824 protein-coding genes, 11 tRNA genes, 3 rRNA genes, 1 other RNA gene, 12 pseudogenes and 3 riboswitches (1 of these 854 only partly in view) are annotated in these 919,747 nt (G+C 69.8%); of the genes and pseudogenes, 466 read left to right on the top strand and 385 right to left on the bottom strand.

Annotated elements, in window-relative coordinates:
- A protein-coding gene (locus OG741_RS19095; protein WP_405599465.1) for an NlpC/P60 family protein crosses the window boundary here: on the top strand, positions 1-651 show its 3' portion. It extends 348 nt beyond the left edge of the window; 651 of the gene's 999 nt are visible here — the last part of the coding sequence; its start codon lies beyond the left edge, outside the window; its stop codon occupies positions 649-651.
- 246 nt (positions 652-897) lie between these two features.
- Positions 898-1,644: a phosphatase PAP2 family protein gene (locus OG741_RS19090; RefSeq protein WP_405599463.1), complete on the top strand. Its 747-nt coding sequence runs from the start codon at positions 898-900 to the stop codon at positions 1,642-1,644.
- Between the two features lie 54 nt (positions 1,645-1,698).
- Here the strand turns inward: OG741_RS19090 and OG741_RS19085 are convergent, their stop codons facing one another.
- Both OG741_RS19085 and OG741_RS19080 read right to left on the bottom strand, forming a co-directional pair.
- Positions 1,699-3,276, bottom strand: a complete 1,578-nt coding sequence (locus OG741_RS19085; protein ID WP_405599461.1) for an FAD-binding oxidoreductase — start codon at positions 3,274-3,276, stop codon at positions 1,699-1,701.
- A gap of 76 nt (positions 3,277-3,352) precedes the next feature.
- A complete protein-coding gene (locus OG741_RS19080; RefSeq protein WP_405599459.1) occupies positions 3,353-3,544 on the bottom strand; it encodes a hypothetical protein in 192 nt (63 codons plus the stop codon).
- A gap of 124 nt (positions 3,545-3,668) precedes the next feature.
- On the opposite strand from OG741_RS19080, the gene OG741_RS19075 reads away from it, so the two are divergent.
- Together OG741_RS19075 and OG741_RS19070 are read left to right on the top strand one after the other, a co-directional pair.
- Positions 3,669-4,499 carry a hypothetical protein gene (locus OG741_RS19075; protein WP_405599457.1) on the top strand — a complete coding sequence of 277 codons (831 nt, stop codon included), beginning with the start codon at positions 3,669-3,671 and terminating at the stop codon, positions 4,497-4,499.
- Between the two features lie 98 nt (positions 4,500-4,597).
- On the top strand, positions 4,598-4,780 hold the full coding sequence (locus OG741_RS19070; protein ID WP_405599455.1) for a hypothetical protein: 183 nt from the start codon (positions 4,598-4,600) through the stop codon (positions 4,778-4,780).
- Between the two features lie 92 nt (positions 4,781-4,872).
- On the opposite strand, the gene OG741_RS19065 is transcribed toward OG741_RS19070, so the two are convergent.
- A complete protein-coding gene (locus tag OG741_RS19065; RefSeq protein ID WP_328675439.1) occupies positions 4,873-5,205 on the bottom strand; it encodes a metal-sensitive transcriptional regulator in 333 nt (110 codons plus the stop codon).
- Positions 5,206-5,417: 212 nt separating this feature from the next.
- On the opposite strand from OG741_RS19065, the gene OG741_RS19060 reads away from it, so the two are divergent.
- Positions 5,418-6,038: a DUF47 domain-containing protein gene (locus OG741_RS19060; RefSeq protein WP_266481017.1), complete on the top strand. Its 621-nt coding sequence runs from the start codon at positions 5,418-5,420 to the stop codon at positions 6,036-6,038.
- Between the two features lie 5 nt (positions 6,039-6,043).
- Positions 6,044-7,042 carry an anion permease gene (locus tag OG741_RS19055; protein WP_405599452.1) on the top strand — a complete coding sequence of 333 codons (999 nt, stop codon included), beginning with the start codon at positions 6,044-6,046 and terminating at the stop codon, positions 7,040-7,042.
- 273 nt (positions 7,043-7,315) lie between these two features.
- On the opposite strand, the gene pstB is transcribed toward OG741_RS19055, so the two are convergent.
- The 8 genes from pstB to mshD all read right to left on the bottom strand — a co-directional run bounded on the left by pstB (position 7,316) and on the right by mshD (position 17,009).
- A complete protein-coding gene (gene pstB / locus OG741_RS19050) occupies positions 7,316-8,092 on the bottom strand; it encodes a phosphate ABC transporter ATP-binding protein PstB (RefSeq protein WP_405599451.1) in 777 nt (258 codons plus the stop codon).
- 30 nt (positions 8,093-8,122) lie between these two features.
- The gene (gene pstA, locus OG741_RS19045) at positions 8,123-9,199 is read right to left on the bottom strand and encodes a phosphate ABC transporter permease PstA (RefSeq protein ID WP_405599448.1); all 1,077 of its coding nucleotides are present in this window, start codon (positions 9,197-9,199) and stop codon (positions 8,123-8,125) included.
- On the bottom strand, positions 9,196-10,188 hold the full coding sequence (pstC, locus tag OG741_RS19040) for a phosphate ABC transporter permease subunit PstC (protein WP_405599446.1): 993 nt from the start codon (positions 10,186-10,188) through the stop codon (positions 9,196-9,198). Before pstC ends, pstA begins: the two co-directional genes overlap by 4 nt.
- A gap of 102 nt (positions 10,189-10,290) precedes the next feature.
- Positions 10,291-11,424, bottom strand: a complete 1,134-nt coding sequence (pstS, locus tag OG741_RS19035) for a phosphate ABC transporter substrate-binding protein PstS (protein WP_405599444.1) — start codon at positions 11,422-11,424, stop codon at positions 10,291-10,293.
- Positions 11,425-11,815: 391 nt separating this feature from the next.
- A complete protein-coding gene (locus OG741_RS19030) occupies positions 11,816-12,244 on the bottom strand; it encodes an NUDIX hydrolase (protein WP_405599442.1) in 429 nt (142 codons plus the stop codon).
- Positions 12,245-12,308: 64 nt separating this feature from the next.
- Entirely contained in the window at positions 12,309-13,406 is a 1,098-nt protein-coding gene (locus tag OG741_RS19025; protein ID WP_405599440.1) for a CHAD domain-containing protein, read from the bottom strand.
- Positions 13,393-15,621, bottom strand: a complete 2,229-nt coding sequence (locus tag OG741_RS19020; RefSeq protein ID WP_405599437.1) for an RNA degradosome polyphosphate kinase — start codon at positions 15,619-15,621, stop codon at positions 13,393-13,395. Before OG741_RS19020 ends, OG741_RS19025 begins: the two co-directional genes overlap by 14 nt.
- 464 nt (positions 15,622-16,085) lie before the next feature.
- Positions 16,086-17,009: a mycothiol synthase gene (mshD, locus tag OG741_RS19015; protein ID WP_405599435.1), complete on the bottom strand. Its 924-nt coding sequence runs from the start codon at positions 17,007-17,009 to the stop codon at positions 16,086-16,088.
- Between the two features lie 196 nt (positions 17,010-17,205).
- On the opposite strand from mshD, the gene OG741_RS19010 reads away from it, so the two are divergent.
- Positions 17,206-19,011 (top strand): bifunctional metallophosphatase/5'-nucleotidase, encoded by a 1,806-nt coding sequence (locus OG741_RS19010; RefSeq protein WP_405599432.1) that lies wholly within the window; start codon positions 17,206-17,208, stop codon positions 19,009-19,011.
- 196 nt (positions 19,012-19,207) lie between these two features.
- Positions 19,208-20,077 carry a phosphatidylinositol-specific phospholipase C gene (locus tag OG741_RS19005; RefSeq protein ID WP_405599430.1) on the top strand — a complete coding sequence of 290 codons (870 nt, stop codon included), beginning with the start codon at positions 19,208-19,210 and terminating at the stop codon, positions 20,075-20,077.
- 208 nt (positions 20,078-20,285) lie between these two features.
- Here OG741_RS19005 and OG741_RS19000 read toward each other — a convergent pair whose 3' ends face one another.
- The 6 genes from OG741_RS19000 to OG741_RS18975 all read right to left on the bottom strand — a co-directional run bounded on the left by OG741_RS19000 (position 20,286) and on the right by OG741_RS18975 (position 26,898).
- Positions 20,286-21,239 (bottom strand): IS481 family transposase, encoded by a 954-nt coding sequence (locus tag OG741_RS19000; protein WP_405598898.1) that lies wholly within the window; start codon positions 21,237-21,239, stop codon positions 20,286-20,288.
- Positions 21,240-21,355: 116 nt separating this feature from the next.
- Entirely contained in the window at positions 21,356-22,786 is a 1,431-nt protein-coding gene (locus OG741_RS18995; RefSeq protein ID WP_405599428.1) for a sensor histidine kinase, read from the bottom strand.
- Positions 22,783-23,505: a response regulator transcription factor gene (locus tag OG741_RS18990; RefSeq protein ID WP_266481033.1), complete on the bottom strand. Its 723-nt coding sequence runs from the start codon at positions 23,503-23,505 to the stop codon at positions 22,783-22,785. Before OG741_RS18990 ends, OG741_RS18995 begins: the two co-directional genes overlap by 4 nt.
- Positions 23,506-23,525: 20 nt before the next feature.
- Positions 23,526-24,509, bottom strand: a complete 984-nt coding sequence (locus tag OG741_RS18985) for a S1C family serine protease (RefSeq protein ID WP_405599426.1) — start codon at positions 24,507-24,509, stop codon at positions 23,526-23,528.
- A gap of 538 nt (positions 24,510-25,047) precedes the next feature.
- Complete coding sequence (locus tag OG741_RS18980) at positions 25,048-26,070, bottom strand: LacI family DNA-binding transcriptional regulator (RefSeq protein ID WP_266481037.1); 1,023 nt, start codon at positions 26,068-26,070, stop codon at positions 25,048-25,050.
- Between the two features lie 24 nt (positions 26,071-26,094).
- Complete coding sequence (locus OG741_RS18975) at positions 26,095-26,898, bottom strand: response regulator transcription factor (protein WP_266481039.1); 804 nt, start codon at positions 26,896-26,898, stop codon at positions 26,095-26,097.
- Between the two features lie 219 nt (positions 26,899-27,117).
- Here OG741_RS18975 and OG741_RS18970 point away from each other — a divergent pair, with 219 nt between their 5' ends.
- The 8 genes from OG741_RS18970 (at position 27,118) to OG741_RS18935 (ending at position 32,340) form a co-directional block, all read left to right on the top strand.
- The gene (locus OG741_RS18970) at positions 27,118-27,924 is read left to right on the top strand and encodes an alpha/beta hydrolase family protein (RefSeq protein ID WP_405599422.1); all 807 of its coding nucleotides are present in this window, start codon (positions 27,118-27,120) and stop codon (positions 27,922-27,924) included.
- Between the two features lie 33 nt (positions 27,925-27,957).
- Positions 27,958-28,212, top strand: a complete 255-nt coding sequence (locus OG741_RS18965) for a MoaD/ThiS family protein (RefSeq protein ID WP_266481044.1) — start codon at positions 27,958-27,960, stop codon at positions 28,210-28,212.
- A complete protein-coding gene (locus OG741_RS18960; protein ID WP_405599420.1) occupies positions 28,148-29,323 on the top strand; it encodes a hypothetical protein in 1,176 nt (391 codons plus the stop codon). The genes OG741_RS18965 and OG741_RS18960 overlap by 65 nt, the downstream gene beginning before the upstream one ends.
- A gap of 154 nt (positions 29,324-29,477) precedes the next feature.
- Entirely contained in the window at positions 29,478-30,227 is a 750-nt protein-coding gene (locus tag OG741_RS18955; protein ID WP_266481048.1) for a DUF2993 domain-containing protein, read from the top strand.
- Between the two features lie 243 nt (positions 30,228-30,470).
- On the top strand, positions 30,471-30,551 hold the full coding sequence (locus tag OG741_RS18950; RefSeq protein WP_350310325.1) for a putative leader peptide: 81 nt from the start codon (positions 30,471-30,473) through the stop codon (positions 30,549-30,551).
- Between the two features lie 142 nt (positions 30,552-30,693).
- A complete protein-coding gene (locus OG741_RS18945; protein WP_405599416.1) occupies positions 30,694-31,539 on the top strand; it encodes a sulfurtransferase in 846 nt (281 codons plus the stop codon).
- A 42-nt stretch (positions 31,540-31,581) separates the two neighbouring features.
- Positions 31,582-31,869: a DUF1416 domain-containing protein gene (locus tag OG741_RS18940; RefSeq protein WP_142217934.1), complete on the top strand. Its 288-nt coding sequence runs from the start codon at positions 31,582-31,584 to the stop codon at positions 31,867-31,869.
- A 213-nt stretch (positions 31,870-32,082) separates the two neighbouring features.
- On the top strand, positions 32,083-32,340 hold the full coding sequence (locus OG741_RS18935; RefSeq protein WP_405599413.1) for a DUF3099 domain-containing protein: 258 nt from the start codon (positions 32,083-32,085) through the stop codon (positions 32,338-32,340).
- A gap of 38 nt (positions 32,341-32,378) precedes the next feature.
- Here the strand turns inward: OG741_RS18935 and OG741_RS18930 are convergent, their stop codons facing one another.
- A complete protein-coding gene (locus OG741_RS18930; RefSeq protein WP_355824836.1) occupies positions 32,379-32,741 on the bottom strand; it encodes a DsrE family protein in 363 nt (120 codons plus the stop codon).
- A 103-nt stretch (positions 32,742-32,844) separates the two neighbouring features.
- Here OG741_RS18930 and OG741_RS18925 point away from each other — a divergent pair, with 103 nt between their 5' ends.
- From OG741_RS18925 to OG741_RS18900, 6 genes are all read left to right on the top strand, one after another.
- Positions 32,845-33,618 carry a hypothetical protein gene (locus OG741_RS18925; protein ID WP_405599410.1) on the top strand — a complete coding sequence of 258 codons (774 nt, stop codon included), beginning with the start codon at positions 32,845-32,847 and terminating at the stop codon, positions 33,616-33,618.
- Positions 33,615-34,418 (top strand): hypothetical protein, encoded by an 804-nt coding sequence (locus OG741_RS18920; protein WP_405599408.1) that lies wholly within the window; start codon positions 33,615-33,617, stop codon positions 34,416-34,418. Before OG741_RS18925 ends, OG741_RS18920 begins: the two co-directional genes overlap by 4 nt.
- Positions 34,415-35,410 (top strand): hypothetical protein, encoded by a 996-nt coding sequence (locus tag OG741_RS18915; RefSeq protein ID WP_405599406.1) that lies wholly within the window; start codon positions 34,415-34,417, stop codon positions 35,408-35,410. Before OG741_RS18920 ends, OG741_RS18915 begins: the two co-directional genes overlap by 4 nt.
- Before the next feature lie 273 nt (positions 35,411-35,683).
- Positions 35,684-36,256, top strand: coding sequence for an FABP family protein (locus OG741_RS18910; RefSeq protein WP_361907144.1), 573 nt, complete (start codon positions 35,684-35,686; stop codon positions 36,254-36,256).
- A gap of 92 nt (positions 36,257-36,348) precedes the next feature.
- Entirely contained in the window at positions 36,349-36,786 is a 438-nt protein-coding gene (locus tag OG741_RS18905) for a transcriptional repressor (protein WP_361907146.1), read from the top strand.
- A 9-nt stretch (positions 36,787-36,795) separates the two neighbouring features.
- Positions 36,796-37,761, top strand: coding sequence for a YgfZ/GcvT domain-containing protein (locus OG741_RS18900; protein ID WP_405599403.1), 966 nt, complete (start codon positions 36,796-36,798; stop codon positions 37,759-37,761).
- A 56-nt stretch (positions 37,762-37,817) separates the two neighbouring features.
- Here the strand turns inward: OG741_RS18900 and dtd are convergent, their stop codons facing one another.
- Positions 37,818-38,243 (bottom strand): D-aminoacyl-tRNA deacylase, encoded by a 426-nt coding sequence (dtd, locus tag OG741_RS18895; protein ID WP_324989056.1) that lies wholly within the window; start codon positions 38,241-38,243, stop codon positions 37,818-37,820.
- Between the two features lie 148 nt (positions 38,244-38,391).
- Here dtd and OG741_RS18890 point away from each other — a divergent pair, with 148 nt between their 5' ends.
- Both OG741_RS18890 and OG741_RS18885 read left to right on the top strand, forming a co-directional pair.
- Positions 38,392-39,012 carry an AmfC protein gene (locus tag OG741_RS18890; protein ID WP_405599400.1) on the top strand — a complete coding sequence of 207 codons (621 nt, stop codon included), beginning with the start codon at positions 38,392-38,394 and terminating at the stop codon, positions 39,010-39,012.
- 171 nt (positions 39,013-39,183) lie between these two features.
- The gene (locus OG741_RS18885; RefSeq protein WP_405599397.1) at positions 39,184-40,428 is read left to right on the top strand and encodes a GNAT family N-acetyltransferase; all 1,245 of its coding nucleotides are present in this window, start codon (positions 39,184-39,186) and stop codon (positions 40,426-40,428) included.
- 25 nt (positions 40,429-40,453) lie between these two features.
- Here OG741_RS18885 and OG741_RS18880 read toward each other — a convergent pair whose 3' ends face one another.
- A complete protein-coding gene (locus tag OG741_RS18880; RefSeq protein ID WP_405599395.1) occupies positions 40,454-40,621 on the bottom strand; it encodes a hypothetical protein in 168 nt (55 codons plus the stop codon).
- A 253-nt stretch (positions 40,622-40,874) separates the two neighbouring features.
- Between OG741_RS18880 and OG741_RS18875 the strand changes: the two genes are divergently transcribed.
- The 3 genes from OG741_RS18875 (at position 40,875) to OG741_RS18865 (ending at position 44,078) form a co-directional block, all read left to right on the top strand.
- Positions 40,875-41,786 carry a GntR family transcriptional regulator gene (locus OG741_RS18875; protein WP_405599392.1) on the top strand — a complete coding sequence of 304 codons (912 nt, stop codon included), beginning with the start codon at positions 40,875-40,877 and terminating at the stop codon, positions 41,784-41,786.
- A 127-nt stretch (positions 41,787-41,913) separates the two neighbouring features.
- Positions 41,914-42,675 (top strand): HAD family hydrolase, encoded by a 762-nt coding sequence (locus OG741_RS18870; protein ID WP_405599391.1) that lies wholly within the window; start codon positions 41,914-41,916, stop codon positions 42,673-42,675.
- A 284-nt stretch (positions 42,676-42,959) separates the two neighbouring features.
- Positions 42,960-44,078 (top strand): phosphotransferase, encoded by a 1,119-nt coding sequence (locus OG741_RS18865; protein WP_405599389.1) that lies wholly within the window; start codon positions 42,960-42,962, stop codon positions 44,076-44,078.
- A gap of 111 nt (positions 44,079-44,189) precedes the next feature.
- On the opposite strand, the gene OG741_RS18860 is transcribed toward OG741_RS18865, so the two are convergent.
- Together OG741_RS18860 and OG741_RS18855 are read right to left on the bottom strand one after the other, a co-directional pair.
- Positions 44,190-45,161, bottom strand: coding sequence for a zinc-binding dehydrogenase (locus OG741_RS18860; RefSeq protein ID WP_405599387.1), 972 nt, complete (start codon positions 45,159-45,161; stop codon positions 44,190-44,192).
- A 350-nt stretch (positions 45,162-45,511) separates the two neighbouring features.
- On the bottom strand, positions 45,512-46,063 hold the full coding sequence (locus OG741_RS18855) for a DinB family protein (RefSeq protein ID WP_405599385.1): 552 nt from the start codon (positions 46,061-46,063) through the stop codon (positions 45,512-45,514).
- Positions 46,064-46,125: 62 nt separating this feature from the next.
- Here OG741_RS18855 and OG741_RS18850 point away from each other — a divergent pair, with 62 nt between their 5' ends.
- Positions 46,126-47,061 carry an NAD-dependent epimerase/dehydratase family protein gene (locus tag OG741_RS18850; RefSeq protein WP_405605651.1) on the top strand — a complete coding sequence of 312 codons (936 nt, stop codon included), beginning with the start codon at positions 46,126-46,128 and terminating at the stop codon, positions 47,059-47,061.
- A 43-nt stretch (positions 47,062-47,104) separates the two neighbouring features.
- Here the strand turns inward: OG741_RS18850 and OG741_RS18845 are convergent, their stop codons facing one another.
- Positions 47,105-48,121, bottom strand: a complete 1,017-nt coding sequence (locus OG741_RS18845; RefSeq protein WP_405599383.1) for a helix-turn-helix transcriptional regulator — start codon at positions 48,119-48,121, stop codon at positions 47,105-47,107.
- A gap of 100 nt (positions 48,122-48,221) precedes the next feature.
- Between OG741_RS18845 and OG741_RS18840 the strand changes: the two genes are divergently transcribed.
- On the top strand, positions 48,222-48,800 hold the full coding sequence (locus OG741_RS18840) for a DinB family protein (RefSeq protein ID WP_405605649.1): 579 nt from the start codon (positions 48,222-48,224) through the stop codon (positions 48,798-48,800).
- Positions 48,801-48,841: 41 nt separating this feature from the next.
- Here the strand turns inward: OG741_RS18840 and OG741_RS18835 are convergent, their stop codons facing one another.
- Together OG741_RS18835 and OG741_RS18830 are read right to left on the bottom strand one after the other, a co-directional pair.
- On the bottom strand, positions 48,842-51,232 hold the full coding sequence (locus OG741_RS18835) for an ATP-binding cassette domain-containing protein (RefSeq protein WP_405599381.1): 2,391 nt from the start codon (positions 51,230-51,232) through the stop codon (positions 48,842-48,844).
- 149 nt (positions 51,233-51,381) lie between these two features.
- On the bottom strand, positions 51,382-51,738 hold the full coding sequence (locus tag OG741_RS18830) for a VOC family protein (protein WP_324989029.1): 357 nt from the start codon (positions 51,736-51,738) through the stop codon (positions 51,382-51,384).
- Between the two features lie 214 nt (positions 51,739-51,952).
- On the opposite strand from OG741_RS18830, the gene OG741_RS18825 reads away from it, so the two are divergent.
- From OG741_RS18825 to OG741_RS18815, 3 genes are all read left to right on the top strand, one after another.
- Complete coding sequence (locus OG741_RS18825) at positions 51,953-52,360, top strand: helix-turn-helix domain-containing protein (RefSeq protein ID WP_405599378.1); 408 nt, start codon at positions 51,953-51,955, stop codon at positions 52,358-52,360.
- Between the two features lie 32 nt (positions 52,361-52,392).
- The gene (locus OG741_RS18820) at positions 52,393-52,971 is read left to right on the top strand and encodes a hypothetical protein (protein ID WP_405599376.1); all 579 of its coding nucleotides are present in this window, start codon (positions 52,393-52,395) and stop codon (positions 52,969-52,971) included.
- A 113-nt stretch (positions 52,972-53,084) separates the two neighbouring features.
- The gene (locus OG741_RS18815) at positions 53,085-53,426 is read left to right on the top strand and encodes a DUF2516 family protein (RefSeq protein ID WP_324989023.1); all 342 of its coding nucleotides are present in this window, start codon (positions 53,085-53,087) and stop codon (positions 53,424-53,426) included.
- A gap of 205 nt (positions 53,427-53,631) precedes the next feature.
- On the opposite strand, the gene OG741_RS18810 is transcribed toward OG741_RS18815, so the two are convergent.
- The 3 genes from OG741_RS18810 to OG741_RS18800 form a co-directional block, all read right to left on the bottom strand.
- Entirely contained in the window at positions 53,632-54,897 is a 1,266-nt protein-coding gene (locus tag OG741_RS18810) for a PP2C family protein-serine/threonine phosphatase (RefSeq protein ID WP_405599373.1), read from the bottom strand.
- Between the two features lie 212 nt (positions 54,898-55,109).
- Entirely contained in the window at positions 55,110-56,171 is a 1,062-nt protein-coding gene (locus OG741_RS18805) for an NlpC/P60 family protein (protein WP_405599371.1), read from the bottom strand.
- A gap of 222 nt (positions 56,172-56,393) precedes the next feature.
- Entirely contained in the window at positions 56,394-57,176 is a 783-nt protein-coding gene (locus OG741_RS18800; protein WP_405599370.1) for a class I SAM-dependent methyltransferase, read from the bottom strand.
- A gap of 161 nt (positions 57,177-57,337) precedes the next feature.
- On the opposite strand from OG741_RS18800, the gene mshA reads away from it, so the two are divergent.
- The 3 genes from mshA to OG741_RS18785 all read left to right on the top strand — a co-directional run bounded on the left by mshA (position 57,338) and on the right by OG741_RS18785 (position 61,245).
- Positions 57,338-58,678, top strand: coding sequence for a D-inositol-3-phosphate glycosyltransferase (gene mshA, locus OG741_RS18795; RefSeq protein WP_266481115.1), 1,341 nt, complete (start codon positions 57,338-57,340; stop codon positions 58,676-58,678).
- On the top strand, positions 58,671-59,162 hold the full coding sequence (locus tag OG741_RS18790) for a YbjN domain-containing protein (protein ID WP_405599368.1): 492 nt from the start codon (positions 58,671-58,673) through the stop codon (positions 59,160-59,162). The genes mshA and OG741_RS18790 overlap by 8 nt, the downstream gene beginning before the upstream one ends.
- Before the next feature lie 406 nt (positions 59,163-59,568).
- A complete protein-coding gene (locus OG741_RS18785; RefSeq protein WP_405599365.1) occupies positions 59,569-61,245 on the top strand; it encodes a glycosyl hydrolase family 28-related protein in 1,677 nt (558 codons plus the stop codon).
- Here OG741_RS18785 and OG741_RS18780 read toward each other — a convergent pair.
- On the bottom strand, positions 61,235-62,503 hold the full coding sequence (locus OG741_RS18780) for an MDR family MFS transporter (protein WP_405599363.1): 1,269 nt from the start codon (positions 62,501-62,503) through the stop codon (positions 61,235-61,237). The two genes, OG741_RS18785 and OG741_RS18780, sit on opposite strands and share 11 nt — an antisense overlap.
- A gap of 141 nt (positions 62,504-62,644) precedes the next feature.
- Between OG741_RS18780 and OG741_RS18775 the strand changes: the two genes are divergently transcribed.
- On the top strand, positions 62,645-63,403 hold the full coding sequence (locus OG741_RS18775) for a phosphoglyceromutase (RefSeq protein ID WP_266481131.1): 759 nt from the start codon (positions 62,645-62,647) through the stop codon (positions 63,401-63,403).
- A gap of 523 nt (positions 63,404-63,926) precedes the next feature.
- Here the strand turns inward: OG741_RS18775 and OG741_RS18770 are convergent.
- Together OG741_RS18770 and phoU are read right to left on the bottom strand one after the other, a co-directional pair.
- The gene (locus OG741_RS18770; protein WP_405599361.1) at positions 63,927-64,076 is read right to left on the bottom strand and encodes a hypothetical protein; all 150 of its coding nucleotides are present in this window, start codon (positions 64,074-64,076) and stop codon (positions 63,927-63,929) included.
- Positions 64,077-64,181: 105 nt separating this feature from the next.
- Positions 64,182-64,859, bottom strand: a complete 678-nt coding sequence (phoU, locus tag OG741_RS18765; protein ID WP_405599359.1) for a phosphate signaling complex protein PhoU — start codon at positions 64,857-64,859, stop codon at positions 64,182-64,184.
- A gap of 210 nt (positions 64,860-65,069) precedes the next feature.
- On the opposite strand from phoU, the gene OG741_RS18760 reads away from it, so the two are divergent.
- The gene (locus OG741_RS18760; protein WP_266481135.1) at positions 65,070-66,356 is read left to right on the top strand and encodes a cell wall metabolism sensor histidine kinase WalK; all 1,287 of its coding nucleotides are present in this window, start codon (positions 65,070-65,072) and stop codon (positions 66,354-66,356) included.
- Positions 66,353-67,033: a response regulator transcription factor gene (locus OG741_RS18755; RefSeq protein ID WP_142217884.1), complete on the top strand. Its 681-nt coding sequence runs from the start codon at positions 66,353-66,355 to the stop codon at positions 67,031-67,033. Before OG741_RS18760 ends, OG741_RS18755 begins: the two co-directional genes overlap by 4 nt.
- Positions 67,034-67,157: 124 nt before the next feature.
- Here OG741_RS18755 and OG741_RS18750 read toward each other — a convergent pair whose 3' ends face one another.
- A complete protein-coding gene (locus OG741_RS18750) occupies positions 67,158-67,850 on the bottom strand; it encodes a DUF461 domain-containing protein (RefSeq protein WP_405599358.1) in 693 nt (230 codons plus the stop codon).
- A gap of 613 nt (positions 67,851-68,463) precedes the next feature.
- Here OG741_RS18750 and OG741_RS18745 point away from each other — a divergent pair.
- The 5 genes from OG741_RS18745 (at position 68,464) to rlmB (ending at position 73,069) form a co-directional block, all read left to right on the top strand.
- Positions 68,464-68,946 carry a CarD family transcriptional regulator gene (locus tag OG741_RS18745; protein ID WP_003953493.1) on the top strand — a complete coding sequence of 161 codons (483 nt, stop codon included), beginning with the start codon at positions 68,464-68,466 and terminating at the stop codon, positions 68,944-68,946.
- A gap of 319 nt (positions 68,947-69,265) precedes the next feature.
- Complete coding sequence (gene ispD / locus OG741_RS18740; protein WP_405599356.1) at positions 69,266-70,003, top strand: 2-C-methyl-D-erythritol 4-phosphate cytidylyltransferase; 738 nt, start codon at positions 69,266-69,268, stop codon at positions 70,001-70,003.
- Positions 69,993-70,481: a 2-C-methyl-D-erythritol 2,4-cyclodiphosphate synthase gene (gene ispF, locus OG741_RS18735; RefSeq protein ID WP_405599354.1), complete on the top strand. Its 489-nt coding sequence runs from the start codon at positions 69,993-69,995 to the stop codon at positions 70,479-70,481. Before ispD ends, ispF begins: the two co-directional genes overlap by 11 nt.
- A gap of 148 nt (positions 70,482-70,629) precedes the next feature.
- Positions 70,630-72,030, top strand: a complete 1,401-nt coding sequence (gene cysS, locus OG741_RS18730; protein WP_405599352.1) for a cysteine--tRNA ligase — start codon at positions 70,630-70,632, stop codon at positions 72,028-72,030.
- Between the two features lie 85 nt (positions 72,031-72,115).
- Positions 72,116-73,069 carry a 23S rRNA (guanosine(2251)-2'-O)-methyltransferase RlmB gene (rlmB, locus tag OG741_RS18725; RefSeq protein ID WP_266481151.1) on the top strand — a complete coding sequence of 318 codons (954 nt, stop codon included), beginning with the start codon at positions 72,116-72,118 and terminating at the stop codon, positions 73,067-73,069.
- Between the two features lie 43 nt (positions 73,070-73,112).
- On the opposite strand, the gene OG741_RS18720 is transcribed toward rlmB, so the two are convergent.
- Both OG741_RS18720 and OG741_RS18715 read right to left on the bottom strand, forming a co-directional pair.
- The gene (locus OG741_RS18720) at positions 73,113-73,730 is read right to left on the bottom strand and encodes an NUDIX hydrolase (protein ID WP_405599349.1); all 618 of its coding nucleotides are present in this window, start codon (positions 73,728-73,730) and stop codon (positions 73,113-73,115) included.
- Between the two features lie 10 nt (positions 73,731-73,740).
- Entirely contained in the window at positions 73,741-75,243 is a 1,503-nt protein-coding gene (locus OG741_RS18715; RefSeq protein WP_405599347.1) for a hypothetical protein, read from the bottom strand.
- Between the two features lie 187 nt (positions 75,244-75,430).
- Between OG741_RS18715 and OG741_RS18710 the strand changes: the two genes are divergently transcribed.
- Complete coding sequence (locus OG741_RS18710) at positions 75,431-77,113, top strand: DoxX family membrane protein (protein ID WP_405599345.1); 1,683 nt, start codon at positions 75,431-75,433, stop codon at positions 77,111-77,113.
- A gap of 90 nt (positions 77,114-77,203) precedes the next feature.
- Here OG741_RS18710 and OG741_RS18705 read toward each other — a convergent pair whose 3' ends face one another.
- The 3 genes from OG741_RS18705 to OG741_RS18695 form a co-directional block, all read right to left on the bottom strand.
- Positions 77,204-77,926 carry an NDP-sugar synthase gene (locus tag OG741_RS18705; protein WP_405599342.1) on the bottom strand — a complete coding sequence of 241 codons (723 nt, stop codon included), beginning with the start codon at positions 77,924-77,926 and terminating at the stop codon, positions 77,204-77,206.
- A 55-nt stretch (positions 77,927-77,981) separates the two neighbouring features.
- Positions 77,982-78,404 (bottom strand): hypothetical protein, encoded by a 423-nt coding sequence (locus OG741_RS18700; protein WP_266481162.1) that lies wholly within the window; start codon positions 78,402-78,404, stop codon positions 77,982-77,984.
- A gap of 246 nt (positions 78,405-78,650) precedes the next feature.
- On the bottom strand, positions 78,651-79,787 hold the full coding sequence (locus OG741_RS18695; protein WP_266481761.1) for an ABC transporter ATP-binding protein: 1,137 nt from the start codon (positions 79,785-79,787) through the stop codon (positions 78,651-78,653).
- A 179-nt stretch (positions 79,788-79,966) separates the two neighbouring features.
- On the opposite strand from OG741_RS18695, the gene OG741_RS18690 reads away from it, so the two are divergent.
- Positions 79,967-80,040: transfer RNA gene (locus OG741_RS18690), tRNA-Thr, on the top strand.
- Between the two features lie 48 nt (positions 80,041-80,088).
- Here OG741_RS18690 and OG741_RS18685 read toward each other — a convergent pair.
- The 13 genes from OG741_RS18685 to OG741_RS18625 form a co-directional block, all read right to left on the bottom strand.
- Complete coding sequence (locus OG741_RS18685) at positions 80,089-81,486, bottom strand: tyrosine-type recombinase/integrase (protein WP_405599339.1); 1,398 nt, start codon at positions 81,484-81,486, stop codon at positions 80,089-80,091.
- Between the two features lie 61 nt (positions 81,487-81,547).
- Positions 81,548-81,751, bottom strand: a complete 204-nt coding sequence (locus tag OG741_RS18680; RefSeq protein WP_405599337.1) for a helix-turn-helix domain-containing protein — start codon at positions 81,749-81,751, stop codon at positions 81,548-81,550.
- Between the two features lie 472 nt (positions 81,752-82,223).
- Complete coding sequence (locus OG741_RS18675) at positions 82,224-83,699, bottom strand: ATP-binding protein (RefSeq protein WP_405599334.1); 1,476 nt, start codon at positions 83,697-83,699, stop codon at positions 82,224-82,226.
- A gap of 2 nt (positions 83,700-83,701) precedes the next feature.
- Entirely contained in the window at positions 83,702-84,619 is a 918-nt protein-coding gene (locus OG741_RS18670) for a bifunctional DNA primase/polymerase (protein ID WP_405599332.1), read from the bottom strand.
- An 88-nt stretch (positions 84,620-84,707) separates the two neighbouring features.
- A complete protein-coding gene (locus tag OG741_RS18665; protein ID WP_405599330.1) occupies positions 84,708-85,166 on the bottom strand; it encodes a hypothetical protein in 459 nt (152 codons plus the stop codon).
- Between the two features lie 50 nt (positions 85,167-85,216).
- Positions 85,217-85,534 (bottom strand): hypothetical protein, encoded by a 318-nt coding sequence (locus tag OG741_RS18660; protein ID WP_405599327.1) that lies wholly within the window; start codon positions 85,532-85,534, stop codon positions 85,217-85,219.
- A 253-nt stretch (positions 85,535-85,787) separates the two neighbouring features.
- Positions 85,788-87,884 (bottom strand): hypothetical protein, encoded by a 2,097-nt coding sequence (locus OG741_RS18655; RefSeq protein WP_405599324.1) that lies wholly within the window; start codon positions 87,882-87,884, stop codon positions 85,788-85,790.
- 2 nt (positions 87,885-87,886) lie between these two features.
- Positions 87,887-89,458, bottom strand: coding sequence for a hypothetical protein (locus OG741_RS18650; protein WP_405599321.1), 1,572 nt, complete (start codon positions 89,456-89,458; stop codon positions 87,887-87,889).
- Positions 89,459-89,552: 94 nt separating this feature from the next.
- A complete protein-coding gene (locus tag OG741_RS18645; RefSeq protein WP_405599318.1) occupies positions 89,553-89,795 on the bottom strand; it encodes a hypothetical protein in 243 nt (80 codons plus the stop codon).
- Positions 89,792-90,151: an RRQRL motif-containing zinc-binding protein gene (locus OG741_RS18640; protein WP_405599316.1), complete on the bottom strand. Its 360-nt coding sequence runs from the start codon at positions 90,149-90,151 to the stop codon at positions 89,792-89,794. Before OG741_RS18640 ends, OG741_RS18645 begins: the two co-directional genes overlap by 4 nt.
- Positions 90,148-91,152 carry a DUF2637 domain-containing protein gene (locus OG741_RS18635; RefSeq protein ID WP_405599314.1) on the bottom strand — a complete coding sequence of 335 codons (1,005 nt, stop codon included), beginning with the start codon at positions 91,150-91,152 and terminating at the stop codon, positions 90,148-90,150. Before OG741_RS18635 ends, OG741_RS18640 begins: the two co-directional genes overlap by 4 nt.
- Positions 91,149-91,424, bottom strand: coding sequence for a DUF6303 family protein (locus OG741_RS18630; protein WP_405599311.1), 276 nt, complete (start codon positions 91,422-91,424; stop codon positions 91,149-91,151). The genes OG741_RS18635 and OG741_RS18630 overlap by 4 nt, the downstream gene beginning before the upstream one ends.
- Positions 91,424-91,687, bottom strand: coding sequence for a DUF6284 family protein (locus OG741_RS18625; protein WP_405599309.1), 264 nt, complete (start codon positions 91,685-91,687; stop codon positions 91,424-91,426). Before OG741_RS18625 ends, OG741_RS18630 begins: the two co-directional genes overlap by 1 nt.
- Positions 91,688-92,132: 445 nt before the next feature.
- Here OG741_RS18625 and OG741_RS18620 point away from each other — a divergent pair, with 445 nt between their 5' ends.
- The 5 genes from OG741_RS18620 (at position 92,133) to OG741_RS18600 (ending at position 99,008) form a co-directional block, all read left to right on the top strand.
- A complete protein-coding gene (locus OG741_RS18620) occupies positions 92,133-92,516 on the top strand; it encodes a GntR family transcriptional regulator (protein ID WP_405599307.1) in 384 nt (127 codons plus the stop codon).
- A gap of 153 nt (positions 92,517-92,669) precedes the next feature.
- Positions 92,670-93,455, top strand: a complete 786-nt coding sequence (locus OG741_RS18615) for an aminotransferase class IV family protein (protein ID WP_405599305.1) — start codon at positions 92,670-92,672, stop codon at positions 93,453-93,455.
- A 110-nt stretch (positions 93,456-93,565) separates the two neighbouring features.
- Entirely contained in the window at positions 93,566-94,444 is an 879-nt protein-coding gene (locus OG741_RS18610) for an SUMF1/EgtB/PvdO family nonheme iron enzyme (RefSeq protein WP_405599304.1), read from the top strand.
- 581 nt (positions 94,445-95,025) lie between these two features.
- Positions 95,026-97,302 carry a hypothetical protein gene (locus tag OG741_RS18605; protein ID WP_405599302.1) on the top strand — a complete coding sequence of 759 codons (2,277 nt, stop codon included), beginning with the start codon at positions 95,026-95,028 and terminating at the stop codon, positions 97,300-97,302.
- Positions 97,303-97,736: 434 nt separating this feature from the next.
- Complete coding sequence (locus tag OG741_RS18600; protein ID WP_405599300.1) at positions 97,737-99,008, top strand: serine hydrolase domain-containing protein; 1,272 nt, start codon at positions 97,737-97,739, stop codon at positions 99,006-99,008.
- Here OG741_RS18600 and OG741_RS18595 read toward each other — a convergent pair.
- Positions 99,005-100,411 carry an NAD(P)/FAD-dependent oxidoreductase gene (locus OG741_RS18595; RefSeq protein ID WP_405599299.1) on the bottom strand — a complete coding sequence of 469 codons (1,407 nt, stop codon included), beginning with the start codon at positions 100,409-100,411 and terminating at the stop codon, positions 99,005-99,007. The genes OG741_RS18600 and OG741_RS18595 overlap by 4 nt on opposite strands.
- Before the next feature lie 154 nt (positions 100,412-100,565).
- Between OG741_RS18595 and OG741_RS18590 the strand changes: the two genes are divergently transcribed.
- Positions 100,566-101,036 (top strand): GNAT family N-acetyltransferase, encoded by a 471-nt coding sequence (locus OG741_RS18590; protein WP_405599297.1) that lies wholly within the window; start codon positions 100,566-100,568, stop codon positions 101,034-101,036.
- Between the two features lie 17 nt (positions 101,037-101,053).
- On the opposite strand, the gene OG741_RS18585 is transcribed toward OG741_RS18590, so the two are convergent.
- The 4 genes from OG741_RS18585 to OG741_RS18570 all read right to left on the bottom strand — a co-directional run bounded on the left by OG741_RS18585 (position 101,054) and on the right by OG741_RS18570 (position 105,375).
- Positions 101,054-101,551 carry a hypothetical protein gene (locus tag OG741_RS18585; RefSeq protein WP_405599294.1) on the bottom strand — a complete coding sequence of 166 codons (498 nt, stop codon included), beginning with the start codon at positions 101,549-101,551 and terminating at the stop codon, positions 101,054-101,056.
- 57 nt (positions 101,552-101,608) lie between these two features.
- Positions 101,609-103,231, bottom strand: a complete 1,623-nt coding sequence (locus tag OG741_RS18580; protein ID WP_405605647.1) for a M4 family metallopeptidase — start codon at positions 103,229-103,231, stop codon at positions 101,609-101,611.
- 309 nt (positions 103,232-103,540) lie between these two features.
- Entirely contained in the window at positions 103,541-104,164 is a 624-nt protein-coding gene (locus OG741_RS18575; RefSeq protein ID WP_405599292.1) for a response regulator, read from the bottom strand.
- Complete coding sequence (locus tag OG741_RS18570; protein WP_405599291.1) at positions 104,161-105,375, bottom strand: sensor histidine kinase; 1,215 nt, start codon at positions 105,373-105,375, stop codon at positions 104,161-104,163. Before OG741_RS18570 ends, OG741_RS18575 begins: the two co-directional genes overlap by 4 nt.
- A gap of 242 nt (positions 105,376-105,617) precedes the next feature.
- Here OG741_RS18570 and OG741_RS18565 point away from each other — a divergent pair, with 242 nt between their 5' ends.
- Complete coding sequence (locus tag OG741_RS18565; protein ID WP_405605645.1) at positions 105,618-106,175, top strand: heme-binding protein; 558 nt, start codon at positions 105,618-105,620, stop codon at positions 106,173-106,175.
- A 79-nt stretch (positions 106,176-106,254) separates the two neighbouring features.
- The gene (locus OG741_RS18560) at positions 106,255-107,643 is read left to right on the top strand and encodes a M1 family metallopeptidase (protein WP_405605643.1); all 1,389 of its coding nucleotides are present in this window, start codon (positions 106,255-106,257) and stop codon (positions 107,641-107,643) included.
- 27 nt (positions 107,644-107,670) lie between these two features.
- Here OG741_RS18560 and OG741_RS18555 read toward each other — a convergent pair whose 3' ends face one another.
- Positions 107,671-108,945, bottom strand: a complete 1,275-nt coding sequence (locus tag OG741_RS18555) for an RICIN domain-containing protein (protein WP_405599289.1) — start codon at positions 108,943-108,945, stop codon at positions 107,671-107,673.
- Between the two features lie 472 nt (positions 108,946-109,417).
- Positions 109,418-109,993, bottom strand: a complete 576-nt coding sequence (locus tag OG741_RS18550) for a TerD family protein (RefSeq protein ID WP_215094963.1) — start codon at positions 109,991-109,993, stop codon at positions 109,418-109,420.
- Positions 109,994-110,186: 193 nt separating this feature from the next.
- Between OG741_RS18550 and arfB the strand changes: the two genes are divergently transcribed.
- Positions 110,187-110,612, top strand: a complete 426-nt coding sequence (gene arfB / locus OG741_RS18545) for an alternative ribosome rescue aminoacyl-tRNA hydrolase ArfB (RefSeq protein ID WP_405599285.1) — start codon at positions 110,187-110,189, stop codon at positions 110,610-110,612.
- A gap of 28 nt (positions 110,613-110,640) precedes the next feature.
- Here the strand turns inward: arfB and OG741_RS18540 are convergent, their stop codons facing one another.
- The gene (locus OG741_RS18540; protein WP_405599284.1) at positions 110,641-111,195 is read right to left on the bottom strand and encodes a flavin reductase family protein; all 555 of its coding nucleotides are present in this window, start codon (positions 111,193-111,195) and stop codon (positions 110,641-110,643) included.
- Positions 111,196-111,535: 340 nt separating this feature from the next.
- On the opposite strand from OG741_RS18540, the gene cdgB reads away from it, so the two are divergent.
- Positions 111,536-113,176 (top strand): diguanylate cyclase CdgB, encoded by a 1,641-nt coding sequence (gene cdgB / locus OG741_RS18535; RefSeq protein WP_405599281.1) that lies wholly within the window; start codon positions 111,536-111,538, stop codon positions 113,174-113,176.
- 88 nt (positions 113,177-113,264) lie between these two features.
- Entirely contained in the window at positions 113,265-114,218 is a 954-nt protein-coding gene (locus OG741_RS18530; RefSeq protein WP_405599278.1) for a CBM35 domain-containing protein, read from the top strand.
- Here the strand turns inward: OG741_RS18530 and OG741_RS18525 are convergent, their stop codons facing one another.
- The 5 genes from OG741_RS18525 to OG741_RS18505 form a co-directional block, all read right to left on the bottom strand.
- Positions 114,219-115,073 carry a ketose-bisphosphate aldolase gene (locus tag OG741_RS18525; RefSeq protein ID WP_405599275.1) on the bottom strand — a complete coding sequence of 285 codons (855 nt, stop codon included), beginning with the start codon at positions 115,071-115,073 and terminating at the stop codon, positions 114,219-114,221. It abuts the gene before it with no gap.
- A 54-nt stretch (positions 115,074-115,127) separates the two neighbouring features.
- Positions 115,128-116,054, bottom strand: a complete 927-nt coding sequence (locus OG741_RS18520; RefSeq protein WP_405599273.1) for a 1-phosphofructokinase family hexose kinase — start codon at positions 116,052-116,054, stop codon at positions 115,128-115,130.
- A gap of 116 nt (positions 116,055-116,170) precedes the next feature.
- Complete coding sequence (gene nagA / locus OG741_RS18515) at positions 116,171-117,316, bottom strand: N-acetylglucosamine-6-phosphate deacetylase (RefSeq protein ID WP_405599271.1); 1,146 nt, start codon at positions 117,314-117,316, stop codon at positions 116,171-116,173.
- Entirely contained in the window at positions 117,316-118,251 is a 936-nt protein-coding gene (locus OG741_RS18510; protein WP_405599269.1) for an ROK family protein, read from the bottom strand. Before OG741_RS18510 ends, nagA begins: the two co-directional genes overlap by 1 nt.
- A gap of 883 nt (positions 118,252-119,134) precedes the next feature.
- The gene (locus OG741_RS18505; RefSeq protein WP_405599267.1) at positions 119,135-120,028 is read right to left on the bottom strand and encodes an SIS domain-containing protein; all 894 of its coding nucleotides are present in this window, start codon (positions 120,026-120,028) and stop codon (positions 119,135-119,137) included.
- Between the two features lie 256 nt (positions 120,029-120,284).
- Between OG741_RS18505 and OG741_RS18500 the strand changes: the two genes are divergently transcribed.
- The 3 genes from OG741_RS18500 to otsB are packed head-to-tail and all read left to right on the top strand — an operon-like array spanning position 120,285 to position 122,705.
- Positions 120,285-121,556, top strand: a complete 1,272-nt coding sequence (locus OG741_RS18500; RefSeq protein ID WP_405599264.1) for an ABC transporter substrate-binding protein — start codon at positions 120,285-120,287, stop codon at positions 121,554-121,556.
- A 53-nt stretch (positions 121,557-121,609) separates the two neighbouring features.
- Complete coding sequence (locus tag OG741_RS18495) at positions 121,610-121,846, top strand: DUF3263 domain-containing protein (protein WP_405599262.1); 237 nt, start codon at positions 121,610-121,612, stop codon at positions 121,844-121,846.
- A 10-nt stretch (positions 121,847-121,856) separates the two neighbouring features.
- Complete coding sequence (gene otsB, locus OG741_RS18490; protein WP_405599259.1) at positions 121,857-122,705, top strand: trehalose-phosphatase; 849 nt, start codon at positions 121,857-121,859, stop codon at positions 122,703-122,705.
- Here otsB and OG741_RS18485 read toward each other — a convergent pair.
- Both OG741_RS18485 and OG741_RS18480 read right to left on the bottom strand, forming a co-directional pair.
- A complete protein-coding gene (locus OG741_RS18485) occupies positions 122,679-124,079 on the bottom strand; it encodes a trehalose-6-phosphate synthase (protein ID WP_405599257.1) in 1,401 nt (466 codons plus the stop codon). The two genes, otsB and OG741_RS18485, sit on opposite strands and share 27 nt — an antisense overlap.
- 81 nt (positions 124,080-124,160) lie before the next feature.
- Entirely contained in the window at positions 124,161-125,099 is a 939-nt protein-coding gene (locus OG741_RS18480) for a glucosyl-3-phosphoglycerate synthase (RefSeq protein ID WP_405605641.1), read from the bottom strand.
- 144 nt (positions 125,100-125,243) lie between these two features.
- Positions 125,244-125,371, top strand: a riboswitch (SAM riboswitch).
- 17 nt (positions 125,372-125,388) lie between these two features.
- On the opposite strand from OG741_RS18480, the gene thrC reads away from it, so the two are divergent.
- From thrC to OG741_RS18455, 5 genes are all read left to right on the top strand, one after another.
- On the top strand, positions 125,389-126,672 hold the full coding sequence (gene thrC / locus OG741_RS18475) for a threonine synthase (protein ID WP_266481214.1): 1,284 nt from the start codon (positions 125,389-125,391) through the stop codon (positions 126,670-126,672).
- A 24-nt stretch (positions 126,673-126,696) separates the two neighbouring features.
- The gene (locus OG741_RS18470; protein ID WP_142217854.1) at positions 126,697-126,972 is read left to right on the top strand and encodes a MoaD/ThiS family protein; all 276 of its coding nucleotides are present in this window, start codon (positions 126,697-126,699) and stop codon (positions 126,970-126,972) included.
- A 438-nt stretch (positions 126,973-127,410) separates the two neighbouring features.
- Complete coding sequence (locus OG741_RS18465) at positions 127,411-127,614, top strand: cold-shock protein (protein ID WP_005315736.1); 204 nt, start codon at positions 127,411-127,413, stop codon at positions 127,612-127,614.
- A gap of 386 nt (positions 127,615-128,000) precedes the next feature.
- Positions 128,001-129,623, top strand: coding sequence for a chaperonin GroEL (gene groL, locus OG741_RS18460; RefSeq protein WP_266481227.1), 1,623 nt, complete (start codon positions 128,001-128,003; stop codon positions 129,621-129,623).
- 191 nt (positions 129,624-129,814) lie between these two features.
- Complete coding sequence (locus OG741_RS18455; RefSeq protein WP_405599253.1) at positions 129,815-131,293, top strand: sigma-70 family RNA polymerase sigma factor; 1,479 nt, start codon at positions 129,815-129,817, stop codon at positions 131,291-131,293.
- Positions 131,294-131,327: 34 nt separating this feature from the next.
- Here OG741_RS18455 and OG741_RS18450 read toward each other — a convergent pair whose 3' ends face one another.
- Positions 131,328-132,206: a CAP domain-containing protein gene (locus tag OG741_RS18450; RefSeq protein WP_405599250.1), complete on the bottom strand. Its 879-nt coding sequence runs from the start codon at positions 132,204-132,206 to the stop codon at positions 131,328-131,330.
- Positions 132,207-132,420: 214 nt separating this feature from the next.
- Here OG741_RS18450 and OG741_RS18445 point away from each other — a divergent pair, with 214 nt between their 5' ends.
- A complete protein-coding gene (locus OG741_RS18445; protein ID WP_405599248.1) occupies positions 132,421-133,062 on the top strand; it encodes a DUF4232 domain-containing protein in 642 nt (213 codons plus the stop codon).
- A 75-nt stretch (positions 133,063-133,137) separates the two neighbouring features.
- Here the strand turns inward: OG741_RS18445 and OG741_RS18440 are convergent, their stop codons facing one another.
- The 4 genes from OG741_RS18440 to OG741_RS18425 form a co-directional block, all read right to left on the bottom strand.
- Positions 133,138-133,308: a hypothetical protein gene (locus OG741_RS18440; RefSeq protein WP_405599245.1), complete on the bottom strand. Its 171-nt coding sequence runs from the start codon at positions 133,306-133,308 to the stop codon at positions 133,138-133,140.
- A 97-nt stretch (positions 133,309-133,405) separates the two neighbouring features.
- Positions 133,406-134,893 carry a PTS transporter subunit EIIC gene (locus tag OG741_RS18435; RefSeq protein ID WP_405599242.1) on the bottom strand — a complete coding sequence of 496 codons (1,488 nt, stop codon included), beginning with the start codon at positions 134,891-134,893 and terminating at the stop codon, positions 133,406-133,408.
- Positions 134,894-134,950: 57 nt separating this feature from the next.
- Positions 134,951-135,934, bottom strand: coding sequence for an N-acetylmuramic acid 6-phosphate etherase (gene murQ / locus OG741_RS18430; RefSeq protein ID WP_405599240.1), 984 nt, complete (start codon positions 135,932-135,934; stop codon positions 134,951-134,953).
- Positions 135,935-135,979: 45 nt separating this feature from the next.
- Positions 135,980-136,906, bottom strand: a complete 927-nt coding sequence (locus OG741_RS18425; protein WP_405599237.1) for a MurR/RpiR family transcriptional regulator — start codon at positions 136,904-136,906, stop codon at positions 135,980-135,982.
- Positions 136,907-136,983: 77 nt separating this feature from the next.
- Between OG741_RS18425 and OG741_RS18420 the strand changes: the two genes are divergently transcribed.
- Together OG741_RS18420 and OG741_RS18415 are read left to right on the top strand one after the other, a co-directional pair.
- Complete coding sequence (locus OG741_RS18420; RefSeq protein WP_361912278.1) at positions 136,984-137,340, top strand: hypothetical protein; 357 nt, start codon at positions 136,984-136,986, stop codon at positions 137,338-137,340.
- Positions 137,337-137,606: a DUF4031 domain-containing protein gene (locus OG741_RS18415; RefSeq protein ID WP_405599234.1), complete on the top strand. Its 270-nt coding sequence runs from the start codon at positions 137,337-137,339 to the stop codon at positions 137,604-137,606. Before OG741_RS18420 ends, OG741_RS18415 begins: the two co-directional genes overlap by 4 nt.
- Before the next feature lie 19 nt (positions 137,607-137,625).
- Here the strand turns inward: OG741_RS18415 and OG741_RS18410 are convergent, their stop codons facing one another.
- Both OG741_RS18410 and OG741_RS18405 read right to left on the bottom strand, forming a co-directional pair.
- A complete protein-coding gene (locus OG741_RS18410) occupies positions 137,626-138,234 on the bottom strand; it encodes a Uma2 family endonuclease (RefSeq protein ID WP_405599231.1) in 609 nt (202 codons plus the stop codon).
- A gap of 107 nt (positions 138,235-138,341) precedes the next feature.
- Positions 138,342-138,986: a hypothetical protein gene (locus tag OG741_RS18405; protein WP_405599228.1), complete on the bottom strand. Its 645-nt coding sequence runs from the start codon at positions 138,984-138,986 to the stop codon at positions 138,342-138,344.
- Between the two features lie 66 nt (positions 138,987-139,052).
- Between OG741_RS18405 and OG741_RS18400 the strand changes: the two genes are divergently transcribed.
- Together OG741_RS18400 and OG741_RS18395 are read left to right on the top strand one after the other, a co-directional pair.
- On the top strand, positions 139,053-139,706 hold the full coding sequence (locus OG741_RS18400; RefSeq protein ID WP_405599226.1) for a maleylpyruvate isomerase family mycothiol-dependent enzyme: 654 nt from the start codon (positions 139,053-139,055) through the stop codon (positions 139,704-139,706).
- A gap of 72 nt (positions 139,707-139,778) precedes the next feature.
- Positions 139,779-140,156 carry a DUF6479 family protein gene (locus tag OG741_RS18395; protein WP_405599224.1) on the top strand — a complete coding sequence of 126 codons (378 nt, stop codon included), beginning with the start codon at positions 139,779-139,781 and terminating at the stop codon, positions 140,154-140,156.
- Between the two features lie 26 nt (positions 140,157-140,182).
- On the opposite strand, the gene OG741_RS18390 is transcribed toward OG741_RS18395, so the two are convergent.
- The gene (locus OG741_RS18390) at positions 140,183-142,408 is read right to left on the bottom strand and encodes a heavy metal translocating P-type ATPase (protein WP_405599222.1); all 2,226 of its coding nucleotides are present in this window, start codon (positions 142,406-142,408) and stop codon (positions 140,183-140,185) included.
- Positions 142,409-142,581: 173 nt separating this feature from the next.
- Here OG741_RS18390 and OG741_RS18385 point away from each other — a divergent pair, with 173 nt between their 5' ends.
- Positions 142,582-143,271: a copper homeostasis protein CutC gene (locus OG741_RS18385; protein WP_405599220.1), complete on the top strand. Its 690-nt coding sequence runs from the start codon at positions 142,582-142,584 to the stop codon at positions 143,269-143,271.
- A gap of 297 nt (positions 143,272-143,568) precedes the next feature.
- Here OG741_RS18385 and OG741_RS18380 read toward each other — a convergent pair whose 3' ends face one another.
- On the bottom strand, positions 143,569-145,623 hold the full coding sequence (locus tag OG741_RS18380) for a HelD family protein (protein ID WP_405599218.1): 2,055 nt from the start codon (positions 145,621-145,623) through the stop codon (positions 143,569-143,571).
- A 330-nt stretch (positions 145,624-145,953) separates the two neighbouring features.
- Here OG741_RS18380 and OG741_RS18375 point away from each other — a divergent pair, with 330 nt between their 5' ends.
- Positions 145,954-146,148: a hypothetical protein gene (locus OG741_RS18375; RefSeq protein WP_405599216.1), complete on the top strand. Its 195-nt coding sequence runs from the start codon at positions 145,954-145,956 to the stop codon at positions 146,146-146,148.
- A gap of 446 nt (positions 146,149-146,594) precedes the next feature.
- On the opposite strand, the gene OG741_RS18370 is transcribed toward OG741_RS18375, so the two are convergent.
- Both OG741_RS18370 and OG741_RS18365 read right to left on the bottom strand, forming a co-directional pair.
- Positions 146,595-148,232 (bottom strand): DNA repair helicase XPB, encoded by a 1,638-nt coding sequence (locus tag OG741_RS18370; RefSeq protein ID WP_266481288.1) that lies wholly within the window; start codon positions 148,230-148,232, stop codon positions 146,595-146,597.
- A gap of 133 nt (positions 148,233-148,365) precedes the next feature.
- Complete coding sequence (locus OG741_RS18365) at positions 148,366-150,921, bottom strand: helicase-associated domain-containing protein (protein WP_405599214.1); 2,556 nt, start codon at positions 150,919-150,921, stop codon at positions 148,366-148,368.
- 93 nt (positions 150,922-151,014) lie between these two features.
- On the opposite strand from OG741_RS18365, the gene OG741_RS18360 reads away from it, so the two are divergent.
- Together OG741_RS18360 and OG741_RS18355 are read left to right on the top strand one after the other, a co-directional pair.
- Positions 151,015-152,028, top strand: coding sequence for a hypothetical protein (locus OG741_RS18360; RefSeq protein ID WP_405599212.1), 1,014 nt, complete (start codon positions 151,015-151,017; stop codon positions 152,026-152,028).
- Between the two features lie 60 nt (positions 152,029-152,088).
- Positions 152,089-152,739 (top strand): HAD family hydrolase, encoded by a 651-nt coding sequence (locus OG741_RS18355; protein WP_405599210.1) that lies wholly within the window; start codon positions 152,089-152,091, stop codon positions 152,737-152,739.
- Here OG741_RS18355 and OG741_RS18350 read toward each other — a convergent pair.
- The gene (locus OG741_RS18350; RefSeq protein ID WP_266481301.1) at positions 152,736-152,972 is read right to left on the bottom strand and encodes a hypothetical protein; all 237 of its coding nucleotides are present in this window, start codon (positions 152,970-152,972) and stop codon (positions 152,736-152,738) included. The two genes, OG741_RS18355 and OG741_RS18350, sit on opposite strands and share 4 nt — an antisense overlap.
- Positions 152,973-153,163: 191 nt before the next feature.
- Here OG741_RS18350 and OG741_RS18345 point away from each other — a divergent pair, with 191 nt between their 5' ends.
- Complete coding sequence (locus tag OG741_RS18345; protein ID WP_323136066.1) at positions 153,164-153,547, top strand: cold-shock protein; 384 nt, start codon at positions 153,164-153,166, stop codon at positions 153,545-153,547.
- 181 nt (positions 153,548-153,728) lie between these two features.
- Here the strand turns inward: OG741_RS18345 and OG741_RS18340 are convergent, their stop codons facing one another.
- From OG741_RS18340 to OG741_RS18325, 4 genes are all read right to left on the bottom strand, one after another.
- Entirely contained in the window at positions 153,729-154,568 is an 840-nt protein-coding gene (locus OG741_RS18340) for a 1,4-dihydroxy-6-naphthoate synthase (RefSeq protein WP_405599207.1), read from the bottom strand.
- Positions 154,565-155,209 (bottom strand): futalosine hydrolase, encoded by a 645-nt coding sequence (locus tag OG741_RS18335; RefSeq protein WP_405599204.1) that lies wholly within the window; start codon positions 155,207-155,209, stop codon positions 154,565-154,567. Before OG741_RS18335 ends, OG741_RS18340 begins: the two co-directional genes overlap by 4 nt.
- Positions 155,210-155,236: 27 nt before the next feature.
- On the bottom strand, positions 155,237-155,716 hold the full coding sequence (locus OG741_RS18330; protein ID WP_266481308.1) for a DUF2771 domain-containing protein: 480 nt from the start codon (positions 155,714-155,716) through the stop codon (positions 155,237-155,239).
- Positions 155,717-155,950: 234 nt separating this feature from the next.
- Positions 155,951-157,297, bottom strand: coding sequence for an MFS transporter (locus tag OG741_RS18325; protein WP_405599200.1), 1,347 nt, complete (start codon positions 157,295-157,297; stop codon positions 155,951-155,953).
- Between the two features lie 303 nt (positions 157,298-157,600).
- Here OG741_RS18325 and OG741_RS18320 point away from each other — a divergent pair, with 303 nt between their 5' ends.
- From OG741_RS18320 to OG741_RS18310, 3 genes are all read left to right on the top strand, one after another.
- Positions 157,601-158,524, top strand: a complete 924-nt coding sequence (locus OG741_RS18320) for a DUF3027 domain-containing protein (protein ID WP_405599197.1) — start codon at positions 157,601-157,603, stop codon at positions 158,522-158,524.
- Between the two features lie 326 nt (positions 158,525-158,850).
- A complete protein-coding gene (locus tag OG741_RS18315) occupies positions 158,851-161,985 on the top strand; it encodes a sacsin N-terminal ATP-binding-like domain-containing protein (RefSeq protein ID WP_405599195.1) in 3,135 nt (1,044 codons plus the stop codon).
- Between the two features lie 85 nt (positions 161,986-162,070).
- Positions 162,071-162,823 (top strand): calcium-binding protein, encoded by a 753-nt coding sequence (locus tag OG741_RS18310; RefSeq protein WP_405599192.1) that lies wholly within the window; start codon positions 162,071-162,073, stop codon positions 162,821-162,823.
- Positions 162,824-162,885: 62 nt separating this feature from the next.
- Here the strand turns inward: OG741_RS18310 and OG741_RS18305 are convergent, their stop codons facing one another.
- The 4 genes from OG741_RS18305 to OG741_RS18290 all read right to left on the bottom strand — a co-directional run bounded on the left by OG741_RS18305 (position 162,886) and on the right by OG741_RS18290 (position 165,793).
- On the bottom strand, positions 162,886-163,467 hold the full coding sequence (locus OG741_RS18305) for a hypothetical protein (protein ID WP_405599189.1): 582 nt from the start codon (positions 163,465-163,467) through the stop codon (positions 162,886-162,888).
- Positions 163,468-163,604: 137 nt separating this feature from the next.
- Positions 163,605-164,513, bottom strand: a complete 909-nt coding sequence (locus OG741_RS18300; RefSeq protein WP_405599187.1) for a hypothetical protein — start codon at positions 164,511-164,513, stop codon at positions 163,605-163,607.
- 274 nt (positions 164,514-164,787) lie between these two features.
- Positions 164,788-164,916, bottom strand: coding sequence for a DUF397 domain-containing protein (locus OG741_RS18295; protein ID WP_405599185.1), 129 nt, complete (start codon positions 164,914-164,916; stop codon positions 164,788-164,790).
- Positions 164,879-165,793, bottom strand: coding sequence for a Scr1 family TA system antitoxin-like transcriptional regulator (locus OG741_RS18290; protein ID WP_405605639.1), 915 nt, complete (start codon positions 165,791-165,793; stop codon positions 164,879-164,881). Before OG741_RS18290 ends, OG741_RS18295 begins: the two co-directional genes overlap by 38 nt.
- A gap of 187 nt (positions 165,794-165,980) precedes the next feature.
- Between OG741_RS18290 and OG741_RS18285 the strand changes: the two genes are divergently transcribed.
- A complete protein-coding gene (locus OG741_RS18285) occupies positions 165,981-166,484 on the top strand; it encodes an ATP-binding protein (protein ID WP_405599182.1) in 504 nt (167 codons plus the stop codon).
- Between the two features lie 27 nt (positions 166,485-166,511).
- Here the strand turns inward: OG741_RS18285 and OG741_RS18280 are convergent, their stop codons facing one another.
- Positions 166,512-167,747, bottom strand: a complete 1,236-nt coding sequence (locus OG741_RS18280; protein WP_405599181.1) for a hypothetical protein — start codon at positions 167,745-167,747, stop codon at positions 166,512-166,514.
- Between the two features lie 34 nt (positions 167,748-167,781).
- Between OG741_RS18280 and OG741_RS18275 the strand changes: the two are divergent.
- The 4 genes and pseudogenes from OG741_RS18275 to OG741_RS18260 form a co-directional block, all read left to right on the top strand.
- Positions 167,782-168,324, top strand: a pseudogene (locus tag OG741_RS18275) (polymorphic toxin-type HINT domain-containing protein); the annotation flags it as partial.
- A gap of 17 nt (positions 168,325-168,341) precedes the next feature.
- Positions 168,342-168,632, top strand: a complete 291-nt coding sequence (locus OG741_RS18270) for a hypothetical protein (protein ID WP_405599179.1) — start codon at positions 168,342-168,344, stop codon at positions 168,630-168,632.
- Positions 168,633-168,896: 264 nt separating this feature from the next.
- Entirely contained in the window at positions 168,897-169,136 is a 240-nt protein-coding gene (locus OG741_RS18265) for a hypothetical protein (protein ID WP_405599176.1), read from the top strand.
- Between the two features lie 193 nt (positions 169,137-169,329).
- Complete coding sequence (locus OG741_RS18260; protein WP_405599174.1) at positions 169,330-169,485, top strand: hypothetical protein; 156 nt, start codon at positions 169,330-169,332, stop codon at positions 169,483-169,485.
- A gap of 242 nt (positions 169,486-169,727) precedes the next feature.
- Here OG741_RS18260 and OG741_RS18255 read toward each other — a convergent pair whose 3' ends face one another.
- The 4 genes from OG741_RS18255 to OG741_RS18240 form a co-directional block, all read right to left on the bottom strand.
- Positions 169,728-170,558, bottom strand: coding sequence for a hypothetical protein (locus OG741_RS18255; protein ID WP_405599173.1), 831 nt, complete (start codon positions 170,556-170,558; stop codon positions 169,728-169,730).
- Between the two features lie 467 nt (positions 170,559-171,025).
- Entirely contained in the window at positions 171,026-171,694 is a 669-nt protein-coding gene (locus tag OG741_RS18250; protein ID WP_405599171.1) for a class I SAM-dependent methyltransferase, read from the bottom strand.
- Between the two features lie 306 nt (positions 171,695-172,000).
- Positions 172,001-174,460 carry an HAD-IC family P-type ATPase gene (locus OG741_RS18245; RefSeq protein WP_405599170.1) on the bottom strand — a complete coding sequence of 820 codons (2,460 nt, stop codon included), beginning with the start codon at positions 174,458-174,460 and terminating at the stop codon, positions 172,001-172,003.
- Between the two features lie 106 nt (positions 174,461-174,566).
- Complete coding sequence (locus OG741_RS18240) at positions 174,567-174,872, bottom strand: DUF2530 domain-containing protein (protein ID WP_405599167.1); 306 nt, start codon at positions 174,870-174,872, stop codon at positions 174,567-174,569.
- A 181-nt stretch (positions 174,873-175,053) separates the two neighbouring features.
- On the opposite strand from OG741_RS18240, the gene OG741_RS18235 reads away from it, so the two are divergent.
- Entirely contained in the window at positions 175,054-176,514 is a 1,461-nt protein-coding gene (locus OG741_RS18235) for an NCS2 family permease (RefSeq protein WP_405599165.1), read from the top strand.
- 28 nt (positions 176,515-176,542) lie between these two features.
- Here OG741_RS18235 and OG741_RS18230 read toward each other — a convergent pair whose 3' ends face one another.
- Positions 176,543-176,725, bottom strand: a complete 183-nt coding sequence (locus tag OG741_RS18230; protein ID WP_405599163.1) for a ribbon-helix-helix protein, CopG family — start codon at positions 176,723-176,725, stop codon at positions 176,543-176,545.
- Positions 176,726-176,859: 134 nt separating this feature from the next.
- On the opposite strand from OG741_RS18230, the gene OG741_RS18225 reads away from it, so the two are divergent.
- From OG741_RS18225 to thpR, 3 genes are all read left to right on the top strand, one after another.
- The gene (locus OG741_RS18225) at positions 176,860-177,303 is read left to right on the top strand and encodes a MarR family transcriptional regulator (protein ID WP_328676417.1); all 444 of its coding nucleotides are present in this window, start codon (positions 176,860-176,862) and stop codon (positions 177,301-177,303) included.
- A 27-nt stretch (positions 177,304-177,330) separates the two neighbouring features.
- On the top strand, positions 177,331-178,644 hold the full coding sequence (locus OG741_RS18220; RefSeq protein WP_405599160.1) for an MFS transporter: 1,314 nt from the start codon (positions 177,331-177,333) through the stop codon (positions 178,642-178,644).
- Positions 178,645-178,907: 263 nt separating this feature from the next.
- Complete coding sequence (gene thpR, locus OG741_RS18215) at positions 178,908-179,477, top strand: RNA 2',3'-cyclic phosphodiesterase (RefSeq protein ID WP_405599158.1); 570 nt, start codon at positions 178,908-178,910, stop codon at positions 179,475-179,477.
- A 146-nt stretch (positions 179,478-179,623) separates the two neighbouring features.
- On the opposite strand, the gene OG741_RS18210 is transcribed toward thpR, so the two are convergent.
- The 3 genes from OG741_RS18210 to OG741_RS18200 form a co-directional block, all read right to left on the bottom strand.
- Positions 179,624-180,613 carry an aldo/keto reductase gene (locus tag OG741_RS18210; protein ID WP_405599155.1) on the bottom strand — a complete coding sequence of 330 codons (990 nt, stop codon included), beginning with the start codon at positions 180,611-180,613 and terminating at the stop codon, positions 179,624-179,626.
- Positions 180,614-180,661: 48 nt separating this feature from the next.
- The gene (locus OG741_RS18205; RefSeq protein WP_405599153.1) at positions 180,662-181,240 is read right to left on the bottom strand and encodes a Uma2 family endonuclease; all 579 of its coding nucleotides are present in this window, start codon (positions 181,238-181,240) and stop codon (positions 180,662-180,664) included.
- A gap of 92 nt (positions 181,241-181,332) precedes the next feature.
- Entirely contained in the window at positions 181,333-181,848 is a 516-nt protein-coding gene (locus OG741_RS18200) for a MarR family winged helix-turn-helix transcriptional regulator (RefSeq protein ID WP_405599152.1), read from the bottom strand.
- 25 nt (positions 181,849-181,873) lie between these two features.
- Here OG741_RS18200 and OG741_RS18195 point away from each other — a divergent pair, with 25 nt between their 5' ends.
- Positions 181,874-182,377, top strand: a complete 504-nt coding sequence (locus OG741_RS18195) for a carboxymuconolactone decarboxylase family protein (protein ID WP_405599151.1) — start codon at positions 181,874-181,876, stop codon at positions 182,375-182,377.
- 264 nt (positions 182,378-182,641) lie between these two features.
- Positions 182,642-183,106, top strand: a complete 465-nt coding sequence (locus OG741_RS18190; protein ID WP_405599149.1) for a hypothetical protein — start codon at positions 182,642-182,644, stop codon at positions 183,104-183,106.
- A gap of 112 nt (positions 183,107-183,218) precedes the next feature.
- On the opposite strand, the gene OG741_RS18185 is transcribed toward OG741_RS18190, so the two are convergent.
- Positions 183,219-183,947, bottom strand: coding sequence for a GDSL-type esterase/lipase family protein (locus OG741_RS18185; RefSeq protein WP_405599148.1), 729 nt, complete (start codon positions 183,945-183,947; stop codon positions 183,219-183,221).
- Between the two features lie 99 nt (positions 183,948-184,046).
- Between OG741_RS18185 and OG741_RS18180 the strand changes: the two genes are divergently transcribed.
- The gene (locus OG741_RS18180) at positions 184,047-185,036 is read left to right on the top strand and encodes a WD40 repeat domain-containing protein (protein WP_405599146.1); all 990 of its coding nucleotides are present in this window, start codon (positions 184,047-184,049) and stop codon (positions 185,034-185,036) included.
- 52 nt (positions 185,037-185,088) lie between these two features.
- Here OG741_RS18180 and OG741_RS18175 read toward each other — a convergent pair whose 3' ends face one another.
- The gene (locus OG741_RS18175) at positions 185,089-186,843 is read right to left on the bottom strand and encodes a protein kinase domain-containing protein (protein WP_405599144.1); all 1,755 of its coding nucleotides are present in this window, start codon (positions 186,841-186,843) and stop codon (positions 185,089-185,091) included.
- A 419-nt stretch (positions 186,844-187,262) separates the two neighbouring features.
- Between OG741_RS18175 and OG741_RS18170 the strand changes: the two genes are divergently transcribed.
- A complete protein-coding gene (locus OG741_RS18170; RefSeq protein ID WP_405599142.1) occupies positions 187,263-189,197 on the top strand; it encodes an FHA domain-containing protein in 1,935 nt (644 codons plus the stop codon).
- Between the two features lie 58 nt (positions 189,198-189,255).
- Here OG741_RS18170 and OG741_RS18165 read toward each other — a convergent pair whose 3' ends face one another.
- From OG741_RS18165 to OG741_RS18150, 4 genes are all read right to left on the bottom strand, one after another.
- Positions 189,256-189,645: a PPOX class F420-dependent oxidoreductase gene (locus OG741_RS18165; protein ID WP_405599139.1), complete on the bottom strand. Its 390-nt coding sequence runs from the start codon at positions 189,643-189,645 to the stop codon at positions 189,256-189,258.
- 183 nt (positions 189,646-189,828) lie between these two features.
- Positions 189,829-191,091: a serine hydrolase domain-containing protein gene (locus OG741_RS18160; protein ID WP_405599138.1), complete on the bottom strand. Its 1,263-nt coding sequence runs from the start codon at positions 191,089-191,091 to the stop codon at positions 189,829-189,831.
- Positions 191,092-191,207: 116 nt separating this feature from the next.
- On the bottom strand, positions 191,208-192,326 hold the full coding sequence (serC, locus tag OG741_RS18155; protein ID WP_405599136.1) for a phosphoserine transaminase: 1,119 nt from the start codon (positions 192,324-192,326) through the stop codon (positions 191,208-191,210).
- Between the two features lie 99 nt (positions 192,327-192,425).
- The gene (locus OG741_RS18150; RefSeq protein WP_405599133.1) at positions 192,426-193,103 is read right to left on the bottom strand and encodes a GTP-binding protein; all 678 of its coding nucleotides are present in this window, start codon (positions 193,101-193,103) and stop codon (positions 192,426-192,428) included.
- 220 nt (positions 193,104-193,323) lie between these two features.
- Here OG741_RS18150 and OG741_RS18145 point away from each other — a divergent pair, with 220 nt between their 5' ends.
- Both OG741_RS18145 and OG741_RS18140 read left to right on the top strand, forming a co-directional pair.
- Positions 193,324-196,212, top strand: a complete 2,889-nt coding sequence (locus OG741_RS18145) for an FAD-binding and (Fe-S)-binding domain-containing protein (RefSeq protein WP_405599131.1) — start codon at positions 193,324-193,326, stop codon at positions 196,210-196,212.
- A gap of 473 nt (positions 196,213-196,685) precedes the next feature.
- A complete protein-coding gene (locus tag OG741_RS18140) occupies positions 196,686-196,928 on the top strand; it encodes a hypothetical protein (protein ID WP_405599128.1) in 243 nt (80 codons plus the stop codon).
- Positions 196,929-197,161: 233 nt separating this feature from the next.
- Here OG741_RS18140 and OG741_RS18135 read toward each other — a convergent pair whose 3' ends face one another.
- Positions 197,162-197,581, bottom strand: coding sequence for a pyridoxamine 5'-phosphate oxidase family protein (locus OG741_RS18135; protein ID WP_405599126.1), 420 nt, complete (start codon positions 197,579-197,581; stop codon positions 197,162-197,164).
- Positions 197,582-197,920: 339 nt separating this feature from the next.
- Complete coding sequence (locus OG741_RS18130; RefSeq protein ID WP_405599124.1) at positions 197,921-198,685, bottom strand: hypothetical protein; 765 nt, start codon at positions 198,683-198,685, stop codon at positions 197,921-197,923.
- 153 nt (positions 198,686-198,838) lie between these two features.
- On the opposite strand from OG741_RS18130, the gene OG741_RS18125 reads away from it, so the two are divergent.
- Positions 198,839-198,988, top strand: a complete 150-nt coding sequence (locus OG741_RS18125; protein WP_405599122.1) for a hypothetical protein — start codon at positions 198,839-198,841, stop codon at positions 198,986-198,988.
- A gap of 122 nt (positions 198,989-199,110) precedes the next feature.
- On the opposite strand, the gene OG741_RS18120 is transcribed toward OG741_RS18125, so the two are convergent.
- The 8 genes and pseudogenes from OG741_RS18120 to OG741_RS18085 form a co-directional block, all read right to left on the bottom strand.
- Positions 199,111-199,644 (bottom strand): DUF6879 family protein, encoded by a 534-nt coding sequence (locus OG741_RS18120; RefSeq protein ID WP_405599120.1) that lies wholly within the window; start codon positions 199,642-199,644, stop codon positions 199,111-199,113.
- 18 nt (positions 199,645-199,662) lie between these two features.
- Complete coding sequence (locus OG741_RS18115; RefSeq protein WP_405599119.1) at positions 199,663-200,130, bottom strand: hypothetical protein; 468 nt, start codon at positions 200,128-200,130, stop codon at positions 199,663-199,665.
- A gap of 66 nt (positions 200,131-200,196) precedes the next feature.
- Positions 200,197-200,430 carry a DUF397 domain-containing protein gene (locus tag OG741_RS18110; RefSeq protein WP_405599118.1) on the bottom strand — a complete coding sequence of 78 codons (234 nt, stop codon included), beginning with the start codon at positions 200,428-200,430 and terminating at the stop codon, positions 200,197-200,199.
- Between the two features lie 94 nt (positions 200,431-200,524).
- The gene (locus OG741_RS18105) at positions 200,525-200,830 is read right to left on the bottom strand and encodes a hypothetical protein (protein WP_405599117.1); all 306 of its coding nucleotides are present in this window, start codon (positions 200,828-200,830) and stop codon (positions 200,525-200,527) included.
- A 32-nt stretch (positions 200,831-200,862) separates the two neighbouring features.
- Positions 200,863-201,693, bottom strand: a pseudogene (locus OG741_RS18100) (helix-turn-helix domain-containing protein).
- The gene (locus OG741_RS18095; RefSeq protein ID WP_405599115.1) at positions 201,690-202,214 is read right to left on the bottom strand and encodes a DUF6879 family protein; all 525 of its coding nucleotides are present in this window, start codon (positions 202,212-202,214) and stop codon (positions 201,690-201,692) included. The pseudogene OG741_RS18100 and the gene OG741_RS18095 overlap by 4 nt, the downstream one beginning before the upstream one ends.
- Complete coding sequence (locus OG741_RS18090; protein WP_266481453.1) at positions 202,198-202,389, bottom strand: hypothetical protein; 192 nt, start codon at positions 202,387-202,389, stop codon at positions 202,198-202,200. The genes OG741_RS18095 and OG741_RS18090 overlap by 17 nt, the downstream gene beginning before the upstream one ends.
- A gap of 135 nt (positions 202,390-202,524) precedes the next feature.
- Positions 202,525-203,382 carry a LysR family transcriptional regulator gene (locus tag OG741_RS18085; RefSeq protein ID WP_405599112.1) on the bottom strand — a complete coding sequence of 286 codons (858 nt, stop codon included), beginning with the start codon at positions 203,380-203,382 and terminating at the stop codon, positions 202,525-202,527.
- Positions 203,383-203,479: 97 nt separating this feature from the next.
- Between OG741_RS18085 and OG741_RS18080 the strand changes: the two genes are divergently transcribed.
- The 10 genes from OG741_RS18080 to OG741_RS18035 all read left to right on the top strand — a co-directional run bounded on the left by OG741_RS18080 (position 203,480) and on the right by OG741_RS18035 (position 215,806).
- Entirely contained in the window at positions 203,480-204,424 is a 945-nt protein-coding gene (locus OG741_RS18080; protein WP_405599110.1) for an EamA family transporter, read from the top strand.
- Between the two features lie 77 nt (positions 204,425-204,501).
- Positions 204,502-205,290: a TIGR03084 family metal-binding protein gene (locus OG741_RS18075; protein WP_405599108.1), complete on the top strand. Its 789-nt coding sequence runs from the start codon at positions 204,502-204,504 to the stop codon at positions 205,288-205,290.
- Between the two features lie 63 nt (positions 205,291-205,353).
- On the top strand, positions 205,354-206,967 hold the full coding sequence (locus OG741_RS18070; RefSeq protein ID WP_405605637.1) for an acyclic terpene utilization AtuA family protein: 1,614 nt from the start codon (positions 205,354-205,356) through the stop codon (positions 206,965-206,967).
- Complete coding sequence (locus OG741_RS18065; protein ID WP_405599106.1) at positions 206,964-208,562, top strand: acyl-CoA carboxylase subunit beta; 1,599 nt, start codon at positions 206,964-206,966, stop codon at positions 208,560-208,562. The genes OG741_RS18070 and OG741_RS18065 overlap by 4 nt, the downstream gene beginning before the upstream one ends.
- Before the next feature lie 7 nt (positions 208,563-208,569).
- Positions 208,570-210,468: an acetyl/propionyl/methylcrotonyl-CoA carboxylase subunit alpha gene (locus OG741_RS18060; protein ID WP_405599104.1), complete on the top strand. Its 1,899-nt coding sequence runs from the start codon at positions 208,570-208,572 to the stop codon at positions 210,466-210,468.
- Positions 210,465-211,592: an acyl-CoA dehydrogenase family protein gene (locus tag OG741_RS18055; protein ID WP_405599103.1), complete on the top strand. Its 1,128-nt coding sequence runs from the start codon at positions 210,465-210,467 to the stop codon at positions 211,590-211,592. Before OG741_RS18060 ends, OG741_RS18055 begins: the two co-directional genes overlap by 4 nt.
- A gap of 48 nt (positions 211,593-211,640) precedes the next feature.
- On the top strand, positions 211,641-213,218 hold the full coding sequence (locus OG741_RS18050) for a 4-coumarate--CoA ligase family protein (protein ID WP_405599101.1): 1,578 nt from the start codon (positions 211,641-211,643) through the stop codon (positions 213,216-213,218).
- A gap of 20 nt (positions 213,219-213,238) precedes the next feature.
- The gene (locus OG741_RS18045) at positions 213,239-213,985 is read left to right on the top strand and encodes an enoyl-CoA hydratase family protein (RefSeq protein ID WP_405605635.1); all 747 of its coding nucleotides are present in this window, start codon (positions 213,239-213,241) and stop codon (positions 213,983-213,985) included.
- Entirely contained in the window at positions 213,973-214,551 is a 579-nt protein-coding gene (locus OG741_RS18040; RefSeq protein WP_405599099.1) for a TetR/AcrR family transcriptional regulator, read from the top strand. Before OG741_RS18045 ends, OG741_RS18040 begins: the two co-directional genes overlap by 13 nt.
- Before the next feature lie 229 nt (positions 214,552-214,780).
- The gene (locus OG741_RS18035) at positions 214,781-215,806 is read left to right on the top strand and encodes an isopenicillin N synthase family dioxygenase (protein WP_405599097.1); all 1,026 of its coding nucleotides are present in this window, start codon (positions 214,781-214,783) and stop codon (positions 215,804-215,806) included.
- Here the strand turns inward: OG741_RS18035 and OG741_RS18030 are convergent.
- Positions 215,785-216,885: a citrate synthase 2 gene (locus OG741_RS18030; protein WP_405599094.1), complete on the bottom strand. Its 1,101-nt coding sequence runs from the start codon at positions 216,883-216,885 to the stop codon at positions 215,785-215,787. The genes OG741_RS18035 and OG741_RS18030 overlap by 22 nt on opposite strands.
- Before the next feature lie 346 nt (positions 216,886-217,231).
- On the opposite strand from OG741_RS18030, the gene pdxH reads away from it, so the two are divergent.
- Positions 217,232-217,873 carry a pyridoxamine 5'-phosphate oxidase gene (pdxH, locus tag OG741_RS18025; RefSeq protein ID WP_405605633.1) on the top strand — a complete coding sequence of 214 codons (642 nt, stop codon included), beginning with the start codon at positions 217,232-217,234 and terminating at the stop codon, positions 217,871-217,873.
- A gap of 366 nt (positions 217,874-218,239) precedes the next feature.
- Positions 218,240-219,619, top strand: a complete 1,380-nt coding sequence (locus OG741_RS18020; protein WP_405599092.1) for a PAS domain-containing protein — start codon at positions 218,240-218,242, stop codon at positions 219,617-219,619.
- Between the two features lie 31 nt (positions 219,620-219,650).
- Here OG741_RS18020 and OG741_RS18015 read toward each other — a convergent pair whose 3' ends face one another.
- Positions 219,651-220,406 carry an SIS domain-containing protein gene (locus OG741_RS18015; protein WP_405599090.1) on the bottom strand — a complete coding sequence of 252 codons (756 nt, stop codon included), beginning with the start codon at positions 220,404-220,406 and terminating at the stop codon, positions 219,651-219,653.
- 234 nt (positions 220,407-220,640) lie between these two features.
- Here OG741_RS18015 and OG741_RS18010 point away from each other — a divergent pair, with 234 nt between their 5' ends.
- Together OG741_RS18010 and OG741_RS18005 are read left to right on the top strand one after the other, a co-directional pair.
- Positions 220,641-221,333, top strand: a complete 693-nt coding sequence (locus OG741_RS18010) for a metal-dependent transcriptional regulator (RefSeq protein WP_266481488.1) — start codon at positions 220,641-220,643, stop codon at positions 221,331-221,333.
- A gap of 563 nt (positions 221,334-221,896) precedes the next feature.
- Positions 221,897-222,760 carry an alpha/beta fold hydrolase gene (locus OG741_RS18005; protein WP_405605631.1) on the top strand — a complete coding sequence of 288 codons (864 nt, stop codon included), beginning with the start codon at positions 221,897-221,899 and terminating at the stop codon, positions 222,758-222,760.
- A gap of 174 nt (positions 222,761-222,934) precedes the next feature.
- Here OG741_RS18005 and OG741_RS18000 read toward each other — a convergent pair whose 3' ends face one another.
- Positions 222,935-223,414: a subtilase-type protease inhibitor gene (locus OG741_RS18000; RefSeq protein WP_405599088.1), complete on the bottom strand. Its 480-nt coding sequence runs from the start codon at positions 223,412-223,414 to the stop codon at positions 222,935-222,937.
- A 445-nt stretch (positions 223,415-223,859) separates the two neighbouring features.
- Between OG741_RS18000 and OG741_RS17995 the strand changes: the two genes are divergently transcribed.
- The gene (locus OG741_RS17995; protein WP_405599086.1) at positions 223,860-225,965 is read left to right on the top strand and encodes a hypothetical protein; all 2,106 of its coding nucleotides are present in this window, start codon (positions 223,860-223,862) and stop codon (positions 225,963-225,965) included.
- 37 nt (positions 225,966-226,002) lie between these two features.
- Here OG741_RS17995 and OG741_RS17990 read toward each other — a convergent pair whose 3' ends face one another.
- The 4 genes from OG741_RS17990 to OG741_RS17975 all read right to left on the bottom strand — a co-directional run bounded on the left by OG741_RS17990 (position 226,003) and on the right by OG741_RS17975 (position 230,083).
- On the bottom strand, positions 226,003-226,842 hold the full coding sequence (locus OG741_RS17990) for a hypothetical protein (RefSeq protein WP_405599083.1): 840 nt from the start codon (positions 226,840-226,842) through the stop codon (positions 226,003-226,005).
- A 61-nt stretch (positions 226,843-226,903) separates the two neighbouring features.
- A complete protein-coding gene (locus OG741_RS17985) occupies positions 226,904-228,499 on the bottom strand; it encodes a transporter (RefSeq protein WP_405599081.1) in 1,596 nt (531 codons plus the stop codon).
- Positions 228,496-229,317 (bottom strand): ABC transporter ATP-binding protein, encoded by an 822-nt coding sequence (locus OG741_RS17980; RefSeq protein WP_405599078.1) that lies wholly within the window; start codon positions 229,315-229,317, stop codon positions 228,496-228,498. The genes OG741_RS17985 and OG741_RS17980 overlap by 4 nt, the downstream gene beginning before the upstream one ends.
- Positions 229,318-229,384: 67 nt before the next feature.
- Positions 229,385-230,083: a bifunctional DNA primase/polymerase gene (locus tag OG741_RS17975; RefSeq protein WP_405599077.1), complete on the bottom strand. Its 699-nt coding sequence runs from the start codon at positions 230,081-230,083 to the stop codon at positions 229,385-229,387.
- A 245-nt stretch (positions 230,084-230,328) separates the two neighbouring features.
- Here OG741_RS17975 and OG741_RS17970 point away from each other — a divergent pair, with 245 nt between their 5' ends.
- Positions 230,329-231,711: a transcriptional regulator gene (locus OG741_RS17970; protein WP_405599074.1), complete on the top strand. Its 1,383-nt coding sequence runs from the start codon at positions 230,329-230,331 to the stop codon at positions 231,709-231,711.
- A 140-nt stretch (positions 231,712-231,851) separates the two neighbouring features.
- A complete protein-coding gene (locus tag OG741_RS17965) occupies positions 231,852-233,549 on the top strand; it encodes a hypothetical protein (RefSeq protein ID WP_405599072.1) in 1,698 nt (565 codons plus the stop codon).
- Between the two features lie 53 nt (positions 233,550-233,602).
- Here OG741_RS17965 and OG741_RS17960 read toward each other — a convergent pair whose 3' ends face one another.
- Positions 233,603-234,919 (bottom strand): ABC transporter substrate-binding protein, encoded by a 1,317-nt coding sequence (locus OG741_RS17960; RefSeq protein ID WP_405599070.1) that lies wholly within the window; start codon positions 234,917-234,919, stop codon positions 233,603-233,605.
- 173 nt (positions 234,920-235,092) lie between these two features.
- On the opposite strand from OG741_RS17960, the gene OG741_RS17955 reads away from it, so the two are divergent.
- Both OG741_RS17955 and purU read left to right on the top strand, forming a co-directional pair.
- Complete coding sequence (locus OG741_RS17955; RefSeq protein ID WP_405605629.1) at positions 235,093-235,539, top strand: hypothetical protein; 447 nt, start codon at positions 235,093-235,095, stop codon at positions 235,537-235,539.
- A gap of 46 nt (positions 235,540-235,585) precedes the next feature.
- Positions 235,586-236,437, top strand: coding sequence for a formyltetrahydrofolate deformylase (gene purU / locus OG741_RS17950; RefSeq protein WP_405599068.1), 852 nt, complete (start codon positions 235,586-235,588; stop codon positions 236,435-236,437).
- Between the two features lie 11 nt (positions 236,438-236,448).
- On the opposite strand, the gene OG741_RS17945 is transcribed toward purU, so the two are convergent.
- Genes OG741_RS17945 through OG741_RS17935 form a run of 3 tightly spaced genes read right to left on the bottom strand, consistent with a single transcriptional unit; the run spans position 236,449 to position 242,596 of the window.
- Positions 236,449-237,738: a hypothetical protein gene (locus OG741_RS17945; protein ID WP_405599066.1), complete on the bottom strand. Its 1,290-nt coding sequence runs from the start codon at positions 237,736-237,738 to the stop codon at positions 236,449-236,451.
- Positions 237,735-238,871, bottom strand: coding sequence for a hypothetical protein (locus OG741_RS17940; protein ID WP_405599065.1), 1,137 nt, complete (start codon positions 238,869-238,871; stop codon positions 237,735-237,737). The genes OG741_RS17945 and OG741_RS17940 overlap by 4 nt, the downstream gene beginning before the upstream one ends.
- On the bottom strand, positions 238,868-242,596 hold the full coding sequence (locus OG741_RS17935; protein WP_405599063.1) for a tetratricopeptide repeat protein: 3,729 nt from the start codon (positions 242,594-242,596) through the stop codon (positions 238,868-238,870). The genes OG741_RS17940 and OG741_RS17935 overlap by 4 nt, the downstream gene beginning before the upstream one ends.
- Before the next feature lie 36 nt (positions 242,597-242,632).
- Between OG741_RS17935 and OG741_RS17930 the strand changes: the two genes are divergently transcribed.
- Positions 242,633-242,938 (top strand): trypco2 family protein, encoded by a 306-nt coding sequence (locus OG741_RS17930; protein WP_405599062.1) that lies wholly within the window; start codon positions 242,633-242,635, stop codon positions 242,936-242,938.
- A 325-nt stretch (positions 242,939-243,263) separates the two neighbouring features.
- Here OG741_RS17930 and OG741_RS17925 read toward each other — a convergent pair whose 3' ends face one another.
- Entirely contained in the window at positions 243,264-244,655 is a 1,392-nt protein-coding gene (locus tag OG741_RS17925; protein WP_405599061.1) for a sporulation protein, read from the bottom strand.
- Between the two features lie 60 nt (positions 244,656-244,715).
- Here OG741_RS17925 and OG741_RS17920 point away from each other — a divergent pair.
- Positions 244,716-244,955, top strand: a pseudogene (locus OG741_RS17920) (UDP binding domain-containing protein); the annotation flags it as partial.
- A 237-nt stretch (positions 244,956-245,192) separates the two neighbouring features.
- Here the strand turns inward: OG741_RS17920 and OG741_RS17915 are convergent.
- On the bottom strand, positions 245,193-245,705 hold the full coding sequence (locus OG741_RS17915) for an EF-hand domain-containing protein (RefSeq protein ID WP_405599059.1): 513 nt from the start codon (positions 245,703-245,705) through the stop codon (positions 245,193-245,195).
- Between the two features lie 137 nt (positions 245,706-245,842).
- On the bottom strand, positions 245,843-246,217 hold the full coding sequence (locus OG741_RS17910) for an STAS domain-containing protein (protein ID WP_405599057.1): 375 nt from the start codon (positions 246,215-246,217) through the stop codon (positions 245,843-245,845).
- A gap of 262 nt (positions 246,218-246,479) precedes the next feature.
- On the opposite strand from OG741_RS17910, the gene OG741_RS17905 reads away from it, so the two are divergent.
- The 3 genes from OG741_RS17905 to OG741_RS17895 all read left to right on the top strand — a co-directional run bounded on the left by OG741_RS17905 (position 246,480) and on the right by OG741_RS17895 (position 249,262).
- Entirely contained in the window at positions 246,480-247,061 is a 582-nt protein-coding gene (locus OG741_RS17905) for a sigma-70 family RNA polymerase sigma factor (protein WP_405599056.1), read from the top strand.
- Complete coding sequence (locus tag OG741_RS17900; protein ID WP_405599054.1) at positions 247,058-248,374, top strand: zf-HC2 domain-containing protein; 1,317 nt, start codon at positions 247,058-247,060, stop codon at positions 248,372-248,374. Before OG741_RS17905 ends, OG741_RS17900 begins: the two co-directional genes overlap by 4 nt.
- Positions 248,375-248,677: 303 nt before the next feature.
- On the top strand, positions 248,678-249,262 hold the full coding sequence (locus tag OG741_RS17895; protein WP_405599053.1) for an RICIN domain-containing protein: 585 nt from the start codon (positions 248,678-248,680) through the stop codon (positions 249,260-249,262).
- Between the two features lie 76 nt (positions 249,263-249,338).
- On the opposite strand, the gene OG741_RS17890 is transcribed toward OG741_RS17895, so the two are convergent.
- Positions 249,339-250,850 (bottom strand): class I adenylate-forming enzyme family protein, encoded by a 1,512-nt coding sequence (locus tag OG741_RS17890; RefSeq protein WP_405599051.1) that lies wholly within the window; start codon positions 250,848-250,850, stop codon positions 249,339-249,341.
- A gap of 159 nt (positions 250,851-251,009) precedes the next feature.
- Between OG741_RS17890 and OG741_RS17885 the strand changes: the two genes are divergently transcribed.
- The 4 genes from OG741_RS17885 to OG741_RS17870 all read left to right on the top strand — a co-directional run bounded on the left by OG741_RS17885 (position 251,010) and on the right by OG741_RS17870 (position 255,119).
- Complete coding sequence (locus tag OG741_RS17885; RefSeq protein WP_405599049.1) at positions 251,010-252,203, top strand: amidohydrolase family protein; 1,194 nt, start codon at positions 251,010-251,012, stop codon at positions 252,201-252,203.
- Positions 252,203-253,336: an acyl-CoA dehydrogenase gene (locus OG741_RS17880; RefSeq protein WP_405599048.1), complete on the top strand. Its 1,134-nt coding sequence runs from the start codon at positions 252,203-252,205 to the stop codon at positions 253,334-253,336. Before OG741_RS17885 ends, OG741_RS17880 begins: the two co-directional genes overlap by 1 nt.
- Entirely contained in the window at positions 253,336-254,262 is a 927-nt protein-coding gene (locus OG741_RS17875) for an acyl-CoA dehydrogenase family protein (protein ID WP_405599046.1), read from the top strand. Before OG741_RS17880 ends, OG741_RS17875 begins: the two co-directional genes overlap by 1 nt.
- Before the next feature lie 389 nt (positions 254,263-254,651).
- Positions 254,652-255,119: an ATP-binding protein gene (locus OG741_RS17870; protein WP_405599043.1), complete on the top strand. Its 468-nt coding sequence runs from the start codon at positions 254,652-254,654 to the stop codon at positions 255,117-255,119.
- A gap of 3 nt (positions 255,120-255,122) precedes the next feature.
- On the opposite strand, the gene OG741_RS17865 is transcribed toward OG741_RS17870, so the two are convergent.
- Complete coding sequence (locus OG741_RS17865) at positions 255,123-256,049, bottom strand: cyclase family protein (RefSeq protein WP_405599042.1); 927 nt, start codon at positions 256,047-256,049, stop codon at positions 255,123-255,125.
- A gap of 86 nt (positions 256,050-256,135) precedes the next feature.
- Between OG741_RS17865 and OG741_RS17860 the strand changes: the two genes are divergently transcribed.
- The 3 genes from OG741_RS17860 to OG741_RS17850 all read left to right on the top strand — a co-directional run bounded on the left by OG741_RS17860 (position 256,136) and on the right by OG741_RS17850 (position 259,585).
- On the top strand, positions 256,136-257,047 hold the full coding sequence (locus OG741_RS17860) for an SDR family oxidoreductase (protein WP_405599040.1): 912 nt from the start codon (positions 256,136-256,138) through the stop codon (positions 257,045-257,047).
- 334 nt (positions 257,048-257,381) lie between these two features.
- Positions 257,382-258,539, top strand: a complete 1,158-nt coding sequence (locus OG741_RS17855; protein WP_405599038.1) for an acyl-CoA dehydrogenase family protein — start codon at positions 257,382-257,384, stop codon at positions 258,537-258,539.
- Complete coding sequence (locus tag OG741_RS17850) at positions 258,536-259,585, top strand: Zn-dependent alcohol dehydrogenase (protein WP_405599036.1); 1,050 nt, start codon at positions 258,536-258,538, stop codon at positions 259,583-259,585. Before OG741_RS17855 ends, OG741_RS17850 begins: the two co-directional genes overlap by 4 nt.
- 6 nt (positions 259,586-259,591) lie before the next feature.
- On the opposite strand, the gene OG741_RS17845 is transcribed toward OG741_RS17850, so the two are convergent.
- A complete protein-coding gene (locus OG741_RS17845) occupies positions 259,592-260,575 on the bottom strand; it encodes a GlxA family transcriptional regulator (RefSeq protein ID WP_405599035.1) in 984 nt (327 codons plus the stop codon).
- Positions 260,576-260,634: 59 nt separating this feature from the next.
- Here OG741_RS17845 and OG741_RS17840 point away from each other — a divergent pair, with 59 nt between their 5' ends.
- Entirely contained in the window at positions 260,635-261,987 is a 1,353-nt protein-coding gene (locus tag OG741_RS17840) for an MFS transporter (protein WP_405599033.1), read from the top strand.
- A gap of 123 nt (positions 261,988-262,110) precedes the next feature.
- Here OG741_RS17840 and OG741_RS17835 read toward each other — a convergent pair.
- The 5 genes and pseudogenes from OG741_RS17835 to OG741_RS17815 all read right to left on the bottom strand — a co-directional run.
- Positions 262,111-262,317, bottom strand: a pseudogene (locus OG741_RS17835) (helix-turn-helix domain-containing protein); the annotation flags it as partial.
- 128 nt (positions 262,318-262,445) lie between these two features.
- On the bottom strand, positions 262,446-263,036 hold the full coding sequence (locus OG741_RS17830) for a flavin reductase family protein (protein ID WP_405599031.1): 591 nt from the start codon (positions 263,034-263,036) through the stop codon (positions 262,446-262,448).
- Between the two features lie 132 nt (positions 263,037-263,168).
- Positions 263,169-263,966: an enoyl-CoA hydratase/isomerase family protein gene (locus OG741_RS17825; RefSeq protein ID WP_405599029.1), complete on the bottom strand. Its 798-nt coding sequence runs from the start codon at positions 263,964-263,966 to the stop codon at positions 263,169-263,171.
- Positions 263,957-266,188, bottom strand: a complete 2,232-nt coding sequence (locus tag OG741_RS17820) for an acetate--CoA ligase family protein (RefSeq protein WP_405599027.1) — start codon at positions 266,186-266,188, stop codon at positions 263,957-263,959. Before OG741_RS17820 ends, OG741_RS17825 begins: the two co-directional genes overlap by 10 nt.
- 332 nt (positions 266,189-266,520) lie before the next feature.
- The gene (locus OG741_RS17815) at positions 266,521-267,672 is read right to left on the bottom strand and encodes a flavin-containing monooxygenase (protein ID WP_405599025.1); all 1,152 of its coding nucleotides are present in this window, start codon (positions 267,670-267,672) and stop codon (positions 266,521-266,523) included.
- Positions 267,673-267,824: 152 nt separating this feature from the next.
- Between OG741_RS17815 and OG741_RS17810 the strand changes: the two genes are divergently transcribed.
- Positions 267,825-268,274, top strand: coding sequence for a DoxX family membrane protein (locus OG741_RS17810; RefSeq protein ID WP_266489765.1), 450 nt, complete (start codon positions 267,825-267,827; stop codon positions 268,272-268,274).
- Positions 268,274-268,741: a Zn-ribbon domain-containing OB-fold protein gene (locus OG741_RS17805; protein WP_405599023.1), complete on the top strand. Its 468-nt coding sequence runs from the start codon at positions 268,274-268,276 to the stop codon at positions 268,739-268,741. The genes OG741_RS17810 and OG741_RS17805 overlap by 1 nt, the downstream gene beginning before the upstream one ends.
- Here OG741_RS17805 and OG741_RS17800 read toward each other — a convergent pair.
- Positions 268,693-269,385 (bottom strand): pyridoxal 5'-phosphate synthase, encoded by a 693-nt coding sequence (locus tag OG741_RS17800; RefSeq protein ID WP_405599021.1) that lies wholly within the window; start codon positions 269,383-269,385, stop codon positions 268,693-268,695. The two genes, OG741_RS17805 and OG741_RS17800, sit on opposite strands and share 49 nt — an antisense overlap.
- A 55-nt stretch (positions 269,386-269,440) precedes the next feature.
- Between OG741_RS17800 and OG741_RS17795 the strand changes: the two genes are divergently transcribed.
- The gene (locus OG741_RS17795) at positions 269,441-270,019 is read left to right on the top strand and encodes a TetR/AcrR family transcriptional regulator (RefSeq protein ID WP_266489769.1); all 579 of its coding nucleotides are present in this window, start codon (positions 269,441-269,443) and stop codon (positions 270,017-270,019) included.
- A 19-nt stretch (positions 270,020-270,038) separates the two neighbouring features.
- On the opposite strand, the gene OG741_RS17790 is transcribed toward OG741_RS17795, so the two are convergent.
- Complete coding sequence (locus OG741_RS17790; RefSeq protein ID WP_405599018.1) at positions 270,039-271,217, bottom strand: thiolase C-terminal domain-containing protein; 1,179 nt, start codon at positions 271,215-271,217, stop codon at positions 270,039-270,041.
- A 42-nt stretch (positions 271,218-271,259) separates the two neighbouring features.
- Between OG741_RS17790 and OG741_RS17785 the strand changes: the two genes are divergently transcribed.
- Together OG741_RS17785 and OG741_RS17780 are read left to right on the top strand one after the other, a co-directional pair.
- On the top strand, positions 271,260-271,631 hold the full coding sequence (locus OG741_RS17785; RefSeq protein ID WP_405599015.1) for an iron chaperone: 372 nt from the start codon (positions 271,260-271,262) through the stop codon (positions 271,629-271,631).
- 91 nt (positions 271,632-271,722) lie between these two features.
- On the top strand, positions 271,723-272,892 hold the full coding sequence (locus OG741_RS17780; protein ID WP_405599013.1) for an acyl-CoA dehydrogenase family protein: 1,170 nt from the start codon (positions 271,723-271,725) through the stop codon (positions 272,890-272,892).
- A gap of 343 nt (positions 272,893-273,235) precedes the next feature.
- Here the strand turns inward: OG741_RS17780 and OG741_RS17775 are convergent, their stop codons facing one another.
- Complete coding sequence (locus OG741_RS17775) at positions 273,236-273,883, bottom strand: TetR family transcriptional regulator (RefSeq protein WP_266489780.1); 648 nt, start codon at positions 273,881-273,883, stop codon at positions 273,236-273,238.
- 286 nt (positions 273,884-274,169) lie between these two features.
- On the opposite strand from OG741_RS17775, the gene OG741_RS17770 reads away from it, so the two are divergent.
- From OG741_RS17770 to OG741_RS17750, 5 genes are all read left to right on the top strand, one after another.
- The gene (locus OG741_RS17770; RefSeq protein ID WP_405599011.1) at positions 274,170-274,943 is read left to right on the top strand and encodes a VOC family protein; all 774 of its coding nucleotides are present in this window, start codon (positions 274,170-274,172) and stop codon (positions 274,941-274,943) included.
- A 144-nt stretch (positions 274,944-275,087) separates the two neighbouring features.
- Complete coding sequence (locus OG741_RS17765; protein WP_405599008.1) at positions 275,088-275,402, top strand: hypothetical protein; 315 nt, start codon at positions 275,088-275,090, stop codon at positions 275,400-275,402.
- A gap of 194 nt (positions 275,403-275,596) precedes the next feature.
- Positions 275,597-278,029, top strand: a complete 2,433-nt coding sequence (locus OG741_RS17760) for a PQQ-binding-like beta-propeller repeat protein (protein WP_405599006.1) — start codon at positions 275,597-275,599, stop codon at positions 278,027-278,029.
- Positions 278,030-278,102: 73 nt separating this feature from the next.
- A complete protein-coding gene (locus OG741_RS17755; RefSeq protein WP_405599005.1) occupies positions 278,103-278,558 on the top strand; it encodes a hypothetical protein in 456 nt (151 codons plus the stop codon).
- A 71-nt stretch (positions 278,559-278,629) separates the two neighbouring features.
- Entirely contained in the window at positions 278,630-279,196 is a 567-nt protein-coding gene (locus OG741_RS17750; RefSeq protein WP_405605627.1) for a hypothetical protein, read from the top strand.
- A 54-nt stretch (positions 279,197-279,250) separates the two neighbouring features.
- Here OG741_RS17750 and OG741_RS17745 read toward each other — a convergent pair whose 3' ends face one another.
- From OG741_RS17745 to OG741_RS17735, 3 genes are read right to left on the bottom strand one after another with little or no spacing between them, the layout of a single operon-like run.
- The gene (locus OG741_RS17745) at positions 279,251-280,027 is read right to left on the bottom strand and encodes an enoyl-CoA hydratase/isomerase family protein (RefSeq protein WP_405599003.1); all 777 of its coding nucleotides are present in this window, start codon (positions 280,025-280,027) and stop codon (positions 279,251-279,253) included.
- Complete coding sequence (locus tag OG741_RS17740) at positions 280,024-280,449, bottom strand: Zn-ribbon domain-containing OB-fold protein (protein WP_405599002.1); 426 nt, start codon at positions 280,447-280,449, stop codon at positions 280,024-280,026. Before OG741_RS17740 ends, OG741_RS17745 begins: the two co-directional genes overlap by 4 nt.
- A gap of 1 nt (position 280,450) precedes the next feature.
- Positions 280,451-281,599 carry a lipid-transfer protein gene (locus tag OG741_RS17735; RefSeq protein WP_405598999.1) on the bottom strand — a complete coding sequence of 383 codons (1,149 nt, stop codon included), beginning with the start codon at positions 281,597-281,599 and terminating at the stop codon, positions 280,451-280,453.
- A gap of 80 nt (positions 281,600-281,679) precedes the next feature.
- Here OG741_RS17735 and OG741_RS17730 point away from each other — a divergent pair, with 80 nt between their 5' ends.
- Entirely contained in the window at positions 281,680-283,233 is a 1,554-nt protein-coding gene (locus OG741_RS17730; RefSeq protein WP_405598997.1) for a FadD3 family acyl-CoA ligase, read from the top strand.
- Between the two features lie 87 nt (positions 283,234-283,320).
- Here the strand turns inward: OG741_RS17730 and OG741_RS17725 are convergent, their stop codons facing one another.
- The 4 genes from OG741_RS17725 to OG741_RS17710 form a co-directional block, all read right to left on the bottom strand.
- The gene (locus OG741_RS17725) at positions 283,321-284,082 is read right to left on the bottom strand and encodes a metallophosphoesterase family protein (RefSeq protein WP_405598996.1); all 762 of its coding nucleotides are present in this window, start codon (positions 284,080-284,082) and stop codon (positions 283,321-283,323) included.
- A gap of 293 nt (positions 284,083-284,375) precedes the next feature.
- Complete coding sequence (locus OG741_RS17720) at positions 284,376-284,726, bottom strand: hypothetical protein (RefSeq protein WP_405598993.1); 351 nt, start codon at positions 284,724-284,726, stop codon at positions 284,376-284,378.
- The gene (locus OG741_RS17715) at positions 284,723-286,060 is read right to left on the bottom strand and encodes a hypothetical protein (RefSeq protein ID WP_405598990.1); all 1,338 of its coding nucleotides are present in this window, start codon (positions 286,058-286,060) and stop codon (positions 284,723-284,725) included. Before OG741_RS17715 ends, OG741_RS17720 begins: the two co-directional genes overlap by 4 nt.
- 6 nt (positions 286,061-286,066) lie before the next feature.
- Positions 286,067-286,525: a hypothetical protein gene (locus OG741_RS17710; protein ID WP_405598987.1), complete on the bottom strand. Its 459-nt coding sequence runs from the start codon at positions 286,523-286,525 to the stop codon at positions 286,067-286,069.
- 579 nt (positions 286,526-287,104) lie between these two features.
- Here OG741_RS17710 and OG741_RS17705 point away from each other — a divergent pair.
- On the top strand, positions 287,105-287,734 hold the full coding sequence (locus OG741_RS17705) for a proteophosphoglycan 5 (RefSeq protein ID WP_405598985.1): 630 nt from the start codon (positions 287,105-287,107) through the stop codon (positions 287,732-287,734).
- 55 nt (positions 287,735-287,789) lie between these two features.
- Here OG741_RS17705 and OG741_RS17700 read toward each other — a convergent pair whose 3' ends face one another.
- Positions 287,790-288,263 (bottom strand): hypothetical protein, encoded by a 474-nt coding sequence (locus tag OG741_RS17700; protein ID WP_405598982.1) that lies wholly within the window; start codon positions 288,261-288,263, stop codon positions 287,790-287,792.
- Positions 288,264-288,429: 166 nt separating this feature from the next.
- Here OG741_RS17700 and OG741_RS17695 point away from each other — a divergent pair.
- Positions 288,430-288,576: pseudogene (locus tag OG741_RS17695) on the top strand (protein kinase); the annotation flags it as partial.
- Positions 288,577-288,786: 210 nt separating this feature from the next.
- On the opposite strand, the gene OG741_RS17690 reads toward OG741_RS17695, so the two are convergent.
- The 8 genes from OG741_RS17690 to OG741_RS17655 all read right to left on the bottom strand — a co-directional run bounded on the left by OG741_RS17690 (position 288,787) and on the right by OG741_RS17655 (position 297,885).
- Entirely contained in the window at positions 288,787-290,019 is a 1,233-nt protein-coding gene (locus OG741_RS17690; RefSeq protein WP_405598980.1) for a cytochrome P450, read from the bottom strand.
- Entirely contained in the window at positions 290,016-291,254 is a 1,239-nt protein-coding gene (locus OG741_RS17685) for a cytochrome P450 (RefSeq protein WP_405598978.1), read from the bottom strand. Before OG741_RS17685 ends, OG741_RS17690 begins: the two co-directional genes overlap by 4 nt.
- Entirely contained in the window at positions 291,251-291,883 is a 633-nt protein-coding gene (locus OG741_RS17680; RefSeq protein WP_405598976.1) for a GTP-binding protein, read from the bottom strand. The genes OG741_RS17685 and OG741_RS17680 overlap by 4 nt, the downstream gene beginning before the upstream one ends.
- Positions 291,855-292,214 carry a DUF742 domain-containing protein gene (locus OG741_RS17675; RefSeq protein WP_405598974.1) on the bottom strand — a complete coding sequence of 120 codons (360 nt, stop codon included), beginning with the start codon at positions 292,212-292,214 and terminating at the stop codon, positions 291,855-291,857. Before OG741_RS17675 ends, OG741_RS17680 begins: the two co-directional genes overlap by 29 nt.
- Complete coding sequence (locus OG741_RS17670; RefSeq protein WP_266489587.1) at positions 292,211-292,633, bottom strand: roadblock/LC7 domain-containing protein; 423 nt, start codon at positions 292,631-292,633, stop codon at positions 292,211-292,213. Before OG741_RS17670 ends, OG741_RS17675 begins: the two co-directional genes overlap by 4 nt.
- Complete coding sequence (locus OG741_RS17665; RefSeq protein ID WP_405598972.1) at positions 292,630-294,051, bottom strand: sensor histidine kinase; 1,422 nt, start codon at positions 294,049-294,051, stop codon at positions 292,630-292,632. The genes OG741_RS17670 and OG741_RS17665 overlap by 4 nt, the downstream gene beginning before the upstream one ends.
- Before the next feature lie 288 nt (positions 294,052-294,339).
- A complete protein-coding gene (locus OG741_RS17660) occupies positions 294,340-294,630 on the bottom strand; it encodes a hypothetical protein (RefSeq protein WP_266489589.1) in 291 nt (96 codons plus the stop codon).
- A gap of 306 nt (positions 294,631-294,936) precedes the next feature.
- A complete protein-coding gene (locus OG741_RS17655; protein ID WP_405598970.1) occupies positions 294,937-297,885 on the bottom strand; it encodes an AfsR/SARP family transcriptional regulator in 2,949 nt (982 codons plus the stop codon).
- A 234-nt stretch (positions 297,886-298,119) separates the two neighbouring features.
- Between OG741_RS17655 and OG741_RS17650 the strand changes: the two genes are divergently transcribed.
- Positions 298,120-299,346, top strand: a complete 1,227-nt coding sequence (locus OG741_RS17650; protein WP_405598968.1) for an amidohydrolase family protein — start codon at positions 298,120-298,122, stop codon at positions 299,344-299,346.
- Between the two features lie 74 nt (positions 299,347-299,420).
- On the opposite strand, the gene OG741_RS17645 is transcribed toward OG741_RS17650, so the two are convergent.
- Complete coding sequence (locus OG741_RS17645) at positions 299,421-300,299, bottom strand: hypothetical protein (protein ID WP_405598966.1); 879 nt, start codon at positions 300,297-300,299, stop codon at positions 299,421-299,423.
- Positions 300,300-300,519: 220 nt separating this feature from the next.
- On the opposite strand from OG741_RS17645, the gene OG741_RS17640 reads away from it, so the two are divergent.
- The 7 genes from OG741_RS17640 (at position 300,520) to OG741_RS17610 (ending at position 308,318) form a co-directional block, all read left to right on the top strand.
- A complete protein-coding gene (locus tag OG741_RS17640) occupies positions 300,520-300,933 on the top strand; it encodes a PaaI family thioesterase (RefSeq protein WP_405598964.1) in 414 nt (137 codons plus the stop codon).
- A gap of 37 nt (positions 300,934-300,970) precedes the next feature.
- Positions 300,971-301,606, top strand: coding sequence for a pentapeptide repeat-containing protein (locus tag OG741_RS17635; protein ID WP_405598961.1), 636 nt, complete (start codon positions 300,971-300,973; stop codon positions 301,604-301,606).
- 149 nt (positions 301,607-301,755) lie between these two features.
- A complete protein-coding gene (locus OG741_RS17630) occupies positions 301,756-302,661 on the top strand; it encodes a TIGR03619 family F420-dependent LLM class oxidoreductase (RefSeq protein WP_405605625.1) in 906 nt (301 codons plus the stop codon).
- A 38-nt stretch (positions 302,662-302,699) separates the two neighbouring features.
- Positions 302,700-303,461: an SDR family NAD(P)-dependent oxidoreductase gene (locus OG741_RS17625; protein ID WP_405598959.1), complete on the top strand. Its 762-nt coding sequence runs from the start codon at positions 302,700-302,702 to the stop codon at positions 303,459-303,461.
- A 121-nt stretch (positions 303,462-303,582) separates the two neighbouring features.
- Positions 303,583-304,704: an LLM class flavin-dependent oxidoreductase gene (locus tag OG741_RS17620; protein WP_405598957.1), complete on the top strand. Its 1,122-nt coding sequence runs from the start codon at positions 303,583-303,585 to the stop codon at positions 304,702-304,704.
- A gap of 426 nt (positions 304,705-305,130) precedes the next feature.
- Positions 305,131-306,870, top strand: coding sequence for an amidohydrolase family protein (locus OG741_RS17615; protein ID WP_405598954.1), 1,740 nt, complete (start codon positions 305,131-305,133; stop codon positions 306,868-306,870).
- Positions 306,867-308,318, top strand: coding sequence for an aldehyde dehydrogenase family protein (locus OG741_RS17610; protein ID WP_405598952.1), 1,452 nt, complete (start codon positions 306,867-306,869; stop codon positions 308,316-308,318). The genes OG741_RS17615 and OG741_RS17610 overlap by 4 nt, the downstream gene beginning before the upstream one ends.
- A 99-nt stretch (positions 308,319-308,417) precedes the next feature.
- Here the strand turns inward: OG741_RS17610 and OG741_RS17605 are convergent, their stop codons facing one another.
- From OG741_RS17605 to OG741_RS17585, 5 genes are all read right to left on the bottom strand, one after another.
- Entirely contained in the window at positions 308,418-309,953 is a 1,536-nt protein-coding gene (locus OG741_RS17605) for a CehA/McbA family metallohydrolase (protein ID WP_405598950.1), read from the bottom strand.
- 154 nt (positions 309,954-310,107) lie between these two features.
- Positions 310,108-311,712 (bottom strand): cation acetate symporter, encoded by a 1,605-nt coding sequence (locus OG741_RS17600; RefSeq protein ID WP_405598947.1) that lies wholly within the window; start codon positions 311,710-311,712, stop codon positions 310,108-310,110.
- Positions 311,709-311,978, bottom strand: coding sequence for a hypothetical protein (locus OG741_RS17595; RefSeq protein WP_405598944.1), 270 nt, complete (start codon positions 311,976-311,978; stop codon positions 311,709-311,711). The genes OG741_RS17600 and OG741_RS17595 overlap by 4 nt, the downstream gene beginning before the upstream one ends.
- 155 nt (positions 311,979-312,133) lie before the next feature.
- Positions 312,134-313,387 (bottom strand): PucR family transcriptional regulator, encoded by a 1,254-nt coding sequence (locus OG741_RS17590; RefSeq protein ID WP_405598942.1) that lies wholly within the window; start codon positions 313,385-313,387, stop codon positions 312,134-312,136.
- Between the two features lie 194 nt (positions 313,388-313,581).
- Positions 313,582-313,908: a hypothetical protein gene (locus tag OG741_RS17585; RefSeq protein WP_405598940.1), complete on the bottom strand. Its 327-nt coding sequence runs from the start codon at positions 313,906-313,908 to the stop codon at positions 313,582-313,584.
- 95 nt (positions 313,909-314,003) lie between these two features.
- Between OG741_RS17585 and OG741_RS17580 the strand changes: the two genes are divergently transcribed.
- Genes OG741_RS17580 through OG741_RS17570 form a run of 3 tightly spaced genes read left to right on the top strand, consistent with a single transcriptional unit; the run spans position 314,004 to position 315,680 of the window.
- Positions 314,004-314,828, top strand: coding sequence for an LLM class F420-dependent oxidoreductase (locus tag OG741_RS17580; RefSeq protein WP_405598937.1), 825 nt, complete (start codon positions 314,004-314,006; stop codon positions 314,826-314,828).
- A gap of 40 nt (positions 314,829-314,868) precedes the next feature.
- Positions 314,869-315,330, top strand: a complete 462-nt coding sequence (locus OG741_RS17575) for a prevent-host-death family protein (protein WP_405598935.1) — start codon at positions 314,869-314,871, stop codon at positions 315,328-315,330.
- Positions 315,327-315,680: a hypothetical protein gene (locus OG741_RS17570; protein WP_405598933.1), complete on the top strand. Its 354-nt coding sequence runs from the start codon at positions 315,327-315,329 to the stop codon at positions 315,678-315,680. The genes OG741_RS17575 and OG741_RS17570 overlap by 4 nt, the downstream gene beginning before the upstream one ends.
- A 90-nt stretch (positions 315,681-315,770) precedes the next feature.
- Here OG741_RS17570 and OG741_RS17565 read toward each other — a convergent pair whose 3' ends face one another.
- From OG741_RS17565 to OG741_RS17555, 3 genes are all read right to left on the bottom strand, one after another.
- On the bottom strand, positions 315,771-316,601 hold the full coding sequence (locus OG741_RS17565; RefSeq protein ID WP_405598931.1) for a hypothetical protein: 831 nt from the start codon (positions 316,599-316,601) through the stop codon (positions 315,771-315,773).
- 287 nt (positions 316,602-316,888) lie between these two features.
- Positions 316,889-317,083: a DUF397 domain-containing protein gene (locus OG741_RS17560; RefSeq protein ID WP_405598928.1), complete on the bottom strand. Its 195-nt coding sequence runs from the start codon at positions 317,081-317,083 to the stop codon at positions 316,889-316,891.
- The gene (locus OG741_RS17555) at positions 317,080-317,934 is read right to left on the bottom strand and encodes a Scr1 family TA system antitoxin-like transcriptional regulator (protein WP_405598926.1); all 855 of its coding nucleotides are present in this window, start codon (positions 317,932-317,934) and stop codon (positions 317,080-317,082) included. Before OG741_RS17555 ends, OG741_RS17560 begins: the two co-directional genes overlap by 4 nt.
- Positions 317,935-318,058: 124 nt before the next feature.
- Between OG741_RS17555 and OG741_RS17550 the strand changes: the two genes are divergently transcribed.
- Positions 318,059-318,475 (top strand): ATP-binding protein, encoded by a 417-nt coding sequence (locus OG741_RS17550; protein WP_405598924.1) that lies wholly within the window; start codon positions 318,059-318,061, stop codon positions 318,473-318,475.
- A gap of 6 nt (positions 318,476-318,481) precedes the next feature.
- On the opposite strand, the gene OG741_RS17545 is transcribed toward OG741_RS17550, so the two are convergent.
- The 7 genes from OG741_RS17545 to OG741_RS17515 all read right to left on the bottom strand — a co-directional run bounded on the left by OG741_RS17545 (position 318,482) and on the right by OG741_RS17515 (position 326,876).
- The gene (locus tag OG741_RS17545; RefSeq protein WP_405598921.1) at positions 318,482-318,988 is read right to left on the bottom strand and encodes a hypothetical protein; all 507 of its coding nucleotides are present in this window, start codon (positions 318,986-318,988) and stop codon (positions 318,482-318,484) included.
- Positions 318,989-319,314: 326 nt separating this feature from the next.
- Entirely contained in the window at positions 319,315-319,803 is a 489-nt protein-coding gene (locus OG741_RS17540; protein ID WP_405598918.1) for a hypothetical protein, read from the bottom strand.
- 193 nt (positions 319,804-319,996) lie between these two features.
- The gene (locus tag OG741_RS17535) at positions 319,997-320,377 is read right to left on the bottom strand and encodes a hypothetical protein (RefSeq protein WP_405598915.1); all 381 of its coding nucleotides are present in this window, start codon (positions 320,375-320,377) and stop codon (positions 319,997-319,999) included.
- A gap of 4 nt (positions 320,378-320,381) precedes the next feature.
- Positions 320,382-324,977 carry a putative T7SS-secreted protein gene (locus OG741_RS17530; RefSeq protein WP_405598913.1) on the bottom strand — a complete coding sequence of 1,532 codons (4,596 nt, stop codon included), beginning with the start codon at positions 324,975-324,977 and terminating at the stop codon, positions 320,382-320,384.
- The gene (locus OG741_RS17525) at positions 324,977-325,624 is read right to left on the bottom strand and encodes a hypothetical protein (protein WP_405598911.1); all 648 of its coding nucleotides are present in this window, start codon (positions 325,622-325,624) and stop codon (positions 324,977-324,979) included. The genes OG741_RS17530 and OG741_RS17525 overlap by 1 nt, the downstream gene beginning before the upstream one ends.
- A complete protein-coding gene (locus tag OG741_RS17520; RefSeq protein ID WP_405605623.1) occupies positions 325,621-326,130 on the bottom strand; it encodes an SseB family protein in 510 nt (169 codons plus the stop codon). The genes OG741_RS17525 and OG741_RS17520 overlap by 4 nt, the downstream gene beginning before the upstream one ends.
- Positions 326,131-326,204: 74 nt before the next feature.
- The gene (locus OG741_RS17515; protein ID WP_405598909.1) at positions 326,205-326,876 is read right to left on the bottom strand and encodes a hypothetical protein; all 672 of its coding nucleotides are present in this window, start codon (positions 326,874-326,876) and stop codon (positions 326,205-326,207) included.
- A gap of 151 nt (positions 326,877-327,027) precedes the next feature.
- On the opposite strand from OG741_RS17515, the gene OG741_RS17510 reads away from it, so the two are divergent.
- The 4 genes from OG741_RS17510 (at position 327,028) to OG741_RS17495 (ending at position 335,312) form a co-directional block, all read left to right on the top strand.
- Positions 327,028-329,619, top strand: coding sequence for a bifunctional FO biosynthesis protein CofGH (locus OG741_RS17510; protein ID WP_405598906.1), 2,592 nt, complete (start codon positions 327,028-327,030; stop codon positions 329,617-329,619).
- A 4-nt stretch (positions 329,620-329,623) separates the two neighbouring features.
- Positions 329,624-332,764, top strand: coding sequence for a tetratricopeptide repeat protein (locus OG741_RS17505; RefSeq protein ID WP_405598904.1), 3,141 nt, complete (start codon positions 329,624-329,626; stop codon positions 332,762-332,764).
- A gap of 133 nt (positions 332,765-332,897) precedes the next feature.
- On the top strand, positions 332,898-334,013 hold the full coding sequence (locus OG741_RS17500; protein WP_405598902.1) for an ADP-ribosylglycohydrolase family protein: 1,116 nt from the start codon (positions 332,898-332,900) through the stop codon (positions 334,011-334,013).
- Between the two features lie 159 nt (positions 334,014-334,172).
- A complete protein-coding gene (locus OG741_RS17495) occupies positions 334,173-335,312 on the top strand; it encodes an IS4 family transposase (protein WP_405598900.1) in 1,140 nt (379 codons plus the stop codon).
- A gap of 224 nt (positions 335,313-335,536) precedes the next feature.
- Here OG741_RS17495 and OG741_RS17490 read toward each other — a convergent pair whose 3' ends face one another.
- The 3 genes from OG741_RS17490 to OG741_RS17480 form a co-directional block, all read right to left on the bottom strand.
- Positions 335,537-336,490, bottom strand: coding sequence for an IS481 family transposase (locus tag OG741_RS17490; RefSeq protein WP_405598898.1), 954 nt, complete (start codon positions 336,488-336,490; stop codon positions 335,537-335,539).
- 335 nt (positions 336,491-336,825) lie between these two features.
- Entirely contained in the window at positions 336,826-338,418 is a 1,593-nt protein-coding gene (locus tag OG741_RS17485) for a sodium:solute symporter family protein (RefSeq protein WP_405598896.1), read from the bottom strand.
- A gap of 156 nt (positions 338,419-338,574) precedes the next feature.
- Positions 338,575-339,357, bottom strand: a complete 783-nt coding sequence (locus OG741_RS17480; protein WP_405598895.1) for an SDR family oxidoreductase — start codon at positions 339,355-339,357, stop codon at positions 338,575-338,577.
- Between the two features lie 81 nt (positions 339,358-339,438).
- On the opposite strand from OG741_RS17480, the gene OG741_RS17475 reads away from it, so the two are divergent.
- Positions 339,439-340,278, top strand: coding sequence for a hypothetical protein (locus tag OG741_RS17475; protein WP_405598892.1), 840 nt, complete (start codon positions 339,439-339,441; stop codon positions 340,276-340,278).
- Positions 340,279-340,393: 115 nt separating this feature from the next.
- Here the strand turns inward: OG741_RS17475 and OG741_RS17470 are convergent, their stop codons facing one another.
- The 3 genes from OG741_RS17470 to OG741_RS17460 all read right to left on the bottom strand — a co-directional run bounded on the left by OG741_RS17470 (position 340,394) and on the right by OG741_RS17460 (position 342,617).
- Positions 340,394-340,603: a DUF397 domain-containing protein gene (locus OG741_RS17470; RefSeq protein ID WP_266489668.1), complete on the bottom strand. Its 210-nt coding sequence runs from the start codon at positions 340,601-340,603 to the stop codon at positions 340,394-340,396.
- Positions 340,604-340,797: 194 nt separating this feature from the next.
- Positions 340,798-341,655, bottom strand: a complete 858-nt coding sequence (locus OG741_RS17465; RefSeq protein ID WP_405598890.1) for a helix-turn-helix domain-containing protein — start codon at positions 341,653-341,655, stop codon at positions 340,798-340,800.
- Positions 341,656-341,885: 230 nt separating this feature from the next.
- Entirely contained in the window at positions 341,886-342,617 is a 732-nt protein-coding gene (locus OG741_RS17460; RefSeq protein ID WP_328676674.1) for a GPP34 family phosphoprotein, read from the bottom strand.
- Positions 342,618-342,857: 240 nt separating this feature from the next.
- On the opposite strand from OG741_RS17460, the gene OG741_RS17455 reads away from it, so the two are divergent.
- From OG741_RS17455 to OG741_RS17445, 3 genes are all read left to right on the top strand, one after another.
- The gene (locus tag OG741_RS17455; protein WP_405598886.1) at positions 342,858-345,296 is read left to right on the top strand and encodes a serine hydrolase; all 2,439 of its coding nucleotides are present in this window, start codon (positions 342,858-342,860) and stop codon (positions 345,294-345,296) included.
- A 344-nt stretch (positions 345,297-345,640) separates the two neighbouring features.
- On the top strand, positions 345,641-347,461 hold the full coding sequence (locus OG741_RS17450; RefSeq protein ID WP_405598883.1) for an MFS transporter: 1,821 nt from the start codon (positions 345,641-345,643) through the stop codon (positions 347,459-347,461).
- A gap of 193 nt (positions 347,462-347,654) precedes the next feature.
- Positions 347,655-348,491 carry an adhesin gene (locus tag OG741_RS17445; RefSeq protein WP_405598881.1) on the top strand — a complete coding sequence of 279 codons (837 nt, stop codon included), beginning with the start codon at positions 347,655-347,657 and terminating at the stop codon, positions 348,489-348,491.
- A 5-nt stretch (positions 348,492-348,496) separates the two neighbouring features.
- Here OG741_RS17445 and OG741_RS17440 read toward each other — a convergent pair whose 3' ends face one another.
- Positions 348,497-348,805, bottom strand: coding sequence for a hypothetical protein (locus OG741_RS17440; RefSeq protein WP_405598878.1), 309 nt, complete (start codon positions 348,803-348,805; stop codon positions 348,497-348,499).
- Between the two features lie 64 nt (positions 348,806-348,869).
- Positions 348,870-349,400: an NUDIX hydrolase gene (locus OG741_RS17435; protein WP_405605621.1), complete on the bottom strand. Its 531-nt coding sequence runs from the start codon at positions 349,398-349,400 to the stop codon at positions 348,870-348,872.
- Between the two features lie 201 nt (positions 349,401-349,601).
- Between OG741_RS17435 and OG741_RS17430 the strand changes: the two genes are divergently transcribed.
- The gene (locus OG741_RS17430) at positions 349,602-350,906 is read left to right on the top strand and encodes a hypothetical protein (protein WP_405598875.1); all 1,305 of its coding nucleotides are present in this window, start codon (positions 349,602-349,604) and stop codon (positions 350,904-350,906) included.
- Between the two features lie 113 nt (positions 350,907-351,019).
- On the opposite strand, the gene OG741_RS17425 is transcribed toward OG741_RS17430, so the two are convergent.
- Complete coding sequence (locus tag OG741_RS17425; RefSeq protein ID WP_266489683.1) at positions 351,020-351,316, bottom strand: DUF3303 family protein; 297 nt, start codon at positions 351,314-351,316, stop codon at positions 351,020-351,022.
- Positions 351,317-351,609: 293 nt separating this feature from the next.
- Between OG741_RS17425 and OG741_RS17420 the strand changes: the two genes are divergently transcribed.
- The gene (locus OG741_RS17420; protein ID WP_405598872.1) at positions 351,610-352,101 is read left to right on the top strand and encodes an allene oxide cyclase barrel-like domain-containing protein; all 492 of its coding nucleotides are present in this window, start codon (positions 351,610-351,612) and stop codon (positions 352,099-352,101) included.
- An 80-nt stretch (positions 352,102-352,181) separates the two neighbouring features.
- Here the strand turns inward: OG741_RS17420 and OG741_RS17415 are convergent, their stop codons facing one another.
- Together OG741_RS17415 and OG741_RS17410 are read right to left on the bottom strand one after the other, a co-directional pair.
- The gene (locus OG741_RS17415) at positions 352,182-352,577 is read right to left on the bottom strand and encodes a hypothetical protein (protein WP_405598870.1); all 396 of its coding nucleotides are present in this window, start codon (positions 352,575-352,577) and stop codon (positions 352,182-352,184) included.
- Positions 352,578-352,587: 10 nt separating this feature from the next.
- Positions 352,588-353,331, bottom strand: coding sequence for a hypothetical protein (locus tag OG741_RS17410; RefSeq protein ID WP_405598868.1), 744 nt, complete (start codon positions 353,329-353,331; stop codon positions 352,588-352,590).
- 506 nt (positions 353,332-353,837) lie between these two features.
- Here OG741_RS17410 and OG741_RS17405 point away from each other — a divergent pair.
- The 7 genes from OG741_RS17405 to OG741_RS17375 all read left to right on the top strand — a co-directional run bounded on the left by OG741_RS17405 (position 353,838) and on the right by OG741_RS17375 (position 359,988).
- Positions 353,838-353,999: a hypothetical protein gene (locus tag OG741_RS17405; RefSeq protein ID WP_405598866.1), complete on the top strand. Its 162-nt coding sequence runs from the start codon at positions 353,838-353,840 to the stop codon at positions 353,997-353,999.
- Positions 354,000-354,069: 70 nt separating this feature from the next.
- Positions 354,070-354,588, top strand: a complete 519-nt coding sequence (locus OG741_RS17400) for a hypothetical protein (RefSeq protein WP_405598863.1) — start codon at positions 354,070-354,072, stop codon at positions 354,586-354,588.
- Between the two features lie 58 nt (positions 354,589-354,646).
- On the top strand, positions 354,647-356,290 hold the full coding sequence (locus OG741_RS17395; protein WP_405598862.1) for a hypothetical protein: 1,644 nt from the start codon (positions 354,647-354,649) through the stop codon (positions 356,288-356,290).
- Positions 356,287-356,928, top strand: coding sequence for an ATP-binding cassette domain-containing protein (locus tag OG741_RS17390; protein ID WP_405598861.1), 642 nt, complete (start codon positions 356,287-356,289; stop codon positions 356,926-356,928). Before OG741_RS17395 ends, OG741_RS17390 begins: the two co-directional genes overlap by 4 nt.
- Positions 356,925-357,155, top strand: coding sequence for an ATP-binding cassette domain-containing protein (locus OG741_RS17385; RefSeq protein ID WP_405598859.1), 231 nt, complete (start codon positions 356,925-356,927; stop codon positions 357,153-357,155). Before OG741_RS17390 ends, OG741_RS17385 begins: the two co-directional genes overlap by 4 nt.
- Before the next feature lie 86 nt (positions 357,156-357,241).
- Entirely contained in the window at positions 357,242-359,290 is a 2,049-nt protein-coding gene (locus OG741_RS17380) for a pre-toxin TG domain-containing protein (RefSeq protein WP_405598857.1), read from the top strand.
- 14 nt (positions 359,291-359,304) lie between these two features.
- Positions 359,305-359,988 (top strand): hypothetical protein, encoded by a 684-nt coding sequence (locus tag OG741_RS17375; RefSeq protein ID WP_405598855.1) that lies wholly within the window; start codon positions 359,305-359,307, stop codon positions 359,986-359,988.
- 451 nt (positions 359,989-360,439) lie between these two features.
- Here the strand turns inward: OG741_RS17375 and OG741_RS17370 are convergent.
- A tRNA-Arg gene (locus OG741_RS17370) sits at positions 360,440-360,515 on the bottom strand.
- Positions 360,516-360,647: 132 nt separating this feature from the next.
- Between OG741_RS17370 and OG741_RS17365 the strand changes: the two genes are divergently transcribed.
- From OG741_RS17365 to OG741_RS17350, 4 genes are all read left to right on the top strand, one after another.
- Positions 360,648-361,214 carry a TetR/AcrR family transcriptional regulator gene (locus OG741_RS17365; protein ID WP_405598853.1) on the top strand — a complete coding sequence of 189 codons (567 nt, stop codon included), beginning with the start codon at positions 360,648-360,650 and terminating at the stop codon, positions 361,212-361,214.
- An 81-nt stretch (positions 361,215-361,295) separates the two neighbouring features.
- Positions 361,296-362,618 (top strand): MFS transporter, encoded by a 1,323-nt coding sequence (locus tag OG741_RS17360; protein WP_405598851.1) that lies wholly within the window; start codon positions 361,296-361,298, stop codon positions 362,616-362,618.
- Positions 362,615-363,997: a carotenoid oxygenase family protein gene (locus OG741_RS17355; protein WP_405598849.1), complete on the top strand. Its 1,383-nt coding sequence runs from the start codon at positions 362,615-362,617 to the stop codon at positions 363,995-363,997. Before OG741_RS17360 ends, OG741_RS17355 begins: the two co-directional genes overlap by 4 nt.
- Positions 363,994-364,413 carry an SRPBCC family protein gene (locus OG741_RS17350; protein WP_405598847.1) on the top strand — a complete coding sequence of 140 codons (420 nt, stop codon included), beginning with the start codon at positions 363,994-363,996 and terminating at the stop codon, positions 364,411-364,413. Before OG741_RS17355 ends, OG741_RS17350 begins: the two co-directional genes overlap by 4 nt.
- A 52-nt stretch (positions 364,414-364,465) precedes the next feature.
- Here OG741_RS17350 and OG741_RS17345 read toward each other — a convergent pair whose 3' ends face one another.
- Entirely contained in the window at positions 364,466-365,326 is an 861-nt protein-coding gene (locus OG741_RS17345) for an alpha/beta fold hydrolase (RefSeq protein ID WP_405598844.1), read from the bottom strand.
- Positions 365,327-365,367: 41 nt separating this feature from the next.
- Positions 365,368-366,336 (bottom strand): alpha/beta hydrolase, encoded by a 969-nt coding sequence (locus OG741_RS17340; RefSeq protein ID WP_405598842.1) that lies wholly within the window; start codon positions 366,334-366,336, stop codon positions 365,368-365,370.
- Between the two features lie 177 nt (positions 366,337-366,513).
- Here OG741_RS17340 and OG741_RS17335 point away from each other — a divergent pair, with 177 nt between their 5' ends.
- Both OG741_RS17335 and OG741_RS17330 read left to right on the top strand, forming a co-directional pair.
- Positions 366,514-367,008, top strand: coding sequence for a MarR family winged helix-turn-helix transcriptional regulator (locus OG741_RS17335; protein WP_405598839.1), 495 nt, complete (start codon positions 366,514-366,516; stop codon positions 367,006-367,008).
- 86 nt (positions 367,009-367,094) lie between these two features.
- Positions 367,095-368,768 carry a class I adenylate-forming enzyme family protein gene (locus OG741_RS17330; RefSeq protein WP_405598837.1) on the top strand — a complete coding sequence of 558 codons (1,674 nt, stop codon included), beginning with the start codon at positions 367,095-367,097 and terminating at the stop codon, positions 368,766-368,768.
- Here the strand turns inward: OG741_RS17330 and OG741_RS17325 are convergent.
- Positions 368,755-370,098 (bottom strand): M6 family metalloprotease domain-containing protein, encoded by a 1,344-nt coding sequence (locus OG741_RS17325; protein ID WP_405598834.1) that lies wholly within the window; start codon positions 370,096-370,098, stop codon positions 368,755-368,757. The genes OG741_RS17330 and OG741_RS17325 overlap by 14 nt on opposite strands.
- A 259-nt stretch (positions 370,099-370,357) precedes the next feature.
- Here OG741_RS17325 and OG741_RS17320 point away from each other — a divergent pair, with 259 nt between their 5' ends.
- Entirely contained in the window at positions 370,358-371,005 is a 648-nt protein-coding gene (locus OG741_RS17320; RefSeq protein WP_405598831.1) for a TetR/AcrR family transcriptional regulator, read from the top strand.
- Positions 371,006-371,110: 105 nt separating this feature from the next.
- Positions 371,111-372,637, top strand: coding sequence for an MFS transporter (locus OG741_RS17315; RefSeq protein ID WP_266475600.1), 1,527 nt, complete (start codon positions 371,111-371,113; stop codon positions 372,635-372,637).
- Positions 372,638-372,749: 112 nt separating this feature from the next.
- On the opposite strand, the gene OG741_RS17310 is transcribed toward OG741_RS17315, so the two are convergent.
- The gene (locus OG741_RS17310; protein ID WP_405598828.1) at positions 372,750-373,265 is read right to left on the bottom strand and encodes a MarR family winged helix-turn-helix transcriptional regulator; all 516 of its coding nucleotides are present in this window, start codon (positions 373,263-373,265) and stop codon (positions 372,750-372,752) included.
- A 114-nt stretch (positions 373,266-373,379) separates the two neighbouring features.
- Here OG741_RS17310 and OG741_RS17305 point away from each other — a divergent pair, with 114 nt between their 5' ends.
- Positions 373,380-374,162: a dioxygenase gene (locus OG741_RS17305; RefSeq protein ID WP_405598825.1), complete on the top strand. Its 783-nt coding sequence runs from the start codon at positions 373,380-373,382 to the stop codon at positions 374,160-374,162.
- 385 nt (positions 374,163-374,547) lie between these two features.
- Positions 374,548-375,546: an RNA polymerase sigma factor RpoD/SigA gene (locus OG741_RS17300; protein ID WP_266475604.1), complete on the top strand. Its 999-nt coding sequence runs from the start codon at positions 374,548-374,550 to the stop codon at positions 375,544-375,546.
- A gap of 104 nt (positions 375,547-375,650) precedes the next feature.
- Here OG741_RS17300 and OG741_RS17295 read toward each other — a convergent pair whose 3' ends face one another.
- Positions 375,651-376,613, bottom strand: a complete 963-nt coding sequence (locus OG741_RS17295; RefSeq protein WP_405598823.1) for a helix-turn-helix transcriptional regulator — start codon at positions 376,611-376,613, stop codon at positions 375,651-375,653.
- 62 nt (positions 376,614-376,675) lie between these two features.
- Here OG741_RS17295 and OG741_RS17290 point away from each other — a divergent pair, with 62 nt between their 5' ends.
- Complete coding sequence (locus OG741_RS17290; protein WP_405598821.1) at positions 376,676-378,187, top strand: MFS transporter; 1,512 nt, start codon at positions 376,676-376,678, stop codon at positions 378,185-378,187.
- A gap of 252 nt (positions 378,188-378,439) precedes the next feature.
- Here OG741_RS17290 and OG741_RS17285 read toward each other — a convergent pair whose 3' ends face one another.
- The 3 genes from OG741_RS17285 to OG741_RS17275 form a co-directional block, all read right to left on the bottom strand.
- Positions 378,440-379,210, bottom strand: coding sequence for a DUF6227 family protein (locus OG741_RS17285; RefSeq protein ID WP_405598819.1), 771 nt, complete (start codon positions 379,208-379,210; stop codon positions 378,440-378,442).
- A 144-nt stretch (positions 379,211-379,354) separates the two neighbouring features.
- Positions 379,355-380,434, bottom strand: coding sequence for a P1 family peptidase (locus OG741_RS17280; protein ID WP_405598817.1), 1,080 nt, complete (start codon positions 380,432-380,434; stop codon positions 379,355-379,357).
- Between the two features lie 68 nt (positions 380,435-380,502).
- Positions 380,503-381,708 carry a low temperature requirement protein A gene (locus OG741_RS17275; protein WP_405598815.1) on the bottom strand — a complete coding sequence of 402 codons (1,206 nt, stop codon included), beginning with the start codon at positions 381,706-381,708 and terminating at the stop codon, positions 380,503-380,505.
- Between the two features lie 27 nt (positions 381,709-381,735).
- On the opposite strand from OG741_RS17275, the gene OG741_RS17270 reads away from it, so the two are divergent.
- Positions 381,736-381,873 carry a hypothetical protein gene (locus tag OG741_RS17270; RefSeq protein ID WP_405598813.1) on the top strand — a complete coding sequence of 46 codons (138 nt, stop codon included), beginning with the start codon at positions 381,736-381,738 and terminating at the stop codon, positions 381,871-381,873.
- The gene (locus OG741_RS17265; RefSeq protein ID WP_361903074.1) at positions 381,870-382,076 is read left to right on the top strand and encodes a hypothetical protein; all 207 of its coding nucleotides are present in this window, start codon (positions 381,870-381,872) and stop codon (positions 382,074-382,076) included. The genes OG741_RS17270 and OG741_RS17265 overlap by 4 nt, the downstream gene beginning before the upstream one ends.
- A 7-nt stretch (positions 382,077-382,083) precedes the next feature.
- Here OG741_RS17265 and OG741_RS17260 read toward each other — a convergent pair whose 3' ends face one another.
- The 6 genes from OG741_RS17260 to OG741_RS17235 form a co-directional block, all read right to left on the bottom strand.
- On the bottom strand, positions 382,084-382,551 hold the full coding sequence (locus OG741_RS17260) for an MscL family protein (protein ID WP_405598811.1): 468 nt from the start codon (positions 382,549-382,551) through the stop codon (positions 382,084-382,086).
- Between the two features lie 84 nt (positions 382,552-382,635).
- Positions 382,636-383,133 carry a hypothetical protein gene (locus OG741_RS17255; RefSeq protein WP_405598808.1) on the bottom strand — a complete coding sequence of 166 codons (498 nt, stop codon included), beginning with the start codon at positions 383,131-383,133 and terminating at the stop codon, positions 382,636-382,638.
- Positions 383,134-383,363: 230 nt separating this feature from the next.
- On the bottom strand, positions 383,364-384,227 hold the full coding sequence (locus tag OG741_RS17250) for an S-methyl-5'-thioadenosine phosphorylase (protein ID WP_389371788.1): 864 nt from the start codon (positions 384,225-384,227) through the stop codon (positions 383,364-383,366).
- Between the two features lie 110 nt (positions 384,228-384,337).
- Positions 384,338-384,679: an FmdB family zinc ribbon protein gene (locus OG741_RS17245; protein WP_328676878.1), complete on the bottom strand. Its 342-nt coding sequence runs from the start codon at positions 384,677-384,679 to the stop codon at positions 384,338-384,340.
- Positions 384,680-384,748: 69 nt separating this feature from the next.
- Complete coding sequence (locus OG741_RS17240; protein WP_405598805.1) at positions 384,749-386,014, bottom strand: MFS transporter; 1,266 nt, start codon at positions 386,012-386,014, stop codon at positions 384,749-384,751.
- Between the two features lie 262 nt (positions 386,015-386,276).
- The gene (locus tag OG741_RS17235) at positions 386,277-387,788 is read right to left on the bottom strand and encodes a potassium/proton antiporter (protein WP_405605619.1); all 1,512 of its coding nucleotides are present in this window, start codon (positions 387,786-387,788) and stop codon (positions 386,277-386,279) included.
- Positions 387,789-388,002: 214 nt separating this feature from the next.
- Between OG741_RS17235 and OG741_RS17230 the strand changes: the two genes are divergently transcribed.
- Positions 388,003-390,750 (top strand): penicillin acylase family protein, encoded by a 2,748-nt coding sequence (locus OG741_RS17230; protein WP_405598803.1) that lies wholly within the window; start codon positions 388,003-388,005, stop codon positions 390,748-390,750.
- 3 nt (positions 390,751-390,753) lie between these two features.
- On the opposite strand, the gene OG741_RS17225 is transcribed toward OG741_RS17230, so the two are convergent.
- A complete protein-coding gene (locus tag OG741_RS17225; protein WP_405598801.1) occupies positions 390,754-391,371 on the bottom strand; it encodes a 5-formyltetrahydrofolate cyclo-ligase in 618 nt (205 codons plus the stop codon).
- Positions 391,372-391,465: 94 nt separating this feature from the next.
- On the opposite strand from OG741_RS17225, the gene galU reads away from it, so the two are divergent.
- The 8 genes from galU to OG741_RS17185 all read left to right on the top strand — a co-directional run bounded on the left by galU (position 391,466) and on the right by OG741_RS17185 (position 399,223).
- Positions 391,466-392,368: a UTP--glucose-1-phosphate uridylyltransferase GalU gene (gene galU, locus OG741_RS17220; RefSeq protein ID WP_405598799.1), complete on the top strand. Its 903-nt coding sequence runs from the start codon at positions 391,466-391,468 to the stop codon at positions 392,366-392,368.
- 4 nt (positions 392,369-392,372) lie between these two features.
- On the top strand, positions 392,373-393,674 hold the full coding sequence (gene glp, locus OG741_RS17215; RefSeq protein WP_405598797.1) for a gephyrin-like molybdotransferase Glp: 1,302 nt from the start codon (positions 392,373-392,375) through the stop codon (positions 393,672-393,674).
- Positions 393,675-393,747: 73 nt separating this feature from the next.
- Entirely contained in the window at positions 393,748-394,227 is a 480-nt protein-coding gene (gene moaC / locus OG741_RS17210) for a cyclic pyranopterin monophosphate synthase MoaC (protein ID WP_266475631.1), read from the top strand.
- A complete protein-coding gene (locus tag OG741_RS17205) occupies positions 394,224-394,787 on the top strand; it encodes a molybdenum cofactor biosynthesis protein B (protein WP_405598794.1) in 564 nt (187 codons plus the stop codon). The genes moaC and OG741_RS17205 overlap by 4 nt, the downstream gene beginning before the upstream one ends.
- Before the next feature lie 17 nt (positions 394,788-394,804).
- Positions 394,805-395,416 (top strand): GNAT family N-acetyltransferase, encoded by a 612-nt coding sequence (locus OG741_RS17200; protein ID WP_405598792.1) that lies wholly within the window; start codon positions 394,805-394,807, stop codon positions 395,414-395,416.
- Positions 395,417-395,552: 136 nt separating this feature from the next.
- Positions 395,553-396,647 (top strand): gephyrin-like molybdotransferase receptor GlpR, encoded by a 1,095-nt coding sequence (glpR, locus tag OG741_RS17195; protein ID WP_405598790.1) that lies wholly within the window; start codon positions 395,553-395,555, stop codon positions 396,645-396,647.
- 80 nt (positions 396,648-396,727) lie between these two features.
- Positions 396,728-396,801, top strand: a tRNA-Ala gene (locus OG741_RS17190).
- Between the two features lie 127 nt (positions 396,802-396,928).
- Positions 396,929-399,223 carry an MMPL family transporter gene (locus OG741_RS17185; protein WP_405598787.1) on the top strand — a complete coding sequence of 765 codons (2,295 nt, stop codon included), beginning with the start codon at positions 396,929-396,931 and terminating at the stop codon, positions 399,221-399,223.
- Positions 399,224-399,244: 21 nt separating this feature from the next.
- Here the strand turns inward: OG741_RS17185 and OG741_RS17180 are convergent, their stop codons facing one another.
- Together OG741_RS17180 and OG741_RS17175 are read right to left on the bottom strand one after the other, a co-directional pair.
- A complete protein-coding gene (locus tag OG741_RS17180) occupies positions 399,245-400,213 on the bottom strand; it encodes a trypsin-like serine peptidase (protein ID WP_405598785.1) in 969 nt (322 codons plus the stop codon).
- A gap of 116 nt (positions 400,214-400,329) precedes the next feature.
- Positions 400,330-400,815 carry a GNAT family N-acetyltransferase gene (locus tag OG741_RS17175; RefSeq protein ID WP_405598783.1) on the bottom strand — a complete coding sequence of 162 codons (486 nt, stop codon included), beginning with the start codon at positions 400,813-400,815 and terminating at the stop codon, positions 400,330-400,332.
- Positions 400,816-400,878: 63 nt separating this feature from the next.
- Between OG741_RS17175 and OG741_RS17170 the strand changes: the two genes are divergently transcribed.
- Positions 400,879-401,673, top strand: coding sequence for an exodeoxyribonuclease III (locus OG741_RS17170; protein WP_405598781.1), 795 nt, complete (start codon positions 400,879-400,881; stop codon positions 401,671-401,673).
- A 69-nt stretch (positions 401,674-401,742) separates the two neighbouring features.
- On the opposite strand, the gene OG741_RS17165 is transcribed toward OG741_RS17170, so the two are convergent.
- The 4 genes from OG741_RS17165 to OG741_RS17150 form a co-directional block, all read right to left on the bottom strand.
- Complete coding sequence (locus OG741_RS17165; RefSeq protein ID WP_405598779.1) at positions 401,743-401,946, bottom strand: hypothetical protein; 204 nt, start codon at positions 401,944-401,946, stop codon at positions 401,743-401,745.
- Positions 401,947-402,022: 76 nt separating this feature from the next.
- Positions 402,023-402,904 carry an SDR family oxidoreductase gene (locus tag OG741_RS17160; protein ID WP_405598777.1) on the bottom strand — a complete coding sequence of 294 codons (882 nt, stop codon included), beginning with the start codon at positions 402,902-402,904 and terminating at the stop codon, positions 402,023-402,025.
- Positions 402,901-403,770, bottom strand: a complete 870-nt coding sequence (locus tag OG741_RS17155) for an alpha/beta fold hydrolase (protein WP_405598774.1) — start codon at positions 403,768-403,770, stop codon at positions 402,901-402,903. The genes OG741_RS17160 and OG741_RS17155 overlap by 4 nt, the downstream gene beginning before the upstream one ends.
- 11 nt (positions 403,771-403,781) lie before the next feature.
- Positions 403,782-405,296: a flavin-containing monooxygenase gene (locus tag OG741_RS17150; RefSeq protein ID WP_405598772.1), complete on the bottom strand. Its 1,515-nt coding sequence runs from the start codon at positions 405,294-405,296 to the stop codon at positions 403,782-403,784.
- A 156-nt stretch (positions 405,297-405,452) separates the two neighbouring features.
- Here OG741_RS17150 and OG741_RS17145 point away from each other — a divergent pair, with 156 nt between their 5' ends.
- Positions 405,453-406,067 carry a MerR family transcriptional regulator gene (locus OG741_RS17145; RefSeq protein WP_405605617.1) on the top strand — a complete coding sequence of 205 codons (615 nt, stop codon included), beginning with the start codon at positions 405,453-405,455 and terminating at the stop codon, positions 406,065-406,067.
- 29 nt (positions 406,068-406,096) lie between these two features.
- On the opposite strand, the gene OG741_RS17140 is transcribed toward OG741_RS17145, so the two are convergent.
- Positions 406,097-409,390, bottom strand: coding sequence for a S41 family peptidase (locus OG741_RS17140; protein ID WP_405598770.1), 3,294 nt, complete (start codon positions 409,388-409,390; stop codon positions 406,097-406,099).
- A gap of 203 nt (positions 409,391-409,593) precedes the next feature.
- On the opposite strand from OG741_RS17140, the gene OG741_RS17135 reads away from it, so the two are divergent.
- Entirely contained in the window at positions 409,594-410,169 is a 576-nt protein-coding gene (locus OG741_RS17135) for a TetR/AcrR family transcriptional regulator (RefSeq protein ID WP_266475652.1), read from the top strand.
- A 115-nt stretch (positions 410,170-410,284) separates the two neighbouring features.
- A complete protein-coding gene (locus tag OG741_RS17130; RefSeq protein ID WP_405598768.1) occupies positions 410,285-412,450 on the top strand; it encodes an MMPL family transporter in 2,166 nt (721 codons plus the stop codon).
- A gap of 145 nt (positions 412,451-412,595) precedes the next feature.
- Here OG741_RS17130 and OG741_RS17125 read toward each other — a convergent pair whose 3' ends face one another.
- A complete protein-coding gene (locus OG741_RS17125) occupies positions 412,596-412,943 on the bottom strand; it encodes an SsgA family sporulation/cell division regulator (protein WP_405598765.1) in 348 nt (115 codons plus the stop codon).
- A 156-nt stretch (positions 412,944-413,099) separates the two neighbouring features.
- On the opposite strand from OG741_RS17125, the gene OG741_RS17120 reads away from it, so the two are divergent.
- The 5 genes from OG741_RS17120 (at position 413,100) to OG741_RS17100 (ending at position 417,747) form a co-directional block, all read left to right on the top strand.
- Complete coding sequence (locus OG741_RS17120; RefSeq protein WP_405598763.1) at positions 413,100-414,182, top strand: energy-coupling factor ABC transporter permease; 1,083 nt, start codon at positions 413,100-413,102, stop codon at positions 414,180-414,182.
- Position 414,183: 1 nt separating this feature from the next.
- Positions 414,184-414,945: a cobalt ECF transporter T component CbiQ gene (gene cbiQ, locus OG741_RS17115; RefSeq protein ID WP_266475659.1), complete on the top strand. Its 762-nt coding sequence runs from the start codon at positions 414,184-414,186 to the stop codon at positions 414,943-414,945.
- Positions 414,942-415,688 carry an ABC transporter ATP-binding protein gene (locus tag OG741_RS17110; protein ID WP_328676914.1) on the top strand — a complete coding sequence of 249 codons (747 nt, stop codon included), beginning with the start codon at positions 414,942-414,944 and terminating at the stop codon, positions 415,686-415,688. The genes cbiQ and OG741_RS17110 overlap by 4 nt, the downstream gene beginning before the upstream one ends.
- A gap of 116 nt (positions 415,689-415,804) precedes the next feature.
- A complete protein-coding gene (locus tag OG741_RS17105; protein WP_405605615.1) occupies positions 415,805-416,971 on the top strand; it encodes a serine hydrolase domain-containing protein in 1,167 nt (388 codons plus the stop codon).
- Positions 416,968-417,747 carry an SDR family NAD(P)-dependent oxidoreductase gene (locus OG741_RS17100; RefSeq protein ID WP_405598759.1) on the top strand — a complete coding sequence of 260 codons (780 nt, stop codon included), beginning with the start codon at positions 416,968-416,970 and terminating at the stop codon, positions 417,745-417,747. Before OG741_RS17105 ends, OG741_RS17100 begins: the two co-directional genes overlap by 4 nt.
- A 13-nt stretch (positions 417,748-417,760) precedes the next feature.
- Here the strand turns inward: OG741_RS17100 and OG741_RS17095 are convergent, their stop codons facing one another.
- The 6 genes from OG741_RS17095 to OG741_RS17070 form a co-directional block, all read right to left on the bottom strand.
- Positions 417,761-418,195: a VOC family protein gene (locus tag OG741_RS17095; RefSeq protein ID WP_405598758.1), complete on the bottom strand. Its 435-nt coding sequence runs from the start codon at positions 418,193-418,195 to the stop codon at positions 417,761-417,763.
- A gap of 48 nt (positions 418,196-418,243) precedes the next feature.
- The gene (locus tag OG741_RS17090; RefSeq protein ID WP_405598756.1) at positions 418,244-419,020 is read right to left on the bottom strand and encodes a DUF817 domain-containing protein; all 777 of its coding nucleotides are present in this window, start codon (positions 419,018-419,020) and stop codon (positions 418,244-418,246) included.
- A 43-nt stretch (positions 419,021-419,063) separates the two neighbouring features.
- On the bottom strand, positions 419,064-419,915 hold the full coding sequence (locus tag OG741_RS17085) for an EamA family transporter (RefSeq protein ID WP_405598754.1): 852 nt from the start codon (positions 419,913-419,915) through the stop codon (positions 419,064-419,066).
- Complete coding sequence (locus OG741_RS17080) at positions 419,912-420,400, bottom strand: YbaK/EbsC family protein (RefSeq protein ID WP_405598753.1); 489 nt, start codon at positions 420,398-420,400, stop codon at positions 419,912-419,914. The genes OG741_RS17085 and OG741_RS17080 overlap by 4 nt, the downstream gene beginning before the upstream one ends.
- An 80-nt stretch (positions 420,401-420,480) precedes the next feature.
- On the bottom strand, positions 420,481-422,127 hold the full coding sequence (locus OG741_RS17075) for a penicillin-binding transpeptidase domain-containing protein (protein ID WP_405598751.1): 1,647 nt from the start codon (positions 422,125-422,127) through the stop codon (positions 420,481-420,483).
- A gap of 82 nt (positions 422,128-422,209) precedes the next feature.
- Positions 422,210-423,172: a GlxA family transcriptional regulator gene (locus tag OG741_RS17070; RefSeq protein WP_405598749.1), complete on the bottom strand. Its 963-nt coding sequence runs from the start codon at positions 423,170-423,172 to the stop codon at positions 422,210-422,212.
- A 206-nt stretch (positions 423,173-423,378) separates the two neighbouring features.
- Here OG741_RS17070 and OG741_RS17065 point away from each other — a divergent pair, with 206 nt between their 5' ends.
- Entirely contained in the window at positions 423,379-423,702 is a 324-nt protein-coding gene (locus OG741_RS17065; RefSeq protein WP_405598747.1) for a hypothetical protein, read from the top strand.
- On the opposite strand, the gene OG741_RS17060 is transcribed toward OG741_RS17065, so the two are convergent.
- A complete protein-coding gene (locus OG741_RS17060) occupies positions 423,666-423,923 on the bottom strand; it encodes a hypothetical protein (RefSeq protein WP_405598745.1) in 258 nt (85 codons plus the stop codon). The genes OG741_RS17065 and OG741_RS17060 overlap by 37 nt on opposite strands.
- 124 nt (positions 423,924-424,047) lie before the next feature.
- Positions 424,048-424,428 carry a winged helix-turn-helix transcriptional regulator gene (locus tag OG741_RS17055; protein WP_405598743.1) on the bottom strand — a complete coding sequence of 127 codons (381 nt, stop codon included), beginning with the start codon at positions 424,426-424,428 and terminating at the stop codon, positions 424,048-424,050.
- Between the two features lie 109 nt (positions 424,429-424,537).
- On the opposite strand from OG741_RS17055, the gene OG741_RS17050 reads away from it, so the two are divergent.
- The 8 genes from OG741_RS17050 (at position 424,538) to OG741_RS17015 (ending at position 430,828) form a co-directional block, all read left to right on the top strand.
- A complete protein-coding gene (locus tag OG741_RS17050; protein WP_405598740.1) occupies positions 424,538-424,945 on the top strand; it encodes a RidA family protein in 408 nt (135 codons plus the stop codon).
- 133 nt (positions 424,946-425,078) lie between these two features.
- A complete protein-coding gene (locus tag OG741_RS17045; protein ID WP_405598738.1) occupies positions 425,079-425,576 on the top strand; it encodes a hypothetical protein in 498 nt (165 codons plus the stop codon).
- 195 nt (positions 425,577-425,771) lie between these two features.
- On the top strand, positions 425,772-426,224 hold the full coding sequence (locus OG741_RS17040; RefSeq protein ID WP_405598736.1) for an iron chaperone: 453 nt from the start codon (positions 425,772-425,774) through the stop codon (positions 426,222-426,224).
- A gap of 113 nt (positions 426,225-426,337) precedes the next feature.
- Positions 426,338-427,276 carry a Ku protein gene (locus OG741_RS17035; RefSeq protein ID WP_405598733.1) on the top strand — a complete coding sequence of 313 codons (939 nt, stop codon included), beginning with the start codon at positions 426,338-426,340 and terminating at the stop codon, positions 427,274-427,276.
- A gap of 230 nt (positions 427,277-427,506) precedes the next feature.
- Complete coding sequence (locus OG741_RS17030; protein ID WP_405598730.1) at positions 427,507-428,037, top strand: hypothetical protein; 531 nt, start codon at positions 427,507-427,509, stop codon at positions 428,035-428,037.
- 80 nt (positions 428,038-428,117) lie between these two features.
- Positions 428,118-428,963: a DUF4097 family beta strand repeat-containing protein gene (locus tag OG741_RS17025; protein ID WP_405598728.1), complete on the top strand. Its 846-nt coding sequence runs from the start codon at positions 428,118-428,120 to the stop codon at positions 428,961-428,963.
- 93 nt (positions 428,964-429,056) lie between these two features.
- Positions 429,057-430,049, top strand: coding sequence for an ATP-binding cassette domain-containing protein (locus OG741_RS17020; protein ID WP_405598725.1), 993 nt, complete (start codon positions 429,057-429,059; stop codon positions 430,047-430,049).
- Complete coding sequence (locus tag OG741_RS17015; RefSeq protein ID WP_405598722.1) at positions 430,046-430,828, top strand: ABC transporter permease; 783 nt, start codon at positions 430,046-430,048, stop codon at positions 430,826-430,828. Before OG741_RS17020 ends, OG741_RS17015 begins: the two co-directional genes overlap by 4 nt.
- A gap of 103 nt (positions 430,829-430,931) precedes the next feature.
- Here OG741_RS17015 and OG741_RS17010 read toward each other — a convergent pair whose 3' ends face one another.
- Positions 430,932-431,771: an SDR family oxidoreductase gene (locus OG741_RS17010; protein ID WP_405605613.1), complete on the bottom strand. Its 840-nt coding sequence runs from the start codon at positions 431,769-431,771 to the stop codon at positions 430,932-430,934.
- A gap of 91 nt (positions 431,772-431,862) precedes the next feature.
- Here OG741_RS17010 and OG741_RS17005 point away from each other — a divergent pair, with 91 nt between their 5' ends.
- Positions 431,863-432,219: a winged helix-turn-helix transcriptional regulator gene (locus OG741_RS17005; protein ID WP_405598720.1), complete on the top strand. Its 357-nt coding sequence runs from the start codon at positions 431,863-431,865 to the stop codon at positions 432,217-432,219.
- Between the two features lie 12 nt (positions 432,220-432,231).
- On the opposite strand, the gene OG741_RS17000 is transcribed toward OG741_RS17005, so the two are convergent.
- Positions 432,232-433,953 carry a dolichyl-phosphate-mannose--protein mannosyltransferase gene (locus OG741_RS17000; RefSeq protein ID WP_405598718.1) on the bottom strand — a complete coding sequence of 574 codons (1,722 nt, stop codon included), beginning with the start codon at positions 433,951-433,953 and terminating at the stop codon, positions 432,232-432,234.
- Between the two features lie 53 nt (positions 433,954-434,006).
- On the opposite strand from OG741_RS17000, the gene rsmI reads away from it, so the two are divergent.
- From rsmI to OG741_RS16970, 6 genes are all read left to right on the top strand, one after another.
- A complete protein-coding gene (gene rsmI / locus OG741_RS16995) occupies positions 434,007-434,894 on the top strand; it encodes a 16S rRNA (cytidine(1402)-2'-O)-methyltransferase (protein WP_405598716.1) in 888 nt (295 codons plus the stop codon).
- Positions 434,895-435,024: 130 nt separating this feature from the next.
- Positions 435,025-435,483, top strand: a complete 459-nt coding sequence (locus OG741_RS16990; protein ID WP_405598714.1) for a hypothetical protein — start codon at positions 435,025-435,027, stop codon at positions 435,481-435,483.
- Between the two features lie 33 nt (positions 435,484-435,516).
- The gene (locus OG741_RS16985; RefSeq protein ID WP_405598712.1) at positions 435,517-436,386 is read left to right on the top strand and encodes a TatD family hydrolase; all 870 of its coding nucleotides are present in this window, start codon (positions 435,517-435,519) and stop codon (positions 436,384-436,386) included.
- Positions 436,387-436,514: 128 nt separating this feature from the next.
- A complete protein-coding gene (locus OG741_RS16980; RefSeq protein WP_405598711.1) occupies positions 436,515-437,837 on the top strand; it encodes a ubiquitin-like domain-containing protein in 1,323 nt (440 codons plus the stop codon).
- Complete coding sequence (gene rsmA, locus OG741_RS16975; RefSeq protein ID WP_405598708.1) at positions 437,834-438,694, top strand: 16S rRNA (adenine(1518)-N(6)/adenine(1519)-N(6))-dimethyltransferase RsmA; 861 nt, start codon at positions 437,834-437,836, stop codon at positions 438,692-438,694. The genes OG741_RS16980 and rsmA overlap by 4 nt, the downstream gene beginning before the upstream one ends.
- A complete protein-coding gene (locus OG741_RS16970; protein ID WP_405598706.1) occupies positions 438,691-439,584 on the top strand; it encodes a 4-(cytidine 5'-diphospho)-2-C-methyl-D-erythritol kinase in 894 nt (297 codons plus the stop codon). The genes rsmA and OG741_RS16970 overlap by 4 nt, the downstream gene beginning before the upstream one ends.
- A gap of 6 nt (positions 439,585-439,590) precedes the next feature.
- Here the strand turns inward: OG741_RS16970 and OG741_RS16965 are convergent, their stop codons facing one another.
- Positions 439,591-441,054, bottom strand: a complete 1,464-nt coding sequence (locus OG741_RS16965) for a recombinase family protein (RefSeq protein WP_405598704.1) — start codon at positions 441,052-441,054, stop codon at positions 439,591-439,593.
- Between the two features lie 181 nt (positions 441,055-441,235).
- Here OG741_RS16965 and OG741_RS16960 point away from each other — a divergent pair, with 181 nt between their 5' ends.
- The 9 genes from OG741_RS16960 to OG741_RS16920 all read left to right on the top strand — a co-directional run bounded on the left by OG741_RS16960 (position 441,236) and on the right by OG741_RS16920 (position 454,062).
- On the top strand, positions 441,236-443,041 hold the full coding sequence (locus OG741_RS16960) for an ABC-F family ATP-binding cassette domain-containing protein (RefSeq protein WP_405598702.1): 1,806 nt from the start codon (positions 441,236-441,238) through the stop codon (positions 443,039-443,041).
- Between the two features lie 265 nt (positions 443,042-443,306).
- Positions 443,307-444,974: a PQQ-binding-like beta-propeller repeat protein gene (locus OG741_RS16955; RefSeq protein ID WP_405598700.1), complete on the top strand. Its 1,668-nt coding sequence runs from the start codon at positions 443,307-443,309 to the stop codon at positions 444,972-444,974.
- Positions 444,975-445,042: 68 nt separating this feature from the next.
- On the top strand, positions 445,043-446,806 hold the full coding sequence (locus tag OG741_RS16950; protein ID WP_405598698.1) for a PQQ-binding-like beta-propeller repeat protein: 1,764 nt from the start codon (positions 445,043-445,045) through the stop codon (positions 446,804-446,806).
- Between the two features lie 61 nt (positions 446,807-446,867).
- On the top strand, positions 446,868-448,661 hold the full coding sequence (locus OG741_RS16945; RefSeq protein WP_405598696.1) for a PQQ-binding-like beta-propeller repeat protein: 1,794 nt from the start codon (positions 446,868-446,870) through the stop codon (positions 448,659-448,661).
- A gap of 206 nt (positions 448,662-448,867) precedes the next feature.
- Positions 448,868-449,572, top strand: a complete 705-nt coding sequence (locus tag OG741_RS16940) for a LuxR C-terminal-related transcriptional regulator (RefSeq protein ID WP_328676950.1) — start codon at positions 448,868-448,870, stop codon at positions 449,570-449,572.
- 200 nt (positions 449,573-449,772) lie between these two features.
- A complete protein-coding gene (gene galT / locus OG741_RS16935) occupies positions 449,773-450,816 on the top strand; it encodes a galactose-1-phosphate uridylyltransferase (RefSeq protein ID WP_405598694.1) in 1,044 nt (347 codons plus the stop codon).
- Positions 450,813-451,817 (top strand): UDP-glucose 4-epimerase GalE, encoded by a 1,005-nt coding sequence (gene galE, locus OG741_RS16930; RefSeq protein WP_405598693.1) that lies wholly within the window; start codon positions 450,813-450,815, stop codon positions 451,815-451,817. Before galT ends, galE begins: the two co-directional genes overlap by 4 nt.
- Positions 451,814-452,920 (top strand): galactokinase, encoded by a 1,107-nt coding sequence (gene galK, locus OG741_RS16925; protein WP_405598691.1) that lies wholly within the window; start codon positions 451,814-451,816, stop codon positions 452,918-452,920. Before galE ends, galK begins: the two co-directional genes overlap by 4 nt.
- Positions 452,921-453,285: 365 nt before the next feature.
- Entirely contained in the window at positions 453,286-454,062 is a 777-nt protein-coding gene (locus OG741_RS16920; protein ID WP_266478692.1) for a response regulator transcription factor, read from the top strand.
- On the opposite strand, the gene tamR is transcribed toward OG741_RS16920, so the two are convergent.
- On the bottom strand, positions 454,021-454,518 hold the full coding sequence (tamR, locus tag OG741_RS16915) for a MarR family transcriptional regulator TamR (protein WP_266475704.1): 498 nt from the start codon (positions 454,516-454,518) through the stop codon (positions 454,021-454,023). The two genes, OG741_RS16920 and tamR, sit on opposite strands and share 42 nt — an antisense overlap.
- A 132-nt stretch (positions 454,519-454,650) precedes the next feature.
- Between tamR and OG741_RS16910 the strand changes: the two genes are divergently transcribed.
- Together OG741_RS16910 and OG741_RS16905 are read left to right on the top strand one after the other, a co-directional pair.
- Positions 454,651-455,475 (top strand): trans-aconitate 2-methyltransferase, encoded by an 825-nt coding sequence (locus tag OG741_RS16910; protein WP_405598689.1) that lies wholly within the window; start codon positions 454,651-454,653, stop codon positions 455,473-455,475.
- Entirely contained in the window at positions 455,475-455,879 is a 405-nt protein-coding gene (locus tag OG741_RS16905; protein WP_405598687.1) for a VOC family protein, read from the top strand. The genes OG741_RS16910 and OG741_RS16905 overlap by 1 nt, the downstream gene beginning before the upstream one ends.
- 91 nt (positions 455,880-455,970) lie before the next feature.
- On the opposite strand, the gene OG741_RS16900 is transcribed toward OG741_RS16905, so the two are convergent.
- The gene (locus OG741_RS16900; protein ID WP_405598685.1) at positions 455,971-456,660 is read right to left on the bottom strand and encodes a TetR/AcrR family transcriptional regulator; all 690 of its coding nucleotides are present in this window, start codon (positions 456,658-456,660) and stop codon (positions 455,971-455,973) included.
- Complete coding sequence (locus OG741_RS16895) at positions 456,657-457,637, bottom strand: acyl-CoA desaturase (protein WP_405598684.1); 981 nt, start codon at positions 457,635-457,637, stop codon at positions 456,657-456,659. Before OG741_RS16895 ends, OG741_RS16900 begins: the two co-directional genes overlap by 4 nt.
- 222 nt (positions 457,638-457,859) lie before the next feature.
- On the opposite strand from OG741_RS16895, the gene ppc reads away from it, so the two are divergent.
- On the top strand, positions 457,860-460,589 hold the full coding sequence (gene ppc / locus OG741_RS16890) for a phosphoenolpyruvate carboxylase (RefSeq protein ID WP_405598682.1): 2,730 nt from the start codon (positions 457,860-457,862) through the stop codon (positions 460,587-460,589).
- 81 nt (positions 460,590-460,670) lie between these two features.
- Here ppc and OG741_RS16885 read toward each other — a convergent pair whose 3' ends face one another.
- From OG741_RS16885 to OG741_RS16850, 8 genes are all read right to left on the bottom strand, one after another.
- Positions 460,671-461,336 carry a PT domain-containing protein gene (locus OG741_RS16885; protein ID WP_405598680.1) on the bottom strand — a complete coding sequence of 222 codons (666 nt, stop codon included), beginning with the start codon at positions 461,334-461,336 and terminating at the stop codon, positions 460,671-460,673.
- Positions 461,337-461,535: 199 nt separating this feature from the next.
- Entirely contained in the window at positions 461,536-462,003 is a 468-nt protein-coding gene (locus tag OG741_RS16880; RefSeq protein WP_405598678.1) for a hypothetical protein, read from the bottom strand.
- 55 nt (positions 462,004-462,058) lie between these two features.
- The gene (pth, locus tag OG741_RS16875) at positions 462,059-462,652 is read right to left on the bottom strand and encodes an aminoacyl-tRNA hydrolase (protein ID WP_405598677.1); all 594 of its coding nucleotides are present in this window, start codon (positions 462,650-462,652) and stop codon (positions 462,059-462,061) included.
- Positions 462,653-462,759: 107 nt separating this feature from the next.
- The gene (locus OG741_RS16870; protein ID WP_361906503.1) at positions 462,760-463,353 is read right to left on the bottom strand and encodes a 50S ribosomal protein L25/general stress protein Ctc; all 594 of its coding nucleotides are present in this window, start codon (positions 463,351-463,353) and stop codon (positions 462,760-462,762) included.
- Positions 463,354-463,574: 221 nt separating this feature from the next.
- Positions 463,575-464,552, bottom strand: coding sequence for a ribose-phosphate diphosphokinase (locus OG741_RS16865; protein WP_266475724.1), 978 nt, complete (start codon positions 464,550-464,552; stop codon positions 463,575-463,577).
- Between the two features lie 109 nt (positions 464,553-464,661).
- Complete coding sequence (glmU, locus tag OG741_RS16860) at positions 464,662-466,110, bottom strand: bifunctional UDP-N-acetylglucosamine diphosphorylase/glucosamine-1-phosphate N-acetyltransferase GlmU (RefSeq protein WP_405598674.1); 1,449 nt, start codon at positions 466,108-466,110, stop codon at positions 464,662-464,664.
- A gap of 109 nt (positions 466,111-466,219) precedes the next feature.
- Positions 466,220-466,290, bottom strand: a tRNA-Gln gene (locus OG741_RS16855).
- 11 nt (positions 466,291-466,301) lie between these two features.
- On the bottom strand, positions 466,302-467,174 hold the full coding sequence (locus OG741_RS16850) for a hypothetical protein (protein WP_405598673.1): 873 nt from the start codon (positions 467,172-467,174) through the stop codon (positions 466,302-466,304).
- A 154-nt stretch (positions 467,175-467,328) separates the two neighbouring features.
- Between OG741_RS16850 and OG741_RS16845 the strand changes: the two genes are divergently transcribed.
- Positions 467,329-468,654 (top strand): sensor histidine kinase, encoded by a 1,326-nt coding sequence (locus OG741_RS16845; protein ID WP_405598671.1) that lies wholly within the window; start codon positions 467,329-467,331, stop codon positions 468,652-468,654.
- 6 nt (positions 468,655-468,660) lie between these two features.
- On the opposite strand, the gene OG741_RS16840 is transcribed toward OG741_RS16845, so the two are convergent.
- On the bottom strand, positions 468,661-469,152 hold the full coding sequence (locus tag OG741_RS16840) for an SUKH-3 domain-containing protein (protein ID WP_405598669.1): 492 nt from the start codon (positions 469,150-469,152) through the stop codon (positions 468,661-468,663).
- Between the two features lie 10 nt (positions 469,153-469,162).
- Positions 469,163-469,669 carry a YwqJ-related putative deaminase gene (locus tag OG741_RS16835; RefSeq protein ID WP_266475733.1) on the bottom strand — a complete coding sequence of 169 codons (507 nt, stop codon included), beginning with the start codon at positions 469,667-469,669 and terminating at the stop codon, positions 469,163-469,165.
- A gap of 217 nt (positions 469,670-469,886) precedes the next feature.
- Here OG741_RS16835 and OG741_RS16830 point away from each other — a divergent pair, with 217 nt between their 5' ends.
- The 3 genes from OG741_RS16830 (at position 469,887) to OG741_RS16820 (ending at position 474,536) form a co-directional block, all read left to right on the top strand.
- Positions 469,887-470,870: an SMI1/KNR4 family protein gene (locus OG741_RS16830; RefSeq protein ID WP_405598666.1), complete on the top strand. Its 984-nt coding sequence runs from the start codon at positions 469,887-469,889 to the stop codon at positions 470,868-470,870.
- A gap of 7 nt (positions 470,871-470,877) precedes the next feature.
- A complete protein-coding gene (locus OG741_RS16825; RefSeq protein WP_405598663.1) occupies positions 470,878-473,475 on the top strand; it encodes an SUKH-4 family immunity protein in 2,598 nt (865 codons plus the stop codon).
- 170 nt (positions 473,476-473,645) lie between these two features.
- On the top strand, positions 473,646-474,536 hold the full coding sequence (locus OG741_RS16820; RefSeq protein WP_405598660.1) for a cellulose-binding protein: 891 nt from the start codon (positions 473,646-473,648) through the stop codon (positions 474,534-474,536).
- A 21-nt stretch (positions 474,537-474,557) separates the two neighbouring features.
- Here OG741_RS16820 and OG741_RS16815 read toward each other — a convergent pair whose 3' ends face one another.
- The gene (locus tag OG741_RS16815; protein WP_405605611.1) at positions 474,558-476,111 is read right to left on the bottom strand and encodes an MFS transporter; all 1,554 of its coding nucleotides are present in this window, start codon (positions 476,109-476,111) and stop codon (positions 474,558-474,560) included.
- 381 nt (positions 476,112-476,492) lie between these two features.
- Between OG741_RS16815 and OG741_RS16810 the strand changes: the two genes are divergently transcribed.
- The 6 genes from OG741_RS16810 (at position 476,493) to OG741_RS16785 (ending at position 489,711) form a co-directional block, all read left to right on the top strand.
- Positions 476,493-477,281 carry an ABC transporter ATP-binding protein gene (locus OG741_RS16810; RefSeq protein ID WP_405598658.1) on the top strand — a complete coding sequence of 263 codons (789 nt, stop codon included), beginning with the start codon at positions 476,493-476,495 and terminating at the stop codon, positions 477,279-477,281.
- Positions 477,278-479,848, top strand: coding sequence for an ABC transporter permease (locus tag OG741_RS16805; RefSeq protein WP_405598656.1), 2,571 nt, complete (start codon positions 477,278-477,280; stop codon positions 479,846-479,848). Before OG741_RS16810 ends, OG741_RS16805 begins: the two co-directional genes overlap by 4 nt.
- A 266-nt stretch (positions 479,849-480,114) precedes the next feature.
- Positions 480,115-483,645 (top strand): transcription-repair coupling factor, encoded by a 3,531-nt coding sequence (gene mfd, locus OG741_RS16800; protein WP_405598653.1) that lies wholly within the window; start codon positions 480,115-480,117, stop codon positions 483,643-483,645.
- A gap of 602 nt (positions 483,646-484,247) precedes the next feature.
- Positions 484,248-487,031, top strand: coding sequence for a response regulator (locus OG741_RS16795; RefSeq protein WP_405598650.1), 2,784 nt, complete (start codon positions 484,248-484,250; stop codon positions 487,029-487,031).
- Between the two features lie 59 nt (positions 487,032-487,090).
- The gene (locus OG741_RS16790; RefSeq protein WP_405598648.1) at positions 487,091-488,644 is read left to right on the top strand and encodes a diguanylate cyclase domain-containing protein; all 1,554 of its coding nucleotides are present in this window, start codon (positions 487,091-487,093) and stop codon (positions 488,642-488,644) included.
- A gap of 293 nt (positions 488,645-488,937) precedes the next feature.
- On the top strand, positions 488,938-489,711 hold the full coding sequence (locus tag OG741_RS16785) for an HNH endonuclease family protein (protein ID WP_405598646.1): 774 nt from the start codon (positions 488,938-488,940) through the stop codon (positions 489,709-489,711).
- 57 nt (positions 489,712-489,768) lie between these two features.
- Here the strand turns inward: OG741_RS16785 and OG741_RS16780 are convergent, their stop codons facing one another.
- Positions 489,769-490,569 (bottom strand): hypothetical protein, encoded by an 801-nt coding sequence (locus OG741_RS16780; protein ID WP_405598644.1) that lies wholly within the window; start codon positions 490,567-490,569, stop codon positions 489,769-489,771.
- 95 nt (positions 490,570-490,664) lie between these two features.
- Positions 490,665-491,504, bottom strand: coding sequence for a DUF4352 domain-containing protein (locus tag OG741_RS16775; RefSeq protein WP_405598641.1), 840 nt, complete (start codon positions 491,502-491,504; stop codon positions 490,665-490,667).
- 196 nt (positions 491,505-491,700) lie between these two features.
- Here OG741_RS16775 and OG741_RS16770 point away from each other — a divergent pair, with 196 nt between their 5' ends.
- The 3 genes from OG741_RS16770 to OG741_RS16760 all read left to right on the top strand — a co-directional run bounded on the left by OG741_RS16770 (position 491,701) and on the right by OG741_RS16760 (position 496,028).
- Positions 491,701-493,800 carry an N-6 DNA methylase gene (locus tag OG741_RS16770; protein ID WP_405598640.1) on the top strand — a complete coding sequence of 700 codons (2,100 nt, stop codon included), beginning with the start codon at positions 491,701-491,703 and terminating at the stop codon, positions 493,798-493,800.
- 102 nt (positions 493,801-493,902) lie between these two features.
- Complete coding sequence (locus OG741_RS16765; protein ID WP_405598638.1) at positions 493,903-494,511, top strand: hypothetical protein; 609 nt, start codon at positions 493,903-493,905, stop codon at positions 494,509-494,511.
- On the top strand, positions 494,508-496,028 hold the full coding sequence (locus tag OG741_RS16760) for a serine/threonine-protein kinase (protein ID WP_405598636.1): 1,521 nt from the start codon (positions 494,508-494,510) through the stop codon (positions 496,026-496,028). Before OG741_RS16765 ends, OG741_RS16760 begins: the two co-directional genes overlap by 4 nt.
- Before the next feature lie 17 nt (positions 496,029-496,045).
- Here OG741_RS16760 and OG741_RS16755 read toward each other — a convergent pair whose 3' ends face one another.
- The gene (locus tag OG741_RS16755) at positions 496,046-496,975 is read right to left on the bottom strand and encodes a class I SAM-dependent methyltransferase (RefSeq protein WP_405598635.1); all 930 of its coding nucleotides are present in this window, start codon (positions 496,973-496,975) and stop codon (positions 496,046-496,048) included.
- A gap of 184 nt (positions 496,976-497,159) precedes the next feature.
- Positions 497,160-499,622, bottom strand: a complete 2,463-nt coding sequence (locus OG741_RS16750) for a YfhO family protein (RefSeq protein ID WP_405598634.1) — start codon at positions 499,620-499,622, stop codon at positions 497,160-497,162.
- Between the two features lie 124 nt (positions 499,623-499,746).
- Here OG741_RS16750 and OG741_RS16745 point away from each other — a divergent pair, with 124 nt between their 5' ends.
- The 13 genes from OG741_RS16745 to OG741_RS16685 all read left to right on the top strand — a co-directional run bounded on the left by OG741_RS16745 (position 499,747) and on the right by OG741_RS16685 (position 513,961).
- A complete protein-coding gene (locus tag OG741_RS16745; protein ID WP_266475762.1) occupies positions 499,747-500,724 on the top strand; it encodes a glycosyltransferase family 2 protein in 978 nt (325 codons plus the stop codon).
- The gene (locus OG741_RS16740) at positions 500,721-501,143 is read left to right on the top strand and encodes a GtrA family protein (protein ID WP_266475764.1); all 423 of its coding nucleotides are present in this window, start codon (positions 500,721-500,723) and stop codon (positions 501,141-501,143) included. Before OG741_RS16745 ends, OG741_RS16740 begins: the two co-directional genes overlap by 4 nt.
- Before the next feature lie 130 nt (positions 501,144-501,273).
- On the top strand, positions 501,274-501,924 hold the full coding sequence (locus OG741_RS16735) for a SurA N-terminal domain-containing protein (RefSeq protein WP_405598631.1): 651 nt from the start codon (positions 501,274-501,276) through the stop codon (positions 501,922-501,924).
- Between the two features lie 21 nt (positions 501,925-501,945).
- Entirely contained in the window at positions 501,946-502,917 is a 972-nt protein-coding gene (locus OG741_RS16730) for a nucleoside triphosphate pyrophosphohydrolase (protein WP_405598629.1), read from the top strand.
- Positions 502,914-504,320, top strand: coding sequence for a cytochrome P450 (locus OG741_RS16725; protein WP_405598628.1), 1,407 nt, complete (start codon positions 502,914-502,916; stop codon positions 504,318-504,320). Before OG741_RS16730 ends, OG741_RS16725 begins: the two co-directional genes overlap by 4 nt.
- Positions 504,321-504,432: 112 nt before the next feature.
- Complete coding sequence (locus tag OG741_RS16720; RefSeq protein ID WP_405598626.1) at positions 504,433-505,311, top strand: transglycosylase family protein; 879 nt, start codon at positions 504,433-504,435, stop codon at positions 505,309-505,311.
- Positions 505,312-505,570: 259 nt separating this feature from the next.
- Positions 505,571-505,745, top strand: a riboswitch (cyclic di-AMP (ydaO/yuaA leader).
- A gap of 3 nt (positions 505,746-505,748) precedes the next feature.
- Positions 505,749-506,405 carry a transglycosylase family protein gene (locus tag OG741_RS16715; protein ID WP_405598624.1) on the top strand — a complete coding sequence of 219 codons (657 nt, stop codon included), beginning with the start codon at positions 505,749-505,751 and terminating at the stop codon, positions 506,403-506,405.
- A gap of 286 nt (positions 506,406-506,691) precedes the next feature.
- On the top strand, positions 506,692-507,978 hold the full coding sequence (eno, locus tag OG741_RS16710; RefSeq protein ID WP_405598622.1) for a phosphopyruvate hydratase: 1,287 nt from the start codon (positions 506,692-506,694) through the stop codon (positions 507,976-507,978).
- A 79-nt stretch (positions 507,979-508,057) separates the two neighbouring features.
- The gene (locus OG741_RS16705; RefSeq protein WP_405598620.1) at positions 508,058-508,531 is read left to right on the top strand and encodes a septum formation initiator family protein; all 474 of its coding nucleotides are present in this window, start codon (positions 508,058-508,060) and stop codon (positions 508,529-508,531) included.
- Positions 508,532-508,561: 30 nt separating this feature from the next.
- Positions 508,562-509,095, top strand: coding sequence for a DUF501 domain-containing protein (locus OG741_RS16700; protein ID WP_328677041.1), 534 nt, complete (start codon positions 508,562-508,564; stop codon positions 509,093-509,095).
- Entirely contained in the window at positions 509,092-510,021 is a 930-nt protein-coding gene (locus OG741_RS16695) for an exopolyphosphatase (protein ID WP_405598618.1), read from the top strand. The genes OG741_RS16700 and OG741_RS16695 overlap by 4 nt, the downstream gene beginning before the upstream one ends.
- Before the next feature lie 320 nt (positions 510,022-510,341).
- Positions 510,342-511,727, top strand: a complete 1,386-nt coding sequence (locus tag OG741_RS16690) for an NAD(P)/FAD-dependent oxidoreductase (protein WP_405598616.1) — start codon at positions 510,342-510,344, stop codon at positions 511,725-511,727.
- Positions 511,728-512,671: 944 nt separating this feature from the next.
- Positions 512,672-513,961 (top strand): class I SAM-dependent methyltransferase, encoded by a 1,290-nt coding sequence (locus OG741_RS16685; protein ID WP_405598614.1) that lies wholly within the window; start codon positions 512,672-512,674, stop codon positions 513,959-513,961.
- 70 nt (positions 513,962-514,031) lie between these two features.
- On the opposite strand, the gene OG741_RS16680 is transcribed toward OG741_RS16685, so the two are convergent.
- Together OG741_RS16680 and OG741_RS16675 are read right to left on the bottom strand one after the other, a co-directional pair.
- Positions 514,032-516,569 carry an ABC transporter permease gene (locus OG741_RS16680; RefSeq protein ID WP_405598612.1) on the bottom strand — a complete coding sequence of 846 codons (2,538 nt, stop codon included), beginning with the start codon at positions 516,567-516,569 and terminating at the stop codon, positions 514,032-514,034.
- Positions 516,570-516,635: 66 nt separating this feature from the next.
- Positions 516,636-517,406 (bottom strand): ABC transporter ATP-binding protein, encoded by a 771-nt coding sequence (locus OG741_RS16675; RefSeq protein WP_405598610.1) that lies wholly within the window; start codon positions 517,404-517,406, stop codon positions 516,636-516,638.
- A gap of 362 nt (positions 517,407-517,768) precedes the next feature.
- On the opposite strand from OG741_RS16675, the gene OG741_RS16670 reads away from it, so the two are divergent.
- From OG741_RS16670 to OG741_RS16655, 4 genes are all read left to right on the top strand, one after another.
- Positions 517,769-517,851 (top strand) — tRNA-Leu (locus tag OG741_RS16670).
- A 25-nt stretch (positions 517,852-517,876) separates the two neighbouring features.
- A complete protein-coding gene (locus tag OG741_RS16665; protein ID WP_405598608.1) occupies positions 517,877-518,203 on the top strand; it encodes a hypothetical protein in 327 nt (108 codons plus the stop codon).
- Positions 518,173-518,751, top strand: a complete 579-nt coding sequence (locus OG741_RS16660) for a lytic polysaccharide monooxygenase auxiliary activity family 9 protein (RefSeq protein WP_405598606.1) — start codon at positions 518,173-518,175, stop codon at positions 518,749-518,751. Before OG741_RS16665 ends, OG741_RS16660 begins: the two co-directional genes overlap by 31 nt.
- A 270-nt stretch (positions 518,752-519,021) precedes the next feature.
- Positions 519,022-519,894, top strand: a complete 873-nt coding sequence (locus OG741_RS16655) for a Bax inhibitor-1/YccA family protein (protein WP_405598604.1) — start codon at positions 519,022-519,024, stop codon at positions 519,892-519,894.
- Between the two features lie 109 nt (positions 519,895-520,003).
- Here the strand turns inward: OG741_RS16655 and OG741_RS16650 are convergent, their stop codons facing one another.
- The gene (locus OG741_RS16650) at positions 520,004-520,234 is read right to left on the bottom strand and encodes a DUF4287 domain-containing protein (RefSeq protein WP_328677057.1); all 231 of its coding nucleotides are present in this window, start codon (positions 520,232-520,234) and stop codon (positions 520,004-520,006) included.
- A gap of 99 nt (positions 520,235-520,333) precedes the next feature.
- Here OG741_RS16650 and OG741_RS16645 point away from each other — a divergent pair, with 99 nt between their 5' ends.
- Positions 520,334-520,660, top strand: coding sequence for a hypothetical protein (locus tag OG741_RS16645; protein WP_405598601.1), 327 nt, complete (start codon positions 520,334-520,336; stop codon positions 520,658-520,660).
- A gap of 62 nt (positions 520,661-520,722) precedes the next feature.
- Here OG741_RS16645 and OG741_RS16640 read toward each other — a convergent pair whose 3' ends face one another.
- Together OG741_RS16640 and OG741_RS16635 are read right to left on the bottom strand one after the other, a co-directional pair.
- Positions 520,723-521,538, bottom strand: coding sequence for a hypothetical protein (locus OG741_RS16640; RefSeq protein ID WP_405605609.1), 816 nt, complete (start codon positions 521,536-521,538; stop codon positions 520,723-520,725).
- Positions 521,539-521,883: 345 nt separating this feature from the next.
- A complete protein-coding gene (locus tag OG741_RS16635) occupies positions 521,884-523,104 on the bottom strand; it encodes an acetyl-CoA C-acetyltransferase (RefSeq protein ID WP_405598599.1) in 1,221 nt (406 codons plus the stop codon).
- Positions 523,105-523,647: 543 nt separating this feature from the next.
- On the opposite strand from OG741_RS16635, the gene OG741_RS16630 reads away from it, so the two are divergent.
- Positions 523,648-523,896: a hypothetical protein gene (locus tag OG741_RS16630; RefSeq protein ID WP_405598597.1), complete on the top strand. Its 249-nt coding sequence runs from the start codon at positions 523,648-523,650 to the stop codon at positions 523,894-523,896.
- Here the strand turns inward: OG741_RS16630 and OG741_RS16625 are convergent.
- Complete coding sequence (locus OG741_RS16625; protein WP_405605607.1) at positions 523,893-524,888, bottom strand: SGNH/GDSL hydrolase family protein; 996 nt, start codon at positions 524,886-524,888, stop codon at positions 523,893-523,895. The two genes, OG741_RS16630 and OG741_RS16625, sit on opposite strands and share 4 nt — an antisense overlap.
- Before the next feature lie 140 nt (positions 524,889-525,028).
- Here OG741_RS16625 and OG741_RS16620 point away from each other — a divergent pair, with 140 nt between their 5' ends.
- Entirely contained in the window at positions 525,029-526,417 is a 1,389-nt protein-coding gene (locus OG741_RS16620; RefSeq protein WP_405598595.1) for a cystathionine beta-synthase, read from the top strand.
- Positions 526,418-526,756: 339 nt separating this feature from the next.
- On the opposite strand, the gene OG741_RS16615 is transcribed toward OG741_RS16620, so the two are convergent.
- The gene (locus tag OG741_RS16615) at positions 526,757-527,173 is read right to left on the bottom strand and encodes a hypothetical protein (RefSeq protein ID WP_266475795.1); all 417 of its coding nucleotides are present in this window, start codon (positions 527,171-527,173) and stop codon (positions 526,757-526,759) included.
- A 162-nt stretch (positions 527,174-527,335) separates the two neighbouring features.
- On the opposite strand from OG741_RS16615, the gene OG741_RS16610 reads away from it, so the two are divergent.
- Entirely contained in the window at positions 527,336-528,172 is an 837-nt protein-coding gene (locus OG741_RS16610; RefSeq protein ID WP_405598593.1) for a MurR/RpiR family transcriptional regulator, read from the top strand.
- A gap of 48 nt (positions 528,173-528,220) precedes the next feature.
- Here the strand turns inward: OG741_RS16610 and OG741_RS16605 are convergent, their stop codons facing one another.
- The 5 genes from OG741_RS16605 to OG741_RS16585 all read right to left on the bottom strand — a co-directional run bounded on the left by OG741_RS16605 (position 528,221) and on the right by OG741_RS16585 (position 531,760).
- Positions 528,221-528,595, bottom strand: a complete 375-nt coding sequence (locus tag OG741_RS16605) for a hypothetical protein (RefSeq protein WP_266475798.1) — start codon at positions 528,593-528,595, stop codon at positions 528,221-528,223.
- 57 nt (positions 528,596-528,652) lie between these two features.
- On the bottom strand, positions 528,653-529,081 hold the full coding sequence (locus tag OG741_RS16600; RefSeq protein WP_266475800.1) for a roadblock/LC7 domain-containing protein: 429 nt from the start codon (positions 529,079-529,081) through the stop codon (positions 528,653-528,655).
- A 37-nt stretch (positions 529,082-529,118) separates the two neighbouring features.
- The gene (locus OG741_RS16595) at positions 529,119-529,892 is read right to left on the bottom strand and encodes a transcriptional regulator (RefSeq protein WP_405598589.1); all 774 of its coding nucleotides are present in this window, start codon (positions 529,890-529,892) and stop codon (positions 529,119-529,121) included.
- Positions 529,889-530,257 carry a hypothetical protein gene (locus OG741_RS16590; RefSeq protein WP_405598586.1) on the bottom strand — a complete coding sequence of 123 codons (369 nt, stop codon included), beginning with the start codon at positions 530,255-530,257 and terminating at the stop codon, positions 529,889-529,891. Before OG741_RS16590 ends, OG741_RS16595 begins: the two co-directional genes overlap by 4 nt.
- Positions 530,258-530,434: 177 nt before the next feature.
- The gene (locus OG741_RS16585; protein WP_405598584.1) at positions 530,435-531,760 is read right to left on the bottom strand and encodes a diaminopimelate decarboxylase; all 1,326 of its coding nucleotides are present in this window, start codon (positions 531,758-531,760) and stop codon (positions 530,435-530,437) included.
- A gap of 118 nt (positions 531,761-531,878) precedes the next feature.
- On the opposite strand from OG741_RS16585, the gene hutU reads away from it, so the two are divergent.
- The 6 genes from hutU (at position 531,879) to OG741_RS16555 (ending at position 539,654) form a co-directional block, all read left to right on the top strand.
- Positions 531,879-533,543 (top strand): urocanate hydratase, encoded by a 1,665-nt coding sequence (gene hutU / locus OG741_RS16580; RefSeq protein ID WP_266475806.1) that lies wholly within the window; start codon positions 531,879-531,881, stop codon positions 533,541-533,543.
- Between the two features lie 323 nt (positions 533,544-533,866).
- Positions 533,867-535,108, top strand: a complete 1,242-nt coding sequence (locus OG741_RS16575) for an allantoate amidohydrolase (RefSeq protein ID WP_405598581.1) — start codon at positions 533,867-533,869, stop codon at positions 535,106-535,108.
- Entirely contained in the window at positions 535,099-536,457 is a 1,359-nt protein-coding gene (locus OG741_RS16570; protein WP_405598580.1) for a formimidoylglutamate deiminase, read from the top strand. The genes OG741_RS16575 and OG741_RS16570 overlap by 10 nt, the downstream gene beginning before the upstream one ends.
- A 337-nt stretch (positions 536,458-536,794) precedes the next feature.
- Positions 536,795-537,400 (top strand): hypothetical protein, encoded by a 606-nt coding sequence (locus tag OG741_RS16565; protein WP_405598579.1) that lies wholly within the window; start codon positions 536,795-536,797, stop codon positions 537,398-537,400.
- Positions 537,397-538,065: a DUF5987 family protein gene (locus OG741_RS16560; RefSeq protein ID WP_405598576.1), complete on the top strand. Its 669-nt coding sequence runs from the start codon at positions 537,397-537,399 to the stop codon at positions 538,063-538,065. Before OG741_RS16565 ends, OG741_RS16560 begins: the two co-directional genes overlap by 4 nt.
- On the top strand, positions 538,062-539,654 hold the full coding sequence (locus OG741_RS16555; protein WP_405598574.1) for an FAD-dependent oxidoreductase: 1,593 nt from the start codon (positions 538,062-538,064) through the stop codon (positions 539,652-539,654). Before OG741_RS16560 ends, OG741_RS16555 begins: the two co-directional genes overlap by 4 nt.
- Here the strand turns inward: OG741_RS16555 and OG741_RS16550 are convergent.
- Positions 539,651-540,964, bottom strand: coding sequence for a hypothetical protein (locus OG741_RS16550; RefSeq protein WP_405598571.1), 1,314 nt, complete (start codon positions 540,962-540,964; stop codon positions 539,651-539,653). The genes OG741_RS16555 and OG741_RS16550 overlap by 4 nt on opposite strands.
- Positions 540,965-541,090: 126 nt before the next feature.
- On the opposite strand from OG741_RS16550, the gene hutI reads away from it, so the two are divergent.
- Complete coding sequence (gene hutI, locus OG741_RS16545; protein ID WP_405598569.1) at positions 541,091-542,260, top strand: imidazolonepropionase; 1,170 nt, start codon at positions 541,091-541,093, stop codon at positions 542,258-542,260.
- On the opposite strand, the gene OG741_RS16540 is transcribed toward hutI, so the two are convergent.
- The 3 genes from OG741_RS16540 to OG741_RS16530 all read right to left on the bottom strand — a co-directional run bounded on the left by OG741_RS16540 (position 542,239) and on the right by OG741_RS16530 (position 544,441).
- Positions 542,239-543,105: an NmrA family NAD(P)-binding protein gene (locus OG741_RS16540; protein ID WP_405598568.1), complete on the bottom strand. Its 867-nt coding sequence runs from the start codon at positions 543,103-543,105 to the stop codon at positions 542,239-542,241. The genes hutI and OG741_RS16540 overlap by 22 nt on opposite strands.
- A gap of 114 nt (positions 543,106-543,219) precedes the next feature.
- Positions 543,220-543,654: a DUF6196 family protein gene (locus OG741_RS16535; protein WP_405598566.1), complete on the bottom strand. Its 435-nt coding sequence runs from the start codon at positions 543,652-543,654 to the stop codon at positions 543,220-543,222.
- A gap of 55 nt (positions 543,655-543,709) precedes the next feature.
- Complete coding sequence (locus tag OG741_RS16530; RefSeq protein WP_405598565.1) at positions 543,710-544,441, bottom strand: hypothetical protein; 732 nt, start codon at positions 544,439-544,441, stop codon at positions 543,710-543,712.
- A gap of 78 nt (positions 544,442-544,519) precedes the next feature.
- On the opposite strand from OG741_RS16530, the gene OG741_RS16525 reads away from it, so the two are divergent.
- Complete coding sequence (locus OG741_RS16525; RefSeq protein WP_405598563.1) at positions 544,520-545,215, top strand: aspartate/glutamate racemase family protein; 696 nt, start codon at positions 544,520-544,522, stop codon at positions 545,213-545,215.
- Between the two features lie 21 nt (positions 545,216-545,236).
- Here OG741_RS16525 and OG741_RS16520 read toward each other — a convergent pair whose 3' ends face one another.
- Genes OG741_RS16520 through OG741_RS16495 form a run of 6 tightly spaced genes read right to left on the bottom strand, consistent with a single transcriptional unit; the run spans position 545,237 to position 550,540 of the window.
- Positions 545,237-546,442, bottom strand: a complete 1,206-nt coding sequence (locus OG741_RS16520) for a cytochrome P450 (protein WP_405605605.1) — start codon at positions 546,440-546,442, stop codon at positions 545,237-545,239.
- A 26-nt stretch (positions 546,443-546,468) separates the two neighbouring features.
- Positions 546,469-547,788 carry a cytochrome P450 gene (locus OG741_RS16515; protein ID WP_405598561.1) on the bottom strand — a complete coding sequence of 440 codons (1,320 nt, stop codon included), beginning with the start codon at positions 547,786-547,788 and terminating at the stop codon, positions 546,469-546,471.
- The gene (locus OG741_RS16510; RefSeq protein WP_405598559.1) at positions 547,785-548,417 is read right to left on the bottom strand and encodes a GTP-binding protein; all 633 of its coding nucleotides are present in this window, start codon (positions 548,415-548,417) and stop codon (positions 547,785-547,787) included. The genes OG741_RS16515 and OG741_RS16510 overlap by 4 nt, the downstream gene beginning before the upstream one ends.
- On the bottom strand, positions 548,395-548,754 hold the full coding sequence (locus OG741_RS16505) for a DUF742 domain-containing protein (protein WP_405598558.1): 360 nt from the start codon (positions 548,752-548,754) through the stop codon (positions 548,395-548,397). The genes OG741_RS16510 and OG741_RS16505 overlap by 23 nt, the downstream gene beginning before the upstream one ends.
- Positions 548,751-549,197 (bottom strand): roadblock/LC7 domain-containing protein, encoded by a 447-nt coding sequence (locus tag OG741_RS16500; protein WP_266475819.1) that lies wholly within the window; start codon positions 549,195-549,197, stop codon positions 548,751-548,753. The genes OG741_RS16505 and OG741_RS16500 overlap by 4 nt, the downstream gene beginning before the upstream one ends.
- Positions 549,194-550,540 carry an ATP-binding protein gene (locus OG741_RS16495; protein WP_405598555.1) on the bottom strand — a complete coding sequence of 449 codons (1,347 nt, stop codon included), beginning with the start codon at positions 550,538-550,540 and terminating at the stop codon, positions 549,194-549,196. The genes OG741_RS16500 and OG741_RS16495 overlap by 4 nt, the downstream gene beginning before the upstream one ends.
- Before the next feature lie 277 nt (positions 550,541-550,817).
- Between OG741_RS16495 and OG741_RS16490 the strand changes: the two genes are divergently transcribed.
- From OG741_RS16490 to OG741_RS16480, 3 genes are read left to right on the top strand one after another with little or no spacing between them, the layout of a single operon-like run.
- Positions 550,818-551,927, top strand: a complete 1,110-nt coding sequence (locus OG741_RS16490) for a GNAT family N-acetyltransferase (protein ID WP_405598553.1) — start codon at positions 550,818-550,820, stop codon at positions 551,925-551,927.
- 12 nt (positions 551,928-551,939) lie between these two features.
- On the top strand, positions 551,940-553,250 hold the full coding sequence (locus OG741_RS16485) for a glycosyltransferase family 2 protein (protein WP_405598551.1): 1,311 nt from the start codon (positions 551,940-551,942) through the stop codon (positions 553,248-553,250).
- Positions 553,247-554,044 (top strand): polysaccharide deacetylase family protein, encoded by a 798-nt coding sequence (locus OG741_RS16480; RefSeq protein WP_405598550.1) that lies wholly within the window; start codon positions 553,247-553,249, stop codon positions 554,042-554,044. Before OG741_RS16485 ends, OG741_RS16480 begins: the two co-directional genes overlap by 4 nt.
- Positions 554,045-554,053: 9 nt before the next feature.
- Here the strand turns inward: OG741_RS16480 and OG741_RS16475 are convergent, their stop codons facing one another.
- From OG741_RS16475 to OG741_RS16450, 6 genes are all read right to left on the bottom strand, one after another.
- The gene (locus tag OG741_RS16475) at positions 554,054-555,061 is read right to left on the bottom strand and encodes a glycoside hydrolase family 26 protein (protein ID WP_405598548.1); all 1,008 of its coding nucleotides are present in this window, start codon (positions 555,059-555,061) and stop codon (positions 554,054-554,056) included.
- 14 nt (positions 555,062-555,075) lie between these two features.
- Positions 555,076-555,519, bottom strand: coding sequence for a hypothetical protein (locus tag OG741_RS16470; protein WP_405598546.1), 444 nt, complete (start codon positions 555,517-555,519; stop codon positions 555,076-555,078).
- Entirely contained in the window at positions 555,516-557,360 is a 1,845-nt protein-coding gene (locus OG741_RS16465) for a glycosyltransferase (protein WP_405598544.1), read from the bottom strand. Before OG741_RS16465 ends, OG741_RS16470 begins: the two co-directional genes overlap by 4 nt.
- A gap of 51 nt (positions 557,361-557,411) precedes the next feature.
- Entirely contained in the window at positions 557,412-559,673 is a 2,262-nt protein-coding gene (locus OG741_RS16460) for a lipopolysaccharide biosynthesis protein (protein WP_405598542.1), read from the bottom strand.
- A complete protein-coding gene (locus OG741_RS16455) occupies positions 559,630-560,898 on the bottom strand; it encodes a DegT/DnrJ/EryC1/StrS family aminotransferase (RefSeq protein ID WP_405598540.1) in 1,269 nt (422 codons plus the stop codon). The genes OG741_RS16460 and OG741_RS16455 overlap by 44 nt, the downstream gene beginning before the upstream one ends.
- Positions 560,899-561,031: 133 nt before the next feature.
- A complete protein-coding gene (locus OG741_RS16450) occupies positions 561,032-561,934 on the bottom strand; it encodes an RNA polymerase sigma factor SigF (protein WP_405605603.1) in 903 nt (300 codons plus the stop codon).
- A gap of 328 nt (positions 561,935-562,262) precedes the next feature.
- Here OG741_RS16450 and OG741_RS16445 point away from each other — a divergent pair, with 328 nt between their 5' ends.
- The 7 genes from OG741_RS16445 (at position 562,263) to OG741_RS16415 (ending at position 567,978) form a co-directional block, all read left to right on the top strand.
- A complete protein-coding gene (locus OG741_RS16445) occupies positions 562,263-562,631 on the top strand; it encodes an STAS domain-containing protein (RefSeq protein ID WP_405598537.1) in 369 nt (122 codons plus the stop codon).
- 159 nt (positions 562,632-562,790) lie between these two features.
- Positions 562,791-563,285, top strand: a complete 495-nt coding sequence (locus OG741_RS16440) for an ATP-binding protein (protein ID WP_405598535.1) — start codon at positions 562,791-562,793, stop codon at positions 563,283-563,285.
- A 173-nt stretch (positions 563,286-563,458) separates the two neighbouring features.
- A complete protein-coding gene (locus OG741_RS16435; protein WP_405598533.1) occupies positions 563,459-564,124 on the top strand; it encodes a peptidase in 666 nt (221 codons plus the stop codon).
- Between the two features lie 3 nt (positions 564,125-564,127).
- Positions 564,128-565,030 carry a hypothetical protein gene (locus tag OG741_RS16430; RefSeq protein WP_405598531.1) on the top strand — a complete coding sequence of 301 codons (903 nt, stop codon included), beginning with the start codon at positions 564,128-564,130 and terminating at the stop codon, positions 565,028-565,030.
- Positions 565,027-566,085, top strand: a complete 1,059-nt coding sequence (locus OG741_RS16425; protein WP_405598529.1) for a hypothetical protein — start codon at positions 565,027-565,029, stop codon at positions 566,083-566,085. The genes OG741_RS16430 and OG741_RS16425 overlap by 4 nt, the downstream gene beginning before the upstream one ends.
- Before the next feature lie 14 nt (positions 566,086-566,099).
- Positions 566,100-567,395: a hypothetical protein gene (locus OG741_RS16420; RefSeq protein ID WP_405605601.1), complete on the top strand. Its 1,296-nt coding sequence runs from the start codon at positions 566,100-566,102 to the stop codon at positions 567,393-567,395.
- Positions 567,396-567,618: 223 nt separating this feature from the next.
- Positions 567,619-567,978 (top strand): hypothetical protein, encoded by a 360-nt coding sequence (locus tag OG741_RS16415; RefSeq protein ID WP_405598528.1) that lies wholly within the window; start codon positions 567,619-567,621, stop codon positions 567,976-567,978.
- Positions 567,979-568,057: 79 nt separating this feature from the next.
- Here the strand turns inward: OG741_RS16415 and OG741_RS16410 are convergent, their stop codons facing one another.
- Positions 568,058-569,563, bottom strand: coding sequence for a peptide MFS transporter (locus tag OG741_RS16410; RefSeq protein WP_405598526.1), 1,506 nt, complete (start codon positions 569,561-569,563; stop codon positions 568,058-568,060).
- 462 nt (positions 569,564-570,025) lie between these two features.
- Here OG741_RS16410 and OG741_RS16405 point away from each other — a divergent pair, with 462 nt between their 5' ends.
- Entirely contained in the window at positions 570,026-570,703 is a 678-nt protein-coding gene (locus OG741_RS16405; protein ID WP_405598524.1) for a response regulator transcription factor, read from the top strand.
- 172 nt (positions 570,704-570,875) lie between these two features.
- On the top strand, positions 570,876-572,141 hold the full coding sequence (locus OG741_RS16400; protein ID WP_405598522.1) for an ATP-binding protein: 1,266 nt from the start codon (positions 570,876-570,878) through the stop codon (positions 572,139-572,141).
- 42 nt (positions 572,142-572,183) lie between these two features.
- On the opposite strand, the gene OG741_RS16395 is transcribed toward OG741_RS16400, so the two are convergent.
- Positions 572,184-572,693 carry a GtrA family protein gene (locus OG741_RS16395; RefSeq protein ID WP_266475845.1) on the bottom strand — a complete coding sequence of 170 codons (510 nt, stop codon included), beginning with the start codon at positions 572,691-572,693 and terminating at the stop codon, positions 572,184-572,186.
- Between the two features lie 192 nt (positions 572,694-572,885).
- Here OG741_RS16395 and OG741_RS16390 point away from each other — a divergent pair, with 192 nt between their 5' ends.
- The 4 genes from OG741_RS16390 to OG741_RS16375 all read left to right on the top strand — a co-directional run bounded on the left by OG741_RS16390 (position 572,886) and on the right by OG741_RS16375 (position 576,962).
- Positions 572,886-574,004, top strand: coding sequence for a 5-(carboxyamino)imidazole ribonucleotide synthase (locus OG741_RS16390; protein WP_405605599.1), 1,119 nt, complete (start codon positions 572,886-572,888; stop codon positions 574,002-574,004).
- Positions 574,001-574,522, top strand: coding sequence for a 5-(carboxyamino)imidazole ribonucleotide mutase (gene purE / locus OG741_RS16385; protein WP_266475849.1), 522 nt, complete (start codon positions 574,001-574,003; stop codon positions 574,520-574,522). The genes OG741_RS16390 and purE overlap by 4 nt, the downstream gene beginning before the upstream one ends.
- Positions 574,523-574,528: 6 nt before the next feature.
- The gene (locus OG741_RS16380; RefSeq protein WP_405598517.1) at positions 574,529-575,725 is read left to right on the top strand and encodes a dipeptidase; all 1,197 of its coding nucleotides are present in this window, start codon (positions 574,529-574,531) and stop codon (positions 575,723-575,725) included.
- A gap of 142 nt (positions 575,726-575,867) precedes the next feature.
- Positions 575,868-576,962 carry a dipeptidase gene (locus OG741_RS16375; protein ID WP_405598515.1) on the top strand — a complete coding sequence of 365 codons (1,095 nt, stop codon included), beginning with the start codon at positions 575,868-575,870 and terminating at the stop codon, positions 576,960-576,962.
- Between the two features lie 22 nt (positions 576,963-576,984).
- On the opposite strand, the gene OG741_RS16370 is transcribed toward OG741_RS16375, so the two are convergent.
- Positions 576,985-577,347, bottom strand: coding sequence for a VOC family protein (locus OG741_RS16370; protein WP_405598512.1), 363 nt, complete (start codon positions 577,345-577,347; stop codon positions 576,985-576,987).
- 87 nt (positions 577,348-577,434) lie between these two features.
- Between OG741_RS16370 and OG741_RS16365 the strand changes: the two genes are divergently transcribed.
- Positions 577,435-577,953, top strand: coding sequence for a CGNR zinc finger domain-containing protein (locus tag OG741_RS16365; RefSeq protein ID WP_405598509.1), 519 nt, complete (start codon positions 577,435-577,437; stop codon positions 577,951-577,953).
- A 115-nt stretch (positions 577,954-578,068) separates the two neighbouring features.
- On the opposite strand, the gene OG741_RS16360 is transcribed toward OG741_RS16365, so the two are convergent.
- Positions 578,069-579,412, bottom strand: a complete 1,344-nt coding sequence (locus tag OG741_RS16360) for a UDP-glucose dehydrogenase family protein (protein ID WP_405598506.1) — start codon at positions 579,410-579,412, stop codon at positions 578,069-578,071.
- A 188-nt stretch (positions 579,413-579,600) separates the two neighbouring features.
- On the opposite strand from OG741_RS16360, the gene OG741_RS16355 reads away from it, so the two are divergent.
- Positions 579,601-580,758 carry an acyl-CoA dehydrogenase gene (locus tag OG741_RS16355; RefSeq protein WP_405598504.1) on the top strand — a complete coding sequence of 386 codons (1,158 nt, stop codon included), beginning with the start codon at positions 579,601-579,603 and terminating at the stop codon, positions 580,756-580,758.
- Positions 580,759-581,063: 305 nt separating this feature from the next.
- Here OG741_RS16355 and OG741_RS16350 read toward each other — a convergent pair whose 3' ends face one another.
- The 3 genes and pseudogenes from OG741_RS16350 to OG741_RS16340 all read right to left on the bottom strand — a co-directional run bounded on the left by OG741_RS16350 (position 581,064) and on the right by OG741_RS16340 (position 583,373).
- Positions 581,064-581,651, bottom strand: a complete 588-nt coding sequence (locus OG741_RS16350) for a Uma2 family endonuclease (RefSeq protein ID WP_405598501.1) — start codon at positions 581,649-581,651, stop codon at positions 581,064-581,066.
- 52 nt (positions 581,652-581,703) lie between these two features.
- Complete coding sequence (locus OG741_RS16345) at positions 581,704-582,651, bottom strand: helix-turn-helix domain-containing protein (protein ID WP_405598498.1); 948 nt, start codon at positions 582,649-582,651, stop codon at positions 581,704-581,706.
- 282 nt (positions 582,652-582,933) lie between these two features.
- A pseudogene (locus OG741_RS16340) lies at positions 582,934-583,373 on the bottom strand (ATP-binding protein).
- A gap of 127 nt (positions 583,374-583,500) precedes the next feature.
- Here OG741_RS16340 and OG741_RS16335 point away from each other — a divergent pair.
- Positions 583,501-584,352: a helix-turn-helix domain-containing protein gene (locus OG741_RS16335; protein WP_405598497.1), complete on the top strand. Its 852-nt coding sequence runs from the start codon at positions 583,501-583,503 to the stop codon at positions 584,350-584,352.
- The gene (locus tag OG741_RS16330) at positions 584,349-584,555 is read left to right on the top strand and encodes a DUF397 domain-containing protein (protein WP_405598494.1); all 207 of its coding nucleotides are present in this window, start codon (positions 584,349-584,351) and stop codon (positions 584,553-584,555) included. The genes OG741_RS16335 and OG741_RS16330 overlap by 4 nt, the downstream gene beginning before the upstream one ends.
- A gap of 52 nt (positions 584,556-584,607) precedes the next feature.
- On the opposite strand, the gene OG741_RS16325 is transcribed toward OG741_RS16330, so the two are convergent.
- Together OG741_RS16325 and OG741_RS16320 are read right to left on the bottom strand one after the other, a co-directional pair.
- On the bottom strand, positions 584,608-584,916 hold the full coding sequence (locus OG741_RS16325) for an antibiotic biosynthesis monooxygenase family protein (protein WP_405598492.1): 309 nt from the start codon (positions 584,914-584,916) through the stop codon (positions 584,608-584,610).
- 155 nt (positions 584,917-585,071) lie between these two features.
- Complete coding sequence (locus tag OG741_RS16320; RefSeq protein ID WP_405598491.1) at positions 585,072-586,295, bottom strand: LCP family protein; 1,224 nt, start codon at positions 586,293-586,295, stop codon at positions 585,072-585,074.
- A gap of 106 nt (positions 586,296-586,401) precedes the next feature.
- Here OG741_RS16320 and OG741_RS16315 point away from each other — a divergent pair, with 106 nt between their 5' ends.
- Positions 586,402-586,950, top strand: coding sequence for an acyl-CoA thioesterase (locus OG741_RS16315; RefSeq protein ID WP_405598490.1), 549 nt, complete (start codon positions 586,402-586,404; stop codon positions 586,948-586,950).
- Positions 586,951-587,146: 196 nt separating this feature from the next.
- Here the strand turns inward: OG741_RS16315 and OG741_RS16310 are convergent, their stop codons facing one another.
- A complete protein-coding gene (locus OG741_RS16310) occupies positions 587,147-588,508 on the bottom strand; it encodes an LCP family protein (RefSeq protein ID WP_405605597.1) in 1,362 nt (453 codons plus the stop codon).
- Between the two features lie 210 nt (positions 588,509-588,718).
- Between OG741_RS16310 and OG741_RS16305 the strand changes: the two genes are divergently transcribed.
- The gene (locus OG741_RS16305; protein WP_405598487.1) at positions 588,719-589,747 is read left to right on the top strand and encodes a glycosyltransferase family 2 protein; all 1,029 of its coding nucleotides are present in this window, start codon (positions 588,719-588,721) and stop codon (positions 589,745-589,747) included.
- Between the two features lie 67 nt (positions 589,748-589,814).
- Here the strand turns inward: OG741_RS16305 and OG741_RS16300 are convergent, their stop codons facing one another.
- The 4 genes from OG741_RS16300 to OG741_RS16285 form a co-directional block, all read right to left on the bottom strand.
- Positions 589,815-591,563, bottom strand: coding sequence for an LCP family protein (locus OG741_RS16300; RefSeq protein WP_405598486.1), 1,749 nt, complete (start codon positions 591,561-591,563; stop codon positions 589,815-589,817).
- A 51-nt stretch (positions 591,564-591,614) separates the two neighbouring features.
- Positions 591,615-593,354 (bottom strand): LCP family protein, encoded by a 1,740-nt coding sequence (locus OG741_RS16295; RefSeq protein ID WP_405598485.1) that lies wholly within the window; start codon positions 593,352-593,354, stop codon positions 591,615-591,617.
- Between the two features lie 220 nt (positions 593,355-593,574).
- A complete protein-coding gene (locus tag OG741_RS16290; RefSeq protein ID WP_405598483.1) occupies positions 593,575-594,993 on the bottom strand; it encodes an LCP family protein in 1,419 nt (472 codons plus the stop codon).
- 171 nt (positions 594,994-595,164) lie between these two features.
- Entirely contained in the window at positions 595,165-595,917 is a 753-nt protein-coding gene (locus tag OG741_RS16285; protein WP_405598481.1) for a TIGR03089 family protein, read from the bottom strand.
- Between the two features lie 127 nt (positions 595,918-596,044).
- Between OG741_RS16285 and OG741_RS16280 the strand changes: the two genes are divergently transcribed.
- Genes OG741_RS16280 through OG741_RS16270 form a run of 3 tightly spaced genes read left to right on the top strand, consistent with a single transcriptional unit; the run spans position 596,045 to position 599,606 of the window.
- Positions 596,045-597,394, top strand: a complete 1,350-nt coding sequence (locus tag OG741_RS16280; RefSeq protein WP_405598479.1) for a peptidoglycan recognition protein — start codon at positions 596,045-596,047, stop codon at positions 597,392-597,394.
- 51 nt (positions 597,395-597,445) lie between these two features.
- Complete coding sequence (locus OG741_RS16275; RefSeq protein ID WP_405598477.1) at positions 597,446-598,561, top strand: sugar phosphate nucleotidyltransferase; 1,116 nt, start codon at positions 597,446-597,448, stop codon at positions 598,559-598,561.
- Between the two features lie 40 nt (positions 598,562-598,601).
- Positions 598,602-599,606: a DNA-3-methyladenine glycosylase family protein gene (locus OG741_RS16270; protein WP_405598474.1), complete on the top strand. Its 1,005-nt coding sequence runs from the start codon at positions 598,602-598,604 to the stop codon at positions 599,604-599,606.
- Positions 599,607-599,642: 36 nt separating this feature from the next.
- Here the strand turns inward: OG741_RS16270 and OG741_RS16265 are convergent, their stop codons facing one another.
- From OG741_RS16265 to OG741_RS16255, 3 genes are read right to left on the bottom strand one after another with little or no spacing between them, the layout of a single operon-like run.
- On the bottom strand, positions 599,643-600,938 hold the full coding sequence (locus OG741_RS16265; protein WP_405598472.1) for a coenzyme F420-0:L-glutamate ligase: 1,296 nt from the start codon (positions 600,936-600,938) through the stop codon (positions 599,643-599,645).
- Positions 600,935-601,891, bottom strand: coding sequence for a 2-phospho-L-lactate transferase (cofD, locus tag OG741_RS16260; protein ID WP_405598469.1), 957 nt, complete (start codon positions 601,889-601,891; stop codon positions 600,935-600,937). Before cofD ends, OG741_RS16265 begins: the two co-directional genes overlap by 4 nt.
- 13 nt (positions 601,892-601,904) lie before the next feature.
- Positions 601,905-602,405 (bottom strand): cysteine dioxygenase, encoded by a 501-nt coding sequence (locus tag OG741_RS16255; protein WP_405598468.1) that lies wholly within the window; start codon positions 602,403-602,405, stop codon positions 601,905-601,907.
- A gap of 637 nt (positions 602,406-603,042) precedes the next feature.
- On the opposite strand from OG741_RS16255, the gene OG741_RS16250 reads away from it, so the two are divergent.
- From OG741_RS16250 to OG741_RS16240, 3 genes are all read left to right on the top strand, one after another.
- Positions 603,043-603,306: a WhiB family transcriptional regulator gene (locus OG741_RS16250; protein WP_023541320.1), complete on the top strand. Its 264-nt coding sequence runs from the start codon at positions 603,043-603,045 to the stop codon at positions 603,304-603,306.
- Positions 603,307-603,574: 268 nt separating this feature from the next.
- Entirely contained in the window at positions 603,575-607,324 is a 3,750-nt protein-coding gene (locus OG741_RS16245; RefSeq protein ID WP_405598464.1) for a glycosyltransferase, read from the top strand.
- Complete coding sequence (locus OG741_RS16240) at positions 607,321-608,913, top strand: DUF5719 family protein (protein ID WP_405598463.1); 1,593 nt, start codon at positions 607,321-607,323, stop codon at positions 608,911-608,913. Before OG741_RS16245 ends, OG741_RS16240 begins: the two co-directional genes overlap by 4 nt.
- 26 nt (positions 608,914-608,939) lie before the next feature.
- Here OG741_RS16240 and OG741_RS16235 read toward each other — a convergent pair whose 3' ends face one another.
- Positions 608,940-609,368 carry a metallopeptidase family protein gene (locus tag OG741_RS16235; RefSeq protein ID WP_405598461.1) on the bottom strand — a complete coding sequence of 143 codons (429 nt, stop codon included), beginning with the start codon at positions 609,366-609,368 and terminating at the stop codon, positions 608,940-608,942.
- Positions 609,369-609,642: 274 nt separating this feature from the next.
- Between OG741_RS16235 and OG741_RS16230 the strand changes: the two genes are divergently transcribed.
- The 8 genes from OG741_RS16230 (at position 609,643) to OG741_RS16195 (ending at position 619,116) form a co-directional block, all read left to right on the top strand.
- A complete protein-coding gene (locus OG741_RS16230) occupies positions 609,643-610,071 on the top strand; it encodes a DUF3499 domain-containing protein (protein ID WP_266475888.1) in 429 nt (142 codons plus the stop codon).
- 128 nt (positions 610,072-610,199) lie between these two features.
- Positions 610,200-611,564 (top strand): phosphomannomutase/phosphoglucomutase, encoded by a 1,365-nt coding sequence (locus OG741_RS16225; RefSeq protein WP_405598459.1) that lies wholly within the window; start codon positions 610,200-610,202, stop codon positions 611,562-611,564.
- Between the two features lie 1,254 nt (positions 611,565-612,818).
- A complete protein-coding gene (locus OG741_RS16220) occupies positions 612,819-613,001 on the top strand; it encodes a Trm112 family protein (RefSeq protein WP_266475891.1) in 183 nt (60 codons plus the stop codon).
- Positions 613,002-613,035: 34 nt separating this feature from the next.
- Positions 613,036-614,181, top strand: a complete 1,146-nt coding sequence (locus OG741_RS16215; protein WP_405598457.1) for an SIS domain-containing protein — start codon at positions 613,036-613,038, stop codon at positions 614,179-614,181.
- 118 nt (positions 614,182-614,299) lie between these two features.
- On the top strand, positions 614,300-615,463 hold the full coding sequence (gene manA / locus OG741_RS16210; RefSeq protein ID WP_405598455.1) for a mannose-6-phosphate isomerase, class I: 1,164 nt from the start codon (positions 614,300-614,302) through the stop codon (positions 615,461-615,463).
- 117 nt (positions 615,464-615,580) lie between these two features.
- Positions 615,581-616,558, top strand: coding sequence for a cation diffusion facilitator family transporter (locus tag OG741_RS16205; RefSeq protein ID WP_405598453.1), 978 nt, complete (start codon positions 615,581-615,583; stop codon positions 616,556-616,558).
- 282 nt (positions 616,559-616,840) lie between these two features.
- On the top strand, positions 616,841-618,298 hold the full coding sequence (gene ahcY, locus OG741_RS16200) for an adenosylhomocysteinase (RefSeq protein WP_405598452.1): 1,458 nt from the start codon (positions 616,841-616,843) through the stop codon (positions 618,296-618,298).
- Between the two features lie 203 nt (positions 618,299-618,501).
- A complete protein-coding gene (locus OG741_RS16195; protein ID WP_405598450.1) occupies positions 618,502-619,116 on the top strand; it encodes a hypothetical protein in 615 nt (204 codons plus the stop codon).
- Positions 619,117-619,146: 30 nt separating this feature from the next.
- Here the strand turns inward: OG741_RS16195 and OG741_RS16190 are convergent, their stop codons facing one another.
- Positions 619,147-620,145 carry an RDD family protein gene (locus OG741_RS16190; protein ID WP_405598448.1) on the bottom strand — a complete coding sequence of 333 codons (999 nt, stop codon included), beginning with the start codon at positions 620,143-620,145 and terminating at the stop codon, positions 619,147-619,149.
- 122 nt (positions 620,146-620,267) lie between these two features.
- Here OG741_RS16190 and OG741_RS16185 point away from each other — a divergent pair, with 122 nt between their 5' ends.
- The 4 genes from OG741_RS16185 to rrf all read left to right on the top strand — a co-directional run bounded on the left by OG741_RS16185 (position 620,268) and on the right by rrf (position 627,028).
- Positions 620,268-621,275 (top strand): stage II sporulation protein M, encoded by a 1,008-nt coding sequence (locus OG741_RS16185; protein ID WP_405598447.1) that lies wholly within the window; start codon positions 620,268-620,270, stop codon positions 621,273-621,275.
- Between the two features lie 587 nt (positions 621,276-621,862).
- Positions 621,863-623,387, top strand: a 16S ribosomal RNA gene (locus OG741_RS16180).
- Positions 623,388-623,691: 304 nt separating this feature from the next.
- Positions 623,692-626,815: ribosomal RNA gene (locus OG741_RS16175) — 23S ribosomal RNA — on the top strand.
- Between the two features lie 96 nt (positions 626,816-626,911).
- Positions 626,912-627,028, top strand: a 5S ribosomal RNA gene (gene rrf / locus OG741_RS16170).
- The 16S, 23S and 5S rRNA genes sit together here, the layout of an rRNA operon.
- Positions 627,029-627,108: 80 nt before the next feature.
- Here rrf and OG741_RS16165 read toward each other — a convergent pair.
- From OG741_RS16165 to OG741_RS16145, 5 genes are read right to left on the bottom strand one after another with little or no spacing between them, the layout of a single operon-like run.
- Positions 627,109-628,419 carry a DUF58 domain-containing protein gene (locus OG741_RS16165; protein WP_405598445.1) on the bottom strand — a complete coding sequence of 437 codons (1,311 nt, stop codon included), beginning with the start codon at positions 628,417-628,419 and terminating at the stop codon, positions 627,109-627,111.
- A gap of 12 nt (positions 628,420-628,431) precedes the next feature.
- Positions 628,432-629,415: an AAA family ATPase gene (locus OG741_RS16160; protein ID WP_405598443.1), complete on the bottom strand. Its 984-nt coding sequence runs from the start codon at positions 629,413-629,415 to the stop codon at positions 628,432-628,434.
- Complete coding sequence (locus OG741_RS16155; RefSeq protein ID WP_405598442.1) at positions 629,412-630,611, bottom strand: DUF4350 domain-containing protein; 1,200 nt, start codon at positions 630,609-630,611, stop codon at positions 629,412-629,414. Before OG741_RS16155 ends, OG741_RS16160 begins: the two co-directional genes overlap by 4 nt.
- On the bottom strand, positions 630,608-631,297 hold the full coding sequence (locus OG741_RS16150; protein WP_405598440.1) for a DUF4129 domain-containing protein: 690 nt from the start codon (positions 631,295-631,297) through the stop codon (positions 630,608-630,610). Before OG741_RS16150 ends, OG741_RS16155 begins: the two co-directional genes overlap by 4 nt.
- A gap of 4 nt (positions 631,298-631,301) precedes the next feature.
- Positions 631,302-632,528 carry a hypothetical protein gene (locus tag OG741_RS16145; protein ID WP_405598439.1) on the bottom strand — a complete coding sequence of 409 codons (1,227 nt, stop codon included), beginning with the start codon at positions 632,526-632,528 and terminating at the stop codon, positions 631,302-631,304.
- 182 nt (positions 632,529-632,710) lie between these two features.
- On the opposite strand from OG741_RS16145, the gene mtnA reads away from it, so the two are divergent.
- From mtnA to OG741_RS16110, 7 genes are all read left to right on the top strand, one after another.
- Entirely contained in the window at positions 632,711-633,856 is a 1,146-nt protein-coding gene (mtnA, locus tag OG741_RS16140) for an S-methyl-5-thioribose-1-phosphate isomerase (protein ID WP_405598437.1), read from the top strand.
- A gap of 4 nt (positions 633,857-633,860) precedes the next feature.
- Positions 633,861-634,550: a two-component system response regulator MtrA gene (mtrA, locus tag OG741_RS16135; RefSeq protein ID WP_007448372.1), complete on the top strand. Its 690-nt coding sequence runs from the start codon at positions 633,861-633,863 to the stop codon at positions 634,548-634,550.
- A gap of 1 nt (position 634,551) precedes the next feature.
- Positions 634,552-636,567 (top strand): MtrAB system histidine kinase MtrB, encoded by a 2,016-nt coding sequence (gene mtrB, locus OG741_RS16130; protein WP_266475918.1) that lies wholly within the window; start codon positions 634,552-634,554, stop codon positions 636,565-636,567.
- The gene (locus OG741_RS16125; protein ID WP_405598434.1) at positions 636,557-638,410 is read left to right on the top strand and encodes an LpqB family beta-propeller domain-containing protein; all 1,854 of its coding nucleotides are present in this window, start codon (positions 636,557-636,559) and stop codon (positions 638,408-638,410) included. Before mtrB ends, OG741_RS16125 begins: the two co-directional genes overlap by 11 nt.
- Before the next feature lie 152 nt (positions 638,411-638,562).
- On the top strand, positions 638,563-639,288 hold the full coding sequence (locus tag OG741_RS16120; RefSeq protein ID WP_405598432.1) for a ComF family protein: 726 nt from the start codon (positions 638,563-638,565) through the stop codon (positions 639,286-639,288).
- A gap of 339 nt (positions 639,289-639,627) precedes the next feature.
- Positions 639,628-640,317: a ribosome hibernation-promoting factor, HPF/YfiA family gene (gene hpf / locus OG741_RS16115; protein ID WP_266475919.1), complete on the top strand. Its 690-nt coding sequence runs from the start codon at positions 639,628-639,630 to the stop codon at positions 640,315-640,317.
- 192 nt (positions 640,318-640,509) lie between these two features.
- Complete coding sequence (locus OG741_RS16110; protein WP_328677277.1) at positions 640,510-641,271, top strand: response regulator transcription factor; 762 nt, start codon at positions 640,510-640,512, stop codon at positions 641,269-641,271.
- Positions 641,272-641,329: 58 nt separating this feature from the next.
- Here the strand turns inward: OG741_RS16110 and OG741_RS16105 are convergent, their stop codons facing one another.
- Positions 641,330-642,490, bottom strand: a complete 1,161-nt coding sequence (locus tag OG741_RS16105) for a winged helix-turn-helix domain-containing protein (RefSeq protein ID WP_405598430.1) — start codon at positions 642,488-642,490, stop codon at positions 641,330-641,332.
- Positions 642,491-642,608: 118 nt separating this feature from the next.
- Positions 642,609-643,184 (bottom strand): GNAT family N-acetyltransferase, encoded by a 576-nt coding sequence (locus OG741_RS16100; protein WP_405598428.1) that lies wholly within the window; start codon positions 643,182-643,184, stop codon positions 642,609-642,611.
- A 240-nt stretch (positions 643,185-643,424) separates the two neighbouring features.
- Between OG741_RS16100 and secA the strand changes: the two genes are divergently transcribed.
- Positions 643,425-646,238, top strand: coding sequence for a preprotein translocase subunit SecA (secA, locus tag OG741_RS16095; RefSeq protein ID WP_405598425.1), 2,814 nt, complete (start codon positions 643,425-643,427; stop codon positions 646,236-646,238).
- 232 nt (positions 646,239-646,470) lie between these two features.
- On the opposite strand, the gene OG741_RS16090 is transcribed toward secA, so the two are convergent.
- A complete protein-coding gene (locus OG741_RS16090) occupies positions 646,471-646,905 on the bottom strand; it encodes an Rv3235 family protein (protein ID WP_405598424.1) in 435 nt (144 codons plus the stop codon).
- Between the two features lie 289 nt (positions 646,906-647,194).
- Between OG741_RS16090 and OG741_RS16085 the strand changes: the two genes are divergently transcribed.
- Positions 647,195-647,701, top strand: a complete 507-nt coding sequence (locus OG741_RS16085; RefSeq protein ID WP_405598422.1) for a DUF6912 family protein — start codon at positions 647,195-647,197, stop codon at positions 647,699-647,701.
- Positions 647,702-647,757: 56 nt separating this feature from the next.
- Positions 647,758-648,423, top strand: coding sequence for an HAD family hydrolase (locus tag OG741_RS16080; protein WP_405598420.1), 666 nt, complete (start codon positions 647,758-647,760; stop codon positions 648,421-648,423).
- A gap of 124 nt (positions 648,424-648,547) precedes the next feature.
- On the opposite strand, the gene OG741_RS16075 is transcribed toward OG741_RS16080, so the two are convergent.
- Complete coding sequence (locus tag OG741_RS16075; RefSeq protein WP_266475931.1) at positions 648,548-649,114, bottom strand: DJ-1/PfpI family protein; 567 nt, start codon at positions 649,112-649,114, stop codon at positions 648,548-648,550.
- A gap of 449 nt (positions 649,115-649,563) precedes the next feature.
- Here OG741_RS16075 and OG741_RS16070 point away from each other — a divergent pair, with 449 nt between their 5' ends.
- Positions 649,564-654,501 (top strand): NAD-glutamate dehydrogenase, encoded by a 4,938-nt coding sequence (locus OG741_RS16070; RefSeq protein WP_405598417.1) that lies wholly within the window; start codon positions 649,564-649,566, stop codon positions 654,499-654,501.
- A 78-nt stretch (positions 654,502-654,579) separates the two neighbouring features.
- Here OG741_RS16070 and OG741_RS16065 read toward each other — a convergent pair whose 3' ends face one another.
- Genes OG741_RS16065 through OG741_RS16055 form a run of 3 tightly spaced genes read right to left on the bottom strand, consistent with a single transcriptional unit; the run spans position 654,580 to position 657,568 of the window.
- A complete protein-coding gene (locus tag OG741_RS16065) occupies positions 654,580-655,824 on the bottom strand; it encodes a glycosyltransferase 87 family protein (RefSeq protein WP_405598414.1) in 1,245 nt (414 codons plus the stop codon).
- A 36-nt stretch (positions 655,825-655,860) separates the two neighbouring features.
- Positions 655,861-656,673 (bottom strand): ABC transporter ATP-binding protein, encoded by an 813-nt coding sequence (locus OG741_RS16060; RefSeq protein WP_405598412.1) that lies wholly within the window; start codon positions 656,671-656,673, stop codon positions 655,861-655,863.
- The gene (locus OG741_RS16055) at positions 656,666-657,568 is read right to left on the bottom strand and encodes an ABC transporter permease (protein ID WP_405598409.1); all 903 of its coding nucleotides are present in this window, start codon (positions 657,566-657,568) and stop codon (positions 656,666-656,668) included. Before OG741_RS16055 ends, OG741_RS16060 begins: the two co-directional genes overlap by 8 nt.
- Before the next feature lie 129 nt (positions 657,569-657,697).
- On the opposite strand from OG741_RS16055, the gene OG741_RS16050 reads away from it, so the two are divergent.
- Complete coding sequence (locus tag OG741_RS16050; RefSeq protein ID WP_405598406.1) at positions 657,698-658,303, top strand: TetR/AcrR family transcriptional regulator; 606 nt, start codon at positions 657,698-657,700, stop codon at positions 658,301-658,303.
- A 73-nt stretch (positions 658,304-658,376) separates the two neighbouring features.
- Here the strand turns inward: OG741_RS16050 and OG741_RS16045 are convergent, their stop codons facing one another.
- From OG741_RS16045 to OG741_RS16030, 4 genes are all read right to left on the bottom strand, one after another.
- On the bottom strand, positions 658,377-659,264 hold the full coding sequence (locus OG741_RS16045) for a carbohydrate ABC transporter permease (RefSeq protein WP_405598403.1): 888 nt from the start codon (positions 659,262-659,264) through the stop codon (positions 658,377-658,379).
- The gene (locus OG741_RS16040; RefSeq protein WP_405598400.1) at positions 659,261-660,610 is read right to left on the bottom strand and encodes a carbohydrate ABC transporter permease; all 1,350 of its coding nucleotides are present in this window, start codon (positions 660,608-660,610) and stop codon (positions 659,261-659,263) included. Before OG741_RS16040 ends, OG741_RS16045 begins: the two co-directional genes overlap by 4 nt.
- 3 nt (positions 660,611-660,613) lie before the next feature.
- On the bottom strand, positions 660,614-661,975 hold the full coding sequence (locus OG741_RS16035) for an ABC transporter substrate-binding protein (protein ID WP_405598397.1): 1,362 nt from the start codon (positions 661,973-661,975) through the stop codon (positions 660,614-660,616).
- 229 nt (positions 661,976-662,204) lie between these two features.
- Complete coding sequence (locus OG741_RS16030) at positions 662,205-665,576, bottom strand: FHA domain-containing protein (RefSeq protein WP_405598394.1); 3,372 nt, start codon at positions 665,574-665,576, stop codon at positions 662,205-662,207.
- Between the two features lie 457 nt (positions 665,577-666,033).
- Between OG741_RS16030 and OG741_RS16025 the strand changes: the two genes are divergently transcribed.
- From OG741_RS16025 to OG741_RS15980, 10 genes are all read left to right on the top strand, one after another.
- Positions 666,034-667,671, top strand: coding sequence for a serine/threonine-protein kinase (locus tag OG741_RS16025; protein ID WP_405605595.1), 1,638 nt, complete (start codon positions 666,034-666,036; stop codon positions 667,669-667,671).
- A 134-nt stretch (positions 667,672-667,805) separates the two neighbouring features.
- Entirely contained in the window at positions 667,806-669,044 is a 1,239-nt protein-coding gene (locus OG741_RS16020; RefSeq protein ID WP_405598391.1) for a serine/threonine-protein kinase, read from the top strand.
- 211 nt (positions 669,045-669,255) lie between these two features.
- Positions 669,256-670,365: a peptide chain release factor 2 gene (prfB, locus tag OG741_RS16015; protein WP_405598388.1), complete on the top strand. Its 1,110-nt coding sequence runs from the start codon at positions 669,256-669,258 to the stop codon at positions 670,363-670,365.
- Between the two features lie 349 nt (positions 670,366-670,714).
- Complete coding sequence (locus OG741_RS16010; RefSeq protein ID WP_405598386.1) at positions 670,715-674,308, top strand: LamG domain-containing protein; 3,594 nt, start codon at positions 670,715-670,717, stop codon at positions 674,306-674,308.
- 210 nt (positions 674,309-674,518) lie between these two features.
- Positions 674,519-681,397, top strand: coding sequence for a polymorphic toxin-type HINT domain-containing protein (locus tag OG741_RS16005; protein ID WP_405605593.1), 6,879 nt, complete (start codon positions 674,519-674,521; stop codon positions 681,395-681,397).
- A 6-nt stretch (positions 681,398-681,403) separates the two neighbouring features.
- On the top strand, positions 681,404-681,661 hold the full coding sequence (locus OG741_RS16000) for a DUF6959 family protein (protein WP_405598383.1): 258 nt from the start codon (positions 681,404-681,406) through the stop codon (positions 681,659-681,661).
- 287 nt (positions 681,662-681,948) lie between these two features.
- Positions 681,949-683,199: a helix-turn-helix domain-containing protein gene (locus OG741_RS15995; RefSeq protein ID WP_405598380.1), complete on the top strand. Its 1,251-nt coding sequence runs from the start codon at positions 681,949-681,951 to the stop codon at positions 683,197-683,199.
- A 132-nt stretch (positions 683,200-683,331) separates the two neighbouring features.
- Positions 683,332-683,619, top strand: coding sequence for a hypothetical protein (locus tag OG741_RS15990; protein ID WP_405598377.1), 288 nt, complete (start codon positions 683,332-683,334; stop codon positions 683,617-683,619).
- Positions 683,619-683,963, top strand: coding sequence for a hypothetical protein (locus tag OG741_RS15985; RefSeq protein WP_405598374.1), 345 nt, complete (start codon positions 683,619-683,621; stop codon positions 683,961-683,963). The genes OG741_RS15990 and OG741_RS15985 overlap by 1 nt, the downstream gene beginning before the upstream one ends.
- Positions 683,964-684,796: 833 nt before the next feature.
- A complete protein-coding gene (locus OG741_RS15980) occupies positions 684,797-685,441 on the top strand; it encodes a hypothetical protein (RefSeq protein ID WP_405598371.1) in 645 nt (214 codons plus the stop codon).
- 99 nt (positions 685,442-685,540) lie between these two features.
- On the opposite strand, the gene OG741_RS15975 is transcribed toward OG741_RS15980, so the two are convergent.
- Complete coding sequence (locus OG741_RS15975) at positions 685,541-685,735, bottom strand: hypothetical protein (protein WP_324974771.1); 195 nt, start codon at positions 685,733-685,735, stop codon at positions 685,541-685,543.
- Positions 685,736-685,984: 249 nt separating this feature from the next.
- Between OG741_RS15975 and ftsE the strand changes: the two genes are divergently transcribed.
- From ftsE to ssrA, 5 genes are all read left to right on the top strand, one after another.
- On the top strand, positions 685,985-686,674 hold the full coding sequence (gene ftsE, locus OG741_RS15970) for a cell division ATP-binding protein FtsE (protein WP_405598367.1): 690 nt from the start codon (positions 685,985-685,987) through the stop codon (positions 686,672-686,674).
- Positions 686,675-686,683: 9 nt separating this feature from the next.
- Positions 686,684-687,601, top strand: coding sequence for a permease-like cell division protein FtsX (gene ftsX / locus OG741_RS15965; protein ID WP_405598364.1), 918 nt, complete (start codon positions 686,684-686,686; stop codon positions 687,599-687,601).
- A 67-nt stretch (positions 687,602-687,668) separates the two neighbouring features.
- Positions 687,669-688,817: a S41 family peptidase gene (locus OG741_RS15960; protein ID WP_405598361.1), complete on the top strand. Its 1,149-nt coding sequence runs from the start codon at positions 687,669-687,671 to the stop codon at positions 688,815-688,817.
- Between the two features lie 18 nt (positions 688,818-688,835).
- Entirely contained in the window at positions 688,836-689,315 is a 480-nt protein-coding gene (smpB, locus tag OG741_RS15955; RefSeq protein ID WP_405598358.1) for an SsrA-binding protein SmpB, read from the top strand.
- 158 nt (positions 689,316-689,473) lie between these two features.
- Positions 689,474-689,844: a transfer-messenger RNA gene (ssrA, locus tag OG741_RS15950) on the top strand.
- Between the two features lie 63 nt (positions 689,845-689,907).
- Here ssrA and OG741_RS15945 read toward each other — a convergent pair.
- Both OG741_RS15945 and OG741_RS15940 read right to left on the bottom strand, forming a co-directional pair.
- Complete coding sequence (locus tag OG741_RS15945; RefSeq protein WP_405598355.1) at positions 689,908-690,333, bottom strand: hypothetical protein; 426 nt, start codon at positions 690,331-690,333, stop codon at positions 689,908-689,910.
- An 87-nt stretch (positions 690,334-690,420) separates the two neighbouring features.
- Complete coding sequence (locus OG741_RS15940; protein ID WP_405598352.1) at positions 690,421-691,677, bottom strand: MFS transporter; 1,257 nt, start codon at positions 691,675-691,677, stop codon at positions 690,421-690,423.
- A gap of 84 nt (positions 691,678-691,761) precedes the next feature.
- Between OG741_RS15940 and OG741_RS15935 the strand changes: the two genes are divergently transcribed.
- The 13 genes and pseudogenes from OG741_RS15935 to OG741_RS15875 all read left to right on the top strand — a co-directional run bounded on the left by OG741_RS15935 (position 691,762) and on the right by OG741_RS15875 (position 708,210).
- Positions 691,762-692,727: a LysR family transcriptional regulator gene (locus tag OG741_RS15935; protein ID WP_405598349.1), complete on the top strand. Its 966-nt coding sequence runs from the start codon at positions 691,762-691,764 to the stop codon at positions 692,725-692,727.
- A gap of 153 nt (positions 692,728-692,880) precedes the next feature.
- Positions 692,881-693,576 carry a hypothetical protein gene (locus OG741_RS15930; RefSeq protein WP_405598347.1) on the top strand — a complete coding sequence of 232 codons (696 nt, stop codon included), beginning with the start codon at positions 692,881-692,883 and terminating at the stop codon, positions 693,574-693,576.
- Complete coding sequence (locus OG741_RS15925) at positions 693,577-695,766, top strand: glycosyltransferase (RefSeq protein ID WP_405598345.1); 2,190 nt, start codon at positions 693,577-693,579, stop codon at positions 695,764-695,766. It abuts the gene before it with no gap.
- Complete coding sequence (locus OG741_RS15920) at positions 695,763-696,965, top strand: acyltransferase (RefSeq protein WP_405598342.1); 1,203 nt, start codon at positions 695,763-695,765, stop codon at positions 696,963-696,965. Before OG741_RS15925 ends, OG741_RS15920 begins: the two co-directional genes overlap by 4 nt.
- Before the next feature lie 106 nt (positions 696,966-697,071).
- Positions 697,072-698,412 (top strand): nitrate/nitrite transporter, encoded by a 1,341-nt coding sequence (locus OG741_RS15915; protein WP_405598339.1) that lies wholly within the window; start codon positions 697,072-697,074, stop codon positions 698,410-698,412.
- Between the two features lie 97 nt (positions 698,413-698,509).
- Positions 698,510-699,649, top strand: a complete 1,140-nt coding sequence (locus OG741_RS15910) for a uroporphyrinogen-III synthase (protein ID WP_405598336.1) — start codon at positions 698,510-698,512, stop codon at positions 699,647-699,649.
- Between the two features lie 141 nt (positions 699,650-699,790).
- Positions 699,791-701,026: pseudogene (locus OG741_RS15905) on the top strand (serine hydrolase domain-containing protein).
- Positions 701,027-701,132: 106 nt separating this feature from the next.
- Positions 701,133-701,735, top strand: coding sequence for a CGNR zinc finger domain-containing protein (locus OG741_RS15900; RefSeq protein WP_405598333.1), 603 nt, complete (start codon positions 701,133-701,135; stop codon positions 701,733-701,735).
- A gap of 109 nt (positions 701,736-701,844) precedes the next feature.
- Positions 701,845-702,432: a sigma-70 family RNA polymerase sigma factor gene (locus OG741_RS15895; RefSeq protein ID WP_142217417.1), complete on the top strand. Its 588-nt coding sequence runs from the start codon at positions 701,845-701,847 to the stop codon at positions 702,430-702,432.
- Positions 702,429-703,262: an anti-sigma factor family protein gene (locus tag OG741_RS15890; protein ID WP_405598329.1), complete on the top strand. Its 834-nt coding sequence runs from the start codon at positions 702,429-702,431 to the stop codon at positions 703,260-703,262. Before OG741_RS15895 ends, OG741_RS15890 begins: the two co-directional genes overlap by 4 nt.
- Before the next feature lie 105 nt (positions 703,263-703,367).
- Entirely contained in the window at positions 703,368-705,770 is a 2,403-nt protein-coding gene (locus OG741_RS15885; RefSeq protein WP_405605592.1) for a HelD family protein, read from the top strand.
- Positions 705,771-706,182: 412 nt separating this feature from the next.
- Positions 706,183-707,616: an NAD-dependent malic enzyme gene (locus OG741_RS15880; protein ID WP_405598326.1), complete on the top strand. Its 1,434-nt coding sequence runs from the start codon at positions 706,183-706,185 to the stop codon at positions 707,614-707,616.
- A gap of 312 nt (positions 707,617-707,928) precedes the next feature.
- Positions 707,929-708,210: an HU family DNA-binding protein gene (locus OG741_RS15875; RefSeq protein ID WP_004571953.1), complete on the top strand. Its 282-nt coding sequence runs from the start codon at positions 707,929-707,931 to the stop codon at positions 708,208-708,210.
- 290 nt (positions 708,211-708,500) lie between these two features.
- Here OG741_RS15875 and murA read toward each other — a convergent pair whose 3' ends face one another.
- The gene (gene murA / locus OG741_RS15870) at positions 708,501-709,841 is read right to left on the bottom strand and encodes a UDP-N-acetylglucosamine 1-carboxyvinyltransferase (RefSeq protein ID WP_324974028.1); all 1,341 of its coding nucleotides are present in this window, start codon (positions 709,839-709,841) and stop codon (positions 708,501-708,503) included.
- Positions 709,842-710,094: 253 nt separating this feature from the next.
- On the opposite strand from murA, the gene OG741_RS15865 reads away from it, so the two are divergent.
- The 9 genes from OG741_RS15865 (at position 710,095) to OG741_RS15825 (ending at position 721,544) form a co-directional block, all read left to right on the top strand.
- The gene (locus OG741_RS15865) at positions 710,095-710,655 is read left to right on the top strand and encodes a YqgE/AlgH family protein (protein WP_266475975.1); all 561 of its coding nucleotides are present in this window, start codon (positions 710,095-710,097) and stop codon (positions 710,653-710,655) included.
- Positions 710,656-710,685: 30 nt separating this feature from the next.
- Complete coding sequence (locus OG741_RS15860) at positions 710,686-710,979, top strand: DUF3039 domain-containing protein (protein WP_405598321.1); 294 nt, start codon at positions 710,686-710,688, stop codon at positions 710,977-710,979.
- A gap of 246 nt (positions 710,980-711,225) precedes the next feature.
- A complete protein-coding gene (locus OG741_RS15855) occupies positions 711,226-712,536 on the top strand; it encodes an extracellular solute-binding protein (RefSeq protein WP_405598318.1) in 1,311 nt (436 codons plus the stop codon).
- Between the two features lie 695 nt (positions 712,537-713,231).
- Positions 713,232-714,185: a carbohydrate ABC transporter permease gene (locus OG741_RS15850; RefSeq protein ID WP_405605590.1), complete on the top strand. Its 954-nt coding sequence runs from the start codon at positions 713,232-713,234 to the stop codon at positions 714,183-714,185.
- A gap of 32 nt (positions 714,186-714,217) precedes the next feature.
- Positions 714,218-715,057 carry a carbohydrate ABC transporter permease gene (locus OG741_RS15845; protein WP_405605588.1) on the top strand — a complete coding sequence of 280 codons (840 nt, stop codon included), beginning with the start codon at positions 714,218-714,220 and terminating at the stop codon, positions 715,055-715,057.
- 3 nt (positions 715,058-715,060) lie between these two features.
- A complete protein-coding gene (locus OG741_RS15840) occupies positions 715,061-716,695 on the top strand; it encodes a beta-N-acetylhexosaminidase (RefSeq protein WP_405598315.1) in 1,635 nt (544 codons plus the stop codon).
- A gap of 288 nt (positions 716,696-716,983) precedes the next feature.
- Positions 716,984-717,880, top strand: coding sequence for an FAD binding domain-containing protein (locus OG741_RS15835; protein WP_328677403.1), 897 nt, complete (start codon positions 716,984-716,986; stop codon positions 717,878-717,880).
- Positions 717,877-719,232, top strand: coding sequence for a 2Fe-2S iron-sulfur cluster-binding protein (locus OG741_RS15830; RefSeq protein ID WP_405598312.1), 1,356 nt, complete (start codon positions 717,877-717,879; stop codon positions 719,230-719,232). The genes OG741_RS15835 and OG741_RS15830 overlap by 4 nt, the downstream gene beginning before the upstream one ends.
- Positions 719,229-721,544, top strand: coding sequence for a xanthine dehydrogenase family protein molybdopterin-binding subunit (locus OG741_RS15825; RefSeq protein WP_405598309.1), 2,316 nt, complete (start codon positions 719,229-719,231; stop codon positions 721,542-721,544). Before OG741_RS15830 ends, OG741_RS15825 begins: the two co-directional genes overlap by 4 nt.
- A gap of 270 nt (positions 721,545-721,814) precedes the next feature.
- On the opposite strand, the gene OG741_RS15820 is transcribed toward OG741_RS15825, so the two are convergent.
- Positions 721,815-721,886: transfer RNA gene (locus tag OG741_RS15820), tRNA-Cys, on the bottom strand.
- Between the two features lie 177 nt (positions 721,887-722,063).
- Between OG741_RS15820 and OG741_RS15815 the strand changes: the two genes are divergently transcribed.
- The 6 genes from OG741_RS15815 to OG741_RS15790 all read left to right on the top strand — a co-directional run bounded on the left by OG741_RS15815 (position 722,064) and on the right by OG741_RS15790 (position 727,833).
- A complete protein-coding gene (locus OG741_RS15815) occupies positions 722,064-723,524 on the top strand; it encodes an MFS transporter (protein ID WP_405598306.1) in 1,461 nt (486 codons plus the stop codon).
- Between the two features lie 32 nt (positions 723,525-723,556).
- Positions 723,557-723,754, top strand: a complete 198-nt coding sequence (locus OG741_RS15810) for an Arc family DNA-binding protein (protein WP_187740698.1) — start codon at positions 723,557-723,559, stop codon at positions 723,752-723,754.
- Positions 723,754-724,122, top strand: a complete 369-nt coding sequence (locus OG741_RS15805) for a type II toxin-antitoxin system death-on-curing family toxin (protein ID WP_405598303.1) — start codon at positions 723,754-723,756, stop codon at positions 724,120-724,122. The genes OG741_RS15810 and OG741_RS15805 overlap by 1 nt, the downstream gene beginning before the upstream one ends.
- 121 nt (positions 724,123-724,243) lie before the next feature.
- The gene (locus tag OG741_RS15800) at positions 724,244-726,034 is read left to right on the top strand and encodes a DEAD/DEAH box helicase (RefSeq protein ID WP_405598300.1); all 1,791 of its coding nucleotides are present in this window, start codon (positions 724,244-724,246) and stop codon (positions 726,032-726,034) included.
- A 218-nt stretch (positions 726,035-726,252) separates the two neighbouring features.
- A complete protein-coding gene (locus OG741_RS15795) occupies positions 726,253-726,894 on the top strand; it encodes an IclR family transcriptional regulator (protein WP_266475993.1) in 642 nt (213 codons plus the stop codon).
- A 150-nt stretch (positions 726,895-727,044) separates the two neighbouring features.
- Positions 727,045-727,833, top strand: coding sequence for a S16 family serine protease (locus tag OG741_RS15790; RefSeq protein ID WP_405598297.1), 789 nt, complete (start codon positions 727,045-727,047; stop codon positions 727,831-727,833).
- Here OG741_RS15790 and OG741_RS15785 read toward each other — a convergent pair.
- From OG741_RS15785 to OG741_RS15770, 4 genes are all read right to left on the bottom strand, one after another.
- The gene (locus tag OG741_RS15785; RefSeq protein ID WP_405598294.1) at positions 727,772-729,076 is read right to left on the bottom strand and encodes an MFS transporter; all 1,305 of its coding nucleotides are present in this window, start codon (positions 729,074-729,076) and stop codon (positions 727,772-727,774) included. The genes OG741_RS15790 and OG741_RS15785 overlap by 62 nt on opposite strands.
- The gene (locus OG741_RS15780; RefSeq protein WP_405598291.1) at positions 729,073-729,255 is read right to left on the bottom strand and encodes a hypothetical protein; all 183 of its coding nucleotides are present in this window, start codon (positions 729,253-729,255) and stop codon (positions 729,073-729,075) included. The genes OG741_RS15785 and OG741_RS15780 overlap by 4 nt, the downstream gene beginning before the upstream one ends.
- Before the next feature lie 74 nt (positions 729,256-729,329).
- Complete coding sequence (locus OG741_RS15775; protein WP_405598288.1) at positions 729,330-729,914, bottom strand: ArsR/SmtB family transcription factor; 585 nt, start codon at positions 729,912-729,914, stop codon at positions 729,330-729,332.
- A gap of 83 nt (positions 729,915-729,997) precedes the next feature.
- On the bottom strand, positions 729,998-730,474 hold the full coding sequence (locus OG741_RS15770; protein ID WP_405598285.1) for an Lrp/AsnC family transcriptional regulator: 477 nt from the start codon (positions 730,472-730,474) through the stop codon (positions 729,998-730,000).
- Between the two features lie 121 nt (positions 730,475-730,595).
- Here OG741_RS15770 and hppD point away from each other — a divergent pair, with 121 nt between their 5' ends.
- The 4 genes from hppD (at position 730,596) to nthA (ending at position 733,056) form a co-directional block, all read left to right on the top strand.
- Positions 730,596-731,741 carry a 4-hydroxyphenylpyruvate dioxygenase gene (gene hppD, locus OG741_RS15765; RefSeq protein WP_405598282.1) on the top strand — a complete coding sequence of 382 codons (1,146 nt, stop codon included), beginning with the start codon at positions 730,596-730,598 and terminating at the stop codon, positions 731,739-731,741.
- A gap of 166 nt (positions 731,742-731,907) precedes the next feature.
- Positions 731,908-732,189 (top strand): hypothetical protein, encoded by a 282-nt coding sequence (locus tag OG741_RS15760; protein ID WP_405598279.1) that lies wholly within the window; start codon positions 731,908-731,910, stop codon positions 732,187-732,189.
- Positions 732,182-732,472, top strand: a complete 291-nt coding sequence (locus tag OG741_RS15755; RefSeq protein WP_405598276.1) for an SH3-like domain-containing protein — start codon at positions 732,182-732,184, stop codon at positions 732,470-732,472. Before OG741_RS15760 ends, OG741_RS15755 begins: the two co-directional genes overlap by 8 nt.
- Positions 732,469-733,056, top strand: a complete 588-nt coding sequence (nthA, locus tag OG741_RS15750) for a nitrile hydratase subunit alpha (RefSeq protein WP_405598274.1) — start codon at positions 732,469-732,471, stop codon at positions 733,054-733,056. The genes OG741_RS15755 and nthA overlap by 4 nt, the downstream gene beginning before the upstream one ends.
- Before the next feature lie 25 nt (positions 733,057-733,081).
- Here the strand turns inward: nthA and OG741_RS15745 are convergent, their stop codons facing one another.
- The gene (locus tag OG741_RS15745; RefSeq protein WP_405598271.1) at positions 733,082-734,647 is read right to left on the bottom strand and encodes a tetratricopeptide repeat protein; all 1,566 of its coding nucleotides are present in this window, start codon (positions 734,645-734,647) and stop codon (positions 733,082-733,084) included.
- A gap of 108 nt (positions 734,648-734,755) precedes the next feature.
- Between OG741_RS15745 and OG741_RS15740 the strand changes: the two genes are divergently transcribed.
- Together OG741_RS15740 and OG741_RS15735 are read left to right on the top strand one after the other, a co-directional pair.
- Positions 734,756-736,123 (top strand): FAD-binding oxidoreductase, encoded by a 1,368-nt coding sequence (locus OG741_RS15740; protein ID WP_405598269.1) that lies wholly within the window; start codon positions 734,756-734,758, stop codon positions 736,121-736,123.
- 108 nt (positions 736,124-736,231) lie between these two features.
- Entirely contained in the window at positions 736,232-736,612 is a 381-nt protein-coding gene (locus tag OG741_RS15735) for a VOC family protein (RefSeq protein ID WP_405598266.1), read from the top strand.
- On the opposite strand, the gene OG741_RS15730 is transcribed toward OG741_RS15735, so the two are convergent.
- Positions 736,609-737,085, bottom strand: a complete 477-nt coding sequence (locus OG741_RS15730) for an SsgA family sporulation/cell division regulator (protein WP_266476007.1) — start codon at positions 737,083-737,085, stop codon at positions 736,609-736,611. The two genes, OG741_RS15735 and OG741_RS15730, sit on opposite strands and share 4 nt — an antisense overlap.
- 220 nt (positions 737,086-737,305) lie before the next feature.
- Here OG741_RS15730 and OG741_RS15725 point away from each other — a divergent pair, with 220 nt between their 5' ends.
- Both OG741_RS15725 and OG741_RS15720 read left to right on the top strand, forming a co-directional pair.
- Complete coding sequence (locus OG741_RS15725) at positions 737,306-738,835, top strand: RDD family protein (RefSeq protein ID WP_405598265.1); 1,530 nt, start codon at positions 737,306-737,308, stop codon at positions 738,833-738,835.
- Positions 738,836-738,910: 75 nt separating this feature from the next.
- A complete protein-coding gene (locus OG741_RS15720) occupies positions 738,911-739,612 on the top strand; it encodes an RDD family protein (protein ID WP_405598263.1) in 702 nt (233 codons plus the stop codon).
- Here OG741_RS15720 and OG741_RS15715 read toward each other — a convergent pair.
- Positions 739,598-739,936: a hypothetical protein gene (locus OG741_RS15715; RefSeq protein ID WP_405598260.1), complete on the bottom strand. Its 339-nt coding sequence runs from the start codon at positions 739,934-739,936 to the stop codon at positions 739,598-739,600. The genes OG741_RS15720 and OG741_RS15715 overlap by 15 nt on opposite strands.
- A 381-nt stretch (positions 739,937-740,317) precedes the next feature.
- Here OG741_RS15715 and OG741_RS15710 point away from each other — a divergent pair, with 381 nt between their 5' ends.
- Both OG741_RS15710 and OG741_RS15705 read left to right on the top strand, forming a co-directional pair.
- Positions 740,318-742,735: an immune inhibitor A domain-containing protein gene (locus OG741_RS15710; RefSeq protein ID WP_405598258.1), complete on the top strand. Its 2,418-nt coding sequence runs from the start codon at positions 740,318-740,320 to the stop codon at positions 742,733-742,735.
- Between the two features lie 124 nt (positions 742,736-742,859).
- A pseudogene (locus OG741_RS15705) lies at positions 742,860-743,156 on the top strand (hypothetical protein); the annotation flags it as partial.
- Positions 743,157-743,578: 422 nt separating this feature from the next.
- On the opposite strand, the gene OG741_RS15700 reads toward OG741_RS15705, so the two are convergent.
- Positions 743,579-744,163, bottom strand: coding sequence for an isochorismatase family protein (locus tag OG741_RS15700; RefSeq protein WP_405598256.1), 585 nt, complete (start codon positions 744,161-744,163; stop codon positions 743,579-743,581).
- 96 nt (positions 744,164-744,259) lie between these two features.
- Positions 744,260-745,588, bottom strand: a complete 1,329-nt coding sequence (locus OG741_RS15695) for a nicotinate phosphoribosyltransferase (protein WP_405598254.1) — start codon at positions 745,586-745,588, stop codon at positions 744,260-744,262.
- 80 nt (positions 745,589-745,668) lie between these two features.
- On the opposite strand from OG741_RS15695, the gene clpS reads away from it, so the two are divergent.
- The 7 genes from clpS (at position 745,669) to OG741_RS15660 (ending at position 750,428) form a co-directional block, all read left to right on the top strand.
- Positions 745,669-745,983 (top strand): ATP-dependent Clp protease adapter ClpS, encoded by a 315-nt coding sequence (gene clpS / locus OG741_RS15690; protein WP_405598251.1) that lies wholly within the window; start codon positions 745,669-745,671, stop codon positions 745,981-745,983.
- A complete protein-coding gene (locus OG741_RS15685; RefSeq protein WP_405598249.1) occupies positions 745,983-746,576 on the top strand; it encodes a DUF2017 domain-containing protein in 594 nt (197 codons plus the stop codon). The genes clpS and OG741_RS15685 overlap by 1 nt, the downstream gene beginning before the upstream one ends.
- A 322-nt stretch (positions 746,577-746,898) precedes the next feature.
- Positions 746,899-748,329: an amino acid permease gene (locus OG741_RS15680; protein ID WP_324989625.1), complete on the top strand. Its 1,431-nt coding sequence runs from the start codon at positions 746,899-746,901 to the stop codon at positions 748,327-748,329.
- A gap of 90 nt (positions 748,330-748,419) precedes the next feature.
- On the top strand, positions 748,420-748,842 hold the full coding sequence (locus OG741_RS15675; RefSeq protein WP_405598246.1) for a Mov34/MPN/PAD-1 family protein: 423 nt from the start codon (positions 748,420-748,422) through the stop codon (positions 748,840-748,842).
- A 99-nt stretch (positions 748,843-748,941) separates the two neighbouring features.
- Positions 748,942-749,058, top strand: a complete 117-nt coding sequence (locus OG741_RS15670) for a putative leader peptide (RefSeq protein ID WP_323136021.1) — start codon at positions 748,942-748,944, stop codon at positions 749,056-749,058.
- Between the two features lie 87 nt (positions 749,059-749,145).
- On the top strand, positions 749,146-749,478 hold the full coding sequence (locus OG741_RS15665) for a MoaD/ThiS family protein (protein ID WP_405598242.1): 333 nt from the start codon (positions 749,146-749,148) through the stop codon (positions 749,476-749,478).
- Complete coding sequence (locus OG741_RS15660) at positions 749,478-750,428, top strand: PLP-dependent cysteine synthase family protein (RefSeq protein ID WP_405598239.1); 951 nt, start codon at positions 749,478-749,480, stop codon at positions 750,426-750,428. Before OG741_RS15665 ends, OG741_RS15660 begins: the two co-directional genes overlap by 1 nt.
- 1,060 nt (positions 750,429-751,488) lie before the next feature.
- Here OG741_RS15660 and OG741_RS15655 read toward each other — a convergent pair.
- Positions 751,489-751,953: a type II toxin-antitoxin system PemK/MazF family toxin gene (locus OG741_RS15655; RefSeq protein WP_405598236.1), complete on the bottom strand. Its 465-nt coding sequence runs from the start codon at positions 751,951-751,953 to the stop codon at positions 751,489-751,491.
- Positions 751,954-752,206: 253 nt separating this feature from the next.
- Here OG741_RS15655 and OG741_RS15650 point away from each other — a divergent pair, with 253 nt between their 5' ends.
- Positions 752,207-752,956, top strand: a complete 750-nt coding sequence (locus tag OG741_RS15650) for an MBL fold metallo-hydrolase (RefSeq protein ID WP_405598233.1) — start codon at positions 752,207-752,209, stop codon at positions 752,954-752,956.
- Between the two features lie 88 nt (positions 752,957-753,044).
- Here the strand turns inward: OG741_RS15650 and OG741_RS15645 are convergent, their stop codons facing one another.
- Positions 753,045-754,313 carry a PTS transporter subunit EIIC gene (locus tag OG741_RS15645; protein WP_405598230.1) on the bottom strand — a complete coding sequence of 423 codons (1,269 nt, stop codon included), beginning with the start codon at positions 754,311-754,313 and terminating at the stop codon, positions 753,045-753,047.
- A gap of 242 nt (positions 754,314-754,555) precedes the next feature.
- Complete coding sequence (locus tag OG741_RS15640; RefSeq protein ID WP_405598228.1) at positions 754,556-755,851, bottom strand: PTS transporter subunit EIIC; 1,296 nt, start codon at positions 755,849-755,851, stop codon at positions 754,556-754,558.
- Between the two features lie 243 nt (positions 755,852-756,094).
- Here OG741_RS15640 and OG741_RS15635 point away from each other — a divergent pair, with 243 nt between their 5' ends.
- The 4 genes from OG741_RS15635 (at position 756,095) to rdgB (ending at position 758,276) form a co-directional block, all read left to right on the top strand.
- Complete coding sequence (locus OG741_RS15635; protein ID WP_142217368.1) at positions 756,095-756,328, top strand: glucose PTS transporter subunit EIIB; 234 nt, start codon at positions 756,095-756,097, stop codon at positions 756,326-756,328.
- A gap of 99 nt (positions 756,329-756,427) precedes the next feature.
- Positions 756,428-757,165 carry a ribonuclease PH gene (rph, locus tag OG741_RS15630; protein WP_405598225.1) on the top strand — a complete coding sequence of 246 codons (738 nt, stop codon included), beginning with the start codon at positions 756,428-756,430 and terminating at the stop codon, positions 757,163-757,165.
- Positions 757,166-757,257: 92 nt separating this feature from the next.
- Positions 757,258-757,641 (top strand): hypothetical protein, encoded by a 384-nt coding sequence (locus OG741_RS15625; RefSeq protein WP_405598223.1) that lies wholly within the window; start codon positions 757,258-757,260, stop codon positions 757,639-757,641.
- Positions 757,642-757,673: 32 nt separating this feature from the next.
- The gene (gene rdgB / locus OG741_RS15620; RefSeq protein ID WP_405598220.1) at positions 757,674-758,276 is read left to right on the top strand and encodes an RdgB/HAM1 family non-canonical purine NTP pyrophosphatase; all 603 of its coding nucleotides are present in this window, start codon (positions 757,674-757,676) and stop codon (positions 758,274-758,276) included.
- A gap of 65 nt (positions 758,277-758,341) precedes the next feature.
- Here the strand turns inward: rdgB and OG741_RS15615 are convergent.
- From OG741_RS15615 to bcp, 3 genes are all read right to left on the bottom strand, one after another.
- Positions 758,342-758,425 (bottom strand) — tRNA-Leu (locus OG741_RS15615).
- Positions 758,426-758,446: 21 nt separating this feature from the next.
- The gene (locus OG741_RS15610) at positions 758,447-759,472 is read right to left on the bottom strand and encodes an HNH endonuclease (protein WP_405598218.1); all 1,026 of its coding nucleotides are present in this window, start codon (positions 759,470-759,472) and stop codon (positions 758,447-758,449) included.
- 147 nt (positions 759,473-759,619) lie between these two features.
- Positions 759,620-760,087, bottom strand: coding sequence for a thioredoxin-dependent thiol peroxidase (bcp, locus tag OG741_RS15605; RefSeq protein WP_405598215.1), 468 nt, complete (start codon positions 760,085-760,087; stop codon positions 759,620-759,622).
- Between the two features lie 140 nt (positions 760,088-760,227).
- Between bcp and OG741_RS15600 the strand changes: the two genes are divergently transcribed.
- The 3 genes from OG741_RS15600 (at position 760,228) to OG741_RS15590 (ending at position 761,421) form a co-directional block, all read left to right on the top strand.
- Entirely contained in the window at positions 760,228-760,548 is a 321-nt protein-coding gene (locus tag OG741_RS15600) for a DUF3618 domain-containing protein (RefSeq protein WP_405598212.1), read from the top strand.
- Between the two features lie 43 nt (positions 760,549-760,591).
- A complete protein-coding gene (locus tag OG741_RS15595; protein ID WP_266476044.1) occupies positions 760,592-760,948 on the top strand; it encodes a co-chaperone GroES in 357 nt (118 codons plus the stop codon).
- A 55-nt stretch (positions 760,949-761,003) separates the two neighbouring features.
- Positions 761,004-761,069, top strand: a riboswitch (guanidine-III (ykkC-III) riboswitch).
- Between the two features lie 31 nt (positions 761,070-761,100).
- Complete coding sequence (locus tag OG741_RS15590; RefSeq protein WP_405598208.1) at positions 761,101-761,421, top strand: DMT family transporter; 321 nt, start codon at positions 761,101-761,103, stop codon at positions 761,419-761,421.
- Here OG741_RS15590 and OG741_RS15585 read toward each other — a convergent pair.
- Positions 761,415-763,841 (bottom strand): transglycosylase domain-containing protein, encoded by a 2,427-nt coding sequence (locus OG741_RS15585; RefSeq protein WP_405598206.1) that lies wholly within the window; start codon positions 763,839-763,841, stop codon positions 761,415-761,417. The genes OG741_RS15590 and OG741_RS15585 overlap by 7 nt on opposite strands.
- A 128-nt stretch (positions 763,842-763,969) precedes the next feature.
- Here OG741_RS15585 and OG741_RS15580 point away from each other — a divergent pair, with 128 nt between their 5' ends.
- The 4 genes from OG741_RS15580 to OG741_RS15565 all read left to right on the top strand — a co-directional run bounded on the left by OG741_RS15580 (position 763,970) and on the right by OG741_RS15565 (position 767,262).
- Complete coding sequence (locus tag OG741_RS15580; protein WP_405598203.1) at positions 763,970-764,770, top strand: ABC transporter permease; 801 nt, start codon at positions 763,970-763,972, stop codon at positions 764,768-764,770.
- A gap of 19 nt (positions 764,771-764,789) precedes the next feature.
- On the top strand, positions 764,790-765,566 hold the full coding sequence (locus OG741_RS15575; protein ID WP_405605586.1) for an ABC transporter permease: 777 nt from the start codon (positions 764,790-764,792) through the stop codon (positions 765,564-765,566).
- 6 nt (positions 765,567-765,572) lie between these two features.
- Positions 765,573-766,532: an ATP-binding cassette domain-containing protein gene (locus OG741_RS15570; RefSeq protein WP_405598200.1), complete on the top strand. Its 960-nt coding sequence runs from the start codon at positions 765,573-765,575 to the stop codon at positions 766,530-766,532.
- Positions 766,533-766,593: 61 nt separating this feature from the next.
- Entirely contained in the window at positions 766,594-767,262 is a 669-nt protein-coding gene (locus tag OG741_RS15565; protein ID WP_405605584.1) for a DUF1707 domain-containing protein, read from the top strand.
- Between the two features lie 188 nt (positions 767,263-767,450).
- Here the strand turns inward: OG741_RS15565 and OG741_RS15560 are convergent, their stop codons facing one another.
- The gene (locus OG741_RS15560; RefSeq protein WP_405598198.1) at positions 767,451-768,692 is read right to left on the bottom strand and encodes an SGNH/GDSL hydrolase family protein; all 1,242 of its coding nucleotides are present in this window, start codon (positions 768,690-768,692) and stop codon (positions 767,451-767,453) included.
- Between the two features lie 99 nt (positions 768,693-768,791).
- Here OG741_RS15560 and OG741_RS15555 point away from each other — a divergent pair, with 99 nt between their 5' ends.
- Positions 768,792-770,177 carry a DUF445 domain-containing protein gene (locus OG741_RS15555; RefSeq protein WP_405598195.1) on the top strand — a complete coding sequence of 462 codons (1,386 nt, stop codon included), beginning with the start codon at positions 768,792-768,794 and terminating at the stop codon, positions 770,175-770,177.
- A gap of 158 nt (positions 770,178-770,335) precedes the next feature.
- On the opposite strand, the gene OG741_RS15550 is transcribed toward OG741_RS15555, so the two are convergent.
- The gene (locus OG741_RS15550) at positions 770,336-771,100 is read right to left on the bottom strand and encodes an excalibur calcium-binding domain-containing protein (RefSeq protein WP_405598192.1); all 765 of its coding nucleotides are present in this window, start codon (positions 771,098-771,100) and stop codon (positions 770,336-770,338) included.
- Between the two features lie 334 nt (positions 771,101-771,434).
- Here OG741_RS15550 and OG741_RS15545 point away from each other — a divergent pair, with 334 nt between their 5' ends.
- Positions 771,435-771,773, top strand: a complete 339-nt coding sequence (locus OG741_RS15545) for a hypothetical protein (RefSeq protein ID WP_405598189.1) — start codon at positions 771,435-771,437, stop codon at positions 771,771-771,773.
- 15 nt (positions 771,774-771,788) lie between these two features.
- Here the strand turns inward: OG741_RS15545 and OG741_RS15540 are convergent, their stop codons facing one another.
- Both OG741_RS15540 and OG741_RS15535 read right to left on the bottom strand, forming a co-directional pair.
- The gene (locus OG741_RS15540; protein WP_405598186.1) at positions 771,789-772,646 is read right to left on the bottom strand and encodes an SDR family NAD(P)-dependent oxidoreductase; all 858 of its coding nucleotides are present in this window, start codon (positions 772,644-772,646) and stop codon (positions 771,789-771,791) included.
- Between the two features lie 135 nt (positions 772,647-772,781).
- On the bottom strand, positions 772,782-774,086 hold the full coding sequence (locus OG741_RS15535) for an NADH:flavin oxidoreductase/NADH oxidase family protein (protein WP_405598183.1): 1,305 nt from the start codon (positions 774,084-774,086) through the stop codon (positions 772,782-772,784).
- A 136-nt stretch (positions 774,087-774,222) separates the two neighbouring features.
- Between OG741_RS15535 and OG741_RS15530 the strand changes: the two genes are divergently transcribed.
- Positions 774,223-774,915 (top strand): TetR/AcrR family transcriptional regulator, encoded by a 693-nt coding sequence (locus OG741_RS15530; protein ID WP_405598181.1) that lies wholly within the window; start codon positions 774,223-774,225, stop codon positions 774,913-774,915.
- A gap of 23 nt (positions 774,916-774,938) precedes the next feature.
- Here the strand turns inward: OG741_RS15530 and OG741_RS15525 are convergent, their stop codons facing one another.
- Positions 774,939-775,286 carry a hypothetical protein gene (locus tag OG741_RS15525; protein ID WP_405598178.1) on the bottom strand — a complete coding sequence of 116 codons (348 nt, stop codon included), beginning with the start codon at positions 775,284-775,286 and terminating at the stop codon, positions 774,939-774,941.
- Between OG741_RS15525 and OG741_RS15520 the strand changes: the two are divergent.
- The 7 genes and pseudogenes from OG741_RS15520 to OG741_RS15490 all read left to right on the top strand — a co-directional run.
- A pseudogene (locus OG741_RS15520) lies at positions 775,282-775,389 on the top strand (NUDIX hydrolase); the annotation flags it as partial. The gene OG741_RS15525 and the pseudogene OG741_RS15520 overlap by 5 nt on opposite strands.
- 551 nt (positions 775,390-775,940) lie before the next feature.
- Positions 775,941-776,288, top strand: a complete 348-nt coding sequence (locus tag OG741_RS15515; RefSeq protein WP_405598175.1) for a response regulator transcription factor — start codon at positions 775,941-775,943, stop codon at positions 776,286-776,288.
- A gap of 71 nt (positions 776,289-776,359) precedes the next feature.
- Positions 776,360-776,689, top strand: coding sequence for a hypothetical protein (locus OG741_RS15510; protein WP_405598172.1), 330 nt, complete (start codon positions 776,360-776,362; stop codon positions 776,687-776,689).
- Between the two features lie 106 nt (positions 776,690-776,795).
- Complete coding sequence (locus OG741_RS15505; RefSeq protein ID WP_405598169.1) at positions 776,796-777,512, top strand: ATP-binding cassette domain-containing protein; 717 nt, start codon at positions 776,796-776,798, stop codon at positions 777,510-777,512.
- A 113-nt stretch (positions 777,513-777,625) separates the two neighbouring features.
- Complete coding sequence (locus OG741_RS15500) at positions 777,626-779,041, top strand: hypothetical protein (RefSeq protein WP_405598166.1); 1,416 nt, start codon at positions 777,626-777,628, stop codon at positions 779,039-779,041.
- The gene (locus tag OG741_RS15495; protein ID WP_405598163.1) at positions 778,998-779,258 is read left to right on the top strand and encodes a hypothetical protein; all 261 of its coding nucleotides are present in this window, start codon (positions 778,998-779,000) and stop codon (positions 779,256-779,258) included. The genes OG741_RS15500 and OG741_RS15495 overlap by 44 nt, the downstream gene beginning before the upstream one ends.
- Positions 779,224-779,757: a hypothetical protein gene (locus tag OG741_RS15490; protein ID WP_405598161.1), complete on the top strand. Its 534-nt coding sequence runs from the start codon at positions 779,224-779,226 to the stop codon at positions 779,755-779,757. Before OG741_RS15495 ends, OG741_RS15490 begins: the two co-directional genes overlap by 35 nt.
- Positions 779,758-779,800: 43 nt before the next feature.
- On the opposite strand, the gene OG741_RS15485 is transcribed toward OG741_RS15490, so the two are convergent.
- Positions 779,801-780,355: a DUF6262 family protein gene (locus OG741_RS15485; RefSeq protein WP_405605582.1), complete on the bottom strand. Its 555-nt coding sequence runs from the start codon at positions 780,353-780,355 to the stop codon at positions 779,801-779,803.
- Positions 780,356-780,397: 42 nt separating this feature from the next.
- On the opposite strand from OG741_RS15485, the pseudogene OG741_RS15480 reads away from it, so the two are divergent.
- Positions 780,398-780,733: pseudogene (locus OG741_RS15480) on the top strand (NUDIX domain-containing protein); the annotation flags it as partial.
- A gap of 194 nt (positions 780,734-780,927) precedes the next feature.
- Positions 780,928-781,908 (top strand): GNAT family N-acetyltransferase, encoded by a 981-nt coding sequence (locus tag OG741_RS15475; RefSeq protein ID WP_405598159.1) that lies wholly within the window; start codon positions 780,928-780,930, stop codon positions 781,906-781,908.
- 446 nt (positions 781,909-782,354) lie between these two features.
- On the opposite strand, the gene OG741_RS15470 is transcribed toward OG741_RS15475, so the two are convergent.
- Together OG741_RS15470 and OG741_RS15465 are read right to left on the bottom strand one after the other, a co-directional pair.
- A complete protein-coding gene (locus tag OG741_RS15470; protein WP_405598156.1) occupies positions 782,355-783,164 on the bottom strand; it encodes a hypothetical protein in 810 nt (269 codons plus the stop codon).
- Positions 783,165-783,510: 346 nt separating this feature from the next.
- Positions 783,511-784,014, bottom strand: coding sequence for a hypothetical protein (locus tag OG741_RS15465; RefSeq protein WP_405598154.1), 504 nt, complete (start codon positions 784,012-784,014; stop codon positions 783,511-783,513).
- Between the two features lie 223 nt (positions 784,015-784,237).
- Here OG741_RS15465 and OG741_RS15460 point away from each other — a divergent pair, with 223 nt between their 5' ends.
- The 3 genes from OG741_RS15460 to OG741_RS15450 are packed head-to-tail and all read left to right on the top strand — an operon-like array spanning position 784,238 to position 792,877.
- Complete coding sequence (locus tag OG741_RS15460) at positions 784,238-786,358, top strand: hypothetical protein (protein ID WP_405598151.1); 2,121 nt, start codon at positions 784,238-784,240, stop codon at positions 786,356-786,358.
- Complete coding sequence (locus OG741_RS15455) at positions 786,355-787,323, top strand: hypothetical protein (protein WP_405598148.1); 969 nt, start codon at positions 786,355-786,357, stop codon at positions 787,321-787,323. Before OG741_RS15460 ends, OG741_RS15455 begins: the two co-directional genes overlap by 4 nt.
- A 13-nt stretch (positions 787,324-787,336) precedes the next feature.
- Positions 787,337-792,877 (top strand): DEAD/DEAH box helicase, encoded by a 5,541-nt coding sequence (locus tag OG741_RS15450; protein WP_405598145.1) that lies wholly within the window; start codon positions 787,337-787,339, stop codon positions 792,875-792,877.
- Between the two features lie 58 nt (positions 792,878-792,935).
- Here OG741_RS15450 and OG741_RS15445 read toward each other — a convergent pair whose 3' ends face one another.
- Entirely contained in the window at positions 792,936-793,145 is a 210-nt protein-coding gene (locus OG741_RS15445; RefSeq protein ID WP_405598142.1) for a DUF397 domain-containing protein, read from the bottom strand.
- Entirely contained in the window at positions 793,126-793,992 is an 867-nt protein-coding gene (locus tag OG741_RS15440; RefSeq protein WP_405598139.1) for a helix-turn-helix domain-containing protein, read from the bottom strand. Before OG741_RS15440 ends, OG741_RS15445 begins: the two co-directional genes overlap by 20 nt.
- A gap of 366 nt (positions 793,993-794,358) precedes the next feature.
- Between OG741_RS15440 and OG741_RS15435 the strand changes: the two genes are divergently transcribed.
- Together OG741_RS15435 and OG741_RS15430 are read left to right on the top strand one after the other, a co-directional pair.
- Entirely contained in the window at positions 794,359-794,844 is a 486-nt protein-coding gene (locus OG741_RS15435) for an ATP-binding protein (RefSeq protein ID WP_405598137.1), read from the top strand.
- A gap of 468 nt (positions 794,845-795,312) precedes the next feature.
- The gene (locus tag OG741_RS15430; protein ID WP_405598134.1) at positions 795,313-796,524 is read left to right on the top strand and encodes a DNA cytosine methyltransferase; all 1,212 of its coding nucleotides are present in this window, start codon (positions 795,313-795,315) and stop codon (positions 796,522-796,524) included.
- Here the strand turns inward: OG741_RS15430 and OG741_RS15425 are convergent.
- From OG741_RS15425 to OG741_RS15405, 5 genes are all read right to left on the bottom strand, one after another.
- On the bottom strand, positions 796,459-796,920 hold the full coding sequence (locus OG741_RS15425; protein WP_405598131.1) for a very short patch repair endonuclease: 462 nt from the start codon (positions 796,918-796,920) through the stop codon (positions 796,459-796,461). The genes OG741_RS15430 and OG741_RS15425 overlap by 66 nt on opposite strands.
- Positions 796,913-797,530: a hypothetical protein gene (locus OG741_RS15420; RefSeq protein ID WP_405598128.1), complete on the bottom strand. Its 618-nt coding sequence runs from the start codon at positions 797,528-797,530 to the stop codon at positions 796,913-796,915. The genes OG741_RS15425 and OG741_RS15420 overlap by 8 nt, the downstream gene beginning before the upstream one ends.
- 43 nt (positions 797,531-797,573) lie before the next feature.
- Complete coding sequence (locus OG741_RS15415; RefSeq protein ID WP_405598125.1) at positions 797,574-798,980, bottom strand: PIN-like domain-containing protein; 1,407 nt, start codon at positions 798,978-798,980, stop codon at positions 797,574-797,576.
- Between the two features lie 201 nt (positions 798,981-799,181).
- On the bottom strand, positions 799,182-800,153 hold the full coding sequence (locus OG741_RS15410; RefSeq protein ID WP_405598122.1) for a NaeI family type II restriction endonuclease: 972 nt from the start codon (positions 800,151-800,153) through the stop codon (positions 799,182-799,184).
- Between the two features lie 201 nt (positions 800,154-800,354).
- Positions 800,355-801,365, bottom strand: coding sequence for an SEC-C metal-binding domain-containing protein (locus OG741_RS15405; RefSeq protein WP_405598119.1), 1,011 nt, complete (start codon positions 801,363-801,365; stop codon positions 800,355-800,357).
- A gap of 127 nt (positions 801,366-801,492) precedes the next feature.
- On the opposite strand from OG741_RS15405, the gene OG741_RS15400 reads away from it, so the two are divergent.
- The 4 genes from OG741_RS15400 to OG741_RS15385 all read left to right on the top strand — a co-directional run bounded on the left by OG741_RS15400 (position 801,493) and on the right by OG741_RS15385 (position 804,480).
- Positions 801,493-802,269, top strand: a complete 777-nt coding sequence (locus OG741_RS15400; RefSeq protein ID WP_405605580.1) for a class E sortase — start codon at positions 801,493-801,495, stop codon at positions 802,267-802,269.
- A 67-nt stretch (positions 802,270-802,336) separates the two neighbouring features.
- Positions 802,337-802,657 (top strand): DUF6412 domain-containing protein, encoded by a 321-nt coding sequence (locus OG741_RS15395; RefSeq protein ID WP_405598116.1) that lies wholly within the window; start codon positions 802,337-802,339, stop codon positions 802,655-802,657.
- A gap of 87 nt (positions 802,658-802,744) precedes the next feature.
- Positions 802,745-803,494: a YidC/Oxa1 family membrane protein insertase gene (locus OG741_RS15390; protein WP_405598113.1), complete on the top strand. Its 750-nt coding sequence runs from the start codon at positions 802,745-802,747 to the stop codon at positions 803,492-803,494.
- 125 nt (positions 803,495-803,619) lie between these two features.
- Entirely contained in the window at positions 803,620-804,480 is an 861-nt protein-coding gene (locus tag OG741_RS15385; RefSeq protein WP_405598111.1) for a fumarylacetoacetate hydrolase family protein, read from the top strand.
- Between the two features lie 57 nt (positions 804,481-804,537).
- On the opposite strand, the gene OG741_RS15380 is transcribed toward OG741_RS15385, so the two are convergent.
- Positions 804,538-805,032, bottom strand: a complete 495-nt coding sequence (locus OG741_RS15380; protein WP_405598109.1) for a heme-degrading domain-containing protein — start codon at positions 805,030-805,032, stop codon at positions 804,538-804,540.
- The gene (locus OG741_RS15375; RefSeq protein ID WP_405605578.1) at positions 805,029-806,108 is read right to left on the bottom strand and encodes a Gfo/Idh/MocA family oxidoreductase; all 1,080 of its coding nucleotides are present in this window, start codon (positions 806,106-806,108) and stop codon (positions 805,029-805,031) included. Before OG741_RS15375 ends, OG741_RS15380 begins: the two co-directional genes overlap by 4 nt.
- A gap of 66 nt (positions 806,109-806,174) precedes the next feature.
- Between OG741_RS15375 and OG741_RS15370 the strand changes: the two genes are divergently transcribed.
- The 10 genes from OG741_RS15370 to OG741_RS15325 all read left to right on the top strand — a co-directional run bounded on the left by OG741_RS15370 (position 806,175) and on the right by OG741_RS15325 (position 816,373).
- Entirely contained in the window at positions 806,175-807,251 is a 1,077-nt protein-coding gene (locus OG741_RS15370; protein WP_405598106.1) for an ROK family protein, read from the top strand.
- Positions 807,252-807,387: 136 nt separating this feature from the next.
- Complete coding sequence (locus OG741_RS15365) at positions 807,388-808,176, top strand: hypothetical protein (RefSeq protein WP_405598103.1); 789 nt, start codon at positions 807,388-807,390, stop codon at positions 808,174-808,176.
- Between the two features lie 30 nt (positions 808,177-808,206).
- Positions 808,207-808,971, top strand: coding sequence for a GntR family transcriptional regulator (locus OG741_RS15360; protein ID WP_405598100.1), 765 nt, complete (start codon positions 808,207-808,209; stop codon positions 808,969-808,971).
- Positions 808,972-809,115: 144 nt separating this feature from the next.
- Positions 809,116-810,237 (top strand): TIGR03364 family FAD-dependent oxidoreductase, encoded by a 1,122-nt coding sequence (locus OG741_RS15355; protein ID WP_389371891.1) that lies wholly within the window; start codon positions 809,116-809,118, stop codon positions 810,235-810,237.
- Between the two features lie 14 nt (positions 810,238-810,251).
- Positions 810,252-810,917 (top strand): phosphonatase-like hydrolase, encoded by a 666-nt coding sequence (locus OG741_RS15350; protein WP_405605576.1) that lies wholly within the window; start codon positions 810,252-810,254, stop codon positions 810,915-810,917.
- Entirely contained in the window at positions 810,914-811,966 is a 1,053-nt protein-coding gene (locus OG741_RS15345; RefSeq protein ID WP_405598097.1) for an ABC transporter ATP-binding protein, read from the top strand. The genes OG741_RS15350 and OG741_RS15345 overlap by 4 nt, the downstream gene beginning before the upstream one ends.
- A gap of 31 nt (positions 811,967-811,997) precedes the next feature.
- Positions 811,998-812,849: a 2-aminoethylphosphonate ABC transporter permease subunit gene (locus tag OG741_RS15340; protein WP_405605574.1), complete on the top strand. Its 852-nt coding sequence runs from the start codon at positions 811,998-812,000 to the stop codon at positions 812,847-812,849.
- Entirely contained in the window at positions 812,836-813,633 is a 798-nt protein-coding gene (locus OG741_RS15335; RefSeq protein ID WP_266476103.1) for an ABC transporter permease, read from the top strand. Before OG741_RS15340 ends, OG741_RS15335 begins: the two co-directional genes overlap by 14 nt.
- A 14-nt stretch (positions 813,634-813,647) precedes the next feature.
- A complete protein-coding gene (locus OG741_RS15330; protein ID WP_405598093.1) occupies positions 813,648-814,703 on the top strand; it encodes a 2-aminoethylphosphonate ABC transporter substrate-binding protein in 1,056 nt (351 codons plus the stop codon).
- 131 nt (positions 814,704-814,834) lie between these two features.
- Positions 814,835-816,373: an alkaline phosphatase family protein gene (locus OG741_RS15325; RefSeq protein WP_405598090.1), complete on the top strand. Its 1,539-nt coding sequence runs from the start codon at positions 814,835-814,837 to the stop codon at positions 816,371-816,373.
- A 66-nt stretch (positions 816,374-816,439) separates the two neighbouring features.
- On the opposite strand, the gene OG741_RS15320 is transcribed toward OG741_RS15325, so the two are convergent.
- Complete coding sequence (locus OG741_RS15320) at positions 816,440-817,219, bottom strand: HAD-IIA family hydrolase (protein ID WP_405598087.1); 780 nt, start codon at positions 817,217-817,219, stop codon at positions 816,440-816,442.
- A gap of 281 nt (positions 817,220-817,500) precedes the next feature.
- On the opposite strand from OG741_RS15320, the gene OG741_RS15315 reads away from it, so the two are divergent.
- The 4 genes from OG741_RS15315 (at position 817,501) to OG741_RS15300 (ending at position 821,100) form a co-directional block, all read left to right on the top strand.
- A complete protein-coding gene (locus OG741_RS15315; protein ID WP_405598084.1) occupies positions 817,501-818,256 on the top strand; it encodes a hypothetical protein in 756 nt (251 codons plus the stop codon).
- A 210-nt stretch (positions 818,257-818,466) separates the two neighbouring features.
- The gene (locus tag OG741_RS15310) at positions 818,467-819,018 is read left to right on the top strand and encodes a hypothetical protein (RefSeq protein ID WP_405598082.1); all 552 of its coding nucleotides are present in this window, start codon (positions 818,467-818,469) and stop codon (positions 819,016-819,018) included.
- A gap of 1 nt (position 819,019) precedes the next feature.
- Positions 819,020-819,688, top strand: a complete 669-nt coding sequence (locus OG741_RS15305) for a class F sortase (protein ID WP_405598079.1) — start codon at positions 819,020-819,022, stop codon at positions 819,686-819,688.
- 404 nt (positions 819,689-820,092) lie between these two features.
- Entirely contained in the window at positions 820,093-821,100 is a 1,008-nt protein-coding gene (locus OG741_RS15300; protein WP_405598076.1) for a glycoside hydrolase family 6 protein, read from the top strand.
- Between the two features lie 248 nt (positions 821,101-821,348).
- Here the strand turns inward: OG741_RS15300 and OG741_RS15295 are convergent, their stop codons facing one another.
- The 3 genes from OG741_RS15295 to OG741_RS15285 all read right to left on the bottom strand — a co-directional run bounded on the left by OG741_RS15295 (position 821,349) and on the right by OG741_RS15285 (position 825,740).
- On the bottom strand, positions 821,349-823,301 hold the full coding sequence (locus OG741_RS15295; RefSeq protein WP_405598073.1) for a galactose oxidase-like domain-containing protein: 1,953 nt from the start codon (positions 823,299-823,301) through the stop codon (positions 821,349-821,351).
- Positions 823,298-825,220 (bottom strand): glycosyltransferase family 2 protein, encoded by a 1,923-nt coding sequence (locus tag OG741_RS15290; RefSeq protein WP_405598070.1) that lies wholly within the window; start codon positions 825,218-825,220, stop codon positions 823,298-823,300. Before OG741_RS15290 ends, OG741_RS15295 begins: the two co-directional genes overlap by 4 nt.
- Before the next feature lie 446 nt (positions 825,221-825,666).
- A tRNA-Lys gene (locus tag OG741_RS15285) sits at positions 825,667-825,740 on the bottom strand.
- 146 nt (positions 825,741-825,886) lie between these two features.
- Here OG741_RS15285 and OG741_RS15280 point away from each other — a divergent pair.
- The 6 genes and pseudogenes from OG741_RS15280 to OG741_RS15255 all read left to right on the top strand — a co-directional run bounded on the left by OG741_RS15280 (position 825,887) and on the right by OG741_RS15255 (position 833,365).
- The gene (locus OG741_RS15280; RefSeq protein ID WP_405598067.1) at positions 825,887-827,212 is read left to right on the top strand and encodes a peptidoglycan-binding protein; all 1,326 of its coding nucleotides are present in this window, start codon (positions 825,887-825,889) and stop codon (positions 827,210-827,212) included.
- A gap of 11 nt (positions 827,213-827,223) precedes the next feature.
- A pseudogene (locus OG741_RS15275) lies at positions 827,224-828,399 on the top strand (SPFH domain-containing protein); the annotation flags it as partial.
- 120 nt (positions 828,400-828,519) lie between these two features.
- A complete protein-coding gene (locus tag OG741_RS15270; RefSeq protein ID WP_266476114.1) occupies positions 828,520-829,107 on the top strand; it encodes a lytic polysaccharide monooxygenase in 588 nt (195 codons plus the stop codon).
- A gap of 26 nt (positions 829,108-829,133) precedes the next feature.
- Positions 829,134-830,849: an AMP-binding protein gene (locus tag OG741_RS15265; RefSeq protein WP_405598063.1), complete on the top strand. Its 1,716-nt coding sequence runs from the start codon at positions 829,134-829,136 to the stop codon at positions 830,847-830,849.
- Between the two features lie 246 nt (positions 830,850-831,095).
- Positions 831,096-832,802 (top strand): PHP domain-containing protein, encoded by a 1,707-nt coding sequence (locus tag OG741_RS15260; protein ID WP_405598060.1) that lies wholly within the window; start codon positions 831,096-831,098, stop codon positions 832,800-832,802.
- On the top strand, positions 832,799-833,365 hold the full coding sequence (locus OG741_RS15255) for a hypothetical protein (RefSeq protein ID WP_405598057.1): 567 nt from the start codon (positions 832,799-832,801) through the stop codon (positions 833,363-833,365). The genes OG741_RS15260 and OG741_RS15255 overlap by 4 nt, the downstream gene beginning before the upstream one ends.
- Positions 833,366-833,403: 38 nt before the next feature.
- On the opposite strand, the gene OG741_RS15250 is transcribed toward OG741_RS15255, so the two are convergent.
- The 6 genes from OG741_RS15250 to ehuB form a co-directional block, all read right to left on the bottom strand.
- Positions 833,404-833,477: transfer RNA gene (locus OG741_RS15250), tRNA-Lys, on the bottom strand.
- A 291-nt stretch (positions 833,478-833,768) separates the two neighbouring features.
- On the bottom strand, positions 833,769-834,527 hold the full coding sequence (locus tag OG741_RS15245; RefSeq protein ID WP_266476118.1) for an IclR family transcriptional regulator: 759 nt from the start codon (positions 834,525-834,527) through the stop codon (positions 833,769-833,771).
- Positions 834,528-834,694: 167 nt separating this feature from the next.
- A complete protein-coding gene (locus tag OG741_RS15240) occupies positions 834,695-835,462 on the bottom strand; it encodes an amino acid ABC transporter ATP-binding protein (RefSeq protein WP_405598054.1) in 768 nt (255 codons plus the stop codon).
- Positions 835,452-836,102 carry an ectoine/hydroxyectoine ABC transporter permease subunit EhuD gene (gene ehuD / locus OG741_RS15235; protein WP_266476120.1) on the bottom strand — a complete coding sequence of 217 codons (651 nt, stop codon included), beginning with the start codon at positions 836,100-836,102 and terminating at the stop codon, positions 835,452-835,454. The genes OG741_RS15240 and ehuD overlap by 11 nt, the downstream gene beginning before the upstream one ends.
- A complete protein-coding gene (gene ehuC / locus OG741_RS15230; RefSeq protein WP_405598051.1) occupies positions 836,099-836,773 on the bottom strand; it encodes an ectoine/hydroxyectoine ABC transporter permease subunit EhuC in 675 nt (224 codons plus the stop codon). Before ehuC ends, ehuD begins: the two co-directional genes overlap by 4 nt.
- Entirely contained in the window at positions 836,770-837,651 is an 882-nt protein-coding gene (gene ehuB, locus OG741_RS15225) for an ectoine/hydroxyectoine ABC transporter substrate-binding protein EhuB (protein ID WP_405598049.1), read from the bottom strand. Before ehuB ends, ehuC begins: the two co-directional genes overlap by 4 nt.
- Positions 837,652-837,693: 42 nt before the next feature.
- Between ehuB and OG741_RS15220 the strand changes: the two genes are divergently transcribed.
- Positions 837,694-838,185 carry a DUF3830 family protein gene (locus OG741_RS15220; RefSeq protein WP_324980290.1) on the top strand — a complete coding sequence of 164 codons (492 nt, stop codon included), beginning with the start codon at positions 837,694-837,696 and terminating at the stop codon, positions 838,183-838,185.
- Here the strand turns inward: OG741_RS15220 and OG741_RS15215 are convergent.
- Complete coding sequence (locus OG741_RS15215; protein WP_405605572.1) at positions 838,166-839,572, bottom strand: amidase; 1,407 nt, start codon at positions 839,570-839,572, stop codon at positions 838,166-838,168. The two genes, OG741_RS15220 and OG741_RS15215, sit on opposite strands and share 20 nt — an antisense overlap.
- Positions 839,556-840,518: a D-2-hydroxyacid dehydrogenase gene (locus OG741_RS15210; RefSeq protein WP_405598046.1), complete on the bottom strand. Its 963-nt coding sequence runs from the start codon at positions 840,516-840,518 to the stop codon at positions 839,556-839,558. Before OG741_RS15210 ends, OG741_RS15215 begins: the two co-directional genes overlap by 17 nt.
- Positions 840,519-840,621: 103 nt before the next feature.
- Here OG741_RS15210 and OG741_RS15205 point away from each other — a divergent pair, with 103 nt between their 5' ends.
- The 3 genes from OG741_RS15205 (at position 840,622) to OG741_RS15195 (ending at position 843,342) form a co-directional block, all read left to right on the top strand.
- Positions 840,622-841,455 carry a decarboxylase gene (locus OG741_RS15205; RefSeq protein ID WP_405598043.1) on the top strand — a complete coding sequence of 278 codons (834 nt, stop codon included), beginning with the start codon at positions 840,622-840,624 and terminating at the stop codon, positions 841,453-841,455.
- The gene (locus tag OG741_RS15200; protein WP_405598041.1) at positions 841,452-842,207 is read left to right on the top strand and encodes a decarboxylase; all 756 of its coding nucleotides are present in this window, start codon (positions 841,452-841,454) and stop codon (positions 842,205-842,207) included. The genes OG741_RS15205 and OG741_RS15200 overlap by 4 nt, the downstream gene beginning before the upstream one ends.
- A 61-nt stretch (positions 842,208-842,268) precedes the next feature.
- Positions 842,269-843,342 carry an LLM class flavin-dependent oxidoreductase gene (locus tag OG741_RS15195; protein ID WP_405598040.1) on the top strand — a complete coding sequence of 358 codons (1,074 nt, stop codon included), beginning with the start codon at positions 842,269-842,271 and terminating at the stop codon, positions 843,340-843,342.
- A gap of 254 nt (positions 843,343-843,596) precedes the next feature.
- On the opposite strand, the gene OG741_RS15190 is transcribed toward OG741_RS15195, so the two are convergent.
- On the bottom strand, positions 843,597-845,405 hold the full coding sequence (locus OG741_RS15190; protein WP_405598038.1) for a putative bifunctional diguanylate cyclase/phosphodiesterase: 1,809 nt from the start codon (positions 845,403-845,405) through the stop codon (positions 843,597-843,599).
- Between the two features lie 353 nt (positions 845,406-845,758).
- On the opposite strand from OG741_RS15190, the gene OG741_RS15185 reads away from it, so the two are divergent.
- A complete protein-coding gene (locus OG741_RS15185) occupies positions 845,759-847,015 on the top strand; it encodes a M6 family metalloprotease domain-containing protein (protein ID WP_405598035.1) in 1,257 nt (418 codons plus the stop codon).
- Positions 847,016-847,315: 300 nt separating this feature from the next.
- Here the strand turns inward: OG741_RS15185 and OG741_RS15180 are convergent.
- From OG741_RS15180 to OG741_RS15150, 7 genes are all read right to left on the bottom strand, one after another.
- A tRNA-Lys gene (locus OG741_RS15180) sits at positions 847,316-847,389 on the bottom strand.
- The gene (locus OG741_RS15175) at positions 847,380-848,036 is read right to left on the bottom strand and encodes a bifunctional DNA primase/polymerase (RefSeq protein ID WP_405598032.1); all 657 of its coding nucleotides are present in this window, start codon (positions 848,034-848,036) and stop codon (positions 847,380-847,382) included. Before OG741_RS15175 ends, OG741_RS15180 begins: the two co-directional genes overlap by 10 nt.
- Positions 848,037-848,161: 125 nt before the next feature.
- Entirely contained in the window at positions 848,162-848,503 is a 342-nt protein-coding gene (locus OG741_RS15170) for a hypothetical protein (RefSeq protein ID WP_405598030.1), read from the bottom strand.
- Between the two features lie 282 nt (positions 848,504-848,785).
- The gene (locus tag OG741_RS15165) at positions 848,786-850,123 is read right to left on the bottom strand and encodes an AAA domain-containing protein (protein ID WP_405598028.1); all 1,338 of its coding nucleotides are present in this window, start codon (positions 850,121-850,123) and stop codon (positions 848,786-848,788) included.
- Positions 850,120-851,706 carry a hypothetical protein gene (locus OG741_RS15160; protein WP_405598025.1) on the bottom strand — a complete coding sequence of 529 codons (1,587 nt, stop codon included), beginning with the start codon at positions 851,704-851,706 and terminating at the stop codon, positions 850,120-850,122. Before OG741_RS15160 ends, OG741_RS15165 begins: the two co-directional genes overlap by 4 nt.
- The gene (locus OG741_RS15155) at positions 851,697-852,818 is read right to left on the bottom strand and encodes a hypothetical protein (RefSeq protein WP_405598023.1); all 1,122 of its coding nucleotides are present in this window, start codon (positions 852,816-852,818) and stop codon (positions 851,697-851,699) included. Before OG741_RS15155 ends, OG741_RS15160 begins: the two co-directional genes overlap by 10 nt.
- Complete coding sequence (locus OG741_RS15150; protein ID WP_405598020.1) at positions 852,748-853,626, bottom strand: phosphatase PAP2 family protein; 879 nt, start codon at positions 853,624-853,626, stop codon at positions 852,748-852,750. The genes OG741_RS15155 and OG741_RS15150 overlap by 71 nt, the downstream gene beginning before the upstream one ends.
- A 197-nt stretch (positions 853,627-853,823) precedes the next feature.
- Here OG741_RS15150 and OG741_RS15145 point away from each other — a divergent pair, with 197 nt between their 5' ends.
- A complete protein-coding gene (locus OG741_RS15145; RefSeq protein WP_405598018.1) occupies positions 853,824-854,444 on the top strand; it encodes a histidine phosphatase family protein in 621 nt (206 codons plus the stop codon).
- A gap of 228 nt (positions 854,445-854,672) precedes the next feature.
- On the opposite strand, the gene OG741_RS15140 is transcribed toward OG741_RS15145, so the two are convergent.
- The gene (locus tag OG741_RS15140; protein ID WP_405598016.1) at positions 854,673-856,073 is read right to left on the bottom strand and encodes a tetratricopeptide repeat protein; all 1,401 of its coding nucleotides are present in this window, start codon (positions 856,071-856,073) and stop codon (positions 854,673-854,675) included.
- A 224-nt stretch (positions 856,074-856,297) separates the two neighbouring features.
- Between OG741_RS15140 and OG741_RS15135 the strand changes: the two genes are divergently transcribed.
- A complete protein-coding gene (locus tag OG741_RS15135) occupies positions 856,298-856,798 on the top strand; it encodes a hypothetical protein (protein ID WP_405598014.1) in 501 nt (166 codons plus the stop codon).
- 228 nt (positions 856,799-857,026) lie between these two features.
- Positions 857,027-857,902 carry a spermidine synthase gene (locus OG741_RS15130; RefSeq protein ID WP_405598012.1) on the top strand — a complete coding sequence of 292 codons (876 nt, stop codon included), beginning with the start codon at positions 857,027-857,029 and terminating at the stop codon, positions 857,900-857,902.
- A 2-nt stretch (positions 857,903-857,904) separates the two neighbouring features.
- Here OG741_RS15130 and OG741_RS15125 read toward each other — a convergent pair whose 3' ends face one another.
- On the bottom strand, positions 857,905-858,444 hold the full coding sequence (locus OG741_RS15125; RefSeq protein ID WP_405598011.1) for a hypothetical protein: 540 nt from the start codon (positions 858,442-858,444) through the stop codon (positions 857,905-857,907).
- A gap of 113 nt (positions 858,445-858,557) precedes the next feature.
- On the opposite strand from OG741_RS15125, the gene OG741_RS15120 reads away from it, so the two are divergent.
- From OG741_RS15120 to OG741_RS15100, 5 genes are all read left to right on the top strand, one after another.
- Positions 858,558-859,274 (top strand): response regulator transcription factor, encoded by a 717-nt coding sequence (locus tag OG741_RS15120; RefSeq protein ID WP_405598009.1) that lies wholly within the window; start codon positions 858,558-858,560, stop codon positions 859,272-859,274.
- A complete protein-coding gene (locus OG741_RS15115) occupies positions 859,271-860,680 on the top strand; it encodes a sensor histidine kinase (protein ID WP_405598007.1) in 1,410 nt (469 codons plus the stop codon). Before OG741_RS15120 ends, OG741_RS15115 begins: the two co-directional genes overlap by 4 nt.
- Positions 860,681-860,812: 132 nt before the next feature.
- Positions 860,813-862,297 (top strand): cellulose binding domain-containing protein, encoded by a 1,485-nt coding sequence (locus tag OG741_RS15110; RefSeq protein ID WP_405598005.1) that lies wholly within the window; start codon positions 860,813-860,815, stop codon positions 862,295-862,297.
- Positions 862,298-862,464: 167 nt separating this feature from the next.
- Complete coding sequence (locus tag OG741_RS15105; protein WP_266476145.1) at positions 862,465-862,872, top strand: ATP-binding protein; 408 nt, start codon at positions 862,465-862,467, stop codon at positions 862,870-862,872.
- A 150-nt stretch (positions 862,873-863,022) separates the two neighbouring features.
- Complete coding sequence (locus tag OG741_RS15100) at positions 863,023-863,841, top strand: trypsin-like serine peptidase (RefSeq protein WP_405598001.1); 819 nt, start codon at positions 863,023-863,025, stop codon at positions 863,839-863,841.
- A gap of 54 nt (positions 863,842-863,895) precedes the next feature.
- On the opposite strand, the gene OG741_RS15095 is transcribed toward OG741_RS15100, so the two are convergent.
- Genes OG741_RS15095 through OG741_RS15080 form a run of 4 tightly spaced genes read right to left on the bottom strand, consistent with a single transcriptional unit; the run spans position 863,896 to position 868,679 of the window.
- Positions 863,896-865,311 carry a GH1 family beta-glucosidase gene (locus OG741_RS15095; RefSeq protein ID WP_405597999.1) on the bottom strand — a complete coding sequence of 472 codons (1,416 nt, stop codon included), beginning with the start codon at positions 865,309-865,311 and terminating at the stop codon, positions 863,896-863,898.
- A gap of 46 nt (positions 865,312-865,357) precedes the next feature.
- On the bottom strand, positions 865,358-866,287 hold the full coding sequence (locus OG741_RS15090) for a carbohydrate ABC transporter permease (protein ID WP_405597997.1): 930 nt from the start codon (positions 866,285-866,287) through the stop codon (positions 865,358-865,360).
- Positions 866,288-866,298: 11 nt separating this feature from the next.
- Complete coding sequence (locus OG741_RS15085; protein ID WP_405597994.1) at positions 866,299-867,357, bottom strand: carbohydrate ABC transporter permease; 1,059 nt, start codon at positions 867,355-867,357, stop codon at positions 866,299-866,301.
- Positions 867,358-867,362: 5 nt separating this feature from the next.
- The gene (locus OG741_RS15080) at positions 867,363-868,679 is read right to left on the bottom strand and encodes an ABC transporter substrate-binding protein (protein ID WP_405597992.1); all 1,317 of its coding nucleotides are present in this window, start codon (positions 868,677-868,679) and stop codon (positions 867,363-867,365) included.
- 225 nt (positions 868,680-868,904) lie between these two features.
- On the opposite strand from OG741_RS15080, the gene OG741_RS15075 reads away from it, so the two are divergent.
- On the top strand, positions 868,905-869,954 hold the full coding sequence (locus OG741_RS15075) for a LacI family DNA-binding transcriptional regulator (protein ID WP_405597990.1): 1,050 nt from the start codon (positions 868,905-868,907) through the stop codon (positions 869,952-869,954).
- 141 nt (positions 869,955-870,095) lie between these two features.
- Here OG741_RS15075 and OG741_RS15070 read toward each other — a convergent pair whose 3' ends face one another.
- From OG741_RS15070 to OG741_RS15050, 5 genes and pseudogenes are all read right to left on the bottom strand, one after another.
- Complete coding sequence (locus tag OG741_RS15070; protein ID WP_405597988.1) at positions 870,096-870,470, bottom strand: hypothetical protein; 375 nt, start codon at positions 870,468-870,470, stop codon at positions 870,096-870,098.
- Positions 870,471-870,538: 68 nt separating this feature from the next.
- Entirely contained in the window at positions 870,539-870,967 is a 429-nt protein-coding gene (locus OG741_RS15065) for a hypothetical protein (RefSeq protein ID WP_405597985.1), read from the bottom strand.
- Positions 870,968-871,846: 879 nt separating this feature from the next.
- The gene (locus OG741_RS15060) at positions 871,847-872,698 is read right to left on the bottom strand and encodes a helix-turn-helix domain-containing protein (RefSeq protein WP_405597983.1); all 852 of its coding nucleotides are present in this window, start codon (positions 872,696-872,698) and stop codon (positions 871,847-871,849) included.
- Positions 872,695-873,435 (bottom strand): DUF6879 family protein, encoded by a 741-nt coding sequence (locus OG741_RS15055; protein ID WP_405605570.1) that lies wholly within the window; start codon positions 873,433-873,435, stop codon positions 872,695-872,697. Before OG741_RS15055 ends, OG741_RS15060 begins: the two co-directional genes overlap by 4 nt.
- 150 nt (positions 873,436-873,585) lie before the next feature.
- A pseudogene (locus OG741_RS15050) lies at positions 873,586-873,769 on the bottom strand (IS982 family transposase); the annotation flags it as partial.
- 77 nt (positions 873,770-873,846) lie between these two features.
- Here OG741_RS15050 and OG741_RS15045 point away from each other — a divergent pair.
- On the top strand, positions 873,847-874,389 hold the full coding sequence (locus OG741_RS15045) for a DapH/DapD/GlmU-related protein (RefSeq protein WP_405597981.1): 543 nt from the start codon (positions 873,847-873,849) through the stop codon (positions 874,387-874,389).
- Positions 874,390-874,712: 323 nt separating this feature from the next.
- Here OG741_RS15045 and OG741_RS15040 read toward each other — a convergent pair.
- From OG741_RS15040 to OG741_RS15025, 4 genes are all read right to left on the bottom strand, one after another.
- A tRNA-His gene (locus OG741_RS15040) sits at positions 874,713-874,785 on the bottom strand.
- 112 nt (positions 874,786-874,897) lie between these two features.
- Positions 874,898-875,500, bottom strand: a complete 603-nt coding sequence (orn, locus tag OG741_RS15035; RefSeq protein ID WP_266476179.1) for an oligoribonuclease — start codon at positions 875,498-875,500, stop codon at positions 874,898-874,900.
- A gap of 216 nt (positions 875,501-875,716) precedes the next feature.
- A complete protein-coding gene (locus tag OG741_RS15030) occupies positions 875,717-876,934 on the bottom strand; it encodes a GlxA family transcriptional regulator (RefSeq protein WP_405597978.1) in 1,218 nt (405 codons plus the stop codon).
- A gap of 386 nt (positions 876,935-877,320) precedes the next feature.
- Positions 877,321-877,728 (bottom strand): hypothetical protein, encoded by a 408-nt coding sequence (locus OG741_RS15025; protein ID WP_405597975.1) that lies wholly within the window; start codon positions 877,726-877,728, stop codon positions 877,321-877,323.
- Between the two features lie 308 nt (positions 877,729-878,036).
- Between OG741_RS15025 and OG741_RS15020 the strand changes: the two genes are divergently transcribed.
- Positions 878,037-878,558: a universal stress protein gene (locus OG741_RS15020; protein ID WP_266476182.1), complete on the top strand. Its 522-nt coding sequence runs from the start codon at positions 878,037-878,039 to the stop codon at positions 878,556-878,558.
- Between the two features lie 172 nt (positions 878,559-878,730).
- Complete coding sequence (locus OG741_RS15015; protein ID WP_405597972.1) at positions 878,731-879,300, top strand: acetate uptake transporter; 570 nt, start codon at positions 878,731-878,733, stop codon at positions 879,298-879,300.
- Positions 879,301-879,407: 107 nt separating this feature from the next.
- Here the strand turns inward: OG741_RS15015 and glmS are convergent, their stop codons facing one another.
- The 3 genes from glmS to OG741_RS15000 all read right to left on the bottom strand — a co-directional run bounded on the left by glmS (position 879,408) and on the right by OG741_RS15000 (position 882,466).
- On the bottom strand, positions 879,408-881,225 hold the full coding sequence (gene glmS / locus OG741_RS15010) for a glutamine--fructose-6-phosphate transaminase (isomerizing) (protein WP_266476185.1): 1,818 nt from the start codon (positions 881,223-881,225) through the stop codon (positions 879,408-879,410).
- A gap of 41 nt (positions 881,226-881,266) precedes the next feature.
- Entirely contained in the window at positions 881,267-881,545 is a 279-nt protein-coding gene (locus tag OG741_RS15005) for a hypothetical protein (RefSeq protein WP_405605568.1), read from the bottom strand.
- A 66-nt stretch (positions 881,546-881,611) separates the two neighbouring features.
- Positions 881,612-882,466 carry a DUF4429 domain-containing protein gene (locus OG741_RS15000; RefSeq protein ID WP_405597969.1) on the bottom strand — a complete coding sequence of 285 codons (855 nt, stop codon included), beginning with the start codon at positions 882,464-882,466 and terminating at the stop codon, positions 881,612-881,614.
- 167 nt (positions 882,467-882,633) lie between these two features.
- On the opposite strand from OG741_RS15000, the gene OG741_RS14995 reads away from it, so the two are divergent.
- The gene (locus tag OG741_RS14995; protein ID WP_405597966.1) at positions 882,634-884,256 is read left to right on the top strand and encodes a beta-N-acetylhexosaminidase; all 1,623 of its coding nucleotides are present in this window, start codon (positions 882,634-882,636) and stop codon (positions 884,254-884,256) included.
- Positions 884,257-884,315: 59 nt separating this feature from the next.
- Here OG741_RS14995 and OG741_RS14990 read toward each other — a convergent pair whose 3' ends face one another.
- The 10 genes from OG741_RS14990 to OG741_RS14945 form a co-directional block, all read right to left on the bottom strand.
- Positions 884,316-886,097 (bottom strand): IucA/IucC family protein, encoded by a 1,782-nt coding sequence (locus tag OG741_RS14990; protein WP_405597964.1) that lies wholly within the window; start codon positions 886,095-886,097, stop codon positions 884,316-884,318.
- The gene (locus tag OG741_RS14985) at positions 886,094-886,624 is read right to left on the bottom strand and encodes a GNAT family N-acetyltransferase (protein WP_405597961.1); all 531 of its coding nucleotides are present in this window, start codon (positions 886,622-886,624) and stop codon (positions 886,094-886,096) included. The genes OG741_RS14990 and OG741_RS14985 overlap by 4 nt, the downstream gene beginning before the upstream one ends.
- Positions 886,621-887,886, bottom strand: a complete 1,266-nt coding sequence (locus OG741_RS14980) for a lysine N(6)-hydroxylase/L-ornithine N(5)-oxygenase family protein (protein WP_405597958.1) — start codon at positions 887,884-887,886, stop codon at positions 886,621-886,623. The genes OG741_RS14985 and OG741_RS14980 overlap by 4 nt, the downstream gene beginning before the upstream one ends.
- Positions 887,870-889,345, bottom strand: coding sequence for a pyridoxal phosphate-dependent decarboxylase family protein (locus OG741_RS14975; protein ID WP_405597955.1), 1,476 nt, complete (start codon positions 889,343-889,345; stop codon positions 887,870-887,872). Before OG741_RS14975 ends, OG741_RS14980 begins: the two co-directional genes overlap by 17 nt.
- Positions 889,346-889,453: 108 nt before the next feature.
- Positions 889,454-890,329, bottom strand: coding sequence for a siderophore-interacting protein (locus OG741_RS14970; protein ID WP_405597952.1), 876 nt, complete (start codon positions 890,327-890,329; stop codon positions 889,454-889,456).
- Between the two features lie 2 nt (positions 890,330-890,331).
- The gene (locus OG741_RS14965) at positions 890,332-891,357 is read right to left on the bottom strand and encodes an ABC transporter substrate-binding protein (protein ID WP_405597950.1); all 1,026 of its coding nucleotides are present in this window, start codon (positions 891,355-891,357) and stop codon (positions 890,332-890,334) included.
- Between the two features lie 120 nt (positions 891,358-891,477).
- Positions 891,478-892,638, bottom strand: coding sequence for an acyl-CoA dehydrogenase family protein (locus OG741_RS14960; protein ID WP_405597947.1), 1,161 nt, complete (start codon positions 892,636-892,638; stop codon positions 891,478-891,480).
- Positions 892,639-892,645: 7 nt separating this feature from the next.
- Complete coding sequence (locus tag OG741_RS14955) at positions 892,646-893,584, bottom strand: hydroxymethylglutaryl-CoA lyase (RefSeq protein WP_405597944.1); 939 nt, start codon at positions 893,582-893,584, stop codon at positions 892,646-892,648.
- Positions 893,581-895,611 (bottom strand): biotin carboxylase N-terminal domain-containing protein, encoded by a 2,031-nt coding sequence (locus tag OG741_RS14950; protein WP_405597941.1) that lies wholly within the window; start codon positions 895,609-895,611, stop codon positions 893,581-893,583. Before OG741_RS14950 ends, OG741_RS14955 begins: the two co-directional genes overlap by 4 nt.
- 14 nt (positions 895,612-895,625) lie before the next feature.
- On the bottom strand, positions 895,626-897,242 hold the full coding sequence (locus tag OG741_RS14945; protein ID WP_405597939.1) for a carboxyl transferase domain-containing protein: 1,617 nt from the start codon (positions 897,240-897,242) through the stop codon (positions 895,626-895,628).
- 88 nt (positions 897,243-897,330) lie between these two features.
- Here OG741_RS14945 and OG741_RS14940 point away from each other — a divergent pair, with 88 nt between their 5' ends.
- The 4 genes from OG741_RS14940 (at position 897,331) to OG741_RS14925 (ending at position 899,700) form a co-directional block, all read left to right on the top strand.
- Complete coding sequence (locus OG741_RS14940; RefSeq protein WP_405597936.1) at positions 897,331-897,927, top strand: TetR/AcrR family transcriptional regulator; 597 nt, start codon at positions 897,331-897,333, stop codon at positions 897,925-897,927.
- 97 nt (positions 897,928-898,024) lie between these two features.
- Positions 898,025-898,303, top strand: coding sequence for a hypothetical protein (locus OG741_RS14935; protein WP_266476199.1), 279 nt, complete (start codon positions 898,025-898,027; stop codon positions 898,301-898,303).
- A 125-nt stretch (positions 898,304-898,428) separates the two neighbouring features.
- Complete coding sequence (locus OG741_RS14930) at positions 898,429-899,217, top strand: phosphatase (protein WP_405597934.1); 789 nt, start codon at positions 898,429-898,431, stop codon at positions 899,215-899,217.
- A gap of 141 nt (positions 899,218-899,358) precedes the next feature.
- Positions 899,359-899,700: a helix-turn-helix domain-containing protein gene (locus tag OG741_RS14925; RefSeq protein WP_405597932.1), complete on the top strand. Its 342-nt coding sequence runs from the start codon at positions 899,359-899,361 to the stop codon at positions 899,698-899,700.
- Positions 899,701-899,706: 6 nt separating this feature from the next.
- Here the strand turns inward: OG741_RS14925 and tesB are convergent, their stop codons facing one another.
- The 4 genes from tesB to OG741_RS14905 form a co-directional block, all read right to left on the bottom strand.
- On the bottom strand, positions 899,707-900,582 hold the full coding sequence (gene tesB / locus OG741_RS14920; protein ID WP_405597930.1) for an acyl-CoA thioesterase II: 876 nt from the start codon (positions 900,580-900,582) through the stop codon (positions 899,707-899,709).
- 30 nt (positions 900,583-900,612) lie between these two features.
- On the bottom strand, positions 900,613-901,770 hold the full coding sequence (locus tag OG741_RS14915; protein WP_405597927.1) for an acyl-CoA dehydrogenase family protein: 1,158 nt from the start codon (positions 901,768-901,770) through the stop codon (positions 900,613-900,615).
- Positions 901,771-901,899: 129 nt separating this feature from the next.
- A complete protein-coding gene (locus OG741_RS14910) occupies positions 901,900-902,370 on the bottom strand; it encodes a hypothetical protein (protein ID WP_405597925.1) in 471 nt (156 codons plus the stop codon).
- 113 nt (positions 902,371-902,483) lie between these two features.
- Positions 902,484-903,980, bottom strand: coding sequence for a PucR family transcriptional regulator (locus tag OG741_RS14905; protein ID WP_405597924.1), 1,497 nt, complete (start codon positions 903,978-903,980; stop codon positions 902,484-902,486).
- A 123-nt stretch (positions 903,981-904,103) separates the two neighbouring features.
- Here OG741_RS14905 and OG741_RS14900 point away from each other — a divergent pair, with 123 nt between their 5' ends.
- The 11 genes from OG741_RS14900 to OG741_RS14850 all read left to right on the top strand — a co-directional run bounded on the left by OG741_RS14900 (position 904,104) and on the right by OG741_RS14850 (position 919,041).
- Positions 904,104-905,573, top strand: a complete 1,470-nt coding sequence (locus tag OG741_RS14900; RefSeq protein WP_405597922.1) for a sodium:solute symporter — start codon at positions 904,104-904,106, stop codon at positions 905,571-905,573.
- A gap of 43 nt (positions 905,574-905,616) precedes the next feature.
- Positions 905,617-906,588 (top strand): agmatinase, encoded by a 972-nt coding sequence (gene speB, locus OG741_RS14895; RefSeq protein ID WP_328677722.1) that lies wholly within the window; start codon positions 905,617-905,619, stop codon positions 906,586-906,588.
- Positions 906,585-908,267, top strand: coding sequence for a thiamine pyrophosphate-binding protein (locus tag OG741_RS14890; protein WP_405597918.1), 1,683 nt, complete (start codon positions 906,585-906,587; stop codon positions 908,265-908,267). The genes speB and OG741_RS14890 overlap by 4 nt, the downstream gene beginning before the upstream one ends.
- Positions 908,268-908,421: 154 nt before the next feature.
- Positions 908,422-908,631 carry a type II toxin-antitoxin system VapB family antitoxin gene (locus tag OG741_RS14885; RefSeq protein WP_405597915.1) on the top strand — a complete coding sequence of 70 codons (210 nt, stop codon included), beginning with the start codon at positions 908,422-908,424 and terminating at the stop codon, positions 908,629-908,631.
- Entirely contained in the window at positions 908,628-909,050 is a 423-nt protein-coding gene (locus tag OG741_RS14880) for a PIN domain nuclease (protein WP_405597912.1), read from the top strand. The genes OG741_RS14885 and OG741_RS14880 overlap by 4 nt, the downstream gene beginning before the upstream one ends.
- 451 nt (positions 909,051-909,501) lie before the next feature.
- On the top strand, positions 909,502-910,989 hold the full coding sequence (locus tag OG741_RS14875) for a UDP-N-acetylmuramoyl-L-alanyl-D-glutamate--2,6-diaminopimelate ligase (protein WP_405597909.1): 1,488 nt from the start codon (positions 909,502-909,504) through the stop codon (positions 910,987-910,989).
- 69 nt (positions 910,990-911,058) lie between these two features.
- Complete coding sequence (locus OG741_RS14870) at positions 911,059-912,096, top strand: esterase-like activity of phytase family protein (protein ID WP_405597906.1); 1,038 nt, start codon at positions 911,059-911,061, stop codon at positions 912,094-912,096.
- A 112-nt stretch (positions 912,097-912,208) separates the two neighbouring features.
- A complete protein-coding gene (locus OG741_RS14865) occupies positions 912,209-913,165 on the top strand; it encodes a serine hydrolase (protein WP_405597903.1) in 957 nt (318 codons plus the stop codon).
- A gap of 108 nt (positions 913,166-913,273) precedes the next feature.
- The gene (locus tag OG741_RS14860) at positions 913,274-916,981 is read left to right on the top strand and encodes an ABC transporter ATP-binding protein (protein ID WP_405597901.1); all 3,708 of its coding nucleotides are present in this window, start codon (positions 913,274-913,276) and stop codon (positions 916,979-916,981) included.
- Positions 916,982-917,060: 79 nt separating this feature from the next.
- Positions 917,061-917,489 (top strand): hypothetical protein, encoded by a 429-nt coding sequence (locus OG741_RS14855; RefSeq protein WP_405597899.1) that lies wholly within the window; start codon positions 917,061-917,063, stop codon positions 917,487-917,489.
- Between the two features lie 118 nt (positions 917,490-917,607).
- On the top strand, positions 917,608-919,041 hold the full coding sequence (locus OG741_RS14850) for a S28 family serine protease (RefSeq protein ID WP_405597897.1): 1,434 nt from the start codon (positions 917,608-917,610) through the stop codon (positions 919,039-919,041).
- A 34-nt stretch (positions 919,042-919,075) separates the two neighbouring features.
- Here the strand turns inward: OG741_RS14850 and OG741_RS14845 are convergent, their stop codons facing one another.
- Positions 919,076-919,711: a hypothetical protein gene (locus OG741_RS14845; RefSeq protein ID WP_405597895.1), complete on the bottom strand. Its 636-nt coding sequence runs from the start codon at positions 919,709-919,711 to the stop codon at positions 919,076-919,078.
- Positions 919,712-919,747: the final 36 nt, after the last annotated feature.

The following is a 919,747-nucleotide window of genomic DNA, read 5'->3' as shown; positions in this document are numbered from 1 at the left end:
CCGGCCGACGCGATTCCGTCTGCTGCCTCGTACGACTGCGAACTGGCCGGATATGTCAAAAAGGCGCCCGGTGACCAGACCGACAACATGCTGGCCGCGTACAACGCGGGCGCGTATGCCGTCATCAAGTACGGCGGTGTCCCGCCCTACCGCGAGACGCAGAACTATGTGAAGGTCATCCGCACCCTGGAGAAGAGCTTCGCCCGGCCCGTCGGACGTGTCGAGCCGTCGCGGCAGGCTGCCGGGGCGATCTACTTCGCTCAGCAGAAGCTCGGCACGAAGTATCTGTGGGGCGGCAACGGCACACCTGAGCAGGGCGGACGTTTCGACTGCTCAGGGCTGACGCAGGCCGCGTACCGGACCGTGGACATCGAGCTGCCGCGCGTCGCGAACGATCAGTACAACGCGGGACCGCATCCGTCGCGCGACGAGCTGCTGCCCGGCGATCTCGTCTTCTTCTCCGACGACCTCACCAACTCGCGGGCGATCCGGCACGTCGGGCTCTATGTGGGTGGCGGGTACATGATCAACGCTCCGTACACCGGAGCCGTGATCCGCTTCGACAAGATCGACACCCCGGACTACTTCGGTGCGACGAGGGTCACCAAGGATGGCGCGAAAGCGCTGCCGACGGCCCTCCCGGAAGGCTGACGAGGCATCGGACGTGGCCGGAACTCTCTGCTACGCCAAAGCCCTGAACTGCGACGACGTGTCACTCTTCGATAACGTCATGGTGATCGTTCGGTGGAGAGTGGAACGTACCTGAGGAGCGGGCCGTTCCCTGGACGGAGACAGCCGCACTGACCATGCAGCAGACACCGCACTGATCACGGGGGTTGGTAGAGGCGGCGCACGGAAGGTGCGTCACACCAGGCACAAGGCAAGGGGCCGCAGCAGATGGCTGGACTCGCATTGGGGCTCCCCCTGACGCAGTCAAGGGGCGGGTCTGACCCCGACCTCAGCCTGCTCTACGACATCAACGGCCTGTCCAAGGACGCCCCGTCGTGGCTCGAGCGCACCATGGTGTTCGTCGGCGAGTACGGAATCATGCTCGCGCTGGTCCTTCTCGTCCTGTGGTGCTGGTGGAGCGTGCGCCGGCGCGGCACCACGGAGGACTCGGTCGGCGGGGTCGCCGCGCTGATCTGGGCGCCGCTCGCCGCCGGTATCGCGCTGCTGATCAACATCCCCATCCGCGGGTTCGTCGAGAGACCGCGGCCCTTCCGCGACCACCAGGGCATCGAGGTCCTGGTGTCCGGGAAGAGCGACTACTCCTTCGTCAGCGACCACGCCACGTTGGCGATGGCGATCGCGGCCGGGCTGTTCGTCGCGCACCGCAGGTTCGGTCTTGCCGCGATCGGTCTCGCGCTCGCCGAGGGCTTCTGCCGGGTCTACCTCGGCGTGCACTATCCGACCGACGTCGTCGGCGGATTCGCGCTCGGCACGGCGGTGGCGCTGCTGCTCGCGCCGCTCGCGCTCGCGCTGCTGACGCCGGTGGTGTCGGCGGTCGCCACGTCGGAGCGGATCGGCCGACTCGTACGGTCGAAGCGCATGATGGCGTCCCGGGCCGGGCGGCCCGAGACGCTCGGCATCCCGGAGCCCAGGACCGGGGGTCCGGACGTCGGCGAGAACGGCCTCGCGGCCTGAGCCCGCCTGAGCCGCCCGACCTGCTGACCTGCCTCGCCTGCGTCGCCGCCTGAACTACAGGGCCTGCGGGAAGGTGAAGACCCGGTCCGGGTCGTACTGCTTCTTCAGCCGCGTGAGCCGGTCGGCCGCGGGACCGTAGTAGGCCCGGCGCCAGTCGGTCAGCGTCGGGTCGATGTAGTTCTGGTAGGCGGCCCCCGACGCGTAACGGCGCATCGAGGCATGAGCGCTTTTCAGCCAGGCCTGCTGGGCGGAGCCCGCCGTGCCGGCACGCCAGGCGCCGATGTACTGGGCCAGCACCCTGGAGCGCCGGTGGACGAACGACGTCGCCAGCGGGTCCACCCGGTTGACCGCTCCACCGAGCGCGGTCAGCGCGATCGAGCCGCCGCCCCCGCCCTGGGAGGGCGAGATCCGGGTGAACGCCTCGGTCGCCGAGATCAGCGCGCGCAGCCCGGCCGGGGAGAGTTCGCGGTCGAAGAAGTCGGAGGCGGCGGCGTACGTCTCGCGCTGCAACGCCCCCTGCTTGCTGCGGCCCGGAGTGGTGCCGGGCAGATGGCACTGCTCACGGCTCAGCGTCGAGCAGTTCGCATAGCCGAGCATCGCGTCGAGATAGCCGCGGCGGCGCACCGAGACATGGCGCGCGGGCGATCCCGCCCGGTCGGCGAGGCGGTCGAGCGCGTTGCGCAGATCGCTCTCGCTGCCGAGGGAGAAGGCGGCGACCGAGAGCGTGGGCGTGCCGCCGGGACCGGCGGCCAGATGCGCGGACGACCAGATCTCGTCGGGCTGCGCCGGACCCCACTTCTGCCACGCGGCCAGCACCGCCGCGGCCTTGGACCAGGGCCAGGTCAGATAGGCGGTGACGGTCGGGGGCGTGGGATGCGTACGGAAACGGAGTCGGGTGACGACCCCGAAGTTGCCGTTGCCCGCGCCCCGGAGCGCCCAGAAGAGGTCCTTGTTCTGGGTGGCACTCGCGGTCAGCACCTTGCCGTCGGCCGTGACGATGGTGGCGGAGGTGAGGCTGTCGCAGGTCAGACCGTACGCACGCGAGGTGACGCCGTGCCCGCCGCCGAGGGTGAGCCCGGAAACCCCGACGGTGGGGCAGGAGCCCGCGGGGATCGTGCGGCCGCTCTTGCCCAGGGCGCTGTACACGTCGATCAGCTTGGCGCCGGCGCCTATGGTGCCGTCCGAGGCGACCCGGTTCAGCGAGGACACGTCGATGACGAGCCGGCCGTTGCCCGAGGACCAACCGGCATAGGAGTGGCCGCCGTTGCGTATGGAGACGGGAGTGCGGTGCGCCTTGGCGTAGGCGAGGCACTCCTTGACATCGTCCTCGCCCGCGACATACGCGACGGCCGCGGGCTTCAGCGAGTCGAAGCGGGTGTTGTAGAGCTGCCGCGCGCTCGCGTACGCGGCGTCCCCGGGGCGTATGAGCTTCCCGTCGAGCCCGCGCGCGAGCGCGTTCCAGTCGGGTGCGGCGGCAGCCGACGTGGGCGTCGCCGCTCCGCTCCGCGAGGGGCTTTTGGGGCTTTTGGTCGATGTGGTGGTGGTTGCCGCGTTCGCTCCGTTGCCGTCCTTGCCTGTGCAGGCGGCAGCGGTGAGAACTACAGCGGTGGTGAGCAGCGCGCGCCGGTCCATGGAACCTCCTGGAGGACCAGACGGCTGTGCGGTGTGAGGGGTTCCGGGGCTGGTGATTTTCCTGCCCCGGCAGGCGCTACTGCTCGGTCCCGGCCGGCGAGGTCCGGAACTCGGCATGCAGTGCGGCATCAGTACGCGCCCGTTCTCTCGAACGACGGGCGGGGCCGGTCCAGCCGCAGGTGCAGCGGGCGAGTGCGAAGGAGCCGCGTTCACCGGTGCTGATGTGGTGGTGGGCCGAGGGGTCTTCGATGGCGTCCTGCTGGTGCACCTCTTCACGGTACGTGGCTGGCGCCCGCCGCGGGCGCCCGCGTGACGAGGGGCCCAGGCCGTCGTTATGCGGGGCGGGCGGGGTCTCGTAGAAGCAGCGGTCCGGTATTGGGGGTTGGCAGGCGATGGTGGTGCAGCAGCACAGGCGCAGGGGCGGGACTTTCGCTGCCCTGGCCGCCGTACTGGGGGTCGTGGCGACCAGCGGCTGCTCCGGCGGCGGGGGCGCCGTCGCCGATGACGGGCGCGGCGGCGGGCACAGCGACGAGGTGCTCAGGGCCGCGGATGTGCTCGTCGGTGCCGGCAGCTCCAAGGCCCGTACGTCCATGGAGATGGCCACCGGCGGGACCCGGGTGACCATCCGCGGCGAAGGGGGCTATGACTTCCAGCGGCGGATGGGGCAGCTCACGGTCGTCCTGCCCAAGGACCCTGCGGGCGCGGAGCAACACCGTCCGATCACCGAACTGCTGACGCCGGGCGCTCTGTATATGAAGAACCGGGGGGCGGGCGTGCCCGCCGACAAGTGGGTACGGGTCGACACGACCACCCTGGAGGACGGGAACCTGGTCACGGGCGGGGCCACCGATCCGCTCGCCGCAGCCGAACTGCTGCGCAGTGCGCGGGGTGTGACGTACGTCGGCGAGGAGAAGCTCGCTGGCCGGACGGTCCGCCACTACCGCGGCATCACCGATATCGCCCGGGCCGCGCAGGTCGCCGAACCGCATGCGCGGGCCTCGCTGGCCGCGGCGGCCAAAGGGTTCGCCACGGACACAGTGCCCTTCGACGCGTATCTCGACGACGAGGGCCGGCTGCGCAAGGTGCGCCACCGCTTCACCTTCACCAACGGGGGCGGCACGGTCGCCGTCACCTCGACCACGCTGCTGTACGACTTCGGGACGCCGGTGTCCGTGCGTCTGCCGGACGAACGGGACATTTACGCCGGGAGGATCAGGGCTTAGGGCCCTCCAAATGGTCCGGCTAAATGGTCCGGACGTGCCATGCGCGGTCCGTGCATCACTCCCTACGCTAGGAAGTCGACACCGGCAGGAAGAGGTGAATGCGCGTGGCTCCGCCCAGTACTGCGACCGTCCAGGACCACGTGGCCCTCGCCGAGATCGAGCTGTGTGGCGAGTTGATCATCGCGGCGTCCGCCGCGGACGAGGACAGGCTCAGCCCGGACCGTATCGACGAGGTGCTGAAGGTGGCGGCCGAGCGATCCGCTCCGACCGGGCAGCAATGAGGCATTGACCAGGGGCGCGGCCGGGACGCCGTCGCCGCGCCCTGCCTCCGGTGCATTTCGGCCACGATGCGTGTCGGTCGCTCGCCGGCCGGTCAGGTACGGAGCAGGCGGGCGATGGCCTTCGTCGCCTCCTCGACCTTCGCGTCGATCTCGTCGCCGCCCTTCACCGCGGCGTCCGCGACGCAGTGGCGCAGATGCTCCTCGAGCAGTTGGAGCGCGAAGGACTGCAAGGCCTTGGTGGACGCCGAGACCTGGGTGAGTATGTCGATGCAGTAGACATCCTCGTCGACCATCCGCTGCAGTCCCCGGATCTGGCCCTCGATCCGGCGCAGGCGCTTGAGGTGTTCGTCCTTCTGCTTGTGGTAGCCGTGCACTCCGTGGTCGTGGTCCGTGACCGGGGGGCCGTCCGCCTCGGTGGTCGTCATCGCGTCCTCCCGTTGTCCCGCTGTACTTGTCCGAAAAACATGGGCTGCATACCCCTCGCGGGTATATGGTAACGAATCGCGCCGGATGGGGGGCGGGGGCCCGTGCTGATCCCGCTGGTCGATGGGCGACACTGAGGAACGCCGGTTAGCCGTGGCCGGATGATGCGCCTAGCATCAGCCTGACCGAATCCAGAGCATCCCGAGGACCCCACGTGCGATTTCGTCTGACCCCCAGGGAGACGAGCTTCTATGACATGTTTGCCGCATCCGCGGACAACATCGTCACGGGCTCCAAGCTCCTGATGGAACTGCTCGGAGCGGATGCTTCCGCCCGGGCCGAGATCGCGGAACGCATGCGGGCGGCGGAGCATGCTGGTGACGACGCCACCCACGCCATCTTCCACCAGCTGAACTCCTCGTTCATCACGCCGTTCGACCGCGAGGACATCTACAAACTCGCTTCGTCGCTCGACGACATCATGGACTTCATGGAGGAAGCCGTCGACCTGGTCGTGCTCTACCAGGTCGAGGAGCTCCCCAAGGGTGTCGAGCAGCAGATCGAGGTGCTGGCACGGGCGGCCGACCTGACCGCGGAGGCCATGCCGCACCTGCGGACCATGGACAACCTCACCGAGTACTGGATCGAGGTCAACCGCCTGGAGAACCAGGCCGACCAGATCCACCGCAAGCTCCTTGCGACGCTCTTCAACGGTAAGTACGACGCCATCGAGGTGCTCAAGCTCAAGCAGATCGTCGATGTGCTCGAAGAAGCAGCCGACGCCTTCGAGCATGTCGCGAACACCGTGGAGACCATCGCGGTCAAGGAGTCCTGAACCACGTGGACACCTTTGCGCTGATCGTGACCATTGGTGTCGCGCTCGGATTCACCTACACCAACGGCTTCCACGACTCGGCGAACGCGATCGCGACCTCGGTCTCCACGCGCGCGCTGACACCGCGCGCTGCTCTGGTGATGGCCGCGGTCATGAATCTCGCCGGTGCCTTCCTCGGTCAGGGCGTCGCCAACACCGTCAGCGAAGGGATCATCGAGACGCCGACGGGCTCGCAGGGGATGGGCATCCTCTTCGCGGCGCTGGTCGGCGCGATCGTTTGGAACCTCGTCACCTGGTACTTCGGTCTGCCGTCGTCCTCCTCCCACGCGCTGTTCGGCGGCATGGTGGGCGCGGCGCTCGCGGGCGGGACCGGGGTGATCTGGTCGGGCGTGCTCGACAAGATCGTCATCCCGATGTTCGTCTCGCCGGTCGTCGGTCTGCTCGTCGGCTATCTGGTGATGGTCGCGATCATGTGGATGTTCCGTAAGTCCAACCCGTCCAAGGCCAAGCGCGGTTTCCGGATAGCCCAGACCGTCTCGGCGGCGGGCATGGCGCTCGGTCACGGTCTGCAGGACGCGCAGAAGACGATGGGCATCGTGGTGATGGCGCTGGTCATCGCCGATGTGGAGGACCAGGGCGACTCGATTCCCCTCTGGGTCAAGATCGCCTGCGCGATGATGCTCTCGCTCGGTACGTACGCGGGCGGCTGGCGCATCATGCGGACGCTCGGCCGCAAGATCATCGAGCTGGATCCGCCGCAGGGTTTCGCGGCGGAGACGACGGGGGCGTCGATCATGTTCGGCTCGGCGTTTCTGTTCCAGGCGCCGATCTCGACGACTCATGTGATCACCTCGGCGATCATGGGTGCCGGGGCGACGAAGCGCGTGAACGCGGTGCGGTGGGGCGTCGCGAAGAACATCGTCATGGGGTGGTTCATCACGATGCCGGCTGCGGCGTGTGTCGCTGCGCTGAGCTATGGCCTGGTCTACCTGATCTTCGGCTAGACCCGCGGATATGGCGGACACAAAAGTGGGCCCGCCCCTCTGGGAGAGAGGGGCGGGCCCTTCGCCTTGCGGTGGCACCGCCATGCAGCACCGCGAGACGGTCTAGGGGGCCGTGGGGTGTGGGGCGCTTCGCCCGTGAAACCCACCGGCGCCTGGCTATCGCCCGCGAAACCCACCACCCGGAGCAACCGCCAACGTCCCCTGGCCCACGGCATCCACGAACCGGGTGACTTCCGTCAACGCCCGCCCACGGCCACCACGGACCGGGGGTGACTATCCGAAGCGGCCCGAGATGTAGTCCTCGGTGGCCTGGACCGACGGGTTGGCGAAGATCCGCTCGGTCTCGTCTATCTCGATCAGCTTTCCAGGCTGCCCGACCGCCGACAGGTTGAAGAACGCCGTACGGTCCGAGACACGCGCCGCCTGCTGCATGTTGTGCGTCACGATGACGATCGTGAAGCGCTCCTTCAGCTCGCCGATCAGGTCCTCGATCGCCAGCGTCGAGATCGGGTCCAGCGCCGAGCACGGCTCGTCCATCAGCAGCACGTCCGGCTCGACCGCGATCGCGCGGGCGATGCACAGACGCTGCTGCTGACCGCCGGAGAGGCTGGAACCGGGCTTGTTCAGCCGGTCCTTGACCTCGTTCCAGAGGTTCGCGCCCTTGAGGGACTTCTCGACGACGTCCGCCAGCTGGGTCTTCTTGTACGAGCGGTTCAGCCTCAGCCCCGCCGCGACATTGTCGAAGATCGACATCGTCGGAAACGGGTTCGGGCGCTGGAAGACCATGCCGACCGTGCGGCGCACGGCGACCGGGTCGACGTTCGAGGCGTACAGGTTCTCGTCGTCCAGCAGCACCTTGCCCTCGACGCGGCCGCCGGGGGTGACCTCGTGCATCCGGTTCAGGGTGCGCAGGAAGGTGGACTTGCCGCAGCCGGACGGGCCGATGAAGGCCGTCACGGAGCGGGGCTCCACGGTCATCGAGATGTCCTCGATCGCCTTGTGGGAGCCGTAGAAGGCGCTGAGGCCGCTGACGTCGATTCGCTTGGCCATCTGAATCACTGCTTCTTTCGTAAGCCGCGGTCAGCGGCCGGTCTTCGGGGCCTTCCAGCGGGCGATGCCGCGGGCCACCAGGTTGAGGATCATGACGAAGGCGATCAGGACCAGGGCTCCGGCCCATGCGCGGTCGTAGGACGCCGCGCTGCCGACCCGGTACTGCTCCCAGATGTAGAAGGGGAGCGAGGACTGGGCGCCTTCGAACGGGTTGGAGTTGATCAGCTGGCTGCCGAAGACAAGCAGCATGATCGGCGCGGTCTCACCGGCGATACGCGCGATCGCGAGCATCACACCGGTGGTGATACCGCCGAGCGCGGTCGGGACAACCACCTTCAGGATCGTTCGGTACTTCGGCACACCAAGGGCGAGCGAAGCCTCGCGCAGCTCGTTCGGGACGAGCTTGAGCATCTCCTCGGTGGAGCGGACCACGACCGGGATCATCAGAATCGACAGCGCGAGAGAGCCCATGAAGCCGGACGGCTGGAGCTCGAGAATCAGCATGATCGACAGGATGAACAGACCCGCGACGATCGACGGGATGCCCGTCATGACGTCGACGAAGAAGGTGACGGCCTTGGCGAGCGCCCCCTTGCCGTACTCCACCAGGTAGATCGCGGTCAGCAGGCCGATCGGTACGGAGATGATGGTGGCGAGGCCGACCTGCTCCAGGGTGCCGATGATGGCGTGATAGACGCCGCCGCCCTCTTCGAAGCCGGGGACACCGGCCATCGAGTGGCTGAGGAAGTAACCGTTGAGCGCCTTCACACCGCGGCTGACGGTCACCCAGATCAGCGAGAACAGCGGGATCACGGCGAGGATGAAGCACACCCAGACGATGCTGGTGGCCAGGCGGTCCTTGGCCTGGCGCTTGTTCTCGACGATCGTGCTCGCGACGTACGAGATGACCAGGAAGAAGAGGGCCGAGATGAGGCCCCACTGAACGCGGCTCTCCCAGCCGGCCGCGAGGCTGAGGCCGACGCCGAGGCCGATGGAGACGATCGCGAATCCGATCGGGGCCCAGCGGGGGAGGGAGCGGCCGCTGAGGCCGCCCTTGCGGGGAGCGGGCGACGGGGTCGGCCTGTCCTGTATGGCTGTCTGGCTCATGCGTTGGCCCCCGAGTACTCCTTGCGGCGAGCAATGATCAGACGGGCCGCGCCGTTGACCAGCAGGGTGAGGATGAAGAGGACGAGACCGGAGGCGATCAGGGCGTCGCGCCCGAGCTCATTGGCCTCGTCGAACTTGGCGGCGATGTTCTGGGCAAACGTTCCGCCGCCCGGGTTGAGCAGATGCCAGGAGATCAGGAAGTTCGGGGAGAGGACCGTGGCGACGGCCATCGTCTCGCCGAGCGCGCGGCCGAGGCCCAGCATCGAGGCGGAGATCACGCCGGAGCGGCCGAAGGGCAGGACCGACATGCGGATGACCTCCCAGCGGGTGGCGCCCAGGGCGAGCGCGGCTTCTTCGTTCATCTTCGGGACCTGGAGGAAGACTTCGCGGCTGACGCTGGTCACGATCGGAAGGATCATGATCGCCAGCAGCACGCCCACGGTGAACAGTGAGCGGGCGACGCCGACCTCGGTCTTCTCGAAGATGTACGTCCAGCCGAAGAACTCGTCCAGCCAGAGGTTGAGGCCTTCCATGTACGGGACAAGGAAGAGCGCGCCCCAGATGCCGTAGATGATCGACGGCACGGCGGCCAGCAGATCGACGACGTAGGCGATGGGGGCGGCAAGCCTGCGCGGCGCGTAGTGCGAGATGAACAGCGCGATGCCGACGGCGATCGGGACGGCGATCACCATCGCGATGATCGAGCTGATCACGGTGCCGAAGAGGAGGACCGCGATGCCGAACATCGGCGGGTCGCCTGCCGGGTTCCAGTCGAAGTAGGTGAGGAAGTTGGCCTCGTCCTTCGAAATGGCAAGCGCGGCGCGGTAGGTCAGGAACACGGCGATCGACGCCATGATCACCAGAAGCAGGATGCCCGACCCGCGGGACAGGCCCAGAAAGACCCTGTCGCCTGCGCGGCCGGTGGACGTGCTCTTCCTGGTGATCGGCGGAGCCGGGGGAGGGGAGTCTATGGGTGTTGTGGAAGCCATGATCTTTCCGGTCTGTGGTGGGGGAGCGGCAGACTCCCCTGGCGGCGGTGCACCGGATGAGGTGGCCGGCGGGGGCGCACGCGCCCCCGCCGGCCTATTTCGTTACTTCAGGCCCGTGACGGTCTCGCGGACCTTCGCGTTGATCTCGGCCGGGATCGGGGCGTAACCGGCGGCGGAGAGAACCTTCTGGCCCTCGTCGCTCGCGGTGTAGGTCAGGAAGGACTTGACCGTGCCCAGGGTGTCGGCCTTGTTGCCGTTGTCGCAGACGATCTCGTAGGTCACCAGGACGATCGGGTAGGCACCGTCGGCCTTGGTGGTGTAGTCGAGACCGAGCGCCAGGTCCTTGCCGGTGCCCTTGATCTTGGCGGCGGCGATGGCCTTGGAGGCGTTCTCCGGGGTGGCCTCGACCGGGGCGGCAGCACCGGTGGCGATGTTCACGGTCGGGATCTGCTGCGAGGTCGCGTAGGAGAGCTCGAAGTAACCGATCGCGCCCTCGGCCTGCTTGACCTGCGCGGCGACACCGGCGGAGCCGGACGCGGCCTGGCCACCCGGGGCCGGCCACTTCTTCTCGGGCTCGTAGGGCCAGTCGGCCTTGGCGGTGGCGCTCAGGTACTTGCCGAGGTTCTGCGTGGTGCCGGAGTCCTCGGAACGGTGGAAGGCCTGGATCGACTTTGCGGGGAGCTTGACGCCCGGGTTCAGCGCGGCGATCGCCGGGTCGTTCCAGTTCTTGATCTTGTTGTTGAAGATCTTGGCCACCGTCGCGGCGTCCAGGTTCAGCTTGTCCACGCCCGGCACGTTGTAGCCGAGGGCGATCGGGCCGCCGACCATGGGCAGGTTGATGCCCTGGCCGCCCTTGCAGATCTTCTTGGAGTCGGTGACCTCTTCGGGCTTGAGCGCCGAGTCGGAACCGGCGAAGCCGACGGTGCCCTGGTTGAAGGCGACGATGCCCTCACCGGAGGAGGAGGACTTGTAGTTGACCTCGACGCCCGTGCACGCGGCCATGTAGTTCTTGACCCACACGTCCATGGCGTTCTTCTGCGCGCTGGAGCCGGAGGCAAGGAGCTTGCCCTTCGAGCCGTCGCACTTGATGTTCGATGCGGCGCTGGTCTTCTCGCCACTGCCGCCGGTGCTGCCGGCGTTGTCGTCCGAACCACACGCCGTGAGGACCAGGGCGCCGGTCACGGCGAGGGCACCGAGCGCGGTGGCGCGAAGGCCGTTCTTGCGCTGAAGCTTCACTTCGGGTGTTCCTTCCAAGAGCCGCCGGACGCTGACTGGTGTCTGACACGTTTTATGGCGGCGTGTGTCGGGGTGGGGGGACCGACGCTGCGCCGGTCACCGTGTAGGGCCGAAATTAGGCAGAAGAGGTGAAGCCGCCGACGGGGGAGGGTGAACGGAAGGTGAACCGTGTCGGGCAGCTGAGTGCCGGGAGTTAAAGGGGGCCGGCAGGCTTCCGCCGAGTGAAGTGCGTCAAGGGGAGCGTCCATGTCTGGGCGATCTTTCGCAATGTGACGCGCGGAGGGCGGCCGGGCAACGAGAAGCGCGCTGACCGCCTGCGCTGGAACCTGCCTTTGGGATATGACGAATATCGTGACATGCCTGGACACGGTGCGCCCGGCGTACTGGTCGGTCAGATCCCGTCCTTGGTCACATGAAGGGTGTCGAGGAGCGCGGAGACGAGCTGCCTGTCCCGGTCCTGTGTCAGGCGGGCGCGTGCCCCGGCGGGTGGCAGCCACACCATGCGATCCACTTCCCGGTTCGGCACGAACGATCCGCCGGTCGCCTCGGCCGCCCAGTAGCGGACCTCCTTGGGGCGGCCCTCGACCTGGTACCAGACGGTGGGCAGCTCGGGTCCCAGCTCGCACGTCATGCCGGTTTCCTCCAGCACTTCGCGCACCGCTCCCCCACGGGCGTCCTCGCCGCGCTTCAGCTTGCCCTTCGGGTGGGACCAGTCATCCCATTTCGGTCGATGGACGAGGGCGATCTCGATCCCGTCGCCGAAGGACGAGCGACGCCACAGAACGCAGCCGGCCGCAAGAATCACCGAGTCGTTGTTCATGCGGCTGCTCCTCGTAGAAGCCGTCCCTGACGGGCGGCCTTACTGATCGGTTGCCGTGTGTCTCTCACGGGGCCGTCACGGGTGTCGGCTCCGTCGCCCGCTGCCACACCTGCTGGAAGGCGAACCGGGCGGCCTCCACCTCGTGCCGCTGGTCGGCGTGCAGCACACCCAGGGCGTACGCGGTGGCCGGGGCGATGCGAGGCGTACGGGCCGCTGCGGCGGCGGCCGCGGCGGCCTCGGCTGCGTCGCGGTGGCGGTCCAGGACCAGGCCCGCGTGGCAGAGCACCGGGTCCGCCTGCGGGTACAGCACCTCCTGGGCGTAGCGGTGCAGCCGCAGCAGCAGCCGCACCTGGTGCCAGGGGGAGTCCTGGGCCTCTTCGGCCGATGCGGTGGCCAGGCCGTGGACCAGGGCCTCGGCGTTGTACGGGTGCGAGGCCCGGCCCAGCGGCAGGGCGGCCACGGCTTCGAGGAGCCGCCGCTCGGCTTTCTCGGCGGGCGGCGCCAGGGCCTCGGCGGCCGGGGCGGTGGCCATCGGGCCGAGCGGCAGCTCGGAGGCGAGCACGGCGACGGAGTCGGCGACCGCGTGGAAGCGGGAGGAGCCGAGCGCCTGGAGCGCGGCGGAGTGGGCGCGGGTGCGGGCCAGTGTCAGCTGCCGCTCCAGCAGGGCGCCCGCCCGGGCGGCGCCCACGGTCAGGCTGCCCGTGGGGCGGCCGGCGGCCGCGGTTTCCGGGGCGGCGGTGGCGGCATTGGCGCCGGGCGGGCGCAGTTCCCCCCTGGCCGGTGGCAGCGGGCTCGCCCCCGACAGCCGCGACAGCGCATCCAGCAGCCGCGCGAGCCTGGAGGTGCAGGCGTGCTCCTGGGCCAACGTCGCCGACAGCCAGGCCAGTTCGGTGCGCAGATCGTCCGCCCAGGAGGGGTCGAGCAGCGGCCGGAAGGTGTGCAGCGTCCCGCTGATCCGGCGGGACGCCTGGCGCAGCGCGGCCGCGGCCTGTGCCACGCCCGCGGTGTCCGCGCCGCTCTCGGTGTGCATCCGCAGACTGCGCAGGAAGTCGCCCGCCTGCGTATGGAGGTACCCGGCCAGCGCGTCGCCCGCCGTGACGGGGGCGGGGGCGGCGGCCGGGACGACTTCCACGTCGTGCCGGGAGATATCAGGGCTGTGCACGCCGGCGCCTCCGGGCGTCTATGAGCATCTCCTGTACGTTCCGCAGCGGCTGGCCTTCCCCGTCCGTCGCATGCCGGGTCCAGGTGCCGTCCGGGCCGAGGTACCAGGAGGACGTGGTGTCGGACATGCCGGTCTCGAGGAGACGGGTGAGGGCCGCGCGGTGGGCCGGGTCGGTGACCCGGACCAGTGCCTCGATACGGCGGTCGAGGTTACGGTGCATCATGTCGGCGCTGCCGAACCACACTTCGGGCTCGCCGCCGTTGCCGAAGGCGAAGATCCGGGAGTGCTCGAGGAAGCGCCCGAGGATCGAGCGCACCCGGATGTTCTCCGAGAGGCCCGCGACTCCGGGGCGTATCGCGCAGATGCCGCGGACCCAGATGTCGACCGGCACACCCGCCATGGATGCCCGGTAGCACGCGTCGATGATCGCCTCGTCCACCATCGAGTTGACCTTGAAGCGTACGTAGGCGGGGCGCCCGGCGCGGTGGTGCGCCACTTCCTTGTTGATCCGGGCGATGAGGCCGTCGCGCAGGGACTTGGGGGCGACGAGCAGCCGGCGGTAGGTCTCGCGGCGGGAGTAGCCCGACAGCCGGTTGAACAGGTCGGAGAGGTCCGCGCCGACCTGCGGGTCCGCGGTCAGCAGCCCCAGGTCCTCGTACAGCCTCGCGGTCTTGGGGTGGTAGTTGCCGGTGCCGACGTGCGAGTAGCGGCGCAGCGTCTCGCCCTCCTGGCGGACCACGAGCGAGAGCTTGCAGTGGGTCTTCAGCCCGACGAGCCCGTAGACGACGTGGCAGCCCGCCTCTTCCAGCTTGCGTGCCCACTTGATGTTGGCCTGCTCGTCGAAGCGGGCCTTGATCTCGACGAGCACCAGGACCTGCTTGCCGGAGTCGGCGGCGTCGATGAGGGCGTCGACGATCGGGGACTCGCCGGAGGTGCGGTACAGCGTCTGCTTGATGGTCAGCACGTCGGGGTCGGCCGCGGCCTGCTCCAGGAAGGCCTGGACGGAGGTCGAGAACGAGTCGTACGGGTGGTGCAGCAGCACGTCGCGCTCGCGCAGCGCCATGAAGATGTCGGGCGCGGACGCGGACTCGACCTCGGCGAGGTCCCGGTGGGTGCCCGCGATGAACTTCGGGTACTTCAGCTCGGGCCGGTCGAGGGACGCGATGCCGAAGAGGCTGGTCAGATCGAGCGGTCCGGGCAGCGGGTAGACCTCGGAGTCGGAGATCTTCAGCTCACGGACCAGCAGGTCCAGGACGTACGGGTCGATGGACTCCTCGACCTCGAGGCGTACCGGCGGGCCGAAGCGGCGCCGCATGAGCTCCTTCTCCAGGGCCTGGAGCAGATTCTCGGCGTCGTCCTCCTCGACCTCCAGGTCCTCGTTCCTGGTCACCCGGAACATGTGGTGGTCGAGCACCTCCATGCCGGGGAACAGCTCCTCCAGGTGCGCGGCGATGACGTCCTCCAGGGGGACGTACCGCTGCGGGGAGGCCTCCAGGAAGCGCGACAGCAGGGGCGGGACCTTGACCCGGGCGAAGTGGCGGTGACCGCTCACGGGGTTGCGTACGACGACCGCGAGGTTCAGCGAGAGACCCGAGATGTACGGGAAGGGGTGCGCGGGGTCGACGGCCAGTGGGGTGAGCACCGGGAAGATCTGCTGCCGGAACAGCGTGAACAGGCGCGCCTGCTCCTTCTCGGTGAGATCGGGCCAGCGGATGAGGTGGATCGACTCGTCGGCGAGCGCCGGGGCGATGTCCTGCTGGTAGCAGGCGGCGTGCCGGGCCATGAGCTCGCGGGAGCGGGTCCAGATCAGGTCGAGGACCTCGCGGGGCTGCAGGCCGGACGCGGAGCGGGTGGCGACACCCGTCGCGATGCGGCGTTTCAGGCCCGCCACCCGGACCATGAAGAACTCGTCCAGGTTGGAGGCGAAGATCGCGAGGAAGTTGGCCCGCTCCAGCAGGGGCGTCGCGGGGTCCTCGGCGAGTTCGAGGACGCGCTCGTTGAAGGCGAGCCAGCTGCGCTCGCGGTCGAGGAAACGCCCCTGGGGCAGTTCGGCGCCCTCGCCGTCGTGATCTTCCTCGTACGCATCGAGGTCGGCGTCGATGTCGGGTTCGAGCTCGGACACCGTGGCCGCGACGGTGTGCGGGCGGTGTGCGGCTATGGAACCGACGGACGGCTGGGGGTGCTGGGCCGGTACCTCGGCGGGCTGCTGACTCATGGACCCATTCTTCCGCGTGGATGACAGGAAGGGCGCGTCGGAGAGGGCCGGAGTGGGGGGAATTTTCCCATTTGGGGATGCGGGCACAGCGGGCTGCATTGAGTGAGGGTCGCAAGGTCGTCTGAATGGCCGGTAACGACGACATGACGTGAGGGGAAGCGTGGCGGGTCTCGCGGGGGCGATTCCCCGTGCCCGGCGGACCCCTGTTACGGGGAGTGGCGGCCGTGGCGCCTGCGCAGCAGCCAGGATGCTGGCGCCGGGCGGCCGTGGCAAGCCCGTCCGCCGATTGCGGACGAGGCACAGCGGGCCGTCCCGCGGCCGGGGACACGGCACGGCGTGCCGCGTCCAGCCTGTCCGGCGACCGGGCCTGGGCAGGACCGAAGCCCTTTCGGCGACCCGGCCCGGGCAGGACCGAAGCCCGTCCGCCGACCGGGTCCCGCCGCGCCGCTGGTTGGTGCCCGTCCTCAGGACTCCGTGCGGTACATGAGATCCACTTCGTGCGTCGTGAAGCCGAGGCGCTCGTACACGCTCAGCGCCGCCGCGTTGTCCGCGTCGACGTAGAGCATCGCGGTCGGCAGCCCATGCGCGGCGAGATGCCGCAGCCCGATCGCGGTGAGGGCCTTGCCGAGGCCGCCGCCCTGGGCGTCGGGCCGGATGCCGACGACGTACACCTCGCCGAGCTGCTCCTCGGCGTGCACCTTCGTCCAGTGGAAGCCGATGAGCTGCCCCTCACGCTCGGCGAGGAAGAAGCCCTTCGGGTCGAACCAGGGCTCGGCCTTGCGGTCGTCGAGGTCCCGCTGGGTGAGCGAGCCCTGCTCGGGGTGGTGGGCGAAGGCCGCGGCGTTGAGGGCCAGCCAGGCGGCGTCGTCCTGTCCGGGCACGAAGGTGCGTACGGTCACGCCGGCCGGGAACACCGGCTCGGGAATGTCCAGCAGGTTCAACGGCCGCCGCAGCTGGCGCAGTTCGCGGAAGAGGGTCAGCCCGAGCACCTGCGCGAGATGCCGCGCGGCGGACTTCCCGCCGTGCGCCCACACCCGCAGCCGCTTGCCGGAGGCGCCCAGCAACGCGCTGCCCAGCGCCCGCCCGTGGCCGCGTCCCCGGTGTCCGGGGTGCACGACCAGTTCGGCCGCCGGGGCCTCGACGGGGTCGGTGTCCTCCAGCTGCGCGTATCCGACCAGCTCGCCCCCGACGGTGAGCAGCAGATGCCGCACGCCCTCCCGCCTGCCGCCGCGCAGCTGCAGCCGGCCCTGCTCGGAGACGGCCTGCATCCCATCGGCGCGGGCGGCTTCGGCGAGCATGCCGAGCACGGCTTCGGCCTGCTCGGGGCTGAGCTCGTCCACGGTCTGGATCTGCCGACCGGGCTCCGGAAACACTGCGTCAGTGGTCATGTGTCGAGCGTACGGCGGGAGGTGGCGGGCGCGGGATCTGCGGGGTTCGGCATTTTGACCCGTGGTGCGAAGATCCGCCCAATCTGGCGCGAAAGCAATCTGGTCGTAACCCGGATACCCCTGTCGCGCTACGCGCGTTGACTCTAGGCTTCCGCTCGCATTCCCTTACGCCACGCTGAAACTGACAAGGGGACAGATGTCAGCGACACCGCACAAGACCCGCCGCCGCATACTCGCCGCACTCGCCGGGCTGACCACCGTCGGCGCGCTGGTCGCCGCGATGCCCGCAGGCGCCCAGGAGAGCGGCCACGGCCACGGACACGGCCATGGATATGGCCGCACCGTGGACGTACAGCTGCTGTCCTTCAACGACTTGCACGGAAACCTGGAGCCGCCCGCCGGCTCGGCCGGGCGGGTCACCCACACCAACCCGGACGGCACGACCAAGACCATCGACGCGGGCGGTGTCGAGTACCTCGCCACGCACCTGCGCGAGGCCCGCAAGGACAACAGGTACTCGATCACCGCCGCCGCCGGCGACATGATCGGCGCCTCGCCGCTGCTCTCCGGGCTCTTCCACGACGAGCCGACCATCGAGGCGCTGAACAAGCTGAACCTGGACGTCTCCTCCGTCGGCAACCACGAGTTCGACGAGGGCGCCCGCGAGCTCGCCCGGATGCAGAACGGCGGCTGTCACAAGACCGACGGCTGCTACGAGTCGGGCACGACGTTCGAGGGCGCGGACTTCCCGTATCTCGCCGCCAACGTGACGAAGGAGAAGACCGGCAGGCCGCTGCTCGACCCCTACTTCATCTGGAAGAAGAACGGGGTCAAGATCGGCTTCATCGGGGTGACCCTGGAGGGCACGCCGAACATCGTCAGCGCCGAGGGCGTCAAGGGCCTGAAGTTCGGCGACGAGGTCGAGACGATCAACAAGTACACCAAGGTGCTCGAGCGCAAGGGCGTCAAGTCGATCGTCGCCCTGATCCACGAGGGCGGCCTGCCCGCCTCCACCTCGTACAACTACAACTGCGACAGCCCCGGCCCCGGCGACGGCGTCTCGGGTCCGATCGTCGACATCGCCAAGAAGATCAGCCCGCAGGTCGACGCCCTGGTGACGGGCCACACCCACCAGGCGTACGCGTGCACCATCCCGGACCCGTCCGGCAAGCCGCGCACGGTCACCTCGGCCGCCTCCTTCGGCAAGCTCTACACCGACACGACGCTCACCTACGACCGGCGTACCAACGACATCGTCCGTACGTCCGTGGCCTCCGCGAACCATGTCGTCACCCGTGACGTGGCCAAGGCCGAGGACATGACGGCGCTGATCCAGCGGTGGAACAAGCTGGCCGCGCCGATCGCGAGCCGCCCCGTCGGCTACATCTCCGCCGACATCGAGAACCCCTTCGAGGCGGTCGAGAAGCCGCTGGGCAACCTGATCACGGACGCGCAGCAGGAGGGTCTCGCCCCGGCTGACAAGGGCGGCGCGCAGATCGCCTTCATGAACCCGGGCGGCATCCGGGCGGGCCTGGTCCACAAGGCGTCCGGCAGTGAGGGCGACGGAGTGGTGACGTACGGCGAGGCATTCACCGTGCAGCCGTTCACCAACATGATGAATGTCGTCGACCTGACCGGCGCGCAGCTGGTCACCGCGCTCAAGCAGCAGGTGAGTGGCGCGAATCAGGCGGCCCCGAAGATCCTCCAGGTGTCGAAGGGCTTCACGTACACCCTGGACATGACGAAGACCGGCGCCGACCGGATCGTCGACTCCTCGGTCAAGCTGAACGGCGAGGCGATCGACCCGGCGAAGACCTACCGGGTCGCGATGAACGAGTTCCTGGCGGGCGGCGGTGACGGCTTCCCGGTGTTCAAGGAGCACAAGAACAAGCTCGTCGGCGCCTCCGACCTGGAGATCCTCAATGCCTACCTGGCCGCGCACTCCAGCGCGAGCGCGCCGCTGGCGCCGCCGGCGACGGGCCGGATCACCGTGGTGAAGTAGCGGTTCCCGGCAGGACGGTGGGGCGGCGGGCCACGGGGCTGCCGCCCCACCGGCATGCGGGGACACGGCATGGTGACGAGGCCCGGATTACGGATGGCGAGGCCGGATTACGGATGACGAGGCCGGATTCAGCCGTTGGTTACTGGCCAGTCCAGAGCCTGTGCTTCTTGACGTGACCCCGCCATAATCCCGGACCATGGACCGACGGAGCTTTCTCGCGGGCGCGGCAGCTGTCTCCGCCACCGCACTCATCGGCGCACCCCCCGCCTTCGCCGCACCCCGCCGCACCCTGTCCGCGCAGGAGTGGATGTCGGGCAGCGCGGACAGCACCGCCCTCGCGCGGCTGACGATCCCCGGCACCCACGACTCGGGCGCCCGCTTCGGCGGGCTCTGGGCCGAGTGCCAGAACACCACCATCGCCGACCAGTTGAACAGCGGCATCCGCTTTCTGGACGTACGGTGCCGGGTCACCGGTGACTCGTTCGCCATCCACCACGGCGCGGCCTACCAGAACCTGATGTTCGGCGATGTGCTCATCGCCTGCCGGGACTTCCTGGGCACCCATCCCTCCGAGACTGTCCTCATGCGCGTCAAGCAGGAGTACTCGCAGGAGAGCGACGCGACCTTCCGCCGCGTCTTCGACACCTACCTCGACACCAAGGGCTGGCGCCCGCTGTTCCGCATCGGCGACGGACTGCCGTCGCTGGGCGAGGCGCGCGGCAAAGTCGTCCTCATCGCCGACAACGGCGGACTGCCCGGTGTCAAATGGTGGGACAGCGCGGTCTTCGACATCCAGGACGACTGGAACGCCGCGCCGAACGCCAAGTACCCGAAGATCGAGGCGCACTTCCGCAAGGCGGCCCAGCAGCCCGGAAAGCTGTTCATCAACTTCGTCAGCACCTCCGCGTATCTGCCGCCGCGCTGGAACTCCGACAACCTCAACCCGAGGGTCCACTCCTTCGTCAACGGCTCGGAGGCAGGTGGCTGGAAGGGGCTCGGCATCGTGCCGCTGGACTTCCCCAACACCCGTTCGGGCCTGGTCGATTCACTCATCCGGCACAACTAGTTCCTAGGCCGTGTCTGACAAATAGCGCCGTCCGCCCGCAGGGCGGGGTGCGCGGCGTCCGGGGCGTGCAATCGCAAGGCGGTGGGGGCACCCCCGGACGAAGTCTGGGGGAGATCATCCTCGTACTGGACGTACTTGGATGACTCTGACAACGCAGCGAGTGTGCGTGCCGGGCGTCGCGCGCCAGGCGAGATTTGTCAGACACGGCCTAGGTGTATTGCCCTGTGAGGTTGGGGACGCGGCTGGCGGGTGGTTTGCCTGCGAGCGCGGTGTGTCCGCGGTGGTGATTGTAGGTATGCAGCCATTGCGGGAAGACGTCGCGTCGTTCCTGCTCTGAACGGTAGGGGCGGGCGTAGGCCCATTCGTCGAGCAGGGTGCGGTTGAGGCGTTCGACCTTGCCGTTCGTCTGTGGCCGGTAGGGCCGGGTTCGCTTGTGGGTGATCCCGGCCTCCGCGAGAGTTTCGCGCCAGAGGCGGGACTTGTAGCAGGAGCCGTTGTCCGTCAGGACTCGTTCGACTGCGATCCCGCACGTGGTGAAGAACGCGTGGGCCCGGGTCCAGAAGGCGGTGGCGGTCTCCTTCTTTTCGTCGCCGAGGATCTCGCTGTAGGCGAGGCGGGAGTGGTCGTCGACGGCGGTGTGGATGTAGCTGTAGCCGGCGCCGGAACGCTTCTTGCGGCCGGCCTGGCGGCCCAGGGCCTTGTGACCGCCGCCGTCGGGGATGTTGCCGAGCTTCTTGATGTCCACGTGCACCAGCTCGCCTGGCCGTTCGCGTTCGTAGCGGCGTATGGCCTGGCCGGTTGCGCGATCCAGGTGGGCCAGACGTGCCAGGCCGAAGCGGGTCAGCACGCGGTGCACGGTCGAGGGCACCAATCGCAGCAGATGCGCGATGCGGGCCGGGCCCCACCGGCGCAGGATCCGGACCTTGATGATCCGCCGCTCGGTCCGGGTCGGGGTTCGGCGCGGGCTGGTATGCGGACGGCTTGAACGGTCCGCCATCCCTGCCGCGCCGTAGAGCCGGAAACGGTCCGCCCACCGCTGGGCTGTCGTCGGCGAGACCTGGAAGCGTTCGGCCGCCCGGCGCAGGGTGTAGCCGTCGTCCACAACGCAGCGGGCAAGTCGCAGTCGACCGGTCTCCGTCAGGGGTGCATTACGGTGGGGCACGAGGGCCTTTCTGTTGCCGGTGCAGATGTCGCAATCCACACCAAGCCAGAAGGCCCTCACCCATTTCAAGATCACACAACCGTGAACCCCGTCACGAACCTCCGTGGACAGAACACCTAGGCCGGGGGTGGCGTCGCCGCCCCCGGCAGCCGGATCACCGCGCGCGTACCGCCGCCCGCCGCCGGGCCCAGCGAGATCTCACCGCCCGACTGCTGCACCGTGCGGGCCACGATCGAGAGCCCGAGCCCCGAGCCGGGCAGCGCGCGGGCCGACGGCGAGCGCCAGAACCGCTCGAAGACATGCGGGAGTTCATCGGGCCCGATGCCCGGACCGTGATCCCGCACGGTCAGCTCGCCCTGGCGCAGGCCCACCTCGACCGTCCCGCCCGGCGGCGAGAACTTCACCGCGTTGTCCAGCACATTGACCAGCGCCCGCTCCAGCGCGGCCGGCTCCGCCCGTACGTACCAGGGCGCCAGCTCGGCCTCGAAGCTCAGCTCCGGACCCCGCAGCCGCGCCCGCTCCAGCGCGGCCTGAGCGATCTCGTGCAGGGCGACCACCTTCAGCGGCCCCCGGTCCACGGCATCGGGACGCGAGAGCTCCTGCAAGTCGCCGATGAGCGCGGCCAGTTCCGTCATCTGCGCCTTGACCGAGGCCATCAGCGCGGCCCGGTCCGCGGGCGGGATCGCCCGGCCCGTCGCGTCGCTGCGCGCCAGCAGTTCGATATTCGTACGCAAGGAGGTCAGCGGCGTACGCAACTCGTGCCCGGCGTCCGCGATCAGCTGCGCCTGCCGGTCGCGGGAACTCGCGAGCGCGGCGGTCATCGAGTTGAAGGACCGGGACAGCCGGGCGATCTCGTCCTCGCCCTCGACGGGGATGCGCACGGTCAGATCCTCGGTACGGGCGACATGCTCGACGGCGCCGGTGAGCCGGTCGACGGGCTTGAGCCCGGTACGGGCGACCCAGAGACCGGCGAGGCCCGCGCCCACGACGCCGACGCCGGAGACGATGAGGAGCAGGAGGGCGAGGTCGTTGAGGGTGCCTTCGGTTTCCTTGAGGGGGTACCCGATCATCAAGGCCGTGTTCGGGACGACGCCATTGGCCGGACCCTGCACGACGGCTACGACAGTGAGCACACGGACATCGCTGCCGCGGGTGTCCGTGCCGTTGCGGAAGGTCCAGACGGTCGGGTCGGCGTTCTCGGCCACGTCCTGGTCAGTGCTTTCGACCTTGATGGTGCCCGCCGCATCGGGGGAGACGCACGGTTTGTCGCTGCCGCCCCGAACGAGCTGGAGATACCCGACCGGCTTGGGCCCGTAGCCGGTCCGGGCCGCCGGCGTCTGTGAGCACTCCTGCAGCGCGACGGCGATCTGGTCGGCCCGCAGGGGAGCGTTCTCGGCCTTCAGCCTGGAGTCGATCTCGTCGTACAGCTTGCCGCGTACGACGAACCAGCACGCAGTGCCGACGGCCGCGACCGCCACCGCCACCGCGACGGCGACGAGCAGCGCCAGCCGCGACCGCAGCGGCAGCCGACGGAACCTACCGATCACTCCGGGCCGCCCGACCGCAACGCGTACCCCACGCCGCGCACCGTGTGGACCAGGCGCGGTTCCCCGGCCGCCTCCGTCTTGCGCCGCAGATACATCACATACACATCCAGCGAATTCGAACTGGGCTCGAAGTCGAAGCCCCACACAGCCTTGAGAATCTGCTCACGGGTCAGCACCTGACGCGGATGCGCCAGGAACATCTCGAGCAGCGTGAATTCGGTACGCGTCAGCTCCACCCGGCGTGTGCCGCGGTGGACCTCGCGGGTCGCCAGGTCCATCCGCAGATCGGCGAAGGCCAGTACGTCGTCGTCGGTCGCCGCGCCCGCCGTCGTCGCGTACGAGCTGCGCCGCAGCAGCGCACGGATCCGGGCGAACAGCTCGTCCAGCTCGAACGGCTTGACCAGATAGTCGTCGGCGCCCGCGTCGAGCCCCGTCACCCGGTCGCCTACGGTGTCCCGCGCGGTCAGCATCAGGATCGGCGTCTTCGACCCGGCGGCGCGCAGCCGGCGGGCGGCGGTCAGGCCGTCCATCCGGGGCATCTGGATGTCGAGGACGATCAGGTCGGGTGCGTACGCCTCCGCCCGCGTGAGGGCGTCGACGCCGTCGACGGCGACCTCGGTCCCGTACCCCTCGAAGGCGAGCGAGCGCTGGAGCGCCTCACGGACGGCGGGCTCGTCGTCGACGATGAGGATGCGTTCGCCTTCGCGGGGGGTCGTCATGGATTCAGCCTCGCACGCGCTCAGCTGTTGCCGCCGGAGCGCAGGTCGTCCAGGTCGGCCTTGACGGTGTTGACCGGGATGGCGAAGCCGAGCCCGACGCTGCCCGCGGTGGAACCGGTGGCCGAACTGGGCGAGTACATGGCGGAGTTGATGCCGATGATCTCGCCGTTCATATTGATCAGGGCGCCGCCGGAATTGCCGGGGTTGAGGGAGGCGTCGGTCTGGATCGCCTTGTACGTCGTCTTCGACGAGCCCGTTTCGCCGTTGAACTGCTGCCCGCCGAACTCGAAGGGCCAGCCCTGGCGGGGGTCCTGCTGCTGACCCGGGTCCTGCTCCTTCGCGACGGTCACGTCGCGGTTCAGGGCGGAGACGATTCCGCTGGTGACGGTGCCGGTCAGGCCCTCGGGCGAACCGATCGCCACGACCTCGTCGCCGACCGCGACCCTGCTGGAGTCGCCGAGTGCGGCGGCCTTGAGGCCGCTGGCGCCCTCCAGCTTGATCAGGGCGAGATCCTTGCCGGGGTCGGTGCCGACGACCTTGGCGGTGTACGTCTTGCCGCTGCTGAGCCGGACCTTCACGGAGTCGGCCCCGGCGATGACGTGGTTGTTGGTGATGATCTCGCCGTCGGCGGTGATGATCACGCCGGATCCGGTGGACTGCCCGGCGCCGGAGGTCGCGCTGATCTCCACGATGCTCGGCGAGACGGCCTGGGCGACTGAGGCGACGGTGCCCTTGCTGCTCTGGGCGACGGTGGTGCCGGGGACGGCGGAGCCGCTGCTGCCGGTGTTGCTGCCGGTGAGCTGCTGCACGAGCGCGGAGGCGCCGCCGCCGACGACCGCGGCGGCGATGGCGACGGCGGCGATGAGCGCGACGGGCCGCTTGGCCTTGGCCCGCGGGGGCGCGGGCACGGGCTGATGGAACGGGGGCGGGGGGTAGACGCCCGCGTCGTACGGCTGGTGCTGCGGCGGCTGGGGCTGCTGCGGGTAGCTGTAGTTGTCCGTCATGGCGCTTACTGTCGGTCCTGTAGATGAGAGCGGCCTGAGGGTGCGCTGAGAAGCCCGACAGAAGTGTTTCCCCCACCCCGCCCCTTCCCTGAACTGGGGGCTGCGCCCCCAGACCCCTGCCGGGGGAGCTCTATGTGGGGGCTGACGCCCCCACGCCCGCCACTCCGACGGCTCCGCCGCGGAGCCCGGGAAACGCGGGCCGGCGCCCGGCACCTTGCCCGAAGCTCCGCGCCGCCCGGCCGGTCGCGCCGGTCCGGCGTTGGTGGTCGGTCCGGTGGGTGCCCTCACGGGCGAACGCATGCGGACCACCTGCGGACAGCCGTTCCGGCGCCCGCAGTTCGCGGAGCAGCCGGTTGCTGTTCGGTGGGTGGGTTCGCGGGCGAACCGTCCCGCGGCGCGGAGCTGCCGCATCGGGGGTGTGGGGGCGTCAGCCCCCACATAGACCTCCCCCCGGCGGGGCTGGGGGCGCAGCCCCCAGTTCAGGGAAGGGGCGGGGTGGGGGACAAAACCGCCCGCACCCCGAACCCCCGCGCGAGCCCTACACGCACCCGCACGACCGCCGGATCACCAACCCCGACGGGAACTGCTTCACCCTCTCCCGGCGGGACCCCACCACCCGTAGGCCGTCGTCCAGCACCAGGTCCACCGCCGCCCGCGCCATCGCCGGGCGGTCCGAGGAGACCGTCGTCAGCGGCGGGTCCGTCAGCGCCGCCTCCTTGACGTCGTCGAAGCCCGCGACCGCCAGCTCGCCCGGGACGTCTATCCGCAGCTCCCGCGCCGCCCGCAGTACACCGATCGCCTGATCGTCCGTCGAGCAGAAGATCGCCGGCGGCCTGTCGGGCCCGGCGAGCAGCTTGAGGGCGACGAGATACGCGTCGTAGCGGTTGTAGGGGGCCTGAAACAACCGGCCCTCGACCGGCCGGCCGGACTCCAGCATCGCCCGTCGCCAGCCCTCGACGTGGTCCGCGACCGGGTCGCCGACCGCCGGGGTGTTCTCGATGCCGCCGAGGCAGGCGACGTACTCGTGCCCGTGCTCCAGCAGATGCCGGGTCGCGAGCTGCGCGCCGCCGATGTCGTCCGTCACGACGGCGACGTCGTCGATCGCCTCGGGCCGCTCGTGCAGCAGCACGACCCGCGCGTCCCACGCCTCGATCTCGGCCGCCGCCCGCTCGCTGGGGCCCTGGCTGACCAGGATCAGCCCGGAGACCCGCATCCCGAGGAAGGCACGCAGATAGTGGACCTCGCGCTCGTCGCGGTAGTCGGAGTTCCCGACGAGGACCATTTTTCCGCGCTCGGCCGCGGCCTGCTCCACCGCATGCGCCATCTCGGCGAAGAACGGCTGCCGCGCGTCCGGAACGATCATGCCTATGAGGTCGGTCCGCCGCGATGCCATCGCCTGGGCGACCCGGTCGGGCCGGTAGCCCAGCTCTTTGATCGCGGCGAGTACCCGCTCGCGCGTGGCCGGGGCGACCGGCCGGGGTCCGTTGTTGATGACGTAGCTGACGACCGCGGTCGAAGTCCCCGCCAGTCGCGCCACATCGTCCCGCGTCACCTTGGCCACGCGCGGCAGTCTACGCGGGGTGACCTACCTCTGGGCAGGGCGTACGGCTGCTTCATGCTCCTCTGCCGGTTCCTCCGTACGGACTACGGGTTCCGCCGCCGTACGGGCGAGCGCGGCCGCGGCTTTCGCCTTGGCCTCCTCCGACGCGCGCTCGACCTTCTCCGGCGTGACGAAGCGATAGCCCACGTTCCGGACGGTCCCGATCAGCGACTCGTGCTCAGGGCCGAGCTTCGCGCGCAGCCGACGTACATGCACGTCCACCGTGCGCGTACCGCCGAAGTAGTCGTAGCCCCAGACCTCCTGGAGGAGCTGCGCGCGGGTGAAGACGCGCCCCGGGTGCTGCGCGAGGTACTTCAGGAGCTCGAACTCCTTGAAGGTCAGATCCAGGACCCGGCCCTTCAGCTTCGCGCTGTAGGTCGCCTCGTCCACCGACAGATCGCCGTTGCGGATCTCCATGGGGGAGTCGTCCGAAGTGATCTGCTGGCGGCCCATCGCCAGCCGCAGTCGCGCCTCGACCTCGGCGGGACCCGCTGTGTCGAGAAGCACATCGTCGATGCCCCAGTCCGCGGTGACGGCCGCGAGACCGCCCTCGGTCACGACAAGGATCAGCGGACAGCCGGGTCCGGTGGACCGCAGCAGCTGGCACAGCGACCGCACCTGCGGCAGATCGCGGCGGCCGTCGACCAGGATCACATCGGCACCAGGGGTGTCGACGAGAGCCGGTCCCTCGGCCGGGGCCACCCGGACGTTGTGCAAGAGCAGTCCGAGGGCGGGAAGCACCTCCGTCGACGGCTGGAGGGCATTGGTCAGGAGCAGCAGAGAGCTCATCGCGCCCCACCTGCCCGGGTCGTCCTGCGGTTGTGCACGGTTCGCTCGCCCATAACGTCGGTTCCTCCTCGGTCCCTGCGAGGACGTTGCGGCACTGCTTCGTACGCTGGCTCCCGCGCCCTGAGAGCCTTTGTTCACCTGCCTGTAACAACGGCCGGGAAACACAAAAGGACCCGGGGGCTTCGTTGCCCGGATCCTCTGCCCAGCAGAATAACCCACATGAGTTCCCTGTCAGAGGGTCCATTTCACACTTCGGACGCTTCCTCGACCACTGACGGTCCTCGGCGCGCAATTCTGAGGACCGCTGACGGCGTCCGTATCGAGGCTGTTTACGAGCCGTGCAGCGCGGGTGTCAGCGCGACCGCGATCGTCATCGCACACGGTTTCACGGGGTCCGTGGACCGGCCGTCCGTACGCCGTGCCGCGCGCGTGTTCGCCCAGCGTGCCGCCGTGGTCACCTTCTCCTTCCGGGGCCACGGAGGCTCCGGCGGACGCTCCACGGTCGGCGACCGCGAGGTGCTCGATCTCGCGGCCGCGGTCGAGTGGGCGCGTGGACTCGGTCACACCCGGGTGGTGACGGCCGGTTTCTCGATGGGCGGCTCCGTAGTGCTGCGGCACGCGGCGATGCACGAGGGGCGCAAAGAGGCGCGCACGGACGCGGTCGCCGCCGTCAGTGCTCCCGCTCGTTGGTATTACCGCGGTACGGCCCCTATGCGGCGGCTGCACTGGGTGGTTACGCGTCCGCTCGGCCGGCTCGTCGGCCGCTACGGCCTGGCCACTCGTATCCATCCCGAGGTCTGGGACCCGGTCCCGCTCTCCCCGGTGGAGTCCGTGCCGCTCATCGCGCCGACGCCGCTGCTGATCGTCCACGGCGACCGGGACCCGTACTTCCCGGTCGACCACCCCCGGATGCTGGCCGCGGCGGGTGACGCCGAACTGTGGCTGGAGCCGGGCATGGGACATGCCGAGAACGCGGCCGGCGAGGAGCTGCTGGCCCGCCTCGCCGACTGGCTGATCCGCGCGTAGCCCATCATGGAAGCCGACGAAAGGAGTGCCGTCATGGCAGCGGGAACAATCCGCTACTGGGCCGCGGCCAAGTCAGCGGCCGGAGTCGCGGAGGAGCCGTACGCGGCCCGAACGCTCGCCGAGGCGCTCGATGCCGTGCGCGAACGACACCCCGGAGAACTGACGCGCGTACTGCAGCGGTGTTCCTTCCTCATCGACGGTGACCCCGTCGGAACCCGCGGCCATGAGACCGTACGGCTTGCCGAGGGCGGCACGGTCGAGGTGCTCCCGCCGTTCGCAGGAGGGTGAAGCGCGCAACATGAGCAGCGATCAGCAGTATCCGTACGGGCAGCAACAGCCGTATCCGGAGCAGCAGCCGTACCCGGAACAGCAGCAATATCAGCAGTACCAGGACCCCTACCAGCAGCCGGTTTACGACTCGGGCGCCACGCAGACCTGGGATGCCGAGACCTGGGACACGCAGTACCAGCCGGTCGTGCACCCCGCGCAGCCTGTCGCCCCGGAGGCCGCGTATCTGCCGCCGCAGGCCGCCTACCCGCTGCCGCCGGAGGCCCCGGCCCCGGCGCCCGAACCCGTGGCCGCGTACGCTCCGCCCGCCGCCGCCGACGGATACAGCGCCCCCACCACCCTCGGCAACGCCCGGATCACCGACGCCCAGCGCGCCCGCGCCGAGGGACGCTCACCGATTATCCCGCCGGGTATGCAGCCGGCAGGACTGACCGCCGCCCTGGGAATGCTGTTCGCGGTGTGCGCGGCCATCGGCCCGTACGCCCTGCTCGTGCCGCTCGTCCTGCTCCAGGCACTCACCGCCGCCGGCTGGTTCCGGCTGAACGGCATGTGGCCCGCCCGGCAGGGCATCGCGCTCGCCTTCGCGGGCGGCCTCGCTGCCGACGCCGTACTGCTGTCCGTCGGCCGCGAGCACGCGCCCGCCGCGATCATCGGCACGCTCGGTGTCTGGGTGCTGCTCACGCTCGTACTGCAGCTGCGCAGCCACGCGGGCGCCGACGAGCGGATGTACGGCCTGATGGCGACCGTCGCATCGGCCGCACTCGCCATCCTCGCCACCGGCCATCTCGCCGCCGCGGAGGACGCCGTGGTCATCGGCGGGATCGCGGTCGCCGTGACCGTCCTGGCCCGCGCGCTGCCCCTGCCGGGTGCCGCATCCGTCGTGCTCACGCTGCTGGCCTCGGCAGGCGCCGGAATCGCGGGCGGCGGTCTGACCGGCATCGGCGCCGAGGGCGCGCTGCTCGGCCTTGTCGCGGGTGTCTGCGCGCTGGTCGGACTGCGGGTCGCGAGCTACGACTACCCCTCCCGCTTCGTTCACCTGACGGCGGGTGTGGCCCTGCCCCTGACCGCCGCGGCCCCCGCCGTGTACCTGATCGGCCGCGCGCTGGTGTGAGCCGCGCCCGGGTGTGACCTGTGCGGTGCACCCCAGCCAGGAACCAATGCCCCTGCGCCAAACGTCGATCATTCGACAGAAGGCGTCGTCCGCACTGGTCTAGGCTCGCGGCGTCACGGGGGGCCGGACGGACAGGGTGGGGGAATACCGAGCAATGCGCGCACTGCGAATACTGCTGATCGTCGTCGTGATCCTCGGCGGCATCTTCGTCGCCGCGGACCGGATCGCGGTGAACATGGCTGAGTCCGAGGCGGCCGACAAGATCAAGAGCAGTCAGGGGCTGAGCTCGACTCCCGAGATCTCGATCAAGGGTTTCCCCTTCCTCACGCAGGTCGTGGGCAAGGAACTCGACGAGGTCGACGTCAGCCTCGCCGGCATCACCGCCAGCGCGGGCGGCCGCTCGGTCAATGTCACCGAGGTCACGGCCGAGCTGCGCAGCGTGAAGATCGACAGCAGCTTCTCCTCGGCCGTCGCGGACCGGGCCGACGGTTCCGCCCGGATCTCCTACGCCGATCTGACGAAGGCCGCGCCCCAGGGCGCCACCGTCGGCTACGCGGGACCCGAGCGGGCCGCGAAGGGCCAGGTCAAGGTCACCGGGCCGCTCACCGACCTGCTGGAGGGCGCGGGCATCAAGGTGCCAGGCGCGTTCAAGGGCCTGCTCAAGGGCCGCACGGTCACCGCGTACAGCACCGTCGGGCTCACGGGCGGCAGTACGGTCCAGCTGAAGGCCGAGTCGCTGCCGAGGCTGCCGCTGCCGGGCTTCGACGAGAAGCTGCGGCAGGTCATCGACTACGACCTGAAGATCGCCGGGATGCCGTCCAGCATCAAGCTGGACAAGGTCGAGGCGACGGACGCGGGCCTGCGCTTCTCGGGCAGGGGCACCAACGTCTCCCTGGCGGGCTGATTTCAGCCCTGTCCGGCGTTGTGAGGACACGGGCGGAGGCCGGGAAAACCGGCGGATCGCCTGCACCCCGGCCGCATGGTGAGACGCCCCCGTCCGCTGAGTAGAAAGAATGCGGACGGATTCCGCCGCCGGGGCGGGCCGGAGCCGTCCGGGGCGTGGTCTCGTTCCGCATAGTGGACGATCGCGTCTCAGCATCCGACACGCCGGTGACATGGCGGCCGAACCGTCCCTACGATCGGACGCATGAAGCGACAGGCGGATCTCACGAAGCGGCGGGCAGTAGACCTGTGCCGCGTCGCCGCCATGCTCTGTCGCACCTTCTGAGCGGGAGCGGGACTCCCGTATCCCCCGAGCCCTTCGACATGTTGTCAGGGCCACCCCTCGTGCCGGTAAGCCGCGCGCTGCGCCTACCCGCACACCCTCTCTTCGCACCACCCGCCGCACACTGCCCCGGAGGAGATAGAGCATGAGCCGCAGCGACGTCCTGGTAGACGCCGACTGGGTCGAGGCCCACATCGAGGACCCGAAGGTCGTCATCGTCGAGGTCGACGAGGACACCTCCGCGTACGACAAGAACCACATCAAGAACGCCGTCCGGATCGACTGGAAGAGCGACCTCCAGGACCCGGTCCGCCGTGACTTCGTCGACCAGGAGGGCTTCGAGAAGCTCCTCTCGGCGAAGGGCATCGCCAACGACGACACCGTCGTCCTCTACGGCGGCAACAACAACTGGTTCGCCTCGTACGCCTACTGGTACTTCAAGCTCTACGGCCACGACAGCGTCAAGCTCCTCGACGGTGGCCGCAAGAAGTGGGAGCTCGACTCCCGCGACCTGGTCGACGGCTCCGAGGTTCCCAGCCGTCCGGCCACCGAGTACAAGGCCAAGGCCCAGGACACCTCCATCCGCGCCTTCCGCGACGACGCCGTCGCCGCGATCGGCAATCTGAACCTGGTCGACGTGCGCTCGCCCGACGAGTTCAGCGGCAAGCTGCTCGCCCCGGCGCACCTCCCGCAGGAGCAGTCGCAGCGTCCGGGCCACATCCCGTCCGCGCGCAACATCCCGTGGTCCAAGAACGCCAACGACGACGGCACCTTCAAGTCGGACGACGAGCTCAAGGCGCTCTACGCCGAGGAGCAGGTCGACCTGGCGAAGGACACCATCGCGTACTGCCGCATCGGTGAGCGCTCCGCGCTGACCTGGTTCGTCCTGCACGAGCTGCTCGGCGTCCAGAACGTCAAGAACTACGACGGCTCCTGGACCGAGTACGGCTCCCTCGTCGGCGTGCCGATCGAGCTCGGCGCCAACAAGTAATCCCCCTCTCCCCTCCCTCCCCGCTCACGAAGGACAGCCTCTATGTGTGGAGCAAAGGCCGGCGGCCCCGACGCTTCGACGATCAAGCCCGGCGAGACGACCATCCAGGGCAGCGTGACCCGCGACGGCGAGCCCGTCACCGGCTACGTGCGCCTGCTGGACTCGACCGGTGAGTTCACCGCCGAGGTCCCGACCTCGGCGACCGGACAGTTCCGCTTCTACGCGGCCGAGGGCACGTGGACGGTGCGCGCGCTCGTCCCGGGCGCCACGGCGGACCGTACGGTCGTCGCGCAGACCGGTGGCCTGGCTGAGGTGGCCATCGCCGTCTGATTTCTCGACGCGCCTCTCGCACCGCTCGGCGCGGGGGCGCCTCACGGGCTTCGAGCCGCTGCGCCGGACTCCGTCCGTCGGATTCGTCCGTCGGATTCCGGTAGCTCGTAGCTCCGCTTACTGGCCGAAGGGCCGCACCCCAGGGGGTTGGACGCTTACCTGGAAACGGGTGCGGCCCTTCGGTCGTCCCGTTTCCAGCCGTACGCTGAAGGTATGTACGCGCGGCGCCGTCACGCCTACTTCCTGCTGATGGGCGGATGCCTGGTCCTGTTCGTGTCCGCCTGGGCCTTCGTGCGGCTGTGGTCGGTCCCCGCCGCCGTCGGCATGTGCGTCGTCGCCATGGTCATCCCGCCGGTCGCCGCGATGGTCGCCAATGCGCGCGGGCCCGAGGACCGCTGGTGGGACGATCCGTCCGGGGATCCGAAGTCCGACGAGTGGTGGGACGAGCTCGACGGCAAGAAGCGCCACTAGAAGCTCTCCGGCGCCCTTTCGGCAGCCGTCAGCAGCCCTCAGTAGACGAGCGCCTGGACGCCGTCCGGCATGATCTCGCTGACGAAGACCTGCGCGCCCGCGATCCGTACGCCGTCGAGCACATCCTTCTCCGTGATCTCCCGCCGTGCCGCGCACTGGGTGCAGAGCGTGATCTGCCCCGCCGCCAGGATCGACTCGATCAGATCGGGCAGTGGCGCCGCATGCGGCAGCTCGAACTCCGCAGCCCTGCCCGGCAGCGCGAACCACGAGGACTCGCCGGTCAGCCAGAGCGACACCTCCACGCCGCTGGCGACGGCGACGGCCGCCACCGTGAAGGCCTGCGAGCAGCGTTCGGGCGCGTCGGCGCCGGCGGTCACCTTGATCACGAGCTTTTTCGACATGCCCGAACTGTAATCCCGGGGCGCACAACCCCGTCCGTACCTCGGTGGTCTGTGCTGTGCACAGGTAACGGAATCTGTGTCTCATGTCCCGTGGGGGGACCTTTTGGAAACGCCAGAAATTCGTCCTGAGCGGCAGAAACCACCGCGCCCGCCGCGCAGGCGGGGCCGTACGACCCTGCTGATCGCGGGCGCGGCGGTGCTCGGTGTGGTCACAGGTGTGGTCACCGGTTACGCCGTCCAGTTCGACCGCGAACCGACCCCGCTGCCGCCGCTGTCGCAGCCGGACCTGCGTGATGCGAAGACCGTTCCGGCGGGCCCTGGCACCACCGCGCAGTCGGTCAATGTGAACCGGCGGGTCAAGACCGACGGTGATCTGCGCAAGCTGCTGCTGAAGAAGCCGAAGGGCGCCAAGGCCGTCAAGTCGTCGCTGTCCGAGGGCTGGACGAGCCTCGTCCAGTACGCGGACGGCTACGACAAGCCCGACCGCATGTTCAAGGAGATGGTGAACGACGATTCCCGCCGGATCGCCATGACCTCCTGGGAGGAGCGTTTCGAGGTCTTCGTCACCGTCAACCTGATCCAGTTCCGCGATGACGACGTCCTCGCCGCCCGCGAGTGGGGCATGGACCAGCAGGGCTACATGGGGATGGAGGAGCACGCCGGCAACCGCGGCGAGCCGATCCCCGGCAGCGGCAACGGGCGGGTCTACGTCTACGACAAGCCGATCCGCCACGCCGGTTACGAGCCGCTCTACCAGGCCAGGGTCATCGCCCAGCGCGGTGATGTCGTCATGGAGATCTGGTACGTGAACAACACCCGCAAGGTCTCCGCGAAGGCCGTGATGTCCCTCGCCAAGCAGCAGCTGGAGCGTCTGTGACCGAGCAGCCGGCCACCCCTGGGACTTTGGACTCCGAGGAATCCGCCCCGGAAATACTCGCCACCGCCAAGGAGCCCCGCCGCGTCAACCGCAGGCTGGTCGTCGGCGGTTGTGCCGTGCTCGCCCTCGCGGTCGTCGCGGGCGGCAGCGTCTGGGCACTGGACAGGCTCGGCGAAGCCGACCGCACCGCTCCCACCGTTGTCTGGGCGGAACCGAAGGGCCGGTCCGCGGGTGACGACAAGGCCACGCCGCCCAAGGGACTCGCCGCCAGGTTGCTGCCGGTGCCGCACGGCTACGAACTGGGCCCGGACATCGCCGAGTTCGGGAATGACACCGTCCTCAACAAGAGGCAGGCCATCGCCGTGTTCAAGGAGGGCGGGCGGGACCTGCCTTCCGCTCAGCGCAATCAGAGCAACAAGGCGGTCGACAAGCTGAAGCTTCAGGGTGTCGCGATGCGCAGCTACCGGACCAGCAAGGGCGGGCTCGTCATCGAGACCCGGCTCGCGCAGATCCAGAACGCCGGGAAGGGCCGCGAACTGGCCAACTTCCAGAGCGAGTTCGCGGACGTACTCGGCATCTTCCGCAAGGGGCCCGCGATCAAGGGCTACAAGAACGCCCGGTGCTTCCTGATGCCCAAGGAGTCCGAGGCAAAGCTCGACGCCATGTTCTGCAGCGCCTACCAGGGCGATGTGCTGGTGAGCGCGAAAGCGTACGGCGTCAAGCCGTTCGACACCAAAGAGGCAGCGACGATGCTCTCCAAGCAGCTCGACCTTCTGAAGTCTCCCGGGGAGTACGTGTGACCGGCCAGACGCCCCAGACGCCGCCGATGCCCCCGCTGCCGGAGGCACCGGCGCCCGAGCCTGCGCCCGAGCCTGCGCCCGAGCCTGCGGCCGAGGCGGCACAAGCGCCCGAGCCTGCGCCGGAGGCGGCGCCCGCGCCCGAGCCTGCGCCGGAGCCCGCGCTCGACGAGGTGCCCGCCGCCGCGCTCGACGAGGTGCCCGAGCCTGCGCCGGAGCCCGCGCCCAAGCCCGAGCGCCGGAAGCTGCGTGCCGCGCTCCGCTGGACCGCCGCCGTGCTCGTCTTCGGCTCCCTCGGTGCCGGTGTCGCGTACGGCATCAGCGAGCAGACCCGTACCGACGTCCCCGGCCTCAGCACCAAGGACGACGGCCGCTGGGTCTATCCGAAGCTGACGATGCCGGTGCTTCCGGCCGGTGCCGAGCTGCCGTTCGACAAGGGCAACCCCGGCCAGATCCACTACGCGAGCCTGAGCGCGCTCCTGCTTCCGGCGCCCGAGGGCGCCAAGGTCGCCCCGGCGGCGGGCGGCGGCACGAACCTGGTGTCGGCGGACCGTTTCCTCGCGGAGTACTCCGCGGACGAACGGGCCGGCATGAAGGAGGACCTCACCGACGGTGGTCTGCTGGACATCGCGGCCCGCAGCTGGACCATGCCGGACGGCACCTCGACCCGGATCTACCTGGTCCGCTTCCGGTCGGGCGCCTTCGCCCGCGCGTTCAATGTCAATCACCTCGGAGGGGATCTGAACGCCAATCTGCTGGTCAACGGTGTCGAGGACACCGCGCCGCTGGACGAGTCGTACCCCTCCGGCGCGCTCGTCCCCTCGACGGAACGCAACGTGTACGACGAGGCGGCACCCCGTGGCCCCCTTCACGTCCGGCACGCGTACATCACGGCGGGCGACACGATCGCGCTGATCGTCCAGTCGAAGAAGGGCACGGCGGCCGCCGTCCCCTTCCACCAGACCGTCGTCCTGCAGAACCAGCTCCTCGGTTAGAGCGGCAGCGCGCCGGCGCACCGGAGTGCCGGCCCGCCGGACCGCTGGCCGCACCTCAGGCAGAGGGCCGGGCGCCCACCCATTAGGCTGGGCCCCGGCCCTTTACTGCCCACCCGCTCATCCGAGGAGCACCCCGTGCTTGAGGCATTCTTCGAAGCCCTGCTGGTCCTGGTCTGCGTCGGCGTCCTCGCCTTCACCGGTCTGGCCGTGAAGAAGCTTTACCAGGGTCAGCGCTAGTCACACCCGTATCTCTACAGATCGCCAGAGCTGCTCATGATCGAGATTCCGTCCGACCTGAACCCGGACCTCGTCCCCCTCGCCTTCCTCCTCGGTACCTGGGAGGGTGTGGGCGTTTCCGATTTCCCGGGGGCCGAGAAGTGCAACTTCGGCCAGTCCGTCACCTTCAGCCACGACGGCCGGGACTTCGTCGAGTACGTCTCCCACTCCTGGGTCCTCGACGCCGAGGGCAACAAGGTCAAGCCCCTGGAGTCGGAGTCCGGCTTCTGGCGTATCGACTCCGACCGCAAGGTCGAGATCGTCATGGTCCGTGACCAGGGCGTCGTCGAGGTCTGGTACGGCGAGCTCGCCGACCAGAAGCCGCAGATCGACCTGGTGACGGACGCGGTGGCGCGCACCAGGGCGTCCGGCCCGTACAGCGGTGGCAAGCGGCTCTACGGCTATGTGAAGGGCGACCTGATGTGGGTGGGCGAGAAGTCCACGCCGGAGGTCCCGCTGCGGCCGTACATGTCGGCGCATCTGAAGAAGGTCGTCTCCCCGGAGCAGGTCGCGGCGTGGGCCAAGGACCTCGGCGACCTCCCCGACGACGGCATCGCCTTCTTCAAGTAACCCGAAGGTCTTCCCGGTGGCCCTGGCCCGCGGCCGGGGCTGCCTCTGTGGACGCAGCCCGTCCGCGGTGGTGCCCCGCCTACACTGGACCCGTGGTGAGCACCGACTGGAAGAGCGACCTGCGGCAGCGCGGCTACCGGCTGACCCCCCAGCGCCAGCTTGTCCTCGAAGCCGTCGACAAGCTTGAGCACGCGACGCCCGACGACATCCTCTCCGAGGTGCGCAGGACCGCGTCCGGCGTGAACATCTCCACCGTCTACCGCACCCTGGAGCTCCTCGAAGAGCTCGACCTGGTCTCCCACGCCCACCTCGGCCACGGCGCTCCCACCTACCACCTCGCCGACCGCCACCACCACATCCACCTGGTCTGCCGGGACTGTACGAATGTGATCGAGGCGGATGTCGAGGTCGCGGCGGACTTCACCGCGAAGCTGCGTGACACCTTCGGCTTCGAGACGGACATGAAGCACTTCGCGATCTTCGGCCGCTGTGAGACGTGCACCGCCGAGGCGCCGGCTACCGAGTCGTAGGCTTACCGCATGAAAAGCCCTCTGCTGTCCCTGCCGGGTGCCGTCGCCGCCGAAGGACATGACGAAGGAGTCGCCGCGCACTACGGCGATCTGTTCCGCGAACAGCGTGCCCTCGCGGACGGCACCGGCCTCGTCGATCTCTCGCACCGCGGTGTCGTCACCGTCACCGGCGACGACCGCCTGAACTGGCTGCATCTGCTGCTCACCCAGCATGTGAGCGAGCTCCCGCCGGGGCAGGCCACCGAGGCGCTGATCCTCTCCGCGCACGGCCACATCGAGCACGCGCTGTATCTCGTCGACGACGGTGAGACGGTCTGGGCCCACGTGGAGCCCGGCACGCAGGAGGCGCTGATCGGCTATCTGGAGTCGATGAAGTTCTTCTACCGGGTCGAAGTGGCTGACCGCACCGAAGAGTTCGCCGTGGTGCATCTGCCCGCCGGCTCCATCGCCAAGGCGCCCGAGGGTGTGGTCGTACGGGAGACCGCGCACGGCCGCGATCTTTTTCTGCCGCGCGCCGGCCTGGAGTCGTACGCGGCGGAGAACGGCCCGGCCGCCGGGATCCTGGCGTACGAGGCACTGCGCATCGAGACCCACCGCCCCCGCCTCGGCTTCGAGACCGACCACCGCACCATCCCGCACGAGCTGGGCTGGATCGGCAGCGCCGTCCACCTCCAGAAGGGCTGCTACCGCGGCCAGGAGACCGTCGCGCGTGTCCACAACCTGGGGAAGCCGCCGCGTCGCCTGGTCTTTCTCCACCTCGACGGCAGCGAAGTGCACCTGCCGCCCCACGGCACCCCGCTCCGGCTCGCGTCGGAGGGCGCGGAGGGCCGCCAGCTGGGCTTTGTGACCACGTCCGCCCGCCACCACGAGCTCGGCCCGATCGCGCTGGCTCTGGTCAAGCGCAATGTGCCGATGGACGCGGAGCTGCTGGCCGGAGACACGGCGGCGGCGCAGGAACCCGTCGTCGAGCCGTAGCCCCGGCCGCCGACCCGGGAGGCCCGGCGAGGCACGAGGACACCGGAAGACGCTCCCTAGACCTCGATGATCACCGTGAACGGGCCGTGGTTCGTGAGCGAGACGCGCATGTCCGCCCCGAACCTGCCCGTCCGCACGGTCGCGCCCAGCGCCCGCAGCTGCGCCACCACCTCGTCGACCAGAGGCTCGGCCACATCACCGGGCGCGGCCGCGTTCCAGGTGGGGCGTCGGCCCTTCCGGGCGTCCCCGTAGAGAGTGAACTGCGAAATCACCAGCAAGGGCGCGTTCACGTCCGAGCAGGACTTCTCGCCCTCCAGGATCCGCACCGACCAGAGCTTGCGGGCCAGCTGCGCCGCCTTCTCCCCGGTGTCCTCGTGGGTGACTCCCACCAGCACACACAGTCCTTCGCCGACGATCTCGCCGACCGTCTCGCCCGCCACGACGACGCTCGCGCCGTCCACCCTCTGCACCACCGCACGCATACAGACCAACCTATCTGGGGCTGAACGGGTGCAGAGCACCTGCGTCAGATGCGCAGGGAGTGGCACGATGCATCAAGGCGGTGCTTCCCCCAGGCCCTCCGGGCCCGGGGAGACCACATGCACCGGTCGAGGGGACGGACACACGCATATGAGCACATCTGGCGCCGGGCAGCCGCTGCCCGGTCCCGTATCCACACCTGCATCTCCCGTCGGAACGACGTGTGCGGTACGGCCGCCCATGCAGCGCCTCTCCGGCGCCCTGCCGGAGCCCCCGGAGTACGACCTCCCCGCCCTTCGGCTGCCCGAGCTGCGCACCCTGCGCCGTGACTCGCATCGCGACGAGGCGGATCTGAGCTACGTACGACGGCTGCTGCAGGGACGGATCGACATCCTGCGTGCCGAGCTGGCCCGGCGCAGAGACCCGGTGACCCCGGTCGTCCCGGAGTCCCCGGTCGTCGACCGGCTGTCGGAGATCCTGGCCGACGCGCCGTCGCGGCACCGCTCCTCCGCGCGCCATGTCACGCTCTCGACGCCGCACAACGAGGAGTATCGGCGGCTGGCCGCCGACATGCTCGCCGATGTCGAGCTCTCGGACCTCGACGCCCGCACGGACGAGGAGTTGCACGCGGCGATGGGACGGCTGATCCGCTACGAGCAGCAGGTCTCCCGCCGGCGTCAGCTGCTTCAGCGGACCGCGGACGACTGCAGCGCGGAGATCGCCCGCAGGTACCGTGAGGGCGAAGCGCAAGTGGACGACCTGCTCACCTGAAGCGATTGATCGCACCGAGTCTTCCGGGAGCGGGCCCACGCCCCGGAAGGCCCGCGATGAGCTCCACTCCGAGTACGTGGCGGTCGGCGCGCTCCGCGCGGTCTTTTTGTCATACCGGGGCTGTGGAAACTCGGATGCGGGCCGGTCGGCGTTCGGCCTAGCGTGGTTCGCATGAGCGTCGAAACCCGCGTCATCACCGAGTCCGAGTACCCCGACTGGCTGCGGGCACTGAACACCGGCTTCCTGCGGCCGCCGGTGATCTCGGACGAGGAGGTCGCGTCGCGCCGGCCGCACACCGACCTCGCGCGGGTGCGCGGCGCGTTCGACGAAGGCCGCTGTGTGGCGACGTTCCGCTCCTTCGACCAGCAACTCACGACCGTGGGCGGCGCCGCGCTCCCCGCGAGCGCCGTCTCGAACGTCACGGTCTCGCCCACCCACCGCCGCCGTGGCCTGCTCAGCCGCATGATGGCCGCGGACCTCGCCGAGGCGAAGGAACGCGGCGACGTCGTGTCCACGCTGATCGCCGCGGAGTACCCGATATACGGGCGCTACGGCTTCGGCCCCGCCGCCTGGACGACCGAATGGGCGGTCGACGTCCCGCGCACGGGCCTCGACCCCCGCTGGTCCGGCCCGTCCGACGGCGGCCGTATCGACCTGGTGGACGCGGCTGACGTACGCAAACTCGGCCCGGAACTGCATGCGCGGCTGGCGGCCGTGCAGCCGGGCGTGGTGAGCCGCAACGAGCGCTGGTGGCAGCTGAACACGGGCCAGGTGCAGCTGCCCGGCCAGCCCTGGACGGAGCCGTACTACGCGGTCTACCGCTCCGCGTCCGGGGAGATCGAGGGCCTGCTGGCCTACGAGGCGGACGACAAGTGGGGCGACGCCAAGCAGCCGCTGAACACCGCGACGGTGCGCGAGCTGCTGGCGCTGACGCCTGCGGCGGAGCGTGCGCTGTGGCACTACGTCTGCTCGGTCGACTGGATAGCCACGGTCAAGTCGGGCTTTCGCGCGCCGGACGACCTGCTCCCGCTGCTGCTCCCGGACCCGCGCGCGGCGCGGATCCTGACGCACGCGGACTTCCTGTGGGTGCGGATCCTGGACGTCGTGCGGGCCCTGGAGGCGCGCACGTACGCGGCCGCCGCGACCCTGGTCCTGGACGTCCAGGACTCCGCGGGCCTCGCGGGCGGCACCTTCCGGCTGGACGCCTCACCCGAGGGGGCGGTGTGCGCCCCGTCGGTCGAGTCGCCCGATCTGACGCTGGATGTACGGGAGTTGGGTGCGCTGTACCTGGGTGACGAGTCGGCGGTCAGGCTGTCGGCACTGGGCCTGGCGGCCGAGGCGACGCCGGGGGCGGCGGCAGTGGCGGACGCGTTGTTCCGTACGTCGCGACGGCCCTGGTGCCCGGACGTGTTCTGAGCCTGAGCTTCTGAGGGCGGGCCTGTCAGGTACCCGCGGTCACGGCGGGCGCTGTCACCAGGAGACCGCCGATACCGGCGCAGGTGGGGTTCTCGGCCTTGACGCCGATAACCAGCAGCGCGAGTCCCAGCGCGGCCACGAAGCCGAACCGCCACTGCACGTACTGCTCTACTACGAGGGTGAAGAGGGGCATTGGTGGTCACTCCTTCAGGGGGAAGGGCGCCGGTGCCCGCACACCGTTGTGCGGCTGGGACAAGTTGCAGCGTCGTTCAGAGGTCCAACTACCGTACAAATTCATCCGGTTGACCTGATAGGTAGATGCCCGCATGAGGTGACCCCGCAAACTTGTCTGGTCGAGTGGGTGTGTTGTTCGGTGCAAGAATCTCGCTTGATCAGCTGTGCAGGGCATCTCACCGTGGTCGCTTGTGAGTTGTATGGTTTGTGGGGTGACAAGCAATGGTTCCGCGTCGAGGGATGCCACGTTCAGGTACCAGCGGGTCGCGGACAAGCTCCGCAAGGAGATAGGCGACGGCACCCACCGGCCAGGCGAGCGCCTCCCGACGCAGGAGGAACTGGCCGACCGGTACCAGGTCTCCCGCGCCACGGTGATCCAGGCGCTGGACCTGCTCCGGGACAGGGGCCTGATCGTCACCCGCCAGGGCAGCGGAACCTTCGTCGCGAGCGAGCCGGACGTCTTGCCGACGCTCACGACGGACGGCGAGGATGTCTTGGCCGCCGACGAACCGCAGCAGACGGCCGCCGGGCTCGGGCCCCGCCTCATCGAGGCGTTCGAGGAACCTCACGTCCGTATCGACGCGGTCTCGCTGACCGCGGAGTCCCTCAACATGGCACTCGCCGAGCCGCTCCAGCTCATCCGCTCGGGCCGGATCACGCCCGAGACCGTGAAGGTCCGGGTGATGGTGCCCTCGCGCGACCTGGACCTCGCCTTTCCCCGCCCGGCGGAGGAGGAGTCCGGCGACGGCCAACTGGTCCACGATCACTGGCTGTCGCTGCGCAACAACCACGGCGCCGTCCTGCGCCACAGCCTGCGCTCCCTGCGCAGCACCCGTGGCATCGACGTCGAGGTGACGCTCAGGGCCCTGCCGTTCACCCCGCCCGTGAAGCTGTATCTGCTCAACGGCTCCGAGGCGCTGTTCGCGTTCTACATCGTCACGAAGCGGGAGGAGCAGATCGACGACACACCCCAGGAGATCTTCGACGTGCTCGGCAGCAACTCGATGCTCTTCCCGTTCGGTCTGGGCGGAGGGGCACGGGACGAGGCCTTCGTGACGCAGGCGCAGGAGTGGTTCGACGGGCTGTGGGGCACGCTCGCCAAGGGAATCACCCTGGGCAGCTGATCGGCGCCACTCCAGTGGGCCTTCCGCTCGCTCCCCGCCAACTGCCCGACCGCCGAGGGTGGTTGCGGGCAGTATGGGGGAGTGGTGGCACCGGCACGCCGCCCTCTGCCGCGACGGACGGAGCGACGTGAGTGAATCGGACGTGACCGACCTGACCGACGTGCCCGACCTGACCGGGGACCTGGTCGGCCTCTTCGGCGCCGCCAAGTGCGTTCTCTTCGACTTCGACGGGCCGGTCTGCCATCTCTTCGACGGGCATCCGGCATCCGGGATCGCTGCCGAGCTCCGGATCTGGGCGGCGCGGAACGTCCCGGGTGACGTGGTGGTGGAAGCGGGTTCCGTCGATGATCCCCTCGCCCTGCTGAGAGCCGCCGCACTCATGTACCCGGACAGCGACCTCGTGAAGGAAATGGAGCAACAGCTGACCTCGCAGGAGTTGCGGGCGACCCTGACGGCGGAGCCGACGGAAGACGCCGACCTGCTGATACGCCGGCTCGGCGCGGCCGGATTCCGGCTCGCCGTCACGACGAACAACTCCGAGCGGGCGGTGCGGAGCTATCTCGAGCGCACCGGCCTTTCGGATCTCTTCGGCGAGCACATCCACGGCCGCAAGCCGGATCCGAAACTCATGAAACCGGACCCGGACTGCCTCAGGAGGGCGCTGGACACGACCGGTTCGACCGCTGCCGAGTCCCTGATGATCGGGGATTCGGCAGCGGACTGTCGGGCCGCGTCCACACTCGGCGTCCCCTTCCTCGGATACGCGCGCGACGAGTCGAAGCGTGGGCCGCTTCGCAGGGCGGGGGCACAGGACAAGGCGATCGTGGCCACCATGTCGGAGCTGCTGCCGGTCCTCGACGCCCTGGAGTCGGCTCACCGGAGGGACTGACTGCCAAGGGCCGCGAGTCCATCCAAAGTTGGCCAATGCTGCCGACCAACTGACGGGAGTTGGACGGCTGCAGTAGTTTCACTATGGGGGCGGCGCGGCCTCTTCTGTGCCCGTTCAAGGCGTCTTCGAGCAGTCCTGGCTACTTTTCGAAACGTGCCGGTCACCCAGGGCGGATCAGGCGGTTGGGGGCGAGTGACAACGCCGTTAACCTCCCCCAGAAACACCGGCAGGAAGGGTACCTTCCTCGAATCACTTCCTGATCCGGAACACCAAGGGCATCAGCCATGGCAGGCCATACGGCGTCAGAGGTTCACCGGCAAGCCGCCGAGCTGAGCGGTGGCGCCCGGGGAATCGTGGGGCCGCTCAAGGGCTATCACCACGAGACGTATGCCTTGCCGCTGCCCGAGGAGAACCTCCTGAGCGCCCGCTACGCACGCGGCAAGCTCCGTGCGCCTCGTCCCGGGGTCCTCTGGTTCGACCGGCGGTGTTTCACCTCCGAGGACCGTCTGCTGATGGCGCTCCAGGGCAGGATCGACCGGATTCCGGAGACGGTGGAGGTCGCGGAAAACGTCTTTCTGCAGGGCTTCATCGAGGGCAGGACCCTCGCCCGCTGGCAGTTGCCGGGCCGTTCTCTCGCCGCCGGCCACGTCCTTCAACTGCGCCGGCTCTTCCGGGAACTGGTCACCATCAAGGTCGACGAGCTCAAGGACGTGCCGCGTACCTGCGAGACCCACGGGCAGCGGCCGGCGTGCGACGACGACTCGACTGCGTTCCTGAGCCGGCTGATCGACTTCACCGGGCAAAGGGTCTACGACGACAACGCAGAGCAGTACGGCACGCTCTTCGAGGAACTCGGCGTACGCAGAGAGGCGCTGGCGGGCCTCGGAGATTCGGCCACGCTGCTCACGAGCCGCCCCTTCACCCTGATTCACGGAGATCTGCACCGCCACAACTTCATCGTCGACACGGCCGGCGCCCTGTGGACCATCGACTGGGAGCTCGCCATGATCGGCGATCCGCTCTACGAACTGGCCACCCATCTCCATCTCATGCGCTACTCGCCGCGCGAGGAGGCTCGTATCGCCGAGCTGTGGGCGCAGGAGGTGGAGGCCGCGCGCCCGGGGAGCTCGGCATCGTGGCAGCAGGACCTGCCACGCCTGCTCGCCTACAAGCGGACCCAGTCCGTCTTCACCGACGTCATCCGCACGGCCGAAGCCTTGGGTCCGCGCACGGATCCGAACTGGCGGGCCCTGCCGCGCGCGGCGTGGAAGATCCGCCGGGCTCTGGCGGCGGCGAGGGACCCGCTGGAGCTGAAGAGCGTGCCGACGCTCCGCCAGGTGGTGTCCGCGTATACGCGCTGGTTCCGGTTGCCGGGGGATCAGTCAGCGCCTCCACGAGCTTAGAAATCCGCCGACGCGAACGGCTGCGGGTAGGCAAGTTGGCCGCAAATCGTTCACGCCGTACGGACTCCGAAGGTCACTAGCGATCGCGTGAGCGCCGCCGGCACGGCCCCCTCACGTCGTCAGCAGCACCTTCCCCCGCAGCCCCCGCCCCTCGATCGCCTCATGCGCTCCGGCCGCCCGCGTCAGCGGGAACGTGCCGCCGATCACCGGCCGCAAGCGGCCCGATGCCGCCTCCCCGAGCGCCTTCGCCGCCAGGCGTACGTACGCCTCGTCCGTCAGCTGTACGTCGCCGATGCCGAGCAGCTTGATGCCTCGGCGCTCCGCCTCCGCCGCGTCCACCGGGGCGAAGCCGCCCGTCGGCGCCCCGTGCGCCGAGAAGCGGCCGCCGTCCGCCGTCAGCGGGAAGGCCGCCAGGCCCAGGGCGCCGCCGACGCCGTCGAGGACTATGTCCGCGCCCGCCGGACCCAGCGCCGTGCGGGCCAGTGCGAGCCACTCGGGGTCCGTCGCGTCGACGACCGCGTCCGCGCCCAACTCCCGTACCAGGGACGTCTTCCGCTCTCCCCGGGCCACGCCGACGACCATTGCCCCGGCGGCCTTCGCCAGCTGGACCAGCAGCGTGCCCATGCCGCCCGACGCTCCCAGGATCAGCACCCGTTCGCCCGCGCCGAGGCCGGTGGACTCCATGAGCGCGGCCGCGGTCACGCCGTCATGAACCAGGGCGGCCGCCTCCTGCAGCCCGAGGCCGTCGGGAACGGCGACGAGCTTGGCCGCGGAGGCCGCCGCTTGCTCGGCATAACCGCCGCTGAAGCCGAGCGAAGTGATCACCCGGCGGCCGAGCCACCCACCGTCCACCCCGTCGCCGACCGCGCGCACCGTTCCGGCGATGCCGCCGCCGGGTATGTACGGCGGCTGTACCGGGAATTGCTCGCCGAAGCTGCCGGACCGGACCTGTGTCTCCACGAAGATCGTGTCCACGGCGGAAACCGCCACGACCACCTCGCCCGGCCCCGCCACCGGATCGGGTACCTCAGTGGTGACCAGTACCTCCGGGCCGCCGAATTCCTTCACCAGTGCCACGCGCATGACCTTCGCTCCCCAAGTCGACAACTGCTGGAAGTCTGAAACCTCATGCGCGGTTGAGGTCAACCCCGAGTCCGGTGGCGGCTGAGTACGCTCGGGCGGTGTCGCGGCTCGACGTCCCGCACAGCCGCCCGCTGCCGGCCGAACTGGGACGGTAGGGCCTGTCGTTCGGATCTTGCCGGGTTCGCGTGCCCTGGCACGCACGCTCGCCGCGTTGTCGTCAGTCGCCGACGCTCCGCGTCGGCTCTCCCCCTGCCTTCGGCGGGGGGACCCCCATCCTCCGGCCTGCGATCGCACGCACCAGACCCCGCTCACTGATCCGGCCTGACCCAAACGACAGGCCCTAGCGGCGATCAGGCCCGGACGGTCCCGTCGATGCCTTCGCGCAGGAAGTCGGCGTGGCCGTTGTGGCGGGCGTATTCGTGGATCAGATGCAGCGTCACCAGCCGCAGCGACACGTTTTCGCCCCATCTGGCCTGGTAGCCGGTCACCTCCAGCGACTCAGCCCGCGCCTCGATCCGGCGCGCGTGCTCGACCTCCGACTGCCAGGCGTCGAACGCCTCCGAGCGGGTGGACGCGCTCGCGTCGTACGCCACTTGGTAGTCGTCGTCGTCCGACCAGACGAGCGGTATGTCCTCACCGTTGATCACCCGGCGGAACCAGGCGCGCTCCACCTCGGCCATGTGCCGCACCAGCCCGAGCAGCGAGAGCGTCGACGGCGGCATCGACTGCTTGCGCAGCTCCTCGTCGGTCAGGCCCTCGCACTTCATGGCGAGTGTCGCGCGGTGGAAGTCCAGAAAGGCCCGGAGCGTCTCGCGCTCGCCTCCGGTGAGGGGCGGGCCGATTCGTTCGACGGTCACTGCGGATTCCCTTCGAAGGCGCGGGGGTGCTTCGTTGCCTCGCATGTCACAGACGGCCGGGCTGTCTCGTCCCAGTGTCAGAGACATTCTCCGGAATCAGGAAGGTGATGGTCATGCGGGTGTTCGTGGCAGGCGGGACCGGGGTCATGGGGCGGCGGCTGGTCCCTCAGCTCATCGCCCGGGGCTACCAGGTGACGGCTACGACGACGAGCGCGGCCAAGCTGGGCTTGCTGGAGCAGATGGGCGCGGATGGCGTCGTGATGGACGGGCTGGATGCGGTGTCGGTCGCTGAGGCCGTGGCGGCTGCCCGGCCCGACACGATCGTGAACCAGATGACAGCCATTTCCCCGGCCCACGCCGGCAAGCCTGATATGAGGCACTTCGACCGGTTCTTCGCCACCACCAATCGGCTGCGCTCCGAGGGGACGGACCACCTGCTGGCCGCGGCCGAGGCGACCGGCGTCCCCCATGTCGTCGCGCAGAGCGCCGGTATCTGGAACGGCCTCCGCGAGGGTGGATGGGTGAAGACCGAGGAGGACCCGCTGCCCGAGGAGACGGGGAAGTTCCGCACGGCGGCGGAAGCGATCGTCCACCTCGAGGACGCGGTCGTCAGGGCCGGTGGCGCGGTCCTGCGCTACGGCGGGTTCTACGGGCCGGGCGCCACCGACGACATGGTCACGTTCGTGCGCAAGCGGCAGTTCCCGCTCGTCGGGGGCGGCACCGGCTACACGTCATGGGTGCATCTCGACGACGCGGCGAGCGCCACCGTCCTGGCCGTGGAGCAGAAGGCGAAGGGTGTGTTCTGCATTGCCGACGACGAACCGGCCCCGGCCGGCGAGTGGCTGCCTTATCTGGCCGAGTGCGCGGGGGCGAAGCGGCCGATGCGGGTCCCCAAGTGGCTGGCCCGGCTGCTGGCCGGGGATTTGGTGGTGACGATGATGACCGAGGGGCGCGGCTTCTCCAACGCCAAGGCCAAGCGGGAGCTCGGCTGGGAGCTGCGCTATCCGTCGTGGCGGCAGGGCTTCCGCGAGAGCCTCGGGTGACCCGGCCCGAGGAGCTAGGAGCTGCTGTTCCGGATCGCGAGGTTCATGGGATCTGGGTCGGCGTGGCGGGTGCGTCCCTTGCCGCGTCGGCGTAGCGGCGGGCCAGGTGCGCGAAGGCGTCCCTGAGTTCGGCCGGGCCGACGACCTCGATGGCGGCGTCGAACCTGCCGATGGTGGCGGCCAGGCCGGGCCATGACCACGAGCCCAGTACGAGCCGGCAGCGGTCCGGGCCGAGTTCCTCGACCACTCCGTCCTGGGCGTATCGGGACACGACGGCGGCGGGCAGGTCGAGGATCACCTCGCCGCGGCAGGGCCAGTCGGCCGAGCCGTCGGAGCCCCGGAACCGGCTGGCGACGAACGCCGCCACCTCGCCTCCGGGCAGCTCGCGCGGGGTGAAGCGAGGGCCCGTAGGCGTACGCGGGGTGATCCGGTCCGCGCGGAAGGTGCGCCAGTCCTCGCGGTCGAGGTCCCAGGCGACGAGGTACCAGCGCCCGCCCCAGGTGACGAGGTGGTGGGGCTGGACCCGGCGCGGAGGGGATCCGGCTCGGTCGTTGAAGCCTTCCGGTGGGGCTGCGGGGGCGTAGTCGAAGCGCAGCACCTCGCAGGCGTGGACGGCGGCGCTGAGCGTCATGAGCACGCTGCTGTCGACCTGTGGGTTCGGCCGGATCGCGGGCCGCTCGACGGCGGTGACCTGGAGGGTGTCGATGCGGCGGCGCAGCCGGGCGGGCATGACCTGCCGGACGGTGTTCAGTGCGCGTGCCGCGGCTTCCTCGATGCCGGCGCCGGTGGTGGTGGCGATCTGGAGTGCGACGGCGAGGGCGACGGCCTGCTCGTCGTCGAACAGCAACGGGGGCAGTTCCGTGCCGGCGTCGAGCCGGTACCCGCCGTCGGGCCCCTTGAACGCCACGATGGGATAGCCGAGTTCGCGCAAGCGGTCGACATCGCGGCGCACGGTGCGCGGACTGATGTCCAGCCGCTCGGCCAGTAGCGCGCCCGGCCAGTCCCGGCGTGCCTGGAGCAGCGAGAGCATCGAGAGCAGTCGCGCTGAGGTCTTCTGCATGACTTCATGGTGCCCCGAGAAGCGGCCAGAACCTGGCCGCTTCCCCTGCGACTGTCGTCTCGTGCCAGACAACGAGAACGACCGGAAGGGCCCGATCACCATGACCGCCACGACCACGCCACCCACAACCGTCGACGCCGAACGGGCCGACCTGCTCGCCCAGCTCGCGACCGCTCGAACCGCCCTGACCACCACCGTCCGCGGGCTCGGCGACGAGCAGGCCGGTGAGCATCCGACGGTCAGCGCGCTGTGCCTGGGCGGGCTGATCAAGCATGTCGCGTCCATGGAGGAGGGATGGATGCGCTTCGTGGTCGATGGTCCGTCGGCCATGCGTTACGACCTGCCCGACGGCGTCACCTGGGCCGACCTCACAGCCGGTACCGCACGCGAGTTCCCGCAGTGGGCGATCGACCACCAGAACGACTTCCGGATCCTGCCCGGTGAGACCCTGGCCGGGATCGTCGCGCGCTACGAGCAGGTCGCCGCCCAGACCGAGGAGATCATCGCCTCCGTGCCCGACCTGTCGGCGACGCACCCGCTGCCGGAGGCGCCCTGGAACGAGCCGGGAGCGGTACGCAGCGCGCGCCGGGTGCTGATGCATGTCATCGCTGAGACCGCCCAGCACGCCGGCCACGCGGACATCCTGCGCGAGACGATCGACGGCCAGAAGTCGACCTGAGCGGTGCCGGGGCCGTCTCACGCTGCCCCTGAGGGCCTCGGTCAGGTGCCGACGTAGGACGCGAGGTGCTCGCCGGTGAGGGTGGAGCGGGCGGCGACGAGATCGGCGGGTGTGCCCTCGAAGACGATCCGGCCGCCGTCGTGGCCCGCGCCGGGGCCGAGGTCGATGATCCAGTCGGCGTGCGCCATGACCGCCTGGTGGTGCTCGATGACGACGACCGACTTGCCGGAGTCGACGAGCCGGTCGAGCAGGCCGAGCAACTGCTCGACGTCGGCGAGATGCAGGCCGGCGGTCGGCTCGTCAAGGACGTAGACGCCGCCCTTCTCGGCCATGTGGGTGGCCAGTTTGAGCCGCTGCCGCTCGCCGCCGGACAGGGTGGTGAGCGGCTGGCCGATGTTGAGGTAGCCGAGCCCGACGTCGGCGAGCCGGCCGAGGATGCGGTGCGCGGCCGGCGTGCGCGCCTCGCCGGCGCCGAAGAACTCCTCGGCCTCGGTCACGGACATCGCGAGCACCTCGCTGATGTCGCGGCCGCCGAGGTGGTAGTCGAGCACCGCTGCCTGGAACCGCTTCCCTTCGCACTCCTCGCAGGTGGTGGCGACGCCGGCCATCATCGCCAGGTCGGTGTAGATGACGCCGGCGCCGTTGCAGGTGGGGCAGGCGCCCTCGGAGTTGGCGCTGAACAGCGCCGGCTTCACGCCGTTGGCCTTGGCGAACGCCTTGCGGATCGGGTCGAGCAGTCCGGTGTACGTCGCCGGATTGCTCCGCCGCGAGCCGCGGATGGGTACCTGGTCGACCGACACCACGCCCGCCGAGGCGGGGACGGAGCCATGGATCAGTGAGCTCTTGCCGGAGCCGGCGACGCCGGTGACGACGCACAGCACCCCGAGCGGGATGTCGACGTTCACGTCCTGGAGGTTGTGGGAGGTCGCGCCGCGGATCTCCAGCGTGCCGGTGGGCTTTCGCACCGCCTCCTTGAGGGCGGCGCGGTCGTCGAAATGGCGGCCGGTGATGGTGCCGCTGGCCCGCAGTCCCTCAACGGTCCCCTCGAAGCAGACGGTGCCGCCCGCCGAACCGGCGCCGGGGCCCAGGTCGACGATGTGGTCGGCGATCGCGATGGCCTCGGGCTTGTGCTCGACGACCAGCACCGTGTTGCCCTTGTCCCGCAGTCGCAGCAGCAGGCCGTTCATCCGCTGGATGTCGTGCGGGTGCAGCCCGATGGTCGGCTCGTCGAAGACGTAGGTGACGTCGGTGAGCGAGGAGCCGAGGTGGCGGATCATCTTGACGCGCTGCGCCTCGCCGCCCGACAGCGTGCCCGACGACCGGTCGAGCGAGAGGTAGCCGAGACCGATCTCCACGAACGAGTCGAGCGTCTGCTGGAGCGCCGCCAGCAGCGGCGCCACCGACGGCTCGTCCAGGCCCCGCACCCACTCGGCGAGGTCGCTGATCTGCATCGCGCAGGCGTCGGCGATGCTGATCCCGTCGATCTTCGACGATCGAGCGCCCTCGCTGAGCCGGGTGCCGCCGCACTCGGGGCAGGCGGAGAACGTCATCGCCCGCTCCACGAACGCCCGGATGTGGGGCTGCAGCGCGTCGATGTCCTTGGACAGCATCGACTTCTGGATCTTCGGGATCAGACCCTCGTACGTCAGATTGATGTTGTCGACCTTGATCTTGGTCGGCTCCTTGTAGAGGAGGTCGTGCAGCTCCCTCTTGGTGAACTTGCGGATCGGCTTGTCCGGGTCGAAGAAACCGCAGCCGCTGAAGATGCGGCCGTACCAGCCGTCGATGCTGTAGCCGGGGATCGTGAGCGCACCCTCGTTGAGCGACTTGCTGTCGTCGTACAGCTGGGACAGGTCGAAGTCGGTCACCGATCCCCGGCCCTCGCAGCGCGGGCACATGCCGCCGGTGATGCTGAAGGCGCGACGCTCCTTCACGGTCCGTCCGGCCCGCTCCAGGGTGACTGCACCCGCTCCACTGATCGAGGCGACGTTGAAGGAGAAGGCCTTGGGCGAGCCGATGTGCGGCTTCCCGAGCCGGCTGAAGAGAATGCGCAGCATCGCGTTGGCGTCGGTGGCGGTGCCGACCGTGGAGCGGGCGTCGGCACCCATCCGCTGCTGGTCGACGATGATCGCGGTCGTCAGCCCTTCGAGCACGTCGACCTCGGGCCGCGCCAGCGTCGGCATGAAACCCTGCACGAAGGTGCTGTAGGTCTCGTTGATCATCCGCTGCGATTCCGCGGCTATCGTGGCGAACACCAGCGAGCTCTTGCCCGAGCCGGAGACGCCGGTGCACACCGTCAGCCGGCGCTTCGGGATCTCGATGCTGATGTCCTTGAGGTTGTTCACGCGCGCGCCGTGCACGCGGATCAGATCGTGGCTGTCCGCAGCGTGCGGTGCAGGCGACCGCGTGTCCGTCCTCGTGGCCATGCTCATCGTGTCTCCATCTGTGGTGTGCGGAGCCGGGTTCGCGGTCTCCGTCGGGGTCGCCCGGCTCGATCTGACCGGCTTCGAGCGTACGTCTGGTCGCCAGACCAACTGCTCGGTGTCGCGGGGACGCTGAGCGCGGGAGCGGAAGGCGGTACTCAGCGGTCCTGAAGCAGCCCGAGGACGTTGCCGTCGGGGTCGGTGACGGTGGCCACCAGGCGGCCGCCACCCACGTCGTGCGCGGGCTCCTTCACGGTGGCACCCGCGGCGGTCACCTCGGCCAGCTTCGCCTCGATGTCCGGCACGTGCCAGTAGGCCACCGGTGCGGTCATGCCCTGCTGTCCACCGCCCGGTACCAGCCCGATGTGCTGGCCCCCGGCTTCGAAGCCGACGTAGTAGGACTCGTCGGTCTGCGGCGGTACGCCGAGCAGGGCGGCGTACACCTCCTTGGCCGTCGCCAGGTCGGACACGGGATGCAGCACGGTCTTGATTCCCTGGGTGGAAGAGCCGGTCATGGTCGCTCCTGACGTCGTGTGGACGGCGAGTTCACCGCCCGCCGTTCGTCCTGGCGGTCACGCTAGCCGCGGCCCGGGGCGGGCGCTTCTCGATTCCTGATCAGTCTGGTCCGGTCACCTGCCGGACAGCCTGTGAGGCGCTGAGACGTGTTGCTTGGAACACTTTTGCAAGCAGGTGCTTGCAATAGTTAGCAAGGGCGGGCACCATCGAGGTATGGCATCACTCAACGTCGGCAATCTCGGCGAGTATCTGCGCGAGCAGCGGCGCACTGCGCAGCTCTCCCTGCGGCAGCTCGCCGACGCCGCCGGGGTGTCCAATCCGTATCTGAGTCAGATCGAGCGCGGTCTGCGTAAGCCGAGCGCTGAAGTCCTGCAGCAGGTCGCCAAGGCCCTGCGGATCTCCGCGGAGACGCTCTACGTCCGGGCCGGGATTCTCGACGAGCGGGAGCGGGACGAGCTGGAGACGCGTGCCGTCATCCTTGCCGACCCCTCGATAAACGAGCGGCAGAAGCAAGTGCTGCTGCAGATCTACGAGTCCTTCCGCAAGGAAAACGGAGAGGACACCGCCGCTGACGGCCCCCGCACGGCCGACGGTAGTGATGCCGGAAACCCCTCAGTCTGAACACCGAACTGCGCTCCGGGAGGACCACAGTCATGGCCATCACCGATGACCTGCGTAAGACCCTCACCGACCCGACCCCCCTCTACTTCGCGGCCGGCACGGCCGACCTCGCCGTTCAGCAGGCGAAGAAGGTTCCCGCGCTGATCGAGCAGCTCAAGGCCGAGGCCCCGAGCCGTATCGAGGCCGTGCGCAACACCGACCCCAAGACCGTCCAGGAGAAGGTGACCACCCAGGCCAAGGAGGCCCAGGCCACCGTCCAGGCCAAGGTCACCGAGGTGATCGGGAACCTCGACACCGACCTGAAGAAGCTGGGCGAGAGTGCTCAGGACCTGGCGCTGCGCAGCGTCGGCGTGGCCGCCGAGTACGCCGTCAAGGCCCGTGAGACGTACGAGAAGGTCGCCGAGCACGGCGAGCAGACCGTGAAGGCCTGGCGCGGCGAGGCCGCCGAGGAGATCGCCGAGATCGCCGTGGCCGTCGAGCCCGAGCCGGAGACGGCGCAGCCCGCGGCCGAGAGCGAGCCGAAGGCCGAGGCGAAGAAGCCCGCTCCGGCGGCCCGCAAGGCCTCGGCGCGCAAGCCCGTGGCGAAGAAGACCACCCCGTCGGCCAAGTAAGGCCCGGGACGGGGTACGAGCAGAACGGCCGGGCACCTTTGGGGTGCCCGGCGCGTTCTCCCGGTACCTTGGCCGCGGAGGCGCTACCAACCACTCACTAGGCGGTGCTCAGCATGTTGCGCGCGGGATTCGACTTCACTCTCTGGCTGGTGCTGGATCTGGTCTTCCTGGTCACCGCAGTAACTGCGCTGGTCATGGCCGCGTTCGCCCGCGACGACGCCTACCGCGCGGCCGACAAGCAGACCAAGTCCTTCTGGCTGATCATCCTGGGCATCACGGTCGCGGTGAACATGTTCGTCTCCGTGCTGTTCCTGTCGATCGCCGGGCTCATCGCCACCATCGTCTTCTTCGTGGACGTGCGGCCCGCCCTCAAGCAGGTCTCGGGCGGCGGCGGCCGCCGCGGCAAGGGCTCCAGCAGCGACGGTCCCTACGGGCCGTACAACGGCGGCCGGTAACCACAAGGGATCTAGGTCCTGTCCGGTCGATCAGGCCGGATCAGTGAGCGGGGTCTGGTGCGTGCGATCGCAAGGCGGAGGATGGAGCCGACGCGGAGCGTCGGCGACTGACGCAACGCGGCGTGGGGGTACCTCCCGTGCCCGAAGGGCTACGGGGGAGTGCGTGCCAGGGCACGCGAACCCGGCAAGATCCGAACGACAGGCCCTAGCGGCAAGAGCCGTTTCTGCTGAGCAGCAGCACGGCCACATCGTCCGTCAGCTCCCCGCCGTTCAGCGCGCGCACTTCCGCGACCGCCGATTCGAGCAGCGCCTCGCCCTCGAGCCCCGCAGCCAGCTGCCGGTTGATCATGTCCAGCATTCCGTCCTGGCCCAGCCGCTGCTTCTCGCCCGGACCCTGGCGTCCCTCGATCAGCCCGTCGGTGTACATCATCAGGCTCCACGCGGCCCCCAGCTCCACCTGGCGGCGCGGCCAGCGTGCGCGCGGCAGCAGACCCAGCGCCGGGCCGCCGTCGTCGTACGGGAGCAGCTGTGCCGCCCGGCCGTTCCGGGTGACCAGCGGCGTCGGGTGGCCCGCCAGGCACAGTCCCGCCCGCCGGCCGTCCGGTGCGATGTCGACCGTGCAGAGCGTCGCGAAGATCTCCTCGCTCTCCCGCTCGTGCTCCAGAACCTGCTGGAGCGTGGAGAGCAGCTCGTCCCCGCACAGGCCCGCGAAGGTCAGGGCACGCCAGGCGATGCGCAGCTCCACGCCGAGCGCCGCCTCGTCGGGGCCGTGTCCGCAGACGTCGCCGATCATCGCGTGGACCGTGCCGTCCGGGGTGCGGACCGTGTCGTAGAAGTCGCCGCCGAGCAGTGCGCGCGAGCGGCCGGGCCGGTAGCGCGCGGCGAAGCGCAGGTCCGAGCCCTCGAGCAGGGGAGTGGGCAGCAGGCCGCGCTCGAGACGGGCGTTCTCCTGGGCGCGCAGCCGGGACTCGGCGAGTTTCACCTGGACCGTGTCGGCGCGTTTTCGCTCCACCGCGTAGCGGATGGCGCGGCTCAGCAGCCGCCCGTCGAGCTCGTCGCGGAAGAGATGGTCCTGTGCCCCCACCCGTACCGCCTCGGCGGCGCGCTCGGCGTCGCCCGATGTCGTCAGGGCGAGGACCGCGTGGCGCGGGGCGAGGCGCAGTACGTGGTTGAGCGGGCCGAGCTCGTCGTCGCCGGAGCCGGGCAGCGCGAGGTCGACGAGGATGCAGTGGACGTCGTCCGTGAGCAGCCGCTCCGCCTCGGTGAGGTTGCGGGCGCTGCGGATACGGACCCGGGTCCCGGCCGCGTCGAGCAGCTCGGGGACGGAGAGGGTGCCCGCCGGGTCGTCCTCGATCACCAGTAGCGTGAGGTCGCCGCTGGAGCCCGCGCCAGAGCTCATGCTCGGGCCGGAGCTCCCCTGGGCGGTTTCCGCGGCAGGGACAGCTCTCTGTCGCGGTACGGGTACGGGCATCGGTTCCGGTTTCCTTCCCTCCCCCCGAGGGCGGCAGGGCGACGATCGACGCCCCGCCAGACCGGGACCATAGCGGTACCTGGCGCCGTAGCGGAATGCTCTGGAGCACACGGCCGATGGCATATGCCGCGCATGGGGAGGTACTTGCTCAGTACGCGCTCAGCAAGCCATGACGAACGTCACGTACCCGCTACCTCTGTGTCGCCGATGCGTCACTTGTCGGGACGTACGACTCCGAGAATCGCCATCGAGCCCGCACCCGCGATCGTCACATTCCGCCCGGGCCGCGGCGCGTGCACGATCGCACCGTCGCCGATGTACATGCCCACATGGCTGGCGTCCGCGTGATAGATGATCAAGTCGCCAGGGCGCATGTCCCTGATGTCGATCCTGGGCAGCAGCCGCCACTGCTCCTGCGAGGTGCGCGGGATGCCCCGTCCTGCCGCCGCCCACGCCTGGGACGTCAGCCCCGAGCAGTCGTACGAACCCGGGCCCTCGGCGCCCCACACATACGGCTTGCCGATCTGGGCCGTGGCGAAGTGGACCGCCTTCTTGCCCTGTTCGCTCGACCTGCCGTTGATCTCCTTGAGCACGCCCGAACTCAGCCAGGCCGTCTGCGCCTTGTACTGCGCCTGCTGCTCCAGCTGGAGAAGCCGTGCCCGCTCCTCCTTCTCCAGTTTGTCCTCTATCGACTTGGCCGCGGCGATCTGGGTGTTGATCTCCTTCTTCGCCCTGGCCTGCTTGAGGCGGTTGGCCTCAAGCTTCTGCCACTGGGTGCTCGCGTCCTTGCTGTAGGACGCCAAGTCGGCCTGTGTCCTGGTCAGTTCGCCGATGAGGTCCTTGGTGGCCTTCTGGCCCTGCGCGATCCGGCCCGCGCTGTCCAGGAAGAGCTGCGGGTCGTCGGTGAGCATCAGTTGCGCCTCGGTCGGCAGGCCGCCGCCGCGGTACTGGGCGCGGGCGGCGGCGCCCGCGCGGTTCCTCAGCTCCTGGATCCGGGCCTGGCCCTTCACGATCTCCTGGGCCAGCCTGACGATCTCGGCAGACTGCCTTTCGGTCTGCTCCTCGGCGAGGTTGTACGCGTCGGTCGCGGACGCGGCCTTGCGGTAGAGGGCGTCGAGTTCCAGGCGCACGTCTTCCAGCGACTTCTTGTGCACGCGCGTGCCCGGCGTGGCAGGCGGCGGCTCGGGGGCCGCGAAGGCCTGGCCCGGCGACGCCAGCACGGTCAGAGCGCAGACCAGAGTGATCGCGGCAGTGGCACAGCGGCGTCGGTTCACGACTCCCCCTCCGGGCTCCGGGTGGACGCCGGAACACCTAACATGTGATTTACCGTCAGTAACTTACGAGTGACGTCGCGATGGTGCCACGACACCCACGAAACCGACAGGGCCAACCGGCCGTGTTCTGCCGACTGGTGGATCAACCCCACCCGTCAGGGACGAACAACGCGCCCCGGCCGTTCCCGTGTTCGAGAATGTTCATCCGGAGAGGGCCACGAGTCATCTGGAATTGGGTGCGAGGGCGGCCCAGTTCACCGTGACTTCACCTTGCCGCCAGCGCCCCCGCGCGTCCGTGAGCGGCCAGTCGGCCGCCAGATCCCGTACGGCCCTGATCCAGCGCTGCCGGGCGCCCAGCGAGGCGTACGGAGCGGCCGCCGCCCACGCCCGGTCGAAGTCCCGCAGGAACGCGTGCACCGGCTCGCCCGGCACATTGCGGTGGATCAGCGCCTTCGGCAGGCGCTCGGCCAGGTCGGAGGGGCGTTCCAGGGAGCCGAGGCGGGTCGCGAAGGTGACCGTGCGCGGACCCTCCGGGCCCAGCGCCACCCACACGTGCCGCCGCCCAATCTCGTCGCAGGTTCCCTCGACGAGCAGCCCGCCCGGGGCCAGGCGGGCGCAGAGCCGGGCCCAGACGGCGGCGACCTCGCCCTCGTCGTACTGGCGCAGCACATTGGCCGCCCGGATCAGCGCCGGCCGCGTCGTGAGGGGTACCTCGAAGCCGCCGTGGAGAAAGCTGAGCCCCTCGCGCTCGTACGGCTTCGCCGCCGCGACCCGCGCCGGGTCGATCTCGATGCCGACGACCTCGCAGCGGGGGTCGGCGGTGCGCAGCCGCTGGAGCAGTTCCAGGGCGGTCCAGGGGGCCGCGCCGTAACCGAGGTCGACGGCCACGGGCGCGTCGCCGCGGCGCAGCGCCGGGCCGTGGGTGGCCGCGATCCAGCGGTCCATGCGGCGCAGCCGGTTGGGGTTGGTCGTCCCGCGGGTCGCGGCTCCGACGGGGCGGGTCATAGGAGCGAGGGTATGCGCTCGCGACACGGCCTCCGGACGGTAATGATTTGGCAAAAGAGGGCGGCGATGGAAATGGAAGACGGACCTCCGCTGTTGAAGAGGCTCCGAAGGGCTGCTGATGCCCGCAGTTCGCCGTGCCCGGAGCGAGGAGGACCTTCGACGTGAGCCAGTACGTCTCGCGCTTCGGCAGTGGTCTGGTGGCTCCACGCATCAGGTTCCCCGGCGGCCATCGCAAGCCGCGCCGGATCGCCATGCTCAGCGTCCACACCTCCCCGCTGCACCAGCCGGGAACCGGCGACGCGGGCGGCATGAACGTCTACATCGTCGAGCTCGCCAAGCGGCTCGCGGCGATCAACATCGAGGTCGAGATCTTCACGCGGGCGACTGCGGGCGAGCTGGCTCCGGTCGTCGAACTCGCCCCCGGCGTGCTCGTACGCCATGTCGACGCCGGACCGTACGAGGGTCTGGCCAAGGAAGACCTCCCGGCGCAGCTCTGCGCCTTCACGCACGGTGTGATGCAAACCTGGGCCGGACACCGCCCCGGCCACTACGACCTGGTCCACTCCCACTACTGGCTCTCCGGCCATGTCGGCTGGCTCGCCGCCGAACGGTGGGGCGTCCCGCTCGTCCACGCCATGCACACCATGGCCAAGGTCAAGAACGCCGCGCTCGCCGAGTCCGACACGCCCGAGCCCTCCTCCCGCGTCATCGGCGAGACCCAGGTCGTCGCCGCCGCGGACCGGCTCATCGCCAACACCGCGGAGGAGGCCGACGAACTCGTCCGCTTCTACGACGCCGACCCCGCGAAGGTCGCCGTCGTCCATCCCGGCGTGAACCTGGACCGCTTCCGTCCCGCCGACGGCCGCGCCGCCGCCAGGGCCCGCCTCGGGGTGCCCCAGGACGCCTTCGTCCCGCTCTTCGCGGGCCGTATCCAGCCCCTGAAGGCCCCCGACATCCTGCTCCGCGCGGTCGCGCTCCTCCTGGAACGGGACCCCTCGCTGCGCTCCCGGCTCTTCGTGCCGATCGTCGGCGGCCCGAGCGGCACCGGCCTGGCAAAGCCCGAGAGCCTGCAGAAACTCGCCGCCCGCCTCGGCATCGCGGACCTCGTCCACTTCCAGCCGCCGGTCGGCCAGGACCTGCTCGCGGACTGGTTCCGGGCCGCCTCCACGCTCGTGATGCCCTCGTACAGCGAATCCTTCGGCCTGGTGGCGATCGAGGCCCAGGCGGCCGGCACCCCGGTGGTGGCGGCGGCCGTCGGAGGCCTACCGGTGGCGGTACGCGACGAGCGGACCGGCTTCCTCGTCCAGGGCCACAACCCGGCCCACTACTCCGACGCGCTGCACCGCTTCATCGCCGACCCGTCCCTGATCACCCGCATGGGCACGGCGGCCGCCCGGCACGCCGAGTCCTTCGGCTGGGACACGGCGGCATCGGCGACGGCGGACGTCTACACGGCGGCGATGTACGAACACCGCCGCCGGGTACGCTCGCACCATGGCTGACGTACAGCAGACGGCGCAGGTCATCGAGCAGACGCTGAAGGACGCAGAACTCGAGTGGGAGAGCCCGGAACCCGGCTCGTACGTGGTCAAACTCCCCGGCACCCGCAAGCTGTCGACGACCTGCTCCCTGCGCGTCGGCAAGCACTCCCTGTCGGTCAACGCCTTCGTCATCCGCCACCCCGACGAGAACGACGCGGCGGTGCACCGCTGGCTCCTGGAGCGCAATCTGCGTCTGTATGGGGTGAGTTACGCGATCGACCGCCTCGGCGACATCTACCTGGCGGGCCGCCTCCCGCTCTGCGTGGTCACCCCGGAGGAGCTGGACCGCGTCCTGGGCACGGTGCTGGAGGCGGCGGACGGGGCGTTCAACAGGCTGCTGGAGATGGGTTTCGCGAGCGCGATCCGCAAGGAGTATGCGTGGCGGGTGTCGCGGGGGGAGTCGACGCGGAACCTGGATGCGTTCACGCATCTGACTCAGGGTTGAGGGGGTTGTTTCCCCACCCCGCCCCTTCCCGTAACTGGGGGCAAGCCCCCAGACCCCTGCGCCCGCTTCGCGGCGCGAACTGGCGGCTCCGCCCCCGGGCCCCCGTATGCGACCTTCGGCCGCATGTCCTCAATCGCCGGACGGGCTGAATGTGCGGCTCGGCCGCACACTCAGCCCGCCAGCGTTTGAGGCGCGTGGTTCGGGGGCGGAGCCCCCGCACGGGGTCCGGGGCGGAGCCCCGGTTACGGGAAGGGGCGGGGTGGGGGACAAGCCCGCCGCAGGCCCCCCGCCTCGCCGAACCACGAACCCCCGCGCAAACACTTCCCGAGCCCCGCAACCCATGGCATGCTCACCGCCAACGCACACGCACACCTGAACATCGTTCACATCCATGAAAGGTGGGCTCATGGAGACCAGCCAACGCGCCATCAGCAGACGCACCCTGCTCGGCAGCGCCACAGCCGTCGCGGCAACCGGCATCGTCGGCCCAGGCACCAGCACCGCCATCGCCGGCGGCGCCGCCGAAACCTCCCCCCTCTGGGCCGAGTTCCGCCGCACCCCGTACACCCACCCCCAAATCCCCTACGTCGCACGAGCAGGCAGCCGCCGCGGTGCCGAACACTTCCCTCGGTACCCAATGCGGGCCAACGTCCTTGACTTCGGGGCTGAGCGGGACGGCTCCGCCGACGCCGCTCCCGCCATCAATCGTGCCCTCGCCGCTGTGGGCGAACGCGGTGGCGGCACGGTTCACCTCCCCGCCGGGACCTACCGCATCGACGACCTCATCCGCATCGGGCACAGCAATGTCGTCCTGCGCGGCGCCGGCAGCGGCCGCACCACGCTGTTCGCGACGAAGAACCTCACCGAGCTCGTCGGCCCCTACGGCAGCCGCTACGGCGGTGACAAGTCCTCCTGGTCCTGGGCCGGCGGGCTCATCTGGCTCTGCCCGAAGGACCGTTGGGACAGCCTCACCACCGCTATCAGGGCCAGGGCCTGGCCCTTCGAGGGCTGGACCGGCAACAGGCGCGACGAGTGGCGCACTCTCGCCACCGTCCGGCCCGCCCGGCGCGGCGACTGGTCCGTCACCGTGGACGACACCACGGCGCTGCGCCGCGGACAGCTCGTCCTGCTCCGTCTCGCCGACGACGCGGGCAACACGCTGCTGGAGCACATGGCGGGCGGCGGCCCGGGCCCCGAGGCGTATGTCTGGGACGACAAGACCAAGTTGACCAGTTACGTCCCCTACGAATGGCCCGTGCGCATCACGGCGGTCAAGCGGAACAGGGTCACCTTCGAGCGCCCCCTGCCGCTCGACATACGCCCCGAATGGGACCCCCGCATCGTCACCCTCGTCACTCCTCTCACCGGCTCCGGTGTCGAGGGCCTGACCCTGGAGGCGACCGAGACCCCGCAGTCCCAGCACCTCCTCGACAAGGGCTACAACGGCGTCACCTTCCAGTGCGCGTACGACTGCTGGGCCGACGACATCACCGTCCGCCACGTCGACAACGGCTTCGGCCTCGTCGCAGTCTCCGCATGCACCCTGCGCCGCACCCGCGTCGAGGGCCGCGGCTCCCACCATCCGTACTTCTGCCGCGAGGGCTCGCACGACAACCTCGTCGAGGACTTCACCATCGCCCGGCGCACCGTCCCGGCTCCGGCGGGCACCCAGCTCCACGGCATCAACGTGGAGGGCCTGTCCAGCCACAACGTCTGGTCGCGCGGGCGGATGGAGATGGGCACCTTCGACACCCACCGCGGCATGCCGTTCGCGAACGTCCGTACCGACATCACGGTCGACAACAACGGCCGCCACGGCGGGGACGCATCCGCGGGACCCCTCTACGGCGCCCGGTTCACGCACTGGAACGTCACCGTCACCAACGAACGCGCGGGCCTGGTCAAGATCGACGAGATCGCCCCGTACAGCGCGACCGTGGCCATCAGCACGGTCCGCGAGTTCGACCAGACCGACGTACCGGACTTCGGCGGCGCGCTGAACTCCCGCCTGGAGGCGTACGGCAGCCCCGGGGCCGTGCATCCACGCAATCTGTACGAGGCTCAGCGGGCCCTCAGGCGCTGACCGCCGCCGCCTTCTCGGTGTCCTCGGAGGACGCGGCCTCCCCGGGGGCGTCCTCCTCCGGCAGGCCGCGCATCAGCAGCCAGTACCCGAGCCCCGCCACCGTGCCGAGGACCGCGCACATGCCCCACAGCCACTCCGCTCCGAACCGGTCGATGACGAAACCGGCGAGCAGCGGGGCGACCAGCGCGGCCACCGACCAGGACAGGGTGTACATGCCCTGGTAGCGACCGCGGCCGTGCAGGGGCGAGAGCCGCACCACGAGCCCTGTCTGGGTGGGCGCGTTGACGATCTCGGCCAGTGTCCAGACGCACACGGTCAGCGCGTAGACGGCGATCGATCCGGCGAAGACGGTGAGCCCGAAGCCGTACCCCGCGAGCAGCGAGGAGATGATCAGCAGCCGGCGCGGGTCGCGGTGTTCGATGTAGCGGGTGACCGGGATCTGAAGGGCCACGATCAGCACACCGTTGACCGCGATCGCCATACCGAAGTCCGAGCTGGCGAAACCGTCCGCCGCCATCGCCAGCGGCAGCCCGACGTGCCCCTGCATGAAGATCAGTGCGATCAGGAACGACAGTCCGACGACGCTCATGAACCGCCCGTCGCGCAGGACGGTCCGCAAGCTGATCTGCGGCTCCGCCGGCGCGCCCTTCGTCTCCACCTGCTCGGGCCGTGACTCGGGCAGCTTGACGAAGATGACGATCGCGCAGATCAGTGTCATCGCCGCCTCGCCCAGGAAACCGGCGAGATAGCTGTGTTCGGCGACGAATCCGGCGGCCGCCGCGGAGATGGCGAAGCCCAGGTTGATCGCCCAGTAGTTGAGCGAGAAGGCCCGGACCCGGTCCTCGGACCGGACGATGTCGGAAATCATCGCCTGCACGGCGGGCCGGGAGGCGTTGGAGGCCATGCCCACGACAAAGGCGACCGCCGCGATCGCCACCGGATGCTGGACAAAGCCGAGCACCGCGACGGAGACGGCCGTGGAGGTCTGCGCGATCAGCAGGGTGGGCCGCCGCCCGAGCCGGTCGGTCATCACACCGCCGCCGAGCGAGGAGACGACACCGCCGAGTCCGTGCAGCGCGGCGACGAGTCCGGCGTACGAGGCCGAGTAGCCCTGGTCGACGGTCAGATACAGCGCCATGAACGTCGCGACGAAAGCTCCGAGCCGGTTGACGAGCGTGCTCGTCCACAGCCACCAGAACTCACGCGGCAGCCCCGAGACGCTCTCTCTCGCGGCACGCCGCAGACCGGCTATGGACATGTGGATTTCCCCCGGGGAGCAGACGCTGTAAGTGGCTTGGCAGGCATCCGCAAGTTACATACGCCGGGGTCCGGGCCGCCAGTCAATTGACGGGGGACGTCAACCGACACGCCGACATCGGCGTCCATTAGGCTCGTCCGCATGGCCGACGCACCGTACAAGCTGATCCTCCTCCGCCACGGCGAGAGCGACTGGAACGCGAAGAACCTGTTCACCGGCTGGGTGGACGTCAACCTGACGGAGAAGGGCGAGAAGGAGGCAGTCCGCGGCGGTGAGCTGCTCAAAGACGCCGGCCTGCTCCCCGATGTGCTGCACACCTCGCTCCAGAAGCGCGCCATCCGCACGGCGCAGCTGGCGCTGGAGTCCGCGGACCGCCACTGGATCCCGGTCCACCGCTCCTGGCGGTTGAACGAGCGTCACTACGGTGCGCTGCAGGGCAAGGACAAGGCGCAGACCCTGGCCGAGTTCGGCGAGGAGCAGTTCATGCTCTGGCGCCGTTCGTACGACACTCCGCCGCCGGTCCTCGAGGACGGCACGGAGTTCTCGCAGAGCGACGACCCGCGCTACGCCTCGATCCCGAGCGAGCTGCGTCCGCGCACCGAGTGCCTCAAGGATGTCGTCGAGCGCATGCTGCCGTACTGGTACGACGGCATCGTCCCGGACCTCCTGGCGGGCCGCACCGTCCTGGTCGCCGCGCACGGCAACTCCCTGCGCGGCCTGGTCAAGCACCTCGACGGCATCTCCGACGCGGACATCACGGGCCTGAACATCCCGACCGGCATCCCGCTCTACTACGAGCTGGACGCCGACTTCCAGCCGCTCACCAAGGGCGGAAAGTACCTGGACCCGGACGCGGCCGCGGCGGCGATCGAGGCGGTCAAGAATCAGGGCAAAAAGTAGCCCCTAGGTACATGTGAGCCCCCTGCCGGCGAGTTCCGCGGGCAGGGGGCTTGTCTGTGCTGTCCCCTTACTAGTTGTGCCCACCGGGGGCGTGGCCCGCCGGGTTCTGGTTCTCACTGTCCTGCGTCAGGCCGCCACCGGTGCAGCTGGGCTGCTGACCGCCTGGCTGCTGGCCACCGCCGTTGGTGCAGGAAACGTCGGCTGGTGCGATCTTGGCTTGGGCGACGTTGGCTCCGCCGACCCCGAGTGCGAATGCTGCGGCCGTGGCGGCTACCGCCGCTCCGACCCTCTTCATCGTCGCTGTGCGGCAGAGCAATCCGGACTGACGCATGTATCAAGATCAAGCCTTCGCGGGGTGGTTACGCATTGTCGAGCAATTCGGGCAATTGTGACAAAAGTTGGCGAACTGCCCAGTTGAGTCGCAGGTGAAAGGGCCCCGTCCGCAAGGGAATTCGGAGCCCTTTCAACTACACGCGCACGTAAGTAACTCCACGCGCACGTAAGAAATCGCCCCGGAAAGGGCCTAGCCGCAGCAGCCACCGCACTGGCACGGTCCGCCCGACTGGCAGCCGCAACCGCAGCCCGAGCCGCAGCCGCAGGCGCCGAGCACGGGCAGGAACACCACCTCGACAGGGGTTTCCTGCTGAGGGTCGCTCGTGGGGGATGGGGTCATGGTCCCTCCTCATAGGCGTACGAGATGTGCCGCCACTGCCCATTGCATGCCCGCTCGCGCGGGCGCATCAACAGCGCGTGGAGGCACATCGCACCCCGCGGGGAACTACGCGCCCTCGACCTGCGTCGGGGGCTGGAGCTCGTCCGCGTGCTCGCCTGTCACCAGATAGACGACCCGCTTGGCGACCGACACCGCGTGGTCCGCGAAGCGCTCGTAGTAGCGGCCGAGCAGCGTCACGTCCACGGCGGTCTCGATGCCGTGCTTCCAGCGGTCGTCCATCAGGTGCTGGAAGAGCGTGCGGTGCAGCAGGTCCATCTCGTCGTCGTCCGTCTCCAGCTGGAGCGCCAGGTCGACGTCCTTGGTGATGATGACCTCCGCCGCCTTCGCCATCAGCCGCTGCGCCAGCTGCCCCATCTCCAGAAGGGTCGCGTGCAGGTCGTGCGGCACCGCGGAGTCGGGGAAGCGCAGCCGGGCCAGCTTGGCCACGTGCTGGGCCAGGTCGCCCGAGCGCTCCAGGTCCGCGCTCATCCGCAGCGAGGTCACCACGATCCGCAGATCCGTCGCGACCGGCTGCTGCCGCGCCAGCAGGGCGATCGCCCGTGCCTCCAGGTCGTGCTGCAGATCGTCGACCTTCTGATCGGCGGCGATCACATTCTCGGCGAGCTTGAGATCGGCGTCGAGCATGGCCGTGGTGGCGCGCCCGATCGCCGACCCGACCAGCCGGGCCATCTCGACCAGACCCTCGCCGATCGAGTCCAGTTCCTCGTGGTACGCGTCCCGCATGGGATGTCCCTCTCTTGATGCGACGGGGTCCGGATGGGCCAGGGGGTGTGTTTTCGGACCCCCACGCTCCCACGGTCTGTCCGTTACGCGTCCGGAGCCTCCCCCGGAAGTGAATCAGCCATATCCCCTTGGTGAACTCTGAGCGACGACTGTTCGAGGTGCCACCCGTTTGGCTGGGAGCATCTCCCCGGCCACGCATAACCTGGGTGCATGGACGTGAACGCGGCGGTCGCCGCAGCGGCAGCGATCGCCGGGTTGTGCACCGGTGTCATCGCCATGCTGGCGTTCCGCTGGAGCGAACGCGACCAGGCGCGACCCACCCGCACCTCCCTGCACACCGACGCCGTGCTGCCGCCCGGCGTCGACACAGTCCTGTCCGTGCTCCGCTCCTCCGCGGTCGTCCTCGACGAGAGCGACTCCGTCGTCAAGGCCAGCTCCGCGGCGTACGCCCTCGGTCTGGTGCGCGGCGGGAAACTCGCCGTCGAGCCGATGCTGCACATGGCCCGCGACACCCGCCGAGACGGCGAGATACGGCAGGTCGAACTGGATCTGCCCCGGCGCGGCACCGGCCGGGGCGAGGCCCTCGCCGTCTCCGCCCGGGTGGCTCCCCTCGGCTCCCGGCTCGTCCTGCTGCTCGTCGAGGACCTCACCGAGGCCCGCCGGATAGAAGCGGTACGGCGCGACTTCGTCGCCAACGTCAGCCATGAGCTCAAGACCCCGGTCGGCGCGCTCTCCCTGCTCTCCGAGGCGGTCATGGGCGCCTCGGACGACCCCGAAGCGGTGGAACGCTTCGCCGGCCGTATGCAGATAGAGGCGACCCGGCTCACCAATCTCGTACAGGAGCTCATCGATCTCTCCCGGGTGCAGAACGACGACCCGCTGGAGGATGCCGAACCTGTACGTGTGGACGAACTGATCGCCGAAGCCATCGACCGCTCCCGGCATCCCGCGTCCACCAAACAGATCACCATGGCCGTCGGGGGTACCTCCCAGGCCGAAGGCTCTGCGGGAGGTACCGCCGCCCTGCACATCTGGGGCAATCGCGGCCAGCTCGCCGCGGCACTCGGCAACCTCGTCGAGAACGCCGTCAACTACTCCCCGGCCCGCACCCGGGTCGGGATTTCCGCACGTCGCGTGTCCGCGCCCGGCGGCGATCTCATCGAGATCGCCGTCACCGACCAGGGCATCGGCATCTCCGAGAAGGACCGTGAGCGGGTCTTCGAGCGGTTCTACCGCGTCGACCCCGCCCGGTCCCGGGCCACCGGGGGCACCGGCCTGGGACTGGCTATCGTCAAACACGTGGCCGCCTCGCACGGCGGGGAGGTCACGGTGTGGAGCTCCGAGGGACAGGGCTCCACTTTCACCTTGCGGCTTCCCGAAGCGGGGGCCGTGCGGGACCGTTCATCCACCGGACCGGATCGCGTCGACGAGGACGACGACCGGCCTTACGACACCGATCCGAACAGCGAAATTCCTGCCCCGGAGGTCCTTCCGTGACCCGAGTGCTCGTCGTCGAGGATGAGGAATCATTCAGCGACGCCCTGTCCTACATGCTCCGCAAGGAGGGCTTCGAGGTCGCCATCGCGACCACGGGGCCCGAGGGTCTCGACGAGTTCGAGCGCAATGGCGCCGACCTCGTCCTCCTCGACCTGATGCTGCCCGGGCTGCCGGGCACCGAGGTGTGCCGCCAGCTGCGCGGCCGCTCGAATGTCCCGGTGATCATGGTGACCGCCAAGGACAGTGAGATCGACAAGGTCGTCGGGCTGGAAATAGGAGCCGACGACTACGTCACCAAGCCCTTCTCCTCGCGGGAGCTGGTCGCCCGCATTCGCGCGGTCCTGCGCCGCCGCGGCGAGCCGGAGGAGGTCACCCCCGCGGCCCTGGAGGCGGGCCCGGTCCGGATGGACGTGGACCGCCACGTCGTCACGGTCTCGGGCGGAAAGGTCGACCTCCCGCTGAAGGAGTTCGACCTGCTGGAGATGCTGCTGCGCAACGCGGGCCGCGTGCTGACCCGTATGCAGCTGATCGACCGGGTCTGGGGCGCGGACTACGTGGGCGACACGAAGACGCTGGACGTCCACGTGAAGCGCCTGCGCGCCAAGATCGAGCCCGACCCGGGCGCGCCGCGGTACCTGGTGACGGTGCGGGGCCTGGGCTACAAGTTCGAGCCGTAAACCGGCCCGCGGCCAGAAGGCCGGACGGAGCCGGGCGCAGCGCATGAGCCGTGGACCGGCGACTTCCGGCGACAACACGAGGGCGCCCCGCCAGAGAAGTTCTGGCGGGGCGCCCTCGTGTGTGTCAGTGGCCCGTGTTCTGGGACGCCGAGGAGGAGTCCGACGCGGTGCCCGGCTCGCCGGACTCGCCGTTGCCCGGTTCGCCCGCCTCGCCCGTGGCCGAACCCGACGGGCTGCCGGACGGCGTGCCCGACGGCGTGCCGGTGGGCTCCGTCGACGGCTTCCCCGACGGCTTCGGCAGCGAGCTCGGCCCGTACGCCTCGAAGTAGCTCTTCGCCGGGAGGACCATCGCCTGGACCTTCACGTCGCCGGTCTCGCTGAAGCGGAAGACCACTTCCTGCACGCCTCCCGCGTTCTTCGACGCCTCCTCGCCCTTCTCGATCACCGCGGCCGCGTTCCCCGCGCCGCCGACGATGACCGAGCCCTGCGCCGGAATCGTGATCGATCCCGAGCCCTTCGCGGCGGACAGCTTCACCGGAGCGCTCAGCCCCGGCAGCGTGATCGCGTCGAGCGTCTGCGGCTCGGAGCCGGTGTTGAAGAGCGTCGCGGAGACGACCGCCGGACCTTCCGCCTCCGCCTGTGGCTGGGTGAGCACGGTCGCGTTCTGGATCTTGATGGTGTCGACCGTCGTCGCGGCGTTGTCCGGCCGGACTTCAAGGGTCTGCGCGTCCATGCCCGCCCCGCAGGCGGAGAGCGCGGCGATCGAGAACACGATGGCGGTAGCGGCGAGGGCGCCGCGTCGAAGGCTGCGGCTCACGGCGGCGGCATCTCCTTGGACGTACGGACTGGCTACGGACAGGCTGTTGAACTGGCGTGGAAACCGGCATGCAGATCGCTAAGCCCGTGTCAGTTCGCGCTTAGGTTACCGAGCGCCCGCGCCCGCCCCGCACCCGACCCGCCTCTTCGCCGGCCGCCTCCTCCCGCCGCTCCGGACTCGCCGGGCACCGCGGTGCGATCCTGCCGATTCGTACGCCGCCCTTCGTGCGCCGTTCACATAACCATGTTGATCAATTCCGCGGCGGCCTCGCATTCCTTACCGAATACGTTCCGGTGATCAATTCCGGATTCGGCGGCGGATCCGTCCGTACGGGTGACCGACCGCCGAACGGAGTACGGGAAGTTCACCGTCTGGAATCCGGCAAACCGGGACGTTCGGCCCCCTTGGAGGGGCTTGCGCGGGGTGTAACGTGCGCGTTTCTGTCCGCCCGCGCAGCGGCTCCGACCTGCGAATACCCCCTTCCGGAAGCCGCCCGCAGCACGTTCGTGTTGCTGTTGTCAAGCCCCGAGATATGCCCTGACCTGCGAAAACGCCATTCAGAAGAAGCCGTTTCCGTGTTACCCTGGATAGCCACGGAAGGGGTACCTGTCACATGACGTTCAAGGTTGGCGACACCGTGGTCTATCCCCATCACGGGGCCGCGCTGATCGAGGCCATCGAAACTCGCCAGATCAAAGGCGTGGACAAGACCTACTTGGTGCTCAAGGTCGCTCAGGGCGACCTGACGGTTCGCGTGCCGGCGGACAATGCGGAGTTCGTGGGCGTTCGCGATGTGGTCGGTCAGGACGGGCTCGACCGGGTCTTCGAGGTGCTGCGCGCACCGTATGCAGAAGAGCCGACGAACTGGTCCCGCCGCTACAAGGCAAATCTCGAGAAGCTCGCCTCCGGCGATGTCATCAAGGTCGCCGAAGTAGTGCGTGACCTGTGGCGTCGCGAGCGGGAGCGTGGGCTTTCCGCTGGTGAGAAGCGCATGCTCGCCAAGGCGCGCCAGATCCTGGTGAGCGAGCTCGCCCTCGCGGAGAACACCAACGAAGACAAGGCCGAGGCTCTGCTCGACGAGGTCCTCGCGTCCTGACGCACCGGCGTTGGAATCAATAAAGTGCCGCGGTGCCCGCTGACATGCTGTGATGACAGTCCTGTCGCCGGGCGCTGCGGCATGTTCGTCTGCGCCGGTGAATCGCCGCTCGTGAATCGCTCGTGTCGGGTATCGCTTCGTGTACCGCTCGTGAATCCCCACTTGCCGCACGCGCGGCACCCTGCCCCACTTGGTGTGCCGGGCCCGGGCGGCTGGCGCAGACCAGTTGTCACGGAAGGGTCCGGTCAAGGCGTCGCGCCCGGCACGCTGTGGCCATACCCATGTCGGCCAAGGAAACAAACCTGCCGGAGTGCAACCGATGTCTGACCAATCGCCCCCGTTCCGCACCGCAGCGGTGATCCCGGCGGCCGGCCGGGGCGTACGGCTCGGCCCGGGCGCCCCCAAAGCGCTCCGTACGCTGAACGGCACGCCCATGCTCATCCACGCCGTACGAGCCATGGCCGCATCCCGCGCCGTCTCGCTCGTCATCGTGGTGGCCCCGCCCGACGGCGCCGCGGAAGTGAAGTCCCTCCTCGCCGACCATGCACTTCCGGACAGGACCGACTTCCTGGTCGTCCCCGGCGGCGACACCCGCCAGGAGTCCGTGAAGCTCGGCCTGGACGCCCTGCCGCCCGGCATCGACGCCGTGCTGGTCCACGACGCGGCCCGGCCGCTGGTGCCCGTCGACACGGTCGACGCGGTGATCGAGGCCGTACGCGACGGAGCGGTGGCCGTCGTGCCCGCGCTGCCCCTCGCCGACACCGTCAAGGAGGTCGAGCCGCGCACGGACGGCTCGCCCGAGCCGGTCCTCGCCACGCCCGAGCGGGCCAGGCTGCGCGCCGTGCAGACCCCGCAGGGCTTCGACCGGGAAACCCTCGTGCGCGCCCACGAGACCGTGACCGACAACGTCACCGACGACGCGAGCATGGTCGAGCAGCTCGGCGAGCCCGTCGTGGTCGTACCCGGCCACGAGGAGGCGTTCAAGGTGACCCGCCCCCTCGATCTCGTACTCGCCGAGGCGGTTCTCGCCCGCAGGAGGGCCAACGATGGCTTCTAGTCATGTCCCACGGATCGGCGTCGGCACGGACGTGCACGCCTTCGAGGCGGGCCGCGAGCTGTGGTGCGCCGGACTGCTGTGGGAGGGCGAGGACGGCCTCGCCGGACACTCCGACGGCGACGTCGCCGCCCATGCCGCCTGCGACGCGCTCTTCTCGGCGGCCGGCGTCGGCGACCTCGGCGCCCACTTCGGCACCTCCCGGCCCGAGTGGTCCGGCGCCTCCGGCGTCACGCTCCTCACCGAGGCGGCCCGGATCGTGCGGGCCGAAGGCTTCGAGATCGGCAATGTCGCCATCCAGGTCATCGGCGTACGCCCGAAGATCGGCAAGCGGCGCGACGAAGCGCAGAAGGCGCTCGGGGCGGCGGTCGGTGCGCCCGTTTCGGTATCGGGAACCACGACGGACGGGCTCGGTCTGACGGGACGGGCAGAAGGTCTTGCCGCGATCGCCACGGCACTGGTGTTCCGCACGGACGGGTGAAATACCCGGCACGGACGGCGAGTTGTCGCCAGGAATCCCCGCCTCCGGCCCGCGTCCGACTTGTATCGGGCTCGGACAAAGTCACAAACCTGTCCCCGCGTCCCACAGGGGGCGCGGGGCACTGGTACGGGGCCACTACCCTTGATACGTGACCATTCGCCTGCACGACACCAGCGCCCGGCAGATCCGTGACTTCATCCCGCTCACGCCGGGCTGCGTCTCGATCTACCTGTGTGGCGCGACCGTGCAGGCCGCCCCGCACATCGGGCACGTCCGGTCGTATCTCAACTTCGACATCATGCGCCGCTGGTTCGTGTACCGCGGCTACGAGGTCACGTTCGTGCGCAACGTGACCGACATCGACGACAAGATCATCTGGAAGTCGGCGGAACAGAACCGCCCCTGGTGGTCGATCGGATACGAGAACGAGCGCGCCTTCAACGACGGCTACAACGCCCTCGGCTGCCTGCCGCCCACCTACGAACCGCGCGCCACCGGCCACATCACCGAGATGGTCGAGATGATGCGCGGCCTCATCGAGCGCGGACACGCCTACGAGGCCGACGGCAACGTCTACTTCGACGTGCGCTCCTTCCCCGGCTACTTGCAGCTGTCGAACCAGAACCTCGACGAGCTGCGCCAGCCGTCCGGCGAGGGCGAGACCGGCAAGCGCGACCAGCGCGACTTCGCCATGTGGAAGGCGGCCAAGCCCGGCGAGCCGAGCTGGGAGACCCCCTGGGGCCGCGGCCGGCCCGGCTGGCACCTGGAGTGCTCGGCGATGGCGCACAAGTACCTCGGCGAGGCCTTCGACATCCACGGCGGCGGGATCGACCTGATCTTCCCGCACCACGAGAACGAGATCGCCCAGGCCAAGGGCTTCGGCGACGAATTCGCCAGGTACTGGGTGCACAACGCCTGGGTCACCATGAGCGGCGAGAAGATGTCCAAGTCGCTCGGCAACTCGGTGCTCGTCTCCGAGATGGTCAAGCAGTGGCGTCCCATCGTGCTGCGCTACTACCTCGGTACGCCGCACTACCGCTCGATGATCGAGTACAGCGAGGAGGCCCTGCGCGAGGCCGAGTCCGCCTTCGCGCGCATCGAGGGCTTCATCCAGCGCGTGGTCGAGAAGGCGGGGGGAGTCGTCGAGCCCGCGCCCGAGGTGCCGCTCGCCTTCGCCGAGGCGATGGACGACGACCTGGGCGTCCCGCAGGCGCTCGCCATCGTCCACACCACGGTCCGCCAGGGCAACTCCGCACTGGCCGCCGACGACAAGGAAGCCGCCGTCGCCCGCCTCGCCGAGCTACGGGCCATGCTCGGCGTCCTCGGCCTGGACCCGCTCGACCCGCACTGGGCGGGCGAGGCCGACCGCGGCGAAGACCTCCACGGCGTCGTCGACACCCTCGTCAGGCTGGTGCTCCAGCAGCGCGAGGCGGCCCGGGGCCGCAAGGACTGGGCGACGGCCGACGCGATCCGCGACCAGCTGCAGCAGTCCGGGCTCGTCGTCGAGGACGGTCCGGACGGGCCGCGCTGGACGCTCGGACCGCGCTGACCGGCCACAATGTGCCGCCCGGGCTCCCGGGCGGCACACTTTCTTACGTACGTACGCATTCGAAAGCTTTAGGAAACAGGTAGTCATGGCCGGGAACAGCCAGCGCAGGAACCGCCGCACGTCCAACAAGAAGGGCGCGCAGGTCGGCAGCGGTGGCCAGCGACGCCGCGGACTCGAGGGCAAGGGCCCGACCCCGCCCGCGGCCGCCCGCAAGGGCCACAAGAAGAACCGCGTCGCCAACGCCCAGGCCAAGAAGACCGCCGCCCGCCGCCCCGTCGCCCGCCGCGGCGGCAAGGGCACCTCCGAGATGGTCGTCGGCCGTAACCCTGTCTTCGAGGCGCTGCGCGACGGCGTGCCCGCGACGACGCTGTACGTCCAGCAGTTCATCGACAACGACGAGCGGGTGCGCGAGGCGCTCCAGCTCGCCGGGCAGCGCGGCAACATCCACCTGATGGAGGCGCCGCGCCCCGAACTCGACCGGATGACCAACGGGCTCAACCACCAGGGCCTCGTCCTCCAGGTCCCCCCGTACGAGTACGCGCACCCCGAGGACCTCGCGGCCGCCGCCTTCGACGAGGGCGAGGACCCGCTGATCGTCGCGCTCGACGGCGTGACCGACCCGCGCAACCTGGGTGCCGTCGTCCGCTCCGTCTCCGCGTTCGGCGGCCACGGCGTGGTCGTGCCCGAGCGCCGGGCCGCGGGCATGACGGCCGGCGCCTGGAAGACCTCCGCGGGCACGGCGGCCCGCACCCCGGTCGCGCGCGCGACCAACCTGACCCGCGCCCTGGAGTCGTACCAGAAGGCGGGCCTCACCGTCGTCGGCCTGGCCGCGGACGGCGACCACGAGGTCGGCGACCTCGAAGCGCTCGGCGGCCCGCTCGTCATCGTCGTCGGCAGCGAGGGCAAGGGCCTGTCCCGCCTGGTCGGCGAGACCTGCGACTACCTGGTCCGCATCCCGATGCCGGGCGGCGCGGAGTCGCTGAACGCGGGCGTCGCGGCGGGTGTGGTGCTGTACGAGGCGTCCAAGCGACGCGTCTGATCCGGACGGACCCGGGGGCCCGGCAGACCCCCGGGCGGAGCCTTCAGCCCGTCACGCCCGCGAGCCTCGCGCGGCTGAGGGCCACGATGGTGAACGCATCCGTGATCCGGCCGTCGCCCACCATCTCCTCCGCCTGAGCGAAGGAGACGGTGAGCGTGCGCCGTATGCCCTCACCCAGCGCAAGCGCGCCGATCGCGTCGATCCGGGCCGCGTAGAGCAGGACACGGTCGCCCACTGCCCCCGAGTCCGGGTGGACCGCACCCAGCGGGATCAGCTCACGGACATCCGCGCCGATCTCCTCCCGCAGTTCCTTCGCGGCGTTCTGCTCACCGGCCAGCCCCCGCGTCCCGAAACCGCGCGGCACCTCCCACAGCCACGAGCGCGTGGCGTGCCGGAAGTGCTCGACCAGCACCACCTCGCCGTCGAGCAGCGGAAGCACCACACAGCCCGGCTCCGCGGTGGTGCCGATCGAGCGGATGTATGTGCCGGTCCTGCCGTCGGGGAACCTGACCGGATCGCGGAGGACCATCACGTACGGGTCCTCGTACACCACCCCTCCCGCCGCCGCGACCGACTCCGGATCGCTCAGGATCTCGATGCCGCCGGGCGGATTGACGAAGAGCTCGGGGCGCTCGGTGCGCAGCCGGTCGTACGTGTTCATGCTGGTCCTTCTACGGGGCGTCGGGGATCTGCTGGTCGGCCTGGTTCCTGCGCGGCAGGGCGTCGATTTCCGTGATCCGCTCGCCGTACGCGCCGAGCAGCGCCTCCCAGTCCCGCTTCACACTGCCCAGCCTGAGCGTGGGAAATGTCACGCTGTGCCCGAGCCCGCTGCGCAGAGCGCTGCCCCCGTCCGTGAAGACCAGCCGGACGACCAGGGCGCCGAGGCCCGCGCTCGCCAGCTGGACCGAGCCCGACAGCAACGACACTCCGTCACCCGCGAGCTGGAGCGAGAGACCGGCCGACTCGAGTACGAGGGCCATCCCGATCTCGCGCTGGAAACCCTTCCCCGAGCGGCCGATCTTCCGCGCCTTGCGCAGCATCTTCGCGTGCAGGTCGGCGATTTCGGAGGTCGCGCCCGTGAATGCGTCGGAATCGGGGACACGTCCGTGCGCGAAGCCACCCCGTACGAAACCGTTGAGCGCGTCGATATAGGCGCGCCACTCCTCTTCGCGGCGCAGCGCGGTGATGTCGCAAAGGCCGAGATCCGCATAGGAGTTGGGCCCGTCCACGGCCCGGTGCAGGGCGTCGGCGAAGACGTCGCGCAGCAGCCTGCCGAGCGCCTCCGGGTCGGCCACGGGCGACCGCTCGGCCTCACCGAGCTCCTGCAGGGCGCTGCGCGCCGGCGAGTCGGGCGGGGTCAGCGCGATCAGACCGCTGGCCTTGGGCACACCCACGCTGTACAGCAGGTCGATCAGCTGCTTCGCGGGGAGTACGTCCTGACCCTCCCGGTACAGCTGCTCGTACGGCTCGGACCCCGGACGGCAGAGGAACTGCTGGTAGACGGCATTGCGGGTGATGTCCTTGTCCGGGTCCTGCTCGCCCGCCCAGTCGTAGATGTCCTTGAGGACTCCCTCGCGCAGCGCCCTGGCGCGCTCCTGCGAGATGCCTAAGTCCTTGGCGAGCTGCGGGATCTTCAGGCGGCGCAGGGTGGACAGGCTCGTCGAGAAGTAGTTGCTGACCTTCTGGGTCTCTTCCCTGTTGGTGTCGTCGTCCCAGTCGAAGCGGACGCAGGCGGGCTCCGCCTCGTCGGCGAGCAGCCGCCGCCACGACTGTTGTACCTGCTTGTCCTTGCTCCAGGCGGACTCCTCGCCCGGATCCCGTTCCTGGTAGAGGTAGGGCACCAGGGCGCGGTCGTTGAGCAGCCGGACGAAGGCCTCGCGCTCGGCGGGTTCGATGCCGGGGCGGTAGTTGCGGTAGAGGGCTTCGTTGTTGAGGAGATACGCGCGATTGATCACGAGCGTCCCGCTGTTGACGAGCGAGCGGCGCAGTTCGGCGGAGGCGGCGGCAACGGCCTTGGGAGTGCTGCCCTTTGTGGCGTGGGGGCGCTGCTGGGCGGCCGCGAGATCCGGTGGCAGCCACTGGTTGTCCAGGGCCTGCGCCATCACGGGATAGTCGGTGAGGTCCCCGAAGGTCAGTTGATTGCTTGCCCGTGCGGACTCGGCCCGGTCGGTCACTGGTGATCTCCCTACGAGACGGCGGACTCACATTCTTCTGCCAACTGCGGTGATCGTCATACGAATTGGCGCATCGGCCACGAACGGGCCACGCCGACCGCAATGATCTTGACGGAAAGGACCTTGACGGGTCTCGGACAGATAGGGCCCTTCGGGGCAGTGTCCTAAAGACAGGTCACTCGGTTAGATGAGTGTGGACACCAGAACGCCCCGGCCCGGGTTCGATGATCAGCCTGCGCTGAGCATGGTCAAGGTGGACTGCGATCCCGCGCAGGTCATCGTGAACCACGCCAGCTTCCGGGTGCGGCTCGCCCAGAGCCCGCGCCCCGCACGTGCCATGGCGGACACCGCACGTATCCCCGCCGCCGGCGCGGCGGGGCGGCGGCGGGCGCCCGTCGTGTGGAGCGGCAGGTCGGCGCCGGGGGACGTCGGCGCGACCGGTCTGCTCCAGGCCGTGCGCAACTCCACCGCGGAGCGCGACGCCTTCGGTACCGACGCCTTCGACACCGGCGCGCTCGACTCCGCCGGCTACGACTCCGGCGGCTACGACGGCGGAGCGTACGACACCGGCGCGACGCAGGTCATCCCGCGGATCGACCTCGCCCCCGGTCGTGCCGCCGAGACCGCGCACACGCCCGTCGTGGGCGGACCCGGGTCCGGCGGCTCCGGCAGGCCACTGCTGCCCCCGATGCGCAAGGCCGTCGGCGCGTACGACTCGTACCACCCCTACGGCCAGGAGCCGTACGAGGACGAGGAGTTCGAGACCGGCAGGGGCGGCGAGAGCTCCGTACAACGGCACGGCGCGGACGCCGTGCGGCACGCTTACTACCCCGGGCGGCGCATGAACCTCGGCGTGGTGCTGCTGCCCATGCGGGTGTTCCTCGGCTTCATCTCCATCTACGCCGGAATGGGCAAGCTCTGCGACCCCGTCTACTTCGACGGCGGCGAACGCGGCTCGATGGTGAAGTGGCTCCACTCCCTCAACCCGTGGGGACTCGCCGAACCGCTGCGCGACTTCGCACTGTCCCACCCCGTCGGGGCGGGCCTCACCGTCGCCTTCCTCCAGGTCGTCGTCGGCGTCCTGACCGTGCTGGGACTGTGGCAGCGGGTCGCCGCGGTCATCGGCGCGCTGCTGTCGGCGGCGCTGATCCTCACCGTGAGCTGGAAGACCGTTCCGGCGTACGACGCGCCCGACATCATCTACCTCGCCGCCTGGTCCCCGCTGATCATCGCGGGCGCCCCGGTCTACTCCGTCGACGGACGCCTCGCCGGAGAGGCCTGGCGCAAGCTCGGGCCGCGCTCCGAACTGTGGGAACTGCGCCGGCGCGTACTGCGACGCGGCACCGTCGTCGCCTCCGTCGTGGTCGGCCTCACCCTGCTGATCGGCTCCGTGCTCGGCGGGGCGGTGCGCTCCTCCGACATGGTGACCGTGCCGGGGCCCAACCAGGACCCGACCAACCACCTTCCCGGATCCCCGCTGCCGCAGGAGCCCAGCGGCGAGCGCAGCTCCACCGGCACCCGCGGTGGCGACGGCACGCCGTCACCGTCCGAGAGCAGCACCCCCAGGGCCGAGAAGGCGACCCCCTCCAAGGAGGCGGTCCGCGAGACCGGCACGATCGGCGATCAGCCGAGCCAGACGCAGGGCACGGGACAGCAGCCGCCCGGACAGTCCGAGCCCGTGGAGCCGCCGTCCAGCAGCTCCGGTCCCTCGTCCAGCGGCGGCACCGGCACGGGCAGCGGCGGAGGCTCCGGCGGCGGGGACGGTTCCGGCGGGGGCAGCGTCAGCGGCGGCAGCTCCGGAGGCTCGGGCGGATCTGGCAGCTCGGGCGGCTCCGGCGGCGGCCGGGTGATCGGCGGACTGCTCGGCTGAGTCCCGTAGCGGATCCGTGTAACCGAGTCCGCGTACGACGAAAGGGGCGGCCACCGTGACCACGGTGGCCGCCCCTTCGGTATGGATCCCTCAACGCGCCTGCGAGGAAAGCTCCTTGGCAGCCTCGGTCAGGTCCTTGGCGGTGTCGATCGCCCGCCAGTACGCGCCCTGAGGCAGCGGGAAACCCGCCAGACGGCGATCACGCGCGAGACGGGGGAAGGTGGTGCGCTCATGGTCGCCCTTGTCGGGCAGCAGCGCTGTGAAGGCCGCGGAGAAGACGTACACACCCGCGTTGATGAGATACGGCGACGGCGGGGACTCGACGAAGTCCGTGATGTGGCCGAAGGTGTCCGTCTCGACCGCTCCCCAGGGGATCCGGGGGCGGGCGAGCGCCAGCGTGGCGATCGCGTCCCGCTCGCCGTGGAAGGCGGCCATCTCGCGCAGCGAGAAGCGGGTCCAGATGTCGCCGTTGGTGGCGTACCAGGGCTGGTCCGGATGCGGGAGATGGGCGGCGGCGTACTTGAGGCCGCCGCCCCGGCCCAGCGGCTCCGTCTCGACGACCGTGGTCACCCGCAGCGGCAGATCGGCGCTCTCCAGCCACTTCTGAAGAACCTCGGCGAGATGACCGCAGGAGACGACGGCGTCGGTGACGCCCTCGGCGGCGAGCCAGGCAAGCTGATGGCCGATGATCGGGATCCCGGTCCCCGGGATCTCGACCATCGGCTTGGGGCGGTCATCGGTGTACGGGCGCAGCCGCGAGCCCTGGCCGCCCGCCAGGACCACGGCCTGCGTCGGATACGTAGGCGTATGCATGCCGTGAACGATATGCGGCGAGGGGCGAGGAGGTGTCACACCCCTCGCCCCGCGCTCACCTCCCCTGGGTCTGCTGGGCGACGCCGCTCGCGAAGGAGATGTCGCACACGGGGCGGGAGAAGGTCAGCGCGCGCGTGGGGCCGTACTTCTCGACGGCGGCGCGGCCGAGCGCGCGGGCCAGCGACATGCAGTGCCGGGCGAGCGAGGGGCGCTCCTCGACCGTGCGCTGCAGGTGGGTGAGGGCGGAGCTCGCGCCCTTCTCCTGAAGCTCGGTGAGGAGGCGGTCGCGCAGAAGGTCCTGCGGAGCGCGCGACTTGGCGCGTACGGAGACGTTCTCCGAGGACGCGGTGAGCATCTGCGACTCGGTGTTGTGCCCTGCCCACGGGACGCTGGTGACCGCGAGGGTTCCGGAAAGCACCAGGACGACGGGCAGAACGAGAGCGAGAGTGCGGCCGATTCGGCGGGCTGTGTGGGTCACGCGAGCGAGCGTAGCGGTCAGTAATGATTTGGCGACATTTAGTCACTCGCGCGGGGGATGGTTCGAAGCTGCTTTTCGAATCCGGCGTTGACGTACGGGCTCGAAAAGATCCTGGAATCACCGATGTGTCAGGGTGTGGCGGGGTGTGCTGGAGTGTGCCGGGGTATTTGTCGACATACGAAAACGGCCCCGCACCGAAATGCGGGGCCGTTCTGCCGAGTTGGGTTCTGCCGGGCAGGCAGGGGGTCAGTCGCTGAGACGCTCACCCGTCGAGGTCGAGAACACGTGGATCTCACCCGGACGCGGCACGACATGCAGCTCGGCACCCTTGTCCGGCACGGAACGCCCGCCGACCCGCACGACCAGGTCCTTGTGCTCGCCGCCGACCTGGGCGGAGCCGTAGACGTAACCGTCGGCGCCGAGCTCCTCGACGACGTTCACGGACACGGCGAGACCGGCAGGGGCGTCCTCGGTGTCCTTGGAAAGGGACTTGGCCGCCGAGCCGTTGAGCTCGACCACGTCGAAGTGCTCGGGACGGACGCCGACCGTGACCGTACGGTCGCCCTTGTCCGCGGCGGCGGACAGCGCCTCACGCGAGATCGGGACGACGCTGTTGCCGAACTTCACACCGCCGTCGGTGATCGGGACCTCGACGAGGTTCATGGCCGGGGAGCCGATGAAGCCGGCGACGAAGAGGTTGGCCGGGCGGTCGTACATGCTGCGCGGCGAGTCGACCTGCTGCAGCAGACCGTCCTTGAGGACCGCGACACGGTCACCCATGGTCATGGCCTCGACCTGGTCGTGCGTGACGTACACCGTGGTGATGCCCAGCCGGCGCTGGAGGCTGGCGATCTGCGTACGCGTCGAGACGCGCAGCTTGGCGTCGAGGTTCGACAGCGGCTCGTCCATGAGGAAGACCTGCGGCTCCCGCACGATGGCCCGCCCCATGGCGACACGCTGCCGCTGGCCACCGGAGAGCGCCTTGGGCTTGCGGTCGAGGTAGTCGGAGAGGTCGAGGATCTTCGCGGCCTCTTCGACCTTCTTGCGGATGTCGCTCTTGTTGACGCCGGCGATCTTGAGGGCGAAGCCCATGTTGTCGGCGACGGACATGTGCGGGTAGAGCGCGTAGTTCTGGAACACCATGGCGATGTCCCGGTCCTTGGGCGGCAGGTGCGTGACGTCGCGGTCACCGATGCGGATGGATCCGGCGTTGACGTCCTCGAGACCGGCGAGCATGCGCAGGGAGGTCGACTTCCCGCAGCCGGAGGGACCGACGAGGACGAGGAATTCGCCGTCCTGCGTCTCGATCTCGAGCTGATCGACGGCGGGCTTGTCGGTGCCCGGATAGATCCGGGTCGCCTTGTCGAACGTGACAGTGGCCATGGTGATGTTCTCCTTCACCGGCAGGAACGTGCCGGACGATCCGAGTAAGGGAGTGGTGTAGTCCACCTGTGGTGAACCTTCCGTGACGCTACCTGGCGTTGTCCGATCTGTCAGTAGCGGGACGGTGATGAAATTCTCGACCGGGACGGGTGACCGCTCCGGTTAGACTGCTCGAACGCGCCTCCTTAGCTCAGCTGGCCAGAGCAACGCACTTGTAATGCGTAGGTCGTCGGTTCGAATCCGACAGGGGGCTCACCTGAAACCCCAGGTCGGAAGTTACTCCGACCTGGGGTTTTGTCATTTAGCGGATGCGGCGACGGCGCAGGGATCGGGCCGCGCGACTGTCGGGGGTCTCATTTTTGGTCTCAGTGGGGCCCGAAACGGGGTCCGGGGGAGCGGGTGCGAAGAACTCGCCCATGCGGCGCATCGCGTCCCTCGACAGGTGTGATCTGCCCTTCACGTAGCGCCGGGTCTGACTGATCTGGGTGTGCCGAAGGATCTCCATGATCGTGGTCATGTCGACCCCTAGCTCATTCAGGATCGTGCCGGCGGTGTGGCGGCTCCCGTCGTACAGGCGACGATCGTCGATCCCGGCTTCGGTGAGTAGCTCCTTGAACTCCTCGTAGTCGGCTCGCGGGTCGAGGGGGCGCCCGTCCGGGCGCGAGAACACGACATGGTGTTCCTGCCAGAGCTCTCCCGCCGCGGTCCGCATGGCCGTTTGTCGGGCCTTGTGCTCAGCCAAGAAGGGAATGAAGACGGGCGGGATCGGGACGGCGTTCCGACTCTTCTTGGTCTTGGGGCGGGTGAAGACGAGACCGCCCTCTTTGCGCTCCGGGCAGGCACTTGCGTGCTTCGTGCAGGTCTTGGCGCAGGGCTTAGGGCAGCCGCGCTTGTAGCCCTTGTGCGTGGTGCAGTCCGGCGGGCACGGCTCGAAGCGGTGGAGGCGTGCTCCGCACGCGTGAGGGTCGTCGCATCCGTGCCGCCACGTAAGACGCTGTAGCTGCCATTCGGGGCGGAACATTTCCGCCTTCAGGTCGACGTACGGCCAGCGCAGGCCGAGCGTCTCGCCCTGCCGGAACCCCATGCCGACACCGACGATCCACCGCATGAAGGTGGGCCGTTTCGCGGCAGCCTCGAGGAACGCTTTGGCCTCTTCTTGCGTGAACGGGTTCGCCTCGGTCTCGTCGACGCTGGGAGGGTCCACGAGCGTGGCGACGTTCTCGCTGACCATGCGACGACGGTGGGCAATCTTCAGCGCGCGGGACAGGATGCGGTGCACCTTCACGACGTGCGAGGGGGCGTGGCCGGCGTCGAGCATGGCGCGGTACATCCGCTCCAGATGCTCTGCCTGCAACTTGTCGATCCGGTGTTGGCCGACGCCCGGGATGATGTCGTTGCGCGTCTTCGACCAGTAGTCATCCAGGGATCGCGGCTTGAGCTTCAGGCTCGCGATATCGGTGAGATAGGTCTCCATCCACTTGGCGACGGTCGGTGCGCGCCCCGCCTTGGTTGCGCGGCCTTCGTTGCGCTGCCGTTCCAGCTCCCTTACCTTGCGCTTGATCTCGGTCTCGGTCTTGGCGCGGCGGTGGCGGCGGTCGGGACTTCCGTCGTTCTTCACGCCCATCGTGACGCGGCCGTGCCACCAACCGTCGGCGCCGAAGTAGATGGACGACTCATTGTTGGGCTTGCGGGGGCTCATGTGCTCCTCCATGCCTGAGGCCCCCGAGCGCGATGCTCGGGGGCCTCAGGGCGTGCGTAGGTCAGTTGTGGTGGGGCGGGAGGGCCGCTACGTACGATTCGAGGTCAGTGCGCCGAATCCGACGCGTGCGGCCCAACTTGATGTACTTCAGGGCGCCTTCGGCCATCAGCTCGTAGACGGTCGAACGTCCGATGGCGAGCGCTTCGGCTGCCTCTTCCGGCTTGTAGAGGAGCCGGTCTACGGGGGCAGCAATCGCGGTGCTCATCCGGGGTGCCTCCAGGGCAGTTCGTCATTGCCTTAAAGGGGAGTTGGGCGCGGGCCCTTGGCCCGCGTGTGTCCGAGGTACGGATTTCTGCGTCATTGCGTCACCAGCGTCATTTGGGCTCCTGACCTGCTGTTTTGCTTGACGCGGTGGTCAGGGGCTGCGTCATCGGTGCGGCATGGGCTGCGTCATCGGGTGACGCAGATGACGCAGGATGACGCAGGGATCGGAGTCTGCGTCATGCCTTTCGCCGCAGGTCAGGGGCCGTTTAGCGTCCCTCGTGACGCAGATGACGCAGCGTCTTCCCTCTTAGGACAAAAGAGGGGGTGTCTGTTGTAGTTCGGTGCGCCTCACAGCGTGAAGAAGGAGCCGCTGCGCGGCGCGTCCTTCGGGCGGCGTTCCGCCGAACAGCAAGAGGAGCACGCCACGGCGACTGGTGCTCTTCTTGCTTGTCCGGGCGAGCGCGGGGCGCGGGTCAGAACACCCGCTTTTGCTGGTGTGGGGGCGGGGTGGCCGGGCGGGTCATTTCGAGGTAGCGGCCCGTGCTGGTGCGCCCGGAATCGATGAGGACGCCCCGGGCGGCCAGGGTCGGTTGGAGGCGCTTGAGCCGGTCGGATAGGACTTTGCCCGTGGTCGGCCACCCCTTGGGCAGGGGACGCGGCTCGTCGCTGCTGTAGAGGCCGCTGAGGAGGTGCAGCCACTCGGTAGAGGTCATCCGCTGCGCCGCGCCCGGAGCGATCGTGTCGGCATGCCTGAGGACGGTCTGCGCGAGGAGGTCACCCTCGATCACGTCGTCGTTCAGGTCGTCCAGACTCGCCCGGTACGCGGTAAGCGCCCCCAGCCCGGTCGCGGCATCGAGCTGCGCGCACAGGTGCGCAAAGTCCGCCATCCGCAGATCAGTAGGAGTCTCCGCCTCCACCGCGCGGACCTTGACCGTGAGGTCCAGGAGCGAGCCGAGAATGACGGGCAGAACCTCCGCGTAGTCCGCCCACAGTTCCGCCTCGGTCCGCCTCACGCGGGGCCGCTCCAACCGCAGGGGCAGGAGCCGTTCCGCGAGATCCGGGCGGATGACGCCCACATCGATCCCGGTCAGGAGCAGGGGCCGGCGATAGCCGACGCGGAACACGTCCCCGTCGGTGAACAGAGCGCGCTTAACGCTCTCGGCTCCGGTGACGATGCAGCACATCGCGTCGGACAGCTCCGGGGTCATGTGGGAGAGGTTGTCCAGGGCGGTGACCCATCCGGCAGCCACCGCTGCGATCAGGTTCTCCTCATCCTTCGGCGCCCGACGCAGGTCCCCGCCCATGCCCTCAACGATCCGGATGAGCATCCGCCCGCCCGTGGACTTGCCCGCACCTTGCGGCCCGGTGAGGAACGGCGCGGGGACGGGCACGGACGGCCCGAGGCAGCCGATCAGCCAGGCGATGGCCAGGCACTCGGTCTCCGCGTTGGCGAAGTTGCACAGCCTGAGCAGGAGATCGATGCCCTTGCCGTCGGTGTCCTTGACGGGCAGGGGCAGTTCCCCGGTGAGCTGCGTGCGCCGCCAGCACACCTCGCGCGGGTCGGGGATGGCGATGTCCCAGCCGGTGGGGTGGATGCGGACGGACTGCCCATCATCGCGGCCCAGGTCCAGCCACGTTGCCCTGTCGAATCCCGGGGCGACGCGGATATGTACCGGCTGCACGTCCTCCGACAGCGCGAGCGCTTCGATCAGGTCCAACGCCTCCTTGAGCGCGGTCCCGTTGAACACGCCGCGCCCGTCCCTGAACAGGCCGACCATGAGTTCCTGACGGTGGCTGCCCGTGGTGCCCTGGGAGCGGATGGGGCGGGCCACGGGGTGGCCCTTCTTCTGTGCGTAGACGGTGCCGTCGGGGGTGCGGAAGTACCGGAAGTGCTCTTGGGCGTAGTCGGTGATGACCTCGCGGGCGGGGGTCTTCTCGTCGTCTGCCATGGCTACAGTCCCAACCTGGTGCGGGCGTTGGTCCACGCGTCGGTGCAGTGCCGGGCCGATTCGCCCTTGGTCTGGGCGGCGGTGAACAGCCTGCTGATGTGGGCTTCGGTGAGGCAGCCGCACCGGCCGTGGGTGGACAGCACGGCGAGGAAGGTCCGGTAGACGGTGGCGTGGACCGCGCTGGAGGCTTCGGTGATGCGCTGCTCGGCCATGGCGATGCCACGGTCCAGATACGCGGGCGTGCGGTGAGGGCACTCCCCGCCACCGGCTAGTGCGGGCACGGTGATGGCCGCCGGCCGGAGTGCGGTGGGCTCCTTCACGGCCAGTCCGCGGACGACGTCCGGGAGTGCCGTGATGGGGCCGGTGCCGGGGCCAAGCCACCGGGCGTAGGCCATGGTGGACTTGATGTCGACGCCGGGCCGTACGGCGTTGGCGGACTGCATGACGCCCTTGTAGAGCCAGTGCTCGCCCCGGGTCGTCGGCACGGTCCGTGTGGCGGGAAGGCTCGCACGGGCCCACGCGATGGCTTCCGCGTTGTCGAGGTCCACGACGGTGAGACCGGCGCCGCCAGGGTGGTAGGCCACCGCCGCCGCGTCGCGCCACGCCCGCCGCCACGTGGGCGAGTTGATGATGCGGGGGTCGGTGGTGGCGGCGGCCCAGCCGTGGCAGGGCGACGGGCAGGGGCAGCGGCCCGGGGTCTTCATGTTCGGCCGGCCACCGCACGCATTCTTGGCGCATGCCCGGCAGTTCCCGAAGGGCACCTTGCCCTTCCGTAGGGGCAGGGCGGGCAGGCCGCTGGCCACGAGTCGGAGGGCCGTGTGCAGGTGCTCGCTCATGACGCCACCGCCGGAGCACGAGTAGACATCGAGCAGTAACGGCCGCGGGCCGCCTGCTCGCCTGATGTCGATGGGTTGGGTCATGCTGGACGTCTCCAGTTCCTTAGTAGGTGCTGGGTGGCAAGGGCGGTCCCGATTCATTGGCGTGAGACGGGGGCCGCCCTTGGCGTAGCTAGTGGTGGTCGGTGGCCCAGCGTGCGTACTGCTGGCGGACGTAGGCGCGCGGGTCGCAGATCACGGCGGTGTCGTCCAGTGCCATGAACTTTCGGGCGATGTCGAGCGCCTGTTCCTCGGTGGCGATGCAGCCGGGGGCGAGGCCGGTGGCCATGCGGTCGACGACGCCGGCGCGGCGCAGCCACCACTCACGGTCACGCTCGTGCGGCTCGCGGTCGCACAGCCAGTTCAGTTCGCTCGGCGCGTCCGGGGCAGTGGCGTAAGCCTCGGTGAGGCTGGGCCACTCCGAGATGGGCCTGGTGGGGGCGTTCTTGTGGTCGGCGTAGAGGTAGAGGCGTTCCTGCTTGCCGTCGCTGTCGGGGTAGCCCGAGATGGTTCCGGCGTTGAAGGCGTCGTCCAGAGCGGCGACGATGCGGTCGGTATCGGTGGTGGCGCAGACGATTCGGATCTCGAACATGAGGGCTCCCGTTGCTTGGTGGTGCCGTTGGCGGGACGTGCTGTCGTGGGTCACTGGCCCTTGGGGCGGGTGAGCTTGAACGTGAGGCCGCCGATGCCGATGGGTCCGGCGGCGCCGCCGATGAGGGTTGCGGTGTGGATGGCGAACTCGAACAGCGCGAGGAGCGCGGCGACGGTGCCAGCAACCCCGATCGCGGTCGCGAGTCCCAGACCGAGCGGCACCAGGTAGGTGTGCGCGGTCCGGGCTGCCGGGGCGGCCTGGAGGACGACGATGATCGGGCGGCCTTCTCGTTCGGCCTGCCGGTAGATGTCGGCGGGTATGTGCGGGGCGATAGTTCCCGGTTCGGGTCCGGGCGGGTGGTGGGTCATGGTGGTGCCTCCGTTCATCTCGCGGTGGGTGGTGTGGGAACGGGGCGGGCCGGTCTCCACAGGGTGTGGAAACCGGCCCGATGCGCAGCGCCGTACGATGTCGGCTTGTCGTGTCGCTTGTCGTCTGACTTGTCGTGCGGCTTGTCGCTTGTCTTGTCTTGTCGCTTGTCGCCTTGCAGGTCACAAGCCGTTTCGGGCCCTCAGCAAGCCGCCAGAGCCCTTCTCGCAGGGATGGGCGACAAGCGACAGGCGGTCACGCCTCGGGGGCGTGGCGGTGGTGGACGTAGCGGGCTTTGGTGCCCGCTCCGACGCGTACGGCGGTGCCGTCGTCGGTCCATGTCTTGAGCCATCCGACGACGGTTTGCCGGGTGGTGCCGTGCTCGTCCGCGAGCGCGCGGGCGATGGCGGACGCCCCGGTGCCCTCCGGCCCGGCGGCGAGCAGCAGGGCGAGCGCGACATCCTTCGCTGCGTTGTCCTCGGCCCGCAGGGCGGAGAGGTTCAGCCCTGCCGGTGTGGGCGGCTGCTCCGTCCCCGTGTCCGGCTCGGTGGCTCCGGGTTCGGGGGCGGTGGCGAACTGGGCGTCGATCTGCTCGCGGAACTTCCGGGCGAGCGCGTCCGCGGCGGACTCTGCGGCGGGCGGCTGCTCGCGCAGGGCGGAGAGGTTCAGTCCGCCCGGGGTGCCGGCGGACTCGGCCGCTGTACCCGTGGCGGGTGCATGGTCGTGGTCGTGCATCCAGGCGATGCGGTCGCTGTACCAGCGGCGGGCGTAGTCCTGCCCCGCCGCCTTGGCGGAGGTGGCGTCCAGGGTGGGGTGCCGGTCGGAGGTGGCGGCGACGATGTCGCGGATCTGGTTGGGCAGGATGCGCCAGTTCTTGAACAGCGCCGGGGCTGATTCGGGGGTGCCCATGAACCCTGCGCCCTTGTAGGGGGCCTGGTCGGTCTTGAGTCCGCGGCTGCCGGAGAACATCTTGCCCAGGTCCATGCCCTCGGTCTCACCACCGGTCAGCGCGACACGGACCTTGGCTTCGCGGCGGATCATCAGGTTCCCGAGCACGGAGCCGGTGGCCCCGAGCGCGGTGAGCACGGTGCGCACGCCCATGGCGCGGGCGATGCGGATGACTTCCAGGATCTTCCTGGCCAGCTCCCGCATGTTCTTGTCGTTGCTGGTCAGGATCTCCGCGCCCTCGTCGACGACCAGCATGATCTGCGGAATCTTCGCGCTGACCGGCAGCAGATCGGTGTTCGCCTTCGACATCAGGTCCTGGTAGGCCATCTTGCGGTGCTTCGCGACCCGGACCGCCGCATCCAGCATCAGCAGCGCCTCCTCGTAAGAGGCGGCCAGCCAGTCCACCCCGGGCCGTATCGGCTGCTCGGGTGTGCTGTTGAGGGCGGGCAGGACCCACGGGAGTCCGGCCGATCCGGCGTTGAGGTCGATCACCCAGGTGAGGACGTCCTCGGCGCGGGCGAATCCGGCGAGGATGACGTGGACCATGTTGGTCTTGCCCGAGCCGGTCGGGCCGACCACGAGCGCGCACTGCTCGCGCAGGTAGGCGCGGATCTCTTCGGCGTTGGTGCGATACCCCCACGGGATGCCCGTGTGGAGGGACAGCGGCCCGTAGTCGGTCGGGTAAGTGACCGCTGCCGCGAGCACGTTGACCGTGGTCACGTCGATGAGGACGCGGCCTTGGTCGATGCCCTGCGAGGCGGAAGCGGTGCAGCCGTGCGGCAGCCGGGCATCGGCGGACAGCCGTCCGGACTCCCGCGCGATCTTGTCGTAGGTGACGCCACCCAGCGGGAGCGCGGCATCGATGGTGAACCCGGCCCCGGTGGGCCACATCTCGACCGCGAGGACGCGCACGGTGATGCCGCACACGCGCTGGATCCGGTCCACCCACTCCGCCGCGATCGCCCGCCGCTCCGCGGAGAGTTCCTGGGAGACCTGTCGTTCGGCGGCGGCGATCGCCTCCAGCTCCCGTGCCTCCTCGTGCAGGAGGGTGGCGCGGGCGGCAGCCCCGAGGCCGACGCCGAGGGTGGCGAGGGATCCGAGGGCGGCCCATGTGAGTGGGCCCGAAGCCATGGCCCATGTCGTCCACCCGGCACCGAGCAGCCACGAGGCGGCGCGCATGCCGATCGTGCGGGCGGAGAGCCGGTCGCGGAGGCTGGTGGCGGTGTGGCCGATCGCCCCGGCCGCGCCGACCGCGAGCACCCAGCCCGGGGGCATGCCGGTGGCGGCGCCGGTGGTGGCGAGGGCGAAGGCGCCGGTGGTGGCGGACAGAGCGCCGGTCACGGGTCCGTGACCGGCAGCCCAGTCCCACACCGGCCCTGTGCTGGCCTGTGTGTTGGTGGTCATGGTTAGACGTTCCATCCCTTCTCGGCCTCGGTCCCGTTGCGCGGGTCCTCGTGGCGGGCGATGTCCTGCTCGTGGGCTTGGCGGAACAGCGGGCCCATGTCCTCGGCGACCGCGACCGCGGACATCAGGGCGCCGAAGATGTCGTTGAAGCCGTCCGCGACTTCCTTCTCCAGCGGGAACTCCGAGTCGGCCCGCTCCGCGAGGATCCGCATCACGTTCGCCACGCTGGTCAGCGCGGCCGGGAGCCCTTCGACCATGGCCAGGATCTCCATGGCGTCCTCGGGGTCGTAGCTGTTGGCCGCGGCTTCCATCTCCGCCGCGTACTCCTCGAACCGGAAACCAGACACGATCTCTCCCTCACTGCTCTCGCTGCTGGTGGGTGCTGCCGGCGTCGGCCCGGCCGGACGCTTGGCCGTGTCCCCGATCTGCTCGTCGTTGTCCTCGGCCGCCTCGGCATCGACAGCGGCCTCGGCGTCCTGCCGGGCCGCCCGGATCTCCTCATCCCGCGCTGTGCGCTGCTCGTCGGCGGTGCGCATCATGCGGGCATAGAGACGGCGGCCCGGGTGCACCAGCCACGGCAGCCCGAGCTTGCGGCCGATCGGGGACGTGATCAGACCGACGATGCCCAGGGCACCGGCGAGCAGGGCCGCGAGCAGGCGGCGACGCTGGAGGCGAGCAGCCGAACGACGCAGGGCTTTGCGCGCCTCCTTGCGGGCCGGTGCCTTACGCACCTGGTCGCGCTGCCCGGCGACCTGCCCGGCCGTCCGCTGGTCACGCGCCTTACGGGCGCGCTCTATCGCCGCACCCCGAGCCTTGCCAACGCGCCCGGCAGCCTTCCCCACAGCCCGGCCGACCAGCCCCTTCTTCGCGAGCGAGGCGGACCGCTGGTCGGCCTTGGCCTGCCGCCGCGCATCCGCTACCGAACGGCGGGCGCCCTGCGTGTCGTTGCGGCGAGCAGCCCGCGACGGCGACGCCTGCCGGGCCGAATCCCGCAGCGCCTTGACCTGCCCGACCCTGCCCCGACCCGTGCCCGACGCTGCGGACAGTGGCGCCGCGGCGGCGGCCTTGCGAAGGCTGCGGTTCAGCCCTCCTGCCTTGGCAGCCGCAGGGGAACCGGCAGCAGCGCGGGGCGACTTACCCCGGCTACGACCAGCGGCCCTCGTGGTGCCGGCGTTCCCGTTACGGGACTGGCCCGGCACCCGCCCCGCACCGTGCCGGGAGGCACGGCCGGCCGATGTGCCCCCGGCCGATGCGCTTCGGGTTCGGGCCGCGCGGCCGGTCGTCGTCTTCCTCCTGCGGTCGCGGCGGTGGCGGGTGGCCGCGGCGGCGGTGCCGAGCACGACCGCGCCGGTGGCGGCGACGGCGAGCGCGGCAGGTCCGCCGACCAGCGCGGCGGCGGCCAGCAGGGACGTGGTGGTGTTTGTGCCGGTCACCGCGAGCGGGACGACCGGCCACCCGCCCGGCGTGTGCTCAACCTCGGCGACGGCCGGGGCAGATGGCGGTTCGGCCGGGGGCGGTGTGGTGTCCGGCGGGGCCTCGGTGCCCGCTTCCGGAGCGATGGTGGTGTCCGTCATGCTGGTGTGCACTCCTTCGCTGGAGAACAGCAGGGCCCGCACGCGATGCTTGGTAGGCGCGGCGTGCAGGCCCTGCTGGGCGAGGTGTTGCAGGTCAGAGCCGGTTCGGCTCCAGAGAGAAAAAGACGACGTTGGCCCTGGCGAACGCGGGGTTCTCCGTGCCGATCTGGTCCCGCAGAGCCACGAAGAGGCTGTGCCGGGTGTCGTCGCAGGCCGGGGTGACGGTGCCGTACCAGGTACCGGCAACCCGGCCGGGCAGATCGAGAGTCAGCACATAGTGGTGCGAGCCCTGACTCCCGGCGGCCGGGGTGCTGCTCTCTTCCGTCTGGCTGCTCATGTGCTGTGTCTCCTGTCGTGTCCGGCAGCGGATGCGAGTGAGTCGGCGCAGGGCGTGCACATGCCGCGCGACGGCGGGATGCGATAGCCCGCGTCTTGGCGGCAGTTCGGGCAGATCCGGCGAGCGGCGTTCGCCCGCTCCAGGGCCGCGCGTTTGGCGGGGGTCATGGGGCGGACGGGCTTGGCCCGGTCGATCCGGTAGAGGTAGGCGACCAGCGGGCCGCGCCGGCGGCGCGGGCGCTGAAGTTCGGCGGCGACGCCCTGGCCGCCGGGCCGCAGCCCGAGCGCTCGGAGTTGGCGGTAGGTGGCGTAGCCGTCCGGGGCGAGGCGCCATCGGTAGACCGGCAGCGCGCTCACGACGATGCGCCTTCGAGCGTCCGGCCGGCGGTGGTGTCGCGGTACTCCTGGTAGCGGGTGGAGACCCAGCCGACCGACCAACCGCACAAGTCCGCAGCCGACCGCACCGGCATGCCCTCGGCGAACGCGGCATGCACGACGGCGCGGGCGCGGTCCTCGGGCAGCCTCTCGTTCACCGGCCCGGCCGCGAGGAGTGCGGCGCGTTCACGCGCGGCCCGCTCCTCCCGCTCCTGCTGTTCACGGCGGGCGGCTTCCTCGCGCTGCTGCTGCTCCGCCTCGCGGCGCTGGGAGGCTTCGCGTTCAAGGCGTTCACGCTCGCGCTGCTGCTGTTCACGCTCACGTTCACGGCGTTCATGGGCTTCACGCTCGGCACGCTCGCGGGCTTCGGCCCGCTCGCGCTCCTCACGCCGTGCCGCCTCTTCCCGTTCGGTCTGTTCACGGGCGAGGCGGGCCTCGTGCTCGCGCTGTTCACGGGCCAGCGTCGCGGCGTGCTCGCGTTCCTCGCGGGCCCGCTGCTCGTCCGCCTCGCGCTGCTCCCGCGCAGCCTGCTCACGCTCGTTCTGCTCGGCCCGCATGCGGGCTTCCTGCGCGGCCAAGGCGGCGGTGATGGCCCGGCGGTAGGCGAGTCCGGTCTCTGCCGTGACGATCAGCAGCAGCGGCGCGACCGCGTGCACAGCCACGCCCACCAGGTCTTTCCTCAGCGCGGAGTCGGCGACGTTGAGCGCGAGGGTCATGCAGCCGGTCATCCACCGCAGCGCGATCGGCCACCGGCCACCGTGCCCGCCCAGCCGGGCCAGCACCGCGTCCAGGCGGACCACGATGACGACCGCGGCGTCCACCACCAGCGGCAGAATCGGCGCCGTCCAGTCCCACTCATCAGGGGTGTGAACGGCCATGAGCGGCGTGACCGTGAGGATGGAGTAGAGCATCGCCCCGGCCACGATCAGCCACGTCCCGACCGACAACGCGCGCTCTGCTGAACGGATCTGAACACTGTTCATTCGCCCGCCTCCCGCACCGTGACCGACGCGATCAGCAGCACCGCCGACGACGGGTCGTCAAACGTTGCACTGTCCTCGATCCACTCCCACTCCGCGCCCTCCGTGAACACGTATCCGAGCGCGTTCAGCGCCCGTGAACGCTCCTGAACAGTCGGCACCACAGCACTGCCGAAAGCGCGCTCGGGCCACTGCGACACCGGCACCCCGAGCAGCACCACGTACAGGCACCACTGGCCTCCGCTGTTCGCGAGCTGCGCCTTGAACGTGGCCATCAAGCCACCTCCGGCGAACCCGTGACGCCCCGGTTGGTCAGCTCCCGGCGGGCGACCAGCACCCGCCGGCGGGCCCGCCGGATCCGGCGGACGTCCAGCGGCGACGGTGTTCGGTCCAGGGTCGTGATCTGCGCGTCCAGCAGCTCGACCTCCGCCGCAATGGCGGGCATCTCGCGCTCGATCGCATCCAGCTCCCCCGCCGTCGGCTCACGATCGAACCCGGCAGCCGTTGCAAGCATCTGACCTGTGGCAATGTTCTTCATGGGTCGTGTTCCTTTCAGGTGGGAACGGCCCAAACAGCGGCCCCGGTGCACGAACACCGGGGCCGCGCGCCGTTGAAGTCGGTGAATCCGGCTCCCCTCAGCGCTGCTCGTACGAGACGAGCAGCGGAGGCAACCGGCCGCAGCTACTTGGGCCGCGGGAAGTCGAGATGCGCTGTTCAGCGCACGGGACAGGACCCGTACGCGCCCGCCCGCTATTACGAGGTGGGGCGGGATTCCCTCATGCGCACGCTGTTGAGTTGTCAAGGAACGGTCGCTTCCTTCGAGCCCGTTTCACGGAGCCCTCCGGGCGTTTGTGCAGGTCAGCGATATCCGAAAAGCGACCTAGGTCACCTGTCGTTGGAATGAAAGCTACCTAGGTCACTTTGAAGCGTCAAGTCTTCACGCGTCCTGATTGCAAGCGACCTAGGTCAAGTACGCTTTCGGGGTGGACTCACAGCCGAAGCGGAAGCCCAACGCCCGCGAGATCGCAGCCAGGGTCAGAGACCAAGTCGCCGCGGGGACGTTCGGCCCCGGAGACCGACTCCCTGGCGCTCGGGCCTATGCCAAGAAGCTCGGCGTAGCCCTGATGACCGTGCAGAACGCCTACTCGCAACTTCAGGAAGAGGGGTTGGTCGAGGGACGTGCCGGGAGCGGCACCTACGTTCGCGATCCTGCCCCCGGCGAGCAGGTGCCCCGTGAGGCTGCCCAGCGCCTGACCGACCTGCAAGCCGAGGTCGCGCGTGTCTCGACCGAACTCGCCGGCCTTGTCGAGCGCGTCAAGCAGCTTGAGGCGGTCGTTGGCCCCGCCAAGGCGGAGACCGGCGCCTAGCGTCTCTCGCGGTGCGTTCGTCATCATGCTCTTAGCCTGTCCCGGCGAGCGCTCCGCGAGTATGTACTCCCGCCGCCCCTGCACCGAACTAATCCGAACTTTGGCTGCTTGGGCGGGTGTTGGCGTGCCGTCAGCGAGTGCCAGACTGACCTCATGGCTGAACTGAACGGAAAACCCGTCACCCTCGACGAACTCCAGAGCCTCGCCCTCACGAATTACGGGCACTTCACGTCCATGCGGATGGAGGATGGCACCATCCGGGGGCTTTCGCTCCACCTGGACCGACTGGTGCGGGACTGTCGAATCGTCTTCGGCGTTGAGCTGGACCGTGAGCTGACGCTGAGCTACATCCGTAAGGCAGCCGAAGGCCTCACCGGTGTCGCTGGTCTCCGAGTCACGATCTTCGATCCCGCGATCGACATGGGCCGACCCAGCGATGCCAAAGACCCTCACGTTCTAGTGAACTTGCGGCCGGGGGGCGCCATGCCCCCGCCACCACTCACCGCAAAATCCTTCACCTTCACTCGAGACAGCGCGGCAGTGAAGCACATCGGCCTCCACTCGCAGCTCCGGATTCGGCGTGACGCTCAACTCGCCGGGTTCGACGATGCGGTGTTCGTCGAACCCGACGGACGCATCTCCGAGGGCGGCACGTGGAACCTGGGTTTCGTCCACCAGGACGGGACAGTCATTTGGCCAGACGCCCCCGTGCTCCCCGGCACGACGATGCTCCTGCTCCAAAGCCTTGACGCTCCCAAGCAGGTCACCGCCCCTGTCCAGCTTGCCGACGTCCCGAACATGGCCGCCGCATTCGCCACGAACACGACGATCGGCGTGCGCTCCGTGAGTGCGCTCGACGACGTGAAGTTCTCGCAGGACCACCCCGTGCTCGACGCACTACGTGTCGGCTACGCCGGGATTCCCGGCGACCGCCCGTAGACGCGTGCCGCCGCCCCTTATGGGGCGGTGAATCACGACAGAGGTAGCCCATGCCACTAGTTACGAAATGGACCGGACGTGAAGTTAAGGCACTGCGTGAAGCCGTACGCATGAGCCTCATGGAGTTCTCTGAGAAGCTCGGGGTGTCCGATCGCATCGTCTCTCGGTGGGAGGGAGACGGCGAGCAAGCCACCCTGCGCATGGTGAACCAAGCAGCCTTGGACACCCTGCTCGCCAATGCCAACCAGGACGCTCAGGGGCGTTTCGTCGGCATCCTTGCGGCGGACGACGTCCCTACCCAAGCGGTCATCGAACCCGATGAAGATCAGACGAGCAGCGGCGAGTACGTGAAGCATCCCGGTGACGGGAAGCTCATGGCACATGTTCCGGAAGGGATCTTCCTTTCGGGGGAGGACGACGATCCGGTGTGGGTCGATGAGTTCCACATCGACACCTTCCCGACGACCAATGCGGACTATGCGCGGTTCTGCGCGGCCACGCAGCATCCGGTGCCTGAGCACTGGGAGAACGGCCGGTGCCCGCGTGAGCTGTACGACCACCCTGTTGTGCACGTGACTTGGCGAGAGGCGAGCGCGTACGCGACGTGGGCAGGGAAGTCGCTGCCGACAGCTGAGCAATGGGAGAAGGCGGCGCGGGGAACTGCCGGCCGTACCTTCCCCTGGGGCGACCAGAAGACCGCCGCAAAGTGCAACGTTCGAGAGACTGGAGTGGAGCGCACCACGTCTGTCTCTCGGTACCACAGTGGTGTTTCGCCCTACGGGGTCTACGACATGGTGGGCAACGTGTGGGAATGGCTCGCGACGCCGACCACGCCAGGGCGGTACGAACTCCGTGGCAGCGCCTTCACGAGTCCGCTGTTCCGGGGAGCGCCCGCGGCCTCCAATGACGCCAGCGACATGATGCACGACGACGACACCGGGTTTCGTTGCGTAGCGGCATTGGAGCAGATGGGAACCAGCAAGCGATGATGCGCAGGGGTCCACGAATTGTCCGCCAGCGCGCATCACGCCAATCCGTCCTGTTGGTCACAGGCGGTCCGCTGGCTGCAGCCGTCTACGGCACCAGCCAGGCTCGCAAACAGCTTGGTCTGATCCTTGCTTGAGACCCGCCGTGATGCTGTCCGGAAGGCCGCAAACAACAGGACGGGCCGAGCCAGGCGAAGAAGGCATAGCGCCGTCACCCCGTCACTCACGCCTGCTAGCAGCTCAAGAACTCGGCTGAAGGTACCCACAGTCGGACTCCGATCTCAGTCACACCCGTTGTTGACGCCGCCAGTGCGACAGACTGAGTGCTGTCCGGCGACCGTGAGCGTCCTCGGCGCGACAAACTCGCAGTTCACGGGCTCGTCCGACCTGTCCAGGAGTGGACACCTTCGGACAGGAGCGGAGGAGAGCAGTTGACGCCTCAAAGTGATGCACAAGAGCTGTTGGCCTCGTCCCTACGGAGCCTGCACGCCGCTGCGGGCAGTCCGAAGCTGCGCGCCTTGGCTCAGCGAGTCTCAGCCAGTCGAAGTTCCCTATCAATTAGTACGTCGTCGATTAGTGACTGGATGAGTGCCAAATCCGTTGCTGCGCGAAAAACCGATCTTGCGGCACTCGTGGCAAGTCTCGCCAGTATGGCTGGTCGAAGTGTTGGCCCCGAAGTTGTGCGCTTCGAGGCGCTAAGAATGGCAGCGATAAAAGAGAAGCGCGCACGGCGGACGTCAAAAAGCCACGAGACGCAATCTTCGAGCTGGCTTGGCAAGTCGGTTGAAAAATGCACAGACCCGTATCTGCTAGAGGTGCATCGCCCAATCCAGATGGAAGGCGCCCCAACGGATGTTACTAATTACATCGAGAGGGGGCATGACTTGGCCCTGCGGAGCGCACTCACAGGCGAGGGGCCGCAGTTGATTGTGCTGGTGGGGGAGTCCTCATCCGGGAAAACGCGGGCAGCCTACGAGGCAGCAAAAAGAATGACGGGATGGCTTCTCCATCATCCACTTTATCCAAGAAAAACCGAAGCTCTCATCAGAGCCACCTCGACTGGCCAACTGCGGCCCAAAAGTATCGTTTGGCTGAACGAGTTACAGGACTACCTCCTACCTAGTGACGGCGAACAGGCTGCAGCGGCCATTAGGGAGTTTCTGTCTAGCGATATTGATGTCAAACTAATCGGCACAATATGGCCGCGCTATTGGCAAGAGCTTACTAAAGCTGATGGTGTATACCCGCAGTCCAAGGCTCTGCTTACTAACCAGGCGACTAGGATAGAAATAGAACCTATATTTCCGAGGGATAGCCTGCGTGCGGCAGCTTCATCAGACCCTCGGTTGCGTGCCGCTCTCGCCTCTTCTCCGGAACGCGTGACGCAGTACATTGCGGCTGGGCCGGCGCTTCTTGAATTCTTCAGGGATAGTCGAGACTGTAGCCCTGAGACTTGGGCTATTCTTTGTTCGGCCATGGACGCATACACGGTTGGCCGCCCAAAGTCCGTCAGTGAGGGCTTTTTGATTGACAGCGCTCCTGGATACCTGACAGACGAAGAGTGGGGTGCATTAGAAGACGACTGGTTCGCAAAGGCGATTGAGCGCGCGACTGCACAACTTCGCGGTGCCGCGAGACCTCTTTCGAGGCTCCGACCTCGCGTGAAGTCCGATCGGTCAGTCATCTTCCAGCTTGCAGATTATCTCGTACAACATGCGCAAGAAGAGCGTTCCCAGAGTCCGGTTCCCCGATCTTTCTGGGCTGCCGTTGTCGATAACGTAGAAGACTTTTCAGAGCTCGCAACGTTTGCGCGAGCAGCAGATGAACGCGGAATGCACAAGTGTGCAGCTGACCTCTGGGATCCACTCGCTGCATTAGGAGATCCCGAAGCGCTCGCAGCGCTAATGAGCAACCCATCCCTTGACCCTGAGGCTGCTGAGAAATCGGCCAACGGCTACATAGGTGTCGTTTCGCTGAGTGATACTGCACAGCTGGGGTGGCTATTGATGGACCTACACGATCACCCGCCACAGAAAGCCCGGCTCGTCAAACGCATGGCCAGTTCCACCTCCAGCCTTCAGATTGGTCCCCCACTAGAGATGGCAGCCATAATTAGGGAGCTATGCGAGGCGGAGGAGTTGGAGGCAGTTCAGACGTATAGCGAGACCATCAGGCGCTCTTTGGATGCAGTTGACACCAGTGACTTCTGGTCAACCAACGAACTCATTGATGCTCTGGTGGAATCTCTGACCGAAGGAACCCACGAGACAGCGCTTGAAGTAGCAAGGCTGCAGTTCGGTCGACACGATATGGGGCCTGAACACCTTGCCGCATTTCTCACGCAAGTCCAATTCCTAGGCGGCGAGCTAGCAAATAAAGTGCGCCAAGACTTACGCGAGGTGATCCATCAAGTAGACATCACCAAGGCAATATCAATCCACCCAACCATACAGAACCTGTTTTTGGCGGGAGAGGCGGAGCTAGCAAATGAGATCCTGACTCGCATCTCCTCTTCAATATCGACACTAGTTGTCGATAGCTCCTATGCGCCGCTAGAGCTACTGCAAACGCTGACGAAGCGTGGCTATGAGGAGGCATCAGCGGAACTGGCCATGAGAATCGCTATGGAATATGATCCTGGTCTCGCGCATTCCTCGGTGGTAGCTCTAGGGTACCTAGACAGGAACCACTTCGACGAAGCCTTCAACATGATGGCCACTCGCCTAGCTGAGAGTGGGCCAGTCTTGCCCTTGGAGGGCGCCGAAGACCTCAAGATGTTCTACACAGCAAAAAATCTACTTGAATTGTGCGATATTTACTCAAACAGAGTCCATAACTTTAGATCCCTCGAAGGATCGTGAGTGGGTCCTGCTGTGCGTACTGGCGCTGGCCTCCGAGGTACGCCCGGTCGGCGTCCGGCAGCACCCCGCCACCGGCGGCGGACCCCGCGACGAAGGGTTCGTGGTCTCAATCGTGGTCTCAATCGCCTCTCATTCCGGGGTGGTCCACCAAGGTCCGTCGAGTGTCTGTCAGACCTCCCGATCAGGCGCGAGAGTGCGCGGCGGACACTTGTGGACACCACCGGAACAAGATCGGACAACTTGTAATGCGTAGGTCGTCGGTTCGAATCCGACAGGGGGCTCTTCTGCGAAACGCCGGCCCGGACCCTTCAGGTCCGGGCCACTCGTCTTTCCCGCTCCAGCGGTACCGGGGTCACGGGCCCCGAAGAGTGATCCCCGTGTGGGTCGGGGTGTTATGTCCTGGTTCGCTGGTCTTGCTCGCTCATAGTGCGGGCATGAGACGCACACGCATGACGACGCTGCTCTGCGTCGCGACGCTCATCGCCGCGAGCACCCAGTTCACGGTCTCCGCCTCCGCCATGGACGGGCACGGGAAGAGCCGCCCGTGTGTGAGCTCCCCGCCGCCCAGGGGCGGGCCGGCCCGCGAGGTGCTGCGGATCGCCGAGCAGGTCAAGAGCGAGCTGGACCTCAAGTCCGTGCTGCTGCGCGTCACCAGGGACGGCAGGGAGGTCATCACCACCGCGCTCGGCGAGTCGATGACCGGCGTACCTGCCGAGCCCGGCATGCACTTCCGGGCCGGGTCCGTGGCGATCGCCTATATGGGGACCGTCCTGCTGCAGCTGGTCGACGAGGGGAAGGTCGGTCTCGACGACCCCGTCTCGCGGTGGCTGCCCGGTCTCCCGGACGCCGACCGGATCACGCTGCGCATGCTCGGCAGCTCCACCACGGGGCTCGCCGACTACGTCACCGACCCCGACTTCCTCGCCGCGCTCGAGGCCGACCCCTTCCGGCAGTGGACCGCCGAGGAGCTGGTGGGCATTTCGACGGCCCTGCCCCGCTGGTACGAGCCGGGCACCAACTGGAGTTACTCCCACGCCAATTTCGTTCTTCTCGGCGCCGCCCTGGAGAAGATCACCGGGACCCGGCTCGACGTTCTGCTGAAGCGGCGCATCATGGGCCCGCTCGGGCTGCGTGACACCCGCAACAGTTTCACGCCCGACATCCAGCCGCCCGTTCTGCACGCCTTCACCGCCGAACGCGGCCTGTACGAGGAGTCCACCTTCTGGAACCCCTCGTGGACCACGGCCCCCGGCGCGGTCGTGACCACCCATATCTGCGACCTGGCCCGCTCGGCCCAGGCCATCGGCTCCGGTGAGCTGCTGTCCCGGAGCGCCTTCCGGGAGCAGCTGGATCCCGGCACGGTCGGCCTGGGCGGACCCACAGCCACCTGTCCTGCGACCGTCTGCCAGCTGAACACCGAGGCCACGCACTACGGACTCGCCGTTCTCGTCCTGAACGGCTGGATCGTGCAGAACCCGTCGTTCTTCGGATATGCCGCCGTCCAGGCGTATCTCCCCGCCGAGCGGCTGGCCATCGCGGTCGCGACGACCAAGGGCGAGAGCACCCCGGACGGCAATACCGCCCAGACGATCACGGACCGGATCGCCGCGGAGCTCGCGCCCGGCCACCCCGTGCCGTTCAGCGAGGTGCCCTTCGCACGGTCCAGCCGCCCTGAAAGCCGGGGCAAGCCTCAGCGGACGCCTTAGTGGCGGCCCGCGATGCGGTCCGCCAGTTGGGCGATGCGGTCCGTCTGGGCCGAGTGGGCCGTTGATTCGCGGCGGTCCGCGGTGCGGTAGGCCGCGTACATCGTCTGGACGCCCAGCCAGCGCAGGGGTTCCGGTTCCCATTTGCGGACCTTGTGGTTGACCCAGGGCAGCGCGGTGAGGTCGGTGCCGCCCGATTGGCCCGAGTCCTGTTGGATCAGGTCGCGCAGGGTGCGGGCCGCGAGGTTGGTGGTGGCCACGCCCGAGCCGACGTAGCCGCCTGCCCAGCCGAGCCCGGTGGAGCGGTCCAGGGTGACGGTGGCGCACCAGTCGCGGGGGACGCCGAGGACGCCGGACCAGGCGTGGTCGATGCGGACGCCCGCGGTGGTGGGGAAGAAGCGGACCAGGATGTCGCGGAGGGCTTCGACGGTGGCGGGCTGGGTGCGGCCGTCGCTGTCGGTGCGGGAGCCGTAGCGGTAGGGGACGCCGCGGCCGCCGAGGGCGATGCGGTTGTCGGCGGTGCGCTGGGCGTACATGTAGGCGTGGGCCATGTCGCCGAGGGTTTCGCGGCCGTCCCAGCCGATGGTGTCCCAGACGGACTGGGGGAGGGGCTCGGTGGCGATCATGGAGGAGTTCATGGGGAGCCAGGAGCGCTTGTGGCCCTTGAGGTTCGCGGTGAAGCCTTCGGTGCAGCGCAGGATGTAGGGGGCGCGGACCGTGCCGTAGGGGGTCACCGCGTGCTTGGGCCTGATTTCGGTGACGGGCGTCGATTCGTGGATCGTGACGCCCAGGGCCTCGACGGCCGCCGCCAGGCCCTTGACCAGCTTGACCGGGTGCAGGCGGGCGCCGTGCGGGGTCCACGTGGAGGCGACGGCGCCGGTGACGCGGATGCGGTCGGCTGTTTCGCGGGCGCCGAGCAGGACGCGGTCCTTCTCGCCGAAGGCGATCTCGACGGCGTGGAAGTTCTTCAGGCGGGTCAACTGGGCGGGGGTGTGGGCGACTTCAAGTACCCCGCCCTTGTGGATGTCGGCGTCGATGTTCTCTTCGGCCGCGACGCGGATGACTTCGTCGACGGTGTCGTTCATCGCCTGCTGGAGGCGGACGGCGGCGTCGTGGCCGTGGAGCCTGGCGTACCGGTCGCGGCCGGCGATGCCGTTGTAGAGCCAGCCGCCGTTGCGGCCGGAGGCGCCGTAGCCGCAGAACTTGCCTTCGAGGACGGTGATGTTCAGGAAGGGGACGGCTTTCTTGAGGTAGTAGGCCGTCCACAGGCCGGTGTATCCGCCGCCGACGATGCAGACGTCCGCTGTGGCGTCGCCGGGGAGGGGCTCCCGGGGTAGGGGGGTGCCTTCCTGTGCGTACCAGAACGATATGCCGCCGTTGACGGTGCTCGTACTGCTCGTGCTCATGATGCCCCTGCTGCTCAGCGTGAGTGCGTGTGGCGGGAGGGTACTCGCCCACCGCTTCATCGTCGTACGCGGGACCGGTCGCCGCACTCGGCAGCAGGTGTCCATTGCCCGGAACTGCTGGCACGGCAGAGGGGCGGGCGGGCAGGCTGGCTTCATGATTCGTATCGCCACACCGGCCGACGTCCCCGAGATTCACCGTATGGTCCGCGAACTCGCCGAGTACGAGAAGGCCTTGGACGAGGCCCGCGCGAGCGGGGAGCAGCTGGCCGAGGCGCTGTTCGGGGAGCGGCCCGCCGCTTTCGCGCACATCGCGGAGACGGACGAGGGGGAGGTGGCGGGCTTCGCGCTGTGGTTCCTCAACTTCTCGACGTGGACCGGCGTGAGCGGTGTCTATCTGGAGGATCTGTACGTGCGTCCGGCGCTGCGCGGCTCCGGCCACGGCAAGGCGCTGCTGACGGAGCTGGCGCGGGTCTGTGTGGAGCGCGGGTATCAGCGCCTGGAGTGGGCCGTACTGAACTGGAACACCCCGTCGATCAACTTCTACCGCTCGCTGGGTGCGAAGCCGCAGGACGAGTGGACGGTGTACCGGCTGACCGACGAGGCGCTGGCCTCGTTGGGCTCGTAGGCGATCGGGAGGCGCTGTCAGACGCGGGGGAAACGGGCCTGGATGTCCCACACCACGGGGTTGTCGGCGAGGCCCTCGTGCATGTCGGACAGGTCCGAGATCAGGTCGTGCAGAAAGTCGCGGGCTTCGCGGCGCAGCTCGCCGTGGTTGAAGGTGAGCGGCGGTTCGTCGCCGGGCATCCAGTCGGCCTCCACGTCCACCCATCCGAAGCGCCGCTCGAAGAGCATGCGGTCGGCCGACTCGGTGAAGTCGAGCTCGGCGTGCTGCGGTTTCGCGGCGCGGCTGCCGAGGGGGTCGCGGTCGAGCTGCTCGACGATGTCGCACAGGGCCCAGGCGAAGTCGAGGACCGGCACCCATCCCCAGGCTGTGGAGACCTCGCGGTCCTCCTTGGTGTCGGCGAGGTAGACGTCGCCGCAGAAGAGGTCGTGCCGCAGGGCCTGGACGTCCGCGCGGCGGTAGTCCGTCTGCGGGGGGTCGGGGAAGCGGCGGGAGAGGGAGTAGCCGATGTCGAGCACGGGTCGATGGTGTCACGGGCCGCGCGGGGTCCCTGCCGCGCGGCCCGTGACCTGCGTCTACTTCACGTTGACCGCGGTCCAGGCGGCCGCGACCGCCGTGTACTCCGCGCTGCCCGCGCCGTACAGGTCGCTCGTCGCCTGCAGGGTCGCGGTGCGCGCGCCCGCGTAGTTGGTCGAGGAGGTCATGTACGTGGAGAGCGCCTTGTACCAGATCTTGTACGCCTTGACCCGGCCGATCCCGGTGACGGTGGAGCCGTCGTATGTCGGGGAGTCGTAGCTGACGCCGTTGATCGTCTTGGCGCCGCTGCCCTCGGAGAGCAGGTAGAAGAAGTGGTTCGCCGGGCCGGAGGAGTAGTGCACGTCGAGCCGGCCGACGGTCCGTGACCAGTAGTCGGCGGAGTTGCCGTCGCGGCTCGGCTTGTCCATGTGGCGCAGCGGGGTGCCGTTGCCGCGGATGTCGATCTTCTCGCCGATGAGGTAGTCGCCGGCGTCCGTGGCGTTGGCCGCGTAGAACTCGACCGAGGTGCCGAAGATGTCGGAGGTGGCCTCGTTGAGGCCGCCGGACTCCTTGCTGTAGCGCAGGCCCGCGGTGGAGGCGGTCAGGCCGTGGCTCATCTCGTGGCCGGCCACGTCGAGCGAGGTGAGCGGCTTGAGATTGGCGGCGCCGTCGCCGTACGTCATGCAGAAGCACTGGTCGGACCAGAAGGCGTTGACGTAGGCGTTGCCGTAGTGGACGCGGGAGTAGGCGGCGACGCCGTCGCCCCTGATGCCGTTGCGGGACAGCTCGTTCTTGTAGAAGTCCCAGGTCACAGCGGCGCCGTAGTGGGCGTCGACGGCCGCGGTCTGGCGGTTGGTGGCGGCCCCGTCGCCCCAGGTGTCGTCGGGGTCGCTGAAGAGGGTGCCGGTGCCGTTGGTGGCGCCGTTCAGGTCGTACGTCTTGTGGCCGCCGCGGCCGGTGTCGGTCAGCGTGTACGAGGGCGCGGTGCCGAGGGTGACGGTGCCGCTGTACTGGCTGTGGCCGGTGCCGGTCTCGATGGCCTCGTAGGCGTACAGCTCCTTGCCGGTGGCAGCGTCCGTGAGGACGTGCCGCTCGCTCGGGGTGCCGTCCTGCTGGACGCCGGTGACGACGGTCTCCCAGGCGAGGGCGGGCCTGCCGGTGGCGGCCCAGATCACCTTGCGGGCGGACGAGGCGGTCTCGGACTTCGCGTCGGAGGAGGCGAGGGCGGACTTCTTGGCGCTCGCGACGGATATGGCGGGGGCCGTACTGGCCACGGCTATCTTGGCGTTGGTGGCCTTGGTGGCGGTGCGGGCGCCGGACTTCTTCTCGTGGACGACGAGGTCGCCGCCGACGACGGGGAGTGAGTCGTAGGTGCGCTCGTAGCGCGTGTGCACGGTGCCGTCGGTGTCCTTGACGACGTCGCGGACGACGAGTTTCTCCTTGCCCCCGAGGCCGATGGCTCTGGCGGTGGTGGCCGCCTCGGCCTGGGCGTCCTTCAGCGCGGCGGTGCGCTGTGCGGCGGACAGTACGAGAGCGGTCGCGCCCTCTTCGCGGTCGGCCTCGGCGCTGGCCGAGCCGCTGGTGAGCGCGACGGCGACCATGGCGGCCGAGGCGATCAGCGCGGCGGCACGTGCGGATCGCGCACGCGTGCGGGAGGGGGCGGTGTGGTGCGAGGACTGCATGCGGGTCACGCGGGCTCCTTCGCCGGGTGGTGGGGGGCAGCGGCAGAGAGAGTGCCAGCGAAAGAGTGTTGTTGACAGGTCTGCAACACGAATTTGACCGTGAGTTGTTCGTCAGGCGTACAAGTGTGTCCGCTATGCGGTGTGTTGATGCGGAGGGTGGCTTACGTGGAGGTGGGGGCGGGCCGTGTGTGCGGGTCGCCGCCCCGGAAGCCGTGGCGGCGCTCGCACGGCGCGAGTAAGACAGCACCGGCCGCGCTTCGGGCACGGCGCGAGTAAGACACCAGCGGCCGCGCTTCGCGCCCGGCGCGGCTACGGCAGCAGCCGTTGTTCCTTCGCCACCGAGACCGCGCCCGCCCTCGTGTCCACGCCCAACTTCGCGTAGATCCGCCCCAGATGCGTCTTCACCGTCGCCTCACTGATGAACAGCGCCCGCGCGATCTCCCGGTTGCCGAGCCCCCGCGCCAGCTGGCCGAGGATGTCCCGTTCCCGGTCCGTCAGGGACGGGCGGCCCGTGCCGCGCATGTGGTGCAGTACGCGGCTCGCGACCGGGGCCGAGAGCGCCGTGCGGCCCAGCGCCGCCGCGCGGATCGCCGCGAACAGCTCCTCGGGGTGTTCCGCCTTCAGCAGGTAGCCCGTCGCGCCCGCCTCGATCGCGCGCGTGATGTCCGCGTCCGTGTCGTACGTCGTCAGCACCAGCACATGCACCTGGGGCGTCGCGATGCGCCGGGTCGCCTCGACTCCGTCGATGCCGGGCCCCAGTTGGAGGTCCATCAGCACCACGTCAGGGGTCAGTTTCGCCGCCATCGCGACCGCTTCCTCGCCGCTGCCCGCCTCGCCGACGACCTCGATGTCCGGTTCGCTGCCGAGGAGGGCGAGGAGCCCGGCGCGTACGACGGCGTGGTCGTCGCAGAGGAGGATCCGTACCGCGGTCATGCGCGCTCCAGGGGGATCGCGGCGGACAGGACCGTGCCCTCGCTCGGCGTCGACTCGACGGTCAGCGTGCCGCCCAGCTGCCGTACGCGGGCGCGCATCGCGGGCAGCCCGTGGCCCCGGTCACCGGCACGGGCGTCGGTACGGGTGCCGGACGGCTCGAAGCCGCGGCCGTCGTCGGCGATGTCCAGTACCACCTGGTCGTCCAGGTGGCTGAGGGTGAGCGCGGCGGTGGTGGCCGCCGCGTGCTCCCGTACGTTCGCCAGCGCGCCCTGGGCGATCCGCAGCAGCGCCGACTGGACCCGGTCGGGCAGTTGTACGGGCGTGCCGTCCCGGTGGAAGCGGACCTGGAGGGAGCCGGTGGACTCGCGCTCGGCGAGCGTACGCAGGGCCGCGTCCAGGCCGCCGCCCTCCGCCAGGTCCGCGGGCGCCAGATCGTGCACGAAGCGGCGGGCCTCGGCGAGGCTGCGCTCGGCGATCGACTCGGCCGTACGGACATGGCCGCGGGCGGCCGCCGGGTCACTGTCCCAGGTGCGTTCCGCGGCCTGGAGCAGCATCTGCTGGCTGGACAGGCTCTGCGCGAGGGTGTCGTGGATCTCCATGGAGAGCCGCTGGCGTTCGGCGAGCGTCCCCTCGCGCCGCTGGGTGGCGGCCAGCCGGTCGGCCTGGCGCCGCATGTAGATGAAGACGGTGGTGGCGAGGACGGCGACCGTCGGCGGCAGCAGAAAGAGATTGGGGTCCACGCTGTCCGCCAGGCGCCATTCGGCGATCATCACCAGCGCGCAGAGCACGGCGACGAGCGCGACGGCGGCGCGGATGGGGAGCGATCGCAGCCCGGTGTAGATGAGCGGTACGGCGCACCAGGCGAAGCTCGGCGCGAGCAGCACGATCACGACCCAGCAGGCCACGACGGAGCCGAGCAGCACCAGCTGGAGGCGGCTCGGCCGCTGCCCGGCGAGCCGCAGCCGGTCGGCCCGGCGCCCGCCGAGCCAGTGGCCCGCGAGCTGGAGCGCGGCGAGGGTGATGCTCAGGCCGACGACCCACGGCAGCCGCGGACTCTCCGGGTGCTTGAGGAGATAGCGCAGCAGGGATCCGGCGAGCAGGGCGAGGAAGGCGGTGTTCATCACCGTCACCAGCCAGCGGGCATCGGGATCCAGGGTCTGCCCATCCAGGGTCGCGCGATCACCGCCGGTGGCGGACGGTGCGTGGGACATCGGGCTCTCCTGCTGGCGGCGCTGCGTGTGCTCTGTGACCTGGGGCTTGTTCGTGGCTCGTTCTGCATCGTGACCCGGCGGGACCACCGCCGCATCAGCCGATCGGCTGACCCGGCCGTCGTCCATCATGCCTGCGCTCAGCAGCCGGTACGCCGACCGCGGCGCCCCGGACCGGACCGGAGGATCGAGTGAGACCCAGCCCCGAGCAAGACCCGGCCCAGAGCCCGAGGAGCCCCATGACCATCAAGAAGCTGTCCCTGCGTGCCCGTGTCCTGACCGGAGCCGTCGCCGCGGCCGCCCTGGGTGCGGGCACCTTCGGCGCCGTGTCCGCGAACGCGTCCGCTCCCGCCGCCGAGTCGCTTGCCGCGGTCCGGGCCGATGCGGCCGACCGCAACCTCCAGCAGTCCACCCACCTGACGGTCGCGGCCGCGACCAAGGCCGCCCGGGCCGCGCTGGAGGCTGCCGAGAAGGACAACCAGCGCGTCTCCGTCGCCGTCGTCGACCGCAACGGCACCACCGTCGTCACCCTGCGTGGCGACGGCGCGGGCCCGCAGTCGTACGAGTCGGCACAGCGCAAGGCCTTCACCGCCGTCTCGTGGAACGCCTCCACCTCCGAGCTCGTCAAGCGCCTGGAGCAGGCCCCGAACCTGAAGGACATCCCCGGCACGCTCTTCCTCGCGGGCGGCGCACCGGTGCGGTCCCAGGGCGCCCCGATCGCGGGCATCGGCGTGGCGGGCGCGCCCAGTGGCGCCCTGGACGAGCAGTACGCCGCGGCGGGTGTCGCGGCGCTCAACAAGTAAGCCGTACTTCAACAAGTAAGCCGTACCTGCTGATTCGCTCCCCGAGCGCATACCCCCGCATAGGATCAACTGCGTGGATATGCGAACTCTCGTACGCACCCTGACGCCCGCCGTCGCGCTGCTCCTGCTCACAGGCTGCACCGACGGCGGCACGGGTGTGCACGGCAAGCCCGGCTCCGCGGGTGTGCGCGATCCGCTCTTCCGCGGGCTCGGCAACGGCGGGTACGACGTCCAGCACTACGCCCTGACCCTCGCCTACGACCCGGACACGAACCACCTCAAGGGCACCGCCGAGATCACCGCACGCGCCACCCAGGACCTGAGCGCCTTCAACCTCGACCTCCACGGGCTGAAGGTCGACGGCGCCACGGTCGACGGCAAGGAGGCGGCGGCCAACCGGGCGGGCGACGAGCTGACGCTGCGCCCGCACCGCGACATCGACAAGGGCAAGACCTTCCGTACGGTCGTCAGCTACTCCGGCGAACCGCAGACGATCATCGACGAGGACGAAGAGAAGTCGAAGGAAGGCTGGCTGGAGACCGAGGGCGGCGCGCTCGCGGTCGGCGAGCCCAGCGGCTCGATGGCCTGGTTCCCGAGCAACAACCACCCGAGCGACAAGGCCACGTACGACATCACGGTCACCGTGCCCGAGGGGCCGCTGAGGGTGATCTCCAACGGTGAGTTGATGAAGAAGGTCACGACAGGCGGGCGCACCACCTACGCCTGGAAGTCCAGGCAACCGATGGCCAGTTACCTCGCCATGCTCGCCATCGGCGAGTACAGGCCGACGGAGTCCCGCACCTCCAGCGGCGTGCCGGTCCTCACCGTCGTCGACCCGGCCGTGGGGACGAAACATGCACAGCTGATTGCCCAGGTCCCCGAGATTGTGGAATGGGGGGAGCTGAACTTCGGCCCGTACCCCTTCTCGTCCGCCGGCGTCATCGTCGTACCGAACGACGACCTCGGCTACGCCCTGGAGACCCAGACCAAGCCCGTGATCCCGGTGAAAGAGCTCCCGGATTCGCTCGTCCACGAGATCGCCCACCAGTGGTTCGGCAATTCCGTGACGCCCAGGTCCTGGAAGGACATGTGGCTCAACGAAGGCTTCGCCGTCTATGCGGAGTGGATCTGGCACGAGGACTTCGACGCCACCCCAGCCAAGCAGAGCTTCGAGGCCGCCTTCGCCGACGACAAGAACTGGGCGTTCCCGCCCGCCGATCCGCCGTCCGCGGCGAAAGTCTCCGACGATCCGGTGTACTACCGCGGCGCGATGGTCCTGCACAAGATCCGTCAGGCGGTCGGCGAGAAGCCCTTCTTCGAGATCGTGAAGGGCTGGGCGACGGAGCACCGCCACTCCAACGCCTCCACCGCCGACTTCACCGCCTACGTCGAGAAGAAGTCCGGCAAGGACCTCACCGAGCTCTGGGACACCTGGCTTTACGGCAAGGACAAGCCCGACACCCCATAGTGTCCCGGTTCCTGACGTGACGTTGCTTCATATACCGTCGTCCATAGCGAATATGAAGCTGCTGGAGTTGTAATAGTTCGGCAGTTGTGCAAGGTAGGATCCCGCTCTGGGCGGGTCGGCCTCGGGCCAGTCCTCCGGACCGAGCAGGTGCGACGAATAGTCGCTGGAGCCTACCTGCGGGACAAAGAACAATCGATATCCGGGCGCATTCGCGTCCGACGTGAAGGTCCACAGCTGTACTGAACGGTCATCTGAGACGTGGCAGTCCCATTGGACGACCCTGACCACGTTTCCGCCATTGTGAGTGCCGTCGAGGCACTTGCCGGTGCCCGTGTTCCTCAATTGGTAGGTGTCCTGGCCGGCCGCGATGCGTTCCCAGCGCTGGGTCGCTTCGCCGCTGACGCACTCCTGGAGCTGCATCATGGCACCCTGGGTGTCGGCGGCGTCCTGGATCCCCACACACAGGCCCGTCGCTTGGTTGACCAGCTGGAAGCCCTTCGGTTTTCCGCTCGGCGCCGGAGGTGCGGCAACTTCGGGTGGAACAGAACCGGTTGCGCGGTCGTCGCGAGACCTCGCCCCGGCGGAGGTGTGGGCAGTCGGCGTCGCGGTGGCCGATACCGTCACCGTTGCGGTCACAGCAACAGCCGCCGGGACGGAGCTGGTGGCGGAATCAGAGGCGGCCAGGGGCGGTCGGGTGGCGGTGCCCGGACCGTTCGAGAAGACGACAGTGACAGATGCGGCAATCGCTGCGGCCGTGGCCACCACCGCGGCGATGGCAAAGGCTGGGGTGACCGGGACAACGCGCCGGGAGGATGCCTCACGCGAAATGCCGCGTGGAGAGGGGACTTCGGTGGGCTCGGGCGTCGCCGGAGCCGGGATCGCCAGGGCTGCAGAGCGCCCGTCGCCGGGTGACGAGGCCGGCCGCTCCGCCGTACTCGGCAGCAACGCCTTGGACAGGGTGGTGTGCCGGCCTGTGTGGATCGCGACGATGTCTGTACGTGCCCGGGCGCAGCTCCCGCACGTGGCCGCGTGCTGGTCGAAGTCCTTGGAGCGTGGGCAGTCCCCGAGGCGGACGGTGTCGTCCAGCACGGCGGCGAAATGGCGGCACGCTCGGCCGGGGGTCTGCGCGGCATAGGTGCGGAGGTAGGCCTCGTACAGGCCCTTGAGGGCGCGGGCGGCCTCGGAGTCCGCTGTGTCAGGACTCAGTTCCGCCAAGGGGGTCGTGTGCCCGGCGTGTTCGTCGAGGCTCTGCAACAGCGTCGTCTGCCACGATTCGGGCAGGGTGCGGAAGGCCTGCAGCATCAGTGAGTCGGCTTCGGCGGCCGCTGGCTCGGACACGGGTCTCCTCGTGCATGTGTGTCGCGTAGTGGTCTTGGTGATCTGAAGGCGGAGTCAGCCTGCTGGAGATGCAGTGGGCTGATCAGGACCTCGCGATTTTGGAGACGATGCGCTAACGGGTTGGACGGCTGGTGGCAGGGGTGCAGCCGTTGGACCCCTGGGTAGTGGATAGATGCCGTGGCCCGCGTGCGTCAAGATCTGCGGCGAGCGGGTTGATCACGCTGTCGGCATCGACACACCGAACTCAACAGTCACCCCTCATCTGTCAGGGCGGATTCCTAGTCCGTAACGGTGAGTTGGCATTGGTTCCATGGACCGCCGCCTCTCGTACGGTCAGGCAGCCGGCCTCTCCCGTCGGCCCTCCCGTCGGCGGCGACCAGAGGACAGCAGAAAGGCCCCGGCTTGTGAGCCGGGGCCTTTTGTCGCGGTGCGTACGTCAGAGGTTGACGCCGAAGTCGCGGGCGATGCCCTCCAGGCCCGAGGCGTACCCCTGGCCCACGGCGCGGAACTTCCACTCCGCGCCATTGCGGTAGAGCTCGCCGAAGACCATCGCGGTCTCGGTGGCGGCGTCCTCGCTCAGGTCGTAGCGCGCCAGCTCGGCGCCGCCGGCCTGGTTGACGATGCGGATGTAGGCGTTGCGCACCTGGCCGAAGTTCTGGCTGCGGTTGACGGCGTCGTAGATGGAGACCGGGAAGACGATCTTGTCGACGTCGGCCGGCAGACCCGCCAGGTTGACGTTGATCTGCTCGTCGTCGCCGCCGCCCTCGCCGGTGCGGTTGTCGCCGGTGTGGACGATGGTCTGGTCGGGCGTCGCCTTGTTGTTGAAGAAGACGAAGTGGGCGTCGGACGCGACCTTGCCGCCGGGGTTCACACCGATCGCGGAGGCATCGAGGTCGAAGTCGGTGCCGGTGGTCGTACGGACGTCCCAGCCGAGGCCGACCGTGACGGCGGTCAGGCCCGGTGCCTCCTTGGTGAGCGAGACGTTGCCGCCCTTGGACAGGCTTACTGCCATTGGGAAGTCCCCTTCGTGTCGTCTGTGCGGGCTTCGAGCCCTCCCGAAGCTACCGTCACCCGTCATAACGCAGGCAGGGGACTGCCAGGTTCCATCCGTCTGTGCTTCCTTTGCCACCTCGCGGGGAGACGGGCGAGCGCGGACGCCCGAAAAGCGGGTGACGCGGACGGCGCGGGCACGCGACCATGGACGCATGTCCGGTCCCTACATCATCCGCGGTTCGGTCTCCCTGCCGGAGGCCGAGCTCATGTGGCGTTTCTCGCGGTCGTCGGGACCGGGTGGCCAGCACGTCAACACCAGTGACTCGCAGGTGGAGCTCCGCTTCGACCTCGCGAGGACCGAGGCGCTGCCGCAGGTCTGGAAGGACCGCGCGCTGGAGCGGCTGGCCGGCCGGATGGTGGGCGGTGTGATCGCGGTCCGCGCGTCGGAACACCGCTCGCAGTGGCGCAACCGCGAGACCGCGGCCGTGCGGCTGGCCTCCCTGCTGGCCGAGGCGACGGCGCCGCCGCCGCGGCCGCGCCGGGCGACGAGGATTCCGCGCGGTATCAACGAGCGCCGGCTGCAGGAGAAGAAGCAGCGCGCGCAGACGAAGCGCGGCCGCAGCGGCCGCGACTGGTAGTACCCCCGCCCCGGTCGGCGGCGGGACCTCAGTCCAACTGGCGGTAGCGGCCCCGGAAGTACGTCAGCGGACCGCCGTCCGCGCTCGGCAGCCCCACGGACAGCACACGCGCGATCACCAGCGTGTGGTCCCCGGCCACCACCCTCTGTTCCGTACGGCACTCCAGCGTCGCCAGCGCGCCCCTCACCAGCAGCGCGCCGCTCACCTCGCCCCTCGTGTACGGAATGTCCTCGAACAGGAGCCGGTCGCTGACCCGGCCCTTCATCGCGAAGCGGCCCGCGATGTGCCGCTGGCTCTCCGAGAGCACCGAGACGGCCCACAGTGGCTGTTCGGCGAGCAGGTCGTCCATGCGGGAGTCGTTGCGCAGGCTCACCAGGACCAGCGGGGGGTCCAGTGACACCGACATGAAGGCGGTCGCCGTCATGCCGACGTCCTCGCCGCGCGGGCCGTCGTCCGGATCGTGCGCGGTCACCAGCACCACACCCGCGGCCAGCCGGGACATGGCGGCGCGGAACTCCTCGTTGCTCACCCCCTCAGCATGGGGGATGGCAACAGGACCGGTGGCGGGGCTCGTCTGCAGCACACGAGGAACGCTAGTCTCGGCCGACCCGCGCCCGCATCGGGCCGGGGGACCAGCCGGGTCCTAGGTCCTGTCCGGCCTGATCGACCGGACAGGGCCTAAGACCGACGGCCGGTCCTGGGACCGGCGGCGCACCCATATTTGCGTTCAGGAAAGCGAGGGTCATTGCAGCTCGCGCAGACAACGCATCATCATCCATTGTGACTTGAGTCACAGAGTGCAGTAATTGTTGACCCTGTGTACCGAGTGGGCAGCTCGCTGTGATTCAGTGACCGTGATACCGCAACAAGAACGTCGATGAGAACCCTGGAGTTTGCTGTCGAGGTCTCGGGGAGAGCGAGCGATGGAGACCGAGTCGGAGCCCTACGTCCGTCTTGCGACCCTGCGGCAGCTGCACCAGGTGGTCGCGGACCTCAACACGGCCCGGAGCCTGGCCGACACCCTGCAGACCGTCGCTGACGGAATCGTCGCGGGACTCGGCTACGAGCTGGCCTGCGTCAATCTCGTACGCCCCGACGGAGATCTCGTCGTCGCCGCATTCGCCGGCAGCGCCGCCGCGGAAGCCCTGATCACGGGCCGCGTCGGCTCCCGCCCGTCCTGGGAACGCCGTCTGTCGATGGGCGAGGCCTGGGGCGAGCTGCGCTTCATCCCGCACACCGAGGGCTGGGTGCTCATAGAGGACGACGTCCCGCAGTGGCACACCGAGGGCCCCGACCCGCGCTTCGAGGACGAGTGGCACCCGCAGGACCGTCTCTACGCCCCCATGTACGCATCGGGCGGCGGCCGCGAGCTCCTCGGCGTCATCTCCGTCGACCGGCCGCGCAACGGACGGCGGCCGGGCCCCTGGGGCCAGGAAGCGCTCCAGATGTACGCCTCCCAGGCGGCGATTGCGATCAGCAACGCCCGCCTGCGAGCAAACATGCAGCGCGCCCTGGTCCGTCTGGAGCGTGAGCAGCAGGCCCTGCGCGCGAGTGAGGAGTCCTTCCGGCAGGCGTTCGAGTACGCGCCGAGCGGTATGGCCATCGCCGAGATGGGCGGCGACCAGCACGGCCGGCTGCTGCGCACCAATGACGCCCTGTGCCGGCTGCTCGGCAGACCTGCCTCCGCGATGCGCCGCTACTCCTTCGCCGATCTCGTGCATCCCGAGGATGTCGGCACGCTGCTGCGTACGTCGGCCGAGGGCGGGCGTGCCGAGCTGCGGCTGGGCCGCCGGGACGGGACGTATGTCTGGGTGTCGCTGCGCAACTCCGTCGTCGCGGACACCGCGGACGGCCCCCGTTTCCTGCTCACCCATGTCGAGGACATCGAGGACCGCAAGCGGCACGAGCTCCAGCTCGCGCACCGGGCCAGCCATGACGCGCTCACCGGGCTGCCCAACAGTGCCGAGCTGCGCGCCCGGCTCAGCGCCCGGCTGTGCGAGCGGCCGCAGACCGCGCGGGAGAGCGCCATCGAGGCGCTGGACGCCGCGTACGGGGCGGACAGCGAGGGCATCTTCGGCAGCGACGGCTTCGACTTCGAGACCACCGGCGTGCCCTACGACCACCATGTGCACACGATCGCGCCCGACAGCGAGGTCGACGACGGCACGAAGGGGCTCGCGGTCCTCTTCTGCGATCTGGACGGCTTCAAGTCGATCAACGACCGGTTCGGGCACCAGACGGGCGATGCCGTGCTCGTCGAGGTCGCGCGCCGGCTCACCACCGGCGTGCGCGACAACGACACGGTCGCCCGGCTCGGCGGTGACGAGTTCGTGGTGCTCGCCGACGGCCTGGGCGCGGCGGATGCCGCCGACCTGGCACTACGCCTGCGGAACGCGATCATTCTGCCGATCAGGGTCGGCGGCAGGGGCGTGCGCGTCGGGGCGAGCTTCGGGATCGGCTGGGCGAGCTGCGGAATGTCCGTCGAGGAGGTCCTGCAGAGTGCCGACCAGCGGATGTACGTCGAGAAGCGTTCCAGGGCGAAAGTGCACCGGCGGGCCGGCTGAGGTCAACGACACCCTATGGAATACCCCGAACCGGGTAGGCTCGCCCGCGTCGGCGATGTGCTGACGACATGGTGAGGAGTGAATGGGGATGACGGCCGCGAACACCGGCGCGAGCACGCCCGAGGACGACGATCCGTTCGGCTACCTGTACGAGGACGGACGGGCAGCGGGTGCGACACCGCCCGGCCAGAGCCGCGGCTACGGCTATCCGGGTCCTGCCGCACAGCCCGGCGTCCCCAGAACCTCGTACAACCAGGTCCGGACGGTCGGCGAGCGCCAGTACGGCCAGCAGGTCCCGCAGCAGCAGGCGCACGCCCAGCAGGGCCAGCCGACCGCGCAGTACGCGGCACCCGAGACCTACCCCGGTGGCCCCCCCACCCGCCCGGTCGCGCCCCAGACCGGCGGCCACGGCGGCGGCCGCAGTGGCGGACCCAACACCAAGGGCCTGCTGATCGGCGCGATTGCGGTGGTCGCTGTGGTCGTGATCGGCATCGCGGCGGCACTGATCACGAGCGGCGGCGAGGACGACAAGGCGGGCGGCCAGTCCGGCGGCGACGGCGGCACGAGCGCGGGCCAGTCGGTCAAGCCGAGCGACGAGCCCTCGACGCCCCAGGACCCGCAGGAGCCCCTGCCCAAGCAGGACGCGGCGACGCTGCAGCTGGGTGCGCCGGCCGCGCTGGCGAAGGACATCAAGGGTGCGGAGGGTGCGGGCGGCGCGTTTGTGACCGGCTTCAACGCGGTCGGCGCCTCGGTCACCTGGAAGGCCAAGATCGCGGAGGCGGGCCAGTACCGGCTGTATGTGCGCTACGCCATCCCCGCGCAGGACGCCAACGCCACGCTGACGGTCAACGGCAAGGCGAACACCAACCCGCTGGGCCTGAAGAACTTCATCCACTCCTCGGACCCGGCGTGGGAGAAGAACTGGCAGACCACCTGGGCGCCGGTCAACCTGAACAAGGGCGAGAACGAGCTCAAGATCTCCTGCGAGGCGGGCAATCAGTGCAACGTCATCCTCGACTGGCTCGAGGTCAAGGAAGGCTGATCAGCCACTGACGAGCGTCAGGAACCCCGCCACCGTCCCGGCCATCGCAGCGCGAGCCGGGGCGAGGTATTTCCGGGGGTCCACCGTCGACGGGTCGGTCGTGTCCAGGAAGGCCCGGACCGCGCCCGTGAAGGCCGTGTTCAGGGCCGTGCCGACGTTGATCTTGACCATGCCGGAGGCGACCGCGCGGCGGATCTCCTCGTCCGGGACGCCCGAGGAGCCGTGCAGTACCAGCGGGAGGGGGATCGCGTCGCGCAGGCGGGCGATGAGGGCGTGGTCCAGGGCGGCCGTGCGCTGCGTCATCGCGTGGGAGGAGCCGACCGCGACGGCCAGGGCGTCCACGCCGGTGGCGGCGGCGTAGGCGGCAGCCTCCGCCGGGTCGGTGCGGACGCCCGGTGCGTGGGCGTCGAGCGGGGCCTCGCCCTCCTTGCCGCCGACCTTGCCGAGTTCGGCCTCGATCCAGATGCCGCGCTCGTGGCCCCAGCGCACCGCGTCCGCCGTGGCCCGCACGTTCTCCTCGTACGGCAGCTTCGAGGCATCGAACATCACCGAGCTGAAGCCTTCGTCGTCCGCCGACCGCAGCAGGTCCACGGAGACGACATGGTCGAGGTGGAGGGCGAGCTGCGCGGTCGACGCGTGGGCCACGGCGGCCGCCGCGGCGGCGATCGCGGCGAGCTGTCCGCCGTGGAACTTCACGGCGTTCTCGGAGATCTGCAGGATCGCGGGCGCGCCCGCCTGCTCGGCGCCGGTGGCGATCGCCTCGGCGTGTTCCAGGGTGATGACGTTGAAGGCGGCGATGCCGCGGCCGTCGGCCGCTGCGGCCGAGACGAGTTCACCGGTGCTGACGAGTGGCATGCTGCACCCCAATTCCCGGGCGGCTGGGCCCGATTGTGCGCTGTGTGCGGGCTTTCACGCCGCGGCCGCGAGCTCGGTCACCGCGATGTGCGGCAGCAGCTCCTCGTAGGCCGCGGCGTCGAACTCGCCCGCCGCCGGGGCCAGTACGGTCGCCGCCGACAGCGCCACCGCGCGGGCGAGCAGGTCCGGCCACGGGAGTTGTTCGACGAGGCCGGAGAGCAGCCCGGCCACCGCCGAGTCGCCCGCGCCCGTCGGGTTGCCCTTCACCGGCGCCGGCGGGGTCGCCTGCCAGACGCCGTCCGCGGTGGCCGCGAGGAGGCCCTCGGGGCCGAGCGAGGCGACGACGGCGTGCGCGCCCCGTCGGCGGGCGTCACGGGTGGCGCGCAGCGGTTCGCGCGAGCCCGTCAGTTGCGCGAGTTCATCGGCGTTGGGCTTGACCAGGTCGGGGCGGGCGGCGATGCCGCGGCGCAGCGGTTCGCCGCTGGTGTCCAGGAGTACGGGGATGCCGGCGCCGCGGGCCCTGCGGATCAGTTCGGCGTACGCGCCCACATGGATGCCGGGCGGCAGGCTGCCGCACAGGGCGACGGCGTCGGCGCCGGGCAGCAGGGAGTCGTACGAGGTGAGGAACGTCGCCCATTCCCCGGCGGTGACGAGGGGGCCCGGCTCGTTGAGCTGGGTCGTGTCGCCGCTCGCGTCGTCGACGACGGCGATGGTGCGGCGGGTGGTCCCGGCGACGGGGACGAGTGCGTCGCGCACTGCGAGCGGGGCCAGCAGATCGCGCAGTACGGCTCCGGTGGGCCCGCCCGCGAAGCCGGTGACCACGCTCTCGTGACCCAGCGCGGACAGGACGCGGGCGACGTTGAGGCCCTTGCCGCCGGGGCGTTCGCGGACCTCGCTGACGCGGTGGCTCGCGTGCGGGGTCAGCGCGGGGACCCGGTAGGTGATGTCCAGGGCGGTGTTGAGCGTGACCGTCAGGATCACCCGTACACACCCCCACAGAACGCGCTTGCCGTGCTCGTACGGGCCCTGATCATGCCAAACGGAAGGCGGTTGGCCCAGACCCCCCGGCCAACCGCCTTGAGTGGCTTGCGTGGAAATCACCCTACGCGCGGCTCAATCACCCATTCGCCCTTGCGCATCACGCCTTTCAGCGTGAACTCGGCGTCAAGGACGACCAGGTCGGCGTCCTTGCCCGGCTCCAGCGAGCCGACCGTGTCGTAGGCGCCGAGCAGCTGGGCGGGATTGGCCGAAATGGCCCGGACGACATCCTCCACCGGCAGCCGGTCGATGGTGACCGCACGCCTGAACGCCGTGTCCAGCGTGAGCGTCGAGCCCGCGATGGACCCGCCCTCCACCAGCCGGGCGACGCCTTCCCTGACCTCGACCTCGAGCGGACCGAGCTGGTAGCGGCCGTCGCCGAAGCCCGCCGCGTCCATGGCGTCGGTGATGAAGGCGACGCGTGCCGCGCCCGCGCGGTGGAAGGCGAGTTCGAGGGCGGCGGGGTGCAGATGCGTGCCGTCGTTGATCAGCTCGACCGTGATCCGCTCGTCCTCCAGGAGCGCGGCGATCGGTCCCGGCGCGCGGTGACCGAGGCCGGGCATCGCGTTGTACAGGTGCGTCGCCACGGTCGCGCCCGCGTCGATCGCCTCGACGGTCTGCTCGTACGTCGCGTCCGTGTGGCCGATCGCGGCGATCACGCCGTGCTCGGCGAGGAGGCGTACGGAGTCGATGCCGCCGGGGAGTTCGGTGGCGAGGGTGACCATCTTCGCCGTACCGCGGGCCGCGTCGATCAGCTTGCGCACCTCCGCCGGGTCGGGATCGCGCAGCAGCTCCTCGCTGTGCGCGCCCTTGCGGCAGGGGGAGATGAAGGGGCCCTCGAAGTGGATGCCCGCGAGGTCGCCCTGCTCGACCAGCTCGGACAGGAAGCCCGCGCGGTGGGCGAGGAAGTCCATCTCGCCGGTGACGGTGGAGGCGACGAGGGTGGTCGTGCCGTGCTCGCGGTGGGTCCGTACGCCCCTCAGTACGTCCTCGGCGCTGCCGGAGGTGAAGGAGGCGCCGCCGCCGCCGTGGTTGTGGATGTCGACGAAGCCGGGCACGACCCAGTGACCGGTGAGGTCGAGGGCGGGCGCGTCGGCGCGCGCGGCGCCGGTGATCCTCGCGCCCTCGACGATCACCCGTCCGTTCTCGACGGTCCCGGTCGGCAGCACCACCCGGGCGCCCGTGAGAACCATGCGGTCGGCCATTAGGCGGTTACCTCCGAGTCGGTGGCGAGCAGATCCCAGGCGAGCAGCCCCGCGCCGAGGCATCCGGCGGTGTCCCCGAGGGCTGCCGGGACGATGGCGGGCAGCTTCTGGAACGTGACGCGCTCCTCGACCGCGGCCCGCAGCGGTGTGAACAAGGTTTCCCCCGCCTCGGCGAGACCGCCACCGATGATCAGCGTGCGGGGGTCCAGCAGGGTGAGCGCGGTGACGAGCCCGGCGGCGAGCGCGTCGACGGCGTCGAGCCAGACCGCCCGGGCGCGGGTGTCGCCGGACTCGACGGCCTTCGCGCAGTCGGCGGCGTCGGCGTCCGGGTCGCCGCTTGCCGTCGCCCACGCGCGGGTCACCGCGGCGGCGGAGGCGAGGGTCTCCAGGCAGCCGCGCTGGCCGCAGCCGCAGGCGGGGCCGTCGGGGCGGACGACGATGTGCCCGATCTCGCCGGCGTATCCGTGGGCCCCGGCCTCGATCCGACCCGCGATGCCGATGGCTCCGGCGATCCCGGTGCCCAGCGGCACGAACAGGAACCGGTCGGCGCCCTTGCCCGCGCCGATCCGCCCCTCGGCGAGGCCGCCGGTACGGACGTCGTGCCCGAGGGCGACGGGGGCGCCGAGCCGCTCGCGCAGGAGGTCGCGCAGGGGTACGTCGCGCCACCCGAGGTTGGCGGCGTACACGGCGATCCCGTTCTCGGCGTCGACGATGCCGGGGACGGCGACGCCGGCCGCGAGGGCGCTGTGGCCGAGGTGCTCCTGGCCGTACGCGCGTAGCTCGCCGGCGAAGCCGAGGATGGACTCGACGACGGCGTCGGGCCCGCGCTCACGCGCGGTGGCGCGACGGGCCTCGTGCAGCAGGGTGCCGTCGGGGGCGACGAGGGCGGCCTTCATGCCGGTGCCGCCCACATCGAGGGCGATGACGTGTCTCACGTGGACAGTCTGGCGGGTGGACGGTGGAAAGGTCTAGTCCACTACCCCGGATTGTTGCGCGCCCATACAAACGGCGGAACGGTTTGTCCCCCACCCCGCCCCTTCCCGAACCTGGGGGCTGCGCCCCCAGACCCCTTGGGGGAAGGGTCAGTGGGGGCTGACGCCCCCGGGCCCCGGTGCTCCGGCGGCTCCGCCGCGGAGCGAGACGCGGAGCTGGCGCCCCGACCCCCCGGGCACGGTGTCCGTGCGGGCTCCGCGGGGGCCAGGCGGGCCCGCGCCCTTAGCGTTCTGGTGGGAGGGGCGGTGCAGGGTCGTCCCGACGTTTCCAGGGGTCGTGGGTGGCGGGGGCCAGGGGGTGTTGGTGGTTGCTGCCCGGTGGGAGGTTCGCGGGCGAACCCCCGCGCACCGCAGCCCTTCCAGTGGGGAGGGGCCGTGAAGGGTCGTCCCCGCGTTTCCAGCGTCCGTGGTGAGCGTGGGCAGGGGGCGTTGGTGGTTGCTGCCCGGTGGGTGGTCTCGCGGGCGAACCCCCGCGCGCCGCGACACACCTCCCCGTGGGGAGGGGCGGTGCAGGGTCGTCCCCGCAGGCGATTGGCGGCCAACACCGGGTGATCAATCCAACGGCCCGTTTGCCGCCGACGCCGAGGAGTCGATTCCGACGGCGCTTGTACCGGGTTCGTGGGTGCCGTGGGCAGGGGGCGTTGGTGGTTGCTGCCCGGTGGGTGGTCTCGCGGGCGAACCCCCGCGCGCCGCGACACACCTCCCCGTGGGGAGGGGCGGTGCAGGGTCGTCCCCGCAGGCGACCCGCACCACGCGGCACCGGCGCACCCCGGACCGCCAGACCCGCGCCCCACGGCCCCGGCGCGCCCCGAACCCCCGGGCCCCCTCAGCCCAGAATCACGCTCCGCGTCAGATTCCTCGGCCTGTCCGGGTCGAAGCCCTTCGACTCCGCCAGTGTCACCGCCAGCCGCTGTGCGCGGATCAGGTCGGCCAGGGGGTCCGTCTCCTGGCGGGCCACCAGCGTGCCGCCCACTCGGGACACGTCCAGCGACAGGCCCTCCGGGAGCGGGCCGAAGACCCAGGTCACGCGGCCGGGGCCGGTGATGGAGATCGGGCCGTGGCGGTATTCCATCGCGGGGTACGACTCCGTCCACGCGCCCGCCGCCTCGCGCATCTTCAGGCCCGCCTCCAGCGCCAGCCCGTACGCCCAGCCGCGGCCCAGGAACGTCCACTGCTCCGCGCCCACCACCGCCTCCGGCAGCGGCTCCGTGATCGCCAGCTCCGCGTCGACCGCCGCGTCGGTGACCGATTTCACGCCGAGGATGTCACCGAGACCTGCCCGCAGGAAGGCGAGTGCCGTCGTGGCGAAACGGGTCTGGACGACCGACTCCTCGTCCGCCCAGTCCAGCACCGCGACCTCGTCCGCCGCGTCCATGACCGGGGTCTTGGGATCCGCCGTCAGGGCGAGCGTCGGGACCTTGCCGCGCAGTGCTGTCAGCAGGTCCAGGACCTCCGTCGTCGTGCCCGAGCGGGTGATCGCGACGACACGGTCGTAGGACCGCCCCGCGGGGAACTCCGAGGAGGCGAACGCGTCGGTCTCGCCGTGCCCCGCCGCCTCCCGCAGCGCCGCGTACGCGATCGCCATGAACCAGGACGTACCGCACCCGGTGACGGCGACCCGCTCGCCCGGCTGTGGCAGTCCCGGGAAGGCGGCCGCGGCCTTCGCCGCTCGGCGCCAGCAGGCGGGCTGGGTGGCAATCTCTGCTGCGGTACGGGACATGCGACTGGGCTCCTCGCGACGTACGCGTAAGTCGGGACCGGCATCGACCACTTCGTGCCAAGGGACGTGCTTAGCAGCCCGCGGCGTGCCCGGGCAATGCCCGCACCCCTGGGGACAGACGTTGCGGAAGCGATACCGATTGGAGTAGACCTCATACCTCCGGTTGGCGGAAAATCGCGCCCAACTCGCAGGGCGTCACGGGGGACCGACTGGAACAAGACGGGCAAACAAACAGCAGAGGGTGGGGCGAAGAGCTGTGCATCAGCGCTTCTTGGGTCTGACCGCGGCACTCGCCGCACTGGGCATGACGGTGGTCCTCACGGGCTGTGGCACCTCCAGCGGTTCCGGCGACGTCACCCTCAAGCTGGTCGCGGCGGACTACGACGTCTCCGGCGGCCAGAGCAGCAAGAAGTACTGGGCCGACCTCGCCGCCGAGTTCGAGAGGACGAACCCCGGCATCAAGATCGATGTCCGGATCGAGTCCTGGAACGACATCGACCGCAAGGTCGGCGAGATGGTCAAGGCCGGCAAGGCCCCCGACATCGCCCAGATCGGCGCGTACGCCGACTACGCCGCGGCCGACAAGCTGTACTCCGCCGACCAGTTGCTCTCCATACCCGTGCAGTCCAACTTCCTCCAACCGCTCACCGACGCCGGTGAGATGAAGCGCGTGCAGTACGGACTGCCCTTCGTCGCCTCGACCCGGCTGCTCTTCTACAACAAGAAGCTCTTCAAAGAGGCCGGGATCAAGAACGACCCCAAGACCTGGGACGACCTCGTCGAGGACGCGGAGAAGCTGAAGGACAACACCGACGCGAAGTACCCCTTCGCGCTGCCGCTGGGTCCGGAGGAGGCGCAGGCCGAGACCATGATGTGGCTGCTCAGCGGCGGTGACGGATACACCGACACCAGCGGCAACTACGGCATCGACTCCGAGCAGAACATCGCCACCTTCACCTGGCTGAAGACGAACCTGGTCGACAAGAAGCTCACCGGCCCTGTCGCCCCCGGCAAGCTGAACCGCAAGGACGCCTTCGCCGCCTTCACACGCGGCGAGGTCGGCATGCTCAACGGCCACCCGTCCCTGATGCAGGCGGCCGAAGCGGCCAACATCGACGTCGGCAAGGTCGCCCTGCCCGGCACCAGCGGCAAGCCGAAGGCGGCGATGGGCGTCGCCGACTGGATCATGGGCTTCAAGCAGAACGGCCACCGCGCCGAGATCGGCACGTTCCTGGACTTTGTCTTCAGCGACAAGAACGTCCTCGACTTCGCGGGCCAGAACGACCTGCTGCCGGTGACAGTCTCGGCGTCCGAGGCGATGGTCGCCGACCCCGAGCACAAGGACCTCAAGGCGTTCCTGGAGGAACTGCCCACCTCGGTGCTTCCGCCGGTCGGCAAGACCTCGTGGGCGTCCGTGAGCGAGAACATCAAGAAGAACATCGGCAAGGCCGTGGAACCCGGCGCCAGCCCGGCTGCAGTCCTCGGCCGCATCGGCCGCGCCGCCTCCGTCGCCGAGAACGCCGAGTAGTTCGCCGAGTAGTCCAGAGACCGCACCGACCGGCCGCAGATATGTTGGATCGTATGACCGACGACCAGACGCTCTCCGAGCGCGACCGCGCCGTTCTGGCCATGGAGCGCCGCTCCTGGCCGGGACCCGGCGCCAAGGAGCGCGCCATCAGGGAGCAGCTCGGCATCTCCCCGGTCCGCTACTACCAGCTGCTCAACGCCCTCATCGACGACGAGCGCGCCCTCGCCCACGACCCCGTCACGGTCAACCGTCTCCGCCGAGTCAGGGACGACAGACGAAGTCGCCGATAGGGTCGGAGGCATGGGCAGCTCCCCGTACGCGCATTCCCTGCCGACGCCGTCCACCCCCGCCGGCCGTGACGGTCTTGCCGCGATTCTGGGCAGGCCGCACAAAACCGTCGTCGGCCTCGACTTCGACGGCACTCTCGCCGAGATCGTGCCCGACCCCGAACAGGCCCGCGCCCACCCCGGCACCGTCCCCGCGCTCGCCGCGCTCGCGCCACGTGTGGCGTCCGTCGCCGTGATCACCGGACGCCCGGCGGGCGTTGCCGTACGGTACGGCGGCTTCGCCGGAGTGCCGGGCCTGGAACACCTCGTGGTTCTCGGGCACTACGGCGCCGAGCGCTGGGACGCCGTGTCCGGCACGGTCAAAACCCCGGCCGCGCACCCCGGCGTCGCGGCCGCCCGCGCCGAACTGCCCGGATTCCTCGACGACATCGGAGCCTGGCGCGGCGCCTGGATCGAGGAGAAGGGCCAGGCCGTCGCGGTCCACACGCGCCGCGCCGCCGACCCGCAGGCCGCCTTCGACGCCCTGCGCGACCCTCTCGGCGAGCTCGCCGCCCGGCACGGACTGATCGTCGAGCCGGGCCGCATGGTCCTGGAGCTGCGCCCGCCGGGCATGGACAAGGGCGTGGCGCTGGCCGAGTACGTACGCGAAGTGGAGGCCGAAGCGGTCCTGTACGGCGGCGACGACCTCGGCGATCTGCCCGCCTTCGCCGCCGTGGAGAAGCTCCGCTCGGACGGCATCCCCGGCCTGCTGGTGTGCAGCGGCAGCGCGGAGGTGCCGGAGGTCGCGGACCGCGCGGACCTGCTGCTGCCGGGCCCGGCGGCCGTCGTCGAATTCCTAGGAGCCCTCGCGCAGCGCCTGTAGCTGGTCGAGGAACCACTGCTGCGGCGGCAGCGCGGTCGCCGCGGCCGCCAGCCGCTTGGTGCGCCGGGCCCGTTCGCCGTGGGGCATCGTCAGCGCCTCGTGCAGCGCGTCGGCGGTGCCCGTCACGTCGTACGGATTGACCGTGACCGCGTCCTCACCCAGTTCCTCGTGCGCCCCCGCCTCGCGCGACAGCACCAGCGCGCAGCCGTCGTCCGAGACGACCGGGATCTCCTTGGCGACCAGGTTCATACCGTCCCGGATCGGGTTGACCAGGGCGACGTCCGCGAGCCGGTACGCGGCCAGGGAGCGGGCGAAGTCGTCCTTCACATGGAGGACGACCGGGTTCCATGTCGCTGTCCCGTACGTGGAGTTGATCTCGTCGGCGACCCGCTGGACCTGCGCCGTGTAGTCGCGGTACACGGCCAGATCCTGCCGCGAGGGGTAGGCGAAGGCGACATGGACGACCCGCTCGCGCCACTCGGGCCTGGTGTCCAGGAGGTGCCGGTAGGCGAGCAGCCCGCGCACGATGTTCTTGGACAGCTCGGTACGGTCCACGCGCACGATCGTCCTGCGCCCCGGGCCGACCTGTTCGCGCAGCGCGGCCAGCCGTTCCTCCACATCGGGCCGGTGCGCACGCTCCCGCAGGAAGTCCGCGTCCGCGCCGAGGCCGTGCACTCCGATCCGCGTGCCGGACGGGATGCCGGGGCCCAGCACGGTGTGGCAGCAGTCGGTGAAGGCCTCGGCCCAGCGGTGGGTGAGGAAAGCGGCCCGATCGGCGCCGAGGATGCCGCCGAGGAGCTGGGCCGCGATGTCGTCGGGCAGCATCCGGAAGTAGTCGACGGGCGCCCAGGGCGTGTGTGAGAAGTGGCCGATGCGCAGGTCCGGGCGGTGGGCGCGGAGCATCCGGGGCACCAGCGCCAGGTGGTAGTCCTGCACCAGAACCGCCGCGCCCGGCGCGGCCGCCTCCGCCAGCGCATCGGCGAAGGCCCGGTTGTACGCCTCGTAGGAGGCCCACTGGCGGCGGAACTCCGCGTCGAAGACCGGCTCCAGCGGCGTCTGGTAGAGCATGTGGTGGACGAACCACAGCACCGAGTTCGCGATCCCGTTGTACGCGTCGGCGAACACCCCGGCGTCGATGTCGAGCATCCGCACCCCGGGCTCGGCCACCCCGCGCCGTACGGCCTCGCGATCACCGTCGCCGAGAGCGGCGCACACCCACACCGAGTCCGACTCGGAGTCGATCGCCGACAGACCGGAGACCACGCCGCCTCCGCCCCGGCGGGCGTCCAGCGAACCGTCCTGCTGACGTGTGTATGTGACCGGGCCGCGGTTCGAGGCGACTAGGACCTGGGCGGCAGGCTGCTCGGAGACCATGTGCCGAAACCTAGCCCTTCCGGTAAACCCTCAAACGTGCGTACGGCCGGACTGCGCCACCCGGTGTGCCACTCTGCGTGCTCATGCCGCGCGCCTCGTCGCGTACTCGCCGATCTCGCGCATCGGCGGCCGCTCCTGCGTGTCCACCGCATGCGTCCGGGGTACGAAGCCCTCCTCGGCCCGCTCGAACTGCGTGAGCGCAGGCCGCACCAAATGACCCCTGGACAAGCGCAGTTGGGCGGTCCGGTAGATCGCCGCGGCCATCCGCCCCAGCGCCTGACCGTCCTGGTGGCGGTGCTTGCGCGAGCCGACGTCCACCTGCGCCAGCGCGTCGAGACCGACCGTGTGCAGCGCGTCGACGAGCAGGCCCAGCTCCACTCCGTATCCCACGGGGAAGGGCAGCCGCTCAAGGAGAGAGCGCCGCACGGCGTACTCCCCGCCCAGCGGCTGGACGAACCCGGCGAGCTGCGGCCAGTGCAGATTCAGCAGCGGCCGCGCCACCAGCTCCGTCACTCGCCCGCCCTGACCTGCCCTCTCGCCGAGCGGCCGGTCGTACATCGCCTTGACGAACTGCACATCGGGGTCGGTCAGCAGCGGCCCCACGATCCCGGAGACGAAATCGGCCGAGAACTCGCGCAGATCCGCGTCGACGAAGCAGACGATGTCGCCGCTCGTGACCATCAGCGAGCGCCACAGCACCTCGCCCTTGCCCTGGACCGCGGGTATCCGGGGCAGGATCGCGTCCCGGTGCACCACGCGCGCGCCGGCCGCCGCGGCCACCTCGCCCGTGCGGTCGCTCGACCCCGAGTCCACGACGACGAGCTCGTCGACGAGCGGCACGGCCTCCATCAGTTCACGCCGGATCACGGAGACGATCTCGCCGACCGTCTCCTCCTCGTCGAGCGCGGGCAGGACGACGCTGATGGTCGTACCGTGCTTGGCGGCCATCAGCCGGCCGAGCGGGCGGTCGGCCGCAGACCAGGAACGCCTGCTCAGCCAGCGTTCCACCTCTTCCAGCACGTGCGGGTCTCCCTCTGACATCGGGATCCTGTGATCCGTCTCGCGGTTCGGACGACTATCTCAACCATGCAGGCCTTCGGTTACAGTCTTGAACAACGCGGATGACCGTCGCATGCCGGGGTCATCGCGCTGACAATCGAATACCGCTCATCCAGAGGGGCAGAGGGAACGGCCCGTTGAAGCCCCGGCAACCCTCCCGCCGACCGCGAGGTCACGGTGGGGAAGGTGCCAATTCCGTCTCGTGGCGAAATGCGTCGCGAGGAAGATGAGGAGAAAGGGCCTCGCCACCATGGCTGTGCAGACTGTCGCAAGCACCACCCCCGTGAACCTCGGTCCCGCCGCGGCGCTCTCGTGCCGCGAGTGCGGAGAGCGTTTCGACCTGGGCCCGATCTTCGCCTGTGCCTCCTGTTTCGGGCCGCTCGAGGTCGCCTACGACCTGCCGGCGGACGACCCCGAGGCGCTGAGGAAGCGGATCGAAGCGGGTCCGAACAACATCTGGCGCTACGCCCCGCTGCTGCCCGTCCCCGCCGACGTGGCCGAGAAGCCGAACATCAACCCCGGCTTCACCAAGCTCGTCAAGGCCGACAACCTCGCCCGTGAGCTGGGCGTCACCGGCGGCCTGTACATCAAGGACGACTCCGGCAACCCGACGCACTCCTTCAAGGACCGTGTCGTCGCGATCGCCGTCGAGGCCGCGCGCGCCTTCGGCTTCACGACGCTCTCCTGCTCCTCCACCGGCAACCTCGCCGGCGCGGTGGGCGCGGCCGCGGCCCGGGCGGGCTTCCGGTCCTGCGTGTTCATCCCGCACGACCTGGAGCAGGGCAAGGTCGTCATGGCCGCGGTGTACGGCGGCGAGCTGGTCGGCATCGAGGGCAACTACGACGACGTCAACCGCTTCTGCTCCGAGCTCATCGGCGACCCGCTGGGCGAGGGCTGGGGCTTCGTCAACGTCAACCTCCGCCCGTACTACGGCGAGGGCTCCAAGACGCTGGCGTACGAGATCTGCGAGCAGCTCGGCTGGCGGCTGCCCGACCAGATCGTCGTCCCGATCGCCTCCGGCTCGCAGCTCACGAAGATCGACAAGGGCCTGCAGGAGCTGATCAAGCTCGGCCTGGTCGAGGACAAGCCCTACAAGATCTTCGGCGCTCAGGCCGAGGGCTGCTCTCCGGTGTCGACGGCCTTCAAGGCCGGGCACGATGTCGTACGGCCGCAGAAGCCGAACACCATCGCCAAGTCGCTGGCCATCGGCAACCCCGCCGACGGCCCGTATGTACTGGACATCGCGCGCCGCACGGGCGGTGCGGTCGAGGACGTCAACGACGAGCAGGTCGTCGACGCGATCAAGCTGCTCGCGCGGACCGAGGGCATCTTCGCGGAGACCGCGGGTGGCGTGACCGTGGGCGTGGCGAAGAAACTGATCGAGCAGGGCCTGCTCGACCCGGCGCTCACCACGGTCGTGCTCAACACCGGCGACGGTCTCAAGACCCTCGACGCGGTTGCCCCGACGACCGGCCCCACGGCGACCATCCGCCCGAGCCTCGAGGCGTTCCGCGACGCCGGCCTGGCCCGCTGACTACCTACGGAAGGCAGAACCACCATGAGCGTGAACGTCCGCATCCCCACCATTCTCCGTACGTACACGGGCGGTCAGGCCGAGGTCCCGGCGGAGGGCGCGACGCTCTCCGAGGTGATCGCGGACCTGGAGAAGAACCACACGGGCATCGCCGCGCGCGTCCTGGACGACCAGGGCAAGCTGCGCCGTTTCGTGAACGTGTACGTGAACGACGACGACGTCCGTTTCGAGCAGGGTCTCGAGACGGCGACCCCGGACGGTGCGGGCGTTTCGATCATCCCTGCCGTCGCCGGCGGCTGAGCTACCCAGCGTGAGCACCCGCGGCGTCAGCCGCTAATCGACACAGTGCCCCCTCCGCAAGAGAAGCGGAGGGGGCAATTCTGTATGGTTGAGCGCGGTACAGTTGGGGAAGCCCCCTCCGCTGCTTGTGCCGACCGCATATGAGAATGCGCCCTGGCCCATCAAGAAGCAGCCAATGTGTTCGATCGAAATGCACCCTCAAGTGCCATTTGCCGGGCCCGACTTGCCCCGGAATTTCTTGAATTCAGTTCAATCATCCGATCGCGCGTGCCCAGATTTCTCGTCTGATTGACCTGTTGCAGAGGGCAGTTGGGCAGATACATTCAGCCGCGGTCGACGCGTTCCGGCGCACACTCTCCTTCCTGTCGGGAGGGTGAGGTCTGACCCGGGTCCGCGAAGTGCGGTCCTGTGCAAGGGCCAGTAATAGGGGAGTTAGGCATGGCTCAGGGCACCGTCAAGTGGTTCAACGCGGAGAAGGGGTACGGCTTCATCGCGGTCGACGGTGGTGCGGATGTTTTCGTCCACTACAGCGCGATCCAGATGGACGGATACCGCACCCTTGAAGAGGGTCAGCGGGTCGAGTTCGAGATCTCGCAGGGCCAGAAGGGGCCGCAGGCGGACATGGTCAAGCTCGCCGTCTGATCTCGGCGCGATCGGCCACCGACGCACTCACGCGACACACTCACGGCGAAGGGCCCGCATCCTAGGGGGATGCGGGCCCTTCGTGTGTCCCCAGCCGTGTCCACGATGTGTCGGACCCGCTTGCGCCCACCCTCCCCCAGCTACCGCTGGGAGGTGCCCCCACCGACCACCACCCCTCATCGAGGCTCTTCGAGCCGCTTGCACTCTCCTGTGCCGAGTGCTAATCATTGGCGTTAGCACTCTGCAGGTGAGAGTGACAGCTTAAGGACCGGGTCGGCGAGGCCCGAAGGGTCGGCGGGGCAAGGAACCGCACGGCTCTCAGGCCGTCCGTCGCGGGCGCCAGCGCGGTCCGGAGAATCCACCCCAGTCCGGGAGGACCACTTCACATGGCCAAGATCATCGCGTTCGACGAGGAGGCACGGCGCGGTCTCGAGCGCGGGATGAACCAGCTCGCCGACGCCGTCAAGGTCACCCTTGGCCCCAAGGGCCGGAACGTCGTCCTCGAGAAGAAGTGGGGCGCCCCCACGATCACCAACGATGGTGTATCCATCGCCAAGGAGATCGAGCTCGAGGACCCGTACGAGAAGATCGGCGCCGAGCTGGTCAAGGAAGTCGCCAAGAAGACGGACGACGTCGCCGGTGACGGTACGACCACCGCGACCGTTCTCGCCCAGGCGCTCGTCCGCGAGGGCCTGCGCAACGTGGCGGCCGGCGCCAACCCGATGGCCCTCAAGCGCGGCATCGAGAAGGCCGTCGAGGCCGTCTCCGGCGCCCTGCTGGAGCAGGCCAAGGACGTGGAGACCAAGGAGCAGATCGCTTCGACGGCCTCCATCTCCGCCGCCGACACCCAGATCGGCGAGCTCATCGCCGAGGCGATGGACAAGGTCGGCAAGGAAGGCGTCATCACCGTCGAGGAGTCCCAGACCTTCGGTCTGGAGCTGGAGCTCACCGAGGGTATGCGCTTCGACAAGGGCTACATCTCGGCGTACTTCGCCACCGACATGGAGCGTATGGAGGCGTCGCTCGACGACCCGTACATCCTGATCGTCAACTCCAAGGTCAGCAACGTGAAGGACCTCCTTCCGCTGCTGGAGAAGGTCATGCAGTCCGGCAAGCCGCTGCTGATCATCGCCGAGGACGTCGAGGGCGAGGCTCTGTCCACGCTCGTCGTGAACAAGATCCGTGGCACCTTCAAGTCCGTTGCCGTCAAGGCCCCGGGCTTCGGCGACCGCCGCAAGGCGATGCTGAACGACATCGCCATCCTCACGGGCGGCACGGTCATCTCCGAGGAGGTCGGTCTCAAGCTCGAGAACGCCGGCCTGGACCTGCTGGGCCGCGCCCGCAAGGTCGTCATCACCAAGGACGAGACCACGATCGTCGACGGCTCCGGTGAGAGCGACCAGGTCGCCGGTCGCGTCAACCAGATCCGTGCCGAGATCGAGAACTCCGACTCGGACTACGACCGTGAGAAGCTCCAGGAGCGCCTCGCGAAGCTGGCCGGCGGCGTGGCCGTCATCAAGGCCGGTGCCGCGACCGAGGTGGAGCTCAAGGAGCGCAAGCACCGCATCGAGGACGCCGTTCGCAACGCGAAGGCGGCCGTCGAGGAGGGCATCGTCGCCGGTGGTGGCGTGGCTCTGCTCCAGGCTTCCTCGGTCTTCGAGAAGCTCGACCTCGAGGGTGACGAGGCGACCGGCGCCAACGCCGTGAAGCTCGCGCTGGAGGCCCCGCTCAAGCAGATCGCCGTCAACGGTGGTCTCGAGGGCGGCGTCGTGGTCGAGAAGGTGCGCAACCTGGCTGTCGGCCACGGTCTGAACGCCGCGACCGGCGAGTACGTCGACATGATCGCCGAGGGCATCATCGACCCCGCGAAGGTGACCCGCTCTGCTCTGCAGAACGCGGCCTCCATCGCGGCGCTGTTCCTGACCACCGAGGCCGTCATCGCCGACAAGCCGGAGAAGGCGGGCGCCGCCGCTCCGGGCGGCATGCCGGGCGGTGACATGGACTTCTGAGCCTGACGGCTCGGACCCGGTCCTGACCGAGGGCGGTACCCCCACTCCCAGGGGGGTACCGCCCTCGGGCGTTTCAGGATCCGGGCCCGGGGAGGCGAGCCGGGTTTGTGTTATCCGATCGGCGCCGACGGGTCTCCTCTGGGGCAGGACCCTGAGCGGCGGGGTCGAAGAGGCAATGGGCGAGGGCACGTATGCGCAGGGACGACAGGTACCGTCCGGAACTGGTGACGGATGCGAGGGCGGGGGACCAGCAGGCCCGGGAGCGATTGGTCGCCGACTACCTTCCCCTTGTCTACAACATCGTCGGCCGGGCTTTGGACGGTCACGCGGACGTCGACGACGTGGTGCAGGAGACCATGTTCCGCGCACTCGACGGACTCGGCGGGTTGCGCGACCCCTCCCGTTTCCGCTCCTGGCTGGTCGCGATCGCGATGAATCAGATACGTCGGCGCTGGACGCTCCAGCAGCAGACGGCGACAGCACCGCTGGACCGCGTGGCGGAGACCGCCGATCCGACCGGTGACTTCGTGGATCTCACCATCCTGCGGCTCGGGCTGTCCGGCCAGCGCCGCGAGGTCGCCGAGGCCACCCGCTGGCTGGACGAGAGCGATCGTGAACTGCTGGCCCTGTGGTGGCAGGAGGCCGCGGGACAACTGAGCCGTGCCGAGCTGGCCGAGGCGCTGGGCGTCACTCCGCAGCACGCCGCGGTCCGTATCCAGCGGATGAAGACTCAGCTGGAACTGGGCCGCGTCGTGGCCCGTGCGCTGGCCAACGAGCCGTGCTGCTCCGAATTGGCCGATGTCACCGCGGCCTGGGACGGGCAGCCCTCGCCGGTCTGGCGCAAGCGGATCGCCAGGCACGTTCGCGGGTGCGCCGGCTGCTCGGGGCACTGGTCGGATCTCGTACCCGCAGAGGGACTGCTGGCCGGCATGGCGATGGTGGTCCCGCTCCATGGCTACCCTCCCGTTCCGCACGGCCAGTTCGGCGCGGCCGGCCACGGGGACTTCGCCGGGACGGGGCAGCCCGGGGAGCCGACCGCCGGTGCAGGGGGAGGGCTGAAAGTACGCGCTGTGGCGGCGGCGGTCGGCGGGGTCGTGGTCGCCGGACTGCTCCTCGCTCTGGTGTGGCCCACGGCGAAGACCCCGGCCGACCGGGCCCCGGTGGCGGCTCCGCCGGCTGCGACGGCCCCGAAACCCACCCGCAGTCCCAGTCCGACACCCACGCCGACCCCCACCGCCTCACCCGTCCCGAAGCCCCACAAGTCCCCCAAGCCCTCCCCGCCCGCGGCGACCCTCGAAGAACGCCTCACCGCCCTGGTCAACTCCCGGCGTGCCGAGGCCGGCTGCGCGCCGCTGCGGATCGATCCGCGACTCGGCGCCGCGGCCCGCAAGCACGCCAAGGACATGGTGGCGCGTGGCTACTTCGACCATGCCGACCCGGAGGGACGCCATGCCGACGCGCGGATCTCGGCAGCCGGATACGACGTGGGCCCGTGGGCCGAGAATTTGGACCAGGGTCCGGGCGACCCCGCGACGGTGGTCGGTGACTGGATGGACGGCTCGATCCATCAGGAGAACATGCTCGACTGCCGGTACCGGGACACCGGCGTTGCCGCCGTGCCCGGTCCCGACGGGACGGTGTGGGTCCAGAATCTCGCCGCTCCGGCCTGAGCCCGCACCGTCCGCTTCGACGGTCGCCAGCCGGTCAGCCGCCGAAGTTCTGTACCCACCAGGGGCCGTTCGCGCTGAAGTTCACGCCGACGCCGAGGTCCTTGAACCCGCAGTCCAGTATGTTCTCGCGGTGCCCGGGGCTGTCCATCCAGTCACGCATCGCGGAGACCGGGTCCTTCGGTCCTTTGTGTATGTTCTCCCCCCACTTGCCTGCGGGATAGCCGGCGGTCTTCATCCGGTCGTCGGCATGCCGCCCCTCCGGGCTGACGTGCTCGTAGTAGTTGCGGGCTGCCATGTCGTCGGCGTGCGCCTGGGCGGCGGCCTGAACCCGGCTGTCGACGCGCAGGGGCGAGCATCCGGCCTTGGCGCGTTCGGCGTTGACCAGGGAGGCGATCCGCTGGACGGAGTCGGCGGCCCTGCCGGTTGCGGGGGTTCCCGCGGTGGGGGCGCTCGCGCCCGCACCGGCAGGGGCGGACTGCCGCCTGCGCTTCTCGGGAGCGGTCCCGGGCCCGGCCGTGCGGCGGGCCGCGGCGCTGGGCTTGGCGGTAGGGCCCTTTGTCTTACGGGAAGTTGCGGAAGGAACGGCGGACGGCGGGACGGATGCCGTGGGGGTGGGAGAAGCCTTCGAGAGGCCGCCGACGGAGGCATCCACCGGCGCCTGCTGCACGGAGGCTGCGGCCCGGGTACCGGCCGAGTCTTCGTCACTGCCGCTCAGGGCGAAGACTCCGCCCGCGACGACCGCGACCGCGACGGTGCCGGCCACCGCGATTGCGGCCATCGGTCGACCGCCCGCCCTTCCCCGACGCCCGTGGCGCCCCGCGCCCGCTCTCCGTCGCCCGCCCCGGCCCTCGCGGGCGCTGTCGCGGCCGGTCGCCGGGTCCAGGAACTGGGCGTCCTCGTCTCGGTGGTGCATGGAGTCTCCGCTCTCATCCGTACTTCGCCGGTCGGTCCGGCAAGTGGGAGAGCGGCTGAGGACGACGCCATAACGGTTTCTGAGAAACGCCTGTCGGCCGGCGTGCGCTTTCGTGGTGGTTTCGGCAAGGCACCGTCACCAATCCGTGAAGGTCGTACGGGAAGCTCGTGCTCTGTCAGCGCACACTCGCGCTTCTCACTCGGGGGGACATCAGATGAGGACCAACGTTCGCAGAGCCGCCGTCGCGCTCGCCGCCGTATCGGCACTGGCCCTGACTGCCTGTGAGCCCGCAGCCGAGGGTTCGGGAGGGAAGCCGAGCGGAGCCGACAAGGCGACCGCCGGCCCGTCGAAGCCCGTGACCCCGTCGAAGCCGGCAACCCCGTCCAAGTCCCCGGGCAAGGGCTCGTCCGGCGGCGGTGACGGTTCGTCGCCCGACCCCGACTACGCCGTCTTTCCGTGCAGCACGTACGACGTGAAGTTCACCGCGACGCTCGCGGACGCCACGACCAGCAGCTACCTGCTCAAGATCACCAACAAGAGCGGCAAGCCGTGCAAGGTGCTGGGCCACCCGATCGTGACCTTCGGCGACCTGGACGGCGCGGCGACGGAGCGCGGAAAGGCCCCAGGCATCGAGGACGCGATGAGGCTCAAGCCGGGCGAGTCGGCCTACGCCGGGCTCATGGGCGGCGCCAACGACGGCAAGGGCAAGACCGTCAACTCGATCGCCATGACCATGAACACCGAGTCCGACCTGGAACAGAAGCCGCTCACCGCGAAGACGCCCGGCTTCTACGTATCACCCGAGGCCTCGGTGACGGCCTGGCTGAGCAACGCGGAGGACGCGCTCAGCCTGTAGGCGGCTCGGGAGGAGGGCGTCCCAGAGGGCGGCACCCACCAAAGTGGGGTGCCGCCCTGGGCTGTCGGTACGGCCTCAGCGGACGTCGACGAAGTCGGCCACCGCCGTGCTGTTGAAATGCGCGGTGTCCCCGGCGTAGCGGATCACCCACGAACCGTCCTTGCCCGCCTTGCCCTTGAGCGTGGCCCGGCCCATCTCGCCCCCTGGCTGGTCGTTCTGCTGGTGGCGGGCGAGGCGGTGGCGCATCTGCTGTACGCACGGGTGCTGGCGCGGCGCAGGAGGTCCGCGGGGGCGCTGTGAAGGCCACGCTCCCGCGACGGGGGCGGCGCAGCCGCACAGCGATTCAGCCTCTGCCCGCCCTTCCCGCGGTGACATTGTGCGGCTCCGCCGCGTGGGGGGCACCGCCCGAGACCCCGCTCCGGAGGGGCTGATTCGCCGCGTTCAGCTCCGCCAGCATCGGTTCCGTAAAGCCGAACCAGTACGTCGCCAGGAAGCCCGCCACGTAACCCACCACCAGCCCGCCCGCATACACCGCCACCGTCTCGCCCACACCCCTGTTGCCGTCGAGCAACGGGAACAGGGCCCAGCCCGAGGGGCCGATCGCCGTGGAGCCGACCGTGTCGCCGAGCATGTTGAACAGGCCGACGAAGCCGCCGCCGAACGCCCCGCCCACGCAGGCCGTGATGAACGGACGGCCCAGTGGCAGCGAGACGCCGTAGATCAGCGGCTCGCCGACGCCCAGGAAACCCGCCGGGAGTGCGGACTTGATGGTGGTGCGGATCGAGGTGTTGTGCGAGAGGCGGACATAGACCGCGGCCGCCGCGCCGACCTGGCCCGCCCCCGCCATCGCGAGGATCGGCAGCAGGACGGTGAAGCCCTGCTGCTCGATCAGCGTCGTGTGGATCGGGATCAGCGCCTGGTGCAGGCCGAGCATGACGAGCGGCAGGAACAGGCCGCCGAGGACGAAGCCCGCGCCCGCGCCGCCGTTGGCCAGCAGCCAGTTGGCGAAGCCGCCGATCGCGGTGGAGACCTCACCGGCCACGAACATGAGGCCGAAGATGGTGACCAGTCCGGAGACCAGGACGGTGAGGGTCGGTGTGACCAGGACGTCCAGGGCCTCGGGGACCCAGCGCCTGCACCATTTCTCGACGTACACCGCGAGGACCGCCGCACCGAGTGCGCCGAGCACTCCGCCCTGGCCGGGGGAGAGCTTCTGGCCGAAGGCCTCGATGTTCGCGATGCCGGGGAAGACGATGATCGCCGCGACCGCGCCGCCGAGCACCGGGGTGCCGCCGAACTCCTTCGCCGTGTTGTAGCCGACGAAGACCGCGATCAGCGACATGAAGCCGGCGGCCATGGCGGTGAGCGCGGGGACGACGGCGGGCAGCCATCCCATGTTGGTCATGACGCCGTTCAGCCCGGCGATGATGCCGCAGCCGATGAGCGCCGGGATCAGCGGCACGAAGATGTTCGCGATACGGCGCAGAAAGAGCTTGAACGGGGTCGAGTTCCTGGCCGACCTGGCTGCCTTGATGGCCGCGCCCCGGTCGGCCAGATCCTCCGCGGTCCCCGGCGCGGAGGCCACCAGCGCCTCGAACTCCGGGGTGACGCGGGCGACCGTGCTCGGGCCCAGCACGATCTGGTACGTGTCGTCCTCGACCACGCCCAGTACGGCCGGGAGCGCCTTCAGCTCCTCTTCCCGTACGAGGGAGGGGTCGCGCAGACCGAGGCGGAGCCGGGTCATGCAGTGGGCGACGGAGGTGATGTTCCGGGCGCCGCCGACCAGGGGGAGGATCGCGGCGGCGATGGCGCTGTTCTTCTCGTCGGGCATGTGCGTGGGCCCTTGCTGTGGGGGGTGCGGGGGTGCCCGGGGGTGACCGGGGGACGTTCAGTGCATACGGGCCGACTGCAGGGCGGCGCGAAGATGGCCCTGGCTCTCGGTCAGGAGGCGCGCCGCGGTGGGGCCGTCGACCCCGCCGAGGATGGTGAGGATCGCGTTCTTCACCTCTCCGTCCGTCGCGGCGAGTGCGGCCTCTATCTCCTCGTCGGTCGCCCCCGTGGCCAGCGCGACGATGCGCCGCGAGCGGGCGCGCAGCTTCTCGTTGGAGGCGCGGACGTCCACCATCAGGTTTCCGTAGGTCTTGCCGAGCCGGATCATGGTGATCGTCGAGATCATGTTGAGGACCAGCTTCTGCGCCGTACCGGCCTTCAACCGGGTTGATCCGGTGAGCAGTTCGGGGCCGACGACGACCTCGATGCCATGGTCGGCGGCCGTGCCGAGCGCGCTGCCCGCGTTGCAGGAGAGGCCGATGGTGAGCGCGCCGCGGGTACGGGCGTGCTCCACCGCGCCGACGGCGTACGGCGTACGGCCCGACGCGGAGATCCCGACCACCGTGTCGTCGGCGGTCAGCCGCAGCGCGTCCAGGTCGGCGGCGGCCAGTTCCTTGCTGTCCTCGGCGCCCTCGACCGCCGTGACCATGGCGTCGGGTCCGCCCGCTATCAGGCCCACCACCTCGGCCGGGTCGGTGTTGAAGGTGGGCGGGCACTCGCTCGCGTCCAGGACGCCGAGCCGTCCCGCCGTGCCCGCGCCCGCGTAGACGAGCCGGCCGCCGCGGGACATCCGCTCGGCGGTGGCGTCGATGGCGGCGGCGATCTGCGGAAGCCGCTCGGCGACGGCGGCGGGGACGGTCACGTCCTCGCCGTTCATGATCCGGGCGATTTCGTGCGTGGGCAGCCGGTCGATGTCGGCGAGTTCGGGCCGGAACGCCTCGGTGGTGAGGGCAGCCAGCTCGGCGCGGAGCTCACCGTAGGAGGCGGAGTCCCGGGACGGGGAGGACGACCCGGACGACGACGCGGAGGACGTGGAGGTCATGGAGAGCGGCTCTGCTTTCTCGGTCTGCGTGGGGGGTCGGTGCGCTCAGCCGTCTCGGCGGTTGCGCGGGCTGTGCCGGTGGGCCAGGGCCTCGTACGAGGCGGCGAGGGCAGGGGCCGCCGTCTCGTACGTACGTTGTGCGATGCCTATGAACAGGCAGTCGACGACCAGCAGTTGACTCGTACGGGACGACATGGCCGCCGGGCGCAGCTCGCTCTCGCGGGCGGTGGAGGTGGTCAGCACATGGTCGGCGTACTGCGAGACGGGCCCGTCCGGGCGGCCGGTGATCGCGACGGTCGTGGCGCCGCGGTCGAAGGCGACGCGCAGCGGCTCGATGACGTCTCCGGTGGATCCGGAGTGGGTGATCGCGATGGCCACGTCGCCGGAACGCAGCTGCACCGCGTTGGTGACGGCGAGGTGGGGATCGCAGTGGGCGTGCGCGACGAGGCCGATACGCAGCAGTTTCTGGGCCAGGTCCATGCCGACGAGGGAGGACGCGCCGACGCCGTAGATGTCGATCCGGCGGGCGGTCGCCGCGGCGGCGACGGCCGCGCCCAGCTGTACGGTGTCGAGCCCGGCGGCCGTGTCGGCGAGGGTCTGCTGCTCGTCGTACGCGAGCTTGGCGACGACGTCCGCGATGGGGTCGTCGACGGCGATGTCCGCGGTGACGGCGGGGGCGCGGCCCGACTGCTGGTGGGCGGCGAGCCCGGCGAGCGCGAGGCGCAGATCGCGGTATCCGGGGTAGCCGAGGAGGCGTGCGGTGCGGACCACGGTGGCCTCGCTCGTGCCGGTGAGCTCGGCGAGACCGGTGACCGTGAGAGCCGCGCAGCCCGCCGGATCGTCGGCGACGGCTTCGGCCACCCGCTGCATGGAGCGGGTCATGGACGGCGCGAGGGTCCGCACCTTGGCCGCGAGGGCGGCGGGGGCGGGCGGGGCGTCGCTGCTGAAAATTTCCTTCACTGGATTGGTCACTCTTGAAAGATATTTTCGGGATTCCGTCGTCGTCAACCCTTCGGGACCCGGCCGGGGAGCTGGGGGACAATGACTGTATGGACGACCCGAACCCTCTGGAGCAGGCCCTGCACGCTGCCCGCGCGCTGGTCCTCGCCGACCTGGCCGCCCGCGATGTGGCCGACGCCGGGGTGGTCTCGCTGGTCGAGGACGCTGTGACACACCGCCGCTGGTGGGTGGAGCAGTGGCCGGACGGCGTCGAGTTCCTCCCCGGCCTGGTCGCCCAGGACGTCCAGGACGCCCTCCTGGAGCGGCACGGCCGCTGGCCGCTGTGCCCGGTCTGCAACGCGGGCGACCCGCACGCGCTGGATGTCGAACCGGAACTGGGGCCGGATCCGCACTGGGTCTGCGCGAAGGCGGGCGTCGTTGTCGCGCCGGTCGGCGGCCTGCGGTGACCCTCTACATCGATCCCCCGACCTGGCCGGGCCACGGCCGGATGTGGTCGCACCTGGTCAGCGACGTATCGCACGAGGAACTGCACGCGTTCGCGGCGTCGATCGGCTGCCCGGCACGGGCCTTCGAACGGGACCACTACGACGTCCCGTCGCACCGGTACGGGGACGCGGTGGCGGCCGGCGCGGTGGAGGTGTCGAGCCGCGAGGTGGTCGAACTGCTGACGAAGGCGGGGCTGCGCAGGCGGAAGGGGCGGCCGCCCGTGTAAGGGGCCGCCCCGGCGGAGATCAGGCGATGAACTCCGACGTGTCCAGCTCGGTGTTGAAAGGCTCGGGCAACGGGACAGGCTCGCCGAAAGGCTTGCGCAGGCCGGTGCGGTACATACCGTTGCGCGGCTCGGAGAAGAGCGTGACTGACGGCCCGCCCTCGTCGTAACGGTCGATCAGCAGATACAGCGGGACAGCCCCGGACGCGTACGCGCTCAGCTTGGACGACCGATCGTGCGAGGCGTTGCTCTTCGACGTGATCTCCACCGCCAGCGCTGCCTCGGCCGCGGCCAGTGGAGCCTTCTCCTTCTTCCTCGCCCTTTCCGCGATCAGCTTCTTCGGGACGACGACGAGGTCCGGGACGAAGAGCCGCTCCTGGCGGTAGATGTACAGGCCGAGGGTCTGGTAGACATCCCAGTCGTCTGGCAGGGCTTTGAGTAGCGCCCGGTCCACTCGCGCAGCGATGAAATTGTGTCCGTCGTCCGGCGGCGGCACCAAGGTGATCAGCCCCTCGTCGATCTCGGCGCGCCAACCCTCTGGCACGTCCAGCTCCTGCCACGTGCTCAGCAGGTAGTCCCACGACGGCATGTCTTCCTCCGACAGCTCGGGCTCGACCAGTGCAGCGGTCATCGTGAGGTCCCCTTTCTGTGGCCCTGTCAGGGCAACGTAGGGTGCGGCCACCACCTCGCGAGGCTGCTTACGTCAGCGTCCCACGAACGTGTGATCACCGCACAGAGTCAGACCAGCGACGCCAGCTCCGCCGCCAGATTCTCGCGGGCCGCCGCCTCCCAGTGCGTCTGCCCGTACGGCGTGTGGAACAGCCGCGGCAGGTCAAGCAGCTGCCGCAGCACCGCCGCTCGGCCCGCGCGGAAGGCGTCGGCCGGGACGAAGACGTACTCCTCGCGCACCGCGGCGGTGTACGCGGCGTACGGCTCCGGGGCCGAGGCCAGGATGGCCAGGTCCGCGTCGCACAGGACCTGGCCGTTGGTGTCGTCCGGCGCGGGGGCGTGGGTGATCGTCAGGCGGACCAGGCGGGCGACCTCGGCCGTGCTCTCAGGGGGGAGGCCCGCCTCGGCCAGGGCGCGTTCCGCGAGGCGGGCCGAGCGTTCCTCGTTCTCCGAGCGTTCGGGGAGATAGACCGCGTCGTGGAACCACGTCGCGAGGCGGACCAGGTCCGCGTCGGCGGCGTACTCCTGAAGCGCGTCGATGTGGTGCAGCATCGCCGTCAGGTGATCGACCGTGTGGTAGTGGCGCTGCGGCTCCGACCAGCGGGCGAGCAGATTCTCGGCGTACGGCGCCGGATCCGGCGCGCTCGCGCCGCCGCGGGCGGCGATGAGGGTCTTCGTCCAGCGGTCACGGAGGTCCACGGATGCGGCGGTCATACGGCGAGCCTAAAGCGGCGGGCGGACGGCTGTCCGCGGCCGCCTCCATGCGGTTGGCTGGGCGCCATGGAATCCGTACGCGACCCCGAGCTTCCCGGACGGCTGCTGCGCACCGAGCGCGACGTCCTGATCCCCTTGCTGCGCGCACGTCCCGACGAGGACTTCGCGCTCCGTACCTGCTGCCCCGGCTGGACCGTGCGTCATGTGCTCGCGCACTGCAGCTCTGCGCTGATCCGGGTGGTGGAGACGCGGTTCGAGGAGGGGGTGTTCAGCCCCGAGGCCAACGACCGCGACATCGCCGAGCGGGCCGAGTGGTCCAACTCCCGTGTCGTGGAAGAGCTGGAGCGCGGCATGACCGAGGCGGGCCCGGTCATCGAGAAGGCGGGGCACGGGAAGCTGGACGGGATCGCGCTCGGGGAGTGGGTGCATGCCGGGGATGTACGGGAGGCCTTCGGCGAGCCGGGGGCGTACGAGGGCGAGGGCCTGCCGTACGCGCTGGAGCTGCTCGCCGCGCTGACCCGGGTCCGCAGGAGTCAGCCGCTGCTGGCCCGGCTGGACGGCCACGACGCACCGCTCGTCCTCGGCGCGGACAGCCCCGACCCCGCCACGTACACGGGACCGGCCTCCACGCTGATCCGGCTGGTGGCGGGCCGCCCGCTCACCGGGACGCGCTACGAGCTCACGGGTGCCGTCGAGAAGGACCTCGTCTACTTCGGCTGAAGTGGCGGTAACGGGCGATAATGGCAGCAAAGGGCATGTGTGCCGTGCCGTTCCCTGTGCGGAGGCAGCAACATGAACGCTGTGATGATCGCCCAGAGCAGCTCGGGCATCGAGCTGGCGGAGGGTCCGCACCTGGCCGGAGCCGGCCTGGTTCTCATCGGAATCCTCATCGTGGCCCTCCTCGCGGGCGCCATGTGGCGTGAGGCGAGGCGGCGGGAGCAATTGGTTCCGCCACGCCCCGAGGAGCAGCCGACCACCCCCGGCCATCGTGAGCACATCGAGGAGGTCCGGGACGAGGACGAGGACGACTTCCCCCATGAGGGGCGGCTCCTCCCGTACAACCTGAAGACCCACAGCACTCACGACTCCGGCAAGGGCCCCGACGAGAGGCCGAAGCACGGGAAGAACGCGGGCGGCGGGGCGTTCGGGAGCGGCGGCCTGGGCGGCTGAGGCCGCCCCGCCCACCGCCTGTGTGCCTACGCCGCCCGGAAGCGGCGCAGGCGCAGTGAGTTGCCCACGACGAAGACCGAGGAGAAGGCCATCGCCGCGCCCGCGATCATCGGGTTGAGCAGGCCCGCGGCGGCGAGCGGCAGTGCCGCGACGTTGTACGCGAAGGCCCAGAAGAGGTTCGAGCGGATCGTGCCGAGCGTCCTGCGCGAGAGCCGGATCGCGTCGGCGGCCGCCCGCAGGTCGCCCCGTACGAGCGTGAGGTCTCCCGCCTCGATGGCCGCGTCCGTGCCCGTGCCCATGGCGAGGCCGAGGTCCGCCTGGGCGAGGGCGGCGGCGTCGTTGACGCCGTCGCCGACCATCGCCACCGATCGGCCCTCGGCCTGCAGACGCTTGACGACGGCGACCTTGTCCTCAGGCAGCACCTCGGCGACGACCTCAGTGATGCCCACCTCGGCGGCGACGGACTCGGCGACCGCCCTGTTGTCGCCGGTCAGCAGGATCGGAGTGAGGCCGAGTCCCCGCAGGCGGCCGACGGCTTCGGCGCTGGTGGGCCTGACGGCGTCCGCGATCTCCAGGACGGCGCGGGCCTCGCCGTCCCAGGCGACGGCGATGGCGGTACGGCCCGCCGCCTCCGCGTCCGCCTTCGCCTGCTCCAGGGCGGCGGGCAGGCGGATCTCGCGATCGTCGAGCAGTCGGGTACGGCCGACCAGTACGGTCCGGCCCTCGACCCTGCCCTGAACACCGAGGCCGGGGATGTTCAAGAAGTCCTCGGGCGCGGGGAGCGTGCCGGTCTTGCGCAGAGCCGCGTCGGCGACGGCACGCGCGATCGGGTGCTCGGACGCGTGCTCCAACGCCCCTGCCAGGCGCAGCACTTCGGCCTCGTCGTGGCTGGTGTGGACCGCGAGGAGGGTCATCCGGCCGGTGGTGACCGTGCCCGTCTTGTCCAGCACGATCGTGTCGACGCGGCGCGTGCTCTCCAGGACCTCGGGGCCCTTGATGAGGATGCCGAGCTGGGCGCCGCGGCCCGTACCGACCATCAGCGCGGTCGGTGTGGCCAGGCCGAGCGCGCACGGGCAGGCGATGATCAGTACGGCGACGGCGGCGGTGAACGCGGCACCCGGCCCGGCGCCGGTGCCGAGCCAGAAGCCGAGGGTGGCCATGGCGAGCGCGATCACGACGGGCACGAACACCGCGGAGATCCTGTCGGCGAGGCGCTGGACCGCGGCCTTGCCGTTCTGCGCGTCCTGTACGAGCCGGGCCATCCTGGCCAGCTGGGTGTCGGCGCCGACCCGGGTGGCCTCGACGACGAGGCGGCCGCCCGCGTTGAGAGTGGCGCCGGTGACCGTGTCGCCGGTGGCGACCTCCACCGGTACGGACTCGCCGGTGAGCATGGAGACGTCGACGGCGGACGCGCCTTCGACGACGGTGCCGTCGGTGGCGATCTTCTCCGCAGGGCGTACGAGGAAGCGGTCCCCGACCTTCAACTCAGCGGTGGAAAGCGTGACTTCACGTCCGTCGCGCAGGACGGTGACCTCCTTGGCGCCGAGTTCGAGCAGGGCCTTCAGGGCGGCGCCGGCCTTGCGCTTGGAGCGGGCCTCGAAGTACCGCCCGGCCAGGATGAAGGCCGTGACGCCGGCCGCGGCCTCCAGATAGATGTTCCCGGCGCCGTCACTGCGGGAGATCGTCAGTTCGAAGGGATGGACCATGCCGGGCATCCCGGCGGTCCCGAAGAACAGCGCCCATACGGACCACAGGAACGCGGCCGAAGTGCCCAGGGATATCAGCGTGTCCATGGTCGCGGCGCCGTGCCGGGCGTTGGTGAAGGCGGCGCGGTGGAAGGGCCAGGCGGCGTAGGTGACGACGGGGGCGGCGAGGGTGAGGGAGAGCCACTGCCAGTACTCGATCTGCAGGGCGGGCACCATCGCCATGGCGATCACGGGTACGGCGAGGACGACGGCGGTGGTGAGGCGCTCGCGGAGGTCGCGCAGCCCGTCGTCCTCGTGCGCGGCTTCCGGGGACGTGGGCGCCGGTGCGGCGGCGGTGTAGCCGGTCGCCTCGACCGTGGCGATCAGGTCGACCACGGAGACGTCCGGGGCGTGGAGGCTGACCTTCGCCTTCTCCGTGGCGTAATTCACGGTCGCCTCGACGCCGTCCATCCGGTTCAGCTTCTTCTCGATACGGGCCGCGCACGAGGCGCAGGTCATGCCGCCGATGGCGAGTTCGACGTGGGTGGGGGTGGCGGTGGGTGGCACGGTTCCTCCCGTATCGGATATACCCCCAGGGGGTACTTCTGACTCCATGTATACCCCCCGGATGTATGTGGCGCAAGGCTCGATTCCGATGCGGGAGGTTCGTGCGGCTGCTTGCGCGGTACATGCGCATTAGGCTTGGCATTGGACTAGACCTGTATGAGGAATGGGGTTCCATGAGCAACCGTGCAGTTCTGGAGGTGATCGCTCTCGACGCGGAGGACGCGGTCGCGGCCCAGTCCGGAGGGGCGGACCGGCTGGAGCTGGTCAGCGACATGGCGTCGGACGGGCTGACACCGTCCAGGGAGACGTTCGCGAGCATCCGCGCGGCCGTGGACATCCCGCTGCGCGTGATGCTGCGCCTCGCGGACGGCTTCGAGGCGGGCGACGCCGACGGGCTCGTCCGCGCCGCGCGGGGGCTGCGCGCGGAGGGCGCGGACGAATTCGTCCTCGGCTTCCTGGACGAGGACGGCATGCCCGACCTGGTGACGGTCGAACGGCTCCTCGCCGAACTCGACGGCTGCCGCTGGACGTTCCACCGGGCGATCGACCGCGCGACGGACCGCGACGCGCTCCGCAAGCAGCTCGCGGACCTGCCGGGCCTGGACACCTACCTCACGGCGGGCTCGGCGGCGGGCGTCGACGACGGCCTGCCGACGCTGCTCGCGGAGGCGGCGAGGCGGGGCGAGCCGGGCTACGAGCCGCGGATCCTGGTGGGGGGCGGACTGCGCCTGGACCACGTGCCGGTGCTGCGGGGGGCGGGGGTGGACGCGTTCCACATCGGGGGGGCGGCGAGGCCGCAAGGGTGGTCGGCGCCGGTCGACCCGGGCGCGGTGGCGGGGTGGAGGTCGGCGCTGGACGCGTAGGGGTACGGGGGCGCCTGCGGCGGGCCTGCTCCCCACCCCGCCCCTTCCCGAACTGGGGCTCCGCCCCAGACCCCGCGCCTCAAACGCCGGCGGGGCTGAATGTCGCGTCCGGGACCACGCCTCAATCGCCGGCGAGGCTGGAGTGTGCGGCAGGGCCGCACACTCCAGCCCGTCCGGCGATTGAGGACATGCGGCCGAAGGTCGCACACGGGGAGGTTGGGGGTCCCCCCGGACGGAGTCTGGGGGAGGGCGGGTAGGGGACAAGCCCGCCGCAGGCGCACCCGCACCCCGCACCCCTTACCCCAACTCCCCCGGCAACCCCACCGCATGCACCACCCTCAGCCCCGACACCGCCCTCGTCAGCGCCACGTACAGCCGCCGCAGCCCCGTGCGTTCGTCCGGTTCGCCGTCGACGACCGCCGACGGCTCGTCGAGGACCACGTAGTCGTACTCCAGGCCCTTCGCCAGCGACGCCGGAACCAGCGTCAGCCGGGACTCCGCCGTCGTCTCCTCGCCCGGCGCGAGATACGCATGGCCCGCCGACTTCAGGGCCGCGGCCAGCGACGGGATCCGCGCGTCCGCCGCGATCAGGCCGATGGAGCCCTCGTGCCGCAGGGACTCCTCGCACGCCGCCACCACCGCCGCGTCCAGGTCCGCCACCTCCACCTCGCGGACCGACAGCGAGCCCGGCGACTCACGCACGGATGTGACCTCCGCCAGGCCGGGGGACATGTGCGGGAGCAGCCGGGATGCGTACGCGATGACCTCGCGCGGGACCCGGAAGCCCGCCGTCAGTTCCTCCACCGCCGCGTCCGGCTTGCCGAGATGGGTCAGGGCCTCCTGCCAACTCCCCGTCGCCCACGGGGTCGTGCCCTGCGCCAGGTCGCCGAGGACCGTCGCCGAGCCTGTCGTGCAGCGGCGGCCCACCGCGCGGTACTGCATCGGGGACAGGTCCTGCGCCTCGTCGAGTACGACATGACCGAGCGAGTGCGTGCGCTGCACCAGGTCCGTCGCCTCGTCGATGAGTACCGCGTCCGCCAGGGACCACGTCGCGGCCCGGACGCTGCGGGCGGGCCTGGTCCACAGGATCGTCTTCTGCTCGTCCGCGGTCAGCACACCGTCCGCGTGTGCCGCGAGGAATTCCGGGTCGGACAGCAGCCGCAGCACGAGTTTCGCCGGGTCCACCGGCGGCCAGACCGCCTTCACCGCCGCCTTGACCGCGGTGTTGCGCGCCACCGCGTCCTGCACCCGGTCGTCCGGTGCCTCACCCGACTGTTCCATGCGGACCAGCACCGCGTGCGCGATGCGCTGCGGAAGGGCCTCGCGGGCCGCGCCGTAGCGGATGTCGCGGTCCAGCAACTCCCGCACGATCTCCTCGAGTTCGTACGCCGGGATGCGCCACCGGCGCGAGCCGCGTACGACCATCAGCGGCTCCGTCGGCAGCGTGACATGGGAGCGGACGGCCCGCCGCAGCACTTCCGCCATCCGTGCGTCGCCCTTGGCGACCGCCGCGTCCGCCGGGTCCGTGCCCCGCACCTCGACATGCGCCACCAGGTCGTCGACCGTGGCCTGCTTGACCTCCAACTCGCCCAGCGCCGGAAGGACTTGCTCGATGTAGTGCAGGAAGGAACGGTTCGGCCCGATGACCAGCGTCCCCGTCTTCGCCAGCCGCTCCCGGTGCGCGTACAGCAGATACGCGACCCGGTGCAGCCCCACCGCCGTCTTCCCGGTGCCGGGGCCGCCCTGAACGCACACCGTGCCGCCGAGCCCGGACCGTACGATCTCGTCCTGCTCCGGCTGGATCGTGGCGACGATGTCCCGCATCGGGCCCACACGCGGCCGTTCGATCTCCGCCTGGAGCAGTTTGCTGGTGCGCTGCTGTTCCGCCGGATCGGTCAGATGCTCGTCCTCGTACGCCGTGAGGTCGCCGCCCGTGTACCCGAAGCGCCGCCGCAGACCGACGTCCTGCGGGTCCTTCCTGGACGCCCGGTAGAACGGCTGCGACACCGGCGCGCGCCAGTCGATGACCATCGGGTCGCCGTCCGCGTCGTGGACGTGGCGGCGGCCGATGTAGAAGCGCTCTCCCTCCGCGCCCTCGGCCAGCGCCGCGCCGACCATGTGCAGATAGTCGAGGCGGCCGAAGAATAGCGGGGTGTGGGAGAGGTCGGCGAGCGCCTTGATGCGGTCCTCGATCTGGCGCTCGAGGACGGCGGCGTTGACCCAGTTCGCGGTGACGTCGCGGATGTCGAGGGCCTGGACGTCCTCGCGCATCGCGCGCAAAGCGGAGCGGGACGCGGTGAGATGGGCTCTCTCGCGGGCGAGGGGGTCGGTGTCGGGTGCGTGCGCGGGCACGGGTTTGCCTCCGGACGGATGCTGCGTGGATCACGGCGTGATTGATCACGAAGGGTTGATCACGAAAGGGTTGATCACGACATGGCGGACCGGCCGGTTTCCGTCCGGGCGGCGGCGCTCCTGCGAGGGAGGCGGGGAAGACGGGGAGTTTAGTCAGGCCGCGGACCGGAGGCGAATGGTTTTCCCGCCGCCCGGTCCGGTCACCGTCCGGGTGGAGGCCGCGCATCCTCCCCGTAGGGGACGGCCTATGCCTGGGGTCGTACACCGGCGACCGCAGGGTTCAGACCGCAGATCGATGCCATTCGCCGGCCGGAAATCCATCATGGAGTTATGAGCACAGCAACCTTCACCCCAGGCGCCCACATCCCACATCCCAGCCACGGCGCGACCGCCACCGGCTCCACCCGGCACTCCCCGCACCGCCTCGGCAACGCGCTGCGCGTCGTCAAGGTCTACGCCGAGGCCGTCTTCAGCGTCGCCGTCCTCGGCGAGTACGCGGAGGAGGCAGGCGTCCGCCGCCGCTGACCCTGCCGTCGCCGATCCCCCCAGGCCCGGTCCGGCCGATCTTGCCGGGCTCGCGTGCCCTGGCACGCACTCCCCCGTAGCCCTTCGGGCACGGGAGGTACCCCCACGCCGCGTTGCGTCAGTCGCCGACGCTCCGCGTGGGCTCCTTCCTCCGCCTTGCATCTGCACGCACCAGACCCCGCTCACTGATCCGGCCTGATCGACCGGACAGGACCTTGTAGGGTCGCGCCGTGAAGTTCCGGAACGTGACCCCGTGTTTACTCTCCGCAGTCACTCTCGCCCTCTTCCGGTTCGCCAGGCGCTCTGCGCGGCCGCCGCTGGTGCTCATCACCCTCGCTGCCGGCCTCTGGCTCGAACCGGCCCTCCACGCCTATCTGCTCGTCCCCTGCCTGCTGATCACCGTCCGGGCACGGACACCGTTCCGGACCGTGCGCCCGGCAGTCCTGCTAGCCCAGCAGCTCGTCCGCGTCCACGATCCGGTACGCGTACCCCTGTTCCGCCAGGAAGCGCTGGCGGTGCGCCGCGAAGTCCTGGTCGATCGTGTCCCGCGCGACCACGGAGTAGAAGTGGGCCTGGTGCCCGTCCGCCTTGGGGCGGAGGACCCGGCCGAGCCGCTGGGCCTCCTCCTGGCGGGAGCCGAAGGTGCCGGACACCTGGATGGCGACGGTCGCCTCCGGCAGGTCGATGGAGAAGTTCGCGACCTTGGAGACGACCAGCACGGAGATCTCGCCCTGCCGGAACGCCTCGAAGAGCTTCTCGCGCTGCGCGTTGGACGTCTCGCCCTTGATGACCGGCGCGTTCAGATGCTCGCCCAGCTCGTCGAGCTGGTCGATGTACTGGCCGATAACCAGGATCTGCTGGCCCGCGAAGCGCTGGACCAGCGCCTCCGTCACCTTCCGCTTGGTCGCGGTGGTGGCGCAGAAGCGGTACTTCTCCTCCGTCTCGGCCGTGGCGTACGCGAGCCGCTCGGCGTCGGTGAGATTGACCCGGACCTCCACGCAGTCCGCGGGCGCGATGTAGCCCTGCGCCTCGATCTCCTTCCACGGCGCGTCGAAACGCTTCGGCCCGATCAGCGAGAAGACGTCCGACTCGCGCCCGTCCTCCCGTACGAGCGTGGCGGTCAGACCGAGCCGACGGCGGGCCTGGAGGTCCGCCGTGAACTTGAACACCGGGGCGGGCAGCAGATGCACCTCGTCGTAGAGGATCAGCCCCCAGTCGCGGGAGTCGAAGAGCTCCAGGTGGGGATAGATCCCCTTCCGCTTCGTCGTCAGCACCTGGTAGGTCGCGATGGTGACGGGGCGGATCTCCTTCTTCGTACCGCTGTACTCACCGATCTCGTCCTCGGTCAGTGACGTCCGCTTCACCAGCTCGTGCTTCCACTGCCGGGCGGAGACGGTGTTGGTGACCAGGATCAGGGTGGTCGCCTTGGCCTGCGCCATCGCACCGGCGCCGACAAGCGTCTTGCCCGCGCCGCAGGGCAGCACGACCACGCCCGAACCGCCGTGCCAGAAGCCCTCGACGGCCTGCTTCTGGTACGGGCGCAGCGCCCAGCCGGTCTCGTCCAGCTCGATGGCGTGCGCCTCGCCGTCGACGTAACCGGCGAGGTCCTCGGCGGGCCAGCCCAGCTTCAGCAGCGTCTGCTTGATCTGCCCGCGCTCGGAGGGGTGCACGACCACGGTGTCCGGGTCGATCCGGTTCCCGACCAGCGGCTGGACCTTCTTGGACCGGAGGATCTCCTCCAGGACGGGCCGGTCGGTGCTGGTCAGCACGAGTCCGTGGGTGGGGTGCTTGGAGAGGGTGAGCCGGCCGTAGCGGGCCATCGTCTCGGCGACATCCACGAGCAGGGCGTGCGGGACGGGGTAGCGGGAGTACGCCACGAGCGCGTCGACGACCTGCTCGGCGTCGTGCCCGGCGGCCCGGGCGTTCCACAGGCCGAGCGGGGTGACCCGGTAGGTGTGGATGTGCTCGGGGGCGCGCTCCAGCTCCGCGAAGGGCGCGATGGCGCGACGGCAGTCGCCCGCCAGCTCGTGGTCGACTTCGAGGAGGAGGGTCTTGTCGCTCTGGACGATGAGGGGTCCGTTCACACCTGCGCCCTTTCGGTGAGGCCAAACCTCCAGTGTGCCGTACGCGGCCGCGGGCGCGCCCCAGGTCCTTGGCCGGTCGATCTTCTGCTCGAAGCTCCTGATGCTGGTGGCGATCACGCCCCGCAGGGCCCCGTCAGGCGGAGTCGTCCGCGAGTTCGGCGACTCCCGTGATGCGGTGCAGGGGGTACGTGCGGACTTCGTCCGCCGTGTGGTCGTACGCCGTGACGAAGCCGCCCTCGACTCGCACCGGCGCGATGACGCGCTGGCTGGCCGCGCCGTCCGCGTTGACGTAGCCGATCCAGACCGCCGCGCCGGTCATCGCCGCCGCCTGGACGGTGGCCAGGGTCTCGGCGGAGGTGGTGCGCGGCAGCTCGCCGTTCTTCGCGGGTTCCGGGGCGGGTTTGCGCTCCACCGTGGCCGCGAGGTCGCCCGCGCGGATCGCCTTGACCGCCGCGCCGAGCAGCGTGGCGTCGGGCAGGGGCGGGCCGTCCGGGACGGGGGCGGGCGGGGTGCGCGGCGGGGTGCGGCGGGCGTGGGCGCGGGTGATCAGGACGTCGCCCTCGGCGGACTCGGCGGCGGGCGCGTATCCCATGGTCCGCAGGCCGTCGAGCAGGGTCGCGGGGTCCGCCTGGGCTGCCAGGACGGTGGGTGCGAGGCGGCGCAGCCGCAGGCCCTGGGACCGCTTGTCGGCGAGGATTTCGCCGAGCAGCGCGTCGTCGTCGCAGCGTACGTAGGCGGATGCGGCGCCGATCCGCAGATGGCCGTGGCGGCGGGCGACGTCGTCGATGAGGTAGCTGAGCGGCTGCGGCACGGGCGTACGGGAGTGTGTGGCCAGGAAGGTGTGCAGGTCGGACGCGGACCGCCCGGCGTCCAGCGCGCGTCGCACGGAGCCCGGGGTGAAGCGGTAGACGGTCGCCCCGCCCTTGGACTCGACGTCGGCGAGTACGGAGAGGGTCTCGGCGAGCGGCCGCTGAAGGGGGCCTGGCGCGACGGCGGTGAGGTCGGCCTGGAGGAGTACGTGGTCGAGCGGCTCGGGCAGGAGCGGCGCGAGCGCAGCTGTGGCCTCGGCGGCGAGCTCTTCGGCCCGGGCGTGCCTCGCGGCCCCCGTCCCGTCCGTTCCGGCGGCCGGGGCGGTGTCGTGGCCGAGCAGGGCCCGGCCGTGTGCCGACAGTGCGCCGCGGCCCGTGATGCCCAGGACTTCCGCCTCCCTCAGAGTCCAGGCCGCGATGCGCGAGCGCAGATCGGTCGGGCCCACGGCCGCCGCGTTGCGTGCCGCGTTCTCGTCCGCCGTCCCGCTGCCGCGCAGCGGGCGTTCCCAGCGCAGGCGGGCGAGGACGGACTCCGGGTCGGGGGCGGTGCCCGCCGGGAGGGTGGCGAGCAGGTCGAGGACCCGGCGGCGGACCTCGGTCGCGGCGGAGCGGTCGAGCTCGGGGCCGAGGGCCGACAGAGCGCGGCCTTTGCTGTCCTGGCCGCCGATCAGGCCCGCCGTGCGGGTCGCGGTGAGCCAGGCCGCGGCGAGCTGCGCCCAGCGTTCGGCTGCGGGGAGGGTGAGCCAGTCGTCGTACGCGGGCGTCGGCGCATACCGTTCGTCCGCCGCGCCGTCCGATGCCAACAGCCCTGCCGCATAGGTGAGTTCGAGCCAGAACCCGGCCATCTGCTCGTTCGTGTCCAGCGCGGCGGCGGTGCGCTTGAGGTCACGTACGGACAGGCCGCCGGACCGCAGCACCGCAGGCCCGCCTTCGTGCCAGTCCTTCAGCAGGTCCTCGACGGTGGAGAGCGCGGTGAACGCCTGGCCCGCCGCCGTACTGTCCACAACCTGTGGACGGCCCTGGGTGATCGAGGTCGTGGCGGCGGGTCTGACCTCCGGCGGCAGCGGCTCGACCGTTCGATGCGCGCGGCCGCCCCGCAGATGCAGTGCGGCCTCGCGCGGCAGCACGACCGTGCGCGGCGACGCGGGCAGCAGCAGTCCACGGTCGCGCAGCCACCGCACGGGCGGGGTCGGGCTGGCCGTGACCTCCCCGTACGGGGGACCCCAGACCAGCCGGTCCAGAACCGTCAGCGCCTCGGGCGGTGCGGTGTCGAGGAGCGCGGCCATCCGTGTCCGGTCGGTGAACAGCGAGACGAGCGCGGCGACCGCGGAGACCGGGTCGTGCGTGGTCGGCAGCCCGGCGGCGGCGAGGATCTCCTGGAGCCGCGTCGGCGACATCCCGGCGGTGGCCTCGGCGACGGTCGGGCCGAGGCCGGTCGGCGACGGCCGGGTCGGGGAGGGGGCGAGGAGCTCGCGCGCGGTGCGCACCAGCCGTAGCCGGTCCTCACCGCCCCAGATGATCGCCTGCCCCCGCAGCACATCCACCGCGTGCGGCAGGGCCGCTTCGACGGCCGGATCGCCCTCGTCGCCGGTGAGCAGGCCGCGCAGGGTCTCGTACGGTGCGGGGTCGGGGGCCACGGCCAGTGCCTCGGCGGTCTGCAGCGTGAAGCGGTCGAGCCGCTCCAGTGCCCGTACGACGGAGGCACGTGTCCCGGCCCGCGTCGCGAGCTGCGTCAGGTCGCCCGGCACGGGGGTCAGCAGATCGGGGCGGGCGCGCAGCAGTGCGGCCAGCTCCTCGTCGGCGCGGGTGCGCAGGGCCTCGGCCAGTGTGCGCGGACCGCCGCGGCCGGCCGTACTGCTTCCTTCGGGCATGGTCCCCATCCGCACCACGTTAGTCCCTGGAGCGCTACCGTCGGGGACAGGGCGGGCCCGGGACGACAGGGCGGCCGGGTAGGGAACGTCAGGGGAACGCCGGTGGGGATCGAGAGCGATCAGCTCGTCTACGACTATCTGAGCCGTGTCGGGGACCTGGCTCAGCAACAGCAACTGCCGTCCGGCACGCGCATGCGCCTGGTGTCGACGCTGCGCGACGAGATCGACCGGCGGCGGGCGAAGTTCGGTTCCGACACCCCCGCGTCGGTACGGCGCATTCTGGGGCGGCTCGGTACGCCGGACGAGGTCGTGGCGGCTGCGTTCGAGGAGAGCGGCGCCGCCGCGCAACGGCCCGCCCCCGGAGTCCCGTCCCCGGCCGCCGTGCCCGAGCAGCGCGCACGGCGCCGGATCCCGCGGCCGCGCAGAGCGGCTCCGGAACAGCCCGAGGCTCCCCGGATGTCCGCCGGCGCCTCGCCGCCGCACCTGGCGGGGATGGACGAGCTCGGCCCCTCGGGCAGTGAGCCCGACTGGTGGCGGGTCGAGCCCGGGCCGTTCGGCGCGGGCGAGAGCGTCGCGGGCTTCGTCGGCGGCGTGGAGGTCCCCGAAATACTGAAACCCCCGCCGTCCAAGGAGGACTTGGAGGCGCAGGCGGCCGCCGAGGACGCGGCGGAGCCCGAGGAGGAGTACGAGGACGAGGAGGCGGTGGAGGCCGGGACCGGGTGCCGCCGGTGGCTCCCGCGGCTTCGCCGCCGTACGGAAGAGGCCGGACAACCGCCCGCGCTCGCCAACCCGTTCCTCCTGATCGCCGCCGCTCTGCTGCTCGGGGGCGCCCTCCTCGGCTCCTTCCTCGCCCTCGGCCTCGGCTGGCTTCTCGCCTACGCCTCGCGCCGGCTGTCCCGCGCCGAGGCGAAATGGGCGGTCGTGGGCCTGCCCGGGGCGGTCGTGGCAGGCGGTCTCGTCTGGCTGTGGGGCCGGGTCGACGGGCGCTGGGGCGAGCCGATCCCGCAGGACGGGATGCGCGACGCGCTGGCCGGGACCTGGCCCTGGGTGGTGAAGGGGGCGGCGGTCGCCTCCGCGCTCTATCTGGTGTGGCGGGCGCGGCGTAAAACCGGCTGAGGGCGTCCCGGCGCCCACCCCCTGAGCACCGCGGCCGGCCGCCGCGGCCCACTGGGCACAATGGCCCCTATGGCTTCGCACTCGGCTTCGCATTCCGCAAGGCACCCGCTCACCGTCGGATTCGACCTCGACATGACCCTCATCGACTCCCGGCCCGGTATCCACTCCGCCTATCTCGCGCTGTCCGCCGAGACCGGCGTGCGGATCGACGCCGACCTGGCCGTGACGAGGCTGGGGCCGCCGCTGGAGGAGGAGATGGCGCACTGGTTCCCGGGTGAGGACATCCAGCGGATGTGCGACCGCTACCGCGAGATCTATCCCACGTACGCGATCACGCCGACGCTCGCCCTGCCCGGTGCCCGCGAGGCCGTCGCCGCCGTCCAGGAGCTCGGCGGCCGCGCCATAGTCGTCACCGCCAAGCACGAGCCGAACGCCAAGCTGCACCTCGCCCATCTCGGGATCGCCCCGGACGAGGTCATCGGCTGGCTGTGGGCAGAGGCGAAGGCGGAGGCGCTGCGCGAGCACGGCGCGAGTGTGTACGTCGGTGACCACACCGGGGACGTACGGGGTGCGCGGGCGGCTGAGGCGCTGTCGGTCGCGGTGCCGACGGGGCCGTGCGACGCGGCGGAGCTGCGTGCGGCCGGCGCGGACGTGATCATCGACGATCTGACGGCATTCCCGGCGTGGCTGCGCGCCTACAGCCAGAACTAGAGTGCGGATTTGGCCTGTCGTCGCTGCGCGGCGATCGAGCGCAGCACACCCGCCGCGGCGATCAGGAAGCCGGCGCCCATCAGCATGCACACCGCGTACGCGATCGGCGGAAACGGTTCGGTCCCCAGAAACAGTGGGGCCACGGTGACCAGTGTGGCGACGGCGCCGACGATGAAGACGATCGCGCCGACGCGCACCAGCCCGTCACCGGGGGCGGGAGGAGTAGCAGTCATCCGGCCAGGGTAGTTCCTTGCGCGTAGGAACCATTCGGCAACGTCTTGTCACCAGCCCCTGGACCATTAGCCTTGGGGGTGGCGGGTCAGGCGACCCGCTGTAGTGCTATCCAGACCGTTTTTCGGTGCCCAGGTTGGTGCCCGATTTCCGGTGCCCCAGTGCCCCAACGAGTACGAGGACGAGGACAGACGTGCCTACCGGCAAGGTCAAGTGGTTCAACAGCGAGAAGGGCTTCGGCTTTCTCTCCCGCGACGACGGCGGCGACGTCTTCGTTCACTCGTCGGTGCTCCCCGCCGGGGTCGAGTCGCTCAAGCCCGGCCAGCGCGTCGAATTCGGCGTGGTGGCAGGCCAGCGCGGTGACCAGGCGCTTTCGGTGACGGTTCTCGACCCGGCCCCGTCCGTGGCGGCGGCGCAGCGGCGCAAGCCCGACGAGCTGGCGTCCATCGTGCAGGACCTGACGACCCTGCTGGAGAACATCACGCCGATGCTGGAGCGCGGCAGGTACCCCGACAAGGTCCACGGCGCGAAGATCGCGGGCCTGCTGCGGGCGGTGGCGGACCAGCTGGACGTGTAGCCGCCTAGGCCGTGTTTGAGAACTCCCGCCTGGCCCGCGACGCCTGGCACGCACACTCGCTGCGTTGTCGGAGTCATCCAAGTACGTCCAGTACGAGGATGATCCTCCGCCTTGCGATTGCACGCACCAGACGCCGCGAGCCCCGCCCTACGGGCGGACGGCGCTAGTTCTCAAACACGGCCTAGACGAAACCGAGCGCATCGCGGCCGAGGGGAGGTACGAGCCCCTCGGCCGCGGCGCGTGTCAGCAGGCCGCGCACCGCTGCATATCCCTCGTCGCCCAGGTCCGCCGTGAACTCATTGACGTAGAGACCGATGTGCTGGTCGGCCACGGTGGGGTCCATCTCCTGGGCGTGCTCCAGTACGTAGGGCCGGGAGACCTCCGGCTCGTCCCAGGCCATACGCACCGAGATGCGGATCGAGTCGGCCAGCAGCTTCAGCGTCGCCCCGCCCAGCGAGCGCTTGGCGATGATCGCGCCGAGCGGGATGGGCAGGCCGGTCGTCGACTCCCAGTGCCCGCCCATGTCGGCCAGGCAGTGCAGCCCGTAGTTCTGATAGGTGAACCGCGCCTCGTGGATGACCAGTCCGGCGTCGACCTTGCCGTCCCGTACGGCGGGCATGATCTCGTGGAACGGCATCACGACCACCTCGCCGACCCCACCGGGCAGGACGTCCGCGGTCCACAGCCGGAACAGCAGATACGCGGTCGAGCGCTCGCTCGGCACGGCGACGGTCTTTCCCGTCAGATCCGTACCGGGCTCCTTGGTGAGCACCAGCGGACCGCAGCCGCGGCCGAGCGCGCCGCCGCAGGGCAGCAGCGCGTACTCGTCGAGGACCCAGGGCAGTACGGCGTACGACACCTTCAGCACGTCGAACTCACCGCGCTCGGCCATCGCGTTGGTGATGTCGATGTCCGCGAAACTCACATCGACGGCGGGCGCGCCGGGTACCCGGCCGTGCGCGAGGGCGTCGAAGACAAAGGTGTCGTTCGGGCACGGCGAGTACGCGATCTGCAAGGTCACGGCGTTTCCTCCAGGACGGGGACGAGCAGCTGGAAGGCGTACCGCAGCGCGTCCAGCGCCTCGCCGATGCGCCAGGCCGCACGGTCGCGCGGCCCGACGGGATTGGAGATCGCGCGGATCTCCAGGACCGGTACGCCGTGGGCCGCGGCGGCCTCCGCCACCCCGAAGCCCTCCATCGCCTCGGCGGCGGCCCGCGGGTGACGGACGCTCAGCTCGGCGGCGCGGGCGGCGGTGCCGGTGACCGTGGAGACGGTGAGGACGGGTGCGTACACGGCGTCGAGCGCCTTGGCGATACGCGCGGACAGCTCGGGCGGCGGAAGGTGGACGCTGCGCCCGAAACCGAGTTCGTCGACGGGCAGAAAGCGGTCGGGGGTGTCGGCGCCGAGGTCGGCGGCGACGATCGCGTCGGCGACGACGAGGGAGCCGACAGGGGCGTGTGGCTGGAAACCGCCGCCGATTCCGGCGGAGACGACGAGGTCGTACGAGCCGAGGGCGAGCGCGGTGGCGGCGGTCGCGGCGGCGGCCGCGGGGCCGACACCGGCGGCCAGCACATCAATGACGGGCGTCGCGCCGGTACCGGTGAGCCCCGCGGCGACGGAGTCGGCCTCCGCCGCCACCGCGGTCACCACCAGTACGCGCACAGCCCTGCCCTCCGGACGGGGTCCTTGTCAGGACTCCTTCTCGAACTGGAAGTGCCAGATGCCGATGACCTTCTTGCCGCTGGTCTCCATGATGCTGACGGCGGTCTTGCTGGTCGGCTCACCGGTCTGCGAGGAGAAGAAGGCGTTGCCGGGGATGGTCCGGTAGCCCTTCTTGTACGGCTCCTGCTCGACGGGCTGGCCACCGAAGAGCAGCGTCCAGCCGTGGTCGGCGATCTCCGGGTCGACGCCCATACGGACCTTGTCGTCCAGGGCGACCTTGATGGTCTTGGCGGGCTTCTCGGTGAGGCAGCCCTGCAGCAGCGATTCCTTGATCGCCTTGCCGTCGTTGTAGCAGGCCGCCTCGGAGTGGACCGAGTCCGTCCCGACCGTCACGGTCGCGAGCGGGGTCGGCTTGTCGCAGGCGGAAAGGACGAGGAGCCCGGCGGAGACGGCACCGAGAGCGGCAGCGGCCCGGCGGCGCTTGCCCGAGAAGAACGCAACGGTCATGTCCCGAGGCTATCGGGCGCGCCGTGCCCCGCCACGCGGGGGTCCACCGCGCGTCGCTTTCAGCCTGGCCGGCGGCGGTGCGGCATTTCAGCCCGTCCGGCGTTTGAGGACATGCGACCGAAGGTCGCATACGGGGGTCCGGGGGCAGCGCCCCGCAAGGGGTCCGGGGCGGAGCCCCGGTTAAGGGAACGGGCGGGGTGGGGGAACAGCCCCGCGCAGCGGCACCGCACCCCGCTACGCCACCTTCGCCGGCGCCCTCCCCCCGTGCCGCGCCGTCACCAGCCCCCGCGCCGACAACACCAGGCCCAGCCCGACGATCCCCGCCGCCACCCACATCCCCACCGCCCCGATCAGCGGCAGCGAGATGCCGATCGCGCCTCCCACCACCCAGGCCATCTGCAGCAGCGTCTCGGAGCGCGCGAACGCCGACGGGCGGACCTGTTCCGGGACGTCCCGCTGGATCAGCGCGTCCAGGGACAGCTTGGAGAGCGCCTGGCACAGGCCCGCCGTCGCGCCGAGCACGGCCACCATGCCCGCGCCGAAGAACAGCGCCGCGCTGATCGCGGCCAGCAGCACCAAACACTGCACCGTCGCGATGATCATCTCCGGCCCGCGGGCCTTCAGCCACGCCCCGACCGCCGTGCCCAGCGCGTTTCCCACGCCCGCCGCGACGCCCACTATCCCGAGTGAGACCGCCGGACTCTGCCCGTTGAGCGGATGCTCCCGCAGCAGGAAGGCGAGGAAGAAGATCAGGAAGCCGGACAGCGCACGGAGGGACGCATTGGCCTGCAGCCCGTGCAGTACGGAGGGCCCGACCGTGCGCAGACTCGGCTTCGTCTCGCCGTGCGTCAGCATGTGCGCCTTGCGCTCGCCCTTCGCCGAGTCGACCTTGTGCGGCATGGTGAACGCCCAGTACGCGCCCAGCAGGAACAGCGCGCACGCCGCGTACAGCGGCCACTGGGGCCCGACCTTCTGCAGCCCGATACCGATCGGCGCCGCGATCCCCGTCGCCAGCAGCCCGGCCAGCGTCACCCGGGAGTTCGCCTTCACCAGCGAGAACGTCGGCGGCAGCAGCCGCGGCACGACCGCGCTGCGCACCACTCCGTACGCCTTCGAGGCGACCAGCACACCCAGCGCGGCCGGATACAGCTGCAGGCCGCCCGTCTCCACCGCCCCGGACATCGCGATGGCGAGCACCGCGCGGGCGAGCATCGAGGCCGCCATCGCCGCCCGGCGGCCGTGCGGGATGCGGTCCAGAAGTGGTCCGATGACGGGGGCCAGCAGGGTGAAGGGCAGCATCGTGACGGCGAGGTAGAGCGCGACGCGGCCGCGTGCCTGGTCCGTCGGTACGGAGAAGAAAACCGTCGACGCGAGCGCGACGGTGATCATGACATCTCCCGCGCCGTTCACGGCGTGGAGTTCGATCAGTTTGCCGAGGCCGGACTCGCCCGCGCCGTGCGCGTGTGTCGCCTTGCGAATGCCCCGCGCCGTGCCCGTGAAAGGGAGATGCAGGGCACGCCCGACCGCCCGGCCTGCTCTTCTGAGCTGCCCGGCGCCTTCGGACGACCGTACGGCTGCCACTCCGTCATAGTGCCCCAAGCGCCGCCCACGCGAACGGTGATGCGGTGTTGTTAGCCCCTTGTTGGGGCGGGCAGGTGGGCGGCGGGCGGCGGAGGGGGTAGCGTGCGTAGCGCGCCACCGGCGGTTGTTCTCGGCCGCGCGCCTCTTCGGCATCCCGCAGAATGGATGACGGTAGGTGTGCCCGAGACACGGTTGGTCTGGGCGCGGACGTCGATGCGGCCCCTTGGTCCGCTCCGCCTGCGGCCCGTACCTCGCGAATCGGCCGGCGCACCCGTGATACGGCGTAGGAGAGAAGCGAGACCTGTGAGTGCTGCGACGACGCGAAGCCGTACCCCTGACCGTCTGTGCGCCGAGGCGGTAGACCTCGCCCGGGCGGCGGCCGAGGAGGCCGCGGCCCCGGGGGTGGTCGGCGAGCATGTGTCCCTCGTCTCGGAGGGAGACCGCGTCGTCACGCACTTCTTCGAGTGCAAGGAGTTCGGCTACCGGGGCTGGCGCTGGGCGGTGACCGTCGCCCGGGCCTCGCGCGCCAAGGTCGTCACCCTCGACGAAACCGTCCTGCTGCCCGGCCCCGACGCACTGCTTGCGCCCGAGTGGGTGCCGTGGAGCGAACGGCTGCGCCCGGGCGACATGGGCCCCGGGGATCTGCTGCCCACCGAGGCGGACGATCTGCGGCTGGAGCCCGGTTTCTCCGGCGAGGACACGCCGCCGCCGAACTCCGCGGTGTCGGAGGAGATGGCCGAACTGGTCGAGGCGGAGGACGCGGAGGTCACCGCGGGCCCGCCGGCCTCGCTGCCGCTGGCCCCGTCCCGCGGCTCGATCTCGGCGCTCGCCGAGGAGCTCGGCATGCGCCGGGCCAGAGTGCTGTCCCGGTACGGGCTGCATATCGCAGCGGACCGCTGGGACGAGTCCTTCGGCGCGAAGACCCCGATGGCACAGGCGGCCCCCGCGGCGTGTGTGACATGCGGCTTCCTGGTCCCGATCGCCGGCTCGCTGCGGCAGGCCTTCGGCGTGTGCGCGAACGAGTTCTCGCCGGCGGACGGGCGGATCGTCTCCCTCGCGTACGGCTGCGGAGGACACTCCGAGGCGGCCGTGATGCCCAAGCCTCCGGTGCCGCCGCCGCCGGTGCTGGACACGATGGGCGCGGACGAGTTCCCGCTGCGCCCGGCGCGGGACGGCGGCTCGGTCTCCGAGCCGGACGGCGCGTCGGAGGACCTGGGCCACTCGTAGTCGTACTGGGGCTCCGCCCCAGACCCCGCGCCTCAAACGCCGGCGGGGCTGATTTTCAGCCCGTCCGGCGTTTGAGGACATGCGGCCGAAGGTCGCATACGGGGGTCTGGGGGCTTGCCCCCAGTTTCGGGAAGGGGCGGGGCTGGGGAAAAGAACCCGGCCCCAGCCACCGCACCCCGCACCACACGGCATCGCGCACCCCGGACCCAGCCACGGCACCCGCACCGCGGACCCCGCACCGCACCACAACCCCCCGCACCGAGGTACCTTCGGCCGCACAGGCATGCGCGGCATACGCCCGCAACCGGAGAGAGCGGAGTCACAGCGTGAGCGTCAGGACGACCGAGTGGGCCGACCCGTTCGGGACGGCGCGGCTGCGGCGCGGGGTGCTCGACGCGTGGGGGGCCTCGCCCGCCCGCTTCCGGGAGGACGCCAACGCCGAGGAGGACCTCGCGCTCGGCGGCTACCGGGACCGCCTCGTCGTCGAGATCGCCCAGAACGCCGCCGACGCGGCCGCCCGCGCCAAGGTGCCGGGCCGCCTGCGGCTGACGCTGCGGCCGGGCACCGGCGACCAGCCCGCCGTCCTCGCCGCCGCGAACACCGGCGCGTCGCTGGACGCGACCGGCGTCGAGTCCCTGAGCACCCTGCGCGCCAGCGCCAAGCGTGAGGGCCACGAGTCCGCCGTCGGCCGCTTCGGCGTCGGCTTCGCGGCCGTCCTCGCGGTGAGCGACGAGCCCGCGGTCGTCGGACGCCACGGCGGCGTGCGCTGGTCCCTCGCGGAGGCCAGGGGACTGGCCGAGCAGGCGGCCCAGGCGAGCCCCGGCCTCGGTGACGAGCTGCGCCGCCGTGACGGGCACGTACCGCTGTTGCGGCTGCCGCTGCCCGCCGAGGGCACGGCTCCCGATGGCTACGACACCGTGGTCGTCCTGCCCCTGCGGGACGGCGCCGCGGTCGACCTGGTGGAGCGGCTGCTCGCCGGGATCGACGACGCGCTGCTGCTCACGCTGGCCGGCCTCTCTGAGATCGTCGTCGAAACTCCGGGCGGCGTACGTGAGTTGAGGCGCTCCGTGCACGGGGCGTACGTACACGTCGAGGACAGCGTGCAGGGCGACCGGCGCTGGCGCGTCGTCAGCCACGGCGGCGGCATCGAGCCCGCACTGCTCGCGGACCGGCCGGTCGAGGAGCGGCTGCGGCCGTACTGGACGGTCACCTGGGCCGTGCCCGTGGACGATGCGGGCGCGCCGGCCCGGCCGCGTACCGCCCCCGTGGTGCACGCGCCCACGCCCACCGACGAACCCCTCGGCGTCCCCGCGCTGCTGATCGCGTCCCTCCCGCTGGACACCACCCGCCGCCACCCGGCGCCCGGGCCGCTCACCGACTTCCTGGTGCGCAAGGCGGCGGACGCGTACGCCGAACTGCTCGGCAGCTGGCAGCCGGTGACCGTCGGCACGATCGACCTGGTGCCCGGCCCGCTCGGCAAGGGTGAGCTGGACGGCAAGCTGCGGGCGGAGATCCTGGAGCGGCTGCCGCGTACGGCGTTCCTGGAGGCGGCCGCGCCCCGTGACGTGTCCGGCGAGGACACCGGTCTGCCGGACCGCGAGATCTCCGCGGGGCTGCGGCCGATCGAGGCGGAGGTCCTGGAGGGCGCGGGCACGGAGACGGTCCAGGTGCTGGCCGAGGTGCTGCCGAGCCTGCTGCCCGCGGGTCTTGAGCGCCGGGTCGAGCTGCGCACGCTCGGTGTCGCGCGGGTGCCGCTGACCGAGGCGGTCGACCGGCTCGCGGGTCTTGAGCGCGAGCCCGGCTGGTGGCAGCGGCTGTACGACAGCCTCGCCGGGGTCGACCCCGACCGGCTGTCCGGGCTTCCCGTGCCCCTCGCCGACGGCCGTACGACGATCGGGCCCCGCCAGACGCTGCTGCCGCTGGCCGAGACGCCGCCGCAGCTGGCCCGGCTCGGCCTGAAGGTCGTCCATCCCGAGGCCGCGCACCCCCTCCTGGAGAAGCTGGGCGCACTGCCCGCGACACCGCGCGCCGTACTGACGACGCCGCAGGTCCGTGCGGCGGTCGCCGGCTCGCTGGACGCGGGCGAGGTCTGGGACGAGGACGCGCTGGACGCGGACGAGCTCGCGGAGACGGTGCTCGCGCTCGTACGGGACGCGGGTCTCGAACCCGGGGACGAGCCGTGGCTGGGGGCGCTGGCCCTGTCCGACGAGGACGGGGAACTCGCGCCCGCGGGTGAACTGGTGCTGCCCGGCAGCCCGTTCGCGTCGATCATGCGGGAGGACGAACTCGCGCTCTGCGACACCGAGTTGGCCGAACGCTGGGGCGAGCAGCCGCTCGCCGCCTGCGGTGTGCTGGCGAACTTCGCGCTCGTACGGGCCACGGATGTCGTCCTGGACCCCGATGAACTGGAGCCCCGCGACGGGGACTTCGCCGAGCCCGACGACGCGGGACTGCTCGACGCGGTCGACGTGTGGTGCGAGGACGTCCTCGACCGGCTGCCGGACACACCCGTGCCGCCGGTCGCCACGGAGGTCGTCGCCGTCCGTGACCTGGACCTGGTCGACGACGACTGCTGGCCGCAGGCACTGGCGCTGCTGGCGCAGCCGCCGCTGCGGGACGCGCTCACCCAGTCCGTACGGATCCTGCTGCCCGACGGTACGACGGAGACGGTCCGTCCGTACACGGCCTGGTGGCTGCGGGACCATCCGGTCCTGGACGGCCGCCGCCCGGCGGGCCTGCGGGCCTCGGGCGCGGACCCGCTGCTGGCGGGCCTGTACGAGTCCGCCGACACCACAGGCTTCGAGGACGCACAGGTCCTGCAGGCCCTCGGCGTCCGCACCTCGGTCGCCGCACTCCTCGACGAACCGGGCGGCGCGGCGGAACTCCTCGGCCGCCTGGCCGACCCTTCGCGCCCGGTGCGGGCGGCCCAACTCCACGCCCTGTACACGGCGCTGGCGGACCTCGACCCGGACCAGGTCACCCTCCCGGACGACCTGCGCGCGGTCGTGGACGGCGAGGTCCGCGTGGTCGACGCGGCAGACGCGGTGGTCGCGGACGCGCCGGACCTGCTCCCCCTTGCCGAGGGCCTCGCGCTGCTCCCGGTGACGCCGTCGCGCGCCGCGGAACTGGCGGAACTGTTCCAGGTCCGCCGGCTGAGCGAGACGGTCACGGCGGAGGTGACGACACAGGGCGAGGAACACGAGGTCCCCGAGTCGGTCCACGTCCTGCTCGGCCCGTCCACACCGGCGACGTACATCGAACACGACGAACTGATCGCAGGCGGCACCGAACTGGAATGGCGCCGCACCCCGGACGGTGTGATCCACGCGTCCACGGTGGAGGGCGTGGCGGCGGGCCTGGCCTGGTCGGCGGGCCAGTGGCCCCGGCGCTTCGAGGTGGCGGCCCTGCTGGAGGACCCGTCCCGCACGGAGGAACTGGCCCGGGACCGCTGGTTCGACTGACGGGCCTTACACTCTCGGCACCATTCAAGATCCCGCCGCAGGGGAGTGCGGCGGGATCGATCGTTCCCGAGGGGGGAACCCACCCATGCGTACCCGTTTCGTCGTGGCCGCCGTCTCCGGCGCCCTGACGGCAGCCGCGCTCGGCACGCCGACGGCCCAGGCCGTTCAGGGAAACCTGACGGTCACCAAAGTCGTCGTCAACGGCGGCAAGAACATCGTCCTGGGCACCGGCAAGAAGACCGTGTCCGTCTCCGTGACCGTGCGGGAGGACTCGGGCATCCGTGACACGTTCCTGGAGCTGTGGCACAGCACCGACGGTGAGCTCGACGTCTCGTATCACAAGGCGGGGACGTGCACGGCTTCGGGCGGCCTGACGACCTGCTCGGCGTCGTTCGTCCTCGATCCCGCATCGGACATCATCAGCAACAAGGTGGCGGGCGGGAACTGGAAGTTCTACGCGCAGGTACAGGCGAAGGACGGCGACTACTTCAGCAACGACTACCCGACCGTGCGAGTGCAGCGGGCAGCATCGCTGACGGTGGACGCGGGGCCGGAGCCGGTGACGAAGGGCAAGCCGGTCACGGTCACCGGCAGGATGCTGCTGGCCGACTGGAATCTGAACAGGTACCGGGGTTACTCCGGCCAGTCTGTGAAGCTCCAGTTCCGCAAGAGCGGCACCTCTGTCTACTCGACGGTGAAGACGGTGACGACAAACTCCACTGGTGATCTGCGTACCGCGGTCACGGCGTCGAGCGACGGCTACTGGCGCTGGACCTTCGCGGGCTGGTCCACGGTCCCGGCGGTCACCACCGCCGGTGACTTCGTGGACGTCCGCTAGGCGCAGTCGGGCCACGGTGCCCGCCCGCGAGGACGGGCACCACACCCGGAGGCGCCGGGAGGTCAGTGGCCGCCCCTGGGTTCCATGCAGCCGCCCTCCATGTAGTGGCCGTGGGCCTCTACCTTCACGGGCGAGGTCAGCAGGCCCGTGATGCACGGGCCCGCCTCCGGGACGCTGAACGTGAAGCCCAGGGAGCCTCCCGTCTTGTACACCTCGACGGTGGACTCGGGGTAGCCCAGGGTGGTCAGCTTGGACCGCAGGTCCGCCTCGCTGTGGACGGCCTCCAGCGCGGCCGTGATCCGCTTCGCGTGTGCCTGCCCGCGGCACAGCGCGGCGCCCTGGAGCGGGCGCAGCTGCTTGTACGCGTGGTTCTCCGCGTACTTCCGCGCCTCGGGGTCCGTCGGCTCGGGCGCGGCGGTACTCGGGGACGCGGTCGGCGCCGCGTCCGAGCAGACCGCGGCCACGTCCCGGAACAGCCGGTCGTGCTTGCGTTCCGCGGCCTTCCGCTGTGCTTCGTACGAAGCGGACGCGGAGGTGGCGGCGTCGTCGGCGTCGTCGACGGGTCGCTCCGTCCCGCACCCCGCCGTCACGGACACGACCAGCAGCACGAACAGACCGGCCGAGGCGGCAGTCAGACGATTCACGGAGGCGCTCCAATTCCCGTACGGCCAGGCTGAAATGGGGACAGTGCGCGTCGATTATGAGGCGCCGCCCCAGTGACGGTCCTGAGTACGAGTACCTAGAGCTTCGGCACGCCGGGAAGCCGCGGCACCTGCTCTGCTCAGCATGCCGTGGGCCAGGCGTCCTCGTGAGGGGTGACCGGGCCGGTCCCGACGCCGGCCTCGGGCGGGCAGTCGCGGCAGCGGCCCGGCTCGGCGGCGCGGAAGGCGCGTTCGCAGCCGCCGTCGCAGGTCTGCCAAGGCAGTACGGAGGGTGCGGCGGCCTGAGTCGGGAGGGGCGGGGGCAGTTCGCGGAGCCGGTAGCCCAGGATGCGGGCCGGGCGGGCCCGCAGTGGGTTCGGGAGGCGGTCGGTGAGGTGGCTGGTGATCTCCTCGGGGCTGACGCCTCGCGCGAGCCACTGCGTGACGGCCGGGGCGAGCCGGTCGACCTCTCGGCGGGAGAGGAGCAGCCGACGGTCGACGATGCGCAGCGAGGCCAGGATCACCAGAGCCCGGGGATCCGGTTCCGTGGCGGCGGGAGGCGGAGAGGGCTCCGGACCGGGCCTTGTGTCCGGCACGATGTCCGCCGCGGGCTGCGGCTCGGGTTCGGGCTCCCGCGGAGACGGTCCGGACCTGCGAGGACGCGGTGGCGATGGCGGCACCGGAGGCTCGGGCGGATCGCCAACCGGCACGTCGTAGAAGAACGTCCGGGTACGGAGCACGCCGCCCAGGCCGCGCTCGCGCCGTCGCTCCAGATAGCCGTCCGCCTCCAGTTCCCGCAGGGCCCGGGAGATGAGGATCTCGCCCTCGGTGAAGTGCTCGCACAGTGCGTCGATGCGTACGGGTGCGCCGTCCGGCAGCGACAGGATGTAGGCCGCGACCCCGACCGTGACCGCGCTTCCGCGGCGCTGCGCAAGGGCGTTGGCGATCACGGTGAAGTCGGCGGCAAGCCGGGTGCGGACGTGGATCACGCCGGAGGTCGGTGCTCCGGCGGAGGCGCGCAGGGGCGCGTTAGACTGCGGTTCAGCCATCGGGAAGGTACGTCTTCCTGATCGGTGAGGCCCTCGATCGGGATGCCAGTCCCGGCCGGGGGCCGTCATATGTCTGCGGTTGTTGCGGCGAACGTAACCGCCAACTTCCCGCCCCCGCAAGCCAGTCACTCGTCCGGGTGACGAGCGGGAGGGGAGGGAGGGCAGGTGGTTCTTTACCCCAGGTTCTTTGGGGGAGTTCGTGGCCCGCCGGACCCTGGCGCGCGAGGTTCCGGCCGCTACGGGATGCCGCTGCGGGCCCCGGCTCCCGGCCGACTCAGTCCCGGTTGGTGGCCTTCAACTCGCCTATGAACGAGTCCCAGCAGGCTGCCGAGAGGAGTAGGGCCGGACGGTTCGGGGCCTTGCTGTCACGGACGGGCACGACGCCGGGGAATCCGTCCGCCACCTCTACGCAGTTGCCCCCCTCCTGATTGCTGTAGCTGCTCTTGCGCCAGGCGGCGGCGTTCAGATCGGGACGGGACAGTCGCTGCACGGTAGTCGTCCTCCATCACAGATCGGATCATGTCGAGCGACATGAGCGGGGGCAGTGCTACTGCCCGCAGCCGATCGTAGGTCACCGTATAGCGCCTGACCTCTGCCGGATCCTCAATGAGTTGGCCGTAGTCGGCGCCCTCCGTGTAGGCGACTTCCGAGCCGTCCGGCAGCGTCAGAACCGTCAGCGATCCGCCCATCGCGTCGTGCTCGCCCTGGTCGAACGGCAGCACCTGCACGGTGATGCGCGCATCGATGTCTGTCGCCAGCAACCAGGCCAACTGCTCCCGCATGACAGCCCGGCCGCCGACCGGACGCCTCAGCACGGCCTCGTCCAGGACGACCCACAGGTCCGGTTGGTCGGGCGATGCGAGCCTCTCCTGTCGCTGCATTCGGGCGGCAAGGCGCTCCTCCAACTGCTCGTCGCTTCTGAGCGTTCGGCCTGCACTCAGGACGGCCCGCGCGTACTCCTCTGTCTGCAACAGACCCGGCACCACATGCGCCGCATACTCGCCGATGGCCACCGCTCGCGCCGAGTGCGCCATGAACGCCCGTGACCAGTCGGGGAATGCCTCCCGGTAGACGTACGGCCACAGGTCGACCAGCAGATTGTCCGCCCCGAGGGCCGCGTCGAGCGCCCGAGCCAGCTCCAGGGTCGGTTTCGCACCTGACGAGCGCTCGATCTGGGTGATCCGGGTGCTGACCACATGCGTTCTGGCGCCCAGTTCGGCCTGGGTCAGCCCAGCGGCCGTACGGAGTCTGCGGACACGTGAGCCGAAGAGCGCGGCCATCGACTCCTCGGGCTGAATTCCTTTGGCCATGGGCTCACTTCCGTTCCTTACCGCTTGCGATGTAAGGCGTCGTCACCTTCCGAGCGTAGGCGCGGCGGACGATTCTTGAGCACGGAATGTTACGACCCGTACACGCTGTGGGCACTGTGGGTCGTGTGAAGGATCGACGGACTGGGATGGACGGCACGTGCTGAAGACCATGGCCATGTCGGGCGACGGCCCGGAGCGCGAGACGGAATCGACCGTAGGGGTGCTCGAACAGGAGGCCCACGACGCCGGGGTTGAAGACCGCACGTTCGCCGCGCAGTTCACCTCGTCGGCCCGGGGAGCCCAACTCGCCAGACGGCTGGCGGTGCGGCGCCTGGAGCAGTGGGGGCATCCGCCCACGTCGGACCTCTCGGGCACCGTGGCCCTGCTGATCGCTGAGCTCGCCGCCAACGCGGTACGCCACGGCCGCGTCCCCGGGCGTGAGTTCCACCTCCGCCTGAGCTTCGAGACGCGGCCGTGCCTGATCCGTATCGAGGTCTCGGACGCCTCCCCGGACCGGCCCCCGACCGGTCCGCCCGAGCCTTCTCCCGACGACGAGTCGGGCCGCGGCCTGCTCCTCGTGGACGTGCTGGCCAGTCGCTGGGGTGCGACACCCCGCGTGCCCATCGGCAAGACCGTATGGGCGGAGGTGGCGATGCCCTGAGGGCTGACACCCGGTGGGTTACCGCGGTTACCGCACGAGTTTTGTCTCCTTGTGCAAGCCCGCCTTGTCGACGCCCGGATGCAGGGTGACGCTCCCGTCCCGCCAGCGGACCAGGACGTCGTTGCGCGCGGCGTCGGGGCCGAAGGCTCCCGCGGTCACGACGTCTGCCCGGGACCAGGGCGACTTCGACGGACGGATCTTGATCTCGCCGTGCAGGCCGGCGAAGTCCACACCCGGGTGGATGGTGGTTTCCCCGTCCGTCCAGCGGACCAGCAGGTCGTCGGAGTTCTTGCCGGTGAACTGACCGGAGGTGATCTGTGTGGCGTACGGCCAGGTCTTGTTGGGCTTCGCCAGGAAGGTGCCCTTGCTCACCGCTCTGGTGTCGACATCCGCGTACATGCCGACGGAGCCGTTCGCCCAGACGACGACCATGTCGTCCCGCAGCGCACCGGGGGTGTGCCGGCCGACGCTGATCAGCCTGGCGTTCTGCCAGTTCTTGTGCTTGGCCAAGGCCTTCTCGTCGTGGAAGCCCGTCCTGTCGACATGCCGGTACTCGCTCAGCTCACCGTCGCTCCAGCGCACGATGAGCCCGTCGGTACCGCTGCCGGTGAACTTTCCACCGGCGATCGCGCGGGCGTTCTTCCACACGCTTCCGGGGGCGGCGAGCCGGACGGTGGCGGAGAACGGACGCTGCGGATCCCCGGTGCCGCTGCCCTGGTAGAGATCCACCGAGCCGTCGGCCCAGACCGCGATCAGGTCGCCGCTTCCCTCGCCGGTGAACTCCCCCGTGGCCAGCAGCCTGGCGTTCTGCCACTGCTCCCAGCCGCCCATCGCGAAGGGCAGCGCCGGCTGGAGGTAGGAGCCGAAGTCGCTGTGACGGCCGTTGTCGGCATCGTCGTACAGCTGGAAGAAGCGGTCGGTGTACACGGGGCTGTAGGAGATGCGGTTGTACGCGGGGTGGGTGGTGGGCACGCCCGGCCCGCCGCCGTTCCAGCCGCCCACGTTGCCGATGATCTCGCCGGTGCCCCTGGCACGGTCGAGGGTGGAGAAGAACGGTCCGCCGGACACGCCGTCCCACATGCCGGCGCAGTCGATCCGCATCTGGTTGTAGCCCGGCAGAACCTGAGTCCGGCTGGTGCACTGGACGGGCCGGTCCTGCGGGTTACGCCCGACGTTGGGGTACCCGACGGTGGTGACGGCGTTCTCCGGTGTGGCGGGGCGGGCGAGGGTGCTGCCGCCGACGGCGTCCTGAAGGTTTGACACCGACGGGGACCGCGGCAAGGCCACGAGCACCCTCACCGCGACCGACAACCACCCCATGTGGCTCGCCGATCAGCGAGCCTGGGTGCGCGCCGGGAACCTCCGCGCGGGAGACCACCTGCGCACCCCCGACGGCACGCTCCGCACCGTCGTCGCCACCCGCACGTGGGCTCAGAAGCAGCGCGTCCACAACCTCACCGTCAGTAACACCCACACCTACTACGTCCGAGCAGGCCAGACGCCGGTCCTCGTGCACAATGCCAGGCCGGGCTCATGTTTCCGCGGCGCTCCGAGCGGGGCGACGCCAAACTTCACTCCACGACCCAACGACTACAAGGTCGATGCCGGGACCGGGCTGGTGCGTGAAACACACGGAGTTTCTGTGTTCGACAACTCAGGGAGCGTCTCGTCAAAGGGATTCGTTCCCCATCAGATTGACGAATCTACCTTCCCGGACACATTGCGTGTCATCCAGCGCGGGAAGGACCCTCGGCACTATGAAATTGTTCCCGCCCCAGGAGCGAATCTAACTCCAGAGCGATACACGGAAGAGCTCGCGAAAATAAAGTCGAAGGAATAGCAAGGGAGCGGCATAGCATGTACGAACTTCAATTCCCCGACTATCTTTCGGGGTACGAGGCCGAAACCGAAGCGAAAGGCTACCTGGTCGGAGTACGGGTGGTGCAGAACGACTCGGCCTACGAGCTGACCATCTACGACACGGCTCGCCTGAAGCAGGAGGTGGCCGACGAAATGACGGGAGTCGGATATTTCGCCGCCGCCAACCTGATTGTCGTACCTCGCGTGACTCGTGAAGATATTTCGCGAGCCGTAGAAGGAATGTCGCGAGGGAATTTCTCGGGACTTGTGCCTGCGACGCTGACCTAGTCGAATTACGGCGAGTGCTCCCAGGAAGCTCTGGAACCGCAGCATTCCCAGCAACCTGGACGAGTTCAACAATCTGCTGCGCGAGGGAAAGACGCTGGAGGAGGTCGCGGCCGGCACCTTCACCGGCAGGAACTCGAAGAGGTACGGGTTCGGCAGGATCTACGACATCAAGGTCGTAGGCGAGCACGGACACTACACAAACGTCCAGGTCCACTTCGGAAGATAGAGCGGAAGCAACAGTGGAGAAGGCAGCCGATTAGGCGGATGGCGGCAGAAGGTGCGGGGCTCCTCGCGATGATCGAGACGCTCAGGCTCGATGAGGAATTCAGGCTGACCCCACTGCACCTGCTGCGGATCCTCGACGAGGCGGTCGGGATCCCCTGGACGGAGTCCCGGGTCCTCTTGGAGTTCTTCGACCCGGAACTACGGCCGCTCGTCCCAGAGGACGAGGTCGACCGCAGGGCCGAGGCGCTGCTCTCGCCTTATGTAACGCGAGAAGGGTAACCAGCGGAGCAAAAGGGGCCGGTGCGGCACGGGCGGCAAGGCCGTACCGCACCGGCCCCAGCCGCGTTCACGTCCGCGGGCCGATGCCCCGCCCGAAGCGCGTCTTCGTGAGAGCGGAATCGCAAGCGAACTCGTCCAGTCTCCGGCGGAATTCGACCCGAGCTCGGTTCAGTTGATCCTGGAGACCGAGGAAATGCTCGGCGAGATCATTGTGTGGAGCAATGGCAAGGCCGAGATTCAAGTCGCGGAAGTCTCCACCGGCCGGGTCGAGAGAGAGCAGCGGGAGATCGTCTCGCGGACCTCTCTGGACGAGGCACTCGAGAATGTGATCGCCCGGATGACAGCCTGATCACATCCGGCTGAGCAAGAGTGACGTAGTGGCGGTCCCGCCGGAATGCTCTGGCGGGACCGCCGTGCATTGCAATGGATTCCGCCGACGCCAAGCCCCCGTGAACGTCCGTCACGCGCGCGACCCACCCGCCTCTGAGGATGGCTGCCGGCTCACCAGCGTTTCGGGGTGCCGCAGGTGGTACCCGCGGCACCCCGCGAGGTGAGGAGCGTTGCTGGCTCAGGTGTTGCCTCTGTTTCGCCTCAGGACTCGGCTCCGCCGAGCGCGCCCCTGTCGATGCCGGGTGCCGTCGTGGCGAAGGGGGTCTTGGCGCCCGGGGCAACCGGGGCAGGCAGGGTCCAGTTGGCCGCGAGCTGCTTGAGGCCAGGTGTCTCGAGCGACGTGAACTTGCCCCCGCCGTCCGCCGTGGTGTAGCCGCCGTTGGGCGAGCACATCAGCGGCCGGTACTTCTTCGGGGTCAGCGGGCACTCGAAGTCGGCCGTCTTGCCGTCATGGTTGAGGTCTTTGTTCGGGTGGTTCAGGCCGACCATGTGGCCGATCTCGTGGTTGATGGCGTTCTTGAGGATGGCCGCGTTGGTGGTCTTGTTGCCGCTGAACCAGTCGGGCCTCGACCAGTACTCCGTGTCGATCCACGACCATCCGCCCCACACGCTGTGGTCACCGGTGTTGTAGCAGTGCCACGCGCGGGACATGCCCCGCTTGCCGTCGAACGGGCGGTACTTGGTGCCCAGCGTCAGGACGTGGCGTGGCTGTGTCGCGCACTTCTCGGGGGAGGCTTTGAGGGCCGTCGAGACGGTGAACTTGATGCCGGTCACCGAGGTGAGCTGGGCCGCGGCCTGTTTGGCGGCGGGGCCGAGCTTGGTCCGGGCGTCGGCACTGGCGAACTGGATCGTGTATCCGGTGCCGTCCCCCGACAGGGAATGGATGCCGGGAAGTGCCTTCCAGCCGTTGCCCGAATAGACCTGTGTGCCAGCGGTGTTAGCGGCGTCCGCAGCGGTGGCGGGGAGAAGCAGGGCGAACGTTGCGCCGGCGGCTATGGCGCTGAGCTTGCGCCTCAGGCCGGTGTATTTCATTAAGGGTCCCCCATGGTCTTCGATGTGTCCGATGTGCGCGACTCATGGGGGCACTCTCAGGCTCGGCTCAACGCACCCCGCCCCCCACCGAGTTGCTCCGGAAGACCCTACAGGCCAGAGGTTTACACACAGTCAGGGCCTGTACAGGCAAAGAAACGTTGGCGACCCCGCACGGCTGAGCAGTCGGCTACGCCCCGTACCTCCGGGCCATCACCCGCCAGGACACCTCCGGCAGCACCGCCCCGCCGCCGTGATCCCCACCGCGGTCCATGGCAAGACCGCTCCCACCAGCTTCAGCGCGAAGAAGTCCCGGGGGCGGCGGGATCGGTCACCGGGCGGCTCTGTGCGGATGGGATACGCACGGTGTCGCCCGCCAAGGCACAGTGGGGCAAGCCCTACGTCTGGGGCGGCACGGGGCCGCGCGGGTTCGACTGCTCGGGCCCTGTGTCGCCTCCGGTTTCTGGTCCTCAGTCGGGGCGTTTGGCCATGACGACCAGACCCGGCCCGCTGTGCTCATCCGCAGGGAGCCGGAGTTCGGCGACCGGGCGCAGCCCGGCCTGCTCGATCAGGTCCACGAGCTGTTCCGGCCGCCATTTGTGCGTCGTCCAACGAACGGGTACTCCTCCGTATGCCTCGGTGCGCACCGCGTCTTCGTCGCCGACGTGTGTTGCGGTGATGAAGTGTCCGCCGGGCTTCAGGGCACGCGCGAACAGGGCGAGGACCTGAGGAAGGACGTCGCGGGGGAGGTTGAACAGTGACCACCACCCGAGCACGCCGCCAAGGGATGCTTCACCAAGATTGAGTTCGGTGGCAGAGGCGACGCTGAAGCGGCATTGCGGATGAAGACGGCGCGCGTTCTCGATCATGCGAGGGGAGAGGTCTACCCCGGACACGTCGAGTCCGCGTTCGGCCAGGTAGGCGGTCACCGTTCCGGGTCCGCAGCCGACGTCCAGGACAGGCCCGAGTTCGCTCACGGTGTCGGCGAAGGCGTCGATTGAAGCCTTGAGCCAGGGGTGGGTACGGATGTCGCCGAATCCCGTCGTCAGCACCATGTGGGCGTAGTTGTCGGCCACCCGGTCATAGGACTCACGTACGACGTCGAGATCGGCTGGGCGGTCAATATGGTGTGTGCGCATCAGCCAACGATAGGACCGCACAACGGACTTGCGGCTGGTACGGCGAGCCTTGCGCTGTGCCGGGACCGCCGGGACGCCCAGAATGCCGCCGGGCGGTCGACTGTTGCGCGGGGCTGGGTGTGCGGCCGAGCCGCACATTCAGCCCGTCCGGCGTTTGAGGCGAGCAGACCCCGTGAGACGCCGGGTCGCGTAGCGGGCGCAGGGCGCCGGCGGTGCAGCTGCCGACGCGTCCGGGGCCACACGCCTCATGGGATTGGCCTCGACGGGTGGAGCGGTCCGGCAGACACCGCCCGCCGAGGGCACCGGCTATGCCCCGTACCTCCGGGCCACCACCCGCCAGGACACCTCCAGCAGCACCGCCCCCGCCGCCGCGATCCCCACCGCGATCCACGGCAGGACCGCTCCCACCAGCTTCAGCGCGAAGAAGTCCTGGAGCCACGGCACGATCAGCACGATCAGGAAGCACGCCGCCATCGCCGCCACCAGGCACACCCGCCACCACGTGTACGGGCGGGCGATGATCGCCAGGACCCACATCGAGACCAGGAACAGGGTCAGCGTCGCCGCGCTCGTTTCCGCGTCGAGGGAGCCGGGGCCGCTGTAGTAGGAGCGCGCGAGCAGGTAGGTCGCGAACGTCGTCGCCGCCGCGATCACCCCCGCCGGGATCGCGTACCGCATCACCCTGCGTACGAACTCCGGCTTCGCGCGTTCCTTGTTCGGGGCCAGCGCCAGGAAGAAGGCCGGTACCCCGATCGTCAGCGTGGACAGCAGCGTCAAGTGCCGTGGCAGGAAGGGGTATTCGACCTGCGAGCAGACCACGAGGATGGCCAGCAGCACGGAGTAGACCGTCTTGGTCAGGAACAGCGTGGCGACCCGTGTGATGTTGCCGATCACCCGGCGCCCCTCCGCCACCACCGACGGCAGCGTCGCGAAGCTGTTGTTGAGGAGCACGATCTGGGCCACCGCCTTGGTCGCCTCCGAGCCCGAGCCCATCGAGACGCCGATGTCCGCGTCCTTCAGGGCGAGCACATCGTTCACCCCGTCGCCCGTCATCGCGACCGTGTGGCCGCGTGACTGCAGTGCGCCGACCATGTCGCGCTTCTGCTGCGGGGTGACCCGGCCGAAGACCGAGTGGGCGTCGAGGGACTCGGCCATCGGGGCCTGTTCGGCGGGCAGTCGGCGTGCGTCGACCGTGTTCTGGGCGCCGGGCAGGCCGAGTTTCCCGGCCACCGCGCCCACGGACACCGCGTTGTCTCCGGAGATGACCTTGGCGTGGACCTTCTGCTCGTCGAAGTAGCGCAGTGTGTCGGCCGCGTCCGGGCGCAGTCGCTGTTCCAGGACGACCAGCGCGGTCGGCCGCGCCCCGGCGGCGACGGACGGGGCGTACAGTTCGCCCGCGGCCCGGGCGAGCAGCAGTACCCGCAGGCCCTGTTCGTTGAGCTGCTCGATCTCCGCGAGAGCCGCGTCGTCCTGCGGCAGCAGCACATCGGGCGCGCCGAGCAGCCACGTGGAGCTCTCGCCGTTGCCTTCACTGAAGCTGGCGCCGCTGTATTTGCGCGCGGACGAGAACGGCAGTGACTCCGTGCACCGCCAGTCCTCGCTGTCCGGATACGTGTCGATGATCGCCTTCAGGGAGGCGTTGGGCCGCGGGTCGGACTCGCCGAGGGCGCCGAGCACCTTGCGTACGTACGGCTCGTCCGCACCGCCCAGCGGCCGCAGCTCCGTGACGTCCATGCCGCCTTCGGTCAGCGTGCCGGTCTTGTCGAGGCAGACGACGTCGACCCGCGCCAGGCCCTCGATCGCGGGGAGTTCCTGCACCAGGCACTGTTTGCGGCCGAGCCGGATGACCCCGATCGCGAAGGCGACGGACGTCAGCAGGACCAGCCCCTCGGGGATCATCGGGACGATGCCGCCGACGGTTCTGGCCACCGAGTCCTTGAAGTTGTTGTCCTTGACGACCAGCTGGCTGATGACGAGCCCGATCGCGGTCGGGATCATCATCCAGGTCACGTACTTGAGGATCGTGCTGATACCGCTGCGCAGTTCGGAGTGGACGAGCGTGAACCGGGACGCCTCCTCCGCGAGTTGTGCCGCGTACGCCTCCCGCCCCACCTTCGTCGCCGTGAACGCGCCGCCGCCCGCGACCACGAAGGACCCCGACATCACCGTATCCCCGGGGTGCTTGATCACCGGGTCGGCCTCACCCGTCAGCAGCGACTCGTCGATCTCCAGGTTGTCCGCCTCCGCCAGCTCGCCGTCCACGACGACCTTGTCGCCGGGGCCGAGTTCGACGAGATCGCCGAGGACGATCTCGGAGGTGGAGATCTCCGCGGCGGTGCCGTCCCGCCGTACTTTCGGCCTCGCCTCGCCGATGAGCGCCAGGGAGTCCAGGGTCTTCTTGGCGCGCAGCTCCTGGATGATGCCGATACCGGTGTTGGCGATGATCACGTAGCCGAAGAGGCTGTCCTGGAACGGCGCGACGCAGAGCATGATCACCCACAGCACGCCGATGATGGCGTTGAAGCGGGTGAAGACGTTGGCGCGGACGATGTCGACGGTGGAGCGCGAGGAGCGGACGGGTATGTCGTTGACCTCGCCGCGCGCCACCCGCTCGGCGACCTCCGCCGTAGTCAGCCCCTCGGCCCGTGGCGCAAGCGCGGACTTCGGCGGCGTTCGAGGGTGTACGGGATCCAGCTCGGCTCCCGCGTCGATGGCAGGGCCGCCCGGCTCGGGGCCGTCCGTGTGGGTCCTCGCCCGCTGCGTCATGGTTTCGACGGTACGGCGGGAGGGGCCGGTTCACCCGCCGAGTCCGCGGCAGATCAGACCGGGGTAGGAGGCGAATCGTCCTTCGGCAGTACGGGTGCCGTAGGGGTCACTTGCTTTCGTCGCTCGCGGCGGCGGCGTCCGCATCGTCCGGGGAGGTCTCCGCGGACTCCGCCTTCGCCCGCTTGAGCGCCGCGTCCCGGCCGCGCACGTACCAGATGCCGATCAGGCCGAGACCGCCGCCGGCCAGGCAGGTCCACACCCACCACATCAGGTCACGGTCGGCGAACCAGTTGTAGAAGGGGATCTGCACGAGGAAGAGGACGAACCAGAGGATCGTTCCGCCGGTGATGGTGGCGACGACGGGCCCCTCAAGGGGCTCGGGTGCCTCGTGCTTGGGGGTCCACTTCGCCATACGGCCAGTCTAGGTTGCCCCGTACCGGCCCCTCACGCCCCCACGGCCCTCTGACCTCAGGGGTCTACGCGCGGAGATACCACAATCCACCTTATACGTTCATACTGAAGCGGTTTGCGTCCGACTGGTTTTGTTCGTAGGAACGTCTAAAACCGGCCAAAAATGATCGACGAGGTCTCGCATGCCCCCCACGGCCACCGCCAAGGTCGACTCCGCGCTCCCGGCCCCGGCCCCGGTGCCCTCCGGGCCCCTCGGCGGCCTGGACCGCTTCTTCAAGATCTCCGAGCGCGGCTCCACGGTCCCCCGCGAGATCCGCGGCGGATTCGCCACGTTCTTCGCGATGGCCTACATCATCGTGCTGAACCCGATCATCCTCGGCAGCGCGAAGGACATGTACGGGCACCAGCTCGACGGCGGCCAGCTCGTCACCGCCACCGTGCTGACCGCGGCCTTCTCCACGCTCCTCATGGGCGTCATCGGCAATGTCCCGATCGCGCTCGCGGCCGGACTCGGCGTGAACACCGTCGTCGCCCTCCAGCTCGCGCCCCGGATGTCCTGGGCGGACGCGATGGGCATGGTCGTCCTCGCCGGTTTCGTCGTGCTGCTGCTGGTGGCCACCGGTCTGCGCGAGCGCGTGATGAACGCCGTGCCGCGCAGTCTGCGCAAGGGCATCGCGATCGGCATCGGCCTGTTCATCATGCTGATCGGCCTGGTCGACTCGGGCTTCGTCTCCCGTATCCCGGACGTCGCCAGGACCACCGTCCCGCTCCAGCTGGGCACCGGCGGTCATCTGGACGGCTGGCCGGTCCTCGTCTTCGCCCTCGGCGCGCTGCTCACGCTCGCGCTGATCATCCGCAAGGTGCCGGGCGCGATCCTGATCTCCATCGTCGTGATGACGGTCGTCGCGATGGTCGTCAACGCGGTCGCCACGGTCCCGTCCTGGGGTCTGACCACGCCCACGTGGCCCGGAAATCCGGTCGCGTCCCCCGACTTCGGGCTCGTCGGCCAGGTCAGTCTCTTCGGCGGCTTCGAGAAGGTCGGCTTTCTGACGGGCGCGCTGTTCGTCTTCACCGTGCTGCTGTCCTGCTTCTTCGACGCGATGGGCACCATCCTCGGCGTCGGCGACGAGGCCAAGCTGATGGACAAGGACGGCAACCTCCCCGGCATCAACCGGGTCCTGATCGTCGACGGCATCGCGGTGGCGGCCGGTGGCGCATCCTCGTCGTCCGCCAACACCTGCTTCGTGGAGTCCACGGCGGGCGTCGGCGAGGGGGCCCGTACCGGACTCGCCTCGGTCGTCACGGGTGCGCTGTTCGGGGTGGCGCTGTTCCTCACGCCGCTCGCCACGATGGTCCCCTCCCAGGCGGCGACGCCCGCGCTGCTGGCGGTCGGCTTCCTGATCCTGGCGGGCTCGGTCCGCGACATCGACTGGAACGACTACACCGTCGCCGTCCCGGCCTTCCTGGCGATGGTGATGATGCCGTTCACGTACTCCATCACCAATGGCATCGGCATCGGCTTCATCGCCTTCAGCGTGCTGAGGCTCGCCGCCGGGCGGGGCCGCGAGGTGCCCGTCGCGATGTACGTGGTGTCGGCGGTGTTCGTCTTCTACTACGCGATGCCGGCGCTGGGTCTTACGTAAGCCTCTTCGCCTCTTGACCTGCGCCGCTTCACGTAAGCCCGTAGAACTTCTCTGTCTCGACGACGGCAGCCTTGAAGCGTTCGTCGAAGTCGTCGCGCATGAGCGTCCGGACCACATAGTCCTGGACGCTCATTCCGCGTCTTGCGGCATGGTGCCTGAGCCGGTCGAGGAGCTCATCGTCTATGCGGAGGCTGAGCACAGTCGATTCCATGGCAGTCAGAGTCGCCGGACCGCCGCCGCAGCCGCGTCACTTTCCGGATACGTCTCACTCATATGAGTGGTGAATCCGGCGTGGCAGTAACCCCCACTGGTCTTTAGGCTGGGTAATGAGTTATGCTAACGAACATGCCTGACCTGTCCCATGGTGATGACATCGACGTCGCCGCCGTGAACTCCCTGCGCTCGGCCGTCATGCGGCTGGGCAGGCGCCTGAAGCATCAGCGCGTCGACGAATCGCTGAGCCCGACCGAGATGTCTGTGCTCGGCACCCTCGCCCGTTGCGGCCACGCCACCCCCGGTGAGCTGGCCCGCAAGGAGCATGTCCAGCCACCGTCCATGACCCGGATCGTGGCGCTGCTCGAGGCCAAGGGGCTCGTCCGGCTCGAGCCGCACCCCGATGACCGCCGGCAGAAGGTCGTCAGCCAGACCGAGCAGGCCGAGGCCATGCTCGAAGAGAGCCGCCGCAAGCGGAACGCCTGGCTGGCCTCCCTCGCCGAGGGTCTGGACGAGGACGACTGGGCGAAGCTGCGTGCCGCCGCCCCCGTACTGGAGAAGCTCGCGCACCTCTGATCCGCACAGCCAAGGAGGCGAACACTTTTGAGTCCGGGACCCGGAGCACACTCCGCACCCGCACCCTCCCCTACAACCATGTTCAGCTCGCTGAAGATCCGTAACTACCGGCTCTTCGCCACCGGGCAAGTCGTCTCCAACACCGGCACCTGGATGCAGCGCATCGCCCAGGACTGGCTGGTCCTCAGCCTGACCGGCTCCGCGTCCGCCGTCGGCATCACCGTCGCGCTGCAGTTCCTGCCCATGCTTCTGTTCGGGCTGTACGGCGGGGTGCTCGCCGACCGGCTGCCGAAGCGGCAGCTGCTGGTCGCCACCCAGTCGGCGATGGCCCTGACCGGCCTGGCGCTCGCCGCACTCACGCTCAGCGGCCATGTCCAGGTCTGGCACGTCTACCTCACTGCCTTCCTTCTCGGCCTTGTCACGGTCGTCGACAATCCGGCACGCCAGTCCTTCGTCGCCGAGATGGTCGGCCCGGAGCAGCTGTCCAACGCGGTCAGCCTCAACTCCGCCAACTTCCAGTCCGCGCGGCTGGTCGGCCCGGCCGTCGCCGGTGTACTGATCACGGCCGTCGGGAGTGGTTACGCCTTCCTGCTGAACGGCCTGTCCTTCATCGCGCCCCTCGCCGGCCTGCTGCTGATGCGCACCGGCGAGCTCCACAAGATCGAACGCGCGCCGCGCGGCAAGGGGCAGTTGCGGGAGGGGCTGAAGTACGTCGCGGGGCGGCCCGAGCTGATCTGGCCGATCGTGCTCGTCGGCTTCATCGGCACCTTCGGCTTCAACTTCCCCATCTGGCTCTCGGCCTTCGTCAACAACGTCTACCACTCCGGTGCCAGTACGTACGGACTGCTCAACACCCTGATGGCAGCCGGCTCCCTGGCGGGAGCACTGCTCGCGGCCCGGCGCGGGACCTCGCGACTGCGGGTGCTGGTGGCCGCGGCGATGCTCTTCGGCGTCCTGGAGATCGTCACCGCGTTCGCGCCGCAGTTCTGGATCTTCGCGGTGCTGCTGGTGCCGATCGGGATGTTCGGCCTGACCGTCAATGTCACGGCCAACGCCAGCATCCAGATGGCGACGGAACCGGCCATGCGGGGCCGGGTGATGAGCCTGTTCATGATGGTCTTCGTGGGCGGTACGCCGCTGGGCGCGCCCCTGGTCGGCTGGATCACCGACACGTACGGACCGCGAATCGGCTTCGCGGCGGGCGGTGCGGTGGCGCTGGTGGCGGCGACAGGAGTCGGCGTGATGCTCGCCCGGGTGGGCGGGCTGCGCCTGAAAATAGATCTGAGGCGGGGGCGGAGGCATGTGGAGTTCGTGCGGCGGGAGGAGTTGGTGGCGGCGTAGGGGGTCGCGGGGTGCGGGCGCGGGTCGCCTGCGGCGGGCCTGTTCCCCACCCCGCCCGTTCCCTTAACCGGGGCTCCGCCCCGGACCCCGCTCCTCAAACGCCGGAGGGGCTGGGTGTGCGCCGAGCCGCACATTCAGCCCGTCCGGCGTTTGAGGACACGTGCGAAGCGCGTGGGGGTCTGGGGGCTTGCCCCCAGTTCGGGAAGGGGCGGGGTGGGGACAAGCCCCGCCGCAGGCGGCCCCCCGTGCGTCAGACTCGGATCATGAGACTCTTCGCCGCCGTACTCCCGCCCACCCCCGCCGTCGACGAACTCGCCCTGGAAGTCGACCGGTTGAGAACCCTCCCCGGCGCGGACGCCCTGCGCTGGACCGGTCGGCCCGGCTGGCATTTCACGCTGGCCTTCATGGGGGAGGTCGACGACGCCCTGCTGCCCGAACTGCATGAGCGGCTCGGGCGGGCCGCGCATCGGACCGCCGGCTTCCCGCTGCGGCTGCACCGCGGTGGGCGCTTCGGGCACCGGGCGCTGTGGGCGGGTGCGGCGGGCGGTCTGGAGGAGATGCGGCTGCTCGCCGAGCGCGCGGACGCTGCCGCACGGCGGGCCGGGATCGGCATGGACGAGCACCGCCGCTACCAGGCTCATCTCACGATCGCCCGCAGCCGAGACGACGCGGATCTGCGCCCGTTCGTCGAGGAGCTGGAGGCCTTCGAGGGCACGCCCTGGGAGGTCGGCGAGCTCGCGCTCGTGCGCAGCAATCTTCCGGTGAGCGGGGTGCGCGGCGAGCAGCCGCGGTACGAGACGGTCGGTGCCTGGCCGCTCGGGCGGGCCGGTTAGTCTCGAAGGGTGAACCCCAAGACCAGAAACCAGATCATGGCCGGCGTGCTCGTGCTGATGTTCGCGATCATCGCCGTGGCGGCCGTGGTCGGCCAGTAGCCTGACCACCCCACGGCCGCGTCACTGCTGCCCTGCCCCGTCGCTCCCTACCAGGCGAAGGCCTCCGGGGACGGCCCCGGACCGGGGAAGATCTCGTTCAGCCCGGACAGGACCTCCTCGCTCAGCTCCAGCTCCACGGCGCGCAGCGCTGAGGCCAGCTGGTCCGCGGTGCGCGGGCCGACGATGGGACCGGTGATTCCCGGCCGGGTGAGCAGCCAGGCCAGCGCGGCCTCGCCGGGCTCCAGTCCGTGCTTGTCGAGCAGGTCCTCGTACGCCTGGACCTGTGCCCGCACCTCGGTGTTCGTGAGCGCCTCGGCCGAGCGGCCCGAGGCCCGGCGCCTGCCCTCGTTCTCCTTCTTGATCACGCCGCCGAGCAGACCGCCGTGGAGCGGCGACCAGGGGATGACCCCGAGTCCGTACTCCTGCGCGGCCGGGATGACCTCCATCTCGGCGCGGCGTTCGGCGAGGTTGTAGAGGCACTGCTCGCTGACGAGGCCGTACGAGCCGCGCTTCTGGGCGATCTCGTTGGTCTGGGCGATCTTCCAGCCGGGGAAGTTGGACGAGCCGGCGTAGAGGATCTTGCCCTGCGCGATCAGGGTGTCGATGGCCTGCCAGATCTCCTCGACCGGGGTGCGGCGGTCGATGTGGTGGAACTGGTAGAGGTCGATGTGGTCCGTACGCAGCCGCTTGAGGCTGGCGTCGACGGCCCGGCGGATGTTGAGCGCGGAGAGCCGGTCGTGGTTGGGCCAGGCGTCGCCGTCGGCGGCCATGTTCGCGTAGACCTTGGTGGCGAGGACCACCTTGTCGCGCCGGTCGCCGCCCTTGGCGAACCAGGAGCCGATGATCTCCTCGGTGCGGCCCTTGTTCTCGCCCCAGCCGTACACATTGGCGGTGTCGAAAAAGTTGATCCCCGCGCCGAGCGCGGCGTCCATGATGACGTGACTGTCGGCCTCGTCGGTCTGCGGCCCGAAGTTCATCGTCCCGAGGACGAGTCGGCTGACCTTGAGTCCGGTGCGTCCGAGCTGTGTGTACTTCATGGTTCTTCAGCCAACGCCTTGGAGCGCGCTCCAGGCAAGTGCGCGAGGTCAGTCGCGGGGGAACTCGTCGGTGGAGAGGGTGAGCCCGAGGGGGGTGTGGGTGAGGTCGACGTCCGTGCCGAAGGCAACGGTTGTCTCGCTTGCGTACTCGCCGCCCTTGGGCTGGCTATAGACGTGGCACCTGCCTTGGTAGGGGTCGGCGATCAGATAGACGGGGACCTCGGCGGTGGCGTACGCGGCCAGCTTCGGCCCGTAGTCGTTGGCACCGGTGCTCTTGGAGATGACCTCCGCCACGAACTGGACATCCTCGTATCGCCACTTGCCCGACACGGTCTTGACCGCACCCTCGGCCAGCAAGGTCACGTCCGTCGCGAACCCGTTGAGATAGCCGGGGTAGTCGATGCGGACGTCGGACTTCAGGCGCTTCCTCGGGTACTTGGACCGCAGCTGTTCGATCATGTCCAGGATGATCTCCCAGTGAGTGTCCCGTTGCGGCGACATGTAGATGGCCCCCTCGACGATCTCGGCCTTGTAGCCCTCGGGGACTGACATCTGCTCGAACATCTCGTCCAAGATCTGCTCGTTGATGTTGTCGGCCATCGTGATCCTGTCGTCAAGAACTTTCACCGTGGCACTCCTCCCCACCGCTGCGTAGTTGCATGCAGTCGCCTCGTACAACGATACGCACGGTGATCACGTCACACCGTGGCGATAACTCGTCACGCGCCGCCGAACCACCCCGCCGCGTCCAGCCGGAACGCGTCCGCCGGGACGACCGTACGCAGCGTCTCCTCGATCTCGCGCACGCGCCCCGCGCCGACCGCGCCCGCCCACTCCGCCCGCAGTTCGTCGAAGATCACCGCCGAGCGGGTCAGTGCGTCGATGCCGTGCGCGGTGAGGCGGACGAGCTTGCGGCGGGCGTCGGACGGGTCGTCCGTGCGTTCCGCGTAGCCGAGGGTGACGAGGCGGTCGACCGTTTTGCCCGCGGCCTGTTTGGAGACCCCGAGGCGCCGCCCGATCTCGCTGGCCGTCGCGCCGCCCGCGCCGATCGCCTGCATCGCGAAGCCGTACGCGGGGCGGACGTCCGGGTGGCCCTGCTGGGCCAGTTCGGCGTGGAGGCGGTCGATGAGGGAGCGGAAACCGGCGAACAGGAGCAGGGGCAGCTCGTAACCAGGCGTGTCGCCAAGACCGTTGCGTGATTCGACAACCTGGTTTACCTTCTTATCGTCAACCATGTTGTCGATTGTAGGAGGCTCTCGCATGTTCACCGAACACACCCTGGAATCGGCACCGCCCGCGTCGCGTCGCGCCATGGAGTCCACGATCAAGCATCTGGGGCACCTGCCACCCGCCGTCGCGCGGCTTGCCTCCTCGCCGCAGTTGCTGGACGGCTTCCTGAAGCTCAGCGCGATGTTCGAGCAGGCGACCCTGGATCCGGTCGCCCGCGAGGTGGTCATCATGGTGGTCGCGACGCGGAACGAGTGCCATGTGTGCGTCGAGATGCACACCGGCAAGCTCCGGGCGCTGGGCGCGGACGAGGAGTTGATCGCCGCGCTGCGCGAGCGGAAGCCGGTGGGCGACGAACGGCTCGAAGCGGTGCGGCAGTTCACGCTGGAGGCGCTGCGTACGGCGGGCGGCGTGGGTGACGAGGAGCTGAAGGCGTTCTTCACGCACGGCTATACCGAGCAGAACGCGCTGGAGGTGGTCATGGGCATCGGCACGTACACGATGTCGACGCTGGCCAACCGACTCACCCGGGCGTAGGGCGCGTCGGGGCACCCGGGGGTGGGTGCCCCGGCGGGCAATCTTGTAAGGGCAGTTGGCGGGCGCGGGGTGCGGATCGGCTCCGCGCATGTGAAGTCCGGAACTGGCCGGTGCGCGGCGAAGCTTGCGGAATCCTCCTTGCCCTTTTGAGGTGTCCATGCCGCAATGGCAGTGTCACTGACTGCCCGTCAGGAGCCGAGCCGCGGACCGGACGTGGTGGCCGGTGGCGCCAACCCGTAACCCCCACACGAAGGCGGGATCCCCATGAAGTACGGCACATTCACCACAGGCGCGTTACTGGGCGGAGCTGTCGCCGCAGGCGTGCTCGTCATGGCACCCATCGCCACCGCCGTGACACCGGAGACGGCCACCCTCTCCTTCGACTGCGGTTCCTTCGGCTCCGGCACGGCGACGCTCACGGCCACTCAGGACGGCACGGCCGCGACCATCAGCGTGTCGACCTCGGCCATCAAGTCTCCCCTGGCCATCTCGGCGAACTCGGTAAAGTCGACCCTCAACCTCACCAAGAACGGCTCCGGCACGGCGACGTTCGCCGGCAACTCCAACCCGGCCATCCCTGCCGGGGGCGATGTGTCGACCGGCCCGCTGACCGGGACAGTCGCCGCGGGCGACAGCCTGGAGGGGAAGTCGCTGACGGTAGTCGTCTTCGGCATCACGGTGACGTGCAACGCCACGTCCGCGCAGACCCCGGGCCCGTTCGTGTTCTGACCGCCGTCAGGCTGCATGGGGTGGCGTCCCGCGCGCGGGACGCCACCCCGATCACCCGGCGGAACTTCCCAGCGGGCCCGAACCTCGGCGCTGCGGTTCGGTGCCGGAGTTGCTACACGAGAGGGTGCTGGTGGGCGGCGCCCGGCTCTGACGGCCCCGCCGTGACGCCGTACGGCCCGCCCAGCCCCCACGCCTGGTGCATCGTGTCCGCGAACGCCGCCGCCAGTTTGTGTTCGCCCGTCGGGCCCGGGTGCGTCCCGTCGTACGTGTCCGTGTCGAGGGCGTACGACTGCGGCGGCGACGCCAGCAGGACCGGCGAGGAGGCCGTGTCGAGGTCGGCGACCGCCTTGGCCAGGAGTTCGTTGAAGCGGTCGCACTCCGCCGCGAAAGGGGCGTCGGAGCGGGCCCGTATGTTGGGGATGACCGGCAGCAGGACCATCCGTACACGGGGATTGGCCGCGCGGGCCTCGGTCATGAACCGGCGGGCGTTCAGGGCGGTTTGGGTGCTGTCCGTGTAGAAGCCGAGGTCTATCAGGCCGAGCGACACCAGCAGGATGTCCACCCGCTGCGTGGCGACCGCCTCGCGGATCACCGGGGCCATGTGGAGCCAGCCCTCGCCCCAGCCGGACAGATGGCGGCGGGCTTCGGCCGGGAAGGCCGGGTCGGCGTAGGTGTGGGAGACCGGTGCGTTCGCCGCCGTGTCGTAGAGCTCGGTCCGGGGTCCGACGATCTCGTACGGGCCCTCGAAGGTCGTGGCAAGGTGCTGCCACATCCGGTAGCGCCACGTGTAGTCGCCGGCGCGTCCGATGGTCATGGAGTCGCCGACGAACATGAAACGCATGGGGGTCATCATGTCCGATCAAGCCCCGCACCTGCGATGTGAGGCTGACCACGGCCGCCGGTCCGGAGGCATCAGGGACGAGGTGGCAGGCTGGGGGGCATGCGTTCGCTTCCGTACGTCACCGGGGCCGCCGGAGCCGTTGCCGCGTCCCTCGCGGTCCTGGTGCTCGCCGCCGTCCCCGCCTCCGCCGACGACGACTCCGGGTTCACGATCAAGGACCCGCGCATCACGGAGTCCAGCGGGCTCGCGGCCAGCCGGGCGCACCCCGGGGTGTACTGGACGCACAACGACCAGGACGAGCCGCGCGTCTTCGCCGTCGATTCCAGAACCGGCGAGACCGTCGCGACGATCACCCTCAGCGGGGTCGGGAAGCCCCGTGACATGGAGGCCGTCTCGGTCGGCCCGGACGGGAAGGTCTACGTCGGGGACATCGGCGACAACCTCAACGGCAGCTGGGACCACGTCTGGATCTACGCGTTCCCCGAGCCGAAGGCCCTCAAGGACATGACCGTGCGGGCGACGCAGTACACCGTCAAGTACGAGGACGGGGCGCGGAACGCCGAGGCGCTGATGGTGCATCCCACGACCGGGCGGGTCTATATCGCGTCGAAGAACGAGGACGGCGGCGGGCTGTACGAGGGGCCCGCCAAGCTCACCTCCTCGGGCACGAACACCTTCCGGCGGATCGGCGAGGTGCCCTGGGTGACCGACGGGGCCTTCTCGCCCGACGGCAGGGAACTGGTGCTGCGCTCCTACTTCAGCGCGCGCGGATACGAGTGGAAAGGCGGCCGCCTCGGCCCCGACCACCGCGTGAAGGCGCCCCTCCAGGGGCAGGCCGAGTCGGTGACGTACACCCTCGACGGCAAGGCGCTGATGTTCGGCTCGGAGGGCGAGCAGAGCGACGTTCAGCGGGTCGCCCTCGGGAAGGAGTCCTCGCCGGACGGGGGCGGCAAGTCTCCCTCCGAGAGCGGGAGTTCGGGCGACGGGGGCGACAGCGGCGGGACCGGGAACTTCACGTACGGGCTGATCGCTCTCGCCGGTGGCACGGCGCTCTTTCTCGGGTTCAAGCGGCTGCTGCGGCGGGACTAGGCGGGCTTAGGGGGCCCTTGTCGGACTTGTAGAGGCGAACTCGGCGATCCCTTTAACCACCGCACGTGATCGAGAAGGGAACCGTGTTGGACGTCGCCTTGAAGGGCCGGCGGATCTCCACGCCGATCTCGCTGTTCAGCGTCCCGGCCTTCGACCACGTCGTCAGGCGCACCGTGTCGTGGCCCGTACCCACTCCCGCCTGTCCGATCGACAGGATGCGCCAGTGCGGATCGACCACTGAACCGTCCTTGGACACCCAGCGGTAGGAGATCTGAGACGGCTCCGTCACGGTGAATGTCGCCGTGAACGTGGGCGCCTGATTGCCCGGCGGCGGGCAGGCGCCCGCATATGTGGTGTTCGAGCCCGTCACCGAAACCCGTACAGCCGCCGCGGGCGACGGGTTCTGGGCCCCCTGCGACGACGCGATACCCCCGGCGGGAGTCCGGTCGGCGTTCTTGTCGGTGTCCTCGTGGCGGTTGACCAGCGCGTAAACCAACCCGGCCACGAGCAGTGCGCACACGGCCGCGCCTGCCACCACCACGGGCGCGCGCCGCTTGCGCCGGGGGCCGGAGGGCACAGGAGGGGGCATGGTGGCGGGAGTTGTGGCGTGGCCGGTGCCTGCGACATGGGGAGCCACCGGCGCGGCGACGGGCACGGGCGTCGTGACATGGGTGGTGCGGGGCTCGGGGGACGCGGCGGGCGCAGCGACGGGCGTGGGCGTCGTGACGTGGGTGGTGTGGGGCTCGGGGGACGCGGCGGGCGGTGTGATGGGCGCTGCCGTCGTGGTGGGTTCGAGCGGCGCGACGTCGATCGTCTCGGGCTCGGGGGTGGTCGAGGGGTCCGGGGCTGCGACGGTTGTCGTCGAGGCCGTGTCGAGGTGCGATGGCTGTATCGCGGGGCCCGGGGCGATCGTCGGCGCGTCGGCGGTCTCCGACGTGGTGGTGTCGTCGACGGGCGACGTGACTGCCTCGCCGATGTTCCGCAGGGCCACGGCGACTTGCTCGGCGGGGGTCCGTTCGGTGGGCTCCTTGCGCAGGAGTCCTTCGATGACGGGAGCGAGAGGCCCGGCCCGGCGCGGGGCAGGGAGTTCTGCGTCGACGACGGCGCGCAGGGTGCTCAGCGCCGAGTCCTGCCGGAACGGGGACGTGCCCTCGACGGCCGCGTACAGCATCACACCGAGGGACCACAGGTCCGACTCGGGGCCGGAGCCGCGGCCCAGCGCCCGCTCCGGCGGCAGGTATTCGGGGGAGCCGACGAGCTCGCCGGTCATGGTCAGCGCCGATGTGCCTTCGACCATCGCGATGCCGAAGTCGCTGAGCACCACCCGTCCGTCGTCGGCGAGCATCACATTGGCCGGCTTCACGTCCCGGTGTTCGACCCCGACGGCATGGGCGGCGCGCAGCGCGGTCAGCACCTCGGCACCGATGCGCGCGGCGCGCTGCGGGGTGATCGGCCCCTCGGAGTTCAGCAGATCGGCCAGTGACCGGCCACGGATCAGTTCCATCACGATCCAGGGGCGCTCGTCGTCCATGGCCACGTCATGGACGGTCACCACGTTGCGGTCGGCTATCCGTGCCGCCGCCCACGCCTCCCGCTCCATTCGGCTGTACATCCGCGTGATGTCGGCGGCGCGCAGACCGACCGGGGCGCGCACCTCCTTGACAGCGACTTCCCGCTGCAGTTTCTCGTCGCGAGCGCGCCACACGGTTCCCATGCCGCCCTCGCCGAGACGGGACAGCAGGCGATAGCGGCCTGCGACCAGCCGTCTTTCGTCCGACTTCTCCGGCGTGGATTCCTCGTTGTACATCGGGGCGATTCTCCCTCTCCTTGTGAAGCGGCTCGGCGGCGGTGCGCGGGCGTCGCTCTTCAGGATCGCTCATGCGGCGGCCGACCGGGGCTCGCCGCGAGGCGGGGCGGTTCGCTCTCACCATCCAGGCAGAATCTTCGAGAGCCGTTGCGAACACCGCTTACGGACTGGGGCTTTCGGTTCGACGCGGTGCCGGGGGGAGCCTAACCCGTAGACTTTGTGGTACGCGCCCGAGGGCGGCCTGGCGGCCGATGACCAGACCCTTTAGGCTCTTCGCGGTCCGGGACGAATGGTCGCGAAAGGTTGAATCAACCCCCCACGATGATGTGTTGGTGTCGTGCGCGTCGGCACCCGGGCCCCATTGGCCGTCCGGGGCGGGCCAGTTACCGGATATGGGCATCGTTCGCAAGGAGTGTGGAGTGCCATCGGTCATCGTAGGGCGCACGGGTCCCTTCACGGGGCAGAGCGTGGTTCTGGGCAGCGCCCCCCTCACCTTCGGGCGCAAGAGCGACAGCGGCGTGGTGATCGTGAGCGCCAACGCCTCCCGTCTGCACGCCGAGATCGTCGCGGAGGACGCCGGCTTCGTCCTCTACGACCGCGACAGCAGGAACGGCACGTACGTCAACGACCAGCGCGTCACACGGCATGTGCTGCGCCCGAACGACTGCATCCGGATCGGTGAGGAATCGTTCCTCTACGAAGCGCAGGACGCCATGGAGACGGTCATGGACCTCTCCCAACTCGACGTCCCGCGGGTCGGCGTCGCGGACCCCGGCATGCTGCGGGTGACGATCACCGGCGGTGGCCCGGTGGGTCTCGCCTTCGCGCTGTCGCTGGACGAGATGCTGCCCGGGCGGGTGGCGATCACCATCCACGACGGACGATGGATCAGGAACGACTCCGGGGTCGTCTGGAAGAGCGAGGCCCAGGGCAACGTCCGCCGCCAGCAGGTCGTGACCGTCCAGAGCCGGCAGTATCTCGCGCTGTCCCGGGAGGTGCAGTCGGCACTGTTCGACCAGGGTGCCTACTCGGAGATGTGGCCCGTCGGACCGGACTCCGTCGACGGCCGCCCTCCCCGTAACATCCGGATCGCCTACATCGAGGACCGGCTCCTGGAGCTGGCGAACAAGAGGGCGGCGATCCGGCTCGTACCGAAGCGCTTCGACCCGGAGGAGCAGCAGAAGCGCCTCTCCCAGGAACACATCCTGGTGATCTGCGAAGGCGGGCGCTCCCGCACCCGCGATCACTTCGCCGACCGTTTCGGCGGGGCCGACGCGTCGATCTACTCCCTCGACGGAGAGCACCTGCAGGATGTCGTGCTGGGGCTTCGGGTCAAGTCGAGGCTGTCGGACCCGATGAGTGTGCTGCTGACCGTGTCGCAGAACCGGTTCCTGCTCAACTCGCTGAGGGGCGAGGGCTTCTTGAACATGCGCCTCACCCGCGAGGAGGCCAAGAATGTCATCGGCATCGACCCGGTTCGCCAGGTCTTCGAGGAGTGCATCGCCGCACGTCCCTGCCTGATGAGCCGTGAAGAGGACAACGAGTTCCGCTGCCCCACGCACGGGACGCTCTTCCTGCCCGCCCTGCTGCGCAGCTCGCCGCTGTGGAAGGAGATCCGGCAGGGCCTGAACCTGTTCGGCGTGGCCGAGGACGATCTGTCCGCGATCACGTCGTTCCGGCTGGACATGGTGCAGCGTCCGAGGTTCACGGCTCAGCTCAGCCGCCCGACCGCGACGAGCCCGGGCACATACGGCCTCCTTCTGGGCGACGCGGCCAACGCCATCCACTTCTGGCCCGGTCGAGGCCTCAACAGCGGCCTCGCCTCCGCCACTTCCCTCGCCCGCACGCTCAGTCGCTCCTGGCGGGGAAAACCGCTGCGCGACGCCGACTTCATCCGGCACGAAGCGGCCATGTCCATGCTGCAGTACCGGCACAAGAGCCGGGCCTGGAACGCCATGGTGACCACCGACGAACAGGGCGTCACCCGCGCCATCAAGGACATCATCGCCCGCAGCGCGGAATCGGGGCACGGGTCCGCCGGGTCCGGCCCGGCCTCGCGGCGGCCCGACCTCGACGAGCTGCTGGACCGCATGCTCGCGATCCGCGAGCGTCTCGGGTCCCGGGTGCCCGGAATGCCCACGGACGAGGAACTGCGCTCCCACCTGGCCACGATCGCGCCCGCCACCCTCCGCGTCCTTCAGGAGAGCGGCGCCTGGGACACCTTGATCGTCGGCGGGGAGGAGGCCGACATCGACCTCTTCTACCAGTCTGACTCGCCTGTCTACATCCCGCGTCCTGCCGACCCCCGCAGCGCCGCGCCGGCGGCCGGCGTCCCGCGGGAATCCCTGTCCTGAACCCGTACGACGAGGGGAGGGACAGACGCACGTCGGTCCTCCCGCTCACTGAGCACCTTTAGAGCGCGCGCACCTCGTAGTGCAGCGTCTTGTCCCGCATCACCTTGTGCGCGATCGGGACCAGGGCTCCGTGCATGAACGGGTGCTCGTGCAGCAGCATCTTCGACGCGTGCTTGCTCTCCTCGCTGCCCGGGTCGAGCAGCCGCACCCTGGCCTTGATCGCCGGCCCGGTCGGCTTGCCGCGCGCCGTGCAGGGCGCGAGCTCGATCTCCGGGTTGTTCCGCATCCGCTTGGCCTTGCCGGACGTGGCATAGGTGCGGACGTAGGCGTGGTCGCCGTCGACGACGATGCTGACGGGGGTACCGATGGGGGTGCCGTCCTGTTTGTAGCTGGTGAGCAGAACAGCCCACTGTTTTTCGAAGGGGATGAGCCCCGGGCTCGTACTCATACCTCCATGAATGCACGATCTGCGCGCCGCGTCACGTTCGGGGGGTTCTTTCCCCACCCCGCCCTTTCCCGTAACCGGGGGCGGAGCCCCCGCACGGGGTCCGGGGCGAAGCCCCGTCCGGGGTCTGGGGGCTTGCCTCCAGTTCGGGAAGGGGCGGGGTGGGGAACAAGCCCGCCGCAGGCGTCACCGACGCAGCAGCGCGCAGATGAAGTCCTCCTGGACCGACCGGAGTTCCGCCAGCAGCTCCGGCTTGTTGTCCTTGTTCACCTGCGTGGTGATCGAGAACGTCAGCGACCGCTCCCCGTCCGGCGTCGCCGCCATCAGCTGGGTGTAGCCGGGGAAGTTGCCCGTGTGGCCGTACACGACACCGCACCGCGTCGTGTAGCGGAAGATCGCCAGGCCGGTGGCGTTGACGCCCGGGCCCGCCGGTTCGGAGGCGCCGACGCGCCATTGCCGCTGCTGGTTGCGTGTCGGCTTCGAGATCAGGTCGCCGCCCGCGTAGGCGCGGATGAACTTGGTCAGGTCCCTCGGGGTGGAGACGATGCCGCCGGACGCCCAGACGCCGGACGCGCTGAGTACCGTACTGACGTCCTCCGGGGGGTTCGGCGGGTCGACCTCGTAGCCGTGCAGATAAGGCTCGGGGATGAGGAAGCCCTGCGGGAGGCTGGTGCTCCGCAGGCCGAGCGGGCGGTAGACGGTCCGCCGCAGCAGTTCCTCGTACCTGCGGCCGGTCACCGCCTCGGCCATGAGCGCCACGGCGATGTTGTCCGAGTTCGAGTACTGATACTGGGAGCCGGGAGGAAAGGCCAGCGGTTCGTCGGCGACGAAGTCGAGGAGGCGGCGGGAGTCGAAGTGGTGACGCGGGTCGGCGTTGAGGATCGCGAGGAAGTCCGCGTCCCTCGTGTAGTCCGGCAGGCCGCTGGTGTGGTTGAGCAGCTGCCGGAGCGTCACCGCGTGCCAGGCCTCGGGGAGCGCGGGCAGGCGCTCGCCGATCGTGTCGTCGAGGCCGAGCCGTCCGCGGTCGACCAGTTGCAGGGCGACGGCTCCACTGAAGGCCTTCGCCGTGCTGGCGATGCGCATGTGGTCGGTCGGCTGCGGCCGCCGGTGGGTGCCGAGCTCGGAGACCCCGGCCCGGTAGAGCTCCGTCTTGCCCCGGCGCTGCAGTACGGCGATGACTCCGGGCGGGCCGCCGGGCGCGCGGACCAGTTCCTCGATGCGTTCGCGCAGTGCGTCGTCGTGGCCGGCTGCGCCGGAATTCCCGGCCGCGGCGGGGGCGGACACCGGCCCGGCGAGGCAGCCGACAGCCAGCAGGACGGCGACGGGGAGTCGCCAGATACGGAAGCGGAAACGGGACACGGGTATTGCTCCTGACGGTGGTGACGGTGGCGGGTGCACACGAACCAGGATCAGGAGAGGAAGACGAGCCCGCGCGCTGCGGTGGTCCATCCGGCAGACAGCGCCCTCCGGTACGAAGGGAGGCAGGCCGGGAAACAGGGACGGGCCCGGCAGCGTCACGCCGCCGGGCCCGCCCCGTACACCTCCGTAGCGCTACAGCTCCAGCGCTACAGCTTCTCGATCACGTAGTCGATGCACGCCGTCAGCGCCTCGACGTCCGCCGGGTCGATCGCCGGGAACATCGCCACCCGCAGCTGGTTGCGGCCCAGCTTGCGGTACGGCTCCGTGTCGACGATGCCGTTCGCGCGCAGCGCCTTCGCGACGGCCGCAGCGTCGATGTCGTCCGTGAAGTCGATCGTGCCGATGACCTGCGAGCGCTTCGCCGGGTCGGCCACGAACGGGGTCGCGTACTTGGACGCCTCGGCCCATCCGTACAGCGTCCGCGAGCTCGTCGCCGTGCGGCCGACCGACCAGTCCAGGCCGCCCTGGCCGTTCAGCCACTTCAGCTGCTCGTTGAGCAGGAAGAGAGTCGCCAGAGCGGGTGTGTTGTACGTCTGGTTCTTCAGGGAGTTGTCGATCGCCGTCGGCAGGCTGAAGAACTCCGGCACATGGCGGCCCGAGCCGTGGATGCGCGCGGCCCGCTCCAGCGCGGCCGGGGAGAAGACGCCGATCCACAGGCCGCCGTCGGAGGCGAAGGACTTCTGCGGGGCGAAGTAGTAGACGTCCGTCTCGGCGATGTCGACGGGCAGGCCGCCCGCGCCGGACGTGGCGTCGACCAGGACGAGTGCGCCCTCGTCGGCGCCCTGCACGCGCTTGATGGGGGCCGCGACGCCGGTCGAGGTCTCGTTGTGGGTGAAGGCGTACACGTCGATGCCCGCCTCCGCCTCCGGGTCCGGGTGCGTGCCCGGGTCGGAGGTGATGACCGTCGGCTCGGCCAGCCACGGCGCGAGCTTCGCGGCCTTGGCGAACTTGGAGGAGAACTCGCCGAAGGACAGGTGCTGGGACTTGTTCTCGATCAGGCCGTGCGTCGCGATGTCCCAGAAAGCGGTCGAACCGCCGTTGCCCAGGATGACCTCGTAGCCCTCGGGGAGCCGGAAGAGGTCGCGTACGCCGTCGCGCACCGCGCCGACCAGGTTCTTCACCGGGGCCTGGCGGTGGGACGTGCCGAGGAGAGAGGTGCCGGTGGCGGCCAGGGCGTCCAGCGCCTCCGTACGCACCTTGGAGGGGCCCGCGCCGAAACGGCCGTCGGCGGGCTTGATGTCAGCGGGAATCTGGATCTCAGCCACGTTCCGGAGCGTATACCGGTCCCGGGCCGTGGTGGACACGCGGTCCGGCGGCTGAGACGGGCTCCCGGGCGCCTGACCTGCGCGTCGGGGGCCTGCGCGTCAGTCTTTCTCCCCCGGGGACAGCTCGTGCTCCCGTACGGACAGCTCGTGCAGATGCTCGACCAGCGCGAGTAGGACGAACTTGCTGGAGGAGTGGTCGCGGGCGTCGAACTCCACCAGCGGCACCTCCGCCCCCAGCGCCAATGCCTCGCGGATCTGCTCCTCGCTGTGCAGAGGCCCGCCGAAGTCGTTGACGGCGACGATGAAGGGCGTGCCGTGCTGCTCCAGGCGGTCCAGCGCGTACCAGGCGTCGGGCAGCGAGCGGGTGTCGACGAGGACGACCGCGCCGAGCGTTCCCTCGAAGAGGCGATCCCACAGAAAGCCGAAGCGTTCCTGGCCGGGCGCGCCGAAGAGGTACAGGATGCTGCGGTCGTCGATCGTGATGCGGCCGAAGTCGAAGGCGACGGTCGTGGAGCCCTTGGCGCGGACGCGGCGGGCGTCGTCGGGGGCGGGGCCGGTGCGACGGATGTCGTCGAGGCCGGGGCCGCCGGGGCGGGTGCCGGCGAGGCCCATGACCTCCTCCGTGTGCAGCGGACGGATCTCGCTGACGGAGCGGACCATCGTCGTCTTGCCGACCCCGTAACCGCCCACGACGACGATCTTCAGGGCGTTGACGGTCTTCCCGGCGCGCAGGGGTTGGAGCTGCGCCGGGGGGACCGACCGCGTGGCGGGGGTCATCGGTTCTGCGGGGTGCCGGTCATCGAGTGTTGCCTTCCGGGGTGGCGAGGGCGTAACTGGAGCCGCTTGTTCCCTGATCAAGTGGTGGTCACTATAGGAGAGTTGGCGATCGGTCTGGGCAGTTCCGGGCGGGCTTTCCGTTCCCGCGACGGTACGCGGTGCCCGCAACCGGCAGGTTTCGTTCCGGTGTGATGTGAGCGACAGGGGCATCCTGAGACACATGGCTGAGCAGCGAGGGGCAGCGCGGAGCCGGCGCGAGACGGGCGAACTGGCGCGAGCGCTCACGCGGGCAGTGCGCGGCGAGGTGGACTTCAGCGCGGCGGCCAGGGCCCTGATGACGATGGACGCCTCCAACTACCGGCGGGTGCCGGTCGGCGTCGTCGCACCGCGCGACGCGGCGGACGTGGCCGCAGCCCTGGAGGTGTGCCGTGCGCGCGGCGTGCCGGTGGTGCCGCGCGGCGCCGGTACGTCCATCGCCGGGCAGGCCACCGGCATCGGCGTCGTCCTCGACTTCACCCGCCACATGAACGCCGTGGTCGAGGTCGACGCCGAGGCGCGCACGGCGGTGGTGCAGCCCGGCGTCGTACTGGACACGCTGCGCGATGCCGTACGGCCCGACGGGCTCACCTTCGGGCCCGATCCCTCCACGCACAGCCGCTGCACGCTCGGCGGGATGATCGGCAACAACTCCTGCGGCGCGCACTCGGTGGCGTGGGGCACGACCGCCGACAACGTCCGCGCGCTGTCGGTCGTGACGTACGGCGGGGCCGAGCTGCGTCTCGGCCAGGGCTGGGAAGGCGCTCCCGGCGGACACGCGGCTCCCGGCGCTCCGGCGGGGTTGCGCGAGCTGATCGACCGGAATCTCGCTCTCCTGCGGACCGGGTACCCCGAAGGGCTGCCGCGCCGGATCTCCGGATACGCGCTGGATGCGCTGCTGCCCGAGAAGGGCGTCGACCTGGCGCGGTCGTTCTGCGGCAGCGAGGGCACGCTGGGGGTGCTGACGGAAGCATCCGTACGGCTCGTCGACGCGCCACGCGCGCGTGCGCTCGCCGTGCTCGGCTACCCGGACGAGAGCGCGGCGGCGGACGCGGCGGCCGGACTGCTGACGCACCGGCCGCTGACCGTCGAGGGGATGGCCGAGGATCTGGTGCGCGGCGAGCGGGGGCTGCCGCGCGGCGGGGCCTGGCTGTTCGTGGAGACGGGCGGCGGCACGGCGGCCGAGGCGCGGGCCCGCGCCGAGGACATCGTGCGGGCGGCCGACGCGCTGGACGGCACGGTGGTGGACGACCCGGCCGGAATGCGGGCGCTGTGGCGGGTCCGCGAGGACGCGGCGGGCACGGCGACCCGCACCGCCGACGGGGCCGAGGCGTGGCCGGGCTGGGAGGACTGCGCGGTGCCGCCCGCGCGGCTCGGCGCGTATCTGCTGGACTTCCGCGCCCTGCTCGCGGCGCACGGTCTGCGCGGCACGCCGTACGGGCACTTCGGTGACGGCTGCATCCATGTCCGTATCGACTTCGACCTGATGAGCGACGGCGGTGTGCGAGCCTTCCGGCGCTTCTCGCAGGAGGTGGCGGACCTGGTCGTCGCGCACGGCGGGTCGCTGTCGGGCGAGCACGGCGACGGGCAGGCGCGTGCGGAGCTGCTGCCGAAGATGTACGGCGACGAACTGGTCGCCCTCTTCGGCCGGGTCAAGGACGTCTGGGACCCGGCGGGCGGCATGAACCCGGGCATGCTGGCCAGGCCTTCGCGGCTGGACGCGAACCTCCGCTTCTCCGTCCTGCCGCGCGAACGCGTCGAGGTGGCCTTCGGTTATCCGCACGACGGCGGGGACGGCGGGGACTTCTCGGCGGCGGTACGGCGGTGCGTGGGCGTCGCCAAGTGCCGGGTGGCGGGGCCGAGTTCGGGGCCGGACGTGATGTGCCCCTCCTTCCGTGCGACGGGCGAGGAGCAGCACTCCACGCGGGGGCGGGCGCGGCTGCTGCACGAGATGCTCGCGGGCGAGGTGGTCCACGGCCGCTGGCGCTCGCACGAGGTGCGGGACGCGCTCGATCTGTGCCTGTCCTGCAAGGGGTGCCGCAGCGACTGTCCGGTGGGCGTCGACATGGCCACGTACAAGGCGGAATTCCTGCACCACCACTACGCGCACCGGGTGCGGCCCGCCTCGCACTACGCGATGGGCCGGCTGCCGCAGTGGCTGCGGGCGGCCGCGCCGTACGCACGGCTGGTCAACGCGGCGGCACGGGTGCGCCCGCTGGCGGCGCTCGCGAAGCGCCTCGGAGGCATCGCCCCCGAACGTGCCCTTCCGCTGCTGGCGCCACAGACCTTCCGCAGCTGGCTGCGGGACCACCTGGCCACCCGTACGGAGGTCCTCACCCGCAGCCGCACGGCGGTGCTGTGGCCCGACACCTTCACCGACCACCTCTCGCCGTCCGTGGGCCGGGCGGCGGTGAAGGTCATGGAGTCGGCGGGCATCGGCATCGCTCTTCCGCCGGGCCGGGTCTGCTGCGGCCTGACGTACGTCTCGACGGGCCAGCTCGACCGGGCAAAGGCCGTCATGCGCAGGACCCTGGACACGGTGGAGCCCCTGCTCGACCTGGGCGTCCCTGTGGTGGTCCTGGAGCCGAGCTGCGCGGCGGCGCTCAAGACGGACCTGCCGGAACTCCTGACCGACGACCCGCGGGCGGCCCGCCTCGCGGCCTCGGTCCGCACTTTCGCCGAGGCCCTGGAGGAATGCGCCCCCGACTGGGAGCCGCCCCGCCTGAACCGCCCGGTCGCCGGCCAGACCCACTGCCACCAGCACGCGGTCCTGGGCGACGAGGCGGACCGCCGCCTGCGCGAACGGGCCGGCCTGGAAGGCGAGTTGAGCGGCGGCTGCTGCGGCCTCGCGGGCAACTTCGGCTTCGAGAAGGGCCACTACGAGGTATCGGTCGCCTGCGCGGAGGACCAACTGCTCCCGTCGGTGCGGGCGGTGGGACAGTCCACAGAAATCCTGGCGGACGGCTTCTCGTGCCGTACGCAGCTGGAACAACTGGAGGGGCGGAGGGGGAGGCACCTGGCGGAGGTGCTGGCGGAGGGTTTGGGCGGCGACGCACCAAGAAAGCCTCAGTAATCGTGAAGGACAGAGATCGCTGTTGCTTGCGGGTGAGCGAGACCCGGATCCATGCCAGCCTCCACTCCTGCTCACCCGGCTCATGCCGGGGCCAGACATGAGCTCGTGCGGTGTCGTCGGCCACACCTTATTCTCGAACGTATGTTCCCATCTGGGTAAACGTCACCATCCGTCGCGAAGTAACGGAAAATCGCTGACAGCGGGAACGGGGCGGCCCGTCAGCGGGCTCTCGGCCCCGGCCGGCGGGGAACTGCCAAGCGGCGTGACAGGCGGCCCAGCGTGATGTGGCCGAAACTGAAAACACGTAGACCTCAAGACGAGGTCCGATCGCGATTTCAAGTTCTTCATGGGCTTCCCAGCGCCTGTCGGTCAGCGTCGCCCGGTTCTGCCAAGCCTGAAGAGCCCCGACGTCGATGGGCCTTCGGCCCTGTCCCATAGGTTCAGAGAAGAGATGAGGAGCCATGCTCATTGGAGTGACTCACACCGTTAAAGATCCAGCGAAGTTCTTCCCACTTGCCAAGGAGACGGCCGAAAATCTCCCGGCCGGCCTGACGGTCCACCAGGTACTGCCCGCCGCGGACGGGACGCGGGCCCACTGCCTGTGGGAGGCACCGTCAGTCGACGATGTGCGCAATCTCATCGATCCTGCGACCGTCGGCATCTCCGTCAACGAGTACTTCGAGGTCAACTCTGACGAAGCCATAGGACTCCCGTGACCCATCGCTGAGAGCCGGACCGCAGAAGCCGCGCAGCCGGCTTGGGCAGCCGGGCGGCCGGGCAGTCACCCGAGTGGGTGAAAACCCGGCCGCGCGAGAATCAAGCCGTGCCGCTACCGGCAAGATGCGCTGCGGTCTCAGCGACTGCCCGGCCTCGTCCTCGAAGACGGCCCGGGCCCCGTGCGGGCCGCCGCCAAGCCCGCTCTCACCGCGGCGCCCTGACGGTTGCCCGGTTATGACATGGGCAGTTCGGCGATATGGGGCGGGTCCTGGGTGAAGTCGCTGTACCGCACCCAGGTCGGCCGTACCCGCACATGGGTGATTCCGGGCCAGGACAGCCGGTCCCGGCCGTCTGGATACACGGAGAAGTAGCACGCCTGAATGCGTTCGAGCTCGGCACCGGTGGGGAAGTCGGCGACGCCCTCGATCTGCGCGGTGATCGCGTCGTCCCAGCCGATCACGAGCGCGATGCGGGGGTCGGCGCGCAGGTTGAGCCACTTGCGCGTCGTCTCGACGGTGTCGAAGACGATCTCGAGGTCGTCACTGACCGCAAACCCGACGACGGCGGCCTGGGGCGCGCCGTCCGGGGTCACTGTCGACTGGACGGCGAGCTTGTACCTGCGGAGGAACCAAATCAGCTCGTCGCGGTTCATGAGCCCTCTCTACCACGGGCGCGGCGGCGCGGCGCGCGGCGCGGGAGCGCCGGGTGGCTGGGCAGGCCAGGCAGGGCCAATGGGTGTCGTGCGGGAGATCAGCGGGAGGTGTGCCATGCCGATGACGGAGGGAACGGTCCGTTCCGCGGGTACCTCACCTGCGACCAGATGGTGGGCCCGCACCCGGCGCCCGGCGGGAAAGCGCCCCTCATCGTCGTCCGCGGAGGGCCGGGCGGGCGCGGAGTGGGTGGTCTTCGAGGACAGCGCCCATCTGGCGAAGGTTGAGGAGCCGGATCGCTATCGGGAGGCCCTGGACGTTCCTCAGCCGGATGGAAGGCGCTAGGAGTTGATCAGGCTCAGCAACCGCTGCGTGGCCTCGAATCCGCTGCCGGCCGTCCGCAGGAACCGCTGGATCCGTCCCACCGCCTGATCGCGAGCCTGCTCGTCGCGGTCGGCCAGCGCCGCGTCGAGGACATCTGCGTGACTCGCGGCGACATCGGCCTGCTCCTGCGGAGCGCGGTCGGCCTCTTCCCTCAGTTGCTGGGCCAACTCCTGGTAGCTGACCCGGCCTTGCTCGCTGTGGGACTGATAGGTGGTGGACGTCGCACCGGGGCTGTTGAAATTCCCCGAGACGTGATTGTCGCCGGAGCCCGACGTCTGATGGATGGTGACACCGGAAGGCGCGTGCCTGCGGCCGTAGTTCGCCACGTTCTCTCTGACTCCCACTGCGGTGGCCCGGTAGCGGCTGGGGCTGAACGGATGGTGGTCGGTCACCTGCTGACGGGCGAGCCCCAAGTCCTCCAGCCTGCCCATGATGTGATGCACGTCCGCGGGATTCCAGGCCATCTGCCGGAAGTAGCCGGACATGTCGACGAACACGTCAGGAACGCTCCCGCTCGTGCTGCAGAGGTGGTCCAGGGCGCCCAGCGCGAGCCTGTCCGTTTCCCCCTCCGGCGTCGACCGGGCCGGCAGGGCATTCCTGAACTCGATCTCCCTGCGGGCCCGTCCTCGCGATGCGGTTCCGCGGCGGACGATGAGGGCGATCACCGGCAAGGACAAGATCACGGCTAAGGGCAGAAGGGTGACAAGGCTGACGAAGTTCACGCGGGGGTCCTCCTGTGCCGGGCGCTGCTCGGAGGGTAGAGCTGGGCCGCCTGCGTGAACAAGGGCCCAAGGGAGCTAGCCGGCGGGGCAGCGGAGGTCGGGCGCGGCGCGGTTCGGTGAGCAGGTCACCAGAGCCAGGGACAGGAAGACGGGGTGTTCGAGGTAGTAGCCGAGGGAGAGATCACCGCCGCAACCGAGGTGCTCGGCAGCGGAGTTGAGCAGGATGGTCAGGCGGCTGCTGTCAAGGTCTGTCTCGGACGCGAAACGAGGCCCGTTCTCGACTCGGGCGAGGCGATCACCTAGCCAGGCCGGATCTTCGTCTGACTCATGTTGCAGCGAACAGCCAGGCGCTCACCCCTCAGCCCGGAGGCCAGGCGGAGACCCTTCAGGGCCCCGCCAAGTCCCTTCCTTCTCCTGCTTGATGCTCAGGCTCGATAGTCACTGAACGGGATTGAACTCTCCAGGGCTTGGTCACGCCATGCGAGGTACCGGCTGATGTCAGGGGAAGCGATGAGCTCCCGATTAATCTGCGTCCCGTCCGGCCGGTAGTTGAGGTGCACCACGGTCGTTTCGTCGAACATCCAGAAGTCCTGGGTCGGCAGGTCGACATCACGTCCCGTAACGTCCACGATCCGGTAGTCCTCTCCAGCCTCGACATTGCCCGGGATGGCCCACCCGAACAGATAGCGGCTGTAGTCCGTCAACGGCCTGCGGACAAGCTTGGCCCGGGTCATCGTGCGGCCAGCCGACCTTTGGCCCCGGATCGTCTGGTGCCATGCTGCATTGAAGCCGTCAGGCCTGGACTCACCAGCAAGGAAGCTATGCAGGGTCTCTGCCTCGGCGGGCATTGTGTACACCTGGTGCACCTCCAGCCGGAACGCGGAGCGCTTGAAATTCCGGAAGTACGCCTTCCATTCTGGGCCGTCCAACAGGACGGGGTCAGATCCACTCAGGGACACGGTCAGTCTCCTTCTCGTCTAGTGGATGGGGCAGTCGAGATCAGGCGACGCACGGTTGGGGGAGCACGTCACCAAGGCCAGCGACAGGAACGACGGCCGTTCGAGGTAGAAGCCCATGGACACGTCGCCACCCCACCCAAGGTGTTTCGCGGCTGAGTTGATCCACATGGCCATTCGTGTGGCATCACGGTCCGATGCGGAAGCGAAGCGAGGTGCGTACTCGGTCAGCCGCTCACCGAGCCATTCCGCTGCTGTCTTCGGCTCCTCCCACGTGCCGTGGACCAGCCTCCCGGGCTTCATGAGCCAGTGAGCCGTCTCAAGGGGTGGCAGGTCGGAGACGGGGAAGTCGGCGACGACCTCGCGGTACCGCTGGATCAGTTCCGGCTTGCTGCCGGGCGGGGGCGGATCGGGGTGCGAAGGGCGGCGCAGGGCTTCCTGGTCGAACTGTTGCTTCGGGCCGGTCCAGAGGTAGCCGTGGATGTGCAACTGTCACCTCGTTCGGTGCGGTTGGAGGCCCCGGCCCCCGGGGGAAAGGGGAGCCGGGGCCGCTCGCTAGGCCGAGAGTCCGAAGCGCTCCGGGTCGATCCCGGCGGCGTCCAGCTCGGCTGTGGTGAACCGGAGCGGCTGAAGGCCCGGTTGCTTGCTGTCACCCAGGGCCCAGGCGTCCTCGCCGATGCGGGCGAGAGTCACGCAGGACTCGCCGTCGGGGTGGGTGTTGCCGCCGCAGGCCTTGGCGAACGCGGCGCGGTCGATGGGGAGTGCGTACAGATCGGTTCCGCTCTGCATGGGTATGCCTTCCTGATCGTCTGACGGCCACAGGGCATGGCCGTCCCCCGCCCTTGGTCGGGCGGAAGTCATGGGGGTGTGAGGGGCGGCCGCCTCAGATGGAGTGGGGGAACTTGGACATGACCGTGACGCCGTGGCCCTGGGCAATGACGTGGGCGCGGTGCAGCGCCTGCAGGTTCGACGGCGGGTCGCCGATGGCGTCGGTCAGCCGCTCGTTCAGCAATTCGGCTTCCGAGGGGAGCAGGACCATTTCCGTGTCCGCCGCATGTCGGCCGTTCTTCGTCAGCCAGATGGGAATGCGGACGTTCCCGTCTTCATCCTTGTAGGCGGGGCGACTTGGAATGGGGTCGATGCGCCAACCCTTAGGAATTGGCTGCTGGTTGGGCATCTGTCGCGGCATGGGTCCATCGTGGGGCCAGTACGGACACCGCTCTAGTCTGTTTCCTGTTCCTGCAAGAATCCGTCCCGGATGCCCTCGACCATGCTCCGCATTCCATCGCCGGACAGTGCCACCTGCTCGAAACCCTTGTATTTCTGTACGTAGAGAGCCACGTCCCTCGGGTCGGTAACGACCACCTCGGCGTGAATGGTCTCTACGGTGACCATCCGGTCATCCCGGATCACAAAGGCGTGATTGGCAATGTCGCGCTGCCGCGCTCCCAGGGGAACTACGCGGATGTCCACATGCGGGAGCCTGGAGACGGATACGATCCGGTCCAGCTGTGCGGCCATCATCTGCGCTGAGACAATCCGCCAGCGGAGAACAGGTTCTGTGACAATGAACTGAAGAGTCTTTGTGTTGTCGTAAAGAACTGCCTGTCGTTCAAGTCTTCCGCCGAGAGTGCGGGTCAGGGATTCCTCGCTCAGATCGTGCCGTTGCAGAACCGCCCTGATGTACTCCGGCGTCTGCAGGAGCCCTGGAACCAGCGCCGGTTGGAACAGCCGCAACAGCGACATCTGGGCCTCAAGAGCCTTTGCGGCTTGCTGGCCCTTGTGAATCCCGGCTCGCTTCAACAGCCGCCACGCTGTCGTCTCGGTGGCCGCAGAGCGTGCTGCTTCGGTGTACTCCGTCTTTATCTCGTCCGACACGCCAATGGCAGTCAGGACACGTTCCACATCGGTTGTGCTCGGCTACAGTTTTGCGTTCTCAATCTTGGACAGCTTGGACGGAGACATGAGCGCGCTGCGGGCGACTGCTTTGGCCTCCTTTCCGGATGCCTCTCGCAGTGCCCGCAGGGCGGCTCCAAGCTGCGCTCTATTCACTCCCCGTACTTGGCCCACCAGTCAGTGAATGGCTCCGAATGAGCCAGCGCCGTCTCTCGGTACTCGGCGAACTCGCGTGCCCGCCCTGTGTCGAGGACTTCTGCGCCGAGGAACGCCCCGGCTTCGTCATATCCCAGTATCGCTGTGTCCGTCGAATCGAAGAGCCAGAAGTCGGGGACACCGTCAAGAGGGTTCGACTGCTCGGTAGTGTCGAGGATGAAGAACTCCTCGCCTCCGCTCATGTTCTTCCGGTAGCCCCAGCCGAGCTCAAAGCGAAGATAGGGAGTCAGCGGGCGGGACAGGACATGCACGCGATACACGCGCTTACCCTTGCTTACGTGCGACTGGAGCTCGGCCACCCATTCCGCGTTGTAGGCCTCGGGTTGCGGCTCACCTGCCAGGAATGACTGGTAGGCGACGACGTTTCCGGACTTGCCGTAGTCATCCAGAGTCTCCAGTCGGAACGCTTCCCGCTCGAAGTTGTCGAACAGTTCCGCGAACGTCTTAGATGAGCTGCTCACGAATCGCCTTCCGAATCAGTTCCATCGGAATCTCGACGAGGGTCTCATGCGCGGGAATGCGCAGCCCGTGGTCGGCGGGCGTTTCCCCTTGTACCAGCAGCGTGTCCCGGTCGGTGGCGTACAACGTCGGACAGTCCTTGAGTTCGCACGTGCTGATCAGCTTGGAGACCTTCATCGTCCGGGTTCCCCTCTTCCCTGCTGACAGTGCCGCATGTCCTGCTCGATGCTCCCGAGGTGGAGACCCAAGGGTCAAGGGATCACAGTTGAGGGAACGGGAAACCGGGACCGCGTCACCCACGTGGTGGCCGCCTCACTGGTGCGCGGTCACCTCCCGCGCCAGCGCCCCCAGTTGCCCGATCCCCGGGTGCCCCGCCCCCGCCCGCCAGGCCAGCACCACCTGCGCCGGTGGCGCGTCCGGCAGGGGGCGGTAGGCGACTCCCGGGTGCGGGTGCATCGCGGCGGTGGAGGACACCGAGACTCCCGTGCCCCGGCCCGCCGCGATGGCCGTCAGCCAGTCGTCCGTGTTGCCGACCGTGAGCGTCGTCGCGGGGCGGGCCGACGGGGGCCAGAGGTCCAGGGTGGTCAGGCCCGAGACCGTGTTCAGGATGACCGGGCCCGCCGTCAGGTCCGCCAGCGTCAGGGTGGCGCGGGCGGCCAGGGGGCCGTCCGAGGTGACCGCCGCGATACGGGGTTCCGTGAAGAGCAGCTCGGTGACCAGGCCGGGGGTGTCCACCGGGCCGCGCAGGACCGCCGCGTCGACCTCGCCGCGGGTCAGGCCCGCAGTGCGGTCGTCGATGCGGAGGAGTTCGAGGGGGGTGTCGGGGTGCTCCTGTTCCCAGCGGCGCAGCAGGGGAGTGGTGTACGGGCCGAGCGCGGACCAGGCGTAGCCCAGCCGCAGGGGCCAGTGGCGCAGGCGGGCCGGGTCGAGGGCCTCGTCGAAGGCGGCGACCGCGGCCGCGGCCTTGTCGCGGAAGACGTGGCCCTGCGCGGTCAGGGCGAGATGGTGGGTGGAGCGGTCCACCAGCCGGGTGCCGAGGTGTTTTTCCAGCGCCGCGAGCGTGCGGGAGACGGCCGGCTGTGTCAGGTGCAGCCTGGCTGCCGCCCTGGTCACGCTGGATTCCTCGGCGATGGCGAGAAAGCAGCGGAGATGGCGCAGCTCGATGCTCATGCGTTCGGAGCATAACCGCAGCCCAGTAAGCATTTCACCCTTCGCGCGCCGAACCCGTAGCTTGGAGAAGGTCGGATTTCAGCCTGGGAGGTGTGCGGTGGACGAGACCCGTGCCGTGGTCGTCGCCAATGAGCCGGAGGCCGCTGCCGCACTGGAGGCGGGCGCTCCCGCAGCCGGCTCCCGCAGCGCCCTTGCGCCCGTGGCGCTCGTCGTCGCGGGCGCCCTGTCCGTGCAGTTCGGTGCCGCCATTGCCGTGCTGCTGATGCCGCGCGCCGGTGCCCTGGGTGTCGTGACGCTGCGGCTCGTACTCGCCGCCCTCGTGCTGCTGGTGGTCTGCCGGCCCAGGCTGCGCGGGCACTCGCGCGCCGACTGGCGCACCGTCGTCGCCTTCGGTGCCGTCATGGCCGCCATGAACGTGCTCTTCTATCAGGCCGCCGACCGCATCCCGCTCGGTGCGGCCGTCACCTTCGAGGTGCTGGGCCCGCTCGTGCTTTCGGTGATCGTGTCGAGGCGGCTGGTCAATCTCGTCTGGGCGGGCCTCGCGCTCGGCGGTGTGCTCCTGCTCAGCGGGGGCGGTTTCGACCGGCTCGACCCCGTGGGCGCGGCCTTCGCGCTCTCGGCGGGCGCGATGTGGGCGGCGTACATCGTCTTCAGCGCTCGTACCGGGCGGCGCTTCCCGCAGGCGGACGGGCTTGCGCTGGCGATGGCGGTCGGGGCTGTGCTGAGCCTGCCGCTGGGGCTCGCGGAGTCCGGGTCCAAGCTGATCGTGCCTTCCACGCTCGGGCTGGGGCTCGCCGTCGCGCTGATGTCCTCCGTCCTCCCGTACACCCTTGAGCTGCTCGCGCTGCGCCGGCTGCCCGCGCCGACTTTCGCGGTGCTGATGAGCTTGGAGCCGGCGATCGCGGCGACGGCCGGGTTCTTCGTACTGCATCAAGCCCTTTCCGCGGTCGATGCGTTGGCGATAGCGCTGGTCATCGCGGCGAGCATGGGCGCGGTGCGCACTCAGGTGGCCGGAAAGACACCGGGAGACCTCAAGAAGTAAAGCAAGCATGCTTGCTTGTTTTCACTCGCGCTGCCATGCTCCGGGGCACACAACGTCGTGTCCCGAGGGAGCGCACCGTGTCCGACCCGGCCGTCGTACTCGACGATCTGCGCAGCGAGAGCGATCAACTCGACCAGCTGGTGGGGGAGTTGACCGACGAGCAATGGGCGCGCCCCACCCCCGCGCCCCGCTGGACCGTCGCCCACCAGATCGCCCATCTCGCCTGGACCGACGCGGCCGCGCTGCTCGCGGTCACCGACCGCGAGGCCTTCGGCGCACAGGTCGAGAAGGCCCTGAAAGCGCCCGACGACTTCGTCGACGAGGGCGCCGAGGAGGGCGCCGCGCTGCCGCCCGCCGAGCTGCTGGCCCGCTGGCGCGCCGGACGCGAGCAGCTCCAGCAGGCCCTGCGCGCGGCACCCGCCGGAGCGCGTTTCCCCTGGTACGGGCCGCCGATGAGCGTCGCGTCGATGGCGACCGGACGCCTGATGGAGACCTGGTCGCACGGCCAGGACATCGCCGACGCGCTCGGAGCCGTACGCGAACCGACCCCCCGCCTGCGGCATGTCGCGTACATCGGGGTCAGGGCACGCGACTACGCCTTCGGGGTACGCGGCCTCACCCCGCCCGCCGAGCCGTTCCGCGTCGAGCTGACCGCGCCGGACGGGGAGCTGTGGGTGTACGGACCCGAGGACGCCGCCCAGCGTGTCAGCGGGCCCGCGCTCGACTTCTGCCTTCTGGTGACCCAGCGCGCGCACCGCGCCGACCTCGCCGTACGCGCCGAGGGCGCCGACGCCGACCGGTGGCTCGACATCGCGCAGGCCTTCGCCGGTCCGGCGGGACCGGGGCGCGAGCGGAAGGAGGCGTAAAGCGTGCTGCGCATCGCAAACGCCTCCGGCTTCTACGGCGACCGGTTCGACGCCGTGAAGGAAATGCTCACCGGTGGGCCCCTCGACATCCTGACCGGCGACTATCTCGCCGAGCTCACCATGCTCATCCTCGGCCGCGACCGGCTGAAAGACCCCCGCCTCGGCTACGCCAAGACCTTCCTGCGGCAACTGGAGGAAAGCCTCGGCCTCGCCCAGGACCGCGGAGTGAAGATCGTCGCCAACGCGGGCGGGCTCAACCCGGCCGGACTCGCCGACGCCGTACGCGAACTCGCCGACCGTGTCGGCGTCCCGGTCAAGGTCGCCCACGTCGAGGGCGACGACCTCGCCGACCGCTTCCCCGGCGCCCTCAGCGCCAACGCCTACCTCGGCGGCGCCGGAATCGCCGAGTGCCTGCGCGCCGGGGCCGACGTCGTCGTCACCGGCCGGGTCACCGACGCCGCGCTCGTCACCGGGCCCGCCTCCGCGCACTTCGGCTGGGGGCCCGAGGACTACGACGCGCTCGCGGGCGCGGTCGTCGCCGGGCACGTACTCGAATGCGGCACCCAGGCCACCGGCGGCAACTACTCCTTCTTCAGCGGCCACGACGTACGCCGCCCCGGCTTCCCCCTCGCCGAGATCCACGCCGACGGCACCAGCGTCATCACCAAGCACGATGGCACCGGCGGCCTCGTCGACGTCGGCACGGTCACCGCGCAGCTGCTGTACGAGACCGGAGGCGCGCGCTATGCCGGACCGGACGTCACCGCGCGCCTGGACACCGTACGGCTGGCGCAGGACGGCGAGGACCGGGTGCGGATCTCCGGCGTACGCGGCGAAGCCCCGCCGCCCACCCTCAAGGTCGGCCTCAACCGCATCGGCGGCTGGCGCAACGAGGTCGTGTTCGTGCTCACCGGGCTCGACATCGAGGCCAAGGCCCGCCTGGTGCGCGAACAGCTCGACGACGCCCTCGGCAAGCACCGCCCGGCCGAGGTCCGCTGGGAGCTGGCCCGCACCGAGCGGCCCGACGGCGACACGGAGGAACGCGCCAGCGCCTATCTGCGCCTCGTCGTGCGCGACAGCGACCCCGACAAGGTGGGGCGTGCGGTCAGCGGCGCGGCGATCGAGCTGGCGCTCGGCAGCTACCCGGGCTTCCATGTGACCGCCCCGCCCGGCAAGGGCGCGCCCTACGGGGTCTTCGAGGCCGAGTACATCGACGCGGCCGAGGTGACGCACACGGCCGTACTGCCCGAGGGGCGCCGGATCACGATGCCGACTCCCGTACGCACGAAGGACGTCGAACCGGTCCCGGACGAGGGCGGCTTGCCCGCGGAACTGCCCGCCGGGCCGCGCCGCGCCGCGCCCCTCGGGCTGATCGCCGGCGCCCGCAGCGGCGACAAGGGAGGCGACGCCAACGTCGGTGTGTGGGCGCGCTCCGACGACGCCTGGCGCTGGCTCGCCCACGAGCTGACCGTGAACCGCTTCCGCGCGCTGCTCCCGGAGACCGCCGAGCTGACCGTCGTGCGCCATGTCCTGCCGAATCTGCGCGCCCTGAACTTCACCGTCGAGGGGATCCTCGGCGAAGGCGTCGCCGCGCAGGCCCGCTTCGATCCGCAGGCCAAGGCGCTCGGCGAGTGGCTGCGCTCGCGCTACGTCGACATCCCGGAGGTACTGCTGTGACCGTGCTCGCCTCGGCCGTCGACCCCACGGGCCCCGAGTACGCAGCCCGCCGCGAGGCCATGCTCGGCCGGCTCACCGAGCTGGAGACCGAGCACGCGAAGGTGCTCACGGGCGGCGGCGAGAAGTACGTCGCCCGGCACCGGGCCCGCGGAAAGCTGCTCGCACGCGAACGCATCGAGCTGCTGCTCGACCCCGACACGCCCTTCCTGGAACTGTCCCCGCTCGCCGCGTGGGGCAGCGACTATCCCGTCGGCGCGTCGATGGTCACCGGCATCGGCGTGGTCGAGGGCGTCGAGTGCCTGATCACGGCCAACGACCCGACCGTGCGCGGTGGGGCGTCCAACCCCTGGACGCTGAAGAAGGCCCTGCGCGCCAACGAGATCGCGTACGCCAACCGGCTGCCCTGCATCTCGCTCGTCGAGTCCGGCGGGGCGGATCTGCCGTCCCAGAAGGAGATCTTCATCCCCGGCGGGGCGCTGTTCCGGGATCTGACGAGGCTGTCGGCGGCCGGGATCCCGACGATCGCGGTCGTCTTCGGGAACTCGACCGCCGGAGGCGCGTACGTCCCCGGCATGTCCGACCACACCATCATGATCAAGGAGCGCTCGAAGGTCTTCCTGGGCGGGCCGCCGCTGGTGAAGATGGCGACGGGCGAGGAGAGCGACGACGAGTCGCTCGGCGGCGCGGAAATGCACGCCCGTACGTCCGGACTCGCCGACTACTTCGCCCTCGACGAGGCGGACGCGCTGCGGCAGGCGCGGCGGGTCGTCGCCCGCCTCAACTGGCGCAAGGCGCACGGCGATCCGGGGCCCGTCGAGCCGCCCAAGTACGCGGAGGAGGAGCTGCTCGGGATCGTGCCCGAGAATCTGAAGACTCCCTTCGACCCGCGCGAGGTCGTCGCGCGGATCGTCGACGGCTCGGACTTCGACGAGTTCAAACCGCTGTACGGGCCGAGCCTGGTGACCGGGTGGGCGCGGCTGCACGGCTATCCGGTGGGCGTGCTGGCCAACGCGCAGGGCGTGCTCTTCTCGGCGGAGTCCCAGAAGGCGGCGCAGTTCATCCAGTTGGCGAATCAGCGCGATGTGCCGCTGGTCTTCCTGCACAACACCACCGGCTACATGGTCGGCAAGGAGTACGAGCAGGGCGGCATCATCAAACACGGCGCGATGATGATCAACGCGGTGTCGAACTCGAAAGTCCCGCATCTGTCAGTGCTGATGGGCGCGTCGTACGGGGCCGGGCACTACGGCATGTGCGGGCGGGCGTACGACCCGCGCTTCCTCTTCGCCTGGCCCAGCGCCAAGTCCGCGGTGATGGGGCCGCAGCAGCTCGCGGGCGTGCTGTCGATCGTGGCGCGCGCGTCGGCCGCCGCGAAGGGGCAGCCCTACGACGAGGAGGCGGACGCCGGGCTGCGCGCGATGGTCGAGCAGCAGATCGAGGCGGAGTCGCTTCCGATGTTCCTCTCGGGGCGGCTGTACGACGACGGCGTGATCGACCCCCGCGACACCCGTACGGTCCTCGGACTGTGCCTGTCCGCGATCCACACGGCACCGGTCGAGGGCGCGCGCGGCGGCTTCGGCGTCTTCCGGATGTGAGGCACTGATGATCTCCACTCTGCTGGTCGCGAACCGGGGCGAGATCGCCTGCCGGGTCTTTCGCACCTGCCGCGAGCTGGGCATCGCGACGGTCGCGGTGTACTCGGACGCGGACGCGTCGGCACTGCATGTGCGGGAGGCGGACGCGGCGGTACGACTGCCGGGGGCGGCGCCCGCGGACACGTATCTGCGCGGCGACCTGATCGTGAAGGCGGCGCTGGCGGCGGGCGCGGACGCGGTGCATCCCGGGTACGGATTCCTGTCGGAGAACGCGGAGTTCGCCCGGGCGGTGACGGACGCAGGCCTGGTGTGGATCGGGCCGCCGGCCTCGGCCATCGAGGCGATGGCGTCCAAGACGCGCGCGAAGGAACTGATGGGCGGCGCGCCCCTGGCCGATGTGACCGCGGACGACCTGCCGGTCCTGGTCAAGGCGGCGGCGGGCGGCGGCGGCCGGGGCATGCGGATCGTCCGCTCGCTGGACGAGCTCCCGGGCGAGCTGGAGGCGGCGCGGGCCGAGGCGCTGAGCGCGTTCGGCGACGGCGAGGTCTTCATCGAGCCGTACGTCGAGAACGGCCGCCATGTGGAAGTCCAGGTGCTGGCGGACGCGTACGGGACGGTATGGGCGCTGGGGACGCGCGACTGCTCGCTCCAGCGCCGCCACCAGAAGGTCATCGAGGAGTCCCCGGCGCCGGGACTGCCCGCCGAACTGGTCGCCTCGCTCCACGAGTCGGCGGTGACGGCGGCGCGGGCGGTGGGCTACCGGGGCGCGGGCACGGTGGAGTTCCTGATCTCCCCGGCGGGTCGCGCCCACTTCCTGGAGATGAACACCCGCCTCCAGGTCGAACACCCGGTGACGGAGGCGGTGTTCGGCCTCGACCTGGTGGCGCTCCAGCTGCGGGTGGCGGAGGGTGCTCGGCTACCGGCAGCACCGCCGGAGGCCAGGGGCCACGCGGTGGAGGCGAGGCTGTACGCGGAGGACCCGGCGACGGGGTGGACGCCGCAGACGGGGGTGCTGCGGGCGCTTGACGTTCCGGACGCCCCCGGACTGCGCGTTGATGCCGGGTACGCCGCCGGGGACTCCATCGGCGTGCACTACGACCCCATGATCGCCAAGGTCATCGCCTGGGCACCCACCCGCGACGCCGCCGTGCGGCTGCTCGCGCAGGCACTGCGGCGGGCGCGCGTGCACGGGCCCGCGACCAATCGGGCTCTGCTCGTGCGGTCCCTGGAACATCCCGACTTCACCGGCGCCCGGCTCGACACCGGGTTCTACGAGCGACACCTCGACGCCCTCACCGAGCCCGCCGAAGGGGAGCGGTACGCCGCCATCGCCGCCGCGGTCGCCGATGCCGCCGCTCGGCCCGGAGCCTGGCGGAATCTGCACTCGCAGCCGCAGGTCAAGGGCTACGGCGACCACGAAGTCCGGTATCGCCGAACCCGCGGCGGCGGGTTCGAGCTCGTCGACGAGCCCGGCGTGCGCGTCGTCGACGCCCGCCCGGACCGGGTGCGGCTCGAGATCGACGGGGTCGTGCGGCCCTTCGACGTCACCGATCACGGTGACAGGTACGTCCACATCGACAGCCCCACCGGCGCGCACGCGCTCGCCGTGCGGCCGCGGTTCACCGATCCGCAGGACCGGGCCGAGCCCGGTTCGCTGCTCGCGCCCATGCCCGGCACCGTCGTCCGCGTCGGGGACGGGCTCGCCGCGGGGGCCAGGGTCACCCAGGGGCAGCCGCTCGTATGGCTGGAGGCCATGAAGATGGAGCACCGCATCCTCTCGCCCGCCTCCGGCATCCTCACCGCGCTCCACGCCGTACCCGGCCGTCAGGTCGAGGTCGGCGCCCTGCTCGCCGTCGTCACCGAAGTAGCGGCGGAAGCCACACAGGAGGAGGACACCGCGTCATGACCATCGAGAGCCAGGAACACACCGCACTGCGTGCCGCCGTCGCCGCGCTCGGCCAGCGCCACGGCCGGGGTTACGAACGCGAACAGCTGTGGGCCGAGGCCGCCAAGCTCGGCTATCTCGGCGTGAACCTCCCCGAGGAGCACGGCGGCGGCGGAGGCGGCATGGCCGAACTGTCCATCGTTCTGGAGGAGTTGGGCGCCGCGGGCTGTCCGCTCCTCATGATGGTCGTCTCACCCGCCATCTGCGGCACCGTCATCGCCCGGTTCGGCACGCCGGAGCAGAAGCAGAAGTGGCTGCCCGGCCTCGCCGACGGCAGCCTCACCATGGCCTTCGGCATCACCGAGCCCGACGCCGGCTCCAATTCGCACCGGATCACGACCACCGCGCGCCGTGACGGTGACGGCTGGGTGCTCTCCGGGCGCAAGGTCTTCATCTCGGGCGTGGACATCGCCGACGCCACCCTCATCGTCGGCCGCACCGAAGATGCCCGTACGGGCAAGCTCAAGCCCTGCCTCTTCATCGTCCCCCGCGACGCCGAAGGCTTCCAGCACTCGCAGATTGACATGGAACTGCAGGCCCAGGAGAAGCAGTTCGAGCTGGTCCTCGACAACGTCGCCCTGCCCGCGGACGCGCTCGTGGGGGACGAGGACGCCGGTCTCCTCCAGCTCTTCGCCGGGCTCAACCCCGAGCGCATCATGACCGCCGCCTTCGCGATCGGGATGGGACGGTACGCACTCGCCCGCGCCATCGACTACGCCAAGACCCGCCAGGTCTGGAAGGAGCCCATCGGCGCCCACCAGGCCATCGCCCACCCCCTCGCCCAGGCCCACATCGAGCTCGAACTCGCCCGCCTGATGATGCAGAAGGCCGCGGCCCTCTACGACGCCGGCGACGACATCGGCGCGGGCGAAGCCGCCAATATGGCCAAGTACGCGGCCGGTGAGGCCTGTGTGAAGGCCGTCGACCAGGCCGTCCACACCCTCGGCGGCAACGGCCTGACCCGGGAGTACGGCCTCGCCTCCCTCATCACCGCCGCCAGGGTCGCCCGGATCGCCCCGGTCAGCCGCGAGATGATCCTCAATTACGTATCCCACCAGTCCCTGGGTCTCCCCAAGTCCTACTGACAAAGGAGATTCTGGGCGTCCACCCGGAGGACACAGCGAGGGGCCACGATGGTGTTTCAGAGCGAGTACGCAGATGTCACGCCCGTCACCGAGCCGATCCACGACGCGGTGCTCGGCCGGGCAGCCGAGTTCGGCGACGCAATCGCCCTGATAGACGGCGTGAACGGCACCACCGTCACGTACGCGCAGCTCGACCGGTTCCACCGGCGCATCGCCGCCGCCCTCGCCGACGCGGGCCTGCGCAAGGGCGACGTCCTCGCCCTGCACAGCCCCAACACCGTCGCCTACCCCTCCGTCTTCTACGGGGCGACCCGCGCCGGCGCCTCGGTCACCACCGTGCATCCGCTCGCCACGGCGGAGGAGTTCGCCAAGCAGCTGCGTGACTCCTCCGCCCGCTGGATCGTCACCGTCTCACCGCTGCTCGAAGTCGCCCGCAGGGCCGCCGAACTGGCCGCGGGCATCGAGGAGATCTTCGTCTGCGACCGCGCCGACGGGCATGTGAGCATCCTCGACATGCTCGGCGGGACCGCACCCGAGCCGGACGTCGTCATCGACCCGGCCGAGGACATCGCCGCCCTGCCGTACTCCTCGGGCACCACCGGCATCCCCAAGGGCGTGATGCTCACGCACCGCTCCATCGCCACCAACCTCGCCCAGCTCCACCCGCTGATGCCGATGGATCCCGGCGACCGCATCCTCGCCGTCCTGCCGTTCTTCCACATCTACGGACTCACCGCGCTGATGAACGCGCCGCTGCGGCAGGGCGCCACCGTCGTCGTACTGCCCCGCTTCGAGCTGGAGACCTTCCTCGCGGCGATCGAGACGCACCGCATCAACGCCATCTACGTCGCCCCGCCGATCGTCCTCGCCCTCGCCAAGCACCCGGCCGTCGCGAAGTTCGACCTGTCCTCGCTGGAATACATCATCTGCTCGGCCGCACCCCTGGACGCCGAGCTGGCCGCGGCCTGCTCCAAGCGGCTCGGGCTGCCGCCCATCGGCCAGGCGTACGGCATGACCGAACTCTCGCCCGGCACCCACCTCGTCCCCAAGGGCGCCGAGACCCCGCCGCCCGGCACCGTCGGCAAACTCATCGCGTCGACCCAGATGCGGATCTGCTCCCTCGACGACCCCGGCAAGGACGCCGCACCCGGCGAGGAGGGCGAGATCGCGATCCGCGGCCCGCAGGTGATGAAGGGCTATCTCGGACGCCCCGAGGACACCGGCAGGATGATCGACGCCGACGGCTGGCTGCACACCGGCGACATAGGCCGGGTCGACGACGGCTGGCTCTTCGTCGTCGACCGGGTCAAGGAGCTCATCAAGTACAAGGGCTTCCAGGTCGCGCCCGCCGAACTGGAGGCGCTGCTGCTCACCCACGAGGGCATCGCGGACGCGGCGGTGATCGGCGTGTACGACGAGAACGGGAACGAGATCCCCAAGGCGTACGTCGTACGGCAGCCGGCCGCCGAAGACCTCAGCGAGGACGGCATCATCGGCTTTGTCGCCGAGCGCGTCGCGCCGTACAAGAAGATCCGCCGCGTGGAATTCATCGGCGCGGTTCCCCGCGCCGTGTCGGGAAAGATCCTCAGGCGTGAACTGAGGGACCGGGAGAGGGAGAACACGTGACGGAAAGCCTGCCGGAAGGCATGACGGAACGCCCGCCGCTGGTCGTCACCGCACACGAACGCGGCGTCACCACCCTGACGCTGGACTCGCCGGACAACCGCAACGCCCTGTCGGCGCGACTGGTCGGCGAGCTGGCGCAGGCGCTGGCAGACTGCGCCAAGGACGAGTCCGTACGGGCCGTGGTGCTCACCCACACCGGGTCCACGTTCAGCGCGGGCGCGGACCTGAAGGCCCCGCCCAACCCGTACACCTTCGTGGGCCTGCTGCGGCAGATCGTCACCCTGCCCAAACCGGTCGTCGCCCGCGTCACCGGGCACGTCCGGGCGGGCGGCCTCGGTCTGCTCGGCGCGTGCGACATCGCGGCGGGCGCCACGGGCGCGGACTTCGCGTTCACGGAGGTACGCATCGGGGTCGCGCCCGCCGTCATCTCCCTGCCCCTGCTGCCGCGCATGGACCCGCGCGCTGCCGAGCGCTACTACCTCACCGGCGAGCGTTTCGACGCGGCCGAGGCGGCCCGCACCGGACTGCTCACCCTCGCCGCCGACGACGTGGACGCGGCGCTCGCCCCGGTGCTCGACGGGCTGCGCAGAGCATCCCCGCAGGGCCTCGCCGCGTCGAAGGAACTGCTCGCGGCCAGGGTGCTGGAGGCCTTCGACCGGGACGCCGAGGACCTGGTGCAGCGTTCGGCGTCCCTGTTCGCGTCCGCCGAGGCCCGCGAGGGGATGACGGCCTTCCTCGAACGACGGGACCCCGCATGGGTGTGGTGACCTCCCCCAAGCAGGACCGCAGCCGGGCCACCCGGCAGCGGCTCCTGGAGGCCGCGGTGTCCTGCCTCGCCGAACACGGCTGGGCGGGCTCCACCGTCTCGGTGGTCGCAGAGCGGGCGGGAGTCTCACGGGGCGCGGCGCAGCACCACTTCCCGACCAGGGAGGACCTGTTCACGGCGGCCGTCGAGTACGTCGCGGAAGAGCGCTCGCAGGCACTGGCAGCGCTCCCCACCCAGGACCGCACGGCGGTCGTCGCCGCTCTCGTCGACCTCTACACGGGCCCGCTGTTCCGGGCCGCCCTGCATCTGTGGGTCGCGGCATCCAACGAGGAGCAGCTGCGCCCACGGGTCACGGAACTGGAGGCCCGGGTCGGCCGCGAGACCCACCGGATCGCGGTCCAGCTGCTGGAGGCCGACGAGTCCGTGCCCGGGGTGCGGGAGACGGTCCAGGGCGTGCTGGACATGGCCCGCGGGCTGGGCCTGGCGAATCTGCTGACGGACGACGCGGCACGGCGCAAGCGGGTGGTGGCGCAGTGGGCGCGGCTGCTGGAGGAAGCCCTGGGGTGACCGCGATGCCCCTGTGACCCGGGCCATTACGGTTCCGCCCGCTCCGCAGTACCCTGGGCGAATGCTTCTGCTCGTACGACGCCGCCACGTGGACTACGTCCGCGTCACGAGCATGGGCTGTCCGCGCTCCGTCTGACCCAGCGCACAGCCCCCCTCTCCACCCGGCACCCCTGGCCCCGCCCCACCCCCGGCGGCCCCATGGGACCCCGTACACCCCGCGGATGCATCCATGTCGTACCTTCAGCTCCCCGTCATCGACCTCTCGGCCGCCGACCGCGGCCCCCAGGCCCGGGCCCTGCTGCACGCCCAGCTGCACAGTGCCGCCCACGACGTCGGTTTCTTCCAGCTCACCGGCCACGGCGTCACCGAGGCCGAAACCGCCGCCCTCACCAGCGCCATGCGAGCCTTCTTCGCGCTGCCCGAAGCCGACCGGCTCGCCATCGACAACATCAACTCGCCGCACTTCCGCGGCTACACGCGCATCGGCGACGAACGCACCGGCGGCGCCCAGGACTGGCGCGACCAGCTCGACATCGGCGCCGAACGGCCCGCCCACGTGCCCGGCCCCGGCGAACCCGCCTACTGGTGGCTGCAGGGACCCAACCAGTGGCCCGCCGCCCTGCCCCAACTGCGTACCGCCGCACTCACCTGGATCGACCGGCTCAGCTCCGTCGCCGACAGGCTGCTGCACGAACTGCTCGCCGCCATCGGCGCGCCCCCCGGCTTCTACGACGACGTCTTCGGCGACCGCGCCCACCTCCACCTCAAGCTGGTGCGCTACCCGGGCAGCGGCCCCGAGGGCGGCCAGGGCGTCGGCGCCCACAAGGACTACGGCTTCCTCACCCTGCTGCACCAGGACGAGATAGGCGGACTCCAGGTCGAACGCGGGGACGGGCAGTTCCACGAGGTGCCGCCGCTGCCCGGTGCCTTCGTCGTCAACCTCGGCGAACTCCTCGAAGTCGCCACCAACGGCTACCTCAAGGCCACCAACCACCGCGTGGTCAGCCCGCCCGGAGCCGTCGAGCGCTACTCCGTGCCGTTCTTCTACAACCCGCGCCTGGACGCCCGTATCGAACCGCTGTCCTTCCCGTACGCGGCGAACGCGCCGGGCGTGACGGCGGACCCGGCGAACCCGCTGTTCGCGGAGTACGGCCGCAACGAACTCAAGGGGAAACTGCGGGCACACCCGCTGGTCGCCGCCCGCCACCACGCGGACCTGCTGAACCAGGAGCGTCAGCCCGCGATGTCCTCGTAACCGACGATCTCGCGCGGGTCCCGCGCCGCAGGACCGACATAGCGCGCCGACGGCCGCACCAGGCGGCCCGTGCGCTTCTGCTCCAGGATGTGCGCCGACCAGCCGGCCGTACGGGCACAGGTGAACATCGACGTGAACATGTGCGCCGGGATCTCCGCGAAGTCCAGCATGATCGCCGCCCAGAACTCCACGTTCGTCGCCAGAACCCGGTCCGGGCGCCGATTGTGCAGCTCGTCCAGCGCGGCCCTCTCCAGTGCCTCGGCCACCTCGAACCGCGGCGCGTCCAGCTCCTTGGCCGTACGGCGCAGGACCCGCGCCCGCGGGTCCTCGGCGCGGTAGACCCGGTGCCCGAAGCCCATCAGCCGCTCGCCCTTGTCCAGAGCCCGCTTCACATACGCCGTCGCGTCTCCCGTGCGCTCGATCTCCTCGATCATCCCGAGCACACGGGAGGGAGCACCACCGTGCAGCGGCCCCGACATGGCGCCGACCGCGCCGGAGAGCGCCGCCGCGACATCCGCGCCCGTGGAAGCGATCACGCGCGCGGTGAACGTGGAGGCGTTCATTCCGTGCTCGGCGGCCGAGGTCCAGTACGCGTCCACAGCCTTGACGTGCCGCGGGTCCGGCTCACCGCGCCAGCGGATCATGAACCGCTCCACGACGGACTCCGCCTTGTCGATCTCGCTCTGCGGCACCATCGGCAGCCCCTGGCCGCGCGCCGACTGGGCGACGTACGACAGAGCCATCACCGCGGCACGGGCCAGATCGTCACGGGCCTGCGCCTCGTCGATGTCCAGCAGCGGCCTCAGACCCCACACCGGGGCGAGCATCGCCAGCGCCGACTGCACATCGACACGGATGTCACCGGAGTGCACGGGAATCGGGAAGGGCTCGGCGGCCGGCAGACCGGGGTTGAACGCGCCGTCGACCAGCAGCCCCCACACATTCCCGAACCCGACGTGGCCGACAAGATCCTCGATGTCGACACCTCGGTAGCGCAGGGAGCCGCCCTCCTTGTCGGGTTCGGCGATCTCCGTCTCGAACGCGACGACTCCTTCGAGTCCAGGTACGAAGTCGGACATCAGGCGGCTCCTCAAGATGTGTACGACGAGCAGGGGTCGGAGTGGATCTGTCACTCCGGTGATGCCCCGTGCGGGAGGTGGTCACCCAACCGGCGGGGAGGCAGGCACGATATCCCCTGCTGTAGGGAGGCCACAGCGGCCCGACCCAAGATTTTGGCGGGTCCGCCTCATGCGGGGAAGCGTGACATCCGGCACACTGCCGCGTTCCGGACGGGCAGGATTAGCGGCACTCCGTGCCGGGCAAACTCGGCCCCTGCGGCAATATGGCCCCGTGACCGACCACGCCGCCCCGAACCCGGTTCCCGACGCCCCGCAGCCCGATCCGCTGCCGTACGACCCCGCCGTCATGCGCAAGCAGTACCGCTCCACACCGCTGCTGGAGACGGATCTGGCCGACGACCCCATGGAACAGTTCGCCCACTGGTTCGAGGAGGCCGCGTTCGCCGGTCTGCACGAACCGAACGCCATGATCGTCTCCACCGCGACACCCGACGGCCACCCGTCCTCGCGCACGGTGCTGCTCAAGCAGTACGACGCGCACGGCTTCGTCTTCTACACCAACTACGGCTCCCGCAAGGGCCAGGAACTCGCCGCCAACCCGCACGTCGCCCTGCTCTTCCCCTGGCACCCGCTGGCCCGCCAGGTCATCGTCACGGGCACGGCGGCCCGCATCGGCCGCGACGAGACGGCCGCGTACTTCCGAAGCCGCCCGCACGGCTCGCAGCTGGGCGCCTGGGCGAGCGAACAGTCCTCGGTGATCGGCTCACGCGACGACCTGCTGCGCAGATACGAGGAGCTGGCCACCCGCTACCCCGAGGGCGAACAGATCCCGGCCCCGCCGGAGTGGGGCGGCTACCGGGTCGAACCGCAGGCGATGGAGTTCTGGCAGGGCCACGAGAACCGGCTGCACGACAGGCTGCGGTATGTCGGTACGGGGGCGGAGGGGGCTGAGGCACCGGCGTGGCAGGTGGAGCGGCTGGCGCCGTGACGTCCGGGTGCCCGGAAACGCAGAAACCCGCGGGCTCTGGTCCCTCCTTGCGGAGGAGCCGGCCGGACATACCGGCGAGCCCGCGGGTCGGTGACTGCTTGGAATTTCGGCCGACGGTCAGTCGGCTGCACACAGAGTGCGACGACGGGCCGTCAGCCCGCAGCCACCTCACGAGTCCGAGAAGAAATCACTTCCGGAGCACCTCCTTTCATGTGTGCCCCACACCTTAGGAACCGGTCCGGGACCTCACAAGCGAATTTCCGGGAGGCAACGATTTCCGGGAACAGGGTGTGTCCTGTGTCACGTTCCAGTTGAATGATCTGACGTGCACAGTTCGCGCGGACACGTCCTGCCAGGGGGTTCAGGATGAGTGCTTCCAGGAGTGAGACCACCAGTGCGCTGGGGCCCGACGAGCCGGACCGGGAGGGCGCGGGGTTGGACGATTCTGCGCCGGTGCCCGGGTCGGAGTTGCTCGCGGCGCTGCTCGACGGGATGGATGCCGCCCTGTGCGCTTTCGACGCCGGCGGCACGATCACGCACTGGAACCGTGAGGCGGAGCGGATTCTCGGCTGGTCGTCCGAGGAGGCCGTGGGGCGGCGCGGGTTCGCCGGGTGGGCGGTGCGGACCGCGGATGCCGGGGAGGTGCAGGGGCGGCTGATGGCCGCGATGGACGCTCCCGGGCGGCAGGTCCATGAGTTCGCGCTGCTGCGCAAGGACGGCGGGCGGGTTCTCGTACGGACCCAGTCGGCGCGGGTGCTGGGCGCGGACGGGAAGCCCGCGGGGGTGTACTGCGCGTTCAGCGAGGTGCATGCGCAGATCGATCTGGAGCGGTCCATCGCGCTGAGCGAGGCGCTGTTCGACGACGCGTCCTGGGGTGTGGTCCTGGTCGATGTGGATCTTCGGCCGACCGTCGTCAACAGCTATGCGGCGCGCGCGCTGGGCGCGGGGCGTACGTCTCCGCTCGGGCGGCCGCTGGGTGAGCTGGTCGTCCAGGGCGTCGAGGAGCTGGAGGGCGCGCTCCATCATGTGCTGGCGGAGGGCGCGCCGCGGGGCCTTGCGGAGCTGTGGGTGACGCTGAGCACGACGCAGGGGGAGCGGCGCCGGTGCTGGCGGAGTGGTTTTCTGCGGCTGGCCTCGCCGCTGGCGGAGGAGCCGGTGCCGCTCGGGGTGGGGTGGCTGTTCCACGACGTGACGGAGTCGAAGCTGGCGGAGCAGGAGGCGGACCGGCTGCGCTTCCGGTCGAGTCAGCTGCACCGGGCCGGGCGGGCCGCGGCGGAGTGCGAGGACCCGATGGAGGCGGCGACGGCGTATCTGGACTTCGCGCTGGCGGGTTTCGCGGACCATGCGCTGCTCGATCTGATGGAGCCGGACGGTGAACGCCTGGTCCGCGCGGCGGCGACCCCGTCTGGTGCGCCGGGCCCGTGCGTCCCGGTGGCGGGCGGCGGCTTCCCGGTCCGCTATTCGCCGGGCCACCCGGCGCTGCAGGCGGCCGACCGCAATGGTTCGGTCCGGGCGAGCGCGCCCGCGTCGGCGGCGGGTGACTGGGCGGCGGACCGCCAGTGGCCGCGGGACGCGGTGCACGCGCTGTGCACGGTGCTGCGGAGCCGGGGGCGGACGCTGGGCGTGGTGACGTTCCTGCGGGGGGCGAGCCGGCCGGCGTTCGAGCGGGCGGACGCGATGTACGCGGAGAGTGTGGCGGTGCTGGCGGCGGCGTCGCTGGATCTGGCGGGGCGGGCGGAGGAGTAAGGGCGCGTGGAACCGGGGGTCCGGCGTGGACCTAGTGCCGGAAGAAGATGCGGTCCCTGTACTCCGTCATCACGCGTCCGTTCCAGTCGTGCCCGCCGTCCACGTTCCCCGAGCGCAGCAGCGGCGGCTCGATCCCCCGCTCCACGAGCTGCTCGGCCGCCGCCGCCATCGTCGCCTGCATCAGCGCGCTGGTGACGACGGTGGACGCGGGCGCGAACGGCGCTTCGATGCCTTCGTGCGTGAGCTCCGCGTCGCCGACCGCGATCTTCGAGTCGAGGACGATGTCGCAGTGGTCCTTCAGGAAGGTGCCGGAGACATGCCGGGACTTGGTCTCTTCCGCGTACGCCACCGACGTCACGCCGATGACCTTGAGTCCGAGCGCCCGCGCGTTCATGGCCATCTCGACGGGCAGGGCGTTGCGCCCGGACAGGGAGATGATCACGAGGACGTCGCCGGACCTGGCGGGGCTGGAGTCCAGGACCGCGCCCGCGAGCCCCTCCACGCGTTCCAGTGCCGAGCCCAGTGTCGCGGGCATGACGTCGACGCCCACCACGCCGGGGACGGCGAGCAGGTTCATCAGGGCGAATCCGCCCGCGCGGTAGACGACGTCCTGCGCGGCGAGTGAGGAGTGCCCGGCGCCGAAGGCGAAGAGGCGGCCGCCCGCGGCGACGGTGTCGGCGATCGCGGCCCCGGCGTCGGCGACGTTCGCGGCCTCCTCGTCCCGTACGCGCTGCAGCAGACCGATCGCGGCGTCGAAGAACTGACCGGCCAGCTTGCTCTCGCTCATCGCCGAGCCCTTTCCGTGGGGTGGGAACGCGGATGGGTACGTAAGGAGTACGCAGACGGGCCGCTGGGGGAATACCAGTGCCGTCGATCACGTTGCGGTCTGGACCATTCCCCTGTCAATACGCTCTCACCGACGGGCTTCCCCGGGCACGGCACGGTTGTCGGTGGGATGCGCAAGAATTGAGTCGGGGCCAGCGCACGACTGATTTTCAAGTCACAGCATCGAGGGGCACGTATGTCCGGACTGATCGACACGACGGAGATGTATCTCCGCACCATCCTCGAACTGGAAGAGGAAGGTGTGGTGCCCATGCGCGCCCGTATCGCTGAGCGGCTCGACCAGAGCGGCCCGACGGTGAGCCAGACCGTGGCGCGTATGGAACGGGACGGCTTGGTGCAGGTCGCGGGCGACCGCCACCTGGAGCTGACCGAGGAGGGCCGGCGGCTGGCGACGCGCGTGATGCGCAAGCACCGGCTCGCCGAGTGTCTGCTCGTCGACGTGATCGGCCTGGAGTGGGAGCAGGTCCATGCGGAGGCGTGCCGCTGGGAGCATGTGATGAGCGAGGCGGTGGAGCGGCGGGTGCTGGAGCTGCTGCGCCACCCGACGGAGTCTCCGTACGGGAACCCGATCCCGGGCCTGGAGGAGCTGGGCGAGAAGGCGGAGGCCGACCCCTTCCTCGACGACGGCATGGTCTCGCTGGCCGATCTGGACCCGGGCGCGGACGGCAAGACCGTGGTCGTACGCCGAATTGGCGAGCCGATCCAGACGGACGCGCAGCTGATGTACACACTGCGGCGGGCGGGCGTGCAGCCCGGTTCGGTGGTCAGCGTGACGGAGTCCGCGGGCGGAGTGCTGGTGGGCAGCAGTGGGGAGGCGGCGGAGCTGCAGGCGGATGTCGCCTCGCATGTCTTCGTGGCCAAGCAGTAGGGCGGTCGCCGGCGTCGGCCTGTAGCTGTTGTTCACCCGCCAGTAACCGTTTTCCGTCCGGAATGGCAGCGCCCGGGCGAATCGCGTGCCAGGCTGTGGCTGAGGCATATGACCCGTGGCCGGGGTGGGAGTCCACCCGGCGAAGCCAGGGGGAGGATCACGGTATGCGCCCGTCGTACGCCCCGCGCGCACCGCAGCGTGCTCAGCACATCCCGTGCACCGCGTACCGCCTGTGCATCGTGCACAGCCCGAGCGTCCCGATCGACGACCCGTACGTCCCTTCTTCAGGGGAAGGCCCCGGCGCCCATGGGCGCCGGGGCCCGTCCTCCCCTGTGCTGACCCGGAGCCCCGAGCTCTCAAGGTCAATCCCCTCGGACCCTCTTCCCCGAGCGGCCCGCCTCCCGCTGAAGATCTCCCCACGGCCACGTGAGTCAATCCTCGAGCACGGTCACTCGAACGAGCGGTGTTGCGCGCCAGAACGCGGTTTTCGAATATAGGTTCGATAGTCTGGCAGGACGAGACGGAGCTCGACCACCGGGGGAGAGAAGGGGGTGCCAGGCCAGATGGTGCGGCGCATCGATGTGACCGGAGCCGAGGGCGTACGCCTGGCTGCCTGGGAGTTCGCGGATCCGCCCAAGGGGCGCGGCGAGGCGGAACGCTCCCCCGGGGTATTACTGCTCCACGGCCTGATGGGCCGTGCCTCGCACTGGGCGTCGACGGCCCGCTGGCTGGCCGAGCGCCACCGGGCGGTCGCCCTCGACCAGCGCGGCCACGGCCGCAGCGACAAGCCGGCGGAGGGCCCCTTCACCCGCGAGGCGTACGTCGCCGACGCGGAGGAAGCGGTCGAACAGCTGGGGCTGGCCCCGGTGACCCTGATCGGCCACTCGATGGGCGCGCTGACCGCCTGGCAGCTTGCGGCCAAGCGACCGGACCTCGTCCAGGCCCTGATCATCTGCGACATGCGGGCCTCGGCGCTCGGGGCGGCCTCGCAGCGCGAATGGGAGGACTGGTTCCGCTCCTGGCCGGTCCCCTTCGCGACGCTCGCGGACGTACGGAAGTGGTTCGGCGAGGACGACCCCTGGGTGGAGCGCAACAATCCGGCCCGCGGTGAGTTCTTCGCGGAGGTCATGGCGGAGCGGGCGGACGGCTGGCGGCCGGTCTTCTCCCGGCGCCAGATGCTCAAGTCCCGCGAGACCTGGGTCCATGACGCGCACTGGGATGAACTGGCCCAGGTCCAGTGCCCGACGCTGGTGGTCCGCGGCCTGGACGGCGAACTCGGCCGCGCGGAGGCCCAGGAGATGGTGCGGGTCCTGCCGCGGGGTCAGTACGGGGAGGTGGCGGACGCCGGCCACCTGGTGCACTACGACCAGCCGGAGGGCTGGCGGACGGCGATCGAGCCGTTCCTCGACGGCGTCCTGACGCCATGAGCCCGGCCTGATCGACCGGACAGGGCCCTAGTCCCTGCGGGGATGGGGACCGCCATCAGCCGTGACGGCAACGGCTGGGCGGTCGGCGAGGCGGGCCTCGTGACGTTCAGGTTCGAGGCCGTCTACTGCGGGGGAGCGCTGACGGCCTCGTGGAACGTCGGGTGGGCGGACCGGTCAGAACGAGAAGACCGCGCCGTCGCCCATGCGTCCTTCCATCTCGCACGGGTTGCCGTACATGGCCGACCAGTCGACCCGCTTGCCCTGCCAGACACCCTGGGCGCTGATCACCACGGGGTTCCACTGGCGCGTACACATCTTGTGCGAGGTCTCCTCCGCCAGCGCGGTGAACTGGCCGTCGACGAGGCGCAGTTCCGTGCACGCGGCCGCGGCGGCGGGATGCGTGCCGTCGGGGCGCGGGGCGCAGGTCAGGGTGACGGCGCGCTCCACCGTGGCGGTCGCGGCGGTCTCGCCCATGCCGATCGTGAGGACGAGGGCCGAGGGGGCGTACAGGCTCTTCGCCTGTGCGGGCTGCTGAGTGGGCTGCGTGGCCTGCGTGGGCTGGGCGGCCTGGGCGACGCCGGTCGCCGTGGTGCCGGTCAGCACAAGTGCAGATGCCGTGGCGACTGCGGCGACTGTGTTTCGGATGTAACGCATGTGTGAAAACTCCTTCGCTCGAGGGGTGATTGCGGTCGGGAGTCTTGCGCATGCGGACAGTGAGTGCACATCGATCGCGCGTTTCCGGCCGCGTACGTTCGTTCGGTGGTGACCGAATGGTCGTTCGGGCAGCTCGGGGCGGGTGCGGAGGGGTGTCCAGCATGTGGACGATCTTCGGTGGTGCAAGAGAAAACTATCTTCTGAGCTGCGCAGATGTACGGACGACCCTCCGTGCGAGAAGGCCGCATCGTCTGGAAACTGCCGCTGGGTCAGGGGTGTTGCGACGGCCGTGAGTTCCGCCTTCGGGGGCGGAGCGTATACGGGTGCTAATCCTTCCGACACGCCGAGCGGCGAGACATTCTGATCCGACCCGTGCGAGATCGCTGACGGTCCGTGGATTCCGCATCTACCTTGAGTACGGTCTCCGAGTCTCAGGGAGTGACGCATGGAACGCAGGCGGTTATTGCATGCCGGGGCCGGGTTCGCCCTGGCGTCCGTGGCGGGGCAGATCGCGGTCCCGGGCACGGCGAAGGCCGACCCCGCAGGCACCACCAGCACGGCAGACCCAGCCGGCCGAGCCGGCGCGACCAGCACCACCGGTGACACGAGTACGACCACTGGGGCGGAGGACTGTTCGGGTCCTCCCCTCTCGACCTACGGCGTCGCATCGTTGACGGCCGCGATAGTAGGCATGACAACCCTCGGCGACCGCGCGTACGTCGTCGCCCGCGGTCAGAGCCCGCCGCTCCTCGGCGAGATCGATCTGACGTCCAGAACCCTCACCAGAACCGTCCGGCTCGGGCGCGGCGAGGGCGGCTGGGCGGCGACCGTATCGGGCGGGCAGGTCTACCTCGGGACCTATCCGTTCCCGGACATCTACCGCTTCGACCCGGCCACCGGCGAGGTGAAGCTGATCGGCACGGTGGGCCCGTCGGGCGGTTTCGTCTGGTGTCTGACCACGGCGCCCGACGGCACGGTCTATGCGGGCACGTCGCCGCGCGGCGAAGTGTGGGAGTACAAGCCGGCCACCGGCACCCTGCGCAATCTCGGCAACGCCGTGCCCGGCCAGCAGTACGTGCGCGCGATCACCGCCGACGACCGGTACGTCTACGCGGGCACGCTGCCGTCCGGCTATGTCGTCGCGTACGACCGGACGACCGGCGTGAAGACGAACCTCACGCCGACGCCCTACGGCGGCGCGGCCGCAATGATCGCCCGCGGCGGCCGGGTGATCGCGGCGCTCACCAAGTCCCTCGTCGACATGGCGCCCGACGGCAGCGACGCACGGGTGATCGCGACGCCCGCGGCGGAGCGGCTGATAGACGCGATGACGATGACGGAGGACGGCACGCTGTACTGCGTCGGCCGCCCCACCGGCACCGTCTACCGGCGGGACGGCGACACGCTCGTGCCCGTCGTCGCGCCGGTGAGCGGCGACGAGCACCGCGCGCTGATCCCGCTCGACGGGGGCAGGACTCTGCTCGGCGGCGCGGGCAGCGGCCGGCTCTGGTGGCTCGATGTGGCCGGCGGCCAGTCGGACATACTGGAGCTGATCGACGCGGGCCTGTCAGGGCCGGATCCCGTGCAGTCCATGACGTACGGGTCGCACGGGTCGGTCCACGTCGGCGGGCACTTCTCGATCACGACACACCGGCCGGAGCGCGGCACGCCCAAGCGGGTCAGGGTCGCGGGCGAGCCGAAACAGCTGCGGGTGATCGACGGCAAGGTGTACGCGGCGATGTACCCGAGCACCGAGGTGATCGAACTCGACCCGGACCGCGGCAGGGTCAAGTCACTGGGCTTCATCGACCACGAACAGCAGCGGCCCACGGACTTCGCGCGCTTCGGCCGCGAACGCCTGCTGCTGTCGAGCGCCCCGGGCGTCGGCCTGCTCAAGGGCGCGCTGACCGTGGTGGACACCTGGCGGTGCAGACTCCAGGTCTACCGGGACGTCATCGTCGACCAGAGCGTGATGTCGGTCGCGCTGGACGACCGGCACGGCTGCCCGATCGCGTATCTCGCCGGTGACACCTGGGGCGGCGGCAGCGTGCCGCCGACCCGGCCGAGCGCGACGATCGCCGCTTTCGACCTGCGGCGCCGCGAGGTGCTGTGGGAGGTCGCACCGGTCGAGGGGTACGCGAGCATTCAGCACATCGAGGTGTGTGACGGTGTGCTGTACGGGGTCTACAAGCGCCTCGCGGGCGCCTGGTTCGCCATGGACCTCCAGACGCGCACGGTCCTGCGGACGGGCAAACTGCCGAGCTACGGCGAACTGAGCGTCCACCGCGGCCAGGTGTACGCCTCGGTGTTCGGCGGGCTGGTCTACCGGCTCGGACCGGGGCTCGACGAGCCCCAGGTGGTGCTCGGCGGCCTCGGTGACGGCTGGTACAACCCGCCGCAGCTGGCCTGGGAACGGTCGTCCTGGTACGCCTGGGGCGTCGCAGGCCGCGACCTGGCCAGGCTCCGGCTGAATCCGTCGTGCCCGAGCGGGGTCGATACGAGGGTGCGGCCGCCGGACGAGGCAATACTGGAGTCGCTGCTCGCGAACTGAGCGATCAGGGACCCGCGTTGCGCCGTAGGGAAACCCGTCAGCCGATCGGCTGGCGGGTTTCCGTACGTACCTTCACCGTCGCCTCCGCCACGGCCTTGAGGTCGACCTCCTGGGGGGACTGCTTCGCGGTCTCGGGCGTGACGATGGCCACCGACGCACTGGTGTTGCCGTCGGCCCAGGCGCACATCGGGAGCGTGGCCTTCCCGCCCGTGGTCTGCTGAGTGACCACCACCTGGCAGCTCACCGGCACCTCCGAGCCGGCCGGAGTGAAGTCCGCCGCAGGGACGACGATGGTGGAGCCGTCCGCCTGCCCGGCGCCCGCCAGCAGTTTCGTACGGGCCAGATCAGGGTCCTTGATACGGCCGTGCAGGCCCGAGATGACCAGGACACCGGACTCGGACGCCGACACATACTGGGCCACGGAGCCCCGGGGGTCGCGGATATTCGCCTCGCTCGTTCCCGCCAGCGCGCCCTGGTGCTTGTCCGACTGGTCGTCGGCGAGCTTGTATTTTCCGTCGAGCAGCGTCGGGGGGAGGGTGAGCCGGTACTCCGCCTTCGGGAAGCCCGCGCCCGTGGCTCGTTCTCCGGCGGGACGAATGACGTTGTTCACCAGCCAGGCAACAGCGACGAGTGCCGCGATGGACCCCACCACGATGCTGAGGACCATGACGGTGCGGTCCTTCTTCGGCGGCGGTACGGGAGGCGCCATCGGCAGGCCGCCCCAGCCGCCGGGGCCGCCCGCACCCGGGTAGGGCTGCTGCTGATACGGGCCGGCAGGCGGCCCCCCGTACCCCTGCGGGTTCTGCGGGTACTGAGGCTGCTGCGGGTTCTGCGGATACTGCGGCTGCGTGTAGGGGTTCGGGGGCGGCGTAGACATGATCGTCACGCTATCCGCACGCCACCACACGCGGGCGCCCGCCCCCTCAACCCTCCCCGGCTCAGCCCTTGCTGACCGCCGCCAGGATCTCGGGCAGCCGGTTCGCCGTCCGCGGCGCCGCCATCCGTACGCCCGCCCAGCCGATCAGCAGGCCGTACGCCGCGCCCACCGGCAGCAGCACCCAGGTCGCCGACTGGCCGCTCGCCGCGTGCAGCAGGATCGTAATGGTGATCACCGGCGCGCACAGCACGGCTGCCGAGATCATGCCGCCGAAGATCGAGATCCAGGCGAGCCCGACCTGCCCGGCTGCGACGTTCTTGTACGCGCTGTCCTGCGGGATCGAGTAGGGGAAGCGCGCGGAGGCCACCGCGCCCGTCGCCAGCATCGCGCCCAGCAGCGCGAAGGACAGGCCGAGCACCTCCAGCAGGGCCTTCCAGTTGCCCAGCAGCGACGCGGTGAGCACCGTGACGAGCGCCGTGTACGGAAGGGTGATCACGAGCAACGCCAGGGCGCGGGCACGCAGTTCGGTGTAGGCGTCCTTCGTGGACGAGATGGTCAGCGCGACCATCCAGAACGCCGAGGTGTCCTGCCCGAACTGGTTGTACATCTGGATGCCGAGCATCCCCGCCGCGAAGCAGGCGAAGTAGATCGAGCCGGTGCCCTGAAGGGCGTTGAACAGCGGCACGATCAGACCGATCGCCAGCGCCGTCACCCAGGCCGCCTTGGTCTTCGGGTCACGCCACACATAGCGCAGGCTGCGCTGCATCACCGTGCCCGTACGGCCCTCGGGCAGCAGACGGTGGAAGCCGGAGGCGGACTCCTTGCGGGTCGGCTCGGACGCCGCCGCCAGGGTCGAGCCGTCCGGGGTCGTCATCAGCTTCGTCAGGCTGCGCTCCCAGGAGCCCAGCAGCAGGGCCAGGGCGAGGACGGACAGGGCGAGTTGGGCGACCGCGGCCCCGTACGATCCCTCGCTCGCCGAGTCCACCGCGCCGATCGCGGACGCCGGCGGAAGCCACCGTACGACCGCCGTCACCGGGTCGAGCGCCGAGAGGCCGCCCGCGTCGCCGAGGCGCTGGGCGCCGAAGTTGACGATCTGGATGCCCACCGCGATCACCAGTCCGCTGAGCACGGCCAGGTCGCGGCCCTTGCGCGAGGTCAGCAGGCGGATGTTGGCGGCGGCGACTGCCCGCGCGAGCGCCACGCACACCAGCAGCGTGAGCGGCACGGCGATCACGGACACCACAACCGCCGTCGCACCGTGAGCGATCGCGAACACGGAACCGACCGCCAGACAGAGCGTGAACAGCGGCCCGATGCCCACCAGCGAGGCCGCCAGCAGCGCCGAGACCAGCGGGCGCGGCCGCAGCGGCAGCATCACCAGACGCGTCGGGTCGAGCGTCTCGTCGCCGCTCGGGAAGAACAGCGGCATGACCGCCCAGCCAAGGGCGAGCACCCCGGTCAGCAGCACGACCACCGACGCCGCGTGATCGTTTCCGCGCAGTGCGATCAGGCCGATGAGCTGGAGCGCCGCGAAGAGCAGCGTGACGACGGCGGACGAGATGTACGCGGCCCTGCGGCCCGACGACTGGCGCAGGCCGTTGCGCAGCAGCGACAGCTTGAGGCGGACGAAGACCGGGGTGAGTGCGGAGGTGCTCACCTGGCGCCACCGCCGCCGAGCCAGTCCAGGGACGCCCCGTGGTCCCGGCCGTTCGCGCCCACCAGCTCCAGGAAGGCGCTCTGCAGCGAGGGCGCGTCGCCGCGTACCTCGGCCAGCGGTCCCTGCGCGCGGATACGGCCCGCCGCCATCACCGCCACCCAGTCGCACAGCGACTCCACCAGCTCCATCACATGGCTGGAGAAGACGACGGTGGCACCCGAGGCGGTGTACCGCTCCAGGACCCCGCGGATGGTCTGCGCCGAGACCGGGTCGACGCCCTCGAAGGGCTCGTCCAGGAACAGCACTTCGGGATTGTGGAGCAGCGCGGCTGCGAGACCGATCTTCTTGCGCATGCCCGTCGAGTAGTCGACGACCAGCTTGTGCTGCGCGCCCGCCAGGTCCAGTACGTCGAGCAGCTGCGCCGCGCGCCGGTCGACCTCCTCGCCCGGCAGCCCCCGCAACCGCCCGTTGTACGCGAGCAGTTCACGGCCCGAGAGCCGCTCGAACAGGCGCAGGCCCTCCGGCAGTACGCCGATGCGGGACTTCACCTCGACCGGGTCGCGCCACACGTCGTGGCCCGACACCTCGACCCTGCCCTGGTCGGGCCGGAGCAGGCCGGTCACCATCGACAGGGTTGTCGTCTTGCCCGCGCCGTTCGGGCCGACCAGGCCGATGAACCTGCCCGCGGGGAGCGTGAGATCGATACCGGCGACCGCGATCTGCTCGCCGAACCTCTTCCATAGTCCCTCAACGCGAACGGCGGGCGGCGCTGTTCGCGCTCCGCCCGCCGTCTCGGCTCCAATTGCCTGGTCCGGCATGGTGCCCCTGCCCTTCGATGTCCCCGTATGTATGTCTGTACGGGGACCACCTTATGTACGGCGCGACCTAACCGCGCCGGGCCCGTTCCGCTGCCGCATCCCGCCCGCACGCGTAGGCCAGGGGGCTGATCAACTCCTCCGCGTCCGGCAGCCATCGGTTGGCCGGGGTGGGGCGGCGCGCCCACTGCACCGCGCCGTATCCGCCGATCCGGGTCGGCGGGGCGGCGACATAATGGCCCTCGCCCCTCGCGATCAGATCGATGCCGCTCGGCGTCCAGCCGAGGGTGCTGATCATGTCGGGGATCTTGGGCGCCGCTCCTGGCAGTACGAAGAACAGCATCCGGCGGTCGGGGGTGCAGGTCACCGGGCCCAGCGGGAGGTCCATCCGCTCCAGGCGCGCCAGCGCCAGGAAGCCCGCCGACTCCGGGACTTCGAGAGCGTCGAAGGTGCGGCCCGTCGGCAGCAGGATCGAGGCCCTGGAGTGTTTCGACCACAGCCGGCGTGCGGCGACCGCGCTTCCTGTCGCCTGATTCGCCCAGTCCGGCCTGACCGGGTGGGCGCCGGGCGCCGGGCACGCTGTGTCGCCGCACGAGCAGAGTTCCCTGCCCTCCACCGCCTCCAGCCAGGTGCCGGGGAACACGTCCCAGTGCCGCTCTTCCGCGTACCGCACGGCATTGTCCAGCAGCTGCTCACCTCGCTGTTGGGGGATCCGTGCGGCTTCCGTGAGTCCGATGGTCTCTTCCACGTCACACTCAACTCCCGCCATCACCTTGAGTTACGGGCGGGTCTCGGGCGGGGCCCGGAGCATCGATCCTGCACGCAGGGCGCATGGGTGCACGGGCGGGGGCGCGCATGCGGCGGGGCCGCGGCGGGCGGGTACCCACTCGCAATGGGCGTCACGCGGACCGGGGCGTCAGGGAAAAACCCGACCAACTCAGTCCAAGTCTGCATTGTCCGACATCCGCCGGGCATTGATCACTTCATGGATCACCGCGGCCTCAGGGGGTAATCATGGCAGCCAGGCCTCTCGTCGCCCGACAACCGAACGAACGGTTGCAGGCGCTCATTCAGGAAGCCGGGTGTTCCAACGCCGGCCTCGCCCGTCGAGTCAACATGGTGGGAGCCGAGCGGGGTCTTGACCTCCGCTACGACAAGACATCGGTGGCGCGCTGGCTGCGCGGACAGCAGCCGCGCGGCCGGGCGCCGGGAATCATCGCGGAGGCGCTGGGCCGCAAACTCGGGCGCACGGTCACGATCGACGAGATCGGCATGGCGAACGGCAAGAACCTCGCGTCGGGCGTCGGACTGCTCTTCTCGCCGACCGTGCTGGGCGCCATCGAGCAGGTCTGCGAGCTGTGGCGCAGCGACGTCGGCCGCCGCGACTTCCTGTCCGGCTCCGCGGTCGCCGCGTCCGCTCTCGTCGAGCCGAGCCGCGACTGGCTGATCACCGGCGCGGACAGTCAGGTGGCGCGTACGGCAGGGGCGCGGGTGGGGGCCTCGGACGTCGAAGCGGTACGGGCGATGACGGCGGCGCTCACCGAGCTGGACCACCGCTTCGGCAGCGGACATGTCCGGCCGGTCGTCGTGCACTACCTGAACAGTGTGGTCTCCGGGCTGCTCTCGGGCTCGTACCGCGAATCGGTCGGCCGTGAACTGTTCGCCGCGGCGGCCCGGCTGACGGAACTCGCCGGATATATGGCCGTCGACACCGGCCAGCCCGGTCTCGCCCAGCGCTACTACATCCAGGCGCTGCGCCTGGCCCAGGCGGCGGGCGACCGGGGATACGGCGGCTATGTGCTGGCCGCCTCCATGAGTCATCTGGCGGCCCAGCTCGGGAATCCGCGCGAGATCGCCCAGCTGGCGCGGGCCGCTCAGGAAGGAGCCCGGGGGAGGGTCACGCCGAGGGCCCAGGCGATGTTCCTGGCGGCCGAGGCGCGCGGGCACGCCCTGCTCGGGGACGCCCGCACCTGCCACGAGGTGGCGGGGAAGGCGGTGCGCGCGCTGGAGCAGGCCGAGCCGTCGGCGGGCGACGACCCCGCCTGGATCGCCCACTTCGACCGGGCTTATCTCGCGGACGAGCTGGCGCACTGCTATCGCGACCTCGGCCAGCCGGAGGCGGCCGCGCGCCATGCGTCGGACGCGCTGGACGGTCTGCCGGAGTCGCGGGCCAGGCGGCGGGCGATCGGGCTCGTCCTGCTGGCCACCGCGCAGGTGCAGCAGCGGGAGGTCGAGGAGGCCTGTCACACGGGCACGCGCGCGGCGGAGCTGCTGGGCACGCTGCGCTCCAGCCGGGGTTCGGAGTACCTGGACGATCTCCAGCAGCGGCTGGAGCCGTACGCGGACGAGCCGTCGGTCCGCGAGTTCGGGGCGCGTCTCGAGCTCCAGGCGGCGTGAGGGGGATCGCGGGGTATCGCCGGGCAATACCAGCGTCTTGTGCAGCAGTCTTGTCACCGCTCCCACGCGTGTGTGCGGAGCGGCCGAGTCACCCGGTAGCGTGAGCCGTCGATTCCGTAGGTCCACACGTAGGAGTCCCGGTGACGCAAAGCGGACAGGGTGACGAGCAGCAGCAGCCTGCAGCTCGGCCCGCGCACGAAGGCGTCGTGCTGCCCGCCGACGGAAGCGAGCCCTGGATACCGGGCTCCGAGGCTCAGGCCTCTCCGGCGGGCGGCCGTCCGTGGGGCGAGCCGTGGGGACCGCAGCAGGGTGGACCGGGTGCGCCTGGTATGCCGGATATGTCCGGCGGTCAGGACGTCCAGGGTGCGCAGGACGCTTGGGGCCAGGCCCCGCAGCCCGGGTACGGCGGTCAGCCGCAGGAGCCTCAGCCGGGGTACGGCGCGCACGCGCAGCAGCAGGGCGCGCATGCATTGCCGCCGCACGAGCCTGCCGCCCAGTCCGGGTACGGCGGCCAGGCGCTGCCCGCGCCCGGCGCGCCCGCCCAGTCCGGGTACGGCGGCCAGGCGCTGCCTCCCGCCGGGGCGCCGTCACAGGGACCTGCCCCGCACGGCGGGTACGGCGGTCAGGCGCTGCCCCCGCAGAGCCCCGCCGCGCAGAGCGGATACCCGCAGGGCCCGGCCCCGGACGCCGAGTACGGCACGCAGGTGCTGCCCGCGCAGCCCGGTGCGTACGGCGCGCAGCAGTCGCAGCCTCAGCCTCAGTCGCAGCCGCTGCCGGACGCCCTGCCCCCGCACGCCGCCGCCGGCGCGGACTCCGACGCCACGCAGTACATCCCTCCCGTCGCCCCGGGCGCGCCGCCGGGCCAGAACCCCGCCGAGTCGACGCAGTTCCTCGGCGCCGTGCCCGGCCGGGGGCCCGCCTCGGGGCCCGACGCCGATGCCACGCAGTACATCGCGCCGGTTCCGCCCGCGCCCAGCGCCGCGCCCTTCGGGATCCGGCCGGGGGCTCCGGGGGACAGGCAGCCTCCCGCGGAGTTCGACAGCCTCTTCCGTACGGACGCGCCCGGGGGCCGGATTCCGGACTCCACCCAGCAGTTGCCCCGCTACGAGGCGCCCCGGGTGCAGTTCCAGCAGCCACGCCAACACCAACAGCAGTACCAGCAGCCGCAGTACGAGCCGCACGACCTCGACCCCGAGCCCCGCGCGCGCAAGTCCTCGCGCACGCCGGTCATCGCGGCGGTCGTCGTCGGCTGTGCCGTACTCGGACTCGGCGTCAGCATGGTGATGTTCAACGGGGACGACAAGAAGGACGACTCCGGCACCGGCAAGAACGTCGCCGCCACGTCCCCCGCCCCGAGCGGCAGCCCCCAGTCCGCCGCCGACCCCGCCAAGGCGCAGGCCGAGGCGCTCGACAAGCTTCTCGCGGACAGCAACAACAGCCGCTCCGTGGTGATCCGCTCGGTCGAGAACATCAAGCGGTGCCAGAACCTGGACCAGGCGACCACCGATCTGCGGGGCGCCGCGCAGCAGCGCCGCGGTCTGGTGACCCGGCTGGACGGTCTGACCGTCGACAAGCTGCCCAGCCACGACGAGTTGACCTCGGCGCTCACCAGGGCCTGGCAGGCGTCCGCGTCGGCGGACGACCACTACGCCGCCTGGGCCCAGCAGGTCAAGGACAAGAAGGGCTGCAAGGACGGCAAGGCGCGCAACACCGGCCAGACCGCCCTGGCCAACCGCGCCAGCGGTGACGCGAGCAAGGCCAAGAAGGAAGCTTCGGGGCTCTGGAACGACATCGCCGCCAAGTACGGGCTCACCAAGCGGCGCAGCGAGCAGCTGTAGAAGCGGCCGCGGTGGTCAAAGGGCCTCAGAGCACCCCAGGGCCTCAGAAGGTCTCAGAGGGTCGAGGATTCCGTCAGCGTCTTGGTGACGTCCACGAAGCCCGGCTTCTGCGCCACCAGCCGCCCGCCGCGCACCACTTGGAAGGTCACGCTGCGGTTGACGATCCGCGGGAAGCTGGGCGCGCCGAGCATGTCGTCGTACTCCCACCGCAGGGTGGGCGTGAGCCCGCCGGTCGACACCTGCACCCCGTTGTCCAGAGCCTTGGAGATCATGCCCGGGGTGATCTTGTCCGCGTTGAGCGACTTGATGACCGTCCGCAGCACGGTGTAGGCGATCCAGGTGGTCTGGACGCCCGCGTCGGCGGGGTCGATGCGGTTGTCGCCGAAGGCGTGGGCGCGGATGACCTTCTCCATCTCGGTCCAGCGCGCATCGCCCGCGTCCGGGTACCAGCCGGTGACGTACGCGCCTTCGAGCGGGCCGTTGCGGCCGCCGGTGCGGTCGATGAGCGGCTGGCCGACGCTGCCCATGACGGAGGAGATCCGGATCTTGCGGTTGTCCTCGGGCAGTCGCCGGAAGGAGTCGACGAAGGTCTCGGTGCGGTCCCCGAGTGCCGCCGTCACACATCCGGGGCGGTCCGACCCGAACGTGATACCGGCCCCCGCCTTCTTGCGGGCCTGCGTGGCCTGCGAGGTGTAGTCGGTCGCGTCCTCGGCCGCCAGGATGTCGGTGGACTTGTCCCGGCTGCCCTCGGAGAGGCCGGAGTTGAGGAGCTGGGGCAGTTCGTCGCCCGCGAGGGTGTTGGGCCGTACCAGCGAGACCCGCTCGCACACGTCGGCGAGCTGCCGGCCGTTGCCCGCGAGAAGGGATGCCTGGCCGCCGTTGACGGGGTAGGAGAGGTAGCTGGTGAACTCCTCTCCGGATATCCCGTACCCGCCGATGTAGGGGATGCCCGCGGCCTCCAGGGGGGCCATGAACGCGTCGCCGTGCTGGCTGTAGGAGCCGACGACCGCGACCACGCCCTCCTTGACCGCGCGCCGGGCGCAGGCGGCGGCGCCGGTGGAGCTGTTCTCCTCGTTGCAGGAGATGACGCGAAGCTCGTGCCCGTCCAGGCCGTCCTGTGTCTTGGCCCACTTGGCATAGGCCTTCGCCATCGCGGGCATGCCGGGCATGTTCGTCGCCCGGGTGTCCTCGGGAGCGAAGGTCATCACCTTGACGGGCTCCCTGGAGCCCCCCGAGCCACCAGGGAGCACGCCACAGCCCGCGACCAGCGACGTTCCGGCCGCCACAGCTGCCGTGGTGGTCGTCCAAACGGCGCGAACCCGTGCGGTCCTGGAGGGGCGGGGGGAGGAGGAACGTCGCCAACCGGTCATGGTCAAGAACATTTCCGCCTCCCGGGTAACGGCGCAGTGAGCATTGTTCAACCAGGGGTGACGAGAAGGTGAATTACAGGGGGCGGTCAGGCCGACCGGCGGGGGAACGTACGATCGACGGCGTGCAGCAAGGATCGGTCCCCTCTTCCCGTCGCGGCAGTCGCTCATCCACCATGGGCGGCATGCCGCTCAATGACATGCCCTGGTGGCGCTGGCGCAGCAATGTGCGCTCGGCGCTGCACATGCTTTCCGATCCCGTCTTCCATCAGGAGTGCTGGCTCGCCGGCCGCGAGGGGTACGGCGACGTCACCGACGCCGTGTACCGCCTGGTCGAGGACACCTGGCTGGACAACTGGTCCGCCGAGAAGTACGTCGGCACGATCTTCCGCGACTCGGGCGAGGCCGCGCTGGTCGACGTCGCCGTCCTGCGCGTGCTGCGGATCATGCACCAAGTCGGCGCGGACGCTCCCGTATCGGGGTATCTGGAGCACCACGGCTGGCCGGAGGCCGTACGGGCCGCCCGTGAGGCGCACGTCCGCCTCTCGGCCAACGACGGCGAGGACCCGGACGCCCCGCCGCGCTCGCTGGACGTGCTCCGCATCATGACGCGGTCCGCCTGACGGACGCCTGCCCTGCCGGGACCGGCGGATATGGCAGTCTACGAGGATGACTGACCAGTACGTCCTGACACTCTCCTGCCCCGACAAAAAGGGCATTGTGCACGCCGTGTCGAGCTATCTCTACATCACCGGCTGCAACATCGAGGACAGTCAGCAGTTCGGGGACCAGGACACGGGTCTGTTCTTCATGCGGGTCCACTTCTCGGCCGAGGAGCCGGTGACCGTGGAGAAGCTGCGGGCAGGCTTCGCCGCCGTCGGGGAGTCCTTCCGGATGGACTGGCAGATCCATTCCGCCGAGGAGCCGATGCGGATCATCCTGATGGTCAGCAAGTTCGGCCACTGCCTCAATGATCTGCTCTTCCGCTGGAGGACGGGCGCGCTGCCGGTCGAGATCGCCGCGGTCGTCGCCAACCACACGGACTTCGAGGAGCTTGTCACCTCGTACGGCATCCCGTTCCATCACATTCCGGTCACCAAGGACACGAAGGCAGCCGCTGAGGCGCAGGTGCTGGAGCTGGTACGCGCCGAGAATGTCGAACTTGTCGTGCTCGCCCGCTATATGCAGGTGCTCTCGGACGATCTCTGCAAGCAGCTGAGCGGCCGGATCATCAACATCCACCACTCCTTCCTGCCGAGCTTCAAGGGCGCGAAGCCGTACCACCAGGCCCACGCGCGCGGCGTGAAGCTGATCGGCGCGACCGCGCACTATGTGACGGCCGACCTCGACGAGGGCCCCATCATCGAGCAGGAAGTCGAGCGCGTCGGCCACCAGGTGACCCCGGAGCAGCTGGTGGCGGTAGGCCGCGACGTGGAGTGCCAGGCGCTCGCCCGCGCGGTGAAATGGCACGCCGAGCACCGGATCCTGCTCAACGGGCGGCGTACGGTCGTCTTCGCCTAGCTTGAGCACGCCTAGGGCGACTGCCCGGGCGCGTTGTCGCACAGGTCGTCGAGGAGGAACGCGTCCTCCTGCACCTGCAGCTGCCGCTCCGCCTCCAGTTGCTGCAGCAGCCGCGTCAGCAGGGTGCTGCTGCGCGGAGCGCCCAGGAACTCCAGCACCGCCCGGTAGAACGCGTCCCGCAGCGTCGGCGGCATCGCGTCCGAGGCGTCCAGGCAGATCTGGCCCGCCCCGTCGAGCAGGTCCTGGACGGCCCGCGTGCTGCGCGACAGCGGTACGGAGCCGAACGTGCCGCCGGGGAAGTACGGCCGCTCCGCGGGCTTCGCCGCCTTCGCCCAGTCCTCGCGCGCCTCGCGGGACGTGAGGCGGCCCAGCAGGTCCCACGCCGCGACGCTGGGCTTGAAGACGGCTGCCAGGTCGCCGGAGACCTCGTAGACGTGCGCGCCCGCGCTCCTCGCCCCGAGGAAGCGGGCGGTCGGCTCGGGCAGGACGTCGTCGCCGTAGTGGCGGCGGATGAACGAGCCCTGGTGCTCGTGGGTGCAGTCGCTCCGGTTCAGCAGCCCGTACCGGCCGTTGCCGAGCAGCTCGAAGGAGGAGCGCAGCCCCTCCGCGCCGAGGGCCTTGCCGTCGTTCCCGTCGTCTCCCTTGTTCGCGCCCAGCAGCCTGCCCCACTCCTCCCACGCCGGCCGCGTCGACTGCCACGAGGTCTTCCCGGTCGCCCAGCTCTCGTACTGCGCGGGTCCCTGCCGCTGCAGCAGCAGATCCTCCACCCAGTCGGTGCCCGGCCAGCCCGAGGTGGCGCCGGAGCCCATGCCGAGGCACCAGTCCGGATCATCCCCAGCGCTCGGCCCACGGCTCCACACGAGAGACTTGAGGTCCACCCGCACGGGCGCCCAGTAGGCGTGCGTACGGGCCTCGCCCCGCTCGTTGTCGACGGTCACGGCCGGCGCCCACGGCGGGACGGCTGCCCCGGCGACCTTCTCGGGGAGCGGATACGCGTCGCCGGTGCGGGCGTACTCGGCCAGATCGCCGGGGCTGCTCAGGATCGCCAGGTCCGGCGGCGCGTCCGCCTGGAGCTGGGCGAGCAGCGTCTCGCGCAGGGAGCGGGTGCCCTTGTAGACGTAACTGCGCCCGGTCCGCTCGCCGATACGCCGCAGCGCCGCCACGAACGGCCGCTCCTCGCCGTCCGTCCACGGGCCGAGGACGACCAGCGTGCGTTCCTCGGCCGCGTCCGAGCAGCCGCCCGCCGTCACGGTGGCGGCGGTGAGCAGACAGCAGGCCAGCAGTGCCCTCAAGCGCTTCATGTGAGCCTTCGTCGGGGGCGGACGGCCGGATAGGGGCGGCCGTAGAGGAAGAGCGTGACGCCGCAGGCGAGCGCGCCGACACCGCCGGCGGGCACGACGATGCCCGCCGTCAGCGACCAGCCCTCGGGGTGGGCCTCGTGCATCGCCGCGTCCGCCTCCCGCGCGGCCGACTCGATCCGGCGCGGGGCCGCGTCGTCCGCGGACACAGATTCGAGCCTGCCCACAGCCGCACGCGACCGCTCCTGCGCCGCATGCTCCCCGAACCCGCCGACGGCCAGCAGTACGGGAGTCAGCAGCACCGGTACCGCGGCCACCGCCAACTGCACGCTGATCAGCCGCAGCCGGTCGGCCAGGAACACCGACGTGCCCAGCAGGACGAAGGCGAAGAGCACGGCCGCCAGTGCGGCGGCGGCCGCGCCGGTCAGCGTGAGCGGGCTCCAGGCCGCCAGGTCGTGGTTCTCCCGGTGGAGCTGGCGCTCCAGCTCCCGGAGCCGTTCGAGGATGGAGATCGGCTCCTGCGCGGTTCCCGGCGTGACCGCGCGGTGCCGGCCGCGCAGCATGTCCTCGGCGTAGGCGACCCCGGCCTCGCGCAGGACATCGCTCGTTCGGTTCCGTTCCGCCCAGGCGATCTTGTCCCCGTAGGCGACGACCAGGCCGGAGACCACCCGCAGCTCCTGCTCCTGTCCCTTGTGCAGGGCCCCGGAGCGGGCGACCCGGCTGAGGCTCTGCGTTGCCTCCGTCAGCTGGGAGCGGTAGGTCTCGCCGAGCTCGACCAGACCGGGCGTCGTGCTCTTCAGCAACCGCACATCGGCCTGCCCCTGGGCCAGTTCGAGGGAGGTCCTGGCCCGGGCCAGATCGACCAGCGCGGGTGCGCAACGGTCGCGCAGCCGCTGTGTGCGGCCGTGGATGTCGCCGTACGCGGCCGCGGAGAGGGCGAGGGAGACCACGGCGAGTACGGGCAGGACCAGCATGCGGCGGCGCAGGAACGCGGCGGTGGGGCAGCTGCCCCCGGGGGTGCGGCCCGCGGCGCGCCGCCACAGCGCGGGGAAGAGACCGCGCAGCGCGGGCAGGGCGCGAGGCGTGACGAGGCGCAGCCGCGTAAGGGCGGGCCGGACCCGCTCGCGGAGCTTCATGCGTCCTTCCCAGAGCCGCGCAGCCAGAGCGGGCGCGGCAGCCACAGCGCCAGGGACCGAGCTCCGCGGCCCGGGCCGGCGCGACGCCCGTTCCTGTGCCCGTCCCGGTCGTGTCTCAGGCCGAGGGGACGCGTGCGGTACGCGTTGTCGAGCAGCGCCTCCGCGAGCTCGGCGTCCTCGGCGAGGTCGGTACGCGGCACCTGCTCGGCCAGCTTGCGGTAGCAGGCGGAGAGCTGTTCGCGCAGCTCCCGTTCACCGGCGGGTACGGGGACTCCGGGCGGCAGCGAGCCGCGCAGCTCGGCCAGCGGGTCCTTCTCCCGGGCGGCGGCGACCAGTTCGAGCAGCAGCTCCAGGAGCTGGGCGGTGAGCCGTTCGTACGCCTGCCGGTCGGTGAGGCCCTCGTGGCTGACCAGCCTGCGCAGGGCGGCGTAGGCGCGCACCGCCGATGCCACGGTCGGCGGCGACCCGTCGGCGGGCGGGCCGGCGTGGATGCGCACCATCGCCGTACGGGCGGCGGTGCGGTGCCGGGAGTCGGGCGGCACGCCGTCCAGCGAGGCCAGGGCCAGGTCCGGGCTGCGGCGGGCGAGATGGATACGGGCCAGGCCGAAGGCGGCACTCCCGAGCGCGTGGTTGCGCCGCCACACCGCGTCGTAGAACCGCATGGCCTGCTGCTCGTGCCCCTCGCGGATCTCGGCGTCCGAGGTGGAGTCGGCGAGCTTCTCGTGGCAGTAGCCGAGGGCGAGCTTGGGCGCGTACTCGCCGGGAATCGCGTCGTACACCTCGTCGAAGCAGGTCAGGGCCTGGCGCACATGGCCGTGGGCGAGTTCGGTCAGGCCCCGGTGCCAGTCGAGCCGCCAGTCGTAGCGCCTGCGGTCGCCGAGCAGCCGCCCGGCCCTGTCCAGTTCCATCGCCGCGGCGACCAGCTGCTGGTCGCGCCCGCGCAGCTGGTCACGGGCGAGCTCCAGATGGAGGCGGCAGCGCAGCAGATGCAGTTCGGGCGAGGGCAGCCACTCGTCGCTGAGCTGGAGCAGACCGGCCGGGTCGGCGTACGAAGTGCGCTGCAGCTCCTTCCAGTTGGGGTCCTGCTGGTCCGCCTTGGGCACGGGCAGGGCCACCGCGACCTCGGCAGGGCCCGGCACCTGCGCGTCCTGGTCCTGTCCGGCCGGCCTCGCCGGGCTCGCGTTCCCCGGGTCGCCGCCGCTGCAGCCGGCCCGCCAGCGGGTCAGCGGCGGGGCCTTTCCCAGCTGCCCGTCGAGGGCGGTGGCGGCCCGGTCGAAGAGCGGCGAGGGCTCGAAGGTCTCCTCGCCGAGCCGCAGGGAACGCAGTTCGCGCAGCACCCCGCGCAACTGGAGCGCCATCTCCTGGGCGGTGGCGTAACGCCGCTTGGGGTCGCGTGCCATGGCGCGCCGCAGGGCGCGCTCCAGCGACTGGGTGCCGAGGTCGGCCGGCGGCACGGGGTCCTTGGCGAGCAGTTCGTCCAGGACCGCGCCGACCGTGTACAGATCGCCCGCGGTCGTCATCTCGCCCGAGGGGCCCGACTCGGGCGGGCGGTGGCTGACGGGTCCCGGTGTGCCAGGTCTGCGGACGCCCGCGACGTCGATGAGTTTGATGCCCTTGCCGCAGTGCAGCACGTTGGTGAGGGAGAGATCGCCGTAGACGAGGCCCTCCTGGTCGTGGAGATAGCTGAGCGCGTCCAGGATCAGCAGTCCGTAGACGACGATGAACTCGCGCACACGGGGCCCGGAGAACGGCGGACGCTGCCGGCCGATACCGGCCGCGACCCACTCCAGCGGCGCCCCGTCGGCGAACTCCATCACGATGAACTCCGCCGAAGCCGACGGATGGCGCGCGTAGTTGACGACCCGGATCACGGAGGGATGGTTGAGGCTGACCAGCCGCAGCCGCTCCTGATGGGCCTGGAGGACCGCGGCCGGATTGCCGGGGTCGAGGATTCCCTTCAGCGCCACCGGCCGGTTGTCCAGCAGCAGATCGCGGGCGAGATACACCTGCCCGTGGCTGCCCTGGCCGATCGGGCCGACCACCTCGTACTGCTGGTGCAGCCGGTCGCCGCCCGCCAGATGGGGCCCGGCCGGTGCGGTGACGAGCGCGTCCGGGTCGCGCACGGCGACCACCGGCAGATCGGTGAGCCCGTCGCCCGGCGGCTCCACGACGAACTCGTGCGGGCCCAGCGGCCCGGCCAGCGCCTGCTCGGCGGCCTCGGCGTCCAGCAGCGCCGTCTCGACGTCGACGGCGAGCCGGAACAGGGCGTGCGGCAGGGCGGGCGACTCGTACAACGGCCCGCCGCGGCAGAGCTGTTCGAGCTCGCGGCGCAGCTTCGGCGACCGGCCGTCGGGGCGGCGGGGTGCGGGACGGCCCGCGGTGGCCGGACGCGCGGGGAGTTGCCGTAACCGCTGCTCGCACTCGGCGAGCCGGTTCACGCGCGCGGCGAGCCGGTCCGCGCGGCGATCTGCCCACTCGGGATCGAGGAGTTCGCTCCGTACGCGCGCGAGCAGCGGGGAGCCGGGGTCGCTGAAGACCAGCAGCAGCCGGCTGTCGCCGCGCGCGAGCAGGGCGCGCAGCAGGGCCGTGATCTCCGCGTCCCCGGAGGCGGACCGGTCGACGGCGAGAAATGCGGCTATCAGTGGCGGGCTCTCCTCGGCGATCTGCTCCAGGCGCGCGCCGTGGGATCTGCCGCCCTCCAGGCCGATCCGCTCGGCGGCGTGGACGGCGAGCTCTGCGGCCGTGCGGTTGGTGGCGTCGACGGCGATGTCGATGCTGCCCACCTGCGGCTCGCCCGCCGCACTCCCGGACGCGGAGGGCGGGCTCTGCTCCCGGTCGGCGAGGGTGAGCACCGAGCGGATGGTGTGCAGCAGCGCGTGCTCGCCCTCACCGGCGAAGGCCAGCTCGACGGGGTCGGTGTCCGGCTCACCGTCCAGCCAGCGGGTGAGCCTGCGGTGCAGACCGGGGACGCGGCCGGACGCGGTCCGGTCGGGTGCCACGGCGACATCGCGGGAGACGGCGCGGGGGCCGGTGACCGTCAGGCCGAGCCGTTCCAGCGGCAGATGCTTGAGGACCGTCTCGGTCGGGATCATGTACGCGTGCTCCCGCCGCACGGGTGCCTGCGGGGTGCCGAACTGGTGGGCCACGATGCCGATGAGACGGCGCGAGCGGCTGTGCACGACCCCGCCGCCGCTGTAGCCGTGCCGGACCACATACGGCGAGCCCTCGGTGTCCAGCTGCACCCACTCGGGCCGGTGCGCGGGCCCGCCGCGCCCCATCAGCCGGGCGTCGAGGTGCTCACCGCCCGGCAGGTCCTCGGGATAGCCGGTGAAGTGCACGGGTTCATTGCGGGCCGGGATCTGGCGGTGCAGCACGGCGTGGGGCACGGGCGGCTCGTGGTCCAGTTTGAGCAGGGCGAGATCGCCGCTGAAGTGCGCGGTGGGCAGGACCAGATACTCCCGCAGCAGCCGGGCGCGCTGAGGCTCCGGAGCATCACCGGACAGCGCGGCGGCGGGCACGTCGATGTAGACCGTGTCGAAGGGGGCGCGGGTGCCGTCGCGTCCGGGCCGGGAGAGCACCGTATGGGCGCAGGTGAGCACCAGTCCCCCGGGGAGCAGCACCCCCGCGCCCAGCGGGCGGCCGGAGCGATCCTGCGTACGAAGCAGACAGACCCGCCAACCCTCTTCGGGTGACGATGAGTTGGACGTGTGCCACGGCTCCCTCATACTTCCCAACCATAACTACGGGAGACGGGGTGCGCGATGGCTGAGCGTGACGATGCCGCTGTGGCGGGACTGGCCGAGGTGATCGGACAGGTTCGGGACGAGCTGGAACGGGCCCAGCGGGCGGGCGAGGGGCGTGACCTCAAGTTCAGCGTGGAGAAGGTGAATCTGGAGTTCGCGGTCCAGGTCCGCCGCGAGGGCAGCGGCCGCGCGGAACTGCGCATCGGGGTGCTGACGGCGGGCGCCGGCGGCTCGGCGGCGCGGGACAGGACGCACACGATCCAGATCGAACTCAAGCCACAGGGGCGGGACGGGAACCCGAACGTGGCGGTGGGCGGGGAGTAGGCCTGCGGCTCGCGCTGCACGGGAACCTGCCCGGCACGAGCCCGTTCGTGCAAGCGCCCGCGCTGTCCTGGCAGCCGCGGCCGTTGCACACCTACGGCGCCCGACGCTGCGGGGAGCACCTCCGCCGAGTGGAGGCCACCTGGGCATGCGCCGGGAGGACATGCACCTGCTGTCGAACCCTTCTCGCTCGGCCTGCCAGGTCGCCACATGTTCACGTGCGGCGGCGGATGAACTCCAACGGTGCACTGGCCAAGCCCGGAACCCCTGCGGATTCCGGAGACCGCTGAGCTGGTGACGTACCACGCCGACTACACCTTCGGGCTCGTCAGGCGGCGACGCCGAGTTCCTTCCTGGTTCGGTGGATGAACTCGCGGACGGCCGGTTCGCGGCGCCAGGGGGCGAGGGCGGCGTTGAACTCGGACACGTAGTCCTTGGCTCGGCTGGACTGGACGCGGGCGAGGATGTCGATGGATCGGTGTCCGAGTTCGAGGCCGTGGTCGAGGTCGCGGGCCTGGAGGTGGGCGGTTCCGACGATCGCGAGGCGCATGCCGACGGAGCGGGTGAACACTCCGGGTGGCATGGCGGCGGCCTGCTGGTTCCAGGTGAGGGCGGCCTTGGGATTCTTCAGGTCCCGGAAGACCTCGGCGGCATCGGCCGAAAGGCGGGCGTGGTGATAGAAGTCGATCCACGCGGGTTCCCGGCCGCTGTCAGCGTTCGCCTGGCCCAGGAGGTCCTCGGATGCGGCCAGGGCTCGTGAGGCGGCCCTGGGGTCGTTCTCGCGGGCATGGGCTCGGGCCTCGATGAGCTTGGTGAACGCCAGCACCCTTGGGGCGGCCTGGCCCTTGGCTCGTTCGAAAGCGCCCTGGGCCATGTCGATCGCTTCGCTGGCGAACCCTCGGAGCATCGACTGCATTGCCATGGTGGTCAGGACATAGCAGCCCAGTTGGACGTCACCGCCCGAGCGGGCGAGGCGGAGGGCCTGGATGAAGTGCCGCTGGGCGGCTTCGTGCTCGCCGACGTCGAACGCGGTCCAGCCTGCCAGCCGGGACAGCTCAGCGGTCACGGAGAACAGTTCCCGGCCCACCTCGTCGGTGAAGGAGCCCTGCAGCATCGGGGCGGCGCGTTCTTGCAGGCATGCGGTGACGGAGTTGGCCTTCCAGTTCCCGCCGCCATACTTCGAGTCCCAGCGGCGGGCATCGTCGGCGGCATCCCGCAGTTCGTCGAGGTCTGCCCGGCCGACCTGCTGTCCACCGGCGTGGTGGGCGGTGTCGTCGGCGGGGGTGACCAGCCACCGGGTGACGGGGATGGTGAAGGCGGACACGGTGAAGCCGGATCCGGTGAGGAAGTCGCGGCGGTTCACGGAGCTCCAGAACGAAGTGGCAGCGCGGACTGCGTCGGCGGGATCTCGCGGGAAATCCAACCCCATGTTGGCGTCCGGCGTCTCCGCCTCGCTCATACCGATCTCCGCGAGGCCGACCGGTCGGCCGAGCCGTTCGGCGATGGCCTGAGTGATGAGCTTGGGCACTGGCCACTTCGGAGTCATGCCACGGCGGCACCAGTTCGCTACGGAGGTATGCGAGTAGTCCGTTTCCAGGCCGGCGGCCTGGGCGAGCTGGTTGACGCGCAGAGCCAGGGACTTGTGGCTTGCGCCGGAGGCTTCGATGAGCCGGATCAGGTCCATGTTGGGCGGACGAGTCCGGCGGGCGGTCGATGCCACGACCTTCTCCCTTGACCGGGTACTGGAGCGTTACGCACACGAGCCCGTGATCGAGCAGGGAAGCTCGACAATGCCCGCAAGGCCCGGCCCGAACTCGACTACATCGAGGACCCGTTCGCCGCAGCCGAGGAAGCGGACCTGCTGCTGCACCTGACCGAATGGTCCCAGTTCAGCCACGTCGACCCGCACCGGCTCGCCCAGCGGGTCGCCAGCCCCAAGGTCATCGACGGCCGCGGCACCCTCAACCCCGACCGCTGGCGCGAAGCCGGATGGACCTACCGAGCCCTCGGCCGCCCCTGACCATCCTGAGCAAGCAGGCCCCGGCAGCCCCGATCCAAAGGCAGCTGGGGCCTTCGCCGTTCAGCCTCTGCACTCCTGATACGCAGCGAGCTTGATGAACGGCAATCCCAGCCGAGCCCTTCTCGCCCACGGTTGGTATTCAGGCCGAACGGGCTGGCTGGGCCGTGCCCTCGATCGCAGGCAAGCCCGTGCGCCTTTTGCGGAAGCGGAGTCTGGGGCGCAGCGCCGGAGGCAGGGCTAAGGCTCCGGCGTGGCGAAGTACGCCGCGAAGCCCGACAGGATCTCCTCCTCCGTGATCCGCCCGTCCCCGTCCCCATCAAGGCCCACCGCCACCCGCGCCGCCAGCGTCGGTTCGACGCCCAGCACCTTCAGCACGCGCTCGGCGGCGGACGGTGTCACGCCGGAGCCGTCCTCGTCGGCGATGGCGATCAGGGCGTGGAGGAAGGGGCGGGCGATCTCGGCGAACCGCTGGGGGTTGTCGCGCAGTCTCTTCACCGCGCCCGTGATGAATTCCGGGCGGGTGACCCGCTGGTCGCCGTCCACATCGGCGATCCCGGCCATGCCCTGCCAGAACGCCTCCGCACCGCTGTAGAGGGCCTGGCCCTTGTCACAGCGGGCCGTGGTGGAGAACTCGGCGAGCAGCGCGGCAGTCGCCCCGCTGAAGTCCTGACGGTCGATGTAGCCGTTGCCGTCCTGGTCGAAGGCGGCGAAGCGGGAAGCGATCTTGCGCTCGTATTCTGCGCTGTCCATGAGGGCGAGCGTACGACTCCGAGCGCTGACGCGTGCAACTACTCCCCCATTTACGTGATGACGACATCACGACGACATCTACGGGTACGCCCGGTGACGGCGATGCGTCACACGGTGACCGCGGGGCGGCTTCCGCGTCAGGCGGAGAGCGGCTGGGCCTCGTCGTCGGTGGCCGAGTGCGTGTCCGCGTAGACCTCGAACAGGCGCCGCACCCCGAGGGCGCCCAGCACCCGGTTGACGTGCGAGCCCTCCTCGGCGCCGTGGGCGGGCAGTATCAGGCGCAGCCTGCCCCGGCAGGAGCGCAGCAGACGGCGGGCGGCGATGAGCACTCCGACGCCGCTGGAGTCGCAGAAGAGCACCTCGGAGAGGTCGAGCACCACATCGCGGCGGCCGACGGCGACCGCGTCGTGTACGTGCTGGCGGATCATGGGCGACGAGACGAGATCGAGCTCTCCGCGGACGTGCAGCACGGTCCATGCGCCCTGCCGGGTCTCGTCCACCTTGAGCATCACGTCGGGACTCTCCTCACGCCGATCCGGAGTGCCGCGCCCGCTGTCGTGCGGCCGGACACATCCGGAAGCTGCCCTTCCTGACGCCACTGCCCCGCTGCTCCCGCCTGAAACACGAAGCTCAAGGCAGGCTTGCGGGAGCGGACCGCCCCTACCATTGAACCTGTCCATCGGGGGCGCCCTTGCCATAAAGGGGCCTGCGTTCGCTGCAACGCGCACTACATTCGAAGAGGCGACAGGCACAGGGGACAGGCTTGGGGGCCGAATGGCAAAGGACACACCGCCGCGCTGGGACCGCAGGATGCAGCAGCGGCTGGCTCGGGGAGAGGCCGCCGCGCTCGGAGAGCTGTACGACAAGTTCGCCTCACTGGTGCACATGCTCGCCCACCGGGTGCTCGACGACGACGAGGCCGCCGACCAGGTGACACGTGAGGTCTTCGGCTACATCTGGGAGAACCCCGACTCCTACGACCCCAAGCACGGTTCGATGCGTTCCTGGGTGGCCAGGCTCACCAACAGCCAGGCCGTGCACCGGCTGCGCCAGACCGAGGCCGCAGCACTCGCCCAGGGCGGCGAGGGCACCACCGAGGAACTGGAGCAGAAGGTACGCAGGGCAGCGGTCGCCGCCCGCGCCGACTACATCGTCACCTCCATGCCCGCGCCCCTGCGGGACGCACTGGAACTGGCGTACTTCCAGCGCCGGGACTACCGCCAGACGGCGGCCGACCTCGGGGTCACCGAGGACGAGGCCAGGCGCCGGCTGCGGCTCGGCCTCCAGCTGCTGTCCACCGCCAACACGCGCCCACTGGAAGGCTCCTCCCCGCCCCGATACGGACGCTCCTTGTGAACGGGCCATTCGACAGCGGTCGCGGAAACGGCCGCTCCGGCGACGACGGCCGCGACGAAGTGCGGGGCGGTCCGCGCATACCGGGGCCGCGGCCGGCGGCGGACGATCTGGACCCGCCCGCGCGCCTGTTGCCGCTCCGCGGCGTGCCCGAGCCGGCAGCACAGACCGTGCCCGATGCGCGGCCCGTACCCGAAGTACCGCCCGCGCCCGTCGAACGGCCGTCCCACAGCGTGCTGAAGTCCCTGCTCGGCGCGTGGGCGCTGTCCGCCTGCTCCGCCGAGGAGACCGCGGCGGTCGAGCAGCACCTCGGCGACTGCGCGCCCTGCGCGGAAGAGGCCCTGCGGCTGCGCGACGCCGTCGCACTGCTGCACACCGACCGGGACCTGGACCTCGACCCGCTGCTGCGCTTCCGGGTGCTGGAGAACTGCCTGGGGCGCAGGCCCGCGCGTATCCCCGTGCCCGTCTGGGCGACTCCGTACGACGCCGAGACGGCGCGGCTCGACGCGCTGCTGCGGGACATCGGCGAGTCGGAGTGGCATGCGCCGGTGCACCTCAAGTGGTTCGAGGACGAACGGGAGGTGAGCCGCCGGACGACCGTCGCCGGGGTGATCGGGCATCTGATGGCCATCGACGGCCTGGTCGCGAGCGCGCTCGGCCTGGACGATCCCCTCGGGGCGAACGCGCCGAAGGTGCCGGCCGATCGTACCGAGGCGTACTGGCGCGCCACCGGCCTGCCGCGCACGCGCGCCGTCCGCGAGCCGTGGCGCGACCAGAGCCACACCCTGATCAGGACCGTGTCCTTCGCGGGCCGCGGAGTTGCCGAACTGTCCGTGTCCTACGGGGACTTCGCCCTGCCGCTGCGGGACTCCCTGCTGGACCGGGCCTTCGAGTGCTGGATCCACGCGGGCGACATCGCGGACGCGGTGGACTATCCGTACGAGCCGCCGAGCGGCTCCCATCTGCACCGGATGATCGACCTGGCGGCGCGGCTGCTGCCCGCGGCACTCGCCGACCGCAGACGCGCGGGGCTCGCCGGACCGGCCAGGCACCTGGTGGCGGCCGGCGCTCCCGGCCGTTCACTGCACCTGGAGGTCGAGGGCTCGGGCGGCGGGAACTGGTACATCGCCCTGGACTCCCCGGCGGCCGTCGCCTCGGCGGACCGGTCGGTGGCCCAAGTGGCGCTGGACGGCCTGGAGTTCTGCCGCCTGGTGGCGGGGCACGTCTCACCGGAGGAGGCCGCGGCGGGCCAGGACGGCGACCGGGAGGCGATCCGGGACGTGCTGTTCGCGGCGGCGTCACTGAGTAGGCTCTGAGGAATGACCTTGTTCCACTTCTGAACACGCTCCGGATCCCATGCTTTTGATCGTGCGATGTAAAAGTGGAAGAGACTGATTCCGTCGCACGTCTATTGGTTCAGGCCAACGTGCCGGTATAGACTCTGCACGCTCTGCGTTTGCAGAGTTCGGATGCCGGGCCTCGGGGGGCTGGAGCGGTTCGCATTCCTTTCCTTGATTTGTTGCGGAAGAGATCTCCGCCCCTGCAGTTCCGGCTATTGCACAGGAAAGTAGGGTTCGGTGAAACACGCCTTGAGGCGCTTCGGATCGATGCTCCTGAGCATGGCAACGCTGGTGACCCTCAGTACCGTCGTACTCCTGACCTCGGCCTCCTCGGCGAGCGCGGCTGACAACCGCTGTCTCGACAAATACGGAAGCTCCTGGAACGCGGGCAGCAGGCCGCAGTGGCTCGGCGCCGTCCAGGCGACGAAAGCCAACGGCGTTCGGACAGTCGCGGAGGTGGCAGGCCCGAGTACCCAGGACGGTGGCCGGGTGGTGATCTGGGAGAACCGCAATGAAACGCCGCAGCTCTGGTGTTTCAGCAAGGAAGGGGCCGTGGGGTCCTATTCCTACTACCGCATCAGGAACCTGTACACGGGTAAGTGCATGGACATTCAGGGCCCATGGAAGGGGAACGGGGTCCGTGTGCACCAGTGGAACTGCAGCGGATTCATTGATCGGTCCAGTCAGCAGTGGATTCTGATCGCACACGGAACCAAATGGCTCGAAGGGTCTTACAAGACCGTCTACGAGTGGCAGAACCGGTTCAATGGCGGCTCGCTCGACGTGAACAACTACCTGACCGCGAACGGTAGCTACACGCAGGTGTGGCAATTCGCCAACACCGAGAATCAGCTCTGGTACTGAGATCCGGTACTGAGATCGAGGTGTGTGACGGTCCGCCGTATTCGGCGGGCCGTCACGGCTGTCCGTGCGGCAGCGGTCAAGAATACCGTTCCCTCAGCTTGTACTTGAGCACCTTCCGCAACGTCTCGTTCCGCGGCAGCCCCTCCGTGATCTCCAGCTGCTCCGGCAGCTTGTGCACCGACAACCCCGCCCCCCGCAAGAACGACGTGACGGCGTCGAGCGTCAACTCCTCTGCGCCCGCCACCTGTTCCACCACCGCGCACACCCGCTCCCCCCTCTCCGCGTCCGGCAGCCCGATCACCGCGACGTCCGCCACCCCCGCGTGCTCGTGGAGCAGGTCCTCGATCTCCTTCGCCGAGATGTTCTCGCCCTTGCGGATGATGACGTCCTTCAGCCGCCCGGTGAGCACGAGATGCCCGGAGTCCGTGACATGCCCGAGGTCGCCGGTGATGAAGAAGCCCTCGCCGTCGAACGCCGCGGCGGACTGGATCGGATCCAGGTAGCCCTGGCAGACCGCCTCGCCGCGCAGGCGGACCTCGCCGTCGACGATGCGTATCTCCATGCCCGCGGGCGGTCGGCCCTCCGTCGTGGCGAGGTTGTCGGCCGTGTCGTCGGGGGCGCCCATGGTGATCATGGGGACCTCCGTCATCCCGTACCCGTGGGTGAGCCCGCAGCCCATCTCGCGTACGACGGCGTGGTAGATCTCCGGCGGCTTGGGCGCCCCGCCCCCGGCCAGCAGCCGCAGGCTGGGGATCAGCGGCCGCCCGGGCTGTTTGCGCTGCTCGGCGAGGAACATCGAGTAGAACGCGGTGGATCCGCCCGCGACGGTCACCCGGTGTCTGCGGTACTCCTCCAGCGCGTCGGGCAGCGCGAACTGCTCGAACATCACCGCGGGGAAGCCGTACAGCAGCAGCATCACCGTGTAGTCGGGCCCGGCGATGTGCGCGAAGGGGAAGGCCATCGAGCCGACGTCGTCGGCCGACAGGTGCAGCGCGTGTGCCAGGCACGCGCCGCCCGCGATGAGGGAACGGTCGGTGTGCAGCACGCCCTTGGGGTCGGAGGTGGTCCCGGACGTCCAGTAGATCCAGCGCACGTCCGTCCCGGATTCCGGCGGCGGTGGCAGGACCGCCGGATCGGCGTCGGGCAGCGTGTCGTACGCCTCGAAGACCAGCGGCGGTTCGGGCAGTTCCAGCGCGAGCCGGTGCGCCATGCCCGCATGGTCGAAGCCCCGCCAGGTCCCCGGCACGGCGAAGAACGCGGCCTTGGACTCCCGTAGCGCGAAGCCGACCTCGCGGTCCCGGTAGAAGGGGATGACGGGCGACTGTACGGCGCCGATGCGGGCGAGTGCGAAGGAGAGCAGTGCCGTCTCGATCCGGGTCGGAAGCTGCCAGGCGACCACGCTTCCCGGCCGCACGCCGAGTTCGCACAGACCGGCCGCGACCCGCTCCGAGCGGTCCCGCAGTTCGCCGAAGGTGAGGCTGCGGCTCCCCTGGAGGAACACGGGCCGGTCGGGAGTGAGGGCCGCCCTGCGCCGGAGAAGTTCCCAGAGGGTGCGCGATGCGCCCAGGGCGTGTGCGGTCTCGTTCATGGTCCGTAACCCTCCATTGCTGACGGGTAGTCAGATCGTGCCGAGAGCGTAGGGCCCACCGCCTTGTCGGTCCAGGGGTGCGGGGCTAGCCTGATTTCTGACGGGTCATCAGATTCAGCGCTGTCCGGCGGCCGCACCGGGCACGGCGGAGGGGACACCATGACGGAACTGCCTCGGATCATCAGCGTCGACGACCATGTGATCGAGCCGGCCCACCTCTTCGAGACCTGGCTCCCGGCGAAGTACCGGGACCGCGGCCCCCAGCCGCTGACCGCGGGCATCGGCGAGCTCGCGTACGTCGCCGGGAAATACCAGATCACCATGGATCCCGACGGCCCCCCGACCGACTGGTGGATCTACGAGGACCTCAAGTTCCCGTACAAGCGCAATATCGCCGCCGTCGGCTTCGACCGCGACGACATGACCCTCGAAGGCATCACCCGCGCGGAGATGCGCCGAGGCTGCTGGGACCCCAAGGAACGCCTCGCGGACATGGACCTCAACCATGTGGAGGCGAGCCTGTGCTTCCCCACCTTCCCGCGCTTTTGCGGGCAGACCTTCGCCGAGGCCCATGACAAGGAGGTCGCGCTCGCCTGCGTGCGCGCCTACAACGACTGGATGGTCGAGGAGTGGTGCGGCGACAGCGGCGGCCGGCTCATCCCGCTGTGCATCATCCCGCTCTGGGACATCGGCCTGGCCGTCGCGGAGATCAGGCGCAATGCGGCACGCGGCGTGAAGGCCGTGACCTTCTCCGAGATCCCCACCCATCTGGGGCTGCCGTCGATCCACTCCGGCTACTGGGACCCGTTCTTCGCCATCTGCCAGGAGACCGGCACGGTGGTGAACATGCACATCGGCTCCAGCTCCCAGATGCCCGCCGCATCCCCGGACGCGCCGCCCGCCGTGCAGGCCGCGCTCAGCTTCAACAACGCCATGGCCTCGATGATGGACTTCCTCTTCTCCGGCGTCCTGGTGAAGTTCCCGCGGCTGAAGCTGGCGTACAGCGAGGGCCAGATGGGCTGGATTCCGTACGCCCTGGAACGCGCCGACGACGTGTGGGAGGAGCACCGGGCCTGGGGCGGGGTGCGCGATCTGATCCCGGAGCCGCCCTCGACGTACTACTACCGGCAGATGTTCTGCTGCTTCTTCCGCGACAAGCACGGGGTCGCGTCCCTCGACGTCGTCGGCCGTGACAACGCCACCTTCGAGACCGACTACCCGCACGTCGACTCGACCTTCCCGCACACCAAGGACGTCGCACTCGACCACGTCAAGGGCCTGGACGACGAGACGGTCTACAAGCTGATGCGCGGCAACGCGATCCGCATGCTCGACCTCGACCTGGATCGTTGATGGACCTCACGTACACCGAGGAAGAGGAAGCCTTCCGGGCGCGGCTGCGCGAGTGGCTGGACCTCTCGCTGCCGAAGCTGCCCGCCCGGCCCGACCCGCTGGACTGGCCGGGCCGCCGGGCGTACGACACCACCTGGCAGCGGATGCTGTACGACGCCGGATACGCGGACGTCCACTGGGACGCGTCCCCCACCCAGCGGCTGATCTTCCTGGAGGAGACCGAGCGGGCGGGCGCGCCCTATGTCGGTGCGAACTTCGTCGGGCTGCTGCACGCGGGCCCCACGATCGCCGCCGAGGGCACGGCCCGGCAGGGCGAACGCTGGCTGCCGCCCGTACTGCGCGGCGACGAGATCTGGTGCCAGGGCTTCAGCGAGCCGGACGCGGGCTCGGACCTCGCCTCCCTGCGTACGAGAGCCGTGCGGGACGGCGACGACTATGTCGTCACCGGCTCCAAGATCTGGACCTCGCACGCGGAGGTGGCCGACTGGTGCGAACTGCTGGTGCGCACCGATCCGGACGCGCCCAGGCACCGCGGTATCTCCTGGCTGGCCATGCCGATGGACGCGCCCGGGGTCACCGTCCGCCCGCTGCGGACACTGGCCGGGTCGGCGGAGTTCGCCGAGGTGTTCCTGGACGAGGTCCGGGTGCCCGTCGCCAACCGGGTCGGCGAGGAGAACGACGGCTGGCGCGTCACCATGGTCACCCTCTCCTTCGAGCGCGGCACGGCCTTCGTCGGCGAGGTCGTCGCCTGCCGCCGTACGCTCGGCGAACTGGCCGCCGCCGCACGCGCGAACGGCACCTGGGACGATCCGGTGCTGCGCCGCCGGCTCGGCCGTCTGGGCGCCGAGTTCCGCGCGCTGTGGCGGCTCATCCAGTGGAACGTCAGCGAGTCCCAGCAGACGGGCGGTGTGCCCGGCATCGGCGGCTCGGTCTTCAAGCTCCGCTACTCCCACGCGCGCCAGGAGCTGTACGAGGCGGCCGCCGAGGTCCTCGGCCCCGATGCCTTCGACCTCGACCGGCAGTGGGCCGCCGACCGGCTCTCCTCGCTCTCGTACACCATCGCCGCGGGCACCTCCCAGATCCAGCGGAACATCGTCGCCGAGCGGATCCTCGGCCTGCCGAAGGGGCGCTGATGGACTTCCGGTTGACCGACGACCAGCGTGCCCTCCAGAAGGGCGTACGGGAATTGCTGGCGGGCCGCTTCGGGCCCGAGGCGGTGCGGGCCGCCGCGGAACGTGGAGGCACAGTCGACCGTGAGCTGTGGCGCGAGCTCGGCGCGGCCGGATTCTTCTCGCTGCGCCTGCCCGAGGCTCGGGGCGGTGCCGGGCTCGGGCTGCCCGAGGCGGCCCTGGTCTTCGAGGAGGCGGGCCGGGCACTGCTGAACGGGCCGCTGGTGGCGACCCATATCGCCGCCGAGCGGATCCCGGAGGCGGCGGACGGCACCTGTGTGGTCACCTGCGCGACCCAACTGCGCTCGCTGATCCCGCACTTCACCGAGGCGGATACGGCCCTGGTGATCGACGGCGCCGGGATGCGCACGCGGGACCCGAAGGACCTGCCCCGCACCCGTCCCGTGCGGTCCATGGACCCGCTCACCCCGGTGCACCGCATCCTGAACGGGACGCCCGCCAAGGCCCCGCCGCGCCCGGACGCCGTGCTCCTGACCGCCGCCGAACAACTCGGCAGCGCCGCCCGCACCACGGAGACGGCCGTGCGATACGCCGGGGAACGCGAACAGTTCGGGCAGCCCATCGGCGGCTTCCAGGCAGTCAAGCATCTGTGTGCCCAGATGCTCGTACGCACGGAACTGGCCCGCAGTGCCGTCTACGCGGCCGCCGTCACCGGGGACTTCACCGAGATCGCCGGCGCCAAGCTCCTCGCCGACGAGGCCGCGGTGCGCAATGCCCGCGACTGTCTTCAGGTGCACGGCGGGATGGGCTTCACCTGGGAGGCGGAGGTGCATCTGCATCTCAAACGGGCCTGGCTGCGCGGCCAGATGTGGCTGACCGCCGCGGAGGCGGAGGAGATCCAGGCCGATGCCTTGGCCTCAGCACTCTGAAGCGTCACTGAGCGTTGATACCGGGTTGTGTCCTTGGGACGACTCGTCACGGGCCGGAGTCGGGGTCACGCTCCGGTACCCTCCGTGGGATGCGAGTGCTTCCGAGCCAGGGTTGTCACGGAGTTGCCGGTGCGGCGGCTCCGGGCCCGGGAGTGCGCGCCGCTCGTCCCCTGCGAGTACGGGCTGCGAGCCTCTGTTCGACTCCCCGCAACGTGCGTCGCACAGTATGCACCACGGGTACTCCTTCGCGCTGGAATATGCCCGAAGCGCTTGTTGCGGTGACTGTACGTCAACCATGCTGTCTCGTAACGGAGTCACGTTCGGTGACCTGGTCGAGGACCTTGTCGATGCACGAGGCGATGTGTCCGCCGGTTCGGATGGTGTGAGCGGTGCAGGTGCTTCTGGTTCAGTTGGAAGTCGGGCCCGACCCGGCGGAGGTGGGACGAGCCCGTAGGTGGGCGCGATCGCGGCTCGCAGGGTCCGGGATAGGGGACGACGAGCCGCTGGCCGAGACACTGATCCTGCTGATCTCGGAACTGGTCACCAACGCGGTCGTGCACACCGGCTGTCCGGCGGTCCTGCGCATGCTGTTCGGCGCGGGAGTGACCGAGGCCGGGACGGTCCGGGTGGAGGTCGCCGACATCAGCGCCTGCCCGCCGAAGCCGCGGCACGCCGACGGCGGCGACACCAACGGCCGCGGCCTCGAACTCGTCGACGGACTCGCCGACCGGTGGGGCTGGCAGCGCGAGGGCGTGGGCAAGTCCATCTGGTGCGAGGTGGACCGCTGCGAAGTGGACCAGGGTGCGCCGGGGACGGTGTACGAGCCCGGAGTGCGGGGTTTCGTCACCACCCCGTAGGACTCACAGGACCGCGACCGGGGCAACGGGGGTTCCGGTGGCGCCGACGAACGGCTCGGGCATCGCGGACAGCAGGAACGCGTACCGCTTCGCCTCCGCACAGGCTGTGGACAGGCTCTCCAGGTTCCAGTTCTGGCCCTGGAGCATGCCCATCTCGACGAGATCGAGGGCGTGCACGGGCAGCCAGAGGTCTTCGATCTCCGGCGGGAAGATCTCGAAGGTGAGGGTGTCGTTCGCGACGGCGGCGACGTCGTGGGCATGGAACCACTCGGGGGTGCGGACCGACAGGCCCGGGGACGGATAGCCGTAGGCGTGCTTGTCGCCGCCGAGGACGACCTGGATCTGTCCCGTCCGTACGAGAACGATGTCGCCGGGCCCGACGGTGACACCGCCGAACTCCGCGGCCTCGTCCAGATCCTCGGGCGTCACGGCGTGCCCGCCGGGCAGCCGGTCCAGTCCCTTGGCCCGCGCGACATCGAGCAGGACGCCGCGGGAGACGATGTACGGGGCCTTGTCGATGCCGCTGAACTGCGCGCGGGTGTGCGGGGTGATGGTGTCGGCGGGACGGCCGTTGTAGATCTTCCCCGAGTGGGAGACATGGGTCAGGGCGTCCCAGTGGGTCGCGGCCTGGAGCCCCATGGTCACGGCGTCGTCGCTGGTGGCGACGGTGCCGGGGCCGAAGAGCTCCTGGTTGATCTGGACCATGGTGTGCAGGGGGTTCACCCGGCCCGGGATAACGCCGGTCTGGATGCCGTCCTGGTGGAGGGGGAGGGCGAGGGGTACGCGACGCCCGCTGCGGACGGCTTGGGCGGCGGCTGTGACGACCTCGTCCGTGATCAGGTTCAGCGTGCCCGTCTCGTCGTCGGCGCCCCAACGGCCCCAGTTGTTCACGCGTTTGGCGATCTCGAAGAACTCGGCCGGGAGTGACATCGGGCTGCCTCCTGGGGCTTGTGCTCGAGTATCTGACTGACCGTAGAATCTAACGGTCCGTCAGAAACCGCGGGAAGGGGCCGGACGTGGGGAACTTCTTGGCAGGCAAGGTCGTCGCCGTCACCGGCGCGGGCCGCGGCATCGGCCGGGCCGTCGCCCTGGCCGCGGCGGCCGAGGGGGCGCGGGTCGTCGTCAACGACTACGGCGTCTCCGTCGGCGGCGGCGAGCCGACGTCCGAGATCGCGTCGGCGGTCGTCAAGGAGATTGTCGCGGCGGGCGGCGAAGCGGTCGCCGTCGCCGACGACATCTCCACGATGGCCGGGGGGCAGCGGCTCGTGGACGTCGGGCTCGCCCAGTACGGGCGGATCGACGGAGTCGTGTGCGTGGCCGGGATCCTGCGCGAGCGGATGCTCTTCAACATGTCCGAGGAGGAGTGGGACCAGGTGGTCGCCACACATCTGAAGGGCACGTTCACGGTCTTCCGGGCGGCGTCCGCGGTGATGCGCAAACAGGGCGCCGGAACGCTGATCGGCTTCACCAGCGGCAACCACCAGGGGAGCGTGGCGCAGGCCAACTACTCCGCGGCGAAGGGCGGCATCATCTCGCTCGTCCGCAGCGCGGCGCTGGGCCTCAACAAGTACGGCGTCACGGCGAACGCGGTCGCGCCGGTGGCCCGTACGCGCATGTCCGCGAACGTCCCCATGGAGCTCAAGGAGATCGGCGAACCGGAGGACGTGGCGGCGCTCGTCGCCTACCTGCTCTCCGACCGCGCCCGCGAGGAACGGATCACGGGCCAGGTCTATACGATCGCGGGCCCGAAGATCGCGGTGTGGGCGCAGCCGAGGGAACTGCGGGCGGGGTACGCGGAGGGCGGCTGGAGCCCGGAGAAGATCGCGGACTTTCTGCCGGGGACGGTGGGGGTGGATCCGATGCCGATGCTGGCGCGGCTGGAGGAGATGGCGAGGGCGGCGGCGTCCGGGGACCGCCCGAACGTTTAGCGCGGGGCTCGGCCCCGGCCGCGGGCCCGGTCATTCGGCCCTGACCTGGGGCTCCGCCCCCGGACCCCCGCTCCTCAAACGCCGGAGGGGCTGAATTTCGCGTCCGGGACCACGCCTCAAACGCCGGCGGGGCTGAATGTGCGGCTCGGCCGCACATTTCAGCCCGTCCGGCGATTGAGGACATGCGGCCGAAGGTCGCATACGGGGTCCGGGGCGAAGCCCCGTCGGGGTCTGGGGGGCTTGCCCCCCCAGTTACGGGATGGGGGTACCGCCTACGGCCGCCAGGCCGTAGGGGGAGGGCGGGGTGGGGGAAACACAACTCCTAGGAGACGACGTGGACTTCGAGTTCGGCCCGGCCGACGACGCCTTCCGCGCAGACGCCCGCGCCTGGCTCGCCGCGCACGCGACCCGCCCCACCACCCCCCGCACCTGGGAGCGCGAGCTCGGCCGCGACGGCTGGATCGGGATCGGCTGGGCCGAGGCCGGGTACGGCAACCGGCAGGCCGGCCTCAGCCAGCAGGTCGTCTGGGCCGAGGAGTACGCCCGTGCCGCCGCCCCCGCCCGCGTCGGCCACATTGGCGAGAACCTGCTCGCGCCGACGCTCATCGCGCACGGCACCGCCGAGCAGAAGGCGCGTTTCCTGCCCGCGATCGCCCGGGGCGACGAGCTCTGGTGCCAGGGCTACAGCGAACCCGGCGCCGGATCCGATCTCGCCGGGATCAGGACCGCCGCCGTGCGGGACGGGGACACGTACCGGATCGACGGGCAGAAGATCTGGACCTCACTCGCCCAGGACGCCGACTGGTGCTTCGTACTGGTCCGGACCGAGCCCGGCTCGCGGCGCCACCACGGGCTCTCCTTCCTCCTCGTCCCCATGGACCAGCCGGGCCGCATCGACGTACGTCCCATCCGCCAGATGACCGGCACGAGCGAGTTCAACGAGGTCTTCTTCGACGGCGCCGAGGCCCGTGCCGGGCATCTTGTCGGCGGTGAGGGAAACGGCTGGCGCGTCGCGATGAGCCTGCTCGGCTTCGAGCGCGGGGTCTCCACGCTGACCCAGCAGATCGGATTCGCCGAGGAGTTGGAGCGCGTGATCCGGCTGGCACTGGAGAGCGGCGCCGCGGGCGACCCCGTGCTCGCGGACCGGCTCGTCCGCCAGTGGGCCGAGCTGCGCACCATGCGCTTCAACGCCCTGCGCACGCTGGGCAGTTCGGACGACGAAGGCGCCCCCGCCGATCCCGGCGCCCCCAGCGTCGCCAAACTGCTCTGGGGCGGCTGGCACCAGCGTCTCGGCGAGCTCGCCATGGCCGTCCGGGGCGCCGCCGCGGCCATCGGCCCGTACGACTGGAGCCGTGAGCGCCCGTACGAACTCGACGCACTCCAGCACCTGTTCCTCTTCACCCGCGCCGACACGATCTACGGCGGCTCGGACGAAATCCAGCGCAACATCATCGCCGAGCGGGTGCTCGGCCTACCGAGGGAGCCCCGATGAGAGGCGTTGTCTTCGACGGCAAGCAGCCCCAGGTGGTCGACGATCTGGAGATCCGGGAGCCGGGGCCCGGCGAGGTGCTGGTCGCCGTCGCCGCCGCCGGGCTGTGTCACAGCGATCTCTCCGTGATCGACGGCACGATCCCCTTCCCCGTGCCGGTCGTCCTCGGGCACGAGGGCGCGGGCGTGGTGGAGGCGGTCGGCGCGGGCGTCGGCCATGTCGTGCCCGGTGACCATGTCTCGCTCTCCACGCTCGCCAACTGCGGCGCCTGCGCGGACTGCGACCGCGGCCGTCCCACGATGTGCCGCAAGGCGATCGGCCGTCCCGGACGGCCCTTCTCCCGCGGCGGCGAAGCTCTCTTCCAGTTCGCCTCCAACTCCGCCTTCGCGGAACGCACGATCGTCAGGGCCGTCCAGGCGGTGAAGATCCCCTCCGAGCTGCCGCTGACGTCCGCCGCGCTGATCGGCTGCGGGGTTCTGACGGGCGTCGGAGCCGTACTGAACCGCGCAAAGGTGGAACGCGGCGACACCGTCGTCGTCATCGGGACCGGCGGCATCGGGCTGAACGTCATCCAGGGCGCCCGGATCGCGGGGGCGTCCGCGATCGTCGCCGTCGACTCGAATCCGGCGAAGGAGGCCGCGGCGCGGCAGTTCGGGGCGACGGACTTTCTCCCCTCCGTCCACGGGGTGCGGGACATACTGCCGACCGGCGCGGACCAAGTCTTCGAGTGCGTCGGGCACGTCGGCCTCATCCGGCAGGCGATCGAGCTGCTCGACCGGCGCGGGCAGGCGATCCTGCTGGGGATGCCGTCGGCGACGGCGGAGGCGACCTTCGTGCCCGCGGCGATGTTCCTGGACAAGTCCATCCTGGGCTGCCGTTACGGCTCCTCGCGCCCGCAGCACGACATCGCCCTGTACGCCGAGCTGTACCTGCAGGGCAGGCTGCTGCTGGACGAGCTGGTGACCGAGACGTATCCGATCGAGGACTTCGCGAAGGCGGCGGACGACGCTCACCACGGCCGGGTGGCGCGCGGCGTGCTGACTTTCTGAGCCCCCTCAGCCTTCAGCGCCGGCGCGGAACGCGCGCCGGTACGCCGTCGGCGGGACTCCCAGCGCCGCCTGCAGATGCTGCCGCATCGACTGCGCCGTGCCGAAGCCCGCGTCCCGTGCCACCTGGTCGACGGAGAGATCCGTCGACTCCAGCAGATGCCTGGCCCGCTCCACACGCTGCCGCGTCAGCCACTGCCCGGGGCTGATGCCTGCCTCCTCGCGGAAGCGGCGCGTGAACGTCCGTACCGACATGGACTCCTGGTCGGCCATGTCGCGCAGCTGGATCGGCTCGTGCAGCCGGCTCAGCGCCCAGGCCCGCGCGCCGGTGGTGGTCGCCAACTGCGGTTCGGGGACGGGCCGGTGGATGTACTGGGCCTGCCCGCCGTCGCGGTGCGGCGGTACGACGGTGCGGCGCGCGACGTCGTTGGCGACGGCCGTGCCGTGGTCGCGCCGCACGATGTGGAGGCACAGATCGATGCCCGCGGCGACGCCCGCCGAGGTGAGGACGTCACCGTCGTCGATGAAGAGCACGTCGGCGTCGACCTTGACTGAGGGGAACAGCCGCTGGAAGTGCTCGGCGGACGACCAGTGGGTGGTGGCGGGCCGCCCGTCGAGGTATCCGGCGGCGGCGAGGACGAAACCGCCGGTGCAGATGGAGACCATACGGGTGCCGGGCCGGACGTACGCGAGCGCGCCGGCCAGCTCTTCGGTGAGCCGGCCCTCCTCGTAGACGGGACCCAGTTCGTACGAGGCGGGGATGACGACGGTGTCCGCGGTGGCGAGGATCTCCGGGCCGTGCTCGACGTTGATGTCGAAGTCGGCCTCCGTACGGACGGGTCCCGGGCGCAGCGAGCAGGTGACGATCTCGTAGAGCGGATGGCCGTCCGCGTCCTTGGCGCGGCCGAAGATCCGGTGCGGGATGCCCAGCTCGAAGGGGAGCAGCCCGGTCAGGGCCAGCACGACAACCCGGTGCTTTCTGTCATCACCCATGGCCTGATCCTATCGAATGCTGTCCCTCGGGCCACTCGATGGCGGGGATCCGCCCCCGGATGCTGAGTGACGTGAACGAGACAACCGCCCCGCACGGCAGCCCGCCCACCCTCCGTCGTACTTCTCGCATTCACCGCGCGTGGTTCGTCGCCGTCGTCACCTTTGTGACGATCATCGGCGCGGCCGCCTTCGCGTCCCTGCCCGGTCTGCTGATCGAGCCGCTGCACGAGGAGTTCGACTGGTCGCGCGGAACGATCGGTTTCGCGGTCTCGGTCAATCTCGCGCTGTACGGGCTCACCGCGCCGTTCGCCGCGGCGCTGATGGACCGCTTCGGCATCCGCCGGGTGGTCGCGGTGGCTCTGTCGGTCATCGCGCTCGGCTCCGGGCTGACGGTCTTCATGACGACCTCCTGGCAGCTGGTCCTGTACTGGGGAATCCTGGTCGGCCTGGGCAGCGGCTCGATGGCGCTGGCCTTCGCCGCGACGGTCACCAACAGGTGGTTCGTGCGGCGGCGCGGTCTGGTCACCGGCATCCTCACCGCGGCCGGCGCCTCTGGCCAGCTGGTCTTCCTCCCCGTCCTCTCCTGGCTGGTCGAGCACCACGGCTGGCGCCCGGCCGCGATCACCGTCGCGCTCTCGGCGCTGGCGGTCGTCCCCTTCGTCTGGCTGCTGCTGCGCGACCATCCGGCGGACGTGGGGATCGCGGCGTACGGAGCGGAGGGCTTCACGCCGAAGCCCGACCCGGTTCCGGGCGCGGCCCGCCGCGCGCTCAAGGTGCTGTTCCGGGCGGCCCGCACGGGGCCGTTCTGGCTGCTCGCGGGCACCTTCGCGATCTGCGGCGCATCGACCAACGGCCTGGTCAAAACCCACTTCGTGCCCGCGGCCCACGACCACGGCATGCCGATCACGGCGGCCGCGTCGCTGCTCGCGGTGATCGGTGTCTTCGACGTCGTCGGCACGATCGCCTCGGGCTGGTTCACCGACCGCTTCGATGCCCGGCGGCTGCTGGCGGTCTACTACGCGCTGCGCGGCATCTCCCTGCTCTTCCTGCCGATGCTGCTGGCACCGTCCGTCCACCCGCCGATGCTCTTCTTCATCGTCTTCTACGGCCTCGACTGGGTGGCGACGGTCCCTCCGACGATCGCCCTGTGCCGCGAGCACTACGGCGAGGACAGCGCGATCGTCTTCGGCTGGGTCCTGGCCTCCCACCAGGTGGGCGCGGCGGCGGTGGCCTTCGCGGGCGGCGTCGCGCGGGACGTGTTCGGCTCGTACGACGTTGTCTGGTACGCCTCAGGCGCGCTGTGCGCGGCGGCGGCACTGATGGCCCTGGTCATCCGCCGCAGGCCCCTTGCCCCGCTGCCGGCGCTGCCGGCGGACTCGCTCGTGAAGGGTGCGCCCGACCCGGTTGCCTGACGCTTTCCGGTGGAAACGGCTGCTCGGTTGCTCAGCTTGCGCGGTCCAGCGGCTCGAAGCCGACGCTGAGCCGCAGCCCGAGCGCGGAGGCGAGCCGTTCGAGCATCGGCAGGTCGGCATCGTCCCACCTGCCTCGAAGCGAGCCACGGCGGGCTGCTGAAGCCCGGCCTGCTGGGCGAGCTGGACCTGGGTCATCCCGAGAGCCTCCCGGCGCTCACGCACAGCGCGACCGAGTTCGAAGCGGATCCGAGTCGCCTCGTACGCCTCCCGGGCTTCGGGGTGCGCGAGGGTCTCCTGCCTCAGCTCGGCCCATGCCTTTCGGCCGTTCATCCCGTCACTCCTCGTTCGCTGTGTGCTCCCGAGGGGAACCGGCGCTCTCTGAGCTTGCCGTCCAACTGTTTGGTGTACGGCTCGCCAGCGTGGCGTTCACTCGATCGTGCGGGTGGCGAGCCCTGTGCTCACGCGCTGAAGCGGCCGAACTTCCCCCGGTGGAAGAGCAGCGGCACGGCCTCGTCCGCCGCTCCGAGCGCCGCCACCCGCCCCACGACGATCAGATGGTCGCCGCCGGTGTGCACGGCCTGGATCGTGCAGTCGATCCAGGCCGGTACGGACTCCAGACGCGGCGACCCGGTCGCCGGTGCGCGGTCGTACGGGACGCCCGCGAACTTGTCCGCGCCGCTGACCGCGAAGCCCCGGCACAGCTCGCCCTGGTGCGCGCCGAGGACGTTGACGCAGAAGGCGCCCGCGCCGGCGATGCGCGGCCAGGTCGTCGATGTACGGGCGACCATGAAGGCGATCAGCGGGGGATCGAGCGAGAGGGAGGCGAAGGACTGGCAGGCGAAACCGGCCGGGCCCATCTCGTCGTACGCCGTGACGACGGTGACGCCGGTCGCGAAGTGGCCCAGTACGCGCCGGAATTCACCCGGGTCGACGGGCAGCCGCTCGTCGTCGCCGACGGCCCGCAGGTCGGGGCGCGGCAAGGCGTCGAACGGCTCGGTGGCCGTGGGGGCCCCGACCGACCTGAGGTATCGGACGGCGGTGGCCGCCATCCCTGCGTGTCCCATCACATCAGCCATTGAAGCTGACGCATCGTCAGATTGGAAGGGAATCGGCCGAGCAGCGACTATCCGTTGAGCCCACGGCGTCCCACAGGAGCAGGCGGAGACGTGGACCGCGGCTGACTACACACCCCGGTACCGCGGAGTCCGGCGTTCCACGAAGCTCGCCACGCCCTCGTTCGCGTCCCTCGTCGTCATATTGATCTCCTGCGCCGCCGCCTCGGCAGCGAAGGCCGTGGCCAGGTCCGACTCCAGCGACGCGTTCACCAGCTGCTTGGTGAGCGCGAGGGCCCGCGTCGGTCCGGCCGCCAGGCGGTCCGCCCATTCGCGGGCCGTCTTCTCCAAGTCCTCCGCGGCGACGACCCGGTTGACCAGGCCGATCCGTTCCGCCTCGGCTGCTGGGAGCGCGTCGCCGAAGAACATCAGTTCCTTCGTGCGCTGCGGTCCGATCAGCCGGGGCAGCAGGTACGCCCCGCCGCCGTCCGGGACGAGGCCGCGGCGTACGAACACCTCGATGAACTTGGCGGTTTCGGCCGCCAGAACCAGATCGCAGGCGAAGGCCAGATGCGCGCCGATGCCGGCGGCGGTGCCGTTCACCGCCGCGATCACGGGCTTCTCGCAGTCCAGTACCGCGCCGATCAGCCGCTGGGCCCCCAGCCGTATCGTCCGCGCGACGTCCCCGGCGACCCGCTCCCGGCCGGTCTGCGCGGTGCCGCGCAGATCCGCGCCCGCGCAGAAGCCCTTGCCGGTGGCGGTGATGACGACGGCCCGGACCTCCGGGTCGGCGGACGCGGCGTCGAGCAGCTCGATGATCCTGTCCCGCTGATCCCGGGTGACGGCGTTCATCGCCTCGGGGCGGTTGAGAGTGATCCACCGGACGCCGCCCTCCGCGCGGTGGAGCACATCGCCGCTCACCGGCACACCGCCAGCGCGTCCAGTGCCACCGCGCCCTGACCGCGCGGCAGCACCATCAACGGGTTGATGTCCAGCTCGGAGAGCTCGTCGCCCAGTTCGAGGGCCATCCGCTGGATACGCAGCACGACTTCCACCAGCGCGTCCACATCCACCGGCGGCCCGCCCCTGACCCCCTCCAGCAGGGCGCGCCCGCGCAGTTCGCCGAGCATCGCGCGTGCCTGGTCCTCGCCGAAGGGAGGGACGCGTACGGCCGCGTCGTGCAGGACCTCGACCAGCACCCCGCCCAGGCCCACCGTCACCGTCGGTCCGAACAGCGCGTCCTGGGTCACGCCGACGACCATCTCGACGCCCCGCTCGACCATCTGGCAGACCAGGATCCCGTCCAGGTCCACGTCCTCGTAGCGTGCGATGTCGGTCAGCTCGCGATAGGCGTCACGTACCTGGCTGGCCGAGGTCAGCCCGACCTTGACCAGGCCCAGTTCGGTCTTGTGGGCGAGCTGCGTCCCGGACGCCTTCATGACGACGGGGTAGCCGACCAGGCCCGCGGCCCGGACCGCCGCCGCCGCGCTGGTCACCAGCTGTTCGCGCGGCACACGGATGCCGTACGCCCGCAGCAGCGACTTCGCCGCGTGCTCGCTCAGCTGCTTGCCCGGGCGCATCAGCGCCTGCGCCTTGCGGAAGGAGGGGGACGGGGTGCGCGGCGCCTCGTCGAAGGGCGAGAGGTAGCCGGTGGTGAAGCGGTGGTGGTCCAGATAGGCGCGGACGGCCGTGATGCAGTTGCCGAAGGTACGGAACGTGGCGAGGCGCGAGGACCCGAGCAGCGTCTCGCGGTACGCCGCCTCCGTACCCACCGGCGACCCCCACACCACGCACACCAGCTTGTCCGTGGCCTCCGCGGCGTCCACCAGGTCCTGGGCCAGCTTGTCGCTCATCGGCGGGAACGGGCCGGTGATGGGACAGATCAGCACCCCGACGGACGGGTCGTCGAGTATCGCGTCGATGATTCTGCGGCCGCGCCAGTCGCCCACCGGGTGCCCGCCGTTGTCCACGGGGTTCGCGACGCTCAGATACTCCGGTATCCAGGTGTGCAGTTCCGCCTGCTTGGCCTCGGAGAGCCGGGGGAGCTTCAGTCCGGCCGCCGTCGCCAGGTCCGAGAAGTGCGCGCCCGTGCCGCCGGAGATCGAATAGACGACGACCCCGTCGGCCACCGGCCTGCGCGCCCGCGCCAACAGCGCGGCGGTGTCCTGGAGTTCGTCGAGCCCGTCCACCCGGATCACCCCGAACTGCCGCATCGCCGCGTCCACCACCTGGTCCGCGCCGGTCAGCTTGCCGGTGTGCGAGGCGGCCATCCGCGCCCCGGCCTCGGTCCGCCCGACCTTGACCGCGACGACCGGGACCCCGCGCCGCGCGGCCCGGTCGGCGGCGAGCAGGAAGGAGCGGCCGTCCTTGATGCCCTCCACGTAACAGGCGATGGCCCCGACCTCGGGTCGCTCGGCGAAGTACGAGATGAAGTCGGCGGTCTCCAGATCGGCCTCGTTGCCGGTGGGCGCCCAGTGGGAGAGCCGTATGCCGAGCTCCTGCAGGGCGAAGACGGGCCGCCCCTGGTGTCCCGACTGGGTGATCAGCGCGATCGCCGGTCCCTGAAGGTCCTCCCGGAACTTCTCGAAGGCGTTGAGATTGGTGTTGGGCCCGAGCAGCCGCAGACCCGACCGCTCCACCGCGGCCGCCAGCCGCGTCTGCGCCGCCGCGCCCTCCTGGCCGGTCTCGGCATACCCGGATGCGAAGGCCACGGCGAACTTCACCTTGGCCTCGGCCAGTTCCCCGATGACCGGCAGCGGATCGCCGACCAGCAGCACGGCGAGATCGACCTGCTCGGGCAGCTCGGCGACGGAGGGCAGGCAGCGCAGTCCGAAGATGCTCTCCCGGGAGGGATGCACGGGATACAGCCGCGCGCCGACGCGCCCGGCCCAGTCGACGAGCTGCCGGGTGATACCGGTGTTGGGCCGCCCGTCGGCGTCAGACGCCCCGACGACGGCGACGGATGCGGGCCGGAAGAAACGGTCCAGGTCGGGCACGGGGGCGTACAACGGCCGTCCGCTGACATCCAGATCGCCGTCGACCGCGGTGATGGCGGCCGTGTCATGGACGGCGTTGCGGGGCTGTTCTCCGCAGGCCACCACACGTGCGCGGAGGTCGGAGGTGAGGGTGCCGTGAGTAGATCCAAGCATCGCTGTGCCCCGCTCCTGCTCGTTGGCATTTAACTGACGCATAGTCAGATTACAGACCTGACGACCAGTCAGGAACACTCCTGCGGGCAAAGCCTGGAGGCGGGCGGCGGTTCGGGGTCCGGCTCCGGGGGATTCCATACCCGCGCTCGGTGTCCGGGAGACGGTTCGATTCAGCCGACCTTCCGCTCGCGGGCGGTGCGGGGGTGCGGGGGTGCGGGGTGCGGGCGGTGCGCCTGCGGCGGGCCTGTTCCCCTACCCGCCCCTTCCCGTAACCGGGGGCGCTGCCCCCGGACCCCCGCTCGTCAAACGCCGGAGGGGCTGAGATGTACGGCTCAGCGCCCCGCCACCGACCTCGCGATCCGGCGCGCGTCCAGGCTCATCTCGCGGAACATCCCGCTGATCGGGTTCGTGAACCCCGTGAAGTACAGCCCCGGCGCCGTCCCCGGCGAGCTGCCCCCGTGCGCCGTCGGCCGGCCCCGGTCGTCGAGCACGCCGAGGTGGCCGACCAGGCCCTCCAGTGCCCTGCGGTAGCCCGTCGCCGCGATCACGACGTCGGGCGAGATCCGGGTGCCGTCCGCGAGGACCGCCTTGTCGGCGTCGAACGAGTCGAGCGCCGCGACCGGTTCGACCTTTCCGGTGCGTACCGCGTCGATCAGGCCCACGTCCTGGACCGGGATCGCGCCTTCCTTGACGCGGGAGTACAGACCCGTGTCCGGACGCGGCAGGCCCTGTTCCGCGAGGTCGGGCACGGCGATCCGGCACATGATCTCGCCCGCCCGGTCCACGGCGCGGACCGGCAGCCGGCGGACCAGGATGCCGGTGCGCTGGGCGGGCCAGCCCGCCGTCGAGCGGCGGACGATGTGCGGGATCGTCCGCACGGCGATGCGCACCCGGGCGGCTCCGCCCTCCACCAGGTCGACGGCTATCTCCGCGCCCGTGTTGCCGACGCCGACGACCAGCACGTCCTTGCCCGCGTACGGCGCGGCGTTACGGTACTCGCGCGCGTGCAGCAGTTCACCGGTGTACGCCTCGCGGCCCGGCCAGTCGGGCAGCCGCGGGGTGTGGTTGAAGCCGGTGGCCACCACGACGGCCCGTCCGGTCAGCTGCCGGCCGCCCGTCGCGTGGAGCAGCCAGTCGGCGCCGGACTGCTCGATACGGGAGACCTCGACGCCCGTCACGATCTCCAGCTCGTGGAACTCCGCGTACTTCTCCAGATAGCGGATCACGTTGTCGCGGGAGGCCCAGCGCCCGAACGACCGCGGCATCGCGAGCCCGGGCAGCCCGGAGAGCCGCCGGGTGGTGTGCAGATGCAGCCGGTCGTAGTGGCGGCGCCAGGACGCCCCTACGGACTCGGACTTCTCCAGCACCACCGCTCGTACGCCCCGCTCCCGCAGTGCCGCCGCTGCCGCGAGACCGCCCGGGCCGCCGCCTATGACGTACACGGGCCGGTCGTTGGTGAGCGTGATGTCCTTTTCGTCGGCCATGAATCGTGAGCGTAATCGCGCGATTACTTGATGGGTCTCAGTCAAGACGGGAATCGGTTGCGAATTGATCACGCCCCGCACACCTCTTGCGCACACGGCCCCCTGTCCGCTGAACTGACGTACCGTCAGAAGTCAGAGAGAGGGAGTCCGGGATGGAGACCGTCTGGCTCACCGGCGCCGAATGGCTCGCCGTACTCCGTATCGGTCTCGGCCTGTGGTGGCTGGAGAGCTGGCGCCACAAGGACAAGAAGGGCTGGTTCGAGCGCGGCACCGGCATCGCCTGGGCCGCCGACGTCGCGGGCAAGCACAAATGGCCCGTGGTGAAGAACGGCTTCGAGAAGGTGGTCCAGCCCCGCCCCAGGGCGATGGCGTACATCGTCGTCTACGCCGAACTCGCCCTCGGTCTCGGCCTGATCGTCGGCTTCCTCACCCCGATCGCGCTCGTCGGCGGCCTGCTGCTCAACCTGATCTATCTGGTCCTGATGATCCACGACTGGGCCGAACAGGGGCAGAACGCCATGATGGCGCTCATATCCTTCGTCGCCCTCTTCGCCATGTCCTGGCAGACCTGGTCTCTCGACAGCGCGATCGGACTCTTCTGATGCCCGCGGCCCCCCGCTTCGACCTGCCCGAGACCGACCACTTCACCCGGCCCTTCTGGGACGCGGCGGCCGAGGGGCTGCTGCTGATCCGCCGCTGCCGCGCCTGCGCGAAGGCTCATCACTATCCGCGGGAGTTCTGCCCGTACTGCTGGAGCGAGGACGTCGACTGGGAGCGGGCGAGCGGCCGCGCCACGCTCTACACCTGGTCGGTCGTGCACCGCAATGACCTGCCGCCGTTCGGCGAGCGCGTCCCGTACACCGCCGCGGTCGTCGATCTCGCCGAAGGTCCGCGGCTGATGACCGAGATCGTCGAGTGCCCGGAGGCGGAGCTTCTAATCGGCATGGAGCTTGAGGTCACCATCCGGACGGAAGCCACGGAGGGGGACGGCGTGGCGGTACCGGTGTTCCGGCCGGCGGGTCAGGGCCAGAGCAACTCCCTCACCCAGGAATCCTCTTCGCGCCGGTAGCGCAGCCGGACGTGCCGCCGCTGCCCGTCTCCCTGGAAGAACTCCACCTCGTACGCCCCCAGCACATAGAGCGTCCAGGTCGGCACGGTCGCGTCCGGATCCCTCCGGGCCCGGTCCCATGCGGCTTGCGAGGCGTACTCCAACTCGTCCTGGGAGTCGAGTACTTCACTCTGACGGCCGGTGAGCGCGGCGGCCAGCGCGCCCGTCGAGCGCGCGTGCAGATCGGCCAGGCTCTCCGTCGAGCTGCCCGTCCTCACCCGACCGCGAATCCGGATCTGGCGGCCCTGTGCCGCCCAGTAGAAGCCCAGGGCGGCCTCGGGGTTCGCGGCCAGCTGCCGGCCCTTCGCGCTGGTGGCGTGGGAGGCGAAGTGCCAGCCGCGCTCGTCCGCGTCGTGCAGCATCAGCGTCCGTACGTCGGGAATCCCCTGCTCGTCCACGGTCGCCAGCGTCAGGGTGTGCGGCTCGGCCTGACCGGCGGCCACGGCCTCGGCGAACCACCGGTGGAACAGCGGCAGCGGTGTGCCGGGCGCGGTGGCCGGGTCGAACCCGGGAAGCTCGGTGTCCCATACACGCTGCGCGTGCAGCAGCGTACGGAAGGCCTTCTGGTCGTTGTCGCTGTGATCCATACCGTCCATACCGTCCATGCGGCCAGTCAACACCACTCCGTCTAGAGTGGTCAGCCGAGCGGAAGGAACACGCATGCGGCAGAACCTGGCCAGGCGCGCTGCACTGGTGGACGCGTCCATAGAGGTCCTCGCCCGCGAGGGCGCCCGCGGCCTCACCTTCCGGGCCGTCGACGCGGAGGCCGACGTACCCCAGGGCACCGCGTCCAACTACTTCACCAACCGCGACGATCTCCTCAACCAGGCCGGCGGCCGCATCTACGAGCGGATGCGCCCGGACGACGCGACGATGCGGGCCATGCTGCACGGCCCGACCACCCGCGCACGGACCGCGGAGCTGGTGCGCGAGGTGGTGGAGCGGGTCACCGCGTTCCGCACCGGATATCTCGCCCTGCTCGAACTGCGCCTGGAGGCCACTCGCCGCCCCGAGCTGCGGGCGGTGCTCACCGAGCGCGTGAGCGAGGACGTCGAGGCGAATGTCGAGGCTCACCTGGCGGCCGGTCTGCCCGGCGACGCCGACGCGGTCAGGATGATCTATCTGGCGACGAACTGGCTGGTGGTGGAGCGCCTCACGCTGCCCGACGTGTTCCCGAAGGAGCAGGCGGGCGACCTCATCACGGCCCTGGTCGAGCGGCTGCTGCCGCCGGACGAGTAGTTCGGCCTGTGCGGATTCCTCAGCGCCTGCCGAGCACCACCGTTCCGGACGAGCAGAACCAGCCGCCCGTACCGGACGCCACCGCCAGTCGCGGCGGTCTTCCGTCCCGTCGCCGCACCTGATGGCCGCCCGCCTCGCCCCGCAGCTGCCGTACCGCCTCGACCAGCAGAAACAGCCCGCGCATCCCCGGATGGCAGGCGGAGAGGCCGCCGCCGTCGGTGTTCACCGGCAGCTCGCCGCCGAGCCCGATCCGGCCCTTCTCGACGAACGGGCCGCCCTCGCCCTTGGCGCAGAAGCCCAGGTCCTCCAGCGTCACGAGGGTCATATAGGTGAAGGCGTCGTAGATCTCGGCGATGTCGATGTCGGCGGGCGTGACACCCGCGCGCTCGAAGGCGAGGCGTCCGCTCACCGCCGCCGGGGAGACGGTGAAGTCCTCCCACTCCGACATCGTGGTGTGCGAGACGTACTCGCCGGTTCCGAGGATCCACACCGGATCCTTCGCCGTGTCCGGCACGTACTCCTCGGCCGCCAGCAGCACCGCGCAGCCGCCGTCGCTGCGGATGCAGCAGTGCAGTTTGGTGAACGGGTCCGCGATCACCGGCCCGTCCAGCACCTCGTCGACGGTGATCGGCTCGCGGAACATCGCGTCCGGATTGGCCGCGGCGTTCGCCCGTGCCTGGACGGCCACCGAGGCCAGCTGCTCCAGCGTCGTGCCGTACTCGTGCATATGGCGGCGGGCGGCCATCGCGTACTTGGCGATGAGCGTGTGCCCGTACGGGACCTCGAACTGGAGCGGTCCGCGGGCGCCGAAGGAGAGGTTGGAGGTGCGCCGCCGCGCCTTGATGTCGGCGCGTGCGGTCGATCCGTAGACGAGGAGCACGGCATTGGCGTGACCGGCCGCGATCGCGTCCGCCGCGTGTGCCGCCATGACCTCCCAGGTGGCGCCGCCCACGGCGGTCGAGTCCACCCAGCGCGGTTTCAGGCCCAGATATTCGGCGACCTCGACCGGGGCGAGGGTGCCGAGGCCGGCCGAGCCGAAGCCGTCGATGACGGAGCGTTCGAGTCCTGAGTCGGACAGTGCCCGGCGCGCGGCCTGGGCGTGCAGGGCGTAGGGCGTGGGACCATCGATACGCCCGCAGTCCGAGAGGGATATGCCGACGATGGCGACCTTGCGCGGAGCTCGCGGGGTGGAAGGCATGAATCTGACGGTACATCAGATCACTCGGACGGCGTGGAGCGTATGCCCAGAAGCACTGCCGAAGACGTCGACGGCTACCTCGCCGAAGTGGTGGAGCCGGACCGGCTCACGGCGCTGGTGAGGATCCGCGAGCTGTGCCGCACGGAGCTTGCGGCCTACGAGGAAGTAATGGCGTGGGGTATGCCCTGCTATCGCCCCAAGGGCGGTGAGCCGGAGATCTCCTTCGCCAACCAGAAGCAGTACATCTCCTTCTATCTGATGCGCCCGGACATCCGGGAGGGCTTCGAGGAGCGGCTGGCGGACCAGGACATGGGCAAGGGGTGCCTGCGCTTCCGGCGGACCGAGAAGATCGACTACGACCTGGTGCGGGATCTGCTGCGGGCGACCGCGGCGGCGCCGGGCGAGGTCTGCTGAACTCTCGTCCCCATACGCCTGCGTCCGCGCCTCTGTGCATCTGGATCCTCCCGCCCTAACATGACGGGCCGTCAGATACGGAGGGGATCCCATGGACACCGCCTTCACCGCGGAGCAGGACGAGATCCGTCGCACCCTGCGCGAGCTGCTGGCCAAACGGTCGGGCCCGGACGAGGTCAAGGCCGCCGTCCGCACCGCCGATGGGTACGACCCGCGGCTGTGGGCGCAGCTGTCCGAGCAGCTCGGCCTGCCGGGCCTCGCGCTGCCCGAGTCGTACGGAGGCGTGGGCTGCGGCCTCACCGAACTCGCGCTCGCCTGCGAGGAGACCGGGCGGGCGCTGCTGCCCTCACCGCTGCTGGCCACGGCGGGGCTCGGGGCGCCGCTGATCGCCGCACTCGGGACGCCCGAGCAACGCGGCGAGCTGCTGCCGCGTATCGCGGACGGCTCGCTGACCTGCGCATTCGCCGTGCCCGGCGGGGGTCTGGCGCTCGCGCTCGCACTGAGCGGCGACAACGCCTCGGGACAGTGGGCGGGCGGCGGCCGGGCCGGCGGCGTACAGGCGCGGCCCGGGGACGGTGGGGAGTGGCTGCTGTACGGGGAGGCCGGGCAGGTCCTCGACGGGCACAGCGCCGGACTGCTGCTGGTCGCCGCGCACACGGGAGGGTACGCCCGCAGCCGTACGCTCCTGTTCCTGGTCCGGGCGGAGACGGCGGGTCTGTCGCGCACCCGGCAGACCTCGCTGGACGAGACACGGCCGCAGGCGCGCATCGAACTGCGCGACTGCCCGGCCCGGCTGCTGGGCGAGGACGATGCGGCGGATGTGCCGGGGGCGCTGGCGGCCGTGGGGGCCGGGGCGGCGACCCTGCTCGCGGCGGAGGCGGTCGGCGCGGCGGCGAGCGCGCTGGACCGGACGGTGGAGTACGTCCGCGCCCGCGAGCAGTTCGGCCGGGCGATCGGGTCCTTCCAGGCGGTCAAGCACCGGCTCGCCGACCTGTACGTACGCGTCCAGGCGGCGCGCTCGGCGGCGTACTACGCGGCGTGGGACCCGGCCGAGGGCGGGCTGGCGCTGGCCCAGTGCCTTGACGCGCTGCGGGTGGTGACGGGGGAGGCGATCCAGCTGCACGGGGGCGTCGGCTTCACCTGGGAACACGAGGCGCACCTTTACTTCAAACGGGCGGCTTCCGACGAGCTGCTCTTCGGGCCGGTGCACCGGCTGCGGGCGCATGCGGCGGAACGGGCGGGGCTGTTCGTGGCGCGGTGAGGCGGGGACGGGGTGCGGGGTGCCGCTGCGCGGGGCTTTTCCCCACCCCGCCCCTTCCCGTAACCGGGGGCGCTGCCCCCGGCCCCCCGACGGGGCTTCGCCCCGGACCCCGTATGCGACCTTCGGCCGCATGTCCTCAAACGCCGGACTGGATGTGCGGCAGGGCCGCACATCCAGCCCCGCCGGCGATTGAGGCGCGGGGGTCCGGGGGCGGAGCCCCCGCACGGGTCCGGGGCGGAGCCCCGGTTGAGGGAACGGGCGGGGTGGGGAACAAAAAAGCCGACGGCGCCCCCCAGGGAAGGGACCGCCGTCGGCGTGACAGGACTCGGTGCAGGTGGCGCAGCTACTTCGTCGGCTTTTTGCCCGTGATGCCCAGGTGCACCAACAGCGCCAGATTCGGCTTCAGTTCCGCCTGTTTCACACCCCAGGTCGTGAACCCCTTCTGATGAGAGGCCACGGCCGCCAGCATGGCCACCAGCGATCCGGCCATCGCCGCCGGGCTGACGTCCTTGTCGACCTTGCCCCTGGACTGGAGGTCCTTCACCGAGTCCGTAAGAGAGTTGGTGACGGAGTTGAGGATCTTCATGCGGATCTTGTAGAACCGCTTGTCTCCCTCCGCGGCGCCCAGATCAACCACCCGAAGGATCGCGTCGTGGCGGCGCCAGAAGTCGAGGAAGCCCTCAACCAGTTCCTCCGACGTCTGCCAGCCCGCCTTGCCGACCCAGGAGCGGCCGGAGACGAGTTCGGTCAATCCGGCGCCTTCCTTGGCCATTTCCTCGGCGATCTCGAGGACCGCGCCCTCGACGTCGGGGAAGTACTGGTAGAAGGTCGCGGGGGACGTGCCCGCCTTCCGGGCCACGTCGATGACTTTGACGTCCCGGTACGGCGAGGAGCTGAGCATCTCGCTGAGGCAGTCGAGCAGCTTCTGCCGCGTCGCCTGTCCGCGTCGTCCGGCCACGCGGCCGTCGACGGTGCGTACTTGTCCTGTCATGCCGTCAGCTTACCGAGGGGTGATCGGCGCGCGATTCGGCCGACTGCAAATGGGGTGCACCGATAGTCTTATCAACAGCCTGTGGATAACTTCCGTGGACAACTCAACAATCCTGGGCCGCATTCGTGCCGCATTGTCCGGACAATAAGGCAAATGTTCGATTCGATGCCCTGCGGCCCGAGGCGGGCGCCGTTAGCTTGAGTGTGACGGGTGCCACACCCTCCCCCTACGGCCTGGCGGCCGTGGGAGGTAGCCCCACGTCCCGCGCAGGGAAGGAACCAGGTCCATGGCCGCATTCCCAGAGGGCACGCCATGCTGGGTGGACGCAGCGCTCCCCGATGTCGAGGCGGGCAAGCGCTTCTACGGTGAGCTGTTCGGCTGGACATTCCGCGAAGGTGACGGCCCGCAGGCCGACGCCTTCAGTGAGGGCAAGCTCGTCGCGGCCCTCGTGCCCAAGACCGACGGCCGGATGCCGACCGTCTGGGGCGTTTATTTCGCCACGGCCGACGCCGGCACGCTGGGCCGGAAGATCAGGGACGCAGGCGGTCAGGTGATCAGCGACCGCCAGCCGGTCGGGACATCCGGCACGGCCAGCGTCGCCGCGGACCCCGGCGGGGCCGTCTTCGGGCTCTGGCAGGCGGGCGACAGGGACGGCTTCGAGAAGCAGGGCGAGCCCGGATCCTTCTGCTGGGCCGAGGTGTACACCCGGGACCCGAAGCGGGTCGACGCTTTCTACGAGTCGGTCTTCGGCTTCGGGGGGACGGACCTGCCCGACTCCTCCGTCGACTTCCGTATGTGGTCGCCCGCGGGCGCCGAGCCCGGCGAGGACACCGCGATCGGCGGCCGCAGCGTGATCACCGACGCCTTCCCGGCCGAGATGCCCGGCCACTTCCTCATCTACTTCAGCGTCGAGGACTGCGACGACAGCGTCGCGGCCGTCACCCGCCTCGGCGGGCGCATCCAGGCTCCGCCCTTCGACATTCCCTACGGGCGTATCGCCGTGCTCTCCGACAATCAGGGCGCGACCTTCGCCGTACTCGCCGAACCGAAAGCCGCCTGACGGCAACCGCCAACCGGCAACCGCCAACTGGCAATCGGCAACCTGAAAGCGGCCTGAAATTAAGGGAGTTGAGGCGAACAGTGGTCTAGACCTAAATCCGGTTGCTGATCCATAGTGGGGTCCCCCACTCAGGAAAGGACCCCCGTGTTCCGTACCCGAACCGCGCTCGGCCTCGCCGCCTGCGCCGCCGTCGCCGCCGGACTGCTCACCGCGACCCCCGCCTCCGCCGCCCGCCTGCCCTGCAACCTCGCAGGCAGCGGCAACACCGCCTACGCCAATTGCTACAGCGGCTCCTCCTACACCTGGCGCCTCGTCGTCGACTGCGACGACGTGAGCAACCCCAAGTGGCCGGTCCGCGTCACCACCCAGTACGGGGCCTGGCACACGGGTGACGGCAGCGACTCGATCTCGTGCGCAGGCACCCTGCGGGCCACCGGACGCCTGGAGGCGCGCGGCTGAACCATCTCAGGCTCCGATCCGTGCCCGAATACGGGTGAGACACCCCGATCCGCCCCCGGGTTCGCAACCGCCGCCTCCGACAGGAAGAATCAGGGTGCGCACCGCTGAGGGCTCGGTGGTGAGACGCTGCACGGGGCCGTAGGTGACGGGCTCCATTTCTTATGGGGCCCGTACGGGGAGGTGGCAGGCAAGTGATGGAGCAGCTGACGCAGCATGACCCGAGACGGATCGGTCCGTTCGAGGTGCTGGGCCGGCTCGGTGCCGGCGGCATGGGACTGGTGTATCTCGCCCGGTCGGCGTCCGGTCGCAGGGTGGCGATCAAGACGGTGCGTACCGAACTCGCCGAGGACCAGCTGTTCCGCGTCCGCTTCACCCGTGAGGTGGAGGCGGCGCGGGCCGTCAGCGGTTTCTACACGGCGGCCGTCGTGGACGCCGATCCACGGGCGGCCGTGCCCTGGCTGGCAACCGCGTATGTGCCTGCCCCCTCCCTCGAAGAAATAGTGAATGAGTGCGGGCCGATGCCGGCCCAGGCGGTCCGCTGGCTCGCGGCCGGGATCGCCGAAGCGCTGCAGTCCATCCACGGCGCGGGTCTCGTCCACCGCGACCTCAAGCCCTCGAACGTCCTGGTCGTGGAGGACGGGCCGCGCGTCATCGACTTCGGTATCGCGTCCGGCGTCTCCAACACCCGGCTGACCATGACCAACGTCGCCGTGGGCACACCCGCGTACATGTCGCCGGAGCAGGCGCGCGACTCCCGCAGCGTGACCGGCGCGAGCGATGTGTTCTCGCTCGGCTCCACGCTCGTCTTCGCCGCGACCGGCCATGCGCCCTTCCACGGCGCGAACCCGGTCGAGACCGTCTTCATGCTGCTGCGCGAGGGCCCGGACCTGGAGGGCCTGCCCGAAGAGCTGAGGCCGCTGATCGAGTCCTGTATGCAGATGGAGGCCGGGCGGCGGCCCACCCCCGAGGATCTGCAGGCACAGCTCGCCCCCCATCTCTTCTCCTCCGGCAGCGACGACAGCGGGACCGCGTCCGCGTGGCTGCCCTCGCGGGCCACCGCGATGATCGAGCTCCGCCGCGGCGGACGGCCCACACCCCCGGCCCCCGCCCAGCGCCCCGCCGAGCCCGCCCCGCCGGTGCCCCAGGCACCTCCGCCCCGTCAGGGCGCCGACTGGGACTCCGCCTGGCGCGGCGGCAGCGACCCGCGTACGGGACAGGCCGCGCCGTCTCCCGTCGGGGCCCCGGCTCCCGTGCCCGCGGCCGCCGGGCCCGTGCGGCTGCCCGGCTCCAAGGTCCCGATCGGCCCCGGTCCCCGGGTTTCCGACCCGGGCCGCGGCGCGGTCGCCGAGGCCGGTCCCGCGACCGGCTGGGTCCGCCCTCCCGGCGGGCTGAACGGGGCCGAGGCGGCCACCAGCACCGTCCCCGCACCCGCACCGGCCCCCGACCGGGCCCCGGCAGCGCCGCCCGCCTCACCCCCGGACGGCGCCGCCGGACACTGGCGGCCGTGGCGTTTCCGGATGTCGAACGACGTCTGGGGCACGCCCGTCGTGTCCGGGGGTCTGCTGTACGTCACCTCCTTCGAGGTGCACGCGCTGGACGTGGCCAGTGGCCGCCGCCAGTTCAAGACCAAGGACGTGGCCTGGGCGATGGCCGTCGCCGGGGGCCGCATCCACGCCTCCGACGGCCCCTCGCTGTACGCCCTCGACGCCGCGAGCGGCGTCGAACGCTGGCGGCTCCAGACCGATGCGTGGGTGTACTCCCTCAAGGTCGACCGCGGCACGGTCCTCACCGGGACGCGCGGCGGCGGCGTACAGGCCTGGGAGGCATCCAACGGCGAGAAGCTGTGGGAGACCAGCGGGGCGCAGAGCGACTTCGAGACGCCCGAGGCCGGACCCGCCATCTTCGACGACACGGTGTACGTGTGGCAGGACGCGAGGCTGCGCGCGCTGGAGACCCGTACGGGTGTCGAGCGCTGGTCGTACCCCGTCGGCGACGCGGCATCCTGCGGCAATGTGCCCCTCCGCGTGCATCCCGCGTCCGACGGCTATGTCTATGTCGCGGCCGGCACCCGAGTCCTCGCGATCGACATCGCGAACGGGCTCGTGCGCTGGCACTTCGAGGCCCCCGCGGTCTTCCTCTCGCCGCCGGTCTTCGCGCCGGGCCCGGCGGTGACGGGCGGCGGCGTGTATCTCGCCGACTACCTCGGCACGGTGTACGCCCTGGACGCCACCACCGGCAAGGACCGCTGGCGCATCGCCACCGAAGCACGCCAGTCCATCGAGCCGGTCCTGGTCGCCGGCGGCAACGTCCATGTCGGCAGCGGCAGCGCGCTCTACACCCTGGACGCCGTCACGGGCACCCCGATGTGGCGTTTCGCCGCGGGCGGAGAGGTCATCGGCGCACCGGTCGTCGCCGACGGCCGCGTCCACTTCGGCTCCGCGGACCATGTGCTCTACACCCTCGACGCGAGCGGCGGCCAGCTGCGCTGGAAGCTCGCGACGGGCGGCGAGATCACCGGCTCCCCGGTGGCCCAGAGCGGTGTCGTGTACGCGTGCAGCAAGGACCGCTGTGTGTACGCGCTGGACGCGGTCAAGGGCACGGCGACCGGCCGGGGGGCGCCGGGATGACAGGGGCCGTCCCGATGGCGAGGGGCACGGTCCGGGCGTAGCGTCGTGATCGAGAGCGGCGCAGGGAGGGCCGATGATGATCCGCAACGTCATCGGCTCGATCCTCGCCCTCATCGGAGCGACGGCCGCCGTATGGAGCCCCTTCCGTGACTGGTACGACGGCCGTCACGGGCGCGACTACCGGATCCAGGACCTCTTCAACGGCATCTCGGACACCGAGGCCGAGTTGCTCGGTTCGATCCTGCTGCCCTTCGCCTTCGCGGCCCTGGTGACCCTGATCGGCCTCGTCCTGCGCTCGCGGCTGCTGGTCGCGCTATCCGGGGTGATCGTGCTCGGCTTCACGATCCTGTGGATGGTCCGCCAGGGACAGGCGGCGGGCAGCCTGACCGTCGGAGGCGTGGGAGGCGGTCTCGGTCACGGGGTCGCCTGGGCCGTGGGCGGCGGCGTACTGCTTCTGGTGGCCGCGGCGGTGATGAGCGGCCGTACGAGCCCGGAGACGGATCACACCGAGCCCCTGATCCTTCGGTGATTCGCGACTGCTACGGTGTCGCGCGCTGTCGTCAGGTACGTCAAGTACCGCAGCACTGGGGGAAGGTGGCCATTGTGCGCCGGAATGCAAAGCTCGCGGCCGTACTCGTTGTCGTGATGCTCGCACTGACAGGCTTCTCGAGTTCGCACACGACCGGCAAGGGCGGCAGGGGCGGCAAGAGCAAGTCGGGGAGCGGCGGGGGTGGTGGCGGTGGCTGCTCGAACTCCAAGAAGTCGAACGGCGGTTACCGCGACCACCACAATGACGACTACAGCTCGTCCGGGTCCTCGGGCTCGTCCGGCTCGGACTCGTACACCGCCTCCCCCACGCCGACGGACTCGGCCACCGGTGCAGCGCGCGCGTATGTCGTCGACTGCGTGAAAAAGGCCCGCGGCAAGCGCAAGGCCGACACATCCGCCACGGTGAAGGTCGTCGCGGAGGCGGGCGGCTCACAACGGTACGAGGTCGACGTGGTCTTCCTGGACGCCGTGGGCGCTGTCGTCGACCGCGGATACACCAAGGTCACACTGGACGGCGGCGAGACCAGGACGGTGCAGGTCAGGATGCAGAGCCCCAAGTCGGTTGCCCGGGTCACGAAGTGCGAGGCGGAGGCGCAACTCAGCCTGTCCGGCGTTTGAGGACACGCCCGAAGGGCGTACGGGGTCTGGGGCTTGCAGCGCCCCGCCCCGGCCCTACCGCAGCCGGTACCCGCCCCGCCCCCTGCCCCCCTCGAACAGCTCCGCCTGCCGCTCCGGCGGCACGTTCCCCAGCGTGATCAAGTGCGGCGCATGCGCCAGCGCCCCCGCCCGCCCCGCCTCCCGCGCCGCCCACACCGCCCGGACCGTCCCCTGCACAGCCCCCGTCGGGTAGGACGCCATGGTCCGGGCGCAGCCGAGCGCAGCGTCCAACGCCCCACGGGGCTCGGTGAGTTCGGACACCAGCCCCGTCTCGTACGCCCGCCGCGCCGATGTCCGTTCCGCCGTCCCCATCAGCGCCATCCGCGCCACCTCGCCGTACGGCATCCGCTGCGCCAGATAGATCGTCTCGTAGGCGCTGACCATGCCGTACGTCGTGTGCGGATCGAAGAACGTCGCCTCCCGCGAGGCCACCACGAACTCGCTCTCGCCGAGCAGATAGAACGCCCCGCCGCACGCCATCCCCTCCACCGCCGCGATCACCGGCTTCCACAGGTCGTTCGCCTTCGGGCCGATCGCGATCAGCGGGTCGTCGATCGAGTACGGGGACGAGGGCTGCGGCACGTCCACCGAGCGGTCGATGCCGGTGCAGAAGGCCTTGCTTCCCGCCCCCGTCACCACCACCGCCCGTACGGCGTCGTCGAAGCGGAACTGCTTCCAGACGTCAGCCAGTTGGCCCGCCATCCCCAGATCGATCGCGTTGTGCTTCTCGGGCCGGTCCAGCGTGACGAGCGCGACGCCCGTCTCCTTCTCCGTCTCGACGCGGATGCTCATGCCCGCTCCAGAAGCCAGCGCGGCACGGTGATGTCGCCGAGCCGCGTGAACGCCACCTTCACCCCGGCGCCGATCCGCAGCCGCGCCGGGTCGAGGGAGTTGAGCGGGGCGTCCGGCGCGGCGACGACATTGCCCACCAGCCGGATCCGGGGCGCGTCCAGGAGCTCGACGACGACCGCGTTGTAGGGGACCAGGGCCGCGTACTCGGGCAGCAGCGGCGGATGGGGCACGACGTAGGACCAGATGCGGCCGCGGCCGCTCATCCTGCGCCACTCGCTGTCGAAGGAGCCGCAGTGCGGGCAGCAGGGCCGCGGCGGAAAGCGCAGCTCGCCGCAGGACGCGCAGTTCTGGATGCGCAGCTCGCCCTGCGCGGCGTACTCCCAGAACGGTGCGCCGTCCTCGTCGAGAACCGGTGTGAGCATCTCAACTCCTCAGCAGAACAGCCGAAGTGGGCACTCCCTCGCCCGCCGTGACCAGGCAGGTAGCTGCGTCCGGAACCTGTGCGGTGGAGGTGCCGCGCAGCTGCTTCACGCCCTCGTTGATGAGGTTGAAGCCGTGGACGTACGCCTCCGAGAGCCCGCCGCCGCCGGTGTTGAGCGGCAGCCGGCCGCCGATCTCCAGGGCGCCGCCCTCGGTGAAGGCCGCGCCCTCGCCCCTGCCGCAGAAGCCGTAGCCCTCCAGGGAGAGCGGTATGAGCGGGGTGAACGCGTCGTAGATCTGGGCGACGTCCACGTCCTGCGGCCCGAAGTCGGCCGTTTTCCACAGCTGGCGGGCGGCCGTCCAGGCGGGTCCGGTGAGCGGGTCGTCGTTCCAGTAGTTGACCATTCCGTGGTGCTGGGAGGGCAGGCCCTGGGCGGCGGAGTGGACGTAGACCGGCCTGTGGCGGCAGTCGCGGGCGCGCTCGGCGCTGACGACGACACAGGCCAGCGCGCCGTCCGTCTCCAGGCAGTTGTCGAAGAGACAGAGGGGCTCGCTGATCCAGCGCGAGGTCATATACATGTCGCGGGTCAGCGGCCGTTCGTACATCACGGCGGCGGGATTCTGGTTGGCGCGGTTGCGGCAGGCCAGGGCGACATTGAAGAGATGGTCGCGGGTGGCGCCGTACTCGTGCATATAGCGCCTCGCGAGCATGCCGATCTCGTCCGCGGGGCGCAGCAGTCCGAAGGGCCGGGTCCACTGCGCGGGGGTGGGGAGCTGGACGGCGGTGTTCTTCCAGGGGCGGGGTCCCGAGCCCCTCTTGCGGGACCGCCAGGCGACCCCCACGCTCGCCTGTCCGGTCGCGATCGCCCCGGCGAGATGGGCGATCGTGGCGCACGAACCGCCCCCGCCGTAGCCGGCCTTGGAGAAGAAGGTCACGTCACCGGCGCCGACGGACTTCGCGATCTCGACCTCGTCCGTCTCCTCCATCGTGTACGAGGCGAAGCCGTCGACCTCCGACGGGGCGATCCCCGCGTCGTCCAGCGCGGTGAGGATGGCCCGGCAGGCCAGGGTCTTCTCGGATTCGGGGAGTTGTTTCGCGAAGGCGGTCTGTCCGATACCGGCTATCGCGGCTGCGTCCTTGAGGCTCGCCATGAGGGGGAGGGTACAGCTAATCTGACGGGTAGTCAGCTACTAGTCGGCTACCGAGCGGGACTGCGGCGGGAGGGCTTGCGATGCGCGGCGACCTGGAGTGGGGCACCATCCCGAGGCTGGTACGGAGCGCTGCCGAGCGGTACGCGGACCGGGAGGCCGTCGTCGAGGGCCGCACCCGCGTCTCGTACGCCGAACTGGGCGAGCGCGTCGAACACGCCGCCGCCGCGTGCATCGCGGCCGGTGTGCGGCCGGGTGACCGGGTCGCCATCTGGGCGCCCAACACCCTCGACTGGATCGTCTCGGCGCTCGGCGCGGTGACGGCCGGGGCGGTGCTGGTGCCGCTGAACACCCGCTTCAAGGGAACGGAAGCCGCGTACGTACTCCAGCGCAGCCGCGCCAGACTGCTCTTCGTCACCGGCACCTTCCTCGGCACCTCGTACGTCGCGTCCCTGCGGCGCGCGGAGGTGGACCTGCCGCACCTGGAGCAGGTGGTGGTCCTCGCCGACAGCGCCCCCGAGGACTACCGCACCTGGAAGGACTTCCTGGCGGGCGGCGACGGCGTCACGGCCGCGGACGTACGCACCCGGGCCGACTCGATCCAGTCCTCGGCCCCCTCCGACATCATCTACACCTCGGGCACCACCGGCCGCCCCAAGGGCGCCGTCATCACCCACGCGCAGACCCTGCGCTGCTACGACGTGTGGAGCGAGCTCGCCGGACTGCGGGAAGGCGACCGCTATCTGATCGTGAACCCCTTCTTCCACACCTTCGGATACAAGGCGGGCATCATCGCCTGTCTGACCCGCGGCGCGACGATGGTGCCGCAGCCCGTCTTCAACGTCGACACCGTGCTGGCCAACATCGCATCCGAGCGCATCTCGGTACTGCCGGGACCGCCGACGCTGCACCAGTCCCTGATCGACCATCCGGCACGCGACCAGCACGATCTGACCGCGCTCCGGCTCGTCGTCACGGGTGCGGCGGTCGTGCCGCTCCAGCTGGTCGAGAGGCTGCGCAGTGAACTGCACATCGACACGGTCCTGACGGCCTACGGCCTCTCCGAGGCGAGCGGCATCGTCACCATGTGCCGCCGCGGCGACGCCCCGGAGACGATCGCGACCACCTCGGGCCGCGCGATCCCCGGCACCGAGGTCCGCGTGTCGGCGGCCACCGGCGAGCCCGGCGAGGTGCTCGTGCGCGGGCACAACGTAATGCAGGGCTACTTCGAGGACCCGGAGGAGACGGCGAAGGCGATCACCGAGGACGGATGGCTGCGGACGGGGGACGTGGGGGTGCTGGACAAGGGCGGCAACCTCCGGATCACCGACCGGATCAAGGACATGTTCATCGTCGGCGGCTTCAACGCCTACCCGGCGGAGATCGAGCAACTGCTCGGCCTGCACCCGGACATCGCGGACATCGCGGTGATCGGCATCCCGGACGCGCGGCTGGGCGAGGTGGGCAAGGCGTACGCGGTACGGCGGCGGGGGGCGACGGTGACGGCGGACGATCTGATCGCGTGGTCGCGGCGGGAGATGGCGAATTACAAGGTGCCGAGGGTGGTGGAGTTCGTGGGGGAGCTGCCGCGGAATGCGAGCGGGAAGGTGCTGAAGACGGAGCTCAGGGCGCGTTGAGGCGCGGCGCCGGACCCTGGGATTGGTAAGCGCCGTTGATCGTGTAGTCGGTGTTCGGCTGCCCGCTGTCGTGGAAGGGGGAGTGTGTCACGGGCTGTGGTCGCGTCCGTCCCGTGGGGCGAAGGCCGCGAGGGCGTCGGCGTCGGTCGCGCGCGCGTGCAGGAAGTAGTCGGCCCACTCGGTGATTTCCGGGTAGGACGAGTTCTGGCTGAGCTGGGTGGCTGCGGCCTGGATGTCGAAGTTCGTGGTGCGGAGTTCGACGCCCGGGCCCAGGAGGGCCCAGTGTGCTCCGGTTCGTCCGTAGGGCATGCCGATGCTGCCGGAGTTGATCACAAGTCGGCCGTGTGCGAGGCGGACGAACGGCATGTGGGTGTGGCCGCAGACCACGGTGCGGATGTCGGTATCGAGTCCGTTGAAGACTTCTTTCCAGCGGTCGAGGCGGGAGTCGACCAGGACGACCTCCTCGTCGTCGCGAGGGGTGGCATGGCAGAACAGCACCTTTCCCAGGCCTCTCACGGACAGCAAGAGTGATCGTGGTAACGAGCCGAGAAGGTCGAGATGGTCCTCGCGGAGCTGTGCGGCTGCCCAGGGGGCGATCGGATCGGGGATCGTGTCGCGTTGCCCTCGGCGGTATTCAAGGAGTTCGCGGTCGGCGTTGCCGCTGATCCAGATGACGCGGTCGCCGAGACTGGTCAGCAGGTCGAGAACCTGGGTCGGTTGCGGGCCGGCGGTGACGTCGCCGGTGAGCACGATGTGATCGGCGGTGCTGACGTCTGGCTCCGCGAGTACTGCCTCCAGGGCCGGCAGGACTCCGTGAATGTCGGACAGGACGGCTACTCGGTTCAGCATGGTCACCACTGTGGGGTGAAGACAGCCGAGCGGTGAGATCTTTCGCCTGGCGCGTAGCTAGTCACTTGACTGGTGAGCGCGCGTATTCAACTGTCGCCAGTTCCCCGAGGGGTCCAGCCGGCTGGTGACCGTGAGTGGTCCCCGGGGGCATATCGGCTCCAGGTTCCTCCGGCTTCAGCGGCGAGTCTGGTCGTGGTGACTTGGCGGTGGCCGAGGGCGTCGGTGACGACCAGGCGGCATCCCGGCTGATGGTGCTGACCGAGATCCAGCCGCAGGGACAGCATCGCGCGGGGTCAGAGCTCAGGTGCGAGGAGCGTCAGGCGCAGGATCGCGACGATGGCGAGCAAGGCCGGGAGGACAAACCACCACCTGCGCAGCCATCCGGCCTTTACGAACAGCCACGAGAGCAGCGCCGTCACGACTGTGAGAGCCAAGGCGATACCAGCGGCGAAGTTGGAGTTGGTGACCGCCTGTTTGTCCCACGAGCCGTCTGGTTCGATCATGTAGGCAATGAGCACGAAGTAGCCGGTGACGAAGTGCCCGAGAACAAGAATGACAGCGCAGACGAGAGTACCGATCCAACTGGTGGCGCTCCGCGGCCGGATCTCGCGCACATCGGTCGTCGAGCCCGTGGTACCGCTCACCCCAGTGCCTCCTTCGCCTGGTCCAGCTTTCGGTCGAAGCCCCGACCGTACCCCTGGGCGTCTTCGCTTTCGTAGTAGGGGCCGCCGTTGTAGCGGGCTGCGAGCTCCTGCATCTGGGCGCGGGTCATCTGCTCGGGCGGCACGTCGGCGAAGCCGCTCTCGGCCTTGATCTGGGCGAGGTACTCCGAGGCTATGAAGATGTTCTTCGCGGGGTCCCGTATCGCGTCGACCACGGCGCTGCGCTGCATGTCGGTGAGGTTGTGCGGGTCGTACCCGAGTACTTCGGCGGCGCGGCGGACCTGGATGGCCATGGGGCCCATCGACGTACGGTCGGGGTCCTCGCTGCCGGGAAGTAGCTTGCGTCCCTCGTATGCGGCATCGTCGATCACCCCCGGGTCGCCTTCGACTTCCTGCCAGGCGATTCCTGCGACCATCTCGGGTGGGAGGCCGGCGTCCGCCGCCGCGGCCCTGATGAGCTCCTTGTTGCCGGAGACGTATTCGCGGCGGCCTTCGTCGGAGTTGGAGGGCAACCAGTAATTGTTGCCCTGGCCTTCCGGCAGCCCGTCGACACGGTTCGCGATGCGCATGAGCGTCTCGGAGATCACGACGTTGCTACCGATGGTTGGGATCGAGTCGACCTTGGGGCCTGATCCTGGCAGCTGGACGTTCGGGTTGTCGCTCGCCTCCCGCGCCTCGGCCCGCAACGGTCCGAGTCCCTTCAGGAACTGCTCCGGGTCCGGGATGGTTCCCTGGTAGTCGGGTATCGACTTGTACGCCGCCTTGATGTCGGCGATGCACTTCTCCCTTGCTTCGGACTCGACGCGGAGGGCATCGCCGTAGTGGCCCTTGGTCTGGTTGTAGTAGCGCTCGGCCTCCTCCCGGATCGCGTCCACGTCGACGGTCAGCTCAGCGAAGAAGTCCAGCACTCCGGTGGTGTCGCGCAGGTCCTCCCACTGCCGCAGGGGCTCCGCGGCTCGCGCGGTTGGGGTGATCGCGTCGGCCTCACGTGACATGACCCCGGAGAGTTTTCCCTCGGTGCTCTTGCCGTTCTTGTAGTGCCCCTTGGCCGTGGTGACGGCATCGGCGTACCAGGCGAGAGCTGATGCAGCCTTGCGGAAGGCTTCCGACAGGGCGTCGGCGAGGCTCTTGCTCTCCTTGAGCCGCTTGGCGTATAGGTCGCGGGCCTCGCTCTCCCACTCGACCTTGGTCGCCTTACGGAACGCGTCGTCGGTTGACTCGATCAGTGTGTGGAGGCGCCTGAACTCGGCGGCGTTGCGGTCGATGAGGGTCGGGTTGGCGTCCTCGAGGAATTCGACGTCTGCACGGTAGGCCATGGTCGATCACCTGTTCTCGGAGGCGACGTAGCGTCCGCAGTCGAGCATCGAGTTCATCCGCCCCTGGATGTCCTGGTCGACGGTCGTGTAGGCGTTGCTCGAGGATTTCAGTTTGGTAGACAACGCGGCGAGGAGTACGACCATGTCGTTGTACTGGTCCTTGGCGAATCGGGCGAAGGTGTCGACGTTCGACGCGACGTCGACGTGCGCGCGCGGAGCGCGGCACATCGTCGCGTTCTCGCCATCCATCCGGCCTTCGTAGAGAAGACCCGCGACCTCCATGAGCAAATGCGAACTTCCATCGATCGAGGCAGCGTTCGCCGAGAATCCGTCGCCACGAGCGCCCGGCCCGCTGGGATGATCGCCGCCTGCCGGGGCCTGATTCAGCTGCATCTGCGCCGAGTCGTGCTGCCGACGAGCGAGTGCGGCCGCCTTGAGCTCGGCCCATTCCTCTGCGAATGACACTGCTTCCGTCTCCCCGTCCAGCCGTAGCATTGGCGAACGCATGTGCCCGCTCGCTCCCAGCTTGCCACAGCTCCCTCATCAGTGATCACGAGCTATTTGGACCGTGGAGTCCGAATCCAGACCCCTCCAGCGTGTCTTAGGCTGCGCCGCCCTGTAGTGGACCAACCGGGAGTAGAGCATGCGGCGTTGGCGGAGTCTGAACGTCGATACGCGGGAAGCACTCGCGTACAAGCCGGCGTTCCAGGCCGCTGCCGAGGGCCGGGCGACGAGGCTGCCCGGCCGACGGCCGCATCTGGGGTCCCGGGAGGTGGACCGGCGCCGCCTGGCCCCGTACACGATTCTATCGGCGTACGACAGCAACCATGCCCGCCGCACTGCTCGGCGAGGACGGTGACGACCGCCGCGAATACGGGGACGCTGGCATGGGCCCGCCCGGGACGGAGTCCCGTTGTCAGAGGCAGGGGCTTGCATGAAGGACGATCGACGCAGCGCGGTCGTTGAGGCATGACCCATGGAGACCGATGAAGCGTGGCCGCTGCGCACACGAGAGCGAGACAGGCAGAAAGAGGTGGAGCAGCCATGGGGCTTGTGACCCTGGACCTTCCCACGCCGGCGCAGTTGCGCGGCCGCTGGGCGGCGTACGCGGCGATCCGCGCGGCCCGGGGCCGGGATAGGACGTGCTGGGCCGACGTCCCTGTATGGCACTACGACGACAGCGGTGGCAACTGGGCGGAGGTGCACCACCTCGGCGCGGGCCGTGCGGTGCTGATCGGCTACGACCACGAGCACTCGGAAACCTATTACGGCCCGGCCGCCGAGGAGTTCGGCGAGGACGAGACCGATGTGCTCGCCGGGGCGCCCGACTGGTGGCGGCCGGTGGTGGAGCGGATGCTGGCCGAGAAGGAGTACGTGGGCTTTGTGTACGGCTTCGACGGCGACGGATGGAAGCGCGCCGACTACAGCGCCGAAGACGGATTTCGCAGCGTGGGCCTGCCCGCCCTGAGCCTCGAGAAGACGCGAGAGAGCATCATCTCGGTCGCCCGGGAGGCGCCGGGCCTCGGCGGGTCGGCGCCAAGTCCGGCCGCGATCGAAGCGCTCATCGCCGCCGACGGCGACGTCACGGAGGCACACGTGACCGCGGTCGTCGGAGCGGGTGGTTGGGATCCCGCGGCGGGCGCTGCTGCGGCCAGGAGATTCCTGGCCTTCTGACCGCGTTCGGCGACGACCCTGCCGGCGAGTGCTCGGCGCCGGAATACATCGGTCGTCAGTGCCAGTCCTTGGCGGCGTACATGTACACCACCAGAGCGCGGCCTTCGGCACGCGAGGCGGCGCGGCCCAGCGCGAGGGCTGCGGCGTAGTCGTAGGCGTCTTCCGGAGCGGTCTTCGCGGTCGGCGAGGTCAGGATCCGATACCCGCAAACGCTGCGCCGCCAGATGTCCAGGTACAGCGTCTCGCCGACGGGCGGGTCCACCGGGTCGACGCGAGGATCGCGGTGGAGCAACGGCCATTCCCGTACGACGTCGCCGTGCCGGAGGATGGCCACCTTCTGCGCCCTCCGGAGGATCTTGTAGCCCCACGGGATCCATTGGTGCAGATCGGGGTTGTCGAACAGGGCGGGATCGGTGAACGCAGATGTGGGTCGGTGGCCACCGAAGAGTATGTACTGCGTCTCAGTGCGCTCGCTGTCAAAGGGGTTGATACGGTCCGCCTCAGCCGGCGGGTAAGGCCAGTAATCCATGTCGCGATCCTGCCAGGCCCCTCTGACAGCGTCCGGGTACAACTGGTCTACTGGCGGGCTCGCGTATTCAACTCTCACCAGTGCCCCGCGGGGTCCAGCCTGGTGGTGACCCGGTCGAGGAGACGGCCGAGCGGCCGGCCCAGCCGTGGACTGCGGTTGCACCATGCGCCCCGTTCAAAGAGAAGCAGTCGCGGACGGCAGTCGTCGCCCCGTGACCGAGTCCGGCGTGCTGGGGGAGGTGATCGAGGCGATGCTCAGTCATGCACCCGAGGAGCGGCCCACCATCTACCAGGTAGGCAAAGCCCTGAGCTGAGCGGCGCGACTACCCGGAGCACTCGGTGCGGCACAGCGGACACCGTCATCGATGCGCGCGACGCCGGACTGTGGGTGGACATCGTCTGGCCCGAAGGTGCCACCCGGCAATAACGCCGCGCCTGCCCCTGGCCCGCCGCGACAGCGGCAGACGGCACCGGCCCGGGCCCCGGGCGGACCGCGGGGCCGGGCCGGGCACGACCAGGGCCTGTCAGGCGTGGAGGCGGACCGGGATCTCCTGCCAGCCGTAGGCGACGAACGACGGCACCTGACGCAGTTCATCCGGCTTCGCCGCCAGCCGAAGGTCCGGGAAGCGGTCGAACAGCGCCGGCAGCGCCGTCGCCGCCTCCATGCGGGCCAGTGGCGCGCCGATGCAGCGGTGGACCCCGATGCCGAAGGCCAGGTGGTCGTCCGCGCCGCGTGCCGCGTTGAACTCCGTGGAGTCGTCCCCGTAGTGCGCCGGGTCGTACCCCGCCGCCGCGTACGTGGTGACGATCGCGTCCCCCGCCGGGATCGTCACGCCCTCGATCGTGATGTCGGTGACGGCGAACCGCAGCGGCAGGTTCGCGATGGAGGGGTGGACCCGCAACACCTCGTCGATCACCGCGTCCCAGCCGATCTCGCCCGAGCGTACGGCGGCGAGCTGGTCGGGATGCGTCAGCAGCGCGACGACCGCGTTGCCGATGAGGTTGACCGTCGTCTCGAAGCCCGCGCCGATGACCAGCAGCAGCGTGTAGAGCAGTTCCTCGTCGCTGAGCCGGTCGCCGTCCTCGTCGCGGACCTTGATGAGCTCGGTGGTCATGTCGTCGCCCGGGTGCTCGCTCTTGTACGCGATGAGCCGGCCCAGCACGCTGCCGATCTGCTCCTGGACGAACGCTCCGTGCTCCGGGCTCGGGTCGGAGGTGTCCATGATGGCGGCGATCAGTCTGCCGGTGTCGTCGACCAAGTCGTCCGGCACGCCGAAGAGTTCGCAGATCATCCGCATCGGCAGGGGATGGGCGAATCCGGCGCGCACGTCGACCGTCCCGCCCGGGGCGCCCTCGCTCTCCAGGCCTTCCAGGAGCTCGGCGGTGATCTGCTCGACGCGGGCGCGCATCGACTCCGTACGGCGGGCGGTGAAGCTGGGCGCGACGAGCTTGCGCAGCCTCGCGTGGTCGGGGCCGTAGGTGGAGAGCATGTTGACCACGCCCACCCAGCCCAGGATCCAGCCCCAGGAGGGGTGTTCGCCGATCTCGGGGAAGAGCGACCAGTGCTTGCGCGGGTCCTTGCTGACCCGGGGGTCCAGGATCAGGGTCCTGAGGGTGTCGTACCCGGTGGGTGCCCAGGCGGGGATGCCGCCGGGCAGTTCGACGGGCACCACGGGGCCCAGTGCACGCAGCCGGGCGCTCTCCGCGGGGATGTCGGCGCCGAACGGGTCGAGGGCCACGGGGGTGGACGCGGTCATGCTCGGTCTCCTGGCTGGTCGGGGACACGGGGGGTGAAGCGGACGGGCAGGGCTTTCAGCGACCGGTGGAAGGGGCCCGGGCGCCAGGTGAGGCGCTCGCGGGGGGCGATGGGCTCCAGGTCGGGGAGCCATTGAGTGAGCCGCTCGATGGCTTCGGTGGCGATCAGCAGGGTGTGCTGTTTGACGGGACAGCCGTGTTCGCCGGCGGACCACGACAGGTGCGAGGCGTCGTGGGGGTGGAGGGCGCCGTCGAACTCCTTGTCCGCGAAGTGTCCGAGCGCACCGTAGGAGACGACGACGGGGACCGCCGCCTGCACCCAGACGCCGTGGAAGCTCAAGGACTGACGGGCGAAGTGGATGCCGTAGTTCGACAGCGGGGTCTCGTAGCGCAGCACCTCGACGACGGCGTCCATGACCGGGCGGGAGCCGCTGGTGAGGGTGGAGTAGTAGGCCGGGTTGCCGAGGATGCGGGACAGGGCGTTGGAGACGAGGTTCGCGGTGGGCTCGTGGCCCGCGCCCAGGGTGAGGAAGACCTGCCAGGTGACCTCCTCGGGCGTGAGGTCCAGGGGATGGTCGAGCAGCCGGCTGGTCAGGTCGTCACCGCGCTCGGCGCTCTTGGCGGCGATGAGTTCGAGTACGTAACGTCCGTACTCGGCCTCGCCCTGCGCGGACTGCTCGCCGCCCTCCATCATCCGGCCCAGCGCGTCGTTGAGGCGTCCGCTCTCGCTGTCGGGGAGTCCGAAGAGGTTGTTGAAGACAAGCGCCATCAGCGGGCGCGCGAAGTCGGCGACGAGATCGGCGCGGCCGCCGGGGCCGAACCGGGAGACCAGGATGTCCACCGCGCGATGCACCCTCTCGCGCAGATCGTGCGGCTCCACCAGGTCGAAGGCGTCGAGGAGCGTGCGGCGGTAGCGGATGTGCGCATCGCCGTCGGAGAAAAGGGCGTTGGGCCGCCAGCGCATCATGCCGAGGATCGGGGAATCCTCGGCGACCGTGGCCTCCCAGGGCCTGGGGTCGTGCGACCAGGTCTCGGCGTCGTGCAGCAGATCGAGGGCGGCGCGGCGGTCGGTGACGACATACGCCGGGACGCCGGGGGCCAGTTCGGCCCAGCCGATCGGTCCCTGGGCCTTCAGCGTCGCGTAGTAGCTGTGCGGGTCGGCGGCGAAGCCCTCCTCCCAGAGCCGGACCGGAGCCGACAGGTTGAAGGCTTCTGCGGGGGCGGGATAGGTGTTCACCGGGTCTCCGTCGGCGGGGGCGGGGTGGTGCGGGCGATGAGGTGTGTCACGAGGGCGAGCAGCGCGTCGATGGAGGCGCCTGTGTCGCGGGCGTCGCAGGTCACCATCGGGGTGCCGGGTTCCAGATCCAGGGAGCGGCGCAGCTGCTCCTCGGTGTAGTGCTTGGAGTCGGGGAACTGGTTGAGCGCGACCGCGTACGGGACTCCCGACTCCTCCACCAGGCCCAGTACGCCGAAGGAGTCGTCGATACGGCGGGTGTCCACCAGGACCAGCGCGCCGAGCGCCCCGTAGGCGATGTCGTCCCACAGCGAACGGAAGCGCTCCTGGCCCGGAGTGCCGAAGAGATACAGCACGATTCCGCCCGCCAGCGAGATCCGTCCGAAGTCGATGGCGACGGTGGTGGTGGTCTTGTCCCGCACGCCGGCGAGGTCGTCCGACGCGACGGACGCCTCGGTCAGCTGCTCCTCGGTGTGCAGCGGGCGGATCTCGGAGACCGAGTCGATCAGCGTGGTCTTGCCGACCCCGAAGGGGCCCGTCACGAGGATCTTCACCAACTCGCGGGCGCTGTCCGGCAGATGCAGCCCGCTGGAGCCTGTGGGCTCACTGAAGCTTGAGGGCGCGGAGGCCATCGGCGACTCTCTTCAACAGGTCAGGGTCGGGCTGGGCGGCATAGGGGACCGGCGGGCGGGCGTTCACCAGCCCCTGGTCGATCAGAGCGGCGGCGAGCACGCGTACGGCGGAGACCGGCAGCTCCAGCAGGGCCGCGGTCTCCACCACCGTGAGCGAGCCGCCGTCCAGCGTTTCCAGCAGGCTCTGCTGGGCGGCGGGGAGTTCGGCGGGAACGGGTCCCCTGCCGGTCAGCACCGAGAGGCGCTCCAGGCTGTTGCGGCTGGGCCGCGCGACCCCACCGGTGGACAGATAGGCGGGGACCAGGGGGCGGCCGCTCCGGCGGCCGGTCATGCCTCAGCGCCGCCATCGGCTCCGCGGGGTGCGGCGGCCATCGCCTTCTCGCCGAGCCGTGCCACCTGTGAGTGGACGCGGTGGCCGAGCAGATCGAGGCGCACCTCGGGATCGCCGAAGGCGGCCACGCAGGTGCCGTGCGCGGTGGGCGCGACCAGGATGTAGCCGTGGTCGGACTCGATGACGACCTGGCGCAGCACGGCGCTGTCCTGGTCGGCGAAGGCCGCTGCGGCGGTACGGCAGGCGCCCTGGACGGTGCTGGTGATCGCGGCGACGCGTTCGGCCGAGGGCTGGGAGAGCGCGTCGGAGTAACCGGAGACGAGGCCGTCCCTGGTGAGCAGGACAGCGGCCCGTACGTGCGGGATCTGAAGGATCGGATCGAGCACCCACGCCGTGTCGCCGGGGTCGCGGCTGGTCATCGGGGGTCGTTCCCTTCGGCGTCGGTGGCGGATCGTGCGGCGGCGGTTCCGGACTGCAGGGCACCGAGCGCGGCGGCGGCCTCCTCGGGGGTGCGCGCGGGCGGGGGCTCGGGCGCTGCGGACGGGCTGTGCGCGGACGGGGTCTGCGCGGGCAGGTCGTCGGCGCGGACCCGGCGGCGGCGCCGGGGGAGTTCGTCCCCCTCGGGCGCGGGGGTGGAGTCGTGGGTGATGGGCGCGGTGTCGCGCGCGACGGGCGCGGGCGTACGCGCCGGACGCGCTTCCGGCGCGGGCGCGGGGGGTACGGGGGGCGCGGCGGGGGCTGCCTGGCGGGTCGACCGCGGGGCGCTGGCCGCCGGCGGCCGCTCGGTGGGGTCGATATGGCTGAGGAGGTGGTTCTTGACGAGCAGCACCGCGCGTACGCCGCCGTAGGGCGAGGGCGTCGACAGATCGACGGACAGGTCGAACTGCCGGGTCAGCTGGCCGATCGCGGCCAGGCCCATCCGGGGCGGGTCACCGAGCTCGGAGAGCAGAATCGGGTCGCGTCCGGCCACCATCCGCTGTGCGTAGGCCCGTTCGTCCGAGGCCATCCCGACACCGGCGTCGTCGATGGTGACCGAGACTCCGTGGTGGGCGCGTTCGAGGTTCACCGCGACGGTGGTGTCGGGCGAGGAGTGCCGCAGCGCGTTGTCGAGCAGCTCGGCGACGATGATCGCGACCGGCTCGACGGCGTGCGAGACGAGCGCTGTGCCCTCTTCGAGGTGGTTGTGTACCTGGACCCGGTGGTAGCCGACGAGCCGGGACTGGCCGCCGGTCACCGCATCGACCAGGTGCGACTCCTCACGGGCCAGCCCCACCCAGGCCCCGCACACGACGGCGGCGACCTGCGCGCGGCGCAGGGACTGCTCGTTCTCGTGGTCGAGTGCGAAGAGGGTCTGCGCCAAGTCGGGGTCGTCGTAGCGCTGTTGCAGCCCGCGGAGCACGTCCTGCAGCCGGTAGAGCCCGGCCTGGATCTCCCGTGTGGCACCGCGCATACCGGCGCGGGCGGCGGCGTCGACCCGCTTGCGCTCCTGCGCCATCGCGGCCAGCAGCCCGGCAACCACGCTGTCCATCCCCGCGCCCAGCTCGGTCCCGGCGAGCTCCGGGTGAAGGGCGCCGGGCACCTGAACATGCGGATGCGCGGCACGGGTGGCCTCGGCCGGAATGCGCCGCTTCGCGAGATGGACCACCTCGGCGGTGAACGCCTGCGTGGCGCGGTCGACCTCCTGCCGCGCGATGTCCAGATGGGCGCGCAGGGTGGCGATCTCCTCGCGCTGCCGGGCCCGTTGACGACGGGAACGCAGCAGCCCGCCCCCCAGAACGAATGCCGACAGCGTCCCGGCGGCCAGGCCGCCGACGGCCAGGTCCGGTATCTCGATCATCGAATCGACCTCGGGGAAGGCAAGGGGGTGGGTCCGTACGGGGGAGGACCCGCACAGTACACACTGCCATCGACCGGTCGCGCACCGCTTTGAGGGAAGATCCTTTTGGAATTGTCCGAGGGGGGACCACTTCTGGCCGAAGTGTCTGAATGCTCGTCAAGATCCAGTGGATTCACGCCACTTGAGCCCGGCGACACCCGATGGAGTGACCCCGTGGGGACGTGCTGCGGCCGCGACGGCCTCCCCTCCGCGCCGCCGCGGCCGCACCCCGTCGAGTGAAGTCCTGAATCAGCCCTTCGGCGGGAGGGGGGCGTGGTGGTCGCCCTGGGTCGTGGCCACACCGTCGCTCAGCAGCTTGGGCGGCACAGGCGCGTGGTGGTCACCCATCGTCGTGATGGTGCTGTCGGCGGGCGGCACGGGGGCGTGGTGGTCCCCCATGGTGGTGATGCCGCCGTCGGCGGGCGGCGCCGGGGCGTGGTGGTCGCCCATCGTGGTGATACCGCCGTCGGCCGGCGGGGCGGGGGCGTGGTGGTCCCCCATCGTGGTGATCTCTTCCTGATTCGGCTCTTTGGTGCTCATGGTGTCCCCCTTGGGATGTGCAACATGACCGAAGGCGGCCTTCTGCCCGGAGACTCCCCCGAGGGTCGCCGGACAGAAGGCCAGTGGACCTGCCGCCCTCCGCTGAGGTGACGGTCCCGATCCGCCTGCCCCCCGACGCGACGGATCGAATGCTGTTGAGCATGTCGGACGAGCATAAACATTCGATGAACGCCCTCGCATAGGTCTTGTCTTCAACAACCCGTCTGCCTGGCGGGCCTGGCCAGACGCCGCCAGGCCCGCCCTTCGGGCACGACGGCGCTGCTGTGAAGACACTCCCAGGCGCGCTCAGGCCGCGCCGGTGAGCGGAGTGAGCAACTCCCGGACTTCCTGGGCCTCGGGCGCGCCCGTCTGCTCCTGAAGCAGCAGTGCCTCGCGCCAGCAGGCGCGCGCCCGGTCCGGCTGGCCGAGGCTGTCCAGCGCCTTGCCTAAGGTGACCAGCACATTGGCACGGGTACGGTCGCCGCCCATGCAGCCGATCGCGAGCGCCTGCTCGGCACACTGAGCGGCGCGCGCCGGACGACGGGCCGCGAGATGCGCCTGGGCGATACGGAAGTGCGCCGTGCCTTCCCACAGACGCTGCCGGTTCGCCTCGAACCGCTCCAGCGCCTGCGCCAGTTGGTCCAGCGCCTCGGCGTGGCGACCGGCCTGGGTGAGGGCGACCCCCAGCGCGTACTGCGCGTTGGCCAGCCGGAGTGTGTGTCCTATCCGGTCGTAGAGCGCGATTCCCTGCTCGGCCAGTGCGATGCCCTGAGTGGTACGGCCCATGGCGACATGGATCCGGGAGAGGTTGCACAGGGCACTGGCCTCACCGGGCAGGTTCCCGTCGGCGCTGGATCCCTCCCTCGCCCGGCGCAGGTGAGCCTCGGCCTCCTCGTTGCGTCCCTGTATGAAGGCGATGATGCCGCGGTCGTTGTCGGACCAGTACACCGGCGCCGGGTCGTGCGCTGCGAGCGCGAGCACAGCCGCCTGCTTGGCCTCCTCGTCCGCCTGCTCGTAACGGCCCGCCACCAGATGGACGTTGGTCAGCGAGGTCCGGACGCGTCCTTCGGTACGGGTGTCCCCGGCGGCGCGTGCCGCCTCGAGCGCCGCCAGGGCGACCGACTCGTACACCTTGGAGTTCGCGCCGGACTCCGCCAGATCCTGCGCGGCCCACAGCAGGTCCACGGCGGCCCGGAGCCGCGCCCCGCCGGCCGCCTGCCGTGCGCAGGCCAGCAGGCAGTGCGCCTCCGCGTAGAACCAGTCCTGGGCTTCCTCGCGGTCGGTCAGGGGGAGTCCCTCATGGCGGGTGGGCTCCAGATGGTCCACCAGACGGTCAGCGGGACGCTCGATCGCGAACACCTTCGCCGCCGTCGCCAGGTAGAAGTCGAGCAGCCGCGAAAGGGCCAGCTCCCGTTCCACCGGCGGCTGTTCGTCGCGGTCGGCGCACGCACGCGCGTAGAGACGCACCAGATCGTGGTAGCGATACCTGCCCGGCGCCGCCGACTCGATCAGGGAGGTGTCGACCAGCGCCTCCAGCAGGTCTTCGGTGTCCTGGGGCGACAGGTCGAGTACGGCCGCCGCCGCGGCCAGCGAGATGTCGGGGCCGTCGGCCAGGCCGAGCAGGCGGAAGGCGCGGGCCTGGGCGGGCTCCAGCTGGCCGTAGCCGAGTTCGAAGGTGGCCTTCACCGCGAGGTCGCCGGCCTGGAGTTCGTCCAGACGGCGGCGCTCGTCGGCGAGCTTCGCTGCCAGTACCGACACGGTCCAGGTGCGGCGGGCCGCCAGCCGGGACGCGGCGATACGGATCGCCAGCGGCAGGAACCCGCACGCCGCGACCACGTCGAGCGCCGCGTCCCGCTCGGAGGTGACCCGCTCCTTGCCCACGATCCGGGTGAAGAGCTGCAGCGCCTCCTCCGGCGACATGACGTCCAGGTCGACGAGATGCGCACCGGCCAGATCGACCATCCGGACGCGGCTGGTGATCAGGACCGCGCAGCCCGCGGTGCCGGGCAGCAGCGGGCGGATCTGGGCGGCGTCGCGGGCGTTGTCCAGCAGGACCAGGACGCGCCGGCCGTCGACCATGGAGCGGAAGAGCGCGGCCCGCTCGTCCAGCGAGTCCGGGATGGCCGAGTCGGCGGTGCCGAGGGCCCGCAGGAAGGCGCCGAGTACCGTCTCCGGATCGGCGGCGCGGTTGCCCGCGCCCTGGAGATCGACGTACAGCTGGCCGTCCGGGAAGTGTGGACGGGCCTCGTGCGCCACATGGACCGCGAGGGTCGTCTTGCCGACGCCGCCGATGCCCGCGAGCGCGGAGACGGCCATGACCGAACCCTCGGCTGCGGCGAGCTGGTCGCCCAGTTCGCGCACGAAGGAGGCGCGCCCGGTGAAGTCCGGGACGGTGGCAGGCAGTTGCGCGGGACGGGTGACCTGCGGGGCCGGGGCGGGCTCCTCGCTCGGGCGGGCCAGTTCCGCGTCGGCCTGGAGAATGCGCTGCTGGAGTCTGGAGAGTTCGGGCCGCGGGTCGACGCCCAGTTCGTCGGCGAGCATCCGGCGGGTGTCGGCGTACACGGCGAGCGCCTCGGCCTGCCGGCCGCTGCGGTACAGCGCCAGCATCAGCAGCTCGCGCAGCCGCTCGCGCAGCGGGTGCGCGGCGGTGAGCGCGGTCAGCTCCGAGACCGCCTCCGCGTGGCAGCCGACCTCCAGGTCGAGGTCGAGCCGGGTCTCCAGGAGCTGGAGCCGCCACTCCTCCAGGCGGGCCCGCTGGTTCTCGGCGTACGGCCCCGGCACATTGGCCAGCGGCTCGCCGTCCCACAGGCCCAGCGACTTGTTGATCAGCACCCTGGCCTGGCAGCGGTCCCCGGCGGCCCGCGCCTTCTCCGCCTCGGTGGCCAACTCCTGTGCCACCGCGAGGTCGAGGGAGTCGGGGCGGACCCGAATCGCATAGCCGCCGGACTCGCTGACCAGCGCGTTGGCGGAGAGGACCTTGCGCAGACGGGAGGCATACGTCCGTACGGCAGCGAGGGCCTGGGAGGGCGGGTCCTCGCCCCAGATCGCGTCGATCAGCTCGGAGGCGGTGGCGGTACGGCCGTCGCGCAGCAACAGCGCGGCCAGCAGCGCGCGCTGCTGGGGCGAGCCGGACGGCAGGCTCTCCCCGCCGCGCCAGGCGCGTACCGGGCCGAGCACGCTGAAGCGCAGGTCAACGACGCCGCTTTGCTCCGGAGCCCGCTGCTCCGGTACGCGTGGCCCGCTGTCACGGTCCATAGCTGCCCCCTGCCCCCGTACTGCCGGAATCGCCCTCGACAGTCTGCCTTGTTCGGGGCGGCCCCGTCAGCAGCGGGGCACCTCCTCCTGGCTCTCCCCCGGCCGGACCGCCGGGTAACCCCGGTCCTGTGAAGGCCGTGTGTGATCTTCGTCAAGGACTGCGGGTCAACGGCGGTGTGCGTCAAGGGTGTCCGCTAGCTGACGGATCGTCAGATCGGCGCTACGGTGGAGCGCATGGAGACCTTCCCGAAGATCATCTCGGTGGACGACCACACGGTTGAGCCCCCCAACGTCTGGCAGGACCGGCTCCCGTCGAAGTACCGGGACATCGGACCGCGCATCGTCCGCGCGCCACTGAAGGAAATGACCTTCATGGGCGGCAGGTTCGCCCCGGTGATGGGCGCGCAGGGAGACGACGGGCCGATGGGCGACTGGTGGGTGTACGAGGACCTGCACCGGCCGCTGACCCGCCTCGACACCGCCGTCGGCTACGACCGCGACGAGATCAGGCTCGAGGTCATCACGTACGAACAGATGCGGACGGGGTCCTTCAGCGTCCCGGACCGCCTCGCCGACATGGACGTCAACCACGTCCAGTCCGCGCTGTGCTTCCCGACCTTCCCGCGCTTCTGCGGCCAGACCTTCACCGAGGCGAAGGACCGCGAACTGGGGCTGCTCGGGGTGCGGGCGTACAACGACTGGATGGTGGAGGAGTGGTGCGGCCCCGACGCGCGGGGCCGCCTGATCCCGCTGACCCTCATCCCGCTCTGGGACGCCCACCTGGCCGCCGCCGAAGTCCGCCGCAACGCGGCGCGCGGTGTGCGTGCCGTGGCCTTCTCGGAGATCCCGCCGCACCTGGGTCTGCCCTCCGTCCACACGGACGAGTGGGACCCCTTCCTCCAGGCCTGCGACGAAACGGGCACGGTCATCGCGATGCACATCGGCTCTTCGTCGAAGATGCCTTCCACCTCGGCGGACGCCCCGCCGGCCGTCGGCTCGACGATCACCTTCGCCAACTGCTGCTTCTCGATGGTCGACTGGCTGATGAGCGGCAAGTTCGAGCGCTTCCCGAACCTGAGGATCATGTACGCGGAGGGCCAGATCGGCTGGATCCCGTACATCCTGGAACGCGCGGACGTGGTGTGGGAGGAGAACCGCGGCTGGGGCGGAGTGGCGGACAAGGTCCACCGCCCGCCGTCGGAGCTGTTCACGGAGCATGTGTACGGCTGCTTCTTCGACGACGCGTTCGGGCTGAAGAACCTGGACGCGATCGGGGTCGGGAACGTCCTCTACGAGACGGACTACCCGCACTCGGACTCGACCTGGCCGAAGTCGAAGGAGGTCGGCGAGTCCCAGATGGGCCACCTGGCGCCGGATGTGGTCGACCGGATCGTACGGGGCAACGCGATCGATCTGCTGGGCCTGACGGCACAGGGACTCTGGCAGGGGCCGGGGGCGTGACGCGAGGCCCGCGCCGTGCGGCGCGGGCCTCCTTCATACGCCGATCAGCGTGGTGCCGACCGGCAGAACGTCGGTCAGCCGAAGAAGACCGACGAGATGGTGTTGTCGAACCCGATGGTGTTGAGGTCGGCGACATCGCCGTCGACGACCTTGGACTTACCGGTGCAGTTCTTCTCGGACCAGATCTTCAGAGAACCGGACGCTTGGAGGGAGGAGGCGGAGTTGTCGCGGCCGACGTTCTTGCAGCCTGAGCCGGCCAGCCCCTCGGAGGGGTCGCCGAAGTTCTTCTCGTCGGAGAGGGTGACGCTGGTGGCAGCCTTGCCACCGCCCTGACCGCCCGCGGGGGCGCCGGCCTTCTTCCCGTCCGGGGTCACGCCGAACCAGGTCCCGCCGACACCCTGCCCGTTGGTGTCACCGGGCTTCAGGTCCTTGCTGAACCGGTAGACGGGCCAGCCGCCGACCGTCACCTGAAGCGAACCGTCGTCCCGCTTGACGACGCCGACGTCGGACTTCTTGACCCCGTCGATGAAGATCTTGCCGCCGGGAGCGACGACGACCGGCGGCCAGGTGACGGCGCAGGCACCGTTGCAGTTCGACTTCGACGGCTTGGCGTCGTCCGGGTCGAACCGGTAGAGCGTGAAGCCCGCGCCATTGACCACCACGGGGTCGAGGGTCCCCGCCTTGGAGGCGCTCAGCTGAACCCACTTCTTCGCCACGGGCTTCACGGCGGGCTTGCCCGGGTCGTTCGCCCAGTCCCCGGTCTTGGGCTGGGCCTTGTTCTGCTGAGCGGTACCGCTCAGGAAGTTCAGCTGCTGGGCGCTGTCCTGCCCGGCGGCCGGGGACGAGGCGGGCGCGGCGGCACCCGTCTCGGCGTCGGTCCCATTGCAAGCGGTGAGCAACAGGGCACTGGCGGCGGCGGCGCTGGCGATCATTCCGAAGCGCTTGCTGAACATGTTCTCTCCCCAGGTCATTCGCTCCGGACCGCCCGGAGCCTTCACCGCGGAGTACGGCCGGGCTTCCAGGCCCCCTCACCCGGTTACGCCCCTGAGACACGCCCGGCGCGGAGCGGGGTCAATAGGGACGGGTCCTTGACGTTCCGGACCACTGGTCCGGTGACCCCGTACGCCCGCGGGCGGTGTTGTCGCAGCCTCGCCCCGACGTCACCATCAAGGCATGACGCTCTCGCTCACCGACGCCGAAAAGATCCTCGCCGACAACTTCGCCCCCTGGGTGCTCGACCTCGGGCTCGCGGTCGTCGAGGCCGGAGAGACGCATGCCGTGCTGCGGCTGCCCTGGTCCGGCCGGCTGGCCCGCGAGGGCGGGGGCATGTCCGGGCAGGCGCTCATGGCCGCCGCCGATACCGCCACCGTGATCGCGGTCGCCTCGGCGCGAGGGGCGTACGGGCCGATGACCACGGTGCAGCAGTCCACCAGCTTCCAGCGGGCCGTCCTCAACGCCGATGTGCTGGTCGACGCCCGGATCACCAAGCTGGGCAAGCGCATGGCGTTCGCGGACATCACCATGACCGCCGAGGGATCGCCGGACGTGGTCGCGCGGGCAAGCACGGTCTACGCCCTGCTCGGCTGAGAGGCCGTTGTCAGTGGCCCGGTGTTCAATCGGAAGCATGTCCAACAGACGCGAGCGAGCCAACGCCGACCCCCTCTCGCAGAAGCCCACCGACCAGGACCTCGTCATCAGGGACGAGGACTGGTACGGACGCGATCTGTCCGGACAGAGACTCACCCGGCATACCTTCTACGACACCGACTGGACCGAGGTCGTCAACGACGGCGGGATCTTCGACGAGTGCACCTTCTCCGGGGTGCGTTTCAACGCCTCCCGGCACACCAATGCCGCCTTCACGAACTGCACCTTCAAGCGGTGCTCGTTCTTCGACACCCGGTTCGAGCAGTGCAAGGCCGTCGGGAGTCAATTCCAGCAGTGCACGTTCAGCCTCATCTCCGTGACCGGCGGCGACTGGTCGTACGTCGGGCTGCCCGGTGCCGATCTGCGTAAGGCCGTCTTCGACGGTGTGCGGATGCGGGAGGCGGATCTGACCGTCGCCCGGCTGGAGGGGGCGAGCGTCATCGGGGTCGATCTGTCCGGGGCCTTGCTGCATGGGTCGAAGCTCATAGGTGCCGATCTGCGGGGCAGCGACCTCTCCGCGCTCGATCCGCTGACCGTGGAGCTCGCGGGCGCGAAGATCGACCTGGAGCAGGCCGCCGTCATCGCCACCGCGCTGGGGTTCGACGTGACCTGAGACCGGTTGCCGCCCGCGCACCTCTTGTCTGATGGATCGTCAGGTACGACGATGGGCCCCGTCCGGCCGGTTGACGGTTCGTCAGGTCAAGGCGGAGGAGGCGCACGGTGCACGTGCAGGTACTGCCCAAGGGCCAGCTCTCGTACGGAATGCAGCTCCCGGTCCAGTCGCAGAGCACCATCTACGCGGAGCCCTGGGAGGCCGCCGCCGGCGCCGAGGATCTCGCCGAGATCGCCCGGGCCGCCGACCGGGCCGGGTTCGCGTATCTGGCGACCTGCGATCACGTCGCCATCCCGCGGCGGCTCGCGGATGCCATGTCCACCGTCTGGTACGACCCCGTCGCCACGCTCGCCTTCCTCGCCGGGATCACCGAGCGTGTGCTGCTGCTCAGCCATGTCGCCGTCGTGGGGCTGCGGCACCCGCTCGTGAGCGCCAAGCAGTACGCCACCCTCGACCATCTCTCGGGCGGGCGGCTGATCCTCGGGGTCGGGGCCGGGCATGTCCAGGAGGAGTTCGAGGCGCTCGGCGTCGACTTCGCCGCGCGCGGGGCCGTACTCGACGAGACGATCGACGCGCTCAGGGCGGCGCTGGGCGAGGACGAGTTCCCCGAGTTCGCCGGGGAGCGGTTCTCCTTCAGCGGGCTCGGGCAGCGGCCCAGGCCGGCCCAGCGCCGGATCCCCCTCTGGGTCGGCGGCTCCTCGGCCGCCGCCGTGCGCAGGGCCGCCGTACGCGGCGACGGCTGGCTGCCCCAGGGGGACCCCCGTACGCGGCTTCCCGACCAGATCGCGAAGCTGAAGGCCCTGAGGGAAGCGGCGGGCATCACCGCGCCCATCGAGATCGGGGCGATCACCGAGCCGCTGTATGTGGGCGACGCGGACTGGGAGATCGGACGCCGCACCGTCAGCGGAAAGCCCGAGGCCATCGCCGAGTCGCTGCGCGCCTACGCCGCGATGGGCGTGCATCAGATCCAGGTCCGGTTCCGCAGCCGGAGCCGCAGCGAGCTCACCGACCAGATCGCGGCGTTCGGCGCCGACGTGGCCCCGCACCTGAACTGACCCGTATCTGAACCCGCACCTGAACCGAGGAGAGTGGCATGGGAAAGCTCGACGGACGGGTGGTCCTGATCACCGGGGCGGCGCGCGGCCAGGGCGAACAGGAGGCGCGGCTCTTCGCGGCCGAGGGCGCCAGGGTGGTGCTCGCCGATGTGCTCGACGACCAGGGCGAGGCCCTCGCCAAGGAGCTGGGCGAGGGCACGGCCACGTACGTCCGTCTCGACGTCGGCCGGGAGGACGACTGGACCGCCGCCGTCGCCGCCGCGAAGGAAGCGTTCGGGAAGATCGACGGGCTGGTCAACAACGCGGGCATTCTGCGCTTCAACGAGCTGGTCTCCACGCCGCTCGAGGAGTTCCAGCAGATCATCCAGGTCAACCAGATTGGCTGCTTCCTCGGCATCCGCACCCTCGCGCCCGAGATCGAGGCCGCCGGCGGCGGGACGATCGTCAACACCGCCTCGTACACCGCCCTGACGGGCATGGCGGGCGTGGGCGCGTACGCCGCGACGAAGCACGCGATCCTCGGCCTGACCCGGGTCGCCGCGCTGGAGCTGGCCGCGAAGAAGATACGCGTCAACGCCATCTGCCCGGGCGCGGTGGACACCCCGATGAGCAACCCGGACGGCGTGGACCCGGCGGCGGTGGGTGCGCTGTACCAGAAGCTCGTGCCGCTCGGCCGGGTCGGGCGGCCGGAGGAGGTGGCGCGGCTCGCGCTCTTCCTGAGCGGCGAGGACTCCTCGTACATCACCGGGCAGCCCTTTGTCATCGACGGCGGCTGGCTGGCCGGAGTGAGCCTCTTCTGAGCGGGGCCGGGGGCGGGCCTGACGATGCGTCAGCTATTGACGACTCACCCGTGCGGTGGAACAGTCGGGCACATCCAGATCTGACGGTTCGTCAGAAACATCAGGACGGTGGTGAACCCCCTTGGAATTCGGGCTCTTTGTACAGGGATACGTCGGCAAGCGCGCCGAGACCGACCCGCTCGCCGAGCACAAGGCGCTGATGGAGGAGACCGAGTACGTCATCCAGGCGGACAAATCCGGGTTCAAATACGCCTGGGCCTCCGAGCACCACTTCCTGGAGGAGTACTCCCACCTTTCGGCCAGCGATGTCTTCCTCGGCTACCTCGCGCACGCGACGGACCGGATCCATCTGGGCTCGGGCATCTTCAACCCGCTGGCGCCCGTCAACCATCCCGTGAAGGTCGCCGAGAAGGTCGCCATGCTCGACCATCTCTCCGAGGGCCGCTTCGAGTTCGGCTCCGGGCGCGGGGCCGGCTCGCACGAGATCCTGGGGTTCATACCGGGCGTCACCGACATGAACTACACCAAGGAACTCTGGGAAGAGACCATCGCCGAGTTCCCCAAAATGTGGCTCCAGGACGAGTACGTCGGCTTCCAGGGCAAGCACTGGTCGCTTCCGCCGCGCAAGGTGCTGCCCAAGCCGTACGGGAAGTCCCACCCCGCGATGTGGTACGCCGCCGGGTCGCCGCCGTCGTACGCCATGGCGGCCAAGAAGGGCCTCGGCGTGCTCGGCTTCAGCGTCCAGAAGGTCTCCGACATGGAGTGGGTGCTGGAGCAGTACAAGACGGCGATCATCGAGGCCGAGCCGGTCGGGGACTTCGTCAACGACAACGTGATGGTGACGTCGACCGCGATCTGCGCGCCGACGCACGAGGAGGCGGTACGTATCGCGGCGGGCGGCGGGCTGCACTACCTGCAGTCGCTGGTCTTCCGGTACCACGACACCTTCCCGCGGCCCGAGGGCTTCCCCGTGTGGCCGGAGACCCTGCCCGAGTTCAACGAGGAGATCATCGAGCTGCTCATCGCGGAGGAGCTGCTGATCTGCGGTGATCCGGACGAGGTCTTCCGCCAGTGCAAGAGGTGGGAGCAGGCGGGGGCGGACCAGTTGTCGTTCGGGATGCCGATCGGGATCTCCCCGGAGGACACGCTGCAGTCGATCCGGCTGATCGGTGAGCACGTGATCCCGAAGATCGACACGGATCCGGTGCACCGGACGACGCGTTTCCGCGGGGCGGCGGGCTGAGCTTGCGGCTGCGCCTGCGGCGGGCCTTGTCCCCACCCCACCCCGCCCCTTCCCTGAACTGGGGCTCCGCCCCAGACCCCGTGCGGGGGCGCTGCCCCCGGACCCCCGCTCCTCAAACGCCGGAGGGGCTGAATTCTTCAGCCCGTCCGGCGATTGAGGACATGCGGCCGAAGGTCGCATACGGGGTCCGGGGCGAAGCCCCGCCGGGGGTCTGGGGGCTTGCCCCCAGTTCAGGGAAGGGGCGGGTAGGGGAAACCCCCCGCCCCCACAGAACGGCGGCGGCCTCCCGGACCGCCGTCCCCGGGCTCCGGCCGGGTGTCCGTCGGCAGCGGCCTGCCGCACGCGCCCCGGCCGGAGCCATGAACGGCCAAGACGGCCAACGACCAAGACAACCAGGACGACCAACACCGCGCTGAAGGGACCGTCATGCTCGACCACCTCATCCGCTCGGCGACCGTCGTGGACGGGACGGGCGCGCCCGCGTACGTCGCCGACGTCGGGATACGGGACGGGCGCATCGCCGTCATCGCCGCCCCCGGAACCCTCGACGAGGCGGCCACGACGAGCGAGGACGCGTCCGGGCTCATCCTCGCCCCCGGGTTCGTCGACCCGCACACGCACTACGACGCGCAGCTGTTCTGGGATCCGTACGCGACCCCCTCCATGAACCACGGCGTGACGACCGTCGCCGGCGGCAATTGCGGCTTCACCCTCGCGCCCCTGAACCCCGACCGCCCCGAGGACGCCGACTACACGCGCCGCATGATGTCCAAGGTGGAGGGCATGTCCCTGGTCGCCCTGGAGGAGGGCGCGCCCTGGAACTGGCACACCTTCGGCGAATATCTGGACGCCCTGGAGGGCCGGATCGCCGTCAACGCGGGCTTCATGGCGGGGCATTGCGCGCTGCGCAGGCATGCCATGGGACCCGACGCCGTCGGCGGGCAGCCCACGCCCGAGGAGCTGGACGAGATGCTCAGGCTCTTCCACGACGCGATGGACGCGGGCGCGTGGGGGCTGTCCACCACCCAGTCGTCCACCCATTCCGACGGCGACGGCAAGCCGGTCGCCTCCCGCCACGCGAAGCCGGAGGAACTCCTGGCGCTGTCCCGGGCTGTCGCCGAACACGAGGGCACCCAGCTCGAGGCGATCGTCGCCGGCTGCCTGGACCAGTTCGCCGACGACGAGATCGACCTCTTTGTCGAGATGAGCGCGGCGGCCGGACGGCCGCTGAACTGGAACGTCCTGACCATCGACGCGTCCGTGCCCGAGCGGGTGCCGCGCCAGCTCGCGGCGAGTGAGCGCGCCCGCAAGGCCGGCGGCCGCATCGTCGCCCTGACCATGCCGATCCTCACTCCCATGAACATGTCGCTCGGCACCTTCTGCGCGCTCAACCTCATCCCCGGCTGGGGCGGGATCCTCGGCCTGCCCGTCCCCGAGCGGATCGAGAAGCTGCGCGACCGGGCCGTACGGGAGGAGATGCTGCGCCGGGCCGACAGCAAGGAGGCCGGTGTCTTCCGGCGCCTGGCCAACTTCGGGCGGTACGTCATCGGCGACACCTACTCCAAGGAGAACGAGGGCCTGCGCGGACGCGTCGTCAAGGACATCGCCGCCGAGCGCGGCCAGGAACCCTTCCACTGCCTCGTCGAGATCTGCGCCAACGACCAGTTGCGTACGGTCCTTTGGCCCATGCCGACCGACAACGACCCCGCCTCCTGGGAGCTGCGCCAGCAGACCTGGCAGCACGAGGACGTCATGCTCGGCGGCTCCGACGCGGGCGCGCACCTGGACCGGATGTGCGGCGCCCCGTACACCACCCGCTTCCTCGGCGACTGTCTGCGCGGCCGCAGGCTGCTCGGCCTGGAGGAAGCCGTGAAGATGCTGACCGACGACCCGGCGCAGCTGTTCGGCCTGCGTGAACGCGGCCGCGTGCAGGAGGGCTGGCATGCCGACCTCGTGCTGTTCGACCCGGAGCGGATCGAGGCGGGCCCGGCCACGCTCGTGCACGATCTGCCGGGCGACAGCCCGCGACTGGACTCGCGCGCGATCGGCATCGTGTCGGTGCGCGTCAACGGCGTCGAGACGATACGGGACGACAAGGTGACGGGCGCGGTGCCGGGCACGGTGCTCAGGTCGGGCCGCGACACAAGGACCGTGAGTACGAAGTGACGCAGAGGCTGTTCATAGGAGGGGAGTGGGTCTCGCCCGACGGCGGGTACTACGACGTCGTCAATCCGGCGACCGAGGAGGTCGTCGGGCAGGCCCCCGAAGCGAGCCGTGAGCAGGTGTACGCCGCGGCCACCGCCGCCCGCGAGGCCTTCACCGCCTGGTCGCGCACCAAACCGGAGGAGCGCGCCCGGATCCTGGACGCGGCCGCCGATGTCATCCAGCGCGAGGCCGAACCGTACGCGGCGCTCGCCCGCGCCGAGAGCGGTGCGACCACCGCCACCGCGCGCGGTATGCAGGTCGCGGTGGGCGCGGCGCGCTTCAGGCGGTACGCGAAGGGCGCGCTGGAACCGGTGGAGCAGGGGCTGCCGCCGCAGATCAACGCTGCCGGACCGATGGGGAAGGCGGGCGTCTTCGGGGCGCTCTCCGTACGCCGTCCGGTCGGCGTCGTCACGTGCATCACCTCGTACAACAACCCCTGGGCCAACCCGGCGGGCAAGGTCGCGCCCGCGCTCGCCATGGGCAACACGGTGGTCGTGAAGCCCGCCCCGCAGGACCCCCTGTCCGTCTACAAGATGGCCGAAGCCCTCGAGGAGGCGGGCGCACCGCCCGGCGTCGTGAACGTGGTGACCGGCTCCGCACCGGCCGTCGGCGAGGCCGCGGTCGACTCCCCGGACGTCGACATGGTCAGCTTCACCGGCTCGACGGCCGTGGGGCAGCGCATCGCCGAGGTCTGCGGCCGCGGCATGAAGCGCCAGCTGATGGAGCTGGGCGGCAAGGGCGCGGCGCTCGTCTTCGACGACGCGGACGTGGACTTGGCGGTGATGGGCATCGGTACGACGTTCTCCTTCTACAGCGGCCAGATCTGTACCGCGCCGACGCGGGTCATCGCGCAGCGCGGGATCTACGACGTCCTGGTCGAGAAGCTGACCGGCTATCTGACCTACATGAAGGTCGGCGACCCGGCGGCACAGGGCACGGTGGTCGGCCCGGTGATCTCGGCGGCGCACCGCGACCGGGTCGAGTCGTACATCGAACTGGGCAGGAAGGAAGGCGCGCGGCTCGTCGCGGGAGGCGAACGTCCCGCGTTCGAGAAGGGTTTCTACGTCGCCCCGACGCTTTTCGCGGACTGTACGAACGACATGCGGGTGGTGCGGGAGGAGATCTTCGGCCCGGTGGTGGTCGTGGTCCCCTTCGACGACGAGGACGAGGGCGTCGCGCTGGCGAACGACAGCGACTACGGCCTGATCGACTACGTCTGGTCGGGGGACGTGGCGCGGGCGTTCCGGGTCGCCGGGGAGCTGAGGGCGGGCGGCGTCGGCGTGAACACGATCGGCCGGAACATGGAGGCGCCGTTCGGGGGGTTCAAGAAGAGCGGCGTGGGCCGGGACGTGGGCTCGTACGCGCTGCACGCGTACAGCGAGCTGCAGGCGGTGGTGTGGCCGGGCTGAGGACGGCGCCCCCAACGAGCAGGTGAGAATGCCTCGTTGAGGGTGCCGACCCGGCGCCGGGGCGCCGGGTCTGGTCACCCCACCCGCGTTCGCGGGAAGTCAGCCGCCGTGGCCGCCGAGGAAGATCGGGTTCGTGAACGCCGCCAGCGGCCCCGGCAGACCCGGAACCACCACCGCGTGCCGGACCTCCGCCCGCACATACGTCGCGTACTCCGGCGTCGTCCGCCACTCCACCGTGCCCGCTCCCTCCGGCGGCAGCGTCACCGTGTGCAGCACACCCTGGTCGGTGACGAAGCGCACCGAGCAGCCCGGCGCGCCGGTCACCTCCAGCCGTACCGTCACCGGGGTGTCGTCGTCGACCCGGAGCCGTTCGCCGATGTCCGCGTGCTGCCCGCGGCCGCCCGCCGCCGAGAAGGACAGCGTGATCGCCTTCGACTCGGCAACGTACGAACGGCCCGCGCGGATGCCGTCCAGGATCGCTTCCCGCGTCAGGGCCTCGGCGAGGACCACCGTCTGCGGCGTGCCGACCGGGTCCGGCGGGCGGTGCGCGTCGCTGTTGCCCATCGCGGGCGTCCAGCGCCGGCCGGAGCGTGCGGCCGCGACGAGCGTGTTGTCCCAGGCCTGGAGCGAGACCTCGTCGTCGGGTGTGTACGCGCCGTTCCACACCTCCACCGCGTCCGCCTCGCCGAACCCGAACTTCCAGTTGCAGCCGATGCAGGTCGCGTGCGGGTGGGCCGGGACGACCAGGCCGCCCGCCCGCCTGATCTGGCGCGCGTAATGCCCAAAACGGTTGTCCTTGGCCCGGTAGCGCCAGTCGACGAAGGTCCCGGGATCGGTGCCGAGCGCCACCAGATGGCCATTGCGCGTGGTGACCTCCTCGCCGGTGAGGATCAGCAGGTCGTCGCCCGCCTGGTCGGCCCAGTGGGGGTGCGAGGAGTGCGTGTTGTGCTCGGAGGTGTTGATGAAGTCGAGCCCGGCGGCTCGCGCGAGTTCCGCGATCTCGGCGGGGGTGCGCTTGCCGTCCGAGTACCAGGAGTGCAGATGGCAGTCACCCCGGTACCAGGCACGGCCGCGCCCCTTGGCCCGCTCCGGCGGATAGACCGGCCGGGGGGTCGTGCCGGGCTCGCCGAACCGCAGCGTGATGGAGACCTCGTACGCGAGACCCTGCGGCGCGACCGTGTACGGCCCCAGCGCGATGTACCAGGTGCCCGCCCGCACCGGCCCCGGGATGTAGCCGGGCGTCGCCTCGTCCGCCCGGATGAAGAACTCCGTGCGCGCCCCGCCCGACCAGCCCCGAAAGCCCTTGCCGCCAAGCTCGGTGCCGCGCTCGTCGAAGATGCCGATGTCGAGCGCGTTGCCCTGGGTGCCGGGCGGGACGACGGGCCGCTCGTAGGTGTACGCGACGTGGATCTCGCGTACGCCCTTCGGGATCTCGACGGGTAGATAGACGAAATCGGGGGAGCCGGGCGGCAGTGTGCCGCGCACGACCTTGGTCGGTTCACCGGCGGTCGGCCCGCCGTCGTTGGGTGCGGCGTTCGCGAAGCTCACAGTGCCCAACGTAAGCGCAGTGGCGGCTCCCGTCACGAGCAGTCCTCGTCTGTCCATCGCGTGTTGTGCGTGTCCGTCGTTGCACATGCCGTCGGCTCCCCGGGGTGGGTGAGGGGGACAGGAGTGGTGTACTCAAACCCTCGTATTGAGCCGTGAACTGCCGTGCAAGGGAAAGGGGTTCGCGGGTTGCGCGGGCCTTTCGGGGAGGGTTTTCGGCCGTTGCGGCCGCGCTCGGTGGAACTCATACCCCGGCGTGCTCCACGACCGGCCGCACCCGCCGCTTTCCCACGAGGCTGCCCACCAGGCCGAGCAGGAAGGCCGTCGGCATCGACACGAGGACGACCGTCTGGAGCGGGAACCAGTTGAGGTGCCAGTCGGGGAAGAGCGCCATGGGGCTCCCAGAGAAGACCGGACCGGAGATCTGCAGTCCGATCGCGCTGAACAGGCCTCCGTACAGCGTCCAGAGCAGGCCGCCTCGCGTGTAGCCGCTCCAGAACAGGGAGTACACCAGGGCAGGAAGCAGGCAGGAGGCCGCCACCGCCAGGGAGAGGGCCGACAGGAACAGGACGTTCCATCCCTGGCACCACACCGCCAGGGCGATGCTCAGCAGTCCGATGCCTGCGGATGCCAGGCGTGCGGCTGCCACCTCCCGGCCCTCGGTCGTGCGCCCTTTGCGCAGGACATGTGTGTACACGTCGTGGGCGACCGCCCCCGCGGCTGCCAGGGTGACGCTGGCCACGACGGCAAGCGTGGTGAGGAACACGGCGGAGGAAACCAGTACGACGAGAAATGCTCCGTCCGCGTCGGTGGACGGGCCGCCCGCCAGCTCGCTGGTGAGGAGCAGCAGGGTGCTGTTGCCTCCAGGATCCGCGGCCATGATCGCCGGGGCGCCGATCAACGCGGCGGCCGCCAGGCCCATCAGCGCCAGCATGAGGCAGAAAGCGCCGACGATGACGATGGTGTGGCGCACCGTGCGGCGCGCGGTCGCCGCGTCGGGAGCGGTGTTGAGCTGGAGAGCCACATGCGGCAGGCACGCCACTCCCAGCACGATGGTGATCATCAGGCCGATGAAGTCGAGGGTGGCTTCCGGGTCGCTGCTGCCCGCGAACCGGAGGCCGGGAAGCATATGGCCGTCGGGACGGCCGCTGCCCCGTCCGGCGGCATCGATCAGGGAGTCGGTGTTCCAGTGAAAGCGGTGGAGCAGTACGGCGGTCACAGCGAGGGCGGCGCCGAGCAGCACCACCGTCTTGATGACCTGAATCACGACCGTGCCGCGCATGCCGCCGAACACCGTGGCGCAGACGACCAGGAGGCCGATCATGACGATTGCTGTCTGCTCGGCGCCCGGACCGGACAGTCCCAGCAGCGTCGTGGTGGTCACTCCCGCGCCGGAGAGCTGTACGACCAGATAGGGCACGCATGCGCTCAGGGTCACGACGGCGGCCGCGATCCTCACGGCGGGCCCCGGGGTCCGCAGGGCGAATGTGTCTCCCAGGGTGTAGCCGACGCGCTCGCGCAGGGGAGTGGCGAGCAGCAGGAGCACCCCGAGCGACAGCACCGTGCACAGGGCGATGAGCAGGCCGTCGTAGCCGAAGACAGCGACGCTTCCCGTGGTGCCGAGCACGGTCGCCGCGGACAGGTACACGCCGGACAGGACGAGAGCCCCGCGGAACGGACGCATTCTGCGGCCGGCTGTGTAGAACTCGTTGACCCGGTCTCTCTCAGGGCCGCTGAGAACGCAGATGAACAGGATGGGGACGATGAAGGTCAGGAAGCCCGCGAGGACCAGGGCGCGTGTGTCGGTGTCCAGGAGGCCGGACGCGGCGAGCGGGATTTGATGGCTCATCGGTACTGCTCCACGTCCTGCTGGTGCGGTGCGTCCTTGCGGCGGTCGTATCGCGCCGCCGTCCACATCAGAAGGGAACCCTGGAGGAGCAGTGCCAGCACGCCGACGTTGATCTCGCCCCAGACGTGTTTGCCGAGGAAGTCGGCGGCGGAGCAGGCGAGCACCAGATGTACGCCGAGGGTCAGTCCGTTGACCAGGGCGAAGGACCTGCCTGGGTGTGGCGGCCGTGGCCGCTGATGCAGGTGGTGGGCGTGCTCGTATGCCATGGCGATCTCCTGGCGGGCGTGGGCAGTTCCCTGTGTGGGCAGTTCCCTGTGCTGGGGGGCTCACCAGAGCACGCGTGAAACGGCGCGTCGACACGCTGGACACGCGCCGTTCACCACTCCCAATGCCGCTACGAGATCAGTGTGCTGATGCCCATTCACGCGCCCATTTGCTCGAAGCCCGCGCCGAGCGCGGAAGCCGGTCCGAACAGGCGGTGGGCGTCGAGCGCGAGGGTGAGTTGCACCAGATCGCGCGGGCGGGACAGCACCAGGCCGGTGAGCTGCTCGAAGCGGCGCAGGCGGTTGAGCACGGTGTTGCGATGGCAGTACATGTGCCGGGCGGCCTGCGCGGCGGAGCCGCCGTTCTCGATCCAGACACGGAGGGTGTCGAACAGCGTGTCGCGGTCGGCGGGTTCCAGGTCGTACAGAGGCCGCAGCACCATGTGGGCCAGTTCGGCGGACAGGTCGGGCCGCGAGATCAGCAGCCCGTCGGGGAGGCGGGCGTCGAGCCGGGCGATCTCGCCGTCCGCGCGGCAGGTGCCGAGGGCGAGTCCGGCCATGTCACGCGCTCGGGGCAGGCTGTCCAGTCCCTGGACGACAGGGCTGATTCCGATACGGAGCCCCGGACCGGCTTCCAGTCCGGACACGAGCGTGTCCAGGGGGCTATCGCCCAGGTGGGCGACGAGCACATCGCCCTGCGCGCAGGTGTGGCGCAGGATCCGGACACCGCGGATCTCCGGGACGCCTTCCGGGGTGCGGCCGTACGGCGGTGTGGCTCGCACCACCGCCACCGCGAACCGTCCGTCGAGCGGCAGATCGAGGATCCCCGCCGCGTCCCCGGTGAAAGCGGGTTCGTTGCGGCTCTCCAGCAGCGCGGCGAGGATCAGCCGGACTCGTTCCCCGTGCCGGCTGGCGAAGCCCTTGGCGACCTGGCGGTAGGCGTCCGCGACCATGACGGCGTCGCGGTCGTTGCTCTTCCACACCAGCTCGGCCACATGCACCAACTGCCGCGCGTCGCCGATTTCGTCCCGCTCCACCACGCCGACGATCCCGCTCCAGACCCCCGAGCCGGCGACCCGGTAGGCGTGCAGCACCTCGTCGAGGGGGCGGCCCTGTTCGGCGCGCCGTATGCCGAGCTCTCTCGTGAACCGCTCGATGTCGGCGATCCTGCCCGGATCCAGCGTGGCTTCCAGCGCGTGGCGGATGCCGGTGTCCACGCACATGCGCACGTCGGGGGGCGCGAGTACGGGGTCGGCGTAGTACGGCACCTCGGTGCGGATCTTGTCGACCACGGTGTCGGTGAATTCCGTGCCGCGCCCGAGCAGGCTCCGGCAGGCATGGTCGAAGAGTTCGAGAGGCGACGTGTCCGCGAGAGCGGGGACGGAGAGAACGGAGACGGGACTGGTGTGCATGGGCCCTCCAGCAGCGCGGAGATCAACCGCCGACGTCGGACGCCGGCGCCACCCGTACAGGAAGGCATCATGCTAAGCGGTCGGTCAGCCCAGGACGAGGATTAGGCCAAATCGTGATGATTCCGTGCGACGGGGCCTGCCCGGACGGTCGTCCGAGCAGGGCCCGTGAGTCCCTGGCCACTGGTCCCTGGTCGCTAGTCGCTGGTGCGATTCCGCCGCATGAGCAGCATCGCGAGGAGGACGAGCACCGCGATGCCGATGATCAGGCCGATGACCAGACCGGCCGAGAGGCCGCTCTTCTTCTTTTTCTTCTTCTTGCTCTTCTTGCGGTCCTTGCTGACGGTGCTGACCGTGCTGGTGGTCGACGTCTTCGCCACGGCCGCACCGGCTTCGGGTGCCGCTGTGGTGATCTGCTGGGTGACGGCGGCGGTGGGTGCGTACGCCGCCGAGGCGGCAGGTGCCCCGGCCAGCAATGCTCCCGACAGCACAAGTGCGGTGGTGGCGACGCGCAGGCGCATCATGAAGTGGATCCTCCCCGTTGATGCCGGGCTCTCGGCATGGGGCACCGTACGGCATACGTTTGGACGGTCACCAGAGACGACACGGAAGGTTCCGTATGCGGATCTCGACCACGATCTTCCTCACGGACGAGACGATCACGCCGGTACGGCTGGCGCGCGAGCTGGAGGAGCGCGGATTCGGCGGGCTCTATCTGCCGGAGCACACCCACATCCCGGTGGAACGCACGACCCCGTACCCCGCAGGCGGCGAACTGCCGCCCGAGTACGGCCGCACGCTCGACCCGTTCGTGGCCCTCGGCCAGGCGGCAGCGGTCACCTCGCAGCTCGGCCTCGGCACGGGCATCACGCTCGTCGCCCAGCACGACCCGATCGCCCTGGCCAAGCAGATCGCCACCCTCGACCATCTGTCGGGCGGCCGCTTCACGCTGGGCCTCGGCTTCGGCTGGAACCGGGAAGAGGCCGCGGACCACGGCGTGGAATGGACGACGCGCCGCGAACTGACCCAGGACCGGATGGCACTGATGCGCGCGCTGTGGGCGGCCGAACCGACCGCGCACAAGGGCGAGTTCAGCTCCGTACGGGCGTCCTACGCGTACCCAAAGCCGCTGAGCGGCCCGCGCACCCTGATCGGCGGAGCGGCGGGGCCGAAGCTCTTCGCGCACATCGCGGACTACGCGGACGGCTGGCTCCCGATCGGCGGCCGGGGCCTGTCCCAGTCGCTCCCGGTGCTACGGGACGTGTGGTCGGCTGCGGGCCGGGACCCGGAGAAGCTTCAGGTGGTCCCGTACGCGGTCCTGCCGACGCCGGGGAAACTGGCGCACTACGCGGAACTGGGCGTGGAGGAGGTGGTGCTGCAGTTGCCCCCGGCGGGGGAGACGGAGGTACTGCGGGTGCTGGACGAGTTTGGGCAGTACCTGTGAACGATTGACTTCGGAATACGTTCCGAAGTATCGTCGGGTCATGCTGATGCCCACGGTCACGTTCTCCGAGCTCTCCAAGAATTCGAAGCATGTCGCCGAGAAGCTCGACAAGGCTCACCGGCTCCACATCACGCGCCGGGACGGCGAGGACCTGTACCTCACGACGGCCCGGCACGACCGCGAGCGCGAGGAGACCGCCGACATCACGGCTCGGCTCTTCGCCGCGCTGATGGGCTCCGACGGCGGCGCGCGGGCCATATTGCTTGCGCTGCCGTCGGTCTTCCCCTGGGTGCGCCACCTGACGGACGACGAGGTACGGGAATTCGTGCGCGAACTCGTCGACGCGACGCACGACGCCGTCCATTTGGACGTCCACGCCAATCTCCACCGGGTCATCGTCGAATGGCGTGCGACAGCTCGGGTTCTGGCCGACCCCGAGCTGACCAAGCAGCTCACCCGCCGACTGCCGGACGAGGACCATGGCGAGGTGGTCGCGCCGTGACCCCCAAACGCGGCGACGATGTCGCCCCGCCGACGGTCGGCGAGGAATGGTGCTTACGGTTCGCGACGAACGAGGCAGCCAAGGGATGGGGCGAGCTGGGCGGGGAGGCGCCGGGAAACACGAGGCGCTGTTTCGAGGCACTGCGCAGCAACCCTGTGTCGCAGGCCGACCCGGATCGGCAACACCGGCTGCGTGGACGCCTGGCGACCGGAAACCTCGGCGGCCGAGAGTATCCCCAGTGGGAGTACGAAGTGACGTCGGGAGGCCGCGTCCGCTACCTCGTGGATGAGCCGCGCCGCATAGTCCATCTGGTCTACGCGTCGACGCGGCACCCGAAGGACACCGAGTAGCTGTCGGCCCCGGCCCGGAATTGGACGGGCTGCTTGCCGTGCAGGCAGTCTCCGTAGCTGCCGACCGCGCCGGGCGCCGCCCTGCGCCGGTCAGTTGATGGGCTGCCGTACTTCGCCGCGCACCTTCAGAGTCCGCTGCGCGGTCGCGTTGAGGTCGACACCTTCGGGGTCCTGCTTGGCAGCGGCCGGGGTGAGGAAGGCGACGTAGGCCGCCGTGTTGTCGTCACCCCAGGCGCACACCGGGACGGTGGAAGTCCCGTCCTTGTCCGTGGAAAGCATGACCGTGCAGGTCATGTCGACATCCGAACCGGGCGGCGTGATGGTCTTCCGCGGGTTGGGTTCGTCCATCCCGTCGGCTTTTCTCATGCCGTCGAGCAGACTCTCGCGCGGCTGGGCCGGATCGTTGAACTGCCCGTACATGCCTGTGAGTACGAGGCCGCGCGGGGCGTCGGTGGCGGTACCGGTGTACGAGCCGATGACCGCCTTCACATTGTGGGCGTCCGGACCGGCTCCGTAACCCTTCTTCTGAGCATCGGCGTCGGCTTCCGCCGACCCGTCCTTGACCAGCTTGTACTCGTTGGCCAGGAGGGTCTTCGGGACCGTGAGCCGGTACTTGGCCTCGGGAAACGTCTTGGCGGGGCGCTCGGAGTTGCTGCCCAGGTTGCCGATGTAGGAAAGGGCGAAAAGCAGGGCCATCGCCCCGAGAGTGATACCGACGATCAGCCAGGCGTGATTCTTGCGCTGCGGCGGCCCGGCCGGCGGATGTCCCCACCCACCCGGCCCCGGCTGCCCGGGGTATCCCTGCGGCCCCGGGTATCCCTGCTGCGGATAGGGCGGGTGCGGGTAGGGCTGCTGAGCGTAGGGGTTGGGCTGCGGAGGTCCGTACGGACCGGGGGATTGGTGGGGAGGTGGCATGGTCATGGCTAAACGATAGGTGACCTACGGTAGCGGTCTTCCGTCGCCCTGGAGGGGTTCGTGTTGCAGCTTCCGCCGACGGGGATGTCGGAGGCACTGCGGGTGCTGGACGAGTACCCGCAGTACGTGGAGCCCCTCGGTGCCTGAACCGTCGGCGCCCCGGCACGCGGATGCCCGTAGGCCGGAACGAGGGCGGCTGCGGAAACGGCAGCGAGCAGGATGATCCATGGCGTCTTCATGGCACCCGAGCCTGTCCAGGCACGGGTGGGTCACGGGGGAGACACGCGTGCGGGCTAATCCAGAGGGAGCAGCGCGGGGTGCGCCAGGAAGGCGGACCAGGTGGTGGGGGTGACGGCGAGGTGGGGGCCGTCGGCGACCTTGGAGTCCCGGACGTGGATGGTGGCGGGGGTGGTGGCGACCTCGACGCACGCGCCGCCTTCGCCGCTGCTGTAGCTGCTCTTGTACCAGTTGAGCTCAGTGGTGTTCATCGTTCTCCCAGCATCTTCTCGACCAGGGACAGCGACTCCCGTGGGGTGAGAGCCTGCGCCCGGATAATCCCATAGCGCTCGGTGAAGACGCGGACCTCTTCCGGATCGGTGATCAACCGGGGGTGTCCGTAGATCTCTGTATACGCGACCTGTTGCCGCCCCTTGGGCGTCAGCAGGATGAACGCGCCATCCAGGCTCGGGTGTTCCTCGCGATCCAAAGGCATCACCTGAAGCTCTACGGTCCGCAACCGCCCGACGCGCAGCAGTCGACGCAACTGGTTCTCATGAACGGTGCGCCCACCGATCGGCCGCTTCAGTACGGCCTCCTCCAACACGAAGCTGAAAGTCGGCGCGGGCCATCGTTCAAAGATCTGCTGTCGGGCCAGCCGGTCGACCACGCGCTTTTCGATGGTCTCTTCGTCAAGCAGCGGCCGCCGCTGGGTGAAGATGGCTCGCGCGTACTCCTCGGTCTGAAGCAGCCCAGGCACGGCCTGGTTGCTGTAGTCGTGAAGCGCGACAGCCTCCGCCTCCGCCCGGGCGTAATCCCGGAACCAGTCCGGATGCCGGGTCCGCGCCTTTGCCTGAGCCTCCCGTACGTCCTCCACCGCCGCCTTGAGCACACCCCCGGCCGACAACAACTCATCGGCCCGCACCAGGAAATCGGGCTGCGGCGTCCGCACGCCCCGCTCCATCGCGGAGATCAGATCCTCCCCGCAATGGGCAGCAACCCCGAGCTCGCGCTGGCTCATCGAGGCGTTCTCCCGCAGCACCTTGATCTGCTTACCCAGAGCGCTGAAGAGATGCGCCGTCCCGTCCACTTCAGCCGGCCGCTCCGGCCGTTCTTCCGTCATGCCGTACCGCCTTCTCGGGTCACGACCGACGTTCCGCACAGCCCGCCGTCCGTACCCGTACAGTTACCCAGAGTCGCGATCAACCTCCTGGTCAGGGTACGGGGAACCGGTCACGCTCGGTGACATGAAATCCGAAATCGCCACCCCCACGGCTGAGTTCACCCAGCGCCTCAGCGCCACCCGCCGGGGCGCCCGCGTGGCCCGCCACCTCGCTGTCCACCAACTCGACGGCTGGGGCATCCCCTACGGCAGCGACCTCTCCGACTCAGCCGCCCTGATCGTCGCCGAGCTGACGGCAAACGCGGTCACCCACGCCCGTGTCCAGGGCCGCGACTTCGAACTGCGCCTCACGCTCTGGCCGCTGACGCTCCGCATCGAGGTCTCGGACGCCCGAGGCGACCGCGAACCGATCCCCAGGCCGCCAACCCCAGACGAGGAGACGGGCCGCGGCCTGCTCCTGGTCGACGCGCTGGCCACGAAGTGGGGTACGGCCGACCGCATCGTCGGCAAGACGGTCTGGGCGGAACTGCCGTTGCCATGAGCCGACCTACTGCATCGGAGCGGCGGCCCACATGCTGACGCTCCACACATCTCCGTGTCCCAGCGACCGCCTGCGCGCTTCGCGGTCGTCGTTCACAATGACGGACACATTCACGTCCGCCACGGCTGCGCAGTACTCCAGGAACCCACCTTGGTCGGTGACCTTCATGGCTGGAGCCTCCGGCGTCTGGGAGAGCGCGTCCCGCAATTCATCCCAGGCGAGGTACTCCGGGAAGTCGACCCGCATGCTCTTGCACCACGTCTCGGCCATGGCGGGCCCGGAAGCCAGCCTGTGTAGCTCGATGGAGCAGTTGGCCATCACCCATTCCGGCCCCGGGTTGAACGAGAACTCGAAGAATCCGTAGTCCCGGCGCAGCGACAGACCTCCGCTGTCGACCACGTCCACGAAGCTGGCATCGATCGCCCGGTCAACCTCACTCAGGGTGGAGCCGATCCCCAGCCCGTGCAGCCGCCCCGTGGTGATGAACGAGACGAGAAATGGAATCGCCTTCACGATCAGCTCTCCAGCGCTTCGATGGTTTCCCACGCCAGGGGCGCAGGGAATGATGGCCCGTTCTCGCTACTCGGCGGACGAGGCGAGATAAACCCTGGAGCGAGACAGGGGCGCGGCATCGGCGTGAAATGAGATGTCTTCTTCGGTGCTGTCGATGAACACCGTGAGATCGCAAAAGTATGCCCGACCCATGCAAGCCCGCCGACGCACGTTGCTATGCAGATACCTCTGGACTCAGTCGACTCTCCGACGGAATGGATCTGAATCCTGCTATCCGGCTTCACGCGTCCAGTCCCGGCCAAGGACAGGAGCGGCTGACGTAGCACTCAATTCCACAAACTGCGATCTTCGAGCGACAGCTCGATGATTGCCTCATTCTGCACGTTCTCGAGATTGCGAATATAGGATGCAACGTTCGGATCGTTGGTGCAAAAAGTGACGTTCGCAGTCATCGTGTCGTCGTTGCTTCCGCCCAGGGAGAGCGATACGTACGCTCTGACTTCCTGGTCCCCAAAGGTCTTGCTGGCCTCGGCGAGGGCGCTAAAGCCATAAGAGAGACATCTTTTGAGAAGGGTTCCGGTCCGTTCTGGTCCGGTTGACGGAAGATCATAGTCGATCATTCCTCGACCATTTATCGATGTTTCTTCCTGGAGCACATCGAAGTAGGGTGAGGCGAAATCTGGGATAAGGTCTGTGAGTACCCGGGCGCCATTGGGTGTGTAGGACCACCCCTCTCTCATGACTTCCAGGAACATGGGTGGAATATCTTCATCTTTGAGGTCCGCGACTGGAAATTCCTGGAGAAGTTCGGACATCCTTTGGTTCATGCGCATCGCTATCCCTCGCCGAGAGCAGCGAGTCCCTTTCTGATTGCTCCGGTGAATCCAGGTGTGCCGCCCATTGCGCCACCTCGCGGTCCACCAACTCGACGGCCGGGGCATCCCCTACAGCAGCGACATCTCCGCGGCAGCCACGTTCCCGCCTGACTGCCCGTGACTTGGGGAGGCGTCAAATCGTGTAGGGATATAGCAAGACGTTCGACGTGGTGAATTCAACCGAATCGCCGATGGACGCTTCTGTGGTGTCAGCCGCGACCTCGACGAGTACGATGTCCCGATGGATGCGCAGTGCGACTACGGCGTCATCACCCACAGACTGAACGGAGCCGCGAAGGGTCACCTCGCGCCGCGAGTACTCTCCTGCAATTAGATCAGGTCCGGTGGTCAGGGCCCATGAGGTGACTACGTCTGGGACTTCGAGTTCGACGTCGTATGCTCCAGCTTCGGGTTCCATTGAGCTGTGCCAGCAACCCCATGCCGATCCAGCAGGACTATCGAAGGTGACGACTTTTGCTTGGGGGTCCAGGACTTCGGTAATTTGAATTCTCACGCGCTCACTTCAATCCTAGCGGGACTCGCACCATCGTATTGTCAACTATCCACGTGTTCGACGGGGAAATGAAGGTCCACGACTCTTTGTGGAAGTGGAATTTTGTGGGCTTGCTATTCATTTCGTGATCGCCTAGGCGGATACTTCGCGTGCCGTCGGCGGAAACCAGCCTATTGGGATCCAGTTGACCAGTTCGGGGGTGAATGTTGGTGTAGGGGCCATCACCGAGAAATTTCTCCCATTCGTCTATCACCTGGTGAGGCTTTAGGGGCTTCGGGGCAACGACCTCTGGTGTATTGATTACCGTTTCCGGCGGAAAGCAGGGTGCCAGACCGAGCGGATCAGTCCAGGTGTGAGGGTTGTGGACGTACGTTGCCGGATTAGGGTCAGGTGTTAGACCCAGTGGGTCCGCCGTGAGGTAGCGGGCTGTTCCAGGTTCATAGTGGCGGTGGAAGTTGTAGTGGAGTCCGGTCTCCGGGTCGAAGTATTGGCCCGGGAACCGTAGTGGGGTATACGCCGTGCTTGTGGTTGCCCAGGTCGTCGTACCCCACAGTGTGCTTCGAGTTTGCCATGCGAGTGCGCCCGACTCGTCGATGAGTTCGCTGGGGGTTCCGACCAGGTCGGTGACAATCGAGAAGAAGCGCTCGTCGATGGACTGCTGTGGGGCGTCCGCGGCGAGGATTCGTTCTGTCTGGGCAATTGGTTGCAGACGGTTGTAATCCCATGTGAGCGCGACCGGGTTAGGGAGTGTCTCGCTCTCGGTGGTCTGTTCGCAAAGAGTTGCGCCGACCCAGGTGAAGGAGACGTTCTCCAGAATCGTCTGGCCGTCATCGGCGAGCCGCTGTTTGGTAATTCGGCGGCCCAGTGGGTCGTACCGGTACCGCCACACGGCGCCATCCGGCGTGGTCACGCAAGTGAGTCGGTCTTCCGCGTCCCATTCGTAGAACCACCTGTCGGGCTTGCGCGAGAGACGGGTCTTCTGGCGCAGCACGATCCGGCCCTGTGCGTCGTGTTCGTAGCGGACGCGTCCGGCGCGGTTGATTTGCGTGCCTGTGTAGGTGCGCGCACCGCTGGCCTCTTGGCCTGGATGGGAAGCCGGCCAGGAGGCCTCGGTCTGGTTGCCAGCCGCGTCGTACGCGTATCTCTCCGTCCAATTAGCTGCATGGACCGCAGTAACCCGTCCCGCTGCGTCCAGGTCGAAGGTGCTCACGCCGGACAGCTCGTCCTCGACGCCGACTAGATGGCCGTCGGCTCTATAGGTGTAGGCGCGGCGTTGAAGATCGCGGCCCTGGCTGATGACGTGTTGGTCGGTCACGCGGCCCATCGCGTCGAACCCGTGCCGAAGTGTGACCCCCTCGCCGAAGCAGCGGGCGAGTTCCCGGCCCACGGCGTCGTGTTCGAAGGTGAGAGTGCGGCCCGATGTCGTGAGCTCAGTGCGGTTGCCCGCTGCGTCGTACGCCCACGTGCTCACGGCCCCGGTCGGCGTTGCTCTGCCTGTTCGGCGGCCAAGGACGTCGTAGTCAAACTGGAGCTTGCGCCCATTCACGGTCTCGGACCTCAAGCGTCCGAACCGGTCGCGGAGCCGGACCAAGGTCGCGTCCGGACTGGTTGCTGCGGCGAGCTCGTCGAAGATGTCGTACTCGAAGGTGGTGATAGCGCCTTCCGCGTCCTTGCGGATCACCCGGCCGACCTCGTCGTGCTCAAACCGGACGGTCTGGCCGAGCCCGTTCGTCCGAGACGTCAGGCGGCTTGCCTCGTCGTGGGTGTATGAGAGCGTGCGACCGTCAAAGTCCGTCTCTGATATGAGCCGCCCGGCCGCGTCGTACTCGTAGTCCCAGGTCAGCCCTTGCGGATTAGCGACTCGTATCAGCTGGAGATTGGTGTCGTGGTCAAACTCGTAGCGCGCACCGTCCGGCCCGGCACGGGCCACGAGCAGGTCGAAGTCTGTGTACTCGAAAGTTGAGACACCGCCCAAGGCATCGGTGTGCGACAGACAGTTGCCCTCGCCGTCGTACACCCAGGACTGCTCGCTCCCGTCCGCGTCGATACGCCTGGAGACCTTGCCCTCCACGGTCCACTCGAATCGCGTTATCGAGCCGAGTGCATCTGTGATGGTGACCGGGCGGCCGAACGCGTCGCGTTCGTACCGAGTCGTCGCACCTAGAGGGTCAGTCATCTCCAGAAGGAGTCCCGCCCTGTCACAACGCACGATAGTGCTGTGGCCCAGAGCGTCCGTGGCCGACGTCAGGTGCCCCACCTGGTCGTACGAGAAGCGTGTTGTCGCACCCGAAGCATCCGTGACCGACATGCGGTTACCGCGCTCGTCGTACGTCTGGCGCGTGACTGTCCCGTCCGCGCGCCTAACGCGTACTGGCATTCCCAGCTTGTTGTAATCGACGCACAGCTCCCGCCCGTCCGGGCGCACCTCTGTGGTCAGACGGCCCGATTCGTCATATGTGGAACGGCTGATGTGGCCGAGCGGGTCGGTCACCGACAGCAGCCGGTTGTTGCGGTCGCGCTCGAACTGCGTCACTGCGCCCGTCGCGTCGATCTCCGCGACAACCTGGGCACGTTCGTTGACAAGGAACCGTTTGGTGTGGCCGAGGCCGTCGGTCATGGACGTCAGGCGCAGGCCCGTGGCCGGGTCGGTGTCGTCCCAGGTGAAGCGCGACTCGACGTGGCCGTTGGTGCCGGTCTGGTACACGCAGCGATCAAGGTCGTCGTAGACGTAGTCGTAGCGGCTGCCGTTGGTGTCCGTCCATGACGTGATGCGACCGTGCTCGTCGCATCCGAACCGCAGGGGACGGCCGCAGGAGTTGGTGACCTTGGTGAGGTGGCCGTCGGTGTAGTCGTAGCGCAGGATCTCCTGGTCGCTGCCGTCCGAGGCCGCGCCCGCCAGGTGCAGAGCGGTGACTCTGCCCTCGCTGGTGGTGAGTTTCAGGTGATACCCGCCGTGGTGGACGATCGCGGTCGGGGCCCCGGCTTCGTCGTACTCGAAGGTGATCCAGCGGCCGTTACGGTCGTCGATCTGGGCCAGGAGCGCCAGTTCGGCGGTGTGGTCGACGAAATGCCAGACCTGGCCGCTCTCGGGGTCCGTGACGGTGTAGCCGTCGGCTACCCGGTCCAGGGGCCAGCGGCGGCCGTGCGTAGGCATGACGGGGACACCGGGCGCAGGATGCGGATACGCCAGCAGGCTGCCCTCGTCACAGCTGAACACCACGCCCTCGGAGTCGATCTCCAGGCGCTGGTCCACCGTGCTCGACCACGTCGGGCCGAACCAGCCGCCGACGCGGTACGAGGAGTCGAATGTACGCCGGAACACCATGGGCAGTGAGGCCGGCAGCGCGATGTCCGTCTGCGGCAGGAGCATCCGCCCGGTCGCGACATCAACGGGGTCGCCGTCACACTTCGTCTCGCTGCACTTCTTGCCGCTGCTGTCCGGGTCCTTGTCGTGGCCGTGGCGGCCCTTGCCCTTGAAAGTGTCCTTGAGACCTGTCCTGAGGCCGGTCCGCAGGACCCCCGTGCCTTTGGTGCCGAGGAGTTCGGGGACGAGGCGGCCCAGGAACTCCGACGGGTCGCCCTTCGCCGCGTCCCACGCGTTCTTCAGCGCACGGTCCGGGTTGGCCACAGTGGACGCCAGCCCCGCCAGCGTCGTGTTGAGGCCCTTCCAGTACTCGGCCGGGTGGGTCAGGTTGTACGCGTCGATCGGGTTGACCGAGCGGACGAAGTTGACCAGGCCCGCCGTGCCCTTGACGATTCCGCCACCGAAATGGGCCAGTTCGATGCTCTGGCCCAGGGCGTAGTCCAACCCCTCGAGCTTCAGCTTCTCGCGGCCGGTGGGTTCCTTCGGGGCGTGGGCCATCGCGGCCGTGACCGCCTTCTTGGCGATCTCCGCGGCTTCGTTGCGGTGGCTGCGCGCCTCTTTGAGGATCTCCTGTGCGCGCTCCCGCTTGGCCGTGCCGGGGTCGGAGAATTCACCGGGCTTGGGCAGCGGGTTGTCGCCATTGCGGGCGGCGTTGTACGCGTCGACCTTCTTGTTGTGCGCGTCCACTGCCGTCTTGGAGGACTCGTCGCCCTCCTTGTACAGGGCGATCGCTTCCTTCGCCTTGCCCTGCGCGCTGGTGATCGACTTGGAGTACGTCTCCAGCGCCTTCGCGGCGTCCTCGAACGCGTCCGTGGCGTGGAGCCAGTCGGTGGGCAGCGTCTGGAACTTCTCGCGGAACGCCTCGGCCGCCTCGCCCTTCCACTGGCTGGAGTCGAGCCTCTTCATCCCTGCGCCGACCAGGCCGAACGCCATCTGGAAGTCCCGCAGGTTCTTCACCGTCTCGGCGATCTTCCCGGGGTTGCCGTGGATCAGTTCATTGGCTTCCTCGGTCTGGCCGAGCTGCTGCTCACCGACTTCCGCGCCGAGCGAGGAGGCGGTCCGGTCTCCCCAGTCCTCGACCGCGTCCGCCATCGCGTGATGGCCGGCGTGATCAAGACCTTCACCGATCTTGTCGGTGGTCCAGTCGACGCCCTCGCCGACCTTCTCCTTGGCCTTGTCGACCCCCTTGTCGACAAGATCGATACCCTTGTCGGCCCACTTCCCCCAGTCCGGCATCAGCGGTGCTCCCCCCACCGCGGCTGTTCAGCCTGATCGACCGTCGCTTGATCCGGATCGAACGTCTCGCGCAGCTGCTCGTCCATCTTCTCCCGCACCTTCGGGTCGATGATTCCCGAGCGCTCCATCGAGTCCATCTGCGCGTCCATGACGTCGTATCCGGTGTTCTTCCAGGTCTGGTTGACCTCTTTCTGGGCCTCGGAGAAGGACTCGAAGCTCCAGTCCGCTCCGTCGAGCGGCGTCTGGGTGCTGATCTTGTCCCAGCTCATGCCCTTGACCTCGTCCTCGCTCAAGTGCGGGTTCCCGTTGACGGAGTTCACCCCGATCTTGATCGAGTCCTTGACGTACTGCTCCTGCTCCGCCATTGCACCGGCCGACAGACCCACACCCTGCGCAAAGCCGTTCCCTCGGTTGGTCAGCGCCCGAACGCCCCATTCCCAGCGGTCACAGAACGTCTGGAACTCCGCCGCCAGTCCGCCGTGCCCCAACTCCAGCCCCGACAGCGCCAGATCCGAGAAGCCCCGCCCGGTCGACGCCTCGCCGATCATGCCGAGCTCCTTCAACTCGGCATGAGCCAAGTTGATGCCCATCGCAATGACGGCCAAGGCCACTGGCGGCGCCGCAAGATCAGGATCGCTTCCGGTCATTCCGTCCCCCCGAGATCAATCGCCACCGCGTCCGGCACGATGCCCTGGACCGGCGGGAACAACATGCCTTCGTCGCTGCCCGCGTCGAGCGCCACGCCTGCGGGTCCCGGCACCATCGGCACCATCACGTCCAGCAGCCGTGCGCCCAGGATCGTTTGGTATGTCCACTCACGCTCGGCCTCGCCCTGTGCCCGTGCGAACCGTGCCAGCGCCTCCTCGTCCGAGAACGCGCAGATCCACCGGACTCCGCCCTGGTCGGCCGTCCACAGGCTGCCGTACGCGTCGAACGGCACCAGTACCGCGGTGCGCCGGAATTCCCCCAGCAACACCGCAAACTCACGGCGAGCTGCAGCGAGTTGTTCGTCAGCAGAGATCTCAGGCGTTGCCTTCGCAGGCTCCGCAGCAGGCCCCGAAGCCGCCGCCACTGGAATCGTCGTTGAGTCAGCCAGATCAGCCAGCCTCGAACGCCGCTCCGGCTCAGATGTACCGCCCCCGTCATTGGTCACACGCGCCATGCTGACACGATCCGATTCTCACAAGCAACGCCGTTAAGTGGTCATTTGGGAAAGTATCCGGGCACTTATCGAAGCTCCGGCGGCTGTACTTCCTCCACTGAGCCACCGTCCTTCTCCCCGGCCGGGTCGTGCGCGCACGGCACCGTGCTGCCCCCCTTGAACCTCTGCGTACTCGCCCTCCAGCTGAAATTGAGCCTCTCGTCCCCCGCATGCCCGTCCCGCTTCGCCCGCAGCCACCACTCCCGGTCGGACGCGAGCTCCCGGTACTCCGTGATGTCCCAGCCCGTCTCCCTCAGATGGTCATGCAGCCGCCGCAGGCCCGGCACCGCCTCCCGCTCCGGCACCTGGCCCAGTTCCCAGTTGTGCGACAGCCGGTACGCGCCGGCCACCGGCTCGTCGGCCATGCCCTCCAGGCCACCCGGGTAGCAGTCAGCCGTGGAGAAGGAGTTCTCCGTGCCCAGCCCGGGCTCCACCACTCCCGGCGGCACGGCACGGTCGAAGCCCAGCACCTCGTACGCCTCTTGAGACAGACCCGCCGCCCGGTCGCCCATGGCCTCGGGAGTGGCGCGGGGGTAGTCCTCCGGCGTCGCCTGCTCCACCTGGTACGTGACGAACAGGCCGGCAATGAGAAGCACCGGCGTCACCAGCGCCGCGATGAGGATCCACCAGGCCACGCCCAGCGCCCTGCGGACAACCGGCATGGCCGGGGATTCGGTGAGGTCGGACAGTTCGTTCATGGGGCCTGACGCTATGCACCGGCCGGGAGCCGCGCATGCGTGCTGAACCCCACGAGCCCTGGGCGCAGGTACTCAGGGCGCACGCACTCAGGGCGCAGGCCGAATCTGTGCCCAGGGTCGGCCTGTCAGCCCGCGCTCGTATGCTCGATCCATGACGGATCACCAGCACGGACGGCCCGGACGCCCCACCGAGAACGCCATGCGCCGCGCCCTCAGGCGAGCCAGGGACGGGGTGGCGCTGGATGTCGCCGAGGCTGCCGTGCTGTTGCAGGCTCGCGGGGACGACCTCGTCGATCTGTGTGCCTCCGCCGCGCGCGTGCGGGACGCCGGGCTGGAGGCCGCGGGCCGCCCCGGGGTGATCACGTACTCGAAGAGCGTGTTCATTCCGCTCACCCGGCTGTGCCGCGACAAGTGCCACTACTGCACCTTCGCGACCGTGCCGGGGAAGCTGCGCCGGGCCGGGCACGGGATGTTCATGTCGCCCGACGAGGTCCTGGACATCGCCCGGCGTGGAGCCGAACTGGGCTGCAAGGAAGCGCTGATCACCCTCGGCGACAAGCCCGAGGACCGCTGGCCCGAGGCGCGGGAGTGGCTGGAGGCAGAGGGGTACGACGACACCATCGCCTACGTACGGGCCATGGCGATCCGCATCCTGGAGGAGACCGGGCTGCTGCCGCATCTCAACCCGGGCGTCATGACCTGGACGGACTTCCAGCGGCTGAAGCCCGTCGCCCCGAGCATGGGCATGATGCTGGAGACCACGGCGACGCGGCTGTGGAGCGAGCCCGGCGGGCCGCACTACGGGTCGCCCGACAAGGAGCCCGCCGTCCGGCTGCGGGTGCTGGAGGATGCCGGGCGCAGTTCCGTGCCGTTCACGAGCGGGCTGTTGATCGGGATCGGCGAGACGTACGAGGAGCGCGCCGATTCGCTGTTCGCGCTGCGGCGCGTCGCCCGCGCGTATCACGGCATCCAGGAACTGATCATGCAGAACTTCCGCGCCAAGCCGGACACGGCGATGCGCGGGATGCCGGACGCGGAGCTGGACGAGCTGGTCGCGACCGTCGCCGTGGCCCGGCACATCATGGGGCCCTCCGCCTGTCTGCAGGCGCCGCCCAACCTGGTGGCGGGCGAGTATGCGCGGCTCATCGAGGCGGGCATCGACGACTGGGGCGGGGTCTCGCCGCTGACGCCGGACCATGTGAACCCCGAGCGGCCGTGGCCGCAGATCGACGAGCTGGCCGAGCGTTCGGCGGCGGCGGGCTTCCGGCTCGAAGAACGCCTGTGCGTCTACCCGGAGTTCGTGCAGCGCGGCGAGCCCTGGCTCGACCCGCGTCTGCTGCCGCACGTCCGCGCGCTCGCCGATCCGGAGACCGGGCTGGCGAACGCGGACGCCCCCGTCGTGGGACGCGCGTGGCAGGAGCCCGACGAAGGCTTCGCCTCCACCGGGCGCACCGATCTGCACCGGACGATCGACACGGAAGGCCGGACCGCCGACCGGCGTGACGACTTCGACGAGGTGTACGGGGACTGGGAGGCGCTGCGCGAGGCCGCCGTGCCCGGCATGGTGCCCTCCCGCATCGATGCGGACGTCAAGACAGCCCTCAAGCAGGCCGCCGACGATCCGACCCGGCTCACCGACGACGAAGCCCTCGCCCTCCTGCACGCCGACGGGCCCGCGCTGGACGCGCTGACGGGCATCGCCGACGAGCTCCGCAGATCCGTCGTCGGCGACGACGTCACGTACATCGTCACGCGGAACATCAACTTCACCAACGTCTGCTACACCGGCTGCCGCTTCTGCGCCTTCGCCCAGCGGCGTACCGACGCCGACGCCTACACGCTCTCGCTCGACCAGGTCGCCGACCGTGCCGAGCAGGCCTGGGAGGTCGGCGCCGTCGAGGTGTGCATGCAGGGCGGCATCCACCCCGACCTGCCGGGCACGGCGTACTTCGACATCGCCCGGGCGGTGAAGGCCAGAGTTCCCGGCATGCATGTGCATGCTTTCTCGCCGATGGAGGTCGTCAACGGCGCGACCCGCACCGGGATGTCGATCCGGGAATGGCTCACCGCCGCCAAGGAAGCCGGGCTCGACTCGATCCCCGGGACCGCCGCGGAGATCCTGGACGACGAGGTCCGCTGGATCCTCACCAAGGGCAAGCTGCCCACCGCCACCTGGATCGAGGTCGTCACCACGGCGCATGAGCTGGGCATCCGGTCCTCATCGACCATGATGTACGGGCATGTGGACCAGCCCCGGCACTGGCTCGGGCATCTGCGCACCCTCGCCCGTATCCAGCAGGAGACGGGAGGCTTCACGGAGTTCGTGACGCTGCCCTTCATCCACACGAACGCGCCCGTCTATCTCGCGGGGATCGCGCGGCCGGGCCCGACCGCGCGCGACAACCGTGCCGTCACCGCCATGGCCCGGCTGCTGCTCCACCCCCACATCACCAACATCCAGACCAGCTGGGTGAAGCTGGGTGCCGAGGGCGCGGCCGAGATGCTCCGCTCCGGGGCCAACGACCTCGGCGGCACGCTGATGGAGGAGACCATCTCCCGTATGGCGGGCTCCAGTTACGGCTCGTACCGCTCCATCAAGGACCTCGTCGCCATCGCCGAGGCGGCAGGGCGGCAGGCGAAGCCGCGTACGACGCTGTACGGCGAGGTGGCGGACGAGCGCATGCGGGCCGCGACCGCGTCCGACGGACATCTGCCCGAGCTGCTGCCGGTGCTGCCAGACTGATCGCATGAGTGCTGGAGGAGCCGCGCGTCTGTCCATCCAGGAGCTGCTGGACATCGCCAGGCGCGCGAGCTTCGTGGGACGCCGTGATGAACTGGACGCGTTCCGAGCGAACTTCGACGTACCCGTGAGCGATCCCCGGCACCGCTTCATCTTCCACATCCACGGCAACGCGGGCGTCGGCAAGACCTCCCTCGTACGCGAACTCACCCAGGCCGCGCGCGGACGCGACGCCCTCACCGCCGTCCTTGACGAGTCCGTGAACAGCGTGCCGGAGGCGATGGAAGGGCTCTGCACCCAGTTCGCCCAGCAGGGGCATCCGCTCAAGGCCCTGGACAAGCTGCTGGCGACCTACCGCCAGCGCCGGTACGAGGCGGAGTCAGCCGCCGCGGCGGCGACCGCGGAGCCGACAGGCCCCCCGACAGGCCCGACGGCAGGCCCCACCGCAGGGTCGCTCGCCGTCGCCCAGGCCGGACTGTTCGGCCTCGGCATGGTCCCGGGCGTCGGCGCGATCGCCGGAGCCGTCGACCCGGCCCAGGTCGCCCGCGGCGCCACCACCGTGAAGGCCCTCCTCAGCGCCCACTTCGGCAAGCAGGAGGACGTACAGCTCGTCCTCGACCCGATCGGTGCCCTCACCCCGGTGCTGGTCTCCGAGCTGAACCGGGTCGCGGCGCACGTCCCGTGGATCGCGCTGTTCTTCGACACGTACGAACGCACCGGACCCTTCCTCGACTTCTGGCTGCGCGATCTGATCACCAGCAGGCGCCATGGCCTGCTGCCCCCGCAGGTCGTCGTCACCCTCTCCGGGCAGCGGCCGCTGGACCCCACCTGCTGGGCGGATTACGCCGGTTTCGTGACCGACCTCCCGCTCTCACCCTTCACCGAGTCCGAGGCCCGCCAGTTTCTCGCGTCCAAGGGGGTGCAGGACGAGGAAGTGGTACGAGAGGTGCTCAAGCTCTCCGGCCGGCTGCCCGTCCTCGTCTCGACGCTGGCCGAGAACCCGGGAGCGGTCGACGACCCCTGCGCCACCGCGGTGGAACGCTTCCTGAAGTGGGAGCAGGACCCGGTCCGCCGCTCGGCCGCCATCGACGGCGCTCTGCCGCGCCGGCTGAACGAGGATGTGTTCCGGGCGGCCGTCGAGGGGGACGCGGAGGGGCTGTTCGGCTGGCTGTGCGCGCTGCCGTTCGTGAGCAATCGCGGGGGCCGGGCCCAGTACCACGACGTCGTACGGGACCCGATGCTGCGGCTGCGGCGCAACAGCTCACCGGAGCGCTGGCGGGCCGGGCACAACCGACTGGCGGAGGTGTTCGCCGGGTGGCGGGCGGCGGCCGGGGAGGGCCTCGACGAGGAGCACCGGTGGGGGCAGGACGCGTGGCGCGAGCTGCGCGTCGAGGAGACGTACCACCTGCTGTGCGCCCGGCCGCGCACAGGACTGCCCGAGGCACTGCGGGACGGGGTCGACGCGTGCGACGCGGGCATGGGCGCGGCCCGGCACTGGGCGCGGGCCGTCGCGGACGCGGGCGCCGACGGCGACAGCGAGCTGCTACGGACCCTGGGCAAGGGCGCGCTCGCCGCGCTGGAGGACGAACAGCGCAAGTGCACCGGGGTGTTGGAGCTGATCCTCGCCCGTGGCGAACTGGCCCCCGAGGCACGGGTGACGGCCCTCGTCGTCCGCGGCCGTGACCACCGCAATCTGGGCGAGTACGAGGAGGCGCTGCGCGACTACCGGCGGGCGGTCGCCCTGGACGCGGGCTCTCAGCGGGCGCACTACGGGCTGGGGGAGACGTACGGCCGGACGGGGCGGTACGAGGAGTCCCTCGCCGAGTTCGACCTCGCCCTCGAACTCGACCCCGCCGACATCTGGTCCCGCTCCAGCCGCGCCCATACCAAGCACGCCCTGGGGCGCAGCGAGGAGGCGCTCGCCGATCTGGACCAGGTCATCGAGGCCAAGCCCGGCCATGTGTGGTCGCTGGTGCGCCGGTCCCAGATCCGGCGCTCGCTCGAGGATGCCGAGGGCGCCCTGGAGGACATCGGACGGGCCAGGGGACTCGACCCGGACAATCCGTGGGTCGTCGGCGAGCATGGGGAGATCCTTCGGTACGAAGGACGGTACGAGGAGGCGATCGCCGAGTTCGACCGGGCATTCGCGCTGGATCCGGCGTATGCCTGGGCACTCGGCAGCCGTGCCATGGCGAAGCATGCGCTCGGCAGAACCCAGGAGGCGCTTGCGGACCTGGACGAGGCGCTGGAGCTGAAGCCGGACTATTGGTGGACCTTGCTGCGGAGGGTCGAAATCTGGCGCGAACAGGGCGATGAGGTACGGGAGTTCGCAGATCTCGACCGGTTCGTGGAGCTTGCGGAGCCGAAGGCGTGGGCGCTGGTCAGCCGCGGATACGCGCATCAGCGGGCCGAGCGGTACGAAGAGGCGCTCGCCGATTACGACCGGGCGCTCGCCCACGATCCGGAGTACGGCATGGCACTGGAAATCCGCGGCCGGATGTACGAGCGGCTCGGCCGGTTCGAGGAGGCGCTGGCGGACCTGGACCGGGGGTTGGCGCTCGACCCCGGATCGGCCCTGGCGCTGACGACGCGGGCGGGCGTGCGGCGGGCGCTCGGCGATCTCGACGGTGAACTTTCGGACCTCGACGCGGCGGTTGCCTGTGGGTCGGACACGGCGGTGCATCTGACCCTGCGGGGCGAGGCGCATCGCCGCGCCGGGCGGTACGAGGAAGCGATCGCGGACTACGACCGGGCGGACGAGCTCAAGCCCGACGACGGCTGGACCATCGGCAGCCGCGGCCAGGCGCTGCGCGGACTCGGCCGGTTCGAGGAGGCGCTGGCCGATCTGGCGCGAGCCGCGGAACTCCAGCCGGACAAGGCATGGATCGCGGCCGAGCGCGGTGCGGCCCTGCAGGACCTGGGACGTCTGGAGGAGGCGCTGGCCGAACTGGACCGGGCGATCGCGGTCGACCCCGGGTACGGCTGGAGCTACGGACGGCGGGCTTCGGTCCGGCTGGCGGTGGGGCGGGCGGAGGAGGCGCGGGCCGATCTCGACCGGTACCGGGAGCTCGGCGAGGATCTGGGGGAGCTGGATGCTGAGGTGCGGGGTCTCGCCGGGGCGGGGGATGCGGTGGGCTCGGGGGAGTAGGGGTGTGGGGCAGGCCCCCAGACCCCCGTATGCGGCCTTCGGCCGGAGCGGGGTCCGGGGCGGAGCCCCAGTTAATCCCGTTCGATTAAAGTGCTGCGCCAGGCATATGTTCGACGTCCAGGGAGGGCGCGGGGTGAGCGCAGCAGCTACTGCCGTGTGGGGCCGGGCCGAGCAGCAGGACTTCCGCGCCCGGGTGCGCGGTGCCCTGCTCGGTGGCGCCATCGGCGACGCGCTCGGCGCCGGGGTCTCGGCGCTGGCCCTGGAGGAGATACGGGCGGACCACGGCCCCGAGGGCATCGCCGACCTCGTGCCCGCCCACGGCCGCCGCGGGGCCGTCACCGCCGCCACCCAGCTGACGCTGTTCACCGTCGACGGGCTCATACGCGCACAGGTCCGCCGTGACACCGGCGCCTGGCATCCGCCCACCGATGTGCACCGCGCCTATCTGAGATGGGCCGCCACCCAGCGCGACTGGGGTCCCGACGAACGCCGCAAGGACAACGGCTGGCTCGCCCGCGAGGAGTGGCTCTACACCCGCCGCAACGCCCCCAGGGCCTGCCTCGTCGGGCTGGGCGACGAGGCGATGGGCACCCTCGAAGCGCCGAAGAACCCGACCGCGTGCGACGCGGGGGCGCTGGTGCGCTCCGCGCCGTTCGGGCTGCTCGTGGGCTGGGAGCCGCAGTTGGTGTGCCAGCTGGCCGTGGAGTGTGCGGCGCAGACGCACGGCCACCCCACCGCGTATCTCTCGGCGGCAGCGTTCGCCGTCATCGTGCACGGTCTGGCCCGGGGCGAGACCCTCGACGGCTCGGTGCAGCGCGCGCTCGCCCTGCTGGCCGCGCGGCCCGGGCACCAGCCCGTCACGGACGCCCTCCAGCTGGCGCTCGGCACCGTACGCCAGGGCATTCCGGGCCCCGCCAGGATCGCCTCGATCGGCACGGGCGACAACGCCGAGGAAGCCCTCGCCATCGCCGTCTACTGCGCGCTCGTCGGCGAGGACATCCGGCACGGCCTGCGGCTCGCCGTCAACCACGACGGCCCCTCCGAGGTCACCGGCTCCGTCACCGGCGCGCTGCTGGGTGCCCTGCACGGCGAGACGGCCCTGCCGCCCGCCTGGCTCTCCGAGCTGGAGGGGCGCCCCACCGTCATCGAACTCGCCGACGACTTCGCGATGGAGATGACCCAGGGCCCGGCCCTGCACGGCCCCACGGTCGCCTCGCCCGGCTGGCTGGCCCGCTACCCCCGCAGCTGACGCGCGAGGGCCCGGCTCCACCCCTGGGGAGCCGGGCCCTGGTACGCGGGTCTAGGCCCAATGCCGTTGTTTTAGGCCGCGGGCGTAGGCTGCTTGGCGGTGGTCCCGGGGGTGGTTCGAGTGTCTGCGAGTGTGTCTGAGTTATCGGGTCTGGGGCTGTTGACCTGGGTGTATCCGCCGGGGTTGGTGGATCGGGTGGTAGCGGCTTGCGGATGTGCAGAGCAACGTAAACGGCTGCTCCCTGCACGGCTGGTGGTGTACTTCGTGCTGGGGCTGGCGTTGTTCTCTCCGGCTCCGTATCTGGAAGTGATGCGGCACATGGTGGAGGGTCTGCGAGGCCAGGGGCTGCTGGGCGCCTGGCACGTGCCGGCGAAGTCCTCGTTGTTTCGGGCCCGGCAACGGCTGGGCTCTGAGCCCTTGCGGGTGCTGTTCGCCACGACGGCCAAGCCGATGGCCACTGAGGCGACGCCCGGTGCGTTCTGGCGTGGGCTGCGGCTGCTGGCGGTGGACGGGACCTGCTGGGACGTTGCGGACACCGAAGCCAACGAGGCCGCCTTCGGACGTCCGGGCAGCGGCCGTGGGATGGGCCGGAGCGCGTTTCCGCAGGTGCGGATGGCTGCTTTGGTGGAGGTGGGCAGCCATGCGGTGCTGGACGCGGAACTGGCCGGCTGCCGCACTGGGGAAGTGACCTTGGTTGGCCGTCTGCCGCGTTCCTGCGGTCCCGGCCAGCTCGTCCTGGCCGACCGTGAGTTCCTGGGTGTCCCGTTGTGGCAGGCATTCACCGCCACGGGCGCCGATCTGCTGTGGCGGGTGCCTGCCAACCGCGTCCTGCCGGTCATCAAGCAGTTCCGTGACGGGTCATGGCTTTCACAGATCCGGGCAAGCAGCGGCCCCGCGCAGCATGAGCCTGTCGCGGTCCGTGTCCTGGCCTACCAGCTCAAGGACCACGTCAGTGAGGGCGCAGCTGATGGCTACCGCCTGGTCACCACTCTGCTGGACGCCCGACGGTATCCGGCCCGGCAGCTGGCCGCGCTCTACCGCGAACGCTGGGAGGTCGAGTCCGTCTTCGCTGAGATCAAAACCCATCAGCGCGGCGCGCGGGTCGTCCTCAGCAGCAAAACCCCCGATGGTGTCCACCAGCAGATCTGGGCGCACCTGCTGGTCCACCACGCCCTGCGCGAGCTCATGCTGAGAACGGCTGCCACCCGTGGCCTGGATCCCGACCGGGTCTCCTTCACCGAAACCCTGCGCTCTGCCCGCCGCAGCGTGACCGTCACGCCGGGCAGCTTTTCCCCCTGACCTCCTGGTCAGAGCACTGGTGATGCTCGAGCAGGACCTTCTGGAACGGCTCCTGCCCATCAGACGCCTGCGCAGCCAGCCCCGCGTCGTGAAACGCAAGATGTCCAACTACCGGCTCAAACGAGCTGAACACCATGCCTGGCCCCAGCCCACCCGCACCGGCACCCAGGCCACCCTCATCACAAGACCCCAACCCACAGGCCCGTAACGCAACGGCATTGGGTCTAGGTGTATTGCCCTGTGAGGTTGGGGACGCGGCTGGCGGGTGGTTTGCCTGCGAGCGCGGTGTGTCCGCGGTGGTGATTGTAGGTATGCAGCCATTGCGGGAAGACGTCGCGTCGTTCCTGCTCTGAACGGTAGGGGCGGGCGTAGGCCCATTCGTCGAGCAGGGTGCGGTTGAGGCGTTCGACCTTGCCGTTCGTCTGTGGCCGGTAGGGCCGGGTTCGCTTGTGGGTGATCCCGGCCTCCGCGAGAGTTTCGCGCCAGAGGCGGGACTTGTAGCAGGAGCCGTTGTCCGTCAGGACTCGTTCGACTGCGATCCCGCACGTGGTGAAGAACGCGTGGGCCCGGGTCCAGAAGGCGGTGGCGGTCTCCTTCTTTTCGTCGCCGAGGATCTCGCTGTAGGCGAGGCGGGAGTGGTCGTCGACGGCGGTGTGGATGTAGCTGTAGCCGGCGCCGGAACGCTTCTTGCGGCCGGCCTGGCGGCCCAGGGCCTTGTGACCGCCGCCGTCGGGGATGTTGCCGAGCTTCTTGATGTCCACGTGCACCAGCTCGCCTGGCCGTTCGCGTTCGTAGCGGCGTATGGCCTGGCCGGTTGCGCGATCCAGGTGGGCCAGACGTGCCAGGCCGAAGCGGGTCAGCACGCGGTGCACGGTCGAGGGCACCAATCGCAGCAGATGCGCGATGCGGGCCGGGCCCCACCGGCGCAGGATCCGGACCTTGATGATCCGCCGCTCGGTCCGGGTCGGGGTTCGGCGCGGGCTGGTATGCGGACGGCTTGAACGGTCCGCCATCCCTGCCGCGCCGTAGAGCCGGAAACGGTCCGCCCACCGCTGGGCTGTCGTCGGCGAGACCTGGAAGCGTTCGGCCGCCCGGCGCAGGGTGTAGCCGTCGTCCACAACGCAGCGGGCAAGTCGCAGTCGACCGGTCTCCGTCAGGGGTGCATTACGGTGGGGCACGAGGGCCTTTCTGTTGCCGGTGCAGATGTCGCAATCCACACCAAGCCAGAAGGCCCTCACCCATTTCAAGATCACACAACCGTGAACCCCGTCACGAACCTCCGTGGACAGAACATCTAGGCCGTGTCTGACAAATAGCGCCGTTCGCCCGCAGGGCGGGGTGCGCGGCGTCCGGTGCGTGCAATCGCAAGGCGGTGGGGGCACCCCCGGACGAAGTCTGGGGGAGATCATCCTCGTACTGGACGTACTTGGATGACTCCGACAACGCAGCGAGTGGGCGTGCCGGGCGTCGCGCACCAGGCGAGATTTGTCAGACACGGCCTAAGGCGGGCGCGTCAGCCGTCCGCGCCCTCGCGGCCCAGTACCTTCGCCTCGGCCGGCTCGGCCGGCGCCGGCACGCTCGCCGTGGCGAGCCCGGAACCCTCCGGCCCGTCGTCGTCCGTGTTGATCCGGGCGATGACCGCGTCGCGCTCGGGGGTGTCCTCCGGCTTGACCAAGCCGATCACGATGTAGAGCACGAGCGAGATCGCCAGCGGTACGGAGACCTGGTACTGCAGGGCCACATCGGTCCTGGCAGTGCCGTCGATCTCGTAATTGAGGAAGAAGAAGGCGATCAGGCCCGCCGCCCAGCTGGTGAGCGCCGCGGTCGGTCCGGACTTACGGAACGGACGCAGCAGGCCGAGCATGAACGGGATCGCGATCGGGCCCATCAGTCCGGCCACCCACTTGATCACGACGGTGATGATGTCCTTGAACGTGGGCGAGTTGACCTGGGTCGCGATCGCCATCGACAGGGCCAGGAAGGAGATCGTCGACAGACGCGCGGCGATCAGCCCGGCCCGCTCGGTCCAGCTCCGTGCCTTCTTGGAGATGACGGGCGCGATGTCCCGGGTGAAGACCGCGGCGATCGCGTTGGCGTCGGAGGAGCACATGGCCATGGTGTGCGAGAAGAAGCCCACGATGACCAGGCCCAGCAGACCGTGGGGCAGCAACTGCTCGGTCATCAGCGCGTAGGAGTCGGACGCGTCCGGCTTCTTCGCGTCGACGAGCAGCGGTGCGCACCACATCGGGAAGAACAGCACCAGCGGCCAGACGGCCCACAGGACCGCCGAGAGCCGCGCCGAGCGGGTGGCCTCGCGGGCGTTGGCGGTCGCCATGTAGCGCTGCGCCTGGTTCCACATGCCGCCGTTGTACTCGAAGGTCTTGATGAAGAGGAACGCCAGCAGGAACGTCACGGTGTACGGCCCGGCGGTCGCGTCCGCGTGCCCCTGGAGCTCCGGCTCGTCCCAGATGGTCCACAGGGTGCTGAAGCCGTCCAGCTTGCCCATCACCGCGATGAGCATCGCGAGTCCGGCGAAGAGCTGGATGATGAACTGCCCCAGCTCGGTCAGGGCGTCGGCCCACAGGCCGCCGACCGTGCAGTAGATCCCGGTGATGATGCCGGTGATCAGGATGCCCTGGTTGAGCGAGAGACCGGTGAAGACGGAGAGCAGGGTGGCGATCGCGGCCCACTTGGCTCCCACGTCCACGATCTTCAGCAGGAGGCCCGACCAGGCCAGCGCCTGCTGGGTCTTGAGGTTGTAGCGGTTCTTCAGATACTCCAGCGGCGAGGCGACATGCAGCTTGGAGCGCAGCCGGTTCAGCCGCGGCGCGAAGAGCTTGGCACCGATGAAGATGCCGATGGCGATCGGGAGGGACCAGGTCACGAAGGACGTGACACCGTACTTGTAGGCGATGCCCGCGTAACCGGTGAACATCACCGCGCTGTAGCCGGACATGTGGTGCGAGATGCCCGACAGCCACCACGGCATCTTGCCGCCTGCGGTGAAGAAGTCGCTGACGTTGTCGACGCGCTTGTGCGACCAGAGTCCGATCGCGACCATCACACCGAAGTATCCGGTGAGCACGGTCCAGTCGAGACTGTTCATGTGCCCCCTCCTGGGGTCCGCCTTGTGAACGCCGTTCATGGTGTGTCCATGCGCGCGGCCACGACAACGACCTGAGGGGTCAAGTGCAAGTAAAATTGTTCGAGTTAATGACCCACATTCACATCTATGACTGAAGGGAGGGGTCAAAAAGGGCGGCTACCGCATCAGTTCACCCGCGTTGACGAGCAGCGACTGACCCGTGATCGCCCGGGCCCGGTCGGAGACGAGAAAGGCCGCGGCCTGAGCGACATCGCCGTCCGTGGCCAGCTCCGGCAGTGCCATCCGCTCGGTGAGCCGTGCGAGCACCTCGTCCTCCGGAACCCCCTCGGTGTGCGCGGTGAACTGGACGTACGCCTGCACGGGCGGCCCCCACATCCAGCCGGGCAGTACCGTGTTGACCCGGATCCGGTCGGGGCCGAGCTCGCGCGCCAGCGAGTACATCGCCGAGGTCAGCGCGCCCTTGGATGCCGCGTACGCCGCCTGCCACACCTGTGAGGGCGCCGCCACCGCCGACTGCGTCCCGATGATGACGACCGAGCCGCCGCGCCCCTTCAGCCCCGGCAGACAGGCCCGGGTCATCCGTAGCGTGCCCAGCAGATTCACGTCGATGACCCCCCGCCAGGTCTCGAAGTCGGCGTCCGCGAGCCCGCCGAAATAGCTGTCCCAGGCGGCGACATGAACGACCGCGTCGATCCGCCCGAACCGCTCCAGCGCGAGCGCGGCCAGCGCTTCGCACTGCGCCTCGTCGGTGATGTCCGTGGCGCGGTGGGCGGTGTGTGAGCCCTCGGGGTCCATCTCGCGCGCCGACTTGGCGAGATGGGCCTCGGTGCGGGCGCCGAGGACCGCGTTGCCCCCGTCCCGTACGACGGTCGCGGCGATCTGATGGCCGAGCCCGGCCCCGACACCGGAGACGATCACGGTCTTCCCCTGGAGCAGCATCTGGGCGCCTCCCGGCTCTGGCAGTTCTTCTGACGGAGCGTCAGAGTAGGTGCCTCCACCGGAGGAAGGAAGGGGAGCGTCGTGAGCGAGGACACTCGGTCAGAGGTGTACGCGGAGCTGGCGGGCGTCGGTCCCTACGGGGTGCGCCCCGGCCACGCCCTGATCACCATGGTCGAACCGCATCCGGGCCATGAGTACGCCTACAACCGCTGGTACGAGGACGACCACTACTACGCGGGCGCCTTGGCCATGCCGTGGATGTACGCGGGACGGCGCTGGGTCGCCACGCGGGACCTCCAACTGCTGCGCTACCCGGAGAAGTCGGCCGTCGCCCAGCCCGTCACCGCGGGCTGCTACATCTCCACGTACTGGATCACCGACGGACGCTACGCCGACCACATGAAGTGGACCGTCGGGATCAACAAGCGGCTCAACCGGGACGGCCGCGTCTACCAGGACCGTACGCATGTCTTCACGGCATTCCAGGACCACGAGGCGACCGTCTACCGGGACGGGGCGGCAGGCCCGCGCGACTATCACGCGCTGGACCATCCGTACGCGGGCCTGGTCGTCGAGGTGATCGACGCGGAGGGGCCCGAGCAGCGGGCGGAACTCCTCGAGTGGCTGCGTACCAAGCATCTGCCCAAGCGGCTGGCCGGATCGTGCGCGGCGATGGTGACCGTCTTCCGGCCGACGCCACTGCCGGGCGACCGGATGACCTATGTGAAACAGGTCGAGGGCGTGGACACCCGGCTGACGCTGCTGTGGTTCCTCGAGGAGGACCCGAGGGAGCGCTGGGACTCTGCATTCGCAGGCCTCGACGTGGCGGTCGTCGAATCGGGGCTCGGGCGGGTGGAGCTCGTGGCTCCCTTCATCCCCACGGTCCCCGGCACCGACCGCTACGTCGATCAACTGCGCTGAGCCGGGGCGGGCCGAACTGGACGGCGGGCAGCAAGCAGCCCCCTCGGCCAGGACGGCGGACCAGTCGAGAGGGCTTGACTCGGGCTGTGGCTACGAGTTGGGTGTACGGCTCAAGTCACGCACCGCGCGGCGTGGTTCGGCTGACGTCAAGGACGAACGCCGACCACGTCTCGGCCGTGAAGTCGAGGACTCCCCTGCGGGGCTCCTTCGAATCGCGGACCGCGACTGTGGCAGCACTCTCTGCCTTGACCTCCACACAGTCTCCGTTGACGGCGGAGTACGAGGACTTGGTCCATTCCGTCAGCGCATCGTGCCGAATCAGCATGGGGACTCCGATGGTTGTGCCAGTTGTTGGGCCTTGCGCCCAGCCGCTGAGGGCAGCGGCTCTGCGGGCGACGCTACGCCGCAACATCATTGGAGACATGCGGCGTTCACCCATCTGGATGGCATATTCCATCGAGATCTTCTCAGTTGAGGATGCGCGGGTGTATTGTGCGCGCCCTTAAGCTTGTTGCTTGATCACGAGCTGCAGCTTTCCGCCACTTTGTGAATGAAGTCCCGGGACTGCTCCGCGCTCAATGCCTTGGCTCGCAGGTGCTCGTACATGACCGCGTAGCTCTGGACGTCGTTGGCCTTCTCCAAGTAGAGATCGCTGGTGACTCCCTCCAGGTAGACGACGCTCGCGTCCATCGCCTCCTGGAACTCGAGGATGGCGAACTTGCCGTACATGCCAGGATGCGCCCCGACGTCGTACGGCAATACCTGCAGCGTGACGTGCGGCTGTTCACTCAACTGCGCGAGATGCAGAAGCTGGTCAGCCATGATCTGCCGATTGCCGACGACGCGTCTCAGCAATGCCTCGTCGATCACCGCCCAGAAGCGGAGAGGGTTGACCGGGTCCGTCAGGCGATCCTGGCGCTTGAGGCGGATCTGGATGCGCTTGTCGATCTCGCTGGGCGTGGCTTCGGGCCACATCCCCTCGATCACCGCCTGCGCGTACTCCCGCGTCTGGAGCAGACCGGGAACGATCAGTGATTCGTACACCCGAAGACTCGCCGCGTCGGTCTCCAGGCCGATGTAGACGCTGTACGGGATGTCACCGAAGGCGTGCCACCAGCCCTGCTGGCGGGAGTCCTTGGCCATTTGCATCAGCGAGTCCACGATCCGGTGGTCCTCGACCTCGTACACTCCGCACAGGTCGCGGACATCGCGCTGACTGATGGAACGGCGGCCGTTCTCCAGGCGGCTGATCTTCGACTGGGAGACGAGCAGACGCTCCGCCACCTCCTCGGCCGTCATGCCCTTCAGCTCTCGGAGCCGGCGCAGCTCCTGTCCCAAACGGCGTCGCCTGACGGTGGGGTTGACATTGGACGCCACGGAAACTGCACCTCCGGCTGCGTAGCTGAGCGTATCTACCGCTCAGCAGACTGCCACCAATGGTCGTGGCTGCGCTGCGAAATGGCTACACAGGCGTCATGCGCGAACGCGCGGGGCAGCGATGAGGCTGCCCCGCGCGTTCTGTGCGGCTCCCGGACCGGGTCGGTGGGGACGTCGGTGCGGCGGTTTGGTGCGGCGGTCCTACGGGTGGTGCTTTTGCTGCTGCTGTGTCAGTGCGCGGCGACACGCGCCATGGTTCCGCGGCGCGGTTGCATCGCCGCCACGGCTGCCGGCTGCCTGGTGCCGTTCACCGCGGTGGGATTACGGCGCGGCTGAGCGGCCACACCGTTCTGGACGTCCATCACGGCGTGCGCCACGAGGCCGCCCATCGGGTCGTGCCTGATGAGATCCCGCAGACGGGACCTCGAGGAACGCCCCTCGTTGCCGGGGTACAGGTGCTTGCCGAGTCCGACCGCGTGGGCCAGCGCGGCGAGCGCCGCGGTCCGCGGGTCCGGCGGTACGCCGGTGCGGATCGCACTGTCCAGCCGGGCCCTGATGTCCCGGCTGATCGCCGTGTCCGTCGCCTGGTAGCGAGTCGTCGGCAGCACTCCGCACATCTGGCCCGCCACGGCATGCACCATGCCGCACCGCTCCAGATGCGAGAGGTAAATCTGGCGCAGCCCCAGTCGGGGCCCGCCAATCCAGTGAACTGCCCGTACCGGACTGCCGCGTCTGCGCAGCAGTTCCAGTGCGGAGTCCAAAGTCGGATCTCCTGTCGGCCGTGGCATCACCACGGCGATACGATCCCCGTCTGGGGCTATCCGTCCTGCCAGAGCCAGCTCTACTAGCTGGGCTCCGGCCAGGCCGAGGTCGAGCGACTGCGGCTGCGCTGTGGTACCCGTGGCCGGGTCCAGAGCGAGCAGCAGAAGCTCCTCCGGAAGTGTTCTGCGGCTCCTGCCCATCCATGCCTCCCCGCGTGGATGTACGACAGGGTGACCCCTCTCACATTGGTCTGTCGAGAGCGCCTGGGTGCTTTCTGAGGGAACCGGCAGGTATGTCGTTCTCGTCTAGGCCCGGGAGCGGGGCTCTCACACAGGACACTGGTAGATGGTTCGGACAACACGGGCTGTCGCGTGAGGGTGCCTGTGAGTACGTACGTATGGCTCAAGAGCGCATGACGCAAGACTCATGGAGGAGGCACGGTGGCGGGCGAGTCCCCCGACAGGTCGGAGCAGCGGAAGTCGTCGGGGGAGACGACTCCGGGTGAGCGCGACCCGCGCCTCGCCGTGTTCCGGCAGGCATCTCCGGGGGCGACGGCTCCCCAGGTGGACCAGGCGACGGCGGTCTTCAAGCTGCCGGCGGAACGGGCGGCGTCCGAGCCGGAGGCCGAGCCGGGCACGGAGTCGGGTTCCGTGGAGAACGACGCGAGGCTGCGGGCCGCGGTGGCGGCGTGGGTGGCCGGCGACGGGGACGAGGCGCCGGACGAGGAGGCGGCTCCGGCTGCGGAGGACGCGGAGGACGCGGAGGACGCGCCGGACGCGCCGGACGCGCCGGACGCGGACGCGCAGGCCGCTCCGGTTGCCGACGCCGCCGATGCGGACGCTGATGAGACCCCGGTGGTCCAGGACGCGGACGAAGCTCCCGCCCGGGATGACGCGGACGAGGACAAGGCTCCGGTTGCCGCGGACGCGGACGGGGAGGCCCCTCTGGACGCCGAAGACGCGGACGTCGATGTTCCGGATGCCGAGGAGCGCGAGGAGGCGCCTGAGGGCGACCAGGACGCGTCCGCAGACGCAAAGTCCACGCCTGCCGAGCCCGAGCCCGAGCCCGAGGCGGCCGACGAGGCCGACGCCTCTCCGGACGTACAGCCCGAGGCGGATGCGGACCCCGAGCCCGAGGCCGAGCCCGAGGCCGAGCCCGAGCCCGAGGCCGAGCCCGAGGCCGAGCCCGAGGCCGAGCCCGAGGCCGAGCCCGTGAAGCCCGACACCAAGCCGTCCGGCAAGGACGAGGACGAGGGCAAGGACGAGCCGTCCGAGAAGGACGAGGGCGAAGCCACCCCACCCCCCGCCGGATCCGCGGAAGCAAACGCTCCGGCCAAGCCGCCCGTCGATCAGGCCACCGCCGTCTTCAAGACCCCGCGGCGGCCCGTCGTCGACCAGCCGACGACCGCGCTCAAGGTGTCCCCGGCACCCCGCCCCGAGGCCCCCGCCGAGCGGAGCAGCACCTTCGTGCCGCTGCGGACCGAGGACGTACGGACGCCGCCCGCCCCGAGCAGGCCCGACGCAGCCGCATCGGAGTCCGCGCCCGCCTCGCTCACCGAGGCCGAGCGGACCAAGCAGCAGCCCATGCCCCCGCTGCCGCCGCTCGATCTTCTCGCCGAGCTCACGAACACCCCGCCGCCGCCCCAGACCCCCGTCCGCACCGTCATGCGGCGGATCAAGATCTGGACGCCGCTCGTCGTCCTTCTCCTGATCATCTTTGCGGTCGTACAGGCTTTCCGTCCGCTCCCCGACCCCAAGCTCTCGCTCTCCGCCGAGCCCGCCTTCACCTTCAAGGGCGGAAAGCTGAACATGCCGTGGCCCGGCGAGGGCCAGGGCGCGGTCGAGGTCGAGGGTGTCGGCAGCATCGGCACGTACGGCGCGCAGAAGCCCGCCCCGATCGCGAGCGTCGCGAAGACGATGACGGCGTACGTGATCCTCCAGGAGCACCCGATCTCCGGGAAGCAGGTCGGGGAGAAGATCACCGTCGATCAGCAGGCGGAGGACGAGTCCAAGATCGAGGACGAGTCGACCGCGCAGGTGTCCAAGGGGCAGCAGTTCACCGAGAAGCAGATGCTTCAGCTGCTGATGATCCCGTCCGGGAACAACGCCGCGCGTCTCCTCGCCCGCTGGGACTCGAAGTCCGAGGCCGAGTTCGTCAAGAAGATGAATGACGCCGCCAAGAAGCTCGGCATGACCAACAGCACCTACACGGACCCGAGCGGCCTGAAGGCCACCACCGTGTCCACCCCGCAGGACCAGCTCAAGCTGGCCAGGGCGGTGCTCCAGAACGACATCTTCCGCGACATCGTCAACACGCCCAACATCACCATCCCGGGCATCGAAGGGCGGATCGAGAACAACAACACGATCCTCCTCGAGCCGGGCGTGAGCGGCATCAAGACCGGCTCGTCCACCCCGGCCGGAGGCAACCTCCTGTGGACCGCCAACACGATCGTCGACGGCAAGAACCGCCGGATCGTCGGCGCGGTGATGGGCGCCCAGAACGCGGCGCTGCTGCACGAGAAGCTGACGCTGGCGGTCAAGACGTACAGCCTCCAGCTGATCAAGGCCGCCCAGGAGGGCGTCACATCCGCGACCGTCATCAAGAAGGGTGAGGTCGTCGGTCATATCGAGGACGGCCTCGGGGGCCGGGTGGCCGTTGTCGCCACGAAGGACCTCAAGGCGGTCGGCTGGGCCGGTCTCCAGGTCCAGATCGCGATCGACGACGCCGGCAACAAGATCCCGCACAGCGCGAAGACGGGCACGGTCGTCGGTCAGGTCTCGGTCGGTTCGGGCACGGGCAAGGTGACCGCCCCGGTCGCGCTCCAGCAGGACCTGGCGGAACCTGGATTCGGCGACAAGCTGATCCGGCTCGGCTAGGTCCTGTCCGGTCGATCAGGCCGGATCAGTGAGCGGGGTCTGGTGCCTGCGATCGCAAGGCGGAGGAAGGAGCCGACGCGGAGCGTCGGCGACTGACGACAACGCGAGCGTGCGTGCCAGGGCACGCGAGCCCGGCAAGATCGGCCGGACAGGACCTGGGTCAGACCCAGACGCGTCACGTCACGCGGGCGTCCCGAGATGACGGGGCGCCCGCGTGCTAGCGTCCCGGGGCAACTTCAAGGTGCCCAGATGGCGTCCTTGAACATGAACAGCAGCAAAAAGTACGTCGGAGGCAGGCAGGCCGGGGGACCACGGCACAGCCGGGGAAGACGGAGAGAGCCGCAGTGACCACCGCTGAGCCGACACAGGCGGACGGCAGCAGCCCCGACACCGGGCTGCGAATACGTCTGCCCGCGCCCGGCCGCACCGAGCCCGGTCCTCTTGCCGACCTGCGGGACCGGCTGTCTCGTCACCCCGTGCTTCTCGCGACGGCTCTCGCCGCGCTCACCCATCTGATCTGGTTCTTCTTCTTCGCCAACAGCGGCGGCGACATCGCGGCCCAGGACGCCTGGGCCGAGTTCGTCGGACGCCATCCCGACTCGGCGTACAACCTCGCCTGGTACGGCGGGATGCACCCCGTCTCGTACAGCGTCGTCTCGCCGTATCTGATGTCGCTGATCGGCGTCCGCTCGACGATGATGGTCGCCGGTACGGTCTCGGCCGCGCTGACCGCGCTGATCCTGGTCCGTGTCCGTGCCGTCCGCAATCCCGTGGCCTGCGCGCTGGCCGGGGTCTTCGCCTTCCTCTGCAACGCGCTGTCCGGCCGGGTGACCTTCGGCCTCGGCATGATGTTCGCGCTCGGCGCGGTCGCCGCGGTCTTCTGCTGGCCGCACAAGTGGCGGATGAAACGCTGGGCGAAGGCGGCGGTGGCCGCCCCGCTCGCGGGTATCGCCACGGCGTCGAGTCCGGTCGCGGGCCTGTTCCTCGGTGTGGTCGCGGCGGCGCTGTTCCTGAACCGGCGCCGTCCCGGCGCGTACGCCCTCGGTCTGGCCCCTGTTGCCGTCGTGGCGGTGTCCTCGTGGCTGTTCCCCTTCTCCGGTACGCAGCCGATGTCGTTCTGGTCGACGTCGCTTCCCTTCGCGTTCGGGGTTCTCGTCTTCGTCCTCGTACCCAAGGAGTGGCTGACGGTCCGCGTGGCGGCGGCCGTCTACACCCTGGGCACGCTGCTGACGTGGCTGATCGATTCGCAGATCGGCTCGAACGTCTCGCGGCTCCCGATGCTCTTCGCGGGTGTGGTGCTGCTGGCGGCGCTGCCGTACACGGTGCCGAAGTCCCGTAAGTGGTACGCGCTCGTCCTCGCCTTCGCGGGCCTGAACTTCTGGATCGGCTTCAAGGCCGTGGACGACATGGTGCGTACAGCCCCGGCCGCGTCCTGGAGCCGGGAGCTCGCGCCGCTGGTCAACCGGCTCCAGCAGGTACGCGCCGAGCGCGGCCGGGTCGAGGTGGTCCCCGCCAGCAGCCACCGGGAGGCGTCCGCGCTCGCGCCGTACGTCAATCTGGCCCGCGGCTGGAACCGCCAGGCCGACATGAAGCGCAATCCGCTCTTCTACGACGACGACAGGACGCTGACGGCATCCGGCTACCGCGCCTGGCTCGACCGGTGGGCGGTCCACTATGTGGTGCTGCCCAAGGGCTCGCCCGACTCCAGCGGCGCGAAGCAGGAGGCGGAGCTGGTGCGTGAGGGCCAGCCGTATCTGACGCGGATCTGGAGCGACGAGAACTGGCAGCTGTTCCGGGTGAAGGACCCGATGCCGCTGGCCGACCCGCCGGCGACCGTGGACCGGGCGGGCGCGGGCGAGCTCACGATCCAGGTGAAGACGGCGGGCCGGGTGCTGATCCGGATCCCGTACTCGCCGTGGCTGAGCATCGTCGACGAGCACGGCAAGAAGGTGCAGGGCCCGCAGGAGACGGAGGCGTCGAAGAAGCGGGACGACGAGGACGAGGCGAAGACCTTCGTCAATCGCCACGGCTGTCTGTTCAAGGCGCAGGAGGACTCGGAGGGCGACGAGTGGACCGAACTGCTCGCGCCCGCGCCGGGGGTGTACCGCTTGGCGGCCCCGTACCAGCTGCCGCGTGGCACTCCGTGCCCCGATGAGCTCCGCTGACCCCCCTTACCGGCGATAACACCTACCTGGGTCTGCCGTGCTGATGCATAGTGGACAGCCTTGACCTACCGAGCAGTTGGTCTACTGGTTCAGGTGCGACATGGCGTGCGAACGATGCGGGGGCGACAGTAGAGGTTCGCTGCCCGGAACGAGATGCCCGAAGTGCGGAACACGGGCGATGGGTGGGGTATGGGTGGCTCGCGAGACAATGGCGGGACGAGTCTCCCTCCTCTCCCGTTCGGGAAAGATCCTGCTGGCGGGGGGAGTTGCCCTGACCGCGGTCGCGGTGGCCGTCTCGGCGGTCACGCTGTACGGAGGTGACTCGGCCGCGACCGAGGCGAACGGGTCCGGCGACGCGGACTTCGACCCGGGCGACTTCGGCGGCGCCCCGCAGCGCATCGTCCCCACGGCACTGCCCGGCACCTCCCCGAGCGCGTCGCCGACGTCCAAGCCCGCCCCGAGCCCGGGCGGCTCCGCCACGAAGAAGCCGAGCCCGCCGAAAGCCCCGGACCGGCCCTCGTACTCCGCCTGGGCGGGCCCGGGGTGCACCGGCGGCGGCCTCTACCGCGAGACCGGCCGCTTCAGCGACGGTTTCGACGGCTGGTACACGGTGAACATCGGCGGCCACAAGGGCGACGGCTGCGACGGCCGCTTCAGCGCGGTGCCGATGTCGGGCAGCGACACCAAGGACAGCGGGGGCAGAGCGACCTGGTCGTGGTACGTGGGCAGCGGATACACGACCTGCTCGGTGGCCGTCGTCATCCCGGAGGCCAACCGCGACCAGGACGTGGCGGGCGACCCGACGACGTACCGGGTACTGGCCGACCCGGACGACGAGGACAGCGCGATCAAGTCCTTCGAGATCGACCAGACGTCACTGCGGGGCCGCGGCCTGATCGTCGAGAAGATCCCGGTCACCGACCAGCAGCTGGCCGTGCAGCTGGTGGACCGCGGCAAGGACTTCGGCAGCGACGAACGCGACGGCGCGCACCACGCGGCGGCCCAGATGCGGGCGATCTGCCGCGCCTGAGGCGGTCAATCCTGCGGGGCAGAGGCAGAGGCAGTGGGAGTGGCCGCCTTCACTGCCTCGTCGCAGGCGTCGCACCTCAGCCGGTCCCACCGGGGCGCATGCCACAAGGTGGGATCGGCAGCCGTGTGCACGGCCTTCTCCATCCCGGCCGCCGAACGCCCGCACATGGTCCGCGCCTCGTCCCAGTGCTCATCACCCGGCCCCGGCCAGTGAACGGCGTGCACACGGACGGGCTGGCGTATGTCGTGCCCGCTGGGACCGAAGTGGTCCTGCTCCTGCGCTGCGTCCTGTATCGCAGTGGCGTACTGACTCATGCGCAGACCCTAGGCCCGAACGGGCCGTCCGGGAGAGGGGAATGCACTCCCTTTTCTGTAGCGATCAACCGGCCTCGTCCAGGAGCAGGTACAACAGCCCGACCAGGCTGCCGCCGCTGACGATCTCCCGGCGGTCGATCAGGCCGCGGATCTCCCGCAGCGGGATCCACTCGATCCGGTCCGACTCGTTCATCTCGGTGGGCGGGCCCGCGTACGTGGCTCCGTCGGCGCGGAAGACATGGTGCTCGGAGTCGGTGATGCCGTTCGCGGGCTGCGCGTACACCAGGGGCTTCATGGCCTCCACCCGCCAGCCGGTCTCCTCCTCGACCTCCCGCGCGGCGGTCTGCTGAGGCGTCTCGTCCGCCTCGATGAGGCCCATCGGCAGCTCCCACCCCCACGTGTCGGTGATGAACCGGTGCCGCCACATCATCAGCACGCGCTTGCGCTCATCGACCACGGCGGCGACCGCCAGATGCCGCATCCGTACGACGTGATGCTCGAATCGGTGACCGTCCGGCTGCTGGACGTCCGTGAGCCAGAGGTTGACCCACGGGTTGCTGTAGATCTGCCGTTCGCCATGGACGGTCCACCGCACGAGCCCAACTCCCATTTCCAGTACTCCGAACGGCTCTGCGGGATCTGCCCTGGGGCTCATCACTCGCTGCCTGTACGTAACACATCGGAAGCGGAGAGTAGCGGGTCGGGTTAGCGTGGCGTCAACCGTTGTGTGATCGTCGGTCCGCTCCGCGTGGTCCTTGCCGCGGAGCGGGCTGCCATGGCCGAAAAGGGTATGCCCATGCACCTCGTTTCCAGCCGCACCCGCCTCGGCAGAGCCGTCGTAGCGACGTGCGGGGTATCGGCGCTGCTGCTCGCCGCGTCCGCCACGGCCGGCTCCGGTGCCGCTGCCGCCGGGCCGGACGGCTCCGGGGGTGACCCCTCCCGTGGGGGCGCGGTCATCACGGTGACGACCGCCGAGGTCGGTGCGCCCGGTAATCCTTCGGTGGGCGTCGTCCCGTTCACGGACGCCATCTACCAGTCGTGCGCCGACGCCCCCCAGACATCGAGCGGCTGTGTGACGGTCGGCGGCGTCAGGTATCCCTACGAGATCGGGCAGCTCGAAGTCACCGTCGAACAGTGGGTGGCGTTCCTGAACACGGTCGATCCCGAGGGGCGCAATCGGCTTGACCTCTATGACGAGACCGAGAGCTCGTCGGCGTGGCCGAAATACGGCCAGATCAATCTCTCCGCCGGTGCCGGCAACGGCCGTCACTACTCGGTGGCTTTTCCGGAATGGGCGAAGAAGCCGTACGGTTTCGCCAACTTCCTGAGGGCGGCGCGCTTCGTCAACTCGCTCTACAACGGCCGACTGATCTCCAAGCAGTCCAGCAGCAACGGCGACTTCACCTACGTCACCTACCGGGTCAGACTGTCGTCCCGGACCGAGCGCGGCATGTACGACCTGGCCCGGCCGAACGCGACCCGGGCCCATGACTCCGGCTTCGTCGTGCCGAGCCAGGACGAGTGGATCAAGGCGGCCTATTACGATCCGAACGGCGGCGGCACCTACTCGTACTGGAAGTACCCGACAAACCCGGGAGTCTTCGGCGACGGCGACGCGACCGCACCCAACCCCACCGTCCTCAACCCCACCACCGGCGATGTCACCAACGCGGCGAACCAGCCACTGGCCTCGTACCACGCCTCCAGCCAGCCGGCACCGAGCTGGTGCCCGGCGCAGCTGCAGCCCGTCGCCTGCTCCACCGTCAACCCGATCGGGCTGGACCCCATCACGTATGCCGATCTCTACCAGGGCAGCCTCAGCACGGTCGGCCAGGCGCAGACCACCTCGCCGTGGGGCACTCTCGACCAGGGCGGCAACGCGGTCGAGTGGACCGACACGATCACGGCGCCCCCCACCGGACGGAACTCCGCGCGGGTCTGGCGGCGGTTGCACGGCGGAGTCTCCAACGCGCCGGCCTTCCAGATGTGGCCCTCGGCGGTCGGACTGCAACCGCAGGACAACGTGTTCTACAACCACACCTATCCGTGGCTGGGCATCCGGATCGGAGTGATCGGCGACCTCGGGCTCGGCACGTCCTGAGCCCCCGGCGCACGGCGGGGCGACGAGCCGCCGCTTGCAAGCCGGAAGCCCTCCCGCCCTGCTGGGCGGGAGGGCCTCTGAACCCCTGTTCCAGACCCGTTCCGTACGTGCTTTCAGTTCGATCCGTACTTCTGCAGACCGGCCTGGACATCGTCGAAGGTCATCACCGGCGTGATGCTCACCTTGGCACCGAGCTCCTGGAAGAACGGTTCGGCGACGGAGGGGAGGTCGGACGCCTCCTTCAGGTCGAAGACGATGAACCCGGTACGCATCCCCTCCTGCGCCCCGAAGTACGCAGCCTCCGGTTTGACCCGGTCCAGCACCGACTTCATGGTGTGCGGCAACGTTTTGCCCGTGATCGCCTTGTTCGCCTTCTCGGTGTCCATCTCGACGGTCAGCAACACCCTCATGCTCTTCCCACCTTTCGTTGGCGCGTCGGCACACCTGTGCCCACCAGCCGATCGTCGTCGCGATCCCGGGCCTTCGCATCCGGGGCGGGCCAGTGGGGCGGGTCGGAGGGCGTGCGCTTCGTGCAGGTGCCGGTGCGGAGCGCCCGGGTGGACGCGACCGATCGGGCGGCATTGCCGGGTGTCGGGCGCGTCGGCGGGGTGGCCCGGTTGTGAGTTGTTTATGTAGCCGTTAGATGATGATTCATCACTCAATCGCCCATTCGATCCAAAGGGGGCGCACTGTGCGCCGTTTCATGGCTCTGAGGCTGGGCGCGGTCGCCGGCCTGACCACGGTCCTCACCGGCCTTCCGATCGCGGATGCCGCCGCGGCCACCTCCAGCAGCTTCGGCACGGGAGGTGACGGCCAGGTCATCCACCTGCTCGCGCGCCTGACGTCGCGCACCGACCTCGATCTGGGCGCCCCGGGCTTCGATCAGGGTGACGAGGAGGTGTTCACCGACGACCTCTTCCGCGGCAGCGTCAAGGTCGGCTACGACGGTGGCGTTTGCACGGTTCTCATCGTCGAACCGGACGGTTCGAGCGAGTCGCAGTGCACGGCCACGTTCTCGCTGCCCGGGGGCCAGATTGCGGCCCAGGGGCTGATCCGGCTGCCCGCCACCGGGCAGGCCGAGTTCGACATCGCGATCACCGGCGGCACCGGGAAGTACCGAAAGGCTCGCGGCCACATCAGTGGGACCTTCCTGAATGCCACGGACTCCCAAATCGCCATCCACGTGACTCACTGAGGACAGTCGTCTGGTCCTTCGAAGGAGCCGGTTCGCTGAGACCCCCAACCGTGACTGGTTGGGGGTCTCTTCGGCCTCTGCTAGCTGACGAGGCCGGCGGATGTCAGGCCGCCGCCGACGGCCACCGCCCAGGCGATGCCGCGCTGCCAGCGGGCGATCGTGTCAGGGCGACCTCGCGTGGCCAGCACCATGACGGAGTTGGCGGCGAACGCCGGGAGAAGAATGCCGAACAAGGCGAACGTTCCGACGGCCGGCAATGTCAGCTCGACGCGAGTCGTCACTGCGCCAACTGCCACAGCCACAGCGGCGAGCGCATACAACAGCGCCGGCACATGCGTGATGTCGTCTTTCCTCAGCGGGACGGGCCCGCCCCGCTTGTGGTGGTTCCAGTGACGCCGCTCGGTGCCGAATCGTGCCAGCACCATGATCGCCACCTCCACCACCAGGGCGATCACAGCCACATGCTCAACCGTCATGACTTCTTCCTTACCTGCTGCATGCTGCAGAGATGGCGGAAATGCCGATGAACGCCTTGACTGCCTCGCGCTCCGCCGAGCCAACCCTCTTGCCGTTCACGAAACGCCAGATGATGTTCGCCGTCTTCTTCGCGCCGTAACGCTTGAACAGCGCGACGGCCCGGACAACCTTGATGCTGGAACCGGCCGGTGCGAACGAGATCAGCACAGCGGCGATAGCCGCGCTGCACTTGACGATGAACTTCGTCTCGTCCCACCAGTCGGCGGCGGCCAGCTTGTTGCCCTTCTTCCCACCGGCGATCTGGGCCAGGAGGGTGTGGCGCACCTCTTCGTTGGCAAACAGAGGCGACAACGCGGCCTGTGCCGCGCTGTCGTTCGGATACGCCGCCTCCACGATCTGGTGCGCGGTGGGCTCCGCAGGAAGCGCGGCGAGACGGGACTGGACAGCTTCGGGGTCGGGAGTCGGTCGGGTGAGCACGACATCAAGCGCCGAAGCGAACTGGTCCTCGCTCACTCCGAGTTCGGCTATGCCCTTCGCAATGGCCGCGCCCTGAGCCTGCTCCGCGGGCGTGAACCCCGATTCGTCCGCCGACGCTGTGGCGCTGGCGCTGGCGTGGTGCGAGGAGACCGGCGCCGCGTTGGCACCGGAAACGGTGGCGAAGAGGGCGCCGGCGGTCACTGCGGCGACAAACATCGCCCTGGTACCGCGGAACGCTCGACGCGGCTGCTGCTTGGTGGAGATGGCACTGGTCACGTGCGGAATACCCCGTATCTAGTTCTTTGGGCGCCGGTTCCCCCGCCCCGGGAGGTCAGCCCGGGGGGTCGGCGCCCGCTCGGTCGGCACCGATTCGATCATGATCCGAGGAGCGACCAATGTGATGGAGGCCATGATTCCGCCTCAGAAGTTGCTCAAGGTTTCCGTTCGCGCAGCACCACCAACGACGAGGCCGGCCGGTCCTGCATCAAGAAGCCGCTGGGGACGATGTTCCGCGTCAATTCGTCGTGCGTGGCGATGCGCCTCTAGGCAGCCAAGTAGTCACTGTTTAAACCGTGTTCGGTGGGGGCTAACGGGTTTCATCGTCGACCGAACCCTCGGGTAATGTCCAGCGGAGCAACTTGACTGGACGACGTTGACTACGCCCCTGACCAGGGCTGCGCCAGTCACTCCGTTCCGTTGCAGACCATCCCCGCGTCAATCTCTTGACGCCCAGGGGACGTTGCGACGACAGACTGCTGTCGTGGGGTGAGGCATCCGATGCCGTGCCGGCGTTGACGCGGGTCGACGCCTGGCTCGTCCTGCTCTTTGCGGCGCTGCTGTGGGCCGCCCGGTCCGTGTCGGACGTCGCGTGGCCGCGTGCCGTGGCGATAGCGGCCTCCATCACAGCGCTCTACTCCAGCACGCTGCTTCTGCTCCCCGCCTGACTGTCCTGCCCGCCCCGATCATCCGTACCGAATACGGTGCGACCGGAGAACTGTGATTCACCGCTTCATCATGAGCATCCTGGGAAACCGGAAGCTCATCGCCTTCGCTGTGCGTTGCTGGGTCGTGATCACGGACGGCCTGGTCCACCCGGGCATCCGAATCGCGGGTGGTGTGGCTGCGACGGGGGCCGGCATCTGCGCCATCGCATACGTCATCCGCTTCCGCGCCACCGTCGAGGAGACGCGTCACGCGGTGGAGACTTCCGAGGATCTCACCGGAGATCCCGGAAACGTGATGGACATCCTGCAACTGCTCAGCCTGGTGTGGCTGATCAGCGGCATCGCGCTGATCGTCCTCGGGCTGCTGGTGGCTGTCGCCCGGACCGGCAGCCTGTTGATCATCATTGGTGGGTGCGTGTGGTGGGCCCCACTGGGTTTTCTGGGACTCAAGCTTCCGGCCGCCTCCGGCCTGCATCTGCTCGCCGGGATCTTCGTGGCGCTGGTCATCCCGGCCGCTGTGCTCTGCCCGTCCGAGCGGTTCGCCAGTGGCAGACGACGGCGTGCACAGCCGGCATCCGATGAAGTCTGACTCCGTGTCCGGACCTCATGCCTGTCGGACTGGTCGGTGGATCCGTTCCGTCTTCGCCTTGTGTCTGGCGGACAGCCGCAGGCGCCTCAATCTGATGGCGGGCGCCGAGACCCGGGGGCGGCGACGCCGACGGGCCGCCGCACTTGTCCTCTCCTGTGGGGCAGCGGCCGGCTTCGGGGCCTTGGTGCTGCTGGGCCGGATGCTGGGGACACTCCTGCCGCCGGACTCCTTGGCAGGTGTCGACCTGGCGGCGTGGACCTGGACTCCCGCGGTGCTCTGGCTGCTCCATCAACTCCTCGGCGTCGAACCGGCGTTGGGTCGATCTCTGGTACGTCCGCAGGACGAATCCGTCCTGAGCACGCTCCCGGTCGGCCGAGGACAACTGGTCGCCGCACGGCTCGTCCTCCCCACCGTGGGAGTCGCGCTCACGCTACTGCTCGCGGTGAGCGCGCTCGCTGTCCCCTGGCTCGCCGCAGCCGAGGCAGGCAGGGAGCTGCTGCCCGTGCTGCTGATCAATCTCTACGGTTCGGTCGCAGTCGCCGCGGCCCTGCGAATCCTGTTGGTCTCCGTCTTCATGGTCCGCGTCGTCAGGGTCGCCCATCTGCCCCGGGCGGTGCTCGCCGCAGTGGGCGGCTGGCTCCTGGGAATGTTCGCTGCGCCGTTCGTCGGGTTGCTGGGACGCGGTCCGGGGGAGGCGGAGGCGGATGTGACACGCTGGCTCGGGAACGCCGTCGCCAACACCCGTCCACACGTATGGACGGCCATGCATACGCCCGGACGGGTCTGGTGGACCGCCGCCGGTTACCTGGGAGTTGTCGTGGTGGCAGGGACCGCAGCCGCGCTGCGGGTTCAGGGCACCGTTCGTCGCGACCTGGCCGCCCAGAGCGCCGCTCATGCCCATGGCCACAGCTCGCGCGACCGGCGAGGGCACTTGACCGGCTGGGAACCGTCACTCTCCCCGATGGCTCTTGTCCTTCGCCTGACCTGGCTCCGGCTTCGTCGAGCCGACCCGGCAGCGGTCGGCGGCGCAGCGAGGCTGCAGCGACTGAGCATCCTCGTCGGAGCTGCCTGTGCGGGCACCGCGATGACACTGGACGAGCAGCCGTGGCACTTGCCCGCTCCTGCACTCGCCGGCCTGCTGATCGCGGCCGCCCTGATCTCCACCGGAGAAGTGGTGCAGATCTGCGGGATCGAGGCCGATCGCGACTGCTGGGACGTACTGCGCCAATCCCCGCTGCCGACGGGAGCCTGGCCCGCGGCCAAGGTCGTGACGTCCGCGATCGGCGTCCTCGCCGTGACCGCGCCGTTCTACCTGGGGGCAGCCGCGCTGTGCGGAGTGAGCGGTGTGCAGTGGGGCGTAGCCGTACTGATTCTGCCCGCTGTGGCTGCCGCAGCGGGATGTGCATCGATCATCACCTGGTACGTGGTTCCGGCTACCGAGACGTTCGCGGGCGGGCGGACAACTCGGCCTCCGATGGCGGATGTTGTGGAGGGCGTGCTCACGGCGCTGCTCACCCTTCCAGTGACGGTCGGTCTGGGGCTGAGCGAGCCGGTCACGGGCGGCCTCTTGACCCAGGTTGTCGATATGGCGCTTCTCGGCTGCGTACTCGCGGCTTCCGCCGTCTGCGTCCGCCACGTGGCCAGGCGCGACCTTCCAGTACCGCGGCCATATGAGCATCAGGCATTCGGAGAAGCGAAATGATCGAAATCGCAGGTCTGACAGTCCGTAGTGGCGAAACGGAGATATTCGGCGGTCTCACCACGCGTGTCGCGAAAGGTGAGGTGGTCCGGCTCACCGGTCCGAACGGCTGTGGCAAAAGCACCCTGTTGAGGGTGATCGCTGGGGTGCGTGTCCCTTCTGCAGGCACTGTCTCCATAGCGGGCAGACCGCCCCGGCACCGTTCGGTGCGCGCGCTGCGGGGCTTCCTTCAAGAGCCTCCGCCGCTCTACGAACATCTCACCACCCGTGAGCAGCTTGCGCTGATGGCCGGGCTCTGGGGCGCGCGTATCGGGACACTGCTGGAGAGGGTCGACGCACTTGGGCTCTCTGCCCGTCAGGACGTACTGATAGGTGAACTCTCCCTCGGGCAGCGCAAGAAGCTCGGCTATGTCTGCGCAACGGCGCATGATCCCGAGTTGCTGCTCCTCGACGAGCCCTTCAACGGACTCGACTCGGCTGCCGTCACAGCGGTGGTGGACGACCTGCGCCGCCGGAAGCAGCAGGGCCGGACGATCGTGTGGGTGTCTCACACCGATCCGGCCGCAGACCTGCCCGACCGCACCATCGACCTCGGCGCCCGGGACCGTTCCCGGGTCCGGCCGGCCGGAGACGACGAATGATCGATGTACACGAGCTGGTCAAGACGTATGACGGCAAGCGGGTACTCGACGAGCTGTCCTTTCACGTCACCTCCGGACAAGTCACCGCATTTCTGGGTCCCAACGGGGCGGGCAAGTCCACCACTCTGCGCATGATCATGGGCGTGGGGAAGCCGGGCTCCTGTGGGGCGGATCGTCGGGGAGCTGCGCGTAAGCTACTGGTCGGTAATTGGAGGGTCGCTGCCTGAAGCGGACGGCCCCCAGGGGGAATTCAGAGCCCGGCCGCGCCGGAGAGACCATCCGTGCGCGCCTTGCTCTCCGGCACGGGACGTATATGCACCGCCAACTCAAACTGAAAACTGCCGCACTGCTGACCATTCTCAGCGTCTTCCTGACGTTCGGGATGGGCGAGGACAGCGCGCTGGCCGCACAGAGCGTCAGGCTGACGCACGCCGAGGAGCAGCTCGAGGCCGCAGAGGCGAAGCTCGACACCGACCGCCTGGCCGCCATCGTCAAGGGCACCGCCAGGATCTCCGGCTGCGACAAGCTGTCGCTGCTGGAGAAACCGGCCTGCTATCGCGACTTCGCGCAGAAGGCCCTCAAGGTCGGTGTCGGCGTTGGCATGTTCGCGTACGGCGTCCACTACCTCCACAAGGACACCGTCGAACACTTCGGCACGGTGAAGAAGGAAGCCGCCGGCCTCCAGAAGCTGAGGGAGGCCTTCAAGGAGGACCCGACCAAGATCGCGGACCCTGAGTACCGCAAGCAGGTCGAGGACCGGATCCGCGCGACGGCCGCCGGCGCGCAGAAGGACATCGACAAGCTGATCAAGGACGTCCTCGAGACCATCGAGACGATCCTCGTGATAATCGAGATGACCCTGCTGCTGATCCGGCTGACGCTCGGACTCGCGCAGCTGGTCGGTGACCCGAAGTTCCAGGCCGCGGTCAAGAGCGTCAAGGACAACCTCGACGGGATCGGCAAGGCGCTCGACCAGATGAACGCCGGGTTCGCGCAGATGAACCGCGCCCTTGGCGACATGAACGATGCCGTCGACGACATCAACAAGTCGCTGGGCGGGCTGAACCAGTCCATCAACAAGGCCAACAAGGGCATGGACACCCTCAACGAGGGCATCGGCCAGGCCAACAAGGCCGTCGACGACATGAACAAGGTCGTCCCCGGCATCAAGAAGGCCGCCGAGAAGCTCCGCGAGGTACCGGCCTTCGAGTTCGACTTCTCGAACGTCGGCAAGACCTGGAGCGACGGCTCCTCCGGCCTGGACAGCGAGGAGCAGCAGCGCCGGATGTCCATCATCCTCGGCCTGATGCCGGGCATCGGCGACGGCAAGGGCATCGTAGAGGCGATCACCGGCAAGGACATGATGACCGGCGAGCACGTCGACGGCTTCGACCGGGCTCTGGGTTCTCTCGCCGTGCTGCGCTGGCTGAAGCTGGGCGGCAAGCTCATCCCGGACGACATCGCGAAGGCACGCAAGACCGATGTGGTCTTCGAGTGCAACAGCTTCCCGGCCGGCACCCCCGTGCTCCTCGCGGACGGCACGCACAAGCCGATCGAGGACGTCCGGCCGGGCGACGAGGTCCTCGCGACCGACCCGGGCGGCGAGTTCGCCGAGCTGACCCGGCCGCGCCCGGTGATGTCGACGCCGTATACCTCCGAGTACACCGACAAGACGTTTGTCCGACTGTCGGTCGCCGGCGCGGACGGTGACGTCTCCGACCTCACGTCGACCGAGCAGCACCGCTACTGGCTGCCGGACCGGCAGGCGTGGGTCCCGGCGGGCGAGCTGCGCGCGGGCGACCGCCTGCACACCGCCGAGGGCACCGAGGCCACCGTCACCGCGACCGAACGGTCCGACGGCCGACAGGCCACCTACGACCTCGACGTCAGCGGCATCGACAGCTACTACGTGCGAGTCGGCGACCAGGACGTCCTGGTCCACAACTGCACCGACCTGGCGCGCGCCGAGCGGATGTTCCCGGGCATCGCCCACACCCTGGACGAGCACGTCAACGTCGACCGGCAGAAGATGGAGGCCCTGGCGAAGGCCAAGACCCGGCGGATTGGCAGGCCCACGTCCAACTCCCGTTGGAAGAGCGCGGACCTCGCCCAGAAGGCGGTCAACCAGCTGGTCGACCAGAACAAGGACCGCATCACGAAGTTCGTGCAGGACGCGGGCAAGCCGGGCAAGCCGCAGCAGCTCACGCTCCAGGGCACGTACGGGACCGGATCGCTCGGCGACAGCATGGACCACCTCGGCAACTACAGTCCGACCACGAGCAACAGCTTCAAGGTGATCCTCGCCGCGAAAAAGGGCCACAAGCCCGGCGGCTTCTACATCCTGACCGCCTACCCGCTGTAGAGGGGAGCAGAACCATGCACGACCCCGCAGCACAGCACGAGGACATGACCTTCGACTTCGGCGTGACCGAGCTCGGCACGTCCTTCCACGGCGACTGGATCCTCTACGCCGACACGGCACTGGATCATGCCCTGGCCTACCTAGGTGGCCGGAACCCGGGTCTCGAACCCGGCCGCGTCCTGCTCCTCATCGAGGACGTAATGCGGCTGCGGGATTCGGACCTCACCGGCGAGGAGCTGAGCGTTCTCTGGCGGGCCACGGGCACACCGATGGATGGCCAGCCTGAGATCGGCGGCAAGGAGCGCGCGTCCGTGGACCGCCTGCTGTCGCTGATCGTGCCGATCGCGAGAGCACGAGGCGCTTCGGAGGACGCCTGCACGACGTATCCCGTGTGCGTGCCCGACGGGGCCTCGCCGGCGACGGTCGAGCATCGCCGACGGACGGCGGAGGTGGTCGCCCTGGTCGGGCTGCTCGACCAGGGCGGAGACCAGGACACCCGGTCAGCGGCCACCCGTCACGCGCTGATGCGGTGCGCAGAAGTGGTCTGCGCCGAACTGGCCTTCCGGTTCCTGCTCTGTGCTGTCAACAGTTTCGGCACACCACTGACCCCGGCGTCGTACGAGCGACTCGAGCATGTGGCCGCGGCCTTCGGCTACGGCCCACACGTGGTCGACGCGGTCAAGTACCTCGTCAGCTGAGCGCCCGCCCGGCAGGCGCCCGGACGGCACCCCTCCCCGAGAAGGCCGGGGACGGGTGCCGTCCGACAAGAGCCCGCATCCCTGCTCGAGTTGTGAAGCCCTGAGGCGATGCCCGCCCCAGGCTGCGACAGTGCTGACTCCATGACCACTGCAGTGCATTTGAGAGGACGCTCTCTTGGAAGGCTTGGTCCAGGGCTCTGTACTCAGCCGACGGCTGGGCCTGCTGCGGGTGCTGTGTCCCCGCAGGACCGGCCTGAATCAGGCGATGTCGGCGGCGTTGGCGCCGTGGCGCAAGGCGCGGGCAGTGCACGATCCGGGCCCGCTCCGGATGCCACCGCTCGCTGACACGACTGCCGGACAGGGACGCTGGGGTGCGCCTCCGTCCGGCGTCGTTGATGTCAGACGTGGATGTCAAAGACCCCCAACCGTGACCGGTTGGGGGTCTTGTCGCTGGTGCCCCCGGCAGGATTCGAACCTGCGACACCCGCTTTAGGAGAGCGGTGCTCTATCCCCTGAGCTACGGAGGCGGGTTTGAGCTGCCGCTGAAAGCAGCCCAGGACAGGGTAGCGGATACGGACCGGCCGACGGGGACGGGCCCTGCCGGAGTGTGGGGTCTCTGGGGGTTGACACCAGGGAAGTGTGAGTGGTCTATTACTCACATGGGTTCGACAAGGACGCGACAGCTCTCCACCGCCGACGCCCGGCGCGCGGAGGTTCTGGCCACCGCTGCCAGGGTCTTCGCGGCGCGGGGCTACTACGGCACCTCCACCACTGAGGTGGCCAAGGGTGCCGGGATCTCGCAGTCGTATCTCTACCGGCTCTTCCCCGACAAGGAGGCACTGTTCGTCGCCGTCGTCGAGGACTGCGGGCGGCTGATCCGGGAGCGGCTTGCCGGGGCCGTCGTCGAGGTGGGGAGTGCCGAGCCGGCGGATGTGCTGGATGCCATGGGGGATGCGTACGCGCATCTCATCGCGGACCGGGACGACCTGCTCAGGGTGTTGATGCATGCGAACTGCGCGGCGAGCGAGCCCGCGATCAAGGCGGCCGTGCAGGGGATGTACGCACGGCTCGTCGAGTACGTGCGGTCGGCGTCCGGTGCGCCCGACGAGTTGATTCAGGGGTTCTTCGCCACCGGGTTCCTGTGCAATGTCGTCGTGTCCATCGGTGCGACGGACGTCGATGCGCCCTGGACGAGGACCCTGCTCGCGGGTGTCCGGCACTACTGAGCAGGACACGGCCGCACACTCTGCGGCCTTTTCTTTCAGCCAATGAGTGAGTGATCAACCACTCTTTCTTTCGGAGGGGACATGGCAACCGTGACGGAAGCGCCACCGGACATACGGCAGGGTCCCGCCCTCGCCGCTCTCGCCACCGCGCAGTTCCTCGTCGTGCTCAGCACCTCGATCGTGAATGTCGCGCTCCCCGCCCTCGCGGACGGGCTGTCCATGTCACCCGCCGCCCTGTCCTGGGTCGTCAACGCCTACGTCCTCGCCTTCGGCGCACTCCTCCTGCTCGGCGGGCGGCTCGCCGATCTGCTCGGCCGGCGCCGGGTGTTCGCCGTGGGCATGGCCGTCTTCGCGCTCGCCTCGCTCGCGGCCGGTCTCGCCCCGTCCGCCCCCGTCCTCATCGCGGCCCGCGCCGTCCAGGGCGCGGGTGCGGCTCTCCTCGCGCCCGCCGCGCTCGCCCTGCTGCTGGGCGTCTTCCCGCCCGGGCCCGGACGGGGCAGGGCGCTCGGTGTGTGGGGTGCGGTCTCCGGGGCGGGCGGGGCTGCCGGGGTGCTGCTCAGCGGGGTGCTCACCGAGCTGTACGGCTGGCCCGCGGTGTTTCTCGTCTCCGTGCCCGTCGCCGCCGTTTCCCTCGCAGCCACGCTCGTCCTCGTCCCCGCCGACCCGCCCGCGGGCGGCGAGGTCGACATCCTGGGCGCCCTCACGTCGACCGCCGGGCTGACCGCGCTCGTCTACGCACTCACCGCCAAGAACCCCCTCGCGGGAGCCGCGGGCCTGGTCCTCCTCGCCGTGTTCGCCGTGCGGCAGAAGCGGGCCAGGACTCCCCTCGTACCGCCGCGGCTGCTGCGTACGGGCAAGGTCACCGTCGCCAATGCCGCCATGACGCTGCTCGGCGCGGTCTGGGTAGGGCTGTTCTACTTCCTGCCGCTCTACCAGCAACAGGTTCTCGGATACGGGCCGTTGGCGGCGGGGCTCACCCAACTCCCGCTGGCGCTGAGCGTCGTCGCCGGGTCCGTGCTCGCCCCCAGGCTGCCCGCCCGCGCCGGGACGCCCGCGGCCCTCGCGGTCCTCACCCTCGGACTCCTGTGGCTGTCCCGCGCGCCCGACGACGCAGGGTTCGCCGTCGATCTGCTCGGCCCCTCGCTCCTCATCGGCGCGGGACTCGGTGCCGCGTTCGTACGGCTCACCGCCCTGTCCACCGAAGACGTGCCGCCCGCCGACTCCGGTCTGGCCGGGGGCCTGATCAACACCACCCGCCAGCTCGGCGGAGCACTCGGCCTCGCCCTGATGACGGCCATCGCCCCCACAGCGGCCGGCCACAGCGCCGCATTCGTCACCGCGGCGGTCCTCGCCGCGCTCACCACCTGCACCACCTTCACCATCACCAGGAGGAAGCAGTCATGACCACCAAGCCGTACGTCTCCGGGCACTACACGCCCGTCGTCGACGAGATCACCGCGCACGAGCTGACCGTCCACGGGACCATCCCGCCCGAGCTGAGCGGCCGCTACTTCCGCAACGGCCACAACCCCAAGCCCGGCCACACGCCCACCCACTGGTTCAAGGGCAGCGGCATGATCCACGGGCTGCGGCTGCGCGGCGGCCGCGCCGAGTGGTACCGCAACCGCTGGGTCCACACCCCCGCGCTCGACGGTGTCCCCTACATGGGCGCCGACGGGATACCCAATCTCAAAGCCAGCGACGCCGCCACCCATGTCATCGAGCACGCGGGACGGATCCTGGCGCTCCAGGAGGTGAACCTGCCCTACGAGATGACGCCCGAGCTGGACACCGTCGGCGCGTACGACTTCGGCGGCAGGCTGAAGACCGCGATGACCGCGCACCCCAAGACCGACCCGGTCACCGGCGAACTGCACTTCTTCGGCTACGGGCCCTTCCCGCCGTATCTGACGTACTACGTCGCCGACGCAAAGGGCGACATCGTGCGCTCGGAGGTCGTCGACGGCGCGGGCCCCTCGCTGATGCACGACTTCGGCATCACGGCCCGGCATGTGATCTGGCTCGACCTGCCCATCGTCTTCAACCCGGCCGAGCAGTCGGGGATCCCGTACCGCTGGAGCGACACTTACACCCCGCGCATCGGCGTCATGCCGCGCACCGGGCCCGCCAAGGTGCGGTGGTTCGAGGTCGAGCCCGGCGCGCTGCTGCATGTGGCGAACGCCTACGAGGACGAGCGCGGCCGGATCGTGCTGAGCGGGCCGCGCTACGACCGCGGCGCCTGGGAGCAGACCTGGAAGTGGTGGATCGGCGCGCCCGGTTACGCGCCCCAGCCGATGGTCGGAGCCACCGGCCACCGCTGGATCCTCGACCCGGCGACCGGCACCGCGAGCGAGGAGGCGGTGGACGACCTGGTGACCGAATTCCCCACCATCAACGAGGACTTGACCGGCCTGCCGAACCGCTTCAGTTACTCCGTCGCCTTCCCCGGGCCGGACCTGAGCGAGTACGCCATCGCCAAGCACGACCACACCACCGGCGCGCGGGAGCTGGTGCCCATGGGCCGCGGCCGGATGCCCGGCGAGGCCGTGTTCGTACCGGCCGAAGGCGGCACCCGCGAGGACGACGGCTATCTGCTCACCGTCGTCAGCGATCTGGACCAGGACGCCTCGCAGCTGCTGATCCTCGACGCTTCCGCGCCCACCGGGCGGCCTGTAGCCACGGTCGAACTGCCGCGCCGGGTGCCGTCCGGGATCCACGGCTCCTGGATCCCCGACGCCGACATCGAGATTGACAACAACAACACCGAGGATGGTGCGGCATGATCACGACGCGTCACGAGATCACGATCGCGGCCCCCGTCGAGACCGTCTGGCAGCTGCACACCGACGTCGCCGCCTGGCCGACCTGGAACTCCGGCATCGACCTGGCCGCGCTCGACGGCGAGCTGAAGGTTGGCGCGAGCTTCCGCTGGCTCACCCACGGCCTGGACATCACCTCGACGGTGACGGACATGGAACCGGGCCGGTTCGTCGCCTGGGGCGGACCCGCCGCGGGCATCGACGGAGTCCACCGCTGGACGTTCGAGCCCTACGGCGACTGTCGGACGCGGGTCGTCACCGAGGAGTCCTGGGCGGGGGCGCCGGTCGACGCGGACCCGGCCGGGATGCTCGCGGCCCTGGAGCAGTCCCTGGTCGCCTGGCTGGACGAGCTCAAACGAACGGCGGAGCAGGGGCGGTAGGCACGGGTCGGCCGGCACCGGGGAGACCGGTGCCGGCCGATGGACGTACGGGTCAGCGCGAAGTGGCCTTCGCCGCCCTGGTGATGAGATCACTGACGGTCTGAGGCCGGGAGACGGTCACGGCGTGCGAGGCCCTCGTCTCGACGGTGCCGGCTTGGGCCCGCTCGGCCATGAAGCGGAGAGCGGCCGCGGGAATGTTCTTGTCCTCGGTGGTGACGAGAGCGTACGAGGGAATGGCCTTCCAGGCAGCCCTGGTTGCCTTCTCCTCGAGCGCGGAGACTGCGACCGGCCGTTGGGTCACGGCCATCAGCTCGGCGGTCTGCGCCGGGACGTCCGCGGCGAACTGCGCGCGGAACTTGTCCTGCTTGATGGTCAGTTCGGTGCCTGTACCTCCGCCGGGCAGCGGGTACTGGGACGGGCTGGTGGTGGGCGGCAGGGTCGAGCCGGGGAACTTGTTGGTCAGTTCCAGGGCGCTCTCGCCCTTCTCGGGTATGAAGGCGGCTACGTAGACCAGCGCCTTGACGTTCTGGTTCCCCTCCGCGGCCTCGCTGATCACGCTGCCGCCGTAGGAGTGGCCGGCCAGAACGATCGGGCCTTTGACGGTCTTGAGTACGCCGGCCAGATAGTCGGCGTCACTGCCGAGGCCGCGCAGCGGGTTCGCCGGGGCGATGACCGGATAGCCCTCCTGCTTCAGCCGCTTGATCACACCGTTCCAGCTGGACGCGTCCGCGAACGCGCCGTGCACGAGCACCACGGTCGGCTTCGGCCCGGAGCCGTGGTGGCGGTGGTGGTGGGTCGGAGTGGCCGAGACGGATCCGGCAGCCTGCGTGGCCAGCACGGTGACGCCGGCGAGGAGTGCGCCTCCGGCGGCGAGCAGACCGCGACGGGACCGGGCCGAGGAAATGCGGGACATGGCGGTGGTTCCTCCTGTGGGTGCGGTTGTCGTCGCTGCTGTCAGTGGGCGGTGTGCAGCACGGTGTGCAGTGTGGAGACGGCCTGGGCGATCGCGGCACCGGCGGCATGGGTCTCGCGCAACGCGTTGAGCATGACGAAGTCGTGGATGATGCCCTGGTAGCGGGTGGCCACCACAGGCACGCCGGCGGTGCGCAGCCTGTTCGCGTATGCCTCGCCCTCGTCGCGCAGGACATCGGCCTCGGCGGTGATGACCAGGGCCGGGGGCAGATCACGGAGCTGCTCCGTGGTGGCGCGCAACGGTGAGGCGGTGATCTCGGCGCGCTGGGCGGGGTCGGTCGTGTACTGGTCCCAGAACCACTGCATGGCGTCGCGCCGCAGGAAGTAGCCCTCGGCGAACTGGCGGTACGAGCCCGTGTCGAAGGCGGCGTCGGTGACCGGGTAGAAGAGCACCTGCTGAACCAGCGGGACATCACCCCGTTCCTTGGCCATCAGGGTCAGCGCGGCGGCCATGTTGCCCCCCACCGAGTCGCCGGCCACGGCCATCCGCCCGGCGTCCAGGCTCTTCGCCGCCCCCTCGGTCACGACCCAGCGGGCCACGGCGTAGTTCTGCTCGATCGCGACGGGGTAGCGGGCTTCGGGGGAGAGGTCGTACTCCGGGAAGACCACGGCCGCGCGGGCGCCTACGGCGAGTTCGCGTACGAGGCGGTCATGGGTGTGGGCGTTGCCGAAGACCCAGCCGGCGCCGTGGATGTAGAGGATCACCGGCAGGGTGCCCGTGGCATCCGTGGGCCGGACGATGCGGGCCCGGACCGTGCCGGTGGGCCCGCCCTGGACGGTCACCCACTCCTCGTCCACGTCCGGCTTCGCGATCTTGGCCGACTGCACCTCGTCCACCGCTTTGCGCCCCTCGCCGGGGGCGAGTTCGAAGAGGAACGGCGGGTTGGCGGTGGCTTCGGCGAACGCGGCGGCGGCCGGTTCGAGGACGGGACGGACGGTGTTCGCGCTCATGTCGCACTCCTCGTGGTGGTGTGTGGCCAGAAAGCTAGCGCACAATTTCCTCGTGCACAAGCTAAACGTTCACAAGTAACTTTGGCGATAGGGGAAGGTAGGCTGAGGTGTTGCACGTCAGGAAGAAGCAGCAAGAAGCAGCAAGAAGCCAGCAAGAGAAGGAAGCAGGAGGCCCGGATGAACGCCGCCCGGTCGGCCCAGGCCGCCCCGTCCGCCGAGCTCGGGGGTGATGCCTCCCTGCTCCTGGACGACCAGCTGTGTTTCGCCCTGTACGCGGCTTCGCGCGCGGTCACCGGCCGGTACCGCCCGCTGCTGGAGGCACTCGGGCTGACCTATCCCCAGTACTTGGTGATGCTCGTCCTGTGGGAACACGGCTCGGAGACGGACGGAGTGCCCGTCAAGGAGCTGGGTGCCTCCCTTCACCTGGACTACGGGACTCTGACGCCGCTGCTCAAGCGCCTGGAGGCGAACGGACTGCTCAAGCGCGAGCGTCGCGCGGACGACGAGCGGGTGGTCGTGGTCAGCCCGACCGGTGAAGGGCTGGCGCTGCGCGAGCGGGCCAGGACGGTTCCCGCCGCGATCGGCGACGCGATGGGGCTGGCGCCCGACGAGGTGCAGGAAGCGATGCGTCTGCTGCGCCGTCTGACGGCCCATGTGACCAACACGGGCTGACCGGGCTCGCCGTCCCCCGCACGTCTGGCTCGTTGGCCAATACACCGACCTTGACGCCGCCCGCACCGCGTCATAGCGTCTCGCCCGTGCCGCACACCGATTCCCCCGCCGTCCCCGAAGCGATACTCACCGCCCCCGGCGCGCCCTTCGCCGTCGTACGGGGCGAGGACGGCGGGCTGCTCTACGCCGACGGGCCGCGGACCCTGCGGGAGTTCGTCGAGGCCACCTGGGCGTACGGCGACCGGCCCTTTCTCGTGGCGGAGAGCCGGAGTCTGACCTACGGGGAGTTCTTCGCCGAGTCATGCGCGCTCGCGCGGCGGCTCGTCGACGTGTACGGGCTGCGGCCCGGCGACCGCGCCGTCGTGGCCATGCGCAATCACCCCGAGTGGCAAGTCGCCTTCTGGGCCGCCCAGTTGGCGGGGCTCGTTGCCGTGCCGCTCAATGCCTGGTGGACCGAGGACGAGTTCACCTACGCGCTCGACGACTGTTCGCCCACGGTGCTCCTCGTGGACGGCGAGCGGCTGCCGCACGTGCGGGCCTGGGCGCTGCGGCACGAGGTGCCCGGGGTCGTCTTCCACGGTGCGGCGGAAGAAGGCTTCGAGGCGTACGCGCCGGTGGACGACCCCACTCTCGCGCCGCCCGAGGTCGAGGTGCGGGCCGAGGACGACGCCACGATCATCTATACGTCCGGGACGACCGGCCGGCCCAAGGGCGCCGTCGCCACCCAGCTCGCACAGGCCGGGGCCGCGCTCAATCCCCGGTACTACGCCGCCGCCGCGTCCCTCGCGCGCGGGGTGATGCCCGGGCAGGGCCCCGCGCCGGTGGTGCTGATGACGTTCCCGTTCTTCCATGTGGCCGCGTTCACCACGCTGTATTCGACGATGGCGGCCGGCGGGAGTCTCGTACTGATGAGGAAGTGGGACGCCGAGCAGGCTCTCGCGCTCATCGAGCGGCACCGCGTCACGCACTATTCCGGGGTGCCGACCACCGCGCTTCAACTGCTGGACGCGGCCGAGCGGACCGGGTCGCAGCTGGAGACGCTCACGCATCTCAACACCGGCGGAGCCGCGGCCCCGCCCGGTCTCGTGGCCCGGCTGACGGCCCGCTACGGGCAGCGGATCGAGCCGCGCAACGGCTACGGACTCACCGAGACCAGCGGCGGCGTACTCGCCAACTTCGGTGCCGGATACCGCGAGCACCCGGGCAGCGTGGGGCGGCCGACCCCCGCCACCGAGGTGCGCGTCGCCGGACCGGGCGGGCAGCCGCTGCCCGAGGGCGAGGTCGGTGAACTGTGGCTGCGCGGGCAGGCGTTGGTGCGCGGGTACTGGAACGACCCCGCCGCGACCGCCGCCGCCTTCCAGGACGGCTGGTTCAGGACCGGCGACCTGGCGACCGTGTGCGAGGGGCGGGTCAGCATCGTCGACCGGCTCAAGGACATGGTCATCCGGGGCGGCGAGAACGTGTACTGCGTCGAGGTCGAGGCGGCCCTGCACGACCACCCGGAGGTCGCCGACGCGGCCGTGCTCGGCGTTCCGCACCCCGAGCTCGGCGAGGAGGTCGCGGCCGTCGTTCAGCTGCGTCCCGGGGCAGCGGTCACCGTGGACGGGCTGCGCGCGCATGTCGGCCGCACGCTCGCAGCCTTCAAGGTGCCGGCGCATGTCTTCGTACGGGACGAGCCGATGCCCCGGAATCCGACCGGGAAGATCCTCAAGCGGGAGCTGCGCGGCCTCTTGGGCGAGCAGCGGGTCAGGAACGGGTGACGCGCACCCGGTAGGTGCCGTCCTTCTCCCCGAGCACGGCGATGCGGACGCCGTGCTTGCGGTCGGTGAAGGTCTGGCCCGGCTGGTACGGCGCGTCCGACAGCTCCGCGTGCACATTGGGGCGGCGCGTACAACCGCCGCTGTTCTGTTTGCTGTCCGCGACCGTCACCGGTCCCTGCCCGGTGTCCACGTCGGACTTCACGCTGTAGATCAGTACGCCCGGCTCGCACACGGCCTCGTCGTTGCCCGCCCGGGTGCGCACCTCCACCGCGTACCCCGAGTCCTCGCTCAGCGGGACGATCGCCATCTTCGAGCCGCCCGAGGTGGCCAGCGGCGTCAGCTCGTACTCCGTTGTGCCGGGCGTCGACGCGCAGCCGACCTGGTCGGCGTCCAGCCAGCCGAGCTTCCACTTGTGCCAGCCGAGCAGGTCGTTGTTCGCCCCCCAGTCCTCGGACATGATGTCCCAGTGGCCGACGGCGCCCCCGCCGTCGGCGGTGTAGAGGTCGGGCAGTCCGAAGACATGGCCGTTCTCGTGGGGCAGGACGCGATAGCCCGTCTCGGCGTACGACCCGGAGCCGTCGTCCTGGCGGCTGTAGACGAAGGACGTGTTTGCCAGCGGCACACCGTCCGCCATGGGTGCCTCGTCGTTGCCGGAGAAGGTCACGGACAGCACCGTGTCCAGCGCCGAGGGCCCGGCATTCGGCGTGACCAGTATGTTGACCAGGTCGTACGCGCTGAAGTCCACCACCGGATCGGCCCCGGCCGCGATGTCCTGGACCAGCTGGCGGTAGCCCGGCTCATAGGGAGAGCCGCGCTGAATCCCGTACGCGGCGAACGGCATCGGCATCCGCAGCCACTCGGTGATCGGGGCGTGCGGACGGTAGGTGAGGCGTCCGTACGAACTGGTGCGAAACCAGTCCGTGGTCTGCGGGAAGAACTCCGCGAGCCGGTCCAGCGCCCGCCCGGGGCCCTGCGCGTCAGGGAAGTCGATCATCAGGTTGAGGGCGTGGACCTCACCTGTCGAGCGGGAGTAGCCGGGCGGGGTCGGCATGCCCTCCGACATCTGGACGCCCAGCGTGGAGCCGATGCGGCACGGCCCGAGCGCCGACTCGTCGGCGGTGGCCACCGGGCCGGCGGAGGCGCGGGTCGGGGCCGGGAGTGTGGCGCTCGCCGTGGTGAGGGCGGCGAGCGCGAGGGAGGCGAGGGCACCGAGGGTGCCGACGCGGCGGGATCTGCCGCGTTCGCCCCTGCCGTCTGTGCCGCGTGTCCTGCGCGTACTGCTTCTGCCGGTTCTGCTGGTTCTGCGTATCCGGTGGCGCGTCGGCTTCATGCAAACGCCCTTCGGCTCCGCGGCAGCAGGCCGGACCCTGGCTGCGCTTGTGCGATCAGCCTGTGACGGGCCGTGGCGGGACGCGCGCCGGGCTGGTCCGATCGTGGGTATTTCCCGCGAGAGGTGCGTGACGCAGGTCACATCGAATGCGGGAAATAACCGGGGATGGTTTCCCCGTTTGACCTCGTGTCCCCGCGAAACGGGGAAACGATCCCCGCTTACGTAGAGATACGAGGCAGACACGAAAGGGAGTGGAGCCGTGAGCCCCGCCGCCGACACCGAAGCGCGCCGCGTCACCCGGCCGCGGGCCGACGCCCTGCGGAACCGGGAGCGGATCGTGACGGCGGCGCGCGAGACCTTCGTGGAGTTCGGACCGGACGTCCCGCTCGACGAGATCGCCCGCCGCGCCGGCGTCGGCAACGCCACGCTCTACCGCCACTTCCCTGACCGGGACGCCCTCATCCACGAGGTGGTCCTTTCTGTCCTCACCCGCACGAAGCAGCAGGCGCTCGACGCCGCCGCCGAGGAGACGGACGCGTTCGAGGCGCTGCGGCGCTTCACCCACGCGGCCGCCGACGAACGGATCGGGGCGCTGTGCCCGCTGCTCTCGGGCGCCTTCGACAAGTCCCATCCCGATCTGACCCGTGAGAGCGCGCGCCTCGAAGAGGTCGTCGAGAGCCTCTTCGACCGCGCCCATGAGCAGGGCCGGCTCCGCGCCGATGTAGCCGTCGGAGATCTGCTCGTCGCTCTCTCCCAGCTCACCCGGCCGCTGCCGGGCACCCCGTGCCTGAACATCGACCGGTTCGCCCATCGCCATCTGGCGCTGTTCCTCGACGGACTCGAAGCGCCGGCGCGCTCCGAACTGCCGGGCACGGCAGCGACCTTGGAGGACCTGCGCTCCGATTGATTCAGCCGGCTTCGCAGGTCCTCCCTACGACTCCTGACAACTCCTGATCACGTCTCTCTGACCACGCCCGTTTTGACCTCTCCGCACCCTTAGGTGACTACAGCCATGTCAAAAACAGCCGCTATCCCCGATATATCGCTTCCTGACCCCAGCCGCTGGAAAGCCCTGGTGTTCATCGCCCTGGCCCAGCTGATGGTGGTGCTGGACGCGACGATCGTGAACATCGCGCTCCCGCACGCCCAGTTGGACCTCGGTATCTCGGACGGCAACAAGCAGTGGGTCATCACGGCCTATGCCCTGGCCTTCGGCGGACTGCTGCTCTTCGGCGGACGCATCGCCGACCTCTGGGGCCGTAAGCGGACCTTCGTGGTCGGGCTGCTCGGCTTCGCGGCGGCATCCGCGCTCGGTGGCGCGGCCACCGGCGAGGCGATGATGTTCGGTTCCCGTGCGCTGCAGGGTGCCTTCGGCGCGCTGCTCGCTCCGGCCGCGCTCTCCCTGCTCGCGGTGATGTTCACCGACGCCAAGGAGCGCGCCAAGGCCTTCGGTATCTACGGTGCGATCGCCGGTGGCGGCGGCGCCGTCGGTCTGATCCTCGGTGGTGTGCTGACCGAGTACCTCAACTGGCGCTGGACGTTCTTCGTCAACATCCCGTTCGCGGTCATCGCCGCCGCGGGCGCGTACTTCGTCATCCGTGAGCCGGCCGGCACCCGCAACCGCTCCACCCTCGACATCCCCGGTGTGGTCCTGTCCACCCTGGGCCTGGTCACCCTCGTCTACGGCTTCACGCGCGCCGAGTCCGCCGGCTGGTCCGACGGCCTGACCGTGAGCATGTTCGTCGCATCCGCCGTGCTGCTCGCCGGGTTCGTCTTCACCGAGTCCAAGGTCAAGGCGCCGCTGCTGCCGCTGCGCGTCATCACCGAGCGCAACCGCGGCGGTGTCTACCTCTCGCTGGGCCTCGCGATCATCGCGATGTTCGGGCTCTTCCTCTTCCTGACCTTCTACCTGCAGATCGTGAAGGACTACTCGCCGGTCATGACCGGCTTCGCGTTCCTTCCGATGATCGCGGGCATGATCACCGGCTCCACGCAGATCGGTGCCCGGCTGATGACCCGGGTCGCGCCGCGGCTGCTGATGGGCCCGGGCTTCCTGGTCGCCGGTGCCGGCATGCTGATGCTCACGCAGCTGGAGGTCGGCTCCTCGTACGCCGGTCTGATCCTGCCGGCGCAGCTGCTGCTGGGTCTCGGCATGGGTACGGCCTTCATGCCGGCCATGTCCCTGGCCACGCACGGGGTGCGCCCGGAGGACGCCGGTGTCGCCTCCGCGATGGTGAACACCTCGCAGCAGGTCGGCGGCGCCATCGGTACGGCGCTGCTGAACACGATCGCGGCCTCGGCCACGACCGCGTACGTCGCCTCTCACGCGGCGGGTGCCACCAACCAGCAGCTGCTGCAGGCGCAGGCCATGGTGCACGGCTACTCGAACGCCATCTGGTGGGCGGTCGGCATCCTCGCGGCCGCCGCCGCGATCGCCTTCACGCTGATCAACACCGGGCGCCCGGGGGCCGGTTCGGTCACCGCGGCCTCGGGTGACGGTGTCGAGGACGAGATCAAGGTTCCCGTCGTCGCGCACTGAGGCGTGCTGAGAGGTCATTGAGCGGACAGGGCCCCGCCCAGGGTGAACCCGGGCGGGGCCCTTCGCGTGCCGTCGTTACCGATGTGGGCGGGAGTGCGGGTGCGCGGGCGGGTCAGCGCAGCCAGGGCAGGTCCGCGCCCGAGTCCTGCGGCTGGAGCCCTTCGGCCAGGATCCGCATGATCGCGCCCAGTTGCTCCACCTGCTCGGGCGTGAGCCGGTCGAACATGGCCTGCCGTACGGCCTCGACATGTCCGGGCGCGGTCTTCTGAAGGATCTTGAAGCCCTCGTCCGTCAGGACCGCGTTCTGCCCGCGCTTGTCGGAGGGGCAGTTCTCGCGGCGGACCCAGCCGTTCTTCTCCAGGCGTGCGATCGCGTGCGAGAGCCGGGAGCGGGTGATCTTGGCGTCGATGGCCAGTTCCGTCATCCGCATGCGGCGGCGCGGGGCCTGGGAGAGCTGGACGAGCAGGCCGTAGTAGATGTGTGGCATGCCCGCGTCGCGCTGCAGCTGGCGGTCGAGGTGGTCTTCGAAGAGGGTGGTGGCATGCAGATAGGCCCGCCAGACGCGCTGTTCGTCCTCGGTGAGCCAACGCGGTTCGAGGCCGTCCCCGCCCGTGGATGCCGTAGTCATACATCCCACTCTACGACCACATTCTTGAAAGTTTAACTAACTGGAGTTACGGTGGGGTAGCTTGAAAGTTCAAGTAGGCCCCACGAGGCCGGAAGCTATCCGGGAGCCGCTGTCATGAGTGCCACCCCAGCCGCGGAGCGCATGCCCGCCCTCTATCTCTCCCACGGCGCCCCGCCGCTCGCCGACGACGCTCTCTGGCCCGGCCAGCTCGCCTCCTGGTCGGCGTCGCTGGCGCGGCCCAGAGCGATCCTGATGGTCTCCGCCCACTGGGAGGAAGCTCCGCTCGCGCTCGGCGCGGTCGAGACCGTTCCGCTGGTGTACGACTTCTGGGGCTTCCCCGAGCACTACTACCGGGTGCGTTATCCCGCGCCCGGCGCGCCCGAACTCGCCGACTCGGTACGGAAGTTGCTGCGCGGCGCCGGTACACCGGTGCAGGACATCCCTGACCGCGGGCTCGACCACGGTGCCTACGTGCCGCTGGTGGAGATGTTCCCGGACGCCGACATTCCCGTACTGCAGATCTCCATGCCCACACTCGATCCGCAGAAGCTGATGGAGATCGGCCGCAGGCTCGCGCCGCTGCGGGACGAGGGCGTGCTGATCGTCGGCAGCGGATTCTTCACCCACAATCTGGCGGCCCTGCGCCACAGCGGAATTCCCGGCTGGTCGGTGGAGTTCGACGACTGGGGGCAGCGGGCACTCGCGGCGGCGGACGTGGACGCGCTGCTGGACTTCGAGAACAAGTCACCGGCCGGGCGGCTGGCCCACCCGCGGACGGAGCACTTCGCGCCACTGTTCGTCACCCTCGGGGCGTCCGAGGGCGAGCTCAAGAGCGGGCGGAGCGTGATCGACGGCTTCTGGATGGGCCTGGCGAAGCGGTCGGTCCAGTTCGGCTGAGGCCGGTCGGTCCCGTTCGATAAGTAGGGCAGAACGGACATCCCGAGCAACCAAAAGCCGGTGAGGGCCGTCTTCGGGGGTAGGAGTACAGCCATGGGCGGCGCTGATCGGTCGTGAGGACGGACGTGTCGAATGTGACGGACGTCTCATGCGCGTAGTGGTCGTAGGACTCTGCGGGGGCTTCGAGATCCGCCTCCGTGCCCGCCCTGACCTGCACCTCTGAGTGATCCTGCGGCACGCTTCATCCCTCGTGGCGCGACAGGGTACTGCAAGATCACGAAAATCGATCCACGGCGTGGGAATTCTGTCCCGATTCCAGTCGTTGTTTCCATCGGATGCAGGGCACCCGGAAGGGTGTCGCGACCTACTCAGCAAGGGAGCTCGCATGGCAACCCGTGCCGTTGCCCGCCGTCAGTCCGACTCCAGTGGGACCGGTAGGGCAAGCAGCGTTCGCGCCGTGGGCGGGGAGATCGCCGACCGCGACCTGGTCGGCATGTACCTCGATGAGATCGCGCGTACGCCGCTGCTCGATGCCGCCAAGGAAGTCGAGCTGTCCCAGACCATCGAGGCGGGTGTGTACGCCCGGCAGATCCTCGACAAAGAGGTCGAGAGCGATGCGGGCGGCGCCACGCGCGAAGAGCTCGAGGCGCTGGTCACCGAGGGCGAGCGCGCCAAGGACGTCTTCATCCGCTCCAACCTCCGGCTCGTGGTGGCCGTGGCCAGGCGCTATCCGCGCAGCGGGCTGCCCCTCCTCGACCTGATCCAGGAGGGCAATGCCGGCCTGGTGCGCGCGGTCGAGAAGTTCGACTACGCCAAGGGCTTCAAGTTCTCCACGTACGCCACGTGGTGGATCCGCCAGGCGATCACCCGCTCCATAGCGGACCAGTCCCGGACCATCCGGCTCCCTGTCCACCTGGTGGAGGAGCTCGGACGCATTCGCCGTGTCCAGCGCGAGTTCAACAGGGAAAAGGGCCGCGAGCCGGAGCCGGCCGAGGTCGCCAAGGAGCTCGGCTCGACGCCCGAGCGCGTCATCGACGTGCTCGACTGGGCGCGCGACCCCGTCAGCCTGAACATGGCGGTGGACGACGCGGGCGAGACGCAGTTCGGTGATCTGCTCGAGGACACGTCGGCCATCTCGCCGGAGCAGTCGGTGCTGTCGCTGCTGCGCAGCGAAGGGCTGGAGGACCTGATCGGCAAGCTCGATCACCGTACGGCCTCGATCATCCGCATGCGGTACGGCATCGAGGACGGCCGGGAGCGCACACTGACCGAGGTCGGCAAGCAGCACGGCCTGACGCGTGAGCGGATCCGGCAGATCGAGAAGCACGCGCTGCTGGAGCTGAAGCGGATGGCGCGGGACACGGGCTTCGACGCGGCGGCGTAAGCGCCCCGCGAAAGGCCCCCTGAAGCGGACCCCAGTACCCTCCCCCCCGGTGCTGGGGTCCTTCCCCGTCCGGACCGAAGGTCAGCCCCTGTCCGGACCGACGGTCAGCGCGCCGTCGTGGCGCGGGTCAGGCGCGCGCCCAGGTCCGTCATGTACTCCGCCAGGCTCCTCGGGCCGTGGACCGTGAACTCGCAGTCCACCAGCGCCAGTCGGAGCGCCAGCCACTCCAGTGAGTCCGCCGCCCTCGTGCGCAGGCGGCAGGTCTCCTCGCCCGTCGCCACCGGTACGCCCAGGGTGTCCGGCAGGCGCGCGGCGACGAACGACGCGGGAGCCTTGAAGCTCACGTCGATGTCGAGCTCCGGCTGCCGGGACATGGTGTGCCCCAGCAGTTCCGCGGCGCTGCCCGTCGGCAGCTCCCGCGGCACGAAGCGCGCCCCCGTGGCGAAGGGCTCCGAGACCCGGTCGACACGGAACGTACGCCAGTCCTCGCGCCCGAGGTCGTACGCGACGAGATACCACCGGCGGCCCGTCGACACGAGGCGATACGGCTCGGCCTGCCGTTTGGTCTGAGTCCCGTCGCCAGCGCGGTAGGCGAAGCGCAGGCGTTCGCGCCCTGTCGCCGCGCCCGCGATGACCGTCAGCGTGTGCGGGTCGATCGTCGCGCCGTCGCCGCGGGTCAGCGGGATCGTCGCCGCCTGGAGGGTCGTGACCCGGTGCCGCAGCCGGGACGGCAGCACCTGTTCCAGTTTGGCGAGGGCCCGTACGGAAGCCTCCTCGATGCCCTCGATGGCATGGCCCGCGCCCGCCCGCAGGCCGACCGCGATCGCGACGGCCTCCTCGTCGTCGAGGAGCAGCGGCGGCATCGCGGCGCCCGCGACCAGGCGGTAGCCGCCGATCGCCCCCTTGGTCGCCTCGACCGGATAGCCGAGGTCGCGCAGCCGGTCGATGTCGCGCCGGATGGTGCGCGGGCTCACTTCGAGGCGCTCGGCCAGCTCGCTGCCCGGCCACTCGCGCGGAGTCTGGAGGAGGGAGAGCAGATTGAGGAGTCGTGCCGGAGTGTCCGTCATGTTTTCCAGGATGCCCGTCATCTAGGACATGGTCTGACCTATATCTACTCTACTTTCTTCCTATGAGTTCACAGCCCGCCGTACCGGATACGGCTTCAGACCGTCGTCGCTGGATCGCTCTCGCCATCGTCATGACCGCGGCCTTCATGGACCTGGTCGACGTCACCATCGTCAATATCGCGATCCCGAGCATGGAGCGGGACCTGGGCGCGTCGTTCGGCGCGATCCAGTGGATCACCGCCGGTTACGCGCTCGCCTTCGCCGCCGGTCTGATCACGGGCGGACGACTCGGAGACATCTACGGCCGCAAGCGGCTCTTCCTGATCGGCATCACCGGCTTCACGCTCGCCTCCGCGCTCTGCGGCTTCGCGGCGGACGAGAACATGCTGGTCGCCTCCCGTCTGCTCCAGGGCGCGACGGCCGCGATGATGGTGCCTCAGGTGCTGGCGATCATCCATGTCACCTTCCCGGCGCACGAACGCGGCAAGGTCTTCGGAATGTTCGGCGCGGTCATCGGACTCGGCGCGGTGTCCGGGCCGCTGCTCGGCGCGCTGCTGACCCAGTGGAACCTCTTCGGCCTCGAATGGCGGCCGATCTTCCTGATCAACCTGCCCGTCGGTATCGCGGGCCTCATCCTGGGCCGCAAGTACATCGTCGAGTCCCGCGCCCCCAAGGCGCTCCGGCTCGACCTGGTCGGCGTCGCGCTGGCCACAACCGGACTGCTGATGCTGATCTATCCGCTGACGCGCGGCCGTGAGCTGGGCTGGCCGCTGTGGGGTCATCTGTGCATGGCCGGCAGCCTGCTCGTCTTCGCCGTCTTCGTGGCGTACGAGAAGAGGAAGACCCGCAAGGATGGTTCGCCGCTGGTCGAGCTGTCATTGTTCAAGGTGAAGAGCTTCGCCGCGGGCATCGCCGTGCAGCTCACGTTCGGTATCGCCTGCGGGATCTTCTTCCTGGTCTGGACGCTGTACATGCAGATAGGCCTCGGCTGGTCGCCGCTGCGGGCCGGGCTGACCGGGGTGCCGTTCTCCATCGCCGTGTCCACGGCGGCGGGGCTGTCCGTCCAGAAGCTGGTGCCGCGCTTCGGCCGCAAGGTCCTCCAGGCGGGCGCGCTGACGATGGCCGCGGGTCTGGTCCTCTACATCTGGGAGGCCGGGCGGTACGGCACGGCGATCCACTCCTGGCAGATGGTGCTGCCCCTGGCGGTCATGGGCGCCGGGATGGGGCTGATCGTGGCGCCGCTGACGGACGCGGTCCTCTCGGACGTACCGCGCGAGCACTCGGGCTCGGCGTCCGGGCTGATCAACACGACGATGCAGATGGGCAACGCGCTCGGGCTCGGTCTGGTCTCGGTCGTCTTCTTCGGGTCGATCGACGACCGGATGGCGCCGAGTGCGGTCGGGAAGGCGTTCGGGGACGCGTTCCAGAACTCGCTGTGGTGGGTCGTGGCGGTGCTGGCCGTGATCTTCGTGGTGATGTTCGCGCTGCCGGCGCGGCCGAAGCAGCATGTGGAGGGAGCCGAGTCGGAGCTTCCGGAGGACTCCGCGGAGGCGGAGCCCGCGCTCGCTCACTGAGGCGGTCGAAGGACTCGGGTACTCGGATTACCCGGATACGGGCCCGGCCCGGAACGCGTGGATGCGTCCCGGCCGGGCCCCGTTCCGTGCCGTATGTGTTCAGGCCGCGCAACGGACGTACTCTGCTGGCGAAACCACAGGTTCGGGCATGGAGCGGATGTAGACCCACATGTACGCACCGGAGCGCCGGCAATCGCGGCCGCCGGTACGGACGTCGTACGCGTCTGAACCCGGCGCCGGACCGGGGCGAGGTCAGCGCACCCGCGCGCGCAGTTCCATCGCGTCGCGCGCGGTGCGCTCCGCGTCGTAGACCTCGCACATGTGGCGGCCGTCCGGCGTCGCCGTGTGCTCCACCTCCCACAGGCTCGTCTCGGTGCCGTCGAGGAGCAGGAACGCGTGCTCGTAGAGCGTGAAGCCCGCGTCCTTGCCCGCCACCTGGCACTGGCGGCCGAAGACCTGCGTGATGTGGTGGGCGAAGGCGGCCCGCAGCAGGCTCGCGGTCTCCTCGCCCGGCCGGTCGGCGTTCTCCGCGCGGCGCAGCACGCGGCGGGCGTGGTCCGCGGAGTCCTCCGGGACGTACATCCTCGGGAGCGGGGTCGCGGGCGGCGCCATCAGGCTGGACAGGAGTTCCCAGTCCGCGTCCAGATCCATGTCGAGCCCCGCGTCCGCGTCGCCCGCACCGTCGCCGTGCCCGGCGAAGCCCGGGAAACCGGCGGGCAGCCGCGAGGCGGCGAGACGGACCTCCGACTCCTCGGTGTACAGCTCGTGCTGCTCGGAGCCGTCGCGTCCCGTGTTGTGCACCAGCTCCCACAGGACGAGTGAGCTGCCGTCTCTGAGGAGATAGGCGTGCCGGTATGTCGCGCGGTGCAGCGCGGCGCTGTGGTGCGAGGAGTGCAGCGAACTGGCGTGCGCCAGCGCCGAATCGAGCCGTTCGACCGTCGAGTCGGGCAGGTCGAACGAGTTGAGCGCCCGCCCCAGGAGTCGCTCGAGGTGCGTCTCGGTTGTCTCGTACGGATCGTTCAAGATGGGTCTCCAGGCCGTCGCCGCAAGTCACTTGGTGGTTGCTAAACGTAGCCCCTGGGTCTGACAACGCGTCCGGGGTTCAGGAAAACGAAGGGGAACTGGGCGAAGTTCCCATGCTTGTGGGCAACGGGGTTGTCCCCTACGTCAGTCGATGTCGTACAGGTCCCGGTACGAAGGGAAGACCCCGCCCGGACCCTCCACACCCCGGGCCGCGAGGACCGCGCGGACGATTGCCCGGGTCACCACGTCTGCGCCCGCCGCCAGTACCTCGTTGAGGGCGAGCGGACTGGCCTCGTCGAGCGGTACGGCGCCCGTGGCCAGGGCGAAGACCGTGTCCCCGTCGTTGAGGAGATGGACCGGGCGTACGGCGCGCGCGATGCCGTCGTGTGCCGTGCCCGCGAGCTTCTGCGCCTGTGCGCGGGTGAGAACGGCGTCGGTGGCGACCACGGCGAGGGTGGTGTTGAGCGGGGGAGGGGCGTTCTTCTCGCGTGCCTCGGTGAGGCGGAGCTGGGCCGCCGCGTGCACGTCGGGGGAGGGACAGGCGACGTGGCCCGCGAAGTACGACCCGTACAGCGCACCCGTCAGCGGATCCACCGCCGAGCCGGCGGCGTTGGCCACGACCAGCGCGGCAACGGTGATCCCGGAGTCCAGGACCGCGCTCGCCGTGCCGACCCCGCCCTTGAACTGCCCGACCACGGCACCGGTGCCCGCGCCGACGCCACCCTCCTCGACCGGCGCGCCCTCGTCCGTACGGGCTGCCGCCTCGACCGCGGCCCGTCCCGTCGCGGCGTCCGGTCTGGCCCGCCAGTCGCCGCCTCGGCCCAGGTCGAACACGCAGGCCGCGGGGACGACCGGCACCACCTGCGAGGGGTCGGGGCCGACGCGGACGCCGCGGCGCTGCTCCTCCAGCCACGCCATCACACCGGCGGCCGATTCGAGGCCGTACGCGCTGCCGCCGGTCAGGACGACCGCTTCGACGCGCTGGACGAGATTGCGGGGGTCGAGGGCGTCGGTCTCGCGGGTGCCGGGGCCGCCGCCCCGTACATCCACGGCGGCGATCGCGCCGCCCGTTGGGGCGAGGACGACGGTGGTGCCGCTGAGCGCGCGCTCGCCGGGCACGCGCGCGTGGCCGACGCGGAGCCCGGCCACATCCGTCAGCCCACCTGCCGGGCCGTTCGTCGGCCCGTCCGCCGGGCCATCTGTCGGTGTGTCATGTGCTGCCATGAGGACCATGCGTACCACGGGACTTGGCGTAACGCCCGGGGGCGGGACGGTCCCGCCCGTGGCGTCGGTCACGCCGCGGCCGCCGTCCGGGCGGTGAGCGTGACGCCGGCCGCGACCGCCGCCGCCGCCACGAAACCGGCGGCCAGGACCGCCCAGTCGCCCGCGAACGTACAGGCGAGGATCGCCGCCGCGGTGACGGGAAGGATCAGCTGCTGCGCGGCGCCCTCCTTGAAGTAACGCGCGTGCAGGGCCCACACCAGCAGCATGAACACGGCGGACGGGACGGTGACGGCAGCCGACGCGGCGATGGTGGAGATATGCGCCGTGCCCACGGCCTGCTCGACCGCCACCTCGATGCCCGCGCCGATCGCCGCGGCCGACGCGAAGATCCCGTAGTGGCCGTAACCCCACAGGAATCCCTCCTTGCTGGAAGTGAGACGGTCATGGGCCGGAACGACGAAGTAGATCCACCAGGCGGCGAAGACGATGAGGAGTCCGCCCCCGGCGATCGGCAGCAGATCGCCCAGCGCCTCGTTCTCGTCGACGCCGGACTTCACCGCGACGGTGGCCGCGGCGATCGTCTCGCCGAGCACGATGATGGTGAACAGGCCGTAGCGCTCGGCGATGTGGTGCGGGTGCCAGTTGGTGTGGAAGTCCTTCTCGGCGTACGCCGGCACGCACATCTCGGCGATCGCCATCACCAGGAAGACCCAGCCCCGGGCGGATTCGGGCACGAACAGCAGGGCGCTCCAGCCGATCTGGCAGAGGATCACGCCGCCCGCGTACCGCAGGGCCATGGTCCGCTCGGCGCCCGAAGCGGACCGCGCGGCCCTCAGCCACTGCGAGGTCAGCGCGATGCGCATCACGATGTAGCCCAGCCAGACGACCAGGAAGTCGTGGTCCTCGAAGGCGCGCGTGACTCCGGCGGCGAGGATCAGGACTCCGGCGATCTGCACGAGGGTGACCACGCGGTAGAGGGCGTCGTCGTTGTCGTACGCCGACGAGAACCAGGTGAAGTTCATCCACGCCCACCAGACGGCGAAGAACACCATCACGTAACTGAGAACGCCGTCCCCCACGTGGTCCTCGGCGAGAGCATGCACCAGCTGCACACCGGCCTGGGCGATCGCGACGACGAAACAGAGGTCGAAGAACAGCTCAAGAGGCGTGGCGGCCCGGTGTTCCTCGTCACGCCGCCTGGCGACGAGCGGCCGCAGGGGGCTCGACGGGTTCGACGACGTCGGTGGCCGGTCGGCGCCGGGCGTGTGAGTCATGCGCCAAGCACAGCAGAGGGTGAGCGAGTGACCCCGGAGACGCGCGAAGAACCGGGACGGGCCGCGCGGGACCGCCAGGGCGCTTCGCCCACGGTCGGGCGGGACCGCCGGATCGCCTCGACCGCGCCGACGGACCCCGCCCGCCGCCGTACCCTGGACGTATGAGCACCGCCCCCGCCCCCGGACCGCGTGATGCGGAGCAGCCGCGGCAGCAGTCCCCACGACCGCAGCTGATCTTCGACGATCCGCTGGACCAGCAATCCTCGGACGATACGGACCGTGGGTGGGGCGAGCGGCCGCTCGCGGGTGGCGACAGTGCGGCCGATCTGGCGCGCTTCCTGGACGAGAAGCCGCCCCACCACATCTGAGCTTTCGCTACTGCTGGTCCTGCTCTGAACTGCGCTGGGCCACGACGGCGTCCCGGATCTCCTTCAGAACTTCGAGCTCGGTCAGCTCGACCACTTCCTTCGCGCCTTCCTTGGCCGCGTCCCGGGCGGCCCGCCTGGCCAGGTACTTCGACATGGGCAGCACCATCAGGAAGTAGACAACGGCCGCTGTGATCACGAAGGTCAGCGTGGCGCTGAGCACCGAGCCCCAAAGGATCTTGATGCCGTCGACCTCGCCGTTCACCACCTTGCAGCTGCCCTTCAGGCAGTAGGTGTACGCATCCAGCTCCTGCGTGCCGAACGCTCCGACCACCGGGTTGATCACGCCCTTCACCACAGAGTTCACGATCTGGGTGAACGCCGCGCCGATGACGACGGCGACGGCCAGGTCGATCACATTGCCGCGCATCAGGAAGGTTTTGAAGCCCTCCAGGACGCTGACCTTCATCTCGCTCACCGCTGAGCCTCTCTTCGCGCGTGCAGGTCATGGAGCCAAACGTTCCGCAACCTACGGCACGACGTGACCGTGCTGTCCGGCAGGTCAGCACACCGTCACCGCCAGCCTCGATGTCGTGCTCGCGCCCGCCAGCGCAGCCGCGGTGGCGCGCGGAACGGTCAGTACCACCAGCGCGCCGCCGTCCCCGGCAGCCTCCGAAACCCGGGGAACGTCGGTCACCCGGGCCCCCGATGCCACCACCCGCGCCTCAGACGCTTCACCCGCAGGGGAGTTGGCGGCGGCGATCACATCGACCCGGTCTCCCGGGCGCAGCAGCCGCACGGTCGCGGCATCGGCGATACGCACCGGAGCCGACACCATCTCGACGGCGGGCCGTGGTTCACGCTGAGCGGCCGCCGGCGCACCGGCCCCCGGACTGTCCGGCTTGTCCGGCCCCAGAGCGTCCGCACCACGCGCGCCCGAAGCGGCAAGTGCCGCCGCCGTCATGGCGAGCCCGGCCGCCAGCGCACGCCGTCGTCGCCGCATCGCCCGCCGCAGCCGGTGAGCCCCACCGCGCACCCGCAGCGGCGCGAACGGCGGCACACCGACAGGCTCCGGAGCCGAGGAAGGCGGGAGACCCGAAGAAGGGGCCGAAGAAGGAGGAAGGGAGGACGGAGGAACGGACGCGGGAGGGAGAAACGACATGACACGCACCGCCTGCAGTGAGAAGGGAGTTGGACCGACCGCTCCTCACGATCCACCGTCCGCCCGAATCCCGCAGACGCCTGTGGACAACCCCGGCGCTGTGGACAACTCCCTCACCCGAGCGTGGTCTACGGCAGCTGTATCCCCGGATCGAGGCCGTCCAGCGCACGCATGCACAGACAGTTCCGCTCCCCGTCCACCGGCAGCCCCGCCACCGCGTCGAAGAGCACCGTCCGCAGCCGCTCCACATTGGCGGCGAAGACCTTCAGCACCTCCCCGTGGGAGACGCCCTCGCCCGACTCGGCCCCCGCGTCCAGGTCCGTCACCAGGGTCATCGACGTGTAGCAGAGCGCCAGTTCACGGGCGAGCACCGCCTCCGGGTGCCCGGTCATGCCGACCACCGACCAGCCCATCGACCGGTACCACAGCGATTCGGCCCGGGTGGAGAAGCGCGGCCCCTCGACCACCACCAGCGCCCCGCCGTCCACCGGCTCCCAGTCCTGCCCGCGCGCCGCGGCCAGCGCGGCCTTGCGCCCCTCGGGGCAGTACGGGTCGGCAGTCGACACATGCACCACGTTGGGCATGGACCCGTCCGGCAGCGGATAGCCGTCGTAGAAGGTCTGCACGCGCGCCTGCGTACGGTCCACGAACTGGTCCGGTACGAGCAGCGTCCCCGGCCCGTACTCCGGCCGCAGTCCGCCGACCGCGCACGGCCCGAGCACCTGTCGTACGCCGACCGAGCGCAGCGCCCACAGGTTGGCGCGGTAGTTGATGCGGTTCGGCGGCAGATGGTGGCCGCGTCCGTGCCGGGGAAGGAAGACGACCTTCCGCCCCGCGATCTCCCCGAAGAACAAGGAGTCGCTGGGGCTGCCGTACGGAGTGTCCACCTGGACCTCCGTCACGTCCTCCAGGAAGGAGTAGAACCCCGAGCCGCCAATGACACCGATCTCCGCGGAAGGGGTGCCGGAGAGTTCGCTCGCGTTGGTCGCCATGGCCGCCACATTATCCGTACGCGAAAACGCGGGGCACGCCGCCCGGGGAAGCGGCCGCACACGCCGAGGACCCCGCCGTACACAACGGCAGGGTCCTGGGAAAGCGGGCGTCAGGCGGCGGAGCTGCCGCTGGTGCTCGACGAGGAAGAGGCGGAGCCCGAGGACGAGCCGGAGCCGTTCGTCGACGGGGAAGCCGCGGGCTTCGAGTCGGACGACTTCGCACCCGTGGAAGGCGTCGACGCGCCCGACGACGCGGGCGAGCTGCTCGACGACGAGCCACGGCTGTCGTTGCGGTAGAAGCCGGATCCCTTGAAGACAATGCCGACTGCCGAGAACACCTTCTTCAGGCGTCCCTCGCAGTTGGGGCATACGGTCAGGGCATCATCGGTGAACTTCTGCACCGCCTCGAGGCCCTCGCCGCATTCGGTGCACTGGTACTGGTAGGTCGGCACTGTGTCTTCCTCCTGGCACTCTCACTCAATGAGTGCTAACGACGGTCCATAGTGACGTATTCCGCTGGATCAGTCCACCGTCACCGGCACTCGGTGACCCATCCCACGCGCCGCGATCCGCCCGGGGGCCCTCGGTGAGAGCCGCGAGCGAAGGGCCAGGAGGGTGACCAGAGCCAGTGCGGTGCCCACCAGCGGGACCACGAATGCGGCGCTCGCGCCGTGCTCGTCGGCCAGCTGTCCGGCCACCGTCACGGCCGCCGCCTGACCGAGCGCGACGGCGCCCGTCAGCCAGGTGAAGGCCTCGGTACGGGCCGATGCGGGCACCAGCGACTCGACCAGGGTGTAGCCGCCGATCAGGGCCGGAGCGATGCAGAGGCCGACCAGCAGCCCGAGCCCGGCCAGCAGTGCCACGGAGTGCACGGCCCACAGCGCGGATGCGGCCAGCGTCAGCCCGGCGTAACCGAGCACCATCCGGCGCCGCGGCCCGCTCTTCCAGGCGATCGCGCCGCACGCGATGCCCGCGAGCATGTTGCCGGCCGCGAAGATCCCGTAGAGCAGCCCGTTGGCCCCGGGGTTGCCGATCTCCTCGGAGAAGGCGGTCAGCGCGACCTGCATTCCGCCGAAGACCGAGCCGATGCCGAGGAAGGCCACGGCCAGGACGCGTACGCCGGGGATGGACAGGGCGGACGCGTGCTCCACGCGCGCGTGCCCCGCGGCACGGCTCGGCTGGGGCTGCGTACCGCTCTGGGCCGCGAAGAACAGACCGCCGGCGAGCGTCAGCATCGCCTCCGCGATCAGTCCGCCGGCCGGGTGCACACCCGTGCTGAGCGCGGTCGCCAGCACCGGTCCGACGACGAAGGTGAACTCGTCCGTCACGGACTCGAAGGCGGCCGCGGTCGTCATCAGCGGCGAGCCCTCTAGCTTGGCGGCCCAGCGGGCCCGCACCATCGGGCCGATCTGGGGTACGGAGGCACCCGTCGGAACAGCTGCCGCGAACAGAGCCCACAGGGGAGCGCCCGACAGTGCGAGCGCGGTGAGCGCGGAGACGGAAGCGGTGTGCAGCAGGACGCCGGGCACCAGGACCGCCCGCTGCCCGAAGCGGTCCGCGAGCTTGCCGCTCTGCGGTGCGAACAGCGCCATGGAGACGCCGGTGACGGCAGCCACCACGCCGGCACTGCCGTACGAGCCGGTGGTGTGCTGCACCAGCAGGACGATGCCGATGGTCAGCATCGCGAAGGGCTGGCGTGCCAGAAAGCCGGGGAGCAGGAATGTCCAGGCGCCGGGGGTGCGCAGAAGCTGCCCGTATCCAGGACGGTTCTTGACCGTGGATGCCACGGTCCGTGCCTTTCTGCCGCCTGGTAGCGCTCCTGAAGTACGCGTCGTACTTGTGGTACGAGACGCACCCGAGCCGCCGAGAGCTGTCCTCTTGCGCTGAACTGCGGTAGATACCGGGGCCGCTGCGAGGGCTCCGCGGCCGCCATACGGTCGCGCCAGCTCTGCGTCAGGCAGAGTTGGTCGATCAGTGTGCCTTCATCGTACAGGGGATCTCGGGATCGTTCCTGGGAAATGGCTCACATTCTCGAAGGTCCGCCTGCGATTAACCGGGTCTTCCCTCGGTGTTTCCGCCCGTCCCCAGCCAGTCGGCCAGTTTTCCGCCCTGTCCGACCGCCCGCAGCCGCCGCTCGGCCGCGTCCCGTACCGGATCGGTCGCCACCACCAGCAGCTCGTCGCCCCGCCGCAGCACGGTGGACGGCAGCGGTACGAAGCTCTTCCCGTCCCGTACGACCAGGGTGACCGCCGCCCCGGCGGGCAGCCGCAGCTCCGCGACCTCCACGCCGTGCATGCGCGACTCCTCCGGGATGGCCACGGACAGCAGATGCCCGCGCAGCCGCTCCAGGGGTGCGGACTCGATGCCCAGGTCGGAGGCGTCGTCCGAGCGGCCGAGACCCAGCGCCTGCGCCAGCCACGGCAGCGTCGGTCCCTGGACCAGGGTGTAGACGACGACCAGGACGAAGACGATGTTGAAGATCCGTTCGCTGCCTTCGATGCCGGCCACCGTCGGGATGGTCGCGAGAATAATCGGCACGGCTCCGCGCAGCCCCGCCCAGGACATCAGGACCTGCTCGCGCCATGGAATACGGAAGGGCAGCAGGCTGACGAAGACCTCCAGCGGCCGCGCGATCATGGTCAGCACGAGGCCCACGACCACCGCGGTCCAGAAGTCCTCGGTCAGTTCGTGCGGGGTCACCAGCAGGCCGAGCAGGACGAACATGCCGATCTGGGCGATCCAGCCGAGGCCCTCCGCGAAACCGCGGTTCGCGGGCGCGTGCGGCAGCCGGGAGTTCCCGAGCACCACGGCGGCGAGATAGACGGCGAGGAAGCCACTGCCGTGTGCCATGGCGCCGGCGGCGTACGCCACCACCGCGATCGCCATCACGGCGATCGGGTAGAGACCCGACGCGGGCAGCGCCACATGCCGCAGCCCGAAGGCGCCCAGCCAGCCCGCCGCAAGTCCGATGCTCGCGCCGATCGCCAGCTCCAGCGCGATCTTGCCGACCAGGACATACCAGTCGTCGATCGGTCCGGCCGTGGAGAAGGCCACCACCAGGATGACCACAGGGGCGTCGTTGAAGCCCGACTCGGCCTCCAGCACACCGGTTACCCGGGACGGCAACGGCACCTTGCGCAGTACGGAGAAGACAGCCGCCGCATCAGTCGATGACACGACCGCACCGATGATCAGCGCCTGCCGCCAGTCGAGCCCGACCAGATAGTGCGCTCCCGCGGCTGTGACGCCCACGCTCACCGCGACGCCGACGGTCGACAGCACGACCGCCGCGGGCAACGCGGGTTTGATCTCCTTCCACTTGGTGCCCAGGCCACCCTCGGCCAGGATCACCACAAGCGCGGCATAGCCGATCACCTGCGTCAGTCGGGCGTCGTCGAACTTGACGTCGAAGATGCCGTCCTGCCCGATGGCGATCCCGATCCCGAGATACAGGAGCAGGCTGGGGAGCCCGCTGCGGGAGGAGATGCGGACCGCCGCCACGGCGATGAGCAGGACCAGCGAGCAGATGAGCAGGAGTTCGTTGAGCTGGTGGACAGTCAGTGGCCGATCCTTCCCCTCGCGCGTACATGCCGGATCGTTCCACCGGCGGGCGACACTTCGTTACCTTACCTAATCTTTAACGTTTCCTTTACTTGGGAGATCGTTTGTTCGGGGGCCGGGTGCTGCCTTTCGGATACCGCGTCCGGGCACGTCGGACGCTGCGCCTATGGTTGCTCCAGCACTCCAGGACCAGACTGCGCCTCGAAGGACAGCGATGCCCGCCAACACAACCGCCTCTTCCCCCAAGAAGAAGAAGGGGCGACGCGCCCGCCTGCTCGTGATCGTCCTGGTGCTGGCGCTTGTCGCGGGTGTCGGATACGGCACGTGGTGGAGCATCAGTACGGTGCGCGCCTCGTTCCCGCAGACCACGGGGACCATCAAGCTCGAAGGGCTCAAGGGCCAGGTCGAGGTCAAGCGCGACAACTACGGAATCCCGCAGATCTACGCGGACAGCGACGAAGACCTGTTCCGCGCCCAGGGGTTCGTCCAGGCGCAGGACCGCTTCTGGGAGATGGACGTACGCCGTCATATGACGGCCGGCCGGCTCTCCGAGATGTTCGGTTCCGGCCAGGTCGAGACCGATTCCTTTCTGCGCACGCTCGGCTGGCGCCGGGTGGCGCAGCAGGAGTACGACACCAAGCTCTCGCCGGCCACCAAGAAGTACCTCCAGGCATACGCGGACGGCGTCAACGCCTATCTCAAGGGTCGCGAAGGCAGGGACCTTTCCGTCGAGTACGCGGCGCTGGAGTTCGAGAACGACTACAAGCCCGAGAAGTGGACGCCCGTCGACTCGGTGGCCTGGCTCAAGGCGATGGCCTGGGACCTGCGCGGCAACATGCAGGAGGAGATCGACCGCTCGCTGCTGACCAGCAGGCTGAGCGAGAAGCAGATCAAGGATCTGTATCCGGCCTATCCGTACGACAGGAACAAGCCGATCGTCGCCGAGGGCGGGGTCAATCCCGTCACCGGCAAGTTCGACCCGGATGCCAAGCCGTCGGACATTTCGGGCAACAGCGGCAGCAGCCGCGGCGGCAACAGCAACAGCGCGCAGGGCGCCGCGCAGGGCCTCAACTCCCAGCTGGCCGCGCTCTCCGAGACCCTGGACACGATCCCGGCCCTGCTGGGTCCCAGCGGCAACGGCATCGGCTCCAACTCCTGGGTCGTCTCCGGCCGGTACACGACGACCAACAAGCCGATGCTGGCCAACGACCCGCACCTCGCGCCGCAGCTGCCCTCCCTCTGGTACCAGATGGGCCTGCACTGCCGCAGCGTCTCGGCCTCCTGCCAGTACGACGTCGCCGGCTACACCTTCTCGGGCATGCCGGGCGTGATCATCGGTCACAACCAGGACATCGCCTGGGGCTTCACCAACCTCGGCGCGGACGTCACCGACCTCTACCTGGAGAAGCTCACCGGCGACAGCTACCAGGTGGGCAGCGAGGAGAGGCGGCTGACCACCCGCGAGGAGGTCATCAAGGTCGCGGGCGGCTCCGACAGGAAGATCACGGTCCGCTCCACCGAGCACGGCCCGCTGGTCTCCGACCGCAGCGACGAGCTGGAGAACGTCGGCCAGAAGGCCCCCGTCTCCAACTCCGCCCCGGACCGCGGTGCAGGCTACGGGGTGGCGCTGCAGTGGACCGCCCTGCAGGCCGGCAGGTCCATGGACGCAGTCTTCGCGCTCAACCGCGCCAAGGACTTCGCCACCTTCCGCGCGGCGGCCAAGAACTTCGAGGTCCCCTCGCAGAACCTCGTCTACGCCGACGCCAAGGGCCAAATCGGCTACCAGGCGCCGGGCAAGATCCCGGTCCGCGCGGAGGGCGACGGCACGACGCCCGCGCCCGGCTGGAACCCCAAGTACAAGTGGAAGGGCTACATCCCCTTCGACGAGCTGCCGTACGAACTGGACCCGGAGCGCGGCTACATCGTCGCCGCAAACCAGGCCGTGACCGACGCGAAGAAGTATCCGCATCTGATCACCAAGGACTACGGCTACGGCACCCGCAGCCAGCGGATCAACGACCTCATCGAGTTGAAGATCCAGGGCGGCGGGAAGATCTCGACCGAAGACATGCGCACCATGCAGATGGACAACAGCAGCGAGATCGCCAAGCTGCTGACCCCCTACCTGCTGAAGATCGACATCTCGGACCCTTACGTCCGTGAGGCGCAGAAGCTGCTGGAGGGCTGGCGCTACACCCAGGACCCGGACTCCGGTGCCGCCGCGTACTTCAACGTGGTCTGGCGCAATGTCCTCAAGCTCGCCTTCGGCAACAAGCTGCCCAAGGAGCTGCGGGTCGAGGACGAGTGCCTCAATGTCCGCCCCGCCGACAGCACGGCCCCGGACGACGAGCTCACCAAGCGGGTGCGCGAGTGCGGCCAGCGCGACACCGATTCGGCGCAGCCGGACGGCGGCGACCGCTGGTTCGAGGTCGTGCGCAGGATCCTCAAGGACGAGAAGAACGAGTGGTGGCACTCCCCGGCCAGCCGTACGGACGCCGCCACCGTCACCCGTGACCAGCTGCTGGCCCGGGCCATGGAGGACGCCCGCTGGGAGCTGACTGCCGAGCTCGGCAAGGACGCCACCAGCTGGAGCTGGGGCAGGCTGCACCAGCTGACGCTGAAGAACCAGACACTCGGCACCGAGGGTCCCGGCTTCCTGCAGTTCGTGCTCAACCGCGGTCCGTGGAATCTGAGCGGCGGCGAGGGGGCGGTCAACGCCACCGGCTGGAACGCGGCGGGCGACTACAGCGTGATCTGGGTGCCCTCGATGCGGATGGTCGTCAACGTCGGCGACTGGGACAAGTCCCGCTGGATCAATCTGACCGGCGCGTCCGGACACGCGTACAGCGCGCACTACACCGACCAGACCGACAAGTGGGCCGACGGCGAGCTCCTCGACTGGGCCTACGGCGCGGAGGCGGTCCAGGCCAGGACCGTCGACACCCTCAAGCTCACTCCCTGACGCTCACTGACCGGGGCGCTTGACGTCCCGGTCCTTGAAGCGGATGACGGCCTCGGGTGTGACCACCGCGTGCACGGGGTGGTCGTGCGGCTCCTCAGGGACCCGTGCGACCACCTCGTTCGCGTACAGCAGTACCACCAGCGCCGGGTCGGCGCCGGCTGCCGAGAGCCGGGCGAGGACCCGGTCGTACGAGCCGCCGCCGCGGCCGAGCCGCATACCGCGGGCGTCCACCGCGAGCCCGGGAAGGAGCACGGCATCCGCGTCGAGCACGGCGTCCACGCCGAGCCGCTCCCCGTCCGGCTCCAGCAGTCCGCGCCCCGCGCGCACCAGATGCTCCGCGCCCTCGTACACTCCCCAGTCCAGATCGTTGTCCGCCCTGAGGACCGGGAGCAGGACGCGTACGCCCCGCGCGCGCAGCGCGTCGAGCAGCGTGCGCGTGCCGGGCTCGCGCCCGACGGAGACATATGCGGCGACGGTATGTGCTTCGGCCAATTCCGGGAGATCCAGGGCCAGTCGCGCGAGAACCGCGGCGGCCCGCTCGACGTCCTCACTGGACAGAAGGCTCCGGGCGTCCAGGAGTTCACGCCTTACCGCACTCTTTCCGGACAAGTCACCGCTCATCGGCACTTCACAAACCTCTCGTATACGCCTTTATGAGAAGGAAGTTAACCGGAGGCTCATCTTCAGCCCATAGTCACCGGATAGGGTGATCCTCATGACTCAGTCGCACCCCAGGATCAGCAAGGCTGTCATCCCAGCCGCAGGCCTCGGCACCCGGTTCCTGCCTGCCACGAAGGCCACTCCCAAAGAGATGCTGCCTGTCGTCGACAAGCCTGCGATCCAGTACGTCGTCGAGGAGGCGGTCTCGGCCGGTCTCTCCGACGTGCTCATGATCACGGGCCGCAACAAGCGCCCGCTCGAGGACCACTTCGACCGTAATTACGAGCTGGAGGAGGCGCTCAAGAGCAAGGGCGACGCCGGCCGGCTCGCCAAGGTCCAGGAGTCGAGCGACCTCGCCACCATGCACTATGTCCGCCAGGGCGATCCGCGCGGCCTCGGCCACGCCGTCCTGTGCGCCGAACCGCATGTCGGCGACCAGCCCTTCGCGGTCCTCCTCGGCGACGACCTGATCGACCCGCGCGATCCGCTGCTCGCTCGCATGGTCGAGATCCAGGAGCGTGAGGGCGGCAGCGTCATCGCGCTGATGGAGGTCGACCCCGCGATGATCCACATGTACGGCTGCGCGGCCGTCGAGCCGACCGCCGAGGGTGACGTCGTCAAGGTCACCGAGCTGGTCGAGAAGCCCGCCGCGTCCGAGGCGCCGAGCAATCTCGCCATCATCGGCCGCTATGTCCTCGACCCCGCCGTCTTCGGCATACTCCGGGAGACCGAGCCGGGCCGCGGCAACGAGATCCAGCTCACCGACGCCCTGGAGAAGCTCGTCGAGGACGAGAAGGTCGGCGGCCCGGTGCACGGCGTGATCTTCAAGGGCCGCCGCTACGACACCGGCGATCGCGGTGACTATCTGCGCGCGATTGTCCGACTCGCGTGCGAACGTGAAGACCTGGGCCCGGAGTTCCGGACCTGGCTTCGCAGTTATGTGACCGAGGAGATGTAACACCGTGAGCAGCACGATCTGGTCGGTGGACGACCACCTGGAGGACATCCTCGGCGCGATCCGGCCGCTCGACCCGATCGAGCTTCAGCTGCCGGACGCCCAGGGCTGCGTCCTGGTGGAGGACGTCACCGTGCCGGTCGCGCTGCCGCCCTTCGACAACAGCTCCATGGACGGCTACGCGGTCCGCACCGCCGATGTCGCGGGCGCGAGCGAGGAGTTCCCCGCGGTCCTCACGGTGATCGGCGATGTGGCGGCAGGCGGCGGCCCACTGCCCACCGTCGGGCCCGGCGAGGCCGCCCGGATCATGACCGGTGCCCCGCTGCCGCCCGGCGCCGAGACGGTCGTCCCGGTCGAATGGACCGACGGCGGTACGGGCGGGGGAGCGGCCACCACGATGCGCCCGGCGGGGGAGGCCCCCGAGGGCGCGAGCGGTGAGGTCCGTGTCCACCGTCCGGCCGAGGCCGGTGCCCATGTCCGCTCGCGCGGCAGCGACGTCCAGGCGGGTGATCTGGCTCTGGAGGCGGGCACCGTCCTGGGTCCGCCGCAGATCGGCCTGCTCGCCGCGATCGGCCGCGGCACCGTGCGGGTGCGGCCCCGCCCGCGCGTGGTCGTGCTCTCCACCGGCAGCGAACTGGTCCAGCCGGGTGAGAAGTTGGGCGAGGGCCAGATCTACGACTCGAACAGCTTCGCCCTGTGCGCCGCCGCACGCGACGCGGGCGCCCTCTCCTACCGGGTCGGCGCGGTCACCGACGACGCGGAGACGCTGCGCGCCACGATCGAGGATCAGCTGATCCGCGCCGATCTGCTGGTCACCACGGGCGGCGTGAGCGTCGGTGCGTACGACGTGGTGAAGGAAGCACTCTCCTCGGTGGGCGACGAGGACGTGCCGGGCAGCGGCGTCGACTTCCGCAAGCTCGCCATGCAGCCCGGCAAGCCGCAGGGCTTCGGTTCGATCGGTCCCGAGCACACCCCGCTGCTTGCGCTGCCGGGCAATCCCGTCTCCTCGTACGTCTCCTTCGAGCTGTTCGTACGACCCGCGATCCGGGCGCTGATGGGCCTCAAGGACGTGCAGCGCCCGAAGGCGCGTGCCGTACTGAAGGCCGACAAGGCGCTCACCTCGCCCGACGGCAAGCGGCAGTTCCTGCGGGGCAGGTACGACGCCGAGTCGGGCACGGTCTCCCCGGTCGGCGGTTCCGGCTCCCATCTGATCGCGGCCCTCGCCCATGCCGACTGCCTGATCGTCGTTCCGGAAGCGGACACGTCGGTGGAGCCCGGCGCGGATGTGGAAGTGGTCCTCATCGGCTGACCTGCCTACGGTGGCGGTACCGTGTCTGCCCACACAGGCCCCGCAGGGCCCTGACCGGGAGCGCCGCACCGAAATGAGTACGCAAGGCAGGCTGACGCACATCGACGAGGCGGGGGCGGCCCGTATGGTCGACGTCTCCGGAAAGGACGTCACCGCGCGCACCGCCCGCGCCAGTGGCCGGGTTCTGGTCTCACCGCAGGTGGTGGAGCTGCTGCGGGGTGAGGGCGTCCCCAAGGGAGATGCCCTGGCCACGGCCCGTATCGCGGGCATCATGGGCGCCAAGCGCACCCCCGATCTGATCCCGCTCTGCCATCCGCTGGCAGTCTCCGGCGTCACGCTGGATCTGTCGGTCGCCGACGACGCGGTGGAGATCACCGCCACGGTGAAGACGACCGACCGTACGGGTGTCGAGATGGAGGCGCTGACGGCGGTCTCGGTCGCCGCGCTGACCGTCGTCGACATGGTCAAGGCAGTCGACAAGGGCGCGGTGATCACCGATGTCCGGGTCGAGGAGAAGACGGGCGGCAAGTCCGGCGACTGGAGCCGGCCATGAGCCCGCGTGCCGGAGAGGTCTACAGCCACAGCCACGGCCCGGAAGCGGGGGCGGAATCGGGGGCGGTCCGGCGTGCCCTGGTCGTCACCGCGTCCAACCGCGCCGCGGCCGGAGTGTACGAGGACAAGGGCGGCCCGGTCCTCGCCGAGGGGCTGACGAAACTGGGCTTCGCGGTCGACGGCCCCCGGGTCGTCCCCGACGGTGACCCGGTCGAGCAGGCCCTGCGCGAGGGGGTGGCCGCCGCGTACGACGTCATCCTCACCACCGGCGGCACCGGCATCTCGCCGACCGACGAGACTCCCGAGGTCACCCGCCGTGTTCTCGACCACGAGATCCCCGGCATCCCCGAGGCGATCCGCGCGTACGGACGCGAGAAGGTGCCCACCGCGGCGCTGTCCCGCGGGCTCGCCGGGGTCGCCGGTCACACCCTGATCGTCAACCTGCCGGGGTCCACCGGCGGGGTACGTGACGGTATGGCCGTACTGGAGCCGCTGCTGATCCACGCCGTCGACCAGATCCGCGGCGGGGACCACCCCAGACCTGCCGGGAGCTCAAGCTGAACGCCCTCTCGTGGCCGGTGATCCTGGCGGACGGCGATGTGGTCCTCCGCCCCATAAAGCTGCGTGACCAGCGGAGCTGGCGCGAGGTCAACCGGCGCAACCGCGACTGGCTCAGGCCCTGGGAGGCGACGATTCCGCCGCCCGCCCCCGGCGCCCCGCACGCCCAGCGCCCCACCTACCGGCAGATGGTCCGTCATCTGCGCACCGAGGCGAACGCGGGGCGGATGCTGCCCTTCGTCATCGAGTACCAGGGCCATCTGGTGGGCCAGTTGACGGTCGCCGGGATCACCTGGGGCTCGATGTGCTCGGGCCATGTCGGCTACTGGGTGGACCGGGACGTGGCCGGCCGCGGGGTGATGCCGACCGCTGTCGCGCTCGCCGTCGACCACTGTTTCCGTTCGGTGGGACTGCACCGCATGGAAGTCTGCATTCGGCCCGAGAACGGCCCCAGCCGACGGGTGGTGGAGAAACTCGGATTCCGCGAAGAGGGGCTGCGCCCGCGGTATCTCCACATCGACGGTGCGTGGCGGGACCATCTGGTGTTCGCGCTGACGGCCGACGAGGTGCCCGAAGGACTGCTCCGCCGCTGGCACCAGGCACGGCCCGGAAGGCCACGGGAAATAAAATAAACGTTCGAAATTGATCGCTGCCGACCATGATGTGATCTGAACAATCGCAAAAAAAGTCCGTGATATCAGCCAGATCGTGCGACACACCGGGCCAATTGGCGGATGCCCTTGCGTAAACCCCTCTACGGTGTGATGCGTGAGCAGCAGCGGCCTCATCTACGCAGTCATCGTCGGGGCCTGGGCCGCCTACTTGGTGCCGATGTGGCTCCGCAGGCAGGACGAGCTCAACGAAGCCCGTCCGACGGAACGCTTCTCCACCGCCATCCGGCTGCTGTCCGGACGCGGTGCGATGGAGCGCCGATACGCCAGGGAGCTGCGGGAGCGCGACGCGGAGCAGGCCGTTCCCGACGTGGACCCGGATGCCCCCACGGACCGTTTGAGTTCCGTGGACGTCCGGGCCTTCGCCGCGCCCCCGGCCCGTACCGAAGCCCGGATGGACGTCCCGGCGTCCCGCAAGGCGCCCGAGCAGGCGGCCAAGGTCCCGGCCCCCGCCCCGCGGCGTCCGCGCCCGAACGGCTCCGCGGCCGAGCGCGCCCGCCGCACCAGGGTTCTGGCCCGCCGCAGACGGACGACCGTCGTCCTCTTCCTCGCCTTCACGCTCGGCGCGATCGTCGCGGCGGTCGGCGGGCTCGGCTTCCTGTGGGCCCCGGCAGCCCCGGCCGTCCTCCTGAGCGCATACATCGTGCATCTGCGCAACCAGGAGCGGCGCCGCTTCGTGTTCACCATGGACCGGCGCCGGGCCGAGGCCGCGGCGCAGCGGCTGCGTGAGAACCGTCCGCGCCGGCACCAGGCCGCGGCTGCGTCTGCCGCCGAGCCGGACGAGGAGCCCGAAGCCGGCCCCGAGCCCGCGTCCGCCGCCGCGCTCTCGCCGCAGGAGGCGGGCCGGCGTGCGCTCGTCGAGCAGACGGACCACGCGGAGTGGGTCGACCAGCAGCGCGAGCGCGGTCCGGCCCGCGGCGACAGCTGGGAGCCGGTCCCGGTCCCCCTGCCGACGTATGTCACCGCGCCGGTGGCCCCGCGGGCCACGAGCGGCGTCGACGTCAGCGATCCGGAGACCTGGAGCGCGGCCCGCTCCTCGACGGCCGAGCCGACCCCGGCGCCGCCCGCGGAGACGGCAGAGCCGTCGCGCGGTCGGCGTACACCGCAGCCCAGGCGTTCGCGGGAGCGCGGCCGCACCCCGCTGTTCGACCAGTACGCGGACGAGGACCGGCCCCGCGCCGCCAACGAGTGAGCCTGTGACCGGCGCGTTTCCGGCGCGGGAACGGATTTCCAAGCACCCCGAGGGGGATGCTAGAGTTTCACTCGTTGCAAGGGCCTGTGGCGCAGTCTGGTAGCGCACCTCGTTCGCATCGAGGGGGTCTGGGGTTCAAATCCCCACAGGTCCACAACAACTGACGAAGTCCCGTCCGGTCATCACGACCGGGCGGGACTTCGTCGTTTTGCGCATGCCGTTCCGACCGGCCGGGCTTTTAATGCTGAATGTCCGATTCCGGTTCCTGTCGGGAGAGACGCATGTCGATGGTCGAGCCACCCCCGCAGGCCTCCCGTGCGCCCGAACCCGTGCCCCGTAAAGGGCTGCTGCGCAGGCTCGGTGAATGGTGCGCCCGCCGCTGCGTCATCGTCATCGTCATCTGGCTGGTCGCCCTTGCCGGTCTTCAGGTGCTGCATCGCACATATGGCGGCGAGTACTCCGACAACTTCTCGCTGTCCGACGTGCAGTCGACGGAGGGGCTCGACGTACTGAAGGAGCACGAGCCGTCCGCGGGCGGCTACAGCAGCCAGATCGTGCTGAACGACACCGCCAAGCCGCTCACCGACCTCAGCTCGCAGGTGTCGACGGTGGTCGCGAATCTGCAGAAGCTGCCGGATGTGATCTCGGTGCAGAATCCGCTGCCTCCCCCCGGATCCACTCCACCGGCGCAGCCGTCCGGACAGGACGTCGGCCCGCTCTCCTCGGACGGCAAGACCGCGTACATCACCATCACCTTCGACAAGCAGCCCTCCCTCCTGGAGGACTCGTATCTCGACGGGGTGGACACGGCCGTCCAGCCGCTGCGGTCCGCCGGAGTGGATGTGGAGTACGGCGGTGCACTGGGTGAGCTTGCCCGTCCCGAGGCCGACGACCGGGTCAGTGAGCTGATCGGTTTCGCGGTGGCGATCGTGGTGCTGCTGATCGGCTTCGGCAGTGTGATCGCGGCCGGATTGCCGCTGCTGACCGCGCTGATCAGCGTGATCTGCGGGCTCGCCGTCCTCGGGCTGATCGCCGCCGCCTTCACCTTCGCCACGGTCTCGCCGACGCTGGCCACCATGATCGGTCTCGGCGTGGGCATCGACTACGCGCTGTTCCTGATCACCCGGCACCGGCAGAACCTCATCGATCGCGCCGACCCGGTGAGCGGAGCCGGCCGGGCGGTGGCCACCAGCGGCCGGGCGGTGCTCGTCTCCGGCTGCACGGTCATCATCGCCCTGTGCGGCCTCTGGGTCTCCGGGATCAGTTTCATCGGCAAACTCGGCGTGGCCGCCGCCGTCACCGTGGTCACGGCGGTCATCGGCGCGCTCACGCTGGTGCCCGCGATGCTGGGGCTGGTCGGCAGGCAGATCGACAAGTACCACGTGCGAAAGCCGATCGCGGAGACGGACGCGGAGCCCGGCGCCGAGGCGCACGGAACCTGGCACCGGTACGCGATGCGTGTCGAGCGCCGCCCGTGGTGGTTCCTGACCGGCGGGGTGGTGGTCCTGGCCGTGCTGGCCATTCCACTCTTCTCCATCCAGCTCGGCCATATCGGGGACGGCGCGGACCCGAAGTCCTTCACGGACCGGCGTGCCTTCGATCTGATGTCCAGCGCGTTCGGGCCCGGATCCAACGGCCCGTTGACCCTTGTCATCGACCAGACCTCGGTGCCGTCGGCCGACCGGGCGGCGCTCTCCTCGCAGGCCCAGAAGGCGCTCACCAATGTGCCGGGGGCCGCTGTGATCACTACGCTGAAGCCGACCCAGGACGGCGATGTCCTGGTCGCGACCGCGTACTCGAAGCAGGCGCCGCAGGACGAGGACACCACGCAGCTGGTGAACCGGCTGGTGGACACCACCCTGCCGGACGCCGTATCGGGCACCGCCGCGAAGGGCTATGTCACGGGCACGACGGCCGCGCAGGTCGACTTCCTGGACATCGTCTCCGAGCGGCTGCCCCTGATCATCCTGGTCGTGGTCGGCCTCGCCTTCATCATCATCCTGATCGTCTTCCGCGGAGTGCTGGTCGCGGTCAAGGCGGCCGTGCTCAACGTCCTTTCCATCGCGGCCTCGTACGGAGTCGTGGTCGCCGTCTTCCAGTGGGGCTGGGGCGGCCCGGCGCTGGGGGTGTCGGGGGACGTGCCGATCGAGAGCTATGTGCCGATGATGATGTTCGCGATCGTCTTCGGTCTGAGCATGGACTACGAGATCTTCCTGCTCTCCCGCGTCCGTGAGGCATGGCTGCGCACGGGCGACTCCAAGGCGAGCGTCGCGCACGCGCTGGAGATCACCGCGCGGGTCATCACCTGCGCCGCGCTGATCATGGTCAGCGTCTTCGCCGCCTTCCTCATCAGCGACAACATCGTGGTGAAGATGCTGGGCCTGGGCCTCGCGGTGAGTGTGCTGATCGACGCGACGGTGGTGCGGCTGCTCCTGGTCCCGGCGGTGATGACGCTGCTCGGGCCGGCGGCGTGGTGGATGCCGCGGTGGCTGGACCGGATCCTGCCGCATGTGGACGCGGAGGGCGAACACGAGGAGCAGGCGGCCGCGGCGGGCGCCCGGACCGGCGGGAGCTGAGCGCCCCCGCCGGCCGTCCGATCAGGAGACCTGCGCCTTGTCGTACACCGACTTGGCGTCATTGCCGAAGTACGGGCCGAACATCCGGTTCGGCAGGAAGACGTAGCCAAAGCTGTTCACCGAAGCCTGCAGACCGGTGCCGGTGGTCTCGCTGAACGAGGTGAACCAGGGGCCACCGCTGGAGCCGCCCGTCATGTTGCAGCCCAGGCTGTGGTCCTGGGAGAAGAGGAAGTCCTTGGAGGAGTTCCCGCTGCAGTAGATGAGCTTGGTGCCGTCGTACGGAGAGGCCGCGGGGAAGCCGAAGGCGTACATCGGCTTGTTGTAGCCGCCGTTGAAGCTCAGGCCCTGCCCGCCGACGGTCGCGGCGAGCGTCTTGCCGCCGAGCGGGGCGACGACCGCGGCGCCGACGTCGTAGTTGATGTCCTCACTCGCCACCCACTGGGTGGTCGAGAAGGTCTTGGTGGCGGACCACTGCCCGTACGGGGCCTGGCCGTTGTTGTAGCCGGGCACGAAGACCCAGTTGGTGTGCCAGCTGCCCTGGTACTTCACGCAATGGCCCGCGGTGATCACCGTGCTGCTGTTCTGGCTGGTGACCGAGTCGCCGGAGCAGGAGGCCGTACGTCCCTGGAAGGTGAAGAACACCCGGCCGGAGGTTTTGACCACCGCGCCGCCGCCCGTCCAGGGGCCGCCCGCCTGTGGAAAGGCCATGGGCCCTACGGCAGTTGAGGATGCCGCGGTCGGGGCGACGAGCGTCTCCTTGCCGCCCGGCTTCGGTGCCTTGACGGAGCCGGGGGTGACCCGGAGCACATCGAGCGGGGTGGCGCTGCGCATCCGTTCAGCGGTCCAGTAGCCCTTCGTGTGCTGCTGCTTGAAGACCGTCGGGGTGGGGGAGGGGGCCGGGGCGGCGCTTGCGGCGGTGGCCGACAGTGCGCCGGCGAGCAGGGTGCCGACGGCCAACAGGATTCCTGCGGCGGTGCGATGGCGTCTCACGCATGTCTCCTTCTGCCGTGCCCGCGCGTGGTGTCGCGCGGGCAGGGTGGGGGATGAGGCGGTGCGGATCGGCTTGCACGTGCGTGAGGCAGAGTGCCACGGGAATCTTGGTTATGTCAGGGGCGCGACAAGAGCTTGGCGAAGCAGCGGCTGTCCTCGAACTCGCGGTAGTGGCCGAATTTCCGCGCACAGAGCTCATAACCGCTGGACAGGTAGAGGGCGATCGCCTCGGGCTGCTTCGCGCCGGTCTCCAGAACCATCCGGGTCCGGCCGGCCGCGCGGGCGTCGTCCTCCAGGGCCGCGAGGATGCGACGGGCGAGACCCTGGCCGCGCGCCTCGCGTATCACGTACATGCGCTTGAGCTCGGCGTCTCCGTCGCTGTAGCCCTCGTCGTTCTCCTCGTGCGAACGCCAGCCGCCGGAGGCGACCGGGTGACCGTCGTCGTACACGAGGAGGTAGAGACCGTTCGGCGGCTCGAACATCGACGCGTCGAGCGGCGTGACATCGCCGTCGTCGCTGTAGCGCTCGGCGTATTCGAGCTGCACCTGGTCATTGAGCTTGACGGCATCGGGGTGGTCGAAGGGCATGGGTCTCACATCCATGCCCACGAGCGTACGTGTAGGCCACACCGGGATGCCGCGGTGGTCGCTCGGTAGGGTGCCGGGATGCTCACCGTGACTAGCGTGAATGTGAACGGGCTGCGCGCCGCCGCCAAGAAGGGCTTTGTTCCGTGGCTGGCCGGCACCGCCGCCGACGTCATCTGCCTCCAGGAGGTACGGGCCGAGGCGCACCAGCTCCCGGACGAGGTCCGCGAGCCCGACGGCTGGCACACGGTGCACGCCCCCGCCCTGGCGAAGGGCCGCGCGGGCGTCTCCCTCTACACGCGGCGCGAACCCGACCGGGTGCGGATCGGCTTCGGGTCGAGCGAGTTCGACGCGAGCGGGCGGTACGTCGAGGCGGACCTGCCCGGTGTCACGGTCGCGAGCCTGTATCTGCCGTCGGGCGACGTGGGCACGGACAAGCAGGACGAGAAGATGCGGTTCATGGGCGAGTTCCTGCCGTATCTGCGCGAGCTCAAGGCGAAGTCCGCGGCGGACGGGCGCGAGGTGGTGGTGTGCGGCGACTGGAACATCGCGCACCGCGAGGCGGACCTCAAGAACTGGAAGGGCAACAGGAAGAACTCCGGCTTCCTGCCCGAGGAGCGGGAGTGGCTCGGCCAGGTCTTCGAGGAGTACGTGGATGTGATGCGGGCGCTGCACCCGGAGGCGGAGGGGCCGTACTCGTGGTGGTCGTACCGCGGGCGGGCTTTCGACAACGACAGCGGATGGCGCATCGACTACCAGGTCGCGACGGCGGGTCTGGCGCGGCGCGCGGTGAAGGCGTGGGTGGAGCGGGCCGCGACGCACGGGGAGCGGTGGAGCGACCATGCGCCGGTGACGGCGGTCTACGACCTCAAGTGAAGCCCCACGCGCGAAAGGCGCACCCGGCGTCCCGGGTGCGCCTCGTCTCCGCCCTCGCACAGCGCAGCGTCAGGCGTCGTAGTCCAGGTTGAACCTGTCCTGCGCTTCCAGCATGGCTTCGTCATCGGACTTGTTCTGCTCACGGCCCGGCTTCCGCGCCTTCGAAGCCCGCTCCGGCGCCTCGTCCCGCGCGCCGCTCCCGGCCTGCTCCGCCTGCTCCGCCCGCTCCTTGAGCTGCTGAGCCTTGTACGCGAACTGGTCCCTGATGCCCATGTGTTTCACTCCTAGCGGGGTGTGGGGATGTGGGCCTCGACCAGACTGGCATGCGCCGACATACCGCGCATTTTGATCAATTACGCTCCGTGCGCGCCGCCTCGTCCGCCGCGCCGCCCGCCCCGACAAGCCCCTTCGGGACCCCCTCGAGTCGCGGCGCGAAACGCCGCATCTCCCGCTGTCCCACGATCCCGATGAGCGACGGCAGATACCCCCGCACCGACTGCATCCCGCGCAGCCACCACTGCCCGTACACATGCGAGGACCGCCGTTCGATCCCGGCCACGAGGCGGTCCACCGCCGGGCCGAGGGGATACGTCTTGTTCGACGGCCACGGCAGCCGCTGCCGCAGCTCCCGCATCACGTCGTCCTGGTCCGCGCCCCGCACCAGATCCGTATCGGTCCAGGACAGGTAGCCGACACCGACCCCCACGCCCCGGTAGCCGACCTCCGCCCGCAGGCTGTGCGCGAAGGCTTCGACGCCCGACTTGGACGCGCAGTACGCCGTCATCATCGGCGCCGGGGTGATCGCGGCCAGCGACGCGATCTGCAGGAAGTACCCCCGGCTCTCCACCAGGACCGGCAGGAACGCCCGCCCGGTCACCGCGCTGCCGATCAGGTTGACCTCGATCACCCGGCGCCACGACACCGGATCCGAGTCCATGAAGGGACCGCCCGACGCGACGCCCGCGTTCGCGACGACGATGTCGACCTTGCCGAAGCGCTCCTTGACCTCCTGTGCGACCCGCGCCATCGCCTCGTGGTCGGTGACGTCCGCGTACCAGTGGTCGCTCTCGGTGTGCAGCCGCTCCGAGACCTTCTTCAGCTCGTCGGGCTCCAGGCCCACGAGCGCCACCTTCGCGCCGCGCGCCGACAGTTTGCGGGCCAGCAGCTCGCCCACGCCTCGTGCCGCGCCGGTGACGACCGCGACCTGTCCCTCCAGGCTGGTCCTGCTCATGCGGCCTCCTCCTTCGCGTTCAGATACGTGTCCGCCAGTTCGCGGATCTTCGCGGTGACTGCCTCGGGGGCCTCCACCGGTGTCATATGGCCCATCCCGGCGAGCTCCACGAGCTCCAGGCACCGGGGCAGGGCGTCGGCGATTCGCCGGGCGTGCACCAGGGGCGTGAGCCGGTCGGCCGTGCCCGCCACCACGATCGTGGGCACCCTCAACTCCCGTACCCCCGTGTCGAGATCGACTTCCGCGAGCACACGTGCCCAGGCCACCCGGGACGCCCTCGGGCAGGCGTGCACGATACGGGCGCACTCCGCGACCCGTTCCGGCGCCGAACCGGGGCCCATCGTCGCGTACTTGAGGATCCGTTTGGAGACCGGCGTCACCGGCCCGAGCGGCGCCCGTGACCCGAGCACCGCACGGGTGATCCGGCTCCGCAGCCGTCCGGCGCGCATCGGCAGCACCAGCGACTCGTCGATCAGCCGCGAACTGCCCGTGCTGCACAGCAGTACCGCGGCCGCGTGCTCGGCGAAGGCGGCCCGCCCGGACGCGGCCATGAGTGTCATCCCGCCCATGGAGTGCCCGGCGAGCACGGCCTTCTCGCCCGGAGCCAGTACCGCCCCGAGCACGGCCACCAGGTCGTCGGCGAGTACGCCGGTACCGGCGCCGGCGGCCGTGGTGCGCCCGTGACCGCGCTGGTCGTAGACGACGACGCGGTGATCGGTGGCCAACTCCCGTATCTGGGCGGCCCAGAACTCCGTCGAGCAGGTCCAGCCGTGCGCCAGCACGACGGCGGGCGCAGCTTCGGGGCCGTGTACCTCGACATGGACCGGCGATCCGTCCGCGGAGACGGCGGTCAGTGTCCGGCTCATGACGGCCCGGCTCATGACGCGACGTCCACGGATTCGGCGGCCGCGGCGGACTTGGCGAGCACCCGTACGACCTCGTACTCCGTCAGATCCACTCGCCGCGTCTCCCGCCGGAACTCGCCCGTCGTCCCCGGCCACAGCGTGGTGTTACGTCCGTTCGCGTCCAGGTACCAGCTGTTGCAGCCGCCGGACTTCCACACCGTCCGCTCCATCCGCTCCTGCACCCGCCGGTTCCACGCGCCCACCGCGGACGGCCGGGCCGCCAGCGCCGCGCGCCCGCCGAGCACCGTGAGCTGGCGCATGTAGTCGGCCATGTAGTTGAGCTGCGACTCGATCATCAGGATCATCGAGGAGTTCCCGAGGCCCGTGTTGGCGCCGATGATCGTCATCCAGTTGGGGAAACCGGCGGCGGTGGCGCCGCGCAGCGACTGCATCCCGTCCTTCCAGGACTCGGCCAGCGTGATCCCGTCGGCGCCGACCACCCGCTCGGCGATCGGCAGGTCGGTCACATGGAATCCCGTACCGAAGATGATCGCGTCGACCTCTGTCTCCGTATCGTCGGCCGCGACAACCGTCGATCCGCGTACCTCGCTCAGCCCCGAGGCGACGACGTCCACGTTGGGCTGCGCGAGCGCCGGGTAGTAGTCGCTCGACAGCAGGATCCGCTTGCAGCCGATGCGGTACGAGGGCGTCAACCGGGCCCGCAGCGCAGGGTCCTTGATGGACTTGGCGATATTGGCCTTGGCGAGCGACTCGATGAGCCCGAGCTCGTTCGGCCGCTTGGTGAAGGCGCTGACCTGCAGCTCCCTGATTCCCCACAGCAGCCCGCGGCGCGCGCTCCCGGTGAAGGGCAGCTGCCGGTGCAGCCAGCGCTCGGCCCCGGTGATCTTCCGGTCCATCCGCGGCAGCACCCACGGCGGCGTCCGCTGGAACAGCGTCAGTTTCGCGGCCTGCGGCTGGATCGCGGGCACGATCTGGATCGCGGACGCCCCGGTCCCGATCATCGCGACGCGCTTGCCGCGCAGGTCGTAGTCGTGGTCCCAGCGGGAGGAGTGGAAGACCTTGCCGGGGAAGTCGGCCAGACCCGGAATCTCGGGCGTCTTCGGGTCGGAGAGCGGCCCGGTCGCCGAGACGACCACGTCGGCGGTCATCGTCCCCTTGGAGGTCTCGATCTCCCAGCGCAGCTCGTCGCCGTCCCAGCGCATCATCAGCACCTCGTGGTCGAGGCGGATGTGGGAGCGCAGCCGGAAGGTGTCGGCGACACGCTCCAGGTACGCGCGGATGTGCTCCTGCCCGGAGAAGGTGCGCGGCCAGTCGGGGTTGGGCGCGAAGGAGAAGGAGTAGAGGTGCGAGGGCACGTCGCAGGCGCACCCGGGATAGCTGTTGTCGCGCCAGGTCCCGCCGACCGAGCCCGCCCGTTCCAGGACGACGAAGTCGGTGATCCCTTCGCGGCGCAGCCGGACCGCGGCCCCCAGGCCACCGAATCCGGATCCGATCACCGCCACCCGTACGTGCTCGCGCTGGCCCATGCCGCCGCCTCCCGCTGAAGGTCACCACCCTGCCAGCAATCACTGGCACAGTTGGGAGGGTAAGGCAGCGGCATATCTCGCGGTAGGGGTGGGACCCGACAAGTTACCGGCGGTACAACATAGGCTTCCCCTGTGGCTGACGTACGCGAGTACCGCATGGAGGAGCTGGCCAAGGAGGCCGGCATCACGGTGCGCACGTTGCGCTTCTACCGCGAACGGGGGCTGATACAGCCGCCCCGCCGCGAGGGCCGCATCGCCTGGTACGACGAGCACCACCTCGCCAGGCTCCGTACGATCGCGGCGCTGCTGGAGCGCGGCCACACGCTGAACGGCATCGCGGACCTGGCCACGGCGTTCGAGAGCGGCCGGGACGTCGGCGAGGTGCTCGGCCTGGGCGAGCCGACCGAGGAGACCCCGGTCCGGCTCAGCCCGGAGGAACTGGCCGACTACTTCGAGGGCGAGGTCACTCCCGAGAACCTGGCCGCCGCGCTGGACCTCGGCTATCTGGCGACCGACGGCGACGCGGTCGTCCACATCAGCCGCCGTCTGCTGGATGTCTCGGCAGCGCTGGTGCGCGAGGGAGTTCCGCTCGCGGCGGTCCTGGACGCGGCCCGCCGGGTCCGCTCCCACGCGGACGCGCTGGCGGACCTGTTCGTCGAGGTGCTGAGCGCCCATACGCCGGAGGGCGAGGTGGAGAGACTGCGCCCGCTGGCGAAGAGCGTGGTCGAGGCGGAACTGTCGATGGCGCTGGACCGGCGACTGCGTAGGTGAGCCGGTGGCGCCCCTCAAGCCCGCGCCTCTCAAGCCCCCCGCGGCGGAAGCTTCGGCCTGCGCAGGTCCGGGGCGTCGGAGTAGTCCGGGGGCATCGCCGCCGGGTGGGTCTTCAGCAGGTCCAAGGCCAGTTGGATCGCGTCGTCCAGCTGGACGTGGCGGCCCTCCGCCCAGTCCAGAGGGGTGCGCAGGGCATCCAGGTCCGGGTCGACGCCGTGGTTCTCGATTCCCCAGCCGTACGCGTCGAACCAGGCCGCGTTCATCGGGACCGTGATCACCGTGCCGTCGCCGAGCCGGTGGCGGCCCGTCATGCCCACCACTCCGCCCCAGGTCCGGCTGCCCACCACCGGGCCCAGGCCCAGCAGTTTGAACGCCGCCGTGATCATGTCGCCGTCCGACGACGTCGCCTCGTCCGCCAGCGCGACCACCGGACCGCGTGGCGCGTTCGAGGCGTACGAGACGGGCTGGGCGTTCCGTGTCAGGTCCCAGCCGATGATCTTCCGGGTCAGGCTCTCCACCACCAGCTCGCTGATGTGGCCGCCCGCGTTGCCCCGTACGTCGACGATCAGTGCCGGGCGTGACATCTCCCTGCGCAGATCGCGGTTGAACTGCGCCCAGCCCGAGCCGCCCATGTCCGGGATGTGGAGGTAGCCGCATTTCCCGCCGCTCAACTCCAGGACCACCTCGCGGCGTTTGGCCACCCAGTCCTGGTACCGCAGCGGCCGCTCGTCCACCAGCGGGACGATCGCCACCCGCCGCGCGGGACCCTCGCCCTCCGGGGGACGGAAGGTCAGCTCGACCGTCGTGCCGCCCGCCGCCGAGAGCATCGGGTAGGGGCCCGTCACCGGATCGACCGGGCGTCCGTCGACATGGGTGAGGACCGCGCCTTCGCGGATGCCCGTACCGGCCAGGGGCGAGCGGGCCTTGGAGTCCGAGGAGTCGCCGGGGAGGATCCGTTTGACCACCCAACTGCCGTCCCGGCAGACCAGGTTCGCGCCCAGCAGCCCCATCGCCCGCTGGTAGTGCGGCGGCCCTTCGTTGCGCCGCGCGGCCGTCACGTACGCGTGCGAGGTGCCCAGCTCGCCCATCACCTCGCGCAGCAGGTCCGCGAACTCGTCCGGCGACGCGACCCGTTCGACCAGCGGGCGGTACTGGTCGAGCACCGCGTCCCAGTCGATGCCGCACATCCCCGGCTCCCAGAAGAACGCGCGGACGATACGGCCCGCCTCCCCGTACGCCTGGCGCCACTGGGACGCCGGATCCACCTCGTGCATGATCCGGCGCAGGTCCAGGTAGACAGTCGAGTCGCTGTCGCCGGACTCGGTCGCCGGGACCGCGCGCAGTTCCCCGTCGTCCATGACGACCAGTCGGCTGCCGTCGCCGCTGACCGCGAACCAGTCGAGATCGCCGACCAGTTCGGTCTTGCGGGCCTTGGTGATGTCGAAGTGCTCCAGCGTGGGGCGGTGCGAGGGGTCCGCCGGGTTGGCGAAGGTCTCGCCGAGCGCCCCGGAGATCGGCCAGCGCAGCCAGACGAGTCCGCCGCCGCTGACGGGGTGCAGAGCCGAGTACTTGGAGGCCGCCACGGGGAACGGGGTCACCCGGCTCTCAAGGCCCTCCACCTCGACCGTCACCGTCCCTTCCGCGACCCCTTCCCCCGCCTCGTCCAGCGGATCGAGCCCGCCCGCCGCGGGCCGCCCGTCCGGCAGCAGCGCGAACGGCGAGGGAGTCGCCGACGACAGCGGTACGAGATAGGGGCGGCAGCCCAGCGGGAAGGACAGGTCGCCGGTGTGCACGTCGTACACCGGGTCGAAGCCCCGCCAGGAGAGGAAGGCGAGATAGCGGCCGTCCCGCGTGAAGACCGGATTCTCGTCCTCGAAGCGGCCGTTGGTGACGTCGATGATCGTGCGGTCCTTGATCCGGGCCATCTTGATCTGCCGCAGCGAGCGGCCGATGCCCGGCTGGGACCAGGTCAGCCAGTGCCCGTCGGGCGAGAAGGCGAGATCGCGGACCGGTCCGTTGGCGGAGCGGATCAGTTCGGTCACTTCCCCTGCCCCAGAGCCTTCGGCCGGAGAGGCGCCCTCAGCCTCCTCGGCCGCGTCGATCAGCAGCAGGCGCCCGTCGTGCGAGGCGATCGCGAGCCGCTCCCCGTCCGGGTCCGACACCATCTCCTGGACGCGGCCCAGTTTCCCGGCGGCCAGCCGCCGGGGCTCCCGGTCGCCGCTCGCCCTCGGCAGGTACGCGATCTCGACGGCGTCCTCGCCCTCCGCGTCCGTGACATACGCGACCTGGCCGCCGGTGCCGAGCATCTCCGGCATCCGGACCCGTACGCCCGCGGTGTCCGTGATCGCCCGCGCGGGTCCGTCGCGGTGCGTGAGCCAGTACAGGCTGCCGCGCACGGTGACGGCGCTCGCCCGTCCCGTCGTGTCCACCGAGATCGAGTCCACGTGGCTGGCGGCCGGGACCTGGTAGGTCCGCCGTCCGGCACGCGGTCCGCCGAGCCGTACCTCCAGCTTGCGCGGCCGGGCGTCCGGCACGGTCAGCTCGTCGACGATCCACAGGTCGCCCGCGCACTGGTAGACGACCCTGCGACCGTCGCTCGAGGCGTGCCTGGCATAGAAGGCGTCATGGTCGCTGTGGCGCCGGAGACCGGTCCCGTCGGGCAGACAGGAGTAGAGATTGCCCACGCCCTCGTGGTCGGAGAGGAACGCGATACGTCCCGAGACGAACATCGGGCAGTCCAGATGCCCCTCCAGATCGGCGAGCAGCCGCTCCCCGTGCAGCCAGAGCCGTCCCGTGGCCCCGCCCCGGTAGCGCTTCCACGCGGCAGGTTCGTGCGGCGGTTTGCCGGTGAGCAGCAGTGTGCGGTGCTCACCGTCGATGTCGGCGACCTGGATGTCGGAGGCCGGGCCCCAGGGCAGCCGCTTGCCGGGGGAGCCGTCGGTGGCCACCTTGTAGCCCCAGGAGAAGTACGAGAAGGGCTGGCCGTGGGAGGAGACGGCGAGGATGTTGCCGTCCGGGTCCCAGCCGCAGACCCGGGTGTCGGTCGAGCCCCAGTAGCTCAGCCGTCGCGCGGGCCCGCCGGAGACCGGTGCCAGATGGATCTCCGGGTCGAGGCTGCGCCAGGTCGTGTATGCGATCTGGCTGCCGTCGGGGGAGAAGCGTGGATGGCCGACCCGCGTCCGGTCGACGGTGAGGCGCCAGCCGCGTCCGGGCCGGTGCCCGGCCGGTACCAGAGGGGCGATCCAGAGATCGTCCTCGGCGGCGAAGCACAGCAAGTCGTCGTGCAGATGCGGGAAACGGAGATACGCGAGGTCGTCACTCACCCCCCAATGCTTTCCGCGCCATGGGGGTGGGGCAACTTGTGGGGCGGGGTGAATTCGCGTGGTGACCCAGGACACAAGCGAAACGGTTTCGTTTCGCGGACGGTCTGGGCTACGGTCGTGGTGTACGAAACCGTTTCGTTCGGACGGGACGGTTCGGACGGGACAGTCCGGATGTGACAGTTCGGATGGGAAAGGAGGTCGACATGACACAGCGCAGCCGGCTCACGCCCGAGCGCGAGGCAGAGCTGTACGAAGCCGTGCTCGACCTGCTGCGGGAAGTCGGCTACGACGCCCTGACGATGGACGCCGTCGCCGCCCGTACCCGGTCCAGCAAAGCCACGCTCTACCGCCAGTGGCGGAGCAAGCCGGAACTGGTCGTCAAGGCGCTGCGGCACAACCAGCCGGTGAGCGTCGCCGACATCGACACCGGCACGCTGCGCGGCGACTTCCACGCCATGCTGGAGCGCACCGACGACTGTCAGATGGAGAAGGACTCCGCGCTGATGCGGGGTCTGGCCCAGGCCGTTCATGGCAACCCGGATCTCCACCGCGCCCTGCGCGAGCTGCTGATCGAGCCCGAGATCACCGGACTCGACACGCTGCTGCGGCGGGCCGTGGAAAGGGGTGAGGTCAGCGTGGACAATCGCGCGATCGACTTCGTCCCGCACATGCTGATCGGCGCCTTCGTCGGCCGGCAGCTGATCGAGGACCGGACTCCCGATCCGGCCTTCCTCAAGCAATATGTCGACGCCGTGGTCCTCCCCGCCCTCGGCGTCTGACGCACCGACCTCCCCGCGCGACCCGCACCACCCAGCAGCACCCTGACGCGCGCCGCTCTCGTCGTCGGGCCGGCTCCCCATGCCCTGTTCACCTCACACACGGGAGTACGCCCTCGTGGCCACGTTCCTCTACAAACTCGGGCGGTCCGCCTTCCTGCGCCGCCGCCTCGTCGCCCTGCTGTGGGTGGCGCTGCTGGTACTCGCCGGGGTCGGCGCGGCCTCCGCGTCAACTGCCTCCTCGTCGTCCTTCTCAATGCCGGGAACGGAGGCGCAGAAGGCCTTCGACCTGCTGGAGGAGCGCTTCCCCGGGGCCAGCCCCGACGGCGCGACCGCGCGGGTCGTCTTCAAGGCGCCCGACGGCCGCAAGATGACCGAACCGGCCAACAAGGCCGTGGTGAACAAAGCGGTCTCCGAGCTGAAGGCCGGTTCCGGCCAGGTCGCCTCCGTCACCGACCCGTTCGCCGCGAAGGCCGTCTCCAAGGACGGCGATACGGCCTACATATCGGTCACGTACAAGGTCAGCGGGATGGAGCTCAGCGACAAGACCCGCGAGGCGCTGAAGGAGACCGGCACCCAGGCGCGCGAGAGCGGGCTGACCGTGGAGATCGGCGGTGACGCGCTGCAGGCCGCCCCGGAGACCGGGTCGGGCGAGATCATCGGTGTCTCCATCGCCGCGGTCGTCCTCGTCATCACCTTCGGCTCGCTGGTCGCCGCCGGACTTCCGCTCCTCACCGCGATCATCGGCGTCGGCATCGGGATCTCCACGATCACCGCGCTGGCGAACGTCCTCGACCTGGGCTCCACCACCTCGACGCTCGCGACGATGATCGGCCTCGCGGTCGGCATCGACTACGCGCTCTTCATCGTCTCCCGCTACCGCGCGGAGCTCGCCGAGGGCCGCGAACGTGAGGACGCGGCGGGACGGGCCGTCGGCACGGCGGGTTCCGCGGTCGTCTTCGCGGGCCTGACCGTGGTCATCGCGCTCGTCGGCCTCGCCGTCGTCAACATCCCGATGCTCACCAAGATGGGCTTCGCGGCCGCCGGCACGGTCGTGATCGCGGTCCTGATCGCGCTCACCCTGATACCCGCGCTGCTCGGCTTCGCCGGCAAGCGGGTGCTCGGCCGCAAGGTCCGCAAGGGCAAGGAGACGAGCGACAAGCCGAACATGGGCACCCGCTGGTCCCGCTTCGTCCTGCGCCGCCCGGTCACCGTGCTGCTCGCCGGTGTGGTGGGCCTGGGCGCGATGGCCGTACCGGCATCCTCGCTGGAGCTGGGCCTGCCCGACGACGGCTCGCAGCCGGTCAGCACCACGCAGCGCAAGGCGTACGACCTGCTGTCCGACAGCTTCGGCCCCGGTTTCAACGGCCCGCTGCTGGTCGTCGTCGACGGCGACAAGAGCGCGGCCGACCGCACGGTCAAGGACATCAAGGGCCTCGACGGCGTCGTGGCCGTCACCCCGCCGACCCTCAACAAGTCCGGCGACACGTCAATGATCACGGTCATTCCGAAGGACAGGCCCTCCTCCGCCGAGACCGAGGAGCTCGTCCACTCGATCCGGGACGGGAGTGGCGACGACGTGCTGGTCACCGGCGCGACGGCGATGAACATCGACTTCTCGCAGAGGATGAACGACGCGCTGCTGCCCTATCTCGCGCTCGTCGTCGGACTCGCCTTCCTGCTGCTGATGGTGGTCTTCCGCTCGGTCCTGGTCCCGCTGAAGGCGGCCCTCGGCTTCCTGCTCTCGGTCGTCGCGGCGCTCGGCGCGGTCGTCGCCGTCTTCCAGTGGGGCTGGCTCGGCTCGCTGCTCGGCGTGGAACAGACCGGCCCGATCATGTCGATGATGCCGATCTTCATGGTGGGCGTCGTCTTCGGTCTCGCCATGGACTACGAGGTCTTCCTGGTCACGCGCATGCGTGAGGCGTTCGTCCACGGCCAGCGGCCCGGCGAGGCGATCGTCACCGGCTTCAATCACGGGGCGCGTGTCGTCACGGCGGCGGCCGTCATCATGATCGCGGTCTTCTCCGGCTTCATCGGCTCCAGCGACCAGATGATCAAGATGATCGGCTTCGGCCTCGCGATCGCGGTCTTCTTCGACGCTTTCGTGGTCCGGATGGCGATCGTGCCCGCGGTGCTCGCGCTGCTCGGCAACAAGGCGTGGTGGCTGCCGCGCTGGCTGGACCGGGCGCTGCCCAATGTGGACGTCGAGGGCGAGAAGCTGCACAAGGAACTCGCCGGCAGTCCCGAGGACCCGGACGAGGAGCGCGAGCTCGTACGCGTCTAGCGATCTGGCTCCGGGGACGTCGCCAACCAAGGGGCGCGGTGTAGCCGCTCCAGTGGAGCCGGTGCTTGCACCGGGGCGTACGTCCCCGGCGGCGCGACGGCACCGTGGGGACGGGGTCCGTCGCGGCACTCGGTGGCCGTACTCATCACCCTTGGGTGGCGGGTGCGGCCATCGCGTATGTGTGGCGCAGGAAGCGCATCAGCACCTTCGAATCGAACTGCACGACCGCTACGCCATCCGGGGTATGGAACTCCACCACCGTCTGGACACGGCCGCAGGGCCAGACTTCGATGTCGCCCTTGCGTGTGGGGGCGCGCAGTCCGGTTTCCAGCAGTTCGCGCGGGAAGCTCCAGGCGCGGCCGCTGGGGAACGCGAAGCACACTGCCTGCGGGTCCTCGTCGGGGTCGTAGCCCAGCACGACGTCGACGGAGCGGTTCTGCGGAGCGTCGGTGACGATCCGGGCCAATGCGTGATCTTCGACGACTGTGGACATTGGCCGGCTCCTCGCGCTCGTCCTCTTTGTCATCTAATGTCCCATATTTTGGGCCTGAAACTCGACCTCCATTTGTGACAGACACGCTCTTGCAAGTCGTTTGCAACAAGGCTCTATCATTGAACAGTTATTCATCTGTCCGAAGCGGAGCCCGACATGCATGTCCCCGACGGATTCATCAACGCCCCGGTCTCGGTGGGCGCCGGAGTCGTCGCCGCCGGTGCGGTCGCCGTCAGCCTGCGCGGCGCCCGCCGTGAGCTGGACGAACGCACCGCGCCGCTGGCCGGTCTGGTCGCCGCGTTCATCTTTGCCGTACAGATGCTGAACTTCCCCGTCGCCGCCGGCACCAGCGGACATCTGCTGGGCGGGGCACTCGCCGCGATCCTGGTCGGTCCCTACACCGGCGTGCTCTGCATATCCGTTGTGCTCCTGATGCAGGGCATCCTCTTCGCGGACGGCGGCCTCACCGCGCTCGGCGTGAACATCACGGTCATGGGTGTGGTCACCGTCGTCGTCGCGTACGCGCTCTTCCGCGGCCTGGTCAAGGTGCTGCCCCGCGTGCGCCGCGCGATCGCCGTCGCGTCCTTCGTCGCCGCACTGCTCTCCGTGCCGGTCGCGGCCGCCGTCTTCACCGCCATCTACGCCGTCGGGGGGACCACCGACGTCCCCGTCGGCAAGGTGCTGACCGCGATGGTCGGCGTCCATGCCCTGATCGGTATCGGCGAGGCCGTGATCACCATGCTGACCGTCGGCGCGGTCGTCGCCGTCCGGCCCGACCTCGTCCACGGGGCCCGGGGCCTGACCGCCCCCCTCAAGCTGCGCGTCGGCGGCGAGTTGGTCGACGCCCCGGCCGCCGCACGGCCCGTGCCCGTCGCCGCCCTCCCCCACAGCCTTCGGCGTGGGAGGTACCCCCACCCCCGCGCGGTCTGGGCCACCGGCCTGGCCGGCGCCCTCGTCCTCGCGGGCTTCGTCTCCTTCTACGCCTCCGCCAGCCCCGACGGCCTGGAGAAGGTCGCCGCCGACAAGGGCATCGACAAGAACATCGAGGAGCACGCGGCCAAGGACTCCCCGCTCGCCGACTACGGCGTCAAGGACATCGCCGACGCCCGGCTCTCCGGCGGCCTGGCGGGCGTGATCGGCGTCGGCGTCACCGTCGTCGCGGGCACCGGCATCTTCTGGTCGCTGCGCCGCCGCCGTACGCCGGACGCCGAGCCCACCCGCGTACCGGAAGCCGTCTGACATGGGCGCGGGCCACACCCACAAGCTCTACCGGCACGGCCACTCACCGATCCACGCGCTGCCCCCGCACTGCAAGCTCGCCGCCGTCTTCGGCTTCGTCCTGGTCGTGGTCTCCACGCCGCGCGAGGCGGTCTGGGCCTTCGCCCTGTACGCGGTGCTGCTCGCGGCGGTCGCGGCCCTGGCTCGTATCCCCGCCGGGTTTCTGCTGCGGCGCCTGCTGATCGAGATCCCGTTCGTGGCCTTCGCGGTCCTCATGCCCTTCGTCGTCCCGGGCGAGCAGGTGCGGGTGCTCGGCCTGTCGGTGAGCGTCCCCGGGCTCTGGGGCGCCTGGAACGTCCTGGCCAAGGGCACGCTCGGCGTCGCCGCCTCCGTGATCCTCGCCTCGACGACCGAGCTGCGCTCCCTGCTGCTCGGTCTGCAACGGCTCAAACTGCCGCCGATGCTCGTCCAGATCGCCTCCTTCATGATCCGTTACGGGGATGTCATCACCGACGAGATGCGCCGTATGTCGATCGCCCGCAGGTCGCGCGGCTTCGAGGCGCGGGGCATCCGTCACTGGGGCGTCCTCGGCAAGTCCGCGGGTGCCCTGTTCATCCGCTCCTACGAGCGCGGCGAGCGCGTGCATCTGGCGATGGTGAGCCGGGGATACACCGGCACGATGCCGGTCATCGACGAGGTGACCGCGAGCCGCGCGCAGTGGACCTACGCCGCCGCACTCCCGTTCACCGCCCTCGCGGTCTGTCTGCTTGGCTGGAGCCTATGACCACCGCATCGCTTGAGGTCAGCGGCCTCGCCTACGCCTACCCCGACGGCCACCAGGCCCTGTTCGGCGTCGACCTGACCGTGGACCGCGGCGAGCGGGTCGCCCTGCTCGGGCCCAACGGCGCGGGCAAGACCACGCTCGTCCTGCACCTCAACGGCATCCTGACCGGCGGCGTCGGCTCGGTGACGGTCGCGGGCCTGCCGGTCGCCCGGGCGAACCTCGCGGAGATCCGCCGCCGGGTCGGCATCGTCTTCCAGGACCCGGACGACCAGCTGTTCATGCCGACGGTCCGCGAGGACGTGGCCTTCGGCCCCGCGGCGGCGGGCATGCGCGGACCGGAACTGGAGGCGCGCGTCGTCTCGGCGCTGAACCGGGTCGGCATGGCGGAGTTCGCGGACCGGCCCCCGCACCATCTGTCCTTCGGGCAGCGGCGCCGGGTCGCGGTCGCCACGGTGCTCGCGATGGAGCCGGAGATCCTCGTACTGGACGAGCCCTCGTCCAACCTCGACCCGGCGTCCCGGCGCGAACTGGCCGACATCCTGCGGTCGTTGGACGTCACGGTGCTGATGGTCACGCACGACCTTCCGTACGCGCTGGAGCTGTGCCCGCGCGCGGTGATCCTCAGCGAGGGCGTGATCGCTGCGGACGGGCCCACGCAGGAGCTGCTGAGCGACGAGGAGCTGATGCGCGCGCACCGCCTGGAGCTGCCGTTCGGCTTCAACCCGCAGTCCGTGTCCCTCTGACGCCGCCCCGGCACTGCCCGGCGCGGTCTCGATTCCGCTGAGCTGACCCGCCAGTCACCTCGTGGGGACCACGTTGCACCATGGGGGACATGAGCGGGAGCGGCAGAACAGGCGCGGTGGACGTCCGGGGCACGGTGGCGGAAGGCTTCGAGCCGGTCAGGGACGCCTTCGTGCGCAACTTCGAGCAGCGCGGCGAGCGCGGCGCGGCCGTCGCCGTCTACCGGGACGGGCGCAAGGTCGTCGACCTGTGGGCCGGGACCCGGGACGTGGACGGCCACGAACCCTGGGCCCTGGACACCGCCCAGATCGTCCGCTCCGCGACCAAGGGCGTCGCCGCGGCCGTCGTCCTCCTGCTCCACCAGCGCGGGCAGATCGACCTGGACGCCCCGGTCGGCACGTACTGGCCCGAGTTCAAGGAGGCGGGCAAGGAGCGTGTCGTCGTACGCCAGCTGCTCTCGCACCGCGCCGGGCTGCCCGTCCTCGACCGCCCGCTCACCCCGGACGAGGCGGCCGACGGGGTGAGCGGACCGGCCGCGCTCACCGCGCAGCGCCCCGCCTGGGAGCCCGGCACCGACCACGGCTACCACGCCCAGACCTACAGCTGGCTGCTCGGCGAACTCGTCCGCCGTGTCACCGGCCGCACCATCGGCCGCTGGGTCGCCGAGGAGATCGCCCGCCCGCTCGGCCTGGACTTCTGGATCGGCCTGCCGCCGGACGAGGCACACCGGGTGGGCCGGATCGGCCCGGTCGACGAGCCGGCCGCGGCAGACGGAGGCGGGCTCAAACTGCGCGCCAAGCCCGCCGTCTCCGAGGCCTACCGCAACCCCGAATCCCTCACCCGCCGTGCCTTCGGGGCGATCGACCCGCTGCCCGAGGAGAACGACCCCGCCTACCGCGCCGCCGAACTCCCCGCCTCCAACGGCATATCCACCGCCCGCGCCCTCGCCCGCTTCTACGCCGCCACGATCGGCGAGGTCGAGGGCGGCGTTCCCCGGCTCTTCGCCCCGGCCACCCTCACCCTCGCCCGCACCGAGGAATCGGCAGGCCCCGACCGCGTCCTGATCGTCCCCACCCGCCTCGGCCTCGGCTTCATGCTCCACGGCCCCGCCTGCCCGCTGCTCGGCCCCGGCTCCTTCGGCCACCCCGGCCGCGGCGGCTCGCTCGGCTTCGCCGACCCCGAGTCGGGCGTCGCGCTCGGCTACGTAACCAACGGGCTGCGCAAGGGGGTTACGGCCGATCCGCGCTCCCAGGCGCTGATCAGGGCGGTACGTTCGGCGCTATGAGCAGCGCGACGATACGTTTCGAGGGGTACGGGGTACTGATCACGGGCGCGGCGCGCGGCATCGGAGAGGCGACCGCGCGACGGCTCGCCGCCGAGGGAGCCCGCGTCCTGGTCACCGACATCGACGCCGAGCGTGCCGCGACGACCGCGGGCGGCATCGCGGGGGCCGAGTCCTGCGGCTGCGACGTGGGGGACCGTACGGCGGTCGAAGCGGCCGTCGCGTACGCCGTCGAACGCTTCGGCACGCTGGACGTGCTCGTCAACAACGCGTTCTCCTGCGGGACGGACGCCCCGCTCCTCGAGGACGAGCCGGACGACGTATGGCAGCGGGACCTGGACATCACCCTGACCGGCGCCTTCCGGTGCGCGCGCGCCGCGCTGCCGCATCTGGCGGCGTCCGGCCGCGGCGCGATCGTCAACATCGGCTCGGTCAACGCCGAGCAGGACTTCGGCAACCACGCCTACAGCGCGGCCAAGGCGGGCCTCGCCTCCCTGACCCGCACCCTGGCGGGCGACGCGGCACCCCGCGGCGTCCGGGTCAACCAGGTCAACCCCGGGACGATCCGTACGCCGGCCTGGTCCGGTCGCGAGGCTCAGCTCGACGCGCTCAGCCGCGTCTACCCGCTGGGCAGGGTGGGCGAGCCGGACGACATCGCGGCGGCGGTGGCGTTTCTGGCTTCGCGGGACGCGGGCTGGATCACGGGGACGACGCTGCGGGTCGACGGGGGGCTGCTGGCCGTGAACACGGCGTTCGCCGGGGTGATGGACGGCGTGTGAGCGGGCGCCCGGGTTACGCCGAACCGGCCGCGACGCAGAACTCGTTGCCCTCGGGGTCGGCCATGACCACGTGATGCTCGTCGACCTCCTCCAGAACAGTCCCGCCCGCCTTCACCAGCCGCTCGGACTCCGTCCGGATCCGCGCCCACTTCTCCTCGGGGCTGCCGTGGCCCGGCACCCTGATGTCTATATGGAGCCGGTTCTTCGCGGACTTCGGCTCGGGGACCTTGAGGATGGAGAGCCGGGGGCCCACGCCGTCGGGATCGCAGAGCCACGCCCCGTCGTCCTCGGAGTCGTCCTCGGGCAGGTCGAACTGCGCGAGCCACTCCTCACGGGTTTTGAAGGGAGCGGGCGGGGGCTCGTCGATGTACCCCAGCGCCTGCTTCCAGAACTCCGCGAGCAGCTGGGCGTCCGTGCAGTCGAGCGTCAAATCGATTCTGGCTGCCATGATTCGACCGTACGCCCCGCCTCTGACAGCCGGCTCCGGACAGTGCGCCTACGCCGGTTGTGACGTCCGGCGGCGCTGCCCGGCCGCCAGGACGAAGGTGACGGAGATCAGCAGCGCCCACGCCCCGAACTTGGCCACCGACACCGGCTGCCACCCGCCGAGCTGGTCCGGATAGCTCCATGCGCCCGCGTACGTCGAGATGTTCTCCGCGACCCAGAGGAAGAACCCGATGAGCACGAACGACAGGGCGAGCGGCATGCGGTAGCTGTGCGCCCCCACGTGGTAGCGCACCGATGTCCCGGCGGTGGCACACAGCAGCAGCGCGGCCAGCGCCCAGCGGAGATCTGGCAGCCAGTGGTGGCTGAAGAAATTGAGATAGACCGCACCGGCGAGGACGGCCATGATCCGCGGCCGGTAGCCGTCCAGGCGCAGGTCGAACAGGTGCCAGGCACGGCAGACGTAACTGCCCACGGCCGCGTACAGAAACCCGCCGTACAGCGGCACGCCCGCGACCTTCGTCAGGGCCTCCTCCGGGTAACTCCAGGAGCCCATCCGTACCTTGACCAGCTCGAAGAGCAGCCCGATCAGATGGCATCCGGCGATGACCGCGGTGTCGCGGGCACTGTCCCACCCGAGCTTCCTGGCCAGCACCGCCAGCAGGACCCCGTACACCAGCACCAGGTCGTAGCGGGCGATCGGCAGGTCGTCGGGCAGCAGGCCCGACAGCGCTATGCCGCCGACGAGCGCGACCGCGAAGGCGCAGCTGCGGGCGTTCAGCCAGCCGAAGCGGAGCAGCTGATGTGCCCGGTGCGAGATCTTCCCCATGCCGATAGGGACGCCTCGAACGCCCCGCGCGGTTCGGTGACGGTCAGCTCGCCCGCAGCATCAGCCCGATGCCCACCACCATCAGCCCGGCCGCCGCGATCCTCGGCCCGCCGAAGCGTTCCTTGAAGAACAGCGCTCCGATCGCCGCGCCCACGATGATCGACGACTCGCGCAGCGCCGCGATCGGCGCCAGCGGTGCCTTGGTCTGGGCCCACAGGACCAGCCCGTACGCCGCGATCGACAGGGCCGCGCCGAGCAGCCCGCGGGCCGCGTACGGGCGCAGCTGGGCAAGCAGCGCGCCCCGGTGGACGTAGAACGTGTACGCGGGGATCAGCGTGCCCTCCAGGATCATCAGCCAGGCGATATAGCCGAGCGGCGTTCCCGAGGCGCGTACGCCGACACCGTCCACAACGGTGTACGCGGCGATGGACAGACCGGTCGCCAGCGCGGCCAGCAGCGCCGGCCAGTGCGGATGTGCACCGGAGCCCTTCATGCCCCACAGGGCGACACCCACCAGGCCCGCCGACGCGATGACGACGCCCGCCAGCTGCCAGGCGTTGAGGCTCTCGCCGACGAACAGCGCCGCGAGCACGGTCACCACCAGCGGCGCCGTACCGCGCGCGATCGGATACATCTGGCCGAAGTCGCCGAGGCTGAACGAGCGCATCAGCAGCGCCTGATAGCCGATGTGGAGCAGCGCAGAGGCGACGAGATACGGCCAGGCGGCGGCGTCGGGCAGCGGCGAGAAGCAGGCGAGCGCGGCCCCGATCACCGTGCCGCCACCGGCGATCAGCGTGAACGCGACCATCTGGTCCTTGATGGTGTGCGCGATGGCGTTCCAACTTGCGTGCGTGACGGCGGCTATGAGGACCGCGACGGCAACGAGAAGAGTCACGCCGTACGCTCGCGGACATCCACCGGCGTGCCGCCCGCGTGCGCGATCAGTGTCTTGGGGTCGAGCGGGAAGACCGTGTGCGGGGTCCCGGCCGCCGCCCACACCACGTCGTGGTCCAGCAGTCCCCGGTCGGCCAGCACGCGGGTCCTGGTGGCATGCCCGAAGGGCGGGACGCCACCGATCGCGTAACCGGTCGTCTCCCGGACCAGATCGGCGTTCGCGCGCCGGACGGACTCGGCGCCCAGCTCCTGCCGTACGCGCTCGACGTCGACCCGCGACGAGCCGTCCATCAGCACCAGCACCGGCACCCCGTCCGCCTCGAAGATCAGCGACTTGACGATCTCGCTGACGTCGCAGCCGATCGCGGCGGCGGCCTCGGCGGCGGTGCGGGTGGCGTCGGGGAAGCGGCGGACCGGGACCTCGAGCCCCAGTTCGCGCAGCGCCTCGGCGAAGCGGGGGTGGGCGTCGGTGTCGTGTGTGCTCATGGCCCGCACGCTAGCGGTCGTTGTACGGGCCACGCGAGGGGCTTTCCGCCGGGGTGCGGCGGGTCCGGGCATCCCCGGGTTCAGCGGGCCCGCAGCACCTGCGCGACCACCGGGCCCGCCGCATCGCCGCCGTGCCCGCCCGACTGCACCACCGCCGCGGCCGCGAGATCGTCGGCGTACCCGGTGAACCAGCTGTTGGACTTGCCCTGTCCGTCGACCTCCGCCGAACCGGTCTTCGCGCCCTTGTCGCCGCCGACGCCGGACATGGCGGGCGCGCCCGTGCCGTACTGCGCGGTGGCGCGCATCATCTCGCGCAGCGCCTGCGCGATGGAGCCCGGAAGCGGCTGGGCCGTGGCCAGTTCGCGGTCGTCGAGGGACTGCGGGACGATCACCGGCTGGTGGAACGCGCCGCTCTTGGCTGTGGCGGTGATGGAGGCCATGTTGAGCGCGTTCATGGCGACCTTGCCCTGCCCGATGTACGAGGCGGCGGTCTCCGCGCCCGAGGACTCCGGCACGCTGCCGTCGACGGAGACGACACCCGTCTGCCAGTCGAGGCCGATACCGAAGTACTTGCGGGCGGTCTCGCCCAGTGCGCGGCCGGCGATGCCGCTCTTGTTCAGCGGCTTGACGGCCTTGATGAAGGCGGTGTTGCAGGACCGGCGGAAGCTGTCCTTGAACGTGCCGCCCGGAATCTTGAAGTCGTCGAGGTTGTGGAAGGTGACGCCCTCCCACGTGACGGTCGGGGGGCACTCCACCTTCGTACCCGGTCCGTCGACGACACCGTTGTCCATCATCATCGTCGCGGACACGATCTTCATCGTGGAGCCGGGTGCCTGGGCGCCCATCATCGCGGTGTTGTAGCCGTCGGCGGGGCTGTTGGCGACGGCGCGGATCTCGCCCGTACTGGGTTTGACCGCCACGACCGACGCATGCCCGTACTGCTTCACGGCCTTCTCCGCGGCGGCCTGCACATCCGCGTCCAGAGTGGTCGTCAGCGTGCCCTCCTTGCCCTTGGTGAGGGTCAGCAGGGTCTGGTCGGGCGCGGAGTCGTTGCCGGACGCGATGACCAGCTCGACACCGGCCGTCCCGCCCGCGGTCTCGCCGTACTTCTTGCGCAGCGAGTCCAGGACGGGCCCGAGCGAGGGGTACTTCTCCTTTGTCAGCTCCCGCCCCTTGCGGTCCACGGCCTTGATCGGCGGGGCCGCGGCCTGGTCCGTCTTGAGCGCGGTGTCCTTCGTCAGCTTGGGGTGGACGACGGCGGGCACCCAGTCGATCAGCGCCCGCCCGGTGGTCAGCCCGCGCACGACGGTCAGTTCGGAGGCGTACGACCAGGGCTTGCTCTGCCCCGCGTACGTCACCGTCGCCCTGACCGTGAACGGCACCTTCGTGCCGACGGCCGCGCCCGGCGTGATCACGGCCGCGGAGACATGCGCCTGATCGCGGTACCCGGCGATCAACGGCTCTGCCTCGGCAGCGTTGTTGGTGAGCTGCGCGGCTTCAGGCGCGTTCCCGCCGGCCCAGGCTGCGAGGAAGTCCTTCGCTGCCTTGTCGATCTCCTCGGTACTGAGCGGCCCGCTCTTCTTGGGCGAGGCCGCGGACTTGGTGTCGGCCCCGCCACCGCCGTTGCCGGTCAGCCCGTTGTACAGGTTGTAGCCGCCGTAGCCCACGCCACTGGCGACCACCAGGAATACGCCGCCGACGACGGCGACTTTCGCTCCACTGCGCATGGCTGCAGTCCCCTCCCCAGGAGTCCACGAACTCTACGGGACAGGAGTGACAGCAGGGTTGGCCGTTATCGGACCGCGACGCTCAGGTCCGGGCGCTTGCCCGCTGACCGCGGAACGAGGCGCGGTAGCCGTGCGGCGTTGTTCCGGTCACTCGCTTGAAGCGCTCGCGGAACGCGGTGGGCGAGCCGAAACCGGCCTGGTCCGCCACGCGCTCGACCGGGTCGTCGGTGGTCTCCAGCAGGTACTGGGCCCGGCGAACCCGTGCGCGCAGCAGCCACTGCAGGGGCGTGGTGCCGGTCTGTTCGTGGAACCGCCTGCTGAAGGTCCGCTCGCTCAGCCCGGATCGGGCCGCCATGCTCTCCAGGGAAAGGTCCTGGCCCAGGTGTTCCTCGATCCACGTGAGAACTGGTTCGATCACCGAACCCTGAGGCACCGGGGGCTGCTGGTGGACGATGAACTGGGCCTGGCCGCCCTCCCGCTCCAACGGCATCACCATCAGGCGGGCGGCGTCGGCCGCCACGGCGGAGCCCAGGTCGTGCCGGATCATGTGCAGGCACAGGTCCAGGCCCGCCGACGCCCCGGCCGACGTCAGCAGCCGGCCGTTGTCGACGTACAGCACGTCCGGACGGACCTCCACCTTCGGGTAGAGCTCCGCGAGCACACCGGTGGCCAGCCAGTGCGTGGTCGCGGCGAGACCGTCGAGGAGCCCCGCCTGGGCCAGGGTGAACGCTCCCGAGCAGATCGAGGCGATCCGGGTCCCCCGCGCCGCCGCTGCCCGCAACGCCTCCATGGCCTCCTCGGCGGGCGGGCAGGTGTAGTCGGAGCGGCCGGGCACGATGATCGTGTCCGCGTCGGCCAGCGCCTCCAGCCCCCAGGGTGCCCGCACGACGTACGTGCCGCTGTCCACGTCAGGCGTCACCCCGCAGACCCGCAGCCGGTACGGCCGCCGGCCGTCCGGCAGCCGTACGCATCCGAAAACCTCGACCGGAACCGCAAGATCGAACGCCAGCACCCGGTCCAACGCGAGAACTGCCACGGTGTGCATGGCATCAACGATAGACATAATCCGGCCAAAGCCAATAGCCCGGGCAAAACCCCCAAAGGCGAGATCTTCCCACGTCAGACGCGTGGCGGGAATCCGTTGCTGTTTGTCGATCCAGCCCCTGTGCCGTAATTCGGCCAGTCACTAGCGTGAGCGCCACGGGCCGTAAGAGCGAAGGGTGACCATCCGCCGCCGAAGGGAGCGGACTCTTGTTCATCAATCATCTGTGGATGGTGGGGTTCCGCCTCCGCACCGGTACGGACCGGACCGTCAGGCACTTCTACGTCGTCCGGGACGCCAAGGACGAGGACGACGCCCGGCGGCTTGCGGCACGGCTGGCTCATTCCCTCCCGGAGCGGGAAGCGCGCGCGTACGCGCCGCTCGACGAAAGCGGGACCGAGGTCCTCCTCCTCCACCGCGACGCCCTGGGGAACTGGCGCCCGTCGGCCCACCGCCCCAGGCCCGGGAGCAACGGCTCGATACTTCACGGTCGTGGTCAGGTGTCTTCGGGATCCAGCTCGAAGACGAAATAGATGCTCAGGCAGTAGGGCTCGTCCTCGTCGTGGAGGTAGTCCCACGACACGTCCGCCAGGCGGATTCTTTGTTCCCGCACCCACTCATGGGCCTTCTTGAAGGCTTCCGCGGCAGTTGTGGCCGGGAACAGCTTCCTGGCAATGGGATGCACGCCGGTCTCGGCGTCCGAGTCGTCGAAACCCTCCGGAACGTCCAGGCAGAAGGTGGGACCGAGCTCCATGGAGTGCGCCCTTCCAGTCGGCTTACCCGTACGAATCGACAGAGACTGTCCTCTGAGTACGACGCCTGGTAGGACCTCCGCACACCTGGAAGGGTTGCTTCTGCCGGCCAGGTACTCAACCCCGTCAGGCGTCGAAGCGGTGGCGGGATGCCTCGATGTGACCGAGGAACTGGTGGGTCCAGTCGCAGAGTCCGTCGATCGTCACCCGCAGGGCCTGGCCCGGCTCGGTGAGGGTGTACTCGACCCGCGGCGGCACGACGGGGTGCACCGTCCGCTCGATCAGACCGTTGCGCTCCAGCATGCGCAGGTTCTGGGTGAGCATCTTGTGGCTGACGCCCTGGATCTCGTTGCGCAACTCGCTGAAGCGCAGGGTGTGCTCCCCCAGGGCCTCGATGATCAGGAGCGCCCACTTGTTGGCGACGTCCGAGAAGATCTCCCGCGCCAGGGAGTCCGCACGCCGCACGTCCGCTTCGTCGGCCGAGCCGCTGAACTGCTTGGTCACCATCAGGTTCCCCAGTCACCGAAAAGTGCGTTCTTCCATGTCAGCGGCCACTCTCCTACGGTTTCCCAGTAACCGCAAGAGAGCGGTTCTTATCGCAATGGAGGTAGACAGCATGGCCATCACCCTGGTGAACCCCAACGGATTGCCGGAAATCGACGCCTACCGGCAGGTGTCGATCGCGACCGGGTCGAAGCTGGTCTTCATCGCCGGGCAGGTCGCCTGGGACGCCGATGGGGTCAACATCGGCGAAGGCGACCTCGCCGCTCAGGTCGAGCAGTGCTACGTCAACATCGGCACCGCCCTGGCCGCGGCCGGCGCCTCCTTCGACGACGTGGCGAAACTGACCGTCTACGTCGTCGACTGGACCCCCGACAAGATGCCCCTGCTCATGGAGGGGCTCGGCCGGGCGGCCGCGAAGCTGGGGGTCACCGCGACACCCCCCGCCTCGCTGCTGGGCGTTGCGGCACTGGACGTACCCGACCACCTGGTCGAGATCGAAGCCACCGCCGTCATCGACTGAACGGGCACTCTTCGCCCCCGGGCTGCCTGAGCCCCGCGTCCGCCGCGGCGCGGGGGCCTGGCACGACGGGCAGCGGAGCCCGAGAACTGAGGCCGGGGGCCGGGCTGTTGGTACCGGCTGGGAGACTCCCCCCATGGACAGCACACCCGAGCAGATGAGCTCCCGGACAGCGGCCGCATGGACCGTCGCGCTCGCGGGCCTCGGAGCACTCACCGGCTTCGTCTGGGACGGGCCGTTCCTCGCCGTCGCCTGCGGCCTTTCCCTGGGAGGCGGCGCCGCCATGGGCACGGTCCTGTCCCGCCGCCGCATGATCGCAACCATTCGGGAAGGACAGGGGAAGGCTGCCGCGCTCGGGTACGCCGACGGAGTCGCGGACATGGTGGTGCTGGAGATATCCGCGTACAGGACCGCCGTCTTTCCGCTGTCCGGCCCCCTCGCGGTAGACCCCGCCGAGCGCCTGGCGCGCCGTAAGGCCGCTTACCGCCTCACGGCCGCGGACGGGCTTCCCCACCACGTTCGTGAGGCCGCGGCCGCCGCTCTCGAAGCGATCGATGACGCGCGTGAGCGCGAGACCCAGTCCGCCATCGAGGACCTCATGAAGGCCGTCCAGGAGCAGCGCCGCGGCACGTGACCGTGGCCCCGCCTGTCAGTCCGGGGCGCCGGGGGCCCGGCGGGCGCATGCTGGGGATATGGCCAGGTGAGCCGCCCGGATCTGTGCTCGGTGCCGTCGAGCTGCCGTAGGGATGGCGAGCCCGCTGTCAGTGTGCGGGGATAAGGTCCCCTCTCAAGATCCCGCACATTCAGATCCTCAAGGGGGAGATCTGCCATGAGCAGCACCGGAAGCGGTAAGCACGAGGGATTCACGGCCGAGGAGCGGGCCGCGATGAAGGACCACGCCCAGGAGCTGAAGAAGGAAGCGCGCCGCAGCTCGCGCGCGGACAAGGCGGCGGAGGCGGAGCGGGACGTGCTCGAGAAGATCGCCGAGATGCAGGAATCGGACCGGATCATGGCCGAGCGCGTCCATGCCGTCATCACAGCCAGTGCCCCGGTCCTCGCGCCGAAGCTCTGGTACGGGATGCCCGCCTACGCGCTGGACGGCAAGGTCGTCTGCTTCTTCCAGAGCGCGGAGAAGTTCAAATCGCGCTACGCGACGCTCGGGTTCAGCGACCAGGCGAAGCTGGACGAGGGCACGATGTGGGCGGTCGCTTTCGCCCTGACCGAGCTGACGGCAGAGGTGGAGGCGCGGATCGGTGCGCTCGTGAAGCAGGCAGTGAGCTGAGGGGCGCGCCGCTGACTCCCGCCGCATCGGCCGCCGGCCACCGGTGACGTCTGCGCGTGCTGATGCATCTGAGGCGTCTTAGGCTGGTGTCCCGGTTGCTGAGGAGGTCGCTCATGCCGAGGCCCGTATGGAGCGGCGCCATCTCGTTTGGCCTGGTCACGATCCCCATCAAGGTGCTGCCCGCCACCGAGAACCGCTCCATCAGCTTCCACCAGTTCCACCTGGAGGACGGCGGCCGGATCCGTACGCGCAAGGTGTGCGAGATCGACGGCAAGCAGCTGCGCGGCGACGAGATCGGCCGGGGCTACGAGGTCGCGAAGGACACCATCGTCGAGGTCACCGATGAGGACCTGGACAGCATGCCCCTGCCGACGGCCAAGGCGATCGAGATCGTCGCGTTCGTGCCCGCCGACAGCATCGACCCGGTGCGCATCGGCGACTCGTACTACCTGGCCGCGGACGGGGCAGTCGCCGCCAAGCCCTACGTGCTGCTGCGCCAGGCCCTGGAGCGCAGTGCGAAGGTCGCCATCGCCAAGTTCGCCTGGCACAACCGGGAGCGCCTCGGTCTCCTGCGGGTCAAGGAGAACGCGCTCGTCCTGCACGCGATGCGCTGGCCCGACGAGATCCGCGACCCCGCGGAGCTGACGCCGAAGACGGTCGACCTGGACGACTCCGAGATCGACGCCGCGATCCAGCTGATGGAGACGATGGCGACCGACGACATCTCCGGGTACACCGACCGCTACCGCGAAGCCCTCGAAGAGGTCATCGCCGCCAAGGCCGCCGGGAAGCAGCCGCCCAAGCCGGAAGGCGAGCCGGAGCCGGCAGGTCAGGTCGTGGACCTGATGGCCGCGCTGAACGCATCCGTACAGGCGGCGAAGGAATCGCGGGGCGAGAGCGGCGAACACGCCACCGTGCACGACATGCCGAAGAAACGAGCGGCGAAGAAGACGGCGGCCGCGGCCAAGAAGACCACGGCAGCAGCAAAGAAGACCACGACCAAGAAGGCGGCCGCGAAGAAGGCCACCGGCCGGAAGCCGAAGAGCGCATAGGGCCTGTCCGGCGGATCTCTGATCGATCAGACTCCGGCTCCGTTCAGCCCTCGTGGCATCACGTGGTGCCACTTGAGGTGCCAGAGTGGCCGCGACTCCACGTGGCACCGCGTTGGCGCACCTCAATGTCGGCACGTTTTCGCAGGTCAGATCCGCCGGATTGGCGCCCGCCCGCAACCGCTCTTCTTGTGGGCTTGCGTGTGGCGCCATAGTGGTGCCACTATGGCGTCATGGACCTCACGCCGTATGTCGACAACCTTCGCCGCGAACTCGCGGTGGCCGCCGAAGCCGGCGGCGAAGAAGCCCGCGAGCTGGCCGAGCGGCTCACCGCTCCCCTGGAGTCGGCGACGCGCCTGACGATGCTCAATGTGCTCTCCGCCGCGATGGACGAGATCACCCGTGAACTCGCCCCCGGGTCGGTCGACGTACGGCTGCGCGGGCTCGACCCCGACTTCGTGGTGACGCGGCCGGCGGGCGACGAGGCGTACGAGGACAAGAGCGGGCCCGCCGAGCCGCTCAATGCACCGGCCCCGGCACCCGCCGACGGCGACGACGGCGGCACCGCCCGCGTCAATCTGCGCCTGCCCGCCCACCTCAAGGCGCGCGCCGAGGAGGCCGCGAGCCGCGAGGGCCTGTCGGTCAACGCGTGGCTGGTACGAGCCGTGTCGGCCGCGGTAGACGGCGGCGGCCAGTCACGTACGACGGAGAAGACCCGTACCACCCGCACCGTCGGACAGAGCTTCACGGGCTGGGTGCGCTAGCCGCGCCCCGCCACCCCACTTCACCCACACCACGTCCCACCAGCAGGGACGCCACGTAGACCCAAGAGGACGGGACAGCCATGCCTTCTTTCGACACCCCCGCGACCATCTCGGCCACCGCCCACGTGGAAGCCGGATCCATCTGGTTCATCGCCGCCGACCGGCTCGACACCCTCGTCGAGGTGAAGCCCCGCGACCCGAAGAAGGACCAGGACGTGCGGGCGGCCGAGCAGACCGAGGTCACGTACGCGAGCGGCCGGCTGACCATCAGGACACCCAAGCAGCGCTATCTCATCGGGCGCACCGGCACCGTCGACGTGACGGTCGAACTGCCCACCGGCTCGCAGGTGGAGATGACCGGCGCCTGGGCCCAGTTGCACGGCGAGGGCCGGCTCGGCGAGGTCCGTGTGAAGACCTCGTCGGGCGACGTCCGCCTCGACACCACCGGGCCGCTGCACCTGACCGCGTCCCACGGCAGCATCACCGTGGACCGAGTCGAGGGTCCCGCCGAGATCACCACCAGCTCCGGCAGCCTGCGCGTCGGTGCCGTCGACGGCACCGCCGTCCTGAAGAACTCGCACGGCACCACGATCGTCGGCGACGCCCGGGGCGATCTGCGGGTGAGTGGCGCCAACGGCGACATCCTCATCGAACGCGCCGAGGGCTCGGTCGCCGCCACCACCGCCCACGGCACGCTGCGCGTCGCCGACGTCGCCCGCGGCACCGTCCAGCTGGAGACCTCCTACGGCTCCATCGAGGTCGGCATCCGCGAGGGCGCGGCCGCCTGGCTCGACGTCAGCTCGGGCTCCGGCCAGGTGCACAACGCGCTCACCGCGTCCGAGAGCCCGGAGAAGAGCGAGGACACGGTCGAGGTCAGGGCCCGTACCCGCTACGGCAACATCGACATCCGCCGCGCCCGGGCCTGACCCGCCCCATCTCCTTACAAGCAAGGCCACTTCACCGCTCACCACACCTTCGAATGGGAGGGCCCCGTGCCTTCTTCTGTCATGCCCATGCCCATGCCCATGCCTAGGCAGGGGGACGGCCGGCAGCCGTCCGTCGCCGTCTCCACCGCCGATCTGCGCAAGTCGTACGGCGACAAGACCGTCCTTGACGGCATCGATCTGCGGATCCCGTCCGGCACTGTGTTCGCGCTGCTGGGGCCGAACGGCGCCGGCAAGACCACCACCGTGCAGATCCTGTCCACACTCATCTCCGCCGACGGCGGGCAGGCCCAGGTCGCGGGCCACGACGTCGCCGCAGCACCGGACGGCGTGCGCGCCGCGATCGGCGTCACCGGGCAGTTCGCCGCGCTCGACGACCTGCTCACCGCCGAGGAGAACCTGCTTCTCATGGCCGACCTGCTGCGCCTCGGCAAGCGTGAAGGACGCAAGCGAGCCAAGGAGTTGCTGGAGCGGTTCGAGATCGCGGACGTCGCGCACAAGCGCGCCGCGTTCTTCTCCGGTGGTATGCGGCGCCGGCTCGACCTCGCCATGACGCTCGTAGGTGACCCGCAGGTGATCTTCCTCGACGAGCCGACGACCGGGCTGGACCCGCGCAGCCGCCGCACCATGTGGGAAACCGTGCGTTCGCTGGTCGCAGGCGGCGTCACCGTCTTCCTCACCACGCAATACCTGGAGGAGGCCGACCAGTTGGCGGACCGGATCGCGGTGCTCGACGGCGGACGGATCGTCGCCGAGGGCACCGCCGAAGAGCTCAAGGCACAGATCCCCGGCAGCCATGTACGCCTGCGGTTCACCGACCCCGACGAGTACGAGCGCGCGGCCGCCGCCTTCCCCGGCGCGGCCCGCGACGACGAGGAGCTCGCCCTGCGCGTGGCGGGCGACGGCGGGCTCGACGCGCTGCGCGCCCTGCTCGACCGGCTCGACGCCATCGGTGTCCGCGCCGCCGACTTCTCCGTGCACACCCCCGACCTCGACGACGTGTTCCTCGCCCTGACCGGCGAAGGCACCGCCGCCACCCCGCTCCACGTGAAGGAGACCCTGCGATGAGCAGCCTCACCTACGCCGTGCACGACTCGATGACGATGCTGCGGCGGAATCTGAAGCACGCGATCCGCTATCCGTCCGTGGGGTTCGGCAGCGCCATGACGCCGATCCTGATGCTGCTGCTGTTCGTGTACGCCTTCGGGGACTCGATCGGCGCCGGGATGGGCGGCGGCCGGGACGCGTATCTGAACTATCTGACGCCCGGCATCATCATCATGGGGGTGGCCGCCGGCTCGATGTCGACCTCGATCGCTGTCTGTTCCGACATGACCGAGGGCATCATCAACCGCTTCCGCACCATGAACATCACGCGCTCGTCGTTCATGACGGGGCATGTCATCGGCAGCGTCATCCAGACGATGGTGAGCGCCGTGCTGGTCGTCGGCGTCGCGCTCGCCGTCGGCTTCCGGTCCGGGGCGACCCCGCTGGAGTGGCTTGCCGCGGCCGGCTTCCTCGTCGCCATCGCCTTCGCGGTGACCTGGCTGTCCACGGCGCTCGGGCTGATCTCCAAGACCGTCGAGTCGGCGAGCAACAAGCCGTTGCTCGTCCAGTTCCTTCCGTTCCTCGGCTCGGCGTTCGTGCCGGCCGAGTCGATGTCGCCGGGCCTGCGCTGGTTCGCCGAATACCAGCCGTTCACGCCGATGACCGAGACACTGCGCGGCCTGCTCTCCGGCTCGGAGATCGGCAACAACGGCTGGATCTCGCTCGCCTGGTGCGCCGGTATCGCGCTGGTCGGCTACGTCTGGTCGCGGTCGCTCTTCAACGGCAGCACCACGCGCTGAGCACCGGCACACACAAGGGCGGGGTGCTCACTCACCGGCAGGGAGTGAGCACCCCGCCCTTGCATGTCCGACGACGACGGCTCCCGGGCGCGGCAGTTGTGTCTCAGCGGAAAGCGGCGATATTGCGGGCGACCCAGTCGGTGAAGGGGCGCGGGGCGCGGCCGAGGACCCGTTCCACGTCCGGGCTGATCCCCAGCTCGGCCGGGCTCGGGGCGCCGAGGATGTCCAGGGTGTCGTCGGCGAGCTCCGACGGCACGAACCGGGTCATCGCGGCCTTGGCCTCGTCGCGGGTGAGTTCGTGGAACCGCACCGGCGAGCCGAGCGCGGTGGCGATGGTCTCCGCCTGCTGACGCGGCGTGATCACCTCCGGCCCGGTCAGCTCGTACACCCCGCCGGTGTGGAGGTCGTTCAGCAAGCAGGCCGCCGCGACCTCGGCGATGTCCGCCGGGTCGACGATCGGCACCCCGACGTCGCCGAAGGGCGCGGCGACCGTCCCTTGCACACGGAAGGACTCCGCCCAGGCCAAGGCGTTGGAGGCGAAGCCGCCCGGCCGCAGGACGGCCCAGTCCAGGCCGGACTCCCGCAACGCGTCCTCCACCGCGCGCATCGCGACCCGCGACGGGCCGAGCGGCCTGGTCGCCACGCCCTGCGAGGACAGCAGGACGACCCGGCGGACCCCACTGGCCGCGGCCAGGCCGATGATGTCGGCCGGCCTGGCTTCGGGGGCGTGCAGGTCGCCGGACAGCAGGAGGAACAGCGCCTTCGCCCCGTCCAGCGCGGGCGTGAGGCCCGCCGGCTCGGCCAGGTCGGCCGCCACGTGCCGTACACCGTCCGGCACGGTCGCCGCGTGCCGCGACACCGCCGTCACCTGCTCGCCCGCCTCGGCCAGGGCCCGCGTCAAGGGCCTGCCCACATTTCCGGTAGCCCCGGTCACCACGATCATGATCAGCTCCTCGTCCGTTGTGCACTGCGGCATTGACGCTAGGAGAGGGGCTTACTTTTCGTAAGAACGTACCTGGAGGTAAGCTCCGGACATGACAGAAGGCGCGCAGCTGACGCAGGCCGAATCGGGGAAGCGGTATGACGTGTTTCACACCGACTGCCCCGCGCGCGATGTGCTCAACCACGTGACCAGCAGGTGGGGCGTCTGGGTGCTGATCTCCCTGCGCGGCGCCGACCTCCGGTTCTACGAGCTGCGCGAGAGCATCCAGGGCATCAGCGAGAAGATGCTCGCCCAGACCCTGCGCGCGCTGGTGCAGGACGGCCTGGTCTGGCGGGAGGTCCAGCCGACGACGCCGCCCCAGGTCACCTACGGCCTGACCCAGTTCGGCCAGGACATCGGCGAGCCGCTCGAGGAATTGTTCAACCGGCTCGACCGAGGCCGTCGTTAGCTCCCGCCGGCGCTAGACCCAGCTGTCCAGCCACATCCTGTTCCGCCAGTCCTCCACCGGAATCGGCGTCCCCGTGTACAGCGGATAGAAGTAAATAAAGTTCCAGATGATCAGGAGCACCAGCACCCCCGCGCCGATCGCCCCGATCGCACGTCTGCGTTCGTCCGAGCCCGGTGGGCCCAGCATCGCGCCGATCATCATCGCCACCGCCAGGCACAGGAACGGCACGAACACGACCGCGTAGAACAGGAAGATCGTGCGCTCCTGGTAGAAGAACCAGGGCACCCAGCCCGCCGCGATCCCGCAGGCGATGGCGCCCGCGCGCCAGTCGCGGCGGAAGAACCAGCGCCACAGGATGTAGCAGATCGCGAAACAGGCCGCCCACCACAGCAGCGGTGTGCCCAGCGCCAGGACCTCAGCTGCGCACTTGTCCGCCGCGTCCGCCGGGCAGCCCTGCGTGCCCGCCTTCGGGTCCTCGTAGTAGTACGAGACCGGGCGGCCCAGCACGATCCAGCTCCAGGGGTTGGACTGGTAGGTGTGGCCGGAGGTCAGATTGACGTGGAACTCGTAGACCTCGTTCTCGTAGTGCCACAGGCTGCGCAGCCAGTCGGGCAGCCACGTCCAGTTGCCGCCCCTGCCGTCCTTCTGGGCCCAGTCCCTGAAGTAGCCCTTGTCGGTGACGATCCAGCCGGTCCAGGTCGCGATGTACGTGACGATCGCGACCGGCACCGTCGAGAAGAAGGCCGGTACGACGTCCTTCCTGAGCACCGCCTTGTACGGCTGCACCGCGCCCGCCGTCCGCCGTGCGCCCACGTCCCACAGGACGGTCATCAGGCAGAACGCGACCATCACATACAGGCCGTTCCACTTGGTGCCCGCGGCCAGGCCGAGCATCAGGCCCGCCGCCAGGCGCCAGGGGCGCCAGCCCAGGCGCAGGGTCTCCGCGACGGTGGCGTCCGGCCGCAGGATCCCCTCCTCGTCCGTCGGCAGTGCCGCCGCCAGCTTTCTGCGTGCCCAGTCCCGGTCGATGACAAGACACCCGAAGGCCGCGAGCACGAAGAACATCAGCACCAGGTCGAGCAGCGCCGTGCGGCTCATCACGAAGTGCAGCCCGTCCACGGCGAGCAGCGTGCCGGCCAGGCAGCCCAGGAACGTCGAGCGGAACAGGCGCCTGCCGATCCGGCAGAGCATCAGCACCGACAGCGTGCCGAGCACGGCGACCATGAACCGCCAGCCGAAGGGCGTGAAGTCGATGATCTTCTCGCCGAGGCCGATGACCCACTTGCCGACCGGCGGATGCACCACGTAGCCGGGGTTCGACGGGATCGTCACCGCGTCCGGGTTGTCCAGGATCGCCTTGTCGATGTCCTTGGGCCAACTGCCCTCGTACCCCTGGTTGATCAGGGCCCAGGCGTCCTTGGCGTAGTACGTCTCGTCGAATATCACGGCGTCGGGCTTGCCCAGGTTCCAGAACCGCAGCACGCCCGCGAAGAAGGCCACCATCAGGGGGCCGAGCCAGGCGGTGATCCGCAGCAGCCGCGTCACGTCTCCCGGGCGGATGGCGAACACCTGCCACAGCCGCTCGGAGGGGCGGGTGTACGGCGGCACCAGGCGCTCGCGCAGCCCGATCACCGGCCTGGGCGCGTAGCCGAATCTGCGCAGCCGCTGCTGCCAGCCGGGGGGCTGCTGATCGGCGTCCTTGCCCTGAAGGGTCTGTGGCGCGGTACTGGTCACCGCGCCATCGTAGGGAACGCGACTGTGCGAGTCGTGCGTACGGTCCTGCGAGGATGGCGTATGTGACAGGAACGCTGGTACTCGCAGGGACCCCCATCGGTGATGTCGCGGACGCGCCGCCCCGGCTCGCCGCCGAGCTGGAGGGCGCCGACATCGTCGCCGCCGAGGACACCAGGCGGCTGCGCAGGCTGACCCAGGCGCTCGGTGTGCACACCACAGGGCGGGTCGTTTCGTACTTCGAGGGCAACGAGTCCGCCCGTACGCCGGAGCTCGTCGAGGCGCTCGCGGGCGGCGCCCGGGTGCTGCTGGTCACCGACGCCGGGATGCCGTCCGTCTCGGACCCCGGCTACCGGCTCGTGGCCGCCGCGGTCGAGAAGGACATCAAGGTCACGGCCGTACCGGGACCGTCCGCCGTGCTGACCGCGCTCGCCCTGTCGGGGCTGCCCGTGGACCGTTTCTGCTTCGAGGGCTTTCTGCCCCGCAAGGCCGGCGAACGGCTCGGCAAGCTGCGCGAGGTCGCGGACGAGCGGCGCACCCTGGTCTATTTCGAGGCCCCGCACCGGCTCGACGACACCCTCGCCGCGATGGCCGACGTGTTCGGCGCCGAGCGCCGGGCCGCGGTGTGCCGCGAGCTGACCAAGACGTACGAGGAGATCAAGCGCGGCGGCCTCGGCGAGCTCGCGGCCTGGGCGGCCGAAGGAGTACGCGGCGAGATCACCGTCGTCGTCGAAGGAGCGCCGGAGGCAGGTCCGGGTGAGCTCGACCCCGCTGAGCTGGTGCGCAGGGTGCAGGTGCGCGAGGAGGCAGGGGAGCGGCGCAAGGAGGCCATCGCAGCGGTCGCCGCCGAAGCGGGGCTGCCCAAACGGGAGGTGTTCGATGCCGTGGTGGCGGCAAAGAATGCGGATCGAACGGTCCCCGCGGACGGTAAAGGACTATCGTAAAAGGCAAAGCGCAGACCGCGTCCTGACCTTTACTGCATGGGAATACCAAAGACCACACCATTAATCGACAGGCGTTGATGCGCTCCCGCCGTAATAGGCGTCCACTGGAGATCGGTGGAGAGGAGCTGGCATGAGTGAGATCACGGGCACCCCCAGGGTCCACGAGGCATACGCCTTCGCTTGTATGCGCTGCGGGCACGGCTGGGAGCAGGAGTACGAGATAGAGCATCACATCGACGGCGCGGGCCAGGAATACGTCGTCTACAAGGCCAACGGTCTGCGGGTGCCGTCTCCGCTCTCGAGCCCGACCTGCATGAACTGCGGCGGGCATGTCGTACGGATCATGCGGGCGGGACAGGTCTCGTCGATGCACAACCTGATCGGACAGTCCGTCTCGATCTCCGGCCCACTGCCGAGTGCGCCGCACGGAGAGCCCGAGAAGGCCAAGAAGCCCAGGAAGCCGGAGAAGGCCCAGCCGGCCGGGACCGCGCAGTCCGGCGCCGAGCCGTCCGAGGCCGGGCAGTCCGGGCCGGAAGAGCCCCATCACTGGCATCTCTCCGGTCTCCTGCACCCCTTCCACCGCAAGTGAGGTCCCGGGCGCGAGCCTCGTAGGATCGCGCCCATGAGTTCGAAGTCAAGCCCGCCGCCGCTGCCCGAACCCCTCGGGGTTCCGGTCGCCGATTCGCACACCCACCTGGACATGCAGGAGGGCACCGTCGAAGAGGCCCTGGCCAGGGCCGCGGCGGTCGGAGTGAGCACCGTCGTGCAGGTGGGCTGCGACATCAAGGGCTCGCGCTGGGCGGCGGAGACGGCCGCGGCGCACGACAGCGTGCACGCCGCGGTCGCGCTGCACCCCAACGAAGCCCCGAGGATCGTGCTGGGGGACCCCGACGGCCGGTCCCGCCAGGGCGCCCGCGAGGGCGGCGGTGACAGTGCCCTCGATGACGCACTCGCCGAGATCGACCGGCTCGCCGCCCTGGACCAGGTGAAGGCCGTCGGCGAGACCGGCCTGGACTACTTCCGTACGGGAGCCGACGGAATCGCCGCCCAGGAGCGCTCGTTCCGGGCTCATATCGAGATCGCGAAGCGGCACGGTAAGGCCCTCGTCATCCACGATCGCGACGCGCACGCCGATGTGCTACGGATCCTCGCCGAGGAGGGCGCCCCCGAGCGGACCGTCTTCCACTGCTATTCCGGCGACGCGGAAATGGCCGAAGTGTGCGCGGCCGCAGGCTATTTCATGTCCTTCGCGGGCAATGTGACCTTCAAGAACGCCCAGCCGCTGCGTGACGCGCTCGCCGTCGCCCCGCTCGAACTCGTACTCGTCGAGACGGACGCGCCGTTCCTCACGCCCGCGCCGTACCGCGGACGGCCTAACGCGCCGTATCTCATTCCGGTCACGCTGCGTGCGATGGCGGCCGTCAGGGGGCTCGACGAGGACACGCTGGCCGCGGCGATCGCGGCCAACACGGCCCGCGCCTTTGATTACTGAGGGATAACGGCGCACAGGGTAGCGTCGCGACACTGCGTAGTCGAATCGCTTGGGAGAGTGACCGGACTCCGCTATCGTCCCGGCCCGCAACGCCATCGGGCGGACCGGACCGGACCTTACGGAGCGTCGTGAACAATTCGCAGGGCAGTCACCGTGCCGCGCGTGGCGCCCGCCACGCTCTCTCGTCGTACGAGAGCGACATCGACACCTACGCGGAGGGCTACACGCCGACGTACGTCTCGCTTCCGGCGCCGCCGTCTCCGACACTGCCGCGGCAGAGCCCCGCCCGGACCGTCGAGGGGCAGGGCGGACGCGCCGAGGCCCGGCGGGCCGCACGCCGCCGCAGGGCGGAGGAGAAGCCCGACACCCTGCGCCGCCTCGTCCCGCAGGCCCTCGTCGTCGCCTTCCTGGCGGGCGGCACCTCCGCCTTCGTCGCCAACGACAAGGCCGTCCGGCTCACCGTCGACGGGGTGCCGCGCACCATGCACACCTTCGCCGACGACGTGGATGAGCTCCTGGAGGACGAGGGGGTCCAGGTGGGCGCGCACGACATCGTCGCCCCCGCCCCCGGCTCGGCTCTCGCCAGCGGCGACGACATCGTCGTCCGCTACGGCCGGCCCGTCATGCTCACCCTGGACGGGCAGCCCCGCCGCGTATGGACCACCGCCCGCACCGTCGACGGCGCGCTGCGCCAGCTCGGGGTGCGGGCCGAGGGCGCGTATCTGTCCGCGTCCCGCTCCCAGGTGATCTCCCGCACGGGCCTCGTCCTGGACGTACGGACCGAGCGGACCGTGACCTTCATGGCCGACGGGCGCGAGCGGACCATCCGTACGAACGCGGCGACGGTGCGCGAGGCACTGGGCGAGGCCGGGATCGCGCTGCACGGCCTGGACACTACGTCCGTACCCCCCGGCAGCTTCCCGCGCGACGGCCAGACCGTCACCGTCATGCGGATCACCTCCACCCGGGAGGTGCGCGAGGAGCCGATTGCGTACGACACCGAGAAGACCTGGGACTCCTCGCTCTTCACGGGCACGGAGGTCGTCGTGCAGCAGGGCAGCCCGGGCGCCCGGCGCGTCACCTACGCGCTGCGCACGGTCAACGGGGTGCGGCAGCGGCCGAGGAAGGTCGCAGAGGAGGTCGTACGGGAGCCGGTCACCCAGCTGGTGATGGTGGGCACCAGGCCGCTGCCGAGTTCCGTGCGGGGCGCGGACGGCCTGGACTGGGGCTCCCTCGCGCTCTGCGAGTCGGGCGGGCGGGCCGGCGCGGTCGATCCGTCGGGGAACTACGGCGGGCTGTACCAGTTCGACACCGAGACCTGGCACGCGCTGGGCGGCACCGGGCGGCCGCAGGACGCGTCCGCCGCGGAACAGACGTACCGGGCGAAGAAGCTCTTCGTGCAACGGGGGGCGAGTCCGTGGCCGCACTGCGGCCGTAGGCTGTATCGGTGAGCACCACTGAGCCCGACGCACTCCTCGGCCCCGCCGACATCCGTGAACTGGCCGCAGCGCTGGGCGTACGCCCCACCAAGCAGCGCGGCCAGAACTTCGTCATCGACGCCAATACGGTCCGCAGGATCGTCCGCACCGCAGAGGTGCGCGAGGACGACGTGGTCGTCGAGGTCGGCCCGGGGCTCGGGTCGCTGACCCTCGCGCTGCTGGAGGCGGCGGACCGGGTCGTCGCCGTCGAGATCGACGATGTGCTCGCGAGTGCACTGCCCTCGACGATCCTGGCCCGGATGCCGGAGCGCGCGACGCGCTTCTCGCTGGTCCACTCGGACGCGATGCTCGTCGAGGAACTGCCGGGGCTCGAGCCGACGGCGCTGGTCGCGAACCTCCCGTACAACGTCGCCGTGCCCGTCCTCCTGCACATGCTGGACCGCTTCCCGACGATCGAGCGGACGCTGGTGATGGTCCAGGCGGAGGTCGCGGACCGGCTGGCGGCATCGCCCGGCAACAAGGTCTACGGCGTCCCCTCCGTGAAGGCGAACTGGTACGCGCAGGTGAAGCGGGCGGGGTCGATCGGCCGGAACGTCTTCTGGCCGGCGCCGAACGTGGACAGCGGACTGGTGTCCCTGGTGCGCCGGTCCGAGCCGGTGGACACCACCGCCACCAAGCGGGAGGTCTTCGCGGTGGTCGACGCGGCCTTCGCGCAGCGGCGCAAGACGCTGCGCGCGGCGCTCGCGGGCTGGGCCGGATCGCCCGCGGCGGCGGAGAAGGCCCTGGTGGCCGCCGGTGTCTCCCCGCAGGCCCGGGGCGAGTCCCTGACGGTCGAGGAGTTCGCACGGATCGCGGAGGCGAAGGCGTGAGCGTCACCGTACGAGTCCCAGCCAAGGTCAACGTCCAGCTGGCGGTGGGGAGTGCGCGGCCCGACGGCTTCCACGACCTCGCCAATGTCTTCCTCGCCGTCTCGCTGTACGACGAGGTGACGGTGAGCCCGGCGTCGTCCCTGACGATCACCTGCTCGGGACCGGACGCGGGCCAGGTCCCCCTCGACCGTACGAACCTGGCGTCGCGGGCGGCCGAACTGCTCGCCGCGCGGCACGGACTGTCACCCGACGTCCACATCCACATCGCCAAGGACATCCCGGTCGCGGGAGGCATGGCGGGAGGCAGTGCGGACGGCGCGGCGGCCCTGCTGGCCTGCGACACCCTGTGGGGCCTTGGCTCCACCCGCGCCGAACTGCTCTCCATCTGCGCCGAGTTGGGCAGCGACGTCCCCTTCAGCCTGGTGGGCGGGGCGGCACTGGGCACGGGCCGCGGCGAGCGGCTGACGGAGCTGGAGGTCGGCGGCGAGTTCCACTGGGTGTTCGCGGTGGCGGACGGCGGTCTGTCGACACCGGCGGTCTACGGGGAGTTCGACCGCCTGAACGAGGGCGTCGCGGCCCCGGCCCCGACGGCGTCCCCGGCCCTGCTCGACGCGCTGCGCACGGGCGACGCGCCGTCCCTGGCGGGCGCGCTCGCCAACGACCTGCAGCCCGCCGCCCTCTCCCTGCGGCCGTCCCTTGCGGACACGCTGCAGACGGGCACATCGGCGGGCGCACTGGCGGCGCTGGTCTCCGGCTCGGGCCCGACGACGGCGTTCCTGACGAAGGACGAGGAGTCGGCGCGGTCGGTGGCGGAGGCGCTGCTCGCGTCGAGGACGTGCCGCGAGGCGAGGGTGGCGTCGTCGCCGGCGGCGGGGGCGACGGTTTTGTAGGCACGGTCAGCCGACGGCCCGGGCCAGAAGTGGTCCCGGCCCCGTGGCTGAGATGCGCAGACGGTCTGGATTCCACCGACGCTGGTTGTTTGCCGAACTGACGGTGACGCGTACACCCAGGTCGAGGAGAATCTGGCGGCGGCCTCCGTCGCCACGGGATTCCCACTCTTCGCTCACGGACTTTCCCGTTGGGGCCCACTCCCAGCGGACGGCGGGGGCCGCTTGTAACTCCTCCAGAAGCGAAGATCGAGATTCGAATTGCCTCTGCACCGCATCAGCAGCGAGTCCACGCAGACTCGCGAGGCGACTGGCAAGTTGCTCGATCTGCGACTGCAACTCCTCCATGTACGTATCGGTTTGGCCGAGGCCGAGGGGAATGCGCGCGACGAAGGGAAGTCGGCCGAACTCCCGCAGGGCCCATTGCTGGACGGCTTCTTCCAGCCGCGCGGCTGAGACCAGTACCTTGCAGCCGTCCGCGCATCGATACACGTCGTTCGTCCCACCTCCTTCCAGGAGGCGGCGGCTGTTGTAGTGCAGCCATGCGCCACACTCCGCGCAATGAGCCACATGCAGGAGCAGCGACGATCGCAGGCGGGGGCGCTGGGCGGTCGTGCGTCGTGCTGCCAGAGTCGCTTGCAACCTGTCCCAGGTCTCCGTGGCGATCAAGGGCGGTCCCACACATACGGGTCGACCATCCGGCTCCGTGACGGCGCGTCGTTCACGGCCGCTGCCGACAGTGCGGTGTCCGAGCAGCGCTGGAGACTGGAGCATGCGTCTCAAGACGGTTGGGGACCAGGGAGAAACCTTGCCGGTCCTTGAGCTCACCGTCCCTGGCGACGGCACTCCAGCAGAGTTGAGCGCTCGGCACACGGCGGCGACCGATTCACCTTCGAGGATCTGTTCAACGATCCATCGCATGCGATCCGCGTTCTCCTCGCGCGGAGCGAGGCGCTTACCGCCCTTGCCGTCTGCGACGATCCGATACCCGTACGGGGCGTTCCCACCGATCCAGCGTGCCACTTCTCGGAGGGACAGCCGGGAGCGGCAGATCCTCGCCTGGATGAGGCCGCTCTCGCTCTCGGCATCGGCGACAGCGGACAAGAACTTGCGTCTCCCGTCGGCGGTTGCCGTATCCAGATGATCGCGCGCGGTGGCGAGTGTCGTTCCTGCCGAGTCAAGGTCCCTGAGCAGGCTGAGGGCGACGGCAGTCGAGCGCGAGAGCCGATCGGGTTGCGCCACGAGGAGGATGTCCAGCCGGTCCAGCATGGCGATGAGCCTCTTCAGGCCTGGACGCCTGTCTGCCGGGAGCGACCCGGATATGTCCACGTCCTCCACCTCCGATACGACCTCCCAACCGCGAGAGTCACACAGAGCCCTGCAGTCTTCGCGTTGTGCGGCTATCGATGTGCTGCCGCCGTTGTCGCGACTGAGGCGGAGGTAAATCGCGACCCGAATAGTGTGCTCTGCCATCAATGTCCCTCGTCTCAACTGCCTTGTTGGACCAGGGCATTATTCTCTACGGAAAGCGCACAGAGTGACGGCCTTATCGCAAAATGTGACCGATGGCGTCTGGGGGGTGAGGTGGGCGGCGGGGCAGCAGGTGACTGCCATCTACCCTGGAGGTCGATCCATCCCCCCGTACAGGAGTGAAATGGCCGTCAACCTGGTCAATGTCGAGGCAGTCAGCAAGGTGTACGGAACCCGTGCCCTGCTCGACGGAGTCTCCCTCGGCGTCTCCGAAGGGGACCGCATCGGTGTGGTCGGCCGTAACGGCGACGGCAAGACGACCCTCATCCGCATGCTCGCCAAGCTGGAGGAGCCCGACACCGGGCGGGTCACCCAGAGCGGCGGTCTGCGGCTCGGCGTGCTCACGCAGCACGATTCCCTCGATCCCGAGGCGACTGTCCGGCACGAGGTCATCGGCGACATGGCCGACCACGAGTGGGCCGGCAACGCACGGATCCGCGACATCATCACCGGGCTCTTCGGCGATTTGCACCTGCCGGGCTTCGAGCAGGGCCTGGACACCGTCATCGGCCCGCTCTCCGGCGGTGAGCGCCGCCGGATCGCGCTCGCCAAGCTGCTCATCGCCGACCAGGACCTGATCGTTCTCGACGAGCCCACCAACCACCTCGACGTGGAAGGCATCGCCTGGCTGGCGAAGCATCTGAAGGCCCGCCGCTCGGCGCTCGTCTGCGTCACCCACGACCGCTGGTTCCTCGACCAGGTCTGCACCCGGATGTGGGACGTCCAGCGCGGCTCGGTCTTCGAGTACGAGGGCGGTTACAGCGACTACGTCTTCGCCCGCGCCGAGCGCGAGCGCATCGCGGCCACCGAAGAGACCAAGCGGCAGAACCTGATGCGCAAGGAGCTGGCCTGGCTGCGGCGCGGCGCCCCCGCCCGTACGTCCAAGCCGCGCTATCGCATCGAGGCCGCCAACGAGCTGATCGCCGATGTGCCGCCGCCGCGGGACACCAGCGAGCTGATGAAGTTCGCCAACGCCCGCCTCGGCAAAACCGTCTTCGACCTGGAGGACGTGACCGTCACCGCCGGACCGAAGGTGCTGCTGAAGCATCTGACCTGGCAGCTCGGCCCCGGCGACCGTATCGGCCTGGTCGGCGTGAACGGCTCGGGCAAGACCTCGCTGCTGCGCGCGCTCACCGAGGCCGCGCGTACGCAGGGCGAGCAGCAGCCCGCGGCCGGGAAGATCACCGTCGGAAGGACCGTGAAGCTGGCGTATCTCTCGCAGGAGGTCGCCGAGCTCGACCCGAACCTGCGGGTGCTGGAGGCCGTCCAGCGGGTGCGCGACCGGGTCGACCTCGGCAAGGGCCGGGAGATGACCGCGGGTCAGCTGTGCGAGCAGTTCGGCTTCACCAAGGAGAAGCAGTGGACTCCGGTCGGCGATCTGTCCGGCGGTGAGCGCCGCCGCCTGCAGCTGCTGCGCCTGCTGATGGACGAGCCGAACGTCCTCTTCCTCGACGAGCCCACCAACGACCTCGACATCGAGACGCTGACCCAGCTGGAGGACCTGCTCGACGGCTGGCCGGGCTCGATGGTCGTCATCTCCCACGACCGCTTCTTCATCGAGCGGACGACGGACAAGACGTACGCGCTGCTGGGCGACGCGGCCCTGCGGATGCTGCCGCGCGGCATCGACGAGTACCTGGAGCGCAGGCAGCGGATGATCGAGACCGCGGCTCCGGCGGCGGCCGCGGCACCCGCCGCCCCGACGACCGAGAAGTCGGCGGCGGACGTGCGGGCGGCGAAGAAGGAACTGCAGAAGATCGAGCGGCAGCTGAACAAGATCTCCGACCGCGAGACCAACCTGCACGCCCAAATCGCCGAAAACGCCACGGACTTCGAGAAGGTGGCGAAGCTGGACACCGAGCTGCGTGAACTGATCGGCGAGCGGGACGAGTTGGAGATGCGCTGGCTTGAGCTTGCCGAGGACGCGTGAGGACTCGTAGCCAACTCGCGTGGCAGCTGTGGCGTAGAGAAGCGGTGGAGAGCGCGTAACAACCCCATCACGGGCCGGTTCTCCCTTGGGAACAGGGGAGACCGGCCCCTCGTTCGAGCGTCCCCGAGTGATAGAAAGAAGCCCCGTTCGACTGACGTGAAACAGCGGGAGCCGTGTCCGAATCGCTCCCCTCCGGAGCGAAGGTTCGGCGGATCAGCGGGGGAGACCGGCTCGGACAGCGGGCCGCACCAAGGGGGAAGTGCCGATGACTCAGCCGCCCGGCCAACAGCAGCCGCCGCGGGGTGGGTTTGGCGTTTCTCAGGGTTCGCAGCAGGGGTTTCCTCCGCCGCCCGCGCAGCAGCCGGGACCGTACGGTCAGCAGCCGGGCCCGTACAACCAGCCGCCCGGACCCTACGCCGGCCACCCGGTTCCGTCGCAGTACTCCGGCGGGACCACCCCGCCCAACAGCAGTGGCGGCGGGGGCTTCTTCAAGGGCAGGCGCGGAGCAGTCGTCGGCGCGGTGGTCGCAGGCCTCCTCGTCATCGGTGGTGGTACCTGGTTCGCGCTCAGCGGTGACGGCAAGGACGACAAGCCCGCCCTCAGCAAGGGCAGTGGCACTCCCAAGCCGTCCGGCTCTGCCTCCGCCGGCCGGGGCGCCACCGACGACACCGTCGGCGTCGAGGACGTCAACGCCCGGCGCAGCCCCGGCGAGGCAAGGGTGCTGTTCCTGGCGCAGAACGACGTCGACGTGCCGGGCAACGGTGCCGAGGTCTTCGGCCCCTGGGTGGTCGGCGACACGATCGTCAAGGCCATGTACCGGGAGGTCGCCGCCTACTCCGTGAGCGACGGCAAGAAGAAGTGGAGCCTGAAGCTCGGCACGCCTGCCTGCCTCGGCTCCCCGCAGGCTTCGACCGACGGAAAGATCGTCATCGGTGTCAGGAACGGCATCACGGAGAAGTCCGACTGCAGCGATCTCCAGATGATCGATGCGAAGACCGGCAAGGCGGGCTGGAAGAAGCCCATCCCCAAGCCCAAGGGCGTCGTCGGCTTCACCGACTACATCCTCGCCGTCAGCGGGAACACGGTCGCCCTGACAGGGCTGGACCACTCCTCCGGCTACAGCCTGAGCGACGGCAAGCAGCTCTTCGGCAAGCCGTCGTCCCGCTGCCTGCCTTACGGTTTCGCCGGCGGCGCCAGGCTGATCGCCGCCGTGAGTTGCCCCACGAGCAGCAGCGAGGCGGATATTTTCAAGGGGCAGATCCAGGAGATCGATCCGGCCGGCGGCAAGGCCAGGTGGACGTACGCGCTCCCCGCCAACTGGCAGGTCGACAAGGTCTACTCGGTCAGCCCGGTCGTCGTCTCCATCAAGCTGGAGGCGGACGACAACGACGACCACACCAAGCGGCGGGTCATCGCACTGACGGACAGCGGAAAGCTGCGCTCGCAGCTCCAGGTCGGCAAGGACAAGTTCAAGCCGCGCTGCAGCAGTACGGCGTCCGTCGCCTACCGCGGCGACATCCAGGGGTGGTGCACCGGTGTCGCCGCCGACGCGTCCACCCTCTACCTGGCCACCGAGCCGACCGGCACCAATGAGGTTGTCGCCTTCAACTTGGACACCGGCAAGGCCAGGTGGCGTTCATCGGTGGGACTCGACCGCACGATGATGCCGTTGACCGTGGAGAACGGCAGCGTCGTGGTCTACATCGCTCCGACGTTCAGCCAGGGTGGCGCGGTCGCGACCATCGCGCCGACGGGCGGCACGCCGAAGGTCGTGCTGAAGCACCCGCTGTCGACCGCCGAGATCGAGAGCGGCTTCCAGGACCCGCGGACGGCGTATGGGGACGGCCGGTTCTTTCTCACCACAACCCGTATCCAAGCCTTCGACGACGCGGAGGAGAAGGCGATGAAGACATTGATGGCCTTCGGCAAGTGACCGTGTTCCGAGGCACTCGGACGTCCCCACTCTTTCTCCCATCTCCCCATTTCCAGAGGTAATCACCCATGACACAGCCGCCGAACCAGCCCCCGCAGCCGCCGAACCAGCCGCCGAACCAGCCCCCGCAGGGCGGCTTCGGTGCTCCTCAGCCGCCCGCGCAGCCGCCGCAGATGCCGCCCGGCCCGCCGCAGGGGCCGCCGCCCGGCGCGCCCGGCTACGGCTATCCGCAGCAGCCCGCCCAGCCCGGTTACGGCTACCCGCAGCAGGCCCCCGGCCAGCCGGGTCCGTACAACCAGCAGCCCGGACCGTACAACCAGCAGCCCGGTCCCTACGGCGGCTACCCCACGCAGCCGCAGTACCCGGGCGCGCCCACTCCCCCCGGCAGCGGCGGCGGCTTCTTCAAGGGCAAGCCCGGCGTCATCATCGGCGCGGCCGTGGCCGGTCTGCTGGTGATCGGCGGCGGAACCTACCTCGCCCTCAGCGGTGGTGACGACAAGAAGAACGAGAAGAACGTCAGCAAGAGCGACGACCCCAAGCCCACCGGCTCGGAGTCCGTCGACCAGGGCGACGGCAGCGGCGACGGCCGCGAGGGCAACGACGACCTCAACGCCGGGCGCAAGCCGGGCGAGGCGAAGGTTCTCTTCCTGTCGAAGAACGATGTCGACCTGCCGCGCAACGGCGCCGAGGTCTTCGGCCCCTGGGTGGCCGGCGACACCGTCGCCAAGGCCATGTACAAGGAGGTCGTCGGCTACTCGGTGACCGACGGCAAGAAGAAGTGGAGCGTCCCGCTCAGCGCCGAGGTGTGCTCCGCACCCGTGCAGACCTCCACCGACGGCAAGATCGTCGTGGGCGTCAAGGACGGCCTCACCGACAAGGCCAAGTGCCTCGATCTGCAGATGATCGACCTGAAGACCGGCAAGGCAGGCTGGAAGAAGTCGATTCCGAAGAGCACCGGCTTCTTCGCCCTCTCCGACTTCACCCTGTCGATCAGCGGCAACACCCTCGCCGCGGGCGGCAGCGGCAACTCGTACGGCTTCTCGATGACCGACGGCAAGCAGCTCTTCAAGGGTCCGAGCGAGGGCTGCAAGCCGTTCGCCTTCGCGGGCGGCACCAAGCTGCTCGCCGCCGCGAGCTGCCCCACGTCGGACTACAACAAGCCCAAGCACCAGCTGTCGGAGGTCGATCCGGCCACCGGCAAGGCCAAGTGGACGTACAACGCCCCGGTCGGCTGGGAGATCGGCAAGGTCTACTCGGTCAGCCCGGTCGTCATCTCGCTGAACCAGCGTGAGCCCAAGAAGTGGTCGATCGTCGCGCTGACCGACAACGGCAAGCCGCGCTCGCAGATCCAGGGCGGCAAGGACAAGTTCGCGCCGCGCTGCGGCGGGGGATTCGTGGTCTTCGGCCAGAACCTGGAGGGCTGCACCGGCGTGGCCGCCGATGCCTCCACCTTCTACATGGCGACCGAGACCGCCTACGGCACCGCCAACGACGTCGTCGCGTTCAGCCTCGACACCGGCAAGGAGAAGTGGCGTTCGCCCGCCGGCGGCAAGCGCAAGATGACCCCGCTGCGCATGGAGAACGGGAGCGTCCTCGTCTACATGGACGCGTCGTACGACGCGGGCGGCGGGGTGGCCACGATCGCGCCGACGGGCGGCGCGCCGACGGTACTGCTGCAGCACCCCGCATCGACCGCCGAGATCGAGAGCTCCTTCTTCTCCTCGAAGATGGTCTACGCGGACGGCCGGTTCTTCCTCGCCAGCGGCCGCGTCAGCGCCAGCAACGACGCGGAGGAGAAGGAGACGAAGACCATGATCGCCTTCGGCAAGTAACCGCGCTCTGAGTCCCTTTGACCCACGTCCCCGCTCCAGCATCCTTCCGAGGTAGTACGCCATGACGCAGCCGCCCCCGCCGCCCAACCAGCCACCGGGCCAGCCACCACAGGGTGGCTTCGGCGCGCCCCAGGACCCTCCCCCGGGAGGCTTCGGAGCGCCGACCCCGCCCCCGCAGGATCCTTCGTACGGCTATCCGCAGAGCCCGCCACCCGCCCAGCCGCCGCAGGGACAGCCCGGTTACGGCTACCCGCAGGCGCCCGGGCAGGTGCCGGGCTACGGATATCCGCAGGGCCAGCCCCAGGGCCAGCCCGGCTACGGATACCCGACGCAGCCGATGCAGCCGCAGTACATGCCGCCCCAGCCGGGCGGCAGCGGCGGCGGCAAGAAGCTGAGCACCCAGATGCAGATCATCATCGCGGCGTCCGTCGCCGTCGTGCTGATCGTCGCGGGCGGCATCTGGTTCGCCTCCAAGGACGACGGGGGTGAGGACAAGAAGGACGAGGCCAAGAACAGCGCCGGCGGCACAACCGGCGGCTCCGACGGCGGCGGCAGCGGTGGCGGCAAGGCCGCCGACGGCCCCGGCAAGGAGAAGGCGCCCGCCAACGTCCACTCCAAGGTGGCCTTCCAGCTGCCGGAGCCCGCGGTTACCGACATCACCAGCGTCAAGGGCTCCTGGGTCACCGACAAGGCCTACGTCAAGCCGGGCATCAACTCCCTTGTCGCGTACGACGCGGCCAAGGGCAGCCCGCTGTGGACCCTTCCGCTCCCCGGCCAGATCTGCGCGGCTTCCCGCCACCTCTCCGAGGACAACAAGGCCGCGATCGTCTTCGAGGCCGCCAAGCGCAAGCCGCCGAAGAACTACCAGCCCTGCACCGAGGTCGGCGTCGTCGACCTGGGCACCGGCAAGCTGCTGTGGAGCAAGTCCGTCACCGGCACCTCCAGCGGTGACGGCAAGGTCAAGTTCAGCGAGGTCACCCAGAGCGGCACCACGGTCGCCGCAGGCGGCACCGACGGCGGCGCGGCCTTCGACCTCAACAGCGGTGCCGTCCGCTGGAAGCCCAAAACCGACGCCGAGGGCTGCTACGACATGGGCTACGGCGGCGGCCCCGCGCTCGTCGCCGTCCGCAAGTGCGGTACGTACGACAACCCGCAGGTCGTCATCCAGAGCCTGAACCCGGACAACGGCACCCCCGCCTTCTCGTACAAGCTGCCGCCCGGCGTCGACTACGCGAGCATCGTCTCGACGAAGCCGCTGGTCGTCGCCGCCGATGTCGGCGACACCGGCTCGGGCGGCATCTCGGACTTCTTCTCGATCGACGACAAGGGCGCCCTGCGCGCCAAGATCTCGGCGACGGGCGACAAGTTCACGGCCAGGTGCGGCTCCACCGAGGTGGAGACCTGCCAGAAGGTCGTCGTCGGCAACGGCAGGCTGTATCTGCCGACGACCGAGCACGAGGGCAGCGGGGAGTACGGCCGAACCAACGAGATCGTCTCGTACGACCTCGCCACCGGAAAGCCCACCAGCGACCGCGCGGACGCGGGCGACCGGTTCACGATGTTCCCGATCCGGATGGACGGCGGCAACGTCATCGCGTACAAGTGGCCCCCCTACGACAAGGGCGGCCAGGTGGTCAGCATCGACGGTGCCACCTTCAAGCAGACGGTGCTGATGGACAATCCGGCCGACAAGTCGGTACGGGAGGCGGAGACCAGCTATTCGTCGGACGGCGCCGAGTACCGGTATACGAACGGGCGGCTGTATATCGGAGCCACCCTGATGAGCAAGCGGTCCGCGTCCGCGTCCTCGTTCGGGAAGAAGTACCTGACGGTGGCTTTCAGCACGGCGGACTGACACCCCACAGGCGGCGCGATTCGGCCCCCGGCCCGGCACATTGGATCACCGATGTGCCGGGCCACGGTCATAAGTAGCCCTGTTTGGCGAAGAATTCGGCACTCTGGGGGGCTTCTGCCACGTTGGGGGCGCGCGATCTCGAACAAGCGTGTAGCTTGCCGGGTCAGAGGGCCGGGGGGCCAGCTCGCGGGGATGGGGGTTGCTCGATGGGCGTGCGGCTCATGGTGCTCGATGATCACCGACTGCTCGCCGAGGCGCTCGCCTCGGCCCTGAAGCTGCGCGGGCACCGGGTGCTCGCGGCGGCGGCCCCCGCGGCCGGCGCGGCCGACCTGGTGGTCAGCAGGGCGCCCGAGGTGTGCCTGCTGGGCACCGCGACCCCCGCGGAACCGGGCGCCTTCGACCCCATCGTCAAGATCAAGCGGGAACGCCCGCAGGTGGCCGTGGTGGTCCTCGGCCCGGTGCCCAGCCCGCGCGGGATCGCCGCGGCCTTCGCGGCCGGCGCCTCCGGTTACGTGCGCCACGACGAGCGCATCGAGGGTGTCGAACGCGCCATGGTCAAGGCGCGGGCGGGCGAGGCGGTGGTGGCTCCGCAGCTGCTGCAGGGCGCGTTCGCCGAACTGCTCAACCCGGCCGCCCAGCCGGACGACGAGGGGCAGCGGCTGCTCCAGCTGCTCACCCCGCGCGAGGTCGAGGTGCTGGTGCGGGTCACGGAGGGCGAGGACACCCGGCTGATCGCGGCGGGCATGGGGATCGCGCCGAGCACGGCCCGTACGCACGTACAGCGTGTGCTGATGAAACTGGGGGTCGGCTCCCGCCTGGAGGCGGCGGCCCTGGCCGCCCGCACCGGGCTCCTCGACCGGGCGGCGATCGTCTCGCCGCCGTCGCCCGGACCGGGCGCGGATCACAGCTGACCCGGCCACGCCACGGCGGGCGCAGCTGCGCCCGGTGACGATGCCCCTCTGCGGCCCCGCTGCGTCCACACGTAGCTGCGCAACGTGTCCACACACCTGCGCGCAAGCGCTCTCTTACGCCTGACCACCCATTGACGCGACCTGTTGGCTTGTGATTTGTTATGTTCGTTTCTGTGTGTTGGGAGGCTGAGGGAGCCCAGGTGAAGAAGACGTCGACCCGGCTCGCCGACGGTCGTGAGCTGCTCTACTACGACTCCCGCGACGACGCCGTACGCGATGCCGTCGACCGGCGGCCGCTCGATCCCATCTCCACCACCTCCGAGATCCGCCACGACCCGCTCCTCGGCGACTGTGTCGCCATCGCCTCCCACCGCCAGGCCCGCACCTACCACCCGCCGGCCGACGAATGCCCCCTCTGCCCGTCCCGGGACGGCCGCCTCAGCGAGATCCCCGCCGCCGACTACGACGTCGCCGTCTTCGAGAACCGCTTCCCGTCGCTGGCCGGTGACTCCGGCCGCTGCGAGGTCGTCTGCTTCACCTCCGACCACGACGCCTCCTTCGCCGACCTCAGCGAGGCGCAGGCCGCCCTCGTGCTCGACGCCTGGACCGACCGCACCGCCGACCTGGCCGAACTTCCGCAGGTGGAGCAGGTCTTCTGCTTCGAGAACCGGGGTGCGGAGATCGGCGTCACGCTGGGGCATCCGCACGGGCAGATCTACGCGTACCCCTTTGTGACGCCCCGGACCTCGCTCATGCTGCGCTCGGCCGCCGAGCACCGGGCCAGAACCGGGCGCAATCTCTTCGACGAGGTGGTGGAGCGGGAGCGCGCGCAGGGCGTACGGGTGGTACTGGAGGGCGGGCACTGGGTCGCCTTCGTGCCGTACGCGGCGCACTGGCCGTACGAGGTGCATCTCTACCCGCGCCGGCGGGTCCCGGACCTGCGGGCGCTGGACGAGGCGGCGCGCACAGAGTTCCCACAGGTCTATCTGGAACTGTTGAGGCGCTTCGACCGGATCTTCGGGGACGCCGAACCGCCGACGCCGTACATCGCGGCCTGGCACCAGGCGCCCTTCCGCGACGTCAACCGGAGTGATTTCGGGCTGCATCTTGAGCTTTTCACCATCCGCCGCACTTCCGGCAAGCTGAAGTTCCTCGCGGGTTCCGAGTCCGGTATGAGCGTGTTCATCAACGATGTGCCGCCGGAGACCGCGGCCGAGCGACTGCGAGAGGTAGCGAGCGAGTGAGCAAGTCTGTATCTACCCGGGGGGCGACCCCCGGACCCCCGAAATGCCTGGTCACAGGCGGTGCGGGATATGTCGGCAGCGTGGTGGCGCAGCACCTGCTGGAGGCGGGGCACGAGGTCACCGTCCTCGACAACCTCTCCACCGGCTTCCGCGAGGGCGTCCCCGCGGGCGCGGACTTCGTCGAGGGCGACATCCGGGATGCCGCCAGGTGGCTGGACTCGTCGTACGACGCGGTGCTGCACTTCGCGGCCTGCTCGCAGGTCGGCGAGTCCGTGATCAAGCCCGAGAAGTACTGGGCGAACAACGTCGGCGGGACGATGGAACTGCTCGCGGCGATGCGGTCCGCGTCAGTGCGCAAGCTGGTCTTCTCCTCCACCGCCGCGACATACGGCGAACCCGTCTCCACGCCCATCACGGAGACCGACCCGACGGCCCCCACCAGCCCGTACGGCGCGTCCAAGCTGGCCGTCGACCACATGATCACGGGGGAGGCGGTGGCGCACGGCCTCGCGGCGGTGTCGCTGAGGTACTTCAACGTGGCAGGTGCGTACGGCAGTTACGGTGAGCGCCACGACCCCGAGTCGCACCTCATCCCGCTCGTACTCCAGGTCGCGCTCGGGAAGCGGCAGTCGATCTCCGTCTTCGGGGACGACTACCCGACGCCGGACGGCACGTGCGTACGCGACTACATCCATGTCGCGGACCTCGCCGACGCGCATCTGCTCGCGCTGGACGCGGCGAAGTCCGGCGAGCACCTGATCTGCAACCTCGGCAACGGCAACGGCTTCTCGGTCCGCGAGGTCGTCGAGACCGTACGGAAGGTCACCGGGCACCCCGTCCCGGAGGTCGTGGCGGCGCGCCGCGGCGGCGACCCGGCGGTGCTCGTCGCCTCCGCGGCCACCGCGCAGGAACGCCTGGGCTGGCAGCCGAGCCGTGCGGATCTGGCGGGAATCGTGTCGGACGCCTGGGACTTCGCCCGGGGGAGGGACAGCGGGTCATGAGCGACGGTGTGTGGGCGGCGCCCGGAAGGGTGAATCTGATCGGTGAACACACCGATTACAACGAGGGTTTCGTGATGCCCTTCGCGCTGCCCCACACCACCGTCGCGACGGTTTCACGACGCGACGACGGGCTGCTGCGACTGCACTCGGCGGACGTCGGGGGCGACGTGGTGGAACTGCGCGTCGACGACCTCGCGCCCGGGCGCGGCCCGGGCGGCTGGACCGACTACCCGGCGGGCGTGGTCTGGGCGCTGCGGGACGCGGGCCACGCGGTGGGCGGTGCGGACATCCACTACGAGTCGACGGTCCCGACCGGCGCGGGCCTGTCCTCGTCGGCGGCGCTGGAGGTCGTCACGGCGCTGGCCCTGAACGACTTGTACGAACTGGGCCTGGAGCGGTGGCGCACGGCCCGGCTGTGCCGGCGCGCCGAGAACGTCTACGTCGGCGCGCCCACCGGAATCATGGACCAGACGGCCTCGGCCTGCTGCACCGCGGGCCACGCCCTGCACCTGGACACCCGGGACCTCGCGCAGCGCCAGATCCCCCTCGACCTGGCGGCGCTCGGCCTCGAACTCCTGGTGGTCGACACCCGCGTGAAGCACGCCCACAGCGAGGGCGAGTACGGCAAACGCCGCGCGGGCTGCGAATCGGCCGCGGCGGCACTCGGCGTCCCCGCGCTGCGGGACGTCCCGTACGCCGGTCTGGAGAGGGCACTGGCCCGGCTGGAGGACCCCGAAGTACGGCCCCTGGTACGGCACATCGTGACCGAGAACAACCGGGTCGAGCGGGTGATCGCGCTCCTGGAGTCCGGCGAGGTCCGCGGGATCGGCCCGGTCCTCACCGAGGGCCATGTCTCCCTGCGGGACGACTTCCGCGTCTCCTGCCCGGAGCTGGACCTGGTGGTCGACACGGCCCTCGCGTCGGGCGCGCTGGGGGCGCGGATGACGGGGGGCGGCTTCGGGGGGTCGGCGATCGTCCTCACGGAGACGCCGATGTCGGCGACAGTGCGTAAGTCGCTCCTGGAGTCGTTCGCGACAAAGGGCCGCACGGAGCCGCGGATCTTCACGGCGATCCCGTCCGCGGGCGCGACGCGCGTGTCCTGAGCGGACGTGCCGCGCCGGACGGGCCGGATGTGCGTCTCTGCCGCATATGTCACAGCCGGGAAGGGGCAGGGGAACGACCTCGCCTGCGCCGATCTTTGTCGACTTCTGTCTCCATACGAAACACGAGGCACACCCTGAACAGGCTGGCCAATCAGTTCTGTAAATAGCCTTCCGCTCCGGCCACCCAGCCGTACGCTGATGCTCAGCACCGGTGGGGGCCGGTGTTGATCAGGGGGCGAGACAGTCGGGTACGACGCCCGGGGCGGGGTATCAGTCACAGCACGGCGGCGGCCGAGCGACCGCTGCCGCCCCATTCTCCGGGCGCCGTACCCGCGCCGGTCCGTCCTCCGACACTGGGGGTGTCTGTGGTTCGTATCCGGGTCCTGGTGGTGGACGACCACCGCATCTTCGCCGAGTCGCTCGCTGCCGCGCTCGCCGCCGAGCCCGACGTCGATGTCGCCGCGGCCGGCAGCGGTCCGGCCGCGCTGCGGTGTCTGGAGCGTGCGGCCGTCGAGGGGCGCAGATTCGATGTCATGCTCGTCGACGCCGACCTCGGCACCCAGCCGGTGCCCGGCGCCCGCGCCGTGGTCGCCCGTGCCGTGCCGGACAACGGCGAGGAGAGCCTCGTCGACGGCATCTCCCTGGTCGCCGGCGTCCGTTCCGGCCAGCCCGCGGTCCGTACCGTCGTGCTCGCCGAGAAGGACGACCCGCGCCGCGCCGCCCTCGCGCTCCAGGCCGGTGCCTCCGGCTGGGTGGCCAAGGACTGCTCGTTGCAGCGCCTGCTCGCGGTGATACGGGGCGTGCTGCGGGACGAGACGCATCTGCCGCCCGCCCTGCTCACGGGCGTACTGCGGGAGTTGACCGCGGCCCGCAAGCACCGCACCGAGAGCGAACGGCTCGTGGAGTCGCTGACCCCGCGCGAGCGGGAGGTACTGCGCTGTATGGTCGCGGGCCTGGGGCGCAAGGCCGTCGCCGAGCGCCTGTTTCTGTCTCCGCACACCGTCCGCACGCATATGCAGAACGTTTTGGGGAAGCTGGGCGTCCATTCCACCCTCGCCGCGGTCGCTCTCGCGCGCCGCGCAGGTGTCGGCCCGGTCGACCTAGCCGGGGACGTTGTCGAACGGGGCGGTCAACTGGCGTAGCAACGCGGCCAGTTCGCCCCGCTGTGCCCGCGACAGTTCGGCGAGGATCGCCCGCTCCTGCGCGAGCAGCCCGGCCAGTGCCTGGTCCGCGCGGTCCCGCCCCTCGGGGGTGAGACGCACCAGCACCCCCCGCCGGTCACTGGGGTCCGGCAGCCGCTCCACCAGGTCCTTCTTGGCGAGCCGGTCGATACGATTGGTCATGGTGCCGGAGGTGACCAGGGTCTGGGTCAGCAGCTGGCCGGGCGAGAGCTGATACGGAGCCCCCGCGCGCCGCAGCGAGGTGAGCACGTCGAACTCCCACGGCTCCAGATTGTGCTCGGAGAAGGCGAGCCTGCGGGCCCGGTCGAGATGGCGGGCGAGCCGGGAGACGCGGCTGAGCACCTCGAGCGGCTCCACGTCGAGGTCGGGGCGCTCACGGCGCCATGCTGCGACCAGTCGATCGACCTCGTCCTCCATGTCGATCAGTGTAGAGGGTCCCTCGATGTGAAGTCTCTTGACATCAAGATATATTCGGGCTCACCCTTGGGCATGGTCGGGCCGGAACCTCGTTCCGCTTCGGCACACCGTTCCACTCAAGGGGGCTCAAACATGCATTCCGGCCAACCAACCTGGGATCCGCATCAGTACCTGCGCCATGCAGGGCACCGGACCCGGCCGTTCCTCGACCTGCTCAACCGAATACCGCAGCTGCCGGACCGCGGCCGGCCCGCCCGTATCGCGGACATCGGCTGCGGCCCCGGCAATGTCACCGCGCTGCTCGCCGACCGCTGGCCCGACGCCCACATCACCGGCTTCGACTTCTCTCCCGAGATGCTCGCGATCGCGGAGAAGGAGCACGCGGGCACCACGGCCGGCGGCGGCTGGCTCGACTTCAGGGCCACCGACGCCGCGCACTGGACGCCCGAGGCGCCGTACGACCTGATCGTCTCCAACGCCGCACTGCAATGGGTGCCCAACCATCCCGAGTCCTTTCCCCTGTGGGTCGACGGCCTCAACCCAGGCGGCACCCTCGCCTTCCAGGTACCCGGCAACTTCACCTCCCCCAGCCACGCCCTGCTCGCCGAACTCTGCGGCACCCCGCAGTGGCGCGAGCGCCTGGGCGACCACGGCCGCCGCTACGTGCACATCCTGGAACCGGCCGACTACCTCGGACGCCTGGTGAATCTCGGCTGCGAGACGGACACCTGGGAAACCACCTATCTCCAACTCCTCACCGGGGAGGACCCGGTGCTCGACTGGGTCAAGGGCACGGCCCTGCGCCCGGTCCTGACCGAACTCGCGGACGATCCCGACGCGGAGCACGAATTCCTCGGCCAGTACCGCGACCTGCTCCGCAAGGCCTACCCGCCGGGCCCGCACGGCACCGTGTTCCCGTTCCGCCGCGTCTTCGCCGTCGCACGAAAGGGGTCGTGATGCTGGTCTGTGTTGACCACGTCCAGCTCGCCGCGCCCCCAGGGACGGAGGACGCCCTGCGCGCGTACTACACCGATGTGCTCGGCATGACGGAGATCCCCAAGCCGCCGGTCCTCGCCGCCCGCGGGGGCTGCTGGTTCCTGGGGGCACCTCCCACGCCGGAGGCTGTGGGGGAAGGAACCGTCCAGCTCCACCTGGGCATCGAGGCGGACTTCCGGCCGGCCAGGAAGGCGCACCCGGGCCTGCGGGTCACCGGGATCGAGGCGTATGCGGCGCGGCTGGAGGAGCGCGGCGCGATGGTGGTCTGGGACGACAGCCTCCCCGGCCACCGCCGCTTCTACTCCGAGGACCCGGTCGGCAACCGGCTGGAGTTCCTGGAGCCGACGGGGACGGGGGCCCTCTGAGTGCGCGGGAGCGCCCCGCCTACCGGCGATCCGGCGTGACGGGGCGCTCTGCGTACGGGATCCGGGACCGTCGGATACGCCGTGAGCCCGGTCAGCTCTTGCGGTGCCCTATCAGCCGCGGCTTCTGCTCCAGACCGTCCAGGCCGTGCCACGCCAGATTCACCAGATGCGCCGCGACCTCGGCCTTCTTGGGGCGGCGGGCGTCCACCCACCACTGGCCCGTCAGCGCGACCATGCCGACCAGCGCCTGGGCGTACAGCGGAGCCAGCTTCGGATCGAAGCCGCGCGCCTTGAACTCCAGGCCGAGGATGTCCTCGACCTGGGTCGCGATATCACTGATCAGCGAGGCGAACGTGCCCGTCGACTGGGCGACGGGCGAATCACGGACGAGGATGCGGAAACCGTCCGTATACGACTCGATGTAGTCGAGCAGCGCGAACGCCGCCTGTTCGAGCAGCTCCCGCGGGTGCCCCGCGGTGAGCGCTCCGGTCACCATGTCGAGCAGCTGGCGCATCTCGCGGTCGACGACGACGGCGTACAGCCCCTCCTTGCCGCCGAAGTGCTCGTACACCACCGGCTTGGAAACACCCGCCTTCGCGGCGATCTCCTCGACCGATGTGCCCTCGAAGCCCTTCTCGGCGAACAAGGTGCGGCCGATGTCCAGCAGCTGCTCCCGGCGCTCCGCCCCGGTCATCCGGACACGACGGGCCCGCCGGCTTCCGGAGGGCCGCTTCTTGTCCGTACCGCTGCTACTGCCGTCGATCGCCACGTCGTCAATCATGCCGGGTCGGGTGCCTCGCTCTTGCGCCGGGCGTCGATACGGGACGCGCTCGGCCAGCGCACGTCGTACGCCCAGCCCAGCTTTTCGAACCAGCGGATCAGCCGGGCACTGGAGTCGACCTGGCCGCGGAGCACGCCGTGGCGCGCGCTCGTCGGCTCGGCGTGGTGGAGGTTGTGCCAGGACTCGCCGCAGGACAGCACCGCCAGCCACCAGACATTGCCCGAGCGGTCGCGGGACTTGAACGGGCGCTTGCCGACCGCGTGGCAGATCGAGTTGATCGACCAGGTGACGTGGTGCAGCAGCGCGACCCGCACGAGCGAGCCCCAGAAGAACGCGGTGAACGCGCCCCACCACGACATCGTCACCAGTCCGCCGACCAGCGGCGGGATCGCGAGCGAGAGGATCGTCCAGTAGATGAAGTCACGGGAGATCCGGACCAGCGCCGGGTCCTTGATCAGGTCCGGTGCGTACTTGTGCTGCGGAGTGCGTTCCTCGTCGAACATCCAGGCGATGTGCGCCCACCACAGGCCCCTCATCAGCGCGGGGACACTCTCGCCGAAACGCCAGGGCGAGTGCGGGTCGCCCTCGGCGTCGGAGAACTTGTGGTGCTTGCGGTGGTCGGCCACCCAGCGCACCAGCGGGCCCTCGACGGCCAGCGAACCCATGACCGCGAGCGCGATCCGCAGCGGGCGCTTCGCCTTGAAGGAACCGTGGGTGAAATAGCGGTGGAAGCCGATCGTGATGCCGTGGCAGCCGATGTAGTACATGGCCACGAGCAGGCCGAGATCGAGCCAGCTCACCCCCCATCCCCAGGCCAGCGGCACGGCCGCGAGCAGGGCGACGAAGGGCACCGTGATGAAGAGCAGCAGGGCGATCTGCTCGATCGACCGCTTGCTGTCCCCGCTGAGCGTGGCATAGGAGAGGTCGGCCGACGGGGTCTCGGGGGCGTCGTTCAGCAGATCGGGGCTTGTCGTCATGGGGGTCCCCTGTGGGGTGAGAGATCACAACAGGTACCGCGTTACGGATGCGTAACCTACGGCAACGTAAGTATGGCAGTGCCCAGCCTCGCGGCAAGAGACCTGTGGAGAACGGCGGCGAACGTCAAAGGAAAGGCCACCTATCCTGGGTGTCGTCGGACAGCGCGGTCCGCACCTCCAGACCCCTCCAGACGTGCTCAAACACTGCAAGGAGCCGCACCTGTGAGCAGTGCCGACCAGACCCTCACCGCCAGTACCGAACTGCGCGCCGACATCCGCCGACTGGGCGACCTCCTGGGCGAGACCCTCGTCCGCCAGGAAGGCCCCGAGCTCCTGGAGCTCGTCGAGCGTGTCCGGGCCCTGACGCGCAGCGACGGTGAGGCCGCCGCCGAGCTGCTGGGCGACACCGACCTGGAGACCGCAGCGAAGCTGGTGCGGGCCTTCTCCACGTACTTCCATCTGGCCAATGTCACCGAGCAGGTGCACCGTGGCCACGAGATGCGCGAGCGGCGCGCGGCCGAGGGCGGACTGCTGTCCCGCACCGCGGACCGGCTCAAGGACGCCGACCCCGAGCATCTGCGCGAGACGGTCAGAAACCTGAACGTCCGCCCGGTGTTCACCGCCCACCCGACCGAGGCCGCCCGGCGCTCCGTACTGAACAAGCTGCGCCGCATCGCCGAGCTGCTGGAGACCCCGGTCAGCCCCGCCGACCGGCGCCGGCACGATCTGCGGCTCGCCGAGAACATCGATCTCATCTGGCAGACCGACGAGCTGCGGGTGGTACGGCCCGAGCCGGCCGACGAGGCGCGCAACGCGATCTACTACCTCGACGAGCTGCACGCCGGTGCCGTCGGCGACGTCCTGGAGGACCTCGCCGCCGAACTGGAGCGGGTCGGCGTCGAACTGCCCCCGGGCACCAGGCCGCTGACCTTCGGCACCTGGATCGGCGGCGACCGCGACGGCAACCCCAACGTCACCCCCGCCGTGACCTGGGAGGTGCTGATCCTCCAGCACGAGCACGGCATCACCGACGCGCTCGACGCCATCGACGGCCTGCGCGGACTGCTCTCCAACTCCATCCGCTACACCGGTGCGACCGAGGAACTGCTCAGCTCGCTCCAGCAGGACCTGGAGCTGCTGCCGGAGATCAGCCCCCGCTACAAGCGCCTCAACGCCGAGGAGCCGTACCGCCTCAAGGCCACCTGCATCCGGCAGAAGCTCGTCAACACCCGCGAGCGCCTCGCCAAGGGCACACCGCACGCCGAGGGCCGCGACTACCTCGGCACGGCCGAGCTGCTGCACGACCTCTCCCTGATCCAGACCTCGCTGCGCGCCCACCGCGGCGGACTCTTCGCCGACGGCCGCCTGGACCGCACGATCCGCACGCTCGCGGCCTTCGGACTGCAGCTGGCGACCATGGACGTACGCGAGCACGCGGACGCCCACCACCACGCGCTCGGGCAGCTCTTCGACCGCCTCGGCGAGGAATCCTGGCGCTACGCCGACATGCCGCGCGACTACCGGCAGAAGCTGCTCGCCAAGGAGCTCCGCTCGCGGCGGCCGCTGGCGCCCACACCGGCCCCGCTGGACGCGGCGGGGGAGAAGACCCTGGGGGTCTTCCACACCGTCAAGGAAGCCTTCGAGCGCTTCGGGCCCGAGGTCATCGAGTCGTACATCATCTCGATGTGCCAGGGCGCGGACGACGTCTTCGCGGCGGCAGTGCTGGCACGCGAAGCCGGACTGATCGACCTGCACGCGGGCTGGGCGAAGATCGGCATCGTGCCGCTCCTCGAGACGACGGACGAGCTGAAGGCCGCCGACGTCATCCTCGACGGCATGCTGGCGGACCCCTCCTACCGGCGCCTGGTCTCCCTGCGCGGAGACGTCCAGGAGGTCATGCTCGGGTACTCCGACTCGTCGAAGTTCGGCGGCATCACCACCTCGCAGTGGGAGATCCACCGCGCGCAGCGCAGGCTGCGCGACGTCGCGCACCGCCACGGCGTACGGCTGCGGCTCTTCCACGGCCGCGGCGGCACCGTCGGCCGCGGCGGCGGCCCCTCGCACGACGCGATCCTCGCGCAGCCGTGGGGCACGCTGGAGGGGGAGATCAAGGTGACCGAGCAGGGCGAGGTCATCTCCGACAAGTACCTGATCCCGTCGCTGGCCAGGGAGAACCTGGAGCTGACCGTCGCCGCCACGCTGCAGGCCTCGGCGCTGCACACCTCGCCGCGCCAGTCCGACGAGGCGCTGGCGCGCTGGGACGCGGCGATGGACACGGTCTCCGACGCGGCGCACGACGCCTACCGCAAGCTGGTCGAGGACCCGGATCTGCCCGCGTACTTCTTCGCGGCCACGCCCGTGGACCAGCTCGCGGACCTCCACCTCGGCTCGCGCCCGTCACGCCGCCCGGACAGCGGGGCCGGTCTCGACGGTCTGCGGGCCATCCCGTGGGTCTTCGGCTGGACACAGTCGCGGCAGATCGTGCCCGGCTGGTTCGGCGTCGGCTCGGGCCTCAAGGCGCTGCGCGAGGCGGGCCTGGACACGGTCCTGGACGAGATGCGCGAACAGTGGCACTTCTTCCGGAACTTCATCGCGAACGTCGAGATGACGCTGGCCAAGACGGACCTGCGGATCGCCCGCCACTACGTCGACACGCTCGTCCCCGAGCACCTGAAGCATGTCTTCGGCGTGATCGAGGCGGAGCACGAGCTGACGGTGCGTGAGGTGCTGCGGATCTCGGGCGGTGAGCGGCTGCTCGACTCCAACCCGGCGCTGCAGCAGACCTTCGCGATCCGCGACGCCTATCTGGACCCGATCTCCTACCTCCAGGTCTCGCTGCTGGCGCGCCAGCGCCAGGCCGCGGAAAAGGGCGAGGAGCCGGACCCGCTGCTGGCACGTGCGCTGCTGCTGACGGTCAACGGCGTGGCGGCGGGCCTGCGCAACACCGGCTGACGGCACGGCTGACGGCACTGCTCACGGCACGAGAAACGGCCCCTCCCCGCACGGGGAGGGGCCGTGCCTCATACCGACGCGTCAGTGCTGCTGAGCCTTGCGGCGTCGCGCGAGAAGGTAGCCGCCCGCGCCGACCAGCGCCGCGGCGACCGCCGAAATGGCCCCGACCGGGGCGCTCGAACCGGTCTCCGCCAGGTCACCGCCGCCGTTGGCGGACGGGGACGGGGCGGCCGTCGGGGCCGCGGAGTCGGACGAGGTGGGCTCCGTCGTCGGCTCCTCGGAGGGCTTCCCCGAAGGCTCCTCGGAGGGGCTGCCGGACGGCTGCTCGCTCGGCTCGCTGTCGTCCTCGCAGTCGGTCCAGAAGACCTTGTGCTTGGCCTCGCCGTGCTCGCCGTCGAAGTTCCAGACGAGCTTGTAGTGCCCGTCGGGCAGGGTCTTGTCGTCCGTACGGCCGTGACCCTCGGCGTCGAGCGTCAGCGAACCGCTGTCCGCGAGCGTGCCCTTGGTGCCCGTGGGCGGCATCTCGACGATCTTCCAGTCGACTTCCTGGGCGCCGTCGAAGCCAAAGGCGTCGAGATAGAACGAGCAGACGTGCGGCTCGTTCTTACGGAGTTCTTCGCCGGTCTTGGCGTCGTGGATTTTCACGGTGCCGTTGTCGCCGGGAGGGGTGGCGTGCGCGGCGGGAGCGGCCAGCAGCGAGAGCGCTGCTGCAGCCACCAGGGCGCCGGAGGACCTGAGGGTGCGCATGGGCAATCCAACGGGAGAAGGGACGGGTGCCGTGGGGGTGGCGGCTCAGCGTCCTGTGAACCCGCGCGTCCGTCAAGACACTTGGTGTCGCATCCGCACCATGAGTTGCTGATTGCCCCAATAGTCCTGGATAACGATCAGGTGAATGCGGCGTTCCGGTAAGGCGGTTGGGACTCTCGGGCTGCGCGTCCGGTACGGCTCAGAGCGCGAGGAAGGCGCCCACCAGCAGCGCACCGCCCGCCGCCGCGGTCGCCCAGGCGATCCGGGTCAGCCGCAGCCCGCCCCCGATGACCAGAGCCGCGAGCAACAGGGCACCCCCCATCGGATGCCAGGCATAGAGCGCGCCCGCCGTACCGCTGCGGACCAACACGTCGCTGTCCGGCTTCAGGACGACCGGAAGCTTCGCGCCCTTCTTCACAGCGACCGACTTCTCGATCGTCATGCCCTCGCGGGGAGCGGCAGAGCCCTCCGGGTCGTACGGACCGGTGCAGGTCTCCTCGCCGCAGTCGGCCACCGTGAGCATGCCGTGCTCGCGGCCCTTGGCGAGCAGTACGTGCTGCGCGTCGCCCCACGACGACCAGAAGCCCGCGACGAGGAGCAGCAAGGCAACACCGGCCATCGCGGCACGACGACCGTAGAGGAGCATGCGGGTCCGCTTCGAGCTCATGGGGCGCGATCCTTGGCCATGGGCGCGCGCCCGGTCAACCTGGGGCCCGGGCTTGTCAGGAGTTGTACGTACTTTGCGCCCGCTCCAGGCCGTCGATCACCAGACACTCCACCGCGTCCGCCGCGCGGTCCACGAAGTAACCCAGCTCCTTGCGCTCCGCCGACGAGAAATCCTTCAGCACAAAGTCCGCGACCTGCATCCGGCCCGGCGGACGGCCGATCCCGAACCGCACCCGGTGATAGTCCGGGCCCATCGCCTTCGTCATGGACTTCAGACCGTTGTGCCCGTTGTCGCCGCCACCCAGCTTCAGCCGCAACATGCCGTAGTCGATGTCCAGTTCGTCATGGACCGCCACGATGTTGGCGAGCGGCACCTTGTAGAAATCGCGCAACGAGGTGACCGGACCACCGGAAAGATTCATGTACGACATCGGCTTGGCGAGGATCACCCGGCGGCTGCCGAGCCCCGGAGGACCGATCCGGCCTTCCAGGACCTGAGCCTGCGCCTTCTGCGCACGCTTGAACGTGCCGCCGGCGCGCTCCGCGAGGAGGTCGGCGACCATGAACCCGACGTTGTGCCGGTTCGCGGCATAGTCGGGCCCGGGATTGCCGAGGCCCACGACAAGCCAAGGGGCGTTCGCGTCGGACATCTGCGCTGCGTCTCCTCGCGTGCGGTTGCGTACGTACAGACAGGGAAACGGGGTGGCGGGCCGCAGCCCGCCACCCCGTCAAGCCAAGCTCAGGCAGAGCCTACGGCTCAGGCCTCGGCGCCCGCTTCGCCCTCGGCCTCGGCCTCGGCGGACGGCTCCTCCGCCTGCGCGGCCAGGACCTGCAGGACGACGGTGTCGTCCTCGACGGCAAGGGTCGTGCCGGACGGCAGCGGCACGTCCTTGGCGAGGATGGAGTCGCCGGCAGCCAGGCCCGCGATGGAGACCGTGACGGACTCGGGGATGTGCGTGGCCTCGGCCTCGACCGGCAGGGCGTTCAGCACGTGCTCGACCAGGTACGCACCCGGGGCCAGCTCGCCCTCGGTGTGGACGGGGATCTCGACGTTGACCTTCTCGCCGCGCTTCACGATGAGCAGGTCGACGTGCTCCAGGTAGCCCCTGATCGCGTCACGCTGAACGGCCTTCGGGATGGCCAGCTCGGTCTTGCCCTCGACGTCCACGGCAAGCAGCACGTTGGAGGTACGCAGGGCGAGCAGCAGCGCGTGGCCCGGCAGCGTGATGTGGACCGGGTCGGAACCGTGGCCGTACAGAACGCCGGGAACCTTGTTCTCGCGGCGGACGCGACGGGCCGCACCCTTGCCGAACTCGGTACGGATCTCGGCGGCGAGCTTCACCTCGGACATGTGCACTCCTCGTATGGCAGAAAAAACTGGTGGCGGTCACCCGGCCACGACAGGCCTGCTACGAAGAGCGCGTCGATAACGGACCGCCGTACCTGTGGGTACGGCCTCCCTCGCCGAGCAACTGCGCCAGTCTACCCGCAGCCCCCCGAGCCACCCAATCGATCAACGAGGAAGGGCCGCACCCACCGGGTGCGGCCCTTCCTCAAACACGACTGAGGCGCTTAACCCTGCTCCTCGAAGAGGCTCGTCACAGAACCGTCCTCGAACACCTCACGCACAGCGCGCGCGATCGTCGGCGCGATCGACAGCACCGTGATCTTGTCGAGCTCCAGATCACCCGGGTCGGGCAGCGTGTTCGTGAACACGAACTCGCTCACCTTGGAGTTCTTCAGACGGTCCGCAGCCGGGCCCGACAGGATGCCGTGCGTCGCCGTCACGATCACGTCCTCCGCACCGTGCGCGAACAACGCGTCCGCCGCGGCACAGATCGTGCCACCGGTGTCGATCATGTCGTCGACCAGGACACAGACGCGCCCCTCGACCTCACCCACGACCTCGTGCACCGTCACCTGGTTGGCGACATCCTTGTCCCGGCGCTTGTGAACGATCGCCAGCGGCGCGTCCAGACGGTCGCACCAGCGGTCGGCGACGCGCACACGGCCCGCGTCGGGAGAGACCACGGTGAGCTTGTTGCGGTCGACCTTCGCGCCCACGTAGTCCGCGAGGACCGGCAGCGCCGACAGATGATCGACCGGGCCGTCGAAGAAACCCTGGATCTGGTCGGTGTGCAGATCGACCGTAAGAATGCGGTCCGCACCCGCCGTCTTCAGCAGATCGGCGATCAGACGGGCCGAGATCGGCTCGCGACCGCGGTGCTTCTTGTCCTGCCGCGCATAGCCGTACGACGGGATGATCACGGTCGTGCTCCGGGCGGAGGCCCGCTTGAGAGCATCGATCATGATCAGCTGCTCCATGATCCACTTATTGATGGGAGCCGTGTGGCTCTGGATCAGGAAGCAGTCCGCACCACGAGCAGACTCCTGGAAACGGACATAGATCTCGCCGTTCGCGAAGTCGAAAGCCTTCGTCGGCACCAGGCCGACACCCAACTGGTGCGCGACCTCCTCGGCCAGCTCGGGGTGGGCGCGGCCGGAGAAGAGCATCAGCTTCTTCTCGCCGGTCGTCTTGATCCCGGTCACAGCACAGTCTCCTCAGACGTGTTCTCTGGCCGCGGGCGTACTGAGCGCGAGCCAGCCGAAATTGCGTGCACGTATCACGGTACGCCGAGATCGGCGCACCTGTTTCCGGTCAGTTCTCCTCGGCGACCGCTTCCGTTGCCGCCTGAGCCGCCTGCGCCGCCGCGCTGCCCGGACGCTTGCGGGCCACCCAGCCCTCGATATTCCGCTGCTGGCCCCGCGCGACAGCCAGCGAACCGGCGGGCACATCCTTCGTGATGACCGAGCCGGCCGCCGTGTAGGCACCGTCCCCGACCGTGACAGGCGCCACAAACATGTTGTCCGAGCCCGTCTTGCAGTGTGAGCCGATCGTCGTGTGGTGCTTCGTCTCACCGTCGTAATTCACGAACACACTCGCCGCGCCGATGTTCGAGTACTCGCCGATCGTCGCGTCACCCACATAGGAAAGATGCGGCACCTTGGTGCCCTCGCCGATCGTGGCGTTCTTCATCTCCACATACGTACCGGCCTTGGCCTTGAGACCGAGGTTCGTCCCGGGGCGCAGATACGCGTACGGACCGACCGAAGCCGACTCGCCCACCACCGCGGAGTCCGCCACCGTGTTGTCCACCCGGGCCCCGGCGCCCACCTGCGTGTCCTTGAGACGCGAGTTGGGACCGACCTCCGCGCCCTCGCCCAGATGCGTCGCACCCAGCAACTGAGTGCCCGGGTGCACGATCGAGTCCCGCTCGAACGTCACCGTCACATCGAGGAACACCGACGCCGGGTCGACGACCGTCACTCCGGCCATCATCGCCCGCTCCAGCAGCCGCCCGTTGAGCAGCCTGCGCGCCTCGGCGAGCTGGACACGGTTGTTGATGCCGAGGATCTCGCAGTGGTCGCCCGCGACCGAGGCACCGACCCGGTGACCGGCCTCGCGCAGAATGCCCAGCACGTCGGTGAGGTACTCCTCGCCCTGACTGTTGTCCGTACGCACCTTGCCCAGCGCGTCCGCGAGCAGCTGCCCGTCGAAGGCGAACACGCCGGAGTTGATCTCCCGGATGGCACGCTGCTCGTCGGTGGCGTCCTTGTGCTCGACGATCCCGGTGACGGCGCCGGTGACGCCGTCCCGCACGATCCGGCCGTAGCCGGTGGAGTCGGGCACCTCGGCGGTCAGCACGGTCACGGCGTTCCCGTCGGCGGTGTGCGTCGCGGCGAGCGCGGTCAGCGTCTCGCCGGACAGGAGGGGAGTGTCGCCGCACACGACGACGACGGTCCCCTCGGGGGTCTGGCCGAGCTCTTCGAGCGCCATCCGCACGGCGTGGCCGGTGCCGTTCTGCTCGGCCTGATAGGCGGTGCGGGTGCCGGCGTACTGCTCGGCGAGATGCTCCTTGACCTGCTCACTCGCGTGGCCGACAACGACGACGAGGTGCTCGGGGTCCAGCTCGCGTGCCGCGGAGACGACATGGCCAACGAGCGAGCGCCCGCAGATTTCGTGCAGGACCTTGGGGGTCTTCGACTTCATGCGGGTGCCCTCACCCGCTGCAAGGACGACGACGGCTGCCGGGCGGTTGGCGCTCACGGGAATGCCCTTCGGCTTCGGGTGGTGGACATCCGAAGGATACCGGGGGGTTTCGGGGGGCAAATAAGGGCGGGTCCTGACCGTGGAGGTCAGGACCCGTACTTCAGGGCTCCCGGGGAAGGAATCGAACCCTCATTCAATGGACCAAAACCATTTGTCCTGCCTTTAGACGACCCGGGATGGTTTGCCCTCTATGTCCGATTCTGATGATCGGGTGAGAGAGCAGCCCCTACTATGCCGTACCAGGCGCCTTCCACGCGACGGTAGAGTTCTGCGCTCTGCGTGACGTAGACAGTCAGGCAACCCCGGTATGCCTCACCCGTGTTCTTGCGAACGGTCTTCGGGTTGTGTCGTTTGAGGTTGGGCTTGCGGAAGGTCGAGGGGCTGACGCCCGCTAACTCTGCCCAGAACTGTTGGGCTGCAGGCACGTCGGCCGATTCGTGAATGCTGACGGCGAAGCGCAAACGGTCACGCGGGACCTGGAGTAGGTCCAGCCATCGCAGGTAGAGCTTGATCACATTCGGGTCGCTGTTGATGAATTTGAGGCTCTCGCGCCGGGCGTACGGCTTGTCCTTGCCGCCCTCGGCCCAGTAGAGGGTGACTCCGGCGATGAGTAGTTCCCGATCCGAGAGCTGCCCGATCTGGTCGAATGCTTCCTGCTTGGTCTTCTGTCGTGCCACGTCGCGGATGGCGAGCTCGTGCTCCCAGCGCTTGCGCGAGGCGAGCTTCGCCTGCTCGGACGGGTCTCGGCGTTCCGGCTTCGGCAGGTCCCGCACCCACAGCGAGATCGAACTCTTCGAGCAGCCCAGCTCCACCTGTATCTGGTCGTACGTCATGCCCTGGAGCCGTAGCTCACGCGCCTTCTCCCGGAGGTCGTCCTTCGCGTTCGGGCGCTTCGTCCACTCCGGTGGCGGCTCGCCCTCCAGCAGGCGGTTGAGGATGTCGTTGTTGTCGACGTAGAGCCGGTCGCGGATCTGGCGGCGGCTGAGTCCCTCTCGCCGCAGTGCGATCGCCTGCTCGCGGAGCCCCTCGAAGTCGGCGTACTTGCCGTGGATCTCTGTCATACGGTGAGCGTCGTCCGGAATGCGGACGTCCGGGTCGAAAGTCCGCTCGATTCACCGGATCGTGCGATCTACGCCTGTTTCGTTCCTGTTCGAACTCGTTCCGTGCTGTCCCACTCCCCGGAAATTGACTCGCGCCCGCCCGTACGCTGGATGCATGACCACAACGGGGGCACACCAGGAATCCACGGGCAGGCCCGCCCGTACCTGGCTGTGGTGGGGACGACGGCGCAGTGTCGCACTGGACGTGGGGCTCGGGCTCGTCTCCGCCTTCGAGTGCGCTCTGGAGGGTGTGGGCTTCGCGGACAAGGCCGCGATTCCCGTGCCCGTCGGGGTGCTCTTCGGGCTGGTCGTCGGATCCGTGCTGGTGCTGCGGCGGCGATGGCCGATCGCCGTGGTGCTGGTGTCGATCGCGACCACGCCGGCCGAGATGGGCTATCTCATGGCCGTCGTCGGGCTGTACACACTCGCGGCTTCCGATGTGCCGCGCAGGATCACGGCGATGCTCGCGGGGATGTCGCTGGCCGCGACGCTGATCGTGGCGTTTGTACGGGTGCGCCAGGACGTGGCGTCGGCGGATTTCGATCCCGGCGCCTGGTACGTACCGACGATGGCGGGCTTCATGTCGCTCGGCCTGACCGCGCCGCCGCTGCTGTTCGGGCTCTACATAGGGGCGAGACGCCGGCTCATGGAGAGCTTGCGGGAGCGCGCGGACTCGCTGGAGCAGGAGCTGTCGCTGCTGGCCGACCGGGCCGAGCAGCGGGCCCAGTGGGCGCGGACGGAGGAGCGGACCCGGATCGCGCGGGAGATGCACGACGTGGTGGCGCACCGGGTGTCTCTGATGGTGGTGCATGCGGCGGCGTTGCAGGCGGTCGCGTTGAAGGATCCGCAGAAGGCTGTGAAGAATGCCGCGCTGGTGGGGGACATGGGCCGTCAGGCGCTGACGGAGTTGCGGGAGATGCTCGGGGTGCTGCGCGCGGGGGAGAAGGATCGCGCGGTGGCTCCGGTGCCGCTGGCTGCCGTCCGGGTGGCGGCTGCCGCGGCCGCGGCCGCAGCGGCCGACGACGGGCCGAGTCTGGCGGATCTGGAGGGTCTGGTGGGCGAGTCGCGGCAGGCGGGGATGGTGGTCGAGCTTGCGGTGCAGGGCGAGGTGCGGGGGTACGCGCCGGAGGTTGAGCAGACCGCGTACCGCGTGGTGCAGGAGGCCCTGACGAACGTCCACAAGCACGCGGCCGGGGCCAAGGTCTTGGTGCGTCTCGCGCATCGTGACGCCGAGGTGGCGATGCAGGTGGAGAACGGCGCTCCGGATGCCAGTGGCTCGGCGGCGGACGCGGGGCTGCCCAGTGGCGGCAATGGCCTGGTGGGGATGCGGGAGCGGGTGCTGGCGCTGGGTGGGGTGTTTGTGTCGGGGCCGACGGATGCGGGCGGTTTCCGGGTGTCGGCGGTGCTGCCGGACCGGGAGGGGTTTTCCGAGTCCGCTTGAGGGGTGTCAGCCGAGGGTCAGGCGGGTGGGCTGGATGCCGGTGACCAGGGTGGCGAGTGCGCGGTCTATGTCCGGGCCGAGGTACCAGTCGCCGGTGTGGTCGAGGCTGTAGACGCGGCCTTCGGCGTCGATGGCGAGCACGGCCTGGCTGTCGCCTTCGTCGCCGAGGGGTGCGACCTCGGTGTCGAGCGCTCGCCCCAGGTCGGCGAGCGTACGCGCGAGGTGCAGGCCGGCCAGGGGGTCGAAGCGCAGGGGCGTCGGGGCTGTCTGCCGCCCCGGGCCCGGTGCGGTGACCCGCAGTCCTCCGAATTCCGCCCAGGCTTCGACGGCTGCCGGGAAGACTGTGTGCCGGTGGCCGCCCGGTGAGACGTACGAGCGCAGCGTGTCCGCCCAGTGCTCGGCGAGCTTTATGTCCCAGCGGCCGGGCTGCCATCCGGCTTCGCGCAGGGCGGCGTCCACGGCGACGGGGAACCGGGTGGTGCTCAGGTGGTCGGGCATTGGTGGGGGATCAGCCGTTCTCGGGTGCGGTCGGATCGACGGGGCGTACTCCGAAGTGGTCGAGCATGGCCGTACAGGACCGGCAGGGTGGTGCGTAGCTGCCGTGCAGAGGGTCGCCGTCCTCTCGGATCCTACGTGCCGTCAACTTGGCCTGTTTGAAGGACCGTTTGGCCTCGCTGTGGGTCATGGGCTTGCGCTGTGCGCGTTTGGAGCGCTGCGACTCGGCTGCAGTGAGGTGGCGTGAGAGCAGGATCGCCTCGGGGCAGCGGCCGGTGAAGCGTTCGCGCTGGCCGCTGGTGAGGGTGTCGAGGAAGTCCTGTACGAGTGGGTGAAGGGCGGGTGGCTGGTCGGCCTTTCCGGCGGTGCAGGTGAGGGTTTCGCCGCGTACGGAGAGTGCGGCGGCGACGGCCGGCAGGATGCCGTCGCGACGGTGGCCCAGGGCGGGCGGCTGGAGGGCCTCGGTGCTGCTCCAACTGAGGCGTGGATCACCCGATGTATTCGGTTGCGCTGTGTGCATGGTTGTTCGTCCCCTCCCTGCACTCCCCCGAGTTGCTGGGACAGCCTGCCAAATGGGGCTGGTGGTGCGGAAGCGGGGGCACTGAAACGTGTCGACCCGTCGGCATTCGGTCACACGATTGTGACTGTTGGTGATGGAGGTGGAGCGTCGGATCTCCCTGTTGCACCACCGCATAGGCTGTCCTGAACCAGCCGGAACGCAGCAGGGGGCAACCGCCATGACGACAGGTCGGCTCGGGCACAGGGCCGCGCCACCGAACGCCGCCTATGCCGGGCAGCTCGTGAACTTCCCGGACCCGGTCCGGGCCTCCCGCCACCATAGAGGTGTGCGGATGGACGAGAACGGCTATCCGGACTTTTCGCCGTACGCGCGTGCCGCCGCGGAGATCGCCGAGCCCCCGGAGGGCTTCGGGGTCGACGAACTGCGGCTCACCGACTACGTATCGGCGAACGCGGCTCTGCACGCCGACGGCCATGCGCTGTGGGACACGATTCCCGCGGTGGCGACGCCGCACGGCTGGACCTGGCACCACGTGCCGGGCACGCGCCGTCTCGAACTGGTCCCCGTCGAGGTGAAGGCGCTGCTGCGGCACCACGGCGGTCTGGCGACGGCGCCCGTGGACCACGGCAAGCGGGGCACGCGGCCGCTCCAGGAGACCCGGCCCGCGCATTTCGGGCTGCCCAAGGGCGTGGTCTCGGTGACGGAGCAGCAGCTGCTCGGCGTCGAGGAGGACCTGGGCTACCGGCTTCCCGGCGCGTACCGCACCTTCCTGAAGGCGGCGGGCGGCTGTGCCCCGGTCGGGGCGGCGCTCGACGCCGAGTTGGGGCTTCTTGTCGACCAGCCGTTCTTCACGGTGCGGGACGAGGCGGCGGTCAATGACCTGCTGTACGTCAACAAGTGCCTGCGGGACCATCTCACGAAGGACTATCTGGGCGTCGCGTTTGTCCAGGGCGGCATCCTGGCCGTGAAGGTGAGGGGCTCGGCGATCGGCTCGGTGTGGTTCTGCGCGTACGACGACGCCCGGGACCAGGACGGCTGGAACGTGCAGCAGCGCGTGGAGCGGCTGTTGTTGCCGTGCGGCGACGACTTCGACGGTTTTCTGCGCCGCCTGGCGGGAAATCCGCCGGAGCTGGAGACGGTGGCGAACCTGATGGTGGACGGCGGCTTCGCGCGCGCCGTCCCGATCCCGGACGAGGGGTGACGGTCCGATGGTGACCTTCGCGCAGGCGCAGGAGCGCGCGGAAGAGTGGGTCAACGGCGACGTGGCCGCGTATCAGCACCGCGAGGTGCGGGTGCGGGAGTTCGAGCTGGGCTTCGTGGTGTGGGCGGAGGACCGCGAGGGCGGTGCGCGCTCGGACGGCGGGGAGCAGCGGCTGGTGATCGCGCGGGACAGCGGTGAGGCGACGCTGTGGCCCGGGCTGCCGGTGGGTGAGGTGATCCGCCGGTACGAGGAGGAGTACGGGGTTCAGGAGGTGGCCGCGGCCGCGCCCGAGCACCCGCAGCGGATCGACCTGAATCAGACGTCGTTCCTGTTGAGTCCGCCGGAGTGGCTCCAGGAGGCGGCGGACAAGATCGGGATCCCGGACCGGCGGTCGCCGGAGCGGGCTGCGGCTTCGGGGTCGGCTGCGGCTTCGGGCGCGTCGCCTTCGGGTGCGGCCGAGCCGACGGGTGCGGGTGCGGGTGTGCCGTCGTCGGGGGCGGACTGGTCTGCGCCCGCCGCGGCTTCGGCTGCGACGGGCCCCAACGCCTCGCAGGCGGGCGGGAGTTCGTCGTCCGCGTCCGGTTCGGCGTGGCCCGCGGCCGGGTCCTCGGCCGGGGCTTCGGCGGGTTCGCAGGCGTCTCCGGTGGGGTCGTCCGGCGCCAACGCCTCGCAGGGCGGGGCCGGTTGGCCCAGCGCCGGTGGCGGTGGCTACGAGCCCACGGCATCCGAGGGCGTTCCCGCCACGCCGCCCGGGGCCACCCCGTGGACGGACACCAGCGGGGCCGGGTCGGACGACGCGTCCGTGCCGCTGCCCGCCACCGTTTTCGCGCCGCCGATCTCCGGGTCGGACGACGACGACACCCCGCCTCCGGCTTCGGGCGCCGATGCGCCGACCGCGCTGATGTCGGGCGGCAGCCAGCTTCCGCGGACCACGGTCGCTCCGGCCCTCGACCAGCCGGGAGCGGGTGCGCCTGCCGGACCCGCGGCACCTGCCGCACCCGTCGGCCCCGGCGCGGCTGACATCGCGGACGCGGCGACGAGCAAGGCGGTCCTGCCGCCGCGTGCCGCCCGCGGCGCAGCGCGCGGCAGTGGTTCGACGACTCCGCCGCCGCCCGGCGCGCCCGGCACTCCGGGGGCGCGGCCCGGCGCGACGCCGCCGCCGTCGGGGCCGGGTGCTCCCGGTGCTCCGGCGGGCGGCTACCTGCCGACGCAGCTTGTCTCGCAGATCGGCCCGGAGGGGCCCCAGCCTCCCGGACCGCCTGCTCCTCCCGGTCCGCCCGGGCCTCCCGGTTCGACTCCGCCGCCGGGCGGTGGCGTTCACCATGCCGCGACGATGCTGGCGGACCCGAGCCAGATGGGTCCCGGCGCGCCGCAGCCTCCCGGGCCGCCCGGTGCGCCGCAGCCTCCCGGGCCGCCTGGTGCGCCGCAGCCTCCCGGTCCGCCCGGTGGTGGCGTGCACCATGCCGCGACGATGCTCGCCGGTCCCGCCCCGGCGGGTCCCGGCGCGCCCCAGCCGCCCGGCCCGCCCGGTGCTCCTCCCGGCCCGCCGCCCGGTGCCGTACCGCATGCGCCGCAGCCGCCGCACGGCGGTCAGCCGCCCGCGTACGGCTATCCGCCGCAGCCGACCGGCATGCCCACCGTCGGCCCCGGCTACCAGGCCGTGCTGCGCTACCGCGCGCCCGACGGCTCCGAGGCCCAGCTGATCCGCCGCTCGGCGCCCGGAACTCCGCACCCGGAGTGGCAGATCCTGCACGAGTTGCGGGCGATGAACGTGCCGCCGCAGCAGGTGCTCGAGCTGCACACCGAGCTGGAGTCGTGCGAGCTGCCCGGTGCGTACTGCGCGCGGATGATCCGGGAGACGTGGCCGCAGGCGCGTATCACCTCGATCGCCCCGTACGGCAGGGACCACGCGTCCCGCCAGCAGGGCATGCGGCAACTGCTGGCGCACCAGGGCGAGTTGCACCAGGTCGCCGACGGTCCGGCGCGCCCGGCGCCGGTGCGTGCCCCGCTGCCGCAGATGCCGCCGGCCCCGCCGATCCCTCCGGAGGGCATCGCGCAGGAGCTGGTCGCGGCGTTCGGGCCGCAGGGCATCTGCCGGTTCGACCAGCGGGCGGTCTCGCGTCAGGGTGTGCCGGAGATCGTGGCGGCCACGCTGGTGTGGGCGGGTCTGCCGGGCGACTTCAACCCGTTCTTCTGGGCCCAGCCCGCCCAGCCGGTCGTCCCGACGCTGGCCGAGCTCGCGGCCCAGCGTCAGGTGCAGCCCGCGGCCGACGCGGGTTCGTATCTGGTGGTGGGAAGCGACTTCGGCCGGGCGATCTGCGTCCAGTACGGCACGGCGCACATCGTCGCGGTCCCGGTGGAGGCGGGCCCGGGCGGTCAGCCGGTGGCGCCGCAGTTCGTGAACAGCGGCCTGCCGGAGTTCGTACGCTGCCTGGCCCTGCTCGGCCGGATGTGGCGCCTGCGCTTCAACCTCAACCCGGAACAGGCGGGCCGCTGGACGGTCGACTTCCAGGCCCAGCTCGCCGCCCTCGACCCGGCGGCGCTCGCGTCACCGGAGAGCTGGTGGTCGGTGCTGCTGGAGCAGATGTGGGACGGACTGCTTTAGCGCTGTCCGTACGACCGGGGCGCCCGGCCTGCCGCAGCAGGCCGGGCGCCGCGGGTTATATGTGACAAACCATCCGCCGTTATGTGTGGAGTGTCGCATTATGGGTGTTTCTCTCTGATCCAGCAGGATGGCGGCAATGTCGCATTGTGGGTCGGAGAGGGGCTTGAAGGATGAGTGCTGCATCGGTGTCACCTCACGGCTTCGTCGCCGTACGCGGCCGTGGCTACCCGGCGGCGGAGACCGACGCCTATGTCGCCGCCCTCTCCCAGGACCGCGACCGCGCCTGGGAACGGGCCGCGCGGCTCACCGTGCTTGCCAAGGAGATGGAGGCGCAGGCGGCCGATCTGCGCGAGGTGGTGTCGGGCCTTGCCCCGCAGACGTACGAGACGCTCGGCAGTCGCGCCCAGTGCCTGTTCGCCCTCGCCGTCGAGGAGTCCGACGAGCTGGTGACAGGGACCCGGAACGAGGCGCAGGCGCAGGTCGACGCCGCCGAAGAGGCGGCCCGGCAGAGGCGTGACTCGGCGCGCGAGGAGGCCGATTCGGTACGGGCGGACGCCGACGCGCGCGCCCAGCAGATTCTGCGGGCGGCGCAGGCGGAGGCCGACGAGATGCGCGTGGAGGCCCGCCGCGAGGTGAAGGAGCAGCGCGGGGAGGCCGTGGCCGCGTGGAAGGAGATGCGCCGGAGGGCCGAGTCCCTGCTGGCCGACCTGGAGCGGGAGCAGGCCGAGCGCTGGGAGGCGACGGAACGTGAACTCGCCGACCAGCAGGGCGAGTTGGACACCGGCCTTGCCGAGCTCACCGCCTATGCCGAGTCCGCGCTCGCGGAGGCCGAGCGCACCTTCGCCGAGGCGGAGGAGTACGCCCGCCACGGCCAGCAGGACGCGGAGGCGCGGGCCGCGGAAGTGATCGCCGAGGCAGAGGGGCGCGTGGAGCGGATCGCGCGGGAGACGGAGCGGATGCTGCGGGAGCACGAGGAGTCCCGCGAGGAGATGCAGGCGCACATGGCGCACGTCCGCAACAGCCTGACGACGCTCACGGGGCGCGCGGCGGCGGAGGGCTGACGCCCGGCGTCCTTGGCAGACCTAGTCCTCCGGCTTGTCGGCGATGACCGGGAAGCGGCGGGGTGCGACGAACACCAGGACCAGCAGGGCGACTCCGGCCGCCGCGGCCGCGCCCATGTACACGTAGTCCACCGCCGCATCCACAGCGCGGCGCAGCTGTTCCGCGGCCCCCGCCGTCAGCGATGACGGATCCGCCACGGCGTGCGCCACCGAGTCGAGGTCGCCCGAGCTGCCCAGGCGCGAGGCGAGGACGCCGTTCGCAATCGCGCCGAACAGGGCCGCGCCGATGCTCTGGCCCACCTGGCGGCAGAAGAGTACGGACGCCGTCGTCGTGCCGCGCTCCGACCAGCCGACTGTCGACTGGACGCCGACGATCAGCGGGAGTTGGAAGAGGCCGAGCGCCCCGCCGAGCAGCAGCATGATCAGGGCCGGCTGCCAGGGTTCGCCGGGGTACGGGAGGAGGGGGAAGGCGAGCAGGATCAGACCCGCGAGCGTGATGCCGATGATCGCGGTCTGCCGGAAGCCGATCCGGGTGTAGACCCGGTTCGACAGGGCGGCGCTGACCGGCCAGCTCAGTGTCATCACGGAGAGCACGAAGCCAGCGGCGATCGGGCCGAGGCCGAGGACCGACTGGGCGTATGTGGGGAGGAAGACGGTGGGGGCGACCATGAGCAGGCCCAGCGCGCCGAGTGCCAGATTGACGGCGGCGATGGTGCGGCGGCGCCAGACCCAGCCGGGGATGATCGGCTCGGCGGCCCGCCGCTCGACGACCACGACCACGGCGAGAAGGACCGCGCTTGTGCCGAACAGGGCGAGCGAGGGCGCGGACAGCCAGGGCCAGGCGATGCCGCCCTGGACGAGCGCGGTGAGCAGGAGCGTGCCCGTGGCGAAGATGGCCAGCGCGCCGGGCCAGTCGACCCGGGGGCGGGCGGCCGGTCGGGTACGGGACGGTTCGCGCAGATGACGGGCGATCAGCCAGAGGGCGACCGCGCCGACCGGCAGGTTGATCAGGAAGATCCAGCGCCAGTGCGCGTACGAGGCGAGCAGCCCGCCGATCGCCGGCCCGGCCACCGCCGAGACGGCCCACACAGTGGACAACCGGGCCTGGATCCTGGGGCGTTCCTTGAGCGGGTAGAGATCGGCGGCGATGGTCTGCACGGTGCCCTGGAGGGCTCCGCCGCCCAGTCCCTGCACCACCCGGAACGCGATCAGCGCGGCCATGTTCCAGGCGCCCGCGCACAGCAGTGAGCCGAGGAGGAAGAGGACGATGCCGGCGAGCAGGACCGGCTTGCGGCCGAAGGTGTCGGAGAGCTTCCCGTACACGGGCAGGGTGACGGTGACGGCGAGCAGATAGCCGGAGAAGAGCCAGGAGAAGACGGAGAAGCCTCCGAGGTCGCCGACGATCTGGGGCACGGCGGTGGAGACGATGGTGCCGTCGAGCGCGGCGAGCGCCATCCCGAGCATGAGCGCGGCCACGACCGGCCCGCGCCCCCGTGCCCCGTCCGCGCCCGCCCCGGTGGGCCGAGGGGCCGTGCCAGGGGCGGCCGCCCGCCCCGCGGACCCCGCGGCCGGTATCCCCTCCGGATCGTCAGAACATTCCGCGCTCACCCGAAATCCTTTCCCCCTGCATCTATTTCCTGGAACACCTTCTCACTTGAGCCTCACGCAGGGGGAGGGTGCAGGCTCGGGCTGTGCCGCTCCACCCGGGGGTGTAGTCCCCCTAGGGGCTCCTCCTTACTGATGGCCAGGGGACGTTCGTCCCGGGGGACGACGAGGAGAGCGCGGCCGACTCCTTAGCTTGGTCTTACGGCCGCAGCTGGGGCCCGCACCACCGGGGGGTGGGGAAAACCCCCGGTTCAAGACTGCGCTGCGCACCAGCGCGCCGGACCGCTTCCGCCGACAGACTCATATCCGTACGCGGCGACACCCGCTGATCACCGACATAGGAGAAATACCGTGACAACGGCTTTGACCACTTCCCAGCACGGGGACACCGCAGGGCGTACGGCCGTCGCCGCACGAGGGCGGCAGGTCGTCAAGGCCTACGGCTCCGGGGAGACCCGTGTCGTCGCGCTCGACCGAGTCGACGTCGACATCGCCCGCGGGCAGTTCACCGCGATCATGGGCCCCTCCGGGTCCGGCAAGTCGACGCTCATGCACTGCCTGGCCGGTCTCGACACCGTCACCTCGGGCGAGATCTACCTCGACGCGACCGAGATAACCAAGCTCAAGGACAAGAAGCTCACGCAGCTGCGCCGGGACCGGATCGGCTTCATCTTCCAGGCCTTCAACCTGCTGCCCACGCTCAACGCCCTGGAGAACATCACACTCCCCATGGACATCGCCGGCCGTAAGCCGGACGCGGGCTGGCTGAACCGGGTCGTCGAGACAGTGGGCCTGTCCGACCGTCTCAAGCACCGGCCCACTCAGCTCTCCGGCGGCCAGCAGCAGCGCGTCGCCGTGGCCCGTGCGCTCGCCGCCCGCCCCGAGATCATCTTCGGCGACGAGCCGACCGGAAACCTCGACTCCCGTGCGGGGGCAGAGGTGTTGGGCTTCCTGAGGAGGTCCGTGGACGAGCTCGGCCAGACCATCGTGATGGTCACGCACGACCCGGTGGCCGCCTCGTACGCGGACCGTGTCCTCTACCTCGCCGACGGCCGGATCGTGGACGAGATGTTCCGGCCCACCGCCGAAGCCGTACTGGACCGCATGAAGGACTTCGACGCTCGGGGGCGGACGTCATGACCGTACTCAAGACCTCCCTGCGCAACTTCTTCGCGCACAAGGGGCGAATGGCCCTCTCGGCGGTGGCTGTGCTGCTGTCGGTGGCCTTCGTCTCGGGCACGCTCGTGTTCACCGACACGATGAACACCACCTTCGACAAGCTCTTCGCCGCGACCGCGTCCGACGTCTCCGTCAGTCCCAAGGGCTCCGACGACGAGGAGAACCCGCGGACCGGCAAGCCGGAGTCGCTGCCCGCCTCGCTGGTGCAGACAGTGGCGAAGGCGGACGGAGTGAAGTCCGCCGAGGGCGCCGTCTCCTCCATGAGCGTGACCGTCGTCAACTCCCAGAACAAGGACATGGGTTCCAGCACCGGCGCTCCCACGATCGCCGCCAACTGGACCTCGAACGACCTCAAGGCGATGGAGATCACCTCCGGCCACGCACCGCGCGGCCCCACCGAGGTGATGGTCGACGCCGACACCGCCGACAAGCACCACCTGAAGCTCGGCGACGAACTGCGCACCATAGCCGTCACCGGCGACTTCACCGCCAAGATCTCCGGCATCGCCTCCTTCAAGGTCACCAACCCCGGTGCGGCCGTCGTCTACTTCGACACCGCCACCGCCCAGCGTGAACTGCTCGGCAAGGAAGGCCTGTTCACCCGGATCTCCGTCACCGGCGCCGACGGCGTCAGCGACGAACAGCTCAAGCAGAACGTCGCCAAGACGCTGGATGCCCCCTTCAAGCTGCAGACCGCCAAGGAAGCCGCGGACGCCGGCCGCGAGGACGTCGGCTCCTTCCTCGACGTGATGAAGTACGCGATGCTCGGCTTCGCCGGGATCGCTCTCCTCGTCGGCATCTTCCTGATCGTCAACACCTTCTCGATGCTGGTCGCCCAGCGCACCCGCGAGATCGGCCTGATGCGGGCCATCGGCTCCAGCCGCAAGCAGGTCAACCGCTCCGTGCTGGTCGAGGCGCTGCTGCTCGGCGTCGTCGGTTCCCTCGCGGGCGTCGCCGCCGGTGTCGGCCTGGCCGTCGGGCTGATGAAGCTGATGGGCTCCCTGGGTATGGAGCTGTCCACCCGGGATCTGACCGTGAAGTGGACGACTCCGGTCGTCGGGCTCGTCCTCGGCATCGTCGTGACCGTCGTCGCCGCCTACGTCCCGGCGCGGCGGGCCGGCAAGGTCTCCCCGATGGCCGCCCTGCGCGACGCCGGTACGCCGGCCGACGGCAAGGCGGGCCTCGTCCGGGCCGCGATCGGCCTGCTGCTCACCGGCGGCGGCGCGGCCGCGCTCCTGGTCGCCACCCGGGCCGACAAGGCGAGCGAGGGCTCGATGTTCCTCGGCCTGGGCGTGGTCCTCTCGCTCATCGGCTTCGTGGTCATCGGCCCGCTGCTCGCGGGAGTCGTGGTGCGGGTGATCAGCGCCCTCGTCCTGCGGATGTTCGGCCCGGTCGGCCGCCTCGCGGAGCGCAACGCTCTGCGCAACCCGCGCCGTACCGGAGCGACGGGCGCCGCCCTGATGATCGGCCTCGCGCTGGTGGCGTGCCTTTCGGTGGTCGGCTCCTCGATGGTCGCCTCGGCCACCAGCGAGCTCGACAAGTCGGTAGGCGCGGACTTCATCATCCAGTCCAGCAAGAACCAGGCGATCATTCCGCAGGTCGAGGAGGCCCTGAAGAAGGCCCCGCACATCGAGCACGTCACCGACTACAAGGGTGTGGAGGCGAAGCTGACCACGCCGGACGGCAGGACGGAGGCCGAGGAGCTCGCCGCCGCCGACCCGACGTACGCACAGGATCTGCGCCGCGAGACCGTCGCGGGCGAGCTCTCGGCGGCGTACGGCAAGGACGCGATGTCGGTCGGCGACCGCTATGCCAAGGACCACGGCATCAAGGTCGGCGACACGATCAAGGTCGCGTTCAAGCACGGCCGGACCGCCGAGCTGAAGGTCGCGGCGATCACCTCCGACGACACGAACGTCGACAAGGGCGCGATGTACACCAACATCACGACCGCCGCTCAGTACGTCCCGGCCGCCAAGATGCCCAAGAACGTGATGATGTTCGCGAAGGCGGAGGACGGCAAGGAGAAGGAGGCGTACGCGGCCCTGAAGGGGTCGCTCGCCGAGTACCCGCAGTACAAGGTGCAGAACCAGACCGACTTCAAGCAGGACCTGAAGGACCAGATCGGTCAGCTGCTGAACATCGTCTACGGCCTGCTGGCGCTCGCGATCATCGTCGCGGTGCTGGGTGTGGTGAACACCCTGGCCCTGTCGGTGGTCGAGCGGACCCGGGAGATCGGCCTGATGCGCGCCATCGGCCTCTCCCGCCGCCAGCTGCGCCGCATGATCCGCCTGGAATCGGTGGTCATCGCCCTCTTCGGTGCCCTGCTGGGCCTCGGCCTGGGCATGGGCTGGGGCACGGCGGCCCAGAAGCTGCTGGCGCTGGAGGGCCTGGGAGTCCTGGAGATTCCCTGGCCGACGATCATCACAGTCTTCGTGGCGTCGGCGTTCGTCGGCCTGTTCGCGGCCCTGGTGCCGGCGTTCCGGGCGGGCCGGATGAATGTGCTGAACGCGATCGCCACGGAGTAGCGGGGGATAACGGGGGAGTAGCGACGGGGGCGCTACGGTAAGGGGGGCCCGGCCCCGGGGTGTTCCTCCAAACACCCCGGGGCCGGGCCTTTGCGCTCCGGTGGGCCCTTTGCCCTGCAGGCCCTGTCCGGTCGATCAGGGCCTGACGGAACCGGACGGCGGGGGGCGCGCGGTCGTCGTAGGCTGGAGACCCCCGGCCCGTTCCACGTGTCGGGCGGTTCGCGTTGCCCACCCCCGCCCAGCCTCGCCCCGGATGGAAGCCCTTCATGAGCCTGCACGGTCTGCTCGATGCCGTCGTACGTGACCCGGCGCTCGCCGAAGCGGTGAAGGCTGCCGGCGACGGCCACCGTATGCATGTCGATCTCGTGGGGCCGCCCGCCGCACGCCCCTTCGCCGTGGCCGCCCTCGCCCGGGAGACCGGGCGGACGGTGCTGGCCGTCACCGCGACCGGGCGGGAGGCCGAGGATCTCGCGGCGGCGCTGCGTTCGCTGCTGCCCGAGGAGGGCATCGCCGAGTACCCGTCCTGGGAGACCCTGCCGCACGAGCGGCTCTCGCCCCGCTCGGACACCGTCGGGCGCAGGCTCGCGGTGCTGCGCAGGCTGGCCCATCCCTCGAAGGACGACCCGAGCGCCGGGCCGGTCTCCGTCGTGGTCGCGCCGATCCGTTCCGTACTGCAGCCGCAGGTCAAGGGGCTCGGCGACCTGGAGCCGGTGGCTCTGCGCACCGGGCGGCAGGCCGATCTGAACGAGATTGTCGACGGCCTCGCGGCAGCCGCGTACTCCCGGGTCGAACTGGTCGAGAAGCGCGGCGAGTTCGCGGTGCGCGGCGGCATCCTCGATGTCTTCCCGCCGACCGAGGAGCACCCCCTGCGGGTGGAGTTCTGGGGCGACGACGTCGAGGAGATCCGGTACTTCAAGGTCGCCGACCAGCGCTCGCTGGAGGTGGCGGAGCACGGGCTGTGGGCGCCGCCCTGCCGTGAGCTGCTGCTGACCGCCGACGTACGGCAGCGGGCGGCGGCTCTCGCCGAGGAGCATCCCGAGCTGGGCGAACTGCTCGGCAAGATCGCCGAGGGCATCGCGGTCGAGGGCATGGAGTCCCTGGCTCCGGTCCTGGTCGACGACATGGAGCTGCTGATCGACGTGCTGCCGCAGGGCTCGATGGCCGTGGTCTGCGACCCCGAGCGGGTACGCACCCGGGCCGCGGACCTCGTGGCGACCAGCCAGGAGTTCCTGCAGGCGTCCTGGGCGGCGACCGCGGGCGGCGGCGAGGCGCCGATCGACGTCGACGCGGCCTCGCTGTGGGGGATCGCGGACGTACGGGACCGGGCGCGCGAGCTCGGGCTGATGTGGTGGTCCGTAGCGCCCTTCGCCGCCGACGAAGAACTGTCTGACGACACTGTCAAGCTGGGCATGCATGCCCCGGAGAGCTACCGCGGCGACACCGCCCGCGCGCTCGCCGACACCAAGGGCTGGCTGGCGGACGGCTGGCGCACGGTGTTCGTGACCGAGGCCCACGGCCCCGCGGCCCGCACCGTCGAGGTGCTGGGCGGAGAGGGCATCGCCGCCCGTCTCGACGCCGACCTCGCCGAGATCTCCCCGTCGCTGGTGCATGTGGCGTGCGGCTCGATCGACTACGGCTTCGTCGACCCCGGCCTCAGGATCGCCGTCCTCACCGAGACCGACCTCTCCGGCCAGAAGGCGGCCGGCAAGGACGGCCAGCGGATGCCCGCCAAGCGCCGCAAGACGATCGACCCGCTCACCCTGGAGGCGGGCGACTACATCGTCCACGAGCAGCACGGCGTGGGCCGCTACATCGAGATGGTGCAGCGTACGGTGCAGAACGCGACCCGCGAGTATCTGCTCGTCGAGTACGCCCCGGCCAAGCGCGGCCAGCCCGGCGACCGGCTGTACATCCCCACCGACCAGCTGGAGCAGGTCACCAAGTACGTCGGCGGCGAGGCCCCGACCCTGCACCGGCTCGGCGGCGCGGACTGGACGAAGACGAAGGCACGCGCCAAGAAGGCCGTGAAGGAGATCGCGGCCGACCTCATCAAGCTCTACTCCGCCCGCATGGCGGCCCCCGGCCACGCGTTCGGCGCGGACACGCCCTGGCAGCGCGAGCTGGAGGACGCGTTCCCCTATGTGGAGACCCCCGACCAGCTGAGCACCATCGCCGAGGTCAAGGAGGACATGGAGAAGACGGTCCCCATGGACCGGCTGATCTGCGGCGACGTCGGCTACGGCAAGACGGAGATTGCGGTACGGGCCGCCTTCAAGGCCGTCCAGGACGGCAAGCAGGTCGCGGTCCTGGTCCCGACGACGCTGCTCGTACAGCAGCACTTCGGCACCTTCTCCGAGCGCTATTCCCAATTCCCTGTAAACGTACGGGCGTTGAGCCGCTTCCAGTCGGACACGGAGGCGAAGGCAACCCTGGAGGGGCTGCGGGACGGCGCGGTGGACATCGTGATCGGCACGCACCGGCTGTTCTCGGCCGACACGAAGTTCAAGGACCTGGGACTGGTCGTCGTCGACGAGGAGCAGCGCTTCGGCGTCGAGCACAAGGAGCAGCTGAAGAAGCTGCGCGCCAACGTCGACGTCCTGACGATGTCGGCCACCCCCATTCCCCGTACGCTCGAAATGGCGGTCACCGGCATCCGCGAGATGTCGACGATCACCACCCCGCCGGAGGAGCGGCACCCGGTGCTGACCTTCGTCGGCCCGTACGAGGAGAAGCAGCTCGGCGCGGCCATCCGCCGTGAACTGCTGCGCGAGGGCCAGGTCTTCTACATCCACAACCGCGTCGAGTCCATCGACCGCGCGACGGCCCGCCTGCGGGACATCGTCCCCGAGGCGCGCATCGCCACGGCGCACGGCCAGATGCCCGAGTCGGCGCTCGAGCAGGTCGTGGTGGACTTCTGGGAGAAGAAGTTCGACGTGCTGGTCTCCACGACGATTGTCGAGTCCGGCATCGACATCTCCAACGCGAACACTCTGATCGTCGAGCGCGGCGACAACTTCGGTCTCTCGCAGCTGCATCAGCTGCGCGGCCGCGTGGGCCGGGGCCGCGAGCGCGGCTACGCCTACTTCCTCTACCCGCCGGAGAAGCCGCTCACCGAGACCGCCCACGAGCGCCTGGCGACGATCGCCCAGCACACCGAGATGGGCGCGGGCATGTACGTCGCGATGAAGGACCTGGAGATCCGCGGCGCGGGCAACCTCCTCGGCGGCGAACAGTCCGGCCATATCGCGGGCGTCGGCTTCGACCTGTACATCCGCATGGTGGGCGAGGCGGTGGCGGACTACCGCGCCGCGGTCGACGGCGGCGTGGAGGAGGAGCCCGCGCTCGAGGTCAAGATCGAGCTCCCGGTCGACGCGCATGTCCCGCACGACTACGCGCCGGGCGAGCGGCTGCGCCTCCAGGCCTACCGCGCGATCGCCTCGGCGAACACCGAGGAGGACATCAAGTCGGTCCGCGAGGAACTCACCGACCGCTACGGCAAACTCCCCGAGCCGGTCGAAAACCTGCTCCTGGTGGCGGGCCTGCGCATGCTGGCGCGGGCCTGCGGGGTCGGCGAGATCGTGCTCCAGGGCACGAACATCCGCTTCGCGCCGGTGGAGTTGCGCGAGTCGCAGGAACTCCGCCTCAAGCGCCTGTACCCGCGGACGGTCATCAAGGCCCCGACCCGCCAGATCCTGGTGCCCCGCCCGACGGCGGGCAAGATCGGCGGGAAGCCGGTGGTGGGGCGGGAACTTCTGGGGTGGACGGGGGAGTTCCTGACGACGATTCTCGGTTCGTGACCTGGCCCCTGCGGACGTATGATCTCGGCCGCCGGGCGCAGGTGCGCAAGCTGGCCAAGGCGGGCTGAACCGGGTCGACCGTCGCCGATCGCCACCCGTCGACCCGGGGCAGGTCGCCCGAGGTCGTCAGGGTGGCGATTCGGCTGCCCGCTTCCCGGCATTCATGGATCGCGCACGTCCCGCCGCACCACGTCGCCCTCACGCCGCGGCCAGAGGCTCGGCTTGCGATCTTCAGTGGTTCGTTCTTCGCTGGAGGTGTCCGTTGGCACCTGGAGAGGATCGCTTGATCTCCGTCCGCACCCATGGCTCATGGGTGTGAAGACGTCAGATGGTGGCCGGGTGGGTGCCGGTCACCCGCACCGGTTGCGGTGATCGTCACCCGGGTGGACGTCTGCTCCCGTTTCCCACCCGGTGCGCACGGTGCCGGTCCCGGCAACCGCTGCGTGGGTGTGCGGCCTCGCGGTCCGAGGTGGCGCACCCGCGGCCGGACGCCGCTGATCACCCGTCGTTCGAGGACGCCGCGCCGCACCCGGAGCCGTCGCGGCCGGTCAGCCGGGAGGCCCGGCCGTGCCCAGTGGCCGTACATAACATGTGGAGGCGGAATGGAACGGGAGCCCACACCACCGCCCAGGCAGTACGCGGCGGACGACGAGGAGCGGTTCCGGCTGCTGGTGAAGAACTCTCCGGACATGGTCTTCCGCCGGACGGTCGACGGCGTCTACCAGGAGGTGTCCCCGCCGGCGCAGGCATTGCTCGGCCGCCCGGTCGAGGAGATCGAGGGGACGTCGATGGTCTCCTGGGTGCACCCCGGCGATGTGGAGGAGTACGAGTGGGCGGAGCGGGATCTGCTCCGCGAGGGCCGGGTGGCGGTCTGTCTGCGTCTGCGGCACGCCGACAGGCACTCGGTATGGATCGAGGCGACGTCCTGGGTGGTACGGGACGACGCAGGCGAGCCCCTCGAAGTGCGCGGGTTCGTCCGCGAGGCGGAGGGCCAGCGGCGCAGGGAGGAAGCGCTGCTCCTGTTGCAGGGGCAGGCACGTTCGGTCATCGAGACCGCCCGGGACGCCTTCGTCTCCATCGACGAGGACGGCATGGTCATCGACTGGAACGCCAGCGCCGAGCGGCTGTTCGGGTTCAGCCACCACGAGGTGATGGGCCGTCCGCTGACGGAGACGATCATTCCTGAGCGGTACCGCGCCGCGCACACGGCCGGTCTGCAGCGGATTCTGTCCGGCGGGGAGGCTCATGTACTGGGCAGTCAGCGGGAGCTCACCGCGCTGCACCGCGACGGCCACGAGATACCGGTCGAACTGGCGTTGTGGCGGCTGAAGTCGGCGAAGGCGCGCTGCTTCAACGCCTTCATCCGCGACCTCACCGAGCGCAAGCAGGCCGAAGCCGCCCTGGCAGAGGCCCGCGACGAGGCGATTGCCGCATCCCAGGCGAAGTCGCAGTTCGTCGCCTCGATGAGCCATGAGATCCGTACCCCCATGAACGGCGTCATCGGGCTGGGCAACCTGCTGCTGGGCACTGAGCTGGACGCCGAACAGCGCCGCTACGCGGAGGGCATCCAGGCCGCCGGGACGGCACTGCTGTCGCTGATCAACGACATCCTGGACTTCTCCAAACTGGAGGCGGGCAGACTCGAACTGGACGAGGTCGCCTTCAGTCCCCAGCTGCTGGTGGAGGAAGTCGTCTCGCTGGTGGCGCAGACCGCCCAGGCCGAGGGCCTGGAACTGCTCAGCGACTGCCATCCCGACCTGCCCGCGATGGTGCTCGGGGACGCGGGCCGGCTGCGGCAGATCCTGCTCAACCTGGCCTCCAACGCGGTGAAGTTCACCACGTCCGGCGAGGTCGTACTGCGCGCCCGCCCGGCGCCGTCCCAGGCACCCGCACCGCATGCGCCGTGGCTGCACTTCGAGGTGGCCGACACCGGCATCGGCATCGCCGAGGCCGACCAGGAGCGGATGTTCGACGCCTTCTCCCAGGCGGACTCCTCCACCACCCGCCGCTACGCAGGCACCGGCCTCGGCCTGGCCATCTGCCGCAGGCTCACCGAGGCCATGGGCGGCTCCATCGGCGTCACCAGCCGGACCGGCCAGGGCAGCACCTTCTTCTTCACCGTACCCGTGCGCGCCCCCGACACCCCCGAACAGCCCCCGGCCCCACCGCACCCCGACACCCTTCGCGGACGGCGGGTCCTGGTCGTCGACGACAACGAGACCAACCGGCTGATCCTCGACGCTCAGCTGCACAGGTGGCACATGCAGCCGACCTCGGTCGCCGGTGGCCCCCACGCCCTGGTGGCCCTGCACGAGGCGGCGGCCGCGGGCCGCCCCTACGACATGGCCCTCCTCGACATGCAGATGCCCGACATGGACGGCCTGGAACTCGCCCGCCGGATCACCACCGACCAGACCATCGGCCGGCTGGGGCTGCTGATGCTCACCTCCGGCACCACGCTGCCCGCGGCCGAGCTCCAGGCGGCCGGGATCCCGCTCAGCCTGTCCAAGCCCATCCAGCAGTCCCAGCTCATGGACGCCCTGGTCGAACTCACCACCCTGACATCGCCGGTGGTCACGGCAGCGGCGCCGGCACCCGCCCCGGTCCGGCACGCCCACCGCGGCCATGTCCTGCTGGTCGAGGACAACGAGATCAACCAGATGGTGGCCCTGGGCATCCTCACCCGGCTCGGCTACAGCGCCGATACCGCCGCCGACGGCATCCAGGCCCTGCGGATGACCGAGGAACACAGCTATCAGGCCGTGCTGATGGACTGCCAAATGCCCCAGATGGACGGCTACAGCGCCACCCAGGAACTACGCCGCCGGGAACGGGACAACGGCCGTCGTCTGCCGGTGATCGCCATGACCGCCGGCGCCCTCACCGAGGACCGGGACCGCTGCCGGGCCGCGGGCATGGACGACTACATCTCCAAACCCGTCACCGCCGACGAGCTCGAACACACCCTCACCCACTGGGTCCACCCCACCCAGCCACCGTCCGACAACGAGGGCCTGCGCCTCTCCATCGAGCAGCGGCTGAACGAACTGCGCGGCACCGGCACCCCTGCCGAGAACGAGCTGGTGAGCCGGCTGGTGGACCACTTCCTCGTCCGGGCCCCCGAGATGACCAGCGCACTCTTCCACGCGCTGGACCGCCACGACACCTCCGAGATCGCAGTGCAGGCACACAGCCTCAAAGGCGCTGCCGGCAACATGGGAGCCCACAGCCTCGCTGCCTGCTGCCTGGAGCTGGAGCAGTACGCCGAGGCCGGAGCACCGGCCTCACTGGCCCAGACCGCTCCGCGCCTCCAGGACGAACTCGACCGCACCTGTCGCATCCTCGAGACGCTCCGCTCCCACCTCCCCGGCCAGGGATCTGGATGAGGACCCGCCCGCGTGCCGCCGCCCGGGCGCGTGCCGGCGGGAGCGGAGAAGGAGGACCTGTGGACAAGGTTGACGTCCCGTTGCCCTCCCGCCGCGAAGCGGCGGCCTGGGCGTACGCGGCGGCAGGGACCGCGGTGATCGTCGCCTATCTGGTCACCTCCTCTGCCGCGCGTTACATGCTGCCCGTGGTGATATCCGCGTCGGTCGTGTTCGCGATAGTGGTGGGGGTGATCAGGAACAAGCCGCCCTCGGTCCTTCCGTGGTACCTGTTCGCGGCGGCCATGGCACCGTTCGCGGCGGCAGACACCATCTGGGGCTGGTATCAGGTCCGCGGGGTCGAGGTTCCCTTCCCGGGCGTGGCCGACTGGCTCTACCTGGGCACCTACCTGTTGTTCACGGCGGGCCTGGTGACGCTGGCCAGGGAGCAGGCAGGCCGCCTGCACTGGGCGGGGCTGCTGGACGCGGGAATCGTCACGCTGGGGGCAGGGACTCTGTCATGGGCGTTCATCATCGCCCCCTACCTGCGCAGCGAGATGTCCGCCTGGCCGCTCGCGATGACCATCGTCTATCCCGTCACCGACCTGGTGCTGTTGTCCATTGCCGCGCGGCTGATGTTCACCACCGGCACGCGGACACCGTCGCTTATTCTGGTCATCGGTTGGCTGCTGGTCCTGCTCGCCGCCGACGGCCTCTACTACGGAACGCTGGCCACCGAGACCGTGATCCCGGAGGACGTGGCCGAAGTGGGGTGGATGGTCTCCTCCCTCCTGCTGGGGGCAGCGGCGCTGCACTCGTCCGTTGCCCGGCCGACACAGGTGGCGGAAGAGCAGGAGAAGCTGCCCCGGCGGCGGCTGTCCATCCTGATCGCGCTCATCCTGATGGGGCCGATGATCGTGCTGGTCAATGTCGATGGCATTCGGGACCAGCCCCTGAACATCACCGTGGTCGTCGGCCTGATGGCGAGCCTGTCGCTGCTGCTGTTGCTGCGCATCGCGTTCCTGGCCCAGTACGCCCAGGGCAGGGCCACCGAAGCACGGACGCAGGCCGAGGCCCTGTCGGCATCACTGCAGGAGCAGGCAGAGCTTCAGAAGCAGCTGAGCTATCAGGCGACCCACGACCCGTTGACGGGTCTGGCCAATCGAGCACTGCTGAACGAGCGCCTGGAGTCCGTTCTCGGCCGGTGTTCCGCCGATTCCCCCAGCGGACTGCTGATGCTCGATCTCGACGGCTTCAAGGACGTCAACGACACGCTGGGGCACTCGGCCGGTGACGAAGTGCTGGTCGACGTCGCACAGCGGCTGACGGCCAGGGTCCGCAAGCAGGACATGGTGGCCAGGCTCGGCGGAGACGAATTCGCGCTCCTCGTCGACGGCGTGGACGAGAGCACCCTGCACGACAACACCAGACGGATCCTCGACGCCTTCAAGGACCCGTTCACCCTCGCCCATGGCCATGCGGTCCACGTGACGACAAGCGTCGGAGCACGGAGCATCACCAGGCCGACCCCGCCCTCAGAGGCGCTGCGGGACGCCGACACCGCCCTGTACAAGGCCAAGACCGCGGGCAAGAACCAGGCCGCGTTCTTCGAATCACCGGAGCGGGACATCTCTTGACGACCCTCGGCATCGGCAGGGTGTGAGGGGTGGCGCGGCCCGGATACGCCACACCGCCCGCGGGGGCCGGCTCGGCTCCGCGGGCGGTGCGTATGTGTCTGTGTCTTTGGTCTATCGCTGTGTCGGCGTCCCCATATGTACGTCCTTCCGCAGAGGACCAGGGTGCTTTCGACGCTACGCGCCCCCACCGCCTTCCGCGAGCCGGAACCTCCGGATCTTCCGGTGCGGGCGATAGCGGCACGAAAGCACCTATTTCGAAAAGGACTTGGGGCCGGTGTCAGTAACCTACGCACGTGAACAGACTCGGGGTCCGAATATCGCGCGCACTCACCGGCGGCCTGGCGGCCGTCGCCGCCACCGCGCTGCTCTCCTCCTGCGACGGGACCGGGCTGCCCGGCGCCGCCGAACCCACGAACGCCACGGCCGCCACCGGCGCCGGTACCAGCCCCCTCGCCAACCCCGACGGCACCAGGCCCGGCCTCGCCCCCCTCGCCTCCGAACAGGACCGGGCTGCTGCCCGCGCCCTGATCGGCAAGGTGACCACCAAGGGCCGCGGCCCCAAGACCGGGTACGCCCGCGACCGCTTCGGCTACGCCTGGATGGACACGGCGGACGGGGTACCGCTGGCGAGGAATGGTTGTGACACGCGGAACGACTTGTTGAAACTCCATGGGCGGCACGTGCAGTTCCGTTCAGGTTCCGACTGCGTGGTCGTTGCGATGGACCTGTACGACCCGTACACCGGCACGGTCATCGACTGGCGCAAGCAGAAGGCCGCCGCCGTGCAGATCGACCACGTCATTCCGCTCTCGTACGGCTGGCAGATGGGCGCGGCCCACTGGGACAGGGCGAAGCGTCAGCAGCTCGCGAACGACCCGCTGAATCTCCTGCCGGTGGAGGGCCGCGCCAACAGCTCGAAGAGCGACTCGGGCCCGGCGTCCTGGCTGCCCCCGAACAAGCGGATCCGCTGCGCGTATGCCGTACGGGTCGCGCAGGTGGCGATCAAGTACGAACTGCCGGTGACCGCGGCGGACAAGGGGACGATGCTCACGCAGTGCGGCGGATGACGGCAGCATGGGGCTTCCGGAACGCCGCGGGTGGTCAGTCTGCCGGGACGGACCGGCTTACTGGGCCGCGCCCTCCTCGTCGAGGTCCACGATGTCCTTGGCCGCCGGCTTCTTCGCGCCCACAGGCTTGTTGAAGGCCGAGAAGGTGATCGTGCCCGGCTCCTCGCCGCCCTTCTGCTCCACCTTCAGCACATAGGGCTCGCCCTCGGTCGCGACGTACACCTTGTAGCTCGTGTCGCCGTCCTTCTCCGTCAGGGTCAGCACCTTCTGGCCGTTCACCGTTGTCTCCTCGCCCCGGCGCATCAGGTTGAAGCCTTCCTCGAACTGCCCGAGGAACGTCTTCAGTTCGCAGAACTCCAGCTGCTCCTTGTCCTCCGGCGACGACGCGTCCGACTTCACCCAGCGCCCCTTGAGCATCTTCAGCACCGCCGCGGTCTCCTCGGCCGAGCCGCCCTCGTTCTGGCTGCGCAGGAATGCCTCGTCGAAGCGCATGTAGGCGTCGTCGCCGACCCTCATGAGCTCTGCCGTGCCGGTGTCGCCCGTGGAGAGCGTCCCCTTGCAGTCGCCCTTGGAGTCGATGGACATGTACGCCTTCATGTTGCCGTCCGTCGTCCGGGCGGCGAAGTCGACGGTCACCGAGGTGGCCCCCTTGGTCGCCTTGAAGGCCTTGTTGGCGATCTGCGGGCCGGACTGCCCGCCGAATGCGCCTTCCTTGGCCTTCGTGCTTTTGGCCGGCGCGCCCTTGGTGTCCCGGCTGTCGCCGTCGGAGGGGCCGCACGCCGCGGCGGCGAGCGCGAGGGTCGTGCACAGGGTGGCCAGAGCGATGCGCCTGGGGCGGCGCGGAGCGGTGACAGACATGTGGATTCTCCGAGAAGGAAGAGGTGTTGGGGAGGGAGGGGGAGGGGCGCGGGGTCCTGGCGGTCAGGGGACGCCAGGAGCGCTGGACCCGCGGGTCAGAGCGTGAGCTCCCAGTGGGACGGGTTGTACGAGATGCCGGGCGTGACCTCGACCGTGAGGGACTTGGCGTCGGCCGGGGCGTCGAACGCGTACTGCACCGTGGCCTTCTTACCGGGCAGGATCGTGCCGGTGAAGCCGCTGCCGGCCTTGTCGTCGAAGATCTGCTCGGCCGTCACACCGTCTTTGCCGGCGCGGGCGTCGGCGCCGACGAGGTTGGCGTCGAACTTCTTCTTGCCGCCGTTCTCGATGACGATCGTGACCCGGTAGGCCTTGTTGCCCGCGGTGTGGCCGATCGCGAACTCGCCCGGCGAGAAGGACGTGGCCGCCGACACGGTGACCTTCACGTCGTCGTCGTAGACCGATGTGTCACCTGCCGCGAGGCTCTCGCCTTTCTTGGCCGTGGCCTCGCCGGCGCCCTTGGCGCCTGCGCCGCCCTTGTTCCCGGGCGACGCGTCCTTCGGGGCGGTGTTCTCCGTGGCCTTGTTGATTTCGTCGACCGCGTCGTCCACGGCCCTGACCGTCACCACACCGACGCCCACGCCCACGATCATCGCGACGAGGCCCAGTACGGCCCCGGCGGTGGCCGAGCCCTTGTTGGTGGCTTCATGGCGCTTGGCACGGCCGCGGCCCAACAGGCCGAGGACCAGGGCGAGCAGGCCCAGGATGCAGCCCAGCCAGAACAGGAACGGGATGAGGCCGGTGATGGTGCCGATGATGCCGAGCACCAGGGCGGCCGTCCCGAGGCCGTTGCGTGCGGGGTTGCCGGTCGCGTACTGCCCGGGGCCGCCGTAGGGCTGCTGCGGGCCGGGCTGAGGCGCTTGCGTGTAGTGCGACATAGGTGTGTCCCCCGGGAGTGCGTGGCGGGCTCGTCGAGAGAGCTCGTGTGGCGACAGGTCACATCACAGCAGAGCCTGTGAACCGAGTCAACCAGTAATCCTTGAACAACTCGACAGCTCGGTGTGAAGTGGGCTCTTCGGTTCACCCGCTAGAATCGGCGTCTCAGCGGCGGTAAGGACGAGGGGAGTCAGCCGGGTGCCGGAGAACGCAGCAGAGGTGACCGCTGCCGGAATCGCACGGCTCGCGGGGGTCGGCCGGGCCGCCGTCAGCAACTGGCGGCGCAGACACGCCGACTTCCCCAAGCCCGTCGGCGGCAGCGAGACCAGTCCGTCCTTCGCGCTCGCCGACATCGAGCGCTGGCTGCGTGACCAGGGCAAACTGGCCGAAGTCCCGCTGCGTGAACGGGTCTGGCAGCAGGTCGCCGACCATCCGGCGGGCGCCGTGCGCGCCCTGGTCCACGTGGGGTGCGCGCTGCTGCTCGTACGGGAGCGGCCGACGACGTGGCAGGAGCTGACCGCCGCCGCGGACGAGCGGATGGCCGAGCTGCTGCCCACGGCGCTGGAGCAGGTCCTGGCGGCGCGCTTCGGGGAGGCCCGGGTGGGTCTGTTCCCCGCGCCGACCCGGACCCCGCCCCCGACCCGGACCCCGCCGGGGCTGCGCCCCGAACCCCGCGCCTCCTCCGCCGGCGGAGCCGACATTCGCCTCCTCCGCTCCGCCGGGGAGCTCGCCGCCGGGATCGGGGCCCGTCAGGCGTTCGAGTTCCTGCTCGGCCGTCACCTCGACGCCAACCCGCGCCAGTACACCCTCACGCCGCCCGGGCCCGCCGCGCTGATGGCGGCCCTCACCGGACCGGCCGGCACCGTGCTCGACCCCGCATCCGGCACCGGCACCCTGCTGCGTGCAGTCGACCGCCCGGCCGTGCTGTACGCGCAGGAGGCCGACCCCGACCTCGCCGCGCTGACCGCGCTCCGGCTGGCTCTGCACACCGACGCCGACGTGCGGGCCGCGGCCGGCGACAGCCTGCGCGCCGACGCGTACCCCGAGCTGACTGCCGACGCCGTGCTGTGCCACCCGCCTTTCAACGAGCGCAACTGGGGCCACGAAGAACTCGGCTACGACCCGCGCTGGGAGTACGGCTTCCCGGCGCGCACCGAGTCCGAACTGGCCTGGGTCCAGCACGCGCTGGCCCGGCTGCGCCCCGGCGGCACGGCCGTCCTGCTGATGCCCCCGGCCGCCGCGTCCCGCCGCTCCGGCCGCCGGATCCGCGCCGGGCTGCTGCGCCGCGGCGCCCTGCGTGCCGTCGTCGCACTGCCCGCCGGTGCCGCGCCGCCGTACGGCATCCCCCTCCACCTCTGGGTGCTGCGCAAGCCCGACGCGGGCCAGGCCCCGGCCCCGGAGTTGCTGTTCGTCGACACCGCCGAGCCGGCCGGGGCGGGCGCCGGCCGTGACAAGCTCGACTGGCAGGCCGTCCAGAGCGCGGTGCTCGACGCCTGGGCGCCGTTCGACCGGCACGGCACGGCCGAGGAGCGGCCGGGCGTCAGCCGCTCGGTGCCGGTCATCGAACTCCTCGACGACGACGTGGATCTGGCCCCCGCCCGGCATCTGCCGCCCCCGGCGGCGGGCGGCGGCGCGGACGAGCTGCTGCGCGTACGGGACCGGCTCACCGACACGCTCCGGCTGACCGGCGAGCTCACCCCTGCGCCCGCCGAGCCCACGGAGCCCGCGCCCTGGCCCGCCACCACCGTCGGTGAACTGGCCCGCGCGGGCGCGCTCGTGCTGAGCGCGGGCGGCTCCGGCACCGCTCCGGCCGGCCATGAGCCCGTGCCTGTACTCACCGAACACGACGTCCTCGCCGGGACGGCGCCGTCCGGCAGGCTCCCGGAGGGGCCGCACGAGGAACCCGTACGCGTCGAGGAGGGCGATGTCGTCGTGCCCGTGCTGGGCGGCGGATCCGTCGTACGCGTCGTCGACGAGGCCACCGCGGGCGCGGCCCTCGGCCGCAACCTCCAGCTGCTGCACCCCGATCCGGCCGCGCTCGACCCGTGGTTCCTCGCCGGTTTCCTGCGCGGCACCGCCAACAACCGCCAGGCCAGCAGTTACGCCTCGACCGCGACCCGCCTCGACGTGCGCCGTCTTCAGCTGCCGCGTCTGGCGCTCGCCGACCAGCGGCGGTACGGGGAACGCTTCCGCGCGCTCGCCGACTTCGAGGACGCGCTGCGGACGGCCGGCCGGCTCGGCGAGCAGCTGGTCCAAGGGCTGTACGACGGACTGACGGACGGCACGGTCACCGCCTGATCGGTTCCACTACGGTTCGGTACAACCCCGGAGCCGATGTCGGCGTCGGTGTATACGCTCGTCCTCTCAGACCGCCTCGTCCCCAGGCATTCAGGAGCACCCATGCATGGCCACGGCTACGTGCCGACGCAGCCTCCGCGCGACATACCGGCGTCGGTGATCGTGCTGCGGGTGCTCTTCGCGATCCTGCCGCTCTTCAGCTGCGGAATGCTTTCGTGGGGCACCATGCTGCGGCTCGCGCTGGTCACCAAGCGCCCCCGGGACTGGGTGCTGTTCGGTGTCGTGCTGGCCTCCTTCGTCGCCTGCTTCGGCACGGTCCTGTCGGACCCCACCGAAGACCTGCGGATGCTCCGGTCGGACATCGCGATCGGCACCATGCTGGCTGTGGCCCTGGTCGTCGTGGGCTGGTTCCTGTACGCGGACACCAGGCACGACGCGGTCCGCCGGATGCCGCCGTCGCAGTCCCCGTCCCCGTACTACGGGACGACCGTGCCGTACGGACCGCCGGCAGTGGCACAGCAGATCCCGCAGGCACCGCACACGCCGACGCCGGGGTACGGCTTTCCTCCCGCCCAGTCCGTGCCGCCGCAGCCGCCGCAGACACCCGCCTCGCAGACCTCGTCCGACAAGCCGCGCATCGACCAGGTCCGCGCCGAGCTCGACGAACTCAGCGACTACCTCCGTAAGGACCGCAAGGAGCCCGGCCCGTGAACGGACGTGTCATCGCGAGCCGTTACGAGCTCTCGACCGTCATAGGCCAGGGCGGTATGGGACAGGTCTGGACGGCGTACGACCGGCGTCTGGACCGCCGCGTCGCCGTCAAGCTGCTGCGCCCCGACCGGATGGCCGCCGCCAGCGGCGCCGACGAGATGCGCCGCCGCTTCGTGCGCGAGTGCCGGGTCACCGCCCAGGTCTCGCACCCGGGCCTGGTGACCGTCCATGACGCGGGCAGCGACGAGGACGACCTCTTTCTCGTCATGCAGTACGTCGAGGGCGCGGACCTCGCCGACCACCTCGCCGAGCACGAGCCCTACCCCTGGCCCTGGGCCGTCTGTGTCGCCGCGCAGCTGTGCGCCGTGCTCGCCGCCGTGCACGCCGTGCCGATCGTCCACCGCGACCTCAAGCCGCGCAATGTGATGGTGAAGCCCGACGGCACCGTCACCGTGCTCGACCTCGGCGTCGCCTCCGTCATCGACGTGGACACCACGCGCCTGACCCACACCGGTTCGCCCATCGGCAGCCCCGCCTATATGGCGCCCGAGCAGGCGATGGGCGGCGCGGTCGGTCCGTACACCGATCTCTACGCCCTCGGTGTGCTGCTCCACGAACTGCTCAGCGGGAACGTCCCGTTCGCCGGCTCCACCGCGCTGGGCGTACTGCACCGCCATCTCTACGAGCCGCCGCTCCCGGTCCGCCGGCTCCGCCCCGAGATACCCGAGCCGCTCGAAGCGCTGGTGCTGCGGCTGCTCGCCAAGGACCCGCAGCACAGGCCGGCCGGAGCGCAGGACGTGTACGAGGCGCTGATGCCGCTGCTGCCCGGCCGGGGCACGCCCCAGGGGCCGCTCGATCCGACCCGCCCCTTCCTGCGCCCGCACGCCCCCTGGCCCGACCGCGTCGCGCCCCCGCCGCCCGTCGCACCACCCGCGCCGCCGACGCCCCGGCCCGATGTCGCCGCGGCCGTCGACGAGGTCAAGCGGTTGCTCGGTGAGGGCAGCATCACCCGGGCCGTCGACATCCTCGGCGGGATCCTCCCGGCCGCCGCCGCCGAGCACGGCGAGCACTCCCCGGTCGTGCGGATCCTGCGCAAGCAGTACGCCACGACGCTGATGGACGACGGCCAGTACCGCCGTGCGCTGCCGGAATTGCGCCGCCTCGCGGACGACCGGGCCGCCGAGGCGGGCCCGGCCGATCAGCAGACGCTTCAGTTCCGCTACGAGGCCGCGCAGTGCCTGGAGCAGCTGGGCGATGCGGCAGCCGCGCTCGCCGAGTACCGCGCCGTCCTGCCGTACTACGAGAACCACCGGTCGGGCGGCGCCGATGCGGGCCGCGCCTTCGACGTGCGCCACCGCATCGGGAATCTGCTGCTCGCGGTGGGCGACCACACGGCGGCGCGGCTCCAGCTGCAGGGACTGCTCTACGACACGGAGCGTGCGTACGGGCCGTACCACGCCCTGCCGGTCGAGCTGCGTCGTGCGCTCGACCGGCAGGGGCAGTTCCACCGAGGGTGACTGCCAGGAGGCGTCGGTCAGCTCGCGCGCAGATACGCCGAGGTGGACACCCGCCCCAGCAGCTTCAGCCGCGACGTCCCGCTCGCCAGATGCTTGTCCAGCGCGTCCTGGACCCCGGGCCAGGCCTTGTCGCCGTAGTCGTCGAGCACCACGATCCCGCCCGGCGCCACGATCTGCTCGACCCATTCCAGATCGGCCCGCACCCCGTCCATGGAGTGATCGCCGTCCACCACGATCACCCCGTACTCCCGGTCGGAGACGGCGGCCCGCACATCCGGATCGCCCGAGAAGCCCTGCTGGATCCGCGCGTCGATCACCGAACCGACGCCGCCGAGCGCCAGGTTGGCCCGTACGACGTCCTCGCGCACCGGCGTGCCGGTGGGATCAGCGCCCTGCGGGGCGGCGCCCGGCTGCAGCTGCGCACCCGCCAGCGGATCGACGATCGTCAGATGCGGCTGTGCCCCGGACCGGTGCAGCATCCGCATCAGGCCTGCGGCGAACATCCCGTACAGGGTGCCGATTTCGAGGACATTGCCGTTCGGCGGGGAGAGCAGCGGCACCGTGGCGAGCTTGCCGCACACGTTGGAGGTGGAGCCGGCCAGCCGGCCCACGCCGAGTGACTCCAGGGCGATCACCGTGCGATAGGCGACGGTCACATTGCGGAGAGCATGTTCAGTGCCGTCCGCGACGCCCTTGATCTGACGCGCGAGGGTGTCGAACTGGGCGGCGGTGGGCGTCCGGTGGCCGCTTCGACCCGTCCCGTCGACGAGCAGGCTCAGTCCGTACTGCGGACTCGTCAGGGCGGCCACTTGTGCGGTCAGGGCGTCCACATCGGTCCGCAGAGCATGCGTGGCACGCTTCACCTGCTGTTCGATGCGCCGGTCGATCACGGTGAGGGCTGGGCTCAGGACGCGCTTCGCCAGCCGGTTGCGAAGGAGAGGGGGCATGCGGGGACGCTACGCCGCAGCACGACCGCGCGGGCCAAGGCCGGATGCTTTGCAGATGAAGTCCTCATGACCGCGCGGGGGCGGAACCATGAAGGAGTCGCGACGGAATGTCGCGTCCCTCTTGTGGAGATCCGCACCGGTTTCCGTGCCCTCGTAGGGCCGGACGGGACTTCTGAAACACGCCCTACGGCTGGTTCCGAGTTCCCGAGTCTTCGGCGCGCACGAGTTGACGAACAGTCAGTGCATCTGTTGAAGGTCCGCTGTTGCTCGCCGTCCCGGCCGTCGGACGCGTCCGCCGCCGGATTCTGGGAAGCAGGGCGATCACGAGGAGCGTCAGCAGCCCCGCGGCCCCGATCGCCGCTCCGGCCTTCAGACCGGGCGGGCGGAAGGAACAGTCCACCGTCGTCGATGTGCCGTCCAGCTCCACGGCGACGAGCCCGAGGTAGGAGCCGGCCCGTTTGCCGTTGCAGCTCCAGCCCGCGATCCGGGGCGCGGCGAGAACCGCGGTTCCCTTGGTGCCGGGCGGCAGCTCTGCCCGTACACCGCTGTCCGTGACCTCGATCGACGCCGCACCGGTCGCCTTCAGCTTCGCCACGGCGGCGGTGAGTGCGGCCCGGTCCAGGCAGCCGAGGGTCGTGCGACGGGGGTCCTTGCTGTAACCGACCTTCTCGCCGGGGGAGTTCACCGTGCCCAGCGAGGTGAGCGCGGCACGCCGCTTGGGCTGTCCGCCGCGCAGCGACACCCACGGCGCGTCGCCGAGCAGGGCCTTGCCCATGTAGTTCGGCGCCCAGAGGAAGACCTCGGTGCCGACCGGGCAGGAGCCGTTCACCGGCGAGCCGTAGACCTGCGCGCCGAGGAGTTTCTCCTGGTTGCGGAACGGGTTCCAGTCGTAGCGGGGCTCGGGACCCGCGGGCCGCACGGTCAGCAGCGGCGGCGTCGCCGCGCGCGTCACCTCCGGATGCTGCCCCTGCCGGGTGCGCACCCGCGCGCCGACGGAGAAGATCGCGTCGGTGACCGGGTTGTCGAGCGACTGCACACTGCGGCCGTTGGAGGTCCAGCCCGCGCCGAGCGCGGCCATCGTGCGCGTGAAGACGTCGGGCGTGTGGCTGCTGTAGTACCCGCCGCCCTGACCGCCCAGCAGGATCGGATCGTTGCCGGTGATCTGGTCACGGCCCACATCGGTGCGGTACTCCGGCCAGCCGTCGGCCTTCGCCGCGGCCGCCGCACGCTCGCTGTGCGCCCGGCCCCAGGCCGGGTAGTCGTCCAGTCTGCCGAGCCGCTGCCGGTCGGCGTACGCGGTGGTGGCGGCGGCCTGCCCGACCAGCGCGCCGGAGAGCAGCAGCGCCGCGAGCGCGTACTTTCCGCGCCGGGCCAGCACCAGACCGGCGAGGACCGCCGCGGTCCCGGCCGCGAAGAGGGGGAAGGTCCAGCCGGTGACCAGCTCGCTGGTCGACGCCGTGAGCGCGAGGGCGGCCACCACGGCGCCGCCGCCGAGCAGGGCGCGCCGGCCCGGCCATTCGTACGAGAGGCCGGTCCAGGCGGCGATCACGAGTATCCCGGCGAAGACGAAGGTCTGCCGGTACGGGCTGCCGTTGGGCGTCGCGAAGACATGCCACACCAGATGGGTGGGCGCCCACTGCAAGGACACCAGGGTCGCCGCCGCGAGTCCCGTCCACAGCAGTCGCTCGCGCCGCGGCACCGCGCCGTTGAAGGCGAGCGTGCAGGCAAGCAGCAGGGCTCCGCCGCCCAGGAAGAGGGCGGGTGTGAAGAAGCTGTACGTCGCGGGCAGGGTGCGGGCGAACACATCGGCCCAGCCCGCGGGCGCGAACTCCTTCGTCCACCCCGGGTAGGCGTGCTTCGAGCCCTGGAAGACCGGGATCAGGACGGGGGTGGCCGGCGCGATCCCCAGCAGCACGGTCCAGGTGGCCCGCAGCAGGGCCCGCAGCCGCTGCCGCAGATCGGTCTCCTCGAGGGCCAGGCGCACCACCAGCACCAGCGCGGCCCCGATGGTCGCCATATAGGCGGTGTAGAAGTTGGCGATCCATGCCACCGCGACGACCAGCGGGCCGAGGACGGGCCTTCGGGCCGTACGCGCCCACTCGCCGACCAGGCACAGCATCGGGAAGGCGACCAGGCCGTCCATCCACATCGGGTTGTACGAGGCCTCGACGACCGACCAGCCGCACAGTGCGTACGAGGCGCCGAGCACCCCCGCCATCCACCAGCGTCCGCCCTCGCCCTCACTCTCGCCTCCGCGCAGCGACAGCAGCAGCCAGGTCATGGCCGCGGCAGCCGTCGCCATCTTCAGCAGCGTGACCACATAGACGGCGAGGTCGATCTGATCCCGCGGGAAGAGTCCGACGAGCACCGAGTACGGGCTGGTCAGATAGGTCCCGAGGTCCGGCAGGAAGCTGGTGCCGTATCCCGACTGCCAGTTCAGCAGCAGCCCGCCGCCGGCCCGGCCGTGCAGCAGATCCCACAGATGTGCGTGAAACGGCACGAACTGATTGCCGAGGTCGTTCACGCTGCGGGTGTGCGGGCCGAAGGGGAAGCAGCGCGCGACGGCGTCACCGGCGCACACGGCTGTCACGGTGATCAGCGCGGCGAGGGCGGCGGCGCGGCCTCGCACGGAATGCAGAGTCGACATGATTCCTCGAATATGCCAGCGCCGATCGTGAAATCATCGCGCGGGAAGCCCAGTTCACTGGATGGTCGCCCAGGCGTCATGTGAGGAATCCACCTGCGACATTCGGGTGGGATGTTGTTCTTCCGTGCTGATCTCGATAGTCGTCCCGTGCTTCAACGAAGAGGAGATCATCGGCCGCTTCCATGAACACGTGACCGCGGAACTCTCGCTGCTCGGGCAGGAATTCGAGCTGGTCTATGTGGACGACGGAAGCCAGGACCGGACGCTCCCTCTCCTCGAGGAGATCGCCGAGGCCGACCCTCGAACCCGCTATGTGTCCTTCAGCCGTAACTTCGGCAAGGAGGCGGCCATGCTGGCCGGTCTCCAGCATGCCGACGGCGACGCCGTGGTCATCATGGACGCCGACCTCCAGCACCCTCCGGAGCTGGTCAGGCGCATGCTCCAACTCCACGACGAGGGCTTCGACCAGGTCATCGCCCGGCGCACCCGCAAGGGCGACCGGGTCACCCGCACCCTCACGGCCCGCGCCTACTACTGGCTGATCAACCGCCTTGTCGACGTGGAACTCGTCGACGGCGTGGGCGATTTCCGGCTGCTCTCGCGCCGTACCGTCGACGCGATCCTCGAACTCACCGAGTACAACCGCTTCTCCAAGGGTCTGTTCGCCTGGGTCGGATTCCGCACCACGACCTTCGAGTACGAGAATGCGGTACGCGAGCAGGGCCGCTCCAAGTGGAGTTTCGGCAAACTGCTCAACTACGGTCTCGACGGGCTGCTCTCCTTCAACAACAAGCCGTTGCGGGCGGCGGTCTATCTCGGTCTTCTCCTCGTCACGCTCGCCATGGCGTATGCCGCCTGGATTGTCGGTGTCGCCCTGGTGAACGGCGTGGACACCCCCGGGTATGTCACCCTTCTCGTGGCGGTCACCGCACTCGCCGGCGTACAGATGCTGATGCTGGGGGTGGTCGGCGAGTACGTCGGCCGTATCTACTACGAGGTGAAGCGGCGACCGCACTTCCTGGTGAAGGCCACCAACGCCGGCCTTCCGCAGCAGCGGGAAGGGGAGCGGCGTGAACGCACGGGGGAGCTCGTAAGACGATGACAGTCCAGGTCCAGATGGTCAGATTCGCCCTGGTGGGAGCGGTGAACACCGGGACGTACTTCGGTCTGTACCTGGCCCTGCTGACCTGGCTGCCGTATGTCGCCGCGCATGTCCTCGCCTTCCTGCTCAGCATGGTCGGGTCCTTCTTTCTGACCTCGTACTTCACGTACCGGACCCGGCCGACCTGGCGGAAGTTCCTGCTCTTCCCGCTCACCAACGCCGCGAACTTCGTGGTCACCACGTGCGGCGTCTATCTGCTGGTGGATGTGCTGCACCTCAGCAGCCGCTATTCCCCGCTGATCGCGCAGGCGTCGGCGATCCCCATCACGTTCGTCGTCTCCCGGATGATCATGCTGAGGCCGGATCCGGCCGCGCGGATGCAGGAGCGGGAGCCGGAGCCGGTCCGGTCGGCCGGCTGACGCGTACCGCTCGCATCCGCACCCGCGGGCGAATCGTTGGTCGAATCAGTGGCCCAGACCCCCGGGACTGCCTACCATCGATCACCGCAGGGTCTTGTGCACCGAAGCACAATCACGCCGGGAGGCTCCTTTGCACCGCCGCCGTCGCACCGCGCTCACCGTCTCCGCCGCGCTTCTGATCGCCGCGCCCCTCCTCGCCGCCTGTGGCAATGACGCCCACCCGGGGGCCGCGGCCGTCGTCGGCGGGGAGCGGATCGAGGTGGCGACCGTGCAGGAGAAGGTGAAGGACGTGCGCGCCGCCCAGCAGCGCTCGCCCGAGTCCGCGCAGCTCATCAAGGACAGCGGTCAGCTCAGCCGGGCCAAGCTGTACGACCTCATCGTCGACCAGGTCGTCCAGCGCGCCGCCGACGACGCCGGGGTCAAGATCAGCCGCAAGGAGATCCAGGACGGGCGGGCCCAGCTGGTGCTGCAGTCCGGCGGCGAGGAGCAGCTCGCCGCCATGTATCTGCAGCAGCGCGGCGTCGCTCCCGACCAGCTCAACGATGTCGTACGCCGCGACATCCTGGTCAGCAAGCTCGCCACCGCCCTCGGCGCGACCAACACCCCCGAGGGCCAGCAGAAGCTGAACCAGGCCTTCACCGCCGCCGCCAAGTCACTGCACATCGATGTGAACCCCCGCTTCGGCGCCTGGGACAACCAGAAACTGGAGCTCGGCACCTACAAGGCCCCCTGGATCACCCAGGTCACCAAGGAGCCGGAGACCCTCGAGACCGGCGCGTAGGGGGCGAGGTAGGTTCGACGGGTGACCACAGAAGCACCCGTCGCTCCCGGCCGTATCATCCTGCTCACCGCGAGCCACCGCGTCGCGCCCGGGCTGCTGTCCTGGCCCGCGTGGCAGACGCTGCACGCCGCCGACCAGGTGCTGTGCTCCGACGACGCCCACCCGCAACTGCCGTATCTGCGCGAGGCGGGCATCGGGGTCGAGATCGCCGCGCCCACCGCGCAGGAGCTTGTCGACGCCTGCGCCGGGGACCGCACCGTCGTGGTGCTGCCCTCCGGCGAGGGCGACCGGGCCCTGACCGACGGTCTCGCCCGGCTCGCCGGATCGGGACGGGTGCAGATGCCGGACCTGGAGCTGCTCCCCGGCTCGTACGATCTGCCCGGCGCGCGCCTGCTCGATCTCGTCCAGGTCATGGACCGGATCCGGCGCGAATGCCCGTGGTCCTCGCAGCAGACCCACAAGGGCCTGGCCAAGTACGGCATCGAGGAGGCGTACGAACTCGTCGAGGCGATCGAGGACGGCGACCGCGACGAGCTGCGCGAGGAGCTCGGCGACGTACTGCTCCAGGTGGTCTTCCATGCGCGTATCGCGCAGGAGGATGAGGACGAGCCCTTCTCCATCGACGATGTCGCCGCGACGATCGTCGAGAAGCTGATCCACCGCCACCCGCATGTCTTCGGCGACGAGAGTGCCGAGACTCCGGAGGAGGTGAAGGCGCACTGGCTGCGCACGAAGGCGATCGAGAAGCAGCGCGACTCGGTGACCGACGGCGTTCCGCTTGGCCAGCCCGGTCTCGCGCTGGCGGCGAAGCTCGCGAGCCGGGTCCGTACCGCCTCACTGGACGTGGCGCTGCCCGCCGGCGACGGCATCGGCTACGAACTGCTCGGCCTCGCCATCCGCGCGGAGGCCCAGGGCGCCGACCCGGAGGCCGCGCTGCGGGCCGCCGCCCGCGCCTACCGGGACGCGATCCGTGCCGTCGAGGGCCAGGTGTGAGTACTCAGCCCGAGCTCTTCACCTGGGAGTTCGCCACCGATCCGTATCCCGCCTACGCCTGGCTGCGCGAGAACGCGCCCGTGCACCGCACCCGGCTCCCGAGCGGAGTCGAGGCATGGCTGGTGACGCGGTACGCCGATGCCCGGCAGGCCCTCGCCGACCAGCGGCTCTCGAAGAATCCCGCGCACCATGACGAGCCCGCGCACGCCAAGGGGAAGACGGGCATTCCCGGCGAGCGCAAGGCAGAGCTGATGACGCATCTGCTGAACATCGACCCGCCGGACCACACCCGGCTGCGGCGGCTGGTGTCGAAGGCGTTCACCCCGCGCGTGGTCGCCGAATTCGCCCCGCGCGTACAGGAGTTGACCGACCGGCTCATCGACGGCTTCGCGGAGAAGGGGGAGGCGGACCTGATTCACGAGTTCGCGTTCCCGCTGCCCATCTATGCCATCTGCGACATGCTCGGCGTCCCGCGCGAGGACCAGGACGACTTCCGCGACTGGGCGGGGATGATGATCCGCCACGGTGGTGGCCCGCGCGGCGGAGTCGCCCGCTCTGTGAAGAAGATGCGGAGCTATCTCGCCGAACTCATCCACCGCAAAAGGGAAGAACCCGGCGACGACCTGATCTCCGGGCTGATCCATGCGAGCGACCACGGCGAGCACCTCACCGAGAACGAGGCCGCAGCGATGGCCTTCATCCTTCTCTTCGCGGGCTTCGAGACGACGGTCAATCTCATCGGCAACGGGGTGTACGCGCTGCTGCGCAACCCAGAACAGCGCGAGCGTCTGCAGCAGTCCCTCGCCGCGGGGGAGACCCGGGGGGTGACCCCCGGATCCCCAGCGGGAAACCCCCTTCTGGCGACGGCCGTCGAGGCTGTGTCTTCCCGGGGGGTAACCCCCGGACCCCCAGCAGGAAACCCCCTTCTGGCGACGGCCGTCGAGGCTGTGTCTTCCCGGGGGGTAACCCCCGGACCCCCAGCAGGAAACCCCTTTCTGGCGACGGCCGTCGAGGAACTGCTGCGCTACGACGGCCCCGTGGAGCTCGCGACCTGGCGGTTTGCCACCGAGCCGCTGACCATCGGCGGGCAGCGGATCGCGGCGGGCGATCCCGTACTCGTCGTACTCGCTGCCGCCAACCGGGACCCGGCGCGCTTCGACGAGCCGGACATCCTCGATCTCTCCCGGCGCGACAACCAGCATCTCGGGTACGGCCACGGCATCCACTACTGCCTCGGCGCTCCGCTCGCCCGGCTGGAGGGGCAGACCGCGCTCGCGACGCTGCTCAGGAGATTGCCGGACTTGCGGCTTGCGGGCGATCCGGCCGATTTGCGGTGGCGTGGGGGCCTGATTATGCGTGGATTGCGCACTCTGCCCGTTGAGTTCGCGCCTCGGCAAACCTGACGGACTGTCAATTCTGTGACTTTCACGTGATCTCCGCTGCATCGACTTGTGATGTGCGCTCGAATGCGACTACTTTCACTGCCGTCTCAGCAGTCACGCGAAAGGCAAACGCATGCTCTCCGGCCATGGTCGCCACCGTCGTCCCCGCCAGGCTCCGGCCATTGTTGTCGCGGCAGGGGTGACGGGATCGGCCATCGCGATCCCCCTTCTCGGAGCCGGTTCGGCCTCCGCCGCCGATGCCTCCACGTGGGACCGCGTCGCCGATTGCGAGAGCGGCGGCATGTGGAGCGCCGATCTCGGCAACGGGTACTACGGCGGACTCCAGATGTCCCAGGAGACATGGCAGGCCTTCGGCGGCGCGGAGTACGCGCCCACCGCCGACCTCGCCAGCCGCTCGCAGCAGATCGCGGTCGCCGAGAAGGTCCTCGACGCGCAGGGTCCGGCCGCATGGGCCGGCTGTGCGGCGATGGCCGGGCTGCAGAACGACGGCGCCGCGACCGGCGTCGACCCGGGCACCGCACCCTCGCCCTCCCAGAGCACGGCTCCGGCGCCGACCGCGTCCACGAAGCCGACCGCCAAGCCCGCCGAGCCGTCCGCCGAGCCGTCCACCACGCCGCCCGCGGACCCGACCGGGTCGGCGACCGCGGCCCCCGATGCGGCGGCGGGCGACGGCAAGCACCGCGGTGAGGCGGCCCCTGAGGAGACCGAGCCGGACAGTGCGGACAGCGAGCGCGAAACGGGGCGCCACGCCTCCCGGGGCGACGAGCCGGCACGTACCGAAGCAGACAAGTCGGACAAGGTCGACAGTGCGGACGCCGCGCCGGGCGAGTACACCGTCCTGCCGGGCGACAGCCTCTCCGCGATCGTCGACAAGGAGAAGCTCTCCGGCGGCTGGACCGAGCTCTACGAGAAGAACCGCGAGACCGTCGGCGGCAACCCCGACCTCATCCTTCCTGGCCAGAGCCTCGATCTGGGCCTGAATCAGGAGTAGTTCGCGGCTGTATGTCCGGTTCTGCGCAAGTGAGACAAGGGTCTCTTTGTCCCAAGTGACGCATCTGCCCCGGCGGAATCACCCATTCCGCCCGTCACCTGCGGAAACGTATATGTCCTACCCGGTGAAATGGGCGATTTCTCCCCGATGTTCGTCTTTGAACATCGGGGAGTCGTGTGTCTACGGTCTGAACCGCTCGCCACCGCGGGCACCACTGACCGTCACGCCGAATCCTGCCGTCGGTCGGGGGGAGTAGTCGTCGCTCAGAGCGCCGAAGGCAGGAGCGGGGGACCCAAGGTAAGCGCCGTGCCCGGCCGTTGAGAGATCGACGGCGGAGACCGGCTTGGGGTGAAGTCGCATGCAAGACGTGCGACCGGGCAACTCACTTGGCCCGAACCCGACAGCTCACCTCGTAGGCGTCGGTGAGGAGAAGCTCCATGCTGTTTTCCGGCAAAGCCAAGCACCGTCGCCCGTCCAAGCTCACCCGCATCGCCACGCTCGCCGGTGTCACCGGCGCCGCTGTCGCCGTCCCGCTGATGGGTGCCACCTCGGCCTCCGCCGCGACCGCGTCCGAGTGGGACGCCGTCGCCCAGTGCGAGTCCGGCGGCAACTGGTCCATCAACACGGGCAACGGCTTCTACGGCGGCCTGCAGTTCACCAGCTCCACCTGGGCCGCCTACGGTGGCACCGCCTACGCCTCCCGCGCCGACCTGGCCTCCAAGGACCAGCAGATAGCCGTGGCCGAGAAGGTCCTCGCGGGTCAGGGCAAGGGTGCCTGGCCGAGCTGTGGCGTGAACCTGTCCAACACGCCGTACACCGGCGGCTCCGCCACCACGCAGCAGTCGAAGCCGGCCGCGAAGCCGGTCCAGAAGCGCGCCGAGGCCCCCACCACCCGCTCCGAGCGCCCCGCAGCCCCGAAGAAGGCAGTGAAGAAGGGCGACGGCGAGTACAAGGTCAAGGCCGGCGACACCCTCGGCAAGATCGCGAAGGCCGAGAAGGTCAAGGGCGGCTGGAAGAAGCTGTTCGAGCTGAACAAGGACATCATCAGCGACGCCGACGTCATCTTCCCGGGCCAGCAGCTCCACCTGAGCTGACCCGAGGAGCCCTGGGACTCCGGTGGACCCGGCGGACCACCGGACCCCGCGGGCCCTCATCCCCACAGCCACCCCGGCCCGGCGCGCTTTCCCCCCAGCGCGCCGGGCCGGGGTTCTGTCTGTTACCCCCAGGTAGTTCACGCGCTGTTTGTCCTGCGTCGAGTCTCTTCATGCCGTTTTTCGTCCCAGCGGGCGGGCATCTGCCGACCGATGCTCCCGCGCCGGTTAGGCTCTTGCCGCAAGGCCAAAGAGACCCTGCACTTTCAGCGTCACATCCCAGAAGGAGATGCTCGTGCCGTCCATCGACGTCGTCGTAGCCCGGGAAATCCTGGACTCCCGAGGCAATCCCACGGTCGAGGTCGAGGTTGGCCTCGACGACGGCAGCACGGGCCGTGCTGCCGTTCCGTCCGGCGCCTCCACCGGTGCGTTCGAGGCTCTTGAGCTCCGCGACGGTGACCAGAACCGCTACCAGGGCAAGGGTGTCGAGAAGGCCGTCCTCGCCGTCATCGAGCAGATCGGCCCGGAGCTCGTCGGCTACGACGCCACCGAGCAGCGCCTGATCGACCAGGCGATGTTCGACCTGGACGCCACCCCGGACAAGTCCTCGCTCGGCGCCAACGCCATCCTCGGTGTCTCGCTCGCCGTGGCGCACGCCGCTTCCGAGGCCTCCGACCTGCCGCTCTTCCGCTACCTGGGCGGCCCGAACGCGCACCTGCTGCCGGTTCCGATGATGAACATCCTGAACGGCGGCTCGCACGCCGACTCCAATGTGGACATCCAGGAGTTCATGATCGCCCCGATCGGCGCGGAGTCCTTCTCCGAAGCCCTGCGCTGGGGCGCCGAGGTCTACCACACGCTGAAGAAGGTCCTGAAGACCAAGGGCCTGTCCACCGGTCTCGGCGACGAGGGCGGCTTCGCGCCGAACCTCGAGTCGAACCGCGCCGCGCTGGACCTGATCCTCGAGGCCATCAAGGAAGCCGGTTACGCCCCCGGCAAGGACATCGCGCTCGCGCTCGACGTCGCCGCGTCCGAGTTCTACAAGGACGGCACGTACGAGTTCGAGGGCAAGTCCCGCTCGGCCGCCGAGATGACCGAGTACTACGAGGAGCTCGTCGCCTCCTACCCGCTGGTGTCCATCGAGGACCCGCTGTTCGAGGACGACTGGGCCGGCTGGAAGGTCCTCACCGACAAGCTGGGCACCAAGGTCCAGATCGTCGGCGACGACCTCTTCGTCACCAACCCGGAGCGCCTGGCCCGCGGCATCGAGGACGGCGCGGCCAACGCCCTGCTCGTCAAGGTCAACCAGATCGGTTCGCTGACCGAGACCCTGGACGCCGTGGAGCTCGCCCAGCGCAGCGGCTTCAAGTGCATGATGTCCCACCGCTCCGGCGAGACCGAGGACGTCACCATCGCCGACCTGGCCGTCGCCACCAACTGCGGCCAGATCAAGACCGGCGCCCCGGCCCGCTCCGAGCGCGTCGCCAAGTACAACCAGCTGCTGCGCATCGAGGAGATCCTCGACGACGCCGCGGTGTACGCGGGCCGCTCGGCGTTCCCGCGCTTCAAGGGCTGACCAGCCCGTCGTCCGTACGTCCCCGGCCGCGGTCCCGTACCGTGTCCGGGGACGTACGTACGTAATGGGGAGGCGGGACATGGCCGGGAAGGACCGCGATCGGTTCTCCACCGCGACCAGGATTCGGCTGCTCGGTGAGCAGACCGCCGCTCGCGTCTACCGCTCCCAGAGCCGCCGCCAGGCCCGCCGCTCCCGGCTGACCGGACGCGCGGCCTTCCTGACGCTGGTGGTCTGCTCGCTGGTCGTCGCGCTCGCCTATCCGATGCGGCAGTACGTGTCGCAGCGCGCCGACATCGCCGACGAGCAGCGCCGGATGGCGGACGCCCGGGAGCAGGTGGAACGGCTCCGGGACGAGAAGGCGCGCCTCCAGGACGACCAGTACGTCAAGCGCCTGGCCCGCGAGCACCTGCATCTCGTGCTTCCGGGCGAGACCGGCTACACCATGATCGACCCCGATGCGGCGGAGCAGCGCCGTACGGAAGAGGGGGCGGCCGACCGCCCCTGGTACTCAAACGTCTGGGACGGCGTCGACAACGCCGACCGCCGCAAGTAGAACCGTAGAACTGTTAGAGCCAAGGCAGGCATGGAAACCCCTCCTCCCACCACCGCACCGACCGAGCCGACCGACGCGGACATCGCCGCGTTCAAGGAGCAGCTCGGCCGGCCGCCGCGCGGGCTGCGCGCGATCGCGCACCGCTGCCCTTGCGGACAGCCGGACGTCGTCGAGACCGCGCCCCGGCTCCCCGACGGCACACCCTTCCCGACGCTGTACTACCTGACCTGCCCGCGGGCCGCTTCGGCGATCGGCACGCTGGAGGCCAACGGCGTGATGAAGGAGATGACCGAGCGCCTGGCGGCCGATCCGGAGCTGGCCGCCGCGTACCGGGCCGCGCACGAGGACTACATCGCGCGCCGCGACGCGATCGAGGAGCTGAAGGACTTCCCGAGCGCCGGCGGTATGCCGGACCGGGTGAAGTGTCTGCACGTGCTCGTCGGCCACTCGCTCGCGGCCGGGCCCGGAGTGAATCCGCTGGGCGACGAGGCGATCGCGATGCTGCCCGAGTGGTGGCGCAAGGGGCCGTGTGTGACCCCTTGTGAAGAAGGGGACAAGCAGTGACCCGGGTCGCGGCCGTCGACTGCGGTACCAACTCCATCCGCCTGCTCGTCGCCGACGTCGACCGTGAGAGCGGTGAACTCGTCGACCTGGACCGGCGGATGATCATCGTCCGGCTCGGTCAGGGGGTCGACAAGACCGGCCGGCTCGCACCGGACGCGCTGGAGCGCACCTTCGCCGCGTGCCGCGAGTACGCCGCGCTGATCAAGCAGTACGGCGCCGAGAAGCTCCGCTTCGTGGCCACCTCGGCGTCGCGCGACGCCGAGAACCGGGACGACTTCGTGCGCGGGGTGCTCGACATCCTGGGCGTGGAGCCCGAGGTGATCACCGGCGACCAGGAGGCGGAGTTCTCCTTCACCGGAGCGACCGGCGGTCTGCCCGGCCACGAGGAGCGGCTGGTCGTGGACATCGGCGGCGGTTCGACGGAGTTCGTCGTCGGCGCCGGTCATGTGCGTGCGGCCCGGTCCGTCGACATCGGCTGCGTACGGCTGACCGAGCGGCACGCGCTGAGCGACCCGGCGACGCCGGAGCAGATCGCCGCCGTACGCGCGGACATCGAGGCGGCGCTCGACCTGGCGGAGGAGACCGTCCCGCTGCGCGAGGCCCGCACGCTGGTGGGTCTCGCCGGTTCCGTCACCACGATCGCGGGGATCGCGCTGGGCCTGGAGGCGTACGAGTCGGCGGCGATCCACCACTCGGTGATCTCCTACGAGCAGGTCCGCGCGATCACCGAATCGCTGCTGAAGTCCACCCACGACGAGCGCGCGGCGATCCCCGTGATGCACCCCGGACGCGTGGACGTCATCGGTGCCGGAGCGCTCGTACTGCTCGCGATCATGGAGCGGATCGGGGCGCGGGAAGTGGTCGTCAGCGAGCACGACATCCTGGACGGGATCGCCTGGGCGGTCGCCGGAAAAGGAACTTCGTGAACTTCTTCACAAGGAAAAGTCCCCTGATGGGGGCTGTAGGGGGCCGAAAGGCCGCTCCGGCCCGTCCGTCGGCCCCGGGGGGCGCGGATTCCCGGTGCTGCGGGGCCCGTCAGGCGGGTGCGAACCGGGCGTTGGTTCACCCTGGGGCAGCCGCTTAGGGGCCAGCTCACGAGGGGTGACCAACGTTCGCCACTGCACCGTGGTTCCATGCCCGCGCCATGACCTCGATCACGTGGGCCGCGCAGTGTAGCAGAGGTGGGTCCACAGCTTGTGAAGGGGCTCACGAGCGACCCCTCCAAGGGGGGTGGATACTCGATGCCATGAGCACCACGGAGCGTCCCAGGATCCTCGTTGTAGGCGGTGGGTACGTAGGCCTGTACGCAGCTCGACGCATTCTGAAGAAGATGCGCTACGGCGAGGCGACCGTCACGGTCGTCGACCCGCGCTCGTACATGACGTACCAGCCGTTCCTCCCCGAAGCTGCCGCCGGCAGCATCTCGCCTCGGCATGTCGTCGTCCCGCTGCGACGCGTGCTGCCCAAGGCTGAGGTGCTCACCGGCCGAGTCACCACCATCGATCAGGACCGCAAGGTCGCGACGATCTCGCCGCTGGTCGGCGAGGCGTACGAGCTGCCGTTCGACTACTTGATCATCGCGCTCGGCGCGGTCTCCCGCACCTTCCCGATCCCCGGCCTCGCCGAGCAGGGCATCGGTATGAAGGGCATCGAGGAGGCCATCGGGCTGCGCAACCACGTACTCGAGCAGCTCGACAAGGCCGACTCCACGACGGACGAGGAAGTCCGCCGCAAGGCGCTGACCTTCGTCTTCGTGGGTGGCGGCTTCGCCGGTGCGGAGACCATCGGTGAGGTGGAGGACCTGGCGCGCGACGCGGCCAAGTACTACACCAGCGTCAAGCGCGAAGACATGCGCTTCATCCTGGTCGACGCGGCCGACAAGATCCTTCCCGAGGTGGGCCCGAAGCTGGGCCAGTACGGCAAGGAGCACCTCGAGGGCCGCGGCATCGAGATCTACCTGTCGACCTCGATGGAATCCTGCGTGGACGGTCACGTAGTGCTGAAGAACGGCCTGGAGGCCGACTCCAACACCGTCGTCTGGACGGCTGGCGTCAAGCCGAACCCGGCGCTGGTCCGCTACGGCCTGCCGCTCGGCCCGCGCGGTCACGTCGACACGCAGACGACGCTGCAGGTCCAGGGCACCGACTACATCTGGGCCGCGGGCGACAACGCGCAGGTCCCGGACGTGGCGGCGCGCAAGGCCGGCGTCGAGAACGCCTGGTGCCCGCCGAACGCGCAGCACGCGCTGCGGCAGGCGAAGCTGCTCGGCGACAACGTCATCTCCGGCATGCGGGGCTTCCCGCAGAAGGAGTACAGCCACGCCAACAAGGGTGCGGTGGCCGGGCTCGGCCTGCACAAGGGCGTCGCGATGATCGTCATGGGCAAGATGAAGATCAAGCTCAAGGGCCGTCTGGCGTGGTACATGCACCGCGGCTACCACGGCCTGGCGATGCCGACGTGGAACCGTAAGATCCGGGTCTTCGCGGACTGGACGCTGGCGATGTTCCTCAAGCGCGAGGTGGTCTCGCTCGGCGCGATGGAGTCGCCGCGCGAGGAGTTCTACGAGGCGGCCAAGCCGGCGCCGTCGGCGTCGGCGTCCGCGCCGGCTCCGGAGAAGGCGAAGGCCTCCTAGCCCGGGTGTTTCAGCGAGGGGCCGCCCGCCATCCGTGGTGCGGGCGGCCCCTTCGCTGTGCCTGGGGGTCTTTTCCCACCCGCCCGCCCTTGGTGTGGGGGTGCGGGGCACCCCCACACCCCCGGCGGGCGCGGCAGCTTCGCGCCGCGGTGCGGCGTCACGGTGAGCGCCTGCGGGCGGCGGGGCGTTTTCCCGCCCGCCCCTGAGGCGTGGGGTACTGCGTTCCCCACGCCTCTGTGTGCCGCGGCAGCTTCGCGCCGTACCCGACGCCCCCGGCAGCTTCGCGCCGTACCCGACGCCCCCGGCGGCTTCGCGCCGCGGTGCGGCGTCACCGGTGCAGCGCCTGCGGCGGCGGGGCGTTTCCCGCCCAGCCTTGGTTGGCGGGGGTACGGGGTAGACCACGCCCCCTGCGGTCTGCGGCAGCTTTGCGCCGCGGGGCGGTGTCGCCGGGTGCGGCGCCTGCGTGCGGCGCGGCGTTTTCCGACCGCCTCTGAGATGTCGGGGTACTGCGTACCCGCACCCCGCGCCCCCTGCGTGCCGCGGGGCGGCTGTGGTTCGCCGGTGCGGGGCGTCTTCCCACCTGCCCTTGGGGTGCGGAGGTACGGGGTACCTCCACCCCCCGGCGGGCGCGGTGGCTTCGCGCCCGCCGGGGCGAAGCCACCGGTGGTGTGCCGCCCGCGTGCCTCGGGCGGCCGCTAACGGCGGCGAGGTGCCGCGGCGATGGCCCCGGGTTGACGGCAACCGGGTCGACTCAAGGCGCGTGCGCCGTGTGCGCGGGCGCGCGGCGCCGGGTAGGTGTGGGGTGCAGATAAATTGCTTGGGCATTGCGCGTGCCCGGGAAGCACGCAGGGTGGTCGGATTGTTCCCAGGAGTGCATCGCGCTGCCACACGCGCGGCACGATGCCGGAGCATTTCTGGGAACCATCGTCACGGAGGTGTGCGCCATGGGCGACGCCGCGATGCGGCTGACCACTCTTGCCGAGGAGTTGCTGGGGGCCCCGCTCCCGGTTCGTATCCGGGCCTGGGACGGCAGTGAGTCCGGGCCTCCAGGCGCTCCCGTACTCGTCGTCCGGCACCGTCGCGCCCTGCGCCGGCTGCTGTGGCGGCCAGGGGAGCTCGGGCTCGCGCGGGCCTGGGTGGCCGGGGAGATCGACGTCGAAGGTGATCTGTACGCCGCCCTTGGTCTGCTCTCCGGGATCATCTGGGAGCGCGGCGACGAGAGACCCACGTCCAGCCACCCCCTGCGCGACCCCCGCCTGCGGGCCGCCGCCCGCGGCCTGCTGAAGATCGGCGGCGCGCTGCCGCCCCCGCCTCCGCCCGCCGAGGAGGTCCGCCGCCACCCCGGGCCGTTGCACACCAAGCGCCGCGACAAGAAGGCCATCAGCCACCACTACGACGTCGGCAATGCCTTCTACGAACTCGTCCTCGGGCCGTCCATGGTCTACTCCTGCGCCTACTGGCAGGACGGCGGCACCCTTGAGGACGCCCAGCGCGACAAGCTCGACCTCGTCTGCCGCAAGCTCGGCCTCAAGGAGGGCGACCGGCTGCTCGATGTCGGCTGCGGCTGGGGTTCCATGGCCATGCACGCCGCCCGCGAGTACGGCGTCCAGGTCACCGGCATCACCCTCTCCCGTGAGCAGGCCGCGTACGCCCGTAAGTGCATGGCCGAAGAGGGACTCACCGACCGGATCGAGATCCGCGTTCAGGACTACCGGGACGTCAGGGACGGTCCGTACGACGCCATTTCGTCCATCGGCATGGCCGAACACGTCGGCCAGGTCCGCTACCACGAGTACGCCGAACAGCTCTTCTCGCTGCTGGAGCCCGGCGGCCGGCTCCTCAACCACCAGATTTCCCGCCCCCCGGAGGAGAACGAATCCGCCTACCACGTGGACGAGTTCATCGACCGCTACGTCTTCCCCGACGGCGAGCTCGCGCCCCTCGGCCGTACCGTCACCAGCCTTGAGGCGGCAGGCTTCGAGGTGCGCGACGTCGAGGCGATCCGCGAGCACTACGCCCTCACCCTGCGCCGCTGGGTCGCCAACCTCGAGGCCCACTGGGACCAGGCAGTGCGCCACAGCTCACCCGGACGCGCCCGCGTCTGGCGGCTCTACATGGCCGCCTGCGCGATCTCCTTCGAGCGCAACAAGATCGGCGTCAACCAGATCCTCGCCGTGAAGACACCCGGGAGCGGTGCCTCGGGGCTGCCGCTGCGCACTCGCACCTGGACTTGAGAACATGCGAGAGCCCCGCGACCACACCGGTCGCGGGGCCCTCGACATCCGTATCGCTACTCCGTCATCGCTACTCCGTCTTGATCGCCGTCAGCATGTTCAGCTTCGCTGCGCTGCGCGCCGGCCACATCGCGGCCAGCACCCCGACCACTCCGGCCAGCAGCAGGAAGATCCCGATCCGGTCCCACGGAACGACCAGCGTGTATTCGGGGATCTCCGACTTGAGCGTCTCGCCCAGCGCCCAGGCCAGGAAGGACCCGAGCCCGATGCCGATCACCGCGCCGAAGAGCGAGATCACCACCGCCTCCAGGCGGATCATGCGCTTGACCTTGCGGCGGTCGAGGCCGATCGCCCGCAGCATGCCGATCTCCTGCTGACGCTCGAAGACGGACATCGCGAGCGTGTTGATGACGCCGAGCACCGCGATGATCAGGGCCATCGCCAGCAGTCCGTACATGATGTTCAGCATCGTGTTGATCATGCCGCCGAACATGTTCCGGATGTCCTGGCGGTCCATGATGCTCATCGCCGGGTTGTTCCCCAGCGCGTCCACCAGCGCCTGCTCGTTCGCCTCGCTCGCGCCGCCGTCCGTCTTCACCCAGATCTCGGGGATGTACGGCTTCGTCTCGAAGGGCGCGATCAGCGACTTGGACACCAGGACCGGCGAGAGGAACTCGTTGTCCTCGTAGACCGCTCCGACCGTCAGATTCCTGGTCTCTGCCTTGCCGCCCTCGTTGGGGGCAGGGAACTTCACCGGCAGGGTGTCCCCGGCCTTCCAGCCGTTGGACTTGGCGGTCTTCTCGGCGACCGCGATCTGGCCCTTGCCGAGCGTCGACATCGAGCCGCTGACGGGCTTCAGGGCGAAGACCTTCTCCACGTCCCCGGGGGTGACCGCGGAGACGGAGTGGTACTCGTCCTTGATCTGCAGCGAGGTGGCCTGATTCGGGGAGACCGCGCTGACACCCTTCGCCTTCTCCAGCGCGGTCAGCGCCGACTTGTCGAGGCCGCCGCCTCCGGCCATGGTGACCATGTAGTCGGCGCGGATGTTGTCCGTGGTCGTCTTGTCGATGGCCTGGCCCAGCGTGACGCCGATGACCGTGAGACCGGTGACCAGGGTGAGGCCGATCGACAGCGCCGATGCGGTGGCTCCGGTACGGCGGGGGTTGCGGACCGCGTTCTGCCCGGCCAGCTTGCCCGAGACTCCGAAGACGCGGTGCAGCAGCGGCCGCGCCAGCGCGATGACCGGACGGGACAGCAGCGGGATCACCACGATGATGCCGATCAGCGCCAGGAATGCGCCGCCGCCGATCATCATCCGGCCGTCGTCCTTGCCGATCGACGCACCGGCGAGGATCGCCCCCGTGCCGGCCAGCATGATGACGCTGCCGATGCTGTTGCGTACGACCAGGGACTTGGTCGTCGCGGGCAGATGGGCGCTGCCCATCGCGGCCACCGGCGGGATCTTCGCGGCCCGGCGGGCGGGCAGCCACGCGGCGAGCACGGTGACGAGGACGCCGACCGCGAGCGCGGCGATGACCGCGGTGGGCGAGATCACCAGCGGACCGTCCGGCACCTTCGCGCCGAAGGAGGTCATCGCCGAGCGCAGCGCGGTCGCGAGACCGATACCGAGGACGAAGCCGATCACCGAGGCGAGGGTGCCGACGACCAGCGCCTCCAGCATCACGGAGCGCTTGACCTGCCGGCGCGAGGCACCGACGGCGCGCATCAGCGCCAGCTCCCTGGTGCGCTGGGCGACCAGCATGGTGAAGGTGTTGGCGATCAGGAAGATGCCGACGAAGAGGGCGATGGCCGCGAAGGCGAGGAGCATCGTGTTGAGGTTGGACAGGCCCTGCTCGATCTCCCGGGCCTGCTCGTCGGCGAGCTCCTTACCGGTCTGCGCCTGTGCGTCCTTGGGCAGCAGCGGCTTGACCGCGTCCAGGATCTTCTGGTCGGAGGCCCCGGCCGCGGCTGCGATCGTGACGTCCTTGAAGTGGCCGGGCTTGAGATAGAGCTTCTGCGCGACGGTGGTGTTGAAGAGGACGAGGCTGCCGCCCGCGTTGACGGCGCCGTCCTCGGTGGTGAAGACACCGGAGAGGGTGTACTCCTTCGCCGGGCCGTTCCCGGCGACCCGTACGGTGTCGCCGACGCGGTACTTGCCCTTGTCGGCGGAGTCCTCGTCGAGGGCGATCTGGGAGTCCTGCTCCGGCCCCGAACCGTCGGTGAAGGTGTAGGCGGAGTCCTTGCCGTCCTTGCCCGGGGCGAAGTTCGCGCCGGTGTTGGACCAGCCGTTGCCGATCAGCTTGCCGTCCTGGTCGGCGACCCCGGCGAAGCCGGAGACCCGTCCGGTGGCACCGGCGACCCCGTCCAGACCCCGGATCTTCTCCAGCGTCTTGGTGTCGATCCCGGGGTCGTTCTGGTCGGCGTACGTCGTGACGGCGACCGCGACGTTGTCGTAGCTCTTGGCCGACTGGTTGCGGTACGCGTTGCCGAGGGTGTCGGTGAAGACCAGGGTGCCGGAGACGAAGGCCACGCCGAGCATCACGGCGAGGACGGTCATCAGCAGCCTGGCTTTGTGCGCGAGCACATTGCGCAGGGCGGTACGGAACATGTCTGTGTCAGTCCTGAGGTGAGAGCCGGAGTTCTAGGTCCTGGGGGGAGGAGCAGCGTCGGCCGTTCAGCTGGTCCGGCCCTTGGAGTCGAACTCCTTCATCCGGTCGAGGACGCCGTCGGCGGTGGGGCTGAGCATCTCGTCGACGATCCGGCCGTCCGCCAGGAAGATCACCCGGTCGGCATAGGAGGCGGCCACCGGGTCGTGGGTGACCATGACGACGGTCTGGCCCAGCTCCCGTACCGAATTGCGCAGGAAGCCCAGCACCTCGGCGCCCGAGCGCGAGTCCAGGTTTCCGGTCGGCTCGTCACCGAAGATGATGTCCGGCTGCGAGGCGAGGGCGCGGGCGACGGCGACGCGCTGCTGCTGGCCGCCGGAGAGCTCCGTGGGGCGGTGGCTGAGCCGGTCCCGCAGGCCCACCATCTCGATGACCTGCTCCAGCCACTGCTTGTTCGGCTTGCGGCCCGCGATGTCCATCGGGAGCGTGATGTTCTCCAGCGCGGTGAGCGTCGGCAGCAGGTTGAACGCCTGGAAGATGAAGCCGATCTTGTCCCGGCGCAGCTGGGTCAACTGCTTGTCCTTGAGCGAGCCGAGCTCGGTCTCACCGATCCGTACCGATCCGGAGCTGAAGCTGTCGAGGCCGGCCACGCAGTGCATCAGCGTGGACTTGCCGGAGCCAGAGGGCCCCATGATCGCGGTGAACTCCGCCTGCCGGAAGTCGACGGTCACCCGGTCCAGCGCGACCACCTGGGTCTCGCCCTGTCCGTACACCTTGGACAGATCCGTGGCGCGTGCGGCCACTGCGGTGGCGCGGTGAGCGATGGGAGTGGTGGTCACGAGGAGGGCTCCTGTCGAGGTGTGTCGTGGGGACCACCCCATCGTGTCCGCTGCCGCGCGCCGGATCGTCAGTCCCGGTGCCCGTTCCCGGGGGCCACTTGGGTCGGACCGCGGGGCCCGATCGTCCTCCTTTGGTATGACGGCGCCCCTGAGACGCGAGGAGGGTGACGGGCGGCGACTTTCCGTCATTCCGGTGTACGTGAGACAGCGTCAGCGAGCCCGGCAGGGCGGCCATGAATCCCCTGCCACCTGCACTGACGCACCCTCAGGCGCCAGTAAAATAAGACAACTTCGGGCCACGGGCCCGTAGGCCGGGCGATCTACCCGGATAGGCTCGGGTGCCAACGCGGACCGCACGCCATGCCCGGATGGTGGAATGCAGACACGGCGAGCTTAAACCTCGCTGCCCCTCGGGGGCGTGCCGGTTCAAGTCCGGCTCCGGGCACTGCTTCTGCCCCCGCATCACCTGCATGGATGACCAGGCCTCGGCCTCGGTCGAGGCGTGCCGCGAGGCGGTGAACAGCGCGGGCCGGCGCTGGCCGCCGGGCTGGGTGAAAAACCAGGGCTACATCGCGGGCGCCGGCGATGCCGCGTACCGCTTCCGTGGCTTCGCGGCCCGTGCCATCGACATCCGGACCGGGATCGAGTACCGAACTCCCCGCGCGGCCGACACGCACGCATCCGCAAGTGCAATGAGTGATCGCTTGGATACAGTGCGTGCGCGTTGTATCGATGTGTCGACCTGGGCGTCGTTAAGGAGAGAGCTGTGGAACGAGAAGCGCGACACGGAACGGTGACCAGCCCCGAGTCCAGGGCTCAACTCCACCTCGCGGACTGGCAGGCTGCCGGCCTGGAGGCCGGGAAGTTCTTCCCCGCGACGGAGTCCGGCCTCACGGACCCGTACGCGCCGGACGATGTCCCCAACTTCCAGCCGCCCGAGGACGGCCGGATCGCCAGCGCCGGGAAGGACTTCGCTGCCAAGCTCGACGAGCCCGACTCCCGGCAGGACTGGCACAAGCACCCGGTGGCCGCCGGCAAGGCGCTGGACATCACCTGGAGCTACCACGCCCCACACAAGACCCGCCGCTGGAACTACTTCCTCACCAAGAGCGACTGGGACCCGGCGGCGCCCCTGACGCGGGCACAGTTCGACCTGGAGCCGATCGCCACGTACCAGAACGACGGCCAGCCGTACTGGAGCGCCGACCTCCTCCCGGAGGACCCGACCGTCCACAGCGTCACACTGCCCCGTGGCCGCGAGGGGTACCACGTGCTCTTGTCGGTGTGGGAGGTCGCTGACACCGGCAACGCCTTCTACCAGGTCATCGACCTCAACATCACATAGCTCGAAGCACAGTCCTGGCTTGGCATCGCTGCCCCGTCGCATTCATCAGCGACGGGGCACGGCCATGTACCGGTATGGCCGAGCCCAGACCCACCGGACAGGCCCTCACGCTGCGGGCGGTCCAGCCGTGGGCCACGCCGGTACCGATCTTGATTTCGGGCGAAACCCGGTCACGATCGCGGAAAGATCCTCCCCGAGCACTAGGGCGTTCCTTTTGCTTGCCCATTACTCTGGCTCCAAGGCCGCGCAGGGTGGCCACGGAGGAGTGAGATGAGGAGCAGCAACCCGGTCTTCTCGCGACGGGGGTTCAGCCGCGACAACGGCTACGCGGGATTCAACGCGCAGCAGCCGCAGGCCGGGGGCCCCGCCGTAGGAACCAACCCCTACGCACAGGGCGCGGGCAACCCGTACGCCACCAACCCCTACGCTCCGGCGGACACGCAGTACGGCGCCCCGGCGCCCGCGCGCACCAACGCCATGACGATGGACGACGTCGTCTCGCGTACCGCCATGACCCTGGGCACCGTCGCCGTCGGCGCGATCCTGGCCTGGACGCTGCTGCCGGTCTCGTCCACCAGCTATGCGCTCGCCTTCGGCGCCGCACTGGTGGCGTTCGTTCTCGCGATCGTCCAGTCCTTCAAGCGGACGGCTTCGCCCGCGCTGATCATCGGCTATGCCGCATTCGAGGGCATTTTCCTCGGCGTGATCAGCGAGATGTACAACAGCGTCTGGTCGGGTGCGCCCTTCCAGGCCGTGCTGGGCACCATGGCGGTCAGCGGCGCCACGCTCTTCATGTACAAGCAGCGCTGGATCCGGGTCACCGCCCGGTATGCCCGCATCGGCATGACCATCGCGATCGCCTTCATCGTCGTGATGGCCGTGAACCTCCTGCTGGTGGTCTTCGGCGTCGCCGAGGACGGCGGTCTGCGCAGCTTCGGCCCGCTCGGCGCGATCGTGGGCATCCTCGCGATCCTGATCGGCTGCTTCTTCCTGACGCTGGACTTCAAGCAGATCGAGGACGGCATCGCCTACGGCGCTCCCCGTGAGGAGTCCTGGCTGGCGGCCTTCGGTCTGACGATGTCGCTGGTCTGGATCTACCTGGAGATGCTGCGACTGGTCGCGATCTTCAGCGGCGACGACTAGGCCCTGTCCGGCCGATCAGGCCGGACAGGACCTAGCAGGACCGGTTGCCACAGGCGTGACGAAGGGCCCGTACGGCGAGAGCCGAGCGGGCCCTTCGGCGTCTCGAGACCTAGAGCAGTTTGCGCGCTGCGCGCCTCAGGTCGTACTCATGGATGATCGCTTTGGCATGTCCGTAAGCGAGATCGTGCTCGCTCCGGAGCCAGCTGACCTTCTCCTCGAAGCGGAAGAGGGATGGGCCCTCCTCGACGGTGCGAAGCCAGTCGGAGATTTCACGACCGGTGCAGTGAGGGATTCGGGAGAGCAGATTTCGATGGGTCTCTTCGGAGAAGACTTGGGACATCGGCGCCTCCGGACGCGTTGCGCGTGTGCTCCTTCACGCCACCGTGCCTGAGCGTTCGCGTATTGGCAACAGTGCGGTCTCGGCGCATAGGGTCGCGGGGTGCTTGATACGAGTGAGCTGACGGCCGCGGTCGACCGCTTCGCCGACCGTTTGAGGGCCGCTCCCCAGAGCCGGCTGCAGCGTGGTGCGGCGGCCGAAGGCCTCGCGCTGGCCAGGGAGTTGGCACTGCGTGCCCAGCGCATCGAGACCCCCGGAAGCGAGCCGAGGATCATGCCGGAGGCGGGCCTGTTCGCGGTCGCGGATCAGCTGATGGTGGCCGGGCGAGATTTGGCCGAGGCATTGAGAATGGCCCCGTCCGGTTCCGTGGCGGAGGTTGACGAGGCCGTGAATCTGGTGCGTGAGGCGGTGGGGCGGGCGGGGCTGTAGCCCGGGGGCCCAGCGGGCCCCGTGGAGCCCGCGGGATTGGCCGTCGCGGGCAGGGACCGGGGTTACAGCGAGGCGATGACCCGGTCCGCGAGGATGTAGACGCTCTCCTCGCCGCACGCGAACGTCAGGGCGTACGCGCCAGAGACGCCGGAGCCGCCCAGCAGCACCGGGGCCTCGCCCACCCGCAGCGCCTCGGCGAGCCTCTCGGCGGTCTCGCGGTGGCCGGGGGTCATACACAGCGTCGTACCGTCTGCGAAGACGTACACGTCGAGCGTGCCCAGGGGCCCGGGACGTACGTCCGCGAGCTCCGTGCGCGTCTCGGCGAGCTCCTCCAGGCGGGCAACGGTGCGCTCGTGGTCGGTGACGACCGGGGTCTGGACCGGGACGAAGTCCGGGTGCGAGGGGTGGCGGCGGCGGGCCGCGGCAAGTTCGGGGGAGTCCTCGGCGAACTCCGTCACCTCGGGCAGATCCGCCAGGTCGTCCAGCGCCTCGACCGCCTCGAAGTCCATCGCCTCAAGGCCCACGAAGTCGGCCTGGCGGGGTACGTAGAACGGGGGCAGCTCGTCGCCCGGCGCGGCCAGACCGCCCAGCAGCGACGGTGCGTCCGCGGCGTCGCGCGACTCCTGCGCGGCCCAGAAGGCGCGGGCCTCGGCGAGTTCGCGTTCGCGCTCCTCGGCCAGCGCCTCGGCGACCGCGGCGCGTATCTCGGCGGCGGGGGTGGGACGGGCCTGCGGCACGGTCGCGATACGGCCGGAACCGTGCACGGCCAGCTCGCTGCGCAGGGCCGTGACCTGCTTACGGAGCCCGTGGGCGGCGTGCAGGGCAGCGGCGCCCACGGCGGTGGCGGCGGCCGTGGTCAGCAGCAGGGCAATAGACATGGCGCTCACTGACGTACTCCCGGTTTCAATCGATCCCCCGACTTCCTACATCAGCTTGCGGGGAGCCCGCGCCCCCTGTCAGTGCATTACGTCACGAATTGGACAGGACTTTGTGCCTGGTGTTTAAGCCGAAAGCTGCCCTGACCTGGGGGAACGGCTCTCCCCCAGGAGATAGGTCACATCCTGGGGGAGATTCAGTCACGAGTTGAGTTCCACGCGGGGCCGAAACGCCTCTGCGCTGTCGCTCAGCTGAGGCGCTCGCTCCATTGGTCGCGTTCCGCTTCGCCTCCGCCTCGGGCAAGTGCCGCCTTCGTTCCTCAGGCGACCCTTACCCTCCGCTGCCGTTCAGCTCAGCCGCTCGATGACCATCGCCATGCCCTGGCCGCCACCGACGCACATGGTCTCCAGACCGAACTGCTTGTCGTGGAACTGGAGGCTGTTGATCAGCGTGCCGGTGATCCGCGCACCGGTCATGCCGAAGGGGTGGCCGACGGCGATGGCGCCACCGTTGACGTTGACCTTCTCCAGGTCCAGGCCGAGGTCCCGGTAGGAGGGGATGACCTGGGCGGCGAAGGCCTCGTTGATCTCGGCGAGGTCGATGTCGCCGACGGTCAGGCCCGCCCGCTTCAGCGCCTGCTTGGAGGCCTCGACCGGGCCGTAGCCCATGATCTCGGGGGACAGGCCGGAGACGCCGGTGGACACGATCCGGGCGAGCGGGGTCAGACCCAGCTCGCGTGCCTTGGTGTCGGACATGATCACCAGGGCGGCGGCGCCGTCGTTGAGCGGGCAGCAGTTGCCGGCGGTGACGAAGCCGTCGGGACGGAAGACCGGCTTCAGACCCTGCACTGCCTCCAGGGTGACGCCCGCGCGGGGGCCGTCGTCCTTGGAGACGACCGTGCCGTCCGGGGTCGTCACGGGGGTGATCTCGCGCTCCCAGAAGCCGTTCTTGAGGGCTTCCTCGGCGAGGTTCTGCGACCGTACGCCGAACTCGTCCATGTCCTGGCGCGTCACGCCCTTGAGGCGGGCCAGGTTCTCGGCGGTCTGGCCCATGGTGATGTACGCGTCGGGGACCAGGCCGTCCTCGCGGGGGTCGTGCCAGGCGGCGGCGCCGTTCTCGGCGACGGAGGCGGTACGGGCCTCGGCCTCGGCGAAGAGCGGGTTGTGCGTGTCCGGAAGGCTGTCGGAGTTGCCCTTCACGAACCGGGACACCATCTCGACACCGGCGGAGATGAAGACGTCGCCCTCGCCGGCCTTGATGGCGTGCAGCGCCATGCGGCTGGTCTGCAGGGAGGAGGAGCAGTAGCGGGTGACCGTACAGCCGGGAAGGTGGTCCATCCCCATCTGCACGGCGACGATGCGACCGAGATTGTGCCCCTGCTCGCCACCGGGCAGGCCACAGCCGAGCATCAGGTCGTCGATGTCCTTGGGGTCGAGCTCGGGGACCTTGGCGAGGGCGGTCTGAATGATGGTGGCGGTCAGATCGTCGGCACGCAGGTCCTTCAGGGAGCCCTTGAAGGCCCGGCCGATGGGGGAGCGGGCGGCACTGACGATCACGGCTTCGGGCATCACGGCTCCAGGAGGTGAGCGGGGCGGGTAGGGGGCGCTGTCTGGGAAGTTACCGGTACGTATGGCTGTGGTCACGGGGCGGGGCGTGTGATGCGGGCCTCTTTTCTAAGCGAGCGCTCAGTTGGTGGGCGGGGGTTTGTCCCCCACCCCGCCCCTTCCCGAAACTGGGGGCTACGCCCCCAGACCCCCGGGGTGGCGGGGCCGACGCCCCACACCCCATACTCCTGCGGCTCCGCCGCGAAGCGAAAAACGAGGCGGGGCTGCGCCCCGGACCCGCTGCCCGTCGGCGTCGCGCCGACGGCTTCGCCCCGAATCGTGCGGTCGGTTGGCGCCCTCACCCCGCTCGGGCGGCTTCGCCGCGGACCAGGAGACGCGGCCACCGTTCCTGCGGCGGGCCACTCCGGCACGGAGGGGCGGTGAAGCCCCCATTTCAGGTTGCGCGGGCGGACCCCCGCGCACCGCAGCCCGTCCCATGGGGAGGGGCGGTGCAGTGTCGTCCCCGCGTTTCCAGCGTCCGTGGTGAGCGTGGGCCAGGGGGCGTTGGTGGTTGCTCTCCGGTGGGTGGCTTCGCGGGCGAACCCCCGATTGGCGGCCAACACCGGGTGCCCTTACGAACCCCTCATCGCCGCCGACGCCGAGGAGTCGAGCCCGGAGGCGACCCGGAGCCCGGTGCCGCGCGGCACCGGGCACCCCTGGGCCGCACCACGAACGCCCGCACCGGGCATCCTGGACCGCACCGCGAACACGAACGCCCGCACCGAGCCCCACGGGCTCGGGCGCCGGACCCGCTAGCCCCGCCTCGCCTCCGGGGCCGGAGACGTTTCCGGGGTCGGGGCCGGGGTCGGGAGGCGGCGGCGTCGGCGGTGCTTCAGGAGGGCCCAGGGCGCCCTCGCCGCCGTGACCTCCGTGCCCGCCTCCTTCGCCGCCGTCGCCGCCGCCTTCGCCACCGGGAGCATGTCCTCGTGGCGGTCCGCCTCCAGGCGGTCCGACTCCGGCCAGACGCCGAGCACCGCGCACAGCGTCGGCAGCATCGCCATCGCCGCCGTCGCGTAGCCCTCCGCCGACGGGTGGTAGTTGTCCGCGCCGAACATCTCCCGCGGGTTCGCCGCGAACTCCGGCCCGAGCAGGTCGCCCAGCGACACCGTGCGGCCGCCCTGCTCGACGACCACGATCGTCTGCGCGGCCGCCAGCTGCCGTGAGACTCTTCGCGCCAAAAACCGCAGCGGCTGGTACACCGGCTCGATCGTGCCGAGATCAGGGCACGTGCCCACCACCACCTCCGCACCCGCCGTACGCAGCCTGCGCACTGCGGCCGCGAGATGACGGACGGACTGCGTGGGCGGCATCCGGTGCGTGACGTCGTTCGCGCCGATCATGATCACGCAGACGTCCGGTGTCCGCGTCCGGTCCGCGAGCAGCCCCGTCACCTGCCGCTCCAGGTCGTCCGACTGCGCCCCCGGCAGCGCCACGTTGCGGACCTCCACCGCCCGCTCGGCCACCGCCGCCAGCCCGGACGCCAGCAGGGCCCCCGGTGTCTGGCCTGCCCGCCGTACGCCCTGCCCCGCCGCCGTCGAGTCCCCCAGTACGCCGAGGACCAGCGGATTGCTGCGCCCGAAGGCCAGCCCGTACAACCCGTCGCCGCGCGGTGGAAGAGGGGCCGTGCCCCCGCCCACGGAGCGTTTCGCCAGCTGGACCTCCGCCAGTACAAGTCCCACTGCCGCCGCTCCGAGCAGGCCGATACTGCCGCCCCCGTAGGCCGCGCCCGCCGCGATGCGCCGTGCCACCCTCGCCCTCGACACAGTCCCAGCCACCTCCTCGTAGCTCAGCTTCAGTCATCAGCTAACTGCCCCGTGACAACCGTCGCCCAATCACACGCTGCTCCGCTTAGGCTGGCCGCATACCTACGGAGATCCCGGAGAACATTGTGCGTATCCACCACTCGATGATCAGTCTCGTCGGCAATACCCCGCTGCTGAAGCTGAACAGCGTCACCACAGGCATTCAGGCGACCGTCCTGGCCAAGGTCGAGTACTTCAACCCCGGCGGGTCGGTGAAGGACCGGATCGCGCTGCGGATGATCGAGGCGGCCGAGGAGAGCGGGGCGCTCCAGCCCGGCGGCACGATCGTGGAGCCGACCAGCGGCAACACCGGCGTCGGCCTGGCGATCGTGGCCCAGCAGAAGGGCTACAAGTGCATCTTCGTCTGCCCGGACAAGGTGTCCACGGACAAGATCAATGTGCTCCGTGCGTACGGCGCGGAGGTCGTCGTGTGCCCCACGGCCGTCGACCCCGAGCACCCCGACTCGTACTACAACGTCTCCGACCGGCTGGTCCGCGAGACGCCCGGCGCCTGGAAGCCCGACCAGTACTCCAACCCGAACAACCCGCGTTCGCACTACGAGACCACCGGTCCCGAGCTGTGGGACCAGACGGACGGGAAGATCACCCATTTCGTCGCGGGCGTCGGCACCGGCGGCACGATCTCCGGGACCGGCAACTACCTCAAGGAGGTCAGCGGCGGCAAGGTCAAGATCATCGGCGCTGACCCGGAGGGCTCCGTGTACTCCGGCGGCTCCGGCCGTCCCTACCTCGTCGAGGGCGTCGGCGAGGACTTCTGGCCGACCGCGTACGACCGGACCGTGACCGACGAGATCGTCGCCGTGTCCGACAAGGACTCCTTCCAGATGACGCGCCGTCTCGCCAAGGAGGAGGGCCTTCTCGTGGGCGGCTCCTGCGGCATGGCCGTGGTCGCGGCGCTGAAGGTGGCCGAAGGACTCGGCCCGGACGACGTGGTCGTCGTACTGCTGCCGGACAGCGGCCGCGGCTACCTCTCCAAGATCTTCAACGACGAGTGGATGGCGGACTACGGCTTCCTGGAGGACTCCGGTCCGTCCGCGAGCGTCGCCGACGTGCTGCGCGACAAGGAGGGCGGCAAGATCCCCAGCCTCGTGCACATGCACCCGGAGGAGACGGTCGGCGAGGCGATCGAGGTGCTCCGTGAGTACGGCGTGTCCCAGATGCCGATCGTGAAGCCGGGCGCGGGCCACCCGGACGTGATGGCCGCGGAGGTCATCGGCTCGGTCGTCGAACGCGAGCTTCTGGACGCGCTGTTCACCCAGCGCGCCTCGCTCGGCGACCCGCTGGAGAAGCACATGAGCGCGCCGCTCCCGCAGGTGGGCTCGGGCGAGCCGGTCGGGGACCTGATGTCGGTGCTCGGTGTGGCGGATGCGGCGATCGTGCTGGTGGAGGGCAAGCCGACGGGTGTGGTGAGCCGTCAGGACCTGCTGTCGTTCCTCGCCAAGGGCGGTAAGTAGCACTGTACGAACGCGGTTTCGCACAATCGGTACGCGCGCGACACGTTCGCGCAGCACCCGCTTAACACGCGTCCTGCACAGTGGTGGATGTCGGCAGGGGGACCGGGCAGGGATCCCGGCCGGCACCCACAGCGGCGTCTAGGATTTTCGGAGCGGCTCCCGGACCTCCCAAGACGCCCTGGACGCGGAGACCGGCCCTGACCCGGGACCGTGTCCCACGCGGGGACCGCCGTCGTCCCGCCCCCCGGTTCGCCGGGGGTGCGGCGGTCCCCGCGCTTTTTTGCGCCTGAACCCTCTTTTTGCTCCTGAACCGGCGCCGCTCTCGCGGGCTGGGACCGGTCAGGTCTCCCAGTCGGACTTCTCGCGGCGGCTCCTCAACCACGGCCATCCCCGCGCCGCATGCACCGCGTTCACGCCGACGATTCCGAACCAGGCCACGATCAGGCCCTCCAGGTTCGCGTTGACCACGGCGATCGCCGACAGCGGGATCGCGAGGATCAGCGAGACGATCGCGAAGCCGAAGCGTTCCCCGAAGTTCGCCTCGGCGGACTGCGGCGGGCGGGCGCCGCGGGCCACCACCATCTGCTGCTCGGCGAGCTGGCGGCGCACACGGCGGTCCACCGTGCCGTCGAGCCGCTGCTCGACTTTCTCCAGAAACGATTCGACGAGCGCGGCGTCGTACTCCTCGCCCAACTCGCGGCGGGCGTGCAGGGTGGCGTCGAGCTCCTTCTTGAGCTCAGGGTCGCGGGCTTCCATAACCGTTCACGCTAAGGTCGGGCGGCTGCCGCGTCAGTGGGGCTAGCCCCACTCTTTTCCCCTGGGCTACCTGTAGTGATCCCTTGCCGGGTCTGCATATCGTCATGCAGAGTTGTCGGTGTCTGAATAGGACGTGATGAACGACCTGACGAGGGGGATGGCATGAGCGACAGCCCTGCCGCACGGCTCCAACAGCTCTTCGAGGGCCACCGGCTCACCCCCACTCAGCGCCGGATCGCCCACAGCATGGTCCGCCGGGCCGCCGACGTCCCGTTCCTGTCCAGCGTGGAACTCGCCGAGGTCGCCGGAGTCAGCCAGCCCTCCGTCACCCGCTTCGCCGTCGCCCTCGGCTTCGACGGCTACCCGGCGCTGCGCAAGCATCTGCGGGAGGTCGCGCCCGCGGAGAGCGAGACGGGCCACAACGGGATCAACGAGTACCAGCAGGCGGTGCAGGCCGAGATCGAGAACCTGCGCCATCTCGCCGACCTGCTCGCCGACCCGTCCCCGGTCGAAAGCGCGGGCCGCCTGCTCGCCGCCTCCCGTCCGCTGCCGGTGCTCGGCCTGCGCGCCGCGTCCTCGCAGGCCCGCGGCTTCGCGTACTTCGCCGCCAAGGTGCACCCCGACGTACGCCTCCTCGACGAGGGCGGCACGATGCTCACCGACCGCATCGACGCGGCCCGCCTGGCCGGTGCGAGCGCCCTGCTGTGCTTCGCGCTGCCCCGCCACCCCAAGGAGGTCGTGGAGGCGCTGGCCCACGCGCGCTCGGCGGGGCTGAAGGTGGTGACCGTCGCCGACTCGGCCTTCGCCCCGGTCGCCGGCCACAGCGATCTGCTGATCCCGGCGGCGGTCGGCACGGGCCTGGCCTTCGACACGGCGTGTGGGCCGATGCTGCTGGGGCGGGTGCTGCTGGAGGCGATGTGCGACGACCTGCCGGACGCGCAGGCGCGGCTGGAGGAGTTCGACGCGAAGGCGGCCGCGCGGGGGCTGTTCGTGGAGTAGCGGGACCGGACGGAGGAGCTCCACGGGAGCTCCTCCGTCCGCGAGCGGTCAGACCTCCAGCTCGGCCTCGATCTTCTTCAGCTGGTGCCGGGCCATGGCGAGGTTCGCCCGGTCCTTGTCGAGCGCCAGGTAGAGGAACAGGCCACTGGCCCCCCGGCCCTTCATCAGCCGGATCAGGTGGTACTGCGTGCCGAGCGTGATCAGGATGTCCTCGATGCCGTCCTTGAGCCCGAGCTGTTCCATGGTGCGCACCTTGGCGCGCACCACATCGGTGTTGCCCGCCGCCGCCACGGACAGGTCCAGATCCTTTCCGCCGCCGATGGTGCCGAGAGCCATTCCGCTGGTGTAGTCGACGAGTGCGGCGCCGATGGCACCCTCGATGACAGTGGTGGCTTCCTTGAGAGCGCGTTCGGTGTTGGCCATGGGATGCGCACTTCCTTTCCGTCTGCTGGTTGATCGTGATGGTGTGTCGGTCATGGGTCAGGTGTTCTCCGGTCGGTCGAGGGCGCCGTCCACCAGCTCGCCGATACGGGCGCCGGAGCGTCGGGCCTCGAGGTGGAGCCGGCCCACGTTGATGCGTGGCTCGGCCAGGAGGGTGAGGAGGGCCGAGGAACCCGCCGCGTAGGTCGCGACGTATCCCCGCTCGCTCTGGACCAGCAACTCGCGGAAGCCCCCTTGTCCGGTCGCCTCGGTGAGCCGCAGCGCGACGCCGAGCGCCGCGGCGGCCAGCGAGGCGACGCTCTCCGCCTCCTCGGTGTCCGCCGCCAGTACGAGTCCCTCCGGGCTGGCGGCGAGTGCGCCCGTGAGCTGCGGTACGCGTATGCGAAGGCGTTTCAGTTCTGCGAGCAGGTCGGCCTCGGCCCTCATGAGTGCTCTCCTCTCGGCGCGCAGCCTCAACGCGCGCCTCATGACGGTGGGGAAAGGACCAGGTGGACGGAGCGGTGCCTCACAGGGTTGCCTCCAGTGCGTCGCGCAGCCGTCGGAGCATGGCGGAGTCCAGGACCGACGGGGGCTCGGTGGCGTCGGCGGCGGTGGCGGTGGCGGCGGGCCGACTGGGCAGCGTCGACTTCTCGGGCGTCTCGATGAGCCCGTCGGCGGCCAGCCTCCGTACCTCGATGAGGGTGTTGAAGGCGGGGCGCCCCAGTTCTCTCGCGATGACGGCCGGGGTGCGTACGCCGTCGGCGAGGTCGAGCAGGGACTGCCGGAGCGGGCTGACCGCCCGCGCCGCGGGGTGCGCGCGGCGCTCCACCGGAGCGGTGTCGACCGTGGGGTGGGGCCACACGGAGTCCAGCAGTCGGCCGCGCCGCCTGGCCTCGCGTTCCACGATCTCGGTGGGCACCGGCCGTACCCGGCCGATCCAGTGGACGACCCCGTAGCGGAAGCGGGTCGGCCCGCCGGTCGGCGCGAGCGCGAAGAAGGCCGCGTCGAACAGCGCGCCCAGATGGCAGATCTCCAGCTTGCCCCCGGCGACCTGGCCGCTGTCGACGAGGAAGCGGGCGACCTCGCAGCGCGCGCCCGCCTGCGCGACCGCGTCCGCCCAGCTGTCGGGTCTCAGCAGGCCGGTCGCGGTGAGCAGGACGTCGAGTCCGGGCGCTCGGGGGCTCTCGGCGTGCACGACCTGGCCGTCGGCGAGATACAGGGCGCCGTGGTCGCGTATCAGCACGCCCGTGGCGCGTTCGTCGGCGAGTCTGACGAGCATGGGGGAGACGGCCGCTCTCATGCGAGCACCAGCCCCTCGGCGAGATTGCGCAGCCGTATTCGGGCCAGTGCGAGATTGCCCTGGTCCCGGTCGAGCCACAGATGCAGGAACACGGTGCTGTCGAAGCCGGTCTGAACGAAATGCACCAGGTGGTAGGAGCTCTGGGTGGTGAGGATGAGGTCCTCGACCGAAGGGCCCTTCTCGGTGGCGTATTCGGTGGCCATCCTGGCCAGTTCGGCGGTCTCCGCGGCGGTGGCCTCGTGGTCGTCGCCGGCGGACTCACCGAGGGCGCCGAGCGCGAGTCCGCTGATCCAGTCCACGAGGGACGCCCCGCGCGCGCCCGGCACCGTCATGGCCGCCAGCAGACACTCGTCGATTCCGGGCACGCCGACTCCCTTTCCCGCCACGGCGTTCCGCGCACTGTTGTGCGGCGGTGACGGGGAGACTACGCAACGTGGCCACGGGTGGGGGGAGTTGGGGCATTTTCCAGTGGAACATGCCCCCGTCCCGGTAGGGTCCGGTGCTCAGGTGCGTGCCTGCGTGCCTGCGTGCCTGCGTGCGGCTCAGCGGGTGAGCAGTGCGTCCGGCTGCCCGCCGCCCGACTCGGCGACGATCTCGGCCGGGCTCTGCGCGGCCCGTACGGTCGCGAACCGCGTCGCGCTGTCCCCCTCCGGGCCGGTGGTGAAGCCGTGGATCCCGGGCCGCGGAAGGCTGTTGTAGCCGTAGTGGTTGGAGAAGTAGTACGCGCCGGTGTCCAGCACCGCGATCACGTCGCCCGGCTCCAGCAGAGGCAGCGGACGGGCCTCGGCGAGCAGGTCGCCGGCGAAGCAGGCGGGTCCCGCGACGTCCTGCACGACGTCCGCACCGCTCTTGGGGCGGCCCTTGGAGTCGTACGCGGCGATGCGCAGCGGCCAGGAGGCCGGGTCGTAGACGGTACGGGTGGCGACCTGGACGCCCGCGTGGGTCACCGCGATGGGGCGGCCGCCCGCCGTCTTGGTGTACTCGACGCGGGCCAGGATCGTGCCGTGCTTGGCGAGCAGGGAGCGGCCGAACTCGGTGACCAGGCCGTAGCGCCCGTCCAGCAGGCCGGGCACCTGCTCCTTCAGCAGCCGGGCGTACGCCGCGAAGGTCGGCGTCTGCTCGTCGGACGCGAAGTTGACCGGCAGGCCGCCGCCGATGTCGACGGTGTCGATCTGCTGCCGCCCGGCCGCGGCGTTGATCTCCTCGGCGAGCTCGTACACCGCGCCGACGGCCCGGGTCATGAGGGCGGGCGGCATGCCCTGCGAGCCCGAGTGGGTGTGCAGCCGGGTGAGCCAGGGGCGGTCGAGATAGGCGCGTACGACCCAGTCGCGGGCGCCCTCGTCGCGCAGCGCGACACCGAATTTCGAGGTCGCCGTGGCCGTGGACAGGGCTTCGATCGCACCGCCGCCGACCTGCGGATTCACCCGCAGTCCGAGCGGGGAGCGGGTCGGCGACGCCTCGACGAGGGCGTCGATCCGCGCCAGCTCCTGCGGATTGTCGGCGTTGACCGCGATGCCCAGCTCCAGTGCCTCGCGCAGTTCGGCGGGCGTCTTGGCGGGGGAGTCGAGGACCGTGCGGTCGGGGCGCAGGCCTGCCGCCCGGGCCAGGGCCAGCTCGCCGGGGCTCGCGACCTCCGCGCCGATGTCCTCGTCCCGCAGCAGGGCCAGTACGGGGACCAGAGGCGCGGCCTTCACCGCGAAGGCGTGCAGCACGGGCGCGGCGGTGACGGCGGCGAAGGCGTCCCGCAGGGCGGCCGCGGAGGCCCGGATGCCGGCCACGTCGAGGAGGGCCGCGACGGGCTGCTCCGCACGGAGGAGACCCTGCTCCACCGCTGCTCGTACGGCCTGATCCCGGCGGTCGAAAGCCATATCTGCCAGCCAATCATCCGGGACGCGGTCCCGCAGCTGTTGACTAAGACTATTCAGAGCCTCAGGATATGAATAGAACAGCCAACAGTGATGGTCGCAGTCGCGAGGAGGCATTGCCATGTCAGGACCCCGCCCCGTACGGGCACCGCGCGGTACGGAACTGAGCGCCCTGGGATGGCAGCAGGAAGCCGCCCTGCGCATGCTCCAGAACAACCTCGACCCCGAGGTCGCCGAGCACCCCGACAAGCTCGTCGTCTACGGCGGCACGGGCAAGGCCGCGCGTGACTGGCGCTCCTTCGACGCGATGGTGCGCACGCTGCGGACCCTGAAGCAGGACGAGACGATGCTCGTCCAGTCCGGCCGTCCCGTCGGCGTGATGCAGACCCACGAGTGGGCGCCGCGCGTGCTCATCGCCAACTCCAACCTGGTCGGCGACTGGGCGAACTGGGAGGAGTTCCGGCGCCTGGAGGCCCTCGGCCTCACCATGTACGGCCAGATGACGGCCGGATCCTGGATCTACATCGGCACGCAGGGCATCCTCCAGGGCACCTACGAGACCTTCGCCGCAGTCGCCGCGAAAAAGTTCGGCGGCACGCTCGCCGGGACGATCACGCTGACCGCCGGCCTCGGCGGCATGGGCGGCGCGCAGCCGCTCGCCGTGACCATGAACGACGGCGTCGCGATCTGTATCGACGTCGACCCGCGCGCGATCGAGCGCCGCATCGAGCACCGCTACCTGGACGTGCGCGCCAACTCCCTGGAGCACGCGCTCCAGCTGGCCGTCGAGGCGCGCGACGCCCGCAAGCCGCTCTCCATCGGCCTCCTCGGCAACGCGGCGGAGCTGCTGCCGCGGATGCTCGCGGAGAGCGCGCCGATCGACATCGTGACCGACCAGACCTCGGCCCACGACCCGCTCGCGTACCTGCCGCTCGGGATCGACTTCGACGACATGGCCTCGTACGCGGCGGAGAAGCCCGCGGACTTCACGCAGCGCGCACGCGAGTCGATGGCGCGACACGTGGAGGCGATGGTCGGCTTCATGGACGCGGGCGCGGAGGTCTTCGACTACGGCAACTCGATCCGTGGCGAGGCCCAACTGGCCGGATACGACCGGGCGTTCGCCTTCCCCGGCTTCGTACCCGCCTACATCCGGCCACTGTTCTGCGAGGGCAAGGGCCCCTTCCGCTGGGCGGCGCTCTCGGGCGAGGCCTCGGACATCCACAAGACCGACAAGGCCATGCTGGAGCTCTTCCCCGAGAACGAGTCCCTGCACCGCTGGATCAAGATGGCGGGCGAAAGGGTCCACTTCCAGGGCCTCCCGGCGCGTATCTGCTGGCTCGGCTACGGCGAGCGGGACAAGGCGGGCGAGCGCTTCAACGACATGGTGGCGTCCGGCGAGCTGGCGGCCCCGCTGGCGATCGGCCGCGACCACCTGGACTGCGGCTCCGTGGCGTCCCCGTACCGCGAGACCGAGGCGATGCTGGACGGCTCCGACGCGATCGCGGACTGGCCGCTGCTGAACGCGATGGTGAACGTGGCTTCCGGCGCGTCGTGGGTCTCCATCCACCACGGCGGCGGCGTCGGCATGGGCCGCTCGATCCACGCGGGCCAGGTCTCGGTGGCGGACGGCACGAAGCTGGCGGGCGAAAAGATCCGCCGGGTTCTGACGAACGACCCGGGGATGGGCGTCATCCGGCATGTGGACGCCGGGTACGACATCGCGGAGTCGGTGGCGGACGAGCGGGGCGTGCGGGTCCCGATGCAGGAGGGCGGGCCGGCGTGACCGAGGAGACTTTCCCCCACCCCGCCCCGTTGCGTGACCGGGGCTCCGCCCCGGACCCCGGTCCTCAAACTCCCCCAGACTTCGTCCGGGGGGACCCCCACGGGCCGAACGGCCCGTCCACGCCGGGCGGCGACGCCCCGGCCGGGGCCGACGCCTCGTCGCCGGGTGCGGGCCGGGTTGTGCCCACCCGTTCCGCCCCGCGGAACGAGTGCCCACAACCTGTGGGGCCGGGTGCGGGCCGGCCTGAAGGCAGTTCGGCACGTGGCGGAGCCGACGTGCCCGGGGGGCCGGGGGCGGAGCCCGCCCACGCGGCGGAGCCGCACATGTCACAGTCGGGAAAGGGCGGGGTGGGGGCAGCTCCCTCGTTCCACGCGATGTGGCGCGAGCTCGCGCCCATCGGGCGCGACGCCATCACCCGCGGCTACCGCCGCTACGCCTGGACCGCCGCCGACTCCGACTGCCGTGCCTGGTTCCGGGCGCAGGCCGAATCCCGCGGCCTCGCCTACGAAGTCGACCGGAACGGCAACCAGTGGGCCTGGCTCGGTGACCCCACCGCCGGGGACGCCGTCGTCACGGGGTCGCACCTCGACTCCGTTCCCGACGGTGGCGCCTTCGACGGTCCCCTCGGCGTCGTCTCCTCCTTCGCCGCGCTCGACGAACTGCGCAACCGGGGCGCGGAGTTCACCCGGCCCCTCGCCCTCACCAACTTCGGTGACGAAGAGGGCGCCCGCTTCGGGCTCGCCTGCGTCGGCTCCCGCCTCGCCTCCGGGCAACTCGCGCCCGAGGCCGCGCACCGGCTGCGGGACGGCGACGGCATCACCCTGCCCCAGGCCATGGAGGCGGCCGGCTACGACCCCTCCGCCATCGGCCCCGACCCCGAACGCCTCGCCCGCATCGGCGCGTTCGTCGAGCTCCATGTCGAGCAGGGCCGGGCGCTCGACCTGTCCGGCGACCGCGTCGGCATCGCGTCCGCGATCTGGCCGCACGGCCGCTGGCGGTTCGACTTCCACGGCGAGGCCAACCACGCCGGGACGACCCGTCTCGTCGACCGCCGCGACCCGATGCTGACGTACGCGGAGACCGTGCTCGCCGCCCGCCGCGAGGCCGAACTCGCGGGCGCGGTCGCCACCTTCGGCAAGATCTCCGTCGAGCCGAACGGCGTCAACGCGATCCCCTCCCTCGTCCGCGGCTGGCTGGACTCGCGCGCCGCCGACCAGTCCACGCTCGACACGGTCGTCGCCGCGATCCAGCAGGCCGCGCGCGAGTACGCCGACCGGCACGGGGTGGACCTGACGGTCGTACGGGAGTCCTTCACCCCCGTGGTCGAGTTCGAGCACGCCCTGCGCGACGAGATGAACAAGATCCTCGGCGGCGCCATCCCCGTGCTCGGCACGGGCGCGGGCCATGACGCGGGTATTTTGTCCGGATCGATCCCGACCGCCATGCTGTTCGTACGCAACCCCACGGGCGTCTCGCACTCTCCGGCGGAGTTCGCCGCCGAGGACGACTGCGTGGCCGGGGTGCTCGCACTCGCCGACGTACTGGAGGGCCTGGCGTGCAGGTGACGTACTGGGCGGAACACGTCTGGCTGGACACGCATGTCGAGCCGGGCGTCGCGCTGACTGTGTCCATCAGCGGCTCCGCCGCGGGGTCGGACGGCCGGATCGCGGCCGTACGCACGGGCGTCGAGGCCCCGCCGCAGGGCGCGACCGTGCTGCGCGGACTGACGATCCCGGGCCTGGCGAACGCGCACTCGCACGCCTTCCACCGAGCCCTGCGCGGGACGGTTCAGGTGGGCTCCGGGACCTTCTGGACCTGGCGCGAGGTCATGTACCAGGTCGCGTCCCGGCTGACACCCGAGTCGTACTTCTCGCTCGCCAGAGCCGTGTACGCGGAGATGGCGCTGGCGGGGATCACGGCGGTGGGCGAGTTCCACTATCTGCACCACGCGCCCGGGGGAGCCGCGTACGCCGACCCGAACGCGATGGGCGAGGCGCTCATCGCCGCGGCCGCGGACGCGGGCATCCGGATCACGCTGCTGGACACGGCGTATCTGTCCGCCGGCTTCGGCGAGCCGCCCAGCCAGCACCAGCTGCGCTTCTCCGACGGCACGGCCGATGCGTGGGCCGAGCGGGCGTCCGCCCTCAAGGACAGCGAACACGCGCTGATCGGTGCGGCGATCCACTCCGTACGGGCCGTGCCCGCGGACCAGCTGTCGACCGTCGCGGAGTGGGCGTCGTCCAGGAACGCGCCCCTTCACGTCCACCTCTCCGAGCAGACGGCCGAGAACGACGCGTGCCGGGCGGCCCACGGCCGCACACCCACGCGCCTGCTCGCCGACCACGGCGTACTGGGCCCGCGCACGACCGGTGTCCACAACACGCATCTGACGGACGAGGACATCGCGCTGCTCGGCGGTACGACGACCGGCACGTGCATGTGCCCGACGACGGAACGCGACCTGGCCGACGGCATCGGCCCGGCGGCCGCGCTCCAGCGGGCGGGCTCCCCGCTCTCGCTGGGCAGCGACAGCCACGCGGTCATCGACCTCCTGGAAGAGGCCCGCGCGATGGAACTCGACGAACGCCTGCGCACGCGGACCCGCGGCCACTGGACGACGGCGGCCCTGCTCCGCGCGGCCACCGCGGACGGCCACGCCGCCCTGGGCCGCCCGGACGCGGGCACCATCGAGCCCGGCGCGCTCGCGGACTTCACCACGGTGGCGCTGGACACGGTCCGCACGGCGGGTCCGGTGGGGCGGCTGGCGGCGGAGGCGGTGGTGTTCGCGGGGACGGCGGCGGACGTACGGCACACGGTGGTGGCCGGGCGCCATGTGGTGCGGGACGGCGCGCATGCGTCGGTCCCGGACGTCCCGTCGGCGCTGGCGGAGGCGATTGCGGCGCTGCGGGGCTGACGGGCCCCCTCGGAACAGCTGGCCGGTTCGTGCCGTTCCGGCCGGGTTCCGTGGAGAATTCCGCCACGCCCCGGCCCTGGTGCAGTGGCTGAGTGGATGAGTCACTGCCCCAACCCTTTACCGACGGGTAGTCATGCTCCACTCTGTGGGTGTGCCGGGCCGTTCCGCGGTCCGGCATCGGCCCGCCTGCGCGCGTGCGGCCGCTGTCTGTGTGCCTGCTCTCAGCCCCGAAACCGCCACCCGTCCCAGAGCGAACGCGACCCGCAGCCGGGCCGGTCGCTCGTCGAGGAAGGCAGGAATCGCCTTGTTCGGTATGCACCGCACTCGCAGATCTGTCATGTCCCTGGCGATCATGCTGGGGGTGTGCACCGTGGCCCTCGTGCCGGGGACCGCCTCGGCTGCCCCTCGTTCGGAGGTCTCGGCCACCAGCGCCACGACCGTCGCACCCCGAATCGGGCCGTTCACCGAGCCCGCCTTCGCCGCCACCTGCGACTGGCACCGCTTCGGCGAGGGCGAGATCCCGCCGTGGTGGCTGATGTTCCGCGATCCGCTGTGCGTGGAGTACAGCAAGCGCGACATCACCTTCGACAACGGCGGCGCCCTGCGCTTCCTCATCGCCGAGCCCTCGCGCTTCGCCCTCGCGATGGTCACCTGCCGCTACTACCAGAAGGACCACTGGAGCGTGCAGACCACCACCGGTGCGACGCCCTGGGTGACCTGGGACGGCCAGTACTGGTGGGACAAGACCAGGCAGCGCGCCGGCGCACACTTGACCAACTTCCGCATCCACGGCACGAGCGTCGGCATCGGCGACGCCGTCGCCGCGCTCCGCACCGCCTTCCCGGAACTGGCCGACGTGCTGTCCGACTACGGCAAGGACGCCGGGGAGACGGGACTCACCGTCACCCTTCCCTACGACCTGCGCTGCTCCCTGGCCGGGTGAGCACCGTGTCTTCGCTCGACCGGAGGACGGCCCTCAAAGCCCTCGCCTGGGCCGCCGCCCTGTCCGCCGTTCAGCTCCCGGCCGCCGCCTCCCGGGCTGCGGCCGCCGAAGCCGGGTCCGGTGGGTGGACGGTGCAGACGATGGAGGCGTTCGCCGACACCCTGATCCCCGGCGAACGCCGCTTCGCCGGGGACCTCGCCATCGCCGGAGCCGTCAGCGGCCCCGGCGCCGTACAGGCCGGCGTGATCAAAACGCTGACCTCGCCCGAACTGCCCCTGGCTCCACTGCTTCCGGAGATCGCGGCCCTGCTCAACGCCCGGGCGGTCGCCTACGCCGCCACCCACCTCATCCTGTTGCCGGTCACACTCCCCGCCTTCGTCGGCCTGTCCTTCCGCCACCGGACCGCCCTCATACGCGGACTGTTCGGCCCCGAGGACCCGGACCGCGTCATCTGGCAGATGCTCAGCCTGCTGACCGGTCTCGCCTTCGACACCGCCGCCCACCTCGACACCCGCCAGGCCGAGGCCACCGGCCACCCCGGACTGACCTGGCTGGGCTTCCCGCCCTCCGGCCCCGACGGGCTGTGGCGTTTCCCCGACTACTCCTACGGCAGGGCACTCGCCGCCCTGCACCCCGCCACCACCGCCTCGGGGAGTCCCGCATGAGCGCCGAGACCACGGATGTCCTCGTCATCGGCAGCGGATTCGGCGGCGCGATCCCGGCCTACTACCTCGCGGCCGGGGGCGCCCGCGTCACCGTCCTGGAACGCGGCCCACGCCTGGCCGCGGCCGACTTCACCCACTCGATGCAACTGGGCACGTACAACCGGATCGTCGACGTCATCCGCGGCGACGGCGTCGCCGTGGTCGCGGGCAACTGCGTCGGCGGCGGCAGTGTCGTCTACTTCGCCGCCTCCCTCAGAGCACCGGCCTTCGTCTTCGAACGCCGCGGCGGCCTGGGCCGGCGCATCTGGCCGGCCGCGCTCACCCGCGCCGCGCTCGACCCCTGGTACGACCGCGTCGAGGAGGCGATCCCGGTCACCCGCACCGGCTGGCCCGACGTCTCCTACGCAGGCGGCGTGCTCGCCGCCGCCTGCGCGCGGGCCGGGCACACCTGCAACCCCGTGCCCGTGGCTGTCGACACCGAGCGGTGCACCAACTGCAACTGGATGCTGTCCGGCTGCCGCTTCGACGCCAAACGCTCGATGCTGCTCAACTACCTTCCCGCGGCCGAGGCGCACGGGGCGACAATCCGGCCCCTGCACGAAGTCCAGACCCTCGGCCCCTCCCTGATCCCGGGCCACCGCTACGCCGCCACCTACACCGTCCTCGACCCCGACGACTACTCGTGCACCCTCCAGACCGGCACCGTCCACGCCAAGGTGGTCGTCCTCGCCGCCGGCGCCGTCGGCACCCCTGTCATCCTCCAGCGCTCGGCCCTGCTGCTCGGCGGCATCCCGGCCGCGGTGGGGCGGTACTTCTCCGGCAACGGCGATCGCGTCAGCTTCGCCGATGTGGACGAGAGCAAGGTGCGCTCGGTGCTGGGGCTTTCCCGCCCGGACGGCGTCCCGTACGAGGGGCTGCCGATCGGCCGCCCCATCACGGCGGCGACCTACGACTACCTGGACGCGACGGCACCCGAGTACAGCCGGTTCATGCTCCAGCAGATCTACTTCCCGTCCGTGACCAATGTGCTCGCCCAGGCGGTCGACCCGCCCCACTGGTTCGGCATCCCCAGCCGTGACCTCCGCTCCCGCTGGACCTCCTGGCTCACCCTGCTGGCCATGACCGAGGACGACAACGAAGGCACCTTCGGCACTGTCCTCCCGCTCACCGGAAGCTTCACCCGCCTCGCGCCCGGACTCGGACTGGGCACGATGACCTACCGCCCCACCGCCCGGACCCGCGGGGGCTGGGCCAAGGCGGACGCGGCACTGCGCGCCATTCTGGAGAAGGACGGACTGGCCCGGGTCCGTCCCTGGAGCGAGGACGTCGCCGGGTCCGTGACCGCCCACCCCATCAGCTCGGCCCGCATGGGCGACAGCCCCGGTACCAGCGCTCTCACCGACATCAACGAACTGCGTGGCCACCCGGGGCTGTTCGTCACCGACGGCTCCGCGGTCCCCACCTCTCTGACCGTGAACCCGTCGCTCACCATCGCCGCCCTCGCCGAACGTGCCACGCCCGCGATCATGGACCGCGCGGAGCAGGCGGGGGTCCCGGTCGGGTACGGGGCACCGCTGCCGGTCCCTTAGGTCCTGTTCGGCCGCTGCTCGGGCAGGGCCTCGGCATCCCGCCGCCCCCGGTAGCGACGTACCAGCGCCGGCACCCACGGCGAGACCCCCAGGGCGACCAGCAACGAGAGCAGCGGCAGCCGCCACCACCACGAGATGCTCGCCCCCGGCGAGGGCGGCGTGTCCTCCACCCACGGCCGCGCGGTCTTCGACCAGGCCAGGAATGCGTCACCGATCGGCATCAGCCCGGCCGCGTACCGCTTGGTCCACGGGGTCTCCACCGGCACGCCCAGCAGTTCGCTGAGGTTCGTCAGGCCCTCGGCGAGCGCGCTGTCCCCGTGCACCTGGGCCGCGCCCGCGGTGACCACGGACGCCGACAGGCTGACGCCCAGCGGGAGCGGGCCGGAGTCGACATCGGCCGGGCCGTCCGTTCCCTTCGGGTACTCCCGCACGGCGGGCCCGAGGCCGAGCGGCGCGACGACGTACCGGTCGCGGAAGCGCAGGTACTGCTCACGCGCGAAGGCCGGGTCGATGTCGACGAGGAAGCGCTGGATCATGCTCTGTGAGGTGGCTCTGGCCACCTCGGCCGGTGCGCCGGTGGCGGAGTCGACACGATGCGGGAGCAGCCCCGTACGCGGATCGAGCCGTTCGCGTACGCCCCGGAGCCAGCGGTCGGCCGTCCCGGCGAAGCGAGGCGGCAGCAGCTTGTCGTGCAGCCGCAGCGACGCCATCGCCACCGTGGAGTCCACCGGCCACGCCTGGCCGGGGTACGCGGCCAGGTAGGGCGTCTTCGAGGCCGACGCGTCGAACGCCGCACCCAGCGCCCTGGAGTCGTCGGCGAACCGGCGCAGCTCGGCCGGGTCGCGGTCCGCGGCCGGCTGCAGGCTGAGCACTCCGCCGCGCAGCCAGTTGCCCCAGCCGCGGTAGAAGACCCCGTACGACGGGACGAGGTCCGCGCTGAACGGACCGCGGCCCGCCGGCGAGGCCAGCCGCTCCAGCGCCCATCGCGCCTCCCGCAGCGCCTCGGCGCGCTCGCCGGCCGGTTCGCGCATCCCGATCTCGACCCAGGTCAGGCCGTACAGCGCGTGCAGGAAGAAGTACCCCTCGGGGAACAGCCGCTGAGCCTCGTCACCGGCGCCGTCGTCCAGGGCGGCGCGCAGGAACGTCAACTGGCGCTGGACCCCGGGCGGTTCACCGTTCGTACCCGCGGTGGCGGGAGCGACCAGGCGCACCACACCCACCAGCGCGCAGAGGCTGACGGCACAGGCGATGATCCGGCGCGACCATCGCAGGGCCTGACGCAGACGTACTGCCGATCGCGGTCCTGGCATGCGCACGACCCTATATTCGCGTGCCGAGAGGGCGGGAAGACGGCCGGGGGATACCCCTGTGAAAGCATGGGAGCGTCAAGGTCTGCCCCTGGCCGTAGGGGGTCGGAACCCCACGGAGAGGAACTCATGAGCACCACCCTCATCACCAACATCGGCAGCCTCGTCACCAACGACCCCACCACCGGCGAAGGCCCCCTCGGCCTGATCGAGAACGCCGCGCTGGTCCTCGACGGCGAAACCGTTGCCTGGGTCGGCCCCGCCGCAAGCGCGCCCGCCGCCGACGAGGCCTACGACGCGGCCGGCCGCGCCGCCATCCCCGGGTTCGTCGACTCCCACTCGCACCTCGTCTTCGCGGGCGACCGCACCCAGGAGTTCAACGCCCGCATGTCGGGCCGCGCCTACTCCGCCGGCGGCATCCGCACCACCGTCGCCGCCACCCGCGCCGCCACCGACGAGGCGCTCGAAGCGAACCTCACGCGCTACCTCGACGAGGCACTGCGCCAGGGCACCACGACCTTCGAGACCAAGTCCGGCTACGGGCTGACCGTCGAGGACGAGGCGCGCGCCCTGCGTATCGCGGCGCAGCACACCGAGGAGGTCACCTACCTCGGCGCCCACATCGTCCCGCCCGACTACGCGGACGACCCCGCCGGCTACGTCGCCCTCGTGACCGGCGAGATGCTCGACGCCTGTGCTCCGTATGCCCGTTGGGTCGACGTCTTCTGCGAGAAGGGCGCTTTCGACGGCGACCAGGCCCGCGCGGTACTCACCGCCGGCAAGGCCAAGGGCCTGCACCCCCGCGTCCACGCCAACCAGCTCGGCCACGGCCCCGGCGTGCAGCTCGCGGTCGAGCTCGACGCGGCCTCCGCGGACCACTGCACGCACCTGACCGACGCGGACGTCGACGCCCTCGCGAACAGCGCGACCGTCGCCACGCTGCTGCCCGGCGCGGAGTTTTCCACCCGCGCCCAGTGGCCGGACGCCCGCCGCCTCCTCGACGCGGGCGCGACGGTCGCGCTGTCGACGGACTGCAACCCGGGTTCGTCCTTCACCTCCTCCGTCCCGTTCTGTATCGCGCTGGCGGTACGGGACATGGGGATGACCCCGGACGAGGCGGTCTGGTCGGCGACGGCGGGCGGCGCGGCGGCCCTGCGGCGTACGGACATCGGCCGTATCAAGCCCGGCGCCCGCGCGGACCTCGTGATCCTGGACGCGCCGAGCCATGTGCATCTGGCCTACCGGCCCGGCGTGCCGCTCGTCTCGGAGGTGTGGCGTCAGGGCAAGAGGTGCCTGTAGGTGCCCGGGTGCTCCTTCAGGAAGTCGGCGAAGGACCGCGCCCGGTGGCCCGTCAGCCGCGGTACCGCGTCGGAGACCGTGGCCATCTCGCCCGCCGCGATCGCCTCGTAGGAGGAGATCCAGCCCGCCACTTCGAACGGCTCGGCCCCGTACCCGGCCCGTGACGCGAAGGCCTCCTCGCGCGTCTCGGGCACATAGGTGACCGTGCGCCCGCTGAACCTGCTCAGCTCGGCGGCCACTTCGTCGAGGGAGAGCGAGGAAGGCCCGGTGATGTCGTACGTCGCCCCGTCATGGCCGTCGCCCAGCAGCACGGCGGCCGCGGCGTCCGCGACATCGTCGTGTGCGACGGCCGAGACCTGCCCGTTGCCCGCCGGTCCGCGGATCACCCCGTCGGCTCCGGCCATCGCGGGCAGCCCGGAGCAGTAGAGGCTGTCGCGCAGGAAGGTGTACGCGAGCCCGGTCGCGCGGATGTGCTCCTCCGTGTGCCAGTGATCCCGGGCGAAGGTGAACGTCGCGTCCGCGGCGGCCCCGACGAAGGACACGTACACGATCCGCCCGACACCCGCCGCCACGGCCGCGTCGACGGCGGTGGTGTGCTCACGCACCCGGTCGGCGCTCTCGCGCGCGGAAACGAGGAACAGCGTCTGCGCGCCGTCACAGGCCTGCCGCATCGCCTCGCCGTCCCCGTACGAGGCGTGCGGCGCGACGGTGGTCCCGACGATCGGCGGCACCCGCGCCGGATCCCGTACGAGCAGCCGGGGCCCCGCGCCCTGTTCGGCGAGACGGTGGGCGACCCGGCTGCCGAGGTGGCCGCTCGCGCCGGTGACGGCGATGACTGGAGGCATGGGCGCATCCTCTCGTACTGCCTGGTCCGAGTCGTGGTGCGTGCTCCGAGGCTACGACCGGGACGGCTCGGATCCGGTCAGCCAGGCTCCGGCCGCGGAACGGACGTACGCGCCTCACGCCTCCCGCAGTTCGGCCACCACCCTGATCGCCTCCGCCGTGAGATCGGCCGGGCAGCCCCAGTAGTCGTAGATACCGCCGCGCCCGCGGTTGCTTCCGCAGACGACGAAGACGCCCGTGCCCAGCCGCGCCTTGAGGTGGGTGGCCAGCCAGCCGACGAAGCCGCTGTTGTCCGCGCCGTCGGGGAAGTGGAACGAGAAGATCCCGAACCGTTCGGCATCGCCGCCGTCTCCGGTCGCGGGGACCAGCCGGCACCAGCTGTCCGCGTCGCGGACAACCGCCAGCGTGTCGGCGGTGAGCGCCGGCGGCCGGTCGGCCGGGAACTCCTCGAACGACCAGATGCCCTCCTGGATCACGAACTCGGCCTCCACGAGCACGCGTTGGAGGCGCTCCTCGGCCTGCTGGGCGGTCTCGACGCTGACACTGACCATGAGCGCGCTCCTCGATACCCGGGATCCGTACGCCGGACCCGTCTCCGGACCGAGGCTAACGCTCGGGCTGTGGCGGCAGCGGCTGCGGGTTCAGCGCCGCGGCTTCCTCCTTTCCCGTCAGGGCGTTGAGGATCAGGACCACGCTCGCGGCCAGCACCCACGCCGCCAGCAGAATCGGCGTCAGCCACGCGCTCCACGGGCCCGCCAGGGACAGCACCGCCACGACGAGGCCGGCCCAGCCGAGCCATGCCGGGATCGCGTGGGTCTCCTGGGAAGCGCGCCAGACCGCGAACAGCATCACCGCGGCACCCACCATCGACGCGATGATCGCGCCGTACGCCGTGTTCAGCAGCAGGATCGCGATGAGCGAGGTCTCCGGGAGCACCGGGAAAACGTCGGAGGTGCGCACCGTGATCGCGAAAATGTTCCCGGCGAGAGCCCCGACCAGTAGGAACGCCGTGAAGACCGTGCCGCCCACCAGCACCAGATGCGAGCGGTTCCCGGCCAGTCTCGACAGCGCGACCAGGAACCACATGAACAGCAGGCCCGCCGCGAGGAGGATCAGTGCCAAGGCTTCCGACTGGTCCTGGTTGCTCTCCTTGAGGTACCAGAGCACGACTGTCCTCAGTGCGTCCGTCCCCGTGACGTCGGGTGTAAACGTCCACAGCACGTACCCCGCGATGAGCAGCCCTCCGGCCGCCAGACCGGCGATACCCGGCCACAGGTCTCTGTGCTGGGCGGGCTGGACGGGTTCTGCGTTCTGCGACGCCATCATCGTGCCTCCCACGGGAGCATCCCCGAGCAAAGGTCCTTGCCCCATTTTCTCACTCACGGCCGAGTCGGCACGGCGTGGCACAGTGGACCGGTGAAGACCATCGGGCTGATCGGCGGCATGAGCTGGGAATCCAGCGCGGAGTACTACCGGCTGCTCAATGAGCTCGTACGCGAGCGTCTGGGCGGGCTGCACTCCGCCAAGTGCGTTCTGCACTCGGTGGATTTTGCCGGGATCGAGGAGCTCCAGGTCGCGGGCGACTGGGAGCGCGCCGGTGAGATCCTCGCGGATGCCGCACGGGGGCTCGAGGCCGCCGGCGCGGATCTGCTGCTGATCTGCACCAACACCATGCACAAGGTGGCGGGCCAGGTGGAGGCCGCCGTCTCCGTGCCGCTGCTGCACCTCGCGGACGCCACCGCGGATGCCGTACGGGCCCAGGGGATCACCCGCGTCGGGCTGCTCGGGACCGCGTTCACCATGGAGCAGGACTTCTACCGCGACCGGCTGGCCGGACACGGGCTCGATGTGCTCACGCCCGACGCCGGGGGACGTGCGCTGGTGCACCGGGTGATCTACGAGGAGCTGTGCCTCGGTGTCGTACGGGAGGAGTCCCGCGCCGCGTACCAGGACGTCGTCGCCGAGCTCGTCGCGGCCGGGGCGGAAGGCGTCGTACTCGGGTGCACCGAGATCGAGCTGCTGATCGGGGAGAAGGACAGTCCCGTGCCGGTCTTCCCGACGACCCGGCTGCACGTGGAGGCGGCGGTGGACGCCGCCCTGGGCGGGCGCTGACGCCCGCCCAGAACAGTCTCCTCAGGCCCGGGGGCGTACTGGCAGCTCCTGCACGCTGTTGCCCACGAAGCTCGCGTGCCGCGGCAGATCGGACTCGGCCATCGCCAGATCCAGCTCGGGGAAGCGCGTGAACAGCCGCTCCAGCGCGATCGTCGCCTCCATCCGCGCCAGCGGTGAGCCCAGGCAGTAGTGCGGCCCGTGGCCCAGCGACAGATGCCGTGCGCCGCCGCTCCGGGTGATGTCGAAGCGGTCCGCGTCCGGGCCGTGCGCCGCCTTGTCGCGCCCCGCTGCGGAGTAACCGGCAAGCACCGGCGTGCCCTTGGGGATCACCGTGCCGTCGAGAGTGAGGTCCCGGGTCGGGTAGCGGAACGGGAAGAAGCTGACCGGGCTGTCCCAGCGCAGCGTCTCCTCGACCACGTCCGACCAGGAAGCCTTGCCGGACTGCACGAGCTCCAGCTGGTCCCGGTGCGCGCACAGGGCGCGTACCGCGTTGGTGATGAGGTTCAGCGTCGTCTCGTGCCCGGCGATGATCATCAGCAGCAGGGTGCCGATGAGCTCGTGCTGGCTGAGCCGGTCGCCGTCCTCCTCGCGGGCCGCGATCAGCGCGCTGGTCAGATCGTCGCCGGGGCTCTCCATACGGGTCGCGGCGACCGTCCCGAGCACGGCCACCAGCTCACGGTTCGCGGCCACCGCCTCCTCGGGCCCGATGGACGTGCTCACCACCTGGTTCGACAGATGGTGCAGCCGGTCCTGGTGTTCGGCGTCGACCCCGAGGAGTTCGCAGATCACCCCCATCGGCAGCGGCATCGCGAAGTGCCTGCGCAGATCGGCGACGCCGTCGCCCGCCCGCGCCGCCTCCTCCAGGCCGTCGAGAAGCTGCGCCGTCACCGTCTCGATCCGGGGCCGCAGCTCCTCGACCCGGCGGGCCGTGAACGCCTTGCTCACCAGCGAGCGCAGCCGCCGGTGGTTCGTGTCGTCGGCGGTCGTCATGCCCTGCACGGTCGCGAAGGTCTTCAGCGGCCAGCCGTCGGGTATCTCCCCGTCGCGCAGCGCGGTGAAATGCTCGGCCCCCTTGGCGACATCGGGGTGGGCCAGGAACTCCTTGAGCGCGTCGTGGCCGAGCACCGCCATGCCCGCCACATCACCGGGGAGCACGACGGACGCGACCGCGCCCTCGGCGAGGAGGCGGGCATTGTCCGCGTGCGGGCAGCCGCCGGCCGGGTCCATCCGGTGCGGACTCTCGTGGGAGGTGGTCAACTGGGCTCTCCTGACTGCGAGATGGACGATGGGGCCGACGTTGCGGACGGCAGCTGAGGGTCCGTGAAGCGCACCGGAAGCGCCGCGAGCCCTTTGGTCCAGGGCGACTTGACCCAGGCGAGCTCGCTCTCCGGCACGGCCAGTTCCAGATCGGGCAGCCGGTGCCGGATGGTGTCCACCGCGGTACGGGTGATCAGCCGGGCCGGGTCCTGCGCCGGGCAGGTGTGCGGGCCCGCGCCGAACGCCAGATGCGAACGGTTGCCGCTCACCGGAACCCCGTCAGCGGGCAGGATCTCCGGGTCCTGGTTGGCCCCCGCGAGGCCCAGGAGCAGCATGTCCCCGGCACGGATCTCCTGTCCGGCGAAGGTCAGGTCGCGGGTGGCGTAGCGCGCGGGGAAGTTCTGCGTGGGCGGGAAGCGCCACAGTACGAGATCGAGCGCGTCGTCCACGCTCAGATGCCCGCCCGTCAGCGAGGACCGGAACGCCGGGTCGCAGAGCAGGATCCGCAGGGTGGTGGCAATCCAGTTCACGGTGGTCTGATTCCCCGCCACGAGCATCACCACCAGGTTGTGCAGTACCTCCTCGTCGGTGAGCCGCGCCGGATGGTGCAGCAGCGCCGACGGCACGTCATTTCCCGGTGTCCGCCGCTTCTCCTCGATCAGCGCCTGAAGGATCACGCCCATGCGCTTGCCCGCGTTGACCGAGTCGGCGTTGACGGCGGCCGTGCCCGCGATCGCCTGCACCAGCTGCTGGCCGGTCCGCTCGTCCAGACCGAGCAGCCCGGTGATGACCATCATCGGAAGCTTGCGCGCGTAGTGCGGGACCAGGTCGGCCTCGCGCCGTCCGGCGAAGGACGCGATCAGCTGCTCGGCCGTGGCCCGTACGCTGCGGCGCAGCTCGTGCCCGTTGATCCTGGCCAGCGCGTCGGACACGGCGGCCCTCATACGGCGGTGCTGCTGGCCGTCGGCGTACAGCAGCGCGGGCCGCCAGCCGACGATCGGAAGGATCGGCGAGTCGGCGGGGACCCGGCCCTCGCGCAGCAGGGTCCAGCGGCGCGGGTCGTGCGAGAAGTCCTGCTCTTCGCGGGTCAGCCGGAGCAGTTCGCGGTGGCCGAGTACGAGCCAGGCGTCGATGCCGGGCGCGATGGTCACGGGGGCCACCGGGCCGTGTTCGCGGCGCAGTTGCTCGTACAGGGCGGGCATGGCGTCGCCGTCGAGATCGGGTCCGTAGAGCGGGGTCGCGACCGGGCAGCGGCCCCCGGGCGAGCGCGGCGGTACGGCGGGCGGGTGCGGGGGTACGGCAGGCGGCGTGCTCATGCGGACTCCGTGGCTGCGTGGATGAGATGGCTGACGAGGGCGATCAGCGCCCGTACCGAGGAGCGGGGGTCGCGCGCGTCGCAGGAGACCAGCGGGGTGCTGGGGAGCAGGTCGAGGGCTGTGCGCAGCTCCTCCTCGCGGTGCAGCGGGCTGCCGGGGAAGACGTTCACGGCCACGGCGAAGGGCAGATCGAGATCCTCCAGATTGCCCAGGGCGTCGAAGGACGCGGACAGATCGCGGGTGTCGATCAGGGCCAGCGCACCCAGCGCGCCCTTGGCCAGATCCCGCCAGGCGGGCAGGAAGCGCTGCTGGCCGGGGGTGCCGAACAGATAGAGCACCAGTTCGCCGTCGATCGTCATCCGGCCGAAGTCCAGGGCGACGGTGGTGGTCTTCTTGGACCGCTCGCCGCCGGTGTCGACGCGGGCGCCCGCCTGCGTCATCACCGCCTCGGTGGACAGCGGCCTGATCTCCGAGACCGTACCGATCAGCGTGGTCTTGCCGACCCCCAGCGGGCCGACGACCAGGATCTTCGCCGCGCCCGCGACGCTGGACGTGACGTACTTTCCCGACTGTCCCGACTCGGCGCCCGACGCCCGGCCGAGGGCGTCAGAGGCGGCTTTCGAGGCCATGGAGGACCTTTCTGAGCATGGTCACATCGGCGCGTTCGGCCGGCGGTATGGGCGGGCGGGTCACGATCAGGCCCCACTCGAGGAGGTCGGACAGCAGCACCTGCACCACCGAGGGCGACTGGCCCAGGTGGGCGGCCACCTCGGCGACCGACAGCAGACCCTGACAGTGCGACAGGATCGTGTGGTGTTCCGGCTGGAGGGACGCCGGGAAGGCGGCGTCCGTGGCCATCACCAGCGTCTCCCAGGACAAAGGCTCGCCGCCGGTGTCCGAGCGTCCGCCGGTGATGACATACGGACGGACCGCCGACGTGGTCCGTACCTCCGGGCGGTCCGTCATGAGGAAGGTGTCACCGGATCACGTGGCTGACTGCTCAGGTGTGCGCCGATCTTGGCGACCAGCAGCTGCATCTGCTGCGCGACCAGGCCCACATCGGCCCCCGTGTCGGTGGCCACCCCCAGATGCGCACCGACTCCGGCGTGCGTGAACAGCACGAAGCCGTGCTCGGACTCCAGCATCAGCTGGCGCACCCCCGCGCCGGCGCCGAACAGCAGCGTGGCGGTGGAGCGGCCGGTCATGGTCATCGCGGCACAGGCCGCGGAGAGCGATTCGGCCTCGGCCACGCTCAGGGAGGCGACCGCTCCCGAGAGGTTCTCGGCGGAGGCGTGCCCGAGGCGCAGCCCGTCCTCGGAGACGACGACGGCATGGCGGACGCCCGGGATCTCGGTCAGCGGGCGCAGCATCCAGCCCAGGTCGGGAAGTCTGGTAATGGTCCCGGTCACGGCCGGCCTCCATCGTGCTCGTCGGGTACGTCGGTGTCGTCCTCGTCGTTCTCCAGGGCCGCGCGTCCGCGGCGGGAGCCGGACACCACGCTGGCGATGGACGCGCGCGCGGCCTCCGGAGTCCAGGGGGAGGCGGGTTCGGGACCCGGGGCCGGGGCCGGGGGCGGCGCGTGCAGGGCGCTCTGGGCCGCGGCCTCCACGGCGCTGCCGCGGCGGCTGCGGCGCCGGGGAAGCCCGCCGGGAGCGGGCACGTCGGAGGGCACGTCGGAGGCGGGCTCGGCGGCCGGGCTCCCGGCGGGCGTTGTCACCGCGGGCGCCTGGTGCGAGGCCGTGAAGTGCGACAGCGGTTCGGTCAGCAGCCGGTACGGCACGAACGTCACCGCCCGCGTGCCCCCGTACGCCGATGTGCCCGTCAGCTCCACGTTGAAGCCGAGCTCCCGGCTCCACCGCCCCACACAGGCGAGCCCGAGCCGCGGCACCGCGCCCAGCCGGGCCAGGTCCAGTTCCTGCCGCAGCTGTCCGGTCGCCTGCTGGAGCACGTCCGGGGGCATGCCGAGTCCCGCGTCGTCGATCTCCACGACCGCGCCCGCGCCCACCTCCCGGATCGTGACGACGACCTGGGTGCGGGAGGGGGAGAACACCGTGGCGTTCTCGAGCAGTTCGGCGATGGCGTGCATCAGGCCCTCCACCGCGGGCGGCACCACATAGAGCGTCTGCCCGCCGTGCACGTCGATGCGCCCGAACTCCACGATCCGGGACTGGGCGCCGCGTACACAGTCGTAGAGCGAGACCGGCCGGGTCTCCCGGCGGGCGGGCCAGATACCGCACATCACCAGCAGGGTCTGGGCCTTGCGGGTCATCTGCGCGGCCGCGTGGTCGGCCTTCATCACCTCGGCCATCAGCCGGGAGTCGTCGATGGACTGCTCGACATGGTCGAGCACCTGCTGCTGCACCGTGGCCATCGCGTGCATGGTGCGGGCCACCGATTCGAAGGCCGCCTGCACGGAGTCGCGCAGCGCCCGTTCGCGGCGTACCGCCTCGTCGGAGCCGAGAGCCACGACCACCGCGGCCAGTGCCCGGGCGAATTCGTGGCCGGTGTCGGCCTCGGGGGCGAGCGGTCCGGGAACGCCGTCGAGCCGCTGTCCCGTACGCATCCGTTCGGTGATGGCCGGAATCCGTACCGAGGCCAGATGCGCCACTTCGGCGCCCCGGGCGGCGGCGAGGGCCTGCTCGCGGACCCGCAACGCCCGCTCGGCCCGCAGCTGCCGCAGCAGCAGGAGCGCCCAGGTGAGCAGCAGCACCGCCGCGGCCACGCAGCCACCTGCCAATATCTGCCGGCTCACCACGACAACCTCACCACGACGACCTCGACACGACGTTCTTGCAGACCACGACCACGGAGACTGAGCCCTTCCCGGACACGCCGAGCTCCCGCGGGGGATCGGGAGCAATCAGATCTTATGAGCAACAGGTCATGTCCGAACGCCAGTTGTGCAACTCCCGTCACTTTGCTGACCCCGCCCCCTTCCGGCTCCTTCACGGATCCGTCACAAGAAGGGCGACGATCCCTATCCTGTGGCGATTTCGGCCGGTACCGTCCTGTCTCGGGGAAAAAGGCTCATGGGGCACGACCGGGGGGTCGAGTTGAGCGGTCTGCGTATACGTGTCGTAAAACCGGACGAGCTGGACGAGACGGAGATCGACGCCTGGCGCGCGCTGCGCACCAAGAGCGGTTCGCCCGCCAATCCGTTCATGGAGCCCGAGTTCACCCTCGCCGTCGGCCGGGTGAGGCCCGCGGCCAGGGTCGCGGTGCTGTGGGAGGACGGAGAACCGGCCGGTTTCTTCCCCTTCGAGCGCGGGCCGCTCGGCCAGGGCCGGGCGATCGGCCTCGGAGTCTCCGACAGCCAGGGCGCCCTGCTGCGTCCCGGGCTGACGATCGTGCCGCGCGAGCTGCTCAGTGCCTGCGCGCTCTCGGCCTGGGAGTTCGACAATCTCGAAGCAGGTCAGGACGTGTTCCAGCCGGACGCGGCCGAGGAGTTCGACTCCCCGGTCATCGACGTCGGCGCGGGATACGCCGCCTACGAACAGCTGCTGCGTGCCCAGTCGCCCAAGTTCCTCAAGACCACCCTGGCCAAGGAGCGCAGGCTGGGGCGGCAGGCGGGCGAGGTGCGGTTCGTCTTCGACGAGCGCGACCCGGGCGCGCTGCGTACGCTCATGGAGTGGAAGTCCGCGCAGTACCGCAGGACGGGCCGCAGGGACCGCTTCGCCAAGGAGTGGATCAACACCCTGGTCCGGCAGCTGCACGAGACGCGCACGCCGGGCTGCTCCGGGGTGCTCTCCGTGCTGTACGTCGCGGACAGGCCGGTCGCCGCGCACTTCGGGCTGCGTTCGCGCACGGTTCTGTCCTGCTGGTTCCCGGCGTACGACCCGCAGTTCGCCAAGTACTCCCCAGGGCTGATCCTGCATCTGCGGATGGCCGAGTCCGCCGCGGCCGACGGAATCGGGCTGCTCGACCTGGGGCGTGGTCCCTCGGAGTACAAGGACTCGCTGAAGACCGGTGAGCTGCGGGTCTTCGAGGGCGCGTCGACCCGGCCGGGAACCGGGGCCGCCCTGTACTGGCTGAGCCGCGAGCCCACGCGCCAGGCCCACACCTTCGTACGCAACAGGCCGCGGCTCGCCGGCTACGCGCAGCGGACGCTGAAGCAGGTAGGCCGTCTGCGCGGCCACTGACGGGGGAGAGCCATGGACAGCACTCCACACAGACCGCACCTGGCGGAGCTCCAGGTCACCGAGCTCGACCTGGACGGGCCCGACGGAGCCGTCCTGCGCTTCGGCCCCGCGCTGCCCGGCGGCACGCCCGTCCGTGGCGGCACGGTCTACACGCTGGTCCGGCTGCGCGGACGGCCCGTCGCCACCGTCGTCTGCCGCATCCCGCCGGGCAAGGACCCTGCAGACGCCGTCGCCGCGACCGCACGCGCCGCACTCGCGCGCCGCGAGCCGCCCGGCCGTCCCGCCCCGGGCGGCCGGCGCACGCCGCGCACGAGCGTCGTCGTGGCCACCCGCGAGCGCGCCGACCAGCTGGCCCGCGCGCTCGACTCGCTGCTCGCCCAGGACCACCCCGACTTCGAGATCGTCGTCGTCGACAACGCGCCCGCCACCGGCGCCACCCAGGATCTCGTCGAGCACAAGTACGGCGAGCGGGTCCGCTACGTACGCGAGTCGGTGCCCGGTCTCGCCGTCGCCCACAACCGCGGGGTCGCGGTCGCCGACGGTACGGTCATCGCCTTCACCGACGACGACGTCGTCGCCGATCCGCACTGGCTGACCGCGCTGACCGCGCCCTTCGCCGCCGATCCGGGCCTGGGCTGTACGACCGGGCTGATCCTGCCCGCCAGGCTCCGCACGCCCGCGCAGATCCTTCTGGAGAGCCACGGCGGCTTCGCCAAGGGCTTCGAGCCGCGCGAGTACGACCCGGCCCACCCGCCCGCCGGTGAACCGCTCTTCCCGTTCACCGCCGGCAGCTTCGGCTCCGGCGCCAACATGGCCTTCCGGGCCGCCGCCCTGCGGGAGATCGGCGGCTTCGACCCCGCCACCGGCACCGGCACCCCCGCCAGGGGCGGCGACGACCTGTACGCCTTCGTGAGCGTCCTCGCCGCCGGGCACCGCCTGCGCTACACCCCCGACGCCCTGGTCTGGCACCACCACCGCGAGACCTGGCAGGACCTGCAGAACCAGGCGTACGGATACGGCGCGGGCCTCACCGCGTATCTCACCGCCGTCCTCGCACGCCACCCCGCCCTGCTGCCGGCCCTGCTGCGCAAGCTGCCCCGCGGCCTGGCGCACGCCCGCACCATCACCGCGCACCGCGATGCCGCCGGGGCGGCCGTACCGGGGGATCACGGCGCGCAGGACTATCCCTGGCCGCGCCATCTCTCCCGGCTCGAACGCCGCGGCATGCTGGCCGGGCCGATCGGCTACGCGAAGGCACGCCTGCGGGTCCGCGGCGTACCGCTGCCGTGGGACGAGCTGCGGAAACCGCGGGTGGAGACATGACGACGCCCCCGATTCCCGTACTGCTCTATCACGCCGTGATGGACGACCCGCCCGACTGGATCGCCGAATTCACCGTCACACCACGGGACTTCCGCGCGCAGCTGGACGCGATCGTGGCCAGCGGCCGCACGCCCGTCACGATCAGCGCGCTGGCCGGCCACTTCGCGGACCGCTCCCCGCTGCCGGACCGGCCCGTCGTCCTGACCTTCGACGACGGGTTCGCCGATCTGCCGGGCCCCACCGCCGACGCGCTGGCCGCCCGCGCCCTGCCCGCCACGGCGTATCTCACCACCGGCGCCGTCACACCGGGGCGGCGTAGTCTGCTGCCGCCCGCGCCGATGATGAAGCTTTCCCAGGCGCCGCTCCTGGAGCGGTACGGCATGGAGGTCGGCGCTCACACCGTCACGCACCCGCAGCTGGACACGCTCCCGGCCAAGGCGCTGCGCCGTGAACTGACCGAGCCCAAGGCGGTGCTCGAGGATGTCCTCGGCCACGAGGTGGCGCATCTCGCCTATCCGCACGGCTACAACAGCCCGGCCGTCCGCAGGGCCGCCCTCCGCGCGGGCTACGCCTCGGCGGTCGCCGTCCGCCACGCGCTGAGCTCCGGTACCGACGAGAGCTACCGCATCGCCCGACTGATCCTGCGCCGCAGCCACACGGTGGCGGACATCGAGGCATGGATGGACGGACGGGGCGCGCCGGTCGCACCGTTCCCCGACTCGCTGCCGACGGTCGGGTGGCGGCTCTACCGGCGCGCCCGCGCCAGGCTCAAGGGCCCGGTCTTCGCGGGCTGACGCCCCGGTTCAGGGTCTGACCTGGTTGAAGTAGGGGTCCGCGGCCGCCTTGCGCAGGCTCTTCCACGACTCGTCCCTGGCCAGCGAGAGATCACAACCGGGCCCGGGATCACGGTAGTTCCACTGGAGGGCGGCCCGTACCCCGTCCAGCTTCCTGACCACGCGCGGCACCTGCTCGTACCATTCGGCCTGTGCGGACGGCTTCGAGGGATCGTCGGCCGTACCGAACTCCGACAGCATCAGCGGCTTGTCGGCGGAGATGTGCTCACGGATCCAGTCGTGCGAATCCCTCTGCGTCTGCTCGAAGCTCTGCCATTCCGCGTTGTGGCAGCGGTAGTAGTTGTACTGGTTGTAGCCGATCCAGTCGACGTGGGCATCGCCCGGATACAGCGCGCGGAAGAGGCCGTTGTGGCCGCTGTAGCCGGTGATGATCCAGGTCCACACCACATTGGTCACACCCAGCTCGCGGAACCGGTCATGGATGTGCCGGTAGGCGGCGACGTACTCGGCGGGTGTGCCGCCGGCGGGTGTGCGGGTGTCCATCTCCAGGTCGAAGGAGAGGAAGAGCGGCTTGCCGTACGCCTTGATCCGCTTCGCCTGGACGTCGATCACGCTCCTGTCGAGCGCCCCGGCGGCGATCTGCCGCCAGCTCGGCTGCTGCTCGGGGGTGCCGTTCCACCACTTGCTCTCCCAGGACAGCAGCAGCAACCGGGTCCTGCCGACGCGTTGTTCCTGCTCGGTCAGCAGCTGTCCCTCCAGGCCGTCCAGGGACATGTCGTGGTACGCGTAGACGATGTCCAGCGTGCGGCCGATGCGCTTCTCGTAGGCGAGGACCTTCTCTTCGAGGTCGGGCTTGCCGTGCCGTACATACGCGCCGAACCAGGCGCCGCAGCGTGGCACCAGAAGCTTGGTGGCGCGGCATTCGGCGCTGTGCGCCGAGGGGTCGGAGGACCCGTCGGAAGAGGTCTGCAGGGCGAGAATGCCCACCAGCAGCAGACTCACGAGAGCCGTCGACACGGCCCACAGCCTTCTCACAGAGGTGAACCTTTCTGTGGCGGCGAGGACGCGCGCGCGGTCGGTGTCCGGCCGGGCAGCTGCGGACAGCAGGCGGCGAGCATCGTCAGCAGGGTGAGCAGCACCAGGACCCGCAGGCCGCTGAACGCGTGCGCGGCCATCAGCGCCGTGGCGCAGATGACCGTCGCGCTCACGCTCAACAAGGCCGTCAGGACGAGCTGCTCCAAACGGTCGGAGTTCTTCTCGAAGCCGCGGTCCCAGCTCTCGACCGGGCCCGCCGCCTGATGGCGTCCCAGGGCAGGGCCGCAGAAGCGCAGGAAGGCGGCGCCGGGTCCGGCGAGCAGGAACACCGCGACGGGCGCGGCCCGCAGAGGAGAGGCGGCGGGCAGCGCGGTGGCGCCGATGGCGCACCAGCCGATGAACGGCGGCAGCAGCCGGATCGCGAGCGACTGGGGTCTCATGGGGTCCTCCCCGCAGAGCCGTCGATGCTGTCGGTGCGCTTCAGTTCGTAGACGACACCCGCGCTGTTGCGGCCGACCTGCTCGAAGAGCGGCGAGGCCGTGAGGGACTTCTCGATGTTCGCCAGCTGCTCGCCGGTGAGCATGCCGTTCATGTCGGAGTTGGCGATCTGGCCCTGGGTGAGCAGGAAGTACGCCCGTCCGGGCGGCTCCACCGACGCCATGTCGCGGGCGAGCCTGTCGGCCGGGTTCTTCAGGATCTCCTCGACGTGGCTCTTCGCGTCGTCGAGGAACCAGTAATGCCGCACATTCCAGTACGAAGCGTACGCGAGCGGGTAGTTGCGATGGGCGGCAACGACAAGAGAGCCCTCGGGCGCCCGGTCGAAGACCTGCCGGACCAGCGCGACCTCCTGCGGCGGGAAGTAACTGAGCCGGTCCTTGCCCGAGTAGCTGGGCACGAACGCCGCCGTGAGCGCGAGCAGCGCGATGCCCGGCAGCACCGCGCGCATCCCCGTCACCGACCGCGGCGCCCCGTGCCCGCCGGGCTCGGCGGCCAGCGGCCGTACGTCGGGCAGCAGAGCCGCGGCCGCGAAGAAGCACGCGCCGGGCAGCATGAACAGCAGCACCCGGAAGATCATTTCGCTGCCGTAGTCATTGGCGACCAGCATCAGCAGCGGGACCGCGCCGATCAGCAGCAGCGGCATGGCGCGGTGGCGCAGCACCCGGCGGCGCAGCACGCCGGTCAGCGCGAGCAGCAGTACGCAGGCCGAGAGCAGCCGGGAGACCCAGGAGACGATCACCGGGCCGGTCCCGGTCGGCGTCGAGCCGTACCCCGTCTCCAGGTTGTGGCCCACATCGCCGAAGGAGCTCACCATCTCGGGCACCGCGTCGCGCAGGAACGGCAGCGAAGCGGTGAGGTTCCAGGCCAGGAACACCAGCAGCAGCGTGACGAGCAGTGTCCAGTCCCGGTAGCGCCGGGTCAGGCACAGCGCGGCCAGGGCCGCCACCAGCATCACCGGAGTGAGCTGGTGGGAGATGACGATGGCGGTGATCAGCGGGATCAGCAGGACGGTCCACACCGCCTGCCGGGACCTGCGGCCGCGCCCGGGCCGCTGACCGCGGCGCAGCACGATCGCGATCACGCCGAGATACAGGGCGAAGGCCAGCGACTGGGGCGAGAAGTAGTCCTGCCCCACCCAGTTGGCGACATGGAACAGCCAGACCGCGGTCCAGATCAGCCGCCGGTCCTGGGTGAAGGTGCGGTAGATCAGCAGCAGCGGCGCGAGCAGCAGCAGGCTGGAGACCAGCGGCCACCAGGCCATGTACATCGCGGCGTTCTCGACGCCGGTGAGCCGCACGAGCGCGGCCTGCGCGGCGAAGAAGCCGGGCCACTGGTCGTACACCGCCATGTCGCCGAGCCGGTCCCCGCGTTGCATGCCGCCGGCGGTGAGCAGATGCTCGATCACGGCGTCGTGCTTCCACGCCCAGGAGTACAGCGGCGTCGGATAGACGAGTGCCTGGGTGGCGCGCTCCATCACGATCAGGCCCACGGTGTACGCCAGCGACCATCCCCCGGCGCGCAGTGGATCCCGTATGCACACCCAGAAGCCGGCGGTCAGCAGCGCCAGCGCGATCCAGAAGGCGACGGGCAGCGCCCCGACGAGACCGAACTCGCCGAGCCGCGAGGTGTCGGTGCGCACCACGGCGTACGCCCAGAGAGCGAGCGCGGCCGCGAGCGGTGCGGCCAGCCCCAGCGGTACCGCCCAGCGTCTGTGGTCGCCCGCGGGCAGGTCGGCGAGATCCATCGCGGGATCGCTCTTGGCCCGCTGAGCGGGGGCGGCCACAGGTCTCCCGGTTTCGGTTGTTGGCTGGTGCACGCTTGTCCCCCTGGTGGTTCAGTTCCGTTTCGGCGCCGAACGCGCCGCGCGTATCCGGACGAGTGCGAGTGCCGCGCAGGTCAGAAGCAGCAGGAGCGGCAGCGCGAGGGGCGCGAGAGGTCTCTGCAGCGCCCAGCCGCACACCGCGAGCAGCCACAGTGATCCCCACTGGGCCGCCACGGGCAGCCTGATCGCCCGCGCCATGGCCAACATTGCGACCAGACAGAGCAGTTGGCAGAATGTCGGCAGCCAGCGCAGCAGCGGTTCCGGGCCGGACAGACCGGCCGCCGATGCGAGGAAGCCGGCCAGTGTCCGGTACCAGGCGCCGTCCACCGGCTCCGGTTCCCAGCCGAGCACCGCGGGCGCGGAGTGCAGGGCGGCGAAGGTGACCAGCAGCCCGGCGCCGAGCAGCGCGGGGCGCGGCCGCAGCAGCGAGATCGCGGCACTGTGGACGACGATCAGCAGCACACCCGCGGTGAGGGTGACCGGCGGCAGGGCCCTGAGCAGCTGGGTGCCGGAGAGCTGGTCCATGGTGATGTCCGGGGCGCGGAAGAGCGGGGCCCAGAACAGCACGGCCACGAGCCCGAGCATCAGCCAGAGCGCGAGAGCCGGCCGCCGCTCGCCCGGGTCGGGCACCTGCGCGTCCTCCCGGAGCCCGGACTGCCGCGCCTTCCCGTCGCCGGCCGGATCGGTGACGTAGACGGGGAAACCGAAAGCGGGCGTGGCCGTGTCGTCGTGCGCACCGCGCAGATAGGCGGTCTGCCGCGCCCAGTCCGAGCCGTGCTCGCGGGCGTACTCGGCCACCGCCTCCGCACGGCGCTCGGCGGCCCGGCGCGCCCACGTCGTGCCGTACACCTCCTCCTCGATGCGACCGCGCCGCACCAGCCGGGCGAACCAGGCGCGCCGGGGCTCACGGCCCGACAGCGCGGCGCGCAGCCCAGGCGCGGACACCGCGGCCATCAGCGTCATCGACAGCAGCACCGCCCAGCCCGCGCCGGCGATCCCGGTCACCCCGAGCAGCACGGCCGCACTGCCCAGCACCAGCGCGCACATCGTGCCCTGGAGCGCTGCGAGCATGCCCGTACGCCCCTGGACGCGCAGCACCCCGATATAGAGCTCGACCACAACGCGCGGCAGCGAGGCGGCGGCCAGCAGCCGCAGCACCGTCGTGCCGTGCTCGGCGTAGGCGTCGCCGAACGGGGCGAGGATCTGCGGGGCGAAGGCGACCAGGAACAGCACGACGGGCACCAGCAGCACGGCCATCCTGCGCAGTGCTCCGCGCACTCCCGCGGCGAGCGTCTCCGGGCTGTGGGAGGCGTGGGCGGTCAGGGAGGAGGCCATGTTGATGGCCATGAACTCCATCGTCCCGCCGACGGTGTACGCGATGTAGAAGAAGCCGTTGTTCGCGGCGTCGAAGCGGACGGCGACCATCACCGGCAGCAGATTGATCATCGCCAGCGAGAACAGCGAGCCGACCGAGTCACCCGCGAGGAAGCGCCCGATGTCACGCAGCGCGGGCGGCTCGCGGTCGTGGTCGGCCGCGGCCTGCCAGGGGATGAGGCGGCGGAAGATCAGCCAGCCGAGCGGCAGCACGGACAGGGCGATCGCCGCGGCCCAGGAGACGAAGATGCCCAGCACGGGCAGGGCGGTGGCGAAGGCGGCGAGCAGCAGCAGCTTGCCGATGGAGAAGACCGCGTTGCCGACGGGCACCCACACGGCCTTGCGCAGCCCGGTCAGCACCCCGTCCTGCAGCGTCAGCAGCGCCCAGGCGATACAGGAGGCGATGAACAGCAGCCCGGGACCGACGCCGCCGAGCGGTGCGTACGAGGGGCCCCACAGGTCGAGCGTGAAGAGGAAGCCGACGGAGGCGAGGAACACCACCAGGGAGCTGGCGGCGTACGCCCGCCACACCAGCGGCCCGGTGGCCCGTCCGGCCCGCGGCACGTACCGCACGACCGCGCCGATCATGGTGGTGGCGGTGAGGGAGGCCAGCAGCCGCATCGCGGCGATGGCGGCGGAGCCCTCGCCGACCGCGTCCTTGCTGTAGTAGCGGGCGGCCACCAGCCAGAAACCGAGGCCCAGGGCGGCGGAGACGCCGGTGGAGAGCATCAGGGCGTAGGCATTGCGGAACATCGAGTCGCCGCTGGGCCGCTCGGTGTCCCCGGCGCCGCCGTCCGGCTCGGTGCCGGGCGGCGGCGCGGCGTCGGAGGCGTCCGGCCGGCGCAGCCGGGTCGTCTCAGCCACGGTCCCGGTCCCGCGGGCCGGACGCCTCCGACGCATGGTGCTGGGCTCTTCGGCCTGCGGCTGCGCCGAAGGCCGCCGGGAGCGCGGCAGGCCGGGCGCCCAGCTCGGTGAGGACGGATATCGCCGCCTCGGCCCGGAGCGGGTCGACGGGCAGCGCGTGCCGGGCGAACCAGGCGGCCGCTTCCGGCGCGGGCGACGGATCGGTGAAGACGTCACCCGCGTACGCGTCCAGCGGCGGATCGTAGAGATAGCCGGTGGTGATCCGGCGCCGGGCGAGCGCGGCGATCGCAGCGTCGCGGTCCTCCACCAGCAGCGGCACCCGGAACAGCGGCTGCGCGGGTCCCGGCCGGGGCAGGGCCCACTCGGTGGCCGAGAGCAGCCGCGTACCGGCACGGTGGCCGGCCAGGCGGCTGTCGAGGCGGGTCAGCAGCCGCTCGGTGCGCCGCAGCCGCAGCCCGCCCGGTCTCAGGCGGTAGTCGTGCATGTCCACCCGTATCCACGAGTGGAAGTCCTCCAGGGCCACCGGCGCCGCCGACATCGCCTGCTTCAGCTCGCCGGGCCGCAGCTCCATCCGGATGTCCTCGCGCTCCTCGAGACCGAGCAGCCGCAGGGTGGCGCGGGCCGCCCCCACCAGCCGCAGTCCCCGCACACCGGCCTCGGCGTACGGGCGCAGGCCGTAGGCGAGCTCGGCGGCGAGCCGCTTCGGTTGCAGGAGGTCGTCCCTGGCCCGCTCCAGTGGTGCCCGCAGCGCGGGGTCGGCGACAGTGAGGAATCCGCCCGTCTTGGCCCCGGTGTGCTTGGAGAGGCTGAAGACGGACGCCTCGCCGAAGCTCCCCACCGGCTGCCCGGCCACCTCGCTGCCGATCGCGTGCGCGGCGTCCTCGATGAGCGGGATCCCCAACGCGTCGCAGCGGGCGCGTAGTTCGGGAGCCGGATCGGGATTTCCGTACAGATTGGTGGTGAGCACGGCGGACAGGCCGTGCCATACGGACCCGGGCACGGCCGCCAGGTCGAGGGAACCGTCCTCGGCCCTCAGCGGCGCCTGGACGGGACGCAGTCCCGCGGCCAGCACCACGAAGAAGATGACGTCGTCGTTGACCGGAGACATGAGCACCCGCCCGCCGGGCGGGCACCAGTGGCGCAGCGCCACATACAGCCCGAGACGGCATGACGGCACATACAGACATTCCCTGCCCAGGCGCTGTCGCATCAGCTCTTCCAGTGCTGCGAACGCCGCCGGGCAGCCCTCCCCTGAGGCCATGTTGTCCCCCCACTCACCCCGCGCTCAATGTGGACCAATCGGGACTGCCCCGTCAATAACGAGGAAGGGCCCATTCCCTCATGGAATGGGCCCTTCCGACAGCCTGTGCGGCGCGTCCCCGCGGTGCGTGCGGCTATTCCTCCAGCGTCAGGGCGTCCCTGAGCCTGACCAGAGTGCGCGACAGCAGCCGGGACACGTGCATCTGCGAGATGCCGAGCTCCTCACCGATCTCCGACTGCGTCATGTTCGCGACGAAGCGCAGCGAGAGGATTGTGCGGTCCCGCGGCGGAAGGCTCGCGATCAGCGGCTTCAGCGACTCGACGTACTCGATGCCTTCGAGACCGTGGTCCTCGTAGCCGATGCGGTCGGCCAGCGCGCCCTCGCTGTCGTCCTCCTCGGGCTGGGCGTCGAGCGAGCTCGCGGTGTACGCGTTGCTCGCCGCCATGCCCTCGACGACCTGGTCGTTGCTGAGGCCCAGCCGCTGGGCCAGCTCGTCCACGGTGGGTGCGCGGTCGAGCCGCTGGGAGAGTTCGTCGCCCGCCTTGGCGAGGTCGAGGCGCAGCTCCTGAAGGCGGCGCGGTACCCGCACCGACCAGGAGGTGTCGCGGAAGAAGCGCTTGATCTCACCGACGATGGTCGGCATCGCGAAGGTCGGGAACTCCACGCCCCGGCTGAGCTCGAAGCGGTCGATCGCCTTGATCAGGCCGATCGTGCCGACCTGAATGATGTCCTCCATGGGCTCGCTGCGGGTGCGGAAGCGGGAGGCGGCGAACTTCACGAGCGCCAGGTTGAGTTCGACGAGCGTGTTGCGCACATACGCGTGCTCGTGGGTGCCCTCTTCGAGGGACTCGAGCCGTCCGAAGAGCGTCTTGGACAGGGCTCGCGCGTCCAGCGCTCCCATCTCGTCGTACGGCGGGATCTCCGGGAGTGCCTCGACGAGTTCGAGGCCGTCGGGGCTCGCGGACGGGGGGGTGCCGGGGGCGGGCAGTGCCGACGGCGCGGCGGGGGTGCGCGTTTCGTCGAGCCGGGGTGACATGGTCTCCTCCATCGTTCTCGGCATATGGCTGCCGATGCCAATACATGCGCTGCGGTGAGCGGCGCCTCCAAAGCCGGTCGTGGTTGTTTGTGTCCCTACTAGCCCTACCCGCTCCGGGTGGACCGGTGCAAGTGTCATATGCGTCATATGCCCGTTTTAATAGGGAGTTCAGCTGGCCCCCGGGCGTACGGAAGGCGTAATGTTCGTCGGACGTCAGCGCCGTCATCGGCGGCGCTGTGCGCGCAGAGCGGCACGGTGGACGATCCGGCGCACCATCGGCGAATACGCAGTGATGACGCAGCGAACGACACGCGAAGAGGGACGGGCAATGGACCGCGGGACGGTCGGCAGCGCGAACCGGGGCCGGCTTCAGGTCGAGGTTCGGACCGAGGGCCACAGCGAGGTTGTGAAACCGGCGGGTGAGTTGGATCACCACACCGCCGATCTGCTCCGCGCGCCCTTGGAGGAAGCACTCGCTCAGGGCCGTGCGCGCCTTGTCATCGACTGCTCACAGCTCGAATTCTGCGATTCCACCGGACTCAATGTGCTGCTCGGTGCCAGGCTGAAGGCGGAAGCGGCCGGGGGAGGGGTCCATTTGGCCGGGATGCTGCCCGTAGTGGCGAGGGTTTTCGAGATCACCGGGGCGGAGGCGGTCTTCACCTTGCACGACTCGCTCGAAGAGGCCCTCTCCGGCTGACGGCCCGCCTTCCTGTAGTCCGCGTCACGCGCACCGCGCAGGCGTCGTGGGTGTTGTCGCGATCCGGCAGGGCAGGAGAACCCCGCAGAACGTTGATGGCCCAGCACTCTGAGTACTGAAGTAGATGGCGAACCGGTGAATCGGTGAGGTGAAGCGCTGATGAGCACCACCCGGCAGCAACCGCCGGGCGACCTCGGTCCCGAGCCGAACGGCGCCGGCGCCGCCGACTCCTCCGGGGTGTCCGGCACCAGGGTGCGCAGGCTTGCCCTGGGCAGCGCGAGCGGCATCGTGCCGCTCGCGCGCGACTTCACGCGCCAGGCGCTCTACGACTGGGGCTGGCTGCCCGCCGCCACGGCCGACCGCCGGGCGGCCGCCGAAGATGTGCTGCTCGTCGTCTCCGAACTGGTCACCAACGCCTGCCTGCATGCGGAGGGCCCGGAGGAACTGCGGGTCGGCTGCGACGGCAAGGTGCTGCGCCTCGAGGTCATGGACCGCGGCACCGGCCAGCCCGCGCCGCGCACCCCGCACCGGGCGGGCCGGCCCGGCGGGCACGGCATGTTCATCGTCCAACGGCTCTGTCTGGACTGGGGAGTTGTCCGGGTCCCCGGCGCCCCGGGCAAGACGGTCTGGGCGGACCTCGCCGCTCCGTCGTAGCCGCTCGCAGTCGTGTACGACAGGTTTTGAAACTCTTGTGGAGCACGTCAATAGGGCGTGCTCTTTGTCTTCCCTCCCCAAGGTCGCAGGCGTACCTTGAGCGCCCGATCTGATGTGTCGTCAGTAACTTCGGCGACACCCGGCGGTAACTTCCGGCATGAGGGGAACTCGAGGTGTCGTACCAGAAGCGGACAGCTCTCTCGCTGGCAGCAGCGGTGGCGGGCTCGGTGGTGCTGATGGCCGCCCCCGCCGCCCATGCCAGTGTCCAGGACGTCGACTACCAGTGTCAGACGCCGATCGGGCCGAAAGGCGCGGTCTCGCCGATCGACATCAAGGCCGTCAAGAGCGGCAGCGGCTACCAGCTGACCATGACCTTCCAGAAGGGTGTCTCCTCCAGCCCGGTGGAGCTCGGCAAGGGCGCGATGAAGCCGAGTGCCTTGATCAAGCTGGGCGGGGCCGACGAGGGCACGGTCGCGGTGTCCGGGCCGCCGAACGCGGCCGCGATCCCCGCCAACACCCCCATCAAAATCAGTGACTTGTCGGGCACGTACACGCCCAAGAAGAGTGGCAAGGTCACCTTCACGGCCGGCGTGCTGACCATCAAGGCCCTTGGTACGACGACGACGTGCACGCCCAAGAACAATCCGAAGCCCTCCCTCGAACTGGACGTCGCCGCGGCGACCGGCTCCCAGTCCGCGCCCTCCGGCGGCGGCGAACTGCCCAGGACCGGCCCGCTCGACTCGGCCGTCGCGCTCGGCACGCTCGGCGGCACCGTGCTGCTGTCCGGGGCTGCCGGAGTGCTCTGGCTGACCAGGCGCGGTCAGCGGACCGCGAGCTGACCCGTGCTGCCGCGCCTCGCCGTCACCCTTGCCGCGCTGCTGTGCGCGCTGTGCGCCCCCGTGGCGCGGGCGGCGGACGCGGCATGGACGGTGCGGCCGGGCGGCGACCGGCCGTACGTCTATCTGGAGGGCGTGCCCGGAACGGTGCTGGAGGACACGCTGTCCGTGACCAACCCGGGCACGCAGCCGCTCACCGTACGGCTGCGCCCGGCCGACGCGTACAACACCGAGACCGGGGCGTTCGCCGTGCGCGGCGCGCGACAGTCCCACGGCGCGGGCACCTGGATCACGCTCGCCTCCGAGCGCGTGAGAGTTCCGCCGCGCACGCGCGCCCAGATCCCCTTCTCGGTCACGGTCCCCCCGGGCGCGCTCCCCGGCGACCACCCCGGCGCGATCATGGCGGCCTCCGGCAGGCGGGAGGCGGGCGTACGGATCCATCTGCGCGTCAGCGGCCCGACCCTGGCGGCCTTCACGGTCGAGCAGGTGAAGGTCTCCGGCGGCGCGATCCGCTACACCCTCGTCAACCGCGGCAACGCCGCCCTGACCCCGCGCGTGACGATCCGCGCGGACGGCCTCTTCGGCGAGGTGCTGCGCCGCGCGCCGCGCACGCTCCCGGTGGAACTCCTCCCCGCCCAGCGCGTCACCCTCACCGAGAAATGGCCCGGGCACCCGTCCCTGGACTCGGTGACGGTCCACGTCGAGGCGACGGCGCCCGGCGACGCCCGGGCGAAGGGGTCGGCGTCGGCGACGTTCGTGCCCTGGGCGACGGTGGCGGGTTCCGCGGCGGGGCTGCTCGCGGCGGCGGGCGGCACGGTGTGGTTCCTGCGCCGCCGAGGTCCTGCGGACCCTGATCGGGCCCCTGAACAGAACGGCAGCGAACGGCACTTGGCGAGGTCAGGAGCATGAGGATGTACGAAGCCGACGTGCCGCGTCGCGAAGCCGGTCCCGCGCAGACCCTCGCCGTCCTGCTCGCCCTGCTCCCGTTCCTGCTGTTCCCCCTGGCACCCCGCGCCGCCGCGGCCGACGCGCAACCCGAGGTCAAGCTCTCCCGCCAACAGGCGGGCGCGGGCGGGGACATCACCGTCAGCGGCAGCGGATGGCGGCCGAACACCCTGCTGATGATGCTCATCTGCGGGCAGGCCGTGCCCGGCAAAGGCGTCATCGGCGGCACCAACGCCTGCGCCAACGCCGACGGCCGCGCCGTCACCACCGACGCCAAGGGCGCCTTCAGCAAGAAGATGCCGGTCGCCGAACCGCCCAGACCCTGCCCATGTGTGGTGCACGTGGCGACCGTCACGGGTGAACAGGCCCTCGTGGACGCCCCGTTCGTCGTCGCGGGGCACCCCACCGCCCCGCTGCCCGGGCCCACCGGCGGCGGAAGGCTCGCCGTGCTCGCCGCCACCCGGCTCGAAGGCGACTCCGGCATCCTCGTCTTCTTCGGAGCCCCGCCGTCCCGCCGGCTCGAATTCACCGTCGGCAACCTGGGTTCCGAGCCGGTGAAGGACCCCGTCTTCCAGATCGGCACCGCGCACGGCGTCTTCGCCCCGCAGTGGGAGGAGCAGCAGTGGCGCGGCACCATCGCGCCCGGCCAGAAAGTGCTGGTCAAGCTGCCCGTCCAGCTCTCGGCCGGAGCGCACGGCGACTACCAGATCTCGGTCAAGTACGGCACCAAGGTGCTCGCCGAACAGCCGTGGGGCGTCGGCCGTCCCTGGGGCGTGACGATCTTCTGGATCCTGCTCGCCGTGGTCGTGCCCGCCGCCGTCTTCCGTATCGGCATGGCGGTCGTCGACCGCGTCCGCCCCCGCGCCCACGGCAACGGCCGCCACCGCACCGTACGGCTGCGCCGCAGGCCACCGGACCCCGGGCCGAGGAGCACCACGACCACCACGGCGGCTCTGCCGTGGTTCACACCTGACTCCGCACCGTCAGACAACCGGTCCACGACGAAGGGACATTCGTGAGCACGCAACGGAGGATGAGCGCGGCCGGGGTCGCGCTGATGCTCGGCGGCGCGGGGATCCTGCTGGCCGCAAGCCCCGCCCAGGCAGCCGAGGTCGCCTACAAGACGGAGTGCATCCCACCGCCCATCTCGGGGCTGCCACCCGTGCAGGGCACCACGAAGGTGCAGATCACCGCTCCCGCCGAGGCGAAGGTCGGCGACGAGGTCGAAGTGGTGTGGAAGTTCGTCGAGGCTGCCTCGAAGAACCCCGACATCCTCGACCTGGAGAAGGACACGGTGAAGCCGACCGGCACGCTGAAGGCGGCCGGGGCGCAGACCGTGAACATCGTGATGGAGGGACCGCGTTCGAACCCGCCGATCCCCAAGAACAGCCCGATGAAGCTGTCCGACATGAAGGGCAGGATCAAGCTGACCACGGCGGGGGAGGTCACGCTGACGCCGGACGCGTACAACATCAACGTCTCCAAGCCGATGTCGACCGACACCAAGTGCACGCCGAAGGAGACGGTCAAGGCGGCGGCGACGATCAAGGTGACGGACGGCGGGGGCGGTACGTCGGGCGGCACGACGAGCGGTGGTTCGACCTCGGGCGGAACCACGTCGGGCGGCTCGACGTCCGGCGGATCCACCTCCGGCGGGGGCGGCGGCCAGACCGACTTCCCCGGCAAGGAAGTCACCGTCGCCTTCGCGTGCAAGTCGCCGGGACCGGCGAGCATCAACTCCAAGGTGACCATCAACGCCAAGAAGAACGGCGGCAGTTACGACCTGGTCGTCAAGACGGCCAAGGGCGTCATGAACAGCCCGGCGGCACTCCCCGCCGGCGCACTCAAACCCTCCATGGCTGTCCTTCTCGGCGGAGCCGACAAGGGCACCGTCCCGGTCACCGGCCCCGCCAACCCCGACCCCCTCGAACAGGGCAAACCGGTCGACCTGCCCGACATGACCGGCACGTACAAGCCGGGCGCCAACGGCAAGTCCACACTCAGCCCCGGCACCCTGACGATCGACGTCACCCTGGGCGGCCAGAAGATCAGCATCCCGTGCACGGTCAAGGGCACGGCGGAGGCCTCCCTCGAACTCGACACCTCGGCCCAGCCGGGCGGCGCGTCGGGCAGCTCCAGCAACGGCAGCGGCAGCTCGGGCGGCGGCGCATCGAGCGGCGGCACGAGCACGAGCGGCGGCCTGGCCCAGACGGGCTCCGACAACGACGGCGCCCTCCGCGCCCTGGCCCTGGTCGCGGGCACGGTGATCCTGCTGGGCGGCGCGGTCTTCACCTTCACCCCGTGGCGCAGGCTGCGCGGTACGCGCTAGAGCGACCGACCGGCACATCGGCCCCGGCCCACCAGGCCGGGGCCGGACTGCGTCTGGCTCAGATGTTGCTCAGATCGGCCTTCGCGCTTTGCCTGTCCAAGATCCGGACGGATATGTTCCATGTATTCGCCTGAGTGAAGGCGGAGTTGGGCAATCGGCCATAAGTGCAGCTCGATGAGTTCTGGCCGTCCATCGTGGCGCACGGCCGCAGAAAGGAAAGCAAATGCGCTGGGGGAAGAAGTTCGCCACGGGCACGCTCGCCATCCTGATGGGGGCGACGGCGACAGGGCTGGTCACCGCGGCCCCGGCCGAGGCGGCCACGGCCAAGTACGCGTGCAAGGCGTACGCCGACATGGACGGCATTGGCAGGCCCACGGCCTACTCCACGTGTGTCAAGAAGGGCAGCGGCAAGGCTGTCCGTCTCCATCGGGTGGAGATCAAGTGCGACCAGGTTCAGGGCGCCCGCGAGACGGTCGTCACCTACACCCTCTACGGCCCGTGGGTGTCGCCGGGCAAGAAGTCGAACGTCAGGTGCGGCACCAAGAACTTCCTGCGCGGGTTCAAGGTCCAGACGAAGAGCTGACCAGCTGAACACATGAGCCGGGCCGGTACGAATCGCTTCGTACCGGCCCGGCTCTGTTGCGCCCGCAGGCGCGGGGGAGTTACTTGACGTCACCCATGAGCGCGCGGATCTTCTTGCCCGCCGTCATGAACGCGAGGCCCGCGACGACGGCGATGATCGCCCACATCGTGTAGTAGACGGCGTCGCCCAGCGGGGCGTTGAGCTTGGTGGTCCAGCCGTTCAGGGCGTTGCCCGTCGAGGTGGCGAGGAACCACAGACCCATGATCTGGCCGACGAACTGCTTCGGAGCCAGCTTGGTCGACAGGGACAGGCCGACCGGCGACAGGCACATCTCGCCGAGGGTCTGAACGAGGTAGACGCTGAGCAGCCAGAAGACAGTGACCTTGCCGGTCTCACTGTTGGCGGCGGCGGCGCCGGCCAGACCCATGATCGCGAAGGAGCCACCGATGAGGAGCATCGCCAGGGCGAACTTCATCGGGGTGCTGGGCTCGCGGTTGCGCTGGGCCAGCTTGACCCACAGAGCGGCGAACAGCGGGGCCAGGATGATGACCATCATCGGGTTGACCGACTGGTACCAGGAGGCCGGGAACTCCCAGCCGCCGATCATGCGGTCCGTCTTGTTGTCGGCGAAGATCGTCAGCAGCGAGCCGGACTGGTCGTAGATCATCCAGAACAGCACGGCGGTCACGAAGAACCACACGTAGGCCTGGATCTTCGGCCTGTCCTCGCTCTTCAGCGCCGGGTTACGGAAGATCATGGCGAAGTACACGATCGGCACGACGATGCCGAGGATGGCCAGGACGTTGACGATGTGCTCGATGTCGTACGTGCCCGCGACCAGGTCGATGACCAGCGCGCCGACGGCGATGCCGCCCCACAGCACGACCTTGCGCAGCGTCGCGCGCTTCTCCTCCGGCGAGGCCGGTGTGGCGGGCTCCTTGCCGACGTCACCGAGGTGACGGCCGCCCAGGATGTACTGGACGACGGCGAGGCTCATGCCGATACCGGCAACGGCGAAGCCGAGGTGCCAGTTGACGTTCTCGCCGAGGTAGCCGACAACCAGCGGAGCGGCCATGCCGCCGATGTTGATCGCCATGTAGAACAGCGTGAAACCGGCGTCGCGGCGGGCGCTGGGCTGCCCCTCGTAGAGGCCGCCGACCATCGCGGAGATGTTCGGCTTCAGCAGGCCCGTACCGACGGCGATCAGGGCGAGACCGCAGAAGAAGGCGATGTCGGTCGGGATCGCGAGGGTGAAGTGGCCCAGCGCGATGACGATGCCGCCGACGAGAACGGCCTTGCGCGCACCCCAGAGGCGGTCCGCGATCCAGCCGCCGGGCATCGCGCCCATGTAGACGACGGCGTTGTAGACACCGTAGATCGACGCGGCCAGGGCTTCACGACCCTCAAGGGGCCCGTCGAGAACACCCGCGATCAAGTAGAGGACGAGGATGCCGCGCATTCCGTACCAGGAAAAGCGCTCCCACATCTCGGTCATGAAGAGGGTGGCCATACCGCGGGGGTGGCCGAAGAAGGTCTTCTCGCCGGAGGGGGTACCGGCAGTGTCCTTCGTCAGGCTGGACGCCATGGGTCGATCCTTGCTAGCTCGGGACGCGGCGCTTCGTGAGCGGTACGCGCCCGGTGGGGGGCGGCCGGCACCGGGGAGGTGTCCCACCCCACGCCTTTGGGGCTCACTTCGCGGAAGGCGAAGACGGGGGACAGTCCGCACCGGGATCCACGCCCCGCGCGCTGTGTCGCGCTCGGGGCCCGGCCCACAGGTCATTCACTGTCTCGAGGCCGGCAACCCAACCTCGCGCAGCAAAGAGACCCTTGACCGGTCTGGCAGGCCAAAGGTCCCGTGTCGTGCTACAGGCGTCATGCCACCTTACGACACGACACGGCGGCATATGGAAGGACTTGAGAGATGGATCACAGGCATACCTGGAACCGGGTGCCCTGAATCGAAGGTCGTCATCATGATCGCATCCTTAACCCGCAGGCCTTGCCGATCACGCAACGACGCGTACGTCACGCGGACTACCATCACCCCATGACCCGTGTACTGCTCGCCGAGGACGACGCTTCCATCTCGGAGCCGCTGGCCCGCGCCCTGCGCCGGGAGGGTTACGAGGTCGAGGTCCGCGAGGACGGTCCGGCGGCGCTGGACGCCGGACTGGCAGGCGGTGTCGACCTCGTCGTGCTCGACCTGGGGCTGCCCGGCATGGACGGCCTGGAGGTCGCGAGACGACTGCGCGCCGAGGGCCACACGGTGCCGATCCTGGTGCTGACGGCCCGTGCGGACGAGGTCGACACCGTGGTCGGCCTGGACGCCGGCGCGGACGACTACGTCACCAAGCCGTTCCGCCTCGCCGAACTGCTCGCCCGGGTCCGGGCCCTGCTGCGCCGCGGCGCCTCTGAACCCTCGCCCGCGCCGTCGACGCACGGCGTGCGGATCGACGTCGAGTCGCACCGCGCCTGGATGGGCGACGAGGAACTGCAGCTCACGGCGAAGGAGTTCGACCTGCTGCGCGTCCTGGTCCGGGACGCGGGCCGGGTGGTCACGCGCGACCAGCTGATGCGCGAGGTCTGGGACACGACGTGGTGGTCTTCGACGAAGACGCTGGACATGCACATCTCCTGGCTGCGCAAGAAACTGGGCGACGACGCGGCGAACCCGAGGTACATCGCGACGGTGCGGGGTGTGGGTTTCCGCTTCGAAAAGAGCTGAGCCCCGGGACGGCCTCCCGCGCTCACGCCGTTCCGGTGGGGAGTGACCCTGTCCGGGCCGGACCTCCGGGTTCGCCCGCGAAGCCACCCACCGGGCAGCAACCGCCAACGCCCCTGGCCCACGGCAGCCACGACCCCTGGAAACGACCAAACGGACACCGCCGGAGAGCACCATGCGACGACGACTCATCACCTCGACCCTCGCCGTCGTCCTCGTCGTCATCGCCGTCTTCGGTGTCTCCCTCGTCCTCGTCGAGACCCGCACCATCTCCAGCAGCGCCCAGGAAAGCGTCGACTCCGAGGCCCTCCGGCTCGTCAGCATCGTCGACAGCCGGCTCATCGGCGGTGAGCCCGTCAACCCCGACATCCTCTCCGAGCAGAGCGGCGCCAAGCGGTACGCCCTGATCACGATCCCCGGCCGCGATCCGATCGAGATCGGCAAGCGTCCCACCGGCAGCGTCATCCGTGGGGTCGCGCACGGTGAGCGCAACGAGAGCGTCACCGTCGAGGAGTCCCGCTCGTCCGTGACGCGCGAGGTCGGGCGGACCCTGTTGATCATCGCCGGGGTCGCGCTGCTCGCCGTCGTCGCCGCCGTGCTGCTCGCCGTACGCCAGGCGAACCGCCTCGGCTCCCCGCTCACCGATCTCGCCGAGACCGCCGAGCGCCTCGGCTCCGGCGACCCGCGCCCCCGGCACAAGCGCTACGGCGTCCCCGAGCTGGACCGCGTCGCGGACGTCCTCGACTCCAGTGCCGAGCGCATCGCGCGCATGCTCACCGCCGAGCGCCGGCTCGCCGCGGACGCCTCGCATCAGCTCCGTACGCCGCTGACCGCGCTCTCCATGCGGCTGGAGGAGATCACCCTCACCGACGACCCGGACACGGTGAAGGAGGAGGCGAGCATCGCGCTCGCGCAGGTGGAGCGGCTCACCGACGTCGTGGACCGGCTGCTCACGAACTCCCGCGACCCCCGCACCGGCTCCGCCGTCGTCTTCGACCTCGACGAGGTGGTCAAGCAGCAGCTGGAGGAGTGGCGCCCGGCCTACCGCAGTGCGGGCCGCGCCATCGTCTGCTCGGGAAAGCAGGGCATGCAGGCCGTCGGCACCCCGGGCGCGGTCGCCCAGGTGCTCGCCGCGCTGATCGAGAACTCGCTCATGCACGGCGGCGGAACGGTCGCGCTGCGGACCCGTGTCACGGGAAACCAGGCCGTGGTCGAGGTGACCGACGAGGGCCCGGGCGTCCCGGCCGACCTCGGCGCGCGGATCTTCGAGCGGACCATCAGCGGCCGCAATTCCACCGGCATCGGACTGGCCGTGGCCCGGGATCTGGCGGAGGCGGACGGTGGCCGGCTGGAGCTGCTCCAGCAGCATCCGCCGGTTTTCGCGCTGTTCCTGAGCCGGGTGGCCCGCAGCCGCAAGAACGGCCCGCCCACGGTCCGCTGAAGCGGACGGCTCAGCGATCGACGCTCAGGCGGAGCCCGCCGCTCAGCGCCCGACGCGGTCGGGCTCCGGCCGCCGCTGCCCCAGGAACGATTCCGCCGTGTGCACGGCCTCGCGTGCTGGCAGCGCCCGGAAGACCCAGGTGCGGTAGGACCAGAAGCGGAACAGCGTCGCGAGGCCGATGCCGAGGAACTTGAAGATGTTGCTCTGCAGCGGGCTGTCCCAGTCGAAGCCGTACGTCGCCGCGTACAGAATGCCGTTCTCGATCACCAGGCCGACCACGCTGAACAGCAGAAAGAGCGTGAGCTCCTTGGTGCGTCCGCTCTTGTCGCGGTCCCGGTAGGTGAAGTACCGAAAGCCGACGTAGTTGAAGGCGATCGCGACGACGGTCGCCAGAATCGACGCCCGCACCACGGGGATCTCGGTGGTGTGGCGTACGAGGTTGAAGACGGCGAGGTTGACCAGCAGCCCCGCACCGCCCACCGCTCCGAACTTGGCGACTTCGCGGGAGAGCTGATCGAGCTGCCCGCGCAGCGCACTGCCTCGTTCACTCATAGTGAGAGTCCAGCCCCATCGTTTCGGCAGCGTCAACGCAGCCATGCTAACCACCCGCTCTCGCCCCCGCCCGGGGACGTACCCAACCATGTGGCGAGGCTGTGACAAGCCCGACCCCGGCCGGGCGCCGCGGGCGGCAGGGGGCGCCGGGGCGGCGGATACCCTAAGAGGGTGACGTTCCCGGTAGTCGGCATGGTCGGCGGCGGCCAGCTCGCCCGTATGACCCACGAGGCGGGCATCCCCCTCGGCATCAGATTCAAGCTCCTCAGTGACACCCCGCAGGACTCCGCGGCCCAGGTGGTCAGCGATGTCGTCATCGGCGACTATCGCGATCTGGACACGCTGCGTGAGTTCGCGCGGGAGTGCGACGTGCTCACGTTCGATCATGAGCATGTCCCGATCGAGCACCTGCGCGCCCTGGAGGCGGACGGCATCCCCGTCCGCCCGGGGCCCGACGCCCTGGTGCACGCGCAGGACAAGGGCGTGATGCGCGCGAAGCTCGACGAGCTCGGCGCGCCCTGCCCGCGCCACCGCATCGTCACGGACCCCGCCGATGTGACGGCCTTCGCCGAGGAGGGCGACGGCTTCCCCGTCATCCTCAAGACCGTGCGCGGCGGCTACGACGGCAAGGGCGTCTGGTTCGTGCGTACGCAGGCCGACGCCGAGGCCCCCTTCAAGGCGGGCGTCCCCGTCCTCGCCGAGGAGAAGGTCGACTTCACCCGTGAGCTGGCGGCGAACATCGTCCGCTCCCCGCACGGCCAGGCCGTCGCCTATCCCGTGGTCGAGTCACGGCAGGTCGACGGCGTCTGCGACACGGTGATCGCACCCGCGCCCGGCCTGGACCCGGAGCTGGCGGGCCAGGCGCAGGAGCTCGCCCTGCGGATCGCCGACGCGCTCGGCGTCGTCGGCCATCTCGCGGTCGAGCTGTTCGAGACGACCGACGGCCGCATCCTGGTCAACGAGCTGGCGATGCGCCCGCACAACTCCGGCCACTGGACCCAGGACGGCGCGATCACCTCGCAGTTCGCCAACCATGTCCGCGCGGTGCTCGACCTGCCGCTGGGCGACCCGCGCCCGCGGGCCAGGTGGACCGTGATGGCCAACGTCCTCGGCGGCGACTACCCGGACATGTACCAGGCGTATCTGCACTGCATGGCCCGCGATCCGCAGCTGAAGATCCATATGTATGGCAAGGACGTCAAGCCCGGCCGCAAGGTGGGTCACGTCAACACTTACGGCGACGATCTGGACGACGCGCTGGAGCGCGCCCGTCACGCAGCCGGCTATCTCAGAGGAACGATCAACGAATGAGCCCTGTCGTTGGCATTGTCATGGGGTCCGACTCCGACTGGCCCGTCATGGAGGCCGCCGCGCAGGCCCTGGACGAGTTCGAGATCGAGTACGAGGTCGACGTCGTCTCCGCGCACCGGATGCCGCGCGAAATGATCGCCTACGGAGAGCAGGCCGCCGACCGCGGCCTCAAGGCGATCATCGCGGGCGCCGGGGGAGCGGCCCACCTTCCGGGCATGCTCGCCTCCGTCACCCCGCTCCCGGTGATCGGCGTCCCCGTACCGCTGAAGTACCTCGACGGCATGGACTCGCTGCTGTCGATCGTGCAGATGCCCGCGGGAGTGCCCGTCGCCACGGTCTCGGTCGCCGGCGCCCGCAACGCGGGTCTGCTCGCGGCCCGGATCCTGGCCACGCACGACGACGAACTCCTCGCCCGTATGCGGGAGTTCCAGCAGGAGCTGAACGACCAGGCGACCGAGAAGGGCAAGCGGCTGCGAACCAAGGTCGCAGGTGCGGATTCCTTCGGCTTCGGGAAGTAACAGCGCATGGAATCCCCCACGGACCACCTGAGCCAGGCACGCGAGCTGCTCGCGTCCCACCCGGTCGTCGACGGCCACAACGACCTGCCCTGGGCGCTGCGCCAGCACGTCCGCTACGACCTGAACCGCATGGACATCGCCGGTGACCGGACCGGCGAGCTGCACACCGACATCCCGCGGCTGCGCAAGGGCGGCGTCGGCGCGCAGTTCTGGTCCGTGTACGTACGCAGCGACATGGCGGGCGACGACGCGGTCAGCGCGACCCTGGAGCAGATCGACGGGGTGCGCCAGCTGCTCGAGCGCTATCCGGCGGACCTCGCCGCCGCACTGTGCGCGGACGACATCGAGAAGGTGCGCGGCGAGGGCCGTATCGCCTCTCTCATGGGCGCCGAGGGCGGCCACTCCATCAACAACTCCCTGGCCACGCTGCGGGCGTTGTACGCGCTGGGCGTGCGCTACATGACCCTGACCCACAACGACAACATCGCGTGGGCGGATTCGGCGACCGACGAGGTCGGCGTCGGCGGCCTGTCGGCCTTCGGCCACGAGGTCGTACGGGAGATGAACCGGATCGGCATGCTCGTCGATCTCTCGCACGTCGCCCCCTCGACGATGCGCGACGCGCTCGGCACCTCGGTCGCACCGGTCGTCTTCTCGCACTCGTCGGCCCGGGCGATCTGCGACCACGTACGCAACATCCCCGACGACGTGCTGGAGCGGCTGCCCGCGAACGGCGGCGTCGCGATGGCCACGTTCGTGCCCAAGTTCATCCTGCCCGCGGCGGTCGACTGGACCCGCGCCGCCGACGAGAACATGGAGGCGCACGGCCTGCACCCCCTGGACACCACGCCCGGGGCGATGAAGGTCCACGCCGCGTTCGAGGCGGCGAACCCGCGGCCGGTGGCGACGGTCGCGACCGTCGCCGACCACCTGGACCACATGCGCGAGGTGGCCGGCGTCGACCACATCGGCATCGGCGGCGACTTCGACGGGACGGCCTTCACACCGGCCGGTCTCGAAGATGTCGCGGGCTATCCGAACCTGATGGCGGAACTGCTCGGCCGCGGCTGGTCCGCCTCGGACCTCGCCAAGCTGACCTGGCAGAACGCGGTCCGTACGCTGCGCGCGGCGGAGGACGTCGCCCGCGGCCTCCAGGCGGAGCGCGGTCCCTCGAACGCGACGATCGAGCAGCTCGACGGCTGAGACGGGCCGACGGGAGTACGGGCCGTATGCGGGGCGTATCCCGCATACGGCCCGTACCCCCGAACGCACCACCTGCCGTGAAGCCTCGCCGCTCCCGTGCCACGGTTGATCCACGGCACCGCCGTCGACGCTCGGAGCACCCATGGCAGATCTGCAGAACGACCCCCCGGCCGAGACCATAGCCGTCGGCAACCTCGACGATGTGGCGCCGCCGCGCAGAGAGCCGTCCACCGAGCCCGCCGACCCGGCCGCCGCAAGCCCGGCCGGCGGAAGCCTGGAGCGCGCACGCGAACTCCTCGCCGCGCACCCGATAGCCGACGGCTGCAGCGGGCTCGCCCTGGCGTTGCGGGAGCTCCCCTCGTACGACATCGAGGACGGCGAGCGCATGCTGGAGACGGACATCCCGCGGCTGCGGGACGGCGGGGTGGGCGCGCAGTTCTGGTCCCTGCAGGTGCGCGGCGAGCCCACGGGGGACCGCGCGGTGACGGCGACGCTGGAACAACTCGACCTGGTCCGCGCCCTGGTGGCCGAGTGCCCCGACGGCCTGCGCCTGGCTCTGAGCGCGGGCGACCTGGCCGACGCGCGCAACTGCGGCCGCATAGCCGCCCTGCTCGGCCCGGTGGCGGGCCCGGCCCTCGGCGATTCGCTCGCCACACTGCGCGCGTATCACGCCCTTGGCGTCCGCAGCGTCACCCTCGCGGGCGCCCGCTGGACACAGCGCGCCGGACTGACCCCCTTCGGCCAGGAGGTCGTCCGGGAGATGAACCGTCTGGGCATCCTCGTCGACCTCTCCGGCTGCACGCTGGAAACGATGCGCCGCGCGCTCGTCGTGGCCAAGGCTCCCGTCGTCATCTCACACCACCCGGAGCCGGTCCCGGACGACGTGCTGCGCCAGCTGCGCGCCAACTGCGGTGTGTGCATGGTCGCCTGCACGGGCGCCTCGATCCGTGAGACGGCGGACCGCCTGGACCATGTCCGCGAGACGGCGGGCCCGCAGTCGGTGGCCCTGACCGGCGCCTACGACACGGGCTCCCCGCACGCCCCCGGCCTGGCGGATGTGTCCTGCTTCCCGCGCCTGATCGCCGAACTCCTGGACCGCGACTGGCCGCAGCCCGATATCGAGGCCCTGACCTGGACGAACGTGTCCAGGGTTCTCAGGGACGCGGAATTCGTCTCCCGCGCGATCCAGGCGCGCCGGCCCCCGTCGACGGCGAGACCGACACCGCAGGACGGCTGAGCCGCGGGGCCGGAGCTCTTTCTCAGCAGGCGCAGAGGCAGAACGGATGCCCGGCCGGGTCCGCGTACACCCGCCACGACCGCGCCTTGTCGTCGGCGTCCAGCGCCTTCGCGCCCAGTGCCAGTACGTCCTTCTCCGCCGCGTCCAGGTCGTCCACCGTCAGGTCCAGATGGAACTGCTGGGAGGCGTCCGGCGCGGGCCACTTCGGCGGTACGAAACCGGGCGAGACCTGGAACGAGAGCGGCGTCCCGGCGGCTCCCCTGAGGGACACCCAGCCGTCGCCGTCGTTCTCGATCTCACCGCCGAGCACGCCTGCGTAGAAGCGGCCGAGTGCGACGGGGTCGGGACAGTCCAGCACGACGGTCCCCAGGGTGGCGATGGGCATGACTCCTCCTCGGAAAGAGTTACCGTTGAAATGGCTCAACCGGTAACGGTTACTTCATGCTCCCGCATCGGAGGTAACGTCGCAACCATGAATGAGAGGGAAACCGCGCCAGGTGGCCTCGCGCTGGTCGAGGCCCTGGTGAACACGCTCGATGTCGAGACCGGCACCGACTCCCTCGACACGGAGGACGGCCGCGCCGTCTTCGGTCTCGCCGAGCAGGACGTGCCGCCCGCGCGCGAACTGCGTGAAGCCCTGCGCGCCGCCTGCCTCGCGCACGCGGGCCACCGGTCGGACCGTTCGCCCGCCGCGCTGGACGACCTGCTGGCCGGGGCGCCGCTGTACGTCACCGTCGCGGAAGACGGCACCGCCGCACTCCGCCCGGCGGACCCGGACGCGCTCGTCTCCCGCATCGCCGAGGCGCTCGCCGCGGCGTCGGCCGACGGGACATGGGCGCGGCTGAAGGCGTGCGAGGCGGAGGACTGCCGGTGGGTGTACTACGACCGCAGCCCGGGCGGTCGACGCCGCTGGTGCTCGATGTCGGTCTGCGGCGCCCGCGCCAAGATGCGCACGTACCGGGCCAGGGGCAAGGCTTCTGCCGGGGGCTGAATTTCAGCCCGTCCGGCGTTTGAGGACATGCGGCCGAAGGTCGCATACGGGGTCTGGGGGCTTGCCCCCAGTTCGGGATTGGGCGGGTAGGGGAAAAGGTCCCCCGGGCCGAGCCCTACGCCCGCGGCCGCCCCATCGCCCGATACGTCCAGCCCGCCTCGCGCCACTTCACCGGGTCCAGCGCATTCCGCCCGTCCAGGACGATCCGGCGCGACGTGACCCGGCCCAGCGCCGCCGGGTCCAGTTCGCGGAACTCGCGCCACTCCGTCAGGTGCAGCACCACGTCCGCACCCCGGACCGTCTCCAGCGCCGTGTCCGCGTACCCGAGGGTCGGGAACAGCCGGCGCGCGTTGTCCATGCCCTTGGGGTCGTACACCGTGACCTGACCGCCCTGCAGATGGATCTGCCCGGCGACATTCAGCGCGGGCGAGTCCCGCACATCGTCCGAGTCGGGCTTGAAGGACGCCCCGAGCACGGCCACCCGCTTGCCCAGGAACGATCCGCCGCCCACGGCCTCCCGCGCCAGCTCCACCATGTGGCCGCGGCGCCGCATATTGATCGAGTCGACCTCGCGCAGGAAGGTCAGCGCCTGGTCGGCGCCCAGCTCACCGGCGCGGGCCATGAACGCGCGGATGTCCTTCGGCAGACAGCCACCGCCGAAGCCGATGCCCGCGCGCAGGAATTTGGAGCCGATGCGCTCGTCGTATCCGATGGCCTCGGCGAGCTTCACGACATCGCCGTCGGCGGCCTCGCACACCTCGGCCATCGCGTTGATGAAGGAAATCTTCGTCGCGAGGAAGGAATTCGCGGAGGTCTTCACCAACTCGGCGGTGGGGAAGTCGGTCACCACGAACGGCGAGCCCTCGCCGACCGGTGTCGCGTACACCTCGCGCAGCAGCTTCTCCGCACGCTCGCTCTCCACACCCACCACGATCCGGTCGGGGTGCAGCGTGTCCTGGACGGCGAAGCCCTCGCGCAGGAACTCGGGGTTCCACGCCAGCTCGGCGTCCGCGCCCACCGGGGCCAGTTCGGTGAGCAGAGCCGCCAGCCGGGCCGCGCTGCCGACCGGGACGGTCGACTTGCCGACGACCAGGGCGGGCCGCTTCAGCTGCGGCGCGAGCGAGGCGAAGGCGCGGTCGACGTACGACATGTCGCAGGCGTACTCGCCGTGTTTCTGCGGGGTGTTCACGCAGACGAAGTGGACGTCGCCGAACTCCCCGATCTCCTCCCACGAGGTCGTGAAGCGCAGCCGCCCGCTCGATCCCTCGATCCCGGCGACATGCTTGGCAAGCAGCTCCTCCAGCCCCGGCTCGTACATCGGGACCTTGCCCGCGGAGAGCATCTCGATCTTCTCGGGCACGACATCGAGTCCGAGGACCTCGAAGCCCAATTCAGCCATGGCCGCGGCGTGGGTGGCGCCGAGATATCCGGTGCCGATCACGGTGATCTTGAGGGCCATGCGGTGCTCCAGTGAATCGCGGGCTGGGAATGCCTGCCCGAGCATAGCCGCGCCCCGCACCGGGGTCGCGAGCCCGGCGAGCAGAGCTCTTTTCCGCTGTCGCCAAGGTCACGTATGCCTTGGGGCTGCTGGACCTTTAAAATTAGGTTACTTAACGGTAGTTAGCGTTCCCTGGGGAGTGAGAGACAGTGGCCGGATCGGCTGATTTCGACCTGTACCGCCCGTCCGAAGAGCACGACATGCTCCGTGACGCCATCCGCTCGCTCGCCGAGGCGAAGATCGCGCCGTTCGCGGCCGAGGTCGACGAAGAGGCCCGCTTCCCGCAGGAGGCGCTGGACGCGCTCGTCTCCGCCGACCTGCACGCCGTCCACGTCCCCGAGGAGTACGGCGGCGCGGGCGCCGACGCCCTCGCGACCGTGATCGTCATCGAAGAGGTCGCGCGCGTCTGCGCCTCCTCCTCTCTTATCCCGGCCGTGAACAAGCTGGGCTCGCTCCCGGTGATCCTTTCCGGCTCCGAGGACCTGAAGAAGAAGTACCTGGGCCCGCTCGCCAACGGCGACGGGATGTTCTCGTACTGCCTCTCCGAGCCGGACGCGGGCTCCGACGCCGCCGGGATGAAGACCAAGGCCGTCCGCGACGGCGACTTCTGGGTCCTCAACGGTGTGAAGCGCTGGATCACCAACGCCGGCGTCTCCGAGTACTACACGGTGATGGCCGTGACCGACCCCGAAAAGCGCTCCAAGGGCATTTCGGCCTTCGTCGTCGAGAAGTCCGACGAAGGCGTCTCCTTCGGCGCCCCGGAGAAGAAGCTCGGCATCAAGGGCTCCCCGACCCGCGAGGTCTACCTCGACAACGTCCGCATCCCCGCCGACCGCATGATCGGCGCGGAGGGCACCGGCTTCGCCACCGCGATGAAGACCCTGGACCACACCCGCATCACGATCGCGGCCCAGGCTCTCGGTATCGCCCAGGGTGCGCTGGACTACGCCAAGGGCTACGTCCAGGAGCGCAAGCAGTTCGGCAAGCCGATCGCCGACTTCCAGGGCATTCAGTTCATGCTCGCCGACATGGCCATGAAGCTCGAGGCCGCCCGCCAGCTCACCTACTCCGCGGCCGCCAAGTCGGAACGCGGCGACGGGGACCTGACCTTCTTCGGCGCGGCGGCGAAGTGCTTCGCCTCCGACGTCGCGATGGAGGTCACGACGGACGCGGTCCAGCTGCTCGGCGGCTACGGCTACACGCGCGACTACCCGGTGGAGCGCATGATGCGCGACGCCAAGATCACCCAGATCTACGAAGGCACGAACCAGGTCCAGCGGATCGTCATGGCCCGCAACCTGCCGTAGCAGGGTTTTTGCAGGTCAGAGCCCCTGTGGCTCGGTCAGGAAGGCTAGCTCGGGTTCCGGCCCGTTCGAGCCCATTCCGGGGTGAACCTGGGTGTCTGCTCTGATCGCTCGAACAAACCAAAGGACGCCCCTGCTGTGATCGGCAGGGGCGTTCGTTTGTTGGATCAGCGGCGGAGGTTCCGGAACGCGTCCGTACGGCGCCGGAGTGGGCTCGCCGGGCGAGGAATCGGCGGCGGGCGGTACTGAACGCGCGGGGCTCGTCGCTGGACGAGTGAGGTCCTTACGCCGACGGTCCGGGCGACGGGCTATGCGTACCGGGGGAGGTCCCCGGTCGGGATGGTCCAGTCGCCGATGGTGACGTCCTCGCCGTACACGAACTCCTTGCGCGTGGCGTAGCGAGGACCCGCCGGGGTGGAGTGGATGTCGCAGAGCACCGCTCCCGAGCCGGTGCGCGGATCGAAGACCGCGTAGACCGGGACGCCGAGGAGGGGGTAGTCCCGCATCTTGCCCACCCAGTCGTTGTCCGGGTTCGACCGCGAGACGACCTCGATCGCAGCGAGGAGCGTGCGAGGATCGAACGAACCCTCGCCCTCCATGTCGGACTCGGCGATCACCATCACGTCCGGGTGCCGCATGATGCCCTCGGACGGGTGCTCCACGTCCGGTGTGCCGGTATGGGCCACAAGCTCGTCCGGCAGGACCTTTTCGAGGCGCCTGCGTACCCGCAGCACGGTGAGTTCGTGCGGTCTGGCGGGCGACATCATGTCGTGGACGATCCCTTCCTTGGTGATCTCGAACTTGCCGGGAAGGGTGTCGTCCATCGACTGAACGAACTCGCGCATGACCTGGTACTGGCGGGCGTCGTGCTGCGCGTCGTCCGGGGCGATGGTCATGGTGCTCGCTCCTCGTCGTCCGTACCCGGCGGCAGGGGTCGTCCCCTTCATGCTAGGCGGCCTCGGCGAGGTCGGTTCTGCAGTCGCGACACCGGCCTGGTTCCGGGGAGCGGAAGGCGCGGTCGCACCGGTCGCAGTTCTGGAGTGGGTCGCGGGGTCTTGGGGGCGTGGGTGCGGCGTGGAGCGGGGGCGGGAGGAGCGCGGTGAGCCGGTGGGCGAGGAGTCCTGCGGGCTGTTTCAGCCGGTCGGGCAGGTCGGCGGTGAGCGCGTGGCGTACGGCGTCGGGGTGGACGTCACGTTCGAGCCAGGCGGCGACGGCGGGGGCCAGGCGGCGGACATCGTGCTCGCCGAGGAGCAGCCGGGGCTCGTCGCGGCGCAGGCCCGCGAGGAGGTCGGTGGCCGCACGGTGGCGCTCCAGGTCGGGTGTCTGCGGCTGGGGGAGCGGCGGGCGCGCGGGGGGCTGGTGCGGTACGGGGGCGGGGGTCGCCTCCGTGGCGGGGGCCGGTTGGGCGGGCTCCGGGGCCAGGGGCTCGGCGGGCTCGGGTTCCGCTGCGGGAGGCGGGGGTGTGGCTCGTACCGGCGCCGGTCGGCCGGGCTCGGTCTGCGGCTCGGGCTCTGCGGCGGGAACCGGGGCGGCACCGGGCTGGTTGTACGAGATCGTGCGCGTGACGAGCTTGCCGCCGGGGAGGCGTTCCAGGGTGCGTGCCAGGTAGCTGTGTTCCTCCAGTTCGCGCAGGGCGGCGGCGATGCGGGCCTCGCTCTCCGGGAAGCGGTCGGCGAGCACCTTGATGCTGGTCTTCGCCCCGTCGGGCAGCGACTGGATGTGGACGGCGAGCCCGATCGCGGTGAGCGACAACTCGCCGTGCTGGGCGAGGTGGTTGCCGACGATCGTGAAGCGGCTGGTGTGGACCGAGTTCATGTGGATCGCACCGAAAGGGGTGACGCGTCCGGGTACACGGGACGAGGCGCGCGAGGGCGCGCTAACCTGCTGGGTATCCATCGGGAAGGGCCTAACTTCCTCGGTGGTCAGGCCCTCGATCGGGATTGCAGTCCCGGCCGGGGGCCGACGCATGTCTGTGGTTGTCGCGGCGAGCATATGCCCGTCAACCCGCCCGAAATCCAGCTCGATTGGCCAAAGTCACCCGGGAGGGTGACGGGGGCGGGGTGGGGTTGGGTGGGTACTTTCCCCCGTTCTTTCAAACGTTCTTAAGAGCTTTTTGCGTCGTGCGGCAGCGCGTCGCGGACAACCGGGTCGTAGGCATCCGCGACCCCGTGTGACCAGTCACCGTACGAGGTCGAGCTCGGCACAAACGGCTTACGGGGCACGGGTCCTGAGGCCACGCCCCACCGGGCGGCGAGCGCTTCCACGATCAGCAGACCGCGCCCGGACTCGGAGTCGGCGGCCGGGGCGGTGGGGGTGCCGGGGCCGGGCGGAATGCGGTCGCCACGGGTGTCGGTGACCTCGATCCGCAGCCGCTTGCCGTCGTCCTGGACGGCGAGATCCAGCCGGAAGTCCCTTCCCGGTACGCGGCCGTGAACGGTGGCATTGGTGGCCAGTTCGGCGACGATGTGCGCCGCCGACTCCGACGGCAGTCCCCAGGAGGCCAGTTGAGCCGTGGTCAGCAGGCGGGCGAGCCGGGCTCCTCGGCGCCTGGGGGAGAGCATCACGGTGAACTGACGGGCAGGAGCAGAAGGTTCGGTTCGGGTGATTTCCAGATTCACGTGACTCAGCGTGGCCGGTCCATGCTTACGCTGAACAGAGCGACGCGTGTACGGACAGTGACTGTCCATGTAGCGTACGGCCCTGTCCATCCGGTACGACGTCGACACGGATGAAAGCGGGTGTCGTATGGCGGACGAGATCGGCACGGACGAGCCGGACCGGGACGTGGATCTGGATGACGACTCAGGAGCGGTGATCGCGGCGGTCGGCCGACAGGTCCGGCTCTGGCGCGAGTCAGCCGGGATGCGCGCGGCGGAGCTGGGCGCGGCGATCGGGTACGGCGAGAACCAGGTCTACAAGGTGGAGACCGGCAAGCGCATCCCGAAACCGGAGTTCCTGGACCGGGCGGACGAGGTCCTGAGCGCGGGCGGGAAGCTGGCCGCGATGAAGAAGGACGTGGCGGAGGCCAGGTACCCGAAGAAGGTGCGGGACTTGGCGAGGCTGGAGGCGGACTCGGTCGAGCTCGGCGCGTATGCCAGTGTCACGGTGCACGGCCTGCTGCAGACCGAGGAGTACGCCCGTGCGCTCTACGGAGAACGCCGACCCGCGTTCTCTGAGGACGAAGTGGAGCGGCGGGTGGCGGCGCGCATGGCCCGGCAGTCGGTATTCGAGCGGCAGCCCGCGCCGCTGCTCACCTTCGTTCAGGAAGAGGCGACGCTGAGGCGGCCGACTGGGGGAAGAATTGTGTTGCGCCGCCAGCTCGAACGACTGTTGGAACTATGCTCGTTGAGGCACGTCGAGATTCAGGTCATGCCGACGGAGACCGAGGAGCACGCGGGCCTCGACGGCTCGCACCGGGTGCTTAAGCTGAGGGACGGTACGGCTGTGGGCTACAACGAAGTTCAGCTCACCAGCCGTCTTATCAGCGATCCCAAGGAGGTCCAGATTCTTGAGATGCGGTACGGCCTGATCAGGGCCCAGGCACTCACGCCTCGGCTGTCGCGGACCTTCATCGAGAAACTGCTGGGAGAGACATGAGCGTCAAGCCCTCGGCCGGAGTTCCTTCCGGGCTGACCTGGGTCAAGAGCAGCTACAGCGGGGCCGACGGCCCTGACTGCGTTGAGGTCGCCGCTGCTGTCAGCACGGTCCACGTCCGTGACTCCAAGAACGTTCCCGGCCCGCAGCTTGGCTTCACGCCCGGCGCGTGGACGGACTTCGTGACGTACGCGTCTGAGAGCTGACCCCCGAGAAGCGCGCCCCGAGCCCATTTGATCCGGGGGCTCGCCGGGCGCCTCAGATCACCACGGCCGACCCGTAGTTGCCGGCATGCATCTGCGAGCAGAGGGCCCGGCAGCCTCCGAAGTATTCGGCGAACTCGGGCTTGTTCTTCCATGCGTTGAGGGAGTCGACGTCCCGCCACTCCGCAAACGACAGGAAGTGATCCGGGTCGTTCAGATCATGGATGAGCCGAGCCGTCACGAAGCCCTCGTTCGCTTCCCTGGTCCAGGTCAGAAACGTGGTCCATCGCTCGATGAACTCCTCGGCCTTGTCCTCGGCCACGTGCCAGCTGCCCGAGGCCCAGTACTTGGTCTCCTCAACCATGCGCGCGCCCCTCGTTCCTTGATCGCTGTGCTCGTCAGCCTAGGACCGGCCCCTCGGGTGCGCGATCTCAGCGCCGCCGGCCGGATGAGGCACGACAAAGGCTCCGGACCCGTGAGGTCCGGAGCCTTCAGCCGGGCGCGATGCCCCCGGGCGCGTCAGCGGTCCGAGGTGACCGTGACCTTCTCGTCGTTCTTCAGCTGCTCGACGAGCTGCTTCACCTTGGCCTTGTCCCAGACCAGGTTGCCGCCCCTGCTGCCCGAGATCGGGATGTTCATCGATGTGCCGTCGCCGCCCGTGACGCCCTTCATCGCGAAGAACATCTGGCCCAGCGACCACAGGGACATGTCCTTGTCCACGATCAGCGTGTCCAGGCCCGCGCCCGCCGTCGGATAGAACTTGAACGGGTTGAGGATCGTGCCCGGCGTCGCCGTCTGGCTGGCGAGGGCCGCGAGGAACTTCTGCTGGTTCTTCGTACGGTCCAGGTCGCTGTTCGCGAAGGCGTACCGCGTCCGTACGAACGCCAGCGACTGCTCGCCGTCCAGCGTCTGCTTGCCCGCCTGGAAGTCAGCGCCGGACTTCTTGTCCTTGAAGGCCTTCGGGATGTCGATCTCGACGCCGCCGATCGCGTCCACGATGTTCGCGAAGCCGGCGAAGCCGATCTCGACGTAGTGGTCGATGTGCAGGCCGGTGTTGTGCTCGACGGTGCGGACCAGCAGCTCCGGTCCGTCCTCCGCGTAGGCCGCGTTCAGCTTGGTGTGGCGGCCCTTCGCCGGGAAGACCTTGCCGGACTGGGAGCCCTTGAAGGAGGGGATCTCCACGTCCGAGTCGCGCGGCAGCGAGATCAGCGTCGGGCCGTTGGAGCCGTCGTGCAGGATCATCATCGAGTCGGTCCGCTTGCCCTCGGCCGAGCCCGTGTGGAGCTTCTTCTTCTCCTCGTCCGACATGCCCTCACGGCTGTCGGAGCCCACGATCAGATAGTTCGTGCCCTCGCCACCGCCCGGGCGCTCGATGACCTTCGAGAGGTCGACCTCGCGCTTGAGCTTGGAGTCGGCCCAGAAGTACGTGCCTATGGACACCGCGAGCAGCAGGACGACCAGCGTCAGCGAACCGATCTTGAGCCGTCGGCGCCAGTCGGGGCCGGTGTGCGGCGGGTAGCCCTGCGGGGGGCCGCCGTTGCCGCCGCCGCCATTGCCTCCGCCCTGGCCTCCGTAGACCTGGCCCGTGTTGTAGCCGCTGTCGTAGGGGGTGTCGTAACCGTCGTCGTACCCCTGCGACTGCTGCTGCGGGACCGGTCGTCGCTGCACATGGCGCATCGCGCGAGCTCCTTCGGGCTGGGCGCCCTGGCTGCCGCGTCCGTATCCATCGGGCCATTCGTTCATGCGGACCAGTGTGCAGGCCGGGGCTTCCGCCTCACAGGGCGGGTGGGAAATAGGGCCAGGGCTGTTGCCAAGCTGATGCAATGTGGCCCGGCATATGGTGGAGGGCATGACAGATCTGGCCCAGCGCCCGGAATCAGAGATTCCGGGTAAGCCCACCTCGGCGTCCCGTACCACCTTGAGTCACATCATGACCGGCAGTGATACCAACCTTCTCGGCACGGTGCACGGCGGCGTGATCATGAAGCTGGTGGACGACGCGGCGGGCGCGGTCGCGGGCCGCCACTCGGGCGGGCCCGCGGTCACGGCCTCCATGGACGAGATGGTCTTCCTTGTGCCGGTGCGCGTCGGGGATTTGGTTCACGTGAAGGCCCAGGTCAACTGGACCGGGCGGTCCTCGATGGAGGTCGGCGTGCGGGTGCTCGCCGAGCGCTGGAACGAGTCGACCCCCGCGACGCAGGTCGGCAGCGCGTATCTCGTCTTCGCCGCGGTCGACGGGGACGGCAAGCCGCGTTCCGTACCGGCGGTGATCCCCGAGACCGAGCGGGACCAGCGGCGCTATCAGGAGGCGCAGATCCGGCGCACGCACCGGTTGGCGCGGCGCCGCGCGATCAAGGAGCTGCGCGAGAAGCGCGCGTCGGAGGGCCTGGAGGCCTGACCGGGGCGGAGCCCCCGAACCCGCGCCGGGCCTCTGTCGCGGACCGGGCGCCGGGCCTGTGCGCCGGACCCGCGCCGGGTCTCTGCCGCGACCCCGCCTCCGACCCGGAACCCGCGCCGGGCTTGTGCCCCGGACCCCCGCGCCGGGCCTCCGCCCCCGACCCCGGCGGAGCCGCACTTCGTGCAGGTTTGCCCGGTTACGGGCAGACCACCTGGTCGCCCGTCACCGCGCCGAACTCGCCGTGGTGCTTTTCCTCCGCCCGGACCGGTGTCACGCCCTTGTAGTCCGTCCCGGCCGTCACCTTCAGCGTCGGGCCCTGGCCCCTCACCTTGAGCAGTTCGCAGCCCGGCAGAGCCGCCGCCAGCGACCTCGCCGAGCGGTCCCAGCGTGGGTCGTATCTCACATACGTGCGCCGCACCTCCGCGCCGGCCCGGTTCAGCGGCGTGCGCGTCGTGTTGAAGCCCGTGGCCTTCAGCGCATCGTCGAGCTTCCGCCCCATGCCGTCCGTCCGCGTCCCGTTGTAGACCTGCACCCGGATCTGCTGAGGCGGCACGTCGACCAACGTCGCCTTCGGCCCCGCCGGCCGGTGCGGCGCCAGCGGCTTGTCCTCGCGCATCATCTGGAAGAGCTTCTTCGACTTCGCCTCGTCCCACTTCACCGTGGAGCCGATGCCCTTGACGTGGTAGCCGCCGCGGACCGGCACGGTCGTGAACTCCGACGAGGCCGCCGTGAAGCCCCGCATCGCCCTGCCCAGCGCGAGCATCTCCTGCGGCCCGAAACCCTCGTCGGCCCGCACGGAGCCGAGCATCATCGAGCTGACCCGACGGAACTTCGCCGGGTTCAGCAGCACCCCACTGCTGGTCGCCTGATGGATGAGCGCGGCGAGAAAGCGCTGCTGGCGCTGCATCCGCCCCAGGTCGGCCGCCCCGTCGACGTAGCGCGAGCGCACGTACTGAAGCGCCTGCCCGCCGTTCAGCCTGTGTGTGCCCGCCGCGAGATCAAGACCGGTGTACGTGTCCTTCATCTGCCGGGGCGTGCAGACCTCCACCCCGCCGAGCGCGTCCACCGTCTTCATGAAGCTGGTGAAGTCGACCTCCAGATAGTGGTCGATCTTCACCCTGGTCATCTTCTCGACGGTCCGCACGGTCAGGCCCGGCCCGCCCTCCGCGTAGGCCGCGTTCAGTTTCACCGCGTGCGCCCCGTGGCGCTTGCCGGTCGTCCGGTCGATGTGCGCGGGGATCTCCGTGTACGTGTCCCGGGGCAGGCTCACCACAGTCGCCCGCTGCCGCTCCCGCGAGATGTGGACCAGCATGATCGTGTCGGTGCAGCGGCAGGGCGCGCCGCCGAGCCGGTACTTCCGCTTCTCCGCCCGGGTGATCTTGTCGCGGCCGTCGGTGCCGACGAGCAGGAGATTCATGCCGTGGCCCGGCTCGGGCCGGTTCTTCATGTCCTTGAAGGGGTCCACCCTGGCGATACCGGTGTCCAGGCTGGTCACCACCGCGTGACCGATGCCACCCACGCCGAGCACCAGGACCGAGAGTGACGTCCCCACCCGCAAGCCCCAGCGCGGCCGAGCGAGGCGCCGTCCGGTCCTGGACCGGGAACTGGGCCGGGGACGGCGGGAGCGGGGCGGCGTGGGCACCGGGGGACACCTCCGCGAGCGACAGGGGGGAATCCCGCACACCGTAGGCCGATACGATCTGCGACCACCGGCACCGACCCGGCCGCCGCGCGTCCGTGTCCCCCGTTCGCGGTAACGTGGCGCCCGATGAACGCCACACCCGCCGCCACGCCCCCTGTCTCCGTGATCATGCCGGTCCTCAATGAGGAGCGGCATCTGCGCAACTCGGTCCGTCACATCCTCGAGCAGGAGTACGACGGCGAGATGGAGGTGGTGATCGCGCTCGGGCCCTCGACGGACCGTACCGACGAGATCGCCGCCGAGCTCGTATCGGAGGACCCCAGGGTCCACACCGTGCCGAACCCGACCGGCCGCACCCCGGCCGCCCTGAACGCCGCCATCAAGGCGTCGCGTCACCCGATCGTGGTGCGCGTCGACGGCCACGGCATGCTGTCGGCGAACTACATCGCCACCGCCGTGCGCCTCCTCGAAGAGACCGGCGCGCAGAACGTCGGCGGCATCATGCACGCCGAGGGCGAGAACGACTGGGAGCACGCCGTCGCCGCCGCGATGACGTCCAAGGTCGGCGTGGGCAATGCGTCCTTCCACACCGGCGGCGAGGCGGGCCCGGCCGAAACCGTGTATCTGGGTGTCTTCCGCCGCGAGTCGCTGGAGCAGCAGGGCGGCTACAACGAGGAGTTCATCCGCGCCCAGGACTGGGAGCTGAACTTCCGCATCCGTGAGGCGGGCGGCCTGATCTGGTTCTCGCCGGAGCTCAAGGTCCAGTACCGCCCGCGGCCCTCCGTCAAGGCGCTCGCCAAGCAGTACAAGGACTACGGCCGCTGGCGGCATGTCGTCGCCCGCTACCACCAGGGCTCCATCAATCTGCGCTACCTCGCGCCGCCGACCGCCCTGTGCGCGGTCGCCGCGGGCATCGTCGTCGGCGCGGCCCTCACACCCCTCGGCTTCGTCGTCCCGGCCGGCTACCTCGCGGGGATAACCGCCGGGTCCGTCCCCGCGGGCAAGGGCCTGCCGCTCAAGGCGCGCCTGCAGATCCCTGTGGCGCTCGCCACCATGCACATGTCGTGGGGATACGGCTTCCTGACCAGCCCGCGCGCGCTGGCGAAGAAGGTCATCGCCAGCCGCCGCCCGGCCGTGCGGACCGCTTCCGCCTGACACGCGTACGTATATGAGAGGGGCCCCGGGCGATCGCCCGGGGCCCCTGTCATGACACGCGTACGAGCTACCAGGTGAAGCCGTCCTGCACCGGCATGCACGCCTTGTCGTTCTCACCGTTCAGAGGCTTCGCCGACGTCGGCGTCTTGTTGTCGTCCTTCGGCGCCGTCTTCGGGTAGGTGTCACCCTGCCGCCAGTCCGCGCCCACGATCAGCGTGATGCCGGTGACGTCCGTCGACTTCTTCACCGAAGTCAGCGGAATCCCGAGGGACTTGGCGATCGCCTGGGCATCGCCCTCGAGTTCGGCGTTGGAGTACCGGATGACCGTCTTCGCCTGCGGATTGGTCGCGGCGTCGGCCTGGGCCCGGGTGAAGCCCTTGTCCGCCAGGGTCCCGGCCACCGCCGTCGCCCGGCCCTTCTCGGCGAACCGGCCGTCGGCCGATGTGCCGTTCTGCACCATCACCGCGATCTCTCCGGGCGCCGCGGCCGGGTCCTTGGAGGCGGGCGGAGGGGTGGCCGGCTTCTTCTTACTCTTGGGCGCCTTGCCGTCGAGCGGAATGTCCTCGCGGACCATCCGGAACAGTTGCTCGGCGTCGCCCGGCTGGGGCTCGACCTTGCCGCTGAAGCCCGGCCGCTGGGAGTAGAAGTTCGGCATGGTCGTCATGGTGATCCGGCCGGTCGGGACGCTCTTGAGCTCCTCGCCCAGGTCGTAGAGCTCCTTGACCGAGCCGATGCCCTTGTCGACGGTGAGCGCGCCGATCGCGGCCTCGGCGAGGTTGCGCAGCTTGGCCGGGTCGGTGAGCTTGGTGTTCCTGCGCAGCTCACGGACCATCGAGTTCATGTACATGTGCTGCGCGCGGGTGCGGGCGAGGTCGGTGCCGTCGTCGAAGCCGTACCGCGTACGCAGCCATTGCAGGGCCTGTTCGCCCTTGACCGGGTGGGTGCCCGCCTCCAGCTTGAGGCCCGAGCCCTGGCCCTGGCGGTTGCGCGAGTAGACGTTCTTTTCGACACAGACCGGGACGCCGCCGATGGCGTCGGCCATGGAGACCACACCGGCGAAGTCGATCATCATGAAGTGGTCGATGGTGATGCCGGTGAGTTCGTACCAGGTGGCCACGGTGCAGCCGGGCCCGCCGCGGCCGAGTGACTCATTGGTCAGCGTCCATCCGGTCGCGGCGAAGGTCTTGCCGGTGTCCGGGTCCTTGCACTCGGGCATCTTGACCACGGTGTCCCGCGGCATGCTGATCACCGAGATGTTGCTGCGGTCAGCCGAGAGGTGCAGCAGCATCTGCACATCCGCGAGCGGTGTCCCGCCGAAGGTGTCCTTGGCGCCGCCGAGTTCCTGGTTCTTCTTGGAGTCCCGCGCGTCCGAGCCGATCAGCAGGATGTTCAACGGCGTCTGGCCCGCCGCGTTCGCCTGGTGCTCGCGCATCTTGTCGCCGAGCGTCAGGTCGTCCTTCTTGAGCTTGCTGTTGAGGTGCTCGTAATAGAGGTATCCGGCGCCGGCCGTGCCAAGTATCAGCAGCGACAGCACGGACGCGACCCAGCGCAGTACGCGGCGCTTGCCGCGTTTCCCGCGGCGCGGGCCGCCAGACCGGTGACCCGAGCCCGGATCGTCGCCGGAGCCCTCCGCGGTCGCGGCATCCCCGGCCTCGGCGTCCTTCTCGTCGGACCGGGCCTGACGGCCGATCCGGGCGCGGCGGCCCTTGGCGGCCACCCCACCCCGTTCTCCGTACAGGCTGTCGTCCCAGCCCAGGTCTCGGGCGTGCGGGACGCGGTCCCGCGTCCCCTCCCCCTGCACGCTTTTCTGTCCCACCCCGGGTCCCCCCTGTCGTTCAGGCTCGCCGCATGACCCGGTGTTCCGGGGTCACTTGGCGCACACCTGTTTGTCCGCTTCGACCTTCTGCACACCCTCCGGCGCTTTCGCCGGACCGGTGAGGGGCACCCCTGCCCCCTTGAAATCGGCGCCGAGGGTCAGGGTCATGGCCTCAAGACCCACGGCGTTCTTCGTGCCCGGCTTCAGCGCCGTGGCGGGCAGACCCATCAGGTCCGCGAGCTTGCGGGCCTGGTCGGCCTGGTTCGGCGCGTACACCAGGGTCGTCTTGGCGAGCTTCTGCGGGGCGTTGCCCTCATTGCTCGACTTCAGTACGCCTTCCTCGTTCTGGAGCCAGGTCAGTGTGGCCAGCGCCGCCCCTTGTGTGTCGCTGCCGTTGAAGACCGCGACGCGGACCTTGGACGCCTGTGCCCTCGGCCCCTTGAGCAGATTCGCCTGCTGGTTCTTGGCGTCCTGCTCCTTCTGCTTCACCTCGGTGAGCGAGGTGTCGTTCTGGATCATCGAGAAGAGCGGCTTTGCCTTGCTCTCGTTGAGCAGCACGGTCGCGCCGTCGGTGTTGTCGACCACCGGCACCGTGGCGAAGGTGATGTTCTGCGGGTTGACCTTTTTGAGCTCCAGACCGAGGTCGCGGAGCCGGGAGATCTTGCCTATCCCGGTGTCGACGGTGAGTGCCTTGGTCGCGGCCTCGGCCAGGTCCCACATCTTGGTGGGGCTGGAGAGGGTGTCGCTCGACTTCATCTTCCGGATCAGCGAACTCAGGAACTGCTGCTGGATCTCGATCCGGCTGAGGTCGCCGCCGAAGCCCACCGAGTGACGTGTGCGCACGAACGCCAGCGCCTGCTCACCCTCGATGACGTGCTTGCCCGCCGGGAGGTTGAGCTTGGAGTCCTTGTCCTTGATGTCCTTGGCGAGGCAGACCTCGACACCGCCGACCGCCGAGGTCATCGTCTTGACCGCGTTGAAGTCGGCCATCATGAAGTGGTCGACGGTGACGCCGGTGAGCGCCTTGACCGTACGCATGGTGCAGCCCGGGTCGCGGCCCTCCTGGCCGAGGCTCTCGTTGAACCGCGTCTTGGTCGTGCCGCCTATGACCTTGCTGCCCTCGGTCGTTTTGGTCTGGCAGTCCGGGATGTCGGTGATCAGGTCACGCGGGATGGACAGCGCGGTCGCGTTCGTCCGGTCCTTGGAGACATGGAAGAGGATCGTCGTGTCGGCGTGCCCGACGCTGTTCTTGTCGCCGTAGCCGTCATTGCCCGCGCCGGAGCGCTTGTCCGTGCCGATGATCAGGATGTTGACGGCCTGGTCCTTCTTGAAGCCGTCGCTGCCCGCGCCCGTGACATCGACCGTGTTCAGGTTCGAGTCGAAGTGCCGGTAGACGAGATACGTGCCGACGGCTCCGGCGACCACGACGAAGGCCATCACGCCGCCCGTCCACAGCAGCGCCTTCTTCTTGCGCGACTTGGGCTGCTTGCGCTTGCGGCGGCCGACGGTGGGGGGATTCGTACCGCCCGAGGCGTTGCCCGTACGGCGCGAGCGCTGACCGGGTACGTCCCGGCCCGGCGTCGTTGTCTCGCGATCGTCCGCGGGGCTTCTCGGGGCCGGGGGCCTCGCACCGGCGCGCCTGGATCCGCCGCCCGAACCGGCGCTTCTCGACGGGGACGACTGCGGTGCGGATTGGTCCAGTCGCAATTCGTAATTGCCGGTGTGCGGGTTAAGTACCCACTGGTCGGCGGGGTCGATCTCGTCCGCCCGTCCACGGCTTTGCGCATCCACGGTTGCTTGAGTCCTCCGTCGGTGCCACGCGAGGCGCCTCCCCCGAAGGGCGCTCGGTCTTTCGATCCAGCAGTGCGCGACCCGAAGTCGGATGCACCGGATCGCGTCACACTATCCGCCCAGTTCAACGGGAAGCGACGCCCGTGACAAATTCCACGCCCCTTACAACGGGCAATCCGCCCAATCTTCATGGACTTCCGACACTGGCTTGGTCATCGCTTTACTCACACATGCCCACGGCGGCGTTCGTCCCGGAGAATGTCGGCGCCGGAGTCGGGCTCGCGGAACCGGTGCCGTCGGGCTTCTCGTCGGCCGGTGTTTCCGCGTTTTTGTCCTCCGCATTTTTGTTCTTCTTGTCCTTGTCCGGGACGACGCGGACGAGCCTGTCCTCGCGCAGCCGCTTGAAAAGCTCGCCCGCCTCCGGCTCGACCAGTTCGTCACGGTTCGGGTCGGCGGAGTACGGCTGGCGCGGAACCGTAAGGAATTGCACCTTTTCGGTCGGTACGTTGCGAATTGAGCGGGTCAGGTCGTACAGATCCCTCAGCGAGTCCAGCCCCGGGTCCGTCGTCAGCGACTTCGTCGCCGCGTCGAGCACCGGGTAGAGCCGGATCGGATTGAGCAGTACGCCATTGCTCTGCACCTTCTTGACCAGCGCGCCGAGAAACTGCTGCTGGCGTTCCATACGTTCTGTGTCGCTGCCGTTGCCGATGGACTTGCGGGCCCGTACGAAACCGAGGGCCTGCTCGCCGTTCAGCTTCTGCTTGCCCGCGCGCAGCCGCAGATGGGCGTCGGTGTCGTCGATCGGCTCCTTGAGGCAGACCTCGACGCCGTGCACCGCGTCGACCATGGCCTTGAAGCCCCGGAAGTCCACCACCATGTGGTGATCGATCCGGATGCCGGTGAATCCCTCGACGGTACGGATGGTGCAGGCCGCGCCGCCGAACTCGAACGCCCAGTTGAACTGCGCGAACTGAGGCTTAGTGCGGGTGCCGTCGGGCTTGCGGCAGCTGGGGATGTCGACCATGAGATCGCGTGGGACGGACATCGCCGTCGCGCTCTGCCGGTCCGCGGCGATGTGCAGCAGGATCGTGGTGTCGGAGCGCTGGCTGCCGCCGTCGTCGCGGCCGTACTCGCTGTTGCCCGCGCCGGAGCGGGTGTCCGAGCCGAGGAGAAGGATGTTCTGCGCTTTCAGCGAGACGGGCCTGGGGCGTTCCTTCTCGTACGTCTCCAGCTCGGCGGCCGCGGTGGTGTCCGTGGTGATGTTGGCGTCGAGCTTGCGGTAGAACCACCAGCCGACACCGGCGGCGGCGAGAACGACGACGGAGGTGCCGAGTGCGGCCCAACGGAGCCAGTGGCGCTTGTGCTTGGGGGTTTCGGCATCGGCGTCCGTATCGCCGTCTGTACCGTCACCCGGATCGGCGTCCGTACCGGCGTCCGAGTCCGCACCGCTGTCGGCGCCCGCGCCGGTGTCCGTTGCGTCCGCTTCCGTACCGGCGCCCGTGCCCGGTGCCGTCACCGGTTCCCTATTGGGGGCGGATCTACTGGCCTCCCCGCCCGCGTCCTTGCCGGCCTCGCCGGCCCCGGCCGGGCCGTCCGGTTCGGAAGGCGTGCCAGCAGTGTCCGTCACGTCTGCGTCCATCCTTCATGGCGTCGGCGGCGCGCTGGGTCGCCGATCGCAGGACTAGACGGCAGAACCTCGCGCGTGGTTGTGCGTTGAAGCACGCGTATCGCCGATCATCCACCGGAGGTGACGCAGGATCCCGGGGGCTCGGCCCGGGTGTGCGCCACACGGGTGGACCTCAGAGGGTTGTCATACAGCGGTGTTGGTGACGCGCTCGTCCGCGATCCTCTTTTCGAGGCTCTCTTGGGGCAGTTTGCCGAGGTTTCGGCACAGCACCACGGACCCGCCGGCCGCGAGCGGTGCGTACAGCCCGGCGGACAGCCCCTGCCAGGTGTCGTACGAGCGGCCGGTCAGCAAGCGCGACCCCGGCCCGAGGCCCAGCTCGGCCGCCTCCGTACGAGCCTGCTCGACCAGGCCGGCGCCGCTCAGTTCCGTATCGCCGACGACGAGCGCGGGCGCGGCCGGGTCCACCGGCGCGTACGGCGCGAAGCGGTCGCCCTGCCCGGGCACCTCCACCGCGTAGTCGGCGAAGCCCGCCGGGGGCTGCGGGAAACGTCCGCCCAGCGGGCGCAGCGCGAGCGCCACCCGCTCGCCGGAGCAGGCGCGGGCCTCCTCCAGGGTGTCGGGACCGCTGACGACGAGATCCGCGCCCGCCGGATCGCCGCCGACCTCGACGCACACGCCGACCGATGAACAGGCGAGCAGCCAGACCGCGCTCTGCCAGTGCGCGGGAAGCAGCAGCGCGAGCCGGTCGCCGGGCGCGGCGGCGAGGTCGCCCTGGAGCAGATTCGCGGTCTTTGCCACCCAATTGGCGAAGGTGGCCACGGACAATTCGACACGCTCACCGGTGGCGTCGTCGTAGAAAGTGACCAAGGGGCGTGCCGGGTCCGCGGCGAGCGCGGATCGCAGCAGGTCGGCGGGGGTACGGTCGCTGGCGTTCACCCGCGCAAGGGTACGCGGCGGGGGCCGGACCGTGGCGCCGTACGGGTGGCGGGGTACACCGGTCGGACGGTTGGGCCGCCGGTTTCCCGAAAGGCGGAGTGGGCAGCCCCGGCTCAGGATCGGTTTCATGCGTGGATTCCTGGCTTCTTCGATCGGCGTCACGTGCTCAGCCGCACTGGTGCTTCCCCTCTGGCTGTCCTCCGGAACGGTGGCCGCGGCGCCACCGTCGCCGGACCTGCCCGGCTCCACCCAGTCGTTGCCACTGGCGGCGATGAGGGCATCGGACCGGTCTCTCGGCCCGGTGACGGAACAGGGATTGACCCGGCGTGACGTCAGACCCTTCTCCCTCTTGGGTGTCGTCTGGGACGACGCGAACGCCGAGCTGCACGGCACGGTCCAGGTCCGCACGCGGGCAGTGGGCTCCGGCCGGTGGTCGGGCTGGCTGGACGTGGAGACCCACAACGACGACCACGGCGCGGATCCCGACAGCGAGGAGCGCGGCTCGGGGAAGGTGCGCGGTTCGACGGCCCCGCTGTGGGTGGGGGAGTCGGACGGCGTGGCGGTACGCGTACGGGTGGAGCCGTCCGAACCGGCCCAGCTGCCCAAGGGGCTGCGCCTCGAACTCGTGGACCCGGGCAAGGTACCGGCCCCGCAAGCACCCGCCCCGGACCAACCGGCCCCGGAGCAACCGGCGGCGGAAGAGCGCGCGGCGGAGGAGCCCGCGGACCCGGTGGGCTTCGGGCCCGTACTGGGAATGCCCTTCCGCGCGGCCGCGGACGTACCGGAGACGGCACCGGACGAACTCCCGGCCCTCTCCCAGGAAGAGACGGAGGCCGAGGCGGGCCTGGAGCAGGTGGTGGGAGCGAAGCCGTACATCGGACCGCGCCCGGCCATCGTCACGCGCAAGGGATGGGGCGCCGACGAGTCGCTGCGCGAGCCGGACTTCGTCTACACGAACACGGTCAAAGCGGCATTTGTGCACCACACCGCGACCGGCAACAGCTACACCTGCGCGGAGGCGCCCTCCGTCCTTCGCGGTATCTACCGCTACCACGTAGTGAGCAGCGGCTGGCGCGACATCGGCTACAACTTCGCCGTCGACAAGTGCGGAAACATCTACGAAGGCCGGGCGGGAGGCGTGGCCAAGGCCGTTCTCGGCGCACACACCCTCGGTTTCAACACCGACAGCATGGGAATCGCCGTGCTCGGCACGTACAGTTCCTCCACTCCGCCGGCGGCCGCGGTCACCGCGATCGCCAAACTGACGGCCTGGAAGCTCGGGCTGTTCGGAGGCAATCCGCTCGGCAAGGTGCTGCTGACGTCCGGGGGGAGCGGCAAGTACGAGAAGGGCGCGAAGGTCACCTTCAACGTCATTTCCGGGCACCGGGACGGATTCCTGACGGAGTGCCCGGGAGCCCAGCTCTACGGCAAGCTCGGCGTGGCGCGGAGCGCCTCGGCCGCGTACCAGGGCCGCTGACGGGAGTGCGCCACACCAACTGCATACACTGCCGGTCTCCAACGATTGACCATGCCGGCCCCAGCAGGAAGCAGAGACGACAAGGTGACAGAAGCGATCCTCCTGGTCGGCGGCAAAGGCACCCGGCTGCGTCCTCTCACCGTCAACACTCCCAAGCCGATGGTCCCGGCGGCGGGCGTACCGTTCCTGACGCATCAACTGGCGCGGGCAAGGGCGGCGGGGGTCGAGCACATCGTGCTGGCGACGTCGTATCTGGCGGAGGTCTTCGAGCCGTACTTCGGCGACGGCTCGGCGCTCGGGCTCCACCTGGAGTACGTCACCGAGGAGGAACCGCTCGGCACGGGCGGCGCGATCCGCAATGTCGCCTCCCGGCTGCGGTCGGGGCCCGACGAGCCGGTACTGATCTTCAACGGCGACATCCTGACGGGCCTGGACATCGAGGCACTGGTCGCCACGCACCGGTCCTCCGGCGCGGACGTCTCGCTGCACCTGACGCGGGTCGAGGACCCCCGGGCGTTCGGTCTGGTCCCGACGGACGCCGAAGGGCGCGTCCTTGCCTTCCTCGAAAAGCCCCAGACGCCCGAGGAGATCGTCACCGACCAGATCAACGCGGGGGCGTACGTCTTCCGCCGCTCCGTCATCGACGCGATCCCGGTCGGCCGTCCCGTCTCCGTGGAACGCGAGACCTTCCCCGACCTGCTCTCCTCCGGGGCGCACCTGCAGGGCATGGTCGACTCCACCTACTGGCTCGACCTCGGCACCCCCCAGGCCTTCGTCCGCGGCTCGGCCGACCTGGTGATGGGCCGCGCCCCGTCCCCGGCGGTCCAGGGCCGCTGCGGCGACCGCCTGCTCCTGCCGACGGCCACGGTGGCCCCCGACGCGAAACTGACCGGCGGCACGGTCATCGGCGCGAACGCGGTGATCGCCGAGGGCGCCCGTATCGACGGCAGCGCGGTCCTCGACGGCGCGATCGTGGAGGAGGGCGCGGTCGTCACCGCCTCCCTGATCGGCGCGGGCGCGCGCATCGGCGCCCGTACGGTCCTGTCGGACGTGGTGATCGGCGACGGCGCGGTGGTCGGCCCGGACAACGAACTCCGCGACGGCGCGAGGGTGTGGTGCGGCGCGGTCCTCCCGGCGTCGTCGGTCCGCTTCTCCTCGGACCAGTAGTCGCAGCGCCGCGCGCGAGGGGCCCGTACCCTCATACACCGTGGCAGGACGCTTCGCACCGAACCGACCCACCCGCACGACCGTGCGCGGCGGTCACACCGCCCTGCCCCAAGGCGTCCCGCGCCAGGTCACCGCGTCCCGCACCCGCCGCTGGACACCCCCCGGCCCCCTTGACCTGGGTCTCGTCCTCGGGCCACTGCGCCGCGGCCCCGCCGATCCCACCTTCCGTACCTCTCCCGACGGCTCCGTCTGGCGCGCCAGCCGTACGCCCGCAGGTCCCGGCACGCTCAGGGTCGCGCTGCGGGCGGACAGCGGCACCGCCGAGGCCGAGGCGTGGGGCCCCGGCGCGGAGTGGCTGCTCGACCAGCTGCCCGCGATGCTCGGCGAAGGGGACGATCCCGCGGCCTTCACCCCCCGCCACCGCCTCGTCGCCGTGTCCCAGCATCGCCGCCCGGGCCTGCGGCTGACCCGTACCTCGCTCGTCCTGGAAGCCCTGATCCCGTCGATCCTGGAGCAGAAGGTCACGACGGACGAGGCGTACCGGGCCTGGCGGCTGCTCGTCCGCAAGCACGGCGAGCCCGCTCCGGGCCCGGACGACCGGCTGCATGTCATGCCGGACCCCCGCACCTGGGCGCTGATCCCGTCCTGGGAGTGGCACCGCGCGGGCGTCGACAACAAGCGCGCCTCCACGATCCTGCGCGCCGTCCGCGTGGCCCGCCGACTGGAGGAGGCCGCGGCGATGGAGCCCCAACAGGCACAGGAACGGCTGGAGTTGATCCCCGGCATCGGCCCCTGGACCTCCGCCGAAACCATCCAGCGCAGCAACGGCGCCCCCGACGCGGTGACCGTCGGCGATCTGCACCTGCCCGGCATCGTCGGCTACGCGCTCGCGGGCGACCGCCACGCCGACGACGCGGCGATGCTCGAACTCCTGGCCCCCTACGCGGGCCAGCGCCACCGCGCCGCCCGCCTGATCCTCCTGAGCGGCCGCGCCCCGGCCCGCCGCACCCCGAAGATGCCCCGCGGCGACATCGCGAGCCTGTAGAAGGCGGCACGTTCATGACGGACGCTCAGGAGGAACTCAGCGCACCTCGATGAACGCGGATGCCTCCCGTGCCGGCCGCTCCTTCGCCGGTGCGGCCGCGTGTCCCACCGCCACCGCCCCCATCGGGTCCCACCCCTCCGGAAGCCCCAGCACGTCCCGTACGACATCCCGGCAGAACATCGTCGAGGACACCCACGCCGAGCCGAGCCGCTCACCCGCCAGCGCCACCAGGAAGTTCTGGACGCCCGCGCCCGCCGCGACCACGAACATCTCGCGTTCGGCGGCGTCCCGGCGTTCGTCGCCGTAGTGGTGCGAGCCGTCCGTCACCAGGCACGGCACCACCAGGTACGGCGCGCGTCGCAGCACCTCGCCGCGGCGGACCCGCTTCGCGATGGACTCCTCAGACTTGCCGTCGCGCCGCAGGTCGGCGATCCACGCGTCCCGCATCGCGTTCAGCAACTCCGTGCGCGCCGAGGCCGATTCGAGGAGTACGAAGCGCCAGGGCGTCGTGTGATGCGGCGCGGGCGCGGTGATCGCGGCGGCGACGGCCCGCCGGACCGCGCCCCCGTCCACCGGCTCGTCCGTGAACTCCCGGACCGTACGCCGTTGGGTCACCGCCTCCCGTACCGCCTCGGACGTCCCGAGCCGGAACATGTCGTCCGCGGCAACGCGCACCATCGCCCGAGCGCCGTCCTCGCCGCCCACCAGATGGGCCAGGCCCCTGACCACCGCGACCGGCAGCCCCTCCGCCTTGCCCTTGACCAGGTCGCCCGCCGCGGCCAGTTCGTCCGCGGTGGCGACGACGGTCGCGTTCAGCGGATTGCCGTGCGCGTCGCTGCCGCCGCGCAGATCGTCCAGGACCCGCACGCCCGCCGCGCCGATCGCGACATCGGTCAGACCGTTGCGCCAGGGCCGCCCGAACGTGTCCGTGACGATCACGCCGACGTCCACGCCGAGCGTCTCCCGCAGCCCCTCGCGGATCGCCCGCGCCGACGCGTCGGGATCGGCGGGCAGCAACAGCACGGTCCCGGCAGGGGTGTTGGAGGCGTCGACCCCGGCCGCGGCCATCACCAGGCCCTGCCGGTTCTCGACGATACGAAGGCTGCCGCGGCGCGCCACCACCCGTACCGTCTCCGCGTCGATGGCGGCCTCGCGGTCGTCCGCCGCGACGACCCGCCCCTCCGCCTTGCTCACGATCTTGGACGTGACCAGCAGGACATCGCCGTCCACGAGACCCGGCTCGGTCGCGGAGATCAGCTTGGCGAGGTCGTCGCCCGGCCGTACCTCGCCGAGACCGGGCAGTGCCCAGACGCGGTACGACGGCGAGGTCACGCCCGTACCTCCTCGGCGAGCGCCAGCGCCTGGCGCGCCATCTCGGCGGCCGCGTCCGTGTCCGTCATCAGCAGCGGCACGGCCCGGCAGCGGATCCCCGCCTCCTCGACCTCCGCCACCGTGCCCGCGTCGACGGTGTCGACGAGCCAGCCGTCCAGCAGCCCGGAGCCGTAGTGCCGGGCGACGGCCGCGGCGGTCGCCTCGACGCCCACCGCGGCGAGCACCTTGTCCGCCATCCCGCGCACGGGCGCGTCCCCGACGATGGGGGACAGGCCCACCACCGGGACGCCCGCCTCGGCGATGGCCTCGCGGATCCCCGGCACCGCCAGGATCGTGCCGACGCTGACGACGGGGTTGGACGGCGGGAAGACGATGACGTCGGCCGCGGCGATCGCCTCGAGCACGCCCGGCGCGGGCTTCGCCTGGTCCGCGCCGACGGGCACGACCGCCTCCGCGGCCACGGACGCCCGCAGCTTCACCCAGTACTCCTGGAAGTGGATGACCTTCTTCTCGCCGTCCACCTCGACGGCGACATGCGTCTCGACGCGGTCGTCGGACATCGGCAGCAGCCGCACGCCCGGATTCCAGCGGGCGCACAGCGCCTCGGTGACGGCGCTGAGCGGATAGCCCGCGGCGAGCATCTGCGTACGGACGATGTGGGTGGCGAAGTCACGGTCGCCGAGACCGAACCACTCGGGGCCCACGCCGTACGCCGCGAGTTCCTCCTTGACCCGGAAGCTCTCGTCCGTACGCCCCCAGCCCTGCTCTTCGTTGATGCCACCGCCGAGGGTGTACATCACGGTGTCGAGGTCGGGGCAGACCTTCAGCCCGAACAGATGGATGTCGTCACCGGTGTTGCCGATCACCGTGACGTCCGCTTCGGGCGCGGCCTGCTTCAGACCGCGGAGGAAACGGGCGCCGCCGATGCCGCCGGCCAGAACCACAATGCGCATGGACAGCAGTTTGTCAGGCGGGTACGGCATCCCGGTCGGCCGGGGAGCACTGGGAGCCGTGCATCGGCATATCGGTCAGGCCCGGGTAGTAGACGTGCAGGCTGACGGCAGGCTCGAGCGAGTCGTTGACCACCTCGTGCACATATCCGGGCGCGAACACCCGCTGCGCGCCCGCGGCCAGGGGGCGGGAGTTCTGCTCGGTGTGCTCGGTGAGCTCGCCGTCGAGGACGGTCAGCACGCCGGAGGACAGGCCGTGGTCGTGCAGTCCGCTGCCCTGGCCGGGGACCCAGGACAGCAGCCACACCTCGTAGCCGGGGCCGGTACGCAGCCGGTGGTACCAGCGGGTCGTGGTGTCGTACTGGACGAGGTGGGCCCACTGCGCGCGGTCGGCGGCGATGGAGCGGGCAAGACCGACGAAGTCGGCGACGGTGGCCGGGTGCTCCCGGGCGGGCTGGAGAAGGTGCTGTACGGCGAGGATGTCGCCGGCGATCTGGAGGTCGCTGTCGCTGTTCATGGGTGCGGTGGTTCCTCGGCAGAGAAGTGCAGGGGGTCGCAGGACATGCGGGCTGAGCTACATGCGGAGAAGAAGCCGGAGCGCTACGGGCGCATCAACAGCTGGAACAGCAACAGCGGGCCTGGACAGCGCTGCGGAACCCACGGAGCGGGGTCGCGAGGTGCGCTGAGGTCGCTGGCATGGGATCAAAGGTGACGGGTGGGTTCTTTACTTGTCAACCCAATGCCCGATTTGGTGGCAATGTTTCACCTCATCCGGTTACTCCGCCCGGAGAAAGGTTTGTGCACTCGCGACCCGGGAGACATGGCGCAGCAACCGCGCTCGCAAACGCCGCTGCGGGTCCCGTGATCGGACTGTGATCCGGATCGCTTAAATGGCTGGATCGCAACATGATCGAACCCTGTGGCGTCCTCTCCCGTGAGAGGGGGTCGCGGGCAGGCGCCGCCGGCAAGTGCCAGGTTTTTGGTGATTTGCACACTTTCCGCATAGCTTTGGTTCCGCAGAGTGAATACCGGGCCCAATAGCAGATCTCGGCTTGACTGGCCCGGAGCACCGCACTTGTAATTTCACTCGTGTCGTTCGGCCGAAATCGATAACGGCAACACCACGGGGACGCAAAAACAGACGAGGGGCGCACATGACCGAGCTGTTCGAACAACTGCTGGTCGAGGACGCGGACGAGGAACTCGGCTGGCAGGAGCGCGCGTTGTGCGCCCAGACCGATCCCGAGTCCTTCTTCCCCGAGAAGGGCGGCTCCACCCGCGAGGCCAAGAAGGTCTGCCTCGCCTGCGAGGTCCGCTCCGAATGCCTCGAGTACGCCCTCGCCAACGACGAGCGATTCGGTATCTGGGGCGGACTGTCCGAGCGTGAACGCCGCCGGCTCAAGAAGGCCGCCGTCTGAACACCGCACGGATACCCGAGACCGAGACCAAGGCCCAGACCTCCACCGAAGCCCGACAGAACACCACAAGTCAGTACGTAAACCACGGTCCGCCGACTGCGCACTCTCAGCAGTCGGCGGACCGCTCTGTCCCACCCGTCGCCCGACCACCACCCCCACCGAGGCGCTTCGCGCCACAGCGCTTTTTCATACCGTTAGTGTGGGGCCCCGTCCGAGACGCTCCAACGCCCCTACGGGGCGACCCCCCGGCCGGAGGGCCCGTACCTCAATGTCCGCCACCACAGCCGCGTTCGCACCAGAGCATCCGCCAGAGTTCCCGCGGCATGTCGTCACCGCCGTGCTCGTCTCCCACGACGGCGCGCGCTGGCTTCCCGACGCCCTCGCCGGACTCATCGGCCAGGAACGCCCCGTACAGAACGTCATCGCCGCCGACACCGGCAGCGCCGACGACTCCGCGCGGCTGATCACCGAGGCACTCGGCGCCGAACGCGTACTGCACCTGGCGCGCCGCACCGGATTCGGCACCGCCGTCGAGGAAGCCGCCCGCACCGCGGGCGTCCTCACCCCCGACGACCTGCCCTACCTGAAGCGGCCCAGCGGCTGGGACCCCGTCAGCAGGACCTGGCGCGACGACGCGTACGACATGCCCGAACTCCCCTACGGGGAACCCGTCCAGTGGCTGTGGCTGCTCCACGACGACTGCGCGCCCGCCCCCGGTGCCCTGGCCGAACTCCTGCGCGTGGCCGACTCCGACGAACACGCCGCGATCATCGGCCCCAAGCTCCGCGGCTGGTACGACCGCAAGCAGCTGCTGGAAGCAGGCGTCTCCATCGCCAACAGCGGACGCCGCTGGACCGGCCTCGACCGCCGCGAGCAGGACCAGGGACAGCACGACCAGATCCGCACTGTCCTGTCCGTCTCCTCCGCCGGCATGCTCATCCGCCGCGACGTCTTCGAACAGCTCGGCGGCTTCGACCGGCGACTGCCCCTCATGCGCGACGACGTCGACCTGTGCTGGCGCGCCCACGCCGCCGGTCACCGCGTCCTCATCGCACCCGACGCCGTCATGCGGCACGCCGAAGCCGCCGCCCGCGAACGCCGCACCGTCGACTGCGCGGGCCGCTCCGTCGCCAGCCCGCACCGCGTCGACAAGGCCGGCGCCGTCTACACCCTGCTGACGAACGCACGCACCGTCGCACTCCCCTATGTCCTGCTGCGCATCGTCTTCGGCACGCTGCTGCGCACCCTCGCCTACCTCGTCGGCAAGGTGCCCGGCCAGGCCGTCGACGAGGTCATGGGACTCTTCGGCACCCTGCTGCGCCCCGAGCGGATCATCGCCGGACGCCGCAGAAGAGCCAGGCAGGGCGGTTCGGTGGAAGCGGGCGAACTGCGCCCCCTCTTCCCGCCGCCCGGCGCGACCGTCCGCGCCACCGTCGAACAGGTCGCCGGCCACCTCGGCGGCGGCTCCGACGCCGACTCCGGCGGCTCACGCCACGGCGCCGTCGAATCAGGACCCGGCGGCGACGACGCCGACTTCCTGGAGATCGAGCAGTTCGCGCGCCTGAAGAAGATCGCGCGCAAGCCCGCTCCTGTCCTCTTCGCCCTGCTGCTGCTCGTCTCCGTCATCGCCTGCCGCGACCTGTTCGGAGGCGGATCGCTCGCGGGCGGCGCCCTGCTGCCCGCGCCCTCCGACGTCTCCGAGCTCTGGTCCCGCTACGCGGACAACTGGCACCCTCTCGGCACCGGCGGCACCCAGACCGCGCCCCCCTACCTCGCGGTGCTCGCGGCCCTGTCCACCCTCTTCCTCGGCTCCACCGGCTTCGCCCTGACCGTCCTGCTCGTCTGCTCGGTCCCGCTCGCCGGACTCAGCGCGTACTTCGCCTCGCGCCCCATCGTCGAATCCCGGCTGCTGCGGGCCTGGGCGAGCATCGCGTACGCCTTCCTGCCCGCCGCCACCGGCGCACTGGCGACCGGACGCGTGGGCACCGCGGTCCTCGCGATCCTGCTGCCACTCATCGCCCGAGCGGGCGTCGCGGCCCACGGACTGCGCATCAGCGGCAGTGGGCGCGGCAGCTGGCGCGCCACCTGGGCCTACGCGCTCCTGCTCACCCTCGCGATGGCGTTCACCCCCATCGTGTGGCCGCTCGCGCTCGTCCTGGGCATCGCCGTACTCGTACTGCGCCGCGACGACATCACGGCGTACGGGCTGCGCTTCCTCGCCGCCGTCGGCACCCCGATGCTCGTCCTCGCGCCCTGGTCGCTCACCCTGCTGACAGGGCCGTCGGCCTTCCTCCGCGAAGCGGGGCTCGAATTCGGCACCGGATCGGCCTCGGCCCTCGACCTCCTCGGCATCAGCCCCGGGGGCCCCAAGGCAGCGGGCGGGATCCTGCTCATCGGCATCGTGCTCGCGGCGCTGGCCGCCCTGCTGCGCGGCGAGCGGCAGTTCGCGATCCGGGCCTCCTGGGCCGTCGCGCTGACCGGACTGATCTTCGCGGTGATCGCCAACGGCAGCGGCTGGGCCGGACCCGCCACCCTCGTCTACGGCATCGCCCTGCTGGCCGCCGCCGTCCTGGGCGCGGAAGGCGGCCGTACCCGCGTCGCCGCCCAGAACTTCGGCTGGCGCCAGCCCGTCGCGGCCCTCATCGCGCTCGCCGCCGGTATCGCGCCCCTGCTCGCCGCGTTCAACTGGATGATCGGCGGCGCCGCACACCCGCTGGAGCGGCGCGACCCCGTCCAGGTCCCCGCCTTCGTGGCCGAGGAGAGCGACACCCGCGACCAGCCGCGCACCCTCGTCCTCGGCGGAACATCCGCCGCCAAGGTCTCGTACAGCCTCGTACGCGGCTCCGGCGGGCGGCTCGGCGACGCGGAACTGGCGCGGGCGGGCGGCAGCGACGCCCGGCTCGACAAGATCGTCGCGAACCTGGTGGCGGGCTCCGGCGCCGACCAGACCAGCGAGCTGAGCGGCTTCGCCATCCGTTACGTCCTCGTACGCGACGGAGCACCGCGCCAGACCGGCCGCGTCCTTGACGCGACGCCCGGCCTGAGCAGGCTCAGCCAGCTCGACGGCAGCGCACTGTGGCGCGTCGACCGCCAGGTCGCGCGGGCCACCATCGTCAGCGGCAAGGGCGACCCGCTGCCCGTCGCGTCCGACGCCGTCGAGGCCCACGCCAAGATCCCCTCGGGGGCGGCGGGCCGGGTGCTGCGCATCGCGGACCGCGCGGACGAGGGCTGGCAGGCCACCCTCGACGGACGCGTACTGAACAAGACGGTCGTCGACGGCTGGGCCCAGGGCTTCGAACTCCCCGCCGAGGGCGGCCGGCTCGACCTGTCCTACGACGACCCGGTCACGCACACCGGCTGGATCTGGGCGCAGGGCGCGCTCGCGCTGGTGCTGCTGGTGCTCGCGCTGCCAGGCAGGCGCCGGGAGATCGACGACGATCTGCCCGAGGAGGAGATCGCCGTACCCGCGCAGGCGGTGGAGGGCGAGGGACGCAGGGCACGCAGGCTTCGCGCCCAGGCGGAGGCGGAGGCGGAGTCCTCGCAGGACGAGACCGAAGCGGATCCGTACGCCCAACTCCCCGCCGGTCAGGACGCCTTCGCGCAGCACGGGCAACAGACGTACGAGCCGCAGTCCTTCGAGGAACCGCGGTCCTACGACGAGCAGGCGCCGTACGCGGCTGTGCCTCAGCAGCAGCAGTACGGCGAGTGGGACGCGCAGTCGTACGCGGACGGCGGCTACACCGCCCCGTACGGCAACGAGCAGTACCAGGGCGCTCAGTACGGCGGCGAGCAGCAGTACGGCGGTGAGCAGTACCAGCAACAGCCGTACCAGGCCGACCAGTACCAGGACCCGTACCAGAACACGGGCTACGCCGAAGGGCAGTACCAGGAGGGGCAGCAGTACGACCCCTACGCCTACGGCGGCGAGAGTGACCAGCAGCCCGGCCCGAACGGCCCGAACGGCCCGAACGGCACCAACGGCACCACCGGCAACGCGACGCGAGGCGAGTCAGAGTGAACCGCACAACCATCTCCCTGCTCGCGACCGCCACCGCACTCGCCGCGATCACCGGCCTGGCCGCGCTCACCGCGCCCAGCAGCGGCGCCGAGACCGAGGCGAAGGCCCCGGCGCGGCTGCCCGTCGAACGCTCCAGCCTGCTGTGCCCCGCGCCCAGCACCTCCGAGCTCGCCGAGACCGCGTACACCTCGTTCACGCCGGCGGGCAAGAGCGGTGACGCCAAGGACGGCGCTGCGAAGGACGGCGCGGCCAAGGACGGCACGGCTGAACTGAAGGCGTCCGCCGCCGTACTGGCCGAGACGGACGCCGCCCCGGCCAAGGACAAGACCAAGAAGGGCGACGCGGCGAAGGATGCGAAGGGGGCCAAGGACGCGAAGAAGCCGGCGCCCGACAAGGCGGTCCTCGCGCTGAAGGAGCCCGGCAAGCCCGTCGCCGCCAAGGCGAGCGGCGGCGAGGCCCCCGCGCTCGTCGGCACCGCCACCGGCCGCCTCGCGCCGGGCTGGAGCGCCCAGCAGACCACCACGGAGACCGCGGGCGACGCACGCGGCCTGCTCGGCGTCAGCTGCACCGGGCCCGACACCGACTTCTGGTTCCCGGGCGCGTCGGCGGCCAAGGAACGCCACGACTACGTCCACCTCACCAACCCGGACGACACCCCGGCCGTCGCCGACATCGAGCTGTTCGGCAAGGACGGTGCGCTCAAGACCACGCTGACCGAAGGCATCCCGGTCCCGGCCGGGGCGAGCGTCCCCGTCCTGCTGTCCACCCTGACCTCCGACCCGGCCGCGGATCTGACCGTCCATGTCACCACCCGTACAGGCCGCGTGGGCGCCGTGCTGCGCGTCGCCGACGACAAGGCGGGCAGCGACTGGCTCACCGCTTCGGCCGACCCGTCCGGCACCGCCGTGCTGCCGGGCATCCCCGCGGACGCCACGTCGGTACGCCTGGTGGCCTTCGCGCCCGGCGAGGACGACGCCGACCTCACGGTGCAACTCGCGGGCCCGGGCGGGAAGATCGTCCCGGCCGGACACGAGACGCTGCACATCAAGTCGGGAATGACCGCGAGCGTGGACCTCCAGGACGTGACCAAGGGCGAGGCCGGGTCCCTGATCCTCAGCCCGTCCCAGAGCGGCCGGGCGACCCCGGTGGTGGCGGCGCTGCGCGTCGTACGCGGCAAGGGCGACAAGCAGGAGGTCGCCTTCATTCCGGCGGCCGCGCCGGTGGGGGAGCGGGCGAGCGTCGCCGACAACCGCGCCAAGGGCTCGACGCTCTCGCTGACCGCCCCGGGCGCGGCGGCCGAGGTCAAGGTCACCGCGTCGGCGGGCACCGAGGGCGGCACCCAGGTCGTCAAGACGTACAAGGTCAAGGCGGGCACGACCCTCGCGGTCGTCCCGCCGGTGCCCGCCGGGCTGAAGGGCGCGTACGCGCTGACCGTGGAGACGGTCTCGGGCGGCCCGGTGCACGCGTCGCGCACGCTGGCGCTGCCGAAGGACGGGATCCCGATGTTCACGGTGCAGACGCTGCCGGACGACCGGGGGACGGTGGCGGTGCCGGAGGCGGAGCAGGACCTGTCGGTTCTGGACGACTGAGGGGGCCAGGAGGGCTGCGGGCCCGGTCAGTCCTGCCCGTACCGCGGGTCCACCGACTCCGGCGACAGACCCAGCAGCTCCGCCACCTGCTCCACGACCACCTCGTGCACCAGCAGGGCCCGCTCGTCGCGGTTCTTCGTACGGATCTCGACGGGCCGCCGGTAGACCACGATCCGTGCCGGGCGTCCCTTGTCCGCCGGGGCCGAGCTGCCCAGCGGCACGGAATCCTCCGGCGCGCCAGGCACATCCAGCACGAGAAAGTCGACGTCGGCGAGCTGCGGCCAGCGTCGTTCCAGCCGCTCCACCGAGTCCTGCACGAGGTCACGGAAGGACTCGGCACGGCTCGCGGCCAGGGGTACCTGAGGAGGGGCGACCGGCCCTCGCATGCCGCGGCCGTGGCGGTCGCGACGGCGCGGCCCCGGCTCGGTCGGGCGGGGCGGTACAGGACTGTCCATCACTGACGCAGCGTAGCTCTCCGGGGCGCGCGGCGATCGCGTGCGCGCGCCGGGTCGAAAGCCTGTCGCTAATTGAACATTCCGGCCAAGCTTGCGTCCGATTGAACATCTCCTCGCGATCGCGGATCTCATCGTGATTGACCTCATTTACGCCAAGTCATGACCGGATCACCAGCGGTGGCTTCGCGTGAGCTTCTCTTTCCGTGCAGGTCAGGCCAGTTGCTCGGGGAGCCGATATGTCAGGTGTCACACCACGACACGGTGGAGTGACCTGGTGGAGAGTCGTCGCAGCCCGCTCAAGAGTGCGGTACCGTCCAACGTCGTGAGCCCTGTACGTCGCTGTTCGCGCACCGCGTGCGGCCGCCCCGCCGTCGCGACACTGACGTACGTCTATGCCGATTCGACCGCGGTCCTCGGCCCGCTCGCCACCTATGCCGAGCCCCACTGCTACGACCTGTGCGCCGAGCACAGTGAGCGCCTGACCGCCCCGCGCGGCTGGGAGGTCGTGCGGCTCACCGACGGCTCCGCCCCCGCCCGCCCGAGCGGCGACGATCTCGAAGCGCTCGCCAATGCCGTACGGGAAGCGGCGCGCCCCCAGGGGCGTACGGCCGAGGCGGGCGCGCAGAACGGCCGCCGGACGGCGGATCCGAGAGAGGTCGCGCGCCGCGGCCATCTGCGGGTGCTGCGTTCCCCCGACTCCTGAGCGAGCCTTTTCGGCTCCCGTCCGGTGCGCACGCGGCACTGGGCTGAATGCTCCCCCAGCCTGTGCGGGTACGTTGAGGCTTTGAGGTGACCGCAGAGACTTCAGGGACTTTCAGGAGGGTTGGGCCCGTGACTGCTGATCTGTCGCAGATCGTGAAGGCGTACGACGTCCGCGGGGTGGTGCCGGATCAGTGGGACGAGGCGCTGGCCGAACTGTTCGGGGCGGCCTTCGTCCAGGTGACGGGCGCGGAAGCGATCGTCGTCGGCCATGACATGCGGCCGTCGTCGCCGGGGCTCTCGGGGGCGTTCGCGCGGGGGGCCGCGGCCAGGGGAGCGGACGTCACGCTGATCGGGCTCTGCTCGACCGACCAGCTGTACTTCGCTTCGGGGCACTACGGGCTGCCGGGTGCGATGTTCACGGCCTCGCACAACCCGGCGCAGTACAACGGCATCAAGATGTGCCGCGCGGGCGCCGCGCCGGTCGGCCAGGACACGGGCCTGACGGACATCCGCCAACTCGTCGAGGCCTGGTCCGAACAGGGCGCGCCGGAGCCGGTGGCCGAGCCGGGCAAGGTCACCGAGCGCGACACGCTCACCGACTACGCGGCGCACCTGCTCTCGCTCGTGGACCTCTCGGCGATGCGCCCGCTCAAGGTGGTCGTGGACGCGGGCAACGGCATGGGCGGCCACACGGTCCCCACCGTCTTCGACGCCCTGCCCGTCACCCTCGTACCGATGTACTTCGAGCTCGACGGCACCTTCCCCAACCACGAGGCGAACCCGCTGGACCCGGCGAACATCGTCGACCTGCAGGCCCGCGTCCGGTCCGAGGGCGCGGACCTGGGCCTCGCCTTCGACGGGGACGCGGACCGCTGCTTCGTCGTCGACGAGCGCGGCGAGGGCATCTCGCCGTCGGCGATCACGGCGCTGGTCGCGGCGCGCGAACTGGCGAAGCACCCCGGCGGCACGGTGATCCACAACCTGATCACGTCGTGGTCGGTCCCGGAAGTCGTCCGCGAGAACGGCGGAACGCCGCAGCGCACGCGGGTCGGTCACTCCTTCATCAAGGAGGAGATGGCCCGTACGGGAGCGATCTTCGGCGGCGAGCACTCCGCGCACTACTACTTCCGCGACTTCTGGAACGCGGACACGGGCATGCTGGCGGCCCTCCACGTCCTGGCGGCGCTGGGCTCGCAGGAGGGCACGCTGTCGGAGCTGGTCGCGCAGTACGACCGCTACAGGGGCTCGGGCGAGATCAACTCCACGGTCGACGACCAGGCGGGCCGCACGGCGGCGGTGAAGGCGGCGTATGGGTCGCGCGACGACGTGACGATCGACGAGCTGGACGGCCTGACGGTCTCGACGGAGGACTGGTGGTTCAACCTCCGCCCGTCGAACACGGAACCGCTGCTGCGGCTGAACGTGGAGGCACGGGACGACCAGACGATGGCAAAGGTGAGGGACGAGGTGCTGGGGCTGGTCCGGGGGGCGTGAGACCCGGCGGGGGCGGCGCGGCGGAGGGGTGCGGCGGAGGGGGCGCGGCACGCGGAGGAATCCGGCCAGCCTCGCGTCTGCGGCGCCTGCCGGCCGACGGAGTGGCGCCCCGGGCTGCCGTCCGCGGGGCTGCGGTGCGGTCGGCTAGTGCCCCACCGCCCGGTCTTTAGCGGTGTCCCGCCCACGCCGCGAAGCGGTCGTCGGTGCTGCGGCGTGGCGGCTGGGCCCCGCCGCGCGGTCTTTAGCGGTGCTCCGCCCACGGCGCGAAGCGGCTGTCGGGGATCTGCGGGGCGGCTGCCCCGCCTGAACCACGCCCGCCTCTGCGGCGTACGGCCGCACCTCGGCCGGGCACCGCAGGTCGTGCGGTCCGTGCCGCCGAGTGAGCGGCAGCGCGCCGCAGACGGAGTGGCGCCCGCGGGCGGCCCGTCCGCGGCGTTGCGGTGCGATCGGCTGCCCGTCGCTCGGCTGGGCCCCGTCGGCCGGTCTTCCGGTCCCTCCCGCCCACCGAGGGGCTCGCCCGTCCACGGCGTGAAGCGCGGACCAGGCCCGCGTCTGCGGCGCACGGCCGCACCCCGACCTGGCCCCCGGTCTTCTGGCCCTCCTGCCGAGGGAGCGGCAGCCCCCAGCCATGGCGCAGCCGCCCGCATGTGGGTCTGCAGTGCGGGCGGCTGCCCGCCCGGACCAGCCTGCCGCAGCGTCGGCCGCTTCGGCCCGCGCCCCCGGTCTTCCGGTCCCTTCCGCCGAGGACGCCCACGGCGTGAATCGGCCGTAGGTGGGTCTGCGGTGCGGCCTGTCCGGGCCAGGCTCGCGTCTGCGGCGTACGGCCACACCTCGGCCAGGCCCGGTCTTCCAATCCGTTCCGCCGACGGAGGGGCGCCCCCGTCCACGGTGCGAAGGGCCCCGCAGACCGGCACGCAGGCCGCCCGCCGTGCGGCTCACCCCCGGTGCCGCTGCCCACCCTCCCCGTGGCGTAAGCCCACGGCTCACCCGGCCGCCTGCGTCCCGGCGGCGCGCAGCTGCCGCCCCGGGGGCCCGGGGCTCGCCCCGGTTTCGGGAAGGGGCGGGTGTGGGGAGAACCGCCCCCCGCACCCCCAGAACGCGCCGCACCCCTCCCCCCAGCGGTACGCTGACGTGGCCCGATCCGCAGACCCGCGACCGCCCGTCCGACCCGCGGCCGCACCCCGCGAACCGCGACCCGCAAGCGACCCGCACGCAAGCGACCGCGCCGCCCCACCCGAAGGGACACCCCCGCACATGCCGCTCGAAGCCGGCCTCCTCGAGATCCTCGCCTGCCCCGCCTGCCACGCCCCCCTCAGCGACAGCTCCGCAGCCGAGACCCCCGAGCTGATCTGCACCGGCAAGGACTGCGGCCTGGCCTATCCCGTACGGGACGGAATCCCCGTCCTCCTCGTCGACGAGGCACGCCGCCCCGCCTGACCCACAAACGCACGGCGATCGGAGGCCCCATCCCATGCTCGACGAGTCACTCCTCGACGCCCCGGAAGCCCTGGCCCGCGCCGATCGCCGCGGACTGCTCCGCGGCGCAGCCGAGGCCGGGGCGCGTGTACGCACCGCGGCCCGGCACGCCGCCGAGGCGGGTATCGCCGAGCTGACGCCCGAGGGCCGCCCGCGACACGTCCTCGTCGCCGGCCCCGGCCACGCCGCCACCGGAGTGGCGGATCTGATCGGCGCTCTGGCCGGCGCCTCCGCCCCTGTCACCCGTCTGCACCCCACCGGCGTCGCACCTGCCGCCGGCGCCCTGCGCTGGTCGCTCCCGGGCTGGGCGGGCTCTCTGGACCTGCTGCTCATCGCGACCACCGACGGCAGTGAACCCGGCCTCGCACTCCTCGCCGAGCAGGCGTACCGCCGCGGTTCCACCGTCGTCGCCGTGGCCCCGCAGGACTCCCCGCTCGCGGAGGCCGTCGACGGCAGGCACGGCATGGTCGTCCCGATGGCCAAGGCCCCGCACGAGCTGTACGAGGAGACGCAGGCCGCGAGCCCGGGCGCCCTGTGGGCGCTGTTCACCCCGCTCCTGGCCCTCCTCGACAGGGTCGGCCTGCTCGAGGCGTCCCAGGAGACCCTGGCGAAGGTGGCCGACCGCCTGGACAAGACCGCCGAACGCTGCGGCCCGGCCATCGCCACGTACAGCAATCCGGCGAAGACACTCGCGGCCGAGCTCGCCGACAGCCTTCCGCTGATCTGGACGGAGGGCGTGGGCGCCGGCCCCGCCGGCCGCCGCTTCGCCGCCGTACTGGCCGAGCTGGCCGGCTGCCCCGCCCTCGTCGCCGAGCTGCCCGAGGCGCTCCCCGCGCACGGCGGGCTCCTCGTGGGCGACTTCGCCCTCGGCGCCGACCCGGGGGACTTCTTCCGCGACCGTGTCGACGAGCCGCAGGCGCTGCGCGCCCGGGTCGTACTGCTGCGGGACCGCCCCATCGGCGGCCTCACGGCCGCCCCGGCCGCCCGCGAGCTCGCGCTCAGTCACGACACCCCGATCAGCGAGCTGGAGCCGGAGGACGGCACCGAGCTGGAGTCGATCGCCGAACTCCTCGCGATCACCGACTTCGCCGCCGTCTACCTGGCCCTGGCGGGCAACGGCGCCAACGGCGCCAACGCGTAACCGTCGCGCCGCAGCAGCGACACGACAGCGCCACGCGGCAGCCGTCACCACGCGCAAGCGTCCCGCGTAGCCGTTCACCACGCGAAAGACGTCACCACGAGAACCGGGAACAGAGACCATGGACCGCCTCTCCAACACCGTGCGCCCCTACGCCTGGGGATCCACGACCGCCATCCCGGAGCTGCTCGGCATCGCCCCCACCGGCGAGCCCCAGGCCGAGATGTGGATGGGCGCCCACCCCGGAGCACCCTCGCGCGTCACCCGTGATCACGAGGAGCGGCCGCTCTCGGAGCTCATCGCCGCCGACCCCGTACGCGAACTGGGCGCTGCGGCCGTCGAGAAATTCGGCCCCCGCCTGCCCTTCCTGCTCAAGATCCTCGCGGCCGGCGCACCCCTCTCCCTCCAGGTCCACCCGAACCTCGCCCAGGCCAAGGAGGGTTACGCCGCCGAGGAGAGCGCGGGCGTCCCGATCGACGCCCCGCACCGCAACTACAAGGACGCCAACCACAAGCCCGAACTGATCTGCGCGCTCACCCCCTTCGAGGGCCTGTGCGGCTTCCGCCCGCCCCTCGAAGCCGCCGACGTCCTCGCCGGTCTCGACGTGGACTCGCTCAAGCCGTACGTCGACCTCCTGCACGCCCACCCGGAGGAGGCCGCACTGCGCGAGGTCCTGACCGCGGTGCTGAGCGCCGACCCCGACGAGATGGCGGCCACCGTCACCGAGGCCGCGGCCGCCTGCGAGGAGCTCGGCGGCGACTACGCCCCGTACGCAGCCGTCGCGCACCACTTCCCCGGCGACCCGGGCGTGATCGCCGCCATGCTGCTCAACCACGTCCAACTGCAGCCCGGCGAGGCCCTGTTCCTCGGCGCCGGCGTCCCGCACGCCTACATCGAAGGCCTGGGTGTGGAGATCATGGCCAATTCCGACAACGTGCTGCGCTGCGGACTGACGCCGAAACACGTGGACGTCCCCGAGCTGCTGCGTGTCGTCCGCTTCGAGGCGGGCGACCCGGGCGTCCTGCGCCCCGAGGCCTCGCCCGAGGGCGAGGAGGTCTACGAGACGCCGATCGACGAGTTCCGGCTCTCCCGCTTTGTCCTCGCGCCAGGAGCCGCGCCCCGCGATCTGACGACCCGCACCCCGCAGATCCTGCTCTGCACGGCGGGCACGGTCCGCGCCGGTGAACTCGCCCTCTCCCCGGGCCAGTCCGCCTTCGTCCCGGCGGGCGAAAAGTCCGAAGTGTCCGGAGTCGGCACGGTCTTCCGCGCCACCGTGATGGCCTGACGCGCCCTCGCGGCCCCGGGCTGCAACAATGGCGCACCGTAAAGGACGGGCAAAGCCCGAATCGGCGTACGGCGCGCGGCGTACGGCACGGGGCATACGAAGGGACTGCTGGAACAGATGAGCGCTTCAGGCGGAACAAGGGCGATCGTTGCGGCACTTGCTGCCAACCTCGCGATCGCGGTGGCGAAGTTCGTGGCGTTCCTCTTCAGTGGCTCGTCCTCGATGCTCGCCGAATCCGTTCACTCGGTCGCCGACTCCGGAAACCAGGGCCTCCTGCTGCTCGGCGGCAAGAAGGCGCAGCGCGAGGCGACCCCGCAGCACCCCTTCGGCTACGGGCGCGAGCGCTATATCTACGCCTTCCTCGTCTCCATCGTGCTCTTCTCGGTCGGCGGCATGTTCGCGATCTACGAGGGCTACGAGAAGATCAAGCACCCGCACGAGATCGAGGCCTGGTACTGGCCGGTCGGCGTGCTCGTCTTCGCGATCATCGCCGAGTCCTTCTCCTTCCGTACGGCCATCAAGGAGTCCAACGAGACGCGCGGCGCGCTCTCCTGGACGGAGTTCGTCCGCCGGGCGAAGGCCCCGGAACTGCCCGTCGTTCTGCTCGAGGACCTGGGCGCGCTGGTCGGTCTGGTCCTGGCGCTCGGCGGCGTCGGCATCGCCCTGGCCACGGGCAACGGCGTCTGGGACGGCATCGGCACGCTCTGCATCGGCATCCTGCTGATCGTGATCGCGCTCGTCCTGGCGGCCGAGACGAAGTCGCTGCTGCTGGGCGAGGCAGCGGGCATCGACGACATCGAGAAGATCAAGACGGCGGCCGTGGACGGTGAAGGCGTCACCGGCATCATCCACATGCGTACGCTCCACCTCGGCCCGGAGGAACTGCTGGTGGCCGCGAAGATCGCGGTACAGCACGACGACACTGCCGCCCAGGTCGCCAACGCGATCAACGCCGCCGAGGACCGTATCCGCGCCGCCGTACCCATCGCGCGCGTGATCTACCTGGAGCCCGACATCTACAGCGAGTCCGCCGCCGCGGCGGGCATCAACCCGGCCAAGTCCCCGGGCGGCCCGACCTCAGACGCCGCCCACTGAGCCCCGCGGACCGCGCGGACCCGACGATCGGCTCGGTGAGAATGCGATGTGACCGGATCCCGGCCCCGGGCGGGCTGGGGTACGCCACGTCGATCGGTGTAGATTCGTGACCAGAGTCAGACGTCGCTGCTGATGGCGGTCGGGCGGTCCCCCAGCCGGGACCGGCCGAGGGAGAGAGGGCCTCCGACGGACTGCACTGCGAGCGCCCGGGCATTCCTGTGTCCGCCGCCGCAGAGCCAGCCGTACCCACACCCTCGACCAACACCACGAGGAGCAGCTCGCATGTCGACTGTCGCCACTGGCCAGGACTTCAAGGTCGCCGACCTTTCCCTCGCCGCTTTCGGCCGCAAGGAGATCACTCTCGCCGAGCACGAAATGCCCGGCCTGATGTCGATCCGCAAGGAGTACGCCGCCAGCCGGCCGCTGGCGGGTGCCCGCATCACCGGCTCCCTGCACATGACCGTGCAGACCGCCGTACTGATCGAGACCCTGGTCGCCCTCGGCGCCGAGGTCCGCTGGGCGTCGTGCAACATCTTCTCCACCCAGGACCACGCGGCAGCGGCCGTCGCGGTCGGCCCGAACGGCACCCCGGAGGCCCCCCAGGGCATCCCGGTCTTCGCCTGGAAGGGCGAGACGCTCGAGGAGTACTGGTGGTGCACGGAGCAGGCGCTGACCTGGCCGAACACCCCCACCGCCGGCCCGAACATGATCCTCGACGACGGTGGCGACGCCACCCTCCTCGTCCACAAGGGCGTGGAGTTCGAGAAGGCGGGCGCGGCCCCGGACCCCTCGACCGCGGACAGCGATGAGTACTTCCACGTCCTCACCGTGCTGAACCGCACCCTCGGCGAGTCCCCGCAGAAGTGGACCCAGCTGGCGTCCGAGATCCGCGGCGTCACCGAGGAGACCACGACCGGTGTGCACCGCCTGTACGAGATGCACCGTGACGGCAACCTCCTGTTCCCGGCGATCAACGTCAACGACGCCGTCACCAAGTCGAAGTTCGACAACAAGTACGGCTGCCGCCACTCCCTGATCGACGGCATCAACCGCGCCACCGACGTCCTGATCGGCGGCAAGACCGCCGTCGTGTGCGGGTACGGCGACGTGGGCAAGGGCTGCGCGGAGTCGCTGCGCGGGCAGGGCGCCCGGGTGATCGTCACGGAGATCGACCCGATCTGCGCGCTGCAGGCCGCCATGGACGGTTACCAGGTCACCACGCTCGACGAGGTCGTCGACAAGGGCGACATCTTCGTCACGACCACGGGCAACAAGGACATCATCATGGCCGCGGACATGGCCAAGATGAAGCACCAGGCGATCGTGGGCAACATCGGCCACTTCGACAACGAGATCGACATGGCCGGCCTGGCGCAGATCCCGGGCATCGTCAAGGACGAGGTCAAGCCCCAGGTGCACACCTGGACCTTCGCTGACGGCAAGGTGCTGATCGTGCTGTCCGAGGGCCGCCTGCTGAACCTGGGCAACGCGACCGGTCACCCCTCGTTCGTGATGTCCAACAGCTTCGCGGACCAGACGCTGGCCCAGATCGAGCTGTTCACCAAGCCCGAGGAGTACCCGACCGACGTCTACGTGCTGCCCAAGCACCTCGACGAGAAGGTCGCCCGGCTCCACCTGGACGCGCTCGGCGTCAAGCTGACGACGCTCCGCCCGGAGCAGGCCTCCTACATCGGCGTCGAGGTCGACGGCCCGTACAAGTCCGACCACTACCGCTACTGATCGGCCGCTGCTGACCGGTCAGTGCTTCTGACTGGTCAGCGCTCGTGATCGGCTGCTGATACACCTCGGCAGCCCTCGGCGTCAGGCACCAGCGGTACCAGGCAGGCCCCCGCACCCCCGTGTCGGGGGCCTGCCCCATACCCTCCCCGAACGGCTCCGGCTCCACCGCACGAGCCTCACCGCACAAGGACACCTACGCCCCCATGCCCCGCGGCCGTTATTCGCTCCACGATCCGCACGATCACACCCCCCTCGGCGAAGAACACTTCCAATGCGCCCCGGGCCCCTCCGGCTGGCGTTACGTCTCCCAGATCACCACCCCCTCCGGCGACCACGCCGGCTCCGTCGATCTCGCCCTCGACGAACTCGGCCGTCCCATCCGTCTCGAACTCCACGCCGGGAGCTGGCAGGTCCGCGGTGCCGCCATCGACGGCGTCACCTGGGTCCGTACCGACCCCACCGGCACTCATGCCACCGAAGGCAACGTCCGCGCCCATGCCTTCACCGGCAGTTCCCCCGCTTTCCTTGTCGCCACCGCACGTCTCCTACGCCTCACCCCCGACTCCCCGGCGACGCGCGTACGCCTCGTCGCCTTCACGGATCCTGTCCTCGCCCCCCGCACACTCGATCAGTCCTGGGCCCTGATGAAGAGTGAAGCGCATGCCACTGACAATGGCGCCCTGACCGTGGACGAATACCAGGTCAGCGCCCTGGACACGGGGGAACAGCACGTCGTTCACATCGCCGGGGACGTGGTGCTCGCAGCCCCCGGCATCGAACTCGAAGACCTGGCGAGCCCGCCCTCGGTCTTCCCCTGACAGGGGGACGGTGTGTATGGGCCCGGCGACCTACGCAGGCGGCGCGAACCCCGTGGCCTGCGGTCGCGGCTGCGGGGCCTCTGCCGCGGCACGGGACGACGGGCCCGGCGCCGGTTCGCCCGTAGTTGTCACCCGAGGCGACCCAGCCGCCCCACCAGCTCCTGCGGTCTCGTCCCGCTCAATAGCGGGCGCCGACCCCACCGCGCCAGGTGCCGCATAGCCAAGGGCCCCAGTGCCCGCCCCGCCGGAAAGCGCCGCCCCGGCCCCCGGAGCCTCTGCCCCCGCCCGGAAAGCACGCCGCGCATCACGCGCCTGCCGCTCGTTCACCACTGCCGCCAGGAACGCCGCCGGCGGCACCCCTTCAGGCGCCGGAGCCCCCGTGCACGCCGCGAGATCGCCGGCCAGCCGCACCGCCATCGACCAGTTCACGGCCGGGTCCAGCTGCCTCATCCGGGTCAGGTACTGACGTATCGCGAGCCACAGATCGTCCGGCACCGCCGACAGGTCCAGCTCGGAGAATCGCCCCATCAGCCATGGCGGCGGAGGCGGCATCACCGTCCCCCGCGAGGCCGGCACCCGCTCCCTTATTACCAGCGTGCCCGCGAACACATCCCCGATCCGCCGCCCCCTGGCCGAAACCAGCGAGGCGATACAGGCGATGACCCCGAACGACATCAGGATTTCCACCACCCCCATCGCACCGCGCACCAGCGCGTGCCGGAAGCGGATCGGCCCGCCGTCGTCACGCACCACCCGCAGCCCACAGGCGAGCTTCCCCAGCGAGCGCCCATGGCTGAGCGTCTCGACGGCTATCGGCGCCCCGACCAGTACGAGCAGAAACGTCGCGATCGACACGGCCATCACCGCAGCCTCATCGAGCGAGGCCGTCGCCACCGCGAGCCCGATCGACACCATGAGATACGCGGCGAACACGACCACAAGATCGATCGCGACAGCGAGTGCCCGGCTCGGCAGTCTCGCCGGCCGCAGCCCCAGTACGACCGCATCCCCCGTCACAAGCGCACTCACTGTTGCCCGCCCTTCGCCATCGACCTTCCCCGCCCCTTGATTCCTCAGTCTGCCAAGCTGACCCGCAGCGCGCCGCAGTAGTACGGACCGTACGCAACCATTGCCTGGAGCAGCAGCCGACCATGGACCTCGACGTCTTCGTGACCGCCCACCGTGCCGAGTGGGACCGCCTGGACCACCTTCTGCGCCGGGGACGCCACCTGACCGGTGCCGAGGCCGACGAACTGGTCGCCCTCTACCAGCGCACGGCGACCCATCTCTCCCTCATCCAGTCCAGCGCCCCGGACCCGATGCTGACGGGCAGGCTCACCCAGCTCGTCGCTCGCGCCCGCTCCACCGTGACCGGCACGCGCCGAGCCACTTGGCGCGACGCGGTCCGCTTCCTCACCGCCGGTTTCCCCGCGGCCGTCTACCGCTCACGGCACTGGTGGATACCCACCGCCGTCCTCTCCACGGTCCTCGCCGCGATCATCGGCTGGTGGATCGGCACGCACCCCGAAGTCCAGGCGACGATCGCCGCCCCGGACGAACTCCGCCAGCTCACACGCCCGGGTGGCGAGTACGAGACGTATTACTCCAGCCATCCCGCGGCCTCCTTCGCCGCCCAGGTCTGGACGAACAACGCCCAGGCCGCGGCCATGTGCCTGACGCTGGGCGCGTTCCTGTGCGTTCCGGTGATCTGGATCCTCTTCCTCAATGTGCTGAACCTGGGCGTCGGCATCGGCCTCATGTCGTCGGCGGGCCGCCTCGACACCTTCCTCGGCCTTGTCCTCCCGCACGGCCTGCTGGAACTGACGGCCGTCTTCGTCGCTGCGGGCACGGGCCTACGCCTCGGTTGGACGGTCATCGACCCGGGTCCCCAATCCCGCCGTACAGCCCTCGCCCAACAGGGCCGCGCGGCGATCGGCATGGCCATCGGCCTCGCGCTTGTCCTGTTCGTGTCGGGGGTGATCGAAGGCTTCGTCACGCCTTCGGGCCTGCCGACCTGGGCGCGTATCGCCATCGGCATCGTTGCTGAGCTGGCCTTTCTGGCGTACGTCTACATCCTGGGCGGCCGAGCAGCCCGAGAGGGTTACACGGGCGACCTGGATGCAGCCGACCGCAGCGCCGAACTCCCGGCTGCCGCCTGATGTGCAAGCACCCCTTCTGACCTGCTAGTCTTCTCTCCGCCCACAAAACCGTTGACACGGCATGAGTGGGGAGGTAGATTCAAACGGTTGCCTGGAACTGGACAAGTTCCGGTGCGACCGCTAGTGTCTCTCTCGCTCTCAACGGAAATGCAATTTCCGCAGAGCCTTCCGATGTGAATCCAGATTGCAAGGTCGATTAGCTCGACCGAATTGCTTCTGATAAAGTCGGGTCAGTCGAAAGACAAAGGCCTTCCAACGGCCACTGGAATCGAATTCCTCACCGGAAACGGAACGGAAATAGAGTCTGGTAGGGTTGGAAACGCAAGACCGAAGGGAAGCGCCCGGAGGAAAGCCCGTGAGGGTGAGTACGAAGGAAGCGTCCGTTCCTTGAGAACTCAACAGCGTGCCAAAAGTCAACGCCAGATTGACAACCCCGGCCCATTTCGGTGGGTTGAGGTTCCTTTGAAAGTCCTGTCGGCCCTTTGTGGCGGGCAGGCAAATGACACAGCGAGGACGCTGTGGATGACTGGTCTTATTCCGACCGGTTGTCCCGCTCTTGTGGTGTTCGACCCGATTACGGGTAAACATTCATGGAGAGTTTGATCCTGGCTCAGGACGAACGCTGGCGGCGTGCTTAACACATGCAAGTCGAACGATGAAACCCTTCGGGGTGGATTAGTGGCGAACGGGTGAGTAACACGTGGGCAATCTGCCCTTCACTCTGGGACAAGCCCTGGAAACGGGGTCTAATACCGGATACCACCCTCCGAGGCATCTTGGGGGTTGAAAGCTCCGGCGGTGAAGGATGAGCCCGCGGCCTATCAGCTTGTTGGTGGGGTGATGGCCTACCAAGGCGACGACGGGTAGCCGGCCTGAGAGGGCGACCGGCCACACTGGGACTGAGACACGGCCCAGACTCCTACGGGAGGCAGCAGTGGGGAATATTGCACAATGGGCGAAAGCCTGATGCAGCGACGCCGCGTGAGGGATGACGGCCTTCGGGTTGTAAACCTCTTTCAGCAGGGAAGAAGCGCAAGTGACGGTACCTGCAGAAGAAGCGCCGGCTAACTACGTGCCAGCAGCCGCGGTAATACGTAGGGCGCAAGCGTTGTCCGGAATTATTGGGCGTAAAGAGCTCGTAGGCGGCTTGTCACGTCGGATGTGAAAGCCCGGGGCTTAACCCCGGGTCTGCATTCGATACGGGCTAGCTAGAGTGTGGTAGGGGAGATCGGAATTCCTGGTGTAGCGGTGAAATGCGCAGATATCAGGAGGAACACCGGTGGCGAAGGCGGATCTCTGGGCCATTACTGACGCTGAGGAGCGAAAGCGTGGGGAGCGAACAGGATTAGATACCCTGGTAGTCCACGCCGTAAACGTTGGGAACTAGGTGTTGGCGACATTCCACGTCGTCGGTGCCGCAGCTAACGCATTAAGTTCCCCGCCTGGGGAGTACGGCCGCAAGGCTAAAACTCAAAGGAATTGACGGGGGCCCGCACAAGCAGCGGAGCATGTGGCTTAATTCGACGCAACGCGAAGAACCTTACCAAGGCTTGACATATACCGGAAAGCATCAGAGATGGTGCCCCCCTTGTGGTCGGTATACAGGTGGTGCATGGCTGTCGTCAGCTCGTGTCGTGAGATGTTGGGTTAAGTCCCGCAACGAGCGCAACCCTTGTTCTGTGTTGCCAGCATGCCCTTCGGGGTGATGGGGACTCACAGGAGACTGCCGGGGTCAACTCGGAGGAAGGTGGGGACGACGTCAAGTCATCATGCCCCTTATGTCTTGGGCTGCACACGTGCTACAATGGCCGGTACAAAGAGCTGCGATGCCGCGAGGCGGAGCGAATCTCAAAAAGCCGGTCTCAGTTCGGATTGGGGTCTGCAACTCGACCCCATGAAGTCGGAGTTGCTAGTAATCGCAGATCAGCATTGCTGCGGTGAATACGTTCCCGGGCCTTGTACACACCGCCCGTCACGTCACGAAAGTCGGTAACACCCGAAGCCGGTGGCCCAACCCCTTGTGGGAGGGAGCTGTCGAAGGTGGGACTGGCGATTGGGACGAAGTCGTAACAAGGTAGCCGTACCGGAAGGTGCGGCTGGATCACCTCCTTTCTAAGGAGCACTTCTAGGCCGGTCTTTGCCGGTCCAGAGGCCAGTACATCGGCGTACGTCCGGTGCTGGTTGCTCATGGGTGGAACGTTGACTATTCGGCACGGTTTCAGGACTTCACTAGTACTGCTTCGGCGTGGAACGTGTGAGTCAGGGGATCGTGCCGGGCGCGCTGTTGGGTGTCTGAGGGTACGGACTGAAACGTCTGGACCTTCGCGATGCCGGCCCCAGTGAACTCGCCCTGTTGGGTGGGGTGGTGGGTGGCTGGTCGTTGCTTGAGAACTGCACAGTGGACGCGAGCATCTGTGGCCAAGTTTTTAAGGGCGCACGGTGGATGCCTTGGCACCAGGAACCGATGAAGGACGTGGGAGGCCACGATAGTCCCCGGGGAGCCGTCAACCAGGCTTTGATCCGGGGGTTTCCGAATGGGGAAACCCGGCAGTCGTCATGGGCTGTCACCCGCTGCTGAACACATAGGCAGTGTGGAGGGAACGAGGGGAAGTGAAACATCTCAGTACCCTCAGGAAGAGAAAACAACCGTGATTCCGGGAGTAGTGGCGAGCGAAACCGGATGAGGCCAAACCGTATGCGTGTGATACCCGGCAGGGGTTGCGCATACGGGGTTGTGGGATCGCACTTCAACAGTCTGCCGGCTGTTGGGCGAGTCAGAAACCGTATAGGTAGGCGAAGGACATGCGAAAGGTCCGGCGTAGAGGGTAAGACCCCCGTAGCTGAAATCTATACGGCTTGCTTGTGCGACACCCAAGTAGCACGGGGCCCGAGAAATCCCGTGTGAATCTGGCGGGACCACCCGTTAAGCCTAAATATTCCCTGGTGACCGATAGCGGATAGTACCGTGAGGGAATGGTGAAAAGTACCGCGGGAGCGGAGTGAAATAGTACCTGAAACCGTGTGCCTACAAGCCGTGGGAGCGTCGCTGTTGTTCTTCGGAGCAACAGTCGTGACTGCGTGCCTTTTGAAGAATGAGCCTGCGAGTTTGCGGTGTGTTGCGAGGTTAACCCGTGTGGGGAAGCCGTAGCGAAAGCGAGTCCGAACAGGGCGGTTTAGTAGCGCGCTCAAGACCCGAAGCGGAGTGATCTAGCCATGGGCAGGTTGAAGCGGAGGTAAGACTTCGTGGAGGACCGAACCCACCAGGGTTGAAAACCTGGGGGATGACCTGTGGTTAGGGGTGAAAGGCCAATCAAACTCCGTGATAGCTGGTTCTCCCCGAAATGCATTTAGGTGCAGCGTCGTGTGTTTCTTGCCGGAGGTAGAGCACTGGATAGGCGATGGGCCCTACCGGGTTACTGACCTTAGCCAAACTCCGAATGCCGGTAAGTGAGAGCGCGGCAGTGAGACTGTGGGGGATAAGCTCCATGGTCGAGAGGGAAACAGCCCAGAGCATCGACTAAGGCCCCTAAGCGTACGCTAAGTGGGAAAGGATGTGGAGTCGCAGAGACAACCAGGAGGTTGGCTTAGAAGCAGCCACCCTTGAAAGAGTGCGTAATAGCTCACTGGTCAAGTGATTCCGCGCCGACAATGTAGCGGGGCTCAAGCGTACCGCCGAAGTCGTGTCATTCCAGCATGAGGGCCAACGCCCGCTGGGATGGGTAGGGGAGCGTCGTGTGCCGGGTGAAGCCGCCGCGTAAGCGAGTGGTGGACGGTACACGAGTGAGAATGCAGGCATGAGTAGCGATACACACGTGAGAAACGTGTGCGCCGATTGACTAAGGGTTCCTGGGTCAAGCTGATCTGCCCAGGGTAAGTCGGGACCTAAGGCGAGGCCGACAGGCGTAGTCGATGGACAACCGGTTGATATTCCGGTACCCGCTTTGAAACGCCCAGTACTGAACCCATTAATGCTAAGGCCGTGAAGCCGTCCTGGAGCCTTCGGGCAAAGGGAAGTGGTGGAGCCGCCGGCCCAAGGTGGTAGTAGGTAAGCGATGGGGTGACGCAGGAAGGTAGTCCAGCCCGGGCGGTGGTTGTCCCGGGGTAAGGGTGTAGGCCGTGTGATAGGCAAATCCGTCACACATTAAGGCTGAGACCTGATGCCGAGCCGATTGTGGTGAAGTGGATGATCCTATGCTGTCGAGAAAAGCCTCTAGCGAGTTTCATGGCGGCCCGTACCCTAAACCGACTCAGGTGGTCAGGTAGAGAATACCGAGGCGTTCGGGTGAACTATGGTTAAGGAACTCGGCAAAATGCCCCCGTAACTTCGGGAGAAGGGGGGCCATCACCGGTGAGAGGACTTGCTCCTTGAGCTGGGGGTGGCCGCAGAGACCAGCGAGAAGCGACTGTTTACTAAAAACACAGGTCCGTGCGAAGCCGTAAGGCGATGTATACGGACTGACGCCTGCCCGGTGCTGGAACGTTAAGGGGACCGGTTAGTCACATTTCGGTGTGGCGAAGCTGAGAACTTAAGCGCCAGTAAACGGCGGTGGTAACTATAACCATCCTAAGGTAGCGAAATTCCTTGTCGGGTAAGTTCCGACCTGCACGAATGGCGTAACGACTTCTCGACTGTCTCAACCATAGGCCCGGTGAAATTGCACTACGAGTAAAGATGCTCGTTTCGCGCAGCAGGACGGAAAGACCCCGGGACCTTTACTACAGTTTGATATTGGTGTTCGGTTCGGCTTGTGTAGGATAGGTGGGAGACTGTGAAGCTTGGACGCCAGTTCAGGTGGAGTCGTCGTTGAAATACCACTCTGGTCGTGCTGGATGTCTAACCTGGGTCCGTGATCCGGATCAGGGACAGTGTCTGATGGGTAGTTTAACTGGGGCGGTTGCCTCCCAAAGAGTAACGGAGGCGCCCAAAGGTTCCCTCAGCCTGGTTGGCAATCAGGTGTTGAGTGTAAGTGCACAAGGGAGCTTGACTGTGAGACCGACGGGTCGAGCAGGGACGAAAGTCGGGACTAGTGATCCGGCGGTGGCTTGTGGAAGCGCCGTCGCTCAACGGATAAAAGGTACCCCGGGGATAACAGGCTGATCTTCCCCAAGAGTCCATATCGACGGGATGGTTTGGCACCTCGATGTCGGCTCGTCGCATCCTGGGGCTGGAGTCGGTCCCAAGGGTTGGGCTGTTCGCCCATTAAAGCGGTACGCGAGCTGGGTTTAGAACGTCGTGAGACAGTTCGGTCCCTATCCGCTGTGCGCGTAGGAGTCTTGAGAAGGGCTGTCCCTAGTACGAGAGGACCGGGACGGACGAACCTCTGGTGTGCCAGTTGTCCTGCCAAGGGCATGGCTGGTTGGCTACGTTCGGAAAGGATAACCGCTGAAAGCATCTAAGCGGGAAGCCTGCTTCGAGATGAGGACTCCCACCCCCTTCGAGGGGTTAAGGCTCCCAGTAGACGACTGGGTTGATAGGCCAGATGTGGAAGCCCCGCAAGGGGTGGAGCTGACTGGTACTAATAGGCCGAGGGCTTGTCCTCAGTTGCTCGCGTCCACTGTGTCAGTTCTGAAGTAACGAACTGTCGAGTCCCCCCACGGCCACGGGGCGGATTCCGGAATCGATATCTTCACAGTGTTTCGGTGGTCATTGCGTTAGGGAAACGCCCGGTTACATTCCGAACCCGGAAGCTAAGCCTTTCAGCGCCGATGGTACTGCAGGGGGGACCCTGTGGGAGAGTAGGACGCCGCCGAACAATTATTGTGGGAGAGCCCCGCACCTTCTGGTGCGGGGCTTTTCTGCGTTCACGTGCCATACCGCCGGCCTACCCCTCCGTCAGAGTCGACCGGCGGCTTTCAGCGCGAGGTAGGCATCGGCAAGGGCAGGTGCAAGATTGTCAGGGGTCGCATCGACGACGGTGACGCCATGGCGCTGGAGCTGTTCTGCCGTACGGCGGCGCTGAGCTTGAGCCTGGGTGGCAGCCGCGGCGTCGTACACCGCCTCGATCGTGCCTCGGGAGGTGGACATCTGCTGGACATGAGGGTCGGCGACCGAGGCGACGAGCACGGTGTGCCGTTGGGTGAGCTGCGGGAGAACCGGAAGCAGTCCTTCCTCGATAGGTGCGGCGTCGAGGCTCGTGAGCAGCACGATCAAGGAGCGGCGCGGGGCGCAGCTCAGGGCGGCGGCGCTGAGGCCACGGGCGTCGGTCTCGACGAGTTCCGGTTCCAGAGGAGCAAGTGCGTTGACCAGGGCGGGCAGGAGATCACCTGCGGAGCGTCCCTGGACCTGGGCTCGGACACGGCGGTCGTAGGCCAGGAGGTCCACTCTGTCGCCGGCGCGTGAGGCCAGCGCGGTGAGGAGCATTGCTGCATCCATGGCCGCGTCGAGGCGCGGGACATCTCCGACTCGACCGGCAGATGTGCGGCCGGTGTCGAGGACGACGAGGATGTGGCGGTCGCGTTCGGGACGCCAAGTGCGCACGGCGACGGTGGTCTGGCGGGCGGTTGCTCGCCAGTCGATGGAACGGGTGTCGTCGCCGGGGACGTAGTCGCGAAGGCTGTCGAACTCTGTGCCCTGGCCGCGGATGAGGACGCTGGTGCGGCCGTCCAGCTCGCGCAGCCTGGCCAGTCTGGAGGGCAGGTGTTTGCGGCTGCTGAAGGGCGGCAGGACGCGCACTGTCCAGGGCACTTGGTGATTGCTCTGGCGGGCGGCCAGGCCCAGTGGTCCGTACGAGCGGACGGTGACGCGCTCCGCGTGGCGGTCGCCGCGGCGGGTGGGGCGAAGGATCGTGGTGATACGGCGGCGTTCGCCGGCGGGGACGGTCAACTTGTGGCGTGATGCGGACTGTTCGGTGCCGGTGATCCAGCTGCTCGGGGGCCAGGCGTCGCGGAGGTGGGCGCGCAGGGGGCGACCCGAGGGGTTGGTGACCGTGAGGTGGACCTCGGCGCCGTCACCCAGTCGAACTGATGTATCACCGCTTCGGGTGAATCGGAGCGTTCGCACTGGCGCGGCGAGGGCGTAGTCGCACAAGATTGCCAGGGAAAGAGGCGCATTCACAGCAAGCATCCCGGTCCAGCTCGGGGCCAGGATGCCCACGGGGAGAGAGCCGAGAGCGGCGAGGAGTGCGGTTCGTCCGGTGAGGGCCATGGGGGCAGCTCCTCAGCGGGGGACGGGGACGTGGCTGAGGATCGCGGTGATGACGGAGTCGGCGGTGACTCCTTCCATTTCCGCTTCGGGCCGCAGCTGGATCCGGTGGCGCAGGGTGGGCAGGGCCAGGGCTTTGACATCGTCGGGGATGACGTAGTCGCGGCCGGTGAGCCAAGCCCATGCGCGCGCGGTGGAGAGCAGCGCAGTGGCGCCTCGGGGAGACACACCGAGAGTGAGTGAGGGGGATTCACGGGTGGCGCGGCAGATATCGACGACATAGCCCGCGATTTCGGCGGAGACCGAGGTCTTGGCGACGGCGGCCCTGGCGGCTTCCAGGTCAGCCGGCCCGGCGACGGGGCGTACGCCTGCAGCTTCCAGGTCGCGGGGGTTGAAGCCTTCCGCGTGACGGGTCAGGACGTTGATCTCGTCCTCGCGGCTGGGAAGCGGGACCGTGAGCTTGAGCAGGAAGCGGTCCAGTTGGGCTTCCGGAAGGGGGTAAGTGCCCTCGTACTCAACGGGGTTCTGGGTCGCGGCGACGAGGAAGGGGTCGGGCAGCGGGCGGGGTGTGCCGTCGACGGTGACCTGGCGCTCCTCCATCGCCTCCAGGAGCGAGGACTGCGTCTTGGGCGGCGTGCGGTTGATCTCGTCGGCGAGGAGGAGGTTGGTGAAGACGGGGCCGGGCTGGAAGGAGAACTCCGCCGTGCGTGCGTCGTAGACAAGAGAGCCGGTCACGTCGCTGGGCATCAGGTCGGGAGTGAACTGGACACGCTTGGTGTCGAGTTCGAGGGATGCTGCGAGGGTGCGGACCAGCAGTGTCTTGGCGACGCCCGGAACTCCTTCGAGGAGGACATGGCCGCGGCAGAGCAGAGCCACGACGAGTCCGGTGACAGCGGGATCCTGGCCGACAACGGCCTTGGCGATCTCGGTGCGCAGGGCCTCCAGGGAGGTGCGGGCGCGGTCCGAGTTCTCAGCTGTCTCGGGGGTCGGGGCGCTCATGAAGTGCGTACCTCTCTTTCGAGGGCGTCGAGTTGGTCAGCCAGATGGATGAGAGCGGTGTCGTCGGCCGGAGCCGGGCCGAACAGCAGGCCGTTGAGGTCTCGTTCGCCGGTCCGGAGATGGGCCGAGACAGCTGGGAGCAGTACGTCGGGGGAGTGGGCGCCGACAGGGGGGACGCCGAGCAGCGGGGCGATACGCGTACGGGTGGCCGAGCGCAGGGCCGCGGCCGCGCGGTCGCGGGCGTTCACCTTGCGGTAGAGGCGGGCGCGGCCCTCGGTGGACTCGGAGGCGCGGATGGCGACGGGAAGCCGTTCGGTGACGAGGGGGCCCAGCCGGCGGGCGCGCCAGATCGCGGCCAGGACGGCGGCGACGGCGAGCTGGAGTGTCCCCCAGAGCCAGCCGGAGGGGATCAGATCGAGGAACGTGCTGTCGGTGTCGCCGTCGGTGCTGTCTTGTGCGGCGGAGGTGTCGCCGAGCGAAGGGAGGTACCAGACCAAATGGCTTCGGGAGCCGAGGAGTTGCAGGGCGAGGGAGGCGTTGCCGTGCTTGTCCAGGCGGTGGTTGTAGAGGATGTCGGGGGAGCCGAGCAGGACGGTGTCGCCGTTGCCGGTTTCGTCGATCCTGAGGAGTGTGGGCAGGCCGTCGCTCGGGTAGCAGCTGTCGGCGCCGGGCCTCTCGGTGGCGTACCGCTCACCGCCGAGCTCGGCGTTGCCCGCGCTGCGGGCAGCGGGGAGGGAGCACTGGGGGGTGCGTGCCGAGACGGAGGCCGTGGCCTCGCTGTGGACGCCGGGGGCCAGGGTGCCGAGCGACGCGGGTCCGGCGGCGAGGAGAACCGTGCGCCCGCCGGAGTCGGCCATCGCGTCTCGGAGCGTTTCTTGCTGAGGTTCCGTCAGCAGGTCGGGGACGGTCACGAGAAGAGTGGTGTCGGGTCCGCCGGCAGTGGCCGCCTCGTCGAGGGTGGTGACCACGCGGGTGGAGACGTCGCGGTCCTTGAGGAGTTCGGCGACGGCGCGGCTGCCGTAGCGGTCGGCGGAGCGAGGGTCGAGACGGCCGTGCTGGTCCCCGGAGCGCAGAGCGGCCATGGCGATCCCGGCTGCGACGAGGATGACAAGTGCGAGCAGCAGGCCTCGAGTTCGGGACCACACCTGGCGCTTCGTCGGGGCCATGGAGGTGGAGCTGACGGAAGCCGCGGTCATTCGGCTGCTCCCTGGGCCGCGCCGCTCAGTTGGGGCTTTGTGCGCTCCAGTTCGAGGTCGAGATCACGCAGACGCAGATATGCCAGCCGGTCGGCGGTCCGGCCGCCGTATGTGACGTCGTCGAACTCTCTGGCGGCGGCGCCCAGTCCGTCGGACTGGGCGGGGAGGGAACGTCCGGCCTCGGCGGCGGCCTCGTCCGCGGTGCGGCCGGGGCGTGGGTCGAGGAGGGTTCGCTCCTCCAGGGAGCGGACGATGGCCCGCATGCGTTCCTGGACGGCCTGGTTCCAGCGCCCGGCGGCTGCGTGGGCCCCGGCGGCTGTGCGGTGTTCGGACGCGCTGCGTGGTCTGTCGTCGAAGAGGGAGTCCGCGGAGCCGGGGGTACGCCGGGGCGTGCCCAGACGCCACCAGAGGGCGGCGATCAGGCCGACCACGACCAGGGCGACCACGAGGAGTCCGAGCGGGCCGCCGGGAGTGGCGCCGGAGGCGGAGTCGAAGAGACCGCCGACCCAGTCCCAGAAGCGGTCGAGGGCGCGCTGGAGCAGGCTCGGGTCGTTCTCGTGGTACATCGGCTTGGACAGTTCCCGCTCCGCCGCCTCCCGTGCGGGGATGCGCGGAGTGTCCACCGGTACGTCGTCGCTCGCCCGGATCAGTAGCCGCGCCGTCATCACGCCCCCCGTGGTGGACACCGCATCAGCTCCTGGAGGCGTTGTGGCCCGACGGCTCGGAGCCGTAGCCGGGGACGCCTGCGGCCCGTGCGAGTTCCAGGTCGAGAGCTTCGCGGCGGATGCGCTGGTCGACGTAGAGAAGGACCGTCACTCCGGCGGAGATCGGGTAGGTGATGGAGGACGCGATCACCGAGCCGATGCCGGTGATGATCAGGAACGGCCATCCGAAGTCGGGGCTGTTTCCGGCGAAGAGGTCGCTGAACCCGCTGCCGTCCACCGCGAACGCGATCACCGTGAACGGCACAGCGATGATCATCGAAACCAGCAGCGTCAGCAGCAGCGTGAGTACGACGATGCCGAAGGTCCGCGACCAGGCGCCCTGGACCAGTTTGGCCGAGCGGCGCAGGGAGGCGATGACACCCTGCCGCTCCAGCATCAGCGCGGGAGAAGCGAGGGCGAACCGGATCATCAGCCAGAGGACGACCCCGCAGGCCCCGAGGCCTGCGAACACGGCGAGCGCGATTCCGCCTCCGCCCCCGAGCAGCAGTCCGGGCAGAATCGCCACAGTCATGATTGCGGCACCCACCAGGGGCAACAGCAGGGTCAGGCCCAGCAGTTGAGGAATCCGGGGCCGTGCCTCCTGCCAGGCCTCGGACAGCGTCACCGGGCGGCCGAGCACGGAGCGGCTGATCACTATGGTGAGAAGTGCCGTGGTGAACAGGGTCGCGATCATGGTGATGATCAGCGCCGGGCCCATGGCGAGCAGACTGGTCTGGAGCGAGTCCACGGACTGCCTCAGGGCCTCCGAGGGCGTTGCGTCCGGGTTGACCTCGGGCGGGTCGGGCAGCAGGTAGCGCTCGACGAGGATGTTGCAGATCTGGGAGACCACCGAGACGGTGATCGTGATGCCCAGCACCGTGCGCCAGTGGGCGCGCAGTGTGGAAACAGCGCCGTCGAGGATCTCACCGACCCCCAGGGGGCGCAGCGGGATGACACCGGGCTTGGCCGCAGCCGGTGGCCTTCCCCAGCTGCCGCGCGGCTGTCCGCCCCAGCCCGGGGCGGGCGGGGGTACGGGGATGCGGTCGGCCCCCGGGGGGGTCGGCGCGGACCACCGGCCCGGAGGCGGCTGCTCGGTGGACCACTTCGAGGCGGGGCTGCTCTCTCCGGCAGGCTCGGCAGGCCGCGGAACGCCGGCGTCCTGGCCGTCGGAGGGAGCAGATCCGGGCGAGGCCCAGCCCGGAGTGTCGTTCACGGTCGTCCACCTCATGGATTGGTCGCGGGACCGGCTCGCCGAGCCGGTGCGTTCACGGTGCCTGTCCCCTTGGCGGGACGGCAGGTTGGTGGCCATCGTGCCACGCGCCGCCCGCGGGTGGGCGGGGGCCCGTATCTCCTGCGCACCTTCATTGTCGGTGGCTCACCGGGCAGACTGGGCGGATGGCTGATCAGTACGTACAAAACCCGGCTGGTACCGAGCCGCCCCCGCTTCCGGCGCTGCGGTGGGACGAGCCGCCGGAAGGGCCTGTACTGGTACTGCTCGACCAGACCCGGCTGCCCGCCGACGAGGTCGAGCTCGTCTGTACCGATGTGCCGGCCCTGGTGCAGGCGATCCAGACGCTCGCCGTGCGCGGGGCGCCGCTGCTGGGCATCGCCGGGGCCTATGGGGTGGCCCTCGCGGCCGTGCGGGGCTACGACGTGGAAGAGTCGGCCGAGCTGCTGGAACGGGCGCGGCCCACCGCGGTGAACCTGGGGTACGGCGTACGGCGTGCGGTGGCCGCGTACCGCACGGCGGCGGACAAGGGGGCGGATGCCGAGCAGGCCGCGCACGCGGCGCTCTCCACTGCCAAGGCGCTCCATCAGGAGGATGCCGAGGCCAGTGGCCGGATGGCTGAGCATGGCCTGGTGCTGCTCGACGAGCTGCTGCCGGGCGGCGGTCACCGGATCCTGACCCACTGCAACACCGGGGCGCTGGTCTCCGGCGGGGAGGGCACCGCGTTCGCCGTGGCGCTCGGGGCGCACCGCGCGGGACGGCTGCGGAGGCTGTGGGTCGACGAGACGCGACCGCTGCTGCAGGGGGCCCGGCTGACCGCCTATGAGGCGGCGCGGACCGGAATGCCGTACACATTGCTCACGGACAATGCCGCGGGGTCGCTGTTCGCGGCGGGGGAGGTTGATGCGGTATTGATCGGGGCCGACAGGATCGCCGCCGACGGGTCGGTGGCGAACAAGGTGGGGAGCTATCCGCTGGCGGTGCTGGCGAAGTACCACCATGTGCCCTTCATCGTGGTCGCGCCGACGACGACGATCGATCGGAACACACCGGACGGAGCCTCGATAGAGGTGGAGCAACGACCTGGGCAGGAGGTGACCGAGGTCACAGCGCCGCAGATCGCGGTGGCTGGGGGAGTCGGTGGTGGGCTGTCGGTCGCGCCGCTGGGAACCCAGGCGTACAACCCGGCGTTTGATGTCACACCGCCGGATCTGGTGACGGCGATCGTCACCGAGCAGGGAACATTGTCCCCGGTCACCGGGGGCGGAATTGCGGAGCTGTGGGCCAGGTCACGCCAGGTAACGATTAGCTAATGGGATGATGTCGATTATGAAGGGACGAGTCCTTGTCGTCGACGACGACACCGCACTGGCCGAGATGCTCGGGATTGTGCTGCGTGGTGAAGGTTTCGAGCCGTCGTTCGTAGCGGACGGTGACAAGGCACTGGCCGCTTTCCGTGAGGCCAAACCCGATCTTGTACTGCTGGATCTCATGCTGCCCGGACGGGACGGCATCGAGGTGTGCAGGCTGATCAGGGCAGAGTCCGGCGTGCCGATCGTGATGCTCACGGCCAAGAGCGACACCGTGGATGTGGTGGTGGGCCTGGAATCCGGGGCCGATGACTACATCGTCAAACCGTTCAAGCCGAAGGAGCTGGTCGCCCGGATCCGGGCGCGTCTGAGGAGGTCGGAGGAGCCTGCGCCGGAGCAGCTGACGATCGGGGATCTGGTCATCGATGTGGCCGGACACTCCGTGAAGCGGGAGGGGCAGTCGATCGCCCTGACTCCGCTCGAGTTCGATCTGCTGGTGGCACTCGCACGCAAGCCGTGGCAGGTGTTCACCCGCGAGGTGCTGCTGGAGCAGGTGTGGGGCTATCGCCATGCCGCCGACACCAGGCTGGTCAATGTGCACGTACAGAGGTTGCGCTCCAAGGTCGAGAAGGACCCCGAGCGTCCGGAGATCGTCGTGACCGTCCGTGGTGTCGGTTACAAGGCCGGGCCGAGCTGACATGTCCCGAGGCAGCGTTGCTCCGAAGCCCGGTGAGCCGGGAGTCCGTACGGGGCGGGCTGCCGGACCGGGGAATGAGCCCTCGCGATTCGGCCGTCTGCTCCAGGGGGGACGGCTGCCCTCGGGCAGCGCGCCGGGGGGCCCCGTTCTTCGGCTCTTGATGCGCTGGGTGCGCCGTCCGCTACTGCCCGCTGTGCGGCTGTGGCGGCGGAACATCCAGCTCAGGGTGGTGGCGAGCACGCTGCTGATGTCGCTCGGCGTGGTGGTGCTGCTGGGCTTCGTCGTCATCGGCCAGGTGCGCAACGGCCTGCTGGACGCCAAGGACAAGGCTGCCCAGAGCCAGGCGGCCGGCGGCTTCGCCGTGGCGCGCGAGAAGGCGAACCTGCTCAACGGTCCGGGAAGCGGGCGCAACGGCGCCGCCGCGGACGGCAGGACCGCGGGGAGCTCCTGGCGGTCCGATCTGGTGCAGCAGCTCTCCAGCGGCGGGCAGGGCGCGTTCCACGTGGTGGCGCTCAGCGCCGACTCCGAGGACGCGGGCCGCGGGCCGCGGACCTCGGGGAGCGTGGCCTTCGAGAGCATTCCCGAAGACCTGCGGAACGCGGTCGACCAGGGGACCGGTACGTACGAGACGTACATGCAGATCAAGTACAACAACGAGCACGAGCCCGAGCCCGGGCTGGTCGTCGGTACGCGACTCAACGACATCGAGGGCAATCCGTACGAGCTGTACTACCTCTTCCCGCTGGCGCAGGAGGAGCAGTCGCTCAACCTCGTCAGAGGAACCCTCGCCACGGCTGGGCTGTTCGTCGTCGTCCTGCTGGGAGCCATCGCCTGGCTGGTGGTGCGGCAGATCGTGACGCCTGTGCGGATGGCCGCGGGGATCGCCGAGCGGCTTTCCGCCGGCCGCCTTCAGGAGCGGATGAAGGTCACGGGCGAGGACGACATCGCCCGCCTGGGCGAGGCGTTCAACAAGATGGCGCAGAACCTCCAGCTCAAGATCCAGCAGCTGGAGGAGCTGTCCCGGATGCAGCGCCGCTTCGTGTCGGATGTGTCGCACGAGCTGCGTACGCCTCTGACGACCGTACGGATGGCGGCCGATGTCATTCATGAGGCGCGGGCCGACTTCGATCCGGTGACGGCGCGTTCGGCGGAGCTTCTCGGGGATCAGCTCGACCGTTTCGAGTCGCTGCTCTCCGATCTGCTGGAGATCAGCCGCTTCGACGCGGGTGCGGCGGCGCTGGAGGCGGAGCCGATAGATCTGCGCGAGGTGGTACGGCGGGTGATCGGCGGCGCAGAGCCTCTGGCCGAGCGCAAGGGCACCCGGATACGCGTGATCGGCGACGAGCAGCCGGTGGTCGCCGAGGCCGATGCCCGGCGTGTGGAGCGCGTGCTGCGCAACCTGGTCGTCAACGCCGTGGAGCACGGGGAGGGCCGGGACGTGGTGGTGCGGATGGCCGTCGCAGGCGGGGCCGTGGCGGTCGCCGTGCGCGACTACGGAGTGGGGCTGAAGCCGGGGGAGGCGACCCGGGTCTTCAACCGCTTCTGGCGAGCCGATCCGGCGCGGGCCCGTACGACGGGCGGCACAGGCCTCGGTCTGTCCATCGCCGTCGAGGACGCCCGGCTGCACGGCGGCTGGCTGCAGGCGTGGGGCGAGCCCGGTGGGGGCTCGCAGTTCCGGCTGACCCTGCCGCGTACGGCGGACGAGCCGCTGCGGGGTTCGCCGATACCCCTGGAGCCGGAGGATTCGCGGCAGAACCGCGAGCGCGGCGATTCCACTGCCCCGCAGACGAACGGGCACCGGCTGTCGGCCGTGCCCACGCAGCCTGTGACCGACCGCTCGGCCCTGCCCGTGCCCCCGCGTGCTCCGGTGCCGCCCCCTTCGGCCCCGGCAGGTGTGGACCCGGCGGCGCTGCCGGGCAACGGTGCGCGGGTGGTGGCACGACCGGCGGGGGAGCGGCGTGGCGACGCGGCAGCACAGGTTTCTTCGGACCGGGAGGACACGACTCGTGGGCGCTGACCCCCGACGCGACAGCCGCCGAGGCGCGCTCAAGGCTTCCGTTCTGCTCGGCTGCAGCGGTGTGCTGCTGGCGGGGTGCGCCTCGATGCCCGACAGCGGTGACATCCATGCGGTGAAGGCGTCCCAGCGTGCGGATTCGCAGGTGCGCGTGTACGCGGTGCCGCCGCGGAAGGGCGCCAGTCCGATCGAGGTCGTCACGGGCTTCCTGGAGGCGATGACCAGCGACGACACGGACTTCGCCATCGCCCGGACGTATCTGATGCCGGAGACCAGCAAAAAGTGGCGGCCGGACGCGGGCACCACGGTGCTGTCCGCCGCGCCCGGCTACGGGCAGGCCATCACCGGTGGCCGGGACAACCCGGGCGTCGACTATCCGCTCTTGGGCACGCAGATAGCCACCGTGGACCCGCAGCATGCCTATCAGGCGGTTTCTCCCACGCCGTACAGCCGGACGATTCACCTGTCCCTGCAGACCGGCCCGGAAGGCAAGGAGTGGCGGATCGACAGTCTGCCGCCGGGGCTGGTGCTCGGCGCGTCCGACTTCCGGCGCAACTACATCTCGGTCAACAAGTACTACTTCGCCTCGGGGCAGGCCTCCACGCCGGTGGCCGACCCGGTCTACATCCGCCAGCGGCTCGATCCGGTGACCCGGATGGACCCGGTCACGCAGTCGGTCAAGGCGCTGCTCGACGGTCCGACGAACTGGCTGAAGCCTGTGGTCGAGTCGCCCTTCCCGACCGGTACGACGCTGAAGAAGGGCACCAAGTCGCTGGCGTTCGACGACCGGAACGCGCTGAAGGTGCCACTCAACGAGAAGGCGTCCAATGTGGGCCGCCTGCAGTGTTCGAGGATGGCGGCGCAGATCCTGTTCACCCTGAAGGATCTGACGTCCACCAGGGTCGAGCAGGTGGAGCTGCAGCGTGCGGACGGCTCGCAGCTGTGCGTGGTCAACAGCAGCCAGGCCGAGGGGTACGCACGGGACCATGTCTCGGGCCAGTCGATGAACCAGTACTTCGTCGACAGCAAGAACCAGCTGGCGCTGCTGTCGGGCGCCGCCAAGGACATAAGCGAGCCGGAGAATGTGCTCGGCCCGTTCGGCAACGGCCGCCTGCAGATGAGCCTGGTCGGTGTGGCTCGCGACGAGCGCACCGCGGCGGCCGTCTCGAAGGACTACAGCAGCCTGTACGTGTCGTCCCTCATGGGAGACAGCGAGCTGGGCCAGCCGCTGGTCCGGAGCCACGGCGACAGCCCCGCGAACCGTCTTTCGGCGCCCAGCTGGGACGGCCGGAACGATCTGTGGGTCGCCGACCGCGATCCTCGTCATCCGGCGCTCATGCGTCTGGCGCGCGGCGCGGGTGCTCCGCAGAACGTCAAGATCATCCCGGGGCTGGACGGCGCACGGATCGAGGCGGTCAGGGTCTCGGCCGACGGTGTGCGCATCGCGCTGCTGCTGACCAAGGACGGCAGGACCACGCTGAAGATCGGGCGTGTGGAGCGCCACGGCCCCACGGCCAATCCGGTGGTCTCCGTCGCGGAACTGCGGCCCGCCGCACCACAGATGGAGACGGTCACGGCCGTTTCCTGGGCTGGGCCCAGCAGGCTCGTGGTGGTCGGCAAGGAGTCCGGCGGAGTCCAGCAGGTGCGGTACATGCAGACGGACGGCTCGAGTTCGGACACGAGCGTGCTGCCGGGTCTGAACCGCGTGAAGGCGGTCGCCGCGTCCGACGACGAGAGCAGCCCGCTGGTGGCGTACTCCGAGGACGACGGCATCGTGAAGCTGCCGCCGGGCGCGAACTGGCAGACGCTCGTCAAGAAGGGCTCGTCGCCGGTCTACCCGGGGTAGCCGGGCGAAAGACGGCGTCGGGACGGGCCTCAGCGGGCGGAAAGGGCCTCTGAGAGGCCCGGGCGGGCCTGTGGACGGCCTGCCGGGGCTGTCCCGGAGGAGTTTGTCCACAGGGGTGGCACGGCGCTTCAGCCGTGGGCACAGTGGTTGCCATGCGGGGCTGGTGGCGGGAGATCTCCGGTCTGGTGCTGCCGGTCGCCTGCGGCGGCTGCGGTACTCCTCGTACGCCGCTGTGCGAGGAGTGCGCCCGGGCGTTGTACGGCACCGCGGCGCGCAGGGCGAGGCCTGTGCCCGAGCCCGCCGGCCTGCCGGCGGTGCACGCCGCCGCTCCGTATGCCGATGCCGTGCGTGCCGTGCTGCTGGCGCACAAGGAGCGGGGCGCGCTGGGGCTGGCCCGGCCGCTGGGTGTCGCGCTCGCCGGGGCGGTGCGGGGCGCGGTGCCGTCGGCCGATCGGGGGACTGGTCCCCTGCTGCTCGTACCGGTGCCGTCGGCGCGGCGTGCGGTCCGGGCGCGGGGGCACGACGCGGCGCGGCGGATGGCGCTGGCCGCCGCGGGCGAGCTGCGGCGGACGGGGACGGAGGCCGGGGTGCTCCCCGTGCTGCGGCAGCGGCGGGAAGTGGCCGACCAGTCGGGTCTCACGGCCCGTATGCGGGTGGAGAATCTGGCGGGGGCCCTGATGGTCGCCGCCGGAGGCGGAAGGCTTCTGGAGGGCGGCAGGGTGGTCCTGGTGGACGACCTCATGACCACCGGGGCATCGCTGACCGAAGCGGCGCGGGCGCTGCGGGCGGCCTCCAGGATGCGATTTCCAGGACTTCTGCAGCTGAGCGCGGCGGTGGTCGCAGTCCCACCGCTGTCTTTCGGAAAAAACCGGAACTGACCGAGAACTTGCATCGTTGCAGGTAGTGAGAGACGAAAAGCTCCTGAATAGAGGTACGCGCTGGTAGCGGGTGCCGACACCCGTCCGAGCGAGCTATGTTCAGTTGTGAGGAATGGCGATGGCGATTGCCGTACCGCACCGAATGATGGGCCGCGCTTCGGGCCAGGGATTCGAGGAAGCCAATACCTCGAAAGTGGGTGGGGTTGGGATCTTGTCGACTGGGGAGGAGGAGGTGAAAGTCGCCAAGTCCGAGACTTCGGTGATCACCGGAGTCTGGTGCAAGAGGGAGAGGCTCCGCAGCCAGCGAGCGGACGGAGCTATCCGGGAACGGAGTTCTGCGTGGACATCGTCGTCAAGGGCCGCAAGACCGAGGTGCCCGAGCGGTTCCGCAAGCACGTGGCCGAGAAGCTGAAGCTGGAGAAGATCCAGAAGCTCGACGGCAAGGTGATCAGCCTCGACGTCGAGGTGTCCAAGGAGCACAACCCGCGGCAGGCCGACCGTTCCGACCGTGTGGAGATCACTCTGCACTCCCGAGGCCCGGTGATCCGGGCGGAGGCCGCAGCCGGCGACCCGTACGCAGCGCTCGACCTCGCCACCGGCAAGCTGGAGGCCCGGCTGCGCAAGCAGCACGAGAAGCGCCACAACCGCCGTGGAAACGGCCGGATTTCGGCCTCCGAGGTGGCCGACGTCGTCCCCGGCGTCGCCGAGTTGAACGCCAATGGCCGGCCCCTCGGCGAAGAGACGCCCCCATCCATTCCCACCACCAGGATCGGCTCGCTCGAAATCCAGGGCGAGGGACCGCTAGTGGTGCGCGAGAAGGTCCACACCGCAGCACCGATGACGCTCGACCAGGCTCTCTACGAGATGGAACTGGTCGGGCACGACTTCTACCTCTTCGTCGACTCCGAGACGAAGCAGCCCAGTGTCGTCTACCGACGGCACGCCTACGACTATGGCGTCATCCACCTGGAGACCGACCCGCTGGCCGGATCCGAGGCCGGCGGTGCCGGAGGTGCGCTCGGCGGCTGAGTGCCGCCAGGCAGGTCGGTGGTGCCCCTGGAGTGCAACGTGCGCCCCCAGGGGCACCACCGTGCGACCACAGGATCACCGCTCTGTCGTCCGGGCATGAAAGCATGGCGTCCCAGGCCAACCGATGCACTCCGTAATGACGTTGGCGGACCAGACATGATCTTCAGGCCGCGGCCTTCAGGGGGAGGAACGATGGCGGACAGCTTCGGGCCGGTTCATGACGACTCGGGCGACGCGGGTGACGCCGGCTCCACAGTCGCCGAAGGCGGCGCGGACCACGGTGGTTCCCGCAAGGAGCCCATCCGGGTTCTTGTGGTGGACGATCACGCCCTGTTCCGGCGAGGGCTGGAGATCGTCCTCGCGCAGGAGGAGGACATCCAGGTCGTGGGCGAGGCGGGCGACGGCGCCGAGGCGGTCGACAAGGCCGCTGACCTCCTGCCCGACATCGTGCTGATGGATGTGCGGATGCCCAAGCGCGGCGGCATCGAAGCCTGTACGTCCATCAAGGAGGTGGCTCCCAGCGCGAAGATCATCATGCTGACGATCAGCGACGAGGAGGCCGACCTCTACGACGCGATCAAGGCGGGCGCCACCGGCTATCTCCTCAAGGAGATCTCCACCGACGAGGTGGCCACGGCGATCCGCGCGGTGGCCGACGGGCAGTCGCAGATCAGCCCGTCCATGGCGTCCAAGCTGCTGACCGAGTTCAAGTCGATGATCCAGCGCACCGACGAGCGCAGGCTGGTGCCCGCGCCCCGGCTGACCGAGCGGGAGCTGGAAGTGCTCAAGCTGGTCGCTACAGGGATGAACAACCGGGATATCGCCAAGGAGTTGTTCATCTCCGAGAACACGGTGAAGAACCACGTCCGCAACATCCTGGAGAAGCTGCAGCTGCACTCCAGGATGGAGGCCGTGGTCTACGCGATGCGGGAGAAGATCCTCGAGATTCGGTAGTGATCACCCGGTAGTGACCACCCGGTACTGATAGCCGGTTAGTGATCACCGGTGGTGCTCACGAGACAGCCTTGACCAGGTCCGCGGTCAGCTCGGCACGGTCGACCCGTTCGATGCGTACCGCATCGCAGCCGACCCACTGAGCGGCCTCGCGCAGCGCCTGAGCCATGGGTGCCACCGCCTTCGCGCTGTCCAGCGACACCTGGCGTGCCACCAGCGTCGTGCCCTCGCGGGCCGGGTCGACGCGCCCCAGCAGCTTTCCGCCCGACAGCAACGGCATCGCGAAGTAGCCGTACACCCGCTTCGGCTTGGGGACATACGCCTCGAGGCGGTGGGTGAAGCCGAAGATCCGCTCGGCGCGTGCCCGTTCCCAGATGAGAGAGTCGAACGGTGAGAGCAGGGTCGTACGATGCCGGCCGCGCGCCTCGGAGGCGAGCGCCTGCGGGTCCGCCCAGGCGGGCTTGGACCAGCCCTCGACCGTGACCGGGACCAGCCCCGAGTCCGCCACCACGGCGTCGAACTGCTCGCCCTTGAGGCGGTGGTAGTCCGCGATGTCCGCGCGGGTGCCGACACCGAGCGACTCACCTGCGAGCCGGACGAGCCGGCGCAGGCACTCCGTGTCGTCCAGCTCGTCGTGGAGAAGATCATCGGGGATGGCCCGCTCGGCGAGGTCGTAGACCCGCTTCCAGCTGCGCCGCTCGGTGCACACCACCTCGCCGTACATCAGCGCACGCTCGACGGCGACCTTCGACGCCGACCAGTCCCACCACTCGCCGCCGTTCTTCGCGCCGCCCAACTCCGTCGCGGTGAGCGGGCCTTCGGCGCGCAGCTGCTTGATCACCGTGTCGTAGGCGCCGTCCGGAAGGTCATGGCCCCAGGGGCGGGCGCGGTAGCTGCGGCGGCGGAAGGCGAAGTGGGGCCACTCCTCGACGGGCAGAATGCAGGCGGCGTGCGACCAGTACTCGAAGCTGTGGCCCTCGGTCCAGTACGCGTCCTCGACCGTCTTGCGGCCCACCGCGCCAAGGCGGGCGTACGGAATCAGCTCGTGCGAGCGCGCCAGTACCGAGATCGTGTCCAGCTGGACGGCGCCGAGGTGACGCAGCACACCCCGCACCCCGCCGCGCCGGTCGGGCGCGCCCAGGAACCCTTGGGCGCGCAGGGCTATGCGGCGGGCTTCGTCGGCGGACAGTTCGGCGGTGGGCGGCAGCACACTGGTCATGGTCCGCACCCTAGACGGCGGCACTGACAATCGGTCCGGGCCGCAGGTCCCGGCCGCCGCACCCGGCATGCCGCCGCACCCCGCCGGCCGCCACCCGGCATGCCGTCTCCCCCCGGCGTCAGCCCCGCGGCGGCAGATACGGATGGGTGCTCGACAGCCCCAGGTCCGACGGGAGCAGCGCCCCCACCCACACATCCCTGAGCGTGTCCTTGTTCAGCAGCGCCGCCCGCAGCGACCCCTCGATCATGAAGCCCGCCTTCTCGGCGACGGCCCGCGAGCCCTCGTTGCCGACCTCCGCCCGCCACTCCAGGCGCGTCGCCCCGAGCCTGGTGAAGGCCCAGTGCGCCACGGCTCCCACGGTCTCCGCCATGATCCCGCGCCCCCGGTGCTCCTTGTCCGTCCAGAAGCCGATCTCCCAGGTGCCCGAGATAGTCCGCAGGCTGACCGCGACCGATGCCATCAGCGCACCGCCCGCGCGCGGCAGCACCGCGAAGGTGCACATCGTCCCGGAGCGCCAGCCCTCCGGGACCATCTGTCCGGTGAATTCGGCCGCATGCCGGCGCTCGTAGGGCGAAGGGACCGTCGTCCACCGCTGGATGTCGGGATCCTGGCACGCCTGATAGACCGCGTCCGTGTCGTCGCTCGTGAAGGTGCGCAGCAGCAGGCGTTCCGTGGTGAGGGTGATGGGCTCCATGAACGGATTCTGGTCATGTCCGCGTAGGGATGCGAGCACTTTTCGTACCTCACCGGCACCTTCCGTGCGTCCCGTGCGTTCTCTCTGAGGGTGACAGCAGGCCTGGCTGACGGCGGACCTCCCGACCCGGCCGGGTCCTCGCTTACGATGGCCGTTGCGGTGGGGCCCACCTGCCGTGCCCGCGCCAGTGTCCATAACAAGACCCAGTGCCAGGCCCGATCGGCAAGGAGACCAACCTCAGTGTCCGTCTTCAACAAGCTCATGCGTGCAGGCGAAGGCAAGATCCTGCGCAAACTGCACCGCATCGCGGACCAGGTCAACTCCATCGAAGAGGACTTCGTCAACCTCTCCGACGCCGAGTTGCGGGCGCTCACCGATGAGTACAAGGAGCGGTTCGCCGACGGTGAGAGCCTGGACGACCTGCTCCCCGAGGCGTTCGCGACCGTCCGTGAGGCCGCCAAGCGCGTCCTCGGTCAGCGCCATTACGACGTACAGATGATGGGCGGCGCCGCGCTGCACCTCGGGTATGTCGCCGAGATGAAGACCGGTGAGGGCAAGACCCTCGTCGGCACGCTCCCCGCCTACCTCAATGCGCTCTCGGGCAAGGGCGTCCACCTGATCACGGTGAACGACTACCTGGCCGAGCGTGACTCCGAGATGATGGGCCGGGTTCACAAGTTCCTGGGCCTGGATGTCGGCTGCATCCTCGCCAACATGACGCCGGCTCAGCGCCGCGAACAGTACAACTGCGACATTACGTACGGAACGAACAACGAGTTCGGCTTCGACTACCTCCGCGACAACATGGCGTGGTCCAAGGACGAGCTCGTCCAGCGCGGCCACAACTACGCCATCGTCGACGAGGTCGACTCGATCCTCGTCGACGAGGCTCGTACGCCGCTGATCATCTCCGGCCCGGCCGACCAGGCCACCAAGTGGTACGGCGACTTCGCCAAGCTGGTGACCCGCCTGGCCAAGGGCGAGGCGGGCAACCCCCTCAAGGGCATCGAGGAGACCGGCGACTACGAGGTCGACGAGAAGAAGCGGACAGTCGCCATCCATGAACCGGGTGTCGCCAAGGTCGAGGACTGGCTGGGCATCGACAACCTCTACGAGTCGGTGAACACCCCGCTCGTCGGTTATCTGAACAACGCCATCAAGGCCAAGGAACTGTTCAAGAAGGACAAGGACTACGTCGTCATCGACGGCGAAGTCATGATCGTCGACGAGCACACCGGCCGTATCCTCGCTGGCCGCCGCTACAACGAGGGCATGCACCAGGCGATCGAGGCGAAGGAAGGGGTGGACATCAAGGACGAGAACCAGACCCTTGCCACGATCACCCTGCAGAACTTCTTCCGCCTCTACGGCAAGCTCTCCGGCATGACCGGTACGGCCATGACCGAGGCCGCCGAGTTCCACCAGATCTACAAGCTGGGCGTCGTGCCGATCCCGACGAACATGCCGATGGTCCGCATGGACCAGTCCGACCTGATCTACCGGACCGAGGTCGCCAAGTTCGCCGCAGTCGTCGACGACATCGCCGAGAAGCACGAGAAGGGCCAGCCGATCCTGGTCGGCACGACCTCGGTCGAGAAGTCCGAGTACCTCTCGCAGCAGCTCAACAAGCGCGGCATTCAGCACGAGGTCCTCAACGCCAAGCAGCACGACCGGGAGGCGACGATCGTCGCCCAGGCCGGGCGCAAGGGCGCGGTCACGGTCGCGACGAACATGGCCGGCCGTGGCACGGACATCAAGCTCGGCGGCAACCCCGACGACCTCGCCGAGGCAGAGCTGCGCCAGCGCGGCCTGGACCCGGTCGAGCACGTCGAGGAGTGGGCCGCGGCCCTGCCCGCCGCGCTGGAGCGCGCCGAGGCGGCCGTCAAGGCCGAGCACGACGAGGTGACCGACATCGGCGGGCTCTATGTGCTGGGCACCGAGCGGCACGAGTCGCGGCGTATCGACAACCAGCTGCGCGGTCGTTCCGGCCGTCAGGGCGACCCGGGCGAGTCCCGTTTCTACCTGTCCCTGGGTGACGACCTGATGCGTCTGTTCAAGGCGCAGATGGTCGAGCGCGTGATGTCGATGGCGAACGTCCCCGACGACGTCCCGATCGAGAACAAGATGGTCACGCGCGCGATCGCGTCGGCGCAGTCGCAGGTGGAGCAGCAGAACTTCGAGACGCGCAAGAACGTCCTGAAGTACGACGAGGTGCTCAACCGCCAGCGTGAGGTCATCTACGGCGAGCGCCGCCGCGTTCTGGAGGGCGAGGACCTGCACGAGCAGGTGCGCCACTTCATGGACGACACCATCGACGCGTACATCCAGGCGGAGACGGTCGAGGGCTTCGCAGAGGAGTGGGACCTGGACCGGCTGTGGGGCGCGTTCAAGCAGCTCTACCCGGTGAAGATCACCGTCGAGGAGCTGGAGGACGCGGCCGGCGACCGTGCCGGGATCACGGCCGAGTTCATCGCCGAGTCCATCAAGGACGACGTCCACGAGCAGTACGACGAGCGTGAGAAGCAGCTCGGCTCGGACATCATGCGTGAGCTGGAGCGGCGCGTGGTGCTGTCCGTACTGGACCGCAAGTGGCGTGAGCACCTCTACGAGATGGACTACCTCCAGGAGGGCATCGGCCTGCGCGCGATGGCCCAGAAGGACCCGCTCGTGGAGTACCAGCGCGAGGGCTTCGACATGTTCACCGCCATGATGGAGGGCATCAAGGAGGAGTCCGTCGGCTATCTGTTCAACCTGGAGGTCCAGGTCGAGCAGCAGGTCGAGGAGGTCCCGGTGCAGGACGCGGCTCCTTCGCTCGCCAAGGAGGACGCCGTTGCGGCGGGAGCCTCCCGTCCGGAGATCCGCGCGAAGGGGCTCGACGCCCCGCAGCGGCGGGACCGGCTGCACTTCTCGGCGCCGAAGGTGGACGGCGAGGGCGGCATCGTCGAGGGCGAATTCATCAGCGACGACGGGCAGGCCCCTTCGGACGGGGACGGCCTGACGCGGGCGGAGCGCCGCAAGGCGCAGAAGGGCGCCGGGCGCCGCCGCAAGAAGTAACTCTCTGCGCCTGCCTGTTGCGAACGGCCGGGGCCGGACACCGATTGCGGTGTCCGGCCCCGGCCGTTTCGCTCCCAGGGCTCGCGGTGGCGCGGATCCGCCAAACGATCCTGGACTTCCTCCAGACGGCCCGGCAGGTGCAGGAGGGGCAGGCGGGCCCGGCTCGGCGCGGACGGCGGCTGAGCGGACCGCCTGCGGCTTCCTCCCGGTCGGGCGGCCCGCAGGGCGGCGGCTAGTTCCCCGCGGTCGTGCCGACGCGTTCTCCGCCGAGTTCCACCGCGGCACAGCGCCAGCGCTGGTCCGCGCCCTGTTCCAGGCGGAAGGCCATCGCGCTGACCCGGTCGCCCGAGCCGATCCTGGCGAAGGCCTCGATCACGCCGGGGCCGGGGTGGTACTCCCCGCAGTGCCTTACGACGGGTGTGACCCGCTCCGCCGGACGCAGCGGGGCTCCCGGGGCGAGCCGCACAAGCTGTTCGTACGCCTCCCCGATGGTGTGCCCGAGCATCCAGTGCACCGGGCGCCGGCCGCTGAGCACCGCGAGCAGGCGGTCGGCGAACCAGTAGTGCGGCTTGTGCTGCCGTCGTGCGCGTGCCATCGCGGTTGCCGCCACCGCGGCGGGACGGCGCTGGTCCTGCCGCCCTGCGGGCCGGGTCCTGTTCATGCTCATGCAGATCGCCCCCGATATGCCGGGCCCGGCGCGATACCGGGCGGTAACTTCGTTGGTGATCTTCTACGGGGCGGGCTGGTCGGACCGCAATGCGCGGTGTCCCTTGCGGGGGCGGGAGCCACAGTTCACCTATCAGGGTGACGGGGGCCCGGCGCGGGCCGTCCTGAGCCGGTGCGAGGCAGGTCCGCGGTGGACGGCGCGCGAGGCCGGGGGCGGCAGCCCGAAGGGGGACCTTGGGCGGACCTCACACGTATCCTGAGGGCGTTTCCGACTACGAAAGCGGTCAGCCATGCGCGTCTACGTCCCCCTGACCCTCCCCGGACTCGCAGAGGCGCACAAGACGGGCGAGCTCGGCCCCGGGCCGCTGACCGCGTATGCCGTCACGCCGGGACTGCGCGAGTGGTACGTCTCCGACGACATCGAGGAACTGGAGTACGCCGCGCTGAACCGCGCCGCCGCCGCCTCGCTGCGGCTGCTCGCCGGTGACCCGGACGCGGTCAGGCGCCGGGTGGTCGTCGCGGTCGACGTAAGGGACCAGGACGCGGTCGCTGATCCCGACGGGGTGCTCGTCGTGAGCGCGCTCGGCGAGGTGCGGGTCGCCACCGCGGTTCCGCTGTCGAAGGCGGCGGCGGTGCACGTGGACGCGGACGACGCGATCGGTGATGTGGCGGCCGCGGCGGACGCGCTGGGGGCGGCGGACCAGGGCGACGACGACGCGCAGTTCACGGTGGACGGGGCGGAGGACCACGAGCTGCTCTGGTACGGGGTGCAGGAGATCCAAAACCTCGTCGGCTGAGGCTGCGAAGGGCGGCTCGGCGGCCGGTTGTCAGACCCGGCCGGTACCGTTTTCGCATGGGGAAGCACAGCACACATCTGGTCTGGGACTGGAACGGCACACTGCTCGACGACATCACGGCAGTCATCGGGGCGACCAACGCCGCCTTCGAGGAGATCGGCCTGGAGCCGATCACGCTCGAGAGCTACCGCGAGATGTACTGCGTACCGATTCCCCGGTTCTACGAGCGGCTCATGGGGCGGCTGCCGTCGGAGGCGGAGTGGGAGGTCATGGACGAGGCCTTCCACCGGCACTACAGCGAGCACCGGATCGGGTGCGGGCTGACCGAGGGCGTCGAGGAGCTGCTCCAGGAGTGGCGGCTGGCCGGGCGCAGCCAGTCGCTGCTGAGCATGTACGGGCACGAGGAGCTGGTCCCGGTCGTACGGGGCTATGGCATCGAGGGCCACTTCATACGCGTGGACGGGCGGACCGGGCCGTCCGGCGGCACGAAGGCGCTGCACATGGAGCGCCATCTCGCGGCGCTCGTCGGCCTCGCGGCCCCGGAGCGCACGGTGGTGATCGGTGACGCGGTCGACGACGCGGTGGCGGCGGCGCATGTGGGGGCGCGCGCGGTGCTGTACACCGGGGGGTCGCACAGCAGGGCGAGCCTGGAGTCGGTGGGGGTGCCGGTGGTGGACACCCTCGCGGAGGCGGTCGAAGTGGCGATACGACTGGCGGCGTAACGGGGCGGTTCGCCTCAGGACGGGCTGCTCCCGACCCCGCGGAGCCCACCCCGCGGAGCCCGAACCGGCCCGGCCGGGGCAGCCGCCCGGACCCCGAGGGGCCCGGGCCGCCCCGCCACACCCCCTACGCCACCGGTGCCTTCGCCCGGAGCACCGTGAGGAACTCCCGCATCCACGCCGAGTGGTCCGGCCATGCCCTCGACGACACCAGCGTGCCGTCGACGACCGCCTCCACGTCCTGGAAGCTCGCGCCCGCCGCCTGCATGTCCAGTTCCAGGGCGGGATAGGCCGTGACCCGGCGCCCCTCCAGGCTGCCGATCGCCGCCGTCAGCAGCGGGCCGTGGCAGATCTGCGCCACGGGCTTGTCGGCGTCGAAGAAGGACTTCAGAATCTTGCGTAGCTCGGGATCGTTGCGCAGGTACTCCGGGGCGCGGCCGCCCGGGATCACCACCGCTGCGTACTGTCCGGGCTCGACCTCAGAGAAGGCCAGGTCCGCCGGCCAGGTGTAGCCCGGCTTTTCGGTGTAGGTGTCGAAGCCCGGCTCGAAGTCGTGCACGACGAATTGGAGTTTTTTGCGGGCGGGGGCCGCGATGTCGACCTCGTACCCCTCTTCCCGCAGCCGCTGATACGGGTAGAGGACTTCGAGGGACTCGGCCGCATCGCCGGTGACGATCAGGATCTTCGGTGTCATGGCTGCTCCCGGTGTCGGGCTGTCGACGGTGCCCCTGCCGTCGGTGCAGGGCGTCGACGGTATGCCGTGTCGTCACCGCCAACCTGCACCGCGGGGGACTGTTTGCCAAGAGTGGCCCTGTGTCGCTGTCCAGACTGTCAAACTTCCGGCCCTGCTTTTGTACACATACGGCTCATGACGGGTCGGGGGGGCGGGGCGATAGCCTTGACCCGTGATCAGCGCTATATGCCGTGGGGGCAGCGAAGCCCCCGGCCAGCGCCCGGAGCGCCACAGCGCCCGGGCGATCGTTGATCACCCCGTTCCGGCCCCGCTGCCAACATTGGCCAATATCGGCTCGGACATCTCTCATCGCGGCATAACGTCGACTCCGACCGGACACCCCGCGTCATGGCGTTGCGTCGCTTCTTTCCCCTACGTCACGCAACGGCGCGCGACAGGAGCCAGAGGACATGCAGACCAAGCTGGACGAAGCCAAGGCCGAGCTGCTCGCACGGGCAGCCCGGGTTGCTGAGAACAGCCCGGTCGGGGGGCACCTTCCGACCGGGGCCGAGCACGGCAAGAGCCCTGACCAGGGCACCGTGCTCCGGTACCTCCAGCGCTACTACCTGCACACCGCTCCGGAGGACGTGGCCGACCGGGACCCGGTCGACGTCTTCGGCGCTGCCCTTTCCCACTACCGGCTCGCCGAGAACCGCCCCCAGGGGACGGCCAACGTCCGGGTCCACACCCCGACCGTCGAGGAGAACGGCTGGACGTGCAGCCACTCCGTGGTCGAGGTGGTCACCGACGACATGCCCTTCCTCGTCGACTCGGTCACCAACGAGCTCTCCCGCCAGGGCCGCGGCATCCATGTCGTGATCCACCCGCAGGTGACGGTCCGCCGCGACCTCACCGGCAAGCTGATCGAAGTTCTGCCCCTCGAGGCGAACGGCAAGGACCTGGCGCACGACGCGGTCCGCGAGTCCTGGATCCATGTCGAGATCGACCGCGAGACCGACCGGTCCGACCTCAAGCAGATCACCGGCGATCTGCTGCGGGTCCTCTCGGACGTCCGCGAGGCCGTCGAGGACTGGGAGAAGATGCGCGACGCCGCGCTGCGCATCGCCGAAGAGCTGCCCAGCGAGCCGACCGCCGACGATCTGCGTGACCAGGAGGTCGAGGAGGCGCGCGAACTGCTGCGCTGGCTCTCGGCCGACCACTTCACCTTCCTCGGCTACCGGGAGTACGAGCTCACCGACACCGACGCCCTGGCCGCCGTGCCCGGCACCGGCCTCGGCATTCTGCGCTCCGACCCCCAGCACAGCACCGACGAGGCGCACCCCGTCAGCCCCTCCTTCAGCCGACTGCCCGCCGACGCCCGTGCCAAGGCCCGCGAGCACAAGCTGCTCGTGCTGACGAAGGCCAACAGCCGCTCGACCGTGCACCGGCCCTCCTATCTCGACTACATCGGGGTGAAGAGGTTCGACGCCGAGGGCAATGTCATCGGTGAGCGCCGCTTCCTCGGCCTGTTCTCCTCCGCCGCGTACACCGAGTCCGTGCGCCGCGTCCCGGTCATCCGCCGCAAGGTCCAGGAAGTCGTCGAAGGCGCGGGCTTCGCGCCCAACAGCCACGACGGCCGCGACCTGCTGCAGATCCTGGAGACCTACCCGCGCGACGAGCTGTTCCAGACGCCGGCCGACCAGCTGCGTTCCATCGTCACGTCCGTCCTCTACCTCCAGGAGCGCCGCAGGCTGCGGCTGTACCTGCGCCAGGACGAGTACGGCCGCTACTACTCCGCCCTCGTCTACCTGCCGCGGGACCGCTTCACCACTGATGTACGGCTGCGCCTGACCGACATCCTGCTGGAGGAGCTGAACGGCCGCGCGCCGGTCGACTTCACCGCCCTGCACACCGAATCGGTGCTGTCCCGGCTGCACTTCGTCATCCGTGTCCAGCCCGGCACCGATCTCCCCGACCTCACCGATGCCGACAAGGACCGCATCGAGGCCCGGCTCGTCGAGGCGGCCCGCTCCTGGGCCGACGGCTTCGCCGAGGCGCTCAACGCCGAGTGCGGCGAAGAGCGCGCAGCCGAGCTGCTGCGCCGTTACGGCCACGCCTTCCCCGAGGGCTACAAGGCCGACCACTCGCCGCGCGCCGCCGTCGCCGACCTGGTCCATGTCGAGCAACTGGCCCACGTGGACAAGGACTTCGCGCTCTCCCTGTACGAGCCGGTCGGCGCGGGCCCCGGCGAGCGCCGTTTCAAGATCTACCGCACGGGTGACCAGGTCTCGCTCTCCGCCGTTCTGCCGGTCCTCAACCGGCTCGGCGTGGAAGTCGTCGACGAGCGTCCCTACGAGCTGCGCTGCTCGGACCGTACGACCGCGTGGATCTACGACTTCGGTATGCGCATGCCGCTGGCCACCGGCAACGGCGACTACCTGGCCGACGATGCCCGCGAACGCTTCCAGGAGGCCTTCTCGGCAGTCTGGACCGGCGAGGCGGAGAACGACGGCTTCAACTCCCTCGTGCTGCGCGCCGGTCTGGACTGGCGGCAGGCGATGGTGCTGCGCGCCTACGCCAAGTACCTGCGCCAGGCCGGTGCGACCTTCAGCCAGGACTACATGGAGGACACCCTCAGTACCAACGTCCACACCACCCGGCTGCTGGTGTCCCTCTTCGAGGCCCGGATGTCCCCCGAGCGCCAGCGCGGCGGCACCGAGCTGACCGACGCCCTGCTGGAGGAGCTCGACGGCGCGCTCGACCAGGTCGCGAGCCTGGACGAGGACCGCATCCTGCGGTCGTTCCTCACCCTCATCAAGGCGACGCTGCGCACGAACTTCTTCCAGGAGGCGGCGTGCGCCAAGTACCACAGCTATGTGTCGATGAAGTTCGACCCGCAGGCCATCCCGGAGCTCCCCGCGCCCCGCCCGGCGTACGAGATCTGGGTCTACTCCCCGCGCGTCGAGGGTGTGCACCTGCGCTTCGGCAAGGTCGCGCGCGGCGGTCTGCGCTGGTCCGACCGGCGTGAGGACTTCCGTACGGAGATCCTGGGCCTGGTCAAGGCTCAGATGGTCAAGAACACCGTGATCGTTCCGGTCGGCGCCAAGGGCGGCTTCGTCGCCAAGCAGCTGCCCGACCCGTCGGTGGACCGGGACGCGTGGCTGGCCGAGGGCATCGCCAGCTACAAGGTGTTCATCTCGGCACTGCTCGACATCACGGACAACATGGTGGCCGGCGAGATCGTGCCGCCCGCCGATGTCGTACGCCACGACGAGGACGACACCTACCTCGTCGTCGCCGCCGACAAGGGCACCGCGACCTTCTCCGACATCGCCAACGAGGTCGCGGTCGCGTACAACTTCTGGCTCGGTGACGCCTTCGCTTCGGGCGGCTCCGCCGGATACGACCACAAGGCCATGGGCATCACCGCCCGCGGCGCCTGGGAGTCCGTCAAGCGGCACTTCCGCGAGCTCGGCCACGACACCCAGACCCAGGACTTCACGGTTGTCGGTGTCGGCGACATGTCCGGTGACGTGTTCGGCAACGGCATGCTGCTCTCCGAGCACATCCGCCTCGTCGCGGCCTTCGACCACCGGCACATTTTCATCGACCCCAACCCGGACGCGGCCACCTCGTACGCCGAGCGCCGCCGCCTCTTCGAGCTGCCCCGCTCCTCCTGGGCCGACTACGACAAGGAGCTGCTGTCGGCCGGCGGCGGCATCCACCCGCGCGCGGCCAAGTCGATCCCGGTCAACGCGCACATGCGTGCTGCCCTCGGCATCGAGGCGGGCATCTCCAAGATGACGCCCGCCGAGCTGATGAAGACGATCCTCAAGGCCCCGGTGGACCTGTTGTGGAACGGCGGCATCGGTACGTACGTCAAGGCCTCCTCCGAGTCCAACGCCGACGTCGGCGACAAGGCCAACGACGCGATCCGCGTCAACGGCGAGGACCTGCGGGTCAAGGCCGTCGGCGAGGGCGGCAACCTGGGTCTGACCCAGCTGGGCCGGATCGAGTTCGACCGCAGCGGCGGCAAGATCAACACCGACGCCATCGACAACAGCGCGGGCGTGGACACCTCCGACCACGAGGTGAACATCAAGATCCTGCTCAACGGCCTGGTGTCGGACGGCGACATGACCGTCAAGCAGCGCAACAAGCTGCTCGCCGAGATGACCGACGAGGTCGGCGCGCTGGTCCTGCGCAACAACTACGCGCAGAACGTCGCCCTCGGCAACGCCGTCGCCCAGTCGCCTTCCCTGCTCCACGCCCACCAGCGCTTCATGCGGCGCCTCGGCCGGGACGGGCACCTGGACAGGGCACTGGAGTTCCTGCCGAATGACCGGCAGATCCGTGAGCTGCTCAACTCCGGCAAGGGGCTCAGCCAGCCCGAGCTGGCCGTGCTGCTCGCCTACACCAAGATCACGGTGGCGGACGAGCTGATCGGGACCGCGCTGCCGGACGACCCGTATCTGCGCCGGCTGCTGCACGCGTACTTCCCGCAGGCCCTGCGCGACAGGTTCCCCGACGCGATCGACGGGCACGCGCTGTGCCGGGAGATCGTCACGACGGTGCTGGTCAACGACACGGTGAACACCGGTGGTTCGACCTTCCTGCACCGGTTGCGCGAAGAGACGGGCGCGTCGATCGAGGAGGTCGTGCGGGCGCAGACCGCGGCCCGCGAGATCTTCGGGCTCAACGCCGTGTGGGACGCGGTCGAGGCGCTGGACAACATCGTTCCGGCCGCTGTCCAGACCCGTATCCGCCTGCACTCGCGCCGCCTCGTCGAGCGCGGCACGCGCTGGCTGCTCGGCAACCGGCCGCAGCCGCTGGAGCTCGCCGAGACCATCGGCTTCTTCTCCGAGCGCGTGGAGCAGGTCTGGGCCGAGCTGGCGAAGATGCTGCGCGGCGCGGACCTGGAGTGGTACCAGAGCATCCTCGAAGAGCTCACCGAGGAGGGCGTCCCCGAGGAGCTCGCGCTGCGGGTCGCCGGGTTCTCCTCCGCCTTCCCGACGCTCGACATCGTCGCGATCGCGGACCGCACCAAGAAGGAGCCGATGGCGGTCGCCGAGGTGTACTACGACCTCGCGGACCGGCTGCGCATCACCCAGCTGATGGACCGGATCATAGAGCTGCCGCGTGCCGACCGCTGGCAGTCGATGGCCCGCGCATCCATCCGAGAGGACCTGTACGCGGCGCATTCCGCTCTGACGGCGGACGTGCTCACCGTCGGCAACGGCACCTCGACGCCGGAGGAGCGGTTCAAGGCGTGGGAGCAGAAGAACGCGGCGATCCTGAGCCGGGCGCGTACGACGCTGGAGGAGATCCAGGGCTCGGACACGTTCGACCTGGCGAATCTGTCGGTCGCGATGCGGACAATGCGCCAGCTGCTGCGGACGCACAGCTGACACCGCTGTAAGGGGGCGCCCGGCACCGAATCGGTGCCGGGCGCCTTCGTCCTCGGGCGGTTCGCGAGGGCCCGGGGCCTATCGCGCGGCCGTGGCGGCCCACAGCCGTCGGCAGGACAGCAGGGCCGCGACAAGCAGCAGCCCGTTGCGTACGGCCATGAGGAGCAGGCCGGACGGCGTGCCCGCCACCACGTCGTCGTACAGCACGGGGTGGGCGAGCGCGCTCGCGGCGGCGGCCGGCAGCATCAGGAGCGCGACCGGGCGCTGGGTGGTGTGCCGCGACGTCAGGCAGACCGCGGCCAGACCCAGCAGCCCGACCAGATACTGCGGGCTGATGACCCGGCTGGTGACAGTGAGGAGCAGTACGGCGGCGAACGCGGCGTCGAAAAGTGTGGCGGGTGGCCGGCGCCACGACCTGGCCCGCCACAGCAGCAGCCAGCACACCGCCGCGACGCTCAGGAGCAGACTGAGCCGCGCGATGCCCGACACGTACGGGCCGACGAGTTCGAAGTCTCCGTACTGGTAGCGGACCGTGCCCGGCCAGCCCGCCTTCCGCGCGAACTGGAGCGCGGTCCCGCCGAGGGACTCGATCTGGATGCCCCTGGCGCCCTGCTGCCGCAGAAAGTCCGCGGTGTGGCTGAAGCCGAACGCGAAGACGGCGAGCAGCGCGGTCATGCAGGCCGCGGCCGAGAGCCAGACCGCGCGAGTGGTACGCCCCGGGGGCGTGCCAAGGACGGTGAGCAGCGGCCATACCTTGATCATCGCGCCCAGCCCGGCGAGCCCGCCCGCGATGTGCGGGCGCCTGCGCACGGCCAGCAGGGCGAGTACGGCGACGGCGGTGACCTGCACGTCGTAGCGCGCGTACGGGAGGTGCAGCAGGAGCGGCAGTCCGCACACCCACAGCCAGGCGCCGGGCAGACCGGCCCGGGAGAGGGCGAGCGTGATGACCGCGTCTGCGGCGAGGGTGAGGGCGACGAAGGCCTGGAAGTAGGTCAGAAAGGGCAGCGCGCCGGGGGCGAGGAAGACGAGGGCGGCGCCCGGCGGGTGCTGCCAGGTGGCGTCGTCCAGGGGGAACCCACCCTGGAGGAGCTGCTCGTACCAGCGCCGGTAGAGGATGTGGACCTCGCCCGCGACACCGCTGTCGCCGACCTCGTCGAAGAGGAGCAGCCCGAGCATGCCGACGCGGGTGGCCACCCAGACCGCGGCGAGCGCGGCGGCGCGCCTGCGGCGGAAACGGGAGGGGGAGGTGCCGAGGAGGGCGATCCCCGGCACCGGGGAGGGGACGAAGGAGGACAGGGGCGGGCCGATCCGATGGGTCGTCATCGGCCGGAAGTTTAGGGCGTATTAGGCCATTTTCGGCTACTTGGTGTTGTTGTACTTCTCGTATGCCGCGACGACTTCCGCCGCCGGGCCGTCCATCAGCATCCGTCCCGCCTCCAGCCAGATCGCACGGTCGCAGGTCTGGGTGATCGCCCCGTTGCTGTGGCTCACCAGAAAGACCGTGCCGGCCTCCTGGCGCAGCTCGTTGATGCGCTCCTGGCTGCGGCGCTGGAACTTCGCGTCGCCGGTGGACAGGGCCTCGTCGATCAGCAGCACGTCATGGCTCTTGGCCGCGGCGATCGAGAAGCGGAGCCGGGCGCCCATGCCGGAGGAGTACGTCCGCATGGGGAGCGAGATGAAGTCGCCCTTCTCGTTGATCCCCGAGAAGTCCACGATCTGTTCGTACCGCTCCTGGATCTGCTCGCGGGTCATGCCCATCGCCAGACCGCCGAGGATGACGTTGCGCTCGCCGGTCAGATCGCCCATCAGTGCGGCGTTCACGCCGAGGAGGGAGGGCTGGCCCTGGGTGAAGACCCTGCCCTCGGTGGCCGGCAGCAGGCCCGCGATCGCTTTCAGCAGCGTCGACTTGCCGGAGCCGTTGGAGCCGATCAGGCCGATGGCCTCGCCCTTGTACGCCGCGAAGCTGACGCCCTTGACGGCATGCACCACGCGGACGCCCGGGGATTTCTTGCGGGAGGCGATCCGGCTGAGGGCGGCGGTGGCGCTGCCTTTGCCGCCGCGGGCGCCGTGGACCGTGTACGTGATGTGGACGTTGTCGACGACGACGGTCGGGACGCGTTCGTCGGTCGTCCGCGTGTCCTCGGGTGCGGGGATTACCTGGGAGTCAGACACGGCCGTACTCCTCCTCTGCCTTCCAGAAGTAGATGAACCCGCCCACTCCGAACAGGAGCGCCCAGCCGAGGGCGACGGCCCAGACGTGCGGGGGCAGTTGGGCGGAGGTGTAGCTCTCGATGAGCGCGAAACGCATCAGGTCGATGAAGACGGCGGCGGGATTGCACTCCAGGGCGACCATCACGAGATGCGGCAGGTGCGCGCCCTTGAGGACCTTGTCGATGCTCCACATCACGCCGGAGGCATACATCCAGGTGCGCAGGACGAAGGGCATCAGCTGGGCGATGTCGGGGGTCCTGGCGCACAGCCGCGCCATGATCATCGAGACGCCGGTGTTGAAGACTGCCTGAAGGATCAGGGCGGGGACGGCCAGCAGCCAGGTGAGCTTGGGGTACTCCCCGAAGCAGATCAGGATCATGACCAGCGCGCCCATGGAGAACATCAGCTGCTGGAGCTGGAGCAGGACGTAGGAGATGGGCAGGGTGGCGCGCGGGAAGTGCAGCGCCTGCACCAGGCCCATGTTGCCGCGGATGGCGCCGCTGCCGGTCATGATCGAGCTGGAGGTGAAGGTCCAGATGAAGACGCCCGTGACCAGGAACGGGACGAAGTCGGGGACGCCGCGGCTGGTCTGGAGCAGGATGCCGAAGATGAAGTAGTAGACCGCCGCGTTCAGCAGCGGGGTCATGATCTGCCAGACCTGGCCGAGCTTGGCGCGGCTGTACTGCGCGGTGAGGCGGGCGGTGGCGAAGGCGCCGATGAAGTGGCGTCGTGACCAGAGCTGCCGGACGTAGTCGGGCAAGGTCGGCCGGGCGCCGCTGACGGTCAGCCCGTGCCTGAGGGCGAGCTCACCGAAATCCTCCACGAAGGGGGGAGGGGCAATCGTCTGCGTGCTCACAGGGGCGGCCACTTTCGACGGGGGAGGGTGGAATCTGGCGATGGGACGGACCCGTATCGTCGCTACGGTGAGAGTAGGACGGTCCAGCGCCGCAACGCAACCGTGTCGTCGTGACGGTAGGATCCGGGCATGACCACGGACCCTGGAACCCCACGTCGCGCCCCCGCGGGAGCCGCAGTGCTCCGGGAGGACGTGACCGATGCGATTCGCGCCGCCGTCTTCGAGGAACTGGCGGCGGTCGGCTTCGCCCGGATGTCGATCGAAGGAATCGCGCGGCGCGCGGGAGTCGGCAAGACCGCGGTCTACCGGCGCTGGAAGTCGAAGCTGTCGCTCGTGCTCGACCTGGTCTCGGCCTTCGCCTCGCAGGGGCTGCCGGCGCCGGCGACGGGGTCGCTGTACGGAGACGTGCGGGCGCTGCTGGAAGTGGCCTCGCACGCCCTGCGCCACCCGGTGGCCTCCCAGGTCATCCCGGACCTGCTGGTCGAGGCGGCGCGCCATCCGGAAATCTCGGACGCGATCAAGGCGGCGCTGCTGGACGGCCAGCAGGGCGTGGCGGCGGTGGTGGTCCGCGAGGCGGTGTCCCGCGGCGAACTCCCGGAAGGAACGGATCCGGACCGGGCGCTGGACCTGATCGTGGGGCCGCTGTACTGGCGGCTGGTGGTGGTGCGGGGCGGGCTGCCGAAGGGGTACCTGGACGAACTGGCGAGGTCGGCGGTGGCGGGGCTTCAGGCCTGACGGGGGTTCGGCGGGGCTCCGCCCAGGACCCCGCTCCTCACTCGCCGTAGGGGCTGAATGCTCAGCCCGTACGTCACTTCACCGCCCCCGCCATCACCCCCGTCACGAACTGCCGCTGGAACGCGAAGAACACCGCAAGCGGGATGATCATCGAGACGAACGCCCCCGGCGCCAGCACGTCGATGTTGTTGCCGAACTGCCTCACCTGGCGCTGCAGCGCCACCGTGATCGGCGCGCTCTCCGAGTCCGCGAAGATCAGGGCCACCAGCATGTCGTTCCAGACCCACAGGAACTGGAAGATGCCCAGCGAGGCGATCGCCGGGCCGCCCAGGGGCATCACCACGCGGGTGAACAGGCGGATCTCGCCCGCGCCGTCCAGCCTCGCCGCCTCCAGCAGTTCCCTCGGGATCTCCGCGAAGAAGTTCCTCAGCAGGAAGATCGCGAAGGGGAGCCCGAACGCCACATGGAAGACGATCACGCCGATCGTCGTCTCGAAGATGCCGACCCAGCCGAACAGTTTGGAGACCGGCACCAGCGCGACCTGGACCGGGACCACCAGGAGGGCGACCACCGCGATGAACCACCAGTCGCGTCCGGGGAAGTCCATCCAGGCGAAGGCGTAACCGGCCAGCGAGCCGATCACCACCACCAGCAGTGTCGCGGGGACGGTGATCAGGACGCTGGACAGCAGGGAGTCGGTGATCGCCTCGTTGTCCAGCAGCCGTGAGTAGTTGTCGAAGGTGAGCTGCGCCGGCGCGCTGAACACCTTCCACCAGCCGCTCGCGCTGATGTCCGCCGGCCCCCGCAGCGAGGACAGCAGCAGCCCGAACGTCGGCAGCAGCCAGAACAGGCCCACCAGGACGAGGAAGACGCGCATCACGCCGCCGCCCGCGCGTGCCGCGATCCGTGCCGGGAGGGACTGCTTCGCCTTCACCGCACCGTCGGTCGTGGTCGTGGTCATCGGCGGGCCTCCCTTCGCATGCGCCGGATGTTGAACAGCATCACCGGGACCACCAGCAGCAACAGGAGTACGGCAATCGCGCTGCCCAGCCCCGGATTCGAGTCCGTGCCGAAGGAGGAGCGGTAGAGCTGGAGCGCCAGGACATTCGCGTCGTCCTGCGCGGAACCGGGCGCGATGATGAAGACCAGGTCGAAGATCTTCAGCACATTGATCATCAGGGTGACCAGCACCACCGCGAGCACGGGAGCCAGCAGCGGGACAGTGACCCTGCGGAAGACCTGCCATTCGTTCGCGCCGTCCACCCGCGCCGCTTCGAGCAGTTCACGCGGCACGCTCGCGAGCCCCGCCGCGATCAGCACCATCGCGAAGCCCGCCCACATCCATACGTAACTGCCGATGATCGCCGGAGTGACGAACGAGGGTCCGAGCCAGTTGACGCCGTTGTACGGCTCGCGGAAGTTGTCGGCGGGCAGCCGCAGTTGGGCCCCGTCCGCGGACGCGGGCAGCGTGAACGTACCGTCCGCGCCCGCCCGTGCCGAGGCGACCACCTTGCCGTCCTTGACCGCCTCGACCTTGATGCCCTTGAGGCCGAGCTCCTTCGCGTCGATGGCATTCGTCCTGCCGCCGCCGCCCTTGGTGAAGTCCAGCCACGCGGTGCCGGTGATCTTCCCGTCGTCCGGCTGGGCCGCCTTCGCGGACTTCGCGCCGGACGGCATCTTCTCGGCCGCGACACCCACCAGCGGGAGCTGGACCTGTTGGCCCGCGGCCACCGGCTCCCTGGTGACGAACGACCCGCCTCCGCCCCCCTTGAGCGGGGCGAGCGGCAGCGGATGCGCCTTGGGGAATCCGGCCGACTCGGCGAAGGTGTCATGCACGCCCACCCAGACCGCGTTGGCGACCCCGCGGTCCGGATCCTGCTCGTACACAAGCCGGAAGATGATGCCCGCCGCGAGCATCGAGATCGCCATCGGCATGAAGACGATCAGCTTGAACGCCGTGCCCCAGCGCACCCGTTCGGTGAGTACGGCGAAGATCAGACCGAGCGCCGTCGAGACGGCCGGCGCGACGACGACCCAGATCGCGTTGTTCTTGACCGCGGTCAGGATGCTGTCCTCGGTGAAGATCTCCTTGTAGTTGTCGAGCCCGGCGAAAGAGCTGCCGGACTGGTCGAAGAAGGACCGGTAGAGGGAGTACCCGATGGGGTAGACGACGAGCGCGCCCAGCAGCACCAGCGCGGGCAGCAGAAAGCCGGCCGCGACAATTTTACGTGTGCCTGTCACGCTCTTGCGCTTGTCGGCGGGGGGAGCCGGACGCGCCGGACCCCCCGCGGTCGCCGCGGTTTTCACCCGTCAGCTCTTGTACGCCTTGGCGGCGTCCGACTCCAGCTTCTGCTGGGCCCCGGCCACGTCCTTCGGGTTCTTCAGGAAGTCCTGGAGGGCCTTCCACTCACCCTTGCCCGGCGTGCCGCCGAACGACTGCGGCATCTGGTCCGACATGTCGAAGCGGAAGTCGTCGCCCGCCGCGATCAGCGCCTTGGCGATGTCCCGCTGCACATTGTTGGGGTACGCGGACAGGTCCAGCGACTTGTTCGGGGAGAGGAATCCGCCGGCCGAGGCAGAGATCTTGGCCGCGTCCGGCGAGGCCAGGAAGGTCAGCAGCGCCTGGGCGCCCTTGCTGTCCTTCAGCGCCACCGCCGCGTCGCCGCCCGTCACCACGGGAGCCAGCGCGCCGACCGCCGGGAAGGGGAACACCTTCGCGTCCGTGCCGATCTTGGCCTCGGTCTGCGCGATGTTGACGGTCACGAAGTCGCCCTCGAAGACCATTGCCCCCTTGGGCTGGTCGCCCCCGCTGAAGGTCTGGGTGACCGAGGCCGGGAACTCCGTCTGCAGCGCGCCGTCCGCGCCGCCCGCGATCAGGGCGGGTTTGCCGAAGAGCTCGCCGAGCGTGGTCAGCGCGGTCTTCACCGAGGCGTCGGTCCACTTGATCTTGTGCTGGGCGAGCTGGTCGTACTTCTCCGGGCCCGCCTGGGAGAGATAGACGTTCTCGAACCAGTCGGTGAGCGTCCAGCCGTCCGCGCCCGCCACCGAGACGGGCGTGACGCCCGACGCGGAGATCGTCTCGGCCGTCGCCAGGAAGTCCTTCCAGGTCTTCGGCTCCTTCGCGCCCGCGTTCTCGAAGACCGCGTTGTTGTACCAGACCAGGGACTTGTTGGCGGCCTTGTAGTACACGCCGTACTGCGTGCCGTCCACCGCGCCGAGATCCTGCCAGCCCTGGGAGTAGTTCTTCGCCAGCTGCGCCTTCGCCTCGGGGCCGACAGGCTTGGCCCACTTGCGCTGTACGGCCTGCTGGATCGCGCCGACCTGGGGGAGCATCGCCACATCGGGGGGAGCGCCGCCCGCGATCTTCGTACCGAGGAAGTTGACGATCGGGTCCTGCGCGGGCACAAACGTGACCGTTGCTCCGGTGCGCTTCTCGAACTCCTTGAGGACCTTGGTGAAGTTCTCCTGCTCGGGTCCGCTCCAGACCGCGGCGACCTGCACCTTCTCGCCGTTCAGCTTGGGCAGTTGGACGCTCGCCGCGGGTTCCTTGCCGCCGCTCTCGCCCGGTTTCGTCTTGTCGTCGTCTTTGTTGTCACCGCAGCCGGCGATGGCGAGAGCGCCGATGGCGGCGAATATCACTGCGGCCCTGCCGGTACGAAGAGTTGTGCGCATCACTGCCCCGTCTCTTCCGTGCGCGATCCGTGCGCTGCCCCGGACGCCTTCCCGATGCCCGCCCGAGCGCTGTCCCGAACCCCTTCCCGAACCCCTGCGAAACGCCTTCCCGTGCCGACAGGTGTACGCCCGGTATGAGGGCGTCGCAATACCGCGTCAGGTGTCAATAGGGCTTTTGTGATGGCCTTGTGACGTGATGTCACATCACATGGCGTGAGTACGCCATCGGTCAGGGGCGCGCCGGCGAGAGCGGAGGCACGGGCGCGGCGTCCACCGAGCGCGCGGCCCGCTCCAGCGCACTGGCCAGCAGCGCCAGGTCCGTTGGACCGTTGCCCAGTTCACGCACCGGGCGGCGAGCGGGCGGATCACCCATCCGCTCCCATTCGAGCGGTACGACAGTGGGGCGCGAGGTCGCCGTACGCGGAATGCGTCCCGTCACCCGGCCGCTCTGGAACGGCGTCACCCGGCCGTCCGGATGTCCGAGCCTGCCCCGCCCGGGAGCGGGATCCTCCGGCCCCGGAGCGGCAGGCGGCGCGTCCAGCACGACGCGCAGTCGCGCGCCCTGCGCCAGATCCGTGTCGACCGTGCGGTCCGGGCGCGCGGACGTCGCCACCAGATGTATGCCGAGCCGCTCGCCGTCCCGGGCCACGGCCTCCAGTGCCCGTACGACGGAACCCGCCGCGGGCCGTCCCGTACTGCCGAGCGCCGGGGCGACCAGCGCGTCGAAGTCGTCCACCAAAACGACCAGCCGGGGCAGCGGGGCCGGACCCTCCGCCTTCGTACGAGCACCGGGGCGCAGGCGCAGCGTGCCACTGGCGGGGGAGTCCAGGTCACCGCGCTGCTCGGCGGCGCTCGCCGGGCGCTGGCCCACCATGCGGTCCGAGAGCTCGCGCTGGGTGTGCCACTCGGCGAAGCCCACGCTTCCCAGCAGCTCGGAGCGGCGCTTCAGCTCGGCACCCAGCGCCTGGGCGAAGACCCGCATACGGACAGGGTCCGAGGCCACCAAGTGCTCGGTGACATGCGGCAGTTCCGTACAGGCCGCGAGTCCTTCGCCGCGCTCGCCGCCCGCGCCGTCGACGAGCAGCAGGCCGAGCCGGTCGGGGCGGCCCGCGGCGGCGAGCGAGGCGGCCACGGAGCGCAGCAGCTCCGTACGGCCGCTGCCCGCAGGGCCTTCTATCAGCAGATGCGGGCCCTCCTCGGTCAGATCGACGGCGAGCGGGCCGCGCGGGCCTGCGCCGAGCACCACGGTGCCGTCGCCCGCCGAGGCCCAGCGCGCCATCAGCGAGGCGGGGGTGGCGCGGGCCAGCTCCAGCTCGTCGAGCAGCCGCGAGGCACGGGGCAGCGCCGTGGCCCTGCCGGGGTGCGTGCCGCCGCCCTCGGCGCGCAGCGGCGCGAGCGCCCGGCCGAAACGCTCGGCCCAGGCCGCCGACACCGCGTCCACGGCGCCGACCGTTCCATGACCCACGGGCCGGCCCTCTGCCGTACGCATCAGCCGCAGCGCCGTCGCCACATCGCCGCTGAGCAGGGCGACCGCCCCGCACTCGCGGAAAGCGAGCGAGGCCGTGCACGCCGACTCGTAGGTCGCGGCGACCGGGGAGAGGGGCGAGGCGGCCGGAGTCTCGGCCAGACAGATCAGATGGATCCCCGCGGCCCAGCCCGCTCCGGCCAGCCGGGCCGTCGTCTCGCGCAGCACGGCCGATCCCGGGTCGCCGTCGACTATGACGACCGTACGGGCACCGTCGTACCGCTCTCCGGCATCCGCGAGCGCCCTGCGATCGGCGCCCGGCCAGCCGGGGCCGAGCGGGCCGTCGTCCAGCCTGCGGGTGAGCTCGGCGGTGCGGGCGGTGGCCTGGTCCCGGTCGTACGCGAGCAGCAGACGGCAGTCCTGGCCGTGCGCGGGCCGCAGATGCGGCAGCCAGCCGAGCCACGCCCACTCCGCCCTGCGCTCCTCCAGGCTCCGCGCCCGGTCCGTACTGATCAGCACAATCTCCAGATCCACGGGCGAGTGAAGGGCGGCGAGCTGGGCCACGGCGGACCGGGCCAGTCCGGCCAGCCGCGCCCTGGGTCCGGCGAGCCCGAGCGAACCGGCCTCACGCAGGGCGACAGTCACCGGCACGGAGGGCAGCTCGGCCCGGTCGGCGGTGCCGAGCCGCAGGACCAGCGACTCGGGGTGCGCGGGTCCACGCTCCCAGAGCCGGGGGCCGGGGCCGAGCGCGGTGAGCAGAACCGCGGCGGGGTCCGGCCAGCTTTCGACGAGGGGCGCGGCGGCGACGGGCGGTCCGGGCTGCGCAGGCACCTCGGCGACGGGCTCCTCCCGCCCTCCGGCCAGCCGCCGCGCCCAGGCGCCTATGCCGCGCTTTCGGGGAGTGCTGTCGGGCAGCCGCGTGCCGCGCGGGGGTGTCGTCCCGGTGGTACGGCTGTGGGCCGAGGGAGCCTCGTCCGGGGCATCGGTCGCCCTGGAGTGCGTGCTTTCCGGGTTGTACGTATAGAGCGTCCCGGCATCGCCACGGGCCGCTCCGGTCGGTGCGACGGGGGAGGCGGGGTCGTACTGCGGGGGCACGCGGCGCGGGTCGGGGTGGCCGGCGGGACCGGCGTCCTTACCGGTGCCGGTGCCGGTGCCGTCTTGGCGGGCCCAGCTGGGGGCTCGTCGGCCGGATCCGGGACCGCCGGACGTGGGACCGCCCGTGCTGGACACCTCGGCACCGGACCAGGTGGAGGGCGAGCGGTCGGACCGGCCGGATGCCGCGCCGCCGGACTCGCCCGGAGCCGTACCGCCGGACCTGCCCGGTCCGTCGTGGGAACCCACTGCGTACCCGGCCGACCTGCCCGGCCCGGGGCCGCCCGTACCGGAGAAGTCGGCCGAAGACCCGCGAGAGCCGGAGTCACCCGGAGCCGTACCGCCGGATCCACCGCCGTCGTCCGGCCCCTGGTCCGGGGTGTCCGGTCGCGTCACCCGCAGGTGGCCCTCGCCGTCCGGCGCCGTCGCGAGTGACTGCGCGCGGTCGCCCTGGGTGACCCGGAGCGTCGACTCGCCAAGGCGCAACAGCGCCCCCGCGGGCAGCCGCACGGGGTGGGTGCCCACACTCGTCCCGTCCAGCGTCGTGCCGTTCGTCGAGTCGAGGTCCGCGACCGTGACGCGGCCGTCCTCGGCGACCGTGACCGCGCAGTGCAGGCGGGAGACGTCCGGGTCGTCCAGCGGCACGTCCGCGTCCGCGGAGCGGCCGATCCTGATCTGGCCGCCGTGCAGCAGATGGACTCCGCCCGCGTCGGGACCCGCGACCACATGGAGCTGCGCCGAGGCGTCCGTACCCGGCGCATCGGCCTCGCCCGGGACCTGGAGGGAGAGCACCGCGCCGTCGACCAGCGGCGGCTCGCCCAGCGTGCGGCGCTGCGCGTCGAGCCGTTCCTGCCCCGCGTACAGCACGACGGAGCCCGAGGCATCGGGTCCCGAGACGGCCGCGGCCAGACCGGAGGCGACGGCGGCCAGCGCCGTCCCGGCAGGCGCGGTGATCAGCACGTCGCAGGCGCGCCCCGCAGAGGACTGGCCCGCGGCCGCGGATTGCCCGCCCCGCGGCGCGAGGACAGTCAGCCGGATCTGCATCGCCGTCAGCAATCCCTTCTGCGCGGGGTGCCCGGCAGGGGAGCCGCCCTGTGATCCCCCACCCGGCAGGTCGGCACGCGTCGCGAGGCTCCCTCCCCCACGACTCCGTGCTGAGGGCATCCTCGCACCTGCCACTGACAACACGCCCGGGGGTCACCGTTAAGTGATCTTGAATGGTCGGCTCTGGCCGCAAAAATGCCTGGTTGGGGCATGCTCCGGAACGACAGTGATGTCTGCGGCACGGACGTTCGGCAACCATCCGTGCGATGCCGACGTCTTTCTTTCGAACAGCGCCGGAAGCGGAGCCGTAAGAGGCACTGAAACAGGAACGGCAAGAGGGAGATGGTGACGACCGGCCGGTGCGTCGTCCGGCGGCACTAAAGTGGGTCGGACACCCATGGCCGGACACAGTGCCACGGGACCACGCAAGGACCACGATCAGCAGGGAGCACATGACGTGCGGCCGGTAGGCAGCAAGTACCTGCTCGAGGAGCCCCTCGGGCGCGGCGCCACGGGTACCGTCTGGCGAGCGAGCCAGCGCGAGACCGCAGGCGCCGAGGCGGCCGTGGCCGGCCAGCCCGGCGAGACCGTCGCGATCAAGGTCCTCAAGGAGGAGCTGGCGAACGACGCGGACGTGGTGATGCGCTTCCTGCGCGAGCGCTCCGTCCTGCTCCGCCTGACCCACCCGAACATCGTGCGCACCCGCGACCTGGTCGTCGAGGGCGATCTCCTCGCGCTGGTCATGGACCTCGTCGACGGCCCCGACCTGCACCGCTACATCCGCGAGAACGGCCCCCTCACACCGGTCGCCGCCTCCCTGCTGACCGCCCAGATCGCGGACGCGCTGGCCGCCAGCCACGCCGACGGCGTCGTCCACCGCGACCTCAAGCCCGCGAACGTCCTGCTCAAGACCGACGCCGACGGCCAGATGCACCCGATGCTGACCGACTTCGGCATCGCCCGCCTCGCGGACTCCCCGGGCCTGACCCGTACGCACGAATTCGTCGGCACGCCCGCGTATGTCGCGCCGGAGTCCGCCGAGGGCCGCCCGCAGACGTCCGCAGTCGACATCTACGGCGCGGGCATTCTGCTGTACGAACTGGTCACCGGCAGGCCCCCGTTCGCGGGCGGCACCGCGCTCGAAGTGCTCCACCGCCACCTGAGCGAGGAGCCCCGCCGCCCCACCACCGTCCCCGAGCCGCTGTGGACGGTCATAGAGCGCTGTCTGCGCAAGGAGCCCACCGAACGGCCCAGCGCCGAGAACCTGGCCCGCGGGCTGCGCACGGTCGCGGCCGGTATCGGAGTTCACTCGTCCGCCGCGCAGGTCGAGGCCGCGCTCGGTGTCGCCGCGCTGCTCGCCCCGGACCCCGCGCCCGCCCAGGTCCCGCAGGTTCCGGGCGCCTCCGACGCGACGCAGGTCCTGCCGGGCAATGCCGGTTCGTACGACCCCAACGCGGCGACCAGCGTCATGCAGCAGACCGGCAACCCGCAGCAGGGCGCCGACCCGACCGCGGTCATGCCGCCCGTCCCGCCGGGCCAGCCGCGTCCGGAGGACCCGCACCCCTGGCAGAACCAGCTGCAGGCGGCCCGCGACCGCAACGAGCAGACGCAGGTCCAGTACCTCGACCCGAGCCAGGACCCGCTGCGCCGCCGCCCGCAGCGCCAGCAGCAGCGGCCCCAGCAGCCGCCGATGCACCCGCAACAGCAGCAGTACGCGCCTCAGGCCCAGCCGCAGCGCCCGCAGCCCCCGCGCCCCCAGCCGCAGCGGCAGCAGTACGCCCCGCCGCCGCAGCAACAGCAGTACGCGCCTCCGCAGGCGCCGCCCCAGCAGCCCGCACCGCGTCAGCCGAGGCCGCCGCGCCAGCGCAGCTCCAACCCGATGCGGATCCCGGGCCTCGGCTGCCTCAAGGGCTGCCTTTTCACGCTGGTCCTGCTCTTCGTCGCGGGCTGGCTGATCTGGGAGCTGACGCCGCTCCAGGGATGGGTCGCCCAGGGCAAGAGCTACTGGGAGGCGATCGGTGACGGCATCTCGAAGCTGTCGGACCTGATCTCGGAGCTCGGCGGCAGTTCGGACACCCCCAACACGGGGCAGTAGTAACGACTCTGCGGATTTGTCGACTTCTGCGGCGTGATTTCTCCCGCAGAAGTGACAGTTGGCGCCATCCGGGGCACACAGCCCCCGGATGCCCGCGTACCTTGTGGGCAACGCCAGCCGCTGAGGGAGCAGTCTTGGCACGGAATATCGGCAGCCGCTACACCGCCCACCAGATCCTGGGGCGGGGCAGCGCCGGCACGGTGTGGCTCGGCGAGGGACCCGAAGGGCCCGTCGCCATCAAGCTGTTGCGCGAGGACCTGGCGTCGGACCAGGAGCTGGTCGGGCGCTTCGTACAGGAGCGCACCGCCCTGCTCGCACTCGACCACCCCAAGGTCGTGGGAGTCCGCGACCTGGTCGTCGACGGCAACGACCTCGCGCTCGTCATGGACCTCGTGCGCGGCACGGATCTGCGCACCCGCCTCGACCGGGAGCGCCGCCTCGCCCCTGAAGCGGCGGTCGCGATCATCGCGGACGTCGCCGAGGGTCTCGCCGCGGCCCATGCCGCCGGAATCGTCCACCGCGACGTCAAGCCGGAGAACATCCTCCTCGATATGGAGGGCCCCCTCGGCCCGGCCGGATCCCACCCCGCGCTGCTCACCGACTTCGGCGTCGCCAAGCTGATCGACACCCCGCGCCGTACGAAGGCGACCCGGATCATCGGAACCCCCGACTATCTCGCCCCCGAGATCGTCGAGGGCCTGCCGCCCCGGGCAGCGGTCGACATCTACGCCCTGGCGACCGTTCTCTACGAGCTCCTCGCGGGCTTCACACCCTTCGGCGGCGGCCACCCCGGCGCGGTCCTGCGCCGCCATGTCACCGAGACCGTGGTCCCGCTGCCCGGCATCCCCGACGAGCTGTGGCAGCTCGTCGTCCAGTGCCTGGCCAAGGCCCCCGCCTCCCGGCTGCGCGCGTCCGAGCTGGCCAGCCGTCTGCACGAGCTGCTCCCGCTGCTGGCGGGGATGCCGCCGCTGGACGTCGACGAGCCGGACTCCGAGCCCGCGCCGGAGTCGTACGAGGACCCCGCCCCCGCCACCCACGGCGAACCGCGCCGCCGTGGCGCCGTCCCCCTCGTCCCCGGCGCGGCCCCCGCGGACTCCAACCGCGACACCCACACCTCGATGCGCGTCCCGGCCCCGGACGAGCTCGCGGGCGGCGCCCGCGGCACGGCCCGCGCCCCTCGCACGCCTGGCCAGCGCCGCCCGGGCTCGGCCCGCCACAAGTCGGACGCGGTCCGTAAGCGCCGTATCACCCTGGGCGTCGCGGCACTCGCCGTGGCGGCGGCGGTGGGCGTCGGCGGCTGGCTGGCCATGAGCGACGACGGCGGGGACGCGCCCCCGCGGGACTCGAAGCAGTCGAGCCCGGCGGAACCCTAGGGTCTGTCGTTTGGATCAGGCCGGATCAGTGAGCGGGGTCTGGTGCGTGCAGCTGCAAGGCGGAGGAGGGAGCCGACGCGGAGCGTCGGCGACTGACGACAACGCAGCAGATGTGCGTGCCAGGGCACGCGAGCCCGGCAAGAGCCGAACGACAGACCCTAGGCCGGGCCTGAGGGGTCTGGCTCCCGCGGCCAGCCGTTACGCTGGACCCGTGGCAGTCGTCGATGTATCCGAAGAGCTGAAGTCCCTCTCCTCGACCATGGGGTCGATCGAGGCCGTCCTGGACCTCGAAAAGATGAGGGCAGACATTGCTGTGCTCGAGGAGCAGGCCGCGGCCCCGTCCCTCTGGGACGACCCGGATGCGGCGCAGAAGATCACCAGCAAGCTTTCGCACCTCCAGGCCGAGCTCCGCAAGACCGAGGCGCTCCGCAGCCGGATCGACGACCTGAGCGTGCTCTTCGAGCTCGCCGAGGCCGAGGACGACGCGGACACCCTCGCCGAGGCCGAGTCCGAGCTGACTGATGTCCGCAAGGCGCTGGACGAGATGGAAGTCCGCACCCTCCTGTCCGGTAAGTACGACGAGCGCGAGGCGCTGGTCAACATCCGCGCCGAGGCCGGTGGCGTCGACGCCTCCGACTTCGCCGAGCGCCTGCAGCGCATGTACCTGCGCTGGGCCGAGCGGCACGGCTACTCCACCGAGGTCTACGAGACGTCGTACGCGGAAGAGGCCGGCATCAAGTCGACCACCTTCGTCGTGAAGGCCCCGTACGCCTACGGCACGCTCTCCGTCGAGCAGGGCACCCACCGCCTCGTGCGCATCTCGCCGTTCGACAACCAGGGCCGCCGCCAGACGTCCTTCGCGGGCGTCGAGGTGCTGCCCGTCGTCGAGCAGAGCGACCACGTCGAGATCGACGAGTCCGAACTGCGCATCGACGTCTACCGCGCGTCCGGCCCGGGCGGCCAGGGCGTCAACACGACGGACTCCGCTGTGCGGATCACGCACGTGCCGACCGGCATCGTGGTTTCCTGCCAGAACGAGCGCTCCCAGATCCAGAACAAGGCGAGCGCGATGAATGTCCTCCAGGCCAAGCTCCTTGAGCGCCGCCGCCAGGAGGAGCAGGCACTCATGGACTCCCTCGGCAAGAGCGAGGGCGGCAACTCCTGGGGAAACCAGATGCGTTCGTACGTCCTGCACCCGTACCAGATGGTCAAGGACCTGCGCACGGAGTTCGAAGTGGGCAACCCGCAGGCGGTACTTGACGGTGAGATCGACGGCTTCCTCGAGGCCGGAATTCGCTGGCGAAAGCAGCAGGAGAAGTAACCGCAGCAGTCCTCACGCCACGGCGCCGGTCCCTTCGGGGTTCGGCGCCGTCGCTGTGTCCGGGGGTCGCCAGTGATCGAATTTGAGCCAACCTCTGACAGGTCGAACGTGCCGGTCGGCCAGTAATCCTGGCCAGCAACGGGGTGTAGAACCGGCCGGTCCGCTTCGACACGCGCAATCCAGCCCCTAAAGGCTTTGACGTGCACAAGGCGTAACGGAGAGCATGCGGCACGCTTAGGAACATTTGTTCTCTCAGGGGTGGGGGCGGGGAATGTCTGCACGTGCCTTGAAGTGGTGGCGCCGAAGAACCATCACGGCGGCCTTGGTGGGGACGCTTGCTTGGGCTGGGATGCCGGTGCTCTTGTCGGCTCCGGCGCATGCCGCCGCCGGTCCGCCGACCAGTGAGGAGCAGCGGGCACTCGCCCGTGCCGTGGAAACGGGCCAGCGGGTCGAGGTCGTCGGCGCGCGAACCGAGTTCGCCACTACCTACGCCAACCCTGACGGGTTCACCTTCCGGCTCGAACAGTCAGTGGTCCCGGTACGGGTGAAGAGTCCGGGCGGCTCCTGGGCAAAGCCTGACGCCACGCTGGAGAAGCGTTCTGACGGGACTGTCGCGCCCAAGGCGGCAGCAGTCGACCTGACGTTCTCTGGTGGCGGCGACGGCACCGGCCTGGTGAAGATCGCCCGCGAGGGCAGGACTCTGGCGCTGGGCTGGCCGGGCCGGCTGCCCGAGCCCACGCTCGACGGCAACAGCGCCGTGTACGCGAACGTGCTCCCGGACATCGATCTGCGGATGACGGCCACGGTCGAGGGCTTCCGCGAGGTTCTGGTGGTCAAAACACCAAAAGCCGCCTCCAACCCCGAACTGAAGAAGATCACGTTCTCGGCGAAGCCCACCAGGCTGAGGCTGTCTCCGACCGAGGGTGGCGGGATGACGGCTGTGGACGCCAACGCCACTGAGGTGTTCTCCGCCCCTCCGGCGATGATGTGGGACTCGTCGGGCAAGAAGCCACCGGCGGCCGGAGCGGCTGCCTCGGCACGGGCGACGACGACGAGAACGACCGCGCAGGGGGACCGCACCACCGGACCCGTTCCAGGAGATGAGACCGCCGATCTGCGCATCCAGGTGGGTCAGAACGCGATCAGCCTGGCCCCTGACGCGAAGATGCTCAAGGAAACCGACGTCTCGGCATTCCCGCTGTACATCGATCCGACGGTCAGCTGGGGCGAGGAGGAGCGGACCCTGCTGCGCTCCGACGGGTACAGGTTCTACAACTTCGACAACCAGGACGAAGGCGGCGGTGAGCGCGGCAAGGGTGTCGGCAAGTGCGGCACATGGGGCGGCTACTACTGCGGCCCCGGCTATGTGCAGAGGCTCTACTACGAGTTCTCGCCCGCCAATCTTGCGGGCAAGCACGTCCTGGGCGCGACCTTCCGAGTGACCGAGCCCTGGGCGTTCCAGTGCGATCCGCGCTGGGTGGATCTGGTCCGTACGAACAACATCTCCTCGTCGACGGCGTGGTCCAGCCGACCCGGCGAACTGGATCTGATGGTCGACAAGAACGTCTCGGCGGGCCGGGGCTCACTCTGCGATCCGGACTCCCCGGACGCGCCCATCGATTTCACGGACAACGCGGCCGAGACGAACGAGAACCTCACGGCGACGGTGCGCGACTTCGCGGCGGGCAAATTCGCGCGGCTGACGCTCATGCTCAGGGCCCACGACGAGGGGGACACCAGCGCCTGGAAGAGGTTCAAGAACGACGGGACGCTCGTCGTCGACTACGTCGGAAAGCCCAATTACCCCACACCGTTCGGCTTCGTCACGGGCACCGGACTGTCCTGCTCTCCGAAGGTGGCTGAACCCGGAACGATCAGCGACCCCACGCCACAGCTGTCGGCCACCGCGCGCACCGTGGTGGGCGGGTCACCCGAGGCGCAGCTCCGGGTCCGTTTCCAGGTGCAGAAGCAGACCGGCACGACGTGGACCGCGCTTCCGGACTTCGCGTCACCGACGTCCGGATATCTCGGCACGGGGCAGGCGACGAGGCCCTCGGTGCCGCAGACACTTGAGGAGGGGCCTCTCTACCGCGTGCAGGCATGGACGAGGTCGTACTGGAACAACTTCGGGAATTGGCTGACGTCGCCCGGCAGCGTCGCCTGCTACTTCAAGGTCGACAAGACAGCCCCGAAGGCGCCGACGGTGACACTCAACTCCACGTACACGCCGTGCAACACGACGGCGTGTGAACCGGGCGGCGGGCCGGGCACATCGGGCTCCTTCACCTTCTCGCCGGCGACCGGTGACGCGAACAATGTCGCCTACCAGTACAAGCAGTCGACCGAGACGGTGTGGAGAACACCAAAGAACACCGGCGCGAGTGTGACAGAGACGATCACTCCGCAGCTTCCGGGGACGTACCAACTGGAGGTGCGGGCCAAGGACAACGTGGGCCGGTGGGGTGCGTCGCAGATCGTGTCCTTCCTGGTGCAGGAAGGAACCGGGCCCGTGGGGCGGTGGCACTTCGACGAAGACTCGGGCCAGGCACTGGACTCGTCGACCGCGGACGCAGCCAACCAGGACAATGCGACGCTGTCTGCGGGTGCGCTTCGCGACGACCAAGGGCGTCGAGGGGATCTCCGGTACGACGCTCAGGGCAATCCGCTGGACACGCCGAAGCAGGACAAGGGCCTGCAACTCGACGGTGCAACGGGATACGCGGCAACGTCCGGGCCAGTACTTGAGACCCGATCGTCGTACACGGTTTCAGCGTGGGTGCGACTGAATCCCTCGGTCACCAAAACCGTGACAGCCTTGAGTCAACAGTCAACGACCAGTAGTCCATGGGGCCCTCAGTACAGCCCTTTCATGGTGAATCACGGAACATCGGGCTGGAAAATGCGTGTGCTGTCGACGTCGTCCGTCGACGGTTCGAACGTGCATGAGATCAAGGCGAAGCAGTCTGTGCCTGTGGGGGTCTGGACGCACGTCGCTGCAATTCATGATGTGGCTGCCCACAAGGCCAGCTTTTACATCAACGGTCAATTGCAGGGAACGGCCAGTACTGGCACTGCCTGGAGCGCTGACGGCCCGCTCCAGATCGGCCGCCTGATGTACGGCGACGCGTACTGGAACTACTTCGCCGGATCCATCGACGAAGTCGCCGTCTGGCAGCGCGCCCTGGAGCCCGAGGAAGTCGCCAGAGAAGCCCGCACCGTGTCCGGCACGTCTGGCCTCCCGGACGTCGAGCTGGTCGGGAGCTGGAACGCAGAGGGCGCAAGCGGCACCACCGTCGCCGACACGACCTCCGGCTACGGGCGCACCGTGTCCTTGGCCGGCGGCGCCACACTCGACGGTGAGTCCATCGTCCTGGACGGCTCGGACGGTGCTGGGACCATGGCAGGCCCCGTGGTCGACGACTCGGGGTCCTTCACCGTCACCACCACCGTTCAGCTGGACAAGGCCAAGTTGCTGACCAAACAAGCCGGATACGTCGGGCAGGTTGTCGGACAGCGCACCGCCGACGGATCCTCCTGGGGCCTCTGGTTCGAGCTGACCGGCACGAAGACCGAAGTCGACGACGACGGCAACGAGCACGCTGTGCCCGTCGGCTACTGGCGGTTCGGCCGGGTCAACAAGGACGGCTCCAGCACCTGGGTCAGCTCCGACGAGGAAGCAGCTCTGGGCTCGTCCGTCAGGCTGACCGGCATCTTCGATGCGCTCTCCGAAGCCGGCCCGGTCATCCGCCTCCACGTGGGACTGGGGCAGAACGACACTGACAAGGCGTACACCGCTCTCGTCGGCTCGGGCGACCTCGCCGTGGGCAAGGGGTACAGCTCCACGGCCTGGGGTCACTTCCTCCCTGCGCGGATCGGTGAGGTGCGCCTCTGGGCAGGAGCCATGGCCGGCAAGGACCAGATCAAGGCCGTGATCGGCGACTGACCGCCCAGCTCCAGGTGGGACCGCCACATCGCATGCTGCGGCGAGTGGTCCCACCCGGACCGGGCGAACGAGCCATCGCGTTCCAAACACATTTCTTGAGCTGCATCGGCGCGTACGTACAGCTGATGCGTACGCGACATCGTGGGGGTTGGGGTCATGGGCAGGGGTTCAACAGCACGCTACAGACGCACCGGCGCACGAGCCTGGGTGATCACGGCTCTTGCCGTGGTCCTCGCCGTGCCGACGGGGCTGAGCCCCGTCGTGCAAGCGGCCCAGGCGGCCGATGCCGGTCCCGGACGCCCCGTGGTTCCCAAGCCTCGCGCGGGCAAGGTCAAGGAACTGAGCGCCACCGGTGCCAGTAAGGCGCGCGAACGGGTTGCCCAGGAGAAGACCGGCAACGCCTCCGATGCAGCCCGGGCCTCCCAGCAGCAACGGGCCGCCCACTGGCCCGGGCCCGGCACCGCGACCGTCCCCCTCACCGGCGCGAGTGCGCGAGCCACGCTCGGCGGGGTCCCGGTGACCGTCAAGACGGCCCGTGGGACCGCAGGCCAGGCCAGGATCAGCGTCCTCGACCGCAAGACCACCAAGGCGGCCGGGGTGCGTGGTGTCCTCATCACCGCGCAGACGAACCAGCCCGGCAAGGCCGAACTGACCGTCGACTACGCCTCCTTCGCCTCCGCCATCGGCGGCGGCTGGTCCAGCCGACTGCGGCTCTCACAGCTTCCCGCCTGCGCACTGACCACGCCCAAGCTCGCCAAGTGCCGCACACTCACACCACTGAACTCCCGCAATGCCGTGCGTGCCCAGAGCCTGTCGGCCGACGTCAGTCTGGCTGCGCCGACCGTGCTCGCCGTGACCGCCTCAGGCCCCGGGCAGTCCCCCTCCGGGGCCGGTGACTACTCCGCCACCCCGCTCGCCTCCTCCTCGACCTGGGAGTCCGGCGGTTCGTCGGGTTCGTTCACCTGGTCGTATCCGATGGCTGCCCCCAAGCCCGCCGCAGGTCCGTCGCCGTCCCTGAATCTCACGTACGACTCGGGCAGCATCGACGGCCGTACCGCCGCGACGAACAACCAGGGCACCTCCGTCGGCGAGGGTTTCGATCTGTCCACGGTCTCCTACGTCGAGCGGCAGTACGGCTCGTGCGACAAGGACGGGCACGACAAGCAGTACGACCTGTGCTGGAAGTACGAGAACGCCTCCCTTGTCCTCAACGGCAAGTCGACCGAACTCGTCAAGGACGACACCACCGGCAAGTGGCGGCTGAAGAACGACGACGCATCGACCGTCGCCTTCGGTACGGGCGCCACCAACGGGGACGACAACGGCGAACACTGGACCGTCACCACCGGCGACGGCACGAAATACGTCTTCGGTCTCAACAAGCTGAGCGGCGCGGACACCGAGCGCACCAACTCCGTATGGACCGTTCCTGTCTTCGGCGACGACTCCGGCGAGCCCGGATACACCAAGGGCGACGTTCTCGCGGACCGATGGCTGAACCAGGCCTGGCGCTGGAACCTCGACTACGTCGAAGACACCCACGGCAATGCCATGTCGTACTGGTACACGGCCGAAGCCAACCACTACCGCAGGAGCAAGGCCGCCTCCGCCAACGCCGCGTACACGCCTAGCGGCTATCTCAACAAGATCCTTTACGGCCAGCGCTCCGACACCCTCTTCACCGCCCAGGCGCCGGGCCGCGTGAACTTCACGTATGCCGAACGCTGCACGGTCTCCAACTGCTCCCCGCTCGGCGACGACACTTCCAAGAACTGGCCCGACGTCCCCTACGACGCCATCTGCGCCTCTGGGGCCAATGACACCGACTGCCTTGCCGAGAGCCCGGCGTTCTTCTCCCGGAAGCGTCTGACCAAGATCGACACCGCGGTGTACTCGGGCACGGCCTACACACCGGTCGACTCCTGGGCGTTCACGCAGAACTACGCCGACAACGGAGACATCGACGACTCCTCCGACCAGACGCTCAGGCTGGACAGCATCCAGCGCACCGGTCACACAGGGACCGCCATCACGCTCGATCCGGTGTCGTTCACGTATCACAAGCGGCCCAACCGAGTCGCAGGCGGCACTCAGCCGGGCGGAGGCAACATCCTTCCGCTCACCCGCCCTCGCGTGAGCACCGTCACCTCTGAAGCAGGCGCCATCACGACGGTCACGTACAACGACCCGGAGTGCGTGCGCGGTTCGCGGATGCCTGCCGCGGAGGACAACAACGCCGAGTCCTGCTATCCGCAGTACTGGAACATCAACGGCGCGACAGACGCGAGCCTGGACTGGTTCCACAAGTACCGGGTCACCGCCGTGACCACCGCAGACCCGTCCGGCTTCGGCGAACTGGTCGAGAACGCGTACACGTACGAGGACCCGGCCTGGCACTTCAATGACAGCCCCTTCGTCCCCACCGACGAGCGCACATGGTCCGTCTGGCGCGGCTATCAGAAGGTCACCGTTCAGACCGGCGCATCCACCGGCACCCGTTCGCGGACTGTGACTACGTATCTACAGGGCATGCATGGAGACCGCCTCAAAGCCGGGGGCACTCGAAGCGTCACCGTGCCCGGCATCGACTTCAGCGGACTGGATGTCCCCGACGCTGTCGACGCGGACCAGTACGCCGGTTTCACCCGCCAGCAGATCACCTACAACGGCGGCACCCCTGTCGGCGCCACGGTCAACACCCCTTGGTCGGTCAGGACTGCCACGCAGCACAAGTCGTACGCCGACATCGAGTCGTACTTCGTGCGTACCGGGACCCAGTCCACGCACACCTATCTCACCGTGCCCAAGACCTGGCGCACGGCGAGGACGATCACGAAGTACGACGCCTACGGCATGGCGTACGAGGTCGACAACACGGGCGACATCGCGGACGGCACTGACGACACCTGCACCCGTACCTGGTACGCCCGTGATGACGCGAGGGGCATCAACAGCCTGGTCTCCCGCACCCGTACGGTCGGCCGTATCTGCGCGATCGCGGAGACGCAGCTGAAACTGCCCACGTCGGCGGCCAAACGCGAAGACGTTCTGTCCGACACCGCGACCGTGTACGACAACGCCGCTGCCACTGCCTGGTCGGCCAACCAGACCCTCACGAAGGGCGAGGCGACCTGGACCGGCCGCGCTTCCGCCTACCCGGCCACCGCGACGAGCGGCGAACGCCACCCGTCTGCCTGGCAGACGACGTCCAAGGCCACGTACGACGCTCTCGGCCGTCCCCGCACGGTGACGGACACGGCCGGCCGGGCGACAACAACGGACTACACCCCGGTCGGCGCCGGAACCCCCACGAAGACGATTGTCACCAACCCCAAGACTCACAAGGCAATCACCTTCCTCGACGGCGTGCGCGGACTGCCCCTGCGCACCTACGATGCCAACTCGAAGAAGACCGAGCAGACGTACGACGGTCTGGGCCGCCTCACGGGGGTCTGGCTGCCCAACCGCAACAAGGACGGCGGCCAGTCGGCCAGCATGACCTTCGCGTACACGCTCAAGCGAGGCGTGGCCCCCTCTATCGCCACCTCGACGATCAAGTCCTCGGACACGGTGATGACGTCGTACGCGATCTTCGACTCGCTGCTCCGCCCGCTGCAGACACAGAGTCCGACACCCAACGGTGGGCGTCTGCTCACGGACACGCGATACGACTCACGTGGCCTTGCCTACGAGACGTACGCAGACATCTACGACACCGCCAAGACACCGAACGGCACGTACGCCCGGGCCGAATACGGCGGTGCGCCCAAGCAGACCGCCACGGTCTTCGACGGTGCCGGGCGCGCCACGAGCAGCAGCTTCCATGTCTTCGGTGTGAAGAAGTGGACCACGACCACGAGTTACACGGGTGACTCCACAGCGACGAGCGCTGTGACGGGAGGCCAGGCCACCCGGGTCGTCAACGACGCCCTCGGCCGACAGGTCGAGCGCCGCGAGTACGCGGGCCCAGACCCCGCCGATGCGGCATACGGGGGCGGTCTCGGCCTCCCGTACACCTCGACGCACTTCACGTACACCCGAGACGCCAAGCAGGAGACGATCACCGGACCGGACGGTGCCAAGTGGTCCTATACCTATGACCTGTTCGGCCGTCAGGTCACGGCGACGGATCCGGACAAGGGCACTTCGAAGACCGAATACACGACCTTGGACCAGGTCGACCGGACCGAAGACTCAGAGGGCAAACAACTGCTCTACGGCTATGACGAGCTGGGCCGCAAGACCGGCCTCTGGTCGTCTGCGCGCACGGATGCCAACAAGCTTGCAGCCTGGACCTTCGACACGCTGGCCAAGGGGTACGGAGACAGCTCCACGCGCTACGACGGCGGGGCGACAGGCAAGGCGTACACGAAGAAGATCGTCACCTACGACACCCTCTACCGGCCCACGAAGACACAGGTGCTGCTGGACGCCAACGAGCCGCTCGTCCTGGCCGGTGCCGCACAAGCCAGTTACACCTTCGAGGGGGCCTTCAACCTCGACGGCACTGTGCAGAACTCCACCGAACCGGCAGCCGGCGGACTACCCGCGGAGACGATTGAGAACCGCTACACCTCCACCGGCCAGCCGACTGCCGTCTACTCGGGAGCGTCGGGCTACTTGCAAGGTGCGAGCTACAGCGAGCTGGGGCTGCCGCAGCAGCTTACGCTCGGTGTCTCCGCCTCGGCTGAAGCCAAAATGACGTACCTCGACAACCGGTACGAGCAGGGCACGGACCGCCTCACCCGCTCCTTTGTGACGACGCCTCAGACCGCTCCGTACAAGCCACAGGATCTGAGCTACTCGTATGACGACGCAGGCAATGTCACGAAGATCACCGACACCCCCAATGCGGCGCCTGCGCTCGCGACCGACATCCAGTGCTTCGCCTATGACGGTCAACGACGCCTGACGGAGGCGTGGACGCCGTCGACGGACGACTGCACGAGCAAGACCCAGGGCGGCCCGGCACCGTACCGGACCGGCTACAGCTACAACCCAGCCGGCCAGCGGGCCACCGAGACCATAACTCCCGTGATCGGCGCCGCGACGACTACCAACTACTGCTACATGAGCGCGTCTCAGCGCCACACGCTGACCGCGACGACGAAGGCGCCGGACTGCACGGGCGTCACGCCGGGCTACGGCTACGACAAGACGGGGAACACCACCGGGCGCCCGGGCCCGACCGGAGTCGCCCAGGTCCTCACCTGGAACGCCGAAGGCAAGATCGCCACCCTCACCGAGGGGGCGAAGAAGACAAGCTATCTCTACGACGCGGAGGGCACGCTCCTGATCCGCCGGGCGGCCGGGGACGGGGAAAGCGTCCTGTACCTGGGCGCGACGGAGATCCACCACAAGGTGACGGGCGCGACCAAGAAGACCTGGGCGACCCGTACGTACACGGCAGGGCCGGTAGCGATCGCTCTCCGTACGAATGAGTCGGGCACGTCGAAGCTCTCGTTCCTGGCGGGCGATCACCACGGCACGAGCAGCCTCGCGCTGGATGCCACAACTCAGGCGATCACCAAGCGGTTCACGACCCCGTTCGGCGCCCCCCGCGGGGGAGCGGTGGGTACTTGGCCGGACGACAAGGCGTTCCTCGGCAAGCCGGCCGACACTACGACGGGCCTCACCCACATCGGCGCCCGCGAATACGACCCCGGCATCGGTCAGTTCATCAGCCTCGACCCCGTCCTGGCTCTGGACCAACATCAGTCCCTCAACGGCTACGCCTACTCCAACAACACCCCCGTCACCTCCTCCGACCCCAGCGGCCTGTACTGCGACAGCTGCAACTGGGACACCCCGCAGGGAAACTTGAACGGCGGTAGCAAGCCGGAAGGCAGCCACCCGGCCAACACCAGTGGCTCGACGGGCGGTGGCAGCACCGGTACCGCGCAAACGAACAGCTCGGGCGCAACATCTGGCAATGGACAAACAGTTGTCAAAGGCCTTGAGGTGCCGACCGAAGAAGTTCTGCGCGCTCAGCCTTTCGCATGGCCAGGCGACAGCTACGACGAACTGGCGGAGAAGTGGGTCAAGAGCAAGTGTTCTGACGGTGCATGGACAGCCAGCACAACAGGCTTCTGTGAATCGGCTAATGGCGCCGGACTCCTGGAGGTCGGGAAAGACCCGTGGGGAGTGCAAGCCAATGTCAACTGCATGACCGGAAAGGGAGACTGCACAGAAGCCGTCATTTCGGACGCCATAGCGCTAGCCACCTGGGGGCTGGGCCGACTCTTTGGCGGCGTGGCGGCCAAATCCGCCAAGGGTGCGGTAGCCGGCGGCGCGGCGGCTGGAGAAAGAGGGGTAATTGGCAGGCTTCTCTCCGGATGTAAATGCTTCCTAGCAGGTACCGAAGTTCTCATGGCAGACGGCACGACCAAGGCCATCGAGGATGTCGAGCAAGGCGATCAGGTCCTGGCCACAGACCCCGAAACGGGCAAGACCGGCAAGCGTGAAGTCACTCGCCTCATCGTCACCGAAGACGATAAACACTTCAATGAACTAACGATCTCGACGCAGGGCGGCCCGAAGAAGCTCACGGCTACGTACGAGCATCCGTTCTGGTCTCCCATCGAGAAGCGGTGGGTTGAGGCCGGCCAACTGCGACCAGGCATGACACTGCTCACGGTGGACGGATCGCGCGCTTCCGTAGAGGCGAACCGGGCTTACAACAGGCATGCACGCACCTACAACCTCACCGTCGACGACCTGCACACGTACTATGTGCTGGCAGGCAAGACCCCTGTCCTCGTACACAATTCAAACCGTTTCTGTGGTGTAGAGGTCGGTAACGGCGCGTCGCTCGATAATCTAACTGGGTCAGAGCGGGCCAGAATTCAGAATGCGGCAGACCGTATCGGTCATCCCATATCGGTTGTGGGAAGTCGATCCATTGGGAAGGCTGGGCCTGAATCAGACTGGGACTACGTGATCACCGGCATCAATAGCAGGACCAAACATTCCGTGAAGAGCTCTCTACCGCAAGGCGCAGTCGAGCTCGGCTACGGTAGGCGGTACGACATCTTCACTAATGAGCTGGCTGAAGGTGCTCCGTTCATTACGTTCCACCCAAGGGGGTAGGAGTTGATGGAGATTGAACTGCTCGGTGAGAGTGGCAATTGTGCCCTGGCGGCCCGTGCTAGTCGACAGTTTCCTGGGCTACTCATCCAAGGGGACACGCTCAACTCGTTGAGGGAAGTCGCAGACGGCCTCGTGAGTGAACTCGAATCCGGAGCTGTCGAGGACAGTCGATACTCTGCAATTGAGATTAAGGAGGCGCTGGACGAGTTCATCGCCACGTATGAGCGTCTGATGAGAGAGGCAGGCCGCTCCCTTCCGTACTGAGTTGGCACCCCTCTGGCGCCTTGACGACAACCAGATCGGCCGGTGTGTGAAGTGGCTGCGATGTGTATGGGGCGCACCCAGTCGCTCCAGCCAGCCGCCGAAAGGACGCTACCGGACGAGGGTAGACGCCGACTGGCCGTGGCCTAGGAGTTGGATGCGGCTTGCCCGCATCCAATTTCGGGCCAGGCTGGATGAGTTGAGAGCCGCTTCGGCGACCATCATCGTGCCCTCTGAGGCATGACGCCGTACCCTGCCTGTGTCGTGGTTGCGCAGAGAGAGGCTGGGCCGTGCCGTCCGATGTCACCCCTAACCCCTTCATCGAGCCGATTGCGTTCGGTCAGCGGATGCAGGTTCTGCGGACGCGCCGGGGCATGAGTCGCACTGTGCTTGCCGGGCTGGTTGGCAAGTCTCCGAGTTGGGTGAAGCAGGTGGAGGGTGGGCAGTTGCAGATGCCCAAGCTGCCCATGGTGCTGCGGATCGCTGAGGCGTTGCGGGTGCGGGATCTCGCGGAGCTCATGGGTGATCAGTCCGTGCCGACTGCGTTGTTCGCCGGTCCGGGGCATGCGCGGCTTCCGCAGGTGCGTGCGGCTATCGATGCGTATCCGTTCACCGCTGATGTCGAGGCTCCGCCTGCTGCCCACTTGGAGGCTCGTCTCGTGCGGGCCTGGAAGGCTCGTCACTCATCTCCGAACCACCGTGAGGTCGTTGGGGCTCTGCTGCCGGAGTTGATCCGTGACGCGCAGCTCGGCGTGCGGCAATCCGAGACGGCGGCTGAGCGGCGCTCGGGGCAAGCGTTGCTGTCGCAGACGTACAGCCTCTGCCAGTTCTTCATCGCCTACCAGCCTGACTCTTCGCTGCTGTGGCGTGTGGTCGAGCGTGGGATGGTCGCGGCACTGGAATCGGAGGACCCACACACGCTCGGGGTGGCGGCCTGGCTTGCTGCGCAGGCGCACCGCGACAGCGGTCCGGCTAATTTCGATGCGGCTGATGCGGTGACCTTGGAGACGATCCGCTACTTGGAGTCGCTGTTGCCGGAGGCTGGTGATGACGTGCTGGCGATCGCGGGAGCTCTGCAGTTCGAGGCGGGATATACGGCGGCGCGGCGGGGCGATACCGGTTCTGCGTGGGGGTACTGGGATGTGGCGCGCGCCATGGCCGAGCGGCTGCCGGGCGATTACTACCATCCCGTCACCTCGTTCTCGCGGGCTGTCATGGGGGCGCATGCGGTGACTGTCGCTGTTGAGCTGCATGCAGGTGGGGAGAGTGTCAGGCAGGCCGCTGTGGCCGATGCCGCGACGATTCCGTCCCGCCCGCGGCGCGCTCGGCACCGTATTGAAGAGGCCCGTGGATACCAGTTGGACGGGCAGCCCGAAGTGGCCTTGGCGGCCTTGGAGAAGGCGTTTGAAGCGGCCCCGGAGACCATGCGCTACAACGGCTACGCCCGCCGCATCCTCTTGGAGGAAGCGGAGTCGAAGAGCCCGTCCCAGCGGCGGCGGGCCAGCGAACTCGCAGTGAGGGTTGGGATGTTGGCTGCCTGACGGTATGGGCAGGAACTCTGCCCCTTCCCCCTGCGCAGGGGGCCTACGGTCGGTGGTCGTACGACTACCGAAGACCCCCGCGGCCGCGGACACGGCCCGGGGGCGTGGTCCACCTGAAGAAAGCAGGTCGACGTGCCGCACTGTATCGCCCGTATCTTCGAGCAGTTACTGAGACTGCTGTTCCCCGCCCGAGGCCGACACAGGGCCGCCTGGTCGGTGCCCTACGTCGTGGCCGTGCCGGACGCCGTCGCTCGCGCACGTGTCCCGTCGCCACTGCGGGGCGAGGACTCCGCGCTCGTCCGCCCCTATCTCGTCGCGCACGAACAACGGCTCCGCCGACAGCGCCGCCGGGTGTTGTGGCTCGCGTCGTACGGGATCGATCTCGATACCCGGGACATCCACGGGCTGGGAGCCGCCTGATGGACATGGAGCCAGCCGCCCGGCTGCTGCCCTGGACCGGCCCCGACGGCAAGCCCTGCTACCTGCTCACGGACAAGAGCGGTGGCTACGTCTCCCGGGTCGCCGACCAGATCGAGTCCGTTCAGCTCGGAATGGGTACTGCGCTGCTCGGCCATGCGGAGGCGTTGCTCGACGACCCGCGAGCCGACACGTTCCAGCTCCGATTTCTCTCGGCTCGGCTGACTGAAGCGCTGCGGGACGCCGTACGCGTCGCGGAGAGCCGCGGTGCCCGACTGCCCGAACCCGACACTGCGCGCCGACCAGATCCTGACGGCCCCAGTAGGCACGGCGCAGCCGGTCGCTGAGGCTCGGAAAGATATCTGCCCGCGAGGAGTCTCCACGGACGCCAAGACCTACGATCGCTTGCGCGCCATCGCCGACGTGTTGCCCATCGAGCCCCCGGTCTGGGCTGTCGAGATCGGCGAGCAGGGCATCAGCCTGGTGAGGAGCCCGGTCAAGCGGCACGAGCTCATCACCCTGCGGCTGCGTCGTCTGCTGGATGCCCAGTTGCTCACTATCCACCCCGGCGTCGTCGCGCACAGTGGACAGGAGATCGAGTCGCCCGCCATACAGCGTATGAGGCGGCCTGACCTGCTTGTGCTTCCCGAGTCCGCGTTGGACGAGGACGATGCCTACGGGGATCCTGCGGGCCGCCCGGCCACAGCGTCGGGGAGTCCGTTCAGTACGACGTACTACTTCGTCAGGTTCGCCTGTCCTGCCGACCGAACGCACCGCAAAGCTTCGAAGCTCCGTGGATGCCAACCTTTCGTCCAGGGCAGCTGGTTGGCATGCTCCGCCCTGCCGCCCGCCCCAATCGTGCTAGGTAGGCACCAGGCGTATTCACTGGCGCAACCGGCAGAAGAGGTATCAGGACGCTTTGTCGACAAGGGAACTGCCGCCCCAGAGGCAGCAGTTCCCTTTTGTGTCACAGTTGCTTCCCCGCAGGTCAGGCAACCGCCCCTATACCGGACATCGCAGGCGCAACGAGCTTGACGCGTCCGCGGAAACTCGGAAAGCTGACGCGCGGCATGCGTATCTACTGGGGCGCGTGTGATTGGGGGCCGAACGAAACCGCCCCCGGCGGCAGTTGCCCCGGACGCTGCTCCATTGACAATTAGCTACTGGGGGTAGCAGCCAGATGACCAAGAAGACGCGGATCCGTGTAGCGCGTATAGCCGCCGGCGCGGTGATCGCCGCCGGTGCGTCGCTGACCGCCGCGGGCGCCGCCTCAGCCGTCGGTGTCGACATCAACGTGGGTCCCCTTGAGGCGCGGGCACACGCCGACGAGAACGGCCTCGACGCCGGTCTCGGGATCAACGACGAAGAGAGCCCTTCGGTTCCGCCCACGACGGTCCCCGAGCCGTCGGTGACGCCGCCCACGGAGGAGCCGCCGACGACGCCTCCGACGGAGGAGCCGCCGACGACGCCTCCCACGGGCGAGCCGACGGGCAAGCCGACCGACAAGCCCACCGACAAGCCGACCGGCAAGCCCGACAAGCCCGGCAAGCCGACCAGTGACCCGTCCGAGGACCCCTCCGAGGACCCGGGCAACGCCAACGGTGGCTCCGGCAACGACAACAACCCCAACGGTGGCTCGGACAACACCGACACCGACAGCGCCGGCTCCCAGCCGGTCGAGCAGGGCAAGGCCAAGGAGGAGCTGGCGGAGACCGGTGCCGCCGAGACCACCTTCCTGCTCATCGGTGCCGCGACGATGATCGCCGGTGGCATCGGCTTCCGCATGCTGCCGCGTCTCGCCGGTGGTGGCCGTACCGCTGTGTAAGCAGACATAGGTGGATGTAAGCGGCTGCAAGCCGAAACATCACACAGAAGGAGGGCCCGGGGTGCGCTTCAGCACCCCGGGCCCTCCTTTGCGTATGTCCTAGGCGGTCTGGTGTGCCGCCAGCAGCGCCACCGCCGCTATCAGCACCACCAGCAAGGTCAGCAGTGCCACGGGGCTCAGGCCGCCGAAGGGGCCCTCCTGCTGCAGCCGCTCGCGGTTCGCCCGGCAGACCGGGCAGCGACCCTCTGTGACCGGGGCCGCGCAGTTGGCGCACACCAATCGGTCGTAGGTCATGCGCTCTCCTCCTCCCGCGCGCCGGAGCCGCAGGCGCGGACCGTAAGCACAGTTCTCTCCCGACAACGCTCGGGGAAACGCGACTGTTCCCCTACCACTGTGCCAGCTCGCGCGCTTTTCGGCGCGGCCCGCCGGATTACGCCCATTGCGTGACCGGACAAACTGCGCAACCCGTGACGCCGACTGCGAGCGGCAGCCCGCTTCGCGTAGTGTCTCGCTCACCTACCCCCGGCCGACCGTGGTGCACCCGTGATCCGATTCGACAACGTCTCCAAGACCTACCCCAAGCAGAGCCGCCCCGCCCTGCGCGACGTATCTCTCGACATCGCCAAGGGGGAGTTCGTCTTCCTCGTCGGCTCGTCCGGTTCCGGCAAGTCGACCTTCCTGCGGCTCGTTCTGCGCGAGGAGCGCGCCAGCCAGGGCCTGGTCCACGTCCTCGGCAAGGACCTCGCCAGACTGTCCAACTGGAAAGTGCCGCACATGCGCCGCCTGCTCGGCACCGTCTTCCAGGACTTCCGCCTCCTGCCCAACAAGACCGTCGCCGAGAACGTGGCCTTCGCCCAGGAGGTCATCGGCAAGCCGCGCGGTGAGATCCGCAAGGCCGTGCCCCAGGTTCTCGACCTGGTCGGCCTCGGCGGCAAGGAGGACCGGATGCCCGGTGAGCTCTCCGGCGGTGAGCAGCAGCGCGTCGCGATCGCGCGGGCCTTCGTCAACCGCCCCATGCTGCTGATCGCGGACGAGCCGACCGGCAACCTCGACCCGCAGACCTCGGTGGGCATCATGAAGCTGCTGGACCGGATCAACAGGACCGGTACCACCGTGATCATGGCGACCCACGACCAGAACATCGTCGACCAGATGCGCAAGCGCGTCATCGAGCTCGAAAAGGGCCGTCTCGTCCGCGACCAGGCACGCGGCGTCTACGGCTACCAGCACTGAAAGGACGCCATGCGCGCCCAGTTCGTCCTGTCGGAGATCGGCGTCGGTCTCCGCCGTAATCTCACGATGACCTTCGCCGTCATCGTCTCCGTAGCCCTTTCACTCGCCCTGTTCGGCGGTGCGCTGCTCATGCGTGAGCAGGTCAGCACGATGAAGGACTTCTGGTACGACAAGGTCAACGTCTCGATCTTCCTCTGCAACAAGAACGACGCGGCGACCTCTCCCAAGTGCGCCAAGGGAGCCGTAACCGGCCAGCAGAAGCAGCAGATCGAGGCCGATCTCAAGAAGATGGACGTGGTCGACGTCGTCCACCACGAGACGGCCGAAGAGGCGTACAAGCACTACCGGGACCAGTACGGCGACACCCCCATCGCGTCCACCATCACGCCGGACCAGATGCAGGAGTCGTTCCGCGTGAAGCTGGACGATCCCGAGAAGTACAAGGTCGTGGCAACCGCCTTCGCGGGCCGCGACGGCGTGCAGTCCGTCCAGGACCAGCGCAACATCCTGGAGAACCTCTTCTCCCTGATGAACGGCATGAACATCGCCGCGCTCTTCGTGATGGCGCTGATGCTGGTCATTGCGCTGATGCTGATCGTCAACACCGTGCGTGTTTCGGCGTTCAGCCGCAGGCGTGAAACCGGAATCATGCGGCTGGTGGGAGCATCCAGCTTCTACATCCAGATGCCGTTCATCATGGAAGCCGCATTCGCCGGTCTGCTGGGCGGTGTTGTCGCCTCCGCGATGCTGCTGGTCGGCAGATACTTCCTGATCGACCACGGTCTTGCGCTCTCCGAGAAGATGCAGTTGGTCAACTTCATCGGCTGGGACGCCGTGGTCACCAAACTGCCCCTGGTGATCGCAATTGGGCTGTTGATGCCCGCCATGGCGGCTTTCGTCGCATTGCGCAAGTATCTCAAGGTGTGACAAGCGCCCCTGGCGCCGTCCGGCCAACCGCCGTACGGCGCCCTTCGCTTGTCCTAGAGTGGGCGCCATGCCGGGCCCGGAGTTCTGCCCTCGGCCCCGCCGCATCCGCCGCGGGGCGGCCCTGACATTGGTCTTCGCAAGTGTTCTGGCCACCGCGGCAGCCACCAACTCCCTGCCGCACGACGGTGAGAGCGAGCCGCGTCTTGTCGCGAACACGGCCGCCGCGACCGTCGACGACGTCGCCCGTGCCGCCGCCGAGGCGATGGCCGACGGCAAGTCCGGCACCGAGGCCGCCGAGGCGGCCGTCAGCCGCAGCGGGGACCGCTGGGGCGCGGTCTACGACAAGAACGAGTACGAGGAGTTCGAGCAGGCCCTCGACGGCGAGTACACCGGCGTCGGCCTCACGGCCAGGCGCGCAGCCGGCGGGCAGGTCGAGGTCGCCGAGGTCCAGCCCGGCGGCCCCGCCTCCAAGGCGGACATCAGGGCCGGTGATCTGCTGCGTACGATCGACGGCCTCCCGGTCGCCGAGCGCCCCGTCACCGAGGTGGTGGCGCTGCTGCGCGGCGGCGACCGCACGAGCGTCGTCATCGGCCTCCAGCGGGGTGGCCGTGCCTGGACGGAGAAGCTGGTGCGCACCACGCTGAGCACCCGGGCGGTCACCGTCCAGCGTCTCCAGGGCGGGGCAGTGATGATCAAGGTCGCCTCCTTCACCAAGGGGTCCGGCGCCCGGGTGCGCGAGGCGGTGCAGGACGCCCCCGCGGGCGTCGGCGTCCTTCTGGATCTGCGGGGCAACGCCGGGGGGCTGGTCGCCGAGGCCGTCAGTGCCGCCTCCGCCTTCCTGGACGGCGGTCTGGTGGCCACGTACGACATAAGGGGCGAGCAGCGTGCCCTGTACGCGACTCCTGGCGGCGACACCACCAGACCCGTCGTCGCCCTGGTCGACAGCGGCACGATGAGCGCGGCCGAGCTGGTCACCGGGGCGCTGCAGGACCGCGGCCGGGCGATCACGGTCGGTTCGCGCACCTTCGGCAAGGGCTCGGTCCAGATGCCCAGCCGCCTTCCCGACGGTTCGGTCGCCGAGCTGACCGTCGGCCATTACCGCACTCCGGCCGGTCACAGCGTCGACGGGCGCGGCATCACCCCGGACCTCGCCGCGAGCGAGAGGGCTGAGGATCGGGCCCAGACGGTATTGAGTGGCCTCGGAGGCGGGTCTTAGTGCGAAAATGACCGCACTATGGCTAAGGAAAAAGGGCGCAAGCTGATCGCGCAGAACAAGAAGGCGCGGCACGACTACACCATCCTCGACACCTACGAGTGCGGTCTCGTGCTGACAGGCACCGAGGTGAAGTCGCTGCGTCAGGGGCGGGCCTCGCTGGTGGACGGCTTCGTCCAGATCGACGCCCACGAGGCGTGGCTGCACAACGTGCACGTCCCGGAGTACACGCAGGGGACGTGGACCAACCACAGCGCGCGGCGCAAGCGGAAGCTGCTGATGCACCGCGCCGAGATCGACAAGCTCGAGTCGAAGTCGCAGGAGAGCGGCCACACCATCGTGCCGCTGGTGCTGTATTTCAAGGACGGCCGGGCGAAGGTCGAGATCGCGCTGGCGAAGGGCAAGAAGGAGTACGACAAGCGGCAGACGCTGCGCGAGAAGCAGGACCGGCGTGAGACCGACCGTGCCGTCTCGGCCGCGAAGAAGCGCCAGCGGGCCTGACCTCGAGCTGGCCTGACCTCCGACGGGTCTGACCTCCAGCAGGTCTGACCTGCGGGAACCCGCCCCGGCGGAATAGGCTGGCACCGTCGTGCGTTGGTCACGTACGATGGCACCTGCCCCTCACAGCAGGGGCGCAGTGCAGTTTGAAAAATCAACATGGGGATGATCGGTTTCGACAGCGGATGTCGAAGCAGGGGAAGCGAGCCGAGGAAGCGGCAATGATCTCGTTAACCATATGTCGCAACCAATAAGTGCCAATAACAAGAGCACTCAGTTCGCCCTCGCTGCCTAAGTAGCGACTAGCGAACTTGTCAGCCCGGGGCTGTTCCCGACCCGGATCCTGGCATCAGCTAGGGAACTAAACCTCTAAGCCCGGTCACGGGGTTCAGAGGGAAATCAAACAGTGACTGAGCCCGTCGGAGACTTGTCCACGTGATCTCCGGGGCCGAGAAAATCGAAGTGGACTGCGCTCGGAGAAGCCCTGATTCTGCACCGTTGGACGCGGGTTCGATTCCCGCCATCTCCACTCATCCCATGCGTCAAAGGCCCGGCTGCTACGGCAGACCGGGCCTTCGTCGTGTTGTGCGCCAGGTCAGACCGCCGGCTGGTGTCCGGGGGCCACCATGCCGAGCAGCTGGTCCATCTCGGCGCGCCAGATGCGGTGCACATTCATCCGGGTCGGCTGCGGCCGGCCGGGCAGCTGGAAGCGGAACGAGCTCCAGAGGGTGTTGCGCTGGATCTCACCGACCATTCCCGTGACCTCGGCAGGTGTCAGCGCGAAGGCGATCTCCTGCGGACGGTTGCTCATCCGGCCCGCCTTGTGGATGACCACTGCCTGTTCGGTCACCGTGATGAAGTAGTACGTCAGAAACGCCTGGCCTATCAGACCGAGCATGCTCATCAGCCAGACACTCGGGCCGGCGATCGCCTGGATGGTGACGATCGGCCGGTCGGCCGGGTTGGCCTGTGCGATGGCGGCAGCCACCTGCTGCTGGATGGTTGCCTTCTTGATGGCCATGGGGCCCCTCCACTGAACGGAACATATGCCCCCGCTTCGGGGGCGGTGCAGCGTATCGCCCTGTCCCCGCCGGGATCCGCCGGGGGCTCAGTACCGTTCGGTCCGCCCCGCCGCGGCCAGCAGAAGCGCGGTCGCGGCCGCCGCGACGGGCACCAGATATCCGTACGCCGTGCTCGTGTGCTCCACCGTCCAGCCGCCCGCCGCCGAACCGGCCGCTATGCCGCCGAGCAGCGCGGTGACCGCGAGCGTCATGCCCTCGTTCAACTGGCTCTCGGGCGTGAGGCGTTGGACCACTGTCATCCCCGTGACCATCGTCGGGGCCGTGGCCATGCCCGCCGCAAGAAGGGCCACGGCGACGGCCGGAAGCGAACCCGTGACGGCGGCCAGCAGGGGCAGCGACATCAGGACCGTCATCGCCGCCAGGCAGATCAAGAGGCGGCGGGCAAGGCCCCGGGCGGGGCGGAACCTGCCGTACGCCAGGCCCGCCACGCACGAGCCCGCGGCCTGGAGCCCGAGCACCGCACCCGCTGCGCTCGCCTGCCCCTGCCCGTCCGCGAAGGCGATCGTGACGACCTCCATCGAGCCGAAGACCGCGCCCGTCGCGAGGAAGACCACGAGCAGCGGGGCCATGCCCGGCGTACGCAGCGGAGAGCGGGCCCGCGCCGGGCGGGCGGCGACCGGCGGCTCGGTGGCGCGCTGGGCCGCGAAGACCAGTACGCCGGTGAGCAGCAGGACCGCGCCCGTCAACGTGCCCGCCTCGGGGAACAGCGCGGAGCACAGGAATGCGGCGAGCACCGGGCCGAGCATGAAGCACAGCTCGTCGGCGGCCTGCTCGAAGGAGTTCGCGGTGTGCAGCACGGCCGGGTCGCCGCGGTGCAGATGGGCCCAGCGGGCGCGGGACATGCCGCCCGTGTTGGGGGTGGTGGCGGTCGCGGCGTACGCGGCGAACAGGGTCCAGTCGGGTGCGTCGAGGCGTACGCACAGCAGCAGGGCGAGCGAACCGAGCACGGCGAGCGCGGTGGCGGGCACCGCGACCCGGGCCTGCCCGTGCCGGTCCACGAGCCGCGCGGTCCACGGCGCGACCAGCGCGGTCGCGGCGAGGCCGGTCGCGGTGACCGCTCCCGCGAGGGCGTACGAGCCGCGGGCTCCGGCGATCATGATGACGGCGCTGACGCTGAACATGCCCATGGGGAGGCGGGCCAGGAGATTGCCGGCGGTGAAGGCGAGCGCGCCGTGCGGCGCGAAGAGCCGTCGGTAGGGGGTGGGGCCTGCGCCGGGCCCCGGACCCCCCTCCTCGATCGCCGGAGGGGCCGGGTGGCGCTCGGAGTCGACTGGATGCGGCATGGATCAACCCTCGCCGCGAGGGGCTCGCAGCGTCCAACACCTGCTCAGGCCCCATTGACACACCCCCGTTGTAAATTCGACCGCGTGCCCCGAGACCTCGACCCCCGCCTCCTCCGTGCCTTCGTCGCCGTCGCCGACGAGCTGCACTTCACCCGTGCCGCCGCCCGGCTGTATGTCGCCCAGCAGGCCCTCAGCCGTGACATACGGCGGCTGGAGCGGGACTTGGGTGCCGAGCTCTTCGTACGGACCACCCGGCAGGTGACGCTCACCGGCGACGGCGAGCGGCTGCTGCCGTACGCGCGCGTGGTGCTCCAGGCGCAGGACGAGCTGCTCGCGGCCGCCTCGGGAGCCTCGCGGCCGCTGCTCGTCGACCTCAACACCGAGGGCATGGCATCGGGCCGGGTGCTTGCCCGGGCCCGGGAACTCGCCCCGGACTGTGAGCTGATGGCCCGCTTCCAGAGCGGTCTCACCGGCGCAGCGGCCGAGATCGTCGCCGGGCGGCTCGATGTCTCCTTCGGACGCCTTGCCGGACTCGAACCCGCCGTGCGGGCGCTGCTGTCCCATCAGCCCGTGCGGTTCGAGCCGATGGCCGTCCTGCTGCCGCAGGACCACCCGCTCGCCGGGCGGGAGCGGATCCCTTTGAACGCGCTCGCGGGCGAGACCGTATATGCCGGTGCGGGCAATCCGGCGACCCGGGAGTGGACGGATCTGGCGCGGCGGCTCTTCGCCGGGCGCGGGATCACGATCGCGCCGCCCGCGCCTGTGGCGATCGGCTTCGAGGAGTTCCGGCGGGTGATGGCGAAGACGCGTACCCCGGTGCTGGCAGTGGTGGATTTTCCGGCCATGCCCGACACCGTGCTGCGCCCGATCGTCGATCCCGTGCCGCTGTCGCCTGTCTCGATGGTGTGGCGAAAAGGCATCGTCCACCCCGGGGTGGACGCGCTGCGGGCAGCAGCCGCCGATCTCGCCGGGCAAGAGGGCTGGCTGGAACGGGATGCCAACGCATGGTTGCCCGAAGGTGATATGTCGCTGATGGGTGACAACAACTGACACAAGAGCACGAGATGCCACCGGCGTGCGCTACATTCTGGGTCAGGGTGAGTGTGGTAGAGGGTGCGCAGGTTGGGTGGGGACCCAGTCCGGCAGTGTCCGGGCCGTCGTGCGCACGCTCGATTTCAGCCAGTGGGGGATGTGCGTACAGCAGTGGAAAATTGGCAAGAAGATGCCCGTATCGGTCATACGCATGAGCCGAACGAGGTCACGATCCAGCTGGACGGCGTTGGCCGAATACTGGGGGATCTGCCGGCCGGGACTTCGGGGCATGCCGGTTCTGCCGTCCAAGACGCCTCCGACGGGCCGGTCTTCGTCGACGAGAGCGGCCGCCGCAGCAAGAAGTTCCGCCAACTCGGCTGGGTCGTGGCCATCGCCTGCGCCTGCTACGCCGTGACGCTCGTCGTCGCCCTCGTCGGCGGCAACTCCGCCGCGCCCCTGCTGCCCGGGTTCGGCCAGGGCGACAAGGAGCAGACCGACAAGGTCGAGATACAGCCCGCCCCCAGCGACAGCACATCCGCACAGGTCCCGCCCGGCGGCGTACCCGGCGCGCCGGCCCCCACCGACTCCACCGGCGCCGTACTGCCCCAGCCCTCCGGCTCCGCGTCGAGCGGCGCCGCCGGCGGGCTCCCGGCCGGACCGGGCCCCGGCACCTCCGGTTCCGCGGTTCCCCAGCCCTCCGGCAAGGGAGTGCCCCCTCCGGGCGGGGCATCCGTGTCCGCCACGCCGGGCGGCGGCGGAAGCTCCCCCGGGCCCGAGCCGGACGCGAGTCCCCCGGTGCCCACCCCGTCCGATCCGGGACCGTCGACGAATCCCACCGATCCACCCGTGCAAGAAGGCGCGCTCTAAATGACACTCCCCGGCAGCAGGGGCCCGCGGCGACGGGCCCGGCGCGTCGCACGGCGCAGACTGCCCATGCGCTATCTCCTGCCCGTCCTCATCCTGGTCGCGCTGCTCGCGATGCTGATGCTGCGCGGCTATGTGCACAGCGAGATCCTGGCCGACCACCGCGTACGGCCGCCCGCCCCGACCGACCAGGTCCCCGACAAGATCCTGCGCGGCGGACCGGTCATCGACGCGCGTGACAAGGCGGCGCCCGAGGCGCTGAGCATTCCCGACCGCAGACTGGTGCTCACCTTCGACGACGGCCCGGATCCCGTCTGGACGCCGAAGGTCCTGGACCAGCTGAAGCAGTACGACGCGCACGCCGTCTTCTTCGTCACCGGCACCATGTCCTCGCGCCACCCCGAGCTGGTGGAGCGGATGGTCCGCGAGGGCCACGAGATCGGACTGCACACCTTCAACCACCCCGACCTGTCCTACCAGTCCACCGCGCGCATCGCCTGGGAGCTCTCGCAGAACCAGCTGGCGCTCGCGGGCGCGGCCGGCATCCACACCTCGCTGTTCCGCCCGCCGTACTCCTCCTTCTCCGACGCCCTGGACAACAAGTCCTGGCCGGTCACCCAGTACATCGGCAGCCGCGGCTACATCACCGTCTTCAACAACACCGACTCCGAGGACTGGAAGCGCCCCGGCGCCGACGCGATCATCAAGCGGGCAACCCCCAAGGGCACCAGCGGCTCGATCGTGCTGATGCACGACTCCGGCGGCGACCGCTCGCAGACCGTCGCCGCGCTCGGCCGCTTCCTGCCGCAGATGAAGGAGCGGGGCTACCGCTTCACCAACCTCACCGAGGCGCTCGACGCGCCCAGCGCCCACACCAAGGTCACCGGCCCCGAGCTGTGGAAGGGCAAGGCCTTCGTTTCCGCGGTCGCCTTCTCCGAGCACACCACCGAGGTCCTGGTCGTCGGTCTCGCGGTGATCGGCGTGCTCGTCATCGCGCGCTTCGGGCTGATGCTGATCCTCTCCTTCGCGCACGCCCGCAAGGTGCGCAGGCGCGGCTTCAGCTGGGGCCCGGAGGTCACCCGCCCGGTGTCCGTGCTGGTCCCCGCGTACAACGAACGCGAATGCATAGCCAACACGGTCCGCTCGCTGACGGCGAGCGACCACCCCATCGAGGTCATCGTCATCGACGACGGCTCCACGGACGGCACGGCCGGCATCGTCGAGGGCCTGCGGCTACCGGGCGTCCGCGTCGTACGCCAGCCCAACTCCGGAAAGCCCGCGGCCCTCAACAGGGGCATCCGGAACGCCCGCTACGACATCGTCGTGATGATGGACGGCGACACCGTCTTCGAGCCGTCCACCGTGCGCGAGCTGGTCCAGCCCTTCGGCGACCCGAGCGTCGGCGCGGTCGCGGGCAATGCCAAGGTCGGCAACCGCGACAGCCTGATCGGTGCCTGGCAGCACATCGAGTACGTCATGGGCTTCAACCTCGACCGCCGCATGTACGACCTGCTGGGCTGCATGCCCACCATCCCCGGCGCGGTCGGCGCCTTCCGCCGCGAGGCCCTGGACCGTGTCGGCGGCATGAGCGAGGACACCCTCGCCGAGGACACCGACATCACCATGGCCATCCACCGCGACGGCTGGCGCGTCGTCTACGCCGAGCGGGCCCGCGCCTGGACCGAGGCCCCCGAGACCGTGCAGCAGCTGTGGTCGCAGCGCTACCGCTGGTCGTACGGCACGATGCAGGCCATCTGGAAGCACCGGGGCGCCCTCCTGGACCGCGGCCCCTCGGGCCGCTTCGGCCGCGTGGGCCTGCCGCTGGTCTCCCTGTTCATGGTGCTCGCCCCGCTGCTGGCCCCGCTGATCGACGTCTTCCTGCTGTACGGGCTGGTCTTCGGTCCCACCCAGAAGACGATCGCCGCCTGGCTGGGTGTCCTCGCCGTCCAGGCCGTGTGCGCCGCGTACGCCTTCCGGCTGGACCGCGAGCGCATGCTCCATCTGATCTCACTGCCGCTCCAGCAGCTCTTGTACCGGCAGTTGATGTACGTCGTACTGCTGCAGTCCTGGATCACCGCACTGACCGGAGGCCGGCTGCGCTGGCAGAAGCTGCGGCGTACGGGAGTGGTGGAGGCGCCCGGCGTCATCCCAAGCCCGCGGCGCAGCGATGAGGACCGGAGGCCGGTCGCGTGAGCCACACTTCCACCGCGGCCGCGGCGCCGGACCTCAAGCCCGCCGCGCCTGCCGCCGGGCCGGGCCGTGACCGCTATCTCGACCTGCTGCGCTCCGTCGCCCTGGTCCGTGTCGTCGTCTACCACATATTCGGCTGGGCCTGGCTGACGATCCTGTTCCCCTCCATGGGCGTGATGTTCGCGCTCGCGGGCTCGCTGATGGCGCGTTCGCTGTCGCGGCCCGCGCTCGGGGTGATCCGCGGCCGTATCCGCAGGCTGCTCCCGCCGCTGTGGGCGTTCAGCGCCGTCATGCTCGTCATGCTCTTCGTGGCCGGCTGGAAGCCGGTCAAGGAGGAGGGGCTGTGGTGGTTCGTCAGGCTGTTCTGCTACATCGTCCCGGTCGGCGCCCCCGAATTCCCCTGGAGCATCGGTGACAAGGCCGGTCTGCTGGAGGACACCTGGGCTGTCCAGGCGGTGGGTCCGCTCTGGTATCTGCGCGCCTACCTCTGGTTCGTCATCGCCTCGCCGCTGCTGCTCTGGGCCTTTCGCCGACTGCCCTGGGTGACGCTGCTCGCGCCGCTCGGCCTCACCGCGATCGTCGGCACCGGTCTGGTGAAGATCCCCGGCGAGACCGGCAACGCCGTTTCCGACTTCGCGGTCTTCGGCTCCTGCTGGGTGCTCGGCTTCGCCCACCACGAAGGCCTGCTGAAACAGATTCCCCGCTATGCCGTGATGTCCTGCTCCACTCTGCTGATGGCCTTCGGCCTGTGGTGGGCCTCGGGCCACCAGACCGTGGACGGCTGGGACCTCAACGACATCCCGCTGGCCCAGGCCACCTGGTCGCTGGGCTTCGTGGTGATCCTGCTGCAGTACTCACCGTCCTGGCAGGAGCTGCCCGGAAAGCTCGCCCGCTTCGACAAGTACGTCACGTTGTCCAACAACCGCGCGGTGACGATCTACCTCTGGCACAACACCCTGATCATGGCCACGATCCCCGTGCTGGACCTGCTGTGGGAGATCCCCTTCGTGGACGCGCACCTGGGCAGCTTCCTGGAGGCGACGTACACGATCCTGATGTTCCTCGTGGTCTGGCCGCTGATCGGGCTGATGATCGTGGCCGTGGGCTGGATCGAGGACCTGGCGGCCAAGCGCCGTCCGCGACTGTGGCCCAACGGCAGCAGGAAGGCGCGGCAGACGGAGAGCGGCTCACACCGGCGCTGAGGGCCGGGTGAGAGCAAGGTTTCGCCCCGGTCACCTCGCGCCACCGGGGCCGAAACGCGCCATCCATAACGTCCCCTTCACACCCCGAGGACCGTGGAGGCACGTGATGGCTGGCCGGTGGATCGAACAGTGGGACCCCGAGGACGAGTCGTTCTGGCAGGCGAAGGGCGAGCGGATCGCCCGGCGCAATCTGGCCTTCTCGATTCTCTCCGAACACATCGGGTTCTCGATCTGGACCCTGTGGTCCGTGATGGTCCTGTTCATGGGACCGGAGTACGGAATCGACCCGGCCGGGAAGTTCTTCCTGGTGGCCATGGCCACGCTGGTGGGGGCCTTCATCCGGGTCCCGTACACCTTCGCCGTCGCCCGCTTCGGCGGCCGTAACTGGACCATCGTCGCCGCGTCGATGCTGCTCCTGCCGACGGGCGCCGCCTTCGTGGTGATGGAGCCGGGGACCTCGTACACGACCTTCATGCTGGTCGCGATGCTCACCGGCGTCGGCGGCGGTAACTTCGCCTCCTCCATGACCAACATCAACTCCTTCTTCCCGCTGCGGAAGAAGGGCTGGGCTCTCGGACTGAATGCGGGCGGCGGCAACATCGGAGTGCCCGTCGTACAGCTGGTCGGGCTCGCCGTCATCGGGGCGTCCGGCGGACCGCGCATGCTGCTCGGGATCTACATCCCGTTCATCGCCGTCTCCGCGATCTGCGCCGCTCTCTTCATGGACAACCTCGCCCCGGTCAAGAACGACACCGGCGCCTCGAAGGAAGCCGTCAAGGACCCGCACACGTGGATCATGTCCTTCCTCTACATCGGTACCTTCGGATCCTTCATCGGCTACAGCTTCGCCTTCGGTCTGGTGCTGCAGACACAGTTCGGGCGTACGCCGCTGCAGGCCGCGTCCATCACCTTCATCGGCCCGCTGCTCGGCTCGCTGATCCGCCCCGTGGGCGGCTGGCTCGCCGACCGCTACGGCGGCGCACGCATCACCCTGTGGAACTTCCTCGGCATGGGCCTGGCCACCGGGGCCGTCGTGGCCGCCTCCGTCGAGGAGTCGCTGGCGATGTTCACCACCGCCTTCATCGCACTCTTCGTGCTGACCGGGGTCGGCAACGGCTCCACGTACAAGATGATCCCCGGCATCTTCCAGGCGAAGGCGGTCGCGAAGGGCATGTCCGGTGAGGAGGCCGCCGCCTACGGGCGCAGGCTCTCCGGTGCGTCCATGGGACTCATCGGCGCGGTGGGCGCGCTCGGCGGGCTCGGCATCAACCTCGCCTTCCGCCAGTCCTTCCTGACCGCGGGCACCGGCACCTCCGCCTTCGTCGCCTTCCTCGTCTTCTACGCGGCCTGTTTCACCGTGACTTGGGCGGTATACCTTCGCCGGCCCGCCGTCGCCGCGCAGCCCGTCGCGGAGGCGAAGCCGCAGCTCAGCTACGCAGAGGTGTAACACCAGCGAAATCACGGCGCACCGAGCCTGTCACGCACCGTTGGCAGGCTCGGTCGTCCCATCCGCACGTCTGGGGAACCACGTCTGGGGACGCCATATGCAAGACCATCAGCACGGGCCGCTCGCCGGCTTCACCGTCGGCGTCACCGCCGCGCGGCGCGCCGACGAACTCGGTGCGCTCCTTCGACGCCGCGGGGCAAGCGTCCTGCACGCCCCCGCCCTGCGCATCGTCCCGCTCGCCGACGACGCCGAACTCCTCGCAGCCACCCAGGAACTGATCGACCACGCGCCCGACGTGGTCGTCGCCACCACCGCCATCGGATTCCGCGGCTGGGTGGAGGCCGCCGACGGCTGGGGACACGGTGAAAAGCTCCTGGAGCGGCTGCGCGGTGTCGAACTGCTGGCCCGCGGGCCGAAGGTCAAGGGCGCGATCCGTGCCGCCGGGCTCACCGAGGAGTGGTCCCCGGCCTCCGAGTCCATGGCCGAAGTCCTCGACCGGCTGCTCGCCGAGGGTGTCGCGGGCCGCCGGATCGCGCTCCAGCTGCACGGCGAGCCGCTGCCCGGATTCGTCGAGTCGCTACGGGCCGGGGGCGCCGATGTCGTCGTCGTGCCCGTCTACCGGTGGATGGCGCCGGAGGACCTCGGGCCCGTCGACCGGCTCCTGGACGCGACCGTCGCACGCGCCCTGGACGCCCTCGCCTTCACCAGCGCCCCCGCCGCCGCCTCGCTGCTCTCCCGCGCCGAGACCCGGGGACTGCTCCCCGAGCTGCTGCACGCCCTGGACCACGATGTGCTGGCCGCCTGCGTGGGGCCGGTCACCGCGCTGCCGCTGCAGGCCCACGGCGTCTCCACGGTGCAGCCGGAGCGCTTCCGGCTCGGCCCGCTGGTGCAGCTGATAGGCCTGGAGCTGCCCTCCCGGGCCCGTACGCTCCCGGTCGCGGGCCGCCGCGTCGAGATCCGCGGCCACGCCGTCCTGGTCGACGAGGACCTGCGGCCCGTGCCGCCCGCCGGAATGGCCCTGCTGCGCGCCCTGTCCCGGCGCCCCGGCTGGGTCGTCTCCCGCTCCGACCTGCTGGGCGTCCTGCCGGGCGCCGGGCGGGACGAGCACGCCGTCGAGACGGCCATGGCCCGGCTGCGTACGGCGCTCGGTGCGCCCAAGATCATCCAGACCGTCGTCAAGCGGGGCTACCGGCTGGCCCTGGACCCGGCCGCCGACACCAAGTACGCGGACGCCTGACGCGCGCGGCGGTGGGCGGCGTGTTCTGCATGACCTCGACGTAGGTCCGTTCGTTGCAACCTGACGGGGGGTCCGGTGCGTACAGACTGTGCCGGCGTCCGCATCCGCGGCGCGGCTCGCACCGGAATGGAGAACAACCAGATGGTCTCAGTCATGGTGGGCAGGGGTACGGCTGTCGGCGCCGTCCTGCTGTCTCTGCTGGCAGTCCCCGCGCAGGCCGCGTCCGCACAGGCGCCCTTAGCCGCGGCCACCGACCGGGCCACCGACCCGGCTCCCGATCTCGCGGGCCTGAAGGCGGTGTTGCGCGACGCGCTGGCCAAGGGCGCTCCCGGCGCGATGGCCAGAATCGACGACAACGGCACGGTGTACAAGGTGAGCGAGGGTGTCGCGGACCGGGCCACCGGACGTGCCATCAGCACCCAGGACCGCTTCCGCATCGGCAGCGTCACCAAGAGCTTCTCCTCAGTGGTCCTGCTGCAACTCGTCGGCGAGGGAAGGCTCGACCTCGACACCTCGGTCAACACCTATCTGCCGGGCCTGCTGCCCGACAACCGCATCACGGTGCGTCATCTGCTCAGCCACCGCAGCGGTTTGTACGACTACACCAACGACATGTTCGACAAGACGGTCCCGGGCTTCGAGTCCGTACGCAACAAGGTCTTCACGCTCTAGGAGCTGGTCGGCCTCTCCCTCGCCAAGCCCCTGACGGTTCAGCCGGGCACCGCCTACGACTACTCCAACACCAATTTCGTCGTCGTCGGACAGCTCATCGAGAAGCTCACCGGACACTCGCTGCGCACCGAGTACCGCCATCGCATCATCGAGCCGCTGAAGCTGCGCGACACCTTCTACGTGCATCCCGACACCGCCCTTCCGGGCCGCTACACCAAGGGCTATCTCCGGCCCGACGAGGCGGGAGCGCCGCTCGTCGACTCCACCCGGCAGACCGTCTCCTGGGCCCAGAGCGCGGGCGCGATGATCTCCAGCACCCGTGATCTGGACTCCTTCTTCTCCGCGCTGCTGAAGGGCAGGCTGCTCCCGGCCCCTCTGCTGACGCAGATGCAGCAGTGGGTGCCGGTCAACAGCACCCAGGGCTACGGCCTCGGTCTGCGCCGCCGCGATCTGTCCTGCGGCCTCTCCGTGTACGGGCACACCGGCACCGTCCAGGGCTACTACACGTACTCCTTCACCTCCAAGGACGGCAGCCGCAGCATCACCGCCCTCGCCAACACCTCCAACAACAGCGATGTGCTCGGCGTGATGGCAAAGACCCTGGACGCGGCCTTCTGCGGCAAGCCCGCCGCCGCGCCGAGCGCCCGCAGCTCCGCGCCCGCCGAGCGTTACGAGGACGTCGCACCGGACGTTTCGCGCGACTGATGCGTGGGGGTGCGGCCGGAGCCCTGGGGAAGGGGTTCCGGCCGCACGTTCGGACGGGCACTCTGGAGGGGAGACCCGGCAGTGACCCCTAGGCGGTGACAGGCGCATGACGGCAGGCGCGACGGGTGCAGCCTCCTACGACTGGAGGTTCGACTCCGGGCGGATCTGCCTGGATCTGATGGCGACCGCGGAACCGGCCGCCGAAGGGCGCGAAGCGCTGGCCCAGGCCGGTCGGCTCGGCCGCTGGCTGGTCGGGGCGGGCCTGGTTCCCGCGGGGACGGCGCTCCCGGCCTTCGACATCGGGTGGGTGGCGCGCTTCGTCGAACTGCGGGACTGCGTGGGCCAGTTGGTACGTGCCCAGATCGACGGCCGGCGCGCCGAATCTGCGCTGGAGCGCGTCAACGCCCTCGCTGCGGGGGCGCCGCCGTCCATCAGAGCCGTACCCGACGGGGACGGCTCCCTGGTACGGGCGCTGAGCGCCGCACCCGAGTGCGGGGCGCTGCTGGCAGCGATCGCGCGCGACGCCGTGGACCTGCTGACCGACCCGGCGGCCAGGGCCCGGCTGCGGCAGTGCGAGGGCGACAACTGCCGCCGCGTATACCTGGACACGTCCCGTGGACGGCGGCGCCGCTGGTGCTCCAGCGAGGTGTGCGGGAACCGCGAACGCGTCGCCAGGCACCGGCGGCGCACCGCTGCGACCCACCTGTAAAAGATCTTGAAAGTTTTTCGGCGGACGTTGAGTGATGCGCCCCTGGTCCCCGTAGAGAAGGGGGAGAAGCAGTCAGCCGAAAAAACAGGGTCTCGACCGGGAGGTTCAGGTGCGCAAGGATGCCGCCGTGGCCGATGACCGTCCGCAGAGGGCCCGGCATCGCAGCGAGAAGCCACGCAACGACTCCTCAGCACCTGATGAGGAGCTGATGCGTGCGCTCTATCGCGAACATGCGGGACCTCTGCTCGCCTATGTACTCCGTCTCGTCGCCGGCGATCGCCAGCGAGCCGAGGACGTGGTGCAGGAGACGCTCATCCGTGCCTGGAAGAACGCCGGCCAGCTCAACCGAGCGACCGGCTCTGTCCGACCCTGGCTGGTGACGGTGGCACGCCGCATCGTCATCGACGGTCACCGCAGCCGGCAGGCCCGGCCGCAGGAGGTCGATCCGTCGCCGCTGGAGGTCATGCCCGCGGAGGACGAGATCGACAAGGCGTTGTGGCTGATGACGCTCTCAGATGCACTCGATGATTTGACGCCCGCCCACAGGGAAGTTCTTGTCGAGACGTATTTCAAGGGCCGAACGGTCAATGAGGCGGCCGAGACGCTCGGCATACCCAGCGGGACGGTGCGTTCGCGGGTGTTCTACGCACTCCGTTCCATGAAGCTCGCTCTGGAGGAGAGGGGGGTCACGGCATGACCATGTACGAGCAGGAATCCGTTCACGACGCCGTCGGCGCGTATGTGCTCGGCATTCTCGACGACGCGGACGCCTCCGCCTTCGAGATGCACCTGGCGGCTTGTGACATCTGCGCCGCCCACCTCGAAGAGTTCTCCGGGATGGAGCCGATGCTGGCCATGCTGGCGGAGGCCCCGGCACCACCGCAGCAGTCGAATGTGCTGAACATGCGCGGCAGGCAGTCCGAGCCGGTCTGGTCGGACCCACCGCCGCGAGCGGTCCCCGTGGTGCCCACCGCCCCCAGCCCGCAGCTGCTCGGCGGTCTGCTCGACGAGGTCGCCGCCAAGCGGGCGGCCAAGCGCAGGCGCGGGATGTATCTGGTCGCGGCCGCCGCGGCCCTGATCATCGGCGGTCCCGCCGTCGCGGTCGTGGTCACGGCCAACGACACCGGCACGAACCAGGCGACCAGCGATCCGCATCCCACGAGTCCCGCCGAGGACGCCTTCTTCAACCACATGGAAGAGAAGGTCAAGGCCACCGACGCGAGCACCAAGGTCAGCGCGACCGTCGGCCTGGAGAAGAAGGCCTGGGGCACCCACACCGTTCTCGAACTGAAGAACGTCACGGGCCCGCAGAAGTGCAGTCTGATCGCCGTCTCCAAGACCGGCGAGGAAGAGGTCGTGACCTCCTGGGCCGTCCCGAAGTGGGGTTACGGCATCCCCGACAGCCCGGTCAAGACGGCAAAGAACCCGCTCTACGTCCACGGCGGAGCCGCCATGGACCGGAACGACATCGATCACTTCGAGGTCCGCACCTTCGACGGAAAGCGGCTCGTGGAGGTTGACGCCTGAAAGTTGACGCCTGACAGATTCGCCCCCTTCGCGTACGGTTGACGGCTGCCCAGTGCACGTCAGAAGGGGGCCTCGGTGGCCGCGCAGGATGCCGCTGTTGATTCCATGGTCGGATCCGCCGTCGACACGGTGCGAGACCGTGAGATCGGCGTCGAACAGGAACATCTGGATCGGGTGTACCGCCGCCTCGAGGAGAAGATCCACGAGGCGGAGTTCCTGATGCACGACGCCGCCAAGCGCGGCCAGGTCGGTACGCCGGGCGCGCTCGCGGAGCGGGACGCCCAGGTCTTCCGGGCCGGGATTCACCTCAACCGGCTGAACAACGAGTTCGAGGACTTCCTCTTCGGCCGCATCGATCTGCTGCGCGGCAAGGACGGCCAGAAGGGCCCGGACGGGGCGTACACCTCGATCGAGCCCGCGGACGACGCCGTACGCGCGGACAACACGGCCGACATCGGGGAGACCCTGCACATCGGCCGTATCGGGGTTCTCGACTCCGACTACGCGCCGCTGGTCATCGACTGGCGCGCCCCGGCCGCCGCCCCGTTCTACCGCTCGACACCGGTCGATCCGGGCCGGGTGGTACGCCGCAGGGTCATCCGCTCCAAGGGCCGCAGGGTCCTCGGCGTCGAGGACGACCTGATGCGCCCGGAGCTCAGCGCCACGCTGGAGGGGGCCGAGCTCCCGGTCATCGGCGACGGCGCGCTGATGGCGGCGCTGGGACAGGCCCGCAGCCACACCATGCGCGACATCGTCGCCTCCATCCAGGCGGAGCAGGACCTGGTGATCCGGGCCCCCGCCGCGTCCGTCACGTATGTGGAGGGCGGGCCGGGCACCGGCAAGACCGCGGTGGCCCTGCACCGGGCGGCATACCTGCTCTACCAGGACCGCAGGCGCTACGCGGGCGGCATCCTGATCGTCTCGCCCACCCCGCTGCTCGTCGCGTACACCGAGGGCGTCCTGCCCTCGCTGGGCGAGGAGGGGCAGGTCGCGATCCGGGCCGTCGGCAGTCTGGTCGACGGCGCGGAGGCGACGGCATACGACGATCCGGCCGTGGCCCGCGTCAAGGGCTCCTCGCGGATGCTGAAGGTGCTGCGCAAGGCCGCGCGGGGCGCGCTGGAGATGCCGCCGCCCGCGCCCTCCGCGCAGCTCGCCTTCGGCGAGGAGCCCGAGAGGCCGCCCGCGCCCTCCGCGCAGCTCGCCTTCGGCGAGGAGCCCGAGAGGGGGACACAGGGGCCCGCGGGGACGCCCACACGGCTGCGTGTGGTCGCCTTCGGGCGGCGGCTGGAGCTGGAGGCCGACGAGCTCCAGCGGATCCGCCACAACGTCCTGGGCGGCACCGCGCCCGTGAATCTGCTGCGCCCGCGCGCCCGCAGGCTGCTGCTGGACGCCCTGTACGCCAAGTCGGGCAACGGAACGCGGGCTGCATCTTCTTCTCTTGGCGACCCCGAGCTCGCCGCCGAGCTGCGCTCCTCCTTCGACGAGGACGTCGCCTCCGAGGACGCGTTCATCGGCTTCCTGGACGCCTGGTGGCCCGAGCTCACCCCGCGCGGCGTGCTCACCGCCATGGCCGACGAGAGACGCCTGGGGCGCTGGTCACGCCGGATCCTCAACCCGGGAGAGGTGCGCCGCCTCGCCCGTTCTCTCAAGCGCGACGCCCTCTCCGTACACGACGTGGCGCTGCTGGACGAGCTCCAGACGCTGCTCGGCACCCCGGCACGCCCCAAGCGCAGGCGCGAGCTCGATCCGCTGGACCAGCTGACCGGTCTGGAGGAGCTGATGCCGCAGCGTGAGGAGTCGCAGCGCGAACGCGCCGAGCGCCTGGCGCAGGAACGTACCGAGTACGCGCATGTCATCGTCGACGAGGCGCAGGACCTGACCCCGATGCAGTGGCGCATGGTCGGCCGCCGCGGCCGGCACGCCACCTGGACGGTCGTCGGCGACCCGGCGCAGTCCTCCTGGTCGACCCCGGACGAGGCGGCCGAGGCCCGCGACGAGGCGCTCGGCACCCGCCCGCGCCGCCGCTTCCAGCTCACCGTCAACTACCGCAACCCGGCCGAGATCGCCGAGCTGGCGGCCAAGGTGCTGGCGCTGGCGATGCCCGGCATGCAGTCCCCGTCCGCGGTCCGCTCCACGGGCGTGCGGCCGCGCTTCTCCGTGGTCCCGGACGGGGATCTGGCCAAGGCCGTACGGGCCGAGGCGCAGCGGCTGCTCGACCGGGTGGACGGCACTGTGGGCGTGGTGGTCGCGATGAACCGGCGCGAGCAGGCGGCGCGTTGGCTCGCCGGGCTCGGCGACCGGGTGGTCGCGCTCGGCTCCCTGGAGGCGAAGGGCCTCGAGTACGACGCGACAGTGGTCGTCTCCCCGGCGGAGATCGCGGACGAGTCCCCGGCCGGGCTGCGCGTGCTGTACGTGGCGCTGACCCGGGCGACCCAGCAGCTCACGGTGGTCTCCGGCCGGCGCGACGAGCCGGACGCGGACGGTGTGCCGGACTTGCTGCGGGACTGAACCGGGGTCCCGCGGGCGCCTGATGGAGAGTCAACCTGCGATGCGGGAATCAGGTTCTGGGGTCGTTTGTTAGCCTGGGTGCTGGCACCGGCTCGATCCAAGCCCCCGGGCCCAACCTTCGTCGCTCAGAGCGACCACTTGCCGCGAGGCGAGCATGGCGGGTCGGTGCCACTTCTTCGTACGGACAGGTCCGCGTCACCCCTGGGTGACGTGGACCTGCTTCGTTGGGGCCCTGGTGCCAACCCGGCTTCCGCGCAGATCGCCGCATCTCGTATGGTGGAATCCTGTTTCCGAAAACTCAATGACCACTATTACCTGCTACCCGCAGGTAGGTGCGACCATCGGAAAGCGTCGCCGGGCAGCAGCCGCGGCCGCATGGCAATGAAGCTAGCGAAAGCAGAGGAACCCGGTCATGGCAACGGCGCCCAGCGTCTCGTACTCGATGACGGTCCGGCTGGAGGTGCCCGCGAGCGGAACCGCGGTCTCCCAGCTGACCACGGCCGTGGAGTCCTCCGGCGGCTCCGTGACCGGCCTGGACGTGACCGCCTCCGGCCACGAGAAGCTGCGGATCGACGTCACGATCGCGGCGGCCTCCACCGCGCACGCCGACGAGATCGTCGAAGAACTGCGCAACATCGAGGGCGTCGTCCTCGGCAAGGTCTCCGACCGTACGTTCCTGATGCACCTCGGCGGCAAGATCGAGATGCAGTCCAAGCACCCCATCCGCAACCGTGACGATCTCTCGATGATCTACACGCCGGGTGTGGCGCGGGTCTGCATGGCGATCGCCGAGAACCCCGAGGACGCCCGCCGCCTCACCATCAAGCGCAACTCCGTCGCCGTGGTCACCGACGGCTCCGCCGTCCTCGGCCTCGGCAACATCGGCCCCATGGCCGCGCTCCCGGTCATGGAGGGCAAGGCGGCCCTGTTCAAGCGCTTCGCCGGCATCGACGCGTGGCCGCTCTGCCTGGACACCCAGGACACCGACGAAATCGTCGCGATCGTCAAGGCGATCGCCCCCGGTTTCGCCGGAATCAACCTCGAAGACATCTCCGCGCCCCGCTGCTTCGAGATCGAGGCACGGCTGCGCGAGGCCCTCGACATCCCGGTCTTCCACGACGACCAGCACGGCACCGCGATCGTCGTCCTCGCCTCGCTGACCAACGCCCTGCGCGTGGTCGGCAAGGCCGTCGGGGACGTACGGGTCGTCATGTCCGGAGCGGGCGCGGCCGGTACGGCCATCCTGAAACTGCTGATCGCGGCGGGTGTCAAGCACGCCGTCGTCGCCGACATCCAGGGCGTGGTGCACGCCGGCCGCGAGGATCTGGTGGACGCGGCCCCCGGCTCGCCGCTGCGCTGGATCGCCGACAACACCAACCCCGAGGGCGTCACCGGCACCCTCAGGGAAGCGGTCGTCGGCGCGGACGTCTTCATCGGCGTCTCCGCCCCGAACGTACTGGGCGCGCAGGACGTCGCGGCGATGGCCGACGGCGCGATCGTGTTCGCGCTCGCGAACCCGGACCCCGAAGTCGACCCGACAATCGCACGGCAGACGGCCGCAGTTGTCGCCACCGGCCGCTCCGACTTCCCGAACCAGATCAACAACGTGCTCGTCTTCCCGGGTGTCTTCCGTGGCCTGCTCGACGCCCAGTCGCGTACCGTCAACACGGAGATGATGCTCGCGGCGGCCGCCGCCCTCGCGGAGACGGTCACCGAGGACGAGCTCAACCCGAACTACATCATTCCGTCGGTCTTCAACGAGAAGGTCGCCGGAGCGGTCGCGGGCGCCGTCCGCAACGCCGCCAAGGCGGTCGGCACCTCTGTGACAGGCCCCACGTCGGGCTGACACACGGCGCGTCGCGAGTCGCGGGGCCGTGACTGCCGCTCTAGGGTGGCGGACCATGAGCCCCGAGGCTCCGCGGAGTCTCCACAACGAGTCTCCACCGAGTCGACGGAACGTCACCACGACGAGGCAGTGGCGCTTTTCGTGTGACTCCGGAGGGTGCCGGATTGGCTTTCCCGCCGCTGGTGGGGGCAGGATGCGTAATCGGGCGCGAGGGTCTGACAGCAGACCCGGGTCCGGGGACTGTCCGAGGGCCCTGGCAGCATCGGCTTCGATCTCACGCCTCACAGGCAAGAAGAACACGGGAGTAACAACATGAACCGCAGTGAGCTGGTGGCCGCGCTGGCCGACCGCGCCGAGGTGACCCGCAAGGACGCCGACGCCGTGCTGGCCGCTCTCGCCGAGACGGTCGGCGAGGTCGTCGCCAAGGGCGACGAGAAGGTCACCATCCCCGGCTTCCTGACCTTCGAGCGCACCCACCGTGCCGCTCGGACCGCTCGTAACCCGCAGACCGGCGACCCGATCCAGATCCCGGCCGGTTACAGCGTGAAGGTCTCCGCGGGCTCCAAGCTCAAGGAAGCCGCCAAGGGCAAGTAAGCCCCGAGGCAACAGCAAAGGCGGCCACCCCGGCTGGGGGTGGCCGCCCTTTTGCTGTGCAGGGGCCTTGAGCGGCCTGTACAGGGCCGTGGGGCCAAGCGCCGGGGCTCCGCCCCGGACCCCGCGCCTCAATCGCCGGCGGGGCTGGAATGTGCGGCCGAGCCGCACATTCAGCCCGTCCGGCGTTTGAGGACATGCGGCCGGAGGTCGCATACGGGGTCTGGGGGCTTGCCCCCAGTTCGGGAAGGGGCGGGTCGGGGACAAGCCCGCCGCAGGCGCCCCGCCCCGCCTCAGACGAGCTTGCCGCCCGGCAGCTCCACCTTCGCGCCGAGCTTCTCGAGCTTCTCCATGAAGTTCTCGTAGCCACGGTTGATCAGGTCGATCCCGTGCACCCGCGACGTCCCCTGCGCCGCCAGCGCCGCGATCAGGTACGAGAAGCCGCCGCGCAGGTCCGGGATGACCAGGTCCGCGCCCTGGAGCTTCGTCGGGCCGGACACGACCGCCGAGTGGAGGAAGTTGCGCTGGCCGAAGCGGCAGTCCGAGCCGCCCAGGCACTCGCGGTACAGCTGGATGTGCGCACCCATCTGGTTGAGCGCGGAGGTGAAGCCGAGCCTCGACTCGTACACCGTCTCGTGGACGATGGACAGGCCCGCCGCCTGCGTCAGGGCCACCACCAGCGGCTGCTGCCAGTCGGTCTGGAAACCGGGGTGCACGTCCGTCTCCAGGGCGATCGCCTTCAGCGCGCCGCCCGGGTGCCAGAAGCGGATGCCCTCGTCGTCGATCTCGAACGCGCCACCCACCCTCCGGTAGGTGTTCAGGAACGTCATCATCGAGCGCTGCTGCGCCCCGCGCACATAGATGTTGCCCTCGGTCGCCAGCGCCGCCGACGCCCAGGAGGCCGCCTCCAGGCGGTCCGGGATCGCCCGGTGGGTGTAGCCGCCGAGCTTGTCGACACCGGTGATCCGGATCGTCCGGTCGGTGTCCATCGAGATGATCGCGCCCATCTTCTGCAGTACGCAGATGAGGTCCTCGATCTCGGGCTCGACGGCCGCGTTCGACAGCTCCGTGACGCCCTCGGCCAGTACGGCCGTCAGCAGCACCTGCTCGGTCGAGCCGACCGAGGGGTACGGCAGCCGGATCTTGGTGCCGCGCAGCCGCTGCGGGGCCTCCAGGTACTGTCCGTCCGCCCGCTTCTCGATCGTCGCGCCGAACTGGCGCAGCACCTCGAAGTGGAAGTCGATGGGCCGGCCGCCGATGTCACAGCCGCCCAGGCCCGGAATGAACGCATGTCCGAGCCGGTGCAGCAGCGGACCGCAGAAGAGGATCGGGATACGCGAAGAGCCTGCGTGGGCATCGATGTCGGCGACGTTCGCGCTCTCGACGTGCGAGGGGTCGAGCACCAGCTCACCCGGCTCGTCGCCGGGGCGCACCGTCACACCGTGCAGCTGCAGCAGTCCGCGCACGACGCGCACGTCACGGATGTCGGGCACATTGCGCAGTCGGCTCGGCTCGCTGCCGAGCAGAGCGGCGACCATAGCCTTGGGCACGAGGTTCTTCGCGCCGCGGACGCGGATCTCGCCCTCCAGCGGGGTGCCGCCGTGGACAAGCAGTACATCGTCGGTGCCGGTCATGAATCTCGCGTTCCGGAGTGGTCGGACAGGGGACAAGTGAAAAGGGTAAGGGGCGTCCACCCCTGTCCCGTAAGGCCAAGGACGCTCCGGGAGCGTAATGAATTGGGCACAACACGCTCGGTTCACCCGACCTTGCGCAGCGTCACCGCTCGGGCTCCGGGCTGCCGGAGCCCGTGTCGCGCCCTGAGCTGCGTGGGCTCACACTGTGCCGCCCGCTCCCCGCGGAGGGCGAAGATGCGGGATCATGTCTCGCATGACCGAGGTGTCCTCGCTCACAGGGCGGCTGCTCGTCGCCACCCCCGTCCTCGCCGATCCCAACTTCGACAGGGCGGTGGTCCTGCTGCTCGACCACGACGACGAGGGCTCGCTCGGCGTGGTTCTCAACCGGCCGACCCCCGTGGTGGTCGGCGACATCCTGGAGGGATGGGCCGCGCTCGCCGGTGAGCCGGGGGTGGTTTTCCAGGGCGGCCCGGTCTCCCTCGACTCGGCTCTCGGTGTCGCCGTGATACCGGGCGACGAGGGCCCGCTCGGCTGGCGGCGGGTGTACGGCGCGATCGGCCTGGTCGATCTCGAGGCGCCGCCGGAGCTGCTCGGCGGGGCGCTCGGTTCCCTGCGGATCTTCGCGGGGTACGCCGGATGGGGCCCCGGCCAGCTGGAGGAGGAGCTGAACGACGGCGCCTGGTACGTCGTCGAATCGGAGCCGGGTGACGTGTCCTCGCCCAGGCCGGAGAGCCTGTGGCGGGCGGTCCTGCGCAGGCAGCGCAGCGAACTCGCGATGTTCGCCACCTATCCGGACGACCCGTCGCTGAACTGAGCGGTGCGGCGTTCAGTACCCTTGGCGGTTATGAGCACTCTTGAGCCCGAGCGCGGGACAGGCGCGGGGACCCTCGTAGAGCCGACGCCGCAGTTGTCGCACGGCGACGGCGACCACGAGCGCTTCGCCCATTACGTCCAGAAGGACAAGATCATGGCGAGTGCCCTCGAGGGCACTCCGGTGGTGGCACTGTGCGGGAAGGTCTGGGTGCCGGGGCGCGACCCCAAGAAGTACCCGGTCTGCCCGATGTGCAAGGAGATCTACGAGTCCATGGGCCCTGGTGGCGACAAGGACAAGGACAAGGGCGGCAAGGACAAGAAGTAGTCCGACAGGTCTGAAACAGGTCTGAGAGCGGCAGTCCTGCCGCAGGGGACGGCCCCCGGGACGCGCATGCACGCGCGTCTCGGGGGCCGTTCGCGTTCCTTCCCCGTTGCACGGGGTGCTTCTCCCGGTCACAGAGTGGTCGAGACCTCTTGTCCGGTTGTTGGCCGTGGCTTTAGCCTCCTGCGTGTTGTGCAGCACGAAACGTGCGTTGCATTCTGTGCAACGTCTACTCGTAGGGGACCACGCATGAAGCTGATCGCCCGAATCGCCGCCCCCGCCGCGGCACTTGTGCTCGCAGGTCTCACCGGCACCGCCTGCGCACCCCAGACCTCCGACAACAGCGCCCAGAAGGACGACAAGAGCGGCACCCTGCGCGTCTGGCTCTTCCAGGAGGTCAACAACAAGCCCAAGGAGAAGGTCGTCGGCGACGCCGTCGCCGCCTTTCGCGCGGCGCACAAGGACGCGAAGGTCGAGGTCGAGGTCGAGTACATACCGGTCGAGACGCGGGCCCAGCGCGTCAAGGCGGCGTTCAACGACCCGAAGAGCGCGCCGGACCTGATCGAGTACGGCAACACGGACACGGCGGGATACGTGAAGGACGGCGGACTCGCCGACATCAGCGCGGAGTTCGCCGCCTGGGCCGAGGCGAAGGACACCGACCCGACGGCGCGGACCTCGGTCACGGTCGGCGGCAAGATCTACGGCGCGCCGCTGTTCGTCGGCGTACGGGCGCTCTACTACCGCACCGATGTCTTCAAGGAGTTGGGGATCACGGCCCCCAAGACCCAGGACGAGCTGATCGCCACCGCCAGGAAGATCCACAAGGCGAAGCCGGAGCTGTACGGGCTCGCGGTCGGCGGTGCGTACACATACGGGGCGATGCCGTTCATCTGGGCGCAGGGCGGCGAGATCGCCGAGGAGAGCGGCGGTGCGTACAGGGCGGCGATCAACAGCCCGGCCGCGCGGAAGGGCATCACGGCGTACACCTCGCTCTTCGGCGAGGACAACTGCCCGGCCGCGAAGTGCGCCTCGATGGGCGGCAACGCGACGGTGACGGCGTTCGCGTCCGGCAAGGCGGCGATGGCGATCGGCGGCGACTTCAGCCACCAAGCGGTGGAGGCGGGGGCGGTGAAGGGCAAGTACGCGGTCGTGCCGCTGCCGGGCCGGCAGGCGGGCTCGATCGCGCCGGCGTTCGCGGGCGGCAACAACATCGGCGTCCTGAAGAGCAGTTCGCACCGCACGCTGGCGGTGGACCTGATGAAGCAGTTCGCGGGCAAGGAGACGCAGCGCAAGCTGTTCGAGGCGATGGGCTTCCTGCCGACGTACACGGACGTCCGCGGGGAGGTGGCGACGAAGGAGCCCTTCGTCGAGCCGTTCGTACGGACGCTGGGTGCGGGCACGAAGTTCGTGCCGGCGTCTCCGGGCTGGGGTCAGATCGACGCGTCGCTGGTGCTGCCGACGATGCTCCAGGAGATCGTGAGCGGCAAGAAGGACGTGGCGCGGGCGTCGGACGACGCGGCCAAGAAGATGGACGCGGCGTTCGCTGCCGCGGGCTGAACGCGATGACGAACGACGCGAACGCGGAGCGAACGCCCCAGGAGGGCGCGGCTGCGGCGGCTGGTGCGACGGGCGGCCCGGGCCGCCAGAGTGCGGGGGCCTCGGCGCCCGGCGGTGAGGCGGTTGGGCCCGGTGCCCCGGACGGCTCGGGCCCGCGCGGCGCGGCGGCTGCGCACGTCGGCGGGATCGGCGCCTCGGCCGACGGTGCTGGGTCGGTCGGCGTCACGGGTGGCCCGGACGGCTCGGGTGCGGGGTTCCCGGCGCAGGGCGGCGAGGGCCTGTACGGCCGGGCTGGTTCGCCTGTCGGCGAGGGGGATGTGCCAACTGGCGCCGTTACGACGGCTGGTGCGACGGGCGGCTCTGACGGCCCGGGAGAGCGCGGCGCGGCGGGGGTGCACGTCGGCGGGATCGGCGCCTCGGCCGACGGTGCTGAGGCGGTCGGCGTCACGGGCGGCCCGGACGGCTCGGGTGCGGGGATCGCGTCGCCCGGCGGCGAGGGCCCGTACGGCTGGGCTAGATCGCCTGTCGGCGAGGCGGGTGCGCCAACTCGCACGGCTGCGTACGCCGGTGCGACGGGCGGCCCGGACCGCCCGGGTGCGGGGATCCCGGTGCAGGGCGGTGAGGCGGTTGGGCCGGGCGCCCCGGACGGCCCCCCGCGCCGCGGGGCACCTGCGGCGGCGGGCGCCACCCGCGGCCTGGGGGCGGGCCGCGCAGCCGGAGCGGGATCGGCCCGCGGGCCCAAGGCCGCCAGGAGTTCGCTCGTCCCGCGGCGGGGGCGTGGGGGCTGGACCCCGTGGCTCTACCTCGCGCCCGCGCTCGTCGTTCTCGGCGCGCTCCTCGTCTACCCCATCTACCAGCTCGGCCTGATCTCCTTCCTCGAGTACACCCAGGCCCAGGTCAGCGGCGGCGAGCCCACCACCTTCCAGGGGCTCGGCAACTACCGCACCCTCTTCGCCGACAGCCAGTTCTGGCAGGTCCTGCTCGCCACGCTCGCCTTCGCCGCGGCCTGCGTCCTCGCCACGCTCGCCGTCGGCTGCGCCCTCGCCGTCCTGCTCACGCGCGTACGCGCCGTCCCCCGCCTCGCCCTCATGCTCGCCGCCCTCGGCGCCTGGGCGACCCCCGCCATCACCGGCTCCACCGTCTGGGTCTTCCTCTTCGACCCGGACTACGGACCGGTCAACCGGCTCCTCGGACTCGGCGACTTCTCCTGGACGTACGGGCGCTACAGCGCCTTCGCGCTCGTGCTCCTCGAAGTCGTCTGGTGCTCGTTCCCGTTCGTGATGGTCACCGTCTACGCGGGCATCAAGGTGATCCCCTCCGAAGTCCTGGAGGCCGCCTCCCTCGACGGCGCCTCGCAGTGGCGGATCTGGCGCTCCGTCACGGCACCGATGCTGCGCCCCATTCTCGTCGTCGTGACCATCCAGTCGATCATCTGGGACTTCAAGGTCTTCACCCAGATTTATGTGATGACGAACGGCGGCGGCATCGCCGGACAGAATCTCGTGCTCAATGTGTACGCCTATCAGAAGGCTTTCGCCTCGTCCCAGTACAGCCTGGGCTCGGCCATCGGCGTCGTGATGCTGCTGATTCTGCTCGCCGTCACCCTCGTATATCTGCGCCTGCTGCGACGCCAGGGAGAAGAGCTGTGAGCCTGCCCCGCATTCACCGCCCCGTGCGCCCCATGCACCCCATGCGTCCCCGGCACCCCTGGCGCCTCGCCGCCGAGGCGTCCGCCCTCCTCATCGCGGTCGTCGTCGCTTTCCCGCTGTACTGGATGGCGCTCTCCGCGTTCAAACCGGCGGGCGAGATCCAGTCGACGAAGGCGCGCCCGTGGACGTTTTCCCCCTCGCTCGACTCCTTCCGCCGCGTCTTCGAACAGCAGGAATTCGGCCGGTATTTCCTCAACAGCTTGTTCGTCGCGGGCGTGGTCGTCCTCGCCTCCGCGCTGATCGCTTTCCTGGCGGCGACGGCGGTCACCCGGTTCCGTTTCCGGTTCCGCACGACCCTGCTGATCATGTTTCTCGTCGCGCAGATGGTGCCGGTCGAGGCACTGACGATCCCGCTGTTCTTCCTGATGCGGGACTTCGGCCGGCTGAACACCCTCGGCTCGCTGATCCTGCCGCACATTGCCTTCTCGTTGCCGTTCGCGATCTGGATGCTGCGGGGCTTCGTGAAGGCGGTCCCTGAGGCACTTGAGGAGGCGGCGTACATCGACGGCGCGAGCCGGACCCGGTTCCTGTGGCAGATCCTCTTCCCGCTCGTCTTCCCGGGCCTCGTGGCGACGAGCGTGTTCTCGTTCATCTCGACATGGAACGACTTCCTGTTCGCCAAGTCCTTCATCATCAGCGACACCTCGCAGTCGACGCTGCCGATGGCGCTGCTCGTCTTCTTCAAGCCGGACGAGAACGACTGGGGCGGGATCATGGCGGCCTCTACCGTGATGACCGTCCCGGTGCTCGTCTTCTTCGTACTCGTACAGCGACGCCTGGTCTCCGGCCTGGGCGGCGCCATCAAGGAGTGAGTGATGGACCTGATCCCGGCCCCGTCGAACATCGAAGGCCCGTACCGCTGCGGCTTCGTCATGGACGCCCGTACGTCCATCGCCGCCGGACCCGGCACGGAGCGGACGGAGCGGTGGCTGCGCTCCGCACTCGGCGCGGCCTTCGGCCTGCCGCTCCCACCCGCGCCGCAGGCCACGCGCAACAGGCTCACCCTGCGCATCGACAACTCGCTGCGGCCCGAGGCGTACCGGCTGACAGTGGCCTCGGCAGTGGGCGTGGAGATCGCAGGCGGCGACGCGGCGGGCGTCTTCTGGGGCGCCCAGACGCTGCGTCAACTGCTGGGCACGGAGGCCTTTCGCCAGGCGCCCGTCGCCAGGACCACAGCGGCCCTGCCGATGCAAGTCGTCGAGGACAGCCCCCGCTTCCCCTGGCGCGGCCTCATGCTCGACGTCTCACGGCACTTCATGCCCAAGGCCGACGTCCTGCGCTATCTCGATCTGCTCGCCGCCCACAAGCTCAACGTCTTTCACTTCCACCTCACCGACGACCAGGGCTGGCGCGTCGAGATCAAGCGCCACCCGCGGCTCACCGAGGTCGGAGCCTGGCGCCCACGCACCAAATACGGCCATCGCGCCTCCGAGCTCTGGGACGAGCGGCCGCACGGCGGTTACTACACGCAGGACGACATCCGCGAGATCGTGGCGTACGCCGCCGAGCGGCATATCGCCGTCGTCCCAGAGATCGACATCCCCGGCCACTCGCAGGCGGCCATCGCCGCATATCCGGAACTCGGCAACACCGACGTCATCGATACGACCTCCCTCTCCGTGTGGGACAACTGGGGCGTCAATCCGAACGTACTCGCCCCCACTGACAACACCCTTCGCTTCTACGAGGGCGTCTTCGAGGAGCTCCTCGACCTCTTCCCGTCCACCTTCGTCCACGTCGGCGGCGACGAGTGCCCCAAGGACCAGTGGAAGGCGTCCCCGGCCGCCCAGGCGCGCATCGAGGAGCTGGGGCTGAAGGGCGAGGAGGAGCTCCAGTCCTGGTTCATCCGGCATTTCGACACCTGGCTCGCCGAGCGCGGCCGCCGCCTCATCGGCTGGGACGAGATCCTTCAGGGCGGCCTCGCGCCCGGCGCCGCCGTCTCCTCCTGGCGTGGATACGCCGGCGGTATCGCCGCCGCCGAGGCCGGTCACGACGTCGTCATGTGCCCCGAGCAGCACGTGTACTTGGACCACCGGCAGCACGGCGGCCCGGAGGAGCCGATGCCCATCGGGTACGTACGCACCCTTGAGGACGTCTATCGCTTCGAGCCCGTTCCCTCTGCCCTGTCGCCCGAGGCCGCCGCGCACGTCCTCGGTACCCAGGCCAATGTCTGGACCGAGGTGATGCAGGACCGCTCCCGGGTCGACTACCAGGTCTTTCCGAGGCTGGCCGCATTCGCAGAGGTCGCCTGGTCCGCGCTGCCCGCACCCGCCGAGCGTGACTTCGCGGATTTCGAACGGCGAATGACGGTCCATTACAGGCGCCTTGACGCGCTCGGCGTCGACTACCGGCCGCCCGGGGGCCCGTTGCCGTGGCAGAAGCGTCCCGCCCCCGAAGGAATGAAAGGCAGCATCGGACGCCCGATCGAGGGTGCGCCCCCAAACGTGTGAGCCCGGCCGGAACTCGCATATCCGGCGCCCGCTGCCCTGGGACGGTTGAAGCGCGCAAGGAAAAAGCCGCACATCGGTCGCCGAAGAGTGGCAATCCGCATGTGGCGCCGACGGTGTTCCAAAACGGACCAACGTCGCGAGACGGTATATCCGGTACGGATATGCCCTTCGCGGACCCTCTCGTCGGTCGGCTCGGAAGATGTGCCAGAGTTGCCACGTCCGGGCTGTGAGCACGTACGGTACGGCAACAAAGGCGGGACAGCCGGGACACCGGGAAGGGGCAGCTGGGTGACCACGCACGCACCGCAGGCGGCGCAGTCGGTGACGCTGCCGGCTTCGCTCGACGAGGCCGTGGCGGCGCTCACCGCCATGCCCGCCGCCGTGCCTGTCGCGGGCGGCACCGACCTCATGGCCGCCGTCAACAAAGGGCAGCTCCGTCCGGCCGGTCTCGTCGGCCTCGGCCGCATCAGCGAGATCCGCGGCTGGCGCTACCAGGACGGACACGCACTGCTCGGCGCCGGACTGACCCACGCGCGGATGGGGCGGCCCGACTTCGCCGCCCTCATTCCCGCGCTGGCCGCGTCCGCGCGCGCGGCGGGCCCGCCGCAGATCCGTAACGCTGGCACGCTCGGCGGCAATATCGCCACCTCGTCCCCCACCGGGGACACGCTGCCCGTGCTGGCCGCCCTGGAGGCGGACCTGGTCATCGCGGGCCCCGGCGGCACCCGCCGCGAGATTCCCGTGTCCCACCTGCTGGCGGGCCGCGAAATGCTCGCCCCCGCCGAACTGATCGGCTTCGTACGCGTCCCGCTCCTGCACGCCCCCCAGGTCTTCCTGAAGGCCACCGGGCGCACCGGGCCGGGCCGCGCGGGCGCGTCCGTCGCGGTCGTCCTCGATCCGGCGCGGCGCGGGGTGCGCTGCGCGGTTGGTGCGATCGCGCCGATGCCGCTGCGGCCGCTGGAGGCCGAGCGGTGGATCGCGTCGCTGATCGACTGGGACGGCGAGCGCGGCCTCGCGAGCGAGGCGCTGGCGGCCTTCGGCGAGTACGTCGCGGCAGCGTGCATTCCGGATCCGGCGCCGGCCGCGCAGGGCGAGGAACAGCCCGTGCTGCCGCCCGCCGTACTGCATCTGCGGCGCACCGTCGCCGCGCTGGCCCGACGTGCACTGGGGAGGGCGCTGTCGTGAGCAATGAGGAGAATTCGCGCGAAATGCCGCACGAGCTCCCGCCGGAGCAGGGCGGCTGGCAGCCGATTCCGCACGGCGGCGAGTACGACGCCGAGGCCACGGCCTTCCTGCAGTTGCCGCCCGAGGGCATGCTGGACGCCGCGCCGCTCGAGGCGCCGGGGCACGGCTACGTACCGCCGGTGATCTCGCCTCCCGCCCCCGACGCCGCCGATCCGGGCGCGACGGGCAGCTGGGCCGTGCACCAGCCGACGGGTGGGCCCGCGGCGGTCCGCTGGCCGGAGCCCGAGGCCCCGCACGCCGAACGTGTCGACCCGCATGCCACGGGTCAGTGGACCTTCACCGAGGCGGAGCCCGCCCCGGCCCCGTCCGCTTCCGAGCTGACCGGCCAGTGGACGATCCCGGTGGCCGACGGCGATCTTCCTGAGGAGTCCGGCGAGTTCACGACATCCGCGCTGCGGTCCCAGTGGGGCGCCGCGCCCGCCACGCTGCCGGGCGGGGCCGCTGCCCCGTGGGCGCCGTCCCCCGACGCCCCGGCCACGCTGCCGGGCGGTGCGACCGCGCCCTGGGCGACGGCCCCGGAGCCCGCCGTGGCCGAGGAGCCGGTCCCCGAGCCGCTCAGTGCCGCGGCGCTGCCCGGGCAGACCCCTGGCGACCCGTCCGGGCAGCCGCCCGGGGAAACCGCGGAGGCGTCCCCCGAGACTGCCCCCGAGGCGGCTTCGGAGCCCGAGCAGGAGGCCGCTGTCCTCAGCTCCTCCATCGACAGCGACGAACACCCGCCCACCTCCTACGTCCTGCGCGTCAACGGCACCGACCGCCCCGTCACCGACGCCTGGATCGGCGAATCCCTGCTCTATGTGCTGCGCGAGCGCCTCGGCCTCGCCGGCGCCAAGGACGGCTGCTCGCAGGGCGAGTGCGGCGCGTGCAACGTCCAGGTCGACGGCCGTCTGGTCGCCTCATGCCTGGTCCCCGCCGCGACCGCCGCCGGCTCCGAGGTCCGTACGGTCGAGGGCCTCGCCGCCGACGGCGAGCCCTCCGACGTCCAGCGCGCCCTGGCGGGCTGCGGCGCGGTCCAGTGCGGCTTCTGCGTCCCCGGCATGGCGATGACCGTCCACGACCTCCTGGAGGGCAACCACGCCCCCACGGAGCTCGAGACCCGCCAGGCCGTGTGCGGCAACCTCTGCCGCTGCTCCGGTTACCGGGGCGTCCTCGAAGCCGTACGCGAGGTGGTCGCCGAACGTGCCGCGAGTGCCGCGGCCGCCACCGAGGCGAGCGAGGAAGCCCGCATCCCGCACCAGGCGCCCCCCGGCGCCGGTAGTGTGCAGCCCCACCCGCACGACGGAGGCATGGCGTGAGCAACGACGCGGCCACCACCGCGACGCCCCGGACGGTCGACGCCGGGCAGCCCGAGGCGCCGGCCCACGGCATCGGCGCGTCGCTCCCGCCGGCCGATGCCCGCGCCAAGACCGAGGGCACCTTCCCGTACGCCGCCGACCTGTGGGCCGAGGGGCTGCTGTGGGCGGCGATCCTGCGCTCCCCGCACCCGCACGCGCGGATCGGCTCGATCGACACGTCCGCGGCCCTCGAGATGCCCGGCGTACGAGCCGTAGTGACCCATGAGGACATCCCGGGCGATTCCTCGTACGGCAGGCGTATCGCCGACCGTCCCGTCTTCGCCTCCGACCTCGTCCGCCACCACGGCGAGGCGATCGCGGCCGTCGCCGCGGACCACCCCGACACGGCCCGCCTCGCCGCCGCGGCGATCGCCGTCGAGTACGAAGTACTCGACCCGGTCACCGACCCCGAGAAGGCCTTCGCCGCCGAACCCCTGCACCCCGACGGCAATCTCATCCGCCACATCCCGCTGCGCTACGGCGACCCGGACGCGACGGGCGAGGTGATCGTCGAGGGCCTGTACCGCATCGGCCGCCAGGACCCGGCGCCCATCGGCGCCGAGGCCGGCCTCGCCGTCCCGCGCCCCGACGGCGGCGTCGAGCTGTACGCCGCGTCGACCGACCCCCACACCGACCGCGATCTGGCGGCCGCGTGCTTCGGCCTGGAGCCGGACCGGGTGAAGGTCGTGGTCACCGGCGTCCCGGGTGCGACCGGCGACCGCGAGGACCCCGGCTTCCAACTCCCGCTGGGACTGCTGGCGTTGAAGACCGGCTGCCCGGTCAAACTGACCGCCACCCGCGAGGAGTCCTTCCTCGGCCACGCCCACCGCCACCCGACGCTGCTGCGCTACCGCCACCACGCGGACGCCGAGGGCCACCTGGTCAAGGTCGAGGCCCAACTCCTCCTCGACGCGGGCGCGTACGCCGACGCCTCCTCCGAATCCCTCGCGGCAGCCGTCGCTTTCGCCTGCGGTCCCTACGTCGTCCCCCACGCCTTCATCGAGGGCTGGGCGGTCCGTACGAACAACCCTCCCTCCGGCCATGTGCGCGGCGAGGGAGCGATGCAGGTGTGCGCGGCGTACGAGGCGCAGATGGACAAGCTGGCCGGGAAGCTCGGCCTCGACCCCGTGGACCTGCGCCTGCGCAACGCGCTGGCGACGGGAGACATCCTCCCCACGGGCCAGACGGTCACCTGCCCTGCGCCCGTGGCCGAACTCCTCCAGGCCGTACGGGACTTCCCCCTCCCCACCCTCCCCAAGGACACCCCGGAAGCGGCCTGGCTCCTGCCCGGCGGCCCGGAGGGCGCGGGCGAGCCCGGCGCGATCCGCCGAGGCGTCGGCTACGCACTGGGCATGGTCCACATGCTCGGGGCGGAAGGCACCGACGAGGTCTCCACGGCGACGGTCAAGGTCCACGACGGCGTCGCGACGGTGATCTGCGCGGCCGTCGAGACCGGCCAGGGCTTCTCCACCCTCGCCCGCCAGATCGTCCAGGAGACACTGGGCCTCGAAGAGGTCCACGTGGCCTCGGTCGACACGGACCAGCCCCCGGCGGGCCCGGCCGCCCACGGCCGCCACACCTGGGTCTCCGGCGGCGCCGTCGAGCGGGCGGCGAAGATGGTCCGCACCCAGCTGCTGCAGCCCCTCGCCCACAAGTTCGGCATGTCCACCGAGCTCCTCCAGATCACCGACGGCAAGATCACGTCGTACGACGGCGTCCTGTCGACGACGGTCACCGAGGCGATGGACGGCAAGGAACTCTGGGCAACGGCCCAGTGCCGCCCCCACCCCACCGAACCCCTCGACGAGGCCGGCCAGGGCGACGCCTTCGTGGGCATGGCCTTCTGCGCGATCCGCGCGGTGGTCGACGTCGACATCGAACTGGGCTCGATCCGCGTGGTTGAAATGGCGGTCGCCCAGGACGTGGGCCGCGTCCTCAACCCGGCCCAACTGGCAACCCGCATCGAAGCGGGCATCACCCAGGGCGTCGGCGCGGCCCTGACAGAAAACCTCCGCACGGCCCGCGGCCTGGTCCGCCACCCGGACCTGACGGGCTACGCACTCCCGACAGCCTTGGACGCCCCGGACATTCGCATCGTCAAACTGGTCGAGGAACGCGACGTGGTGGCCCCCTTCGGCGCGAAGCCGGCAAGCGCGGTTCCGGTGGTCACCTCACCCGCGGCGGTGGCTTCAGCGGTCCGCGCGGCGACGGGCCGCCCGATCAACAGGCTCCCGATCAGGGCTCAGGCGGCGGTGGCGGTTCCCAACTCGTAGCGGTGTGACGCGCATTGCACGTGCAGAACCGGTTGAGGTTCCCGGATCCGCCGAAGCGTATGGCCGGCCCGAAAATAGCAGGCAGGGCAGTGCTGCTGAGCTGCGGCCCCGTTCGTCCCACTTCACCGTGTTGGACGAACGGGCTGCGTCGCTCCCCGTCCCTTCGCCAAACCTCTGAGGTCAACTGAGACGGATACTGAGACGGGCGGTCAAAAGGGCGGCACCCCCGGGGGTGCCGCCCTTCTCGTTCTGCCTGGTCAGGCCAGGTAGAGGCCGTGACCGGAATCGAACCGGCGTAACTCGCTTTGCAGGCGAGTCCCTCAACCACTCGGGCACACGGCCGTGTGACTCCAGTACGTCGACCGTAGGCGGGGCCAAGACGCCGCTCAAGGCTTCGCCCCGGGCTGCAATGCGACTGCCATACGGCGTTCACGGTTCGCGGTCGTACGACCAAGGGACCAGTCGGGTCCCGTCCAGCGACAGGGCCCACCGCCGCCCACGCCCCTTACGCTGAGGGCCATGACCGCCCTCGAACCCCGTGACGCCGATGTCACGCCGCCGACCGACGACGCAGACGTGGTGCCCGAGGGGCAGGGCGTTCTCGGCAGGGCGCATCGTGCGCTCAGTGTCGGGATCGTCTCCGTCGTCGTGCTGATCGCCTTCGAGGCGACCGCCGTCGGGACCGCGATGCCCGTTGCCGCGCGGGAGTTGCACGGCATTGAGTTGTACGCCTTCGCCTTCTCCGCGTACTTCACGACCAGCCTCTTCGCGATGGTTCTCTCCGGGCAGTGGGCCGACCGGGACGGGCCGCTGCGGCCGCTCGCCGCGGGGATCGCGGCCTTCGGGGCGGGGCTGCTGCTTGCCGGGAGCGCGAGTGCGATGTGGCTCTTCATCGTCGGGCGGGCCGTGCAGGGGCTCGGCGGGGGGCTGGTGATCGTGGCCCTGTACGTGGTCGTCAGCCGGGCGTACCCGGAGCGGCTGCGGCCCGCGATCATGGCGGCCTTCGCCGCGAGTTGGGTTGTCCCGTCGGTCGTGGGGCCGCTCGCGTCCGGGACCGTCACCGAACACCTCGGCTGGCGCTGGGTGTTCATCGGCATCCCGCTTCTTGTCGTCTTCCCGCTGGCGCTCGCGCTGCCCGCGATACGGCGGATGGCCTCCGGGCCGGCGGATCCGTCCGCGCCGCGGCAGTCCTTCGACGGGCGGCGGATCCGGCTGGCGCTCGGCATCTCGCTGGGGGCAGGACTGCTGCAGTACGCAGGTCAGGACCTGAGGTGGCTGTCGGTGATCCCGGCCGCGGCGGGCGTCGCCCTTCTGGTGCCCGCCGTCCTCGGACTGCTCCCTCGCGGGACCTACCGTGCCGCGCGCGGGCTGCCCTCCGTCGTACTGCTGCGGGGGATCGCGGCCGGATCCTTCATCGCGGCGGAGTCCTTCATACCGCTGATGCTGGTCACCCAGCGGGGACTGTCGCCGACGATGGCCGGGCTCTCGCTGGCGGTCGGCGGGGCGACCTGGGCGCTGGGCTCGTACGTCCAGTCCCGGCCGAGGCTGGAGCCGTACCGGCAGCCGCTGGTGGTCGCCGGGATGGTGCTGGTCGCGGCGGCGATCGCGACGGCGCCGAGTGTGCTGATCGCTTCGGTGCCGGTGTGGGTCGTGGGGGTCGCGTGGGGCGTGGGCTGCTTCGGGATGGGTCTGGTGCTCGCCTCGACGAGCGTGCTGCTGCTGAAGCTCTCGGCACCGGAGGAGGCGGGCGCGAACTCTGCGGCGCTCCAGATCTCGGACGGCTTGTCGAACGTACTGCTCCTGGCGGCCGGGGGCGCGGCCTTCGCCGCGCTGGGCGGGGGAGCGGTGGGGGCGACCCATGCCGCGTCGGGGACGGCGGGCTCGCACCCCGTGGCCTTCGCGGCGGTGTTTCTGCCGATGGCGGGGGTGGCACTGGTGGGGGCGTGGGTGGGCACGAGGCTGCGAGAATCGAAGCGCTAGCACCATGCGGTACCACTCGGTACCATTGAGGCATGGCTGGTCTGAATCTGAGATTCACCGAGGAAGAGCTCGACGCCCTGCGCAAGCGTGCGGAGGCGGAAGGCCGCAGTATGCAGTCCTTCGCCCACGATGCCGTGATTACCGCCATAAACGAGCACTCGCGTCTCTTCAACGAGGCCGCGGACCACGTGCTGAAGGTGAGCGAAGAGCTCAACCGGAGGCTCGCCTGATGAACTACCTCACCCTCCCCGAGCTGCTCAGGCTTGCTGAACGGCTCGGGGCCGACGAGGTGCGTGACTACGGGCTGCTCGACTCGGCTCTCGCTCGACCGCGATCGAGCGTGTTCGGTCAGGACGCCTACCCCGACGTCTGGCAGAAGGCCGCGGCACTCATGGAGTCGCTGGCTCGCAACCACGGCCTCGTGGACGGCAACAAGCGCATCGCCTGGTACGCGACGTGGGTCTTCCTGCACATCAACGGACACCCGTTGAGTGCTGGATTCGAAGTGGACCAAGCCGAACAGTTCGTGCTGAACGTGTGCCAAGGGCAGCTTGACGTACCGAAGATCGCCGAACAGTTGCCGCGCTTCGCACGGTGACCGCGAGATGTGAGGCAGATCCCAATCGGGGCGGAACCGGCGACATTCGAGCCGGGTAGCAACCCGGCCACCGGTAGGGTGGCCCGGTTGTCATACCTGGACGAGCGTCGAACCGGAGACCGTGACTACTACCGCCTCCCACTCCCACCACCTCTCGCCCGCGTTCCCCGGGCGTGCCCCTTGGGGTACCGCCAGCAAGCTGCGTGCCTGGCAGCAGGGCGCCATGGAGCGGTATCTCCACGAGCAGCCACGGGACTTCCTCGCCGTCGCCACCCCCGGCGCCGGTAAGACCACCTTCGCGCTCACCCTCGCCTCCTGGCTGCTGCACCATCACGTCGTCCAGCAGATCACCGTCGTCGCGCCCACCGAGCACCTCAAGAAGCAGTGGGCCGCGGCCGCCGCGCGGATAGGCATCAAGCTCGATCCGGAGTACAGCGCCGGGCCGCTGAGCAAGGAGTACCAGGGCGTCGCGGTGACCTACGCGGGTGTCGGCGTACGGCCCATGCTCCACCGCAACCGCTGCGAGCAGCGCAAGACCCTGGTGATCCTCGACGAGATTCACCACGCCGGTGACTCGAAGTCGTGGGGCGAGGCGTGCCTGGAGGCCTTCGACCCGGCGACCCGGCGGCTCGCGCTGACCGGTACGCCCTTCCGGTCCGACACCAACCCCATCCCCTTCGTGCAGTACGAGGAAGGGAACGACGGGATCCGGCGGTCCTCCGCCGACTACACCTACGGGTACGGGAACGCTCTGGGCGACGGGGTCGTGCGGCCCGTCATCTTCCTCAGCTACAGCGGCAACATGCGCTGGCGCACCAAGGCGGGCGACGAGATCGCCGCGCGCCTCGGCGAGCCGATGACCAAGGACGCGATCTCGCAGGCCTGGCGCACCGCGCTCGACCCGCGCGGCGACTGGATGCCGAACGTGCTGCGCGCCGCCGACAAGCGGCTGACGGAGGTCAGGAAGAGCATCCCGGACGCCGGCGGTCTCGTCATCGCCTCCGACCAGGACTCGGCGCGTGCGTACGCCAAGCTGATCCGCGAGATCACCGGCACCAAGGCGACCATCGTTCTCTCCGACGAAGCCGCCTCGTCCCAGCGGATCGAGGAGTTCAGCGAGAACGAGGACCGCTGGATGGTCGCGGTCCGCATGGTGTCCGAGGGCGTCGACGTGCCGCGCCTCGCCGTGGGCGTGTACGCGACCACCATTTCGACGCCGCTCTTCTTCGCGCAGGCGGTGGGGCGCTTCGTACGGTCCCGCCGGCGCGGCGAGACCGCGTCCGTCTTCCTGCCGACCATCCCCAACCTCCTCGGCTTCGCCAACGAGATGGAGGTCGAGCGCGACCACGTCCTCGACAAGCCGAAGAAGGACGGGGAGGACGACCCGTACGCCGAGTCCGAGAAGGAAATGGCGGAGGCGGAGAAGCAGCAGGACGAGGACACCGGCGAGCAGGACATGCTCCCCTTCGAAGCGCTCGAGTCCGACGCGGTCTTCGACCGGGTGCTCTACGACGGCGCCGAGTTCGGCATGCAGGCACACCCGGGGAGCGAGGAGGAGCAGGACTACCTCGGCATCCCGGGGCTCCTCGAACCCGACCAGGTGCAGCTCCTGCTCCAGAAGCGGCAGGCACGGCAGATCGCGCACAGCCGCAAGAAGCCGGACGACGAGGCCGATCTGCTGGAGCTGCCGGCCGAGCGGCGTCCCGTGGTCTCCCACAAGGAGCTGCTGGAGCTGAGGAAGCAGCTCAACACGATGGTCGGCGCGTACGTCCACCAGAGCGGCAAGCCGCACGGGGTCATCCACACCGAGCTGCGGCGGGTGTGCGGCGGGCCGCCGAGCGCGGAGGCGACGGCCGGGCAGATCCGCGAGCGGATCAAGAAGGTTCAGGAGTGGGCGACGCGGATGCGGTGATCCGGACCCGCGCCGATGACCGGATTCTGGACGAGGTCTTCCGCTGAGCGGACCAGGTCGCTACTGTCCCCGCATTGCACACGCCCCGTGGCAGCGCCGCCGCGGAGCGCAGCCGGTGTGCCAGGGCCTGCCGGCGGCCTCGGGGTGCGTCGCCGATGGGACCGGTGTCGCTGATTCCGCCGAGGACCGCCGTCACTCACTCCGAAGGAGAGGGCGTCGTGACCGCGGAGACTTCCCAGACGCTCGACCGGGGACTGCGTGTCCTCAAGCTGCTCGCCGACACCGACCACGGGCTGACCGTCACCGAGTTGTCCACCAAACTCGGCGTCAACCGAACCGTCGTCTACCGTCTGCTCGCCACCCTTGAGCAGCACGCCCTCGTCCGCCGTGACCTGGGCGGCCGCGCCCGGGTGGGCCTGGGCGTGCTGCGCCTGGGCCGCCAGGTGCACCCGCTGGTGCGGGAGGCGGCGATGCCCGCGCTGCGCTCGCTCGCGGAGGACATAGGGGCTACGGCTCATCTCACCCTCGTCGACGGCGCGGAGGCCCTCGCGGTCGCGGTCGTCGAGCCGACGTGGACGGACTATCACGTGGCCTACCGGGCCGGGTTCCGTCACCCGCTGGACCGGGGCGCTGCGGGCAAGGCGATCCTGGCCGCGCGCCAGAACAAGGGGAAAGAACCCGGATACACGCTCACCCACGGCGAACTCGAGGCGGGCGCGAGCGGTGCGGCCGCGGCGCTGGTGGGGGTGACGGGGATAGAGGGGAGCGTGGGCGTGGTGATGCTCTCGGACTCGGTCCCGGAGAGGGTGGGCCCGAGGGTGGTCGACGCGGCGAGGGAAGTGGCGGACGCGCTGCGCTGACGGGTCCCCTGGCGGGGTGCCGGTGCGGTTCGGGGGCGGGGGAGGAACCAGCCCGCGCCCCCGAACCTCCGGCAAGCGCCCCCCGCACCCCCGTGCCCCCTGCACCCCGGACCCCGCAGCCCCGCCCCCGCGTCCCGATACATTGACCCCGTGCTCTCCAGCCTCACGCGCCCCCGCGCCCTCGCCCTCTGCGCCCTCCCCGTCGTCGCGCTCTTCGCCGTCGTCGGGCTCGCGCCGTTGCCGTACGCCGTGGCGCAGCCCGGTTCGACCGCCGATGTGCTGGGCGACGTCAAGGGCGCCCCGGTCATCACGATCTCCGGTGCCCCGACCCGTACGACCAAGGGCGAGCTGCGGATGACGACCATCGTCGCGACCGGGCCGTCCGCGGACGTCGATCTCGGGGATGTGGTCGACGCCTGGTTCAGGACGGACCGCGCGGTGCTGCCCCGTGACTCCGTCTATCCGCGGGGCAAGTCCGACGAGGAGGTCGCGAAGCACAACCTGAAGGACATGGAGAAGTCCCAGGACGTCGCGACCACCGCCGCGCTCTCGTTCCTCGGCGAGGATCCGGCGAAGGTCAAGGTCACCCTTCATCTCGCCGATGTCGGCGGGCCCAGCGCCGGGCTGCTGTTCTCGCTCGGGATCGTCGACAAGCTCGACGGCGACGGCGCGGGCGGCGATCTCACGGGGGGACGGACCGTCGCGGGTACGGGGACGATCAGCCCCAGCGGCGAGGTCGGGGCGGTCGGGGGTGTCTCGCTGAAGACTCGGGCCGCCAAGCGTGACGGCGCGAGCGTCTTCCTCGTGCCCAAGGGGGAGTGCTCCGACGCGCAGGCCGAGCTCCCCAAGGGGCTGCGGCTGATCCCCGTCACGACCCTCAAGGGCGCGGTGGAGTCGCTTCGGGCGCTGGAGAAGGGCGGGAAGGTTCCGAGCTGCTGACCACCGCCGAGGCGGGCGCGTCCATCTCGCGCCAGCTCGGGAACACCGCCGGTGCCAGCGTCGCCAGGAAGTACACACCGCCGATCGCCAGCAACGCGGCTGCCAGTCCCGTTTGTTCGACGAGCCAGCCCGCGGCCAGCCCGCCGAGCGGAGTGGTCAGCAGGACACCCGCGGTGGTCACGCCCGCGACCCGGCTGCGCAGTTCGTCGGGAATCCGCTCGTAGATCACCGTGGTGAGGATCGGGTTGAGCATCCCGGCCCCGAGACCGCCGACGGCCATCGTCACGGCGAGCGGCACGGTCCCGTCGACCAGCGCGGCCACCACGAACCGCGGCAGTCCGCACAGCAGGAACGCCCCTGTGAACAGGACCCGCCGCGGGAAACGGTGCCCGATCGCGCCGTACAGGAGAGCGCCGAGCAGCGCGCAGCCCGCGAAGACGGCGACCAGCAGGCCCAGATGGCGCGCCCCGCCCAGATTCTCCCGGGCGTGTACGGGCAGCAGGACCGAACTCCAGCCCTGGTCAAGGCCGTTGGTGAGCATGACCATCGTCGTGATCGCCAGCAGCAGCCGGGTGCGCAGCAGGAAGGCGTATCCCTCGCGCAGCTCGCCCCGGTACGCCGCGAGGGAGACGGGCTTCGCGCCCCGCAGGGGATCGGCCGCGCCGAGTGCCCGTATGCCGGCGAAGATCAGCAGCGCGGAGCCGCAGAAGGTCGCTGCGTCCAGCAGCAGGACCGCCTCCGCGCCGGTCACCGCGATCAGTACGCCCGCGAGCGCCGCCCCGGCCATCCGGGCGCCGCGCGAGACCGCGTCGAAGAGGCTCGCAGCGCGGGAGAGGTCGGTGCCCGCCGCCTTCGCGAGATCGGGGACGAGCACATAGCGCGCGGTCTCGCCGGGCGCGTGGAAGAGGCCGGTCACGGCCATCAGCGCGCACAGCATCCAAAATGCGAGCGCCCCGGTGTAGTGCAGCAGCGGGATCGCGCCGATGGCGAGGGCGCAGATCAGGTCGGAGGCGATGCTGACCCGGCGGCGGCCGATGCGGTCGATGACCGGGCCGCCGGCGATCGCCGAGACGACTACCGGCAGGGTCGCGCAGAAGGCGACCAGGCCCGCCTTGGCGGGGCTGCCCGTGCTCTCCAAGGCGAACCACGGGACGCCGACGAGGGTGAGTGAATTCCCGGTGATCGATACGGCGTTGGCCGCCAGCACGCTCGCCAGCGGCCCCCGTCCCCCCTCGTTCTTCATGCGATACGTGCGTGTCGGCGCGCCGGCGGTTTCATGAGACGCAGCCCCAACTCGACGAGTAACAAGCCGAGTTGTGTACGGAGGGGGGCACGGCGGGGGCGCAGGGCGACCTCGGCGGTCTCGCGCCGCAGCTCGTCCGCGCGTATGGAGTGCAGCTGGAGATGCACGTCGGGATGCATGGCGGTGTCCTCTCGATCGGTCGCGCAGTCGGTCGCGCAGTCGGTTGAGTCGGTCGGTCGGCGGGCTCGGCGAGTCAGTCGGTCGAGCGCGGGAAGGAGTGCAGATGCATCCGGACCTGGGCGGCGTCCTCGGCCTCGGGGCCGGGCGCCAGCTCCGTGTAGCCCTCGATGAGGTCGTGGATCTTCGCGTTCAGCTCGAAGGCCTGCGCGGGAGTCAGTCGCAGGGTGAAGTCACTGAGGTCGGAGCTGCGGCGCCAGGCCTCGGGCCAGTCGTGCGCCGTGCCGAGCCAGGTGCCGACCTCCTCGGTGTGGTGGGTCGCGATCTCGTGCATCAGGAGATCGGCGGCCCCGCGCACCGCGGGATCGGGGTTGTCGAACAGCGAGTATTCGATGGTGATGCCCTCTTCCGCGGCCTTCCACCAGCGCTCCCGGCCCTTGCCGCGCTCCGGGTCGTCCGCGACGAAGCCGTGCGCGGCGAGCTGGCGCAGGTGGTAGCTGGTCGCGCCGCTGGATTCCCCGAGCTTATCGGCCAGCTGCGAGGCGGTGGCGGGCCCGTCGTGCCGCAGTGTGTTCAGCAGGCGCATACGCAGCGGATGGGCGAGGCCGCGCAGGGAGCGCGGGTCGAGCCGGCGGTATTTGCGGTCTTCGGACTCGGACATGATGCAAAGATAGCTTTGCAGAGGAGTTGTTGCAACGATTTCTTTGCAAGCATCTCTTGGTAAGAGTCTCGCGCCGTGCCGCCTCAGACGTCTCCGTCCTCCGCGGCCTGCTCCACCAGCGGGATGATCCGCAAGCGCACGGGGTTTTCCATGACGATCGCCGTGGAGGCCCGGACGATGCCGTCAAAACCGACCACCAGGTCGATCACCCGTTGAAGATCGGCATTGGAGCGGGCGACGAGGCGGCACAGCATGTCCCCGTGACCGGTGGTGGTGTGCAGCTCCAGCACTTCCGGCACGCCGCTCAAATGCGCCCGTACGTCTGCACCTTGTCCCTGTTTGATCTCCAGCGTCGCGAAGGCCGTGACGGGATAGCCGAGCGCGGCCGGATCGACGTCGGGGCCGAAGCCGCGGATGACCCCGTTGGACTGAAGGCGATCCAGCCGCGCCTGTACGGTGCCGCGGGCGACCCCGAGCCGACGGGATGCCTCAAGCACTCCGATCCGCGGCTCTCGCGCCAGCAGGACGATGAGCCGGCCGTCCAGATGATCGATCGCCATGGCGTCTCCCGAATGGTCATCCTGTACAGATAGCCCCTCCATCCTGCTCCTGCACTATGCAGATTGCCCAGAGGAAACACGAACTATTGCGCACCTTGTGGATCGGGTGGAGCCTGCCGTTATGACTGAGACCATCGATCACAACCCGACCACCGCGCGTGAGGCCGACCCCTTCCCGGTGAAGGGAATGGACGCGGTCGTCTTCGCCGTAGGCAATGCCAAGCAGGCCGCGCACTACTACTCCACGGCCTTCGGCATGAAGCTCGTCGCGTACTCCGGACCCGAGAACGGCAGCCGCGAGACGGCGAGTTACGTCCTGGAGAACGGCGGCGCCCGCTTCGTCTTCACCTCCGTCATCAAGCAGTCCACCGACTGGGGCCGCTTCCTCGCCGACCATGTCGCCGAGCACGGCGACGGCGTCGTCGACCTGGCCATCGAGGTGCCGGACGCGCGCGCCGCGTACGCCTACGCCACCGAGCACGGCGCCCGCGGGATCACCGAGCCCTACGAGCTCAAGGACGAGCACGGCACCGTGGTCCTCGCCTCGATCGCCACGTACGGCAATACCCGTCACACGCTGGTCGACCGCTCCGGCTACGACGGCCCCTACCTGCCGGGCTTCGTGGCCGCCGACCCGATCGTCGAGCCGCCCGCCAAGCGCACGTTCCAGGCGATCGACCACTGCGTCGGCAATGTCGAACTCGGCAAGATGAACGAGTGGGTGGCCTTCTACAACAAGGTCATGGGCTTCACCAACATGAAGGAGTTCGTGGGCGACGACATCGCCACCGAGTACTCCGCCCTGATGTCGAAGGTCGTCGCGGACGGCACGCTGAAGGTGAAGTTCCCGATCAACGAGCCCGCGATCGCGAAGAAGAAGTCGCAGATCGACGAGTACCTGGAGTTCTACGGCGGGGCCGGCGTCCAGCACATCGCGCTCGCCACGAACGACATCGTCGCGACCGTACGGTCCATGCGGGCGGCGGGAGTCAAGTTCCTGGACACCCCCGACTCGTACTACGACACGCTCGGCGAGTGGGCGGGCGAGACGCGCGTGCCCGTCGAGACGCTGCGCGAGCTGAAGATCCTCGTCGACCGTGACGAGGACGGCTACCTGCTGCAGATCTTCACCAAGCCGGTCCAGGACCGGCCGACGGTCTTCTTCGAGATGATCGAGCGGCACGGGTCGATGGGCTTCGGCAAGGGCAACTTCAAGGCGCTCTTCGAAGCGATTGAGCGCGAGCAGGAGAAGCGGGGCAACCTCTGACCGGGGCTCCGCCCCGGACCCCGCTCCTCAAACGCCGGAGGGGCTGAAGTTCAGCCCGTCCGGCGTTTGAGGACATGCGGCCGGAGGTCGCATGCGGGGGTCCAGGGGGCGAAGCCCCTTGGGAACAGGCCCCGCGCAGCGGCCCCGCACCGCCTACGCTGGACGCATGGCCAGGATGAATGACGTCGGCGGCATGCAGGGCTTCGGGTCCATCGACACCACCGACGACACCGAGCCCTTCCACGCCGACTGGGAAGCCAGGGTCTTCGCCCTGAACCGCGCCCTCATCGCCGGCAAGGTCTTCAACCTCGACGAGTTCCGCGACGCGATCGAGTCCATGCCGCCCGCCGAGTACCTCGCGGCCTCGTACTACGAGCGCTGGTTCCACGCCATCGTCAGCCTCCTGGAGCGCAAGGGCGTCATCGCGGCGGGTGAGCTCGATGACTGACGCCACGACCGACCGCTTCGCGCCGGGCGCCCTGGTGCGGACCGTCCACCACGACCCGCCGCACCACACCCGGCTGCCCCGGTACGCCCGCGGCAAGCACGGCACCGTCGTCGAGCCCGAGGGCCGCACGCCGCTTCCCGACATCCGTTCCCAGGGGCGCGACGACGCCCCCGTCGAGCAGGTCTACGCCGTGCGCTTCGCGGCCCGAGATCTGTGGGGCGACGGCGACCACCACGTCGTACTCGATCTGTCCGAGAGCTACTTGGAGGACGACCAGCCGTGACCGGAACCCACGCGGACGCTGTGATCTCCCGCCGCGTACGCCGTCTCGAAACGCTTCTGGAGGAGCGCGGCATCGTCGCGGGCGCGGGGCTCGACGAAGCCCTCGACGCCTTCCTGAGCAGCGCGTCCCCGGCGAACGGGGCCAAAGTGACGGCCCGGGCCTGGACCGACCCCGCCTTCCGCGCCCGTGTGCTCGCCGACGGGACGGCGGCCGTCGCCGAACTCGGCCTGACGGCCGGGGGAGTGCAGCCGCAGCGCCTGCGCGTCGTCGAGAACACGGAGCACACGCACAACGTCGTCGTCTGCACGCTCTGCTCCTGCTACCCCATCCGGCTCCTCGGACCGTCCCCGAGCTGGTACAAGAGCGAGGCCTACCGCTCGCGCGTGGTGCGCGAACCGCGCGCGGTACTGGAGGAGTTCGGGCTGCATCTGCCGCCCGGCACGGAGATCACGGTGTGGGACTCGACCTCGGAGACCCGGTACATGGTGCTGCCGCGCCGCCCGGAGAACACCGAGTCGCTGACCGAGGAAGAACTGGCGGCGCTGGTGTCGCGCAACGCGCTGATCGGCACCGCGGCGATCTGACGAGGGCAGGCCGTACGGCGGCCGTTCACTCCACGGCACCGGTACTGGTAGGGGTAGGGGCGGTGGCACCGGCCCGCGACCGTTCCGGCGTCGGCGAAGGCGTCGGCGAAAGCGTGGGCGCCGTCGAAGGCGGCCCGACCTCCACCTCCGGCCCCACCTCCGCCTCCGTTGCCGTCTCCGTCTCCGGCTCCGTCGGTGCCTCCCCCTCCGGGCCCGTCACGTCCTGCGGCCCGCCCGGCGGCGGCTCCCCGAGCGCCTCCAGAGCCTGCCGCGCCGCCGGTGCCAGCAGCGGCGAGAAGTACGGGTTGATCCGCAGAGCCTCGGCCAGGTGCCTGCGGGCCGGGCCGTCCTGCTTGAGCGCGCGCTCGATCTCGCCGCGGTGGTAGGTGAACAGTGCGCTGCGCAGCCCCTGCTCCGACGCCCTCCTCGCGTACGGCAGCGCCTCCTCCGGCCTGCCCGCCCGGTACAGCGCCCAGCCCAGCGCGTCCGCGGTGTACACGTTCAGGTGGCCCCGCGCCCATTCGGCCTTCAGGCGGCGCACGGCCGCCTCCGGGTCGCCGTGGTCCGCCTCGAACAGGCCGAGTACGACCTCGTCGACCACGTCGTCCGCCCCCGCCCGCGCCACCTTCGTCCGCAGCTGCTCGTACTGCGTGGCCGCGTCCCCGTCGAGCCCCCGCGACTGGTACAACTCGCCCGCCGCCAGGGCGTATTCGGGCCGCTCGACCCGGTCCAGGGCTGCCTGGTAGTCGCGGAAGGCCTCGTCCGTACGCCCCAGCGCGGCCAGCGCCCGCGCCCGCGCCGCCAGCGACGGGTCGTGGTCCGGGGCCAGCCGCAGCGCCGCGTCGTACTCCTTCAGCGCCTCCGCGGGCTCGCCCCACTCCCACGCCAGGTCACCCAGCCGCTGCCGCGCGGCGGCCTTCTCCTGGGGCGCCTGGGCGCTGCCCACCGCGTCGTACGCCGCCGCCGCCGCGTCCTCGCGCCAGCCGCGTTCCCGGTAGACACCGGCGGCACGGCTCAGCGTCTGGGCGCCCGGGTGCAGCTCCGTGAGCTTGTCCATCGCCTTGCTCATGGCCTTGTAGTCGCCGAGCCCGCTGTACGCGTCGATCAGCGCCGGATACGCCGTCCACCGCTGCGGCTGCTGCTTCATCGCGCTCTCGCCCAGCGTGCGGGCCCGGGCGTAGTCGTGCCGGGCATTGGCCAGCGCCGCGAGTCCCACCACCGCGTTCACATTGCCCTTCTCGCCCGGCAGCAGCTGCAGCGAACGCCGCAGCGCGCTCTCCGCCTTCCCGTAGTACGCCGCTTCCGCCAGCCGGGAGCCCCGCTCCACATACGCCGACCCGAGCACCGCCCACGACTCCGCGTCCAGGGGGTGGGCCCGTACCCATTGCTCCCGGTCGTCGATGAGCGCGGTCAGATCGACGAGCGCCGCGGGGGCGCCCGCCGCGCCCGCGGCCAGCGCCCGCTCGGCCGCTCCCGGCTCGCGCCGCGCACCCTCCTCGCCCCACCCCGGGGCGAGCGTGATCACCCCGAAGACCAGCGTCGCGCCGATCAGCGTGCTGATCGCGGCGTTCTTCACGAGTTCGCTCCTCATGGGGCTCACTGTGCGACAGCGCGCAGCCAATACGAAGAACGCGACCCGCCCTGCGAACCGGATCGCGGACGGGTTCACACCGATGGCCCCCGGTGCGAGGCTGGGTCCATGGACGATCTTCTCGACCGGCTGCGCGCCGGTCTGCCCGCCGAGGCCCTCATCACCGACCCCGATGTCACGGCCTCCTACGCGAACGACATGGCGAGCTTCTGCGAGGCGGGCAGCCCGGCCGTCGTCGTGCTGCCGCGCACCGTCGAGCAGGTCCAGCACGTCATGCGCACCGCGACCGCGCTGCGTGTCCCCGTCGTCCCGCAGGGCGCCCGTACCGGCCTGTCGGGTGCCGCGAACGCCTCCGACGGCTGCATCGTGCTGTCCCTGACCAAGATGGACCGGATCCTGGAGATCAGCCCGGTCGACCGGATCGCCGTGGTCGAGCCGGGTGTCGTCAACGCCGTCCTGTCCCGGGCGGTGAACGAGCACGGCCTGTACTACCCGCCGGACCCCTCCAGCTGGGAGATGTGCACCATCGGGGGGAACATCGGCACCGCCTCCGGCGGCCTGTGCTGCGTCAAGTACGGAGTGACCGCGGAGTACGTACTGGGTCTGGAGGTCGTCCTCGCCGACGGGCGGCTGCTCAGCACCGGCCGCCGCACCGCCAAGGGCGTGGCCGGATATGACCTGACCAGGCTGTTCGTCGGCTCCGAAGGCAGCCTCGGCATCGTTGTCAAAGCAGTCCTCGCGCTGCGGCCGCAGCCGCCCGCGCAGCTGGTGCTCGCCGCCGAGTTCGACTCCGCGGCCGCCGCATGCGAAGCCGTCTGCGCGATCATGGAGCGCGGCCACACCCCCTCGCTGCTCGAACTCATGGACCGTACGACCGTCCGGGCCGTCAACGCCATGGCGAACATGGGCCTGCCCGACACCACCGAGGCGCTGCTGCTGGCCGCCTTCGACACCCCGGACCCGGCCGCCGACCTGGCCGCCGTCGGGGAGCTGTGCAGCGCCGCGGGCGCCACGCAGGTCGTCCCGGCCGACACCGTCGCGGAGTCCGAACTCCTCCTTCAGGCACGGAGGTTGTCGCTCACCGCCCTGGAGACCGTCAAGCCGGCGACGATGATCGACGATGTCTGTGTGCCGCGCTCGCAGCTGGGCGCGATGATCGGGGGCACGGCCGCCATCGCCGACAAATACGACCTCACCATCGGCGTCTGCGCGCACGCGGGCGACGGCAACACCCACCCCGTCGTCTGCTTCGACCACGCCGATCCGGACGAGTCCCGGCGCGCCCGCGAGTCCTTCGACGAGATCATGGCGCTCGGCCTGGAACTGGGCGGCACCATCACCGGCGAACACGGCGTCGGCGTACTCAAGAAGGAGTGGCTGGCGCGCGAACTGGGCCCGGTGGGCGTGGAGTTGCAGCGCGGCATCAAGCACACCTTCGACCCGCTGGGCATCCTCAATCCGGGCAAGATCTTCTGAGACTTCGGACGCAGGACCAATGCCCGATGGAACGGACAAGGCTGTCCGCTTAGCGTTGAGGAGAGCGACGAAGAAGAGTCCGACGAAGAGTCCGACGAAGGAGGAGCCGTGCCGGCACGCCTCGACCACACCATCGTCCACAGCCGCGACCGCTTCGCAGGCGCCCGCTTTCTCGCCGAGCTCATCGGAGAGCCCGAACCCAAGCCCTTCGGCCCCTTCGCGAGCCTGCCGCTGGCGGGCGGCGTCACTCTCGACTATCTCGACGAACGGGACACGATCGTCCCCCAGCACCTTGCCTTCCTGGTCTCGGAGGTGGAGTTCGACGAGATCTTCGCCCGGATAACCGAGCGCGAACTCCCTTACTGGGCCGATCCGATGCACGCGAGGCCCCAGCGGATCAACCACAACTTCGGAGGCCGTGGGGTCTACATCGACGACCCCGACGGTCACTCGCTCGAGTTCATCACCCACACCTACGTCATCGATTAGGCCTCGCCGTCCTGGGACTCCTCCGAGCGCCGCCGGCCGTGCAGCCACAGATCGTCGGCCGGGGTGGGCGCGAGCAGCTCGGCGAGGCCGCCGTCTATTCCGAGCTGCTCGGACTCAGAGCCGGGAGGGACCACCCGCAGGGTCCGCTCCAGCCAGGCGGAGACCACGGCGGCGGACGCCTCCAGGAGCGCGTCGCCGTCGGGGGAGCTGAGGGCCATCAGCACCACGCCGCGGCCGTCGACCTTGGTCGGCCAGATCCGGACGTCGCCCTCGCCGCTGGGCCTGAACACCCCCTCGACCAGCAGTTCACGGGCGAAGGTCCAGTTGACGGGGTTGTCGGAGCCGACGTGAAAGGTGATGTGCACGGCGTACGGATCGTCCGTGCGGTAGGTCAGCCGGGCCGGGACGGGGACGCTGAGTTCCGGCGACAGCACGAGGTTGAGCTCCAGATCGCGTTCCACCACGGTGTGCATAGCAGTGCTCTTCCCTTCCTGTACGAGGCCCTGTCGGCGGGCCTTGCAAGGAGAGAGCACGTACCCCGGCGGCTATGACGCGACTTTCGGGAACAACTTTCTCTGACCGCAAAGTGACCGGAAAGTGGTCCATACGGCAGGACCGGCCCGGGCGCGGGCGAGGGTCTGATAGATGTGGACCCTTGAATTGAGGCTCTCGAGGAGATACGGGACCACGGTGATGAGCGCCCCAACCCCGGCCACCGGCGACGGCAGCCCCACGCCCGGCTACTACCCCGATCCGTCCATCCCCGGATATGTCCGGTACTGGAACGGAGCGGCGTGGGTGCCCGGTACGAGCCGGCCCGCGCCGAAGACGGGCGAGGCGATGCCCACGGCCCCCGGCCCGGCTTCGTCCGGCGAACCCCCGGCGCCCCAGGCACACGCCCCCGCACCGGCCCGGCTGGAGGAGACCGGTCCGGTCTTCTTCGACGAGGAGCCGAACGACGAACCCTCGCGACCGGAGCCGGCCACCGCGTGGCAGGCCGACACGGCACGCCAGACCGGCTTCGGCGGCGACCGCGACAACCGGGTCTCCTGGGGCGGCGCCCCCGGCACCCAGGACCCGCGCACCGCGGCCGACCCGGGTCCGTCGGGCGCCACCGGTGCGTCCGCCGACCCGCGCCGTCCCGCCGCGTCGGGGGCTTCGGCCGATCCGTCGGGCGGCGCCCTGCCCGGCGTACGCTCCCTCGGCCCGGCATCCGGCGGTGAACCTCCCGTCGACGGCACCGTCGCGATGCGTGCGCTGCGGGCCGGTCAGGGTTCCCCCGCCGGTGCGCATCCGGCCGCCGCGGACCCGGGTGATTCCGCCCGCCGCCAGCAGGGGCCGCAGCCGCCGGCCGACGGCACGGTCACCATCCGGGCCCTGCGGGCAGACGGCAATCAGGGCGCCTCAGATGCCGAAGGGCTGTCTGTGCGGTCCATGACCCCGGGCGCGGCATCGGCCCCGACCGCGCCCGCCCAGCCCCAGCCGCAGACTCCGGCCCAGCGGATGCCGCAGCCCCAGGCGCCGGCCCAGCCGCAACAGCCTCAGACCCTCCAGGCGCAGGTGCCCGCGCAGAGCCAGCCGCCCATGACCGACGGACCCGGCGGCGGCTCGGCCTCCTGGGCGCAGCAGGTCCATCAGCTCGCCCGGGCGGGCGACGGCACTGGTGAGGCCGAGCAGCCCGTCGTGCCGTGGAAGCCGCCGGTCAACGACCCCTTCCTCCAGGCGGCCCAGGCCCAGGCCGCGGCCCGTCCCGCGGGGCTCGGCAGGCGTTTCGCCGCCCGGCTGATCGACACCCTGCTGCTCCTCGCGCTGGTGGGCGCGGTCTCCGCGCCCTTCGTGTCCCAGGCGCGCACTCATATCGACGAGAAGATCGAGGCGGCCAAGCAGTCGGGCGAGACGGTCACCGTCTGGCTCGTCGACGGCACCGTCGCGGGGCGGCTCGGCATCGTCCTCGGCGCGCTCCTGGTCCTCGGTGTGCTGTACGAGGCGCTGCCGACGGCCAGGTGGGGCCGCACCCTCGGCAAGAAGCTGTGCGGCATCAGGGTCTGGGACATCGAGTCCCACGAGCCGCCGTCCTTCGGGGCCGCGCTGCGCCGCTGGCTGGTCTACGGCGTGCTCGGGGTGATCGCCGTCGGAGTGCTCAATGTGCTGTGGTGTCTGTTCGACCGTCCGTGGCGGCAGTGCTGGCACGACAAGGCGGCCCACACCTTTGTGACTGGCTGACAGCTCTCGCCCTAGGTTCCCCCGAACGGCGCGCGAGCCGTTGCGGGGGCACTCCCGGCGCGGTGCACTGCCCCCATGAGCAACGACCAGCCGCCGCCCGATCAGCCGCCCGAGGACGACCCGTTCCGCAAAAAGCCACCGGAGACACCGCCGCCCTCGGCGGGTGGTCCTCAGGAGCCCCCGCCTCCCCAGGGACCGCCGCCGCCGGGCTCGCCGTACGACGGAGGCCGCGGCCAGCCCCCTCCCTACGATCCGGGCGCCTACGGCGGGGCGTACGGCGGAGCGGACCCGCTCGCCGGGATGCCGCCGCTCGCGGACTTCGGCAAGCGGTTCGTCGCCCGGGTCGTCGACACGCTGATCATCTTCGTGCCTCTGGCACTGATCTCGCTGCTTGCCGGCGGCTGGGACTTCGCGACCGACAACAGCGACGGCTGGGACGAGTTCACCGACGAGATGAACTCCGGCAGACAGTGGCTCTGGTCGCTCATCTCCCTGGTGGCGTACGTCGGTTACGACACCGTGATGACCAGCAGGAAGAACGGGCAGACCGTCGGCAAGTCCCTGATGAAGATCCGTGTCGCGATGCTCAACGACGGGAGCGTGCCCGACGCGTCCTCCTCGCTGATGCGCGCCGCGGTGCTCTGGGTGCCTGCGCTGGTCTGCTGCTTCTGCCTCTGGTGGATCGTCATCATCCTGACGATCCTGACCGACAAGCCGTACAAACAGGGTCTGCACGACAAGGCGGGAAAGACAGTGGTCGTGTCAGCGGCGCAGTGAGTGCTCGCCGACCCTTGCCTCGGCCCCCACGCGCGCGCGGGGCACGGGCACCCGGGTGGCGAGACCGTCGGCGGCGGCCGACGCGGTGGCGCGGGAGGCGGCGGCGCGGTTCGTACGGACCGTGTGGACCGCCTTCACCCTCCTCGCTCCTGCCCTGCCCATCGGCAGGGCGCATGCGACCAGCAGGCCGAGCGCCATCGAGCCGATGCCTATGGCGGCGACGCCCATGACCGCGCTGGGTCGGGTGAGCAGCAGCAAGGCGAGGGTCGAGAAGACGACGGTGGCCGAACCATAGGCAAGCTGTGCGGCAGTCGGACGCGGCATGACGGTATCCGTCCTCGGGACATGGTCAGGGGGTGTCTCTCAACGCGGTCGCACTGTCAAGTGACTCTACGACGGTGGATGCCCGGGAGGAACCAGCGGTAAGCGTGACCTAACCCACGGTGCCGGTGCATCGGGGGCGCACGGAGTCATCGACCGGCCAAGTGTTCAATCCTATGCGCCTGTTGTCCCATATGCCGGACGTCCGGCGGGAGTCCGGATACCGGAACTGCGCTCCTGCATAATGCAGTTGGCCTGTGCAAGTCAAGGTCTGTCTTTTCTCCCGCAACTCCGGTCGAATGTCGTCACTTGTGACGCGACACCGCGCGCGGACGACCCCACATCCGGTCCGCTGCGACGGGGCGCGGGGGAGGACAACATCAAGTGACCATCAAGCGACGGACGATCAGAGCGTCCGCGGTGCTCGTGGCTCTGGCCGCGACTGCCGCGTCGGCCTCGGCGTTCAGTAGCGCCCAGGCCGACGACAAGCGGCCGTCGGGTCCTGCGGGGATCGAGCGCCATGACCCGGCGCCGCGCCAGGGCCAGATCGAGCACGACCTCGAGGGTCCGTACAGCAAGCAGCAGGACCAGCAGCGCGAAGCCGCTCTGGAGCAGGTCATATCCGGCGACGCGACCGTGCAGCAGCGCGGCTCGTCCAAGGTCGTGAAGCTCGGCGACAAGAAGTACGTCGAGCTCGGCCGGGAGCGGACGGACAAGATCTTCACGATCCTGGTGGAGTTCGGCGACAAGGTCGACGACACCACGATGTTCGACCCGGACGGCCCGGACGGGCCCAAGCCCCCCGTCAAGAAGTACGGCGGCACTCCGGGCCCGCTGCACAACAAGATCGCCAAGCCGGACCGCAAGGTCGACAACTCCACGGCCTGGCAGGCGGACTACAACCAGCAGCACTTCCAGGACCTGTACTTCGGCACCGGCAAGGACAAGAAGGGGCAGCCGAAGCACTCCCTGAAGACCTACTACGAGAAGACCTCTTCGGGCCGTTACTCGGTCGACGGCGAGGTCGCCGACTGGGTCAAGGTCGACTACAACGAGGGCCGCTACGGCTCCAACTACTGCGGCCAGACCAACTGCTCCAACGTCTGGGACACGGTCAAGGACGGCGTCACCGCCTGGGCCGCGGACCAGAAGGCCAAGGGCCGTACGGACGAGCAGATCAAGGCGGACCTGTCCAAGTACGACCTCTGGGACCGCTACGACTTCGACGGCGACGGCAACTTCAACGAGCCCGACGGCTACATCGACCACTTCCAGATCGTCCACGCGGGCGAGGACGAGTCGGCGGGCGGCGGCGCCGAAGGCACCAACGCCCTGTGGGCGCACCGCTGGTACGCGTACGGCACCGACGCCGGCAAGACCGGCCCGGCGAACAACAAGTCCGGCGGCACCCAGATCGGCACGTCCGGCATCTGGGTCGGCGACTACACCATGCAGCCCGAGAACGGCGGCCTCGGTGTCTTCGCCCACGAGTACGGTCACGACCTCGGTCTGCCCGACCACTACGACACTTCGGGCGGCGGCGAGAACTCCACCGGCTTCTGGACGCTGATGTCCGGCGGTTCCTGGCTCGGCACCGGCAAGGACTCCATCGGCGACATGCCGGGCGACATGAACGCCTGGGACAAGCTGCAGCTGGGCTGGCTCAACTACGCCAAGGCCAAGGCGGCGACGAAGTCCACCCACACGCTGGGTGTGGCGGAGTACAACACCAAGAAGCCGCAGGCGCTTGTCGTCGAGCTTCCGAAGAAGGCCGTCACCACGACTGTCGTGAAGCCCGCCGAGGGCTCCAAGCAGTGGTGGAGCGACATGGGTGACAACCTCAAGAACACCCTCACCCGCTCGGTCGACCTCACCGGAAAGTCCAAGGCGTCCCTGGAGCTCTCGGGCTGGTGGGACATCGAGGCCGACTACGACTACCTCTACGCCGAGGTGTCGACGGACGGCGGCGCCAACTGGACGCCGGTGGACGGCACGGCCGACGGCAAGCCGATCACCCGCGACGCGTCCGACAAGCCGGCGCTGACCGGTGCGTCGGGCGCGTACAAGAAGCTGGCGTACTCGCTGGACGCCTACGCGGGCAAGAAGTTCGACGTCCGCTTCCGCTACCAGACCGACGGCGGCGCGGGCGGCAAGGGCTTCGCGGCCGACGCCCTGAGCGTGGTGGCGGACGGCACGCCGCTGTTCACCGACAACGCCGAGGGTGACGACGCGGGCTGGACCGCGAAGGGCTTCTCGCGCATCGGTGAGTCCTTCACCAAGGAGTACGAGCAGTACTACCTGGCCGAGAACCGTCAGTACGTGTCGTACGACAAGACCCTCAAGGTCGGTCCGTACAACTTCGGTTTCAAGGCGCCGAAGGATGCCTGGGTCGAGCACTACCCGTACCAGAACGGCCTGATGATCTGGTACTGGGACACCTCCCAGAAGGACAACAACACCAGCCAGCACCCGGGCCAGGGTCTGGTCCTCCCGGTGGACGCGCACCCGAAGGCCATGAAGTGGGCCGACGGCACGCTGATGCGGAACAAGATCCAGTCGTTCGACTCGCCCTTCAGCCTGCGGCCGACCGACGGCTTCACGCTGCACAAGGCGGACGTCGCGCTGAGGATCAAGCCGCAGGCCGGCAACCCGGTCTTCGACGACCGCAAGGGTGTCTACTGGTTCGCCGAGAATCCGACGGCGGGTGTCAAGGTCACTGACACCAACACCAAGATCTCGGTCCTGCGCGAGCCGCTGAACGGCCAGACGATCACGGTCAGGGTTGGTCCTTCGACCCGGTAATTTCGTGTAGTCACAGGTCAGAGCATGATCGGCCGTCGCCCTCTAGCGGGCGGCGGCCGATCGTGTTTAGGTGCGTCCTACGAGGTTCCTATTGACACGGCATCTAACGGGGGAGTGGTCCAGCGTGCCCGGCGGAGGTTTCAGCAAGCTGCCGAACGGCAGTGTGGTGGTCGCGCTCAGCCTGCCCAGTCCGGCGGACGACGGCAGCACGGTCCGCTTTCTCGTCCACGCGGTGAACCGTGCCAGGGCGCTGACACGGCTGCGGAATCTGGGCCTGCGGGCGGTGTACCTGCGGGGCAACGCGGAACCGCCGACCCCGGACGAGATCACGGCGGTGCTGCACCACCCGGACGGCCTGCTGTGGCGGACGACGCCGGCCGACCACAAGGAGCTGTGGCACCCGATACGGGCGCTGCTGAGGCCGAGGAGCTGGGGCGCCGCTCCGGAGGTCCCGAAGGCCCCTGATCTTGCGCCCCAGGCGCCGCCGAGGCTGACGCTGCCCCAGCCCGACCCGGTGCGCCGCCCCGAACCGCGCGCGCCCATCGCGGGCAGCGCGTGAGGTCCTTCGGCTGAGGCGGGGTCCGCCTGCGGCGGGACTGTTCCCCTACCCGCCCCTTCCCGAACTGGGGCTCCGCCCCAGACCCCGCGCCTCAAACGCCGGCGGGGCTGATATGTGCGGCTGGGCCGCACATATCAGCCCGTCCGGCGATTGAGGACATGCGGCCGAAGGTCGCATACGGGGGCCCGGGGGCGAAGCCCCCAGTTCGCGCCGCGAAGCGGGCGCAGGGGTCTGGGGGCTTGCCCCCAGTTACGGGAAGGGGCGGGGTGGGGAACAACCCCCCGTTACACCACCGGCTTGCCGGACAGCTCCACCCCCGCCGCCCGCAACTCCTCCAGCGCCCTCTCCGTCGTCGCCTCCGCGACCCCCGCCGTCAGATCCAGCAGCACATGCGTTGTGAAGCCCTCCCGGACCGCGTCCAGCGCCGTCGCCCGTACGCAGTGGTCCGTCGCGATGCCGACCACGTCGACCTCGCTGACATCCCGCGCCCGCAGCCACTGCGCAAGCGTCGTGCCGTTCTCGTCCGTGCCCTCGAAGCCGCTGTACGCCGCCGCGTACGCCCCCTTGTCGAAGACCGTGTCGATCGCGCCGGAGGCGACCGCCGGAGCGAAGTTCGGGTGGAAGCCGACCCCCTCCGTGCCGGCGACGCAGTGGGGCGGCCAGGTGCGCACGTAGTCCGGGTGGTCGGAGAAGTGGTCGCCAGGCTCGATGTGGTGGTCGCGGGTGGCCACGACATGGCGGTAGCCCGGCTGGGCCTGACCGACCAGATCAGTGATCGCGGCAGCGACATCGGCACCCCCCGCCACCGCGAGGCTGCCGCCCTCGCAGAAGTCGTTCTGAACGTCCACGACGATCAAGGCGCGGTGCATGACGGGTGTCCTTCGATGGGGTGGGGCGGGGAAGGTACGGGAAGTTACTGAGCCTAGAGACTCGGTCGGCCCGGCGGGAGGGGGCTCACACGGTGTTCAGACGTACTCCGTGGGAAGGACCGGTTCCCCCCTGGACAGCTGCATCGCGGACAACGGCAGCCCCGCCCGTACCGCGATGTGCCGCTCGCGCGCCGCGTCCAGCGGCTCGCGGGCCACGATGGCGCCCCCCTTGACCAGCTCGACCAGCAGCTGCTGGTCCATGAGCTCGGCCGGCACATCGCCGGTGCCGATCACCTCGGCCTCGGCGACCCCTTCCGTATCGAGGCGCCGCGCGGCCCACTTGCGGCCGCCGATGGACAGCTTGCCGCCGAGCGACTTTTTCGCCACCGGCTCCAGCGGGGCCTTCGCATCGGCCGAACGGGCCCGGGCGACGAGCTTGTAGACCATCGAGCAGGTGGGGTGCCCGCTGCCGGTGACCAGCTGTGTTCCCACGCCGTACGCGTCCACGGGCGCGGCGGCCAGTGAGGCGATGGCGTACTCGTCCAGGTCGGAGGTGACCACGATCTTGGTGTTGACGGCGCCGAGCTCGTCCAGCTGTGCCCGCACCCGGTGCGCGACCAGCAGCAGGTCGCCGGAGTCGATGCGTACGGCCCCGAGCTCGGGTCCCGCGATGTCCACGGCGGTGCGGACGGCCTCGGCAACGTCGTAGGTGTCGACCAGCAGCGTGGTGCCCCGGCCGAGTGAGGCGACCTGCGCCCGGAAGGCGTCGCGCTCGCTGTCGTGCAGCAGTGTGAAGGCGTGCGCGCTGGTGCCGACCGTCGGAATGGCGTAGCGGAAGCCCGCCGCCAGGTCGGAGGTGGAGTTGAAGCCGCCGACGTAGGCGGCCCGGGACGATGCGACCGCGGCGAGCTCGTGCGTACGCCGTGCGCCCATCTCGATCAGCCGGCGCCCGCCGGCGGCCACCGACATCCTCGACGCCGCGGCCGCGATGGCCGAGTCGTGGTTGAGGATCGAGAGGATCACGGTCTCCAGCAGGACGCACTCGGCGAAGGAGCCCTCGACCCGCAGGATCGGCGAGCCCGGGAAGTAGACCTCGCCCTCCGGGTAGCCCCAGATGTCGCCGCCGAAGCGGTACGAGGCGAGCCACTGCAGCGTCGGCTCGTCGACGATCTGCTGTTCGCGCAGAAAGCGCAGCACGCCCGCGTCGAAGCGGAAGTTCTCGACGGCGTCGAGGACCCGTCCGGTGCCCGCGACGACGCCGTAGCGGCGGCCTTCGGGCAGTCGGCGGGTGAACACTTCGAAGACGGAGCGGCGGTCGGCCGTGCCCGCCTTGAGGGCCGCCTGAAGCATCGTGAGCTCGTACTGGTCGGTGAAGAGCGCTGTCGACGGCACGTCCACCGGCAGCCCAAGGTCCGCAGGGTTCATACGGCGGATGCTACCGCACATCTCGTCAGAGTGACGAGATGTGGGAGTCGTTTGTGCGATGAGCCCTCCCGGGTGGCAGCATGGACCAGGTGAGTGTTGCTCCCACAGAGATCGAACGCCCTGAGTCGGCGGAAGAGACCTTCGTCGTACCCGAGCCCGACGTGCCGTGGGTGACGCTCGTGCACAACGACCCGGTGAACCTCATGAGCTACGTCACCTACGTCTTCCAGGCCTACTTCGGCTACCCCAAGGACAAGGCGCACAAGCTGATGCTCGACGTCCATCACAAGGGACGCGCCGTCGTCTCCAGCGGCAGCCGCGAGGAAATGGAGCGCGACGTGCAGGCCATGCACGGTTACGGCCTGTGGGCGACCCTCTCCCAGGACCGCGGCTGATGGCATCACACTTCGAGCCCATCCCCGGCGGTGGCGCCGCCGTCGCGCTCGACGAGGTCGAGATCTCCATCCTGCGCTCGCTGGCCGTACAGCTCCTCGAGCTGATCGGGCCCGGTGACGAGCCGGTCGAGGGCGAGGACCCGCTGGCCGCCCTCTTCGCCGAGGGGCCGAGCGAGCCGCCCACGGACCCGGCGCTCGCCCGCCTCTTCCCGGAGGCGTACGCCGGACCCGATGCCGACGAGCAGGACGAGGAACTGCGCTCGCTCTCCGCGGAGTTCAGGCGTTTCACCGAGAACGATCTGCGCTCCCGCAAGCGCGACGACGCCCTCACGGTCGTGCGCACCCTCGACTCGCTGACCGCCGCCGGCGACGGCGGCGCCGTACTGAAGCTGACGGCAGACGACTGTCAGCGCTGGCTCGGCTCCCTCAACGACCTGCGCCTGACCATCGGCACCCGGCTCGACGTGAGCGACGAGGACGAGAACGGCGAGCTGTACCGGCTGCCGGACACCGACCCGCGCAAGCCGATGGTGATGGCGTATCTCTGGCTCGGCGCGCTCCAGGAGACGCTCGTCGAGACGTTGCTGCCCTGACGCTCCGAGGCCCCGCGCTGTTCGCTCAACGGACACTCAAATCCGGATAACGATCCCGTCACCGCATCGGCATGCTTTGCCGCGGCGAGGGAGTTATGTCCGCTTCTTTCTGTGGTGTGCGCCACAATCTCCGGGGCTGACCGCTGTTACAGCCGTGATAAATCTTCACGACCGCCCGAGGGACGCCACCCATGTCCCCGGGGGCGCTTGGGCCGGCAGACCGCCGGTAGCACTCCATCCACATCCGGGGGGATCACGACCTGGTCCGCAGTCGCGCGGCAGTCGCGGCGGGCGGATCAGCATGGAGAAAGGGCGCATCACCATGACCTCACTGCAGGTCGACAAGCACGATCGCAATGAGGCCGCGGGGTCCGCGGCGGGCACGGACGAGGGCTATCAGCGCGGACTGGGTGCTCGTCAGATCCAGATGATCGCGATCGGCGGGGCCATCGGCACCGGTCTGTTCCTCGGCGCGGGCAAAGCCATTTCCAAGGCCGGACCCAGCCTCATCCTGGCCTACGCCATCGCGGGCCTGGTCATCTTCTTCATCATGCGGGCGCTGGGTGAACTGCTCATGTACCGCCCGGTCTCGGGGTCCTTCTCCGAGTACGCGCGCGAATTCGTGGGCCCCTTCGCGGGTTTCGTGACCGGATGGACGTACTGGCTCTTCTGGGTCGTCACCGGCATCACCGAAGTCACCGCGGCCGCCACCTATATGACGTACTGGTGGGACATCCCCCAATGGCTGTCCGCACTCGTCTTCACGATCATCCTGTACGGCGCGAACCTCATCTCCGTGAAGCTCTTCGGTGAGCTGGAGTTCTGGTTCTCGATGGTCAAGGTGACCGCCATCATCGGCATGATCCTGATCTGCGCCGGTGTGCTCACGCTCGGCTTCTCCGACGCCGGCGACACCGCGTCCGTGACCCACCTGTGGTCCGACGGCGGCTTCTTCCCCAAGGGCATCGGCGGCACGCTGATGACCCTGCAGATCGTGATGTTCGCCTTCCTCGCGGTCGAGTTGGTCGGTGTTACGGCCGGTGAGTCCAAGGACCCCGAGAAGACCCTCCCCAAGGCCATCAACACCGTGCCGTGGCGTATCGCCGTCTTCTACGTCGGCGCGCTGATCATGATCCTGTCGGTGGTCCCGTGGACCCACTTCCAGCCCGGCATCTCGCCGTTCGTCGCCGCCTTCGAGCAGATGGGCCTCGGCGTCGGAGCGGCGATCGTCAACTTCGTCGTCCTCACCGCGGCGCTCTCGTCCTGCAACTCCGGCATGTACTCCACCGGCCGCATGCTGCGCGACCTGGCGCTCAACGGACAGGGCCCCAAGGCCTTCACCAAGCTGACGAAGAGCGGCACGCCGCTGGCCGGCACCACCTTCTCCGCGGCACTGATGCTGGTCGGCGTCTGGATCAACTACCAGTGGCCGGGCGACGCGTTCAACTACGTCGTCTCCTTCGCGACCATCTCCGGCATGTGGGCCTGGATCATGATCCTGGTCTGCCAGATCCGCTACCGCGCCAAGGCGGACCGCGGCGAGGTGCCGCAGTCCACGTTCCGGGCGCCCGGCGCCCCGTACACCAGCTGGTTCGCGCTGCTGTTCATCTGCATGGTCATCGTGATGATGGGCATCGACAAGGACGCGCGGATCTCGCTGTACTGCGCACCGCTGTGGGGCCTGATCCTCGGCGTCTCCTACGTGGTGCTGCGCAGGCGCAACCCGCAGGGCGCGGCCTTCATCAAGCGCTGACACCCCTGCGTGGCGTCCCTGGCGTCCAGCATTCGGGCGGGCTCGTACCAGTCTCCGGTACGGGCCCGCCCTCTGCTTATCCTGTCGCTCATGCTGACCATCACCGAGGCCCTGTACGACCAGATCGTCGCGCACGCCCGCGCCGACCACCCTGACGAGGCCTGCGGCGTGGTCGCGGGCCCCGAGGGCAGCGGCCGTCCCGAGCGCTTCATCCCGATGCTGAACGCCGCGCGCTCGCCCACGTTCTACGAGTTCGACTCGGCGGATCTGCTGAAGCTCTATCGGGAGCTGGACGACCGCGACGAAGAGCCGGTGATCATCTACCACTCGCACACCGCGACCGAGGCGTATCCCTCGCGTACGGACATCAGCTACGCGAACGAGCCCGGCGCGCACTACGTCCTGGTCTCCACCGCGGACTCCGACGGTGCGGGGCCGTTCCAGTTCCGCTCTTTCCGCATTGTGAACGGCGAGGTCACCGAGGAAGACATCAAGGTCGTCGAGGCGTACTGAGCCCGCGGGACGCAGTCCCCTTCCGCATGCTGAGCGGAAATCGTCCAGCATGCGAGATCACATACCGGAACCCGGACCGGGAATCGATACGATGACCGCATGGTTCCCCATGACGTGAGCGACAGGACGCCGGGCACGCCGCTGCTCGTTGCGCGGCTGCACGTCGACCTGTGCCGTCTCGCAAGCGCGATGTGTACGGCCCGCGCTGCGCTCTGAGCGCGCATCCACCGCACCACCCCCTGCGCGGGGGGACAGAGCCGCGCGCCCCTTACGCACCCCGCACTCCCGACAGGAGCCCATGTCATGGCCATCGAGGTCCGCATCCCGACCATCCTCCGTACGTACACCGACGGCGCCAAGGCCGTCGAGGGCAGCGGTGACACGCTCGCCGACCTCTTCGCCGACCTCGAGACCCGGCACAACGGCATCCAGGAGCGCATCGTGGACGGCGACCAGCTGCGCCGCTTCGTGAACGTGTACCTGAACGACGAGGACGTCCGCTTCCTGGACGGCATCTCCACCAAGCTCGCCCACGGCGACAGCGTCACGATCCTTCCTGCAGTCGCCGGAGGATCTGCCGCGGCGAAGCCGCGTCCGGCTGGGGTGGCGGCCGGGCGACGGGTGGGAATGCGCTGATGCGGTACGACTCCCCGCTGGCAGCGGTCGGGAACACCCCGCTGGTCCGCCTGCCACGGCTGTCCCCCTCGGAGGAGGTCCGTATCTGGGCCAAGCTCGAGGACCGCAACCCGACCGGCTCGATCAAGGACCGCCCGGCGCTCCACATGATCGAGCAGGCGGAGAAGGACGGCCGCCTGACGCCGGGCTGCACGATCCTGGAGCCGACGTCGGGGAACACGGGTATCTCGCTCGCCATGGCGGCGAAGCTCAAGGGCTACCGCATGGTGTGCGTGATGCCGGAGAACACCTCCCAGGAGCGGCGCGATCTGCTCGCGATGTGGGGCGCGGAGATCATCTCGTCCCCGGCGGCGGGAGGGTCGAACACGGCGGTCCGCGTCGCCAAGGAACTGGCCGCGCAGAACCCCGCCTGGGTGATGCTCTACCAGTACGGCAACCCGCACAACGCGGGCGCGCACTACGCCACGACCGGCCCGGAGATCCTGGCCGACCTGCCCTCGATCACCCACTTCGTGGCGGGCCTGGGCACGACGGGCACGCTGATGGGGGTCGGCCGCTTCCTGCGCGAGCAGAAGCCCAGCATCAAGATCGTCGCCGCGGAGCCGCGGTACGACGACCTGGTCTACGGCCTGCGCAACCTGGACGAGGGCTTCGTCCCCGAGCTGTACGACGCCTCGGTCCTGACGACCCGCTTCTCGGTGGGCTCGGCCGACGCGGTCACGCGCACGCGTGAACTCCTCCAGCAGGAGGGCATCTTCGCGGGCGTCTCGACGGGAGCGGCGTTGCACGCGGCGATCGGCGTCGGCAAGAAGGCGGTGGCGGCGGGCGAAGAGGCGGACATCGTGTTCGTGGTCGCGGACGGCGGCTGGAAGTACCTGTCGACGGGCGTCTACACGGCCCGCACAACGGAAGAGGCCATCGCGGCGCTGCAGGGCCAGCTCTGGGCGTAGCGGCATGCGCCGCGCGGCGTCTGTGCCCCCGCGGTGCGGCGGGGGCGCCATGCCGGGCCCGCAGGGCACAAGGGCCCCGAGCGCCGCGAAGGCGGCGCCGCGGCGCGCGCAGATGACGCGCCCGCGAGGCCGACGCCTCGGCGCCCCCCGGGCCGCACGGCGGGCCCGCGGGGCCACAGACCCCTCGCGCCGCGAAGCGGCGTTCCTGCGGAGCCGCACCAAAGTCCTGGCGACGCGAGCCAGTCCGGCCGTCCCGAGCGCCCCCGGGCCATGCCTCGGCGCGGGCGGCAAAGTCCGCAGTCGGCGTCCCCCAGGGTGGTGTGGGACATCAGCCCGTTTCGAGTCCGAGCCACCGGAATCTCAGCACCGCGCCGCCGCGAGGCCGCGCGCGGTTCATGGCGCGAAGGGCGCGCCATGGTGCGCCCGCCTGCATGCGGGCGCGGAGCCCTCGCGCCGCGAAGCGGGCGTTCCCGCCGAACCGCGTCAGCTGTCCCGAGCGCCCCGGCGCGGGCCGCCTCCCGGGGTGTGGGGCGGCAGCCCCACCGAAACCCACCCCCGGGTGCCCCCCCGCGCGCCGCGTAGCCAGCGTTCCTGCCGAACCGCGTCGGCTGTCCCGAGCGCCCCGGCGCGGGCCGCCTCCCGGGGTGTGGGGCGGCAGCCCCACCGAAACCCACCCCCGGGTGCCCCCCCCCGCGCGCCGCGTAGCCGGCGTTCCTGCCGAACCGCGTCAGCTGTCCCGAGCGCCCCGGGCCGGCGCCTCGGAGCGGACGACGCGAGTCGTGCCTCGGTTCCCCCGGCCGTTGCGCCGCGAAGCCGGCGCCTCCCAGGTGTGGGGCGTCAGCCCCACCGAAACCCACCCCCGGGTGGCCGGCGAACCCGGACTTCCCCGCGATGCGGCGTCAGCACGCAGCACCCCGCCGCCGCGGGGGGCCGCAGCCCCCTCGCGCCGCGAAGCGGGCGCATCCCGGGGTGTGGGGCGTCAGCCCCGCACAAACCGACCCCCGGGGTCCGGGGCTTGCCCCCGGTTCAGGGGAGGGGCGGGGTGGGGGAGAAAAACCCCTCACACCGCCAAGTGGCGGACCTGATCCCACACCGTCGGGTCCACCACCCCCACCCGTCTCCTGAACCCCCACACCCCCACGTCCCTCAGCTCACCCGTCTCCAGAAAGCTCGGCCTCCCCTGCGCGTCCCCCACCGTCCCCGGTGGCAGGCAGATCACGCCCGGCCTCTCGTCGTGGTACTTGCTCGTGATCTTCGCGACCAGCGCCGTGTCGCCCCGTACCGAAAGCACCAGGCACGGTCTGTCCTTCGCTCGCGGGCGGTCCTCGTAGGGGACCTCCGCCCACCAGATTTCGCCCGGCTGCGGGCGACGCTTGGGGGCGCGGCCTGGGCCGGTCGGGCGGCCCGGCGGGCGGGCACGGCCGCCGGGGCGGCGGGCGTCCGATCGCCCGCGCCCGTCCATCACCGCGGCGACCAGCGCGATCACCACCACGGCGAGCACCGCGAGCCACCACGACGTGTCCATACCCCAGACGCTACCGGCGCACAGCCGGACGCGCGCGCTCCGTCCGAACCGGTGACAGCGCAGGTGAGTTCCCCCACAACGGCCCGCCACCGAGGAGCGACCAGCCGTTTCGCGCCTTACGCTCGACAAACCGCACGACTTTCCCCAGCCGTTGCCGGACACCACTGTTTTCCACCCACCGGCAGCAACCACATCGCCCCCGGCCCACCTTCAGCCCAAGAGCCCCGCACGAGTCAACGGAGGTTCAAGCTCCATGAAGCTCACCGTCGTCGGCTGCTCGGGGTCGTTCCCGTCCGCGGAATCGGCCTGTTCGAGCTACCTCGTAGAGGCCGACGGCTTCAGGCTGCTTCTCGACATGGGCAACGGTGCCCTCGGCGAGCTGCAGCGCCACATCGGTCTCTACGACCTCGATGCCGTTTTTCTCAGCCATCTCCACGCGGACCACTGCATCGACATGTGCGGATACTTCGTCGCCCGCTACTACCGCCAGGAGGGCCGCTGCGGTCCCTTGCCGGTCTACGGGCCGGAAGGCACCGAGCAGCGCCTGACCACCGCGTACGCGGACACCCCGTCGCCCACCTCCATGAGCGAGGTCTTCGACTTCCACACCCTGAAGTCCGGCAGCTTCGACATAGGCCCGTTCTCCATCCGTACGGAGCGGGTGGCCCATCCCGTCGAGGCGTACGCCATCCGCCTGGAGCACGCGGGCCGCACGCTGACGTACTCCGGCGACACCGGCGTCTGCGAGCCCCTGCACGAACTCGCCGTCGGCGCCGATCTGTTCCTGTGCGAGGCGTCCTTCACCTACGGCAAGGAGGACATCCCGGACCTCCACCTCAACGGGCGCGAGGCCGGTGCCCACGCCCGGCGCGCGAACGTCGGGCGGCTCGTGCTGACGCACATCCCGCCGTGGACGGACGGCTCGCAGAACCTTGCCGACGCCCGCGCGGTCTACGACGGCCCCACCGAACTGGCCGCCCCCGGCGCCGTCTACCACGTCTGATCTCCGGCTGATCCCGAGAAAAGCTGCAGCCCCTGCTTCCGCCGGGAAGCAGGGGCTGCGGTCCGCACGCCCTGGGAAAGCCTGAGGCCTACTTCGCCTCGGCCTTCTGCAGTTCCGCCAGCTCCTCGTCGGACTCGCGGCCCGGCGTCGGGAGGTTGAACCTGATGATCGCGAAGCGGAAGACCACGTAGTAGACGGCCGCGAAACACAGGCCGACCAGCGCGAGCCCCCACGGGTTGGACGCGATGCCCAGGTTCAGGAAGAAGTCCACCGCGCCGGCCGAGAAGCCGAAGCCGTCCTTCATTCCGAGCGACCAGGTCAGCGCCATGGAGACACCGGTGAGCACCGCGTGGATCGCGTACAGCGCCGGAGCGATGAACATGAAGGTGAACTCGATCGGCTCGGTCACACCGGTGACGAAGGACGTCAGCGCGAGCGAGAACATCATGCCGCCGATGACCTTGCGGCGCTCCGGGCGGGCACAGTGGACGATCGCGAGGCAGGCCGCCGGGAGGGCGAACATCATGATCGGGAAGAAGCCGGTCATGAACTGTCCGGCGGTCGGGTCACCGGCGAGGAAGCGGCCGATGTCGCCGCTCTTGCCCTCGTACGTACCGGCCTGGAACCACGGGAACGAGTTGAGCAGGTGGTGCATGCCGATCGGGATCAGCGCACGGTTGGCGACACCGAAGATGCCCGCGCCCGCGGCGCCGGAGCCCACCAGCCACTCACCGAAGTTGTGCAGACCGGTGCCGAGGACCGGCCAGATCAGGCCGAAGACGATGCCGATGACCAGGCCCGCGAAGGCGGAGAGGATCGGGACGAGACGGCGGCCGCCGAAGAAGCCCGCCCAGTCCGGGAGCTTGGTCCGGTAGAACTTCTGGTACAGCAGGGCGACGACGATGCCCATCACGACGCCGCCGAGGACCTTGGCGTCGACGGGTGCCTCGGTCATGACGATCTTGCCGTCGATGACCTTCGCGACCTTGTCCAGATTCGGGTCGGTGAACGTGGCCAGCACGTTCTTGAAGACCAGATAGCCGGCGACGGCCGCGAGCGCGGTCGAGCCGTCGGACTTCTTGGCGAAGCCGATCGCGATACCGACGGCGAACAGCAGCGCCATGTTGGCGAGGATCGCGTCGCCGCCGGCCGCCATGTAGCCGGCGAGCTTGGTGACGAACTCCGGGTAGGACTCCTTGCCGAGCATGTCGGGCTGGCCGAAACGGACCAGGAGCGCGGCGGCGGGCAGCACCGCGACCGGCAGCATGAGGCTGCGGCCGATGCGCTGCATGACGGCCATCGCGCCGGCGCCCGTCTTCTTCTTGTCCGCCTCGGGGGCGGCGCTTGCCGTGGTCATCAACTTCCTCCAAGTGGGCAAGGCGCCGCCGGGGACAGAAAACGGGGGAGGGCGGCGTCTCATGGGGAACGCGGTCAGACCCGCGTGGTCTACACCACTCAGTGGTGTAGACCTGTTTTAGCATGTGAGTGGCGGATAAGGAACCTCCGATTTCCGTGGGCCGGGCCATAGCGCGACATGCACGACATGAGGCCCTTGGACCGTGGGTCCAAGGGCCTCATGGGGTGTTACGTGTGACGCGCCTACTTGATGTTCTCCCGCTCCAGCTCGTCCCCGATCTCGTCCGGCTCCCGCCCCGGTGTCTCGATATTGAACCTGGTGATCGCGAACCGGAAGATCGCGTAATACACCACCGCGAAGCAGAGCCCGATCGGAATGATCAGCCACGGTTTGGTCGCCAGGCCCCAGTTGATGACGTAGTCGATCAGACCGGCCGAGAAGCTGAAGCCGTCATGGACGCCGAGTCCCCAGCTCACCGCCATCGAGACACCGGTCAGCAGCGCGTGGACCGCGTACAGCAGCGGGGCGACGAACAGGAACGAGTACTCGATCGGCTCGGTGATGCCGGTGACGAACGACGTCAGGGCGACCGAGAGCATCAGGCCGCCGATCTCCTTGCGGCGGTGCGGCTTGGCGCAGTGGGTGATGGCCAGCGCGGCGGCGGGGAGCGCGAACATCATGATCGGGAAGAAGCCCGTGGTGAACTGGCCCGCGTTCGGGTCGCCCGCCAGGAACATGGTGATGTCGCCGTGCACGACCGTGCCGTCCGGCTTGGTGTAGCTGCCGAACTGGAAGAAGATCGGCACGTTCAGGAACTGGTGCAGGCCGATCACCAGCAGCGCCCGGTTCGTGAGGCCGAAGAGGCCCGAACCCCAGGCGCCCAGACCCACCAGCCAGTCGCTGAAATTCTCGAGAGCGTCGCCAAGGGGCGGCCAGGCCCACAGGGAGAGGGCCGCGACCCCGATCGCGACGAAGGACATGATGATCGGGACGAGCCGTCGGCCGTTGAAGAAGCCGAGCCAGTCCACGAGCTTGGTGCGGTGATAGCGCTGCCAGAAGTAGGCGGTCAGCAGGCCGATGACGATGCCGCCGAAGACGCCCGGGTTCTGGTACGTGAATGCCGCGACCGATCCGTCGGGTGCCTGGCAGCCGAGGGCTGCCGCCTTTGCCCCGCCCACGCAGTCCTCGGGGAACTGGCGCAGGACGTTGTAGTAGACGAGGAAGCCGACCACGGCCGCGAGCGCGGTGGAGCCGTCGGACTTCCTGGCCATGCCGATCGCGACGCCGACGCAGAACAGCAGCGGCAGACCGAGGTTGCCGTCCAGCAGCGCGCCGCCCGCGCCCGCCATCACCTTGGCGACGTTGTCCCACCCGAGTCCGTCCGCGCCGAACACATCGGGCTGGCCGAGGCGGTTGAGGATGCCGGCGGCGGGGAGGACGGCGATGGGCAGCTGCAGGCTGCGGCCCATCTTCTGCAGCCCTTGGAAGGCGCCGCTCCACCACTTCTTCTGCGGCGCGGCGACGCTGTCGGAGCTCATCGGCGTCCTCCCGGAACATGCCGTGGTTTGGCAGGTGTTGCAGACTGGTGTAGACCAGTCGCGGTACGGTCCCCGCGCCCGGTCGCGGGACAGGCACCGGTGATCGTCATCATTCGGTACGAGGCGGTTACCCGCCCGCGAAGGTGGGCCAACCGTGCGTTACCGTGACGAAGCGGACCAATGGTGGACCGAGGCAGCGCTGAGCGCCCCATACGGGCGCTCTTGATACGCAGGGAGAAAGACATGGCCAGCAAGGCTGAGAAGATCGTCGCCGGGCTCGGCGGAATCGACAACATCGAGGAGATCGAGGGCTGCATCACCCGCCTCCGCACCGAAGTCGTCGACCCGAGCAAGGTCGACGAAGCCGCCCTGAAGGCCGCCGGCGCACACGGTGTCGTGAAGATGGGCACCGCGATCCAGGTCGTCATCGGCACCGACGCCGACCCGATCGCCGCGGACATCGAAGACATGATGTAGCGCACTCCCACCCGGGACTCCGCCCCCGACCCCCCCGACCCCCGCCGGTCCCCGAGGGGCGGAGTCCCCGCCCGAGTCCAGGCCGCTAGGCTCGACGCCATGTCTCGAATCGACGGCCGCACCCCCGAACAGCTCCGCCCGGTCACCATCGAACGCGGATGGAGCAAGCACGCCGAGGGCTCCGTCCTCATCGCCTTCGGCGACACCAAGGTCTTCTGCACCGCCTCGGTCACCGAAGGCGTCCCGCGCTGGCGCAAGGGCAGCGGCGAAGGCTGGGTCACCGCCGAGTACTCGATGCTGCCGCGCTCCACCAACACCCGCGGCGACCGCGAATCCGTACGCGGCAAGATCGGCGGACGTACGCACGAGATCTCCCGCCTCATCGGCCGCTCGCTGCGCGCGGTCATCGACTACAAGGCCCTCGGCGAGAACACCATCGTCCTGGACTGCGACGTCCTGCAGGCCGACGGCGGCACCCGCACCGCCGCGATCACCGGCGCCTACGTCGCGCTCGCCGACGCCGTCGCCTGGGCCCAGGGAAAGAAGCTCGTCAAGGCCGGCCGCCGGCCGCTCACCGGGACCGTCGCCGCCGTCAGCGTCGGCATCGTCGACGGCACCCCGCTCCTCGACCTCTGCTACGAGGAAGACGTACGCGCCGAGACCGACATGAACGTCGTCTGCACCGGCGACGGCCGCTTCGTCGAGGTGCAGGGCACCGCCGAGGCCGAACCCTTCGACCGCAAGGAGCTCAACGCGCTCCTGGACCTGGCGACCGGCGGCTGTGCCGACCTCGCCGTGCTCCAGCGCGATGCCCTCGAGAGGGCACTCGAAGGGTAAAGAAGCAACCAAGTACGCTCCACCGGGCGTCATCAGAACTACGGGCGCACGGGCCGAACCGTGCGCCCGTCCGTATCCGGAAGGACCGTTCCATGCCTGCGCGCCGCCGTATAGCCATCACGCTCGCCACAGCCGCCCTGCTCGTACCGATCACGGTCGGCTGCAGCGCCATCGACAAGGCACTCGACTGCGTCGAGACCGCCGACGCCATCGCCACCAGCGTCGACAAGCTCCAGCAGGCGGTCTCGACCGCAGCCGACGACCCGACGCAGGCCAAGGAAGCGCTCGACGACATCGACCGCGAACTGAAGAACCTCAGCGACAAGACCGACAACGCCGACCTGAGCAAGGCCGTCGACAACCTCAACACAGGCGTCGACAACGTCCGCAAGTCGATCGAGAACGGCGACAGCACCCCCGACATCAAGCCCGTCACCGACGCGGCGGCCGAGATCGGCAAGGTCTGCACATCCTGATAAAGGGTCCCCGAGCCCGGATAATCAGGAGCATGACCCGACTGATCCTCGCCACTCGCAACACCGGGAAAATCACCGAGCTGAAGGCCATCCTCGCCGACGCGGGCCTCACCCACGAACTCGTCGGCGCGGATGCCTATCCCGACATTCCCGACGTCAAGGAAACCGGCGTCACCTTCGTCGAGAACGCGCTGCTCAAGGCGCACACCCTCGCCCAGGCCACCGGCTTTGCGGCCGTCGCCGACGACTCCGGCCTCTGCGTCGACGTCCTCGGCGGCGCGCCCGGCATCTTCTCCGCCCGCTGGGCCGGCCGCCACGGCGACGACAGGGCAAACCTCACCCTGCTCCTGGACCAGCTCTCCGACATCGACGAACTCCACCGCGGCGCCCACTTCGCCTGCGCGGCGGCGCTCGCCCTGCCCGACGGTACGGAACGCGTCGTCGAGGGCCGCCTGCGCGGCACCCTGCGCTACGCCCCCGAGGGCTCGGGCGGCTTCGGCTACGACCCGATCCTGCAGCCGGAGGGCGACACGCGCACCTGCGCCGAACTGACTCCTGAGGAGAAGAACGCGATCAGTCACCGGGGACAGGCGTTTCGGGCGCTGGTCCCGGTGGTGCGGGAGCTCCTGGGCTGACACCGCTATGCCGAAGGGCGCCGCACCAAGATGGTGCGGCGCCCTTCGACAGAGACGTTTCGCGGTGCGCGAGGAGGGACTCGAACCCTCACGCCACTAGGACACTGGTACCTAAAACCAGCCTGTCTCACCAATTCCAGCACTCGCGCGTGTCCGCATCCTACAAGGCGCTACAGGCCGCCCGAAGGGGCCTGAGCGACGGTGCCCAGGGGCCCACGCCGGTTGCGACACCAGGTGTCCGTGAGGGCGTGACAGTTCGGGCAGAGATAGCGGAGATTCTCGGGGCGATTGTCGAGCCAGTCGCCGTTGATGTGGTCGATCTGAAGTGTGATCGGCTGTCCGCGCCACTCGCCAGAGTTCCCGCAGAATGCGCATCGGTACGGCACGCCGATCTCCTCCAGCGCCCTATGAAGTCTGCGACGGTTGGTCCGCGGCGAACCCGGGGGCAGGACCACGAGAGTCGTCGGCCCAACCGGCTCGGTGACTTGAACCCGTACGGATCCCCACGGGCGGCGCTTGAAATGCGCGGTGTCGAGGTCGAGTTGAGCGCCCTTGCGGCGTACGCGGCGGTGATTCGTGTCGTTCACGGCGAGGCCGAGGATGCGCATGACCTCGGCGTAGCTCGTGGCCTGAGTCACGGCAGAGCGCAGCGCCTCGTCCCGGATCGTCACGCGCGAGTTCCGGAAGTGACTGGTGTCGATGGCTCGCTCCCTGAGCATTCGACCGAGTGCGGCGCGCGACCGGCTGTCGTCGTCGGGGACGCCGAGCGCGCGGGCCACACCTCGGATGCTGTCGGACGACGCGGCGGCGCACCTCAGATCCTCCGTGGTGAACGGCAAGTCGATCTGCTTGCGGCTCATACCCGGAAAGTGGCTGATGTCGATGCCGGCGGCGGCAATCCGGCGCCTGATGTGAGACAAGGTTCCTGTGGCAGGTGTGGCACCGAGTTTGTCGGCGACCTCACGCAGCGTGGTCGAGGACGCCACAGCCTCGGCTATCGCCTCGTCCGGATACTTGCGCCAGGGGCTGCGCTGCTTGAAGTGGCCTGTGTCCAGTCCGTGTTCGGCGACCTTCTCCTGAAGAACCCGACGCTGTCCGCCGCTCGCCTTGAGGCCCAGTCGTCTCATCAGGTCCGCCCAGCCCTGTGCGGCGGCGACGGCTTCCGCCAGCTTCACCCGCTGGTACCGGTCGAGCATTACGCATCCCCTCCGTCTCGGTCGCACGTTCTCAATCTCGTACTGACCAACGAACCGAAGATCGGATGGTCACCCCCGACATACGGAACGGCCCCGCAACTGCTCCCACGGGAGCGAGGCGGGGCCGTTCCGAAGCGGCGTAGGCGATCAGATGCCGAGGTCCTTGATGATCTTGGCGACATGGCCGGTCGCCTTGACGTTGTACAGGGCGCGCTCGACCTTGCCCTCCTCGTCGACGATCACCGTCGACCGGATGACACCGGTCACCGTCTTCCCGTACAGCTTCTTCTCGCCGAAGGCGCCGTACGCCTCCAGCGTCTCCTTGGACGGGTCGCCGACCAGCGTCACCTTCAGGGACTCCTGCTCACGGAACTTCGCCAGCTTCTCCGGCTTGTCCGGGGACACGCCGATCACGTCGTAGCCCGCGCCCGCCAGCAGCTCCAGGTTGTCCGTGAAATCGCAGGCCTGCTTGGTGCAGCCGGGGGTCAGGGCGGCCGAGTAGAAGTAGACGATGACCTTGCGGCCCTTGTGGTCCGCGAGCGAGACCTCGTTGCCGTCCGCGTCGGGCAGCGTGAAGTCGGGGGCGGTGTCGCCGGGCTGGAGTCGCTCGCTCATGGTTCTCCTCGAAAGACGTGCTGGGGGTGAGGTGAGGGTGTACGCCGTCGAGCGTAATAGGGGTGCCGTGGGGTGCGGGAGCCGCCGAGCTGACAGACTGTCGATGACGGACCAACGGAAACGACGACGGAGGCAGCGCGGTGTCGGATGCCAGGACCCCTGCGCAGATCGAGGCGGACATCGTCCGCAGGCGCGAGCAGCTCGCGGAGATGCTCGACGAGATCGGCGTGCGGGTGCACCCGAAGACGGTCATCGGCGATGCCAGGGCCAGGGTTGCGTCGACCGTGGACCAGACGGCGGGCCGCGCCGTCGTCGCGGTGAACCGTACGGTGTCCGACATCAAGGCGCAGTTCGTCAAGGAGGACGGGGCCCCGCGGCTGGAGCGCCTGGTGCCGGTGGCGTTGGTGGCTGTGGGAATCGTGGGGCTGCTCGCGGTGTCGGCGAGAAGGCGGCGGCGGTGACCCTCGGGCGTACGGAACGCTCGCTGACAGGTAGGTTCGACTCGTGAGCGCCAACAGCCATGACCCCAGCACCACCCATGACAAGCTGCCGATCCGGATGCTGCACGACCGCGTGCTGGTCAGGACCGACATCCCGGAGGGGGAGCGGCGTTCCAGCGGCGGCATCGTCATTCCGGCGACCGCGGCGGTCGGGCGGCGCCTGGCCTGGGCAGGGGTGGTCGCCGTCGGGCAGAACGTCCGCACTGTGGAGCCGGGCGACCGGGTGCTGTACGACCCCGAGGACCGCGCCGAGGTCGAGGTGCGGGGCGTCGCGTACGTGCTGATGCGTGAGCGCGATCTGCACGCCGTCGCCGCGGACCGTTTCCAGGGCTCCGAGGACTCCACCGGGCTGTATCTCTAAGCGGCGTCTGTACCTCGAAGGGCTGGTGGCACAGGTCACCAGCCCTTCTGTCTGCCCTTTGCTACCGTGGATGCACCCGACGAGACGCGCCGTACCGGGTTTGCCGCAAAGACGACGCACCGCCCGAAGTTCCGCGTCTCGGAGGTGCCGTCATGGCCTGGGTTCTGCTTGTTGTCGCCGGTCTGCTCGAGGTCGGCTGGTCGATCGGAATGAAGTTCACCGAGGGGTTCACCCGGCTGTGGCCGAGCGTGTTCACCGGTCTCGGGATCGTCGCCAGCATGATGCTGTTGTCGCACGCCGCCAGGAGCCTGCCGATCGGCACGGCGTACGGCGTCTGGGTCGGCATCGGCGCGGCCGGTGCCGCCGTGGTCGGCATGGTCGCGCTGAACGAGCCCGCGACCGCGGCCCGGATCTTCTTCGTCTGTCTGCTGCTGGTCGCGGTGGTCGGCCTCAAGGCGACCTCGGGTCACTGACGGCCGGTCGTGGGTTTGCTGCCCCCGCGCCCGCCCCCGCCTTCGCCCCAGTCTGACGTCCCGCCGCCCGTGTCGGTCCCGCCGATGATTCCGCCGGCCGTCGTGCCCCCTTCCGTTGTCCCTCCGGTGCCCGTGCCCCCATCGGTGGTTCCTCCGTCCGCCGTCCCGCCGTCGGTCTGCCCGCCGTCGGTCTGCCCGCCGTCCGTGGTGCCGCCGTCGTCCGTGCCGCCGTCCGTCTGGCCGCCGTCGGTCTGTCCCTGGTCCTGCCCCTGCGTCTGTCCCTGGTCCTGGCCCTGCGTGTCGTCGGGGGGCAGGCTCGGCCAGCTGGACCCCGGCGCCTGCGAGGGCTCGGCCGGGGGCTCCTCCTCCACCGGGGGCTCGACCTCGTCCGCGCCTTCCTGCAGGTCCAGGTCGAACTCCTCGACGTCGGAGTCCTCCAGCGCGAGCCCGGTGAACTGCCCCCAGATCTTCGCCGGGGCCCCGCCGCCGTTGATCCGCGGCAGACCCAGCGCCCCGTACAGCGGCTTGTGCGCCCCGGTGGCCGGGTCCTGGCCCATCACCGCGACCACCGTCGCCAGGTCCGGGGTGTATCCCGCGAACCAGGCCGCCTGGTCCTCCTCCGCCGTGCCGGTCTTGCCGGCGGCCGGGCGGCCCGCGGACTGGGCCTCGGTGCCCGTGCCGCCGTCGACCACGCTCTGCAGGATCGAGGTCGTCGTGTCGGCGGCCTCCCGGCTGACGGCCTGTTCGGGTTCCTCCTTGGGCAGCTGAACGTCGACGCCGTCCTTGGAGACCTTCTCGACCAGGGTGTACGTGCCGTGCCTGCCGTGGTTGGCGAGCGTCGCGTACGCCTCGGCCATGTCGAGGACGCTCGCGGTCGCGGGACCGAGCGCGATGGAGGGCGAGGCGGTCAGGTCCGGGGTGCTCGCGGGGATCCCCAGGGCGATCGCCGTCTTCCTGACCCTGGCGGGCCCGACGTCCATGGCCATCTGCGCGTACACCGCGTTGACGGACCTGTCGGTGGCGGTGCGGACGGTGATGGGGCCGTACGAGACGTCGTCCTCGTTGGCGGGGGCGTAGGGCTTTCCGCTCCATCCCTGGACGGGGCGTCTGTTGGTGCCGTCGTAGACCGTGTTGGGGGTGATGCGCCCGCCGTCCTGGGTCCCGGAGTCGTGCGAGACGGCGGAGGTGAAGACGAACGGCTTGAAGGTGGAGCCGACTTGGTAGTCGCGGCGGGTCGCGTTGTTGACGTACTGCTTGGTGTAGTCGACGCCGCCGTACATGGCGAGGACCTTGCCGGTGGCCGGGTCGATGGAGGCGCCGCCGACCCGGACATTGCGGTCGGCCTCGCGGTCCGGGTCGAGTTTGGACATCACCTGGTCGTCGACCGCCTCCTTGAAGGCGTTCTGCTTGTCGCGCTCCAGCGTGGTGGTGATCCGGTAGCCGCCGGTGGCCAGGGTGTTCTCGTCGATGATCTTGTTGTTGGTGAGGTAGTCCTCGACGGCCTGGACGATATAGCCGCGCTGGCCCGAGAGCCCGGTCGCGGGCTTCGCCGTCTGCGGCACCGGGAACGTCATGGCCGCGCGCCCGGCGGGGCTGAGCCACTGCTTCTTGACCATGCCCTCGAGGGTGTAGTTCCAGCGGGCGAGCGCGGCGGCCCGGTTCTCCGGATGCGTGGCGACGTCGTACACGCTCGGGGCGTTGAGCAGAGAGGCGAGATAGGCGCCCTCCGACGTGTCGATGTCGGCGATGTCCTTGCCGTAGTACGCCTGGGCAGCGGCCTGGATGCCGTAGGCGTTGCGCCCGAAGTAACTGGTGTTGAGATAGCCCTCGAGGATGTCGCCCTTGCCCTCCTCGCGCCCCAGCTTGATCGCGATGAAGAACTCCTTCCACTTCCGCGAGATCGTCTGCTCCTGGCCCAGGTAGTAGTTCTTGACGTACTGCTGGGTGATGGTGGAGCCGGACTGCCTGCCCTTGCCGGTCAGGGTGTTCCAGGCGGCGCGGACCATCGCCTTGGGGTCGACGGCGCGCTCGGAGTAGAAGTCCCGGTCCTCGGCGGCCAGTACGGCCCGCTGCGCGGTCAGCGGGACCTGCGCGAGGGTCACGTTCTCGCGGTTGACCTCGCCGTCGCGGACGATCTGCGTGCCGTCCTTGTAGAGATACACATTGGACTGGGCGGTGGCCGTGGCATTGGCGGGCGGGATGTCGACGAGCATGTAGCCGGCCAGGAAGCCGCCGATCAGCAGCAGGGCGACGAGCAGGACCGTGCCGAGCACCATCCGCCAGGTGGGGATGACGCGGCGCCAGCCGGTGTGCCCGGGACGGGCCTTGGGGCCCTTCTTCTCCGGCGCGGGCCCGGTACCCGGTCCGGCGGCGGTCGCGTCCCGGGGTGTCCAGCCCTGCTGCTGTGGCTCGTCACTCATAGGCCCATACTGCCCTTTTGGGTGGGTTATCCATCGCAGCCCGGACCTCCGGCGTAAAAGCCGTCGCGGCGGCCACGGCGCTGGGCTAGGGTCGTGCGCTTTGGTGCCTTCACGGGGAGGGAGTCCAGGTGCGGCTGTACGCGGCCGTTGCGGCGGGCGGCTTCCGGCGCCATGCGACGTACCGGATGGCCACGGCGGCGGGGGTGTTCACGAACACCGTCTTCGGCTTCATCCTGGCGTACACCTATCAGGCCCTCTGGGACGAGCGGCCCCACCTGGGTGGTTACGACATGCCCGAGGCGCTCACCTATGTGTGGATCGGCCAGGCGCTGCTGGCCACCGCCGGGCTGATGGGCGGCGGCTTCGAGGACGAGCTGATCGAGCGGATCAAGACGGGCGACATCGCCGTCGACCTCTACCGGCCGGTTGACCTCCAACTGTGGTGGTTCTCGGCCAACTTGGGGCGCGCCGCCTTCCATCTGCTCGGGCGCGGCGTGGTGCCGATGATCGTCGGCGCGCTCGCCTTCGACCTCGCGCTGCCGTCCAGTCCGCTCACCTGGCCGGCCTTTCTCCTGTCGGTGGCGCTGGGGGTGACCGTCAGCTTCGCGGTCTGGTACCTGGTGGCGCTGAGCGCGTTCTGGATGATGGACGGTGCCGGTACGGCCCATATCGCCTGGCTCGCGGGCATGTTCTTCTCCGGGATGCTGCTGCCGCTGACCGTCTTCCCCGGCGCGCTGGGCGAGGTCGCGCGGGCGCTGCCCTGGGCGTCGATGCTCCAGGTCCCGGCGGATGTCTTCCTGGAGAAGCGCACGGGGTGGGGACTGGTGCAGGCGTACGCGTTCCAGCTCGGCTGGGCGGTCGTCCTGCTTGCCGCGGGGCGCCTCGTGCAGTCCGCGGCCACCCGGAGGGTGGTGGTGCAGGGTGGGTGAGTCCTGGCGTACGTACCGGATGATCGCGGCGATGTGGATTCGCTCCACGATGACGTACCGCTTCTCCTTCGCGATGTCCCTCTGCTCCAACTTCACCGCGACGATCTTCGACTTCGTGGTCATCGTGCTGATGTTCAGCCAGGTGGACGGCCTGGGAGGCTTCTCCTTCGCCGAGGTGGCCTTCCTGTACGGCACCACCGGCACCGCCTTCGGGCTCGCGGACCTGGCGATGGGGCAGGTCAACAGGCTGGGGAGGCGGGTGCGGGACGGGACGCTCGACACCCTCCTCGTACGGCCGGTGCCGGTACTGGCACAGGTAGCGGCGGACCGGTTCGCACTGCGCCGCCTCGGACGTATCAGCCAGGGCCTGCTGGTGCTGATCTGGTCGCTGGTCATCGTCGACGTGGAGTGGACGGCCGTAAAGGTGGCGATGCTGCCGCTGATGGTGGTCTGCGGCTCGCTGATCTTCTCGGCGGTGATGGTGGCGGGTGCGTCCTTCCAGTTCTGGGCGCAGGACGCGTCGGAGGTCACCAACTCCTTTACGTACGGCGGCAATACGCTGCTGCAGTACCCGCCGACGATATTCGCGCAGGACCTGGTGCGCGGGGTCGTCTACGTCGTGCCGCTGGCCTTCGTCAACTGGCTGCCGGCGCTGTATGTCCTGGGGCGCGACGCTCCGGCCGGTGTGCCGGGCTGGACGGCCTTCCTGTCACCGTTCGTCGCCGCGGCCTGCTGTCTGCTCGCCGCACTCGCATGGCGGACGGCCCTTCGTTCGTACCGCAGCACGGGGAGCTGAGAGCGCATGGACTTCATCGAGCTGGACGGCGTCGAGAAGGTCTTCGACGTACGCCGCAAGGCGGGCAGGCTGCGGCGCGAGAAGCACCAGGTGCGCGCGGTCGACGGGATCAGCTTCCGGGTGCCGCGCGGCGAGATGGTCGGCTACATCGGCCCCAACGGCGCCGGAAAGTCCACCACGATCAAGATGCTGACGGGCATCCTGACCCCCAGCGGCGGGCGGCTGCGGGTCGCGGGCATCGACCCGTCCCGGGAGCGCACGCGCCTCGCGCAGCGTATCGGCGTGGTCTTCGGGCAGCGCACGACCCTGTGGTGGGACCTGCCGCTGAAGGACTCGTACCGCCTGGTGCACCGGATGTACCGGATCCCCGACAAGCGCTTCCGCGAGAACCTCGACCGCTGTGTCGAACTCCTCGACCTGGCCGAGCTGTTGGACGTGCCCGTACGGCAGCTCTCGCTCGGCCAGCGGATGCGCGGCGACATCGCGGCGGCGCTGCTGCACGACCCCGAGGTGCTGTATCTGGACGAGCCGACCATCGGGCTCGACGTGATCTCCAAGGCGAAGGTCCGGGACTTCCTGCGCGACCTCAACACCGAGCAGGAGACGACGGTGCTGCTCACGACGCACGACCTCACCGACATCGAGCAGCTGTGCAAGCGCGTGATGGTCATCGACCACGGTCGGCTGATGTATGACGGGGCGCTCGCCGGTCTCCACGAGGTGGGGGAGAGCGAACGCACGCTGGTGGTGGACCTCGAACGCGAACTGCCGCCGATCGTCATGGACTTGGCCCGTACGGTGAAGATCGAGGGCCCGCGGCAGTGGCTCGCGTTCCCCGCGTCCCAGTCCGCGGCCCCGCTGGTGGCCGCGCTCGCCGACAAGTATCCGCTGGTGGATCTGTCGGTACGGGAGCCGGACATCGAGGCAGTGATCGCCAAGATGTACGCGGAGCGCTCCGGGCTGTAGCCCCTGCGCTGCGACCGGGGGCGGTGCTGGATAGTCTTCGAGCATGAGCGAACTCCCGGAGATGCGCGCCTCCGACGCCGAGCGTGAGCGGATTGCCGAGCGGCTGCGAGAGGCGGTGGCGGAGGGCAGGCTCGACATGGAGGAGTTCGGGCAGCGCCTGGACGCGGCATACAAGGCACGTACGCACGGCGAGCTGGAACCCCTGGTCAGCGACCTCCCGCTGATGGGCACGACCCCCGCCGCACCGCTGGCGGCCACCGGTTCGGGCAACTGGGCCCAGCGCGTGGGCGGCCCGCCGACCTCCAAGGGCGCGTTCGCCTTCTGGGGCGGCTTCGGGCGCAAGGGCACCTGGACGGTGGCCCGGAAGTTCACCGGCTTCGCGATGATGGGCGGCGGCGAACTCGACCTGCGCGAGGCCCGCTTCGAGGACCGGGTGACCGTGATCCGCTGCTTCGCGATCATGGGCGGGGTCAGCATCGTGGTACCCCCCGACCTGAACGTCGAGGTCAACGGCATCGGCTTCATGGGCGGCTTCGCCGAACAGGGCGAGGGCAACCCGGACCCGTCGGCGCCCCGCGTGGTCATCTCGGGCTTCGCGCTGATGGGCGGTGTGGGTGTCGAGCGCAAGCGCACGAAGGCGGAGAAGCAGCGCCTCAAGGCGGAACGGGAAGAGGAAAAGCGGGCGCGCCTGGAGAAGGACGAGAAGGACGACCGCAAGGAGCTCGGCTGAGCCTTTTCAGCCCTGGGGGCGACATTCAGCCCCTCCGGCGATTGAGGAGCGGGGTTCGGGGCGGAGCCCCGGCGGGGTCTGGGGCGGAGCCCCAGTTACGGGAAGGGGCGGGGTGGGGGAGAAACCCCCGCGGTGCACGCGACCGCCCGAGCCAGACGTGCACCCCGACCAAACGCACCGCGAGGCCCTCACAGCCCCGCCACCCCCACCGCCCCACCCATCCGCGCATACCCCGCATCGCTCGGATGCACATGATCCCCGCTGTCGTACACAGGCCTCAGCCGCCCCCGCGCATACGGATCCCGCAGCAGCCGGTCGAAGTCCACGACCCCGTCGAAGATCCCACCCGCACGCACGACCGCGTTGATCTCCTCCCGCACGGCCTGGACCGAGCGCGTACACCCCCGGTACCCACCGCACGGCAGCAGCGTCGCCCCGACGACCCTCAGCCCCCGCGCGTGCGCCCGGCGCGTGAGTTCGGCGAGCCCCGCCGTGATCCGGTCGGCCTTCGCCGTGCGCGGCGCGCGCAGCAGGTCGTTGATGCCGATCGCGACGATCACCGTCTTCACGCCCGGCCGCGCGAGCACATCGCGGTCGAAGCGCGCGAGCGCACTGGGACCGCGGCCGCCTACGAGGAGGCGGTTGCCGCTGATACCGGCGTTGAGCACGCCGTAGCGGGGCGCGCCCCGGCGGCCCAGCCGGTCGGCGAGGACGTCCGGCCAGCGCCGGTTCGCGTCAACCGTCGCCGTGGTCCCGTCGGTGATCGAGTCGCCGATCGCGACGACCGCGCCCGCCGCCTCCCGGGTCAGCACGTCGACCGCGGTGACGTGCTGCCAGGCGTGGATCCGCGAGGTGTACGCCTCCCCGCCGACGTCCGCCGCACGGTCGCCATCCGCGACGTACGAGGTCTGCCGCGCCCGCGGATGGACGGTGACGGGCCCGCCGGGCGTGGCGACGCTGACGAGGAGGTCCCCGTCGTACGGGATCTTCAGCACGACGGGATCGCTGACGGACTGCCCGCCGGGCGCGATGGTGACCCCGCGCAGGCCGTGGAAGGTCACCTGCCGCAGGCTGCCGGGCACGGCGTCCGCGCCCCTGCCCGCGCGCAGGGCGAGCGAGACCTGCGCGACGGTGAGCGGGCGGCGTCCCAGGAGGTTGGAGAGGGTGAGGCGGGCGGCGGTCCCGCCGATGCTGGTGTGCACGACATTGCGTACGGAGCGGGCTCCGTGCTCCCCGTGGCCGGCGCCCGCCGCGGCCTCGACGGGCGGCGCCGACCACGTCCCGACCCAGACCGCGGCCCGGGCGGCGGCGGGCGTCCGGGCGGCGGCGCGGCCCTGGAGGGCTCCGACGCCGACGTATATCGCGCCGCTGATCAGGAGGACCACGGCGGTGAGGGCTGCGAGGCTCGCATACCCGCGTCGCTTGTGCATGAGCACATCATGGGACATGTCGCGGGAACTCGAAGTGCGTCCCGGGAGTACCTGAGGTAGGGACATTGCGTACGGGGCGCGCGCGGACGGGTGGAGCGTATGGAACGTACAGATCCGGAACGTACGGAACCAAAGGCGATCGCAGGCGGCGAGCCCTGCGGGGACCGGCCCAGCCAGGACCGGCCCGGCGGGGACCGCCCCCGCCCCCGCACGCCGCTCCCCTCCTTCGCGTACACCGCTGCCGACGCGGAGAAGATGCGCGGCGTGCGCCGGATGAAGACGACGGCGACCGGCGCGCTGGTCCTCGTCGCGCTGATCTTCGCTCTCGCCACCTGGGCGAAGAACTCCGGCGCGGGCCCCTGGGCCGGCTACGTCGCGGCCGCGGCCGAGGCCGGCATGGTCGGCGCCATGGCCGACTGGTTCGCGGTCACCGCGCTCTTCCGGTATCCGCTGGGCCTGCCCATCCCGCACACCGCGATCATCCCGAACAAGAAGGACCAGCTCGGTACCACGCTGGGATCCTTCGTCGGCGAGAACTTCCTCTCCGCCGGCGTCGTACGGGAGCGCCTGCACGCGCTCGGCATCGGGCGCCGCTTCGGAGCCTGGCTGGCCGAGCCAGCCCACGCCGACCGGGTCACGGCCGAACTGTCCACCGCACTGCGCGGCGCGCTCACCGTGCTGCGCGACTCCGACGTCCAGGCCGTCGTCGGCGAGGCGATCACCCGCCGCGCCGACAGCGCGGAGGTCGCCCCCGGCATCGGCAAGACCCTGGAGAAGGTCGTCGCCGACGGTGCCCATCACCGCGCCGTCGACCTGATCTGCGCCCGCGCCCACGACTGGCTGGTCCTCCATTCGGACTCGGTGATGGACGCGGTCGAGGGCGGGGCGCCGGGCTGGACCCCGCGCTTCGTGGACCGGAAGGTCGGCGAGCGGGTCTACAAGGAACTGCTGCGCTTCGTCACGGAGATGCGCGACATGCCCGCCCACCCCGCCCGCGGCGCGATCGACCGCTTCCTGACCGACTTCGCGGCCGATCTCCAGTCGGACACGGACACCCGGACGCGGGTGGAGCGGATGAAGTCGGATCTGCTGTCGCGTTCGGAGGTGCAGGACGTGATCGCGTCGGCCTGGTCCTCCGTACGCACCATGATCATCTCGGCGGCCGAGGACGACCGCAGCGAGCTGCGGCTGCGCGCCCGCGCCTCGCTGCTGTCGCTGGGCGCGCGGCTTGCGACGGACGGCCGCCTGCAGTCGAAGCTGGACGGCTGGATGGAGGACGCGGCCGTGTATGTGGTGACCACGTACCGCGCCGAGATCACCTCTCTGATCTCGGACACCGTCGCCGGCTGGGACGCGGAGCACACCTCGCGCAAGATCGAGGCGCACATCGGCCGCGACCTGCAGTTCATCCGGATCAACGGCACGGTGGTCGGCGCGCTGGCCGGGCTGCTGATCTACACCGTGGCTCACGCGCTGGGCGCGTGACCGATCCCTGCCGTACGGCCACGCGCCCAGTTACCTGGGGGAGGTGCTGAGGAGTACGTACGGCAGGGCGCGCGCGTTCAGCGCGGGCAGCGGCGGCTCAGTGGAAGAGCTGCCCGCGCAGCGTCGATCTTCTGCCGGAATGTCACTCGCTCACTTGCTCACTCGCAGCCGACGCCGTCACCGTCGCGGTCGAGGTGCCGCCCGTACCCGGGCTCCCCGGCATGGATGGGCGCGGCGCCGGCGGCGCGTACGGCGGCGCAGTTGTCGTAGTACGTACTCCCGCCACCACCGCCGGTGCTGCCCCCGGTGCTCCCTCCGGTGGAACCGCCGCTTCCCCCGCTCCAGGACTCACAGCCGACCCCGTCCCCGTCCCGGTCGAGGTGGGGCCCGTAACCCGGCTCCCCTTCGTGAATGGGATCGGCGCCGGCGGCCCGTACGGCATCGCAATTGGCGTACGAGACCGCGGGCTTCGCGGGTTTGGGTGTCGGCGTCGGCTTCGGCTTCGGTGTGGGCTTGGCCACGGTGATCCGTACGACGGCGGTTCCGGTCAGGCTCTGCCCGGCCACGTCGACGCGGTAGGTGAACTCGTCGTCCCCGCCGTAGCCGGGACTGGAGGTGTACGTGATGGTGGTCCCGTCGACCACGGCGGTCCCGTGGGCGGGCGCGGCGTCCACAGAGACGGTGAACTGCCCAGCGGTCAGGGCGGTTTCAACGTTGCCGGTCCTACCGTCCTTGAGGGTGACGCTGTCGTTTCCCAGCACCTTCACCTCGATCGCCTTCCCCGCGTCGGCGCTCTCCTGATCGTCGACGAGACCGAGAGCCGCCTTCACGGACGGCGTGGGCGCCGCGGAAGTGGTCGTCGCGGCGAGGGGTTTCGCCGCCCCCGGGCTGTCGCCCCCGCACCCCACGACCCCCAGGGCCATGACTGCCGCACCGGCGATTAACGCGAAGCGCTTGTCTGCGCCTGTACTACCTATACCTGACATGTGTCCCCCAAGGCATACGGATCAGAACCGAGGGTGCTGAGCATGACATTCCGGTTCAGTCGGCCGAGGCGATCGCGGAATCTCGTATCGCAGTTGTGATGAAGATGTGCGTACGCCGGTCAGAACTGGCCGCATAACACGCCTACTCGATCAATCAGGTACGAAGAACGCTACGAACTGCTCACCGGGAGGCAGCCCCGCGCAGCGCGCCCGGACCGGGGCATCGGCGATCTCGGGCCGGTGAACCGGAGCGGCCTGGCAGCATGAGCGCGTGCTGCCCCCACGCCTGCTCTGGCGCGACCCGCGCCCGATCCCTCGCCTCGACCCACAGGACCCGGTCACGGTCATCGTCTGCGATCCCGCGTTCCATGAGCCGCGCGACGAAGATGACTGCACGGTGTTCTCGTACGCCTGTCTTTCCCACGATCAGGCCTACAGACGCGGGGCGTGCGGGGACGGTCCGCACCTCATCGCGCTGGAGTGCACGGTCCACGGCTTGGAGAGCATGTGGCCTCAGCCCACCATGATGCGGTTCCCGGAGGGCTTCACCCCGCCACTGAGTGCTGAACAACACGCCCAGACCCGGGCTGCGTGGGACGAGGCCCTCTGAGGTTGGCCAGACAGGTCAACTCGCCACTCGCTGTGCGATCTCCTCTTCCGTGGCCCGCCACACGGCATCGCGCTCGTCCGCGTCCTGGAGGTACTTGCTCGGCACGGCCTGCTTCAGGCGCCGCTGGTAAAGACCCGAAGGATGCTCGCCGGCCGCCAAGTTGACGACATCGCGAGCCGCTTGCGCCACAGAGCTCCCGATGAGGTAGCTCGAGAGCATGAACGCGCTGCGCGTAAGGAAAGGCAACGGCGCGGTCAATCCGGTTCCGCGCACCGGCCCAGGGCCGTACACGTAACTGCGGATGCCCTTTTGCCCGTAGCGTTCTTGGAAGTCGATTCCCAAGTAGTCGTTGGCGATCGAGATGGTCTCGATGGCCTTCATGCTCGAGTATCTGACCTCGCCGTGGAGGTTGGTCCGGTCCAGTTGCTTCTTGACCGAACCGCCTCCGGAAACCGCGATGATCCGCGCGTCCCGACCCTCCAGGACCGGGAGAAAGAGACTGTTGAGGTAAAAGCGGGCAAGGTACTGCGTGGCATAGGTGAGCTCCGCACCTTCGGCAGTCAGCGTGCGCCGTACGGCCGTGCCTCCGGCAGAGTGCACCAGGATGTCAAGAGCCTCGTAGCGTTCCATGTACGCCTCGGCGAACTCCCGCGTGCCGCTCATCAAAGACAGGTCCGCTGTCAGGACGTCGACCGTGGAACCGGTCTCACGCCGGATCCTGTCCGCCGCCTCGGAAGCCACCCTCTCGCGACGTCCCGTGATGACGATATCTGCCCCGAGGCGGGCAAGTTCCATGGCCGCGTATTCACCAATTCCGGCCGAGCCTCCCGTGATGAGAACACGCTTGCCGCTCAGCGTCGTTTCGTTGGTCATGCCTGTTGTCCCTCTTGGATTTCGGTCTGTCTGGGCTTTGAAGGAAGCTGCGGCCGGATCTGACCGGCCGCAGCTGATCCACGGTTCAGGGGCTGGCTCCACCTGCGGGTAGTGCCCGTTGACGGAGTGGCGCGCTCAGCCATGGGGCCGACGTCGTCGCTTCCGCGGGCCCGAAAAGGTCATGCCGAGCCTGGGCGCCAGAATGTCGCGCATGGTGACAAATGTGGCGATGAGTAATGCGGCGGCGGTGCCTCGCTTCGGCCTGACGTCTTTACCGCGGCCGAGGCGGGCCAATTGCTGCTGGTGCCAGGCGCTGTCGAGGAACGCGTCGACCGCCTTGCGGCCCGTGCTCCGCGGCCGGGCCGAGCTTCGTTCAGCGCTGCCGGCCAGCAGATCACGGGGGAAGCCGGGGTCGTGGGTTATCGGCCGGGCGAGACCGACTACATCCACCGCGCCGCTGTTCAGCGCGTCAATCATGACCTGGCGGGTCCTGAAGCCGCCGGTCAGCATCATGGGTACGGTCACTTCCTTGGAGAACCGTTCAGCGAACTCCAGGAAGTAGGCCTCGCGTTGACGGGTCGAATCGCGCGGCGAGGTTCCTGCGAACATGGCAGTGTTTTCGTAGGTGCCGCCTGAGATTTCGATGAGGTCGACACCTTCCGCTTCCAGGGCCTTGGCCACGGTCTGGGAGTCATCGGGCTCGAATCCACCGCGCTGGAAGTCGGCGGAATTGAGCTTGACGGCGACCATGAAATCGTCGGGGGTCACCGTCTTGACGGCCCGGAACACCTCGATCAGCAGCCGCATACGGTTCTCCAGCGAGCCACCCCACCGGTCGGTGCGCCGGTTGCTCAGGGGGGACAGGAACTGGTTGAGGAGATAGCCGTGGGCGGCGTGCAGCTGAACTCCGTGGAAGCCGGCGGTCGCGGCGACCTCGGCGGCGCGGGCGAACCGGCCGATGATGTCCGCGATCTCCTCTTCCCGCAGGGCGCGTGGCGGACGGAAGAGGCGATCGGCACCCGTGGACAGGGGAACGGCGGACGGTGCCACCACGTCCTGCCGACGTCCCGGCAGTGTGTTGCCGCGCATGGTCTGCCTGCCGGGATGCGAGAGCTGCAGGATGAAACGGGCCGGCGTATCGGCGGTGACAGCCGACCAGCGTCGAAGCGCGTCGATGTGGCGGTCGTCCTCGATCACGACATTGCGCGGCGCCTCGAGCGACGAGCCGTCGACCATGACGTTGCCGCTGATCACCAGGCCGACGCCGGACGTGGCCATTGCCCGGTACGCCCGGATGAGCTGTGCGGTCGGGGCACCGAACCTGTCGGCCAGGTGCTCGCTGGTCGCCGCCTTGGCGAGTCGATTGGGCAAGGTGAGGCCGCAGCCCAGGGTGAGGGCTGAGGACAGCGCGGCTGGGTCCGCATTCGGCGAAGGTGACATGAGCCCGCAGATGCCTCTCTGAGAAACGCCGCTGTACGGCGTACCTGGACAACGTACATGGACACCGTACAGGGAAGACCTGTACAAGGTACATGGACACCGTACAGGCGAACCTGTACAAGGTACAGTCATCGGCATGGTGAAGAAGCGGGACATTGCTGAGGCGCGCGAGCGGCTGAGCCGGGACGCCATCGTGACGGGCGCCATCGCTTTGGCTGACGCCGAGGGCCTCGGGGCGGTCACCATCCGGCGGCTCGCTCAAGCTCACGGCGTGACGCCCATGGCGCTGTACTGGCACTTCAAGGACAAGGACCAGTTGCTCGACGGAATCGCCGAGCGGCTTTTCAGCGAGGTTCAGTTCCCGCCCGCCGACTCCGCGCCCTGGGACGAGCAGCTTCGGGCACTGCTCATGGCGCTGGTCGCGGCACTGCGACCCCATCCTGCAGTTGCCGGGCTTGCCCGGGCCTCCATCCTCTCCTGCGAGCCCGGACTGGCAGTCGCGGAGCACACTCTCTCGCTGCTGCGCCAGGCAGGCTTCGATGCGGACAAGTCCGCGGAAATCGGCGGCTTCCTGCTCACCGCCGTCGTGACGCTGGTGTCCGACGAGCCAGGCATGGCGTACGGAGCCGACGCTGAGGCCCGCGAAGACGCCATGCGCGTCAAGCGAGCCTCACTCAGCGCTCTGTCACCCCGCCGCCACCCCAACGTGGTCGCTTCTGCGGAGGCTCTGGCGGCGTGCACGGGCCCGGAGGCCAACCATGAGCTGGGCATCGACATGCTGGTGACCGGCATCGTGTGCATGGCGGAAGGGCGCGTCACCAGCCACTGAGTGCCCGTTGCGGACTCGATCCGTCACTCGATACTGAGACGCCCTGTGAGCAACGTGGCGTGATTGGCGAAGAGGGCGTCCAGGCGGAACTCACGGCTCAGGTCGCCGGTCCACTGGGCATCGGGCAGATCGCGCTGGCTGGGAGCCTTGGCGATAGGGGCCCGGGTGCACTGCGTGAGGATCCACCGCGCCTGCACCTGCCCGGTGGGCGGGTTTGCGTACACGCTCGCGGCCGGCCGCCACAGGTGATCGCCGGTCGCGTTGTCCGGCTCGACGACTCCGACGACGGCGATGTCACCGAGGCCGACGGTCAGCTCGTCCAGCGGGAAGACGGTGAGGCGGCTGCGGACGGAGTGAAGGGCCTTGGGCACAGCGGCAGTTCGGCCCGCCGATCTCGGCCGGTACGACATCCACTCCAGCATGCGCCAGCAGATCGGCGACTACCTCGCGGGCACCTACCCCTACCTCGGCTGAGGCGCCTCCGCCGCCTCCACCCGTTCCACATCGCGCTCGACGCAAGCCACTCGGAGCGCGGTGGGGCATGACCGGAAGCGTCACCTCACCGACCTTCGGGTTCATCCCCGGGAAGGCGAGGTGTGGCTGAAGTCGGCCGTCGCCGCGATGGCAAAGGCAGATTCAAGCCAAGGGGCGTGAAGAAGGCGTACTTCAAACCTCGTTGAAGCCACGCGACGCGTCGTAGATGTCGGTCTCGATGACGACCACGAAGAAGCTCGTTACGACGTACAAGAAACCGTGGGACGGCCGAGGATAGCTGAGACGGAACCATGGACCCATCACGTTTCGGCCACCGGCCGCACACGCAACACGGCTCTCAGCCATTCCGCTTCACGGGAACTCCACGCGATTGACTCAGGTGCATGCAGTCCGTCCATGATTCCGCCGGGCTGAACCTGCGGAGCCGCATTGGCGCCAGCCCAACATCATTCTCTTGCCCCGCTGTTCACGCCGTGCCTACAGTGACCGCTGCGACTAGCCAGCGGTTCTGACCAAACCGCCCGGGTCATGTGCAGTCGAACGAACGGGCGGGTGACCGTCGTCACGGGGGATCGAAATTGAGACTGTCGTCAGACAGAAATAATGATCATGAAGAGACTCGCGGCTGCTGCGGAGGGTTCAGTGTGCCGTCATGGGTGCGTGACGCAGACCTGTCTCTTCTCACGGAGCGCGAGCGTGAGGTCCTCGCCGCGCTGGGTGCCTGCCAGCCAAACACGGTGATAGCCGACCGTCTCTGCATCACGGAACGGACGGTGAAGAAGCATGTCACCAGCGTCTTCATCAAGTTGGAGATTACGTCGCGGACGGAAGCGGCCGTCATCGCGATACTCAGGAGCGCCCCGCATGGTGCCCATTAGAACACTAGTGCCCACGCCCAGGGTCATGACATCTTCAGCCGGGTCAACATCAACCGCAGGGGAGAACAACTGTGTCAGTGTCAACTCTGGAACGGGAATCCATAGTCGGCGAATCGGTACAGGCGAAGGCCGTCAGCGCCTACACGAACGCGTCGATCGGCGCGTACGTGGCTGCGACCACGGCGCCCGCACGTGCCATCGCGTCGATCAAGACGAAGGTCGACAAGGGCCTCGTCCGCTACGACGCCTGGTTCCTGATCTTCACCGCTGTCATCCTCGCCCTGGGCGCCACCATCTTCGCCGGACTGGTCGTCTGGTGTGTGGTGAAGCAGAACAAGAGGTTCAGCGGCAACTGGTCCTTCAAGAACTTCGGCCTGAAGGTCAGCGCCGAATGCGTGTAGCAGCCTGACGGCTGTGTTTGCCAGGTGCCCAGGAAGCTCCCCGGTAGTACCCGGGCTTCCTGGGCACCGCCCTGGTTGACGGACTCGGTAAAGGATCAACGCGATAGTGTCTCTCCTGAATGTCAACGACGTCAGCTACTCCTATGACGGCATTGTCAACGTTCTCCTGGATGTGTCCTTCACGGTCGAGGAAGGCACGATCGTCGGTCTCGTCGGCCCCAACGGCTCCGGCAAGTCCACACTGATCAGGAACATCTTCGACCTCGTACGCCTTCAGTCCGGGTTCATCCGGATCGGCGGCCATGAGCACGCCCGGCCCGAGGCGAAGCAGCGGGGCATGTATCTGTCCAGCAACGACTACCTGCCCGAGTTCCTCACCGCCCGCGAGTACATCTCCATGATGGGCAAACTGTTCGACCTCGATGTCGACCACGATGAGGCCATCGGCCTGTTCCGCAAGTTCTCCATGGATGGCCGCTACGACCACCTCATCGAGGACTACTCACACGGCATGCGTAAGAAGACGCAACTGGTGTCCGCGCTCGTCATGCGTCGGCCGCTCACCATCATCGACGAGACCCTCAACGGCATCGACCTCGAAGCGCTGCACCTCGCCGAGAAAGAGTTCCGGCGGGTCCGCGACGCGGGCCGCTCGATCCTTCTGTGCACGCACGACTTCGCCGTGCTGGAACGCCTGGCCGACAGGACCCTCTTCCTCGACCTGGGCCACGTGGTGTACGACGAGCCGACGAAGGATCTGGTCGAAGAACACGGATCGCTGGCTGCCATGGTGTTCGACTACCTCGAAACGTCCCAGCGATGACGGCGGTACGGCTGAAGCAGTCCGCCGTCCTGGCCCGGATGCTCCTCGTCTTCTTCCGCCGCCGGGTACTGCGGGCGGGAGTCCTGAAATCCACCCCGGTCAGAGTGTTCGTCATGGTGGCGGCCGTGCTGCTCCTGGGCGTCATGTGCACTGCCGCCTACTTCTTCCTGCGTCCCCTGGCCGACGAAGCGGCCGTATGGCGGCTGCTGTTCGACACCTCGACGGTGTCTCTCCTGCTGTGGGTGCAGATCGCGTTCCTGCTGGTGAAGGTGTTGTTCATCAACGCCGAAGGGATGCTTCAGCTCAGCTATCAGCTACCGGTCACCAACCGGGAACGCTCGACGGCGTTCCTCATGTACGAAGCGGCGATGACCGCCATCGTGGCCGCCGCCGGCCTGGTCTCCCTCTCCGTCAGCGCGCTGATCCTCCTCGGCCCGTCCGCGACCGGGTACATCACGGCATCGGTCATCCTGCCGGTCGCCCTGACTTACCTGGTGCTGTCTGTTCTGTACCAGCTGCTGACCCGGATGTGGATGCTGATGGGGCTCAGCCGGATGGCGGGCATCCTCAACGTGCTCGTCCTGTTCGCGGTGCTGGCCTACTACTCCGCGCTGATGACACCGATGATCCAGGACATCTCCGGCGCGTATCTGAGCAAACGGACTGAGTACACGTGGGTCACGTCGGTGTCCTGGGCGTGGAACGAGCACGGGCCCTGGCTGACCCTGGCTGCCGCGGTGGCATTGTCGGCCGTACTCATGGCCCTGGCCTTCGCGCTCGCCCCGAACCAGCACGTACGCCAGTCCCGCTACCTGAAACTCCCCGGAAGCGTGCGGCTGCGAGACGTTCTGGGACCTTATGACTGGTGTCTGCTGCGCAGCGCGCAGACCGTTGCCGCCGTCGCGATGGCGGTCGCCGTGTTCGTCTACCTGCTGCTGGCGAAACCATCGATGAACCCCATGTGGGGTCTTGCTGCCCTGTCCTTTGGTGGCCTGTATCAGTTCACCGCCACCGAGCCGTTGCGGATGCTGCCTGGCGCTCGGGCGTCGGCCTGGGTGGTCTACGTACGGCTCATCAGGGCGCAGCTGGTCTTGCTCTCGGTGTTCGCCGTGCCCGCTCTCGCGATCACGACGGCGATCTACCCGGACCGGTTTCTCTCCAGCGGAGTGGCGCTGGCATCCTGCCTGGGCGGGGCGGTCATGACCACGTGTATCAGCATCGTGTTCCCGGCAGAGAAGGACAATCCGTTCTCCGTGTTCCTGGGGCTGTCCGTGGTCGTCATCGTTCTGGGCCTGTCAGTGATCGGGCTGGGCATGCTCAGTCTCCCGCCTTGGGCGGTGATGGCTTGCCTTGCCGGGGCGGCCGTCGCGTTCGTCTGGTACGCGGTACAAGGAATCCACACAAACGAGTCGAGGAGAAGGAATGCTCAAGGCACGGTCGGTCGTGAAGGTCGCCATAGGGGCCGCGCTGCTCACTCTGGTCACGGTGGTGGCGACCCTGCTCACCCTTATGTTCTCAACGGGCAGTGATGAGTTCGGCGAACGGAAAGCGTTCTTCGGGTCGTTGGTCTTCGAGACGGTGGAGAAGGACAACGGGGCAACGGGCATCACCACCGGCATCGACAATCCGGTCCCGATCATCGTCTTGTTCCTCGTGCTCACCGTCATCTTGACGATGGTCCAGATCATCTACCGGGGGTTGAAGCAGCGCCGTGACCAGCTCCTCAACGAGACGCCCGGCAACTGACCTGAAGATCCGCACGGTTGGCTGGACGGTGGCCGCCCAGGTGTGGCCACTGCTGGCGTTCGCCGGTGTCCTCCTGGCCATGGCTCTGGTCTGGATGGCGCGCTCCGGTGACCCGGTACCGGCCGAGATGGCGTGGGTGCTGCTGGTCAAACCAGCCACCCTGGGCCTCGTGGCCCCGTTCGCCCTACACGAGTCGGCACACGCCCTCGTCCTTAAACGGATCCGCACAGTCACTCACATCGCGATCGAGCGGACAGCGTGGCGTACGTCGGTAATCCCGGAAGGGACCATGAGTGCATGGCAGACAGCTGTGGTCGCCCTGGCCGGGCCGTCTGCTTGCATCGCGGTGGGCGCCCTTCTTTGGCTCCCCGACCTCGACCGGTCCTTGGCCTGGTGGTACCTCGCGCACATCGTGTTCCTGCTGCCGTTCTTCGGCGACGGCCGGGCCCTTTGGCACAGCTTCCGCGCGACATGGCGACAGCCAGAAGACAGTAGTTGACATCCTCCGCCCCGTGACGGTCACCGGGTTTCCCGGAAACTTGTCAGGTTGGGCCGTGTGGATCGGCGAGGTGGGCTTCGAGGTCGCCGAGGCGCCGGTCTTGGAAGCGGAGATTGGAGCGGGCGGCCTTGAGCCGCTCGTCGAGGGTGTGGTTGTCGGCCGTCAGCTGGCGGATCCTCTGCTTGTGGGTGGTGTTCTCGGTGGCGATCCGCTGGATGGCCTCCTCGGTCCACTCGGCCTGCAAGTCTCGGATCTGGCCCAGGAGTTCGCCGATGCGGGTGCGCTGGGTGAGGATCTCGGCGTGTGCGGCGTTGAGGGCGCCCTCGGCGTTCAGCGCGCGTTCGCGCCAGGTCGCCTCGCGCTTGCCGTCCTGCTCGGCGAGCATCCGGGTCTGGCGTTCGCTGGCCTCGGGGTTGTCGTAGAGGAAGGTGCGCGAGACGTCCGCGCGGCGGGCGACAGCGGCGACGCTGACCTGGGCCTTCTCGCGCCGCAGCCGGGCGATGGCCTCACGGACGCGCTGGAGGGTGGCTTCGGTCCTCTGGCGGCGGGCTGCCAGGGCTGCGGCCGTGCGCGGTTCGGAAACGAGGGCGGTCTTCATGCGACGTCCTGTTCGGGGTCGGCGTCGACGGCTGTACGTGTATCGCTGCCGGGCGGTGCCCAGGACATCGGCGGAACCGCTGCACAGTGCGCGGTGCGCGAATGTCTGGAGGAGACCGGCATCGTCGCGGAGATCACCGGCTTCCCCGGGGTCTACACCAACCCTCACCACATCGTCGCCTACTCCGACGGCGAGATCCGCCAGCAGTACGAGAACACCTACATCGGCCGCCCGATCGGCGGCGAGCCCACCATCAACGACGAAGCCGACGGCGTCCGCTTCGTCCAGCCCGCCGATCTCGACCAGTACGACATCCACGCCAGCATGCGCCAGCAGATCGGCGACTACCTCGCCGGCACCTACCCCTACCTCGGCTGAGCCGTCAGCGCCGCCTCCACGCGCTCCACAGCGGCGAAGATCTCCGCCACCCGCTCCTCGGCGGTGGTCCGATCGCCGTCGGGGGTCGTCGTCACCGGCCGGGTCCTCGGTCCCTGGGTATCGGTGGACCTTTCGCCTCGCCTGCGGCGCACGCACGTGGTGCGATGAAACAGGGGGTCGGGAAGGAGAGAGCGATGATCCCACCGGCAGGGGAGCGCAAGAGTGGCACGGGCCCTGTGTCGGTCCGCCCGCTGGGTGAGGCGGACCTGGATCGGGCCGACGAGATCTTCAGGGTCGCCTTCGGGACGTTCCTCGGGGCTCCCGAGCCGAAGACGTTCTTCGGGACCGCCGACTACGTCCGCACTCGCTGGGCGGCCGATCCACAGGCGGCCTTCGCAGCGACGGTCGAGGGCGAAGTCGTTGCAACGAACTTCGCCGTCAACTGGGGCAGCGTCGGGTACTTCGGTCCGCTGAGCGTGCGTCCGGACCTGTGGGACCAGGGCGTCGGCAGGCGCCTCATGGAGCCGGTCATGGACTGCTTCGACACCTGGGAGAACCGCCACCTGGGCCTGTTCACCTTCTCGCACAGTCCCAAGCACCTTGAGCTCTATCGCCGTTACGGTTTCTGGCCCCGATTCCTCACAGCCATCATGAAGAAGCAGGTGGCAGGCAGTGCCGCAGTCCCCGGCCGAGTGCTGTACGGCCGGCTGCCCGCCGCCGAGCAGCCCGACGCACTGGCCCTCTGTCGCGCACTGACCGGGGCCGTGTACGAGGGCCTGAGCCTGGAACGCGAGATCGTGGCCACGCACGCGCAGGGGCTCGGTGACACCATTCTGCTCCAGGGCGCCGGCTCCGAGCTCGATGGCCTGGCCGTCTGCCACTGCGGAGCCGGGTCGGAGGCCGGCGAGGACGTGTGCTTCGTCAAGTTCGGAGCCGTACGCCCTGGCCCGGAGGCCGCCAACCGGTTCGAACGACTGCTTGGCGCGTGCGAGCAGCTGGCCGCCGAGCGCGGCCTGGGTCAACTGGACGCCGGGATGAACCTGGGCCGCCCGGATGCCTACCGTCGAATGGTCGACCGCGGTTTCCGCACCTGGTTGCAGGGCGTGACCATGCACAGGCCCAACGAACCCGGCTACAGCCACCCCGACGCCTACGTGATCGACGACTGGCGCTGAGACCCCTCCACACTCGGCCCGCGAGGAAGGCCCGGTGCTGCCCGAACCCGGGCTCTGGCACACAGTCCGTGAACCATCTTGGGTTCGGCTTCATCGGGCTCTTGCGGTCTCCGATCGGTGCTGGTCGCGCGCCTCGCTCCTCCGGCTGACGCAGGGCCGGCACGATCTCTCACGGAATGTGTGCCAGAACCCGAGAACGGGAGGCACCCGGCAGCTGGCCTTGCCTCCGAGCGTCGTCCCGATCCGCCTTCCGATCATGCCCTCCCGGACAGACCCTGGGCTGTCCGCCGGCGCGGGGCCTCGTCATCGGGGACGTCCCGGGAGGTGACGTGGAACGGCACCCCGAGGCGGTCGGCCCCGGCACGGCCCGCCTCAACGGCGGTCGTGCCCGGCTCGGGGTCGCCGGGGCGGTGGTGGACGGTCGCCGGTGCCTCCTTTGAACGTCGTCAGTACGCCCCGAACGACCAGAAGACGCCCACCTCGTCGTCGGTCACCGCGATCAGGCCCAGGTCCTCGAGGAGGTCGAGGCCGTTGAGGTACTCGGAGGTGAGGAAGCCGTGGGACTCAGTCCCCTGGAGGCCCGCTGCGAGGAAGTCCGGGGCCGGGTCAGAGGCGGCGGTCGTCGCGTTGGTCCAGTAGCGCGCGGTGGGCCCGTACCGATCGAGCAGGGTCCGGGCATCCGCCAGCACGGCGTCCCGGTCCGGGCGGGAGCGGACGGGGGCGGGTTCCGACTGCCATTCCTCGGCCATGATGGCGAGCGCGGCGACCGCCGCCTCCACCTCCAGGGGGTGCAGGCGACCGGGCAACTCTGATGAGTCCGGGGGATCGAAGGGGTACGCAGGCACCGTGTGGCGGGCGGCGTTGGTGCGGTCCCAGTCCAGTCGGACCCAGCCCCGGGGGTCAGGGACCGACCGGTGCAGCACGGCGCGGACATCGTGCGCCCAGTCCTCGTACCGCCGAGGGCCAGTAGCCGCAAAGGTGTACGTGTCGTCGAGCAGCCGCAGCGCCGCCGCGTTCCAGGGACAGCGACGGTAGCGGAACTCCGCCAGCAGACTGCCAATTTGACGGGCAAAGGCGTCCTTCGGCTCGCGGGGGATGCGCCGGAGCTGGTCAAGGGCCCAGTGGATGAGCTCGCCCCCTCCTTCCGCTGCAAGGCGGACCGGCCCCTGCGGAAGCGGGAGGTCCCTTCCGTCCCATAGTGCCTCCAGGTGCGCATCGAGCAGGTCCAGGGCGGGCCGGTCGGCAGGCAGGGGCATTTCGCCACTTTAGGCCCTCTCTTTCGGGCCATGCCGGCCTGGGGTGATCGGCGTGACGCTCGCTGCGGCAACGATGCGGAGGAGCGACGACAGCGTGCGTCAGCTGCCCCAGGAAAGCGCGGTGCTGTCGAAACTCGTGAACATTCCGTCCCGGCCTCGGGAGCCTGGTGCCGCCCATACCAGTGTCGAAGAGCTGTCCGTTCCTATGAACGAAGCCACCCTCCGCGCAGGCGCGACGGCACGGGTCTCCTGCCGTCCTGCAGTGGCCCGATCACGCAGCCTGGGGCTGGGTGTTCGGACCAGGTGAGGTGCGCCTGTCAGTTGAGTGTCGACGAGGTCCGTTGCCCTACGGCTTCGACGGTACGACCGGCGCGGGCAGGTCCAAGGCGCGGGCGAGCGCGGCGGTGAGCGAGGTGGCGTGGTTGGGCAGGTGCTGTGTGGCCCAATCGGCAGCCACTCCGAGGAAGTCGGCCAGGTCGCGCTCCGCGCCGGCGAGCAGGTGGCGCAGTTCGGCGGCGGATAGCTCGATCACCGGGCTGTCGTCCCGCTCGGCGTCGACGGTCAATCGGACCGAGTCGCCGAGGCGCTCGGCGAGCGGGGAGGGGTCATGGCCGAAGTAGCCTCCGCCGTCGCCGTCGAGGACCTCAAGCCAGTCGTGCCGCTCCTCCAGCCCGTTGCAACACCCGGGCACCAAGGTGATCCCGGTGGCGGTGTCGGTGACCCGCAGGCCTCCGGGCGAGAGAACGTCTTCCATGGTGAGCAGTCCGTGCAGGAAGGCTCCGAGTGGATCGGCGGGCCGCGGCGGGCTGTCGTCCTCGGGGTCGACGCCGTTGTAGTCGGCGATGCGCATGACGCCGTGCCCACCTCGGCCGGACTGAGCGCGCCACAATCAAGTAGGGCTCCCCAATGAACTCCCAGTCTAATGAGGGGTTTTGGCGCATCTGCGTACGCATTGATGAAGACTTAACGGATGATAGGCATATCCCTGTGCTCCGGGCATGCAGCGCAGTGCTGCCTGGCGCGGTGGGATGCCTACTCGGGCCCAATCGACGTGTGGGATGCGGAGGAGTGATGTGACCGGTGGACTGAAGGGAGTGGCATACGAGAGGTGGCAGACCGCGCTTGAACGGGAGTTCTTCGGGCTGCACATGGCCGGCCACGCAGTGGTCTTGTATGTCGATGAAACTGCGGAGAGCACGCTCATGCATGGCAACGGCCTGCCGGTTGAGCTGGCCGACGCGGTAAGCGCGGAGCTCCACTGGGACCGGCCTCCTGAGATGTTCAGTCGGCTGCAGTGGCGGTGCCGTCACTGGGCGAGCGGGGACCAGAGTGATGCCCCGCCGGTCCTGCCGGTCCTCGCGGTTAGCGTGCTGGCAGCTTCCAAAATGGCCACGCAGGGAGATATTTCATCTTCCAACTATTACGAGCGCCTGGCTGAGGTGTTCAGCGTCGGACCGCGTGAACGGGACAACCTGCGTTCCCACTTCAGGCCAGTTGCGGACATGTGGGAGTTGCTGGACACCTGGCTGAAGACGAGAGGTGGCGAACGAGGCCACAGCACCGTTGCCGGCGACAGTCACTTGACCCGCATCGGATACCCCATCTCGCAGGCCCTGCTGCGTGAGCAAGACCGACGCATCCTAACTGCCTTCTTCGCGTCGACTGGCGTCAAACCCGGGAGTCCAGATGAATTCCCGGGACAGGAGATCATCAGGCGCTTGAGACTCTGGACCGCGTCACACGGGCGTGGACTGTCGAGCCCACTCATGAAGGTTCTGCACCGAGCTGGCGCCGCGCCAGAAGCGGCAGACAAGCGTCTGGTGCTGGCTGAGCTGCTCGAACATCTCGTCGAGCACTGGGACGGCACACTGTACGAGCGTGGTCTCCGGGCGCGTCGGGTGTCTTCGCTGCGGCTTGTCCTTACGAAGCGGGCCCGTCAGCTCCGCTGGGCAGCTGAGGCCGTACCTGGAATCCGGACGGCTTCAGTACGCCGCAACGGCTCAAGCGCGCAATACTACGAGTTGTCGGATCCCTACGGCGGCTTCTACACAGGCCTCGAAGAACTTGACGTCACCGCCCATCAGCTGACGCATGGACTTGTCCTCGACAATGAGGACCTCTACCTGGCCTGGGCACCCCAGTCGCTTGTCTTCTTCATTGAGGACGAGTACAGCGGCGATCTCGTCAGCGTTGGCACGTTCAGCCCTGGAGAGCCCCACACCCTGCTGGTCGCGAATAGTGAACTCGATGACGTGCGGTCAGTGCTGCGAGAAGTCGCCGATGGTGAGCGGGTCGACGAGCGTAAAGCGCCGCTTGTCGGCTGGACGCTGATCAGAAACGTGGACCTAGGGGCGGCGGTTACTCCGGCGGCCCTGCTTAAGGGGGGTATGCCACAGGCTGCGCACTTCGTGCCATCGACGCGCCGGGGTATCCGGTTCACGGGCGGCCTGCGGATCGGCACAGAGCTTGGTCATCACCACTATCTCCAGGGGGGCATCCCAGACTGGCTGTTGCCGCGAGACATATCGCAAGGGGAAGTCACGCAGCAGGTGACACTGAGTGGCGAAGACGGCAGTTACGTCCATGACTTCCCGTTGCAGAAGGTACTCAGACCCTTTCCGGCGAGGCTCATGCCGCTCGATGACGGAACCTACCAAGTGAGCACGCCAGACCAGGGCAAGGAGACCTTCACCGTCTCCTCGGCACTGTGCGAGCGGGAGGCTGTAAGCGCCGGGAGCATTGCGCATCGCTGTGGCGTGTTGGCAGCGGCCGACGCGGAGAGGTTGGCACCCGAAGAGCGTGCGATCAGGGGCGCGAAGGCACCTGAGCAGCTGACACTGCCGAGGACCCTGATGATCCCGCGGCGTGTGAAGGAGCTTGTACTCATCGGCGCGAACGGGGAGCCATTGCCGCTGGATCTTCCGGATATCCCGGACTGGATGAGTGAGCGGCTCCCGGACGAGGCATACGGCTACTGCGCCGAGGTGACCATCCCTGATGGTTACGTCTGGCTGATCCAACGCTGGCAGCACCGCACAACGGTGAGGAGGTTGGACCCGGGTGGGCCGGCATCTCAGCCAATCCCAGCAGCCGACGACACGGAATGGGCGGAAACGGTGCTGTCCGCAGCCTCAGTGGCAGCTGGGCCTTTGTGGGACGTGTATGTCACAGCAGCGAGGGATGTGCTGACGTGACCCGGCCACCACCTACCGACGTTGGCGGACTGCTGCTGCGTTGGGCCAGCGAGCTGGGCTCGGGTCAGGTTACGGACCTGAAGCGCGGCATCGCTTGGCTGGCCCGCAGCGAGAACCTTCCCATTTCGTATGGTGCGGCGGGCCGGTGGGTCAGGGACTGCCAGGCGCTGGGCCACCTCGATGTGGACTGGCCGTCTGGCCGTTGGAGCGCAGCCCCAGGCGTGCTCACCAGGCTGCCGTCGGCCAGTGGCTTTGCCGCGCTCGTGGGGAGCCGCACGACCCGGTTCGAAGAACGGGTAAAGCGGTCGGAGTGCGAGGACATTGAGTTGGTCAGGGTTCCCAGCTCGCTCCCTGCGACCGATGTCCCGGTGCCTGATACGTGGCTGGTGCAGTTCGAAGATTCCGCAAGGCTCGCAGAGACCGCGGCGAGGCTTGGCGTTGAATATTCCAATTGCTTCGCCATCCAGGCCGCCGCATGGCTGCCCCCACTCAAACCCGGTTCCCTGGCGGCGGGGCCAGCCTCCGGTACCGCTGTGGAGAGATACGACTTGGAACTCGAGCCGTCGGTATTTGTGCCGACCCAGCGCTGGGAAGAGGACGGACTCTACCGCTTCAGGCGTGCCGACCACCGCGTCGTGTGTCAAATTCTCCACGAAGGCACATGGAAATCCGTATCGCTCGAGCGCGGTGTCTACCTGGAGCTGGATCGGCTGGGAGTTGAGCCCCGGAAGAATCTTCGCTGGTTCCAGGAGCACGGGAAGGGTAGGGAGCGTTTTGGCCGATTGATTGTCGACTGGGGGAAACCTCTTCCGGATCTCCAGCGGCGCATTGCTGTCATGTGTACAGCGCTGCCACCTGAATTCGGTTCGAAATGCAGGACGATCACCTATCGCAATGTTCCTCGCGCCGTTGCCGAGCGCATTGCTGTATCGCTCAAGCAAGAGCTTGGTGACAGGAACGACTAGGAGGACCTTTCGAGTGTCCGAAGACGGTAACAACCTTGATATTAATGGGTCGTTTGAGCAATTGCGTGATGCACTGTTCCGTTACTACGACACTCCCTTTGGGCTGGCGAATCTGCAGCTCATGCGAGAGCGCCGCGAGCTCCTTGACAGGGATGGAGGCGCCTGGCGGAGGCCACTGATTGAGATCCGCCCGCATTACAAGTCCTGCGGAATGGACATCGCCGGGTCGGTGGCAGCGGCAGGAGCACCCGGAGAGCTTGCTGAGCTGATCAGCTGTGGGCTGATGGAAGGCATCGAGAAGATGCACTCCCACCAGCACCAGTCGTTGGTGGCCGCTGTACGCGACGGCAAGGACGTAGTCATCACTGCTGGAACCGGCTCCGGCAAGACCGAATCATTCATGGCACCTGTCATGGCTGAGCTGGTACGGGAGTCCGAAGCCTGGGTGAACGGGACACCGGCGAATCCGGGGAAGTGGTGGTCGGGCGCTGGTGGTTCGTATGTTCCGCAGCGACGCGGCGAGACTGGACACAAAGCAGCGGTGCGCGCGCTGGTGTTGTATCCGATGAACGCGCTGGTTGACGACCAGATGATGCGACTGCGCAAGGCCCTCGACAGTGATGCGGCGCGGCATTGGGCTGATAAGTACCGCAACGGTCATCGGTTCTACTTCGGTCGGTACACAGGAGCTACCCCGGTGACCGGGGAATCGAGCAACAATCAGGCAGTCACGAAGCTCGGCACCCTGCTACGGGAAACCGAGAGGCGGTCGAACCGTGCCAGGGAGATTGCGGGCGAGGGCGGCGAGCAGTATTTCGTGCCGCGCGTGGACGGCGCCGAGATGCGGTCCCGATGGGACATGATTGACTCTCCGCCGGACATTATGATCACCAATTACTCGATGCTGAACATCATGCTCCAGCGGTCTGAAGAGGACGCGATCTTCGAGCAGACCCGGAAATGGCTGCGCGATGACCCGACAGCGAAGTTCACGCTGATCGTCGACGAACTCCACATGTACCGGGGTACGGCCGGCACTGAGGTCGCGTACCTACTGCGCAACCTGCGCCACCGGCTGGGGATCGATGAGCGGCCGGAACAGTTCAGAGTGCTTGCTGCATCCGCCTCATTGAACCCGCAGCGTGACGGTGGATTCTTGGAGGAATTCTTCGGAGTTCCGCAGGACCGCTTTGAGGTGCTGGGCGGTGAACTCGATCTCCCGATGGCGGATACTGCCAACATCTCAAAGCATGCGGAGAGGCTGAGCAGGGTCGGTGAGTGTCCATCCCCTGCGGAGTCTGCCCAGGTACTACGGGAAACCGCCGCGCACCGAGCTCTGGTAACGGCTCTCTATGGCGGTGAAAGACTTGTCGCGCGACTGGACAGCGATGCTGCCGACATCCTCTTCCCGGAAGTGGATGAACAGACAAGGACAAGAGCCTTTCGTGGTCTCCTCACCGCTTTGAGGACCGCAGATGAAGAAGTGACGGGGCTGCTCCCCAAACTGCGCGGCCACCTCTTCTTCAGGAACATCCCCGGAATCTGGGCTTGCTCGGATCCAGACTGCTCCGGAGTTGAACGCACGGAGGGCGACGACCGGACGGTCGGCAAGCTATTCGCACGTCCGACTTCCCGGTGCAGTAGCTGCGCCTCCCGCGTCCTAGAACTGCTCTACTGCCAGAACTGCGGTGACGTGATGCTTGGCGGATACGCTCCGGCTTCGGCGATCACGGCCAAGAGTTTTGACGGTGGACTGCTGCCCGACGTGCCAGATCTGGAGGCACAGGCTGAGGGCGCGTCGCTGGGAGCAAGTGCGGCGAACTACATCGTGTACTGGCCGCGCACCCAGGAGCCTGTGATTGACGCCCCCGACTTTGCGTGGAGGAGCTCCTCTGAGGGCGGCGTGCGGAGTGCCGAATTCAAGTTCAAGCGCAGCAAATTCAGCCCGCGTACAGGGCATCTGGCCAACTCCCGTGACCGGAGTGAGGCTACGGGTTGGTCATTCCACGTGACGGTCCCCCAGTCGCGAAAGAAGCAACAGGCTCTCCGCCTGGAGCAGCTGCCCGCTGCCCCCACTAGGTGCCCTGCCTGTGGCGACGACTGGGAGACGCCCAGGATCAGGTCCGAAGTGCTTAGCTTGGGCGACAGGCGCCGGATGAGGACCCCTATACGTCCGATGCGTACTGGTTTCGAAAAGATCAACCAGGTTCTCACGACTAGCGTGCTGTCCGCGTTGGACCAGAAGAAGGCGGTCATCTTCTCGGATAGTCGCCAAGATGCCGCCAAAATCTCAGCCGGCCTTGGGCTTCGCCACTACCAGGACCTGCTCAGGCTGCTGCTCGCTGAGCAGGTGGGCGGACAGGGCAGCCCGGCCGACGACGCAGAGCTTGTGCGGAAGTACTTCAAGCGTGAGGGAACCGTCGACACGCAGACTGCCACCGATGCGCTCGCTCGTATGCGCTCTCGCGACAAAGACGCCGTGGTCGCACTCAGGGAGATCTGGAATGCAGACCCGATCGACGGAGTTCCTGACCCGGTTCGTGAGGGGGAGCTCCTAGCCCATCTCGGCAAGTACCCAAGCCTGAAGGCGCACTCAGCAGAGATCGAGGAGGCTCTCCTCACCCTCGGCGTGAACCCCGGCGGCCCCAAGGAAAGTCTGGAGCGGGTGGCGTGGCAGAGGGGGGCACCTGACCTGTCCTGGGCTTCCCTGTACGACTGGAGCAGGAAGCCCGTGGACCCGAGGTTCGGGCTTGAGGGGCGCCAGGAGAATCTCCTGAGGAGCATTCAGGAGTCGCTCCGCAGCGAGATGCTCGGAGGCCTTTTCGGCAGCGCCGGAAGGGACTTCGAGTCGCTGGGCCTCGGCTGGCTGAGCCTCGCGTCGGACATTTCTCCTGTAGGTGCTGATACCTCGTCGGATATTGCGCTTGTGCGGGCCAGCCTTCGTGTTCTCGGCCACCTACGCCGCTTTCAGGAACTGCGGGACGGGCGGGCTGAGCCGCCCGCACCTTTGCGGATCTTCTGGGAGGCTGTCGCCGCGGATCTAGGCCAGGATCCGGAAGATGTACGCCGCAGGGCTGAGCGGGCCTGGGGCGACGCCGTAGTCAATTACGTCATCAATCCGGAGAAGGTCAGTCTTCGGCCAGCTGGCCGGCATATGTGGGTCTGCGCGAAGTGCAAGCGTAAGCACTTGCACAGGGGAGTCGGCCTCTGCACGAAGCCCAAGTGCGGGCGCCTGCTCCCGTCAGAGCCGACACCAGTGAGCAGGGCGGATGACGACTACTACGCCTGGCAGGCGTCCGAGGGCAACGGCAGGTTCCGCCTTAATTGCGCAGAGCTGACTGGCCAGACGGATCGGCTTGACGCACAGGCACGGCAGGCCCGCTTCCAGGAGATCTTCCTTGAGGGCACAGAAACCAAGGGGCCCGACAGCGTCGATGTTCTCTCGGTGACCACGACCATGGAAGCCGGCGTAGACATCGGCTCGTTGGCCATCGTGCTCATGGCCAACATGCCGCCTACCCGCTTCAATTACCAGCAGCGTGTAGGCCGTGCCGGACGTCGTGCCGCGCCGGTGGCGCTTGCGCTGACCGTTTGCCGAGGCCGTAGCCACGACGAGCACTACTTCCAGGCACCGGAGCGGATCACCAACGACGAGACGCCCGAGCCGTACCTCTCGACGGACATGCGTGACATCTATCAGCGCGTTCTCGCTGCTGAAGTTCTCCGCCGAGCCTTCGCGGCGGTCGGTGGTGCCGGAGCAGATGGGCAGGAACTCGATCTGACACGCAATGTGCATGGGCAGTTCGGCACCGTTGCTGACTGGGGTCGGGTACGCAAGGCCATCAGTGTCTGGATCGACGGACACCACCAAGTCATCGCCGGGATCGCCCGCGCATTGGCGGCCCATACCAAGGAACCGGAGAAGGCACAGGATGCCTGCCACTGGGTCCGGAGCTACTTCGTCAGCGAGATCGATGACGTCGCTGATGCCGGACATGGCCACGGAGATCTCAGCCAGCGGCTGGCCGAAGAGGGCCTGCTGCCCATGTTCGGCTTCCCCACCAGCGTCCGGTACCTCTACACGCGCAAGCCCGACCGGGCTTACCCATGGCCGCCCGCTGGCGCAGTCGACCGGGGGCTGCCCATTGCGGTATCGCAGTTTGCGCCGGGCGCAGAGACGGTGAAAGACGGAGCGGTATATACGTCGGTTGGTGTCGTGAACTTCCGCCCTGCGGGATTCAATGCTCAAGCTGTCCGCGATCCGCTGGGTCCCGCGCGGCACATCGGAATCTGCCGCGCATGCTCCCATGTGGAGGAAGGGATCATGCCGACGGTGTCGACGGAAAACGACGAGCCGTTGTCCTGCCCCGCGTGCACCTCAGCCGAGGGTGCGTACGCGCATGTCGAGCTTCGTGAACCTGAAGGCTTCTTCGCACCTCCTAAGTGGCCCTACAAGCGCGACTTCGATGGGAACTTCTCTTGGCGTGCCCGCTCGCTCGCCCCCAGGACCGGGGCGAACCTCGAGACCGAAGCGCGTGAGCGCAACGTCGGCCCAGAGAGTATCGCTGTCCATGCCGGCAAGGGACGCCGATACGCGGTGAACGATAACGGCGGCAGCCTCTTCAGGTTCGCCCCCGTCCAGGCCGCCAACATGTGGTCTGGCGCCTACGCCGAGCTTGGCGCGATCGAGCGGTCACCACTGATTAAGGTGCACGAGGACCAGGCGATCAGCGTGGCGCTCGGTGCTACTCAGCGGACTGATCTGTTTCTCTTCGGTCCGCGTGAGCCGGTCTTCAGCGAATACGGATACCGGCTCGACCTGTCGCCCGTGCCGCATGTCAATGGCTTCCCCGACGACCGTACGGGCCGTAAGGCAGCCTGGTATTCGCTGGCAGCCCTGCTGCGGAAGTCCGCCGGGGTGCTGCTCGACATCCAGCCGTCTGAGATTGCCGCCGGGATCCATGGCGCGGTGACCAAGGACGTTGGAGCCAGGGTCTTCGCTTTCCTCTCCGACACCCTCGACAACGGTGCCGGGTACTGCACGCACCTCGCGGAGCCAGACACGTTCGGCCAGTTGATGGAGGCCACCGATGCCATGCTGGCAAAGCTCAGGGAAGGCAGCCACGGAAGTGAGTGCAGGGGCTCCTGCTACGACTGTCTGCGTGACTACACGAACATGGCCTACCACCCGCTTCTCGACTGGCGGTTGGCTGCCGACCTGCTGAACATCATGCGTGGCGACAGGCTTGACCTGGACCGCCAGAACGCAACCATCTTGTTGACGAACTGGGCCGCCGACACGGAAGAGGCGGGGGCGGTGATGGAGCTTGAAAGCCACCCAGTGGTGCTCTTCGATGAGCGGGTCGCGGTCGCCGTGAAGAACCCCTTCGAGATGGTTGGCGAGCATCTGGAGAGCAACAGGATTATGAAGTTCGGTGACGAGATTGCTCAGCAGGGATGGGACGTTGAGGAGGTCGTCTTTGTTGACGACTTCCTGCTGGAGCGGGTGCCTTCACGGTTCACTGTCCAGCTGCGTGACTTCCTGGACCAGTAGCTGGCCCATCCAGAGTGCCCTGCTGCAGCCTTGGCTGCAGCAGGGCTGCCTCGGTGGGTCAGCCGAGCTGTCCCTTCTGCACAGCGCTGATGAACCCGGTCCATGCTGCGGCTTGCACCCGTAGCTGCTGCCCGCGCAGCTGCTTGCTGTCGCGCACGGCTGTGCTGCCCTCGATGAAGGCCGTTTCCACGCACTCGGTCTCATTGCCGCCGCTATACGTCGACTTGAACCAGGCGGAGTTTGGAATCTCAGTGGTCGCTCGTCGCATCCTTCAGGTCCTCCTTGGCACGGCTGATCAGCTCCCGTGATGCCTCGATGTCCAACGCTTGTGCGCGCAGGTATTCGAACGCAAGCCGGTAGCGGTTCAGTTCCGCCTCCTTCTCCATGAAGACGGAGCCGATGTGAAGGTCGACGTACACCACATCAAGGGAGGGCTCTGCGCCGCCGAGGATGACGAAACTGCCGAGGGCTGCGCAGTGTGCGCCAAGGGCGAAGGGGAGGACCTGAAGTGTGATGTTTCCTGACCCGCCGACGGAGAGCAGATGGCTGAGTTGCTCATGCATGATCTCGGGGGAGCCCATGACGCGGCGGATGACGGATTCATCGAGGATGGCCCAGAGGTGAGGGGCCTTGGGGCGGGCGAGGATCTCCTGGCGCCGCATGCGGATATCCACAAGGCGTTCGATCTCTTCAGGCGATCGGCGCATCTCGTTGGCCTGCTGTAGCGCGGTGGTGTATCTCCGGGTCTGGAGCAGACCAGGTACGTACACACAGGAGAAGTGGTCCTCGCGCACAGCCTCGTCTTCGAGGGTGAGCATCAGGTTCATCGTCTCCGGGATGTGGTCAGCAAATGAGCTCCACCACCCCTGCTGCTTCGCATCCTTGGCAAGAGCGACAATGGCCGTGCGCTCAGGGCCACTTGCTCCGTACTCACGGCAAAGAGCATCGACCACCAGCCATTTGACCGGCCCCTCGGTCGTCTCGTACCGGCTGACCGTGGCTTTGGACACCCCAACGAGCTGACCGGCTTCCTCCAGAGTCATCCCCTTGCGGGCACGCAGCTTGCGTAGCGTTGCGCCGAGGTGGCGTCGGCGGGTCGTGGCCCTCGCTGGCATGTGGGTCCCTTCCAGTCCGGCCGGAACACTGACCGGCTGACCCAATGAGGCTAGATGGGGACTGAGTTGACGTACTACCAGATTCACTCGATCCATTCGCGTGAGAAGTTACACAGCGAGACTTCTCGATGCCATACTCGCACCGAGGCGCTACGCAGTGCAGTCGTACGGATACGGCAGGCGCAGCACTGATGTGGCCAGGGAGGGAGTACCGGCATGATTAGTCGCGGCAACGCTCAGATTCCACACCGATACGTGATTCCGTTCAGGGCGTACCCCGACGTGTTGTCCAGCCTCCGGCGGGCCGTGAGGGCGGAGCTGCGCCCCTGGGGCCTGGCAGGTCTAGCGGACGAGACTGGGCTCGTAGTGACCGAGCTCGCGACGAACGTGGTCAAACACGTAGGTATCGGAAGTGCTGCCACCCTCGTCCTCGAGTTGCACGCTGCCTGTATCCGCGTGGAGATCCACGACACGAGCTACAAGGTTCCGGTCCTCGCTGAGGAGGGTTGGCCGTCGGAGTGTGGCCGCGGCCTCCATCTGCTGTCCGCGATGGCGCGCGACTGGGGCACCCTCGTGACGGCATCGGGGAAGGCGGTCTGGTGCGAGCTTTCGGTCGCCGCAGACGGTGCGTGCACTCGTATTCAGCGAGCCAATGCGGTCCTCGGCGACTACCGGGCGCTGGCCGGACCGGCGGTCGCGCCGTTGCTCAGCTGCCCGCGAGCCTACGAGGAGACAGCGGTCAGTCTGATCGCTGACCTGCTTCACTGGCTAGCCGCCCAGGGGGCTGTCCCTGACGATGTCCTTGACCGAGCGCAACTGAAATACGAAGCCGAACTGGATGCTGCCGCGTGAACACCCAGGTGGTGGCCGGGTCCGCCCAGCTGGCCGGAGCGGGTGGTGCTGTCTCAGCCTCCAGGACTGCAGGGGTGAGCCAGGGGTCTCCGGAGCGGGCCTCGCGGCAAGTGCGGTGCCACCGGAATTCCCGACCGCCCAGCGTGGTCTCGCCACGACGGGATACTGGGCTGCCCGAGTTTCTCGACGTGCGCGATTCTGCGGTCCATCGCGAGCGATCGCCACACGGAGTGCTCGACGGCTGTTGCAGTGCCTGCGTACAGGCTGGCAGCGGCTGGTCAAGGGGCCATGCAGGCCCACGCGTCGCGGGCAATATCGTAGGCGTGTCCGCTGTCACGTGCGGGACGGTCGGGGCGCGATGATGTGTGACGCAAACTTGGAGGCGGTCGCGTTGTCAGTGGGGTCTGTCACCCTCAGTGATGACTGGTGCCAATCGGCACCAGTCGGGCACGTCTGGAAGGAGGGTGCATGACCGGCACTGAGAGGAAGTTCTCCTCGGTTGAGATTTGCGCCGGGGCGGGTGGGCAGGCGCTAGGCCTGCATAAGGCGCTGTTCAAGCATCTCGCGCTGATCGAGATCGACCCCAATGCGGTAGCCACGCTCCAGGAGAACGTGCAGGGCAACGCCGAATGGGGGGACTGTGAGGTGATTCAGGCTGACCTCACTGAGCTCGCCCCGGAGGAGCTGAGAACGAGACTGCGGTTGGATCCTGGAGATCTGGACCTGTTGGCCGGCGGGGTCCCATGCCCGCCGTTCAGCGTCGCGGGGAAGCAGCTGGGGCCGGACGATGAGCGGGACCTGTTCCCGACGATGCTCAATCTCGTCGAAGAGCTGGAGCCCAAGGTCGTAATGATCGAGAACGTCCGGGGGCTGCTGGAGCCTGAGGAGAAGTTCCGCGAGTATCGCAGGTCGATCCTGGGGGAACTCGAGTCCCTGGGCTACGGGAAGTGCTACTGGGACGTCCTGGAAGCCAAGGACTATGGGGTCCCGCAGCTCCGTCCGCGCGCCATCCTGGTGGCGATGAAGAAGGCGTTCGTTCCGTTCTTTCCGACTCGGAAGCCGAAGGCGCTCCCCCTAGTGACAGTCGCAGCGGCGCTGGAGGACTCCATGCGCGAACGCTTTAAGGACGTCGACGACCCGCGGGCCGACGAGAGGCTTGAGCGGTGGCTGGAGATGGCGTCGAGAGGCGTTGCCCCCACACTCGTCGGTGGCTCAAAGAAGCATGGCGGCGCGGACCTCGGCCCGACCCGGGCCAAGAAGGCCTGGGAACACCTGGGTGTGTGCGGGCTCGGTGTTGCGAACAAGCCGGAGGACATGGAGCGCCTGAAGAGCAAGGAGCGTGATCTCTTTGCGGCTGCGGGCCCTAAGCTCACGGTGACCCAGGCGGCACTTATCCAGGGATTCCCGAAGGAATGGGAATTCACGGGCAAGAAGACCGCAGCGTACCGGCAGGTGGGGAACGCCTTCCCGCCGCCGGTCGCTCAGGCGGTGGGCGAGCAAATCAGGGAAGCACTCGAGGCGGCCATGAAGGCCGGGGTCAAGGCGCCGGTGCGGCAGGAGCGAGCCAAGGTCGGGGAGCTGAACAGCGGAGAGCTCTTTAGCATGGCCGATCTGTCAGCCCCCGTCATTCCGGAGCCGACTGACCGTCGCAGCGATCGTGAGGGCGCAGTCGTCGGGTGACTCGTGCTCCCAGAATCGGAGCACGGTCCACCCGGCCGCGCGGAGGCGCTGGTCAGTGTCGAGGTCACGGGCCATATTGCGCGTGACCTTGCCCGACCAGTAGCTGGGGTTGGTCTTGGGCGGGACGTAGTGCTCGGGGCAACCGTGCCAGTAACAGCCGTCGATGAAGACCGCGACCTTCGATGGGCGGAAGACCATGTCAGCCGTCCGGCGAAGATCGGGTAGCGGCCTGGCCGCTACCCGATAGCGCAGACCTTGCGCGTGAACGAGTCGTCGGATCAAACGCTCAGGCGCCGTGTCCCGGCTGCGGATGGCCTGCATGTTCCGGCGACGGGCAGCCGAAGAGGCCCAGGAACCTGGCGGCGGGTCCCAGTCGCTGCCACTGCTGCTACCCATCCTTTGGAATGCCCGCCCTCTCGAGAATCCGCTGCTTTTCACCCGTGGTGAGTGCCTTGCTCTGTCGGACCTTGTTTCTCACTATAGCGGGAATCATGGCGAAGTCTATTTCGAGAGAACGCAGTTCGTAGACATTGATTCCTTCCAGCTCGTACCAAGCGAGGTCGAATCCGAGCTCGCGCAGCTCGCGGGCTCTCCGCTCGGTGTGCACATCGTCTGCAGTCACAATGCGCAGCATTGCTGAAGGTACCGGTTGCGCCAAGTTCTCTAGAAGTAAGGAGAAGAGGCGCTCGTGAGTCTTGCTGCCATATGGACTCTTGAGAAGATTCGCCGGAACGATGTCTACATAACGAGCAGTCATCTCTTTCTGAATTTCTGTATGCAGTGCCCGGAACTTCTGGTTCTCAGGCGGCAGGTGCATCAGCATTCGGGACTGTATAGCTCGCGCGGTGATGTCCTTGGCGTACGTGTAAGCCTCGAACAGCGACTGAGGGTTCCCAGGGTCTGGATTCACTTGATCTGCAATCTCCGAAAGGAGGTTCTTCAAGGCATGCCGTGCGTCCGGCTGGAGCTGGCGCCACAGATCCTCAGGCGACTGCTGACTGGTCACGGGGTGACTCCGTTCTTCAGGTGGGCGTGGTTCACGGCTCTGGCTATTGATCGTCTGTCCGCTCGAAGTCCAGCTGTCGGGCGGCAAGCTGCTGAAGGATTTGCCTGTCGTGGCGCGACGCACTTGTGACGGTCTGAGCAAACCAAGGCGCTATCCACGATGAACTCCGGTAGGGCCATTCACCCAGGTGGAGACGGCGTCCGGGCAGCCACGTAGGAGCCGGCTGTATCGCCGAGCGAGTCGCCGGTGCTACGGCCACGTCTGGTTCGTCGTCGAAGCGCGGGCGCCGGTCCAGCTGTGCGGTGACGCCGATCAGCCACCAGGTGAACAGCAGGCGAGAAGCCGCGTCATTGATGTTGTCCAGAAGGGATTCATCCAGGACTGCAGCATCGAATGCCGCTGCGATAAGTTCTTGCCCTGGCTGAACATGGACGGCTTCCTGCTCTGAGATCACAACCTCGACGAGATGCTTGGCTGCGCGGTCGATCTCTGCATAGGTCTCGTCGGCGATCTCCGCGTCCAGAAAGCGGTTCACGCCCCGGTAGAACTCACCTGGTGTCTCGATCCGCAGTTCGGCCCCCGTGCGCGTCCTCAACTCGCTTGCCAGAGAAGGCCAAGGACGGGAACTCAAGCCGTTGCCGGCTGGCTGGTACCAGTCGTCCTTCGTGTCATTGGAGACGAATAGCAAATGGGAGCGCTCTGGCGAGTCCGCCATATGTCCGATCGTCTCCTCCCAGAGGAGGAAGTCACCGGACGAGGAGAGTGGTGTCCCTTTTCCTTCGTCAGCGAAGCCTGGCGGGATGCGGTTAGGGAACCTGTACGACGAGGCTTCATCAACGCGCCGCCGGAGCTCGGCAGGATCGGGTGGCTCGGCGATCTTGTCGCCGAATAGTGCAGCCACTTGGGAGAGTACGGGGTCACCCCTGTTCACGGATGAAATGGCAAGGTCGTACTCCTTGAGCCTTTGGACGTGATTGCCGAGGGCTTTGCTCCACTCACCATGCAGCGCCTTAACGGCCTCATCGGAGATCTCAGATTCAAGTGCTTCCTTGGCCGTGGCGTCCTGTGCATACTTGATCAACAAGTCTTGGACAAGCTTCCGCGCGTCCACAATCGCCGTGCGTGCCTCTCCGAGCTTCTTCTGGAGAGCTTTGGAGGCATCTTCCAGGGCCTTCTTCCTGCCGATGATGATGCGATGGCGGTTCTGGACAAACTCGAGCCCGACCTGATGTGGGAGCCACAACCGATGCTGCACACTCCGCAGGGCTCCCATGACCTGCTCACGGGCAGCAGGTGTGTATTCGTAAAGGCTCAGCAGCACGTTTGTGTCAAGTACGACGGTCCCCTGCCTGAAGAACTGTTCCCGGTCAGGTCCGTCCTCGGACGGGCTGTTCTGAATCCAGTCCCGGTACTGCCTGATCAGCGGGTACTCGCCGTCCGGGCCGTCCACTGGTCAACTCCTGTGTGTAGAAGGGGGATCGGTGAAGTGGATGATCCACTTACCGTATGGCTTGTGGCTTCGCAGGAGAAGATCGCACGTGCGCGAGCGACCAGGCCATCCAGCGTCCGGCAGGCCATCTAGGCTGATGTGTCATGGCGAGGGACGACTTCGAGGTGAGTACAGGCTGTGTGTCAGTCTCGCCGGTCGGCGCTAGCGGGATGGGAGCTTTGGGGCGGGAACGTCCACGCTCTCCCCATCGCCTACTGCGACCCAATGGCAACCATCAAGCTCAACAGATGGGCGGTCGACATGATGAGGCTGGGCCCGTGCGACCTGGAAACTGACGAACTCGCCTTTCTCTGGGATAGGTCCCCCCAGTGCCTGAGCTACGGCTCGGTGGTTCGCAGAGTCCCCGGGAATGATGATGCCCTCCTGCCGGAGGGCTGGCCGCGATCGCGTTCCGCTCTTGTCGTCGCGGACACGAGCCATGTAATCGTGCTGCTGGCCCAGAGTTCTCACGACATTGCGATCAATCCGGCGTCGCTGGACGCGCCGGAATAGCTCGTTGATCCGCCGCTGCCCTGATGTAGGCGCGAGGATCGCATCTCGTATATCTGAATCCAGATGTAGCAGAAGATTTTCCTTCAGCGGCTCTCTGCGCCAGAGCCACGTGATCATCGACCGGTGGGCTTGCGTGAGCCTGAACTTCCCATCGCGATTGCCTTTCTTGGTGATGTTCCCGCTCGTTGTCAGTCTCTTGCGATCCGCGCGGAACAAGCCGGCGCTCCAGAGACCCTGGTGGTCGTCCGCCCAGACGACGAGGCAGATCTCATCCAAGGCCTCCGGTGGGATCATCCAGCCGAATTCCTTCTGAGAGAACTTGCAGTCCACCTCAATGCCTTCGATCAGGTAGTCCATGTCCTGCCCGCTGAGGAAGTCGAACTCCCGCAGCAGATTGATCTCTACCAGCGTGCCCGCGTGCGTCTTTTCGGTCTTGTGAAGGTCGTTCCAGTCGAAGCGTCCTGTGTGCTCCCCGTCGAGCAATTGATCAATGGTGTCCCGGAGGACCTGGCCGAAGCGCTGGCCGTCCGGGTCGAGCGCTATCAAGTACTGGTGAACCAACATGAGTTGAGGATCATCGCAGACGCCAGGTGCAGGTCCTGGCGGGTCGAACAGGGTCACTCACGGCTCCTTCTGAGGACTACTGGGGATGCCTCAACGTCACTTTTTGGGACTTGTGGACCTCGCAGGTGTGCCCGACACATCGAAGTCCCTGAACGGCGTCGGCGCGCGTTGAGCGCGTGCAGGCAAAGACGGCTCAACAGAGCGCGAGGCGCAGGGCGCAGTGCGGGAGGCGCCCAGGTCAACAGGCAGTCGAGAGCCTCACGGCTGATTCGGCCCCCCGTGGCAGTCCCGGTACACACGCCCCGACCCGCACCAGCACGCCGCCCCCCTCGCCGGGGGCCACGCCACCGCCCGGCCCCGTGCCGCCAGCGTTGTCGCGTACTGCGGGAGCAGGTCCGCGTTCGAAGGGGAGGACTGTTCCGAGGCTGCGAAGGCCTCGTACGACGGGACCGTGCCCGTCACGATGCCCAGGTTGCCCGTGCCCGTGGCCGACAGGTCCCGCAAGGACGCTTCGAGGTCCGTCAGGTGGGCCTCGTGGGTCGGGTATTCGCGTTCCAACTCGGGGTAGGCCGCGAGCAGTTCGTCCAGTTCCGGTTCCGGCCAGTGGAGGACCGCCACCGGGAAGGGGCGGGACAACGCCGAGCGGTAGGAGCCGAGTTCGGAGCGGAGGCGGGCGATTTCTGCCTGGAGTTCGGCCGGGTTGTCGGAGCCCAGGGCCCACAGGCGCTTCGGGTCGTGGAGTTCGTCCAGGGAGATGTCTCCCGGGTGGACCCGGTCCGCCAGGGCGTCGCGGTCGTCGTGGGGGAGGCCCAGGAGGCGGCGGACGCGGTGGCGGCCGGCCAAGAGGGACTGGGTGGCGTAGGGGACCTCGTCGTCGTCCGCGGGGAGCAGCAGGTCCAGGGCCGTGGTGAAGCAGTCGTGGGACGCCTCGAGCTCGTCGTGGGACTCCAGCGTCTCCGCGATGATCTCCCAGGGTGCCGCGTCCGCCGGGGCCGCCGTGCGGATGCCGTTGATCAGGGCGCGGGCCTCGGCCTCGTGGCCGTACTCCCACAGGTTCGCGGCCTGGAGGGCCTTGATCAGCAGGGTGTGTTCGGAGTCCGTCGCGAGGAGGCTGTCGTAGAGGGTGGAGGCGCGTTCGCGGTCGCCTGCCAGCTCAAGGTGGGCCGCGGCTTGGAGGAGCAGTTGCTCGTCGTCCTCGGGGTACTGCGCGGCGGTACGCAGCAGGCGCTCGGCTTCGGCGATGTGATCGGCAGGCGTGTCGGGGCGCATGGTGGACACCGTACTGCTGTACGGCGGTTCGGCGGGATGAAGCCCATACGAGAGGGCTGATGGGAACCGGCGTACGGATCTGGTGACTTCGGCGGTCAGCACCTATCGTGCGCCCGTGCGGGAGCGGATGGCGGTCGTCGTGCAGGGGCGCGGCTCGCGGCGGCGGGCCATGCTCGCCCGTGGGCTGTGGGCGGGTGCCGAGGTCGCCGTCACCCTCGGGGTCGTCGTGCTCCTCCTCGTCGTGCACCAGCTGTGGTGGACCAACCGGCAGGCCCGCGAAGGCGCCGAGCACAAGGTCCGTGCCCTGGAGCAGGAGTGGGGCAGCCCAGCAGGTGAGGACAGTGAGGAAGGGGATATTCCGGGAGGAAGCGGGGAGCCCGAAGCTGCTGCGTCGAGTGAGCCTGGAAGCACCGACCCCGGGCCGTCCACCCGGCCGAGACCCCGCTGGGACCAGGCCTACGCCGTCCTCCGCATCCCCCGCCTCGGCGTCATCGCCCCCGTCGCCCAGGGCATCGCCAAGCGGGGAGTCCTCGACAAGGGGTACATCGGGCACTACCCCGGAACCGCCCAGCCCGGCGAGGCCGGGAACTTCGCCGTCGCCGGGCATCGCAACACCCACGGCGAGCCCTTCCGCCACATCAACCGGCTCCGCGACGGTGACCAGGTCCAGGTCGAGACGCGCCAGGGGGTGTACCTCTACGTGGTCGACGCCTCGCTGGCGCAGACCTCGCCCCGCGACACGGGAGTGATCGCCCGCGTCCCGCGCAGCATCGTGAAGCCCTCCGCCGGATACAGCGAGCCCGGCTACTACCTCACCCTCACCACCTGCACGCCCGAGTTCACCTCCACCTACCGGCTCGTCGTCTGGGGGAAGCTGAAGTCCGTGCGGCCCCGCCAGAGCTAGCAGCCGTCGTGTATAACGGCTGAAGGGTCAGAGGACCGATCCGAACGATCTGAGAGGGGGAGTGGGCATGGGACAGCGTCGGCTGCTGCAGTCGGTTCGGCCCGCCGCGCTCCTGCTGTTCCTCCTCGTCGAGGTCTTCCTCATCGACGGCGGCAGCCTCTCCGCCGCGCTCGCGCTCGCCGCGACCGCCACCGCTGCCGCCGGTTCCGCGCTCGTCGTCTGCGCCGTCATCACGGCGCGCTGTGCGCCCGTCGTGCCCCGCACCCGGGTCCGCACCGCCATCCGCGACCGCGAGCAGCGCACCGCCTTCCTGCCCCAGCGTGATCCCGACGCGAAGGGGCGGACCAGGCCCCGAGCGCCCGGCCGTGCCCTCCTGACGGCCGCGTAGGGAAACCCACTCGTACACACCCTTCGCGGGCGTCATGCCGACGTATGTCCTCATCCCGGCACGACGAGACCCTCGGAGGGCTCACCCATGTCCGTTTTCGCCAGCCTGGTCGCACAACTCGCCGACCTGCTGCAGCCGCTGTTCCACGCGTCCGCCACCGCCGCCGCGATCGTCCTGTTCACCGCGCTCGTACGGCTCGCCGTGCATCCCCTCTCGCGGGCTGCCGCCCGCGGGCAGAAGGCCAAGGCCAGGCTCTCGCCGCAGATCGCCGAGCTGCGCAAGAAGCACGCCAAGAACCCGGACCGTATGCAGAAGGCGCTCCTGGAGCTGCACGCCAAGGAGAAGGTCTCGCCCCTGTCCGGCCTTCTGCCGAGCCTGCTGCAGGTGCCCGCCTTCTTTCTCATGTATCACCTGTTCTCCAGCGCGCGGATCGGCGGCGAGCCGAACGGCCTGCTCTCGCACACCCTCTTCGCCGCGCCCCTCGGTGACCGCTGGTCCGACGCCCTCGCGCACGGCGGGGTCTTGGGCGGGGCCGGGCTGGTGTACCTCGTGCTCTTCACGATCGTCGCCGCCGTGGCGACGTACAACTACCGGCGTACGAAGCAGCAGATGGCGGCCGCGCCCCTGGTTGCCGACCAGCAGCTGCCCGGCATGGGGGCGATGAGCGCGATGACGAAGGTCATGCCGCTGCTCTCCTTCTTCACGCTGCTGACCGTGGCGTGGGTGCCGCTGGCCGCCGCGCTCTACATCGTCACCAGCACCACCTGGACCGCTGTCGAGCGGGCGTTCCTCTACCGGGACATGCCTGTCGCCGGCGCGCTTGCTACCGCCGCGTAAGGGTCCAGGTTGTGAACGGGGTATTGCGGAGTGGTCGGCTGTCTTGGAGGATCAGCCAATCCTCAGATCCTCCCGATGGCCGCTACCCATCGTCGGGGCTCGCACTCGACCAGGGGAGATTGACCATGAAGCTGCTGCGTGTCGGCACTGCGGGAGCCGAGCGACCGGCCCTGCTCGACCAGGACGGTACGACCCTGCGGGACCTGTCCGGCCTTGTCGCGGACATCGACGGAGAGCTGCTCGCCGACGCGTCCGCCCTCGCCCGGATACGGGCCGCGGCGGACGCGGGCGAGCTGCCCGTCCTTGAGGCCGACGGCCTGCGGACCGGTGCGCCGGTCGCCCGTGTCGGCAAGGTCGTGTGCATCGGGCTGAACTACCACGACCATGCCGCCGAGACGGGCGCGGACGTCCCGGCCGAGCCGGTCGTCTTCTTCAAGGCCGCCGACACGGTGGTCGGGCCGAACGACACCGTGCTGGTGCCGCGCCGCAGCCGCAAGACCGACTGGGAGGTCGAGCTCGCGGTGGTGATCGGGCGCACGGCGCGCTACATCGAGGACGACGAGGACCCGCTGTCGTACGTCGCCGGGTACACGGTCGCGCACGACGTCTCGGAACGCGAGTTCCAGATCGAGCGCGGCGGCACCTGGGACAAGGGCAAGAACTGCGAGACGTTCAACCCGCTGGGCCCCTGGCTCGTGACGGCGGACGAGGTCCCCGACCCGCAGGCGCTGAGCCTGAAGCTGTGGGTCAACGGCGAGCTCAAGCAGAACGGCTCCACCGCGGACCAGATCTTCCCGGTGGCCGAGGTCGTGCGCTACGTGAGCCAGTTCATGACCCTGTACCCCGGCGACGTCATCAACACGGGGACGCCGGCGGGTGTGGCACTCGGCCAGCCGGAGCCGAAGCCGTTCCTGCGGGCGGGCGACGTGGTGGAGCTGGAGATCGACGGGCTCGGGCGGCAGCGCCAGGAGCTCAAGGACGCGTAACCCGCAGTTATGGCCCGGCGCGGGGTTCGGGACCGGTCCCGTATCCCCGCGCCGGAGTCAGTGACCGCCTCGGTGGGCCGAGATGAAGCGCTCCAGCGCCTCGACCACCATGGCGTGATCCTCGGCCTGCGGCAGGCCCGAAACCGTGACCGTGCCGACGACGCCCGCGCCCTCGACGGTGATCGGGAACGAGCCGCCGTGGGCCGCGTACAGGTTCGGGTCGAGGCGCGAGGAGTCCTCGAAGGTCGTGCCCTTCGCGCGGTGGCGGGCGCCGACGAGGAACGAGCTCTCGCCGTAGCGCTCGACGACCCGGCGCTTGCGGTCGATCCACGCGTCGTTGTCGGCGCTCGACCCCGGCAGCGCACAGTGGAAGAGCTGCTGTGTCCCGCGGCGGATGTCGATCGCGACCGGGGCCTCGCGCAGATGGGCCATTTCGACCAGCAGGCTGCCGAGCGCCCAGGCGTCGTCGTGGGTGAAGCGGCGCAGCGCCAGCTTGCGTTCCTGGGCCTCGATCTCCTCGACGGTGAGCGGGGCGGGAGTGGGAAGGGTCATGCCGGGACCTCCACGGTGATTCCCTCGCGGGCGGAGCGGCGTGCGGCCTCCAGCACGTCCAGCGCGTCCGCCGCCTCCTGGGCGGTGACCGGCGGGGGTGTGCCGTCGCGCAGGGCGGCGGCGATCGCGGCGTAGTACGCGGGGTAGTCGCCCGGGGCCGACTCGACCGGGCGGCCGCCGTCGCCCGCGCCGATCCGGCCCCACTGGGACTCCGGCTCGACGCCCCATGCGTCCTTGTCCCCGGTCGGGCGAGCGCCGTCGCGCAGGGCCGCCTCCTGCGGGTCGAGGCCGTACTTCACGTATCCGGCCTTCGAGCCGAGTACCCGGAAGCGGGGGCCGAGCTGTGCGGTCGTGGCGCTCATGTACAGGTGCGAGCGGACACCGCTCGTGTGCGTGAGCGCGAGGAAGGTGTCGTCGTCGGTCCTGGCGCCGTGGCGGCGCATGTCCGCCTCGGCGTACACGCGCTCGACCGGGCCGAACAGGGTCAGCGCCTGGTCGACTACATGGCTGCCCAGGTCGTACAGCAGGCCGCCGATCTCCTGAGGGTCGCCCGACTCGCGCCAGCCGCCCTTGAGTTCGGGCCGCCAGCGCTCGAAGCGGGACTCGAAGCGCTGTACGTCGCCGAGTTCGCCGGCCGCGATCAGCTGCACCAGTGTCAGGAAGTCGTTGTCCCAGCGGCGGTTCTGGAAGACGGAGAGCAGCAGGCCGCGCTCCTCGGCGAGGGCGGCGAGCTCACGCGCCTCGGCGGCGGTGCCGGCGACCGGCTTGTCGACGACGACCGGGAGACCGGCCTTGAGGGCGGCGGTGGCGATCGGGACGTGGGTCTTGTTGGGGGAGGCGATCGCGATCAGTTCGAGCTCGTCCGCGCGCTCCCACAGCTCGTCGGGCGAGGCCGCGAAGCGTACGCCGGGGAACACGGCCAGGGCCTGCTGCCGGCGCTCCGGGTTCGAGGTGACGATCGTGTCGAGGGCGAGGCCCTCGGTAGCGGCGATCAGCGGGGCGTGGAAGACGGAGCCCGCCAGGCCGTACCCGACGAGGCCGACGCGAAGGGGAGTGCGGGTGCCGGTGCCAGTCATGTCTTCCACTTAAGCAACGGTGTTGCCAAAGTGCAAGCGCAGAGGACAATGGGATCCGTGAAGCCCATGAACCGAACCATCAACGGAGTGAATCTGCCCGCGCTGCGCAGCCACAACGCGGCCCGGGTGCTCGATCTGCTGCGTACGGCCGGTGAGAGCGGCATCAGCCGCATGGAGCTGGCCGGGCGCACCGGGCTGACACCGCAGGCGGTCAGCAAGATCACCGCGCGGCTGCGGGAGGAGGGCCTGGCGGCGGAGGCGGGCCGCCGCGCGTCCACCGGCGGCAGACCCGGCACGGTGCTGCGCCTGGTCCCCTCGGCGGGACACGCGGTGGGCCTGCACCTGGACCGCGACGAACTGACGGCCGTCCTGCTGGACCTGTCGGGCGCCCCGGTCGCGGTGCGCACCGCTTCTCTCGACCTTGGCTCGGGGGCCAAAGCGGTCATGGAGCGGGTGGCGGGCGAGGTGGAGGCGCTGTCCACGGCCGGCGGGCGCGTCCTCGGGGTCGGCGTCGCCATGCCCGGGCCCCTCGATCACGCCACCGGTATCGCCCGTCGCGTCACCGGGTTTCCCCAGTGGGACGGCTTCCCTCTCCGGGATGCCCTCGCCGTTCGGCTCGGGCACGCCGTCGTACTCGACAAGGACACCAATGCCGCCGCCCTCGGGCTCGCCCTTCGGGGAGCCGGGGAGTCGTTCGCGTATCTCCACCTCGGGACCGGGCTCGGCGCCGGGCTCGTCCTCGGCGGGGCGCTGTACCGGGGCGCGCGCACCGGGGCGGGGGAGTTCGGGCATCAGGTCATTCATCTCGACGGGCCGCAGTGCGAGTGCGGCAGGCGCGGGTGCATCGAGGCGCTGTGCCTCGAAGCCGTCGGCCTCGGGGATCTGGACCGGGCCGCGGGGGTGCTGGGGATCGGTGCCGCCAATCTCGTCGAACTCCTCGACATCGACCGCGTACTGCTCGGCGGCCGGGTCGTGGCCGCCGACGCCGAACCGTTCGTACGCGGTGTCGGCGAGCGGGTCCGCGTCCCGGTGGCCCTCGCCGAAGGGGGCGCGCACGTCGTCGCCGAAGGCGCCGCGCAACTGGTCCTTGCCCCCCTCTTCGGGCGGGCCGAGGTGGCTGTTACCGCACCGAAAATAGGCTGATAGGGCGGATCTGCGCGGCTGATCGGACCTGCCCGGACGTGGCGACCGGTCAGCGCCGCGCGCGCGTGGAAGGGTCTGGCTGCATGACCGGGTGTCCCCCCGGGGTTCGTACGCAGCCGAGCAGCAAAGGTCCCCCATGCGACTGCGCAATGCCCTCGCCGTCGGAGTCACCGCGGCCACCATCGCGCCCGCGGTGCTCACCGGCGCGGCCGCGACAGCCGCAGCCGTGACCGCCCGCGCTGCCGCCGAGACCCTCGCGGGGCCCGCCGCACCGCCGCTTCCCGGACGCCCCGGCGACCAGCTGCCCACCTGCGGCACGGTGTCCGACCCCGACTTCCCCATCGACACCCGTATCCACGGCGGTCCCGCCGTTCACCACCCCGGCGGCGGCTTCAAGGAGTGGTCCGTGGACCTCGCCAACACCACCGGCGAGAGGTGCGGCAACATCCACCCGGTGATCGTCCTCACCGCCCGCGACCCGGGACTCACGCCCGCCCGCCTCGCGCTGGAGTTCTACGACGCCGCGGCGGCCCGCTGGCGCCCCGTGACCCTGGAGACGACCGCCGAGGACGAGATCGTCGGCGCCTTCGACGGCGGATTCCCCGGCTTCGTCGTCCCCGCCCACAAGTCGGTCACCGTCAAGGTCCGCCTCGCCCTGGCCGCCGACACCCCGCCCAACCAGGTCACGGTCAACGCCGCGGTCGTCCAGCGCCAGGGCGACGACGGCGACTGGGTCGGGGAGTCCGGCGACTACCGCTTCGCCGTCCTCGACGGCGGCGGCACCGCCGCGGCCGACACCGTCGACGAACTCGCCACCACCGGCACCGGCACCCTCCTCCGCCACGGCGCGGCCCTCGGCGCGGTCCTGCTCGCCACCGGGATGCTCGTGCTCGCGCAGCGCCGGAGGCGTGCGGGCCGCCGCTGATCGTTCACATACGTCTGCGAACATCCCCTGGTGGACTACCCGAACGACCAGGCGCCCGGCGCCCCTGTCCGCTCCGGCATCCCGGAGCACGGACGCATCCCCAAGTACTACGCCGTCAAGGCCCATATCTCCCTCCTGATCGAGGAGTTGGGCGAGGGAGGACTGCTGCCGACGGAGCGTGAACTCGCCGTACGGTACGAGGTCTCGCGCGAGACGGTGCGTCAGGCACTGCGCGAACTCCTGCTGGAGGGCCGGCTGCGCCGCCAGGGCCGCGGCACGGTCGTCGCGGGCGCCAAGCTGGAGCAGCCGCTCTCGCTCGCCAGCTACACCGAGGGCGTACGCCGCCAGGGACGCACCCCCGGCCGTACGCTCATCAGCCTCGACCGCTTCCCCTGCAACGACGCGCTCGCCGCCGACATCGGCGTGGCCCGCGGCGAGCCCGTATGGCACATGGAGCGGGTGCTGCTCGCCGACGACGAACGCGTCGGCCTGGAGAGTACGTACGTCTCCGTGGCCCGAGCGCCGCGCCTGGACGCCGACTTCGACCCCGACTCCTCCTTCTACGCCTATCTGCGCGAGCGGCTCGGGATCTCCTTCGGCGACGCGGACGAGCGGATCGAGACGGTGCTCGCGACCCCGCGCGAGGCGCTGCTGATCGGCACGCCCCCTGCCCTGCCGATGCTGCTGATCCACCGCCTCTCGCGGGACACGGCGGGCAGCCCGCTGGAGCGGGTCCGCACCCTCTACCGCGGCGACCGCTTCAGCTTCACGGCCCATCTGGGCCGGCAGAACTGAGCTGACGCGATTTCTCTGCGCCCTCTGGACACCTCGCGCGGATAACGAGACGGTAACGGGTCTAGGCCAAGATTGAGGGCCCGTTCACCGTCCCGTTGCCGACCGGCCCCGTACGGGACACCAACCCCGAGGAGCTTTGGCGTCGTGAGAGTCATCGTCGTAGGAGCCGGCGTGGTGGGAACCATGCACGCCTGGCACGCAGTGGAACGCGGCCACGAGGTCGTACAGATCGAGCGCGAGAGCGAGGCACGAGGCGCGAGCCTGCGCAATTTCGGCCAGATATGGGTCAGCGGCCGCGCGGGCGGCGAGGAGCTCGAAACCGCCCTGCGCGCCCGTGAGCTGTGGGAGTCCATCGGGGCCCGCGTGCCCGGGCTCGGCTTCCGGGCCATCGGCTCGCTCACTCCGGTACGCAGCGACCTGGAGCTGGCCGTCGCCGAGGCCGCCGTCGCGCGGCCCGACGCCCCGGCCCGCGGCTACAAGCTCGTCACCGCCGACGAGGCGCGCCGGATCAACCCCGCCCTGCGCGGCTCCTTCACCGCCGCCCTGTGGTGCGAGCGGGACGCGGCCGTCGAGCCCCGGCCCGCCCAACTTGCCCTGAAGGAGGCGCTGCTGGCCTCCGGCCGCTACACCTACCTCGGCGGGCGCGAGGTCCGCGACGTGCTCGGTGACGGATCCGTCCGCGACGACCACGGCGACGTACACACCGGCGACGCCGTCGTCCTGTGCCCGGGCGCGGCGCTCTCCGGTCTCGTCCGCGAGCTCGTCCCCGACCTGCCCGTGCGCCGGGTGCGCCTGCAGATGATGCAGACCGACCCGCTCGGCGAGCCGCTGACCACCTCGGTCGCCGACGCCGACAGTTTCCGCTACTACCCGGCCTACGCGAGCGAGGCCCTGGACGCGCTCAACGCCGGACAGGACCAGACGCCGACCGCCGCCGCACACAAGATGCAGCTGCTGATGGTGCAGCGCCGCGACGGCGGGCTGACCATCGGCGACACCCACGAATACGAGCATCCCTTCGCCTTCGACACGATCGAGGACCCGTACGAGCACCTCACCGAGGTCGTCGAGTCCTTCCTCGGCAGGCCGCTGCCGAGGATCCGCCGCCGCTGGGCGGGGGTGTACGCGCAGTGCACCGACACCAGCCGCGTCGTCCACCGGCAGCAGGTGCGCGACGGAGTGTGGCTGGTGACAGGGCCGGGCGGGCGCGGCATGACCTGCTCGCCCGCCATTGCCGAAAAGACCGCGAACGAACTGGGCTGGTGAAGAAGTTGAACGAGATGAACCTCGTCGTACTGGACATGGCGGGCACCACCGTCGCCGACGGAGGCCTCGTCGAGCAGGCCTTCAGCGCCGCCGCCGAGCGGCTCGGCGCGGATCCCGCCACGATGATCGACTACGTCCGCGCGACGATGGGCGAGTCGAAGATCTCCGTCTTCCGGCACCTCTTCGGAGACGAGACGAAGGCGCAGGCCGCGAACGCCGCGTTCGAGGAGGCGTACGGCGCACTCGTCGACGGCGGACGCATCGCGCCGATTCCCGGCGCGCGGGAGGCGATCGAGCACCTGCGCGACCAGGGGCGCACGGTCGTCCTGACCACCGGTTTCGCCCGCACCACGCAGGACGCGATCCTGGCCGCGCTCGGCTGGCAGGGCCTGGTCGAACTCACTCTCTGCCCGGCCGACGCGGGCGGCCGCGGCCGCCCCTACCCCGACATGGTGCTCGCCGCCTTCCTGCGCACCGGCGCGGTGGACGGCGTCCGGCAGATCGCGGTCGTGGGGGACACCTCGTACGACATGCTCAGCGGCGTACGGTCCGGCGCGGGCATCGTCGCCGGCGTGCTCACCGGCGCGCACGACATGGAGCAGCTGCAGACGCACGGCGCGACCCATGTGCTCGGATCCGTCGCCGAGTTGCCGGAGCTCCTGGCCGGGGCAGACCGATGACCAGCGGCATCCGCTTCGAGAACCTCTCGGTCGCGTACGGGAAGAACCTCGTGCTCGACTCGCTCGACCTCACCGTCGAGCCGGGCGAGGTCATGGCGCTGCTCGGGCCCTCGGGCTCGGGCAAGACCACGGCGCTGCGGGCCGTCGCCGGATTCGTGCGGCCCGTCTCCGGGCGGGTGTTCATCGGCGACCGCGATGTCACCGGACTGCCGCCGTACCGGCGGGGGATCGGGATGGTCGTCCAGCAGTACGCCCTCTTCCCGCACATGCGGGTCGCGGAGAACGTGGCCTTCGGCCTCAAGGCGCAGAAGGCACCGAAGCGAGAGATACCGGCGCGGGTCGCCGAGGCCCTGGAGATGACCGGGATGGCGGCGTACGCGCAGCGCTATCCGCGCGAGCTCTCCGGCGGTCAGCAGCAGCGCGTCGCGATCGCGCGGGCGCTGGCGATCCGGCCCGGCGTACTGCTCCTCGACGAGCCGCTGTCGGCACTGGACGCGCAGCTCAGGTCCGGGATGCTGGCGGAACTTGCCCGGCTGCACCGGGAGTTGCCGGACGTCTCGATCCTGTACGTCACGCACGACCAGGTCGAGGCGCTTACGCTCGCGGACCGGATCGCGGTGATGGACAGGGCGCGGCTGCGGGACTGCGGCACGCCGCAGGAGCTGTACCGGCGGCCGCGTACGGAGTTCACGGCGTCGTTCGTCGGCAACGCGAATCTGTTGCCGGTGACCGTCGGCGCGGGGGCGGTGTCCTTCGGCGGGGCCGAGCTGAAGGTGTCCACGGACCGCGTCCCGTCCGGCACGACCGCCACCTTGTGCGTACGGCCGCACCTCGTCGGACTCGGCGACGGACCGAACGCGCTGCGCGGGACGATCGCGGAGGTCCAGTGGCGGGGTGCGACGCACCGGTTGTACGTGGATGTGGACGGGCACCGCGTCAAGGCGGACGTCCGCGAGCTGCGGGACACGCCGGTGCTGGGGGACGCGGTCACCGTGCACTTCGCGCCGGAGGACGCGGTGTTGCTGGCGGGCGGGGTGAGCGGTGAGTAGCGCGCCCCCGGCGGCGGGGGTTGTGCCCGTACTGTCCCAGGGCCCTTCGGGCCCGGGAGGTGCCCCCAGCGCCCTCGCGGAACGCAGGCTCACAAAGGTCCTGTGGGTGCTTCCGCCCGTCGCCGTCCTGGCGCTCGTCTTCCTGTATCCCCTCGCGCTCGTCGTACAGGAGTCCCTCTCACCCGGCGCCTACTCCGACGTCTTCGGCTCCCAGGCCTTCCGCGACGCCCTGGCCACCACCGTCTGGCTCGCCGTCGGTGCCACCGTCGGGTGTCTCGTCCTCGGGTTCGTCCTCGCGCTGATCATCGCCTTCGTGCCCTTCCCGGGTGGCAAGGCGGTCGCCAAGTTCATCGATGTCTTCCTCTCCTTCCCCTCCTTCCTCATCACGCTCGCGCTGCTCTTCGTCTACGGCACCGTGGGGATGGCCAACGGACTGTGGACGGACGTCACCGGCGCGGCCGAGGGGCCCTTCCACTTCCTCACCACCCCCTGGGGCGTACTCCTCGCGGAGATCACCTACTTCACACCCTTTGTGATGCGCCCCCTCCTGGCCGCCTTCTCGCAGCTCGACACCGCCCAGCTGGAGGTCGCCTCCTCGCTCGGGGCGCGGCCCGCGCGGATCGTGCGGCGGGTGATCCTGCCCGAGGCGCTGCCCGCGCTCGCCGCCGGCGGGAGTCTCGTACTCGTCATGTGCCTCAACGAGTTCGGCATCGTCCTGTTCACCGGGGCCAAGGGTGTGACCACCCTGCCGATGCTCGTCTACGGCAAGGCGATCCTCGAGTCCGACTATCCGGCCGCCTGCGTCGTCGCCGTCGTCAACATCGCGATCTCCGTGGGTCTTTACAGCCTCTACCGAATGGTCAGCCGCCGTGTTGGTGCATAGCCGCAAGGGGAAATGGGCCACCTGGGCGCTCTTCCTCGTCCTGTTCCTGCCGCTCTTCGCGCTGCCGCTGCTCGTCATCGTCGCCGCGTCCTTCTCGACGCACTGGTCCGGCGCCTTCCCCTCCGGGCCGACGACCGAGCACTACAGCGCTGCCGTACGCGGTGAATCCCTCCAGGCCCTCACCACCAGCCTGGTCACCGCCGTCACGGCCAGCCTGCTCGCCCTCACCGTCGGGAGCTGGGCCGCCATCGCGGCCGCCGGGCTCAAAAAGCGCGGGCGGCGCGTGCTCGACGCGCTGTTCGTGCTGCCCGTCGCCGTCCCCTCCGTCGTCGTCGGCCTGGCGATCCTCGTCGCCTTCTCCAAGCCCCCGATGCTGCTCAACGGCACCCGCTGGATCGTGATCCTGGCGCACACCGTGCTTGTCACGGCGTTCGCCTACCAGTCGGTCGCCGCAGCCATCATCCGTCTTGACCCGATGTACGAGCAGGCGGCGGCGAGCCTCGGCGCCCGCCCCTCGTACGTCCTGTTCCGGGTGAAACTCCCACTCCTGCTGCCGTCGCTCACCGCGGCCGCAGGGCTCTGCTTCGCCCTGTCCATGGGCGAACTGAGCGCCACGATGATGCTCTACCCGCCCGACTGGATGCCGCTGCCGGTGCTCATCTTCACCGCCACCGACCGCGGGTCCCTCTTCACCGGATCGGCCCTCGCGGTCGTCCTGATGGGCACGACGCTCCTCGTCCTGCTCGCCGTCTCCCGCATACGCACCAAAGCCTCTTACCGCTAGGAGAAGCACACGCCATGCACAGCCACCTCAAGCCGATCGCCGCCGTGATCGGCAGCCTCGCACTCGCCGCCTCCCTCACTGCCTGTGGCGGCTCGGCCGCCGCCGAAGAGAAGGTCGTCACCGTCTACAGCGCCGACGGCCTCAAGGGCGAGAAGGGCGACGGCTGGTACGACCAGGTCTTCAAGGACTTCGAGAAGGAGACCGGCATCAAGGTCAAGTACGTGGAGGGCGGCTCGGGCGAGATGGTGCAGCGCGCCGCCCGCGAGAAGTCCAACACCCAGGCCGATGTCATCGTCACCCTCCCGCCCTTCATCCAGCAGGCGGACTCCAAGGGACTGCTCCAGGCGTACGAGCCCAAGGGCGCCGACAAGGTCAACGGCGCCGACAAGTCCGGTGACGGCAAGTGGACTTCGGTCGTCAACAACTACTTCGGCTTCATCTACAACAAGAAGGAGCTGACGCAGGCGCCCACCACCTGGGAGCAGCTCCTCGACGGCAAGTACAAGGACAAGCTCCAGTACTCCACGCCCGGCGTCGCGGGCGACGGCACCGCCGTGGTCATCAAGGCCATGCACGACTTCGGCGGCAAGGAGCCGGCGATGGCGTACCTGAAGAAGCTCCAGGCCAACAACGTCGGCCCGTCCTCCTCCACCTCCAAGCTCGCGCCCAAGGTCGACAAGGGCGAGATCCTCGTCGCCAACGGCGATGTGCAGATGAACTTCGCACAGTCCAAGTCCATGCCGAACATCGCGATCTGGTTCCCGGCGAAGGAGGGCGGCAAGCCCACCACCTTCGCGCTTCCCTACGCGGCTGGTCTGGTCAACAAGGCCCCGCACAGCGAGAACGGCAAGAAGCTCCTCGACTTCATGCTGACCGAGAAGGCGCAGAAGCAGGTCAGCGCGATCGGCGGCGGCTTCTCGGCCCGCAGCGATGTCAAGGCGACCGACGCCAACGCCATCGACCTCGCCAAGCTGCTCGAGGGCGTCGAGGTCTTCGAGCCGGACTGGAAGGACATCGACACCAACCTCCAGTCCTATGTGGACGCGTGGAAGTCCGCGACCGGCAGCTAAGAGTTCACCGGAAGCCTTCTGTTGCGGGACTGACTGTCGCGGAACGATAACGGGTACGGACCAACGCCCCCGGGAAACCGGGGGCGTTGCTCTGCCCGCAGACAAACCTCAGCCCTCTGACGGAGGAACAGATGCCGCTCAACGGCATATCCAGGCGCTCCGTACTCGCCGCCGGCGCCGCCACCGCCGCGGTCGCCGCCACCGGCACCCTCGCCACCCCCGCTCAGGCCGCCCAGGCCGCCCCGACCCTCCCGAACGGCACCAGCAAGGACAAGGTGCTCTTCGTCGGTATGGACGGACTGCGCTACGACAGGATCGACGCCGCCAAGGCACCGACCCTCAAGTCCCTGATGGCGAACGGGACATACGGCATGTCGCTGCTGTACGCCAACCCCATGGCGCAGACCTCGTCCGGGCCCGGCTGGTCGACCATCTCCACCGGTGTCTGGCCCGACAAGCACGGCGTGAAGGACAACACCTTCATCGGCAAGAACTACGCCAAGTACCCCGGATTTCTCGCCCGGTTGAACCAGATCAGGCCCGAACTGTCCCTCTTCGCCGCCGTCGACTGGCCCGAGCTCGACACCCATGGCACCGTCACCCCCGGCGCCGACGCCAAGCTCGTGTTCAACAACAACTACGCGGTGAACGACAAGATCATCACCGACCAGACCGAGGACATCCTCCGCAACCAGAACCCGGACGTCCTGTTCGTCTACTTCGGCGAGACCGACGAGATGGGCCACAGCTACGGCGCCGCGAGCCAGAAGTACCTCGACGCCATCGACGTCCAGGACGCCTATCTCGGCCGGTTGCTGGCCGCGATCCAGGCCCGCCCCTCGTACGCCACCGAGCGCTGGACCGTCATCGTCGCCACCGACCACGGGCATGTCGACTCAGGCGGCCACGGAGGCAGCTCCATCGAAGAACGGCGTACGTTCGTGCTCGCCCAGGGCCCCGGCATCGCCGCAGGCGCCCGGCCCGCGGACACCCGGCTCGTCGATGTCGCCGCCACCGTCTTCAAGCAGCTCGGAATCACCCCCGACCCTGCCTGGGGCCTGGACGGCAAGCCCATTCAGGAACGCTCGACCGACCCCTTCGACACGCTGCAGTCCCAGCTGGGCCAGCGCGTCGACGAGACCGGTATCCCGGCCGGAGTGCTCGGCTTCACGCACACCGCGCCCAGCGGCTGGTCCGTGATCAACAGCGCGATGGGCACCGGCGGGGTGACCGAGTGGCGCGGCTGGGCCTTCGCCACCAACGAGTTCTGGTCCCGGGCGCAGCGGGACCAGTGGCGTGAGCTCAACATCCGCTCGCGCGGCGTCTTCGCGGTCGCCGACTCCGACGAGTGGGACGACAGGGCGAACTCGGGCGGCTACGACTCCACGCTCGTGACCCCGGCGTACAGCGTCGGCGGCAAGACGAAGGTGACGCTGGACTTCACCACCTTCTACCGGCAGGAGGGCAGCCAGACCGCCCAGGTCCTGGCCTCCTTCAACGGCGGCACGCCCGCGGTGGTCAAGAGCTACACGGCCGATGTGGTCTCCAAGCCGCAGTCGCTGACCGTGAACGTCCCCTCCGGGGCCTCCAGCGTCAGCTTCCGTTTCCGCTACACGGGCTCCAACGACTGGTACTGGGTGATCGACGGAGTCAGGGTCTCCGCTTCCTGATTCAGGACCGAAGGCTGAGACCCCCGCCACCGTCGGTGCGGGGGTCTCGGCGGTTGACGGCGCCGCTCACACGCGATCGACGAGGTCCGCGATCGAGTCCACGACGTTGGTCGGGCGGAACGGGTAGCGCTCGATGTCCGCCTTGCTCGTCAACCCTGTGAGCACAAGGAACGTTTCCATACCGGCCTCGAGCCCGGCCAGGACATCGGTGTCCATGCGGTCACCGATCATGGCGGAGGTCTCCGAGTGCGCTCCGATGGCGTTCAGCCCAGTGCGCATCATCAGAGGGTTCGGCTTGCCGACGAAGTAAGGGTCCTTGCCGGTGGCCTTGGTGATCAGCGCGGCGACCGCCCCGGTGGCGGGCAACGCCCCCTCGGCGGACGGTCCGGTCTCGTCGGGGTTGGTGGCGATGAACCGGGCCCCGTTGTTGATCAGGCGAACGGCCTTGGTCATCGCCTCGAACGAGTAAGTCCTCGTCTCGCCGAGGATCACAAAATCGGGGTCGTGGTCGGTGAGGACATAGCCGATGTCGTGCAGCGCCGTCGTCAGACCGGCCTCGCCTATCACGTACGCCGTGCCGCCCGGGTGCTGGTTGTCCAAGAACTTCGCGGTCGCCAGGGCCGAGGTCCAGAGGCACTCGACGGGCACGTCCAGGCCCATCCGGGAAAGCCTGGCGTGCAGGTCCCGCGCCGTGTAGATCGAGTTGTTGGTGAGGACCAGGAAGGGCTTCCCGGACTCCTTCAGCCGCTTGAGGAATGCGTCTGCACCGGGGATCGGGACGCCCTCGTGGATGAGGACCCCGTCCATGTCGGTGAGCCAGGATTCGACCGGCTTGCGTTCTGTCATGGCTCTACCGTACTCAGCACCTCTTCTCAAGCGCTTTGAGGTCATGACGCCGGCCGGAAGCGCGCGAACCTGACGTTGCGCCGGCTCGCCCCCGCTGTCCGGCAACTCCGCGCCGGCCGCGGGATCTTACCGATTCCTGACGCCCGCCCCGTGCGGGGCCCGTAAGGCCCCGCACGCGTCTAGCGTGATCGGTAAATCCCCGTGTGCGACCGGTCGGCGCAAGCCGCGCCGTATGCCGGTTCGACTTCGAACACACCGAATATCACTGGAAGGGCGGAAAAATGACCGTTGAGACGCTTCCGATCTGTGCCTACCCGGACTGCACCAACCCTCCGGAAGCGCCGACGCCCGGCGCCCCGGCGCCTCGTTACTGCGTTCATCCCGAGCACAACGCGCTGGGGGCCTTCCGCAAGTTCCGTGCCAAGAGGCAGCAGCGCAAGGAGGAGAAGCGCCAGGCGACCGAGATCAAGAAGGCGGCCAAGGCAGCGGCCGACGTTCAGCCGCCCGCTCAGTTCGCCACGCCGCCGGCCGTGGCCCAGGCGCCTGACTCGGGCCTTCCCCAGGTCGAGGAGGCGATGGAGGCCGTACAGGACGGGACCGGAGCTCGCGACGATCTCATAGCACTCATGTCCCGGCTGGCCACAGACTTGCCCTCCTACATCGAAGAGCTGGCCATCATCACGGACTCGGTCGCCGCCGAGGCGCGCATCGAGACCGTCACCAAGGCCGCGGCTCAGCGGACCCTGGCCGCCGAGCAGCGCACCGCGCTGGCGGAAGAGGCCGCGGAGATGGCCGTCGCCGAGCTGGACGAGGCCAAGCAGAAGTTCGAAGAGGAGACGGAGAAGATCCGCAAGGAAACCGGGCAGCAGGTGGCCGACGCCGAGTTCGTGCGTGCCGAGCTCGAACGCTACCGCGAGCGGGTCGCCCAGCTCGAGGACCGTCTCGACAAGGTGCGCGAGGAGGCGGACTCGGCCCGCAGGGAGCGCGGTGACCTCGCGCTGGAGATCGAGCGGCACCGCGCGGAGCACAAGAAGTAATCACCGACTGCCTCGCGGCGAGCGGACTGCTGCTCGCCGCGGGTCCGGGCTGGGGCGGGGCAGCGGCACGGTCCGTCGCCGATCGGGTCTGGGCCGAACGGGTCTGACGCATTTGGGCACGTCAGGGGGCTCAAATGGACCACCGGGCCGGTCTTGCGGATGCGAAAACGCCCCAGACGCGTGAATCTTTTCCCTATCAGGAGGTTCACGATGCGTTCATGCTTGATAGCTCTCCGTGCCGCAGGGGTGGCCACCGTACTGGTCCTGGCACCCGCCGCCACCGCCGCACATGCCGACGACTCCGTGGAGGTCAACCTCGCCCCGGCCACCGTCGTCCCCGGCGGTGAGGTGGCGATCAACGTCTCGGGCTGCCAGGGAACGACGGCCACCGTCACGTCCCAGGCCTTCGCCGCGGACGTCGAGCTCTCCAGCAGGACGGGCTCCCAGTTCTCCGGGCAGACGACCGTGAAAGCCGGCGTGAGCCTTGCCGCGTACGAGGTCAGTGTCGTGTGCGACGGTCATCGCCACCCGGCGAAGGGCCAGATCAAGGTCGTGCAGCAGCCCACGGACCAGCAGACCCCCGTCGCACCGGTCCGCGCGGGCGGTGGCGGCGCGGCCCACCTCGCCGTGGCCACGACGGACCGCGTCGAGGGCACAGGTCCTGGCACCCCGCACGCCGTGATCGGTCTCGTCCTCGCGGGCGTGGCGGCGATCGCCGTGGCCTTCCGCAGCTCACGACGGCGCCGGACGGAATCGGACTGACATGTCCTCCGCCGAACGCTCGGCGGGGACCGGTCGGCTGCTCACCGGAGTGGCCTGGGCGGTACTCCTGCTCGGGCTGTGGCTCTGGGGCAAGGGGTTCACCGGCGGCTTCGGCGGCACCTCGGCGCCGACCACGGGCGATGTGGCGGCGGTCGGACGGCCGCTCGGCGTGCCCCTGCCACCCGCCCTCGATCCGCTGAGCCCCGCCAGGCCCGACCGGGTGGAAATACCGTCGATAGGCATCGCCGCCCCCGTCGTCCCGCGCGGTCTGGACTCCGCCGGCGCGATCGACCCCCCGCCGTACGCCATGCAGAACACCGTCGGCTGGTACGGCAGCGGCACGCAGCCGGGCGCGTCCGGCGCGGCGCTGCTCGTGGGCCATGTCGACACAGAGACAAAACCGGCCGTCTTCTACGGGCTGAGCTCCGCCCGCCCCGGCGAGAAGGTCCGGGTGAGCAGGGCCGACGGCTCGGTCGTGGAGTTCACCATCGACGACATCCAGGTCTTCGGCCGGGACCGCTTCGATCCGACGAAGGTCTACGGGCCGCACGAGGACGGGCGGGCGGAGCTGCGGCTGATCACCTGCGGCGGCACGTTCGACCGCGCGAGCGGCACGTACAACGCGAATGTGGTCGTCTCCGCGTATCTGACCGCGGTGGTCAAGGAGTAGACGGCGAAGCGGCCGGCAGGGTCCAACCTGGCTCGACCGACGACATGCTCCCCCCAGGGCCGTCGGCCGAGCCGGTCCTCGACCGCGGGCGCCCGGGCTGCGGGAGAAGCCCGGCACCGGCACGGGAGGTTCTGGTTGGTCCGGTCGCGCTCAAGGTCAGGGGCCGGGGCCGTTGCCCGACACTCTAGAGCGGTCGATGGGCCCGGCCTAGGGGCCGGATGACACCATGTCGTGAACTCGTCGCCCTCAGTGGCTATTTCCTTCCTGTCGCCCTGCGAGCACACCGCGACGAGGTCCGGGCTCGTGGCTCTCACCCGGCGTGTGTCAGGATGGATTCGACCTGTCTTGTCCGGTGGGAAGCCCGGGCGGGGAGGTCACCTGCAAGTGCAGCCAAGGGGGAGTGGATGTACGGGAGTTCCACCGGGCGTGCCCGCCTGTGCGGGGCCGCGGCGGCGGGGGCGGCGGTGCTGCTTTTGCTCGCAGGCTGTTCCTCCGACGACGGCGAGGACAACAAACCGGCGGTGAGCCAGCAGCCCAAGGCGAATGATCCCTACTGGGTCAATCCCGACGGCAAGGCCGCGCGGCAGGTTGCCGCGTACCGCAAGGACGGCGACGACAAGAACGCCGAACTGATCAAGAAGATCGCCGAGCAGCCCGTCGGCGAATGGATCGGCCCGGACAAACCGGAGGCCGAGGCCAAGGGCTTCACCGAGGCGGCCGCGAAGGCCGACCGGGACGCGCTGCTCGTCCTCTACAACATCCCGCACCGCGACTGCGGACAGTTCTCCAAGGGCGGGGCGGCCGACGGCAACGCCTACCGGGAGTGGGTCGACAAGGTCGCGACAGGGATCGGCGACCGGCGGGCCACGGTGATCCTGGAGCCGGACGCGGTGCTGCACCTCGTGGACACGTGCACGCCGCAGGAGTTCCACGAGGAGCGGTTCGACCTGCTCAAGGGCGCCATCGAGCGGCTGAAGAAGCAGCCGAACACGAAGGTGTACCTGGACGCGGGCAACGCGGGCTGGTCGCAGCCGGACGCGCTGTTCGACCCGCTGCGGCGTGCCGGGATCGACAAGGCCGACGGCTTCTCCGTCAACGTCTCCAACTTCTATCCGACCGCGGCGAGCAAGGAGTTCGGCCGCAAGCTGTCCGCGAAGGTCGGCGGCAAGCACTTCGTGATCGACACCAGCCGCAACGGCAACGGCCCGTACACCGCGGGCAAGGACCCGTGGTGCAATCCGCCGGGCCGCGCGCTGGGCGAGAGGCCGACGACACAGACGGGCGACGCGCTCGTCGACGCGTATCTGTGGGTCAAGCGGCCGGGGGAGTCGGACGGGGAGTGCAGGGGTGGGCCACGGGCGGGGGAGTGGTGGGGGGAGTACGCGCTGGGCTTGGCGCGGGCGTCTAAGTAGCCCTGGGGTGGGGGGGCGGTGCCGCTGCGCGGGGCCGTTCCCCTACCCGCCCCTTCCCGAACTGGGGGCAAGCCCCAGACCCCGTATGCGACCTTCGGTCGTATGTCCTCAAACGCCGGACGGGCTGAATTTTCCGCCGGTCGGCCCGAATTGTCAGGCCGACCGGCGGAAATTCAGCCCCGTGGGGGTCCCCCCGGACGAAGTCTGGGGGAGATTGAGGCGCGGGGGTCCGGGGGCAGCGCCCCCGGTTACGGGACCTCCACCCACACACCCTCCGACGGCGTCCCCTTCTCGTCCGTCACAAACAGCATGTACCAGCCCGACGGCACCAACGCCCGGTTCGCCGGCACCGACACCTCGATCCCGTCCGCCGTCTTCTTCACGTCCAGTGCGATCGACCGCTGATCCGTGTCCGTGACATGCGTGACCGCGCTCGGCCGGATCAGCTTCGCCGTCTTGACGGACGCGGCGTCCTTGACCTTGAACGTCCCCGTGTCCCCGCGCGCGATGGACTTCGGCCCGCCGCTGATGACCGGCTTGGAGTCCCGGTAGAGATACGGCGGCGTGTAGATCTCGATGCGCTGCTCGAAGACGCCCGGCTTCGTGTTCGCCTTGTCCGCGAACAGTGAGTCCGAGCCGAAGATCATGACGCGCCCGTCGGGGAGCAGCAGCGAGCCCGAGTGGTAGTTGCGCCCCACCGCGGGGTCTGCGACCCGCTTGTACGTGCCGGTCTTCGGGTCGTACGTGCGCGCCTGGAGCACGTTCGAGCCGCCCCGCCCCCGGTAGTCCGAGGAGCCTCCGGTCACCAGGATCGAGTCGTCAGGCAACAGCGAGGCGCTCGGGTAGCGCGTGCCCTTCTCCAGTGAAGCGCCGTCCTTGAAGCGGGGGTTGTTCTCCTTGAGGTCGACCAGGCGGGACTTCTCACTCGCCTTCTCGGACTCGCCGACCCCGCCGCCGCCGATGACCATGAACCTCTGGTCCTGGGCGGGCGGCAGCATGACCGTGGCGGAGGTCTCCATCTTGTCCGGGTCGCTGAGCCCGGGGACCTTGACGAACTTGTTCGTCTTCAGGTCCCAGACGCCCGGCGCGCGGCCGACGTCGGCCGGTCCGTACCCGGCGTTGGAGCCGGAGTAGAAGAGCTTGCCGTTGTCCATCAGGAAGATCGCCGGGTAGGTGGGGAACTTCCTGATGATCCCGGTGTACTCCCACTTCTTGGTCTTCGGGTCGTAGACCTCGTCCTTGCCGGGGACGATCTGCCCGATCTCGTCGAGGCCGGAGAGCGCGAGGACCTTGCCGTCCTTGAGCGTGGTCAGCGTGGGGTACCAGCGGGCCTCGTTCATCGGGTCGACGGTGATGTACTTCTCCGCCACCGGGTCGAACTCGTAGGCCTCCTTGATGCCCTGGAAGTCCTTCTTGTCGAGGGCGAGCTTCTGCGCGATGCCGTAGATGTTGCGGGCGTCGGAGCCCTTGAGGCCCTGCACGCGGTAGTTGTCCTCGGTGCCGGTCTCGTAGTCCTTCCCGGACTCCTCGGCCTCGACGTAGATACGGCCGAGGCCCGGCTCGGTCCGCAGGAACCTGCCCGTCGCCGGGTCGAAGACCTTCTTCGCCTTCTCCACCAGGACGGGGTCCTTGGAGACGAAGGTCTTGCCGTTCTTCTTGCCGGTGAACTTGGTGCCCGCGGGCAGGGTCTTGGGCTCGTCCGGGTCCTCGTTGTGCACGACCATCAGGCCGCCGGCCTTGGTGATGTCGCCCTTGAGCTTCTCGTACCGCTTGGTGCCGCCCGCGATCAGGAGCTTGCCGTCGGGCAGTTGGGTGTGCCCGGCGCAGAACATGTCCTTGGGCGTGGGGATCTTCTTGAACTCATTGGTCCTGGGATCCCACAGCACCGACTCGAACTTCTTCGCGTCGAAGTTCTTCTGGTTGTTGCCCGATCCGGCGACGAGCAGCACCTTGCCGGTGTGCAGCAGCGCCGCGTGGATGGAGTTGATGCGGTACTCGGCGGGGACGTCCAGAAAGTCCCAGTGACCGTTCTCAGCCTTGTACTCGGGCTTGTTGATCTTGTAGTCGTGGTACTGGTCCGAGCCGAAGCGCCACAGCGCCGGCCCGTTGAAGCCGGCCACCGCGACGACCACCGCGGCGCCGATCGCTATCCGGCGGGCCCGGTTCTTGCGGTGGTTCGGCCGGACGGGCAGCGTGCTCATTTCTTACGTCCCCCAAGGGCGATCTGCATGGTCTGTTCTGCGGCGGAGCCCGGCCGCTGCTGCGGCACATGGGCCTCGGGCTGTGCGGCCGGCGGCCGTCCGCCGCCGTGGCGCCGTGTGCGCTTCTTCTTCTCGGTGCGGATGCCGTGGCGCCAGGCGAAGATCGGCGCCGCGGTGATCAGCAGGGCCAGCGTCGCCCACACGATCATCGCCGGATGGTCGTGCCCGAAGTAGAAGGAGGAGCCCAGTGATCCGCCGAAGACGAGGATGAAGAAGAGATGGATCCGGAAGGTGCCGAAGAGAGTGTCCGGGCTGGACGAGTCGCCCTTGGGGGTCACGACGAAGCTGCTCTTGCGGCGCAGTACGGCGTCCATCAGCGAGCGTGCGTAGATCGGCGCGGAGAGCGCGGACATGACCATGCCCGCGAGTCCGCCGGAGCCCTCGGGCTCGTGCGGCGAAACGTTGTGGCGGCGGTTCCAGATGTAGAGGCCGATCTGGAGCGCCGAGGCATTGCCGTACAGCATCATCCAGATTGCGGGGTCGATCTGCACACCCGAGGCGCCCATGCCCAGGAACAGCGCACAGCTCAGCGCCGCCAGGATCCAGTTGAGGGCGGACATCGGGTAGAAGATGATCATCATCGTGTAGTTGAAGAGCTTGCCCGGCGGCAGGGAGTAGAAGCCCTTCCAGTACTGCTTCATGATCGTTTCGTACGTGCCCCGGGACCAGCGCAGCTGCTGGGTGAAGAAGTCGGTCCAGGCCGTGGGCCCCTCGCCGACGGCCAGCACGTCCGGGGTGTAGACCGAGCGCCACTTGTTGCCGGTGTCCGGGTTCTTGGCGCGGTGCATCTCGAAGCCGGTGGCCATGTCCTCGGTGATCGAGTCGTACAGGCCTCCGATCTGCTTGAGCGCCTTGATGCGGACGGCGTTGGAGGTGCCGACGAACATCGGGGCGCCGTAGCGGTTGCCCGCGCGCTGGATCAGCGCGTGGAAGAGGAACTGCTGCGACTCGGCGGCCTTGGTGACGAAGGTGTCGTAGTTGCCGTAGACCTGCGGGCCGATGACAAAACCGACGTCGGGGTCGCGGAAGTAACCGAGCATCCGCTCCAGATAGTTGGGCAGCGGGATGTGGTCGGTGTCGACGGAGGCGAAGAAGTCGTAGTCGCCGCCGTGCGCCTCGAGCCAGGCGTTGTAGTTGCCGTGCTTGGTCTTGGCGCGGTGGGCGCCCTTGGTCTGGTTCCACTTCGCGATGCCCTTGCGGGAGAAGTGGTGGACGCCGAGGCGCGCGCACACCTCCTTGACGGCGGGGTCGTCGCCCTCGTCGAGGAGCCAGACGTGCATCAGTCCGCGGTGGCGGATCTTGACGGCCGCCTCCAGTGTCTTCGTCACCATCTCCAGGGGCTCCTTGCCCGGTACGAAGGAGGTGAGGAAGGCGACCTTGGTGCCGGACTCGGGCACCACGGGGACGGGATCACGCGCCACCAGCGTCGCGTGCGCGTTGGACAGGACGTTCATCGTGCGGAAGAGCTCGATCAGACCGATCGAGACGAGCATGACGATGTCGAGAATGAGCAGCGTGTCGTTCTTCAGGTTCGGATCGCGCTCGGTCCAGTGCTGCGGCTGCATCAGCCAGGCGAACAGACCCAGCGACACCAGCGGCGCGGCTCCCAGCAGCAGGGCGGCCCGTATGCGGTGCGGCTCCTGCGAGAGCAGGGACCGGTACTGCACGGTGTACGGCTTGGTGGGATCGGGCTGGGTGAGGGGGCCGGCGAGGCGGCTGTAGTGCTCGTAGTCGTACTTGGGGAGCGCCTTCTTCGGGCGCAGCCGGTGGCCTCCGGTGCGCAGATGGGCGGGTACCCGGAGCTGGGTCGTCAGGGAAGGGTCGTTGTGCTGCCCGGCGCCGTTCGGCGTCGACGTCATGAGTCATCCCCCCGCACGCATGCTGGCTGCGTGTGATGTGGTCGGTTCTTAAGTCCTGACCCCGGTCCCCCTCGACCAGTTGCCCTGGACACATCAGTGGCGGGCCACCGTCCCTACAGACACGAAACAGTCACTCGCCGGTTGCATCATGCCCGTCACGTGTTCGGACCGTGATCGGGGTCCCCTTCCCCGCACTCCGACAACGGACTGATGCGCCTGTACTAGCCTCAACTACGCGAAACGGATGCCCCATTGGAGCCATTGCTTCCAGGATAGGTTCTACGACCCCGCCCATGATCGCAAGGGTGAATGAAGCACTTAAGCGGATATATGTACGATTTGAGGTGCCCTTGTGGGCGAGCAGTGTTCGGGTGCGGGGTGGCCGAAAATGACCGTAGGGACGACCGAGGCCCCCTCACTCGCCGTGAGGGGGCCTCAGTGTTGCGTGCGCCGCCAGGGACTCGAACCCCGGACCCGCTGATTAAGAGTCAGCTGCTCTAACCAACTGAGCTAGCGGCGCCTGCTGACCTGGAGAACTCTACCGGACGGCGAAGGGTGCTACTGACCATTATCTGATCGTTCCGGCCTGTCGGATCGTCGTTTATTACCGCTACTCGGTCAAAATGCGATCAAACGTGACAGATCAATCAGTGACAGGGGCCACGTATGACCGCGCCGGTATTCGAGGAGTTCGAGCCGACCGACGACTGCGACTGCGCGGGGTGCGTGCAGCAGCGCCGGGCTCTGGCCGCGGGGGAGCACCCGGCCGCGCACGGCTGCCGCCGGGCACTCGTGCTGTTCACGGCGGCGGGTGTGGTCCTGGGCGGCGGCGGAGGAGCAGCCGCGGCGACGGCAGTCGGGGTCCCCTCCGCACCCGGGTCCGCGCTCCGGTCCGCGCCGGGGGCGGCCGCATCCGTCGGCGATCCCGAGCCCGCCAACGAGCAGGGCGGCACCGCACCGCTGCACGGACCCAATCCCGCCACCGCCACGGTCCCCGCCGCGCTGCGTCCGGTCACCCGGGCCGAGATCATCAACCGCGCCGAGCAGTGGGTGGCCGCCAAAGTCCCGTACAGCATGGACAAGTACTGGTCGGACGGGTACCGCCAGGACTGCTCCGGCTTTGTCTCGATGGCCTGGAACATGGGCAGCAACGAGTGGACCGGGAGCCTCGCGCAGTTCGCCACCCGGATCACGCGCGAGGAGCTGGAGCCCGGCGACATCCTGCTCTTCCACAACCCGGACAATCCGACCAAGGGCTCGCACGTCACGATCTTCGGCGGCTGGACCGACTACACGCACACCTACTACGTCGCGTACGAGCAGACGAAGCCGCACACCCGCAAGCAGCCGACGCCCATGGGGTACTGGACCAACGCCGACCGTTATCTGCCCTACCGCTACAACGGCCTCATCACCGCGACGACCACCGCGACGACCACCGCGAGCGGGCCGGTCTTCGCCGATGAGTATCCGGGCGCGACGGCCTTCGGCCCCGGCGCGAACAACGCGCACATCACCAAGCTCGGCGAGATGCTGGTCGAACTCGGCTTCGGTACGTACTACACAGTCGGCCCCGGGCCGGTCTGGGGGGAGGCCGACCGCCGGGCCACCGAAGCCTTCCAGCTCGCCCAGGGCTGGCGCGGCCCGGCCGCCGACGGGATGCCGAGCGCGGAGACCTGGCAGCTCCTGGCGACCAAACAGGGCAGGAGCATCCCGGCGGCGGCGCCCGGCCCCGGCGGCACGAGCGCGGCGAAGCCCACGTACCCCGGGTCCCGGCACTTCAGGCCCGGCCGGTCCGGCGCGCATGTCACCCAGCTCCGCAGGAAGCTGGTCGAACTCGGCTTCGGCAAGCACTACACGGCCGCCCCCGAGCCGGTCTGGGGCGAGGCGGACCGGCGCAGTGTCGAGGCCTTCCAGCGGGCCCAGGGCTGGCGCGGCGCGGCGGCCGACGGATTCCCCGGACCGGAGACCTGGCGCCGGCTCTTCGCCTGAGACACGCACCGAACCCATCAGTGGAGGCGGCAGTCATGAACACCACGCCCTCGGAGCCCGACGGCGAACCGACGTCCGACGGCCCGCGGCACACCCCCGTGATCGCCCAGGAGGTGACCACCGAGATCCCCGTGCATCTCCTCTTCCGCGACGACGACTCGCAGCCGATCGCCCTGCGTTCCGCCGTGGTGGCTCGACGGCAGGGCACCGGCGAGCAGCCGAAGGTCGGGCGCAGGCCCGCGCCGCCGGCCGCCGTGCCCCTGCGGCCCGCGCCGCCCGTCGATCCGGACCTGGGCGAGCGCCCCGCGTCCGCGCTGCCCGGCTGGACCGGTCTGGTTGCGGGTGCGTGCGCGCTCGGCGGGATCGGCGCGGTGCTGTGGGGGGCCGGGGCGGTGCCGGGCCCGGTGGCCGGGCTGCTCGGGCTGACCCCGCATCCGTTCCACGGCATCGGGTTCGGACTGTGGTGCCTGCTCACGCTCGGCGTGACCCTTGTGCTCTTCGCCTTCGGCGGGCTCGGCCGCGGACGCGTCGGCCAGGCCTGGGTGCTCACGCTTTTCGGCGACTACTGCGGCAGCGTGCGGCGTACGGGACTGGTGTGGGTGAGCCCGCTGGTGCTGCGCCGGCGCGTGGACGTGCGGCTGCGGCACTGGCGCAGCGAACCCATGCCCGCGGTCGACGCGGACGGCACCGCGCTACGGGTCGTCGTGCTCGTGGTGTGGCGGGTGGCGGACACGGCGCGTGCCGCGCTCGGTGTCGAGGACCACGAGGACTATCTGAGCGAGCAGGTCGAGGCGGCGATGGCGCGGGTGCTCTCGCAGCTGCCCGCCGACGCCTTCCACGAGGAGGCGCCCACGCTGCGCGACGCGGAGGCGGTCGGCGACGCGCTGACCCGGATGCTGTCGGCGGACTGCGCGCCGGTGGGGATCGAGGTCTTCTCGGCGCAGCCGACGGGGATCGAGTACGCGCCGGAGGTGGCGGCCGCGATGCAGCGCCGGCGGATCGCCGCGATCGACGCCAAGCACCGTGACAGCGTGCTGACTTCGGTGGTGGACGCGGTGGAGGAGACGGTGAGCAGGCTGACCGCGCGGGGGCTCGTGGAGCTCGACGACTACGAGCGCAAGGCTCTGGTGAAGGACCTCACGATCGCCTTCTACACCGGGCGTTGCGGGGCGGCGGAAGGTACGTGATTGGTCTGGACATGTTCAAGTTCCGTTAATACCCTGGGACTTGGTCTAGACCTGAATACGTACCACGCACGTGTGCAGCACGGCTCGCCTGAACTCCCCCACGTTCTCCAGGAGCGAAGCATGCGCAAGAAGATAAGCGCGGCCGTGGTCGGTCTCGCCGTAGCGGGCACCACTGTGCTCGCCACCGGCAGCGCCAGCAGCCACGGCTACACCGACTCGCCCATCAGCCGCCAGAAGCTCTGCGCCAACCGCACGGTCGCCGACTGCGGCGAGATCATCTACGAACCCCAGAGCGTCGAAGGCCCCAAGGGCTTCCCGGCCGCGGGCCCGGCCGACGGAACGATCTGCGCCGGTGGCAACAGCCGCTTCTCGCAGCTCGACGACCCGCGCGGCGGCACCTGGCCCACCACCAAGGTCTCCGCGGGCCAGAACTACACCTTCCGGTGGCAGTTCACCGCCATGCACGCGACGACCGACTTCAAGTATTACGTCACCAAGAACGGCTGGAACCCGGGCCAGAAGCTCACCCGCGCCTCGCTCGACTCGCAGCCGTTCCTGACGATCCCCTACAACGGCCAGCGCCCGCCGTCCACGCTCAGCCACTCCGGGACGCTGCCGTCGAAGTCAGGCAGGCATCTGATCCTCGCGGTGTGGACGGTGCACGACACCGGCAACGCTTTCTATGCCTGCTCGGACGTTCAGTTCTGACAGGTAGTCAGTTACCGTGCGGCGTCATGAGGAACGCGGAAGCAGGCACCGTCGCGGAGCTCGTACAGCGCCAATGGGGCGACCATCGGGTGGGCCTGAGGGACCACGGTCACTCGCTCACCCACCATCAGATGGCCGCGGGCGCCGCCGCACGGGCCGCGCTCCTCGTGGACCTGATGCCGCGCGGCGCCGAGCCACACCTCGGGGTACTGCTCGACAACACCCCGGAGTTTCCCCTGTGGCTCAGCGCGGCGGCTCTCGCCGGAGCCGCCGTGGCAGGCATCAACCCGACCCGGCGCGGGCCCGAACTGGCCCGCGACATCCAGCACACCGACTGCCGGGTGCTGGTCACCGAACGCTCCCGCCTTCCCCTCCTCGACGGTCTCGAACTGCCGGGGACACGGGTGCTGGTGACCGATCCCGACAACGCCGACTACGCCGAGCTCCTCGCCCCGTACGCCGCCGCCGTACCCGGCGAAGCCACGCTCGGCCCCGTCGGGCCCGGCAGCCGGCTGCTGCTGTACTTCACCTCCGGGTCGACGGGCGCGCCCAAGGCCGCGATCTGCTCCCAGGGGAGGCTCGCGGCGGCGGGCGCCTCGCTCGTCGCGCACTTCGGCGTGCGCGCGGACGACGTGCACTACATCTGCATGCCGATGTTCCACGGCAACGCCGTCATCGCCGACTGGGCGCCCGCGCTGTCGGCGGGCGCGGCCGTCGCGCTGCGGCGGCGCTTCTCGGCCTCGGGCTTCCTGTCCGACGTACGGGAGTTCGGCGCCACGTACTTCACCTACGTCGGCCGGGCCGTCCAGTACCTGCTGGCCACGCCCGAGCGGGACGACGACTGCTCGCACTCCCTGCGGCTGGGCTTCGGCACCGAGGCGGGCGCGGTGGACGCGGCCCGCTTCGAGGCGCGCTTCGGCGTACGCCTGGTCGAGGGCTACGGCTCCTCGGAAGGCGGCGCGGCGATCCAGCGGACCCCCGACACGCCCGCCGGCGCGACAGGCAGGGCCGGTCCCGGCGACGACCTCGCGGTGGTCGACCCCGACACAGGCAAGGAACGGGCGATCGCGGCGCTTGACGAGGAGGGGCGGCTGCTCAACGGGGACGAAGCGATAGGGGAGTTGGTCAACCGCGGCCCAAACCCCTTCGAGGGCTACTGGCGCCACCCCGAGGCGGACGCGGCCCGGACCCGCGGCGGCTGGTACTGGACCGGCGACCTCTTCTTCCGCGACGCGGAGGGCTTCCTGTACTTCGCGGGCCGTACGGACCACCGGCTGCGGGTCGACAGCGAGAACCTCGCCGCCGCGATGATCGAGAACATCCTCGCCCGCTGGGAGCCCGCGGCGGCGGTCGCCGTCTACGCCGTGCCCGACCCGGTGTCGGGCGACCAGGTGATGGCGGCGGTGGCACTTCGGGACGGGGAGTCCTTCGCCCCGGAGGCCTTCGCCGACTTCCTGGCGACGCAGCCGGACCTGGGCACGAAGATGGCGCCGCGGTTCGTACGGGTGCTGCGGGAACTGCCGGTGACGGCGACGAACAAGGTTCACCGGGTGGGGTTGCGGAAGGTGGGGTTCGGGGGTGGGGACCCGGTGTGGTGGCGGCCGGGGGGCGCGGGGGCGTATCGGTTGCTGGGGGTAGAGGAGCGGTCGGCGCTGGAGGCGGAGTACGCGGAGCGGGGGCGGGGTGAGGTCCTGGCTGGGGCTCCGCCCCGGACCCCGCTCCTCAATCGCCGGAGGGGCTGAATGTGCGGCCGAGCCGCATATTTCAGCCCGTCCGGCGATTGAGGACATGCGGCCGAAGGTCGCATACGGGGGTCCGGGGGCAGCGCCCCCGGTTACGGGAAAGGGCGGGATGGGGGCAAAGCCCGCCGCAGGCGTACCCCCCGCCCGCTTCCCGCCGTTCCGCGCTCATCCACCCATGGCACTGCGTTCATCCGCCTCCGTGATCCTCCAAGCCGCACCAATCGGCAACCGGACACAGGAGCTGAGATGGGCCACGGCCACAGCCACGGGCACGACCACCCGCACCACCACCACACGGCCGAGGCCGGAGCCGGAGCGGTGCCGCGCGCGCTGGACACCTCCGTGCCCGACAGTGAGCTGAGCCCCGACGAACTCTCGCGCCGCTCGATGCTCCGTCGCGCAGGCCTGCTCGGCGCCGGGATCGCCGGCGCGAGTGTGCTGGGCGGCGCGACGGCCGCGGCCGCGGCCACCGACGGCGGGCGGCCCCGGCGCGACGGCTTCCTGTGGCTGGCGGGCGACCACCACATCCACACCCAGTACAGCAGCGACGGCAAGTACCGCGTCATCGACCAGGTGCGGCAGGGCGCCCGGCACGGCATGGACTGGCTGGTCATCACCGACCACGGCAGCGAGACGCACGCCAAGATCGGTGTGGAGAAGGTCAACCCGGACATCCGCGAGGCCCGCGAGGAATACGAGGACACCCTCGTCTTCCAGGGCCTGGAGTGGAACATCCCCGCCGCCGAGCACGGTACCGTCTTCGTCCACCCCGGACGCAACGAGGTCGCCGTACTCAAGGAGTTCGAGACCTCCTTCGACGGCAGTCTGCGAAGCGCCGGCGACAACACCCCCGCCAATGAGGCCCTGGCCGTCTCCGGGCTGCGCTTCCTCGCCGAGCAGGTGGAGCGCCGCAAGGTCAAGGACGCGCTGATGCTCGCCAACCACCCCGCACGGCGCGGTGTGGACTCGCCGCACGAGATACGCGGCTGGCGCGACGCCACCGCGGGCGGCCGTCAGATCGCCGTGGGCATGGAGGGCGCACCGGGCCACCAGGCCGCCGGGATCGCCGCTCCGCGCGGTATGGGCCGCGCCCGCGGGTTCTACGACAACAACCCGAGCGCCAACTCCTTCGCCGGGTACCCCCTGGAGAGCTACCGCACCTGGGGCGGCTTCGACTGGATGACCGCGACCGTCGGCGGTCTGTGGGACAGCCTGCTCGCCGAGGGCAAGCCCTGGTGGATCACCGCCAACTCCGACTCGCACCAGGTGTACGGGGACACCGCCAAGCGCGGCGGCCCCGACAGCGACTTCGCCGCCAACGGCAGGCACACCGACCCCGTCTACTCCGGCGGACTCGATCTGGCCCAGGGCGACTACTGGCCCGGCCAGTACAGCCGCACCCATGTCGGCGCCGACGGATTCTCCTACGCCGCCGTCATGGACGGCATCAGGGCGGGCCGGGTCTGGGTCGACCACGGCCGCCTGATCAGCGGGCTCGACGCACGACTCAAGGGCGGCGGGCGCTGGGCGACGCTCGGCGGCGCCCTGCACGTCAGGCGCGGCACGGACGTCGAGCTGAGCATCGAGATCGCGCTCGCCGACGGCCCCAACTGGGCTCAGTTCGTCCCGGCGCTCGCCCGTGTCGACGTCATCCAGGGCGAGGTGACCGGGCCGGTCGCCGACCACGACACGTTCTCCGCGCCGACCGCCAAGGTCGTGCGGTCCTTCGAGGTGAACAGGTCGAAGGGCACGGTCCGGCTCGGCTACCGGCTCGGCCGGGTCGACGGCCCGCTGTACGTCAGGCTCCGCGGCACGGACGGCAAGCGCGGCGCGGTCGGCCTGGGCGGTGCGTCGGTCGACCCCGCGGGCCCGGCGCTCGACGTGGTAGGCGACGCGGACCCGTGGAACGACCTCTGGTTCTACTCCAACCCCATCTGGGTGCTGCCCGCATGACCTCGGGCCTGAGCGTGATCGGCGTCGACACGGGCTGTACGTCCCTGAGCGACGCCGATCACTTCGTGCGCGAACTCGCGCCGCCCGCCGCGGTGTTCGGCTGCACGCATCTGATCCGGGGCGGACACCCGCATATCGCGCTCTCCTTCGCGCTGCCCGCAGAGGACGCGTACGAGGCGTTCAGGAGCATCAGCGCCCGGCGGGCGGGCACCGCGTTCGGCGCTCTGCGTGAGGGGCCCGCGGACCTCGCCGCGGGGGCCGAGCAGGCCGCGGCCGAGCACACGGCCCGTACCGCCGGCCGGGCCGTACTCTTCCCCGGCGCGGCCGCCCTGACCGGAACGATGACCGTCGGCGAGCTGTCGGCCGTCTCCGCCGTCGACGGGGTGGTCGCCCTGGGCGCGCCCGGCGCCGTGGACCCCGGCGGGCGGCTGGTCACACGCGATCATGTGCGGCCCGAGTGGCGGGAGGGACGGCTGGTGCTCACTGTGATGCCCGCGGTGGGCGGCAGCCTGGTGCCGTTCGAGGCTCCCGATCCCACCCCGTGCTGCGCGGACCACACATGAAAAAGCCCCTCGCGTGAGCGAGAGGCTTTCCCTGTCTGTGCGCCGCCAGGGACTCGAACCCCGGACCCGCTGATTAAGAGTCAGCTGCTCTAACCAACTGAGCTAGCGGCGCCTGCTGACACTGAAAATAATACCTGGTCCTGAGGGGTGCTCCTGACACCCCCCGGGGGCACCCCCGGCGAGGCCCGGACGCAGCGCCCAGGCCGTGTTTTAGAACTAGCGCCGTCCGTCCGTAGGGCGGGGCTCGCGGCGTCTGGTGCGTGCAATCGCAAGGCGGTGGGGGCACCCCCGGACGAAGTCTGGGGGAGATCATCCTCGTACTGGACGTACTTGGATGACTCCGACAACGCAGCGAGTGGGCGTGCCAGGCGTCGCGGGCCAGGCGGGAGTTCTAAAACACGGCCTAGATCGCCAGCGACAGCACCACCGGCGCCGCCTTGCGGTTCAGCAGGTCGGCCGCCGAGCGCAGTCGGTGGGCGTGCTCGATCGGCATGGACAGCGCCAGGCACCCCACGGCCGAGCCCGCCGTCAGCGGGACCGCCGCGCAGACCGTGCCCACCGCGTACTCCTGGAGGTCCAGCACCGGGACCGTAGGAGGCTGGCTGTCCAGCTTGGAGAAGAGCAGCTTCTCGCTGGTGATCGTCCGCGAGGTCAGGCGGGCGATCTTGTGGCGCGAGAGGTGGTCACGGCGGCCGTTCACATCCAGCTGGGTCAGCAGGCACTTGCCGACCGCGCTCGCGTGCGCCGCCGAGCGGAAGTCCACCCACTCGTTGACCTTCGGGGCGCGCGGACCGTCGGCGTACTGGGTGATCCTGACCTCGCCGTCGATGTACCGGCTGATGTAGACGGCCGCGCCCACGGAGTCGCGCAGCTCGGTGAGCGTCTCCTGGATCTTCGCCTCCAGCGCCTGCTGGCGGGTGATCCCCGAGCCGAGCAGGATCAGGGAGTCGCCGATCACATAGGCGCCGTCCGCGACCTGTTCCACATAGCCCTCGCGGCGCAGCATCGCCAGCATGGGAGCCAGATGGCCGGTCGGCAGACCTGTCTCGCGTGCGATCTGGACATCGGTGACACCGCCACCGTGCTTCGAGATCGTCTCCAGGACACGCAAGACGTATTGCACCGAGTGGAACGGCGCGGTCGGCTCGGGCTTCAGCGCCACGGTTTCCCCCTACCAGGTTGTTACCGCAAGCTTCCGTACCACGATAGCGGCCAAGAGCCGTTTCCGGGGCGGCTGTTGGCGAGAATGATGGTGCGCCCCAGCCGCATAAGCTGGGGCGCATCCAATTGGCATATGCCAGGGTCACACTTATCGACCCGAGTAAATGGTCAGAGCACCGCACCGAGAAACTCGCGAGTACGTTCCTGCGCCGGATCGGAGAAGATTTTTTCCGGCGATCCGGACTCGATGACCCTGCCCGCGTCGAACATCAGCACCTCGTCGGAGATGTCCCGCGCGAAGTTCATCTCGTGCGTCACACACACCATCGTGATGTCCGTCGAGCGCGCGATGTCCCGCAGCACGTCCAGCACGCCGGCCACCAGCTCGGGGTCGAGTGCCGAGGTCACCTCGTCGAGGAGCAGCACCTGCGGGCGCATCGCCAGCGCCCGGGCGATCGCCACCCGCTGCTGCTGGCCGCCCGACAGCTGGGACGGCTTCGCGTCACAGCGGTCGCCGAGGCCGACCAGCTCCAGCAGCTCCTTGGCGCGCACCTCGGCCTCGTCCTTGGACATGCCGAGCACGCGCACCGGGGCCTCGGTGATATTCCGCAGAGCGGTCATATTGGGAAAGAGATTGAACTGCTGGAAGACCATGCCGATCTGCTTGCGCGCTTCCCGGCGCTCCTTCTCGGCGGCCGGAAACAGCCGGTTCCCGTTCACCCGGATCGTGCCCTCGTCGGGCGTCGCCAGCGTCATCAGCAGCCGCAGGATCGTCGTCTTTCCGGAACCCGACGGACCGATCAGCGTGACGTGTTTGCCGGGTTTCACCGAAAAACAGAGGTTGTCGAGGACGGTGTTGTCGCCGAAGCGCTTCGTCACATTCTCGAAGCGGATCAGCTCGGACGTCGTATCGGTGGGGGTGGTGTCAGCGGACAAGGCGGCGCTCCAGGGCTCGTACGAGAAGGGAAGCCGGATAGGCGATGAGAATGAAGGCGATGCCGATCACGGTCAGCGGCTCGGTGTACTGGAACGTCGAGGCGCTCTCCAGCCGGGACTCCTGGAGCATCTCCAGGACGCCGATCGCGGCGAGCAGCGGCGTGTCCTTCAGCATCGCGATGACGTAGTTGCCCAGCGCCGGTGTGATGCGCCGGACCGCCTGCGGCAGGATCACGGCGATCCAGGTGCGGTGGGCGGGCAGGCTCAGTGCCGTCGCCGCCTCCCACTGACCGGCCGGCACGGCTTCGATGCCCGCCCGGTAGACCTGCGCGGTGTACGTCGAGTAGTGCAGCCCGATCGCGATCGTGCCCGTGGTCAGCGCCGAGAACTGCACGCCCCACTCCGGCAGTACGAAGTAGAGGAAGAAGAGCTGCACCAGCAGCGGTGTGGTGCGGATGAACTCCGTGATCAGGTTCACCGGCCACCGTACGAAGCGGGTCGGCGCGCGGAATCCGATCGCCCAGAGGAGGCCGAGCGTGAAGGAGATCAGCGAGCCGAGCACCAGGATCTGAAGCGTGATCAGCACGCCGTCCCAGAAGCGCGGCATGAAGTCCGCCACGGCGGACCAGTCCCAGTTCACTTCGCGCCACCTCCGGAGACCGCGACGCCGATATTCCTCTTCGTCTTCTTCTCAAGGGCCTTCATGGAGCGTGTGATGACGAAGGCGAGTACGAAGTAGATGACCAGGCTGATGGTGTAGATCTGTGCGCTCTCCTGGGTCGCGAGCCGCACCAGGTACGCCGCGAAGGAGACGTCGCCCACGCCGAGCAGCGACACGAGCGCCGTGCCCTTGAGCAGTTCCACCAGCAGATTGCAGAACGGCGGGATCATCTCCGGCACCGCCTGCGGCAGCAGGATCAGCCGCATCCGCTGCCAGGGCGAGAAGCTGAGCGCGACGCCGGCCTCGCGCTGGGCCGGGGCCACCGAGTTCAGCGCGCCGCGCACGACCTCGGCGCCGTACGCGCCGTAGGAGAGGCCAAGTGCCAGCACCGCGGCCCACATCGGGACAAGCTGCCAGCCCAGCAGCGGAGGCAGTACGAAGAACAGCCAGAACATCAGGATCAGCGCGGACGTGCCGCGGAAGATCTCGGTGTAGAAGCCCGCCAGGAAGCGGACGAAGCGGGAGCGGTGGGTGCGGGCAATACCGACGGCGAAGGCGACGAAAGCGGCCAGCACCGCGCTGTACACCAGCAGTTGGACGGTGATCCAGATGCCGGGAAGTACCCAGTTCTGCCAGAGTCCGGCTGTCATCGGCACAGCTCCTCGGCAGTGAGAGCGGTCATCTCGTTCTTGGTGAAGCCGAACGGCCGCAGTATGCGGAAGAGTTCGCCGCTCTTCTTCATCTTGTGTATCTCGACGTTGAACGCGTCGCGCAGCTCGGTGTCGGTGGGGCGGAAGGCGAATCCGCCGCCGTCGATCTTCTTCTCGCCGTCCACGACGGCCGCGAACGGCTCGGTCGCCTCGGCCTTGCGGCTCTTCTTCACCACCTCGCGGGCCGTCAGCGCGGTGCCCGCGAAGACGTCGACCCGGCCCGACTCGACGGCGTTCAGGCCCGCCACCTGGTCCTGGAGGATGACGATGTCCTTCTCCGGATAACCGGCGGCGACCGCGTAGTCGATCTCCGCATAGCCGGTGCCGGTGGCGAAATTCGCCTTCGCCTTCACCACGTCCTCGTAGGTGTGCAGGTTCTTGGGATTGCCCTTGCGCACGATGAAGGAGTCGAGCATCTGGTACTCGGGGTCGGCGAAGATGACCTGCTCGCAGCGCTCCTTGTTGATGTACATCCCGGCCGAGACGACGTCGAACTGCTGCGAGTTGAGCCCGGGTATGAGCGAGGCGAAGTCGGTGGCGACCGGCTGGACACTGTCGATCCCCAGCCGTTTGAAGATCACCCGGGCCAGCTCCGGAGCCTCCCCGGTGAACTCGCCCTGGTCGTCGACATAGCCGTAGGGCACCTCGCCGGCGATGCCCAGGCGCACCGTGCGCTGGGACTTGAGCCGGGCCAGCGCGTCACCCGAGGGCACCCGGCTGCAGCCCGCCGCGCCCGCGGCGCCGAGGGCACCGGCGGCAGCGGTGCCGAGCAGTACTGTGCGTCTGCGAATTGATCCTGTCAGTCGTGTACGAGCCATGGGCGCGCGGCTACCCGGCTCCCGGCTGGGTATGCGTACGGGATGGCCGACCGATATGTGACCGTAGCCCTCGACAAGCGCGGTGTGCGTTGCACCGCGAAGCTCCTCGACGACAAGGCCCCGCTCGCCTGCGCGGCAGTGTGGGACGCGCTGCCCCTCGCGGGGGACGTGTACCACGCGAAGTACGCCCGCAATGAGATCTACGCCCTGTTCCCGGCGTTCGCGGAACAGGAGCCACCGCTGGAGAACCCGACGGTGACCCCGATTCCGGGTGATCTCTGCTATTTCACCTTCAGCGGTACGGAGTTGAGCACGGCGGCGTACGGATACGACCGTGACGTCTCCCGCCCGGTGACGGTCGACCTGGCGCTGTTCTACGAGCGGAACAACCTCCTGCTGAACGGCGACACCGGGTGGGTGCCGGGCATCGTGTGGGGCACGGTGGTGGACGGCCTGGACCGGATGGCGGACGCGTGCCAGGACCTGTGGCGGGCGGGCGCGCTGGGCGAGACGCTCAGCTTCCGGCGAGCGTAGGCGCGGGAATCGCCGCCGCTCCCGACTCGTACAGCGCGTGCGCCGCACGCAGGACCACCGCGTCCGCGTGCCGCGCGCCGATCAGCTGGACGCCGATCGGGAGCCCGTCATCGTCGAGCCCGCACGGCACCGTCGCGGCGGGCTGCTGGGTCATGTTGAAGGGGTACGTGAACGGCGTCCACCCCGTCCAGCGGTGGTGCGCCGAGTGCGCCGGGACCTCAGCGCCCGCCTCGAACGCCGTGATCGGCAGGGTCGGGGTGACCAGCAGGTCGTACGAGGTGTGCAAGTGGCCCATCCGCCTGCCCAGCGCCATCCGGCTGTCCACGGCCGCCAGGTACTCCAGCGCGCTGTACCGAGCGCCGTGCCCGGCGATCTCCCGCAGTCCCGGGTCCAGCAGCTCGCGCTGACGGGGCCCGTAGGGCTGGAGCAGCCGGGCCGCGCCGCTGAACCACAGGGTGTGGAAGGCCTCCACCGGATCGGCGATGTCGGGGTCGGACTCCTCGATGTACGCGCCGAGTTCGGCGAGCGCCCCGACCGCCCCCCGTACCGCGGACGCGACCGCCGGGCGCACCGCCACCTGTCCGCCGAAGGACGGCGAGTAGGCGATGCGCAGTCCCTTCACGCCTTCCGCGAGCGCCCCGCGCACGCCCGCCGCCGGTCCCAGATGGGACCAGTCCCGCCAGTCCTCGCCGCTGATGACGTCGAGCATCAGCGCGGCGTCCGCCGCGTCGCGGGTCATCGGTCCCGCGTGCGAGAGCGTCCCGAAAGGGCTCGACGGATACAGCGGCACGCGCCCGTACGTCGGCTTCAGCCCGAAGACGCCGCAGAAGGACGCGGGGATGCGGATCGAGCCGCCGCCGTCCGTGCCGATCGAGAGCGCACCCGCGCCGAGCGCCACGGCCGCCGCGCTGCCGCCGCTGGAACCGCCCGACGTGCGCGCCGGCTCGTACGGATTGCCCGTCGCCCCGTGCCGCGGGGAATCGGTGACACCCTTCCAGCCGAACTCGGGGGTCGTCGTCTTGCCCAGGAAGACCGCGCCATGCGCCCGCAGCCGTGCGACGGACGGAGCGTCCTCGTCCCAGCTCCCTTGCTCGGAGACGTTCTTGGAGCCGCGCAGGGTCGGCCCGCCGCGCTGCAGCAGCAGGTCCTTGACGGTCACCGGAACCCCGTCGAGCAGCCCCTGCGGCTCCCCCCGGTGCCAGCGCCCGGCGGACGCGCGCGCCTGGGCCAGCGCCTGTTCGGCGTCGACCCGGACGAAGGCATTCACCAGCGGCTGCACCACCTCGATCCGCTCCAGCGCCGCGCGGGTCGCGTCGACGGGCGTGAAGTCGCCCTGTTCGTATCCGGCCAGGAGCTGGTGGGCGGTGAGGTCAGTCAGCGGAGACATCATGCATGGGGACGTACCCACGTTTCTTGTCGACCACGTTCGGGAACGGCTTTCCGGCCTCCCACAATTCGTACAGCTCCACGAACTGCTCCCCGAGCCGGTCGCGCCAGCCGACCGTGTCGCCGCTCATGTGCGGCGAGACGATCAGCCCCGGCACGTCCCAGAGCGGGCTGTCGGGCGTGAGCGGCTCCGAGGCGAAGACATCGAGCGCCGCGCCCGCGAGCCACCGCTTGTTCAGCGCGGCCACCAGATCGTCCTCGACGACCAGCGGCCCGCGCCCGACATTGATGAACCGCGTCGAGGGCTGCATCAGACCGAAACGCCCTGCGTCGAACATCCCGCGCGTCGCGTCGGTGAGCGGCGCGGCGCACACCACCCAGTCGGCGCGGGCGAGCAGCGGATCCAGGTCCTGGGCGCCATGGATGCCGGCCCGCTCGGTACGGCCCACAACCGCCACGGTGACACCCAGTGCCTCCAGGGTGGCGGCCACGGCCCGGCCGATGGGGCCCGCGCCGACGACGGTGGCCCGGGTGCCCGCGACCCGCAGGCCCTCGCGATGGCGCCAGCGCCGCTGCCGCTGGAGTTCCAGGGTGCCGGGGAGGTCCTTCGCCATGGCCAGGACCAGACCGGCAACGTACTCGGCGATCGGCTCCTCGAAGACTCCTCGCGCGTTGGTGACGACGGTGTCGGAAGCGATCAGTTCCGGGCAGAGCAGCCGGTCGACGCCCGCGCTCGGGGTGTGCACCCAGCGCGGACGCGGACCCTCGCCCGGCCAGGCGGCGCGTACCGCCTCGGAGGTGAAGTCCCACACCAACAGCACGTCGGCGTACGGAAGTCGATCGGCCAGGGTCTGCTCGTCGGCGTACTGGACGTGGGCCCGTCCGGCCAGTCGGCCGAGACGGGGCTCAGGGTCGGCCGCAAGCACCAGAAGAGTGGGTTCGGACATCAAGCGGAAGCCGTTTCGTAACGTCTGACATGTACGGATTGACCACGCTCGCACCCGAACCTAACGTCGTCAACAACGGGTCAGGGCCATAAGGGGGCCTGCTATGGATGTCTCCTTTCTCGGCGGACCACAGCCTCAGCACGGCGTCGGCGTGGTCGCCCCATTCGACTTCGCGCTGGACCGTGAGCTGTGGCGCTGGGTCCCCGACGATGTCTCTCTGCGGCTCACCCGTACGCCCTACGTGCCCGTCGAGGTCTCCCTCGATCTCGCGCGCCTGGTGAGCGAGCACGAGACACTGCGCGACGCGGTACGGGCGCTGAGCGCATCCGAGCCCGAGGTGGTCGCGTACGCCTGCACATCGGGGAGTTTCGTCGGCGGTCTCGCCGGTGAGCGGGCCATGTGCGAGGCGATGACCGCCGAAGGGGAGGTGCCCTCGCTGACCACCTCCGGCGCCCTGCTCGAAGCACTCGACGAGCTGGGCGCCGGCCGTATCGCCCTGGTCACGCCGTACACGGAATCGGTCACCGAGGCGCTGGAGGAGTATCTCGGCGAAGCCGGGGCAACCGTCACCGGACGCGCTTTTCTCGGACTGACCCGGCACATCTGGAAGGTGCCGTACAGGTCGGTGGTGGACATGGCGCGCCAAGCGGTGGTGGGCGCGGCCGACGCGCTCTTCATCAGCTGCACCAATCTGCCGACGTACGACGCGATCCCGCAGCTGGAGGCCGAACTGAGGATGCCGGTGCTCTCCGCGAACCAGGTGACGATGTGGTCGGCGCTGCGCCGGATCGGGGTGCACGCGGTAGGTCCCTATCAGGGCCTGCTGCTTCAGCCGGATGCGCGGGCGGAGGTGCCGCCCGCACCCCAGGCGCCGCCCGCAGAGCCCGCTCAGCCGGCTCAGCCCGCCGGGCCCGAAGACCAGGAAGGCTGGACATGACCACGGTCGGACTCCTCTACCCCGGCCACTCCGCCGAGGACGACTACCCCCGGCTTGAGGTGCTGCTCGACAGCGACATCAGACTGCCCGTCGTCCACACCGACATCGGCGAGGACGCGCACCGCGTCGACGCGCTGCTGAGGATGGGCGCGGCGGACCGGCTCGCGGCGCGGGTGGAGCAGCTGCGGCTGGAGGGTGCGGAGTCGGTGGTGTGGGCGTGCACCAGCGGGAGCTTCGTGTACGGCTGGGAGGGCGCGCACGAGCAGATCCGCTCGCTCGCCCTGGCGGCGGGGATGCCCGCGTCGAGCACGTCCTTCGGCTTCGCGCACGCCCTGCGCGAGCTGGGCGCTCAGCGCGTCGCGGTCGCCGCGACCTATCCGGAGGACATCACGGCCCTGTTCACGGCCTTCCTCAAGGCGTCCGGGGCCGAGGTCGTGGCCGACCGGGCGAGCGGGATCGTGACGGCGGCCGAGGTGGGCACCTGGGGCCGGGACGAGGTACTGGAGCTGGCGCGCGCGGGGGACCACCCCGACGCCGAGGTCGTCCTGCTGCCGGACACCGCCCTGCACACGGCGGCGTATCTCGCGGACCTGGAGCAGGCCGTGGGCAAGCCGGTGCTCACGGCGAACCAGGTGACCGTGTGGGAAGGGCTGCGGCTGGCGGAGCGCAGGGCGTGGGTGTATGGCCCGAAGCTCGGCAAGCTCTTTGAGAAGGAGTTCGAGCCCCCCGAACAGTCCGGGCACCCGGAATAAGCGGAGAGGCCCTCCTGTTTGACTGCGCTGTACCCGTCTTCATGCGCAGGAGGACCCACCGGTGGACGACATTCGAGGCACGGCGATCGGCACCGCACCCGTACCGCTGTCGGTACTGGACCTGGTGACCGTCGGCGTCGGCCGTACCGCGAGCGACGCGCTGCGCACCAGCGTGGACATCTCCCGACTCGCCGAGAGCCGCGGCTTCCACCGCCACTGGGTCGCCGAGCACCACTCCATGCCGGGCGTCGCCTCGTCCTCCCCGGCCGTGATCCTCGCCCATCTCGCCGCCCACACCGAGCGGATCCGCCTCGGCTCGGGCGGCGTGATGCTCCCGAACCACGCGCCGCTGGTGATCGCCGAGCAGTTCGGCACCCTGGAGGCCCTCGCGCCGGGCCGTGTCGATCTGGGCCTCGGCCGGGCACCCGGCACGGACGGCGCGACCGCGGCGGCACTGCGCCGTACCGAGCGGCTGAACGAGGGCGCGGACGAATTCCCGCAGCAACTCGCCGAACTCACCCGCTTCCTGGACGACGACTTCCCCGACGGCCATCCGTACGCCCGCATCCATGCCGTCCCCGGGCCAGTGCAGGGCCCCTCCGCCCGACCGCCGATCTGGCTGCTCGGCTCCTCCGGCTTCAGCGCCCGGCTGGCCGGAGTGCTCGGACTGCCCTTCGCCTTCGCCCACCACTTCTCGGCCCAGAACACGGTCCCGGCGCTCGACCTGTACCGCGAATCCTTCCGGCCGTCCGCGGTGCTGGATGCCCCGTACGCCCTGATCGGCGTCTCCGCGCTCGCCTCGGACGACGAGAAGGAGGCCCGCCGCCAGGTCCTGACGGGTGCGCTCTCCATGGTCCGGCTGCGCACCGGCCGCCCCGGTCTGATCCCGACGCCCGACGAGGCGGCTGCGTACGAATTCAGCCCCATGGAGCGGGAGTTCGTGGACAGCTGGCTGATGAACGTCATTCACGGCACGCCGGACGCGGTACGCACAGGCCTGGACGACCTCCAGAAGCGCACGGGCGCAGACGAGTTGATGATCACGACCAACGCGCACGGCGCCGACGCGCGGCTGCGCTCGTACGAACTGATCGCGGACGCCTACGATCTGCCGCGTGGAGCGGTTCATTCCTGAACCGCCTGAGCCCGGGGGCGCTGCCCCCGAACCCCGCCGGGGCTCCGCCCCGGACCCCGCGCCTCAAACTCCCCCAGACTTCGTCCGGGGGGACCCCCACGGGGCTGAGTATTCAGCCCGTCCGGCGTTTGAGGACATGCGGCCGAAGGTCGCATACGCGGAGGGGGGTCCCCCCGGACGGAGTCTGGGGGAGGGCGGGTCGGGGAAAAGCCCCGCCGCAGGCGCACCGCCCCGCCCGCACCACCCCCCCCCGCTCAAACCGACAGCGCCGCCGCCCCGATCAGCTCCGCAATCCGCTCCGGCGTCACCGCCCGCGAATACAGCCACCCCTGCCCCGTATCGCACCCGATCCGCCGCAGCCGCGACGCCTGCCCCGCCGTCTCCACGCATTCCGCCGTGACCGTCAGCCCCAGCCGGTGCGCCAGTTGGACCATCGCCTCGACGATCGTCTCGTCCGCCGGGTTCGGGTGCGCCTCGTCCTGGAAGCCGCGGACAAACGATCCGTCGAGCTTCAGTACGGATACCGGCAGCCGGCTCAGGTACGCCAGGTTCGAGTAGCCCGTCCCGAAGTCGTCGATCGCGATCCGTACGCCCATGTCGCTCAGCGCCTGCAGCGCCTGGAGCGGGCGGCCCGCCGAGCCCATCACCGCCGATTCGGTGAGCTCCAGCTGCAGCAGATGCGGCGCGAGTCCCGTCTCGGCCAGGATCCCCGCCACGTCGGTGACCAGGTCGGAGTCCCAGACCTGCCGCACGGCGACGTTGACGCTCACGAACAGCGGCGGTGCCTCGGGGTGTTCCTGTTGCCACTGGTGGGCCTGGCGGCACGCCGTACGCAGGACCCACCGCCCGAGCTGGACGATCGAGCCGTCCTCTTCAGCAATTCCGATGAACCGATTCGGCGCCAGCGTGCCGAACTGCGGATGATTCCATCGCACAAGCGCCTCGACGCCCCGCGTGACCCCGTCCGCCATCCCCACCAGTGGCTGGTACTCCAGCGTGAACTCCCCGCGCTCCACCGCCGGCCGCAGTGTCGACGAGAGCGCCTGACGGGTCATCCGGTGCGCGTTGCGCTCGGGGTCGAAGAGGGTCCAGCGGGCCTTGCCGTCCGCCTTCGCCCAGTAGAGCGTGGTGTCCGCGGCCTGCATCAGGCCGGTGGCCGTGGTCCCCGAGACCGACCGTTCGACCACGCCGATCGACGCCGAGACCGAGAGCCGCTGCCCCGCCAGGTCGAACGGCTGCTGTAATGCGGCCAGTACGCACCGCGCCAGATCGGCGAGTTGTTCCGTACCGGTGGAGTCCTCGACCAGGATCGCGAACTCGTCGCCGCCCAGCCGCGCCACCAAGTGCCCGCCGCTGCGCGTATACCCGTCGCTGTCCGCGCACTCGGTCAGCCGCGCGGCGACCGCCGCGAGGAGCCGGTCGCCGACCCGGTGCCCGAGCGTGTCGTTGACCGCCTTGAAGCCGTCGAGGTCGAGATAGCAGAGGCCGATCCGCCCGGTCGAGCCGTGGTCGTACGCCGATGATTCGAGCGCCGCCGACAGCCGCTCGAAGAACAGTGTGCGGTTGGGCAGCCGCGTCACGGCGTCGTGCATCTGGAGATGGCGCAGCCGGGCCTGGAGTTCGCGGCGGTCGCTGATGTCCGTGATGGACAGCAGCACATTGCGGCTGTCGGGCACGGGCGCCACCGTCACCTCGGCCCACAGCGCGTGCCCGTCGGGGTGCTTGAGGCGGCGCGTACAGCGGAAGCGGGACCGTCGGCCGCGCAGCACTTCGCGGTACGCGTGCCAGGTGCGGCGGTCCGACGCCAGGTCCACGAGATCCGCGGCGAACTGTTCCCGCAGGGTCACGGGTTCGGTGCCGAGCAGCGTGGCGAGTGCCGTGTTCGCTGTGACGACGAGGCCCTCGTTGTCGACGACCGCCATCGCGAGATGGGCGGCGTTGAACGCGGCCCAGTGGTCACGCTGTTCCGCCGCGCCGACGCTGTGACGCTGTGTGACCGACGGCCGGACATTCCCGGGGACTGCGACTCCCGCGGGCCCTGTTCCTTCGGAGGTTCCGCTCACCGCTCGCTCCCGCAGTGCAGTTGTGTCGTCCAGGGTCGTACAGATGTGGTCGGGAAGAGGTCGGGAAAGTGAGCCGATCATAGAGCCACGCGCCTGGGCCGTTCCAGCGACGAGGCCCGCGAGCAGTCCCCTCCACGCCTTCGGCCGATCCTTTCTGCACAGGTCCTGGCCGGGCCCGATCCCGTTCTGACCGAATGTGACGTTCTGTGAGCCATCGGAGTGTCGCCGGGTCTCGGGTCGGTGTCGAGCCGGTGTCGGGTCGGTCACCCGGGTGGGGCAGCGGAACAGGGCGTACCACCGCAAACAAGCACAAGGTGGTTGAGGTGTCGCGCATTCCGTAGCCGGAGGTCCACGTGGAGGGTCAGCAGTCATCCGAGGGAACACCCGAGGGAGTGGAACGCGTACGTCTGCGCAGTGCCGCCGCCGCGCTCACCTCCCTCATGGCGCTCGCCGCCACATCCCTGGTCGCGGGCCCCGCGGTGGCATCCACCACGTCGGGCCCCTGCGCCCTTCCCCGCACCGCGGCGCACCACTCCCTGGGCGTGGACACCTGGAACGCCGCGTATCCGCGCCCGGCCCGGACCCTGAACGCGGTCGTGATCTTCGTGTCGTTCCCGGACCATGTGCCGGTGAACGCGCCGGAAGAGCTCGCCGCCGACCACTTCCCGGCCACCAGCACGTTCTTCACGCGCGCCTCCTACGGCAGGTTCTCGCTGCGGGCCGATCCGCAGCACCAGTGGGTGACGATGCCGAAGGCCTCGACGGAGTACGGGATACGACGGGACTGGCGGTCCGAGCAGCGCAGCGCCTATCTGGGCGACGCGCTCGACGCCGCCGACGCGGACGTGGACTTCTCGCGCTACGACATCGTCTATCTGGTCGCCGACCCGGACGCGCCCGGCGTGGACTCCGACGCGACGAAGGTCGTCAACCTCGACCAGCCGCTGCACGCCGACGGCACCGACATCGGCCGAGTCGTCACCGTCTTCGAACACCATCCGCCCGACCGCAATGTGCTGGCCCACGAGACCGGGCACGTCTTCGATCTGCCGGATCTCTACCACCGGCCGGTGGACGGACAGGGTGACTGGGACACGTATGTCGGCGACTGGGATGTGATGGGCAGCCAGTTCGGGCTGTCGCCGGACCTCTTCGGCTGGCACAAGTGGAAGCTTGGCTGGCTGGACCGGCAGGCCGTGCGGTGCGTCACCAGGGCTGGGCTGATCACGCTGGAGCCGATCTCCGCCGCGCCCGCGCCCGGTGCGAGCCTCGGCACCCGGCTCGCGGTCGTACGGACCGGCGAGGACACGGCGCTCGCGGTCGAGGCGCGCAGCGCGACGGGCAATGACGAGACGACCTGCACGGAGGGCGTGCTGATCTACCGCGTCCAGTCCGACGCGGACTCGGGCGGCGGCCCGGTCGAGGTTGTCGACACCCATCCGGAGACGGAGGCGTGCTGGGACGAGTCGGTGTACCCGCCGCTCGCGGACGCGCCGCTGGGGGTCGGTGAGACGTTCACGATGCCGGGGGCGCCGGGGGAGCGGACGCGGGTGGAGGTGGCGGACCGCACGCGCGCCGGCGCGTGGACGGTCCGGATCTCGACGGTCTAGGCCCTGGCCGGCCGATCTTGCCGGGCTCGCGTGCCCTGGCACGGCACCTCTCCCCCGTAGCCCTTCGGGCACGGGAGGTACCCCCACCGTTGTCGTAGTCGCCTACGCTCCGCGTGGGCTCGCCCCCTGCCTTCGGCGGGGGGACCCCCATCCTCCGCCTTGCGATGCACCACGCCAGACCCCGCTCCCTGATCCGGCCTGATCGACCGGACAGGACCTAGCCGCGGGGCCCCGCGACTCCGGCGGCTTCCCGGGCGCACGAAAAAGCCCCCCGCTTCCGCGAGGGGCTCTTTCCGTCTGTGCGCCGCCAGGGACTCGAACCCCGGACCCGCTGATTAAGAGTCAGCTGCTCTAACCAACTGAGCTAGCGGCGCCTGCTGACGTCGTAGACCTTAGCATCCTGATCGGCGGGAGGAAAAATCGATACTCGGACGCTCGGCGAGGAGGCCGCGCGGGCCGCGCGCACGCATGCCCAGAGCACCACCTCGGGCCCCGGCAGCCAGGGGTGCCGGGTGTCGGGAGCCACGAGCCAGCGCGGTCCGGATGCCCTGTGGTCCTGGGTCAGCGGCGGTACGGTCACGGCGTCGCCGATGCCGTGGCAGAACATCGGCGGTACGGCTTCGCCCCACTCCTCCCAGTCGAGCAGGGACGGCAGCCGCTGGGCGGTGCCGGGGGCGGTGAAGAGCAGCATCCGGCCGCGGTGCATGGCGACCGGGCCGGAGCCTGGCCCCTCCTCCCACAGCCGGTCGAGCATCCGGCGGCCGAAGATCGCGGGCACGTTCACGACGTCGAAGACCGAGCCGCAGGGGAGTACGGCGGGGGCGGTCGGGCGGGTCTCCCAGAGTGCGAGCATCGAGCGCGGATGGGCGCCGGCGGAGGTGAGCCAGCTGCCGCCAGGGGGTGTGACATGGGCGGAGTGGTGTCCGCCCTCCTCCCTCAGGAAGGCGAAGATGTCGGTCCGGCGCTCGTCGTCACCGGCACCGGGGTTCAGCAGGGAGTCATCTCGCAGCCATGCGCTCATAAAACAAGATCTACCCGGAGTGACCGTTCCGTTTCTGAGAGTTGCCGGAAACGGGGACAGGGCGGGGCGGGTAGGAGTATCTTGCGCACCGGCATATGCCGGGTGGGATGTTCCCGGGGCACGCCTTACTGCTGGGACCCGCCGCGCTGCAGCTCGCGGCCGAACTCGATCATCTTCTTGGCATAGTCGGGCGTCCACTCCGCCCGCTCGGCGATGTCCGCGGGGGTCAGCCGGTCGAAACGGCCGGGGTCGGCGAGCTGGGCCGCCGCGAGGGCCTGGAACTCCACCGCGCGGTCGGTGGCCGCCCGGAAGGCGAGCGTCAGCTCGGTCGCCCGGGCCAGCAGCTCCCGGGGGTCCTCGATCGACTCCAGGTCGAAGAAGTGCTCGGGGTCGGCGGCGGCCTCCGACGGCTCGAAGAGCAGCGGTGCCGGTCGCAGCTTGCGCTCGCTCCGCTCGGGTTGCGCCATGTGGTTCTCCTCCTCGCACAGGTTCGGCCCCGTCCCGGCCGCCCCCCATTGACCTTGTTCTCTGATCTGTTCCCCGGCCGCTCTCTGCCCATGGCCGTCTTCTATTGTCGCGGCCCGCGCAAGGCCGCCTACGGAGCCCAGCTCACCCGGTGTTCCGCCAGGTGAGCGAGGACCGTGTGGTTGGCCTCCCAGCCATCGGGGGCTGTATCCATTGGCCGCCTCCGGCGGCGTGCCGGACTCCGTCCGGCGTTCGGGGGCCCAAGCCGTCCGCTGCCGCGGGGCTCACGGGCGCCAGGTGACGCGGTGGTTCGACCAGTGGTCCCATGTGGACTGCATCGCCTCCCAGCCGTCCGGGAACTTGACCGTGACGCCCAGCTGGACCGGCTCCGTCGAGGGATGTTCGTCCAGGAGGTCGCTCACGCCCGCGCGACACACCACGATGCACGCGTGCCGGTGGCGCGACGCCAGCACGCACAGCCTGCCCGTCTCCAGGTGGAACGCCGTCGCGTCCGGTCGGCCCGACAGCGGGTGCAGCACGACCGTGACATCGAACTCCCGGCCCTGAAGACGGTTCGCCGTGTCCACCGTGACATCCGCGACGCCCACTTCCGCCAGCGCCGCCCGTACCGCCGCCGCCTGGTCGCGGTGGGCCGTGCCGACCGCGATCCGGTCGGCGGTCACCGGGACCGGGTCCGGGGAGCGCTCGGAGACGGCCGCGCCGCCGCGGTCCAGCAGCCGGCGGACGACCAGGGCCACGGCCCGTACCGCCTCCGGGTCCGTACGGGGCGTGTGCCGGGCGGGCAGCTCCAGCAGGCCCCAGCCCGACTCGGCCGCCTCGTCCAGCACCCGGTCGGGGCCCGAACCGTCCGACGCCACCCCGAAGGCCAGCCGCCGCTCCGACTCGCCCGTGCCGCTGCGGAAGGGCGTGTACGGATAGAACGCGTCCGAGACCAGCGGCGCGGCCGACGCCGGGAGCCGCCAGGACACCGGCAGCCGGTGCTGCGGCAGCTCCGGATTGTGGGCGAGCAGCGTGGAGACCGCGCTCGCGGACGGGTCGTACGAGAGCCCGGCCCACTGGTCCGCGCCGACGATCGAGAACGGGTCCAGCTGACCCGGGTCGCCCACGAACAGGGCACGCTCGAAGAGCCCGGCGACGGCGAGCAGCGCGTCGGAGCGCATCTGGTAGGCCTCGTCGACGATGGCGTGCCGCCAGGGCTCGACGCCCTGGACATGCGCCCACTTCGCGGCGGTCGAGATGACGATCTCCAGGCCCGCGAGGTCACCCGCCTTCGCGGACTTGCGGACGTTGTCCAGTTCGTCGAGCGCCTTGTCGTACGGGTCGGAGTCATTGCTGTGCAGCCGCCCGACCGGCAGCTCGGGCTCCTTCTCGGCGAGCCGCAGGACCAGGTCGTCCACCTGGGCGTTGGTCTGTGCGATGACCATCAACGGCCGCCCGGCAGCGGCCAGTTCACGCGCGGCGTTCACGACGAGTGTGGACTTGCCCGCGCCGGGCGGCGAGTCCACGACGATGCCGCGGTGGGCGCCGTCCAGTGTGTCGGCGAGGATCGCGCCGGTTGCCCGCGCGGCCTCGGCGGCCGGGTCGAAGGCGTGCCCACTCACAGGATGTCCTCCGCAGTCACCGGGTCCGGGCTCTCCGCGGCCGTGCCCGGGGGCCCGCCGTGCGTCCACGGGGTCTCCTCCGGGTCCGGCAGCTTCGGGCCGCCCCGCTGGTCGTGCTCGAACAGGGTCCAGGCGATCCGCTCGCCCTTGTCCGGTACGGAGCCTTCCGCGGGGTCCCTGGAACGGCCCATCCGGTCCGTGAGCCGCAGCACCAGCGTCCCGTCCGCCTCGTGGCGTACGAACTCGGCCGTCTGCGGCTTGCCGCCCAGCGAGCGGTACACCTTCGCCCGCTCGCCCAGATGCGGCCGGTCGTCCGTACGGACCGTGAGCAGCGGGCGGGGACTCGGCCGCTTCGAATCGGACCAGGCCATCACGACCTCGGTCACCTCGCCCAGGAACGCCTCGCCCGCCAGCCTGCGCCCGGCCAGCACCAGCGGGTCGTCCAGCGCCTCCTGCGCCTCCAGCTGAGCCTGGGCCGTCTCGCGGGAGGCCAGCTTCTGCGCGGCCGTCACCGCGTCGTCGCGTCGTGGCTGCGGCGGCTCGCCCGCGCGGACGCGGTCGCGGTGCGCGGTGAACGACCACCGGTCCCGGGTCCAGCGGTCGGCCGCCCGGGGCCCTTCTGGCAGCGCGCGCAGCAGCTCCAGGCTGCGACACACGGCGTGCCAGGTGGGCTTCAGCTGGGTCAGCACAAGGCGGCGGATCTCCCGCTCGGCGAGGGTGAGTTCACCGAGCCGGGCATCCGCCTCGGCGCCGTCCTCGGCCGCGCCGAGCGCCTGGCGTGCCCGGTCGTACCGCTCGACCGCAGGAGCCAGCAGTCTGTTGTCGAAGGCTGGGTCGGTGGCCGGACCGGCGGGCGGGCACAGCAGCTGGCCCCGGGCGTCCCGGGCGAGCTCCGCCCGCAGCGCCGCCTCCGCGCCCGACTCGCCATCCGGGGGGTCGATCCAGGCGAGCAGCGCTCCCAGGTGCTGGTCCTCCAGCGAGGACTGACCGGTCGCCCAGTGCCGCCCCAGCAGATCGGTCGCGGCGAGCAGCAGCGACGAGCCGGGCACCCGGGCCCGCTCGCCGTAGTGCGTCAGCCAGCGGCCGAGCAGCGGGACGCGCGGCGGCGCGGGATGGGGCGCGTCGGGGTCCTGCTCCGCGGTACGCCGAAAGCGCATCGAGCGGCCCAGGAGTCTTACGAAGTCGATGCCCGCACGGCCCGGCACGATCAACTGCGGCGCGTCCGCGCACAGTTCGACCTCGACCTTGACCCGCTTTCCGGTCTCGGGATCGCTCTCGCTGCGCTCGGCGGGCTCCACGTCGTCGGCGTACGCGTCCAGGTGCGGCAGTACGGCGTCGGCGAGCTCGGCGAGAAAGGCGAAGCGCAGATCGCGGTCGCGCGGCTGTGCCACGACCAGCAGCCGCGGCTCCTGCTCGTCGGTGCCGACCAGCGCGCCCAGAGGTGCCCCCGCCTCACCGGCCGTCGTCAGCGGTACGAGAACCAGCGGGCGCTCGGACAGATGCCGGTGGCGCACCGTCGCGAGCGCAGCGGCCCGTCCCGACTCCACGGCCTCCAGCCGGGCGAGGGTGGAGATCAGCGACATGCGGCCGCCTCCAGTGCTTCGGCCCGCAGAGCGGCGGCCCGGCGCAGGGCGGCGACCGCAGGGTCGTCCGGATCGCCCGCCGTGCCACGGGCCGCGGCCAGGACGTCGCCGATGGTCGTAAGACCGCCGAGTTCGCCGCGCACCCCGCGCCCCAGCGCCTCCACCACACCGGCGTCGCGGGCCCGGTCGCGGCAGTGGAAAGCCAGCTCGCAGGCGGCCAGGCACTCGGGGGCGTACGCGGCCGACACCGACTCGACCGCTGCCGTCAGCTCTTCGGCCGCGCGCTCCACATCGAAGGTCGTGCCCTCGGGCAGGGCCGCGGCGATGTCCTCGATCCGGGTCAGCCTGGCCAGTTGACGCCGGGTGACCGACAGCTGCTTGCGTACGTCGACGACGGACGCGGTCGGCAGATTGGAGAAGTCCTTGGGACAGACCAGCAGGACCGAATGAGCCACCCGCGCCCCGTCCGTCACCGCCGCGACCCGCTCCAGCGCCAGTACGTACACCGCGGCCTGGCGCGCGGCCGCGCCCACCTTCGCCGCGTCCGCCGAGGCGTCGATCATCGGGAAGGACTTGATCTCGACGACCGTCCACGTCCCGTCGGGGTGGACGACCACCGCGTCCGGCTCCAGATAGGCGGGGGAGCCCGCGACCTCCAGCGCCAGCATGGGGTGATCGAGCAGTGTCCAGGCCTTCGCGGCGGTCGCCTCGCGCAACGCGAGAGCCGTGCGCGCGGCCCGGCCCTCGGGTCCGGCGGCCGACAGCTCGGGCACCCGGACCTCGGCCGGGGTGTCCACACCGAGGAGCCGCGTCAGCTCCTTGCCGCCGTCGGCCTTGACCTTCGCCTCGAAGGCGTTGCCGCGCATGAAAGCGAACTGGGACTGGCCGAACGCCGCCGGGGATCCCAGCGCGGAGGCGAGCGCCGCCTTGTCCACCCCGGCACCGTCCAGCAGCGCGCGCCGCTTGCAGCCGGGGTTGGCCGCGAGGGCGGCCAGCGCGCGGGCGTCGAGCGGATGGGGCTGGGCGGCGGGACCGCGCAGCTCAGCGAGCCGCTGCCGTAGTGCTGTCGTCGGCGCCTGCGGAGGTGGTCCGCTGTCCAGGGATTCGCTCACCCGCGGAAGTCTCGCATCCGGCACTGACAATCGGGGACTGCGAGCCGGAAGGGGCGGTCGCGAGGCGGGTGCGCACACGGTCGGCGAGACGCAGCGCGGGCCTGGTCAGCAGGGCGCCGACGCCCATCACGGCGCATCCGGCGACCGCGTCGAGGAAGTAGTGGTTGGCCGTGCCCATCACGACGAGCGTGGTGAGCAGCGGGTAGGCGACACCGAGTGCCTTCATCAGCGGCGTACGCCCGTGGCGCCACAGCATCACGCCGCACCACAGCGCCCAGCCGACGTGCAGACTCGGCATCGCGGCGTACTGGTTGGTCATCGCGCCCATGCCGCGCGGGGCGCTCGCCTGGCCGCCCCACCAGCCGTACGAGCTGTACTGCGCCATTGTGTCGACGAAGCCCTGGCCCGCGTCGAGGAGCCGCGGCGGACAGGTGGGAACAAGCGTGAAGCCGACGAGGCCGAGAAGCGTGGAGAGCATCAGCCAGGTGCGGGCGGCCCTGTAGCGGGCGGGGCGACGGCGGAAGAGCCAGACCAGGATGATGGGGGTGACCAGGTAGTGCAGCGAGGCGTACGCGAAGTCGGCGGGTATGCCGAGCGCGGGGGTGTCGGTGAAGAGGCGGTTGAGCGGGTGTTCGGCGTTGAGGAGGAGTGCCTTCTCGGCCCGGAGTATCGCCATGCCGTGGTCGACCGCGGTGTTCACATCGCCGCGCGCGAGCAGCCGGCCGGCCGAGTAGGCGGCGTAGACCACGGCGAGCAGCGTGAGTTCGGTCCACCAGCGGGGCCGATGGCGGGTCGCGGGGTACGACATCCGAACGTTTCTCCAGTTTGTGTTCAGGCGGCCATCGGCCAACCGCTCAACCGTACGGCGTACGAGAAAGTGCTCGGGCGTCGGGTCCCGGCCTCTGGAGGACGCTGAGATCGTCCCGGAGGTTGCCTTGCGTTCAGGTGCGAGATGATGGGACGACACCGCTCGTGAACCGCTCGTGAACCTCAGGAGAGCCCCTCATGGCACCGCGCATCCTGCTCGCCCGGCACGGCCAGACCGAGTGGTCGCTGCTCGGCAGGCACACCGGCCGGACGGACATCCCCCTGCTCGAAGAGGGCAGGCGCGGGGCGAAACTTCTCGGTGAGCGGCTGCACCGCGCACCGTGGTCGGGCCTGGAGTCCGTCGAGGTCCGCACGAGCCCGCTGGTGCGGGCGAGCGAGACGTGCGCGCTGGCGGGGTTCGCGGAACGGGCGACCGAGTGGGACGCGCTCATGGAGTGGGACTACGGGGCGTACGAGGGCATGTCGGCGGGGGCGATCTGGGCGGACCGCCCGGACTGGTTCATCTGGCGCGACGGTGTCCCCGTGGGGTCCCCCCTGGCGAAGACAAGGGGAGAAACCCTGGCCGAACTCGGCGCCCGCGCGGACGAGGTGGTCGAGTGGGCGCGCTCGGCGGACCGCGACGTCCTGGTCTTCGCCCACGGCCACATCCTGCGCGTCCTGGGCGCGCGGTGGCTGGGCATGGACCCGTCGTTCGCGGCGAGAATCCGACTGGACCCGACGTCGCTGTCGGTACTGGGGTGGGCGTACGGGGAGCCGGCGCTGGACCGCTGGAACGACACGGGGCACATGGAGCAGTGAGGGGGCCGGGGCGATGGCTGCGGGTGCCCTGCGGGGCTGTTCCCCTACCCGCCCCTTCCCGAACTGGGGCTTCGCCCCAGACCCGTATGCGACCTTCGGCCGCATGTCCTCAAACGCCGGACGGGCTGAAATGTGCGGCCGCGCCGCACATCGCGGGGTCCGGGGCGGAGTCCCGGTCAAGGGAACGGGCGGGGTGGGCAACAAGCCCCGCGCAGCGGCCCGCCCCGCCTACACCCCCCGCCCCGCCTCCCCGACCCGGTCCAGGAACACCCCCACGTCCCCCGCCCCGCGCTGCGGCACCAGCACCCGCGCCGTCTCCGACAGCATCGACTGGATGCGCGTCGACCGGACCTCCTCCAGCAGGTCCAGCACCTGCTGCCCCGCCCGCGCCGCCTCGGCCGGTGCGCCCGCGTGGGCCAGGTTCAGGGCCAGTTCCGCCCGGTACAGCGCCAGGTTGCGGGTGAAGCGGCGGTCCTGGAGGGACGCCGCCCGGCGGGCGTGGCGGGCCGCCCGGGACCATTCGCCGAGGGCCGACCAGCACTGGGCCTGCAGTGCCTCCAGTTCCGGTTCGCCGAAGAAGGACATCCACTCGGGGTCCGCGTCCGACGCGCCCCGGTCGAAGTACCCGTGCGCCCGCACCAGGGACTTCTCGCAGGCGCCGCGGTCCCCGAGCCCCGCCCAGCCGCCCGCCTCCCGCAGTGAGAGCAGCGAGAGCAGCCGCGCCGAGGCCAGCCGGTGTGCCGCCCGCTGGCCCGCCTGGGCGGAGCGCACGGCCTCCCGGTACCGGCCCGCGTCCCGGGCCAGGAACGACGTATTGCAGAAGGCGTGCGCCTCGAGCGCCCCGTCGCCCGCCACCCGCGCGGTCGCCAGCGCCTCCGCGTAGTGCGAGCGCGCATCGTCGAAGCGGCCCGAGTCGTGCGCCAGCCAGCCCACGGAGATGGCGAGTTCGCCCGCACCGGAGTGCAGCCGGTCCGCGGTCGAGCGCCGTGTCGCCGTGCCCGCGTCGAGCAGCGCGTACGCCGCCCGCAGCGGCTGTGCGGCCTGCCGGTAGAGCCCGTCCGCGCCGTGCCGGTCGTCGAGCAGGCGGATCCGCCGTACGGCCTCCTCGACGGCGTTGACCTCCGCCTCGCCGACCCGGCGCTGGTTGGGCACTAGACCGAGTCCGAGCCCGAGGGACGCGGCCGCCACCGTGGTGGTGCCGCTCGTCATGAATGCGCGACGCAGCACGTCGCTCTCCTCGTCGATGTCGCTGTCGATGTCGCTGTCAATGTCGAAGGGGCAGCAGGGATGCGCCGGTTCGGGCCCCCGGCGTCGTGCGACCTGGCCGCCCCGCACGCGTTCCCGCGCCGTGAAGCCCAGGTCCGCCAGCGTCAGACCGGGGAACATGTGCAGGAACACCCGCTCGTACGCGTAGTTGGGACAGCGGATCTCGCCGGCCTCGACCCGCCCGATGTAGCGGGCGTCGCACGAGACCTGTTCGCCGATCTCCCGAGCGGCCTTGCGTACCGCCGCCGCGAACTCTCCCGCCGAGCGCTGCCCGCGCAGTCTGCGGAAGGCGAGATTGGGAACTGCCCGAACTGCCTGTGATCCCTGCCGTGCCTGCCCTGATGCCTGTGACGACGACGCCATGGCGGAGCCCTCTCTTGGTGCACCGTGTTCCGGCGGAGCAAGAACGTACCTGCTGTGACGGGCCGCACACACAAGGTTTGCCTACAAAAGGGATATCTCCCCCTCGATCTGCCATGAACTGCCATCCTTTGCGGCGGCGTGCCGCCGTAGCCCTTGACGCATACAAGCGTTGAACCCTCTGGAGACGCGGTACGTGTCTCCACTCGAGCGAGGAGGCGATCCCCTTGTCGGAGGTCGTGGAGACCAGCGCCCCAAGCGGTTCACGCACGACTGCGACGACAGCTCGCCACAGACCAACCCCGGACAGCAGCGCACCACCTCACGGCGCACCGGCCCACACCCCGCCGCCCGTCGAATCCACCGAATCCATCGCACCCACCGAGCCCTGCGACCTGGTGACCGTCCCCGCCCGTCAAGGGCTCGAGGCGGTCGACATCCTGCGTCGCGGTGCCACCCCGGCCGTCGGCCCCGTACTCCACGACGGCACCTGCGACACCCTCGGCTTTCTGGTGCCGCCGGGCACCGCCGACGGCTGGGACATGCCGGGCAGCGCCTGTACGCAGACCGCGGGACGCGGTCTGCGTATCCCCGAAGAGCCCCCGGTCACCGGCTCCGGCTGGCTGCTGCCGCCGGACGGCACCGACCCGGTCACCGACCCGGTGGTGCTGCGCGAGGCGCTCGGCGAGGCGGCCCGGCTGATCGAGGCCGCCGACAACTGCAGCTGAGCCGCCCCAGGGGGTGTCTTTCGGATCTTGCCGGGCTCGCGTGCCCTGGCACGGCACCTCTCCCCCGTAGCCCTTCGGGCACGGGAGGTACCCCCACCGTTGTCGTAGTCGCCTACGCTCCGCGTGGGCTCCATCCTCCGCCTTGCGATGCACCACACCAGACCCCGCTCGCTGATCCGGCCTGATCCAAAAGACACCCCCTATCGGCTCTGCGCCGATAATGGGTTGGTGGCAAGGAACAAGCGGCGCAGCCGCACGGGCGGGGCAGGCGGCCCCGAACCTGTCGTCGAGCAGGTCGACGGCGGGCTCGCCGAGCTGATACCCGACCGTGAGCGGCCCCATGGCTGGACGCTGCTCATCGACGGCGCCCCGCAGTCCCATGTCGACCTCGACGACCCGGTCCATCTCTCCTTCGAGTACCAGCGCCGCCTCGGCCATGTCATCGACCTCGCCGCCCCGCCCGGCCGCCCCCTCCAGGCCGTTCATCTCGGCGGCGGCGCCTTCACTCTCGCCCGCTACCTCGCGGCGACCCGCCCACGCTCAACCCAGCAGATCGTGGAGCTGGACGCCCTTCTGGTCCAACTGGTCCGCAGGCAGCTCCCGTTGGATCCTGGCGCGCGGATACGCGTCCGGTCCATCGACGCCCGCGCGGGGCTCGGCAAGGTCCCGGACGGCTGGGCTGACCTGGTGATCGCCGATGTCTTCAGCGGCGCCCGCACACCCGCGCATCTGACCAGTACGGAATTCCTCGGCGAGGTGCGCAGGGTCCTCGCGCCGGGCGGGTTCTACGCCGCGAACCTCGCCGACGGGCCGCCGCTGGCGCATCTGCGCGCCCAGGTCGCCACTGCCGCGGCGGTCTTCCCCGAGCTCGCGCTCGCCGCCGACCCGACCGTGCTGCGCGGGCGCCGCTTCGGCAATGCGGTGCTGCTCGCCTCGGACGTCCCGCTGCCCGTCGCGGAACTGACCCGCCGCGTGGCGACAGACCCGCACGCCGGCCGGGTGGAACACGGAAAGGCACTGGCCGACTTCACGGGCGGCGCGCCCGCGGTGACGGACGCGAGCGCGAAGCCGTCACCGGTCCCGCCGCCCGCCACCTTCCAGTAGCGCTAACGCTCGTCGAACTGCACCATCGGCGGATGGCCGTTCCAGGTGCAGAAGACCGAGCTCTCATGGCCGTCGCGGGTGAACGTCACCCGGATCCACTCCGGTTGCTTCCAGACCTGCATCTGCCAGCCCGCGTCCGGAGTCGCCGACACCAACTCGGCCCAGGTCTTGGCGATGTCGAAGACGACCCGGCCGCCGTCGACGTTGTAGCCCTTCACGTTCCCCGGCGCGGACGGCGACGAAGAGGGCGGCGAGTACGGCGGCTTGGTCCCGCTCGGCTTCCCGGCCGAAGCAGTGGCCGACGACGTGGGGCTCTTGTCCGGTGTGGCCGGTTTCGATGCGGTCGGACTCGGCGGCCGCTGCGTGCTGGAGGCCTGCGGTCTCACGCCCTGCGTGGTCGCCGCGTCCGCGCTGATGGGCAGCGCGCGCGGACGGTCGTACGCGGTACCGGACATGACGGTATGGACGCCCCACCAGGAGAGCGTGACTGCGGCTCCGGTGGACAGCGACCACGCCATGGCATGTACGAGTCCTCGATGCATCCGGGCCATACTGCACCACGCGCCCCACGTCTGTCCCGGCCAGGGTGTGACGGGGACTCCCGCAGTGACATCAGCCGCTCCCGCAGCGGGCCGGATGGCGTACGGTGCCGCCCATGGCAAGTGTGCTCGTCGTCGAGGACGACCAGTTCGTGCGCTCCGCCCTCATCCGGCACTTGACCGAGGCCTCCCACACCGTGAGGAGCGTCGGCACGGCCCTGGAGGCGCTGCGCGAGGTGGCCCATTTCCGTTTCGACGTGGTCATCCTCGACCTCGGTCTGCCGGATCTGGACGGGTCCGAGGCGCTGAAAATGCTGCGCGGCATCACCGACGTACCGGTGATCATCGCCACCGCGCGGGACGACGAGACGGAGATCGTCCGGCTGCTCAACGACGGCGCCGACGACTACCTCATCAAACCCTTCTCCGTGGAGCATCTGTCCGCGCGGATGGCCGCCGTGCTGCGCCGCTCCCGGGCCTCCGCCGGAGAGGCCCCGCCCTCGCGCGTCATCCAGGTCGGCGGGCTCTCCATCGACCCGCTTCGCCGCCAGGCCGAGTTGGACGGGGCGGCACTCGACCTGACCCGCCGCGAGTTCGACCTGCTGGCCTTTCTCGCCGGGCGGCCCGGCGTCGTCGTACCGCGCAAGGAACTGCTCGCCGAGGTGTGGCAGCAGAGTTACGGCGACGACCAGACCATCGACGTCCATCTGAGCTGGCTGCGGCGCAAGCTCGGTGAGACGGCGGCGAGGCCCCGCTATCTGCACACCCTGCGGGGCGTCGGTGTGAAGCTCGAACCTCCGAACGGACAGCGGCCGAACGGACACATGCCATGAGATGGGCGCTGGTCAAGGTCTCCCTCGCCGTCACGGTGATGGTCGTGCTCGCCTTCGCCGTCCCGCTGGGCATCGTCATCAAGGAGATGGCCAGGGACCGGGCCTTCTCCAACGCCGAGCGCCAGGCCGCCGCCATCGGCCCGACCCTGTCCATCACCGCCGACCGCGATCCGCTGGAGCGCGCCGTCCTGTCCACGCAGGCCGGTTCGGCCGGGCGGATGGCCGTGCACATACCGGCCTCCGGCGAGCCCGGCAGCAAGCCCGTGAACATCGGCACCCGCCGGGCCGCCCAGAAGGACCTGCTCACCACGCAGCGCCTCGGCCGCGCCTCCATCACCGAGGTCACCGGCGGCTCCGCGCTGCTCCAGCCCACGGCCATCAGCACCGGCCAGATCGCCGTCGTCGAGGTCTTCGTGCCCGACGGCGAGGTGTCCAACGGCGTCGACACGGCCTGGTTGGTGCTCGCCGGCGTCGGTCTGGCGCTGGTCGTCGGCTCGGTCGCGGTCGCCGACCGGCTCGGCATACGGATGGTGCAGCCCGCCCAGCGGCTCGCGGGTGCCGCGCACGACCTCGGCGAGGGCAAGCTCGGGGCGCGCGTCCCCGAGGAGGGCCCGACCGAACTGCGCTCCGCCGCGGTCGCCTTCAACTCCATGGCCGACCAGGTGGTCCAGCTGCTCGCCAACGAGCGCGAACTGGCCGCCGACCTCTCGCACCGGCTGCGTACACCGCTCACCGTGCTGCGCCTCAACGCCGCCTCGCTCGGCGAAGGACCCGCCGCCGACCAGACGAGGGCCGCCGTCGAGCAGCTGGAGCGCGAGGTCGACACGATCATCCGCACCGCCCGCGAGGCCAAGCCGCAGACCATGGCGGCCGGCCCGGGCGCGGGCTGCGACGCCGCCGAAGTCGTCCGGCAGCGGATGGACTTCTGGTCGGCGCTGGCGGAGGACGAGGGCCGCAAGGTGCGGGTCGCGGGCGTCGACCGTCCCGTACGGATCCCGGTCGCCCGCCCCGAACTGGCCGCCGCGCTCGACGCGCTGCTCGGCAATGTCTTCCGGCACACCCCCGAGGGCACGGCCTTCTCGGTCGACGTCCACAACGGCGAGGACGCGGTCATCGTGCTGGTCTCGGACGCGGGCCCGGGCATCACCGACCCCGAGGCGGCCATGGCCCGTGGCAACAGCGGGCACAGGGACGGCTCGACCGGGCTCGGCCTGGACATCGTGCGCCGGGTGGCGGAGTCCACGGGCGGGGACGTACGGATCGGCAGCTCGGTGCTCGGCGGCACGGAGGTACGGATCTGGATCGGCCTCGACCCGCGTGAAGGCGTGGGCCCGGTGCGCCGCCGCGGCCACCGCGGAACGGTCCGGCGGCGCAGGCGGACGAAGGCAACTGGTCTCTACCATTAATCGCCTCCCATGCCTTCCTTAAGGCCGCCCTAAGAAGTGCAACCCCCGCCCCGAACTGGTCATTTGTCCGTTTCCGTATCGCTAGCGTCTGCCTCACCACCCCCACCCCCGTAACGCAGAGGCAGGCACGCAATGGGCAGCAGTACGCACCGGCGCAGGGCGAGCGTCAGGACCAAGGCGGTCGGCGCCGTCGTCGCCGCCGCGGTGATCGGCGGCGCGGCATTCGCCCTCGCGGGCACCGCGCAGGCCGCGTCCGTCGGCGCCGCGTACACCAAGACCAGCTCCTGGACCGGCGGTTACACCGGCCAGTACGTCATCACCAATGACACCGACACGGCGCAGACGGACTGGACGCTCGAATTCGACCTGCCCACGGGCACCACGATCAGCTCGCTGTGGAACGGAGAGCACACGGTCAGCGGCCGGCATGTCACCGTGAAGCCCGCGAGCTGGAACAAGCGGCTCGCGCCCGGCGCCTCGGTCACCGTCGGCTTCGTCACCGCGGCGAGCACCACCGCGACCGCGGGCGACCCGACCTCCTGTCTCATCAACAAGGTCAAGTGCTCGGTGGACGACGGCGCGACCCCGCAGCCCAGCGGCCGCCCGACCGAGCAGCCCAAGCCCACGCCCACCCCGACGGCGAGCGCCACCCCCACCAAGCCCCCCACCTCGGCACCGACGCCCACGCCGACGCCCACGCCCACCGAGACGCCCGGCGGCGGCACCGGCGCGCGCTTCGCGCCGTACGTCGACACCTCGCTCTACCCGGCGTACGACCTGGTGGACACCGCGACCAAGACCGGGGTCAAGGAGTTCAACCTCGCGTTCATCACCTCCGGCGGCAGCTGCGCGCCCCTCTGGGGCGGTGTCACCGACCTCGGCAGCGACCAGGTGGCCTCCCAGATAGGCGCGCTGCGCGCCAAGGGCGGCGACGTCCGCGTCTCCTTCGGCGGTGCCGCGGGCTCCGAGCTGGGCCTGCGCTGCTCCTCCGCCGACGAGCTCGCGAAGGCGTACGGCAAGGTCATCGACGCGTACAAACTCACCAAGGTCGACTTCGACATCGAGGGCGCGGCCCTGCCGGACACCGCCGCCAACTCCCGCCGCTCGCAGGCGATCGCGCAGCTCCAGAAGTCCCACCCGGCGCTGGATGTCTCCTTCACGCTGCCCGTGATGCCCGAGGGACTGACCCAGCCCGGCGTGGATCTGATCGCCGACGCCAAGAAGAACGGCGTCAAGGTCAGCGCGGTCAACATCATGGCGATGGACTACGGGCCCGCCTACAGCGGCGACATGGGCCAGTACGCCATCCAGGCGGCGACCGCGACCCAGGCACAGATCAAGGGCGTGCTCGGTCTGTCGGACGCGGCCGCGTGGAAGGCCGTCGCCGTCACCCCGATGATCGGCGTCAACGACGTCGCGACCGAGATCTTCAAGGTCGACGACGCCACGCAGCTGGTCGAGTTCGCGAAGTCGAAGGGCATCGGCTGGCTGGCGATGTGGTCGTCGACGCGTGACAAGCAGTGCGCGGGCGGTACGAAGCCCTCCGCGGACGCGACATGCTCCTCGATCCTCCAGGAGCCGCTGGCCTTCACGAAGGCCTTCGGCGCTTTCAAGTAGGCCCTGCGAGAACATCGGCGCCCCCCACCCGCGCGCCCCGGCCGGACCACCCCCCATCCGGCCGGGGCGCGCTTTCGTGCGCCATTGAGTGATTCATCGCCCCACCCCGTACTGAACAGTGGCGAACGAGGGTCACAGGCACCGCATTCCCCACCTGGAGGCGCCCCATGGAGGATCCCCCGACCGGCGATGTCTCGCTGGTCTTCCCGCCCGACCCCTTGTGGGTCCGCGCGGCTCGCGAAACCGTACGTACGCTCCTCGGCGCGACCCGGCGGACCGAATTGATGGACACGGCGGTCCTGCTCACCTCCGAGGCGGTGACGAATGCGATCAACGCCTGCGTCCTCAAGGGGTGCACCGCCCCGGTAACCCTCTTCGCCGGCTGGACCGACGCCCACCGCCTGCGCATCCTCGTCCACGACGAGGCGCCCGGGGTTCCGGCCTGTCAGACGCCCGCGGAGGAGGACGAGAGCGGTCGCGGCATGCAGCTGATCTCGTACGGCGCCGACGCGTGGGGTGTGTGCAGCCACGGCCCGGGCAGGGGCAAGGCGACCTGGTTCGAACTGACCCACTGAGTCCGGCGGTTGATCTTCTACGGGAAGGACAATGAGTTGCGCCCACGTGGGTTGCCCTTTCTCGCGCTCATCCTCTGCGCGGGAGCCCTCGGAGCGAGTCCGCGCCCGGCCCCGGCCCCGACCCCGGACGGGTACTGGACGGCGCAGCGCATGGCCGATGCCGTACCTGTCGACTCCGCCTCAGGCACGTCCGGTGCGGGGGCGGCCGCGCCCGGCGGGATCAAGAAGGGCGATTACTTCGGCGGACTGCCGATGGTCGGCACCTTCTTCTACGACGGCAGACCGCTCGGCGGAGAGGTGACCTCCTGCACCGGCAGCGTCGTCCACAGCGCCACCAAGGATCTCGTCCTCACCGCCGGCCACTGCGCCAACGGGCTCAAGCGCTCCACACACAGCGTCTTCGTACCGCAGTACCGCCACGGAGCCCCCGCCGCCGGCCAGCCCAGCGGCATCTTCGAGGTGCGGCGGGTCTTCGTCGACCCGCGCTACGAGCAGAACACCACGAAGCCCGTCTCCGACCTGGACTTCGCCTTCGTACGCCTCGCCCCCAACAGCAGGGGCAGGGCCGAGGACGTCACCGGCTCCCTCACCCTCACCCGCGCGGCCGGCTACCGCCACAACGCCACCGTGATCGGATATCCCAGCGGCGAGGACGTCAACAAGAAGCACCAGGCGCTCCGTTGCGATGTCACCACCTCGCGCCTCACCGGCTTCCGGCAGATGCGGATGACGTGCGCCGGCTTCCACGGCGGGGTGTCCGGCGGCCCCTGGATCACGGACTACAACCCGGCGACCCGCACCGGCAAGGTCATCGGCAACACCGGCGGCTACAACGGCGGGGGCAACGACCAGAACGTCGACTGGATCACCTACTCGCCGGTGTACGCCAAGGACGCGCAGGCGCTGTACGCCGATGCGGTGGCGGACAGGAGCGACGCGGACATCAAGCGCCCTCCGTACCGGCGTTGAGGGATCCGCGTTGGGCACCGGCGTTGAGCCCCGTGTTCAGCCCCCGGCCGTGCGTCACGCCGGAGGCTCCGGCAGCACCCCCGTGCGCGCCAGCTCCCCGTACCAGTACGCACTCGACTTGGGCGTACGGGCCAGCGTCTCGTAGTCCACGTAAACCGCGCCGAAGCGCTTGCCGTATCCGTACGACCACTCGAAGTTGTCGATCAGCGACCACAGGAAGTAGCCGCGCACATCCGCGCCGTCGGCGATCGCCTGCCCGACCGCGAGGAGATGGCCGTGCAGATAGCGGATGCGGTCGGGATCGTGGACCGAACCGTCGGCGGCGGGCTTGTCGACGTACGCCGCGCCGTTCTCGGTGATCATCAGCGGCAGGCCCGGGGCCTCGCGGGTGTAGCGCAGCAGCAGGTCGTACAGCCCGGTCGGGTCGATCGACCAGCCCATCTCGGTGCGATCGCCGGGCGGCTGGTGGAAGGAGACCGCGTCCGCACCGGGCCAGGGGGAGTGCTCGCTCGCGCCGTGGCCGTCATTGCGCTCGGCGTGATTGTCAGTGGCAGCCGATACAACTGCAGGTGCGTAGTAATTCAGTCCGAGCGAGTCCAGGGGGTGCTTGATGACTGCGAGATCGTCGCCGTGGACGAAGGACCAGTCGGTGAGGCGCGCGGTGTCCGCGAAGAGATCTTCCGGATACGTGCCCTTCAGCATCGGGTCCGTGAAGATCCGGTTCGCGAGCGCGTCGATCCGGCGGCGCGCGTCCAGGTCCTGGGGGCTCTGGCTGCTCGCCCTGACCACGCTCGGATTGAGGCTGACGGAGAGCTGGGCGCCCGCGGGGAGCGCCGAGCGCAGTGCCTGGGCCGCCAGGCCGTGGCCGAGGTTGAGATGGTGGGCGGCCCGCAGGGCGGCGACCGGGTCGGTGCGGCCGGGGGCGTGCACACCGGAGCCGTATCCCAGAAAGGCGCTGCACCAGGGCTCGTTGAGGGTGGTCCACATATCCACCCGGTCGCCGAGGGCGGCGGCGACGATCCGCGCGTAGTCGGCGAAGCGGTGCGCGGTGTCCCGCTCGGGCCAGCCGCCCGCCGTCTCCAGCTCCTGGGGCAGATCCCAGTGGTAGAGGGTGAGCACGGGACGTATGCCGCGCTCGAGCAGATCGTCGACGAGGCCCCGGTAGAAGTCGAGGCCGCGCTGGACGGCGGGGCCGCGGCCGGTGGGCTGCACGCGCGGCCAGGAGACCGAGAAGCGGTAGGCGTTGACGCCGAGGTCCGCCATCAGCGCGACGTCCTCGGCTCGGCGGTGGAAGTGGTCGACGGCCGTGTCCCCGGTGTCACCGCCCTCCACCTTGCCCGGCGTATGGCTGAAGGTGTCCCAGATCGATGGCGTGCGGCCGCCTTCGCGTACCGCGCCCTCGATCTGGTAGGCGGCGGTGGCGGTGCCCCACAGGAAGGCGGGCGGGAAGGTCATGGGCGCGTCGGACATGGGTGTGCTCCCAACATGTGTGTAGGTACGGGAATGTGAGGAGGCGTCAGCCCTTGACGGCGCCCTGCATGATGCCGCCGACGATGTGTTTCCCGAACAGGACGAAGGCGATCAGCAGCGGCAGCGTGCCCAGCAGCGCGCCCGCCATGATCACGGACTGGTCGGGGATGAAGCCGCGGCCGAGCCCGGTCAGCGCGACCTGCACGGTGGGACTGCCGTTCTGGGTCAGGGCGATGATCGGCCAGAAGAAGTCGTTCCAGGCCATGACGAAGGTCAGCATCCCCAGCACGGCCATCGCGGGCCGCGCGGCGGGGAAGACGACATGCCACACCACGCGCCAACTGCTCGCGCCGTCCACGCGCGCCGCCTCGATCAGCTCGGTGGGCAGTGCCTCGATGAGGTACTGCCGCATGAAGAACACGCCGAAGGCGCTGACCAGGGTGGGCAGGATGACGGACTGCAGCTGGTCGGTCCAGGACAGCTCGGCGATCAGCATGTACAGCGGTACGACGCTGAGTTGCGGCGGCACCATCATCGTGCCGATCACCAGCACGAGCATGAGGTTCTTGAAGCGGAAGCGGAGTTTGGCGAAGGCGAAGCCGGCGAGCGTGGAGAAGACGACGGTCCCGGCTGCGATCGACCCCGCGACGATCGTGGTGTTGAGCAGGGCTGCGCCCATATTGGCGTCGGTCCAGGCGAACTGGAGGTTCTTGAAGAGGTTGCCGCCGAACCAGAAGGGCGGGGGAGTCTGCGCGAGCCGGGTGTTGTTGCGGGAGGCGGCGATGGCCGTCCACACGAGGGGGAAGAGGGACCCGATGGTGAAAATGATCAGCACGGCATAGGTGATCCGGCCGCCGTGCAGATGGCGTCCGGCGCGCTTGGCGCCGCGGCCGCCTCCGGCACCTGTGGTGCGGCCGGTGCCTCGGGTGGGTGCGGCGCGGCCCTTGGCCCGCCCGGTGCTCAGCGAAGTCGTCATGTCCGTACCCCCTAGGCGCTCTTGCTCAGACGGCGGGCGAGCAGCCAGTTCACCGCGCCGATGACCAGCAGGATCAGGAACATCGACCAGGCGATCGCGGAAGCCCGGCCGAGATGGAGATTCACCCAGCCCTGCTCGTACAGATAGAGCCCGAGCGTCTGGAACTGATGATCGGCCCCGCCGGTCGCACCCGCGCTGCCGTTGAACAGCAGTGGCTCACCGAAGAGCTGGGTCGCGCCGATCGTCGAGACCACACAGGTGAACAGGATCGTGGGCCGCAGCGAGGGGACGGTGACATGCAGGAACTGCTGCCACCGCGAGGCGCCGTCGAGCGCGGCCGACTCGTAGAGATCGTTGGGGATGGCCTGCATCGCGGCCAGATAGATCAGCGCGTTGTAGCCCGTCCACCGCCAGATGACGATGGTGGAGACGGCCAGTTGGGAGGTCCAGGTGCCGTTCTGCCAGTCGATCTTGTCGAAGCCGACCAGACCCAACGCCCAGTTGATCATTCCGTAGTCGCGTCCGAAGAGGAGCACGAAGACGAGCGTCGCGGCGGCCACCGAGGTGGCGTACGGAGTCAGCGCGGCGACGCGGAAGAACATCGAGCCGCGCAGCCGGTAGTTCAGCAGATGCGCGATGCCGAGCGCGATCAGCAGCTGCGGCACCGTGGAGATCAGCCCGATGGTGACGGTGTTCCTCAGCGCGTTCCAGAAGAACTCGTCCTCCAGCAGCCGGGAGAAGTTCCGCAGCCCGACCCATTCCATGTCGGTGGGCGCGGTCAGTTCCACCCGGTGCAGCGAGGCCCAGCCGGTGTAGAGCAGCGGAAAGAGCCCGAAGGCCAGGAAGAACACGAAGAACGGCGCGACGAAGGCGTACGGACTCCACCTGACGTCCAGCCGGTAGCGGCGGCTGCGCCGGGCCCGGCGGCGCTGGTCGGCCGCCGACTCGCCCGGTGTGCGCGACTCGTTCGGTATGCGCGACTCGGACGATGTGCGCGGGCCGGAGGGTGCGCGCGGGGCCGCGCCCTCCTCCCCCTGGGAGGGCGCGGCGGCCTGTGCGTCACTTGCCATACCGGTCACTGGTCCAGTGCGTTGTCGATCGCCTTCACCGCCGCGTCCCACCCTTGCTGGGAGGAGCGGCCCTTCTGGTCGACCTGGAGCATGCCCACGTCTCCCAGGTTCTGCGCGATGATCAGGTCCTTCGGCCCGACGATCTGGACCGGAACACCCTCGGCGGCCTTGGAGAAGATCTCCCCGATGGGTGCGTTGCCGAAGTACGCGTGCTTGGCGCCGGAGACTTCGGGCAGGGAGTACGCGGCCTTGGCGCTCGGGAAGCTGCCGCGCTTGGCGAAGAGCTTCGCCTGCTGCTCGGGCGCGGTCAGCCAGGCGGCGAGCTTGGCGGCCTCCTCCTTGTTCTTGCCCGCGTCGGGCACGGTCAGGAAGGAGCCGCCCCAGTTGCTGGGCCGGGGCGCGGCGGCCACGTCCCACTTGTCCTTGCCCGCGGCCCCGCCCTTGTCCTGGATATAGCCGAGCATCCAGGCGGGGCAGGAGACGGTGGCGAAGGTGCCGTTGGCGAAGCCCTGGTCCCAGGCGGGCGTGAACTGCTGGAGCTTGCCGCTCAGACCTTCCGTCGCGAACGACGCGGCGATGTCCCAGGCCTGCTTCACGGCCGGGTTGGTCTTGTAGACGACCTTGCCGTCCTTGTCGTAGAAGCGGTTCTCGTTGCTGCCGGTGATGGCCGACATCACTCCGGTCGCCGAGTCCACGAACGCCGTGCCCTTCGGGGCCTTCGCCTTGAACTGCTTGCCCGCGTCCAGGTACTTGTTCCAGTCGCCGGCCCACAGCTTGCCGACCGCCTCACGGTCGGTGGGCAGACCGGCCTTGGCGAAGAGATCCTTGCGGTAGCAGATGCCCTGCGGCCCTATGTCGGTGCCGAGCGCGATCGTCTTGCCGTCCTTGGTGGTTGCCTGCGCCCACTTCCAGGGCAGGAACGCGTCCTTCTGCACGCCCGCCGTCGTGCCGAGGTCGACCAGCTTGCCCCCCTGAGTGGCAGTGATCTCCGCGATGTTGTTGACCTCGACGGCCTGGATGTCGGCGAGTCCGCTGCCGCTGCCCAGGTGGGTCAGGAGCTGCGGGTAGTAGTTCTCGTTCCGCTCGATGGAGGTCTGCTTGATCTCGATGTTCTTGTGGAGCTTCATGTACTCGTCGTACAGACCGGCCTCCTTGAGACCGAAGGCGCCGAAGACCCCTACGGTGAGGGTGGTCTTGCCCTTGCCCCCACCGCCGCCGCCGTTGGAGGCACTGCCGGTGGGTTCGTCGCTGTCCTCGGCACAGCCGGCCAGCAGACCGGCGCCGAGCGCGGCGACGACCGCGAGGATTACTGCCCTGCGCATTGCGTCCTCCTAGTGCCCTGACGTGCCGACCCCCCGGCCAACTGGCGTGCGACCCCGTTGCGTTGACGTTCTGCGGCTCGGGCGGGGAACGTGCGGGTTGTGTATGACTGAGGTAGGGTGGGAGCGCTCCCATGTGTGATGTGTTGAAGGGTCGCGGCTCGCCGCAGGGGTGTCAAGGCACCCGGCACGTTATGTTCTCGGACGGGAAGCCTGGGGAGGTCGGAGATGGTGTCTCGCACAATCCGTACGCATAACGGCGGGCGGGGCACGGGCAGGCCCACCCTCGAAGAAGTGGCCGCACGCGCGGGCGTCGGCCGCGGCACGGTCTCCCGCGTGATCAACGGCTCGCCGCGGGTGAGCGACGCCACCCGCGCCGCCGTCGAGGCTGCCGTCGCCGAACTCGGGTACGTACCCAACCGCGCGGCCCGCGCCCTGGCCGCCAACCGCACCGACGCGATCGCTCTGGTCGTCCCGGAGCCGGAGGACCGTTTCTTCGCCGAGCCGTACTTCTCCGACATGGTCCGCGGTGTCGGCGCTGCCCTCGCCGACACCGAGATGCAACTGCTGCTGACCTTCGCCGGCAGCGACCGCGAGCGCCGCCGCCTGGCCCAGTACCTCGCCGCCCACCGCGTCGACGGCGTCCTGCTGGTCTCGGTGCACGCCGACGACCCGATCCCCGACATGCTGGAGGACCTCTCCATCCCGGCCGTGATCAGCGGCCGCCGCTCCGCCGACGAGACGCTCGCCGCGGTCGACTCCGACAACTTCGAGGGCGCCCGCAGCGCGGTGGCGCACCTGGCCGCCCGCGGCCGCCGCTCGATCGCGACGATCACCGGACGCCTTGACGTCTACGGCGCGCAGTGCCGCCTGGAGGGCTACCGCGCCGCCCTGGCGGCGTCGGGCCTGCCCCCGGACGCCCGGCTGACGGCTCCTGCGGACTTCACCGAGGAGGGCGGCCGCCGTGCGATGCGGGACCTGCTGGAGCGCTGCCCCGAGCTGGACGCGGTCTTCGCGGCCTCCGACGTGATGGCGGCGGGCGCCCGTCAGGTGCTGCGCGAGTCGGGCCGCCGGATCCCGGACGACGTCGCGCTGGTCGGCTTCGACGACTCGGCGGTGGCCCGCCACATGGACCCGGCGCTGACGAGCGTGCGCCAGCCGATCGAGGAGATGGGGCGCACGATGGCGCGGGTGCTGCTGGAGGAAATCACGGGGCGGGCGACGGGGCGACCGCAGATCGTGCTGCCGACGGAGCTTGTCGTACGCGACTCGTCATAGAAACGATCAAGGGCCCCGGCCTGTCCGCGACGGGGGACGCAGGCAGACCGGGGCGGCTTTCGGGTGCCGGGGATTGCTCCGACACCTGCTGTACGGGGGGCGGGCGGCTCGTCCGTCGCGACAGAGCTGACGTTTCTTACATCACTCGATGGTGAGGCGGCCCGTGCGCAGGATGGCGTGGTTGGCGAAGAGGCCGTCGAGGGGGAACTCGCGGGTCAGATCGCCGGTCCACCTCGTATCAGTCAGATCGCGGTATGAGGGCGCCTTGACGGTGCGGGCCCTGGTGCACTGGGTGAGGATCCACCGGGCCTGTGTCTGGCTGGTGGGCGGGTTGGTGTACATGCTCGCGGCCAGCCGCCACAGGTGGTCGCCGGTTGCAGTGCCGCGGTCGATGAGGCCGACGATGGCGACATCCCCGAGGCCGCGGGAGTCGCTGGACTGTGTGGTGTAGGCGACTCTCAGGCCCTCCAGCGGGAAGACCGTAATGCGGCTGCGGGCGGAGAGAAGGGCAACCACGGCGGCTCCGTTCTGCGGGTGGCGCGCGGCCGACCTTCTCGACGGCCGCGCGCCCGGGGATCGGGGCTCTAGCAGCAGGGGCCGTCGCCGCAGCAGGCCGGCTCGTTGCAGTCCGCCGTCGTGCCCCACAGGGACTCGTCGACCGCGTAGCCGGCTGCGCGGATCTTCCCGACGACGTCGACCATCGCCGCCTTGTCCCGGTACCGGGAGTTCGGGGCGTGGTGGATGTACCGGCCGTAGCGGCTCAGGCACCACTCGGTGTACTCGGTGCTGTGGAGCATGAACGTGTGCCAGGCCGGGTCAACGACCTTCGAGGGCGACAGGCTCTCGCCGGTCCGGCCCATGACGTCGAGGAACGCGAGGCCCTCATCCATCACGCGTTCGGCGACGGACCGCTCCATGCCGTACTCCTCGGCGCAGAAGTCGGCGAGTCGGTTGAAGAGTTCGGCGTTGACGAGCTGGCGCCCCGTGACCTGTTCTGTTGCAAGAGCTGTCATGCGATGCTCCCTCGTGTGTGCTCGGCGCGAGGCCTCTCCTCGCTCCGTCGTGCACGTGCTGGGCCCGCAGCAGGGGCCCGTCACCGCCTCGGCCGGGGTTCCTGGCCGGAGTCATCGGCCGAGGCGGGGCTCATGGGGTGGTAGCTGCCAGTAGCAAGGGCCCGCGCACAGCTCGGTGTTGAGAACGTGGGCGCCCAAACCGCCGCGCGAGGGATTCAGGGGCAGGACCACACTTCAACGTCCAGAACGTGCGCGCTGAGTCGGCCGCGTGCCCACCCGCCGTGGACCGCCCTGGATGTCAGCGGCTGGCCGCATGCGTAACAGGCCCGGCCGGCGTACTGCTCCCACGACAGATCTCCCGCGTCCGGCACGGGTTGGCTCCGGCAGAGCTTCATGGCGCGGTGCGCCCGCGCTGCGGTGGTCACTTCGGCCCGGAGCTCGACGCACGGGGCCAAGTGCGCCTGGTGTACTCGTGCTCGTGGTCGCTCTTGTGGTTGGGGTCGTCGCGCGTGCAGAACGTCTTCGGCCTCTCCGGGGCGAGCTCTCCGCACAGCTTCATCGACCCGACCGGGTACCGAGTCACATCCGTCAGCCGCGTCATACCGCCACCGCCGGCACGGCCAAACCGCGCTGCTCCCGGCACGGGGCGCACGCCGCCAGCGGGAACGGGGGACCGGAAGGCCGGTCAAGCGCGTCGACGACCAAGGCAGTCCGGGACGGTCCCCTGTGCCAGTTGCACCAGTCGACCGTTCCCGCTTCTGAGGCCCCCGAGGGGCGGGCAGATGGGTCCATGGCCAGGACCGTAGGCAGCGTGATTGCGCGATTGCCTGCTGATTGCGCGTGATTGCCCGCGGCGCCGCAGGGGTTGATCCCAGTTGCTTACGTCACGTCCAGCGAAGCACGCGCTCGGCCGATGACGCGGTGCGCCTGGTGCCCGTAGACCGCGGACTCGGCAAGCCACTCCCACGCCCGCTCGTACAGCCGGATGGAGTCCTCATCATCGAGCCACATCTCGGTGTTGATCGTCTCGACGATGACGAGTCGCCGATCGTAGATCCAGTAACCGTGCGACGGAGTACGCCGCAACTGCGCACCCAGCGGCACGATGCCCAGCTCGACGGTGTCCAGCCCGATCAGGCTCACCAGCCGGTCCAGCTGCGCCGCGTGCACCTCCCGCGGGCACGTCCTCACGTACAGGGCGCCCTCCCAGATCAGGAACCGGAATCGCTTGCCCGGCTCGTACAGGGCTTGCTGACGGCGGATCCGCGCCCGTACCGCGTCCTCAACATCCTTCGCGATCTGCCGGAACTCGGCGTTCGACTCGAAGGTGTACCGCGCGTACTCAGCCGTCTGGAAAAGGCCCGGGATCCGGGACACCTCCACCCCGCGGATCATCTGAGTCGCCGACGTCTCGGCAATCGCGAGCTCCTGCCGCGCCCGATGCCCGCCCGCCAGCTGCCGCCGCCACGACCGGTGCTGCGTCTCCAGCGTCTCCATCCCTGTCAGGCGCCCCGCCAGTTCTGCGGCGAGGTCCGGCCGACCTACTGCATGCGCCCACTCGGCCAGATCGGTACGGGACGGGGTTTGCTTCCCGTTCTCCAGGCGCGACACCTTCGAGCGCTGCCAGCCGAGCCGCTCGGCGATGCCTTTACCGTCCAGGCCCGTTCCGGTGCGCAGTTCGCGCAGCCGCGCACCGAGGGCGATCCTAGCCTGCTGGAAATCCGTGCTCACACGGTGGAACGTACCTGCCTCGTGAAGTCGGCGGTACGGGTTGCGTGATGCCATGCCGTGTCCCGGGCCTGGCAGGCGGCGAGGACTTCGGCGGGGTCCTCGCTGACGATGACGCCGAGGGTGGCGTCCTGCTCGTCGAACACGAAGCGGACCAGGGTGCGGGAGTCGAAGAGCCAGAAGTCCCAGTCCGGCAGGCCGTAGCTTTCGGCGTCCGCGCGGGTGAGGTTGCGGATGTCCTCGCCTGCGGCGACGTTGCCGAGGCCGGAGGCGAGGAGGAACCGCTGCCCGTCGGTGGGCGGTGTGTCGACGATGCGGACCCTCTCGAACCGCTTCCCGTGCGCCACCTGCGCGGCGACGTTGGTGCGCCAGTCGTCGAACGGCTCGGCCGCGATGTCCTCCCCGGCCTGCCACCGCTGCCACTTCGGGCTGTTGCGGTCGGAGGCGTAGCCCCGGCGGGTCTCCAGCCTCCACGCAGTGTGCTTGAAGTCGCGGAACAGGTGGGCCACTTCCGTGAACGGCACCATGGCCTCCGGCTCACTCCGCGGGGCGAAGCGGGTGAGGAGGTCACGCGGGACGATGACGAATGTCTCGGAGTCCTTCACATCGCGGAGTCTGGCCAGTTGCTCGGGGTCGGTCACGCGCTCGCCCTGAACGAGGATGTCCCCTGTCGCCTCGACCTGGTAAACGGTGGGGCAGTCGCCGCCGTCGCTGGTGGTGCCGATGAACCTGAGAGTCATAGGGCCCTCCGTGCTGGCTGGTTGGGGGTCCAGGATGCGCCGGACAGCTGGAAAACGCCTGCGGATTGCGTCAGATTGCGGAGCACTGCCGCGCCGAGCTGGTTGCGCGCAACCCGGCATCGCGGGAGGCCCCTGCCTCCCCGAAGGGAGAACACGCTTGTTGTAGCCGGACTGCTGGGCAGGTATGGGAAGGGTGGCACAGATGGGCGCGGGCGTGCCGCAGGCATCGGGCCTCGGAGGTAAAGCCGAGCATGGCCTGCATCATCGCCAGGGTGACCAGCTCGGCGTCGGTGAGCTGCGGCGCGATCCCCACGGCTGGCCGCCACGGCGCCATCGTCCCCGCGGGCACCCCTTGAAATTGATCATCTAGTGAGTCCTACCGGTCACCGGTACACCAGAAAGGACCGTGGCATGGCCAGCGACCGTCTCATGCGCATCCACAGCGCCGAGTTCCAGGACATGGCCGAGAGGGTCCTGCGGGTCACCGAGCTCACCTCCCGCCTGAACGTTTTGCCCTTCGAGGACGAAGCGGGCAAGGCGGAAGTGTTCGAACAGATCCTCGGCAAGCCACTGCCACCGAGAGTCACGATCTATCCGCCCTTCTACACGGACCACGGCCTCCACCTCGACCTCGCCGAGCGCGTGTTCATCAACCAGAACTGCACGTTCCTGGACTGCGCCGGCATCCGGCTCGGCGAGCGCGTGATGATCGGCCCAAAGGTCACGTTCATCACCAGCGGCCACCCGGTCGATCCCGAGGAGCGGAGGCTGTACCTCACCGGCGCACCCATCGACGTCGCGGAGAACGTGTGGATCGGTGCCGGTGCAACAATCCTGCCCGGCGTCAGCATTGGCCGTGATGCCGTGGTTGCCGCTGGCGCGGTCGTGGCCGATGACGTTCCGCCGGCAAGCCTGGTGACCAGTAGTAAGGCAACCGTGCACCGACGGTGGTGACGACCTCTCCGGGGCCACGCCGAGCCCCGGACTACGGGCAGTCATCAACCCCATTGGAAGCCTGGCGCCCCTTCCCGAGGCAACTGGATCCAGTCCAGGGGGCGAGGCACCCTCCGCTCGCTCACCCCGTACGATCACTGACCCCTTGGAATTGATCATCTAGACCTGATCGGTGACCGTGCCGTCCCTGGGGGCGCTCCAGGATGCTCGCCACGGACAGACAATGCGGCCGGGCCAGGGGGCTGCGCTCCCGTCGTGTTCCCAAAGTTTCGGGCATGAAGAAGGGCCGACCCGTTCGCACAGGTCAGCCCTTGATCATTCAGGGTGAGTAACGGGACTCGAACCCGCGACATCCTGGACCACAACCAGGTGCTCTACCAGCTGAGCTATACCCACCACGACCGGTCACTTTCCGACCGGCCGAGAAAAAGTGTACAGGGTCCCGGAGGGTGCTCGCGCCCGGGTTTACGCCCCCTTCGCGACGGCCCCCTCCAGCCCTGCGCGGGTCCTACTCCGCGGGAAGGACGTGCTTCGCCGCGATCTTCTTCGCGGTGTCCGAGTCCGGTCCGGGCTGCGGCACGAAGACCGCCTCCCGGTAGTAGCGCAGCTCCGCGATGGATTCGCGGATGTCCGCCAGCGCCCGGTGGTTGCCGTTCTTCTCCGGACTGTTGAAGTACGCCCTCGGGTACCAGCGGCGTGCCAGTTCCTTGACCGAGGAGACATCGACGATCCGGTAGTGGAGGTACTGCTCCACCTTGGGCATGTCACGCAGCAGGAAGCCGCGGTCGGTGCCGACCGAGTTTCCGCACAGGGGAGCCTTGCCGGGCTCCTTGACGTGCTTGCGTACGTACGCCAAGACCTGCTCCTCGGCGGCCGCGAGCGTGGTGCCGCCCGCAAGCTCGTCGAGGAGGCCCGAGGCGGTGTGCATCTGCCGCACCACCTCGGGCATCGTTTCCAGCGCCGCGTCCGGCGGGCGGATCACGATGTCCACCCCTTCGCCGAGCACGTTCAGTTCCGAGTCGGTGACCAGTGCGGCCACCTCGATGAGTGCGTCGTCCGCCAACGAGAGCCCGGTCATCTCGCAGTCGATCCACACCATGCGATCGTTCATGCGTCCTACCTTAGGTCCTGCCCGGCCGACCAGGCCGGGCTCGCGTGCCCTGGCACGGCACCTCGCTGCGTTGTCGTCAGTCGCCTACGCTCCGCGTCGGCTCCTTCCTCCGCCTTGCGATGCACCATGCCAGACCCCGCTCCCTGATCCGGCCTGATCGACCGGACAGGGCCCAGGTCCCCCGGCGATCGGGGGGCGGCGTCGCATCCCGTCGGACTATGGCGCACTCCGCTGGCCCGGCAGGCTCGGACGGCCGTGGCCCGACGCGTACGCGTCGGGCGGAGGCTTCCCGAGCTCCGGCGGAGCGGCCGAGGTGGCCGCCGGTCCCGTCGCTCCGGCCGCCGCCGCGGCCCTTCTGGCCTGGGGACCCGCCTGCGCCGGTACGACGGCCTCCACCACCGGGGGCGGTGCGGACTCGCTCTGCGGACGGCGGACCCGGTAGGCGGCCCGGTACGCGGCCGGTGAGGAGCCCAGCTGGCGCCGGAAATGGCCACGCAGCGCCACCGGCGAGCGGAAGCCGCAGCGGCCCGCGACCTCGTCGACCGAGTAGTCGGAGGTCTCGAGCAGCCGCTGGGCCTGAAGCACCCGCTGGGTGATCAGCCATTGCAGCGGCGCGCTGCCGGTCAGCGAACGGAATCGCCGGTCGAAGGTGCGCCGGCTCATGTACGCCCGGGCCGCCAGGGTCTCCACATCGAACTGTTCGTGGAGATGCTCCAGAGCCCACGAGACGACCTCGGCCAGCGGGTCCGACCCGATTTCCTCTGGTAAAGACCTGTCCAGATACCGCTCCTGCCCCCCACTGCGGCGCGGCGGCACGACCAGCCTGCGGGCCAGTGCCCCGGCGGCCTCGGTGCCGTGGTCGGTGCGCACGATGTGGAGGCACAGGTCGATTCCGGCCGCCGTCCCCGCGGAGGTGAGCACATCGCCGTCGTCGACGAACAGCTCGCGCGGATCGACATGGACGGACGGATATCTCTTGGCCAGTGTCGGCGCGTACATCCAGTGGGTGGTGGCCGGACGGCCGTCCAGCAGACCGGCCGCCGCGAGCACGAACGCACCCGTGCACAGGCCGACGATCCTGGCCCCCTCCTCATGCGCCCGGCGCAGCGCGTCGAGCGCCTCGGGCGGTGGCGGTGACGTGATCGACCGCCATGCCGGTACGACGACGGTGCCTGCTCTGCCGATGGCCTCAAGGCCGTACGGCGCGGTCAGTTCGAGCCCGCCGGTGGTCCGCAGCGGGCCTTCCTCGCCACCGCAGACGAGCAGTCGATAGCGGGGAACTCCGGCGTCCTGACGGTCAATTCCGAACACCGAGAGCGGGATGGAACTTTCAAAGATGGGGCCGCCGCTGAACAGCAGCACCGCGACAACCTCCCGGCGCCGGCGGCCGGAAAGCTTCCGCGCTGCCTCCGGTGCGGCGGAGTCCTGACTCATGACGCTAAGCCCCCCTCGGTGTTCGCGTCTCCCCGTTCGTTTCGGGCCTTTCGCTCCTGCACGTTTCCCCTCGGTTTTGCACGAGTCCCGAGTCTTCGATACTCATGATCGAATCTACTGTGTCTCGTGGCGCCGACGTGACAAGTTCGGCATGCCCCGCTATGTCGACATGGCAACTTGGCGCGAAGCATTCGATCACGAAGCGTTCCACTCGTCGGGCGCCCAGGGAAGTGCGCCTGGCACTCATGGCCCATCCACGTAGGGCGCAAGGGCCGCGAATAGTCCTTTCTTCCCTGGTGGCAAGGGGGTTGGCAGGCCATTTCGCCAAGGGAGAGCCAGTGGCGCGAAGTTGGCTGAAATCATACGGGTGCGAGTGTACGAACCCGTCAGCCGCCGGGCGCACTTCCCGCCCCGTGCCGACCGCCCCGGCGCGCCCCCGGACCGGTCCGCGCGCGGCGGCCGCGCGGCGGCGTGGCCTCGGGCGTACGGGCCCGGGCCGCACCGCGCTCGGACTGGCGCAGCAGCACCCGGCAGGCGGCGGTGACCGCGGCGAGACCGAGGGCCGCGGCGGCGGCCCCGCCGACGGACGTCCCGTACACGACCAGCACGACAGGCACGAGCACACAGCTGAAAGCCGCCCAGCGGACCACGTCGCCGGCTGACTCGGACGAGGGGTGCGGGACGCGCCCGACGGGCCCGGCGGGCGCCTCCTGCTGCCGTCGCGGCGCGCGGCGCCGTCCGTGCTGCGGGGCCGGGGAGGGGGCGGAAGCCGGGGCGGACGGTGGTGCGGACACGGAAGCTCCCTGGAGGCGGCGGGGTGACCGAGGTGCCAACGACAGGCGCAGCGGTTCGGTCACCCTGAGGCGTCCCCGGCGGTGTGCCGGACGGCTGTACACACCAAGCGTGTACACACCAAGCGGCATTGCCATACGGGGCGGGCTCGGGCATGCTCCCTGGAACGCCGTGAGAGGGCCTGTGGGCTCTGGGCAGGGGAAGGAGTGTCGCCGTACCCTTGGGGGTATGGGCCAGGGAAGATGATTCCCGGACACAGCTCTGCCGCCCACCGTCGCCCTCCCATGAGGATCTGAACGCCGAGACACCGATGGCCGGTCACGAATTTCCCGAACCCGCGGACCGCAAGCAGGTCGCCGACCCCACGTCGGACCTCCAGGCGGCAGAAGAGACACGTCATTCCTGCGATCCGGCCTTCCGGCACGGAGTCGTCGTCGGCTTCGACGGGTCGACGTCCAGTGAGCGGGCGCTCGCCTACGCCATCGGCATGGCCAAGAGGTCCGGTTCCGGCCTGATCATCGTCCATGTCGCCAACCGGCTGCCCACCACCGTCTGGGCGGGCTGTGAGCCCCCGGTCTTCGTGGATGTCCCCGATCACCGCACCGAGGTGCTGGGCCTAGAGCTCGCCTGCGCGGACTATCTCGCCGAGGTGCCCTGGATCCTGGTCGAGCGCGGTGGCGACATCTGCCACGAGCTGGAGGAGGTCGGCCGGGAGTATTCGGCCGACGCGATCGTGGTGGGCTCGACGCACGGCATCGTCGGGCGCCTCTTCGGCTCGGTGGCGGGACGGCTCGCGAAGCGCGCGCAGCGGCCGGTTGTCGTCATCCCGTAGCCAACCCGTAATCGCGCTTCCACTTGCGCTTTCCGCCCAGGTCGCGCGGGGTCAACTCCCTTGGTACGCACGGAAATCTACCCACCCGTACAGGTGGATTGTGCGCTTGTGAAGGGTAGATAAGGGTGGCTGGTAAGCAGCACAACTGCACAGGACACGAAGGGAGCCCGCCGTGGACAGCGAAGTCTCTGCGGGAAGCGCTACTACCTCGACTCTCGGCCACCTCGCGCTCGGACTGACCCTGCTGGCGTTCGGCGTCGGCCACACTGGTGTGATCGACAATGTGGCGGCGACGGACGCCGCCGGTCTCGCGACGTGGGTGGGCGGCGTCGCACTGTTCATCATCGGTCTTCTCGAGTACCGCGCGGGCAACGCCGGTGCGGGCACGGCGTTTTCGGGTCTCGGCGCCTTCTGGTTCACCTGGGGCACCGGGGTCGGCACGGAGATGTCGGCCGAGGCGGCAGGCCTCTTCCTGCTGCTGTGGGCGCTGCTCGCACTCACCCTGACCGCCGCGTCCGCGGGCAGCGGGCTGTTCGGACAGGGCGTCTACGGGCTGCTGTTCGTCTCACTGCTGCTCATAGGCATCGCGTCGTTCGCGGACAACGACGGCCTGGCCAAGGCGGGCGGCTGGGTCGGCGCGGTCGCGGGCCTCGCGGCCTGGTACGGCGCGACGGCCGCACTCGCCAAGTGGCCGACCTTCTCCGGACGCGCTGCCGGCCGTGGAGTGACGGCCACCGGCTGAGGCAGCCGCAAGCCGGCGCCTGGGCCGCGCCGGCTTACCCAAAGGAGGTCCCCCGCGCGCATGGTGGCTGCGCGCGGGGGACCGCCTGTGTCCGGGTACGGGTCCTGCTACTCGACCGTGACCGACTTCGCCAGGTTGCGCGGCTTGTCGATGTCGCGGCCCATGGCCAGGGCCGTGTGGTACGCGAAGAGCTGGAGCGGGATGCCCATCAGGATCGGGTCCAGCTCGTTCTCGTTCTTCGGCACGACGATCGTGTGGTCGGCCTTCTCCTGCTCGCGGTGCGCGACGGCGAGGATCCGGCCGCTGCGAGCCTTGATCTCCTCCAGGGCCGCGCGGTTCTTCTCCAGCAGCTCGTCGTCCGGGACGATCGCGACCGTCGGCAGCGCGGGCTCGATGAGCGCCAGCGGGCCGTGCTTGAGCTCGGAGGCCGGGTAGGCCTCGGCGTGGATGTAGGAGATCTCCTTGAGCTTCAGGGAGGCCTCGAGAGCCACCGGGTAGCCGCGCACCCGGCCGATGAACATCATCGACTTGGCGCCCGCGTACTCCTCGGCGAGCTTCTTGATCTCTGCCTCTCCCTCGAGGATCTCGCTGATCTGCGCGGGCAGCTTGCGCAGGCCCTCGATGATCCGCTTGCCGTCGGAGACCGAGAGGTCGCGGATGCGGCCCAGGTGCAGGGCGAGCAGCCCGAAGGCGACCACCGTGTTGGTGAAGCACTTGGTGGACACGACGCAGACCTCGGGCCCGGCGTGCACGTACACGCCTCCGTCGGCCTCGCGGGCGATCGCGGAGCCCACCACGTTGACCACGCCGAGGACGCGGGCGCCCTTGCGCTTGAGCTCCTGGACGGCCGCGAGCACGTCGTACGTCTCACCGGACTGGGAGACGGCGATGTACAGGGTGTCGGGGTCCACGACCGGGTTGCGGTAGCGGAACTCGGAGGCCGGCTCGGCGTCCGCGGGGATCCGGGCCAGGCCTTCGATCAGCGAGGCGCCGATCATGCCCGCGTGGTACGAGGTGCCGCAGCCGAGGATCTTCACACGGCGGATGCCGCGGGCTTCGCGGGCGTCCAGGTTCAGCCCGCCGAGGTGCACGGTGGAGAACTTCTCGTCGATGCGGCCGCGCAGGACGCGGTCCACCGCGTCCGGCTGCTCGGAGATCTCCTTGTGCATGTACGTGTCGTGGCCGCCCATGTCGTAGGAGGCGGCCTCCCACTCGACGGTCTCGGGGGTGGCGGTGGTGCGCGTGCCCGAGGTCGTGTACGTGCGGAAGTCGTCGGCCTTCAGCGTGGCCATCTCGCCGTCGTCGAGGGTGACGACCTGGCGGGTGTGGGAGATCAGCGCGGCGACGTCGGAGGCGACGAACATCTCCTTCTCGCCGATGCCGAGGACGACCGGGGAGCCGTTGCGGGCCACGACGATGCGGTCGCTGAAGTCGGCGTGCATGACGGCGATGCCGTAGGTGCCCTCGACGACCTTGAGCGCCTCGCGGACCTTCTCCTCGAGCTTCTCGGCCTGGGAGCGGGCGATCAGGTGGGTGATCACCTCGGTGTCGGTCTCGGAGGCGAAGACGACGCCGTCCGCCTCCAGCTTCGCGCGCAGCTCGGCGGCGTTGTCGACGATGCCGTTGTGGACGACCGCGACCTTGTTCTCGGGGTCGAGGTGCGGGTGCGAGTTGATGTCGCTCGGGGCCCCGTGGGTGGCCCAGCGGGTGTGAGCGATGCCGGTGGTGCCGGCGAAGCGCTTGGGGACGCGGGCCTCCAGGTCACGGACCCGGCCCTTGGCCTTGACCATCTTCAGCCCGGCGGCCTTGGGGCTCGTGATCACGATGCCCGCGGAGTCGTAGCCCCGGTACTCCAGCCGCTGCAGGCCTTCGAGCAGCAGCGGAGCCACGTCACGCTTGCCGATGTAACCGACAATTCCACACATATAGCTATGCCCTCCGGTAGATCAGGTGTGTGCCCGGCCGGTCAGCCGTAGACGATGCGGCGCAGCTGGCGGAGCGAGAGCTCCGGCGGCGCCACGGCGCGGTACGGCAGCTCGGCCGCGATGCGCTCGAAGATGTCCGTGTTCGCCAGGCCACCGGATTGCAGCTCGCGGTGGCGGCGGCGGACGAATTCCTCGGTCCTCTCGTCGAAGTACGCCAGCACGTCGAGCACCACCCGGGCCGCCTCACCGCGCTGGAGCGCGGTGCTGCGCACCAGATGGTCGATGAGATCGTCGTGGGACGATGGGCGGCGTTCGAGCACCCGTAGATATTGCGGCGTCACCTGTCGCGATTGCAAGAATCCTGCCCGATTACGGGCACATCTCACTCACAGGCGCTTGAGAACTGCCCGTTTTGCGGTGGTGAACTCCTCTTGCGTCAGTATCCCGGCCTGATGCAGCTCGCCCAGCTCCCGCAGCCGGCGCAGCAGCGCGTCATGATCGTCGCTGCTGGGGGCGGGGGGCGGCAGGGCGTCCTGCGGTGCGTACGGATGCGGCATCCGTGCTGCTACGGCGGCCCCGACCAGCGCCATCAGGGGATCCTTGCGGAAGCCCCACAGCTCCACGGCGTACGGGTCGTACTTCGGTGGGGGCAGGGAGCCGGCCTTGGTCACCCGGAACCGGAGGTAGCCGTTCTCCAGACCGGCCGAGGGCAGCCACTCCACCGCCTCCACGTCCTCCAGGTCGACGCTGCGGACGCCGCCGGACGACTTGGACTCCTCGGTCTTCCAGTTCCACTCCAGCCGGATCCGCTCACCGTCGAAGGTGGCGGTGCCGTCGCCCGCGCCGACGGTGATGGGCAGGGCGGGGCCCGGCAGGAGATAGGTGTCGACAGGGCCGGTCTGCACCTGGTCGAGCAGCAGGGCGTTGCGGACCTCGTCGACGACGTACTCGGCGACGCCGGTGCGGTCGTTCTCGACGGTGAGCCGGTAGGGGTCGGAGCTGTCCTCCAGCTTGCCGCCGGTGATCTGCAGCAGCGGGTCGGCGCCGTTGCGCAGCCGCAGCCGGAGGCGTCCGGACTTCTTGCCGGGCTCGAAGGAGATCCCGGCGAGTGCGTTCAGGGGTACGGCGACTTCCCCGAGGGTCTGGCGCAGCAGACTGACGCTCTTGTCGCTGCCGGGCACGATGCGCACCGTGTCCCCGTCGAAGGTCCAGGTGCCGTCCTTCTGGATGATTTCCGCCATGCGGGGATTCTCGCATCGGGAGGTGGGGTACGCGGGGTCGCCCGGGGCGAGTTGGGGCAAGGAAGTGGTCTACACCTTGACCTCAACTGGGGTGCACGGTACGCATGATGACTGCCGTTCGGTTGTTCAGCACCACAGTTGCGACGCCCGTCGAAGGGACCCAGCCTGTGAGACAGCCCAGAGCGTTACCCCGTCTGTTCGGCTCGCTGCTGCTTGTCGCCGCCGCGGGCATCGCCGCCATCGGCGCCGGACCCGCGCCCGACCGGCCGGTGCCCGACCGGTCCGCGTCCACCCCGCGGCCGCTGGGGCAGATCGTCCCCGCGCCCGCGTCCGTGAGCCCGGACGGCGCCCCGTACACGCTCACCCCCTGGACCCGGATCCGGGTCGACCAGCACTCCCGCGAGGCACAGCAGATCGGCACGTATCTCGCCGGGATTCTGCGGCCGTCCACCGGATACGCCCTGCCCCTCACCGACGGCCCCGCCCCCGGCGGCATCCGGCTGCGGCTGAGCGCCGACGAGCGCGCCCTCGGCGACGAGGGCTACCGGCTCCAGTCGTCCCCCGCCGGGCTCACCCTCACCGCCCGCAAGCCCGCCGGCCTCTTCCACGCCGTGCAGACGCTGCGCCAACTGCTGCCCGCGGCCGTGGAGAAGGACGCCCGCCAGCGTGGCCCGTGGCAGGTCGCGGGCGGCACCGTCACCGACACCCCGCGCTATGCCTACCGGGGCGCGATGCTCGACGTCTCCCGGCACTTCTTCACCGTCGACCAGGTCAAGCTCTATATCGACCAGCTCGCCCTCTACAAGATCAACAAGCTGCACCTGCATCTCTCCGACGACCAGGGCTGGCGGATCGCCATCGACTCCTGGCCGCGCCTGGCCACCTACGGCGGCTCGACCCAGGTCGGCGGCGGGCGGGGCGGCTACTACACGAAGGCCCAGTACAAGGAGATCCTCGGCCACGCCGCCTCCCGCTATCTGGAGGTCGTCCCGGAGATCGACATGCCGGGCCACACGAACGCCGCGCTCGCCTCGTACGCCCAGCTGAACTGCAACGGCGTCGCGCCGCCCCTCTACACCGGTACGGACGTCGGCTTCAGCTCGCTCTGTGTGCCGAAGGCCCTGACGTACGACTTCGTGGACGACGTGGTGCGCGAGCTCGCCGCGCTGACGCCCGGGAAGTACCTCCACATCGGCGGCGACGAGGCGCACTCCACCAGCCACGCGGACTATGTGGCGTTCATGGACAAGGTGCAGCCGATCGTCGCCAAGTACGGCAAGACGGTGGTCGGTTGGCACCAGCTGACCGGCGCCACACCCGCGAAGGGCGCACTCGCGCAGTACTGGGGCCTGGACGGCACCAGCGCCCAGGAGAAGGCGCAAGTCGCGAGGGCCGCGCGGAACGGCACTGGGCTGATCCTGTCGCCCGCGGACCGGATCTACCTCGACATGAAGTACAACAAGGACACCCCGCTGGGGCTGGACTGGGCAGGCTTCGTCGAGGTGCGCAGGGCGTACGACTGGGATCCCGGCGCGTATCTGCCGGGGGCGCCGGCGTCGGCGGTCGCGGGGGTCGAGGCACCGCTGTGGTCGGAGACGATCTCGACGAGTGACCACATCGAGTTCATGGCGTTCCCGAGGGTGGTGGGGGTCGCGGAGCTGGGCTGGTCGGCGGCGTCCACGCACGACTGGGAGGCTTACCGGCTGCGGCTGGCGGCGCAGGGGCCGCGGATGGAGGCGCTGGGCATCGACTTCTACCGCAGCCCGCAGGTGCCCTGGGTTTCTGGCTGACCCAGGAAGAGAGACGGGCGCGCCGGTGAGGGACCGTAGTCACCGGCGCGCCCGCCCGTTCAGTGGGAGAACCGCGCGATCGGGTTCTCCAGCGCGCCGACCAGCTGCAGCGCCCCCGCCGGGTCCGCCAGGTCCACCATCTGCTTGTTGTTGCGCAGCTGGAGCCGGTTGAGGCAGGAGAGCGCGAACTCGTCCGCGAACATGTCGTACTCCCGGAACTTGTCCGCCAGATGCGGCACCGACTCCTGGTAGGCCAGCACGCACTCCGCGACCGTCCGCCAGAACGTCTCCTCGTCCAGCCGCTCCTCCGCGACCAGCGTGGCTCCCAGGAAGCGGAAGAAGCAGTCGAAGACGTCCGTGAAGACGGACAGCAGCTTCATGTCCTCGGGGACGTCCGCGCGGATCCGTTCGACGGCCGGCGGCAGCACCGCGTCCGGGTCCATCACCGCGATCTCCTCGGCGATGTCCTTGAAGATCGCCCGCTGGACCGTGCCGTCCTCGCCGATGACGAGGATGACGTTCTCGCCGTGGGGCATGAAGACCAGGTCGTACGCATAGAAACTGTGCAGCACCGGCGTCAGATACGCGTCCAGGTACCGCCGCAGCCACTGAGCGGGGGCGAGCCCCGATTCGTCGATCAGCGCGCCCGCGAACGACGCGCCCTCGTGGTCGACATGGAGCAGCGACGCCATGGTCGCCGGCCGCTCACCCGCCCGCAGCGACGGCACCGGGCTCTCGCGCCACAGCGCGGCGAGCATCTTGCGGTACGGCGAGTAGCCGTCGGTAGCCCGCTCGTACTGGCGGTGGTGATACCCGATCGCCGCCCGCTCCCGGATGATCGAGAAGCGCGCCGCCTTCAGTACGTCGTCGCTGTCGATCAGGCCCGCGAGCCAGTCGTTGATCGCCGGTGTCGCCTCCATGTAGGCGGCCGAAAGGCCCCGCATGAAGCCCATGTTCAGGACGGACAGCGCGGTTTTGACGTAGTGCTTCGCCGGGGCGCTCTTGTTGAAGAAGGTGCGGATCGACTGCTGCGCGAGATAGTCGTCGTCGCCCCCGCCCAGGCACACGAGCCGCTGCTGCGCGATCTCGGCGGCGAAGGTGACGGACAGTTTGTTCCACCACTGCCAGGGGTGGACGGGCAGCAGGAAGTAGTCGGCGATGTCGAGTCCGAGGGCGCTGAGCTGCCCGCCGAAGCGGGCGAGCGCCGCCTCGCCGAGCTCGCCTTGGACCAGCGTCTCGTAGTCGAGTCCGGCGCCTGCCGTGAAGGTGGCGACATCCCGCCGGGCGGCGAGCCAGACGAGCCGGATCTCGCCGGCCGTCTCGGGGGCGTACGAGAGGTATTCGTGCACCCCGAAGCCGAGCCGGCCGTTGTTGGCCACGAAGCAGGGATGGCCCTCGGTCATGCCCGTCTCGATGGCCTGGAAGCCGGCCGTGGCGAGCTCGGCGGAGGTGACGGGCTTCTTGGTCAGTTTGTACGCCGTGCCGGAGAGGGTGGAGGAGATCTCCTCCAGATAGACCGGCAGGATCTCCTCGCTCAGGCCCAGCGAGCCGCGCAGTTCGATGAAGAAGTCCAGCGCGTCCAGGGGATGCTGCTCGCCGTCCCGGTGGCGGGTGATGGAGTCGGCGTGGACCTGCCAGTGGTCGAGCGCGAACCGGCCCGCGCTGAAGCGGTATTCGCTCGCGGCGTCGTCGCTGAGGACCCGGTAGCGGTCCTCGCCGAGCGACTCGGGGACCAGCAGCCGCTCGTGCGAGAACTCCGCCAGCGCCTTGCGCACGAGGAGCCGGTTGGCCTGCTCCCACAGCTCGGGCGTCAGATGCGATACGGCGTCGGTGAGGGTCATGCCGTCACCCCCCGGGCGGCCTCGAACTGTGCGCGGGTGCAGAAGCTCAGCAGCGCGTCCTTCTCCGGCTTCTTGATCTCTCGCTCCGGCACGAAGCCGACGGCCTCGTTGATCGCGTGCACGGCCTTGTTGCGCACGTCCGGCTCGACGACCACACGCTTGGTGGCCTCGTCCGCGAACAGCGTCTCCATCACCGCGGTGATCACGCCGCGGGTGAAGCCGTGCACGGGCGTATCGGTCGGCGCGACCAGGAAGTGCATGCCGACGTCGCCCGGCCGGGCGTCGTACAGCCCGACGAGTTCGACGTGCTCCGGGTCGTAGCGCTCCATCAGGAAGACGGGCTCACCGTCCTTCAGTCCGATGAAGGCGTGGTGGTGCTCATGAGCCGATATGGCCATGTACTCGCGCTCGACGTCCTGCAGTTTCGCGTCCTGCATCAGCCAGAACGCGGCCTTGGGGTGGGTGACCCACCCGTGCACCAGCTCGGCATCGGCGAACGGATCGAGGGGACGGACGGTGAACGTCATACGGAGAACTCCTGGAACGCGATGGACTTTTCGACGGCGTAGTACTCGGATCCCAGCAGCTCTCCGATGATGTAGGCGTTGCGGTACGCGCCCATGCCCAGGTCGGGCGAGGTGATGGAGTGCGTGTGCACCCCGGCGTTCTGCAGGAAGATCTCGCGGCCCGCCGTGTCGATCGCGTAATTGCGGGCGACGTCGAAGCGGCCCTGCCCGTCACGGCGGATACGGTCGGAGACCGGCTTCAGGAATTCGGGCTCGGCGTACTTGTAGCCGGTGGCCAGGATCAGGCCCGAGGTCTGCAGCTCGAAGTCCTTGCCCTGCTCCTCCTGGCGCAGCCCGAGGGTGTACGCCCGGTTCTCGTACCGCGCGCTCTGGAGCGAGGAGTTGGTGAGCAGTCTGGTCGGGACCGGGCCCTTGAGGTTCTTCTGGTAGAGCAGGTCGAAGATCTCGTTGATGAGATCGCCGTCGATGCCCTTGAAGAGGCCCTTCTGCTGGGATTCGAGGCGGTAGCGGGTGGCCTCGGGCAGGGCGTGGAAGTAGTCGATGTACTCCGGCGAGGTCATCTCCAGCGTCAGCTTGGTGTACTCCAGCGGGAAGAACCGCGGGGAGCGCGTGACCCAGTTGAGCCGGTAGCCGTGTACGTCGATCTCGGAGAGCAGGTCGTAGTAGATCTCCGCCGCGCTCTGGCCGCTGCCGACGAGGGTGATCGACTCCTTCTGCTGCAGCGCCGCCTTGTGGTCGAGGTAGCGCGAGTTGTGCAGAAGGTCGCCGTCCAGTCCCTGGCAGGGCTCAGGGATGTACGGCGGGGTGCCGGTGCCCAGGACGAGGCGCCGGGCGCGGAACTGTTCGCCGCCCTCGGTGTGGACGATGTACAGCTCGTTCTCGTACTCGACCCGGGTCACGGTGGTGCTGAAGCGGATGGAGCTCAGTTTGGCCGCGGCCCAGCGGCAGTAGTCGTTGTACTCGGTCCGCAGCGGATAGAAGTTCTCGCGGATGTAGAAGGAGTACAGCCGCCCCGATTCCTTCAGATAGTTGAGGAAGGAGTACGGGGAGGTGGGGTCGGCAAGGGTGACCAGGTCCGACATGAACGGCGTCTGGAGGTGGGCGCCCTCCAGGAACATGCCGGAGTGCCACTCGAAGTCCCGCTTGGACTCCAGGAAGAGGCCGCTCAGTTCACCGATCGGCTCGGTCAGGCAGGCCAGTCCGAGATTGAAGGGCCCGAGCCCGATACCGATGAAATCCAGGGGCTCACGAGGCGTGGACAAGATTCTCTCCCAGGTACTGCTCGGCGTGGCCGGCGATCAGATCGAGTACGGCGGCGATGTCTTCGGTCGTCGTCTCGGGATTGAGCAGGGTGAACTTCAGGTACTGGCGGCCGCCGACCTTCGTACCGGCCACCACGGCCTCGCCGGACGCGAACAGCGCCTTGCGGGCGTACAGGTTGGCCCGGTCGATCTCGGCGGGACTGGTGGCGGACTGCGGGATATAGCGGTAGACCAGCGTCGACAGCTGCGGTTGCACGACCACGTCGTAGCGCGGGTCGGCGGCCAGCAGCTCCCAGCCCGCCGCGGCCAGGTCGCAGACCTCGTCGAAGAGCTGCCCGACGCCGTCCGCGCCCATCACGCGCAGCGTCATCCACAGCTTCAGCGCGTCGAAACGGCGGGTGGTCTGAAGGGACTTGTCGACCTGATTCGGGACCCTCCCCCGCAGCCCTTCGGGCGCGGGAGGTGCCCCCATGTCCAGTTCGAGCCGCGGGTTGAGATAGTCCGCGTGGTACGTGGCGTGGCCGAGCGTTGCCCCGTCCCGGACCAGCACGGCGGATGAACTCACGGGCTGGAAGAAGGACTTGTGGTAGTCCACGGTCACCGAGTCGGCATGCTCGATGCCGTCGAGGAGATGGCGGCGGGTGGGGGAGGCCAGCAGCCCGCAGCCGTACGCCGCGTCCACATGCATCCAGGTGCCGTACTGCTCGGCCAGCCCGGCGATCTCTGGCAGCGGGTCGATGGAGCCGAAGTCGGTGGTGCCGGCGGTCGCGACGACGGCCATGGGGACCAGGCCGTCCCGGGTGCAGCGCGCCAGCTCGGCGGCGAGAGCGAGCGTCTGCATCCGCTTGTTGCGGTCGACGGGGATGGACACGACGGCCTCCCGGCCGAGGCCCAGCAGCGTCGCCGACTTCTGCACGCTGAAGTGGCTGCACTCCGAGGTGAAGATACGCAGCTTTGCCAGGTCCGTCGTTTTGGCCTCCTCGCGGGCGAGCAGCAGCGCCTGGAGGTTGGACTGTGTGCCGCCGCTGGTGAACACGCCGTCGGCGGCGGCTCCGAGGCCGATCCGCTGCGCGGTCCAGTCGATGAGGCGCCGTTCGATGAGGGTGCCGCCCGCGCTCTGGTCCCAGGTGTCGAGCGAGGAGTTGACCGCGGAGAGCACGGCCTCGCCGAGCACGGCCGGGATGACGACCGGGCAGTTGAGGTGGCCGAGGTAGCGGGGGTGGTGGAAGTAGACCGCGTCGCGCAGGTAGACGGTCTCCAGCTCGTCGAGGGCGGCGGAGGCGTCGCCGAGCGGTCGGTCGAGGTCGACCGCGGAGATCACCGGAGCGAGTTCGTCGGCGGTCACGCCGGTGAACGGCTTCCGGGTGGTGGCGAGTCGATGCGCCACCCGCTCGACTCCTTCGGTCACGGAGCGCAGATAGCTCTCCGCCGTCACGTCATTGAGCAGGTGCGAGCGCATGCGATGTCCTCCGGACAAGCGAGGGGGGCGAGGGCTGAAGTAAGGTTAGCCTAACCTAACTCTCCAGCAGTCCCTCGCCCCCTCGGGGCACGGCTGTTATGCCGTTGTTCACATGCCGTCAGCCTCGCTCGCGGCTTCGTCCGGCACGCCCGCCTCGGCCTGTTCGCGCAGGCCGTCCTCGCTCACGCCGCGCCGCCAGTAGCCCACGAACGTGACGCGCCGGCGGTCGAGTTCACGCTCGCGCACCAGATGGCGGCGCAGCGCCTTCACGCTGCCCGACTCGCCCGCGATCCAGGCGTACCCCGTGCCCTCGGGCAACTCCGCCCGGCTGACCGCTTCCAGGGCCGAGGGCGCGCCCTCTTCCCGTACGAGCCAGGTGACATGGGCGTCCGCATCGGTCCTCACGTCCTGGTGGTCCGCGGCGTGCTGCACCTCCAGCCAGACCCGGGCCCGCATTCCGGCGGGCAGCCACTCCAAGATCGCCGCGGCGGCGGGCAGCGCGGTCTCGTCGGCCCAGATCAGCACCCAGTCGGTGTCCTCGGGCGGACGGCAGCGTACGGCGGTGTTGTCGGCGACGGCCGGGCCGAGCACCGTCACCCGGTGACCGGGCGCGGCCTGAAGGGCCCAGCGGCAGGCGGGTCCGCCGTCGGCGTGGACGGCGAAGTCGATGTCGACCTCTGCGGGTTGGAGCCGCTGCTCCCGCACGGTGTACGAGCGCATCACGGCGCGTACGTCCTCGGGCATCGCACGCCAGGCGCCGAGCGCGGCGTACAGGTCCCCGTCCTCGGGCACCGGCACGACGGGAGCCTCCTGGCCGGGATGCGGCAGGAAGAGGGAGAGGCTCTGGTCGCGGCCTCCGGCGGCGAAGGCCTTCAGGTCCTCGCCTCCGAAGGTCACGCGGACCATGGACGGGCCGAGCCGCCTGGTCCGTACAACCTTCAGGTCGAAGAAGCGGAACGGGGCGAGCTCGGCCGTCGTCGTCATGGTCAGGCGACCTTCTTCGCGGTCTCGATGGCCTTGGCCAGGTCTTCGAGGATTGGCGCGCACTTGTCGTAGGAGTAGATCGGCTCGGTGACACGCGGGACGACCTGTCCGGCCTTGACGGCGGGCAGCTGGGTCCAGGTCGGCTTGCTCTTGAGGGTGTCGGGCTGGAGGGTCCCGGTGCGGTTGTCCAGGATGACGATGTCGGCGCCGTACTTGCCGGCGTTCTCCCAGCTGAGCTCCTCGAAGAAGCCCTGCGCGTTCGGCTTCGGCTCGACGAACTTCACGCCCAGCTCCTGGAAGTACAGGGTGTCGGCGGACATCTTCGGCACGGAGACGTAGAAGAGCTCCGGGCTGCCGGAGCCGATGAGCACCTTGAGGTCCGGCTTGGCCTTGGCGGCGGCGCGCAGGCGGGCCGCGGCCTTCTCGAAGCGGGCCTTGGCGTCGGCCGCCTTCTTGCTCTTGACGTCACCGCCGAGCGACGCGGCGAGTTCCGCGTGGCGCTCCAGCGCCTTCTGCATCGTGGTCTCGGCCGCCCACAGCAGAACGCTGGGGGCCAGCTTCATGATCTTGTCCTTGGACTGCGGCGGGACGTACCACGGGTCGTCCTTGGCCCACATGTTGGTGATGAGCAGCTCGGGGTTCAGGGCCGCGTACTGCTCGATCTTGAACTCGCCGTAGACATTGCCGATGACCTTGACCTTGGTGACATCGAGGTCGCCCGCCTGGACGTCGGGCTTGTTGTCCTTGGTCGTGGTCGGGCCGAACACGCCCTTGACCTCGACGCCGCAGTCGTAGAGGGCCGCGGCGGTGCCGGTGAAGGCGACGATGTTCTTCGGGGCCGCCTTCAACCGGACGTTCTTGCCGCGGTCGTCGGTGAAGGACCAGGGGCCCGGCTTCTCGGCGGCCTTGTCGGTGCCGCCCTTTTTGTCGTCGCTGCCGCAGGCGGCCAGCGCCGCACCGAGACCGAGGGCGCTGCCCGCGGCGAGCAGGCCGCGACGGGTGAGATGGGAAGGGCGGGCGTTGGGCATGATGATGTCCGCTTTCGTACGTGCCGGGTCGGCCACTGGGCAGTTCGAAGGTAGGTTAGCCTAACCTCAGAAACTGTCCAGTGGCCGACCCGGCCCGAGCCCGCCCCCGGGCTGAGTGGATCAGCCCGTAAGCCCCAACTCCCGGGCGATCAGCATCCGTTGCACCTCGCTCGTGCCCTCGCCGATCTCAAGGATCTTGGAGTCGCGCCACATCCGGGCCACCGGATACTCGTTCATGAAGCCGTAGCCGCCATGGATCTGGGTGGCCTCACGCGCGTTGTCCACCGCGACCGTGGAGGAGTACAGCTTGGCGAGCGCCGCCTCCTTCTTGAACGGCTCGCCCTGGACCAGCCGCGAGGCCGCGTCGCGCCAGCCGACCCGGGCCATGTGCGCCCGCATCTCCATGTCCGCGATCTTGAACTGGATGGCCTGGTTGGCGCCGATCGGCCGCCCGAACGCCTGCCGCTCCTTGGCGTACTTCACGGACTCGTCCACACAGCCCTGCGCGAGCCCCGTCGCCAGCGCCGAGATGGCGATCCGGCCCTCGTCGAGGATGCGCAGGAACTGGGCGTAGCCGCGGCCCTCCTCGCCCAGCAGATTGGCCAGCGGCACGCGGACGTCGTCGAAGGACAGCTCACGGGTGTCCGAGGCGTTCCACCCGACCTTGGAGTAGGGGGCGGCGACGGTGAAGCCGGGGGTGCCGGAGGGGACGATGATCGAGGAGATCAGCGGCTTGCCCTCGGCCGTGCGGCCGGTGACCGCGGTGACCGTGACGAGGCCCGTGATGTCCGTACCGGAGTTGGTGATGAAGCACTTCGAGCCGTTGATCACCCACTCGTCACCGTCGCGGACGGCCGTCGTCCTTGTGCCGCCGGCGTCCGAGCCCGCGCCAGGCTCGGTCAGGCCGAAGGCGCCGAGCATCTCGCCCGAGCACAGCTGCGGCAGCCACTGCCGCTTCTGCTCCTCGGTGCCGAAGCGGTACACGGGCATCGCGCCGAGCGAGACACCCGCTTCGAGGGTGATCGCGACGGAGGAGTCGACGCGGGCCAGCTCCTCCAGGGCGATGCCGAGGGCGAGATAGTCGCCGCCCATGCCGCCGTACTCCTCGGGGAAGGGCAGTCCGAACAGGCCCATACGGCCCATCTCGCGGACGATCTCGTACGGGAACTCGTGGCGCTCGTAGAAGTCGCCGATCTTCGGCGCTATCACGTCGTGGGCGAACTGCTCCACGGTGCGGCGGAGTTCCTCGTGCTCGGGGGTCAGCCGGTGGTCCAGGGACATGGGGGAGTCACTCCTTGTGGGAGAGGGCACGGACGGTGCGGGAGGGGCTCGGTCGGCCCAGCTGTTCGGCCATCCACACGCTCGTGGCGGTGAGGCGGGCAAGGTCGACCCCGGTTTCGATACCGAGGCCCTGAAGCATCCACACGAGGTCTTCGGTGGCGAGGTTTCCGGTCGCGCTCTTCGCGTACGGGCAGCCGCCGAGACCGCCCGCGGAGGCGTCCACGGTTCTCACGCCGTGCTGGAGCGCGGCGAGGGTGTTGGCGAGTGCCTGGCCGTACGTGTCGTGGAAGTGCACGCCGATGGCATCGGTCGGCACACGCTGCTCGTTCAGGGCGGCGAGCAGCGCCTGCACATGGCCGGGCGTCGCCACGCCGATGGTGTCGCCGAGGCTCAGCTCGTCGCAGCCGAGGTCCATGAGCTGCTTGGCCACACGGACGACCTGGTGGACGGGGACGGGCCCCTCCCAGGGGTCGCCGAAGCACATGGACAGATAGCCGCGGACATGGATCCTGTCCGCTCGGGCCTTGGCGACGACCGGCTCGAACATGGCCAGCGACTCGTCGACGCTGCGGTTGAGATTGCGCTGCGCGAAGGTCTCCGTCGCGGACCCGAACACGGCGATACGGCGCGCACCGAGGGCGGCGGCCCGCTCAAGACCGCGCTCGTTCGGTACGAGAACGGGCAGGGCGACCCCCTCGATGTCGCCGACGAGGGGGAACAGCTGCTCGGCGTCGGCGAGTTGGGGCACCCACTTGGGGTGGACGAAGCTGGTCGCCTCGATCGTGGTCAGGCCCGCGTCGGCGAGCCGGCGGATGAACTCCGCCTTGACCTCGGTGGGGACGACCGTCTTCTCGTTCTGCAGGCCGTCACGCGCCCCGACCTCGTGGATCCGGACGCGGGGCGGCAGATCCTGTGCGGGAACGGCCATGGGCAGCCCGTCGGTCATGCTTCCTCCCTCGGGGTGACGACCGCCAGGATCTGGTCCATGGCGACGGTCGAGCCGGGCGTGACATCCAGCTCGGTGACGGTGCCGGCGTGCGGGGCGGAGATGACGTGCTCCATCTTCATCGCCTCGACGACGAGGAGGCCCTGGCCCGCCTCGACCTCGTCCCCGACGGCGACCTTGACGACGGTGACGGTGCCGGGCATGGGCGCGGCGAGGGTGTCGGCGCCCGCGTGCGCGGCGCCGCTGAGGGACGCCTCGACGGGGTCGTGGTCCTGGACGTGCCAGGACTCGCCGTCCCGGCCGAGCCAGGTCCCCTCCGGGGAGGAGGCGCACTGGAAGCGATGCGTGACCCCGTCCAGCTCAAGGGTGACGTTGCCCGCGTCGGCGTGAACGAGGCGTGTGCGCTGGATTTCCCCCGCGCCGGGCGGGAGTTCCGCACCGGGCGGGAGTTCCGCGCCGGGCAGGAGTTCCGCGTCCGTCGCCTCGCCGCGTACGCGAATCGCCACCGGGTCCTGGCCCGGCACGCGGAAGTGGTGGACCGTCCAGGCCGGTACGCTGCCCAGGCGCCAGCCGTTCGGGACCCCGAAGGGGTCCGTCCAGCCGCCGGCAGGGGGGAGGTCCTGCTGGCCCAGCAGCGCCGCCGCCGCGTACACCGCCTCCGGGACCCCGTCCACGACCAGGCTGTCCGCGTCCCGTTCCACCAGGCCCGTGTCCAAGTCGCCCGACACCACGTCCGGGTGGGCCAGCAGACGCCTCAGGAAGCCCGCGTTCGTCGGGACGCCGAGGGTGACCGTGTCCGCGAGGGCCGCGCGCAGCTTGCGCAGGGCGGTCGCGCGGTCGGGGCCGTACGCGATGACCTTGGACAGCATCGGGTCGTACAGGCTGGAGACCTCCGTGCCCCGCGTGAGACCGGAGTCGGTGCGCACGCCGTCGCCCTGTGGCTCGTGCAGGGCCAGGACCGTGCCGCCGGAGGGCAGGAAGCCCCGGGAGGGGTCCTCCGCGCAGATACGGGCCTCGATCGCGTGGCCCGTGAGGGTGATGTCGTCCTGGACGAAGGGCAGTTGTTCGCCCGCCGCGACCCGCAGCTGCCACTCCACCAGATCCAGGCCGGTGATCAGCTCCGTCACCGGGTGCTCGACCTGGAGGCGGGTGTTCATCTCCATGAAGTAGTACGAGGACGGGTCGCTGCCCGGGACGATGAACTCCACCGTGCCCGCGCCCACATAGCCGCAGGAGAGGGCCGCCTCCACGGCGGCGGCGCCCATCGACGCACGGGTCTTCTCGTCCAGCAGGACGCTCGGCGCCTCTTCGATGATCTTCTGGTGGCGGCGCTGCAGTGAGCACTCGCGCTCGCCGAGGTGCACCACGTTCCCGTGCCCGTCCGCGAGGACCTGGATCTCGATGTGCCGGGGCCGGTCGATCCAGCGCTCAACGAGCAGGGTGTCGTCGCCGAAGGAGGCCCGCGCCTCGCGCCTGGCCGCCGCGATCTCGTCGAGGAGCGCCGACTCCACGCGCGTGAGCCGCATGCCCTTGCCGCCGCCGCCCGCCGAGGGCTTCAGCAGCACGGGCATGCCGATCTCCCGGGCGGCCTCGGCCAGTTGGTCGTCGCTCAGGCCGGATCCCGAGGAGCCCGGAACCACCGGAACGCCCGCAGCCCGCACCGTCTCCTTCGCGCGGATCTTGTCGCCCATCAGCGAGATCGCCGGTGCGGGCGGCCCGATGAAGGCAAGACCGGCGTCGGCGCAGGCCTGCGCGAAGCCCGCGTTCTCGGCGAGGAAGCCGTAGCCGGGGTGGACCGCCTCCGCGCCCGTGCGGGCCGCTGCTTCGAGCAGGCGCTCCACGCGGAGGTAGCTCTCCGAGGCGGCCGGCGGGCCGATGCGGACCGCGGTGTCCGCCTCCCGTACATGCCGGGCGTCCGCGTCCGCGTCGCTGAACACGGCGACCGAGCGGATGCCCATCGCGCGCAGCGTACGGATGACGCGCACCGCGATCTCGCCTCGGTTGGCGACAAGGACTGTGCTGAACATCGTCATGGTCCGTCTCACATCCGGAAGACGCCGAAGGCGGGGTCGGTCAACGGGGCGTTGGCGCAGGCGGTGAGCGCGAGGCCGAGCACCTGGCGGGTCTCCAGGGGGTCGATCACGCCGTCGTCCCAGAGCCGGGCCGTCGCGTAGTAGGCATTGCCCTGGGATTCGTACTGGGCCCGGATCGGCGCCTTGAAGGCCTCCTCCGCATCGGCGGGCCAGGCCTCGCCGCGCCCCTCCAACTGGTCCCGCTTCACGGTCGCCAGCACGGAGGCCGCCTGCTCGCCGCCCATCACCGAGATCTTGGCGTTGGGCCACATCCACAGGAAGCGCGGCGAATAGGCCCGGCCGCACATCGAGTAGTTGCCCGCGCCGTACGAACCGCCGATGACGACGGTCAGCTTCGGCACGCGTGTGCATGCCACGGCAGTGACCATCTTCGCGCCGTGCTTGGCGATGCCGCCCGCCTCGTAGTCCTTGCCGACCATGAAGCCCGAGATGTTCTGCAGGAAGAGCAGGGGGATGCCGCGCTGGTCGCACAGTTCGATGAAGTGCGCGCCCTTCTGGGCGGATTCGGAGAACAGGATGCCGTTGTTGGCGACGATGCCGACCGGGTGGCCGTGGATCCGGGCGAAGCCGGTGATCAGGGTCTGCCCGAACTCGGACTTGAACTCCTGGAACCGGGAGGCGTCGGTGATCCGGCCGATCACTTCCCGTACGTCATAGGGGGTACGGGAGTCCACCGGCACCGCGCCGTACAGACCGGCCGGGTCGACCTTCGGCTCCTCGGCCGGCTCGACCGACCAGGGCAGCGGGCCGCGCTCGGGCAGCGTCGCCACGATGTTCCGTACGATCCGCAGCGCGTGCGCGTCGTCCTCGGCGAGATGGTCGGTGACGCCGGAGACACGGGAGTGGACCTCGCCGCCGCCGAGCTCCTCGGCCGTGACGACCTCGCCGGTCGCGGCCTTCACCAGCGGCGGGCCGCCGAGGAAGATCGTCCCCTGGTTGCGGACGATCACGGCCTCGTCGCTCATGGCGGGCACATACGCCCCGCCCGCCGTGCAGGAGCCGAGGACGGCAGCGATCTGCGGGATGCCCGCGCCGGACATCCGTGCCTGGTTGTAGAAGATCCGCCCGAAGTGCTCGCGGTCGGGGAAGACCTCGTCCTGCATCGGCAGGAAGGCGCCGCCGGAATCGACGAGATAGACGCAGGGCAGCCGGTTCTCCAGGGCCACCTCCTGGGCGCGCAGATGCTTCTTGACCGTCATCGGGTAGTACGTGCCGCCCTTGACGGTGGCGTCATTGGCGACGACGACCACCTCGCGGCCGCTGACCCGCCCGATCCCGGCGATCACTCCGGCGGCCGGTGCCTGCCCCTCGTACATCCCCTCGGCAGCGAGGGGAGCGAGCTCCAGAAAGGGGGAGCCGGGGTCCAGGAGGGTGTCCACCCGGTCGCGCGGCAGCAGCTTTCCGCGCGCGGTGTGGCGGGCGCGGGCCTTCTCACCTCCGCCCAGACGCGCGGCGGCGAGCTTGGCGCGCAGGGCGTCGGCCAGCTCCTGGTGCGCCGCCTCATTGGCCTGCCAGGCCGGAGAGGCGGGGTCTGCCGCACTCGCCAGCACGGGTGCCTGCTGCATCGCTCGAGCTCCCTTGCTCGGTTAATGAGCGTTAACGTGTTTCCTCTAGGTTAACGAGCGCTAACACCCCTGTCTAGAATGAATTCCCATGAGCACCAGGACGGCGGCCCCGACGCGCCGCGAGCAGATCCTCAAGGAGGCCGCGCGCCTCTTCGCCGAGCGCGGCTTCCACGGGGTCGGTGTCGACGAGATAGGAGCTGCCGTCGGCATCAGCGGGCCGGGTCTCTACCGCCACTTCGCGGGCAAGGACGCGATGCTCGCCGAGCTGCTCGTGGGCATCAGCGAACGGCTGCTGAGCGGTGGCCGGCTGCGGGTCGAGGAGTCCGCCGCCGACCCCGAGGTGCTGCTCGCCGCACTGATCGACGGGCACATCGACTTCGCGCTGGACGACCGCCCACTCATCACCCTGCACGACCGGGAGCTGGACCGCCTGCGGGAGAGCGACCGCAAGCTGGTGCGGCAGCTCCAGCGGCAGTACGTGGAGCTGTGGGTCGAGGCGGTATGCGCGATGTACCCGGCGCTCGCCGAGGCGGATGCCCGGGCCGCGGTCCACGCGGTCTTCGGCCTGCTCAACTCCACTCCGCACCTGGGCCGCCCGGACGCCCGCATGGGCCGTGACGCGACGGCGGACCTGCTCCACCGGCTGGCCCGCGGCGCCTTCGCGGCCGCGGCGGACGGCGCCTGAGGCGCCCTGGCGTACGCGAAGGGCACATGTACAGTCCCAACCGGCGCCACGACCGGCGCAGCGGGGCCTGACCAGCCTTGTCGACAACGGGGGTTTCATGTCAGAACACATCGGGCCCGACCGCCGGGAAACAATCGAGCGGAACCTGTGGGCCGCGCCCGCGATGTTCGTCGCCGTGTCCTGGGCGCTGTTCCAGAAGGACGACGCCTCGTCCGCATCGACCGTCGCCTGGATCATCTACTCCGCGGGATGGATCCCGGCCCTGGGCCTGCTCGTCAGGTCTGCCGCCCAGCGCAGAAATCCCGGTGTCGGGGCGGTGTTCGCCTTCGGGCTCCTCGTCGTCATGGGCGTCCTGTTCTGGGCGAACCACGGGTGACGTACGCCTGAACTTCCGGCCGGGCGGCCGCTGTGAGGGCGGCCGCGCCTGTGAGTGACGCGATACGCACGTCCAGCGTTCGGGACGCCCGGCACGCGGTGTGCACCTGACGGCACAATGGGCTCATGCCGATACCCAGCCGTGCCGCCCTTGTCGACCACCTCGTCCGCACACGTATCGCCGGAGATGTCGCCACACCCCGCGACAACAACCTCTCCCACTACCGCAAGCTCGCCAACGGCGACCGTCACTTCTGGCTGGGTCTCGAGCTCGGCGACCGCTGGACCGACGAGCAGGACGTGCTCGCGGTCATGGCCGAGCGGTGCGGGGTCAACGACGATCCCGAGCACCGGACCGGGCAGGACACCATCGACCCGGAACTCACCGTCGACGCCCTTGAACGGCTCGCGGCGCGGCTGCGCAAGGCGGCCGCCGGCCAGGAGCGGGTGCTCTTCGCGACCGGGCATCCCGGTGGTCTCCTCGACGTGCACCGGCAGACGGCCGACGCGCTGCGGGCCGCCGGGTGCGAGATCGTACGGATTCCCGGCGGTCTCACGGCTGACGAGGGCATGGTCTTCCAGTTCGCGGACGTCGCGATGCTGGAGCGCGGCGCGACCCTGTGGCACACACACTCCCCGGCCCCCATGGCCGCGATCCTGGACGGCCTGGAGCGCGACGGCAGACCGCAGCCCGACCTGGTGGTGGCCGACCACGGCTGGGCGGGCTGCGCGGGACAGCGCGGCCTGGACTCCGTCGGATACGCGGACTGCAACGACCCCGCGCTGTTCATCGGCGAAGCGGAGGGCACCCTCCAGGTCGCCGTGCCGCTGGACGACCACGTCACGGACCCGCGCTTCTACGACCCGATGACGGCGTACCTGCTGGACGCGGCGGGGCTGACGTCCCGGGCCTGACGGCGGGCGTCAGCACGGGTTCCAGGAGTCACCCGGACGGTGGATTTCTCCCGCCGGCGAGGCCTCTCACATGCGGTCTGGCTATATGTTCGACTGTATGGAAGGTCGCTTGGTTGTAGAGATCGAGCCCGTGTGCCCCCGATGACCAGTCACGCGCGATGGAAGCTCGCCCGCGACAAGCAGATCGCCGAGGGGATCAGCGAGGGCGCCGAAGTGGCAGCGATGCGCGAGGAGATCCGGCTGTCCTGGGACCTCGGGCAGGCCGTCCACGACCGGCGTACCGAACTCGGCATTTCCCAGACCGAGCTCGCCAAGCGGGCCGGCATGACCCAGCCGCAGATCTCCAAGCTGGAGTTGGGCGGGACCATGCCCACGCTGCCTCTGCTCGCCCGGCCGGCACGTGCTTTGGACGCGGCCCTCAGCCTGGAGCTGGACGGGGACACCTCGCGGGTCGCCTTCACCGCGCACGCGCCTGCCGCCTGATCGCCCTCAATCGCGGGGGACCCGGACCACGCCCTCCTGGATGACGGAGATCGCCAGCCGGCCGTCCTGGGTGTAGATCCGGGCCTGCCCCAGACCGCGGCCGCCGGACGCCGACGGGGACTCCTGGTCGTAGAGCAGCCATTCGTCCGCCCTGAAGGGGCGGTGGAACCACATCGCGTGGTCGAGCGAGGCGCCCACCACGTCGCCGACCGCCCAGCCGCCGCGGCCGTGCGCGAGCAGTACCGAGTCGAGCAGTGTCATGTCGGAGACGTAGGTGGCCAGGCAGACGTGCAGCAGCGGATCGTCGGCGAGCTTGCCGTTGGCCCTGAACCACACCTGCGAGCGCGGCTCGCGCGCCTGGCCCACGGTGCCGTACGGCGGCTCGTCGACGTAGCGCAGATCGACCGCGGCGCGCGCCTGCAGCAGGCGCTCCACGGTGCCCGGGTCGACGAAGTCCTTCGCGTACCTGGGCAGGATCTCCTCGGCCGTCGGCAGCGTCTCCGGGGCGGGTGCGGGAGGCATCGGCGCCTGGTGCTCGAGGCCTTCCTCGTACGTCTGGAAGGACGCCGAGAGGTGGAAGATCGGCTGCCCGTGCTGGACGGCGACGACCCGGCGGGTGGTGAAGGAGCGGCCGTCGCGGATGCGGTCGACCGTGTAGACGATCGGCACGCCGGGGTCGCCCATGCGCAGGAAGTACGCGTGCAGGGAGTGGGCCGTGCGGTCGTCGGGGACGGTGCGGCCCGCGGCGACGAGCGCCTGGGCCGCGACCTGTCCGCCGAAGACGCGGGGGACGATCGCCGAGCGGGACCGTCCCCGGAAGATGTCCTGCTCGATCCGCTCCAGGTCGAGCAGATCGAGCAGTTCGTCAAGTGCTTCGCTCATGAGGAGAAGGTAGTTGAGGAGCCAACCGCCTTACAGGCCCATGTCCTTGGCGATGATCGACTTCATGACCTCGCTGGTGCCGCCGTAGATGCGGTTGACGCGGTTGTCGGCGTAGAGGCGGGCGATCGGGTACTCGTTCATGTAGCCGTAGCCGCCGTGCAGCTGGAGGCACTTGTCGATGACGCGGTGCGCGACCTCGGAGCAGAACAGCTTCGCGGACGCGGCCTCCGCCGCGGACAGCTCACCCGCGTCCAGCGCCTCGAGGGCGCGGTCGGCCACGGCCTCGGCGGCGTCCACCTCGGCCTGGCAGGCGGCCAGCTCGAACTTGGTGTTCTGGAAGGAGGCGACCGGCTTGCCGAAGACCGTGCGGTCCTGCACGTACTGCTGGGCGAACCGGACGGCGGCCTTGGCCTGCGCGTACGCGCCGAACGCGATGCCCCAGCGCTCGGAGGGCAGGTTCTGGCCCAGGTAGTAGAAGCCCTTGTTCTCCTCGCCGAGCAGGTCCTCGACCGGCACCTTCACGTCGACGAAGGCCAGCTCGGCGGTGTCGGAGGTGCGCAGGCCGAGCTTGTCCAGCTTGCGGCCGACCGAGTAGCCCTCCGACTTGGTGTCCACCGCGAACAGCGAGATGCCGAAGCGGCGGTCGTCCTCACGAGGGGCGGAGGTGCGGGCGCACACGATCACGCGGTCGGCGTGCACACCACCGGTGATGAAGGTCTTGGCGCCGTTGAGGACGTAGTGCGTGCCGTCCTCCGAGAGCTTGGCCGTGGTCTTCATGCCCGCGACGTCGGAGCCGGTGCCCGGCTCGGTCATCGCCAGCGCCCACATTTCCTCGCCGGTGACGAACTTCTCGAGGTAGCGCTTCTTCTGCTCGTCGGTGGCGAGCAGCTTGATGTACGGCAGGGCGAGCAGCACATGCACGCCGGAGCCGCCGAAGCTGACGCCCGCGCGCGAGGTCTCTTCGTAGAGCACGGCCTCGAACTTGTGCGTGTCCAGACCCGCGCCGCCGAAGTCCTCGGGAACGTTGATGCCGAAGACGCCCAGCTCACCGAGCTTGTAGTAGAAGTCGCGGGGCGCCTGGCCGGCCGCGAACCACTCGTCGTAGACCGGGACGACCTCAGCCTCGATGAAGGCGCGTATGGTCTCGCGGAACGCCTCGTGGTCCTCGTTGAAAACGGTACGGCGCACGGACGCCTCCTCGTGACTGTGTAGGTACGCTGCGCTGTCTAAGCGCTTGCTCAGCTCTAAGTTACCCGGCAGTCGCAAGTGCTGTCCAGAGTGATGATGAGCACGCTGCGATGCCCCCAGGAGCGGGCCTCAGGCTGCGGCCCGGCCCGGCTGAGCGGCTTCGCCCTCGTACGCCGCCAGCGCGGCCTGGCGGCACTCCAGCAGTTCGCGCAGGTCCTCGGGGGTCAGCTGCTCGTGCGCCAGCTTCAGGCCCGCCCTGCCCTCCAGGTCGGCCCATGCCCCGCGGGCGCGCTTGTTGGCGATGCGCCTGGCATCGCTGCGCAGAAAGCCCGCCCCGGCCGCGAATCCGGCGGAGGCCAGGGCGATCAGCGCCGCGGGGACGCGTGCGTCTGCCGTCGCCAACCCGGCGGCACCCGAAATGGCCGCGAGCAGAGCCCCGGGGAAACCCAGCGCGATGTGGGTCTTCGTCCAGAACTCCGCCCGCCGCTGGGCGAGTTCCCGCTGTCGCGTCGCCTCGTCGCGCAGACGCTCGATCTCGGCGCGCAGGCGGCGCGAGGGCTCATCGGCGGACAGGCGGGTGGAACCGGCGGTGGTGGTCATGTCTCGATTCCAACACGCCTTCCCCTCCCGGGACTTGAGATCGTGGCGACAGCTTTCGAGACCGGGATTGGTGGGCTCCTGCCAGAACTGTCCGCCGCCGAAGTCCGGACACTTCAGCCGTGCCGCAGCGCGAACCACAGCTCCATCCGTACGTCCGCGTCGTCCAGGTCCTCGTCGAGGAGCGTCTGGCATCGGGCGATGCGCTGGCGGACCGTGTTGCGGTGGATCTCCATGGCCGCCGCCGTGCGGTCCCAACTGCCGTGCAGGGAGAGCCAGGTGCGCAGCGTCTCGACGAGGGCGGGGGAGTCCGCGAGAGGCGCGAGGCGGTGGCGGGCCTCGTCGAGGGAGAGGGGGCCGGTCTCCCGGTGGCGCACAAGGGCCTTGCGGGTGGCCGTGGCGCGGCGCACCGCCCTGGCTGCCTGTGCGTCGGCCGCCGCCAGCTCCTCGGGGAGCGCGGGCGCGCTCACGCCCAGCGTCCAGCCGGGCTGTGCGCCGACCTCACGCGCGGCGGGGAGCAGGACCCGTACGCAGCCGTCCGCGTCCGGATCGACCAGCGCGCTGCCGAGCGCCGCGCCCAGTGCCGTCGCCGCGAAGGGGCTGTCGTCGCCGCCCTGCCCATGGACCACCGTCCAGGGCCCCTGTCCCAGCAGTGCGGCGGTCTCGGCGGGGCTCGCGCCGAGCAGCATGCGTACCAGGGCGGCGCTGCGGCCCGCGGCGTCGGCGCCCTGGTGCGGGGCTGTGAGCAGCGAGAGCAGGACGACGGCGACCCCGGCGACCGTGTGGTCCCCCGCCTCGCGGGCGGGTGCCGCGAGCCCGAGGACGAGGCCCCGGCTGCCGCCGAGGGCGTACGCGGAGAGGTGGGAGACGGCGGAGGCGGCCGGGTCGGCGCTCCCCGGCCCTGCGGGTCCGGCGGGCTCCGGTGCCGGTGGCGGCGAGACCGTGTCCGTCGCCGATGCGGGGGTCGGGCGCGGCGACGGGCCCGTGCCCGGGCTCACCACCTGTCCCAGCCGGATCACCCCCGCCCTTGCCTCGGGGGACGGCGCGCGGCCCGACGACGACAGTTCCGTGCCGTCCGGGGCAAGCAGGACCGCCCAGCCCTCCAGCCGTACCGCCAGCTGGTGCAGGACCGCCGGGACCGGGTCCGGGCGGGCCGCCGCGGCGGCGAGGCCCTGCTGGGCCCGGGTGACCCGGCGCAGTTCCCGGTGGCGGGCTTCTGCCATCAGCCGCCACACCGCCCGCGCCACCGCCGTGAACGTCGTCTGCGGCGGCACTTCGAGCAGCGGCAGCCCATGCCGGTCGCACGCCTCCATCAGGTCCGCCGGCACCGTGTCGTACACCGGCGCGAGCCCGAATCCGAGCGCCGTCGCCCCCGCCTGAACGATGCGCGAGACATAGCGGTCCGGGTCCTTCAGCAGCACCCCGGCGCTCAGCAGCAGCTCGCCGCCGAGCAGATACGGATAGGGATCCGCCATCTCCGAGGTGTGCACCATGTGCACCGCCGCGCCCGCCTCCACCGGCCCGGCGATCTGGCGCAGACCGAGATCCTCGCGGGCCAGCAGTGCGGCGAGAGGGATCGGCGGGGTCGGTGGGGCTGCTGCGGTCTCCGGCATGGACAGTCCATCCATCGGCGGCGTGAAGAATGGATAAAACGTACACTTCAGCGTTGCATTCCAGCCACCTACCGTCATCGCACAACACCAGGGGACCCGGGGGACGAGACGGAAGGAAAGCCGATGGCTGTCGACTATGCAGTAATCGTCGTCTATCTGGCCGGCATGCTCGGCATGGGCTGGTGGGGCATGCGGCGCGCCAAGTCCAAGAGCGAATTCCTGGTCGCGGGCCGCCGCCTCGGGCCCGGCATGTACTCCGGCACCATGGCGGCCATCGTCCTCGGCGGCGCCTCCACCATCGGCGGCGTGGGCCTCGGCTACAAGTACGGACTCTCCGGCGCCTGGATGGTCTTCGCCATCGGCCTCGGCCTGCTGGCCCTGTCCATCCTCTTCTCCGCGCGCATCGCCCGGCTGAAGGTCTACACCGTCTCCGAGATGCTCGATCTGCGCTACGGCGGCAAGGCCGGTCTCCTCTCGGGCGTCGTGATGTGGGCGTACACCCTGATGCTCGCCGTCACCTCGACCATCGCCTACGCCACGATCTTCGACGTCCTCTTCGACATGAACCGGACCCTCGCGATCATCCTCGGTGGCTCGATCGTCGTCGCGTACTCCACGCTCGGCGGCATGTGGTCGATCACCCTCACCGACATGGTGCAGTTCGTCGTGAAGACGGTCGGAGTGCTGCTGCTCCTGCTGCCCATCGCGGTCGTCAAGGCCGGCGGCTTCGGCGCGATGAAGGCCGCGCTGCCGACGGAGTACTTCGACCCGCTGGGCATCGGCGGCGAGACGATCTTCACCTACGTCCTGATCTACACCTTCGGCATGCTGATCGGCCAGGACATCTGGCAGCGGGTGTTCACGGCCCGCAGCGACAGGGTCGCGCGCCACGGTGGCACCGTCGCCGGTACGTACTGCCTCGTCTACGCCCTCGCCGGTGCCGTCATCGGCACCGCCGCCAGGGTCCTCTACCCGAAGCTGCCGAACGCCGACGACGCCTTCGCGACCATCGTCAAGGACGAACTGCCCATGGGCGTGCGCGGCCTGGTGCTCGCCGCGGCCCTCGCCGCCGTCATGTCGACGTCCTCCGGAGCGCTGATCGCCTGCGCGACCGTCGCCAACAACGACATCTGGTCGCGGCTGAGGCCTCTCGCCTCCCGGGGCGGCGGCGACCACGACGAGGTCAAGGGCAACCGCGTCTTCATCCTGATCATGGGCGTCGGCGTCATCTGCACCGCCATCGCGCTCAACAACGTCGTCGAGGCGCTCACCGTCGCCTACAACCTGCTTGTCGGCGGACTCCTCGTGCCGATCCTCGGCGGCCTGCTGTGGAAGCGCGGCACGGTGTACGGCGCGCTCGCCTCGGTGATCGTCGGCGGCGTCGCGGTCATCGGTCTGATGGCCTCGTACGGGATCCTCGCCAACGAGCCCATCTACTACGGCCTGCTCCTGTCGCTCGCGGCGTATGTGATCGTCTCGCTGGTGACCAGGCCCACGGACGCGGCGATCCTGGCGCACTGGCGCGAGCGTCTGGCGGGCCGGGGCGCCGAGGACGACGAGGCCGCCGCCGAGCCCGTGGCCGTCCCGAGCTAAAGTCGAATTACCGCAACGAAGCGTACGAAAGAAGGCAATTCACATGAGCAGCAACGAGCAGCCGCGCGGCCCGATCGACTCGTCCCGTATTCCGCGGTACGCCGGACCCGCGACGTTCGCCCGGCTGCCCCGGCTCGACGAGGTCGGCACCACCGATGTCGCCGTGGTCGGCGTTCCCTTCGACTCCGGGGTCTCCTACCGTCCCGGCGCACGCTTCGGCGGCAACGCCATCCGTGAGGCGTCGAGGCTCCTGCGCCCGTACAACCCGGCGCAGGACGCCTCGCCCTTCGCTCTCGCGCAGGTCGCCGACGCGGGCGACATCGCCGCGAACCCGTTCAACATCCACGAGGCCGTCGAGACGATCGAGGCCGCGGCCGACGATCTGCTCGGCACCGGCGCGCGCATGATGACGCTCGGCGGCGACCACACCATCGCGCTGCCGCTGCTGCGCTCGGTCGCCAAGAAGCACGGCCCGGTCGCGCTGCTGCACTTCGACGCACACCTGGACACCTGGGACACGTACTTCGGCGCGGAGTACACCCACGGCACCCCGTTCCGCCGTGCCGTCGAGGAGGGCATCCTCGACACGTCCGCCCTGTCCCACGTGGGCATCCGCGGACCGCTGTACGGCAAGCAGGACCTGACCGACGACGAGAAGATGGGCTTCGGCATCGTCACCTCCGCCGACGTCTACCGGCGCGGCGCCGACGAGGTCGCCGACCAGTTGCGCCAGCGCATAGGCGACCGCCCGCTCTACATCTCCATCGACATCGACTGCCTCGACCCGGCGCACGCCCCGGGCACCGGCACGCCCGAGGCGGGCGGCATGACCTCCCGCGAGCTGCTGGAGATCCTGCGCGGCCTCGCCTCCTGCAACCTCGTCTCCGCGGACGTGGTCGAGGTCGCCCCGGCGTACGACCACGCGGAGATCACGTGCGTGGCCGCCTCCCACACCGCGTACGAACTGACCACGATCATGTCCCGCCAGATCGCGGCCGCGAAGGCGGCGCAGTGACGCACGACCACGATCTCGTCCTGCGGCCGACCGAGGCGCAGACCGCGGCCGCGCTGAACCCCCCGGCGGGTCGCAACGGCGGCGATCTCGTCGTCGAGACCCTGGCCGGTCTCGGCGCGACGACCGTCTTCGGGCTGCCGGGTCAGCACGCGCTGGGCATGTTCGACGCCCTGCGCCGCTCCTCGCTCTCGTACGTCGGACTGCGCGTCGAGAACAACGCGGGCTTCGCCGCCGACGCGTACGGCCGGATCACCGGCGAGGTGGCGCCGCTGCTGCTGTCCACCGGCCCGGGCGCGCTGATGTCGCTCGCGGCGCTGCAGGAGTCCGCGGCGGCCTCAGCCCCCGTCCTGGCGATCGGCAGCCAGGTGCCCACGGCAGGGCTCGGCGGCGGACGCCACGGCTATCTGCACGAACTGCGCGACCAGCAGGCCTCGTTCAGGGATGTGGTGAAGTCCGTCCACACGGCCCGCACCCAGTCCCAGATCCCCTCGGCGATCGCGGCGGCCTGGGAGTCGGCGCTCACGGCACCCCACGGGCCGGTGTGGGTCGAGATCCCCCAGGACGTCCTGCTGGCGCCGACGACGCTGCCGGTCGTGACGGCAATCGACGCGACCCCGCACGAGGTCGTGCCGCGCCCCGAACTGACCGCGGTCGCAGCCCACTTGCTGTCCGGAGCCGCGCGTCCGGCGATCATCGCGGGCGGCGGAGTCGTGCGCTCCGACGCGTCCGGCAAGCTGCTCGCGCTGGCCGAGAAGCTGAACGCCCCCGTCGTCACCACCTTCGGCGGCAAGGGAGCGTTCCCCTGGGAGCACCCGCTCTCGCTCCAGTCCTGGCTGGAGGACCGCCACACCACGGACTTCCTGGAGTCCGCGGACGTACTGCTCGTCGTCGGCTCAGGACTGGGCGAACTGTCCTCGAACTACCACACGTTCGCGCCGCGCGGCCGGGTCATCCAGATCGAGGCGGACGCCGGCAAGCTGGAGTCCAACCAACCGGCCCTGGGCATCCACGCGGACGCGCGGATCGCGCTGTCGGCGCTCCTCGAGACGGCGGAGGGGCGCGAGGACGACACGGCGGCCGAATCCGTACGGACGGTCCTGGACCGGGTCCGGGCCCGTATCGCGGCCCAGGAGCTCACCCTGGAACAGCAGGTGCTGGCCTCGGTCCGCGAAGCCCTGCCGGACGACGCCCCCAGCTTCTGGGACATGACGATCCTCGCCTACTGGGCCTGGTCCGCCTTCGACGCCCGCCACCCGAACACCATGCACTCGGCCCAGGGCGCGGGCGGCCTCGGCTACGGCTTCCCGGCGGCACTGGGCGCGGCTGCGGCCGACCCCACCCGCCCGGTCCTCGCGGTCTCCGGCGACGGCGGCGCGATGTACTCGATCGCGGAACTGGCGACGGCCCGCCAGTACGACCTCCCGGTGACCTGGCTGATCGTGGACGACGGCGGCTACGGCATCCTGCGCGAGTACATGCAGGACACCTTCGGCGAGGCGACGGCGACGGAACTGTCCCGCCCGGACTTCGTGGCCCTGGCGGAATCGTTCGGCGTGCCCGCGGTCCGTACGACCCCTCAGTCCCTGGCCGAGGACCTCGCGAAGTCCCTGACGGAGCCGGGCCCTTCGGTGGTCGTACTCCCGGCGGTCCTGCGGATGTTCGCCCCGACCCACCTCTGAGACGACCCGCCCCGGCCCCTGCGCCCTGCCGTTCCCTCCCCCGAGACAGCGGGGCGCAGGCATGTCGCGCTCCACCCACCCGGGCCGTGGGGCCTTGCCGCTCCCCGGAAGTAGCCATATGCTCCATATGTCGTCGACCTATGGAGGATATGCCATGTCGAATCTCTACGTGGAAGTCGATGACGATGCCCTGAGCGAGGCCGCGTCGATACTGGGCACCACGACGAAGAAGGACACCGTCAACGCCGCGCTACTCGAAGTGGCGAAGCGCCGACGGCGCCTCAACGCGCTTGAGGAGCTGGCCGCGATGGGTGAGCGCGGCGACTTCGAGGTTCTGCTGGACAAGAGCAACTACCGTCGATGAGCCCGGTCACCCACCTCATCGACACGTCCGCCGCCGCCAGGATCCTGACCAACAAGTCGGCGCGGGAGCGGTGGAGCGAGCATCTGGCGGAGGGTGTGATCGGCCTCTGCGACATCACCGAGATGGAGATCCTCTTCTCGGCCCAGTCCCTGGCCGACCGGCTCGCCAAGGAAGAGCTGCTTGCCGAGCTCTTCAACTGGATCCCCGTACCCGACGACGTCTACCGGCGTGCCCGTGCCGTGCAACGGATGCTGACGGAGAGGGGCGAACACCGCAGCGCCGGCCCTGTCGATCTTCTGGTCGCCGCCACCGCCGAGCTGTCCGGACTCACGGTGCTTCATTACGACGCCGACTTCGAGACCGTTGCCAGGGCCACCAAGCAGCCCACGATGTGGGTGGCTCCGCCCGGCACGATGTGATCGGCAGCTCCTCGGCCTGCCGGTCCGATCGGCCCGGCAGGCGTGCCCCGCTCGATCCCAGCGCGCCGTCCCAGTCCGCCGCAGCGCGGAGTCCTGGCCGGTCCGTGGGACGTACACTCCACCCATGGGTTGCACACGAGCGATGAGGGAGAGCCTGCGACAGGCACCTCCGGCGCTGTGTGTTTCCGGGCCCGGTGCCCGCTGCCGCGCTCTGCACGGTCACGGCTGACCGACCCGACCGGCTCGGCCGGCCCCACCGGCCCTCTTAGGCCTTTCGCCCCGCCCGTGGAGCTCTTTCCGCGCAGCCCGGGCTTCTCTCCGGTTTCCGGAACACCGCACCACTTTCTTTCTGTCTGCTGAGCACCACCTCCGCGACTCCTCGGCGTGCCATCGGCATCGCCTCGGCGACGGCCGGGCGACCGGCGAAGCCACACCCTTGAGAGGACCCCCTGTGAAGTTGAGCGAGTTGCTGGCCGGGCACGACCATGAGGTTCTTCTGGGTGATACGGCGACGATGATCACCGGGGGAGCCTGCTTCGACGCCCACCGCGTCTCGTCGGGCTCGCTGTTCATCGCGGTGCCCGGGCACCGCGAGGGCGGACTCGAGCTCGTCGGTCCCGCTCTGGCCCGTGGCGCGGTCGCTGTCCTCGTCGACCAAGCGGTACCGGACGCGGTGTGGGCGTCGGCCGACGGAGTCTGTGTCGTACGGGTGGCGGACACGCGCAAGGCGGCCGCGGTCGTCACCTCCCGCTACTACGGCGAGCCCGGGCGGGCGATGGACATGGTGGCCGTCACCGGCACCAACGGGAAGACGTCGGTGTCGTACATGGTCGAGTCCCTGCTGCGGCTCGCGGAGGGCGCGCGCGTGGGGGTCATCGGGACGGCCGGCAGCCGGATCGGGGACGAACTGATCCCGATGCCGAGATCGGTGCTGACCACGCCGGAGTCGCCGGACTTCCAGTACCTGCTCGGGTGCATGCGCGACCGGGAGGTGACCACCGTGGTCCTGGAGGCCACCTCGATGGGCCTGCTGACCCACCGGATCGACCGGGCGTTCCTGGACGTCGGGATCTTCACCAACCTCACGCAGGACCACCTGGACGACCACGGCACCATGGAGAACTACCGGGACGCCAAGCTGCGCCTGTTCCAGGGGCTGTGCCGGCGCGCGGTGGTCAACGCGGACGACCCCGTGGGAGCCGGTATCCGGGCCATGATGTCCGGTCCCGGTGCGGTCTCGACGTACGCACTCGACGCCGAGGCCGACTACCGGGCGACCGACCTCAGCATGAACGCCCTCGGTACGCGCTTCACCCTCCACCACGCGGGCCGCAAGTACCCCGCGGCGATCCCCGTCCCCGGGCGTTTCTCGGTGTCCAACGCGCTGGCGGCCGTGGCGGCCTGCCATCTGCTGGGGCACGACCTGACGGGACTGGTCGCCGCACTTGACCGGATGCCCGCGGTCCCGGGGCGTTTCGAGCGCTTCGAGACGCCTCGCGGCACCTCCGTGATCGTGGACTACGCGCACTCTCCCGACTCCCTGGACAAGGTGCTCACCGCGATCCGGGACTTCGCCACCGGCCAGGTCCTCACCGTCTTCGGCTGCGGCGGCGACCGGGACGTCACTAAGCGCGCGAAAATGGGGGAGATCGCCGGGACCCACTCCGACCTGTGCGTTCTCACCTCGGACAACCCTCGCAACGAGGACCCCGAGGCGATCCTGGACCAGATCGCGCCGGGTCTCGCGGTGAGCGGCACCCGCTTCGAGCGCTTCGCCGACCGCCGCGAGGCGATCGCCTTCGCGCTGGACGCCGCGGGGCCGGGCGACATCGTCCTGGTCGCGGGGAGGGGCAGCGAGCCGTATCAGACCGTCGGCGAGCAGCTGCTCCCCTTCAGCGACATGGCGACGGCGCGCGAACTCGCGGCCGCTCAGCTGTAGCCGGCCGGGCGGCCGAACGTTCACGGGAAGTCCGCCCGGGCTCAACCCGCACCGGCCTACGGTGGCGCCATGCGTCTGCGAACCGTACTCGCCACCGTCACCGCCGGCCTGGCCGTCGCCACCTGCCTCGGCGCCGCCGCTCCCGCCGACTCCCGTCCCCGTACGGGCAGTTGCTCGCCACGGGTGAGCATCGACAGCTACTCCGACGCGCTCGACAAGACCGAGTTCCAGGGCACTTTCGTCGGCAACTTCTCCGCCCTCGCCGTCGACACGGACGGCGGCATCGCGGCGGTCTCGGACCGCTCAGAGCTGTTCGGCCTCGACCGCGTGAGTCTGCGGCCGACGAGCGTCGTGCATCTCGCCGACGAGAAGGGGGCGCAGCTCGACTCCGAGGGACTTGTCGTCGAGCGGGACGGCAGCCGGCTGATCAGCTCCGAGACCGAGCCGTCCATCCGCCGCTACAGCCGCGAGGGCGCGATACTCGGCTCTCTCCCCGTTCCCGAGGCGCTGCGCGTCGCTCCCGCCGGGCGGGCCACGCGGAATCTCGCCTTCGAGGGGCTGACGCTGGGGCCCGGCGGCCGTAGCCTCGTCGCCGCCATGGAGGGGCCGATCGCCGGTGACGGGGCCGGGATCATGCGGCTGCAGACCTGGGAGCGGCACAGCCCGAAGCAGGACTTCCGGCTCGACGAGCAGTACGCGTACCGCGCCGACGCCGGTCTCGGGATCAGCGAGACCACCGCCACCGGGGACGGCCGGCTGCTCGTGCTCGAGCGCGGGTTCACGCCGGGCATCGGCAACACCGTCCGGCTCTATCTCGCCGACCTGCGGCATGCCACCGACGTCAGCGGTGTCGAGTACGTCACGGGGCAGGACGGGATCCGGCTCGTACGCAAGACCCTGCTCGCCGACATCGCCGACTGCCCGTCCCTCGGTGCCCCGGCCAAGCAGCCCCAGCCCAATCCGCTGCTGGACAACATCGAGGCCATGGCGGTCACTTCGCGAGGACCCGGTGGGCGGCTCCAGCTCCTGCTGGCCAGCGACGACAACCAGAATCCCGCCCAAATCACCCGATTCTACCGGCTTTCGGTCTGCCTTCCGCAGCACTGATCCGGGTACTGAGACCTAACTCATACAACTTTTCGGCCAGTCGTGAGTCATGTGTGGCGGGTGCACCGGAGAGGCGCACCCGCGACAGCACCAGGAGACAGGGAAAGCCTCCATGACTCACCACCGAATATCGCGCCGCGCGCGGGCGGCCTCGGCCGTCGTGGCCGCGGGCGTGTTGGTGCCGCTGGCCGCGGGCGCCGCGCCCGCGGCCGCCGCGACCCCGCAGGTTGCCTGCACTTCCAAGACCGTGGGACTCGCCGCCAAGCTGACCGCCGACATCACCGCCGCGCTCTCGGGCCGCAGGTCGACGACCGCGGTGCTCCTCAACGACCGCGTCAGCAAGACCAGTTGTGTGCTGCGCCCGGACCAGAAATACGACTCGGCCAGCGTGGTGAAGGTGACCGTGCTCGGGGCCCTGCTGCTGGACGCGCAGCGGCAGAAGCGCGGCTTCACCCAGCGGGAGTTCACGCTCGCCTACGACATGATCACCAAGTCGGACAACGCCGCCACCAGCGCCCTGTGGAAGCAGCTCGGCCTGACGAAGATCAAGAGCTTCCTCACGGCCGCCGGGATGACCCAGACGGTCCCCGGCACCGGTGGCTACTGGGGGCTCACCCAGATCACCGCTCGTGACGAGCAGAAGCTGCTCGCGCTGCTGACCGTGCCGAACACCGTGCTGTCCGACGGCAATCGCGCGTACGCCCTCAAGCTGATGAGCAAGGTCATCACCTCGCAGCGCTGGGGCACCCCGGCCGGAGCCCCCGCCGACGTCACCGTCCAGGTCAAGAACGGCTGGCTGTCCCGGGCCACCCACGGCTGGCGCGTCCACAGCATCGGCGCCTTCACCGGCAACGGCCACGACTACACGATCACCGTCCTGACGTGGGACAACGCGACCATGGACTACGGCGTCACCACCATTCAGGCCGTCGCCCGCGCCATCCACAAGGACCTCAACCCGGCCACAGCCCGGTCGGCCGAGGTCTTCACCCCGCCCGCCGTTCCGCAGGAGGCGCTGCCGGCCACCCCGGAGACGGCCGCGAGGGACGCGATTTCCGCCACCCGGTGAGGCGCCCGTTCGTTGCGGCGGGATGAAATCCGCAGCTCGCCGCGTTGGTGCTTTCCGGTAGATCAGAACACGATTTCAGAACTGGATCGGGCGACCGGGAGGCACCACGTGGCGGCGGCAGACCAAGGCTGGGCACGGAGGCTCGCCGGTTACGCATGGCGTTACCGGCGGAATGTGGTGCTCGCGCTCGGTTCGTCGCTGGCGGGTATGGCCGTCATGGCGCTCGTCCCGCTGATCACCAAGGTCGTCATCGACGACGTGATCGGTGACGGAACACGGTCCGTCGCCGTCTGGACCGGGCTGCTGACAGTCGCGGCCCTGTTCATCTACGCCCTCACCTATGTACGCCGCTACTACGGCGGACGCCTCGCCCTCGACGTCCAGCACGATCTGCGGACCGAGATGTACGGGACGATCACCCGTCTGGACGGCCGCCGTCAGGACGAACTCTCCACCGGCCAGGTCGTCGGCCGCGCCACCAGCGACCTCCAGCTCATCCAGGGCCTGCTCTTCATGCTCCCGATGACCATCGGGAACATCCTGCTCTTCCTGATCTCTCTCGTGATCATGGCGTGGCTGTCGCTGCCGCTCACCCTGATCGCCCTGGCCGTCGCCCCCGCCCTCTGGTACATAGCCAAGCGCAGCCGCGTCCGGCTGCACCCCGCCACCTGGTACGCGCAGAGCCAGGCCGCGGCCGTCGCGGGCGTCGTCGACGGTGCCGTCTCCGGCGTACGCGTGGTCAAGGGCTTCGGCCAGGAGGACCAGGAGACCGGCAAGCTGCGCGAGGTCGGCCGCAAGCTCTTCGCGGGACGCCTGCGGACCATCAGGCTCAACGCCAAGTACACCCCGGCCCTCCAGTCCGTCCCCGCGCTCGGGCAGGTCGCGATGCTGGCGCTCGGCGGCTGGCTGGCCACCCGCGGCCAGATCACCCTCGGTACCTTTGTCGCCTTCTCGACCTATCTGGCGCAGCTCGTCGGCCCGGTCCGGATGCTCGCCGTGGTGCTGACGGTCGGACAGCAGGCCCGCGCCGGTGTCGAGCGCGTACTGGAGCTGATCGACACCGAGCCGACGATGCAGGACGGCACCAAGGAACTCCCGGCGGACGCGCCCGCGACGGTCGAGTTCGACGACGTGACCTTCGGATACGACGAGGAGCGCCCCGTCCTGGACGGCTTCTCGCTGGAGATCCGGGCGGGCGAGACCGTCGCCGTCGTCGGCTCCTCCGGCAGCGGCAAGTCCACCGTCTCGCTGCTGCTGCCCCGCTTCTACGACGTGACGCACGGAGCCGTCCTGGTCGGCGGCCACGATGTGCGCGAGCTGACCATGGAATCCCTGCGCGCCGCCATCGGCCTGGTGCCGGAGGACAGCTTCCTCTTCTCCGACACCGTGCGGACGAACATCGCGTACGGAAAGCCGGACGCCACGCAGGAAGAGATCGAGACCGCCGCACGCGCCGCCCAGGCCGACCGCTTCATCGCCGAGCTGCCCCAGGGCTACGACACCAAGGTCGGCGAACACGGCCTCACCCTCTCAGGCGGCCAGCGCCAGCGCGTCGCGCTCGCCCGCGCGATCCTCACCGATCCCCGGCTGCTGCTCCTGGACGACGCCACCTCGGCCGTGGACGCCCGTGTCGAGCACGAGATCCACGAGGCACTGCGCAGCGTCATGGCGGGCCGGACCACCCTGCTGATCGCCCACCGCCGCTCCACACTCGGCCTCGCCGACCGGATCGCCGTTCTCGACGGCGGACGCCTCGCCGACATCGGAACGCACGAGGAGCTGACCGGGCGCTCGGCCCTGTACCGGCGGCTGCTGACCGACCCGGACGAGCTCGGCGGCGTATCACCTGGCCACATCCCGGTGCCCGCCGCGGAACCGGAAGAGGACAACTCCGTACGGGAGGAGCTGGACGCCGAGTTCGACGTCGAGCGCGGCATCACCCCCCGCCTGTGGGAGCGCGAGGAAAGAGCCGAGGAGTCGGCGGCACCCGGCGCCACTCCCGAGCTGCTCGCCCAGGTCGAGGCGCTGCCCCCGGCGACCGACACCCCCGAGATAGACGAGGCGCGTGCCGTACGCCCCGAGCAGACCTACGGCCTGCGCAGGCTGCTGCGCGGCTTCGGACTGCCCCTGCTGGTCAGCCTGCTGCTGGTGGCGACCGACGCGGGCATGGGCCTGCTGCTGCCGGTCATGATCCGGCACGGCATCGACGAGGGCGTCGAGCAGGTGGCGCTCGGCGCGGTGTGGGCCGCGTCCCTGCTCGCGCTGGCGAGTGTGGTCGTGCAGTGGCTGGCGCAGATCGGCGAGACCCGGATGACGGGCCGCACCGGCGAGCGCGTCCTCTACTCGCTGCGCCTGAAGATCTTCGCGCAGCTCCAGCGGCTCGGACTCGACTACTACGAGCGCGAACTGACCGGCCGGATCATGACCCGGATGACGACGGACGTGGACGCCCTGTCCACGTTCCTCCAGACGGGTCTGGTCACCGCGTTCGTCTCGGTGGTCACCTTCTTCGGCATCCTGGTCGTCCTGCTCGTCATCGACCTGCAGCTGGCGCTGGTGGTCTTCGCGACCCTGCCGGTACTGATCGTCGGCACGTACTTCTTCCGGAAGAAGAGCGTCAAGGCCTACGAACTTGCCCGCGAACGCATCAGCGTCGTCAACGCCGACCTCCAGGAGTCCGTGTCCGGGCTGCGGATCGTGCAGGCCTTCCGGCGCGAGCGCGACGGCGCGGACAGGTTCGCCGGCCGCAGCGACAGCTATCGCGAGGCCCGGGTGCGCGGCCAGTGGCTGATCTCGGTCTACTTCCCCTTCGTCCAGCTGCTGGCCTCGGTGGCCGCCGCGGCCGTGCTGATCGTCGGCGCGGGCCGGGTCGAGGCGGGCACCCTCTCCACCGGCGCGCTGGTCGCCTACCTCCTCTACATCGATCTGTTCTTCGCGCCCGTGCAGCAGCTCTCCCAGGTCTTCGACGGATACCAGCAGGCGACGGTGTCGCTGGGCCGCATCCAGGAGCTCCTCCAGGAGCCGACATCGACCGCCACCGCGAAGGCGCCCCTCGATGTGCGCTCGCTGCGCGGCGAGATCGCCTTCGAGAACGTCGACTTCGCCTACGGGGACGACGAAGCGGCCCTGAACTCGATCGACCTGCGCATCCCGGCCGGCCAGACCGTTGCCTTCGTCGGAGAGACCGGCGCGGGCAAGTCGACGCTCGTCAAGCTGGTCGCGCGGTTCTACGACCCGACCGGCGGGCGGGTCACCGCCGACGGCACCGATCTGCGCGAGCTGGATCTGACGGCCTATCGGCACCGGCTCGGTGTCGTCCCCCAGGAGGCGTACCTGTTCGAGGGGACCGTCCGGGACGCCATCGCCTACGGCCGCCCCGGCGCGAGCGACGCCGAGGTGGAGGCCGCGGCCCGCGCCGTCGGCGCCCACGACATGATCGCCACCCTCGACGGCGGCTACCTGCACGAGGTCTCCGAGCGCGGCCGCAACCTCTCGGCGGGCCAGCGCCAGCTGATCGCGCTGGCCCGGGCCGAGCTCGTCGACCCGGACATCCTGCTGCTCGACGAGGCGACCGCGGCCCTCGACCTGGCCACCGAGGGACAGGTCAACCAGGCCACGGACCGGTTGACGGGCCGCCGCACCACGCTGGTCGTCGCCCACCGCCTGACCACGGCGGCCCGTGCGGACCGGGTGGTCGTGATGGACCGCGGAAAGGTCGTCGAGGACGGTACGCACGAAGAACTCCTCGCCCTGAACGGGCCGTACGCCACCCTCTGGCGCACCTTCATCGGGGAGGACGAGCCCGCCGCCGTATGACGGATCGCCGAATATCGCAACCGTAGGAGGCCCGGCTGCGTCGTACGCATGTACGGGGCCGTGACAAAGGGGTGCGAGCGTGTTCGGTGGAACGGGGAACATAGACGGGTCGGGGAACAAGCGACGGGGACGGCGGCTGCTCGCGCAGGGCGTCGCCGTGTTCATCGCGGCAGGTGCGCTCACGCTGGCGGGACCGGGCGCATCACACGCCGAGGCTGCCGTCTCCACGTGCAGCGGCCGGCCGCTGAAGACGGTCAAGTTCCCCACCGGCGAGCTGCGGGTCTACAAGAACCGGCAGTACGCCTGCGCCGTCACGGTCGCCAGCAGGCCCGGCGCGCGGCGGGTCATGTCCATCTCGCTCCAGGCGCGCGGCGGCCGGGCCGCGGTCGACAAGGGCAATTTCACCCGCCAGGCGGGACCCGTCACTGTCCACGCGCTCAACCGCTGTGTACGGGCCACCGGTTCGATCGCGGGCGTCTCGCGCTCGACCGGCTGGATCCTCTGCTGACGCCTCCGCCCGCCGCCTGACACCTGGGTTCTGTCCGGCCGATCCCAACTGGGGCTGGCGGGACTGGTGTTCCCCCGCTAGGTTCACCGCGACCACAGGTGAATCAAGGGGAGGGTGAATGCGCAAGGCGCTCAGATGGCTGCTGTCGCTCGTGGTGCTCATTGGCACCGTGAGTGCGGCCGGTGCGACGGCCGGTGCGGCTACCGCCGCCGAGCCGACGGCCGGCACGGACATCAAGGACCAGATCCTCGCGATTGAGGGCATGAGTCTCATCGAGGAGAAGCCGTACCCGGGTTACCGGTACTTCGTCCTCAACTACACACAGCCGGTCGATCACCGGCACCCCGGCAAGGGCACGTTCAAGCAGCGGATCACCCTGCTGCACAAGGACACCAGCCGCCCCACCGTCTTCTTCACCTCCGGCTACAACGTGAGCACCACGCCACGCCGCAGTGAGCCGACGGCGATCATCGACGGCAACCAGGTCTCCCTGGAGTATCGCTTCTTCACCCCGTCCAGGCCCGACCCGGCCAACTGGTCCAAGCTGGACATCTGGCAGGCGGCCAGCGACCAGCACCGGGTCTTCAAGGCGCTGAAGAAGATCTACACCAAGAAGTGGCTCGCCACCGGCGCTTCCAAGGGCGGCATGACGGCCACCTACTTCGAGCGCCACTACCCGCGGGACATGGACGGCGTCGTCGCGTACGTCGCGCCCAACGACGTGGTCAACAAGGAGGACTCGGCGTACGACCGGTTCTTCGAGAACGTCGGCACCAAGGAGTGCCGCGACAAGCTGAACGCGGTCCAGCGCGAGGCACTGGTGCGGCGCGAGCCGCTGGAGGCCAAGTACCAGGCGGCCGCGACCGCCGAGGGCTACACCTTCAAGACCGTCGGCAACCTCGACAAGGCGTACGAGGCGGTCGTTCTCGACTACGTCTGGGCCTTCTGGCAGTACAGCAAGCTCGCCGACTGCGGATCGATCCCGGCCGCCGCGACCGCGAGCGACCAGGAGATCTACGACAGCGTCGACGCGATCTCCGGCTTCTCCGCCTACACCGACCAGGGCCTGGAGACGTACACCCCGTACTACTACCAGGCAGGCACCGAGCTGGGCTCGCCCGACATCAAGCAGCCGCACCTCAACGGCCTGACCCGGTACGGGTACCAGCCGCCGCGGAACTTCGTGCCGCGCGACATCCCGATGCGCTTCAACCCGTGGGTCATGCGCGACGTGGACACCTGGGTGCGGCACAACGCCAACCAGATGCTCTTCGTCTACGGCCAGAACGACCCGTGGGGCGCCGAGCAGTTCCGGCCCGGCAGGGGCACCCACGACAGCCATGTGTATGTCGCTCCGGGTGCCAACCACGGCGCCAATGTGGCCGCCCTGGTGCCCGACCAGAAGGCGGCAGCCACCGCCGCGATTCTGAATTGGGCGGGCGTCGCCCCGGCCGCCGTCCAGCAGGACGAGGCGAAGGCGAAGCCGCTGACCAGGTACGACGCGAAGCTCGACAAGCGCGACATCGAGCGGGAGCCGGCCCTGCGGCCGTAGGTCCCCCGGGGCTGCGCCCGCCGCCGAGTGATCCTCACACGCGGCGGGCGCAGCCCACCGGCCTGTCACCCTCCAGCCGCACGTACAGCGCCGTGGACGGCGGGCACTGCGCCCGGCGCTCCACCGAGGTCGCCACCCTGAACTCCGGTGCAGGCGTGCCCGATCCGTCGCAGGCCGTCTCCTTCACCTGGCCCGCGTTCGCGCTGTAGACGCAGTCGCCGACCACGGTGTGCGGACCGCCGCCCCCGCCCGGGTCGCCGGGATGCGGCGGCTCCAGATTGCGCATGCAGGCATACGCCTGACCCACGTCGCCGTCGCCGTCCTCGTCCGTCGAGGGACGGCTCTCGGAGATGTGCAGGACGAAGTCGGTGGCGGCGGGGCAGGCAGGGCCCGCCGACGTCCGCCCCTCGTGGCGGGCGGTCACCCGTGCGTATGCCTTCTCGCTGGTGCAGGGCACTTCACGGAAGTCACGGCCGCGCGAGGCACAGTCGCCGGGACCGAGGAAGACCAGGCCGTATCCCGAGGGCGTCGGGGTGGCGCTCTCGACGCTGCCGGCGGCCGCGCTGGTGCGTCCGCTCGCCTGCTGACAGCCGGTGATCAAGGCCACCACCAGGGCGAGTACCGGTACCAGGCTGCTCACCGCCCCGGCTGACCGCTGCTTCACGCCCATCACGTACCCCCCACGAGCCCCGACCCCCGGCCGGTC

The organism is Streptomyces sp. NBC_01410 (genome assembly GCF_045040195.1).
Taxonomy (GTDB): Bacteria; Actinomycetota; Actinomycetes; order Streptomycetales; family Streptomycetaceae; genus Streptomyces.
This window is presented reverse-complemented; position numbering and strand designations above follow the sequence as displayed.

Coding starts and splice junctions, on each gene's coding strand:
- OG741_RS17785 (WP_405599015.1), top strand. CDS start 271,260: ATGCCCAGAAGCACTGCCGAAGACGTCGACGGCTACCTCGCCGAAGTG.
- OG741_RS15475 (WP_405598159.1), top strand. CDS start 780,928: ATGATCCCACCGGCAGGGGAGCGCAAGAGTGGCACGGGCCCTGTGTCG.
- murA (WP_324974028.1), bottom strand. CDS start 709,841: ATGACCGGCACCGACGATGTACTGCTTGTCCACGGCGGCACCCCGCTG.
- OG741_RS17385 (WP_405598859.1), top strand. CDS start 356,925: ATGATCGATGTACACGAGCTGGTCAAGACGTATGACGGCAAGCGGGTA.
- OG741_RS18815 (WP_324989023.1), top strand. CDS start 53,085: ATGTTGCGCGCGGGATTCGACTTCACTCTCTGGCTGGTGCTGGATCTG.
- cbiQ (WP_266475659.1), top strand. CDS start 414,184: ATGGGCGCGGGCCACACCCACAAGCTCTACCGGCACGGCCACTCACCG.
- orn (WP_266476179.1), bottom strand. CDS start 875,500: ATGAACGATCGCATGGTGTGGATCGACTGCGAGATGACCGGGCTCTCG.
- OG741_RS17250 (WP_389371788.1), bottom strand. CDS start 384,227: ATGGCGACCAACGCGAGCGAACTCTCCGGCACCCCTTCCGCGGAGATC.
- OG741_RS15775 (WP_405598288.1), bottom strand. CDS start 729,914: ATGTCCGAGTCCGAAGACCGCAAATACCGCCGGCTCGACCCGCGCTCC.
- OG741_RS18060 (WP_405599104.1), top strand. CDS start 208,570: ATGATCTCCACTCTGCTGGTCGCGAACCGGGGCGAGATCGCCTGCCGG.
- OG741_RS16720 (WP_405598626.1), top strand. CDS start 504,433: ATGCTCTCCGGCCATGGTCGCCACCGTCGTCCCCGCCAGGCTCCGGCC.
- OG741_RS17760 (WP_405599006.1), top strand. CDS start 275,597: ATGGAGCAGCTGACGCAGCATGACCCGAGACGGATCGGTCCGTTCGAG.
- OG741_RS17980 (WP_405599078.1), bottom strand. CDS start 229,317: ATGCCGGACCAGGCAATTGGAGCCGAGACGGCGGGCGGAGCGCGAACA.
- OG741_RS17955 (WP_405605629.1), top strand. CDS start 235,093: ATGGGCGGCATGCCGCTCAATGACATGCCCTGGTGGCGCTGGCGCAGC.
- OG741_RS16160 (WP_405598443.1), bottom strand. CDS start 629,415: ATGAGCGCCCCGACCCCCGAGACAGCTGAGAACTCGGACCGCGCCCGC.
- OG741_RS18670 (WP_405599332.1), bottom strand. CDS start 84,619: ATGACCCAACCCATCGACATCAGGCGAGCAGGCGGCCCGCGGCCGTTA.
- OG741_RS16510 (WP_405598559.1), bottom strand. CDS start 548,417: ATGGCCTCGAAAGCCGCCTCTGACGCCCTCGGCCGGGCGTCGGGCGCC.
- OG741_RS18110 (WP_405599118.1), bottom strand. CDS start 200,430: ATGCAGAGCGGAACCGATCTGTACGCACTCCCCATCGACCGCGCCGCG.
- OG741_RS17700 (WP_405598982.1), bottom strand. CDS start 288,263: ATGGATTACTGGCCTTACCCGCCGGCTGAGGCGGACCGTATCAACCCC.
- OG741_RS17780 (WP_405599013.1), top strand. CDS start 271,723: ATGGACACCGCCTTCACCGCGGAGCAGGACGAGATCCGTCGCACCCTG.
- OG741_RS17375 (WP_405598855.1), top strand. CDS start 359,305: ATGCACGACCCCGCAGCACAGCACGAGGACATGACCTTCGACTTCGGC.
- OG741_RS16480 (WP_405598550.1), top strand. CDS start 553,247: ATGACGACGCCCCCGATTCCCGTACTGCTCTATCACGCCGTGATGGAC.
- OG741_RS15815 (WP_405598306.1), top strand. CDS start 722,064: ATGACCGCCCTCGAACCCCGTGACGCCGATGTCACGCCGCCGACCGAC.
- OG741_RS15280 (WP_405598067.1), top strand. CDS start 825,887: ATGACCGCGCCGGTATTCGAGGAGTTCGAGCCGACCGACGACTGCGAC.
- OG741_RS17990 (WP_405599083.1), bottom strand. CDS start 226,842: ATGTCTACGCCGCCCCCGAACCCCTACACGCAGCCGCAGTATCCGCAG.
- thrC (WP_266481214.1), top strand. CDS start 125,389: ATGGCTGTGCAGACTGTCGCAAGCACCACCCCCGTGAACCTCGGTCCC.
- OG741_RS15640 (WP_405598228.1), bottom strand. CDS start 755,851: ATGAGCTCCGACAGCGTCGCCGCGCCGCAGAAGAAGTGGTGGAGCGGC.
- OG741_RS16850 (WP_405598673.1), bottom strand. CDS start 467,174: ATGACAGAGATCCACGGCAAGTACGCCGACTTCGAGGGGCTCCGCGAG.
- OG741_RS18845 (WP_405599383.1), bottom strand. CDS start 48,121: ATGCAGAAGACCTCAGCGCGACTGCTCTCGATGCTCTCGCTGCTCCAG.
- OG741_RS17580 (WP_405598937.1), top strand. CDS start 314,004: ATGCGGATCTCGACCACGATCTTCCTCACGGACGAGACGATCACGCCG.
- OG741_RS16035 (WP_405598397.1), bottom strand. CDS start 661,975: ATGCGCACAACTCTTCGTACCGGCAGGGCCGCAGTGATATTCGCCGCC.
- OG741_RS18330 (WP_266481308.1), bottom strand. CDS start 155,716: ATGACCGTTGCGTTCTTCTCGGGCAAGCGCCGCCGGGCCGCTGCCGCT.
- OG741_RS15300 (WP_405598076.1), top strand. CDS start 820,093: ATGTACGGGAGTTCCACCGGGCGTGCCCGCCTGTGCGGGGCCGCGGCG.
- OG741_RS18180 (WP_405599146.1), top strand. CDS start 184,047: ATGCGTTCGCTTCCGTACGTCACCGGGGCCGCCGGAGCCGTTGCCGCG.
- OG741_RS15760 (WP_405598279.1), top strand. CDS start 731,908: ATGGCCAGGATGAATGACGTCGGCGGCATGCAGGGCTTCGGGTCCATC.
- OG741_RS17800 (WP_405599021.1), bottom strand. CDS start 269,385: ATGGACGGTATGGACGGTATGGATCACAGCGACAACGACCAGAAGGCC.
- OG741_RS17790 (WP_405599018.1), bottom strand. CDS start 271,217: ATGCCTTCCACCCCGCGAGCTCCGCGCAAGGTCGCCATCGTCGGCATA.
- OG741_RS15150 (WP_405598020.1), bottom strand. CDS start 853,626: ATGTCGTACCCCGCGACCCGCCATCGGCCCCGCTGGTGGACCGAACTC.
- cofD (WP_405598469.1), bottom strand. CDS start 601,891: ATGCGCATTGTGGTTCTGGCCGGCGGCATCGGCGGCGCCCGTTTCCTC.
- OG741_RS16740 (WP_266475764.1), top strand. CDS start 500,721: ATGACAGTCCAGGTCCAGATGGTCAGATTCGCCCTGGTGGGAGCGGTG.
- pdxH (WP_405605633.1), top strand. CDS start 217,232: ATGCGCAAGCAGTACCGCTCCACACCGCTGCTGGAGACGGATCTGGCC.
- OG741_RS17590 (WP_405598942.1), bottom strand. CDS start 313,387: ATGCACACCAGTCCCGTCTCCGTTCTCTCCGTCCCCGCTCTCGCGGAC.
- ispD (WP_405599356.1), top strand. CDS start 69,266: ATGTCTGACCAATCGCCCCCGTTCCGCACCGCAGCGGTGATCCCGGCG.
- moaC (WP_266475631.1), top strand. CDS start 393,748: ATGAGTACGCAAGGCAGGCTGACGCACATCGACGAGGCGGGGGCGGCC.
- galU (WP_405598799.1), top strand. CDS start 391,466: ATGACTCAGTCGCACCCCAGGATCAGCAAGGCTGTCATCCCAGCCGCA.
- OG741_RS16255 (WP_405598468.1), bottom strand. CDS start 602,405: ATGAACAGCGACAGCGACCTCCAGATCGCCGGCGACATCCTCGCCGTA.
- OG741_RS18290 (WP_405605639.1), bottom strand. CDS start 165,793: ATGGCCGCGCTCTTCGGCTCACGTGTCCGCAGACTCCGTACGGCCGCT.
- OG741_RS15700 (WP_405598256.1), bottom strand. CDS start 744,163: ATGCACCGCGCCTTGATCGTCGTGGACGTTCAGAACGACTTCTGCGAG.
- OG741_RS15940 (WP_405598352.1), bottom strand. CDS start 691,677: ATGCCGCATCCAGTCGACTCCGAGCGCCACCCGGCCCCTCCGGCGATC.
- cdgB (WP_405599281.1), top strand. CDS start 111,536: ATGGAGACCGAGTCGGAGCCCTACGTCCGTCTTGCGACCCTGCGGCAG.
- hutI (WP_405598569.1), top strand. CDS start 541,091: ATGAGCACCACCCTCATCACCAACATCGGCAGCCTCGTCACCAACGAC.
- OG741_RS15390 (WP_405598113.1), top strand. CDS start 802,745: ATGTCCGTTTTCGCCAGCCTGGTCGCACAACTCGCCGACCTGCTGCAG.
- OG741_RS16455 (WP_405598540.1), bottom strand. CDS start 560,898: ATGGCCTCAGGGGAGGGCTGCCCGGCGGCGTTCGCAGCACTGGAAGAG.
- OG741_RS15115 (WP_405598007.1), top strand. CDS start 859,271: ATGAGATGGGCGCTGGTCAAGGTCTCCCTCGCCGTCACGGTGATGGTC.
- OG741_RS17010 (WP_405605613.1), bottom strand. CDS start 431,771: ATGATCGTGGTGACCGGGGCTACCGGAAATGTGGGCAGGCCCTTGACG.
- OG741_RS15845 (WP_405605588.1), top strand. CDS start 714,218: ATGCACCCCATGCGTCCCCGGCACCCCTGGCGCCTCGCCGCCGAGGCG.
- OG741_RS14865 (WP_405597903.1), top strand. CDS start 912,209: ATGACTCACCACCGAATATCGCGCCGCGCGCGGGCGGCCTCGGCCGTC.
- OG741_RS18000 (WP_405599088.1), bottom strand. CDS start 223,414: ATGCGTTACATCCGAAACACAGTCGCCGCAGTCGCCACGGCATCTGCA.
- OG741_RS15095 (WP_405597999.1), bottom strand. CDS start 865,311: ATGTCCGACGCGCCCATGACCTTCCCGCCCGCCTTCCTGTGGGGCACC.
- OG741_RS16835 (WP_266475733.1), bottom strand. CDS start 469,669: ATGCACACAGCGCAACCGAATACATCGGGTGATCCACGCCTCAGTTGG.
- OG741_RS17630 (WP_405605625.1), top strand. CDS start 301,756: ATGCAGCTCCCGGTCCAGTCGCAGAGCACCATCTACGCGGAGCCCTGG.
- OG741_RS17050 (WP_405598740.1), top strand. CDS start 424,538: ATGGCCATCACCCTGGTGAACCCCAACGGATTGCCGGAAATCGACGCC.
- OG741_RS18070 (WP_405605637.1), top strand. CDS start 205,354: ATGCTCACCGGTGGGCCCCTCGACATCCTGACCGGCGACTATCTCGCC.
- OG741_RS18785 (WP_405599365.1), top strand. CDS start 59,569: ATGGAGACCAGCCAACGCGCCATCAGCAGACGCACCCTGCTCGGCAGC.
- OG741_RS15485 (WP_405605582.1), bottom strand. CDS start 780,355: ATGAAGACCGCCCTCGTTTCCGAACCGCGCACGGCCGCAGCCCTGGCA.
- eno (WP_405598622.1), top strand. CDS start 506,692: ATGCTCGTGCCGTCCATCGACGTCGTCGTAGCCCGGGAAATCCTGGAC.
- OG741_RS16345 (WP_405598498.1), bottom strand. CDS start 582,651: ATGGATACCCAGCAGGTTAGCGCGCCCTCGCGCGCCTCGTCCCGTGTA.
- OG741_RS18645 (WP_405599318.1), bottom strand. CDS start 89,795: ATGAGCAGCCAGACGGAAGAGAGCAGCACCCCGGCCGCCGGGAGTCAG.
- OG741_RS14935 (WP_266476199.1), top strand. CDS start 898,025: ATGTCAGAACACATCGGGCCCGACCGCCGGGAAACAATCGAGCGGAAC.
- OG741_RS17795 (WP_266489769.1), top strand. CDS start 269,441: ATGCGGCAGAACCTGGCCAGGCGCGCTGCACTGGTGGACGCGTCCATA.
- OG741_RS15980 (WP_405598371.1), top strand. CDS start 684,797: ATGACCAAGAAGACGCGGATCCGTGTAGCGCGTATAGCCGCCGGCGCG.
- OG741_RS18555 (WP_405599289.1), bottom strand. CDS start 108,945: ATGCTGCAGGCCTTCCGCACCCTGCCCGAATCGTGGCAGACGACGCTG.
- OG741_RS14845 (WP_405597895.1), bottom strand. CDS start 919,711: ATGGGCGTGAAGCAGCGGTCAGCCGGGGCGGTGAGCAGCCTGGTACCG.
- OG741_RS15685 (WP_405598249.1), top strand. CDS start 745,983: ATGGCATCACACTTCGAGCCCATCCCCGGCGGTGGCGCCGCCGTCGCG.
- OG741_RS17125 (WP_405598765.1), bottom strand. CDS start 412,943: ATGTCCACAGTCGTCGAAGATCACGCATTGGCCCGGATCGTCACCGAC.
- OG741_RS16650 (WP_328677057.1), bottom strand. CDS start 520,234: ATGTCCCAAGTCTTCTCCGAAGAGACCCATCGAAATCTGCTCTCCCGA.
- OG741_RS17325 (WP_405598834.1), bottom strand. CDS start 370,098: ATGAAGCCGACGCGCCACCGGATACGCAGAACCAGCAGAACCGGCAGA.
- OG741_RS18835 (WP_405599381.1), bottom strand. CDS start 51,232: ATGAGCATGGCCACGAGGACGGACACGCGGTCGCCTGCACCGCACGCT.
- OG741_RS14880 (WP_405597912.1), top strand. CDS start 908,628: ATGAGCCCGGTCACCCACCTCATCGACACGTCCGCCGCCGCCAGGATC.
- OG741_RS19030 (WP_405599442.1), bottom strand. CDS start 12,244: ATGAACAACGACTCGGTGATTCTTGCGGCCGGCTGCGTTCTGTGGCGT.
- OG741_RS15770 (WP_405598285.1), bottom strand. CDS start 730,474: ATGGCGATCGATCATCTGGACGGCCGGCTCATCGTCCTGCTGGCGCGA.
- OG741_RS18150 (WP_405599133.1), bottom strand. CDS start 193,103: ATGACCCCCGCCACGCGGTCGGTCCCCCCGGCGCAGCTCCAACCCCTG.
- OG741_RS18310 (WP_405599192.1), top strand. CDS start 162,071: ATGCGTACCCGTTTCGTCGTGGCCGCCGTCTCCGGCGCCCTGACGGCA.
- OG741_RS18880 (WP_405599395.1), bottom strand. CDS start 40,621: ATGCCCCTCTTCACCCTCGTAGTAGAGCAGTACGTGCAGTGGCGGTTC.
- OG741_RS18810 (WP_405599373.1), bottom strand. CDS start 54,897: ATGCCCGTACCCGTACCGCGACAGAGAGCTGTCCCTGCCGCGGAAACC.
- OG741_RS17340 (WP_405598842.1), bottom strand. CDS start 366,336: ATGAGCGCGAACACCGTCCGTCCCGTCCTCGAACCGGCCGCCGCCGCG.
- OG741_RS15430 (WP_405598134.1), top strand. CDS start 795,313: ATGACCGGCACTGAGAGGAAGTTCTCCTCGGTTGAGATTTGCGCCGGG.
- OG741_RS16520 (WP_405605605.1), bottom strand. CDS start 546,442: ATGGACCCGGCCGGCGGCTGCCCGCACGCGGACAATGCCCGCCTCCTC.
- OG741_RS15725 (WP_405598265.1), top strand. CDS start 737,306: ATGAGCGCCCCAACCCCGGCCACCGGCGACGGCAGCCCCACGCCCGGC.
- OG741_RS15260 (WP_405598060.1), top strand. CDS start 831,096: ATGGGCCACGGCCACAGCCACGGGCACGACCACCCGCACCACCACCAC.
- OG741_RS16845 (WP_405598671.1), top strand. CDS start 467,329: ATGACCACAACGGGGGCACACCAGGAATCCACGGGCAGGCCCGCCCGT.
- mtnA (WP_405598437.1), top strand. CDS start 632,711: ATGGCTGATCAGTACGTACAAAACCCGGCTGGTACCGAGCCGCCCCCG.
- OG741_RS16680 (WP_405598612.1), bottom strand. CDS start 516,569: ATGTTCCGTACCGCCCTGCGCAATGTGCTCGCGCACAAAGCCAGGCTG.
- OG741_RS16205 (WP_405598453.1), top strand. CDS start 615,581: ATGAGCGCTTCAGGCGGAACAAGGGCGATCGTTGCGGCACTTGCTGCC.
- OG741_RS16665 (WP_405598608.1), top strand. CDS start 517,877: ATGGATGACCAGGCCTCGGCCTCGGTCGAGGCGTGCCGCGAGGCGGTG.
- OG741_RS18625 (WP_405599309.1), bottom strand. CDS start 91,687: ATGAAGAACATTGCCACAGGTCAGATGCTTGCAACGGCTGCCGGGTTC.
- rdgB (WP_405598220.1), top strand. CDS start 757,674: ATGACCCGACTGATCCTCGCCACTCGCAACACCGGGAAAATCACCGAG.
- OG741_RS16755 (WP_405598635.1), bottom strand. CDS start 496,975: ATGCCCCCTCTCCTTCGCAACCGGCTGGCGAAGCGCGTCCTGAGCCCA.
- OG741_RS17740 (WP_405599002.1), bottom strand. CDS start 280,449: ATGCTCACACCGGTTCTCGACGAGGACGGCGCACCGTTCTGGGAGTAC.
- OG741_RS18940 (WP_142217934.1), top strand. CDS start 31,582: ATGTGTGGAGCAAAGGCCGGCGGCCCCGACGCTTCGACGATCAAGCCC.
- OG741_RS15740 (WP_405598269.1), top strand. CDS start 734,756: ATGGACGATCTTCTCGACCGGCTGCGCGCCGGTCTGCCCGCCGAGGCC.
- OG741_RS15395 (WP_405598116.1), top strand. CDS start 802,337: ATGGGACAGCGTCGGCTGCTGCAGTCGGTTCGGCCCGCCGCGCTCCTG.
- OG741_RS16830 (WP_405598666.1), top strand. CDS start 469,887: ATGACGACAGGTCGGCTCGGGCACAGGGCCGCGCCACCGAACGCCGCC.
- OG741_RS14985 (WP_405597961.1), bottom strand. CDS start 886,624: ATGACGTTCACCGTCCGTCCCCTCGATCCGTTCGCCGATGCCGAGCTG.
- OG741_RS16415 (WP_405598528.1), top strand. CDS start 567,619: ATGCGCTGGGGGAAGAAGTTCGCCACGGGCACGCTCGCCATCCTGATG.
- clpS (WP_405598251.1), top strand. CDS start 745,669: ATGGACCAGGTGAGTGTTGCTCCCACAGAGATCGAACGCCCTGAGTCG.
- OG741_RS15120 (WP_405598009.1), top strand. CDS start 858,558: ATGGCAAGTGTGCTCGTCGTCGAGGACGACCAGTTCGTGCGCTCCGCC.
- OG741_RS15755 (WP_405598276.1), top strand. CDS start 732,182: ATGACTGACGCCACGACCGACCGCTTCGCGCCGGGCGCCCTGGTGCGG.
- OG741_RS16775 (WP_405598641.1), bottom strand. CDS start 491,504: ATGTCGCACTACACGCAAGCGCCTCAGCCCGGCCCGCAGCAGCCCTAC.
- OG741_RS17425 (WP_266489683.1), bottom strand. CDS start 351,316: ATGAGGGTGTTGCTGACCGTCGAGATGGACACCGAGAAGGCGAACAAG.
- OG741_RS18630 (WP_405599311.1), bottom strand. CDS start 91,424: ATGGCCACGTTCAAGGCGCAGCTCGCGAACAGCGGAGGCCAGTGGTGC.
- OG741_RS18395 (WP_405599224.1), top strand. CDS start 139,779: ATGAACGCTGTGATGATCGCCCAGAGCAGCTCGGGCATCGAGCTGGCG.
- OG741_RS16245 (WP_405598464.1), top strand. CDS start 603,575: ATGTCCGCCACCACAGCCGCGTTCGCACCAGAGCATCCGCCAGAGTTC.
- OG741_RS16320 (WP_405598491.1), bottom strand. CDS start 586,295: ATGAACGAATGGCCCGATGGATACGGACGCGGCAGCCAGGGCGCCCAG.
- OG741_RS18160 (WP_405599138.1), bottom strand. CDS start 191,091: ATGGACCACCGCAGCGCGCGGGCTCGTCTTCCTCTCCTGATCCTGGTT.
- OG741_RS18185 (WP_405599148.1), bottom strand. CDS start 183,947: ATGCGTTTCATGTTCGTCGGCGACTCCATGACCATCGGACGCGCCGGC.
- OG741_RS16120 (WP_405598432.1), top strand. CDS start 638,563: ATGCGGGGCTGGTGGCGGGAGATCTCCGGTCTGGTGCTGCCGGTCGCC.
- OG741_RS18225 (WP_328676417.1), top strand. CDS start 176,860: ATGCCTGACCTGTCCCATGGTGATGACATCGACGTCGCCGCCGTGAAC.
- OG741_RS15375 (WP_405605578.1), bottom strand. CDS start 806,108: ATGACTGGCACCGGCACCCGCACTCCCCTTCGCGTCGGCCTCGTCGGG.
- OG741_RS18470 (WP_142217854.1), top strand. CDS start 126,697: ATGAGCGTGAACGTCCGCATCCCCACCATTCTCCGTACGTACACGGGC.
- OG741_RS16780 (WP_405598644.1), bottom strand. CDS start 490,569: ATGTCTGTCACCGCTCCGCGCCGCCCCAGGCGCATCGCTCTGGCCACC.
- OG741_RS18135 (WP_405599126.1), bottom strand. CDS start 197,581: ATGAACCGCGACGAGCTGATTTGGTTCCTCCGCAGGTACAAGCTCGCC.
- OG741_RS17890 (WP_405599051.1), bottom strand. CDS start 250,850: ATGAACGAGACCGCACACGCCCTGGGCGCATCGCGCACCCTCTGGGAA.
- OG741_RS14930 (WP_405597934.1), top strand. CDS start 898,429: ATGCCGATACCCAGCCGTGCCGCCCTTGTCGACCACCTCGTCCGCACA.
- OG741_RS16615 (WP_266475795.1), bottom strand. CDS start 527,173: ATGGAAGCCCGCGACCCTGAGCTCAAGAAGGAGCTCGACGCCACCCTG.
- OG741_RS17060 (WP_405598745.1), bottom strand. CDS start 423,923: ATGGAGCTCGGTCCCACCTTCTGCCTGGACGTTCCGGAGGGTTTCGAC.
- OG741_RS17355 (WP_405598849.1), top strand. CDS start 362,615: ATGACCACCAAGCCGTACGTCTCCGGGCACTACACGCCCGTCGTCGAC.
- OG741_RS16110 (WP_328677277.1), top strand. CDS start 640,510: ATGGCGGACAGCTTCGGGCCGGTTCATGACGACTCGGGCGACGCGGGT.
- OG741_RS17460 (WP_328676674.1), bottom strand. CDS start 342,617: ATGGGCAGGAGCCGCAGAACACTTCCGGAGGAGCTTCTGCTGCTCGCT.
- OG741_RS17930 (WP_405599062.1), top strand. CDS start 242,633: ATGGCTGAGCGTGACGATGCCGCTGTGGCGGGACTGGCCGAGGTGATC.
- OG741_RS18435 (WP_405599242.1), bottom strand. CDS start 134,893: ATGCCCGACGAGAAGAACAGCGCCATCGCCGCCGCGATCCTCCCCCTG.
- OG741_RS17290 (WP_405598821.1), top strand. CDS start 376,676: ATGAGTTCACAGCCCGCCGTACCGGATACGGCTTCAGACCGTCGTCGC.
- OG741_RS17885 (WP_405599049.1), top strand. CDS start 251,010: ATGACGGAACTGCCTCGGATCATCAGCGTCGACGACCATGTGATCGAG.
- OG741_RS15160 (WP_405598025.1), bottom strand. CDS start 851,706: ATGTCGCTGATCTCCACCCTCGCCCGGCTGGAGGCCGTGGAGTCGGGA.
- OG741_RS17865 (WP_405599042.1), bottom strand. CDS start 256,049: ATGTCACTCCCGGCCGAGTTCTTCGAGATCGCCAAACGCGTGAACAAC.
- OG741_RS17770 (WP_405599011.1), top strand. CDS start 274,170: ATGGCCGCATTCCCAGAGGGCACGCCATGCTGGGTGGACGCAGCGCTC.
- mfd (WP_405598653.1), top strand. CDS start 480,115: ATGAGCCTGCACGGTCTGCTCGATGCCGTCGTACGTGACCCGGCGCTC.
- OG741_RS18685 (WP_405599339.1), bottom strand. CDS start 81,486: ATGAGCCCCCGCAAGCCCAACAATGAGTCGTCCATCTACTTCGGCGCC.
- OG741_RS15655 (WP_405598236.1), bottom strand. CDS start 751,953: ATGGACACGTCGTGGTGGCTCGCGGTGCTCGCCGTGGTGGTGATCGCG.
- OG741_RS18945 (WP_405599416.1), top strand. CDS start 30,694: ATGAGCCGCAGCGACGTCCTGGTAGACGCCGACTGGGTCGAGGCCCAC.
- OG741_RS17280 (WP_405598817.1), bottom strand. CDS start 380,434: ATGGCAGCACATGACACACCGACAGATGGCCCGGCGGACGGGCCGACG.
- OG741_RS17480 (WP_405598895.1), bottom strand. CDS start 339,357: ATGCTGCTCCAGGGGAAGACCGTGATCGTCTCCGGTGTCGGGGCCGGG.
- OG741_RS17875 (WP_405599046.1), top strand. CDS start 253,336: ATGGACTTCCGGTTGACCGACGACCAGCGTGCCCTCCAGAAGGGCGTA.
- glmS (WP_266476185.1), bottom strand. CDS start 881,225: ATGTGTGGAATTGTCGGTTACATCGGCAAGCGTGACGTGGCTCCGCTG.
- OG741_RS18400 (WP_405599226.1), top strand. CDS start 139,053: ATGGAATCCGTACGCGACCCCGAGCTTCCCGGACGGCTGCTGCGCACC.
- OG741_RS15220 (WP_324980290.1), top strand. CDS start 837,694: ATGGCCGACCGATATGTGACCGTAGCCCTCGACAAGCGCGGTGTGCGT.
- OG741_RS16600 (WP_266475800.1), bottom strand. CDS start 529,081: ATGAGGCGCGCGTTGAGGCTGCGCGCCGAGAGGAGAGCACTCATGAGG.
- OG741_RS16085 (WP_405598422.1), top strand. CDS start 647,195: ATGCGCGTCTACGTCCCCCTGACCCTCCCCGGACTCGCAGAGGCGCAC.
- OG741_RS18090 (WP_266481453.1), bottom strand. CDS start 202,389: ATGAAGGTCTCCAAGCTGATCAGCACGTGCGAACTCAAGGACTGTCCG.
- OG741_RS18760 (WP_266481135.1), top strand. CDS start 65,070: ATGGACGTGAACGCGGCGGTCGCCGCAGCGGCAGCGATCGCCGGGTTG.
- OG741_RS15810 (WP_187740698.1), top strand. CDS start 723,557: ATGGCTGGTCTGAATCTGAGATTCACCGAGGAAGAGCTCGACGCCCTG.
- OG741_RS15440 (WP_405598139.1), bottom strand. CDS start 793,992: ATGCCAGCGAGGGCCACGACCCGCCGACGCCACCTCGGCGCAACGCTA.
- mtrA (WP_007448372.1), top strand. CDS start 633,861: ATGATGTCGATTATGAAGGGACGAGTCCTTGTCGTCGACGACGACACC.
- OG741_RS16215 (WP_405598457.1), top strand. CDS start 613,036: ATGCTCGACGAGTCACTCCTCGACGCCCCGGAAGCCCTGGCCCGCGCC.
- OG741_RS17135 (WP_266475652.1), top strand. CDS start 409,594: ATGACACAGCGCAGCCGGCTCACGCCCGAGCGCGAGGCAGAGCTGTAC.
- OG741_RS18495 (WP_405599262.1), top strand. CDS start 121,610: ATGACCGACGACCAGACGCTCTCCGAGCGCGACCGCGCCGTTCTGGCC.
- OG741_RS18410 (WP_405599231.1), bottom strand. CDS start 138,234: ATGACCGCTGCACTGGTCGAGCCCGAGCTGTCGGAGGAAGACATGCCG.
- OG741_RS15315 (WP_405598084.1), top strand. CDS start 817,501: ATGACCGTTGAGACGCTTCCGATCTGTGCCTACCCGGACTGCACCAAC.
- mtrB (WP_266475918.1), top strand. CDS start 634,552: ATGTCCCGAGGCAGCGTTGCTCCGAAGCCCGGTGAGCCGGGAGTCCGT.
- OG741_RS16905 (WP_405598687.1), top strand. CDS start 455,475: ATGCTGGTCTGTGTTGACCACGTCCAGCTCGCCGCGCCCCCAGGGACG.
- OG741_RS16640 (WP_405605609.1), bottom strand. CDS start 521,538: ATGTCTATTGCCCTGCTGCTGACCACGGCCGCCGCCACCGCCGTGGGC.
- OG741_RS18680 (WP_405599337.1), bottom strand. CDS start 81,751: ATGAGCACCGCGATTGCTGCCCCCGTAGACCGGCTCCTCTACAAGCCG.
- OG741_RS14990 (WP_405597964.1), bottom strand. CDS start 886,097: ATGACCCTCACCGACGCCGTATCGCATCTGACGCCCGAGCTGTGGGAG.
- OG741_RS18255 (WP_405599173.1), bottom strand. CDS start 170,558: ATGAAATACACCGGCCTGAGGCGCAAGCTCAGCGCCATAGCCGCCGGC.
- OG741_RS16885 (WP_405598680.1), bottom strand. CDS start 461,336: ATGCGCACCCTCAGGTCCTCCGGCGCCCTGGTGGCTGCAGCAGCGCTC.
- OG741_RS16555 (WP_405598574.1), top strand. CDS start 538,062: ATGAGCGCCGAGACCACGGATGTCCTCGTCATCGGCAGCGGATTCGGC.
- OG741_RS18830 (WP_324989029.1), bottom strand. CDS start 51,738: ATGACCGGCTCTTCCACCCAGGGAATCAAGACCGTGCTGCATCCCGTG.
- OG741_RS16425 (WP_405598529.1), top strand. CDS start 565,027: ATGAGGATGTACGAAGCCGACGTGCCGCGTCGCGAAGCCGGTCCCGCG.
- OG741_RS16450 (WP_405605603.1), bottom strand. CDS start 561,934: ATGTCACCCCGGCTCGACGAAACGCGCACCCCCGCCGCGCCGTCGGCA.
- OG741_RS16045 (WP_405598403.1), bottom strand. CDS start 659,264: ATGACCACGACCACGACCGACGGTGCGGTGAAGGCGAAGCAGTCCCTC.
- groL (WP_266481227.1), top strand. CDS start 128,001: ATGGCCAAGATCATCGCGTTCGACGAGGAGGCACGGCGCGGTCTCGAG.
- OG741_RS18035 (WP_405599097.1), top strand. CDS start 214,781: ATGTCGTACCTTCAGCTCCCCGTCATCGACCTCTCGGCCGCCGACCGC.
- OG741_RS17295 (WP_405598823.1), bottom strand. CDS start 376,613: ATGACGGACACTCCGGCACGACTCCTCAATCTGCTCTCCCTCCTCCAG.
- OG741_RS16960 (WP_405598702.1), top strand. CDS start 441,236: ATGGCCGTCAACCTGGTCAATGTCGAGGCAGTCAGCAAGGTGTACGGA.
- OG741_RS15170 (WP_405598030.1), bottom strand. CDS start 848,503: ATGGCGCAACCCGAGCGGAGCGAGCGCAAGCTGCGACCGGCACCGCTG.
- OG741_RS17745 (WP_405599003.1), bottom strand. CDS start 280,027: ATGAGCATCCGCGTCGAGACGGAGAAGGAGACGGGCGTCGCGCTCGTC.
- OG741_RS18385 (WP_405599220.1), top strand. CDS start 142,582: ATGAGCAACCGTGCAGTTCTGGAGGTGATCGCTCTCGACGCGGAGGAC.
- OG741_RS18580 (WP_405605647.1), bottom strand. CDS start 103,231: ATGCAGTCCTCGCACCACACCGCCCCCTCCCGCACGCGTGCGCGATCC.
- OG741_RS18440 (WP_405599245.1), bottom strand. CDS start 133,308: ATGCGCCACCGCCTCGCCCGCCACCAGCAGAACGACCAGCCAGGGGGC.
- OG741_RS15565 (WP_405605584.1), top strand. CDS start 766,594: ATGCGCGCCTCCGACGCCGAGCGTGAGCGGATTGCCGAGCGGCTGCGA.
- OG741_RS16350 (WP_405598501.1), bottom strand. CDS start 581,651: ATGACCATCGCCCCGGACGACGCGCAGCACGACGCCCGCCAGTACCAG.
- OG741_RS16410 (WP_405598526.1), bottom strand. CDS start 569,563: ATGGCGTCCAGCCTGACGAAGGACACTGCCGGTACCCCCTCCGGCGAG.
- OG741_RS15325 (WP_405598090.1), top strand. CDS start 814,835: ATGCCGCTCAACGGCATATCCAGGCGCTCCGTACTCGCCGCCGGCGCC.
- OG741_RS15255 (WP_405598057.1), top strand. CDS start 832,799: ATGACCTCGGGCCTGAGCGTGATCGGCGTCGACACGGGCTGTACGTCC.
- OG741_RS16945 (WP_405598696.1), top strand. CDS start 446,868: ATGACGCAGCCGCCCCCGCCGCCCAACCAGCCACCGGGCCAGCCACCA.
- OG741_RS18055 (WP_405599103.1), top strand. CDS start 210,465: ATGACCATCGAGAGCCAGGAACACACCGCACTGCGTGCCGCCGTCGCC.
- OG741_RS15530 (WP_405598181.1), top strand. CDS start 774,223: ATGGTGAAGAAGCGGGACATTGCTGAGGCGCGCGAGCGGCTGAGCCGG.
- OG741_RS17840 (WP_405599033.1), top strand. CDS start 260,635: ATGCTGAGTGACGTGAACGAGACAACCGCCCCGCACGGCAGCCCGCCC.
- OG741_RS14905 (WP_405597924.1), bottom strand. CDS start 903,980: ATGCCGGAGACCGCAGCAGCCCCACCGACCCCGCCGATCCCTCTCGCC.
- OG741_RS16400 (WP_405598522.1), top strand. CDS start 570,876: ATGCGACGACGACTCATCACCTCGACCCTCGCCGTCGTCCTCGTCGTC.
- OG741_RS18960 (WP_405599420.1), top strand. CDS start 28,148: ATGAGACCGTACGGCTTGCCGAGGGCGGCACGGTCGAGGTGCTCCCGC.
- OG741_RS17440 (WP_405598878.1), bottom strand. CDS start 348,805: ATGAGTCAGTACGCCACTGCGATACAGGACGCAGCGCAGGAGCAGGAC.
- OG741_RS16950 (WP_405598698.1), top strand. CDS start 445,043: ATGACACAGCCGCCGAACCAGCCCCCGCAGCCGCCGAACCAGCCGCCG.
- OG741_RS19085 (WP_405599461.1), bottom strand. CDS start 3,276: ATGGACCGGCGCGCGCTGCTCACCACCGCTGTAGTTCTCACCGCTGCC.
- OG741_RS16985 (WP_405598712.1), top strand. CDS start 435,517: ATGAGTTCGAAGTCAAGCCCGCCGCCGCTGCCCGAACCCCTCGGGGTT.
- OG741_RS17170 (WP_405598781.1), top strand. CDS start 400,879: ATGCTCACCGTGACTAGCGTGAATGTGAACGGGCTGCGCGCCGCCGCC.
- OG741_RS17205 (WP_405598794.1), top strand. CDS start 394,224: ATGAGCCCGCGTGCCGGAGAGGTCTACAGCCACAGCCACGGCCCGGAA.
- ahcY (WP_405598452.1), top strand. CDS start 616,841: ATGTCGACTGTCGCCACTGGCCAGGACTTCAAGGTCGCCGACCTTTCC.
- OG741_RS17815 (WP_405599025.1), bottom strand. CDS start 267,672: ATGGCCGACGAAAAGGACATCACGCTCACCAACGACCGGCCCGTGTAC.
- OG741_RS19090 (WP_405599463.1), top strand. CDS start 898: ATGGCTGGACTCGCATTGGGGCTCCCCCTGACGCAGTCAAGGGGCGGG.
- OG741_RS18085 (WP_405599112.1), bottom strand. CDS start 203,382: ATGAGCATCGAGCTGCGCCATCTCCGCTGCTTTCTCGCCATCGCCGAG.
- OG741_RS18800 (WP_405599370.1), bottom strand. CDS start 57,176: ATGACCCGCCCCGTCGGAGCCGCGACCCGCGGGACGACCAACCCCAAC.
- OG741_RS16825 (WP_405598663.1), top strand. CDS start 470,878: ATGGTGACCTTCGCGCAGGCGCAGGAGCGCGCGGAAGAGTGGGTCAAC.
- OG741_RS19020 (WP_405599437.1), bottom strand. CDS start 15,621: ATGAGTCAGCAGCCCGCCGAGGTACCGGCCCAGCACCCCCAGCCGTCC.
- rph (WP_405598225.1), top strand. CDS start 756,428: ATGTCTCGAATCGACGGCCGCACCCCCGAACAGCTCCGCCCGGTCACC.
- OG741_RS18985 (WP_405599426.1), bottom strand. CDS start 24,509: ATGACGGACAACTACAGCTACCCGCAGCAGCCCCAGCCGCCGCAGCAC.
- OG741_RS18600 (WP_405599300.1), top strand. CDS start 97,737: ATGAGACGCACACGCATGACGACGCTGCTCTGCGTCGCGACGCTCATC.
- OG741_RS14965 (WP_405597950.1), bottom strand. CDS start 891,357: ATGCCCAACGCCCGCCCTTCCCATCTCACCCGTCGCGGCCTGCTCGCC.
- OG741_RS15590 (WP_405598208.1), top strand. CDS start 761,101: ATGGCCTGGGTTCTGCTTGTTGTCGCCGGTCTGCTCGAGGTCGGCTGG.
- tesB (WP_405597930.1), bottom strand. CDS start 900,582: ATGAGCGAAGCACTTGACGAACTGCTCGATCTGCTCGACCTGGAGCGG.
- OG741_RS15730 (WP_266476007.1), bottom strand. CDS start 737,085: ATGCACACCGTGGTGGAACGCGATCTGGAGCTCAACCTCGTGCTGTCG.
- OG741_RS15645 (WP_405598230.1), bottom strand. CDS start 754,313: ATGACCACGGCAAGCGCCGCCCCCGAGGCGGACAAGAAGAAGACGGGC.
- OG741_RS17565 (WP_405598931.1), bottom strand. CDS start 316,601: ATGACCATGCCACCTCCCCACCAATCCCCCGGTCCGTACGGACCTCCG.
- OG741_RS17265 (WP_361903074.1), top strand. CDS start 381,870: ATGAGCACCGCCCCCGCCCCCGGACCGCGTGATGCGGAGCAGCCGCGG.
- OG741_RS15105 (WP_266476145.1), top strand. CDS start 862,465: ATGGAGGATCCCCCGACCGGCGATGTCTCGCTGGTCTTCCCGCCCGAC.
- OG741_RS14950 (WP_405597941.1), bottom strand. CDS start 895,611: ATGTTCAGCACAGTCCTTGTCGCCAACCGAGGCGAGATCGCGGTGCGC.
- OG741_RS16185 (WP_405598447.1), top strand. CDS start 620,268: ATGGACCTCGACGTCTTCGTGACCGCCCACCGTGCCGAGTGGGACCGC.
- OG741_RS16290 (WP_405598483.1), bottom strand. CDS start 594,993: ATGGACGCAGACGTGACGGACACTGCTGGCACGCCTTCCGAACCGGAC.
- OG741_RS15330 (WP_405598093.1), top strand. CDS start 813,648: ATGCACAGCCACCTCAAGCCGATCGCCGCCGTGATCGGCAGCCTCGCA.
- OG741_RS15065 (WP_405597985.1), bottom strand. CDS start 870,967: ATGACAGCTCTTGCAACAGAACAGGTCACGGGGCGCCAGCTCGTCAAC.
- OG741_RS18300 (WP_405599187.1), bottom strand. CDS start 164,513: ATGGCTGAACCGCAGTCTAACGCGCCCCTGCGCGCCTCCGCCGGAGCA.
- OG741_RS16795 (WP_405598650.1), top strand. CDS start 484,248: ATGGAACGGGAGCCCACACCACCGCCCAGGCAGTACGCGGCGGACGAC.
- OG741_RS18860 (WP_405599387.1), bottom strand. CDS start 45,161: ATGCGCGTGGCACTGGTGAAGGAATTCGGCGGCCCGGAGGTACTGGTC.
- OG741_RS18445 (WP_405599248.1), top strand. CDS start 132,421: ATGAGGACCAACGTTCGCAGAGCCGCCGTCGCGCTCGCCGCCGTATCG.
- OG741_RS17660 (WP_266489589.1), bottom strand. CDS start 294,630: ATGAGCACCAAAGAGCCGAATCAGGAAGAGATCACCACGATGGGGGAC.
- otsB (WP_405599259.1), top strand. CDS start 121,857: ATGGGCAGCTCCCCGTACGCGCATTCCCTGCCGACGCCGTCCACCCCC.
- OG741_RS16575 (WP_405598581.1), top strand. CDS start 533,867: ATGTCACAGTCGGGAAAGGGCGGGGTGGGGGCAGCTCCCTCGTTCCAC.
- OG741_RS16565 (WP_405598579.1), top strand. CDS start 536,795: ATGTCCCTGGCGATCATGCTGGGGGTGTGCACCGTGGCCCTCGTGCCG.
- OG741_RS17810 (WP_266489765.1), top strand. CDS start 267,825: ATGGAGACCGTCTGGCTCACCGGCGCCGAATGGCTCGCCGTACTCCGT.
- OG741_RS18825 (WP_405599378.1), top strand. CDS start 51,953: ATGGCATCACTCAACGTCGGCAATCTCGGCGAGTATCTGCGCGAGCAG.
- OG741_RS18175 (WP_405599144.1), bottom strand. CDS start 186,843: ATGTACAACGAGGAATCCACGCCGGAGAAGTCGGACGAAAGACGGCTG.
- OG741_RS18505 (WP_405599267.1), bottom strand. CDS start 120,028: ATGTCCCGTACCGCAGCAGAGATTGCCACCCAGCCCGCCTGCTGGCGC.
- OG741_RS16940 (WP_328676950.1), top strand. CDS start 448,868: ATGGGCGTGCGGCTCATGGTGCTCGATGATCACCGACTGCTCGCCGAG.
- OG741_RS18420 (WP_361912278.1), top strand. CDS start 136,984: ATGGACGACCCGAACCCTCTGGAGCAGGCCCTGCACGCTGCCCGCGCG.
- OG741_RS17045 (WP_405598738.1), top strand. CDS start 425,079: ATGGACAGCACACCCGAGCAGATGAGCTCCCGGACAGCGGCCGCATGG.
- OG741_RS17420 (WP_405598872.1), top strand. CDS start 351,610: ATGGCTCTGAGGCTGGGCGCGGTCGCCGGCCTGACCACGGTCCTCACC.
- OG741_RS15650 (WP_405598233.1), top strand. CDS start 752,207: ATGAAGCTCACCGTCGTCGGCTGCTCGGGGTCGTTCCCGTCCGCGGAA.
- OG741_RS16250 (WP_023541320.1), top strand. CDS start 603,043: ATGACCGAGCTGTTCGAACAACTGCTGGTCGAGGACGCGGACGAGGAA.
- OG741_RS18030 (WP_405599094.1), bottom strand. CDS start 216,885: ATGTCCGACTTCGTACCTGGACTCGAAGGAGTCGTCGCGTTCGAGACG.
- OG741_RS17975 (WP_405599077.1), bottom strand. CDS start 230,083: ATGGCGGGAGTTGAGTGTGACGTGGAAGAGACCATCGGACTCACGGAA.
- OG741_RS17615 (WP_405598954.1), top strand. CDS start 305,131: ATGCTCGACCACCTCATCCGCTCGGCGACCGTCGTGGACGGGACGGGC.
- OG741_RS16375 (WP_405598515.1), top strand. CDS start 575,868: ATGGCAGATCTGCAGAACGACCCCCCGGCCGAGACCATAGCCGTCGGC.
- OG741_RS15925 (WP_405598345.1), top strand. CDS start 693,577: ATGACACTCCCCGGCAGCAGGGGCCCGCGGCGACGGGCCCGGCGCGTC.
- ehuC (WP_405598051.1), bottom strand. CDS start 836,773: ATGACAGCCGGACTCTGGCAGAACTGGGTACTTCCCGGCATCTGGATC.
- OG741_RS16540 (WP_405598568.1), bottom strand. CDS start 543,105: ATGCCTCCAGTCATCGCCGTCACCGGCGCGAGCGGCCACCTCGGCAGC.
- OG741_RS17275 (WP_405598815.1), bottom strand. CDS start 381,708: ATGACTCACACGCCCGGCGCCGACCGGCCACCGACGTCGTCGAACCCG.
- OG741_RS18710 (WP_405599345.1), top strand. CDS start 75,431: ATGAGTGTGGACACCAGAACGCCCCGGCCCGGGTTCGATGATCAGCCT.
- OG741_RS16505 (WP_405598558.1), bottom strand. CDS start 548,754: ATGACGGACCGCCCGGAGGTACGGACCACGTCGGCGGTCCGTCCGTAT.
- OG741_RS17945 (WP_405599066.1), bottom strand. CDS start 237,738: ATGAAGCGCTTGAGGGCACTGCTGGCCTGCTGTCTGCTCACCGCCGCC.
- OG741_RS16690 (WP_405598616.1), top strand. CDS start 510,342: ATGAGCACCACGGAGCGTCCCAGGATCCTCGTTGTAGGCGGTGGGTAC.
- OG741_RS17040 (WP_405598736.1), top strand. CDS start 425,772: ATGAGCAGCACCGGAAGCGGTAAGCACGAGGGATTCACGGCCGAGGAG.
- OG741_RS18660 (WP_405599327.1), bottom strand. CDS start 85,534: ATGACCCACCACCCGCCCGGACCCGAACCGGGAACTATCGCCCCGCAC.
- OG741_RS16490 (WP_405598553.1), top strand. CDS start 550,818: ATGGGGCACGACCGGGGGGTCGAGTTGAGCGGTCTGCGTATACGTGTC.
- OG741_RS15500 (WP_405598166.1), top strand. CDS start 777,626: ATGGTGGCGGCCGTGCTGCTCCTGGGCGTCATGTGCACTGCCGCCTAC.
- OG741_RS14885 (WP_405597915.1), top strand. CDS start 908,422: ATGTCGAATCTCTACGTGGAAGTCGATGACGATGCCCTGAGCGAGGCC.
- OG741_RS16195 (WP_405598450.1), top strand. CDS start 618,502: ATGCCCCGCGGCCGTTATTCGCTCCACGATCCGCACGATCACACCCCC.
- OG741_RS18195 (WP_405599151.1), top strand. CDS start 181,874: ATGTTCACCGAACACACCCTGGAATCGGCACCGCCCGCGTCGCGTCGC.
- OG741_RS18850 (WP_405605651.1), top strand. CDS start 46,126: ATGGTCATGCGGGTGTTCGTGGCAGGCGGGACCGGGGTCATGGGGCGG.
- OG741_RS17390 (WP_405598861.1), top strand. CDS start 356,287: ATGATCGAAATCGCAGGTCTGACAGTCCGTAGTGGCGAAACGGAGATA.
- OG741_RS16365 (WP_405598509.1), top strand. CDS start 577,435: ATGAATGAGAGGGAAACCGCGCCAGGTGGCCTCGCGCTGGTCGAGGCC.
- OG741_RS16550 (WP_405598571.1), bottom strand. CDS start 540,964: ATGCCAGGACCGCGATCGGCAGTACGTCTGCGTCAGGCCCTGCGATGG.
- OG741_RS19065 (WP_328675439.1), bottom strand. CDS start 5,205: ATGACGACCACCGAGGCGGACGGCCCCCCGGTCACGGACCACGACCAC.
- OG741_RS17300 (WP_266475604.1), top strand. CDS start 374,548: ATGGCAACCCGTGCCGTTGCCCGCCGTCAGTCCGACTCCAGTGGGACC.
- OG741_RS16895 (WP_405598684.1), bottom strand. CDS start 457,637: ATGACGACAAGCCCCGATCTGCTGAACGACGCCCCCGAGACCCCGTCG.
- OG741_RS17530 (WP_405598913.1), bottom strand. CDS start 324,977: ATGCCGGACTGGGGGAAGTGGGCCGACAAGGGTATCGATCTTGTCGAC.
- OG741_RS15305 (WP_405598079.1), top strand. CDS start 819,020: ATGTCCTCCGCCGAACGCTCGGCGGGGACCGGTCGGCTGCTCACCGGA.
- OG741_RS15000 (WP_405597969.1), bottom strand. CDS start 882,466: ATGGCGGAAATCATCCAGAAGGACGGCACCTGGACCTTCGACGGGGAC.
- OG741_RS18575 (WP_405599292.1), bottom strand. CDS start 104,164: ATGACCGCGGTACGGATCCTCCTCTGCGACGACCACGCCGTCGTACGC.
- OG741_RS18840 (WP_405605649.1), top strand. CDS start 48,222: ATGACCGCCACGACCACGCCACCCACAACCGTCGACGCCGAACGGGCC.
- OG741_RS18235 (WP_405599165.1), top strand. CDS start 175,054: ATGCCCCCCACGGCCACCGCCAAGGTCGACTCCGCGCTCCCGGCCCCG.
- smpB (WP_405598358.1), top strand. CDS start 688,836: ATGGCTAAGGAAAAAGGGCGCAAGCTGATCGCGCAGAACAAGAAGGCG.
- OG741_RS17575 (WP_405598935.1), top strand. CDS start 314,869: ATGCTGATGCCCACGGTCACGTTCTCCGAGCTCTCCAAGAATTCGAAG.
- OG741_RS15110 (WP_405598005.1), top strand. CDS start 860,813: ATGGGCAGCAGTACGCACCGGCGCAGGGCGAGCGTCAGGACCAAGGCG.
- OG741_RS16485 (WP_405598551.1), top strand. CDS start 551,940: ATGGACAGCACTCCACACAGACCGCACCTGGCGGAGCTCCAGGTCACC.
- OG741_RS17505 (WP_405598904.1), top strand. CDS start 329,624: ATGAGTGCTGGAGGAGCCGCGCGTCTGTCCATCCAGGAGCTGCTGGAC.
- OG741_RS15900 (WP_405598333.1), top strand. CDS start 701,133: ATGACGGCAGGCGCGACGGGTGCAGCCTCCTACGACTGGAGGTTCGAC.
- OG741_RS17960 (WP_405599070.1), bottom strand. CDS start 234,919: ATGACCGGTTGGCGACGTTCCTCCTCCCCCCGCCCCTCCAGGACCGCA.
- OG741_RS15075 (WP_405597990.1), top strand. CDS start 868,905: ATGGTGTCTCGCACAATCCGTACGCATAACGGCGGGCGGGGCACGGGC.
- OG741_RS17640 (WP_405598964.1), top strand. CDS start 300,520: ATGACGCTCTCGCTCACCGACGCCGAAAAGATCCTCGCCGACAACTTC.
- OG741_RS18245 (WP_405599170.1), bottom strand. CDS start 174,460: ATGACGCAGCGGGCGAGGACCCACACGGACGGCCCCGAGCCGGGCGGC.
- OG741_RS15805 (WP_405598303.1), top strand. CDS start 723,754: ATGAACTACCTCACCCTCCCCGAGCTGCTCAGGCTTGCTGAACGGCTC.
- OG741_RS15055 (WP_405605570.1), bottom strand. CDS start 873,435: ATGACTCTCAGGTTCATCGGCACCACCAGCGACGGCGGCGACTGCCCC.
- OG741_RS17120 (WP_405598763.1), top strand. CDS start 413,100: ATGCATGTCCCCGACGGATTCATCAACGCCCCGGTCTCGGTGGGCGCC.
- OG741_RS15780 (WP_405598291.1), bottom strand. CDS start 729,255: ATGCATCCCGACGTGCATCTCCAGCTGCACTCCATACGCGCGGACGAG.
- OG741_RS17470 (WP_266489668.1), bottom strand. CDS start 340,603: ATGCTGATTCGGCACGATGCGCTGACGGAATGGACCAAGTCCTCGTAC.
- OG741_RS15570 (WP_405598200.1), top strand. CDS start 765,573: ATGGACTTCATCGAGCTGGACGGCGTCGAGAAGGTCTTCGACGTACGC.
- OG741_RS15680 (WP_324989625.1), top strand. CDS start 746,899: ATGACCTCACTGCAGGTCGACAAGCACGATCGCAATGAGGCCGCGGGG.
- OG741_RS16220 (WP_266475891.1), top strand. CDS start 612,819: ATGCCGCTCGAAGCCGGCCTCCTCGAGATCCTCGCCTGCCCCGCCTGC.
- OG741_RS16470 (WP_405598546.1), bottom strand. CDS start 555,519: ATGAGACCCCAGTCGCTCGCGATCCGGCTGCTGCCGCCGTTCATCGGC.
- OG741_RS18455 (WP_405599253.1), top strand. CDS start 129,815: ATGCGCAGGGACGACAGGTACCGTCCGGAACTGGTGACGGATGCGAGG.
- OG741_RS18695 (WP_266481761.1), bottom strand. CDS start 79,787: ATGGCCACTGTCACGTTCGACAAGGCGACCCGGATCTATCCGGGCACC.
- OG741_RS18230 (WP_405599163.1), bottom strand. CDS start 176,725: ATGGAATCGACTGTGCTCAGCCTCCGCATAGACGATGAGCTCCTCGAC.
- OG741_RS18975 (WP_266481039.1), bottom strand. CDS start 26,898: ATGAGCTCTCTGCTGCTCCTGACCAATGCCCTCCAGCCGTCGACGGAG.
- OG741_RS19070 (WP_405599455.1), top strand. CDS start 4,598: ATGCGCGTGGCTCCGCCCAGTACTGCGACCGTCCAGGACCACGTGGCC.
- OG741_RS17670 (WP_266489587.1), bottom strand. CDS start 292,633: ATGACCAGCCGCGACCCCGGCGACACGGCGTGGGTGCTCGATCCGATC.
- OG741_RS16335 (WP_405598497.1), top strand. CDS start 583,501: ATGGCGGACGAGATCGGCACGGACGAGCCGGACCGGGACGTGGATCTG.
- speB (WP_328677722.1), top strand. CDS start 905,617: ATGAGCAGCAACGAGCAGCCGCGCGGCCCGATCGACTCGTCCCGTATT.
- OG741_RS17880 (WP_405599048.1), top strand. CDS start 252,203: ATGGACCTCACGTACACCGAGGAAGAGGAAGCCTTCCGGGCGCGGCTG.
- OG741_RS15370 (WP_405598106.1), top strand. CDS start 806,175: ATGAACCGAACCATCAACGGAGTGAATCTGCCCGCGCTGCGCAGCCAC.
- OG741_RS18040 (WP_405599099.1), top strand. CDS start 213,973: ATGGGTGTGGTGACCTCCCCCAAGCAGGACCGCAGCCGGGCCACCCGG.
- OG741_RS16050 (WP_405598406.1), top strand. CDS start 657,698: ATGACCACGGACCCTGGAACCCCACGTCGCGCCCCCGCGGGAGCCGCA.
- OG741_RS15310 (WP_405598082.1), top strand. CDS start 818,467: ATGCGTTCATGCTTGATAGCTCTCCGTGCCGCAGGGGTGGCCACCGTA.
- OG741_RS16595 (WP_405598589.1), bottom strand. CDS start 529,892: ATGAGAGCGGCCGTCTCCCCCATGCTCGTCAGACTCGCCGACGAACGC.
- OG741_RS15020 (WP_266476182.1), top strand. CDS start 878,037: ATGGCCGGTCACGAATTTCCCGAACCCGCGGACCGCAAGCAGGTCGCC.
- OG741_RS18595 (WP_405599299.1), bottom strand. CDS start 100,411: ATGAGCACGAGCAGTACGAGCACCGTCAACGGCGGCATATCGTTCTGG.
- OG741_RS18950 (WP_350310325.1), top strand. CDS start 30,471: ATGAAGCGACAGGCGGATCTCACGAAGCGGCGGGCAGTAGACCTGTGC.
- OG741_RS18550 (WP_215094963.1), bottom strand. CDS start 109,993: ATGGCAGTAAGCCTGTCCAAGGGCGGCAACGTCTCGCTCACCAAGGAG.
- OG741_RS17830 (WP_405599031.1), bottom strand. CDS start 263,036: ATGGCGGCCACCGCCGTCCGATACCTCAGGTCGGTCGGGGCCCCCACG.
- OG741_RS17110 (WP_328676914.1), top strand. CDS start 414,942: ATGACCACCGCATCGCTTGAGGTCAGCGGCCTCGCCTACGCCTACCCC.
- OG741_RS18635 (WP_405599314.1), bottom strand. CDS start 91,152: ATGAACAGTGTTCAGATCCGTTCAGCAGAGCGCGCGTTGTCGGTCGGG.
- OG741_RS15635 (WP_142217368.1), top strand. CDS start 756,095: ATGGCCAGCAAGGCTGAGAAGATCGTCGCCGGGCTCGGCGGAATCGAC.
- OG741_RS15445 (WP_405598142.1), bottom strand. CDS start 793,145: ATGCGACGAGCGACCACTGAGATTCCAAACTCCGCCTGGTTCAAGTCG.
- dtd (WP_324989056.1), bottom strand. CDS start 38,243: ATGCGTGCGGTGGTGCAGAGGGTGGACGGCGCGAGCGTCGTCGTGGCG.
- OG741_RS16990 (WP_405598714.1), top strand. CDS start 435,025: ATGAGTGAGATCACGGGCACCCCCAGGGTCCACGAGGCATACGCCTTC.
- OG741_RS17415 (WP_405598870.1), bottom strand. CDS start 352,577: ATGACGGTTGAGCATGTGGCTGTGATCGCCCTGGTGGTGGAGGTGGCG.
- OG741_RS17510 (WP_405598906.1), top strand. CDS start 327,028: ATGACGGATCACCAGCACGGACGGCCCGGACGCCCCACCGAGAACGCC.
- OG741_RS15880 (WP_405598326.1), top strand. CDS start 706,183: ATGGCAACGGCGCCCAGCGTCTCGTACTCGATGACGGTCCGGCTGGAG.
- OG741_RS17775 (WP_266489780.1), bottom strand. CDS start 273,883: ATGACAGGACAAGTACGCACCGTCGACGGCCGCGTGGCCGGACGACGC.
- OG741_RS16535 (WP_405598566.1), bottom strand. CDS start 543,654: ATGGTCAGTGTCAGCGTCGAGACCGCCCAGCAGGCCGAGGAGCGCCTC.
- OG741_RS18020 (WP_405599092.1), top strand. CDS start 218,240: ATGAGTGCTTCCAGGAGTGAGACCACCAGTGCGCTGGGGCCCGACGAG.
- OG741_RS16235 (WP_405598461.1), bottom strand. CDS start 609,368: ATGGACAGTCCTGTACCGCCCCGCCCGACCGAGCCGGGGCCGCGCCGT.
- OG741_RS16080 (WP_405598420.1), top strand. CDS start 647,758: ATGGGGAAGCACAGCACACATCTGGTCTGGGACTGGAACGGCACACTG.
- OG741_RS15270 (WP_266476114.1), top strand. CDS start 828,520: ATGCGCAAGAAGATAAGCGCGGCCGTGGTCGGTCTCGCCGTAGCGGGC.
- OG741_RS15855 (WP_405598318.1), top strand. CDS start 711,226: ATGAAGCTGATCGCCCGAATCGCCGCCCCCGCCGCGGCACTTGTGCTC.
- OG741_RS16605 (WP_266475798.1), bottom strand. CDS start 528,595: ATGGCCAACACCGAACGCGCTCTCAAGGAAGCCACCACTGTCATCGAG.
- OG741_RS15910 (WP_405598336.1), top strand. CDS start 698,510: ATGCAAGACCATCAGCACGGGCCGCTCGCCGGCTTCACCGTCGGCGTC.
- OG741_RS16750 (WP_405598634.1), bottom strand. CDS start 499,622: ATGTCGACTCTGCATTCCGTGCGAGGCCGCGCCGCCGCCCTCGCCGCG.
- OG741_RS18405 (WP_405599228.1), bottom strand. CDS start 138,986: ATGACCGCCGCATCCGTGGACCTCCGTGACCGCTGGACGAAGACCCTC.
- OG741_RS18105 (WP_405599117.1), bottom strand. CDS start 200,830: ATGCCGCGACAGATGCCCAACCAGCAGCCAATTCCTAAGGGTTGGCGC.
- OG741_RS18570 (WP_405599291.1), bottom strand. CDS start 105,375: ATGTCCCACGCACCGTCCGCCACCGGCGGTGATCGCGCGACCCTGGAT.
- tamR (WP_266475704.1), bottom strand. CDS start 454,518: ATGGAGGACGAGGTCGATCGACTGGTCGCAGCATGGCGCCGTGAGCGC.
- pth (WP_405598677.1), bottom strand. CDS start 462,652: ATGTCCGACGCGAACGCCCCTTGGCTTGTCGTGGGCCTCGGCAATCCC.
- OG741_RS17940 (WP_405599065.1), bottom strand. CDS start 238,871: ATGAAGCTCCGCGAGCGGGTCCGGCCCGCCCTTACGCGGCTGCGCCTC.
- mshD (WP_405599435.1), bottom strand. CDS start 17,009: ATGACCACTGACGCAGTGTTTCCGGAGCCCGGTCGGCAGATCCAGACC.
- OG741_RS16000 (WP_405598383.1), top strand. CDS start 681,404: ATGGAGATTGAACTGCTCGGTGAGAGTGGCAATTGTGCCCTGGCGGCC.
- OG741_RS17675 (WP_405598974.1), bottom strand. CDS start 292,214: ATGACCGGCCGCCGGAGCGGCCGCCCCCTGGTCCCCGCCTATCTGTCC.
- OG741_RS18260 (WP_405599174.1), top strand. CDS start 169,330: ATGCTCGGCGAGATCATTGTGTGGAGCAATGGCAAGGCCGAGATTCAA.
- OG741_RS17145 (WP_405605617.1), top strand. CDS start 405,453: ATGGAGGAGCTGGCCAAGGAGGCCGGCATCACGGTGCGCACGTTGCGC.
- purU (WP_405599068.1), top strand. CDS start 235,586: ATGACTGACCAGTACGTCCTGACACTCTCCTGCCCCGACAAAAAGGGC.
- OG741_RS18610 (WP_405599304.1), top strand. CDS start 93,566: ATGAGCCTCATGGAGTTCTCTGAGAAGCTCGGGGTGTCCGATCGCATC.
- OG741_RS18790 (WP_405599368.1), top strand. CDS start 58,671: ATGGCTGACGTACAGCAGACGGCGCAGGTCATCGAGCAGACGCTGAAG.
- OG741_RS17625 (WP_405598959.1), top strand. CDS start 302,700: ATGGGAAAGCTCGACGGACGGGTGGTCCTGATCACCGGGGCGGCGCGC.
- OG741_RS16805 (WP_405598656.1), top strand. CDS start 477,278: ATGACCGTACTCAAGACCTCCCTGCGCAACTTCTTCGCGCACAAGGGG.
- OG741_RS17850 (WP_405599036.1), top strand. CDS start 258,536: ATGAGAGGCGTTGTCTTCGACGGCAAGCAGCCCCAGGTGGTCGACGAT.
- OG741_RS15575 (WP_405605586.1), top strand. CDS start 764,790: ATGATCGCGGCGATGTGGATTCGCTCCACGATGACGTACCGCTTCTCC.
- OG741_RS15985 (WP_405598374.1), top strand. CDS start 683,619: ATGGACATGGAGCCAGCCGCCCGGCTGCTGCCCTGGACCGGCCCCGAC.
- OG741_RS17485 (WP_405598896.1), bottom strand. CDS start 338,418: ATGAACAGTCTCGACTGGACCGTGCTCACCGGATACTTCGGTGTGATG.
- OG741_RS17935 (WP_405599063.1), bottom strand. CDS start 242,596: ATGAGGGAGCCGTGGCACACGTCCAACTCATCGTCACCCGAAGAGGGT.
- OG741_RS16010 (WP_405598386.1), top strand. CDS start 670,715: ATGCCGGTGCTCTTGTCGGCTCCGGCGCATGCCGCCGCCGGTCCGCCG.
- OG741_RS15865 (WP_266475975.1), top strand. CDS start 710,095: ATGACCGAGGTGTCCTCGCTCACAGGGCGGCTGCTCGTCGCCACCCCC.
- OG741_RS15915 (WP_405598339.1), top strand. CDS start 697,072: ATGGCTGGCCGGTGGATCGAACAGTGGGACCCCGAGGACGAGTCGTTC.
- OG741_RS18050 (WP_405599101.1), top strand. CDS start 211,641: ATGGTGTTTCAGAGCGAGTACGCAGATGTCACGCCCGTCACCGAGCCG.
- OG741_RS15365 (WP_405598103.1), top strand. CDS start 807,388: ATGCGACTGCGCAATGCCCTCGCCGTCGGAGTCACCGCGGCCACCATC.
- OG741_RS17515 (WP_405598909.1), bottom strand. CDS start 326,876: ATGAACGAACTGTCCGACCTCACCGAATCCCCGGCCATGCCGGTTGTC.
- OG741_RS18720 (WP_405599349.1), bottom strand. CDS start 73,730: ATGAACACGTACGACCGGCTGCGCACCGAGCGCCCCGAGCTCTTCGTC.
- OG741_RS18485 (WP_405599257.1), bottom strand. CDS start 124,079: ATGGTCTCCGAGCAGCCTGCCGCCCAGGTCCTAGTCGCCTCGAACCGC.
- OG741_RS15385 (WP_405598111.1), top strand. CDS start 803,620: ATGAAGCTGCTGCGTGTCGGCACTGCGGGAGCCGAGCGACCGGCCCTG.
- OG741_RS16155 (WP_405598442.1), bottom strand. CDS start 630,611: ATGACCGCGGCTTCCGTCAGCTCCACCTCCATGGCCCCGACGAAGCGC.
- OG741_RS17680 (WP_405598976.1), bottom strand. CDS start 291,883: ATGGCCTCCGCGCCCTCAAGCTTCAGTGAGCCCACAGGCTCCAGCGGG.
- rsmI (WP_405598716.1), top strand. CDS start 434,007: ATGGCGTATGTGACAGGAACGCTGGTACTCGCAGGGACCCCCATCGGT.
- OG741_RS17315 (WP_266475600.1), top strand. CDS start 371,111: ATGTCAAAAACAGCCGCTATCCCCGATATATCGCTTCCTGACCCCAGC.
- OG741_RS18145 (WP_405599131.1), top strand. CDS start 193,324: ATGGCTGAGCAGCGAGGGGCAGCGCGGAGCCGGCGCGAGACGGGCGAA.
- OG741_RS15100 (WP_405598001.1), top strand. CDS start 863,023: ATGGCCGATGCCGTACCTGTCGACTCCGCCTCAGGCACGTCCGGTGCG.
- OG741_RS17645 (WP_405598966.1), bottom strand. CDS start 300,299: ATGTTCAGCAAGCGCTTCGGAATGATCGCCAGCGCCGCCGCCGCCAGT.
- OG741_RS18270 (WP_405599179.1), top strand. CDS start 168,342: ATGTACGAACTTCAATTCCCCGACTATCTTTCGGGGTACGAGGCCGAA.
- OG741_RS17555 (WP_405598926.1), bottom strand. CDS start 317,934: ATGACGGAAGAACGGCCGGAGCGGCCGGCTGAAGTGGACGGGACGGCG.
- OG741_RS16390 (WP_405605599.1), top strand. CDS start 572,886: ATGGTCGGCGGCGGCCAGCTCGCCCGTATGACCCACGAGGCGGGCATC.
- galK (WP_405598691.1), top strand. CDS start 451,814: ATGAGCGACGGTGTGTGGGCGGCGCCCGGAAGGGTGAATCTGATCGGT.
- OG741_RS16965 (WP_405598704.1), bottom strand. CDS start 441,054: ATGGCAGAGCACACTATTCGGGTCGCGATTTACCTCCGCCTCAGTCGC.
- OG741_RS15125 (WP_405598011.1), bottom strand. CDS start 858,444: ATGCATCGAGGACTCGTACATGCCATGGCGTGGTCGCTGTCCACCGGA.
- OG741_RS16420 (WP_405605601.1), top strand. CDS start 566,100: ATGAGCGCGGCCGGGGTCGCGCTGATGCTCGGCGGCGCGGGGATCCTG.
- OG741_RS16585 (WP_405598584.1), bottom strand. CDS start 531,760: ATGGCTTTCGACCGCCGGGATCAGGCCGTACGAGCAGCGGTGGAGCAG.
- OG741_RS18165 (WP_405599139.1), bottom strand. CDS start 189,645: ATGAGTACGAGCCCGGGGCTCATCCCCTTCGAAAAACAGTGGGCTGTT.
- OG741_RS17155 (WP_405598774.1), bottom strand. CDS start 403,770: ATGAGCCGGACACTGACCGCCGTCTCCGCGGACGGATCGCCGGTCCAT.
- OG741_RS16655 (WP_405598604.1), top strand. CDS start 519,022: ATGAGGAGCAGCAACCCGGTCTTCTCGCGACGGGGGTTCAGCCGCGAC.
- OG741_RS16610 (WP_405598593.1), top strand. CDS start 527,336: ATGAGCGACAGCCCTGCCGCACGGCTCCAACAGCTCTTCGAGGGCCAC.
- OG741_RS15320 (WP_405598087.1), bottom strand. CDS start 817,219: ATGACAGAACGCAAGCCGGTCGAATCCTGGCTCACCGACATGGACGGG.
- OG741_RS18885 (WP_405599397.1), top strand. CDS start 39,184: ATGAGCGTCGAAACCCGCGTCATCACCGAGTCCGAGTACCCCGACTGG.
- OG741_RS16445 (WP_405598537.1), top strand. CDS start 562,263: ATGGACCGCGGGACGGTCGGCAGCGCGAACCGGGGCCGGCTTCAGGTC.
- OG741_RS16165 (WP_405598445.1), bottom strand. CDS start 628,419: ATGGCCCTCACCGGACGAACCGCACTCCTCGCCGCTCTCGGCTCTCTC.
- OG741_RS15540 (WP_405598186.1), bottom strand. CDS start 772,646: ATGACCAACGAAACGACGCTGAGCGGCAAGCGTGTTCTCATCACGGGA.
- OG741_RS18210 (WP_405599155.1), bottom strand. CDS start 180,613: ATGAAGTACACACAGCTCGGACGCACCGGACTCAAGGTCAGCCGACTC.
- OG741_RS18605 (WP_405599302.1), top strand. CDS start 95,026: ATGAGTGCCAAATCCGTTGCTGCGCGAAAAACCGATCTTGCGGCACTC.
- OG741_RS15175 (WP_405598032.1), bottom strand. CDS start 848,036: ATGAGCGCATGGCTGCGAGATGACTCCCTGCTGAACCCCGGTGCCGGT.
- OG741_RS16275 (WP_405598477.1), top strand. CDS start 597,446: ATGCCGGCCCCAGCAGGAAGCAGAGACGACAAGGTGACAGAAGCGATC.
- OG741_RS15610 (WP_405598218.1), bottom strand. CDS start 759,472: ATGCTCGACCGGTACCAGCGGGTGAAGCTGGCGGAAGCCGTCGCCGCC.
- OG741_RS18820 (WP_405599376.1), top strand. CDS start 52,393: ATGGCCATCACCGATGACCTGCGTAAGACCCTCACCGACCCGACCCCC.
- OG741_RS18665 (WP_405599330.1), bottom strand. CDS start 85,166: ATGTTCGAGATCCGAATCGTCTGCGCCACCACCGATACCGACCGCATC.
- OG741_RS17915 (WP_405599059.1), bottom strand. CDS start 245,705: ATGGACAGCGCAGAATACGAGCGCAAGATCGCTTCCCGCTTCGCCGCC.
- OG741_RS16880 (WP_405598678.1), bottom strand. CDS start 462,003: ATGAGCTCGAAGCGGACCCGCATGCTCCTCTACGGTCGTCGTGCCGCG.
- rlmB (WP_266481151.1), top strand. CDS start 72,116: ATGGCCGGGAACAGCCAGCGCAGGAACCGCCGCACGTCCAACAAGAAG.
- ehuB (WP_405598049.1), bottom strand. CDS start 837,651: ATGGCTCGTACACGACTGACAGGATCAATTCGCAGACGCACAGTACTG.
- OG741_RS15200 (WP_405598041.1), top strand. CDS start 841,452: ATGACCACGGTCGGACTCCTCTACCCCGGCCACTCCGCCGAGGACGAC.
- OG741_RS14910 (WP_405597925.1), bottom strand. CDS start 902,370: ATGACCACCACCGCCGGTTCCACCCGCCTGTCCGCCGATGAGCCCTCG.
- OG741_RS15535 (WP_405598183.1), bottom strand. CDS start 774,086: ATGTCACCTTCGCCGAATGCGGACCCAGCCGCGCTGTCCTCAGCCCTC.
- OG741_RS17090 (WP_405598756.1), bottom strand. CDS start 419,020: ATGGGGAAGATCTCGCACCGGGCACATCAGCTGCTCCGCTTCGGCTGG.
- OG741_RS16705 (WP_405598620.1), top strand. CDS start 508,058: ATGGCCGGGAAGGACCGCGATCGGTTCTCCACCGCGACCAGGATTCGG.
- OG741_RS16380 (WP_405598517.1), top strand. CDS start 574,529: ATGGAATCCCCCACGGACCACCTGAGCCAGGCACGCGAGCTGCTCGCG.
- OG741_RS17160 (WP_405598777.1), bottom strand. CDS start 402,904: ATGAGCAGGACCAGCCTGGAGGGACAGGTCGCGGTCGTCACCGGCGCG.
- OG741_RS17225 (WP_405598801.1), bottom strand. CDS start 391,371: ATGAGCGGTGACTTGTCCGGAAAGAGTGCGGTAAGGCGTGAACTCCTG.
- OG741_RS15030 (WP_405597978.1), bottom strand. CDS start 876,934: ATGAGTCAGGACTCCGCCGCACCGGAGGCAGCGCGGAAGCTTTCCGGC.
- OG741_RS15715 (WP_405598260.1), bottom strand. CDS start 739,936: ATGCCGCGTCCGACTGCCGCACAGCTTGCCTATGGTTCGGCCACCGTC.
- OG741_RS18855 (WP_405599385.1), bottom strand. CDS start 46,063: ATGCGAGGCAACGAAGCACCCCCGCGCCTTCGAAGGGAATCCGCAGTG.
- OG741_RS14870 (WP_405597906.1), top strand. CDS start 911,059: ATGCGTCTGCGAACCGTACTCGCCACCGTCACCGCCGGCCTGGCCGTC.
- OG741_RS18650 (WP_405599321.1), bottom strand. CDS start 89,458: ATGACGGACACCACCATCGCTCCGGAAGCGGGCACCGAGGCCCCGCCG.
- OG741_RS18560 (WP_405605643.1), top strand. CDS start 106,255: ATGCGAACTCTCGTACGCACCCTGACGCCCGCCGTCGCGCTGCTCCTG.
- OG741_RS18350 (WP_266481301.1), bottom strand. CDS start 152,972: ATGACTGCTACTCCTCCCGCCCCCGGTGACGGGCTGGTGCGCGTCGGC.
- OG741_RS17655 (WP_405598970.1), bottom strand. CDS start 297,885: ATGGACCGTGACAGCGGGCCACGCGTACCGGAGCAGCGGGCTCCGGAG.
- OG741_RS16635 (WP_405598599.1), bottom strand. CDS start 523,104: ATGCCCGAAGCCGTGATCGTCAGTGCCGCCCGCTCCCCCATCGGCCGG.
- OG741_RS15205 (WP_405598043.1), top strand. CDS start 840,622: ATGGATGTCTCCTTTCTCGGCGGACCACAGCCTCAGCACGGCGTCGGC.
- OG741_RS17905 (WP_405599056.1), top strand. CDS start 246,480: ATGGCAAAGGACACACCGCCGCGCTGGGACCGCAGGATGCAGCAGCGG.
- OG741_RS19075 (WP_405599457.1), top strand. CDS start 3,669: ATGGTGGTGCAGCAGCACAGGCGCAGGGGCGGGACTTTCGCTGCCCTG.
- OG741_RS18525 (WP_405599275.1), bottom strand. CDS start 115,073: ATGCCACTCGTCAGCACCGGTGAACTCGTCTCGGCCGCAGCGGCCGAC.
- OG741_RS17075 (WP_405598751.1), bottom strand. CDS start 422,127: ATGCGCAGTGGAGCGAAAGTCGCCGTCGTCGGCGGCGTATTCCTGGTG.
- OG741_RS15090 (WP_405597997.1), bottom strand. CDS start 866,287: ATGACGACTTCGCTGAGCACCGGGCGGGCCAAGGGCCGCGCCGCACCC.
- OG741_RS16870 (WP_361906503.1), bottom strand. CDS start 463,353: ATGTCCGAGGTGAAGCTCGCCGCCGAGATCCGTACCGAGTTCGGCAAG.
- OG741_RS18355 (WP_405599210.1), top strand. CDS start 152,089: ATGGCCCCTATGGCTTCGCACTCGGCTTCGCATTCCGCAAGGCACCCG.
- OG741_RS17550 (WP_405598924.1), top strand. CDS start 318,059: ATGAAATCCGAAATCGCCACCCCCACGGCTGAGTTCACCCAGCGCCTC.
- OG741_RS18970 (WP_405599422.1), top strand. CDS start 27,118: ATGAGTTCCCTGTCAGAGGGTCCATTTCACACTTCGGACGCTTCCTCG.
- hutU (WP_266475806.1), top strand. CDS start 531,879: ATGTCAGGACCCCGCCCCGTACGGGCACCGCGCGGTACGGAACTGAGC.
- OG741_RS17030 (WP_405598730.1), top strand. CDS start 427,507: ATGGACCTCACGCCGTATGTCGACAACCTTCGCCGCGAACTCGCGGTG.
- OG741_RS16065 (WP_405598414.1), bottom strand. CDS start 655,824: ATGACGACCCATCGGATCGGCCCGCCCCTGTCCTCCTTCGTCCCCTCC.
- OG741_RS16765 (WP_405598638.1), top strand. CDS start 493,903: ATGCATGGCCACGGCTACGTGCCGACGCAGCCTCCGCGCGACATACCG.
- arfB (WP_405599285.1), top strand. CDS start 110,187: ATGTCCGGTCCCTACATCATCCGCGGTTCGGTCTCCCTGCCGGAGGCC.
- OG741_RS15945 (WP_405598355.1), bottom strand. CDS start 690,333: ATGGCCATCAAGAAGGCAACCATCCAGCAGCAGGTGGCTGCCGCCATC.
- OG741_RS16460 (WP_405598542.1), bottom strand. CDS start 559,673: ATGCGTCGGAGGCGTCCGGCCCGCGGGACCGGGACCGTGGCTGAGACG.
- OG741_RS16405 (WP_405598524.1), top strand. CDS start 570,026: ATGACCCGTGTACTGCTCGCCGAGGACGACGCTTCCATCTCGGAGCCG.
- OG741_RS18530 (WP_405599278.1), top strand. CDS start 113,265: ATGACGGCCGCGAACACCGGCGCGAGCACGCCCGAGGACGACGATCCG.
- OG741_RS17150 (WP_405598772.1), bottom strand. CDS start 405,296: ATGGGCCAGCGCGAGCACGTACGGGTGGCGGTGATCGGATCCGGATTC.
- OG741_RS15425 (WP_405598131.1), bottom strand. CDS start 796,920: ATGGGTAGCAGCAGTGGCAGCGACTGGGACCCGCCGCCAGGTTCCTGG.
- OG741_RS15660 (WP_405598239.1), top strand. CDS start 749,478: ATGCGGTACGACTCCCCGCTGGCAGCGGTCGGGAACACCCCGCTGGTC.
- OG741_RS16370 (WP_405598512.1), bottom strand. CDS start 577,347: ATGCCCATCGCCACCCTGGGGACCGTCGTGCTGGACTGTCCCGACCCC.
- OG741_RS17430 (WP_405598875.1), top strand. CDS start 349,602: ATGCACCTCGTTTCCAGCCGCACCCGCCTCGGCAGAGCCGTCGTAGCG.
- OG741_RS18265 (WP_405599176.1), top strand. CDS start 168,897: ATGGCGGCAGAAGGTGCGGGGCTCCTCGCGATGATCGAGACGCTCAGG.
- OG741_RS17095 (WP_405598758.1), bottom strand. CDS start 418,195: ATGGCAGCCAGAATCGATTTGACGCTCGACTGCACGGACGCCCAGCTG.
- OG741_RS17175 (WP_405598783.1), bottom strand. CDS start 400,815: ATGGATGTGAGACCCATGCCCTTCGACCACCCCGATGCCGTCAAGCTC.
- OG741_RS18190 (WP_405599149.1), top strand. CDS start 182,642: ATGAAGTACGGCACATTCACCACAGGCGCGTTACTGGGCGGAGCTGTC.
- OG741_RS15215 (WP_405605572.1), bottom strand. CDS start 839,572: ATGTCTCCGCTGACTGACCTCACCGCCCACCAGCTCCTGGCCGGATAC.
- OG741_RS17310 (WP_405598828.1), bottom strand. CDS start 373,265: ATGACTACGGCATCCACGGGCGGGGACGGCCTCGAACCGCGTTGGCTC.
- manA (WP_405598455.1), top strand. CDS start 614,300: ATGGACCGCCTCTCCAACACCGTGCGCCCCTACGCCTGGGGATCCACG.
- OG741_RS15265 (WP_405598063.1), top strand. CDS start 829,134: ATGAGGAACGCGGAAGCAGGCACCGTCGCGGAGCTCGTACAGCGCCAA.
- OG741_RS16100 (WP_405598428.1), bottom strand. CDS start 643,184: ATGGAGCCCATCACCCTCACCACGGAACGCCTGCTGCTGCGCACCTTC.
- ftsX (WP_405598364.1), top strand. CDS start 686,684: ATGCGCGCCCAGTTCGTCCTGTCGGAGATCGGCGTCGGTCTCCGCCGT.
- OG741_RS18465 (WP_005315736.1), top strand. CDS start 127,411: ATGGCTCAGGGCACCGTCAAGTGGTTCAACGCGGAGAAGGGGTACGGC.
- OG741_RS17100 (WP_405598759.1), top strand. CDS start 416,968: ATGAGCAGCGCGACGATACGTTTCGAGGGGTACGGGGTACTGATCACG.
- OG741_RS17970 (WP_405599074.1), top strand. CDS start 230,329: ATGGCAGCCAGGCCTCTCGTCGCCCGACAACCGAACGAACGGTTGCAG.
- OG741_RS16330 (WP_405598494.1), top strand. CDS start 584,349: ATGAGCGTCAAGCCCTCGGCCGGAGTTCCTTCCGGGCTGACCTGGGTC.
- OG741_RS15140 (WP_405598016.1), bottom strand. CDS start 856,073: ATGGCGTCGTCGTCACAGGCATCAGGGCAGGCACGGCAGGGATCACAG.
- OG741_RS17715 (WP_405598990.1), bottom strand. CDS start 286,060: ATGGCCTACCGTGCAGACGTCGAATTCCTCGAGGACGCCAACCCGACC.
- OG741_RS18250 (WP_405599171.1), bottom strand. CDS start 171,694: ATGCGCACACACCATATTGACCGCCCAGCCGATCTCGACGTCGTACGT.
- OG741_RS18890 (WP_405599400.1), top strand. CDS start 38,392: ATGAGCACATCTGGCGCCGGGCAGCCGCTGCCCGGTCCCGTATCCACA.
- OG741_RS17730 (WP_405598997.1), top strand. CDS start 281,680: ATGCGCGGCGACCTGGAGTGGGGCACCATCCCGAGGCTGGTACGGAGC.
- OG741_RS15290 (WP_405598070.1), bottom strand. CDS start 825,220: ATGACGTCGACGCCGAACGGCGCCGGGCAGCACAACGACCCTTCCCTG.
- OG741_RS15675 (WP_405598246.1), top strand. CDS start 748,420: ATGCTGACCATCACCGAGGCCCTGTACGACCAGATCGTCGCGCACGCC.
- OG741_RS17560 (WP_405598928.1), bottom strand. CDS start 317,083: ATGAACACCACTGAGCTCAACTGGTACAAGAGCAGCTACAGCAGCGGC.
- OG741_RS17305 (WP_405598825.1), top strand. CDS start 373,380: ATGAGTGCCACCCCAGCCGCGGAGCGCATGCCCGCCCTCTATCTCTCC.
- OG741_RS19005 (WP_405599430.1), top strand. CDS start 19,208: ATGGACCGACGGAGCTTTCTCGCGGGCGCGGCAGCTGTCTCCGCCACC.
- OG741_RS15380 (WP_405598109.1), bottom strand. CDS start 805,032: ATGACCCTTCCCACTCCCGCCCCGCTCACCGTCGAGGAGATCGAGGCC.
- OG741_RS17080 (WP_405598753.1), bottom strand. CDS start 420,400: ATGAGCACACACGACACCGACGCCCACCCCCGCTTCGCCGAGGCGCTG.
- pstA (WP_405599448.1), bottom strand. CDS start 9,199: ATGAGCCAGACAGCCATACAGGACAGGCCGACCCCGTCGCCCGCTCCC.
- OG741_RS18910 (WP_361907144.1), top strand. CDS start 35,684: ATGATCGAGATTCCGTCCGACCTGAACCCGGACCTCGTCCCCCTCGCC.
- OG741_RS16820 (WP_405598660.1), top strand. CDS start 473,646: ATGAGTGCTGCATCGGTGTCACCTCACGGCTTCGTCGCCGTACGCGGC.
- OG741_RS15080 (WP_405597992.1), bottom strand. CDS start 868,679: ATGCGCAGGGCAGTAATCCTCGCGGTCGTCGCCGCGCTCGGCGCCGGT.
- OG741_RS15975 (WP_324974771.1), bottom strand. CDS start 685,735: ATGACCTACGACCGATTGGTGTGCGCCAACTGCGCGGCCCCGGTCACA.
- purE (WP_266475849.1), top strand. CDS start 574,001: ATGAGCCCTGTCGTTGGCATTGTCATGGGGTCCGACTCCGACTGGCCC.
- OG741_RS18780 (WP_405599363.1), bottom strand. CDS start 62,503: ATGTCCATAGCCGGTCTGCGGCGTGCCGCGAGAGAGAGCGTCTCGGGG.
- OG741_RS15625 (WP_405598223.1), top strand. CDS start 757,258: ATGCCTGCGCGCCGCCGTATAGCCATCACGCTCGCCACAGCCGCCCTG.
- OG741_RS17345 (WP_405598844.1), bottom strand. CDS start 365,326: ATGTCCCGCATTTCCTCGGCCCGGTCCCGTCGCGGTCTGCTCGCCGCC.
- pstB (WP_405599451.1), bottom strand. CDS start 8,092: ATGGCCAAGCGAATCGACGTCAGCGGCCTCAGCGCCTTCTACGGCTCC.
- OG741_RS15665 (WP_405598242.1), top strand. CDS start 749,146: ATGGCCATCGAGGTCCGCATCCCGACCATCCTCCGTACGTACACCGAC.
- OG741_RS18775 (WP_266481131.1), top strand. CDS start 62,645: ATGGCCGACGCACCGTACAAGCTGATCCTCCTCCGCCACGGCGAGAGC.
- OG741_RS17995 (WP_405599086.1), top strand. CDS start 223,860: ATGGAACGCAGGCGGTTATTGCATGCCGGGGCCGGGTTCGCCCTGGCG.
- OG741_RS16900 (WP_405598685.1), bottom strand. CDS start 456,660: ATGATTGACGACGTGGCGATCGACGGCAGTAGCAGCGGTACGGACAAG.
- OG741_RS14850 (WP_405597897.1), top strand. CDS start 917,608: ATGCGCAAGGCGCTCAGATGGCTGCTGTCGCTCGTGGTGCTCATTGGC.
- ispF (WP_405599354.1), top strand. CDS start 69,993: ATGGCTTCTAGTCATGTCCCACGGATCGGCGTCGGCACGGACGTGCAC.
- OG741_RS16395 (WP_266475845.1), bottom strand. CDS start 572,693: ATGAGTGAACGAGGCAGTGCGCTGCGCGGGCAGCTCGATCAGCTCTCC.
- OG741_RS16280 (WP_405598479.1), top strand. CDS start 596,045: ATGCGTGGATTCCTGGCTTCTTCGATCGGCGTCACGTGCTCAGCCGCA.
- OG741_RS17895 (WP_405599053.1), top strand. CDS start 248,678: ATGGCAACGCTGGTGACCCTCAGTACCGTCGTACTCCTGACCTCGGCC.
- OG741_RS16075 (WP_266475931.1), bottom strand. CDS start 649,114: ATGACACCGAAGATCCTGATCGTCACCGGCGATGCGGCCGAGTCCCTC.
- OG741_RS15670 (WP_323136021.1), top strand. CDS start 748,942: ATGGTTCCCCATGACGTGAGCGACAGGACGCCGGGCACGCCGCTGCTC.
- OG741_RS15465 (WP_405598154.1), bottom strand. CDS start 784,014: ATGCGCATCGCCGACTACAACGGCGTCGACCCCGAGGACGACAGCCCG.
- OG741_RS16910 (WP_405598689.1), top strand. CDS start 454,651: ATGCATTCCGGCCAACCAACCTGGGATCCGCATCAGTACCTGCGCCAT.
- OG741_RS16090 (WP_405598424.1), bottom strand. CDS start 646,905: ATGAGCATGAACAGGACCCGGCCCGCAGGGCGGCAGGACCAGCGCCGT.
- OG741_RS18955 (WP_266481048.1), top strand. CDS start 29,478: ATGCGCGCACTGCGAATACTGCTGATCGTCGTCGTGATCCTCGGCGGC.
- OG741_RS14945 (WP_405597939.1), bottom strand. CDS start 897,242: ATGCAGCAGGCACCCGTGCTGGCGAGTGCGGCAGACCCCGCCTCTCCG.
- OG741_RS15860 (WP_405598321.1), top strand. CDS start 710,686: ATGAGCACTCTTGAGCCCGAGCGCGGGACAGGCGCGGGGACCCTCGTA.
- OG741_RS17020 (WP_405598725.1), top strand. CDS start 429,057: ATGCCCATGCCTAGGCAGGGGGACGGCCGGCAGCCGTCCGTCGCCGTC.
- OG741_RS15745 (WP_405598271.1), bottom strand. CDS start 734,647: ATGAGGAGCGAACTCGTGAAGAACGCCGCGATCAGCACGCTGATCGGC.
- OG741_RS16305 (WP_405598487.1), top strand. CDS start 588,719: ATGAACGCCACACCCGCCGCCACGCCCCCTGTCTCCGTGATCATGCCG.
- OG741_RS17335 (WP_405598839.1), top strand. CDS start 366,514: ATGAACGCCGCCCGGTCGGCCCAGGCCGCCCCGTCCGCCGAGCTCGGG.
- OG741_RS18705 (WP_405599342.1), bottom strand. CDS start 77,926: ATGCATACGCCTACGTATCCGACGCAGGCCGTGGTCCTGGCGGGCGGC.
- OG741_RS14940 (WP_405597936.1), top strand. CDS start 897,331: ATGAGCACCAGGACGGCGGCCCCGACGCGCCGCGAGCAGATCCTCAAG.
- OG741_RS18450 (WP_405599250.1), bottom strand. CDS start 132,206: ATGCACCACCGAGACGAGGACGCCCAGTTCCTGGACCCGGCGACCGGC.
- OG741_RS17665 (WP_405598972.1), bottom strand. CDS start 294,051: ATGATCGAGATACCGGACCTGGCCGTCGGCGGCCTGGCCGCCGGGACG.
- OG741_RS14955 (WP_405597944.1), bottom strand. CDS start 893,584: ATGACCGACGGGCTGCCCATGGCCGTTCCCGCACAGGATCTGCCGCCC.
- OG741_RS15840 (WP_405598315.1), top strand. CDS start 715,061: ATGGACCTGATCCCGGCCCCGTCGAACATCGAAGGCCCGTACCGCTGC.
- OG741_RS18010 (WP_266481488.1), top strand. CDS start 220,641: ATGTCCGGACTGATCGACACGACGGAGATGTATCTCCGCACCATCCTC.
- OG741_RS16315 (WP_405598490.1), top strand. CDS start 586,402: ATGACAGATCTGGCCCAGCGCCCGGAATCAGAGATTCCGGGTAAGCCC.
- OG741_RS14970 (WP_405597952.1), bottom strand. CDS start 890,329: ATGACGACGACGGCCGAGCTCGCCCCGTTCCGCTTCTTCGACCTGAAG.
- phoU (WP_405599359.1), bottom strand. CDS start 64,859: ATGCGGGACGCGTACCACGAGGAACTGGACTCGATCGGCGAGGGTCTG.
- OG741_RS15045 (WP_405597981.1), top strand. CDS start 873,847: ATGGCCAGCGACCGTCTCATGCGCATCCACAGCGCCGAGTTCCAGGAC.
- bcp (WP_405598215.1), bottom strand. CDS start 760,087: ATGAGCGAGCGACTCCAGCCCGGCGACACCGCCCCCGACTTCACGCTG.
- OG741_RS15550 (WP_405598192.1), bottom strand. CDS start 771,100: ATGGCCCTGGGGGTCGTGGGGTGCGGGGGCGACAGCCCGGGGGCGGCG.
- OG741_RS18375 (WP_405599216.1), top strand. CDS start 145,954: ATGAGCACAGCAACCTTCACCCCAGGCGCCCACATCCCACATCCCAGC.
- OG741_RS15875 (WP_004571953.1), top strand. CDS start 707,929: ATGAACCGCAGTGAGCTGGTGGCCGCGCTGGCCGACCGCGCCGAGGTG.
- OG741_RS15720 (WP_405598263.1), top strand. CDS start 738,911: ATGAGCAACGACCAGCCGCCGCCCGATCAGCCGCCCGAGGACGACCCG.
- OG741_RS15470 (WP_405598156.1), bottom strand. CDS start 783,164: ATGCCCCTGCCTGCCGACCGGCCCGCCCTGGACCTGCTCGATGCGCAC.
- OG741_RS17035 (WP_405598733.1), top strand. CDS start 426,338: ATGCCGAGGCCCGTATGGAGCGGCGCCATCTCGTTTGGCCTGGTCACG.
- OG741_RS16325 (WP_405598492.1), bottom strand. CDS start 584,916: ATGGTTGAGGAGACCAAGTACTGGGCCTCGGGCAGCTGGCACGTGGCC.
- OG741_RS17755 (WP_405599005.1), top strand. CDS start 278,103: ATGATGATCCGCAACGTCATCGGCTCGATCCTCGCCCTCATCGGAGCG.
- OG741_RS17735 (WP_405598999.1), bottom strand. CDS start 281,599: ATGGCGAGCCTCAAGGACGCAGCCGCGATAGCCGGTATCGGACAGACC.
- OG741_RS18045 (WP_405605635.1), top strand. CDS start 213,239: ATGACGGAACGCCCGCCGCTGGTCGTCACCGCACACGAACGCGGCGTC.
- OG741_RS14960 (WP_405597947.1), bottom strand. CDS start 892,638: ATGTCCCTGGACCACCGGCTGACCCCCGAGCACGAGGAACTCCGCCGC.
- OG741_RS16715 (WP_405598624.1), top strand. CDS start 505,749: ATGCTGTTTTCCGGCAAAGCCAAGCACCGTCGCCCGTCCAAGCTCACC.
- OG741_RS17725 (WP_405598996.1), bottom strand. CDS start 284,082: ATGCTGAACCGAGTAGCCGTCCTGTCCGACATTCACGGAGTCCTGCCG.
- OG741_RS17820 (WP_405599027.1), bottom strand. CDS start 266,188: ATGCTTGGATCTACTCACGGCACCCTCACCTCCGACCTCCGCGCACGT.
- OG741_RS18935 (WP_405599413.1), top strand. CDS start 32,083: ATGTACGCGCGGCGCCGTCACGCCTACTTCCTGCTGATGGGCGGATGC.
- OG741_RS17705 (WP_405598985.1), top strand. CDS start 287,105: ATGGGGCTTGTGACCCTGGACCTTCCCACGCCGGCGCAGTTGCGCGGC.
- OG741_RS17600 (WP_405598947.1), bottom strand. CDS start 311,712: ATGAGCCATCAAATCCCGCTCGCCGCGTCCGGCCTCCTGGACACCGAC.
- OG741_RS18745 (WP_003953493.1), top strand. CDS start 68,464: ATGACGTTCAAGGTTGGCGACACCGTGGTCTATCCCCATCACGGGGCC.
- hppD (WP_405598282.1), top strand. CDS start 730,596: ATGACTGAGACCATCGATCACAACCCGACCACCGCGCGTGAGGCCGAC.
- thpR (WP_405599158.1), top strand. CDS start 178,908: ATGAGACTCTTCGCCGCCGTACTCCCGCCCACCCCCGCCGTCGACGAA.
- OG741_RS15695 (WP_405598254.1), bottom strand. CDS start 745,588: ATGAACCCTGCGGACCTTGGGCTGCCGGTGGACGTGCCGTCGACAGCG.
- OG741_RS17805 (WP_405599023.1), top strand. CDS start 268,274: ATGCCCGCGGCCCCCCGCTTCGACCTGCCCGAGACCGACCACTTCACC.
- OG741_RS18015 (WP_405599090.1), bottom strand. CDS start 220,406: ATGAGCGAGAGCAAGCTGGCCGGTCAGTTCTTCGACGCCGCGATCGGT.
- OG741_RS17070 (WP_405598749.1), bottom strand. CDS start 423,172: ATGCACACCGTGGCAGTTCTCGCGTTGGACCGGGTGCTGGCGTTCGAT.
- OG741_RS17360 (WP_405598851.1), top strand. CDS start 361,296: ATGGCAACCGTGACGGAAGCGCCACCGGACATACGGCAGGGTCCCGCC.
- OG741_RS18770 (WP_405599361.1), bottom strand. CDS start 64,076: ATGACCCCATCCCCCACGAGCGACCCTCAGCAGGAAACCCCTGTCGAG.
- OG741_RS17400 (WP_405598863.1), top strand. CDS start 354,070: ATGAGCATCCTGGGAAACCGGAAGCTCATCGCCTTCGCTGTGCGTTGC.
- OG741_RS18240 (WP_405599167.1), bottom strand. CDS start 174,872: ATGGCGAAGTGGACCCCCAAGCACGAGGCACCCGAGCCCCTTGAGGGG.
- OG741_RS16700 (WP_328677041.1), top strand. CDS start 508,562: ATGGAAACCCCTCCTCCCACCACCGCACCGACCGAGCCGACCGACGCG.
- OG741_RS16030 (WP_405598394.1), bottom strand. CDS start 665,576: ATGCAGATCCGGCTGACTGTCCTCGCGCCGCGGGGCGGGCAATCCGCG.
- OG741_RS17690 (WP_405598980.1), bottom strand. CDS start 290,019: ATGACCGCGTCCACCCCCGTGGCCCTCGACCCGTTCGGCGCCGACATC.
- OG741_RS16840 (WP_405598669.1), bottom strand. CDS start 469,152: ATGCCCGACCACCTGAGCACCACCCGGTTCCCCGTCGCCGTGGACGCC.
- OG741_RS18990 (WP_266481033.1), bottom strand. CDS start 23,505: ATGACGACCCCCCGCGAAGGCGAACGCATCCTCATCGTCGACGACGAG.
- OG741_RS17005 (WP_405598720.1), top strand. CDS start 431,863: ATGACAGAAGGCGCGCAGCTGACGCAGGCCGAATCGGGGAAGCGGTAT.
- OG741_RS18655 (WP_405599324.1), bottom strand. CDS start 87,884: ATGACCACCAACACACAGGCCAGCACAGGGCCGGTGTGGGACTGGGCT.
- OG741_RS15145 (WP_405598018.1), top strand. CDS start 853,824: ATGGCACCGCGCATCCTGCTCGCCCGGCACGGCCAGACCGAGTGGTCG.
- OG741_RS16105 (WP_405598430.1), bottom strand. CDS start 642,490: ATGACCAGTGTGCTGCCGCCCACCGCCGAACTGTCCGCCGACGAAGCC.
- OG741_RS15295 (WP_405598073.1), bottom strand. CDS start 823,301: ATGAGCACGCTGCCCGTCCGGCCGAACCACCGCAAGAACCGGGCCCGC.
- OG741_RS17055 (WP_405598743.1), bottom strand. CDS start 424,428: ATGGTGACCAAGCAGTTCAGCGGCTCGGCCGACGAAGCGGACGTGCGG.
- OG741_RS17185 (WP_405598787.1), top strand. CDS start 396,929: ATGTCGATGGTCGAGCCACCCCCGCAGGCCTCCCGTGCGCCCGAACCC.
- OG741_RS17350 (WP_405598847.1), top strand. CDS start 363,994: ATGATCACGACGCGTCACGAGATCACGATCGCGGCCCCCGTCGAGACC.
- OG741_RS18200 (WP_405599152.1), bottom strand. CDS start 181,848: ATGGTTGACGATAAGAAGGTAAACCAGGTTGTCGAATCACGCAACGGT.
- OG741_RS16955 (WP_405598700.1), top strand. CDS start 443,307: ATGACTCAGCCGCCCGGCCAACAGCAGCCGCCGCGGGGTGGGTTTGGC.
- OG741_RS14975 (WP_405597955.1), bottom strand. CDS start 889,345: ATGCGCTCGCACCTGCTCAATGACGTGACGGCGGAGAGCTATCTGCGC.
- OG741_RS17605 (WP_405598950.1), bottom strand. CDS start 309,953: ATGTGCAACGACGGACACGCACAACACGCGATGGACAGACGAGGACTG.
- OG741_RS16685 (WP_405598614.1), top strand. CDS start 512,672: ATGGGCGACGCCGCGATGCGGCTGACCACTCTTGCCGAGGAGTTGCTG.
- OG741_RS15585 (WP_405598206.1), bottom strand. CDS start 763,841: ATGAGTGACGAGCCACAGCAGCAGGGCTGGACACCCCGGGACGCGACC.
- OG741_RS15785 (WP_405598294.1), bottom strand. CDS start 729,076: ATGAAGAACGAGGGGGGACGGGGGCCGCTGGCGAGCGTGCTGGCGGCC.
- OG741_RS17635 (WP_405598961.1), top strand. CDS start 300,971: ATGTCCAACAGACGCGAGCGAGCCAACGCCGACCCCCTCTCGCAGAAG.
- OG741_RS14925 (WP_405597932.1), top strand. CDS start 899,359: ATGACCAGTCACGCGCGATGGAAGCTCGCCCGCGACAAGCAGATCGCC.
- OG741_RS15960 (WP_405598361.1), top strand. CDS start 687,669: ATGCCGGGCCCGGAGTTCTGCCCTCGGCCCCGCCGCATCCGCCGCGGG.
- OG741_RS18865 (WP_405599389.1), top strand. CDS start 42,960: ATGGCAGGCCATACGGCGTCAGAGGTTCACCGGCAAGCCGCCGAGCTG.
- OG741_RS17365 (WP_405598853.1), top strand. CDS start 360,648: ATGGGTTCGACAAGGACGCGACAGCTCTCCACCGCCGACGCCCGGCGC.
- OG741_RS16515 (WP_405598561.1), bottom strand. CDS start 547,788: ATGAGCACGCCGCCTGCCGTACCCCCGCACCCGCCCGCCGTACCGCCG.
- OG741_RS17380 (WP_405598857.1), top strand. CDS start 357,242: ATGCACCGCCAACTCAAACTGAAAACTGCCGCACTGCTGACCATTCTC.
- OG741_RS16360 (WP_405598506.1), bottom strand. CDS start 579,412: ATGGCCCTCAAGATCACCGTGATCGGCACCGGATATCTCGGCGCCACC.
- OG741_RS18615 (WP_405599305.1), top strand. CDS start 92,670: ATGGCTGAACTGAACGGAAAACCCGTCACCCTCGACGAACTCCAGAGC.
- OG741_RS18900 (WP_405599403.1), top strand. CDS start 36,796: ATGAAAAGCCCTCTGCTGTCCCTGCCGGGTGCCGTCGCCGCCGAAGGA.
- OG741_RS19010 (WP_405599432.1), top strand. CDS start 17,206: ATGTCAGCGACACCGCACAAGACCCGCCGCCGCATACTCGCCGCACTC.
- OG741_RS15555 (WP_405598195.1), top strand. CDS start 768,792: ATGGAACGTACAGATCCGGAACGTACGGAACCAAAGGCGATCGCAGGC.
- OG741_RS18365 (WP_405599214.1), bottom strand. CDS start 150,921: ATGGGGACCATGCCCGAAGGAAGCAGTACGGCCGGCCGCGGCGGTCCG.
- OG741_RS15400 (WP_405605580.1), top strand. CDS start 801,493: ATGGCGGTCGTCGTGCAGGGGCGCGGCTCGCGGCGGCGGGCCATGCTC.
- OG741_RS17015 (WP_405598722.1), top strand. CDS start 430,046: ATGAGCAGCCTCACCTACGCCGTGCACGACTCGATGACGATGCTGCGG.
- OG741_RS15345 (WP_405598097.1), top strand. CDS start 810,914: ATGACCAGCGGCATCCGCTTCGAGAACCTCTCGGTCGCGTACGGGAAG.
- OG741_RS16070 (WP_405598417.1), top strand. CDS start 649,564: ATGCAGACCAAGCTGGACGAAGCCAAGGCCGAGCTGCTCGCACGGGCA.
- OG741_RS14900 (WP_405597922.1), top strand. CDS start 904,104: ATGGCTGTCGACTATGCAGTAATCGTCGTCTATCTGGCCGGCATGCTC.
- OG741_RS18005 (WP_405605631.1), top strand. CDS start 221,897: ATGGTGCGGCGCATCGATGTGACCGGAGCCGAGGGCGTACGCCTGGCT.
- OG741_RS17845 (WP_405599035.1), bottom strand. CDS start 260,575: ATGGGTGATGACAGAAAGCACCGGGTTGTCGTGCTGGCCCTGACCGGG.
- OG741_RS17540 (WP_405598918.1), bottom strand. CDS start 319,803: ATGTCCGAACTTCTCCAGGAATTTCCAGTCGCGGACCTCAAAGATGAA.
- OG741_RS15405 (WP_405598119.1), bottom strand. CDS start 801,365: ATGCGCCCCGACACGCCTGCCGATCACATCGCCGAAGCCGAGCGCCTG.
- OG741_RS15890 (WP_405598329.1), top strand. CDS start 702,429: ATGACCATGTACGAGCAGGAATCCGTTCACGACGCCGTCGGCGCGTAT.
- OG741_RS18965 (WP_266481044.1), top strand. CDS start 27,958: ATGGCAGCGGGAACAATCCGCTACTGGGCCGCGGCCAAGTCAGCGGCC.
- OG741_RS17595 (WP_405598944.1), bottom strand. CDS start 311,978: ATGGCATACGAGCACGCCCACCACCTGCATCAGCGGCCACGGCCGCCA.
- OG741_RS18590 (WP_405599297.1), top strand. CDS start 100,566: ATGATTCGTATCGCCACACCGGCCGACGTCCCCGAGATTCACCGTATG.
- OG741_RS15560 (WP_405598198.1), bottom strand. CDS start 768,692: ATGCACAAGCGACGCGGGTATGCGAGCCTCGCAGCCCTCACCGCCGTG.
- OG741_RS18675 (WP_405599334.1), bottom strand. CDS start 83,699: ATGGCAGACGACGAGAAGACCCCCGCCCGCGAGGTCATCACCGACTAC.
- OG741_RS16440 (WP_405598535.1), top strand. CDS start 562,791: ATGAGCACCACCCGGCAGCAACCGCCGGGCGACCTCGGTCCCGAGCCG.
- pstC (WP_405599446.1), bottom strand. CDS start 10,188: ATGGCTTCCACAACACCCATAGACTCCCCTCCCCCGGCTCCGCCGATC.
- OG741_RS17585 (WP_405598940.1), bottom strand. CDS start 313,908: ATGATGCGCCTGCGCGTCGCCACCACCGCACTTGTGCTGTCGGGAGCA.
- OG741_RS15210 (WP_405598046.1), bottom strand. CDS start 840,518: ATGTCCGAACCCACTCTTCTGGTGCTTGCGGCCGACCCTGAGCCCCGT.
- OG741_RS17165 (WP_405598779.1), bottom strand. CDS start 401,946: ATGGGCATCAGGGACCAGTTCGCGTACAAGGCTCAGCAGCTCAAGGAG.
- nagA (WP_405599271.1), bottom strand. CDS start 117,316: ATGGCCGACCGCATGGTTCTCACGGGCGCCCGGGTGGTGCTGCCGACC.
- OG741_RS15085 (WP_405597994.1), bottom strand. CDS start 867,357: ATGGCAAGTGACGCACAGGCCGCCGCGCCCTCCCAGGGGGAGGAGGGC.
- OG741_RS17230 (WP_405598803.1), top strand. CDS start 388,003: ATGCCCGCCAACACAACCGCCTCTTCCCCCAAGAAGAAGAAGGGGCGA.
- OG741_RS17525 (WP_405598911.1), bottom strand. CDS start 325,624: ATGACCGGAAGCGATCCTGATCTTGCGGCGCCGCCAGTGGCCTTGGCC.
- OG741_RS18930 (WP_355824836.1), bottom strand. CDS start 32,741: ATGTCGAAAAAGCTCGTGATCAAGGTGACCGCCGGCGCCGACGCGCCC.
- OG741_RS17025 (WP_405598728.1), top strand. CDS start 428,118: ATGCCTTCTTTCGACACCCCCGCGACCATCTCGGCCACCGCCCACGTG.
- OG741_RS15350 (WP_405605576.1), top strand. CDS start 810,252: ATGAACCTCGTCGTACTGGACATGGCGGGCACCACCGTCGCCGACGGA.
- murQ (WP_405599240.1), bottom strand. CDS start 135,934: ATGACCTCCACGTCCTCCGCGTCGTCGTCCGGGTCGTCCTCCCCGTCC.
- OG741_RS15885 (WP_405605592.1), top strand. CDS start 703,368: ATGGTCGGATCCGCCGTCGACACGGTGCGAGACCGTGAGATCGGCGTC.
- OG741_RS17650 (WP_405598968.1), top strand. CDS start 298,120: ATGGAGACCTTCCCGAAGATCATCTCGGTGGACGACCACACGGTTGAG.